The 800,176-nt window shown below is 63.7% G+C and carries 784 protein-coding genes, 7 tRNA genes, 3 rRNA genes, 1 other RNA gene, 5 pseudogenes and 2 riboswitches (3 of these 802 running past the window's edge); of the genes and pseudogenes, 348 read left to right on the top strand and 452 right to left on the bottom strand.

All coding sequences use genetic code 11. The features are described 5' to 3' along the window. On the bottom strand, nucleotide 1 holds a 1-nt sliver of the coding sequence (locus AC5STI_RS18610; RefSeq protein WP_495447711.1) for a carboxymuconolactone decarboxylase family protein. 383 nt of this gene lie to the left of the window's left edge; just 1 of its 384 coding nucleotides falls inside the window; only part of the start codon is in view: it crosses the left edge, with 1 base visible at nucleotide 1; its stop codon lies beyond the left edge, outside the window. Next, nucleotides 1-702: the 5' portion of a glutathione transferase, Atu5508 family gene (gene gst / locus AC5STI_RS18605; protein WP_495447710.1), read on the bottom strand. The gene continues 3 nt to the left of window position 1, outside the view; only the first 702 of its 705 coding nucleotides appear in the window; its start codon is at nucleotides 700-702; the stop codon falls past the left edge of the window. The genes AC5STI_RS18610 and gst overlap by 4 nt, the downstream gene beginning before the upstream one ends. 4 nt (nucleotides 703-706) lie before the next feature. After that, nucleotides 707-2,161 (bottom strand): aldehyde dehydrogenase family protein, encoded by a 1,455-nt coding sequence (locus AC5STI_RS18600; RefSeq protein WP_495447709.1) that lies wholly within the window; start codon nucleotides 2,159-2,161, stop codon nucleotides 707-709. A 6-nt stretch (nucleotides 2,162-2,167) separates the two neighbouring features. Next, complete coding sequence (locus tag AC5STI_RS18595) at nucleotides 2,168-3,271, bottom strand: aromatic ring-hydroxylating oxygenase subunit alpha (protein ID WP_475050406.1); 1,104 nt, start codon at nucleotides 3,269-3,271, stop codon at nucleotides 2,168-2,170. After that, nucleotides 3,268-4,155 carry a MurR/RpiR family transcriptional regulator gene (locus AC5STI_RS18590; RefSeq protein ID WP_495447708.1) on the bottom strand — a complete coding sequence of 296 codons (888 nt, stop codon included), beginning with the start codon at nucleotides 4,153-4,155 and terminating at the stop codon, nucleotides 3,268-3,270. The genes AC5STI_RS18595 and AC5STI_RS18590 overlap by 4 nt, the downstream gene beginning before the upstream one ends. 71 nt (nucleotides 4,156-4,226) lie before the next feature. Between AC5STI_RS18590 and AC5STI_RS18585 the strand changes: the two genes are divergently transcribed. The 7 genes from AC5STI_RS18585 to AC5STI_RS18555 all read left to right on the top strand — a co-directional run bounded on the left by AC5STI_RS18585 (nucleotide 4,227) and on the right by AC5STI_RS18555 (nucleotide 13,177). Next, complete coding sequence (locus AC5STI_RS18585) at nucleotides 4,227-6,686, top strand: FAD-dependent oxidoreductase (protein ID WP_495447707.1); 2,460 nt, start codon at nucleotides 4,227-4,229, stop codon at nucleotides 6,684-6,686. Between the two features lie 101 nt (nucleotides 6,687-6,787). Then, entirely contained in the window at nucleotides 6,788-7,870 is a 1,083-nt protein-coding gene (locus AC5STI_RS18580; protein ID WP_495447706.1) for an alcohol dehydrogenase family protein, read from the top strand. Continuing rightward, a complete protein-coding gene (locus AC5STI_RS18575; protein WP_495447705.1) occupies nucleotides 7,867-8,475 on the top strand; it encodes a dimethylsulfonioproprionate lyase family protein in 609 nt (202 codons plus the stop codon). The genes AC5STI_RS18580 and AC5STI_RS18575 overlap by 4 nt, the downstream gene beginning before the upstream one ends. An 18-nt stretch (nucleotides 8,476-8,493) precedes the next feature. Beyond that, nucleotides 8,494-9,606: a mandelate racemase/muconate lactonizing enzyme family protein gene (locus AC5STI_RS18570; RefSeq protein ID WP_495447704.1), complete on the top strand. Its 1,113-nt coding sequence runs from the start codon at nucleotides 8,494-8,496 to the stop codon at nucleotides 9,604-9,606. Then, on the top strand, nucleotides 9,603-10,721 hold the full coding sequence (locus tag AC5STI_RS18565) for a mandelate racemase/muconate lactonizing enzyme family protein (RefSeq protein ID WP_495447703.1): 1,119 nt from the start codon (nucleotides 9,603-9,605) through the stop codon (nucleotides 10,719-10,721). Before AC5STI_RS18570 ends, AC5STI_RS18565 begins: the two co-directional genes overlap by 4 nt. A gap of 13 nt (nucleotides 10,722-10,734) precedes the next feature. After that, complete coding sequence (locus AC5STI_RS18560) at nucleotides 10,735-11,838, top strand: mandelate racemase/muconate lactonizing enzyme family protein (RefSeq protein WP_495447702.1); 1,104 nt, start codon at nucleotides 10,735-10,737, stop codon at nucleotides 11,836-11,838. Between the two features lie 64 nt (nucleotides 11,839-11,902). Continuing rightward, on the top strand, nucleotides 11,903-13,177 hold the full coding sequence (locus tag AC5STI_RS18555) for an aspartate aminotransferase family protein (protein ID WP_495447701.1): 1,275 nt from the start codon (nucleotides 11,903-11,905) through the stop codon (nucleotides 13,175-13,177). A 94-nt stretch (nucleotides 13,178-13,271) separates the two neighbouring features. Here the strand turns inward: AC5STI_RS18555 and AC5STI_RS18550 are convergent, their stop codons facing one another. From AC5STI_RS18550 to AC5STI_RS18540, 3 genes are all read right to left on the bottom strand, one after another. Beyond that, the gene (locus AC5STI_RS18550) at nucleotides 13,272-13,622 is read right to left on the bottom strand and encodes a RidA family protein (RefSeq protein ID WP_495447700.1); all 351 of its coding nucleotides are present in this window, start codon (nucleotides 13,620-13,622) and stop codon (nucleotides 13,272-13,274) included. A gap of 86 nt (nucleotides 13,623-13,708) precedes the next feature. Continuing rightward, a complete protein-coding gene (locus AC5STI_RS18545) occupies nucleotides 13,709-14,053 on the bottom strand; it encodes a hypothetical protein (protein ID WP_475050384.1) in 345 nt (114 codons plus the stop codon). A gap of 118 nt (nucleotides 14,054-14,171) precedes the next feature. After that, a complete protein-coding gene (locus tag AC5STI_RS18540; RefSeq protein ID WP_475050381.1) occupies nucleotides 14,172-15,044 on the bottom strand; it encodes a MurR/RpiR family transcriptional regulator in 873 nt (290 codons plus the stop codon). A gap of 153 nt (nucleotides 15,045-15,197) precedes the next feature. Between AC5STI_RS18540 and AC5STI_RS18535 the strand changes: the two genes are divergently transcribed. The 8 genes from AC5STI_RS18535 to AC5STI_RS18500 all read left to right on the top strand — a co-directional run bounded on the left by AC5STI_RS18535 (nucleotide 15,198) and on the right by AC5STI_RS18500 (nucleotide 24,017). Further along, a complete protein-coding gene (locus AC5STI_RS18535) occupies nucleotides 15,198-15,983 on the top strand; it encodes an N-formylglutamate amidohydrolase (RefSeq protein WP_495447699.1) in 786 nt (261 codons plus the stop codon). Next, the gene (locus AC5STI_RS18530; RefSeq protein WP_475050378.1) at nucleotides 15,976-16,572 is read left to right on the top strand and encodes a TRAP transporter small permease subunit; all 597 of its coding nucleotides are present in this window, start codon (nucleotides 15,976-15,978) and stop codon (nucleotides 16,570-16,572) included. The genes AC5STI_RS18535 and AC5STI_RS18530 overlap by 8 nt, the downstream gene beginning before the upstream one ends. Next, a complete protein-coding gene (locus AC5STI_RS18525) occupies nucleotides 16,572-18,074 on the top strand; it encodes a TRAP transporter large permease (RefSeq protein ID WP_490398654.1) in 1,503 nt (500 codons plus the stop codon). Before AC5STI_RS18530 ends, AC5STI_RS18525 begins: the two co-directional genes overlap by 1 nt. After that, nucleotides 18,058-18,798, top strand: a complete 741-nt coding sequence (locus AC5STI_RS18520; protein ID WP_495447698.1) for a DUF4336 domain-containing protein — start codon at nucleotides 18,058-18,060, stop codon at nucleotides 18,796-18,798. Before AC5STI_RS18525 ends, AC5STI_RS18520 begins: the two co-directional genes overlap by 17 nt. 27 nt (nucleotides 18,799-18,825) lie before the next feature. Then, nucleotides 18,826-19,860, top strand: coding sequence for a TRAP transporter substrate-binding protein (locus tag AC5STI_RS18515; RefSeq protein WP_039181977.1), 1,035 nt, complete (start codon nucleotides 18,826-18,828; stop codon nucleotides 19,858-19,860). A 117-nt stretch (nucleotides 19,861-19,977) separates the two neighbouring features. Next, nucleotides 19,978-21,330, top strand: a complete 1,353-nt coding sequence (locus tag AC5STI_RS18510; RefSeq protein WP_495447697.1) for a glutamine synthetase family protein — start codon at nucleotides 19,978-19,980, stop codon at nucleotides 21,328-21,330. Between the two features lie 93 nt (nucleotides 21,331-21,423). After that, nucleotides 21,424-22,806, top strand: a complete 1,383-nt coding sequence (locus AC5STI_RS18505) for an aldehyde dehydrogenase family protein (protein ID WP_495447783.1) — start codon at nucleotides 21,424-21,426, stop codon at nucleotides 22,804-22,806. Nucleotides 22,807-22,871: 65 nt separating this feature from the next. Beyond that, complete coding sequence (locus AC5STI_RS18500; protein ID WP_495447696.1) at nucleotides 22,872-24,017, top strand: iron-containing alcohol dehydrogenase; 1,146 nt, start codon at nucleotides 22,872-22,874, stop codon at nucleotides 24,015-24,017. Between the two features lie 69 nt (nucleotides 24,018-24,086). Here the strand turns inward: AC5STI_RS18500 and AC5STI_RS18495 are convergent, their stop codons facing one another. After that, nucleotides 24,087-24,302, bottom strand: a complete 216-nt coding sequence (locus AC5STI_RS18495) for a hypothetical protein (RefSeq protein ID WP_475050365.1) — start codon at nucleotides 24,300-24,302, stop codon at nucleotides 24,087-24,089. Nucleotides 24,303-24,449: 147 nt separating this feature from the next. Then, nucleotides 24,450-25,454, bottom strand: coding sequence for a LacI family DNA-binding transcriptional regulator (locus tag AC5STI_RS18490; protein WP_495447695.1), 1,005 nt, complete (start codon nucleotides 25,452-25,454; stop codon nucleotides 24,450-24,452). A 143-nt stretch (nucleotides 25,455-25,597) separates the two neighbouring features. Here AC5STI_RS18490 and gap point away from each other — a divergent pair, with 143 nt between their 5' ends. Beyond that, nucleotides 25,598-26,626: a type I glyceraldehyde-3-phosphate dehydrogenase gene (gap, locus tag AC5STI_RS18485; RefSeq protein ID WP_495447694.1), complete on the top strand. Its 1,029-nt coding sequence runs from the start codon at nucleotides 25,598-25,600 to the stop codon at nucleotides 26,624-26,626. A gap of 241 nt (nucleotides 26,627-26,867) precedes the next feature. Further along, entirely contained in the window at nucleotides 26,868-27,938 is a 1,071-nt protein-coding gene (locus tag AC5STI_RS18480) for an Mrp/NBP35 family ATP-binding protein (protein ID WP_495447693.1), read from the top strand. A 277-nt stretch (nucleotides 27,939-28,215) separates the two neighbouring features. Here the strand turns inward: AC5STI_RS18480 and AC5STI_RS18475 are convergent, their stop codons facing one another. The 5 genes from AC5STI_RS18475 to phnC form a co-directional block, all read right to left on the bottom strand. Further along, nucleotides 28,216-28,830, bottom strand: coding sequence for an LbetaH domain-containing protein (locus tag AC5STI_RS18475; RefSeq protein WP_495447692.1), 615 nt, complete (start codon nucleotides 28,828-28,830; stop codon nucleotides 28,216-28,218). Between the two features lie 32 nt (nucleotides 28,831-28,862). After that, nucleotides 28,863-30,227 carry a phosphonate ABC transporter, permease protein PhnE gene (gene phnE, locus AC5STI_RS18470; protein WP_495447691.1) on the bottom strand — a complete coding sequence of 455 codons (1,365 nt, stop codon included), beginning with the start codon at nucleotides 30,225-30,227 and terminating at the stop codon, nucleotides 28,863-28,865. Next, nucleotides 30,224-31,093 (bottom strand): phosphonate ABC transporter, permease protein PhnE, encoded by an 870-nt coding sequence (gene phnE / locus AC5STI_RS18465; RefSeq protein ID WP_495447690.1) that lies wholly within the window; start codon nucleotides 31,091-31,093, stop codon nucleotides 30,224-30,226. The genes phnE (AC5STI_RS18470) and phnE (AC5STI_RS18465) overlap by 4 nt, the downstream gene beginning before the upstream one ends. A 97-nt stretch (nucleotides 31,094-31,190) precedes the next feature. After that, nucleotides 31,191-32,093 (bottom strand): phosphonate ABC transporter substrate-binding protein, encoded by a 903-nt coding sequence (gene phnD, locus AC5STI_RS18460; RefSeq protein WP_495447689.1) that lies wholly within the window; start codon nucleotides 32,091-32,093, stop codon nucleotides 31,191-31,193. Between the two features lie 66 nt (nucleotides 32,094-32,159). Continuing rightward, a complete protein-coding gene (gene phnC / locus AC5STI_RS18455) occupies nucleotides 32,160-32,978 on the bottom strand; it encodes a phosphonate ABC transporter ATP-binding protein (RefSeq protein ID WP_475050346.1) in 819 nt (272 codons plus the stop codon). Between the two features lie 216 nt (nucleotides 32,979-33,194). Here phnC and rpe point away from each other — a divergent pair, with 216 nt between their 5' ends. After that, entirely contained in the window at nucleotides 33,195-33,884 is a 690-nt protein-coding gene (rpe, locus tag AC5STI_RS18450) for a ribulose-phosphate 3-epimerase (protein ID WP_495447688.1), read from the top strand. 183 nt (nucleotides 33,885-34,067) lie between these two features. On the opposite strand, the gene AC5STI_RS18445 is transcribed toward rpe, so the two are convergent. The 6 genes from AC5STI_RS18445 to AC5STI_RS18420 all read right to left on the bottom strand — a co-directional run bounded on the left by AC5STI_RS18445 (nucleotide 34,068) and on the right by AC5STI_RS18420 (nucleotide 42,260). Continuing rightward, on the bottom strand, nucleotides 34,068-36,158 hold the full coding sequence (locus tag AC5STI_RS18445; protein WP_495447687.1) for a 3-hydroxyacyl-CoA dehydrogenase NAD-binding domain-containing protein: 2,091 nt from the start codon (nucleotides 36,156-36,158) through the stop codon (nucleotides 34,068-34,070). A gap of 239 nt (nucleotides 36,159-36,397) precedes the next feature. Further along, nucleotides 36,398-37,630: a Tm-1-like ATP-binding domain-containing protein gene (locus tag AC5STI_RS18440; protein WP_495447686.1), complete on the bottom strand. Its 1,233-nt coding sequence runs from the start codon at nucleotides 37,628-37,630 to the stop codon at nucleotides 36,398-36,400. Between the two features lie 104 nt (nucleotides 37,631-37,734). Beyond that, nucleotides 37,735-39,177, bottom strand: coding sequence for an aldehyde dehydrogenase family protein (locus AC5STI_RS18435; protein ID WP_495447782.1), 1,443 nt, complete (start codon nucleotides 39,175-39,177; stop codon nucleotides 37,735-37,737). Continuing rightward, nucleotides 39,084-40,703, bottom strand: a complete 1,620-nt coding sequence (locus tag AC5STI_RS18430; RefSeq protein WP_495447685.1) for a tripartite tricarboxylate transporter permease — start codon at nucleotides 40,701-40,703, stop codon at nucleotides 39,084-39,086. The genes AC5STI_RS18435 and AC5STI_RS18430 overlap by 94 nt, the downstream gene beginning before the upstream one ends. A gap of 8 nt (nucleotides 40,704-40,711) precedes the next feature. Next, entirely contained in the window at nucleotides 40,712-41,242 is a 531-nt protein-coding gene (locus tag AC5STI_RS18425) for a tripartite tricarboxylate transporter TctB family protein (RefSeq protein WP_490398669.1), read from the bottom strand. A 70-nt stretch (nucleotides 41,243-41,312) separates the two neighbouring features. Next, entirely contained in the window at nucleotides 41,313-42,260 is a 948-nt protein-coding gene (locus AC5STI_RS18420; RefSeq protein WP_495447684.1) for a tripartite tricarboxylate transporter substrate binding protein, read from the bottom strand. Between the two features lie 172 nt (nucleotides 42,261-42,432). Between AC5STI_RS18420 and AC5STI_RS18415 the strand changes: the two genes are divergently transcribed. Together AC5STI_RS18415 and AC5STI_RS18410 are read left to right on the top strand one after the other, a co-directional pair. Continuing rightward, nucleotides 42,433-43,212, top strand: a complete 780-nt coding sequence (locus AC5STI_RS18415; protein ID WP_495447683.1) for an IclR family transcriptional regulator — start codon at nucleotides 42,433-42,435, stop codon at nucleotides 43,210-43,212. Between the two features lie 43 nt (nucleotides 43,213-43,255). Next, complete coding sequence (locus tag AC5STI_RS18410) at nucleotides 43,256-44,611, top strand: aspartate aminotransferase family protein (protein WP_495447682.1); 1,356 nt, start codon at nucleotides 43,256-43,258, stop codon at nucleotides 44,609-44,611. A 369-nt stretch (nucleotides 44,612-44,980) separates the two neighbouring features. Here AC5STI_RS18410 and AC5STI_RS18405 read toward each other — a convergent pair whose 3' ends face one another. Together AC5STI_RS18405 and AC5STI_RS18400 are read right to left on the bottom strand one after the other, a co-directional pair. Continuing rightward, nucleotides 44,981-46,270 (bottom strand): type I glutamate--ammonia ligase, encoded by a 1,290-nt coding sequence (locus tag AC5STI_RS18405; RefSeq protein WP_495447681.1) that lies wholly within the window; start codon nucleotides 46,268-46,270, stop codon nucleotides 44,981-44,983. A 110-nt stretch (nucleotides 46,271-46,380) separates the two neighbouring features. Then, nucleotides 46,381-47,640 carry a cytochrome P450 gene (locus AC5STI_RS18400; RefSeq protein ID WP_495447680.1) on the bottom strand — a complete coding sequence of 420 codons (1,260 nt, stop codon included), beginning with the start codon at nucleotides 47,638-47,640 and terminating at the stop codon, nucleotides 46,381-46,383. 81 nt (nucleotides 47,641-47,721) lie between these two features. On the opposite strand from AC5STI_RS18400, the gene AC5STI_RS18395 reads away from it, so the two are divergent. Next, nucleotides 47,722-48,429: a type 1 glutamine amidotransferase gene (locus AC5STI_RS18395; RefSeq protein ID WP_495447679.1), complete on the top strand. Its 708-nt coding sequence runs from the start codon at nucleotides 47,722-47,724 to the stop codon at nucleotides 48,427-48,429. Between the two features lie 66 nt (nucleotides 48,430-48,495). Here AC5STI_RS18395 and AC5STI_RS18390 read toward each other — a convergent pair whose 3' ends face one another. Both AC5STI_RS18390 and AC5STI_RS18385 read right to left on the bottom strand, forming a co-directional pair. After that, entirely contained in the window at nucleotides 48,496-49,146 is a 651-nt protein-coding gene (locus tag AC5STI_RS18390) for a GntR family transcriptional regulator (protein ID WP_495447678.1), read from the bottom strand. 130 nt (nucleotides 49,147-49,276) lie between these two features. Further along, nucleotides 49,277-50,902 carry a sulfatase-like hydrolase/transferase gene (locus AC5STI_RS18385; protein ID WP_495447677.1) on the bottom strand — a complete coding sequence of 542 codons (1,626 nt, stop codon included), beginning with the start codon at nucleotides 50,900-50,902 and terminating at the stop codon, nucleotides 49,277-49,279. A gap of 75 nt (nucleotides 50,903-50,977) precedes the next feature. Between AC5STI_RS18385 and AC5STI_RS18380 the strand changes: the two genes are divergently transcribed. Beyond that, the gene (locus AC5STI_RS18380; protein WP_495447781.1) at nucleotides 50,978-51,595 is read left to right on the top strand and encodes a GNAT family N-acetyltransferase; all 618 of its coding nucleotides are present in this window, start codon (nucleotides 50,978-50,980) and stop codon (nucleotides 51,593-51,595) included. Between the two features lie 147 nt (nucleotides 51,596-51,742). Here the strand turns inward: AC5STI_RS18380 and AC5STI_RS18375 are convergent, their stop codons facing one another. From AC5STI_RS18375 to AC5STI_RS18365, 3 genes are all read right to left on the bottom strand, one after another. Beyond that, the gene (locus AC5STI_RS18375) at nucleotides 51,743-53,716 is read right to left on the bottom strand and encodes an acetyl/propionyl/methylcrotonyl-CoA carboxylase subunit alpha (protein WP_495447676.1); all 1,974 of its coding nucleotides are present in this window, start codon (nucleotides 53,714-53,716) and stop codon (nucleotides 51,743-51,745) included. Between the two features lie 10 nt (nucleotides 53,717-53,726). Continuing rightward, the gene (locus AC5STI_RS18370; RefSeq protein WP_495447675.1) at nucleotides 53,727-55,343 is read right to left on the bottom strand and encodes an acyl-CoA carboxylase subunit beta; all 1,617 of its coding nucleotides are present in this window, start codon (nucleotides 55,341-55,343) and stop codon (nucleotides 53,727-53,729) included. 130 nt (nucleotides 55,344-55,473) lie between these two features. After that, nucleotides 55,474-57,258, bottom strand: coding sequence for an acyclic terpene utilization AtuA family protein (locus AC5STI_RS18365; RefSeq protein WP_495447674.1), 1,785 nt, complete (start codon nucleotides 57,256-57,258; stop codon nucleotides 55,474-55,476). A gap of 277 nt (nucleotides 57,259-57,535) precedes the next feature. Here AC5STI_RS18365 and pcaF point away from each other — a divergent pair, with 277 nt between their 5' ends. The 21 genes and pseudogenes from pcaF to AC5STI_RS18260 all read left to right on the top strand — a co-directional run bounded on the left by pcaF (nucleotide 57,536) and on the right by AC5STI_RS18260 (nucleotide 75,294). After that, complete coding sequence (pcaF, locus tag AC5STI_RS18360) at nucleotides 57,536-58,738, top strand: 3-oxoadipyl-CoA thiolase (protein WP_495447673.1); 1,203 nt, start codon at nucleotides 57,536-57,538, stop codon at nucleotides 58,736-58,738. 24 nt (nucleotides 58,739-58,762) lie between these two features. Next, complete coding sequence (gene paaA / locus AC5STI_RS18355; protein WP_259958542.1) at nucleotides 58,763-59,740, top strand: 1,2-phenylacetyl-CoA epoxidase subunit PaaA; 978 nt, start codon at nucleotides 58,763-58,765, stop codon at nucleotides 59,738-59,740. A gap of 63 nt (nucleotides 59,741-59,803) precedes the next feature. Beyond that, nucleotides 59,804-60,088, top strand: a complete 285-nt coding sequence (gene paaB / locus AC5STI_RS18350; protein ID WP_008562338.1) for a 1,2-phenylacetyl-CoA epoxidase subunit PaaB — start codon at nucleotides 59,804-59,806, stop codon at nucleotides 60,086-60,088. Continuing rightward, nucleotides 60,088-60,834: pseudogene (gene paaC, locus AC5STI_RS18345) on the top strand (1,2-phenylacetyl-CoA epoxidase subunit PaaC); the annotation flags it as partial. The gene paaB and the pseudogene paaC, both read left to right, overlap by 1 nt. A 143-nt stretch (nucleotides 60,835-60,977) precedes the next feature. Then, complete coding sequence (paaD, locus tag AC5STI_RS18340) at nucleotides 60,978-61,451, top strand: 1,2-phenylacetyl-CoA epoxidase subunit PaaD (RefSeq protein WP_495447672.1); 474 nt, start codon at nucleotides 60,978-60,980, stop codon at nucleotides 61,449-61,451. A 10-nt stretch (nucleotides 61,452-61,461) separates the two neighbouring features. Continuing rightward, nucleotides 61,462-62,535 carry a 1,2-phenylacetyl-CoA epoxidase subunit PaaE gene (gene paaE, locus AC5STI_RS18335; RefSeq protein ID WP_495447671.1) on the top strand — a complete coding sequence of 358 codons (1,074 nt, stop codon included), beginning with the start codon at nucleotides 61,462-61,464 and terminating at the stop codon, nucleotides 62,533-62,535. A gap of 48 nt (nucleotides 62,536-62,583) precedes the next feature. After that, on the top strand, nucleotides 62,584-63,345 hold the full coding sequence (locus AC5STI_RS18330) for a Phenylacetic acid catabolic protein (protein WP_495447670.1): 762 nt from the start codon (nucleotides 62,584-62,586) through the stop codon (nucleotides 63,343-63,345). A gap of 202 nt (nucleotides 63,346-63,547) precedes the next feature. Beyond that, nucleotides 63,548-64,042: a VOC family protein gene (locus tag AC5STI_RS18325; RefSeq protein ID WP_490398686.1), complete on the top strand. Its 495-nt coding sequence runs from the start codon at nucleotides 63,548-63,550 to the stop codon at nucleotides 64,040-64,042. A gap of 222 nt (nucleotides 64,043-64,264) precedes the next feature. Further along, entirely contained in the window at nucleotides 64,265-65,128 is an 864-nt protein-coding gene (locus AC5STI_RS18320; protein WP_495447669.1) for a branched-chain amino acid aminotransferase, read from the top strand. Between the two features lie 305 nt (nucleotides 65,129-65,433). Continuing rightward, nucleotides 65,434-65,889 (top strand): universal stress protein, encoded by a 456-nt coding sequence (locus AC5STI_RS18315; RefSeq protein WP_027235076.1) that lies wholly within the window; start codon nucleotides 65,434-65,436, stop codon nucleotides 65,887-65,889. Nucleotides 65,890-65,910: 21 nt separating this feature from the next. Continuing rightward, nucleotides 65,911-66,516: a 2-hydroxychromene-2-carboxylate isomerase gene (locus tag AC5STI_RS18310; RefSeq protein WP_495447668.1), complete on the top strand. Its 606-nt coding sequence runs from the start codon at nucleotides 65,911-65,913 to the stop codon at nucleotides 66,514-66,516. Between the two features lie 64 nt (nucleotides 66,517-66,580). Beyond that, nucleotides 66,581-67,147 (top strand): NifU family protein, encoded by a 567-nt coding sequence (locus AC5STI_RS18305; RefSeq protein ID WP_475050286.1) that lies wholly within the window; start codon nucleotides 66,581-66,583, stop codon nucleotides 67,145-67,147. A 21-nt stretch (nucleotides 67,148-67,168) separates the two neighbouring features. Beyond that, nucleotides 67,169-67,765 (top strand): tRNA (adenosine(37)-N6)-threonylcarbamoyltransferase complex dimerization subunit type 1 TsaB, encoded by a 597-nt coding sequence (gene tsaB, locus AC5STI_RS18300; protein WP_495447667.1) that lies wholly within the window; start codon nucleotides 67,169-67,171, stop codon nucleotides 67,763-67,765. After that, complete coding sequence (locus tag AC5STI_RS18295; RefSeq protein WP_495447666.1) at nucleotides 67,758-68,183, top strand: GNAT family N-acetyltransferase; 426 nt, start codon at nucleotides 67,758-67,760, stop codon at nucleotides 68,181-68,183. The genes tsaB and AC5STI_RS18295 overlap by 8 nt, the downstream gene beginning before the upstream one ends. A 155-nt stretch (nucleotides 68,184-68,338) precedes the next feature. Beyond that, nucleotides 68,339-69,334, top strand: coding sequence for a BMP family lipoprotein (locus tag AC5STI_RS18290; protein ID WP_495447665.1), 996 nt, complete (start codon nucleotides 68,339-68,341; stop codon nucleotides 69,332-69,334). 17 nt (nucleotides 69,335-69,351) lie between these two features. Continuing rightward, nucleotides 69,352-69,705, top strand: coding sequence for a nuclear transport factor 2 family protein (locus AC5STI_RS18285; RefSeq protein WP_495447664.1), 354 nt, complete (start codon nucleotides 69,352-69,354; stop codon nucleotides 69,703-69,705). Further along, nucleotides 69,702-71,231 (top strand): ABC transporter ATP-binding protein, encoded by a 1,530-nt coding sequence (locus tag AC5STI_RS18280; protein WP_495447663.1) that lies wholly within the window; start codon nucleotides 69,702-69,704, stop codon nucleotides 71,229-71,231. The genes AC5STI_RS18285 and AC5STI_RS18280 overlap by 4 nt, the downstream gene beginning before the upstream one ends. Next, the gene (locus tag AC5STI_RS18275; RefSeq protein ID WP_475050273.1) at nucleotides 71,232-72,326 is read left to right on the top strand and encodes an ABC transporter permease; all 1,095 of its coding nucleotides are present in this window, start codon (nucleotides 71,232-71,234) and stop codon (nucleotides 72,324-72,326) included. It begins immediately after the preceding gene. After that, nucleotides 72,326-73,291, top strand: a complete 966-nt coding sequence (locus AC5STI_RS18270; protein ID WP_475050271.1) for an ABC transporter permease — start codon at nucleotides 72,326-72,328, stop codon at nucleotides 73,289-73,291. Before AC5STI_RS18275 ends, AC5STI_RS18270 begins: the two co-directional genes overlap by 1 nt. A gap of 291 nt (nucleotides 73,292-73,582) precedes the next feature. Further along, on the top strand, nucleotides 73,583-74,506 hold the full coding sequence (locus AC5STI_RS18265) for a sulfite exporter TauE/SafE family protein (RefSeq protein WP_495447662.1): 924 nt from the start codon (nucleotides 73,583-73,585) through the stop codon (nucleotides 74,504-74,506). A 2-nt stretch (nucleotides 74,507-74,508) separates the two neighbouring features. Continuing rightward, the gene (locus AC5STI_RS18260) at nucleotides 74,509-75,294 is read left to right on the top strand and encodes a TIGR02186 family protein (RefSeq protein ID WP_495447661.1); all 786 of its coding nucleotides are present in this window, start codon (nucleotides 74,509-74,511) and stop codon (nucleotides 75,292-75,294) included. A gap of 206 nt (nucleotides 75,295-75,500) precedes the next feature. Here the strand turns inward: AC5STI_RS18260 and AC5STI_RS18255 are convergent, their stop codons facing one another. The 7 genes from AC5STI_RS18255 to AC5STI_RS18225 all read right to left on the bottom strand — a co-directional run bounded on the left by AC5STI_RS18255 (nucleotide 75,501) and on the right by AC5STI_RS18225 (nucleotide 83,633). Beyond that, a complete protein-coding gene (locus AC5STI_RS18255) occupies nucleotides 75,501-76,238 on the bottom strand; it encodes an SDR family oxidoreductase (RefSeq protein ID WP_495447660.1) in 738 nt (245 codons plus the stop codon). After that, a complete protein-coding gene (locus AC5STI_RS18250) occupies nucleotides 76,235-77,773 on the bottom strand; it encodes an ATP-dependent DNA helicase (RefSeq protein WP_490398696.1) in 1,539 nt (512 codons plus the stop codon). Before AC5STI_RS18250 ends, AC5STI_RS18255 begins: the two co-directional genes overlap by 4 nt. Nucleotides 77,774-77,836: 63 nt before the next feature. Further along, nucleotides 77,837-78,478, bottom strand: a complete 642-nt coding sequence (locus AC5STI_RS18245) for an acyl-homoserine-lactone synthase (RefSeq protein WP_495447659.1) — start codon at nucleotides 78,476-78,478, stop codon at nucleotides 77,837-77,839. A gap of 94 nt (nucleotides 78,479-78,572) precedes the next feature. Continuing rightward, nucleotides 78,573-79,292, bottom strand: coding sequence for a helix-turn-helix transcriptional regulator (locus tag AC5STI_RS18240; RefSeq protein WP_475050260.1), 720 nt, complete (start codon nucleotides 79,290-79,292; stop codon nucleotides 78,573-78,575). Between the two features lie 377 nt (nucleotides 79,293-79,669). Further along, nucleotides 79,670-80,950 carry a crotonyl-CoA carboxylase/reductase gene (gene ccrA, locus AC5STI_RS18235; RefSeq protein ID WP_475050258.1) on the bottom strand — a complete coding sequence of 427 codons (1,281 nt, stop codon included), beginning with the start codon at nucleotides 80,948-80,950 and terminating at the stop codon, nucleotides 79,670-79,672. A 112-nt stretch (nucleotides 80,951-81,062) separates the two neighbouring features. After that, nucleotides 81,063-82,493, bottom strand: a complete 1,431-nt coding sequence (locus AC5STI_RS18230) for a 1-acyl-sn-glycerol-3-phosphate acyltransferase (RefSeq protein WP_495447658.1) — start codon at nucleotides 82,491-82,493, stop codon at nucleotides 81,063-81,065. 48 nt (nucleotides 82,494-82,541) lie between these two features. Continuing rightward, complete coding sequence (locus tag AC5STI_RS18225) at nucleotides 82,542-83,633, bottom strand: acyltransferase family protein (protein WP_495447657.1); 1,092 nt, start codon at nucleotides 83,631-83,633, stop codon at nucleotides 82,542-82,544. A 211-nt stretch (nucleotides 83,634-83,844) separates the two neighbouring features. Between AC5STI_RS18225 and AC5STI_RS18220 the strand changes: the two genes are divergently transcribed. The 3 genes from AC5STI_RS18220 to deoD all read left to right on the top strand — a co-directional run bounded on the left by AC5STI_RS18220 (nucleotide 83,845) and on the right by deoD (nucleotide 86,973). Then, entirely contained in the window at nucleotides 83,845-85,812 is a 1,968-nt protein-coding gene (locus AC5STI_RS18220) for a methylmalonyl-CoA mutase family protein (protein WP_495447656.1), read from the top strand. A gap of 120 nt (nucleotides 85,813-85,932) precedes the next feature. Further along, on the top strand, nucleotides 85,933-86,250 hold the full coding sequence (locus tag AC5STI_RS18215) for an H-NS histone family protein (protein WP_475050250.1): 318 nt from the start codon (nucleotides 85,933-85,935) through the stop codon (nucleotides 86,248-86,250). 18 nt (nucleotides 86,251-86,268) lie between these two features. Continuing rightward, nucleotides 86,269-86,973, top strand: coding sequence for a purine-nucleoside phosphorylase (gene deoD / locus AC5STI_RS18210; RefSeq protein WP_495447655.1), 705 nt, complete (start codon nucleotides 86,269-86,271; stop codon nucleotides 86,971-86,973). 205 nt (nucleotides 86,974-87,178) lie between these two features. Here deoD and AC5STI_RS18205 read toward each other — a convergent pair whose 3' ends face one another. From AC5STI_RS18205 to AC5STI_RS18135, 15 genes are all read right to left on the bottom strand, one after another. Next, complete coding sequence (locus tag AC5STI_RS18205; protein WP_495447654.1) at nucleotides 87,179-88,036, bottom strand: urea carboxylase-associated family protein; 858 nt, start codon at nucleotides 88,034-88,036, stop codon at nucleotides 87,179-87,181. A 102-nt stretch (nucleotides 88,037-88,138) separates the two neighbouring features. Beyond that, nucleotides 88,139-89,308 (bottom strand): type III PLP-dependent enzyme, encoded by a 1,170-nt coding sequence (locus AC5STI_RS18200; protein ID WP_490398703.1) that lies wholly within the window; start codon nucleotides 89,306-89,308, stop codon nucleotides 88,139-88,141. A gap of 332 nt (nucleotides 89,309-89,640) precedes the next feature. Beyond that, a complete protein-coding gene (locus AC5STI_RS18195; protein WP_495447653.1) occupies nucleotides 89,641-89,838 on the bottom strand; it encodes a hypothetical protein in 198 nt (65 codons plus the stop codon). Between the two features lie 53 nt (nucleotides 89,839-89,891). After that, nucleotides 89,892-90,077: a hypothetical protein gene (locus AC5STI_RS18190; RefSeq protein ID WP_495447652.1), complete on the bottom strand. Its 186-nt coding sequence runs from the start codon at nucleotides 90,075-90,077 to the stop codon at nucleotides 89,892-89,894. 104 nt (nucleotides 90,078-90,181) lie between these two features. Beyond that, entirely contained in the window at nucleotides 90,182-90,892 is a 711-nt protein-coding gene (locus tag AC5STI_RS18185; protein WP_495447651.1) for a ZIP family metal transporter, read from the bottom strand. Between the two features lie 45 nt (nucleotides 90,893-90,937). Further along, on the bottom strand, nucleotides 90,938-91,207 hold the full coding sequence (locus tag AC5STI_RS18180) for a hypothetical protein (protein WP_495447650.1): 270 nt from the start codon (nucleotides 91,205-91,207) through the stop codon (nucleotides 90,938-90,940). Nucleotides 91,208-91,321: 114 nt separating this feature from the next. After that, nucleotides 91,322-92,101, bottom strand: coding sequence for a succinate dehydrogenase iron-sulfur subunit (locus tag AC5STI_RS18175; RefSeq protein ID WP_421053361.1), 780 nt, complete (start codon nucleotides 92,099-92,101; stop codon nucleotides 91,322-91,324). An 11-nt stretch (nucleotides 92,102-92,112) separates the two neighbouring features. Beyond that, on the bottom strand, nucleotides 92,113-93,918 hold the full coding sequence (gene sdhA / locus AC5STI_RS18170) for a succinate dehydrogenase flavoprotein subunit (RefSeq protein WP_495447649.1): 1,806 nt from the start codon (nucleotides 93,916-93,918) through the stop codon (nucleotides 92,113-92,115). A 19-nt stretch (nucleotides 93,919-93,937) separates the two neighbouring features. Further along, nucleotides 93,938-94,309, bottom strand: a complete 372-nt coding sequence (gene sdhD, locus AC5STI_RS18165) for a succinate dehydrogenase, hydrophobic membrane anchor protein (protein WP_495447648.1) — start codon at nucleotides 94,307-94,309, stop codon at nucleotides 93,938-93,940. Between the two features lie 16 nt (nucleotides 94,310-94,325). Continuing rightward, a complete protein-coding gene (gene sdhC, locus AC5STI_RS18160) occupies nucleotides 94,326-94,709 on the bottom strand; it encodes a succinate dehydrogenase, cytochrome b556 subunit (protein WP_174146112.1) in 384 nt (127 codons plus the stop codon). A gap of 194 nt (nucleotides 94,710-94,903) precedes the next feature. Continuing rightward, nucleotides 94,904-95,605 (bottom strand): DUF1194 domain-containing protein, encoded by a 702-nt coding sequence (locus AC5STI_RS18155; RefSeq protein WP_495447647.1) that lies wholly within the window; start codon nucleotides 95,603-95,605, stop codon nucleotides 94,904-94,906. Nucleotides 95,606-95,732: 127 nt separating this feature from the next. Continuing rightward, complete coding sequence (locus tag AC5STI_RS18150; RefSeq protein ID WP_495447646.1) at nucleotides 95,733-96,764, bottom strand: MaoC family dehydratase; 1,032 nt, start codon at nucleotides 96,762-96,764, stop codon at nucleotides 95,733-95,735. After that, a complete protein-coding gene (locus tag AC5STI_RS18145) occupies nucleotides 96,764-96,967 on the bottom strand; it encodes a DUF1737 domain-containing protein (RefSeq protein WP_019297062.1) in 204 nt (67 codons plus the stop codon). Before AC5STI_RS18145 ends, AC5STI_RS18150 begins: the two co-directional genes overlap by 1 nt. A 22-nt stretch (nucleotides 96,968-96,989) precedes the next feature. Next, entirely contained in the window at nucleotides 96,990-97,538 is a 549-nt protein-coding gene (locus AC5STI_RS18140) for an NnrU family protein (RefSeq protein WP_495447645.1), read from the bottom strand. Between the two features lie 34 nt (nucleotides 97,539-97,572). After that, a complete protein-coding gene (locus tag AC5STI_RS18135; protein WP_490398712.1) occupies nucleotides 97,573-98,427 on the bottom strand; it encodes an HpcH/HpaI aldolase/citrate lyase family protein in 855 nt (284 codons plus the stop codon). Between the two features lie 350 nt (nucleotides 98,428-98,777). On the opposite strand from AC5STI_RS18135, the gene AC5STI_RS18130 reads away from it, so the two are divergent. Further along, nucleotides 98,778-99,092 (top strand): hypothetical protein, encoded by a 315-nt coding sequence (locus tag AC5STI_RS18130; protein ID WP_495447644.1) that lies wholly within the window; start codon nucleotides 98,778-98,780, stop codon nucleotides 99,090-99,092. Nucleotides 99,093-99,169: 77 nt separating this feature from the next. On the opposite strand, the gene AC5STI_RS18125 is transcribed toward AC5STI_RS18130, so the two are convergent. Next, entirely contained in the window at nucleotides 99,170-99,925 is a 756-nt protein-coding gene (locus AC5STI_RS18125; protein WP_475050215.1) for a sulfite exporter TauE/SafE family protein, read from the bottom strand. A 158-nt stretch (nucleotides 99,926-100,083) separates the two neighbouring features. On the opposite strand from AC5STI_RS18125, the gene mdh reads away from it, so the two are divergent. From mdh to AC5STI_RS18070, 11 genes are all read left to right on the top strand, one after another. Further along, the gene (gene mdh, locus AC5STI_RS18120) at nucleotides 100,084-101,046 is read left to right on the top strand and encodes a malate dehydrogenase (RefSeq protein ID WP_259968620.1); all 963 of its coding nucleotides are present in this window, start codon (nucleotides 100,084-100,086) and stop codon (nucleotides 101,044-101,046) included. 302 nt (nucleotides 101,047-101,348) lie between these two features. Continuing rightward, nucleotides 101,349-102,542 (top strand): ADP-forming succinate--CoA ligase subunit beta, encoded by a 1,194-nt coding sequence (sucC, locus tag AC5STI_RS18115; protein WP_495447643.1) that lies wholly within the window; start codon nucleotides 101,349-101,351, stop codon nucleotides 102,540-102,542. A gap of 12 nt (nucleotides 102,543-102,554) precedes the next feature. Next, nucleotides 102,555-103,382, top strand: coding sequence for a glycosyltransferase family 25 protein (locus tag AC5STI_RS18110; protein ID WP_495447642.1), 828 nt, complete (start codon nucleotides 102,555-102,557; stop codon nucleotides 103,380-103,382). A gap of 13 nt (nucleotides 103,383-103,395) precedes the next feature. After that, the gene (gene sucD / locus AC5STI_RS18105; RefSeq protein WP_027235115.1) at nucleotides 103,396-104,280 is read left to right on the top strand and encodes a succinate--CoA ligase subunit alpha; all 885 of its coding nucleotides are present in this window, start codon (nucleotides 103,396-103,398) and stop codon (nucleotides 104,278-104,280) included. A 238-nt stretch (nucleotides 104,281-104,518) separates the two neighbouring features. Beyond that, nucleotides 104,519-107,470, top strand: coding sequence for a 2-oxoglutarate dehydrogenase E1 component (locus AC5STI_RS18100; protein ID WP_495447641.1), 2,952 nt, complete (start codon nucleotides 104,519-104,521; stop codon nucleotides 107,468-107,470). 12 nt (nucleotides 107,471-107,482) lie between these two features. Further along, nucleotides 107,483-109,015, top strand: coding sequence for a 2-oxoglutarate dehydrogenase complex dihydrolipoyllysine-residue succinyltransferase (gene odhB, locus AC5STI_RS18095; protein ID WP_495447640.1), 1,533 nt, complete (start codon nucleotides 107,483-107,485; stop codon nucleotides 109,013-109,015). Nucleotides 109,016-109,172: 157 nt separating this feature from the next. Further along, the gene (locus AC5STI_RS18090; RefSeq protein ID WP_495447639.1) at nucleotides 109,173-109,472 is read left to right on the top strand and encodes a hypothetical protein; all 300 of its coding nucleotides are present in this window, start codon (nucleotides 109,173-109,175) and stop codon (nucleotides 109,470-109,472) included. Then, nucleotides 109,469-109,861: an MAPEG family protein gene (locus tag AC5STI_RS18085; protein WP_495447638.1), complete on the top strand. Its 393-nt coding sequence runs from the start codon at nucleotides 109,469-109,471 to the stop codon at nucleotides 109,859-109,861. The genes AC5STI_RS18090 and AC5STI_RS18085 overlap by 4 nt, the downstream gene beginning before the upstream one ends. 166 nt (nucleotides 109,862-110,027) lie before the next feature. After that, entirely contained in the window at nucleotides 110,028-110,297 is a 270-nt protein-coding gene (locus AC5STI_RS18080) for a hypothetical protein (protein ID WP_495447637.1), read from the top strand. A gap of 71 nt (nucleotides 110,298-110,368) precedes the next feature. Then, entirely contained in the window at nucleotides 110,369-111,760 is a 1,392-nt protein-coding gene (gene lpdA, locus AC5STI_RS18075) for a dihydrolipoyl dehydrogenase (protein WP_495447636.1), read from the top strand. A gap of 117 nt (nucleotides 111,761-111,877) precedes the next feature. Then, on the top strand, nucleotides 111,878-112,186 hold the full coding sequence (locus tag AC5STI_RS18070) for an EthD family reductase (RefSeq protein ID WP_495447635.1): 309 nt from the start codon (nucleotides 111,878-111,880) through the stop codon (nucleotides 112,184-112,186). 117 nt (nucleotides 112,187-112,303) lie between these two features. On the opposite strand, the gene AC5STI_RS18065 is transcribed toward AC5STI_RS18070, so the two are convergent. Genes AC5STI_RS18065 through AC5STI_RS18050 form a run of 4 tightly spaced genes read right to left on the bottom strand, consistent with a single transcriptional unit; the run spans nucleotide 112,304 to nucleotide 115,206 of the window. Then, entirely contained in the window at nucleotides 112,304-112,909 is a 606-nt protein-coding gene (locus AC5STI_RS18065) for a pyridoxamine 5'-phosphate oxidase family protein (protein ID WP_495447634.1), read from the bottom strand. After that, on the bottom strand, nucleotides 112,887-113,636 hold the full coding sequence (locus AC5STI_RS18060) for a lysophospholipid acyltransferase family protein (RefSeq protein ID WP_495447633.1): 750 nt from the start codon (nucleotides 113,634-113,636) through the stop codon (nucleotides 112,887-112,889). Before AC5STI_RS18060 ends, AC5STI_RS18065 begins: the two co-directional genes overlap by 23 nt. Next, the gene (locus tag AC5STI_RS18055; protein WP_490398725.1) at nucleotides 113,633-114,532 is read right to left on the bottom strand and encodes a cell division protein FtsX; all 900 of its coding nucleotides are present in this window, start codon (nucleotides 114,530-114,532) and stop codon (nucleotides 113,633-113,635) included. The genes AC5STI_RS18060 and AC5STI_RS18055 overlap by 4 nt, the downstream gene beginning before the upstream one ends. After that, on the bottom strand, nucleotides 114,529-115,206 hold the full coding sequence (locus AC5STI_RS18050) for a cell division ATP-binding protein FtsE (protein ID WP_475050183.1): 678 nt from the start codon (nucleotides 115,204-115,206) through the stop codon (nucleotides 114,529-114,531). Before AC5STI_RS18050 ends, AC5STI_RS18055 begins: the two co-directional genes overlap by 4 nt. Nucleotides 115,207-115,436: 230 nt before the next feature. On the opposite strand from AC5STI_RS18050, the gene AC5STI_RS18045 reads away from it, so the two are divergent. Further along, nucleotides 115,437-116,393 (top strand): zinc-ribbon domain-containing protein, encoded by a 957-nt coding sequence (locus AC5STI_RS18045; protein ID WP_495447632.1) that lies wholly within the window; start codon nucleotides 115,437-115,439, stop codon nucleotides 116,391-116,393. 66 nt (nucleotides 116,394-116,459) lie between these two features. On the opposite strand, the gene AC5STI_RS18040 is transcribed toward AC5STI_RS18045, so the two are convergent. The 5 genes from AC5STI_RS18040 to argH form a co-directional block, all read right to left on the bottom strand. Continuing rightward, a complete protein-coding gene (locus AC5STI_RS18040; protein WP_495447631.1) occupies nucleotides 116,460-119,063 on the bottom strand; it encodes a TIGR02302 family protein in 2,604 nt (867 codons plus the stop codon). Nucleotides 119,064-119,111: 48 nt separating this feature from the next. Next, nucleotides 119,112-120,377 (bottom strand): diaminopimelate decarboxylase, encoded by a 1,266-nt coding sequence (gene lysA, locus AC5STI_RS18035; RefSeq protein ID WP_495447630.1) that lies wholly within the window; start codon nucleotides 120,375-120,377, stop codon nucleotides 119,112-119,114. A gap of 565 nt (nucleotides 120,378-120,942) precedes the next feature. Beyond that, nucleotides 120,943-121,095 carry a hypothetical protein gene (locus AC5STI_RS18030; protein ID WP_495447629.1) on the bottom strand — a complete coding sequence of 51 codons (153 nt, stop codon included), beginning with the start codon at nucleotides 121,093-121,095 and terminating at the stop codon, nucleotides 120,943-120,945. Between the two features lie 92 nt (nucleotides 121,096-121,187). Then, nucleotides 121,188-121,364 carry a hypothetical protein gene (locus AC5STI_RS18025; RefSeq protein WP_475050170.1) on the bottom strand — a complete coding sequence of 59 codons (177 nt, stop codon included), beginning with the start codon at nucleotides 121,362-121,364 and terminating at the stop codon, nucleotides 121,188-121,190. 36 nt (nucleotides 121,365-121,400) lie between these two features. Further along, on the bottom strand, nucleotides 121,401-122,795 hold the full coding sequence (gene argH / locus AC5STI_RS18020) for an argininosuccinate lyase (protein WP_495447628.1): 1,395 nt from the start codon (nucleotides 122,793-122,795) through the stop codon (nucleotides 121,401-121,403). Between argH and AC5STI_RS18015 the strand changes: the two genes are divergently transcribed. The 9 genes from AC5STI_RS18015 to AC5STI_RS17975 all read left to right on the top strand — a co-directional run bounded on the left by AC5STI_RS18015 (nucleotide 122,794) and on the right by AC5STI_RS17975 (nucleotide 130,794). Beyond that, the gene (locus AC5STI_RS18015; RefSeq protein ID WP_495447627.1) at nucleotides 122,794-123,405 is read left to right on the top strand and encodes a TlpA disulfide reductase family protein; all 612 of its coding nucleotides are present in this window, start codon (nucleotides 122,794-122,796) and stop codon (nucleotides 123,403-123,405) included. The two genes, argH and AC5STI_RS18015, sit on opposite strands and share 2 nt — an antisense overlap. A 201-nt stretch (nucleotides 123,406-123,606) precedes the next feature. Then, a complete protein-coding gene (locus tag AC5STI_RS18010) occupies nucleotides 123,607-123,948 on the top strand; it encodes a hypothetical protein (protein WP_495447626.1) in 342 nt (113 codons plus the stop codon). 123 nt (nucleotides 123,949-124,071) lie between these two features. After that, nucleotides 124,072-124,470 (top strand): hypothetical protein, encoded by a 399-nt coding sequence (locus AC5STI_RS18005; RefSeq protein WP_495447625.1) that lies wholly within the window; start codon nucleotides 124,072-124,074, stop codon nucleotides 124,468-124,470. Continuing rightward, nucleotides 124,467-125,399 (top strand): sterol desaturase family protein, encoded by a 933-nt coding sequence (locus AC5STI_RS18000; protein WP_495447624.1) that lies wholly within the window; start codon nucleotides 124,467-124,469, stop codon nucleotides 125,397-125,399. Before AC5STI_RS18005 ends, AC5STI_RS18000 begins: the two co-directional genes overlap by 4 nt. A 125-nt stretch (nucleotides 125,400-125,524) precedes the next feature. Next, the gene (locus tag AC5STI_RS17995) at nucleotides 125,525-126,364 is read left to right on the top strand and encodes an EAL domain-containing protein (protein WP_495447623.1); all 840 of its coding nucleotides are present in this window, start codon (nucleotides 125,525-125,527) and stop codon (nucleotides 126,362-126,364) included. Nucleotides 126,365-126,832: 468 nt separating this feature from the next. Beyond that, nucleotides 126,833-128,008: an acetyl-CoA C-acetyltransferase gene (locus AC5STI_RS17990; RefSeq protein ID WP_475050151.1), complete on the top strand. Its 1,176-nt coding sequence runs from the start codon at nucleotides 126,833-126,835 to the stop codon at nucleotides 128,006-128,008. Between the two features lie 192 nt (nucleotides 128,009-128,200). Further along, nucleotides 128,201-128,923 carry an acetoacetyl-CoA reductase gene (phbB, locus tag AC5STI_RS17985; RefSeq protein WP_490398736.1) on the top strand — a complete coding sequence of 241 codons (723 nt, stop codon included), beginning with the start codon at nucleotides 128,201-128,203 and terminating at the stop codon, nucleotides 128,921-128,923. A gap of 142 nt (nucleotides 128,924-129,065) precedes the next feature. Further along, nucleotides 129,066-130,556: a S8 family peptidase gene (locus AC5STI_RS17980; protein WP_495447622.1), complete on the top strand. Its 1,491-nt coding sequence runs from the start codon at nucleotides 129,066-129,068 to the stop codon at nucleotides 130,554-130,556. Continuing rightward, on the top strand, nucleotides 130,528-130,794 hold the full coding sequence (locus AC5STI_RS17975) for a hypothetical protein (protein ID WP_490398737.1): 267 nt from the start codon (nucleotides 130,528-130,530) through the stop codon (nucleotides 130,792-130,794). The genes AC5STI_RS17980 and AC5STI_RS17975 overlap by 29 nt, the downstream gene beginning before the upstream one ends. Before the next feature lie 76 nt (nucleotides 130,795-130,870). Here AC5STI_RS17975 and AC5STI_RS17970 read toward each other — a convergent pair whose 3' ends face one another. Further along, nucleotides 130,871-131,020, bottom strand: coding sequence for a hypothetical protein (locus AC5STI_RS17970; protein WP_495447621.1), 150 nt, complete (start codon nucleotides 131,018-131,020; stop codon nucleotides 130,871-130,873). 112 nt (nucleotides 131,021-131,132) lie between these two features. Here AC5STI_RS17970 and AC5STI_RS17965 point away from each other — a divergent pair, with 112 nt between their 5' ends. Then, the gene (locus AC5STI_RS17965) at nucleotides 131,133-132,080 is read left to right on the top strand and encodes a transcriptional regulator GcvA (protein WP_495447620.1); all 948 of its coding nucleotides are present in this window, start codon (nucleotides 131,133-131,135) and stop codon (nucleotides 132,078-132,080) included. Then, a complete protein-coding gene (gene yddG, locus AC5STI_RS17960; protein ID WP_495447619.1) occupies nucleotides 132,077-132,952 on the top strand; it encodes an aromatic amino acid exporter YddG in 876 nt (291 codons plus the stop codon). Before AC5STI_RS17965 ends, yddG begins: the two co-directional genes overlap by 4 nt. Before the next feature lie 75 nt (nucleotides 132,953-133,027). On the opposite strand, the gene AC5STI_RS17955 is transcribed toward yddG, so the two are convergent. The 3 genes from AC5STI_RS17955 to AC5STI_RS17945 form a co-directional block, all read right to left on the bottom strand. Beyond that, nucleotides 133,028-133,201: a YdcH family protein gene (locus AC5STI_RS17955; protein ID WP_222479456.1), complete on the bottom strand. Its 174-nt coding sequence runs from the start codon at nucleotides 133,199-133,201 to the stop codon at nucleotides 133,028-133,030. Nucleotides 133,202-133,436: 235 nt separating this feature from the next. Continuing rightward, nucleotides 133,437-134,204, bottom strand: coding sequence for a tRNA1(Val) (adenine(37)-N6)-methyltransferase (locus AC5STI_RS17950; protein ID WP_495447618.1), 768 nt, complete (start codon nucleotides 134,202-134,204; stop codon nucleotides 133,437-133,439). Further along, nucleotides 134,201-134,416 (bottom strand): putative signal transducing protein, encoded by a 216-nt coding sequence (locus AC5STI_RS17945; protein WP_495447617.1) that lies wholly within the window; start codon nucleotides 134,414-134,416, stop codon nucleotides 134,201-134,203. Before AC5STI_RS17945 ends, AC5STI_RS17950 begins: the two co-directional genes overlap by 4 nt. A 57-nt stretch (nucleotides 134,417-134,473) precedes the next feature. Here AC5STI_RS17945 and AC5STI_RS17940 point away from each other — a divergent pair, with 57 nt between their 5' ends. Beyond that, complete coding sequence (locus tag AC5STI_RS17940) at nucleotides 134,474-135,472, top strand: polyprenyl synthetase family protein (protein WP_495447616.1); 999 nt, start codon at nucleotides 134,474-134,476, stop codon at nucleotides 135,470-135,472. Between the two features lie 180 nt (nucleotides 135,473-135,652). On the opposite strand, the gene AC5STI_RS17935 is transcribed toward AC5STI_RS17940, so the two are convergent. From AC5STI_RS17935 to soxR, 4 genes are all read right to left on the bottom strand, one after another. Next, a complete protein-coding gene (locus tag AC5STI_RS17935; RefSeq protein ID WP_495447615.1) occupies nucleotides 135,653-136,474 on the bottom strand; it encodes a 4-(cytidine 5'-diphospho)-2-C-methyl-D-erythritol kinase in 822 nt (273 codons plus the stop codon). Next, nucleotides 136,464-138,176, bottom strand: coding sequence for a tetratricopeptide repeat protein (locus tag AC5STI_RS17930; RefSeq protein ID WP_475050128.1), 1,713 nt, complete (start codon nucleotides 138,174-138,176; stop codon nucleotides 136,464-136,466). Before AC5STI_RS17930 ends, AC5STI_RS17935 begins: the two co-directional genes overlap by 11 nt. Nucleotides 138,177-138,311: 135 nt before the next feature. Continuing rightward, a complete protein-coding gene (locus AC5STI_RS17925) occupies nucleotides 138,312-139,961 on the bottom strand; it encodes an electron transfer flavoprotein-ubiquinone oxidoreductase (RefSeq protein WP_475050126.1) in 1,650 nt (549 codons plus the stop codon). Nucleotides 139,962-140,121: 160 nt separating this feature from the next. Next, nucleotides 140,122-140,601 (bottom strand): redox-sensitive transcriptional activator SoxR, encoded by a 480-nt coding sequence (gene soxR, locus AC5STI_RS17920; protein ID WP_495447614.1) that lies wholly within the window; start codon nucleotides 140,599-140,601, stop codon nucleotides 140,122-140,124. Between the two features lie 97 nt (nucleotides 140,602-140,698). On the opposite strand from soxR, the gene AC5STI_RS17915 reads away from it, so the two are divergent. The 3 genes from AC5STI_RS17915 (at nucleotide 140,699) to AC5STI_RS17905 (ending at nucleotide 142,854) form a co-directional block, all read left to right on the top strand. Beyond that, entirely contained in the window at nucleotides 140,699-141,079 is a 381-nt protein-coding gene (locus AC5STI_RS17915; RefSeq protein ID WP_490398745.1) for a VOC family protein, read from the top strand. 249 nt (nucleotides 141,080-141,328) lie between these two features. After that, nucleotides 141,329-141,799 (top strand): transcription elongation factor GreA, encoded by a 471-nt coding sequence (gene greA, locus AC5STI_RS17910; RefSeq protein ID WP_421053312.1) that lies wholly within the window; start codon nucleotides 141,329-141,331, stop codon nucleotides 141,797-141,799. A gap of 20 nt (nucleotides 141,800-141,819) precedes the next feature. After that, the gene (locus AC5STI_RS17905; RefSeq protein WP_495447613.1) at nucleotides 141,820-142,854 is read left to right on the top strand and encodes a hypothetical protein; all 1,035 of its coding nucleotides are present in this window, start codon (nucleotides 141,820-141,822) and stop codon (nucleotides 142,852-142,854) included. 131 nt (nucleotides 142,855-142,985) lie between these two features. On the opposite strand, the gene AC5STI_RS17900 is transcribed toward AC5STI_RS17905, so the two are convergent. Genes AC5STI_RS17900 through AC5STI_RS17880 form a run of 5 tightly spaced genes read right to left on the bottom strand, consistent with a single transcriptional unit; the run spans nucleotide 142,986 to nucleotide 147,656 of the window. Beyond that, nucleotides 142,986-145,118 (bottom strand): molybdopterin-binding protein, encoded by a 2,133-nt coding sequence (locus AC5STI_RS17900; protein WP_495447612.1) that lies wholly within the window; start codon nucleotides 145,116-145,118, stop codon nucleotides 142,986-142,988. Then, nucleotides 145,115-145,606 carry a molybdopterin-guanine dinucleotide biosynthesis protein B gene (gene mobB / locus AC5STI_RS17895; protein ID WP_490398749.1) on the bottom strand — a complete coding sequence of 164 codons (492 nt, stop codon included), beginning with the start codon at nucleotides 145,604-145,606 and terminating at the stop codon, nucleotides 145,115-145,117. The genes AC5STI_RS17900 and mobB overlap by 4 nt, the downstream gene beginning before the upstream one ends. Continuing rightward, nucleotides 145,603-146,241 carry a molybdenum cofactor guanylyltransferase MobA gene (gene mobA, locus AC5STI_RS17890; protein WP_495447611.1) on the bottom strand — a complete coding sequence of 213 codons (639 nt, stop codon included), beginning with the start codon at nucleotides 146,239-146,241 and terminating at the stop codon, nucleotides 145,603-145,605. The genes mobB and mobA overlap by 4 nt, the downstream gene beginning before the upstream one ends. After that, nucleotides 146,238-146,738 (bottom strand): hypothetical protein, encoded by a 501-nt coding sequence (locus AC5STI_RS17885; RefSeq protein WP_495447610.1) that lies wholly within the window; start codon nucleotides 146,736-146,738, stop codon nucleotides 146,238-146,240. The genes mobA and AC5STI_RS17885 overlap by 4 nt, the downstream gene beginning before the upstream one ends. A 27-nt stretch (nucleotides 146,739-146,765) precedes the next feature. After that, complete coding sequence (locus tag AC5STI_RS17880; RefSeq protein ID WP_495447609.1) at nucleotides 146,766-147,656, bottom strand: formate dehydrogenase accessory sulfurtransferase FdhD; 891 nt, start codon at nucleotides 147,654-147,656, stop codon at nucleotides 146,766-146,768. A gap of 49 nt (nucleotides 147,657-147,705) precedes the next feature. On the opposite strand from AC5STI_RS17880, the gene AC5STI_RS17875 reads away from it, so the two are divergent. Continuing rightward, nucleotides 147,706-148,434 carry an AzlC family ABC transporter permease gene (locus tag AC5STI_RS17875; protein WP_260011790.1) on the top strand — a complete coding sequence of 243 codons (729 nt, stop codon included), beginning with the start codon at nucleotides 147,706-147,708 and terminating at the stop codon, nucleotides 148,432-148,434. Next, on the top strand, nucleotides 148,431-148,760 hold the full coding sequence (locus AC5STI_RS17870; protein WP_495447608.1) for an AzlD domain-containing protein: 330 nt from the start codon (nucleotides 148,431-148,433) through the stop codon (nucleotides 148,758-148,760). The genes AC5STI_RS17875 and AC5STI_RS17870 overlap by 4 nt, the downstream gene beginning before the upstream one ends. Before the next feature lie 20 nt (nucleotides 148,761-148,780). Here the strand turns inward: AC5STI_RS17870 and AC5STI_RS17865 are convergent, their stop codons facing one another. The 5 genes from AC5STI_RS17865 to AC5STI_RS17845 all read right to left on the bottom strand — a co-directional run bounded on the left by AC5STI_RS17865 (nucleotide 148,781) and on the right by AC5STI_RS17845 (nucleotide 152,975). Continuing rightward, nucleotides 148,781-149,401 (bottom strand): hypothetical protein, encoded by a 621-nt coding sequence (locus tag AC5STI_RS17865; protein ID WP_495447607.1) that lies wholly within the window; start codon nucleotides 149,399-149,401, stop codon nucleotides 148,781-148,783. A gap of 23 nt (nucleotides 149,402-149,424) precedes the next feature. Next, on the bottom strand, nucleotides 149,425-149,559 hold the full coding sequence (locus AC5STI_RS17860) for an aa3-type cytochrome c oxidase subunit IV (protein WP_475050107.1): 135 nt from the start codon (nucleotides 149,557-149,559) through the stop codon (nucleotides 149,425-149,427). A 184-nt stretch (nucleotides 149,560-149,743) separates the two neighbouring features. Beyond that, nucleotides 149,744-150,196 (bottom strand): DUF6173 family protein, encoded by a 453-nt coding sequence (locus tag AC5STI_RS17855; protein WP_490398752.1) that lies wholly within the window; start codon nucleotides 150,194-150,196, stop codon nucleotides 149,744-149,746. A 24-nt stretch (nucleotides 150,197-150,220) separates the two neighbouring features. Continuing rightward, nucleotides 150,221-151,267, bottom strand: coding sequence for an MBL fold metallo-hydrolase (locus AC5STI_RS17850; RefSeq protein ID WP_495447606.1), 1,047 nt, complete (start codon nucleotides 151,265-151,267; stop codon nucleotides 150,221-150,223). A 4-nt stretch (nucleotides 151,268-151,271) separates the two neighbouring features. Then, entirely contained in the window at nucleotides 151,272-152,975 is a 1,704-nt protein-coding gene (locus AC5STI_RS17845; RefSeq protein WP_490398754.1) for an acyl-CoA dehydrogenase family protein, read from the bottom strand. Nucleotides 152,976-153,116: 141 nt separating this feature from the next. On the opposite strand from AC5STI_RS17845, the gene AC5STI_RS17840 reads away from it, so the two are divergent. Continuing rightward, nucleotides 153,117-154,067 (top strand): L-threonylcarbamoyladenylate synthase, encoded by a 951-nt coding sequence (locus AC5STI_RS17840; RefSeq protein ID WP_495447605.1) that lies wholly within the window; start codon nucleotides 153,117-153,119, stop codon nucleotides 154,065-154,067. A gap of 318 nt (nucleotides 154,068-154,385) precedes the next feature. Here AC5STI_RS17840 and AC5STI_RS17835 read toward each other — a convergent pair whose 3' ends face one another. Next, the gene (locus tag AC5STI_RS17835) at nucleotides 154,386-154,943 is read right to left on the bottom strand and encodes a YqgE/AlgH family protein (RefSeq protein WP_490398756.1); all 558 of its coding nucleotides are present in this window, start codon (nucleotides 154,941-154,943) and stop codon (nucleotides 154,386-154,388) included. A 179-nt stretch (nucleotides 154,944-155,122) separates the two neighbouring features. On the opposite strand from AC5STI_RS17835, the gene AC5STI_RS17830 reads away from it, so the two are divergent. Both AC5STI_RS17830 and AC5STI_RS17825 read left to right on the top strand, forming a co-directional pair. Further along, nucleotides 155,123-155,944, top strand: coding sequence for a protein-disulfide reductase DsbD domain-containing protein (locus AC5STI_RS17830; protein ID WP_490398757.1), 822 nt, complete (start codon nucleotides 155,123-155,125; stop codon nucleotides 155,942-155,944). Continuing rightward, the gene (locus AC5STI_RS17825) at nucleotides 155,941-156,402 is read left to right on the top strand and encodes an NUDIX hydrolase (RefSeq protein ID WP_495447604.1); all 462 of its coding nucleotides are present in this window, start codon (nucleotides 155,941-155,943) and stop codon (nucleotides 156,400-156,402) included. The genes AC5STI_RS17830 and AC5STI_RS17825 overlap by 4 nt, the downstream gene beginning before the upstream one ends. Here AC5STI_RS17825 and AC5STI_RS17820 read toward each other — a convergent pair. From AC5STI_RS17820 to AC5STI_RS17800, 5 genes are all read right to left on the bottom strand, one after another. Further along, nucleotides 156,372-159,767: an efflux RND transporter permease subunit gene (locus tag AC5STI_RS17820; RefSeq protein WP_495447603.1), complete on the bottom strand. Its 3,396-nt coding sequence runs from the start codon at nucleotides 159,765-159,767 to the stop codon at nucleotides 156,372-156,374. The genes AC5STI_RS17825 and AC5STI_RS17820 overlap by 31 nt on opposite strands. Nucleotides 159,768-159,772: 5 nt before the next feature. Further along, the gene (locus AC5STI_RS17815) at nucleotides 159,773-161,227 is read right to left on the bottom strand and encodes an efflux RND transporter periplasmic adaptor subunit (RefSeq protein WP_475050089.1); all 1,455 of its coding nucleotides are present in this window, start codon (nucleotides 161,225-161,227) and stop codon (nucleotides 159,773-159,775) included. A gap of 129 nt (nucleotides 161,228-161,356) precedes the next feature. Further along, nucleotides 161,357-161,899: a molybdenum cofactor biosynthesis protein B gene (gene moaB, locus AC5STI_RS17810; RefSeq protein ID WP_495447602.1), complete on the bottom strand. Its 543-nt coding sequence runs from the start codon at nucleotides 161,897-161,899 to the stop codon at nucleotides 161,357-161,359. 92 nt (nucleotides 161,900-161,991) lie between these two features. Continuing rightward, nucleotides 161,992-162,591 (bottom strand): metallophosphoesterase family protein, encoded by a 600-nt coding sequence (locus AC5STI_RS17805; RefSeq protein WP_495447601.1) that lies wholly within the window; start codon nucleotides 162,589-162,591, stop codon nucleotides 161,992-161,994. A 9-nt stretch (nucleotides 162,592-162,600) separates the two neighbouring features. Continuing rightward, the gene (locus tag AC5STI_RS17800; RefSeq protein WP_495447600.1) at nucleotides 162,601-163,365 is read right to left on the bottom strand and encodes a uracil-DNA glycosylase; all 765 of its coding nucleotides are present in this window, start codon (nucleotides 163,363-163,365) and stop codon (nucleotides 162,601-162,603) included. A gap of 185 nt (nucleotides 163,366-163,550) precedes the next feature. Here AC5STI_RS17800 and AC5STI_RS17795 point away from each other — a divergent pair, with 185 nt between their 5' ends. From AC5STI_RS17795 to AC5STI_RS17770, 6 genes are read left to right on the top strand one after another with little or no spacing between them, the layout of a single operon-like run. Further along, the gene (locus AC5STI_RS17795) at nucleotides 163,551-164,501 is read left to right on the top strand and encodes an aspartate carbamoyltransferase catalytic subunit (RefSeq protein WP_475050080.1); all 951 of its coding nucleotides are present in this window, start codon (nucleotides 163,551-163,553) and stop codon (nucleotides 164,499-164,501) included. A gap of 5 nt (nucleotides 164,502-164,506) precedes the next feature. After that, the gene (locus AC5STI_RS17790) at nucleotides 164,507-165,040 is read left to right on the top strand and encodes a hypothetical protein (protein ID WP_495447599.1); all 534 of its coding nucleotides are present in this window, start codon (nucleotides 164,507-164,509) and stop codon (nucleotides 165,038-165,040) included. Then, nucleotides 165,040-165,423 (top strand): hypothetical protein, encoded by a 384-nt coding sequence (locus AC5STI_RS17785; protein ID WP_490398765.1) that lies wholly within the window; start codon nucleotides 165,040-165,042, stop codon nucleotides 165,421-165,423. Before AC5STI_RS17790 ends, AC5STI_RS17785 begins: the two co-directional genes overlap by 1 nt. Continuing rightward, nucleotides 165,420-166,730 carry a dihydroorotase gene (gene pyrC, locus AC5STI_RS17780; protein ID WP_495447598.1) on the top strand — a complete coding sequence of 437 codons (1,311 nt, stop codon included), beginning with the start codon at nucleotides 165,420-165,422 and terminating at the stop codon, nucleotides 166,728-166,730. Before AC5STI_RS17785 ends, pyrC begins: the two co-directional genes overlap by 4 nt. Then, nucleotides 166,730-167,335, top strand: a complete 606-nt coding sequence (gene plsY / locus AC5STI_RS17775) for a glycerol-3-phosphate 1-O-acyltransferase PlsY (RefSeq protein ID WP_495447597.1) — start codon at nucleotides 166,730-166,732, stop codon at nucleotides 167,333-167,335. The genes pyrC and plsY overlap by 1 nt, the downstream gene beginning before the upstream one ends. Further along, nucleotides 167,332-167,604 (top strand): hypothetical protein, encoded by a 273-nt coding sequence (locus tag AC5STI_RS17770; RefSeq protein WP_475050071.1) that lies wholly within the window; start codon nucleotides 167,332-167,334, stop codon nucleotides 167,602-167,604. Before plsY ends, AC5STI_RS17770 begins: the two co-directional genes overlap by 4 nt. Here AC5STI_RS17770 and lfb1 read toward each other — a convergent pair. Then, complete coding sequence (gene lfb1, locus AC5STI_RS17765) at nucleotides 167,594-167,947, bottom strand: LIC10280 family protein (protein WP_495447596.1); 354 nt, start codon at nucleotides 167,945-167,947, stop codon at nucleotides 167,594-167,596. The two genes, AC5STI_RS17770 and lfb1, sit on opposite strands and share 11 nt — an antisense overlap. Nucleotides 167,948-168,187: 240 nt before the next feature. Here lfb1 and AC5STI_RS17760 point away from each other — a divergent pair, with 240 nt between their 5' ends. Next, nucleotides 168,188-168,664, top strand: a complete 477-nt coding sequence (locus AC5STI_RS17760) for a YHS domain-containing (seleno)protein (RefSeq protein ID WP_475050065.1) — start codon at nucleotides 168,188-168,190, stop codon at nucleotides 168,662-168,664. Between the two features lie 165 nt (nucleotides 168,665-168,829). Then, nucleotides 168,830-169,702: a DUF805 domain-containing protein gene (locus tag AC5STI_RS17755; protein ID WP_495447595.1), complete on the top strand. Its 873-nt coding sequence runs from the start codon at nucleotides 168,830-168,832 to the stop codon at nucleotides 169,700-169,702. Between the two features lie 69 nt (nucleotides 169,703-169,771). Here the strand turns inward: AC5STI_RS17755 and AC5STI_RS17750 are convergent, their stop codons facing one another. The 4 genes from AC5STI_RS17750 to AC5STI_RS17735 all read right to left on the bottom strand — a co-directional run bounded on the left by AC5STI_RS17750 (nucleotide 169,772) and on the right by AC5STI_RS17735 (nucleotide 173,587). Continuing rightward, entirely contained in the window at nucleotides 169,772-171,142 is a 1,371-nt protein-coding gene (locus AC5STI_RS17750) for a glutamate--cysteine ligase (protein WP_495447594.1), read from the bottom strand. 65 nt (nucleotides 171,143-171,207) lie between these two features. Next, a complete protein-coding gene (locus AC5STI_RS17745) occupies nucleotides 171,208-171,735 on the bottom strand; it encodes a hypothetical protein (protein ID WP_475050059.1) in 528 nt (175 codons plus the stop codon). 108 nt (nucleotides 171,736-171,843) lie between these two features. After that, nucleotides 171,844-172,704: a GNAT family N-acetyltransferase gene (locus AC5STI_RS17740; RefSeq protein WP_495447593.1), complete on the bottom strand. Its 861-nt coding sequence runs from the start codon at nucleotides 172,702-172,704 to the stop codon at nucleotides 171,844-171,846. Between the two features lie 157 nt (nucleotides 172,705-172,861). Next, entirely contained in the window at nucleotides 172,862-173,587 is a 726-nt protein-coding gene (locus AC5STI_RS17735) for a 16S rRNA (uracil(1498)-N(3))-methyltransferase (protein ID WP_495447592.1), read from the bottom strand. A gap of 12 nt (nucleotides 173,588-173,599) precedes the next feature. On the opposite strand from AC5STI_RS17735, the gene ubiA reads away from it, so the two are divergent. The 3 genes from ubiA to AC5STI_RS17720 are packed head-to-tail and all read left to right on the top strand — an operon-like array spanning nucleotide 173,600 to nucleotide 176,832. Next, entirely contained in the window at nucleotides 173,600-174,562 is a 963-nt protein-coding gene (gene ubiA, locus AC5STI_RS17730; RefSeq protein ID WP_495447591.1) for a 4-hydroxybenzoate octaprenyltransferase, read from the top strand. Nucleotides 174,563-174,622: 60 nt separating this feature from the next. Then, nucleotides 174,623-176,518 (top strand): OmpA family protein, encoded by a 1,896-nt coding sequence (locus AC5STI_RS17725; protein ID WP_495447590.1) that lies wholly within the window; start codon nucleotides 174,623-174,625, stop codon nucleotides 176,516-176,518. After that, nucleotides 176,518-176,832 (top strand): hypothetical protein, encoded by a 315-nt coding sequence (locus AC5STI_RS17720; RefSeq protein ID WP_222479373.1) that lies wholly within the window; start codon nucleotides 176,518-176,520, stop codon nucleotides 176,830-176,832. The genes AC5STI_RS17725 and AC5STI_RS17720 overlap by 1 nt, the downstream gene beginning before the upstream one ends. Nucleotides 176,833-177,166: 334 nt before the next feature. On the opposite strand, the gene AC5STI_RS17715 is transcribed toward AC5STI_RS17720, so the two are convergent. The 11 genes from AC5STI_RS17715 to AC5STI_RS17665 all read right to left on the bottom strand — a co-directional run bounded on the left by AC5STI_RS17715 (nucleotide 177,167) and on the right by AC5STI_RS17665 (nucleotide 186,302). After that, nucleotides 177,167-177,613, bottom strand: a complete 447-nt coding sequence (locus AC5STI_RS17715) for a molybdenum cofactor biosynthesis protein MoaE (RefSeq protein WP_495447589.1) — start codon at nucleotides 177,611-177,613, stop codon at nucleotides 177,167-177,169. A gap of 4 nt (nucleotides 177,614-177,617) precedes the next feature. Next, entirely contained in the window at nucleotides 177,618-177,863 is a 246-nt protein-coding gene (moaD, locus tag AC5STI_RS17710) for a molybdopterin converting factor subunit 1 (protein ID WP_495447588.1), read from the bottom strand. Beyond that, on the bottom strand, nucleotides 177,863-178,534 hold the full coding sequence (pgsA, locus tag AC5STI_RS17705) for a CDP-diacylglycerol--glycerol-3-phosphate 3-phosphatidyltransferase (protein WP_490398465.1): 672 nt from the start codon (nucleotides 178,532-178,534) through the stop codon (nucleotides 177,863-177,865). The genes moaD and pgsA overlap by 1 nt, the downstream gene beginning before the upstream one ends. A gap of 137 nt (nucleotides 178,535-178,671) precedes the next feature. Continuing rightward, nucleotides 178,672-180,573 carry an excinuclease ABC subunit UvrC gene (gene uvrC / locus AC5STI_RS17700; protein ID WP_495447587.1) on the bottom strand — a complete coding sequence of 634 codons (1,902 nt, stop codon included), beginning with the start codon at nucleotides 180,571-180,573 and terminating at the stop codon, nucleotides 178,672-178,674. 299 nt (nucleotides 180,574-180,872) lie between these two features. Then, a complete protein-coding gene (locus tag AC5STI_RS17695) occupies nucleotides 180,873-181,649 on the bottom strand; it encodes an SDR family oxidoreductase (protein WP_495447586.1) in 777 nt (258 codons plus the stop codon). 33 nt (nucleotides 181,650-181,682) lie between these two features. After that, a complete protein-coding gene (locus AC5STI_RS17690) occupies nucleotides 181,683-182,651 on the bottom strand; it encodes a calcium/sodium antiporter (RefSeq protein WP_490398462.1) in 969 nt (322 codons plus the stop codon). Next, a complete protein-coding gene (locus AC5STI_RS17685) occupies nucleotides 182,648-182,821 on the bottom strand; it encodes a hypothetical protein (RefSeq protein ID WP_490398461.1) in 174 nt (57 codons plus the stop codon). The genes AC5STI_RS17690 and AC5STI_RS17685 overlap by 4 nt, the downstream gene beginning before the upstream one ends. A gap of 1 nt (nucleotide 182,822) precedes the next feature. Then, a complete protein-coding gene (locus AC5STI_RS17680; protein ID WP_495447585.1) occupies nucleotides 182,823-183,620 on the bottom strand; it encodes a S49 family peptidase in 798 nt (265 codons plus the stop codon). A 324-nt stretch (nucleotides 183,621-183,944) separates the two neighbouring features. Next, nucleotides 183,945-184,706 (bottom strand): ABC transporter permease, encoded by a 762-nt coding sequence (locus AC5STI_RS17675; RefSeq protein ID WP_475050025.1) that lies wholly within the window; start codon nucleotides 184,704-184,706, stop codon nucleotides 183,945-183,947. After that, nucleotides 184,703-185,662: an ABC transporter ATP-binding protein gene (locus AC5STI_RS17670; protein WP_495447584.1), complete on the bottom strand. Its 960-nt coding sequence runs from the start codon at nucleotides 185,660-185,662 to the stop codon at nucleotides 184,703-184,705. The genes AC5STI_RS17675 and AC5STI_RS17670 overlap by 4 nt, the downstream gene beginning before the upstream one ends. A gap of 121 nt (nucleotides 185,663-185,783) precedes the next feature. Beyond that, complete coding sequence (locus tag AC5STI_RS17665; protein WP_495447583.1) at nucleotides 185,784-186,302, bottom strand: SRPBCC family protein; 519 nt, start codon at nucleotides 186,300-186,302, stop codon at nucleotides 185,784-185,786. A 210-nt stretch (nucleotides 186,303-186,512) separates the two neighbouring features. On the opposite strand from AC5STI_RS17665, the gene AC5STI_RS17660 reads away from it, so the two are divergent. Further along, a complete protein-coding gene (locus AC5STI_RS17660; RefSeq protein WP_495447582.1) occupies nucleotides 186,513-187,187 on the top strand; it encodes an NAD(P)-dependent oxidoreductase in 675 nt (224 codons plus the stop codon). Nucleotides 187,188-187,428: 241 nt separating this feature from the next. Here AC5STI_RS17660 and AC5STI_RS17655 read toward each other — a convergent pair whose 3' ends face one another. Next, complete coding sequence (locus AC5STI_RS17655; RefSeq protein WP_495447581.1) at nucleotides 187,429-188,340, bottom strand: crotonase/enoyl-CoA hydratase family protein; 912 nt, start codon at nucleotides 188,338-188,340, stop codon at nucleotides 187,429-187,431. A gap of 41 nt (nucleotides 188,341-188,381) precedes the next feature. Further along, nucleotides 188,382-189,563, bottom strand: coding sequence for a 4-hydroxybenzoate 3-monooxygenase (pobA, locus tag AC5STI_RS17650; protein ID WP_495447580.1), 1,182 nt, complete (start codon nucleotides 189,561-189,563; stop codon nucleotides 188,382-188,384). A 104-nt stretch (nucleotides 189,564-189,667) separates the two neighbouring features. Between pobA and AC5STI_RS17645 the strand changes: the two genes are divergently transcribed. After that, entirely contained in the window at nucleotides 189,668-190,528 is an 861-nt protein-coding gene (locus tag AC5STI_RS17645; protein ID WP_495447579.1) for a helix-turn-helix domain-containing protein, read from the top strand. A gap of 46 nt (nucleotides 190,529-190,574) precedes the next feature. Continuing rightward, the gene (locus AC5STI_RS17640) at nucleotides 190,575-191,672 is read left to right on the top strand and encodes a CaiB/BaiF CoA transferase family protein (RefSeq protein ID WP_495447578.1); all 1,098 of its coding nucleotides are present in this window, start codon (nucleotides 190,575-190,577) and stop codon (nucleotides 191,670-191,672) included. A gap of 2 nt (nucleotides 191,673-191,674) precedes the next feature. Here the strand turns inward: AC5STI_RS17640 and AC5STI_RS17635 are convergent, their stop codons facing one another. Next, complete coding sequence (locus tag AC5STI_RS17635) at nucleotides 191,675-191,842, bottom strand: hypothetical protein (RefSeq protein ID WP_495447577.1); 168 nt, start codon at nucleotides 191,840-191,842, stop codon at nucleotides 191,675-191,677. Nucleotides 191,843-191,905: 63 nt separating this feature from the next. Continuing rightward, nucleotides 191,906-192,940, bottom strand: coding sequence for a uroporphyrinogen decarboxylase (gene hemE, locus AC5STI_RS17630; protein WP_495447576.1), 1,035 nt, complete (start codon nucleotides 192,938-192,940; stop codon nucleotides 191,906-191,908). A gap of 185 nt (nucleotides 192,941-193,125) precedes the next feature. On the opposite strand from hemE, the gene hemC reads away from it, so the two are divergent. After that, the gene (hemC, locus tag AC5STI_RS17625; RefSeq protein WP_495447575.1) at nucleotides 193,126-194,085 is read left to right on the top strand and encodes a hydroxymethylbilane synthase; all 960 of its coding nucleotides are present in this window, start codon (nucleotides 193,126-193,128) and stop codon (nucleotides 194,083-194,085) included. A gap of 130 nt (nucleotides 194,086-194,215) precedes the next feature. Here the strand turns inward: hemC and AC5STI_RS17620 are convergent, their stop codons facing one another. From AC5STI_RS17620 to clpS, 5 genes are all read right to left on the bottom strand, one after another. Then, on the bottom strand, nucleotides 194,216-195,031 hold the full coding sequence (locus tag AC5STI_RS17620; protein WP_495447574.1) for a glycoside hydrolase family 25 protein: 816 nt from the start codon (nucleotides 195,029-195,031) through the stop codon (nucleotides 194,216-194,218). 177 nt (nucleotides 195,032-195,208) lie between these two features. Next, a complete protein-coding gene (gene hemF, locus AC5STI_RS17615) occupies nucleotides 195,209-196,102 on the bottom strand; it encodes an oxygen-dependent coproporphyrinogen oxidase (RefSeq protein ID WP_495447573.1) in 894 nt (297 codons plus the stop codon). A gap of 30 nt (nucleotides 196,103-196,132) precedes the next feature. Beyond that, a complete protein-coding gene (locus AC5STI_RS17610; RefSeq protein ID WP_475049996.1) occupies nucleotides 196,133-196,939 on the bottom strand; it encodes an SDR family NAD(P)-dependent oxidoreductase in 807 nt (268 codons plus the stop codon). Nucleotides 196,940-197,021: 82 nt separating this feature from the next. Next, nucleotides 197,022-198,011: a class I SAM-dependent methyltransferase gene (locus AC5STI_RS17605; RefSeq protein ID WP_495447572.1), complete on the bottom strand. Its 990-nt coding sequence runs from the start codon at nucleotides 198,009-198,011 to the stop codon at nucleotides 197,022-197,024. 12 nt (nucleotides 198,012-198,023) lie between these two features. After that, on the bottom strand, nucleotides 198,024-198,347 hold the full coding sequence (gene clpS / locus AC5STI_RS17600; RefSeq protein ID WP_261398630.1) for an ATP-dependent Clp protease adapter ClpS: 324 nt from the start codon (nucleotides 198,345-198,347) through the stop codon (nucleotides 198,024-198,026). Nucleotides 198,348-198,453: 106 nt separating this feature from the next. Here clpS and AC5STI_RS17595 point away from each other — a divergent pair, with 106 nt between their 5' ends. The 3 genes from AC5STI_RS17595 to AC5STI_RS17585 all read left to right on the top strand — a co-directional run bounded on the left by AC5STI_RS17595 (nucleotide 198,454) and on the right by AC5STI_RS17585 (nucleotide 201,450). Next, complete coding sequence (locus tag AC5STI_RS17595; protein WP_495447571.1) at nucleotides 198,454-199,167, top strand: HAD family hydrolase; 714 nt, start codon at nucleotides 198,454-198,456, stop codon at nucleotides 199,165-199,167. Between the two features lie 80 nt (nucleotides 199,168-199,247). Continuing rightward, the gene (locus AC5STI_RS17590; RefSeq protein WP_495447570.1) at nucleotides 199,248-199,574 is read left to right on the top strand and encodes a hypothetical protein; all 327 of its coding nucleotides are present in this window, start codon (nucleotides 199,248-199,250) and stop codon (nucleotides 199,572-199,574) included. A 262-nt stretch (nucleotides 199,575-199,836) separates the two neighbouring features. Then, on the top strand, nucleotides 199,837-201,450 hold the full coding sequence (locus AC5STI_RS17585) for a D-alanyl-D-alanine carboxypeptidase family protein (RefSeq protein ID WP_495447569.1): 1,614 nt from the start codon (nucleotides 199,837-199,839) through the stop codon (nucleotides 201,448-201,450). 233 nt (nucleotides 201,451-201,683) lie between these two features. Here the strand turns inward: AC5STI_RS17585 and ccoS are convergent, their stop codons facing one another. From ccoS to AC5STI_RS17560, 5 genes are all read right to left on the bottom strand, one after another. Continuing rightward, nucleotides 201,684-201,842 carry a cbb3-type cytochrome oxidase assembly protein CcoS gene (ccoS, locus tag AC5STI_RS17580; protein ID WP_027235212.1) on the bottom strand — a complete coding sequence of 53 codons (159 nt, stop codon included), beginning with the start codon at nucleotides 201,840-201,842 and terminating at the stop codon, nucleotides 201,684-201,686. Between the two features lie 30 nt (nucleotides 201,843-201,872). Next, nucleotides 201,873-204,050, bottom strand: a complete 2,178-nt coding sequence (locus AC5STI_RS17575) for a heavy metal translocating P-type ATPase (protein ID WP_495447568.1) — start codon at nucleotides 204,048-204,050, stop codon at nucleotides 201,873-201,875. A 5-nt stretch (nucleotides 204,051-204,055) separates the two neighbouring features. Further along, on the bottom strand, nucleotides 204,056-204,520 hold the full coding sequence (locus AC5STI_RS17570) for a FixH family protein (RefSeq protein WP_495447567.1): 465 nt from the start codon (nucleotides 204,518-204,520) through the stop codon (nucleotides 204,056-204,058). A 3-nt stretch (nucleotides 204,521-204,523) separates the two neighbouring features. Then, a complete protein-coding gene (gene ccoG / locus AC5STI_RS17565; protein ID WP_495447566.1) occupies nucleotides 204,524-206,086 on the bottom strand; it encodes a cytochrome c oxidase accessory protein CcoG in 1,563 nt (520 codons plus the stop codon). Nucleotides 206,087-206,317: 231 nt separating this feature from the next. After that, nucleotides 206,318-207,193 carry a LysR family transcriptional regulator gene (locus tag AC5STI_RS17560; RefSeq protein WP_495447780.1) on the bottom strand — a complete coding sequence of 292 codons (876 nt, stop codon included), beginning with the start codon at nucleotides 207,191-207,193 and terminating at the stop codon, nucleotides 206,318-206,320. Between the two features lie 98 nt (nucleotides 207,194-207,291). Here AC5STI_RS17560 and AC5STI_RS17555 point away from each other — a divergent pair, with 98 nt between their 5' ends. Both AC5STI_RS17555 and AC5STI_RS17550 read left to right on the top strand, forming a co-directional pair. Continuing rightward, nucleotides 207,292-207,492, top strand: a complete 201-nt coding sequence (locus AC5STI_RS17555; protein ID WP_495447565.1) for a hypothetical protein — start codon at nucleotides 207,292-207,294, stop codon at nucleotides 207,490-207,492. A 255-nt stretch (nucleotides 207,493-207,747) separates the two neighbouring features. Next, on the top strand, nucleotides 207,748-208,497 hold the full coding sequence (locus AC5STI_RS17550) for a DUF2270 domain-containing protein (RefSeq protein WP_475049967.1): 750 nt from the start codon (nucleotides 207,748-207,750) through the stop codon (nucleotides 208,495-208,497). Here the strand turns inward: AC5STI_RS17550 and AC5STI_RS17545 are convergent. From AC5STI_RS17545 to ccoN, 6 genes are all read right to left on the bottom strand, one after another. Continuing rightward, a complete protein-coding gene (locus AC5STI_RS17545) occupies nucleotides 208,467-209,531 on the bottom strand; it encodes a calcium/sodium antiporter (protein WP_495447564.1) in 1,065 nt (354 codons plus the stop codon). The genes AC5STI_RS17550 and AC5STI_RS17545 overlap by 31 nt on opposite strands. Before the next feature lie 206 nt (nucleotides 209,532-209,737). Next, complete coding sequence (locus AC5STI_RS17540) at nucleotides 209,738-210,868, bottom strand: WD40/YVTN/BNR-like repeat-containing protein (RefSeq protein ID WP_495447563.1); 1,131 nt, start codon at nucleotides 210,866-210,868, stop codon at nucleotides 209,738-209,740. A 187-nt stretch (nucleotides 210,869-211,055) separates the two neighbouring features. Then, entirely contained in the window at nucleotides 211,056-211,925 is an 870-nt protein-coding gene (ccoP, locus tag AC5STI_RS17535) for a cytochrome-c oxidase, cbb3-type subunit III (RefSeq protein WP_475049960.1), read from the bottom strand. Then, entirely contained in the window at nucleotides 211,922-212,161 is a 240-nt protein-coding gene (locus AC5STI_RS17530; RefSeq protein WP_475049958.1) for a cbb3-type cytochrome c oxidase subunit 3, read from the bottom strand. The genes ccoP and AC5STI_RS17530 overlap by 4 nt, the downstream gene beginning before the upstream one ends. An 11-nt stretch (nucleotides 212,162-212,172) precedes the next feature. Next, nucleotides 212,173-212,901 carry a cytochrome-c oxidase, cbb3-type subunit II gene (gene ccoO / locus AC5STI_RS17525; RefSeq protein ID WP_495447562.1) on the bottom strand — a complete coding sequence of 243 codons (729 nt, stop codon included), beginning with the start codon at nucleotides 212,899-212,901 and terminating at the stop codon, nucleotides 212,173-212,175. A gap of 14 nt (nucleotides 212,902-212,915) precedes the next feature. Next, nucleotides 212,916-214,526: a cytochrome-c oxidase, cbb3-type subunit I gene (gene ccoN / locus AC5STI_RS17520; protein WP_490398436.1), complete on the bottom strand. Its 1,611-nt coding sequence runs from the start codon at nucleotides 214,524-214,526 to the stop codon at nucleotides 212,916-212,918. 206 nt (nucleotides 214,527-214,732) lie between these two features. On the opposite strand from ccoN, the gene AC5STI_RS17515 reads away from it, so the two are divergent. Continuing rightward, nucleotides 214,733-215,572 carry a universal stress protein gene (locus AC5STI_RS17515; protein WP_495447561.1) on the top strand — a complete coding sequence of 280 codons (840 nt, stop codon included), beginning with the start codon at nucleotides 214,733-214,735 and terminating at the stop codon, nucleotides 215,570-215,572. Nucleotides 215,573-215,652: 80 nt separating this feature from the next. On the opposite strand, the gene AC5STI_RS17510 is transcribed toward AC5STI_RS17515, so the two are convergent. Both AC5STI_RS17510 and fnrL read right to left on the bottom strand, forming a co-directional pair. Beyond that, nucleotides 215,653-215,910 (bottom strand): GlsB/YeaQ/YmgE family stress response membrane protein, encoded by a 258-nt coding sequence (locus AC5STI_RS17510; protein WP_475049946.1) that lies wholly within the window; start codon nucleotides 215,908-215,910, stop codon nucleotides 215,653-215,655. A 363-nt stretch (nucleotides 215,911-216,273) separates the two neighbouring features. Continuing rightward, a complete protein-coding gene (gene fnrL, locus AC5STI_RS17505; RefSeq protein WP_058285088.1) occupies nucleotides 216,274-217,014 on the bottom strand; it encodes a transcriptional regulator FnrL in 741 nt (246 codons plus the stop codon). Between the two features lie 61 nt (nucleotides 217,015-217,075). Here fnrL and hemN point away from each other — a divergent pair, with 61 nt between their 5' ends. After that, a complete protein-coding gene (gene hemN, locus AC5STI_RS17500; RefSeq protein WP_495447560.1) occupies nucleotides 217,076-218,431 on the top strand; it encodes an oxygen-independent coproporphyrinogen III oxidase in 1,356 nt (451 codons plus the stop codon). A gap of 285 nt (nucleotides 218,432-218,716) precedes the next feature. Here the strand turns inward: hemN and AC5STI_RS17495 are convergent, their stop codons facing one another. The 5 genes from AC5STI_RS17495 to AC5STI_RS17475 form a co-directional block, all read right to left on the bottom strand. Then, nucleotides 218,717-219,445: a helix-turn-helix transcriptional regulator gene (locus AC5STI_RS17495; RefSeq protein WP_475049940.1), complete on the bottom strand. Its 729-nt coding sequence runs from the start codon at nucleotides 219,443-219,445 to the stop codon at nucleotides 218,717-218,719. Nucleotides 219,446-219,561: 116 nt separating this feature from the next. Further along, nucleotides 219,562-221,154 (bottom strand): ABC transporter ATP-binding protein, encoded by a 1,593-nt coding sequence (locus tag AC5STI_RS17490; protein ID WP_495447559.1) that lies wholly within the window; start codon nucleotides 221,152-221,154, stop codon nucleotides 219,562-219,564. Nucleotides 221,155-221,287: 133 nt separating this feature from the next. Continuing rightward, nucleotides 221,288-222,394 carry an ABC transporter permease gene (locus AC5STI_RS17485; RefSeq protein WP_495447558.1) on the bottom strand — a complete coding sequence of 369 codons (1,107 nt, stop codon included), beginning with the start codon at nucleotides 222,392-222,394 and terminating at the stop codon, nucleotides 221,288-221,290. A 144-nt stretch (nucleotides 222,395-222,538) separates the two neighbouring features. Continuing rightward, a complete protein-coding gene (locus tag AC5STI_RS17480; RefSeq protein ID WP_495447557.1) occupies nucleotides 222,539-223,624 on the bottom strand; it encodes a microcin C ABC transporter permease YejB in 1,086 nt (361 codons plus the stop codon). A gap of 12 nt (nucleotides 223,625-223,636) precedes the next feature. Continuing rightward, complete coding sequence (locus AC5STI_RS17475; protein ID WP_495447556.1) at nucleotides 223,637-225,550, bottom strand: extracellular solute-binding protein; 1,914 nt, start codon at nucleotides 225,548-225,550, stop codon at nucleotides 223,637-223,639. Between the two features lie 218 nt (nucleotides 225,551-225,768). Here AC5STI_RS17475 and AC5STI_RS17470 point away from each other — a divergent pair, with 218 nt between their 5' ends. Then, on the top strand, nucleotides 225,769-226,005 hold the full coding sequence (locus tag AC5STI_RS17470) for a putative hemolysin (protein ID WP_475049929.1): 237 nt from the start codon (nucleotides 225,769-225,771) through the stop codon (nucleotides 226,003-226,005). Between the two features lie 86 nt (nucleotides 226,006-226,091). On the opposite strand, the gene AC5STI_RS17465 is transcribed toward AC5STI_RS17470, so the two are convergent. Further along, complete coding sequence (locus AC5STI_RS17465) at nucleotides 226,092-226,598, bottom strand: c-type cytochrome (RefSeq protein WP_490398429.1); 507 nt, start codon at nucleotides 226,596-226,598, stop codon at nucleotides 226,092-226,094. A 118-nt stretch (nucleotides 226,599-226,716) separates the two neighbouring features. Between AC5STI_RS17465 and AC5STI_RS17460 the strand changes: the two genes are divergently transcribed. Continuing rightward, the gene (locus AC5STI_RS17460; protein ID WP_475049923.1) at nucleotides 226,717-227,550 is read left to right on the top strand and encodes a prephenate dehydratase; all 834 of its coding nucleotides are present in this window, start codon (nucleotides 226,717-226,719) and stop codon (nucleotides 227,548-227,550) included. A 207-nt stretch (nucleotides 227,551-227,757) separates the two neighbouring features. Here AC5STI_RS17460 and ffs read toward each other — a convergent pair. Together ffs and AC5STI_RS17450 are read right to left on the bottom strand one after the other, a co-directional pair. Beyond that, an RNA gene (ffs, locus tag AC5STI_RS17455) (signal recognition particle sRNA small type) lies at nucleotides 227,758-227,856 on the bottom strand. 63 nt (nucleotides 227,857-227,919) lie between these two features. Beyond that, complete coding sequence (locus tag AC5STI_RS17450) at nucleotides 227,920-229,776, bottom strand: 5'-nucleotidase C-terminal domain-containing protein (protein ID WP_495447555.1); 1,857 nt, start codon at nucleotides 229,774-229,776, stop codon at nucleotides 227,920-227,922. Between the two features lie 335 nt (nucleotides 229,777-230,111). Here AC5STI_RS17450 and nudC point away from each other — a divergent pair, with 335 nt between their 5' ends. Both nudC and AC5STI_RS17440 read left to right on the top strand, forming a co-directional pair. Then, nucleotides 230,112-231,095 (top strand): NAD(+) diphosphatase, encoded by a 984-nt coding sequence (gene nudC / locus AC5STI_RS17445; RefSeq protein WP_495447554.1) that lies wholly within the window; start codon nucleotides 230,112-230,114, stop codon nucleotides 231,093-231,095. A gap of 57 nt (nucleotides 231,096-231,152) precedes the next feature. Continuing rightward, entirely contained in the window at nucleotides 231,153-231,620 is a 468-nt protein-coding gene (locus AC5STI_RS17440; RefSeq protein WP_495447553.1) for an SRPBCC family protein, read from the top strand. A 26-nt stretch (nucleotides 231,621-231,646) separates the two neighbouring features. Here AC5STI_RS17440 and AC5STI_RS17435 read toward each other — a convergent pair whose 3' ends face one another. Then, nucleotides 231,647-232,525, bottom strand: a complete 879-nt coding sequence (locus AC5STI_RS17435) for an alpha/beta hydrolase family protein (RefSeq protein WP_495447552.1) — start codon at nucleotides 232,523-232,525, stop codon at nucleotides 231,647-231,649. A 70-nt stretch (nucleotides 232,526-232,595) separates the two neighbouring features. On the opposite strand from AC5STI_RS17435, the gene AC5STI_RS17430 reads away from it, so the two are divergent. After that, nucleotides 232,596-233,192 (top strand): TetR/AcrR family transcriptional regulator, encoded by a 597-nt coding sequence (locus AC5STI_RS17430; protein WP_495447551.1) that lies wholly within the window; start codon nucleotides 232,596-232,598, stop codon nucleotides 233,190-233,192. A gap of 18 nt (nucleotides 233,193-233,210) precedes the next feature. Beyond that, nucleotides 233,211-233,433: riboswitch (cobalamin riboswitch) on the top strand. A gap of 108 nt (nucleotides 233,434-233,541) precedes the next feature. After that, a complete protein-coding gene (locus AC5STI_RS17425) occupies nucleotides 233,542-233,946 on the top strand; it encodes a hypothetical protein (protein WP_495447550.1) in 405 nt (134 codons plus the stop codon). 55 nt (nucleotides 233,947-234,001) lie between these two features. Here the strand turns inward: AC5STI_RS17425 and AC5STI_RS17420 are convergent, their stop codons facing one another. After that, nucleotides 234,002-234,544 (bottom strand): protein-tyrosine phosphatase family protein, encoded by a 543-nt coding sequence (locus AC5STI_RS17420; protein ID WP_495447549.1) that lies wholly within the window; start codon nucleotides 234,542-234,544, stop codon nucleotides 234,002-234,004. Between the two features lie 193 nt (nucleotides 234,545-234,737). Here AC5STI_RS17420 and AC5STI_RS17415 point away from each other — a divergent pair, with 193 nt between their 5' ends. Together AC5STI_RS17415 and AC5STI_RS17410 are read left to right on the top strand one after the other, a co-directional pair. Next, entirely contained in the window at nucleotides 234,738-236,555 is a 1,818-nt protein-coding gene (locus AC5STI_RS17415; protein WP_495447548.1) for a DNA polymerase III subunit gamma/tau, read from the top strand. A gap of 167 nt (nucleotides 236,556-236,722) precedes the next feature. After that, entirely contained in the window at nucleotides 236,723-237,067 is a 345-nt protein-coding gene (locus AC5STI_RS17410; RefSeq protein WP_421053220.1) for a YbaB/EbfC family nucleoid-associated protein, read from the top strand. 63 nt (nucleotides 237,068-237,130) lie between these two features. Here the strand turns inward: AC5STI_RS17410 and AC5STI_RS17405 are convergent, their stop codons facing one another. Beyond that, nucleotides 237,131-237,634: a GNAT family N-acetyltransferase gene (locus AC5STI_RS17405; protein ID WP_495447547.1), complete on the bottom strand. Its 504-nt coding sequence runs from the start codon at nucleotides 237,632-237,634 to the stop codon at nucleotides 237,131-237,133. A 135-nt stretch (nucleotides 237,635-237,769) separates the two neighbouring features. Between AC5STI_RS17405 and recR the strand changes: the two genes are divergently transcribed. Beyond that, complete coding sequence (gene recR / locus AC5STI_RS17400) at nucleotides 237,770-238,369, top strand: recombination mediator RecR (protein WP_495447546.1); 600 nt, start codon at nucleotides 237,770-237,772, stop codon at nucleotides 238,367-238,369. A 106-nt stretch (nucleotides 238,370-238,475) separates the two neighbouring features. On the opposite strand, the gene ltaE is transcribed toward recR, so the two are convergent. After that, nucleotides 238,476-239,525 (bottom strand): low-specificity L-threonine aldolase, encoded by a 1,050-nt coding sequence (gene ltaE / locus AC5STI_RS17395; RefSeq protein ID WP_495447545.1) that lies wholly within the window; start codon nucleotides 239,523-239,525, stop codon nucleotides 238,476-238,478. Next, on the bottom strand, nucleotides 239,522-240,199 hold the full coding sequence (locus AC5STI_RS17390; RefSeq protein ID WP_495447544.1) for a hypothetical protein: 678 nt from the start codon (nucleotides 240,197-240,199) through the stop codon (nucleotides 239,522-239,524). Before AC5STI_RS17390 ends, ltaE begins: the two co-directional genes overlap by 4 nt. A gap of 137 nt (nucleotides 240,200-240,336) precedes the next feature. Between AC5STI_RS17390 and AC5STI_RS17385 the strand changes: the two genes are divergently transcribed. Further along, nucleotides 240,337-241,224: a LysR substrate-binding domain-containing protein gene (locus AC5STI_RS17385; protein ID WP_495447543.1), complete on the top strand. Its 888-nt coding sequence runs from the start codon at nucleotides 240,337-240,339 to the stop codon at nucleotides 241,222-241,224. Between the two features lie 105 nt (nucleotides 241,225-241,329). On the opposite strand, the gene AC5STI_RS17380 is transcribed toward AC5STI_RS17385, so the two are convergent. After that, nucleotides 241,330-243,453: an ATP-binding protein gene (locus tag AC5STI_RS17380; protein WP_495447542.1), complete on the bottom strand. Its 2,124-nt coding sequence runs from the start codon at nucleotides 243,451-243,453 to the stop codon at nucleotides 241,330-241,332. A gap of 309 nt (nucleotides 243,454-243,762) precedes the next feature. Further along, complete coding sequence (locus AC5STI_RS17375; RefSeq protein ID WP_495447541.1) at nucleotides 243,763-244,530, bottom strand: DUF1013 domain-containing protein; 768 nt, start codon at nucleotides 244,528-244,530, stop codon at nucleotides 243,763-243,765. 144 nt (nucleotides 244,531-244,674) lie between these two features. Between AC5STI_RS17375 and AC5STI_RS17370 the strand changes: the two genes are divergently transcribed. Beyond that, nucleotides 244,675-245,319: a ribonuclease T2 family protein gene (locus AC5STI_RS17370; protein ID WP_495447540.1), complete on the top strand. Its 645-nt coding sequence runs from the start codon at nucleotides 244,675-244,677 to the stop codon at nucleotides 245,317-245,319. 309 nt (nucleotides 245,320-245,628) lie between these two features. After that, nucleotides 245,629-246,486 (top strand): DUF2189 domain-containing protein, encoded by an 858-nt coding sequence (locus AC5STI_RS17365; protein ID WP_495447539.1) that lies wholly within the window; start codon nucleotides 245,629-245,631, stop codon nucleotides 246,484-246,486. 63 nt (nucleotides 246,487-246,549) lie between these two features. Here the strand turns inward: AC5STI_RS17365 and AC5STI_RS17360 are convergent, their stop codons facing one another. Continuing rightward, complete coding sequence (locus tag AC5STI_RS17360; protein ID WP_495447538.1) at nucleotides 246,550-247,533, bottom strand: NAD(P)H-quinone oxidoreductase; 984 nt, start codon at nucleotides 247,531-247,533, stop codon at nucleotides 246,550-246,552. A 266-nt stretch (nucleotides 247,534-247,799) separates the two neighbouring features. Here AC5STI_RS17360 and AC5STI_RS17355 point away from each other — a divergent pair, with 266 nt between their 5' ends. After that, nucleotides 247,800-248,297: a GFA family protein gene (locus AC5STI_RS17355; protein ID WP_495447537.1), complete on the top strand. Its 498-nt coding sequence runs from the start codon at nucleotides 247,800-247,802 to the stop codon at nucleotides 248,295-248,297. Between the two features lie 113 nt (nucleotides 248,298-248,410). Here the strand turns inward: AC5STI_RS17355 and AC5STI_RS17350 are convergent, their stop codons facing one another. Further along, complete coding sequence (locus AC5STI_RS17350; RefSeq protein WP_495447536.1) at nucleotides 248,411-249,112, bottom strand: COQ9 family protein; 702 nt, start codon at nucleotides 249,110-249,112, stop codon at nucleotides 248,411-248,413. 116 nt (nucleotides 249,113-249,228) lie between these two features. On the opposite strand from AC5STI_RS17350, the gene rpsU reads away from it, so the two are divergent. Together rpsU and AC5STI_RS17340 are read left to right on the top strand one after the other, a co-directional pair. After that, nucleotides 249,229-249,435, top strand: a complete 207-nt coding sequence (gene rpsU / locus AC5STI_RS17345; RefSeq protein ID WP_005614280.1) for a 30S ribosomal protein S21 — start codon at nucleotides 249,229-249,231, stop codon at nucleotides 249,433-249,435. 705 nt (nucleotides 249,436-250,140) lie between these two features. After that, on the top strand, nucleotides 250,141-251,196 hold the full coding sequence (locus AC5STI_RS17340; protein ID WP_495447535.1) for a CAP domain-containing protein: 1,056 nt from the start codon (nucleotides 250,141-250,143) through the stop codon (nucleotides 251,194-251,196). An 83-nt stretch (nucleotides 251,197-251,279) separates the two neighbouring features. On the opposite strand, the gene ppk2 is transcribed toward AC5STI_RS17340, so the two are convergent. Then, nucleotides 251,280-252,197, bottom strand: coding sequence for a polyphosphate kinase 2 (ppk2, locus tag AC5STI_RS17335; RefSeq protein ID WP_421053206.1), 918 nt, complete (start codon nucleotides 252,195-252,197; stop codon nucleotides 251,280-251,282). A 269-nt stretch (nucleotides 252,198-252,466) separates the two neighbouring features. Between ppk2 and AC5STI_RS17330 the strand changes: the two genes are divergently transcribed. Further along, nucleotides 252,467-253,306 carry a CPBP family intramembrane glutamic endopeptidase gene (locus AC5STI_RS17330; protein ID WP_495447534.1) on the top strand — a complete coding sequence of 280 codons (840 nt, stop codon included), beginning with the start codon at nucleotides 252,467-252,469 and terminating at the stop codon, nucleotides 253,304-253,306. 65 nt (nucleotides 253,307-253,371) lie between these two features. On the opposite strand, the gene AC5STI_RS17325 is transcribed toward AC5STI_RS17330, so the two are convergent. Then, nucleotides 253,372-253,830: an Lrp/AsnC family transcriptional regulator gene (locus AC5STI_RS17325; protein WP_475049874.1), complete on the bottom strand. Its 459-nt coding sequence runs from the start codon at nucleotides 253,828-253,830 to the stop codon at nucleotides 253,372-253,374. 139 nt (nucleotides 253,831-253,969) lie between these two features. On the opposite strand from AC5STI_RS17325, the gene ald reads away from it, so the two are divergent. The 3 genes from ald to AC5STI_RS17310 all read left to right on the top strand — a co-directional run bounded on the left by ald (nucleotide 253,970) and on the right by AC5STI_RS17310 (nucleotide 257,243). Beyond that, nucleotides 253,970-255,088: an alanine dehydrogenase gene (gene ald, locus AC5STI_RS17320; RefSeq protein WP_475049872.1), complete on the top strand. Its 1,119-nt coding sequence runs from the start codon at nucleotides 253,970-253,972 to the stop codon at nucleotides 255,086-255,088. Nucleotides 255,089-255,317: 229 nt separating this feature from the next. Further along, nucleotides 255,318-256,223, top strand: a complete 906-nt coding sequence (locus tag AC5STI_RS17315) for a calcium-binding protein (protein ID WP_495447533.1) — start codon at nucleotides 255,318-255,320, stop codon at nucleotides 256,221-256,223. A gap of 213 nt (nucleotides 256,224-256,436) precedes the next feature. Next, nucleotides 256,437-257,243, top strand: a complete 807-nt coding sequence (locus AC5STI_RS17310) for a mechanosensitive ion channel family protein (RefSeq protein ID WP_495447532.1) — start codon at nucleotides 256,437-256,439, stop codon at nucleotides 257,241-257,243. A 96-nt stretch (nucleotides 257,244-257,339) separates the two neighbouring features. Here the strand turns inward: AC5STI_RS17310 and AC5STI_RS17305 are convergent, their stop codons facing one another. The 5 genes from AC5STI_RS17305 to AC5STI_RS17285 form a co-directional block, all read right to left on the bottom strand. Continuing rightward, nucleotides 257,340-257,876: a hypothetical protein gene (locus tag AC5STI_RS17305; protein ID WP_490398408.1), complete on the bottom strand. Its 537-nt coding sequence runs from the start codon at nucleotides 257,874-257,876 to the stop codon at nucleotides 257,340-257,342. A 225-nt stretch (nucleotides 257,877-258,101) separates the two neighbouring features. After that, complete coding sequence (locus tag AC5STI_RS17300; protein WP_495447531.1) at nucleotides 258,102-258,632, bottom strand: GNAT family N-acetyltransferase; 531 nt, start codon at nucleotides 258,630-258,632, stop codon at nucleotides 258,102-258,104. Then, a complete protein-coding gene (locus AC5STI_RS17295) occupies nucleotides 258,629-259,078 on the bottom strand; it encodes a YtoQ family protein (protein ID WP_495447530.1) in 450 nt (149 codons plus the stop codon). The genes AC5STI_RS17300 and AC5STI_RS17295 overlap by 4 nt, the downstream gene beginning before the upstream one ends. After that, nucleotides 259,069-259,731 carry a phosphoribosyltransferase gene (locus AC5STI_RS17290; protein ID WP_475049861.1) on the bottom strand — a complete coding sequence of 221 codons (663 nt, stop codon included), beginning with the start codon at nucleotides 259,729-259,731 and terminating at the stop codon, nucleotides 259,069-259,071. The genes AC5STI_RS17295 and AC5STI_RS17290 overlap by 10 nt, the downstream gene beginning before the upstream one ends. Nucleotides 259,732-259,779: 48 nt before the next feature. Beyond that, entirely contained in the window at nucleotides 259,780-260,415 is a 636-nt protein-coding gene (locus AC5STI_RS17285) for a class I SAM-dependent methyltransferase (protein ID WP_495447529.1), read from the bottom strand. An 87-nt stretch (nucleotides 260,416-260,502) separates the two neighbouring features. Here AC5STI_RS17285 and AC5STI_RS17280 point away from each other — a divergent pair, with 87 nt between their 5' ends. Further along, the gene (locus tag AC5STI_RS17280) at nucleotides 260,503-261,381 is read left to right on the top strand and encodes a LysR family transcriptional regulator (RefSeq protein ID WP_495447528.1); all 879 of its coding nucleotides are present in this window, start codon (nucleotides 260,503-260,505) and stop codon (nucleotides 261,379-261,381) included. 90 nt (nucleotides 261,382-261,471) lie between these two features. On the opposite strand, the gene pheT is transcribed toward AC5STI_RS17280, so the two are convergent. From pheT to pheS, 4 genes are all read right to left on the bottom strand, one after another. Beyond that, nucleotides 261,472-263,868 carry a phenylalanine--tRNA ligase subunit beta gene (pheT, locus tag AC5STI_RS17275; protein WP_495447527.1) on the bottom strand — a complete coding sequence of 799 codons (2,397 nt, stop codon included), beginning with the start codon at nucleotides 263,866-263,868 and terminating at the stop codon, nucleotides 261,472-261,474. Between the two features lie 88 nt (nucleotides 263,869-263,956). Then, a complete protein-coding gene (locus AC5STI_RS17270) occupies nucleotides 263,957-264,772 on the bottom strand; it encodes a CE1 family esterase (protein ID WP_495447526.1) in 816 nt (271 codons plus the stop codon). Between the two features lie 134 nt (nucleotides 264,773-264,906). Further along, nucleotides 264,907-265,203, bottom strand: coding sequence for a hypothetical protein (locus AC5STI_RS17265; RefSeq protein ID WP_495447525.1), 297 nt, complete (start codon nucleotides 265,201-265,203; stop codon nucleotides 264,907-264,909). Further along, nucleotides 265,204-266,277 carry a phenylalanine--tRNA ligase subunit alpha gene (pheS, locus tag AC5STI_RS17260; protein ID WP_475049849.1) on the bottom strand — a complete coding sequence of 358 codons (1,074 nt, stop codon included), beginning with the start codon at nucleotides 266,275-266,277 and terminating at the stop codon, nucleotides 265,204-265,206. It abuts the gene before it with no gap. A gap of 183 nt (nucleotides 266,278-266,460) precedes the next feature. On the opposite strand from pheS, the gene AC5STI_RS17255 reads away from it, so the two are divergent. Next, nucleotides 266,461-267,096, top strand: a complete 636-nt coding sequence (locus tag AC5STI_RS17255) for a DUF1326 domain-containing protein (protein ID WP_495447524.1) — start codon at nucleotides 266,461-266,463, stop codon at nucleotides 267,094-267,096. 6 nt (nucleotides 267,097-267,102) lie between these two features. Here the strand turns inward: AC5STI_RS17255 and AC5STI_RS17250 are convergent, their stop codons facing one another. Continuing rightward, entirely contained in the window at nucleotides 267,103-267,867 is a 765-nt protein-coding gene (locus AC5STI_RS17250; protein WP_495447523.1) for a MauE/DoxX family redox-associated membrane protein, read from the bottom strand. 211 nt (nucleotides 267,868-268,078) lie between these two features. Between AC5STI_RS17250 and AC5STI_RS17245 the strand changes: the two genes are divergently transcribed. After that, nucleotides 268,079-269,128 carry a PAS domain-containing sensor histidine kinase gene (locus AC5STI_RS17245; RefSeq protein WP_495447522.1) on the top strand — a complete coding sequence of 350 codons (1,050 nt, stop codon included), beginning with the start codon at nucleotides 268,079-268,081 and terminating at the stop codon, nucleotides 269,126-269,128. A gap of 12 nt (nucleotides 269,129-269,140) precedes the next feature. On the opposite strand, the gene AC5STI_RS17240 is transcribed toward AC5STI_RS17245, so the two are convergent. From AC5STI_RS17240 to pyk, 4 genes are all read right to left on the bottom strand, one after another. Beyond that, complete coding sequence (locus AC5STI_RS17240) at nucleotides 269,141-270,226, bottom strand: histidine kinase dimerization/phosphoacceptor domain -containing protein (protein WP_495447521.1); 1,086 nt, start codon at nucleotides 270,224-270,226, stop codon at nucleotides 269,141-269,143. A 150-nt stretch (nucleotides 270,227-270,376) separates the two neighbouring features. After that, nucleotides 270,377-270,742 carry a 50S ribosomal protein L20 gene (rplT, locus tag AC5STI_RS17235; RefSeq protein WP_008557989.1) on the bottom strand — a complete coding sequence of 122 codons (366 nt, stop codon included), beginning with the start codon at nucleotides 270,740-270,742 and terminating at the stop codon, nucleotides 270,377-270,379. A 15-nt stretch (nucleotides 270,743-270,757) separates the two neighbouring features. Beyond that, nucleotides 270,758-270,958, bottom strand: a complete 201-nt coding sequence (rpmI, locus tag AC5STI_RS17230) for a 50S ribosomal protein L35 (RefSeq protein WP_475049837.1) — start codon at nucleotides 270,956-270,958, stop codon at nucleotides 270,758-270,760. A gap of 360 nt (nucleotides 270,959-271,318) precedes the next feature. Continuing rightward, nucleotides 271,319-272,764 (bottom strand): pyruvate kinase, encoded by a 1,446-nt coding sequence (pyk, locus tag AC5STI_RS17225; RefSeq protein WP_495447520.1) that lies wholly within the window; start codon nucleotides 272,762-272,764, stop codon nucleotides 271,319-271,321. Nucleotides 272,765-272,883: 119 nt separating this feature from the next. On the opposite strand from pyk, the gene AC5STI_RS17220 reads away from it, so the two are divergent. From AC5STI_RS17220 to AC5STI_RS17210, 3 genes are all read left to right on the top strand, one after another. Beyond that, entirely contained in the window at nucleotides 272,884-273,621 is a 738-nt protein-coding gene (locus tag AC5STI_RS17220) for an N-formylglutamate amidohydrolase (protein ID WP_495447519.1), read from the top strand. 148 nt (nucleotides 273,622-273,769) lie between these two features. Then, complete coding sequence (locus tag AC5STI_RS17215) at nucleotides 273,770-274,009, top strand: DUF6868 family protein (protein ID WP_475049832.1); 240 nt, start codon at nucleotides 273,770-273,772, stop codon at nucleotides 274,007-274,009. Nucleotides 274,010-274,090: 81 nt separating this feature from the next. Beyond that, nucleotides 274,091-274,405 (top strand): DUF1244 domain-containing protein, encoded by a 315-nt coding sequence (locus tag AC5STI_RS17210; protein ID WP_475049830.1) that lies wholly within the window; start codon nucleotides 274,091-274,093, stop codon nucleotides 274,403-274,405. A 121-nt stretch (nucleotides 274,406-274,526) separates the two neighbouring features. On the opposite strand, the gene AC5STI_RS17205 is transcribed toward AC5STI_RS17210, so the two are convergent. Then, complete coding sequence (locus AC5STI_RS17205) at nucleotides 274,527-275,015, bottom strand: winged helix-turn-helix transcriptional regulator (RefSeq protein WP_495447518.1); 489 nt, start codon at nucleotides 275,013-275,015, stop codon at nucleotides 274,527-274,529. 72 nt (nucleotides 275,016-275,087) lie between these two features. Here AC5STI_RS17205 and AC5STI_RS17200 point away from each other — a divergent pair, with 72 nt between their 5' ends. Next, the gene (locus AC5STI_RS17200) at nucleotides 275,088-275,912 is read left to right on the top strand and encodes a dienelactone hydrolase family protein (protein ID WP_495447517.1); all 825 of its coding nucleotides are present in this window, start codon (nucleotides 275,088-275,090) and stop codon (nucleotides 275,910-275,912) included. Between the two features lie 36 nt (nucleotides 275,913-275,948). Here AC5STI_RS17200 and AC5STI_RS17195 read toward each other — a convergent pair whose 3' ends face one another. The 6 genes from AC5STI_RS17195 to AC5STI_RS17170 form a co-directional block, all read right to left on the bottom strand. Next, nucleotides 275,949-276,797: a CE1 family esterase gene (locus AC5STI_RS17195; protein ID WP_495447516.1), complete on the bottom strand. Its 849-nt coding sequence runs from the start codon at nucleotides 276,795-276,797 to the stop codon at nucleotides 275,949-275,951. Nucleotides 276,798-276,974: 177 nt separating this feature from the next. After that, entirely contained in the window at nucleotides 276,975-277,178 is a 204-nt protein-coding gene (locus tag AC5STI_RS17190; protein ID WP_495447515.1) for a hypothetical protein, read from the bottom strand. 328 nt (nucleotides 277,179-277,506) lie between these two features. Next, nucleotides 277,507-278,367 carry a D-amino-acid transaminase gene (locus AC5STI_RS17185; protein ID WP_495447514.1) on the bottom strand — a complete coding sequence of 287 codons (861 nt, stop codon included), beginning with the start codon at nucleotides 278,365-278,367 and terminating at the stop codon, nucleotides 277,507-277,509. 10 nt (nucleotides 278,368-278,377) lie between these two features. Next, nucleotides 278,378-279,343 (bottom strand): N-acetyl-D-Glu racemase DgcA, encoded by a 966-nt coding sequence (dgcA, locus tag AC5STI_RS17180; protein ID WP_495447513.1) that lies wholly within the window; start codon nucleotides 279,341-279,343, stop codon nucleotides 278,378-278,380. Nucleotides 279,344-279,492: 149 nt separating this feature from the next. Beyond that, entirely contained in the window at nucleotides 279,493-280,494 is a 1,002-nt protein-coding gene (gene dgcN / locus AC5STI_RS17175) for an N-acetyltransferase DgcN (protein ID WP_495447512.1), read from the bottom strand. A 110-nt stretch (nucleotides 280,495-280,604) separates the two neighbouring features. Next, nucleotides 280,605-281,876 (bottom strand): MFS transporter, encoded by a 1,272-nt coding sequence (locus AC5STI_RS17170; RefSeq protein WP_495447511.1) that lies wholly within the window; start codon nucleotides 281,874-281,876, stop codon nucleotides 280,605-280,607. A gap of 174 nt (nucleotides 281,877-282,050) precedes the next feature. Here AC5STI_RS17170 and AC5STI_RS17165 point away from each other — a divergent pair, with 174 nt between their 5' ends. After that, nucleotides 282,051-283,010: an L-malyl-CoA/beta-methylmalyl-CoA lyase gene (locus tag AC5STI_RS17165; RefSeq protein WP_495447510.1), complete on the top strand. Its 960-nt coding sequence runs from the start codon at nucleotides 282,051-282,053 to the stop codon at nucleotides 283,008-283,010. A gap of 66 nt (nucleotides 283,011-283,076) precedes the next feature. After that, nucleotides 283,077-283,670, top strand: a complete 594-nt coding sequence (locus tag AC5STI_RS17160; protein ID WP_495447509.1) for a hypothetical protein — start codon at nucleotides 283,077-283,079, stop codon at nucleotides 283,668-283,670. 436 nt (nucleotides 283,671-284,106) lie between these two features. Here the strand turns inward: AC5STI_RS17160 and AC5STI_RS17155 are convergent, their stop codons facing one another. Further along, entirely contained in the window at nucleotides 284,107-284,559 is a 453-nt protein-coding gene (locus AC5STI_RS17155; protein WP_495447508.1) for an Lrp/AsnC family transcriptional regulator, read from the bottom strand. A gap of 73 nt (nucleotides 284,560-284,632) precedes the next feature. Between AC5STI_RS17155 and AC5STI_RS17150 the strand changes: the two genes are divergently transcribed. Next, nucleotides 284,633-285,229, top strand: coding sequence for a LysE family translocator (locus AC5STI_RS17150; RefSeq protein WP_495447507.1), 597 nt, complete (start codon nucleotides 284,633-284,635; stop codon nucleotides 285,227-285,229). A gap of 40 nt (nucleotides 285,230-285,269) precedes the next feature. Here AC5STI_RS17150 and AC5STI_RS17145 read toward each other — a convergent pair whose 3' ends face one another. Beyond that, nucleotides 285,270-286,103 carry an AraC family transcriptional regulator gene (locus tag AC5STI_RS17145; protein WP_495447506.1) on the bottom strand — a complete coding sequence of 278 codons (834 nt, stop codon included), beginning with the start codon at nucleotides 286,101-286,103 and terminating at the stop codon, nucleotides 285,270-285,272. 127 nt (nucleotides 286,104-286,230) lie between these two features. Here AC5STI_RS17145 and AC5STI_RS17140 point away from each other — a divergent pair, with 127 nt between their 5' ends. Together AC5STI_RS17140 and AC5STI_RS17135 are read left to right on the top strand one after the other, a co-directional pair. After that, the gene (locus tag AC5STI_RS17140; protein ID WP_495447505.1) at nucleotides 286,231-287,193 is read left to right on the top strand and encodes an acetyl-CoA carboxylase carboxyltransferase subunit alpha; all 963 of its coding nucleotides are present in this window, start codon (nucleotides 286,231-286,233) and stop codon (nucleotides 287,191-287,193) included. A gap of 159 nt (nucleotides 287,194-287,352) precedes the next feature. Continuing rightward, nucleotides 287,353-288,225, top strand: a complete 873-nt coding sequence (locus AC5STI_RS17135) for a DUF1206 domain-containing protein (protein ID WP_495447504.1) — start codon at nucleotides 287,353-287,355, stop codon at nucleotides 288,223-288,225. A 10-nt stretch (nucleotides 288,226-288,235) separates the two neighbouring features. Here the strand turns inward: AC5STI_RS17135 and AC5STI_RS17130 are convergent, their stop codons facing one another. From AC5STI_RS17130 to AC5STI_RS17120, 3 genes are all read right to left on the bottom strand, one after another. Continuing rightward, nucleotides 288,236-288,898 carry a GntR family transcriptional regulator gene (locus AC5STI_RS17130; RefSeq protein ID WP_495447503.1) on the bottom strand — a complete coding sequence of 221 codons (663 nt, stop codon included), beginning with the start codon at nucleotides 288,896-288,898 and terminating at the stop codon, nucleotides 288,236-288,238. Nucleotides 288,899-288,979: 81 nt separating this feature from the next. Then, nucleotides 288,980-290,821, bottom strand: a complete 1,842-nt coding sequence (locus tag AC5STI_RS17125) for an adenylate/guanylate cyclase domain-containing protein (RefSeq protein ID WP_495447502.1) — start codon at nucleotides 290,819-290,821, stop codon at nucleotides 288,980-288,982. A 91-nt stretch (nucleotides 290,822-290,912) separates the two neighbouring features. Further along, nucleotides 290,913-291,599 carry a M48 family metallopeptidase gene (locus tag AC5STI_RS17120; RefSeq protein ID WP_495447501.1) on the bottom strand — a complete coding sequence of 229 codons (687 nt, stop codon included), beginning with the start codon at nucleotides 291,597-291,599 and terminating at the stop codon, nucleotides 290,913-290,915. A gap of 99 nt (nucleotides 291,600-291,698) precedes the next feature. On the opposite strand from AC5STI_RS17120, the gene AC5STI_RS17115 reads away from it, so the two are divergent. From AC5STI_RS17115 to AC5STI_RS17100, 4 genes are all read left to right on the top strand, one after another. Further along, nucleotides 291,699-292,025, top strand: a complete 327-nt coding sequence (locus AC5STI_RS17115; protein WP_490398379.1) for a TIGR02300 family protein — start codon at nucleotides 291,699-291,701, stop codon at nucleotides 292,023-292,025. Nucleotides 292,026-292,210: 185 nt separating this feature from the next. Beyond that, a tRNA-Ala gene (locus AC5STI_RS17110) sits at nucleotides 292,211-292,286 on the top strand. A gap of 341 nt (nucleotides 292,287-292,627) precedes the next feature. Continuing rightward, nucleotides 292,628-293,044, top strand: coding sequence for a VOC family protein (locus tag AC5STI_RS17105; protein WP_495447500.1), 417 nt, complete (start codon nucleotides 292,628-292,630; stop codon nucleotides 293,042-293,044). Nucleotides 293,045-293,365: 321 nt separating this feature from the next. Continuing rightward, on the top strand, nucleotides 293,366-294,406 hold the full coding sequence (locus tag AC5STI_RS17100; protein ID WP_495447499.1) for a radical SAM/SPASM domain-containing protein: 1,041 nt from the start codon (nucleotides 293,366-293,368) through the stop codon (nucleotides 294,404-294,406). A 77-nt stretch (nucleotides 294,407-294,483) separates the two neighbouring features. On the opposite strand, the gene AC5STI_RS17095 is transcribed toward AC5STI_RS17100, so the two are convergent. Beyond that, nucleotides 294,484-295,281, bottom strand: a complete 798-nt coding sequence (locus AC5STI_RS17095) for a phytanoyl-CoA dioxygenase family protein (RefSeq protein WP_495447498.1) — start codon at nucleotides 295,279-295,281, stop codon at nucleotides 294,484-294,486. Between the two features lie 99 nt (nucleotides 295,282-295,380). Between AC5STI_RS17095 and AC5STI_RS17090 the strand changes: the two genes are divergently transcribed. Beyond that, nucleotides 295,381-296,310 carry a LysR family transcriptional regulator gene (locus tag AC5STI_RS17090; RefSeq protein ID WP_495447497.1) on the top strand — a complete coding sequence of 310 codons (930 nt, stop codon included), beginning with the start codon at nucleotides 295,381-295,383 and terminating at the stop codon, nucleotides 296,308-296,310. On the opposite strand, the gene irrA is transcribed toward AC5STI_RS17090, so the two are convergent. After that, nucleotides 296,275-296,691 (bottom strand): iron response transcriptional regulator IrrA, encoded by a 417-nt coding sequence (gene irrA, locus AC5STI_RS17085; protein ID WP_027235305.1) that lies wholly within the window; start codon nucleotides 296,689-296,691, stop codon nucleotides 296,275-296,277. The two genes, AC5STI_RS17090 and irrA, sit on opposite strands and share 36 nt — an antisense overlap. Before the next feature lie 215 nt (nucleotides 296,692-296,906). On the opposite strand from irrA, the gene fabA reads away from it, so the two are divergent. The 3 genes from fabA to AC5STI_RS17070 are packed head-to-tail and all read left to right on the top strand — an operon-like array spanning nucleotide 296,907 to nucleotide 299,489. Next, on the top strand, nucleotides 296,907-297,416 hold the full coding sequence (gene fabA / locus AC5STI_RS17080; protein WP_027235306.1) for a bifunctional 3-hydroxydecanoyl-ACP dehydratase/trans-2-decenoyl-ACP isomerase: 510 nt from the start codon (nucleotides 296,907-296,909) through the stop codon (nucleotides 297,414-297,416). Between the two features lie 45 nt (nucleotides 297,417-297,461). Then, entirely contained in the window at nucleotides 297,462-298,691 is a 1,230-nt protein-coding gene (gene fabB, locus AC5STI_RS17075) for a beta-ketoacyl-ACP synthase I (RefSeq protein ID WP_495447496.1), read from the top strand. 6 nt (nucleotides 298,692-298,697) lie between these two features. Then, complete coding sequence (locus AC5STI_RS17070) at nucleotides 298,698-299,489, top strand: enoyl-ACP reductase FabI (RefSeq protein ID WP_495447495.1); 792 nt, start codon at nucleotides 298,698-298,700, stop codon at nucleotides 299,487-299,489. Nucleotides 299,490-299,697: 208 nt separating this feature from the next. On the opposite strand, the gene AC5STI_RS17065 is transcribed toward AC5STI_RS17070, so the two are convergent. Beyond that, nucleotides 299,698-300,126 carry an FKBP-type peptidyl-prolyl cis-trans isomerase gene (locus AC5STI_RS17065; protein ID WP_475049784.1) on the bottom strand — a complete coding sequence of 143 codons (429 nt, stop codon included), beginning with the start codon at nucleotides 300,124-300,126 and terminating at the stop codon, nucleotides 299,698-299,700. Between the two features lie 137 nt (nucleotides 300,127-300,263). On the opposite strand from AC5STI_RS17065, the gene AC5STI_RS17060 reads away from it, so the two are divergent. The 11 genes from AC5STI_RS17060 to AC5STI_RS17010 all read left to right on the top strand — a co-directional run bounded on the left by AC5STI_RS17060 (nucleotide 300,264) and on the right by AC5STI_RS17010 (nucleotide 310,265). Continuing rightward, nucleotides 300,264-300,950, top strand: coding sequence for a haloacid dehalogenase type II (locus AC5STI_RS17060; RefSeq protein WP_495447494.1), 687 nt, complete (start codon nucleotides 300,264-300,266; stop codon nucleotides 300,948-300,950). Between the two features lie 8 nt (nucleotides 300,951-300,958). Next, nucleotides 300,959-301,789, top strand: coding sequence for an alpha/beta fold hydrolase (locus tag AC5STI_RS17055; protein WP_495447493.1), 831 nt, complete (start codon nucleotides 300,959-300,961; stop codon nucleotides 301,787-301,789). Continuing rightward, the gene (locus AC5STI_RS17050) at nucleotides 301,786-302,763 is read left to right on the top strand and encodes a threonine ammonia-lyase (RefSeq protein WP_495447492.1); all 978 of its coding nucleotides are present in this window, start codon (nucleotides 301,786-301,788) and stop codon (nucleotides 302,761-302,763) included. The genes AC5STI_RS17055 and AC5STI_RS17050 overlap by 4 nt, the downstream gene beginning before the upstream one ends. Nucleotides 302,764-302,807: 44 nt before the next feature. Continuing rightward, on the top strand, nucleotides 302,808-304,004 hold the full coding sequence (locus AC5STI_RS17045; protein ID WP_495447491.1) for an endonuclease/exonuclease/phosphatase family protein: 1,197 nt from the start codon (nucleotides 302,808-302,810) through the stop codon (nucleotides 304,002-304,004). A 133-nt stretch (nucleotides 304,005-304,137) separates the two neighbouring features. After that, nucleotides 304,138-304,929, top strand: coding sequence for a 3-oxoadipate enol-lactonase (gene pcaD / locus AC5STI_RS17040; RefSeq protein WP_495447490.1), 792 nt, complete (start codon nucleotides 304,138-304,140; stop codon nucleotides 304,927-304,929). Beyond that, nucleotides 304,922-305,632 carry an alpha/beta fold hydrolase gene (locus AC5STI_RS17035; protein WP_495447489.1) on the top strand — a complete coding sequence of 237 codons (711 nt, stop codon included), beginning with the start codon at nucleotides 304,922-304,924 and terminating at the stop codon, nucleotides 305,630-305,632. Before pcaD ends, AC5STI_RS17035 begins: the two co-directional genes overlap by 8 nt. Further along, on the top strand, nucleotides 305,632-306,969 hold the full coding sequence (locus AC5STI_RS17030) for a lyase family protein (RefSeq protein ID WP_495447488.1): 1,338 nt from the start codon (nucleotides 305,632-305,634) through the stop codon (nucleotides 306,967-306,969). The genes AC5STI_RS17035 and AC5STI_RS17030 overlap by 1 nt, the downstream gene beginning before the upstream one ends. 171 nt (nucleotides 306,970-307,140) lie before the next feature. After that, entirely contained in the window at nucleotides 307,141-308,229 is a 1,089-nt protein-coding gene (locus tag AC5STI_RS17025; protein WP_495447487.1) for a zinc-binding dehydrogenase, read from the top strand. A gap of 24 nt (nucleotides 308,230-308,253) precedes the next feature. Further along, entirely contained in the window at nucleotides 308,254-308,622 is a 369-nt protein-coding gene (locus tag AC5STI_RS17020) for a hypothetical protein (protein WP_495447486.1), read from the top strand. A gap of 3 nt (nucleotides 308,623-308,625) precedes the next feature. Then, nucleotides 308,626-309,858, top strand: coding sequence for a mandelate racemase/muconate lactonizing enzyme family protein (locus AC5STI_RS17015; RefSeq protein WP_495447485.1), 1,233 nt, complete (start codon nucleotides 308,626-308,628; stop codon nucleotides 309,856-309,858). A 122-nt stretch (nucleotides 309,859-309,980) separates the two neighbouring features. After that, nucleotides 309,981-310,265 carry an ArsR/SmtB family transcription factor gene (locus tag AC5STI_RS17010; RefSeq protein WP_490398470.1) on the top strand — a complete coding sequence of 95 codons (285 nt, stop codon included), beginning with the start codon at nucleotides 309,981-309,983 and terminating at the stop codon, nucleotides 310,263-310,265. A gap of 145 nt (nucleotides 310,266-310,410) precedes the next feature. Here AC5STI_RS17010 and AC5STI_RS17005 read toward each other — a convergent pair whose 3' ends face one another. Both AC5STI_RS17005 and AC5STI_RS17000 read right to left on the bottom strand, forming a co-directional pair. After that, nucleotides 310,411-311,259, bottom strand: a complete 849-nt coding sequence (locus AC5STI_RS17005) for a fumarylacetoacetate hydrolase family protein (RefSeq protein WP_495447484.1) — start codon at nucleotides 311,257-311,259, stop codon at nucleotides 310,411-310,413. Nucleotides 311,260-311,291: 32 nt separating this feature from the next. Continuing rightward, nucleotides 311,292-314,249 carry an ABC transporter transmembrane domain-containing protein gene (locus AC5STI_RS17000; RefSeq protein WP_495447779.1) on the bottom strand — a complete coding sequence of 986 codons (2,958 nt, stop codon included), beginning with the start codon at nucleotides 314,247-314,249 and terminating at the stop codon, nucleotides 311,292-311,294. A gap of 235 nt (nucleotides 314,250-314,484) precedes the next feature. On the opposite strand from AC5STI_RS17000, the gene AC5STI_RS16995 reads away from it, so the two are divergent. Then, nucleotides 314,485-314,877 carry a DUF3307 domain-containing protein gene (locus AC5STI_RS16995; RefSeq protein WP_475049764.1) on the top strand — a complete coding sequence of 131 codons (393 nt, stop codon included), beginning with the start codon at nucleotides 314,485-314,487 and terminating at the stop codon, nucleotides 314,875-314,877. Between the two features lie 125 nt (nucleotides 314,878-315,002). Here the strand turns inward: AC5STI_RS16995 and AC5STI_RS16990 are convergent, their stop codons facing one another. Next, nucleotides 315,003-315,461 (bottom strand): Lrp/AsnC family transcriptional regulator, encoded by a 459-nt coding sequence (locus AC5STI_RS16990; RefSeq protein WP_008555582.1) that lies wholly within the window; start codon nucleotides 315,459-315,461, stop codon nucleotides 315,003-315,005. 147 nt (nucleotides 315,462-315,608) lie between these two features. On the opposite strand from AC5STI_RS16990, the gene AC5STI_RS16985 reads away from it, so the two are divergent. Beyond that, nucleotides 315,609-319,031 (top strand): indolepyruvate ferredoxin oxidoreductase family protein, encoded by a 3,423-nt coding sequence (locus AC5STI_RS16985; RefSeq protein ID WP_495447483.1) that lies wholly within the window; start codon nucleotides 315,609-315,611, stop codon nucleotides 319,029-319,031. 31 nt (nucleotides 319,032-319,062) lie between these two features. Here AC5STI_RS16985 and AC5STI_RS16980 read toward each other — a convergent pair whose 3' ends face one another. Beyond that, complete coding sequence (locus AC5STI_RS16980) at nucleotides 319,063-319,728, bottom strand: TetR/AcrR family transcriptional regulator (protein WP_495447482.1); 666 nt, start codon at nucleotides 319,726-319,728, stop codon at nucleotides 319,063-319,065. A gap of 405 nt (nucleotides 319,729-320,133) precedes the next feature. Between AC5STI_RS16980 and AC5STI_RS16975 the strand changes: the two genes are divergently transcribed. From AC5STI_RS16975 to AC5STI_RS16955, 5 genes are read left to right on the top strand one after another with little or no spacing between them, the layout of a single operon-like run. Beyond that, complete coding sequence (locus AC5STI_RS16975) at nucleotides 320,134-321,915, top strand: ABC transporter ATP-binding protein (protein ID WP_495447481.1); 1,782 nt, start codon at nucleotides 320,134-320,136, stop codon at nucleotides 321,913-321,915. Then, nucleotides 321,908-323,821 carry an ABC transporter substrate-binding protein gene (locus AC5STI_RS16970; RefSeq protein ID WP_495447480.1) on the top strand — a complete coding sequence of 638 codons (1,914 nt, stop codon included), beginning with the start codon at nucleotides 321,908-321,910 and terminating at the stop codon, nucleotides 323,819-323,821. Before AC5STI_RS16975 ends, AC5STI_RS16970 begins: the two co-directional genes overlap by 8 nt. After that, nucleotides 323,821-324,849, top strand: a complete 1,029-nt coding sequence (locus tag AC5STI_RS16965) for an ABC transporter permease (RefSeq protein WP_495447479.1) — start codon at nucleotides 323,821-323,823, stop codon at nucleotides 324,847-324,849. The genes AC5STI_RS16970 and AC5STI_RS16965 overlap by 1 nt, the downstream gene beginning before the upstream one ends. After that, the gene (locus tag AC5STI_RS16960) at nucleotides 324,846-326,000 is read left to right on the top strand and encodes an ABC transporter permease (protein ID WP_495447478.1); all 1,155 of its coding nucleotides are present in this window, start codon (nucleotides 324,846-324,848) and stop codon (nucleotides 325,998-326,000) included. Before AC5STI_RS16965 ends, AC5STI_RS16960 begins: the two co-directional genes overlap by 4 nt. Next, nucleotides 325,997-327,343, top strand: a complete 1,347-nt coding sequence (locus AC5STI_RS16955) for a CoA transferase (protein WP_495447477.1) — start codon at nucleotides 325,997-325,999, stop codon at nucleotides 327,341-327,343. Before AC5STI_RS16960 ends, AC5STI_RS16955 begins: the two co-directional genes overlap by 4 nt. 110 nt (nucleotides 327,344-327,453) lie before the next feature. Here AC5STI_RS16955 and AC5STI_RS16950 read toward each other — a convergent pair whose 3' ends face one another. Continuing rightward, complete coding sequence (locus tag AC5STI_RS16950) at nucleotides 327,454-329,928, bottom strand: mechanosensitive ion channel family protein (RefSeq protein ID WP_495447476.1); 2,475 nt, start codon at nucleotides 329,926-329,928, stop codon at nucleotides 327,454-327,456. A gap of 394 nt (nucleotides 329,929-330,322) precedes the next feature. Here AC5STI_RS16950 and AC5STI_RS16945 point away from each other — a divergent pair, with 394 nt between their 5' ends. From AC5STI_RS16945 to AC5STI_RS16915, 7 genes are read left to right on the top strand one after another with little or no spacing between them, the layout of a single operon-like run. Then, a complete protein-coding gene (locus AC5STI_RS16945; protein WP_495447475.1) occupies nucleotides 330,323-331,546 on the top strand; it encodes a glycosyltransferase family protein in 1,224 nt (407 codons plus the stop codon). Next, a complete protein-coding gene (locus tag AC5STI_RS16940; RefSeq protein WP_495447474.1) occupies nucleotides 331,543-332,787 on the top strand; it encodes a glycosyltransferase family 4 protein in 1,245 nt (414 codons plus the stop codon). The genes AC5STI_RS16945 and AC5STI_RS16940 overlap by 4 nt, the downstream gene beginning before the upstream one ends. 6 nt (nucleotides 332,788-332,793) lie before the next feature. Then, complete coding sequence (locus AC5STI_RS16935; protein ID WP_495447473.1) at nucleotides 332,794-333,882, top strand: glycosyltransferase family 4 protein; 1,089 nt, start codon at nucleotides 332,794-332,796, stop codon at nucleotides 333,880-333,882. Then, complete coding sequence (locus tag AC5STI_RS16930; protein WP_495447472.1) at nucleotides 333,879-334,466, top strand: histidine phosphatase family protein; 588 nt, start codon at nucleotides 333,879-333,881, stop codon at nucleotides 334,464-334,466. The genes AC5STI_RS16935 and AC5STI_RS16930 overlap by 4 nt, the downstream gene beginning before the upstream one ends. Further along, nucleotides 334,463-335,599, top strand: coding sequence for a glycosyltransferase family protein (locus tag AC5STI_RS16925; protein WP_495447471.1), 1,137 nt, complete (start codon nucleotides 334,463-334,465; stop codon nucleotides 335,597-335,599). The genes AC5STI_RS16930 and AC5STI_RS16925 overlap by 4 nt, the downstream gene beginning before the upstream one ends. Next, entirely contained in the window at nucleotides 335,596-336,354 is a 759-nt protein-coding gene (locus tag AC5STI_RS16920; protein ID WP_495447470.1) for a polysaccharide deacetylase family protein, read from the top strand. Before AC5STI_RS16925 ends, AC5STI_RS16920 begins: the two co-directional genes overlap by 4 nt. Beyond that, entirely contained in the window at nucleotides 336,355-336,834 is a 480-nt protein-coding gene (locus AC5STI_RS16915) for a class I SAM-dependent methyltransferase (protein ID WP_495447469.1), read from the top strand. Between the two features lie 85 nt (nucleotides 336,835-336,919). Here the strand turns inward: AC5STI_RS16915 and AC5STI_RS16910 are convergent, their stop codons facing one another. Beyond that, the gene (locus tag AC5STI_RS16910; protein WP_495447468.1) at nucleotides 336,920-338,062 is read right to left on the bottom strand and encodes an alpha-D-ribose 1-methylphosphonate 5-triphosphate diphosphatase; all 1,143 of its coding nucleotides are present in this window, start codon (nucleotides 338,060-338,062) and stop codon (nucleotides 336,920-336,922) included. 50 nt (nucleotides 338,063-338,112) lie between these two features. On the opposite strand from AC5STI_RS16910, the gene AC5STI_RS16905 reads away from it, so the two are divergent. Continuing rightward, nucleotides 338,113-338,796 (top strand): DUF1045 domain-containing protein, encoded by a 684-nt coding sequence (locus AC5STI_RS16905; RefSeq protein WP_495447467.1) that lies wholly within the window; start codon nucleotides 338,113-338,115, stop codon nucleotides 338,794-338,796. On the opposite strand, the gene phnN is transcribed toward AC5STI_RS16905, so the two are convergent. Genes phnN through phnG form a run of 7 tightly spaced genes read right to left on the bottom strand, consistent with a single transcriptional unit; the run spans nucleotide 338,778 to nucleotide 343,794 of the window. Further along, on the bottom strand, nucleotides 338,778-339,338 hold the full coding sequence (phnN, locus tag AC5STI_RS16900) for a phosphonate metabolism protein/1,5-bisphosphokinase (PRPP-forming) PhnN (RefSeq protein ID WP_495447466.1): 561 nt from the start codon (nucleotides 339,336-339,338) through the stop codon (nucleotides 338,778-338,780). The genes AC5STI_RS16905 and phnN overlap by 19 nt on opposite strands. After that, nucleotides 339,335-340,018 carry a phosphonate C-P lyase system protein PhnL gene (gene phnL, locus AC5STI_RS16895; RefSeq protein WP_495447465.1) on the bottom strand — a complete coding sequence of 228 codons (684 nt, stop codon included), beginning with the start codon at nucleotides 340,016-340,018 and terminating at the stop codon, nucleotides 339,335-339,337. Before phnL ends, phnN begins: the two co-directional genes overlap by 4 nt. A 10-nt stretch (nucleotides 340,019-340,028) precedes the next feature. Then, nucleotides 340,029-340,799 (bottom strand): phosphonate C-P lyase system protein PhnK, encoded by a 771-nt coding sequence (gene phnK / locus AC5STI_RS16890; RefSeq protein WP_495447464.1) that lies wholly within the window; start codon nucleotides 340,797-340,799, stop codon nucleotides 340,029-340,031. After that, nucleotides 340,799-341,656, bottom strand: a complete 858-nt coding sequence (locus tag AC5STI_RS16885) for an alpha-D-ribose 1-methylphosphonate 5-phosphate C-P-lyase PhnJ (RefSeq protein WP_490398345.1) — start codon at nucleotides 341,654-341,656, stop codon at nucleotides 340,799-340,801. The genes phnK and AC5STI_RS16885 overlap by 1 nt, the downstream gene beginning before the upstream one ends. After that, nucleotides 341,653-342,753 (bottom strand): carbon-phosphorus lyase complex subunit, encoded by a 1,101-nt coding sequence (locus AC5STI_RS16880; protein WP_495447463.1) that lies wholly within the window; start codon nucleotides 342,751-342,753, stop codon nucleotides 341,653-341,655. The genes AC5STI_RS16885 and AC5STI_RS16880 overlap by 4 nt, the downstream gene beginning before the upstream one ends. A 4-nt stretch (nucleotides 342,754-342,757) precedes the next feature. Then, entirely contained in the window at nucleotides 342,758-343,342 is a 585-nt protein-coding gene (gene phnH / locus AC5STI_RS16875) for a phosphonate C-P lyase system protein PhnH (protein ID WP_495447462.1), read from the bottom strand. Further along, complete coding sequence (gene phnG, locus AC5STI_RS16870; protein WP_495447461.1) at nucleotides 343,342-343,794, bottom strand: phosphonate C-P lyase system protein PhnG; 453 nt, start codon at nucleotides 343,792-343,794, stop codon at nucleotides 343,342-343,344. The genes phnH and phnG overlap by 1 nt, the downstream gene beginning before the upstream one ends. Before the next feature lie 107 nt (nucleotides 343,795-343,901). Here phnG and phnF point away from each other — a divergent pair, with 107 nt between their 5' ends. Next, the gene (gene phnF, locus AC5STI_RS16865) at nucleotides 343,902-344,615 is read left to right on the top strand and encodes a phosphonate metabolism transcriptional regulator PhnF (protein WP_495447460.1); all 714 of its coding nucleotides are present in this window, start codon (nucleotides 343,902-343,904) and stop codon (nucleotides 344,613-344,615) included. A 302-nt stretch (nucleotides 344,616-344,917) separates the two neighbouring features. Here the strand turns inward: phnF and AC5STI_RS16860 are convergent, their stop codons facing one another. The 3 genes from AC5STI_RS16860 to AC5STI_RS16850 are packed head-to-tail and all read right to left on the bottom strand — an operon-like array spanning nucleotide 344,918 to nucleotide 347,132. Then, nucleotides 344,918-345,721: an ABC transporter substrate-binding protein gene (locus AC5STI_RS16860; RefSeq protein WP_495447459.1), complete on the bottom strand. Its 804-nt coding sequence runs from the start codon at nucleotides 345,719-345,721 to the stop codon at nucleotides 344,918-344,920. Continuing rightward, on the bottom strand, nucleotides 345,718-346,428 hold the full coding sequence (locus AC5STI_RS16855; RefSeq protein ID WP_495447458.1) for an ATP-binding cassette domain-containing protein: 711 nt from the start codon (nucleotides 346,426-346,428) through the stop codon (nucleotides 345,718-345,720). The genes AC5STI_RS16860 and AC5STI_RS16855 overlap by 4 nt, the downstream gene beginning before the upstream one ends. Beyond that, nucleotides 346,428-347,132 carry an ABC transporter permease gene (locus tag AC5STI_RS16850; protein WP_475049709.1) on the bottom strand — a complete coding sequence of 235 codons (705 nt, stop codon included), beginning with the start codon at nucleotides 347,130-347,132 and terminating at the stop codon, nucleotides 346,428-346,430. The genes AC5STI_RS16855 and AC5STI_RS16850 overlap by 1 nt, the downstream gene beginning before the upstream one ends. Nucleotides 347,133-347,423: 291 nt before the next feature. On the opposite strand from AC5STI_RS16850, the gene nadA reads away from it, so the two are divergent. From nadA to nadC, 3 genes are read left to right on the top strand one after another with little or no spacing between them, the layout of a single operon-like run. Continuing rightward, complete coding sequence (nadA, locus tag AC5STI_RS16845; RefSeq protein WP_495447457.1) at nucleotides 347,424-348,476, top strand: quinolinate synthase NadA; 1,053 nt, start codon at nucleotides 347,424-347,426, stop codon at nucleotides 348,474-348,476. 3 nt (nucleotides 348,477-348,479) lie between these two features. Beyond that, a complete protein-coding gene (locus tag AC5STI_RS16840; protein WP_495447456.1) occupies nucleotides 348,480-350,036 on the top strand; it encodes an L-aspartate oxidase in 1,557 nt (518 codons plus the stop codon). Further along, nucleotides 350,033-350,887 carry a carboxylating nicotinate-nucleotide diphosphorylase gene (gene nadC, locus AC5STI_RS16835; RefSeq protein WP_495447455.1) on the top strand — a complete coding sequence of 285 codons (855 nt, stop codon included), beginning with the start codon at nucleotides 350,033-350,035 and terminating at the stop codon, nucleotides 350,885-350,887. Before AC5STI_RS16840 ends, nadC begins: the two co-directional genes overlap by 4 nt. Before the next feature lie 49 nt (nucleotides 350,888-350,936). Here nadC and AC5STI_RS16830 read toward each other — a convergent pair whose 3' ends face one another. The 6 genes from AC5STI_RS16830 to AC5STI_RS16805 all read right to left on the bottom strand — a co-directional run bounded on the left by AC5STI_RS16830 (nucleotide 350,937) and on the right by AC5STI_RS16805 (nucleotide 358,077). Further along, nucleotides 350,937-352,406 carry a hypothetical protein gene (locus AC5STI_RS16830; protein ID WP_495447454.1) on the bottom strand — a complete coding sequence of 490 codons (1,470 nt, stop codon included), beginning with the start codon at nucleotides 352,404-352,406 and terminating at the stop codon, nucleotides 350,937-350,939. After that, a complete protein-coding gene (locus tag AC5STI_RS16825; protein ID WP_495447453.1) occupies nucleotides 352,403-353,167 on the bottom strand; it encodes a class I SAM-dependent methyltransferase in 765 nt (254 codons plus the stop codon). Before AC5STI_RS16825 ends, AC5STI_RS16830 begins: the two co-directional genes overlap by 4 nt. 14 nt (nucleotides 353,168-353,181) lie before the next feature. Continuing rightward, a complete protein-coding gene (locus AC5STI_RS16820) occupies nucleotides 353,182-353,565 on the bottom strand; it encodes a GtrA family protein (protein WP_495447778.1) in 384 nt (127 codons plus the stop codon). 2 nt (nucleotides 353,566-353,567) lie between these two features. Then, nucleotides 353,568-354,545 carry a glycosyltransferase family 2 protein gene (locus tag AC5STI_RS16815; protein ID WP_495447452.1) on the bottom strand — a complete coding sequence of 326 codons (978 nt, stop codon included), beginning with the start codon at nucleotides 354,543-354,545 and terminating at the stop codon, nucleotides 353,568-353,570. Between the two features lie 202 nt (nucleotides 354,546-354,747). Next, nucleotides 354,748-356,733, bottom strand: a complete 1,986-nt coding sequence (locus AC5STI_RS16810) for a CocE/NonD family hydrolase (RefSeq protein WP_495447451.1) — start codon at nucleotides 356,731-356,733, stop codon at nucleotides 354,748-354,750. Nucleotides 356,734-356,973: 240 nt separating this feature from the next. Beyond that, on the bottom strand, nucleotides 356,974-358,077 hold the full coding sequence (locus tag AC5STI_RS16805; protein WP_495447450.1) for a CaiB/BaiF CoA transferase family protein: 1,104 nt from the start codon (nucleotides 358,075-358,077) through the stop codon (nucleotides 356,974-356,976). 382 nt (nucleotides 358,078-358,459) lie between these two features. On the opposite strand from AC5STI_RS16805, the gene zwf reads away from it, so the two are divergent. The 3 genes from zwf to eda are packed head-to-tail and all read left to right on the top strand — an operon-like array spanning nucleotide 358,460 to nucleotide 362,419. Next, nucleotides 358,460-359,908 carry a glucose-6-phosphate dehydrogenase gene (gene zwf, locus AC5STI_RS16800; RefSeq protein WP_495447449.1) on the top strand — a complete coding sequence of 483 codons (1,449 nt, stop codon included), beginning with the start codon at nucleotides 358,460-358,462 and terminating at the stop codon, nucleotides 359,906-359,908. Between the two features lie 48 nt (nucleotides 359,909-359,956). After that, the gene (edd, locus tag AC5STI_RS16795; protein ID WP_495447448.1) at nucleotides 359,957-361,765 is read left to right on the top strand and encodes a phosphogluconate dehydratase; all 1,809 of its coding nucleotides are present in this window, start codon (nucleotides 359,957-359,959) and stop codon (nucleotides 361,763-361,765) included. A 3-nt stretch (nucleotides 361,766-361,768) separates the two neighbouring features. After that, on the top strand, nucleotides 361,769-362,419 hold the full coding sequence (eda, locus tag AC5STI_RS16790; RefSeq protein WP_495447447.1) for a bifunctional 4-hydroxy-2-oxoglutarate aldolase/2-dehydro-3-deoxy-phosphogluconate aldolase: 651 nt from the start codon (nucleotides 361,769-361,771) through the stop codon (nucleotides 362,417-362,419). A gap of 12 nt (nucleotides 362,420-362,431) precedes the next feature. Here the strand turns inward: eda and AC5STI_RS16785 are convergent, their stop codons facing one another. Together AC5STI_RS16785 and AC5STI_RS16780 are read right to left on the bottom strand one after the other, a co-directional pair. Continuing rightward, nucleotides 362,432-363,361, bottom strand: a complete 930-nt coding sequence (locus tag AC5STI_RS16785; protein WP_495447446.1) for a carbohydrate kinase family protein — start codon at nucleotides 363,359-363,361, stop codon at nucleotides 362,432-362,434. Then, nucleotides 363,358-364,389: a D-cysteine desulfhydrase family protein gene (locus AC5STI_RS16780; protein WP_495447445.1), complete on the bottom strand. Its 1,032-nt coding sequence runs from the start codon at nucleotides 364,387-364,389 to the stop codon at nucleotides 363,358-363,360. The genes AC5STI_RS16785 and AC5STI_RS16780 overlap by 4 nt, the downstream gene beginning before the upstream one ends. A gap of 164 nt (nucleotides 364,390-364,553) precedes the next feature. Here AC5STI_RS16780 and AC5STI_RS16775 point away from each other — a divergent pair, with 164 nt between their 5' ends. Beyond that, nucleotides 364,554-365,219: a DsbA family oxidoreductase gene (locus tag AC5STI_RS16775; RefSeq protein ID WP_495447444.1), complete on the top strand. Its 666-nt coding sequence runs from the start codon at nucleotides 364,554-364,556 to the stop codon at nucleotides 365,217-365,219. A gap of 144 nt (nucleotides 365,220-365,363) precedes the next feature. Here AC5STI_RS16775 and AC5STI_RS16770 read toward each other — a convergent pair whose 3' ends face one another. Beyond that, on the bottom strand, nucleotides 365,364-366,692 hold the full coding sequence (locus tag AC5STI_RS16770) for an aspartate aminotransferase family protein (protein WP_495447443.1): 1,329 nt from the start codon (nucleotides 366,690-366,692) through the stop codon (nucleotides 365,364-365,366). Between the two features lie 2 nt (nucleotides 366,693-366,694). Next, nucleotides 366,695-367,471: a beta-keto acid cleavage family enzyme gene (locus AC5STI_RS16765; protein WP_495447442.1), complete on the bottom strand. Its 777-nt coding sequence runs from the start codon at nucleotides 367,469-367,471 to the stop codon at nucleotides 366,695-366,697. Between the two features lie 289 nt (nucleotides 367,472-367,760). Between AC5STI_RS16765 and AC5STI_RS16760 the strand changes: the two genes are divergently transcribed. Next, the gene (locus AC5STI_RS16760; protein ID WP_490398322.1) at nucleotides 367,761-369,158 is read left to right on the top strand and encodes an aminotransferase family protein; all 1,398 of its coding nucleotides are present in this window, start codon (nucleotides 367,761-367,763) and stop codon (nucleotides 369,156-369,158) included. Nucleotides 369,159-369,231: 73 nt separating this feature from the next. Here the strand turns inward: AC5STI_RS16760 and AC5STI_RS16755 are convergent, their stop codons facing one another. From AC5STI_RS16755 to AC5STI_RS16745, 3 genes are all read right to left on the bottom strand, one after another. Beyond that, nucleotides 369,232-369,987 (bottom strand): SDR family oxidoreductase, encoded by a 756-nt coding sequence (locus AC5STI_RS16755; RefSeq protein ID WP_495447441.1) that lies wholly within the window; start codon nucleotides 369,985-369,987, stop codon nucleotides 369,232-369,234. Between the two features lie 414 nt (nucleotides 369,988-370,401). After that, on the bottom strand, nucleotides 370,402-371,433 hold the full coding sequence (locus AC5STI_RS16750; RefSeq protein WP_495447440.1) for a permease: 1,032 nt from the start codon (nucleotides 371,431-371,433) through the stop codon (nucleotides 370,402-370,404). Next, nucleotides 371,426-371,737, bottom strand: coding sequence for an ArsR/SmtB family transcription factor (locus AC5STI_RS16745; protein WP_475049665.1), 312 nt, complete (start codon nucleotides 371,735-371,737; stop codon nucleotides 371,426-371,428). The genes AC5STI_RS16750 and AC5STI_RS16745 overlap by 8 nt, the downstream gene beginning before the upstream one ends. A 202-nt stretch (nucleotides 371,738-371,939) precedes the next feature. Between AC5STI_RS16745 and pdxR the strand changes: the two genes are divergently transcribed. From pdxR to AC5STI_RS16695, 10 genes are all read left to right on the top strand, one after another. After that, complete coding sequence (gene pdxR, locus AC5STI_RS16740) at nucleotides 371,940-373,400, top strand: MocR-like pyridoxine biosynthesis transcription factor PdxR (RefSeq protein ID WP_475049664.1); 1,461 nt, start codon at nucleotides 371,940-371,942, stop codon at nucleotides 373,398-373,400. Nucleotides 373,401-373,659: 259 nt separating this feature from the next. After that, nucleotides 373,660-375,435 carry a sulfoacetaldehyde acetyltransferase gene (gene xsc, locus AC5STI_RS16735; RefSeq protein ID WP_495447439.1) on the top strand — a complete coding sequence of 592 codons (1,776 nt, stop codon included), beginning with the start codon at nucleotides 373,660-373,662 and terminating at the stop codon, nucleotides 375,433-375,435. A gap of 5 nt (nucleotides 375,436-375,440) precedes the next feature. Further along, nucleotides 375,441-376,187, top strand: a complete 747-nt coding sequence (locus tag AC5STI_RS16730) for a TSUP family transporter (protein WP_495447438.1) — start codon at nucleotides 375,441-375,443, stop codon at nucleotides 376,185-376,187. Between the two features lie 43 nt (nucleotides 376,188-376,230). Further along, nucleotides 376,231-377,241 carry a phosphate acetyltransferase gene (gene pta, locus AC5STI_RS16725; RefSeq protein ID WP_495447437.1) on the top strand — a complete coding sequence of 337 codons (1,011 nt, stop codon included), beginning with the start codon at nucleotides 376,231-376,233 and terminating at the stop codon, nucleotides 377,239-377,241. 80 nt (nucleotides 377,242-377,321) lie between these two features. After that, nucleotides 377,322-378,353: a YeiH family protein gene (locus AC5STI_RS16720; RefSeq protein WP_490398316.1), complete on the top strand. Its 1,032-nt coding sequence runs from the start codon at nucleotides 377,322-377,324 to the stop codon at nucleotides 378,351-378,353. 25 nt (nucleotides 378,354-378,378) lie between these two features. Next, nucleotides 378,379-381,201: a molybdopterin oxidoreductase family protein gene (locus tag AC5STI_RS16715; RefSeq protein ID WP_495447436.1), complete on the top strand. Its 2,823-nt coding sequence runs from the start codon at nucleotides 378,379-378,381 to the stop codon at nucleotides 381,199-381,201. Between the two features lie 79 nt (nucleotides 381,202-381,280). Beyond that, on the top strand, nucleotides 381,281-382,057 hold the full coding sequence (locus tag AC5STI_RS16710; RefSeq protein WP_495447435.1) for a 4Fe-4S dicluster domain-containing protein: 777 nt from the start codon (nucleotides 381,281-381,283) through the stop codon (nucleotides 382,055-382,057). Further along, complete coding sequence (locus AC5STI_RS16705) at nucleotides 382,057-382,944, top strand: dimethyl sulfoxide reductase anchor subunit family protein (protein ID WP_495447434.1); 888 nt, start codon at nucleotides 382,057-382,059, stop codon at nucleotides 382,942-382,944. The genes AC5STI_RS16710 and AC5STI_RS16705 overlap by 1 nt, the downstream gene beginning before the upstream one ends. A gap of 123 nt (nucleotides 382,945-383,067) precedes the next feature. Further along, nucleotides 383,068-383,529, top strand: coding sequence for a carboxymuconolactone decarboxylase family protein (locus tag AC5STI_RS16700; RefSeq protein WP_495447433.1), 462 nt, complete (start codon nucleotides 383,068-383,070; stop codon nucleotides 383,527-383,529). Beyond that, nucleotides 383,526-384,407 carry a sigma-70 family RNA polymerase sigma factor gene (locus AC5STI_RS16695; RefSeq protein ID WP_495447432.1) on the top strand — a complete coding sequence of 294 codons (882 nt, stop codon included), beginning with the start codon at nucleotides 383,526-383,528 and terminating at the stop codon, nucleotides 384,405-384,407. Before AC5STI_RS16700 ends, AC5STI_RS16695 begins: the two co-directional genes overlap by 4 nt. 141 nt (nucleotides 384,408-384,548) lie before the next feature. Here AC5STI_RS16695 and dapA read toward each other — a convergent pair whose 3' ends face one another. Next, the gene (gene dapA, locus AC5STI_RS16690) at nucleotides 384,549-385,421 is read right to left on the bottom strand and encodes a 4-hydroxy-tetrahydrodipicolinate synthase (protein ID WP_259968347.1); all 873 of its coding nucleotides are present in this window, start codon (nucleotides 385,419-385,421) and stop codon (nucleotides 384,549-384,551) included. A 139-nt stretch (nucleotides 385,422-385,560) separates the two neighbouring features. Here dapA and AC5STI_RS16685 point away from each other — a divergent pair, with 139 nt between their 5' ends. Continuing rightward, nucleotides 385,561-387,519 (top strand): lytic transglycosylase domain-containing protein, encoded by a 1,959-nt coding sequence (locus tag AC5STI_RS16685; protein ID WP_495447431.1) that lies wholly within the window; start codon nucleotides 385,561-385,563, stop codon nucleotides 387,517-387,519. Here AC5STI_RS16685 and AC5STI_RS16680 read toward each other — a convergent pair. Then, on the bottom strand, nucleotides 387,493-388,401 hold the full coding sequence (locus AC5STI_RS16680) for a DMT family transporter (protein WP_495447430.1): 909 nt from the start codon (nucleotides 388,399-388,401) through the stop codon (nucleotides 387,493-387,495). The two genes, AC5STI_RS16685 and AC5STI_RS16680, sit on opposite strands and share 27 nt — an antisense overlap. After that, on the bottom strand, nucleotides 388,398-389,066 hold the full coding sequence (gene mnmC2 / locus AC5STI_RS16675) for a tRNA (5-methylaminomethyl-2-thiouridine)(34)-methyltransferase MnmC2 (RefSeq protein ID WP_495447429.1): 669 nt from the start codon (nucleotides 389,064-389,066) through the stop codon (nucleotides 388,398-388,400). The genes AC5STI_RS16680 and mnmC2 overlap by 4 nt, the downstream gene beginning before the upstream one ends. A gap of 58 nt (nucleotides 389,067-389,124) precedes the next feature. Between mnmC2 and AC5STI_RS16670 the strand changes: the two genes are divergently transcribed. Next, complete coding sequence (locus AC5STI_RS16670) at nucleotides 389,125-390,165, top strand: NAD(P)/FAD-dependent oxidoreductase (RefSeq protein ID WP_495447428.1); 1,041 nt, start codon at nucleotides 389,125-389,127, stop codon at nucleotides 390,163-390,165. 223 nt (nucleotides 390,166-390,388) lie between these two features. Here AC5STI_RS16670 and AC5STI_RS16665 read toward each other — a convergent pair whose 3' ends face one another. The 5 genes from AC5STI_RS16665 to AC5STI_RS16645 all read right to left on the bottom strand — a co-directional run bounded on the left by AC5STI_RS16665 (nucleotide 390,389) and on the right by AC5STI_RS16645 (nucleotide 394,595). Then, nucleotides 390,389-391,210 (bottom strand): HTD2 family dehydratase, encoded by an 822-nt coding sequence (locus AC5STI_RS16665; protein WP_495447427.1) that lies wholly within the window; start codon nucleotides 391,208-391,210, stop codon nucleotides 390,389-390,391. A gap of 36 nt (nucleotides 391,211-391,246) precedes the next feature. Beyond that, nucleotides 391,247-391,789, bottom strand: coding sequence for an NADPH-dependent FMN reductase (locus AC5STI_RS16660; RefSeq protein ID WP_475049631.1), 543 nt, complete (start codon nucleotides 391,787-391,789; stop codon nucleotides 391,247-391,249). Nucleotides 391,790-391,967: 178 nt separating this feature from the next. After that, the gene (locus AC5STI_RS16655; protein WP_475049629.1) at nucleotides 391,968-392,627 is read right to left on the bottom strand and encodes a YiaD family glycine zipper/OmpA-like lipoprotein; all 660 of its coding nucleotides are present in this window, start codon (nucleotides 392,625-392,627) and stop codon (nucleotides 391,968-391,970) included. A gap of 137 nt (nucleotides 392,628-392,764) precedes the next feature. Continuing rightward, nucleotides 392,765-393,454, bottom strand: a complete 690-nt coding sequence (locus AC5STI_RS16650) for a helix-turn-helix transcriptional regulator (protein ID WP_475049626.1) — start codon at nucleotides 393,452-393,454, stop codon at nucleotides 392,765-392,767. Between the two features lie 271 nt (nucleotides 393,455-393,725). Beyond that, nucleotides 393,726-394,595 (bottom strand): methylated-DNA--[protein]-cysteine S-methyltransferase, encoded by an 870-nt coding sequence (locus tag AC5STI_RS16645; protein WP_495447426.1) that lies wholly within the window; start codon nucleotides 394,593-394,595, stop codon nucleotides 393,726-393,728. Between the two features lie 116 nt (nucleotides 394,596-394,711). Between AC5STI_RS16645 and AC5STI_RS16640 the strand changes: the two genes are divergently transcribed. The 3 genes from AC5STI_RS16640 to AC5STI_RS16630 all read left to right on the top strand — a co-directional run bounded on the left by AC5STI_RS16640 (nucleotide 394,712) and on the right by AC5STI_RS16630 (nucleotide 397,428). Further along, nucleotides 394,712-395,608: a serine hydrolase domain-containing protein gene (locus AC5STI_RS16640; protein ID WP_495447425.1), complete on the top strand. Its 897-nt coding sequence runs from the start codon at nucleotides 394,712-394,714 to the stop codon at nucleotides 395,606-395,608. Between the two features lie 61 nt (nucleotides 395,609-395,669). After that, nucleotides 395,670-396,314 carry an endonuclease III gene (gene nth, locus AC5STI_RS16635; protein WP_475049621.1) on the top strand — a complete coding sequence of 215 codons (645 nt, stop codon included), beginning with the start codon at nucleotides 395,670-395,672 and terminating at the stop codon, nucleotides 396,312-396,314. Nucleotides 396,315-396,435: 121 nt separating this feature from the next. Continuing rightward, complete coding sequence (locus AC5STI_RS16630) at nucleotides 396,436-397,428, top strand: adenosine kinase (protein WP_490398303.1); 993 nt, start codon at nucleotides 396,436-396,438, stop codon at nucleotides 397,426-397,428. Nucleotides 397,429-397,578: 150 nt separating this feature from the next. On the opposite strand, the gene AC5STI_RS16625 is transcribed toward AC5STI_RS16630, so the two are convergent. Continuing rightward, on the bottom strand, nucleotides 397,579-398,085 hold the full coding sequence (locus AC5STI_RS16625) for a MarR family winged helix-turn-helix transcriptional regulator (protein WP_475049618.1): 507 nt from the start codon (nucleotides 398,083-398,085) through the stop codon (nucleotides 397,579-397,581). Nucleotides 398,086-398,160: 75 nt separating this feature from the next. Here AC5STI_RS16625 and AC5STI_RS16620 point away from each other — a divergent pair, with 75 nt between their 5' ends. After that, entirely contained in the window at nucleotides 398,161-399,036 is an 876-nt protein-coding gene (locus tag AC5STI_RS16620; RefSeq protein ID WP_495447424.1) for an EamA family transporter, read from the top strand. A gap of 6 nt (nucleotides 399,037-399,042) precedes the next feature. Here the strand turns inward: AC5STI_RS16620 and AC5STI_RS16615 are convergent, their stop codons facing one another. Together AC5STI_RS16615 and AC5STI_RS16610 are read right to left on the bottom strand one after the other, a co-directional pair. Beyond that, the gene (locus AC5STI_RS16615) at nucleotides 399,043-399,498 is read right to left on the bottom strand and encodes a hypothetical protein (protein ID WP_495447423.1); all 456 of its coding nucleotides are present in this window, start codon (nucleotides 399,496-399,498) and stop codon (nucleotides 399,043-399,045) included. Between the two features lie 97 nt (nucleotides 399,499-399,595). Further along, nucleotides 399,596-400,078 carry an RNA pyrophosphohydrolase gene (locus AC5STI_RS16610; RefSeq protein ID WP_495447422.1) on the bottom strand — a complete coding sequence of 161 codons (483 nt, stop codon included), beginning with the start codon at nucleotides 400,076-400,078 and terminating at the stop codon, nucleotides 399,596-399,598. Between the two features lie 138 nt (nucleotides 400,079-400,216). Between AC5STI_RS16610 and AC5STI_RS16605 the strand changes: the two genes are divergently transcribed. Further along, nucleotides 400,217-402,244: an FAD-dependent oxidoreductase gene (locus AC5STI_RS16605; protein WP_495447421.1), complete on the top strand. Its 2,028-nt coding sequence runs from the start codon at nucleotides 400,217-400,219 to the stop codon at nucleotides 402,242-402,244. A 129-nt stretch (nucleotides 402,245-402,373) separates the two neighbouring features. Then, on the top strand, nucleotides 402,374-402,934 hold the full coding sequence (locus tag AC5STI_RS16600) for a type 1 glutamine amidotransferase domain-containing protein (protein WP_495447420.1): 561 nt from the start codon (nucleotides 402,374-402,376) through the stop codon (nucleotides 402,932-402,934). A 58-nt stretch (nucleotides 402,935-402,992) separates the two neighbouring features. On the opposite strand, the gene AC5STI_RS16595 is transcribed toward AC5STI_RS16600, so the two are convergent. From AC5STI_RS16595 to AC5STI_RS16585, 3 genes are all read right to left on the bottom strand, one after another. Beyond that, entirely contained in the window at nucleotides 402,993-403,337 is a 345-nt protein-coding gene (locus tag AC5STI_RS16595) for an antibiotic biosynthesis monooxygenase family protein (RefSeq protein WP_495447419.1), read from the bottom strand. A gap of 11 nt (nucleotides 403,338-403,348) precedes the next feature. After that, entirely contained in the window at nucleotides 403,349-403,672 is a 324-nt protein-coding gene (locus AC5STI_RS16590) for an NIPSNAP family protein (RefSeq protein ID WP_475049603.1), read from the bottom strand. A 76-nt stretch (nucleotides 403,673-403,748) separates the two neighbouring features. Beyond that, nucleotides 403,749-404,189: a DUF4399 domain-containing protein gene (locus tag AC5STI_RS16585; protein WP_495447418.1), complete on the bottom strand. Its 441-nt coding sequence runs from the start codon at nucleotides 404,187-404,189 to the stop codon at nucleotides 403,749-403,751. Between the two features lie 197 nt (nucleotides 404,190-404,386). Between AC5STI_RS16585 and AC5STI_RS16580 the strand changes: the two genes are divergently transcribed. Both AC5STI_RS16580 and AC5STI_RS16575 read left to right on the top strand, forming a co-directional pair. After that, nucleotides 404,387-405,298: an AEC family transporter gene (locus AC5STI_RS16580; protein ID WP_495447417.1), complete on the top strand. Its 912-nt coding sequence runs from the start codon at nucleotides 404,387-404,389 to the stop codon at nucleotides 405,296-405,298. Between the two features lie 163 nt (nucleotides 405,299-405,461). Continuing rightward, nucleotides 405,462-406,373 carry a LysR family transcriptional regulator gene (locus tag AC5STI_RS16575; protein WP_027244808.1) on the top strand — a complete coding sequence of 304 codons (912 nt, stop codon included), beginning with the start codon at nucleotides 405,462-405,464 and terminating at the stop codon, nucleotides 406,371-406,373. A 487-nt stretch (nucleotides 406,374-406,860) separates the two neighbouring features. On the opposite strand, the gene AC5STI_RS16570 is transcribed toward AC5STI_RS16575, so the two are convergent. From AC5STI_RS16570 to AC5STI_RS16555, 4 genes are read right to left on the bottom strand one after another with little or no spacing between them, the layout of a single operon-like run. Further along, nucleotides 406,861-407,784: an OmpA family protein gene (locus AC5STI_RS16570; protein ID WP_495447416.1), complete on the bottom strand. Its 924-nt coding sequence runs from the start codon at nucleotides 407,782-407,784 to the stop codon at nucleotides 406,861-406,863. Continuing rightward, a complete protein-coding gene (locus tag AC5STI_RS16565; RefSeq protein ID WP_475049591.1) occupies nucleotides 407,775-408,347 on the bottom strand; it encodes a peroxidase-related enzyme in 573 nt (190 codons plus the stop codon). The genes AC5STI_RS16570 and AC5STI_RS16565 overlap by 10 nt, the downstream gene beginning before the upstream one ends. A gap of 5 nt (nucleotides 408,348-408,352) precedes the next feature. Then, complete coding sequence (locus tag AC5STI_RS16560; RefSeq protein ID WP_495447415.1) at nucleotides 408,353-409,075, bottom strand: GNAT family N-acetyltransferase; 723 nt, start codon at nucleotides 409,073-409,075, stop codon at nucleotides 408,353-408,355. Next, entirely contained in the window at nucleotides 409,075-409,797 is a 723-nt protein-coding gene (locus AC5STI_RS16555; RefSeq protein ID WP_495447414.1) for a competence/damage-inducible protein A, read from the bottom strand. The genes AC5STI_RS16560 and AC5STI_RS16555 overlap by 1 nt, the downstream gene beginning before the upstream one ends. Nucleotides 409,798-409,845: 48 nt before the next feature. Between AC5STI_RS16555 and sfsA the strand changes: the two genes are divergently transcribed. Further along, complete coding sequence (gene sfsA / locus AC5STI_RS16550) at nucleotides 409,846-410,550, top strand: DNA/RNA nuclease SfsA (RefSeq protein ID WP_495447413.1); 705 nt, start codon at nucleotides 409,846-409,848, stop codon at nucleotides 410,548-410,550. A 24-nt stretch (nucleotides 410,551-410,574) separates the two neighbouring features. Here the strand turns inward: sfsA and AC5STI_RS16545 are convergent, their stop codons facing one another. Further along, nucleotides 410,575-411,462 carry a mechanosensitive ion channel family protein gene (locus tag AC5STI_RS16545; RefSeq protein WP_495447412.1) on the bottom strand — a complete coding sequence of 296 codons (888 nt, stop codon included), beginning with the start codon at nucleotides 411,460-411,462 and terminating at the stop codon, nucleotides 410,575-410,577. A 154-nt stretch (nucleotides 411,463-411,616) separates the two neighbouring features. On the opposite strand from AC5STI_RS16545, the gene map reads away from it, so the two are divergent. Further along, a complete protein-coding gene (gene map / locus AC5STI_RS16540) occupies nucleotides 411,617-412,426 on the top strand; it encodes a type I methionyl aminopeptidase (protein WP_495447411.1) in 810 nt (269 codons plus the stop codon). 73 nt (nucleotides 412,427-412,499) lie between these two features. On the opposite strand, the gene AC5STI_RS16535 is transcribed toward map, so the two are convergent. From AC5STI_RS16535 to AC5STI_RS16515, 5 genes are all read right to left on the bottom strand, one after another. Next, nucleotides 412,500-412,691, bottom strand: a complete 192-nt coding sequence (locus tag AC5STI_RS16535; RefSeq protein WP_475049527.1) for a hypothetical protein — start codon at nucleotides 412,689-412,691, stop codon at nucleotides 412,500-412,502. A 24-nt stretch (nucleotides 412,692-412,715) separates the two neighbouring features. After that, nucleotides 412,716-413,378, bottom strand: a complete 663-nt coding sequence (locus tag AC5STI_RS16530) for an HAD family hydrolase (RefSeq protein WP_495447410.1) — start codon at nucleotides 413,376-413,378, stop codon at nucleotides 412,716-412,718. Nucleotides 413,379-413,566: 188 nt separating this feature from the next. Beyond that, nucleotides 413,567-413,893, bottom strand: a complete 327-nt coding sequence (locus AC5STI_RS16525; RefSeq protein WP_495447409.1) for a YgdI/YgdR family lipoprotein — start codon at nucleotides 413,891-413,893, stop codon at nucleotides 413,567-413,569. A gap of 133 nt (nucleotides 413,894-414,026) precedes the next feature. Beyond that, a complete protein-coding gene (rsmD, locus tag AC5STI_RS16520; protein ID WP_495447408.1) occupies nucleotides 414,027-414,578 on the bottom strand; it encodes a 16S rRNA (guanine(966)-N(2))-methyltransferase RsmD in 552 nt (183 codons plus the stop codon). After that, nucleotides 414,575-415,786 (bottom strand): NAD(P)/FAD-dependent oxidoreductase, encoded by a 1,212-nt coding sequence (locus AC5STI_RS16515; RefSeq protein ID WP_495447407.1) that lies wholly within the window; start codon nucleotides 415,784-415,786, stop codon nucleotides 414,575-414,577. Before AC5STI_RS16515 ends, rsmD begins: the two co-directional genes overlap by 4 nt. 95 nt (nucleotides 415,787-415,881) lie before the next feature. Here AC5STI_RS16515 and AC5STI_RS16510 point away from each other — a divergent pair, with 95 nt between their 5' ends. Next, on the top strand, nucleotides 415,882-416,370 hold the full coding sequence (locus tag AC5STI_RS16510; RefSeq protein ID WP_495447406.1) for a peroxiredoxin: 489 nt from the start codon (nucleotides 415,882-415,884) through the stop codon (nucleotides 416,368-416,370). A 149-nt stretch (nucleotides 416,371-416,519) separates the two neighbouring features. Here the strand turns inward: AC5STI_RS16510 and AC5STI_RS16505 are convergent, their stop codons facing one another. From AC5STI_RS16505 to AC5STI_RS16480, 6 genes are all read right to left on the bottom strand, one after another. Then, a complete protein-coding gene (locus AC5STI_RS16505) occupies nucleotides 416,520-416,828 on the bottom strand; it encodes a 4a-hydroxytetrahydrobiopterin dehydratase (RefSeq protein ID WP_475049514.1) in 309 nt (102 codons plus the stop codon). Continuing rightward, nucleotides 416,825-418,012 (bottom strand): GNAT family N-acetyltransferase, encoded by a 1,188-nt coding sequence (locus tag AC5STI_RS16500; protein WP_495447405.1) that lies wholly within the window; start codon nucleotides 418,010-418,012, stop codon nucleotides 416,825-416,827. Before AC5STI_RS16500 ends, AC5STI_RS16505 begins: the two co-directional genes overlap by 4 nt. Nucleotides 418,013-418,060: 48 nt before the next feature. Then, nucleotides 418,061-418,834 (bottom strand): glycerophosphodiester phosphodiesterase family protein, encoded by a 774-nt coding sequence (locus tag AC5STI_RS16495; RefSeq protein ID WP_495447404.1) that lies wholly within the window; start codon nucleotides 418,832-418,834, stop codon nucleotides 418,061-418,063. After that, nucleotides 418,831-419,289, bottom strand: a complete 459-nt coding sequence (locus AC5STI_RS16490; protein ID WP_495447403.1) for a RidA family protein — start codon at nucleotides 419,287-419,289, stop codon at nucleotides 418,831-418,833. The genes AC5STI_RS16495 and AC5STI_RS16490 overlap by 4 nt, the downstream gene beginning before the upstream one ends. 197 nt (nucleotides 419,290-419,486) lie before the next feature. Continuing rightward, on the bottom strand, nucleotides 419,487-420,791 hold the full coding sequence (locus AC5STI_RS16485; protein WP_475049505.1) for an HlyD family type I secretion periplasmic adaptor subunit: 1,305 nt from the start codon (nucleotides 420,789-420,791) through the stop codon (nucleotides 419,487-419,489). Next, the gene (locus AC5STI_RS16480) at nucleotides 420,788-422,521 is read right to left on the bottom strand and encodes a type I secretion system permease/ATPase (protein ID WP_475049502.1); all 1,734 of its coding nucleotides are present in this window, start codon (nucleotides 422,519-422,521) and stop codon (nucleotides 420,788-420,790) included. Before AC5STI_RS16480 ends, AC5STI_RS16485 begins: the two co-directional genes overlap by 4 nt. A 179-nt stretch (nucleotides 422,522-422,700) precedes the next feature. Between AC5STI_RS16480 and AC5STI_RS16475 the strand changes: the two genes are divergently transcribed. Both AC5STI_RS16475 and AC5STI_RS16470 read left to right on the top strand, forming a co-directional pair. After that, nucleotides 422,701-423,462 (top strand): MlaA family lipoprotein, encoded by a 762-nt coding sequence (locus AC5STI_RS16475; RefSeq protein ID WP_475049500.1) that lies wholly within the window; start codon nucleotides 422,701-422,703, stop codon nucleotides 423,460-423,462. A 2-nt stretch (nucleotides 423,463-423,464) separates the two neighbouring features. Continuing rightward, nucleotides 423,465-424,052: an MlaC/ttg2D family ABC transporter substrate-binding protein gene (locus tag AC5STI_RS16470; protein WP_495447402.1), complete on the top strand. Its 588-nt coding sequence runs from the start codon at nucleotides 423,465-423,467 to the stop codon at nucleotides 424,050-424,052. A 260-nt stretch (nucleotides 424,053-424,312) separates the two neighbouring features. Here AC5STI_RS16470 and AC5STI_RS16465 read toward each other — a convergent pair whose 3' ends face one another. Further along, nucleotides 424,313-426,526 (bottom strand): transglycosylase domain-containing protein, encoded by a 2,214-nt coding sequence (locus tag AC5STI_RS16465; protein WP_495447401.1) that lies wholly within the window; start codon nucleotides 426,524-426,526, stop codon nucleotides 424,313-424,315. Between the two features lie 268 nt (nucleotides 426,527-426,794). On the opposite strand from AC5STI_RS16465, the gene AC5STI_RS16460 reads away from it, so the two are divergent. Together AC5STI_RS16460 and AC5STI_RS16455 are read left to right on the top strand one after the other, a co-directional pair. After that, nucleotides 426,795-427,133 carry a P-II family nitrogen regulator gene (locus tag AC5STI_RS16460; RefSeq protein ID WP_475049495.1) on the top strand — a complete coding sequence of 113 codons (339 nt, stop codon included), beginning with the start codon at nucleotides 426,795-426,797 and terminating at the stop codon, nucleotides 427,131-427,133. Between the two features lie 26 nt (nucleotides 427,134-427,159). Further along, complete coding sequence (locus AC5STI_RS16455) at nucleotides 427,160-428,494, top strand: ammonium transporter (RefSeq protein ID WP_475049492.1); 1,335 nt, start codon at nucleotides 427,160-427,162, stop codon at nucleotides 428,492-428,494. A 394-nt stretch (nucleotides 428,495-428,888) separates the two neighbouring features. On the opposite strand, the gene AC5STI_RS16450 is transcribed toward AC5STI_RS16455, so the two are convergent. Together AC5STI_RS16450 and sseA are read right to left on the bottom strand one after the other, a co-directional pair. Beyond that, on the bottom strand, nucleotides 428,889-430,073 hold the full coding sequence (locus tag AC5STI_RS16450; RefSeq protein ID WP_490398783.1) for an amino acid aminotransferase: 1,185 nt from the start codon (nucleotides 430,071-430,073) through the stop codon (nucleotides 428,889-428,891). After that, nucleotides 430,073-430,927, bottom strand: coding sequence for a 3-mercaptopyruvate sulfurtransferase (sseA, locus tag AC5STI_RS16445; protein ID WP_495447400.1), 855 nt, complete (start codon nucleotides 430,925-430,927; stop codon nucleotides 430,073-430,075). Before sseA ends, AC5STI_RS16450 begins: the two co-directional genes overlap by 1 nt. A gap of 283 nt (nucleotides 430,928-431,210) precedes the next feature. Between sseA and AC5STI_RS16440 the strand changes: the two genes are divergently transcribed. Beyond that, nucleotides 431,211-432,302, top strand: a complete 1,092-nt coding sequence (locus AC5STI_RS16440; protein ID WP_495447399.1) for a leucine-rich repeat domain-containing protein — start codon at nucleotides 431,211-431,213, stop codon at nucleotides 432,300-432,302. Between the two features lie 73 nt (nucleotides 432,303-432,375). Here AC5STI_RS16440 and AC5STI_RS16435 read toward each other — a convergent pair whose 3' ends face one another. The 4 genes from AC5STI_RS16435 to AC5STI_RS16420 all read right to left on the bottom strand — a co-directional run bounded on the left by AC5STI_RS16435 (nucleotide 432,376) and on the right by AC5STI_RS16420 (nucleotide 435,093). After that, complete coding sequence (locus tag AC5STI_RS16435) at nucleotides 432,376-432,858, bottom strand: hypothetical protein (protein WP_495447398.1); 483 nt, start codon at nucleotides 432,856-432,858, stop codon at nucleotides 432,376-432,378. Nucleotides 432,859-433,071: 213 nt separating this feature from the next. Beyond that, nucleotides 433,072-433,554, bottom strand: coding sequence for an SsrA-binding protein SmpB (smpB, locus tag AC5STI_RS16430; RefSeq protein ID WP_475049480.1), 483 nt, complete (start codon nucleotides 433,552-433,554; stop codon nucleotides 433,072-433,074). A 45-nt stretch (nucleotides 433,555-433,599) separates the two neighbouring features. Beyond that, complete coding sequence (locus AC5STI_RS16425) at nucleotides 433,600-434,454, bottom strand: DMT family transporter (protein ID WP_495447397.1); 855 nt, start codon at nucleotides 434,452-434,454, stop codon at nucleotides 433,600-433,602. A 78-nt stretch (nucleotides 434,455-434,532) separates the two neighbouring features. Beyond that, a complete protein-coding gene (locus tag AC5STI_RS16420; RefSeq protein ID WP_495447396.1) occupies nucleotides 434,533-435,093 on the bottom strand; it encodes a helix-turn-helix domain-containing protein in 561 nt (186 codons plus the stop codon). Nucleotides 435,094-435,198: 105 nt separating this feature from the next. Here AC5STI_RS16420 and AC5STI_RS16415 point away from each other — a divergent pair, with 105 nt between their 5' ends. Together AC5STI_RS16415 and ilvD are read left to right on the top strand one after the other, a co-directional pair. After that, nucleotides 435,199-436,377 carry a benzoate/H(+) symporter BenE family transporter gene (locus AC5STI_RS16415; protein WP_495447395.1) on the top strand — a complete coding sequence of 393 codons (1,179 nt, stop codon included), beginning with the start codon at nucleotides 435,199-435,201 and terminating at the stop codon, nucleotides 436,375-436,377. A 133-nt stretch (nucleotides 436,378-436,510) separates the two neighbouring features. Then, a complete protein-coding gene (gene ilvD / locus AC5STI_RS16410) occupies nucleotides 436,511-438,355 on the top strand; it encodes a dihydroxy-acid dehydratase (RefSeq protein WP_495447394.1) in 1,845 nt (614 codons plus the stop codon). A gap of 345 nt (nucleotides 438,356-438,700) precedes the next feature. Here the strand turns inward: ilvD and AC5STI_RS16405 are convergent, their stop codons facing one another. After that, a complete protein-coding gene (locus tag AC5STI_RS16405; protein ID WP_495447393.1) occupies nucleotides 438,701-439,519 on the bottom strand; it encodes a sulfotransferase family protein in 819 nt (272 codons plus the stop codon). A gap of 139 nt (nucleotides 439,520-439,658) precedes the next feature. Between AC5STI_RS16405 and AC5STI_RS16400 the strand changes: the two genes are divergently transcribed. Further along, the gene (locus AC5STI_RS16400) at nucleotides 439,659-441,236 is read left to right on the top strand and encodes a DUF5928 domain-containing protein (RefSeq protein WP_495447392.1); all 1,578 of its coding nucleotides are present in this window, start codon (nucleotides 439,659-439,661) and stop codon (nucleotides 441,234-441,236) included. Nucleotides 441,237-441,378: 142 nt separating this feature from the next. After that, nucleotides 441,379-442,782 carry an MATE family efflux transporter gene (locus AC5STI_RS16395; RefSeq protein WP_490398793.1) on the top strand — a complete coding sequence of 468 codons (1,404 nt, stop codon included), beginning with the start codon at nucleotides 441,379-441,381 and terminating at the stop codon, nucleotides 442,780-442,782. 5 nt (nucleotides 442,783-442,787) lie between these two features. On the opposite strand, the gene AC5STI_RS16390 is transcribed toward AC5STI_RS16395, so the two are convergent. After that, nucleotides 442,788-443,720: a LysR family transcriptional regulator gene (locus tag AC5STI_RS16390; protein ID WP_495447391.1), complete on the bottom strand. Its 933-nt coding sequence runs from the start codon at nucleotides 443,718-443,720 to the stop codon at nucleotides 442,788-442,790. A gap of 119 nt (nucleotides 443,721-443,839) precedes the next feature. Between AC5STI_RS16390 and AC5STI_RS16385 the strand changes: the two genes are divergently transcribed. Both AC5STI_RS16385 and AC5STI_RS16380 read left to right on the top strand, forming a co-directional pair. Continuing rightward, entirely contained in the window at nucleotides 443,840-445,498 is a 1,659-nt protein-coding gene (locus tag AC5STI_RS16385; RefSeq protein ID WP_495447390.1) for a BCCT family transporter, read from the top strand. 112 nt (nucleotides 445,499-445,610) lie between these two features. Further along, nucleotides 445,611-447,263 carry an ABC transporter substrate-binding protein gene (locus AC5STI_RS16380; protein WP_495447389.1) on the top strand — a complete coding sequence of 551 codons (1,653 nt, stop codon included), beginning with the start codon at nucleotides 445,611-445,613 and terminating at the stop codon, nucleotides 447,261-447,263. A 58-nt stretch (nucleotides 447,264-447,321) separates the two neighbouring features. Here AC5STI_RS16380 and AC5STI_RS16375 read toward each other — a convergent pair whose 3' ends face one another. Both AC5STI_RS16375 and AC5STI_RS16370 read right to left on the bottom strand, forming a co-directional pair. Then, the gene (locus AC5STI_RS16375) at nucleotides 447,322-448,407 is read right to left on the bottom strand and encodes an FAD-binding oxidoreductase (protein WP_495447388.1); all 1,086 of its coding nucleotides are present in this window, start codon (nucleotides 448,405-448,407) and stop codon (nucleotides 447,322-447,324) included. Nucleotides 448,408-448,411: 4 nt separating this feature from the next. After that, the gene (locus AC5STI_RS16370; protein WP_495447387.1) at nucleotides 448,412-449,647 is read right to left on the bottom strand and encodes an aromatic ring-hydroxylating oxygenase subunit alpha; all 1,236 of its coding nucleotides are present in this window, start codon (nucleotides 449,645-449,647) and stop codon (nucleotides 448,412-448,414) included. A 108-nt stretch (nucleotides 449,648-449,755) separates the two neighbouring features. Further along, nucleotides 449,756-449,957, bottom strand: a riboswitch (cobalamin riboswitch). Nucleotides 449,958-450,276: 319 nt separating this feature from the next. Here AC5STI_RS16370 and AC5STI_RS16365 point away from each other — a divergent pair. Next, the gene (locus AC5STI_RS16365) at nucleotides 450,277-451,383 is read left to right on the top strand and encodes an alcohol dehydrogenase family protein (RefSeq protein ID WP_495447386.1); all 1,107 of its coding nucleotides are present in this window, start codon (nucleotides 450,277-450,279) and stop codon (nucleotides 451,381-451,383) included. 54 nt (nucleotides 451,384-451,437) lie between these two features. On the opposite strand, the gene AC5STI_RS16360 is transcribed toward AC5STI_RS16365, so the two are convergent. From AC5STI_RS16360 to AC5STI_RS16300, 13 genes are all read right to left on the bottom strand, one after another. Further along, entirely contained in the window at nucleotides 451,438-452,082 is a 645-nt protein-coding gene (locus AC5STI_RS16360) for a DUF1523 family protein (RefSeq protein WP_495447385.1), read from the bottom strand. An 11-nt stretch (nucleotides 452,083-452,093) separates the two neighbouring features. Next, a complete protein-coding gene (locus AC5STI_RS16355) occupies nucleotides 452,094-452,360 on the bottom strand; it encodes a hypothetical protein (protein ID WP_495447384.1) in 267 nt (88 codons plus the stop codon). 1 nt (nucleotide 452,361) lies between these two features. Further along, nucleotides 452,362-453,723: a DUF6638 family protein gene (locus AC5STI_RS16350; RefSeq protein ID WP_495447383.1), complete on the bottom strand. Its 1,362-nt coding sequence runs from the start codon at nucleotides 453,721-453,723 to the stop codon at nucleotides 452,362-452,364. A 561-nt stretch (nucleotides 453,724-454,284) separates the two neighbouring features. Beyond that, nucleotides 454,285-454,644 (bottom strand): hypothetical protein, encoded by a 360-nt coding sequence (locus AC5STI_RS16345; protein WP_495447382.1) that lies wholly within the window; start codon nucleotides 454,642-454,644, stop codon nucleotides 454,285-454,287. Between the two features lie 3 nt (nucleotides 454,645-454,647). Next, nucleotides 454,648-456,582 carry an AAA family ATPase gene (locus AC5STI_RS16340; RefSeq protein WP_495447381.1) on the bottom strand — a complete coding sequence of 645 codons (1,935 nt, stop codon included), beginning with the start codon at nucleotides 456,580-456,582 and terminating at the stop codon, nucleotides 454,648-454,650. Nucleotides 456,583-456,686: 104 nt separating this feature from the next. Further along, entirely contained in the window at nucleotides 456,687-457,808 is a 1,122-nt protein-coding gene (locus AC5STI_RS16335) for a hypothetical protein (protein WP_495447380.1), read from the bottom strand. Further along, the gene (locus AC5STI_RS16330; RefSeq protein ID WP_495447379.1) at nucleotides 457,805-458,086 is read right to left on the bottom strand and encodes a hypothetical protein; all 282 of its coding nucleotides are present in this window, start codon (nucleotides 458,084-458,086) and stop codon (nucleotides 457,805-457,807) included. Before AC5STI_RS16330 ends, AC5STI_RS16335 begins: the two co-directional genes overlap by 4 nt. Nucleotides 458,087-458,138: 52 nt before the next feature. Beyond that, nucleotides 458,139-458,339 carry a hypothetical protein gene (locus tag AC5STI_RS16325; RefSeq protein ID WP_495447378.1) on the bottom strand — a complete coding sequence of 67 codons (201 nt, stop codon included), beginning with the start codon at nucleotides 458,337-458,339 and terminating at the stop codon, nucleotides 458,139-458,141. Further along, the gene (locus AC5STI_RS16320) at nucleotides 458,336-459,418 is read right to left on the bottom strand and encodes a hypothetical protein (protein ID WP_495447377.1); all 1,083 of its coding nucleotides are present in this window, start codon (nucleotides 459,416-459,418) and stop codon (nucleotides 458,336-458,338) included. The genes AC5STI_RS16325 and AC5STI_RS16320 overlap by 4 nt, the downstream gene beginning before the upstream one ends. A 171-nt stretch (nucleotides 459,419-459,589) precedes the next feature. Continuing rightward, nucleotides 459,590-460,213 (bottom strand): class I SAM-dependent methyltransferase, encoded by a 624-nt coding sequence (locus AC5STI_RS16315; protein WP_495447376.1) that lies wholly within the window; start codon nucleotides 460,211-460,213, stop codon nucleotides 459,590-459,592. Nucleotides 460,214-460,240: 27 nt separating this feature from the next. Continuing rightward, nucleotides 460,241-460,981 carry a CDP-diacylglycerol--serine O-phosphatidyltransferase gene (gene pssA, locus AC5STI_RS16310; RefSeq protein WP_490398809.1) on the bottom strand — a complete coding sequence of 247 codons (741 nt, stop codon included), beginning with the start codon at nucleotides 460,979-460,981 and terminating at the stop codon, nucleotides 460,241-460,243. A gap of 316 nt (nucleotides 460,982-461,297) precedes the next feature. Beyond that, nucleotides 461,298-462,506, bottom strand: coding sequence for an aminopeptidase P family protein (locus AC5STI_RS16305; protein WP_495447375.1), 1,209 nt, complete (start codon nucleotides 462,504-462,506; stop codon nucleotides 461,298-461,300). A gap of 203 nt (nucleotides 462,507-462,709) precedes the next feature. Further along, nucleotides 462,710-463,495, bottom strand: coding sequence for a hormone-sensitive lipase (locus AC5STI_RS16300; RefSeq protein ID WP_495447374.1), 786 nt, complete (start codon nucleotides 463,493-463,495; stop codon nucleotides 462,710-462,712). Between the two features lie 199 nt (nucleotides 463,496-463,694). Between AC5STI_RS16300 and AC5STI_RS16295 the strand changes: the two genes are divergently transcribed. Then, entirely contained in the window at nucleotides 463,695-465,167 is a 1,473-nt protein-coding gene (locus AC5STI_RS16295; RefSeq protein ID WP_495447373.1) for an NAD-dependent succinate-semialdehyde dehydrogenase, read from the top strand. Nucleotides 465,168-465,175: 8 nt separating this feature from the next. Here the strand turns inward: AC5STI_RS16295 and AC5STI_RS16290 are convergent, their stop codons facing one another. The 7 genes from AC5STI_RS16290 to AC5STI_RS16260 all read right to left on the bottom strand — a co-directional run bounded on the left by AC5STI_RS16290 (nucleotide 465,176) and on the right by AC5STI_RS16260 (nucleotide 472,046). Beyond that, nucleotides 465,176-465,568: a globin domain-containing protein gene (locus tag AC5STI_RS16290; protein WP_495447372.1), complete on the bottom strand. Its 393-nt coding sequence runs from the start codon at nucleotides 465,566-465,568 to the stop codon at nucleotides 465,176-465,178. Nucleotides 465,569-465,802: 234 nt separating this feature from the next. Then, nucleotides 465,803-466,267: an Hsp20 family protein gene (locus AC5STI_RS16285; RefSeq protein ID WP_475049422.1), complete on the bottom strand. Its 465-nt coding sequence runs from the start codon at nucleotides 466,265-466,267 to the stop codon at nucleotides 465,803-465,805. A 133-nt stretch (nucleotides 466,268-466,400) separates the two neighbouring features. Next, nucleotides 466,401-467,216: a trypsin-like serine peptidase gene (locus tag AC5STI_RS16280; protein WP_495447371.1), complete on the bottom strand. Its 816-nt coding sequence runs from the start codon at nucleotides 467,214-467,216 to the stop codon at nucleotides 466,401-466,403. After that, on the bottom strand, nucleotides 467,213-467,971 hold the full coding sequence (locus AC5STI_RS16275) for a trypsin-like serine peptidase (RefSeq protein ID WP_495447777.1): 759 nt from the start codon (nucleotides 467,969-467,971) through the stop codon (nucleotides 467,213-467,215). Before AC5STI_RS16275 ends, AC5STI_RS16280 begins: the two co-directional genes overlap by 4 nt. A gap of 152 nt (nucleotides 467,972-468,123) precedes the next feature. Then, complete coding sequence (gene glcF, locus AC5STI_RS16270) at nucleotides 468,124-469,446, bottom strand: glycolate oxidase subunit GlcF (protein WP_495447370.1); 1,323 nt, start codon at nucleotides 469,444-469,446, stop codon at nucleotides 468,124-468,126. A 3-nt stretch (nucleotides 469,447-469,449) separates the two neighbouring features. Continuing rightward, the gene (locus AC5STI_RS16265) at nucleotides 469,450-470,547 is read right to left on the bottom strand and encodes an FAD-binding protein (RefSeq protein WP_495447369.1); all 1,098 of its coding nucleotides are present in this window, start codon (nucleotides 470,545-470,547) and stop codon (nucleotides 469,450-469,452) included. A 50-nt stretch (nucleotides 470,548-470,597) separates the two neighbouring features. Continuing rightward, nucleotides 470,598-472,046 carry an FAD-linked oxidase C-terminal domain-containing protein gene (locus AC5STI_RS16260; RefSeq protein ID WP_495447368.1) on the bottom strand — a complete coding sequence of 483 codons (1,449 nt, stop codon included), beginning with the start codon at nucleotides 472,044-472,046 and terminating at the stop codon, nucleotides 470,598-470,600. An 80-nt stretch (nucleotides 472,047-472,126) separates the two neighbouring features. Between AC5STI_RS16260 and AC5STI_RS16255 the strand changes: the two genes are divergently transcribed. Continuing rightward, the gene (locus AC5STI_RS16255; RefSeq protein WP_490398817.1) at nucleotides 472,127-472,849 is read left to right on the top strand and encodes a DUF599 domain-containing protein; all 723 of its coding nucleotides are present in this window, start codon (nucleotides 472,127-472,129) and stop codon (nucleotides 472,847-472,849) included. 35 nt (nucleotides 472,850-472,884) lie between these two features. Next, on the top strand, nucleotides 472,885-473,241 hold the full coding sequence (locus AC5STI_RS16250; RefSeq protein ID WP_495447367.1) for a hypothetical protein: 357 nt from the start codon (nucleotides 472,885-472,887) through the stop codon (nucleotides 473,239-473,241). A 52-nt stretch (nucleotides 473,242-473,293) separates the two neighbouring features. Here AC5STI_RS16250 and rlmH read toward each other — a convergent pair whose 3' ends face one another. The 3 genes from rlmH to AC5STI_RS16235 all read right to left on the bottom strand — a co-directional run bounded on the left by rlmH (nucleotide 473,294) and on the right by AC5STI_RS16235 (nucleotide 475,787). Further along, nucleotides 473,294-473,764, bottom strand: a complete 471-nt coding sequence (rlmH, locus tag AC5STI_RS16245; RefSeq protein WP_421055848.1) for a 23S rRNA (pseudouridine(1915)-N(3))-methyltransferase RlmH — start codon at nucleotides 473,762-473,764, stop codon at nucleotides 473,294-473,296. Nucleotides 473,765-473,871: 107 nt separating this feature from the next. Then, nucleotides 473,872-474,243 (bottom strand): ribosome silencing factor, encoded by a 372-nt coding sequence (gene rsfS, locus AC5STI_RS16240; protein WP_475049409.1) that lies wholly within the window; start codon nucleotides 474,241-474,243, stop codon nucleotides 473,872-473,874. A 167-nt stretch (nucleotides 474,244-474,410) separates the two neighbouring features. Next, on the bottom strand, nucleotides 474,411-475,787 hold the full coding sequence (locus AC5STI_RS16235) for a mechanosensitive ion channel family protein (RefSeq protein ID WP_495447776.1): 1,377 nt from the start codon (nucleotides 475,785-475,787) through the stop codon (nucleotides 474,411-474,413). 168 nt (nucleotides 475,788-475,955) lie between these two features. Between AC5STI_RS16235 and AC5STI_RS16230 the strand changes: the two genes are divergently transcribed. From AC5STI_RS16230 to AC5STI_RS16200, 7 genes are all read left to right on the top strand, one after another. After that, nucleotides 475,956-476,054, top strand: coding sequence for an isopropylmalate isomerase (locus AC5STI_RS16230; protein ID WP_226429013.1), 99 nt, complete (start codon nucleotides 475,956-475,958; stop codon nucleotides 476,052-476,054). Between the two features lie 53 nt (nucleotides 476,055-476,107). Beyond that, nucleotides 476,108-477,511, top strand: coding sequence for a 3-isopropylmalate dehydratase large subunit (leuC, locus tag AC5STI_RS16225; RefSeq protein WP_475049405.1), 1,404 nt, complete (start codon nucleotides 476,108-476,110; stop codon nucleotides 477,509-477,511). Between the two features lie 12 nt (nucleotides 477,512-477,523). Then, on the top strand, nucleotides 477,524-478,129 hold the full coding sequence (gene leuD / locus AC5STI_RS16220; protein ID WP_475049403.1) for a 3-isopropylmalate dehydratase small subunit: 606 nt from the start codon (nucleotides 477,524-477,526) through the stop codon (nucleotides 478,127-478,129). Between the two features lie 384 nt (nucleotides 478,130-478,513). Then, nucleotides 478,514-479,350, top strand: coding sequence for a hypothetical protein (locus AC5STI_RS16215; protein ID WP_495447366.1), 837 nt, complete (start codon nucleotides 478,514-478,516; stop codon nucleotides 479,348-479,350). Then, complete coding sequence (locus tag AC5STI_RS16210) at nucleotides 479,347-480,390, top strand: endonuclease/exonuclease/phosphatase family protein (protein WP_495447365.1); 1,044 nt, start codon at nucleotides 479,347-479,349, stop codon at nucleotides 480,388-480,390. Before AC5STI_RS16215 ends, AC5STI_RS16210 begins: the two co-directional genes overlap by 4 nt. A gap of 126 nt (nucleotides 480,391-480,516) precedes the next feature. Then, nucleotides 480,517-481,620 (top strand): 3-isopropylmalate dehydrogenase, encoded by a 1,104-nt coding sequence (gene leuB, locus AC5STI_RS16205; protein ID WP_260029386.1) that lies wholly within the window; start codon nucleotides 480,517-480,519, stop codon nucleotides 481,618-481,620. A gap of 174 nt (nucleotides 481,621-481,794) precedes the next feature. Next, a tRNA-Pro gene (locus AC5STI_RS16200) sits at nucleotides 481,795-481,871 on the top strand. Nucleotides 481,872-481,961: 90 nt separating this feature from the next. On the opposite strand, the gene AC5STI_RS16195 is transcribed toward AC5STI_RS16200, so the two are convergent. The 7 genes from AC5STI_RS16195 to AC5STI_RS16165 all read right to left on the bottom strand — a co-directional run bounded on the left by AC5STI_RS16195 (nucleotide 481,962) and on the right by AC5STI_RS16165 (nucleotide 490,112). Beyond that, complete coding sequence (locus AC5STI_RS16195) at nucleotides 481,962-482,882, bottom strand: LysR family transcriptional regulator (RefSeq protein ID WP_475049398.1); 921 nt, start codon at nucleotides 482,880-482,882, stop codon at nucleotides 481,962-481,964. 13 nt (nucleotides 482,883-482,895) lie between these two features. Then, nucleotides 482,896-483,939 (bottom strand): ABC transporter ATP-binding protein, encoded by a 1,044-nt coding sequence (locus AC5STI_RS16190; RefSeq protein WP_495447364.1) that lies wholly within the window; start codon nucleotides 483,937-483,939, stop codon nucleotides 482,896-482,898. Beyond that, nucleotides 483,936-484,931 carry an ABC transporter ATP-binding protein gene (locus AC5STI_RS16185; protein WP_475049395.1) on the bottom strand — a complete coding sequence of 332 codons (996 nt, stop codon included), beginning with the start codon at nucleotides 484,929-484,931 and terminating at the stop codon, nucleotides 483,936-483,938. The genes AC5STI_RS16190 and AC5STI_RS16185 overlap by 4 nt, the downstream gene beginning before the upstream one ends. Before the next feature lie 4 nt (nucleotides 484,932-484,935). After that, complete coding sequence (locus AC5STI_RS16180; RefSeq protein WP_475049394.1) at nucleotides 484,936-485,886, bottom strand: ABC transporter permease; 951 nt, start codon at nucleotides 485,884-485,886, stop codon at nucleotides 484,936-484,938. After that, nucleotides 485,883-486,863 carry an ABC transporter permease gene (locus tag AC5STI_RS16175; protein WP_475049392.1) on the bottom strand — a complete coding sequence of 327 codons (981 nt, stop codon included), beginning with the start codon at nucleotides 486,861-486,863 and terminating at the stop codon, nucleotides 485,883-485,885. The genes AC5STI_RS16180 and AC5STI_RS16175 overlap by 4 nt, the downstream gene beginning before the upstream one ends. Nucleotides 486,864-487,009: 146 nt before the next feature. Next, a complete protein-coding gene (locus AC5STI_RS16170; RefSeq protein WP_495447363.1) occupies nucleotides 487,010-488,572 on the bottom strand; it encodes an ABC transporter substrate-binding protein in 1,563 nt (520 codons plus the stop codon). A 274-nt stretch (nucleotides 488,573-488,846) separates the two neighbouring features. Further along, nucleotides 488,847-490,112 (bottom strand): 2-methylserine hydroxymethyltransferase, encoded by a 1,266-nt coding sequence (locus AC5STI_RS16165; RefSeq protein WP_495447362.1) that lies wholly within the window; start codon nucleotides 490,110-490,112, stop codon nucleotides 488,847-488,849. A gap of 112 nt (nucleotides 490,113-490,224) precedes the next feature. On the opposite strand from AC5STI_RS16165, the gene AC5STI_RS16160 reads away from it, so the two are divergent. Then, nucleotides 490,225-491,118 carry a LysR substrate-binding domain-containing protein gene (locus AC5STI_RS16160; RefSeq protein ID WP_495447361.1) on the top strand — a complete coding sequence of 298 codons (894 nt, stop codon included), beginning with the start codon at nucleotides 490,225-490,227 and terminating at the stop codon, nucleotides 491,116-491,118. 33 nt (nucleotides 491,119-491,151) lie between these two features. Here AC5STI_RS16160 and AC5STI_RS16155 read toward each other — a convergent pair whose 3' ends face one another. Continuing rightward, a complete protein-coding gene (locus tag AC5STI_RS16155) occupies nucleotides 491,152-492,345 on the bottom strand; it encodes an MFS transporter (RefSeq protein ID WP_495447360.1) in 1,194 nt (397 codons plus the stop codon). An 88-nt stretch (nucleotides 492,346-492,433) separates the two neighbouring features. Here AC5STI_RS16155 and AC5STI_RS16150 point away from each other — a divergent pair, with 88 nt between their 5' ends. Beyond that, on the top strand, nucleotides 492,434-493,771 hold the full coding sequence (locus tag AC5STI_RS16150; RefSeq protein WP_495447359.1) for an aminotransferase-like domain-containing protein: 1,338 nt from the start codon (nucleotides 492,434-492,436) through the stop codon (nucleotides 493,769-493,771). Between the two features lie 232 nt (nucleotides 493,772-494,003). Next, entirely contained in the window at nucleotides 494,004-495,572 is a 1,569-nt protein-coding gene (locus AC5STI_RS16145) for an SGNH/GDSL hydrolase family protein (protein ID WP_495447358.1), read from the top strand. Nucleotides 495,573-495,776: 204 nt separating this feature from the next. On the opposite strand, the gene AC5STI_RS16140 is transcribed toward AC5STI_RS16145, so the two are convergent. Together AC5STI_RS16140 and AC5STI_RS16135 are read right to left on the bottom strand one after the other, a co-directional pair. After that, on the bottom strand, nucleotides 495,777-495,926 hold the full coding sequence (locus AC5STI_RS16140; RefSeq protein ID WP_495447357.1) for a hypothetical protein: 150 nt from the start codon (nucleotides 495,924-495,926) through the stop codon (nucleotides 495,777-495,779). A gap of 252 nt (nucleotides 495,927-496,178) precedes the next feature. Further along, entirely contained in the window at nucleotides 496,179-496,547 is a 369-nt protein-coding gene (locus AC5STI_RS16135; protein WP_495447356.1) for an XRE family transcriptional regulator, read from the bottom strand. Nucleotides 496,548-496,635: 88 nt separating this feature from the next. Between AC5STI_RS16135 and AC5STI_RS16130 the strand changes: the two are divergent. Beyond that, nucleotides 496,636-497,385: pseudogene (locus AC5STI_RS16130) on the top strand (recombinase family protein); the annotation flags it as partial. Between the two features lie 26 nt (nucleotides 497,386-497,411). On the opposite strand, the gene AC5STI_RS16125 reads toward AC5STI_RS16130, so the two are convergent. From AC5STI_RS16125 to AC5STI_RS16100, 6 genes are all read right to left on the bottom strand, one after another. Beyond that, a protein-coding gene (locus AC5STI_RS16125; protein WP_495445279.1) for an IS3 family transposase occupies nucleotides 497,412-498,571 on the bottom strand; the annotation gives its coding sequence in 2 pieces (ribosomal slippage) (nucleotides 497,412-498,313 and nucleotides 498,313-498,571; 1,161 coding nt in all). A 30-nt stretch (nucleotides 498,572-498,601) separates the two neighbouring features. After that, the gene (locus tag AC5STI_RS16120; RefSeq protein WP_495447355.1) at nucleotides 498,602-499,156 is read right to left on the bottom strand and encodes a TniQ family protein; all 555 of its coding nucleotides are present in this window, start codon (nucleotides 499,154-499,156) and stop codon (nucleotides 498,602-498,604) included. A gap of 4 nt (nucleotides 499,157-499,160) precedes the next feature. Further along, nucleotides 499,161-500,147: an ATP-binding protein gene (locus AC5STI_RS16115; protein WP_495447354.1), complete on the bottom strand. Its 987-nt coding sequence runs from the start codon at nucleotides 500,145-500,147 to the stop codon at nucleotides 499,161-499,163. Next, the gene (locus AC5STI_RS16110; RefSeq protein ID WP_495447353.1) at nucleotides 500,140-502,281 is read right to left on the bottom strand and encodes a TnsB C-terminal domain-containing protein; all 2,142 of its coding nucleotides are present in this window, start codon (nucleotides 502,279-502,281) and stop codon (nucleotides 500,140-500,142) included. The genes AC5STI_RS16115 and AC5STI_RS16110 overlap by 8 nt, the downstream gene beginning before the upstream one ends. Next, nucleotides 502,278-502,973 carry a TnsA endonuclease N-terminal domain-containing protein gene (locus AC5STI_RS16105; RefSeq protein ID WP_495447352.1) on the bottom strand — a complete coding sequence of 232 codons (696 nt, stop codon included), beginning with the start codon at nucleotides 502,971-502,973 and terminating at the stop codon, nucleotides 502,278-502,280. Before AC5STI_RS16105 ends, AC5STI_RS16110 begins: the two co-directional genes overlap by 4 nt. Nucleotides 502,974-503,205: 232 nt before the next feature. Next, complete coding sequence (locus AC5STI_RS16100) at nucleotides 503,206-503,436, bottom strand: helix-turn-helix domain-containing protein (protein ID WP_495447351.1); 231 nt, start codon at nucleotides 503,434-503,436, stop codon at nucleotides 503,206-503,208. A 180-nt stretch (nucleotides 503,437-503,616) separates the two neighbouring features. On the opposite strand from AC5STI_RS16100, the gene AC5STI_RS16095 reads away from it, so the two are divergent. Next, a complete protein-coding gene (locus AC5STI_RS16095; protein ID WP_495447350.1) occupies nucleotides 503,617-504,195 on the top strand; it encodes a hypothetical protein in 579 nt (192 codons plus the stop codon). A 370-nt stretch (nucleotides 504,196-504,565) separates the two neighbouring features. Here AC5STI_RS16095 and AC5STI_RS16090 read toward each other — a convergent pair whose 3' ends face one another. Continuing rightward, a complete protein-coding gene (locus AC5STI_RS16090) occupies nucleotides 504,566-505,606 on the bottom strand; it encodes an IS110 family RNA-guided transposase (RefSeq protein ID WP_495447349.1) in 1,041 nt (346 codons plus the stop codon). A 315-nt stretch (nucleotides 505,607-505,921) separates the two neighbouring features. On the opposite strand from AC5STI_RS16090, the gene AC5STI_RS16085 reads away from it, so the two are divergent. From AC5STI_RS16085 to AC5STI_RS16070, 4 genes are all read left to right on the top strand, one after another. Continuing rightward, entirely contained in the window at nucleotides 505,922-507,949 is a 2,028-nt protein-coding gene (locus AC5STI_RS16085; protein WP_495447348.1) for an ATP-dependent nuclease, read from the top strand. Then, on the top strand, nucleotides 507,946-509,832 hold the full coding sequence (locus AC5STI_RS16080; protein WP_495447347.1) for a UvrD-helicase domain-containing protein: 1,887 nt from the start codon (nucleotides 507,946-507,948) through the stop codon (nucleotides 509,830-509,832). The genes AC5STI_RS16085 and AC5STI_RS16080 overlap by 4 nt, the downstream gene beginning before the upstream one ends. 643 nt (nucleotides 509,833-510,475) lie before the next feature. Beyond that, nucleotides 510,476-510,892 carry a PadR family transcriptional regulator gene (locus AC5STI_RS16075; protein WP_495447346.1) on the top strand — a complete coding sequence of 139 codons (417 nt, stop codon included), beginning with the start codon at nucleotides 510,476-510,478 and terminating at the stop codon, nucleotides 510,890-510,892. Nucleotides 510,893-511,469: 577 nt separating this feature from the next. Beyond that, nucleotides 511,470-511,619, top strand: coding sequence for a hypothetical protein (locus AC5STI_RS16070; RefSeq protein WP_495447345.1), 150 nt, complete (start codon nucleotides 511,470-511,472; stop codon nucleotides 511,617-511,619). Between the two features lie 79 nt (nucleotides 511,620-511,698). On the opposite strand, the gene AC5STI_RS16065 is transcribed toward AC5STI_RS16070, so the two are convergent. After that, nucleotides 511,699-512,310: a recombinase family protein gene (locus AC5STI_RS16065; protein ID WP_495447344.1), complete on the bottom strand. Its 612-nt coding sequence runs from the start codon at nucleotides 512,308-512,310 to the stop codon at nucleotides 511,699-511,701. Between the two features lie 162 nt (nucleotides 512,311-512,472). After that, nucleotides 512,473-513,571, bottom strand: a pseudogene (locus tag AC5STI_RS16060) (IS3 family transposase); the annotation flags it as partial. A 228-nt stretch (nucleotides 513,572-513,799) separates the two neighbouring features. Between AC5STI_RS16060 and AC5STI_RS16055 the strand changes: the two are divergent. The 5 genes and pseudogenes from AC5STI_RS16055 to AC5STI_RS16035 all read left to right on the top strand — a co-directional run bounded on the left by AC5STI_RS16055 (nucleotide 513,800) and on the right by AC5STI_RS16035 (nucleotide 530,658). Continuing rightward, complete coding sequence (locus tag AC5STI_RS16055) at nucleotides 513,800-521,080, top strand: hypothetical protein (protein ID WP_495447343.1); 7,281 nt, start codon at nucleotides 513,800-513,802, stop codon at nucleotides 521,078-521,080. 161 nt (nucleotides 521,081-521,241) lie between these two features. Next, nucleotides 521,242-526,761, top strand: a complete 5,520-nt coding sequence (locus AC5STI_RS16050) for a hypothetical protein (protein WP_495447342.1) — start codon at nucleotides 521,242-521,244, stop codon at nucleotides 526,759-526,761. A gap of 242 nt (nucleotides 526,762-527,003) precedes the next feature. Continuing rightward, the gene (locus AC5STI_RS16045) at nucleotides 527,004-527,270 is read left to right on the top strand and encodes an immunoglobulin domain-containing protein (protein ID WP_495447341.1); all 267 of its coding nucleotides are present in this window, start codon (nucleotides 527,004-527,006) and stop codon (nucleotides 527,268-527,270) included. A 325-nt stretch (nucleotides 527,271-527,595) separates the two neighbouring features. Further along, nucleotides 527,596-529,143 (top strand): AfsR/SARP family transcriptional regulator, encoded by a 1,548-nt coding sequence (locus AC5STI_RS16040; protein ID WP_495447340.1) that lies wholly within the window; start codon nucleotides 527,596-527,598, stop codon nucleotides 529,141-529,143. Nucleotides 529,144-529,313: 170 nt separating this feature from the next. Beyond that, a pseudogene (locus AC5STI_RS16035) lies at nucleotides 529,314-530,658 on the top strand (IS3 family transposase). 1,072 nt (nucleotides 530,659-531,730) lie between these two features. On the opposite strand, the gene AC5STI_RS16030 reads toward AC5STI_RS16035, so the two are convergent. The 4 genes from AC5STI_RS16030 to AC5STI_RS16015 all read right to left on the bottom strand — a co-directional run bounded on the left by AC5STI_RS16030 (nucleotide 531,731) and on the right by AC5STI_RS16015 (nucleotide 535,502). Then, a tRNA-Arg gene (locus AC5STI_RS16030) sits at nucleotides 531,731-531,807 on the bottom strand. A gap of 99 nt (nucleotides 531,808-531,906) precedes the next feature. Continuing rightward, nucleotides 531,907-533,292 carry a sensor histidine kinase gene (locus AC5STI_RS16025; RefSeq protein WP_475049379.1) on the bottom strand — a complete coding sequence of 462 codons (1,386 nt, stop codon included), beginning with the start codon at nucleotides 533,290-533,292 and terminating at the stop codon, nucleotides 531,907-531,909. Between the two features lie 15 nt (nucleotides 533,293-533,307). Continuing rightward, complete coding sequence (locus AC5STI_RS16020; RefSeq protein WP_495447339.1) at nucleotides 533,308-534,726, bottom strand: dihydrolipoyl dehydrogenase family protein; 1,419 nt, start codon at nucleotides 534,724-534,726, stop codon at nucleotides 533,308-533,310. Between the two features lie 2 nt (nucleotides 534,727-534,728). After that, nucleotides 534,729-535,502 carry a TVP38/TMEM64 family protein gene (locus AC5STI_RS16015; protein ID WP_495447338.1) on the bottom strand — a complete coding sequence of 258 codons (774 nt, stop codon included), beginning with the start codon at nucleotides 535,500-535,502 and terminating at the stop codon, nucleotides 534,729-534,731. A 323-nt stretch (nucleotides 535,503-535,825) separates the two neighbouring features. Between AC5STI_RS16015 and rpmH the strand changes: the two genes are divergently transcribed. The 3 genes from rpmH (at nucleotide 535,826) to yidD (ending at nucleotide 536,793) form a co-directional block, all read left to right on the top strand. Beyond that, the gene (gene rpmH, locus AC5STI_RS16010; protein ID WP_008554144.1) at nucleotides 535,826-535,960 is read left to right on the top strand and encodes a 50S ribosomal protein L34; all 135 of its coding nucleotides are present in this window, start codon (nucleotides 535,826-535,828) and stop codon (nucleotides 535,958-535,960) included. A gap of 23 nt (nucleotides 535,961-535,983) precedes the next feature. Beyond that, the gene (gene rnpA / locus AC5STI_RS16005) at nucleotides 535,984-536,409 is read left to right on the top strand and encodes a ribonuclease P protein component (protein WP_490398833.1); all 426 of its coding nucleotides are present in this window, start codon (nucleotides 535,984-535,986) and stop codon (nucleotides 536,407-536,409) included. Between the two features lie 153 nt (nucleotides 536,410-536,562). Further along, complete coding sequence (yidD, locus tag AC5STI_RS16000; RefSeq protein WP_259971580.1) at nucleotides 536,563-536,793, top strand: membrane protein insertion efficiency factor YidD; 231 nt, start codon at nucleotides 536,563-536,565, stop codon at nucleotides 536,791-536,793. 2 nt (nucleotides 536,794-536,795) lie between these two features. Here the strand turns inward: yidD and AC5STI_RS15995 are convergent, their stop codons facing one another. After that, nucleotides 536,796-537,332: a hypothetical protein gene (locus tag AC5STI_RS15995; RefSeq protein ID WP_495447337.1), complete on the bottom strand. Its 537-nt coding sequence runs from the start codon at nucleotides 537,330-537,332 to the stop codon at nucleotides 536,796-536,798. 120 nt (nucleotides 537,333-537,452) lie between these two features. Here AC5STI_RS15995 and ttcA point away from each other — a divergent pair, with 120 nt between their 5' ends. The 7 genes from ttcA (at nucleotide 537,453) to AC5STI_RS15960 (ending at nucleotide 545,127) form a co-directional block, all read left to right on the top strand. Beyond that, on the top strand, nucleotides 537,453-538,340 hold the full coding sequence (ttcA, locus tag AC5STI_RS15990; RefSeq protein ID WP_495447336.1) for a tRNA 2-thiocytidine(32) synthetase TtcA: 888 nt from the start codon (nucleotides 537,453-537,455) through the stop codon (nucleotides 538,338-538,340). A 66-nt stretch (nucleotides 538,341-538,406) separates the two neighbouring features. Continuing rightward, a complete protein-coding gene (locus AC5STI_RS15985) occupies nucleotides 538,407-539,951 on the top strand; it encodes a putative bifunctional diguanylate cyclase/phosphodiesterase (RefSeq protein WP_495447335.1) in 1,545 nt (514 codons plus the stop codon). A gap of 134 nt (nucleotides 539,952-540,085) precedes the next feature. Then, on the top strand, nucleotides 540,086-541,891 hold the full coding sequence (gene yidC / locus AC5STI_RS15980; protein ID WP_495447334.1) for a membrane protein insertase YidC: 1,806 nt from the start codon (nucleotides 540,086-540,088) through the stop codon (nucleotides 541,889-541,891). Further along, complete coding sequence (locus tag AC5STI_RS15975; RefSeq protein ID WP_495447333.1) at nucleotides 541,888-542,640, top strand: MOSC domain-containing protein; 753 nt, start codon at nucleotides 541,888-541,890, stop codon at nucleotides 542,638-542,640. Before yidC ends, AC5STI_RS15975 begins: the two co-directional genes overlap by 4 nt. Beyond that, nucleotides 542,640-543,287 carry a ribosome biogenesis GTP-binding protein YihA/YsxC gene (gene yihA / locus AC5STI_RS15970; RefSeq protein WP_039151083.1) on the top strand — a complete coding sequence of 216 codons (648 nt, stop codon included), beginning with the start codon at nucleotides 542,640-542,642 and terminating at the stop codon, nucleotides 543,285-543,287. Before AC5STI_RS15975 ends, yihA begins: the two co-directional genes overlap by 1 nt. Before the next feature lie 5 nt (nucleotides 543,288-543,292). Further along, the gene (locus AC5STI_RS15965) at nucleotides 543,293-543,658 is read left to right on the top strand and encodes a DUF2946 family protein (protein ID WP_495447332.1); all 366 of its coding nucleotides are present in this window, start codon (nucleotides 543,293-543,295) and stop codon (nucleotides 543,656-543,658) included. A 71-nt stretch (nucleotides 543,659-543,729) separates the two neighbouring features. Next, nucleotides 543,730-545,127, top strand: a complete 1,398-nt coding sequence (locus AC5STI_RS15960) for a PepSY-associated TM helix domain-containing protein (protein ID WP_495447331.1) — start codon at nucleotides 543,730-543,732, stop codon at nucleotides 545,125-545,127. Between the two features lie 103 nt (nucleotides 545,128-545,230). On the opposite strand, the gene AC5STI_RS15955 is transcribed toward AC5STI_RS15960, so the two are convergent. Then, the gene (locus AC5STI_RS15955) at nucleotides 545,231-545,959 is read right to left on the bottom strand and encodes an SDR family NAD(P)-dependent oxidoreductase (protein WP_027235503.1); all 729 of its coding nucleotides are present in this window, start codon (nucleotides 545,957-545,959) and stop codon (nucleotides 545,231-545,233) included. A 134-nt stretch (nucleotides 545,960-546,093) separates the two neighbouring features. Between AC5STI_RS15955 and argB the strand changes: the two genes are divergently transcribed. From argB to AC5STI_RS15930, 5 genes are all read left to right on the top strand, one after another. Continuing rightward, complete coding sequence (gene argB, locus AC5STI_RS15950; RefSeq protein WP_475049355.1) at nucleotides 546,094-546,954, top strand: acetylglutamate kinase; 861 nt, start codon at nucleotides 546,094-546,096, stop codon at nucleotides 546,952-546,954. Between the two features lie 162 nt (nucleotides 546,955-547,116). Further along, complete coding sequence (locus AC5STI_RS15945; RefSeq protein ID WP_495447775.1) at nucleotides 547,117-547,911, top strand: sterol desaturase family protein; 795 nt, start codon at nucleotides 547,117-547,119, stop codon at nucleotides 547,909-547,911. Between the two features lie 107 nt (nucleotides 547,912-548,018). Then, a complete protein-coding gene (locus tag AC5STI_RS15940; protein WP_495447330.1) occupies nucleotides 548,019-548,720 on the top strand; it encodes a ferredoxin in 702 nt (233 codons plus the stop codon). Then, a complete protein-coding gene (locus tag AC5STI_RS15935; RefSeq protein WP_475049351.1) occupies nucleotides 548,717-549,214 on the top strand; it encodes a SixA phosphatase family protein in 498 nt (165 codons plus the stop codon). Before AC5STI_RS15940 ends, AC5STI_RS15935 begins: the two co-directional genes overlap by 4 nt. A 108-nt stretch (nucleotides 549,215-549,322) precedes the next feature. Further along, complete coding sequence (locus AC5STI_RS15930; protein ID WP_495447329.1) at nucleotides 549,323-549,775, top strand: DUF411 domain-containing protein; 453 nt, start codon at nucleotides 549,323-549,325, stop codon at nucleotides 549,773-549,775. 88 nt (nucleotides 549,776-549,863) lie between these two features. On the opposite strand, the gene AC5STI_RS15925 is transcribed toward AC5STI_RS15930, so the two are convergent. From AC5STI_RS15925 to crcB, 8 genes are all read right to left on the bottom strand, one after another. Then, nucleotides 549,864-550,655 carry an amino acid ABC transporter ATP-binding protein gene (locus AC5STI_RS15925; RefSeq protein ID WP_475049347.1) on the bottom strand — a complete coding sequence of 264 codons (792 nt, stop codon included), beginning with the start codon at nucleotides 550,653-550,655 and terminating at the stop codon, nucleotides 549,864-549,866. A 12-nt stretch (nucleotides 550,656-550,667) separates the two neighbouring features. Next, nucleotides 550,668-551,966: an amino acid ABC transporter permease gene (locus AC5STI_RS15920; RefSeq protein ID WP_495447328.1), complete on the bottom strand. Its 1,299-nt coding sequence runs from the start codon at nucleotides 551,964-551,966 to the stop codon at nucleotides 550,668-550,670. A gap of 3 nt (nucleotides 551,967-551,969) precedes the next feature. Further along, nucleotides 551,970-553,202 (bottom strand): amino acid ABC transporter permease, encoded by a 1,233-nt coding sequence (locus AC5STI_RS15915; protein WP_475049344.1) that lies wholly within the window; start codon nucleotides 553,200-553,202, stop codon nucleotides 551,970-551,972. Nucleotides 553,203-553,328: 126 nt separating this feature from the next. Beyond that, on the bottom strand, nucleotides 553,329-554,345 hold the full coding sequence (locus AC5STI_RS15910; RefSeq protein ID WP_475049341.1) for an amino acid ABC transporter substrate-binding protein: 1,017 nt from the start codon (nucleotides 554,343-554,345) through the stop codon (nucleotides 553,329-553,331). Between the two features lie 231 nt (nucleotides 554,346-554,576). Next, nucleotides 554,577-555,281, bottom strand: a complete 705-nt coding sequence (locus tag AC5STI_RS15905) for an ATP12 family chaperone protein (RefSeq protein ID WP_495447327.1) — start codon at nucleotides 555,279-555,281, stop codon at nucleotides 554,577-554,579. A gap of 3 nt (nucleotides 555,282-555,284) precedes the next feature. Then, the gene (locus tag AC5STI_RS15900; RefSeq protein ID WP_495447326.1) at nucleotides 555,285-555,953 is read right to left on the bottom strand and encodes an HAD family hydrolase; all 669 of its coding nucleotides are present in this window, start codon (nucleotides 555,951-555,953) and stop codon (nucleotides 555,285-555,287) included. Continuing rightward, nucleotides 555,950-556,996: an RluA family pseudouridine synthase gene (locus AC5STI_RS15895; RefSeq protein ID WP_490398847.1), complete on the bottom strand. Its 1,047-nt coding sequence runs from the start codon at nucleotides 556,994-556,996 to the stop codon at nucleotides 555,950-555,952. Before AC5STI_RS15895 ends, AC5STI_RS15900 begins: the two co-directional genes overlap by 4 nt. Continuing rightward, complete coding sequence (gene crcB, locus AC5STI_RS15890) at nucleotides 556,993-557,373, bottom strand: fluoride efflux transporter CrcB (RefSeq protein ID WP_475049334.1); 381 nt, start codon at nucleotides 557,371-557,373, stop codon at nucleotides 556,993-556,995. The genes AC5STI_RS15895 and crcB overlap by 4 nt, the downstream gene beginning before the upstream one ends. 119 nt (nucleotides 557,374-557,492) lie before the next feature. Here crcB and AC5STI_RS15885 point away from each other — a divergent pair, with 119 nt between their 5' ends. Beyond that, nucleotides 557,493-558,533 (top strand): serine hydrolase domain-containing protein, encoded by a 1,041-nt coding sequence (locus AC5STI_RS15885; RefSeq protein WP_495447325.1) that lies wholly within the window; start codon nucleotides 557,493-557,495, stop codon nucleotides 558,531-558,533. A 69-nt stretch (nucleotides 558,534-558,602) separates the two neighbouring features. On the opposite strand, the gene AC5STI_RS15880 is transcribed toward AC5STI_RS15885, so the two are convergent. The 27 genes from AC5STI_RS15880 to AC5STI_RS15750 all read right to left on the bottom strand — a co-directional run bounded on the left by AC5STI_RS15880 (nucleotide 558,603) and on the right by AC5STI_RS15750 (nucleotide 579,563). Beyond that, the gene (locus AC5STI_RS15880) at nucleotides 558,603-559,925 is read right to left on the bottom strand and encodes a replication-associated recombination protein A (protein ID WP_495447324.1); all 1,323 of its coding nucleotides are present in this window, start codon (nucleotides 559,923-559,925) and stop codon (nucleotides 558,603-558,605) included. Then, on the bottom strand, nucleotides 559,925-561,316 hold the full coding sequence (locus tag AC5STI_RS15875) for a trypsin-like peptidase domain-containing protein (protein ID WP_495447323.1): 1,392 nt from the start codon (nucleotides 561,314-561,316) through the stop codon (nucleotides 559,925-559,927). Before AC5STI_RS15875 ends, AC5STI_RS15880 begins: the two co-directional genes overlap by 1 nt. Before the next feature lie 263 nt (nucleotides 561,317-561,579). Further along, the gene (locus tag AC5STI_RS15870; protein ID WP_495447322.1) at nucleotides 561,580-562,659 is read right to left on the bottom strand and encodes a 3-deoxy-7-phosphoheptulonate synthase; all 1,080 of its coding nucleotides are present in this window, start codon (nucleotides 562,657-562,659) and stop codon (nucleotides 561,580-561,582) included. A 281-nt stretch (nucleotides 562,660-562,940) separates the two neighbouring features. Next, a complete protein-coding gene (locus AC5STI_RS15865) occupies nucleotides 562,941-565,370 on the bottom strand; it encodes a CHASE3 domain-containing protein (RefSeq protein WP_495447321.1) in 2,430 nt (809 codons plus the stop codon). A 172-nt stretch (nucleotides 565,371-565,542) separates the two neighbouring features. Further along, nucleotides 565,543-565,971, bottom strand: coding sequence for a 50S ribosomal protein L17 (gene rplQ, locus AC5STI_RS15860; RefSeq protein WP_065268162.1), 429 nt, complete (start codon nucleotides 565,969-565,971; stop codon nucleotides 565,543-565,545). 136 nt (nucleotides 565,972-566,107) lie between these two features. Next, complete coding sequence (locus AC5STI_RS15855) at nucleotides 566,108-567,124, bottom strand: DNA-directed RNA polymerase subunit alpha (protein ID WP_475049322.1); 1,017 nt, start codon at nucleotides 567,122-567,124, stop codon at nucleotides 566,108-566,110. Nucleotides 567,125-567,237: 113 nt separating this feature from the next. After that, complete coding sequence (gene rpsK, locus AC5STI_RS15850; RefSeq protein WP_027235523.1) at nucleotides 567,238-567,627, bottom strand: 30S ribosomal protein S11; 390 nt, start codon at nucleotides 567,625-567,627, stop codon at nucleotides 567,238-567,240. Nucleotides 567,628-567,641: 14 nt separating this feature from the next. Beyond that, the gene (rpsM, locus tag AC5STI_RS15845) at nucleotides 567,642-568,010 is read right to left on the bottom strand and encodes a 30S ribosomal protein S13 (RefSeq protein WP_008557298.1); all 369 of its coding nucleotides are present in this window, start codon (nucleotides 568,008-568,010) and stop codon (nucleotides 567,642-567,644) included. Nucleotides 568,011-568,312: 302 nt separating this feature from the next. Further along, nucleotides 568,313-568,960 (bottom strand): adenylate kinase, encoded by a 648-nt coding sequence (locus tag AC5STI_RS15840; protein WP_421056217.1) that lies wholly within the window; start codon nucleotides 568,958-568,960, stop codon nucleotides 568,313-568,315. Continuing rightward, nucleotides 568,957-570,321 (bottom strand): preprotein translocase subunit SecY, encoded by a 1,365-nt coding sequence (secY, locus tag AC5STI_RS15835; RefSeq protein ID WP_475049318.1) that lies wholly within the window; start codon nucleotides 570,319-570,321, stop codon nucleotides 568,957-568,959. The genes AC5STI_RS15840 and secY overlap by 4 nt, the downstream gene beginning before the upstream one ends. A gap of 110 nt (nucleotides 570,322-570,431) precedes the next feature. Beyond that, a complete protein-coding gene (rplO, locus tag AC5STI_RS15830; RefSeq protein ID WP_475049316.1) occupies nucleotides 570,432-570,902 on the bottom strand; it encodes a 50S ribosomal protein L15 in 471 nt (156 codons plus the stop codon). 573 nt (nucleotides 570,903-571,475) lie between these two features. Then, nucleotides 571,476-571,691 (bottom strand): DUF1127 domain-containing protein, encoded by a 216-nt coding sequence (locus AC5STI_RS15825; protein ID WP_475049311.1) that lies wholly within the window; start codon nucleotides 571,689-571,691, stop codon nucleotides 571,476-571,478. 264 nt (nucleotides 571,692-571,955) lie between these two features. Continuing rightward, complete coding sequence (locus tag AC5STI_RS15820) at nucleotides 571,956-572,168, bottom strand: DUF1127 domain-containing protein (RefSeq protein ID WP_475049310.1); 213 nt, start codon at nucleotides 572,166-572,168, stop codon at nucleotides 571,956-571,958. 266 nt (nucleotides 572,169-572,434) lie between these two features. Further along, nucleotides 572,435-573,361: a hypothetical protein gene (locus tag AC5STI_RS15815; protein WP_495447320.1), complete on the bottom strand. Its 927-nt coding sequence runs from the start codon at nucleotides 573,359-573,361 to the stop codon at nucleotides 572,435-572,437. Nucleotides 573,362-573,539: 178 nt separating this feature from the next. After that, on the bottom strand, nucleotides 573,540-573,728 hold the full coding sequence (gene rpmD, locus AC5STI_RS15810; RefSeq protein WP_019298002.1) for a 50S ribosomal protein L30: 189 nt from the start codon (nucleotides 573,726-573,728) through the stop codon (nucleotides 573,540-573,542). 13 nt (nucleotides 573,729-573,741) lie between these two features. Then, entirely contained in the window at nucleotides 573,742-574,311 is a 570-nt protein-coding gene (gene rpsE, locus AC5STI_RS15805) for a 30S ribosomal protein S5 (RefSeq protein ID WP_027235532.1), read from the bottom strand. 131 nt (nucleotides 574,312-574,442) lie between these two features. Continuing rightward, nucleotides 574,443-574,802 carry a 50S ribosomal protein L18 gene (gene rplR, locus AC5STI_RS15800; protein WP_027235533.1) on the bottom strand — a complete coding sequence of 120 codons (360 nt, stop codon included), beginning with the start codon at nucleotides 574,800-574,802 and terminating at the stop codon, nucleotides 574,443-574,445. An 11-nt stretch (nucleotides 574,803-574,813) separates the two neighbouring features. After that, nucleotides 574,814-575,347: a 50S ribosomal protein L6 gene (gene rplF / locus AC5STI_RS15795; RefSeq protein ID WP_475049305.1), complete on the bottom strand. Its 534-nt coding sequence runs from the start codon at nucleotides 575,345-575,347 to the stop codon at nucleotides 574,814-574,816. A gap of 12 nt (nucleotides 575,348-575,359) precedes the next feature. Then, entirely contained in the window at nucleotides 575,360-575,752 is a 393-nt protein-coding gene (gene rpsH, locus AC5STI_RS15790; protein WP_008554600.1) for a 30S ribosomal protein S8, read from the bottom strand. A 13-nt stretch (nucleotides 575,753-575,765) separates the two neighbouring features. Further along, nucleotides 575,766-576,071, bottom strand: a complete 306-nt coding sequence (gene rpsN / locus AC5STI_RS15785) for a 30S ribosomal protein S14 (RefSeq protein WP_027235536.1) — start codon at nucleotides 576,069-576,071, stop codon at nucleotides 575,766-575,768. A gap of 19 nt (nucleotides 576,072-576,090) precedes the next feature. Next, nucleotides 576,091-576,654, bottom strand: a complete 564-nt coding sequence (gene rplE, locus AC5STI_RS15780; RefSeq protein WP_036797266.1) for a 50S ribosomal protein L5 — start codon at nucleotides 576,652-576,654, stop codon at nucleotides 576,091-576,093. Next, nucleotides 576,654-576,959, bottom strand: a complete 306-nt coding sequence (gene rplX / locus AC5STI_RS15775; RefSeq protein WP_027235538.1) for a 50S ribosomal protein L24 — start codon at nucleotides 576,957-576,959, stop codon at nucleotides 576,654-576,656. Before rplX ends, rplE begins: the two co-directional genes overlap by 1 nt. Nucleotides 576,960-576,961: 2 nt before the next feature. Then, a complete protein-coding gene (gene rplN, locus AC5STI_RS15770; protein WP_005621870.1) occupies nucleotides 576,962-577,330 on the bottom strand; it encodes a 50S ribosomal protein L14 in 369 nt (122 codons plus the stop codon). 99 nt (nucleotides 577,331-577,429) lie between these two features. After that, the gene (gene rpsQ / locus AC5STI_RS15765; protein ID WP_475049303.1) at nucleotides 577,430-577,660 is read right to left on the bottom strand and encodes a 30S ribosomal protein S17; all 231 of its coding nucleotides are present in this window, start codon (nucleotides 577,658-577,660) and stop codon (nucleotides 577,430-577,432) included. 11 nt (nucleotides 577,661-577,671) lie between these two features. Continuing rightward, complete coding sequence (gene rpmC / locus AC5STI_RS15760; RefSeq protein WP_008554543.1) at nucleotides 577,672-577,872, bottom strand: 50S ribosomal protein L29; 201 nt, start codon at nucleotides 577,870-577,872, stop codon at nucleotides 577,672-577,674. 217 nt (nucleotides 577,873-578,089) lie between these two features. Beyond that, complete coding sequence (locus AC5STI_RS15755; protein ID WP_495447319.1) at nucleotides 578,090-578,884, bottom strand: FkbM family methyltransferase; 795 nt, start codon at nucleotides 578,882-578,884, stop codon at nucleotides 578,090-578,092. A gap of 58 nt (nucleotides 578,885-578,942) precedes the next feature. Then, nucleotides 578,943-579,563 (bottom strand): 2OG-Fe(II) oxygenase family protein, encoded by a 621-nt coding sequence (locus AC5STI_RS15750; protein ID WP_490398855.1) that lies wholly within the window; start codon nucleotides 579,561-579,563, stop codon nucleotides 578,943-578,945. A gap of 212 nt (nucleotides 579,564-579,775) precedes the next feature. On the opposite strand from AC5STI_RS15750, the gene AC5STI_RS15745 reads away from it, so the two are divergent. After that, nucleotides 579,776-581,941 carry a methyl-accepting chemotaxis protein gene (locus AC5STI_RS15745; protein WP_495447318.1) on the top strand — a complete coding sequence of 722 codons (2,166 nt, stop codon included), beginning with the start codon at nucleotides 579,776-579,778 and terminating at the stop codon, nucleotides 581,939-581,941. Between the two features lie 255 nt (nucleotides 581,942-582,196). Here AC5STI_RS15745 and AC5STI_RS15740 read toward each other — a convergent pair whose 3' ends face one another. From AC5STI_RS15740 to rpsL, 15 genes are all read right to left on the bottom strand, one after another. Next, on the bottom strand, nucleotides 582,197-582,529 hold the full coding sequence (locus tag AC5STI_RS15740) for a hypothetical protein (RefSeq protein ID WP_495447317.1): 333 nt from the start codon (nucleotides 582,527-582,529) through the stop codon (nucleotides 582,197-582,199). Nucleotides 582,530-582,812: 283 nt separating this feature from the next. After that, nucleotides 582,813-583,226 (bottom strand): 50S ribosomal protein L16, encoded by a 414-nt coding sequence (gene rplP, locus AC5STI_RS15735; protein ID WP_039125980.1) that lies wholly within the window; start codon nucleotides 583,224-583,226, stop codon nucleotides 582,813-582,815. A 12-nt stretch (nucleotides 583,227-583,238) separates the two neighbouring features. Continuing rightward, nucleotides 583,239-583,949 carry a 30S ribosomal protein S3 gene (gene rpsC, locus AC5STI_RS15730; RefSeq protein ID WP_058285585.1) on the bottom strand — a complete coding sequence of 237 codons (711 nt, stop codon included), beginning with the start codon at nucleotides 583,947-583,949 and terminating at the stop codon, nucleotides 583,239-583,241. Further along, the gene (gene rplV, locus AC5STI_RS15725) at nucleotides 583,949-584,329 is read right to left on the bottom strand and encodes a 50S ribosomal protein L22 (RefSeq protein WP_008557868.1); all 381 of its coding nucleotides are present in this window, start codon (nucleotides 584,327-584,329) and stop codon (nucleotides 583,949-583,951) included. The genes rpsC and rplV overlap by 1 nt, the downstream gene beginning before the upstream one ends. A gap of 3 nt (nucleotides 584,330-584,332) precedes the next feature. Continuing rightward, entirely contained in the window at nucleotides 584,333-584,611 is a 279-nt protein-coding gene (rpsS, locus tag AC5STI_RS15720) for a 30S ribosomal protein S19 (RefSeq protein WP_008554066.1), read from the bottom strand. 3 nt (nucleotides 584,612-584,614) lie between these two features. Further along, nucleotides 584,615-585,457: a 50S ribosomal protein L2 gene (gene rplB, locus AC5STI_RS15715; protein WP_019297986.1), complete on the bottom strand. Its 843-nt coding sequence runs from the start codon at nucleotides 585,455-585,457 to the stop codon at nucleotides 584,615-584,617. A gap of 267 nt (nucleotides 585,458-585,724) precedes the next feature. Next, complete coding sequence (locus AC5STI_RS15710; protein ID WP_495447316.1) at nucleotides 585,725-586,261, bottom strand: hypothetical protein; 537 nt, start codon at nucleotides 586,259-586,261, stop codon at nucleotides 585,725-585,727. Nucleotides 586,262-587,377: 1,116 nt separating this feature from the next. Beyond that, the gene (locus AC5STI_RS15705; RefSeq protein ID WP_420676236.1) at nucleotides 587,378-587,674 is read right to left on the bottom strand and encodes a 50S ribosomal protein L23; all 297 of its coding nucleotides are present in this window, start codon (nucleotides 587,672-587,674) and stop codon (nucleotides 587,378-587,380) included. Further along, nucleotides 587,671-588,288, bottom strand: a complete 618-nt coding sequence (gene rplD / locus AC5STI_RS15700) for a 50S ribosomal protein L4 (RefSeq protein ID WP_475049289.1) — start codon at nucleotides 588,286-588,288, stop codon at nucleotides 587,671-587,673. The genes AC5STI_RS15705 and rplD overlap by 4 nt, the downstream gene beginning before the upstream one ends. After that, nucleotides 588,285-588,989 carry a 50S ribosomal protein L3 gene (gene rplC / locus AC5STI_RS15695; protein WP_475049287.1) on the bottom strand — a complete coding sequence of 235 codons (705 nt, stop codon included), beginning with the start codon at nucleotides 588,987-588,989 and terminating at the stop codon, nucleotides 588,285-588,287. Before rplC ends, rplD begins: the two co-directional genes overlap by 4 nt. 18 nt (nucleotides 588,990-589,007) lie before the next feature. Next, nucleotides 589,008-589,322 carry a 30S ribosomal protein S10 gene (gene rpsJ, locus AC5STI_RS15690; protein ID WP_019298501.1) on the bottom strand — a complete coding sequence of 105 codons (315 nt, stop codon included), beginning with the start codon at nucleotides 589,320-589,322 and terminating at the stop codon, nucleotides 589,008-589,010. A 428-nt stretch (nucleotides 589,323-589,750) separates the two neighbouring features. After that, complete coding sequence (tuf, locus tag AC5STI_RS15685; RefSeq protein WP_475049259.1) at nucleotides 589,751-590,926, bottom strand: elongation factor Tu; 1,176 nt, start codon at nucleotides 590,924-590,926, stop codon at nucleotides 589,751-589,753. Nucleotides 590,927-590,989: 63 nt separating this feature from the next. Next, the gene (gene fusA / locus AC5STI_RS15680; RefSeq protein ID WP_495447315.1) at nucleotides 590,990-593,107 is read right to left on the bottom strand and encodes an elongation factor G; all 2,118 of its coding nucleotides are present in this window, start codon (nucleotides 593,105-593,107) and stop codon (nucleotides 590,990-590,992) included. An 18-nt stretch (nucleotides 593,108-593,125) separates the two neighbouring features. After that, nucleotides 593,126-593,596, bottom strand: a complete 471-nt coding sequence (gene rpsG / locus AC5STI_RS15675) for a 30S ribosomal protein S7 (RefSeq protein ID WP_421056997.1) — start codon at nucleotides 593,594-593,596, stop codon at nucleotides 593,126-593,128. A gap of 15 nt (nucleotides 593,597-593,611) precedes the next feature. Next, entirely contained in the window at nucleotides 593,612-593,983 is a 372-nt protein-coding gene (gene rpsL / locus AC5STI_RS15670) for a 30S ribosomal protein S12 (RefSeq protein WP_005621086.1), read from the bottom strand. Nucleotides 593,984-594,348: 365 nt separating this feature from the next. Here rpsL and AC5STI_RS15665 point away from each other — a divergent pair, with 365 nt between their 5' ends. Continuing rightward, nucleotides 594,349-595,155 (top strand): putative rhamnosyl transferase, encoded by an 807-nt coding sequence (locus AC5STI_RS15665; RefSeq protein WP_495447314.1) that lies wholly within the window; start codon nucleotides 594,349-594,351, stop codon nucleotides 595,153-595,155. Nucleotides 595,156-595,160: 5 nt separating this feature from the next. Here AC5STI_RS15665 and AC5STI_RS15660 read toward each other — a convergent pair whose 3' ends face one another. The 10 genes from AC5STI_RS15660 to secE form a co-directional block, all read right to left on the bottom strand. Then, a complete protein-coding gene (locus tag AC5STI_RS15660) occupies nucleotides 595,161-596,036 on the bottom strand; it encodes a DMT family transporter (RefSeq protein ID WP_495447313.1) in 876 nt (291 codons plus the stop codon). Nucleotides 596,037-596,177: 141 nt separating this feature from the next. Further along, complete coding sequence (rpoC, locus tag AC5STI_RS15655; protein ID WP_495447312.1) at nucleotides 596,178-600,422, bottom strand: DNA-directed RNA polymerase subunit beta'; 4,245 nt, start codon at nucleotides 600,420-600,422, stop codon at nucleotides 596,178-596,180. A 53-nt stretch (nucleotides 600,423-600,475) separates the two neighbouring features. After that, nucleotides 600,476-604,612: a DNA-directed RNA polymerase subunit beta gene (gene rpoB, locus AC5STI_RS15650; RefSeq protein WP_475049273.1), complete on the bottom strand. Its 4,137-nt coding sequence runs from the start codon at nucleotides 604,610-604,612 to the stop codon at nucleotides 600,476-600,478. 249 nt (nucleotides 604,613-604,861) lie between these two features. After that, complete coding sequence (gene rplL, locus AC5STI_RS15645; RefSeq protein ID WP_027236232.1) at nucleotides 604,862-605,236, bottom strand: 50S ribosomal protein L7/L12; 375 nt, start codon at nucleotides 605,234-605,236, stop codon at nucleotides 604,862-604,864. Between the two features lie 81 nt (nucleotides 605,237-605,317). After that, on the bottom strand, nucleotides 605,318-605,836 hold the full coding sequence (gene rplJ, locus AC5STI_RS15640; protein WP_039165542.1) for a 50S ribosomal protein L10: 519 nt from the start codon (nucleotides 605,834-605,836) through the stop codon (nucleotides 605,318-605,320). A 368-nt stretch (nucleotides 605,837-606,204) separates the two neighbouring features. Continuing rightward, nucleotides 606,205-606,903, bottom strand: a complete 699-nt coding sequence (gene rplA, locus AC5STI_RS15635) for a 50S ribosomal protein L1 (RefSeq protein WP_475049270.1) — start codon at nucleotides 606,901-606,903, stop codon at nucleotides 606,205-606,207. 1 nt (nucleotide 606,904) lies between these two features. Beyond that, nucleotides 606,905-607,330 (bottom strand): 50S ribosomal protein L11, encoded by a 426-nt coding sequence (rplK, locus tag AC5STI_RS15630; RefSeq protein ID WP_019298608.1) that lies wholly within the window; start codon nucleotides 607,328-607,330, stop codon nucleotides 606,905-606,907. A gap of 236 nt (nucleotides 607,331-607,566) precedes the next feature. Next, nucleotides 607,567-608,385, bottom strand: coding sequence for a DUF2189 domain-containing protein (locus tag AC5STI_RS15625; RefSeq protein WP_495447311.1), 819 nt, complete (start codon nucleotides 608,383-608,385; stop codon nucleotides 607,567-607,569). Between the two features lie 213 nt (nucleotides 608,386-608,598). Further along, complete coding sequence (nusG, locus tag AC5STI_RS15620) at nucleotides 608,599-609,132, bottom strand: transcription termination/antitermination protein NusG (RefSeq protein ID WP_475049266.1); 534 nt, start codon at nucleotides 609,130-609,132, stop codon at nucleotides 608,599-608,601. Nucleotides 609,133-609,347: 215 nt separating this feature from the next. Beyond that, nucleotides 609,348-609,545, bottom strand: coding sequence for a preprotein translocase subunit SecE (gene secE / locus AC5STI_RS15615; RefSeq protein WP_008554326.1), 198 nt, complete (start codon nucleotides 609,543-609,545; stop codon nucleotides 609,348-609,350). 204 nt (nucleotides 609,546-609,749) lie between these two features. Here secE and AC5STI_RS15610 point away from each other — a divergent pair, with 204 nt between their 5' ends. Next, nucleotides 609,750-611,894, top strand: a complete 2,145-nt coding sequence (locus tag AC5STI_RS15610) for a tetratricopeptide repeat protein (RefSeq protein WP_495447310.1) — start codon at nucleotides 609,750-609,752, stop codon at nucleotides 611,892-611,894. Between the two features lie 57 nt (nucleotides 611,895-611,951). Here AC5STI_RS15610 and AC5STI_RS15605 read toward each other — a convergent pair. Beyond that, nucleotides 611,952-612,027: transfer RNA gene (locus AC5STI_RS15605), tRNA-Trp, on the bottom strand. 176 nt (nucleotides 612,028-612,203) lie between these two features. Between AC5STI_RS15605 and AC5STI_RS15600 the strand changes: the two genes are divergently transcribed. After that, nucleotides 612,204-612,890: a lysophospholipid acyltransferase family protein gene (locus AC5STI_RS15600; RefSeq protein ID WP_495447309.1), complete on the top strand. Its 687-nt coding sequence runs from the start codon at nucleotides 612,204-612,206 to the stop codon at nucleotides 612,888-612,890. Between the two features lie 160 nt (nucleotides 612,891-613,050). On the opposite strand, the gene tuf (AC5STI_RS15595) is transcribed toward AC5STI_RS15600, so the two are convergent. The 3 genes from tuf (AC5STI_RS15595) to AC5STI_RS15585 all read right to left on the bottom strand — a co-directional run bounded on the left by tuf (AC5STI_RS15595) (nucleotide 613,051) and on the right by AC5STI_RS15585 (nucleotide 617,424). Then, nucleotides 613,051-614,226 (bottom strand): elongation factor Tu, encoded by a 1,176-nt coding sequence (tuf, locus tag AC5STI_RS15595; RefSeq protein ID WP_475049259.1) that lies wholly within the window; start codon nucleotides 614,224-614,226, stop codon nucleotides 613,051-613,053. A gap of 83 nt (nucleotides 614,227-614,309) precedes the next feature. Next, the gene (locus AC5STI_RS15590; RefSeq protein ID WP_495447308.1) at nucleotides 614,310-614,948 is read right to left on the bottom strand and encodes a hypothetical protein; all 639 of its coding nucleotides are present in this window, start codon (nucleotides 614,946-614,948) and stop codon (nucleotides 614,310-614,312) included. Between the two features lie 127 nt (nucleotides 614,949-615,075). Next, nucleotides 615,076-617,424 (bottom strand): DNA topoisomerase IV subunit A, encoded by a 2,349-nt coding sequence (locus AC5STI_RS15585; protein WP_495447307.1) that lies wholly within the window; start codon nucleotides 617,422-617,424, stop codon nucleotides 615,076-615,078. Nucleotides 617,425-617,679: 255 nt separating this feature from the next. Here AC5STI_RS15585 and AC5STI_RS15580 point away from each other — a divergent pair, with 255 nt between their 5' ends. From AC5STI_RS15580 to AC5STI_RS15555, 6 genes are all read left to right on the top strand, one after another. Next, nucleotides 617,680-618,318: an SH3 domain-containing protein gene (locus AC5STI_RS15580; protein WP_495447306.1), complete on the top strand. Its 639-nt coding sequence runs from the start codon at nucleotides 617,680-617,682 to the stop codon at nucleotides 618,316-618,318. Nucleotides 618,319-618,354: 36 nt separating this feature from the next. Next, on the top strand, nucleotides 618,355-619,185 hold the full coding sequence (locus tag AC5STI_RS15575; RefSeq protein WP_495447305.1) for an SDR family NAD(P)-dependent oxidoreductase: 831 nt from the start codon (nucleotides 618,355-618,357) through the stop codon (nucleotides 619,183-619,185). A 73-nt stretch (nucleotides 619,186-619,258) separates the two neighbouring features. Further along, on the top strand, nucleotides 619,259-619,462 hold the full coding sequence (locus AC5STI_RS15570) for a twin transmembrane helix small protein (RefSeq protein WP_421056242.1): 204 nt from the start codon (nucleotides 619,259-619,261) through the stop codon (nucleotides 619,460-619,462). A 6-nt stretch (nucleotides 619,463-619,468) separates the two neighbouring features. Continuing rightward, the gene (locus AC5STI_RS15565) at nucleotides 619,469-620,041 is read left to right on the top strand and encodes a cob(I)yrinic acid a,c-diamide adenosyltransferase (protein WP_495447304.1); all 573 of its coding nucleotides are present in this window, start codon (nucleotides 619,469-619,471) and stop codon (nucleotides 620,039-620,041) included. Between the two features lie 285 nt (nucleotides 620,042-620,326). Next, a complete protein-coding gene (locus AC5STI_RS15560) occupies nucleotides 620,327-621,085 on the top strand; it encodes an electron transfer flavoprotein subunit beta/FixA family protein (protein ID WP_475049250.1) in 759 nt (252 codons plus the stop codon). Then, nucleotides 621,085-622,014 (top strand): electron transfer flavoprotein subunit alpha/FixB family protein, encoded by a 930-nt coding sequence (locus AC5STI_RS15555; RefSeq protein ID WP_490398871.1) that lies wholly within the window; start codon nucleotides 621,085-621,087, stop codon nucleotides 622,012-622,014. The genes AC5STI_RS15560 and AC5STI_RS15555 overlap by 1 nt, the downstream gene beginning before the upstream one ends. 72 nt (nucleotides 622,015-622,086) lie before the next feature. Here the strand turns inward: AC5STI_RS15555 and AC5STI_RS15550 are convergent, their stop codons facing one another. After that, nucleotides 622,087-622,911 carry a DUF6473 family protein gene (locus tag AC5STI_RS15550; protein ID WP_495447303.1) on the bottom strand — a complete coding sequence of 275 codons (825 nt, stop codon included), beginning with the start codon at nucleotides 622,909-622,911 and terminating at the stop codon, nucleotides 622,087-622,089. 153 nt (nucleotides 622,912-623,064) lie between these two features. On the opposite strand from AC5STI_RS15550, the gene AC5STI_RS15545 reads away from it, so the two are divergent. After that, nucleotides 623,065-623,940: a 3-hydroxybutyryl-CoA dehydrogenase gene (locus AC5STI_RS15545; RefSeq protein WP_475049244.1), complete on the top strand. Its 876-nt coding sequence runs from the start codon at nucleotides 623,065-623,067 to the stop codon at nucleotides 623,938-623,940. Nucleotides 623,941-624,032: 92 nt separating this feature from the next. Here AC5STI_RS15545 and AC5STI_RS15540 read toward each other — a convergent pair whose 3' ends face one another. The 7 genes from AC5STI_RS15540 to AC5STI_RS15510 are packed head-to-tail and all read right to left on the bottom strand — an operon-like array spanning nucleotide 624,033 to nucleotide 629,428. Further along, a complete protein-coding gene (locus tag AC5STI_RS15540; RefSeq protein WP_495447302.1) occupies nucleotides 624,033-624,926 on the bottom strand; it encodes a lysophospholipid acyltransferase family protein in 894 nt (297 codons plus the stop codon). A gap of 32 nt (nucleotides 624,927-624,958) precedes the next feature. Then, nucleotides 624,959-625,228: an HPr family phosphocarrier protein gene (locus AC5STI_RS15535; RefSeq protein WP_027235562.1), complete on the bottom strand. Its 270-nt coding sequence runs from the start codon at nucleotides 625,226-625,228 to the stop codon at nucleotides 624,959-624,961. Then, nucleotides 625,229-625,636: a PTS sugar transporter subunit IIA gene (locus AC5STI_RS15530; protein ID WP_475049241.1), complete on the bottom strand. Its 408-nt coding sequence runs from the start codon at nucleotides 625,634-625,636 to the stop codon at nucleotides 625,229-625,231. 9 nt (nucleotides 625,637-625,645) lie between these two features. After that, nucleotides 625,646-626,524: an RNase adapter RapZ gene (gene rapZ, locus AC5STI_RS15525; RefSeq protein ID WP_495447301.1), complete on the bottom strand. Its 879-nt coding sequence runs from the start codon at nucleotides 626,522-626,524 to the stop codon at nucleotides 625,646-625,648. After that, nucleotides 626,517-626,954: an HPr kinase/phosphorylase gene (locus AC5STI_RS15520; protein WP_495447300.1), complete on the bottom strand. Its 438-nt coding sequence runs from the start codon at nucleotides 626,952-626,954 to the stop codon at nucleotides 626,517-626,519. The genes rapZ and AC5STI_RS15520 overlap by 8 nt, the downstream gene beginning before the upstream one ends. Before the next feature lie 2 nt (nucleotides 626,955-626,956). After that, nucleotides 626,957-628,672 (bottom strand): sensor histidine kinase, encoded by a 1,716-nt coding sequence (locus AC5STI_RS15515; protein ID WP_475049235.1) that lies wholly within the window; start codon nucleotides 628,670-628,672, stop codon nucleotides 626,957-626,959. Nucleotides 628,673-628,723: 51 nt separating this feature from the next. Next, nucleotides 628,724-629,428, bottom strand: a complete 705-nt coding sequence (locus AC5STI_RS15510; protein WP_475049234.1) for a response regulator transcription factor — start codon at nucleotides 629,426-629,428, stop codon at nucleotides 628,724-628,726. A 344-nt stretch (nucleotides 629,429-629,772) separates the two neighbouring features. Here AC5STI_RS15510 and AC5STI_RS15505 point away from each other — a divergent pair, with 344 nt between their 5' ends. Then, complete coding sequence (locus tag AC5STI_RS15505; RefSeq protein WP_475049233.1) at nucleotides 629,773-631,371, top strand: phosphoenolpyruvate carboxykinase; 1,599 nt, start codon at nucleotides 629,773-629,775, stop codon at nucleotides 631,369-631,371. Here AC5STI_RS15505 and AC5STI_RS15500 read toward each other — a convergent pair. After that, nucleotides 631,334-631,729: a hypothetical protein gene (locus AC5STI_RS15500; protein WP_495447786.1), complete on the bottom strand. Its 396-nt coding sequence runs from the start codon at nucleotides 631,727-631,729 to the stop codon at nucleotides 631,334-631,336. The genes AC5STI_RS15505 and AC5STI_RS15500 overlap by 38 nt on opposite strands. Between AC5STI_RS15500 and AC5STI_RS15495 the strand changes: the two genes are divergently transcribed. Next, on the top strand, nucleotides 631,634-632,221 hold the full coding sequence (locus AC5STI_RS15495; RefSeq protein ID WP_495447774.1) for a methyl-accepting chemotaxis protein: 588 nt from the start codon (nucleotides 631,634-631,636) through the stop codon (nucleotides 632,219-632,221). The genes AC5STI_RS15500 and AC5STI_RS15495 overlap by 96 nt on opposite strands. Here the strand turns inward: AC5STI_RS15495 and dgt are convergent. The 3 genes from dgt to AC5STI_RS15480 all read right to left on the bottom strand — a co-directional run bounded on the left by dgt (nucleotide 632,218) and on the right by AC5STI_RS15480 (nucleotide 635,324). Continuing rightward, complete coding sequence (dgt, locus tag AC5STI_RS15490; protein ID WP_495447299.1) at nucleotides 632,218-633,573, bottom strand: dGTP triphosphohydrolase; 1,356 nt, start codon at nucleotides 633,571-633,573, stop codon at nucleotides 632,218-632,220. The genes AC5STI_RS15495 and dgt overlap by 4 nt on opposite strands. Before the next feature lie 63 nt (nucleotides 633,574-633,636). Next, the gene (locus tag AC5STI_RS15485) at nucleotides 633,637-634,533 is read right to left on the bottom strand and encodes a cation diffusion facilitator family transporter (protein WP_495447298.1); all 897 of its coding nucleotides are present in this window, start codon (nucleotides 634,531-634,533) and stop codon (nucleotides 633,637-633,639) included. 23 nt (nucleotides 634,534-634,556) lie between these two features. Further along, complete coding sequence (locus tag AC5STI_RS15480; RefSeq protein WP_475049228.1) at nucleotides 634,557-635,324, bottom strand: sulfite exporter TauE/SafE family protein; 768 nt, start codon at nucleotides 635,322-635,324, stop codon at nucleotides 634,557-634,559. Here AC5STI_RS15480 and AC5STI_RS15475 point away from each other — a divergent pair. The 4 genes from AC5STI_RS15475 to AC5STI_RS15460 all read left to right on the top strand — a co-directional run bounded on the left by AC5STI_RS15475 (nucleotide 635,224) and on the right by AC5STI_RS15460 (nucleotide 638,690). Then, a complete protein-coding gene (locus tag AC5STI_RS15475; RefSeq protein ID WP_475053171.1) occupies nucleotides 635,224-635,466 on the top strand; it encodes a hypothetical protein in 243 nt (80 codons plus the stop codon). The two genes, AC5STI_RS15480 and AC5STI_RS15475, sit on opposite strands and share 101 nt — an antisense overlap. 3 nt (nucleotides 635,467-635,469) lie before the next feature. Then, nucleotides 635,470-637,155, top strand: coding sequence for an acyl-CoA dehydrogenase family protein (locus AC5STI_RS15470; protein ID WP_495447297.1), 1,686 nt, complete (start codon nucleotides 635,470-635,472; stop codon nucleotides 637,153-637,155). 179 nt (nucleotides 637,156-637,334) lie between these two features. Next, nucleotides 637,335-638,018, top strand: a complete 684-nt coding sequence (locus AC5STI_RS15465; RefSeq protein ID WP_495447296.1) for an SGNH/GDSL hydrolase family protein — start codon at nucleotides 637,335-637,337, stop codon at nucleotides 638,016-638,018. A gap of 273 nt (nucleotides 638,019-638,291) precedes the next feature. Further along, entirely contained in the window at nucleotides 638,292-638,690 is a 399-nt protein-coding gene (locus AC5STI_RS15460; protein WP_495447295.1) for an META domain-containing protein, read from the top strand. On the opposite strand, the gene recO is transcribed toward AC5STI_RS15460, so the two are convergent. The 3 genes from recO to era all read right to left on the bottom strand — a co-directional run bounded on the left by recO (nucleotide 638,674) and on the right by era (nucleotide 640,795). Beyond that, on the bottom strand, nucleotides 638,674-639,399 hold the full coding sequence (gene recO / locus AC5STI_RS15455; RefSeq protein WP_495447294.1) for a DNA repair protein RecO: 726 nt from the start codon (nucleotides 639,397-639,399) through the stop codon (nucleotides 638,674-638,676). The two genes, AC5STI_RS15460 and recO, sit on opposite strands and share 17 nt — an antisense overlap. Nucleotides 639,400-639,468: 69 nt before the next feature. Further along, nucleotides 639,469-639,798, bottom strand: a complete 330-nt coding sequence (locus AC5STI_RS15450; protein ID WP_490399836.1) for a DUF1491 family protein — start codon at nucleotides 639,796-639,798, stop codon at nucleotides 639,469-639,471. Between the two features lie 91 nt (nucleotides 639,799-639,889). Then, the gene (era, locus tag AC5STI_RS15445; RefSeq protein WP_490399837.1) at nucleotides 639,890-640,795 is read right to left on the bottom strand and encodes a GTPase Era; all 906 of its coding nucleotides are present in this window, start codon (nucleotides 640,793-640,795) and stop codon (nucleotides 639,890-639,892) included. A gap of 203 nt (nucleotides 640,796-640,998) precedes the next feature. On the opposite strand from era, the gene AC5STI_RS15440 reads away from it, so the two are divergent. Continuing rightward, nucleotides 640,999-642,381 carry a multicopper oxidase family protein gene (locus tag AC5STI_RS15440; RefSeq protein WP_495447293.1) on the top strand — a complete coding sequence of 461 codons (1,383 nt, stop codon included), beginning with the start codon at nucleotides 640,999-641,001 and terminating at the stop codon, nucleotides 642,379-642,381. 4 nt (nucleotides 642,382-642,385) lie between these two features. Here AC5STI_RS15440 and rnc read toward each other — a convergent pair whose 3' ends face one another. From rnc to folK, 9 genes are all read right to left on the bottom strand, one after another. Continuing rightward, nucleotides 642,386-643,063 carry a ribonuclease III gene (gene rnc, locus AC5STI_RS15435; RefSeq protein WP_495447292.1) on the bottom strand — a complete coding sequence of 226 codons (678 nt, stop codon included), beginning with the start codon at nucleotides 643,061-643,063 and terminating at the stop codon, nucleotides 642,386-642,388. Beyond that, nucleotides 643,060-643,896, bottom strand: a complete 837-nt coding sequence (gene lepB, locus AC5STI_RS15430; protein WP_495447291.1) for a signal peptidase I — start codon at nucleotides 643,894-643,896, stop codon at nucleotides 643,060-643,062. Before lepB ends, rnc begins: the two co-directional genes overlap by 4 nt. A gap of 58 nt (nucleotides 643,897-643,954) precedes the next feature. Beyond that, a complete protein-coding gene (gene acpS / locus AC5STI_RS15425) occupies nucleotides 643,955-644,386 on the bottom strand; it encodes a holo-ACP synthase (protein ID WP_495447290.1) in 432 nt (143 codons plus the stop codon). Then, a complete protein-coding gene (locus AC5STI_RS15420; protein WP_495447289.1) occupies nucleotides 644,383-644,802 on the bottom strand; it encodes an ABZJ_00895 family protein in 420 nt (139 codons plus the stop codon). Before AC5STI_RS15420 ends, acpS begins: the two co-directional genes overlap by 4 nt. 7 nt (nucleotides 644,803-644,809) lie before the next feature. Beyond that, nucleotides 644,810-645,556 carry a pyridoxine 5'-phosphate synthase gene (locus AC5STI_RS15415; protein WP_495447288.1) on the bottom strand — a complete coding sequence of 249 codons (747 nt, stop codon included), beginning with the start codon at nucleotides 645,554-645,556 and terminating at the stop codon, nucleotides 644,810-644,812. A 106-nt stretch (nucleotides 645,557-645,662) separates the two neighbouring features. Next, nucleotides 645,663-646,304 (bottom strand): DUF2062 domain-containing protein, encoded by a 642-nt coding sequence (locus AC5STI_RS15410; protein ID WP_495447287.1) that lies wholly within the window; start codon nucleotides 646,302-646,304, stop codon nucleotides 645,663-645,665. A gap of 42 nt (nucleotides 646,305-646,346) precedes the next feature. Continuing rightward, nucleotides 646,347-648,482, bottom strand: a complete 2,136-nt coding sequence (locus AC5STI_RS15405) for a RelA/SpoT family protein (RefSeq protein WP_495447286.1) — start codon at nucleotides 648,480-648,482, stop codon at nucleotides 646,347-646,349. A 35-nt stretch (nucleotides 648,483-648,517) separates the two neighbouring features. Then, entirely contained in the window at nucleotides 648,518-648,871 is a 354-nt protein-coding gene (gene rpoZ, locus AC5STI_RS15400) for a DNA-directed RNA polymerase subunit omega (RefSeq protein ID WP_475049209.1), read from the bottom strand. Between the two features lie 93 nt (nucleotides 648,872-648,964). Beyond that, nucleotides 648,965-649,534: a 2-amino-4-hydroxy-6-hydroxymethyldihydropteridine diphosphokinase gene (gene folK, locus AC5STI_RS15395; RefSeq protein ID WP_495447285.1), complete on the bottom strand. Its 570-nt coding sequence runs from the start codon at nucleotides 649,532-649,534 to the stop codon at nucleotides 648,965-648,967. 136 nt (nucleotides 649,535-649,670) lie between these two features. Here folK and AC5STI_RS15390 point away from each other — a divergent pair, with 136 nt between their 5' ends. After that, complete coding sequence (locus AC5STI_RS15390; RefSeq protein ID WP_008555764.1) at nucleotides 649,671-650,240, top strand: LabA-like NYN domain-containing protein; 570 nt, start codon at nucleotides 649,671-649,673, stop codon at nucleotides 650,238-650,240. A gap of 65 nt (nucleotides 650,241-650,305) precedes the next feature. On the opposite strand, the gene AC5STI_RS15385 is transcribed toward AC5STI_RS15390, so the two are convergent. Beyond that, a complete protein-coding gene (locus AC5STI_RS15385) occupies nucleotides 650,306-650,767 on the bottom strand; it encodes a c-type cytochrome (protein ID WP_495447284.1) in 462 nt (153 codons plus the stop codon). Nucleotides 650,768-650,921: 154 nt separating this feature from the next. On the opposite strand from AC5STI_RS15385, the gene ispH reads away from it, so the two are divergent. The 5 genes from ispH to AC5STI_RS15360 all read left to right on the top strand — a co-directional run bounded on the left by ispH (nucleotide 650,922) and on the right by AC5STI_RS15360 (nucleotide 654,306). After that, a complete protein-coding gene (ispH, locus tag AC5STI_RS15380) occupies nucleotides 650,922-651,872 on the top strand; it encodes a 4-hydroxy-3-methylbut-2-enyl diphosphate reductase (RefSeq protein WP_495447283.1) in 951 nt (316 codons plus the stop codon). Between the two features lie 99 nt (nucleotides 651,873-651,971). Then, nucleotides 651,972-652,586: a LysE family translocator gene (locus tag AC5STI_RS15375; RefSeq protein ID WP_495447282.1), complete on the top strand. Its 615-nt coding sequence runs from the start codon at nucleotides 651,972-651,974 to the stop codon at nucleotides 652,584-652,586. A gap of 23 nt (nucleotides 652,587-652,609) precedes the next feature. Further along, nucleotides 652,610-653,209, top strand: a complete 600-nt coding sequence (locus AC5STI_RS15370) for a class I SAM-dependent DNA methyltransferase (RefSeq protein ID WP_495447281.1) — start codon at nucleotides 652,610-652,612, stop codon at nucleotides 653,207-653,209. Next, nucleotides 653,202-653,666, top strand: coding sequence for a ribonuclease HI (rnhA, locus tag AC5STI_RS15365; protein WP_475049199.1), 465 nt, complete (start codon nucleotides 653,202-653,204; stop codon nucleotides 653,664-653,666). Before AC5STI_RS15370 ends, rnhA begins: the two co-directional genes overlap by 8 nt. Before the next feature lie 16 nt (nucleotides 653,667-653,682). Further along, on the top strand, nucleotides 653,683-654,306 hold the full coding sequence (locus AC5STI_RS15360; RefSeq protein ID WP_495447280.1) for a trimeric intracellular cation channel family protein: 624 nt from the start codon (nucleotides 653,683-653,685) through the stop codon (nucleotides 654,304-654,306). A 6-nt stretch (nucleotides 654,307-654,312) separates the two neighbouring features. Here the strand turns inward: AC5STI_RS15360 and AC5STI_RS15355 are convergent, their stop codons facing one another. The 5 genes from AC5STI_RS15355 to def (AC5STI_RS15335) form a co-directional block, all read right to left on the bottom strand. Further along, nucleotides 654,313-655,305, bottom strand: a complete 993-nt coding sequence (locus AC5STI_RS15355; RefSeq protein WP_495447279.1) for a glycosyltransferase family 2 protein — start codon at nucleotides 655,303-655,305, stop codon at nucleotides 654,313-654,315. A 132-nt stretch (nucleotides 655,306-655,437) separates the two neighbouring features. Then, on the bottom strand, nucleotides 655,438-655,674 hold the full coding sequence (locus AC5STI_RS15350; protein ID WP_475049191.1) for a GlsB/YeaQ/YmgE family stress response membrane protein: 237 nt from the start codon (nucleotides 655,672-655,674) through the stop codon (nucleotides 655,438-655,440). 13 nt (nucleotides 655,675-655,687) lie between these two features. Further along, a complete protein-coding gene (gene fmt / locus AC5STI_RS15345) occupies nucleotides 655,688-656,593 on the bottom strand; it encodes a methionyl-tRNA formyltransferase (protein ID WP_495447278.1) in 906 nt (301 codons plus the stop codon). Nucleotides 656,594-656,760: 167 nt separating this feature from the next. Continuing rightward, complete coding sequence (gene def, locus AC5STI_RS15340; protein WP_495447277.1) at nucleotides 656,761-657,258, bottom strand: peptide deformylase; 498 nt, start codon at nucleotides 657,256-657,258, stop codon at nucleotides 656,761-656,763. A 13-nt stretch (nucleotides 657,259-657,271) separates the two neighbouring features. Continuing rightward, on the bottom strand, nucleotides 657,272-657,790 hold the full coding sequence (gene def, locus AC5STI_RS15335) for a peptide deformylase (protein ID WP_495447276.1): 519 nt from the start codon (nucleotides 657,788-657,790) through the stop codon (nucleotides 657,272-657,274). Between the two features lie 98 nt (nucleotides 657,791-657,888). Here def (AC5STI_RS15335) and AC5STI_RS15330 point away from each other — a divergent pair, with 98 nt between their 5' ends. Together AC5STI_RS15330 and AC5STI_RS15325 are read left to right on the top strand one after the other, a co-directional pair. After that, on the top strand, nucleotides 657,889-659,061 hold the full coding sequence (locus AC5STI_RS15330) for a MalY/PatB family protein (RefSeq protein ID WP_495447275.1): 1,173 nt from the start codon (nucleotides 657,889-657,891) through the stop codon (nucleotides 659,059-659,061). A gap of 2 nt (nucleotides 659,062-659,063) precedes the next feature. Further along, the gene (locus AC5STI_RS15325; RefSeq protein WP_495447274.1) at nucleotides 659,064-659,591 is read left to right on the top strand and encodes a L,D-transpeptidase family protein; all 528 of its coding nucleotides are present in this window, start codon (nucleotides 659,064-659,066) and stop codon (nucleotides 659,589-659,591) included. Nucleotides 659,592-659,600: 9 nt separating this feature from the next. On the opposite strand, the gene AC5STI_RS15320 is transcribed toward AC5STI_RS15325, so the two are convergent. Next, nucleotides 659,601-659,969 (bottom strand): hypothetical protein, encoded by a 369-nt coding sequence (locus AC5STI_RS15320; protein ID WP_490399854.1) that lies wholly within the window; start codon nucleotides 659,967-659,969, stop codon nucleotides 659,601-659,603. Nucleotides 659,970-660,184: 215 nt separating this feature from the next. On the opposite strand from AC5STI_RS15320, the gene AC5STI_RS15315 reads away from it, so the two are divergent. From AC5STI_RS15315 to AC5STI_RS15300, 4 genes are all read left to right on the top strand, one after another. Next, nucleotides 660,185-661,159 (top strand): glutathione S-transferase family protein, encoded by a 975-nt coding sequence (locus AC5STI_RS15315; protein ID WP_495447273.1) that lies wholly within the window; start codon nucleotides 660,185-660,187, stop codon nucleotides 661,157-661,159. A 149-nt stretch (nucleotides 661,160-661,308) separates the two neighbouring features. Further along, nucleotides 661,309-662,271: a threonine-phosphate decarboxylase gene (locus tag AC5STI_RS15310; protein ID WP_495447272.1), complete on the top strand. Its 963-nt coding sequence runs from the start codon at nucleotides 661,309-661,311 to the stop codon at nucleotides 662,269-662,271. After that, nucleotides 662,268-663,179, top strand: a complete 912-nt coding sequence (gene cbiB, locus AC5STI_RS15305) for an adenosylcobinamide-phosphate synthase CbiB (RefSeq protein WP_495447271.1) — start codon at nucleotides 662,268-662,270, stop codon at nucleotides 663,177-663,179. The genes AC5STI_RS15310 and cbiB overlap by 4 nt, the downstream gene beginning before the upstream one ends. Before the next feature lie 45 nt (nucleotides 663,180-663,224). After that, nucleotides 663,225-664,394 (top strand): lytic murein transglycosylase, encoded by a 1,170-nt coding sequence (locus tag AC5STI_RS15300; RefSeq protein WP_495447270.1) that lies wholly within the window; start codon nucleotides 663,225-663,227, stop codon nucleotides 664,392-664,394. Here AC5STI_RS15300 and AC5STI_RS15295 read toward each other — a convergent pair. The 4 genes from AC5STI_RS15295 to AC5STI_RS15280 form a co-directional block, all read right to left on the bottom strand. After that, a complete protein-coding gene (locus AC5STI_RS15295) occupies nucleotides 664,391-664,735 on the bottom strand; it encodes a hypothetical protein (RefSeq protein ID WP_490399859.1) in 345 nt (114 codons plus the stop codon). The two genes, AC5STI_RS15300 and AC5STI_RS15295, sit on opposite strands and share 4 nt — an antisense overlap. A 70-nt stretch (nucleotides 664,736-664,805) precedes the next feature. After that, nucleotides 664,806-665,273, bottom strand: a complete 468-nt coding sequence (locus AC5STI_RS15290) for a YbjN domain-containing protein (protein WP_475049174.1) — start codon at nucleotides 665,271-665,273, stop codon at nucleotides 664,806-664,808. A 56-nt stretch (nucleotides 665,274-665,329) separates the two neighbouring features. Further along, a complete protein-coding gene (locus AC5STI_RS15285; protein ID WP_495447269.1) occupies nucleotides 665,330-668,785 on the bottom strand; it encodes a chromosome segregation SMC family protein in 3,456 nt (1,151 codons plus the stop codon). Nucleotides 668,786-668,950: 165 nt separating this feature from the next. After that, complete coding sequence (locus tag AC5STI_RS15280; RefSeq protein ID WP_495447268.1) at nucleotides 668,951-670,159, bottom strand: aminotransferase-like domain-containing protein; 1,209 nt, start codon at nucleotides 670,157-670,159, stop codon at nucleotides 668,951-668,953. A 158-nt stretch (nucleotides 670,160-670,317) separates the two neighbouring features. On the opposite strand from AC5STI_RS15280, the gene AC5STI_RS15275 reads away from it, so the two are divergent. After that, a complete protein-coding gene (locus tag AC5STI_RS15275; RefSeq protein ID WP_475049170.1) occupies nucleotides 670,318-671,088 on the top strand; it encodes a FadR/GntR family transcriptional regulator in 771 nt (256 codons plus the stop codon). A 71-nt stretch (nucleotides 671,089-671,159) separates the two neighbouring features. Here AC5STI_RS15275 and AC5STI_RS15270 read toward each other — a convergent pair whose 3' ends face one another. Further along, nucleotides 671,160-671,702 carry a winged helix-turn-helix transcriptional regulator gene (locus tag AC5STI_RS15270; protein ID WP_495447267.1) on the bottom strand — a complete coding sequence of 181 codons (543 nt, stop codon included), beginning with the start codon at nucleotides 671,700-671,702 and terminating at the stop codon, nucleotides 671,160-671,162. Nucleotides 671,703-671,741: 39 nt separating this feature from the next. Here AC5STI_RS15270 and AC5STI_RS15265 point away from each other — a divergent pair, with 39 nt between their 5' ends. Further along, the gene (locus AC5STI_RS15265; protein ID WP_495447266.1) at nucleotides 671,742-672,122 is read left to right on the top strand and encodes a VOC family protein; all 381 of its coding nucleotides are present in this window, start codon (nucleotides 671,742-671,744) and stop codon (nucleotides 672,120-672,122) included. Between the two features lie 198 nt (nucleotides 672,123-672,320). On the opposite strand, the gene AC5STI_RS15260 is transcribed toward AC5STI_RS15265, so the two are convergent. The 6 genes from AC5STI_RS15260 to AC5STI_RS15235 form a co-directional block, all read right to left on the bottom strand. Continuing rightward, entirely contained in the window at nucleotides 672,321-672,881 is a 561-nt protein-coding gene (locus AC5STI_RS15260) for a F0F1 ATP synthase subunit B (RefSeq protein WP_495447265.1), read from the bottom strand. Nucleotides 672,882-672,885: 4 nt separating this feature from the next. Then, on the bottom strand, nucleotides 672,886-673,434 hold the full coding sequence (locus AC5STI_RS15255; RefSeq protein WP_259958056.1) for a F0F1 ATP synthase subunit B': 549 nt from the start codon (nucleotides 673,432-673,434) through the stop codon (nucleotides 672,886-672,888). 88 nt (nucleotides 673,435-673,522) lie between these two features. Further along, nucleotides 673,523-673,759, bottom strand: coding sequence for a F0F1 ATP synthase subunit C (locus AC5STI_RS15250; RefSeq protein WP_008553903.1), 237 nt, complete (start codon nucleotides 673,757-673,759; stop codon nucleotides 673,523-673,525). An 88-nt stretch (nucleotides 673,760-673,847) separates the two neighbouring features. After that, nucleotides 673,848-674,651: a F0F1 ATP synthase subunit A gene (locus AC5STI_RS15245; RefSeq protein WP_027235612.1), complete on the bottom strand. Its 804-nt coding sequence runs from the start codon at nucleotides 674,649-674,651 to the stop codon at nucleotides 673,848-673,850. Nucleotides 674,652-674,691: 40 nt separating this feature from the next. After that, entirely contained in the window at nucleotides 674,692-675,027 is a 336-nt protein-coding gene (locus AC5STI_RS15240; RefSeq protein ID WP_421056299.1) for an AtpZ/AtpI family protein, read from the bottom strand. A 204-nt stretch (nucleotides 675,028-675,231) separates the two neighbouring features. After that, nucleotides 675,232-676,128: a DMT family transporter gene (locus AC5STI_RS15235; protein WP_495447264.1), complete on the bottom strand. Its 897-nt coding sequence runs from the start codon at nucleotides 676,126-676,128 to the stop codon at nucleotides 675,232-675,234. 86 nt (nucleotides 676,129-676,214) lie between these two features. Here AC5STI_RS15235 and AC5STI_RS15230 point away from each other — a divergent pair, with 86 nt between their 5' ends. Then, nucleotides 676,215-676,559 (top strand): ArsR/SmtB family transcription factor, encoded by a 345-nt coding sequence (locus AC5STI_RS15230; RefSeq protein WP_495447263.1) that lies wholly within the window; start codon nucleotides 676,215-676,217, stop codon nucleotides 676,557-676,559. Here AC5STI_RS15230 and AC5STI_RS15225 read toward each other — a convergent pair. The 3 genes from AC5STI_RS15225 to AC5STI_RS15215 form a co-directional block, all read right to left on the bottom strand. After that, a complete protein-coding gene (locus AC5STI_RS15225) occupies nucleotides 676,556-676,981 on the bottom strand; it encodes a universal stress protein (protein WP_495447262.1) in 426 nt (141 codons plus the stop codon). The genes AC5STI_RS15230 and AC5STI_RS15225 overlap by 4 nt on opposite strands. A gap of 102 nt (nucleotides 676,982-677,083) precedes the next feature. After that, nucleotides 677,084-677,980: a DMT family transporter gene (locus tag AC5STI_RS15220; protein ID WP_495447773.1), complete on the bottom strand. Its 897-nt coding sequence runs from the start codon at nucleotides 677,978-677,980 to the stop codon at nucleotides 677,084-677,086. Then, nucleotides 677,977-678,855: a LysR family transcriptional regulator gene (locus tag AC5STI_RS15215; protein ID WP_475049151.1), complete on the bottom strand. Its 879-nt coding sequence runs from the start codon at nucleotides 678,853-678,855 to the stop codon at nucleotides 677,977-677,979. Before AC5STI_RS15215 ends, AC5STI_RS15220 begins: the two co-directional genes overlap by 4 nt. A gap of 119 nt (nucleotides 678,856-678,974) precedes the next feature. On the opposite strand from AC5STI_RS15215, the gene AC5STI_RS15210 reads away from it, so the two are divergent. From AC5STI_RS15210 to AC5STI_RS15200, 3 genes and pseudogenes are all read left to right on the top strand, one after another. After that, nucleotides 678,975-679,556 carry an FMN-dependent NADH-azoreductase gene (locus tag AC5STI_RS15210; protein WP_495447261.1) on the top strand — a complete coding sequence of 194 codons (582 nt, stop codon included), beginning with the start codon at nucleotides 678,975-678,977 and terminating at the stop codon, nucleotides 679,554-679,556. Between the two features lie 122 nt (nucleotides 679,557-679,678). Next, a complete protein-coding gene (locus tag AC5STI_RS15205) occupies nucleotides 679,679-679,870 on the top strand; it encodes a hypothetical protein (RefSeq protein WP_495447260.1) in 192 nt (63 codons plus the stop codon). A 36-nt stretch (nucleotides 679,871-679,906) separates the two neighbouring features. Next, nucleotides 679,907-680,431, top strand: a pseudogene (locus tag AC5STI_RS15200) (aspartate/glutamate racemase family protein); the annotation flags it as partial. Here AC5STI_RS15200 and AC5STI_RS15195 read toward each other — a convergent pair. Then, the gene (locus AC5STI_RS15195) at nucleotides 680,428-680,955 is read right to left on the bottom strand and encodes a prolyl-tRNA synthetase associated domain-containing protein (RefSeq protein ID WP_495447259.1); all 528 of its coding nucleotides are present in this window, start codon (nucleotides 680,953-680,955) and stop codon (nucleotides 680,428-680,430) included. The pseudogene AC5STI_RS15200 and the gene AC5STI_RS15195 sit on opposite strands and share 4 nt — an antisense overlap. Before the next feature lie 200 nt (nucleotides 680,956-681,155). Further along, the gene (locus tag AC5STI_RS15190) at nucleotides 681,156-683,063 is read right to left on the bottom strand and encodes an elongation factor G (RefSeq protein WP_495447258.1); all 1,908 of its coding nucleotides are present in this window, start codon (nucleotides 683,061-683,063) and stop codon (nucleotides 681,156-681,158) included. 275 nt (nucleotides 683,064-683,338) lie between these two features. Between AC5STI_RS15190 and AC5STI_RS15185 the strand changes: the two genes are divergently transcribed. The 9 genes from AC5STI_RS15185 to rimM all read left to right on the top strand — a co-directional run bounded on the left by AC5STI_RS15185 (nucleotide 683,339) and on the right by rimM (nucleotide 689,733). Further along, nucleotides 683,339-683,866, top strand: coding sequence for a hypothetical protein (locus AC5STI_RS15185; protein ID WP_495447257.1), 528 nt, complete (start codon nucleotides 683,339-683,341; stop codon nucleotides 683,864-683,866). 209 nt (nucleotides 683,867-684,075) lie between these two features. Continuing rightward, entirely contained in the window at nucleotides 684,076-685,596 is a 1,521-nt protein-coding gene (gene ffh, locus AC5STI_RS15180; RefSeq protein WP_495447256.1) for a signal recognition particle protein, read from the top strand. Further along, nucleotides 685,593-686,201, top strand: coding sequence for a GNAT family N-acetyltransferase (locus AC5STI_RS15175; RefSeq protein WP_495447255.1), 609 nt, complete (start codon nucleotides 685,593-685,595; stop codon nucleotides 686,199-686,201). Before ffh ends, AC5STI_RS15175 begins: the two co-directional genes overlap by 4 nt. A gap of 149 nt (nucleotides 686,202-686,350) precedes the next feature. Further along, nucleotides 686,351-686,917 carry a GNAT family N-acetyltransferase gene (locus AC5STI_RS15170; RefSeq protein ID WP_495447254.1) on the top strand — a complete coding sequence of 189 codons (567 nt, stop codon included), beginning with the start codon at nucleotides 686,351-686,353 and terminating at the stop codon, nucleotides 686,915-686,917. A gap of 61 nt (nucleotides 686,918-686,978) precedes the next feature. Continuing rightward, nucleotides 686,979-687,581 carry a GNAT family N-acetyltransferase gene (locus AC5STI_RS15165; RefSeq protein ID WP_495447253.1) on the top strand — a complete coding sequence of 201 codons (603 nt, stop codon included), beginning with the start codon at nucleotides 686,979-686,981 and terminating at the stop codon, nucleotides 687,579-687,581. A gap of 114 nt (nucleotides 687,582-687,695) precedes the next feature. Continuing rightward, nucleotides 687,696-688,004, top strand: a complete 309-nt coding sequence (locus tag AC5STI_RS15160) for a chorismate mutase (RefSeq protein ID WP_495447252.1) — start codon at nucleotides 687,696-687,698, stop codon at nucleotides 688,002-688,004. A 60-nt stretch (nucleotides 688,005-688,064) separates the two neighbouring features. Next, nucleotides 688,065-688,433, top strand: coding sequence for a 30S ribosomal protein S16 (gene rpsP, locus AC5STI_RS15155; protein WP_039159062.1), 369 nt, complete (start codon nucleotides 688,065-688,067; stop codon nucleotides 688,431-688,433). A gap of 4 nt (nucleotides 688,434-688,437) precedes the next feature. Continuing rightward, entirely contained in the window at nucleotides 688,438-689,076 is a 639-nt protein-coding gene (gene bluB, locus AC5STI_RS15150; RefSeq protein ID WP_495447251.1) for a 5,6-dimethylbenzimidazole synthase, read from the top strand. A 153-nt stretch (nucleotides 689,077-689,229) separates the two neighbouring features. Further along, on the top strand, nucleotides 689,230-689,733 hold the full coding sequence (gene rimM, locus AC5STI_RS15145; protein WP_495447250.1) for a ribosome maturation factor RimM: 504 nt from the start codon (nucleotides 689,230-689,232) through the stop codon (nucleotides 689,731-689,733). 9 nt (nucleotides 689,734-689,742) lie between these two features. On the opposite strand, the gene AC5STI_RS15140 is transcribed toward rimM, so the two are convergent. After that, a complete protein-coding gene (locus AC5STI_RS15140; RefSeq protein ID WP_495447249.1) occupies nucleotides 689,743-690,645 on the bottom strand; it encodes a phosphotransferase in 903 nt (300 codons plus the stop codon). A 197-nt stretch (nucleotides 690,646-690,842) separates the two neighbouring features. Between AC5STI_RS15140 and trmD the strand changes: the two genes are divergently transcribed. The 6 genes from trmD (at nucleotide 690,843) to AC5STI_RS15110 (ending at nucleotide 696,119) form a co-directional block, all read left to right on the top strand. After that, nucleotides 690,843-691,646, top strand: a complete 804-nt coding sequence (gene trmD, locus AC5STI_RS15135; protein WP_495447248.1) for a tRNA (guanosine(37)-N1)-methyltransferase TrmD — start codon at nucleotides 690,843-690,845, stop codon at nucleotides 691,644-691,646. 112 nt (nucleotides 691,647-691,758) lie between these two features. Next, nucleotides 691,759-692,094, top strand: coding sequence for a YegP family protein (locus AC5STI_RS15130; RefSeq protein WP_495447247.1), 336 nt, complete (start codon nucleotides 691,759-691,761; stop codon nucleotides 692,092-692,094). Between the two features lie 347 nt (nucleotides 692,095-692,441). Further along, nucleotides 692,442-692,816 (top strand): 50S ribosomal protein L19, encoded by a 375-nt coding sequence (gene rplS / locus AC5STI_RS15125; RefSeq protein WP_174147948.1) that lies wholly within the window; start codon nucleotides 692,442-692,444, stop codon nucleotides 692,814-692,816. Between the two features lie 11 nt (nucleotides 692,817-692,827). Further along, nucleotides 692,828-693,049: a 50S ribosomal protein L31 gene (gene rpmE, locus AC5STI_RS15120; protein ID WP_027235636.1), complete on the top strand. Its 222-nt coding sequence runs from the start codon at nucleotides 692,828-692,830 to the stop codon at nucleotides 693,047-693,049. A 112-nt stretch (nucleotides 693,050-693,161) separates the two neighbouring features. Next, nucleotides 693,162-695,198 (top strand): DEAD/DEAH box helicase, encoded by a 2,037-nt coding sequence (locus tag AC5STI_RS15115; protein ID WP_495447246.1) that lies wholly within the window; start codon nucleotides 693,162-693,164, stop codon nucleotides 695,196-695,198. 111 nt (nucleotides 695,199-695,309) lie between these two features. Next, nucleotides 695,310-696,119 (top strand): division plane positioning ATPase MipZ, encoded by an 810-nt coding sequence (locus AC5STI_RS15110; RefSeq protein WP_475049111.1) that lies wholly within the window; start codon nucleotides 695,310-695,312, stop codon nucleotides 696,117-696,119. Nucleotides 696,120-696,137: 18 nt separating this feature from the next. On the opposite strand, the gene AC5STI_RS15105 is transcribed toward AC5STI_RS15110, so the two are convergent. Beyond that, nucleotides 696,138-697,370 (bottom strand): adenylate/guanylate cyclase domain-containing protein, encoded by a 1,233-nt coding sequence (locus AC5STI_RS15105; protein ID WP_495447245.1) that lies wholly within the window; start codon nucleotides 697,368-697,370, stop codon nucleotides 696,138-696,140. Between the two features lie 51 nt (nucleotides 697,371-697,421). Beyond that, nucleotides 697,422-697,862 (bottom strand): MarR family winged helix-turn-helix transcriptional regulator, encoded by a 441-nt coding sequence (locus AC5STI_RS15100; RefSeq protein WP_495447244.1) that lies wholly within the window; start codon nucleotides 697,860-697,862, stop codon nucleotides 697,422-697,424. Nucleotides 697,863-697,933: 71 nt separating this feature from the next. On the opposite strand from AC5STI_RS15100, the gene hmgA reads away from it, so the two are divergent. The 7 genes from hmgA (at nucleotide 697,934) to maiA (ending at nucleotide 704,900) form a co-directional block, all read left to right on the top strand. Next, nucleotides 697,934-699,289 carry a homogentisate 1,2-dioxygenase gene (gene hmgA / locus AC5STI_RS15095; RefSeq protein WP_495447243.1) on the top strand — a complete coding sequence of 452 codons (1,356 nt, stop codon included), beginning with the start codon at nucleotides 697,934-697,936 and terminating at the stop codon, nucleotides 699,287-699,289. Nucleotides 699,290-699,392: 103 nt separating this feature from the next. Next, entirely contained in the window at nucleotides 699,393-700,649 is a 1,257-nt protein-coding gene (fahA, locus tag AC5STI_RS15090) for a fumarylacetoacetase (protein ID WP_495447242.1), read from the top strand. An 82-nt stretch (nucleotides 700,650-700,731) separates the two neighbouring features. Further along, the gene (locus tag AC5STI_RS15085; protein WP_495447241.1) at nucleotides 700,732-701,682 is read left to right on the top strand and encodes an MBL fold metallo-hydrolase; all 951 of its coding nucleotides are present in this window, start codon (nucleotides 700,732-700,734) and stop codon (nucleotides 701,680-701,682) included. Nucleotides 701,683-701,833: 151 nt separating this feature from the next. After that, nucleotides 701,834-703,444 carry an FAD-dependent oxidoreductase gene (locus AC5STI_RS15080; protein ID WP_495447240.1) on the top strand — a complete coding sequence of 537 codons (1,611 nt, stop codon included), beginning with the start codon at nucleotides 701,834-701,836 and terminating at the stop codon, nucleotides 703,442-703,444. A gap of 5 nt (nucleotides 703,445-703,449) precedes the next feature. Beyond that, the gene (locus AC5STI_RS15075; RefSeq protein WP_475049092.1) at nucleotides 703,450-703,668 is read left to right on the top strand and encodes a DUF2783 domain-containing protein; all 219 of its coding nucleotides are present in this window, start codon (nucleotides 703,450-703,452) and stop codon (nucleotides 703,666-703,668) included. Next, nucleotides 703,665-704,207, top strand: coding sequence for a VOC family protein (locus AC5STI_RS15070; protein WP_475049090.1), 543 nt, complete (start codon nucleotides 703,665-703,667; stop codon nucleotides 704,205-704,207). Before AC5STI_RS15075 ends, AC5STI_RS15070 begins: the two co-directional genes overlap by 4 nt. 60 nt (nucleotides 704,208-704,267) lie before the next feature. Continuing rightward, entirely contained in the window at nucleotides 704,268-704,900 is a 633-nt protein-coding gene (gene maiA, locus AC5STI_RS15065; protein ID WP_495447239.1) for a maleylacetoacetate isomerase, read from the top strand. Nucleotides 704,901-705,050: 150 nt separating this feature from the next. On the opposite strand, the gene rrf is transcribed toward maiA, so the two are convergent. The 7 genes from rrf to msrP all read right to left on the bottom strand — a co-directional run bounded on the left by rrf (nucleotide 705,051) and on the right by msrP (nucleotide 712,772). After that, nucleotides 705,051-705,165: ribosomal RNA gene (gene rrf, locus AC5STI_RS15060) — 5S ribosomal RNA — on the bottom strand. Nucleotides 705,166-705,364: 199 nt separating this feature from the next. Next, nucleotides 705,365-708,192 (bottom strand): 23S ribosomal RNA (locus AC5STI_RS15055). Nucleotides 708,193-708,605: 413 nt separating this feature from the next. Beyond that, a tRNA-Ile gene (locus tag AC5STI_RS15050) sits at nucleotides 708,606-708,682 on the bottom strand. A 26-nt stretch (nucleotides 708,683-708,708) separates the two neighbouring features. Next, nucleotides 708,709-708,784: transfer RNA gene (locus AC5STI_RS15045), tRNA-Ala, on the bottom strand. Between the two features lie 147 nt (nucleotides 708,785-708,931). Continuing rightward, nucleotides 708,932-710,393, bottom strand: a 16S ribosomal RNA gene (locus tag AC5STI_RS15040). The 16S, 23S and 5S rRNA genes sit together here with 2 tRNA genes alongside, the layout of an rRNA operon. A gap of 823 nt (nucleotides 710,394-711,216) precedes the next feature. Beyond that, a complete protein-coding gene (gene msrQ, locus AC5STI_RS15035) occupies nucleotides 711,217-711,840 on the bottom strand; it encodes a protein-methionine-sulfoxide reductase heme-binding subunit MsrQ (RefSeq protein ID WP_495447238.1) in 624 nt (207 codons plus the stop codon). An 11-nt stretch (nucleotides 711,841-711,851) separates the two neighbouring features. Further along, complete coding sequence (gene msrP, locus AC5STI_RS15030) at nucleotides 711,852-712,772, bottom strand: protein-methionine-sulfoxide reductase catalytic subunit MsrP (protein ID WP_495447237.1); 921 nt, start codon at nucleotides 712,770-712,772, stop codon at nucleotides 711,852-711,854. Nucleotides 712,773-713,033: 261 nt separating this feature from the next. Between msrP and AC5STI_RS15025 the strand changes: the two genes are divergently transcribed. Together AC5STI_RS15025 and AC5STI_RS15020 are read left to right on the top strand one after the other, a co-directional pair. Further along, a complete protein-coding gene (locus tag AC5STI_RS15025; protein ID WP_495447236.1) occupies nucleotides 713,034-713,471 on the top strand; it encodes a DUF302 domain-containing protein in 438 nt (145 codons plus the stop codon). Nucleotides 713,472-713,560: 89 nt separating this feature from the next. Next, nucleotides 713,561-714,130 carry a hypothetical protein gene (locus AC5STI_RS15020; protein WP_495447235.1) on the top strand — a complete coding sequence of 190 codons (570 nt, stop codon included), beginning with the start codon at nucleotides 713,561-713,563 and terminating at the stop codon, nucleotides 714,128-714,130. A gap of 31 nt (nucleotides 714,131-714,161) precedes the next feature. Here the strand turns inward: AC5STI_RS15020 and AC5STI_RS15015 are convergent, their stop codons facing one another. Both AC5STI_RS15015 and clpB read right to left on the bottom strand, forming a co-directional pair. Further along, entirely contained in the window at nucleotides 714,162-714,803 is a 642-nt protein-coding gene (locus AC5STI_RS15015; protein WP_495447234.1) for a TVP38/TMEM64 family protein, read from the bottom strand. Nucleotides 714,804-714,958: 155 nt separating this feature from the next. Beyond that, the gene (gene clpB, locus AC5STI_RS15010; protein ID WP_495447233.1) at nucleotides 714,959-717,577 is read right to left on the bottom strand and encodes an ATP-dependent chaperone ClpB; all 2,619 of its coding nucleotides are present in this window, start codon (nucleotides 717,575-717,577) and stop codon (nucleotides 714,959-714,961) included. Nucleotides 717,578-717,920: 343 nt separating this feature from the next. Between clpB and pyrF the strand changes: the two genes are divergently transcribed. Then, a complete protein-coding gene (gene pyrF / locus AC5STI_RS15005) occupies nucleotides 717,921-718,637 on the top strand; it encodes an orotidine-5'-phosphate decarboxylase (RefSeq protein ID WP_495447232.1) in 717 nt (238 codons plus the stop codon). Between the two features lie 394 nt (nucleotides 718,638-719,031). Here the strand turns inward: pyrF and AC5STI_RS15000 are convergent, their stop codons facing one another. Continuing rightward, on the bottom strand, nucleotides 719,032-719,454 hold the full coding sequence (locus AC5STI_RS15000) for an NUDIX hydrolase (protein ID WP_495447231.1): 423 nt from the start codon (nucleotides 719,452-719,454) through the stop codon (nucleotides 719,032-719,034). Nucleotides 719,455-719,544: 90 nt separating this feature from the next. On the opposite strand from AC5STI_RS15000, the gene AC5STI_RS14995 reads away from it, so the two are divergent. Further along, the gene (locus AC5STI_RS14995) at nucleotides 719,545-720,798 is read left to right on the top strand and encodes a DNA polymerase IV (RefSeq protein WP_495447230.1); all 1,254 of its coding nucleotides are present in this window, start codon (nucleotides 719,545-719,547) and stop codon (nucleotides 720,796-720,798) included. Between the two features lie 15 nt (nucleotides 720,799-720,813). On the opposite strand, the gene AC5STI_RS14990 is transcribed toward AC5STI_RS14995, so the two are convergent. Beyond that, complete coding sequence (locus AC5STI_RS14990) at nucleotides 720,814-721,674, bottom strand: N-formylglutamate amidohydrolase (protein WP_495447229.1); 861 nt, start codon at nucleotides 721,672-721,674, stop codon at nucleotides 720,814-720,816. Nucleotides 721,675-721,836: 162 nt separating this feature from the next. On the opposite strand from AC5STI_RS14990, the gene AC5STI_RS14985 reads away from it, so the two are divergent. The 4 genes from AC5STI_RS14985 to AC5STI_RS14970 all read left to right on the top strand — a co-directional run bounded on the left by AC5STI_RS14985 (nucleotide 721,837) and on the right by AC5STI_RS14970 (nucleotide 724,529). Beyond that, a tRNA-Val gene (locus AC5STI_RS14985) sits at nucleotides 721,837-721,911 on the top strand. 79 nt (nucleotides 721,912-721,990) lie between these two features. Further along, nucleotides 721,991-722,116, top strand: coding sequence for a type B 50S ribosomal protein L36 (ykgO, locus tag AC5STI_RS14980; RefSeq protein ID WP_005648635.1), 126 nt, complete (start codon nucleotides 721,991-721,993; stop codon nucleotides 722,114-722,116). Between the two features lie 327 nt (nucleotides 722,117-722,443). After that, nucleotides 722,444-723,460 carry a Fe(3+) ABC transporter substrate-binding protein gene (locus AC5STI_RS14975; RefSeq protein ID WP_495447228.1) on the top strand — a complete coding sequence of 339 codons (1,017 nt, stop codon included), beginning with the start codon at nucleotides 722,444-722,446 and terminating at the stop codon, nucleotides 723,458-723,460. 208 nt (nucleotides 723,461-723,668) lie between these two features. Continuing rightward, nucleotides 723,669-724,529 carry a CobW family GTP-binding protein gene (locus tag AC5STI_RS14970; protein ID WP_495447227.1) on the top strand — a complete coding sequence of 287 codons (861 nt, stop codon included), beginning with the start codon at nucleotides 723,669-723,671 and terminating at the stop codon, nucleotides 724,527-724,529. Nucleotides 724,530-724,591: 62 nt separating this feature from the next. Here the strand turns inward: AC5STI_RS14970 and AC5STI_RS14965 are convergent, their stop codons facing one another. From AC5STI_RS14965 to AC5STI_RS14940, 6 genes are all read right to left on the bottom strand, one after another. Beyond that, on the bottom strand, nucleotides 724,592-726,271 hold the full coding sequence (locus tag AC5STI_RS14965; RefSeq protein ID WP_495447226.1) for an ABC transporter permease: 1,680 nt from the start codon (nucleotides 726,269-726,271) through the stop codon (nucleotides 724,592-724,594). A gap of 159 nt (nucleotides 726,272-726,430) precedes the next feature. Beyond that, complete coding sequence (locus AC5STI_RS14960) at nucleotides 726,431-727,648, bottom strand: phenylacetate--CoA ligase family protein (RefSeq protein WP_495447225.1); 1,218 nt, start codon at nucleotides 727,646-727,648, stop codon at nucleotides 726,431-726,433. A 17-nt stretch (nucleotides 727,649-727,665) separates the two neighbouring features. Continuing rightward, complete coding sequence (locus AC5STI_RS14955; protein WP_475049052.1) at nucleotides 727,666-728,514, bottom strand: ABC transporter ATP-binding protein; 849 nt, start codon at nucleotides 728,512-728,514, stop codon at nucleotides 727,666-727,668. 116 nt (nucleotides 728,515-728,630) lie between these two features. Continuing rightward, nucleotides 728,631-729,914 carry an ABC transporter substrate-binding protein gene (locus tag AC5STI_RS14950; protein ID WP_495447224.1) on the bottom strand — a complete coding sequence of 428 codons (1,284 nt, stop codon included), beginning with the start codon at nucleotides 729,912-729,914 and terminating at the stop codon, nucleotides 728,631-728,633. 92 nt (nucleotides 729,915-730,006) lie between these two features. Next, a complete protein-coding gene (locus tag AC5STI_RS14945) occupies nucleotides 730,007-731,083 on the bottom strand; it encodes a branched-chain amino acid ABC transporter permease (protein ID WP_475049046.1) in 1,077 nt (358 codons plus the stop codon). Between the two features lie 74 nt (nucleotides 731,084-731,157). Then, complete coding sequence (locus AC5STI_RS14940; protein WP_475049043.1) at nucleotides 731,158-731,421, bottom strand: hypothetical protein; 264 nt, start codon at nucleotides 731,419-731,421, stop codon at nucleotides 731,158-731,160. Nucleotides 731,422-731,523: 102 nt separating this feature from the next. Here AC5STI_RS14940 and AC5STI_RS14935 point away from each other — a divergent pair, with 102 nt between their 5' ends. Continuing rightward, complete coding sequence (locus tag AC5STI_RS14935) at nucleotides 731,524-731,856, top strand: SHOCT domain-containing protein (RefSeq protein WP_490400129.1); 333 nt, start codon at nucleotides 731,524-731,526, stop codon at nucleotides 731,854-731,856. A 27-nt stretch (nucleotides 731,857-731,883) separates the two neighbouring features. On the opposite strand, the gene AC5STI_RS14930 is transcribed toward AC5STI_RS14935, so the two are convergent. Continuing rightward, nucleotides 731,884-732,870 (bottom strand): branched-chain amino acid ABC transporter permease, encoded by a 987-nt coding sequence (locus AC5STI_RS14930; RefSeq protein WP_027235686.1) that lies wholly within the window; start codon nucleotides 732,868-732,870, stop codon nucleotides 731,884-731,886. Nucleotides 732,871-732,972: 102 nt separating this feature from the next. Next, a complete protein-coding gene (locus AC5STI_RS14925; protein WP_475049037.1) occupies nucleotides 732,973-733,791 on the bottom strand; it encodes an ABC transporter ATP-binding protein in 819 nt (272 codons plus the stop codon). 55 nt (nucleotides 733,792-733,846) lie between these two features. Between AC5STI_RS14925 and AC5STI_RS14920 the strand changes: the two genes are divergently transcribed. Next, a complete protein-coding gene (locus AC5STI_RS14920; RefSeq protein WP_495447223.1) occupies nucleotides 733,847-734,065 on the top strand; it encodes a hypothetical protein in 219 nt (72 codons plus the stop codon). A gap of 53 nt (nucleotides 734,066-734,118) precedes the next feature. Here AC5STI_RS14920 and AC5STI_RS14915 read toward each other — a convergent pair whose 3' ends face one another. Continuing rightward, nucleotides 734,119-736,083: an AMP-binding protein gene (locus AC5STI_RS14915; RefSeq protein WP_475053076.1), complete on the bottom strand. Its 1,965-nt coding sequence runs from the start codon at nucleotides 736,081-736,083 to the stop codon at nucleotides 734,119-734,121. A gap of 445 nt (nucleotides 736,084-736,528) precedes the next feature. On the opposite strand from AC5STI_RS14915, the gene AC5STI_RS14910 reads away from it, so the two are divergent. From AC5STI_RS14910 to AC5STI_RS14895, 4 genes are all read left to right on the top strand, one after another. Further along, complete coding sequence (locus tag AC5STI_RS14910) at nucleotides 736,529-738,430, top strand: hybrid sensor histidine kinase/response regulator (protein ID WP_495447222.1); 1,902 nt, start codon at nucleotides 736,529-736,531, stop codon at nucleotides 738,428-738,430. Further along, nucleotides 738,427-739,131: a response regulator transcription factor gene (locus AC5STI_RS14905; protein ID WP_495447221.1), complete on the top strand. Its 705-nt coding sequence runs from the start codon at nucleotides 738,427-738,429 to the stop codon at nucleotides 739,129-739,131. The genes AC5STI_RS14910 and AC5STI_RS14905 overlap by 4 nt, the downstream gene beginning before the upstream one ends. A 67-nt stretch (nucleotides 739,132-739,198) precedes the next feature. After that, nucleotides 739,199-739,597, top strand: a complete 399-nt coding sequence (locus AC5STI_RS14900; RefSeq protein ID WP_495447220.1) for an MAPEG family protein — start codon at nucleotides 739,199-739,201, stop codon at nucleotides 739,595-739,597. Between the two features lie 54 nt (nucleotides 739,598-739,651). Next, nucleotides 739,652-739,879: a WGR domain-containing protein gene (locus AC5STI_RS14895; protein WP_495447219.1), complete on the top strand. Its 228-nt coding sequence runs from the start codon at nucleotides 739,652-739,654 to the stop codon at nucleotides 739,877-739,879. Nucleotides 739,880-739,979: 100 nt separating this feature from the next. On the opposite strand, the gene AC5STI_RS14890 is transcribed toward AC5STI_RS14895, so the two are convergent. After that, nucleotides 739,980-741,179, bottom strand: a complete 1,200-nt coding sequence (locus tag AC5STI_RS14890) for a hydantoinase/carbamoylase family amidase (RefSeq protein WP_495447218.1) — start codon at nucleotides 741,177-741,179, stop codon at nucleotides 739,980-739,982. A 145-nt stretch (nucleotides 741,180-741,324) separates the two neighbouring features. Here AC5STI_RS14890 and AC5STI_RS14885 point away from each other — a divergent pair, with 145 nt between their 5' ends. Genes AC5STI_RS14885 through AC5STI_RS14865 form a run of 5 tightly spaced genes read left to right on the top strand, consistent with a single transcriptional unit; the run spans nucleotide 741,325 to nucleotide 745,078 of the window. Further along, nucleotides 741,325-741,975, top strand: coding sequence for a histidine phosphatase family protein (locus tag AC5STI_RS14885; RefSeq protein WP_495447217.1), 651 nt, complete (start codon nucleotides 741,325-741,327; stop codon nucleotides 741,973-741,975). Nucleotides 741,976-741,996: 21 nt separating this feature from the next. After that, a complete protein-coding gene (locus AC5STI_RS14880; RefSeq protein ID WP_495447216.1) occupies nucleotides 741,997-742,611 on the top strand; it encodes a glutathione S-transferase family protein in 615 nt (204 codons plus the stop codon). A gap of 11 nt (nucleotides 742,612-742,622) precedes the next feature. After that, nucleotides 742,623-743,675 carry a saccharopine dehydrogenase gene (locus tag AC5STI_RS14875; protein ID WP_495447215.1) on the top strand — a complete coding sequence of 351 codons (1,053 nt, stop codon included), beginning with the start codon at nucleotides 742,623-742,625 and terminating at the stop codon, nucleotides 743,673-743,675. After that, entirely contained in the window at nucleotides 743,675-743,923 is a 249-nt protein-coding gene (locus AC5STI_RS14870; RefSeq protein ID WP_475053074.1) for a SemiSWEET family sugar transporter, read from the top strand. The genes AC5STI_RS14875 and AC5STI_RS14870 overlap by 1 nt, the downstream gene beginning before the upstream one ends. 12 nt (nucleotides 743,924-743,935) lie before the next feature. Next, on the top strand, nucleotides 743,936-745,078 hold the full coding sequence (locus AC5STI_RS14865; protein ID WP_495447214.1) for a saccharopine dehydrogenase family protein: 1,143 nt from the start codon (nucleotides 743,936-743,938) through the stop codon (nucleotides 745,076-745,078). Between the two features lie 186 nt (nucleotides 745,079-745,264). Here AC5STI_RS14865 and AC5STI_RS14860 read toward each other — a convergent pair whose 3' ends face one another. The 4 genes from AC5STI_RS14860 to mutL form a co-directional block, all read right to left on the bottom strand. Next, nucleotides 745,265-745,588, bottom strand: coding sequence for a DUF3775 domain-containing protein (locus tag AC5STI_RS14860; RefSeq protein ID WP_475049011.1), 324 nt, complete (start codon nucleotides 745,586-745,588; stop codon nucleotides 745,265-745,267). A gap of 87 nt (nucleotides 745,589-745,675) precedes the next feature. Further along, nucleotides 745,676-746,971, bottom strand: coding sequence for an adenylate/guanylate cyclase domain-containing protein (locus tag AC5STI_RS14855; protein ID WP_495447213.1), 1,296 nt, complete (start codon nucleotides 746,969-746,971; stop codon nucleotides 745,676-745,678). Continuing rightward, nucleotides 746,972-748,354 carry a DNA recombination protein RmuC gene (locus AC5STI_RS14850; protein WP_495447212.1) on the bottom strand — a complete coding sequence of 461 codons (1,383 nt, stop codon included), beginning with the start codon at nucleotides 748,352-748,354 and terminating at the stop codon, nucleotides 746,972-746,974. A 31-nt stretch (nucleotides 748,355-748,385) separates the two neighbouring features. Beyond that, a complete protein-coding gene (gene mutL / locus AC5STI_RS14845) occupies nucleotides 748,386-750,329 on the bottom strand; it encodes a DNA mismatch repair endonuclease MutL (protein WP_495447211.1) in 1,944 nt (647 codons plus the stop codon). Nucleotides 750,330-750,574: 245 nt separating this feature from the next. Here mutL and deoC point away from each other — a divergent pair, with 245 nt between their 5' ends. Both deoC and AC5STI_RS14835 read left to right on the top strand, forming a co-directional pair. Next, nucleotides 750,575-751,564, top strand: coding sequence for a deoxyribose-phosphate aldolase (deoC, locus tag AC5STI_RS14840; protein ID WP_495447210.1), 990 nt, complete (start codon nucleotides 750,575-750,577; stop codon nucleotides 751,562-751,564). 11 nt (nucleotides 751,565-751,575) lie between these two features. Next, nucleotides 751,576-753,912, top strand: coding sequence for an aldehyde dehydrogenase family protein (locus AC5STI_RS14835; protein ID WP_495447209.1), 2,337 nt, complete (start codon nucleotides 751,576-751,578; stop codon nucleotides 753,910-753,912). Nucleotides 753,913-754,177: 265 nt separating this feature from the next. Here AC5STI_RS14835 and rpsO read toward each other — a convergent pair whose 3' ends face one another. From rpsO to AC5STI_RS14820, 3 genes are all read right to left on the bottom strand, one after another. Beyond that, nucleotides 754,178-754,447, bottom strand: a complete 270-nt coding sequence (gene rpsO / locus AC5STI_RS14830) for a 30S ribosomal protein S15 (RefSeq protein WP_490400114.1) — start codon at nucleotides 754,445-754,447, stop codon at nucleotides 754,178-754,180. A gap of 181 nt (nucleotides 754,448-754,628) precedes the next feature. After that, a complete protein-coding gene (locus AC5STI_RS14825) occupies nucleotides 754,629-755,558 on the bottom strand; it encodes a calcium-binding protein (protein WP_495447208.1) in 930 nt (309 codons plus the stop codon). 142 nt (nucleotides 755,559-755,700) lie between these two features. Then, nucleotides 755,701-756,222, bottom strand: coding sequence for a DUF1643 domain-containing protein (locus tag AC5STI_RS14820; RefSeq protein WP_495447207.1), 522 nt, complete (start codon nucleotides 756,220-756,222; stop codon nucleotides 755,701-755,703). A gap of 116 nt (nucleotides 756,223-756,338) precedes the next feature. Here AC5STI_RS14820 and AC5STI_RS14815 point away from each other — a divergent pair, with 116 nt between their 5' ends. Continuing rightward, entirely contained in the window at nucleotides 756,339-757,646 is a 1,308-nt protein-coding gene (locus AC5STI_RS14815; RefSeq protein ID WP_495447206.1) for a calcium-binding protein, read from the top strand. Nucleotides 757,647-757,910: 264 nt separating this feature from the next. After that, entirely contained in the window at nucleotides 757,911-758,183 is a 273-nt protein-coding gene (locus AC5STI_RS14810) for a hypothetical protein (RefSeq protein ID WP_495447205.1), read from the top strand. A gap of 100 nt (nucleotides 758,184-758,283) precedes the next feature. Here the strand turns inward: AC5STI_RS14810 and truB are convergent, their stop codons facing one another. Next, nucleotides 758,284-759,195: a tRNA pseudouridine(55) synthase TruB gene (truB, locus tag AC5STI_RS14805; protein WP_495447204.1), complete on the bottom strand. Its 912-nt coding sequence runs from the start codon at nucleotides 759,193-759,195 to the stop codon at nucleotides 758,284-758,286. Between the two features lie 149 nt (nucleotides 759,196-759,344). On the opposite strand from truB, the gene AC5STI_RS14800 reads away from it, so the two are divergent. Then, nucleotides 759,345-759,998 carry an RluA family pseudouridine synthase gene (locus AC5STI_RS14800; protein WP_495447203.1) on the top strand — a complete coding sequence of 218 codons (654 nt, stop codon included), beginning with the start codon at nucleotides 759,345-759,347 and terminating at the stop codon, nucleotides 759,996-759,998. Between the two features lie 12 nt (nucleotides 759,999-760,010). On the opposite strand, the gene AC5STI_RS14795 is transcribed toward AC5STI_RS14800, so the two are convergent. After that, entirely contained in the window at nucleotides 760,011-760,559 is a 549-nt protein-coding gene (locus AC5STI_RS14795) for a helix-turn-helix domain-containing protein (RefSeq protein ID WP_495447202.1), read from the bottom strand. A gap of 111 nt (nucleotides 760,560-760,670) precedes the next feature. Between AC5STI_RS14795 and AC5STI_RS14790 the strand changes: the two genes are divergently transcribed. Together AC5STI_RS14790 and AC5STI_RS14785 are read left to right on the top strand one after the other, a co-directional pair. Then, nucleotides 760,671-761,384 carry an AzlC family ABC transporter permease gene (locus AC5STI_RS14790; RefSeq protein ID WP_495447201.1) on the top strand — a complete coding sequence of 238 codons (714 nt, stop codon included), beginning with the start codon at nucleotides 760,671-760,673 and terminating at the stop codon, nucleotides 761,382-761,384. After that, nucleotides 761,377-761,670, top strand: coding sequence for an AzlD family protein (locus AC5STI_RS14785; protein WP_495447200.1), 294 nt, complete (start codon nucleotides 761,377-761,379; stop codon nucleotides 761,668-761,670). The genes AC5STI_RS14790 and AC5STI_RS14785 overlap by 8 nt, the downstream gene beginning before the upstream one ends. A 186-nt stretch (nucleotides 761,671-761,856) precedes the next feature. Here AC5STI_RS14785 and AC5STI_RS14780 read toward each other — a convergent pair whose 3' ends face one another. Continuing rightward, nucleotides 761,857-763,296 carry an aldehyde dehydrogenase family protein gene (locus AC5STI_RS14780; RefSeq protein ID WP_495447199.1) on the bottom strand — a complete coding sequence of 480 codons (1,440 nt, stop codon included), beginning with the start codon at nucleotides 763,294-763,296 and terminating at the stop codon, nucleotides 761,857-761,859. A 316-nt stretch (nucleotides 763,297-763,612) separates the two neighbouring features. Between AC5STI_RS14780 and AC5STI_RS14775 the strand changes: the two genes are divergently transcribed. Then, nucleotides 763,613-764,263, top strand: coding sequence for a peroxiredoxin (locus tag AC5STI_RS14775; protein WP_475048970.1), 651 nt, complete (start codon nucleotides 763,613-763,615; stop codon nucleotides 764,261-764,263). 131 nt (nucleotides 764,264-764,394) lie between these two features. Continuing rightward, nucleotides 764,395-765,822, top strand: a complete 1,428-nt coding sequence (locus AC5STI_RS14770; protein WP_495447198.1) for a mannose-1-phosphate guanylyltransferase/mannose-6-phosphate isomerase — start codon at nucleotides 764,395-764,397, stop codon at nucleotides 765,820-765,822. Here AC5STI_RS14770 and AC5STI_RS14765 read toward each other — a convergent pair. The 9 genes from AC5STI_RS14765 to AC5STI_RS14725 form a co-directional block, all read right to left on the bottom strand. Continuing rightward, nucleotides 765,798-767,093, bottom strand: coding sequence for a glycosyltransferase family 4 protein (locus tag AC5STI_RS14765; protein ID WP_495447197.1), 1,296 nt, complete (start codon nucleotides 767,091-767,093; stop codon nucleotides 765,798-765,800). The two genes, AC5STI_RS14770 and AC5STI_RS14765, sit on opposite strands and share 25 nt — an antisense overlap. Nucleotides 767,094-767,293: 200 nt before the next feature. Continuing rightward, nucleotides 767,294-769,429, bottom strand: coding sequence for a polyribonucleotide nucleotidyltransferase (gene pnp, locus AC5STI_RS14760; RefSeq protein ID WP_475048961.1), 2,136 nt, complete (start codon nucleotides 769,427-769,429; stop codon nucleotides 767,294-767,296). Nucleotides 769,430-769,688: 259 nt separating this feature from the next. After that, nucleotides 769,689-771,008: a M16 family metallopeptidase gene (locus AC5STI_RS14755; RefSeq protein WP_495447196.1), complete on the bottom strand. Its 1,320-nt coding sequence runs from the start codon at nucleotides 771,006-771,008 to the stop codon at nucleotides 769,689-769,691. Next, a complete protein-coding gene (locus tag AC5STI_RS14750; RefSeq protein ID WP_495447195.1) occupies nucleotides 771,005-772,348 on the bottom strand; it encodes a M16 family metallopeptidase in 1,344 nt (447 codons plus the stop codon). The genes AC5STI_RS14755 and AC5STI_RS14750 overlap by 4 nt, the downstream gene beginning before the upstream one ends. 167 nt (nucleotides 772,349-772,515) lie before the next feature. Further along, entirely contained in the window at nucleotides 772,516-773,037 is a 522-nt protein-coding gene (locus tag AC5STI_RS14745; protein ID WP_495447194.1) for a DUF3035 domain-containing protein, read from the bottom strand. Between the two features lie 55 nt (nucleotides 773,038-773,092). Then, nucleotides 773,093-773,575, bottom strand: a complete 483-nt coding sequence (lspA, locus tag AC5STI_RS14740; RefSeq protein WP_495447193.1) for a signal peptidase II — start codon at nucleotides 773,573-773,575, stop codon at nucleotides 773,093-773,095. Between the two features lie 16 nt (nucleotides 773,576-773,591). Next, complete coding sequence (gene purH / locus AC5STI_RS14735; RefSeq protein WP_495447192.1) at nucleotides 773,592-775,181, bottom strand: bifunctional phosphoribosylaminoimidazolecarboxamide formyltransferase/IMP cyclohydrolase; 1,590 nt, start codon at nucleotides 775,179-775,181, stop codon at nucleotides 773,592-773,594. 24 nt (nucleotides 775,182-775,205) lie between these two features. Further along, nucleotides 775,206-776,948, bottom strand: coding sequence for a heparinase II/III family protein (locus AC5STI_RS14730; RefSeq protein WP_495447191.1), 1,743 nt, complete (start codon nucleotides 776,946-776,948; stop codon nucleotides 775,206-775,208). 103 nt (nucleotides 776,949-777,051) lie between these two features. After that, nucleotides 777,052-778,314 (bottom strand): RsmB/NOP family class I SAM-dependent RNA methyltransferase, encoded by a 1,263-nt coding sequence (locus tag AC5STI_RS14725; protein ID WP_495447190.1) that lies wholly within the window; start codon nucleotides 778,312-778,314, stop codon nucleotides 777,052-777,054. A gap of 78 nt (nucleotides 778,315-778,392) precedes the next feature. Between AC5STI_RS14725 and AC5STI_RS14720 the strand changes: the two genes are divergently transcribed. Further along, entirely contained in the window at nucleotides 778,393-778,584 is a 192-nt protein-coding gene (locus tag AC5STI_RS14720; protein ID WP_495447189.1) for a DUF1674 domain-containing protein, read from the top strand. Nucleotides 778,585-778,728: 144 nt separating this feature from the next. Here AC5STI_RS14720 and dapB read toward each other — a convergent pair whose 3' ends face one another. Beyond that, the gene (gene dapB, locus AC5STI_RS14715; protein WP_495447188.1) at nucleotides 778,729-779,538 is read right to left on the bottom strand and encodes a 4-hydroxy-tetrahydrodipicolinate reductase; all 810 of its coding nucleotides are present in this window, start codon (nucleotides 779,536-779,538) and stop codon (nucleotides 778,729-778,731) included. 86 nt (nucleotides 779,539-779,624) lie between these two features. Here dapB and rbfA point away from each other — a divergent pair, with 86 nt between their 5' ends. Together rbfA and AC5STI_RS14705 are read left to right on the top strand one after the other, a co-directional pair. Then, on the top strand, nucleotides 779,625-780,020 hold the full coding sequence (rbfA, locus tag AC5STI_RS14710; protein WP_027245073.1) for a 30S ribosome-binding factor RbfA: 396 nt from the start codon (nucleotides 779,625-779,627) through the stop codon (nucleotides 780,018-780,020). Further along, nucleotides 780,017-780,766: a phosphodiester glycosidase family protein gene (locus tag AC5STI_RS14705; RefSeq protein WP_495447187.1), complete on the top strand. Its 750-nt coding sequence runs from the start codon at nucleotides 780,017-780,019 to the stop codon at nucleotides 780,764-780,766. Before rbfA ends, AC5STI_RS14705 begins: the two co-directional genes overlap by 4 nt. 6 nt (nucleotides 780,767-780,772) lie before the next feature. Here AC5STI_RS14705 and rarD read toward each other — a convergent pair whose 3' ends face one another. The 5 genes from rarD to mutM all read right to left on the bottom strand — a co-directional run bounded on the left by rarD (nucleotide 780,773) and on the right by mutM (nucleotide 785,971). Beyond that, complete coding sequence (rarD, locus tag AC5STI_RS14700; RefSeq protein ID WP_495447186.1) at nucleotides 780,773-781,675, bottom strand: EamA family transporter RarD; 903 nt, start codon at nucleotides 781,673-781,675, stop codon at nucleotides 780,773-780,775. Nucleotides 781,676-781,851: 176 nt separating this feature from the next. Next, entirely contained in the window at nucleotides 781,852-783,258 is a 1,407-nt protein-coding gene (gene dnaA / locus AC5STI_RS14695; RefSeq protein WP_495447185.1) for a chromosomal replication initiator protein DnaA, read from the bottom strand. 546 nt (nucleotides 783,259-783,804) lie between these two features. Then, complete coding sequence (gene rpsT, locus AC5STI_RS14690; protein ID WP_008556347.1) at nucleotides 783,805-784,068, bottom strand: 30S ribosomal protein S20; 264 nt, start codon at nucleotides 784,066-784,068, stop codon at nucleotides 783,805-783,807. A 211-nt stretch (nucleotides 784,069-784,279) separates the two neighbouring features. After that, nucleotides 784,280-785,056, bottom strand: a complete 777-nt coding sequence (gene acuK / locus AC5STI_RS14685) for an acryloyl-CoA hydratase (protein ID WP_495447184.1) — start codon at nucleotides 785,054-785,056, stop codon at nucleotides 784,280-784,282. A 63-nt stretch (nucleotides 785,057-785,119) separates the two neighbouring features. Continuing rightward, nucleotides 785,120-785,971, bottom strand: coding sequence for a bifunctional DNA-formamidopyrimidine glycosylase/DNA-(apurinic or apyrimidinic site) lyase (gene mutM, locus AC5STI_RS14680; protein ID WP_495447183.1), 852 nt, complete (start codon nucleotides 785,969-785,971; stop codon nucleotides 785,120-785,122). An 86-nt stretch (nucleotides 785,972-786,057) separates the two neighbouring features. Between mutM and ubiE the strand changes: the two genes are divergently transcribed. The 5 genes from ubiE to AC5STI_RS14655 all read left to right on the top strand — a co-directional run bounded on the left by ubiE (nucleotide 786,058) and on the right by AC5STI_RS14655 (nucleotide 793,788). Then, nucleotides 786,058-786,810, top strand: a complete 753-nt coding sequence (gene ubiE, locus AC5STI_RS14675) for a bifunctional demethylmenaquinone methyltransferase/2-methoxy-6-polyprenyl-1,4-benzoquinol methylase UbiE (protein ID WP_039184344.1) — start codon at nucleotides 786,058-786,060, stop codon at nucleotides 786,808-786,810. Between the two features lie 3 nt (nucleotides 786,811-786,813). Then, nucleotides 786,814-788,343, top strand: a complete 1,530-nt coding sequence (gene ubiB, locus AC5STI_RS14670; RefSeq protein ID WP_495447182.1) for a 2-polyprenylphenol 6-hydroxylase — start codon at nucleotides 786,814-786,816, stop codon at nucleotides 788,341-788,343. Between the two features lie 367 nt (nucleotides 788,344-788,710). Next, complete coding sequence (locus AC5STI_RS14665; protein ID WP_490400067.1) at nucleotides 788,711-789,100, top strand: response regulator; 390 nt, start codon at nucleotides 788,711-788,713, stop codon at nucleotides 789,098-789,100. 96 nt (nucleotides 789,101-789,196) lie between these two features. Next, nucleotides 789,197-792,472, top strand: coding sequence for a chemotaxis protein CheB (locus tag AC5STI_RS14660; RefSeq protein ID WP_495447181.1), 3,276 nt, complete (start codon nucleotides 789,197-789,199; stop codon nucleotides 792,470-792,472). A gap of 362 nt (nucleotides 792,473-792,834) precedes the next feature. Beyond that, nucleotides 792,835-793,788: a sensor histidine kinase gene (locus AC5STI_RS14655; protein ID WP_495447180.1), complete on the top strand. Its 954-nt coding sequence runs from the start codon at nucleotides 792,835-792,837 to the stop codon at nucleotides 793,786-793,788. 67 nt (nucleotides 793,789-793,855) lie between these two features. On the opposite strand, the gene AC5STI_RS14650 is transcribed toward AC5STI_RS14655, so the two are convergent. Both AC5STI_RS14650 and AC5STI_RS14645 read right to left on the bottom strand, forming a co-directional pair. Beyond that, nucleotides 793,856-794,242, bottom strand: coding sequence for a response regulator (locus AC5STI_RS14650; RefSeq protein ID WP_495447179.1), 387 nt, complete (start codon nucleotides 794,240-794,242; stop codon nucleotides 793,856-793,858). A 252-nt stretch (nucleotides 794,243-794,494) separates the two neighbouring features. Then, entirely contained in the window at nucleotides 794,495-795,670 is a 1,176-nt protein-coding gene (locus tag AC5STI_RS14645; RefSeq protein WP_495447178.1) for an acetyl-CoA C-acyltransferase family protein, read from the bottom strand. 201 nt (nucleotides 795,671-795,871) lie between these two features. Here AC5STI_RS14645 and AC5STI_RS14640 point away from each other — a divergent pair, with 201 nt between their 5' ends. Both AC5STI_RS14640 and AC5STI_RS14635 read left to right on the top strand, forming a co-directional pair. After that, on the top strand, nucleotides 795,872-796,438 hold the full coding sequence (locus AC5STI_RS14640) for a helix-turn-helix domain-containing protein (protein ID WP_475048909.1): 567 nt from the start codon (nucleotides 795,872-795,874) through the stop codon (nucleotides 796,436-796,438). A gap of 380 nt (nucleotides 796,439-796,818) precedes the next feature. Beyond that, nucleotides 796,819-797,025, top strand: coding sequence for a cold-shock protein (locus AC5STI_RS14635; protein WP_490400072.1), 207 nt, complete (start codon nucleotides 796,819-796,821; stop codon nucleotides 797,023-797,025). A gap of 65 nt (nucleotides 797,026-797,090) precedes the next feature. On the opposite strand, the gene AC5STI_RS14630 is transcribed toward AC5STI_RS14635, so the two are convergent. Beyond that, on the bottom strand, nucleotides 797,091-797,492 hold the full coding sequence (locus AC5STI_RS14630) for a VOC family protein (protein ID WP_495447177.1): 402 nt from the start codon (nucleotides 797,490-797,492) through the stop codon (nucleotides 797,091-797,093). Between the two features lie 162 nt (nucleotides 797,493-797,654). Here AC5STI_RS14630 and AC5STI_RS14625 point away from each other — a divergent pair, with 162 nt between their 5' ends. Further along, nucleotides 797,655-798,842, top strand: coding sequence for a glycine C-acetyltransferase (locus tag AC5STI_RS14625; protein WP_495447176.1), 1,188 nt, complete (start codon nucleotides 797,655-797,657; stop codon nucleotides 798,840-798,842). A 14-nt stretch (nucleotides 798,843-798,856) separates the two neighbouring features. Then, a complete protein-coding gene (gene tdh, locus AC5STI_RS14620; RefSeq protein WP_495447772.1) occupies nucleotides 798,857-799,885 on the top strand; it encodes an L-threonine 3-dehydrogenase in 1,029 nt (342 codons plus the stop codon). A 79-nt stretch (nucleotides 799,886-799,964) separates the two neighbouring features. Here tdh and AC5STI_RS14615 read toward each other — a convergent pair whose 3' ends face one another. Continuing rightward, a protein-coding gene (locus tag AC5STI_RS14615; protein WP_495447175.1) for a metallophosphoesterase family protein crosses the window boundary here: on the bottom strand, nucleotides 799,965-800,176 show its 3' end. 517 nt of this gene lie beyond the right edge of the window; 212 of the gene's 729 nt are visible here — the last part of the coding sequence; the start codon falls outside the window, past its right edge — the gene reads right to left on this strand; its stop codon occupies nucleotides 799,965-799,967.

Below are 800,176 nucleotides of genomic sequence, written 5' to 3'. Positions count from 1 at the left end.
TGTATTGGTCTCCATATTCAGCATGGTCAGCAGCGAGGCCTCGATCTGGCCTGCGCAGTATTTCGGTCCGCGGGCGGCCCAGTTTTTGATGAGGGCGGCGACAGCGGGCTCGGCGGCGATGCGGTCTGCCAGCCCTTCCAATACTGGCGCGTTTACCCGCAGCACTGGGCGCAGCGGCGGCAGACGGTCAATCATAGTGTGCCAAAGCGCGCCAAGCACCAGATCCGCAAGGCCGGGGCGGTCTTTGCCCCACAAGAAGCCCTGTTCAGCGGTGACACCAGACTCCACAACGATGCGTTCGTGGATCTGCATCCAGCGCGGCAGGCGGGTGCTGTGGAACTCTGCCCAGCTTTCCGCTTCCCACATCAGGGCGCCGTGATAGCGGGTGATCTCGAACAGGATATCCGAGGCATCACAGATCAGGCGCAGGGTCTGGTCAGGCTCTGTCAGCAGGCCGTGTTCGCGGCCCAGAGACATCAGGATCGCGGGCATTTGGCTGAGATGGGTGCCAGTCCGGGTGTCGATCAGAAGTGGCGGCGCCATGAAGGGGTGCGGCTGGTTCGCCACATCCCGGCTTTTCAGCTCCGCCACCGCGTCAAAGCCGGGCTCTTCCCATTTCTGGCCGGAATAGGCCAGCACGTAGCGGATGAAGTGGCCCCTGAAGGGGATCGGCCAGTAGTAGAGCTGGTAGCGCGCCGCCATAGCCTCAGCCTTTCAGCTTCATGGCGATGTTCTTGGTCTGAACATAGTTCCACAGCGCCTCGCGGCCCTTTTCGCGGCCATAGCCGGATTTGCCGTAGCCGCCAAAGGGCGTTTCGACGCCGCCTGCGTACCATTCGTTCACGAAAACCTGGCCTGCGCGGATCTGGCGGGCGCAGCGGGTGGCGCGGTCCAGGTCGCGGGTGAAGACGCCGCCGACCAGACCGTATTCGGTGCTGTTGGCGATCGTGATTGCCTCGGCGTCAGACTGAAACTTGAGGACCGAGAGGACAGGGCCGAAGATTTCCTCGCTGGCGATGCTGTCCGACGGGGTGATGCCGGAGACCACGGTCGGAGCCAGGAAGGCGCCCGCGTTGCCGACGGGCGCGCCGCCGGTGGCGATTGTGGCGCCGTTGGACTGGGCTTGCTGGACAATGCCCAGGGCACGGTCGCGCTGGGGCATGGAGACCATGGCCCCCATGTTGGCGCCGAACTCAGGCCGGTCGATACCGGGGCCGACACTCAGGCTTTGGGCAACGTTCACCGCGCGCTCGACCAGCTCGTCATGGCGGCTTTCGTGCACAATCACCCGGCTCATGGCGCTGCAGACCTGACCCGCATTGAAGTAGATGCCCCATCGGATGTCGTTCTCAAACGCATCGAGGTCGGCGTCCTCATGCACAATGGCGGCGGATTTGCCGCCGAGTTCGAGCACGCAAGGCACCACGTTCTGCGCCGCCGCGGTGGCGATGCGGATGCCGGTGGGGACGGAGCCGGTAAAGACGATTTGGTTCACCTGCGGATGGCCAGCCAGCGCCGCGCCGGCCTCATGACCGTAGCCGCAGAGCACGTTGACCGCACCGGCCGGGAACCCGGCAGCCTCTGCCGCGCGGGCAAGCCAGGCGTTGGTGAGCGGCGTAAGCTCTGGCGTCTTGATCACGCAGGCGTTGCCGGTGGCGAGTGCTGCGGACAGCGAACGCGCAGTCATCTCCACCGGGTAGTTCCAGGGGATGATCTGGGCGGAGACGCCCATCGGCTCGTTCTCGGTCCAGTCGAAATAGCCGCCGCCCAGCGGGATCGAGCGGCCCTCCACCGTGCTGGCCTGGTTGCCGTAGTATTCGAAATAGAGCGCGGCACCCTCGATCTCGATCCGGGATTCCCAGAGCGGCTTGCCCTGCTCCAGGGTCAGGACACGGGCGATCTCGTCAATGTGCTCGAGCAGGTAGCGGCCCATCGCCTGCACCATGCGGCCGCGGGCAATCGGGCGCAGGGCTGAAAGCTCGCCGGACAGGTGCACACGGCGGGCGGCCTGCACAGCGCGGTCCACGTCGGCGGCATCAGCCAGCGCGTGGCGGGCCAGAAGCTCGCCATTGGCCGGGTTGGTGACATCGATCCACCCTGCCCCGCCGGGCACCCAGGCGCCGTCGATATAGTTCAGCCATTCGGCATCAAGCTGTGTCATAGTCCGTTAGTTCCCTGCTTCCTGTAGGTCGCGGTCTGCCGCTTCGCGCATCCACTTCTGAAGATGCAGGATGGAATGTTCCGAGTTCACTCCGCAAGAGGGGTCGACCACAAGGGGCCCGGGGACATAGCCGCGGCTTTTCAGGCCGCGCTGCACCGATTCCACCAAATGGATATCTTCCTCCACAGTGGTGGCCCGGTCTTGCACCGCCATCCGGCGCACGGTTTCATTGTCCTCGCCGCGGATCGAGTACCATCCGCGCCAGACCACCACGTGATCGGCATCCACTGCCCGCCAGTGGTAAGTGTTCAAGAGGTTGCCGGGATAGACCTGGAAAGAGAACATCGGCCACAGGAACCAGCTGGAGTATTTCTCGTTGTTCTCGAAGCCGGAGTTGATGTCATAGGTCATCTGATCCAGCGAATTGCACTCGGTGGTGTGGCGCAGGCAGAAACCCTGGGGCTGGATGTCGTAGGTTTCCGGCTTGATCACCCCGGTGGAGAAGGTCGGGTGGTTGAGGCTGCAATGGTAGCATTCAGAGTAGTTCTCGACCGAGACCTTCCAGTTGCAGTCTTCCGGGATCTCCACCCATTCCAGCGGCTTCAGGTCACCCCAGTTGGGGACAAAGCTTTCCAGCTCGCCCCGCACGCCCGGAAACCAGTCGTCCATCGGTTTGGCCTCGGGGTCGAGGTTCACGAAGATGAAGCCCAGGAACACCTCGGTGCGGACTTCGGTCAGGCAGACCTTGGACTTGTCGAACCCCTGCACCGATTTCAGGTTCGGCCCGGCGCGCAGCTGGCCGGTCAGCTCGTAGGTCCAGGCGTGGTAGGGGCAGACCACAACCCGCGTGGTGCCCTCGCCCGAGACCAGCTGGTGGGCGCGGTGCTGGCAGACATTATAGAAGGTGCGGATCTCTCCATCGCGCCCCTTGATGCTGAACAGGCTTTCCCCCGCCATCTCGAAAGCGAAATAGTCGCCGGGGTTTTCCAGCTGGCTGGCGTGGCCGGCAAACTGCCAGGTGCGGGCCAGCAGGCCCTTGCGCTCAGCTTCGAAGATGGCCGGGTCGGTATAATACCGCGCCTCCAGGGAATGGGTCAGAGGGGCGTTCATTCAGGTTCCTCCGTATAAAGGCCCAGCTGGTGCCTGCGCTTGTGAAATTTCTCCACCCGCTCGACGATTTCCTCGCTGGAGACCGCGATCACAAAGGAGAGCAGTGTTTCCAGCAGGGCGATGGTCGAGACGGATGACGGGAAGAATTGCGGCGTGTCCGCCGCGACGACAAACCCGTGGTCCGCATTCAGGACCACGGGGCTGGCAGGGCTGTCGGAGATACCGACGATGGTGACGCCCTGTTCGCGCGCAATGCGGATCGCATCGATCACTTCGGTGCGGTAGGGCTTGCAGGTCATGGCAATCAGCACATCCTGGCTGTCGGCCCAGGCAAGGTCATCCACGGCGGTGGACCCTGGCCGCGGGATGGCGTGGAACTGCTTCATGCCGGTGGAGGCGAGATAAGTGAAGTTGCGGGCGTTGGCATTGTTGACGCCGACCCCAAGGGTAAAGACCTGCCGGGACTGCCAGATCGCTTGCGCCGCGGCCTCAAGCCCGGCGGCATCAATGCCCGCAAAGGTTTCTTCTATGTTACGGATCGCTGCCCCCACCATATCGGCATAGAGCCCGCCCAGCTCGCCGGACTTGCCGATATCCTGCAGCCAGCGCGCCCGGTCGGGGAAGGACACCCCGCCCCGGCGAATCGCTTCGCGGAACGGGGCGCGGAAATCCTCATACCCTTCAAAGCCCACCTGCCGCGCCATGCGGACAAAGGTGTTGGGCTTCACATTCGCCGCCTCGGCAATCTCGCGCACGGTAGAGACCCCGACATCCGCAGGGTTTTCCAGCACATAGCGGGCCGCCTTCTGGGCCTCGGGGGTCAGCGCATCCCACTCGTCGGTGAGGCGCTCCAAAACTGTTGTTGATACATTTGTGTCATTCATGATTGACGATGGTACAAATGTGGAATTAGCCTGTCGAGCAGAAAAGCGACTCTGCAATCAGGAACGGCGAAATGGCTCAGAAGGAATTCCCGGCACAGGCCCGTGTGGTCATCGTGGGCGGCGGCGTGATGGGGGTAGGCCTGGCCTATCACCTGGCGCATGAGGGCTGGGGCGAGGGGGTGGTTCTGCTGGAGAAGGCCGAACTGACCTCAGGCTCGACCTGGCACGCGGCGGGACAGATCACCCATTCCACCAGCTCCTTTGGCCTCGGCAAATGCGTTGACTACAACATCGGCCTCTATTCCGGAAAGCTGGAGGAAGAGACCGGCCAGGCCGTCACTTGGCACGGCTGCGGCTCCTTCCGCCTGGCCTATACCGAGGATGAGATGGACTGGCTGCGCCACACTCTGTCCGTCGGGCGCTCCTTGGGGTTCAACATCGAACTGGTCGGCCCGGAGAAGGTTGCCGAGCTGCATCCCTTCTATAACCTCGAAGGGGTTCTGGGTGCGCTCTACACACCCGATGACGGCCACGTCGACCCGACCAACGTCACCATGGCGATGGCCGCAGGCGCCCGTCAGCTGGGCGCGCGCATCATCCGCCACTGCCGCGCCACAAACATCACCCAGGCCGAAAACGGCGGATGGATCGTCGAGTCGGAAAAGGGCACCATCCGCTGCGAGCATGTCGTGAACGCCGGCGGCACCTATGCCCGTCAGATGGGTGAATGGTCTGGTTTGCAGCTGCCGATGACCTCGATGACCCACCACTACTTCGTGACTGAGCCGGTGCCTGAGTTCGAAGCCCTGGACAAGGAACTGCCGGTCATCCGCGACGACAGACAGGTCTCCGGCTACATACGCATGGAGCAGAAGCGCGGCCTGATCGGGATCTACGAGAAGGAAGGCAGCAACTCGGTCTGGCACGACCACTGCCCCTGGGAATACGAGAACTGGCTGTTCGACGCCGACTATGACCGTGTGATGCCGTGGCTGGAGGAAAGCCTGAACCGGATGCCGATCTTTGCTGACCTCGGCATTCAGCGCGAAGTGCATGGCGCAATCTCGCATCCGCCGGACGGCAACCCGCTGATCGGCCCGGCGCCGGGCGTCAAGAACTACTGGTGCTGCTGCGGCACCCAGATCGGCATCGGCTGGGGCCCGGGCCTCACGCGCGAGCTGGCGCGCTGGATGGTGCATGGCGCCGCCGACATCTCGATGCGCGAGTACGACCCGCGCCGCTTCGGGTCCTACGCCACCAAGGACTGGCAAGTGACCAAGGCGCATGAGGACTACAAACTGCGCCACGAGATCCCCTTCCCGCATTTCAACCGGCTGGCAGGCCGCCCGATCAAACCCTCGCCGCTTTATGAGCGGCTGAAGGAAAAGGGCGCTGTTTATGAGGAGGTTTACGGCCACGAGCGCCCCCGCTGGTTTGCCAGGAACGGTGTGGAGCAGCGCGACCACTACTCCTTCAAGCGCAATGTGGTGCATGACATAGTCGGCACTGAGGTGAAGGCCGTGCGCGAGGGCGTGGGCATCATGGACATCTCCGCCTTTACCAAGGTCGAGGTCTCCGGCCCCGGCGCCGCAGCGCTCTTAGACCGGCTGACCGCCAACCGCCTGCCGCAGAAAGCGGGCGGCATTGCCCTCACCCACATGCTGAACCGCCGTGGCCGGATCGAGCTGGAAACCACCGTGGTGAAACTGGCAGAGGACAGCTACTACCTGGTCTGCGCCGCCTTCTTTGAACAGCGGCTGCTGGATCACCTGAACCAGAACCTCGCGGGCGAAGAGGTGGAGATCAAAACGCACTCCACCGGCTGGGCCGCCCTTGCTCTCAACGGCCCGAAAGCCCGCGAGGTCCTGGGCGCCTGCACCGATGCGGATCTGACAAACGCCGGCTTCAAATGGCTGACGGCGCAGCAGATCGAGGTCGCGGACCACAAGCTCTGGGCCTTCCGGATGTCCTACGCCGGGGAACTCGGCTGGGAACTGCACATCCCGCGCGGCAGCGCCCTGGCGGTTTATGACGCGCTTTGGACGGCGGGCGAGGCGCATGGCATTGCCGACTACGGCTCCTTCGCCATGAACGCGATGCGGATGGAAAAAGGCTTCAAGGGCGCAGGCGAACTCACCAACGAGGTGACCCTGGCCGAAGCGGACGTGCTGCGCTTTGCCCGCACGGACAAGGACTACCTCGGAAAGGATAAGACCCTGAACGACGCGGATAAACCTTGGGTCTGCGCTTATCTGGAGATCGAACCGGACGGCATTGAGGACGGCCACGGCGGCGAGGCTGTCATGCTGGAGGGCAAGGTTGTGGGCTCCACCGCCTCGGTCGCTTATGGCCATACCGCCGGCAAGATCCTGGCCTTTGCCTATGTCAAGCCGCACGCCAATGTGCCGGGCACGGAGATCGAGGTGGTGATCGCAGGCAAGCCGCGCCAAGGCCGGATCCTGGGCGCCCCCGCCTATGACCCCGAAAGCCTGCTGCCCCGCACCGACGCCGCACTCGCCCCGGCGGAATAAACAAAATCCGGCTCCCCTTTCATCTTTCCAGAAAAACTCCGGGGGAGCCGAAGGCGGGGGCAGCGCCCCCTCCCCCCATAGCGAAAAGGGAAACGCGAACAATGACCCTGCCCGAGACCATGAAGGCGATGGTGCTGACCGGCCACGGCGATCTGGACAAATACGAGTGGCATCAGGATTGGCCGGTGCCGCGGCCCGGCCCGATGGAGGTTCTGATCAAGGTCGGCGCCTGCGGGCTGAACAACACAGATGTGAACACCCGCTCCGGCTGGTATTCCAAGACAGTCGAGGACGCCACAACCGGCGGCGCCTTTGATGAGGTCGGGGAGGAAGACCCGACCTGGGGCGGTCGCCCCCTCAACCTCCCGCGCATCCAGGGTGCGGATGCGGTTGGCGAAGTAGTAGCCGTGGGGGATGGCGCTGACCCCGCCCTGATCGGCAAGCGCGTCATGGCCGGCGGCTGGGTCCGCGACTGGGACGACCCGGAGAATATGGACAAGGCCGGCTATTTCGGCTCCGAGTGCGATGGCGGCTTTGCCGAATACACCAAGGCAGACGTGCGCGGTGTGGCAGTTGTCGAAAGCCCTCTCAGCGATGCGGAGCTGGCGACCTTCTCCTGCTCTTATGTCACTGCCGAGGGGATGCTGAGCCGCGCGGGCGCAGGCGCTGGTGACACGGTGCTGATCCCCGGCGCCTCCGGCGGGGTTGGCGGCGCGCTGATCCAGCTGGCAAAACGGCGCGGCGCACGGGTCATTGCGATGGCCTCCAAGGCCAAACACGCCGAAGTGGCGGAGCTTGGCCCCGACCTGATCCTGCCGCGCGCGCCGGAGAACCTGCGGGCCGCCCTTGGCGATGAGAAAGTCACTGTGGTCGCCGATGTGGTCGGCGGCGCGCAATGGCCCAAGCTGATCGACGTGCTGGAGCGCGGCGGTCGCTACACCTGCTCGGGCGCGATTGCCGGACCGATGGTGGAGATGGACCTGCGCACCTTCTATCTGCGCGACCTGACCTTTACCGGCTCAACAGTGACACCGCATCATAACTTCACGGATGTGGTCTCCTACATCGAGAAGGGCGAGATCAGACCGGCGCTGGCGGCGGCTTACCCGCTGGAGCAGCTGAAGGAGGCGCAGGCTGCCTTCATCGCCAAGAAGCACACTGGAAACATTGCGGTGATCCCATGAGCAAACACCTGTTCGATCAGGCGCTGGAGGCCGCCAAGGCATTCCATACCGCCCTGCCCGCAGTGGCGGACTTCCAGCCCTTGCCGGATGACATCACCTGGGCCGGACGCGAGGGGCATCAAGTGCCCGGTGCAGCACTGGCGCAATCCGATCCGGGTTTTGCTGCCGAGGGCATCCCGGCCGAAGCCGAGGTCCGCGCCCTGCAGCAGGCGATCATTGCGCTGGCGCCGCATGCGGCGTGGCGCCTTACCTATACTGAGGAGGAGGTCGGCCATGACTTCCTGCAGCGCTTCGGCTGGTTTGAGCTGGTGGGGCCGACCGGCCACTTCCACTCGCTGCAGAGCCGGATGACCATCGGCTACTGGGGGCCGGGACTGGACTACCCCTGGCACCAGCACGGTCCGGAGGAGCTTTACACCATCCTCTCCGGCAGCGCCGATTTCATGGCCAAGGGCGAAGAAGTGCGCCGCCTGGTGCCGGGCGATACCAAGATGCACGGGCCAAACCAGCCCCATGCCATGATCACCAACGAGCATCCGATCCTCTGCTTTGTCTTCTGGCGCGGCGCGGGGCTTGCCGATGATCCGGCGATGTCCCCGGGCTGAAGACCAGGAGCGCCACTCATGAAGATCACCCGTATCCGTGTGTTCCAGACCGGTCTGCCGTATGTCGGCGGAGCCTATGTCTGGGGAGCAGGCAACACCATTGAAACTGCTACAGCCTCGGTTGTGGTGATCGACACCGATGCCGGCCTGCAAGGCTGCGGCGAGTTCACTCCCTGCGGCGAGAACTACATAGTGGCGCATTCCGAAGGTGTGCCGGCGCTGGCGCGTCTGGTGGCGCCTGTGCTGATCGGCGAGGACCCCCGCGACGTCGCCCGGATCGAACAGATCATGGACCACCTCGTGCAGGGGCATGGCTATGCCAAGGGCCCGTTTGATGCCGCCTGCTGGGATATTCTGGGCCAGTCGCTGGATGCTCCGCTATGGCGGCTCTGGGGCGGCAAGCTGACCGATGGCGCGCCGATGTACCGGGTGGCGCCGCAGAAAAGCACCGAGGAAACCATCGCCGAGATGAACCGTTACCGGGCGCAAGGCTATCGCCAGTTCCAGGTCAAGGTGGGCGGCGACTGGGCGGCGGATATCGACCGCATCCGCGCCACCGTGCCGCTGCTGAAGCCTGGTGAGAAGGCAATGGCTGATGCCAATCAGGGCTGGCGGGTCGACAATGCGCTGCGGGTGGCGCGGGCGACCAGGAACCTTGACTACACTCTGGAACAGCCCTGCAGGACCTACGAGGAATGCCAGCAGGTGCGGATGCGCACCGATCTGCCGATGAAACTGGATGAATGCGTGACCGGCATGCTGGCCGCCCAGCGCATCGTTGCCGATCACGGCGCCGATCTTGTCTGCCTCAAGATCTCCAACCTCGGCGGCATCTCCAAGGCGCGCCGGGTGCGGGACTATCTGGTCGGGAACCGCCTGCCGGTGGTGGCCGAGGACACCTGGGGCGGCGAGATCGCCAGCGCGACGCTGGCGCATTTCGCGGCCACCACTCCGGCGGAATACCTGCACAACACCACCGACCTGATGAACTACAACACCCGCTCCACCGGCATCGGCGGCGCCTGGGCAGATAACGGCAAGCTCTACGCGCCGGACACGCCGGGGCTGGGCGTCACCCCTGATTTCGAAAGCCTTGGTGCACCTGTCGCCGAGTTTGGAGGCACCGCATGAAAATCACCCGCATCACCGTCTACCAGCTCGATATGCCGCTTACCGAGCCCTACTACCTGTCGGGCGGGCGGCTGAAGTTCGAGAAACTCGACAGCACGTTTGTGCGCATCGACACGGATGAGGGCCTCTCCGGCTGGGGTGAAGGCTGTCCCTGGGGGCATACATACTTGCCCGCGCATGGGCCGGGGATCCGGGCCGGTATCGAGACGCTGGCGCCCGCCCTGATCGGGCTGGACCCGCGCAGCCTGGATCATGTGAACCGGGTGATGGATGTGCAACTGCCGGGGCACCCTTATGTCAAGGCGCCCATCGACATGGCCTGCTGGGACATCCTGGGCCAGGCCGCGGGCCTGCCCCTATGGCAGCTCATGGGCGGGGCTGAGGCCGCGCCGGTGCTGTTGAACTCGTCGATCTCCACCGGCAGCCCGGAGGAGATGCTGGCGCTGATCTCCCGTGCAGCGCAGAAAGGCTACACCGTGCATTCGGCCAAGGTCGGCGGCACCGACACCGGCCTCGACATCGAGCGGATCGAGGCGATCTCCGGCGGGTTGCCCAAGGGGCACAAGGTGACCTTTGACGTGAACCGGGCCTGGCAACCGGCAGTGGCGGTTGAGGTCTTGAACTCGGTCAAGGCGCGCGATTGGGTGGAGCAGCCCTGCGAGACGCTGGACCAATGCGCCCATGTGGCAGCGCGCGTGTCCAACCCGATCATGCTGGACGAGTGCCTGCATACCTTTGGCGACCACCTGGAAGCCTGGAGACGCGGCGCCTGCGAAGGGGTGAAGGTGAAGCCCAACCGCGTTGGCGGGCTGACCAAGGCCCGGCAGATCCGCGACTTTGGCGTCTCCGTGGGCTGGCAGATGCATATCGAGGATGTGGGCGGTTCGGCGCTGGCGGATACCGCAGCGATCCATCTGGCGGCCTCAACACCTGAGGCAAACCGGCTGGCGAGCTGGCTGTGCCACTATCACCTGGGTGCGGATCCGGTTCCCGGTCAGGGTGCCCGGAATGACCGGGGCATTGCGGTGCCGCCTTCCCTGCCCGGCCTTGGTGTGTCTCCTGAAGACGGCGCGCTCGGGGAGCCAGTCGCGGTTTGGCAGAGATCGCGGCAATGAAAGGAGAGTTGTCATGAAGATCACCGGGATTTCATTGTGGCATGTGCCGCTGACCAGCCACACCGCCTATCACATGGCCGAGGGCAAGACCTGCGGCACGGTCGAAAGCGTTGTGCTGGCGCTGGACGCCGATACCGGGCTCACCGGCTGGGGCGAGGTCTGCCCGATCCCGCATTACCTGCCCGCCTATGCCCGTGGCGTGTTGCCGGCGGTGGAGGAATTGGCACCAGTGCTGCTGGGGGCTGATCCGGTAGGGCCGGAGGCGGTGATGGCCAAGCTCGACCACTGGCTGCAAGGGCACCGCTATGCCAAGTCCGCCATCGATATCGCCCTGTGGGATCTGACCGCACAGGCGGCGAACCTGCCGCTGCATGCGCTGCTGGGCGGGCAGAGGCAGGCGGATTTGCCGCTTTATCATTCGATCACCTGCGTCGCGCCGGAAGAGATGGCGCGCATTGCCCGCGAGGCGCAGGAGACGGGGATTACCCAGTTTCAGGTCAAGCTGGGTGCGGACCGCGACTGGCAGGCGGACGCGGCGCGGCTGCGGCTGGTGCGGGAAGCGGTCGGAAACGGCCCGCTGGTCTATGGCGACTGGAACTGCGGCGCGACCTCGCTGGATGCCGCGCGCGTGGGCCGGGCTGTGGCGGATCTGGACATCATGCTGGAGCAGCCCTGCGCCACCATCGAGGACTGCGCGCGGGTGCGGGCGGCCTGCGGGCTGCCGATGAAACTGGATGAGAACGCGCATGACACGGCATCGCTGCTGGCGGGCCATGCGGCAGGTGTGATGGACGCCGTGGCCATCAAGCTGTCGAAATTCGGCGGCCTGTCAGCGTCGCGCCGCGCACGCGACCTGTGCCTGCACTTGGGCGCCAGGATGTGCATTGAGGACACCTGGGGCTCTGACATCACCACCGCGGCGCTGCTGCACCTGGGCACATCCACCGACCCTCTGCGTGTGCTGAACGTCTGCGATCTGTCCCACTACGTCAGCCCGCGGCTGGCACCGGAAGGACCCCAAAGAAACAATGGCCGCATCGCGCCGCCCGAAGGCCCCGGGCTTGGCGTGCGGCCTGACCGGGAGGCCCTGGGTGCTCCCGCAGCTGTGATCGGCTGATTTTTGACTTTCTGGTCAAAATACTCCCTACAATGGGCAACCCGCCCGCAACAGGACAAGTGACATGGAAAAGATCCTCACTCAGGCTGAATGGATTGACCGCGCCCGCGCGGTGCTGCCCGCGGGCGGCTTCGGCAACTTTGATCCCGGGATCGTCATCCGCGAGGGCAAGGGCTCCCGCGTGTGGGACGAAGACGGCAAGGAATATATCGACTACCTCATCGGTTCCGGCCCGATGATGCTGGGCCATGGCCACCCGGAGGTGATGGAGGCGGTGCTGGAGCAGCTGCCCAAGGGAATGACATTCTTCGCCAACAACGCCCGCGGGATCGAGCTGGCCGAGGAGATCTGCCGTGCGGTGCCTTGCGGCGAGCAGCTGCGCTACGTCTCCACTGGCGGCGAAGCGGATATGTATGCGATCCGCCTGGCCCGCGCCTTTACCGGGCGCACCAAGATCGTGAAGTTCGAGGGCGGCTATCACGGCATGTCGGCTGAGGCGCAGATGAGCCTAGCGCCCTCAGTCCGTGTGAACTTCCCGCAGGCGGTGCCTGACAGTGCGGGCATTCCGCCGTCGGTGGCGGCTGAGGTGCTGGTCGCGCCGTTCAACGATTTTGAATACATCAAGCAGCTGATGGCGGAGCATGGGCACGAGATTGCCGCCATCATTGCCGAGCCGCTGCAGCGCATCGTGCCGCCGCTGCCGGGCTTCCTGGAGCTGTTGCGCGAAGAGACACAGAAACACGGCAGCCTGCTGATCTTTGACGAGGTGGTGACGGGCTTCCGTTTCTCCTATGGCGGCGCACAGAAGCTGTATGGCGTCACCCCGGACTTGGCGACCCTGGGCAAGGTGATCGGCGGCGGCTTCCCCTTGGCGGCCATCGCGGGGCGCGCCGATATCATGCGGCATTTCGACAAGGCGCAGGTCGGCGCCGAGGGCTGGCTGATGCAGCTGGGGACACTGTCGGGCAACCCGGTGGCCGCCGCTGCGGGTCTCAAGACCATGGAGGTGCTGCGCCGCGACGGGGCTTATGACCAGCTGAACGGTACCGGCAAGCGGCTGATGCAGGCGACCAGTGCTGCGCTGGAAGAAGCCGGGGTGCCGTTCCAGATCGTCGGTGAGCCGTCGCTGTTCGAGGTGGTGTTTACCGGTGCCAAGGTGCGGGACTACCGCGACACCCAGGCGGGCGATGCGGAACGCACCAAGCGCTATAACGCGGTGCTGCGCGAGGAAGGCATCTTCAAATCGCCGGGCAAGACCTACCCGAGCCTGGCGCTGACGGAAGAGGACCTGCAGCAGACCGAGGCGGCAATCCGCAAGGCCGCCATGGCGCTGGACTGAAAGCACGCGCCGCTGAAGTCCTGAACCGCGCTGCGGTGGAGCTGGAAAGGAAAAGGCGGGCCAATGGCCCGCCCGAATGCTCCCTATGCAGGGCTCAGGCCTTGGCAGCGGTGACGATGAATTCGACCAGCAGATCCTCGCGGGCCAGCTTGGCCTCGCCGCAGGCACGCGCAGGGGCCTGGCCTTCGGGCACCCAGGCGTCCCAGACCGCATTCATCTCGGCAAAGTCCTTCATGTCAGCGAGCCAGATCACCGTTTGCAGGATGCGGGTTTTGTCGCTGCCTGCCTCGGCCAGCAGCGCCTCGATCTTGTCCAGGCAATCCTTGGTCTGCTGCTCCACACTGGCACCGGCGGTGCCGACCTGGCCGGCCAGATAGATGGTATCGCCATGGGCGACGATCTGGCTCATGCGCTGGCCGGTGTGTTTGCGGGTGATCTCGGACATGGGTGCCTCGCTCTTGAAAAGTCAGAAAATCCTGCGCCTTGCTTAGCTCTGCCTCTGTGCCGCGGCAAGGACGCGATTGCAGCAGATCATTGCGACAGCAGCCAGTCCCCGCCGGAGGGGCAGAACTTGCGGCGCACCTGTTTGGCATCCTGGCTGTCCTTGAGGTAGGCCTGATGCTGGAGCAGCAGGCAATCGCCCTCCTTGCCGGCCACGCGGACCTCTCCATTCGCGCCGCTGTCCGGGTTGCTCCACTTGGCCCTCTGGCCGCTGCCGCCCTCAGCCAGCAGTGCCTGCTCAGCTTTGCGCATGAGGTTGGTGTCCTGCGGCGTCAGCCCGGACTTGGCCAGAATACGGCTGAGCGGGTTGGCCGCGGCGGGCGCTGCAACAAGTGCTGCAACTGCGGCGGCGGTCAGAATTCGGGAAAATCGCATTTGAGTACTCCTGCCTGAAAGGAACCGGCCCGGCGCGCTGCCCTGCGGCGGGCCGCACCCAGACCAGTAAGGCGCAAGCCGCCGTCAAAGTCCATGCGGCAGGTCAGTTCAGGCAGGATCAGGAGAATTTGCGGAACAGCCGGGTCATGTCGAACAGCTCATCCAGGCGGTCGTACCGGTCCTTGGTCTTGTCCCAGCTTTCCTCCTGGGTGGCGGCGATCATCGCCTCCAAGAGCATCATGGTGGAGATGTTGGAGTCCCAGGCGGAGGGGATTTCGACCCAGCAGTTGAAGGTGTGTTCGGCAACCGAGGCGATGGGGCTGGCCCATTGGTCGGTGATCAGGACAATCTTCACACCCCGCTCCGAGGCAAGCTCCGCCAGCCGCTGCAGGTTGGTCTCATAGCGGCGCACGTCGAACATCAGGAGCGTGTCGCCTTCGACCATGTCCAGCACGTAATGCGGCCATGTGGCGGAGGAGGAGGTCATATGGGTGACCCGCTGCCGGATCGCCTGGAAGTGGGTGAAGGCATAATCCGCCAGCGCCCGGGTGATGCGGCCGCCGACGACGTAAAGCCGCCCCTCGGTATTGGCGAGCTGATGCACGGCGGCGTCGAACTGTGCCGAGTCGATGTTGGAAAACGTCTGCTGCAGGTTGTCAGTGACCGCCTGTGCAAATCTGTTCAGCAGATGGCCCTCGGGCGCCTCGGTCGCCCAGTTGTCGCGCCGCTTGGTGGGGCCGGAGACCTTGGCCTCCAGTTCTTTCAGCAGCGCCTGATGGAACTGCGGATACCCCTTGAAACCCAATTTCTGCACCATCCGGGCCACCGTCGGCGTGGAGACCTCGGCGTTTCCGGCCACGATGGTGATCGATGCCAGACCCGCCGCAGGATAGTTCTCCAGCAGAAGGTTCGCGAATTTGCGCTCGGACTGGGTAAGCGAGGAATAATTCTCGCGGATCAACTCGCGAACTGTGGCGGGCGGTTTGGACAACGGCGCTTCCCTGCGTTTGAACGGACACTTTCCTACCCGGATCCGGCCTGAAAAGAAAGTTTCAGGAATCCCTGTCCGAAACCGGTCATGAAAAGATATTGACACAAATATCTCTTCATGGAAACATTTTTCCAAATCGCAGGGAGACAGCAGATGCGAGAGAGCGATTCTCACGCTTTGGGAGAAACAGTCGAGGTGGTGAACCGTGAGGGCACCAGCCCGGTCCTGCTGCTGTGCGAACATGCCTCCAGCAACATTCCCGCCCGCTATAACGGGCTGGGGCTGCGCGATGAGGACCGGCTGAGCCATGCCGCCTGGGACCCAGGCGCGCGGGCGGTGGCCTTGCACATGGCCAAGGCGCTGGATGCAACGCTGGTGGCCAGCCGGGTGTCGCGGCTGGTCTACGATTGCAACCGCCCGCCCGAGGCGGCCAGCGCCATGCCGGAGAAATCCGAGCTGGTCGCGGTGCCGGGCAATTTCGGGCTGAGTGATGCGGAGCGCCAGGAACGCGTGGACACGGTTTATGTGCCGTTTTGCCAAACCGTAACGGACGTGATCAAGGCGCGGAAAAAGGCCGGGCTGAAGACCTTTCTGGTCACGATGCACAGTTTCACTCCCGTTTATTTCGGCAAGCCGCGGGATGTCGAAATCGGAATCCTGCACGATGACGACAGCCGGCTGGCGGACGCGATGCTGGAACAGGCCTCTGCCCTGCCGCACCGCCGGGTGGAGCGCAATGAGCCCTATGGACCGGCAGACGGCGTCACCCATTCGTTGAAGCTCCACGGTCTGGCGCACGGGCTGGCCAATGTGATGATCGAAATCCGTAACGACCTGGTGGCGACGCCGGAACAAGAAGAGGCCATGGCAGAAGAAATGCTGACATTGCTGCGCCCGGCCCTGGCCGCGCTGACGGCTGAGGGAGGTCCTGATGCCTAGAATAATCCGGGCCTATGTCCGCGGCATCGACGCGATGAACCGCTTCATCGGCCGCTTTGCCATGTATCTGATCTTTGCCCTCATCGGGGTGCTGCTGTGGTCGTCGGTCTCCAAGACCTTCTTTAACCCGTCGCTCTGGACGCTGGAGACCGCGCAGTTTGTGATGGTCGCCTATTACGTTCTGGGCGGCCCCTATTCGATCCAGCTGGGGTCAAACGTCCGGATGGACCTGTTTTACGGCGCCTGGTCGACGAAAACCAAGGCAATGGTCGATGCCTTCACGGTGCTGTTCCTGATCACCTATCTGGTGATCCTGATGTATGGGGCGCTCAGCTCCACGGCCTATTCCCTGGGCTATTTCGGGCTGGAGCCGCTGGAGTTCTTCTGGGACCTCCTGACAACGCTGGTGACCGAAGGCCCCGCCGCCGCCGGTGAGAAGATCGGCTATCTGGAGCGCAGCTCCACCGCCTGGCGGCCGTTCCTGTGGCCCGTCAAAACCATCCTCTGCTTCGGCGTCTTCCTGATGCTGCTGCAATGCCTTGCCGAACTGTTCCGGGATATCGGACGCCTGCGCGGAGTTGAAATCTGATGTCCTACGAATGGATTGCGATCGTCATGTTTGCCGGCATGATGCTGATGCTGATGACCGGCCAGCGGGTGTTTGGCGCCATCGGCTTTGTCGGCGCGGTTGCCGGCATGCTGCTGTGGGGCACCGGCGGGGTGGAGATCCCGTTCTCTGCCGCAATGAAGCTGATGAAGTGGTATCCGCTGCTGACCCTGCCGATGTTCATCTTCATGGGTTATGTGCTGTCGGAATCGAAGATTGCCGATGACCTTTACAGGATGTTCCACGTGTGGATGGGTCCGGTGAAGGGCGGCTTGGCCATCGGCACCATCGGCCTGATGGTTCTGATTTCGGCGATGAACGGCCTGTCAGTCGCGGGCATGGCCATTGGCGCCACAATTGCGCTGCCGGAACTCTTGCGCCGCGGCTATGACAAGATCCTGGTGACCGGCACCATTCAGGCGGGCTCCTCGCTGGGCATTCTGGTGCCGCCTTCCGTTGTGCTGGTGCTTTACGCGATGATCGCGCGCCAGCCGGTCGGGCAGCTTTGGCTTGCCGGCGTTATCCCCGGTCTGCTGATGGCCACCATGTTCATCATCTACATCTACGTCCGCGCCCGCATGCAGCCGCATCTTGGCCCTGCCATGCACGACGAGGATCTGGCGGAATACGAGCAGATCACCGACCACCCGCTGCGTCTGAACTACATCGTGCTAGGCGCGCTGGTTCTGGTGCCGCTTCTGATCCTGACCGGCGCGATGGAGACCAAGCTCGCGCTTGGCGTGGCGCTGGCCCTGGGGGCGCTGTCCTTCCTGACCCGCAAGAACGCGCTGTTCTACAAAGACGTGTTCATGAAGGAGAAGTACCGCCTGCTGTTCTCCGGCGTGCTGCCGCTGGCGATCTTCGCTGCAATGATGGTGCCATTCGTGAACGGCTGGACCTCGCTGGTGGAAAGCTCGGCCATCGGTGCGATGACCGCATTCCTCGCCGCGGTGCTGAAGGGGCGGATGAACAAGGAGGTATTCGAAACCTCGGTGCGCTCGACGCTTGGCATCTCCTGCATGTTCATGTGGATCATCCTGGCGGCGCTGGCCTTCGGCGCGATCTTTGACGGCCTGGGCGCGGTCAAGGCAATCGAGGATCTGTTCACCACCAAGCTGGGCCTCAGCCCGTGGATGATCCTGATCCTGATGCAGCTGAGCTTCATCGTGATGGGCACCTTCCTGGATGACACCGCGATGCTGGTGATCGTTGCGCCGCTCTATGTGCCGCTGGTGGGGGCGCTTGGTTTTGACCTGATCTGGTATGGCGTGCTGTACACAATCACCACCCAGATCGCCTACATGACGCCGCCGTTCGGCTACAACCTGTTCCTGATGCGCGCGATGGCGCCGCCGGAGATCGGGCTGAAGGACATCTATGTCTCGATCATCCCCTTTGCCGCGGTGATGGTGCTGGCGCTGGCCCTGATCATGATGTTCCCGCAAATCGCCCTGTGGCTGCCGGAGTATGTCTATGGAAAATAAGACCATGCTGCAGGCGCTGGGGCCGGACATCTGGATCGTGGACGGACCAGAAATCCAGTTCTACAAGATCCCCTTCCAAACCCGGATGACCGTCATCCGCCTGGAGAACGGCGACCTGTTCCTGCACTCCCCGATCCGGTACAGCAAGCAACTGGCGGCAGAACTGGAGGCGCTCGGCCGTATTCGCCATCTGGTGTCCCCCAACTGGATTCACTACGCCTATATCGCAGAGTGGGCCGCTGCTTACCCTGAGGCCATCGCCTGGGCTTCGCCCAACGTGCGCGAGCGGGCCAAAAGCCAGGGCGTGGAGGTTCAGTTCGACCACGACCTGGAGGACAGCGCGCCGCAGGACTGGGCGGCGGAGCTGGACCAGATGATTGTGCATGGAAGCAAGGTGCACACAGAGTTGGTCTTTTTCCACAAACGCTCCAAGGTGCTGGTGCTGACCGACCTGATCGAGAACATGCCCAGCAAGACGTTGCCGTTCTGGGTGCGGCCCCTGGCCTGGGCGGCAGGCATCCTGGCCCCCAATGGCAAGATGCCCATCGACATCTGGTTTTCCTTCGCAGGCAATCGGGACAAGCTGCGCAAAGCGCTTGCCCGGATGCTGGAATGGAAACCCGAAACCGTCGTGCTCGCGCATGGCGACATCCTTCGTGAGAATGCACCGCAACGGCTCCGCGAAGGCTTCAGGAACCTGGCTCCCTGCGGGCACAGGCATTGATTTAAGTTCAACAGAGGAGAGGAAGATATGACAACAAGACGTAAGTTTTTGCAAAGCGCCGGTGTCGGCGCGATGGCGGCGCCGCTGGCCACCCCGGCGCTGGCCCAGTCCACCATCAAGTGGCGGATGCAGACCTATGCAGGTGCTGCGCTGGCCGAACACGTGGTGAAACCCGCCATCGACATGTTCAACAAGATCGCCGGCGACCGGATGCAGATCGAGCTCTACTATGCCGACCAGCTGGTGCCTACCGGCGAGCTGTTCCGCGCCATGCAGCGCGGCACCATCGACGCAGTGCAGTCCGACGATGACTCGATGGCCTCGCCCACCGAAGTCACCGTGTTCGGCGGCTACTTCCCGTTTGCCTCGCGCTATTCGCTGGATGTGCCGGTGCTGTTCAACCAGTACGGCCTGAACGAGATCTGGGACGCGGAATACTCCAAGGTCGGCGTCAAGCACATCTCGGCCGGTGCCTGGGACCCCTGCCACTTTGCCACCAAGGACCCGATCAACTCGCTGGCTGACCTGAAGGGCAAGCGCGTCTTCACCTTCCCCACCGCGGGCCGTTTCCTGGCGCAGTTCGGCGTGGTGCCGGTCACCCTGCCCTGGGAAGACATCGAGGTCGCGGTGCAGACCGGCGAGCTGGACGGCATCGCATGGTCGGGCATCACCGAAGACTACACCGTCGGCTGGGCCGATGTGACCGACTACTTCCTGACCAACAACATCTCCGGCGCCTGGGCGGGCTCGTTCTTTGCCAACCAGGGCCGCTGGAACGAACTGCCGGAAGACCTGCAGACCCTGTTCCGCGTCTGCTGCGACCAGTCGCATTATTACCGCCAGTGGTGGTACTGGGGCGGCGAAGCGTCCCTGCGTGTGAACGGCGACAAGATGAAGCTGACCACCATTCCCGACAACGAATGGCAGCAGGTCGAAGACGCGGCGGTGAAGTTCTGGGATGAAATCGCAGCCGAGTCCGAGACCAAGGCGAAGGTTGTGGAGATCTTCAAGAAGTATAACGCTGACATGCAGAAGGCCGGCCGCCCCTACCGCTACGGCTGAGGCTTCGGTTGAAACAACAGGATTTGGCCTGCGCCGCAGCGGGCCAAATTCCTTACTCAAGGAATTTGCCAAAACTTTTGAGGAAAAGTTTTGCGCGCAACAGACAAAGGGCCGCTCATGCTCTCCTTCGACACTCTTAAGGACCAGGTTGCCGATGGCACCGTTGACACCGTTCTGGTCTGCCTTGTGGACATGCAGGGCCGCCTGATGGGCAAGCGCTTCCATGCCAAGCATTTCGTGAATGGCGCCTGGGAGGAAACCCATTGCTGCAACTACCTGCTGGCCACCGACCTGGCGATGGCGACGCCGGACGGCTATGCCTCGACCAGCTGGGAGAGCGGTTATGGCGACTATGTGATGAAGCCGGATCTGTCCACGCTGCGCCCGGTGCCGTGGCTTGAGGGCACTGTGATGGTGCTGTGCGATGTGCTGGATCATCATACCCACGAGGAGGTCTCCCACTCCCCCCGCGCGATCCTGAAGAAACAGGTGAACCGCCTTAAGGCGATGGGTTATGAGGCGATGTGCGCCACCGAGCTGGAGTTCTTCCTGTTCGAGCAGAGCTTTGACGAGATCCGCAAATCGGGCTTCCGCGATCTGGCGCCGATTTCGGGGTACAACGAGGATTACAGCATCCTGCAGACCACCCGCGAGGAACACGTGATGCGCCCGGTCCGCAATCACCTGTGGGATGCGGGCCTGCCGATTGAGAACTCCAAGGGCGAGGCGGAGACCGGCCAGGAGGAGCTGAACATCAAATACGCCGCGGCGATGGACACGGCGGAGTACCACACCATCGCCAAGCACGCGGTGAAGGAAATCGCCGAGCAGCAGGGCCACGCGGTGACCTTCCTGCCGAAGTGGAGCCACGACAAGGTCGGCTCCTCCTCCCATGTGCATCAGTCGCTGTGGCAGGACGGCAAGCCCGCGTTCTTTGACGAGAGCGACGAGCTGGGCATGTCGCCCCTGATGAAGAACTACATGGCCGGACTGCTGAAATACGCGCCCGACTACACCGCTTTCATGGCGCCCTATATCAACAGCTACAAGCGCTTTATGAAGGGCACCTTTGCGCCCACGCGGATCATCTGGTCGGTGGACAACCGTACCGCGGGCTACCGCCTGTGCGGCGACGGGACCAAGGCGATCCGGGTGGAGTGCCGCATTCCGGGCTCCGACATGAACCCCTATCTGGCGATGGCGGGCATGCTGGCGTCCGGTATTGCCGGCATTGAGGAAGGCCTGGAGCTTCAAGCCCCCGCCAAGGGTGATGTGTACCAAGGCGACTCTGGCATGATCCCGGGCACGCTGCGCGATGCGGCAGCGGCGCTGAAAGGTTCGGAGATGCTGCGCAAGGCGATGGGCGATGACGTGGTGGACCACTACGCGCGCGCCGCGGAAGTGGAGATCGAGGATTTCGACCGGGTGGTCACCGATTACGAGATCGCCCGCGGGTTCGAGCGGGCGTGATCCGGAAGCGCCGGGGGCCTGCCCCCGGACCCCCGGAGTATTTTTTGGAAAGATGAAGAGGGCTTTGCCCTTTCCTGAATGGAGTGAATGGCGATGGGCCAGACCCTGAAGTGTATCTCGCCGGTCGACGGATCGGTCTTTGCAGAGCGCGAAGTGCTGTCGCGCGAGGACGCCTTTGCAGCAGCGGAACGCGCGCGGGCGGCACAGCCAGCCTGGGCGGCACGGCCGTTGCAGGAGCGCATTGATCTGGTAATGGCGGGCGTGGCCGCTGTTGGCGCGATGAATGACGAGATTGTGCCGGAGCTGGCCCATATGATGGGCCGCCCGGTGCGCTATGGCGGTGAATTCGGCGGCTTTAATGAGCGCGCCAGCCACATGGCGAAGATCGCGGAGGAGTCGCTGGCGGATATCGAAGTGGGCGACGACGCCACGTTCAAGCGTTACATCAAGCGCATTCCGCACGGTGTGGTCTTTGTCGTGGCGCCCTGGAACTACCCCTATATGACCGCGGTCAACACCGTCGCGCCTGCGCTGATTGCCGGCAACACCGTGGTGCTGAAGCATGCAACCCAGACGCTTCTGGTTGGCGAACGCATGGCGCAAGCCTTCCATTCCGCGGGCGTGCCCGAGGACGTGTTCCAGAATGTCTTCCTGGATCACGATACCACCTCGGAACTGATCGCAAACCGCGCATTCGACTTCGTCAACTTCACCGGCTCGGTTGGCGGCGGCCAGGCGATGGAGCGCGCCGCAGCGGGCACCTTCACCGGCGTCGGCACCGAACTGGGCGGCAAGGATCCTGGTTATGTGATGGAAGACGCCGATCTGGACGCGGCGGTGGACACGCTGGTCGACGGCGCCATGTTCAACTCCGGCCAGTGCTGCTGCGGGATCGAGCGGATTTACGTGCATGAGAGCCTCTATGACGCCTTCCTGGAGAAGGCCGTTGCCATCGTGAAGGGCTACAAGCTGGGCAATCCGCTGGATGCGGAGACCACCATCGGGCCGATGGCCAATGTGCGCTTTGCCAATGAAGTGCGCGGCCAGATTGCCGAGGCGGTTGAGGCCGGTGCAGTGGCCCATATCGGCACCTTTGCCGAGGATGACGGCGGTGCCTATCTGACGCCGCAGATTCTGACAAATGTCACCCACGATATGCGGGTGATGCGCGAGGAAAGCTTTGGCCCAGTCGTTGGCATCATGAAGGTGTCCTCCGACGAGGAGGCCATCGCTCTGATGAACGACAGCGACTTCGGCCTCACCGCCTCGCTCTGGACCGCTGACGTGGAGCGGGCGCAAGCCGTGGGCGATCAAATCGAAACCGGCACCGTCTTCATGAACCGCGCCGACTACTTGGATCCGGGCCTGTGCTGGACCGGCTGCAAGGACACCGGGCGCGGCGGCGGCCTGTCGGTCATCGGTTATCACAATCTGACCCGTCCGAAGTCTTTTCACCTGAAGAAGGTGACCGGCTAAGGGCGGCCCCGCCCGCCCCGGCGTCTCCTCCCCGGGGCGGGCCACTTGCATCAAAGGAAAACGAAATGTCTCTCGTTGGAAACTGGTCCTACCCGACCGCAATCAAATTCGGCGCTGGCCGGATCAAGGAACTGGCCGATGCTTGTGCGGCAGCCGACATCAAGAAACCGCTGCTGGTCACCGACAAGGGGCTGGCCGATCTGCCGGTCACGCAGGGCACGCTCGATATTATGGAAGCCGCCGGTCTGGGCCGCGGGATTTTCTCCGAGGTCGACCCGAACCCGAATGAGAAGAACCTGGACGCCGGTGTTGCCGCTTATAAGGCGGGCGGCCATGACGGGGTGATCGCCTTCGGTGGCGGCTCCGGCCTGGACCTGGGCAAGATGGTCGCCTTCATGGCGGGCCAGACCCGGCCTGTGTGGGACTTCGAGGACATCGGCGACTGGTGGACCCGCGCCGATGCCGACGCCATCGCGCCGATCATCGCCGTGCCAACCACCGCAGGCACCGGCTCAGAAGTGGGCCGCGCCTCGGTGATCACCGACTCTGTCACCCATCAAAAGAAAATCATCTTCCACCCCAAAGTGCTGCCCGCAGTGGTGATCTGCGATCCCGAGCTGACCGTCGGCATGCCCAAGTTCATCACCGCGGGCACCGGGCTGGATGCATTTGCCCATTGCGTCGAAGCGTTCTCCTCCCCCCATTACCACCCGATGTCCCAAGGTATCGCGCTGGAAGGCATGCGTTTGGTCAAAGACTACCTGCCGCGTGCCTATGCTGATGGCACCGATATCGAAGCCCGTGCGCAGATGATGTCGGCAGCCGCAATGGGCGCCACCGCCTTCCAGAAGGGCCTTGGCGCAATCCACGCCATGAGCCACCCGATCGGCGCCCATTTCAACACGCATCACGGCACCACCAACGCGGTCTGCATGCCCAGTGTTCTGGAGTTCAACGCCTCCGCGATTGCAGACCGGTTCAACATGGCAGCGGCGTATCTGGGCATCGAGGGCGGTTTTGACGGTTTCCGCAGCTTTGTACAGGAGCTGAACGACTCGCTGGGCATCCCGCGCGGGCTGTCGGACCTGGGTGTGACCGAGGGTGCGATCCCCGAGCTGGTCAAGGGCGCGATCATCGACCCGTCCTGCGGCGGCAACCCGATTGAGCTGACCGAGGACAACCTCGCCCAGCTGTTCAAGGCTGCAATGTAAGAAAACGCCTTTTGCCAGGCTTCAGCGCTCCCCGCCACGCGGGGAGCGCTTTGTCATTCCGGCACAATGTCAGCCGCTCACATAGACCTTGTCCTTGGGATAATAGAAGATCTTCTGGTTGTGCAGCCGGCCCAAAAGCTCATGAACACGGCGCAGTGTGTCTTCCTCACTGCTGCCCGCCGCGGGAAGCGCCTCTGACAACGTGTCCCGGGTGGTCTGCAGGGCAGTTTCGATCAGCTCCATATCCGCGACGGACAGTTCGAACATGTCGTTGTACTGGGGCATCGGGGCTCCTTCTCCGGTTGGCTTGACTGAACGGGCTGACTACAGGCTGCCTCAAGGCGCGCCGCAAAGCCATCGAAAAGCGCCGCAAATGCAGCCACCCTGCCCTTTCGGCGCGAACTGCCCCCGGTTTCAGCGGCGCTCAGACTGTCAGAGCGTCTCACCCAGGCTGATCGCCGGGCACAGCTGGTCAAACACCAGCCCCTCCGTGCCGCCAGCCTCGCGCGACTGCAGGATGATGCCGGCCGCACGTTCACCGATTTCGCGGCGGCAGGCGTCCGTCGTGGCCAGTTGCTGCGGCAGGCCCTGCAGGATCTGCAGGTTGTTGAAACCGGCAAGCGCAATGTCCCCCGGCACTGTCAGCCCGGCGGCCAGGCAATGCATCAGACCGCCGACGCTCATCACGTCGCTGGAGAAATAGAGGCAGTCGAGCTCCGGACTGCGCGCCAGCATCTGGGCGGTCATCTGGCGGCCGGTCTGGATCGAGCTCTCGCCGGAATAATGCTCCAGGTCGGCAAGGGTCACACCTTCTGCCGCGAGCCCGTCGGTGAAGCCGTCGAAGCGTTTACGGGCGCGGAAGTCCTGCGGCATCTTGGTGCCGATGAAACCGATCCGGCGGTAGCCGCGGGCCAGGATCTGCGCCGCCATGTCGCGCCCGGCCTGCAGGTGGGAAATGCCGACGCAGTGGCGCACCGGGTCGCCGTCCACATCCATCACCTCGACCACCGGGCAATCGGCCTGCTGCAGCATCCGCCGGGTGGCTTCGGTATGCTCCAGCCCCGCCACGATCAGTCCCGACGGCCGCCAGCTCAGCATTTCGCGGATGACGCTTTCCTCTTCCTCCAGATCATAGCCGGAGACCCCCACCACCGGTTTCAGCGGGCTGTCCTTCAGTATCGCGGAAACGCCCGACAATACTTCAGGAAACACAAAGCTGTTGAGCGAGGGCACCACCACCGCCACCAGATTAACCGATTGCGAGGACAGCGAGCCGGCGATGCGGTTCGGCACATAGCCATGGGTGCGTGCGATTTCCTCAATCTTCGCCTTGGTCTTAGCGGACACATCAGGCGCGCCGCGCAGCGCGCGGGAGGCGGTCATCTCACTGACTCCGGCGAGCCGGGCCACGTCTTTCAGGAGCAGTTTCTTCGTCATGGCTCCATGCTCCTGCAGATCGCAGGCCGCTGCAAGGGCAGCTCACTGGTAACAGGGGTTGATTTTGGGAACCGTTATCGCTATCGGTACCGAAACCGTTACCGCTACCGGCGCTTGCCCGGTGCAACAGCCGGAGATCAGAGATGACACTGAAGATTGCAATCAACGGATTCGGGCGTATTGGCCGCGGGGTGCTGCGGGCGCTGCTGGAAAGCGGTGCAGAAGATATCGAGGTGGTGGCCATCAACGACCTGTCGCCGCCGGAAACCCTGGTGCACCTGCTGAAATACGACAGTGTGCACGGGCGCCTGAAAACGCCGGTTTTCCTGGCCGATGACCTGATCCGCGTCGGCCGTCACAGCATCCGGCTGAGCGCCATCCGCAACCCCGAAGAGCTGCCCTGGCAGGACGTGGACATCGCCTATGAATGCACCGGCCTGTTCACTGCAAGGGACCAGGCGGCGCGGCTTCTGAAGAACGGATCCAAGCGGGTGCTGATCTCGGCGCCGGGCAAGGACGCCGACCGCACGGTGGTATACGGCGTCAACCACATGGACCTGACGGCAGACGACGTCATCGTCTCCAATGCCTCCTGCACCACCAACTGCCTGGCGCCGCTGGCAAAGGTGCTGGACGAGGCCTTTGGCATCAAAACCGGCTACATGACCACGATCCACGCCTATACCGGCGACCAGCCGACCCATGACACCAGCCACAAGGATCTGTACCGGGCCCGCGCCGCTGCGCTGTCGATGATCCCCACCTCTACCGGCGCCGCGCGGGCGATCTCTGAGGTGCTGCCGCATCTGAAGGGCCGGCTGGAAGGGTCCGCCATCCGGGTGCCCACGGCCAATGTCTCTGTGGTGGACCTGAGCTTTGTGCCGGAACGCCCTGCCACCGTTGAGGCGGTCAATGCTACGGTGAAGGCGGCTGCCGGGAACGGGCTGGAGGGCATCCTGTCATATGAAGAAGACCCGCTGGTCTCGGTCGACTTCAATCACGATCCGCATTCAAGCTGCTTTGCCGCCGCGCAGACCGCAGTCACCGCCGAAGGACTGGTGCGTGTGGTCAGCTGGTATGACAACGAATGGGGGTTCTCAAACCGCATGGTGGACACCGGCCGCCGCATCGGCGCGGTTATGAACTCCTCCGGGGTTGCATTGGCCAGCTGACGGGGTTCTCCCGCCCGTCGTCCGGCCCCCAAGGGGCCTCCTCCCGTTGGGCCCGGCGCCGCGCTAACGCGCGGCGCTGTTGCATTTTGGTGCGGGCTCTCTTTGTCTCTTGTGGGCGGTGTGCTGCGCAGAAGCTGTCTCATGGATGCGTCAAAACAAACTCCTGGCAGAGCGCGGCTGGTATGACGCGTTGAATTGCGCCACAACGGGCGCAAGGCATGAACAGCTACAGGAGACCGGCGTGACCGTCACCCGCGAAACCGTCCTCGAGGCGCTCAGAACCATCACCGATCCCGTCAGCGGCAGCGATCTCGTCAGCGCGGGTGTCGCCCGAGCGGTCACCGTTGAAGGCAGCACCGTCCGCTTTGTGCTGGAGATCGATCCCGGCAAGTCAGAGGCCTATGGCCCGGTACGGGACCAGGCCGATGCGGCTGTGGCGGCGCTGCCGGGGGTGGAGAAAGTCTCCGCCATGCTGACCGCCCATTCCGAGAAAGCACCGCCGGATCTGAAACCGAAGAAAGCCGCCCAGCCGCAGCAGCAAGCGCCGCAGAAGGTGCCGGGTGTGGCACGGATCCTGGCTGTTGCCTCGGGTAAGGGCGGCGTCGGCAAGTCCACCGTTTCGGCCAATCTCGCCTGTGCGCTGGCAATGCAGGGTCGCAAGGTGGGATTGCTTGATGCGGATGTTTACGGCCCCTCTCAGCCAAGGATGCTTGGGGTCAGCGGGCGGCCCGCCAGCCCCGACGGCAAAACTATCCTGCCCCTGCGTAACCACGGCGTAACCATGATGTCGATGGGGCTGATGACTGGCGAGGACCAGGCGGTGATCTGGCGCGGGCCGATGCTGATGGGGGCGCTGCAGCAGATGCTCTTGCAGGTGCAATGGGGCGAGCTGGACGTGCTGGTCGTCGATCTGCCGCCGGGCACCGGCGATGTGCAGATGACACTGGCGCAGAAGACCCGCGTGGACGGTGCCATCGTTGTTTCCACTCCGCAGGACGTGGCGCTGATCGACGCCCGCAAGGGCATCGACATGTTCCGCAAGATGAACGTGCCGGTGCTTGGCATGATCGAGAACATGTCCACGCACATTTGCTCCAGCTGCGGGCATGAGGAGCATGTCTTTGGCCACGGCGGCGTGGCGCAGGAAGCGAAAAAGCTGGGCGTGCCGCTGCTGGCCGAAGTGCCGCTGCATCTGGACGTGCGACTGGCGGGAGACAACGGCACGCCAATCGTGGCCGCGCAGCCCGAGAGCGCCCAGGCCAAGGTCTTCCTCGACATCGCCACCCAGCTGGTCGACGCAGGCGCCGCGTAACCCTGCCGACCCCCGATCCAGGGCCGCGAGGCGGCGGTGCGCGGCACCTTTCACCTTTGCGGCGGGATTGCAGGCCAAACAACCGCGAAGGCGTGTCAGTGGCATACTTGCACCTGACACGCTTCTCAGCAGGGATAGCCGGATACGAAGTTCTCCGGGCGATCATTTGAGGTTCGAACAGGTGCAGCCCTTCAGCGCCGCACAGCGGCGCCACGCCCAACTGTGACGGGCATTCTTTGAATGCGCGGGAACAGGCGGGAGCCCCCCACCCGCCGGATCAGGTATATTTCTCCAGGAATTCCTCCGCCCGCAGGTTCCGGAAGTCCGGCAGCGCCGCGCGCAGGGCCTCTTGGTTCCAGTCCCACCAGGCAAGGTCCATCATCTGCTCGGCCACCGCTTCAGGATAACGGCGGCGGATCACCCTGGCCGTGTTGCCGCCGACGATCGTGTAGGGCGCCACATCCTTGGTCACAATCGCCCCCGACGCCACAACCGCGCCAGCGCCGACAGTCACCTCAGGCTTGATCATCGCGCCGTGGCCGATCCAGGTGTCATGGCCGATCCGGGCCAGGCGGCTGGCGCGTCGGGCGAACCAATCCCCGTCGTCCTCCGCATCATCCCAGTAGCTTGCCGACCGGTAGAGGAAATGATGCAGCGACGCTTTCTCCATCGGGTGGTCGGTGGCACCGATCCGCACACAGCTGGCGACATTAGCGAACTTGCCGATCTCTGCGTTGGCGATGTCGCAGCTGCGGTCGCAATAGCTGTAATCCCCGAACACCGAATTTGCCACCCGGCTGCCGGCGCCGATTTCAACGTAGGCGCCAAAGGAGCTGCCGGTGATCTGGCATTCCGGGTGGATGAAGGGCATCTGCGCCTGCAAACGGGCCATGTCTTCTCTCCTTATTGATCGCGGCATACTGCTCAAGGCAGCAGGAAGGTCTTGCCCTTGCGCTCCTTGCGCGTGGCCTGGCCGCCCTCCCCCTTGATGAGGCGGCGCCGCAGCCAGCCGGAGAACCAGTCCATCAGCATCACCATCAAAATGATCAGGGTGATGTAATAGGCCACTTCCTCCCAGTCCTTCTGCGTGATGATCGCCTGGGTCAGCAAGAGACCGATACCGCCGCCGGTAATCGCGCCGATGATGGTCGCCGAACGCGTGTTGGATTCCAGGAAGTACAAGAGCTGGCTCAGCAGCACCGGCGTGATCTGAGGGATCACCCCGAAGCGGTAGCGCTGCACAGGCTTGGCACCGGTGGAGGCGACACCCTCGATCTGTTTCTGGTCGACGTTTTCCAGCGCCTCCGAGAAGATCTTGCCGAAGGTGCCGGTGTCCGTCACCAGGATCGCCAGCGCGCCGGTCAGCGGGCCGGGGCCAAAGGCGCGGGCCAGAACCACCGTCCAGATCAGCGAGTCGACGCCGCGGACAAAATCGAACAGGCGGCGCATGGTAAAGCGGATGCTGCGCAGGGGCATGAAGTTTCGGGTCGCGGCAAAGGCCAGCGGCAGCGCGACCAGCCCCGCGCCGATGGTGCCGAGGAAGGCCATCAGGAGGGTTTCAGCAATCGCCCACGCGACATCCTGATGGCGCCACATCTTGTTGGTCCAGAACTCCTGGAAGATCGCTCCCGCCTCGCCTGTGGCAGCACGCTGCAGCAGCTCCCCTGCCCCCATGCCGTAATAGGGGCTGTCGAGAGTGAAGAAGAACAGCTCCCACCCGGCGAAGTAGCGGAACACCTCGGCCCTGTTGCGGGTCACGGTCAGGCGGCCTGCTTCGGTGGTAACGGCCAGGCGGTTCTTGGAGACACTGATCCATTCCGGTACCGCCCCCGGCGGCAGCTCTGCCTGCACGCCCGCGCTGCGGGATGGTGTGGCCCGCACCGTTCCGTAGCCGGGGATTGCATATTCGATTGTTTCAGGGCCGAAGGCGACCGTATGACCGTCCTCCAGATCAATGACCGTGGTCTCGCCAAAGGCCACCCAATCCGGTGCGGTTCCTTCCGGATATCTCCCCTTGCGCTCGCCTTCGATCGCGACCGAAACCTCGCCGCTGCGGTTGTCGCGGGTGACATGGGTCTTGTAGCTGTAGCTGTCGCTGATCAGGGTCTTGGCGTTGTCCAGGCTGGCACGCTCCCACAGGCCCGGCATGTCAAAGGCAACAAACACATAGGCCAGATAGGCCAGCACCGCGGCAGGCAGGGCGAAACTCATCAGCCGCTTCTTCAGGAACAGCCGCGTGATGTCCGGCTTCAGGCCTGCCGGCGTCAGGGTGGTGTCAAAAGTGGTCATGCCTTCGCTCCATGGGTCAGGCGGTCACGCAGCAGGCCGGACAGCTGGTCAACGGCCACGATAGTGACAAAAAGGAGAAGGAAGATCGCGGCGGCCTCGTCGTAGCGCCCCTGGCCCCAGGACATGGCATTCTTGAGTTCATAGCCAATGCCGCCCGCGCCGACAAAGCCGAGGATGGCAGAAGCGCGGATGTTGATCTCAAACCGCAAGAGCGCGTAGCTGACGTAGTTCGGACCCACCTGCGGGATCACCCCCAGCGTCATCCGTTGCGCCCAGGTGGCACCAACCGACGTGAGGCCCTCAACCGGTTTCAGCGAGGCGTTTTCATTCACTTCGGAAAACAGCTTGCCCAGCGCGCCGGCAGTATGAATGGCGATGGCAATCATCGCAGGCACCGGCCCGCCGCCCAGCACAAAGATCAGCACCAGCGCGATGACAATTTCCGGGATCGCCCGGCAGATGTCGCTGATACGCCGGAACAGCGGGATCAGCGCAGGCCAAGGCGACATGCCACGGGTTGCCAGCAGCGACAGCAGGGTGCCGAACACGGTCCCCACCAGGGTTGAGGCGGCGGCAATGTTCAGCGTTTCCACCAGTGCAGGGAAAAAATGCACCAGATGCCCGGGCAGCTGCACGGCCTTCTCCGTTGCCTCCGCCAGAACTTCGGTCGGGTAGTCGAAAATGCGTGTGAACCCGTCGGCAAAAGAACCTGCATTGCGGCTGTCTGCAGTGCGGAACCCCGCTGCCATCAGCGCCACAAAAACCGCGAGAAGAATGCCGCCATACAATCTCTTGCGCTGAGTATGGGCGGTGTATTGCTGCCGGATATCCTCGATGCCCGGCCGGGCGGCTGTCAAATCTGCCATTTAGGGATCCTGGTCTTCAATGGATGGCCAATCCAGCGGCCATCAAGGAAATTGCGGGGCCCGGGCAAGCCGGAACCCCGCAGAGCGCGGACTAAAATTACTGGGACTTCAGCTTGCGGGCCTCGATAATCACCTCATACGCATCATGGGTGATCGGGTCGAAACTCTTGGCCTCGCCTGCCGCCACGCCGTAGAAGCAGTCGCGGTCGATTTCGCTGAGGTTGTCCATCAGCGCGGTCATCTTGGCTTTGACGTCCGCCGGCAGGGCCTTGCGCAAAACCACCGGACCTTCCGGGATCGGGGCGGATTTCCAGATTTCCACCATGTCGTTCATATCGACCAGGCCAGCGTCAACCGCACGGCGCAGCGCGCCCGACTGGTAGCCGTCTTCCCATTCGCCCAGGCCGTCGGCCCAGGTCACACCGCCGTCCACGTCGCCATTGGCAACCGCGACGATGGTCTGTTCATGGCCGCCGGTGAATTTCACTTCGCCAAAGTAGTCGCCGGAGTCCATGCTGGCATTGATCTTGTTCGGGATCTCGATCGACGGGATCAGGTAGCCGGAGGTGGAGTTCGGATCGCCGAAACCAAAGGTTTTGCCTTTCAGGTCTTCCAGAGAAGCGATGCCGCTGTCCTTGCGGGCAAAGCCGACCGAGTAATAGCCATAGCCGCCGTCGGTATTCACCTTGACCAGAACCGGCTCAACCGCTTCGGGATCGGACAGGTAGGTCTTGGCATAACCGGAGGCGCCCAGCCAGGCCATGTCGATGGTGCCGCCCAGCAGGCCCTGGATCACGCCGTTATAGTCGGCAGGGGCAAACAGCCTGGTTTCGACGCCGAGTTCTTTCTCGGTGTATTCACGCAGGCACTCGTTGTTGTTCAGGCGGTCCTGAGCGTTCTCGCCGCCCAGGATGCCGATGCGGAATTCCTTGATTTCCTCTGCCGCTACGGGGGCGGTCAGCGCGGTGGTTGCCAGTACGGCAGCAATCAGCTTTTTCATCTTTTGTCTCTCCGGTTGGTCTGTTCCCGGAGGAGCAGCCCCCGGGTCGATGAAAACGGTTCGGGGTTACTCGGCGGGAATGGCGGCGCGCATGGCGTCCGTCTTTTCCAGCGTCTCGATCTCGGTCGAAGTGGCGGCCTCGGAGAAATCCGCTCCGGCGCCATAGATTTCGCGGGCCACGCCCGTGGTCAGTTGTTCCGGCAGCCCGTCGAACACAATGCGCCCGTCGCGCATGCCAACCACCCGGTCGCAATAGCGGCGCGCGGTGTCCAGCGTGTGCAGGTTGGCAATGACGGTGCGCCCGTCTTCTTCGTGAATGCGGCGCAGCGCCTCCATCACGGTCTGGGCGTTCATCGGATCGAGCGATGCAATCGGCTCATCCGCCAGGATGATCCTGGGGTCCTGCATCAGCGCGCGGGCGATCGCCACCCGCTGCTGCTGCCCGCCTGACAGCGCTTCGGCTCGCTTGGCGGCATGTTCAGCGATGCCCAGACGGTCCAGGATGTCGATTGCCTGGTGAATGTCATCCATCGGATAGAGGTTGAAAAGCGTCGCCATCGCATTGCGGCGGTTCAGCGTGCCATGCAGGACGTTCGACACCACGTCCATCCGCGGCACCAGGTTGAACTGCTGGAAAATCATTGCGCAGTCGGACTGCCAGGCGCGCTTGTCCCGGCCCTTCAGCCCGGTGATTTCGCGGCCCTCAAACAGAATGCGGCCTTCGCTGGCGTTTTCCAGCCGGTTCAGCATCCGCAGCAGCGTCGATTTGCCCGCGCCGGAGCGGCCGATGATGCCGATCATGCACGGCTTGTCGATGTCCAGCGAGGCCGCGTCCACTGCGGTCTTGTCGCCGAATTTCTTGGTCAGTTTCTCTATGCGCAGCACGGGTGGCGCTCCCTTGTCGTTCGGGGATTGCCTAGTGCCTCCGCTCAAACCTCATGTGTCACTGCCGTGAAAGTTTTGTAACGCGGCCCGGCGCAACCCGCGGGCGTTGCGCATCGTGAAACCGGCCTTGCCGGCATTCTGCCCCTGTCCAGGCGGGGCTGCAGAGGCTATATGCCCTGCGACTCCTTAATTCCCTTTGCAAAAGGAAGCTGCCAGATGTCCTTTGACCGCAACATCAAGATCGCGCCCTCCATCCTGTCCGCCGATTTCGCCAACTTCGGCCAGGAGATCCGGGCCATCGAAGCGCAGGGCGCCGACTGGGTGCATGTCGATGTGATGGACGGGCATTTCGTGCCGAACCTCACCTTTGGCCCGCAGGCGGTGAAAGCATTTCGCCCGCATGTAAAGACGGTGATGGACGTGCACCTGATGATCGCGCCGGTGGATCCCTACATCGACGCCTACGCAGATGCCGGCGCCGATGTGCTGACCGCGCATTTCGAGGCGGGCCCCCACATCCACCGCACCCTGCAAGCGATCCGCGGCGCTGGCATGAAGGCCGGTGTGGCGCTGAACCCCGGCACCCCGGCCGAGGCGGTGGAGCACCTCCTGGACCTCACTGATCTGGTCTGCGTGATGACCGTGAACCCGGGCTTCGGCGGCCAGAAGTTCATCGACATGACCGCCAAGATCCGCCGTCTGCGCGCGATGATCGGCGACCGCCCGGTGCATATTGAGATCGACGGCGGCGTCGACCCGACCACTGCGCCGCTGGTGGCCGAAGCCGGCGCTGACGTGCTGGTCGCAGGTTCCGCCGTCTTCAAGGGCGGCTCGGTCAACACCCCTGAGGTCTATGGCGAGAACATCCGCAAGATCCGTGCCGCCACAAAAGGCACGTGGGTGTAAAGCACGGGGCACTCCCGCCAATCGCCAAGCGCATCAAATATGCGCCGCTCTTGTTGGGCCAAGCGCCGCGCGTTCCGCGCGGCGCTTTTTCGTGATACGGCCAGCGTTTGCGCGCCCCGCCCGGCAAAGCCGGGCCGCGCCCTGATGGCCCTCGACGGGCCGGAAGGGCGCCCGCCCGCCTGCTCAGCTGCCTTTGTTCAGTGAGTCGAAGGTTTTTCCCTCAGCCACCAGCTGCTCCAGCAGCGGCGCGGGCTGCCAGAAGAAATCATCCTCTGCCGCATAGGACCTGATGTCGGCCAGGATACCATCCAGCCCCTGCAGGTCCGCCCATTTCAGCGGTCCGCCCCAGAACCGCGGGAAGCCATAGCCAAACAGCATCACCATATCCACGTCCAGCGGGCGCCGGGCGATGCCCTCGCCCACCACCTTGGCCGCCTCATTGACCATGGCGCACATGTAGCGGCGCAGCACCTCTGCATCAGAGAACTCCCGCGGAGTGACACCCTGCTGCTCCTGATCCTTGGAAATCAGCTCCGCCACCTCCGGGTTCGGCACGCCGCCGCGCCGGCCCTCTTCGTAGACATAAAAGCCCTTGCCTGTTTTCTGCCCGAAATCGCCGCCTTCGCACAGCATCTCATAGAACCGAGGCACCCGTTCGCGCGGGTCGCGGGTGGGCGCGCGGCGCTTGCGGGCGGCCCAGTTGATGTCGAGACCCGCCAGATCGCCCATGGCAAACGGCCCCATCGGGAAGCCGAAACCGGTCACCACATTGTCCACTTGATAGGGTGAGGCGCCGTCCAGCACCACGTATTCCGCCGCCTTGCGGTAGGCATTCATGATCCGGTTGCCGATGAACCCGTCACAGATGCCGGAGCGGACCGCGACTTTCTTCAACCGTTTGCCCAGCGCGAACCCGGTGGCCAGAACCTCTGGCGCGGTTTTCTCCGCCACGACGACTTCCAGCAGCTTCATTACATGCGCGGGCGAGAAGAAATGCAGCCCGATCACATCCTGCGGACGGGAGGTCGCCGCGGCGATCTCGTCCACGTCCAAGTAGGAGGTGTTCGTCGCCAGCACCGCGCCGGCCTTGCAATGGGCGTCGAGCTTGCCGAAAACCTCGCGCTTGACGCCCATGTCCTCGAACACCGCTTCGACCACCAGGTCTACCTCGGACAGCGCGGCGTAATCCGTCGCCACTGTCAGCGCCTCGCCAGTCAACTGATCGTACTGCGCCTGGCTGATCTTACCGCGTTTAAGGGCGCCTTTCAGGTTGCCCTCGATCCGGCCACGCGCCGCCGTCACCGCCTCATCCGTCATTTCGATCAGCACCACCGGCAGCCCCGCCAGCAGGGCCGCGGTGGCGATGCCCGCGCCCATGGTGCCTCCGCCGATCACCCCCATCGAGGCGACTTCTCGCGGCGCAACGCCTTCCAGTTCCGGCAGCTTGCTGACCGCGCGTTCCGAGAAGAAAGCGTGGATCAGACCCTGCCGCTGATCGGAGTCCATCAGCTCCATGAACAGCTCGCGCTCCCGCTTCAGCCCGGCCTCAAAGCTCTCCGCCTCTGCCGCTGCCTGCACTGCGCGCACCGCCACCGCAGGCGACAGCTGGCCGCGGCCTTTCTTCAGCGTGGCGTCATAGACGGCATCGAAATCAACCGGCTCAGGCGCGGGCATTTCACCCACGGCCCGGCGCGGTGCGTCCTGTTCCAGCAGCTCCTGCGCATATGCAAGGCCGATATCGCGCGGCCCGCCCTCTTCGATCCGGTCGATGATGCCCTTCTCCAGCGCCTCCGCCGCGCTGACGTGGCGGCCGGTGGTGATCATCTCCAGCGCCGCTTCCGTTCCTGCAACCCGCGGCAGCCGCTGGGTGCCGCCGGCGCCGGGCAGAATGCCCAGATTCACCTCTGGCAGCCCCATCTTGGCCGAGGGCACCGCGATCCGGTAATGCGAGGACAAGGCCACTTCCAGCCCGCCGCCCAGCGCGGTGCCATGCATGGCAGAGACCACGATCAGCGGCGTGGCCTCGATCCGGCTGCACAGCCCGGGCAGCCAGGGCTCCTGCGGCGGCTTGCCGAATTCCCGGATGTCGGCGCCGGCAAAATAGGTCTTGCCCTCGCCATAGATCAGAACCGCCTTGGCACCTTCGCTTTCGGCGCGTTGGATCCCGGCCAGCAGCCCCTTGCGCACATCCACGCCCAGCGCGTTCACCGGCGGGTTCTGCGCCTTCAGAACGGCGATATCGCCCACGCGCTCATATGCAATGGCTTCACTCATCCGGTCTTCCTCTCTCCTGCGGGGGCCGATGATGCAGACCCGCGCCCCAACTGATTAGGCACGGCGGCCGTCTTCGCGCCAAGCCCCAAAATCCGCCGCGCGCCAACGGACCCCGCGTCACAATGCACCGGGCCGCAGCCGCTGCGCTGCCGGAGTTACGTAACAGAATGCAGGCAAAAATCAAACTTCTTGAAACACGTCAGCCAGAGACTACGCCTCCGGACAGTGCGGCTGACGGCTCAGCCGCCTTTCACAATGCCGCTGGCGATCCAAGAGTCGAGGATCTCCAGTGATTTGTCCGCAAACGCTGCATCGTTGATATGGCAATCCAGTTCATGCAGGCTGGCGTTTTCCGGGCAGCTGCGCCGCATCTCATCAGAAAAGGCCGCCAGCCCCGCCGCGTCGTGCAGCGGCGCGCCGGGGCGGTCCCATTCGTTGCAGCCGCCGGCAGGCAGCAGCACCGCCACCGGCGCCTGGGCCGCCGCCAGCTTGCCGCAGACAGCCTGCGCCACCTGCCGCCGCTCGCCCGCTTCCAGCATTGCGGAGGTCAGCAATCGATTATGAGCATGGGTCTCCCGCCCCTTCAGCTGCGCGGGCGTTGCCTGCCAGCCGACGAAATCCACCAGATCATAGCAGCCCGGCGCGACCAGCTGCGGTGTGCCGGCGCGGCCTGCATTGGTCATCCGGTCCGCTCCTGCCGACAACCCGCCGAACAGGTGGTTCGAGACCTCCTGCGGCGCGAAATCCATCACCGCGGCAAAGGCGCCCTCAGCCGCCAGGCTCTCAAATGCCCGCCCGCCCATTCCGGTGGCGTGAAACACGGCGACCTCAAACCCGCGCGCCTCCAGCGCCGGTTTCAGCGTCACCATGTACCGCAACACCGTTTTGCCGAATGAGGTCATGCCGATCAGCGGCCTGTCCCGCTTGGGCGGCTCCACCGCCCGGGCCGCCCCTAGCACTGCACCAGCCGCCTGGCTGAGCGACGCCTTGCAGATCGAATTCAGCCCATAAAGCCCGCCTGCCCAAAGGATCATCTGCACGTCCGCCGGGATCCGCTCCGGCGGCATGAGCGGCGAAAAGGCAACGGTGGAGACGATGTACTTCGGCACCCCAACAGGCAGCGCCGCACACAAGTCCAGCGCCAGATCGGTGCCCATGGTACCGCCCAGCACGATCACCCCGTCGATGCGCCCCGCCCGGTACAGCTCCTGCGCCTTGGCCGCCGCCCCCGCGCCCATGATCTGCATGGCGGTATTTTCATCACCGGAGGCAATCGCCGCCTCGATCGAACTGCCGCCGGCCTCTGCCACTGCATGCTTGCTGACATCCGCGGGGTCGGCGGGGTCACCCAGCACGCTCACATCCATCGTCAATACCTTGCCGCCCTGCCCGCGGATGACCTCCGCCAGATATCCCAGTTCATCGTCCTTGGTGTCATATGTCCCGGCAACCAGGATCGTTTTGACCGTCATATTCCGTCCTCCCTCCGGCCTGCTCTGTGCAGCGAGGCCGCCCCTTCATCTTTCCCCAAATACTCCCGCCGGAGGCTGCAGGTTTTGCCCCGGCAAAACCTGCATCACAGCTGGATCCATGCGGTTTTCAGGTCGGTGTATTTGTCCAGAGCGTGCAAGGACTTGTCATGCCCGTTGCCGGACTGCCCGATCCCGCCCAAGGGCACGGTGTTGTCCGCGCCGCCATAGGTATTCACATGCACCACCCCGGCACGGATACCTGCGACCATCCGGTGCGCCCGGGACAGGTTTTCCGTCCAGACCCCGGCCGCCAGGCCGTAAGCGGTAGCATTGGCCAGGCTCAGCGCCTCCTCTTCGGTTTCGAATTTGGTGACTGCCAGCACCGGACCGAACACCTCCCGCTGGAACAGCGCGTGGTCGCGCGCGACGCGTGTGACGATGGCCGGCGCCATATAGGTGCCGCCGGTCTCTTCCAGTATGCGCTGGCCGCCAGTCACCACCTGCCCGCCCTCGGCCCGCGCCATGTCCATGAAGGACAGGTTTCGGCGCAGCTGATCCTCGGAGTTCACTGCCCCGATCTGGGTGTCCAGATCCAGCGGGTCGCCCACCCGCAGCGCCTCCGCCTCGGCCTTCAGCATTGCGACGAACTCATCGTGGATCGACGCCTCCACCAGCAGCCGGGAGCCGGCAATGCAGACCTGTCCGGAGTTGCGGAAGATCCCTGCCGCAGCAACTTTCGCCGCCTTCGCGAGGTTCGGTGCATCCGCAAAAACGATGTTGGGGGACTTGCCGCCCAGCTCCAGATAACACCGCTTGAGGTTCGACCGCGCCGAAGCTTCGAGGAGCTTCCGGCCCGTCGCGCCGGAGCCGGTGAAGGCCAGCACATCCACGCCGCTTGACGCCGCCAGCGCCGCGCCGGTCTCGGCGCCGGAGCCGGTCACCACGTTCAGCACCCCGTCCGGCAAACCGCATTCGGAGCAGATCTCCGCCAGCCTAAGTAAAGACAGCGAGGCGGTCTCAGCCGGTTTCAAAACCACCGAGTTGCCCATCGCCAAGGCCGGCGCCAGCTTCCAGGCGCCGATCATCAGCGGGAAGTTCCAGGGCACGATGGCCCCCACCACGCCCACCGGCATCCGGTGCACCAGCCCCAGCACGTCCGGCGTGGTCGGCGCGACCTCGCCCGCCACCTTGTCCAGCGCCTCGGCGTAGTAACGGAAGGTGCCAGCAGCCGATCCCGGCTCGGCCTTCAGCGCCATATTGAACTCTGTGCCGTTGTCGCGCACGCCCAGCACTGCCAATTCCACCGCCTCGGCCTCGATCCGGTCCGCAATCCGGTGCAGAATTTTCTTCCGTGCGGCGGGGCTCTGTCCCGCCCAGCGGCGGTCCTCAAATGCCCGCCGCGCCGAAGCGACAGCGTTTTCGACGTCCGTGGCAGAAGCGCCTGCCAGCGTCGTCAGAACAGATCCGTCAACCGGCGAAGCAACTTCGAGTGTCTGGCCCGTACCTTCTTGCCATGATCCTTCAAGAAAGAGTTTCTGCGGCGCCACATCAAGCTGCCGAAGCTTGTCGATGCGCGATTGGTCTGCCATTCGGCCTCCTTCAGTTCCTTCCGGTCCTTCAGCACCCGCAGGGTGTGGACCGCCAGAACGATGATGATGAGTAGAAACAGGATAAACGCCACCGGGCGGTCAATGAAATCGAGGGGTTCCTTCACCCTTGCCATGCCCGCGCGCAGTTTCACCTCCATGATGCCGCCCAGGACCATGCCCAGGATGATCGGCACCGAGGGCAGCGACAGGCGCTTAAGGATAAAGCCGAGGATGCCAAAGCCCGCCGCCATCACGCAGTCGGTGGCGGAGTTGCGCAGGGAGTAAACCCCGACGAAGCTGAGCGTCAGGATACAGACGCCAAGGAACCGGTTTGGGATGCGCACCACCTGGATCAGCGACTTGGTAGCAAAGAGCAGGAAAGCAAGGACCAGGACATTCAGCACCAGCAGCGCGAGGTAGAGTGCGACGACGAAATCCATGTCGTTCTGAAACAGCCCCGGCCCCGGCACCACGTTGTGAACGTAAAACACCGACAGCATCATCGCCGTCAGCGCCTCGCCCGGGATACCCAGCGCCAGCAGAGGCACCATGGCAGCGGCAGGCACCGCGTTGTTGGCGGTCTCCGCCGCGATCAGCCCCTCGGAAGAGCCGTTGCCGAAGTCCTGCGGCCGTTTCGAGGTTTTCTGGGCATAGGTGTAGGACATGAACTGCGCGGTGAACTCGCCCACGCCGGGGATCATTCCCATCAGCACGCCGAAGGTGGCAGAGACCCCGGCCACCCGCGGATGGCGCGCCAGCTCGCGCAGGCCCTGGAACATGCCGCCGCGCAGGAGGGTCATGCGCACCTTCTCGTCTTCGTCCGTCAGCAGCACAAAGGCCTGCGAGATCGCAAACAGGCCCAGCACGACGACAATCAGGTTGATGCCGCCACCCAGGAAATCCTGCCCAAAGGTGTAGCGCTGGGTGTATTTCACCGGTTCCAGCCCGATGGTCTGCAGGAAAATGCCGAAACAGGCCAAGGTGCCTGCAATCAGCGCCTGCCCGCGGTGGGCGACCACCACCAGAATGAGGCCCAGCAACGCCGCCATGAAGATCTCGCGGGAGCCGAACATCGGCGCGATTTTGGCCAGGACCGGCGCGAACAGGATCAGGCAGATCACCGAGAAGATGCCGCCAAAGAAGCTGGCGGAATAGGCCAGGCTAAGCGCGCGCCTGGGCTCTCCCCGCGCGGTCATCGGATAGCCGTCATAGGTGGTCAGCGCATTAACCGCGGTGCCGGGCGTGTTTATCAGGATCGCCGGGATTGCGCCTCCGTACATTGAGGAGCCGTAGATGCCCAGCAGCACCGTCAGCCCGACAATCGGGTCCATGGAAAAGGTCGCAGGCAAAAGGATCGCAATCGCTACGGCCGGGCCAACACCGGGGATCGCACCGATCAGTACACCGCCCACCGAACCCGCCAGCAGCGCCAGCGCCACGTCCCAGCGCATCAGGATGTCGATTGCAGAGAGTATCAGGTCCATGACGGGGCTCAGAGATAGAGAATGAAGAAACTGCGCAACGATCCCGGCAGATACTCATAGATCAGCGCGCCCGGGATTTTCACCGACAGTAAGGCCTTGAACAGCACCACCACCACCACCGCAAACACCGCGCTTGTCCACAGCATGAAGGGGCTGCGGTAGCCCATCCGCCAGCTCAGCAGCGGCACAAACACCAGCGTCACGGGCAGATAGCCGATGACCGGCACCAGCATGACGTAGCCCATGAACCAGCCGGCAAATTCAAACACCTGCCCCCAGCGCTTGACCTCCCACAGGTCATAGCGGCTGACCCGCCGCCAGGGCAGTTTGTAGAGATGCAAGCCGCCGAGCAGCACCATGCCGCCAATGGCTACGGCAGGCCAGAAGCGGGGCTGGGCAAACAGTTTGGTCTTCTTGACCCAGGCGGTCTGATCCGTGATCAGGACCAGCAGCAGCAGTGCAGCGCCGACCATAGCCAAGGCAAAGACAAGCTGTCCGCGCCTGGGTCCAGCAAAGCGGCGTTCACGTTCCGAAGGCATCAGAGGAGTACTTTGTCCGTACGGGGATGAGGGCACCAGGGCCGATCAGGGCCCCGGTGCAGGGGGAGGATTATTCCGACAGCAGGCCGCCGATGCGGGCCATCGTGTCGATGTCGTTTGCAACCCGCGCCGCACTGTCATCGGCGCCCTGCCAATAGACCAGCGCGCCGGTTTCCTTGGCGACATTCTGAGCGCGCTCGCTCATCACCGTTTTCTCGGCGACCGCGATGATCTTATCCCGCACATCCTGCGGGGTGTCTTTGGTCACGAACAGACCGTTCCACAGGGCGATGTTCAGGCTCTCGTCCAGCTCGCCGATAGTCGGAGCATCGGGGGCCAGCGGGATGCGTTCGTCGGTGATCGAGACCAGCACCTTGATCTGATCCAGGCAGGGCAGCACCAGCTGCAGCGTGGTGTTGATCACATCCGCATCGCCAGATGCCAGCGTATTGCAGTCCAGCGCGTCAAATGCAGCGTCCGACCCCCACTCAAAGCCCGCGTTCTTGGCATAGGCCTTGGTCACTTGGGTCGGGGTCAGCACGTCGCCAAAGTGGCCCAATGCCACGTCGTTTTCCTTGGCATAGGCCGCCAGCTCCTCCATCGAGCTGTAAGGCGCATCGCCTGAGGCGGCGATTACAAAGGGATATGTCAGAAAGATCCCGAGCGGGTCGAATTTCTCAGGCGTCAGCGGCGGAATGTCGATCTGGTGGCCCATCACCGGCACCCCGATCACGAAGGAGCCGATGGTGTAGCCATCCGCCGGCGCATTGGCGACTTCGATTGCTCCAGGAAACGGCCCGCCACCGCCGCCCGGCTTGTTCACGACCGCTGCCGCAACGCCGTATTCGTTCTGAAAGTCCTCGGCGATCATCCGGGTCAGCACGTCCTCCAGATCACCCGGCGGCCAGGGCACGATAAAGTTCACCGGCTTCTCCGGATACTCGGCCTGCGCTGCAACCGCGCTCAGCCCCAGCGCCGCCGCTGCGGCCGCCCCTTTCATGAGGGTCTTGAGTTTCATGGCTTTCCTCCCAGTTTGTCACCAATCACCTTACATGGTTCATTATGCGAACCGTTGGTTTGAATTTAGATTGACAGGCCGCCCGCTTATCTGTCAACAAAATTGCATCACGGGTTCCTCTTTTTCAGTAGGCACCGCCCGCCAAGACCAAACAGGGAGATTGGGCAAGCGCATGGGAACGGTATCCAAAGCCTTGTCATTACTGACGCATTTCAACCACGGCCGGACCGGAATCGGGCTCAGCGACCTCACACGCCTGTCGGGCATGAATAAGGCAACCGTCTACCGGCTGATGAGCGAGCTGCAGGAATCGGGCTTTGTTGAGCAAACCGACGGCGACCGCATGTACCGGCTCGGCCCGCAGGTTCTGCGGCTGGCAGCGCTGCGCGAGGCAGCGGTGCCGATCCTGTCGGTCTCGCGCCGTGTGCTGCGCGAACTGAGCGACGAGACCGGTGAAACGACCCACCTGTCGCTGCTGCAAGGCAGTCAGCTGAACTCGCTATCGCACGCCTATTCCCCGCGCCACGCCACCAAGGTGATGATGGAGGACGCCGAGGTGCTGACTTTCCACGGCACCAGTTCCGGGTTGGCCGTGCTGGCCTATGCCGATCCCGGCTTCGTTGAGGACGCGCTGGCACAACCGCTGAAGATCCACACACCCGAGACCATCACCGACCCGCAGGAAATCCGCGCCCAGCTGACGGAGGTGCGGGCCACCGGCCTGGCCCAGTCGATCGGCGGGTTTGAGGCCGACGTGCACTCCCACGCGGTTCCGGTCTTTGGCTCGGACCGCCAGGTGATCGGCGCGCTGGCCGTGGCCGCGCCGGTTTCCCGCATGACGGCGGAGCAGAAACAGCTGATCCCGGCGGCCCTGCGCCGCGCGGGCGCCACACTCACCCATCGCATCGGCGGTTCTGCCCCCGCGGACTACCCGCAGGAAGAAACCGCCTGAACTTTTTCCGGCCCTGAATGGGCCGCATCCAGGAGCTGCCCCCATGAAAGACTCCAACTTTTTGAAAGAACACAACGCCAAATCCCTCTGGCACCCGATGGCCCATCCCGGCGACAGCCTGGCCAACCCGCCCGCGATCATCACCTCCGCCCAGGGGGTGAAGATCACCGACATCGACGGGCACGAGGTGGTCGATGCGGTCGGCGGCTTGTGGAACGTGAACCTCGGCTTCTCCTGCCAGCCGGTAAAGGACGCAATCGCCGCTCAGCTGGATGTGCTGCCCTACTACTCCACCTTCCGCGGCACCACCAACGATCAGGTGATCCAGTTGGCCGAGGAGCTGCGCAAGTTCTTTGCGCCCGACGGTCTCACCCGTGCCTTCTTCACTTCAGGCGGCTCAGATTCGGTGGAAACCGCCCTGCGCCTGGCCCGCCAATTCCACAAGATCCGCGGCCAAGAGGGCCGCACCAAGTTCCTGAGCCTCAAGAAGGGCTACCATGGCACCCACATGGGCGGCGCCTCGGTGAACGGCAACGCCAATTTCCGAACCCAGTATGAGCCGCTGCTGCCCGGCTGCCACCACATCCCGGCACCCTACACATACCGCAACCCGTTCAACGAGACCGATCCGGAGCGACTGGCCCAACTCTGCCTGCAGGCGCTGGAGGATGAGATCGCTTTCCAGGGCGCGGGCACCATTGCCGCCTTCATCATGGAACCCATCCTGGGCGCAGGCGGGGTGATCCCGCCGCACAAGAGCTTCATGCCCGGCGTGCGTGAGATCTGCTCGAAACACGGCATCCTGCTGATTGCGGATGAGGTGATAACTGCCTTCGGCCGCACCGGCTCATGGAGCGGCTCGCGCCACTGGGACGTGCAGCCCGACATGATGGCAACCGCCAAGGCGATCACCAACGGGTACTTCCCGTTTGGCGCTGTGATGATCGCGGACCATATGACAGAGACATTTGAGAAGGATGCCACCGGCAAGGCGGCCATCGGCCATGGCTATACTTACTCCGGCCACCCTGTCGGCGCGGCTGCAGCCCTCGCCTGCCTTGCGGAAACCCTGCGCCTGAACGTTCCGGAAAACGCCGCCGCCCGCGGCACCCAAATCCACCAGGGCCTGCTGGCGCTGCAGCAGAAGTACGATCTCATCGGTGACGTGCGCGGCGGCCACGGCCTGATGTGCGCGCTGGAACTGGTGTCTGACCGCTCCACAAAGGCCGCGGTGGACAAGAAGACCATCGGCAAGCTGCAGGAAACAGCTTATGAGGCCGGTGCCATGGTGCGGGTCTCCGGCCCCAACATCATCCTGTCGCCGCCGCTGGTGCTGAACGAGGCAGAGGCGGACACCATCCTCTCTGCCCTGGACGCAGGCTTTGCGGCGGTGAGCTGACGGCAGCTGCAAACACCGCCCGCGCCCGGGCCGCCAGGTCCGGGCGCCACCAGATGCCATGGCGGGCCCGAAGCACATGCTTCGGGCCCCGCGCGTCCGGCGGCGCCGCTGACGCGGCGCGGTGGCGCGATACGGAAACAGGCGCAGCTGCCGCAGCGGCGCGTGTTGCATAACCTTCGGAAGCCACTGAGATCTTTGCTTCAGAGGCCTCCGCAGACAGACCGTCCGGGGCCGGGCGATTTTCGGGCCGCAATCGAGGCAGCTTGTCCTCCGCCGCTTTCCGCCAGATCCGGCAGGGCACTTCGGACCCCTTGCACCGAACCCGATTTCCCTGCCTGCGCGGGCCTCACATAGACAGCGTTGAGTGCGTCAAATGAAATGCACGTAGAAATCGCGCATGCCGTCGCCTTCCAGATCGCGGGTCTTGCGCACTTCCTTGCGTTTCATGAAGACGTGGTTGGCGACCAGTTCCGCGCCAACGGCCTCTGCCAACGCGGTGTCCCGTTCCAGATCATTCATTGCGCCCTTCAGGTCCACGGCCGTGCCCTCTCGCGCATCGGTGCGGTCGAACCCGTCGCCGGTCTCCATCGGCGGCAGCTGGTGGCCGTTCTCCACCCCCAGCCGCGCCGCCTGCAGCACCGCTGCCACCGCCGTGTAGGGATTGGCCGAGGCATCCGCCGTCCGGTGTTCCAGCCGCGCCTTGGCGCCGCCCTCGGAACTGATCCGCGTCGTCACGTTGCGGTGATCACCGCCCCAGTTGCGCCAGTACCCCGACAGCGAGCCCGGCTGCAGCCGCATGTAGCTGTTGGCGGTCGGTGCGATCAGCCCGGCCAGCCCCTTATGGTGATGCAGCAGCCCCGCCAGGCAGCCGCGCGCCAGATCGTTCATGTGTTCCGGCCCGCCCCGCGGCCCCGCAGACAGCGCATTGCCGCCCGCCTCGTCCAGAAAGGAGAAGTTGATATGCATCCCCGATCCTCCGGCCTCAGCCACCGGTTTCGGCATGAACGTCAGCACGATGCCGTATTCCAGCGCCACCTCCCGCGCCATCAGGCGGAACAGCACGATGTCATCCACCGCCTTCACCGCGTCATCGAAGGTCAGCGTGTACTCGAATTGCGGACTGTCGAACTCGGCGGTGATCATGTCGAGCGAAAACCCCATATCGTCCGCCATCGCCCAGATCCGGTCATTGAACCGCAGGGGATCGGCAAAGGGGCCGGTGCCGTACACAACACCACCAGGCGCATCGTAGGGCATCAGCCGACCCCGGTCGTCCGCCTGCAGGGCAAAGGCCTCCAGCTCAATCCCGACCTTCGGCGTCAGCCCGTGCTTCTGCCAGTCCGCCACCGCCCGCTTCAGAGCCCGGCGCGGGCACAGCGCCAGCGGCTCGCCCTCGTCGTCATAAAGGTCACCCAGCACCACCTTGGTCGAGGCATGCCAGCTGTCGCGGATATCGTCATGCAGCCACTTCAGCTCCATATCCGGCAGCCCCTGTTTCACCATCGCGCCCGGCGCGTCCAGCAGGTCCTTGTCGTAATGGGTGCCAAAGACCGACCGGCAGAACCGCGTGCTGCCGTCGCCGATCTTGGAATTCGGCAGATACTTACCCCGCATGATGCTGAGGTGGTCACAGAACATCGCACGCAAGCGGGTCTTCATGGCTCAAGGTCCTTCCCTGCTGGACAGTCTTCGGCAGCGGCTTCCCGTGTTCTATTGCTTAACATATTTAGCGGTTTTCTCAGAGTCTTTCCTGCGGGGAGGCCCGGCCGCTACGCCGTCTCCACCCTGACCGGCAACTCCTTGATGCCGCCGACAAAGTTCGAGCGCAGGAACTTATGCGGCCCGGCGGCCTCGATACGCCTGATGCGCTTGGCGAGTTCTTGAAACAGCACCGTGACCTCCAGCCGTGCCAGCCACATGCCCAGGCAGACATGCGGGCCGAACTGCCCGAACGACAGGTGCCGGTTCGGGCTGCGGTGCAGATTCACGTGAAATGGATCGCCGAACTGCGCCTCGTCCCGGTTGGCCGAGACGAACCAGTACAGAACCTTATCGCCCGCGCGGATGGTCTTGCCGTGCATTTCATGATCCCGCGTCGCGGTGCGCCGGAAGTAGAGCGCGGGCGTCGCCCAGCGGATGATCTCATCCGCCACAGTGTCCCAGACCGCACCGCCCGCCTGCATCTGCGCCAGCAGCTCCGGCTGGTGGCACATCGCCTGGATGCCCGCGGCAATCGAATAGCGCGTGGTGTCATTCCCCGCCGCCACCAGCAGGCAAAAGAAATTGCGGAACTCGGTCTCGGTAATGACCGAGCCGTCCTTGGCCGGCTCAAGGATCAGGTTCAGCACGCCCGAGGTATCGCCCTTGCGCGCCTTCTCCTCCATCAGCTCCTTGGCATAGACATACAGCTCCGCCCCGGCGGGCGAGTTGAAGGGCATCATCCGGAACTCATCCGTCTGCATCTTGTCGAGCACATGGGAGGTGAAATCCGGGTCCGTGTTGGCAATCAGCGCATCACCTTTCTCCACCAGCCAGGGCAGGTCCGCCTCCGGCAGGCCCACAACGCGGCCCAGCATCCGCATCGGCAGTTGGCGGGCGATCTCCTTGGTGGCGTCAAACTCTCCCTTGGCCAGCGCTTGGTCCAGAATATCCGCGCACAAGTCGCGGATATCCTGCTCATACTGCGCCATTGTGGTCTTGGAGAATGCCTTCAGCAGTTTCATCCGCACCTTGGAATGTTCCGGCGGATCGGTCTCCTGAAACGTGCGCCGCGCCAGGTATTCCTCGTAGGACTGATCCTCCATCCGGATCCCACGCGCCGACGAGAACACTTCTGTGTTCTTGTTCATCACCGTGATGTCCTCATAGCGGGTCACCGACCAGAAGTTCTCGCCGCCCGCATATTCTGTCCAATGCAGCGGATCCTCGCGCCGGAGCCGGGCAAAGGTGTTGTGCGGCGCGCCATCTGCAAACGCGTCATGGCTGCTCAGATCCGCATAGCCGTCATCCGTCGGGGTCCAAACTGTCATCGCGGGCTTTCCTATCCTCCTGGCTAAATGTATATTAATAACCATCATAAATATGTAAAACGAAATCTTGCGAGCCGTCTCATGCATTTGGCCATATTGATGACCAACACCGACGAAAGCGAATTCGCCCAAAGGCACCCCAAGGACGGTGAGAAATTCACCAGCCTGATCCAGATGGCGCGGCCTGATTGGCGTGCTTCGGTGTTTGCCGTAAAGGACGGCGTGTTTCCGGAGGACCTCTTTGCCTTTGACGGCGCGATGATCACAGGCAGCCCCGCCTCTGTCCGCTCAGACGCGCCTTGGATCACGCAACTGCTGGAGCTGATCCGCGCAGCGCACGCCCGCCATTTCCCGCTGTTCGGCGCCTGTTTCGGCCATCAGGCCATTGCCCTGGCGCTTGGCGGCAGCCTGGACCGCAACCCCAATGGCTGGGTCCACGGCCTGACCCGCAACCGGCTGCTGCACCGCCCGGATTGGGCCGCGGCCCTGCTGGAAGAAGTGAAGCTTTACGGCTCCCACTGCGAGTGCGTCAGAACCCTGCCTGACGGCGCAACCCCTTTTAGTGACAGAGACGGCATTAACACGGGCTTCACCTTGGACCGCCACATCTTCACCACTCAGCACCACCCGGAAATGACCCGCAGCTTTATCCTCGCGCTGACTGAAGAAATGCGGGACCAACTGGGCCCGGAGACTTATGCTGCCGCCCTAGACAGCCTAAAGGAGCACGCTGACCAACAGGTGTTTGCGGAAAGCCTCGCGCGATTCTTTGAGCAGGCGGCCCGCTAAGGCTTCACCTTTGCCCAAATACTCGCGCCGCAGGCACGGAGCCGTCAGGCTCCGTTCACCGCAATTTCAGCCCAGCGCTGCCAGCAGATCCATCACCGTGACCTGGTCAAACTGAACATGCGCGATCATCGCCGTCTCTGCGCCTTTCCGGTCATGTGCAAGGATCAGCGCGGCAATCTCGCGGTGCTCCCTGGCGGACTGCGCGATCACACCGGGATACCGGTAACGCGCCCGGTAATAGGCCATCAGCTTGCGCGCGTTGGTCTTGATCATTTCGACCAGGAACGGATTGCCGGAGCCTTCCGCCACACAGGCATGAAACCGCAGGTTCAGCTGGTAATAGCCGGCCGGATCGCCATCCCCCTTTTCGACGGCGTGTTTCTCGCAGGCGGCCACAGCCGCCTCCAGCTCCCTCGCCTGCGCCGGAGACAAGCGCCGCGCCGCCAGCGCCGCCGCCTGCCCCTCGAGCCGGGCATGCACTTCGAGGATCGCCAGGAACTCTTCCAGGGTTGGCTTGAACAGCACCGCGCCCTTGCGCGGCAGGCGCTTGATCAGCCCGATCGCTTCCAGTTGGATGAAGGCTTCGCGTACCGGCGTGCGGGACACCCCGTGGCGCTCCACCAGCTCGCCTTCCTCCAAAGGCGCGCCAGGCACCAGCCGTCCAGCTTCGATATCCTGAAGGATCGCGCTCAGAACCTGTTCCGTCTGACCTGCCATTCCGCCGCCTGTTGTTTCCGTCCGGACACCCTAAGAGCCTGCCCGCGCCTTGGCAACGCGGGTTGGGGGCGCTGCCCCCGCCCTGCGGGCTCCCCCGGAGTATTTTTGCAAAGGTGAATAGGCAGGGCGGCTACTGCGGTACCGGGCCCCGGTATTTTTCCGTCAATTCAGGCGCCGCCTCGTCCGGCTCATAGACCCCCAGCAGAATGCCCTTGCGCCCCGACTTGCCGCGGCGCGCCTTGATCTGCGCATCGGACAGGGTGATCCGCTGGGACATCCGCAGCCCCCACTCCAGCAAGCGGTCATACATCAGACCGATGATCTCCTGATATTTGCCGTCCTTGGCCAGGTCCACCAGCTCCTCCGGGTCGTTCTCCATGTCGAACAGCATCGGCCTCAGCCCGCCCTCGGCGTGCATGAATTTCCAGCGTTTGTCCGTCACCATGAAAAGACGCGCGTCCTTGGGTTCCAGCCCCAGCTTTTCGCACAGCGGCATGGTGGAATAGTCGAACTCTGCAATCACAAAGTCCCGCCAGTCCGGGCTTTCCCCGCGCAGGAACGGCATCAGAGAGCTCCCTTCCAGGATATGCGGCGCCGGTTCCCCGCCCGCCGCCTCCAGGAAAGTCGGCAGGAGGTCGATTGCCTCCACCAGTTCATCGCAGGCGGTGCCGCGGGTGGCATCGGCCTCCGCGCGCGGGTCATAGATGATCAGCGGCACCTTGATCGACGGCTCGTGGAACAGGTTCTTCTCTCCCAGCCAATGATCGCCCAGATAATCGCCATGGTCCGAGGTCACCACGATCATCGTGTCCTGCATCCGCCCTGTCTCTTCCAGCCAGGCAAACAGCCGCCCCATCTGGTCGTCAGCCTGCTTGATCAGCCCCATGTAGGCGGGGATCACCTTCTGCCGCACCTCGTCCCGGCTGAAGGTCTTGCCGATCTGGTTTTTCATCATGCCTTCGAAGACCGGATGCGCGTCCTCGCGCTCTGCCTCCGAACGCACCGCCGGCAGCACATGCTGCGGCCCGTACATATCATGGTAAGGCGCGGGCACGATGTACGGCCAATGCGGCTTGATATAGCTCAGATGCGCGCACCAGGGGCCTTCCGCCTGGGCGACGAACTCCATCGCCTGGGTGGTGAGCCAGGGGGTTTCGCTGTCTTCCTCGGCGATATTGGCCGGCTTGTCTGCATTGACCATGAACCAGCCGGAGGCGATGTCATTGCCCTCCATGCCGGCGTTGGCAAAGTCGTTCCACGGGTTTTCTCCCGGGTAGCCCTTCTCCTTCAGGTATTCATTGTAGGGACTGCGCTTACTGTCATAGAACCCGTCCGGCCCTTCCGCCCACAGCCCGTCATCGCGGACCCAGGGATCGAACCCGCATTCCGACTGGCGCACGCCGATCACGCTGTCCGGCGCCAGTCCCAGCCGCTGCATCCCTTCGGCGTCCGCCACCATGTGTGTCTTGCCAATCAGTTGGCAGCCCATGCCTGCCTTGCGAAGATGATCGCCCATGGTCCATTCGCCCACCCGCAAAGGGTAGCTGTTGAACTGCACCCCGTGGCTGGAGGGGTAGCGCCCGGTATAGCTCGACATCCGCGACGAGCCGCAGGTGGGCGACTGCACATAAGCGCGGGTAAAGCGCACCCCCTTGGCCGCAAGGCCATCGATATGCGGGGTGTGCAGATGCGGATGGCCTGCGCAGCTCAAGTAGTCGAACCGCAGCTGGTCGAACATGATGTAGAGAATGTTCATCGGTGCCTCCCGCACAGTGCTGCGGTATTATTAAACACGTGAAGCAACCTTGACGAGGGTATTTCATTGACCGCCGTGCAGAGGACGCGCAACAGTGGCGGGCATTGTGAAACCGGTTTTGAAAACGAAATATTGAACGCCAGCATGACCCCGGCCCTCCCCGCTGCTTCCCTACGGCCCGCCACCGAGGACGACTGCGCCAGCCTGGCCGCCCTGTCCATCGAGGTCTGGCTGGGCACATATTTGCGCAACGGCATCAACAGGGGCTTTTCAGAGGACGTGCTAGGCACTTACACGCCGGGGCATTTTATCGAAGCCCTGCAAGATCCGGCAGAACACCTGATTGTTTCGCAAAACCAGGAAGGTATCGACGGTTACATCCGGATCAGCCACGGCAGGCCGAGCCCGGCTGGCGGCCCCTCCCGCACCGAGATTTCGACACTCTATGTTCAGCCCCGGCATCAGGGGCGAAACATCGGGTGGTGTCTTCTTGACGCCGGACTGCAAACTTGCCTTTCAAATGCATGGGACGCACCGTGGCTTGCGGCCAACCCGCAGAACAATCGCGCCATTGCCTTTTATCTCCGGCACGGCTTTGAACTGGCGGGCCTGACCCACTTCCAGATCCAGGACAACCGGTACCCGAACGATGTTTTGCAGTATTGCGGGCGCTGGCCCCCTGCGGAAACTTGAAGCCAGCCGCTCCCGCCCGTCGTCAGCCTTTCTGGCGAAAGACCTCCTCCCGTTGGGCCCGGCGCCGCGCATAGCGCGGCGCCGGGCCCAACGGGAGCGGGGCATTTTCAATGCACCAGCGACGGGCGGGAGGTTACTGCTGCCCTGTCACGTGGCGTCCTCGTCCTGCGGGATGACTTCAAGCAGCAGCTGCCCGGCTTGAACCTGCACGCCCGGGCGCCCCGAAACAGCCGCGACAGTGCCCGGCGCTTCCGCCAGGATTTCATGCTGCATCTTCATTGCCTCCACCACTGCAAGGCGGCTGCCCGCGGCGATCCTGTCGCCTTGGGCGACACAAACCTCCCGGAGCAGCCCGTGCATGGGCGCAACGACTTGCCCTGCCTGACTGCCAGTACCTGCACCAGCTGCCGCCCGCAGGCGGGTGATTGCGAATATCCGTGTGCCGGTGGCCACCTGCAGCGTGCCGCCGTCCATCACCCAGGACCTGAGGTACGCCCGCCTGCCGTCAACCCGCAGGCCGTTGCCTTGCCCCGTCACGCGACAGTGCCAGTCCCCGCCGGCCACAGTCAGCTGCCCCGGTTCTTCAAGGATCTGAAGTTTATGGGTTTCCCCGTCGCACTCCAGGCGCATAGAGGACCGCAAGCCGCCCTGGTTCGACCAGCCCAGCAGTTCCGGTGCCACGCCGCCAGCTGCGGCGCACCGCTGCTGTTCCGCGCGGAAGACCAGCGCTGCCGCCAAAGCCATGTCACTGGCGTTGAAAGCCGCCTCCAGCCCGTCCGGGAAATGGTTGGCGATGAAATCAGTAGCGGCCTGCCCTGCCGCGAACTCCGGATAAGCCAGAACCTCCAGCAGGAAGTCCCGGTTGCACGCGGGCCCGAACAGCACGCAATCCCGCAGCGCAGCCATCAGCCGCTGCCGTGCCTCCTCCCGCGTCCGGCCATGCGCAATCAGCTTGGCAAGCAGCGGGTCATAGAATGCGGAAACCTCCTGCCCCGCAGCGATCCCCTCATCAACCCGGATGCCATAGCCGCTGGGTGGTTGCCACTGCGCGATCCGCCCGGCCTGCGGCAGAAAGCCTTGCGCCGGGTCCTCCGCATAGAGCCGCACCTCGATGGCGTGGCCCTCCATCCGCACATCCTCCTGCGCTAGCCCCAAGGGCTCGCCCCGGGCCGCCCGGATCTGCATTTCCACCAGATCCAGCCCAGTGATCATCTCGGTCACCGGATGCTCCACCTGCAGCCGGGTGTTCATCTCCAGAAAATAGAAATCACCGCCCTGATCCAGCAGGAACTCAACCGTGCCTGCCCCTTGATAGCCAATCGCCTGCGCGGCCTTGACCGCCGCGGCTCCCATCCGGGCGCGCAAGGCATCATCCACGGCCGGGCTTGGCGCCTCCTCCACCACTTTCTGATGGCGGCGCTGAATGGAACAGTCGCGCTCCCCCAGATGGATCACTTGGCCGCGGGAGTCGCCGAACACCTGCACCTCCACATGGCGCGGGCGCATCAGGGCCTTTTCCAGGATCATCTCATCGGAGCCGAAAGCCGCCCGCGCCTCGCTGCGGGCCAGCTTCAACGCAGCGCTGAACTCCGCCGCCTGCTGCACCAGCCGCATCCCCTTGCCGCCGCCGCCCGCGGCTGCCTTGATCATCACCGGAAAGCCGATCCGGGCGGCTTCCGCCGCCAGCACATCTGCCGCCTGATCCGCGCCCTCATAGCCGGGTATGCAAGAAACACCTGCCGCAATCATCTTCCGCTTGGCCGCAGCCTTGTTTCCCATCAGGGCAATCGCTTCGGGAGACGGGCCGATGAAGACCAGCCCGGCGGCCGCACAAGCACGGGCCAAATCTGCGTTCTCCGACAAAAAACCGTAACCCGGATGCACCGCCCCGGCACCCGCCTCCTTGGCGGCCGCGATGACCTTGTCTATCGACAGATAGCTCTCCGCCGCCGGGCCTGCGCCGATGCGGATGGAGATATCGGCAAAATCCGCATGCGGGCTGGCAGCATCCGCATCGGTGTAAACCGCAACGCTTTTCAGCCCCATTGCCCGCGCCGTGCGCATTACCCGCAGCGCGATCTCGCCGCGGTTGGCCACCAGGATCGTGTCAAAACTGCTCATCCTGCCCCCGTCATATCCGCGCCACGCCAAAGCTGTTCGGGTAAAGTTCCCGCGCCCGAGCCTCCTGGCAGGTTTGCAAACAGAAGCCGATCACCCGGCGGGTGTCGCGCGGATCGATCATCCCCATGTCCAGCACCCGCCCGGAGGTATAGAAGGCGTCCGACTGCCCGTCGAAATGCGCGGTGATCCTGGCGCGCTGCGCTGCGAGCCGCTTTTCGTCCGGTTCCACTCCCTTGCGCTCCGCCGTGCGCCTGGCAACCTGCTCCATCGTCAGCGCCGCCTGCTCGCCGCCCATCACACCGGTCATCGCATTGGGCCAGGTGAACAGGAAATCGGCACCGAAAGCATAGCCGCACATGCCGTAGTTCCCTGCCCCAAAGCTGGCCCCGGTATAGAGCGCTATCTTGGGCACCCGCAGGTTGGTGACCGCCTGGATCATCTTGGCGCCATGCTTGATCATCCCCGCCCGCTCCGATGCGGTCCCGACCATGTAACCAGTGGTGTTGTTCAGAAAAACCACTGGCGTGCCGGCCTGATCCATTGCCTGCAGGAAATGCGTTGCCTTGGCCGCCCCGTCCGGATCCAGCGGGCCGTTGTTGCCAAGGAGGCCGACCGGCTGCCCCATGATACGTGCCTGCAGGCACAGCGTGGCCGGACCGAAGCCCGGCTTGAACTCACGCAGGTCAGATCCGTCGGCGATCCGAGCCGCCACTTCGCGCATATCGTACGGCTTGCGGTAATCCACCGGCACCACGCCGGCAATCTGATCCGGCGGCAGCACCGGCTCGGCATAATCCGGCAGTGCGGGTGCGCAGGGCGTCCAGCCCAACCCGGCCACCACCTCACGGGCGATCTCGATGCCATGGGCGTCATCCTCTGCCAGATACTCCACCAGCCCGGTGGTTGAAGCATGCATCTCTGCGCCGCCAAGATCCGCGTCCTGCGCCACCTCGCCAGTCGCGGCCTGCACCAGCGCCGCGCCCGCCAGCATCGCCATGCCGTTGCCCTTGACCCCGATCACATAGTCCGACAGGCCCGGCTGATAGGCCCCGCCGGCGGTGGAGGCGCCATGCAGCACCGTGATCACCGGGATGCCCGCCGCCGACAGCCGCGCCAGCCCTGCAAACATGCCGCCGCCATGCGCCCACAGCTCCACCGTATAGCGCATCAGATCGGCGCCGGCGCTTTCCACCAAGTGGATGAAGGGCAGCTTTTGCCGCTCGGCAATGGCAATCGCGCCGAGCGCCTTATCCACCGATTTCTGCGTCATTGCACCCGCATTGATCCCGGCATCATCGGCAAAGACCATCGCCCGCACGCCCTCGACATAGCCGATGCCCAAAATGATCGAGGCGCCGGGGATCGAGGTGTCCGGATCCGGATCATCCACCAGGTAGGAGGCCATGTTGTAAAGCTCCAGGAACGGCAGCCCCGGATCCAATAGCGCCGAGACACGCTCCCGCGGCGATAGCTGCCCGCGCTTGTCGAAGACCGGGCGGCGTTCTTCGGATTTCGCCGCCGCGCGGGCTTCCAGGGCACGCATCCGCTCCACCAGCGCCAGCATGTCCTCGCGGTTCTGGGCGAAGGTTTCGCTGCCGGGGCTGATTTTGGTTTCGAAGGCTGTCATTGCAAGCCCCCGCCTTTCGCCCGGCGAAGCCGGGCAGTGCCCGTCCCGCCCCCCACAGGGCGGGCGCTGCTCGCCCACCCCGCCGGGCCGGGTGCTGCCCTCTGTGATCTGACGCGGTGTCCCGCCATTCTCAAAACTCCTCCGGCAATTCCGCATCCACCCGCACCGGCGCCGCCAGCAGCAGCTGGGCATAGCCCTTGGCCTGCGGATCGTTGCGCAAAGACGACGTGCCGCCGCCGCCTAGCGCGCCGTGCAGCAGGATGTTCATCGACAGGCTTCCCGGCAGGAAAAACCGCTCCATCTGGCCATCCCAGAAATGCCCGAACACCCGCCGCAGATGGGCCTCGTCCAGCGCCGCCCAGATCCAGGGCATCATTTCCGGCCTGCGTGCGATCACCCCGATGTTGGCGATGTCGCCCTTGTCGCCGCTGCGCGCCCAGGCAAGGCGGATCAGCGGCACCTCTGCCACTCTTTTCAAGGCCGGACCCGGCGGCGGCGCAGGCCGTTCCAGCACCTGCAGCGGGATAGCCGCGGCCGCCGGAACCGTATTGTGGCCCGCCGCATCCTGCACCGCCACCGGCACCTGCGCCTTGGGCAGCAGGCAGGAAAACAGCGCCAGCACCGGCGACGGCTTGGGCCGGGCGCCTGCAAAACCGCTCAAGCCCGGCGGCGCCGACAGGCCCAGCCCCACCGCCTCCTTCAGGAATACGCCCACCCCTCGGGCGTCCGGGTGGTGCACCGCGATCTTGGCGGCCACCTCCCGCGCAGCACCGCATTGCCGCAGCCCGCCGAACTGGCTTTCGCTGCCGATCAGCTCAATACTCACATCGCTGAAGTCCGGCAGCATCCCCCCCTGCAACACATCCCGCGCGCGGGTCAGCGCCGCCTTGGCAAAGGCCTGTGCCTTGGCTTCGGCATCAAGGCCGTAGAAGGTAAAGTAATGGCCGCTGCGGAAGCCATCCTGCCAGGTGATGCAAGTCTTGTATGTATCCGGTACCCCGCGCCCCCTGGCGCCTGCCACCCGCACCCGGTCCGGCCCGGCCTCCATCACCGTAACGCCGGAGAAATCGCATACCACGTCCGGCAGCACATAGGCTTGCGGGTCACCGGTCTCATACAGCAGCTGCTCCGCCACCGACCCGCGGGAGACCAGCCCCCCGGTGCCCGCAGATTTGGTTACGTCAAATGTGCCATCCTCACGGACTTCCGCAATGGGGTAGCCGATCGCGGCCATGCCCTCCGCGACCGCCTGCCAGTCGGTGAAATTTCCGCCGGTGGCTTGCGGCCCGCATTCCAGGATGTGGCCCGCCAGGCTGCCGCCCGCCAGCTGGTCCAGGTCTGCCGCTTCCCAGCCGAAATGATGGATGCAGGCCCCCAGCGTCACCGCGCTGTCCACGCAGCGCCCGGTCACGACGATATGCGCGCCCCGGTCCAGGGCTGCGGCAATCGGGAAGGCTCCGAGATAGGCGTTGACGCTGGCAATCTTCTCCAGCGGCGGAAACGGCGCGCCGGTGAACATATCTCTGGGCGCGGCCTCCGCCAGCTCCGCCGCGCGTCCGAGCAGGTCATCGCCTGCAACAACCGCCACCCGCAGTTCCAGCCCCTGGGCTTCAATCTCCCGCCGCAGGGCCGCAGCGCAGGCCTCCGGGTTCACCCCGCCCGCATTGGAGACGACCCGCACCCCTTGCCGCGCGATCTCTGCCAGGCTGGGCGCCATCGCCGCGGTCACGAAATCAGTCGCATATCCCGCCGCTGGATCTTTTGCACGCGCGCGCGCCAGCACCGCCATGGTGATCTCGGCCAGGTAGTCATAGACAAGGAAATCCAAGCCCCCGGCCGCCAGCAATTGCGGCGTGGCCAGGGCGGCCTCCCCCCAGAACCCGGCAGCGCCGCCGATGCGCAGTATCTCTGGCATTGCTCCTCCCGATGGCCGCCATCCGGTGCACAGCATACACGGATTTGCCCGCAAACGGCGGCCCCTTGCCGCCAGCCTGACCGCCAAGACCTTGGCTTCGCAACAATAACCCCGCGTTCGCTGCGGCGAAGACCGCGCTCCGCCGCAGCGACACGTTACAGAATTTCCAAAGGTGAAAGTTTCAGGTTACATTTCACTTGCTGCGAATCATCTTCCGGCGTAATACCGACCCAACGGTCGGCTTTTCCTGCCGCCGCCACAGGAGACGCGAACACCCATGGATGCTTTCATCTGCGATGCCACCCGCACCCCGATCGGCCGCTACGGCGGCGCGCTGAGCCAGGTGCGTACCGATGATCTTGCCGCCCTGCCGATTGCCGCGCTTGCCGCGCGCAACCCGGACGTGGACTGGGGCGCCCTCGATGACGTGATCTTTGGCGATGCCAACCAGGCCGGTGAAAGCAACCGCAACGTGGCCCGCATGGCGGCGCTGCTGGCGGGCCTGCCCACCACAGTGCCCGGCACCACCATCAACCGCCTCTGCGCCTCCGGCATGGATGCGGTCGGCATGGCCTCGCGCGGTATCAAGGCCGGCGATTATGACATGGCCATCGCCGGCGGTGTCGAAAGCATGAGCCGCGCGCCGTTCGTGATGCCCAAGGCCACCAGCGCCTTCACCCGTGCCAATGCGGTCTATGACACCACCATCGGCTGGCGCTTCGTGAACCCGAAGATGGAAAAGATGTACGGCACCGACTCGATGCCGCAGACCGCTGACAACGTGGCCGAGGACTATGGCGTCTCCCGCGAGGATCAGGACGCCTTCGCTGCCCGCAGCCAGGCCCGCTGGGCCGCCGCGCATGAGGCCGGCATCTTCAAGGACGAGATCACCCCGGTCACCATCCCCCAGCGCAAGGGCGATGATCTGGTGGTCGACACCGACGAACACCCCCGCCCCGGCACCTCGGCGGAGAAACTGTCAGGCCTCAAGGGCGTCAACGGCCCGGACAAGACCGTGACCGCCGGCAACGCCTCCGGCGTCAACGACGGCGCCGCAGCCATCCTGATGGCGAATGAGGCGGCGGCCGCCAAGAACGGCCTGAAACCGATGGCCCGCATCGTCGGCATGGCCGCCGCAGGCGTCGAGCCGCGCATCATGGGTATCGGCCCGGTGCCCGCCACCCGCAAGGTGCTGGCCCGCACCGGCCTCACCATCGAACAGATGGACGTGATCGAACTGAACGAGGCGTTTGCCTCGCAGGGTCTTGCGACACTGCGCGAACTTGGCGTCGCGGACGATGCGCCCCATGTTAATCCCAACGGCGGTGCGATCGCACTGGGTCACCCGCTCGGCATGTCCGGCGCGCGGCTGGTGCTGACCGCCGCCTACCAATTGCAGCGCACCGGCGGGCGGTATGCGCTCTGCACCATGTGCGTCGGCGTTGGACAGGGCACCGCCCTGATCCTCGAACGCGTGTAACGAAACCCTGAGGAGGTCCCAGACATGTATGCTCAGATGATCAAATCCGAAGCGACCCAGGACGATCCGGAAAAGCTGGCGGCCTTCCAGGCGCGCATCGACGCGGGCGAGAAGATCGAGCCCAAGGACTGGATGCCCGAAGGCTACCGCAAGACGCTGATCCGCCAGATCGGCCAGCACGCGCACTCGGAAATCGTCGGCCAGTTGCCGGAGGGCAACTGGATCACCCGCGCGCCGACGCTGGAGCGCAAGGCGATCCTGCTCGCCAAGGTGCAGGATGAGGCGGGTCACGGCCTGTATCTCTACTGCGCGGCGGAAACGCTGGGTGTCTCCCGCGACGAGATCACCGAGATGCTGCTGGACGGCCGCATGAAGTATTCGTCGATCTTCAACTACCCGACGCTGAACTGGGCCGACATCGGCGCGGTCGGCTGGCTGGTGGACGGCGCGGCGATCATGAACCAGGTGCCGCTGCAGCGGACCTCCTTCGGCCCCTACTCCCGCGCGATGATCCGCATCTGCAAGGAGGAAAGCTTCCACCAGCGCCAGGGCTATGACGCCATCCGCCAGATGGCCGAGGGCACGCCGGAGCAGAAGAAGATGGCTCAGGATGCGCTGAACCGCCTGTGGTACCCGTCGCTGATGATGTTCGGCCCGTCCGACAAGGACTCGGTCCATTCCGCCCAGTCTATGAAGTGGAAGATCAAGATGAACACCAACGACGAGCTGCGCCAGAAGTTCGTCGACCAGACCGTGCCGCAGGCCGAATACCTCGGCCTCACCATCCCCGATCCGGATCTGAAATGGAACGAGGAGCGCGGCCATTACGACTACACCGACCCGGACTGGAGCGAATTCTTTGACGTGATCCAGGGCAACGGCCCCTGCAACGTCGACCGCCTCGCCGACCGCAACAAGGCCTGGGACGACGGCGCCTGGGTCCGCGACGGCCTGCTCGCCCACGCCAAGAAGAAGGCCGCGCGCCAGCACGCCGCCGAGTAACCCCAAGCATTCCGGCGCTCCGGTCAGCCGCGCAGCGCCCCCTCAGCCAGGAGGATTTGAGACATGAAAAACGAATGGCCCCTCTGGGAAATCTTCATCCGCGGCCAGCACGGCATGAGCCACCGCCACGTCGGCTCCCTGCACGCGCCGGACGCCGAGATGGCAATCAAGAACGCCCGTGACGTCTACACCCGCCGCAACGAAGGCGTGTCGATCTGGGTGGTTGAGGCGAACCACATCTCCGCCTCCTCGCCCAGCGACAAAGGCCCGCTCTATGAGCCGTCCGAGTCGAAGGTCTACCGCCACCCGACCTTCTTCGACATCCCCGAAGAAGTGGGGGCAATGTAATGACCCGCGAAGAAGCTTTTACCCAGTTTCTGCTGCGGATGGGGGACAACACCCTTATCCTCGGCCACCGGGTCAGTGAATGGTGCGGCCACGCGCCGGTGCTGGAAGAGGACATCGCGCTGGCCAACACCGCGCTGGACCTGATCGGCCAGACCCAGATGTGGCTTGGCCTCGCGGCTGAGGTGCAGGGCGAAGGCAAGTCCGCCGACGATCTCGCTTTCCTGCGCGACGCTTGGGACTTCCGCAACGTGCTGCTGTGCGAGGTGCCGAACGGCGACTTCGGCCGCACCCTGATGCGCCAGTTCCTGTTTGACGCCTGGCATTCGATCCAGCTGGGCCGCCTGACGAAATCCTCGGACGAACGGGTCGCCGCAATTGCCGAGAAGGCCTCGAAAGAGGTTGCCTATCACCTGGAGCGCTCCGCCGATACGGTGGTGGGCCTGGGCGACGGCACAGAGGAAAGCCACCGCCGCATGCAGGAGGCGCTGGACTATCTGTGGCCCTACGTGGGCGAGATGTTCCAGTCCGACGAGGCCGACGCCGAAATGGTGAAGGCGGGAATCGCGCCCGACCCGGCATCCCTGCGCGAAGAATACGACGCCCTGATCTCCCGCATCCTGGGCGACGCGACGCTGACCATTCCGGAGAGCCGCTTTGCCCACAAGGGCGGGCGCACCGGTGCGATGCACACCGAGCACCTGGGTCACTTGCTGACCCAGATGCAATGGCTGCAGCGCGCCTATCCCGGCGCCAAGTGGTAAGGCCACGGCCAGAGAACTGAAGGCAACGCCCGTCACAAGCGGTGGGCGTTGAACTCCTGCCCCGCGGGGGGGCAGGACGGGCGTTGCCCGGCGTACTGCCGGGCGGAACAGCCAATGAGGGTAACCGCATGAGCCAAGTGAAAACTCAGCCAAGCACTGACCAGATCTGGGAGTGGCTCGACGCCGTGCCGGATCCGGAAATCCCGGTCATCTCGGTCGTCGACCTAGGCATCGTCCGCGGCGTGGAATGGCAGGGCGAAACCCTGGTCGTTTCCGTCACCCCGACCTACTCAGGCTGCCCGGCGACCTCGATCATCAGCCTCGACATCGAGACTGCGTTGCGCAGCAAGGGGATCGAGAACCTCAAGATTGAAACCCAAATCTCCCCTGCCTGGACCACCGATTGGCTGTCCGAGAAGGGCCGCGCCAAGCTGGAGGACTACGGCATCGCCCCGCCCCAGCCCGCTGGCGGCCCCGAAAAATGCCCGCACTGCGGCAGCAAGAATGTCACCAAGGTCAGCCAGTTCGGCTCGACCCCCTGCAAGGCCCACTGGCGCTGCCAGGACTGCCTCGAACCCTTTGATTATTTCAAGTGCATCTGAGGAGACCCTGATGGCGCGCTTTCACGACCTCGAAGTCACCGACGTCCGCAAGACCATCCGCGATGCGGTGGTTGTCACCCTGAAGCCCGCAAATGGCGCGGCTGAGGAATTCGATTTCACGCAAGGCCAGTACCTGACCTTCCGCCGCGACTTCGACGGCGAGGAACTGCGCCGCAGCTACTCGATCTGCGCAGGCAAGGACGAGGGCATCCTGCAGGTCGGCATCAAGCGCGTCGACGGCGGTGCGTTCTCAACTTGGGCCAATACCGAGCTGAAGGCCGGCGACACCCTGCAGGCCATGGCGCCGATGGGCACCTTCTTCACCCCGCTGGATGCAGGCGCAGAGAAGAACTATCTGGGGTTTGCCGGCGGCTCCGGCATCACACCCGTCCTGTCGATCCTCAAGACCACGCTGGCGGCGGAGCCCAACTCGTCCTTCACGCTGGTCTACGCCAACAAGGGCGTGAACACGATCATGTTCCGCGAGGAGCTGGAGGATCTGAAAAACCTCTACATGGGCCGGTTCAACGTGATCCACGTGCTGGAATCCGACGCACAGGAAATCGACTTGTTCACCGGCCTGGTGACCGAGGAGAAATGCGCCCAGCTGTTCGAGCACTGGATCGACATCCAGTCGGTCGACACCGCCTTTATCTGCGGCCCGGAACCGATGATGCTCGGCATCGCCGCCGCACTGCGCACTGCCGGCCTTGATGACAGCCAGATCAAGTTCGAATTGTTCGCCTCGGCCCAGCCGGGCCGCGCCAAGCGCAAAGTCACCGCAAAAGACGCAGCCAGCAGCGCCAACCAGACCAAGGCCGCCATCACCCTGGACGGTGCCACCCAGACCATCGAGATGGGCAAGGACATAACCCTGCTGGATGCGGCACTGGAAAACGCGATGGACGCGCCTTACGCGTGCAAGGCCGGCGTTTGCTCCACCTGCCGCTGCAAGGTGCTGGAAGGCGAAGTGGAGATGGTCGCAAACCACGCGCTGGAGGATTACGAGGTCGAAAAAGGCTATGTGCTGTCCTGCCAGGCCTATCCGGTGACCGACAGCGTGGTTGTCGACTACGATCAGTAAGGGAATTTCAAATAACCGGTTAGCCGGAGTTTTCAGGGAGGACGTTTCATGTCCGAAGAGATGAGCATCACAAGCTATCTGGCCCAGGGCGGGGTTCTGACCAACCCGTCCAACGTGCCACCGCGCTACCGCGCCGAGCTGATGAAGCTGATGGCGACCTTCGTCGACAGCGAACTGGCCGGCGCCGCGGGCTTTGCCGACATCATCAACGAAGGCCCCGGCATCAAGGCCCGCATCGCCGCGGCGCGGATCGTGCTGGAAAAGACCGATCACGCGGAGAAGGTCTTGCGGATCATGGGCGACTTCGGCGCCGACACCGAGCGTTATGCCGACCACCACCCCTGGACCGCGCGGCTGGAGCGGGATGCCGACATCGGCCAGAGCCGCACCAAGCACGACATGCGGCTGGCCGTGTTCAACTACCCGCTGGAAGGCTGGGCCGACGCGGTGATGATGAACCTGCTGATGGGCCGCGCAGTGGTGCTGCAGCTGGAAGAGATGAGCCATGTCTCCTACCAGCCGCTGGCCGAAGCCTTCCGCGCCATCCTGCCGCTGGAGACCCGCCACGCCGAGCTGGCTGAAGAAGGGCTGATGGTGCTGGTCGAGGCCCAGGGCACCGATGGCCTGCAGGAACTGGCAGACTACTGGTGGCCGCGGGTCGCGGCGAGCTTTGGTCAGGAGGCCTCGGATAAATTCGAAGGCCTGAAGGCCATGGGCCTGCGCCGCACCCCGAATGCAGAGCTGAAGGCCCGCTGGCAGCAGGACGCCGGGGCCATTCTGGACAAGGCTGGCCTGAAACCGGCCGCCTGATCCTGACCCGCAAACTCCCGCCCGGGCTGCAGCGCATCAAAGATGCGCAGGCCCGGTTGGGCCCGGCGCGCCTGACGGCGCGCGGGCCTGCGCCGCCACTGGCGGTGCTGTGCAAATCCACAGGCACATGGTGCGGCGCTGCGGAATGGAACCCAAGGCGCTCAGCAGCCATATCTGCACCACCAGACGAATGGAGGCTGCAATGAGCACCGGCACGGCAAAACTTCCCGCAGGCACCGGCATTGGCCATGTCCACCTGAAGGTCTCGGACCTGGAGCGGGCAATCGGCTTCTACAGCGGTGTCCTCGGCTTTGAGGTGACCCAGCGGCTGGGCTCCTCCGCTGCCTTCCTGTCGGCAGGCGGCTATCACCACCACATCGGCCTCAACACATGGCAGTCGCGCGGGGGTCCTGCCCCGGCGCCCAATATGACCGGACTATATCATACCGCCATCCTGCTGCCGGACCGCCGGAGCCTGGCTGCGGTGCTGCGGCGGGTGCTGGACGCAGGCATCGCGCTGGACGGCGCCGCCGATCACGGGGTGTCCGAAGCACTCTATCTGCGCGATCCCGACGGCAACGGGGTGGAACTTTACCGCGACCGGCCTGAGACGGAGTGGCCGCGCGGGCGCGACGGCAGCCTCGCAATGGGGACAGAGGCCCTGGATTTGGAGGCATTGCTCGCAGAGGTTGAGTAGGTCAGGCTTGCTGCCGGAATGTTTCGCGCGCGAAACAATTGGTCAGAAAGGCTGACCCAAAAGACGCAGCGTCAGATTGCGCCCATCTTCCCGGCAACACGCTGTAAAGCAGACCAAAAGCAGCGAAGCAGCGGCTTTTGTATAGACCCGCGCGGAGCATGTTAGGTCTGGACCTCTGACCTTTCCCTGCCTACCCTAACGGCAAGCAGAGGGAGGGGAAATATGGCTGTAAGCGGTACAATCCGGACCTATTTCAATGGCCGCTGGCATGACGGTGACCTGCCGGTGATGCGGGCAGCGGACCATGCAATGTGGCTGGGGTCCTCAGTGTTCGACGGCGCACGCTTCTTCGACGGGGTGACCCCGGACCTGGATCTGCACTGCGCCCGCACCAATGCCTCGGCAGAGGCGCTGCTGATGACGCCCACCCACTCTGTTGAGCAGATGTTGGAACTGATCCGCGAGGGACTGGAGGGGTTTTCCCCCGGCTCCGCCGTATATATCCGGCCGATGTACTGGGCCGCCGATGGCGACGGAACCCTGATTGCCCCGGACCCGGACAGCACCCGCTTTGCCGTCAGTCTTGAGGAAATCCCGATGGCGCCGGACACGGCCGCCGCAACTCTCACCCGCACCCGCTTCCGCCGCCCGGTGCTGGAGAACGCGGTGGTGAACGCCAAAGCCGGCTGTCTTTATCCCAACAACGCGCGGATGCTGCGCGAAGCCCGCGGCAAGGGGTTCACCAATGCGCTGGTGCTGGACGCGATGGGCAATGTCGCGGAGACAGCCACCACCAATGTTTTCATGGTCCGCGATGGCGAGGTCTTCACTCCGATCCCCAACGGCACCTTCCTGGCCGGCATCACCCGCGCCCGCCACATCGTGAACATGCGCGCCGATGGCATCACCGTGCATGAATGCGTGCTGGGGTATCAGGATTTCGAAGAAGCTGATGAGATCTTCCTCTCCGGCAACATGAGCAAAGTGACACCGGTCACCGCTTTCGACGAGTGCCAGTATCAAACCGGCCCCGTCGCCAAGCGGGTGCGTGAGATGTATTGGGACTGGGCCCGCAGCGGGACGTAACCGCAGCCGCCCTTACCCACACGCCAGGACACCCTCCCGTCTGCTCCGGGCCTTTGTACCATAGGCCCTTGCACAGTTGGGCATGGCACCGTGCCTGCGCACGGTGCCGCGCCGCGCCTTGCGCGGCGCCAGGCCCAAGGCCGCAAAGGGGCTTCCGGCGCAGCCGGAAGATCCTGCGGGCGCGGGAGCGCCTCCCCCCGCCCGGACCTAGCGCCAGTTTCCTGAAACGGCTCAACGGGTTTGGCTCTATTGCCTGATGCGCCCGCTTGCGTCATGATCCGCCGAGGAACAACGAGAGAGCGAAAATGCGCAAATTCCTTGTGGTACTGGATGACAGCCGCGAATGCCTGAACGCCATGCGGTTCGCCGCGATGCGCGCGGCGCATACCGGTGCCGGCGTCACCATCCTGTCGGTGATCCCGCCGGACGAGTTCAACCACTGGATCGGTGTCGGTGAAGTGATGCGGGAGGAAGCCCGCGAGCGGATCCATGCGCATTTCGAAGTCTTTGCCAAATGGATGCGCGACCGCCAGAACGTCGACCCGGAACTGGTCATCCGCGAGGGCGAACCGGTCCCGGAGATCCTTGACTATATCGAGGGCGACCCGGAAATCGGCGTGCTGGTGCTGGGCGCCGGCACCGGGCGCAAGGGCCCGGGCCCGCTGGTCACCCAGCTGACCAAGAATTCCGGCACCCTGCCGGTGCCGATCACCATCGTGCCGGGCGACCTCAGCAAAGAGAAGCTGGAAGCAATTACCTGAGCAGAAGGCACGGCAGAGGCAATGAATGGCAGGATCACATTCTGGTTCGAGTTCGCCTCCACCTATTCTTATCTCAGCGTGATGCGGATTGGCGAGCTGGCTGCCGCCCGCGGAGTATCCGTTACCTGGAAACCGTTCCTGCTGGGGCCGGTGTTTGCTGCGCAAGGCTGGGACACCTCCCCGTTCAATATCTACCCCGCCAAAGGCCGCTACATGTGGCGCGACATGGAGCGGATCTGCGCGGCCCGCGGGCTGCCCTTCCGCCGCCCGGATCCGTTTCCGCAAAACGGACTGGAGGCAGCCCGGCTGGCTTTGGCCGCCGCCGAGCAGGACTGCCTTGAAGCTTTCACAATGGCGGTGTTCCAGGCGCAGTTCGAAGACGGCTCGGATATTTCCAGCGACGCGGTGCTTCAAGAATGCCTGTGCAAATCCGGCCTTGATGCAGGTTTGATTTCACGCGCACAATCCGCCGATATCAAATCGGCGCTGCGGTCACAGACCGAAGAGGCGATTACAGCCGGCATTTTCGGCGCGCCCAGCTTTACCTGTGGCCCGGAGCTGTTCTGGGGCGACGACCGTCTGGAGCAAGCGCTGGAGCACGCCGCAGGCCGCCCGAATTTAGAATAGTTCCAAATCTTGACTTGGCAGGCCGCAAGGCGCATATCGGGGGCACGCTTAACGGAGACCCGACATGTTCATTCAGACCGAATCCACGCCCAACCCGGCGACGCTGAAATTCCTGCCGGGCCAGACCGTTCTGGAGGTCGGCACCGCCGACTTCCCCAGCGCAGACGCTGCAGGTAAATCCCCGCTGGCCTCCCGCATCTTTGCGGTTGAAGGCGTGACCGGCGTGTTCTTTGGCAATGATTTCGTGACCGTGACCAAGGCCGACGGTGTTGATTGGGACCACATCAAACCCGCCATCCTGGGCGCGGTGATGGAGCATTACCAGTCCGGCCAGCCGGTGATGGCGGACGGCTCTGCCGATCCGGCCTCCGGCCACGCCGAGCATTCCGGCGAGGACGCCGAAATCGTCAACCAGATCAAGGAGCTGCTGGACAGCCGCGTGCGCCCGGCAGTGGCTCAGGACGGCGGCGACATCACCTTCCACGGCTTTGACCGCGGTGTTGTCTACCTGCACATGCAAGGCGCCTGCGCGGGCTGCCCGTCCTCGACCCTGACCCTGAAGATGGGGATCGAGAACCTGCTGCGCCATTACATCCCGGAAGTCACCGAGGTGCGCCCGGTTGCCGTCTGACCGGCTGCGAAAGGACAACACATGACCTCCGAACCGCTGGTTCTGGGCTTTGACACATCGGCCGCGCATTGCGCGGCCGCTTTGCTGCGCGGGGATCAGCTGCTGGCCTCCCGGCTGGAAGAAATGACCCGCGGCCAGGCCGAACGGCTGATGCCGCTGCTGGAAGAGGTGCTGGCAGAAGGCGGCGCCGCGTGGGCAGACCTTGATGCCATCGGCGTCGGTGTCGGTCCCGGCAATTTCACCGGCATCCGCATCGCAGTTTCCGCCGCACGCGGTTTGGCGCTGGGGCTAGAGGTGCCAGCCGTGGGTGTTGACGGGTTTGAGGCCCGCGCGGCCGAAGACACCCTGCCCGCGGTGCCGGCGCCGCGCGATCAGGTCTATGCCGCATTGCCGGGCGAAGCGCCGCGTCTGATGCCGCGCCAGGAGGCGGAGGATGCCGCCCGCGGCGCCGGGCTGGCGTTTGCGCCTGAGGCGAGCCCCGCGGGGATGGCCGAAGCCATCGCCCGGATCGCAGCCGCGCGGTTTCAGACTGTGACCGAGCCGCCTGCCCCCTTGTACCTGCGCTCTGCCGATGCTGCGCCGTCCAGCGATGTGCCGCCGGCGCTGATTGATGGCTGACCCGCTGACACCTGAAACGATGGCCGCCACCCATGCCGCGGCCTTTACCCAGTCGCGGCCCTGGTCGGCGGCGGAGTTTGCCTCCCTGCTGGACAGCCCGCTGACCTTTGCCGCGGGCGATAACCGCTGTTTTGCGCTGGTGCGGGTGATTGCGGATGAGGCAGAGCTGCTGACCATTGCCACCGCACCCGGCCATCAGCGCCAGGGGCTGGCCCGCGTCTGCATGGCGGACTGGGAATCAGCCGCCCGCACCCGCGGCGCGGCTGAGGTGTTCCTGGAAGTCGCTGCCGACAACGCCCCGGCACAAGCGCTGTACCGCGCCTGCGGATTCGCGGAATGCGGGCGCCGGGCCGGATATTACCGCCGGGAAGGGGCAAAACCGGCGGATGCAATCCTGATGAGAAAAGGTTTACGCTAGGCCAGTTGCGCGGATTTCGCACCAAATGGTCAAAAAGCGGTTGACCCTCTCCCTGCCCTGCAGGCTAAATTGCCGCACCCTCTATGGCCTGAACGTGGCCGGGCAGCGGAAATTCCCCGCTGCATCCAACAAAAATGACAGTGGGAGTTAACCTGATGACCCTGATGAAACCGCTGATGGGCGCAGCCGCGTCGCTGGCCCTGACAGCAGGTGCCGCGCTGGCCGAGCCTGCGCTGATCTTCGACCTGGGCGGCAAGTTCGACAAGAGCTTCAACGAAGCCGCGCACAACGGCGCCCAGCGCTGGGTCGAGGAGACCGGCGGCAGCTACCGCGAGATCGAGCTGCAGTCCGAAGCCCAGCGCGAGCAAGCGCTGCGCCGCTTTGCCGAGGCCGGCGCCAACCCGATCGTGATGGTGGGCTTTGCCTTTGCCGACGCCCTGGGCCAGGTGGCAGCCGACTACCCGGACACCAAATTCACCATCATCGACATGGTGGTTGAGGGCGACAACGTGCGTTCGGTCGTCTTCAACGAGCACGAAGGCTCCTATCTGGTCGGCATGCTGGCGGCGATGGCGTCCAAGTCGAACACCGTCGGCTTTATCGGCGGCATGGACATCCCGCTGATCCGCAAGTTCGCCTGCGGCTATGCCGAAGGCGTCAAGGCCGCCAACCCGGACGCCAAGGTGATTTCCAACATGACCGGCACCACCCCGGCAGCCTGGAACGACCCGGTGAAGGGCTCGGAGCTGACCAAGGCGCAGATCTCCCAGGGCGCTGACGTGGTCTATGCCGCGGCCGGCGGCACCGGCGTGGGCGTTCTGCAAACCGCGGCCGACGAGGGCATCCTGTCGATCGGCGTGGACAGCAACCAGAACCACCTGCACCCGGGCAAGGTGCTGACTTCGATGACCAAGAACGTCGGCAACGCCGTGTTCGAGGCGTTCTCGGACGGTGCCGAAATGGAGACCGGCTTCTCTGTCATGGGCCTGGCCAATGGCGGCGTCGGCTATGCGATGGATGAGCACAACGCCGATCTGGTGACCGGCGAAATGAAGGCCGCGGTGGACGACGCTGCTGCCAAGATCGCCTCGGGCGAGATCAAGGTGCATGACTACATGTCCGATGACAGCTGCCCGGCGCTGAGCTTCTAAAGAGAAAGCCCCAGGCCATGACGGAGTCTATTCATATTCTGTTTGCGGCCTGGGGCGACCCAACCCCCGAAGGCCGTGTTGCAAAAACCGACGCGGCGATCGGGCCCGAATTCTATTATTCCGATCCCAACACCCCCGCCCCCATCGAGGGCCGCGACGCCTATCTGGACTATATCGCGCAGTTCAGCGCGAAAATGCCGGGCGCCGAGGCCAAAGTCGTGGCCGTCTCGGAACACCATGGCCACGCGCGTGCCACGGTGGATTTCCTGAAGGACGGCACCCGCATGGTGCGCGGCCAGTATTTTGCCGATCTGCAAGATGGCAAAGTGGTGCGGCTGATCGGATTTACAGGCATGGGAGAGCCCGCTTGACTGCCCCCGCCATCGAACTCAAAGGCATCTCCAAGGCCTTTGGCCCCGTCCAGGCAAACAAGGACATTTCCATCCGCGTCGCCCCCGGCACCATTCACGGTATCATCGGTGAAAACGGTGCCGGCAAGTCGACGCTGATGTCGATCCTCTACGGCTTTTACAAGGCTGACAAAGGGGAAGTCTTCATCAACGGCAAGAAGACCGAGATCCCGGACAGCCAGGCGGCGATTGCCGCGGGCATCGGCATGGTGTTCCAGCATTTCAAACTGGTGGAGAATTTCACCGTGCTGGAAAACATCGTGCTGGGCGCCGAGGACAGCGGCATGCTGATGCCCTCGCTGCGCCGCGCCCGCAAGGAGCTGAAGGCGCTGGAAGAGGAATACGAACTGTTCGTGGACCCCGATGCGCGCATCGACGAAATCGGCGTCGGCGCGCAGCAGCGGGTGGAAATCCTCAAGGCGCTGTACCGCAAGGCGGAGATCCTGATCCTCGACGAGCCGACGGGCGTGCTGACACCGTCGGAGGCCGACCAGCTGTTCCGCATCCTCGACCGGCTGCGCGCCGAGGGGAAGACCATCATCCTGATCACCCACAAGCTGCGGGAAGTGATGGAGTACACCGACACCGTGTCGGTGATGCGGCGCGGCCAGATGACCGCGACCGTCAAGACCGCAGAGACCAGCCCCGAGCACCTGGCGGAGCTGATGGTGGGCCGCAAGGTGCTGCTGCGCGTCGACAAGGTGCCTGCCCAGCCCGGCGCCCCGATCCTGGAGATCGAGAACCTGCGGGTGGTGGACGAGGCCGGCGTCGAGCGCGTCAAGGGCATCGACCTGACCGTGCGCGCGGGCGAGATCGTCGGCATAGCCGGCGTCGCGGGCAACGGGCAGTCGGAACTGCTGGAGGTTCTGGGCGGCATGCGTCCGGGCACCGGCACCATCAAGCTGCACGGCACCCCCCTGCCCCTGCGCGGGCCGGGCTCGGATGCCAAGGCGCGCCGGGACGCCCACATCGGCCATGTGCCGGAGGACCGCCAGCGCGAGGGCCTGATCATGGACTTCCACGCCTGGGAGAACGTGGCTTTCGGCTATCACCGCGATGCGGCCTATCAGAAGGGTGTGCTGATGAACAACGCCTCCCTGCAGGCCGATACCGAAGCCAAGATGGAGAAGTTCGACGTGCGCCCGCCGGATCCCTGGCTGGCGGCCAAGAACTTTTCCGGCGGCAACCAGCAGAAGATCGTTGTCGCGCGCGAGATCGAGCGCAACCCGGACCTGCTGCTGGTCGGCCAGCCGACCCGCGGCGTCGATATCGGCGCCATCGAATTCATTCACAAGCAGATCGTCGCGCTGCGCGATCAGGGCAAGGCGATCCTGCTGGTCTCGGTCGAACTGGAAGAGATCCTGTCGCTCTCCGACCGGGTTGCGGTGATGTTTGACGGCATGATCATGGGCGAACGCCCTGCGGATCAGACCGATGAGAAAGAGCTCGGCCTGCTGATGGCCGGTGTCGCGGGGGAGGCCGCGTAAATGGACAAGATGCCGAAATGGGCCGATGTGGTCCTGATCCCGCTGATCAGCCTGATCCTGGCCGCACTTCTGTCGGCCTTGGTGATCCTCGGGATCGGCGAGGACCCGGTGGCTGCGGTCAAGCTGATGGTCGACGGCGCCCTGGGCTCCACCTATGGCTGGGGCTACACGCTCTATTACGCCACCAACTTCATGTTCACCGGCCTGGCGGTGGCGGTTGCCGCCCATGCCGGCCTGTTCAACATCGGCGGCGAGGGCCAGGCGATGCTGGGCGGCCTGGGCGTGGCGCTGGTCTGCCTGCTGATCCCTTGGCCACATTGGACGCTGGCGCTGGTCTTTGCTGCCCTTGGCGCCGGGATCTTTGGGGCTGCCTGGGCCGCAATCCCGGCCTATCTGCAGGCCAAGCGCGGCAGCCATATCGTGATCACCACCATCATGTTCAACTTCATCGCCGCGGCGGTGCTGAACTATGTGCTGGTCAACGTGCTGCGCCCCGAAGGCTCTATGGACCCGGCCACCGAACGTTTCCCCGAGGCCGTCCACCTGCCCTCCCTGCATGAGCTGCTGGCCCCGATTGGCATCAACTTCTCCAAGTCGGCCCCCGCCAACGTCAGCCTGCTGGTCGCCATGGGCGCCTGCCTGTTCGTCTGGCTGCTGATCTGGCGCACGCCGCTGGGTTATGAGATCCGCTCCCTGGGCAAATCGGAGCCCGGCGCCCGCTATGCCGGCATCTCCTCGGTCCGCACGATCATGATCGCGATGCTGATCTCCGGCGCGCTGGCCGGCATGATGGCCGTGAACAACGTGATGGGCGAAGCGGAACGCCTGGTGCTGAACGCCACCGAAGGCGCCGGCTTCATCGGCATCGCGGTGGCGCTGATGGGGCGCAACCATCCGTTTGGAGTGTTCCTGGCAGCGATCCTCTTCGGCTTCCTCTACCAGGGCGGCGCGGAACTGGCGCTTTGGACCTCGATCCCGCGCGAGCTGATCGTGGTGATCCAGGCCCTGGTGATCCTGTTCACCGGCGCGCTCGACAACATGGTGCGGATGCCGCTTGAGAAGATCTTCCTGGCGGTGCGGAAGGGGCAGAACTGATGGATTTCCTGACGATCATCCAGATTCTGGATTCCACCGTCCGCCTGGCCACGCCGCTGCTGCTGGCCTGCCTCGCCGGCCTCTACTCCGAGCGTGCAGGCATCTTTGACATCGGCCTGGAAGGCAAGATGCTGATGGCCGCCTTCTTCTCCGCCGCCGTCGCTGCCGTCACCGGCAACGTCTGGCTGGGGCTGCTGGCGGGCATCGGCTCCTCGCTGCTGCTGGCACTTCTGCACGGGGTGGCGTCGATCACCTTCCGCGGCAACCAGCTGATTTCCGGCGTTGCGATCAACTTTTTGGCCGCGGGCATGACGGTGCTGATTGCCCAGGACTGGTTCCAGCAGGGCGGCCGCACGCCGTCGCTGTTCAGCGGCGGCCGCTTCACCCCGATCACCTTGCCATTTGCCGACAGCCTCTCTGGCGTGCCTGTTCTGGGCCCGATTTACTCCGAGTTGCTGTCAGGCCATTCGGTGCTGGTCTACCTCGCCTTCCTGGCGGTGCCGGCCACCTGGTGGATCCTGTTCCGCACCCGCTTTGGCCTGCGCCTGCGCGCAGTGGGTGAAAACCCGGCGGCAGTGGACACCGCGGGCGTGTCGGTTGTCGGCCTGCGCTACGGCGCGGTGATGATCTGCGGCCTGCTGTGCGGCATTGCCGGCGCCTATCTGGCCACCGCGCTGCAGGCGGGCTTCGTCAAGGACATGACCGCAGGCCGCGGCTTCATCGCGCTCGCTGCGCTGATCTTTGCCAAGTGGCGGCCGTGGCACGCGATGGGCGCCTGCCTCTTGTTCGGGCTGCTGCAGGCGGTCGCCCTGCGGTTCCAGAACATCGAGCTCGGCGGCATTGTGATCCCGGTTCAGGCCATGGACGCGCTGCCTTATGTGCTGACGGTGGTGATCCTGGCCGGTTTCGTCGGCAAGGCAATCCCGCCCCGCGCCGGCGGCCAGCCCTACGTCAAGGAGCGCTGAGCGCCTTACCAGAAACACCGGAACGCCCGGCCTAGCGCCGGGCGGTTCTTTTTCCGGCCTGTTCCCGGCCTGCGTCTTTTCCGGAATGAGGGTAGCGGCGGCGCGAAGCGCCGTTCACTCTTGCCCCGGCAACGACGCAATTACACTCGAACAGGGCACTAAGGGGCAGTCCTGCCCCACCAGTGCACGGCGGCCACAGTTAAGTCCAGTTTACCGCGTCAAATCAGTCCTGCACGCTGCATAGCGGCATAGATCATTGATTTTTGAACGGTCTGCGGTCTAACAAAGATCATGCAGATATACCTTCCCATAGCTGAGGTCTCGGTGAATGCCTTCCTTCTTCTGGGCCTCGGAGGAATGGTCGGAATTCTCTCGGGCATGTTCGGAGTTGGCGGCGGCTTCCTTATGACGCCGCTGCTGTTCTTCATCGGCATCCCGCCGGCGGTTGCGGTGGCCACGGAAGCGAACCAGATTGTCGCCTCCTCGTTCTCCGGGGTGCTGGCGCATTTCCGAAGGCGCACGGTCGATATCAAGATGGGGCTTGTGCTGCAGGCTGGCGGCCTGCTGGGCGCCGCGCTCGGGGTGGTGGTGTTCAACTACCTCAAGGCGCTTGGCCAGGTCGATCTGCTGGTCAAGCTCTGCTACGTCGTCTTCCTGGGTGTTGTCGGCGGGCTGATGTTCATCGAAAGCCTGAACGCCATCCGCAAGGCAAAGAAGGCAGGCGGCAGCGCCCCTGCGGCCCGGCGCCAGCGGGGCTGGGTGCATGCGCTGCCCTTCAAGATGCGCTTCCGCACCTCCGGGCTCTATATCTCGGTGATCCCGCCCATCCTGGTTGGTGTGGCCGTGGGTATTCTGGCAGCAATCATGGGTGTCGGCGGCGGCTTCATCATGGTGCCCGCGATGATCTATATCCTCGGCATGCCGACCAAGGTGGTTGTCGGCACTTCGCTGTTCCAGATCATCCTGGTCACTGGCTTTACCACCATGCTGCACGCCACCACCAACTACACGGTGGATATCGTGCTGGCGGTTCTCCTGCTGATCGGCGGCGTGGTTGGCGCCCAGATCGGCACCCGCATCGGCGTTTATCTCAAAGCCGAACAGCTGCGTATCCTGCTGGCGCTGATGGTCATCGCGGTCTGCGTCAAGCTGGGCCTCGACCTGCTGCTGCAGCCCTCCGAGATCTTCTCCCTGGGCGAGCCGGGAGGGCATTGATCATGCGCAAGCTGCTCCTGTCTGCCCTGACTGCCGCCAGCCTGGCCCTGTTGCCGCAATCCGCCGCTCAGGCCGGCAAGGAAGAGGTTGTGCTCGGCCTCAGCCAGGACCGGGTGGCTATCACTGCCACCTTCGACGGTTCGGAAATCCTGGTCTTCGGTGCGGTGAAACGCGAAACCCCGATCCCGCAGGACGACCCGCTGGAAGTGGTGGTCACCGTCTCCGGCCCGGCCCCCTCCGTCATGGTGCGGCGCAAGGAAAAGAAGCTGGGGATCTGGGTCAATGTCGACAGCGTTCTGGTCGACTCGGCGCCAGCGTTCTACGCCGTGGCCACCAGCGCCCCGTTCAAGGAGGTGCTGACGGACACCGAGGACCTGCGCTACAGGATTTCGATCAAGCGCGCGATCCGCTCGGTCGGCGCCGCCATGCATATCCGCGGCGCCCAGGCCTTTGCCGATGCGGTGGTGCGGATCCGCGAGAAGAACGGGCTTTACTCCCTCCGCGAAAACACCGTTGCGGTGGATGAGCAGACCCTGTTCCGCACTGCCATCACGATGCCCGCCGACCTCACCGAGGGGGAATACCAGACCAGGATTTTCCTGACCCGCGGGGGCGAAGTGGTGTCGAGCTACGAGACCGCCATCGACGTGCGCAAGGTGGGGCTGGAACGGTTCCTGTACTCGCTCTCGCGCGAGCAGCCGTTCCTCTATGGCCTGATGTCGCTGGCGATTGCCATCGCGGCCGGCTGGGGCGCGTCCGCAGCCTTCAGCCTGCTCAGGAACCGGTAAGGAGGGGCCGGCCCACCGAAGACAGGAGGGAGGGGCGCTGCCCCTCTTGGCCTTGCGGCCAATTCACCCCGGAGTATTTCCGGAAAGATGAAGGGCCGTGCGGCTTTCTGATTTGTGCGCCTGCCGGCGGCCCGCTGCGCCCCAGCGCAGCGCCCGGCCCAACGGGAGCGGCGCATCCGGGATGCGCCAGCGACGGGCGGGAGCGCTCAGCCGCGGCCGATGTAGGGCATTTTGGTGGCCATCACCGTCATGAACTGCACGTTGGCTTCCAGCGGCAGATTGGCCATGTGCAGCACCGACTTTGCCGCATCCTCCACCGCGAAGGTGTGCATCGGTTCGGCACCGGGGTTGGCCTCTGCGTGGCGCTGGCTCAAATCCTCCACCATCGGCGTGCGGGTGTTGCCGATGTCGATCTGGCCGCAGGCGATGTCAAAGGGGCGGCCGTCAAGCGACAGGCTTTTAGTGAGGCCGGTGATGGCTGCCTTGGTGGCTGCGTATGGCGCTGAATGGGGTCGCGGCACATAAGCGGCGATGGAGCCGTTGTTGATGATCCGCCCGCCCTGCGGCGCCTGCTGCCGCATCTGGCGGAAGGCAGCGCGGGCGGTCAGGTACATGCCGGTCAGGTTCACGTTCACCGAGGCAAACCAGTCTTCCAGCGGGATTTCGTCGATGGTGCCCGGCGGGGTGAAGATGCCGGCGTTGTTGAACAGCACATCCAGCCGCCCGGCCGCCATGGCAAAGCTGTTCAACGCATGATCCACCGCTGCCGCGTCCGTGACATCCGCAGGCAGCACCTGGGCGTTTGCAAAGCCCTGCGCCACCTCCTGCAGCTTATCCGCCCGGCGGGCCACCAGCCCCACCTGCCAGCCTTCGGCCAGAAACAGCTCCGCCACAGCGCGGCCGATGCCGGAGCTTGCGCCGGTGATCAGGATTGAACGGCTCATGCGGGGGTATCCTCCTGTGCTTCAAGGGTAAGCGCGGCGGCGGGCATGGCTTTGAGGTCATCCACCGGCAGCGGGCCGGTGGGCTTGGCAAGGCGGTTGCGGACCACCCAGATCAGCCGCTCCTGCGCCCGGGTGATGGCGACATAGGCCAGCCGTTTCCACAGGGGCTGGCCTGCCTCTACCCGGCCCATACGCGCGGCGGCGTAGATGTCCGGGGCAAAGACCTGCGCGGTATCCCATTGCGAGCCCTGCGCCTTGTGGATGGTCACCGCCGCGCCATGCAGAAAGGTTGCGCCCATGCGGGCGGCATAGGGGATAAAAGGCTCTTCCTCGTCCGGCTTCTCGATCTTCACAATCGAGGCGGCTGAGACCTGCGGATCTTCGGCCCCCATCACGTGCAGGCGGGAAAAGCCGGGTTTGCGGCCGGGGCCGAGAAAGATCACCTGCGCGCCTTTGATCAGGCCGCGGGCCTCCAGGTCCAGGCGTTTCTTGCGGTGCTTCATCGGCAGCTCGATACCGTCGCAAATCAGCGGCTCACCGGCGATCAGCTCATCCTCCGGCGCGCCATGCACGGCGCGGAAGGCGTTGATCAGCCGGATGCGGGTGTTGTTGCGCCAGACCAGCACCGGCGAGCGTGCCATCAGGTCGACCTCCACCCGCTGGCCCCAGACCACCCGGTCGTCGCGGCGGGCTGTGTCCTCCACCATGCGCTCGAAATCCTCGAAACCCACTTGCGGGTCGGCCAGCGCGTGGGCGAGGTCGAGGATCGGGTTGCCAGCTTCCTGCCGGTGTATGCGGTTCAGGATCAGGCGGCGCGGCTCAGGCAGCGCGTCGAACACCATCGAGCCCGACTGGTTGACCGGCGCCAGCTGCGCCGGGTCGCCGAACAGGATCAGATTGGGGAAGATCTCCTTCAAATCCTCGAACTGGCGGTCGTCCAGCATCGAGGCTTCGTCGACAAAGCCGATGTCCAGCGGCTCCTCACGCCGTTTCCAGCCGGTGATGAAATCGGAACCGCGCAGGCCCGCGGCTGCCAGCGCGCCGGGGATCGACTTGTTCTTCTCATAAAATGCCGCGGCGCGGGCCAGCGCCTCCTCGGTCAGGCCTTCGATGTCAGGCTGATCCCCCTGCCCGGCCAGCCATTCGGCAATGCGTTCGTATTCCGGGTCATAGACCGGGGTGTAAAGGATGCGGTGGATGGTGGTTGCAGGAACCCCGCGCAGGCGCAGGACGCTCGCAGCCTTGTTGGTGGGCGCCAGGATTGCCAGGGTGCGGCGGTCTTCGCCCTTCTTACGGCTCTCGTAGTCGCCCGAGACAACTTCAACCCCGGCCTGTTCCAGCGCCTTGTACAGCTCAGCCAGCAGCAGGGTCTTGCCCGATCCCGCCTTGCCGATCACCGCCATCACCCCGGCGTCGCCGCGGGGCGGGTGCAAGAGCCCGTCATCAAGGTCGACCCCCGCCTGGCGCAGGAGTTCGGTCACGCTGTCAAAAGCCGTGGCCTGGTCATCGGAGAACTGTACGGGCAGAGCTGTCATGGCGCGACCCTACAGCCGCGGGACCAGGTCCGCCAGAGGATCCGGCCCCGGTTTACGTATTGATCACGCGCTCAGCGCCACCGGACCTGAAGCGCCGGCGCCGCCGAAGGAGCGGTCGAACCAAAGCTGCGACAGCTCCGGCGGGATGCCCGCCTTGCGCGACACGCTGAGGTAGGTCTCCTCGGCATACTCCCAATAGCCCATGCAGATGGTGTTGCGCCCCTCGCCTTGCGTGCTGGCAATCTCTGGCGCGAAGCCCAGATTGCGGAAAGCCCTGGCCGTGTGCCGGTAGAAGACAGCCGTGTAGTGGGGGATGTCAAAGTTCCGCATGATCTCAAGGCTGCCTAGCATCAGCCCGGCTCCGATCCTGCCATGCACGTTTCGGGACAGGCAGAGGCGGGTGCACTCCCAGATCAGCGGGCTGCAGATGGGCACACCGCCGCAGAGATCCAGGAAAATTTCATTCACCATCACACGGCCGGTCGTGGGCAGAAACCGCATGGAGCCGCCATGGCTGCCATCAGGCATCTCCCAGATCATGTAGAGCGGATCCAGCTCGTCGTACTGGTCTCTCTCCTCGCCGTTGTCGTCCACCTGCACATCCCACCCGAGCCGTGTCTTGAACTGATCCGCCCTGTCCCGGAACATCGAATGGGCCAAGGCGGCATGGTTGTGAAGGTCGTGGCCATAAACATAGCGCAGCATTGCATAATCCCCTTTTAGTAGAAAAACAGGGGAATGATACGCTCTTTAAGGTTAATGCCGGAGAGGATTTACACCTAAAGGTGTAGTGCTACCGTTAAATCACAATCAAACCAAGGCTCAGAGCCCGGGCGATGGCGTGTGTGGTATTGATTGCGCCGAGTTTGAACCGGGCGCTTTCGATGTAGACGCGCAAGGTGTGTTCCGAGATCGAAAGGGTCTGTGAGACTTGCGCACGGCTGTAGCCGATCGCCAGCAGGGTCAGGGCATCGACTTCCCGCGGCGACAGCGGCTGGGCTTGTTCGGCCGCCCTTGTCGGTTCCAGCTCCAGCACCTTGCGGTTGAAGTAATGCGCCACCAGAATGAAATCCCGGCCATATTTGCCGATAAGCTTCTCCCAGGCCGCATCGTCGCAATTGTGGCTGAGCGTAAACAGCGCGAACTGGCCGTTCGGCCCTCTGATCGGGATCGCGTAGCCCTGATTGCCCACACCATGCACCAGCGCGTCTTTGAGAAACTCACGCGCCGGTTTAGGGTTCCAGTCCAGCCGTTTCCAGTCGACCGGATGAAAGCGCTGGTAGCAGCCCACTACAACCGGATCGACCCGCGAATATGCCTTGTCCAGATAACGGTCGGTCCACTCCTTAGAGTAGGTGCCGAAATAATAGTGGTTTCCGGCGGTCTCCACCCAGAGGTACATCGCGTGGTCGACAGCAAACACCTCGCAGACCTGCTCGACGATCAGCTGCAGGCCTTCCAATGTCTCAGTGGCGTCAAGCGCCTCCAAAATGCGGTCGAGTTCTGCTTTGTATGCCATGAAGTTGTTTGCTGTTGCCTCTTCGGTCCGGCCCCGGTTCTGATCGTTTGCCGCGGCAAGATGTTCTGCAGCGGACGGGCCGGTGTTTCCTGTTGTTTTGCAGCGAGGACCTCCCGGAGGTCAATGCGAAGGTTCCGCATTCGTTTATTTTGAGTGAACAGATCCGGCTGGCCGCGAAAAAACTGCGCAAAAACCGCGTAATAGAGATTCATCTTTTTCGGCAATCCGCCGCGACCTCCCCAAGAATAGCGAGGCCACAGCCCGCAATAGGCTGAATTCCTTCGGCATAATTCCGCAATTCCAGCAAAAAACCGCGAACCACCCGGGTGATTCGCGGCGTTTTGCAGAATCGAACCGGCATTAATGCCGGAGCGGGATCAAGCGTCCAGAACGTCCTGCAGAGTGCGCAGACCGGTCTTCGGCGCCTGCACCAGCACCGACATGTTGCCCGGTAGGTGCTCGTTACGCAGCATCTTCATGTGCGCCTCCGGCAGGTCGTTCCAGGTGAACACCTCCGACATGCAGGGGTCCAAGCGGCGCTCAACCATCAGCTTGTTGGCAGCAGCGGCTTGCTTGAGGTGGGCAAAGTGCGAGCCCTGCAAACGCTTCTGGTGCATCCACATGTAACGCACGTCAAAGGTCAGGTTATAGCCGGTGGTGCCGGCGCAGATCACGACCATGCCGCCTTTCTTGACCACGAAGGTCGAGACCGGGAAGGTGCTTTCGCCGGGGTGTTCGAACACCATGTCGACGTTGTTGCCCTTGCCGGTGATGTCCCAAATCGCCTTGCCGAACTTGCGGGCTTCCTTGAACCACTCGGCATATTCCGGGGTGTTGACCGTGGGCAGCTGGCCCCAGCAGTTGAAGTCCTTGCGGTTCAGAACACCCTTGGCGCCCAGCCCCATGACAAAGTCGCGCTTGCTTTCGTCGGAGATCACGCCGATGGCGTTGGCGCCGGCGGTGTTGATCAGCTGGATCGCGTAGGAGCCGAGGCCGCCCGAGGCACCCCAGACCAGCACGTTCTGACCCGGCTTCAGGTCATGCGGCTCATGGCCGAACAGCATCCGGTAGGCGGTTGCCAGCGTCAGCGTGTAGCAGGCGCTTTCTTCCCAGGTCAGGTGCTTGGGGCGCGGCATAAGCTGCTGGGCCTGCACGTTGGTGAACTGGGCGAAGGACCCGTCCGGGGTCTCGTAGCCCCAGATCCGCTGGCTGGGGGAGTACATCGGATCGCCGCCGTTGCATTCCTCGTCGTCGCCATCGTCCTGGTTGCAGTGGATGACAACCTCGTCGCCGACCTTCCAGCGGGTCACCTTGGAGCCCACCGCCCAGACAATGCCCGAGGCATCGGAGCCGGCGATGTGGAACGGCTTGCCGTGGCCGTCAAACGGCGAGATCGGCTTGCCCAGAGAGGCCCAGACGCCGTTGTAGTTAACGCCCGCTGCCATCACCAGAACCAGCACCTCGTGGCTGTCCAGCTCCGGCACGTCGACAACTTCCTGCACCATTGCGGTGTCGGGGTTGCCGTGACGCTCCCGGCGGATCGCCCATGCATACATCTTCTTGGGCACAAAGCCCATCGGGGGGATTTCCCCCATTTCATAGAGATCTTTCTCCGGCGCCTCGTACGACATGACGTCAGTCTGGGTATCCAATGCCATGATGGCCTCCTTTGTATCCTGTCCTTTGCCGCGGTGCAGAATCGCAGCGGTTATCTGAGGGATAGGATTGGCAGAGTAATATTGCAACCTCTTTTGGCGTATCTGAGTAATTTTATGACCCTGCGGATGCAGCATTTCCCTTAGCGGGTGCAGAAAAACCACGTTTTCCGTTCGACTCCGCGCCGTCCCCGGGCAGCAGGTGGCGGATCGAATTGGCATAAAACGCCAGTATGTCGCGGCGATCCTCCACCGGGGAAAACTGGCCATTGGCCTCGGTCACCAGCCCGCGCCGCAGGAGTTGCCGCAGGCCGGTCTCAGCGGCATAGCCCAGGTTGTCCCGCGGCATGTGGACATGCGCCAGCGGCATCTCGGCAATCAGCCTGTCCATCCGGTGTTCGATGGCGGCGCGGCTGAGCGGGCCGTACCGCTGCAGGATGGCGGCGATCAGCGGCACCGGCAGCACCGGGACAATGGCGCTGATGCGCTCCATCAGCTCGCGCGCCAGCGGCTTGGTGATGTCCCCGTCCCGCCCGGCACCGAACCCGGCCAGGCTGAGCGGCCTGCCGAAATTGACCCCGGCATAACCGGAACGGTGATAGCGCCCGGTCATCCATAACCACAGCTGCCGCAGCAGCCGCAGCGCCACCAGCCCGATGCGGGCGCGGAACCGGCGCTCACCCGCCTTGGCGGCAGACGTCAAAATCCTGTCCTCCAGCACCCGGTCATAATTCAGCGCCACCGGCACAAAGACCACATCGCGCCCGTCCGGATCATAGCCCTCGACGATGTACTTCAAGAGCCCCAGCCTGGGCGCCGCAAGGGCTCCGTCCAGGCTAAGGCCGCCTTCGGGGAACATCGCCTGGGTGGAGCCGCCGCGGGTGGCCAGCCGCACATAGGCGGCCAGCACCTTGCGGTAGAGATCATTGCGCGAGCGGCGGCGGATGAAATAGGCGCCCATCGCCCGGATCAGGCGGCTGAGCGGCCAGACCCGCGCCCATTCCCCCACCGCATAAGACAGCGCAGAGCGTTCCGCGGCCAGATAGGTGACCAGCACGTAGTCCATGTTGGAGCGGTGGTTCATCACGAAAACCACGGTGGACTTGGGGTCGATGGCGCGCAGCGCTTCCTCGTCCTGATGGCCCAGCCGCACCCGGTATACCGCGTTGGACAGGAACCGGGCCGCGCGGATGGCAAAGCTGAAGTAGGCAAAGGCCGAGAAGCCCGGCACGATCTCGCGCGCATAGCGGCGCACCTGCTCAGAGGCCACATTTTCCGGGATGCCTTCCGCCGCCGCGTGGTCCGCCGCAGCTTGTGCCACCTGCGGGTCGTGGATCAGCCGCTGGATCATGTCATAACGGCGGGTCAGCTTGAACGGCTCAATCGGGCGTTCAAGCCGCTGATTCAGGCGCGCCACGGCGCGCTCCAGCCGCCGCCGGAAGAACCACCGTACCGAAGGGAACAGGAAATGCGACGCAAAGGTCACCGCGGCAAAGCCGACGATCAGCACAAAGAGCCACAGCGGCAGTTCCACGGTTTGCGTCATCCCGCAAAGCCTTGCCCAAACCTGCCCGGTTTACAAGCCTTTGCGGCCTCAGCCCCCCGCCGCAGGCTGCACATCCTTGCCGCGCTCGGAGCTGCGTGCAAGCAGGGAGCGGACGGCTGCTTGGGCAGGCAGCTCAACCAGCCGGAACACGGCCATCGACAGGACAACTATACCGCCCAGGACGAGGGCTGCGGCAAACACATAGGCCTCCCCCGCCAGCCCCGCGGGCAGCAGAGACAGCAGGGTCACGCCGATGTAATTGTGCAGCAGATAAACCGGGTAGCTGACCAGCCCCAGCCCCGCCAGCGGCCGCCACGCCAGCAGACTGGCCGCCCGCAGGCGCAAGGCACAGGCAGCAACCGCCAAATAGATTAGGGCCAGGAAGACAACCTCCCAGCTGTCTTCAGCACGGACGAAAGCGACCGCAAAACTCCAGAACAGAAGCGCCGCTTCCCGCTTGCTGCGGGCACCGGCATAGACCGCGGCAAAGGTTATGCCCGCCGCGAACAGGTGCGCATAAGCGAGAAATAATCCTTCGATCAGCACCTGCGGCACCAGCCCCGGCACCGCAGACTGAGCGACTGCGGCGAGAAATTGCATCAGTAAAAGCACCAAAGGGGCCGCCGTGGCAAAGCGGCCGGCCGGAACCAGCCAGAAGATGGCCGCCGCCACCAGGTAAAAGCGGATCTCGATGGCGAGGGTCCAGTAGACGACATCAACATAGCCATCAAAGCCAAAGGCGCTGTGCCAGAAGCGCTGCGATGTAAAGGTCCAGGAGGCCACAAAGCCGCTCAGCCCGCCCTGCACCTCCCGGCTGAAACTGCTGTCGGCGATGTGCACGAATGCAAACGTGATGACGGAACAAACCGCCATTGCCGGCCAAAGCCGCGCCACGCGCTTCACCGCAAAACGCATGGGGCCGGTCTGATGCGCCAGGGACAGGCTGATGACGAAGCCGGAAATCACGAAAAACAGCTCGACCCCAAGGTCGCCATATTTGGCCAAGGGAAACAGCCCGTCGCCATAAGGGTAGTGCTGAGAATAAGCCTGAAAGTAGTGGTACAGCACAACCGCCAGCACCGCGGCGCCGCGCAACCCGTCAATTTCAGGAATGCGCCGCCCGATCAAAGTGTTTTTCAAAAGGACACTCTTCTTTGAGGTAGATTAATCCAAGAACCCTAACCCGCCTCTTGCAACATCTCAACCTTACCCACCGGCTGCCCAATAGCTGCGCACCCGGTCGGCAACACTGCGAATGCCGCAACGCAGCGAATTGACATGGGTTGAAAATTGCAGTTTACATCAGCGTGACGAAATAAAATTACCTACACACTGACTCGCGAGGCCCGACATGCCGCAGATGCAAAAAGACCGCCCCTGGCTGATCCGCACCTACGCCGGCCACTCCACGGCCAAGGCGTCCAACGCGCTTTACCGCGCCAACCTGGCAAAAGGCCAGACCGGCCTTTCGGTCGCCTTCGACCTGCCGACACAGACCGGCTATGACAGCGACCACGTGCTGGCGCGCGGCGAAGTGGGCAAGGTGGGCGTGCCTGTCTGTCACCTGGGCGACATGCGAAGCCTGTTCGACCAGATCCCGCTGGAGCAGATGAATACCTCGATGACCATCAACGCCACCGCCCCCTGGCTGCTGGCGCTGTACATCGCGGTGGCGGAGGAACAGGGCGCAGATGTGTCCAAGCTGCAAGGCACCGTTCAGAACGATCTGATCAAGGAGTACCTGAGCCGCGGCACTTATGTGTGCCCGCCCAAACCCAGCCTCAAGATGATCGCCGATGTGGCCGAATACTGCTACACCAACGTGCCCAAGTGGAACCCGATGAACGTGTGTTCCTACCACTTGCAGGAGGCCGGCGCGACACCGGAGCAAGAGCTGGCCTTTGCCTTGGCGACCGCCCAGGCGGTGCTGGATGAGCTGAAGCCGCGCATCGCCCCGGAGGATTTCCCGGCGATGGTCGGCCGCATCTCCTTCTTCGTGAATGCAGGCATCCGGTTTGTGACCGAGATGTGCAAAATGCGCGCCTTCGTCGATCTGTGGGACGAGATCTGCCGCGACCGCTATGGCGTTGAGGACCCCAAGTTCCGCCGCTTCCGCTACGGTGTGCAGGTGAACTCGCTGGGCCTGACAGAGCAGCAGCCGGAAAACAACGTCTACCGTATCCTGATCGAGATGCTGGCGGTGACTCTGTCCAAGAAAGCCCGCGCTCGCGCGGTGCAGCTGCCCGCCTGGAACGAGGCGCTTGGCCTGCCCCGCCCCTGGGACCAGCAGTGGTCGATGCGGATGCAGCAGATCCTTGCCTATGAAACAGACCTGCTGGAATACGGCGACCTGTTCGACGGCAACCCGGCGGTCGATGCCAAGGTGGAGGAGCTGAAGGAAGGCGCCCGCGCGGAATTGGCAAACCTGGAATCAATGGGCGGCGCCGTCGCCTCCATTGAATACATGAAGGGCCGTCTGGTCGACTCCAACGCCGAGCGCCTGAACCGCATCGAGAAGAACGAGACCGTCGTGGTGGGCGTCAACAAGTGGACCGAGGGCGAGCCTTCGCCGCTGCAAACCGAGGACGGCGGCATCATGGTGGTCGACCCGGCGGTGGAGCAGGAGCAGATCGAACGGCTGAACGCCTGGCGCGGCGAACGCGACAATGACGCGGTGCAATCGGCGCTGGCAGCCCTGCGCGCCGCGGCGCAAAGCGGCGCCAACGTCATGGAGCCGTCGATCGCCGCCGCCAAGGCAGGTGTCACCACCGGCGAATGGGCCGAGGAAATGCGCAAGGTCTATGGCACCTACCGCGGCCCGACCGGCGTGTCGGCCTCGGTGTCAAACAAGACCGAAGGGCTGGACGACCTGCGCGATGCAGTGAATGCCGTCAGCGACGTGCTGGGCCGCCGGATCAAGTTTGTTGTCGGGAAACCGGGCCTGGACGGCCATTCCAACGGCGCTGAGCAGATCGCCTTCCGCGCCCGCGATTGCGGCATGGACATCACCTATGACGGCATCCGCATGACCCCTGCCGAACTGGTGGAGGCCGCGCAAAAGGACGACGCCCATGTGGTCGGCCTGTCGATCCTGTCTGGCAGCCACCTGCCGCTGGTCGAAGAAATGATGACCCGGATGCGCGACGCCGGGCTTGGCCATATTCCCGTGATTGTCGGCGGCATCATCCCTGACGAGGACGCGCAAAAGCTGAAGTCCATGGGCGTCGCTCGCGTCTATACTCCCAAGGATTTCGAGCTCAATTCAATTATGAGCGACATTGTCGACCTGGCAAAGCCACCGGAAATTGCAGTGAATTGACTTTTTACCGGCAATTTTCTGCATACCGTTAAAAAAGATGCTGAAACGCGTCTGGTACTCAGTCCATAAAGAATGACATACCGGTTTTTCCGGTATGTCATTTTTTATATGGAGTTCAGAATGACCTTCGACCTTTCGGCAATGAGCAGAAAAGAGCTTCTGCAGCTTCAAAGCGATGTTGAAAAAGCACTGCAGGAAGCAGAACTGCGTGAACGCCAAGAAGCCCTGAAAGCCGCCGAGGAGGCCGCCGCGAAATACGGTTTCTCGCTGGATGAAATCGCCGCCGCGTCGCGCCAAGGCGCAAAGAAAAACAAGGCCGCTCCGAAATACCGCAACCCGGAGAACCCGGAAGAAACCTGGACCGGACGCGGCCGCAAACCGCATTGGGTGCATGCCGCGCTGACCGCCGGCAAGGATATTTCCGATCTGGAAATCTGATCTGGCTGGAGCTGAGCGATGACCATTCACATCGGCGCCGCCAAAGGCGATATCGCGGAAACCGTTCTGATGCCCGGCGACCCCTACCGGGCCAAATGGGCGGCTGAAACCTTTCTCGAGAACGCCAAGCTGGTCAACGAGGTGCGCGGCATGCTGGGTTACACCGGCACCTGGAACGGGCACCGGGTGAGCATCCAGGGCAGCGGCATGGGGATGCCCTCGCTGTCGATCTATGCCAATGAGCTGATCCGCGAATTTGGCGCCAAGACGCTGATCCGCATCGGCTCTTGCGGCGGTATGCAGGACAAGGTCAAGGTCCGGGATGTGATCCTGGCGATGACTGCCACCACCCTCAACAGCCCTTCCAGCGGCATCTTCCGGGAGCTGAACTTTGCCCCCTGCGCCGATTGGAATTTGTTGCAGGCGGCGGCCCAGGAAGCTGCCAAGCGCGGTGCAGATACTCATATCGGCGGCATCTACTCCTCGGATGTGTTCTATGACGAACGCCCCGACCTGAACGAGCAGATGGTGCGCCACGGCATTCTTGGCGTGGAGATGGAAGCGGCAGAGCTTTACACGCTGGCAGCCCGGCACGGCTGCCGCGCGCTGGCCGTGCTGACCGTGTCCGATCATCTGGGCACCGGCGAAGCGCTGCCCTCCGATCAGCGCGAGCGCAGCTTTGGCGATATGGTGGAAATTGCGCTGGAAGCCGCATTCGGCTGAAAGTTTTCATTTTGATAATTAGTAAGGGCAGCGGCTTTCGCCCTGCCCTTTTTTGCTGCCTGAAAGGTCTTGCTTCATTTTCTGCACGTGGAAGACACAGGCCTAATGGTGTTTGCGGTCGGGCCAATTAATTGGCCTGACTGCTTCCATGAAGATATTGCGCCAATTTTGTCCTCTGGCCGGAAATCCAACCATTATTGCCCGCTCAGCCAAGGCCGTGGCTGCGGTCATAACCATTGCGCTGCGGGCTTTTCCAATCCCCAAGGGCCCCTTTGGCCGGGGCAAAGATTTCGACCAGCAGCGGATAGCAGGCCGCCGTATCGCTGGAATGTTCCGCAGAGCAATCCCCGCCCGGGCAGGCGCTGAGCGCGCCCAGCAGGCCGATCTCGGCAAAGAACTCCAGATAATCGCCGGGCCGGACCGGGCTGGCCTTCATGAAGTACTGGCCCGTTTCACGGGTGAAGCCGGTGCACATGAAGACATTGAGCACATCATGCACGTGCGGCTCCGCTTCTGTCAGCGGCACCCCCAGATGAGCCGCCAGCGCCCGGGTCAGGTTGGAATGGCAGCAGTGATGATACTGGCTGCCTGCCAGAAGGTTGCCGGTGTAGGGATCGCAGCGGGTGCCGATCACATCATGCACCGAGCCGCCGTACTGGTCGATGCCGTACCAGCCCAGCGTGTCCTCGGTGATGGTCGCCATCGGGCGCATGTGCGGAAAGCTGGTCCACATCCGCTCGCCCGTGGTGATGTGGGTGCCGTGCAGGGCGCGGGTTTTGCCGGAATAGAACCGCTCGCTGAGGTCTGCCTTGTTCCACAGATTCAAATCGCCCACCTGCGGCCCCTCCACCGAAGTGATCCGGAAGAAATGCCCGGCAGGCACCTCGAAACAGGCGGCATCACGGGGCTGCACCAGAACCTCGCCGGTTTTCACGGCCCCCTGCCGCGCTTGCCGGTACAGCGGCAGATCCGGAACCGGCAGAGTGTCGTTGGGGTAGCAGATCACCGGCTTGACCGCGCGGCGGGCGTCTGCGTCGGCGGGGGCTTCGGGGGGGATCGTCATGGGGCAAACCTTCTTGTGCGTTTGCCCTATCAAGACGGCAACGCCGCAGGGTTTCAAGCCCTGCGGCGGCCGGTAAAGATCACAAGCGCCGGAAGGCGGAGGTCAGATCACCACCACGTCCAGCGGCGGGAAGCCGTTGAAGCCGACCGAGGCGTAGGTCGAGGTGTAGGCGCCGCAGGAATGGATCACCACGCGGTCGCCTGCCTTCAGGCCCAGCGGCAGCTGCACCAGCTGCTTTTCATACAGCACATCAGCGCTGTCGCAGGACGGGCCTGCCAGCACGCAGGGGCCGGTCGGCTCATGGTCGCGGCTGGTGCTGATCTGGTAGCGGATCGCCTCGTCCATGGTCTCGGCCAGGCCGGAGAACTTGCCAATGTCCAGATAGACCCAGCGGAACATGTCATCGGCATGCTTACGGGACACCAGCAGCACCTCCGCCGCGATCGCGCCGGCTTCGGCCACCAGGCCGCGGCCTGGCTCTGCCATCACTTCGGCAGCATCGGGGAAGCGCGCGTTCACCTGCTCCATCACCGCGCGGGCATAGTCCTCGGCGCCCATCACCTCGGTTTTATAGGAGGCCGGGAAGCCGCCGCCGATGTTCACCAGCTTAAGGTCGTGTCCAGCAGCGCGGCCAGCATTCCAAACCTCTGCCACCTGATCCAGCACCGGCGCCCACATCAGCGGGTCGCGGGTTTGCGAGCCGACGTGGAACGACAGGCCGTGCACGGTGAGGCCCAGTGCGGCGGCGGCATCCATCAGGCTCAGCGCCATCGAAGCCGAGGAGCCGAACTTGCGGCTGAGCGGCCAGTCGGCGCCCGACGCCTCGACGATCACCCGCAGGCAGACATGCGCGCCCGGCGCGAATTCCGCCAGCTTTTCAAGCTCTTCCTGTGCGTCGGCGGCAAAATGGGTGATGCCGATGCCATGGGCAAAGGCAATATCGGAGGGCCGTTTGATGGTGTTGCCGAAGGTGATCTGCTCAGCCCGTGCGCCGGCCGCCAGGCACATCTCGATCTCGGCGCGGCTGGCGGCATCGAAGTTGGAGCCCAGACGGACCAGGGTTTCCAGCACTTCCGGCGCCGGGTTGGCCTTGACGGCATAGTGGATGCGCGCCCGGCCCAGACCGCGGTCCAGCGCCTGGTACTGACGGGCCACCGCCTGGCTGTCGATGACCAGAGTCGGCCGGTCAAAGCGGCTTTGCGCAATGTGCTGCAGGTGACGGGATACAGATACGGAATCGCGGGCGGTCTGCCCGGCTACGTGTACGTTCATGGTCATCTCCAAAAGACCCGGCCATATATGACCGCTCAGTTCAGTCAGAGACGTTACCGTCGCTACGTAACCTTAGGGGAGTAACCCCTTTCGACAGAGGCGCGTGCGTTGGCGTCTTGCCCGCCCATATCGGGCAAAGAGGTGAGTCTTTCAAGCATTATTTTTTGCGGATCTGCCATGCGCGGAGCGAAAGGCTCCCGCCTGCTGCGGCGCCTTTGGAAAGGCGTCTCGCAGTTGGGCCCGGCACCGCGCCCCGGCGCGGTGCCGGGCCCAAGGCCGCACGGAAGGCGTTCCGGCGCAGCCGGGGCGCCTGCGGGCGCGGGAGTGCACCGTTAAGTCTTGCGCCGCGGATCGCGGCAGATGCGCGGGGCGGCATCCCCCGGTTCCGCGGCGCCGCAATAGCTGCAGCGCCACTGGCCCTGGGCGCGCTGCTGGCGCCAGCGGCAGTTGCGGGTCAGGCTGGTGGAATGGCGGCGCCACAGGAAATAGGCGAACACACCCGCCAGAAGAAGAAGCAGCAAAACAGGCATACCCCTGTCTACGCCGCAGCTGCCCCCGGCTCAACCGGATTGCCGCGCGCCCATCAGGCTGCCTGGTAATACTCGACCACGCCGTCCACAGCCTCTGCTTCCACCCCCGCAGGCAGCGGTTCCGGGGTGTAATAAGCAAACGCCTGCTCCAAAGCCTCCAGAGCGGCCTGACGGGCCTTGTCTTTCGGGTCCTGCTGCAAGTTCATCGGGTTCATCGGGTTGCCTCCATAGTCTGGCACGATCCTCCCTTGCGACCCAGACTACCCGCTGGCTGTCTCAGATGCAGCCACCCATTTTGCAAAGGCGGCATGCAGTTGCTGCATTGCAGCAATCCAGAGGGGTATCAAACCGTCAGCAAATGCCCCGCCAGCCCCAGCGCAAAGCCTGCAACCGCGCCCAGTGCCGGCACGCTGCTGCGGTTCGAATGCGCTTTGGGGGCGATGTCCTGAAACAGCAGGTAGAGGATGCCGCCCGCCGCAAAAACCATGATGCCCCCCAGCACCTCGTGGGCCTCTGCCAGCCAGACCAGCCCCGCCAGCGCGCAGACCGGCCCCAGCGCCGCCAGCCCCACAAAGGCCAGCAGCACGTGCCAGGCCGGGCTGTCACCGCTCCAGACCTCGCGGAAGGCGGCAAAGCCCTCCGGCAGGTTTTGCAGAAAGATCATCAGCGCCAGCAGCCAGGCGGTGGCGGCATCCGCCACCAGCATCGCCCCCAGCGCCATCGCCTCGGGCACATAGTCCAGCAGCATCGCCAGTAAAAGCGCGCCGCTGCCGCCGCGTTTTTGCAGCACGGTATCGGCCAGATAGAATACGCCGCCGCCCGCCGCAAACAGCAGCACAGCCAGCACGGCTGGCAAAGCTTGAGCCCCCTCCGGCACCAGCACCAGCGCGACCGCCGAAGTGAGCGCGCCGCCGCCAAAGGCCGCGATAGCGTGCAGCACCTCGTCCCGCAGCGTCGGGTTGCGGATATGCTCGCACCAGGCAAGAAACCCGCCCAGCGGCATCGAAAGGCCGGCAAGGCCAGCCAGAAGAATTGCATAGAAATGCGGTTGCATTCCGGCACCTTAGGGTGGCAGCCGCTGCTGCTCAACCGCTTCGCGTCAGGTATTGATGCAGGACGTCGCCTGTGCCGCCTGCGCCTCGGTCACGTTAACCCCCGGCTGCACCGTTCGCAGCACTGTCGCCCCTGCCCCATGGCCAAGAAACTCCGTGCGCACCCGGTATTGCCCGGTGATGCTAGCCTCTGCGATACAGCCGGGGATCTTGGCATCGGTCGCTGCCAATTGGGCGCCAATGCGGTCGTGATCCGTTGCCGTCATGCAGCCTGCCAGAAAGGTCAGCGTGCCCAGGGAACACACGAAAAGTTTCATGCCCGTAATCCAATGCCTGCCAAAAACACACCCCCGGTTTCGCAGGAAACCGGGGGCCATGCAATTTTCATGATTCCGGTGCGGCGGAACCTTGCGGATCAGCCCTTCTGGAAATCAAACGGTGCGTTCGACCATCATCTTCTTGATATGCGCAATCGCCTTGGCCGGGTTCAGGCCCTTGGGGCAGGTCTTGGCGCAGTTCATGATGGTGTGGCAGCGGTAGAGCTTGAACGGATCTTCCAGCTGGTCCAGACGCTCGCCCGTTGCCTCGTCGCGGCTGTCGATGATCCAGCGGTAGGCATGCAGAAGGGCCGCCGGCCCCAGGTAACGGTCGCCGTTCCACCAGTAGCTCGGGCAGGAGGTCGAGCAGCTGGCGCACATCACGCACTCATAAAGCCCGTCCAGCTTCTTGCGGTCCTCGATGGACTGCTTCCACTCCTTCGCGGGGCGGTTGGTCTTGGTCTCCAGCCACGGCATGATCGAGGCATGCTGAGCATAGAAATGCGTCAGGTCCGGGATCAGGTCCTTAACCACCGGCATATGCGGCAGCGGATAGATCGCCACATCGCCCTTGATCTCATCCATGCCGTAGATACAGGCCAGCGTGTTGATGCCGTCGATGTTCATCGCGCAGGAACCGCAGATCCCTTCGCGGCAGGAGCGGCGGAAGGTCAGGGTCGGGTCGATCTCGTTCTTGATCTTGATCAGCGCGTCCAGAACCATCGGGCCGCAGCTGTCCATATCGACGAAATAGGTGTCGACCTGCGGGTTTTTTCCGTCATCCGGGTTCCAGCGATAGATCTTGAATTTGCGCACATTGCTGGCGCCCTCCGGCTTGGGCCATGTCTTGCCGGTGGTGATCTTGGAGTTCTTCGGGAGGCTGAATTGAACCATTGTCTGTCTCCTTAGAACGTCCGCGCCTTGGGCGCGATTTTCTTGAGGCTGATGCCGCCTTCATCTTCAGTGGTCAGCGGGTCGACCACCACCGGGCGGTAGGACAGATCAACCTTGTTGCCCTCCACGCGGGAGACGGTGTGGACACGCCAGTTCTCGTCGTCGCGATCGGTGAAGTCCTCATGCGCATGCGCGCCGCGGCTTTCCTTGCGCGCCTCGGCGCCCACGATGGTGGCCAGCGCGTTCGGCATCAGGTTGGTCAGCTCCAGCGTTTCCATCAGGTCGGAGTTCCAGACCAGCGAGCGGTCGGTCACCTTCAGGTCATCCAGCTTGGCCGCAATCGCGGTCATCTTCTCGACGCCTTCCGCCATGGTCTTGGAGGTGCGGAACACCGCTGCGTCCGCCTGCATGCACTTCTGCATCTCCAGCCGCAGGTCCGCGGTCGGGATGCCGCCATTGGCGTTGCGCAGGTTGTCGAAGCGGTCGAACGCTTTGTCGACGGAGGCCTGGTTCAGCACCGGGTTTGCCGCATCGGCGTCCACAACCTTGCCCGCGCGAATGGCGGAGGCACGGCCAAAGACCACAAGGTCAATCAGCGAGTTGGAGCCAAGGCGGTTGGCGCCATGCACCGAGGCGCAGCCGGCCTCGCCCACGGCCATCAGGCCCGGCACCACAGCGGTCGGATCGTCCGCGGTCGGGTTCAGCACCTCGCCCCAGTAGTTGGTCGGAATGCCGCCCATGTTGTAATGCACGGTCGGCAGAACCGGGATCGGCTCCTTGGTCACATCCACGCCGGCAAAGATCTTGGCGCTTTCCGAGATGCCCGGCAGCCGCTCCGCCAGCGCTTCGGCCGGCAGGTGGGAGAGGTTCAGGTGGATATGGTCGCCCTCGGCGCCCACGCCGCGGCCCTCGCGGATCTCCATGGTCATGGAGCGCGAGACATAGTCGCGCGGCGCCAGATCCTTGTACTGGGGCGCATAGCGCTCCATGAAGCGTTCGCCTTCGGAGTTGGTCAGGTAGCCGCCCTCGCCCCGCGCACCCTCGGTGATCAGGCAGCCGGAGCCGTAGATGCCGGTCGGGTGGAACTGCACGAACTCCATGTCCTGCAGCGCCAGGCCTGCGCGCGCTACCATACCGCCACCGTCGCCGGTGCAGGTATGCGCCGAGGTAGCGGAGAAATAGGCGCGGCCGTAACCGCCGGTCGCCAGCACCACCATCTTGGCGTTGAAGACATGCATAGTGCCGTCGTCGAGCTTCCAGCAGACAACGCCCTGGCACTGCCCGTCGTCGGACATGATCAGGTCGATGGCGAAATACTCGATATAGAATTCCGCATTGTTCTTGAGCGACTGGCCATAAAGCGTGTGCAGGATCGCGTGGCCGGTCCGGTCAGCCGCCGCACAGGTGCGCTGCACCGCGGGGCCTTCGCCAAACTCGGTGGTGTGGCCGCCGAACGGGCGCTGATAGATCTTGCCTTCCTCGGTGCGCGAGAACGGCACGCCGTAATGCTCCAGCTCGTAGACCGCCTTGGGCGCCTCACGCGCCAGGTATTCCATGGCGTCGGTGTCGCCCAGCCAGTCGGAGCCCTTAACGGTGTCATACATGTGCCACTGCCAGCTGTCCGGGCCCATGTTGCCCAGGGACGCGGCAATGCCGCCCTGCGCCGCCACAGTGTGGGAGCGGGTCGGGAACACCTTGGTCACGCAGGCCGTGCGCAGGCCCTGTTCCGCCATGCCCAGCGTCGCGCGGAGGCCAGCCCCGCCGGCGCCAACCACGACCACGTCATATTCATGTGTTTCGTATTCGTAAGCAGCCATTGAAAAAGACCTCGGGGAGTTACAGGGCCAAGCGGATCAGCGCGTAGGCGCTGGTCGCGGCGACGGCATAGGACAGGCATTTGACCAGGATGATCGCCAGGCGGCCTTTAAAGCCGTGGACATAGTCCTCGATCATGATCTGGGCGCCGGATTTGAAGTGCATCATGCCAACCCAGATGGTCAGCACGGCCACCAGTGCCGGGAACGGGCGGGAGTAATAGGCAGTGATCTCCTCATAGGAGCCGCCCAGCGCCGGACCAAAGGTGAAAACAAACAGCGGCACCAGGATCAGCAGAGCGATGGAGCTCACCTGCATCGACCAGTGGTGGCTGGTTCCGGATTTTGCAGCGCCCATGCCAACGGCGCGTTTGCGGTCAGTCAGATATCGCATCGCGTGTGTCCCCAGCTTAGACGATGATAATGGTGAGTACGGTCAGAACCGCCGAGCCGATCACGACAATCCAGCCCAGTTTCTCGGCCTGCTCCAGATCCAGCATATAGCCGTTGTCCCAGATCAGGTGACGGATGCCGGCCAGCGTGTGATACCACAGGCCCAGCACCGACAGGGTCATCACCAGATCGCCGAACCAGCTGGTCAGCAGGCCGTTGGCAGTGGCGAAATATTCGGGCGAGGTTGCGGCCGCCAGGAACCACCAGGCGATCAGCAGCGCCGAGACGATCAGCGCGTTGCCTGTGATCCGCGTAAGGATCGACGTCACGGAGGTCAGCTGCGGGCGGTAGACCTGCAAATGCGGCGAAAGCGGGCGGTTGCCCCGATTGACATCGGCCATGTTGGCTCCTTTTCAGGTTGGCTGACGACGTTTTAGCCGATTTTTACGGCGTGTCACCCGACCGAACGGTTAAAAACAGCAGGTTTCCGTGCTGTTGGCGCTAAAACGTCACGTGTTGTGATCACAGCAAATATTTAGTGATCACAAAACGCCACATTGGAAATCTTTTGCAGAATCACAGCCCCTTCTGCAAATCACTGCAAAGCCGCTACGGTCTTGCCGCCCTGCTGCCGGGCCGCTGCCGTCTGCCGCGCCACCTCCCGCACCAGCTTCTTGCGGATGCGTGACGGGTAGTCGGCAAAGCTGGCAGCGGTGACCACAAACGCCCCCTCGCCGCGGATCACGTTCTCAAAGAAATAGGCGGTCAGGTCCGGCTCGCTCTGCTCGATGGCGATGGCGTTCACAGTCACCCCCAGCGCCGACAGCGCGCCATGCGCCTCGCGCGGCTCGACCCCTTCGTTGGAGAACCCGTCGCCGGAAATGTCGATCACCTTGCGCGTGCACTCCGGCACAGCGGCGAACTGCTCCACCGCCAGAAACAGCGCCTCGCCGACCGCGGTGGAGTAATTGCGCCAGGGCCGCGGCGCCTGTTCGATCCGCCGCGCCAGCGCTTCTACTTCGGCAAAGCTGCGCACCTGCGCCCAAGGCAGCGTCACCTCCTGGCGCGACTCGCCCGACCACTGCAGCAGCAGAACCTGGGCACGCGCTTTGACCAGCGCCTCAGAGACCACCCCGTCGCGCAGCCCCGCCGCCAAACCATCCATTTGAATGCGGTATTCTTCGGCATCAACGGAACCGGAGACATCCACCGCCAGCACCAATGCGAGATCGCAGGCCGCCGTGCGCAGCGGCCAGAGGGAGAGCATGGAGAAAACCAGAAGCTGCAAAACCCGCATGCCGCCAGCTTAAGCGGCAATTGCACCAAGGGTCATCACATTTCTGCCAGCCCCCCTGTTCATCTGGCTGAAAATATCCTGGGGGTGAGCAGGCGCAGCCTGCGAGGGGGCAAAGCCCCCTGCCCGGTTACTTCGGCATCAAGGCCCAGTAGTCGAGATCCAGCAGCACATCCGGCAGGTACTTGCCGTCTTCGCCCTTCAACTCGAAAGGCGCACCGCCCTTGGTCGCCACCAGCCGCAACCGGATCGCGCCGACCCCCGGCGCGTCTGTATCGGCCTTGTCCAGCACCTCCGACCAGGCCCGCACAGTGGTGCCCGACAGGCAGGGATTGGCATGCGCGCCGCCATTCAGGCCCACGATCATCTGCGCGTTGGCCAGCCCGTTGAAGCTCAGCGTGCGCGCCATCGAGATTACATGGCCGCCGTAAATCAGCCGGGTGCCATCGGGGCGCGCCGTCGTGTCGAAATGCACCTTGGCGGTGTTCTGCCACAGGCGCGTCGCCATCATGTGCTCGGCTTCCTCGATGGTGACGCCGTCCACATGGTCGATGGTCTCGCCCGCCTCGTAATCGCCCCAGCGGTGCGGCTCGCCGGCCAGGGTGAAATCGTAGTTCGTGAAATCCAGCCCGGCCGGGACCACCAGCTGCTCCGCCGGGATCACCTTGTTCAGCTCTGGGATCACCGTCTCCGGCGCCGGAGCCTCCAGGTCGCGTTTGCGCACCATCACCCAGCGCACGTATTCCATCACGCATTCATCGCGCTGGTTCAGCCCGCGGGTACGCACATAGACCACGCCCGACTTGCCGTTGGAGTTCTGCTTGAGCCCGATCACCTCGGACTCAGAGCGCAGCGTGTCACCGGGATAGACCGGCAGCAGCCAGCGCCCCTCGGCATAGCCGAGGTTCGCCAGCGCGTTCAAAGAGATGTCCGGCACCGTCTTGCCGAACACCACGTGGAAGGCCGCCAGGTCATCCAGCGGTGCCGAGGGCAGACCAGAGGCCCGGGCAAATTCATCCGAAGAATACAGCGCATGGCGCGCCGGATAGAGCGCATGGTACAGCGCCCGCTCACCGCCCGATACAGTGCGGGGCACTGCATGGCGGATCACTTCGCCGACGGTATAGTCTTCGAAAAACCGGCCCGGATTGGTCTTGGCCATCAGTGTTCTCCCAGTTTGGTCTCAGGGGTGTAGGTTCCGTCCACCTCTTTCACCACCGCCTGGCCGCAGCGCATGATCCCCTTGACGGGATCAAAGGCCTGGGTCGGGCTGCCGTGCAGCTCCCAGCCCTTGTTCAGCGCATCGGTCACCTTGTGGCAAAAGGCAGAGGTGTCGTCTTCGGACAAAAATCGGTACAGTTTCATGGCTTCCTCTCCTGCTCAGGGCCTATCCCGGAAACGGCGACGGCCCGATCAGCCCGTGGACGTAGCCAATCACCGCCAGCAGCACAATCGAGGCCAGGAAAAACATCCCGTCCTTGGCGAGCGTGCCCTTGGGCCCCGGCTGCCAGTCCGGCTCGGACCGGTTGATCACGATGACCTCAGCCACCGCCCAGGCCAGCAGCCCGCCGAACAGGATGATCGAGGCAAGATCGCCATTGACCAGCAAATGCGCCACCGCCCACAGCTTGAATCCTGCCAGCATCGGATGCCGCATGCCATTCAGCAGCGCGCCTTTCTTGGGCGCCGGGCTCATCATCCAGATGGCGATCAGCACCAGCAGGTTGTTGATATGCACCATGAAGGACGGCGGCGCCCACACATGGATGAATTCCATGCCGCGGTAGCCCAGCACCATCAGCACAATACCGGCAACCAGCACCAGCGCCACTACGCCGCGCCCGGCATTGCCCATAGAGGCGCGCATATCCGGCGCCAGCCGTTTGAACAGGTGGCCGCCCCACCACAGCAGAAGTCCCAGGATCAAAAGCGCCATATCAGCCCCTCTTAGATGTTAAGCTTGTTAACACCTATGCGGAAAGCGCGGCGATTGCATCCGCTTTTGCCAGGATCTCGCGCGCGGTCGCCACATGCAGGTTCTCGACTATCTTGCCATCGACCACGGCAACACCCTGCCCTGCGGCCTGCGCCTCGTCGAATGCGGCAATCTGGCGGCGGGAGGTGTCGATCTCGCGTTCGGTCGGGGCAAAGGCGGCATTGGCCACCTCCACCTGCGCCGGGTGGATCAGGGTCTTGCCGTCAAAGCCCATGTCGCGGCCCTGCGCGCATTCCGCGGCCAGCCCTTCGGCATCCTTGAAGGCGTTGTAAACACCATCGACGATCACCAGCCCCTCGGCCTTGGCCGCCAGCAGGCAAAGGCCCAGCCCTGCCATCATCGGCATCCGGTCGGGGCGGTAGCGGGTCTGCAGCTCCTTGGCGAGGTCATTGGTGCCCATTACCATGCCCTGCAGTTTGGGGTGCGCCGCGATGGCGGCGGCATTCAGCATGCCGCGGGGGGTCTCCATCATCGCCCACAGCGGGATGTCGCCAGTGATCTCTGCCAGCGCGTCCAGATCTTCCGGCGCGTTCACCTTGGGCAGCAGAATCGCGTCGCAATCCATTTTGGCCGCCGCGATGGCGTCCTCGCGGCCCCATTCGGTGTCCAGCCCGTTGATCCGCACGATCTTCATCCGCGCGCCAAAGCCGCCCGCCTCCAGCGCTTGCGCCAAGGTTGCGCGGGCATTGGGCTTTTCATCCACCGACACCGCGTCTTCCAGGTCAAAGATCACAGCATCCACCGGCAGGGTCTTGGCCTTCTCCAGCGCGCGCGGCTTGGAACCGGGAATATACAAAACCGAACGGTAAGGGCGCGCGCGCGGGTCCATGCAAGCTCTCCAAAAGTTATTTTATTGCGTAAAGCGGTACAGATTCGATTGTATACTTTCAAGTACAATTCCGCCGCAGCGCAGCGTAACTTTCCCCGCAATTGCAGCAAGCCTCTGATAACACGCGTGCTTTTCCGGCGCCCTCAGGGTTAACCACTTATCAGCACCTGACAGGCAAAGTTGAGGGTACCACGGCACAGGATCTCCGCCGCCCAATCAGGGCCGCCCCTGCTGCCCGCAGGCATGGGGCCTGCGACACGAATTGCGTCACACACCGGCCCGCTCAGGGATACGGGGGCTGCCGTCCGGCACCCTGCCCTGTCCGGCCGTTCCGGAAAGGGTAAAACGAGATGAAAAGGACAAAATTTGCACTGCCGGCCGTCCTGGCCGCCGTCACTCTGGCCACGGCCCCCGTCGCCGCGCAAAGCCGCAATTGCGCCCCCCGCGATGCGGTGGTGAAACGCCTGGCCGAGAAATACGGCGAAAGCCGCCAAAGCATCGGCATGGGCCAGCAAGGCATGGTGATGGAAACCTTTGCGTCGGACGAAACCGGCAGCTGGACCATTACCGTGACCACTCCCAACGGCATGACCTGCCTGGTGGCCTCCGGCCAGTCTTATGAAGTGCTCGCAGAAGCACTGCCAAAAGCAGACAGCGACGTCTGAGCAGTTATTGAGGCAGGTTTCCAGGCCGCGGTTACAGTGGCCGGGGACGCCACGGCGGGCTGCGCCTGAAGGGGGCTTCAGGCCAGCCCGTCCCAGATCAGCTTGCTGCCGGTCACCATCAGCAGCACATAGGTCAGCGCAAAGAACCAGCGCTCCGGGATGCTGTGATGCATCTTCACCCCCAGCCAGGCCCCGAGCAGCGCAAAGGGCGCCAGCATCAGATCCAGCATCAGCGTTTCACGTGTGAACAGCCCCAGCGCGGCATAGGGCACCGCCTTGGCAATGTTGATCGCCCAGAAAATCAGTACCGTGCTCGCCTGATACTCAGTCTTCCGTAACCTCAGGCTGAGGAGATAGACCGCCGCCGGCGGCCCGCCGGCATGGCTGACAAAACTGGTAAACCCCACTGCCAGCCCGGCAGCGAGACCTGCAAGGCGCGAAAGCGGCCGCGCCGCCACGGCCCGCAGCCCAAGCCGGGCGCGCAGCTGCCACAGCACGAACCCCACCGCCACCGCGCCGATCAGCACCCGCATCGCATCGGCATCCACCGAGGTGTAAAGCCACGCCCCCAGCGCCACCCCCGGCAGCCCGCCCGCGATCAGCAGCAGCGCAGCCCCCAGATTCCAGCGCCCCCAATAGGGTTTCAGCGTGGCCACGTCGATCAGCATCAACAGCGGCAACATCAGCGCCAGCGCCATTCCCGGCTCCAGCACCAGCGCCAGAATCGCCGCCGAAGCAAAGGCTGCGCCGGAACCGAAACCGCCCTTGGAGACGCCCGCAAAAACGACCGCAGGAATGGCAAAAACGAAAAACATCGCATCAAATGCCGCCATAGCCCGCCCCTGAAAGCCCTGAATTAAAGACCGTTTAGCGGTATCACCTCGGCATACGCAAGTATACCGCACCCTATGCCGCAGCGCAGAACCCTTGCACGGCCCGGGTTTACGCCGTAGGCATCAGGAAATTTCAACCGGACCGGAGACATTTACCAATGGCACGACCCAAAATCGCCCTCATCGGCGCAGGTCAGATCGGCGGCACCCTCGCGCACCTCGCAGCCCTCAAGGAACTGGGCGACGTTGTTCTTTTCGACATCGCCGAAGGCACCCCCGAAGGCAAAGCGCTGGACATCGCGGAATCCGGTCCGTCCGAGGGCTTCGATGCCTCGCTGAAGGGCACTCAGTCCTATGAGGACATCGCAGGCGCCGACGTCTGCATCGTGACCGCCGGCGTGCCGCGCAAGCCGGGCATGAGCCGCGACGACCTGCTGGGCATCAACCTCAAGGTGATGAAATCCGTGGGTGAAGGCATCCGCGACCACGCGCCGGACGCTTTCGTGATCTGCATCACCAACCCGCTGGACGCGATGGTCTGGGCCCTGCGCGAGTTCTCCGGCCTGCCCCACAACAAGGTTTGCGGCATGGCCGGCGTGCTGGACTCCGCCCGCTTCCGCCACTTCCTGGCCGAGGAATTCGGCGTCTCCATGAAAGACGTCACCGCATTTGTGCTGGGCGGCCACGGCGACACCATGGTGCCGTCGGTGCGCTACTCCACCGTGGCCGGCATCCCGCTGCCCGACCTGGTCAAGATGGGCTGGACCACCCAAGACAAGCTCGACGCCATCGTGCAGCGCACCCGTGACGGCGGCGCGGAAATCGTCGGCCTGCTGAAAACCGGCTCCGCCTTCTATGCGCCGGCGACCTCGGCGATCGAAATGGCCGAAGCCTACCTGAAGGACCAGAAGCGCGTGCTGCCCTGCGCCGCCTATTGCACAGGTGAGATCGGCGTCAGCGACATGTATGTGGGCGTGCCCACCGTGATCGGCGCCGGCGGCATCGAGAAGATCGTCGACATCCAGCTGACCGAAGAAGAGCAGACCATGTTCGACAACTCGGTCAACGCGGTGAAAGGCCTGGTCGAGGCCTGCAAGGGCATCGACAGCTCCCTGGCCTAAGCATAGCATCGAGCGACAGCTCAAAGGGCCCGCATCTGGCGGGCCCTTTTCTTTTGCCGCAGCGTCCCGGTCCGGCGGCTGACGCTTTTGGCCTATGATGCGGCGGCGGCGGCCTTCCGGCCACGGCTCGAATCACCGCCGTTAAGCCTCCGGTAAATTGTGATCACACCCTCAAAACCTGTGATCACAAAACCTGAAAATCTTCACCATTTCCCCGTCTCCCGTCAAATAAGCCTTTAACACTTGGCTTTAACACGGCCTATTGAACAGCAGACAATTGCAGCCAGACGGGACAGTTTCAGATGAACATCCACGAATATCAGGCCAAAGCCCTTCTTCGCAGCTACGGCGCACCGGTGTCCGACGGACGCGTGGTGCTGCGGGCCGAAGAAGCCAAAACCGCCGCCGGTGAGCTCGACGGCCCCCTGTGGGTCGTGAAGGCACAGATCCACGCAGGCGGCCGCGGCAAGGGCTCCTTCAAGGAAGCCGATGCCGGCGAAAAAGGCGGCGTGCGCCTGACCAAATCGGTGGAAGAAGCTGCCGAAGAAGCCAAGAAGATGCTGGGCCGCACCCTGGTCACGCATCAGACCGGCCCGGCGGGCAAGCAGGTGAACCGCATCTACATCGAGGCCGGCTCCGGCATCGAGCGGGAACTGTACTTGGCGCTGCTGGTCGACCGCCAGACCTCGCGCATCTCCTTTGTCTGCTCCACCGAGGGCGGCATGGACATCGAGGAAGTGGCCGCCGCCACCCCGGAAAAGATCCTGTCCTTCTCCGTTGACCCGGCCACCGGCTACCAGGCCTACCACGGCCGCCGCATCGCGTTCTCGCTGGGTCTCGAAGGCCAGCAGGTCAAGCAGTGCGTCAAGCTGATGGGCCAGCTCTACAAAGCCTTCGTCGAGAAGGACATGGAGATGCTGGAGATCAACCCGCTGATCGTCAGCGACGACGGCAACCTCAAGGTGCTGGACGCCAAGGTCGGCTTTGACGGCAACGCGGTCTACCGCCATTCCGACGTAGCCGAGCTGCGCGACACCACCGAAGAAGACCCGAAAGAGCTGGAAGCCTCCAAGTACGACCTGAACTACATCGCGCTGGACGGTGAGATCGGCTGCATGGTGAACGGCGCGGGCCTGGCGATGGCGACCATGGACATCATCAAGCTGTATGGTGCCGAGCCTGCCAACTTCCTCGACGTGGGCGGCGGCGCCACCAAGGAAAAGGTGACCGAAGCGTTCAAGATCATCACCTCCGACGAAAACGTCAAAGGCATCCTGGTCAACATCTTCGGCGGCATCATGCGTTGCGATGTGATCGCCGAGGGCGTGGTTGCCGCGGTCAAGGAAGTCGGCCTGAAGGTACCGCTGGTGGTCCGCCTTGAAGGCACCAACGTCGAGAAAGGCAAGGAGATCATCAACACCTCCGGCCTCGACGTGATCGCCGCCGACGACCTCAAGGACGGCGCCGAGAAGATCGTGAAGGCGGTTAAGGGCTAAGGGCCAGATCCGGTGAAGGCGGCTGTCTACCTCATAGGCTTGCAGCAGGCCACGGGCCGGGCGGAGCTGATGCAGCGCGAGCTGGATCGGGCCGGGCTCTCGGCTGTGCGCATTGACGCGGTGGACAGCACCCAAGTCAGCCGCGAAGAGATGCTGCAGCAGTGCCGGCCTGAGGGCAACTGGGGCTACTTCCAGACCAAGGATATGGCCTGCACCCTGAGCCATGCCAAGGCCTGGGAGGCGTTCCTGGCGTCAGACGCCGATGTGGCGCTGATCCTGGAGGATGACGTCTTCCTGTCGCCCGATACCGGCGCCTGGCTGGCGGATCTCTCCTGGTGGCCGCAGGATGCCGGCATCGTCAAGTTCGAGCGCTGGCGCAGCCGCAAGCTGCAGGTGGCGCTTGGCAAGGACGGCTTCACCCATCTGGGCCGCGAGGTGCGCCAGCTGCTGTCCCGCCACGCAGGCGGTGCGGCCTATGTGATCTCCCGCCGGGCGGCGCAGCACCTGCTGGACAGCCGCCCGTTCGAAATCACGCTGGACAACCTTCTGTTCAACTTTGACGCCTCGCTGCCTGCGCGCGGCATCAAGGTTTATCAGGTCCAGCCGGCGCTCGCCGAGCAGGGCAACGAGGCCCCGGACGAGCACGCCATCGGCCCGGCGCGCCACCGGCCCAAGGGCTGGCCGCTGGTCCGCCAGAAATTCCGGCGCGGGATTTACGAGTTCCGCGGTGGCTTCCGAATACTTCCCAGTGTGGTCTTGGGGCGGGCCACTCTCGAAAAAATCCGCTTCGACGGCCGTTCTCTGGCCACCCCGCAGACCCAACACACACATACCGCTTGAAGGAACCAAAAACATGGCAGTCCTCATCGACGAAAACACCAAGGTCATCTGTCAGGGCTTCACCGGCTCGCAGGGCACTTTCCACTCCGAACAGGCCATCGCCTACGGCACCAAGATGGTCGGCGGCGTGACCCCCGGCAAAGGCGGCCAGACCCACCTGAACCTGCCGGTCTTCAACTCCGTGCATGAAGCCAAGGCCAAGACCGAGGCCAACGCCTCCGTCATCTACGTGCCGCCGCCGTTCGCCGCGGATTCGATCCTGGAAGCGATCGACGCCGAAATGGAAGTGATCGTGGCGATCACCGAGGGCATCCCGGTTCTCGACATGATGAAGGTGAAGCGCGCGCTGGAGAACTCCAAGTCGGTGCTGATCGGCCCCAACTGCCCCGGCGTGATTACGCCCGACGCCTGCAAGATCGGCATCATGCCCGGCCACATCCACAAGCGCGGCACCGTCGGGGTTGTATCGCGCTCCGGCACCCTGACCTACGAGGCCGTGAAACAGACAACCGACGTTGGCCTGGGCCAGTCCACCTGCGTGGGCATCGGCGGCGACCCGATCAAGGGCACCGAACATATCGACGTGCTGGAATGGTTCCTGGCCGATGACGAGACCGAGAGCATCATCATGATCGGCGAAATCGGCGGCTCTGCCGAAGAAGAAGCCGCGCAGTTCCTGGCCGATGAAGCCAAGAAGGGCCGCAAGAAGCCGGTTGCAGGCTTCATCGCCGGGCGCACCGCCCCTCCGGGCCGCCGCATGGGCCACGCGGGCGCGATCGTCGCCGGCGGCAAGGGCGGCGCCGAGGACAAGATCGAAGCGATGAAATCCGCAGGCATCGTGGTCGCCGAAAGCCCGGCCGGCCTTGGCGAAGCGGTTCTGAAAGCGATCGGCAAGTAATGCCTCTTTCCGCTTTGCATACCACAAAGCGGACAATGCCCGGCGGCCTCCGCCGGGCATCCCCTCCTGCCAGGGCAGCACATATAATTAAGGACCTCGCCGCCAATCCGGTGCGCCCCACCGGATTGGCCGCAAGGTTCTGCGGCACATTCATCCAATTGAAACTCCTGCGCACCACCCTGCCGGGAGTGGCCTAAGGCCAGAACAAATACGGTCCCAACCCGCAAGAGGCACCAAAATGACCGAACAAAGCCCCAACGACCTCTTCCGCGCCTCCTCCTTCATGCAGGGGCACAATGCGGAGTATCTGGAGCAGCTCTATGCCCAGTACGCCAATGACCCGAACGCGGTGGATGCCGCCTGGGCGGAGTTCTTCCGCCAGATGGGCGATGCCGAGCTCGACGTGAAGGCCGAGGCCTCCGGCCCTTCCTGGGCGCGCAATGACTGGCCGCCGATGCCCGCCGATGACCTGACAGGCGCGCTGACCGGCGACTGGCCCGCCCCGGCTGAGGCCAAGGCGGCAGGCAAGAAGATCAAGGAAAAGGCCGCCGCCAAGGGCGTTGAACTGACCGACGATCAGGTGCAGCGCGCGGTGCTGGACTCGATCCGCGCCCTGATGCTGATCCGCGCCTACCGGATCCGCGGCCACCTGGCGGCGGACCTCGACCCGCTGGGCATGCGTGCCGCCACCCCGCACCCTGAGCTGGACCCCAAGACCTACGGCTTCACCGGCGGCGACATGGACCGGCCGATCTTCATCGACAATGTGCTGGGCCTGCAGGTCGCGACCATGCGCCAGATCGTCGACATCGTGAAGCGTACCTATTGCGGCACCTTTGCGCTGCAGTACATGCACATTTCCGACCCTGAGCAATCCGCGTGGCTGAAAGAGCGGATCGAGGGCTATGACAAGGAAATCACCTTCACCCGCGAGGGCCGCAAGGCGATCCTCAACAAGATGGTCGAGGCCGAGGGCTTCGAGAAATTCCTGCACGTCAAATACACCGGCACCAAGCGTTTCGGCCTTGATGGCGGTGAAAGCCTGATCCCGGCGATGGAACAGATCATCAAGCGCGGCGGCGCGCTGGGTGTGAAGGACATCGTAATCGGCATGCCGCACCGCGGCCGCCTCAACATCCTCGCCAACGTGATGCAGAAGCCCTACCGGGCGATCTTCAACGAATTCCAGGGCGGCAGCTTCAAGCCCGAGGACGTGGACGGCTCCGGCGACGTGAAATACCACCTCGGCGCCTCCTCCGACCGCGAGTTCGACGGCAACAGTGTGCACCTTTCGCTGACCGCCAACCCCTCCCACCTGGAAGCCGTGAACCCGGTGGTTCTGGGCAAGGTCCGCGCCAAGCAGGACCAGTTGGGCGACGGCGAGCGCACCCAGGTGCTGCCGATCCTGCTGCACGGCGACGCCGCCTTTGCGGGCCAGGGCGTGGTGGCGGAATGCTTTGCGCTGTCGGGCCTGCGCGGCCACCGCACCGGCGGCACCATGCATATCGTGGTGAACAACCAGATCGGCTTCACCACCGCGCCGCATTTCTCGCGCTCCTCCCCCTACCCCACCGACAACGCGCTGGTGGTTGAGGCGCCCATCTTCCACGTGAACGGCGACGACCCGGAAGCGGTGGTGCACGCCGCCAAGGTGGCGACCGAGTTCCGCCAGAAGTTCCACAAGGACGTGGTCATCGACATCTTCTGCTACCGCCGCTTCGGTCACAACGAAGGCGACGAGCCGATGTTCACCAACCCCTTGATGTACAAGAAGATCAAGGGCCACAAGACCACCCTCACCCTCTACACCGACCGGCTGGTCAAGGACGGTCTGATCCCCGAGGGCGAGATCGAGGACATGAAGGCCGCCTTCCAGGCGCATCTGAATGAGGAATTCGAAGCCGGCAAGGACTACAAGCCCAACAAGGCCGACTGGCTGGACGGGCGCTGGTCGCATCTCGACAAGAAGGACGCCGACTACCAGCGCGGCCGCACCGCGATCGAGCCTGAGACACTGTCCGAAATCGGCAAAGCGCTGAGCCAGGTGCCGGAGGGCTTCCCGCAGCACCGCACCGTCGGCCGCTTCCTGGACGCGCGCGGCAAAATGTTCGCGAACGGCGAAGGTTTCGACTGGGCCACCGGCGAAGCGCTCGCGTTCGGTTCACTGATGCTGGAAGGCTACCCGGTGCGCCTGGCAGGCCAGGACGCCACCCGCGGCACCTTCTCGCAGCGCCATTCCGGCATCGTCAACCAGGAGACCGAGGAGCGCTACTACCCGCTCAACAACATCCGCGCGGGCCAGTCCCAGTACGAGGTGATCGACTCCGCACTGTCGGAATACGCGGTTCTGGGCTTTGAATACGGCTACTCGCTGGCGGAACCCAACGCGCTGACGCTCTGGGAAGCCCAGTTCGGCGACTTCGCCAACGGCGCCCAGATCATGTTCGACCAGTTCATCTCCTCCGGTGAGTCGAAGTGGCTGCGCATGTCCGGCCTGGTCTGCCTGCTGCCGCACGGCTTTGAGGGCCAGGGGCCGGAGCACTCCTCCGCCCGCCTGGAACGCTTCCTGCAGATGTGCGGCCAGGACAACTGGATCGTGGCCAACTGCACCACGCCGGCGAACTACTTCCACATCCTGCGCCGCCAGCTGCACCGCACCTTCCGCAAGCCGCTGGTTCTGATGACGCCGAAATCGCTTCTGCGCCACAAGCTGGCGGTCAGCAGCGCCGAGGATTTCACCACCGGTTCCAGCTTCCACCGGGTGCTGTGGGATGACGCCCAGAAAGGCAACTCGGACACCCAGCTGGTCGCCGACGACAAGATCAAACGCGTCGTCATGTGCTCGGGCAAGGTCTACTACGACCTGCTGGAAGAACGCGACGCCCGCGGCATCGACGATGTCTACCTGATGCGGGTGGAGCAGTTCTATCCGTTCCCGGCGATCTCGATGGTGAAGGAGCTGGAACGCTTCAAGCAGGCGGAAATGGTCTGGTGCCAGGAAGAGCCCAAGAACCAGGGCGCCTGGACCTTCATCGAGCCCAACATCGAATGGGTGCTGACCCGGATCGGCGCCAAGCACACCCGGCCGCTCTATGCAGGCCGCGCCACCTCGGCCTCGCCCGCAACCGGCCTGGCCAGCGAACACAAAGCCCAACAAGCAGCCCTCGTGAACGAAGCGCTGAGCATCTGAGGATAAAGAGACATGACAACCGAAGTCCGCGTACCCACCCTGGGCGAATCCGTGACCGAGGCCACCGTGGCCACCTGGTTCAAGAAACCCGGCGACGCCGTCAATGCCGATGAAATGCTCTGCGAGCTGGAAACCGACAAGGTGACCGTTGAGGTGCCCTCGCCCGCGGCCGGCACCCTGGGCGAGATCGTCGCCGGTGAAGGCGAAACCGTCGGCGTCGATGCGCTGCTGGCCACCCTGACCGAGGCCAACGGCGCCGCCGCGGCCCCGGCCGCGCCTGCAAGCAAACCGTCGGAGGCACCGGCCCAGGCCGATGCGTCCTCCGGCGGCGGCAGCGCCCCGGTGCCGGTCATGGTTCCCGCGCTTGGCGAGTCCGTTTCCGAGGCCACCGTCTCCTCCTGGTTCAAGAAGGTGGGCGACAGCGTCGCGCAGGACGAGATGCTGTGCGAGCTGGAAACCGACAAGGTGTCCGTCGAGGTGCCCGCGCCTGCAGCCGGCGTGCTGACCGAAATCCTGGCCGAGGAAGGCGCGACCGTGAACGCCGGCGGCAAGCTGGCCGTCATGTCGTCGGGTGAAGCTGCGGCAGCAGGCGGCACGGATGCCGGACCCGCCGCAGAAGCTGCCAGCGGCACCTATACCGGCCCTGGCGCAGGCGTCAAAAACGCCCCCTCGGCGGAAAAGGCGATGGCAGAAGCCGGCATCGACGCCAGCCAGGTCAAGGGAACCGGGCGCGACGGGCGCATCATGAAGGAAGACGTCGCGGCCGCCCTCGCCGCCGCCAAGTCCGCACCGGCGTCTGCCCCGGCACCGGCCCAGGTGCGCGGCCCTGTCACTGCAGACGACGCCGCGCGCGAGGAACGGGTCAAGATGACCCGCCTGCGCCAGACTATCGCCAAGCGCCTGAAGGACGCCCAGAACACCGCCGCGATCCTGACCACCTACAACGAGGTGGACATGACCGAGGTGATGGCGCTGCGCAATCAGTACAAGGACCAGTTCGAGAAGAAGCACGGCGTCCGCCTTGGCTTTATGTCGTTCTTCACCAAGGCCTGCTGCCACGCGCTGAAGGAAGTGCCGGAAGTCAACGCCGAGATCGACGGCACCGACATCGTCTACAAGAACTTCGTGCACATGGGCGTCGCCGCGGGCACCCCGCAGGGCCTGGTGGTGCCGGTGATCCGCGACGCCGACCGTATGTCCTTTGCCGAGATCGAAAAGGCGATCTCCGAGAAGGGCAAGCGCGCCCGTGACGGCAAGCTCAGCATGGCGGAGATGCAGGGCGGCACCTTCACCATCTCCAACGGCGGCGTCTACGGCTCGCTGATGTCCTCGCCGATCCTGAACCCGCCGCAATCCGGCATCCTCGGCATGCACAAGATCCAGGACCGCCCGATGGTTGTGAACGGCGAGATCAAGATCCGCCCGATGATGTATCTGGCGCTGAGCTATGACCACCGCATCGTTGACGGCAAAGGCGCCGTGACCTTCCTGGTCCGCGTCAAGGAAGCCCTCGAGGACCCGCGGCGTCTTCTGATGGATCTGTAAACCTTTGAGGGGAAAGCCTAGCCAGCCCTACAAAATCAGCGCGCCCAAGATTGGTGAAAGACCCAGCTTTTGGGCGCGCTGGTGCGGTATTAAATGCCCCGATTGCGGACGCATTCAATCAACACTGGCTATGATGCGGACAAACCCTTGGAGGGGTGTGAATAAGACCGATTTTCACCTTTGTGGAACCTGCGGCACACACCTCTATCTGACCGGAAAATCCCGCCATTGGCGTTTCTTCCTAGTAGTCGTGCCCATTTTTTTCTCTGTAATGGTGCTCACCTCAATCGCATTTAGCTGGTTGGGCTGGGTGACAACTGAAGGCCCGAAAAAAGGTGCACCAACTTTCGGTGCCTTGCCTTTGATGATGATAACGATTTTCAGCGTGATAAGTGCCATCAACGGTCGCCGGGAAGAGGTCAAGAGCGTCAAACTTGAAGATGGCCAATTCCAATGACCCTCCCGCTCTCGGGCCTCGTCTGCCTCTCGATCCTCGCCCTGATCCACGTGAGCTGCGACAGCTTCCTGCTGAAGCTGTCCGTGGGCAATGCCTGGACCGCAGGCCCGCGCGACACCGCTGTCAGCCGCAGCGCGCTGGCGGGCCGGGCCCGGCGCGCCTTCACCAATTTCCTGGAAACCGCCCCGGTCTTCATCTGCCTGGCGCTGGTCGCGAAACTGGCTGGCCTGCACAGCGCGCTAATCACCGGCGGCATCTGCACTTACCTCGCCGGCCGCGCCTTCTACCTGCCCGCCTACCTCAGCGGAGTGCACTACCTGCGCACCGCAATCTGGCTCATCGCCACCAGAGGCCTTGCCGCGATGCTCGCGGGGGTGCTCCTCGCATGAGCTTTCACCTTTGCAAAAATACTCCGGGGGAGGCCCGCCAGGGCCGGGGGCAGCGCCCCCAGTCCGCAAACCTTGCCACTGGCTCCACCTTTATTGAGTGGTATCAAAGCGCTCTCCAGCCAATCCGGGGCATCCTGCCTCCATCAAGAATAAAGGAGTAACACCGATGGCAACCCATGTACTCTGGCAGGCCGATGTGGCCGATTTCGAGGCCTGGCTCACCGTGTTCCGGCAGGACAAGCGCAACCGTCAGGCCTCGGGCATCACCGACATGAATGTCTGGAGCGATCCGGACCGAAAGAACCATGCCGTGGCGCTGTTCGCGATCACAGATCTGGAGAAGGCCCGCGCCTTCTTCGGCTCGGAAGAATTGGCAATGCACCTTGAACGCGACGGGGTCACCAATATCTCGATCAAAATGCTGACCCCTGTTTGATCACACATTAACTATCCCCAAGCACGCACTCCGACAAAAACGGAGCCGGGGCCAAAAGAGGAAACCGACTTATGTCCCAATATGACGTCATCGTAATCGGCGCCGGCCCCGGCGGCTATGTCTGCGCCATCCGCTGCGCCCAGCTGGGCCTGAAAACAGCGGTGGTCGAAGGCCGCGAGACCCTTGGCGGCACCTGCCTGAACGTGGGCTGCATCCCCTCCAAGGCGCTGCTGCACTCAACCCACCTGCTGCATGAGGCAGAGCACAACTTTGCCCATATGGGCCTCAAGGGCAAATCGCCGTCGGTCGATTGGGACCAGATGAAGGCCTACAAGGACGAGGTCATCGGCCAGAACACCGGCGGCATCGAATTCCTGTTCAAGAAGAACAAGATCGACTGGATCAAGGGCTGGGCCTCGATCCCCGCGGCGGGCAAGGTGCAGGTCGGCGACGACGTGCATGAGGCCAAGAACATCGTGATCGCTTCCGGCTCGGTTCCTGCTTCCATTCCGGGTGTGGAAATCGACGAGAAGATCGTGGTCTCCTCCACCGGCGCGCTGGAACTGCCGAAGATCCCCAAAAAACTGGCGGTGATCGGCGCCGGCGTGATCGGACTGGAGCTGGGCTCTGTATACGCCCGTCTCGGCTCCGAGGTGACCGTGGTGGAATACATGGATGCTGTCTGCCCCGGCATGGACAAGGACGTGCAGCGCTCCTTCAAGCGGATCCTGGAGAAACAGGGCCTCAACATCATCCTGGGCGCCGCCGTTCAGGGGGTGGAAACCTCCAAAACCAAAGCCAAGGTGAAATACCAGCCCAAGAAGGGCGGCGACGAGGTCACGCTGGACGCCGATGTGGTGCTGGTCGCCACGGGCCGCAAACCCTACTCCGAAGGCCTGGGGCTGGACGATCTGGGCATCAAGATGACCGAACGCGGCCAGATCGCTACTGACGACCATTGGGCCACCAACATCAAGGGCATCTATGCCATCGGCGACGTGATCGAAGGCCCGATGCTGGCCCACAAGGCCGAGGATGAGGGCATGGCGGTTGCCGAGGTGATCGCGGGCAAGCACGGCCATGTGAACTATGGAGTCATTCCGGGCGTTGTTTACACCACGCCGGAAGTGGCCACCGTGGGCGCGACCGAGGATGCGCTGAAGGCCGAGGGCAAGAAGATCAAGGTCGGCAAGTTCATGTTCATGGGCAACGCCCGCGCCAAGGCGGTGCACCAGGCCGAGGGCGGCTTCGTCAAGATCATCGCCGACAAGGAAACCGACCGCATCCTCGGTGCCGCGATCATCGGCCCGGCGGCGGGCGACCTGATCCACGAGCTGTGCGTGGCGATGGAGTTCGGCGCTTCGGCCGAAGACGTGGCGCTGACCTGCCACGCGCATCCGACCTACTCGGAAGCCGTGCGCGAGGCCGCGCTGGCCTGCGGCGACGGGCCGATCCACAGCTGAGCCGGGCAGGATTGAAAACACCGGAGGGCAGCTCGCCGCAGCTGCCCTTTTTCATTTGGCAAGCTGCGCCTTTGCCTCTTTACTGCTCCTGGATTTCAACCCGCCGGAGGCACTGCCATGGCCGTTTCACTGCAAGTCATCTACCCCGTCACAGAGGGCACCAAGTTCGATCACGCCTATTATGCGGACACCCACTTCCAGATCGTCGAGAAGCACATGGGGCCGCATATTCAGACGATTGTGGTCACGAAAGGGCTGGCAGGAGGACCGGATACCCCGGCACCCTATTACGCCATTGCCACGATGACCTTTGCCGACCAGGCCGCCATGGACGCCGCGATGAAGGCCGCAGGCCCCGCGCTGGAGGACATCCCGAACTTCACCGATGTGAAGCCCCAGATGCTGATTGGCGAGGTCATCAGCTGACAGGCCGCTCACCGGCAGCGCAACAGGCAGCCAGGGGGCGCAGCCTCGCTGGCTGCAAATTTCTTCAAAGAATTTTGCCAAGGACGTTCGAACGTCCTAGAGCGCCCCGCACCCTGCTCACCACATGGTTTTAGCAGCCCGCGCGCTCCAGCTTTGATCGTACTCAGCCCCGCCTTCCTCGCCAGCCGTCTGTTCGGCCAGGATCTCGCCCATGGTCGGCAGGCCGGCGCTTTCGTCGGTGCCGCTCCAGGTGCCCGCCCGCAGCAGGGCACGGGCGCATTGAGAATAAATCTCACCGATCGAGATCACGATCACCGTGGCGGGCAGCTTGCCGTTCTTCCCGAAACGCGCCCGCAAGTCCGGGTCGGCGGTCAGCCGGGCGGAACCATTGACCCGCACCACGTTGTTCGATCCCGGCACCAGGAACATCAGCGAAACGCGCCCGTCGCGCACGATGTTGCGCAAGCTGTCCAGCCGGTTGTTGCCGCGCCAGTCAGGCAGCGCGAGGGTGCCCGGATCCAGCTCCTGCACCACCGGGCCGTCATCGCCGCGCGGGCTGTCGTCGGTTCCTTCCGGGCCGACGGTCGCCAGCATGCACAGTTTCGACGCCATGACCCATTTGCGGTAAAGCGGCGTCATCTGCCGCGCCACCTTACGTAAAGAAGGCGCTCCCGGTTCCCCGTAAAGCGCCTCCAGATCTTCAATGCTGCTGAGGTATTGCATCCGGTTCAAACCCCGCTTCTCTCATCAATTCGTCCGAGCGCTGTTCCACCCGGTTTTCCAGCTGCGCCATAAAGTCTTCCCGGTCCATTCCCGGCTGCATCGGGTCGAGGAACTCCACCACTGCCAGGCCCGGCTTGCGGTAAATCCCGGTACGCGGCCAGAACACGCCGACATTGGTGGCAGCCGGGACGCAGGGCTGGTCCAGGCCCTCGTACAGCACCGCGGTGCCGATCTTGTAGGGTTTGCGGGCGCCCGGCGCCACACGGGTGCCCTGGGAATAGATGATCAGCTGGCCCGGCACGTGGCTTTGCAGCGCCACGTCCTTGACCATCTTGGCAATCGCTGCGCCGCGTTTGCCGCGGTTCACCGGCACGCAGCCCAGACGCTTGGCATAGACGCCAATTACAGGCGTCCACATCAGCTCGCGCTTCATGATGAAACGGGCGGACGGCACCGCATTGAAGATGATCAGGATGTCCAGAAAGCTCTGGTGCTTGGCCGCGACGATCACCTCGCCGGTTGGCACCTGGCCGCGCACCTCGGTGCGGATGCCAACCATCCAGCGGGCAGTCCACAGCGCCCAGCGGGCAAAGCTCTTGCAGGCCGTGCGGGCACCCCTCGGCGAAGCCATCGCCCAAGGTGCGAACACGATGCCCAGCACCAGCATCGCCAGATACATCTGCACTATGAACACAAAGGAGCGCAACCATTGGAACGGGTTCTTCAAGACAGTTCTCCCAAACGTTTGGTGGCGGCGCGGGTGGTGGCGGCAAAGGCCACCAGCGCGCCCAGCGGCGGGATCAGGAGCGGCACCAGCCAGCCCCAGCCCTGAAAGCCAAGACCGGTGAGGAATCCGCCCTCATCCGAGGCTTCCGGCATCAGCCAGACCCCGATCATGCCCAAGGCCACCCCCGCTGCGGCGCCGGTCAGCGCCCGCAGGGTAAAGCGGCGGATGAAGGCCTGGGCGATATAGCTGTCCAGCGCCCCGACCAGGCGCAGCACCTCGATCACCTGCGCATTGGCGGCCAGTGCCGCATTGGCGGCCAGGGTGATCATCGCCGCCGTTGCGCCGCCGATCAGCAGGATCGACACCCAGGCCAGCCGGCGCAGCGAGCGTGCAGCATCCACCAGCGGCTCGCGCCAGCGGGTGTGATCGTCCAGCACCGCGCCGGGCACCTCGGCCTGCAGCCGCAGCCGCAGCCCCTGGGCGTCATAACCGGGATCATCCGCGGTCACCTCGATCAGCTGCGGCAGCGGCAGGCTGCCCGCTGGCAGGCTGGAGCCGAACCAGGGCGCCAGCAGCGCCGCCTGCTCCTCGCCGGTGAGCGCCCGCGCGGTGGCCACCCCCGGCGTCTGGCGCAGGATCTCCAGCGCCGCCTCGGTCTGTGCCGCGCGCTGCTCTGCCGGCGCGTTGATGCGCAGCGTGGCCGCGCGCGCCAGCTCCGACGCCCAGCGGTCGGCCAGGCGGCCCGAGGCCATTGACAGGGCCAGCGCAAACACCGCCAGGAACGCCATAGCACCTGCGACGAACACCGTCAGCTGCGCGGTAAAGCCGGTCGGCGGCACCACCCGGTTGGCCTGGGTGTCGCCCAGGATCAGCTTGCTCAGCTTACTGTCGGTCATAGATCCGCCCCCGCCAGCTGCAATTGCCGGTTGGAGATCCGCAGCACCCGCGCCTGCACCTGGTTCTTGGCGGCACGGATCAGCGACAGGTCGTGGGTGGCGACCAGGATCGTCTTGCCCATCCGGTTCAGCTCGACCAGGAGCTGCAGCAAGCGCTGCGACATTTCCCAGTCGACGTTGCCGGTGGGCTCATCGGCGATGATCACATCCGGCGACAGGATCACCGACCGCGCCAGCGCCGCCCGCTGGCGTTCACCGCCCGACAGCTCCGGCGGCAGCGCATGGGCGCGTTCCGACAGGCCGACCCAGCTCAGAAGCTCGCTCAGGTTGGCCTCCTCGTGGTTCAGCTCGCGGCCCGAGACCAGCAGCGGCAGGGCGATGTTCTCGATCACAGGCAGGTGGTCCAGAAACCGGCAGTCCTGATGCACTACGCCGACGCGGCGGCGCAGATAAGCCATCTGGTCGCGGTCCAGACCGTGCACATCCATATTGAACGCGCGCACCCGGCCCGAGGTCGGGGTCAGCGCGCCGTAGCAGAGTTTCAGCAGCGTGGTCTTGCCCGCCCCGGACGGCCCGGTCAGAAAATGGAAGGAGCCCGGCGCCAGCTGCACCGACACGGCATCCAGCAGCTCGCCGCCGCCGTAGTTGTAGCCCACATTTTCCAGCTCAATCACTGCCGCCCCCTGAATGCGCCTCAAACTTGCGCCCCGGTATTTTGCTCCGGTGTTTTGCCCCAAGGGGGCCGCAGTTTCAATGGGGGCTCTGTTGCCCGGAAGCCGCCGCCGCCTCAAGGTCCGGCCAGCAGCGGCAATTGCCACTTTCGCCAGCAGCGGGGGATGCATATAATCCCTTAAAAAACAACCTGCCGGAAGATGCACGGCAGGATGGTGCCGAGGAGAGCATGATGCGCCTGACCTGCCCGAATTGCGCAGCCGAATATGAAGTGCCGGAGGATGTGATCCCAGCCGAAGGGCGGGATGTGCAATGTTCCAACTGCGGCCAGACCTGGTTCCAGACAGCCGCCGGCAGCGCGGCGGCAGAAACACCGGCGCATGATTTTCCGGAGGACAGCGCGTCTCAGGCACCAGAGGAGGCCGCGGCGGCCGCGGCGGCGGAAGTCCCGGAGCCGGACAGCCCGCCAAGTGCCCCTGATGCTGCCGCAGATCATGCCCGGCAGGCGATGCCGGAAACCGATGCCGCGGGCCACGGCGCGGAAGATGACATCGAAGAAGCTTCCGAAGACGTTTTTGCTGAGGCCGAGGAGGACGTTCCGGCAGCGCGTTCCGAAGACACTCCGGCTGAGCAGGCCGAACCGCAGCCGCAACGCTCGCGCGGGCTGGATCCTGCCCTGACGGACATCCTGCGCGAGGAAGCCGAGCGCGAAGCTTCGCTGCGGGCTGCGGAAACCCAGAGTCTGGAGACGCAGCCCGACCTGGGGCTGGAGGAAGCCACCGCACCCGAAGACGAGGCCGCCCGCCGCAGCCGCCAGGCCCGCGACCGGATGGCCCGGATGCGCGGCGAGGATCCGCGCCAGCTAGCCGCCGCCGAAACCGGTTCCCGCAAGGAGCTGCTGCCGGACATCGAAGAGATCAACTCCACCCTGCGTACTGCCGGCAGCGCGGCCCCTGTCCCGCTTGCTATCCACGACGCGCCGCCGGCGCGGCGCAAGAGCAGTTTTGCCCGCGGCTTCTCGCTGTCGCTGATTGCGGCGCTGGTGATGGTGATGATCTATGACAACGCCAGCCTGATAGCCGAAAAGGTGCCGCAAGCGGACTCCGCGCTCAGCAGCTATGTCAGCTGGGTGGATCAGATACGCCTGTGGCTGGATGCACTGGTAAAGCCCCAGGCCAGCGCAGAGTAACAGGGCAAGTCCAAGCCCTTCCTTCTTAGACGGAACAAGTCACCCGGCGCTGCTGGAAGCCGGTTCTCAGAACCTGTCCAGCAGCCGCTGCAGGTAGCTGCGTTCGCGCTCGCTGCGTTGCCGTTCGCCAGCCCGGCGGCGGATGTCCTCCAGCAGGTCCCAGGCGCGGCGGTAGGCATTGCCCTCGCCGACCTTGCCGCCGTCGTTCACTGAACCGTTGCTGCGGCCCAGCGGGTCCAGCCGTTCGCCCTGCGCTGTGGCAGAGGGCTGCTGCCCGTTCTGCTGCCCCGGCTGCTGCTGCTGCGCCAGCGCCTCGCCCAGGCTGCGCATCCCTTCGCGCAGCGCCTCCATGGCGTCCGACTGGCGGTCAATGGCTTCGGCATTGTCACCGCCGCGCAGCGCATCTTCGGCCCCTTCCATGGCGCGGCCGGCCCGGTCCAGCGCCTCGCGCGCGGCCTCGCCGGCCTCACCGCCCAGATAGGGCAGCCCGTCGCGCTGCTGCTGCAATTGCTGGCGCAGGGCCTGCTGACGGTCCGCCAGCGAGCCGCCCTGCCCCGGCTGTTCGCGGCCGTTGCCGCCCTGGCCATCGGGATTGCGGCTTTCGGACCCTTCACCGCCCTGGCCGTCGCCGCGGTCGCCGCCCTGGCCGCCCTGGTGGCTCTGGCCGCGGCCCAGACCGCCGTCGCGGCCCTCATTGCCCTGGCTCTCGCCGCTGCGGGCGCCGGGGTTGAACTGTTCCTGCAGATCGCGGAAAGCCTGGTCCGACAGCCCCTGCTGCTCGCGCAGGGTTTCCGCCAGCCCCTCCATCGCCTCGCGGCCCTCGTTGCCCTGGCCCTGGCCCTGCTGCGAGCGGGTCATCCGCATGTTTTCCATCATCTGCTGGAACTCGCGCAGCGCCTGCTCGGCCTCGGCCATGCGGCCCTGCTCCATCAGCTCCTGGATGCGGTCCATCATCGCCTGCAGGTCATCCTGGCTGAGCGTCATCATGTTGTCCGGCATGTCGCCAGGATCCATCATTTCGCCGTCCGCCTCAGCCTGGCGGCTGAGCTGGCGGAGATAGTCCTGGGTCGCCTCCCGCAGCTCCTGCATCAGGCGGGCGATCTCCTGCTCGCTGGCGCCGTCGCGCATCGCCTGGCTCAGCCGCTCCTGCGCCCGCTGCATCCGCTCCAGCGCATCCCCCACGTCGCCCTCTTCCAGCTGGATCGCCAGATCCCACAGCGCGGCGGCAATCTCCTCCTGGCGCGGTACAGGGATGGCGGCTTGCACGGTATAGCCTTCCAGCCGCCGCAGGATGGTGCGCAGCCGCAGGTAGTCGCCGTAATCACGGTAGAGGCCGTCAGGCCGGTGCGACAGGGTGCGCAGGATCTGCGCCACCCGCGGCGCATTGGAGCGCGCCCACAGCAGATCGCGGCGCTGTTCGATCACCGCCGCCGCCAGCGGGTCAAAGAAGCGGCGGGTAACCAAATCCGCGCCAAAGCCCGCCGCCGCAGCCGATTGACCGGCCTCATCCATTGCGGAAAAGGTGAAGACCACCGGCATATTGGCCCAGGGGTGCTGAGCGAAATCCTCGATCAGCTTTTCGGTGAACTCCTCGCGGGATCCGGACAGCGGCAGCGGCAGGTCCAGCACCAGCGCCTCGCGCGGGTCGGGATCAGCGGCCAGACCGTGCTGCCGCTCCACCGCGGCCAGATCCAGGGTGATCCGCACCTGCCCGCCGGCCACGCCGTAATCGTCCCGGGCGCTGAAGGCGAGCGATGTGTAACCGTCATTCTCCAGCTCCGGCTGGCCCGCGACAGCGATCCCGGGCGGATGATCCGGAATCACTTCGACCTGCCAGCTGCGCCCGCCGCTGCCTTCGATGGCGAACCCGCCGTTGCGGGTGACATCAAAGGCCATTGCGCCCTCCGGCGCCGGCGGCTGACCGGCGGCAGAACCCGAAACGGTTTCCGACAGGGTCAGCGCCCCCACCTCGCCATAGAAGCGCAGGGTGACACGGCTGCCCTCCGGCAGTTTCAGCGCGCCTTCGGGCTGGTCATTGAGATAGAGCACCGGCAGGCGGGTATAGGCAGGCGGCTCAGCCCAGCCCTCCCAGGCGGGACCGTTCAGGGCCGCCGGGCCGACCGTGCCCAGATCCCTGACCGACGCCACCTGCCAGATCGAGCCGAACAGCAGCGCAACCGCCAGGAACAGCCCCGCCACATAGCGCAGCGCATAGGGATCAGCGGAGGCGACGTTCAGATCAGGCGCAGGTGCGCGGGCATGGGCCGCGGCCTCAGCCATCCGGCGCTGGTGCGCCTGCCACAATGCGATGGAGGCGGCATCCTCTGCGCCGATGGCCTGGGTGTCCAGCAACGCGCTTACGGGACGGCCGGGCAAGGTTTGGTCGAGCCGCTCCAGCGCCTCTGCCCGGGACGGCCAGCGGAACCGCCAGGCGCCCCAGGCAACGGCAGTTGCGGCAGCCAGAACAGCCGCAATCGCGCCGGTCCAGACCACGGGATCCGGCAACAGCTGGTGCAGCCCCAGCATCAGCGCCGCCAGCGCCGCCATCAGAACGGAGGCCAGCGGCCAGAAGGCCCGCATGGCGCGTTCGGCCACGAGTCCCGCCCGCGTCAGAGCCACAGGCCAGCGCAGGCGTTTCAGGACCGGATCGGCACGTCTGTCAAAGGGCATTCGGGCCTCATGATCTGATGGCCCGCGCCGGATCGCGCCCGGATCGCTTCAGAGCCACTCCGGGATGGTATCGCGGTTTATCATCTCTTCATAGTCCGGCCGCGCGCGGATAACCGCGAATTGATCCCCATGCACCAGCACTTCGGGGATCAGCGGGCGGGAATTGTACTCGCTCGCCATCACCGCCCCATAGGCGCCGGCGCTGCGGAAGGCGACCAGATCACCGGCGGCAAGCGGCGGCAGGTCGCGCTGCTTGGCGAATGTATCGCCGGTCTCGCACACCGGGCCCACGATGTCATAAGGCTGGCTTTCGGTCCCCGCCGCGGGCTCCTCAACCGGGATGATATCGTGATGCGCCTCATACATCGCCGGACGGATCAGGTCGTTCATCGCCGCATCCAGGATCAGGAAATCGCGCCCCTCGCCCGATTTCACATAAATCACCTTGGAGACCAGCTGCCCCGCGTTGCCCGCGATCAGGCGGCCCGGCTCGATCTCAAGCTCACAGCCGAGGTGGCCAAGGGTCTCCTTGACCATCTGCCCGTATTCCACCGGCAGGGGCGGTGCGGAGTTGGACCGCTCGTAAGGAATGCCAAGGCCGCCGCCCAGGTCCAAGCGGCGGATGTTGTGGCCCTCAGCGCGCAGGGTTTCCGTGAGCTCGGCCACCTTCTGATAGGCCAGCCGGAACGGCTCCAGGTCGGTCAGCTGCGATCCGATGTGGACGTCGATCCCCACCACCTCCAGCCCAGGCAGCGCGGCGGCGCGGGCATAGACTTCCTTAGCGCGGGCGATCGGGATGCCGAACTTGTTCTCGGATTTGCCGGTGGCGATCTTGGCGTGGGTCTTGGCATCCACATCCGGGTTCACACGGATGGTGACCGGAGCCTTGGTGCCCAGCTCCTCAGCCACGGCGCTGATCACTTCCATCTCCGGTTCGGATTCCACGTTGAACTGGCGGATGCCGCCGCTCAGCGCCAGGCGGATTTCCTCTTCCGTCTTGCCGACGCCGGAGAAGACGATCCTGTCCCCCGGCACGCCCGCCGCCTTGGCGCGCAGGTATTCGCCCTGGCTGACCACATCCATCCCCGCACCGGCCTGCGCCAGGGTCTTGAGGATCGCCTGGTTCGAGGCCGCCTTCATCGCAAAACAGACCAGGTGATCAGTGCCCTCCAGCGCCTCGTCGAACAGCCGAAAATGGCGCAGCAGGGTGGCGGTGGAATAGACATAGAACGGAGTGCCCACCGCCGCGGCGATCTCGGAGATGGGAACGTCTTCGGCGAAAAGCGCGCCGTCGCGGTAGAGAAAATGGTCCATAGCCCCGCGTTTAGGGCAAAAGGGGCAGATGGATCAAATGATTCCGCCCCGGGCCCGAGGCCAGCAGCAGCCGGAAACGCCCGCCCGCCGCGAAGCGCATTACAGATGCCCCCTGCTCCCGATGCACCCGGCGCCGCCAGCGTTCCGCTCCGGGCCTGCGGCGGGTTTTGAGTATTTGGGGAAAGATGAAAATACCGGCCTGCGCCTTCATCTTTCCAAAAATACTCATTTAACAACTGCTGCCGAACGCACATCGTCAATGTGTTGCACCCCCGGCGCACGCCTGCCTCACCGCATCTTAAGCCCGGTCTGACATGATCCTTCCTGATCGCGGTCACCGCCGGGCCTGACACCCCCGGCACCCAGGAACAGGGCCCTTTGGCACGGGCACGCAAAGACGACGTTCAGCGTGCGGGAGAAACCTCCCGTCCCGCCTCCGCCCTTTGGCGGCGCCGCCACTCTTAACCGCTGAACTTCAGCATATCAGATATGAAACGCTCCGCTGCAGACGGCAGCAGCCAGCAACCGGCCAGGCGGCAAGCCCGGACGGACGTTACTCGTGCTTCTAGAACGTATGGGACACCCCGACCCGGGCCGAGCCGGAGATCTTCACCCCGGTTTCAGCAGGCGGGTGCTTTTGCGGCGCCTTGGCCGCCGGCGCTCCGGTATCACAGGCCGCAAGCCCGATCGGGGCCAGAACGATAACCAAAGCTTTCATCGCAAAATCTCCAAGCAAAAACCGCCCCGGCATGGCGGCGGGGCGGTTAACAGATGGCGGCTGAACGGCTGCGCATCAAGGGCGCGAGGCCGCTAGAACCCCAGGTAGACGCTGACCGGCCCCTTGTGCAGCCCGACCGCGCCGCCGACGTGGACACCGCTGTCGCCGACGCCAACGCCGGCGTTCAGCGTCGGCTGCACCGGCTCGCCGTCGACGCCGCAGGCGGCCAGCGCCGCCAGCCCGATCAGGGCAAAGATCGCATTACGCATTGTCTGCCTCCTTGCAGCAGCCCGGCCCGGACGGCCTCAGCCGCCCAGAATCTCTCTCCAGCGGGCGATCTGGGCGCGCACCTGGGCGGGGGCGGTGCCGCCATAAGACATGCGCGAGTTTACCGAATTCTCAACGCCAAGCACAGTGAAGATGTCGTCGGTGATCCCTTCGTGCACGCCCTGCATATCCGCCAGCGAAAGATCCGGCAGGTCGCAGCCGCGGCTTTCGGCCATCGCGACCAGCGTCCCGGTCACGTGGTGGGCATCGCGGAACGGTACTTTCAGCACCCGCACCAGCCAGTCGGCCAGGTCGGTGGCGGTGGAGAAGCCGGAACCTGCCGCGGCCGCCAGCGACTCGCGGTTGCCGGTCATGTCCTTGACCATGCCTTCCATCGCCGCCAGCGCCAGCATCCAGTTGTCGGCGGCGTCAAAGACCTGTTCCTTGTCTTCCTGCATGTCCTTGGAATAGGCCAGCGGCAGCCCCTTCATCACCATCATCAGCGCTGTGTTTGCGCCGAAGATCCGGCCCACCTTGGCTCGGATCAGTTCAGCTGCGTCCGGGTTCTTCTTCTGCGGCATGATCGACGAGCCGGTGGAGAAACGGTCGGAGAGCGTCACGAAACGGAACTGGGCGGAGGACCAGATCACCAGCTCCTCGGCAAAGCGCGACAGATGCATTGCGCTGATCGAGGCGCAGGACAGGAACTCCAACGCGAAGTCGCGGTCGGATACCGCATCCAGCGAGTTGGCGGCCGGGCGGTCAAAGCCCAGCGCCTTCGCTGTCATCTCCCGGTCGATCGGGAAGGAGGTGCCGGCCAGCGCCGCCGCGCCCAGCGGCGATTCGTTCATCCGGGCGCGGGCATCGCGCACGCGGCTGAGGTCACGGCCGAACATCTCCACATAGGCCATCATGTGGTGGCCCCAGGTCACCGGCTGCGCGGTCTGCAGGTGAGTGAAGCCCGGCATCACCCAATCGGCGCCCGCCTCGGCCTGCGACAGAAGCGCGCGGATCAGCGCCAGCAGGCCCGATTCCGCCGCGTCCAGCTGGTCGCGCACCCAGAGTTTGAAATCGGTCGCCACCTGGTCGTTGCGCGAGCGGCCGGTGTGCAGACGGCCCGCGGGCTCGCCGATGATCTCTTTCAGGCGCGCTTCCACATTCATGTGGATGTCTTCCAGCGCGGTGGAAAACTGGAAGGTTCCGCCCTCGATCTCTGACAAAACGGTGAGCAGCCCTTCCCGAATGGCCTCGGCATCATTATCCGTAATGACGCCTGTGGCAGCGAGCATCGCCGCATGGGCCCTGGAGCCGGCAATGTCCTGCGCCGCCATCCGCTTGTCGAACCCGATCGAGGCGTTGATTGCCTCCATGATCGCGTCCGGGCCAGCGGCAAAGCGGCCGCCCCACATCTGGTTCGAGGATTGATCTGTCATGGTGTGGAACCCCGGAGATAATATGCGTCTGTTTCGTCAGCTTTCCCTTTATATGGCCCTGACCTTGGGTGCAAATGCCGCGGCTGCGGCAGATCAGGCGCAGCTTGAGGCCCTGCGCGACGGCTCGATGAAGAAGCTGGTGGTGCACGCCGAGCCGCGCGACGTGTCCGCCGCCGCGTTTGACCTGGCTGATGGCGAAGGCACCGCGACCCTGGCCGACTATCAGGGCAAGATTGTGCTCTTGAACTTCTGGGCAACATGGTGCGCCCCCTGCCGCAAGGAAATGCCGCAGCTGGAGGAGCTGCAGCAGGAGTTCGGCGGCGAGGATTTCCAGGTGCTGACCATCGCAACGGGCCGCAATTCACCCGCGGGCATCCAGAAGTTCTTTGATGAGAACGGCATCAACAGCCTGCCCCGCCACCAGGACCCGAAGCAGGCGCTGGCCCGCGAAATGGCGGTGATCGGCCTGCCGATCACGGTGCTGCTGGACCGCGACGGCAAGGAGGTGGCGCGGCTGCTGGGCGATGCCGAATGGAACTCGGACAGCGCCAAGCAGATCATCGCGGCAATGATAGGCGAAGATGCCGCCACTGCCTCAGCCGGGAACTGAATATAACGGGCTGAACCGACACACTCTTCCGGTGTTCTGCCGACAAGTATACCGGGAGGGAACGCATGAAAGGTCTGCATCTGGCAGCCTGCGCTCTGTCCCTCAGCTCCGCAGCCGCCGCCTGACCCGGCTGAATTTCGCACTATTTCACTCCTAAGGGGGCGCCGCGATCCGGCGCCGTGATTTAGGGTGGAGCGTGAAATGAAACCTGTTGTGTTACTGATCGGCAAGCTGCCGAATGTGATCGGCAACGTCGCCGAGCAGCTGGACCATCTGCCGATCCAATGGCTGGGCGCGCATGACCAGCCCGAAGTGGTGCGCCAGCTGGAGACCGAGCCGCGCATCGAATGCGTGATCATGGGGGCGGGCCTGGACGACCAGACCCGCGGCGACCTGATCGGCATCATTGCCGCGCTCAGGCCGGATGTCTGCATCCACCTCAAGGACCGCAGCTCAGGCCCCGAAGGCCTGGTGCCCTTTGTCGAGCGCGTGGTGCAGATGCAGGTGCTGAACCATCCCCAAAGCACGGTGCCCGCGGTCTGAACCGCAGCGGCTATCCGGCTACGGCGGCCCTTTCTGCTTGCGGCGGGAGGAGCATCCGCTTGACCCCACGCCACCTTTGACAGCGGCCTGCCTGCCCGCCAGTCTTCCCGGCGGGAGGAAGACATGCCGCTTGAACTGCTGCTGGTTCTGGTCGCGGGCGGGATAGCCGCCATTGCCGCGATCCTGCATCTGACCGGGCGCTCCGCCCGGACCGTGCTGACGGCAGAGAGCGCCAAGCGCGCCTGGCTGCGGCATTGTCCCGGCGACACCGTCCATCACGTTCTGCCCGCCGCCACCGGCCAAGCCGCGCTGATTACCGCGCACAGCGGCGCGGGCCTGGTCTGGGCCTTTGGCGCAGATACAGCGGCACGGCACCTGCACGGCGCCGCGATCTCCGAACGCTCCGGCGGTTTGCATATCCGTTTCAACGACTTCAGCGCCCCGGGCGTGTCCGTGGGCTTGTCCGGGGCCGAGCGTGCCCGCTGGCAGACAGTAATTGCAGGCAGCGGAGGAACAGCATGAGCGGAGACCTGACCTATCCCGATGCCACCCAGCTGGCAGTGCCCTTCTTCATCGCCGCCATCCTGGCGGAACTCCTGTGGATCGCCCTGAAAAAGCGCGGCGGCCGGTATGAAACACGCGACGCTGTGACGTCTCTCATCATGGGCGCGGGCAGCGTCGCCGAGGGGCTGCTCTTGGGGTTCATCGCCTGGGGCTTCCTGATGATGCTGTGGCAGATCACGCCGCTGGACATGGGCACCTCGCTCTGGGCGGTGCTGGCGTGTTTTGTGCTGGATGACCTGCGTTATTACTGGGTGCACCGCCTGGGCCACCGGGTGCGCTGGGTCTGGGCGTCGCACGTGAATCACCACTCCAGCCAGCACTACAACCTGACCACCGCGCTGCGGCAGACCTGGACCGGGACCTTCACCTTTATGATGGTGGTGAAGGCGCCGATGGTGCTGCTGGGCTTCCACCCGGCGCTGGTGCTGTTTTGCGGCGGGCTGAACCTGATCTATCAATTCTGGATCCACACCGAGGCGATAGACCGCCTGCCGCGCTGGTTCGAAGCAGTGATGAACACCCCCAGCCACCACCGCGCCCACCATGGCCGCAATGCCCGCTATCTGGACTGCAACTATGCCGGCGTATTCATCATCTGGGACAAGATGTTCGGCACCTTTGTTCCGGAGCAGGACCACGACCGCCCCGATTTCGGACTGGTGCACAACATCGCCACCTTCAATCCGCTGCGCGTGGCTTTTCACGAATGGGCGGGCATTTTCAAGGACATGACCCAGCCGGGGCTGACTTGGAAACAGCGGCTGCTCTATGCCTTTGCGCCGCCCGGCTACAGCCACGACGGCAGCCGCGAAACCTCTGCCGGGATCAAAGCCGGGCACCTCGCCCGCCATCCCGAAGATGCCGGCACGCCGGGCTTTGGCGGCTGAAGCCGCCGGGGCGTCAGGCGGATCGGTCAAATTTGAACTTTAATCCCGCCTCAACCCTTTTGCGCGACGCTGCCCGGAGCATCATATTGTGTCAAACCAATGCCGGAACAGGGCCCCAGCAGCACATGAACAGACGAAACGCCATGGCAGACCTGCCCGAAGGCTCCGAAAACCCGCTGAGCGCGGCCGTGGCCGGCCGTGACCGGACCACGCTGGAGATGGTTGCCGATGCGGTAAAGCACGATCAAACCGTCCTGGCCTATCAGCCGGTCATGCAGGCAATGGCGCCGCATGGTGTCGCCTTTTATGAGGGGTACATCCGGGTGCTGGATCCGACCGGCCGGGTGATTCCCGCGCGGGAGTTCATGCATGTGGTCGAGGACAAGGAAGTCGGCCGCGAGATGGACTGCCTGGCGCTGCAGCATGGCTTGCGGACGCTGTCGAAATTCCCGCAGATCCGCCTCTCCGTCAACATGTCGGCGCGCTCCATCGGCTATCAGCGCTGGACGCAGGTGCTCCAGCGGTTTCTGAAAAGCGACGCCACGCTGGGCGAACGGCTGGTTCTGGAGATCACCGAGGCATCGGTCATGGCCGCGCCGGAGCTGGTACTGGATTTCATGGGGCGGATGCAGCAGCACGGCATTTCCTTCGCGCTCGACAACTTCGGCGCAGGCACAACGGCGATCGGCCATTTCCGCCAGTTCTTCTTCGATGCGGTCAAGATCGACGGCCAGTTCGTGCGCGGCATTAACGCCAGCCACGACAATCAGTCGGTGGTCCGGGCCCTGATCGGCATTGCCAAGCAGTTTGACATGTTCACCGTCGCCGAGTCGGTGGAAAGCCAGGAAGACGCGGCCTTCCTGGTGGAAAACGGGGTGGATTGCCTGCAGGGCTATCTCTATGGCGCGCCGTCGGTGTCGCCGCCCTGGATCGAAGACCTGAAACAGCGCCAGCAAGCCGGGTAAGAACAGCCCCCGCGCGATGCCCGCCGGCATAGGCGCAGCCAGCCGGAGGCGCCGTGATGCCCGGCACATGGTCTGCGGCGCCCTGCCCGCGCAATGGCCGCGCTGTAATGGCCGGCGCGTGTCCCCGGCGGTGCAGCTGCGGGCTGCAACCCGGCACCTCGCGTGTGCAAGCGTCTACAGCTTTGTCTTTCCAGCGCCTTTCCCAGCCGCCGTCCGGCCGCCGCCTGCCGCCCGGGTCCGCTGCTCTGCGGCATCCCCTCCCTGTGCTGACGGAAATCCTATGGCGGAGGACGTTTCTGGCGGTTGACTCTTCCGCTCCGCCTGAGACACCCTGTCAATTGCTGCACGTGCAGCAATAGATTATGCCGATACCGGGAGGATACGGGAAATATTGTTGCGCAAACGCGGCTCGAACGTGTGCGCGGCGCTTTTCCGGAAGACCAAAATGAAGGCAGAGGACCCAAATCAATGACCAATGTTGTAATCGCATCGGCCGCGCGCACCGCCGTCGGCTCCTTTGGCGGCGCGTTCGCCAATACCCCTGCCCATGATCTGGGCGCCGCGGTGCTGGAAGCCGTGGTGGAGCGGGCCGGTGTGGACAAATCCGAAGTTTCGGAAACCATTCTGGGCCAGGTGCTGACCGCCGCCCAGGGCCAGAACCCGGCCCGTCAGGCGCATATCAATGCGGGCCTGCCTAAAGAAAGCGCCGCCTGGGGCATCAACCAGGTTTGCGGCTCCGGTCTGCGTGCCGTTGCACTGGGCGCGCAGCACATCCAGCTGGGTGACGCCTCCATCGTTGCTGCAGGCGGCCAGGAAAACATGACCCTTTCGCCCCATGCCGCGCATCTGCGCGCGGGCCACAAGATGGGCGACATGAAATACATCGACACGATGATCCGCGACGGCCTGTGGGATGCCTTTAACGGCTACCACATGGGCCAGACCGCCGAAAACGTGGCCGAGCAGTGGCAGATCTCCCGCGACATGCAGGACGAGTTTGCGGTTGCCTCGCAGAACAAGGCGGAAGCGGCACAGAAGGCGGGCAAGTTCGCCGATGAGATCGCGGCCTTCACCGTCAAGCACCGCAAGGGCGAGACCGTGGTGGACAGCGACGAATACATCCGCCACGGCGCCACCATGGAAGCGATGCAAAAGCTGCGCCCGGCCTTCACCAAGGACGGCTCGGTCACCGCGGCCAACGCCTCCGGCCTGAACGACGGCGCCGCCGCCACCCTGCTGATGAGCGCCGATGAGGCCGAGCGCCGCGGCATCGAGCCGCTCGCCCGCATCGCCTCCTACGCCACTGCCGGTCTTGACCCGTCGATCATGGGCGTGGGTCCGGTTTATGCTTCGCGCAAGGCGCTGGAGAAGGCCGGCTGGTCGGTCAACGACCTGGATCTGGTCGAAGCCAACGAAGCCTTTGCCGCCCAGGCCTGCGCGGTGAACAAGGACATGGGCTGGGATCCGTCGATCGTGAACGTGAACGGCGGCGCCATCGCCATCGGCCACCCGATCGGCGCTTCGGGCTGCCGGGTGCTGAACACGCTTCTGTTCGAAATGAAGCGGCGCGGCGCCAAGAAAGGCCTGGCCACGCTGTGCATCGGCGGCGGCATGGGCGTTGCAATGTGCGTGGAGCGCCCGTAAGTGGCGCAGAACCGCTGATATCCAAGGGCGCCCTATTGGGGCGCCCTTTTTCTTTTACAATTCAGCGGTATTCCGCGGGTGCGACAATTTTTTGCGGCAATGCAGAAATTTCACGACGCAATATTGTTGCGCCCAAGCAACCAAAACTGTAGCAAGATTACCAAAGCAAAAACTCATCTGGAGGATTCTTGAATGGCACGTACTGCACTCGTCACCGGCGGTTCCCGCGGCATCGGCGCAGCAATTTCCCAGGCGCTGAAGGCGCAGGGCTGCAATGTGGCCGCGACCTATGCCGGCAATGACGAAGCCGCGGCGAAATTCACCGACGAAACCGGCATCAAGACCTATAAGTGGAATGTTGGCAGCTACGAGGAAAGCGCCGCCGGCATCGCCAAGGTCGAAGAGGAAATGGGCCCGATCGACATCGTGGTGGCCAATGCCGGCATCACCCGCGACGCGCCGTTCCACAAGATGACGCCGCAGCAGTGGCAGGAAGTGATCGACACCAACCTGACCGGCGTGTTCAACACCGTGCACCCGGTCTGGCCCGGTATGCGCGAGCGCAAGTTCGGCCGCGTCATCGTGATCTCCTCGATCAACGGCCAGAAGGGCCAGTTCGCGCAGGTGAACTATGCCGCCACAAAGGCTGGCGACCTGGGCATCATCAAGTCGCTGGCCCAGGAAGGCGCCCGCGCCGGCATCACCGCCAACGCGGTCTGCCCCGGCTATATCGCCACCGAGATGGTGATGGCCGTGCCGGAGAAAGTGCGTGAATCGATCATCGGCCAGATCCCGGCCGGCCGCCTGGGCGAGCCGGAAGAGATTGCCCGTTGTGTGGCCTTCCTGGCTTCCGACGACTCGGGCTTCATCAACGGCTCGACCATCTCCGCCAACGGCGCGCAGTTCTTCGTCTGACACGCTGAACCGCTGATAGCCCGCGCCCCGCAATGCCGGGGCGCGGGACCCGTGCAGCCGGCGGCAGCCGCCTTGAGCCGCAACTGGTTGCGGGCACGCAAAGCACTACCCTTATACGTGCAGCAGAGAGGGAGTGCAGATCATGCAATTCGTGATGTCCAACCGGCGTGCCGGAAAGTTTCAGGAAACCGAAAAGATCGCCTCACGCGCGGCCCTGTCCGCGGCACTGACGGCGCTGCCCCCGGCCACTCATATCCAGTCGCAGACCCGCCCGGACGATGATCTGGCCCGGCACAGTGTTGTGCTCGAAGGCACCCCGGCCGAGATGCTGGCGCTGGATGCGGCGACCCCCAGCGACGTGATCGTCGAGCCGCTGATCCTGCACGAGCGCGAGGGTGCGCTCTCCATGTTCAAACAAGCCCGGGCGCCCTTGGCGGGGCTGATGCACGTCGCGTCCGCAGGGGCTGCGCCGCTGGAGTTCCATGTGCGCGGCGGCGGCGCGCCGCTGGCGCAGGCCACCGTCATTCTGTTCCTGCGGCGCCTGGATGGCGAGGTGATGCGGGAGGAGGCCCGCACCGGGGCAGACGGGATCGCCGCCTTCCCCAGCAACCCGGCCTTTCAGCCCTTGGCCGCCATCGTCAAACCCTATGCAGGTTTCTGGGCGCGATGGGCGCAAGTCTCGGGGCAGAAGACCACGGTGGTCTGCAGCAAGCTGCCGGGCAACCGGCGGCTGGACTGGTGGCATCACGCCAGCGGCATCAGCAGTTTCGCGCCGGACGCAGGCGCGGGCATCAGGGTCGGCGTTATCGACACCGGGCTGGGGCCGCACCCCCATCTTCAGGGCACCGACCACGGCGCCTTTATCCTCGGCATCCACGACCCCGATGGCGGTACGGATGCGGATGTGCATGGCACCCATGTGGCCGGCACCATCGCCGGACGCCCGGGGGAGATTCTGGTGCATGGCGGCATCGCGCCGGGGGTTGAGCTGCACTCCGCCCGCGTCTTTCCACCCGGCGAAGGCGCCGCGAATATCGACATCGCCGATGCGATCGACCGCCTCAGCCGAGCGGGCGCGGATCTCATCAACCTGTCGCTGGGCGCACCGGTCAAATCGGAGGTGGTCCAGGACGCGGTTCAGGACGCTGCCGAGCGCGGCACGCTGTGCCTGTGCGCCGCCGCCAATTCGTTCGAGTTCGTGCATTTCCCCGCCGCCCTGCCGGAAACCGTCGCGGTTTCCGCCGCGGGCAAGCTGGGCACGGCGCCGGAGGACTCCGTTTCGGGCGGCCAGCTCCCGGATCAGCCGGAGCTGTTCGGCCTCGACGGGTTCTACTTCGCCCGCTTCTCCTGCTTTGGCCCGGAGATCGACGCCATTGCGCCGGGGGTCGGCATCATCGCGCCGGTTCCAGCCCGGCACGGGCTGGCCGCGCCTTATGCGGCTCTGGACGGCACCTCCATGGCGACACCGGTGGCCTGCGGCGTTCTGGCGCGGGTGCTGGCGGAGGATGCGTCTTACCTTGCGATGCCGCGCAACATCTTCCGCAGCGACCTTGCCCGCCACCGGCTGCGGGAAATTTGCAGGACGATCGGACTTTCTGCCATACATGAAGGGCACGGAATGCCCCGAAGCTGAAGCAGAGGCCGGGCCGATGGCCGATTATGTGATTGCAGTAAAGCGCACGATGCGGGAGGAGCTGCCGCAGAACTGGCAGAGCCAGCTGGAAGCCATTGACGGGCTCACGCTGCTCAGCCCGCCTGCCCGGGAGCGGGTGCTGGTCTCGGCCAGTCCGGACGCCTTGCGCCATCTGGACGCGCAGCTGGGCCGCTACCTTAGGGTTGAGCCGCTGATCCGCCACCAGACCTCCCGCTGAAGCGGCTTAATGCAGAAACGGCAAGGGCCAGCCCCGGGGGCCGGCCCTTTTCCCATCCCGTAAGAACCTTGCGCGCTCAGGCCCAGCGGGAAACCTTGGGGCGGAGGGCTGGCACCGGTTTGCTGCCAAACAGCCAGGTCCAGGCCCGTTTCAGCACCTGGCCGCGCTCAGCGTGGGCGCGTGCCATGGCAGACTTCACGGCGGCATCAGCAGAATATTCCAGCATTTCAGGCCTCCTTTCGGATCAGTATCCTTTACCTGCACCCAATATGAGGACGTTCCGTCAATCGCACAAACGAGACTTTCCCGGCGTTCAGTTAAGGTATACTTGTGTGAGTATGTCTGATCGCCTGCCGCCCCTCACCGCTTTGCGCGCCTTTGACGCTGCTGCCCGCCACATGTCCTTTGCCAAAGCGGCAGAGGAGCTGAACGTCACCCCTGCCGCGCTGTCGTTTCAGATCAAGTCGCTGGAGGAGCATCTGGGCCAGCCGCTGTTCCGCCGCCTGAACCGCGCGGTGGAGCTGACCGAGGCAGGCAAGACGCTGGCGCCCGGCGCTGCGGAAGGGTTCGAAGCGCTGACCGCTGCCTGGCGCTCAGTGCGGCGGCTGCAGGACAACACCACGCTGACGGTGACCGCGGGGCCGGGACTGACGGCGAAATGGCTGGCGCCGAGGCTCTATGAATTTGCCCGCGCCCATCCGGATATCGACCTGCGGTTCTCCGCCACCCTGCGGATGCTGGATTTTGTCCGCGATGACGTCGATGTGGCGATCCGGTTCGGCTATGGCCCGGATGAGGGGCTGTATGTGCTGCCGGTGCCCCCGGAATGGGTGACGCCTGTGATGTCGCCGGAGCTGGCCGAGCGTTACACCACACCGGAAAGCCTGATGGAGGCGCCGCTGATCTTTGACGAATCCATCAACTTTCTGGATCCGCCGTGCGACTGGCCGGCCTGGTTCCGCACCCAAGGGATCGATTTCACCCCCACCCACGGTTCGCATTTCTCGCAAGCCGACCATGCGATCGGCGCCGCGGTTGCGGGCGCCGGCGTGGCGCTGGGGCGGCGCGGCATGGCAATCACCGATCTGCACGCGGGCCGCCTGGTGGCGCCGTTCAAGACCGCCATCGAGACCAAGGCGCATTTCCGGTTTCTGTGCGCGCCCGGAACGGAAAACCGGCCGCAAATTGCAGCCTTCCGCGACTGGTTTGTTGCCGAGATCGAAAAAACCGCCTACGTCTCGGAGGCTTTCGAGATCATTCCAGTTGAGGACATCCCGCCGCCATGACCAAGACCCGCGCGACCGCCATCGGCTTTATCGCTGTTCTGTTGTGGTCGCTGCTGGCGCTGCTGACGGTGGGGTCGGAGCCAACGCCCCCGCTCCTGCTGAATGCGCTGTGTTTCACCATCGGCGGCACGCTGGGGATGATCTGGACCGCTGCGGCGGGCAAGCTGAAGCAACTGCGACATGTGCCGGTCCGGGTTTACATCTTCGGCACGCTGGGGCTGTTTGGCTATCACGCGCTCTATTTCTCGGCCCTGCGGCTGGCTCCAGCGGCTGAGGCCGGGCTGATCGCCTACCTGTGGCCGCTGCTGATCGTGCTGTTTTCCGGCCTGCTGCCCGGCGAGAAGCTGAAGGCGGGGCACCTGATCGGGGCCGGCCTGGGCTTTGCCGGGGCGGCCACCATCATTTCCGGCGGCGGCGGCGGGTTTGAGGCGCAATACCTGCCGGGCTACGGGCTGGCGCTGCTCTGTGCGCTGACGTGGTCCGGCTATTCGGTGCTGTCGCGGCTGCTGGGCGGGGCGCCGACCAGTTCGGTTGCGGTGTTCTGCCTGGCCACCGCCGCGGCCTCCTGGGGGCTGCATTTTGCGCTGGAGGAGACGGTGTGGCCCGCGGGCACGCTGGGCTGGGTCTCCACCCTGCTGCTGGGCCTCGGCCCGGTCGGGCTGGCGTTCTATGTCTGGGACATCGGCGTCAAGCAGGGGGACATCCAGATGCTCGGCACCAGCTCCTATGCGGCGCCCTTGCTGTCGACCCTGATCCTGGTGCTGGCGGGGATCGCAGCGGCTTCCTGGGGGCTGGCGCTGGCGGCGGCACTGATCACCGGCGGGGCGCTGATTGCGGCGCGGGCCAGCGCCGGCACAGCAAAGCAACCCTAATAATAAAGAGGGCCGCCGCACGGGCAGGCCCTCCGTCTACTACTGTGCCGGGGTCTCCGCCCCGGCGGGAACTCTTCAGACTGCTTCAGCTGTCAGGCGCGTAATCTCTTCCTTCAGCTTTAGCTTTTGCTTTTTCATTGCTGCGATTTCCAGATCGTCGCTACTGGGCGATCGTTGGGCCTGTTCCACTTCCATGCTCAGATGCTCGTGCTTCTTCTTAAGTTCGGTCAGATGCGAGCTGAGGCTCATGGCAACCCTCCTTCTTTGAGCTAGATGTGTTTGACAGGAAGAGTGGACCACAAGTTTTCGCATCTGTCACGCTGCACCCGCAGTATTTTTGTCATGAAATTTTCATATCGGCTATGCGCCGCGCATTTTGCCGCAGGCGGCGGCGCATCCCAGCAGAAACCCGCGGATTTGGATTCGCCAAAGGTTGAAACCTGCGTGGGGCGCTCCTAAGTTTGCGCCGCCGGAGAAATCCGTCTCAGGCGGGCCAAGGCAAGGCCGCGCCGTCGCGCAGGACCGCACGGATATGCGGCGTATAGCTCTCTCCGTCGCGCTCGTGCCGGTCGCCTTCGTGCAGAATCAGCGGCGCATGGAGACGGAAGTCCGCCCGGCCGCCCTTGCGCGCGCGCAGGATCACCAGCTCTGCCGCGCGGCCGGCGCGCGGGGCCAGCGGCAGCACCTCAACCGATCCCAGGACGCCGCCGCAGGCGGTCAGCATATCCGGCAGACGGTCCGCCCGCTGGATCATGTGCAGATAGCCCTTGGGCGCCAGCCGCCGGGCCGCCGTGCTGATCCAGTCCGCCAGCGGGGTCTGCTCGCCCAGCGCCACCTGCCGCCCGGCATCGCGCGCCTGGCTGTGAGCGCCGGCTTTGTAATAGGGCGGGTTGGCGATCACATGCTGGAACTGCCGCCGCTTCAGCGCCTCCGGCAAGGCGGCAAGGTCGGCCTCAAACACCTCCATCTCCTGCCGGTTGGCAGCGGCGTTGCGCCGGGCCAGCTCCGCATAAGCGGTCTGCAATTCGATCCCTGCAAGAGAAAGCCCCGGCACCCGTGCCGCAAGGCACAGCAGCGCCTGACCGGCACCGCAGCCCAGCTCCAGCACCGCTTCCCCCGCCCGCGCGGGGACCGCTGCCGCCAGCAGCACCGGATCCACCCCGGCGCGGTAGCCCCTGACCGGCTGCCACAGCTGCACCCGGCCGCCCAGGAAGCCGTTGCGGCTCAACTCGTCCTCAGTGAAGGATTTCATCGTCCCAGCGGGATTTCATTGTCGCGCATCACCACCAGCGCGTCCTCGTAATCAGCGGCGCGAACCATCAGCCGGCGCGGGAAAATTCCGATGCTGCCTTCCAGGACGCTCATATTTACGTCCATTTGAAAGCAGTCTATATCCTCACCCTCAAGAAGGGCGGAGGCAAAGGCGATGATCGTCGGATCGGTGCTGCGCAAAAGCTCTTTCATGGAATTGGATCTAAGGGCAAGGCCCGCGCCTTGTCGAGCCTTGCAAGCGGGAAAGTGATGGACCAAGTGATGACCCGGAAGCCGCACGAAATGCTGGCCGCCACGCTGAGCCAGGAGCTGGAGGCGGTGAATGCGCTGATCCGCACCCGGATGGCCTCCGAACACGCGCCGCGCATTCCCGAGGTTACCGCGCATCTGGTTGAGGCGGGCGGCAAGCGGCTGCGGCCGATGCTGACGCTCGCGGCGGCGCGGCTGTGCGGCTATGAGGGCGACCATCACCTGAAACTGGCGGCGACGGTCGAGTTCATCCACACCGCCACCCTGCTGCATGACGATGTGGTGGACGAAAGCGCCCAGCGGCGCGGCCGGCCGACCGCGAACCTGTTGTGGGATAACAAGAGCTCGGTGCTGGTGGGCGACTACCTGTTTGCGCGCAGCTTCCAGCTGATGGTGGAGACGGAGAGCCTGCGGGTGCTGGATATCCTCGCCAATGCCTCTGCCACCATCGCTGAGGGCGAAGTGCTGCAGATGACCGCGGCGTCGAACCTGAAGACCGATGAAAACATTTACCTGCAGGTGGTGCGCGGCAAGACCGCGGCGCTGTTCTCCGCTGCCACTGAGGTCGGCGGGGTGATTGCCGGCGCGCCGGAGGCGCAGGTGAAGGCGCTGTTTGAGTATGGCGATGCGCTGGGAATTGCATTCCAGATTGCCGATGATCTGCTGGATTACCAGGGCGACAGCAAGGCGACCGGCAAGAACGTCGGCGATGACTTCCGCGAGCGCAAGCTGACCCTGCCGGTGATCAAGGCGGTGGCGCAGGCCACGGATGAGGAGCGCGCCTTCTGGACCCGCACCATCGAGAAGGGCAAGCAGCAGGACGGCGACCTGGAGCAGGCGCTGGCGCTGATGGCGAAATACGGCACGCTGGAGGCCACCCGCGAGGATGCCCTAGGCTGGGCGGCCAAGGCGCGGGATGCGCTGAAGGTGCTGCCCGATCACGAGATCCGCACCATGCTGAGCGATTTGGCCGATTACGTGGTGGCGCGTCTGAACTGACTGGGGAAAGGGGGCGCTGCCCCCTCGGCCTTGCGGCCTCACCCCCGGAGTATTTTTGTAAAGGTGAATGGGCAAGCCGGCGGCGCGCCGTGCGTCAGCGCGGCGCCTGGCCCAACGGCGGGCGAGCATTTTTGATGCGCTGTCCCGCGGGCGGGAGATCCCCGGACAAAGCCGGGCGCTTCAGGTCAACGTGACCGCGCTGCACCACCAGTCCGGATGCTCCGCCCCGATGTCATAGGCCGCCATATGGGCGGCCTTTTTCGTGGGGTAGAGCGCAAAACAAGTGGCGCCGGAGCCGGACATGCGGGCCAGAAGCGCCTGGCGGGAGCTGCGCAGATCCGACAAGGTCCGGTCGATTTGCGGGGCGAGACTGCGCGCCGGGGCTTCCAGGTCGTTGCGCTGTTCGCCGAGCCAGGCGGCGCAGTCCTCAGCGGAAGCAAAGGACGGAATGTGTCCGGGCATCGGCGGGTTGTCACGGGAGGCAAGCGCGGAAAACACCGTTCCCGTAGGCACATGCACACCCGGATTGACCAGCAGCGCGTGCAGTTCCGGCAGCTCGACCCGTGCGACCTCTTCACCGATACCCTGCATCCGCACCGCCCGGGTGGTCATGCAGACCGGCACGTCGGCGCCCAGCGACAGGGCCAGCCCTTCGGGAATGCAGCCCCCCTGCCCGGCAAGCGCGCGCAAGACTGCGGCAGCATCAGAGGAGCCGCCGCCGATGCCGGCCCCGTGGGGCAGCTGCTTGTCGAGGCTGATCCGCCCGGTCCAGCCCGCCCCCGCGGCGGCCTTCCACACCAGATTCCGCTGATCCGCGGGCACGCCTTCCGCGAAGGGGCCGGTAACTTCCAGCGCCAGCTCCGGCCCCGGGTCCAGCCGCAGGCGGTCGCCGTTGTCCGCAAAGACCACCAGGGAATCCAGCAAATGATAGCCGTCCGCGCGGCGGCCGGTCACGTGGAGGGTCAGATTGATCTTGGCGGGTGCAAAGACCTCAGCCGCCATTGGCCACCTTCAGGGGCGCAGCGCCCTCCTCGGCCAGCACCGCATCCAGGCCGATGTCCAGCTTGCGGCGGATGCGCTCGGGGTCGGCCTCGCCATCGGTGTCTTCCGGGTCGATGAAGGAGAGCGCCCGCTTCCACTGGAACTCCGCCTCGCGCGCCCGGCCCACGGCCCAGTAAACGTCGCCCAGATGGTCGTTGACCACCGGGTCCACCGGCATCAGTTCCACCGCGCGTTCCATATGCGCCACAGCCTCGTCAAAGCGGCCCAGGCGGTAGAGCACCCAGCCCAGGGAGTCGACGATATAGCCGGAGTCGGGCCGCGCCGCGACGGCGCGCTCGATCATGTTCAGCGCCTCATCCAGCTTGCTGCGCTTTTCAACCAGCGAATAGCCCAGGTAGTTCAGCACCTGCGGCCGGTCCGGCTCCAGCGCCAGGGAGGCGCGGAAGTCCGCCTCGGCCTGCTCCCACTGGTCCAGACGCTCGTGGCAGATGCCGCGGGCATAGAGCAGGAACCAGCGGCTGCCGGAGTCCTCCGGCGAGTTGGCAAGCGCCTTGTCGTAGGCCCGGGCCGCCGCCGCATAGTCCTCCTGCTGGCGCAAGAGATCGCCCAGGCTGACGTAGACGCCCGGCTGATCCGGGAATTGCCGCGCCAGCTGCTCCAGCACTTCGATCGCCGCATCCGGCTTGGCCGCGCGGCGCAGGGCCTCGGCCCGGCCCAGTTCGGCAGCGTGGTAGTCGGGATGGCTGCGCGGCACCTGCTTGTAGGTCGCCACCGACAGCTCATACCGGCCCAGCTGATCCAGCAGGCTGGCGCTCAGCAGGATCGCATCCACATGGTCGGGGCGCAGCGAGGCGGCCATGCGGACATACATCAGCACATAATCATTGGCGGTATCGCCATTGAGCGCCGCCCCTAGGGTAAAGAAGACCTCGGCAATCCCCTCACGCGGGCCGGGGGCGATGGTATAGGCAAGCGTTTCGCCGTTCTGCAGCTGCGCATCCAGCGCTTCAAGACCGGGGTCGAGGCGGCTGCCGAAGGCTGCCTGCAGCGTCTCACGCGCCTCATCGTTGCGGCCCAGCTGCGACAGGATCTGCACCCGCGCCACCGCGGCGCGGCGGCTGAGGCTGGCCAAGCGGCCGTCCTCAGCGGCAAACAGCGCCTCGGCACCGCCGTAGTCCCCGGCAGACGCCAATGCAAGCGCCCGGTGGTAGAGCACGAAAGGCTTCAGGCTGCCGTCCTTGGCCAGCCGGTCAAAGGTCTTGAGCGCGCTGGACACCGAGCCGGTGCCGATATGCGCCCAGCCTTCCAGCAGGCCGTCGACCAGCGGGTGGATCGCTTCGCGTTCAAGATCACGGTCAAGAATCGCCTGGTATTCCCCGGCCGCCGCATGGCCGCCCGCAATCACCACATTGGCGACCTGGCTGCGCGCGCCGGTCTGCAGCAGCCGCTGCGCCACCGGCACCGCCAGCTCTGCCTTGCCCATGGCGAGCTGCGCGAACACCACGTTCTCCATCAGGAGCGGATTCTGCGGATCGCGCGCCAGCGCCTGGGTGTAATAAAGCGCCGCCGCGGCAAAATCGCTGTCATAGGTCGCGGCGCGCCCGGCCAGGTAGGACCCTGCCAGCCCTTCGGCCTGCACAGCAGGTGCGGACACGGCCACCAGGGCCGCACTTGTCAGGGTGCGAAAAATGGATACGGGCACGCGGGACCCCCTTACGATTTACTGCTCTAGCTCTTCTAAGAAAGCGTAGTGCGCCGTCCGTCAACACGCAATGGGGCGGCCCAAGGACCGCCCCTTAAAATCCGGCGAAAGCGCGCCGAAAATTTAAACTTCCCGTTACATGTTCGGGTAGTTCGGCCCGTCGCCGCCCTGCGGCGTTGTCCAGGTGATGTTCTGCGACGGATCCTTGATGTCGCAGGTCTTGCAGTGGACGCAGTTCTGGAAGTTGATCACGAACTCCGGCTGGCCGTCCTTTTCCACCACTTCGTAAACACCGGCCGGGCAGTAGCGCTGCGCCGGTTCCGCGAATTTCGGCAGGTTGACCCGGACCGGGGTGTCCTCGTTGCCCAGACGCAGGTGGCAGGGCTGGCTTTCCTCGTGGTTGGTCATCGAGAAGCTGACGTTGGTCAGCCGGTCGAACGACAGCACGCCATCGGGCTTGGGATAGTCGATCGGCTTGTGCTTGGAGGCTTCCTCGGTCGCTTCGGCGTCGTTCTTGCCGTGGCCCAGGGTGCCGAAGAAGGAGAAGCCCAAAAGGTTGTTGGTCCACATGTCCAGGCCGCCCAGCGCCAGCGACGCGGTGAGACCCCACTTGGACCACATCGGCTTGACGTTGCGGACCATCTTGAGGTCCTTGCCAATGGCGCCTTCGCGCACGTCGGTTTCATAAGCGGCCAGCTCGTCGCCGGAACGCTCTGCCTTGATCGCGTCATAGGCGGCTTCGGCCGCGGCCTTGCCCGACAGCATCGCGTTGTGGTTGCCCTTGATGCGCGGCACGTTGACCATGCCCGCGGAGCAGCCCAGCAGCGCCACGCCGGGCGCCACCAGTTTCGGCATCGACTGCCAGCCGCCTTCGGTGATGGCGCGGGCACCGTAGGCCACGCGCTTGCCGCCCTTCAGCAGCTCGGCCACCACCGGGTGGTGCTTGAAGCGCTGGAATTCCATGTAGGGGAACAGGTGCGGGTTCTTGTAGTTCAGGTGCACCACGAAGCCCACGTAGACCTGGTTGTTGTCCAGGTGGTAGATGAACGAGCCGCCGCCCGCGTTGGAGCCCAGCGGCCAGCCCATTGTGTGGGTGACGGTGCCTTCCTTGTGCTTGGCCGGGTCGATCTCCCAGATCTCTTTCATGCCGACGCCGTATTTCTGCGGCTCCTTGCCGTCGGAGAGGCCGTATTTGGCGATCACTTCCTTCGACAGCGAGCCGCGCACGCCTTCGCCCAGGAACACGTATTTGCCGTGCAGCTCCATGCCGGGCTCATAGGCCGGGCCGGGGGTGCCGTCGGGGTTCTTGCCGAATTCACCCGCAACAACGCCCTTCACTTCGCCATTGTCGCCATAGACCAGTTCGGAGCACGCCATACCCGGGAAGATCTCGACGCCCAGTTCCTCGGCCTGCTCCGCCATCCAGCGGCAGACGTTGCCCATGGAGACGATGTAGTTACCGTGGTTGTTCATCAGCGGCGGCATCGGGAAGTTGGGGATGCGGACGTGGCCGGCTTCGCCCAGCATGTAGAAGTTGTCTTCCTTGACTTCCACGTTCAGCGGCGCGCCTTTTTCCTTCCAGTCGGGGATCAGCGCGTTCAGGCCGCAAGGGTCCAGCACCGCGCCGGACAGGATGTGCGCGCCCACCTCGGAGCCCTTTTCCAGGACCACGACCTGCAGGTCGGCGTCCAGCTGTTTCAGGCGGATGGCCGCGGACAGACCGGCAGGGCCGGCCCCGACGATCACCACGTCGTATTCCATCGCTTCGCGTTCAATCTCGGCCATCTGCGGCGCTCCTTGGCTTTCTGTTCGCTACCGGCCCCACCGGGCGCAATTTTGTGTCGCGGCTGCTTAGCGTTTGCCAGCCCTGCTGGTCAATCCAAACTCTGCGTCAGGCCCCTGTAAAACAGGCTATCGCGACAATAAGTGCGTCCATTTTCGTCACTCAAGCACCATTTTCCGGCTCAGCCTCTGACTCGGGCCGGTCTCCCATGAGATATCTGGGTCCCTGCCCCTTCTGTGCCGCCCGGTCCTCGGGGTTGTAAAGTTTGCAATTCGGAAGCGACAGGCAGCCGCAGCCTATGCAGCCGTCCAGATTGTCGCGCAGCCGCACCAGGGTTTCGATTCGCTGGTCCAGGTGGCTGCGGAAGTTCTCCGAAATGCGCGCCCAATCCTCCTTCGTGGGGGTCCGGCTGCCCGGCAGGCTTTTCAGGAATCCGCGGATTTCCGGCAGCGAGAAGCCGAACTGCTGCGCAATCATCACAAAGCTGAGCCGCCGGATGTCGGCCCGGTGAAACCGCCGCTGGCCGCCTGCGTTGCGCCATGGCTCCACCAATCCTTGCGCCTCGTAGTAGCGGATGGCGGACACCGCGAGACCGGTGCGTTCGGCCAGGTAGCCGATGGAAATTCCCGCGGATGCGGGCATGGCACTCTCCTGCAAAATTTCTCTTGAGCTAAAGTTAGGTTTAGGAATTACGGTGAGTCGCATCAACAGGTTTGCTCAGGCAAGAAGGAGATTTCCGATGAGCGCAGTACTGGAACATGCAAATGTCACCGTTGCCGACCCCCATGCCACCGCCGCCTGGATGCAGAAAGTGTTCGGCTGGCATGTGCGCTGGGAGGGCGAGGCCAAGAATGGCGGCTACAGCGTGCATGTGGGCGAGGAAAACAGCTATCTCGCGCTTTACACACCGCGAACCCCGGCCGGAAAGGCGCCGGAAAGCTATGGCATCGTCGGCGGGCTGAACCACCTGGCGGTGATCGTCGACGATCTGGACGCCACCGAAGCCGCGGTAAAGGCCGCCGGTTTCACGCCAATGAACCACGGCGACTATGAGCCGGGCCGCCGCTTCTACTTCCACGATGAAAACGGCATCGAATACGAGGCGGTGCAATATGATTGATATCCTCTGGCAAGCGGGTCTTCCCCGGATACCCGCGCACGGCATTTTCTTGCGCATTCCTGTGGAAAAGCCGGCCAAACCACGCAGTTAGGCGGATTTGCACGCCAGCAGCCCCCGCGCCCACTTGAAATCAGGCGCAGGATTGGGTCAGGTAAATGTCAACCGGACCGGACGCCCCGCAGCCCACGCTGCGGGGCTCCGGCTTTCGTACTGACAAGAACAAAACAAAAAGCGACCTGGACCAATCACATGGAAAAGATCCCGATGACCCCGGCGGGCTTTGCCGCCTTGGAAAGCGAACTGAAAAACCTGAAATCCGTGGAACGCCCGGCCATCATCCAGGCGATCGCCGAAGCGCGTGAGCTGGGCGACCTGTCGGAAAACGCCGAATACCACTCCGCCCGCGAAAAGCAGTCCTTCATCGAGGGCCGCATCAAGGAGCTGGAAGGCATCCTGTCGCTGGCCGATGTGATCAACCCGGCCAAGCTGAACGGCGCCATCAAGTTCGGCGCCAAGGTGACCGTGGTGGACGAGGACACCGACGAGGAGAAGACCTGGCAGATCGTCGGCGAGCATGAAGCCAACATTGAAGCGGGCCTGCTGAACATCAAATCCCCCATCGCGCGCGCCTTGATCGGCAAGGACGAAGGCGACAGCGTCGAAGTGCGCACCCCCGGCGGCGAGCGCGCCTATGAAATCCTCAAGATCGTCTATTCCTGACCGGTGAGGGCTGAGTGGTCATGACAGGCTCCAGCAGCAGCCCGGGCGCCAGCCCGACCCCCGCAGGCAGACGCCCGCTGCGCGGCCTTGACGCGCCTGCCGGCAACGGGCTGGGCGGCGCCGAGCTGGTGGCCATCGGGCTGGGGGCGCTGTGGCTGCTGGCGGCAGTTGCCTTTTACGTCTTTGCCCCGGAAAGCGCAGGCCTGTCGCAATGGACCGACCTGATCACCGGCGTGCTGGCGGTGGTGCTGCCGCCGGCGATGCTCTGGGTTGCGGCCTCTGCCGCGCGCTCGGCGCGGGTGATGCGGGAGGAGAGCGAACAACTGCAGGCCGCCATCGACGGGCTGCGCCAGACCTATCTGACCCAGGCCCAGCAGCATGCCGCGGTGGCAGAGCCTACGATGGCCAAACGGCTGGAGGAGATCGCCGAGGCGACCCGCAAGACCGAAACCGCGCTGGCCACCTTCCACACCAGCCGCCGGGCCAATCCAGTGCGCCCGGCCATCCCGGCCGAGGCCGCCGAGATGACCGCCGCCGGTCAGGGCTCGCTGGCGCTTGGCACCCAGGCCGAGGACACCGCGCCGCCGCTGCCTGCGGAACAGTTCATCCGCGCCCTGAACTTCCCGGAGACCGCCGAGGACGAGGAAGGCTTTGCCGCCCTGCGCGCGGCGCTGCGCGACCGCAAGGCGGCGCAGGTGATCCAGGCCGCGCAGGATGTGCTGACGCTCCTCAGCCAGGACGGCATCTACATGGACGACCTGCGCCCCGACATGGCCCGGCCCGAGGTCTGGCGCCAGTTCGGCCAGGGCGCCCGCGGCCGCGCGGTCGCTGCGCTTGGCGGCGTGCGTGACCGTACCTCGCTGGCGCTGACCGCGGCGCGGATGAAACAGGACCCGATCTTCCGCGATGCCGCGCATCACTTCCTGCGCCGCTTCGACCAGATGTTCGCGGAGTTCGAGACCGAGGCCACCGACGGCGAGATTTCGGCGCTCGGCAACACCCGCACCGCCCGCGCTTTCATGCTGCTGGGCCGGGTCGCCGGGACGTTTGATTGATGACGTGAAGCGCCTTTCAGGCGCTGCCTGCGGCGCGAGTATTTTTGGAAAGATGAAATAGCCGGGCGGCGCCCGGCCCAACGGCGGGCAAGCATCTTGGATGCGCCGCGCCGCGGGCGGGAGAGGTCCGCCTACATCGCAAAACTGCCGTAGGGGATGAAACGCACCGGGTCGCCAGGCTTGATATGAGCCGCACCATCGCCCAGTTCCACCAGCCCCTCGGCCCAGCTGAGGCCGCTGATGCGGCCGGAGCCTTCGGATTTGAACACCTCCGCTTTTCCGCCCCGCACCCGGGCCCGCAAGTATTCGCGGCGGCCCGGTTTCTTGCGTTTCTCAAAGGCAGCAGGCACCTCAAACGCCTGCGGCTCCCGCCAGCCTGCGCCCGCCATCAGCCCCATCGCGGGGCGCGCAAAGATCAGCGTGCAAACCAGAGCCGCCACCGGGTTGCCCGGCAGCCCGAAGACCGGCGTGCCCTGCCACATGCCCAGCGCCAGCGGACGCCCGGGTTTAAGCGCAATCCGCCATTCCTGCATCGCACCTGCCTCGCGCAGCAGCGCGGACATGTGGTCCTCGTCCCCGGCGGAGGCGCCGCCCGAGGTGAGGATCACATCTGTTTCGTCAGCCGCCGCATCCAAGCGCGCTCGCAAGGCCTCCCGGTCATCCGCAGCCTTGCCCAGATCCACCGGCACGAAGCCCAGCTGCCGGATCAGAGCCAGCAGCATCGGGCGGTTGGCGTCAAAGATTTGCCCCTTGCCCGCGGCTTCCCCGGCCTCGACCAGTTCATCGCCGGTAGAGAGCACCCCGACCCGCAGCGGCAGCCGCACGGTGAGCTGCGCCAGCCCGGTGGCCGAGACCAGCGCCAGATCGGCAGGCGTGATAACCCGGCCCGCGGGCAGGATAACTTCGCCTGCGGAAACGTCCTCGCCCGCCTTGCGGGTGTTCGCGCCCTGCTTCAGCGGGCCGTTGAAGGCAATCCGGGTACCGTCGGTGTTGACGTCTTCCTCCAGGATCACAGTGTCAACGCCATCGGGCAGCGCTGCGCCGGTCAGGACCCGGATAGCGCTCCCTTCGGGCACTGCGCCGTCGAAAGGCACACCGGCGGCAGCCCGGCCCCGCACGAGCGGCAGCACATGCGGGCCTTCCGCCCTGCCGCCGGCAAAACCGTAGCCGTCCACTGCCGTATTGGGCAGCGGCGGGTTGGAGCGTTTGGCCGCCGCATCCTCTGCCAGCACCCGCCCCAAGGCGTCTGAAAGCGGCACGGTCTCCATGCCGGTCACAGGGCCCAGCCTGTCCCGCAGCAGGGCCAGCGCGTCATCGACCGGGGTCCAGTCGACACCCGCAGGCAGGGCAAAGCAATCATTGCTGAGCGGCGGCGGTGTCAGCCCCTCCGGCTCTTCTGCGGCCAGTGTATTCAAGCGGTCTTCGTATCCGGTGCCCAATATCCAAGCTTCCTCTTGTGCGTCCTCAGGGGCGGCAGCCAGCATTCCGGCGAGCTCCTCAGCCGGCAGGCGGCTGAGCGCTTGCGACAGGAGCCGCATCTGCACCCGGTCGCGGATTTCTTCCGGGCCGGCAACAGCCATGGCGGCCTTGACGGCGGGTTCGATCAACCCTGGCCAAATTTCTGCAAACACAATTTGCGCTGTCTCAACCTTTTCGAATGGCCAGACAGCAGCGCCGTGCCGGAGCCGCAGCCGCTGCAGAACCGGCAGCCCCATGAGGACCTGGCTGCCGACGGTCGGGTTGAAGAACAGCTGGAAGCAGGAGGAGGCCGCCTTTGCCGCCAGATCCGCGCTGCGCCGCTCTGCCGGGTCCTCGTAGGTTATCCCGGCTTTGCGGTAAGGGATATCCGGCCAGCGTGCCGCATCCGGCTTGCCCCAGAACGGGCCGGCGCCGGAAAACAGCCGGTTTATTTCAGAGGCGACATCGAACCGGTTGTTGCTGCCGTCGTCAGCGTCTTCGATCCGCTCTTCCAGCCATTGCCACAGGGAAAAGGGGTCATCCGATCCGGTGATCCGGCGCGCGAACCCGCGCGGATAGCCGAAGGGAAAGTCAAAGGCCGCGAGCACCCGCCGCCCCGCGGCTTGCTCGTTCTCCAGGAAGCGGCTGATCCAAACCTCCGCCTCCTGCCGGCTGCGGCAGTAGATTTGCTGTTCTGCGGTTCCGCTGCGCGCCAAACCGAGCCAGATCGCGTCCTTGCTGGCGCGCTGAGGTTTACGCTTGGCAGCGGACCAGTCGACGGCCAGAACGGTATCGAAAGGGATCACAGCCCCAGTTCCGTCTCAATAAAATCCGCAATTGCCGCTGTATCGTTCAAGTCGAACACCGGGCGGTCCAGATCCAGCGGCGTATCGCTGGCAACCGCCCGGATGTTTGGATCCTGCGGGGCGATCAGGCCGGTGCCTGCTGCCTGCCGGAAGGCCTCGATCTTGGGGTGGGGTTCGCGTTTGTAGCCCTCCACCAGCACCAGATCGGCGGGGCTGAGGCGGGCCAGCAGGTCTTCCAGAGGCGGCTCAGGTGCGCCGCGCAGCTCCTGCATGATAGCGATACGGCCCGCGGAGGCCAGCACCACCTCCGACGCCCCCGCCTGGCGGTGGCGGTGGCTGTCGGTGCCGGGCTGGTCCACGTCCGTCGCGTGATGGGCGTGCTTGATGGTGGAGACCGTGAGGCCGCGGGCGCAGAACTCCGCCACCAGCCGCTCCATCAGCCCGGTCTTGCCGTTGTTCTTCCAGCCGGTGACGCCGTAGATCTTCATTTCAAGAGCGCCTCTGCGCGGGCCAGATCCTCTGGCGTGTTGATGTTGAAGAAGGGGTCCAAAAGATCGGCCTCGAACAGCGCCTCGCGGCCGCCGTGCTGATCGGTCCAGAGGACCACCTTGCGCAGGCCGTCATTCAACGCCGCCCGCAGGTCATCGCGCAGGGCGACGGGCCAAAGGCCAAAGGCCGGGTGCCGGTTCACTTTGCTCCGCCCGCCGGATTTCAGCGCCTCATCGCCAGCACGCGGGGTGGTGGCAAGGACCAGCGGCTGATCCATACCCTCCGCCGCTGCGGTCAGCCGCGCCACCAGGTCCAGCGGGAAGAACGGCGTGTCGGCGGCGGCGGTTACAATGGTGTCCGCCCCCTGCTCTGCCGCCCAGTCAAGACCTGCCAGGACGCCTGCAAGAGGGCCGGCAAAGCCCTCGATCGAGTCGGCAATAACCGGCAGGCCCAAATCGGCGAAGCGACCCGGATCGCCATTGGCGTTGAGCGCGAGGCCGGCAACCTGCGGCGAGAGCCGGTCCACGACACGGGACAAGAGGCTCTGGCCGCCGACCTGCAGCCGCCCCTTGTCGCCGCCGCCCATCCGGGTGGCGAGGCCGCCTGCGAGGATTACTCCGAGGGGTTGGGTCATGGGATCACCTTTGGCCACTTTGCCGGCCTTAGAACAAGCAGAGGAAATGCTATCGAAAGCACGATAATCAGATAGAAAGCAGGTGTGAGCAACACGGCCGACACTAGAATAACCAGCCAAAAGAACATCTGAACACACCAATACAAAACACTGTAGGCTCGCAACGCCTTCAACGCAGCCTCGGAGTGCTCCAATTGCGGTGGTGCTCCCCAGATCGCCAATCGGAAAAACAAGCGTCGGCGCGCGATGTCCCGGCCCGGGCCTAGCACTGGCGGGGTCGGGTTTTCCGCAGGCCAACCCAACGCGGACCTAACCGCCCAAGGCGTATCTTCCATTTCCGAGAAGTAGCGCCCCATGTTGTGCCAAATTCTCCAGAACAGAAAAAGGCCTGCAAATCCAATTAAGATCCAAAGAAGAAACGCGCTTACAATCCAGCCACCGAAATTGTTTGCCGTCGCGTTTTCAAGGAGCACGGCCAATGGGTCTTGTTGTGTCATGCCCTCGCCTTTGGAGCTGGAACCCGGTTAGCCGTCCGCACTCTTCCGCCTATGCTTCTTGTCTTCCACCGGCGCGTCCTTGGGGTCCATGTCGCGCACCAGCCGCTCCTCGTCTGAGAGGCAGATAAACCGCTGGCCGCGCATCCGGCCGATCAGGGTCAGGCCGACCTCGCGGGCGATCTCAACTCCCCAGGCGGTGAAACCTGAGCGCGAGGCCAGCACCGGGATGCCCATCATCGCGGTCTTGATCACCATCTCCGAGGTCAGCCGCCCGGTGGTGTAAAGGATCTTGTCCGCGGCCTCTGCCTGCTCCGACAGCATCCAGCCTGCAATCTTGTCCACCGCGTTGTGGCGGCCCACGTCCTCCATATAGACCAGCGGGCGGTCCTGCTGGCACAGCACGGTGCCGTGAATGGCGCCGGCCTCGAGATACAGCGAGGGCGTGCGGTTGATCTTGTGCGCCAGCGCATAAAGCCAGGAGGTGCGGACCTCCGCCTCGGGCAGGCGCACGTCCTCCAGCCCCTCCATCATGTCGCCAAAGACGGTGCCGACCGCGCAGCCCGACGTGCGGGTCTTCTTCTTCAGCTTCTCCTCGTGGCTGGTTTCCACCGCGGTGCGGACCACGACGGTTTCCAGGTCCTCGTCGTAGTCGACGCGGGTCACCTCGTCCTCATCCTGCAGCATCCGCTGATTGCGCAGGAAGCCGAGCGCCAGGTATTCAGGGTAGTCGCCGATGGTCATGGCGGTGACGATTTCCTGCGAATTCAGGAAGATGGTCAGCGGGCGCTCCTCGACCACGGCGATCTCGCTTACCTCGCCGTTCTGATCCACACCGCTTACGGCACGGGTCAGCCTCGGGTCGGCGACACCGGGGGCGATCAGATATTCTGATGCGATATCCATACTCACCAATTGCATTCCTTCTGCGTCCGCCGTAGGCGGTATTCACGCAATCTAGGACGCGCAGATGGCAATCACCACCACCAAATCGGCCTTCTGGAAGGGGTTTCGCGACAGCGCGCCCTTCATCTTCATGGCCTCGCCCTTCGGCTTCCTGTTCGGGGTGCTGGCGGCAGAGGCCGGGCTGATCGTGCCGGAGGCGTTCGCCTTCTCCCTCGCGGTCTTTGCCGGGGCGGCGCAGTTCACCGCGCTGCAGCTGATGCAGGAGAACGCGCCGCTGATCATCATCCTGATCTCGGCGCTGGCGGTGAACCTGCGGATGGCGATGTATTCGGCGTCGCTGACGCCGTATCTGGGCGACGCCCCGATGTGGCAGCGGGCACTGGCCGCCTATTTCGTGGTGGACCAGTCCTATGCGCTGTCGATCGTGCAATTCGAGACCGAGCCGGAGATGCCGCTGGCGCAGCGGGTGGCCTATTTCTTTGGCACCAATGGCATCGTGGCGCCGGCCTGGGTGATTGCCACGGCGCTTGGCGCGCTGGTCGGCACCCGGATTCCGGAGAGCTGGGGCGTGGATTTCGTGCTGCCGCTGGCGTTTCTGGCAATGATCGGACCAATGCTGCGCACGCCGGCGCATATCGCCGCCTGTTTCGTGGCCGTTGCGGCCTCGCTGCCCGCGGCTGCGCTGCCCTATAATCTGGGGCTGATCGTTGCGGGTATTGCAGGCATGGTGGCCGGGGCGCAGGCGGAGCTGTGGCTGGAGCGGCAAAAGGCAAAATCGGAGGCCGCGAAATGAGCAGTATCCCCGCCCCCATCCTGTGGACCGTTATCATCGGGCTGGCGCTTGGCAGCTATGCCCTGCGGTTCGTCTTCATCGGCTTTATGGGCGGGCGCCCCATCCCGGAATGGCTGATGCGGCATCTGCGCTACACGGCGGTGGCGATCATTCCGGCGCTGGTGGCGCCGCTGGTGGTCTGGCCTGCGCCGACGGGAGGTGAACCCAGCCTGATGCATTTCGCCGCCGCGGCCGCGACCTTTGCTGCAGGGTATCTGACCAGGAACGTGCTGTTCGGCCTGGGTACAGGCGGGCTGTCGCTGCTGCTGCTGTATCTCGCCGCCTGACGCGCCGCGCCGGAGATAAGTTAATCTGCGGCAGAGGTAAGGGCTACGTTGGCCCCGGAAATGCCCGCCTGCAGATCGCCGCTGTCATTCTCATAGTAGCGTTCGGTCCGCACACCCGGCAGCTGGCCGAACTGTTCCGCCAGTTTTTCCGGATAGAAGGTGCGGTCAATGCTCTCGAAGCCCGGGATCTGCTGCAGGATGCCGATGGTCGCCTGGGCACAGTAGGCACCCGGCACCCGGCCATTGGTCACTGCCAGCTGATAGGCCTTTTGGGCCTGTTCCGGCGTCACCTCGACCCGCTGCACAACCACGTGGAAAGTGCTGCGCGCGTGGGCGCCGCGGTAGGCCTTTTCCACCGCGGGTGTGATGCCGAAGAGCACATCGTTCCGCTCCGGCACGACCGAAGCGTAAAAGGAGCCTGCGGGATCGAAGATCACCCGTTCCGAGGCGTTGATCATCAGCGACGCGTGGCCGCCCCGCCCGGTGCGGTTGTTGATCATCGTATACAGGGTGAGCGCGGGCGGTCCGGAGTGACGGTAAGCCGCCCGTGCCAAGGTCTCCGCATCCGCATTGGGCTGCTGAGGCGCAGCGCAACCCGCAAGCGCGGTCAGGACCGCGCCAAGGCACAGCAGATTGCGCATAAAGATGGTCTCCGGCCGGAAGATCAGGAGGCGAAGATTGCCAGGAAGATGGCAAAAAGGACCAGCGCGATGCTGAAGCGGGTCACAAAGGTCAGGAAGCCGGAATAGGTCTTTTCCTGAACGGTGGTGTCCATGGTGCCGTGCTGATGTTCAGCCATGTGAGTTTTCCCTCAATTCACGTGCATTTTTCCGGTGATTACTGGATTTGCACCGCTCTGTCACCACGTCAATCGGGCGCATCTGACAGAAATGAGGTGCAAAACCTGCTGCCGCAGCGGCAATCCGGGGCTGCCGTGGCGCGGCGTCCGGCCCCGGCGCCGAATCGGCCCCGGGGCGCTGGCCTCAGTCCTGCTGCAGGTCGGACGCCAGGCGGAAGCCGATGCGGTTGGCAGGCTCTTCCTGACGCGCCTTGGGCACTGCGCGCAGCATCACGTTCAGCTGGCTGACGTGCTGAACCAGCTGGGTCCGGGAGCCGCCGCCCTCGCTGCCGTAGAAGGTGATGATGTCGGGATCGAAATAGCCCATGCCCTCGATCCGCAGCACCCCGGCATTGCCGCCGGCAAAGCCCATCGCGACCTCGTGTTCGGCATCCAGCTGTTTCTCGAAGTTCTGAATATAAAGTATCAGGCGCTCATAGGCCCAGCGGGCGGGGCTTTTGGCGGCGTCGGGTTTTTGCAGCTTTTCCGGCACTTCGGTCAGCCCGGTGCAGGCATCGGGGTCGGAGTGGACTTCGTGCACACACGGCAGAACCGCCGCTTCCGCTGCCTCGGCGCTGGTTGAAATCTCGTCGTTCATGCTTCCCCCTTCTGCCGGGGTGCATCACCCCTTGCGCTGATAGAGCCAGGCACCATCTTCGCGCTCCCAGCGCGTCACCTGACCGGTGTGGTACAGATGATTTACATGGGCCACCGCTTCGACCAGTGCAAGCCCGTACTCGCCTTCGCCGATTGTGCGCTTGAACAGGGGCGCAAAGCAATCAGCGGCCGTGCGCGGCTCCGACAGGTGGTCCATCAGCCGCTCCAGCGCGCCGTGGTGGTTGCCGATCAGCTGCTGCATCCGGAGCGGCAGGCGGGTGAATGGCAGCTTGTGGCCGCCCAGCGCCAGGTGATCGGGGCGCGCCAGGTCCGACAGCCGCTCGCAGGCTTCCAGCCATTCGCCCAGCGGGTCCGCCATCGGTTCGGTCGCGTAGACGCCGATGTTGGGGCTGATGGTCGACAGGATCTGGTCGCCAGTGATCACCAGATTGTCATCGCGGCTCCAGAAGGTTGCGTGCTCTGGCGCGTGGCCGTTGCCGATATGCACATCCCAGTCGCGCCCGCCCATGCGGATCACGTCGTCCTGCTTGATCCGGGTGAAGCCCAAGGGCATCGGGTGCACCGTGTCGGCAAAATTGAAGGGCCGGTCATTGACCCGCTTCTCGTAGAATTCCGGCGCCATGCCCGCGCTGCGGTAATAGGCCAGGGTCTCCTCCGGCCAGACCTCCTGCACGTCCAGCGTCAGCATCCGGGCAAACAGCCAGGCGGTACGGGTGGTGACCAGCTCAGCGCCATGCCGGCTCTGGAACCAGCCCGCCAACCCGATGTGATCGGGGTGGTGGTGGGTGCCGACGACGCGCCGCACCGGCTTGCCCTGCAAGGGGCCGGCCATCAGGCTGTCCCAGATCGCGCGGCTCTTGCGGGTGTTGAAGCCGGTGTCGATCACGGTCCAGCCGTCGCCGTCATCCAGTGCGTAGATGTTGACGTGGTCCAGCTTCATCGGCAGCGGCTGGCGCATCCAGAGGACGCCCTCGGCCACCTCGATCGCTTCGCCCTGCGCAGGCGGCTCCTGCCACGGGGTGCGGGGCGAAACGTCGGGGATATCGGTCACGGCGTCAGCCTGCCAGCTCTTCAAGGCTGAGGGCAAAGGTGCCCGCAGCGCCGGCCTGGGCGTGCGCCAGAAGCGAGGCGTGTTCCGGCAGCATCCGGGTGATGTAGAACCGCGCCAGCTTCTCGCGCGGACCGCCCTGATCCGCCATCGCCGCGGCCAGGTGGTAGTGGCCGCCCAGCACCCGCGCAAAGGCCCGCAGATACGGCACGGAGCCGGCAAAGCGGTCCTGCATGTCCTCTTGCGCCACCAGCCATTCGGTGGCCTCGCGCAGGGATTCACAGGCCTGCCAGACCGATTCAGCCATGTTGGGATGGGTTGCGCGGGCGCGCTCGGCGCGCTCCTCGATCTCGTCGATGAGGGCAAAGGCGGTTTCGCCGCCGTCCATCATCTTGCGCGCCACCAGGTCCATCGACTGGATGCCATTGGTGCCTTCGTAGATCGCCGTCACCCGCACGTCGCGGTAATACTGTGCGGCGCCGGTTTCCTCGATGAAGCCCATGCCGCCATGCACCTGCACCCCGGTTTCCGAGACCCGGATGCCGGTGTCGGTGCCAAAGGCCTTGGCGATCGGGGTCAGGAAGGCCGCGCGGGCGGCCCAGTCCTTTTCGCCGGTCGCGGTCTGCATGTCGATCGCTTGGGCACAGGCCAGCAGGATCGCGCGGGAGGCAAAGAGATCTGCCTTCATCTCCATCAGCATCCGGCGCACGTCTGCGTGATCCACAATGGTGCCGCTGGCAGTGCGGCCCTGCTTGCGCTCCAGCGCATAGGCCAGCGCGTGCTGGTAAGCGCCTTCACCTGCGCCAACGCCCTGGCCGCCGACGCCGAGGCGCGCGTTGTTCATCATGGTGAACATTGCCGCCATGCCGCCGTGCTCTGCGCCGACCAGCCAGCCGGTGGCGCCGTCATACTGCATCACGCAGGTTGGCGAGCCATGCAGGCCCATCTTGTGTTCCAGGCTGACGACTTTGAGATCGTTGGCCTTACCCGGGTTGCCATCGGCGTCCGGCAGGTATTTCGGCACCAGGAACAGCGAGATCCCTTTGGTGCCCGGCGCCCCGTCCGGCAGCCGTGCCAGCACCAGGTGGCAGACGTTTTCGCAGAAGTCGTTGTCCCCCCAGGAGATATAGATCTTCTGGCCGGTGACCGCATAAGTGCCATCGCCGTTCGGCTCCGCCTTGGAGCTGAGCGCACCCACATCGGAGCCCGCCTGCGGCTCGGTCAGGTTCATGGTGCCGGACCACTCGCCGGAGATCAGTTTGGGCAGGTACAGTTCCTTGATCGCGTCCGAGGCGTGATGCTCCAGCGCCTCGATCTGGCCCTGGCTCATCAGCGGCGCCAGTTGCAGCGACAGGCAGGCGCCGGCCATCATCTCGTTCACCGCGGTGGCAACCGTCAGCGGCAGCCCCATGCCACCGTGTTCTTCCGGCGCGCTCATGCCGATCCAGCCGCCCTCGGAGATGGCCTTGAACCCGTCAGCAAACCCGGGCGAGGTCCGCAGCACGCCGTTCTCCAGATAGGCAGGTGTCAGATCGCCGTTGCGCTGCAGCGGCGCCAGCACCTCATCGCACATCTTGCCCGCCTCATTGAGGATGGCGCTCACGACGTCCGAGGGGGCCTCGGCAAAGCGGTCTGTGGCGGAAACATCTCCATAGCTGACAACATTGTTCAGCAGAAACTCATACTCGGAAACGGGGGCACGGAAGGTCATGGGCGTCCTTTAGCGGTCTTTCGGGGGCGTCCTGGCGCGGGCAGTCTTGGCTTCCCGGCACGGGCCTATTATGGTCAGTGGCTTGACCGATTACCTAATCGGACGCCTGTTTCAATCAACCAAAACGCCGCGTCACCCGGAATGCCCCTGCAAAGCACCGAAATTCTTGCCGCAACGGAAGCGGGCATTGCCCGTGCCGCGCAGCTTTTGCGGGAGGGCAAGCTGGTCTCCTTTCCCACCGAAACTGTCTATGGGCTTGGCGCCGATGCCCGCCAGGGCGAAGCGGTGGCGGCGATTTATGAGGCGAAGGGGCGGCCCTCCTTCAACCCGCTGATCGCGCATGTGCACTCGGCTGAGGCGGCGCAGCGCTATGTGGAGTGGACCGAAACGGCAGAGACGCTGGCAGAGGCCTTCTGGCCCGGCCCGCTGACACTGGTGCTGCCGCTGCGCGAGGGCCACGGGATTTCGCCGCTGGTCACCGCCGGGCTGGACACCTTGGGCGTGCGGGTGCCTGCGCATCCTGCCGGCCAGGCGCTGCTGCGGGCACTGGACGGCCCGGTGGCGGCGCCTTCTGCCAATCCCTCCGGCAAGATCAGCCCGACCACGGCAGCGCATGTGAAGGCCGGTCTGGACGGCCGCATCGCCGCCATTCTGGACGATGGCGCCTGCGGGGTCGGGCTGGAGTCGACAATCGTCGGCCTGGCGGGGCCAGAGCCGGTGCTGCTGCGCCCCGGCGGATTGGCAGCGGAGGAGATCGAGGCGGTGCTGGGCCGCAAGCTGGCGGTGCGCGATGTGCACGATCCGCTGACCGCGCCCGGCCAGCTGCTGTCGCACTACGCGCCGGGCGCTCCTGTACGGCTGAACGCCGACGCCCCGGCCGAGGGAGAACTCTATCTCGGCTTCGGCCCCGGCGCATGCGACCTGAACCTGTCGGAGCGCGGCGACCTGGCTAAGGCGGCGGCCAATCTGTTTGGCCACCTCCACCAGCTGGACGCGCTAGGCAAGCCGATCGCCGTGGCGCCAATTCCGGAGCACGGGCTGGGCGAGGCCATCAACGACCGCCTCCGCCGCGCCGCCGCTCCTCGTGATTGAACGGCGGGATTGAGCGGCGGGGCGTGGAACCGATCCAGAGGCTCCCGCCCCTTTGAGCCCCATCACAGATGGGACGCAAAGCGTTGAGCCGGGCGCCGCGCAAGCGCGGCGCGGCCGGTGGCATTTCCAAGAACTGCATCATGGGTTGCAAAGCTTGGCTGCGCATGGAAACCGCAATTGAGAATCCGGGCCGCCAGCTGCCGCGCCGTGCGCCAGCACGGCGCCGGGCCCAACCTTATTCTGGTCATCTTTGATGATTGAAAAAAAGGGCGGGAGTGCTCCCCCCGCCCCGCAGCACATCGCCCCCGCAGCCGCGGGTCAGGCGTGGCCCGCGCTGGCTGACAACGTCAAAGGATCGACGCCCAGCGTTTTCAGCGCGGCTTCCCATTTGCTGTCATCGGCCAGGCCAAAAACCAGCTCGGGGCTTGCTTCCGCCGTGAGCCAGCCGTTCATCGCAATCTCCGACTCCAGCTGCCCCGGCCCCCAGCCGGCATAGCCCAGCAGCACCAGCAGCTCCTCTGGGCCCTGGCCGCCCGCGATGTCCTCCAGGATGTCCAAGGTCGCGGTCATCGAAAAGCCGCCCGGCACCTTCAGCGAGCTCACATCCGATTCGTAATCCGGCGTGTGCAGCACAAAGCCGCGCTGGGTCTCCACCGGGCCGCCAAAGCGCACCGGCAAAGCGGCCGCGGCACTGCCTTCGCCGCCCATGTCCAGCTGCTCCAGCAGATCGCCCAGCGCCACCCCGTCGGCGGGCTTGTTGACGATAAGCCCCATCGCCCCCTCCTCGCCGTGCGAGCACAGGAAAACCACCGCGTGCTCGAACCGGGGGTCGCCAATTCCAGGCATTGCAATCAAGAGCTTGCCAGTCAGATCCATGAATTTCCGTCTTTCTGCTGCCTCCCCCCACCATGACGCGCAGCCGCCCCGCACGCAAGGGGCGCAAATGCGCCGGGCGGTGAAGCCTCCGGCAAATTTGCCGCAAACACAGGGCGATGGACAGCCTATGACCGGATCGTGACTTGGCAAACCGCGCTGCTGGGCGCATTTATCTGTGCATGAGTAAGATACTGACCAAAGCGGCTGCCTGCGCGGCGTCTCTGCTGGCTCTGGCGGCAGGCACCCCGGCCCTCTCCGGCGCCGTGGACGGCGACATTGTGGAGATCGAAGTGCTGGACGGCGGCATGACGCCGCGCGGCACCTATATGGGCGCGCTGCGGGTCAAGCTGCAGCCTGGCTGGAAGACCTACTGGCGCGCGCCGGGCGACGCCGGCATCCCGCCCAGCTTCTCTTGGCGGGGTGCGCGCAACGTCGGCGCGCTGTCGATCACCTGGCCGGCGCCGGAAGTGTTCCTGACCTCCGGCTACCGCACCATCGGCTATCATGACCAGCTGGTGCTGCCGGTGGAGATCACCCCCAAGACCGCTGGCAAGCCGGTGCGCCTCAAAGGGCGGATGCAGCTGGGTGTCTGCAAGGATGTCTGCGTGCCTGCCGAGCTGAGTTTTGACCACCAGCTGGATGGCGATGCAGGCCGCAACCCGGCGATTGCCGCAGCGCTCGCGAGCCGCCCCTGGTCAGCCAAGGAAGCCGGCGTGCGCCACGCCGCCTGCAGCCTGCGCCCGTCTGAGTACGGCATGAAGGTCACCGCCCGCATCTCGATGCCCCCGGCTGGCGGCGAGGAGGTTGCGGTGATCGAGCCAGGCTCGCCCAATCTTTATGCCGGGGAGACCACCACACGCCGCGAGGGCGGGCTGCTGGTAGCGGAGACCGAGTTCCTGCCCGCCGATGGCAGCGCCTATGCCATTGACCGCTCGCAGCTGCGGATCACCGTGCTGGGCCGCAATCATGCAGTCGACATTCAGGGCTGCAGCGCCGGATGAGCCCTCCTGACAGCTCGCAGCGCCCGGTGGTCGGCACCATTGCCGTGGTCTGCCGCCAATTTGACGGCCAGGACCACGTGATCCTGGTGCAGCGCGGCAAGGAGCCGAACGCGGGCTGGTGGGGATTTCCCGGCGGCCATGTGGAGATGGGCGAGACCGCCCTGCAGGCCGCCGCGCGCGAGCTGATGGAGGAAACCGGCGTGTCTGCCCGGCCGGTTGAATATCTCACCAATGTGGATGTGATTGTCCGCGCCGAGCCGGGCGCGGTGCAGCGCCAGTACCTGCTGACCGTTGTCCTGTGCGAGCACACCAGCGGCGAACCGGTGCCGGATGACGATGCCGAACAGGCGGAATGGATTCCCATCGCAGAGATCGAAAGCCGCGGCCTGCAGCTTCTGGATCAGGTGGGCGAAGTCGCCCGGCTGGCTCAGGCCCGCTGGCGGGCGCTGAACCGGTAGGCGGCACCCCCGGCCAGATAGGCCAGCAACGCCAACGCCAGCGCCCCGAGCACACAGGCCAGCAGCCCGGCCCGCACGGGCTCCATTGCCGCCAGCACAGGCACCGCCCGCAGCAGCGGATGCAGCGCTCCCGTGGCCATCGCCCAGCCCAGGGTCAGCACCAGCCAAACCAGCTGCGCCAGCGCTGTCCCCAGCACCAGCCAGCGCAGGCGCCCAGCCCCGCGCCGCAGGGCCCGGCGCAGCGCTGTCATCGGCCGCGACAGGTCGCGCTGCATCGCCACCAGGGCCGGCACCACCAAAAGCACCAGGAACATGCCGAAGCCAAGCCCGTAGACCAGGGTGATCACCGTCGGTTTGAGGAATTGCGCCTGCTGCGCGCGTTCAAACAACAGAGGCGCCAGCCCCAGCACCGTGGTCATCGTGGTCAGCATCACCGGCCGCAGCCGGTCCGCCGCCGCATCGATGATTGAAGGCACCAGTCCGCGGTCCTCGGCGTATTGGTCGATGGTGGTCACCAGCACGATGGAATCGTTGATGATGATCCCGGTCATTCCCAGCAGGCCAACCACCGTGAACATGCTGAGCGGCACTTCCCACATGTAATGCCCCCAAATGGTGCCAACCAGGCCAAAGGGAATGATCGCCATGACTACCAGGGGGCGGGTCCAGCTGGCAAAAATCCAGGCCAGAACCAGGTAGATGCCTGTGAGGCAGAGGATCAGACCCGTGCCCGCCTCCTGCAAAAACGTCTGTTCCTGCTCCGCCAGCCCCGACAGGCGCCATTCCACCTGCCGCTCGCTGGCGATAGCCGGCAGGATCTCCTCCTGCAGCGCCTGCATAACCGCCTCGGCGCGGGCCGGATCGTCCTCGGAGATGTCGCCGGTCACGCTGATCACCCGGATGCCGTTCTCGCGCCGGACGGTGGAAAACCCGGTGCGCTGGGTGACCGAGACAATATCGGCCAGCGGCACGTAGATCCCGCTGGGCGCCCGCATCAGGGTGCGCTCAAGGAAATCGGCGGTCAGTTCATTCTGCGGAAGCTCCACCCGGATCGACGCGCTGCGCGGCCCGTCGGGATAGGTGGCTGCTTCAATCCCGTTGAGCCGCGCCCGGAGCGCCTGGCCCAAGCTGCCGATGGTGAAGTTCAGCGCCTGGCCATGCGGGGTGAGGTCCAGGATCACCTCCTCCTTGTCATAGGCCAGGTTGTCCTCGACGGCCGAGACCTCAGGAAAGCGCAGCAGCGCGGTTTTCAAATCCTCGGCAGCGGCCTTGAGCGTCTGCACGCTGGCGCCTGCGAATTGCACGTCCAACGCATCGCCGCCTGGGCCGGACCGCCAGCTGCGGAAGGAGATCGTCTCCACCATCGGGTGGCGCGCCACCTTCTCCTGCAGCTCCGCCACGAAGGCAAAACTGGAATAGGGCCGCAGGTCGGCGTCGATCAGCTCGATCGAGATCCCGCCCAGCAGATCCGTGTCCTTGCCCTCAACCCCTGACAGGCCGCGGCCCGCATTGCCGCCGGTCTCGGCCATCACGAAGTTCAGCGGGTTACGCCCGTAGCGTTCGGCATACTCCGCCCCCAGCGCCTCTGTCGCGCGCTGCATCTCCCGCATCATCTCCATTGTATCAGCGCGGGTAGCGCCCTCCACCATGGCAAAATTGCCGGTGACCGAGCCGCGCTCCGGCGCGTTGAAGAAGCGCCATTGCACGTCGCCGTTGATGAACAGCGCCGCCTGGCTGGCGAGGATCGCCAGCGCGCCAGCCAGCACTGCGTAGCGCGCAGTAACGATCAGCCCCATCAGCGGCCGGAACGCATGATCGCGCAGCCAGCGGAAGCCGCGGTTCACCATCCGGTTCGGCCAGTCGTACCAGTGCCGCGCCTGCGCATGGGTCAACGCATGGGCCAGGTGGTTGGGCAGGATCAGGAAGCATTCCACCAGCGAGGCCGCCAGCACCGCAATCACGGTGAACGGAATGTCGCGGATCAGCTCGCCGAACCGCCCGCCCACGAGGGTCAGCCCAAAGAACGCAATGATGGTGGTGAGGGTTGCGGCAAAGACCGGCATCGCCATGCGCCGGGCGGCATTCTCGGCGGCCTGCACCGGGTTTTCCCCCAGCCGCCGCACCCGGAAATCGGCGTGTTCGCCCACCACGATGGCGTCATCCACCACAATACCCAGGGTGATGATCAGTCCGAACAGGCTGACCATGTTGAGCGTGATCCCGGCGGCATACATCAGCGCCACGGCGGCAAACATCGACGCCGGTATGCCGACCGCCACCCAGAACGCAATACGGGTGTTGAGGAACAGGAACAGAAGGCACAGCACCAGCGCGAGCCCCATGAGTCCATTATCGACCAGCAGGTTCAGACGGTCGGTGATGTGTTCGGCGCGGGTGCGGATCAGCTGGGCCGTTACCCCCTGCGGCAGACTCGCCTGCATGTCCGCGACCACCTCCTGCACCTGGCGCTGCAGGCGGATGGCGTTGCCCTGGTCAGAGCGGTCGACCCGGATCGACATTGCCGGATGCTCGCCCACGAAATAAGAGCGGTTGCGGTCCACCCCCTCGACCCGCACGGCCGCCACATCCTCGATAGTCAGAACGGACCCGTCGGCGTTGGTCCGCAGCACGATGGCTTCCAGCTCATCCGGCTGGCGCTTCTCGCTGCCGGTGCGCACCCGGGCATTGGCGCCGGTCACGTCGCCTGCAGGATCCGCATCAACCTCCGCCGCGATGGCCTCGGCAATCTCGCGCATGGTGATGTCATGGGTGATCAGCTTGGCAGTCGGCACTTCGACGATGGTTTCCGGCGCCGCAACCCCGCGGATGGTGGTGCGGGTGACACCGGCCTCGAACAGGCGGGCGATCAGTTCATCGGCAAACAGCCCCAGCTGCCCGGCCCCTACCGGCCCGGTGATCACCACGTCGGTCACCCGGTCGCGCCAGGCACCGCGGCGCACCTCCGGCTCCTCCGCTTCCTCCGGCAAGGTAGTAATCCCGTCGACGGCGCTTTGCACGTCATCGGCGGCCTGTCCCATGTCGGAGCCCGGCTCAAACTCCAGCGTCAGCGTTGCCAGCCCCTCGCGCGATGTAGAGTAGGTTTCTTCCACCCCGTCCACCGCCAGCAGCACCGGCTCCAGCACCTGCACGATAGCGTTGTCCACGTCCTCCGGCCCGGCGCCTTCCCATTCGACGGAAACGGTAACCCGCTCAACGATCACATCCGGAAAGAACTGCGCCCGCATGTTGGGCATCGCAGCGGCCCCCAGCACCAGCATGATCACCAAGAGCAGATTGGCCGCAGTGCGGTGGCGGGTGAAGTAGCTGAACAGCCCGCGGGCCGGCCGGGGGAGCTTGCGGACCATGGCCCTCAGCCTCCCATCCGGGATTCAATGCGCGTGACCAGCTGCGCCGGCACCCGCGCCTCAGCCAGCTGTTGCAGCATCTTGGCCTTCATCTCAGACGGCATCGCGCTGCTGCCCTCGACAAAGGCCACCAGCCGGGCACGGCGCTCGTCGCTCAGCTCGATCAGCTCCGGCAGCGCCTGCACTTCAGCGCCCTGGCGCAAGGGGCGCACCTTGATGCCAGCGCCCAAGAGCGGCGTGCGGCCGGTGACAACCTCGCGGCCCTCCAGCCCGGCGCCGCGGATCAGCACGTCATCGCCTTGGCGGCGCACCAGCTCGACCGGCAGCGCCTCCAGCCGGTCTTCCTCGCCCAGGATCAGCACCGAGCCATCGGCCCCCAGCGCCGAGGCGGGAACCCGGGCTACTGCCGCAACCTCAGGCTCTGTCACCTTGACTGTGACGAAATCGCCGGGCTCGAACCCCGGTGCAGCGTTCAGGCGCGCATAAACCAGCCGCCCGGTCTGCCCGTCACCCGCCGCACCGCTGGCGCGGGAGATCTGCCCGGCGGCGCTCAGCCCCGCTCCGTCGGCGTCCAGGGTCACCCGTACAGGAGCCCGCAGCAAATGCCCTTCGGTGTCGAGCAGCCGGGCGTATTGCGCAGTCGAGACCCTGAAGGCCACCTCCAGCAAGTCCGGATCGACCAGATCCGCGAGTTTTTCATTGGCCGAGACCAGCCGCCCCTGCACCAGGCTCACCGCCTGCAGGGTGCCGTCGAAACGTGCCTTGATCGTGGTGTCGTCGAGATCCCGCTGCGCCTCGTCCAGCGCAATCTGCGCGCGCGCCACGCGGGTGGCGGCCTGATCCGCCCGCGCCTCTGCCTGGCTCACCGCCTGACGGCGCGAGATCACCGCCTGGCGCGCCTGCACCGCCGCCAGCTCCGCGGTTTCCACCGCCGCCGCGGTGCCTACACCCCGGTCAGCCAGGTCCACCTGCCGCTGAAACGCCCGCTCGCGCAGCTGCGCCTGGTCCTGCGTTGCCTGCAGCTCATCCTGCGCCAGAACCAGTGCCCGGCCCGCATCGCGCTCCTCGGCGCGGGCGTCCATCATGTCCGCCTCGGCCCGGTCCAGCGCCGCCTGCGCATCCGCCGGGTCGATCTGCACCAGCACCTCGCCGGCACGGACGGTGCCGCCTTCCTCAAAATCCTCAGAAAGCTGAACCACACGGCCGCCGACCGCCGTGCGCAATTCCAGCGTGCGGCGGCTCTCGACCCGGCCAAAGGCGGTCAGCTCCGGCGCCACCGTCTGCAGCTCCGCCGTCACCACATTGACCGCAAAAATCCGCTCCCGAGCCGGGGGAGCTTTCTTTTCCGCGTTCAGCTGCGCCTCGATTGCACTGAAGATCAGCTGCCCGGCATAAAGCAGCAGTGCCGCCGTGACCGCCGCCAGGAATACACCTGTCACACTCTGACGCAAAAAGCGCATGTTTCTCCCTTCCGGTGGCGGCTGCTGCCGGGACCGCGAGCGCGGCCTGCCAAAGCGCAAAATGCCTTGTGCCCGGTTGGAAATATATGATTTTCCGCACGGGTTTGCGAGGTTACACGCCGCAGCCGTTCACTTCCGGCGCAGATGTTCCTCCAATCTGGGCATGATTTCCACGAAATTGCAGGGCCGGTGGCGGTAATCGAGCTGTTTTGAAAGAATTTCATCCCAGCCGTCCTTGCAGGCGCCGGGACTGCCGGGCAGCGCAAACAGATATGTGCCGCCCGCGACCCCGCCAGTGGCGCGCGACTGCACCGCGCTGGTGCCGATCTTCTGCATCGAGACCCAGGTGAAGACGGTGCCGAAGGCCTCGATCTCTTTTTCATAGACATCGCGGTGCGCCTCCACCGTCACGTCCCGGCCCGTCAGGCCGGTGCCGCCGGTCGAGATCACCACATCCACCTCCGGATCCGCCACCCAGGCGCGCAGCTGCTCGGCAATCTCTGCCCGCTCATCGGGGATAATCTTGCGGGCGGCCAGCACATGGCCCGCCTCACCCAGCCGGTCGACCAGCACCTGGCCCGAGCGGTCGTCCTCCAGCTTGCGGGTATCCGATACTGTCAGCACCGCGATACGGACCGGGATGAACTCCATGTTTTCGTCGATACGGGACATTGCCTGTCAGGTCCTCTCTGTACTCGCCAGCCGCAAGGCCAACGCTGCAAATATTTCCGCCGGGGCGCAAACGGGCAAGGCCGCATCAGCGCTCAAGGCTCCACGTCGAACCAGCTAACCGCCGGGCCCAGGTTGGCCACCTGTGTCCTGCCTAGTGTGCCGCGGAAGCCCCAGCAATCATGCACATGGCCGCAGAGCAAGAGCTGCGGCCTGATCCGCTCCGCCGCGGCCCTGATGGCGGTGGAGCCAACCGACTGCCCGCCAGAGGTCACATCCCCCAGCCCCTTGGGCGGGGAATGGGAAATCAGGATATCCGCGTGATCACAGGCCGCCAGCATCGCCGCCGCCTGCACCTCGCTCAGGTCGCAGGACCAGCTGCCAAAGGGCGTTTCCGGCACGCCGTACCCCAGCCCGAACAGGCGCAGACCTTCGACGGCCACGCCTTCCCCATGCAGCACTGTGGTGTCCGGCAATCCTGCCGCGCGCAGCTCATCGGCGCTTTCGCCGTTGCCGGGCACCGCCACCATCGGCGCCTTCAGCCCGGCCAGCATCGCCACTGCCCGGTCCATACCGTGCCGGCAATTGCAGAAGTCGCCCGCTCCGATCACCAGATCCGCTCCGGCGCTGGCCGCCACAATATCCGCCGCATGGGAGGCCGAGAGATGCAGGTCGGAGAACGCCAGGATTTTCATCGCATTTCCTCAGGACAAGCTGCCCAGCCGCGCCTTCAGCTCCAGCAGATCCGCCCAGGCCAGCCGCTTCTGCGACGGCTGGCGCAGCAGATAGGCTGGGTGGAACATCGGCATCACCGGCTTGTTCCAGGCCTGGTCCCACTTGCCGCGCAGCCGGGTGATACCGCGCTTGCCCAGCACCGCTTGGCAGCTGATATTGCCCATCAGCACCAGGATATCCGGCTCCGCCAGCGCCACATGCCGCTCCAGGAAAGGCGTAAGCATGGCAATCTCCGCCGGCAGCGGATCGCGGTTCTGCGGCGGCCGCCAGGGCAGCACATTGGTGATATAGACGCTTTCGGCGCGGCTAAGCCCGATCGTCTCCAGCATCTTGTCCAAGAGCTGCCCAGCCCGGCCCACAAACGGCTTGCCCTGCAAATCCTCGTCCCTGCCCGGCGCCTCGCCGATGATCATCACCCGCGCGCCAGGCTGGCCGTCCGAGAACACCAGGTTGCGCGCCCCGCGTTTCAGGTCGCAATGGTCGAAGGCTGCCAGTGCATCGTGCAGGGCGGGCAACGACGCTGCCCCCTTGGCGGCCTTTTGAGCCACCTCTGCGGGGTTCACCTCCTTGGGCTTGGGCGGCGGCGCGGGGGCTGCCCCTGGCTTCGGCTTCGGCGCGGCCTGTTCCAGCGCATAGCGGTTGACCGGCGCGTCGCACAGCGCTTCGGTCGCGCCCAGCTCCGCCTGCCACTCCAACAGCGCCCGGGCGCTCCAGTAATCCAATGCCGATTCCATGCGCCCAAGCTACTCCGCCCAGCCGGCAAGCGGAACACCCCTCCGCCGCGATGCCGCAGATTCAAGCCTTTCATCTTTCGGAAAATACTCCGGGGAGCGCGAGGGGCCGGCCCCTCGCCTGCTCTGCCTTGCCGCATCCGCCCGCCCCGCCTATAAGAACCGGCAAATCAAGCGGAGCCGCCCATATGTCCTTCGAACACCGCCACCTGCTTGGCATCGAACCGCTGAAGCCGCATGAGATCACCGCGATCCTTGATCTGGCCGACGATTATGTGGCGCTGAACCGCCGCCCCGAGAAGCACTCCGACGTGCTGGCGGGGCTTACGCAAATCAACATGTTCTTCGAGAACTCCACCCGCACCCAGGCCTCGTTCGAGCTGGCGGGCAAGCGGCTGGGCGCCGATGTGATGAACATGGCAATGCAGGCGTCCTCGATCAAAAAGGGGGAGACCCTGATCGACACCGCGATGACGCTCAATGCGATGCACCCGGATCTGCTGGTGGTGCGCCACCCGCATTCCGGCGCGGTGGACCTCTTGGCGCAGAAAGTGAACTGCGCAGTGCTGAACGCGGGCGACGGCAAGCACGAACACCCGACCCAGGCGCTTCTGGATGCGCTCACCATCCGCCGCTCCAAGGGCCGCCTGCATCGGCTCAACATAGCCATCTGTGGCGATATCGCCCACAGCCGCGTTGCGCGCTCCAACCTGATCCTCTTGGGCAAGATGGAAAACCGCATCCGCCTCATTGGCCCGCCAACCTTGGTGCCCGCCCAGTTCGCAGAATTCGGCGCCGAAATCTATGACGACATGCGCGAGGGGCTTAAGGATGTGGACGTGGTGATGATGCTGCGCCTGCAGAAGGAACGCATGGACGGCGGTTTTATCCCTTCGGAGCGCGAATACTACCACCGCTACGGGCTGGACGCGGACAAACTCAGCCAAGCCAAACCCGACGCCATCGTCATGCACCCCGGCCCGATGAACCGCGGGGTGGAAATCGACGGGACGCTGGCCGACGACATCAACCGCTCGGTCATTCAGGAGCAGGTGGAAATGGGTGTCGCAGTGCGGATGGCGGCGATGGACCTGCTGGCCCGCAACCTGCGCGCCGAACGCCTGGCTGAGGCTGGGTGAACGGCGTGGATGGCGTGATCCATATTCCGGCGGGCGAGCGCGGTGTGATCCGGCTGTTTGCGCTCGACATGCGGCCCGAGCAGGCAGCCTTCCTGAAGGAGCCCGGCGCGCTGGCGCAGGTGCTGGGGATCGAGGCGCTCGACATGGACCAGGTGGAGGTCTTCCCGGTCTCCGACCTGGAGGACATCGGCCTGACCGGCTACCTGACTGAGGGCTGCGGCGTGCCGCGGGCGCAGGTCGAAGAAGACCGCGAGATGCTGCAAGCGCAGGAGGGCCATGTGCTGCTGATCCGCTCCCGCGCCTTTGACGGCAAGGAAACACGGCTGACTCCGGCGGATCAGATCAAACTGATCGGGACCTATGGCGAGCGCCGGACCAACTGGAGCGCGCCGCCCGAAACCGCCGAAAGCGCCAAGCCCTATTCCGCCCCGAAACTGCCGCCGCGCGCGGCGCGGTCACAGGCCCGCCGCATCGGTGCGGGGCTGTTTGCCGTGGTGATGCTGCTGATTGCACTGCTGATCTGGGTGCTCGTGACCTGATGGCGGCACAAGAATTCAGACCGGACCGCGGCGCTTATGTCCGCGCCCACGCCTGGATGGCAGCGCTTGGCATGGGCGGCGCCATGGCGGTGCTGTGGATCATGGGCAGCCCGCACATCTGGACCGGTGCCATCGGCGGCCTGGCGGCCATCGCCTTGCGCGGCTGGTACATGGCCAGCGAGGAACTGGCTGTGGTCTGGACCTTGACCCGGGAGACTCTCTCCGGCCCCGCAGGGCGTTCGGTTCCGGTCACGCAAATCGAAGCTGTAAAAACCATGGGCAGCTATGTGCAGGTGGTCACCAAGGACGGCGGCAAGCACCTGATCAAATACCAGGCCGACCCGGCCGCGACCCTCAACGCAATCGAAAGAGCCAAGGCATGAGCACTCTCTTCACCAACGCCCGCCTGATCGACCCGGAGGGTGGCAGCGACACACCGGGCATGGTGCTGGTCCTGAACGGGCGGATCGCGGCGGTTGAAAAGAACGTCACCGATCCTGACCAGTTGCTTCGCGCGCGGAACATCAGGCCAGAGGATGTGACCCTTGTGGATTGCGGCGGCAAATGCCTGGCGCCGGGGATCGTCGACATTGGTGTCAAGGTCTGCGAGCCGGGCGAGCGGCACAAGGAAAGCTATAAGACCGCGGGTCTTGCGGCAGCCGCTGGCGGCGTCACCACCATCGTGACCCGCCCGGATACCACCCCGGCGATCGACAGCCCGGAGACACTGGAATTCGTCACCCGCCGTGCCCAGGCGGATACGCCGGTGAACGTGCTGCCGATGGCGGCGCTGACCAAGGGGCGCGAGGGACGCGAGATGACCGAGATCGGCTTCCTGATGGATGCCGGCGCCGTGGCTTTTTCCGATTGCGACCACGTGGTTCAGAACACCAAGGTGTTTCAGCGCGCGCTGACCTATGCCCGTTCCTGCGGCGCCCTGGTTATCGCCCACCCGCAGGAGCCGGGCCTGAGCAAAGGCGCGGCCGCCACCAGCGGCAAGTTCGCAGCGCTTTATGGCCTGCCCTCCGTCTCGCCGATGGCAGAGCGGATGGGGCTGGACCGCGACATTGCTCTGCTGGAGATGACCGGCGCCAAATACCATGCCGACCAGATCACCACCGCCCGCGCGCTGCCCGCGCTGGAGCGCGCCAAGAACAACGGGCTGGACATCACCGCGGGGACCTCGGTGCACCATCTGACGCTCAATGAGCTGGACGTGGCAGGCTACCGCAGCTTCTTCAAGGTGAAGCCGCCACTGCGTTCCGAGGAGGACCGCCTGGCAGTGGTCGAGGCGGTGCGTTCGGGGCTGATCGACATCATCAGCTCCATGCACACGCCGCAGGATGAGGAAAGCAAGCGCCTGCCGTTCGAGGAGGCCGCGGCCGGCGCGGTGGCGCTGGAAACGCTGCTACCCGCGGCGCTGCGCCTGTACCATGCGGAATTGCTGGACCTGCCAACCCTGTTCCGCGCCATGTCGCTGAACCCGGCCAAGCGGCTTGGTCTGGACAGCGGCCGCCTTGCCGAGGGCGCGCCCGCGGATCTGGTGCTGTTCGACCCGGATGTGCCCTTTGTATTGGACCGCTTCAAACTGCGCTCGAAGTCGCAGAACACCCCTTACGACGGCCAGCGGATGCAAGGCCGCGTCGAAGCCACTTATGTGGCCGGTGAGCCCGTCCACCGGAGGGACTGATGCCAGTTATTGAAAGCTCTGCTGCTGTTCTGATCCTCTGGACAGTGATTGGCTACGGCCTTGGCTCCGTGCCGTTCGGGGTGGTTGTGACCCGGTTGCTAGGGCTCGGCAACCTGCGCCAGATCGGGTCTGGCAATATCGGCACTACCAACGTGCTCAGAACCGGCAGCAAGGCCGCCGCGGCACTGACACTGCTTTTGGATGGCGGCAAGGGCGCGGCGGCGGTGCTGCTGGCCCGCTCCCTGGCTGGCGAGGATGCAGCGCAATTGGCCGGCCTCATGTCCTTCCTCGGCCATTGCTTCCCGGTCTGGCTGGGCTTCAAGGGCGGCAAGGGCGTGGCCACATTCCTGGGCCTGCTGCTGGCGCTGGCCTGGCCGGTCGGCATCGCCAGCTGCCTGACCTGGCTGGCGGCGGCGGCGGTCAGCCGGATCTCCTCGATGGGGGCACTGGTGTCGGCTCTGACGGCGCCGGTGTGGGCATTTGTGCTCGGCTATCAGCCGGTGATTGCCCTTTCGGTGCTGCTGGCGGCGATTGTGCTTGTCCGCCATTCGGCGAATATCGCCCGGCTGCGGGCAGGCACCGAACCCAGGATCGGGCAAAAGTGACCGCCGCAGAGCTGCAAGCCTTTCTTGCAGCTTTTGACGCGCTGCCGCTCGGGGCCTTCACCGGTATTGCCGATGGGAGAAAATACACTGTCACCCGGCAGGATCTGGCTGCAGGCAAGGCACAGAAGCTGGTGGCGCGGGAGCTGGGCGGCACCGATTACATCAGCCTCAACCTCTACCGGCTGGCATCCGGCGCGCGGCTGAAGCCCTGCGAGATGCCCGCGGAGAAGGTGATCCGCTTCGTCGTCGCACTGGAAGTCACGGGATGAGACGCTCCAGCGCCTGGCCGTTGGACCAAGTTCCATGCAGCTCGCCGCTGGGCATTCGCACATAGACCACCGGATAGGTGTCGCCCCAATTCACCCGGACCACGTCGCCATTGCGGGTGCCGGTGCCGGCAAAGCTTCGGCTGCCAATCTGCCACTGCATCTCTATCGCCCCGCCGTTCTCATTGATCTGCACGGTGCCGGAGTAACTGCTGCCGTCCGGGTTGCGGCCCTCCGCGCGGTAGCTGCCGCCGATGTCTTGCGCGATGACCGGCATTGCCGCCGCCATCAAGGCAGCGGCCAGCCCGCAGAACAATGCGCGGCGGGTGGGGGATGGGTGTGTCATGCTGACCTCCAGTTTGCCTGTCCCCACTCTGCCCGCCGCATCGCAGCCTGTCACCTGTTCTGCGCAGGAATGCACAGCCCGCTGCCGCCGGGCGCACAGTCAAATTGAGTTGTTTTGAACGTGATCGCCCGGCTCTCCACATCGGTGCCGTGACCCGCAGCATACCGCGGCACACATGGTGAAACGCCGGCCGGGCAAACAATTGGGAACGCCGCGGCCGGGATTTGAAAGGACGGGACCATGAACAAAGTAAAAGCACTCATCAGCGGTGTGGCACTGTCGGTTGCGATGGCAACCTCGGCCCTGGCGGCGGGCGTTGATATCAACGCATCCTCCACCGGTCTGGCCATGCAGGGCTACGACCCGGTCGCATATTTCACGGACGGCGCCCCCACCAAGGGCAGCTACAAGATCACTTCCATTTACAATGACGCAACCTACCGCTTTGCATCGGAAGAGCACAAAGCGGCCTTTGAGAAGAACCCCGAGGCCTACGTGCCGGCCTATGGCGGCTACTGCGCTTTCGGCACCGCAATGGGCTTCAAGTTCGACGGTGACCCGAACCACTGGAAAATCGTCGACAACACGCTGTACCTGAACCTGTCGCAGGACATTCAGGACCGGTGGGAAGGCGATATCCCGAACTTCATCCAGAACGCCAACGCCAACTGGACCGACATCGCCGACAAAGACCCGGCGGAACTGCAGGCCCAATAAGGCATTAGCCACCACTCACGTGCGAGCAGCCGGCGGCAGGATACCTTGCCGCCGGTTTTTTGTTTAGCTGGCCGTTGCTCATACCGCGCCTCCGCCTTGCCCTGGTCCAAATTCCGCCGCAGTCCCAGCGCAACCCAGGGGAGATTATTTTTAAACAGGTTTCAGATGATCTCCCGCATTCTTTCCGCGTTTGAAAGCTTTGCTTTCAAGTTCCTCGACTTTGACGGCCGCGCTACCCGACTTGAGTACTGGTGCGTTATCCCATTGGTCTGGCTGTTTATTTTCCTGATGCTGCCTGGCGATGCCACTGAGGTATGGAGGCATCTCCTGCGGCGTGAGGTACCGCCGCTGAGCCCCTTCCACTATGGCTCGCTCGGGTTGTTCCTGTTCACCTTTGTCCCGCGGCTGTCGCTGACCGTCCGCAGGCTGCATGATGCCGGGCGCAGCGGTAAATGGGCCAAGCTGCCGTTCACTGCAGTTTCGCTGGGGCTGGTGTTGAGCGCTGGCCTTCTGACAGCAATTCCGATGAGTGATCCAAGCGGCCTTGGCCCCGGTCTGATGATTGCCGGATCGCTGACGGCCTCCCTGTCCGGCAGCTTCCGGGAGGCGCTGTTCAATCTGGCAGCCTTCGCCGATGCACTGGACTGGGACGCCATTCTGGCCACACTGATGGGCGTTGCGGCTCAGGCCGATCCGGGGGCAGTTCTCGGCGAGACCGGAGCCATTGCGGCGCATGACCCGCTGCTCGGGTTTCAGTATCTGTTCCAATTTACGCTGATCGTGCTTGGGCCGATCATCGCCCTTCTGCTGCATCTCTATTTCATGCTGCTGCCCTCGCAGCGCGGCGAGAACGCCCACGGCACCAGCGCGCTGACATCCCGCACGCGCAGGTCCCGCGGCGGCCAGGAGAATGCCTACGCGGGCTATGCCTATCTGACGAAGCGCACGGATCAAGAGGAGAGGCAGCTGCAGGCCGCCCGCAAGGCGCAGGTCCGGGAGCTGTATCAGCGCCGGGTGCTTGGCAAGCCGGACAGCTGAGCGCGGCACTGAAACAAAAAAGGCCGCGTTCTCAACGCGGCCTTTGCAGTCTCAGTCAGCGAAGTTGTCTTAGTAAGCAAACTCGCTGTAGATGCGGCTGAGGTCCCCGCCCCAGGCGCCGTTGTATCGCTCCAGGAGCTCATCTGCCGGGACCTTGCCGCTTTCGAGGCTGTCCTTCAGCGCGTTGAGGAAATGGGTCTCATCCGGCACCAGCCCGCCTGCGCCGGGCTTGTGCCGGGCCTTGAGACCGCTTTCCGAAATTGCCACCACCTCACGCGCCAGTTCGTGCATGCTGATGCCGTTCACCTTGGCCTGCAGCCCGTGCTCAGAGGCCGCCACACGCAGACCCTCACGGGTCTCGGCGTCCCAATCCTTGACCAGATCCCAGGCCGCGTCCAGCGCGCTCTGGTCATAGGTGAGGCCGACCCAGAAGGCTGGCAGCGCGCACAGGCGGCGCCAGGGGCCACCATCGGCGCCGCGCATCTCGATGAATTTCTTGATACGGGCTTCGGGGAAGATAGTGGTCAGGTGGTCCGCCCAGTCGCTCAGCGTCGGGGTTTCGCCCGGCAGAGCGGGCAGCTCGCCCTTCAGGAAGTCGCGGAAGGACATGCCCAGCGCATTGATGTACTCGCCGTTGCGGTAGACGAAGTACATCGGCACATCGAGCGCATATTGCACCCAGGCCTCGAACCCGAAGCCCTCCTCGAACACAAACGGCAGCATGCCGGTGCGGTCGGCATCCAGCGAGCGCCAGACGCGGGAGCGCCAGGATTTGTGGCCGTTCGGCTTGCCGTCCAGGAAGGGGGAATTGGCAAAAAGCGCCGTAGCGACGGGCTGCAGCGCCAGGGCCACCCGCAGCTTTTGCACCATGTCGGCCTCGGACGAGAAGTCGAGGTTCACCTGCACGGTGCAGGTGCGGCGCATCATGGTGGTGCCCATGGTGCCGACGTCCTGCATGTAGCCGTCCATCAGTTTGTAACGGCCCTTGGGCATCAGCGGCATATCTTCGTGGTGCCAAACAGGGGCCGCGCCCAGGCCGATGAAGCCGACGCCGATCTTGTCGGCGATGTCCTTGACGTCGCGCAGGTGGGCGTTCACCTCGTCGCAGGTCTCGTGGATGGTTTCCAGCGGCGCGCCCGAGAGTTCCAGCTGGCCGCCCGGCTCCAGGCTGATGTTGGCGCCGTCCTTGGTCAGGCCGATCAGGTTGCCGCCCTCAACCAGCGGCGCCCAGCCGTGACCGTCGCGCAGGCCTTCCAGCACCGCTTGGATGGAACGCTCACCGGCATAGGGCAGCGGCTTCAGCGTGTCCTTGCAGAACCCGAATTTCTCATGTTCGGTGCCGATGCGCCAGTCTTCCTTGGGCTTGCAGCCGTCGGCAAGATACTGGGCAAGCTGCTCGTGGTGTTCGATCGGCCCGCCGCCGGACTGGGGAATGGACATGCCTGGCACTCCGTCCTGTTAGGTCAGTGTTGAAGGGTCAGTCGTGGGCGGAATCGCCGCCGGTGTCAATGCAGGCGCAGATGTTCCGGCCGGCTGGAATTGCGCTCCCAGATCACGACCTGGTGAGCGCCTTTGCGCCGCAGTTCCGTCAGCATGCGTTCGGTTTTGAGCCCGGGCAGCGCGGCAAAGACGTCAAACAGCGCCTCATAGCCTTCGGCATTTACCGGGATCGCCAGCGGTGGCTGGCCCGGCTGTTCCAGCAGCCAGTGCGGCGGTTTGGAGGAGTGATCCAGCGCCAGCCGCTCCAGTTCAGACGCCGCAACGGCGCCGCCGGTCAACGGCCCGAAATAGGCAATCTGGCCCTCGTCCACCTGCACGACACCAGGTCCGCCGGTGCCGCGCCGGAAGCGCATCCGCTGGGCGCCGATCACCGCGGTCACCAGGCCGGTGGCCACAAAGGCCCAGCCGGTGATGGCGGTGAACCCGACTGAGGAAAACGCCCATTTCAGCCCGAGCAGAAACATCATCGCTGCGGCCAGGACTTCGCGCCATTGCCACAGGGCGGCGCGGGCTTCAGGGCGGATGAAACTCATATACTTGCCTCGTAAAAACGTCTGGCAGGCGCTGCGGCCTGTCTTGACCCTTATGTGTGCGGCCCGGCTTGCGGATGCAATGGGCAATGCTGCAACTGCTGCCCCGCCCTAGCCGCCATCGACGGTTACAGGCCCGGAAAACTCGACAATCCGGTAGTCGCCGATGCGCTCGAAACCCAGTTTCCGGTAAGCCCGGACGGCGGCGGTTCCCGCGGCAAACAGAATCGCCTCCTGCACGCCGTACCCATGCGCCTCTGCCAGGTGCAGCGCCACGGCGCGGCGGGCAAAGCCGCGGCTTCGCTGGCCTGGCGGCGTGTAGACTCCGCCGACCTGCACCATCTGAGGCAGCACCGCGTTGAAGGCAGTCATTGCTACCGGCAGCCCGCCCAGTTCCAGGATCCGCCCGCGGCCGCTGTGCACCAGCGCCTCCGCCCGCGCGGTGGAGCGCTGGCGGATTTCCGGCAGGTTCTGAGAGCCGAAGATCTCCTTGTCATAGGCATGGCGCCATTCCGTGATCAATGGCACGTCCTCAGGATGCATCGGCCGAAGGCTGCTGCCGCCGGAGGGGATTTGAAGGTCCTTCAGCAGCAGACGGAAATGAGGCTCCAACCCGGAAAAGCCGATCGCGTTCCGGTCCAGCTCCAGCGCGGTCAGCAGGGTCTCCGCCTGCCCCGCCTCACCCGTCAGCGACGCGATTTGCCGTCCTGCCAGCGCGTGGCGCAAATCCGGGGCCATCGCAGGAGTGAACTCCGGTGCCTCGAACATGAAATAGCCAGCCTCGGTCAGGCCAAAGACCCCTTTCACCTGCCCCCCGGCCTCGCTAAGCCAGACAGTGGTGGCCTTGGGATCGCCGGTGGCGTTCAGCCCGTGGTCGCGGATGTTGCCCGCCAGGAACATGGAGGTTGCCGCGCGCGGCACCAGAAACCCTTCGATAGCCTGCAAATCCCCCTGCGATGCTTTGCGAATCAATTTGCCCTCCATGTCCGGTTTCCACTCCTGCACTGCCCGCCGGAGGCAGGCCCGCGCCAAGCATCCCTTGCTAGCGGGGGCAGTGGCAACTCCGGGTTGCGGCCAATTTAACAGGAAGGGGTTTCCAGACTCTGATCCGAGCGCGGATTTCCGGGCACTACCAGTCGCCGAGCGCCTGCTGCCAGAGGGTCATGGCCGCCACCGCCGCAGTGTCTGCGCGCAGGATGCGGGGGCCAAGGCTGACCACGTGGGACTGCGGCAGCGCGTGCAGGCGTTTGCGCTCAGACTCGGAAAAGCCGCCCTCGGGACCGATCAGGATGGCCCAGGGCGCGTCCTGCCGGGTCTGCGCCGCCAGTTGCAGAGCATTGCCCACCTCCGCCTCGTCGCAGAACATCAGCTGGCGCGCGGCGGGCCATTGATCCAGCAGGCGCGGGAGCTTCTGCAGATCTGCCACCTCCGGCACATAGGTGCCGCCGCATTGTTCCGCTGCTTCAACGGCATGAGCCTGCAGCCGGTCCTGGCGGATGCGTTCGGAATTGGTGAATTCGGTCTGCACCGGCAGGATGCGGGCGGCGCCCATCTCCGCCGCCTTTTCAACGATGAAATCGGTGCGCGCTTTCTTGATTGGGGCAAACATCAGCCACAGATCCGGCGGCAGCTGCAGAGGTTTGCTCTGCTCCTGGCACACCAGTGTACCGCCGCGCTTGCCGGCCTCCGCCACTTCGGCCAGCCACTCGCCGTCCTTGCCGTTAAACAGCGCCACAGGGGCGCCGGCAGACAACCGCATCACCCCGAACAGGTAATGCGCCTGATCCCGGTCCAAAGGAACCGTTTGCCCTGCCCCCAAGGGGTGCTCTACATACAGTCTGATTTTTGCACTCATGGGGTCCTACATATGCAAGGCCAGAAGCCAGCGCCAGAGGGTCAGGTCGCGGATGCGGTCACCGGAAACTGGGTTGATACATATGCCCCGGAATGGACGCGCCCCTACCTGCGGCTGAGCCGCGCTGACCGGCCGATCGGCACCTGGCTGCTGCTGATCCCCTGCTGGTGGGGGCTGGCGCTGGCAATCTTGGCGGATCAGACACCGCGCTGGAGCGACCTGTGGATCGCCATCGGCTGCGCCGCCGGTGCCTGGCTGATGCGCGGGGCGGGCTGCACCTGGAATGACATCACCGACCGCAAGTTCGATGGTCAGGTGGAGCGCACCCGCTCGCGCCCGATCCCCTCTGGCCAGGTGACGGTCAAGGGCGCCCTGGCCTGGATGGGGCTGCAGTGCCTGCTGGGGCTGATGATCCTCCTGACCTTCAACCAAGCGGCCATCGCCATGGGCATCCTGTCGCTGCTGCCGGTCGCAGTTTATCCGTTTGCCAAGCGGTTCACCTGGTGGCCGCAGGTATTCCTGGGCCTTGCCTTCAACTGGGGCGCCATGCTGGCCTGGGTGGCGCATACCGGCTCCCTCAGCTGGCCGCCGGTGCTGCTGTATCTGGCCGGAATCGCTTGGACACTGTTCTACGACACCATTTATGCCCATCAGGACACCGAGGACGATGCGCTGATCGGAGTGAAGTCCACCGCCCGGCTGTTCGGGACGCAGACGCCGATGTGGCTGCGCCGCTTCATCGTCGCCTTTGTATGCCTTATGGCGATGGCGGTGATCGGCGCGATGCTGGACAGTGCCTCTGTACTGGCGCTGGTGCTGGCGCTGGCCGCCCCTTGGGCGATGGGCTGGCATATGACCTGGCAACTGCGCGCCTTTGACGCGGAGAACAGCCAGCGGCTTTTGCAGCTGTTCCGCCTCAACCGCGATACCGGCCTGATTCCGCTGATCTTCTTTGTCCTGGCCATGTTCGTGTGATTGAACCGCGGCGCCGTGCAGGGTAAGAGCCTGTAACGCAAACTGGGAATGTACCGCCGTATGCGCTTGTCTAAGCTGATGATCCCGGGCCTGGCCTTCGCCGCCGCAGCGGGGCTGAGTCTTGTTGCCGCCGGATTTGCCGTCACTGCCGTGGAGCGGAACACCGAGCGCGGGGTGCGCCAGGCGCTGGACGGCGGCGGCTATACCTGGGCCGAGGTGACGGCAGACGGGCTGCAGGTGCTGCTGGAAGGCACCGCGCCTGATGAGGCCACGCGGTTCTCGGTTAAATCCCTGGTCGGCACGGTCGTCGATGCGGCCCGGATCGTGGACGGGATGGAAGTGCCTCCTGCCGATGGGTTGGCGCCGCCGCGGTTCTCGGCGGAAATCCTGCGCAACGATGGCGGTATTTCCATTATCGGTCTGATCCCAGCGGGTTCCGGCCGCAAAGCACTGGTCGAGGATCTGGAGGATCTGGCCGGCGCGGAAAACGTGGCCGATTTCCTGGAAACCGCAAAATACGGCATTCCAGAAGGCTGGCCTGAGGCGATGGGCTTTGCGGTGGAAGCGCTGAAATTGCTGCCGCGCGCCAAGATCTCGGTTGCGGCGGGAGAGGTCTCGGTGACCGCCATCTCCGGCAGCGAGGAAGCCAAGGCACAGCTGGAAGAACGGCTGGGCCGCAGCGCGCCGCCGGGATTGCGGCTGGCGCTGGACATCGCCGCGCCGCGGCCGGTGATCACGCCGTTCACCCTGCGCTTCCTGCTGGACGGCAACGGCGCGGAGTTCGACGCCTGCTCTGCCGAAAGCGAGGAAAGCCGCGACCGCATTTTGGCCGCCGCCCGCAGAGCCGGGCTGCAGGGCGAAGCGGATTGCGTGATCGGCATGGGCGTACCCTCGCCGAACTGGTCCCGCGCCGCAGAGCTGAGCATTGCCGGGCTGGCAGAGCTGGGCGGCGGATCGGTCACGATCGCCAATGCGGATATCACCCTGGTGGCCCCGGAAGATACGCCCGAAGAACGTTTCGATCACGTGGTCGGCGAGCTGGAAAGCGCCCTGCCCCGGGTCTTTGCCCTGCACGCAGTGCTGCCGGTGCCGGAGGCGCAGGATGCAGGCGGCGTGCCGGAATTCACCGCCACCCTCAGCCCCGAAGGCCAGGTACAGCTGCGCGGCCGTCTGTCCGATGCCGCCCTGCGCAAGGTCGCGGACAGCTATGCCAAAGCACGGTTCGGCTCCGGCAACGTGCATACCGCGGCCCGGGTGGCCGCAAATTTGCCCGCCGATTGGCCGGTGCGGGTGCTGGCAGGGCTGGAGGCGCTCTCCTATCTGCAGCGCGGCGCGGTCACGGTGACACCGGGCAACGTGGAACTGCGCGGCATGAGCCACCGCAAGGACGCGCCGGCAGAGATCGCCCGCTTCCTGTCGGCCAAGCTGGGTGAGGCCGAGACTTATGGCCTTGACATCACCTATGAGAAGCCGCCGGAACCCAAGGACAAGCCGCTGCCGCCGGACCTCTGCGAGGCGCAGCTGGCCAGCGCCCAGAGCGAAGGCAAGATCACCTTTGAACCAGGTTCTGCCACCATTGCGGCGGAAAGCGCCGGAACCATGGACCGGATCGCCGAGATCCTGGGGCGTTGCGGCCCGGTGCGGCTGGAGATCCAGGGCCACACCGACAGCCAGGGCCGCGAGGCGATGAACCAGAACCTCAGCCAAGCGCGGGCGCAGTCGGTTCTGAACGAGCTGCGCGCACGCCGGGTGGTGACCTCAACTTTCGCCGCCAAGGGCTATGGCGAGAGCACGCCGATTGCCGACAATGGCACCGAGGACGGCCGCGAGGCCAACCGCCGCATCGAATTCAAGCTGATCCGTCCGGCAGCCACGGCGGAAGACAGCACCGGTGACGAGCCTGCTGGAGAAGAACCCGACGAAGGCGCAGAGGGCGCACAGGAGACCACAGAGTAATGAACAGGACTGAGTTCATCATCACCACCGCGATCATCCTGTTTGCGGCCTTTGCCATGGGCTGGTTTGCCAACTGGCTGGTGCACCGCTTCACCCGGGTACGCCAGAGCGACGTGGCTGACCTCGACCGGATGAGCCAGGAGCTGCACGAGGCGGAGGAAACCCGCGACCAGGCGATCACCTACCTGCAGCAGCGGGAGGCTGAGCTGACCAATCAGCTGACCCAGACCGAGGCCGAGCTGCGCGCCGCGATGGATGGCCTGCGCGAAGCCCGCCGCGAGGCCGAAGAGCTGCGCAGCCAGATCCCGCACTGACTCTTTCGCTGCGGCGCACTCCCGCGCCTGCAGGCCGCGCTGGCTGCGCCAGCACAGCCTGAGCAGCCTTGGGCCTGGCGCCGCGCTGACGCGCGGCGAGGGCCGCTTCGCACCGCCTGCGGGTCAAGGAGGCCGCAGGCCCCTCGCAGCGGCTTGTCCTTGACGCGCCAGTCTTCAAACACAATCGAACATGGCCTGAAGGGGCAGACCTGCCCCTTCAGGCCTTCTCAGCAAACTGAAACCGCCGCGCGCCAGCGCGGCGCCAGGCCCAACAGGCGGAAATCATCTTTGATGATTGAACACCTGGCGGGAGCCCCCCCCCCTGTTTCGGAGACTACCAGCGCTTCAAAGCGTCTTCGTCGGCGTCCTTGGCGGCCACCCAGTCCGAGCCGCCGCCGGCCAGGAGTTCCTTCTTCCAGAACGGTGCGCGGGATTTCAGGTAGTCCATCAGGTACTCCGCCGCCTCAAACGCATCCTTGCGATGGCGTGCCGCGGTAGCCACCATCATGATGCGCTCACCCGGGGCCAGACGGCCGTGCCGGTGGATCACCAGCGCATCGGCCAGCGACCAGCGTTTCACAGCCTCCTCAGCGATGGAAGTCAGCGCCCTTTCGGTCATGCCCGGGTAATGCTCGATCTCCATCGCGGCCAGCCCGCCCTGATCGGCATCGCGGACCACGCCGGTGAAGGTCACCACCGCGCCCGCGCCCGCAACGCCAGCGGCGAAGGCATCGCTTTCGGCGCCCAGCTCAAACGGTGCTTCCTGAACGGCAATCCGCATCGCCTCAGCCCCCTGTCATCGGCGGGAAGAACGCCACCTCTCGCACCCCGTCAAGCGGAGCGTCGAACTCCGACAGCTCCTGGTCCAGCGCCACCCGCAAGGCGGACAGGTCCGCAAAGGCGGCAGCATAACGCTCTTCCCGCGCGCGCAGTTCTTCGACCAGATCCGACACCGTGGCGGCGGAGGTTTCCACCTGTTCGCGCGGCAGGCCGATGCGTTCCCGCACCCAAGCGAAATAGAGAATGTCCATCAATGTGCCTCCTTCAGATGCGGCATCGCCTTGCGCAGGTAATCCAGTCCGGTTAGCGCGGTCAGCCCCGCCGCGATCCAAAGCAGCCACAGGCCGATGCGGCCGGTCCAGAACACCCCGGCCTCCTTCCAGCGCAGCCCGAACAGGTCCTCCAGCTCGCCGGCGATGATCTGGGTGTAGATCTGATCATCCATGCCAAAAGAGGACATCACCAGGTAATGCTCGAAGATGCCCTGCGAGAACAGCGTGGCGATGGCGAGCATCTGTGCGGTGGTTTTCCACTTGGCCAGTTTGGTGACCTTGAGCGTGCCGGCCGTGTCACCAAGATATTCGCGCAGGCCTGAGACGAACACCTCGCGGAACAGGATCACGGTAGCGGGCAGCACCAGCCAGGGGGTCCAGTGCTCAGCCGAGTAGCCCACCAGGATCATCAGCGCGATCACTACCATCGCCTTGTCGGCGATCGGATCCAGCATCGCGCCCATCTTGGTTTCCTGTTTCCAGGCCCGGGCCAGATAGCCGTCAAACCAGTCCGTCACGGCGGCGGTGATGAACAGGAGCAGCGCGAACCAGTCCGCGTAGGGCCGCGAGAAGTAGAGGAACATCACCGCAAGGCCGGGCGCAGCGACGAGCCGCAGCAGGGTGAGAATATTCGGCAGGGTCCATTTCATGCGGGCACATTATCCGGCTGGCTGGCGCGTGGGAAGCAGATGGCAGACAAAAATCCGCCTCGCGGGGGCGGAGGCCTCCGGCGGGGATATTTTGGGCGAGACGAGCAAGGGAGTGCGCCGGTTTTCAAGGGGTTATCTCAACTGCTGCCGTGAAAATGATCGTAGATACGTTCGGCCAGCGCCTCGGAGATGCCGTCCACCGCCTTGAGATCGACCAGGTTGGCGCGGCTTACTGCCTTGGCGCTGCCGAAATGGGCCAGCAGCGCACGCTTGCGGGAGGCGCCGACGCCGGGCACTTCGTCAAGCGGCGTGGCGCTTACGGCCTTGGCACGTTTGGCGCGGTGGGTGCCGATGGCGAACCGGTGCGCCTCGTCACGCATCCGCTGGATGAAATAGAGCACCGGATCATTGCGCTGCAGGGCAAAGACAGGCGCTCCGGGGCGGTAGAACTCCTCCTTGCCGTGGTCGCGGTCGACGCCCTTGGCCACCCCCACCATCGGGATGTCCTGCACGCCGTGCTCCGCCATGATCTCTGCCACCGCCGAAACCTGACCGGCACCGCCGTCGATCAGCAAGAGATCCGGCCACAGGCCCTTGTCCCGGTCCGGGTCCTCTTTCAAGAGACGCGAGAAGCGGCGATTCAGAACCTCTTTCATCATCCCAAAGTCATCGCCCGGCACCAGGTCGTCGCCCTTGATGTTGAACTTGCGGTAGGCGTTTTTCATGAAGCCCTCCGGCCCCATCACAATCATGCCGCCCACTGCATTGGTGCCCTGGATATGGGAGTTGTCGTAGACCTCGATCCGCTGCGGCGGGCCTTCCAGCCCGAATGCCTCCGCCAGCCCGCGCAAGAGCTTGGCCTGGGTTGCGCTTTCGGCCATGCGGCGGGCCAGGCTTTCGCGGGCGTTGCGCACGGCAAAGGCCACCAGTTCGGTCTTTTCGCCGCGCTGGGGCACCAGCAGCTCAACCTTGCGGTCTGCCTTCTCGCTCAGCGCCCGCTCCATCAGATCCGCGTTTTCAATACCGTCGGACAGGATCAGCTGCCGTGGCGGCTCCTTATTGCCGTAGAACTGGCCGAGGAAGGCCTCCATGATCTCTGCCGGGCTGTTGTCGGCGTCTACCCGCGGATAGAAATCCTGGTTGCCCCAGTTCTGGTTGGCGCGGATGAAGAACACCTGTACGCAGGCCTGGCCGCCCTCCATATGCAGGCCGATCACATCCGCCTCAGCGACGCCGCGCGGGTTGATCCCTTGGGACGTCTGCACCTGGGTCAGCGCCTTGATCCGGTCGCGCAAGGCGGCGGCGCGCTCGAACTCCATCGCCTCGGAGGCGGCCATCATCTGTTCTGCCAGCTCTTCCTGAACTTTTGTCGAGCGGCCGGACAGGAAGCGTTCGGCATCACGCACGCTGGCGGCATAGTCCGCTTCGGAGATCAGCCCGGTACAGGGCGCCGAGCAGCGCTTGATCTGGTACTGCAGGCACGGGCGCGTGCGGGTCTCGAACATCGAATCCGAGCAGTTGCGCAGCAGGAACGCCTTTTGAAGCTGGTTCAGCGTACGATTCACTGCGCCGGCGCTGGCGAAGGGGCCGAAATAGCTGCCCTTCTGCTTGCGGGCGCCGCGGTGCTTCTTGATCTGCGGAAAATCGTGATCCTTGGCCACTAGGATATTGGGGAAGCTTTTGTCGTCACGCAGCAGCACGTTGTACTTGGGCTTCAGCTGCTTGATCAGGTTCTGCTCCAGAAGCAGCGCCTCGGTCTCGGTCCGGGTGGTCAGGAACATCATCGAGGCGGTGAGCGCGATCATCCGCTCGATCCGCGGGCTGTTGCCGGGACGGGTATAGTTCGAAACCCGCGCCTTGAGGTTGCGCGCCTTGCCCACATAAAGCACCCGGCTGTCGGCATCCAGCATCCGGTAGACCCCGGGAGATGCGTCCAAAGTCTTCACGTAATCCTGGATCACGGCATAGCCGGTTCTAGGCTTGCTGGCGGTCGAATCCGGGGATGTTTCGGCAGGCTGGTCGTTCATGCGCTCAGACATATGATTCCCCGCCTCCGGCTGCAATGTTTGCCTGTCCGGATCAAGAGCGGGAAAATCCACGGAAGCTGTGGATAACTACGGAGATATCTTTGGGCTATCCCGCGTTTTTCCTTATTTCAGACTGGTTTTGGACGAATGCTTAATAATTAGGCACATTGTTAAGGCTCTGATTTGGTGCGTTATTTTTCAACGCGCCTGTCAAGGTTCTGAAAATAAAGGCACTTTTGTAACGTTTCCGCGACGGCATGTGCGCCGGTGCAAAACTTGCAAGGGAAGCAACAGTTTTAGACCGGTATGCGTCACTCCAGCCCATCGCTGTCCGGGGTCTGCCAGGCCAGGTGCTGGCCGCCATCCACGCAGATCATCTGGCCGGTCACTGCCCTTGCCTGCAGCAAATAGGCCAGCGCCGCCGTGACATCTTCCGCATCAGCGCCGCGCTGCAGGATTGTGGCCTGACGCTGGCGGGCAAACTGGCCGGCGCTCTGCCGCGGCCCCTGAAGGGTCGGGCCCGGGCCGATAGCGTTGACGCGGATCTGCGGAGCCAGCGCCTGTGCCGCGGTGCGGGTCAGAGTCCAGAGCGCCGATTTCGCCAGGGTGTAGCTCATGAAGTCCGGCGTCAGCTTGCGCACCCGCTGATCGATCATGTTGACCGCCAGTCCCCAGGCGCGCGGCTCGCCGCGGGCGTCCCGCTCCAGCGGCACGTCCTGCGCCGCCATCGCCTGAAGCAGCACGAAGGGGGCCCGCAGGTTACTGTTCAGATGCCGGTCCCAGCTGTCCCGTGTGGCACTGGCCAGCGTGTCATGCTCGAACACCGAAGCATTGTTCACCAGACATGTGACAGGCCCGCCCAGCGCCTCTGCCGCGCGCGGAAGCAGCGCCTGGGCCTGGCCATAATCCAGGAGGTCCGCTTGCAGCAACACCGCCTGGCGGCCCATAGCGCGGATTTCACCGGCAGTATCTTCGGCGTCCTGCGCAGAGGTTGCGTAGTGAACGGCAACGTCATGGCCGCGGGCCGCCAGTTCCAAGGCCATTGCCCGGCCCAGCCGCCTGCCCGCTCCGGTCACCAATGCCCGCATCTGCACCTCCCTGCTGCCGCTGCCGGCATAGAGTTAGAACAGGACGGACATATAAGCCAGATAAAGCGCGCTGAGAATGACGCCCCAGATCCGGGTTATGTCCTGCTTGAAGAAGACGAAGGGGATCAGCAGCAGCGAGGCCGAAAGCATCACCCAGAGGTCGAATTGCAGGAACTCCGGATCGACACTGATCGGGCCGACAAAGGTCGCAATGCCGATGATGGCCAAAAGGTTGAACATGTTGGAGCCGATCACGTTGCCCAGCGCCACATCCGCCTGGCGGCGCAGCGCGGCCATCACGGTGGTGGCCAGCTCCGGCAGCGAGGTGCCTATCGCCACCAATGTCAGGCCGATCACGGTTTCGCTGATGCCGTACAGGCGGGCGATGATCGAGGCGTTGTCGACCAGAAGATCAGCGCCCAGCGGCAGGCCGACCAGGCCCAGCAGCAGATAGGTGCCGACGCGCCAATAGGGCATGTCCGGGTCGGCCTCTTCAATCTCCTCCAGGTCCGGATCCCCAGCGCAGCTGTTGCCATTACCATTGCCGTTGCGCCGATGGTTGCGGGCGTCGCGGAACGCCACGCCCAGCACACCGGCCAGCGCGGTCAGCAGGATCAGGCCCGACCAGTAGGTGAAGGTGCCGCTGAAGGCGAGGCCGATGAACAGGACCGAGGCCCCCAGCATGAAGACATAATTCCTGCGGGTGCTGCATTCGCTGGTGTGCAGCGCCCGCAATAGTGCAGGGATGCCAAGCACCAGCAGGATGTTGGCGGTGTTGGAGCCGACCACATTGCCCATCGCAATACCGTCGGCCCCCTCGTAGACCGCATTGATCGCAATCAGGAGTTCCGGCGCGGAAGTGCCAAAGGCGACAATGGTCAGGCTGACGATCAGCGCAGGTACCCCCAGCCGCAGGCTGAGGTTCACCGCACCGCGCACCAGTGCGTCGCCCGCCAGCAGCAGGATCACCAAACCAAGCGCCGAATACAGCCATGGCATCATTTGCCACGATCTCCTTTTTTACAGGCGCACGGCCCCTTGCCGATCTTGAAACGGCCGCAGGACGGGCAGCGCCTGGAATTCAGTTGCTTCTGGCCGGGAAACCGAAGCTTGCCGAACATCGCAAGCACGGCCATCACCGCCAGGAAGAGGGCTACGATCTTGAACAGCACGTCAGAGCCCGAAACGCGCGTACTCGGCACGCTCCTCGATCCCGGCCAGCGCGTCCTGGGCAACCTGCATGCCGAACCGGCTCCAGAACGGCTTCTTCAGGCCGTAGCGGCGGAAGCGGACCTTCTCGCCATAGCGCTGTTGCATCTTCGGCTTCAGGTGTCCGATACCGTCGATCAGCCCCAGCTCTTCAGCACGCCGCGCCAGCCAGATTTCGCCAGTGAACAGGTTCTCATCCGTTTTCAGCTTGGTGCCGCGGCGTTCGGTGACATGGTCGATGAAATTGGCGTGGATGTCGTTCAGGATCACCTTGAGACGCTGCACGTCTTCGGGGTTTTCCGGCCGGAACGGATCCAGCATGGATTTGCTTTCGCCAGCGGTATAGACGCGGCGCTCCACGCCCTGGCGAGCCAGCAGCACATGGGCACCAAAACCGGCAGAGATCACTCCGACCGAGCCGAGCACCGAGCTGGCATCGGCCCAGATCTCATCCGCAGCAGCCGCCAGCCAGTAGCCGCCGGAGGCCGCGACATCCTCGACAAAGGCATAGACCGGGATGTCCAGCTCTTCCGCCAGGCGGCGGATGCGGGCACCGATCAGCGAGCTTTGCACCGGCGAGCCGCCGGGGGAATTGATCTCCAGCGCGACGGCGGCGGGCTTGCCCTTGCGGAAGGCACGCTCCAGGATCGGGGCCAGAGCGGCGTCGCTGAGCGATCCGCGGCCGGGCATTCCGATGGCACCATTCAGGCGCAATACCGCCACCAGCGGCTGTCTTTTCAGGAAAGGCAGGCGAAATCTCATGGCGCCGATGTAGAGGGCCGCCCGGGGTGAAACAAGGTGCGCTGCCCGGGGATTTACGGTGAAACGCAAAAACCGCACTTCCGCGGGCATAAATGCAACGCTGGTTTACATCGGGTTAACACCGCCAGCAGTACTCCCGCCCGTCAGGTCAGCAGCTTGCAGCTGCAGCCTTCCCGTTGGGCCGGGCGCCGCGCTGGCGCGGCGCTTGACACCAGCCACGAGCGCAACACCGGGCACGCGCAGCCTGCCGGGCCCAACCGGGAGGGGCGCCCTCCGGGCGTCCTGAGCGGGCGGGAGCCCTCCCCTGCTGCGCTGCGCGCCGGATCAGGCCCGGATGCGCCAGCCGGTTTTGAAGATCCACCAGATCACCGCCATACAGGCGAGGGTAAATCCGCCAATGGCACAGAGGCTCAGCAGCACCGGCACATCGGCCTGGCCGAAGAACGCCCAGCGGAAGCCCGACACCAGATAGACCACCGGGTTGAACAGGGTGATGGTCTGCCACACCGGCGGCAGCATCGAAATCGAGTAGAACGAGCCGCCCAGGAACACGAGCGGCGTCACCACCAAGAGCGGCACCAGCTGGAGCTGCTCGAAATTCCCCGCCCAGATGCCGATGATGAATCCCATCAGCGAGAAACTGAGGCAGGTCAGAACCAGAAACGCTACCATCGCAACCGGGTGCTGGACCGAGAGGTCCACGAACAGCGAGGCGGTACACAGGATCACCACACCGATGAACAGCGACTTGGTGGCCGCCGCCCCGACGAAGCCCGCGACAACTTCCAGGAAGTTGATGGGCGCTGACAGGATTTCATAGATGTTGCCGATGAATTTCGGGAAATAGATCCCGAAGGAGGCGTTGGAGATGCTCTGGGTGATCACTGACAGCATCACCAGCCCCGGCACGATGAAGGCGCCGTATTCGACCCCGTCGACCTCCTGGATCCGGCTGCCGATGGCGCTGCCGAACACCACGAAATACAGCGAGGTGGACAGCACCGGCGAGATGAAGCTTTGCAAAAAAGTGCGCCAGAACCGCGCCATTTCGGCCTTGTAGATGGTGGCAACCGCGGTCCAGTTCATGATGCGCCTCCCGATGCTGAGGCCTTAGCCGCCGGCCCGCCGGAGACAAGGCCGACAAAGATATCTTCCAGGCTGGACTCACGCGTCTGCACATCCGCCAGCACCAGCCCGGCCTGGGCCACATCGTTCAAAAGCGTTGTGATCCCGGTCCGTTCCGCCCGCGTGTCATAGGTGTAAAGCAGCCCGCCGCCGCCGTTGACCAGCTGCAGATTGTGCTGCGACAGCGCCTCGGGGATTTCCCTGACCGGATCGGTCAGCTGCACTTCCAGTTGCTTCTGCCCCATCCGGGCCATCAGCCGGTCTTTCTCCTCGACCAGCAGCAGCTCACCGCCAGTGATGACGCCGATCCGGTCGGCAATCGCCTCGGCCTCTTCGATGTAGTGCGTTGTAAGGATGATGGTGACCCCGTCCGCCTTCAGCTCGCGGACGATCTCCCACATATCCTTGCGCAGTTCCACGTCGACACCCGCTGTGGGTTCGTCCAGAAACAGGATGCGCGGCTCATGCGCCAGCGCCTTGGCAATCAGCACCCGCCGCTTCATGCCGCCCGAAAGATCCATGATACGGCTGTCCCGCTTCTCCCACAGCGACAGCTTTCCCAAGGTTTGCTCGACTAGGTCCGGATCGGCCGCCTTGCCGAACAGACCGCGGGAGAAAGTGACCGTGTCCAGCACCTTGGTAAAGGGCTCCAGGGTGATCTCCTGCGGCACCAGCCCGATCAGCGCCCGTGCCGCACGGAACTGGGAGACATTGTCGAAACCGCCCACGCTGACGCGGCCTGAGGATGCGGTGGTGATGCCGCAAACAGTTGAAATCAAGGTCGTCTTCCCGGCGCCATTGGGGCCGAGCAGAGCCAGGATCTCGCCCTCCTCAATATCGAGCGAGACGCCTTTCAGCGCCTCGAAACCGCCGTCGTAAACTTTGCGCAGATCGCGGATGGACAGAATGGCCGGCATGGTGCCTCCGGGATGGTCTCAAATCCCGGCCACCCTAGCGGCGGCGTGCCGCATCTGCCAGCCCTGTGGCGCAGATTGGGCCGCAGATTGGCCTGTGCGCCTGTGCAGAGAGCGGCTGTTTTCAGCCGCGGCCCGTCACCCTGCTGAGCCAGCCTTTCTTCTCGCCCTCGTCCGGTGCATCGCCGCCCTCGCCCGTTTCTTCCGGCGCCAGATGCGCCTGCAGGTTGGCAAAAAACTGGTCCGCCATCTTCTTGGCAAAACCGTCGATGATGCGGCTGCCCAGCTGCGCCAGCTTGCCGCCGACTTTGGCTTCAACGTCATAGGACAACAGCGTTCCGGTCTCCGAAGGCGCCAGAGTTACTGTAGCACCGCCCTTGGCAAAGCCTGCCGCCCCGCCCTTGCCTTCGCCGCTGATGGTCAGCTTCTCGTTCTCCACCATATCCGACAGGGTGACCTGCCCCTTGAAGGTGGCTTTAACCGGGCCGACCTTCTGAGTGACGGCGGCCTCGAAACCCTCTTCCGGCGTGCCTTTCACCTCCTGTGCGCCAGGCACGCAGGCCTGCAGCACTTCAGGGGTCAGCAGCGCCGCATAGACGGTTGCCGGATCGGCGGCGATTTCCTTCTGGTCACTCATCTGCATAGGCTGGGCCTCCCTGATACGGCTTTGCTGTTGCCTTCAGACCTAGCCGTCCAGCCTCCGCCTGCCAAGCCACAAAGGCCGCAGGCCAGGCGCGGCAGCGCCGGAGCCCTTCGCCCGTCGGCGCTGCCGTACCTCAACATGAGGAATTTTCTCTTGATATCAAGATTTATAATATATATCTCGCCATCAAGATAAAAAAGGAGCACCCCAATGAAGATCATCATTTTCGGCGCCACCGGCGATGTGGGCAGCGCAGCAGTCAAAGCCGCAACACACCGCGGCCACCAAGTCACTGCCGTGTCCCGGAACCCATCGGCCCTCACGGCAACCAGCCCTCTGGTCACTCCGCTTCCGCTGGATCTGCTGGCGAACCCAAAAGCCGCGACCGGCGCCGCAGAGGGTCACGATCTCGTCATTAGCGCCCTGCGGCCGCCCGCCGGCCGTGAGTCCGACCTGATACCCCTGACCCGCGCCGCGGTGCAGGCGGCACGGAACGCGAGCATTCCCGTCCTGGTCACTGGCGGTGCCGCGCTGCTGAAGCTGGCGGATGACAGCGGCCACACGGTACTGAGCGCGCCGGGTTTCCTGCCGGAGAGCTCACGCCTTATTGCGGAGGCCTGCGCGGAGCAGGACGCGCTGCTGGAAGCGGAAACCGGAACGGAATGGACCTGCCTGCGCCCACCTGCACTGCTGACAGAGGGGCCGCAAACCGGCCAGTACATTTTTGGCACCGACACGCTGCTGACCGACGATGCGGGTGTCTCTCAGATCTCCTTTGCCGATTTCGGCGCGGCATTGCTGGACCTGGCCGAAAACCCGCGCGGCGGCCTCCAGAGACTGACAGTGGCCTGGGGCACTCCCGCCCCCGCCCTGGCGGCCGGCTGACGCCGGGCCTTGGGCGGCGTCAGCCGGCCGCCAGGGCGGGGGCGGGCAGCGCGCTCTGCGCGCTGCGATTGCGCTGGAACGCCTTCGCGCAGAAACAATCCGCCTTCCTGGGAGGGCCTGAAAGAAAACCCGGCTCCAGAGAGGCACCGCGCCGTGCATCAGCACGGCGCCGGGCCCAAGGCGTTGCCTTGCATCCGCGATGCATGGCAGAGGCGCGGGAGCCCCCCCCCCTTGGCTCCGGTCAGCGGTTGCGTCTGGGGAGTTCCTCGTTTGCGGTCCAGTCGAAAGTGCCCTGATCCCGCTCCTGCACCGCCTGCTTCCAGCCAGCCTCTTCCGCCCGCGCCTTGAAATTCAGCCCCTCCGGCGAGTGCCGGGTGATACCGTCAAAGATCGTTGCCAGCCGCTGGGTCTGCATCAGCCCGGTCTGCTCGATCGCCTGATTGATCACCAGCTTCTGCATCGCCAGCTGATTCACGGGCACCGTGGCCATCCGCGCCGCCATTTCCTCAACCGCATCGTCCAGCTGTTCCGCAGGCACCGCTTTCAGCACCAGCCCCATTTCCGCCGCCTCTTTGCCGCTGATCCGGTCGCCGGTGAACAGCATCCGCTTGGCCCGCTCCGCGCCCAGCCGGTAGACCCACATCGCCGTCGTCGGACAGCCCCAAACGCGCGCGGGCATGTAGCCGATCTCCGCATCTTCGGCCATGATCGTGAGATCCGCACACAGGGCAATGTCCGACCCGCCCGCCACCGCAAAGCCGTGCACCTTGCAGATCACCGGCTTGGCCGCCCGCCACAGGGACATGAAGGACTGGGTGTTCTCCCACATGAAGCGGTAGTCTTTGATGGGGTCCCAGGGCATCGGCTGGGTCACCTCGCCGCTGCCGTTCCCTTCGGCGTAATAAGTTAGGTCATAGCCCGCGCAGAACCCTCTGCCCGCGCCGGACAGCACCATCACATGCACCTGCGGGTCCGCATCCGCCTGCGCCACCGCCGCGGCCAGCTCCCGCGGCAACTCGTCATTGATGGCATTCATCACCTCGGGCCGGTTCAGCGTGATCCGCGCGATCCGGCCGTCTTTCTCATACAGGACTGTCTGCATGGGTTTCCTCCTCTGCTGCGCAAAGGAGACCACAGGCCGCACGCCCCGCATAGCCGGGCCGACGCAGCGTTAGTCGGCCAGGCGGCTGCCTGTCAGTATGGCAACCCGACGTAATTCTCCGCCAGCGACGCCTGCGCCGCATCCGAGGAGAACAGGTAGTCCAGATCCGCCCGCTGCAGCCGCAGATCCGTTTCGCTGCCCTCCGGCGCCCGGTGCAGCAGATTGGTCATCCACCAGCTGAACCGCTCCGCCTTCCAGACCCGCGCCAGCGCTTTTTCCGAATAGGCATCAAGCCCCGCGCTTTCGCCTTTCAGATAGTGATCCAGGAATCCATGATAGAGGTAATGGATATCCGACGCCGCCAGGTTCAGCCCCTTGGCACCGGTGGGCGGCACGATATGGGCGGCGTCGCCTGCCAGGAACAGGTTGCCATAGCGCATCGGCTCCGCCACGAAGCTGCGCAACGGGGCGATGGACTTCTCGATCGACGGGCCGGTCTGCAGGCCGGCCGCGACCGCGTCCGGCAAACGGCGCTTCAGCTCTTGCCAGAACGCCGCATCACTCCAATCCTCCACCCGGTCCGTCAGCGGCACCTGGATGTAATACCGGCTCAGCACCCGGCTGCGCAGCGAGCACAGGGCAAAGCCGCGCTCATGCCGCGCATAGATCAGCTCCTCCGCCACCGGCGGCGTTTCCGACAGAACCCCAAGCCAGCCAAAGGGATAGACCTTCTCATATTCTTTCAGCACATCCGCCGGGATCGACTTGCGGCTGACCCCGTGAAAGCCATCGGCGCCGACGATGAAGTCGCACTCGGCCCGCTGCGCCTCTCCGCCCTGCTCCCAAGTCACGTGAGGACGGGTCTCAGTCAGCGCTTGGGGCTGCACATTCTGCGCTTCATGGATCACCTCCCCGCCCATGGCATCGCGCGCTTCATAGAGGTCACGTGTCACTTCGGTCTGGCCATAAACCATCACCGTCTCGCCGCCGGTGTGCTTGGCCAGATCAATCCGGTCCAGCTGCCCCTGATGGGCAATATGGAAGCCCTCGTGGATCTCGCCCTCGCGGTCCATGCGCTCGCCGCAGCCCGCTTCGCGCATCAGATTGACGAAACCATGCTCCAGCACGCCTGCCCGGATCCGGCCCAGCACGTGCGCCCGCGTGTGCTTCTCCAGCACGATCGAGCTGATCCCCTTGCGGTGCAAAAGCTGCGACAGCAGCAGCCCCGAAGGGCCGCCGCCGATGATGACAACCTGCGTCTGATGCGTGGACATGCGCGTTCCCCTGATCGTTTCATGCATTCGTGCGAGGGGAATTATGCGCTTGCCACCGGCTTTTGAGAATGGACCAAGCGCGCCATTTCTTGTATATTTCGCACATGCAAACAGCCCTCCGCATCGACAGCTACAACCTGTTTGGCGAAACCGCTGAATTGGCAGATGTGCTGCATATCGAGACAATCCGCACCAGATCTGAGCTGCATGACTGGGAGTTGCGGCCGCATCGGCACGCGAGACTGCAACAGCTGCTGGTGCTGATCAGCGGGGAGGGAGAGGCTGATCTTGACGGAAACAAACATGGGCTGGCTCCGCCCTGCCTGATCAATGTGCCCCGCGGCGTGGTGCATGGGTTCCGGTTTGGCAGCGGTACCGGCGGCTGGGTTACCACTCTGACCTCCGATCTGCTGGACCAGAACCTGACACCCGGCGAAGGGGTGCGGGCGCTGCTGGATCTGCCTACTGTGCTGCCGCTGCCGGACGGCCTTCAGGACCTGGCAGAGCAGCTTTTCAGCGAATATGGCCGCCGGGACTTCGGCCGGGCGCAGATGCTGCGCGGGCTGGCGCTTTCGCTCACCGCAGCGGCTGCGCGTGCCATCGCCGCCAGCCATGACGCTTCTGCGCAAGCGCAGCACAGCACGCTGTTCTCCCGGTTCGAGGCGCTGGTTGAGCGCGACTTTCGCCTGCGCCGCCCGCTGGCGGAATACGCGGATGAGCTGGCGGTGTCACCGACCCATCTGAACCGGATCGCGCATCAGGCCACCGGCCAGCCGGCCTCGGCGCTGGTCAGCGCCCGGGTGCTGCGGGAGGCGCGGCGGCTGCTGATCTATACCAACCTGACCGCGGCGCAGATCGCCTATGAACTGGGCTTCAACGATCCTGCGCACTTCAGCCGGATGTTTGCCAGGGGCACCGGAATGCCGCCACGGAAATTCCGCCAGCAGCTTGCCGGAAGCGGCTGAGCCGGAGCAGACTGGCGCTTGCAGGCCATCGCAAAAGGAGCGCAAAATGCTGCACGGGATCCGCATTCTGGAGGTCGAAGGCCTGGGGCCTGGCCCCTTTGCCGCGATGACACTGGCCGACCTCGGGGCGGAGGTGATCTGCGTGCACCGCCCGTACACCCCCCGTACACCGGGCCGTACGCCGGGGATGCCGGAAAGCTCGCTTTTGGACCGCGGCAAGCGGTCGATCACGCTGGACCTGAAGGACCCAGCCGATGCCGGGACGTTCCTGAAACTTGCCAAAAACGCACATGGCCTGATCGAGGGCTTCCGCCCCGGTGTGATGGAGCGTCTGGGGCTGGGTCCCGAAGACTGCCACGCGGTGAACCCAGGCCTGGTCTATGGCCGGATGACCGGCTGGGGCCAGGACAGCCCGCTGGCCCATGCGGCCGGGCATGACCTCAATTACATCTCGCTGTCGGGCGCACTGTGGTACGCCTCCGTCCCCGGCGACGTGCCGCTCACGCCCGCCACGCTGGTCGGAGATATCGGCGGCGGCGCGATGTATCTGGTGGCGGGAATGCTGGCGGGCATTCTCAAGGCGCAGTCCAGCGGCGAAGGCTGCGTGGTTGATGCCGCGATCTATGACGGCTCAGCCCATATGATGAACCTCTTGATGAGCATCCGCCAGGCCGGGAACTTTGGCGTCACACGTGGAGCAAACCTGCTCGACGGACCGCATTGGAGCCGCACCTATGCCTGCGCGGACGGCGGCCATGTCTCGGTGCAATGCCTGGAACCCAAGTTCTATGCGCTGTTTCTGGAGAAGCTGGGGCTGACGGAGGACGCGGAGTTTCAGCAGCAGTTCGACACAACCAAATGGCCCGCGCTGACCGGCCGCCTCGCTGGGATCTTTGCCAGCCAGCCGCGCGACCACTGGGCGGCACTGTTCGAGGGGAGCGATGCCTGCGTCGCCCCGGTGCTGAACCCGGAGGACGCCAAGGCGCATGGGATGAACGTCCGCGGCACCTGGGTTGAAGACCAGGGCGTGCTGCAAGCCGCCCCTGCCCCGCGGTTTTCCACCCAGCCTGAGTGGGCGCCGCCGGAGATCCCCCGGCGCGGCCAGCACACGGAGGACATCCTGGCAGAACTGAACCAGACGTAGGGTCAGCCCTCTTTCTTGGCCCTTTCGGCAGCGGCCTTCATCCGCTTGAGCAGCTCGGCCTTGTCCGCCTGCTTGCCAAACGGGTTTTTCTTGGTGCCCTTGGCATTGTGTTCCGAATGACGGGGTTTGTTGCTGCCCATGCGGGCGCCGCCCATTCTGCTGTAGTCCATCGTGAGACCTCTGGATGTATCCGAAGATGCGGCTATTGCCGCATCTTCATGGATAACACAAGATCAGCCGTTGCGGACCGTATCAATCATCAGCTGCACATTGTCCGGGTTTGCGTCCGGGGTGATGCCGTGGCCCAGGTTGAAGATATGCGGGCCATTCTTGAAGGCCTCGACGATGCGGCGGGTCTCATCGACCAGTTCCTGCCCGCCGGTCACCATGTGGCGGGAGGCCAGGTTGCCCTGAACGCAGCCGTCCACCTGCACATTGGCGGCAGCCCAGACCGGATCAACCGAGTTGTCCAGCGCCACGCAGTCCACTCCGGTCGCCTTGGCAAAGCCGACGTAATTCTCGCCCGCCTCGCGCGGGAAGCCGATGACGGGGATGCCCGGGTGGCGTTCCTTCAGCGCCTGGGTGATCTGGCGGCAGGGCTCCAGCGCGTATTTCTGGAACGCCTCGCCCTTCAGCGAGCCGGCCCAGCTGTCGAAAATCTTGACGACTTCGGCGCCGGCCTCGATCTGCTTGGAGAGGTAATCGATGGTCGCCTCGGTGATCCGCGCCAGCAGCGCCTCGAACAGGGCGGTGTTTTCTTCGCGAAGGGCGTGCGCAGGCCCCTGGTCCGGGGTGCCACGGCCTGCGATCATATAGGTGGCCACGGTCCAGGGCGCGCCGGCAAAGCCGATCAGCGTGGTCTCAGGCGGCAGTTCGCGCGACAGGATGCGAACGGTTTCATAGATCGGGTTCAGCGTTTCGTGGATATCGGACGCCGGACCCAGCTTGGCAAAATCCGCTTCGGTGGTGATGGTGGAGAGCCGCGGGCCCTCGCCGGTCACGAACCACAGGTCGGCCCCCAGCGCCTGCGGCACCAGCAGGATATCGGCAAACAGGATCGCGGCATCAAAGCCGTAGCGGCGGATCGGCTGCAGGGTCACCTCGGCGGCCAGGTCGGAATTGTAGCAGAGCGACAGGAAATCCCCGGCCTCGGCCCGGGTGGCGCGGTATTCCGGCAGATAGCGGCCCGCCTGGCGCATCATCCAGATCGGCGGCACATCCTGTTTTTCACCCGCCAATGCGCGCAGCAGCTTCTTTTGTCCGGCCATGGTCATCCTCACTATCATTCGCCCCTTGAGGTCACGCCTGCGAGGGCGAATGTCAAGAGCAGGGGCGATCTGCCGCGCCCCGGGCAAACGCGCCTTGTCCTATGTCAAAGTCCGCGCGCGGCCCCCGTGGGAGATGCGCAAAAACCGGTTTCCACCGGGGCGCAAACTGATTTATGGCTTCTTTCATGACACTGACCCTGCCCTCCCCCGCTTCGCCCCTGAAGATCGGCACCCGCGGATCGCCGCTGGCGCTGGCCCAGGCCTATGAGACCCGCAGCCGTCTGGCTGCCGCTTTCGATCTTCCGCAGGAGGCGTTCGAGATCGTGGTGATCAAGACCACCGGCGACAATCAGGCGCTGATTGCGGCGGACAAGCCGCTGAAAGAGCTGGGCGGCAAGGGGCTGTTCACCAAGGAGATCGAAGAGGACCTGCTGTCGGGCGCCATCGACATCGCGGTGCATTCGATGAAGGACATGCCGGTTGCCCAGCCGGAGGGGCTGCTGCTGGGCACCTATCTGCCTCGGGAAGATGTGCGCGATGCCTTTATCTCGCCATCGCTGACATCGCTGCATGATCTGGCCGAGGGCGCGGTGGTCGGCACCTCCTCGCTGCGCCGCCGGGCGCAGCTGCTCAACCGCCGCCCGGACCTGAAGGTGGTGGAGTTCCGCGGCAATGTGCAGACCCGGCTGCGCAAGCTGTCCGAGGGCGTGGCGGAGTGCACATTCCTGGCGATGGCAGGGCTGAACCGGCTGGCCATGGACGATGTGCCCGCGACTGCGATTGAGACCAGCGACATGCTGCCCGCGGTGGCTCAGGGCGCGATCGGCATCGAGCGGCGCGCTGATGACAACCGCGCAGCGGAGATGCTGGCGGCGATCCATGACGGTGAAACCGGCCAGCGGCTGGCGGCGGAACGGACGTTCCTGGCGGCGCTCGACGGCTCCTGCGAGACGCCGATTGCCGGCCTGGCGGAGCTCGCCGGCACTACCCTGCGCCTGCGCGGCGAGGTGCTGCGGCCGGATGGCTCGGAATCAATCAGTGATGATCAGACCTGCCCCATTGAAGACGGTGCGGAGCTGGGCCGTGAAATGGCGGCGAAGCTCTTGGAGAAGGCCGGCAAGGGGTTCTTTGACTGGAGGGCTTGAGCGAGGCTTTGCCTCGCGCTCCGGGATATTTGGGGCCAGATGAATGAAGGATCCGGTCTTCATCTGGCTGAAAATATCCTGGGGGTGAGCGCCGGTGGCGCGAGGGGGCAAAGCGCCCTTTCAGACTCCGCTAGATCTGCCCGGACCACCTGAGCCAGCTTTCCGGGCTGCCGCGGAAGGTGTTCAGATCCACGTCGCCCGCGACGCCAGGAACCTGGCCGGTGCCGGAATACTGCCAGAAGCTCCAGCTTTTGCCCGGGTAGACCTTCTGCGGATGGCCCGCGACGGAACGCAGCCAGAACTCGGTGCCGCTGAGCCGCCCGATGCCGGTGTCGCGGTAGAAATCCACCGTGGTGTAGACCACCGGGCGCTTGCCGTAGTGGCGCTCCAGCATGTTCAGGAACTTGCGTGCTTCGGCCCGCACCGTGGCGCCGTCAGGCCGCGTACGGCAGGTGCGGGAGCGGTGGTTCCACTCCATGTCCAGCACTGGCGGCAGCGCATTTGTGTCCTTTGGCACGTTGCGGATGAACCAGCGCGCCTGCTCCGCCGCTGGGCGGCAGAAATAATAATAGTGATAGGCGCCGCGTTTCATACCCGCTGCGCGCGCCCCGCGCCAGTTGTCGCGGAACTTGGCATCGGTATGGTCGCCACCCTCGGTTGCCTTGATATAGGCAAAGGACACGCCGGAGCGGCGCACCTTGTGCCAGTCGATATCGCCCTGGTAGCGGGAGACGTCGATGCCGTGGACCGGGTAGGACCAGGGCTTGCGGCCTTCCCAGTCGTGCGGGTCGCGGTCGCCGAAGCGGGGATAGGTGGAGAGGCCCGCCAGCCGCGCATTGGCGGGTTCGGTGCGGGTGACCTGCGGACTGTTTGCTTCCCTGTCCGGCGGCCTGCCGCAGCCTGCTGCCAGTGCCAATGCCAATGCCCCAAGAACCAGTCTGCGCATGTGATGTGCTCCCTGCCTCGACTTGTAAAAACTGCTGTTATCTTTGCCTGCTCGGTCTCACTCTAGCGCAGGCAGGCGCAAAGTCGCGCGCCGGGACAGGCTGTCAGCAGAAATCCGCCAAAGAAAAACGCGCCGCTTTGGGGGCGGCGCGCTGGCAGTGTCAAAGGCTGGGCGGGGTCAGACCCATTTGGCCAGGGGCGGCAGGCTCATCAGCACCGCGTTGGCGTCATGGCCGGTTTCCAGCCCGAACTTGGTGCCGCGGTCATAGACCAGGTTGTATTCGGCATAGAGGCCGCGGTGGATCAGCTGGGCGTCCTTGTCGGCCTCTGAGTATTCCTGCACCCGGCGCTTTTCGACCAGCGGCACGAAGGCCGGCAGGAAGGCGCGGCCGATGTCCTGGGTCAGGGCGAAATCCGCCGCCCAATCGCCCGAGTTCTGGTCGTCCATGAAGATGCCGCCGACGCCGCGGGCGCGCTTGCGGTGGCGGATATAGAAGTATTCATCCGCCCAGGCCTTGAGCCGCGGGTACTGGTCTGCCCCGTGCGGGTCCAGGTGCTGCTTTTGCGTCGCGTGGAAATGCGCGGTGTCCTCATCGTATTCGATGCAGGGGTTGAGGTCCGAGCCGCCGCCGAACCACCAGGCGTGCGGGGTCCAGAACATGCGGGTGTTCATGTGCACGGCCGGCACATGCGGGTTGCGCATATGGGCGACCAGCGAGATGCCCGAGGCCCAGAAGCGCGGATCGTCCTTCATCCCCGGGATGCCCTTGCGCGCCGCCATTGCTGCCTGCGCGCGCTCGCCCAGGGTGCCATAGACCTCGGAGATGTTCACGCCGACCTTCTCGAACACCCGGCCGCCGCGCATCACGCTCATCAGCCCGCCGCCCGCGTCGGAGCCGTCGTCCGAGGTGCGCTTGGTCTCCGTCACCTCGAACCGGCCCGGCTCCATGCCGGAGAAAGGGCCTTCGCTGTGGCTGTCTTCCAGCGCCTCAAACGCAGCAACGATCTGGTCGCGCAATTCCCGGAACCAGGCAGCGGCCCGGGCTTTTTCTTCTTTCATCTCAGCTGTCATGCGAAGTCTTTCCCTTAGTGTGCCGGCGGATCAGTGGACCGGCGCCGCCACCGGATCCAGCAGCGTGCGGCCGCCGTCCAGCGTCAGCACCTGGCCGGTCATGAAGCTGGAGGCGTCGGAGGCGAGGTACTGCGCCGTCTCGGTCAGTTCGGTGGGGGAGGCGATGCGGCCCAGCGGCGTGTGCGCCTCGATATCCTGGCGGTAGCTGCGGTTGTCCTTGAGCGTGGTCTGCATCGACGCGCTCATCACCGAGCCGAAGGCAATCGAGTTCACCCGGATCCGGTGCGGCGCCAGCGCCACCGACAAGGAACGGGTCGCCTGGTCCAGCGCCGCGGAGGCGATCGAATAGGCCATCAGGTCGGGGTGGGTCCGGCGCGCAGCGATGGAGGAGAGGTTGATGATGCTGCCGAGCGGGCCGTCATCATCCTCGTTTTCCTCGCCCTGCTTGATCATCCGCTTGGCGACCTGCTGCGACAGGCGGATGGTGGGCAGCAGGCTTTGGGTCATCAGCTGGTCCAGGGTTTCGTCCGCCGGGTCCAGCGGGTCGGTGGCGACCATCTGGCGGGCGCCGTTCACCAGGATGTCCACCCCGTCAAAGGCGTCGATGGTGGCCGACAGCAGGTTGGCGATGGTCAGCCGCTCGCGCAGATCGCCGGCGAAATAGCGAATGTTGCTTTCGTCCGCCTGCTCACCCAGCTCCGCCACCAGCTGCGCTTCTTGCGTGTCGGCGAACATCACATTGGCGCCGGCATCGGCGAACTGCTTGCCGATGGCCAGGCCGATACCGCTGGAGGCACCGGTCACAATCGCGGTCTTGCCGGAGATGGAAAAGGACATTTGGGCACTCCCTAAGGCATTTCGGGCCGCACGTTAGACCGCGCCTGCCGGTTTGGAAACCGGCATTCACCGCGGCGCGCGGTTACTTGCGCCCGCGTTTCGGCCTGGCGGCGTGCAGGATCTTGAAGCGGTTGTCGCCGCCCTCCTCGCGCACCTGGGCAAAGCGTTCTGCCAGCGCGGTCTCATACGGCAGGTGCCGGTTGGCCACCATCCACAGGCTGCCATTGGGTGCCAGCATCGCGGCGGCCGCGCCGATGAAGGCCTGACCCAGCGACGGCTCCGCCGCGCGGCCGGTGTGGAACGGCGGGTTCATCACCACGGTGTTTACCACGCCTGGCGCCTTCCAGGTCCGCGCATCGGCCCAGTGGAACTGCGTCCGCGGATCCGCGGCATTGAGACGGGCACAGGCCAGCGCGGCATGGTCTGCCTCCACCAGGTGCAGTTCTTCGACGCCCTCATGCTTCAACACATGCGCCGAGAGATACCCCCAGCCCGCGCCCAGGTCGGCCACGCAGCGGCCCAGCTTCTGCGGCAGCGCTGCCGCCAGCATGCGGGAGGCCGGGTCGATGCCATCCGCCGAGAAGACGCCGGGAGCGGTGATGAAGCCCTCAACCTGCTGCGGGCCTTCGGGCAGCCAGTCGGACAGATCTGTGCCGCCGTCGATCCAGAACACCTTGCCGTGCGCCTTGGAGACCGGCGCCGAAGGCTCGCAGCGCTTGCGCAGATCCTTCAGGACCGAATCGATGCCCTCGGTCTTGGCGCCGTCGATCAGCACCTGGCCCTTGGTGGCAGCGGCGGCCTGCGCCACCAGCATCCGCGCCAGTGCCTTGGCCCGCGGCAGGAAGACCACGGCGGCAGCGTATTCGGCCCCGGCCTCCGGCACCGGAACGCAATCATAGCCCTGCCCGGCGAAATGATCGTGGTCGGGGCGGAACGGCTGCACGATCAGCAGCTGCGCCTTGGGCAGCGCCGACAGGTCATGTTCTGCGCGCGGGTGGAAGACGGCGATGCGGCCTTCGGACGGCACAGCAAAGCCGCCCGATTGGGCGGCCAGGGACAAGCGTACGGACATCTAAGGGCCTCTTTATTCTTCTTTTTCCATGGTGCACTGCAGCGGGTGCTGGTGGCGGCGGGCGAAATCCATCACCTGGCCCACCTTGGTCTCGGCAACCTCGTGGCTGAACACGCCAACCACGGCCACGCCTTTTTTGTGCACCGTCAGCATGATCTCAAACGCCTGCGCGTGGGTCATGCCAAAGAACCGTTCCAGAACCATCACGACGAATTCCATCGGCGTGTAATCGTCATTCAGCAGCAGAACCTTGTAGCGCGGCGGGCGTTTGGTCTTGGGGCGCGTCTTGGTCAGGACACCAGCTTCGGTATCGTCGTCTGAATGATCCGTCATCATTATGGGCTGCAGCGGCATAAGCAATTTGATCCAGTGATGCATGGAATTTCCTGTGACGCTTATATAGCCTCTATCCTGTTCAGGAAAAGAGACTGAGACCCGCAGATTGACACGTAATTTGACAACAATCGGCTTTGATGCCGACGATACCCTTTGGCACAACGAACGGTTCTTCCGCGTCACCCAGGAAAGATTCGCCGAATTGCTGATGGATCACACCCCGGATGACATCGGCCCGGAGCAGCTGGAACGGCGGCTGCTGGACGCAGAGAAGCGCAACCTGGGACGCTATGGCTACGGGGTGAAGGGCTTTACCCTGTCAATGATCGAAACCGCAATTGACGTCACCGAGGAGCGGGTGCCGGGCGCCGTAATCAAGGAGCTGATCACCGCAGGCCAAATGATGCTGTCCTACCCGATCGAGCTGCTGCCCCATGCGCGCGAGGCGGTGGAGGCCGTGGCCGGGCGCTATAAGGTGGTGCTGATCACCAAGGGCGACCTGTTGGACCAGGAGCGCAAGCTGGCGCAATCCGGCCTGGGCGAGCTGTTCGACGGGGTTGAGGTGGTCTCGGAAAAGACGCCTGAGGTCTATCTGGACATCTTCGCCCGCCACGGCGACGGTGCTGCGCGCGCGATGATGGTCGGCAACTCGATGCGCTCGGACGTGGTGCCGGTGATCGAGGCCGGCGGCTGGGGCACCTATGTGCCGCACGGGCTTGTCTGGGAGGTGGAGCACGCCGACGCCCCGGACCACAGCCCGCGTTATACTGAGATTGAGGACCTCGGCGGGCTGGCGGATCTGGTCGAGGGCCTCGGCTGACCGCCCTGCCCGTGCGGGTGCTGGACGTCCCCGCCCAGGGCCGCTATCCCTTTGCCAATACGCAAGGGAGACACCGGGACATGCCGCACGCCGAGCTGAAATACTCCAGCGATCTGGAGATCGACGCACCGTCTATCCTCGCCGCGATCGAGGCCGTTATTCTGGAGCACGACAGCGGTGCCGGTGCCTGCAAGGGCCGGGCCTACCCCGCGGATCAGCACCACCACACCCATATCGCGATCAGCGTCGCGCTGCTGAGCAAGCCGCACCGGGGCGAGTCGTTTTCCAGAGCGCTGCTGGCGGATCTAGAGGCCCGTATCAAGGAGCAGCTGCACCAGCCCTGCGAGTTCTCGCTTGGCCTCAGCTATTCCACCCCCTTCTATGTGACCAATTTTCACGCTGGATAGGGGCTCAGGAGCCATTCCCGCCCGCCTTATGACCTGTTCCGGGACGTTTTTTAACTATGTGATTGCAAGTTTTTTTAGTAACCTTTTGTTAGGACATGCTGCATCTAGCGGCCCTGCAAACGAAGCCCACTAAATGCCGGCAGTGCTTAACAGCTGCTCCCGACTTGCCCGTTTCGCTGCTGTTTATTCCTCATAAACCCTGTGTTACGCTTTTGCTTACAGGCAGAAACGTCAGCCGGAAAACCGGCGGCATGAGGCAAACATGGCAGTGATCACGCAGGTCAATCCGGCGCCTGGCCGGTATTTCCGCACCCGAATCCTTTGGGCAGCGGCGGGTTTTCTTCTGGCAATTCTGGCGCTGGGACTGGCGCCGCAGCGGGCAGAGGCCGCGCCCTATGCGGCAATGGTGATTGACGCCCGGACCGGCGAGGTGCTGCATTCGCGCAATGCCGACACCCGGCTGCACCCGGCCTCGCTGACCAAGATGATGACGCTCTACATCGCGTTTGAGGCGGTACGGAACGGTGAAATCACCCTGGACACCAAGGTGAAGATTTCCCGCAACGCCGCTGCAGAACCGCCCTCGAAACTCGGGCTGAGGTCCGGCCAGCGGATTGCCTTCCGCTATCTGATCCGCGCCGCGGCGGTGAAATCCGCCAATGACGCGGCCACCGCCATCGGCGAGACGCTGTCGGGCTCCGAGGCCGCCTTTACCCGCCGGATGAACCGCACCGCCAAGGCGCTGGGGATGACCCGCACCACCTTTAAGAACGCGCATGGCCTGACCGCCAGCGGGCATCTGTCGACCGCCAGCGACATGACCACGCTGGGGCGGCATCTGCTGTATGACTACCCGGAGTATTACAACCTGTTCTCGCGCCGCTCGACCCATGCGGGCATCCGCGAGGTCCCCAATACCAACCGCCGTCTGCTGGCCGCCTACCGCGGCGCGGACGGGATTAAAACCGGCTATACCCGGGCGGCAGGCTTCAACCTCGTGGCTTCGGCCAAGCGCGGCAACGAGCGGATCATCGCCACCGTGTTCGGCGGCAAGTCCACCACCTCGCGCAATGCCAAGGTTGCGGAGCTCTTGGACCTCGGCTTCCGCCGGGCCCCCTCGCGCGCGGCGCTGCGCAAGCCGCAGCGGCCCGCCTATCAGGGGGCTGGCAATGTGGTGGTGGCCGATGCCAATGACGGCCCCTCGCACGGGGTTGCCGGCAAGACCATCCGGGTGAGCGGCCAGGTGGAGGCCAGCCTGCGTCCGAAACTGCGGCCGGGCGCCAGCCAGTCGCCGGTGCTGGTGGCAGCCCTTGAAGAAGCGCTGCAGACGCCGCCGGCGGAAGACCTGGCGGCGGCGGAGACGGAGGCCGCCGGGGAGCAGATCGAGAATGTGCAGACCGTCAGCGCGGAAGGCGCCTTGCAGCGGGATGCCGTACGCGACAGCATTGCCGTTGCGCTGGCCGAAGCGAAGGCAGAACCAGCGCCCCTGGACACCCCTGCGGCCGCCACGGTCATCGCAGCTGTGCAGCAGGTGCCCTTTACCGGCCTTCGGCCCGTTGCCCGCCCGGTGAGCCTGGCGTTGGCAGAGGCCTCTCCGGAGCCGGAACCGGTTGTGGTGACCCGCCTGTCCACGTCGGGCGGGCGTTACTGGGGTATCAATGTTGGCCTGTACACCAGCCGCTACCAGGCTGAGAAGGTGCTGCTGCGAACCGCTCTTTCGGAGCTGGAAACGCTGGACGGGTCCTTGCGCAAGGTGGCCAAGACCCGCCGCGGGTTTGAGGCGAATTTCCTCGGCATGAGCCAGGAGCAGGCGGAACTGGCCTGCCGCCGCCTGAACGCCCGCAACGTGACCTGCAACCCGATCGGCCCGTCGTAACCAGCTCAACCTGAGACCAGCAGCAAAGAGGCGCCCTTGCGGCGCCTTTTTTCATGTCTTGCATCCAGCATCAGCCGGCGGCTCCCGCCCGTCGTCAGGCTTTTCTGGCGAAAACCCCTCCTCCCGTTGGGCGTGGCACCGCACATGGCGCGGTGCCACGCCCAGCGCCGCCAAGGGGCGCTGGCCTCAGCCAGGGCACCTGCAGGGGCGGGAGTTTTTGGGGGAATAGCCGATCAGGGCTTGGGCTTGTCGTCCCACTCGTCGCTGAGAATGCGGCGGGCGTCGCCTTCGGGGTCATCGTACTGGTTGCTGCGCACCGTGTAGATGAAAGCCGCCAGACCCACCGCGCCGAGGATCAGGGAAATCGGGATCAGGTAGGTGAGGACGCTCATGGGGTCGGTTCCGTGATTGCAGGCCCGCCCTCAACGCAGCCGGAGCGCGTTGAGGGAGACGGTAATGGAAGAGGTAGACATCGCCAGCGCCGCAATCAAGGGCGTGGCCAGCCCGGCCACCGCCAGCGGCACCGCGATCACGTTATAGAGCGTGGCAATTCGGAAGTTCTCGCGGATCCGGCGGGTGGCCTTCTGCGCCACGCCGCAGGCCTCGGCTATGGGCTCAAGGTCCTGGCCCAAGAGCACGATGTCGGAGGCCACCCGCGCCGCATCCAGCGCCGAGGCCGGGGAGACCGACACATGCGCCGCCGCCAGGGCTGCGGTGTCGTTGAGGCCGTCACCGACCATCAGCACCTTCTTGCCCCGATCCGACAGAATCTGCACCCGGGCGGATTTATCGGCAGGCAGTGCCTCGGCCACCCATTTGGTGATGCCCAGACGCCGGGCCAGATCCTCGACCGCGCCGGTGGTGTCGCCGGAGATCAGCAGCACGTCTTTGCCCGCCTCCTTCAGCGCCTGCACAGCCTCCGCCGCGCCGGGGCGCAAGGCATCGGTGAACAGGAAGGCTTTGGCCGCCTCTGCCCCGCTGTCGAGCCAGGCCACGGTCTGGCTGCCCTGCTCCGCGCCGACCCAGGCCGCCCTGCCGAGCCGGACACGGCTGCCGCGGTACAAGCCTTCGGCGCCGTAGCCCGGGACCTCGGTGATCTCCTGCACTGCGGCCGGTTTGACCCCGGCCTCCCGCGCGGCGCGAGACAGAGCCACCGACAGGGGGTGCGAGGAGCCTTCGGCCAGCGCAAGGGCAATTTCCAGATCGGCGCGGGCATGATCGCCCAGGTTGGTGACTTCCGGCGTGCCTGCGGTCAGCGTGCCGGTCTTGTCGAACACAACGGTGTCCACCTCCGCCAGCCGCTCCAGCGCGGTGGCGTGCTTGATCAGCATGCCCTTCTTGAACAGCCGGCCCGAGGCGGCGGTGGTTACTGCCGGAACCGCAAGGCCCAGCGCGCAGGGGCAGGTGATGATCAGCACCGCGGCGGCGATGTTCAGCGCCGTGCGGATGTCGAAGGTGTAGAGATACCAGCCAGCAAAGGCGAGCGCCGACAGGATGTGGACCCCCGGTGCATAGAGCTTGGCCGCGCTGTCCGCGAGCGAGGTGTAGCGGGAGCGGCCCGATTCCGCGATGGCGACCAAATCGGTCATTCGGTGCAGCGAGGTGTCTTCGCCCACCGCGGTCGCGCGGATGGTCAGCGGGCCTGTGAGGTTGACTTCACCGGCGGAGACCGCCAAGCCCGGTGCGGCAAAGACCGGCAGCGTCTCGCCCGTCAGCAGCGAGCGGTCCAGTTCCGACTGACCCGCAACGATTTCGCCATCCACCGGCATCCGCCCGCCCGGGCGCACCAGGATCAGGTCGCCGATGGCGAGATCGGCCACCGGCACCTCGTATTCATCCCCATCCAGCAGCCGGATCGCTCGTGGCACCTCCAGCGCCGCCAACTCCTCAGCCGCGGAACGGGCCACGGCGCGGGTGCGGTAGTCCAGGTAGCGGCCTGCCAGCAGGAAAAAGGTCAGGGTCAGGGCGGCATCGAAATAGGCGTGCTCGCCGGACAGGAAAGTCTCCCACAGCGACGTCACCAGCGCCAGCACCAGCGCCAGCACGATCGGCACGTCCATGTTGAGCCGCCTGACCCGCAACGCGCTCCAGGCATTGGCAAAGAACGGCTGGGCGGAGAAGATGATCGCCGGGAAGGTGATCGCGGCGGAAATCCAGTGGAACATGTCCCGGGTCGCGTCCGAGGCGCCGGACCAGACCGACACCGACAGCAGCATGACGTTCATCGAGGCAAAGCCCGCTACCGCCAGCCGCATCAGCAGGTCGCGGCCCGCCTTGTCGCTCTGCGTGGCTGCCAGCGCCGCCAGGTCAAGCTCATGCGCCTCGTAGCCGATGCTTTCCAGCACCGGGATCAATTCAGCTGCGCGGATTTCGGGGTCAGCTTCGATCAGGGCGCGCTTGAGGGTCAGGTTCACCCGCGCCGAATGGATGCCGGGATGGGCATTCAGCGCCCGCTCCACCGCTGAGATGCAGGCCTGGCAATGGATACCTGGCAGCGACAGCGCCAGCCGCGCCTCGGTTGGGGCCTGCTCTGCACTGTCATGCGGGGCGGCAACGCAGGCCGGACAGGCTGCAAGCGAGGGACGGAGCTGGGCGGTCATGGCGGTCAGCCTTTCACATGCAGGATCACACGCTGGGTGAACTCGGTGCCGTTCTTGGCCCGGGCCACCATGCGGATGTTCCAGTTGCCCGGACCCAGATCGGCCGGCGCCACATAGGCCTGGCCGTCAAAGGTGAATTCCGGCTGCTGGTCGTCCTTCACATGGGTTGCCCGGCCTAGGGTGGCGCTCAGCTTGGCCACCTCCACGGGGTTGCCATCGGCATCGGTGATCTCCAACTTGACCTGATCGCCCGCAGAGGACGCATAGACCGACCAGCCCAGCGCCTCCTGCGCACTTCGGCGCTGATCGAACTCCTGGCTGGCGACATAGGAGTTCTTCACCTCCAGCCCCGGAAAGGTTTTCACCGCGTTCACGGCCAGGGCGATATTCACCCCGATGATCACCGTAAAGGCGCCGCCGAACAGCATCAATGCGTGCTTGCCGGTAAATTCCCGCTCGCGCTTGGCCATGGCTCAATTCCCCTTGCCGTTAAAGCTGGTGTCCTTGTGGGCGCGTTCCCCGTTTATCAGATCCTCGACCCAGATGCGAACCGGGCTGGTGTCTGTCTGCGCGGGAACGGAACCCTTGGGAGCGACGATGTAGACCCGTTGCAGCAGCGCGGTGTCGGCCGGCACATTCACCGAATGATAGACCGTGCCTTCCAGCTGCAAACGCATCGCCGGATCGCCCTTGATCGAGAGTTTGAACACACGGTCTTCGCCATGCTTGTTGCGCAGGCGCACGTCATAGGTGTTGCGGATCGAGCCGTCGGACAGCGTCACATAGGTCGGGTTGCGTTCCGGCGCCACCGTCAGCTCGATGTCGGAGCGGATGAACAGCGCAAACAGCAGCCCCAAGCCCACCAGCGACCACATGGTGGTGTACATAATGGTGCGCGGCCGCAGGATGTGCTTCCAGATGTTCTTGGGCGGTTTACCCTCACGCTCCTGCGCCTCATCCGACAGCGCCATATAGTCGATCAGGCCCCGCGGCTTGCCGATCTTGGCCATCACGTCGTCGCAGGCGTCGATGCACAGCGCGCAGGTAATGCATTCCATCTGCTGGCCGTCGCGGATGTCGATCCCCATCGGGCAGACGTTCACACAGGCCATGCAGTCGATGCAGTCACCGGGCCCTGCGGCTTCGGCTGTACCGGTCGCGGCAGTGGGGTCGGCTTCCGGAGAGAGGCCCGGGTAAGGCGTGCCGGCATAAGCCGCCTGGCCGGGACCCGCCGCCTGAGCTGCCTGTTCGGCCGCCTCTGCTTCGGCCTTGCTGCGGCGGCGGACGTTGCCCTTGCCGCGCGGCTCGCCCCGCCATTCGCGGTAGCCGACGGTCAGCGTATCCTCATCCATCATCGCCGCCTGGATGCGCGGCCAGGGGCAGGCATAGATGCAGATCTGTTCGCGCGCGAAGCCGCCGAACAGGAAGGTGGTCGCGGTCAGCACCAGCATGGTGGTGTAGGCAATGGGATGCGCGTTCAGCGTCACCAGGTCATAGGCAAGCGTCGGCGCATCAGCGAAATAGAACACCCAGGCGCCGCCGGTGGCCAGCCCGATCAGGAACCAGGCCACCCATTTGGTCGCCCGCAGGCGGGCCTTGCGGAAATCCATTTTCTTTTGCCGGTGCAGGCGCAGGCGGGCGTTCCGGTCGCCCTCGATCCATCGTTCCACCAGGATGAACAGGTCGGTCCAGACGGTCTGCGGGCAGGCATAGCCGCACCAGACCCGGCCCAGGGCAGAGGTGAACAGAAACAGCCCCAGCCCCGCCATGATCAGGAGCCCTGCAACGAAGTAGAATTCGTGCGGCCAGATCTCGATCCAGAAGAAATAGAACCGGCGGTTCGCCAGATCCAGCAGCACCGCCTGATCCGGCAGCGACGGCCCGCGGTCCCAGCGGATCCAAGGGGTCAGATAGTAAATCCCCAGCGTCACCGCCATGATGTACCATTTCAGGTTCCGGAAGGGTCCGGAGACGCGCCGGGGGAAAATCGGTTCCCTGGCGGCGTACAGGCTCGGGGCTGGGTTGGAATCGCTCACGGACTCTCTCCGTCTTGTGGCTGTCTGGCGCCCTTGTCACAGATGCAAAGTGCCGGAACTTTGACGTGGATCAAAAAGCGTATCACACAATCATGTTTTCACGCCCGGCAAAGCGCCTTGTGAAGGCAAAATGCCAACTATGCCTGGGTGCCGCGGGCCGCCAGAGGCAAGTTGCCGCAGCGCAGCGGCTGCCGCGGGGCGCGGCCGCTTTCCGTTGCGGAAACAGACGTTTCAGCGCGCCTGCTGCTGCCGCCTGAGCCAGGCGATGAACTTGCGCGCCTCTGCCCGCAGCACGCCGGGGCGGGCGGCGATGTGGTAGCCTCGGCCTTCGCCCTCGGTGAACAGCGCCAGCAGCCTGCCCTCTGCCAAGTCTTCCTCGACAAAGGCGCGCACACTGACCGCGACACCCTGCCCCGCCTTCACTGCCTGCATCAGCAGGTTGCCCGGCAGCCGGGTGCGGGGGCCGCGCAGGCCTTGGCTGACGCCGCGCGACTGCAGCCAGTGGCTGGCCTCGGAGGTGCCCAGCTCTTCCAGCCATGGCAGGTCCAGCAGGTCCTCCGGCGCCGTTACGCTCCGCCCGTCCAGCAGCCCCGGCGCGGCAATAACCACCATCGGCGAGGCCAGCAGCAGCTCCGTTTCCAGCCCCGGCCAGTTGCCGTCGCCATAGCGCAGCGCGATGTCGATGCCGCCGGGCTTCAGTTCGACAAGGCCGCCGGAGGGGTCCAGGACCAGGTCGATGCCGGGATGTTCTGCCTGGAACCCCGGCAGCCGCGGCATCAGCCAGTGGGCGGCAAACATCGGTGTGCAAGTGACATGCAGCGGGCGGGCGGCGCTGGAGCGGGACAGTTCCTGCACAGCCGTCTGGATTGCGCCAAAGCCCAGCTGCAGCGCCCGGGCCAGATGCGCCCCTTCTGAGGTCAGCTCCAGCGCCCGGCCGCTGCGGTCCAGCAAGGCGACGCCCAGATGCGCCTCCAGTGCCCTCAGCTGCTGGCTGATGGCAGCGTGGCTGACATTCAGTGCGACGCCTGCCTGCACCACGTTTCCGGCCTCAGCGAAAGCAGCAAAAGCGCGCAGAGATGCAAGCGGCGGCATGTGCGACCAGTTCATATGTAATTTCACCATACATGTTGCGATTTTTCTTAACTCGCAGGAATCACCCGCTCGCGCAAGGATCAGGAACAGACAGCAGGATAGGAGGCTGACCCATGCTGACCGATATCTACGCCCGCTCGATGCTGACCGCGGCACGCCAGGACTGCGTGAAACTTCGCGATATGCCCGCCGCCAGACCGCTGCCGCGCGCCTATGAGGCACCGCGCCGCCGCGCGGGGCTGCTGAAACGGCTGGCGCTTTGGCTGCGCCGCCGCCCGGCCAGGACGCGCTGCATCCATCCGCAGAACATCTGAGGGTTTGATCCTGAGGAGAGAAAGAAAAAGCGCCGGTTTTCCAGGAAACGCGCGAACAGATCGGAAAACCGGCGCATAGCCCGTTTGGCCTGCACGTCGGCCTTGCGGGATCTCATGCTGCCCGGGAGGGGGATGTTGGCTGGGCAGCAATCTCTTTCACCTGTGTGTTTAGCCCGGTTCGCCGCGGGGCTGTTTGACACGGATCAAACAGACGCAAAAATTTGCCCGTCTCCGGCAAAAAACTACTCTCATTTCATGGCCAAGGGAGAGAACGGACAGGCAGACGCCGGGAAACGCGCTCCGCTGTCGGCGGCCGAGGTCGGCGCTTTGGCGCATTTGTACCGCGGCGAGGTTTATCGCAGCGTTATGTGGCGCACCCGGCTGGACATCACCACCAACTGGGCGGTGGTGACGCTGGGTGTTGCGCTGTCGATTTCCTATTCCTCACCCGAGGCCTCGCCGCTGCCGCTGATCCTGGTCGGCATCCTGATCATCTTCTTCCTGATGCTGGAGGCGCGGCGCTACCGGTTCTACAACGTCTTCCGCGCCCGGGCCCGCTGGCTGGAGAAGCATTTCTACGCGCCCATGCTGCATGACGGCGACCTGCATCTGGAGGAAAACTGGCAGAAGGTTCTGGCGCATGACTACAACCGGCCGGACTATCACATCAACCTGCTGCAATCGATCGGGCGGCGGATCAAGCGCAACTACCTGTGGGTGCTGCTGATCCAGTCGCTGGCCTATGCCGGCAAGATCGCGGTGCACCCGCGCCCGATCGAGTCATTCGACCAGGCGCTGGAACGGGCGGAGATCGGGCCGCTGCCGGGCGGCGTGGTGATCGTGTTCGGCGTTCTTTATGTGGTGAGCTGGAGCTGCATTGCCGTCTGGAGCAGCCTCTATGACCAGCAGGGTCTGGGCATCCGCCCGCCGGCGGCGGGGCGCAAGCCCAAGACCCTGGCCGACTCGGCGGCGGCTCAGGCCGCGGGCCAAAGCCACCAGAGATAGGCGCAGTAGCCTGCCAGCAGTACCGCGCCCTCGCGCCGGGACACCCGCAGGCCAGTCCAGGCCAGCACAAGCAGCGCAAGCGACACCAGCACCATCAACGGGTTGTCGAACCCCACGATCTGATCCGGCACAGGCGATGGTGCGATCGCCGCGGTGACGCCGCCGATGCCGAGGATGTTGTAGATGTTGGAGCCGACGATATTGCCAAACGCCATGTCACCCTGACGCCGCAGCGCCGCCATCACCGAGGTCGCGAGTTCCGGCGCCGAGGTGCCGATGGCAACGATGGTGAGGCCAATCACAGTTTCCGAGACTGCCAGCGAACGGGCCAGCTGCACTGCGCCGTCCACCAGCAAGCCGCCGCCTGCCACAACCAGGCCAAGCCCTGCCAGTGCAATAGCCAGCGAGGACCACAAGCCTGGCCGGTCGGCTGGCGCAGGTGCCGGGTCCGCAGGCGTGAGCGCCGGGTCCAGCGCCTCCAGCGCCGCCGCCTTCTCATGCAGCGCACCATGCCCCTCATCCGGCTCAGCTGCGCTGCCGGTTGCCGCGTTAGCCGGGCCGGCCGCAGGCACAGCCACGGCTGCCCCGGCGCGCTCCTGGCGGAAGGCAAGGAAAATATAGCCGGCGAGCGCCAGCACGAAGAGGATGCCCGCGGTGCGGGTGACCGGCATCACCGCCGCCAGCGCCGCAAACACTACTGCGGCCGCCAGCATCACTGCCCCGTCACGCTTCAGCGCCGCCGACCGCACCGCCATCGGTGCAATCAGGGCCGAGAGCCCGGCGATCAGCAGGATGTTGGCGATGTTGGAGCCGACGATATTGCCATAGGCAATGCCGGGTGCGCCCGAAAGCGCGGCGCGCACCGACGTCACCAGCTCTGGCGCCGAGGTGCCGAAGCCGACAAGGGTGAGGCCGATGACCAGCGGCGACACTCCGAAGCGCTCCGCAACGCGCACTGCCCCTCGGACGAGGAACTCGCCGCCCAGGATCAGCAGAAGAAGCCCGCCCAGAAGCGCCAGCCAGATATCGAACACGTTTAATCTCTCCGGGAATGCGCCCCTTGCCCTTGCCAAGCGCCGCGCAGCTGACGCCCCTGCTGCGCCCCTCATCTTCCTAAGCAGAGCAGATTGGCCAGCAAGCGTCCAGCGCGGAAGTGAGATTTCGCCTTCTAGTTTTCAAGAGGCCGAGGCGGTCATTTCTCCGCGGTATCCCAGGCGCAGCCCGCTGCGCCCCTGCTAAGTTACTGGCTCAGGGTCTCCACCGACAGGATTGTTGGCAGGTGCCGGGCGATTTCGCTCCAGTTTTCGCCCTCGTCAAAGCTGGCAAAGACCGAGCCCGAGTTAGTTCCGAAATAGAGGCCCGCCTCTGCATCAGTAGCCATCGACTGCCGCAGCACCGTGAAGAAGCAGTTGCCTTGCGGCAGCCCGTCCCGCTTGGCCGCCCACGTTTCACCGCCGTCGGTGGATTTCCAAACCGCGGCCGATGCATCAGGCGGGAAACGGCCGTCCGCGTCGCCGTTCAGCGGCAGCACCCAGATTGTATCCGGGTCGTGCGGGTGGATCGCAACCGGGAAGCCGAAGGTGGACGGCAGCCCGGTGGTGATATCGCTCCAGGTGCGCCCGCCATCCGTGCTGCGGTAGGTGCCGTGGTGGTTCTGCTGATAGAGCAAATCGCCAGGGCCGCGCTGCATGTTGTGCACGCAATGGCCGGTTTCGCCGTTCTGCGGCGCGGCGGGGTGATGGTGCCCGGTGCAGACCGTGTCGTTAGACAGGCGATTGCGGCGTTCCCAGGTCTTGCCGCCGTCCTCCGTGGCGAAAACCCCTGCCGCAGATATGCCCAGCCACATCTTGCCGGCGCTGCCAGGGTCGCTAAGCAAAGTGTGCAGCACCAGCCCGGCCGCGCCGGGGTTCCAGCTGTCGCGGGACGGATGATTTTCGAGCGCGGTATTCTTCTGCCATGTCCTGCCGCCATCCGCGCTGGACAAAAGTTCGGCGGGATTGGTGCCCGCGTGGAGTACCCCATGCGCACTGTGCAGCGACCAGACGGCCTTGAGGTTTTCAAAGGGAACCTCGGTGGGCTCCCAATTGAAGAAAGCCGCCGTTTCCCGGTCCGAGGCGGCCCATTCGTCGATCTGGCCGTTTGAAAGCTTGGACAGCTCCCAGGCCACGCCATCCTCGGAACGCCAGACCCCTGCCCCGTGCCACTCGCCGCCCCCGCCCGCCCAAAGTGTGCCGCTGTCCGGGTCACCGATGACGTGGTTGATGCTCCATCCATCGCAGTGGGGGCCTGAAACGGACCAGTCCTTGCCCCGCGGGGTCAGAATAAAGGCGCCTTTGGTCGTGCCAAGAAGAATGCGTGCGGATGCGGTCATAGCTGGCCTCCAAGCGCAAGGGTACCACAACCTATCAGAGATGTCGCATGTGCAAGGGCGGCAGGGCGGAAACTGGCTGTTCCAGGCCTTCGCGGCCTTACGGCCGGGCAGGTGCCGGTGGCGGCCAGACGAAAAAAGGGCCGCCCGCAGGCAGCCCCTTCGATCTTCTTCTAAAACCCGGTCCGGCTTATTCGCCGCCGCCCAGCTGGTGGACATAGGCCGAGACGGCGCGGATTTGCGCTTCGGTCAGGCGGGTATTCCAGGCCGGCATCACGCCATAGCGCGAGTTGCTCACGGTCTCGGTCAGAGTGGCGTAGTCGCCGCCATAGAGCCAGATCGCATCGGCCAGGTTCGGCGCGCCCTGCGAGCGGTCGCCGGTGCCGTCTTCCATGTGGCAGGAGGCGCAGTTATCGGCAAAGACTACCGAACCAGCCTCGACCTTGGACGCATCCTGCGGCTCACCCGACAGGGACATCACGTAGTTGACCACCTGGCTGATCTCTTCTTTTTCAAGAAGCTCATCGCGGCCGAAGGCAGGCATCTCGGAGTAGCGCGCGTCGTCGCTGTCCTCGTTGCGGATGCCGTGCGCGATGGTGGCATGGATGTCCTCCACCGAGCCGCCCCAGAGCCAGTCGTCGTCCAGGAGGTTCGGGTAGCCCTTGGCACCGGCCGCGCCGGAGCCGTGGCACTGGGCGCACCAGGTCTTGAACACGGCGGAGCCTGCAGACACTGCGTATGTGTTCAGTTCCGTGTCACCCGCGATAGCAGTCAGCTCAGCTGCTTCCAGCTTGGCGTTGACCGGCGCGTTGGCTTCTTCCACCGCGGTGATCTCGGCCGCCACGTCGCCGCGGGTCGACCAGCCCAGGATGCCTGCGGTGGCCGAGTTGACCAGCGGCCAGGCCGGATAGGCGATGGTGTAGAGGACGCCCCAGATGATGGTGGCGTAGAAGGTCCACAGCCACCAGCGCGGCATCGGGTTGTCGAATTCCTCGATCCCGTCCCACTCATGGCCGGTGGTGTTCGGATCGCCCTCGAACTTTTTCGATTTTTTGCTCATGCCCTCGCCTCCTTAGTCGCGGCGGGTTTGTCGTCGCCCTTGCGGGGCGCTGCTGCATCGGCTCCCCGGCGGGGCGCCGGTGCATCAACGTGGCGGAACGGGATGTTTGCGGTATCCTCGTAGGCCTTGGTGCTGCCTGGGCGGAACGCCCAGACAATGATGCCGATGAAGACGATGAACAGGAACAGCAGCATCCAGCTGTCTGCAAATTCCCGCAGGAGTGTATAGAGTTCCATCCTATCCTCCCTTACCGGCTTGCATCCGGGGTGAAGGTCGAGAAGTCGACCAGCGTGCCCAGCATCTGCAGATAGGCGATCAGCGCATCGGCCTCGGAGACACCTGGCTGACCATCGAAGTTGCGCACGTTGACCTTGTCGCCATAGCGCTCCAGCAGCCCGTCATAGTCGCTGTCCGGATCCGCCTGGGCGCGGAAGTCGGCCTGTGCGGTCTCGATCATCTCCTCGCTGTAGGGCGTGCCCAGCATGGCGTTGGTGGCCATGATGTCGCCGATGTATTTGCCGTCGATCTTCTTCTCTTCGAGGAAGCCGTATTTCGGCATCACCGATTCCGGCACAACGGCCTGCGGGTCGCGCAGGTGGTCGACGTGCCACTCATCCGAGTAGCGGCCGCCCACCCGGGCCAGGTCCGGCCCGGTCCGCTTGGAGCCCCACTGGAACGGGCGGTCGTACATCGACTCCGCCGCCAGCGAGTAGTGGCCGTAGCGTTCGACCTCGTCGCGCATCGGGCGGATCATCTGGCTGTGGCAGACATAGCAGCCTTCCCGGATATAGACCTCGCGGCCTGCCAGTTCGAGCGGGGTGTAGGGACGCATGCCCTCCACCTCCTCGATGGTGTTTTCCAGGTAGAACAGCGGTGTGATCTGCACCAGTCCGCCGATGGTCACGACCAGGAAGCTGCAAATCAGCAGGAGGGTCGCGTTGGTCTCGAGGATCTTATGTTTGTCGAGAATTGCCATTGCTCCGGCCCTCCTTATTCAGCCGGGACCTGAACCGACAGGCTGGCCTCTTTGGCCGGTGCCCGGCGGACGGTCATCCACAGGTTGTAGCACATGATGATGGACCCTGCGAGGAACATGACCCCGCCCAGACCGCGCACCACATACATCGGGAACTTCGCTGCCACGGTGTCGGCAAAGGAATTCACCAGGAAGCCGTTGGCGTCCACTTCGCGCCACATCAGGCCTTCCATGATACCGGTCACCCACATCGACGCGGCGTAGAGCACGATACCGATGGTGGCGAGCCAGAAGTGCCAGGACACCAGGCTGAGGCTGTACAGGCGCTCACGCTTCCACAGCACAGGCACCAGGTAGTACAGCGCGCCGAAGGTGATCATGCCGTTCCAGCCGAGCGCGCCGGAGTGCACGTGGCCAATGGTCCAGTCAGTGTAGTGGCTCAGCGAGTTCACGGCGCGGATCGACATCATCGGGCCCTCAAAGGTGGACATGCCGTAGAAGCCGACGGAGATCACCATCATCCGGATCACCGGGTCGGTGCGCAGCTTGTCCCAGGCGCCCGAGAGCGTCATCAGGCCGTTGATCATGCCGCCCCAGCTGGGCATCCAAAGGATCACCGAGAACACCATGCCCAGGGTCGAGGCCCAGTCAGGCAGCGCGGTGTAGTGCAGGTGGTGCGGACCGGCCCAGATGTACAGGAAGATCAGCGCCCAGAAGTGGATGATCGACAGCTTGTAGGAGAACACGGGACGTTCGGCCTGCTTCGGGATGAAGTAGTACATCATGCCCAGGAAGCCTGCGGTCAAGAAGAAGCCCACGGCGTTGTGCCCGTACCACCACTGCACCATCGCATCCTGCACGCCCGGCCAGACGATCACGGACTTGGAACCCCAGATCGACACCGGAATGGTCGCGTTGTTGACCAGGTGCAGCATGGCCACGGTGACGATGAACGACAGGAAGAACCAGTTCGCCACGTAGATGTGCGGTTCCTTGCGTTTGATGATGGTGCCCAGGAACACGGCCAGATAGGCGACCCAGACGATGGTCAGCCACAGGTCAACGTACCATTCCGGCTCCGCGTATTCCTTGGACTGGGTGCCGCCCAGCAAGTAGCCGGTTGCCGCCAGCACGATGAACAGCTGGTAGCCCCAGAACACGAACCAGGCCAGGTTGCCGCCCCAGAGGCGCGCCGCGGAAGTCCGCTGCACCACGTAGAAGGAGGTTGCGATCAGCGCGTTGCCGCCAAATGCAAAAATCACTGCAGAAGTGTGCAGCGGGCGCAGGCGGCCGAAATTGGCAAACCCTTGCGCCCAATCGAAATTCAGTGCCGGAAAGGCCAGCTGGAACGCAATGAAGGTCCCTGCCAGAAACCCGACCACGCCCCAAAAGGCGGTTGCAATTGTACCAGCGCGCACAACGCTGTCGAAATACTCATTTTCCAGACCAACAACTGCCTTTTTCGGCTCGTTGGTGTGGCGCAAAGTATAGAGGAACAGGCCACCGGCCACGATCATCACGATGACCGCATGCACCTGGTAAGCCAGATCCCGCGCGTAATTGGTACCGATCATCGCAAACAGCGTGACCAGACCAAGCGCTATCAGCTTGATATAGTTAGACATCTTGCGTCCCTTTGCCGTGCCCCCGCGAATCCTGCGGATACGGGGACGTTAATAGACCGCGCTCTTCTTGCAAAACGCGCCTCCCTCCTGCCTTGATCTGCATCAAGACAATTCCTGGCAACATGTGACACTTCTTCCCGTGCAGTGAAAACCCCCGCGCCGGGGCCATGGGGGCCCGCGGCGCTGAGACCCCGCCGGGAGGTGTCATGTCCTACAAGTCCTTGCTTACCGTTCTGACGGCTGCGGAAACCGCAGCGGCGCCCCTGGCGCAAATTGCGGCCCTGGCAGAAGAGTTCGGCGCCCATGCCGATGCGCTCTGCCTCGGTGTCGACCGCACCCAGACGGGCTATTACTACGCTGGCGCCAATGCCATGGTGCTGCAGGAAACCCTGGCCCGCGCCCAGGAAGAGGCCGAAGCGGTCCAAGCCGGCGCCGAGGAGGCGCTGCAACGGGCGGGCGTGCCCTTTGCCACCGACAGCGGCGTGGCCCAGATCGCCGATCTTGGCCGCCACGTGGCGCGCCACGCGCGGTTCTCCGATCTGGTGGTGCTGGGCAAGCCCTATGGCAAGGAGAAACGCGCCGAGGCCGAGCCGATCGTCGAATCGGCGCTGTTCGAAGGCCGCGCGCCAGTGCTGGTGGTGCCGGACAAAGGCGAACCGCTGCGCAGGCCCAAAACCGTGCTGGTGGCCTGGAACGAAAGCCTTGAGGCGATGACCGCAATCCGCAAATCTCTGCCGTTCCTGGTTGGCGCCGACCTCGTGCGCATTGCGGTGATCGACCCGCCGCAGCATGGGCCAGAGCGTTCGGATCCAGGCGGCATGCTGGCGCAGATGCTGTCCCGCCACGGCGTCACCTGCGAAATCGACGTGCTCAGCAAGACGCTGACCCGGGTGTCGGACATCCTGAACCGCCATGCGGCGGATACCGCCGCCGACCTGATCGTGATGGGCGCCTACGGCCACTCCCGTTTCCGCGAGGCCATCCTCGGCGGCGCCACCCGCAACATGCTGGAACAGGCGGCGGTCCCGGTGCTGATGGCGCATTGATGCGCGCCGCAAGCTGATACTGATACAGACAAGAAAGGCGCCCCGCGGGGCGCCTTTTCTGTTTCGGGGCCTCGAGCGGCCTAGCTGGCCTTGCGGATCAGCCCGATCAGGAACAGCAGGATCACCGCGCCGATCGTGGCGTGGATCAGCGACCAGAAAAACCCTCCCCCTGCGGCAAAGCCCAGCGCCGGAAAGATCGTCCCGGCCAGAAAGGCGCCGACCACGCCGACGATGATATTGCCCAACAGGCCAAATCCGCGCCCCTGCATGATCTTGCCCGACAGCCACCCGGCCAGGGCTCCGATGATCAGCATCCCGATCACGCTTCCAAAATGCATTGCCGCCTCCGCTTTTGTGATGCGGCCAGTAGACCACAGTCCCTATGCCGGGTCACGCTCAAGGTTGAGGGCGCCCGGCGAACGGGCCGCTGCCAATCCCCCGTGGCTCTCCCGCCCGTCGTCGGCCCTTCTTGGCAGAAGGGCTTCCTCCCGTTGGGCATGGCACCGCTGCGCGGTGCCGGGCCCAAGGCCGCCAGCGGGTCCGGCGCAGCCGGGCACGCGCGGGCGCGGGAGCTTCCCGCCTCCTAGACGGAAAGCTGCTTTGGTCACGCCCACTTGGCCGCCGCGCGAGCCCGCGCTCGCTGGCCGCCTGCAACCGTCAGCACAAGAATCAGGAGAAAAAGAAGGACGCCGCCCGCCCGGTCAGCCCAGGAAGCCGCCGTCGCTGTCGTCGCCGGCCTCTTCCATCAGGCGGCGCATGTCGGGCACGGTCACATGCCGCTTGCCTTCCAGCTCGATAATGCCGTCCTTCTTGAGGGCGGAGATCTGGCGGCTCACGGTTTCCAGCGTCAGACCCAGGTAATCGGCCATCGCCTCGCGGGTCAGCGGCAGGTCGAACACCATCCGGTTGGTGGCCCCGCCCGGCGTCAGCGTCGCATCGCGGCGGGCGATGATGGCCAGGAGGCTGGCAATTTTCTCGCGTGCGGTCTTGCGGCCCAGGACCAGCATCCACTCGCGCGCCGCGTCCAGCTCGTCCAGCGTCATCTCCAGCAGCCGGTGCGCGATATGCGGCGTGCGCTCCATCAGCTCCTCGAAGGGCTTCTTGCGGAAGCAGCACATCACCACATCGGTGGTCGCAGCCACATCATAGGCCGCGCCTTCGCGGCCCGGGCGGCCGACAAAATCGCTGGGCAGCAAGAGCCCCACCATCTGGGTGCGCCCGTCCTCCATAGTCTGGGTCAGTGAGGCAATGCCCGACACAACCGAGCCGACGAAATTCATCACGTCGCCCGACCAGATGATCGGCTGCCCCGCCTCATAGGTGCGGTAGTATTTGATGGCGTCCAGCTCCTCCAGCTCATCCGCATTGCAGCGTGCGCAGACGGCACGGTGGCGGATCGGGCAGTCCCCGCATCTGGACTGTGACAGGATAGGAGCGTTCATTTGGGGGTCCGGTTGATCTGGGTCAAGGCTTGAGCTCGCGCGCTCCCTTAACGGTAATGGAATGGATCAGAAAGCTCAATTGGCCAAACTCGGTTTGTTTGACGCCAAAGTGCCGCGCTATACCAGTTATCCGACGGCGCCGCACTTTGGCAGATCGACCGATTCCGCACGGTTTTCCAGTTGGATGTCGAGCATTGCACCGGGCAGCAGCATCTCATTGTATGTTCATGTGCCTTTCTGCCGCAGATTATGCTGGTTTTGCGCCTGCCGCACGCAGGGCACCCAATCGGACGCGCCTGTGGCGGCCTATGTGGAAGTCCTCAAAGCGGAAATCGCCCTGCTCCGCCAGCAGCTGCCCGAGGGCATCACGCTATCGCGCCTGCATTGGGGCGGCGGCACTCCGACACTGCTGAACGCAGAGCAGATCCGGGATCTGGCGGCAGCGGTCACCGGCGCGTTTCCGCTTGCGCCTTATGCTGAGTTTTCGGTGGAGATCGACCCGAATGAGGTCGGCGACCGGCGCCTGGATGCGCTGGCCGAGTCGGGTATGAACCGCGCGTCTGTAGGGGTGCAGGATTTCGACAGCACCATTCAGCAGGCAATCGGCCGGATTCAGAGCTTCGAGACTACCAAGCAGGCCATCGACATGCTGCGGTCGCACGGGATCGGCAGCCTCAATGCCGATATCCTGTTCGGGCTGCCGCATCAGACCCCGGAGCGGATGACCGAAAGCGTGCAGAAGCTTTTGTCGCTCACCCCCGACCGGGTGGCGGTCTACGGCTATGCCCATGTGCCCTGGATGGCCGGGCGGCAAAGTATGATCCGGTCGGACACACTGCCAACGCCGGAGGCCCGGCTGGAGCTGTTTGAGACCGCGCGCCAACTTTTCTTGTGGGACGGATACCGGGAGATCGGCATCGATCATTTCTCGCGGCCCGAAGACGGGCTGGCTATTGCCCAGCGCAGCGGTCGGCTGAGGCGCAACTTCCAGGGCTATACCGACGATTCGGCAGACGTGCTGATCGGCATCGGCGCCTCCGCCATTTCGCGCTTCCCGCAAGGCTATGCCCAGAATGCACCCGGCACGTCGGACTACATCCGCGCCATCCGCGCAGGCCGGTTCGCCACCGCCCGCGGCCATGCGTTCCAGGGCGAGGATCTGCTGCGGGCGCGGCTGATCGAAGCGCTGATGTGCGATTTCCGGATCTGCCGCCAGGAGATCCTGGCCCGCTTTGATGTCTCCCCGGCCCGGCTCGACACGCTGCTGCGCGCAACGGCAGCGGCGTTTCCCGGGATGCTGCGACTGTCGCCCGCCGGCCTGGAGATCAAGCAGGAGGCCCGGCCTCTGACCCGGATGATTGCCCGCAGCCTGGACGCCTATGAGCTGAGCAAAACCGGGCACAGTCCTGCGATCTGATCCCGCTGCGGCATCGGGATATCGGAATCGATAGCTGGCACGGCCTTTAAGCCGCCTGCACACTGGCACTGTGCTTCGGGATTCCCCATCGCTGCGCTTACGAAGAGCTTTCCACGTTTGCGGGCTTTGTTCCTCCCGAAGCACTAATGGGGCTGCTGCTTCATTTGAGCTGCGGCCCGCCGCAACGGGTGATTTATGCCCGCCTGGCTCTGGGGGACAGGGCGGCGCTGGCTTAGCAGTGCCGTAGCAATTAAGCGAAGGCCGGGATCTCTATCCCGGCCTGTTTCAGAACTCCAGCAGGCCCGCCTTTACAGCAATGGCGAGCGCTTCCTCCCGTGTTTTCGCGCCCAGTTTCTGACGCGCGGACAACAGGGTTTTGCGCACGGTGACTTCGGCGATGCCCAGCTCGTGCGCTATCCGGGTATTCAGATACCCTGCTGCAAGCAAAGCCAGAACCTGCTTTTCCCGGCCTGAGAGTGTCTTCCCGGCCCCCAAGTCATAAAGATCGAGACACTCCTCACCTTTGCCTGGCGCGCTGATAAATGCGGCGACGGCTGTTCCCGCCTGCCGGATCTTCTCGAACTGATCCGGGGTGAATTCCGAGGCCTTCTCGCGGGCGCAAAATACAACTGTCTTGCTGGTGTCCGGGCTGGCCCCGGCAAACCGCATGGCATACCCCAGCGTGTACCCCATATCCCAGGTTGTCCAATTGAAGTCCAAATGCCGCTGGCTTGGCGCCGCAGCGCGTTCCAATGTGCCGGTTATATGCAGGGACGGGTAGAAAGGCTGGGCAATTTCACAAACAAACTGATCCACCTCGTAAAATTTTTGGCTTGCATACTCGGTCAGGAATTCGCTGCTCATGCTGCTTCTCATCCAAAGAAGCCTGCGGGTTTTGATTTCAACCTCAGCCACGTTCAGCGCGGCGGCTCCAAGCGAGGCCATTACCTCGTTTGCAATACGCCACCGGTCAGCGCTGGTCTGTGCCGACATGAATCTTTCGTAAAGATCCATTCCCCCAATCTGCATTCGGATATTTTTGCATAATTTTACGGTATTTTGAACTGAATAAAAATTATGCACTCTATGCGCGCACTCAAAACAGCGGAAACATCCGCAACCTCAAGGGTTTATCCGGCAGCTGCCAAAAGCCTTCTGGTGTAGTCCTGCTGCGGATTGCGGAACAGGGCATCGGCCGGCCCGGCTTCGACCACATCGCCCTGGTTCATCACCAGCACATTGTGCGACATCGCCCGCACCACGTTCAGGTCGTGGCTGATGAACAGATACGCCAGCCCGTAACGCGCCTGCAGGTCGCGCAGCAGCTCGACGATCTGCACCTGCACGGTCATGTCCAGCGCCGAGGTCGGCTCGTCCAGCACCACCAGTTTGGGCCGCAGCACCATGGCGCGGGCAATGGCGATGCGCTGGCGCTGGCCGCCGGAGAACTCATGCGGGTAGCGGTCCATTGCGGCCGGGTCCAGCCCCACCTCGCGCATGACTTCAGCCACCAGCTCGCGCGTGTCGCGGTGCTGGTCCACCTTGTGGATCGCCAGCCCCTCCGCGATGATCTGGGCGCAGGTCATCCGCGGGCTGAGCGAGCCGAACGGGTCCTGAAACACAATCTGCATGTCCTTTCGCAAGCGCCGCAGGTCACGTGTCGACCATTTGCGCAGGTCCTGGCCTTGGAAGGTCACCGCGCCTTCCGACGCGATCAGCCGCATGATGGCCAGCGCCAGCGTGGTCTTGCCGGAGCCGCTCTCGCCGACAATGCCCAGCGTCTCGCCTGCCATGACCGAGACCGTCACCGGGTTCACTGCCTTCACGTGCCCCACTGTGCGTTTCAGCAGGCCGCGCTGGATCGGGAACCAGACCTTGAGATCGCGGGTGGCCACCAACTCCTGGGCGCCTTGCGGCACCGGCGGCGGCGTGCCGGAGGGCTCTGCCGCCAGCAGTTTCTGCGTATAGGGATGCTGCGGGTTGGCAAAGATCTCCGCTGCCGGGCCTTCCTCGACAATTTCGCCGTCCTTCATCACGCAGACCCGGTCGGCAATGCGGCGCACGATGCCGAGGTCATGGGTGATAAACAACAGCCCCATGCTCTCGCTTTCCTTCAGCTCCGCCAGGAGGTCGAGAATCTGCGCCTGGATGGTCACATCGAGCGCCGTGGTCGGCTCATCCGCAATCAGGATGTCGGGCTTATTGGCCAGCGCCATGGCGATCATCACCCGCTGCCGCTGCCCGCCCGACAACTGGTGCGGATAGGCGCTGAGCCGGTTTTCCGCGTCGCGGATGCCGACCTTCTCCATCAGTTCCAGAATGCGCGCCCGCGCCGCCTTGCCGGTCAGCCCCTGGTGCAGCGCCAGCGATTCCTCCAGCTGGCGTTCGATGGTGTGCAGCGGGTTGAGCGAGGTCATCGGCTCCTGGAAGATGAAGCTGATGTCATTGCCGCGCACCTGCATCAGGTGCTTCTCGTCGGCGCCGACCATTTCGGTGCCGTCATAGGTGACGGAGCCCTCGACGATGGCGCTGTCGCCCAGCAGCGACACCGTGGAGAGCGCCGAGACCGATTTGCCGGAGCCGCTCTCGCCGACCAGCGCCACGGTCTCGCCGCGGCCCACCGAAAAGGAGACGCCGCGCACCGCCTGGGTGATCTTGCCGTCCTGCCGGAAGGAGACGCGGAGGTTCTGTACGTTGAGGAGGGGCGTATTCGTTTCGGTCATTGTTCTTCCCCTTGCGGTACCACGATGAGGGCAATGCCCGTCCGCGGGCGGAAACGAAGTGCCCGCCCATGGGGGCGGACGGGCACTGCCCGGCGTACCACCGGGCGGAGCAGATCAATTTCGCCTGCCCCACTCATGAAAACGTTTTCCTCGGATCGAATGCATCGCGCACGCCTTCAAAGATGAACACCAGCAGCGACAGCATGATGGCGAAGGTGAAGAAGGCGGTGAAGGCCAGCCAGGGCGCCTCCAGGTTTTGCTTGGCTTGCAAGGTCAGCTCGCCCAAAGACGGCGCCGAGGACGGCAGGCCGAAGCCAAGGAAGTCCAGCCCCGCCAGCGCCGAGATGGTGCCGGTCACGATGAACGGCAGCATGGTCAGCGTCGCCACCATCGCATTGGGCAGCATGTGGCGGAACATGATGGTCATATTGCCGACCCCCAGCGCCTTGGCAGCGCGGACATATTCCAGGTTGCGGGCACGCAGGAACTCGGCCCTGACCACGCCGACCAGCGCAGTCCAGCCGAACAGCACCATCAGGAACACCAAGAGCCAGAAACTGCGCCCCAGGATCGCAAACATGATGATGATCACGTAAAGCGTCGGGGTGGAGCTCCAGATCTCAATGATGCGCTGGAACACCAGGTCCAGCCAGCCGCCGAAATAGCCCTGCACCGCCCCCGCCAGGATGCCCAGCACCGTGGCGGCACCGGTCACGATCAGGGTGAACAGGATCGACAGGCGGAAGCCGTGGATCACCCGCGCCAGCACATCGCGCTTGGTGTCATCGGTGCCCAAGAGGTTCTGCCCGTTGGGCGGCAGCGGCGCCGCGCCGGGGCGGTCGACGGTCGTATTGTAGCTGTAGGGGATCGGCGGCCAGAGGGTCCAGCCTTCCTCGAACCCCTCCGCGGCATAGGTGCCTGCGGAGATATCCTCCAGGATCGTCTCCGGTTCATCAAAGCAATCCTCGATCCCGCCGGAGCGGATCAGGCATTCCACCTCCGGGTCGCTGTAAATCGCCTCGGTCCGGAAGTCGCCGCCGAATTGGGTCTCCGGGTAGAACTTGAACACTGGCGTGTAGATCTCTCCGCGGTAGCTCACCAGGATCGGTTTGTCGTTGGCGATGAACTCGGCGAACAGCGACAGCGTGAAAAGCACGGTGAAAAGGATCAGTGACCAGAAGGCGCGCTTGTTCTTGCGGAAATTGTTCCAGCGGCGCTGGTTCAGGGGGGAGAGTGCCATTATTCAGGTCTCCTGCATCCGGACAGGCACGACGCCCCGCCCGGCCGATAGGCCGGGCAGCGCCCGACCTCCCCCACGGGAGGGCGCTTCGCACCCACCCGAGGCCGGGCCCTGCCCTATGCGTTCCACGGTGAGGGTCATCTGTCAGCCCTCCCGCTTTTCAAAGTCGATGCGCGGATCGACCAGCACGTACATCAGGTCAGAGATGATGCCAACCACCAGGCTCATCAGGCCGAAGATGAACAGAGTGCCGAAGATCACCGGGTAATCGCGCGCCACCGCCGCCTCGAACCCCAGCCGCCCCAGGCCGTCGAGCGAGAAGATCGTCTCGATGATCAGCGAGCCGGAGAAGAAGATGCCGATAAACACAGACGGGAAGCCCGCGATCACGATCAGCATCGCGTTGCGGAACACATGGCCATAGAGCACCCGGTTCTCGCTGAGGCCCTTGGCGCGGGCGGTCATCACATAGTGCTTCTTGATTTCGTCGAGGAAGGAGTTCTTGGTCAGCAGCGTCAGCGTTGCAAAGGCGCCGATGGTCGAGGCCAGCACCGGCAGCGCGATGTGCCAGAAGTAATCGCCGATCTTGCCCAGCAGGTTCAGCTGTTCCCAATTGTCCGAGGTCAGCCCGCGCAGCGGGAAGATCTGCCAGTAGGAGCCGCCGGCAAACAGCACCAGCAGCATGATGGCGAACAGAAAGGATGGGATTGCATAGGCTGCGATAATCACGCCGCTGGTCCAGGTGTCGAACCGCGAACCATCTCCCAGCGCCTTGCGGATGCCCATCGGGATAGAGATCAGATAAGCGATCACCGTCGACCACAGGCCGAGCGAAATCGACACCGGCATTTTCTCCAGCACCAGGTCAGTCACCTCGATCTTGCGGAAATAACTTTCGCCGAAATCAAACTGCACATAGTTCCACAGCATCGTCAGGAACCGCTCCAAGGGCGGCTTGTCGAGACCGAACTGCTGCTCCAGCTCCTTGATCAGCTCCGGCGGCAGGCCCTGGCGGCCGGCATAGTTCTCGTTGGCGCTGATCGCCTCGGTGCCGGTATCGCCGCCGCCGCCAGCAAAGCCCTCGAACACGTCACCTCCGCCTTCCAGCTGGGCGATGATCTGTTCCACGGGGCCGCCCGGCACAAACTGCACCAGGGCAAAGTTCACCAGCAGGATCCCGAACAGCGTCGGGATCACCAGAAGCAGGCGTCGGAGGATATAGGCTGCCATGTGCTTGTCTTCTTACCGCAGGGCGCCGGCCGATTTGAGCTCAGCCTCTCGGGCGGCGTCGATCCACCACAGGTCCAGCAGGCCGGTGTCATACGGCGGCAATTTCTCCGGGTGGCGGTACATGTCCCAATAGGCAATCCAGTTCACGTCCAGATACCAGGTCGGCACCATGAAGCGCTTGGCGCGCAGCACCCGGTCCAGCGCACGGGCATTGGCGCGCAGCTCCTCCTGGGTCTTGGCGTTGACGATATTGCCGATCAGCGCATCCACCGCCGGATCGGCAAGGCCTGCCGGGTTGAACACCGAGTATTCATGCGCCTCGGAGCCGAAATACTGGTAGAGGCCGGTCGAGGGCTCCAGCGACATCGGGTAGGCATGGGAGATCATGTCGAACTCCTTTTCCCGGCGGCGGCTGGTGTACTGGGCGTAATCCACCCGGTTCAGCACCGCATCCACTCCCATGGTACGCAGGTTGCTGATATAGGGCTGCACGATGCGTTCGATGGTCGGGCTGTCGGCGAGGAATTCGACCTTCAGCACCTTGCCTTCGGCGTTGCGGCGCACCCCGTCATCGCCAACGGTCCAGCCGGCCTCTTCCAGCAGCTTCATCGCCCGGCGCAGGTTCTTGCGGTCGCCCGGCCGCGACGCCTTGGAGCTATGCGCCATCACCGGCTCCGAGGTCAGAATTGACGGGTCGATCTGATCGCCTAGCGCTTCCAGCACCTCTTTCTCGCGGCCCTCCGGCAGGCCCCTCGCCGCAAGCGGAGAGTCCTGCCAGAAGGAGGAGCGGTGGCGGAACAGCCCGTATTGCAGGCTTTCGTTTGTCCATTCGAAATTGAACGCCAGCTGCATCGCCTCCCGCACACGGATGTCCTGGAACTTGGGCTTAAGCAGGTTCATCACAAAGCCATTGGCGGCGGGCACGTTGCCGTCCGGGATTTCGCCCTTGATCACTTGGCCCTTTTCCACCGCGGCAAAGTCATAGGCGGTGGCCCAGCTTTTGGAATTGTTCTCCGGCCGCAAGGTATAGACCCCTGCCTTGAACCCTTCCATCGCAGCAATCGCGTCGCCGAAATACTCCACCCGGATGCGGTCATAGTTGTGGCGGCCCACGTTCACATTCAGGTCTGCGCCCCAATAGTTGGGGTTGCGCTTGTAGGTGATGCGCTGGTTCACCTCGGCGCTTTCCAGCATGTAGGGGCCGGAGCCGATGCCCGGATCCAGCCGCGGCTCATCCAAGCGGCGGTTCTCTGGGTCTGCCTCGAACCAGGCTTTGGAGAACACCGGCGTGCCGCCCACCTGGGTGATCATCGCCCGGCGCGGGAAGTCCGGGCTGAAATGGAACTTCACCCGGTGCGGCCCCAGTGCCTCGGCCTTGGGGATGCGTTTGCGCACCGCCTCGGCATAGGATTTCAGGCCCTGGTCCAGCAGGATGTTGTGGGAGAACACGACATCGTTCGCAGTAACTGGGGAGCCGTCGGAAAAAGTCGCCTCGGGGCGCAGGTTAAAAATCACCCAATCCTGGCTTTCGGGGTATTCCAGGCTCTCGGCAATCAGCCCGTAGTAGGAGCCGGGCTCATCATAGGATTCCACCAGCAGGCTTTCGAAATGGTCCGACGACAGCGCCCCTGCCCTTCCCTTGCGGGTGAAGGGGTTCATGCTGTCAAAGGTGCCGACAGCAGAGATTGACAGCTCGCCGCCCTTTGGCGCCTCCGGGTTCACATAGTCGAAATGGGCGAAGCCTTCCGGGTATTTCAGCTCGCCGAACTCGGCAAAGCCGTGGCTCTTGATGATGGTCTCTTCCGCCTTGGCCAGCGTGGCTGCCGCAAGTGCCAGAATCAGACCCAAGGCCAGCGCCGCCGCGGCCTGCAGCGGGTTCACCCTGTCTTTCGCGCGCACGCGTGCCGCAGCTCGAGCGGTTTTCATCTGCCAAGACCTCCTATGCCCGGAACTTCGGCCCGGATTTTTCGCCCCCAAGCTAATGTCCGCAGGCGGTAACATTCAAGTTGAGATTGGGTGATTGGGAGCGTGATCTGGGCATAAAGCAGCCGAAACAAGGACCTGCGCGCAACCGCGCTTGCGCGAAATAAAATTGCCTGCCAGCCTCACATCACGATTGCGTTATGGAATGAGGGAGTCTGCCGATGCTGAAGTCAATGAAATTTGCCGCGCTTGCGGTTGCCGGAGCCGCCGCGCTCAGCGCCTGCGCCCAGCAGGAAGAAGAAGTGGTCTACAGCAGCCCGGAAGAGGCATATTGCGTGCAGACCGGCGGCAGTTACGTGCTGCGCAGCGGCAAGGCCGGCACCATCGGCGTCTGCATCCTGCCCGACGGCACAGAGCGCGATGCGCTGGCATATTACCGGGAGAACAATCCGGCCTAAGCCGGCGCCACTCGCGAGGGCATCAAAAAAAGCCGCTGCGGTCTGCAGCGGCTTCTTTGTTTGGATAGCTGGGACAGCGGTCCGGATCAGTCGTCCAGGCTGTCCAGATAGGCGATGAGGTTCACCCGGTCGGCCTGCTTCTTCAGGCCGGCGAACGACATGGTGGTGCCGGAGGCATAGGCAGACGGCTTGGCCAGGAAGGCGTCCAGCTCTTCCGGGGTCCAAGCGCCCGGCAGTGCGGAAAGGGCACCGGAGTAGCCAAAGCCCGGCGCGGCGGCGATTTCGCGGCCGACAATACCATACAGGTACGGGCCGGTGGCGTTGGCGCCATCTTCCAGCTTGTGGCAGGCAGAGCATTTCTTGAATACCTTGGCGCCTTTGGCGGCATCGGCGGAAGCCATCAGCTCTTCGAAGCTGACTTCCGGCTCGTCGCTGCCGGCGTCCTCGGCGGTGGCAACTTCGATCACATAGGAAGCCTCACCGTGGCTGTCCATGTGATACAGTACTTCTGCGCCCCATTTGCCCAGAAGGAATACCAGGAACGCGCCGCAGACGCCTGCGGTCGCTTTGGTGAGGGTCATCGTGTCAAACATGATCGCGAGTCCATTTAGCTGTCTGACGGGGTGTCTAAGGCTTCCCCTCCCAAGTGGCAAGGTATAGACAGCGCGACGAAACGCCCAAATATTGAAGTTTTGCACGGGGAACACACCCATGAGCCGCAAAATCGCCATTCAGGGGGAGCTGGGCTCCTACAGCCACGAGGCCTGCCGCATCGCCCGCCCCGGCATGGAGGTGCTGGCCTGCCGCACCTTCGAGGACATTCTGGAGGCGGTGCGCACCGGCGAGGCAGAGCAGGCGATGCTGCCGGTGGAGAACTCCACCTACGGGCGGGTGGCCGACAGCCACCGGCTGCTGCCGCACAGCGGGCTGCACATTATCGACGAGGCCTTTGTGCGGGTGCATATCAACCTGCTGGCGGTGCCGGGGGCGAAACTGGAAGACATCCGCGAGGCGCATTCGCATCTGGTGCTGCTGCCGCAGTGCGGAACCTTCCTGCGCGAGCATGGCATCCGCGGCCGCGTCAGCCCCGACAACGCCCGCGCCGCCCGTGACGTGGCCGAGGCCGGCGACATCCACTCCGCCGCGCTGGCCAGCGAACTGGCGGGCGAGATTTACGGGCTGGAGGTGCTGGCCCGCCACATCGAGGATAACGGCGACAACACAACCCGCTTCCTGATCATGGCGCAAGAGCCGGATTACACCCGCCGCGGCGCCCACAACATGATCACCAGCTTCGTGTTTCAGGTGCGCAACATCCCGGCCGCTCTGTATAAAGCAATGGGCGGCTTTGCCACCAACGGCATCAACATGACCAAGCTGGAGAGCTACATGGTGGACGGGTCGTTCACCGCGACCCAGTTCTATGCCGATATCGAGGGCCACCCGGACGATGCCAATGTGCAGCTGGCGATGGACGAGCTGAGCTATTTCACCACCAATGTGGAAATACTCGGCGTCTACCCGGCAGACAACGGCCGGTTCTGAACCAGAACAAGGCAGGCAGGGGCGTTGCCCCTCTTGGCCTTAAGGCCAATTCACCCCAGGATATTTTCCGGCCAGATGAAGAGGCGGATCCCGCCACGCCCCAGCGTGGCGCCCGGCCCAACGGCGCGGCGCAATCTTTGATTGCACCAGAGCGGTCGGGAGCTTCCCTATTTAGGGTCAACTCAGTTGTTCCGCGGAGAGGGGGATAAGTGAGAGGCTGGACATCGACCCAAGCGGGGCTCGTTGTGGCTGCTTCCTTCCGGACCTGACCAGGTTGGCGAGGCGCTTGCCCGCGCCAACCTCTCGAATCTCGATATAAGCGCCGCTGCCGGGATTGGCAAGGGCCGTACCCGGCTTGCTTTCAGAGGCTCACAGTTGCAGCTCGAGCTGCCAGAACCCGCTGCTCGTGAACCCGCGCGGTGTCACCAGTCCGGCGGGCAGCTCATCCAGATGCGCAGCTGCGCCCGGCCCGGTCACAGCCACCGCGCTGGTGCCGGGCATCGGCGCCAGACGCCAGGGGTACGGTGCCTCTGCCAGCGGGTCGGCAGGCAGCCGTCCGGCGATATAGTCGCGCACGGCTTGACGGATCCGCATCGGCGCCAGCGGCAGCTCTTCGGCCTCGCGCAGCATCCGGAAGCTGCCGCCGCCGCTGACCCGGTAGCTGTTGGCGGCAACCGCAAAGCGCTGCTCCGGCGCCACCGGCCGCCCGTTCCAGCTCAGATCCTGGATCCGGCGCGCCGAGGGGTTGATGCACACGCCGGCGGCGGAATAGCGCGGCGGCTGCGACAGATCGATCCGGTAGCTCAGCCCGAAAATCACGTCGAAATGGTGCCCCGCCCGCTTCGGATCGGCCAGCCGGGCGCCGGAACTGCCGGGCTCGATCCGGTTGAACAGCCCCGCCGACATCTCCAGCCACTCCCGCAGCTGCGCACCGGTGACCGTGACCACCCGCAGCTCATTGGGAAACACCTGCAAATCGGCGATATTGCGCGCGCACAGCTCGCCGGCCGGGATGTCGGTATAGGAATGCGGGCCGGAGCGGCCGCCGAATTTGCACGGCGCCGCGGCAGACAGCAGCGGCAGGTGTTCCGCGGCGGTGCCCCGCAGCAGCGGCCGCACCGCAGCCGCCTGGGCACAGGCAACCAGCGCCAGGCCCCGGTCGGGCGCGAAAAAGGTGAAATAGGAATGCATCGCCACCGGACTGCAGCCCGCAGGCTGCCGCATCCGCTCCAGGGTCCGGGCGTGGTCTGCCGCCATCGCCCGGGTGAAGCCGGCCTCCTCATCCACCAGTGGCTCAGCAGCACCGGAAGGCCCTGTCTGCGCCACCGGCTGAAGGCTGGCGGTGCCGCCAGCAAGCTGCCAGCCCGCGCCGGTATACTCCAGCTCCAGGCTTATGACGCCCAAATGCGACCCGTGCGCGCCTGGCATCACCACCGGCTTGGCGAAAGGATACTCCGGGTCAGGCAACGTTAAGTGGGTATGTCCGCCCACCACCGCATCAATCCCGGGCAGCGCCGCCAGCTGTTCCAGCGCGTTCTCGCTGTGGTCCGCCCCGGTCCTGGCCGCGATGCCGGTGTGCGCCAGTGCCAGCACCACATCGCAGCCTTCATCCCTCAGCCGCCGGGCCTGGGCTTCGGCGGTTTCCACGATACCCGCGGCCTCCAGCTCCACTTCCAGCGCGTGGCCGCTCCAGATCAGTGTCTGGGGCGGCAGCACCGACAGCAGGCCGATCCGCACCGGCGGCAGGCCGGGGCACCCCGGGATTTGCCGCTCCAGTACCGCGTTCTTTGCAAAAGGCAGTTCATACCCGGGCTGCACCGCCGTCAGGCTGGAGCACAGCACCGGGCAAGGCACGTCCGCAAGCACACCCGCCAGCGCTGTGAGACCGTAATCAAAATCGTGATTGCCCAGGCCGGCCGCATCATACTCCAGCACCTGAAAGGCGCGCGCCAGCGGATGCGGCCCATTGGCACCTGGAACGATATCGCCCAGCGGCGAGCCCTGAAAGCCGTCACCGTTGTCGACCAATATACAGGCTGCACCCTGCTCAGCCGCCGCGGCACGCTCACGGGCGATCAGGCTGGCCACCCGGGACAGGCCGATGGCCGGGTCGGGGCGGTCGGAATAATAGTCATGGCTCAGCAGGTTGCAGTGCAGGTCCGTGGTCGCCAGGACGCGCAGCACCCCAGCGGGCCGGGCCTTCGGAGCCCCCGCCCCGCTCGTCATGTCCGAATCTCTGCTGACACCGCCTGCCCGCCGCTCCTCTCGCACCATTCGGCGCCATTCTTGATTAACGGCTATTTGAATCAGCGTTCTAAGGATTTGCAATAACTCCTTTCGGCGGCTTGTTAACTTTTTGCGGCCGCCTCACCCCCTGCGGCATGGTTGCACCATGGTTTGCTGAAAAAAGCCCCCGAGGCAGCCCGAAAGGTGTGGCGGCGCAGCGACAGGCAAGCGCGTATCGCGGTGAAATACTGGCAACGCCTGCGGCACACTGTCATGGATTGCCGCAGCCGGTCCGGGATGCCGGGTCAACAGCCGCCAGTCAAAGGGGAGCCGCCATGAAACGCGCAGAACAAGTGACCTTCGGCGGCGGCGGGCTGGATCGGGCTGCGCATCTGCGCACCGACGCAGGAGCGTTGAAAACGGCCTGGCACAGCGCCAAGGCCCGGGTGCTCTTGATGTGGCGCGGCAAGCCGCTGACAGTGCGTGAAACAGAGGCGGATCTGCCCTGCGGCCTGGCCTGGACCGCGCCGGACCACCCGCTGGCCGCCAGCGGCCGGGACACAGCTCTGTTCCTCGGGCTGGAGCCCGGCGGCGCGCCCTGCTTCGCCTGCGATATCAGCGGCTGGCAGCCCGAAGGCCTGGACCAAGAGGCGCTCAACAGCTTTGCCGACGCCAGCGAGCAGCAGCACCCGGATCTGCCGAAGGCCCATGTCTTTGCCGAGCTGCGCCGGGTAATGACCCGCCTCACGCCGCTGGAGGCCGAACTGGCCACCACTGCCAAGGCCATGCTGTCCTGGCATCGCAGCCACCGGTTCTGCGCCTGCTGCGGCGCGCCCAGCGACATGGCGCAGGCGGGCTGGCAGCGGGTCTGCCCATCTTGCAAGGCGCCGCATTTTCCGCGCACCGACCCGGTTGTGATAATGCTGATCACCCATGGAGATTCAGTGCTGATGGGCCGCTCGCCCGGCTGGCCCGAGGGGATGTATTCGCTGCTCGCAGGGTTTGTCGAACCCGGCGAGACGCTGGAGGCCGCGGTGCGCCGCGAGGTGCTGGAGGAAACAGGCGTCAGGGTCGGCCCTGTCAGCTACCTGTCAAGCCAGCCCTGGGCCTTTCCCATGTCTCTGATGTTCGGCTGCGCAGGCGAGGCGCTCAGCCGTGAAATCACCGTCGATCCGGAGGAAATCGAGGACGCGCTGTGGATCAGCCGCCAGGAGATGATGACGGTCTTTGCAGGCGATCACCCGGTTCTAAAGCCTGCACGGGAGGGGGCAATTGCCCATTTTCTGCTGAAGAACTGGCTTGCGGACACGCTGGACTAAGGCGCATATTGCCGCAAACCGCGCCACAGCCAGGCGGCGCAGAAGAGGCAGGCAGATATGAAATTTCAAAGCAAAGAAGACATCGAGTCCCCTATTGCCGAGGTCTTCGGTGCGATTTCCGATTTTGAGCTGCTGGAGCGCTCCGCCCTGCGCCGCGGCGTAGAGCTGCAGCGTAGCGGCGACCTTGCCCATCCGGAGAACGGCCTGGCCTGGGACCTGAAATTCAGCTTCCGCGGCAAGCCGCGCGACATCCGGCTGACTTTGTCGTCCTACGCACCGGTGACGGGCCTGACTCTGTCCGGCAGCGGCAGCGGCGTTGACGGCCGGATGGAAGTGGAGCTGCTGGCGCTGTCGCCGCAACGGACCCGGATGTCTGTAGAGCTGAAGCTGACCCCCTCCAACCTGACCGGCCGCCTGCTGGTGCAATCCCTGAAGCTGGCGCGCAGCAACCTGACCCGCCGCTTCAAACTGCGCCTCGCCGAATTCGCAAAACTCACCGAAGAACGGCTGAACCGCACCGCCTGAGCCGCTGCCAGGCGCCCGGCCCCGGGTCAGGCCTGTGGCAGCAGGCGCGGCCACAGGGCAGCGTTTTCGCGGGCAAATGCCCCCAGGTGGCCAATTGACTTCAGCCCCAGCTCCCGCGGGGCCAGAACTGCCCGGTTCTGCGCAGCACCGCCGAACACCTCACCCAGCCGCCAGACCGCCTCCGGCGGCACAACGTCATCATCCGCCATCGCAAACAGATCCACCGGGATGCCGGTCTCTGCCCAGCGCGGCTGCGGCAGTCCACGCCCCGTCTCCGGCAGATAGCTGCCACGGGTGGTGCACCAGCGCCGCCATTGCCAGTAAACCCCTGCCGGCAAATCGGCCCCGAACCCCACCGCACGCCCGGGCAGATAGCCCAGGACACGGGCCGCCAGCGGCACATGGCCGAACCAGAAAGCCAGCGCCAGCGCGCGGTAGGGCCAGGGATGATCGTGGTGATGCACCAAGCCGCCCGCAACCACGATCATGCGGGCGACGTCCTCAAGATCGTCCTGCAGGGGCATCAGCATCGCGCCCAGCGAATGGCCGATCACCCACAACGGCACGCCCGCATAGTGCCGCCGCATTTCGGCCCGGGCAGCGGGCTGATCCGCCAGCGCCCAATCGGCCATTGTCACTTTGGACCGGCGCGGATGGTCCAGCGCCGAGTCTCCGAAATCCGTGTAATCATAGGTCAGGCAGGCGATCTGCCGCTCTGCTGCCAGCCAGCGCGCGAAATGCCGGTAAAAGCGCTGCGGCACACCGGTTGCGCCGTTCAGCACCACCGCTGCCTTCACCGCGCCATCCGGGTGGTACAACCGCCCCGCCAGCGCCCCCGTTCGCGAGGCAAAGCGCACCTCTTCCTCCCGGAAACCGGCGGTAAGTTCTGCGTGTCCGTCGAGCATGGCAGCCTCCTAGACCAATCGGTCCAATTCCTGACTGGACCATTTGGTCTAATGCTGTCAAGCTGCCGCCATGACTGACGTGACGACAACCAGCCCGCCTTCCGGCAGCCCGGCCCCGACCCGGGACCGGCTGATCCGGGCGGCCGCCGGCCTGTTCCGGAACAAGGGCTATAACGGCACTGGCCTGGCTGAACTGCTGGCCGCCGCCGAAGCGCCAAAGGGTTCGCTCTACCACCATTTCCCCAACGGCAAATCCGACCTCGCGCTGGCGGCGTCCACTTGGGCCTCGGACCAGATGCTGGCCCTGATTGATGCCGCCTTCGACCCGGCCCCAAGTTTCGAGGCCGGGGCCAAGACGGTCTGCTACAAGCTGGCGAAACTCTTTGACAAGCAGGGCAAGTGGAGCGGCTGCCCGGTCTCTGCGACCCTGTTCGCCGGGCCGGAAAACGACGCCTTCCGTCAGCACGCCGCAGACCTGTTCGAGAGCTGGATCGCGGCCACCGCCCGCCACGCCCAGCGCCTGGGCCTCCCGCAGGATGAGGCGCGCGCGGCGGCGGAGAACTTCTATATCCTGCTGCAGGGCGGCTGGCAGCTGGCGCGGGTGCGGCGCGATTCGGATGTGATCCGCGCCCTGCACACCCAGATGCAGCTGCAGAAAACCGATTGACGACTCAGTGAACCAGCCGCTACCGCTTGTGGTGATGGTTCCCGTGCCACAGAATCTTGTGTCCGGGATGAAAAGGGAACACGGTGCGGCCCCGCCCCAGGCAAGGCCAAGTCCGCGACTGCCCCCGCAACTGTAAGCGGCGAGCGACCCCGATAGAGCCACTGGTCTGATACGAGACCGGGAAGGATCGGGAAAGCTGCGACCCGCAAGTCAGGAGACCTGCCATCGAACGTGTAACTCGAACCCGGGCGGGGTGTCCGGACAGGGTCTGATGGCACCGCGGGACTCCCGCTTTCTCATCCGGTCTCTTGTCCCCCAAACCCCCGCACCACGCGCGGAGGGCGCAGATATGATGTGGACGGACCAGACGCATTTCTATGCGGCAACGGATTGCAAATACCTCGGGAAGCCTTGTCCAGCGGCAGAGCGGATGATCGCCAAACTGGCCGAGGCGATGACCAAGGCCAAGCCGCTGACGCAAGAAGATTTTGAAATCACCGGCACCACCGCGCTGGACGGCTGCCCGCGCACCTGCCCGGCGCAGTTTGCCGCCAGCCACGACCGGATCCGGCTGTTCTGCGGCGTCGGCGAGGATGCCCCGCGCGAGGGCCTCGACCGCTTTGCCGATGCGATCCTCAGCCGCGACGGCACCGGCTTTGCCGCCTCCCGCCTGGACGCCCGCCCCTGCGCGCTGATGGAGGCCCTGCCGAGAACCGCAGAGGCGCGGCAGGCAGAACGGATGATGGCGCTGTGAGCCCGCTTCCAACGGCACCTGCCCGGCCGTTCGGCCGGGCGAAGGGGAATACGTTCTAACCCGCCAGCTGCCCCGCGCAGGCCCAGTCCAGCTGCGCGTCTGTCTCCACTGCGCAGGGCCTGACCGACCGCAGCCGTGCCAGTGCCTGCGCCGGATCCTCGCCGCATTCCACCATCAGCCGCAGCACCGCCATCCCGGAGCGCCCGCAGCCGCCCCGGCAATGCACCAGCACCCGGCCGCCGCCGCCCAGCGCCTGCCGCGCCGACCGGCTGGCGGCCGGCCATTTCGCCGCCACCTCCGGCGGCGGCGTGCCGAAATCCGGCACCGGCAGGTGCAGCCAGCGGCAGGCCATGCTCTGGAGGTCCACCCCCAGCCGCGGAGCCCCGGCGGCCACGTGCTCGGCCTCCGTGGTCATCGATAACACCAGCCCCGGCTTCCATTGGTAAATCTGGATCAGGTCGCCGCGGTAATCCCCCTCGGCACCGGGCAGCCGGCACAGCGCTAGAATGCCGCCGCCCGCGGACAGCGCGTGGATTGTCAGCCCAGCTTGCGCCGCCTCATCCTGCGCTGCTGGATCAGAGGTATCTTCAGATCGCATACCGCCTCCTAGCCGCTGCGTTCCTGCCTCCCCGCATTGCCCCCTCGGCCCCAGCCTAACCGGTCAGCGCACATTCCCAAAGTGCTTTTGCAGCCAGAGGATTGCCCCGTTCTGCGGTGGACGAACGGGCTGCGCTTCAATACCCTGCGCGGAACGCGGACCACCCCGCACACCGAATCCGGCACGAGACACCATGAACGATACCCCCAGCGGCACCACCGGCGGCACCGGCCAATCCCAATACCAGGTTCTGGCCCGCAAATACCGGCCCGAGACCTTTGCCGATCTGGTGGGCCAGGACGCGATGGTTCGGACGCTGAAGAACGCCTTCGCCGCCGACCGCATCGCGCAGGCTTTCATCATGACCGGCATCCGCGGCACCGGCAAAACCACCACCGCACGGATCATCGCCAAGGGCATGAACTGCGTCGGCGAGGACGGCACCGGCGGCCCGACCACCGATCCTTGCGGTAAATGCGAGCATTGCGTGGCGATCATGGAAGGCCGCCATGTCGACGTGATGGAGATGGACGCCGCCTCGCGCACGGGCGTCAACGACATCCGCGAGATCATCGACTCGGTGCAGTACCGCGCCGCCTCTGCGCGCTACAAGATCTACATCATCGACGAGGTCCACATGCTGTCGACCAGCGCGTTTAACGCGCTGCTCAAGACGCTGGAGGAGCCGCCCGCGCATGTGAAATTCATCTTCGCCACCACCGAAATCCGCAAAGTGCCGGTGACGGTGCTGTCGCGCTGCCAGCGCTTCGATCTGCGCCGGATCGAGCCGGAGGTGATGATCGCCCTCCTGCGCAAGATCGCCACCGCCGAAGGCGCCGAAATTGCCGAGGACGCGCTCGCCCTCATTACCCGCGCCGCCGAAGGCTCTGCCCGGGATGCGACCTCACTGCTGGATCAGGCGATTTCCCACGGCGCCGGAGAGACCACCGCCGATCAGGTCCGCGCCATGCTGGGCCTGGCCGACCGCGGCCGGGTTCTGGACCTCATGGACATGATCCTGCGCGGCGATGCAGCGGCAGCGCTCACCGAACTCAGCGGCCAGTACGCCGAAGGCGCCGACCCGCTGGCGGTGCTGCGCGATCTGGCGGAAATCACCCATTGGGTCTCGGTGGTGAAGATCACCCCTGATGCAGCGGAAGACCCCACCGTCAGCCCGGATGAGCGCGCCCGCGGACAAGCGATGGCCGAAAACCTGCCGATGCGCGTCCTCACCCGGATGTGGCAGATGCTGCTGAAGGCGCTGGAGGAAGTCGCTGCCGCGCCAAACGCGATGATGGCCGCCGAGATGGCGGTGATCCGCATCACCCATGTGGCCGACCTGCCCTCGCCCGAGGAACTGATCCGCAAGCTGCAGGACACCCCGCCCCCGCCGCCTCCGGGTCCCGGCAGCGGTGTGCCGATGCAGGGCATGGGCGCCCCGGCCCTTGGCGGATCGGGCGGCGGCAATGCCCAGGGCGGCTATGGCGGCCCAGGCGGCCCCGCCGACGGCGCACCTGTGGCCCATGGCGGCGGCGGCACCGTGACCGCGCTGGTGCCGCAGGTCAGCTCCGCGCTGGCCCGCTACCCGACGTTCGAACATGTGGTCGAACTGATCCGCACCAACCGCGACGTGAAACTGCTGGTCGAGGTCGAAGGCGGTGTGCGCCTAGTCTCCTACCAGCCAGGCCGGATCGAATTCACCCCCGCCGCCCAGGCGCCCAAGGATCTCGCCGCGCGGCTTGGCTCGGCGCTGCAGAACTGGACCGGCGCCCGCTGGGTTGTCTCGATCGCACCGGATGGCGACGCCCCCACCATTGCCGAGGTCCGCGACGCCGCCGAGAACGCCTTGCGCGAGAAAGCCACCGCGCACCCGCTGGTGCAGGCGGTGCTGGAAAGCTTCCCCAAGGCCAGGATCAAGCGCATCCGCACCCCCGAGGAGCTGGCTGCCGAAGTCGCCGCCGAAGCTCTGCCCGAGGTCGAGGACGAATGGGATCCGTTCGAGGACGGGTGACGAATCCACGTAGGGTAGCGCCTTACCAGGATGAAGGTCACGCGCTGCCCGGCCTGTCAGCCGGGCGAAAGGGCGCTAAAGTCCAGCAGCAAGACAAACCTGCCCCTTGTTTCACAGCCCCGCGGCCCGTATCTGTCCCCCAAACCGAAAATCTCAGGAGAACACAGATGCTCAAAGGCCTCGGCGGTCTTGGCGACATGGCCAAGATGATGAAATCGGCACAGGAACTGCAGACCAAGATGGCGCAGATGCAGGAAGACCTGCACAACGTCATGGTGACCGGCGAGGCCGGCGCCGGGCTGGTCAAAGCAACCGCATCCGCCAAGGGCGACCTGAAAGCCCTGGACATCGACCCCTCGATCTTCAACGGCGACGACAAGGAAGTGGTCGAGGATCTGATCCTGGCCGCGATCAAGGACGCCCAGGCGAAGGCCGCGGAGAAGGCGCAGGAAGAGATGACCAAGCTGACCGAAAGCATGGGCCTGCCCAAGGACATCAAGCTGCCGTTCTAAGCAGCTGCACGCTCCCATATTTGAAAGGCGGCCCGTTTCGAGCCGCCTTTTTGCTTGCCCGCCTCAGCTGGTCTCGAGCCAGAATTTCAGGAAACGCCGCCCTTCGTATTGCACCTCCCCGGTCTGAACGGCCCCCAGCCGGGCCAGCGGCCGCAAATGCCGACGCGTCGGCGGCAGCAGAAAGGTGACATAGGGGATGCGCGCATCCCGCCGGGCAAAATCCAGCGCCTTGCGAGCAATGGAGGGGCCGAGGCCAAAGCAATCCGGCCGCAGCACCAGCCCGAAATCCCATTCACTGCCCTCTTTCTGGAACCCGCCCCAGCCGAGGTAGGTGCCGCCGCGCAGAAACGCCCAATGGCCCAGCCCGTCGCGTTTCCAGCAAGCCTCCTTGGCGGCAACGAAGGCTTTGGCCGCCTTCTCATCCCAAGCTCCTGTCAGCAGCGGCATATGCTCAGCCATCCGCGGATCGGACATGTGGAGGGCAATCTGCTGCGGCGCAACCTCGGTCAGCCGGGCAAACCGCAGCTTCCGGGAACCGTCGTCCAATTGCTCTGCGGCACGTCTCATTCAAAATCCTCACCCAGCTCTGCCAAGGCATACCTCCGGGCAGCGGCAAAACAAACCCTGAACATTTTACCGCCCCGCCCTTGCGCTCCCCTGCCCCGATCAGCCTATATGGCTGCGAAGAAAAGGGCCCAAGGCATGATCAAGAACTCCACCAGCGACATCGAAGACCTGATTGCCCTGATGGCCAAACTGCCCGGACTGGGGCCGCGCTCGGCCCGGCGCGCGGTGCTGCACCTGATCCGCAAACGAGCATTGCTGCTGACGCCGCTGGCCGATGTAATGAGCGAGGTCGCCGCGACCGCCCGCGAATGCCTCAACTGCGGCAATGTTGGCACCAGCGAGATCTGCCTGATCTGCACCGATGAGCGGCGCGCCAACGGCGAACTCTGCGTGGTCGAGGATGTGGCCGACCTCTGGGCGATGGAACGCGCAGGCGTGTTCAAGGGCCGCTACCACGTGCTGGGCGGCACCCTGTCGGCGCTGGATGCGGTGGGCCCGGAGGATCTGCGTATTCCCCGGCTGGTGGACCGGGTGGCGACCGAAGGCATCAGCGAGGTGATCCTTGCGCTGAACGCCACCATCGACGGCCAGACCACCGCCCATTACATCGCCGACCAGCTGCAGGGGCAGGTCAAGCTCACCTCCCTGGCGCAGGGTGTGCCGATCGGCGGCGAGCTGGATTACCTCGATGACGGCACCATTTCCGCAGCCCTCAAGGCGCGCAAGGAAATCTGACGGCGCGGCCGGGCGCAGAAAATTTTTGAGGAAAAATTTTGGCCGGAAAATTAGAAATTTTCCGGTGCCGCGCCCGCCATTGGTGGGCGCGGCCTCCCTCAACCTGTCAGCCGTAGAAACTCCTCAACCCCTGCACTGCCCGGTCAAAGGCGGCGTCATCCGCATCCTTGTGCAGCACCATCCGGATGGCCCCGGAAGTGCCGCCGCCTATCACCACCCCCTCCGCCGCCAGATGCGCCCGCAGCGCATCGTTGCGCCCGTCAGTCGGCGTGAAGAACACCATGTTGGTGGCCTGCGCCACCTCTCCCGCTCCCAAGCGCCGAAGCACACTGGCCAGCTCTTCGGCACGGCCATGATCCTCCGCCAGCCGCCCAGCGTTATGCTCCAGCGCATAATGCCCGGCCGCCGCCAGCACGCCCGCCTGCCGCATGCCGCCGCCCAGCATTTTGCGCCAGCGCCTTGCCCGCGCAATCACATCCGCAGGCCCAACAAGGACCGAACCCGCAGGTGTGCCCAGCCCCTTGGACAGGCAGATCGAGACCGTATCCGCCAGCCTGGCCAAATCTGTTTCAGAGCATCCCAGCGCAGTTATGGCATTGAAGAACCGCGCCCCGTCCAGGTGCACGGACAGCCCCGCCTGGCGCCCGGCCTCCGCCGCAGCTGCCATGTCCTGCAAGGGCACCGCCAGCCCGTTGTGCGTGTTCTCCAGCGACAGCAGCCGGCTGATAGGCAGGTGCGGGTCATCCTCCTTCACCGCGGCCCGGATCCCTGCCGGGTCCAGCGCCCCGTCCGGGCGCACCGGCACCGGGCACAGCGCTATTCCGCCCAGGACCGAGGCGCCGGCGGCCTCATAGGCGTTCACATGATAGCCCTTGCCGCAGATAACTTCCTCGCCGCGCGCGCAATGCGCCAGCATGGCGGCGAAATTGCTCATCGTGCCAGTGGGAACGAAAAGGCCGGCCTCCTTGTCCAGCCGTTCGGCCAGAACCGCCTCCAGCCGGTTCACGGACGGGTCTTCGCCATAGACATCATCGCCCAGCTCTGCCGCAGCCATGGCCTGCATCATACCCGCATCGGGGCGCGTCACCGTATCGCTGCGCAGATCGCAGAGGACAGCACTGCCCCCTGCCCCCGCAAGCCTTGCATATTGGCTCATTCCGTCACCTGCTCATAGGCCAGCGCCGCCACGATATGGACGCGCCGGGTTTCGCCTCCGTTCAATGCGGTGTGGTAGCCGCGGGTGTCAGTGAAATACACCGACCCGTCCGCTGGCAAGTGGGTGACGTGATGGTTCACGATGAACAGCGAGCCGGGATTGGACAGCACCGGGATATGCAGCCGCGGCTCCGGATCGCGGTGCCAGGAGTTGCAATTGTAAAGCCCCTTGGACAGCACCCGCGTCCGCCCGATCGGGAAGCGCTTGGCCAATTCCTCATGCACATGCTCGAAATAGGTGCCCGCAAACCTCGGATTGAACTCGGAAAACTCCACCTCCGGCACCAGATCCTCGCGCGGCTCCTCGACATAGCGGCCGTCGGCGCGCAGCCAGTAGCGGCCCGACAGGTCGTTGGCGGTCCATTCGGTCTGCCCCGGCCGCTGCGTCAGCGGCAGCGCGGCAAAACCCTGCTCCTGCATGCCGCCCATGAACTCCTCGCGCCGCAGGCATTCCGCCAGTGCCTCCTGCAGCAGCTGGATGTCAAACCTCAGCTCCAGCCGCTGGATGCCGGGTCCGGGCACAAACTCCGCCACCGAGGCGGAGTCGGGCATGGTCGCCATGGCTTGGGTGACAGCCTGCACATCGGCGTCGTTGATCTGCGGTTCAAAACTCATATCGCGCGCTCCCGTATGGTGTGCTGATCGCGTGGGGTGATGCATTCGGCGCCAGTGTGTCAGCCCCGGAACCGCAAAAACAGCCGGTATTCCGCACCCTCTATTGCAAAAATCGCAACACATGGCAGGGTGACCGCATGCGCCGCAAGATCCCGCCCACCGCTGCCCTCCTCTGTTTCGAGGCCGCCGCCCGCGCCGGCAGCTTTGCCCAGGGCGCCCGCGCCATGAACCTGTCCCAAAGCGCCTTCAGCCGCCAGATTCAGAGTTTGGAGGCGCAGACCGGCCAGACCCTGTTCAAACGCGAACGCCAGCGGGTGCAGCTGACCGGCGCGGGTGAGATGCTGCTGCAGGAGCTGTCGCCGCAGCTGGAGGCGCTGGAGGCCACCTTCTACCGCCTGCGCACCCGGGATAACCCCTATGGCGCGCTCAATATCGGCACCTATCCGACGCTCGGCAGCCGCTGGCTGATGCCGCATCTGGCCCAGCTCGCTCAGGAACAGCCGCGGCTGACGGTCAACACCATCACCTATCTGGACAACGCTCAGGTGGATGCCAGCCTGGTCGATCTCGCCATCGTGCAAGGGGACCCGCCCTGGCCCGGCTTCCGCGCCGATCCCCTGATGCCGGAGACGCTGATCGCCGTGGCTGCACCCGGCCTGCTCGGCACCGCGGTACAGGCGGCAAGCAGCCTGCTGGACTACCCGGCTCTGCAGCACACCACCCGCCCGCTCAGCTGGCAGATTTGGTTCGGCGACTTGGGTGAAGCGCTGCCCGCGCAGCCCACCGGCCCGCTGTTCAGCCAGTTCGAAATGCTGATCGACGCGGTGAAATACGGCCACGGCGTGGCGATCCTGCCAGAGCTGCTGGTGCGCCGCGAACTGGGCGAAGGCACGCTGATCCAGGCCCATCCGCACCGCTGCACCCCTGCCAGTGCCTATTACCTGCTGACCCCGCAGGCCAAGGCCGGCACCAGCCGGATCGAACGGGTCCGCAGCTGGCTGCTGGAGCGCACCGCCGCCGGTTAGGCGCAGCCGCGCTGCGCGCCAGCGCGGCGCCGGGCCCAAGGGTGCCAGGCGGCCCCGCCAGGGGCAGCCGCAGGCGCGGGAGCCCTTCCCCTGCCCGCACCGCCCTCAGCGGAACAGCGCCTTGTACAGCTTTTCCTTGGTAAAGGGCTTGTCCAGCACCCGCACATCCGCCAGCTCCGGAAAGCCAGCGTCCGCCGCGCTGATGGCGAAACCGCTCATCATCACCGCATTCAGGCCCGGCTGCGCCGCCCGCAGGCCTGCCAGCGTTTCCCAGCCGCCGCGCCCGGGCATGCTCATGTCGATCACCGCGCCATCAAACGGCCCCTCCGATGCCAGCAAGTCCAGCGCCGCGTCATACCCATCCGCCTGCGCGACCTCACAGCCGCGCAGCTGCAGCAGACCCGCCACCGCCCGGCGCACCGTGTCTTCGTCATCCACCACCAGGATCCGCCGCCCCCCTGCGCCGCGCGCATCTGCAGACGCCCGCACCGCTGGCGCCGCCACCGCGCAGGCAGGGAAATAACAGCGGAAAACACTGCCCTTGCCCTCACGGCTCTCCACCGCCAGCCCGCCCTGGTGGCGGCTGATGACCCCCAGCGCCGCCGCCATGCCCAGACCGCGCCCGCCGGGCTTGGTGGTGTAGAACGGATCAAAGATCCGGGTGACCATGTCCTGACCCATGCCGCCGCCGGTGTCGCTGACTTCCAGCAGCAGACAGTCGCCCGCCGCCATCCTGCGCCCCTTGAGAAGCTGGCGCCGCTCTGCTGCGCCCAGGCGGGTCCGCCGGGTCCTCACCGTGATGGTGCCCGCGCCCGGGCCAATCGCCTCTGCAGCGTTGAGCACCAGGTTCAGCACCAGCTGGCGCACCTCTTCCGGGTCCAACTGTGCGGCCTGTGCGGCTTCGGCCAGATCCAGCACCACCGCCTTGCCCCGCCTGCACGTCAGCGGCACCAGCGCCATCGCCTCATGCACAATGGCATTGAGGTCGCAGGACGCAGGCACCTGGCCGCTGCCGCCCCTGGCAAAGCCTTGCAGCTGCCGCACCAGCCCAGCCAGGGAGTGCAGCCCCTGCCCGACCTCCTGCACATGCTTCTCAGCCGGATGGGAAGCTTCCAGATGCGCCAGCGCCAGCTCGGCCCTGCCCTGCATCGAAGCCAGCAGATTGTTGTACTCATGCGCGATGGCGCCCGCCAGCCGCCCCAGGCTCTCAGCCTTGTGCCGGATCAGCTGCGCCGCCTCTGCCTGATGGCGGCGCTTTTCGGCAGCCCGGCGGCGCATCTCCAGACCAGTGCGGGCCGCAACCAGCGCCACCAGATCCGCGTCCAGACTGCCCGCCCCGATCTCCCGGTCATGCAGCACCACAAGCCAGCCGGCCACCGCACCGCCTGCATCCCGCAGCGGGTAGCCGAGGCAGATATTCAAACGCTCCGTCTGCTCCGGAAGCACCTGGCGCAACCCGTCCGGCAGCCGGAACGCCTGCCATCCGTCAGGCAGGGAGGCGCCGGTTCCGTCAAAGCCCGCAATCCGGTCTTCCGCCGCATCCGCCAGCTGACCGTCGAGACAGCACGCCAGCACACGGCAGCGGTCCAGCCTGCCGCCGGCGCTTTCGGCAATGAAGGCAGCACGCACCCCAAGCGCAGCCTGCAGTTCCTGTGCTAGCTGCCGGAAGGCCGCGCCCTCAGACAGGCTGCGCGGCCCCTCTGCCAGGGCCGCCAAAGCCGCCAGCCGCCGCCGGTTTGAAATCGCTGCGCCAAGCCGCGGTGCAAACCGCTCCATCAGATCCACAGCCCGCTGCGCCCGCCGGTCCCCGATGTCGCGGCGCCAGGCCGCCTGCACCAGGCCGGCCGTGCCGCCGCCGGAGCCCTTCAGGGCAACGCCCGCATAACTGCGGATGCCTTCCTCAATGAGCATCCCATCCTCGGGATACAGCTCCTGCACCCCGCAGGGGACGACCTGCGGCTTTCCGCTCCGGACCACGTCAAGGCATGGCGCCCCGTGCGCGTCATATTCGAAATCCCCCAGCGGCAGCCCGTCGAAACTGCTGGCCAGAACCCTGATGCGTCCGGGTTCCGCGGCCCCCAGTTCGCCGACGGCGACCAGATCCGCCCCAGTGCAATGTGAAAGCTGTTCCGCGAATTCCTGACAGAACTTCAGCCCGTGCAGTTCCGCCAACGCCCCCAGATCCAGGCCGCGGCCGTCCCCCAGCCCCGGCGTCGCCGATGCGTCCATGTCTTGTACTCCTGCCATCCCTGCAAAGACCGGCTTCCTGCACCGGCCCGCTGGCAACACTCATTAAACTTTGTCCCCGACACAGCGGGAAGCCGCCCCTCTTTGCGGAGGCCTTTCCCGTTTCCCAATGACTGCGAGCAACCTGGAACACAGCCGCCCGCAACATCATGCTGCGCAAATCATTGGTGCGTAGTCAACATATTGTAACCTTGAGACTCAATTCTAACAGAAAAAGCCGCAAATCCGGAGCACCGGATTTGCGGCTTTTTAATGACTTTCCCAAATCCGGCCCGGGCAGGCCCGCCTGGATCAGATACGGGAATCCTCGTCGTCGTCCTCGTCGTCAGCGCCAGACGGCAGGTTGAAGAAGCTGTCGGCGTCGAGGATTTCCTCTTCCTTCTTCTCCTCCTCGCTGCTGGAGCCGCCGCCCAGGGTAAAGGTCTCCAGGCCTTCGATGGCGCTCGGGATCTTCGGTTCGGCTTCCATCTCCAGCGATTGCTCGGTGGACACCAGCTTGCGGCGCTCGTCGTCGCTCATTACGCCGCCCTCGGCTGCCTTCTTGGCCGCCGCCTTCTGCACCGCGGAGTCCAGCTCGGACTGTTTGCACAGGCCCAGCGCCACCGGGTCGATCGGCTGCATGTTGGCGATGTTCCAGTGGGTGCGCTCGCGGATCGACTGGATGGTCGGCTTGGTGGTGCCCACCAGCTTGGCGATCTGGCCGTCGCTCAGTTCCGGGTGGAACTTGACCAGCCACAGAATCGAGTTCGGACGGTCCTGGCGCTTGGACAGCGGGGTGTAACGCGGGCCGCGGCGCTTTTCCTCGCCAGCGGCTGCCGGGTTGAACTTGAGCTTCAGCTTGTGCAGCGGGTTGCCCTGCGCCTTGTCGATCTCGTCCTGGGTCAGCTGGTTGTTGGCCACCGGGTCAAAGCCCTTGACGCCCACCGCCACTTCGCCGTCGGCGATGCCCTGGATTTCCAATTCGTGCATTCCCACGAAATCTGCGATCTGCTTGAAGCTGATCGTGGTATTGTCCACCAGCCACACGGCGGTTGCCTTGGCCATCAACGGTTTTGCCATGTGCTCATCTCCTTAAAACACCTTGATCCCCGGATACATCTCTCCCGCCGCCTGAAAGGGCGTCCCCGGCGTGCGGGGCAGGTTTCCGTTGTCGGGGAACTTCTGCCCTATATAGTCAGCTTGATTTCATAAGGAAAGAGGCCAATGCGCAAGTTATTGCTGGGTTTGGCGGCTGTTTTGACCGGTATTGCCGCGCTTGCGGCGGCAGAAGGCGAGCCGGCCGGAGAGTTTGACTACTACGTGCTGGCGCTCAGCTGGTCGCCGAACTGGTGCGAACAGGAGGGCGATGCCCGCGATGCGGACCAATGCGATGCCCGCCATGACTATGGCTGGACCCTGCACGGGCTCTGGCCGCAATACCACCGCAGCTGGCCCAGCTACTGCCGCACCTCCGAGGCGCCGCCCAGCCGGGCGATGAGCCGGGACATGGCGGACATCATGGGCAGCGCGGGCCTCGCCTGGCACCAGTGGAAGAAACACGGCACCTGCGCGGGCCTCAGCGCCCGCCAGTATTACACCCTGATGCGCGAGGCCTACGCCCGCGTCACCCGCCCCGCCGCCTTCCGCAAGCTGGACAAACCCGTCACCCTGCCCGCATCGGTGGTGGAGGAGGCGTTCCTCAAGGAAAACCCCTCCCTGACGCGCGACAGCCTGACCATCACCTGCCGCGACGGCGCCATCCAAGAGGCCCGCATCTGCTTGTCCAAATCACTTGCCCCTGTGCCCTGCGGACGCGATGTGATCAAGGACTGCACACTAAAGGACGCGCGCTTCGCGCCGGTGCGCTGAACCTGCCCGAAGACCAAGCAAGGGCGCTGCCCCTCTTGGCCTTTCGGCCAATTCACCCCGGAGTTTTTCGGAAAAGATGAAGCTGCCGCCACACGCTTTCCAAGCGGCGCGGCCGAAGCCGCCGCCTCTTCATCTTTCTGCAAATACTCCCGCCGGAGGCCGGCGCCGCCAGGCGCCCCTCTCCTCGCGCGGCAATAAATGGCCTGTGAAGCACACTTTGCCGAGAATTGTGCTAGTATTAGATTATGTGCCGCGCCCGGCCCTGCCTGAACGGCACTTCCGTTTTGGTCAGCGAGGAGGAGGAAGCGCATGGCAAAAACAATCGGTAATCCGCTCAGCTGGCTTCTGCAGGGTGCAGAAACCACCGGGCACCATATCAGCGAAACCGTCAGCGAAATGGGCAGCGACGGTGTCAGAGAGATGCCCAAGGCGCGCGACCTGAGCATGGATGACATCATCCATTCTTTGGCCGCGGGTCTTGAGGACTTTGCCGCCTGCCGCAGCGACGCGATGTTCCTGGTGCTGTTCTATCCGCTCATCGGCATCGCGCTGATTGTGATGAGCCTGTCGATGAATTTGCTGCCGCTGATCGTGCCTATGATCATGGGCTTCGCGATTCTCGGGCCGGTCGCAGCAATCGGCCTTTATGAAATGTCCAAGCGCCGCGAAGATGGTTTTGAGCCGCGCTGGGTCGATGCCTTCGGCGTCATCCGCTCGCCGGCCTTTGGCGCCATCCTGGTGCTGGGGCTGTATCTGGCGGTGCTGTTCATTATCTGGCTGGTGGCGGCTGACATGATCTACAGCCGCACCCTGGGCCCGGAGCCGCCGGCCTCGATCGCAAGCTTCGCCAGCGACGTGCTCACCACCCGCGCCGGCTGGATCATGGCAATTGCCGGCGGCGCGGTGGGCGCGGTCTTTGCCTTTGCCGCACTGGCGATGAGCCTGGTGTCCTTCCCGCTGCTGCTGGACCGCCACGTGGGCCTGCCGGTGGCAGTGGCCACCTCGATCAAGGTGCTGCGCAGGAACCCGGTGGTCTGCATGACCTGGGGCGCGCTTGTCGGCGCCGCGCTGGTGATCGGCGCAATCCCGTTCCTGGCCGGGCTGATCATCGTGGTGCCGGTGCTGGGCCATGCCACCTGGCACCTCTACCGGCGCGCCGTGCAGTAGCACCCATGCAATCAAAAAAGGCCGGCGGATCCGCCGGCCTTTTTGCGTGGACCTCCTGAGGCGTCACCCGACCTTCAAAACGATCTTACCGATGTGGCCGGAGCTTTCCATCCGGGCGTGCGCCGCGGCCGCGTCCTCCAGCGCAAATTCGCTGTCCATCACCGGCGCCACCTTGCCCGCCGCAATCAAGGGCCAGACCGCCTCGCGCAGGTCCTGAGCAATCTGCGCCTTGGCCAGATCGCTTTGCGGACGCAGGGTGGAGCCGGTCAGCGTCAGCCGCTTCACCATCATCAGGGCAAAGTTCAGCTCCACCTTCGGCCCCTGCAGAAAGGCGATCTGCACCAGCCGCCCGTCCTCGGCCATCGCCTTGACGTTGCGCGGGATGTAGTCGCCGCCAACCATATCCAGCACCAGATCGGCGCCGCCTTCCTCCCGCATCACCTTGACGAAATCCTCGTCGCGGTAGTTGATCGCCCGCTCGGCGCCCAAATCCAGACAGGCCTGGCACTTCTCGTCCGAGCCTGCGGTGGCAAACACACGCGCCCCGAATTCCCGGGCCAGCTGGATCGCGGTGGTGCCGATCCCGGAAGAGCCGCCATGCACCAGGAACCGCTCGCCCGCCTTCAGCCCGCCGCGGGTGAAGACATTGGACCAGACGGTAAAGAAGGTTTCCGGCAAACATGCCGCCTGTTTCAGCTCCATCCCTTCCGGCACCGGCAAACAATGCGCCGCAGGCGTCGCCACATATTCTGCATAACCGCCGCCGGGCAGCAGCGCGCAGACCTGATCGCCTGCCGCGATGCCGCTGACGCCCTCACCTACGGCCACCACCTCGCCCGAGGCTTCCAGCCCCGGCAGGTTGCTGGCGCCCTTGGGCGGGTCATAGGCGCCCGCACGCTGCAGCGCGTCGGGGCGGTTCACACCGGCATAGGCCACCTTGATCACCACCTCGCCATGGCCCGGCTGCGGCACCGGGCGCTGTGTCAGCTGCAACACCTCCGGCCCGCCGGGTTTACTGATCTCCACCGCGCGCATCATCTCTGTCATCGGAATATGTCCTCCTGATCCTTGCCCCTTGCCTAGCACCCGTCCCGTCAAGCGCAAACAGCAAAGGCGCCGCAGCTGGGGCGGTTTGCGGAGTGGCTCTCGGAAGCGGGCCTCGGTTCCAAAGGGCAAAATGGCAGCAGGCGGGCTGGCGACTGCGGTGCAGGATTACCGGGTCCTGATCCAAAGTGTTGCCAATGATCCGGCTTCAGGGGAAGATTCCCTTGCCAAGGGCGCACGACGTTCTTCTTCCACAGAGAGTACAAATTATGGCTGACATTACCGGCAAGTGCCTATGCGGGGCCGTTGCATACGCAATGGCCAACCGCCCCGCCAGAACGACGATCTGTTTCTGCAAGTTCTGTCAGCGTGCGACAGGGGGCGCGCAAATGATCCTGCCTGTGGCTCCCCTGTCCGTTTTTTCTGTAACCCAAGGTGCACCGCGTGCCTATGCGCATATCTCTGAAGGCAGCGGGAAAAGGATTCAGATCCATTTCTGCGGAGAGTGCGGCACGAAACTCTACATGACTTATGAAAGGTGGCCGGACATGGTGGGTCTTTTTGGCGGCACCCTGGATGACCCGGCGGTTGCCACGCTTGATCCATCGAACACCAAGCAGATTTTCGTCTCATCCGCCCGCCCCGGGACGGTCATACATGCCGGTATTCCTGCCTACTGGGAGCACGCTGCCACGCTGGACGGCGAACCGGAGGAAGCCTTTGTTCTAAGTGTCCCGACGGCAGTTGAAGATTTGCCGCGAGGCTAGAGACCCTACTGGTGCGGCGTCCGTGCGCCCCGGGCAGACCAATTGCGGTTCACCGGCCTCAAGGCCAGTTCACCCGGTACCCGCCCGGCTACATTCAGCGACCCGGCCCCGCCTCACCGCCGCGGGTTCAGCGCCCCCGGCAGATCATCCCGGGCCTTGGGCGGCTTGATCTGCTCAGCCAGCCAGTTCGGCCCCACCAGGAACGGCTTCAGAAGCGGGTTCTTCTGCAGCCCCGCTTTCAACTTCTCGAAGTCCATCACATTGTCGATGCGCCGGTCCAGGAAGTCCCAGGTCGCCTGATGCTCCAGGCTGTCGTCGCCGAGCCAGTACAGCACGGTGGCAGAATAGACCCCGGCCAGCGAGGCGCGCTTGGTGTACCAGTTCAGATCGTCGGAGCCGTCGCCTAGTGCATCCCAGATCAGGTCGCAAGTGGTCCAGATCGCCTTGACCCCGTCGCCCGCGTACTGCGGCAGCGTCAGCAGCGTTGTGCCGCGGCGCACCGCCTCCTTGTCGTCGACCGCTTCCAGCCGGAACCGCACCGCCGCCGCCACCTTGTCGCGGAAGCGCATCCCCGACAGATCCTCGGCCGCCAGCCGCTCCAGCATCAGCGAATCGCCGCGCGCATGATAGGCCAGCGCCAGGTCGACCCCGCCGCGCGGGCACACCGCATGAGCCAGCACCTCCGGCACCTCGGCGTCGTGGCAAGCGGCGCGGAACGTCACCTCCGACCAGCCGTCAAACGGCACATGCAACAGCGCCGCATCCAGCAGTTTTTCCCTGATATCGTCCTGCGCGTGATCCTGGTCTTCGGTCATCTCACCCTCCAGCTGGCAGTGTCCTGACACCCTACTAGACAAATTAGCGGCGCTTTGCTATACGGCCACTTCCTGCAAATCCTTGCAACTCAACTTAGAAAGGTGGTGAAAACCACATGCAGGTTAGTGTTCGCGACAACAACGTCGATCAGGCGCTTCGTGCCCTGAAGAAAAAGCTGCAGCGTGAAGGCGTCTTCCGCGAAATGAAGCTCAAGCAACATTTCGAGAAGCCGTCCGAGAAAAAAGCGCGCGAGAAAGCTGAAGCGATCCGCCGTGCCCGTAAACTGGCACGCAAGAAAGCCCAGCGCGAAGGTCTGCTGTAAGCAAACCTTGCTCTCCAGCTTTGGACAGCACTACGGCGGTCCCCGGACCTGCCGGAAAATAAGTTCAGACAACCCCCGCGGCCCCGCCCGGGGGTTCGTCATTTTTAACGGACCGCAAACATCGCCGAGCTTTTTTGCAGCACACGCAAAAATCGTGAAATCTTTAGGATTACATCTTTAGGGTGTATTTTTTAACTTCTGCCTGCTATAAAGGTGGCACGGCAGGGCAAAGCTGATGCGTTTCCCTTACCTTGTCCCCGCCGTCCGGGCCTGGAACACCCGGAACACTGAAACCCGGGGCTGGCTGCGTCCCCCCCTTTAATACCGGCGCCTGTCTTGGTCCCTGCAAACAAGGCACGCCTCTCCGGGTTTTCAATTGACGCCGGGCGCCGCCAGCTTCCCCCCGCCGGCGCCCGGCCCGCCCGTTTCCGCAGCATGAAAATCCATCCCCGGCCGCCTGCCCCGCAGCTCAGAGCGAATCCCGCGCCGTCCCCGCCTGCGCCAGGCGGCGGGATAGCGCCGGCGGAGGAACCGGCCTGCCCGTACCCGCGCTGCGCGCAGGAATCCGCGTATCGCGCCCCGCGCTTCGGGCAGAGCTTTGCCGCAATCCCGCCCCGCCACAGTGCTGCCCTTCCAGCGCCGGGAATTTCCGTTAACGGGATAGCGCACCGCCGCACAGCCGGCACACTCACGGAGCAGTAAACGATGTCACAGGCAAGCGAACTCGAGCGCCAGATGCTCGACCTGATCAACGCCGAGCGCACTTCACGCGGGCTTAACCCAGTGCAGCTGGAGCTGCGCCTCAATGATTCGGCAGAAGACCACAGCGAGTGGATGCTGCAGCAGAATGTGTTCTCCCACACCGGCGCAGGCGGCTCCAGCGCGGGCGACCGGATGGAAGACGCGGGTTTTCAGTTCTCCGGCAGCTGGACCTGGGCCGAGAACATCGCCTGGCAGAGCGAGCGCGGCGCTGCCGGCCTCTCTGACGACGTCGTCGACCTGCACAACTCGCTGATGGACAGCCCCGGCCACCGCGCGAATATCCTGAACGCAAATGTCGAAGTGATCGGCATCGGCGTTGAGCAGGGCAACTTCAACGGCTGGGACGCTGTCATGGTCACCCAGAACTTCGCCAGGACCAGCGCCGGCCTGCAGCTCGACAACGGCGGTTCGGACGGCGGTTCGGGCGGCAACGATGGCGGCAGCACCGGCAATGGCGCCACTGCCGGCGATGACAGCCTGACCCTCAGCAGCGCAGGCAGCCTGGACGGGCTGGCAGGCAACGACACCCTGACCGGCAGCAGCGGCGGCGACAGCCTCAGCGGCAATGACGGCCGCGACAAACTGCTGGGTAAAGGCGGCAGCGACGGCCTGAACGGCGGTTCGGGCAACGATGTCCTGCGCGGAAGCCGCGGTGCTGATGACCTCAACGGCGGAAGCGGCAAAGACAAGCTGTACGGCGGCAGCGGCAGCGACACCCTGGATGGCGGCAACGGCAATGACCGGCTGACCGGCAAAAGCGGCGCTGACATCTTTGTGTTCAGCAGCGGCAACGATACCGTCACCGACTTCAACCCGAACGCCAGCGGCGAGCGTATCGACCTGGGCGCAGCGGACGGCATCGGCGGTTTCAGCGATCTGATGAACAACCACGCCCGCCAGACCTCCAACGGCCTGCTGATCACCGACAACGATGGCGACAGCATGCTGCTCAGCGGCATCACCGCTCAGGACCTCGGCGCGGGCGACTTCCTGTTCTGATATCCCCACCGGGCAAATCTGATAAGGGCGCGCGGCCGCGCGCCCTTAAGCATGTTCAGGCCCCTACCCCGGGGCTTCAAACCTCAATAGATCTTCGGAACATACAGCTCATCCGGCAGCACTTGGCGCTCATAGTCCGGATTGTACTTGCGGTCCGGCAGCTCGACCTTCTCATGCTGCACCTCCTCATAAGGGATCTTGGTCAGCAGGTGCTCGATGCAGTTCAGCCGCTCGCGCTTCTTGTCGTTGCCCTCGACAATGTACCAGGGCGCTTCGGGGATGTTGGTGCGCTTGAACATCGCCTCCTTGGCCTTGGTGTACTGCTCCCATCGGATTCGGCTCTCCAGGTCCATCGGTGACAGTTTCCACTGCTTCATCGGGTCATGGATGCGCATCATGAACCGCAGCTGCTGTTCTTCGTCAGTGATCGAGAACCAGTACTTCAGCAGGATGATTCCCGAACGCACCAGCATCCGCTCAAATTCCGGAACGTCCTGAAAGAACTGCTCGACCTGGTCGTCGCTGGCAAAGCCCATCACCCGTTCGACGCCGGCACGGTTGTACCAGGAGCGGTCGAACAGCACGATCTCGCCGCCCGCCGGCAGATGCGGCACATAGCGCTGGAAGAACCACTGGCTCTGCTCGCGCCGGTTCGGCGCCGGCAGCGCCACCACCCGCGCCACCCGCGGGTCCAGCCGCTGAGTGATCCGCTTGATCACCCCGCCCTTGCCCGCCGCATCGCGGCCTTCGAACAGGATGCAGACCTTGGCGCCGCTGTGCTGCACCCAGTCCTGCACCTTGATCAGCTCCGCCTGAAGCCGCAGCAGGTTACGGAAATAGACCTGCCGGTCCAGCATCTCCGGGTGCTGCTCGCGGTAGATCTTGCGGATCTCCTGGCTCAGCATCGGCTCGGAGAACTCGATCTCGATATCCTCGTCCAGCGTGTCCTGCAGCTCCGCTTCCAGCCAATCCAGGGATGCGGTCTCATATTCGCGGGTCACGGGCAGGGTTCCTTCCTTGTCAGGTGCTGAAAAAGCCGCCTTGTACCGGCGGCATGTGAATGTTTGATGTCACCCCGCAGGGTCAGCCGCCGAAATCATGGCTGCGCCTAACGGGAAACCGCCTGACGGAGCGCCTCCGGACAGAAGACCGCGGGCCGGCAGGTTCCTTTAAGGCAACCGGAAAACCCGCCCGGGTTCAAGCGCAAAAGCCCAGGCCTGCCCGCCGAGCCGGCTGGAAAGCCGGCAGCTGACCGGATTAAGTGCAAGCCATGAGCTTTCTTGTGACAACCCTGCCCCAGACCTGGCCCTGGCTGATCCTGATGGCGGCGCTGGCCGCCGGCTGGAGCGCGCAGCGCGGGCTGGCCTTTGCCCTGCTCGCTGTCTTTGCTGCGGCCGCCGTTGCTGCCGGCCACCTGACGCCGCTCGCTCTGGTGGCAATGGCAACCGGGCTGCTGTTTGCCTCATTCATCCCCCGCACCCGCGGCCCGGTCCGCTTGATCGGCCATGCGGTGCTGATCCTCTGGTCGCTGGCCCTGGGCGCGCATTTGCTTCCGGGCGTGCAGAACCTCCTGATTCTAGACAATGTGCAGTCCGGCCCCGCCAGCGCGCCCTACTCGCTGCATCTGAATCTCGACAAGCCGGTGGTATTCTTCACCCTGCTGCTGGCGTGGCCCTTCCTGCTGCGGCGCAATGATCCGGCGGGGCGGCCGGCCTTGCTGTCCGGCCTGCTTCTCCTCGCCGCGCTGCTGCCGCTGGCCCTGCTGACCGGCGTTTTGCGGCTGGAACCCTGCTTTCCGGAATGGGCGCTCCTGTGGATGGCGTCGAACCTGCTGCTCACCTGCCTGGCAGAGGAAGCCTTCTTCCGCGGCTACCTGCAGCAGGGCCTCAGCCGCCGCTTCGGGCCTGCAGTCGGCATCGCCGGGGGCAGCCTGCTGTTTGGTCTTGTCCACCTGGGCGCAGGCCCGGCGGTCGCCGGTTTCGCCACGCTCCTGGGTTTGGCCTGCGGGCTCGGCTACTGGGGAAGCGGCAGGTTCCGGGCGCCGGTGGCAATGCATTTCGCCTTCAACCTCACCCACCTCCTGCTGTTCACCTACCCCGCCCCGGCGTGAAATTCCGCCGCGCCGGTGCACAGGGGGTGTACAGGGGGTGCACGCATGTCACCCCCTCCGATGGCTCAAACCGGCAGCGCCGTGGTCTTGAAGACGGTGCGCAGCGCAAAGCTCGACTGCATCTGCGCCACCCCCGGCAGCCGCGCCAGATGCTGGCGGTGAATGCGGGCGAAATCCTCGGTGTTCTCCGCCACCACCTTGAGGATGTAGTCCGCCGTCCCCGCCATCAGATGGCACTCCAGCACATCCGGAATCCGCGACACCGCCTTTTCAAACGCGTCCAGCACCTCATCCGCCTGGCCGGACAGGGTGATCTCCACAAAAACCGTGGTCGGCACGTTCATCTTGCGCGCATCCAACAGCGCGACATAATCACGGATATAGCCCTCCGCCTCCAGCCGCTGCACGCGGCGGTGGCAAGCCGAGGCCGACAGGTTCACCCGCTCCGACAGGTCCGCGTTGGAGATGCGCCCCTGTTTTTGCAGCACCGATAGAATGCGACGATCTGTTTCGTCCAAAGACATTTTGCGAAGATCCTTGCTGACTTTCGCCTGTATAGACGAAGATTCTTCGAAAGGCATGTTTTTATTATGCCCAAAAAAGCAGCACCTTTTCCGCTGCCTGCGGCAAAATGACCGCAGAGAGTTTTGAGGAGATACTCACATGAAAATCGGCTGCCCCACCGAGATCAAACCGCAGGAATTCCGCGTCGGCATGACCCCCGACGCCGCCCGCGAGGCCGTCATCCGCGGCCATGAGGTTGTCATTCAGCAAGGCGCCGGCATGGGCGCCGGCTTCACCGACGAGGACTATGTCTCCGCCGGTGCCGTGATCCTCGACACTGCCGAGGAAATCTTTGCCACCGCCGACATGATCGTCAAGGTGAAGGAACCCCAGGCAGTTGAGCGCAAGATGCTGCGCGAAGGCCAGCTGCTGTTCACCTACCTGCACCTGGCTCCCGATCCGGAGCAGACCAAGGACCTGCTGGAATCCGGTTGCACCGCAATCGCTTACGAGACCGTCACTGACGACCGCGGCGGCCTGCCGCTGCTGGCGCCGATGTCGGAAGTGGCCGGCCGCCTGGCCCCGCAGGTCGGCAGCTGGACACTGCAGAAGGCCAATGGCGGCCGCGGCGTGCTGATGGGCGGCGTGCCCGGCGTGGCCCCGGCCAAGGTGGTGGTGATCGGCGGCGGCGTCGTCGGCACCCACGCAGCCAAGATCGCGGCCGGCATGGGCGCGGATGTCACCATCCTCGACCGCTCGCTGACCCGCCTGAAGTATCTGGACGACGTCTTCGGCCGCACTTTCAAGAACCAGTACTCCACCGCCGGCGCAACGGCTGAGCTGGTGCGCGAGGCCGACATGGTGATCGGCGCGGTTCTGGTCCCGGGTGCCGCAGCACCGAAACTGGTGTCCCGCGCGCAGCTCTCGGAAATGAAGCCGGGCGCGGTGCTGGTGGACGTTGCCATCGACCAGGGCGGCTGCTTCGAGACCTCCAAGGCGACCACCCACGCCGACCCGATCTATGAGGTCGACGGCATCATGCACTACTGCGTGGCCAACATGCCGGGCGCCGTGGCGCGCACCTCGACCCAGGCCCTGGGCAACGCCACCATGCCCTTCATGCTGAACCTGGCCAACAAGGGCTGGCGCCAGGCGTGCGAGGACGACCCGCACCTGCTGAACGGCCTGAACGTGCACGCAGGCCAGCTGACCTACTACGCGGTCGGCGAGGCCCTGGGCATCGACGTTCTGTCGCCGAAACTGGCGCTGAAGCAGTAAGGCCCAAGCCATCAGGTAAAGCGAATAAAGGGAAAAGCCCCGCCGGACCGGCGGGGCTTTTTCTGTTCCGGATGCAGGCACTCAGCCGCCCGAGGACCTCCAAATTCTTGACCTTACGGAAAGCCATGGGCAATCGGCACGGTTGATCCTTGAAAACGCCGCAACCCTTGGTATAGCCCCTTTTTGCCAGCACTTTTAACGACTGTAAAACTTATCGAGGGTTGAATTCATGCCGACAATGACTGTGACCGGGTCTCTGGAAACCCAGATGGCCGGGCTTGTTGCTACCTTCAACGGCGCACAGCTGAGCAACAAATACGACACTGGCACCTTCCTGCTGATCTACAATTACCCCTATTCCGTGAGCCTATACGGCGAAGATTTGCGGGTTCCCGGCTCCGGCAGCTACTTCATCACCGGCAACATCACCGAATTCAACTATGCTGAAATCTCACTGACCCCGTCTTTCCACACCATCAAGAAACTGGTTCTGGACGGCTTCGATGTCAGCGCGGGCGGCCTTTTCGACCTGACCAGCCGCACCGCCACCACCGCCACGGGCCGGTTCGATCTCGACCGGTTCGTATCTTTCGTGCAGGGCGAGGACTGGACCATCAACGGCTCAACCGAAGACGATATAATCCGGCCCGGACAGTACTACAAACTGTCCGGAAGCGAGACTATCGAGGCTGGGCGCGGGGCGGATACCGTTTCCGCCGGAGCTGGTGCCGATTTCATTTCCGGCGGCAGCGGCAAGGATGTTCTCAAAGGCCGCAACGGCAAGGATACCATTGAAGGCGGATCCGGCGCGGACAAGCTGCTGGGCGGAAGGGGCAACGACAGCCTGCACGGCGGCGACGGCAAAGATGTCCTGCGCGGCAACCGGGGCAAGGACACCTTGGATGGCGGCGATGGCGCTGACCTCTTCGTGTTCAAACGCGGAGACGGCGTCGACACAATCTTGAATTTCGACGCCAGCGAGGATCTGATCCAGATCAAGCGCGGCGCCTCCGGCTTCTCCGATCTCACGGTCTCGCAGACGGAAAGCGGCGCCGAAGTCAGTTTTGCCAACGTCTCCATCACCCTCAGCGGTTTCGATGCAGAGGACGTCACCGCCGATTTGTTCCTGTTCTGATTACGAAAGGGAGCTGCGGCCCAGCTCGCGGCTCCCGCTTACAGCCCTTTCCGTTTCACGGTACATGCCGACCCGGTGCCTGCGGCGGCCCCAGTCCGCCCGCACAGGTTGAGGCTTTGACGCCAGAAGTTTCCCCGCCGCGCCCTATTGCCACAGCTGCGCTCTTCCACGACAGTCCGGGGCAAGCAATGACAGCGCTAAGGGACAGCGGACATGGAACAGATGATGGAACAGGCAGGCGCCTATTGGCCTCTGATGGTGAATGGCGCGAAAGCGCTGGCGGTGCTGATCCTCGGCTGGATCGCCACCGGCTGGATCAGCAGTGTAGTGCGGCGGCGGATCAACAGCACGCCGCGGATCGACCCCACGCTTGGCACTTTTGCCGCCAGCGCAGTGCGCTGGGTGCTGCTCCTGGTGGTGCTGGTCGCCATCCTCAACATCTTCGGTATCGAGGCCACCAGCCTGGTCGCCATGCTGGGCGCCGCCACCCTGGCAATCGGACTGGCGCTGCAGGGCACGCTCAGCGACCTGGCCGCGGGCTTTATGCTGATCCTGTTCCGCCCCTACAAGATCGGCCAGTATGTCGACATCGGCGGCACCTCTGGCACGGTGAAGGACCTGAACCTGTTCGTGACCGAGCTGGCCACACCGGACAACGTGCAGATCATCGTGCCCAACGGCCAGGCCTGGGGCGCGATCATCACCAACTTCTCGCATCACCCCACCCGCCGCGCTGATCTGGTGTTCGGCATCGACTACGCCGACAGCGCCGAAGAGGCCAAGGCGATCATCCTGGAGCAGGCAAATGCCGATGCGCGGGTGCTGCAGGACCCTGCTCCCTGGGTGCGGGTCACCAACCTTGGCGACAGCTCTGTCGACCTGACCGCGCGGGTCTGGTGCAACGCCGAGGATTACTGGGAGCTGAAGTTCGCCCTGATGCAAGGGGTGAAGGAAGCATTCGACGCCAAGGGCATCTCAATCCCCTACCCGCATACGGTGGAAGTCAAAAGGGAAGGCTGAGGCACTCCCGCCCGTCTTCGGCCCCTGCGGGCCTCATCCCGTTGGGCCCGGCGCCCCGCCTGCGGCGGGGCGTTTTGCGTTGCGGCCGCGGCTGGCTCAGCGTGCCCGCGCAGCCTGGGCGGCACAGGCCGCAGCCTGGCGGGCGCGCACCGCACGGGCCCGCTCCAGCACCCTGTCCTGCGGCTCCTCGGGCGGCCAGCCGCAGACGACGGAGCTGCCGTCAAGATCGGTAAAGGCCCATTGCGCGGCCAGCAGCTGGTAGCTTTTCACCTCCCAGCCGGAGGCATCGGGTTCAAACCGCAGGCGCCAGGCGCCGCGCACCTGTACCGGCAGCCGCAGCCGCCGGATCTGCAGCATGGCCTCGTGCCCGGTCTCCGCCGATCGCACCCCCTGTGCGCGCAGCCTCTTCATCCGCTCCACCAGCGGTGCCGCTTCACGCATCCGGCGCCCGGCAAAGATCACCTCTATCTCGGTATCCGGCCTGACGATCCCCTTCACCACCAGATCGCGCCGGTTATTGCGGCTGAACACCGGCACCAGTTCCACCGGCACATCGCGCACTTCGCGCTTGAACAGGCCCGCGTCCTCGATCTGCGGGGTGATTTGGGAATGAGGTCTGCGACGGTTCTTCATGGCAATTCCCGGCACTGCCCGCAAAAGCGGACAGCTGCCTTGTCAGCTGTTTCGTGTCTTCACCCCAGCCTAGGCCGCCGCGCTTAACGAAGCGTTGAACGATCACAAAAATGCAAGACAGGCACGAAATCTCGGCGCAGAGGGGCGGGCTATGCCACCGCCGCACCGCGCCCAACGCTGCGATGCGCTTCCCCTGGAAGCGCCTTCAAGGGCGGGAGCCCCAGCTCAGCTCCGGGACACTGGCCGTTTCATGACCAGCGTTGGATTACCCTTGTACCGCGCTTCGCCTGCGGGCTCATACCCCAGCTTGCGCGCCACCTTCTGCGACACCGCATGCGCGGGATCAAAGATACAGGCAGTTTCCGCCCAGTCCGTCGCCTCCGCCGCCCATTGGTGAATGCGGTGCACCGCCTCAGTCGCCAGACCCTGGCCATGCACCTCGGGCGCAAGCACCCAGCCCGCCTCGGGGATGCCATCCAGCGGCGGCTGCATCTCCCGCCGGTAGTCGGCAAAGCCCGCTTCGCCGATGAATTTGCCGCTGCCGCGCAGGGTCACCGCCCAATAGCCATAGCCCAGCGCCTGCCAGTGACCGATGTAGCGTAACAGCCGCGTCCAGCTTTCCGAAGGCGTCGAGGGCTTGCCGGAGATGAACTGCACCACCTCCGGCTCTGCCCACAGCGCCGCAACGCCGGCGAAATCCTGCACCCGATGCGGGCGCAGGACCAGCCGGTCCGTCTCCAGAACCGGAGGCATCATCCAGGCAGCTTACCGGTAAGCACATAGCGCAGGATCTCGACCACCTGGCGCGGCTCCTCTGCCACTGCCAGTGCCGCCGCATGCACCTCTTTCAACGCGTGCTGATGCTCCGGCGGGCTCAGCACGATCACCGATTTGCCAAGTGCTGCGGCATAGCCTGCGTCGAACGCCGCATTCCACTGCTTATACTTGTCGCCAAAGCGCACAACGACCACATCGGCGTCCGAGATCCCCTTGCGGGTGCGGATCGCATTCACCATCGCGCCCTTGTGGTCATGCCAGTACTTGTTCTCCTCAGACCCGAGGATGGCCACGCCGCAATCGTCGCTGGCGTCGTGGTCGGTGACCGGCGCGTTGAAACTCACCTCCAGCCCCTGCGCGCCGTCAATGATCTGTTCCCGCCAATCGGTGTGAATCTCGCCCGAGAGATAAACGTTCAATGCCACGTCTTGTCCTTTCCTGCGCCAGCCTGCGGGGCCGCGGCCAGGGCGGCCGTGACCTCGTCATCGCTGGTTTGCGTAAAATCCCTGTAATGCGCGCCGACCGCCCAGAATTCCCTGGGGCTCAGCAGGCAGATCACAGTATCAACCAGCGGGCGCAGTTCGTCCACCGCTTCCGGGGGCGCCACCGGCACCGCCAGGATCACCTCAGCAGGCTTACGCTCCTTGAGCCAGAAATGCGCCGCCATGAAGGTCGCGCCGGTGGCGATGCCGTCATCGACAACGATGACGGTCCGCCCCTCCACGTCCACCGGATCGCGCCCTTGCAAATAGCTGGCGCGGCGGGCGGCATTTTCCTCCCGTGCCTGGGCAACCTGGGACGCAAAGTCCTCCGGCTTCATGCCGGTGGCCTGAAGCAGGGCACCGTTGAATATGGGGTTGCTGCCCTCCGCCAGCGCACCCGCGGCCAGCTCCGGGTTGGAGGGCATGCCGATCTTGCGGATCAGAATCAGGTCCAGCGGGGCGTTCAGTTTTTGCGCAATGGGCAGCGCGACAGGAACCCCGCCCCGCGGCAGCGCCAGCACCACGGGGTCCGTCATCGGCAGTTCAGCCAGTTTCCCGGCCAGCTGAAGCCCGGCAGAAATCCGGTCCTCGAACATAGGGGCCTCCACCCGGTAACCTAGCGCGCCGGGACGAAAGGCAAAGCCTCAGCCGCGCCGCGCCACCAGATAGCGCCCGGGGGTATCCGCCGGGTAATTGCCGGTTTCGACGATGTCAAAGCCTGCGCGCTGCACCGCGGCCTCCAGTGTGCGGATATCCATGAAATCCACATAGCCGGGCGCCTTGCCAGCCAGCCGCATCAGCGGGATGGCCACGGTGTACATCCAGTATTTCCAGGATCCCCGCGCCTCGCCCAGGCAGGGCGTCTTGGAGATGAACAGCCCGCCCTCGGGCAGCCTGGCCGCGATCGCGTCCAGCGCCGCCTCCAAATCCGGCAGCAGATGCAGCAGGTTGAAGGCCATCACCGCGTCAAACGGCCCCTCCGGCGCATCCTGCACACCGCAGCACTGGAATTCGACATTGGAAGCGGCTGCGTTCCAGGCCCGCTCCTGCCCCACTTTCAGCATCCCCTCCGACAAGTCGGTAGCGGTGATCTGCGCCGCATTGCGCGCCAATGCGATGGCAGTGGTCCCCGTGCCGCAGCCCAGCTCCAGCACCTTGTCGCTGTCGCGCAGGTAAGACCGGGTGCGCTCCAGCGTGTAGCGGTAGGCGTCCATGTCCCGGATCGGGGACTCGGCGTATTTCGGGGCAATCCTGTCCCAGAAGCGGGCATCGGCTGTCATGGCGGCTCTCCTTGCTTGCTTTGAGCCTATCCATGCAGGAACCACAGATAAATTGCTGAAATCCGCAAGGTCGTTATACATATCTGTATGGAAAACCCTGACTGGAACCACATCCGCGCCTTTCTGGCCACCGCGGAAACCGGCTCGCTTTCAGCCGCCGCCCGCCGCCTTGGCCTGACCCAGCCGACGCTGTCGCGCCAGGTGGCGGCGCTGGAGGCGGAGCTGGGCGTGTTGCTGTTTGAACGCCTCGGCCGCGCCTTGGCGCTGACTGACGCGGGGCACGAGCTGCTGATCCACAGCCGCAAGATGGGCGAGGCCGCAAATGGTTTGCGTCTGGCCGCCACCGGCCAGGCCCAGTCCATCGAGGGCACGGTGCGGATCACCGCCTCGGATGTGATGTCGGCGCATGTGCTGCCGCCGGTATTGCACCAGCTGCGCCAGCGGGCGCCGCGGCTGACCATCGACGTGGTGGCCGCCAATGACATCCGCGACCTGATGCGGCGCGAGGCCGATATCGCCATCCGCCACGTCCGCCCCGAGCAGCCCGAGCTGATCGCCCGCCTGGTTCAGGAGGCCACCGCCCATTTCTATGCCGCCCCCAGCTATCTGGCGCGCCGCGGGCGGCCCGCATCGCCAGCGGATATGGCGGATCATGACTTCGTGGGCTTTGCGGACGTGGACCGTTCCATCGCGTTCATGGCGCCGCTGGGCATTCACCTGACAGCGGACAACTTCCGCATCAGATCCACTAGCGGCCTGGCATCCTGGGAGCTGGTCAAACAGGGCTTCGGCGTCTGCCCGATGATGGACGATGTGGCCGCCGTCACGCCGGGAGTGGAGCGGCTGCTGCCGGGGATCGAGCCGATCACCTTCCCGGTCTGGCTCACCACCCACCGCGAGCTGCACACCAGCCGCCGCATCCGGCTGGTGTTTGACCTTCTGGCAGAGTTCTTCGCCGCCAGGTGACACGGAAAAGGCAGCGCCCCAACGGGTGCGCTGCCCAAAAGTTTTCGCAAAACTTTTGCCAAGACTTTTCAAAAAAGCCTTGGTGCCGCGTCACCCCCGCAGGGTGCCGCCGGTTGCCTTGGTGACCTTGGCGATGATCTTCTCGCTCACCGCTTCGATATCCTTTTCCTTCAGCGTCTTATCGCTGGGCTGCAGCCGCACGGTGATCGCCAGCGACTTCTTGCCCTCGCCCAGGGAACCACCGATGAACTCGTCAAAGACGCGCACATCCTCGATCAGCGCCTTGTCGGCACCCGCGGCAGCATTGACCAGGGTCAGCGCCTCGACATCCGCATTAACCACAAAGGCAAAGTCCCGCTCCACCGCCTGCAGGTCGCTGATCGCCAGCGCCGGGCGGGTGGCGCCGCTTTTGCGCGGCAGCGGCACCTCATCCGGGAAGATGGTGAAGGCCACGGCAGCACCCTTGATGCCCATCTGCTTCAGAACCTTCGGATGCAGCTCGCCAAAGACGCCGAGGGTTTTCTTCGGGCCCAGGCAAATGCGGCCATGGCGGCCCGGGTGCCACCAGCTGGCACCGCCGCGCAGGATCTGCACCTTGGCCGGCGCGCCGATGGCGGCCAGCACTGCCTCGGCATCCGCCTTGGCATCATAAAGGTCCACCGCGCGCGAGGCGCCATGCACGTCCTTGGGCCCGGTGCGGCCCACCAGCAGGCCCGCGATCTGGGTCACCTGCTCGCCCGGCTCGCCGCCGGTGAAGGCAGGGCCTGCCTCGAACAGCGCCAGATCCATGAAACCGCGCGCCTGGTTGCGGGCCGCGGCCTGCAGCAGGCCCGCCAGAAGGTCCGGACGCATATGCGACATCTCGGACGAGATCGGGTTGGCGAGCATGGTGGCATCGTCACCGCCGCCGAACAGCGCGGCAGAGGCCTTGTCGATGAAGCTGTAGCTGACGACCTCATTATAGCCGAGGCTGGCGCAGGTGCGGCGCGCCATCTGCTGGCGGCGCTGCTGCGGCGTCATCACCGGCTTCGGGATGCCGTCGGTCAGCCGCGGCAGCGGCTTGCCCTGCAATTTGGTCAGCGAGGCGATCCGCGCGACCTCTTCCACCAGGTCGGCCTCGCCCTGCACATCCGGGCGCCAGCTGGGCACATGCGCCATGTTGCCCTCCAGGCGGAAGCCGAGGCGGGTCAGGGTCTGGCGCTGGTCGCTTTCCGGGATTTCCATCCCCACCAGCGACTGCACCCGGTTGGAGTCCAGCTTGTAGGCGCGCGAGTGATCCGGTACGTCGCCCGCAATCACCACCTCCGACGGCTCGCCGCCGCAGATATCCAGGATCATCTGGGTTGCCCGGTGCAGCCCTTCGATGGTGTATTCCGGATCCACGCCGCGCTCAAAGCGGTAGCGCGCGTCCGAGTTGATCTTGAGCGCCCGGCCCGCCATCGCGATCTGAACGTGATCCCAGAAGGCGCTCTCCAGGAACACATCCACGGTTTCCTCGGTACAGCCGGTTTCCTCGCCGCCCATGATGCCGCCGATGCTCTCCACACCCTTTTCGTCTGAGATCACCATGTGGCCCGCGCCAAGGGTGTATTCCTTCTCATCCAGCGCCACCAGCGTCTCGCCGCCCTGGGCGCGGTGCACCCGCAGGTTGCCCTGCACCTTGGCCGCATCGAACACATGCAGCGGGCGGTTCTGGTCGAAGGTGAAGAAGTTGGTCACATCCACCAGCGCCGAGATCGGGCGCAGGCCGATCGCCGTCAGCCGGTCCTGCAGCCACTGCGGGCTGGGGCCGTTTTTCACACCTTTGATCAGGCGGCCGGCAAACAGCGGGCAGCCGTCGAGGGTGTCCTCGTCGATGGTGACCTTGATCGGGCTTGCGAAGTCGCCCGGGATCGCCTCAAACGCACGGGTCTTCAGGGTGCCCAGGCCGCGCGCCGCCAGATCGCGGGCGATGCCATAAACGCCCAGCGCATCGGGGCGGTTCGGGGTGATCGCGATCTCGATGACCGGGTCGACCTTGGCCGGATCGTTCTCCGCCAGCCAGTCCACGAACTTGTCGCCGACATTGCCCGAGGGCAGCTCGATGATGCCGTCATGCTCTTCCGACAGCTCCAGCTCGCGCTCCGACGCCATCATGCCAAAGCTTTCGACACCGCGGATCTTGCCAACGCCGATGGTGATGTCGAGGCCCGGGATATACATGCCCGGTTTGCACACCACCACGGTGATGCCCTCGCGCGCGTTCGGCGCGCCGCAGATGATCTGCATCTCGCCTTCATCGGTGTCCACCTTGCAGACCCGCAGCTTGTCGGCATCCGGGTGTTTCTCGGCGTGTTTCACATAGCCAAGGGTGAAGTCCTTCAGCGCGTCCGCCGGATTGACGACCCCTTCGACCTCAAGGCCCAGGTCGGTCAGAGCATCAGTAATCTCCTCCACCGAAGCATCGGTGTCGAGGTGGTCTTTCAGCCAGGAAAGCGTGAATTTCATCGGTCGGGGACCCCTTGGCAGACATGCGTGTTGGCCACAGGCAATGGCAAAGATTGCGCCAAGGTTCAAGGGTCGGGGCGCCCTGCCTTCAAGGATAGCTGGGAGTGAGGTTCAAAAGCTCATCCAATTGCCGCCCGATCCAGCCGTGCGGGATGAAATGGCCGCCGGGATGGGTGTCCAGCACCACCTGTCCGCCGGCACAGCCCGGCCAGACCGTGCGCTCAAGCTTCAGGAATTCCACCACCTGCCACTGCCCCAGTGCGCGTGCTGCGCCGCAGCCCAGCCGCGCCCGCCACAGCGCCACCGGATAAGTCCGCTCGCCGCCGGGGCCATAGGGGAAGTCCATCACCCGGTCCTTCAGCCCATGCACATGGCGCACCTCGCGCGGGGCTTCGGGGCAGTTCTCGCTCTGCTGAATGGTGCCCGCCACCGCCAAGAGCGCCGCCACGTCGTTGCCGCTGTGGCAGACATAGCGCCACGCCATGGCCGAGCCATAGGAATAGCCCGAGACGTAAATCCGTTCTGGATCAACGGGATAGTGTTTTGCGACGTCCCTCAGCACCGCGTCGGCGAAGGCCACGTCCTGCGTCTCCGCCGACCAGAAATCCCAGGTCTTGCGGCGTCCGTTCGGCGTCACCAGCAGCACGCCCCGGCGCTTGGCAGAGGCCCCGACCCGGTTGCTGTGCTGAGCATGCCGCCCGGTGCGGGACCAGCCGTGGAAATGCAGCAGCACCGGCAGGGGCGTAACCCCGTCCCAGCCCTCCGGCTCCATCACATGATAGGAGCGGTCGCCCAGTTCGCAGGGCGTTTCGCCGTGGCATTCAGCAGGCTTCGATGGCCCCATGGCGGCAGCGGCAGAAGCCCACATCAGAGCGGCCGAAAGGGAAAGAACAGCTCGGAACATCTGTCCGAGCCTAGCCGCTGGGCGGCGGCTGTCACGTCACAAAATTGTGGGACCGGGTGCCGAGCCGCGCCAATGACTGAACTTGCAGGGCAGCGCCCGCCTCAGGGCCGCCGTCGGGGCGGAAAACAAAATGTCTAGCGTTTGAAGCCTTTGAGCAAACTTTGCGTCTTGCGCAATTGTGCTGTGGCGGCCCGCATCTCGCGCGCCTGTTTCCTTCTCGAACGCCGATCCAAGTTAAAGAACAGACTGGCCGGGGCACCCCCCAAGAATACAACCGGCAAAGAAATCTCTGCAGGCGCGAGAGAAATCAATGAAACGGCCACCGTAAAAAACAGCAGCCCCGCCAGATTAATTTTCCAGCGGGGCGTGGTTTCAGAAATCGCATTACACCAGTTCACATAGCGCGACAGGTATACGCCAATAAGATACACTTACCGGCTCAAACCGCCATGCAGCGCCGGCATGTCCAGGCTCTGGAAGCCGTAGTGGCGCAGCCAGCGCAGGTCGCTGTCGAAGAAGGCGCGCAGGTCCGGAATGCCGTATTTCAGCATCGCCAGGCGGTCGATGCCGATGCCGAAGGCAAAGCCCTGATAGATCTCCGGGTCGATGCCGCCTGCGGCAATCACCTTGGGGTGCACCATGCCGGAGCCGAGGATTTCCATCCAGTCGTCGCCCTCGCCGATCTTCAGCGCACCACCCTCCCAGGAGCAGCGGATGTCCACTTCGGCAGACGGCTCGGTGAAGGGGAAGTGCGAGGCGCGGAAGCGCAGCTCGACGTCATCCACCTCGAAGAAGGACTTCACGAATTCCTCCAGCACCCACTTGAGGTTCGCCATCGAGATGTCCTTGTCCAGCGCTAGGCCTTCGACCTGGTGGAACATCGGCGTGTGGGTCTGGTCATAGTCGGCGCGGTAGACGCCGCCCGGGCAGATGATGCGCAAGGGGGCGCCCATCTTCTCCATCGAGCGGATCTGCACCGGCGAGGTATGGGTGCGCAGCACATGCGGCGGGCGGTTGTCGCCCTCGGCGCGGTGCATATAGAACGTGTCCATTTCAGCGCGTGCCGGGTGGTGGCCGGGGATATTCAGCGCATCGAAGTTGTACCAGTCGGTGTCGATCCGCGGACCCTCAGCGACCGAGAAGCCGAGTTCGGCAAAGATCGCGGTGATCTCTTCCTGCACCTGGCTGATCGGATGCAGGCTGCCCTGGCGCTGGGGACGCGACGGCAGGGTCACGTCCAGCCACTCGGTGCGCAGGCGCTCATCCAGTGCGGCATCTTCCAGACCCGCCTTCTTGGCTGCCAGGGCCGAGTTGATCTCATCCTTCAGCGCGTTCAGCGCCGGGCCGGCCACCTGGCGCTCTTCCGGGGTCATTTTGCCCAGCTCGCGCATTTTCAGCGCCACTTCGCCCTTTTTGCCGACGGCGGCAAGGCGGATCGCCTCCAGTGCGGCCTCGTCGGCGGCCTCAGCAATCTGACCCAGGTATTTGGCTTTAAGATCGTCCATCACGGCCCCTCGAATTCTGCTTGTGCCCTGCTACCACAAGGGCCGCCGAAAGCAAGAGGGCGGCGGTGGAAGCCGTGAGGGTGTGTCACCGCTACGCGTTGCGCCGGTGCCCGGGCCTGAAATCACGCCCGTTTTGTGGTACTCTTCGCGCAGATCATTTCAGCGGGTCGGGAGGACAGAACCATGGCACATGTGGATTGGTATATCGAAGGCCGCAGCTTCGGGAACTGCAACTGCAACTACGGCTGCCCCTGCCAGTTTGAGGATCTGCCCACGCACGGCAACTGCACCGGCTTCGAGGTGCTCCATATCGACCAAGGGCATTTCGGCGAAACCGACCTGACCGGCACCCGCTGCGCGATGCTCTATGCCTGGCCCGGCCCGATCTTCGAAGGCAAGGGCGCGCTGCAGGCGATCATCGACGACCGCGCCTCTGACGCCCAGCGCGCGGCGCTGGAAACCGTGCTCTTGGGCGGCGAGACGGATGAGGAAGCCACACACTGGTGGGTGTTCCGCGCCATGTGCGACACTGTGCACGAGACGCTGGTTAAGCGGATCGACTACGAGGCCGATATTGAAAACCGCACGGCCAAGCTGGATATTGAAGGGCTGGTCACCTCCACCGGCCGCCCGATTCAGGCCCCGCATGGCGGCGGCGCGCACCGGGTCCGCATAGATATCCCCGGCGGCATCGAGTTCACCCTGGCCGAGATCGGCAGCGCCTCCACCAAATCCAATGCGGCGATCAAGCTGGACTTGGACGACAGTTATGGCCAATGGGCCATCATCCGGCACGGCCCGCACGGGATTGCGGCCTGAGCGGCCTTAGCCCAGCAGCATCCAGGCGCCCATGCCCGCCATCATCAGGTTCTCGGTGAGCGACACAAAGCCCAGCGGCACCTCGCTGCTGCCGCCCATGCAAGCGCATTTCAGCTCCCGCTTGTCGATATAGACCGCCTTGAATACCGACACTGCACCCACGGTGCCGATCACCAGTGCCAGCGGCGCGGCCAGCCAGATCAGAACGCCCGCCAGCATGAATAGGCCCGCCAGTCCTTCGGCAAAAGGATAGACATAGCCATAAGGAACAAACCGGCGGGCCAGCAGGTCATAGTTCAGGAACATGCTGGAGAAACTTTCAACATCGCGAAGCTTTTGCAGCGCCAGCAGGCACATCGAAACGGCGACGAACCACATCAGCGTCCGCCCCATGCCAAGCGCGCCGAAGGCGGCCCACTGCGCCGCCAGCGCAATCCCCAGCGCCATGGCAAACAGCGCAATTACCGGCACATAGGTGGTCTCCCCCTCCGCCCGCACAGGTATTCCGAAATGGGCGCGCAGATCCTCGTAGCCGCCAATCCGCTCGCCGCCGATGTAGGTCTGCGGCGTGGTTTCAACCCCCGCCTGCTCCCGGAAGCTGTCAACCTCCGCGCGCGTGGTCAGCCGGTGATCCTCGACCTCATGCCCCTTCCAGCGCAGCAGGGCCCTGGACTTGAGCCCGTAGGGGCACATGTGGTCCGGCATGTCCATCCGGTAGAGCTTGGCGGTCCTGCCTTCTGACTTTGTATGCGCGGTGTCTGCGGCGGTCATCGCCTCCTCCTGTGCCGGTGCCGGATCAATAGCTTAACGAGACCGCGCCATTGAAAGTTCCGGCCTGAGCGGGGCAGCGCGGCCCGCCGCCCCCTTGCTCCGGCCGCGCGCCACCGGCGCAGCCGATCTTGCCAATCGGCATTAACCGCTTGCCAGCCCGCCGTTTTCATGCGCACGTTGACCGGCAGCTTGCGAAAATGGATGTGACACCATGCCTACGCATTTGGACCGCACAACCCTGACCTGGAAAATCACACCTGACTTGCTCGGTGTCATCGACTCCTCCGGCATCTTTACAGACACCAATCCGGCCTGGTTCAAGACTCTGGGCCTGCTGCCCGAGGAAATCGAAAGCCGTCAGTTTTTCCACTTTCTGCATCCCGACGATATGTCCCGGACAGAAGCGGCATTTGAACTGGTCAAGCAAGGCAATCCGGTTCTGCAGTTTGAGAACCGCTACCGGCACAAGGACGGCTCTTACCGCTGGCTGTCCTGGAATGCGGTGCCGGAAGGGGACCGGTTCGTCTGCAGCGCCCGTGACGTCACCAAGGCCAAGGAAAACGAGGCCCACCTCGCCACACGCGAGCAGGAGGCCCGCTTCCGCGAGCAGTTCATTGCGGTGCTGGGCCACGATCTGCGCAACCCGCTGACCGCGATCGGCGCCGTGCTGCGGCTTCTGGGGAACGAGCCGCAATCCGCCAAGGCACTGGAGCTTCTGGCGAACGGCCGCCAGTCGGTCACCCGAATGTCATCGCTGATCAACGATATTCTCGATTTTGCCCGCGCCCGCCTGGGTAATGGAATCGAGATGAACCGCAGCCGGAAAATTGAGCTGCGGCCGGTTCTAAGCCAGACGGTGGAGGAGATCCGGCTGGCAAACCCGGACACCGCTCTGCGCGAAGAGTACAGTTTCGAGGACCCGATCGGCTGCGATCCGGAACGCATCGCCCAGCTGGTTTCAAATCTGCTGTCCAATGCTGTGACGCACGGCACCCCCGGCAAACCGGTGACGGTGACCGCCCGCGATGACGGCGGCGACTTCACCCTGTCCATCGCCAATGCGGGCGAACCGATCCCGCCGGATACCATAGAGCTGCTGTTCGAACCCTTCACCCGTGCCGAAACACGGGAGTCGCAGAACGGGCTGGGGCTGGGGCTGTTCATCGCTCAGCAAATCGCCAAGGGCCACGGCGGCCTGCTGTCGGTGCGGTCGGACGAGCAGCAGACCGTGTTTACCCTGCGGATTCCGCGCCAGAGCTGAAGACAGACGGCCTCAGGCCGGGAACCGCAGCACGGCGGTGAAACCCGGGCCGTCCGTTACCAGCTCCAGCTCGCCCTCCAGTTCCATCCGCGCGACATCGGCAATCTTCACACCCAGCCCCGGCGCCGCTTCGCCGGAGTCTCCGGGCAAGCCAACGCCATCATCCGAGCACACCAGCCGCAAGCTGCCCCCGCCGGCCTGCTCCAGCCTGATGGCGACACTGCCGGGGCGGTTTCCCGGGAAGGCGTGCTTGAAGGAGTTGGCAATGAATTCGTTCACAAAGGTGCCCACCGCCACCGCTTGAGTGGGGCTGACCTCCTGGGCGCAGGCTTCAAGCCGCAGCTCCACGCCCGGCGGCGCCAGGCCCGCCGTGTGGCCGCAAACCAGATCAAGAAACCCTTTGAGGCAGATGCTGCGGCCCTCCGGCTGCTGGTACAGCAATTCATGAACACGGCTCATGGCATCGACCCGTGCCATGATGCCTTCCAGCGCGGACTTGGCCTCCGGCTGATCGTATTTTCGCTGCTGGAGTCTCGCGAAGGCGGACAGCGACGCAAGCGAGTTCTTGACCCGGTGGTCCGCCTCCTTGCGCAGAACGGCCTCAGCGCGCAGCGACTTTCGCAATTCGAGCTGCGCCATAACCTGGCGTGCCAGCACCTTCAGCGAGCGGCGCTGAAGGCTGGTCAGCTCCTTCGGCTCGTAGTCCAGCACACACAACGTGCCCAGGGGCAGCCCGTTGCCGGTCTTCAGCAGCGCGCCGGCATAGAAGCGCAGGCCCGGTTCGGCAAGACACAGCGGGTTGTCGCACATCCTGGGATCATTCAGGGTATCCCTGATTTCGACAAAATCCTCCTCCAGGATTACATGCGAACACAGCGAGGTTTCCAGCGGGGTCTCGCGGACACCCAGCCCGGTCTCGGCCTTGAACCACTGCCGGTCTGCGTCAATCAGGTTCACCACGGAAATAGCAGTGCCGCACAGTTCCGCGGCGAGATCCGCGATGTCGTCGAAATCCTTTTCCCGTTCCGTGTCCAGAACGTTGAAGGAGTACAAAGCGCGAAGGCGGTCTTCCTGTTGCGGGTGCGGGCTCGCTCTCATTTCAGGCCTCCAGCCAGGTCAGCAGCCGGTTGACTATTGGCCGGCTGGGCGCCGATAGCAACCTGCGAACCGCGGAGGCGGCAACCGGGCGCGAAAAAAGGCCGCTCCAGCTGGAGCGGCCTTTCTTCGAATTCAGATCCGTCCGGAGCCTTAGGCTGCCAGCGCGTCCTGTGCCTGGCGCACGATCGCACCGAAGGCTTCGGGCTCGTGCACGGCCAGGTCGGCCAGAACCTTACGGTCCACTTCGATGCCGGCCAGGGTCAGGCCGTTGATGAAGCGGGAGTAGGTCAGCGCTTCGTCGTGCGAACGCACAGCAGCGTTGATCCGCTGGATCCACAGCGCGCGGAAGTTGCGCTTGCGGTTCTTACGGTCGCGGGTTGCGTACTGGTTCGCCTTGTCGACGGCCTGACGGGCAACCTTGAAGGTGTTCTTGCGGCGGCCGTAGTAACCTTTGGCTGCCTTGATGACCTTCTTGTGACGGGCGTGAGTTGTGGTACCACCTTTTACGCGGGACATGTGTCAGATCTCCTCTTAGCGGTCGTAGGGCATGAAGCCCTTGACGATCTTTGCGTCCGGTGCGGACAGGGTGGTGGTGCCGCGGGCATCACGGATGAATTTCTTGGTGCGTTTGATCATGCCGTGGCGCTTGCCGGCCTGACCTGCGATGACCTTGCCAGTGGCGGTCACCTTGAAGCGCTTCTTGGCGCTCGATTTCGTCTTCATCTTGGGCATTTCCGTCTCCTTCAATGCAGGTTCGCTAGACGCGCGACTCGGCATGCCTCGACGGCCGGCCGCGCGGAACAGAGCTGCCCTTTAAGCAAACCTCACCCTGGGGGCAAGCGGATTCTCTGGATTAAGCGCACAGGACCCTGCAAAAAACGCATCCGCCCCATCATTCCCCGCATATCAGCCGGGTTTCGCCGCCACAGCACAGGCGGCCGGCGGACGCCGCCCGCTGAGCGCGGCAGGACCGGGGCGCCACGTCCCGGCGATCCGCGGCCCCGCACTCCGCGCAAGGCCGGTCTTCATGCTGCCTCAGCTCACGCAAGGGCCTGCCGGCAGCGGCGCGGCAGGCCCGTAGCCAAAGACCGGTTATTCCGGGTCGGTACTGTAGATCAACCGCTCGTCACAAGGGGCGATGCGCAGGATGTTGGTGGTGCCCGGCACATTGAACGGCACACCGGCGGTGACCACGATCTGGTCGCTTTCGCCCGCATAGCCGCCCGCGCGCGCCGCGCGCGCCGCATTCACCACCGCGCCCTTGAAGCGGTCCAGCTCCGGCGTCATCACGCATTTGCACCCCCAGCTCAGGCACAGCCGCCGCGCCGTGGCGCTGACCGGGGTCATCGCGATGATCGGCACGCCGGGGCGCTCGCGCGCGGTCAGCAGCGCGGTTGTACCCGATTGGGTGAAACAGCAAATCGCCTTGATCTCGGTCTTCTCGGCAATTTCGCGCGCCGCGGCCACGATGCCGTCGGCAACGGTCGTGCCCTTGGCAGAGCGCGAGGCGGCGATGATCTGGGTATAGGTCGGATCCGCCTCAACCTCGATGGCCACCTTGTCCATGGTCTTGACGGCTTGAACCGGGTACTGGCCTGCCGCGCTCTCTGCGCTAAGCATCACCGCGTCGGCACCTTCATAGATGGCGGTGGCCACGTCAGACACCTCGGCGCGGGTCGGCATCGGGCTTTCGATCATGCTTTCCAGCATCTGGGTTGCCACGATCACCGGCTTGGCCGCGGCCCGGCACTTGCGCACCAGCCGCTTCTGGATCGGCGGCACCGCCGCCACCGGCAGCTCCACCCCCAGGTCGCCGCGCGCCACCATGATGCCGTCGGAGGCGTCCAGAATGGCCTCGAAATCCTCCACCGCCTGCGGCTTTTCGATCTTCGACAGCACCGCCGCACGGCCATCGGCCAGCGACCGCGCCTCATAGACGTCCTTGGCCCGCTGCACGAAAGACAGCGCCAGCCAGTCAACGCCCAAAGAACAGACAAACTCCAGATCCGCGCGGTCCTTTTCCGACAGCGCCGCCAGCGGCAGCACCACGTCCGGCACGTTCACGCCCTTGCGGTTGGAAATCGTGCCGCCGGTTTCCACCGTGCAATCGGCAAAATCCGGGCCGCAAGCGTCCACCACCAGGCGGATCTTGCCGTCATTGACCAAGAGATGCGCACCCGGCTCCAGCGCCTGGAAGATCTCCGGGTGCGGCAGGCACACGCGGGAGGCGTCCCCTTCGGCCTTGTCCAGATCGAGGCGGAACTTGGCGCCCTCCTCCAGCTCTTCGACGCCATTGGCAAAGACGCCGACACGCAGTTTCGGCCCCTGCAGGTCCGCCAGGATCGCAATCGGGCTGTCCAGATCCTTTTCCACTTGGCGGATAATCTTATGCTTCTCGGCAATCTCCGGGTGGCTGCCGTGCGACATGTTCAGCCGGAACACATCGGCGCCGGCCTCATGCAGCGCGCGGATGGTGTCATAGGTCTCCGAAGCCGGCCCCAGGGTGGCGACAATCTTCACATTGCGCGAGCGTTTCATAGGGGTCTACTCCTCCGGACCTGAAATATGTTATCGCAAACAGCGTTGAGCTGCTTATCCCCTAATTCCCATTTTCCCGCAACTCCCCTAAACAGCCGTCAACAAAAGATGACAGGTCCATGACACATACACCCTATTTCGTGCACGGCGCCGACCGCCCCGCCCGCTGGCTGATCACCTGCGATCATGCGACCAATGTTGTGCCCCCCTTTGCCGGCGGCGGCGACCTGGGCCTCCCGCGTGAGGACATGGAGCGCCACATCGCCTATGACGTCGGCGCCTATGAGGTGTCGAAACTGCTGGGCGAAATGCTGGACGCGCCGGTGGTTGCCTCGAACTTCTCCCGCCTGGTGATCGACCCCAACCGCGGCGAGGACGACCCGACCTTGCTGATGAAACTGTACGACGGCACCATCATCCCGGCCAACCGCCACGCAGGCGAGGCCGAGCTGAAAGAACGGCTGGAGAACTGCTACCGCCCCTATCACCGGGCGCTGGCGCGGCTGGCGGAACGCCCCGGAACGGTGATCGTGTCCATGCACAGCTTCACCCGCCAGCTGCGCGGCCGCCCGCCGCGGCCCTGGGAGATCGGCATCCTGTTCCCTCAGGGCGAGCGGTTTTCGCCCTTTGTCGTCAATGAGCTGAACCGCGAGGACGGCCTGTGCGTCGGCGTCAACGAACCCTATACCGGCTATCTGCCCGGCGATGCGATCGAGACCCACGCCACCCATGCAGGCCGCCCCAACACGCTGGTCGAGCTGAGGAACGACCTGATTGCCGAACACAAGGGCCAGCACGCCTGGGCCGAACGCCTGGCCCGCATCCTGCCGCGGGCGCTGGACGCCTCCGGTCTCTGAACCGGAATTCGACGCGAATTCCGGCCAGGAAAAATCGATTTTTCCTGGCCGTTTTCCTCGCAGGAAAACGGCTCCCCGCGTTGCAGAACTGGCGGCGCACACCCATATCTGTAACGGGAACGCGGGATTTTCCGGGAAAGGAGCCGCCATGACCCAGGACACCCTCTCTGCCTTTTTCGGCTGGCTGTCCGTGCTTCACATCGGCCTGTTCACCCTCTCCGCCATCCTGCTGATGCTGATGCACGATTGGGTGGCCAGTCTGCACGCCCGCATGTTCGGTCTGGCGCCTGCGGATGTCAGCCTGACTGCCTACCGCTGGCTTGGAACCTACAAGATCGTGATCTTCGCCACCGCGCTGGGACCCTGGATCGCATTGCAGCTGATCTGACCCTGCCGCGCCTTGCCATTGCCCGCCACTGCCCCGGCTGCTAGGCCTGCTGGGACACCAGAAAACTCCGGAGCCACCGCCATGGACAAGCAAACCGAGATCGAAATCCAGGCCGCCGCCTTCCGCCGCCTGCAGAAGCACCTGATGGAAGACCGCACCGATGTGCAGAACATCGACCTGATGAACATGGCGGGCTTCTGCCGCAACTGCCTGGCCCGCTGGTATCAGGAGGCCGCCAACGAGCGCGGCATCGGGATGGATAAAAACGAGGCCCGCGAGATCTACTACGGCATGACCATGGATGAATGGAAAGCCAACTATCAGACCGAGGCCAGCGCCGAAAAACAGGCGGCCTTTGAGGTCGCGTTCAAGGAAAACGTCACCGACAAGCAATGACAATGCCGCAGGGGCGCTGCCCCGCTGACGCTTGAAAATGGGGCGCTGCCCCTCTTGGCCTTGCGGCCAATTCACCCCGGAGTATTTGCCCAAAGGTGAAAAAGCCGGGCTGGCCGCAGCCTCAGTCTCTTAGCCGCAAGGCGGCGCGTGCGGGATCAACCGGCGCGCCCTGCGCATCAACAAGGGCGACCTGCAACGGTGCGCCGGTCTCCCGGTCCGCAACCCCGACCGGCGCGGCGCCGCCGGTGACATGCGCCTCGCCCCATTGCGCAAGCGCCAGAAATGTCAGCGCCAGCCCGCGCCCCGCCTCTGTCAGCACATAGGCCTGACGCACCCGGTCGCCCGCCTCCTGATAGGGCTGTTTCTTTAGGATCCCCTGCGCCACCAGCCTGTTCAGCCGGTCGGTCAGGGTAGCGCGCGGCGCCTTCAGGTCTTCGCGCATATCGTCATAGCGGCATACCCCGTAGAACGCCTCCCGCAGGATCAGCAGCGTCCAGCGGTCGCCCAGGACTTCTGCGGCCAGCGCCATCGGGCAGACGTCCTTGGGTACCAGGGCGCGGCGGCGGACGGCGGGCAGGGTTTCACGGGAATCAGATGCTGGGTTTGACATACGGACCCAGATAGGGAATTTTTATCTGAGTTCAAAATCAAGACTCAGATTCGCAGACAGGAAGAACACCCAATGACCCGACACCCAATGGACCAGGATGACGCGCTCGAAGACTTCGAGCCGCGCCGGATCTCGCTCAACGGTGCGGAGAAAACCGTGCATGTGTCCGGCCAGGGCCCCGCAGTGATCGTGATGGCAGAGATGCCGGGGATCAGCCCGCATGTGGCCCGCTTTGCCCGCTGGGTGCGTGATGCAGGTTTCACCGTTTACATGCCTTCGCTGTTCGGCCGTGACGGTGCCGTGGCGACAGCGGAAGACGGCGCGGAGGTGTTCCGCCGCGCCTGCGTCAGCGCCGAGTTCCGCGCCTTTGCGGGCAATGGCGCCAGCCCTGTCACCCAGTGGCTCCGAGCGCTGGCGCGGCTGGCGCACGGCGAATGCGGCGGCCCCGGCACCGGTGCCATCGGCATGTGCTTCACCGGGAACTTTGCCCTGTCGATGATGCTGGAACCGGCGATGCTGGCACCGGTTCTGGCGCAGCCCTCGCTGCCGCTGGACGATCCCGCTGGACTGGAGAGTCCCCCCGATGAGCTAGCGGCGGTGCGCCAACGGCTGGAGCGCGAGGACCTTACGGTGCTGGCCTACCGGTTCGAGGGCGATACCTTTTGCCAGGCCCAGCGCTTTGCGGCCTTTGCCGAGGCGCTGGGGGACCGGTTCGACGCCCGCACCCTGCCGGACAGCGCCGCCGCCACCGAGGTTCCGCCCTTCTTTGCCAAACATGTCCGTACCCCGCACAGCGTGGTGACGGCCCATCTGGTGGATGAGGCAGGCCAGCCGACCCTGCAGGCGCGGGACGGCATTCTGGAGTTCTTCAGACAACGATTGACGGAAGACGGGTGATCACGCAGCCGGCGGGGCATCTCTGCCCTGCCCTGCTCAGCGCTCCAGGCTTTCGAACCAGTCCAGCGCCATGCCGCTCCAGCCCTTCGGCAGGCCATGGCCGCCCTTGTGCAGGATCAGCTCCAGCCCGCCTGCCCCGCACTGCCAGCGCTTGCGCCAGACCCCGTCCGCTGCCTGATGGTCTGCGGCGTTGCTGGGACAGGCATTCTCCCGCCGCCACAGCTGCAGCCCCTCCCAGACATCGGCCTGCACGACACCGGCTTCAGAACCCGGGATCGCCCGGCCCTCCAGCGGCACAACCTTGTCCGCAAAGCCGTGGATATGCAGCAGCTGCACCGGGCCTCTGCATTGCTGCGTCATCGGCAGCCAGAAGCCGCCGGACACCGCCGCATAAGCCGCCGCGAACTCCGGTTGCAGGCAAGCCATCTCCCAGACCATTGAGCCGCCGCGGGAAAAGCCGCTCAGCAGAAGCCGGTCCGGATCGGCACCGGTGCGGACGGCGGCATCAGCCAGCACACCGCGCAGGAACGCCGCATCATTGCGCGGGTAAGTGTTCCAGCCGTCGCGCACAGACCAGTCCGCGGGCTTGCCCTCCTTCCAAGGCAGCCCGCTGGGGGCAATCACAGCGTAGCCCCGCGCGGTAAAGGCCGTTACCAGCCCCTTGTTTGCGATCACCTTGGCGCCGCTGCTGCCATAGCCGTGCAAAAACATCACCGCAGGCCCGCCTTGCCAGCCGTCCGGCAGGGCCATGTGGTATTCGCCGCCCGCGATCCGGCAGGGGGTTTCGCCACCGCAGTCCGCCGTGTTTTCCGCCGCCCCTGCGGGCACCTCAGCGCAGGCAGCAATCAGCCCCGCCGCCAGCAGCCTCCGTATCCGGTTCAGCATCCGCGCCCCTTTCCGCCTGGTTCGGCGCCCAGAGTACCACACCAAGCCACGCACGCCGCAATCCGCACCGCTCAGGAAAAAACAGGCCGCCCGTTTCGGGCGGCCTGTACAACAATAACTTCAAAAAATGACCGGCTGCGGCTCCGCCGCCGGGCGCGTTCCCCCCCGGGTGCGCGCCTAGCCGCGGAACCTGCCAACCAGCCGTGCCGCCAGCGAGCCCGCAAACCAGCCCCCGCCAGCAGGTGCCTGCGCGTAATCAGGATGCTCCACCACTTCGGCAGTCAGAACCCGGCGGACAGCCGCAAGGATTTCGGTATCGCTCGGCTCTGCGGCCTGAGCTGCCGTCATCTGACCCATTTCCGGCTGAAAACACTGTTCCATCTGGCACCTCCGCGGCTGTTTGCTTGTACAGGCGGCCCGTATTCCGGCGCCCTCTCATCTGCGATCCAGACTATCCTAATTCGCCGTTGACGTGCCCATTTTGTGTAAAATTAGTTAAAATCCCGAGCTGAAACGCAGGGTTCCGGCGACAGTACCGCAACAGCGGCGGCGATTGTTGACGGGTCTTGGAGAATACCCCCGGCTGAGGCACCGGAAGACGCGATTTTCACGCGGTATTACCGTCCGGAAGCACCTCGAACGATTCCCCTGAAACGCAGAAAGCCGCCCACACAGGGGCGGCTTTCGATCCCGGATCCGGCGATCAGCCTCAAACGGCTTTCTTGCGGCTTTCTTCCAGATAGATCTCGCGCAGGCGCTTGGCGATCGGGCCCGGGGCGCCGTCGCCCAGGGTCACACCGTCGATCTCCACCACCGGCATCACAAAGGCGCTGGCGGAGGTGGTGAAGGCCTCATCCGCGTCCTTGGCTTCCTCAATGGTGAACAGGCGCTCCTCGATCTCCATCTGCGCCTCGGCAGCCAGCCGCAGCACCGCGGCGCGGGTGATGCCATGCAAGATGTCGTTGCTGAGCGGCCGGGTCACGATCTTGCCATTCTTGACGTAATAGGCGTTGTTGGAGGTACCTTCGGTCACATAGCCGTCCTCGATCAGCCAGGCGTCATCGGCACCCGCCTTCTTGGCCATCATCTTGCCCATCGAGGGGTACAGCAGCTGCACCGTCTTGATGTCGCGGCGGCCCCAGCGGATGTCCTCGATCGAGATGATCTTGGCACCCTTCTGCGCGGCAGGGCTGTCGGCCAGGCCCGGCTTGTTCTGGGTGAACAGCACCAGGCTCGGCGGCGTGTCTTCGGACGGGAACACAAAATCCCGGTCGCCATCGGAGCCGCGGGAGACCTGCAGATAGACCAGGCCTTCCTCGATGCCGTTCAGCTCCACCAGCTTGCGGTGGATTTCCAGCAGCTCCTCCTTGGAGCAGGGCGACGCCATGTCCAGCTCCTTCAGCGAGCGGTCCAGGCGCACGGCGTGGCCGTCAAAATCAATCAGCTTGCCGTCGAGAACCGAAGTCACCTCATAAACCGCATCGGCAAACAGAAAGCCGCGGTCAAAGATTGAAACCTTGGCTTCACCTTCGGGCAGGTATTCGCCATTCACATATACGGTACGGGTCATGGTAGTCTCCTCAGCCCCAGAGTTCTGCCTTCGGCGGATGCACCCCGGCGGCGTCAAATGTCAAAGGTTCCTCGCGGTCTTCGGCCAGAAGCAGCGGACCGTCAAGATCTGTAACCGCCGCACCCTGCGCCACAAGCGTCGCCGGCGCCATGGCGAGCGAAGATCCGACCATGCAGCCGACCATCACCTGGTAGCCCTCGGCCAGCGCCTGCTCGCGCAGCTTCAGCGCTTCCGTCAGGCCGCCGGTCTTGTCCAGCTTGATGTTGACGACGTCATACTTGCCCTTGAGCTTCGGCAGGCTCTCGCGGTCATGGCAGCTCTCGTCGGCACAGACAGGGACCGGGCGCTCCATACCGATCAGGGCCTCGTCCTCGCCCGCGGGCAGCGGCTGCTCCACCAGTTCCACGCCCAGGCGCACCAGATGCGGCGCCAGCTCGGCGTAAACCTCAGCCGACCAGCCCTCGTTGGCGTCGATGATGATCTTGGCATCGGGCGCACCGGCGCGTACCGCTTCCAGCCGCGGCATGTCGTCGGGGGTACCGAGCTTGATCTTCAAGAGCGGCCGGTGCGCGTTTTCTGCCGCCTGCTGCTGCATCTTCTCGGGCGTATCCAGAGACAGGGTATAGGCGGTGATCTCCGGCTTCGGCTCAGGCAGCCCGGCGAGTTCCCAAACCCGCTTGCCGGCCTGTTTCGCCTCCAGATCCCACAGCGCGCAGTCCACCGCATTGCGGGCAGCGCCGGCGGGCAGCAGCGATTGCAGCTCTTCACGCGTGAAATCGGCGGGCAGGCCTTCGATCTCGGCGGTCACGCTGTCCAGCGTCTCATTATAGCGGGCATAGGGCACGCATTCGCCCCAGCCGGTAACGCCGTCCTTCTCCACCCGCACGGTCAGCACCTTGGCCTCGGTGCGCGAGCCGCGCGAGATAGTGAAAACCTGCGCCAGTTTGAAGACGTCCGGGGTGACGGTGATGTTCATGAAACTGCCCTTTGCTGCGGCCCGGCGCAGACGGCCGGACCTTGGCGCGATGCCCGCAAACCCGGGCACCTGCTTTTCATCTTTCAAAAAGTACTCCCGCCGGAGGCCTCTCAGGCTGCGCCTGAACACCTCCGGCGGGGGCCGTTAGATCAGACTGCGGCCAGCGCGTCCACCAGGCGGCTTGCGCCATGGCGGTACGGGTCGGTGGCGGGCAGGCCCATGCGCTCTTCCACCTCAGCCAGATACTTGACCGCTTCATCCTCGGACAGGTGCTGGGTGTTCACCGAGATGCCGACGATCTGGCAAGCCGGGTTGGACCGCTGCGCCAGCGGCAGGGCCACTTCGCGCAGCTCTTCCAGGGTCGGAACATCATACTCCGGCAGGCCGCGCATATGGGTGCGGGTCGGCTCGTGGCACAGGATCAGCGCATCCGGCTGGCCGCCGTGCACCAGCGCCATGGTGACGCCCGAGTAGGAGATGTGGAACAGCGAGCCCTGGCCCTCGATCAGGTCCCAGTGGTCGTCTTCGTTGTCAGGGGTCAGATATTCGATGGAGCCCGCCATGAAGTCCGCCACAACCGCATCCAGCGGCACGCCGTGGCCGGTGATCAGGATGCCGGTCTGGCCGGTGGCGCGGAAGGTCGACTTCATGCCGCGCTTCTGCATCTCTGCGTCCATCGCCATGGCGGTGTACATCTTGCCGACTGAACAGTCGGTGCCAACCGCCAGGCAGCGCTTGCCGGTGCGGTTCTTGCCGTTGGCGATCGGGTAGCCCACGGTGGGGACTCGCACATCATGCAGGGTGCCGCCGTGGGTCTGGGCCGCCGCCACCAGGTCGCCCTCGTCGCGCAGCAGGTTGTGCAGGCCCGAGGCAATGTCATAGCCCATTTCCAGCGCTTCGATCAGGACTTCTTTCCACGCGGGAGAGATCACCCCGCCGCGGTTGGCCACACCGATCACCAGGGTCTTGGCACCGGCTTCTTTGGCTTCGGCCAGGGTCAGCTCCTTCAAGCCCAGGTCCGCGCCGCAGCCCGGCAGAGAGATCTGGCCGACGGCGTGATCAGGGCGCCAGTCACGGATGCCGATGGCAACCTTGGCAGCCAGCATGTCGGGCGCGTCGCCCAGGAACAGCAGATAAGGGGTTTCGATCATGGCGGGTTTCCTCTTCACTCTTGCCGGTGAGTTTGCGGAGATTCCCGCACAAGTTCATACCTTTTCCGCCGCACGCCGCCGTCAAGACGCAAGATCCTCCGGCATTTTCCTCATTTAGCAGCAGATTCCCGCGTTATGTCATCATTGCTGACATTATTTTCCTCCTCCAGCCAGGATTCGGCCTGAAGCGCCCCGGTTTGGGGCGCGCCAAGCACGGCAATCGCCTGCTGAGAGCCGGTTTCCTCCGGCGCTTCGGCCTGACTGCGCCGCAGTGCGGCAACGCCCGCGACCATAAAACACAAGGCTGCGAGCAGGATCAGCAATCCATTTCCGTCAGCAATGCTGACCATATTCGGGGCTGCCAGCGTGCCGCCGAACTGGCCGACGTTCAAAAGGAACACCATCGCACCGCTCGCGGGCACGATCTGCGCCGGTTTCAACTGGTCGTTGGCATGGGCAGAGCAGACCGCGTACATCGGCAGGCTGGCCCCCGCGAGCACCGCAAATCCGATGACCAGCGCCTGCGGCGCGGGCGTCGCCAGCATCCACAGGCAGGCTGCGCCACCGACCACGCCCAGTCCCACCAGCACCAGCCGCCGGTCGGTCTTGTCGCTGATCCAGCCGACGGGATACTGCACCACTGCGCCCACGATCATCGCCACCACCAGCACGCCGGAGGCCTCGGCCGCGCTCATGCCGCGCGACAGCGCATAAAGCGGCAGCGCGATGAACCAGCCCGCCACTGCCGCAGCGCTGACCAGATTGCCGAGCACCGCCATCGGCGAAACCCGGTAGAGCTTGCGCACCGGCATCCGGTCCGGCACCTGGTATTCCGGCGCCTTGTTGCCCGACAGCAGCAGCGGCACGATCGACAGCGAAATCAGGATCGACACCACGCCGAACAGCAGGTTGCCGCCCGGATCGGGCAGCGCCACCAGCGCAGTGCCGATGGCAGGACCTGCCATCCAGATCATGAAGTAGATCGACAGGATCTGCGCCCGGTTGCTGTTTTCCGACTTCGCCTGCAGCCAGCTTTCGGTGATCACATACATGCCGGGATAGCAGAAGCCAGCCAGGAACCGCATCGCCGACCAGGAATAGGGGTCCGAGGTCAGCAGGTGCAGGATCGCCGAGATCGACACCAGCGACGCCAGCGCCGAAAAGGCTCGGATGTGGCCCACCTTGGCCACCATCCCCGGCGCCATCACGGTGCCCAGCAGTGCGCCGGCCGGATAGGCCGCCTGCATGATCGAAATGGTAAGGCCGGAGAAGCCAAGCCCCGCGCCCCGGATTGTCAGCAGGGTGACCAGAAGCCCGTTGGCCACCATCAGCATCAGCATGCCCAGAAACAGGGCCCAGTTTTCAATGAATGCACGTCTCATGCCTGATTGCTCGCACGGGCACCCTGCTCTTTCGCGCCTGTTTGCGGCAATGTTTCCGGCGCCGCATCGCAGCGGCACTTTCTGCACGTGCAAAATTCCCTTGCATGAGGCTGCGCAACTTTCTAACACTTCAACCCAGTAGAATTGAAACGTCATTACCCGGAGGATTGCCCCATGAGCTTCCGCATCCAGCCCGCCGCTCCGGCGCGCCCCAACCGCTGCCAGCTGTTCGGCCCCGGCTCCAAAGTGAAGCTGTTCGAGAAGATGGCAGCCTCGGCGGCGGATGTCATCAACCTCGACCTGGAGGATTCGGTGGCCCCGGATGACAAGGACCAGGCCCGCGCCAATGTGATCGAGGCGATCAACAATGTGGATTGGGGCAGCAAGTACCTGTCGGTGCGGATCAACGGGCTCGACACCCCCTATTGGTACCGCGACGTGGTGGACATTCTGGAGCAGGCGGGCGAGCGGCTCGACCAGATCATGATCCCCAAGGTAGGCTGCGCCGAGGATGTCTATGCGGTGGATGCGCTGGTCACTGCCATCGAACGCGCAAAGGGCCGCACCAAACCGGTGTCCTTTGAGGTGATCATCGAGTCGGCGGCGGGCATCGCCCATGTGGAGGAGATCGCCAAGTCCTCGCCGCGGCTGCAGGCGATGAGCCTGGGGGCTGCGGATTTCGCCGCCTCTATGGGGATGCAGACCACTGGTATCGGCGGCACCCAGGAGAACTACTACATGATCCGCGAAGGCCAGAAGCACTGGTCCGACCCCTGGCACTGGGCGCAGGCGGCGATTGTCGCGGCCTGCCGCACCCATGGCATCCTGCCTGTGGACGGCCCGTTCGGCGATTTCTCCGACGAGGACGGCTATATCGCCCAGGCCAAGCGTTCTGCGACGCTCGGCATGGTCGGCAAATGGGCCATCCACCCCAGCCAAATCGCGCTGGCGAACCAGGTCTTCACCCCGTCGGATGAGGCGGTGGCGGAAGCCCGCGAAATCCTGGCAGCAATGGAAGAGGCCAAGGCCTCCGGCGCCGGCGCAACCGTTTACAAGGGCCGTCTTGTCGACATCGCCTCGATCAAGCAGGCTGAAGTGATTGTGGCGCAGGCCGAGCTGATCGCGGGCAGCTGACGCCGGTCCGCGGCTAAAGATTCCAAGGGCGTCCCGGCGGGGCGCCCTTTCTGGTTGGAGAGGTTGATGCCGGATTTGACGTTGCTGCATACGGCGGAGGTGCATGTGGAGACCTTTCGGGCATTGGCGCCGGGGGCGGATCTGGACCAGCAGGTGCGCGCCGGCTGGCTGGCGCGGGCGCAGGGCGGCATTGATGCCGAACTGCGGGCCGAGATTGCCGCGGCCGTTGCGGCGGCTGATGGGCCGGTGCTGTGCACTTGCACCACCTTGGGTCCGGCGGCGGAGGAGGCTGGTGCCACCCGCATCGACTGGCCGATGATGCAAGAGGCCGCGCGCATCGGGGGGCCGGTGCTGATGGCCTATTGCCTGGAAAGCACCGCGGACCCTTCGCAGGCGCTGCTGCGGCGGGCGTTCGGGCCGCGCGATCCGCAGCTGACCTGCCTGGAGCTGGGCCATCACTGGCCGCTGTTTGAAGCCGGGGATGACGCCGGCTTCGCTGCGGCCATCGCGGCGGATACCGTCAAGGCAATGGGAGCGATGGATTTTGCCTGCATGGTGCTGGCACAGGCTTCGATGGCCGGGGCGGCGGAGCTGCTGCGGCAGCGGGTTACGGTGCCGGTTCTGGCCTCGCCGGAGATTGCGGTCAAAGCGCTTCTTTAGGGGGGACGGAAGCGCCCGCCCTTAGGTGCACGCACCTTGGCCCGGCCAAGGCCGCTGCCCTGCCGGTGTGTCTGGTTTGTATTTGCCTGTCTGCATGTTCCAGTTCAGCGGAGGCGGTAAGGATTGGCGGCGCCGCCAATATGGCGGAGATGGACGGGCGTATCCGCCCCCATGCTAAACGTTGTCTCTGCACGGCCCCGCTGCCAGGCGGAAGCCCTGTTCCAAGGGTGCCGGGGAGCCAAGCCCCGGCAGGTGATCGCGATCACGTGCAAGACTGCCTGAGGCCGCTTAAGATGTGGTGCAAGCAGCGTACGGCGGGTACGCAACACCTTCGTCGCGCTTGCCGCGACTGCAGCGCAGTGAGTATTTAGGGAAAGATGAACACCTGCCTCGCTTCATCTTTCCCCAAATACTCAAAAGTCCAACCGCGCCGCGGTCACGCCCGCATGTCCTTGGGCGAGCCCATCACCACATAGGTCGTTATCCCGGTCACATACGGCGAGGTGCCGAGGATATCGGTGTGGAATTTCTTGTAACTGGGCAGGTCTGCGCATTCGACCCGCAACAGGTATTCGATGGTGCCGGTGATATTGTGGCATTCCACGACTTCCGGGGCCGCCTGCATGGCGCGTTCAAAGGCTTCCTGCGCCTCCTTGGTGTGCTCGCCCAGGCCGACACCGATGTAAGTGACGAAGCCGACCCCCATCTTCTGCCGGTCCAGCACCGCGCGGTAGCCGGTGATGACGCCTGCGCGCTCCAGCTCCTGCACCCGTCGCAGGCAGGCGGAGGGTGACAGCCCCACACGCTCGGCCAACTCCAGGTTGCTGATCCGGCCATCGCGGGAGAGCTCTTGCAATATTTGCTGGTTTATTCGATCGCTTTTCGCCATTAGTTGCGAAAATAGAGACAGGGCGCTGCAAAACGCAATTACATTTGGCAGTTTTCACGCAAGCATTCTGCGCATGACTTATGAACTCCTCACCGCGCTGGCGCTTTTCGCCTTTGTCTCCTCGATTACGCCTGGGCCGAACAACCTGATGCTGATGGCCTCCGGCGCCAATTTCGGCTTCCGCCGCACCATCCCGCATATGCTGGGAGTGGCCTTGGGGTTCGTGTTCATGGTGCTGCTGGTGGGTGCCGGGCTGGTGCAGGTGTTTGACGCCGTCCCGGTCAGCTACACGGTGCTGAAGGTGGTGTCGGTCGTCTATCTGCTGTGGCTGGCGTGGAAGATCGCCAACGCGGCGCCGGTGGAGGCCAAGGGAGCCGAGGGCCGCCCGATGACCTTTTTGCAGGCGGCGGCGTTTCAGTGGGTGAACCCCAAGGCCTGGGCGATGGCGCTGACCGCGATCAGCGCCTATACGCCGGATCAGACGCTGGCGGCGATCTTGCTGGTGGGGGTGATATTCGGCGCCATCAACCTGCCTTCGGTCGGCTCCTGGACAGTGCTGGGCCAGCAGATGGCGCGGTTCCTGACCAGCCCGCGGCGGCTGGTGCTGTTCAACTGGACCATGGCGCTGCTGCTGGTGGCTTCACTTTATCCGGTGATCTGGCCGCAGTAAGGCGAGCGGCCCGCCCTCGGGGAGAGGGCGGGCGGTGTCCTCACTTCAAGGGCAGGCAGATCTCAGTCAGCAGATCCTCTGGCGCGGTGTCGCGGGGATCGTTGAGGTAGACCTCGTAACAAGGCTGGTCGGCGGGTTCCTCTCCGGACTCGGGCAGCCAGTTGCCGAACAGGCTGTGATAGGCGGCGGCAAGGCCGGAATAGGGACCCTTGTAGGTGAGAACGGCGGCGCGGCCGCCGGGCAGGGTCACTTCTTCCATGCCATCGGGCAGAGCATCGCCGGTGAACTCCGCCCCGGCAAAACTGCGCAAATCCGCCTCGGGGACGTCGTCGGGGCTGTCGAAATAGACGCCCAGCACTGCGCCCAGCTGGGGCCAGAGCTGGCGGCTTTCGCAGATCGCGCCGAGGGCCTCAAAGCTCTTGCCGATCTCGTGGTAGGCGCCTTTGTGCGGCAGGCCTGCGAGGCGGCGGGCGGGGTCGGTGCGGGTGATCACGTCATGCATCGGATAGCTTCCTGTTCTGAGGGTTGGGTTCGGCAGCCGCACCTGGCCGTCGCGGCGGAAGGCCGCCGGGCTGCTGCCGTAGGAGTCGGAGAATGCGCGGGAGAAGCTGCCCTGGTTCGGATAGCCTGCCCGGGCGGCCACCCGGGCAATCGGCATGTCCGACATCACCAGCCAGCTGGCTGCCCGGTGCAGGCGGATGCGGCGCACGGCCTGGGCGCAGGTCTCGCCGGTCAGGGCGCGGAACACCCTGTGCCAGTGAAACCGCGACATCGCCGCCACATCCGCGAGCCGGTCCAGCGACAGGTCGCCGTCGGTGTTGTCGTGGATGTAGGCCAGGACCCGCAGGATCCGGTCTTCGTAGCTGGCTGCCATCGGCGGCGCCTCCCCCTGTCATTCTCTGCCCTCATCTGATGCCACGGCAGCAGATCACAAATCTTGCTGAGTTGCATCTTGCGGCGCAGGAGGCCATATAGCTGCAAACCTGCAGAGCAGAGGCAACATGACCCAGTATCTGGAATTCGAAAAACCGCTGGCCGAAATCGAGGGCAAGGCGGAAGAGCTGCGGGCGCTGGCGCGCGCGAATGAGGAAATGGATGTGGCGGACGAGGCCAAGGCGTTGGACGCCAAGGCGGCGCAGCTGCTGAAGGACCTCTATAAAGATCTGACGCCCTGGCGCAAATGCCAGGTGGCGCGCCATCCCGAGCGGCCGCACTGCAAGGACTACATCGAGGCGCTGTTCACCGAGTACACGCCGCTGGCGGGCGACCGGAACTTTGCCGATGATCTGGCGGTGATGGGCGGCCTGGCGCGTTTCAACGACCAGCCGGTGATGGTGATCGGCCATGAGAAGGGCAGCGACACTAAATCGCGGATCGAGCGCAACTTCGGCATGGCGCGGCCTGAGGGTTACCGCAAGGCGATCCGGCTGATGGAGATGGCCAGCCGCTTCAACCTTCCGGTGATCACCCTTGTGGACACCGCCGGCGCCTACCCCGGCAAGGGCGCCGAAGAGCGCGGCCAGTCGGAAGCGATTGCGCGCTCGACCGAGATGTGCCTGAAGATCGGCGTGCCGCTGATTTCAGTGATCATCGGCGAAGGCGGCTCCGGCGGCGCGGTGGCCTTTGCCACCGCCAACCGGGTGGCGATGCTGGAGCATTCGATCTACTCCGTGATCAGCCCCGAAGGCTGCGCCTCGATCCTGTGGAAGGATGCGGAGAAGATGCGCGAAGCGGCGGAAGCGCTGCGGCTGACGGCGCAGGATCTGAACAAGCTGGGCGTCAACGACCGTATCATCCCGGAACCGCTGGGCGGCGCGCACCGCGATCCCAAGGCGGCGATTCAGGCCGTGGACGGAGCTATCCAGGAGATGCTGAACGAGCTGAAGGACAAGGACGCAGCCGAACTGGTCAAGGACCGGCGCCAGAAATTCCTGGACATCGGCTCTAAGGGGCTGGCGGCGTAACCGCCCGGACAGTTTGGTGAAATTCAAAGCCCGGCCATTGCGCCGGGCTTTGCCGTTTCTGGGCCTGGCCGCCGCTGCGGGTGGCCTGCGGGAACAAATCCGGGTTTGGCGCATTGAGGTAGGGAGAGCTCTCCCTTTGCCCAGCCGGAATTTGATGCCATGACAACCGACAGCTTTTTCAACGACGCCCGCCGCAAGCGCCTGCAGGATGTGGACCCTTCGGATTTTTCCTGGGCAGTCCCGATCATGCGGACCGGGTATGCCGGCCGGGCCCTGGTCTATTTGGCCATTGCCGGTGTGTCGCTGTGGTCGATCTGGCAGGGCGGCGAGGCCAAGGGCACGGCCGCGGCGCTGGAATGGCTGCAAGGCGGCTGGGGCACGGCGGTCATCATCCTCATCACGATCGGGCTGTTTGCCTATGCGGTCTGGCGCATGGTGGACAGCTTCTGGGATTTGGAGGCCTATGGCAGCGGCGCGAAGGGGCTGATCGCGCGCGCCGGGATGATCGTGACCGGACTGATCCACCTGGGCCTTGGCATTCTGGCGCTGTCGGTGCTGACCGGATCCGGCGAGGCGTCCGAGGGCGGCGGCGGCCTGAGCGGCTATTTCAACAGCGCTGCAGGGCAGACTGCGCTGGCCGTGGCGGGACTCCTGACCATTGGGGCCGGCGGCTATTACATCCGCAAGGCATGGCGGGAAAGCTACCGCGACCACCTGCGCGCCAACCCGGCAACCCTTCACATGAATACAGCACTGAAGGCTGGTGTGGCTGCGAACGGGGTGGTCATAGCCATCATCGGCTTGCTGATTCTGCAGGCGGCGCTCTCCGCCTCAAGTGCGCCTGCGGGCGGCATCGGCAGTGCATTCGATTGGCTGCATGACAAGGTATACGGCCGAATTCTGGTGACGGCCCTCTGCGTTGGCCTGCTGGGGTTCGCCCTGTTCTGCCTCGTCAACGCGCTGTACCGGATCGTGCCTAAAGCCTCGGACAGCACAATCGAAACCCTGCGCGCGGCGCTGGAGAAGAGCTGAGACCTGCCCCCTAACCCGCCAGCAGCCGCAGCCCCTGAGTGACATCGGAACGCACTGCCAGCCGCAGGCCCGGCTCATCCCCCGCCTTAAGAGCGGCAATGATCAGCCGGTGGTTTTGCGGCGGGTCGGTGCGGCGCAGCCGACCGTAAAGCGCCCGCATGGTGGGGCCAAGCTGCAGCCAGACGGTTTCAGCCATTGCCAGCATCGCCGGCGCTTGGGCGCGCAGGTAGAGGGTGCGGTGAAACTCCAGATTGGTGCGGATGTAGCCGACCGCATCGCGTTTGGAGACCATTTCTGCCACCGTCGTGTTGATCATCTGCAGCCGGTCGATCAGCGCGATATGCGCCCGCGGCAGGGCGCGGCTGGCCAGTTCCACCTCCAGAAGCGCGCGCAGGGCGGCCAGTTCCTCGATCCGTTCATTCGACAGCTCCGGCGTCGACACCCGTCCCGAGGAGGACAGGAACAGCGCGCCTTCGGCGGCCAGCCGCCGCACCGCTTCGCGGGCGGGGGTCATCGAGACGTCAAATTCGCGGCCGATGCCGCGCAGGGTGAGTGCGGCGCCGGGCGTGATCTCGCCATGCATGATGCGGGTGCGCAAGGCGCGGTAGACGCGGTCATGGGCCGGGGCGGAGGCTGTGGCGGCGTCCTGGGAAGAGCGGGCGGTCAGGTTCATGCGCTCATGTGATCACAAAACACGCCCCGGTCAAGCGGGCAGATCCGCACGCGGGCCGGCGGCGGCCAGCCGCGGAACCGGTCAAGGGCGGCCGGACAGCCCGGCCAGGCTGAGACCGGTGCGCAGCCGCCGCAGCGGCGCCTGAGCGGAATACGGAAAGCCGGCCGCTGCCTGATCCACCGTCAGCGGCGCGCCTGAGAGTTTGCCGCAGGCCGCTGCCGCCTCCTCAAAGCTGCCGAGGGCAGCAAGGCTGGCGCAGTGCAGAACCAGTGCGTGCTGGGCCCCGGGTTCCAGCGCCAGGGCCTCGGCGGCGGCGGCGGCAGCCTCAGCCTCCTGCCCGGCGGCGAGGCGGATGGCGGACTGCACCGTCAGAACGACCGGCTGCGGCACCGGGTTGAGGCGTCGCACCTGGTCCAGGACCTTTTGCGCCGCACCGCCCTGCCCCGCCAGATGCAGCAGCCAGGCGCGGGTCAGCTGGCCCGAGGCATCATTGGGAAAGTCTTCGGCCAGGGTTTCAGCGTGCTGCAGCGCTTCAGCGGATTGACCGGCAAACTGCGCCGCCAGCGCCCGCAGGCCCAGCACCTCGGCCTGCGGCGGCAGACCCGCGGTCATCCGCGCAGCCTCAGCGGCGCGCTGCGGCAGGCTGGCCACCGGGCCGGTCAGAGGATCCAGATGCCACATAGCGGCAAGCGCCTGTGCCTCCGGCCAGTCCGGTGCCATTTGCAGTGCCCGCTGCAAGGACTGCTTCGCGCCGCTGCTGTCGCCCTGCTGCATCAAGAGACGCGCGGTGAACAGCTTCTGAACAGCAGCGCCGCCGATCTCAGAACGTTCGAAATCAGGCAGCGGTTTGCCGAAATAGCGGACGATGCTGGCCGCCAGCTCCGGTGCGAGGGTGGAGACCGCCGGCTGAGGCTGGGGCGGAAGGATGCTGAGAGGCTCTGCCCCGGCGCCAGCCTGTAGAATTTCCAGAGACACCCCGTCCTGCAGCGCCCCCGGCAGATGACCCGTGACCACAAAATCCGCCTCCAGCAGCGCGGCTGCTTCGGCGGGCAGCAGGCCCTCGGCTGCGCGGGCGCTGGCGGGAGCGATGATGCGAATCCCTTCGGCCGGTGCCAGGCTGCGGATCACCTCCTCCGACAGCATTTGGGCAAAAGCGGGCTGCAGATTTTCGGAGGTGAAGGGCAGCACGGCGATGACCGGGCGGCCCTCGAACGAGGCCGCGGCGGGCTTGCCCGGTGCCGCCGTGGCAACGCTGTTCTGCCGGGCCGTCTGTTGCCAGCCCCAGAGGCCCGCCGCGGCGGCTGCGGCCCCAAGCACCCCGGCCAGAAGCAGCACCGCAGGCCGCAGGCCCTGGCGCGGTTTGGCCCGTTCAGGCTTGGGCGGCGGGGGGCTGCGGCGCAGGCTGGGCAGCGACGTCAGTTCCTGGCCCAGAACATAGACATGCACCGGTTCGGGAATGTTCTTGACCTCATGCAGGCCCAGATCCTCGAACGCATAGGGGATACGGCCCTGCACCTGCCCGTAGGCGGCAGCCGACAGCGCCACTCCGCCCAGCGGCGCCAGCGCTTCCAGCCGGGCGGCGATATTCACGTCGTCACCGTAGACATCGCCCCGGGCAATCATCACCTCCCCCAGGGTGATGCCGATCCGAAGCTGCAGATGCCGGTTGCGGGCGGCACCTGCCTGCACCTCCGCCGCGGCCTGAACCGCTGAAATCACGCTGGGAAAGATGGCGAGAACCCCGTCGCCCATAAGCTTGACGATGCGGCCCTCGTGGTTGCGGATCGCGGGTGCGATGAGGCTTTGCTGCTGCGCCAGAACCTGATTGAGCGTGCCGGCTTCGTCCTCGGCCATCAGGCGGCTGAATCCAGAGACATCCAGCACGAAGATGGCAGCAAGGCGTCTTTGCGGTTTGTCTGGCACGGGCTGGCCTCTGGAACCGGGGCAACTGGAAACGGAAACGGAAACGTGACGCGAGCTTAGCCCGCGCAGCCCGGCCCGCAAAGCACTGAGTTTATTCGTCGAACCGGTAGCGGTGCAGGCTGGCGCCGTTTTCCCGCAGCCAGGCGCGGGGGGCCTGCCAGCGGCCGTGGATACGTTCCACCGTGTCCCAGAAGGCCTGCGAGTGGTTCATTTCCTGAAGATGCGCGACCTCGTGGGCAGCCACATAGCGCAGCACCGCAGGCGGCGCCAGGATCAGCCGCCAGGAATACATCAGCCCGCCGTCCGCGGTGCAGGAGCCCCAGCGTGAGCGGGTGTCGCGCAAGGTCAGGCGGCTGTAGCCCTTGCCGAGCCGGTCGGCATAGTAGTCTGACGCCTCGGCCAGCCGGTTGCGTGCCAGCTCCTTCAGGTAGCGCTGCAGCGGCCGTGCCGGGTTGTTCCCCGGCACCGCGATCCGGCCCGCCTCCAGCTGGATCCTGCGCCCTTGGGCGCGCTCGACCACGCGGTTCTGGCCGTCAATCGGCAGCACTGTTCCAAACCCCGCCTGCACTGCTTCGGGGTGCTTTTGCAGATGGCCGCGGATCCAGTCCGCCTTTTCCTCGGCAAAGGCCAGCGCGGTGTCCTCCGGCAGGCTTTTGGGCAGGGTCAGCGTCACCCGCCCATCGAGCGAGGAGATCCGCAGGCTGATCCGCCGCGCCCGGGCTGACCGGCGCAAGGTCAGCGGCACCGGCGGATCTCCGGGCAGATGATAGTCGGCCATGCGCGCCCCCTTCCAGGCAAAGGCTTTGACAGTGCCCCCCTCATATGGCAAGGCACCGGAATCGTCGATACGACTCACCAGTAAATCAAGGGGATCCACATGCCCAAGGAAGAATGGGGTGTAAAGCGCGTCTGCCCTACCACTGGAAAGCGCTTTTATGACCTGAACAAGAACCCGATCGTCAGCCCCTATACCGGCGAGGTTGTCGAGCTGGACACCGGCAAGACCCGGATGATCGAGGCGGATGCCGAAGACGCGGCCACCCTGAAGGCCAAAGAGAACATGGACGCGGATGACGTGGTCCTGGATGATGACGACGACGTCGATGTCGATCTGGGCGATGATGTCCTGGATGATGACGACGATGACGACAACGTCTCGCTGGACGACATCGCCGACATGTCGTCGCCTGAGGACGATTCCTGAGGCCATTCAAGCTGTTCGGGGAAGCGCATGGCCTTCCCCGGACCGCGCTCCGGCCTGGCCCGGAAAAAATTTGGACCCCGGCGCATTTTCCGCTTGCAGCCCGCGCCGCCGTCCCGTAAACGACGCTCACACCGCAAGACGGGCCGCACCGGCGACGGAACGGACACTGAAAAGCGGACAGGTTTGGGGCCTTAGCTCAGTTGGGAGAGCGCTTGCATGGCATGCAAGAGGTCAGGGGTTCGACTCCCCTAGGCTCCACCAAATCTTCAAAAAATCTCCGATAACGATACGCTGATTAAGTGCTGCGCCCACATGTGCAACCGGCAGCACTGCCATCTCACGAGCCGCATATCTGCGGAACAAAGCGGGCTTTGGCAACGAAGCAGAACTGCCAGCCTGGCGGGAGAGGCAGTTTCATTATGGCTGCGTCCAGTGCGCCTCATCTTGTGCCAGAACGACGGCAACGGGCAGCTGACCGCACCATGCAGGAATTCCCAATCATGCAGCGGTTCTTGCGCGGTTGTTGTACCGGATTGCAGGCCGACCTACCATGAAACCGCGAATTGCTTACCGTAGCCAATTTTCGGGAATGGGAACGCTTCATGATTGCTTACGTCACCGTCGGTGCTGATGACATCGCTCGCGCAAAACGGTTTTACTCGGCATTCCTGCCAGCCCTTGATTACGAGCTGACGGAGAGCTCTGAGGGACTAAGCTACGTGCTGCCGGAGCAGCCGGGTCAGCTTGCCGCCCTACCGGATCTCTACGTCAAACCGCCTTTCGATGGACGCCCCGCCTCGTCCGGGAACGGTGTTATGATCGCATTTAAGGCGGGCAGTCAAAAGCAGGTGCGCGAGCTTCACACCGCAGCGCTTGCCGCTGGCGGCTTTGACGAGGGGCAGCCGGGTTTTCGTGACACGTACAGCCCGCAGTTTTACGTCGGCTACCTTCGCGACCCTCAAGGCAATAAAATCGCATTGTTCTCCAACGATCCGAGCGAACCTGCACGCGGCGAATGACGCAGGTTCTGCAGATGCCAACGGCGAAGTGTTAGCAGGTTAGGCCCAAAGCGGTTGCGTAGTATTTTTGAGCTTCCGTTGCGGAAACAACACCCGCCGTTACAAAGGACCGGTTGACAAAGCCCGGCCCGGGTATTCGCTGCTGCGGCAGGATGCTCCTGCAGAGCGGTTTTGCGGATCTGGCGCCGGCAACCGCCGGCGCACTTGAATTCCCGCTCCGCAGGCTCACGTAAAGCTCACAAACCGTGACGCGACAAATGGTTGCCTGCCACCCCCGGACCTTTAAGGTAGAGTTCGTCAGCCCCCTGCGGAGATCCTCGCATGAAAGATCAAGCCCCCGCGCCGGACCTCAGTCCGGCAACCGCGCAGCCAGACCTTCCCGCCAAGCCGCCCGGGCTGCATGAGCGGGCGCTGCATCTGATGGCCCGGCTCCTGCCGCTGTCCTTTTTCCGCCGACCGCCCAAGATCATCATCATCGACGCGACCAACAGCTGCAACCTGCGCTGCCCGGTCTGCCCCGTCACCTTTGCGATGAGCCGCAAGCGCGGCATGATGAAGCCCCATGTGTTCCGCAAGATCATCGACGACTTCAAGGACCAGCCGGAAAAGCCCGCGATCTACTTCAGCTTCTCCGGAGAACCGACGCTGCACAAGGATCTGCCGGATTTCATCGCCTATGCCCATGAACACGGCCACGACACCTATCTGTCGACCAACGCCACCCGCCTGACGCCGGACATGAGCGAGCGGCTGATCCGTTCGGGCCTGGCACGTGTGAACCTGTGCATGGACGGGTTCTCCAAGGAGGCGCAGGAGGTCTACCGGGTCAATTCCGACTTCGATAACGTCAAGGCGAGCATCGAGGAATTCCTCAGGATCAAGAAAGACCTGGGCATGAAGACCCCGGTCACCGTGCTGCAGACGCTGCTGACCAGTTATTCCGAACCGCAGATGGATGAGATGGAGGCCTGGGCGCGCGAGGCGGGCTTTGACCGGGTGCGGTTCAAGACCTTCTCGATCGGCTCCTATACCTCGGCCGACCAGAAGCGCGAGTTCGCCCATTTCCTGCCGCGCCAGAAGGAACTGCGCCGCCACCCGCGCCACACCAGCCACGCGCTGTGCACGGTGCCGCTGTTCCAGTCGGTGGTGTTCTGGAACGGCGATCTGGGGCTGTGCTGCATCGACTACGATCAGGTGATCCAGCTGCCCAATGTGGAGCGGGACGGCTTCCTGGCCGCCTACCGCTCCGACGAGGCCGCGCGCGCCCGCAAGCGCGGCTTCCTCAAGCAATTCGGCATCTGCAAGACCTGCTCTTTCTCCAATGCCGAGAACATGGGCATCCGCCGCGACCTCAAGAAATAGCCCCTGCGGCTTTCATCTTTCCCAAAATACTCTGGGGGTGAAGGCCGCAAGGCCGAGGGGGCAAAGCCCCCTCTCCTTTACCGCTGCAGCAGGATCGGAAACCAGTCTTCGCGCAAGCGCTGGCCGGGCTGCATATCGTGGCCCGGGAACGGCGGCGAGGTACGGCCCGGACGTTCGACATAGCGGGCATCATCGCCCACCAGCCGCAGCGAAAAGGCGCGGCGGCGCGAGGTGGAGGTGTTGCCGCGGGCGCCGTGCAGGATCTTGTAGTTGAAGGCCACCGCATCACCCGGCTGCATCGGGTACTCCAGCACAGTCATCCCTTCGGCATCCGGGTCCGGGACCGGCATGTACCGCCCCTCGTCCGGGAAGAAATCCTCCTCGGACACCCAGCGCGTCGGCAGCACTTCCTTCTCCCATTTGTGCGAGCCGGCCACGCAGCGCAGGGTGGCCTCCTTCACCTCGTCCAGCGGCGACCAGAAACTGATGGTCTGCCCGCCCTCTACGAAGTAATATGGGCCGTCCTGGTGCCACGGGGTCGCCATCGAGGTGCCGGGCTCTTTAACCAGCACATGGTCATGGAACATTTGAACTGACCGGGATTTCATCAGGTCGGCTGCGACTTCGGCCACAGGGGACTCTTCGATCGCCTGCTGGAATTCGGGAATGCGGGTCCAGTTGCAGTAGTCGTCAAAGAATCGCCCGGTCTGCCCTGCCTTTTCATTGTTTGAGGCATAGGGCCCGGGATTTTCCAGGTTGGCGGCGACGCCTGCGCGCAGCAGCTCGACCTGGTCTGCGAACAGACCGCGGATCAGGACCACACCGTCACGCTGGTACTGCTCGACGTGTTCCGGGGTAATAAGGGGGTGGACCATTGCTGCCTCCGCTGCTGAATGATGCAAATCCGATGCGTCATTCCTGCCGCGGCAGATATATAGTTTCAAATCGTATCTTTCTAAGCTACCCATCACTTCATGTTATATCTCACCTTGCGCCACTACGAATATGTCTGCGCCGTGGCCCGCCACGGCAGCCTGTCGGCAGCGGCGGACGCCGTGCATGTGAGCCAGCCGGCGCTCTCCGCCGCGCTCAGCCGGATTGAGGAGCATCTGGGCCACGCGCTGTTCCTGCGCAGGCGCGGCACGGCGCTGGCGCTGACGCCGCAGGGGCGGCGGTTTGCCGAACAGGCACAGGCGCTGCTGGATCAGGCGGCGCGGCTGGAGAACCCCGAAAACGCTGGCGCCGTGCAAAAGCTGACGCTGGTTTGCTTCTCCGACCTGGCCCCGTTTCTGCTGGCCCCGGCCCTGAAGGCCCTGCGCCAAGCCTTGCCGGATGTGGAAGTCAGCCACCGCGCCTGCGGGTTTGAGCCGCTGATTTCCGCGCTGAGCACAGGCGGGGCGGATCTGGCCATCACCTATGACTTGGGGCTGGATGCGGCGTTCAGCCGGGCGGAGCTGGACAGAATCGCCCCGCACGCGCTGGTGCCGCCTGAACACTCCCTGGCCGGGTTCCGCGGTATCTCTCTGGCAGAACTGGCGCAGCACCCGCTGGTACTGTCGCAGGAAGGGCTGTCGGTGCAGCACATGCTGGGTCTGTTCAAAACACAGGGGCTGGTGCCGCGGATTGCACACAGGGCGGGTTCCTTGGAGCTGCTTCGCAGTCTGGCGGCCAATGGCGAGGGGGTGGGCATCAGCTACAGCCAGCCGCCTGGCGGGATCAGCTATGACGGCAAAGCTCTATGCGCGGTGCCGGTCACCGACACGGAGGCGCAGGAGCCGGTGATTCTGGCAGCCCACACAGAAATGCCGGAGGCGTCCCCGGCATTCAAAGCGCATCAAATTCTCCGAGAGACGCTGAGCGCCCGCCGGTCAGACCTTGCGCAGGCGGATCACCACATCGACTGAGGCGATTTCCATCCCCTCGGGCGCTTCCGGCAGCTTGTGAATCACCAGATCCTGCGAGGGCGCGTCGCTGACCCTGCCCTCGTCCTCCCAGAAGAAGTGGGGGTGGTCGTGGGTGTTGGTGTCGAAATAACTCTTGGAGCCGTCGAGCGGGATTTCCTGCAGCACCCCCGCATCGCAGAACGCGCGCAGGGTGTTGTAGACGGTGGCCAGCGACACTGCGGCCCCTTTTTTCTTGGCCGACTCGAACAGGCTTTCGGCGGTGATATGGCGGTGCTTGCCGTCGCCCACCAGCAATTCGGCGAGCGCCACCCGCTGCCGGGTGGGTCTCAGCCCGGCCTCTGTCAGCCAGCGTGTGGCCACTTCTTCGCTGTTTGGCGTCATGAGCAGGTCCTGCATCGCGTTGCTGACCGTATATATAGGAGCAACACCCAAGGTTTTTCAAATGAAATTCATTCGCAGCTGAACTCCCCTTTCCGGTGCGCCTGTGGCACATTCAACGCAGGAAGTGACGCGGGGTCCCCTTGCAGGACCCTTTGGCCCGATGCTACAGAGCGCCAGATATATAGACCCGAACCCCAGGCAGGAGATGCGCCCGAATGGCCGATTACCCCAGCAGCTTTGACAAGGACGATTTGCTGAAATGCGCGCGGGGCGAGCTGTTTGGGCCGGGCAACGCCCAGCTGCCGGCGCCGCCGATGCTGATGATGGACCGTATCACCGAGATCTCCGGTGACGGCGGCGAGCATGGCAAGGGCCATGTGATTGCAGAATTCGACATCACCCCGGACCTGTGGTTCTTTGACTGCCATTTCCCGGGCAACCCGATCATGCCCGGCTGCCTGGGCCTGGACGGCCTGTGGCAGCTGACCGGCTTCAACCTGGGCTGGCGCGGCTGGAAGGGCCGCGGCTATGCGCTGGGTGTGGGTGAGGTGAAGCTCACCGGCATGGTGCGCCCGGACCGCAAGATGCTGACCTACCGCGTCAACTTCACCAAGGCGGTGCAGACCCGCCGCCTGACCATGGGCGTCGCCGACGGCATCGTCGAGGCTGACGGGGACGTGATCTATCAGGTCAAGGATATGAAAGTGGCCCTGTCCGAAAGCTGATACGCTTTCCGGCAAGACAAAAGTCACAGAAACAGGAGTACGCACATGCGCCGCGTCGTCGTCACCGGTCTGGGGATTGTCTCCTCCATCGGGAACAATGCCGAAGAAGTCACCGCCTCGCTGAAAGCCGGTAAATCCGGCATCGTCGCCAGCCCGGAAATGGCCGAGCACGGTTTCCGCAGCCAGGTGGCCGGCACCCTGAAAATCGATGTGGCCGAGCATGTGGACAAACGCACCCTGCGCTTCATGGGTCCGGGTGCGGCCTATGCCCATATCGCCATGAGCCAGGCAATTGCCGATGCCGGATTGTCTGAAGATCACGTGGTGAACGAGCGTACCGGCCTGGTGGCCGGTTCCGGCGGCCCGTCGACTTCGGCCATGCTGACGGCGCATCAAACGGTGCTGAAAACCGGCGCCACCAAACGCATCGGCCCGTTTGCAGTGCCGAAATGCATGTCCTCGACGATCTCGGCCAACCTGGCGACCGCGTTCAAGATCAAAGGCATCAACTACTCGATCACCTCGGCCTGCTCCACTTCGCTGCACTGCATCGGCAACGCGGCTGAGCAGATCATGATGGGCAAGCAGGACGTGATGTTTGCCGGCGGCGGCGAAGAGCTGGACTGGACCCTCAGCTGCCTGTTCGACGCCATGGGCGCGATGTCCTCCAAAAAGAACGACGAGCCGGAGAAAGCCTCCCGCGCCTTCGACCAGGACCGCGACGGTTTCGTGATCTCCGGCGGCGGCGGCATCGTGGTGCTGGAAGAGCTGGAGCACGCCAAGGCCCGCGGCGCAAAAATCTATGCCGAGGTGACCGGCTTTGCCGCCACCTCCGACGGCCACGACATGGTGGCGCCGTCCGGTGAAGGCGGCGAGCGGGCGATGCGGCTGGCGCTGGCCACCCTGCCCGAAGGCCGCAAGGTCGGCTACATCAACGCGCATGGCACCTCGACTCCGGTTGGCGATGTCGGCGAGGTCGAAGCCGCCCGCCGGGTGTTCGGCGAGGGCAGCGTGCCGCCGATCTCCTCGACCAAGTCGATGACCGGCCACGCCCAGGGCGCTGCCGGCGCGCTGGAGGCGATCTTCTGCCTCCTCATGCTGGACAATGATTTCATCACCCCGTCGATCAACGTCGACACCCTCGCCGAAGGCATTCTGCCGGGTGAGATTGCCACTGATCTGGTGGAAAACGCCGGGCTCGACTCGGTGATGACCAACAGCTTCGGCTTTGGCGGCACCAATGGCTCGATGGTTCTGAGCAAGTACAAGGGATAAATGGCGATGACGGGACTTTTGACCGGCAAGCGCGGCCTGATCATGGGTGTTGCCAATGACCGCTCCATCGCCTGGGGCATCGCCAAGGCCATGGCGGATGCTGGGGCCGAGCTGGCCTTTACCTATCAGGGCGAAGCCTTTGGCAAGCGGCTGGAGCCGCTGGCCCAGAGCGTCGGCTCGGATTTCATGGTCGATGTGGACGTGACCGATGATGCCTCGCTGGATGCGGCGTTCGAACAGTTGGCAGGTCGCTGGCCCACGATCGACTTTGTGGTCCACGCGATTGCCTATTCCGACAAGTCGGAGCTCACCGGGCGGTTCTTGAACACCACCCGCGCCAACTTCAAGAACTCTATGGATATTTCCGCCTATTCCTTCATCGAGGTGGCGCGCCGTGCCTACCCGCTGATGAAGGAGGGTGGCGGCACCCTCTTGACCCTGACTTATCAGGGGTCGAACCGGGTGGTGCCGAACTACAACGTGATGGGCGTGGCCAAGGCGGCGCTGGAATCGGCGACCCGCTATCTGGCCAACGATCTGGGCCCGGAGGGCATACGGGTGAACGCGATCTCGCCCGGGCCGATGAAGACCCTGGCCGGGGCGGCCATCGGCGGCGCGCGCAAGACCTTCAAGCACACGGCTCAGAACGCGCCCTTGCGCGACAACGCGACGCTGGAGGCCGTGGGCGGCACCGCAGTCTACCTGGCGTCGGACGCAGGCGCCTGCACCACGGGTGAGGTCATCCGGGTCGATGGCGGTTTCCACGTGCTGGGGATGCCGCAGCAGGATCACCTGTAAGCAGGCTCAGACAGCCATGATAATAAAGGCGCCCCCAGGGCGCCTTTTTCTTTGAGCCGCAGGGCCGCGCGGGCCTGAAGTGCTCAGCTTCGGGGCTGCGGTGCACTCCCGCCCGTCGCCGGGCTTCTGGCGAAGCCCGCTCTCGTTGGGCGTGGCAGCCGGGGGACCTGCGGGCGCGGGAGAACCTCCCTGCCCTGCAGGCGCAGCATCAGTTGATGGACACCAGTTCGATGTCGAAAACCAGATCCTTGCCCGCCAGGAAATGGTTGGCATCCAGCGTCACGGTCTCTTCGGTCACCTCAACCACAGTGACCGGCAGCACATGGCCTTCGGGGCTTTGCATTTGCAGCTGCGTGCCCAGGTCCAGCGGGATATCGGCAGGAATGCCTTCGCGCGGGATTTGCTGGCGCGCCTCGGGATTGATCGGGCCGTAACCATCGGCACAGGCGATTTCCAGCGTCTTCTTGCCGCCGGGTTCCATGCCTTCCAGACCGGCATCCATTCCGGCAATCACCTGGCCTGCGCCGACGGTGAACTCCAGCGGGTCGCGTCCTTCGGAACTGTCGAAAACGGTACCATCCGTCAGCTTGCCTGTATAATGGATGCGCACGGTGTCGCCGTTCTTTACCCCGGTCATGAGACCTCCAATCGGTTGCGGGTTCCTAAAGGGGCGCAGCCTAGCGCCCGCAGACGCGATGTAAACCCGTATGGGTACAATTTCCGGCTTTGCCACCCCGCCGCCTTCGTGCAAGTCTCGCCGCGAGGGAGGGAACCATGCCGATCACCACCTGTATCTTCGACGCCTACGGAACCCTGTTCGATGTGGCAGCCGCCGCCCGCCAGGCCGCCGGCGAGCCGCAGTTTCTGCATCTGCAGGACACCTGGGCAGAGCTGGCCAGCCACTGGCGTCTGAAACAGCTGCAATACACCTGGCTGCGCGCCATCACCGGGGCCCATGCGGATTTCTGGGATGTGACCCAGGACGGGCTCGACTGGGCGATGGAAGCCGCGGGGCTCGGCGGGGACGCCGCCCTGCGCCAGCGCCTGCTGGATCTCTACTGGGAACTGCAGGCCTACCCGGAGGTGACTGCGATGCTGAAGACGCTGAAAGATGCTGGAATGAACACCGCGATCCTGTCGAACGGCTCGCCTGCGATGCTGGACGGTGCGGTGCAGTCGGCGGGCTTGGGAGATGTACTGGATGATGTGCTGTCGGTGGAAAGCGTCGGCGTCTTCAAACCTGACAGCCGCGTGTACGATCTGGTCGGCAAGCGCTTTGGCTGCGCCAAGGACGAAGTGCTGTTTGTCTCCTCCAACGGCTGGGATGCGGCGGGGGCTGCAGGCTACGGTTTTATTACCGCCTGGGTGAACCGGGCGGCAGAGCCGGTGGACCGGCTGCCCTGGAAGCCCGCCCATATCCTGCCGGATCTGACCATCATTCCAGACCTTGCCAGGAGTTAGACGCAGCAATGGCGTTCTTTGAAACCACAGACGGGCTGCGGCTGTATTACACCGATAGCGGCGCGGGCTTGCCGCTTCTTTGCCTCGCGGGCCTCACCCGCGACAGCCGGGACTTCCGCTATTTCGCCCCTCATGCCGGGCAATACCGGATGATCACTCTGGACGCGCGTGGCCGGGGGCAGTCGGCGCGTGACCCTGAGTTCGCAAACTACAACGTGCTGCGCGAGGCGCAGGATGTGCTGGAGCTGCTGGATCATCTGGGACTGGAGCGCGCCGCGATCCTGGGCACATCGCGCGGCGGATTGGTGGCGATGACGCTGGCCGCAATGGCCAAGGACCGGCTGGCGGCGGTGATCCTGAATGATGTGGGCCCGGAAATTCCTCCGGGCGGCATTGCCCGGATCATGGAATATGTGGGCCGCCGCCCGGCCGCCAAAACCCATGCACAAGCCGCGCAAACGCTGGCGGCGCTGATGGCGCCGGCCTTCCCGGATGTGCCCGCGGCGCGCTGGCGCGAGGAAGCGGAAGCGTTTTATGACCAGGGTCCGGAGGGGCTTAGCCTACGCTATGACGCTCGCCTGCGCGACGCGCTTCTGGCGCAGGCCGAAGCAGGCCCGGACCCGGACCTGTGGCCGCTGTTCCTGGCGCTGGAAGGGCTGCCCAGTGGCGTGATCCGCGGCGCGAACTCGGACATTCTGAGCGCGGAAACCTTCGCAGAGATGCAGCGCCGCCTGCCCGGCCTGCACACGGCGGAAATTGCCAACCGCGGCCATGTGCCGTTTCTGGACGAACCCGAAGCGCTCGCCCTCATCCATTCAGTTCTGGACAACGTCAAATGACCTCTATTGCTATGATCGACGCCGCGGCGGAGCGGCTGAAGGGCCATGCCCGCGTCACCCCGCTCCTGTCCTCGCCGTTTCTGGACGAGATTGCCGGGCGCCGTGTGCTGGTGAAGGCGGAGTGCCTGCAGCATACCGGATCGTTCAAGTTCCGCGGCGGCTGGTCGGCGGTCTCGGCCTTGACGGAAGAGACGAGAAAGCGCGGTGTCATCGCCTATTCCAGCGGCAACCATGCGCAAGGCGTAGCAGCGGCAGCCAAGGCGCATAGCGTGCCTGCGGTGATCGTGATGCCCGCGGATGCGCCCAGGCTGAAGATCCAGAATACCCGTGACCTGGGTGCGGAGGTGGTGCTGTATGACCGCGCGGGCGGTGAGAGCCGCGAGGCGGTGGGCGCGCAATACGCAGAAGCGCGCGGACTGACGCTGATCAAGCCCTATGATGAGCCGCAGGTGATTGCGGGACAAGGCACGACGGGGCTGGAGATCGCGGAACAGGCCCCCGCCGAAGGCGTCACGCATGCGGATGTGCTGGTCAACTGCGGCGGCGGCGGGCTGTCCTCGGGCATTGCGCTGGCGCTGGAGGCCCGCGCGCCGGGCCTGCGGGTGCGGCCGGTGGAGCCCGAGGGGTTCGACGATGTGACCCGGTCGCTGGCGGCGGGCGAAATCCACGCCAACCCCAGCCAGTCCGGCTCGATCTGCGATGCGATCCTGACACCGCAACCGGGCGAGATAACCTTCCCGATTCTCAGCCGCTTGAGCGGGCCGGGGCTGGTGATCACCGAGGAGGAGGCGATGCGGGCGATGGCGCTGACCTTTCTGCGGCTGAAGATCGTGCTGGAACCCGGCGGCGCGGCATCGCTGGCCGCCGCGCTGTTCCATCCGGACCGGATCACTGGCGGGGCAGTGATCGCGGTTGCGACCGGCGGCAATGTGGATGCAGAGCTGTTCCGGGAGGCGCTCTCGCGCTATGCTTGACCCCTGGCCGCGCGTTTCATGGCGCGGCAGTCAGGGGGGCATTCATGACACGCTTCACCATCGCCTCGTTCAACGTCAAGAATCTGATCGGACCGGAGCGGGAGTACTACCGCTTTCAAAGCTACACGCCGGAGGAATACGCCTGGAAAGCGGACTGGATGGCGGACCAGCTCTTGACGCTGAACGCCGATATCGTGGGGTTTCAGGAGATCTTTGAAGAAGCGCCGCTGCGCCAGGTGATCACCGAGACCGACCGGCGCGGGGCGGAGGCCAACGCCGCCAGCATCCCCGACCCCTCGGAGCGCTATCACCGCAAGGCGATTTTCCAGAAGCTGGCCTATGCCTCCTATGCGGAAGCCGAGCTGGCTTTTGCCCCCAACGCCAACGACACTGGCGAACCGGGCAAGCGGCGGCCCGGGCTGGCGGTGCTGTCGCGCTTCGGTTTTGCGGAAGAGCCGGAGGTGATCCAGGATCTGGAGCAGCCGCTGGACATCCCGATGGCCTGCCTGGGCGAGGAAGAAGACGCCGGTTTCTACACCCTGCGCCGCCTGTCGCGCCCGATCCTCAAGGTTCGGGTGCCGGCCGGGGATCAGGTGATTAGCGTGTTCAACTGCCACCTGAAATCGAAACTTGGCGAATACATCAAGCCGCAGGGCGCGCCCTACCCGCCCGAAACCGTCCTGACCGCCTATGATGCGGCGGGCCGGGCGATGGGATCGCTAAGGGCGGCGCTCAGGCGGATGGGCGAGGCCTGGGTGCTGCGCCGCGCGGTGCTGGACGAGCTGGACCGCGGACGCCCGGTGATGGTGCTGGGGGATTTCAACGACGGCGAGCATGCGGTCAGCAGCGAAATCATCTCCGGAGAGGTTCCGTTCAAGAACTACACCTGGATGCTGCGCCATGACGCCAAGCACCCCGGCGACCGCTACAGCGAAGAAGAGGACGCGCTTATCCGCGAGGCCATCGACCGGGTGCGGCTGCGCTCGGCCGAGAAGATGTTCTTGAAGAAATCCCTGCGCGACGTGGTTTTCACAACCGCCTTTGGCGGCGTGCATGAAAGCGTCGACCAGATTTACATGTCGCGCCATTTCGATCCGGACTGGCCCGGTGCCATAGGGGAAATGCAGTATTACAGCGTTTTCAACGATCATCTGACCGACGGCAGCCACCCGGAGGCGCCATATAACAAGCTGGCCTCCGACCACGGGCAAATCATGGCCCACATGGAGCTGCGCGGCTGAGGCAAACCGGAAAAGTGCAATTGTTCCGGCTAATTTTCTTTCTCAAGAAAATTCCGCCGCCTGCGGCAGGCGGCTGGTTTACCTCTCTGCCCGGGCGCAGGTAGAGTGCGGCGGAACAGCAAAGAGGCGCTCCATGCAGATTGCAGACCTGGGCGATGTCCAGCTTCATTACCGCGTTGACGGGGACCCGGACGGCGCCCCAATCGTTTTTGCCAACTCGCTTGGCACCGACCTCAGGGTCTGGGACGCGGTGGTCGGCCGGCTGCCTGCGGGCCTGCGCATCATCCGCTATGACAAGCGCGGGCACGGGCTGTCCTCCTGCCCGCCCGCGCCCTATTCCATGGGGGCGCTGGTGCGCGACGCGGAGAGGCTGCTGGATCACCTGCAGGTGCGGGACTGCATGTTCGTGGGGCTGTCGATCGGCGGCATGATCGCGCAAGGGCTGGCGGTGAAGCGGCTGGATCAGATCCGGGCGCTGGTGCTGTCGAACACCGCCGCCAAGATCGGCACCGCAGAGATGTGGAAAGAGCGGGTGCAGACAGTGCAGTCCGGTGGCATCGAAGCGCTGGCCGACGCGGTGATGGAGCGCTGGTTTGCCCGCGGCTTCCGCGCCACGCCGGAGCTGCAGCTGTGGCGCAACATGCTGGTGCAGCAATCCCGCGACGGCTATGCCGGCTGCTGCGCGGCGATTGCGGGCACTGATTTCTATACCCCCACCAGCGGCTTGCGGCTGCCCTGCCTTGGCATTGTCGGATCTGAGGACGGCTCCACCCCGCCCGATCTGGTGCGCGAGACGGTGGACCTGATCCCCGGCAGCCAGTTCCACCTGATCCGGCGCGCAGGCCACATTCCTTGCGTCGAGCAGCCTGACGAATACGCGGCGCGGCTAACCGCCTTCCTGAGGGAGACCGGGCACATTGGCTGACATTCTCCTGGTTCACGGCTCCTGCCACGGCGCCTGGTGCTGGCGCGATGTTGTTCCGGCGCTGGAGGCGCGCGGCCACACCGCCCGCACAATCACTTTGCCCGGCCACGGCGATGGCCGCGATCCGGCAGGGATCACACTGGCAGAGACCGCTGAAGCGGTGCTGGCGGCCTCGCCCCCGGACACCATCGTGCTGGGGCATTCCTGGGGCGGATTTCCCATATCCGCCGCAGCAGAGGCCGGGCCAGATAACCTGCGCGGGCTGATCTACCTGTGCAGTTATTTGCCGGTCAGCGGCCTGTCCCTAATCGATATGCGCAAGGCCGGGCCGCGGCAGACACTGACCCGTGCGACCGCCAAGAATGCGGCCGGCACCAGCTACAGTTTCGTGGCAGAGACTGCGCCGGAGCTGTTCTATCACGACTGCCCGGCTGAAACGGTGAGGTTCGCTCTGGAACGCCTCTGCCCGCAGCCGATCCCGCCGCAGGACACGCCGATCCAACTGAGCGATCGGTTCAAAGGCGTGCCCAAGGCCTATATCCGCTGCACAGGCGACCGGGTGATTCCGCCGGAATACCAGGCGCAGATGGCGGCGCAGCTGCCGCCGCGGCGGGTCTTTGACATCAACACTTCCCATTCGCCCTTCTTTGCGGACCCAGAGGGGCTCGCGGATCTGATCGGGCACATCGCAAAGGACTTCTGATGGCAGGTTCGGTTTTTGACAGCCAGGTTTATGGCGGGCTTTTCGGCTGCGGCGAGGCTAGCCGGCTGTTCTCCGACAGTGCGGAGGTGCGCGCCATGCTTCTGGTAGAGGGCGCATTGGCCAAGGCGCAGGGCGAAGCAGGTGTGATCCCTCAGGAAAGCGCCGCCGCGATTGCCCGTGCGGTGGTGGAAATTGCCGTGGATCCCGGCGTGCTGAAACAGCCCACGGCGCAGAACGGCGTGCCGGTGCCGGGGCTGGTCGCCGCCTTCCGCGAGGAGATGAAAGCGCCGGAACATGCACAGTATGTGCATTGGGGCGCCACCTCGCAGGACATCATGGACAGCGCGCTGATGCTGCGGCTGCGGCAGGTGCTGGCGCTGGTAGAAGCGGATGCCGCTGCTGCCGTAAAGGCGCTTGGCAAGCTGGCCAAAACCCATGCCGAGCTGCCGATGGCGGCCCGCACCTATGGCCAGCACGCCACCCCCACCAGTTTCGGGGCGGTGGCGGCGGGCTGGGGCACACCGCTTCTGAACCTGCTGGAGGAGCTGCCCGCGCTGCGCCAGTCTTGCTTGATGGTCTCCTTGTCGGGTGCGGCGGGAACGTCCGGTGCGCTGGGGCCGAAGGCCGCAGAGGTGCGCGCTGCAATGGCCAAGGGGCTGGCGTTGCAGGATCCGGGGCGCAGCTGGCACACCGACCGCACGCCCGTCCTGCGGATTGCGGACTGGCTGCAGCGGGTGACGCTGGCCTTCGGCAAGATCGGCGAGGACTGCATCGCACTGGCCCAAAGCGGTATCTCGGAGATTGTGCTGGGCGGCGCTGGCGCCTCCTCCACGATGCCGCAGAAACAGAACCCGGTGGCGCCTTCGGTGCTGGCGGCGCTGGCCCGGCAGGGCAGCGGCTTGTTCTCCGTCCTGCAGGGGGCCTCAATACAGCAGCACCAGCGCGACGGGGCGGCCTGGTTCACCGAATGGATGTGCCTGCCGCAGATCGTGCTGGGTGCGGCCAGCGCTGCGAAAACGGGCAAGGAGCTGTGCGCTGGCGTGGCACCGAATGCAGAAGCCATGGCCGGCGCCCTGTCCGGCGGGCTGGACATGATCCACGCTGAGGCGCTGAGCTTTGCCTTGGCAGAGCAGATCCCGCGTCCCGACGCGCAGGCAGCGGTCAAGGCACTGTGCCAGGAGGCGCAAAGCACACTGACGCCGTTGCGGGAGCTGGTAGCCCGCGACTATCCGGATCTGGACGCGGCGGCGCTGTTCGCCCCGTCACAGCAGATGGGCCGGGCGCCTTGGGATGCCTTGCAGTTTGCCAAGAGAGCCGGGGAGCTGGACAACGGGTAAAGAGCGTTGAGGAGAGAAGGCGTGGCTGCTCTGTTCCTCTTGGCCATTGGCTGCGCGGTTATCCTGCGCAGCTAATCTTCCGTAACGTAACACCGCCGCTCTGCTGCCGCATTCCGGCTTGCTTGCAGGGCACCCGCCGCGCCACCCTGCTTGAAAACGGGGAGGAAGACCATGCAAACCATCAAAGCCGCCGTCTGCCATGAATTTGGTGCCCCGCTGGTGATTGAGGACGTGCTGCTGGCGCCGCCCGGGATGGGCGAGGTCGAGGTCACGCTGGACGCGGTTGCCATCTGCCACAGCGATATTTCCTATGCCGAAGGGGCCTGGGGCGGGCATCTGCCTGCGGTCTACGGGCATGAGGCCGCCGGGGTGATAACCGGCGTCGGCGGGGGCGTGCAGGGATTCACTGAGGGCGACTCGGTCGTGGTCACCCTGATCCGCAGTTGCGGTACTTGCCCGTCCTGCGCAGGCGGCAGGCCGGTGATCTGCGAAACGCCTTATGACGGTGTGCACGGGCCGCTGAAGACCGCCGATGGCAAGCCCCTGGATCAGGCCATGGCCTGCGGCGCCTTTGCCGAAAAGGTGGTGGTCGACCAGCGGCAGATCGTCAAGATTCCTGCTGAGATAGGAAAGGACGTGGCGGCGCTGATCTCCTGCGGGGTGATCACCGGTGTCGGGGCGGCAGTGAACGCCGCGCAGTTGCGGGCGGGCCAGGACGTAGTAGTGATCGGTGCCGGCGGTGTCGGGCTCAACGCTATCCAGGGGGCCCGCATCGCCGGCGCCCGGCGCATCGTCGCGGTGGACATGAGCCCGGAGAAACTGGAGATCGCCAAGGAATTCGGCGCCACTCACGGGGTTCTGGCGACGGAAGAAAAACCCTGGAAAGCAGCATACAAGGCGCTTGGCGGCCGTGGCGCGGACGCGGTGCTGGTCACTGTCGGCGCCATTCCCGCCTATGAGCAGGCCCCGCGCTATCTGGCCCGTGGCGGCAAGGCGGTGCTGATCGGCATGCCGCATTCCGGCGCCAAGGCCAGCTATGAGCCGGTGGTTCTGGCCGCCGTGGGCCAGGGGCTGATCGGCTCCAAAATGGGCGATGTGGTGATCCAGCGCGACATTCCGTGGATGGTCGACCTTTATCAGCAGGGACGCCTGAAACTGGATGAGCTGATCTCGGGCCGCTGGTCCCTGGAGCAGATCAACGAGGCCATTGCCGACACCAAGACTGGCTCCGCCAAGCGCAATGTGATTGTGTTTGGCTGACACCCGCAAACCGGAGCGCAGCACATGCTGAAATTCCTGACCAGCCTGTTCAAACCTGAGGCGGTGAAACCCGCCCCGGCCACCTCGGACACGTCGATGCTTTTTGCAGTGGAAGAGATTGCACCCTTCCTTACCCTCCTTGCCAACAATCCCCGTTTCGGTCTGCCCGGCGGGCTCCCGGCCGAGGCCGCCGCGGCGCTGCCAGAACTCGCCGAACAGCAGAAGCGCCGCTGGCGCATCGACGGCGCCTTTGACCGCGCGCCTGCGCATTTCGAAATCGAGGTGATGATGGAGCGCGGCGGCGAGGCGGACGTCACCTTCCTTGCCCCGCAAAATGCCATCGAAGAGATCAACCGGGAACTGGCCGCCTTCGATGCGGCAGCGGAGCGCTAGGCCATGAAACTGCAGGATCTGGACGTCATTGTAACCGCCCCTCCTGCGCCCGGCTGGGGCGGGCGCTACTGGATCCTGGTGAAGGTCACCACCGACACCGGCATCACCGGCTGGGGCGAGTGTTACGCGTCCTTGGTTGGCCCCGATGCGATGACCCATGTGATCCGCGACGTTTTCGGCCGCCACATGGCGGGGGAAAACCCGGAAAACATCGAGCTGATGTTCCGCCGCGCCTATTCCTCCGGCTTCACCCAGCGGCCTGACCTGACGGTGATGGGCGCGTTTTCGGGGCTGGAGATCGCCTGCTGGGACAATCTGGGCAAGGACCGCGGCCGTCCGGTCCATGCGCTCCTCGGCGGGCGGATGAACGAGCGAATCCGCGCCTACACCTACCTCTACCCGCTGCCGCAGCATGACATCACGGCGTTCTGGACCTCGCCCGAGATGGCGGCGGAAGCGGCGGCGCAGAAGGTGAGCGAAGGCTACACCGCAGTGAAATTCGACCCGGCAGGCCCCTACACCATGCGCGGCGGCCACATGCCGGCAATGTCCGACATCTCGATGTCGGTGGCTTTCTGCGAGGCAATCCGCGAGGCGGTTGGCGACAAGGCGGATCTGCTGTTCGGCACCCACGGGCAGTTCACGACTGCAGGCGCCATCCGCCTTGGACAGGCGCTGGAGCCCTATTCCCCGCTCTGGTTCGAGGAGCCCACCCCGCCCGACAACATCGAAGACATGGCCCGGGTCGCCCGCAACGTGCGCATTCCGGTGGCCACGGGAGAGCGGATGACGACCAAATCCGAATTCGCCGCCGTGCTGCGGGCAGGTGCTGCGGAGATCCTGCAGCCCGCCCTGGGCCGGGCCGGCGGCATCTGGGAAATGAAGAAGGCCGCGGCGATTGCCGAGGTTTTCAACGCCCAAATGGCGCCGCATCTCTATGCCGGGCCGGTGGAATGGGCCGCCAACATCCACCTGGCCGCCTCAATCCCCAACATCCTGCTGCTGGAAACCATCGAAACCCCGTTCCACGACCAGCTGATCAAGGGGGCGATCCGTGTGGAAAACGGCTTTGTGACGCCGCCGGAAGCGCCCGGGCTGGGCATAGAGGTGGACGAGGATTTGGCGCGCGCGCATCCCTTCACCGGCAGCGATCTGCACCTCAACATGCAGGAAGCCCCCTGCGATTATGCCAATGGAAATGCCTTCGCCGGTGGCTCTCCGCCTATTGTGAAGTGAAATGCAACTGCGGGGTGACTCGGCCGCCGGAAAGGGCCATGTTGCCGGGAAAAGACGACCGCAGGACCTGAGCATTGCCCCCTTCGCCCCAAGACGCCCTTCCCCCGGAAACCCCTCAGAACATGCAGGAAAGCGCCGCTGCCGCGGCTGCCTTCCTCAAGGCGCTGGCCCATGAGGGGAGGCTGATGATTCTGTGCCACTTAGGCGCGGGCGAGCGGTCGGTCGGAGAACTGGAGGGCCTGCTGGACATGCGCCAGGCCGCGGTGAGCCAGATGCTGGCCCGGTTGCGCGAGGAAGGCCTGGTTGCAACCCGGCGCGAAGGGAAAACGGTGTACTACTCGCTGCAGGACCGGAAAACTGAAGAGACCATTGCGCTGCTTTATAAGCATTTTTGCGGCGGTACCTGACCGGCGGGCATCTCAGGCCCCGAGGGGAAGTAAGAGCCAGCTGGCCCCGCAGCGGAACCCGCGCTGCGCTGTGCGCAGCGCCACGCCCAACCGTCCGGTGCATTCTGCGAATGCGCCAGGACGGGCGGGAGCGCCCCGCTGTGCCTCAGCCGTCCGCGCGGACGGTCTGTGTCTGGACACCCAGGCCTTCTATCTCCAGCCGCATCACATCGCCCGGTTTCAAGTAGACCGGCGCGGGCTTGATCCCCATACCCACACCCGGCGGCGTGCCGGTGGCGATCACGTCGCCCGGGTGCAGGGTCATCAGCTGGCTTAGATGCGCGATGATCTGCGCCACCGTGAACACCATCGTCTGAGTGCTGCCGGTTTGCCGGCGTTCACCGTTCACGTCGCAGGTCAGCCACAGGGCCTGCGGATCGGGCACCTCATCGCGGGTCACCAGCCAGGGGCCCACGGGTCCGAAGGTGTCGCAGCTCTTGCCCTTGGTCCATTGTCCCGTCAGCTTGGTCTGATAGTCGCGCTCCGACACGTCGTTGATCACGCAATACCCCGCCACGTGGTTCAGCGCGTCTTCTTCGGTGACGTATTTGGCAGCGGTGCCGATCACCACGCCCAGTTCCACCTCCCAATCCGATGCGACCGACCCGCGCGGCAGGACTACGTCGTCGTTTGCTCCAACCATCGAAGACGTAGCCTTGAGGAACAGGATCGGATGCTCTGGCAGCGCCATATCCATTTCCTCGGCGTGATCGGTGTAGTTGAGGCCGATCCCCAGGAATTTGCCCGCCTGCCCGACACACGGCGCCAGGTCAGGCTGGCCCGGCACCAGCGGCAGTGTCTCCGGATCCAGCGCGGCCAGCCGGGCCAAGGTCCCGACATCGAGAACAGCCCCCGTGATATCCGGCACATGCGCCGACAGATCCCGGACCGCGCCAGCGCTGTCCAGCAGTCCCGGCCGCACATCTGCGCCAGTGCGGTATCGCAGCAGTTTCATGAGTGTCTTCCCTGTGTCCTGATTGTTCCGATTCAGTTGGAGACGTAGCCCGCCACCACCTGCAGCAGCTTGAAGGCGGTCGAGGCATCGTTTTCAACAACCGCTAGGAATTCCTCTTCGCCGATGCGCAGGCAGCGCAGGTCGCTCTCCGCAATCATACTCAGCGCCCGCGGCTCCTGGCGGATCAGGCCCAACTCCCCGACCAGCCGTCCCGGGCCGACCTTGGCAATCAGCCGGTCCTTCTCACCCTCTTGCGGCAGATAAAGACCCGCTTCGCCTTCGAGGATCATGTATGCGCCGTCCGAGGCCACATCATCCTTGAGAAAGACCACCTCGCCGTCCTTGGCCTCATACCAGCGCGCACCAAAGGCCAGCAGGCGCAGCTGGCGGCGGTTCAGGCCGGAGAACAGCTCTGTCTGTTCCAGCGCCCGCAGCTTGCGGGCCAGGTCCTGGCTGGCTGCCCCCTCGCTTGCCGCCACCGCCTGCGCTTCGTCGCTGACCAGCCGCCCCTGGCGCAGTTCATAGAAGACGTCGAACACGTCCGGGTTCTGGAAACCGGACGCCAGGTAGATCAGCGTTGTATCCGGCAACAGTTTGCGCAGGTTCTTGTGCACCGCCACCCGGGTTTCGAGATCATAGCTCGCCATGGCAGAATCGAGGATCAGGATGTCCGGCCGTTTGATAGTGGCCCGGCAGAACGCCAGCGGCTCGGCAAAGCTGGCCGCCAGGCCCTGCCCGCCGACGGCGATCGGCATGTCAAAGATCAGTTCCACCACCTGGTCACGCAGCCCTTCACGCACCATCAGATCCGACACAAGCTTGCGCACCTCATCCGCTTTGCCGCCGGCCGCATCGGAGATCTTGCCGAACAGCGCGTTTTCAAGAACCGTCAAAGTGGGTGCAAAACTGTCGCCGGAGAACGGCACAAAGCTGGCGCCCAGCGATTTGAGCAAGCTCTCTCCGTGACTGCTTCGGAAGCTCAGGATGCGGTCCTTCATCCCGTCCTCAAAGGCCGGGCCGATCTGCTCTGCGGAAATGGTGAAAGGCACGATCAGCAACTGCGCCAGTTCCTCACGGCTGAGGCCCGCAATATCGCCGGGCCCCTGCCGGTCTACCAGTGCAATCGCTGCTTCATAGGCCTCGACATCCAGCCCCAGCTTTCGGAACAGCGGGTGGCCGGTGCCATCCATGCCAAAGATCTGCCGCAGCATCTCCACCACGTCACGGGTCAGCGACACCAGCCCTTCATCCAACCCAAGCTGCTTGAGCTGGCCGAGAAACTCCGCATGCCGTTGCAGTGTTTCGACCGTCATCGTTTCCTGGGACGCCGCAAACAGCAGGTTCTCCGCAACCGGCAGCGCCGGGTTGTAGCTGCCGGCATCCAGGAAATGCACATGGACGTCCAGTCCCGCGGCCTCGATTTCCTTGCGCACAGCCGGGCGCAGCTTAACCAGCCGGTCTGCCAGCTCTCTATGAGCCGCGGACTCGAAGTACTGGTCGATCCCGCGGCGGAACAGGGCTGTATCGGAGCCGATCCCCTCCACCAGTTTCAGCCACCAGTCCCGCAGCTCCTCCTCGCTGGAGAACCCCGCCAGTTTGGGGTCCAGCCAAGCCGCATCAAAGGGATCCGGGCTGTTGCCCGCACGCACTGCGGTTTCCAGCCGCTCCAGGTCCTGCCCTTCGCCCAGCGGGCGCAGCCGCATCGGCATCATCACGTTGTCGCCAAAGGACCCTTGGAACAGCACTGGCCGCGAGGTGGCATAACCGATCCGCGCCGCCAGCGTGGCCTGATGCATACCGCTGAGGTTCTGATCTGCTACCGTCACCGTGCCGGAGGACGGCAGAATCTCCCGGGTCAGCAGTTCGGCCAGGGCCCGCCTGTCTTCCTCCGAGGGGGCGGCAATCCCGATCACCTGCCCTGCCGGGAAAGCCGCGCTCAGTTCTTCCAGCACCAGGTTTCCGTCGGCATCCCGAACGGTGACGGAGTCCAGCACGATATCCCCGTTGAGATGCGCCAGTTCTTCCGGCTCCCCGGTCATCAGCTTTTCGCCAACCATGCCCTGAGGCGCAAAGCGTTCCAGGACCACGTCCCAGCGCAGGCTCATATCCTGGGTCTGGTTGTAATAGGCCAGCAGCTCCTTCCAGGGCGCGGCGAGGTCCTTGTAGGCCGCTAGCGCTGCCACAAGCGCCCCCAGCGACACCTTGCCTTGCAGCACCAGGTAACCGCCGACCGCGTAGAAGAAGAAGGGCGTCAGCTGAGTTATGAAGTTGTTGAGAAACTTCATGAAGAATTTCTTCTGGTAGATCTGGAAACGGATGTCGTACAGCCGCCCCAGCCGGTCGGTGATCACTGCCATCCGGTAGCGCCAGCCGCCGTTGATCCTGAGCGTCGCAGCACCCGCGGCGCTTTCCCCGATTTCGGTCGCAAGAGCACGGACCTGCTTGATCCGCTTTTTGTTGAGCTGATTGATCTGCCGCTGAAGCATCGGGATCAGCCAGCCCTGCAGCGGGATCAACGCGATGGCCGCCATCCCGAACCAGAAGTTCTGCAGGAACAGGAAAAATAGAATGGTCAGCATCTGGCCCGCTTGCAGAACCGGCTGGCTGACCGCATCGCCCATCAGCCCGCCCATCGGCTCCGACTCTGAGGTCACCATCGACACCAGTTCACCCTGGCTGACGCGTTCGAAGTAAGGCTGCGGAAAACGCAGCACCCGGGCGATCAGCTGGTAGCGGAAGCGGCGCAGCATACGCTCGGCCAGCACCCCCTTCATGGTATTGATCCGCATCTTCAGCAGCCCGTGGCAGAGCACCGACACCAGGAACGCGCCGCAAAGGATCCACAGGAAGGTCAGCTGGTCGAAACTATAACCCAGCACGTTGACGGTGGAGGTTTCCGAGCCGATCGCATCGTTGATGATCCGCTTGGGCAGCTCCAGCGTCAGATACAGCAGCGGGAACAGGCAGGCGGTGACAACCAGCAGCACCAGCTGATCGCGTTTCGAGTATTTCCAGATGAAACGGAACAGAGAGCGTTCGATGGGAAAGCTCCATCAATGGCGGCTTCGGAATTAGGCTGTCTTATGGGTAGCGCGGTTTACCGGGGACAGGCAATGGGCAGAAACCCGCTTCGTCCCGTTGCGGCACCTTGCGGGCGCGGCATTTGCCAGGCGGCAAAAAATCCGTAAGGTTCCAGCGAGGTACACATGCTGGAGGTCATTCGGTTTGCCGGATTATGTCGGATCTGTTCTGCTGCTGCTCTGCGCTTTGCAGGTCAAACACCTGTTTGCCGACTTCTTTCTGCAAACGCCGAAGATGCTGTCCGGCCGCTGCGCCTATGTGCACATGGGGCGCGCCCAGCATGCCGGGGTTCATGTGATCGGCTCGGCCATCGTCTTCTTACTGTCCGGTGCGCCGGTGATGTTCATTCTGGTGCTGGGAGTGCTGGAATGGGTGGTGCACTTCCACATCGACTTCGGCAAGGCCCGGTTCTCCGAGCGGCGCAAGCTGAACCCGCAGCAGGCGATGTTCTGGCAGGCGATGGGCTCGGACCAGGCGCTGCATCAGCTGACCTATATTGCGATGGCCTGGGCCTGGGTGAAATACGCCGCGATGTGAGTGCGGCCGGCGGCTGGGTGCCGGCCCCCAGACCCCCGGAGTATTTTCCGGAAAAGTGAAAGGCCCAACTCGCGGTTTCAGTTTTTGTTCCAGATACGCCGGTCCCGCCCCGGCTGGGGTGGTGTTCAGGGCACGACGGGCTTGTCCCGTTTGATGGTGCGCAGCACCACGTTGGTCTGGGCGCTGGCAACCGCTGGCAGGCGGAACAGGAAATCCTCGAGAAACCGGTTGTAGGCGTCCAGATCCGGGGCCAGCACCCGCAGATGGTAGTCCGCCTGGCCGGTGGTGGCGTAGCATTCCTGAACCAGCGGGCTGGTTTCCACCGCGCGGATGAATTCCACCAGCTTGTCGGGATCGTGCCGGGTCAGATGCACATGCACGATGGCCTGGAAGCCCAGCCCCATGGCAGGCGCATTCACCACCGCGCCGTAGCGCTCGATAATGCCTGCCTCTTCCAGAGCCCGGACCCGGCGCCAGAGGGCAGACGGCGACATGCCCACAGCCTCTGCCAGGTCGGCATTGGAAATGCGGGAATCCTCCTGCAGCAGGGTCAGGATGCGGCGGTCGCGTCGATCAAGCTTCATTTTCCGGTGAGATTTTCCGTGACTATGCCCACTATAGGTCAATATACCCATAAATCTGCGCAAAACCAGCAAGTCTGGCAATTCTTTCCAGCCTGAGGGGATTATCTTTCCGCGATCCATAGAATCCGTGCAAGGACTCCCCCTGCGATGACCAAGCTGAGCCACGATTTCCGCAGCTACAAGCTGGACGACCGATATGACATGACCGAGGGCCGGGTGTTCCTGACCGGCACCCAGGCGCTGGCCCGGGTAATGCTGGATCAGGCCCGCCGCGACCGCGAAGCGGGACTGAACACCGCCGGCTTTGTGTCGGGTTACCGCGGATCGCCGCTGGGCGGGGTGGATCTGGAATTCTGGCGCGCCAAGACGCGAATGCAGGAGAACCGGATCAAGTTCATGCCCGCCGTGAACGAGGACCTGGGTGCCACCGCAGTTCTGGGGGCGCAGCAGGCGGTGCTCGATCCGCACTGCGAGGTCGAGGGAGTGTTCTCCATGTGGTACGGCAAGGGGCCGGGCGTTGACCGTTCCGGCGACGCGCTGAAGCACGGGAATGCTTACGGGTCGTCGCCCAAGGGCGGTGTGCTGGTCGTGGCCGGCGACGACCACGGCTGTGTCAGCTCGTCGATGCCGCATCAGTCCGATGTGGCCTTCATGTCCTGGTTCATGCCGGTGCTGAACCCGGCAGATGTTTCGGAATACCTGACCTTTGGCGAATACGGGTTTGCCCTGTCCCGGTACTCTGGCACCTGGGTCGGCTTCAAGGCAGTGTCGGAAACAGTGGAAAGCGCGCGCTCGGTCGAGCTGCGGCCGGACCGCGAGTTCTTCTACCCTGAGCTGCCGGACTACCCCGGCGGGCTGCATATCCGCCGCGCCGACCTGCCCTCGCCTGAAATCGAGACCCGCATTCACGCCAAGCTGGACGCCGTACGGGCCTTTGCCGAGGCAAACCCGATCGACAAGCGGATCTATGACATCAAGGACGCGCGCTTCGGCTTTGTCTCCACCGGCAAGGGGCATCTGGACCTGATGGAAGCGCTGCGGCTTCTTGGGCTCGATGAGGCCGCCTGCCGCCGCCTGAAAATCGACATCTACAAGGTTGGCATGGTCTGGCCATTGGACCGGACCGATGCGCTGAAGTTCGTGAAGGGCAAGCAGGAAGTCTTGGTTGTCGAAGAGAAACGCGGCATCATCGAGAGCCAGTTCAAGGAAAACTTTTATGACTGGCCCGGCAACAAGCCGGAAAAGATGGTCGGCAAATACGACAGCGAAGGCAACCCGCTGATCCCCTGGACCGGCGAGCTGAGCCCGCTTCTGCTGGCGCCCATCGTCGCGGCGCGGCTGGACAAGTTCTTCCCGGAGGAAAACCTGCCAGCCAAGGCGGCGGCGCTGACTGCGGAGCCGCCGAAGGTGCTGAACGTGCCCGGTGCTACCCGCACCCCCTATTTCTGCTCCGGCTGCCCGCACAATACCTCGACCAAGCTGCCCGAGGGGTCCAAGGCGTTTTCCGGCATCGGCTGCCACGTTATGGCCAGCTGGATGGACCGGGAGACCGCGGGCTATGCGCAGATGGGCGGTGAAGGCGTGCCCTGGACCGTGGCGTCGCAGTTCAATGGCAACAAGCATGTGTTCCAGAACCTGGGCGAGGGCACCTGGTACCACTCCGGCAGCCTCGCGATCCGTCAAGCGGTCGCGGCCGGCACCAACATCACCTACAAGATCCTTTACAATGACGCGGTGGCGATGACTGGCGGCCAGCCCGTGGACGGGCCCGTGTCGGTGCATGGCATCGCCCAGACCTGCCGCGCCGAAGGAGTGGAGCGGATTGCCCTGGTGTCGGACAATATCGGAAAGTTCAGCCGTGGCGACTTCCCGGCCGGCACGACCTTCCACGACCGCAGCGCGCTCGACACCGTTCAGCGGGAACTGCGCGGGATCCCCGGCGTCACCGTGCTGATCTACGAACAGACCTGCGCCACCGAGAAGCGCCGCCGCCGCAAGCGCGGCAAGATGGAGGACCCGAAACGCTTTGCCTTCATCAACGATCTGGTCTGCGAGGGTTGCGGCGATTGCTCGGTGGAATCCAACTGCCTGAGCGTTGAGCCGAAGGAGACGCCCTTTGGCCGCAAGCGCAAGATAAATTTGTCGACCTGCAACAAGGACTTTTCCTGCCTGAACGGCTTCTGCCCTTCCTTCGTTACTGTGGAGGGCGCAACCCGTCGCAAAAAGAAGATCGCCGGGCTGGATACGGCCGCGCTGACGGCGAAGCTGCCCGCGCCCGAACTGCCGTCGCTTGCGGAACCGTTCGACCTGCTGGTCACCGGGGTTGGCGGCACCGGAGTTGTAACCGTGGGCGCGCTGATCACCATGGCGGCGCATTTGGAGGGCAAGGGTGCGAGCGTGCTGGATTTCACCGGCTTTGCCCAAAAGTTCGGCACGGTGCTGAGCTACATCCGCCTGTCCGCCGCTCCGGAGACCTTGAACCAAGTGCGGATTGATCAGGCCGGCGCGGATGCTGTGATCGGCTGCGATGTGGTGGTCAGCTCGGCGCCGAAGGCTTCGGTTCATTACCGGGCCGGCACCAAGGTGGTGCTCAACCGGGCAGAGATGCCCACCGGCGACCTGGTACTGCGCCGCGATGCCGACCTGATGGCAGGCGTTCGCGAGAAGACCATCGCCGAGGCTGTCGGCCCGCAAAACCTTTCTGGCTTCAATGCCAACGAGGCGGCGGAGAAGATGCTCGGCGATGCGGTGCTGGCCAACGTCATGATGCTGGGCTTTGCCTGGCAAAAGGGGCTGGTGCCGGTCAGCGCCGGGGCGCTGGATCAGGCGATTGAGCTGAATGGCGTTGCGATCGACAAAAACCGCCTCGCGTTCGCAATCGGCCGTGCAATGGCCGTGGACCCGGACCTGATTGCCAGCCACTACGAGGAGACTCCAGAGAAAGAGGAGACGCTGGACGAGCTGATCGAACGCCGCGCCACCTTCCTCACCGGCTATCAGAACATGGCCTATGCCAGCCGCTATACCGCGGCCCTGAACCGGTTCCGCGACGCCCTACCCCGCGACGCGCAGGAAGAGCTGACCGCCGCCGCCGCCCGGTCGCTGTTCAAACTGATGGCTTATAAGGACGAGTATGAGGTCGCCCGGCTGCTGACCAGCGACGGATTCCGGCATCAGCTGGAGGAGGAGTTCGAGGGCGATTTCTCTGTCAAATACCACCTTGCCCCGCCGCTGATGAACTGGAAGCGGGATGCGCGGGGGCGTCCGGTGAAACGGGCCTTTGGCACCTGGCTGCGCCCGGCGATGAACCTCTTGGCCAAGGGCAAGGCGCTGCGCGGCTCGGCCTTCAACATCTTCGGCTATCACGAAGAGGCCCGGCTGCACCGTGATCTGCTGGCGTGGTATGAAGGGGTTCTGGACACCGTCGCGCGCCGCTACGGCGCCGACAAGCGCGAAGCCAGCCTGAAACTGCTGAAAGCACCGATGGAGATCCGCGGTTACGGCCCGGTCCGCCTGCAGGCCGCCAAAGACGTCCGCGCACAGTCCGAGGAAACGCTCAGCAGCCTGTAACCTTCGCCGCCGGCCCGTCCGGGCCGGCGCGTTACACGTCCCAGTGCTGGCGGGTGAACTCGGTAAAAGCCTCCATTTCCTCCGGCAGCGGTTCGCGCCCGGTGAACACCTTGAGGTATTCCGGCGTCACCTCCAGCCGGTGAGCGTGGCTTTCGTTGGGATCAGCCATGTCATAGCCAAGCTGCATATAATAAAGCACCTTGGCGCGGGTCACCGCCTCTCGCTCCGGGTAGCCGTAGCGCTCGAACATGCTGGTCAAGGCTTCGACGCGGCGGCGGTCCGAGCGGTCCAGCAGGCTGCGCACCTTGCCGGAGCGGCGCGACCAGTCACGTACGGCGAAATCCAGCGCCGTGTTGAACAGAGTGGGGTTGGTGATGCAGTGGAAAACGTTCAGCACCGCCCCGGTGATGGTCTTGGCCGGCGCTTCTGCCTGACGCACCATACCCGCGGTGTTGGTCTGCTCCCATGTCTTGAGCAGCGCATCCAGCAGGTCCTGGCGCGACTTGAAGTACCAGTAAAACGATGACCGGGAGACCTGCATCCGCTCTGCCAGCGCCAGCACCTTGACCTGCTCCACCCCGTCCGAGATCAGCACATCCATCGCCACATTCAGCCAGTCATTGCGGGTGACTTTGATATTGCCGATCAGCGGCTCCGCCTTGGGATCGTCGCGGTGAAGAACAGGTTTCTGCGCCATGTGCGGCCCTTTGGATCATTCGCATCCTGATCATCTTAGGCCGGGCGGGCTGCGAGCGCCAACATGGCAATGCCACAAGCCGGCGACAGATGCGGAGGCCAAGTGGCTTGCAGGCCACAGGCCCTGCACTTCCGGCCCGTATCGCACCTGAAGGTGCTGGCAGACAAACGTTTTCGCCCGGCTTCCAGTACGCGGAACTGTCACGAAACCGGTACAAATTTGGGCGGATAGCCCCCGCGGCACCAGGCTGTGCTGTGCCATTGCCGGTAAAATTTCCCTTTCATCGCGGGCCTCTGGCCAAATGGGGTTTGACTAAACAGCCCCCGGCGCGCGAAGGTGAGGCCAAAAAACAGGGGAACACACGATCTCATGCACGCCTTGAAACAGCCGGGCGGACACATTTGAATGCGCCCGCTGCTATCCGTCGAAAACCTCAGCATCGGCTTCAACAAGGACGATTCCGTCGTCAAGGACGTGAGCTTTGCTGTCAGGCCAGGCGAAACGCTGGCCCTGGTCGGGGAAAGCGGTTCGGGCAAGACGATCTCCTGCCGTGCGGTTCTGCGCATCCTGCCGAAAGTGGCGCAGCTGCGCTCCGGGCGTATCATGCTGGATACCGGAAAGGACCAGCTGGATTTGGCCACGCTGGAAGAACGCCGGATGCGCGACGTGCGCGGCAACACTGTGTCAATGATCTTTCAGGAGCCCATGCGATCCCTGTCCCCTTTGCACCGGATCGGCAATCAGGTGTCCGAGGTTCTGTGGCTGCATGGCCGCAAAAGCGAGCGCGAAGCCCGCGAAATTGTGCTGGAGTGCTTTGAACGGGTCGGCTTCCCGGAACCCGAACGGACCTACCGCTCCTATCCGTTTGAACTGTCCGGGGGCATGCGCCAGCGGGCGATGATCGCGATGGCGATGGTGGCAAAACCGCAGCTTCTGATCGCCGACGAACCGACAACTGCGCTGGATGTGACCACCCAGGCGCAGGTGCTGGGGCTGATGAAGGATCTGCAGCGCGAAACCGGCATGGCGATGATCCTGGTGACACATGACTTGGGCGTGGTCGCCAACATGGCCGAGCAAGTGGTGGTGATGCACAAGGGCCGGGTAATGGAATCCGGCGGCGCCGAGCCGATGCTGCGCGCGCCGGCCCATCCCTACACACAGGCGTTGTTCAAAGCCGCACCTGGCATCCCGGACGAAGCCGTTGTTGCCATCCCGCCCTCGCGCGAAGACTTGATAATGGAGATGAGATCGGTCTCCAAGACCTACACGCTCAGGGCTGGTAAGGGCTGGCAGGCGCCAACTCTGATCCATGCCTGCCGCGAAATCGATCTGCGGGTGAGCCGCGGCGAAACACTGGCAATCGTTGGTGAAAGCGGCTCCGGCAAGACCACCGCGGCGCGGATCGCGCTAGGGGCGGAACTGCCCGATCCGGGCGGCGAAGTTCTGTTCCGCCCGGCGCCCGGAGAACCGCCGGTGACCGTTCACAACATGGACCGCGCAGCGCGAACTGCCTTTCAGCGGCAGGCGCAGATGGTGTTTCAGGATCCCTATTCCTCGCTGTCGCCGCGCATGCGCATCCAGGACACGCTGGTGGAGCCGCTGGACATCCACCGCATCGGCAGCCGCGCTGAGCGCCGCGACAAGGCGGCGGAAATGCTGCGCCTGGTCGGCCTGTCGCCGGACATGCTGAAGCGTTACCCGCACGCATTTTCCGGCGGCCAGCGCCAGCGCCTGTCCATCGCCCGCGCGCTGATGCTGGACCCGGCGCTGATCGTCTGCGACGAGCCGACCTCGGCGCTGGATGTCTCGGTGCAGGAACAGATCCTTCGGCTGCTGGAAGAGATCCGGGAGCGGCAAAAACTGTCTTACCTGTTCATCAGCCATGACCTGGCGGTGGTCGCCCGGATTGCAGATGAAGTCGCTGTGATGCGGCGGGGACTGATCGTTGAGCAGGCGCCGCCTGAAACCCTGTTCTACAATCCCCAGCACCCTTACACCAAGGCGCTGATCGCCGCCCAGCCGGAGCCTGATATCGACCGGCCTATCGACCTGAAACTGGTGGCCCAGGGCGCGGGAGCACCGGAATGCTGGCCAGAGGAGTTCCGCTTCGACGGCGCCGAAGCGCCGCCGCTGGTGAACATGCTCCACCTGGAACACGGCCACAAGGTACGCTGCCATGTTTGATGCCCTGAAACCCCTCCTCGCCGCTGCTCTCTGCCTGGCACCGCTCAGCGCACTGGCCGGCCCCGAGGTGCAGGAGAGCGCCTTCTGGAGTTCGGAAGTCAAAGCCGGTTACATGCCGCCTGCCGCCAAACGCATCCCCGAGGTGCCGCTTGTTGTGGACCTGGCGGCCAAGGGCCGTGAATTCGGCGTGCAGGGCGGCACCCTGAACACCATGGTCACCCGCTCCAAGGACATCCGCCAGATGGTAGTCTACGGCTACGCGCGGCTGGCCGGGTATGACGAGAATTACCAGCTGCAGCCGGACATCCTGCTGAGCTTCGAGAATGAGAACAACCGCCGTTTCACTCTGAAACTGCGCCCCGGGCACCGCTGGTCCAGCGGCGAACCTTTTACCTCGGCCGATTTCCGGTACTGGTGGGAAGACGTCGCAAACAACGAATTGCTGAGCCCGGCCGGGCCGCCAGATTTCATGCGGGTGCTGGGCAATCTGCCTCGGGTGAGCTTTCCGGACGAGAGCACCGTCATTTACGAGTGGGACGCGCCTAATCCGGGCTTCCTGCACCTGCTAGCGCAGGCCCGCCCGCCCTTCATCTACCGGCCGGCAAACTACCTGAAGCAATTCCATGCCGATTATGCCGACCCGGAGGTTCTGGCGGAGGAAGTCGATTATGCCCGCGTCAAAAGCTGGGCGGCGCTACACAACAAATACGACAATATGTACAAGTTCGATAACCACGAGCTTCCGACATTGCAGCCCTGGATCAACGCTTCGCCCGGCAAGAAGATCCGCCACCAGTTCGTGCGCAACCCCTACTATCACCGGATCGACAGCCGCGGTGTGCAGCTGCCCTATATCGACACTGTGGAAATGGAGATCGTCACTGCCGGGCTGGTGGCGGCCAAGTCGAATGCGGGCGAGACCGACCTTCAGGCCCGCGGCCTCGGCTTCCGCGACATTCCGATCCTGCGCAAGGGCGAGAAGGACGGCCGCAACTACAAGACCTATCTTTGGGGCTCGGGCGCTGCGTCGCAGATTGCCATCTATCCGAATCTCAACGTGAATGACCCGGTCTGGCGCGAAATCCTGCGCGATGTGCGTGTTCGCCGGGCGCTGTCGCTGGCCATCAACCGGCGCGCGATCAACCGGGCGCTCTATTTCAATTTGGCCAAACCTGGCGCCATGACCGTACTGGAGCAGAGCGAATTCTTCGATCCCGCCCTGCGCGAAGCCTGGGCGGACTTCGACCCGGAACTGGCCAACCAGCTGCTGGACGAGGCGGGCCTCACCGTCAAGGACGGCTACGGCATTCGTTACCTGCCTGACGGGCGGAGGATGGAGCTGGTGGTGGAAACCGCGGGCGAGCGTGAAGAGGTGGAGAACGCGCTGCAGATCATCACCGACGACTGGCGCGATGTCGGTGTGAAACTGGTGATGCGGCCGCTGGACCGCGACATCCTGCGCAACCGGGTGTTTTCCGGTACAACTATGTCCTCCGCTTGGTTCGGCTGGGACAACGGGCTGCCGCAGGCCTATACCTCGCCCGCCTATCTGGCACCTACCGATCAGGTGTTCCTGTCCTGGCCGAAGTGGGGCCAGTACTACCAGACCGGCGGCGACGCAGGTGAGCCGCCGGACATGGCCCCTGCCCAGCGGCTGATGGTACTGCTGCAGGACTGGAATATGGCCACCACCGAGCAGGAACGCGCAGCAGCCTGGCGCGAGATGCTGAAGATTCACGCGGACCAGGTCTACGCCATCGGCGTGGTGGCCGCCGCCCCGCAACCCGTAGTGGTCAGCAACCGCCTGCGCAATGTGCCGGAAAAGGCGATCTGGGCCTGGGATCCGGGGGCGCATTTCGGGGTCTACCATCCGGATGAGTTCTTTTTCGTGGATGGCGAGGGCTGATGGAAATCCTGCGATACGCCATTTACCGCTTTGGCACCATGCTGCTCACGCTGCTGGTGGTGTCGGTGCTGATCTTTGCCATCATCAACCTGCCGCCCGGCGACTATCTGTCGAACCAGATCGCAGAGCTGCAAGCCACCGGCCAGTCCGCGGGTGTCGCCAAGGCGGAGTTCCTGCGCAAGGAATATGCGCTCGATAAGCCGTTGTGGCAGCAATACATGATCTGGATGGGCTTCATGCCCGGGCCGCACGGGTTTTCCGGCATGATCCAGGGTAATTTCGGCTGGTCCTTCGAGTTCGACAGTCCAGTGGCCGATATCGTCGGCGACAGCCTGTGGCTTACCGTCCTGGTGAACCTGGCTGCGGTGGTGTTTGTCTACGCCGTGGCGCTGCCGCTGGGGGTTCTGGCCGCCGCCCGCGCCCGTACCTGGGTCGACTACACCACCGCTTTTGTCGGCTACCTAGGGCTGGCGACGCCGAACTTCCTGCTGGCGCTGATCCTTTTCTACTACGGCCACCGCTGGTTCGACCTGCCGATCGGCGGACTGATGGCGCCTGAATTCGAAGGCGCGCCGATGAACTGGGAGAAGGTGAAGTCCATCCTTGTCCACCTGATCGTGCCAACCTTCGTGATCGGCACCGCCGGCGCCTCCGCAATGATGCAGCGGCTGCGCGCCAACATGCTGGATGAACTGGGCAAGCCATATGTGGAAACCGCCATCGCCAAGGGCATGGCGCCCTCCCGCATGCTGACGAAATACCCGCTGCGGGTCGCCTTCAACCCCTTTGTCGCCGATATCGGCAACCTGCTGCCCGCGATGATTTCCGGCTCGGTGCTGGTGTCGGTGGTGCTGGGGCTGCAAACAATCGGCCCGACCCTGCTGACCGCGCTCAAGACCCAGGACATGTTCCTCTCGGGCTTCGTGCTGATGTTCGTCGCCCTGCTCACCCTGATCGGCACCATGATCTCCGATGTGCTGTTGGTGCTGCTTGATCCCAGAATCCGCTACGAGGGGCGCGACGCATGACCCAGCTGCCTGATGGACGTTACGTCGACGACGAACCCTTCGACCCGCAGGCCTCTTTGCTGGAGCTGGAACGCAAGGATCTGGACGCCCCCAATTGGCTGCTGGTCTGGCGCAAGTTCAAGACACACAGGCTGGGACTGATCTCAGGCATCTTCCTGCTGATAGCCTACGGCCTGATTCCGTTTGCCGGCTTCATTGCGCCTTACGGCCCCAATCAGCGGTTTTCAGAGCATCTTTATTCGCCGCCGCAATCCATCAAGCTGTTTCACGAGGGTGAATTCGTCGGACCGTTCGTTTATCCAATGACATCCGAGGCGAACCTTGAAACCTTTCAATGGGAGTTCAAGCCGGATACCTCGCGCCCGCTCAAGCTGTCGTTCTTCTGCGAAGGCAGCACCTATAACCTGGCTGGTTTCATCGAAAGCAACAGGCACCTGTTCTGTGCAAGCGAGGACGCGACGATCTTCATCCTGGGGTCCGACCGCCTGGGCCGCGACATCTTCAGCCGCGTCTCCTACGGGGCGCAGCTGTCTCTGACGGTTGGCCTGATCGGGATCACGGTCTCCTTTGTGCTCGGCATCTTCTTCGGCAGCGTTGCCGGCTATTTCGGCGGCCGGATCGACTGGATGGTGAACCGGGTGATCGAGATTCTGCGGTCACTGCCGGAGCTGCCCCTGTGGCTGGCGCTGTCTGCCGCGGTGCCATCGAACTGGTCGCCGGTTGCGGTGTTCTTCATCATTTCGATCATCCTCGGCATTCTCGACTGGCCCGGGCTGGCCCGGTCGGTGCGCTCCAAGTTCCTGTCCCTGCGGGAAGAGGAATACGTCCGCGCAGCCGAGATGATGGGCGCCTCGTCCGGGCGGGTGATCCGCAAGCACCTGCTGCCGAACTTCATGTCGCACCTGATTGCCTCGGCCACCCTGTCTATCCCGGCGATGATCCTGGGCGAAACCGCGCTCTCATTCCTTGGCCTGGGCCTGCGCGCGCCTGCGGTCAGCTGGGGGGTAATGCTGAATGACGCGCAGAACCTCACAGCGGTGGAAATCTATCCCTGGCTGGCCGTTCCAATGCTGCCGATTGTCATTGTCGTGCTCGCCTTCAACTTCCTCGGCGACGGTCTGCGCGACAGTCTGGATCCCTATCAGCAATGACGCTGCTTGCCGCCCTGCCTGCTGCGGGCGCCTACCGCCTCACCGGCACAGGCCAATGGCGCAGCGCCTTTGCTGTAACGGAGCTGGCCAATGCCTCGATTGCCGCCGTGGGCCTGGAGCTTGCGCAGCTGATCGAAGCGCTGAACCTCGCGCCCTCGGCGCCTGAGGTCACCGTCGATCAGCGGCTGGCCTCGCTTTGGTTCAGCTACAGTTTCCGCCCCGAAGGCTGGGAGCTCCCCAGCCTCTGGGATACCATCGCGGGCGTGTATGAAGCGCAGGACGGCTGGATCCGCCTGCACACCAACCTGCCGCACCACCGCCAGGCCGCGCTGCGGGTGCTGGGTTGCGCAGGCGAGCGCAGCGCCGTCGCCGCCGCGGTGCGCGCTTGGCAGGCGGACAGGCTGGAGAATGAAATCGTGGCCGAAGGCGGTGTGGCTGCGGCCATGCGTGGCCGCGCGGACTGGCTGGCGCATCCGCAAGGCCGCGCCGTCGCGGCGGAGCCGCTGGTCCATTGGACCTCCCCCCGCGCCGTCCGCTTGCGGGACAGGCCGCAGGCAACGGCCACGCGCCCGCTGGCGGGGCTGCATGTGCTCGACCTCACGCGGGTTCTTGCCGGGCCGGTCTCGACCCGGACGCTGGCCGGATTCGGCGCCGGTGTGCTGCGCATCGACCCGCCCGGCTGGGATGAGCCAGGGGTGATCACCGACATTTCCCTAGGCAAGCGCATGGCCGCGCTGGACCTAACCAAGGGCGAAGACCGGCTGGTCTTCGAGACCTTGCTGGCGAATGCGGACGTGCTTGTGCACGGTTACCGCCCCGGCGCGCTGGACGGGCTAGGCTACGGTGCGGACACCCGCCGCGAGATTGCGCCGGGCGCGGTGGAGGTAACGCTGGACGCCTACGGCTGGACCGGCCCTTGGGCGGCCCGTCGCGGCTTCGACAGCCTGGTGCAGATGAGTGCGGGGATTGCCGATGCCGGCCGCGCCTGGGCCAAGTCGGACAGGCCAACTCCGCTACCGGTACAAGCACTGGACCACGCCACCGGCTATCTGATGGCTGCCTCGGTGCTTTCAGCACTCACCGCTGCGGCCCGTGGAGCGGAGGTTCCCACAGCGCATCTTTCTCTCGCGCGCACGGCTGAGCTGCTTGCCGGACTGCCAAAATCTGCTGAAGGCCCGGACCTGACCGCCCCGGCGGACAGTGATTATTCCACGGAGACCGAGCGCAGCGGCTGGGGGCCTGGCCGCCGTCTGGAACCGCCGCTCCGGGTTGGCGCGGCCCCTATCCGCTGGACCCTGCCCGCTGCCCGGTGCGGCAGCGATGCGGCCTGCTGGCCCGAATAACCGGATGCAACGGCGCGCGCTGCGCCGCGCGGCAGCGCGGCCCCACGCCCAACCCCAAGCGGAGCGCGCCAGCGGTCCGGCGCGGGGGCGGGAGAGCCCCGGCCGCGGCCTCAGCGGTCGTCGCCGCCGGGTCCGCCCATTTCATCCAGCATATCTTCGTCGATCGCCGCCTGCACCGCGCCTACCGCGGCCTCCTTTTGCTTGGGCGTCATTTCCTCCTCCTGGTCGGGTGCCAGCCGGACGGTGACCTCGCGGTGCGCGAACTTGATGCCCTCGCGCGCAAACAGCTCGCGGATTTCCTGATACACCCGCTTGCGGACGATCCACTGATCTCCCGGCTTGGTCATGAATTTCACCCGGATGATCATTGCCGAGTCCTGCATCTCGATCACGCCCTGGGACTTCAGCGGCTGAATGAACGTATGGCCGACAACCGGGTCATCCATCAGGCTCTGGCCGAGTTTCTTGATCAGCTTGCGGACCTTTTCCACATCGGTGTCGTAGGTCACGCGCAGCGGCAGCTTCATCATCACCCAGTCGCGGGAATAATTGGTCAGAACCTTGATCTCGCCAAAGGGAATGGTGTGCAGCGCACCAAGGTGATGGCGCAACTGGAAGGAGCGGACCGAGATTTTTTCCACCGTTCCCTTCACATCGCCTATGTCAATATATTCACCTTTCCGGAAGGCATCGTCGATCAGGAAAAAGGCGCCGGAAAAGATATCCCTGACCAGCGCCTGCGAGCCGAAACCCACCGCCAGGCCAACCACACCGGCACCGGCGAACAGCGGGCTGACGTTGATGCCCAGCTCCAGCAGAACAATCAGCACGATCGACACCAGAACCACCGCCAGTATCGCGCCGCGGAACAGCGGCAGCAGCGTTGCCAGCCGGCTGGCGCCACCCGCGCCGCCTTCATCGCCCAGCTCTGCCTCGACAACGTCCCCGGCCTCCTCGTCGATCTTGCTGTCGATCCAGATCCGGAACAGGTGATAGACGATATAGCCGATGAACAGGATCACCGTGACATCAACCGCCCGTTCGGCAGCGGTGGAATCGATCCAGCTGGCGTCGGGGTTCCAGACGATCACCAGCGAATAAGCCCCGACCACAAAGGCGAGGATTCCTGCAACCCTGCGGGCAAGGTCCTCATAAGTGGCAATCGGATGCTTAGATCGCGGCGCTATTTCCTCTTCAACACCTTCGTCTTCCGGCTCCGGAAATTCGGCGTCCAACGGGACGTCTGCAGCTCGTGCATTCATCACCCCGGCAGCTGGCGGCCCGGCGTCCTCAGGAATGCTCTCAGCCGTGTCAGGCGCCTCGGCAGCCGGTGGGACGGGTTCCGCGTCCCCGGCTTCCGCTGCAATTTCCTCCGTCTCCACCGCCTCGGCCTGCACCAGACGGGCACGGCTGAAATAGCGTTCAATGCCATAATTGATCGCGCCGTAGACCACCAGGATCGTGGTGAGAACGAAATAGCTGCCCGCCATCAGCGGGATCGAAATGTCTTGTTCCAGAACCAGGTCAAAGGCCAGCTTGAGCCAGCCGAACGCCATGTAGACCATCAGCACCGGTGCCCAGGCCACGGCGAGGACACGCACCAGCCAGGAACACTCCTCGGGCGCCCGCCCTGCGCGAATGGCGTTTGAAATTGCCCGGCGGTTGACCAGAACCATCAGCAGGTTGCCCAGCGTCCCGACCAGGGCCAGAACCCCGTAGACCAGCGCATAGACATTGTAGTTGAGGCCGAAGTCCCCGACCCAAGTGGCAAACAGTGTCGAGGAAATGTCATAGGTCGCCAGCACCGACGCCCAGATATAGAGCCGCTTTGCATCCCGGTCGGAGAACACAGGGATCCGGTACTGGGCCAGAAACGGCGACAATACCATCCGCCACAGGTCAGACACCGTGCGCGCCAGGAAAAAGGCGGTGTAAACAGCCGTTACGGTGAATTCGATGGACGGATCACCAGAGGCTCCGAAAATCAGGTAGGAAATCAGCGCCGCGAACACCATCGCAAAAACCGTAGCGCCAATACCCATCAGAAACCGGAAGACCAGGAAGGGCATCTTTTCCTGATAGCCCTTGGGCTGGTCCTGGATCCGCGCGACCACGAACCGTTTGGCAAACCGCTTGCCGTAAATCTCCGTCGACAGCCAGCGGCCAATCAGCAGGAACAGCACGCTCCAGCCCATCACCTCGACATAGGTAAAGATGCGCCCGTCGGGGCTGGTCTGACGCAGGATGTATTGCATTTCAAAGATCGAGTAAGGCAATGCCTCAAGCCGGCTGTTCAGCTCCGCCCGGAAGGCGGCGACCCTGGATTGCGCCTTCATCAGTGCCGAAGGCTGTTCCATCACGTCAGCAGCCGGATGCCCGGCGTCCCGCTCTGCCGCCGGCGGCGCATTCAGCAGCTGCCCGCTGCTGTCGACCACAACCACGCTGACACCGCTTTCAGCCGCCTGTTCGATCGCTTTGGAGAGCGCATCCGCCGGCGCCGTTTCACTTTCCTGCGCGCCAGCGTGAGGCGCCAGACTGAAACTGAGCAGCAGGCACAGAAGGAACCGGAAAAACATTTGCAGCATGGCCGCCTATCCTTTTGGAAACTTGTATCAAACTAACCACGCGCAAGAGCGTTGCGCAAATGGCGCGCGCGCAATTTGCTGTGCATTGTGCAACCCTGGCGCATGATTGCATGCGCTAGGTGTCCGGGCTATACAAAACCGGATATCCGCCCACAGGGCGGTCAGCTGTGCCCGGCCCCTGCAAAACCCTGCCAGGACAAGCAGCTGCAAAGGCAAATACTGACCGCGCCCCCGCCCTATCCGGTTGCGGTGCGCGCAATCTGAGGCGGACGATGGCGGAGCACAACAGCATGCGCCCGGGGACGAGCGGCAGCACTGGCCGACGTGCCTCTGGCACCGCCGGAACCACCTCCTTGCCCGGCGCGGTCCGGCCCCCCTATCAGGCAATCCTATGATGGCAACAGGCACTCATGAGACAGCAGCGGAAGCAGGCGCACGCGGACCGCGGATCATGTTCTACAGCCACGACACCTTCGGACTGGGACATCTGCGCCGCTCGCGGGCGCTTGCTGGGGCGATCACCGCGGCGAACCCGGACGCCTCGGCGCTGATCCTCACTGGCTCGCCAGTGGCGGGGCGGTTTTCCTTCCCGACCCGGGTCGACCATGTGCGCCTGCCCGGTGTGATCAAACGCGCCGATGGCTCCTATGCCTCGCGCACCATGGGCATGAGCATCGAGGAAACGGCTGATCTGCGCGCCGCCCTGATCCGCTCCACTGTGGAACAGTACGAACCGGATGTGCTGGTGGCTGACAAGGAGCCGACCGGGTTCCGCGGCGAGCTGATGCCGGCGCTGGAGCTGCTGAAGTCCAAGGGCCGCTGCAAAATGGTGCTGGGCCTGCGCGACGTTCTGGACGAGCCGGAGGTGCTGGCCGCCGAATGGGAGCGCAAGCACGCCGTCGAGGCCACGCGCGACTTCTATGACGAGATCTGGGTCTACGGACCGCGGTCTGTCTATGACCCGACCGCCGGGCTGCCCTTCACGCCGGAGATGCAGGGGCGGATGCATTGGACCGGATACTTGCGCCGCGACCTTGGCCAGGTGGGTGAGCCGCCGGAGCAGCCCTATCTTCTGGTCACTCCTGGCGGCGGCGGTGATGGCGAAATGATGGTGGACCTTGTGCTGTCGGCCTATGAAGCGGACCCGGAATTGTCCCCCCGCGCAGTGCTGGTCTACGGCCCCTTCCTATCCGGTGAAACCCGCGAGGATTTCGAGGAGCGCGTTGCCCGGCTGGATGGCCGCGTCACCGCTGTCGGCTTTGAATCTCAGATCGAAACGCTGTTTGCCGGCGCCCAGGGTGTGGTTTGCATGGGCGGTTACAACACCTTCTGCGAGGTGCTGTCCTTTGACAAACCTGCGGTGATCGTACCCCGAACCACCCCGCGTCTCGAGCAATGGATCCGCGCCAGCCGCGCAGAAGAAATCGGTCTCACCACAATGCTGGACGAGACACGCGACGGGTGGACGGCCCCGGCGCTGGCGAAGGCGATTCGCGCGCTGGCGACCCAGCCGCCGCCCTCTGCCGCGGGGTCCGACGGCCTGCTGGACGGGCTGGACTACGTGACACGCCGCGTCTCTGCCCTGCTGCAGGCCACGCGCCGGGAGGCTGCCGAATGAGCACGTCCCGCCCGCCCCTCGCAGTGGTGGTCAAAGGCTGGCCGCGGCTGTCCGAGACCTTCATCGCGCAGGAACTCGTCGCCCTGGAAGCGGCCGGCCACACGTTCGAGATCTGGTCCCTGCGTCACCCGACCGACATCAAGCGCCACCCGCTGCACGCGCGGCTGCAGGCCCGCGTGAACTACCTACCCGAATACCTGTACCAGGAGCCGGAACGTGTCTGGCGCGCCCGTGCCGCTGCGCAGGCCCTGCCCGGCTACGGTGAGGCCTACCGCATCTGGCGCGCCGATCTGCGCCGCGACCTGACCCCCAACCGCATCCGCCGCTTTGGCCAGGCCTGCGTGCTGGCCGCCGAAATGCCGGACGAGGTACTTGGCCTCTACGCGCATTTCCTGCACACGCCCTCCTCCGTCGCGCGCTATGCCGCGATAATGCGCGGGCTGCCGTGGAGCTTTTCGGCGCACGCAAAGGACATCTGGACCTCGCCCGACTGGGAACTTCAGGAAAAACTCTCCGCCGCCCATCACGGCGCGGCCTTTGGCGCCACCTGCACCGGCTTTGGCGCCAAGCATCTTCAAGAGCTGGCCGATACGCCGGACCGGGTCGACCTGGTCTATCACGGGCTCGACCTGTCCCGCTTCCCCGCCCCGCCGGAGCGCAAAACCCGGCAGCCGCAGGATCCGATCCGCTTCATGTCGGTTGGCCGCCTCGTAGAAAAGAAGGGTTTCGACCGCCTGATCGCCGCGCTGGCGCTGCTGCCTGCAGGCCTTGACTGGCACTGGACCCACATCGGCGGCGGCGGCTTGGGCGACCTTCTGCAAGGGATGGCGGAGGATGCAGGCATCGCGGACCGCATCACCTGGCGCGGGGCCTGCGACCAGCCTGAGGTGATCGAGGCGATGCGCAGCTCCGACCTGTTTGTGCTGCCCAGCCGGGTTGCAGCGGACGGCGACCGCGACGGGCTGCCAAACGTGCTGATGGAAGCTGCCTCGCAAACCCTGCCGATCCTGTCGACCCCGGTCTCCGCTATTCCGGAATTCATCACGCAGGGCACGCACGGTCTGCTGAGCGAAGACAGCCCCGAGGCGCTGGCCGAAACGCTGCTCTACGCAGCCCGCCATCCGCAAAAGCTGGCAGAGATGGCCGGGGCAGCGCTGGAGAGGCTGCGCTCCGACTTCGGCATGGAACCCGGTATCGCCCAGCTTTCCAAACGGCTTACGGCGATGCTGCAGGGCGGCTGACAGGTCATGCCGCCGGGAGCCGGAAAGCGGGTCGCCTTTTACGCGCCGATGAAGCCGCCGCACCACCCGGTGCCCTCCGGCGACCGCGAGATTGCCCGTAACCTGATGGGCCTGCTCGGCGCCAGCGGCGCGGACGTGCAACTGGTTTCGGAACTCAGGATCTACGACAAGCGCGGCGATGTGGCGCTGCAGGCAGATCTGCGCAAGGCGGCAAAGGCAGAGGCCGAACGGCTGATCCATGACCTGTCGGCAGCAGACCTCTGGGTCACTTACCACAACTACTACAAGGCGCCGGACCTGCTCGGCCCCGCCGTGGCCCGCGCCCGCGGAATACCCTATGTGCAGATCGAATCCACCCGCGCCAAGAAGCGCCTGACCGGGCCATGGGCGGGATTTGCCGAGGCCGCTCACTCTGCTGCCGATGCCGCTGCGGCGATCTTCTATTTCACCGCACATGACCGCTTTGCGCTGGAGCGCGACCGATGCGGCAACCAGATCATTGCTCCCCTTCCGCCTTTCCTTCCGCTTGAGGATCTGCCCGCTGCATCTTCTCTGGACGGCCCAATGCTGACCGCAGGCATGATGCGCGCGGGCGACAAGCTCGGTTCCTACCGCATCATTGCGGAGGCACTAGGGCATTTGCCTGGCAATTGGCAGCTGGACATTGCTGGCGACGGCCCGGCCCGTTCCGAAGTTGAGGCGCTGATGGGTGCCTTTGGCGGAAAAGTCCGCTTCCTCGGCCAGCTCACCCGCGAGGAATTGTCAGCAGCCTACGCCCACGCCTCCCTGTTCCTGTGGCCGGGTGTGAACGAAGCCTTCGGCATGGTCTATCTGGAGGCTCAGGCCCATGGGCTGCCGGTTGCCGCTCAGAACCGCCCCGGCGTGCGTGATATACTGCTTCCCCGACCCTACCCGGAGCCCGAAGACGGCCCGGAAGCTTTGGCCGCTTTCACGGCCAGCCTTCTGGCAGACCCCGCACTGCGCTCTCGCATTGGCCGGGAAGGACGTGACCACATCGCCCGAAACCACCTCGCCCCCGCCGCGGCCCGCCAGTTTTGGGACATTGCCGCCCCGCTGATGGAGACACCCGCATGATCCGCCTCGCCCTTCTGCGCCACGGCCATACCGCCTGGAACCGCGCCGGGCGCATCCAGGGGCGCAGTGACATCCCGCTCGACGATCAGGCCCGCGAGGAACTGCGCGGTTACACCCTGCCTGCGCCGTGGGACCAGGCGGAACTCTGGTCCAGCCCGCTGATGCGCGCAGCCGAAACCGCTGAACTGGCTGCAGGCCGCCCGCCCCGCACCGCGCAAGAGCTGATCGAGATGAACTGGGGTGACTGGGAAGGCCTGCACGGGCTGGACCTGAAGGCGGATCCAAATAGCGGATTTCGCGATATCGAGGACTGGGGCTGGCACTACCGCCCGCCCGGCGGCGAGAGCCCAGCAGAGGTCTGGACCCGCATTACCCCTTGGCTGCACTGCCTGACACGTGACGCGGTCGCGGTTTGCCACATCGGCATCATGCGGATGGTCCTGGCCCGCGCATACGGTTGGGATTTCGACGGCCCCGCCCCGTTCCGAATCAAACGCAACCGGCTGTTTGTGGTGGAAATGGAGGGAGCCTCTCTCACCCCTTGGGCCGAACCTGTCCGGCTGATCCAAGAGGGGACCTCATGAAAGTCCTGATTGCCGTCACCCACCTCCTCGGCACCGGCCACCTTTCGCGGGCACTGACGCTGGCGCGTGCCTTCACCGCGGCCGGGCACCAGGTTCAAGTGGCCTCCGGCGGTTTCCCCGCCCCGCAGCTTAACGCCGAAGGGATCGAGGTGATCCAGCTGTCGCCGCTACGCTCGGACGGAGTGGATTTCACCCGGCTGCTGGCCGCGGATGGGTCATTGGCAGAGGAAACTTATCTGGCCCGCCGCCAAGACGCCCTTTGCGCAGCCCTGCACGAGCTGCAGCCCGACGTGCTGATTACCGAGCTTTACCCGTTTGGCCGCCGCTCCTTGCGCCGGGAATTCCTGGCCCTGCTGGAAGCTGCTCTTGCGCTGCCACGGCCGCCGGTGATCTTGTCCTCCATCCGCGACATCCTCGCCCCGCCCTCTAAACCGGAGAAAGCGGAAAAGGCCGATCAGCTCATCGCCCGGTTTTACGATGCGGTGCTGGTCCACTCCGACCCCGCGGCTACCAGGCTGGAGGCCAGCTGGCCGGTCTCACAGATGCTTGCGGCCAAGCTGCGTTACACTGGTTATGTCGCGCCGCCAGCGGCTGGCCCCCACCCTCAGCAAGCAGGCAGCGGCGAAGTGCTGGTCAGCGCCGGCGGCGGCAGCGTCGGCACGCCTCTTTACCGGGCAGCCCTGGAAGCCGCCAAGCGGATGCCGGACACCCCTTGGCGCCTGCTGGTCGGCGGCGCGGACGCCGATGCGCGGATCGCGGAGTTTGCCAAGGCAGGCTCCCCTGCCCTGCTGGAACCTGCGCGCCAGGACTTCCGCCGGATGCTCTCTCACGCTGCCGCCTCTGTCAGCATGTGCGGCTACAACACCGCGCTCGACCTGTTGCAGGCCGGGACGCCCGCGGTCCTGATCCCCTTTGATGCGGGTAACGAGACCGAACAGGGCCTGCGTTCCGCCAGCCTTGCACCCCTGAACGGCATTAAGGTGGTCAAAACAGCGGACCTCACTCCTGAAACGCTATGCGCTGCGGTCAAGGCGGCAATGCAGGCGCCGCCGCGGCTTGCAGGCGGTTTCAGGTTTGACGGAGCCGCCCGGAGTGTGGAGATTGCCGCAGAACTTGCGGGAGGGCGCGGATGACACCGGATTGGAGCGGTCTGGACCGGGAACTGGAACACTGGCAGGAGGCGGGCCTGACGCTGCCCTTGTGGTGGCGGGACGATGACGCGATGTCCCAGTCGGCGGAACTGGACCGGTTGGCGGACCTCTCCGCGGAGCTTGATCTGCCGGTGCACCTGGCCGTGATCCCGCAGGGCACCACGGCAGACCTCGCCCGCTTTGCTGCAGACCATCCGCAGCTGATCCCGGTGGTGCACGGCTGGGCGCACCAGAACAACGCCCCTGCAGGCGAGAAGAAGGCGGAGTTCGGGGCTCACCGGCCTCTGGACGAACTGCTGGACGACGCCGAGCGCGGCCTGACCCGCCTGCGGGAGCTGTTTGGCGCCAGCCTGCGCCCGATGTTCGTGCCGCCGTGGAACAGGGTCTCGCCGGAGATGCTGACCTGGCTGGCCGGCGCCGGATTCACAGCCGTCTCCACCTTCGGTCCGCGCAGCAGCGCCAAACCCGCCTCCGGCCTGTTGCGGGTTAACACACACCTGGATCCGATCGACTGGAAGGGCTCCCGCAGCCTGCTGCCGCCGCAGCAGCTGATTTCGCAAGTCACGCGTCAGCTGCGCGACCGCCGCCAGGGTGATGCGGACAATACAGAACCCTACGGCCTTCTCACTCACCACCTGGTGCATGACGAAGCGGTCTGGGAGTTCACTGCCGCGCTTGCAAAGCGATTGCTGGCAGGGCCGGCCGAGGCCTGGATCTATGATGAAAGGATGTCCTGAATGAGCCGTCTCGACTCCATGCTGCGCCGCCTCACCGCCCAGCGCGACGGTCTGAACTGGGCCGCAGACCAGATAGGCGCGATGGAGGGCGATGTGCTCGACATGGGGCTCGGCAACGGGCGCACTTACGACCATCTGCGCGAAATCCTCTCCGGCCGCCGCATCTGGGTGATCGACCGGGTGCTGCAATGCCACCCTTCCTGCATCCCGCCGGAACAAGACTTTTTGCAAGGCGAAGCAAGGCCGATGCTGGAGCGGCTTGCCGCCGAAGACCGCCGGATTGCCTTGGCGCACTATGACTTCGGCTTCGGGGTCAAGGAAAAGGACGTGGCCGAAGCGGCTGCCCTTTCCCCTGTGATTGCGGAGGTGATGGCGCCGGGCGGCATCATCGTCTCCGGCCAGCCGCTGGCCGGTTTCGAGGAGCTTGACGGTCCCGAAGGCATCCCGGCGGGCCGCTACATGTTCTACAGGGCCGGCTGATACAGGTCCCGTCCGGCCCCGGGCCGGGCAGCGCACGCCCCCGCCCCAAAAGGGCGGGCGCTTCTCCGCATCCGCGGCTGGGCGCTCAGGCCACCCGAAGTCCGCGCGACCAGACCCCGCGAACTGCAGGCGCACCTGCTGTCACACGGAAACGGATCAGATCGGCACGCTTTCCGGTCTGCAGCCGCCCGCGGTCGTGCAGCCCCACCGCATCGGCCGGCGCATGTGTGACCGTGCCCAGGCCGCGCGCCGTGTCGCCCCACAGCTCGCCCAGCCGCACAGCCGCCATTAACAGAGCGGCCGGCACATAGTCCGACGACAGTATGTCCAAAAGTTCCAGCTCCGCCAGCTCATGCGCTGCAACATTGCCGGAGTGCGAGCCGCCGCGGATCAGGTTCGGCGCGCCCATCATCACCTTGATGCCATGAGCGTGGCAGGCCTGCGCGGCCTCCACTGTGGTCGGAAACTCCGCCAGCTGAATGCCATGGCCCGCCGAAACGGCCACCTGCCCTGCCGTTGTATCGTCATGGCTTGCCAGCACCGCGCCGAACCGCTTGGCCGCCTTCACCGCCTCCGCCTCGTGCAGATCGCCGTAGGTCTCGCGCAGCTCCCTCAGATGGGCGACATGCGCTTGGAAGCCCGCATCGTCGAACCCGTGCTTGCCCTTCACATACTGCTCCAGCTTGGAGAGGTCGCGGAACTGCCGCTGGCCCGGGGTGTGGTCCATCAGCGAGACCAGCCCGACCCTGTCCGCCGCGCCAAAAGCCTCCAGCTCCGCAACCAGCGAATCCGAGCAAACCTCTGCCCGCAGATGCAGGAAATGGGAGATCTTCAGCGCGTCCGCCGCCCGAAGCTCCAGCAGCTCGCTGGCCAGCCCGCGGGCATAGGCGCCATAGCGGCTTTCCTTGCGGGTGATCGAGCCAACGCGCATTGCATCAAACACCGTGGTGATGCCAGTGCCCGCCAATTCCGCATCATGGGCAATGATCGCGCTGGCGTGCGGCCAGTCCACTTTAGGACGCGGCTGGATATGACGCTCCAGATTGTCGGTGTGCAGCTCCACCAGCCCCGGGCAGACGAAATCGCCTGCGCAGTCGATGGCGCCTTCCGGAACCGCGGTGCCTTCTGCGATATCCGCTATCTCGCCGCCGGCAATCTTCACGCTGCCGGTTCGTGTTTCCCCCGGGAGGACCAGCGTGGCATTGGCAAGGATCAACTCTTCTGTCATCTGAACTTCACATCTTTCGAGCTATGGAAGGCCACGTTTAGGAGGCCAATGTGACATTCACGCGATACGCGATCTATTACGCCCCGCCCGCCGAAGCGGAATGGAGCCGGTTTGGCGCCAGCTGGCTGGGCTGGGACATGGCGGCGGGCCGCAGCCTGCCCCAACCGGAGGGAACCGGGCTGGAGCTGTCCGCGATCACGGAGGTTCCGCGCAAATACGGGCTGCACGCCACCCTGAAGCCGCCAATGCGCCTTGCCGAAGGACAAACCCAGTCCGGTCTTGAGGCTGCCTGCGCAGAACTGGCCGCGACGCAAACACCGGTCTCGCTGGACGGACTGCATCTTGCCCGGCTTGGCCGCTTCCTGGCGCTGCGCCCCACAGGCGATGAGGCGGCGCTGAACTCCCTGGCCGCCGCTTGCGTGACGGAGCTGGACCGTTTCCGTGCGCCGCCGGCCCAAGCCGAACTGGACCGCCGCCGAGGAGCAGGCCTGAGCCCGGAACAGGACGAAAACCTGACCCTCTGGGGCTACCCCTTTGTTCTGGAGCAGTTCCGGTTTCACATCACGCTCACAGGCAAGCTGCCCAAACCGGATCTGCCGGCGGTCGAGGCGGCTCTTGAAGAGCGTCTGATCCCGCTGCTGCCGGCACCGCTGATAATCCGCGACATCGTACTGGCGGGCGAAGGACCTGACGGAAGGTTTCACCTGATCCACCGCTACGCCCTTTCCGGCTGAAGGACTGCCAGCGCGGCCGTGACGGCCGCGCTGAGCGCGCCGCTGTTGTCGATCTCATGCACCCTGCTCAGCCCGTCGGGCAAGGGCTTGACGGCCCGGGCCAGACGGCGCTGAACCTCTTCGGCACCTTCCCGCCCGCGGGCAGACAGCCTCTCGGCCAGCACCTCTGGCCGCGCTGTCACCGACAGCACGATGAAATTGCCGAACACCTCCTGCGCCTCCAGCAGCACAGCGCGGGAGAGGTTCACCAGCACACCGCCCGCACCTTCCCGCACCGTTTCGATGTCACGCGGGATGCCGTAGTGCAGGCCATGCGCCTGCCAGTGCAATGCAAAGACATCATTCTCCGCGAGGGCGGAAAACTCGGCCTCCGTGACCGCGTGGTAGTCCTCCCCGCCGGCCTCCGGCGCGCGGGTGATCACCCGCCGCATCAGCCGCAACTGAGGGCCGGAGACCGCCAGGGCAGACATCAAACTGTCCTTGCCCACCCCCGATGGCCCGACCAACGCGATGACGGGCCCCTTTTCAGCGGGCCCACTCATGCCGCGGCCTGGGGCGCATAGCCCGACACATCCACGAACCGGTCGCAAACCTGCTGGCGCGCCGCCTCGTCGTGGAAGATACCGATGATCGCCGCCCCGCGCGCCTTGGCGCCTTCGATCAAGCCCAGAACGGTAGCGCGGTTCTGCGCATCCAGGCTGGCCGTGGGTTCGTCCAGCAGCAGCGCCGGGTAGCCATAGGCAAAACCGCGGGCAATGTTTACCCGCTGCTGCTCACCCCCGGAGAAGGTCGTGGGGCTGAGGCTCCATAGGCGTTCGGGGATGTTGAGCTGCGCGAGCAGCGAAGCCGCCTTGTCGCGCGCCTGCTCCAGCGGCGTACCGACGGCCAGCAGCGGCTCGGCCACCACATCCAGTGCCGGCACCCGCGGCACCACCCGCAGAAACTGGCTGACATAGCCCAAAGTCTCGCGGCGCAGTTTCAGGATTTCACGCGGCTCGGCCTTGGCAACATCGACGCCGCCAACCATGACACTGCCGGAAGCCGCCAGATAGTTGCCGTAGATCACCCGCATCAAGGTGGACTTGCCCGCCCCAGAGGCACCGGTCAGCCCCACGCATTCGCCCGGTTTCACGGTCAGGCTGGCGCTTTCCATCACCGGGATCACCGCGCTGCCCTGATTGTGCAGGGTGAAGCTCTTGCTCACGTTATTCAGTTCAATCATCGCCCCGTCCTCAGACTTGCAGCACACTGGAGACCAGCAGTTGGGTATAGGCGTGCTGGGGATCGTCCAGCACCTGATCGGTCAGCCCGGTTTCAACCACCTGGCCGTCCTTCATCACTATCAGCCGGTCCGCCAGCAGGCGCACAACGGCCAGATCATGGGTCACGATAATCGCGCTCAGCCCCATCTCGCGTACCAGCCCGCGCAACAGGTCCAGAAGCCGCGCCTGCACGGACACATCCAGGCCGCCGGTCGGTTCGTCCATAAACACCAGCCGCGGGCCGGTCACCAGGTTGCGGGCAATCTGCAACCGCTGCTGCATGCCCCCGGAAAAGGCCGAAGGCCGGTCATCAATACGGCTTTCGGAGATCTCGACCCGGCCCAGCCAGTCGGCTGCCCGCTCACGGATCGAGCCATAGTGCCGGTCGCCCACGGCCATCAGCCGCTCACCGATATTGCCGCCGGCCGAGACAGACATTCGCAGCCCGTCGCGGGCGTGCTGATGCACAAAGGCCCAGTCGGTCCGGCCCAGCATCCGCCGTTCCGGCTCAGACATGGTGACTGTGTCCACAGGTCCGTCCGCACGGGTGTCAAAGATGACCTCCCCCCGGTCCGGCGTCAGATGGCCTGCCAGGCTGTTCAGCAGGGTCGATTTGCCCGAACCGCTTTCACCCACAATCCCCATCACCTCGCCTGGGTAGAGATCGAAGCTCACACCAGTGCAGCCGATCCGTGCGCCATAAAGCTTGGCAACGTTTTTCACTTGCAGCAAAGGCGTCATCACGCGGCCTCCTTACCCAAACGGCCGCTGTGGCCTGCGTCGCGCCGGGAACGGCAGTAATCGGTATCTGAGCAGACGAACATCCGGTTGCCCGCGTCGTCCAGGATCACTTCATCCAGATAGCTGTCCTGCGCCCCGCACAGGTCGCAGGCATGATCCGCCTTGCTGGCCTCGAACGGGTAATCCTCGAAATCCAGCGACACGACCTTGGTGTAGGGCGGCACTGCATAGATACGCTGCTCCCGGCCCGCGCCGAACAGCTGGATCGCTGCCATCTCCATCTTAGGGTTGTCGAACTTCGGGATCGGCGACGGGTCCATCACATAGCGCCCCTCCACCTTCACCGGATAGGCATAGGCGGTGGCAATCGCGCCATGCTGCGAGATGTCTTCATAGAGTTTCACGTGCATCAGCCCGTATTCCTGCAAAGCATGCATCTTGCGGGTTTCGGTCTCCCGCGGCTCCAGAAAGCGCAGCGGCTCCGGGATCGGCACTTGGTAGACCAGGATCTGATCTTCGGTCAGCTCCGCCTCGGGAATCCGGTGGCGGGTCTGGATGACGCTGGCCTTTTCGGTTTCCTCAGTGGTCGCAACCCCCGCTGTTTTTTCAAAGAACTTGCGGATCGAGACCGCGTTGGTGGTGTCATCGGCGCCTTGGTCGATCACTTTCAGCGTGTCGTCCGGTGTCAGCGTGGCAGCCGAGACCTGCACCCCGCCGGTGCCCCAGCCATAGGGCATCGGCATCTCCCGGCTGGCAAAGGGCACCTGATAGCCTGGCACCGCCAGCCCCTTGAGGATCGCCCGGCGGATCATCCGCTTGGTCTGTTCGTCAAGGTATGCAAAGTTGTAGTCGGTCATTCCGCAGCCTCCCGTGCCGCCAGCGTCTCTGCCAATTCCGCCGCTTCCCGGCGCAGTTTGCGGACCAATTCCAGCTCGGACTGGAAATCCACGTAATGCGGCAACTTGATGTGCTCCAGAAAGCCGGTGGCCTGAATGTTGTCAGCGTGGCTCAGGACAAATTCCTCATCCTGCGCGGCGGCACCGACATTGTCCTCGCCCAGCTCCTCCCAGCGCAGCGCGCGGTCGACCAGCGCCATGGCGATGGACTTGCGCTCTGACTGGCCGAAAACCAGCCCGTAGCCGCGGGTGAACTGCGGCGGCACTGTCTTGGAACCCTTGAACTGGTTCACCGTCTCGCATTCGGTCAGTTCCACCTCGCCGATTTCGATCGCAAAGCCCAGCTCCGGGATTTCCATTTCCACCGGCACCTTTCCGATCCGCAGTTCACCGACAAAGGCATGGTTGCGCGCATAGCCGCGCTGGGTGGAATAAGCCATGCCCAGGATGAACCCCTCGTCGCCGCGGGTCAGCGATTGCAGCCGCACCGCGCGGCCCGCCGGGAAGGACATCGGCTCACGGGTCAGATCGCCCGGAACCGCGTCCGAGGCCGGCTCCCGCTCGATGATGTCCTCTCCTTGCAAAAACTCAGCAATATGCGGCGTGGCCGCCTTTCGCGGCTCCGCGGCCGGTGCCTCGGGCACCTCACCTTCGGCGGCCAGTTTGAAGTCCAGAAGGCGGTGGGTGTAGTCAAACGTCGGTCCCAGCACCTGCCCTCCCGGCGCGTCCTTGAAGGTTGCCGAGATCCTGCGGTCGCATGCCATCTCCCCGGTCTCCACTGGCTGCGAATAGCCAAACCGCGGCAGGGTCGTGCGGTAGGCCCGGATCAGAAAGACCGCCTCGATCAGATCCCCGCGGGCCTGCTTGATCGCCAGCGCCGCAAGGTCCGGATCATAGAGCGAGCCTTCCGCCATCACCCGGTTCACCGCCAGGCTGAGCTGCTCGCGGATCTGAGCGAGGGAGAGTTCCCCCACATCCTTGTCGCCGCGGCGCTCCTCAGCCAGCCAGGCATGAGCGTTTTCAATGGCGCGCTCGCCGCCCTTGACTGCAACATACATAAGCTCAGCCCTCCGCGGTTACTTGCGTTGAACGCGGCAGCGCAGCCACCTGCGATCCCGCTGTGAAGAAGACGTCCACGCCCAGCGGGTAGAGAGCCGCGTTGTTCTGAAACGCAGCCAGCTCCGGCAGTTGCATCCGGGCGGTGTCCTTGATGCCGGGGCCGCGCAGCACCGCGTTGGGTGAAGCAAAGCCGGGTGTTTCGACAATCAGGGTGGCCGAGCGGTCGGGGTATTCCGGGCTGCCGATGCGGAAGCGGTCGAGCGGCGCCAGCGCTGCCCAGCCGCCGAGCGCGAAATCCGCTTGCTCCGCCGGCACAACCGGCGCGCCGGTGTGGAATGCCAGCCAGCCTTGCAAGGCCTCGCTGTCCACATCCGGCGCCAGGTAGACACCGGTTTCCGGGTCACACAAGGCCAGCAGCAGGCTGCCCGCCGCGATCGAGATCCCATCTGGCGGTACAGCTCCGGTGATGTCCTGGACTTGGCCGGGCCGGGCCATCGCATTCATCGCCGCACGGAAGGCATGTGCTGCAGCCACCGGGGGATTGCTGAAGCCGCCCGCATATACGGCATTCCGGGGTTGCAAGCTCATCAATCCTCTCCCCGCACCATGGTGAAAAACTCGACCTTGGTCGCTGCCGCCTTGGCTGCGCGCCCGTCGTTTTGCGCTTGCCGCGCTGCGGCCAGAGGCGCCAGCACCGCCGCGCGCAGGCCCGCCGCAGCACTGGTTTGCATCAGCGCATCGACCTTGGCGGCAATCGTTGCCTTGGCCTTGCTGCGGCCCTGCACGTAACCGTGGCCAACGGTGCCATCCTCCAGCGACAGCGCACACCGCGTTACGGTCATCTCACCGAGGTTGAAGGGTGCACCGGACCCGCCCATGCGGCCCCTCACCATGACACCGCCGGCCTCAGGCACGCGCAGCCATTCACAAGCGGGATCGGTCCCGTAGCTTTGCCACAGCTCAGCAAGCCGGGCCTCATCAGCAGTGGCCAGAAGGCTCATCCAGCCTTTGCGGTCCTCTGCGGGAAAAGTGGGTTTCATCTGTCTATGCCTCTTGGCCGGGTTGTCTATTTTTACTATACAACTAGACAAATGTTAGCCGAGTCGCCTCGGCCGGCGCAATCCCAGACTTGTGAAAGTTCCGTGACATGGCCCGCACACCCGTTTGGAAATCCATCGCCATCGCCCTGACAGACGATATTGCACAGGGCCGGTACGCGACCGGCGGCAAGCTGCCGGCAGAGGCGCAGCTGGCGGCCCGGTTCGGTGTCAACCGCCACACCGTGCGCCGCGCACTGGCGGAGATGGCAGAGCAGGGCCTGGTGCATTCCCGCCGCGGTGCAGGAGTGTTCGTCGCCGCCAGGCCAACCGACTACCCGATCGGCAAGCGGGTGCGGTTCCATCAGAACCTGACACGCGAGGGGCGGACTCCGGCCAAGAAAATGCTGATGCTGGAAACCCGCGCCGCCGGGCTGCGCGAGGCGGAAGCGCTGGGGCTAACGGCGGGAGATCCGGTGCAAGTCTATGACGGCCTCTCGCTGGCCGACGGCCAGCCCATCGCCCTGGCCCAGGCGGTGTTTCCCGCCGCGCGGCTGCCGGGGCTGCGCGACGCGCTGGAGGCGGACAGCTCGATCACCGAGGCCCTGAAGCGATGCGGGATCGAGGACTATACCCGCCTGGAAACCCGCATCGCTGCCAAGCTCGCCACCGCCACCCAGGCGCTGCATCTGCAGATCAGCGAAGGGGCCCCCATCCTGCGCACCACGTCTGTCAGCGTGGACACAGCCGGTATCCCGATCGAGTTCGGCCGCACATGGTTTGCGGGCGACCGGGTGACGCTGACGGTTGGCGGCGAAACCTGACGCGGAATGCTCCCGCCTGCTCCGGTGTAGTTGAAATTGCCCCTCACAGTTGGGCATAGCGCCGCGCTGACGCGCGGCGCGGCAGTTCTCCCGAAAGCCGAGTCAAATGCTGCACCAGCAGCCGTACACCAGGCCAGTTCACCCTTCACGCGGTGGGGGGGGGGGGCGGATCGGATTCGGCACGGCGCTTCGGGGCACACACCTCACCGAAGCACGGGACCGCACCGCGCGCAGCGCGGTGCTGCGCCCAACCATTCAGGGCATCTGTGATGTCCGGATTGGGCGGGAGTGCCTCCGCTGTGTTACTGTTCGGCGTTAAAAATAAACAGCGTCTCGCCGTTGATCCGGTAACCGTTGATCAGGTCCCTTGCCTTGTCCGAGACCAGCCAGCTTTCCAGCTGCATCGCCAGCCCGTTCTTCACGTGGCCATGCTTTTCCGGATTCACCGGGATGTAAGCGTATTGGTTAAACAGCACCGGGTCGCCTGAAAACAGCAGCGCCAGTCCGGCCTTGTTGCCAAAATTCAGCCAGCTGGCCCGGTCCGACATGATGTAGGCGTCCATGCCCGCCGCCGTGTTCAGCGCAGCCCCCATGCCCGCGCCGACGGCCCGGTACCAATCACCAAACCCCTCTGGCTCCAGCCCCGCAGCCTTCCACAGTGACAGCTCTTTCTTGTGGGTGCCGCTGTCATCGCCGCGGCTAACGAAGGAGGCTTCCGCCCCGGCAATCTGCTGCAGCGCGGCCGCCGCGTCCTCAGCCCCAGCGACCCCGGCAGTGTCGCGCTTGGGGCCGATGAAGACAAAATCATTGTACATGATCTCACGCCGGTGGGTGCCGTTGCCGCCCGCCAGAAACTTCTCCTCGGCCGTCTTGGAGTGCACCAGGATCGCGTCCACGTCGCCCGCCTCGCCAAGACGGATCGCCTGGCCGGTGCCAACCACCAGCAGCTGCACATCCAGGCCCAGATCCTTCTTGATCTCCGGCAGCAGGATCTCCGCCAGGCCGGAATTGTGGAAGGAGGTGGTCACCGCCATCTTCATCTCTTCCGCCAGCGCGGAAGAGGCAAAGGCCATGGATGCAATGGCACCAAAAATCAAACGTTTCATTCGACAATATCTCCGTTCAGAAAGGCACGCCCCTGCGGCGTTTGCGGCCCGGCAAAGAAATTCTCCGCCGGGCTGAATTCGTGGATGCGGCCGCCCAGGACAAAGATCACCTCATCCGCCAGCCGCCGCGCCTGCCCCATGTTGTGGGTGGACATAATCAGCCGCGTGCCGCTTCTGGCGGCATGGGCCAGGATCTCCTCGATCTCGCGGGTGGCGCGCCCGTCCAATGCGGCGCAGGGTTCATCCAGGAAGAGGACATCCGGCTCGCGCACCAAGGCCCGGGCCAGCGCCAGCTTCTGCCGCTCACCGCCCGACAGCATCGTGGCCTGACGCTGCAGGATCCTCCCCAGGCCCACACGGGCCGCCCAGTCCGCCGCGCGTGTGCGCGCCTCGCGGCGGCCGGTGCCCGTCAGCCGCAACGGATAGGCAATGTTATCGATCACCGTACGGCGCATCATCACCGGGGTCTGGAACACAAACGCCTGCCGCTTCTGCGCTTCTTCCAGCGGGCAGGCCCAGTCCAGGCTGCCGCCGTTCATCCGTACAATGCCATGCAGCATTTTCAGCAGCGTGGTTTTGCCCGCCCCGTTAGGGCCGATGACGATAGAGGTTCCCTGCCCGCCAAGCGTCAGATCGACCGGCCCGACCAGCACCTTGCCGCGGCGGCGCACCTGGGCGCCCTTGGCCACCAGCGGGAACATCTGCATCACCAGCGCCCCTCACTCTCGGTGCGGCCCAGCCAGTGGATCGCCAGGTTGACCGCAATCGCCAGGGCAATCAGCACAAACCCAAGCCCCAGCGCCATGGCGAACTCCCCTTTGCCGGTCTCCAGCGCAATCGCAGTGGTCAGCACCCGGGTGGCATGGTCGATGTTGCCGCCCACCACCATGATCGCGCCCACCTCGCCGATCGCGCGGCCAAAACCCGCCAGCGCGGCGGTCAGCAGTGCCCGGCGGCCATCCCATAACAGCGTCTGGATGCGCTGGAATTGGGTGGCATTCATCGAGATCAGCAGATCGTGGTAATCGCTCCACAACTCCCGCAGCGACTGATGCGCGACCGAGGCCACCAGCGGCACCACGATGATCACCTGCGCGATGATCATCGCCGTGGGTGTGAACAGCAGGCCAAAGACACCGAACGGTCCGGCCCGGGACAGGAACACGTAAACCACCAGCCCTACAACCACCGGCGGCAGCCCCATCAGCGCATTCAGCACCGCAATCGTGGCGCGGCGCAGCCGGAACCGGCGCACCGCCAGAAAGGCCGCCAGCGGCAGCGCAATGGCACAGGCGATGGCCAGAGCGGTCAGCGTCACCCGCAAGGAGCGCAGGGTGATCTCCACCAGATCCGCGTCCAGCGTCACCAGCAGCCAAAAGGCCTGGCACAGTCCTGCCCACAGATCATTCATCGCGTCCGGTCGCTCTCCCAAGGGGGTCCCAATTCAGCCCGGTTTAACATGGCTTTGCACGGCTCAAAATCACAGGACTGGACGCCGGGACAGCCAAAAACGGCACTCCGGCTGGAAATTTATGCCCTTGATCCCCATCTTTGAAACACAAGCGTCCTGAAGATGCCGCCTGTTAGCGCCAAATCACCGCATTTGCGTGCAAAACCCGACACGCGTGCTTGCGTGCGCGTTTTGAACGTGAAACAACCCCCGCCCAAAGTGTCACCCCGGACGCAACCTTGAGGAACCGCCATGTTCGACCTGCAATCCATGCGGGATCAGCTCGCCGCCCATTATGATCTGGCCCCTAACCCGGCCCTGGCCGAACAGATGGCAGATGTGTACGCCCGCATGAACCGCGTGGTGAACCCCATCGAATGGGCCACCCATGCGCCTTATGTTGCGGCCATCCTGGAGCTGAAGAAGCAGCGCAACGCGGTGATTCTGGCGCATAATTACATGACGCCCGAAATCTATCACGGCATCTCGGATGTGGTCGGCGACAGCTTGCAGCTGGCGATCGAGGCCACCCGGGTCGAGGCAGACGTGATCGTCCAGTGCGGCGTGCATTTCATGGCCGAAACCTCCAAGATCCTGAGCCCGGAGAAAACCGTGCTGATCCCCGACATGGAGGCAGGCTGCTCGCTGGCCGAAAGCATCACCGCCGACGGCGTCGCCGAAATGCGCCGCCGCTACCCGGGCGCGCCGGTGGTCACCTACGTGAATACCACCGCTGAGGTCAAAGCCGCGTCGGACATCTGCTGCACCTCCTCCAACGCGGCGCAGATCGTTGCCGCGATGGAAGAAGACACCATCATCATGACGCCGGACCAGTATCTGGCGCAGAACATCGCCCAGCAGGTTCCGGAAAAGAACATCGTCTGGTGGGAGGGCTCCTGCATCGTGCATGAGCAGTACACCGCCAAGGACCTGCGCGACTTCCGCGAATGGAACCCGGGCACCCGGCTGATCGCCCACCCGGAATGCCCGCCCGACGTGGTGGCCGAGGCCGACTTCTCCGGCTCGACCAGCGGCATCGTCAAATACGTGACAGACGAAAAACCGGAAAAGGCACTGCTCATCACCGAATGCTCAATGGCGTCGAACATCGCCGATCAGCTGCCTGAGGTGGAATTTGTCGGCCCCTGCAACATGTGCCCCTACATGAAGAAGATCACTCTGGAGAAAGTGCTGTGGTCGCTGCACACCATGACCGAGCCGGTCGAGGTGGATCCCGAAGTGGCCGACAAGGCCCGCGTGGCGGTGCAGCGGATGATCGACCTCAGCCAAAAACTGGGCATCTGATCCGTGATCGAAACCGGCCGTATCGTCATTGCCGGCGCAGGTCTGGGCGCGCTTTACGCCGCGCTTGAGCTGGCACCCCGGCCGGTTCTGGTGATCTCCCCCGAGACCTTGGGCGAAGGCGCAAGCTCAGCCTGGGCGCAGGGCGGCGTGGCTGCCGCCATGGCCAACCATGACACGCCTGAGGCCCACGCCGCCGATACCCTGCAGGCGGGTGCCGGCACGGTCGACCCCGAAGTCGCCGCCATGGTCACCCGGGTGGCGCGTGAACACATCATTGATCTCACCGAGCTCGGCACCCCCTTCGACCGCGACGCGGACGGGAACTACGTGATGAGCCGCGAGGCCGCCCATTCCGCCGCCCGCGTGGTGCGGGTAAAGGGCGATCAGGCCGGTGATCAGATCATGCGGACGCTGATAGCCGCGGTCCGTGCAGCACCTTCCGTGCAGGTTCTGGAAAACACCCAGGCGCTGCGGCTGGAGACCGAGGGCAGTTCCGTCACCGGCATCTGGATCACCCGCGCCGATGCGCCCTCTGCCCCGGTGCTGATCAAGGCGCCCGGCGTGCTGCTGGCGGGCGGAGGCTCCGGCGGGCTTTATGCCCACACCACCAACCCGCCCCGCATCCGCGGACAGGTGATCGGTTTTGCCGCCCGCGCCGGCGCCTGTATCGCCGACCCCGAATTCGTCCAGTTTCATCCCACCGCCTTTGACATCGGCGAAGACCCGGCACCGCTGGCAACCGAAGCCCTGCGCGGCGAGGGTGCGGTGCTGATCAATGCAGACGGTGAGCGCTTTATGCTGGCCGCGCACCCCGACGCCGAGCTTGCCCCCCGCGACATTGTCGCCCGCGCAATTTTTGCCGAAACACAAGCCAGCCGCCGCCCGATGCTAGACACACGTGAAGCATTGGGCGCAGAGGTGCTGACCCGCTTCCCCACGGTGGCCGAAACCTGCGCCCGCGCGGGCATCGACCCGGTGCAGGAGCCGATCCCCGTTGCCGTCGCTGCCCATTACCACATGGGCGGAGTGGAGGCGGACCTGAAAGGCCGCACCAGCCTGACAAACCTCTGGGTCTGCGGCGAGGCGTCCTCGACCGGCCTGCACGGCGCCAACCGGCTCGCCTCCAACGGCCTGCTGGAAGCGCTGGTCTATGCCCGCAATGCCGCACAGGACATGGCGTCATTGGACACCCCATCAGACGCCGAAGAGGTACGCCCCAGCTTTCCCAAGGGCGGGCAGGACCTGGACCCGGCCGCGCTGAAGACCTTGCGCGAAACCATGACTGTCCACGCCGGGGTGCGCCGGACTGGCGCGGGGCTGAAACAGGCGCTCGCCGCCATTGCCCGGCTTGAAGCTGAACAGGCCGCAGACGAAAATTTTCTCAACATGTGCGCCACCGCCACGCTGATTGCCGCCGCTGCGCTGAGGCGCGAGGAAAGCCGCGGCGGCCACTTCCGTGACGACTTCCCCGAGGCCGACCCCGCGCAGGCCCATCGCACCCGCATCACTCTGGACGAGGCCTTGGCCATCCGCGCCGAGGTTCAAAAGGAACTGACATGAGCACCCAATTCGCCACCCTGCCCGACCTGATCCTGGAACCGATGGTGCGTGCCGCATTGATGGAGGATCTGGGCCAGAACGGCGACATCACGACCCGCGCGGTAATCCCGGCCGCCGCTACCTACTCCGCCCGCCTGAACGCCCGCGAGGACGGTGTGGTTTCTGGCATGCAGATCGCCCGTATCGCCTTTCACCTGGTGGACGCCGGGCTGAAAGTCGAGACCCTGCTCCCCGACGGCAGCCCTTGCAAGAAGGGCGACACGCTGATGACCATCGAAGGCTCCGCCGCTTCGATCCTGTCAGGCGAGCGCGTCGCACTGAACTTTGCAGGCCGGCTGACCGGCATCGCCACCCTGACCGCTGCCTTTGCCGCGGAAACCAAAGGCACCGCCACCCGCATCACCTGCACCCGCAAAACCACCCCGGGGCTGCGCATCGCAGAGAAGCAAGCCGTGCTGCACGGCGGCGGCTACAACCACCGCTTCGGCCTGTCGGACGCGATCCTGATCAAGGACAACCACATCGCGGCCGCCGGCGGGGTCAAGGCGGTGCTGGAAGCCGCAAAGGCCAGCGTAAGCCACATGATGAAGGTGGAAATCGAGGTCGACACTCTGGACCAGCTTGCTGAAGTGATCGCTACCGGCGGTGCCGACGTGGTGCTGCTCGACAATATGGACACCCCCACACTGGCCAAGGCAGTGGAGATGGCCAAGGGCCATGTCGTCACTGAGGCTTCCGGCAACATGCGGCTGGAGCGCATTGCCGAAGTGGCGGCAACCGGGGTCGACTACATCTCGTCGGGCGCGCTCACCCACTCGGCACGCACCCTGGATTTGGGTCTCGACTTCTGAACTTACCCAAACATGAAAGCCGCAGGCGGCAGGCCCCCAAGCCTGCCTGTTAGTCTGTCTGACGCTGCTGGCGGGCCGCCTCCAGCTTCCCTTCCCGCAGTGCCACGGGCGACAGCATCAGCACTGAGCCGCCTTCAATCTGGCGCACCTCGAACCCTCTCCGGCCTTGCAAGCCGCCGCGCAACTCATCCGGCAGCGCCGCGCAATCTTCGGGACGGCTCTCGCACATCACGATCTCGCGCCCGGTCAGATGGTGCAGGCGGAACGTAACCGACTGGTCCTTTTGCAGATCCGATTTCCGGGCGGCCTCCAGCGACAGGTAGGTTCCGGTGACATAGACCGGACCCTGCCCCTCAACCAGCTCTGCCGCCATCGCCCGGCTAACCTTGTGCCACTCCGACAGGAACTGGTAGGTCAGCCCGCCGAAGATCACGTAGACCGCTGTCACGGTAAACAGCAGGTTCCGGCTCAGCCGCGCCCGCCCGCTGTCGCGCAGTGCAATCACGAACAGCCCGATGAAGACGGCCCCGAAGATCCACAGGAACCCGCCGGAGCGCACCGGCATGTCGATGCCGCTGCGGATCACCTGCAGGCAGATCAGCGCCAGCCCCAGGGCCGCCCCGGACAGCAAATAAAGCGCCCGCCACTTGTCCTGCCGCAGCACAACCCAGACCGCACAAGCCAGCAGCGCCGCCTGCAAGAGCGCCAGAACCGCGTTGTTATAACCGCCCTTCTGCGCCAGGCTGACCAGGAATTGCCAGGCGAGCTTGGAGTTCTCCAGCGCCGAGGCCAGATCATGCGCCGGACTGGGGTTGCGCCATTCCGCCATCGGCACGCCGAATACCCCATGCACGGTATAGTTCAGCGAATAGATCGCCAGCATACCCAGCGCGAAACTGGCGATGAACAGCGCCAGCAGGCCCGCCAGATCCCTCGCCGAACGCGCAACACCGGCGCGGGTCAGGCTCAGCCCCAGGATCAGAAACGGATAGGTGGTGTAGGCCATCAGCGAGACCGGCACAAAGACCAGCATCAGCCAGCGGCAGGTCCGCTCGCTCAGCCGCGTGGCCAGCCAGGCATAAAACGCCACAACCGCCAACCCCAGGATCAGCGTATTGAACCACATCGAGATCAGCACCCAGGGCAGGCCGAGACCCGCAATCAGCGCCACCATCACACGTTGCCAAATCTCCGCGTCCCGGCCAAAGGCGTTGTGCACCAGGCAGCCAAGATAGACCGCCCACAACAGCTGATAGGCCAGAAAATTCAACCAGGCCGGAGTTACGACACCACGCAGATGCCACAGGTAGTTGACCCAGCGCCCCTCGGTCAGGGTCTTCGCGTAGAACAGCGCAGGATCCGCCAGCAGCGCCGGGTAGTCATCGTGCCGGATCATCGGATCCGGCAGCTGGAACAGCGCCGTCAGCAGCAGCACAGCAAAAACCGCAGCCACCGTGACCGGCAGTTGCGGCAAGGCGCGCCGCTGCGCAACACTGCTGCCGGCGGAGGCCAGTGTCATCCCGCGGCCTCCTGCAGGCGCCGGGCGCGACGGGCCAGCACAGCGGCACGGCCCTGTGCGATCCTGGTGACCATCGGCTGCGGCATCAGCGAGACAATGCCGCGCCGCATCCGCCATCCCAGGCTGCCCGCCAGCGGCACCTTCTGCCCGGCCGGAATTTCCGTTGCCAGCACCTCCTGCGGCAGCTCTTGGCGGCCCGCGGCGTTGGCATAAAGCACGGTGTTGTAGCGGTACCAGGGCTCGACACCCGACATGTGTTTCAGCTGGGGGCGGGCAAAGTCATAGGCAGTGAACCCGCGCGCCGCAAACATCTCCTGCCAGAACGACAGCGGCTTTTCGTTGATATGGAACTCGCCCCCCTGCCCCGGCACAGCGGCGGAGAACAGCACCCGGTCAGCGTGGCGGGTCAGGCTGTCGACCAGCTTTTCCGAGGCTGCCTCTGGCAGGTGCTCGCCCACCTCCAGACTCTGCGCCAGATCGAATTTGCGTCCCAGATCAAAGGGTTTGGTCAAGTCGGCAGCATGGAACTGCTGGCGCGGGATCGCCAGACGGTCGCGGTCGACATAATCGCCGTCAACGCCAGCAACATCGGTCACCCCCGCCTTGATCCACTCGCTCAGCCACACGCCGCGGCCGCTGCCCAAGTCCAGAACGCTGCCCGCTTGCAGCTGCGGCTGGACCACCGAAATCATCGCCTGCGCCGAGGAGCGCGCGCCCTGGTCGATATAGTCGTAGAACTCGTTGGAATAGATATGGGACATGATTGCTCCGAACTTTACTCGCCAGCCGCGGCATACACCCAGAGGCGGAAAATGATGAAATTCTGAACCGGCAGGATTACCGTGACGGCGGCGGCGGACAGCCAGTCCGCCCAGCCCAAGGCCGGGCCTATCACACCGGTGATCAGCGCCGAGACGGCAAAACCCGCGGCAATGGCGCAGGTAAAGCGCGCCATCTGGTCAGGCAGGCCCAGCGGGCGGCGGAAGGTCCACCAGGTTTGCAGCACGTATTGCACCGCTACCGCAGCCGCAAAGGCCAGCGCATTGGCAGGCGCCTGCGCCATCCCTGCGGCCAGCAGTGCGGGATAGCCCAGCACATACAGGCCCGCGACCGTGGCGCCGACGACAGAAAAGCGCAGGATTTGCCCCGCGCCTCCCATGCTCACGACGCTTCCTTGCGCAGCGGTGCGGGCTCGGCATTCGCCGCCTCCGCAGGCGCGCTCTCGCCGGTTTCCTCTGACAGGAAATACATGGGGCGCTGTTTGCTCTCCATATAAAGCCGCCCGATGTACTCTCCCATGATCCCCAGCGTCAGCAGTTGGATCCCTGAGAAGAAGGAAATCGCCAGCAGCATCGACGCCCAGCCGGGGGCAGTGTTGTAGAGGATCAGCGACAGGAACACATAGACCGCCATCAGGAAGGTCACATAAAGGCTCAGGAACGCCAGCCGCGTCGCCATTTTCAGCGGTTTGGTGGAAAAGCCGGTCAGCGCATCCGTGGCAAAGCGCAGCATTGCCCGGAACGGGTATTTTGTAACGCCGGCAACCCGGGCATCCCGGACGTATTCCAGACCGATCTGCTTGAAGCCCGCCCAGGCGAACATGCCGCGGATGAAGCGTGCGCGCTCCGGCATCGCCAGCACCGCATCCAGCGCGCGGCGGCTGACCAGGCGGAAATCGCCAGTGTCCTTGGGGATGTCCACATCCGACAGCGTGTTCAGGAAACGGTAGAACAGATAGGCGGTTGCCTTCTTGAACAGGGTCTCCCCCTGCCGTTCGGCCCGGCGCCCATAGACCACGTCATAGCCGCGGTCCATCATCATCATCAAGTCGGGCAGGATTTCCGGAGGGTCCTGCAGGTCGGCGTCCAGCATGAAAACGCGGTCGCCGCGCGCGGCCTCAAGACCGGCTGTCAGCGCCACCTGGTGGCCGCGGTTGGCAGACAGCCGTATCCCCCGCACCACCGGGTGCCTGGCATGGGCCGCCTCGATCGCCGCCCAGGTGCCGTCGCTGGAGCCGTCATCCGCCAGGATGATCTCGGCGTCCTGCGCCCATGGTTCAATGGCCTGCACCAGCCGCTCCACCAGAAGGGGGACCGACTCTTCTTCGTTGTAGCAGGGCACAACAACGGAAAGCTGCACTTTCTCGCCCTCAAATCTGTTTGTTAACCGCTCGTTAACCACGATACTGACCGATCCGGTGCAGGAAGGGCAACGGCAGCCCGATGAGAGCTGAATTTGCAATTAAATGGTTAAGGGCCTGTGTGCTTTGGGTAACGCACTATGGCGAAACCAAGGCAAATGCGGACGAATTGCCGAAAATCCGCCCGCATCCCGCCCCGGTCTACAGCACGCCGCGGGGAATCGTTTCCTGCCACTCCTTGGTCAGGACAACCTCCCTGTCCGCGCCCTCGTAGGCGGTCACCTTGCGCCAGAGATAGAAATTCTCCCGGTCGCAGGTCACTTTGTTCCCGGTCTCAATCGCGACCTGCCAGCCGCCGCGCTCGAACTCGAAGGTCCAGTCGCTGGCAAAGGTTGCCGTGGCCGGATCATCCGGATGCACCTCATAGTGCATCGTCACATGGCTGCCCGCGCACATGCCGTGATAGGGGTCCACAGCCTTGCCGTAGTCATCAAAGGTATCCAGCACCAGCGCACCATCCTCGCGGGTCCAGGTTTTCGATGTGCCGCCCGCGGGGCGCAACTGCTCGGCCTGCAGCACCGGGTAGTCGCGCGGCGCGCCAGGGTTCTGCGGGGCAATCTCTTCAGCAACCCGCCGCTCCGGCAGCACCAGCGCGCAGCCTTCCAAATGCAGGGTGACTTCCGCCGCCTCAGGCGCAGGCCAGACAACCGGCCAGTATGACGCCGACAGCGCCAGCCGCAGCACGTGCCCCGGTTTCAGGCGGTGCGCGCATTCGTTCAGCTCGATCTCCGCCTCATAGCGCTCCCCCGGCACAAGGTTCTCCGGCGCCTCAAACCCATTGCGGCACGTCAGGTTCAGCGGCCGGAAGGTGATCCGCTGCGACACGCCTTCAGGCGACACATCGCACAGCCGCGCCACCAGCTGCGCCACCGGCTTGTCGGTGCTGAAGGCCACCTTGAGCCGCGGCCTGCCCAGCAGTTCCAGCGGCTCCGTCAGCGGCGCGGTGTCGAAACAGGCCGACAGCGCATCGTCAACCGCCTGGTCCCCGGCCAGCTCATTGTCAAACCGCATCCCCGGGCAGAAATAGCCGGACGCCTGCCCGACCGTCGCCGGATTGCTGACTGCTATGGCACCTTGACCCGGTGTCTCCGCCAGCACACCCTGCCCCAGGTGCATCACCCGGTCCTGCACATTGGGCGAGGGCCACTCAGCCTCCGCCACCCAGCGGCCCTGGCGCGGTTTGTTCTGCATGGCGGGGTTAAAATGCTCCTGCATAAAGACGCGGTAGTCCGGCAAGTCTTTGGCGCCGGTCTCCTCGCCCTTCAGCCATTGGCCGAACCAGCGCAGCACCTCGCCGTGAAAATCCGCCGGATTCAGCTTGGCGATATGGGCATAGCGGTGCTCCCACGGTCCGATCATCGCCTTGGCGGGCACCGTCAGATTGGCCGCCAGCGCGGGCGGTGCGTTCACATAGGCGTCCGCCCAGCCGGTGATCGCCAGCACCGGCGCCTGGATCGCAGACCAGTCCTCGCAGACCGAGCCGTGTTTCCAGAAGTCCCCCCGGGTCTGGCGCCGCAGCCAATCGGCAGCCATGAAGGGCATCTCCTCGATCCGCTTGATCCAGTCCTCGCGCCAGTCCGCCCGGTGCTCCGGGTCTGCAGGGCGCGACTGATAGGCAAACATCTGGCTGCCCCAGTTTGCGTTGTCGCTCAGCAGGCAGCCGCCCATGTAATGAATATCGTCAGCATAGCGGTCGACGGTCGAGGCCACGGACACCACCGCCTTCAACGCCTCAGGCCGGCGGAACGCCAGCTGCAGCCCGTTGAACCCGCCCCAGCTGATGCCGATCATGCCGATGTTGCCGTCACACCAGGGCTGCGCGGCGATCCAGGCCAGCACCGCCTCACCGTCGCTCAGTTCCTGTTCGGAGTATTCGTCGTCGAACACCCCCTCGCTGTCACCCGTGCCCGCTATGTCCACGCGGATGCTTGCATAACCTTCGGCAGCAAAAACCGGATGTGTGGTCTCATCCCGGGGCGCGGTGCCGTCACGCTTGCGGTACGGGAGGTATTCCAGGATCGCGGGATGCGGCCCCGCGCCCTTCGGCATCCACATCCGCGCCGACAGCCTGCGGCCGTCCGGCAGAGGGATCCAGGTGTTCTCAATAATGCTGTAAGCGCCGGGCATAAGTATGTTCCTGTGGTTGTTTTGGCTACGGCCGCACTCAGCAAATTCACCAGATCACCTGCCGAAGAAAAGGGTGCGTTTATGCGCGGATGTAAGCGAACTGACGCGGGATCGGCGCAAATCGCCACGGCGAGCCCGAGCATTCCACGCGTTTGCCGGCGTTCCCTTGCCCGCCCCAGCCGCACCCACATAGCACCGCAAGGCGGAGACGGAGTACCGCCGCAGATGGCAGCAGCGCGGTTATTCCGGCAGTTTCGGCGCCGACTTTTCCAGCGCCAGTTCGGCGTCCGAGAACTTCCACGGGCCCCGGACCCCCGGCACGCCCTCCGGCGCGATCTGCATCTCCCGGTGCTTTATCTGCGGATCCTCAAACGCCTGGCCAATGGTGTTGATCGGCCCAGCCGGAACTGTCGCCGCTTCCAGCGCTGCCAGCAGGTCCGCTTGTGCCCACGCCGCCAGCACCTCCTCCAGGATCGCCGTCAGCGCCCTGCGGTTGGCGACCCGCAACTGGTTGGTCTGAAAGCGGTCATCCGCCTTGGCCTCCGCCAGCCCCAGCACATCGCACAGCCGCTGAAACTGCCCGTCATTGCCCACCGCCAGAATCACATGGCCATCCTTCACCGCCATTACCTGATAGGGCGCAATATTCGGGTGGTCATTGCCCAGGCGGGTGGGGCTGTCGCCGGTCGCCAGATAGTTCATCGCCTGGTTTGCCAGCAGGGCCGTTGCGCAATCCAGCAGTGACATGTCCAGATGCTGGCCGCGCCCCGTCCTGTGGCGCTGCTCCACCGCCGCCAGAATGCCGATGGTGCCGTACAGGCCGGTGACAATATCGGTTATCGCCACACCGACCTTCTGCGGCTGGCCGTCCTGCGCACCGGTGATCGACATCAGCCCCGACATGCCCTGCAGCAAAAAGTCATACCCCGCCCGCTTGGCATAAGGCCCATCCTGGCCAAATCCGGTCACAGAGCAGTAGATCAACCGCGGATTGACCTTGCTGAGGCTCTCATAATCCAGCCCGTATTTCTTCAGCCCGCCGACCTTGAAGTTCTCGATCAGGATGTCGGCATCCTTGATCAGCTCAAGGACTGCCTGCTTGCCCTCTTCAGTGCGGAAGTCGGCGGTCACGCAGTCCTTGCCACGGTTGGCGGCATAGTAATAAGCGGCCGTTTTGTCACCTTCGCGCTCGATGAACGGAGGCCCCCACTTACGGGTATCGTCACCATCCGGGCTTTCCACCTTCACCACATCGGCGCCCAGATCCGCCAGCGACTGGCCGATCCAGGGCCCGGCCAGGATGCGGGCAAGTTCAACCACCTTGAGGCCTGCAAGCGGGGTCATGGGCACTCCTCCCTGTTGTCGCCGTCGTCTTTGCTAGCATGCTTAGCCGCTGCACTGCCCTCCTGCAAGATTTGATCAAATCCCGGCCCGGCGAAAACGCCCCTCAGGCTGCAAACCGGAAAACACTTGTTTTCCGAGCCGTTTCCCGCGCCGGGAAACGGGATTTCCATTGTCACGGCATCCAGACATCTCCGCGCAGGTCAGACTGCGTATCCAGAGCCAGTTTCAGCCGGCAAATTCCTGATGGAATGCCGCAGGACTATATGTTAGCGATAACTCAACTTTAACCGGCCCTGTGCCAGCAGAGGCAATTGAATTGCCCCGCCCCAGGCGGCACAATGGCCCGGCCTTCGGCCCTCAATGGAACAGCGATGTAAAATCAATGGTTTCCCGCGTCATCCCCGTCCAGCCCTTTGACCTCGTGCTGTTTGGCGCGACCGGCGACCTGGCCCGCCGCAAGATCCTTCCGGCGCTGTTCCACCGGTTCCAGATCGGCCAGTTCAACACGGAATGCCGGATCATCGGCAGCTCGCGCAGCGAGCTGACCGCGGAAGAGTTCCGCAGCCAGACAGCAGACGCCATCCGCGAATTCGGCCAGGATGTGGAAACCACGGCCGAGGAAATCGCCGGATTCACCGCGTTGTTGGACTATGCCGCGGTGGACGCCCGCGGTGAGAGCGGATGGGATGTGATTCACGGGAAACTGCGCGACGATGCGGCCCGCGCCTTCTATCTATCGGTGGGGCCTGGCCTGTTCACCGATATTGCCCGCCGCCTCAGCGAAACCGGCATCGCCACGCCCGACAGCCGCATCGTTCTGGAAAAGCCCTTCGGCCATGACCTGGCGTCGGCCCAGGCGCTGAACGCGGCGCTGCGGGAGCATTTCGAAGAACGCCAGATCTACCGGATTGACCATTACCTGGGCAAAGAGACGGTGCAGAACCTGATGGCGCTGCGTTTTGCCAACTCGCTGTTCGAGCCGTTGTGGAACTCCTCCCATATCGACCATGTGCAGATCACCGTCGCCGAAAGCATCGGCATCGAGGGGCGCGAGGAATATTACGACAAGTCCGGCGCCATGCGGGACATGGTGCAAAACCACCTTATGCAGCTTCTGTGCCTGACCGCGATGGAGCCGCCGGCCCATTTCGCGCCCAATGCGGTTCGGGACGAGAAGGTCAAGGTGATCGAGGCCTTGCGCCCGGTGGCGCAATCCAGCATCGCCCGCGGCCAGTACCGGGGCAAAAGCGGACAGGGCTACCGCGATCACGCGGGCAACCCCGCCAGCCGTACCGAAAGCTATATCGCGCTCAAGGTCGAAGTGGCGAACTGGCGCTGGGCCGGCACACCGTTCTACCTGCGCACCGGGAAATGCCTGCGTGACCGGGTGAGCGAGATCGCGGTCTATTTCCGCGACCCGCCGCACAACATCTTCGAAGGCTCCGGCCCGGTGCACGGCAACGTGCTGGTGATCCGCCTGCAGCCAGACGAGGGCATCACGCTTAAAACCACCATCAAGGACCCCGGCCCTGGCGGCATGCGCCTCACTGGCGCCAACCTGGACATGACCTTCGCCGATGAGCTGCCGGAGTCGGGCCGCCCGCAGGACGCCTATGAACGGCTGATCATGGATGTGATCCGCGGCAACCAGACCCTGTTCATGCGCGGCGACGAGGTCGAGGCCGCCTGGGCCTGGGCCGACCCGATCATCGCCGGCTGGGAAGACACCGGAGAAGCCCCGCAGCCCTACGACAGCGGCAGCGCCGGGCCCGACGACTCACTCCTGCTGATCCACCGCGACGGCCGCCGCTGGCGCAGTATCGGAGCCTAAGACAGCCGCCCTCCCCCTTGCCCCCGCAGTTTGCTACAAAGGCACCCCATGAGCTTGAATTCCACACTGGCCGCCGTCACCGACCGCATCATCGCCCGCAGCGAGACCACCCGCGCGGCCTATCTGGAACGGATGCGCGCGGCCAGCGGCAAAGGGCCTGCGCGGGCGCATCTGTCCTGCTCCGGCCAGGCCCATGCCTATGCGGCCACCGGGCCGGACCAGCAGACACTGGCCGAAGCCTCCAAGGGCCACCTCGGCATAGTCTCTGCCTATAACGACATGCTGTCGGCGCATCAGCCGTTTGAAACCTACCCCGCGCTGATCCGCGATGCGGTCCGCAAGGCCGGCGGCACCGCGCAGGTGGCTGGCGGCGTGCCCGCGATGTGCGACGGGGTCACCCAGGGCGAGGCCGGTATGGAGCTGAGCCTGTTTTCCCGCGATACCATCGCCATGGCCACGGGCGTCGCGATGAGCCACAACGTCTTTGACGCCGCCGTCTACCTTGGCGTCTGCGACAAGATCGTGCCTGGACTGGTGATCGGGGCGCAGGCCTTTGGCCATATCCCGGCAGTGTTCCTGCCGGCAGGCCCGATGACCAGCGGCCTAGCCAATGACGAAAAGGCCCATATCCGCCAGAGATTCGCTGCTGGCGAGATCAGCCGCGAGGAACTGCTGAAGGCCGAGATGGCCGCCTACCACGGCCCGGGCACCTGCACTTTCTACGGCACCGCCAACACCAACCAGATGCTGATGGAATTCATGGGCCTGCACCTGCCCGGGTCGTCCTTCGTGAACCCCGGCACCCCCCTGCGCGAGGCGCTGACGGTGGAGGGCGCCAAGCGCGCCCTGTCGCTCAGCGCGCTGGGAAACAACTACACGCCGGTCTGCGACGTGCTGGACGAGAAAGCCTATGCCAACGGCATTGTCGGCCTGATGGCCACCGGCGGCTCGACCAACCTGCTGATCCACCTGATCGCCATGGCGCGGGCGGGCGGCATCCTGCTGGACTGGCAGGACTTTGCAGACCTCTCCGACGTGGTGCCGCTCCTGGCCCGGGTCTATCCCAACGGGCTGGCCGACGTGAACCATTTCCACGCGGCTGGCGGCCTCGGCTACATGATCGGTGAACTGCTGAAAACCGGCCTCCTGCACCCCGACACAAGGACCGTGGCGGGCGAAGGGCTTGAGCATTACACGCAGGAACCCTTCCTGTCGGAGGACGGCCTCACCTTCCGCCCCGGCCCGGGGCAAAGCCTGAATGACGCGGTGCTGCGCCCGGCAGAGGCGCCGTTCCAGAAGACCGGCGGCCTGAAGCGGCTGACCGGCAACCTGGGCACCGCCGTGATAAAGGTCTCGGCAGTGGCGAAAGAACACCACATAGTCGAAGCTCCTGCCCGCGTCTTCCACGACCAGGAGGAGGCCAAGGCCGCCTTCAAGGCGGGCGAGCTGACCGGCGACGTGATCGTGGTGGTGCGCTTTCAGGGCCCCAAGGCCAACGGCATGCCCGAACTGCACAGCCTCACCCCCTTCCTCGGCATCATGCAGGGCCGCGGCCAGAAGGTGGCGCTGGTCACCGACGGACGGATGTCCGGCGCATCCGGCAAAGTGCCGGCAGCGATCCACGTGGTGCCCGAAGCCCTGGACGGCGGGCCTATCTCCCGGATCCAGAACGGCGACCTGGTGCGGCTGGATGCGGTGAAAGGCACGCTGGAAGTCCTCACCGAAGGCGCGCTGGAGCGCGAGCCCGCCACCGCCGATCTCAGCGCCTATCAGCACGGCACCGGCCGTGAGCTGTTTTCCCTGTTCCGCCGCTCGGTTGCTTCGGCCGACGAAGGCGCCAGCGTTTTTGGAGTATAACTCATGCGGATAACCCCTCAGGACGCCAGTCTGCGCACCTGCGAAATTTGCGCCCTGGCACCGGTGATGCCGGTGCTGGTGGTAGAGGACGCGGCCCACGCCCGCCCCTTGGCCGAGGCGCTGGTGGCCGGTGGCCTGCCTGCACTGGAAGTCACCCTGCGCACCGGCGCCGCGCTGGACGTGATCCGCGAGATGGCGCAGGTGAAGGGCGGTGTGGTGGGGGCCGGAACCCTCATCACCCCCAAGGACGCCGAGGCCGCCAAGGAGGCCGGCGCCCAGTTCGGCGTCTCGCCCGGCGCCACGGATGACCTGCTGGACGCCTGTGAATCCATCGGCCTGCCGCTCTTGCCCGGCGCCGCCACGGCGACCGAGGCGATGCGCCTGCTGGCCCGCGGCTATGGCATGCTCAAGTTCTTTCCGGCCGAGGCCTCCGGCGGTGCCCCGGCGCTGAAAGCCATTGGCGCGCCGCTGCCGCAGATCTCCTTCTGCCCCACCGGCGGCGTCAGCCCCGCCAATGCCGAAACCTACCTGAGCCTGCCCAACGTGGTCTGCGCCGGCGGAAGCTGGGTGGCCCCCACGGATCTGGTCAAGGCCGGCAACTGGAACGCCATCGAGGCGCTGGCGCGCGACGCCAGCCAGCTCGGCAAAGGTTAAGCTACCGCAAAATCATCCTGGTATTTCCGCTCGCCAGGGCGGATTTGCTCCGGCACGCGAAACCGAGACCGCCGCCGCCCTCACGGCGAATTGCAGGCAAGCCCATAGATCCTCCGGGGTAATTTCGCCTGACGCCGCGGCCCTCAGCAGGCCCCGCTCCTGCGCCTTGGCCAGAAAGCCCGCATTGAAGGTATCCCCTGCGCCGACCGTATCAGCGACCGCGACGGGCACGGCATCTGCCGTCACAATCCGTCCGTCCAGCAGATGGGCCTCAGCCCCCCGTGCGCCGAGGGTCAGCAGCACCAGTTTGGGTCCAGCCGCGAAGAGGCTTCCCAGTTTCGTGCCCGTGTCCCCGCGGGGACAAAGCCAGGAAAGATCCTCTTCCGAAACCTTCACGATATCCGCCAGCGCGACAAATTTCTCCAGCCGCACGCGATAAGCCGCCTCATCCTTGGCAAATCCGGCGCGCACATTCGGGTCCAGTATCACGGGCCGGCGGCCTGCTTCGCGCTGCGCCAGAGCCAAGTAAGCCTCCGCCGCTGGCGGGTTGCACAGGCTGATGCCGCCAAGCAGCAGCGCTTCCACGCTGTCCGGCACCTCCGGCAGGTCCTCCGGCGTGAGTGAGGACCCGGCGGAACCAGTATCATAGAAACTGTAGCTGGCGTCCCCATCCGTCAGATGGACAAAGGCCAGGGTGCAGGGCCGCGGGCTGGTCACCGCAAGGGAGGTTTCCACCCCGGCCTCCGCCAGCCTTGCTGCCAACTGCTGCCCGAACACATCCGAGGACAGTCCGGTGAACAGCCCCGCACGCACCCCGAGCCGCCCCAGCGCCAGCGCGGTGTTGAACGACGCGCCGCCGCCATGCGGGACATATGCCGCCTGCCCCGCAGCGGTCTTGCCGGGGATCATATCGATCAGCGCCTCGCCGCAGCAGAGGATCATGGCGTAGCCCCGCCGCTGCCGGAACCGAGCGCGATCTGATAAGCAAACAGCGCGGGCAGCCCGCCGGTGTGCAGCAGCAGCACTTTCTGCCCCTTGCGAATGGTGCCCTCCTCCAGCAGACCAAGCAGCCCGGCAAAAGTCTTGGCGGAGTAGACCGGGTCCAGCAGGATCCCCTCCGCGGCGGCCATGCGCTGCAAAGCTATGCGTGTCGCGGGTCCTGCGCGGCCATAGCCGGGCGCCAAGGCACCGTCCCAGGTAAGGATGTCACCGCCGGGAAATGGCTGCGGGATGTTCATCAACCCGGCCAGCTCTGCGGTCACCTGCTCCAGCCGCGCCTTCTGTGCTTGCGCATCGCGGCGCACGCAGATGCCAAAGACCGGCGCGGTGATGCCGGCCAGGCGCACACCGGTCAGGAACCCGCCATGGGTGGCCCCGCTGCCCGAGGGCACCACGGCGGCATCAAATCCGCCGATCTGCGCCGCCAGTTCCGCTCCGCCCTGCACATAGCCCAGCGCGCCCAGCGGCGGATGGCCGAGGCCGAGGGGAATGATGTAAGGTGTGCGGCCTGCCGCGCGCAGCTCCTCTGCCCGCGCTTCCAAGGCGGCATCCGCGCCGGCTTCATCCTCCCCCTCCGGGTAACTCATGCTCTCTGCGCCCAGTATATCCGACAGGAAGACATTGCCTGAGCTGTAGTAAAGCGGGTCCATGCCCGGCACCCGCTCCTCGCGCTGCAGTATCGCCTGCATCCCGTATTTCGAAGCCGCGGCGGCGGCAGTGCGGGCAAAGTTCGACTGCACCGCGCCGGTGATCAGGATGGTGTCCGCCCCGGCCGCCCGCGCCGCGCCGATGTAGAACTCCAGCTGCCGGGTCTTATTGCCGCCAAAGCTGAGGCCGGTCAGGTCGTCGCGCTTGATCCAAAGATCCAGTCCCAGCTCCTCCGACAGTCGGTCCAGCCGCTCCAGCGGTGTTGGCTGGGACAGCAGCTTGGCGCGCGGAAACGCGGAAAGGAGCGTGTCGGTCCGGGGCATTGCGGTCTCTTTCTTTCTGATCGGGCAGCGGCGCCAGCCTGACTGGGCCGCACCACGTTGCAGCAGTATGTGCAACCGGGCAAGGCCCCGAAGGCCAGCGGTTGCTTTTCAGGCGCTGCGCCCCCATGTCCCTGCGAAGCACCGGAAATCCAAGGATACGCGCCATGACAGAGACCGCCCACAGCCCCGCCCTGCGGGTCGATATCATCTCCGACGTGGTCTGCCCCTGGTGCGCGGTCGGCTACAACCAGCTGGCCTTTGCCGCCCGCCGCGCCGGGGTGGCTCTGGACATCCACTGGCAGCCGTTTGAGCTGAACCCGGACATGGCGCCCGAAGGCGAGGACCTGCGCGAGCATCTGGCCGCGAAATACGGCAGCACGGCGGAGCAGTCGGCCCAAGTGCGGGCGCAGCTGACGGAACTGGGCGAGGCGCTGGGCTTCACCTTCCGCTTCTTTGACGGGATGCGGATCTACAACACCTTTCAGGCGCATCAGCTGATCGAATGGGCGGAAGAGCACGGCAAGGGCCACGAGATGAAACAGGCGCTGCTGAGCGCGTATTTCACTGATGGCAAGGATGTATCCGATCCGGAGGTGCTGGTAGCAACCGCCGAAAGCCTCAGCCTGGACGGCGCCGGTGCGCGTGCGGCCCTGGAGAGCGGCAAGCACGCGGACAACGTGCGCCAGCGCGAGGCTTTCTGGGTGCAGCAAGGCATCCGCGGCGTGCCTGCCATGGTGTTCAATGGCCGCCACCTGGTGACCGGCGCGCAAGGGGTGGAGAATTACGCCAGCATCCTGGAGCAGTTGGGTCTGACAGCAAAAGCGTTTTGACTGCCGGGATTTCGAAAAACGTTTAGGTGCAAGTCAATACGCTGAGCGTTCGCCCGGGCGGGTGCGGAACGCGCCCGCCTTGGGGCGGGCGGACGCGTGCCTGCCGCTGGCGCGACAGGCGAAAGGACACTAGGCCAGTCAGGTCTACCCTTGAGACAAGCACTGGGTGATGGCGGATTCCAGCTTGTCCACCACCTCGGTGATCTGCTCATCAGTGATGATGAAGGGCGGTGCCAGCAGGATGTGGTCGCCGTTCTGGCCGTCGCGGGTGCCCGACATCGGGTAGCAGATCAGCCCGGCCTGGAAGGCTGCCTTCTTGATCCGCCCCGCAAGCCCCAGCGCCGGATCAAACGGTTCCTTGGTGTCGCGGTCCGCGACCAGCTCCACCCCGCGAAACAGCCCGCGGCCGCGGATGTCGCCCACGTTGGGATGCTGGCCGAAACGGTCCTCGAGCGCCGTCTGCAGCTTCTCTCCCATTTCCGCGCAGCGCTGCACCAGGCCGCGCTCCAGCATCGCCTTGACCACGGCAAGGCCCGCGGCGGTCGCCACCGGGTGGCCGATGTATGTGTGGCCGTGCTGGAAGAAGCCGGAGCCGTGCTCGATCGCCTCATAGATCTGGCGGGTGCAGAGCATTGCGCCGATCGGCTGGTAGCCGGCGCCCAAGCCCTTGGCGATGCAGAGAATATCGGGTGCCACGCCGTCCGCCTCGCAGGCAAACAGATGCCCGGTGCGGCCCATGCCGCACATCACCTCGTCCAGGATCAGAAGCACGCCGTATTGGTCGCAGATCTCGCGGATGCGCTTGAAATAGCCCTCAACCGCCGGGACCGCGCCGGATGTAGCGCCGACCACAGGCTCCGCCATGAAGGCCATCACGGTTTCGGGACCAAGGCGGAGGATTTCCGCCTCCAGCTCATTCGCCACCCGCTGGCCGTAGTCATAGGTGCTCTCGCCCTCAGCCCGGCCCACATACTCATAGCAGGGCGAGATATGGGAGATGTCGATCAGCAGCGGCGCGAATTGGGTACGGCGCCATTCATTGCCGCCTGCCGCCAGCGCACCGAGGGTGTTGCCGTGGTAGCTCTGCTTGCGGGCGATGATATGGCGGCGCTGCGGCTCGCCGCGCTCCAGGTGGTACTGGCGGGCGAGCTTGATCGCGGCCTCGGTGGCCTCTGACCCGCCGGAGACGAAATAGACCCGGTCGATGTCGCCCGGCGCGTTGGCGACCAGCAGGTCCGCCAGTTCCTCCGCCGGTTCCGAGGTGAGGAAACCGGTATGGGCAAAGGCCAGCTTGCCGACCTGCTCCTGCACCGCCTTGATCACATCGGCGTCGGAATGGCCCAGGCAGGAGACTGCCGCGCCGCCGGAGCCGTCGAAATAGCGCTTGCCGTCCGCGTCGATCAGATAGCAGCCGTCACCGGCAACAGCGGTGGGCAGGCTGGCTTTGGTGTGGCGGGGAAAGACATGACTCATGATCAGCACTCCTTGAGCGTATGGCCCTGGGCCTTTGCGGCCTGAACGAAGGCGGCAACCGAGGCTGCGTTATCCGCCAGCAGCCCGCCCTCCGGTGTTTCGATGTTATTCTCAAATCCGATTCGCGCATCCCCTCCGGCGGCAACCGCCGCCAGCAGGCAGGCCTGCTCGTGGCGGCCAAAAGCACAGACGGTCCAGTTGAGGCGCAGATCCGCCGCGGCGTCCCGGAACACGGTGAGCCCTTCGGGCCGGGCCAGAACCGGCGGATTGTACTTACCCAGTACAAAGATCGCATCGCGCATGGCGCCCGGAACAGTGCCGTCCTGGTACCAAGTGCGCAGCTGGTCGATGCAGTCCGGACCGTACAGGATATGCTGCACCTGCGTGCCTGCTTCGGCGCACAGGGCATAGACGCGCGCGGCCAGCCCCGCATCCCGTGCCATCTCCCGCACCGAGACAGAGGCCGCCGCCGGGCGTAGCGCCTTCAGACAGGCAAATTGGGCTGCCACATCGTAGAGGCCCGCGCTTTCCGTGGTGATTTGCACCGCCATCGTCGGCGCGCTTTCCCGCACTGCATCAATTGCTTCGCGGTAGCGGCCCGCATCCAGCGAATGCCGCCCCTTATCATCGCGCACATGCAGGTGCAGCGCATGGGCCCCTGCCGCAAAACAGGCCGCTGCGGTCTCCGCCGTTTGCTGCGGCGTGACCGGCAGCTGCGGATGATCCCCGCGTCCCCGCCGGGCCCCGTTGGGCGCCACCATCAAACTGTATTCCGCCACCGGTTTCCTCCTTTGCCGACTGACCCGCAGCGACTCGCGTCCGGGCTGCCCGCAGCTTGACCAGCAGCACAGAAGCTCTCAAGGCGGCAATATCAGAACATTTGTTTTCTTACCCGCACCGGCGGGCCGCTGGCCCATGACGTCAACCGGCCGCCTCTGGACCTAAGCAAGCGCATGCTCTGGCCCTAACGAATTCCGCGAAACTGACGTTTCTGGTACATAATACGCCTTAAAGCCCGTGTAGGGTGCCGGGCAGCCCGATTCACTTCCAATGCCGAAAGGACATGTCATGGACGGCACGTTCAACGAAAACGATCTCTCCCGCGTGGTGGAGGCCGACAAGGCCCACATGTGGCACCACCTGTTCCAGCACAAGGCGCTGGAAAGCGCCGACCCGCGCATCATTGTCGAGGGCAAGGGCATGCGCGTCTGGGATCAGAACGGCAAGGAGTTCCTGGATGCGGTTTCCGGCGGCGTCTGGACTGTCAACGTCGGCTATGGCCGCGAAAGCGTCTGCAAGGCCGTCTACGACCAGCTGATGAAGGTCTGCTATTTCGCCAACTCCGCGGGCTCCATTCCCGGCGCGCTGTTTGCCGAAAAGCTGATCGAGAAGATGCCGGGCATGACCCGCGTTTACTACACCAACTCCGGATCGGAGGCCAACGAGAAGGCCTTCAAGATGATCCGCCAGATCGCCCACAAGAAATACGGCGGCAAGAAAACCAAGATCCTGTACCGCGACCGTGACTATCACGGCTCCACCCTGGCGACCATGTCGGCGGGCGGCCAGGACGAGCGCAACGCGCAGTACGGTCCCTTCGCGCCGGACTTTGTCCGCGTGCCGCACTGCATGGAATACCGCAAGCATGAGCTGGGCCTGGAGCACCTGTCGGGACGCGAGTTCGGTATTGCCGCTGCCGACGCCATCGAGGAAGTCATCCTGCGTGAAGGCCCGGAAACCGTTGGCGCGCTGTGCCTGGAGCCGGTGACCGCTGGCGGCGGTGTCATTGAGGCCCCCGAAGGTTACTGGGAGCGCGTGCAGGAGATCTGCAAGAAGCACGACGTGCTGCTGCACATCGACGAAGTGGTTTGCGGCGTCGGGCGCACCGGCAAATGGTTCGGCTACCAGCAGTACGGCATCAAGCCCGATTTCGTGACCATGGCAAAGGGCGTGGCGTCCGGCTATGCGGCGATTGCCTGCATGGTGACCACCGAGGAAGTCTTTGAGATGTTCAAAGACGACGCGGGCGATCCGATGAACTACTTCCGCGACATCTCCACCTTCGGAGGCTGCACCGCGGGCCCCGCGGCGGCGCTGGAAAACATGCGCATCATCGAGGACGAGAACCTGCTGGAAAACACCGTGGCCATGGGTGAGCGGATGCTGAACAACCTGCGCGCGCTGCAGGAGAAGCACGCCGTGATCGGCGACGTGCGCGGCAAGGGCCTGTTCCTGGGCGCCGAGCTGGTTCAGGACCGCGAAACCAAAGAGCCGGTGGACGAGAAGCTGGCGCAGCAGGTGGTCGCGGAATGCGGCGCGCAGGGCGTGATCATCGGCGTCACCAACCGCTCGCTGCCGGGCCGCAACAACACCCTGTGCTTCAGCCCGGCGCTGATCGCCACCGCAGACGACATCGACGCGATCTGCGATGCGGTCGACAAGGCCCTGACCAAAGTTTTCGGCTGACACCTCTCCCTGTTGGACGAACAAACTGCGCCCCGGTAAATCCGGGGCGCTTTTTTGTTCAGGACACCGCGGCTTAGACCAGACGCACGGCAACCCCGCCGTCCACTGCCACGGGCGCCCCGGTCACAAAGCTGGCGCGGTCCGACAGCAGGAACAGCGCCGCCTGCGCTATTTCTTTCGGAGCGGCCATCCGTTTCATCGGGTGGAGCCCTGCGATAAAGCTGTGAATCTCGGGATCGTCGCCTGCCATTGCAGTCCTGGTCCCGCCCGGAAGCAGAGTGTTGACCCGGATACCATCCCCCGCCAGATCAGAGGCGAGCGATTGGACCAGCCCGGTCAGCCCGGCCTTTGACGCGGCATAAGCCCCCATACCCGGCATCCCGCCGTTGCTGACTCCGACAAAGGATCCGGTGAAGACCAGCGATCCGCCGCCCCGCTCTTTCAGGGCCGGAACTTGCGCTTTGGCACAATAAAAGGCGCCGGTCAGGTTGGCCCCAATGACCGCGTTCCAATTGGCAGCGTCCATTTGCTCCACGGGCCCGGTTTCGCCCATCATGCCCGCGTTGTTGAAGGCCCCGTCCAGCCCGCCGAACTTTTCGGTGGCAAGCGCCACCAGCGCCTGTGAATAGGCCTCGCTGGTGACATCGCCAGCCAGAAAGGCTGCATGGCCGCCGCTTTGATTGATCTGCCCCGCAAGGGTTTCCAGTTCAGCCTGCCGCCGGGCCCCCAGAACCACATTGGCTCCTTCTGCCGCAAACAGCAGCGCTGCGGCGGCGCCAATGCCACTGCTGGCCCCGGTTATGATCAGTGTCTTGTTCTGAAGTTCCATCGTTATAGCCTCCGTTGATTGGATGGCTCTGACCTAAGCGCCGCGCGCGGCGCCGCTCGACCCGCTTCCTGTTCTTCCCGCCTGGGGCGGGTCCTTTACCGCAAGAAACGGGTCAAAGCGGGGAATTGGCGGCGGTCCGGGTCAAGGGGACCGTAAGCCCCGCCGACAGGCGGCAGGCTTCGCCTGTTCGCGAGCGAAACGTTCCCCGAGAACATTTCCGGGAAGCCCGCTCATCCTTGGCGCGCCTTCCTCAAGACAAAACGGATTTGGCATCTTAGGGGCAAGCTTGCCCCTAAGACCCTTCTCAGCAAAACGGACAGCGCCGCGCGTCAGCGCGGCGCTGGGCCCAACGGGAGCGGGGCAATCTTTGATTGCGTCGCGACGGGCGGGAGTGCCCCGTTCCGCCGCCACCTCTCAGATCAGCTGAAACAGGATGCCAGACAAGATCGCTCCGCTCACCCCAAGTCCCAGGTAGGCCGCGAAGACCTTGGGCTTGACCAGCGACCAGACCGCAGCCATGGCCGGGACCGAGCTGACCGCGCCCGCCACCATAAAGGCCATGGCGGCACCTGCGCTCATCCCCTGCTCCATCAGCCCCGCCAGCAGCGGCGGCGCGACATAGGAGTTCAGATAGGCAGGCATCCCGACCAGCGCCGCGGTCGCAATCGGCAGCACACCTTCGCCACCCACCAGCCCGGCGATCACCCCAGCCGGAACATAATGGACCAGGAGCGATTCCAGCACATAGGCCAGCGCCAGCCATTTCAGCAGGAACAGACCGTTGGACACAAACTCTTCGCGGAACTTCACCCGGCGCTGTGCCTCGGTCCAGAACCGCCAGTTCGGCCTGGCGTCCGGCTTCGGCCCGCCGCAGCCGCAGCAGCCTGTGCTTTGCTGCTTGCGCAGCGGGTTGGCAAAAACCCCATGACCCCGCAGCAGCTTGATGGCAAAGCCGCCGAACAGCCCCAGCGCCACTGCCGCCACCGCCTTGCCGATTGCAAAGGGCCAGCCCAGCGCACCCGCGGTGATCAAAAGCGTCGGCGGGTCGATCAGCGGCGAAGACAGCCAGAACGCCATCACCGCCGACAGCGGCGCGCCAAGCGCCAGGAGGCCGGCAATGAACGGAATCACCTCGCAGGAGCAGAACGGCGCCAGCCCGCCGAACAGCGCCGCCAGCAAAATCATCCGCGTCTCGCGCCCCTCGAAGGCACGCGCCACCATCGCCTCGGCCCCCGTCGCTTTCAGATAGGCCAGCAGCAGCACTGCGAACAGGATGTAGCGCGCGGTGCTGGCCAGCGCGGACAGCGTGAATTCCACGACTGAGCGGAAATTGCCCGGATCAAGAACCGCTGCGCCTGCCAGCAAGGCAAGGCTCAGCGCCCAGGGTGTTTTCAGCCAGCTGCCCAGCGTTCTTGCCTTGCCGGGGTTTTGTGTCAGTTCAACCATCGTTTGCCGCCTTCTTGCCTGCATCTGCGCAGCATTCGCTGAGAATGAAACCGGCCAACGCTTCCAGCCGGGAGAATTCGGCGCGGCTGATGGTCGACCGCCCCACGCGCTCCTGCGCCACCACACCGGCTCCGGTAAGGAATTTCAGATGATGCGCCAGGGTCGAAGGCGCGATGCCGGTGCGCTCCTGGATGTCCCCAACCGTCAGCCCGGCCTCGCCCGCCCGGATCAGGCAGCGCAACACCTGCAGCCGCGCCTCCGACCCCATCGCGGCAAAACCTTGTGCGGCTTCTTCCCATTGCATGATGTCAGCTCCGATTGATTCGACTAAACTAGTTTTATGGTTTTGTTGATCGGTATTCAAGAGCGCTTCATATTATCCGTAACACGACCTGCCGGCCGAGAATTGCAGACCAGATTGCGAAGCCACAGCAAGACGCAGATTCCTCCAAACTGGCCCTAAGTCCAGATTGCACCGCGTTTAAGTCCACCCTAAGGTGGCGCGCATGGCCATTTCCGTTGACACCTTCTTCCTCAACCCGGACGCCCAGGGCACCCTGCAGGCGCAGATCCAGGAAATGATTGCCGAGGGCATTCTGTCCGGCCGGTTCCGGGTCGGGGAGAAGCTGCCGTCCTCGCGCAAGCTGGCGGCGCATCTCGGCATCAGCCGGATCACCGTGACGCTGGCCTATACCGAGCTTCTGGCCAACGATTACCTCACTTCACGCGGGCGCTCGGGGTATTTCGTGTCGGAAAACGCCCCGGTGCCGCCCTCGTACACGCCGCAGCAGAAAGCCGGCGATGCGATGGACTGGGACAAGGTGCTGGCGCGCAGCTTTTCCGGCGGCGACACGCCGCGAAAACCGCAGGACTGGCGCGACTACCGCTATCCGTTCATCTACGGGCAGGCGGATGCGTCGCTGTTCGACCACGCCAACTGGCGGCTGTGCGCGCTCAGGGCGCTGGGGCAAAAGGATTTCGCGGCGCTGGCGAATGACTATTTCGATCAGGACGACCCGCTCTTGATCGAATACATCGCCCGCCACACGCTGCCGCGGCGCGGCATCACCGCGCGGCCGGAGGAAATCCTGATCACGCTGGGTGCTCAGAACGCGCTGTGGATCACATGCCAGCTGCTGCTGAACCGCAACCGCCGGGCCACAGTGGAGGACCCGGCCTATTACACCCTGCGCGACCAGGTGGTGCAGACCCGCTGCCATGTGGACTGTATTCCGGTGGACGAAGGCGGGCTGCCGCCGGAGGAGATCCCGGACGGCACCGATGTGATCTTCTGCACTCCCAGCCATCAAAGCCCGACCACCTTCACCATGCCGATGGAGCGGCGCAAGGAGCTGCTGCGGCGGGCCGGCGATATCGACGCGGTGATTGTCGAGGATGACTACGAATTCGAGATGTCGTTCCTCGGCGCCCCCTCGCCGTCGCTGAAATCGCTCGATACCGAGGGGCGTGTGATATATGCAGGCAGCTTCTCCAAGTCGCTGTTTCCGGGTCTGCGTCTGGGGTATCTGGTTGGATCGGAGCCGTTTATCCGTCAGGCAAGGGCGTTGCGCGCCAGCGTGCTGCGGCATCCGCCTGGCCATGTCCAGCGCACGGTCGCCTATTTCCTGTCGCTGGGACACTACGATGCGCAGATACGCCGTACTGCAAAAGTGCTGCATGACCGGCGCGCGGTGATCGAGGACGCCATTCGCAAGCACGGGCTGGAGATTGCAGGCGTCGGCGGTTACGGCGGCTCCGCCCTGTGGATGCGCGCACCTGACGGGGTGGACACTTCGGCCGTGGCGGAGCGGCTGAAGGAGAAAAGCGTGATCATCGAACCCGGCGCGCCGTTCTTTGCCGCCGGGAACCGCAAGCAAAACCACTACCGGCTTGGTTACTCCTCGATCCCCGCCACCCGGATCGAACCCGGTCTCGCCCTGCTTGCCCAGGCGCTGAAGCAAGGCTGACCCCCGCATTTCGGGAAAATCGCGAAAAAATGATACTCTCAGTATCATTTTTTAAACGTCATTGGGAATAGCCTCCCCATCGGGTGACTGGCTGAACTATATTAGAAAATACCGGTTCACTGGCTCTATGGGCGGGCATTTGGACCTATCCCACCGGGTCAACTGGCCCTAACCCGGCCCTGCCCCGCCCCCTAAACCAGAGTCAATTCCGGCCTCCGCGCCCGGAGGAATTCCGCGTCTCACTCAGGAGAACCCCGCCATGAAAATGACCACCGAAGAAGCCTTTGTCAAAACGCTGCAGATGCATGGCATCCAGCACGCGTTTGGCATCATCGGCTCCGCAATGATGCCGATTTCGGACATCTTCCCTGCCGCAGGCATCACCTTCTGGGACTGCGCCCACGAAGGCTCCGGCGGAATGATGGCGGACGGCTATACCCGCGCCACCGGCAAGATGTCGATGATGATCGCCCAGAACGGCCCCGGCATCACCAACTTCGTCACCGCCGTCAAAACCGCCTACTGGAACCACACCCCGCTGCTGCTGGTCACCCCGCAGGCGGCCAACAAGACCATCGGCCAGGGCGGCTTCCAGGAGATGGAGCAGATGCGCATGTTTGCCGACTGCGTCTGCTACCAGGAAGAAGTGCGCGACCCGACCCGTGTGGCGGAAGTTCTGAACCGGGTGATCATGAACGCCAAGCGCGCCTCGGCGCCGGCGCAGCTGAACATCCCGCGTGACATGTGGACCCAGGTGATCGACATCGAGCTGCCCGCCATCGTCGAGTTCGAGCGCCCCTCCGGCGGCGAGACCGCGGTGGCCGAAGCGGCCAAGCTGCTGTCTGAGGCGAAGAACCCGGTGATCCTGAACGGTGCCGGCGTCGTCCTGTCCAAGGGCGGCATCGAAGCGTCCAAGGATCTGGCCGAGCGTCTGGATGCCCCGGTCTGCGTTGGCTACCAGCACAATGACGCCTTCCCCGGCTCGCACCCGCTGTTTGCAGGCCCGCTGGGCTACAACGGCTCCAAGGCCGGCATGGAGCTGATCAAGGACGCCGACGTGGTGCTGTGTCTTGGCACCCGCCTGAACCCGTTCTCCACCCTGCCGGGTTACGGCATGGAGTACTGGCCGGCCAACGCCAAGATCATCCAGGTTGACATCAACCCGGACCGTATCGGCCTGACCAAGAAAGTCTCCGTCGGCATCATCGGCGACGCCGCCAAGGTTGCGCAGGGCATCCTGGCCCAGCTGTCTGACACCGCTGGCGACGAGGGCCGTGCCGAGCGCAAGAACCGTATCGCGGAAACCAAATCCCGCTGGGCCCAGCAGCTGACCGAGATGACCCACGAGGACGACGATCCGGGCACCACCTGGAACGAGCGCGCCCGTGCCGACAAGCCGGACTGGATGAGCCCCCGCATGGCGTGGCGCGCAATCCAGGCTGCCCTGCCGAAAGAGGCGATCATCTCCTCTGACATCGGCAACAACTGCGCCATCGGCAACGCCTACCCCTCGTTCGAGGAAGGCCGCAAATACCTGGCCCCTGGCCTGTTCGGCCCCTGCGGTTATGGCCTGCCGGCCGTTGTCGGCGCCAAGATCGGCAACCCGGACACTCCGGTTGTGGGCTTCTCCGGCGACGGTGCCTTTGGCATCGCGGTGAACGAGCTGACCGCGATCGGCCGCGGCGAGTGGCCCGCCGTGACCCAGATCGTCTTCCGCAACTACCAGTGGGGCGCGGAAAAGCGGAACTCCACCCTGTGGTTCGATGACAACTTCGTCGGCACCGAGCTGGACCAGCAGGTCTCCTATGCCGGCATCGCCCAGGCCTGCGGCCTGAAAGGCGTGGTTGCCCGCACCATGGACGAGCTGACCTCGGCGCTGGCCCAGGCAGTGGAAGACCAGAAGAACGGCACCACCACCCTGATCGAAGCGATGATCAACCAGGAGCTGGGCGAGCCGTTCCGCCGTGACGCCATGAAGAAGCCGGTCCGCGTGGCAGGCATCGACAAGGCGGACATGCGCGAACAGCAGGTCTGACGCCCGTGCCCCTGCCCTTTGACCTCTCAATGGGCCAGGGGGCCTATCTGGCCGCCGCGTTGTTCGCGGCGGCCCTGATCCGGGGCTTTTCCGGCTTCGGGTTCTCCGCGATCTTCATCATCCTGGCGGCGCTGACCACCAATCCGCTGCCGCTGATCCCGGTGGTGTTTTCCTGCGAAATCGCCATGACCGTCTTTCAGGCGAAAGGCATCCGCCCGCATATCGACTGGCACCGGGCCATAGCCCTGCTGGGCGGGGCTGCCATCGCCACCGTTCCCGCCATCGCGATCATGGCGCGGCTGGGCGAACAGGAAGCGCGGCTGGCGATCTCCAGCCTGATCCTGGTGCTAAGCCTGGTTCTGCTGAGCGGCTGGCAGCTGGCGCGCCCGGTGGGGCGCAACGGCAATGTGGGTGTGGGCGCCATTGCAGGCATTGCCAACAGTGCCGGCGTTGGCGGCCTGCCGGTGGCGGCCTTCCTGACCGCGCAGCCGGTGCCGCCCGCGGTGTTCCGCGCCACCATGATCGTGTTCCTGACCGGCATCGACGTGATGGCGCTGCCGGTTATGGCCGCAAACGGGCTGGTCGGGCCGGAAACCCTGGCCGGCATCCTGCTGGCCTTTCCCATTCTGGGTCTCGGCATCTGGGCCGGGTCTCATGGCTTCCAGGCGGTCTCCCAAAGGCTGTTCCGCCGCGCGGTGGTGCTGATGCTGACCGCGCTGTCACTGATCAATATCGCTCGGCTGGCGCTCTGACCGCCCGCCCTGCCCCGAAACCGCTGTTACAGGACGCACGCCCGTGACCCAGACCTCGTCCCCGCTCGAACTGCTGCAGAATGAAGCCCCCGCATCACGTCCCGTTGTCGCGCTGAGCGAAGGCACCGATCCCCGCGTCGTTGCGGGTGCCCTGGCGGCGCATCGGGCCGGTATCGCCGATGTGATCCTGATCGGTCCGCAGGCTGAGGTAGAGGCTGCCCTGCAGGCCGAGGGCGCCAGCGCCGGCGAGGGCGTGGCGATCCATGACCCGGCAACCTCGGAGCTGACTGAGGCCTTCGCGGCCGAGTATTTTGAGCTTCGCAAACACAAGGGCGTTGATGCGGCCAAGGCCCGCGCCGCCGCCGAAACCCCGCTGGTCTATGCTGCCATGCTGGTGCGAATGGGCCATGCTGCCGGCACCGTCGGCGGTGCTGTTCATACCACCGGAGACGTGGTGCGCAGCGCCATTCAGGTGATCGGCATGGCGCCGGATGCGGGCATGGTCTCCTCCTTCTTCCTGATGTACCCGCCCGAAGGCGCGCCGGAGGGCGCCAGGGCCATGCTCTATTCGGACTGCGGGCTGGTCATTGACCCCAGCCCCGCCGAGATGGTCTCCATAGCCGCCGCCTCCGCTCAATCGGCCCGCGCCCTGCTGCGGGTGGACCCGAAGCTCGCCTTCCTCAGCTTCTCCACCACCGGCAGCGCCAAGCACCCCGCGGTGGACAAGGTGACCGAGGCCCTGAGCCTGTTCCGGGAAGCGCATCCTGACCTGCCGGCAGATGGCGAGCTGCAATTTGACGCAGCCTTTGTGCCCGCGGTTGGAGAGCGCAAGTCGCCCGGATCCAGCGTCGCAGGCCAGGCCAACGTGATGATCTTCCCGAACCTGGATGCAGGAAACATCGGCTACAAGATTACCCAGCGGCTGGGCGGTTATTCCGCAATCGGCCCGGTCCTGCAGGGGCTGGCCAAACCGGCCAACGACCTGTCCCGCGGCTGCAGCGCCGAGGATGTCACCCAGATTATCGCCGTCACCATTCTGCAGGCGAACCCGTAAATCTACCCTTCGGGCGCAGCACACTCTTGACCAGAGGCCAGAATGTGCACCCCATGGGTCAATCAGGAAAGTTTCCCGCCATGTCCGTTCTGGCACAGATAACATCTCTGCAATCGGGTGAATTGCAAAACAAACTCCGCCAGCTGCTGCCAGGGGTGGCGGTTTCGGCGCTTGTGGCCGTCACTGCGCAGTTCCTTGCGGAGCATTACGCGACCCCCGCCATGCTGCTGGCGCTGCTGCTGGGGATTGCCGTCAGCTTCTTGGGAGAAGAGGGCAAGACAGTGCCCGGCATTGCCTTTTCCGCCCGCTCGCTGCTGCGGCTGGGGGTGGCGCTCCTGGGGGTGCGGGTGTCGATGGTGCTGATGATGGGGCTTGGCTGGGACCTGATCGCGCTGGTTGTTGGCGGCGTGATCGCCACCATCGCCTTCGGCCTCGCCGTGGCCCGGTTCTTTGGCCACAAGTGGCGCTTTGCCTTTCTGACCGCGGGCTCCGTTGCGATTTGCGGCGCGTCGGCTGCGATGGCGATCAGTGCCATCCTGCCCCGAGACGAGCGCTCCGAGGAGCGGCTGATCTTTACCGTGATGGGCGTGACGGTGCTGTCGACCGTGGCGATGATCGCCTATCCGATCCTGGTGAACCTGCTGGAGCTGAACTCGATCCAGGCCGGTGTGTTCCTGGGCGGCACCATCCATGACGTGGCACAGGTGGTCGGCGCGGGCTTCTCGATTTCCGAGCAGACGGGCGACACGGCCACCCTGGTCAAGCTGATGAGGGTGGCGATGCTCGCCCCCATCGTGCTCGCGGCTTCGCTGATGATCCGCTCCTTCGCCGAGCTGCCCAGCGACGGCAAGCGGCCGCCAATCCTGCCGGGCTTTGTGATCGCATTTCTGGTGCTGGCCGGGCTCAACTCCTTTGGGCTGATCCCGTCGGCCGTTACCGAATTCCTCAGCCAGGCCTCGCGCTGGCTGCTGCTCACCGCGATTGCCGCGGTGGGAATGAAAACAAATCTGAAACAGGTCCTGGCCGTAGGAGGCGCGGCCATTGCCCTGATCATCGTCGAAACTCTGTTCATTGCCGGGCTGATCCTGGCGGGGATTGAGCTGTTGACCTGATCGGGGAGACCAGAAGGGAGGCCAGATGACATTCCAGCAACCCCGGGTGGACACGTCCCCCCCTGTATCCGATGAGGTGCGGAAAACCACCTGCTACATGTGCGCCTGCCGCTGCGGCATCAATGTGCACATGAAGGATGGTAAAGTCGCCTATATCGAGGGCAACCGCGATCACCCGGTGAACAAGGGTGTCCTGTGCGCCAAGGGGTCTGCGGGGATCATGCAGGTGAACGCACCGTCGCGGCTGCGCGCCCCGCTCAAGCGGGTGGGGCCGCGCGGATCCGGCGAGTTCCGGGAGATTTCCTGGGACGAGGCGATCAGCACCGCCGTCGGCTGGCTGAATGAGCTGCACGAAACCGCACCGCAAAAACTGGCCTTCTTCACCGGGCGCGACCAGAGCCAGAGCTTCACCAGCTTCTGGGCGCAGAACTTCGGCACTCCGAACTACGCCGCCCACGGCGGCTTCTGCTCGGTTAACATGGCGACCGCCGGGATCTACACCATGGGCGGCGCGTTCTGGGAATTCGGCCAGCCCGACTGGGAGCACACCAAGCTGTTCATGCTGTTCGGTGTCGCCGAGGACCATGACTCCAACCCGATCAAGATGGGCATCGGCAAGATCAAGAAGCGCGGCGCGCGGGTGATCGGCGTCAATCCGATCCGCTCCGGCTATAATGCGGTGGCGGATGACTGGGTCGGCATCACCCCGGGCACCGACGGGCTGTTCATCCTGTCGCTGATCCACGTGCTGATGAAGGCGGGGAAGATCGACCTCGACTACCTCAGCCGCTACACCAACGCGCCGGTGCTGATCAACGCCTCCGAAGGCCCGGACAAGGGCCTGTTCCTGCGCGACGGTGACGGCAAGATGCTGGTGATCGACCGCAACACCGGCGAGCTCACGCCCTTTGACCAGCCCGGCGTGCGCCCGGACCTGACCGCGGTTTACGAGAAGGACGGCGTCACCCACCGCCCGGTCTTCCACCTGATGGCAGAGCGGTATCTGTCGCCGGACTACGCGCCCGAGGCTATTGCCGGCCGATGCGGCATTCCCGCCAAGCGCATCCGCGCCATCGCCGGCGAACTGGCCCGCGTCGCCTTTGACGAGGCGTTTGAGCTGGACGTCGAATGGACCGACTTCCGCGGCGAGAAACACAGCAAGATGACCGGCCGCCCGGTGTCGATGCACGCGATGCGCGGGGTGTCGGCGCACGCCAACGGCTTCCAGACCTGCCGCGCGCTGCATGTGCTGCAGATCCTTCTGGGCACCGTTGAGGTGCCCGGGGGCTTCCGCTTTAAACCGCCCTACCCCAAACCGGTTGAGGCCCACCCCACCCCGCACGGCGACCGCCGACCCGGCCGCCCGCTGGATGGCCCGCATCTGGGCTTCCCGCGCGGCCCTGAGGATCTGCTGCTGGACGAAAACGGCAAGCCGCAGCGTATCGACAAGGCGTTCACCTGGGAAAACCCGATGTCGGCGCACGGGCTGATGCACATGGTGATCTCCAACGCCCATGCGGGCGATCCGTACAAGATCGACACGCTGTTCATGTACATGGCCAACATGTCGTGGAACTCCTCGATGAACACCAAGGGCGTGATGGAGATGCTGAGCGCCCGCAACGACGACGGCGGCTACATGATCCCGCACATCATCTACTCCGACGCCTACTCGTCGGAGATGGTTGCCTATGCCGATCTGATCCTGCCTGACACCACCTATCTGGAACGCCACGATTGCATTTCGCTGCTGGACCGTCCGATCTGCGAGGCGGATGCGGCCGCCGATGCGATCCGCTGGCCGGTGATCGAGCCCGACCGGGACGTGCGCGGTTTCCAATCCGTGCTGATCGAGCTGGCCAACCGGATGAGCCTGCCGGGCTTCACCAACGATGACGGCAGCCCCAAGTGGAAGGATTACGCCGACTACATCGTCAACCACGAGCGCAAGCCCGGCATCGGCCCGCTGGCAGGCTTCCGCGGGGAAAACGGCGACAAGGAAGGCCGTGGCGAGGTGAACCCGGACCAGCTGAACCGCTATATCAAAAACGGCGGTTTCTACGTGGCGCATATCCCGGAAGGCGCGGACTACTACAAGCCCTGGAATGCCGCCTATCAGGACTGGGCGGTGGGAATGGGGCTCTTTGACAGCCCGCAGCCCTATCTGTTCCAGCTTTACGCCGAGCCGATGCGCAAGTTCCAGCTCGCCGCCGAAGGCCACGGCGAGCGGCAGCCGCCGGAGCACCTGCGCCAGCGGGTCAAGGACGTGATGGACCCATTGCCGATCTGGTACGAGACCGACCAGCAGGGCAACGAGGGCTTCACCGTCAACGCGCTGACCCAGCGGCCGATGGCAATGTACCACTCCTGGGGCACCCAGAACGCCTGGCTGCGCCAGCTGCATGGCCGCAATCCGCTATATGTGCCGACCAAGCTGATGCGGGAGCACGGGCTGCAGGACGGCGACTGGGCTAAGGTCACCTCACCGCATGGCGAGATCACTGTGCCGGTGATGGAGATGGCGGCGCTCAACGAAAACACCGTCTGGACCTGGAACGCCATCGGCAAGCGCAAGGGTGCCTGGGCGCTGGAAGAAGACGCGCCGGAGGCCACCAAGGGATTCTTGCTCAATCATCTGATACACGAACTGCTGCCGCCCAAGGGCGACGGTATGCGGTGGGCCAACTCTGACCCGATCACCGGCCAAGCGGCCTGGTTCGACCTCAAAGTCAGAATCGAAAAAGCCGCCGCCCCGGACAGCCTGCAGGAAAGCCAGCCAGCCTTCCCGGCGCAGAAGTCGCCGGTTGGCACCGGCCCTGAGGAACTGAAATGGAAGGTCGGCAAATGATGGGAGCAATTTTCTTCGAAGAAAATTGCCAAGAAAATTGGAATTTTCTTGGCTCCGCACTCTGCACTGGGGGTACGCAATGACTGAGCTTCCCGCCAAGACAGACCGCAAGATGGGCCTGGTCATCGACCTGGACACCTGCGTTGGCTGCCATGCCTGTGTGATCTCCTGCAAGGGCTGGAACACCGAAAACTACGGTGCGCCGCTGAGCGATCAGGACCCCTATGGCGGCGATCCCTCGGGCACGTTCCTGAACCGGGTCCATTCTTATGAGGTCCAGCCGGAGCAGGGCCATGCCCAGCTGATCCACTTCCCCAAGTCCTGCCTGCACTGTGAAGACGCGCCATGTGTCACCGTCTGCCCCACCGGCGCCAGCTACAAGCGTGCTGAGGACGGCATCGTGCTGGTGAACGAGGATCACTGCATAGGCTGCGGCCTGTGCGCCTGGTCCTGCCCCTACGGCGCGCGGGAACTGGACCTGGCGGAGGGTGTGATGAAGAAATGCACCCTGTGCGTCGACCGGATCTATAACGAGAACCTGCCGGAGGTGGACCGCATCCCCTCCTGCGTGCGGACCTGCCCGGCGGGTGCCCGCCACTTCGGCGATCTGGGCGACCCGGACAGCGATGTCTCCAAACTGGTGGCAGAGCGCGGCGGCATGGATCTGATGCCGGAAATGGGCACCAAACCGGTCAACAAATATCTGCCGCCCCGGCCCAAGGACAGGATCGAGGATCAGATCGACATCCTCGCCCCGCTGCTGGCACCTGTTGCCGAAGAGCCGCAGGGGTTTCTGGGCTGGCTGGACAAGGCGCTCGACAAGCTTCCGGGGCAATCTTCGGGAGGAGCGAACTGATGCATCCCGCACCATCCGTCATATTGTTCACCACCCTCTCCGGCCTGGGTTTTGGCCTGCTGTTCTTTCTCGGCCTTGGCCAGCCCGCAGTGACCGGCGCAGTGGCCTTTGTATTCTATGCCATCGCCTACGCGCTGGCCGTGGGCGGGCTGCTGGCCTCTACCTTCCACCTGGGCCGCCCGGAGCGGGCCTGGCGGGCGCTCACCCAGTGGAGGACCAGCTGGCTGTCCCGCGAGGGCATTTGTGCTGTTGCGGCGCTGATTGTCATGGGCCTATACGCGCTCGGCGCGGTCTTCCTGAACAGCCATTGGACACCTCTCGGCTGGATCGGTGCAGGCCTGAGCCTCGCCACCGTCTTCACCACCTCGATGATCTACACCCAGCTCAAGACCATCCCACGGTGGAACATGGAGCTGACGCCCGCGGTGTTCCTCTCCTTCAGCCTGGCCGGCGGCGCGCTGCTGGCAGGCGCAGAGGATTTGGCCCCGTGGCTGCTTGCCATCGCAGGCGCGGTGCAGCTGGCCTACTGGGCCAAGGGCGACCGGGCGCTGGAAAACTCCGGAACCAATCTCGGCACGGCCACCGGCCTGGGGGACCGCGGCGCGGTGCGGGCCTTTGAGCCGCCGCATACCGGTTCCAACTACCTCTTGCGCGAGTTTGTCCATGTGGTGGGCCGCAAGCACGCGCAGAAGCTGCGGATCATTGCCTTTGCCCTCGGCTTTGCGCTGCCGCTGCTGCTGATCCTGACGCCGGTGCAGGGTTTTGCGGTCAAACATCTGTTTGCAGCCCTTGCAGTGCTCTCCCACCTCGCAGGCGTTGCCGTCTCGCGCTGGCTGTTCTTTGCCCAGGCCGAACATGTGGTCGGCCTCTACTACGGCAAACGCTGACACGATCCGGGGCGCCAGTCCCAGGTGCCCCGGAACTTTTTTTCAGCATTTTTTCAGGCAGCATGTCACAAACCGCCCCGCTGCCTCGTCCTGTTCCTGAAGCCATCAGAAAGGAACAGATTGATGACCCCGCGCCTCGACACTTTCGCCGTCGCCCCCGACCTCTTTAAACCGATGCTGGAGCAGGAAAACCTGTTCAAGGACAGCGGCCTGGAGCACAGCCTGGTGGAGCTGGTGAAACTGCGCGCCTCGCAGATCAACGCCTGCGCTTTTTGCATCCACATGCACAGCCACGACCTGCGCGCCCATGGCGAAAGCGAAGACCGGATGCAGCTTTTGAATGCGTGGCGCGAGTCCAGCCTCTACTCGGACCGCGAACGCGCCGCCCTGGCCTGGACTGAGGCGCTCACCCGGGTGGAAACCAGCGGTGCACCGGACGCGGATTACGAGGCCGTTGCGCAGCTGTTCTCCCCGCGAGAGCAGGTGGTTCTGACGCTGCTGGTCAGCGCGATCAACGCCTGGAACCGGATTGCAATCGGCTTCCGCACCCCGCATCCTGCCGCGCAGGAGGCCAATGCCGCGTGACTGCACCTGCACTAAATGACGGAACCGATGCGTTCCTGACCGCGCGGCCGCGATTATTCGCGGCCGCCTACCGCATGCTGGGCACCGTCAGCGACGCCGAGGACATCCTGCAGGACGCCTACCTGCGCTGGCAGACGGCACCGCAGGCAGAGGTGAAGGACGCCACAGGCTATTTGATGCGGATAACCACACGGCTGTGCCTGGACCAGCTGAAGTCCGCCCGCGCCCGGCGCGAGACTTATCCCGGCGAATGGCTGCCCGAGCCGCTGCTGACCGAAGACGCGACTGAGCAGCTCGATCACGACGTCTCGGTTGCGCTGCTTCTGGCTCTGGAAACCCTCTCGCCGCTGGAGCGCGCCGCCTTTCTGCTGCATGACATTTTTGACAGCGCCTACGGCGAAATCGGTGCCGCGCTGAACCGCAGCCCCGATGCTTGCCGGCAGCTGGCCGCCCGGGCACGGCGCAAAGTCCAGCAGCTCCGGCCGCAGGCGCCTGCCGACCCGGATCAGGGGCGGGACTTGGCCGAAGCCTTTTTTCGCGCGTCCAAAACCGGAGACACCGCGGCGCTGACGCAGCTGCTGGCACAGGATGTGCAGCTGATCTCCGACGGCGGCGGCAAGGCGATGGCCACGCTGAACCCGATTTACGGGCTGGAACGGGTGCTGCGGCTGTGCGAGGGGCTGGCCCGCAAAGCAGGGCGCATCCTGCCGGACCGCTGGCGGCTGTGCCAGCTGAACGGCCTGCCTGCCATTCTCAGCCGCGAACCGGACGGAATTCTTCAGGCGATAGCGCTGGAAGTCCGGAACGGGCGGATTGTCCGCATTTATGTAACGCGCAACCCGGACAAGATGCGGCATCTGGCGGACACGCTGAAGTAGGCAGGAGGGGCCAGCCCCTCTTGGCCTTAAGGGGCCAATTCACCCCGGGATATTTTCAGCCAGATGAACAGAGGATCCCGGAAAGAAAGCGGGCGGCGCTCCGTGAGGAGGCCGCCCGGCAATTTCTGAATACGCCTGAGATCAGAGCAGGCCGGCGTGGACCATGGCAGCGTCGATCGCCGCCTTGGTGCTGTCTTCCAGAGTGGTCAGCGGCGAGCGGACTTCTTCGCTGCACATGCCGAGTTTCGACAGGCCGTATTTTGCACCGGCCAGGCCGGGCTCGATGAAGATCGCCTCATGCAGCGGCATCAGCTTGTCCTGATACTCCAGCGCCTTGGCATAGTCGCCTGCCAGGGTCGCGGCCTGGAACTCTGCGCAGAGCTTGGGCGCCACGTTTGCGGTCACCGAGATACAGCCGACGCCACCGTGGGCGTTGAAGCCCAGTGCAGTGGCATCCTCGCCGGACAGCTGGATGAAATCCGCACCGCAAGAGGCACGCTGCTGGCTGACGCGGGCCAGATCGCCGGTTGCGTCCTTCACACCCGCGATGCGCGGCAGCTTGGCCAGCTCGCCCATGGTCGCAGGCGTCATATCGACAACCGAACGGCCGGGGATGTTGTAGATGATGATCGGAATTCCGGCACAATCGTGAGCCGCGGTGAAATGCTGCACCATGCCGCGCTGGGTCGGCTTGTTGTAGTAGGGCGTCACAACCAGGGCCGCATCGGCGCCGACCTTCTCCGCGAATTCCACGAAGCGAATCATCTCGACGGTGTTGTTGGAGCCCGCACCGGCAATAACCGGCACCCGGCCTGCTGCGGCCTTGACCACTTCGGCGATGACGGTTTCATGCTCCTCGTGGGTCAGTGTCGGGCTTTCACCGGTCGTGCCGACCGGCACCAGGGCGCTGGAGCCCTCGGCAATCTGCCATTCCACCAAGCGTTTGAGCGCATCCAGATCCAGCTCGCCGTTCGAAAACGGGGTGACGAGTGCTGGCATAGAGCCTTTGAACATGGGCACGCTCCCTTTGCTGCAGGTGCAGGCGGCAATCCGCCGCCGTCAAGATACGGAATGCCAGTGATTTGAGTTGATACCGGCACGCCAATGAGTAACGTTCAAGCCTCTATCCCCGGACCGCTGGAAAATGCAAGAGATGACACGCATCCTGGCCCTTATTCTGCTGATATCCGCGGCTCTGCCCGGAACACCCGCGCAGGCGCGCGATCTTGGCACCGCGCTGGAGCTGATGCGGTCCGAGAAATGGGACAGGGCCGCCCGCGAGGCCGGGGCACAGCGGAGCGTTGCACGCGATGTCATCGAATGGCACCGGCTGCGTGCCGGGCTGGGGTCGGCGGGCGATGTGATGGCGTTTTTGCAGCGGCGCCCGGACTGGCCGGGGCTGGCTTATCTGCGGCGCCAGAATGAGGACGTGATTGCCGCCACCGGCCGCGAGACCATCCTGGCGTTTTATGCGGACGCGCGGCCGCAGACCGCCGAGGGCGCGCTGAGCCTGGGCAAGGCGCTGATTGACGATGGGCGGCGCGGCGATGGTGAGGCGGAGATCGTGCTGGCCTGGCGCACTATGGCGATGGGCAGCGCGATACAGGATCTGTTTCTGCGCGACTTCGCCAAACTGCTGAAGCCGCATCACACCGCGCGGCTGGACCGGCTGTTGTGGGAGGAACACCTTGTCAGCTCCAAGCGGATGCTGCCCCTGGTGCCCGAGGGCGAGCGCAAGCTGGCGGAGGCGCGCATCGCCCTGCAGGAGCGCGCGCCCGGCGTTGATGCAAAGATCGAGGCCATTCCAGACCGGCTGCAGGGATCGGCGGGCCTCGCCTATGACCGGTTTGCCTGGCGCGACCGCAAGCGGCTGCAGGACAGTGCCATTGCCATGATGATGGACCGCAGCACCAGCGCCGAAAGCCTGGGCGAACCCGGCAAATGGCTGCGCCGCCGCCGCGATCTGGCGCGGCAGGTGATGCGGGACGGCGATCATGAGCGGGCCTATCAGCTGGCGGCCTATCACTTCTCTACCCCCGCGGACGGCTATGGCTATTCCGATTGCGAATGGCTGGCCGGCTACATCGCCCTGCAAAAGCTGCGCGACCCGGAACTCGCCGCAATGCATTTTGAGCGTTTCCTTGCCTCGGTCGAAACTCCGATCTCGATCGGCCGCGGCGGTTACTGGCTGGGCCGCGCATATGCGGCGATGGGTGAGGCCGACAAGGCGCATGAAGCCTATGCCAAGGGGGCAGAATATCAGACGTCTTTCTATGGGCTGCTGGCGGCCGAGAAACTGGGCCGGCCCTTTGACCCGGCGCTGGTGAAACCTGCACCGCTGCCGGATTGGCGGTCCGCGGGCTTCATGAAGTCCTCAGTGGCCGAGGCTGGTTTGCTGCTGCTCAAGGCGGATGATCTGGCGCTGGCCGAACGCTTCCTTACTCATCTGGTCGAGGACCTGCCGCCGGTGCAGGCGCGCCAGCTGGGGCAGATGGCGGTGGAGCTGAACCAGCCGCACCTGGCGGTGATGATTGCCAAACGTGCCGCCCGCGGCGGAGTGGAGCTGGAGGGCGCTTATTACCCGCTGCACCCCGTTGCCAGGCGGCAGCTGCCGATGGCCGAAGAAATGACCTTGGCGATTGCCCGGCGCGAAAGCGAGTTCGACCCGGCGGTGGTCAGCCATGCCGGCGCGCGCGGGCTGATGCAGGTGATGCCTGCCACCGCGAAACTGGTGGCGACCGAGCTGGGCATCCTGGCGGGCCACAACACCTCGCGCCTGACCGCGGAGTGGGACTACAACGCCAAGCTGGGGGCGAATTACCTGGCCGGCCTGGCGGGCAAGTTCCGCGGCAACGTTGTGATGATGGCGGCGGGTTACAACGCCGGGCCGCACCGCCCTTCGGCCTGGATGGAACGCTATGGCGATCCGCGCGGCGGCGGCCCGGACATTGTCGACTGGATCGAGCACATCCCCTTCAACGAGACCCGCAACTACGTGATGCGGGTCACCGAAAGCCTGCCGGTCTACCGCGCCCGCCTGGGTAAGACACCGCTGCCCATTCCGTTTTCACAGGAATTGAGCGGCTCAACGCTTCACGCGTTCGCGCCATAGGGTGAACAGCCCCGCCGCGATGATGACCCCCGCACCGATGGCCACATTGGTGCGGATCACTTCACCGAACACCGCCATGCCCAGCATCGCCGCCCAGATCAGGTGGAAATAGGCAAAGGGCTGCACCGCGCTGGCCTCGGCCATCTCGTAGCATTTGATCAGCAGCCAGTGGCCGGTCACGCCGGAGACGCACAGAAGGGCCATCCAGAACCAGTCCCGCTGGCTCATCGGCTCCCAGAACCAGATGCCGATGGCGGTCATGAAGACCATGCCGGCAACCCCGGTCCAGAAGAAGCTGGTGGCGGTGCTGTCCTTGCGGGCGGCATAGCGGGTCACCAGACCGTAGACGGCGAACATCAGTGCCGAGATGAAAGGGATCACCGCCGCCGGATTGAACACGCCCATGCCCGGCTGCAGGATTATCAGCACGCCGATCAGGCCGACCCCGATCGCCGCCCACCGCCGCCAGCCGACGCTCTCGCCCAGCACCGGGCCGCTGAGTGCAGCCACCAGCAGCGGATAGCAAATGAAAACGGCTTGGCTTTCGATCAGGCCGAGAATGGTGAAGCCGTAGACCGCTACGCAAATTTCACCGACCAGCAGAACACCGCGGAAGATCTGCAGCCAAAGCTGATCGGTACGGGCGGCCTCCTTTATCCCGCCCGGCGCACGTGCTGCCAGGAACACCACAAAGGCGGCAAAGAACCAGTAGCGCACCATGACGACCATGTAGGTGTTATAGGTGCCGGCCAGGTGGCGCGAGATACCGTCCTGCAGGGCAAAGACAATGGTCGCGCCGATCATCAGCAGGATGCCCAGCGGCACGTTGTTCTGCTGCACCCGGGGCTGGGGCAGGCTTTTGGCCTGTGGAACCATGCTCATCGCAGTACCGCCTTTGTCATATGCCGCTTGCGCCCGTGGCCGGGAATGCGGGCCACTTCGAATCCTGCCGCCTCCAGCCCGCGGCGCACAAAGCCCGCCGCGGTATAGGTCGCAGCTGTTCCGCCCGGCGCGGTGTGCGCGGCCACCTGGGCCATGAGGGCCTCCTCCCACAGCTCGGGGTTCTTGGCCGGCGAAAACCCGTCCAGAAACCAGGCATCCGCCTGCCCTGTCCACTCCGGCAGCGACATCCGGGCGTCGCCCTGGATCACCTCCAGTTGCAGGCTGCCCAGATCGCAAGCCCCGGTGCCCTGCCACTTGGCCAGAAACCGCTCTGCCCACGGAGCGACCGCCGGAAACGCCTCCAGCGCCTTGGCCATGTCGGCGGGCGCCATCGGAAAGGCCTCGAAACTGGTAAAGCGCAGCGGCGCCGCCTGCCCTGCCGCCTCCCAGGCGCGCCAGGCGGCCAGCATATTGAGACCAGTGCCAAAGCCCAGTTCGGCAATCCGGAACCCCGGCGAAAACCGGTCCGGCAGACCGTTGCCCGCCAAGAACACATGGTCCGTTTCCGCCAGCCCGTCCTGGATCGAGAAATAGGGATCATCGAACTGATCCGACACCGGAACGGTGCCATCACGCCAGCTGAGGCGGGCCTGCTGGTCTGCCATGCTATAATCCCCTAAATGGTTGTCCGGAACGGCGCGACACTGGCGAAAGGAATACCAAATGGCAATGGCAGATGTAACGGTGCGCGGGGCGGGCATCTTCGGCCTGTCAATCGCCTGGCTCTGCGCCCGGCACGGTGCAAAGGTGCAAGTGGTGGACCCATTCGGCGCAGGGGCTGGCTCCAGCGGCGGGCTGGTCGGCGCGCTGGCGCCGCATGTGCCGGAGAACTGGAATGCCAAGAAACAATTCCAGCTGGAAAGCCTGCTGATGGCCGAAAGCTTCTGGGCGGAGGTCGAGGCGACCGGCGGCGTCTCCCCCGGCTATGGCCGCACCGGACGGTTGCAGCCGATCAACGACGATCGCACGCTGGAGCTTGCCCGCCAGCGCGAACAAACCGCCCGCGAGTTCTGGAAGGACCCGGCCGAATGGCGCGTTTGCGAGGCCGCATCCTTGGGCCCCTGGGTGCCGCCCAGTGCCACCGGCTATATCATCCACGACACCCTCAGCGCCCGCATGCACCCGCGCCGCGCCTGCGCCGCGCTGGTCTCTGCCCTGGCGGTGATGGGGGTCGAGGTGCAACCGGAGGCTCCCGATCAGGGCAAGGTGGTTCACGCCAAGGGCTATGCAGGTCTGCTGGAGCTGAACGAGCGTTTCGGCAAGACCATCGGCGGCGGCGTCAAGGGTCAGGCCGCGCTGCTGCGCTTCCACGAAGGCGAGGTGCCGCAACTTTATGCCGACGGCCTGCACATCATCCCGCATGCTGACGGCACTCTGGCCATCGGTTCCACATCCGAACGCGACTTCGAGGACGGCAAAGCGACAGATGGCCAGCTCGACGATGTGATCGAGCGCGCCCGCGCCGCGGTGCCGGTGCTGCACGGTGCTGAGGTAATCGAACGCTGGGCCGGGGTGCGGCCCCGCGCCAAGTCCCGCGCCCCGATGCTGGGTGCCTGGCCCGGCCGCGGCGGCCATTACATCGCCAACGGAGGCTTCAAGATCGGCTTCGGCATGGCCCCCAAGGCGGCCCATGTGATGGCGGACCTGCTGCTGGAGGGCAAGGACAGCGTTCCCGAGGGCTTCCGGGTCGAAGACAACCTCTGACTCCGCCCCTTCGGCCCCTTGTCGGGTCAAGGGCGGCGCAGCCGCCGCGCGGCGCGCGGTTTCCCCTTGAGGCGTCAATGGGCTTCTTAAAATCGATCTGGCGCCTTGAGGGGCAGCACTGCCCCTCAAGCGCTTCTCAGCGGGAAAGCGCCGCGCAGCGGCGCCACGCCCAAGCCCCTAATCTGCCCTTTCAGGGCAGCTTGGGGCGCGGGAGCCCCTCGGTTCAGCCTTCGGAGACTGCCACGGCACGCATGCATTCCCGCCCGTCCGGCCCGCGCACCCACAGGTCCTGGCCCTTGCGGCACAGCGTTGCGTTTTCGAAATGCATCAGCGGCGAGGATGCCCGGAAAGAAAACTCCGCCAGCGGTCCCATCACTTCCTCCGCCAGCAGCATCAGATGCTGCGCCAGCAAGGGCCCATGCACCACCAGCCCATCGTAGCCCTCAACATCGCGGGCGTAGTCCAGGTCATAATGGATCCGGTGCCCGTTGAAGGTCAGCGCCGAGTAACGGAACAGCAGGGTTGAGCTGAATGACACCTCCCGCGTTTCCGTCTCATCGGTCCGCGCCACCGGCGGCACTGGTTTCGGCGCGGCGGGGTCAGGGTCTTCGCGGTAGACCAGGTCATGCCATTCGGTGAGGCAGAGCCTCCCTTCCTGGCGGATCTCATGGCGCAGTGTCACCAGACCCAAGGGTCCGGTGCGGCCAGTCTTCTGCTCCGCTTTTTCCAGCACCGAGGACTTCTCTGCGGCAATCCCGGCCCGCAAAGCCCCCTCGAACCGCAGCCGTCCGCCAGCCCACATCCGGCGCGGCAGCCCCATGTCCGGAATCAGCCCGGCGCCGCCCACCTTGGGGTGGCCGTCTCGGCCCAGCGCCTCCGGCGGTAATGGTGTCCAGAAATAGAGCTGATGAAAGAACGGCGGCAGCGCGCTGCCTGCGGCAATGTCCGGAACCCGTCCCAGCGCTGCCTGAAAGGCAGCGGCCCGGGCCGGATCCATCATGTCGGTCACATTCTTCGCGGGAGCGGAAGCCGTATCACAAATCATGCCGCCACCTTAGCCGCGCCCGGCCGCAAGGCAAGCTCAGCGGTCGAGCTCGGCGCGCAGTTTCTGCATCAGCTTGGTCAGCGTCGCCTCATACTGCTCGCTGGTCAGCCTGCCGGTCTCATCGAACTCCTTGCTGGAGCCTGCCAGATGCACCCCGGGACCGGACAGAACCCGCGGCTGGAACGGCACCAGGAAGCCGCGCAGCAGCGCCTGTGCCTGCTCGCCCCCGGCCCGGCCCGCCGCCGCCGACATCACCGCGACCGGCTTGTCCGCCCAGGGGTTTCCCTCGGTGCGGCTGACCCAGTCGAGCGCATTTTTCAGCACACCGGACGGCCCCTTGTTGTATTCCGGGGTGGAGATCACCACTGCATCCGCGGCTGCTATCTGATCCGCCAGCTTCTGCACAGCGGGCGGAATACCATCTGCCGCCTCGGCGTCGCCGTCATACAGCGGCAGATTCAGATCCGCCTCTGCCACCGACGCGGGCCCGAACACCCGTACCGCCTCCGCCAGCAGCTTGCGATTGGTCGCCTCGCGGCGCAGCGAGCCGGAAATGGTGAGCAATACAGGGTCAGCCATAGGAGTTTCCTTCTGTTCGCGTCTCTGGTGCACCCATCATGCAGGAGACAGCCCCCGGTACGAAACAGCTATCGGCGCGCAGGCTATGTGCAGCGGTACGGCAATCGGGCCGGGAGCGCATAAAAAACAGCCCGCCCCGCATTGGGACGGGCTGCGAATACTGCCGTCAGGTGCCGGATCAGGCCGCCTGCGGGATCACCACCACCTCGACGCGGCGGTTACGGGCCTTGCCCTCCGGCGTCAGGTTGGAGGCCACGGGCTGCTCCTCGCCCCGGCCGATGATGCGCATGCGGTGGTAGGGCACGCCGCCGGCCTGGATGTGGCTGGCCACTGCGTTGGCGCGGCGCTCCGAGAGGCCCTGGTTGTAGCCGGCATCGCCATCGCTGTCGGTATGGCCAATCACCTGGATGGTGCTGTTGGGGTAGCGCACGAGGCTGTCGGCCACCCGGCGCAGATCACCCTGCACCGCCGGGGCCACCGCGGCGCTGTCGGTGGCAAAGGTCAGGTCATTGGGGAACGACAGGATCAGCCGGTCGCCGGTGTTGACAATGGTGATCGAGTCATTGGCGAGCGTCTGGCGCAGCTCGCGCTCCTGCGCGTCCAGCTGGTTGCCGATCACGCTGCCGGCGGCGGCACCGACCAGGGCACCGGTTGCCGCGCCGAGACCACGGTCGGAGTCATTGGCGATCGCACCGACACCCGCACCGATGAGGCCGCCCAGCACTGCGCCCTTCTGGGTGTTGCTGCCCGGCGTGCCGACGGTTGCGGGATCCGTACAGGCGCTCAGGCCCAGTGCTGCGGCGACAATACCAGCCGTGGTGAGTTTCATCTGCATCATCAAATTGCCTTCTGCTTTCTAAGGTCCGGGCGGTGCCCGGCGGTCGGGACGAATATCGTGCCGGCACCGCGCCTACTCAAGACAGGGTCTCGCTGTTTCGGCGAAATACCGCGCAAAATCCGCGTAAACACCGCATTTTAGGGTGCAAAGGCAAAGTCCCAGCCCTCCTGTTCCATCCACAGTTTGCGCAAGGCACCGGCTTCGGGGGCAAAGCCGTCCTCCAGTATGCCCGCCGCAAGCATCCGGTCGGTGCGGAAGTGGCGGAAACCTCCGCGCAGTTCGCACCAGGCCGCCAGCATGGTGCAGTCGATATGATAGATCAGTGCCAGAGGCCGCAGGGTACGGCAGCTCTCGCCGCTCTCCGGGCTGAGGTAGGTGAGCTGCAGCTTGCGGCTTTCCCGCACCGCCTGGCGCAGCAGCGCCTTGGAGACGCAGCCCTGCTCAGGGTCGTCCAACGGCGCGCCCCAGGGCGCCACCTGCAGCCAGTCGGCAGTTGCATGGACATCCTTGATCTTGTGGCTCACCCGCTGTGCCGCCTTCTGCAAGGCGCCGTCCCCGGTGCGCATCAGCATCGCCAGGCCGACGTGCAGCGCCTCCAGCTCTTCCTCGTCGAAATTCAGCGGCGGCAAGTCGTAGCCGTTGCGCAGCATGTAGCCGATCCCCGCCTCGCCCTCCACTGGCGTGCGCATCGCTTGCAGCGCTGAAATATCGCGGTAGATCGTGCGCTTGCTGACCTCCAGGGCCTCCGCCAGGTCCTCCGCCCGCACCGGTGCCGTGGCGGTGCGCAGGATCTGGATGATTTCAAACAAGCGGCCGGTGCGGGGCATGGGGCAGGCTCCAGTGACAGTCTGCTGACACTCTAGCACATGCCACTGACAACAGCCTGTCAGCAGTGCTCTGGTTTTCTGGCCTCCTCAAGAAGGAGAAACCCCATGCTGAGTTATGACTGGATCGTCCTGATCACCCTGGGACTGGACCGCTGGGAATCCCAGCGCCGCCCATTGGCCCCGCATGAGATTGAGCTTGAGGCAGCGCGCAGGCGCCACGAGACGCAACAGGCGGCCAAGCCCGCCCGCCCAGGATTCCTGGAGCGCGTGTTCAGCCGGCGGCGCGCACTTCCTGCGCCGCGCTGTCCTCGTCCCGCGCAGCCTCGTAAGCAAGCATCGCGCGTTTGACCGGCAGGCCCCAGTGGTAGCCTCCCAGCGCCCCGGACTTGCGCAAGGCACGGTGGCAGGGGATCAGCCAGCTGACCGGGTTGCGCCCCACCGCCGTGCCAACGGCCCGAACCGCCTTGGGAGAGCCGATCGCCTGGGCCAGCTCAGAGTAGGTTGTGACATGGCCGGAGGGGATGCGCAGCAGCGCCTCCCAGACCTTGATCTGCAACGGCACGCCGATCATGTGCAGCGCGGTCTCACCCTTCTGGGCAAAGGCTGCCTCCGCCAGCGGGCGCAAATATACTGGATCCTCAACAAACTCCGCCTGCGGCCAGCGCGCGCGCATATCGGCCATCGCAGGCTCTGCCCCGGTTTCGGCTGCAAAGGCCAGCCCGCAGATGCCCTTTTCGGTTCCCATCACCAGGGCCAGGCCAAAAGGACTGTCGAACCAGCCCCAGAAGATCCGCAGGCCACCACCCTTGCGCGCATACTCGCCGGGGCTCATCGCCTCCCAGCGCAGGAACAAGTCGTGCAGCCGCCCGGACCCGGACAGCCCCACCGCGTGCGAGGCCTCCAGCGTGGTGAACCGGTCGCGCAGCAGCGCTTTGGCATGACCCAGCCGCAGGTACTGCTGGTAGCGCTTGGGAGAGACGCCAACCCAGGCCGAGAACAGCCGTTGGAAATGCGCCGGGCTCATGTCCATACGAGTGGCCAGCTGCTCCAGCGTCAGATCCTCGCCGCCATCGTCGATCAGCTCAATCGCCCGCCGCATGACGCCGTAGTGATAGGTGTTTTCCCGCGCTTCGATGTTCATCGCTGTGTCCTTCGGCTGTCTTGATTGCCAAGGTACCGCGCGCGCGGCCGGCATTCGACCCGGAACTTGCGAAATCCCCCGCCCCGCGTGCTAGCTTCGCAAAGGGAGGCCGGGCCATGATCATTGCAGTGCTGAACGATGCGGGAAGGCTGTTGCGCGATGACGCGCCAGAAGCCGTCTTTCCCTGGTGGAGCTTCACCAAGCCGGCCATTGCAGCGCTGGTCCTGCAAGCAGCTGAAAACGGGCTGCTTGAACTTGATGCACCGCTGCCCGGCTGGCCTTTCACCACGCAGCAACTGCTGCAGCACCGCGCGGGCCTGCGCGACTATGGCCCCCTGCCCGCCTACAAGGCCGCAGTCGCGGGCCGCCAGCCTCCTTGGCCCGCCAGCCGCCTTCTGGCCGAGGCCCGCGCCACAGAGCTTGCTTATCCCCCTGGTGAAGGCTGGCTGTACTCGAACCTCGGCTATCTGCTGCTGCGCCTTCAGCTGGAAGAGCTGCACGGCTGCGGACTGGCGGACATCCTGCAGCAGCACATCCTCCGCCCCCTGGGCCTCAGCGCCTGGCTGGCCCAAACAGCCGCGGATTTCGAAGTCCTGCACTGGGAGGCAGACGGATACCACCCCGGCTGGGTCTATCACGGCTGCCTGGCCGGGACGGCCTCGGATGCCGCTCTGCTGCTGCATGGGCTTTTGAACGGCAAATTGCTCAGCCCCGCTGCTCGCGCGGCCATGCTGGACCAGCAGATGCGGGCGGGCCCGATTCCCGGCCGGGTGTGGCTCGAGACCGGCTACGGTCTTGGCATCATGAACGGCACGGCAGAGGGCGCGGGCCGCGTCATCGGCCACACCGGCTGCGGCCCTTTCTGTGCCAATCTGGTGGCGCAGTTCCCGGATCTACCCGGGCGGCCGATCGCAGCGGTCTTTGCCGAAGGCGGTGACGAAACACCCGCCGAATTCGCCGCGGTGCGGGCTGCGCTGGAGGTTGCCGGGCCGCCCTCGCGAAACACCCGGTAATCGGATTTTCAGAGACAAAATAAATTGCGCTTTAAGGTCTGACCTGTACATATGGCGCGCGATGGCCAAGCAACTCGATTATCATACGCTCCGCGAGATCTTCACGCGGTTCCAGGCAGCTGAGCCCGAACCCAAGGGCGAGCTGGAGCATGTCAACGCCTACACGCTGGTGGTGGCGGTGGCGCTGTCGGCACAGGCCACAGACGCCGGCGTAAACAAGGCAACCCGCGAATTGTTCAAAATCGCGGACACTCCGCAGAAAATGCTGGACCTGGGCGAGGAACGCCTGATCGAGCATATCAAGACCATCGGCCTTTACCGCAACAAGGCCAAGAATGTGATCAAGCTGTCAAAGATCCTGGTGGAGGACTACGGCGGCGAGGTGCCCAATTCCCGCGCCGCACTGCAGTCCCTGCCGGGTGTCGGGCGCAAGACCGCCAATGTGGTCCTGAACATGTGGTGGAAGCAGCCCGCGCAGGCGGTGGATACCCATATCTTCCGCGTCGGCAACCGCTCCGGCATCGCGCCGGGCAAGGACGTGGATGCGGTCGAACGCGCGATAGAGGACAATATCCCCGCCGATTTTCAGCAGCACGCCCATCACTGGCTGATCCTGCATGGCCGCTACCACTGCAAAGCGCGCAAGCCGATGTGCGGCAGCTGTCTGATCCGCGACCTCTGCATGTATGAGGACAAGAACCTGTGAGCCGCAGGCGCAGATATTCAGCCGCGACCCTGCCGGCCAGTTTCCTGACTGAAGCCGGCATTTCCGTTTCTCAAGACAAGCCCGCCGGACCCGGCGCAACACTCCCCGAGGAGGGCAGCCTATGACCAAAACCTATCAGCTCGTCGGTATCGGTAACGCCGTCGTCGATGTGATCGCGCAATGCGAGGACAGTTTCCTGGCCGAACAGGGCATCGAAAAAGGCATCATGCAGCTGATCGAACGCGACCGCTGCGAGGATCTTTATGCGGCGATGGGAAACCGGGTGCTGACCCCCGGCGGCTCTGTGGCGAACACCATTGCCGGCGCCGGCGCGCTGGGGCTGGAGGCCGCCTTCATCGGCCGGGTCCGCGACGATGCACTGGGAAGTTTCTATGCCGATGCGATGAACAACGAGGGCGTGGCTTTCGTGAACCCGCCGGTTGCCGACGGCGAGCTGCCAACTTCGCGGTCGATGATTTTTGTGTCGCCGGACGGTGAGCGTTCGATGAACACCTACCTGGGCATTTCCTCGGAGGTGAGTTCGGCAGACGTGCCGCAAGAGGTCGCCGGCAATGCTCAGATCATGTTCCTGGAGGGCTACCTGTTTGACAAGGACAAGGGCAAAACAGCCTTCCTGGAGGCCGCACGCGACTGCCGCGAGGGCGGCGGCAAGGTCGGTATCTCGATCTCCGATCCGTTCTGCGTCGAACGCCACCGGGCCGATTTCCTGAATCTGATCGCCAACGAGCTGGATTTCGTGATCGGCAACCAGGACGAGATCTGCGCCCTGTTCGAAACCAGCGACCTGGAAGACGCGATGGCAAAGACTGCTGCGATCTGCCCGCTGGTGGTCTGCACCCGCTCCGGCGACGGGGTCACGGTGCTGAACGAAGGTGTGCGGGTCGACGTTCCGGTCGAGACGATTGTGCCGGTGGATGCCACCGGGGCAGGCGACCAGTTTGCCGCCGGGTTCCTGTTTGGCATGGCCACTGGCCGCAGCATGGAAATCTGCGCGCGGATGGGCTGCATCTGCGCGGGCGAGGTGATCCGCCACATCGGCCCGCGCCCGGAAACCCAAGTGCTGCACCTGCTGGAAGAGGCCGGGCTGGTTTAAGGGCAGCCAGCGGCTCCCGCCCGTCGAAACCGCACCTGACGGTGCAATTTCTCCCGTTGGGCGTGGCGCGGAGCGGCTCTGCCGCTCCGCGCCACGCCCCGCCCGCCGTCCGCAGGACGCAAGGGCGTCAGCCCGCGCAGGATCACAGGCTCAACCCGGGTGATCCGTTTCAGATTGATCGGCTGCCGCCTGAGCCTTGCTCAGAAGCCCGGTCAAGGCCTCCACTTCCTCAGCACTCAGCCCTGCGAGCAGCCGTGTCTGGGTCTGCACATGCGCTGTCACCGCACGGTCGATCAATGCAAACCCCTCCTCCGTTAGTCCGACCAGGAAACTGCGGCTGTCTTCCGGGTTCACCTCACGCTTGACCAGCCCGTCCGCTTCCAGCCGGTCAATCCGGTTGGTCATGGTGCCGGAGGCCACCATCGTCGCTTTCAGCAGTTCCCCCGGTGACAACGTGAAGGGGGCTCCGGAGCGGCGCAAGGTGGCCAGCACATCGAACTTGGCCGCGTTCAGCCCGAATTCCGCGAAGGTCTTATGCATCCCCCGCTGATAAGCCAGGTACAGCCGCGCCACCCGGCCGATAACCCCCATGGCCGTGACATCCAGGTCCGGCCGCTCTCGTCCCCATTGCTGGGTGATAAAATCCACATGGTCCATGCAACTGGTTTAGGCCTTTACATCTTGACGTCAAGATAAAATGCATTATCTCGACTTCAAGACAAGGAGAGACACATGCCCATCCGGACCCTTTTGCTGACGGCGCTGGCCCCTGCCATTTGGGGCAGCAGCTATATCGTGACGACGACCCTCCTGCCCGGCCACTCGCCGCTGGTGGTGGCCCTTCTGCGGGCACTGCCTGCGGGGCTTTTGCTGTTGCTGCTGGTGCGCCAGCTGCCGCCGCTCAACTGGCTGCCGCGGCTGTTGGTTCTGGGCGCGCTGAATTTCTCGCTGTTCTGGGTGCTGCTGTTCCTGTCGGCTTACCGCCTGCCCGGTGGTGTTGCCGCGACCTTGGGCGCGGTGCAGCCATTGATCGTGGTATTCCTGTCGGCGCTGCTGCTGCAGACGCAGATCCGCCCCGCCGCCGTCGCTGCCGCCCTTCTGAGCATGGCAGGCGTCGCACTGCTGGTTCTCACACCAGCGGCCAAGCTCGACACGCTGGGCGTTTTTGCGGGGCTTGGCGGCGCGGTTTCGATGGCCGCAGGCGTGGTGCTGACCCGCAAGTGGCAGCCGCCGGTGCCGCCCCTCACCTTCACCGCCTGGCAGCTGACCGCGGGCGGGTTGCTGCTGGTCCCCGTTGCGCTGTGGGCAGTGCCGGAGCTGCCCGTCTTCACCGCCGCGAACATACTCGGTCTCGCATATATGAGCCTGATCGGCGGTGCGCTGACCTATATCCTGTGGTTCCGCGGACTGGCCCGGATCGACCCATCGCAGGTTTCGCTGCTGGGTGTGCTCAGCCCGCTTTCCGCGGTGTTCCTCGGCTGGCTGCTGCTGGGGGAAACGCTGACGCCCAACCAGATGCTGGGTGCGCTGCTGGCGCTGTTCAGTCTGTGGCTTGGTCAATCCCGGCTGCAGCTGCGCGCGAAACGCGCCGCAGCCCCGGCAGAGTAACCCCCGTCACCGCGGCATGGCGGGCTCACAGGCCCCGCCGCGGTGGCACTCCAGCACCTGCCGCCGGACATCGGCATTGTCAGCAAAAACAAACCCTCCGCAGGCAGCCGCGCGGACCATCAGCTCCTGCCCGCGCTGCTCGGCAAACAAAACATAATCCGCACCGGACGTCATGCCGCCGCACCAGGGGCCGAGGCATTCCACCTCCAGCACCGCCGGAACATTGACCCGCCCGGAGAAATACTTGCCTTCCAGCATCTTGCCCGAGAGCTGTGCCGGAATGCGGGTCAGCGGCGGGGTGTCGTTCGGATCGTCCGAATGCGATTGAGGCAGCAGGCTTTCGTCGAACCGCAGTTCGCCCGCGATAACGTTGTAGACGCTGTCCGACTTTGCGGCGTGCAGATAGGCGTCGGCAGGTCCCCACGGAAGACAGCTAAGAGCCGCGGCGGGGCTTGCTGACATTGCCGAAACGAACGCCGCGGCCAAAACTCCCAGGCCAGGCGCTGCCCGGCCTGCCGGCCGGGCGAAACATCCGGCAAGAAACCCCGGCAATCCCATCTCACAAGTACTCCCGGAACTCAGACACCACCCGCGCGTAGACCTCGCGCTTGAAGGGCACGATCTTCTCCACCAGGGTCTCCACCGGCTGCCAGCACCAAGCGGAGAATTCCGGGTGGTCGGTCTCGATATTGACCTGATCATCGGTCCCCAGGAACCGCATCAGATACCACTTCTGCTCCTGCCCGCGGTATTTGCCGCCCCAGAAACTGGGCACAACGTCGTGCGGCAGGTCATAAGGCAGCCAGCCATCGCTCTCGGCGATGATCTCCACCAGCTCCGGCGCCACGCCGGTTTCTTCCTCCAGCTCACGCAGGGCCGCTATCCGCGGGTCCTCTCCGGCATCAATCCCGCCCTGCGGCATCTGCCAGGCGTCCTTGTAACGGTCCTTGCGCTGGCCGACAAACACCGCGCCCTCGGCATTGATCAGCATCACCCCGACATTCGGGCGATAGGGCAGCTTGGCAATATCTTCCGGCGTCATCCGGCTCTCCTCAATATACGCTGGCACAACCTTAGACCGCTTGCCGCCGGGGCACGCAAGAGGGTGACGCGGCGTTTGCCCGTGACAAGCCGCCCGCGCCTCGTGATCCTAGGGGCAACTGCCAGGGAGAGTTTCGAGATGACTGCGTACCCCAACCTTCTTGCCCCGCTGGATCTGGGCTTTACCACGCTGAAGAACCGGGTGCTGATGGGCTCCATGCACACCGGGCTGGAGGAGACCGGCGACTGGAACCGGGTGGCCGAATTCTATGCCGCCCGAGCCCGCGGCGGCGTGGCCCTGATGGTGACCGGCGGGATCGGCCCGAACCTGGAAGGCTCGGTGCTGCCGGGCGCCTCGATGATGACCTCGGCCAAGGACGTCGAAAATCACCGCGTGGTGACGGACCGGGTGCATGAGGCGGGCGGCCGGATCGCCATGCAGATCCTGCATGCAGGCCGCTATGCCTATGGGCCGAAATGCGTCGGGCCCAGCCCGGTGAAATCGCCGATCTCCCCTTTCCCGCCGAATGAGCTGGACGAAGAAGGCATCGAAAAGCAGATCGCGGACATCGTGAATGCCGCCCGGCTGGCGCAGGAAGCCGGCTATGACGGTGTCGAGATCATGGGGAGCGAAGGCTACTTCCTCAACCAGTTCCTGGTCACCCGCACCAACAAGCGCACCGACCGCTGGGGCGGCTCCTACGAGAACCGGATGCGCCTGCCGATCGAGGTCGTGCGCCGCACCCGCGAGGCGGTGGGGACTGACTTCATCATCATATACCGCCTGTCGATGATCGACCTGGTGCCGGAGGGATCGACTCACGAGGAAGTCGTGCAGCTGGCGCAGGAGATCGAAAAGGCGGGCGCGACGATCCTCAACACCGGCATCGGCTGGCACGAGGCCCGCATCCCGACCATCGCCACCAGCGTTCCGCGCGCGGCCTTTGCCTGGGTCACCAAGAAGCTTATGGGCAAAGTCAGTATTCCTGTGATCACCTCCAACCGCATCAATACGCCGGAGGTCGCGGAGGAGGTGCTGGCAGACGGCTGCGCCGACATGGTCTCCATGGCGCGCCCGATGCTGGCGGATGCGGATTTCGTTGCCAAGGCCGAAGCCGGCCAGGCGGACCATATCGCCCCCTGTATCGCCTGCAATCAGGCCTGCCTCGACCATACCTTCAGCGGCAAGCTTACCTCCTGCCTGGTTAACCCGCGCGCCTGCCACGAGACCGAGCTGGTGATCGAACCGGCAGCAACCGCCAGGACGGTGGCCATCGTCGGCGCCGGCCCTGCCGGTCTGTCCACCGCGCTGACGGCGGCGCAGCGGGGCCACAAGGTCACGCTGTTCGACCGCGCCGATGAAATCGGCGGCCAGCTCAATATGGCCAAGCAGGTGCCGGGCAAGGAGGAATTCTGGGGCCTGGTCGACTGGTACCGGGTGATGCTGGCCGATGCAGGCATCACGCTGGAGCTGGGCCGCGAAGTCTCGGCGGATGATCTGACCGGTTTTGACGAGGTGGTGATTGCCACCGGCGTCCTGCCGCGCGATCCGGCTATCCCGGGCCAGGACCGCGACAATGTGCTGAGCTACATCGACGTGCTGCGCCACCAGAAACCGGTGGGCAAACGCGTCGCCGTGATCGGCGCAGGCGGCATCGGCTTTGACGTCTCCGAATTCCTGCTGGAAGAGGGCCACAGCCCTGCCACCGACCTGCCGCTGTGGATGCAGGAGTGGGGCGTTTCCGACCCGGCCGAGCACCGCGCAGGCCTTGCCCCCGAAGGGCCGCAGCCCGCCGCTCCTGCCCGCCGCGTGACGCTTCTGCAGCGCAAGGCGGAACGGCACGGCAAACGGCTTGGCAAGACCACTGGCTGGATCCACCGCGCAACGCTCAAGATGAAGGACGTCGAATTCCTCGGCGGCGTGAACTACGAGAAGATCGACGACGAGGGCCTGCACGTGAGCTTCGGCGAGGCCCGCGAGAACCCCACGCTTGTGCCGGCAGATACCATCGTGCTCTGCGCAGGCCAGGTCTCCGAGCGGTCGCTGGCGGATCAGCTGGCTGAACGCGGCATCACCGCCCATGTGATCGGCGGCGCCGACGTCGCGGCAGAGCTGGACGCCAAACGCGCCATCAACCAGGGCACCCGGCTGGCCGCCGGGCTCTGAACTGCGGCGCAACGCCGCAAACCGCTGGTTCTGCGCCCCCGTCCGGAACACCTCCGGGCGGGCGCGCGTTTGTTCTGCAGCACCGTCCGGACGGGCGGCTTGGCATTTCAGAACAGAAAGGAGCCCGTTATGCCCAAAATCGCAGATGCAAAGATCCTGATCATTGCCACCCATGGGTTCGAGCAGTCGGAACTGGAATTCCCGCGCGACCAGCTGCGGGTAAAGGGTGCGGAGGTCCATGTCGCAACGCTCGATGGCAAGCCGGCGAAAGGCTGGGAAGGCAGCGATTGGGGGCGCGAGGCCGATGCCGATCTGAAGATCGCTGATGCCAAGGCCGATGGTTACGACGCCTTGGTGATCCCGGGCGGCCAGATCAACCCGGATCTGCTGCGGGTGGAAGACGATGTCATCAATCTGGTCAAAGCCTTTCATGACAACGGCAAGGTGATCGCCGCTGTGTGCCACGCCCCTTGGGTGCTGGCCGAGGCCGGTGTTGCCAAGGGCCGTGACATGACGTCCTTCCATTCGATCAAGACCGACATTTCCAACGCCGGCGCCAACTGGAAGGACGCAGAGGTCGTGGCAGATCAGGGCATCGTGACCAGCCGCCAGCCCGAGGATCTGAAGGCGTTCGTATCAAAAATCACCGAAGAAATCGAAGAAGGCACACACGCGCGCCCAGCGGCCTGACCGGTTTCCGTCCCGCCCCGCGCTTTCCGCGCGGGGTGCTGTCGCGGTGCCGCCGGGATCAGCCGTGTGCGGCACGGCTGTCTGCCGGGGCTGCGTCCCGAATGTTCATACCGTAGTCGCGGATCACCACGGCCACCCGCAGCCGGTAGCCCGCAAAGATCCCGGCCCGCCCCTTGTCCTGGGCGGCCCGGTGCTCCGGCAGCTGCCGCCAGCGCTGCACTGCCGCCTCATCCCGCCAGAAGGACAGCGACAGCAGTTTGTCCGGGCTGCTCAAGCTCTGGAACCGTTCCACCGACAGAAACCCGTCCACCTGCTCCAGCAGCGGCCGCAGCTCCGCGGCAATCTCCAGATAGCTTTCTTTCTTCCCGCGGGCGATCTCCACCTCGAAAATCACGGCAATCATCTGCGCCTCCTCTACCGGGCCTGCCCATGCGGTGCCGAGGCCTTCTTGAGCCAGGTCCGGTCCTCACGCAGCAAAAACCGCTCCTTCCGGGCAAATTCGTAGTTCTCGCGCCCTAGCGGATCAGCCGCCAGCCGCGCGCGGTAAGCCTCATACTCTGCAAGGCTCTCCACATTATAAATCCCATAGGCCAGCGTCGAGGAGCCTTCATGCGGCGCGTAGTACCCCACCAGATCCCCCCCGCAGCGCGGGATCGCCTGACCCCAGTTGCGGGCGTATTGTTCGAACTGCGCCTTTTTGGCGGGGTCGATATGGTAGCGGATGATGCAGGTCAGCATGATGGGTCCTCAGGTTGTTCAGGACCACCTCCCTAACCTGCCCCACCGCCCGGATGCTTCGGTGCAGACCGAACCGTCACTCCACCGTGATGGTAATTTGCTCCGAGACAATCGGGGTTGAGTGCGGCACATGCCCCGCATCGCCCAGCACCAGCTGCAGCGTGTGACGGCCCGGGGACAGCTCCAGCGTCACTTCGGTCTGACCGCCGCCGAAATGCAGGTGGTTTTCATCCGACGGCAGGCCAAAGGCCAGCTCATCAGCGCCATCCTCCCCCTCGCCCAGCGGCGGGCGGTCGATCAGCAGATGATGGTGGCCTGTGTTTTCCTTTTCTACCCCCGACGGCGCCACCCCCATTCCCGACAGGCCAAAGACCAGCGTCACGGGCGATGTGACCGTGTCCCCGTCCTGGATATTCGCAAAATAGACCTCGGCCTCCGGGTTCGAAGCCGTCTCCCCGCCAGCCCACAGCGGAGCCGCCAGGCAAACTGACAAGGCAGCCGCAATCAGCAGTTTCATATCCGGTCCTCCAGAAATTTGCTCAACCAACAGGACAAAGCTAGCGGCTCACCCGGGTCTGGCAATCCTGCCGCTCGCAACGAATGCGCAAAAAAGCGGCAGCCGTCCGGAGTACCGCCGCATCTTTCATCCTTCCGCTTGCCCGCTGCCCCTGCCAACGGCAGTGTCACCGCGCGGCAGCGGAGCAGGAGCCGGTCATGGTATTTGCAGTCATTCTGATGGGCCTCACCCCCAGCTTCCTGATGGTCGGGCTGGGCGGCATGGTCCGCAACAGGCTGGCGCCGCAGGCCTGGCAGGGCCTCGACAAGCTTAATTTCGAGGTGCTGTTCCCGGCCCTGCTGTTCTTTGCTGCCAGCGGCCGGCCCATAGCGGTGGCGGATCTGGGCCGCATCGGCCCGGCGGTTTGGAGCATCCTCGCCCTGGCTTTGGGGCTGGGCCTGCTGGCACGCCGCTTTGGCCCTGAAAAATTCCTCGATTTTGCCGGTGCCTGGCAGGCCGCCTGGCGCTTCAACACCGCCATTGCCTTTGTCGCTCTGCCCTCGGTCGGCACAGAGCTGACAGGGCAGATGGCCGTCGCCATCGGCATGGCGGTGCCGGTGGCCAATGTTCTGGCGGTAAGCGCCCTGTCGCGCGGCGGCAGCCTGTCGTTGCGGCAGACCGCGCTGAAGGTAGCGCTGAACCCTTTCCTGCTGGCCTCGGTCGCAGGCGTTGCGGTGGGGCTGTCGGGCTACAAGATCCCCGCGCCGGTTCTGGCCCCGGCGGAGATGCTGGCGCACGCAGCGATTCCCATCGCGTTGCTCTCCATCGGCGCCACCATGAACTGGCAGGCGCTTGCGCGGCTCGACCTGTTCAACGGCTACCTTTGCCTGGTGCGGCTGGTGCTGGTGCCGGCCGCAACCCTCACCGCCTGCCTGCTGCTGCGAACGGACCCCGGCTTTTCCGCGGTTCTGGTGTTGTTTGCCGCCCTGCCGACCGCCTCGGCGGCACATGTTCTCGCCTCCGCCTTTGGCGCCGACCGCGCGCTCGCAGCCACGCTTATCGCGCAATCCACATTGCTCAGCGCGATTTCCCTGCCTCTGTGGATCCTGATCATCAAACTCGTGCTTTGAGGTTGCGTAAATGCCCGTCCGCGCTGGCAAATCCGGCCGGCAGGCCGTTTCCACCGCGCAAACGATCCGCGCAAAACCCTGCAATTATCCCACCCCCGCCCCGATCTTGCCCGATTTCCCCGGCAACACTGAGCCCAACACGGATTTACGAGGATGGGCGAACATGGACCGACTGACCGAGATGGAGGCCTTTGCCAATGTGGTGGACCAGGGCGGCTTCACCGATGCGGCACGCAAGATGGGGATTTCTAAGTCGGCGGTCTCCAAGCACGTCTCCAGCCTGGAGGCCCGCCTGGGCGCGCGCCTTTTGAACCGAACCACCCGCCGGGTGTCGCCGACCGAGATCGGTCTTGCCTACTACGACCGCGCCCGCCGGGTGCTGAACGATGCGGGCGAGGCGGACGCTCTGGTCACCTCGATGCAATCGGCACCTTCAGGCCTGCTGCGGATTTCGGTCGCCACCGACTTCGGCGTGAACCACCTGTCGCCGGTGCTGTCGGACTTCCTGCGTGACTTCCCTGACATCACCGTCAACATGGTGCTGAATAACCGCTATGTGGAGCTGATCTCTGAAGGGTTCGACATGGCAGTGCGGATCGGCGAGCTGGAGGACAGCTCCCTGCGCGCCCGCAAGCTGACCGAGACAACCAAGCGGATGATCGCCTCCCCCGCTTATCTGGAGAAATTCGGCCGCCCGCAAAAGATCGACGAGCTGAACAACCACAAGCTGCTGCATTACTCCAGCCAGTCCAGCGGCAACGTCTGGAAGATCACCGCCCCGTCGGGCGAAAAGCGCCAGGTGCGCACTTCCGGCTGGCTGTCGGTGAACGACGGCCAGTCGCTGCTGACCGCGGCTATTTCCGGCCTCGGCATCGCCTATCTGCCCAGCTACCTCTACGCGGAAGCGATGGAGGAAGGGCTGGTCGAGGATGTGATGCCCAGCCTGCCGGTCGAAACCCAAGGCATCTACGCGGTCTACCCGCCCGGCAAGTTCACCCAGCCCAAGGTGCGGGCCTTCATCGACTTCCTGGTCGCAGCCTTTGCCGACCGCGACCCGTCCGAATGGAAAACCTGAACCGGTTCCCTTAAGGCCCGGACCAAGACATCCCTCGAAGACCTGCCCCCGCGCCCTCGCGGGGGCTTTTTTTCACCTCTACCCACGGCGTTTGCCGGCAAGGCGATGGACTGGCTCTTTTCGGTCCAGCGGCTGCATTGCAAATGCAGACCAGGATTGAAGCCACAAGTGGCTTATCTACAGACCTGCCTGAAGCGCGCGCGCCACTTCCAGGCACCGGCACGCCAGTCACTGAACGGCCCCCGGCGACCGGGTTTGGTCCGCTCCCCGGTTAACAGCCTGTTGAAGGCCAGCTGCCAGCCCCGCCAGCGGGCCATGCACCGCCGAATGCAGCCGGAACGATTTGGTGCTCTGGCAGCACTCCCGCCCGCCGCAAGAGTATGTGCCATGCTCCCGCGTCCGCTGGGCCAGGCTCGCCAAGGGGTCTTGGCAAAGCCAAGGCACCTGCGGGGGCGGGAGCCCCTTGATATCCTCATGCCATTCGCGGCTAACCGCCGAGCAGCACCGCTTCCACACGCCGGTTGGCTTCGCGCCCCTCCGGGATAAGGTTGCTGGCAATCGGAGCCATGAACCCGGCACCGGCAACATCTATGCGCGCCTCATCGGCCCCATAGGCTTCGACCAGCCGCTCCTTCACCGATTGCGCCCGGCGCTGGGAAATACCGGCATTCTGCTGCTGCGATCCGACCGTGTCGGTATGGCCCACCAGCAGCAGCCGGTATCCGGGGTTGGCGGCCAGGTAATCTGCAAGCTGCTTCAGGCTGTCATAGCGCCCCTCCCGCAACCGGGTGGAGCCGCTCTCGAACACCAGATCGCTCAGCACCGCGTGGCCGCGGACCTCCAGCACCTTGGCCAGCTCAACCGGCCGCACAGGGGCGGGTGCCTTTGCGGCGGGCTTGACCTCCGGCGCCTCCGCACCGCCCGGCTGCACGGTGATCATCTGCACATAAGCCGTGCCGCCTGCCCGCGACACCAGGATCGAGACCGCTTGTCCGTCCTTGGCTGCCGACAGGAAGTGATAGCGGGAGATATCGACCATCATATCCGGTGCCGGCACCACTTCGATTCCGAAGCGGAAGCCAAAGCCGCCGCAATCGCGCGCCGCGCAGTCGAGCAGTACCTCATACCCCTGCGCCAGCAGCTGCTCCCGCATCGGCGCCAGGATCTCCAGCACCGTGCCGCCGCCCTCCAAACGCCAGGTGCGGCGCAAAATCCGGCCCTCAAACCGCTGCGACGGCACCTCGTCCGCCGCCTCCGGCGCCACTGGAAGCTGATAGACACCCAGCACTGTGACGCGTTCGGACACAGCAGCCGCACCGGCCGGCAGAGTCACCTCCACAGCTCCGGCGATGCCGGGCAGCAGCACCGCCGCGGTGAGGCCAGCCAAGACCGCCAGGCGTTTTAGCGGCACTGGCTGTGATATTCCGGGTTGGGCACCATGGCGGTTGCGCTGGCCACCCGGTTGGACATGTTGAAGAAGCCGGCGACATTGGCGATGTCCCAGATGTCCCGGTCGCTAAAGCCCGCGACCCGCAGCGCTTGCCGGTCCGCTTCTTCGATCTCCGCGCTGGCCGTGGTCATCTTGGCGGCGAAATCCAGCATCGCCCGCTGCCGCGCGTCCAGCGGCGCCACCCGGTAGTTCATTACCAGCATCTCGCCCAGCTGCGGGTCCCCCGACAGCTGCCGCACCGCGGCGCCATGCGCCACCAGGCAATAGAAGCAGCGGTTGATCGAGGAGACCACCACCGCGATCATCTCCCGCTCCAGCTTGCTGAGGCCGCTGTCCGCGAGCATCAGGTCGTTATACATGCCGGTGAATGCGTTGAGCTTATCAATGTCAAAGGCATTGGCTTTCAGGACATTGGGCACAAAGCCCAGCTTTTCGACGCAGATGTCGAAATACTTCTGTGTTTCCGGCGGCAGCGGGTCCACCATCGGCAGGTCAAGGGCTGTGGGCTGGGTCTGATCAGTCATCGCGGTCAATCGCCTTCCTTAAAAATCCGGTAGTGGTACTGTCCGGTGCAATCCATCCCGAGGGAAGCGTAAAGCCCGTTTGCGCCCTCGTTACGTTTCGTACAGAGCACCGCCAATTCGCCGGCGCCGTTTTCCACGGCCCAGAACGCGGCCTGGCGCATCATCCAGCCGCCCATGCCGGCCCGGCGCTGATGCGGCAGGATCTCAAGCGCATGCACCATCGCGACGCCGTCATGAATGGCCACAAATCCGGCACCGGCCGGTTTATCCCTATGGCGCCCCAGCAGCCCCGTCTTCGACCCCTGCACCCGCCGCATTACCGCGAGGCGCTCCGGCCCGATACCCGCCTGCTCCCAGATCTCGCGCTGGATCGCCAGCGGCTCCCAGACGCAAAAGGCGGTGACACGCGGCACCGGAATATCCGTCAGCCGCTCCGCCGGGCAAGTCCACAGGTTGACCGGATCCTTAACCACGTAGCCGCGCGCCTCCAGCTGCGCGTCCAGCTCCGCCTCGCCGTCGCGGATCATGAACAGGCAGTCCTGCCCCATGGCGCGCATTGCCTCTTCCGCCGCTGCGATCTGCGCGTCTGTGACCGGGCCGGACACCGTTGCCGCCGACACCCGGCTGCCGCCGCCCTGCCCCTCGCGCAGGGTTACGGGACCAACCTCGCGCACCGACGCGGGCGGCCAGGTCGCCTCGGTCACGGTGTAGTATCGGGGGTCGGTCATCACTGCTCCAGCTCCTTTGCCAGCTCCGTCATCGCTGCGTCGATCCGTGCGCCATCGGTGCCGCGGATCACCACGTTGGCGCCGAACACACCATCCTTCTGAAACGGATAGCAACCCACCGACAAGTCCTCATAAGCCTCTGCCAGCAGGCGCAGCGGCCCGGCAATCTCGCCCTCGCCGCGCAGCACCCGCAGGGTCTGCGACAGCATCGGCTGGCCGCCGGTAAGCGTCGGCATCACGCTGGCCACCATCGCCTGAAAAATCATCGGCACCCCGGCCATCACATGCACATTGCCAAGGGTGAACCCCGGCGCCGCCGAAACCGGATTGTCGATCAGCTCAGCGCCATCCGGGATTCGTGCCATCCGCAGCCGGGCCGCGTTCAATTCCAGCCCTTGCGTATCGTAATGTGCCTGCAGGATCGCCCGCGCGTCGTCACGCACGCCCAGATGCGCGCCGAAGGCCTTGGCGATGCAATCGGCGGTGATGTCATCATGGGTCGGCCCGATGCCGCCGCTGGTGAAGACATGGTCATAGGCTCCGGCCAGTGCCTTGACCGCGGTGATGATCGCCGCCTCATCGTCGCTGACGATGCGGACTTCCTTCAGGTCGATGCCATGCTTGGCCAGCTCACCGGCCAGGTAATGCATGTTGGCATCGCGGGTGCGTCCCGACAGGATTTCGTCTCCGATCACCAGCATGGCAGCCGTCGGGTTGGCCATGATCTTCCTCCCTTGATACCTCGTTCCCGCAGGTATAGGCCCGTTGTCATGCGCTTTGAAACCCCTCTGATCCCCGCCGTGCTGATCCGCCGCTACAAACGCTTTCTCGCCGATTGCCGGCTGGAGGACGGACAGGAGATCACCGCCCATTGCGCAAACCCCGGCAGCATGATGGGGCTGGCAGAGCCAGGCATGAAAATCTGGCTGGAGCCGAACGACGATCCGAAGAAAAAGCTGAAGTACGGCTGGCGTCTGGTGGAGCATGAGGGCGGCCATTTCACCGGGGTCGACACCTCGGTGCCGAACCGCGCCCTGCGTGCCGCGCTTGAGGCCGGGGAGATCGCAGAGCTTGCCGCCTACAAGACCGTCCGGGCAGAGGTGAAATACGGAGAGAAGAGCCGCATCGACTTTCTGCTGAGCCAGGACGGCCTGCCCGATTGCTATGTCGAGGTGAAAAGCGTGACGCTCTCGCGCCAGCCCGGTCTGGCGGAGTTTCCCGACAGCGTCACCGCGCGCGGCACCAAGCACCTGGGCGAACTCGCCAAGATGGTGGCTCAAGGCCACAGGGCAGTGATGCTGTATCTGGTGCAGCGCACCGACTGCGTCCGGTTCCAGCTGGCAGCGGATATTGACCCCGCCTACGCCGGCGCCTTCGCCAGCGCTCATGCTGCAGGGGTAGAGCGGCTGGTGCTGGGCACCAGGATCTCACCCCAAGGGGTTGAGGCCGGCGCCCCCATCGCCGCCGGGGAGTAACGGCGAGGGGGCTGGCGCGCCTGCTCAGGCGGCCTTGCTGGCCTCGTCCTCCTGCGCGTCCGGTTCGGCCTGCACGATGGTGCGCGTCGGGAAGGGAATATCGACCCCGGCCGCATCCAGCGCTTCTTTCACCTTGCGCTTCATGTCGGCCTGATACTGGAAGTACTCCTCCGCATCGACCCAAACCCGCACCAGGAAATCAACCGAGCTGCTGTTCAGCTCATTCACCTGAATGAACGGCTCCGGCTCGCTGTGCGAGCGGCTGTCGCTCATGATGGTCTCGCGGATCACCCGCTCGGCCACCGCCAGGTTGGCGCCGTAGCCGACGCCAAACGTCCACTCTGCCCGGCGGGTATCGAAAGATGAGTAGTTGGTGATGGTGTTGCCCCAAACCTCAGAGTTGGGAATAATCACCTTCAGATTGCTGAGGCCCGCAAGGACGGTGTTGTTCAGGTTGATGTCCATCACAGTGCCCATCTCACCGTCCACTTCGATGAAATCGCCCAGCTTGAAAGGACGGAACAGGATGATCATAACACCCGCAGCAACATTGGACAGCGCCCCCTGCATCGCCAGGCCGATCGCCAGCCCCGCAGCACCGATGGCCGCGATGATCGAGGTGGTCTTGACGCCAAAAGTGTTCAGAACAAACAGAACCGCAAAGGCGAGCACAACATAGCGCGCCAGATTGCCGAGGAAGTGAAAGAGGGTAACGTCCAGATTGGCATGCGTATCGCCCAGCGTGACGATCCGCCGCTTGACCCAGCTTGCAACAATAAAGCCAGCCAGCAGGATCACCACTGCAGCCACAACGCTGCCCAGCATCTCGGCCAGGAACTCCAGGGTCACCAGGTCGGAAAGTGATTTCCCGCCATAAATTTCAGTCTCCATCAGATCGTTGAAGCTGTTCATGCCGCTGCCTCTCTCCGTTTCGCCGCAGGTTCACTCACCACTGGTAACGCGGTGCGGCAGAAAAAGTTCCCGGGTGCCGCCTCTGCCCCCTCTGGCCCTTTTGCCGGGAACCCCTTACATAGCTACGCAAAGACACCCGATGGAGCTCCGCCCGATGAGATCGAAAGACGGCCGCACGACCAAGGACGGCATCCGCATTCATGAGCCCGGCGATTTTGCGGGCATGCACAAGGCGGGGGCGCTTGCCGCGCGCATTCTGGATGATATCGCGGCCCATGTGGTCCCGGGCCAGACCACCGGAGAGCTCGACCGCCTGATTACGCAGATGGTCGAGGATGCAGGCGCCACCTCCGCCACCATCGGCTACAAGGGCTATCAGCACGCCAGCTGCATCTCGGTGAACCACGTGGTCTGCCACGGCATCCCCGGCGACAAAAAGCTGAAGGACGGCGATATCCTGAACATTGACGTGACGGTGATTGTCGACGGCTGGTTCGGCGACACCTCGCGGATGTTCGTGGCGGGCAAGCTCAGCCGCAAGGCAGAGCGGCTGATTCAGGTTACCCACGATTCGCTGATGATGGGGATTGAGGCGGTGAAGCCCGGCAATACCTTCGGCGACATCGGCCACGCGATCCAGACCTATGCCGAGAGCCAGCGGATGAGCGTGGTGCGCGATTTCTGCGGCCACGGCCTGGGCCAGGTGTTCCACGCGCCGCCCAACGTCCTGCACTACGGCCGCCCCGGCACCGGCCCGGTGCTGGAAGAGGGCATGTTCTTCACCATCGAGCCGATGATCAACCTGGGCCGCCCGGAAACCAAGATCCTGGCGGATGAGTGGACCGCCGTCACCCGCGACAAGTCGCTGTCGGCGCAGTTCGAGCATTCGATCGGGGTAACTGCTGACGGGGCAGAGATTTTCACCCTGTCGCCGGCCGGAAAATTCCATCCGACCTACGGCTGAGCCGCTACTGCCGCAGCGGGGGCCAGCCCCCGCACCCCCGGGATATTTTCAGCCAGATGAAGGCCGGATCCCGTCAGGAACCGGCGTCGTCCTGCCCCTCGGCTTCCTGTATCCGCCAAAGGGCCAGAAGCAAGGTGCCGTCCGCCCAAGGTGTCACCGCATCCTGGATAAACAGCGGAGACCGCGCTGGTTTCGGTTTGGGTTTTGTCCCGGCTTCGGCCTTGGTCACAGGCGGCAGGAACGGCGTACGCAGTGTCTGTTCCATGCCCCGAACAATAGCACGCCCGGCTCAGATCGACAAAAGCGCGGGCACCTCTGCCATATCGCTGAAGACCTCCGCCCCCAGCGCCGCAAGCTTTCGGGCGCCGCCGTGGGGCGCATAGCCGAGGCAGCGCATACCCGCGCGCACCGCGGCGGTGACACCGCTGCCGCTGTCCTCGATCACCAGGCAGTCGCGCGCCTGTACCCCGAAATGGCTGGCGGCCGCCAGGAACAGGCCCGGTTCCGGCTTAGCCCCCCCTAGGGAATGGGCAGAAAACATCGCCTGCGGGTGGAACCTCTCCCACAGCCCGTTCTGGCCCAGGGTGATGCGCATCTTGTCCTCGCTGCCGTTGGAGGCGACGCAGACCGGGATGCCATTTTCATCAAGCCGCGCCAGAAGATCCGGAATGCCCGGAGACAGCGGAACGCCCTGTTCCAGAAGGGCATAGGTCTCGGCATAGACTTCGCTGATCCAGTCCTCCGGCAGGTCCGCACCCAGGCTGCGGGCCTTGTCCATGACCCCGGCCATGGTGCTGCCGACGAAATACGCCATCGACTGCTCCATGGTCAGCTCCAGCCCGTGCCGGGCCAGGTTGCCGGTCAGCGCCTGATTGGACGTTGGCTCGCTGTCGACCAGCACGCCGTCGCAATCGAAAATCACCAGTTTCGGGGTCGGATATGTCTTGGGCATGAAAAAGCGCCTTTGCTGAAAAACTTGTTTTGAACCACAGGTCTATTCGGCAATCAGGACCCCGGCAAACTCGGCGCTGCGGGTTTCCGCCTGAGCCTTCACATTCAGGCCCTTTCCTGAAACAGCCCGAAACAAAAAAATGCAGGGGAAGCCCCTGCATTTCATATCTTTCACCGGTCTAGCTAAGCTTAGAACTTGCAGCGCTTTTTCTTGGCCAGAGCGACCAGCACTTCATGGCGCTTGTTTGCCGCTTTCATGGCCTCGTTTGCGTTGGAGTAATTGCCGATGACCGCCGGCCAGAACAGGATCGCCGCCGCCACATTTGCGCCCGATGCGGTCTTGCCTTTCTTGGCCTCGGCGCGGATCTCGTCCAGCTGACCCATCTGTGTCTTGATCTCTTCACAGGTCAGCGAGCTGTCGTCGATGTTGTTGGTGGTGACAACGTCAGGAGACACGCAGCCAGCCAGGAAAAGCGAACCAGCGGCCAGCAGGCCAAGGATTTTTGCAGTTTTCATGTGAAACCTTTTTAAACCGTCTGAATTGACGGACATTTGATTAAAATCACGGGGTTGTTACCTATTTTGAGATGTATTTGCAAATAGAAAATCAATTATTTGGCGAAAACACCCATTCGCGCAGGCACCTGTTTTACTGCCGCCACATCAAAGAGATATGGGTGTCGCCGTACTTGCGGCTGTCGTGCAGTTCGAACCCTTCCGGCACGGCCATCGGCGCGTTTTCCTCCCAGACCACCAAAGCGTTATCCGCCACCCAGCCGCCTGCCATCGCGGCGGCCAAGGCTTTCTCCCCCAGCGCCTTGCCGTAAGGCGGATCGAGGAAGATCAGGTCAAAGGGCGCGCCCGGGTTCTGCCCCAGCTTCAGCGCATCGCGGCGTGTCAGGGTGCAGCGGTCCCCGGCGCGGCAGATGCCAATGTTCTTTCGGATCAGCCCGGTGGAAACCCGGCCGTCATCGACAAACACCACCTCCGCCGCGCCGCGCGACAGGGCCTCCAGTCCCAGCGCGCCGGTGCCCGCAAACAGGTCCAGCACCCGGGCGCCGGGGATGGCGCCGGTGTGCATCAGCACATTGAACAGGCTTTCGCGCACCCGGTCGGTGGTGGGGCGCAGATGGGCGCCCGCATCCCCCTTGCCCACCGCGGCCAGAGCCCGGCCGCGGAACTCTCCTGCGATGATCCTCACGCCTTCAGAAGCGGCTTCAGGTCAGCGGAAGGGTCGGAAACCACGGTCTTGTCCGCGGTCTTGCCCATGTCGATCAGCCGCTTGGCCACCATGTAGGCGCGCGGGTCGTTCATCGCGTCAACTGCCACCAGCTGATCACCGGCGTAGTACCAGAACGAGACTTGCTGGCCTTCGCCTTGACGGGTGACCACGTCGTCATAGCCGGTGTTGAGACCCGCGATCTGCAGCTTGACGTCATACTGATCCGACCAGAACCAGGGCATCGCGATATAGTCCTTGGCCGCGCCCAGCATGTTCTGCGCCACGACCTCCGCCTGGTCGATGGCATTAGGCACGCTTTCCAAGCGGATGCGGCTGCCCTGGAACGGGAAGGAGGCGCAATCGCCCGCGGCCCAGATGGACGCATCCGAGGTGCGGCCCTGAGCATCCGTCTTGATGCCGTTGTCCAGCTCCAGCCCGGCCATCTCCGCCAGCTGCGTGGCCGGGGTGATGCCAACACCCACTACGACAAAATCCACGTCCAGCACCTCACCGCCGCTCAGCACCGCGCGGGTCACCTTGCCGCCCTCGCCTTCGAGCCGCTCCAGGCCGACGCCTTCGCGGATGTCCACGCCGTGGGAAGTATGAAGGTTGCGGAAGAAATCCGATGTTTCCGGCGCCGCGACACGCTGCAGAATGCGGTCTGCCATTTCGACCAGAGTCACTTGCACGCCGCGCTTGGCGCAGACTGCCGCTGCCTCCAGCCCGATATAGCCGCCGCCGACGATCAGCGCGCGCTTGCCTTCGGTTACATGCGGCGCCATCGCATCGACGTCGGTCAGCCCGCGCACAACATAGACGCCCTCCAGATCACCGCCGATCGCAGCCGGCAAGCGGCGCGGGTCGGAGCCGGTAGTCAGCGCCAGCTGGTCGTAGGAAATCACCTCATCGCCCAGCGAGACCGTCTTGGCCGCTGGGTCGATCCCGGTTACCCGCTGGCCCAGCTTCAGGGTGATGTTGTTTTCAGCATAAAAGCTCTCGGGCCGCAGGAACAGCCGCTCCACTTCCATCTCGCCCAGCAGATAAGCCTTGGACAGCGGCGGGCGCTGATAGGGCAGCGCTGTTTCTGCGCCGATCAGGGTAATCTCCCCCTCAAACCCGTCTTTGCGCAGCTTTGCCACCAGCGAGGACCCCGCCTGCCCCGCTCCAATCACGACGATGTGGGACATCTCTGCTTGCCTCCCGCAATAGTTCCCGTCACGCTTCCAACGGACCCTATATACCGAGGGCCCCAAAACGCAATCACGAGAAAGAGGAACGTGCAATGATTTCTGTTGGAGACCAGCTGCCCGACGCCGTGCTGACGCGGATCGGAGACGACGGGCCGGAGCAAGTTCAGCTGTCAAGCAAGCTGAATGGGCGGAAAGTGGTGATATTTGCGGTTCCTGGCGCCTTTACCAGCACCTGCCATTCGGCCCATGTGCCCAGCTTCATCCGCACCAAGGATCAGTTCGCCGCCAAAGGTGTGGATGAAATCATCTGCCTGGCCGGCAATGACCCGTTCGTTATGTCGATCTGGGGCGACAACACCGGCGCGACCGACGCCGGGATCACCATGCTGTCGGACGCCGAATGCACCTTTACCGAGGCGATCGGCATGCGTTTCGATGCGCCTCCCGCCGGTTTGATCGGCCGCTCGCTGCGTTATGCGATGCTGGTGGAGGACGGCGAAGTGAAGATCCTGAACAAGGAAGAAAACCCCGGCCAGTGCGAGCTGTCGGCCGGCGAAGGACTGCTGGACTCGATGGGCTGAGGCCTGGCTTTCTGCGGCTGCCAGTACGGGCGGCCGCAGGCGCAAACCCTTAACAAAACATGAAAAATCAGGTCAGAAGCTCTGCCGCAATGTTTCGCGCGCGAAACATTCGGACAGGAATGCTGACCTTTTGTGCCAGGCCCTGCGGTTCAGTTCTGCGGCTCGCCGTACAGGCCGTCCATCTTGCGCGCCAGCTTGGCATCCTGGGCGCTGATGCCATCCACGTCATGGGTGGTCAGCACCACCGTCACCTTGTTGTAGACGTTGCTCCATTCCGGATGGTGGTTCCACTTTTCAGCCCAGATCGCGGCGCGGGTCATCCAGCCGAAGGCATCGGCGAAATTGCTGAACTTGAAGGTCTTGGTGATGGCATCGCGGCCTTCCACCATTTCCCAGCCGGTGGCAAACAGCGGCTCCAGCAGCGGGCCGCGGGTGGCGTCGGACAGTTTTTCCGTCATTCTTGCTCCTCCACATGCGCTTTGCGGAACGGGCCGTAATCGGTCAGGATTTCGATCTCTTCCTCAGTGGCGGCCCGCTCAGCCTTGAGGTAGCGTCCGACGGCCCCGGCAAACCCGGGATCGCCGATCCAGTGCAAGCTATAGGTCTGGCACGGCAAATAACCGCGCGCCAGCTTGTGCTCACCCTGCGCGCCGGCTTCGATCCGGTCAAGCCCCAGGGCGATGGCCAATTCTATGGCCTGATAATAGCACAGTTCGAAATGCAGGCACGGATGGTGCTCGACGCAGCCCCAGTAGCGGCCATAAAGCGTATTCCGGCCTATGAAATTCAGCGCTCCGGCCACATAGCGCCCGTTGCGCCACGCCAGAATCAGCGCCAAGTCCCGCGCCAGCGTCCGGTGCGCAATATCGAAGAATTGCCGGGTCAGATAAGGCGAGCCCCATTTGCGCGCGCCGGTATCCTGATAGAATTCCCAGAACGCATCCCAATGTTCGGGCCGCAGGCTGCTGCCCTGAAAGACCTGGATCTCGCCGCCAAAGCACTGCGCCTGCATCCGCTCCTTGCGGATGTTCTTGCGCTTGCGCGACGACAGCGCCCGCATGAAAGCCTCGAAGTCGCCATATCCCTGGTTCTGCCAGTGGAACTGCTGGGTGGTGCGGAGCATCAGCCCCATTTCCTCGCCCAGCCGGGCCTCATCCGCGGTGCAGAAGGTCACGTGCAACGACGACAGGTTGTTGTCCGCCGCCAGCTGCACTGCGCCCTGCAGCAGTGCGGAGTGGCCTATGCCGTCAAATCCGGGCCGCACCAGGAACCGCCGCCCGGTGGCCGGCGTAAAGGGCACAGCGATCTGCAGCTTGGGGTAATAATGCCCGCCGGCCTGTTCATAGGCATGTGCCCAGTTGTGGTCAAAGATGTACTCGCCCTGGCTGTGCCCCTTGGCATAAAGCGGCGCGCAGGCGATCAGGCGGCCGTCCTGATAGGCGGTCAGATACTGCGGCTGCCAGCCGGTGCCCGGCCCGACAGAGCCGCTGTCTTCCAGCGCGCTCAGGAAACGGTGGGTGGTAAAAGGGTCGCTGGGACGGCCCCCATCCGCCGTTTCGGGACAGGCGCAGGCATCCCACTCCGCCGCCGCGATCTGCGACAGCGACGACAGCACCCGGATTTCGATTTGCGCCTGGGACATGCCTTTCCTCCGCACCACTTCACAGATGTGGGGTGCGGCTTAGCCTGATCAAGATGTTAGCGGAGACAGGTACTGTTCAAAGGTCACATTGTCGGCAAAGGCACGGGCCGCGGCCTCCTCTGCCGGCGACGTCACGGTCCAGCACAGAACCGGCACGCCTTCGTTGCGCAGCGCCTGCACCCGCGGCCGGGCCAGGTCGCCGGCCTCGTGGCTTATAAAGCTGGATCCGGTACGCTCAAAATCCGGGATCGCGCGCAAATCATCGCACATGGCGCGGGACAGCTCCGGCCAGTCCGCCGGGTCATAGGCGCTGGTGGTGAGCCCGCGCGGAAGTTCGGGTGCCAGGCGGGACAGTTCCGCCACCGAATGCGGGTTGAAGGACATCAGCGCCACCGGGCCTCGATAGCCCTCCAGCGCCTTGGCCGCAGCCCGTTCCAGCGCCCCATTGGTGACCCCCATCTGGCCGTGCTGGTCCTTCAGCTCGATCAGCAGCGGCACCCGGCCGGCCACCAGCTCCAGCACTTCGGCCAGATCCGGAATGCCTTCACCATCGCCGCCCTTCAGCGGGATGGCAGCCAGTTCCTCGCGGCTTCGCGCACGGACCGGACCGGCAGCTTCTGCCAGCCGGTCCAGCGCATAGTCGTGAAACACCATCGCGCAGCCGTCGCCGGACAGCTGCAGGTCGATCTCGATGCCATAGCCTGCGGCCAGCGCTGCCCGCACCGCAGCGCGGCTGTTCTCCGGGCGCCCGTCCGCCGCATCGTGCAGGGCACGGTGGGCCAGCGGGACGTTCAGGAAGGCAGCAGGCAGGGCAGGTCTCATTTGATCTGGAAGACTCCGTCGATTTCAACTGCAACGCCCAGCGGCAGAGAGGGCGAGCTGACGGCGGAGCGCGCGTGGCGGCCAATGTCGCCGAGTGCTTCGACCAGGAAGTCGGAGGCGCCGTTCACGACCTGCGGCTGCTGGGTGAAATCAGCGGTCGAGTTGACAAAGGCGCCCAGCTTGACCACCCGCACGAGCCGGTCCAGATCGCCGCCGCAAGCCGCCTTGAGCTGTGCCAGCAGAGCGATTGCGCAGCGCTTGGCCGCGGCCTGCCCGGCCTCGACATCCATGTCTTCGCCCAGAGTTCCGGTTATCAGCCCGTTGTCATCGGCCGAAATCTGGCCGGAGACATACACCATGTCGCCCGCGACGACATATGGCACATAGTTTGCTGCCGGTGCCGGCGCGTCGGGCAGGGTCACCCCCAGCTCTTTCAGTTTCGCTTCGATGCTCATGGCCGAGTTCCTCCGAGTCTTTGCTGGCCGGGACGCTACCCGGCGCGGCGGCTTTCGGAAAGAGCAAATGCGAAACCCTTTCGCGCCTTTCCGCCCCTTTGGTCCGGCAGGTGAACGGCGCCGGTTTCATGCAATGAAACCGGCCATGAAAAATCCGATTTTTCATGGCCGGAAACCGCGCCGGTTTCCGGCTGCCGTCAGCTTTCGCGGAAGGCTTTCACGAAATAATCGGACAGCGGTTTGACCAGGTAAGCCATGGGCGAGCGGTCGGCGGTGCGGATGTAGCTTTCCACCGGCATCCCCGGAATCAGCACGGTACCCTCAGGCAGCCGCTCGCGCTCGCCGGGATTGAGCTCGATCTCGGCACGGTAGTAGGACACCCCGCTGCCCTGATCCTCAAACGCATCCGCTGAAACCTGGGTCACATGGCCGAACAGCTCCGGCGTGCTGCGCTGATCCAAGGCGGAGAAGCGCAGGGTCACCTCCTGCCCTGTATAAAGCTGGTCGATATCGGTCGGCGCCACCTGCGCCGCAATCACCAGCGGCCGGTCCTGCGGCACCAGGTACAGCACCGGGTCGGCCGGGCGGATCACCGAGCGCGGCGTCTGCACCTGGAGCCCGTAGACGATCCCAGACACCGGCGCAGTGATATCCAGGCGCTCCAGGCGCTGCCGCAGCGAGCGGCGGGTTTCAGCCAGCTCCAGCTCCTGCGAGCGCAGGTCGCGCAGGCGGGTGATCGCCTCCTCGCGCTGGCCGGTGGCCAGTTTCAGGATCTCGATGTCGATCTCGGTGATCCGCCCCTCGGCCTGTGCCTCTGAGGCGACCAGCTCACCCAGCTGCCCTTCCAGGTTGGCCTGGGTGCGGCGCAGGTTCAGCACCGTCGCCGCCTGCGCCAGGCCGCGGTCCAGCAGCGATTGCTGGTTGCTAAGCTCTTCGTTGATCAGCTCAAGCTGAACTTTCATCGACTGCTGCTGTGCCTGGACGCCGCGGATCTGCTCCTCGATCTGCACCCGGCGTTTCTCCAGCTGCTCGATCTCGCGGGCGGTGGTGGCCCTGCGGGCCTGGAACAGGCGCTGCTGGCCGTCCACCAGATCCTTGACCTCCGGCTGGCTTTCGGCGGCTTTTAACAGCTCCGGGTCAAAGGTGATTTCCTCGGCCTCGTCCCGCTCCGCCTCCAGCCGGCCGCGGCGCGCCATCAGCTCGAACAGCTGGCCTTCGGTGATCACAAGCTGTGACGTCAGCTCATTTGCGTCCAGCCGGATCAGCGTGTCGCCCTCTTGCACGGTGTCGCCTTCATCCACCAGGATTTCCGCGACAATGCCGCCGTCCAGATGCTGCACAACCTGCCGGTTGCGGTCGACCTCGATCCGGCCTGTTGCCACCACCGCGCCGGAAATCGACGACAGCACCGACCAGGAGCCGAAGCCGCCCACCAGCACCAGAAGCGCGATCAGCCCGATAACCAGCGGCCGCCGCGCGGACCAGTTGCCATCCCCGCTCATCGCACGCCTCCTGCGCCTGTGGCCTGGCGGATGTTTTGATGGTTCGCGACCATTTCCTGCAGCACCTTGTCCTTGGGCCCGAAGGCCGTCTGGGTTCCCTTGTCGATCACCAGGAGCATATCACACTCCTGGATCGCCGCCGGGCGATGCGCCATGATCAGCACCGAGCGCCCTTCCGCCTTGATCTGCTTGATCGCCTGGTTCAGCGCGATCGAGCCTTCGTTGTCGAGGTTTGAGTTCGGCTCGTCCAGGATCACGATCACCGGATCGTCGAACAGCGCCCGGGCCAGGCCGACCCGCTGCATCTGGCCGCCCGACAGCCGCCCCCCCGAAGCCGTCACCCGCGTGTCATAGCCTTCGGGCAGCTTGAGGATCATCTCATGCGCAGCGGCCTTGCGGGCGGCTTCCACCACCTTCTCGGCATCGGGCTGCTGGTTCAGGCGGGCAATGTTCTGGGCAATGGTGCCATCAAACACCTGCACCCGCTGCGGCAGATAGCCGATGTGCCCGCCCAGCACGTCCGGCGCGTACTGATCCAGCGAGGCGCCATCCAGCCGCACCGATCCGGCGGCAGGCCGCCAGACTCCAGTGAGCGACCGCGCAAGGGTGGATTTGCCGGAGCCGGAGGGTCCGATCACCCCGATCGCCTGCCCCGGCTGCACCCGGAAATTCACGTTGCGCAGCAGCGGCGCGCTGCTGCCCGGCGGCACCACCGCCAGCCCCTGCACCTCCAAAAGCGCCTTGGGCTTGGGCAGCGCGGTGCGCGCGGCCTCCTCCGGCACCTTGTCCAGCAGCTCCGCCAGGCTGTGCCAGCCCTTCAGCGCCCGCTGCACCATCGGCCATTGGCCCAGGCCCAGTTCAATGGGCGCCAGCGCCCGGCCCATCAGGATGGAGCCTGCAATCATCGCGCCCGGTGTCACCTCGCCCTGCAGCACCAGATAGGCGCCCAGGCCCAGCATCGCCGACTGCAGGAACAGGCGCAGCGTCTTGGTCAGCGTGGTGAAGCCGCCGCCGGTGTCATTGGCGGTGACGCTGTCGGCCAGCGCCGCGTCACGGGCCTGCTTCCAGCGCTCAAATGAGGCGCCGCGCATGCCCATGGACTGGATCATCTCCGCCTCGTTGCGGATCTCCTCGGACATCAGATTGGCCTTGTGGCCGGTCATGTTCGCCTTCTGCATCGGCAGCCGGGTGAACAACTGGTTGAAAACAGCAATAACCACCAGCACCGCCCCGCCCGCCAGCGCCAGCAGGCCCAGCCAGGGGTGGAACAGGGCGATGCCCGCCAGGAATACCGGCGTCCACGGCAAGTCGAAAGCGGCGGTCAGCACCGGCGAGGAGATCAGCCGCTGAACCGATTCCAGGTCGCTGAGGCCGGTCTGCGCAGCCGGGTCCTGCGCGACCGCCGAGCGGCGGATCATCGCGTCGAACACCCGTTTGTCCAGGGCCGCCTGGAACCTTGCCCCCACCCGCGCCATGATCCGGCCGCGGGCATAGTCCAAAAGCCCCATCATGCCATAGAGGAACACAACCAGCAGCGACAACGCCAGCAGCGTCGCCTCAGAGCGGCTGCCCAGCACCCGGTCGTAGACCTGCATCATGTACAAAGGCCCGGTCAGCATCAGAAGATTCACGAAGAAGCTGAAGATCCCGGTAAACCAGTAAAGGCCACGGCTCTGCCGCCGCACGGCACGCAGTTCCTCATAGCCATTTTTATAAACACTTTTATTCATGGGCAGACTGCACTAGTGGTTCCTTGGCTTCGGGTCAGGGCTGGGTTGCATCATGGTCTGGGTTGTATCAGTTGTGACACAAGCAGGTAAAAAAATGCAATCAGACTGGAAAACGGCGGGAGAATCCTTATTTGCCCTCCGACGCGCCGGCGCCAGTATCAATTTGGACACTTAACCGAATGCCCTATATGTTGCGACCGCATAAATTTCTGTTTGCGCTGATTTTCGCCGCCTTCGCTGCTGGCTGTGCCACCCAGGATCCTGTCGCGCGGGCCTCCGGCGAGGTGTTCGACCCCTACGAGAAAACCAACCGCACGGTTCACGCCTTCAACCGCGGCGTCGACCGGCTGGCGTTCCGGCCTGCGTCCAAGGGTTATGTGGCAATTGTTCCCCCGCCGATGGTGACCAGCTTCTCCCACTTTGCCGAGAACCTGTCGATGCCGGGGCAAATGATCAACGCGCTGCTGCAGGGCGATCTGAAGATGGCCGGCAACGCGTTTTCGCGCTTCGTGATCAACTCCACAGTGGGCTTTGCGGGCCTGGCTGACCCGGCCAGCGAGTTCAACGTGCCGCCAGTCGATACCGACTTCGGCGAGACGCTGCACGTTTGGGGCGTTGGCGAAGGCGCCTACGTCGAGCTGCCGTTTTTTGGCCCCTCCACCTCCCGCGATGCCGCGGGGATTGCGGTGGATTTCTTCACCAACCCGCTGGGATATGTCGAGCAGAATACTGCCGACAACATCAGCATCTATGCGGAAATCGTGCGCCGCATGGGCGATCGTGGCAACTATTCCGACACGATCGATTCGATTCTCTACGAGAGCGCCGACAGCTACGCGCAATCGCGCCTGATCTATCTGCAGAACCGCCGGTTCGAGCTGGGCGATGGCGAAGAGATCAAGGAAATCGACCCGTTCGAACTGGACACCGAAGGATTCTGACGATGGACCGCCGCAATTTTCTGATGGGTGCCGGCGCCGTGCTGGCCACCGCGCCGCAAGCCCTGTGGGCGCTGAATGAAGCCAGCGCCAGCACGCTGATCAACAGCCTGGTCACCGACATCAACCGTGTGATCGCCTCCGGCAAGGGCGAGAGCGCGATGTACCGCGATTTCGAGCGGATCTTCCAGCGCTACAGCGACACCTCCTATATCGCCGCCTATGCGCTGGGTTCGGACGGGCGCCGGGCGTCCTCCGCACAGAAGCAGGCGTTCTCCCAGGCCTTCCAGGGCTATATCTCGCGCAAGTATGGCAAGCGCTTCCGCGAGTTCATCGGCGGCAAGCTGGAGGTGACTGGCGTCAAGAAGGTGAAAAAGTGGTATGAGGTGAGCACCATAGCCTACCTCAAGGGCCAGTCCCCCTTCGAGGTGACGTTCCTTGTGTCGGACCGCTCCGGCCGGGATCTGTTCTTCAACATGTTCATTGAAGGCGTCAATCTCCTCCTGACCGAACGCACCGAGATCGGCGCGATCCTGGACAGCAAGCGGGGCGACATTGACGCGCTGATTGCAGAGCTGAAGCGGCTGAGCTGAAGCACCCCGTCACTGGAAAAGAAATAGGCTCCCCGCGGGGAGCCTTTTTTGTTCTGCTGACGGTATTGGCCTGCATGCAGCGGGGCACTCCCACCCGTCGCTGCAGCATCAGTGATGCCTTGCTCCCGTTGGGTCTGGCGCCCTGCCCCGCGGGCAGGGCGCGCGCCGCACCCTCTGGGTGCGGCGCCGGGCCCAACTGCCGAAGGCCTCCGCAAGGCAGCCTGAGACAGGCGGGAGAGCCCCCGCCAGCCCCGGTCGCGTCAGTTGCCCAGGATATCGCGCAGGATGTTGTCGACCGCGCGGCCCAGTTCCTGGCCAAGGTTCGGCCCCTGACGGCGGCGGCGCTCGCGGCGCGGTTCCTGCGGCGGCGGCGCTATCGGCGCTGGTTCCAGCATCGGCAGCGGCTTGGGCTCCAGCCCTTCATGCACCCGCACCATGGTTTCCTTCCAGATCTCGGCCGGCAGGCCGCCGCCAGTCACACCGGACAGCGGCGTGTTGTCGTCATAGCCCATCCAGACGCCCGCCACATAATCGGCAGTGAAGCCGATGAACCAGGCATCCTTGGCCGCCGAAGTGGTGCCGGACTTGCCCGCCGCCTGCCAGCCCGGGATCTGCGCCCGCTGGCCGGTGCCGCCGGCAATCACCTTTTCCATCATCCAGACCAGCTGCTGCGCCGCCTCAGTGCGGATCACCCGTTCGCCGATACCGCCGCTGGCGCCCATCAGCGCGTTGCTGTCCTCGACCAGCTTCAGCTCGGTCACCCCGTAAGGCGTCACTGAGGAGCCGCCGTTGAGGATGCCAGCGTAGGCCCCGGTCATTTCCAGCAGGCTGCTTTCGGAGGCGCCCAAGGCCAGCGCGGGCCCTGCCGCCAGGTCGCTGTCGATGCCGAAATCCCGGGCCACCCGGCTCACCTTGTCGCGGCCCACGGCCTCGGAGATCTTCACCGCCGGCACGTTGAGCGAATCCCGCAGCGCCCGCGCCAGCGTCACCTCGCCATAGAACTTGCGGGTGTAATTGTCCGGGCACCACTGGCCCGACCCCGGAATGTTCAGGCAGTATTTCGCATCCAGCACCCGGTCATAGGGCGAATAGCCGAGTTCCAGCGCGGTGGCATAAACAAAGGGTTTGAAGGCTGACCCAGTCTGCCTCTTGGCCTGTGTTGCGCGGTTGAACACGCCCGACACCTTTGTCTTGCGGCCGCCGACCATGGCGCGCACGGCTCCGTCGGCGCTCATCACCACAATCGCCGCCTGCGCCTTGGAGCCTTCACGGACCTTGTTCTCGAACACGTATTTCAGCGCTTCTTCAGCCGCCGTCTGCAGGCGCTGATCCAAGGTCGAGCGGATTACCACATCCTCGGTGGTCTGGTCGCCCAGGAAGTCCGGGATGGTATCCATAACCCAGTCGGCGAAATAACCGCCAGCCCGCGCCGCGGCGGCCTCGCTCAGCACGGCAGGGTTATCCTGGTTGCGCTTCATCTCCGCGGTGGTGAGATAACCCTGTTCCTGCATCAGCCGCAGCACGGTCGCGGCGCGGTCCTGCGAACGCTTCAGGCTATTGGTCGGCGCCAGCGTGGACGGCGCAGTCAGCAGACCGGCCAGCATTGCGCCTTCTGCCGGAGATAGCTGGTTGGCGGACTTGCCGAAATACCGCTGCGCAGCCGCCTCGGCGCCATAGGCGCCTCCGCCCATATAGGCGCGGTTCATGTAGATCGAGAGGATCTCGTCCTTGGTGTATTTGGTCTCCATCGCCAGGGCAAATACCGCCTCGGTCGCCTTGCGCCACAGCGAGCTCTTACGGCAGTCAGCCTCATAGGCGCTTTCGCTCTTCCACTCAGCGGGATCATAGACGCGCCCCAGGCACAAGAGCTTGGCGGTCTGCTGGGTAATGGTAGAGCCGCCATGGCCCGACAACGGCCCGCGGCCCTCGCTGAGGTTGATGCGCACGGCGCTGGCGATGCCGCGCGGCGAGATGCCGAAATGGCGGTAGAACCGCTTGTCCTCAGTCGCGACGATCGCATTCTTCAGATGCGGCGAGACGGTATCCGCCGTCACCACGCCGCCGAACTGGTCGCCACGCCAGGCAAAGACCTCGCCCTCGCGGTCCAGCAAAGTGACCGAACCGCGCGCGCGCCCGTCGAGGTAGGCAGAGACTTCCGGCAGCCTGGCATATTGAAAGGCCACCGCCAGGCCGATCAGCCCGCAGACCACCATGCCGATACGCCAGGTGAATCCCCAGACCAGCCGGAACGCCCAGGCAAAGGGCGCCAGCAAAAGGCCGATAAGGCCGCGCTTCTTCGGTGCGGGCCTGGCGCGCGTCTTCTTGCGGAACAACAGACCGAAGAGCCCGGCCTTCTTTGCCTTGCGCGCGGGCTTCCTGCGCACGGGCTTTTTCGCGGCAGAGGCCCTGCCCTTGCCGCCTGCGGAATAGCGTTTTTCTGCCACCAGAGGCTTGCGCCCGGATCCTTGAGCCATCGTCATTTCCTGCCCGGTTTGCCCGTTTGCCGCGACAATACTCTGCCTGCCGCGGTTTGTAGAGGGGCAGAATCCGGACCTTTCCCCTTTTGCCAGATGGCCGGTTTTTAAGCGAACCGGGCAAAAGGCGCAAAATTATTGTGCGCTCGCAGAAAGACGCGCGGAAACTTGCTGGCCGTTTCTTTGCACGACTCGGGCGGCCCGTTTTGCTGCAAGTGCGAAATGCATCGGCATGGGGCCGGCGTAATCAAATGCAGGGGATGCTGAGATGAAACTGATCATAGCTGCCATCAAGCCCTTCAAGCTGGACGAGGTCCGCGAAGCGCTGACCTCGCTGGGTGTCAGCGGGCTGATGGTCACCGAAATCAAGGGCTTCGGCGCGCAGGCCGGGCACACGGAAATCTACCGGGGCGCCGAGTACGAAGTGAACTTCGTGCCGAAGCTGAAACTGGAGCTGGTGGTGCCCGCCGATCAGGCCGAGGCCGCCGTCAGCGCCATCTCTGAGACCGCCCGCACCGGCAAGATCGGTGACGGCAAGATTTTTGTTCTGGATGTGGAACAGGCCGTGCGGGTGCGCACCGGCGAAACCAATCTCGAGGCGCTCTGAGCGCGCCCGGCATGGAGGAAAGACATATGAAGCAACTGAAACTCCCCTTGGCCGCGCTGGCGCTGACGGCGCTGCCGGGCCTGGCCCTGGCCCAGGACGGCCCGGCCCCGGGTGTGAACCCTGCAACCGACACCGTGTTCATCCTGAACTCGCTCCTGTTCCTGATCGGCGGCTGCCTGGTGTTCTGGATGGCGGCGGGCTTTGCCATGCTGGAGGCGGGCCTGGTGCGCTCCAAGAACGTAACTATGCAGCTGACCAAGAATATGGCCCTGTTCTCTCTGGCAGCGGTGTTCTACTGGCTGATCGGCTATAACCTGATGTATCCGCTGGGCAATTGGGCCGTCGACGGTGTCTTGTCCGGTGTCTTTGGCCCCGGCGTTCTGGAAGCCGTGGGGATCACCGCAGAAGGCGCGGATGATTACTCCTATGCCTCCACCGGCTCTGACTTTTTCTTTCAGCTGATGTTCTGCGCCGCCACCGCTTCGATCGTGTCGGGCACCCTGGCCGAGCGCATCAAGCTGTGGCCCTTCCTGATCTTCACCATCGTGCTGACCTCGGTGATCTACCCGTTCCAGGCCAGCTGGAAGTGGGGCGGCGGTTTCCTGGAAGAGATGGGCTTCCTGGACTTCGCAGGCTCGACCGTTGTGCACTCCGTTGGCGGCTGGGCCGCACTGACCGGCGCGCTGATCCTGGGCCCGCGCATCGGCAAGTACAAGGACGGCAAGACCATCCCGATGCCCGGCTCCAACCTGGCACTGGCAACTCTTGGCTGCTTCATCCTGTGGATGGGCTGGTTCGGCTTCAACGGCGGCTCGCAGCTGGCAATGGGCTCGATTGGCGACGTGGCTGATATCTCGCGCATCTTCGCCAACACCAACGCTGCTGCCGCAGGCGGCGCCGTGGCGGCGCTGGTGCTGACCCAGCTTTTGTTCCGCAAGCCTGACCTGACCATGATCCTGAACGGCGCGCTGGCGGGCCTGGTGGCAATCACCGCAGAGCCGCTGACCCCGGGCCTGGGCCTGGCCACCCTGATCGGTGCCATCGGCGGCGTGATCGTGGTCTTTGCGGTGCCGTTCCTGGACAAGCTGCAGATCGACGACGTGGTCGGCGCCATTCCGGTGCACCTGATCTGCGGCATCTGGGGCACCGTGGCCGTGGTTCTGTCGAACCCCGAAGCCAACCTGCTGACCCAGCTGACCGGCATCGCCGTGGTGGGTGTCTTCACCGTCGCAGCCTCTGCCGTGGTCTGGATCATCCTGCGTGCCACCATGGGCATCCGGGTCGAGGAAGAGGACGAGGTCAACGGGCTCGACATGGCGGAGCTGGGCATGGAGGCCTACCCGGAGTTCTCGCCGAGCTGACTTTACAGCCCTTGAAAGAAAAGCGCGGCGCCTGCTTCAGGCGCCGCGTTTCGATTTGGGCGGGGCACTCCCAACAGGGGGGATCATCACAGATGATCCCCCCTGTTGGGCCAAGCGCCGCTGCCTCGGCGCAGCCGGAGGGACCCGGATTCGTTCCTCCTCTGCACCGCGCCAGCGGTGCCACGCCCAAGCCTGCAAGGGTCTTGGCGCAGCCAAGGCACGCTGACAAGCGCGGGAGCCCCGCCCTTGCCAAGCCCGTTACCAGAATTGAAACGGGCAACAGTTTTTTGAAAACTTTTGACAAGACCTTTGACAACAAGTCTTGCGCGGCCTCGAGCCAATAGAAAAACGCGCCCGTTTCGCGGGCGCGTTTTCACCTTAACACAAATGACGCTCAGACGCCTGCGTCGACGATCGCCTTGGCCAGAACCGGTACGGTCTGCGCGTTGAGGCCCGCGATGTTCAGGCGGCTGTCGCCCACCATGTAGATGCCATTGTCCACCCGCATCTTCTCGACCAGCTCCGGCGTGGTGCCCAGGAGAGAGAACATGCCGCGGTGCTGGGCGATGAAGCTGAACCGGTCAGAGCCGGTCAGCCGCTGCAGTTCATCCGCGAGGCTCTGACGCAGGCCCAGCATACCGAGGCGCACCTCTTCCAGCTCTGCCGCCCAATCGGCACGCAGGGCATCGTCGTTCAGGATCATTGTCACCAGCCGCGCGCCATGATCCGGCGGGAAGGAGTAGTTCTGCCGGTTCAGGAACGCCAGGGTGCCTTGGTTCAGCGCCTGCGCAGAGGCATCGTTGGAAACCGCCATCAGCAGGCCGGTGCGCTCGCGGTAGATGCCGAAGTTCTTGGAGCAGCTGGCAGCGATCAGCGTCTCGGGGCAGCTGGAGGCGACAAGGCGCACGCCCAGCGCATCCTCTTCCAGGCCGTCGCCAAAGCCCTGATAGGCGATGTCGATCATCGGGATCAGGCCGCGTTCGTTCAGCAGCGCGATGACCTCTTTCCACTGCACCTCGTTGAGGTTGGCGCCGGTCGGGTTGTGGCAGCAGCCGTGCAGCAGCACCACGTCGCCCTTCTCAGCGCCCTTCAGGTCTTCCATCATCCCGTCGAAGTTCACACCACGGGTGTCGCGGTCAAAGTAGCGGTAGACGACGGTTTCGATGCCGACATAGTTCAGGATCGACACGTGGTTCGGCCAGGTCGGATCCGACACGAAAACGCGGGCCTTGGGGTTGGCCATCTGGATCAGCTCAAACGCCTGGCGCACCGCGCCGGTGCCGCCGGGGGTGGCTGCGGCAGCGATGTTTTCGCGGGCAACGGCATCGCCGAGGATCAGCTTGATCATCGCGTCCGAATAGGCCGGATCGCCCGCCAGGCCGACATAGGCCTTGGTGGTCTGCTCTTCCCACAGCTTGTGCTCCGCCGCCTTGATCGCGCGCATCACCGGGGTGACGCCCTCGGCGTTCTTGTAGACGCCGACACCAAGGTCGATCTTATCCGCGCGCGGGTCGTCGCGGTACATTTGCATCAGCGCCAGGATCTTGTCGGCGGGCTGGGGTTTCAGGGTCTCGAACATCAGTTCTCTCCGGTAGCAACGGGAAGGGTCGGGAAGGCACCCCATTCCACCCAGGACCCGTCATAAAGCGCGTGATCGGTTTTGCCGGTCCGCTCCAGGGCGAGGCTGAGGATGGCGGCGGTGACGCCCGATCCGCAGGAAGTAATCGCAGGTTTGCTCAGATCGACGCCGGCGGCTTCAAAGGCGGCACGCAGCCCTTCGGCATCCTTCATGGTGCCGTCGTCATTCAGCACCTGGCCGAAGGGGACGTTTTTGGAGCCCGGTATATGGCCCGCACGAAGTCCCTCGCGCGGCTCCGGCGCGTCGCCGCGGAAGCGCTCGGCAGAGCGGGCGTCGATGATTTCATGGTCTCCCAGCTTGGCGGCGGCAGAGACCTGAGTCACATCGCGCACCATGTGGTTCTGCACCCGCACGGTCATATGGCGGTCGCGGATCACCGGCGGCAGATCCTCGACCGGATGGCCTTCAGCCTGCCACTTGGGGAAACCGCCGTCGAGAACCGCAACATTGGTCTGGCCCATCAGCCGGAACAGCCACCAGACACGGGCGGCGGAGAACAGGCCGGCGCCGTCATAGATCACCACCTGATGGCCGTCGCCGACGCCCATGGCGCGCAGCTTGGACATGAATTTCTCGACCGGCGGCACCATATGCGGCAGGTCGGACCGGTTGTCGGAAATATCGTCGATATCGAAGAACCGCGCGCCAGGAATGTGGGCAGTCTCATACTCCGCCTTGGCGTCGCGTCCCTGCTGCGGCAGATACCAGGAGGCGTCCAGCACCCGCAGATCCGGGTCCTTAAGATGGGCGGCCAGCCAGTCCGTGGAAACCAGCGTCTTCGGATCGTCCTGCATCAAAGCGTCTCCCTGTCTGCACTTAGCGCCATGGGTACATCCGGCAGCACAGCGGCGCAAGCTATCCCGGCCGTCTGCCTGCGGTTACAAATTTCTTGCGGCGCTTTAACGTGCCGGTAATAACCGCAGACACAATTTGAGCTTATTATTGCAGAGGTCTATTGCCATGCCCGTTTTTCGACGCATCACTCCAGTCCTCCTCGTTTTTCTTTGTCTGGCCAGCCCCCAGGCGCTGCGTGCAAGCTGCGTGGAGATCGGAAAAACTTGCATTAATGACAATGACTTGAAGGCGCAGATCCGGATCGGACGCCACACTCCGGACTTGCAGGGACTGGAACGGTTCAGCCATCTGAAAGAACTGACACTGATGGCTGACCTGCGCTTTGACGCGCCGGTCGACCTGTCGCCGCTGGCCGCGCTGCCCAACCTGGAACGGCTGGCGCTGGTCGGCATCACCGCACCCGACATAACCCCCCTCACCCGCCTGCCGGAACTGAAGCGGCTGAGCCTTGATTCTGTCCGCGCGCCGGACTTCACTCCGCTGGCCGGCGTGACCGCGCTTGAGCACCTGTCGGTCTGGGGCATCAAGGACGTCACCGACCTGTCCTTTGTGCGCGGCCTGACCCGGCTGCAGAGCCTGAATATCGCAGATTCCGGCGTTACCGACCTGAGCCCGCTCGAGGGCCTTAAGGAACTGGAGGTCTTTCTGGCCTTCAACACGCAGGTTTCCGACCTGAGCCCGCTGGCCGCCGCAAATCTGCGGGTGGCCTGGATTTCCAACTGCCCGGTGGAAAGCGTTGCCGCGCTGGCCGCCTCGGACCGGCTGGAGATGCTGCGGGCGGATGGCACCCGGCTGCTAAGCCTTGAGGGGCTGCAGAACAAACCGGCGCTTCAGACCCTGATCCTGTCGGACACGCAGGTGGCGGAGCTGGCCCCGATTGCGGATGCGGCAAACCTGAATGAACTGGCGCTGGATGGCACAAATGTCAGTGATATTTCTCCGCTGGCCGGGCTGAACGCGTTGCGCAAGCTGACCCTGAAAGGCACCGCGGTTAGCAGCCTGAAACCGCTCGCAGGCAAGAACCTGCGGGAGCTCTCGGTGACCAACACTGCCGTTGCGGACCTGGAGGGGGTTCAGGGGATGGGAGAGCTTTGGGAGCTCAGCATTTCGGGGACCGGCATTCGCGACCTGACCCCGCTCAGCGGATTGAAGAAGCTTTCCATCCTGCGGGTGATCGGCGTGCCCGCCGCGGCGCTGCAACCGCTCCTGGAGATCGACAGCCTGCGGATCGTCTTTGCCGGCCCCGCCCTGAAGTCCCACAAGCGCCTGCTGGGCCGGGAGAAGATCACGGAATACGTCACCAGCGTGCAATGAGGCTGGCGGCTCTTGCCTGCCGGCACTGCGCTTGCGTCAGTATCAAATGGACGCGCCTGCTTTCCCAGGGGTTTCAGGCCACCACCCGCAATCTCGGAGCTTCCGGCCGGGCTGCTGCGTGGCCCGCGGAAAACCGGTGCGCAAAGGCAAGGCCGGCCCGGATCACATGCGGATTCATCTGCCCGCCGGTGACATCGGCGACGGCTTCACGCGCGCCCGGCGTCTGGTCCCGGCGCATGTGATGCAGCATCCGCAGCAGCGCGGCCTCTTCCGGCGTCACGGTCCCGCGCAGTTCCAGGTCAAAAGGATCAATGTAGGCAAACTGCCCGTCCCGGCAGTCCATCACCGCCCGCAGCAGTTTCATCAGCGCCTGCGCCGCGGGCAGCCCGATGGCCTCGCCCCAGCGTTCCGCCGCCACCATATAGGCCCGCTGCCAAGCTTGGCTGTCCGGCGTCTCATAGCTCATCAGAAAGTGCCGCAGCACCGGCAGCAGCCCGGTCTCGAATTCGTCAAATCCATGCGCCGCCAGCCCGGCCTCATGCGAAACTCTACACATTCGCTTTTCCCTCAAGATGGTCCCGACAGCAGGCGCGCTGTCCTCTTCGTCCGGGCTGGATCCCTAGGCGGATTTGCTGGGAACCACATATCTGACTTATTTTGTCGGATACTACAACAGCAGACGGCTGCAGAACAGCGCCTTGCGGCGCCGGCCTGCGGCGCGAGTATTTTCAGAAAGATGAAAGGGAGCGGCGCGCTCTCGCCAAGGGCCTTAGCGGGCGTCCTTCAGCAGGCGCTGCTTCTGGCGGCCCCAGTCGCGCTTGGCCTGGGTTTCGCGCTTGTCATGCAATTTCTTGCCCTTGGCGATACCCAGTTTGATCTTGGCGCGGCCCTTGTGGTTGAAATAGATCACCAGCGGCACCAGGGTCATCCCCTTGCGCTGGGTCAGGTTCCAAAGGTCGGCCAGCTCCTTGCGCGACACCAAGAGCTTGCGGCGGCGGCGCTCTTCATGCTTGAACACCTTTGCCTGCTCGTAGGGCGGGATATAGGAGTTCACCAGCCACAGCTCGCCGTTTTCCACTGCGGCGTAGGAATCGGCAATATTGGTGCCGTTGCCGCGCAGCGCCTTGACCTCGGACCCTTCCAGCACGATGCCGCATTCGATATCGCTTTCGATCGCGTAATCGAAGCGTGCCCGCCGGTTCTCGGCGATCACCTTGTAATTCGGGTCTGATGTCTGCTTTTTCTTGGCCATGGGCGGCAGATGTAAGGCCGCGCGGCGGCGGGCGCAAGATGGCGCTCACACCTTGCCGCTGCGCAGCAGCGTGAAAACACCACTGCCGACGATGACTGCGCTGCCGATCAGGGTCAACGCATCGGGGCGTTCGCCAAAGACCAGCACCCCCAGCACCATGGCAAATACCAGGCGGGTATAGCGGAACGGCGCAATGACAGAGATCTCGCCCGCCCGCATGGCGCCGGACAAGGCGTTATAGGCAATCACCCCGATCACCGTGGCTGCCGCGATATCCAGCCAGTTGCGCGGGGCCGGCCAGACCGCGCCGCCGGTCCAGCCCAGCGCAAGTGCGCCGGCCAGCACCAGCATCGCAAAGCCCAGGAATCCCAGCTGGTTGTTGCTCATGTCCTTGGGTGCCGCGCGGGTGGCCAGATCACGGCCCGCAAAGCCCAGCGTGCCGGCGACGGCAAACATCGACGCCGGCTCAAACCCGCTGAGGCCCGGACGCAGGATCAACAGCACCCCTGCAAAGCCCAGCCCAATGGCCAGCCAGCGCCGCCAGCCGACGGTCTCGCCAAAGAACACCACCGCGCCCGCGGCCACCACCAAAGGCGTCGCCTGCAGAATGGCCGAGGCCGAAGACAGGGGCGTAAGCGCAATCGCCAGAGTAAAGCAGAGCCGCCCGACGACCTCCGCCAAGGAGCGCCACAGCATCGGGCGCGTGCCAAAACCCGGGTGCCAGGGGGTGTGACCTTGCGCACGCGCCAGGCCTGCAAAAACCACCATGCCGCCGAGACCGAACAGGATCAGGATCTGCCCCACCGGAAGGCTGGCGGCGGCGGATTTGATGAACATGTCCTCCAGCGCAAAGGCCGCCATGGCCAGCACCATCAGAAGGCTTCCGCGCAGCGTGTCCATCCCTGGCTCCAATACCTGCAACATCAATCACTTGCGCAATTGGTAGGCAGCCCGGGGAAAATACACAAGTGAAGCACCTTAATCCCGCTGCGTCAGAACCGCCTGCCGGTAGTGATGCATGTTGAGAAAGGCGGCGCCGGTTTCCAGGCTGCGGTAGCCGTGCGGCTGATCGGCAGCAAAGCGCAGCCCCTGCCCGGCCTCCAGCGGCACCCATTCCCCGTCTTTCAGCACCTCCATGGAGCCATGCAGCACATAGACCTCCTCGGTCACCCCGGTGTCATGCGGCTGCGACTGGTGGCTTTGGCCCGGCTTCAGCGTCACCTGAAAGGTCTCGGCGCCCAGAAGCGGGTCAAAGGGAAACACGATCTTGACCCCGATGCTGCCGGGGAACTGCACGGTCTCATAAACCCCGGCGGCCTCCCCCACCGGCCGGGTTGCTTCGCCGATCAGGGCGGTCAGCGGCAGGTGGAATCCCTTGGCGATCTTCCACAGCGTGGCAATTGTCGGGCTTGATTCGCCGCGCTCTATTTGCCCCAGCATCGCCTTGCTGACCCCGGTCGCCTCCGCCGCCTTGGACAGGCTAAGTCCCGCCGCTGTCCGGATTTCCCGCAGGTTCAGGATGATGCCGTCGTCGCTCATTGTCTCCGCCCGCTAAAAAAGCCTTGTGCGCTATAACGCACGGGATGTAGTGTGCGCTATAACGCACAAAACCCCTACCCGATCCGGCGCCAGAGGAAAACCCGCATGCTCAAGGATCTGAAGCTGTCGCATATCGTCTCTGGCGCGGTTGCCGTGCTGGTCGGCTATACAGGCTCGGTCGCCATCATCTTTCAGGCGATCGAGGCGGTGGGCGCGACACAGTCCCAGGCCAACAGCTGGATGCTGGTGCTGGGGCTTGGCATGGGGCTCACCAGCCTGCTGCTGTCGCTGATCTACCGGATGCCGGTCCTGACCGCCTGGTCGACGCCGGGCGCGGCGCTGCTTGCGGTCAGCCTCAATGGCGTGCCGCTGGCGGAGGCGGTGGGCGCCTTTCTCCTTTGCGCGGTCCTGCTGACCCTCACCGGCGTTACCGGCTGGTTCGCCGCCCTCTCGCGCCTGATCCCGGACAGCCTGGCCAGCGCGATGCTGGCGGGCATCCTGTTCCAGTTCGGGCTTTCCGCCTTCACCTCGCTGCAGACCGACACCGCGCTGGTGGCGGTGATGGGCCTCACCTTCCTAGCCGGGCGCAAGCTGTTTCCCCGCTACACCATCCCCGCGGTGCTGGCAGCGGGCGTGGCCTGGTGCGCAGGCACCGGTGCCTTTGGCAGCCTGGAGGCGCTGGACCTGACCCTCGCCCGCCCGGACTTCGTGATGCCAGCCTTCTCGCTGCCGGTGCTGATCGGCATCGGCCTGCCGCTGTACATCGTCACCATGTCCTCGCAGAACATGCCGGGCGTGGTGGCGCTGAGGGCCTGCGGTTATGAACCGCCGGTGTCCGCCAGCCTCACCGTCACTGGCCTGGCGTCGCTGCTGCTCGCCCCCTTCGGCGGCTTCGCCTTCAACCTCGCCGCCATCACCGCCGCCATCTGCGCGGGCCCAGAAGCGGACGAAAACCCCGAAACCCGCTATCTGGCGGGCGTGATGACGGGCCTTGTCTACATCCTGGTGGGGCTTGGCGGCGCCACCGTCATCAGCCTGTTCCTGATCGCGCCCAAGGCGCTGGTCGCCACCGTTGCGGGGTTGGCGCTGCTGGCGACCATCGGCAACAGCCTGTCGGCCGCGCTGGCCGAACCGCAGGGCCGCGAGGCGGCGCTGATCACCTTCATGACCACGGTCTCCGGCATCAGTTTCCTGGGAATCGGCGCGCCGTTCTGGGCGCTGGTGCTGGGGCTGGCGGTGAATCGCTGGCTGAAGCCGCCCGACCCCGCCCCGGTACGCGCCTGAGAACCACCACCAGAGACATTTCGCCACTGAAATCCGGCGCAATCTGCGCCAATATTACCGAAGAGAGCCCCGCCCGGTTGCCTTTATTGCGCAAATCGTGTCCCTGAGGGCAAAGACTAAGGGAACCAGCCTGATGCCAAAGTACCGATCCAGAACCTCCACCCATGGCCGCAACATGGCGGGCGCGCGCGGATTGTGGCGCGCCACCGGCATGAAGGACGATGATTTCGGCAAGCCGATCATCGCCATCGTCAACTCCTTCACCCAGTTCGTGCCCGGCCACGTGCACCTCAAGGACCTGGGCCAGATGGTCGCCCGCGAGGTCGAGGCGGCCGGCGGCGTCGCCAAGGAGTTCAACACCATCGCGGTGGATGACGGCATCGCCATGGGCCATGACGGCATGCTCTACTCGCTGCCCTCGCGCGAGGTGATCGCCGACAGCGTCGAATATATGGTCAACGCGCACTGTGCGGACGCCATGGTCTGCATCTCCAACTGCGACAAGATCACTCCGGGGATGCTGATGGCCGCCATGCGCCTCAACATCCCGGCGATCTTTGTCTCCGGCGGCCCGATGGAAGCGGGCAAGATCGACATTGCCGATCTCGATATGAAGAAAATCGACCTGGTGGACGCCATGGTCGCCGCCGCGGATGACAAGTTCACCGACGAGCAGGTGAAGCACATCGAGGAAAACGCCTGCCCCACCTGCGGGTCGTGTTCCGGCATGTTCACCGCCAACTCGATGAACTGCCTGGCCGAGGCGCTGGGTCTGGCGCTGCCGGGCAACGGCTCGACGCTGGCCACCCACGCCGACCGCAAGGAGCTGTTCCTGGAAGCCGGCCGGAAGATCGTCGAGATCACCAAGCGTCACTACCAGGACGAAGAAAAGGGCCTGCTGCCGCGCGAAATCGCCACGTTCGAGGCGTTTGAAAACGCGATGAGCCTTGATATCGCCATGGGCGGATCCACCAACACAGTGCTGCACCTGCTGGCCATCGCTAACGAAGGCCAGGTGGATTTCAACATGTCCCACATGGACCAGTTGAGCCGCAAAGTGCCCTGCCTGTGCAAGGTCGCGCCCAACATCCACAACGTCCATATGGAGGATGTGCACCGCGCCGGCGGCATCTTCTCGATCCTGGGCGAGCTGAGCCGCGCAGGGCTGCTGCACGAGGACTGCCACACCGTGCATTCCGCCACCATGGGCGAGGCGATTGCCAAGTGGGACATCAAAGTCGCCAATAATCCTGAGGCGGAAGCTCTGTTCAAGGCGGCACCGGGCGGCGTGCGCACGACGCAGGCGTTCTCCCAGGCCAACCGCTACAAAGAGCTGGACACCGACCGCGAAAACGGCGTGATCCGCGCCAAGGAGCACGCCTTTAGCCAGGACGGCGGGCTGGCGGTGCTGTTCGGCAATATCGCGCGGGACGGCTGCATCGTGAAGACCGCAGGCGTCGATGAGCACATCCTGAAATTCACCGGCTCGGCCTATGTCTGCGAAAGCCAGGACCAGGCGGTGAACGACATCCTGACCGGCAAGGTCAAGGAAGGCGACGTGGTGGTGATCCGCTACGAAGGCCCGCGCGGCGGCCCCGGCATGCAGGAGATGCTGTATCCGACCTCATACCTGAAATCGAAGGGCCTCGGCAAAGCCTGCGCGCTGCTGACCGACGGCCGGTTCTCCGGCGGCACCTCGGGCCTGTCGATCGGCCACGTCTCCCCTGAGGCGGCCGAGGGCGGAACCATCGGCCTGGTGCGCCCGGGCGATACCATCGAGATCGACATCCCCAACCGCACGATCCACCTGGCGGTCTCCGACGAGGAACTGGCGGCGCGGCGCGAGGAACAGGACGCCAAGGGCTGGAAACCGGCCGAGCCGCGCAAGCGCAAGGTCTCCAAGGCGCTGAAGGCCTATGCGCTGCTCGCCACCTCCGCCGCCAAAGGCGCCGTGCGCGCGCTGCCTGACGAGGATTGAGGCAGAACACTCCCACGGAAATGCCAAACCCGCCGCTCAAACGCGGCGGGTTTTCTCTTGCCTCCCGCGCCTGAGACCGCTTTTCAGTAAACGTCCTGCATTATCCAAGCGCTCCCGCCCCCGCTTTGGCCCGCTGGCTGACGCCAGCACGCCACGCGGTGTTGAGCGTGGCGCCGTGCTGGCGCACGGCGCGCCTCCGGCGGGAGTATTTGGGCAAAGGTGAAGCCGTATAGCCGATTGCACTACCCGCCCGCGCCGCGTCAGCGGCGCCGGGCCCAAGGCTCTGAGCTGCATCTTTGATGCAGCGGCAAAGGCGCGGGAGCTCCCGCTTGCGGCCCTGTCCGCCTACTCCCCCAGTTTGGCGTGCACCTCGTCCAGGTCGATCTCGCCCACCGGCATCTTGTTGGCCGGGTTCTCGAAATCGTATTTGAACAGCTCGAAATCGCGCTTGTAGATCTCGTAGACCAGATGCATCGACAGGTCGTCGAAATAGTCCTCTACGGCGTGCGCGCGCTTGGGGCCGTGGCCCTCGCTTTCGTTGAAACGCGGGATTGCGGCCAAGTCCACCAGATGCGGCGTCTCGATCGCGTCCAGCACCTGCTGCATGCCGTCGTTAAACGCCTCGGTCCAGAAGATCTGGTTGTAGCGCCCGCCGTTCAGGATGAAGGTCGAGACATGCCCCGACATTGCCGACCAGTGGATGTCCGGGTCCATCGGGCGGCGCCAGCGGATGGTGTCGCGGGCAAACAGCAGGAACCGGCGGAAGCTGGCGATCTGGTCGAACTCCTGCTTGCCGTCCTCGCCGCCGACTTCGATCCCGTACTCATAGGCCAGCTTGGGCACCAGGTTGCCGCGGTAGCGGCGGCCGTTGCGCTGGATGCCGCAGATCTTGTCGAAAAACGAACTGAGGATGCGGGTATAGGGGTTCCTCACGCAGGTGAAGGCATAGGACCTCTGCCCCTGCACATTGCGGGTGATCGGCCCCTGGCTGTGCTCCTGTGCCCATTTGTGCAGTCCCTCCTTAGCGTCGTGAATGTCGCCGTCGAAGAATGTGCCGTGATCGGAGTAGTAGAGGATCTGCCCGATCGTCGAGCAGGCGCATTTCGGCACCACCCGGTAGACCACACTTTCACTTTCCGTCATCCAGGTGCCGGGGAACCCCATCCGCTGCCCTCATCTTGTTCACGCCATTCCCAGCTTCATCGCATATGTTTACCGAAACGGAAACTATCTGGTTTATTCGTGCCTTCAGCCCGCCTATCAAGGGAAACAATCAGGCAAGTCGAGGCGCTCCGTCCACCCTATGGCGAAAATCGCATATATCCTGCTCTGCCATAAAGACCCCGAGGCGATCATCCAGCAGGCTGAGAGGCTGACTGCGGCTGGCGATTACATGTCCATCCACTTCGACGGGCGGGCGGCGCCGGAAGACTACCGGATGATCCGGACGGCGCTGGCGGACAACCCGAATGTGGCCTTCGCGGGAAAGCGGATCAAATGCGGCTGGGGGGAGTGGTCGCTGGTGCAGGCCACCCTGCACGCGCTGAACAGCGCGGTAGAGGAGTTTCCGCGCGCAACCCATTTCTACATGCTGTCCGGCGACTGCATGGCGGTGAAGACGGCGGAATACGCCCACCGGTTCCTGGACGCGCACGACAAGGACTTTATCGAAAGCTTCGACTTCTTTGAAAGCGACTGGATCAAGACCGGCATGAAGGAAGGCCGGCTGATCTACCGGCACTTCTTCAACGAGCGCAAGCACAAGCAGCTGTTCTACTGGAGCCACGAGCTGCAGAAACGGCTGGGGCTGCAGCGCGAAATACCTTCAGATATTCAGGTGCAGATCGGCAGCCAGTGGTGGTGCCTGCGGCGGCGCACGGTGGAGTGGATCCTGGACTTCATCCGCAAACGCCGCGATGTGATGCGGTTCTTCCGCTCCACCTGGATCCCGGATGAGACCTTCTTTCAGACCCTGGTGCGCCACCTGATTCCCGAACAGGAAATCGAAAGCCGTACCCTCACCTTTCTGATGTTTACCGACTACGGCATGCCGGTGAGTTTCCACAATGATCACTATGATCTGCTGCTCAGCCAGGATTTCCTGTTTGCCCGCAAGATCAGCCCTGAGGCCAAGGAGCTGAAATCCCGACTGGGGCGGCTCTATGCGGCGCAGGGCGTGGATTTCCAGATCTCCAACGAGGGGCGAAGCCTGTACCGGTTCCTGGCCCAGCGCGGCCGCATCGGGCGCCGCTTTGCGCCGCGGTTCTGGGAAACCGAAAGCACCCTGGGGCGCGAGCGCGAGCTGCTGATTGTGGTGTGCAAGAAATGGCATGTGGCCAAGCGGCTGCTGGAGCAGATCCGCCAGGTGACCAACATCCCCGCGATTGAGTACCTGTTCAACGAGGAAAACACCCCGCTGCCGGACCTGGGCGGCATCCAGACGGCCCTGATGAAGCGCACCCGCCACCGCCGGGCGCTGATGCGGATGCTGTTCGAATACTACGAGACGGATCAGCTGATCATCTGCCTGGACCCCGGCGCCATCGACCTGATGAATGATTTCCATTCCGACCGCTCCTCGACCCGCTTCCTGCACATCGAATGCGAGTTCAGCGATGATTACCTGGTCGGCCACGCCCACCGGGTCGGCCTCGCGGGCGAACGCACGCCGCAGCTCGCCCTGGACCGGCTGCTGCCGACAATCCGGAACGATATCCTGCACGAAGGCGACCGCATCCGCGATGCCGGGTTCAACCAGCTGTTCCACGTGCGCGAGGGCGCAAGCGCCGAAGAAAACGCGGGTCAGCTCAGCGGCTTCCTGTCTCTGTCAGGCGACAAGGCGATGGAGCTTGCCGCTACCCGCCACCTTTTTGCTGACTGAGCCGGCTGCCAGACACGCCGCGGCGCAGGTTGACAACCCGGTACCGGTGGCTTCGTCATATGCAGATGCGCGGAACTGTCCGGGACAGCCTGGCGTTTGCCCGTCACGGCCGCAGGTGCTCGAACGCTGAAAGGGGCGATGGATGGCAGACCAGGCGGAACCCAAGGCGGTCTTCCTCACCGGCAGCCTGATGCGGCATGTGACGCGCATGTCGCTGACAGCCAGCATCGGGCTGATGGCGATGTTCGCGGTCGATTTTGTCGACATGGCCTTTATCGCCATGCTGGGCAATGACGCGCTGGCCGCCGCCGTTGGCTATGCAGGCACCCTGCTGTTCTTCACCAACTCGATCAATATCGGCCTGTCGATTGCGGCAGGCTCGCTGGTGGCGCGGGAGCTGGGCGCGGGCCGGCCGGACCAAGCCCGCCATTACGCCACCAGCGTCGCCGCCATCGGCGTCCTGACCGGGCTGCTGATGCCCGTTCTTGTGCTCGCCTATCTGGAGCAGATCCTGACGCTGCTCGGCGCGGAGGGCGAGGTGCTGCGGCTGGCGATGCGCTATGTCTGGATCATCCTGCCAACGATGTGGGTGATGGCGCTGGCGATGACCGGCATGGCCGTGCTGCGCGCCCATGGCGATGCCCGCCGCTCTATGGTCGCGACGCTCTATGGCGGCGGGCTTAACGCGGTGCTGGATCCGCTGTTGATCTTTGGCCTGGGACTGGGGCTGGACGGGGCGGCCATCGCCTCGGTGCTGGCCCGGGCCTGTATGCTGGTGGCCGCTTTCTGGCCTGCGATCCGGGTGCACCAGGGCTTCATGCGGCCAGCGCCGGCGCAGGTTGCAGGCGATCTGCGGGCGATCCGGGCGATTGCTTTACCGGCGGTTCTGACCAACGTCGCCACCCCGGTCGGCAACGCCATTGTTTTGCGCGAGATTGCCCAGTTCGGCACCGAGGCGGTGGCTGGCATGGCGGTGATCGGCCGCCTGATGCCGGTGGCCTTCTCGGTGATCTTTGCGCTGTCGGGCGCCATCGGCCCGATTATCGGGCAGAACTTCGGCGCCGGGCAGTTCGCCCGCGTCCGCCAGGCCTTTATGGCCGGCATCACTTTTACCGCGGTCTACGTGCTGCTGATGGCGGCAGTTCTGTTTGCTCTAAGAGTGCCCATCGCGGACTTGTTCTCCGCCACCGGTGAGACCCGCGCGCTGATCTACCTGTTTTGCGGGCCGCTGGCGCTGGCCTACTTTTTCAATGGCGTAATCTTTGTCGAGAACGCCAGCTTCAACAACCTGGGCCGCCCCGTCTATTCCACCTGGATCAACTGGGGCCGCCACACCCTGGGCACCTGGCCGCTGGCGGTGCTGGGCGGCCACCTGGCCGGCGCGCCGGGGGTGCTGCTGGGCCAGGCCGCCGGCGGGATGATCTTTGCCGCACTCGGCGCGCTCTTGGTGCACCGGGTGCTGCAGGACCTCACCCGGCCCGCTCCGGTCGATGCTTTTGCGCCGCAGAACCGGCTGCATGCCCTGCTGGGCCGCCGCGGCTGGTAGAGCCTTTACCGCCTGACCTGCCCCGCCAAGTGTTCGGCAATCCAGTCGAACACCAAACTCGGCCCCTGCAGGCGGCTGGAGTAGTCGCGCGACATCACATAGCCCGCATCACTCACCACCACATCGGGCACCGCCTGCACCAGCGCGCCGCTCTGCAGCAGCCGGTCGATCAGCCCCAGCCAGCCCAGCGCAATGCCGTCGCCGGACACCGCCGACTGCACAACCATGTCGTAGTTGTTGAAGCTGATGTAGTGCTTCGACCGCTCCCCCGCGATGCCCAGCCGGTCAAACCACCCCTGCCAGGTCTGCCACTCGGCCGAGGCCGGTTTCGACAGGCTCAGCAGCTGGCAGTCCAGCAGGCCGGCGGCCGAGGGCACCGGGCCATGCTTCTCCAGGTAGGCCGGGCTGCACACCGCACCGACCCGCTCCTGCAGCAGCATCACATCGCCATCGCCCATGCTGCTGCGCGGGCCGACGTGGATCTTGATATCGCAATCCTCGCCATAGTCATCCGGCGGCACCTGGCTGGCCAGGATCTGGATCTCGATCTCATCCCCCAGCTCCGCCCGCAGATGCGACAGCCGCGGCAGCAGCCAGAAGCTGGAAAACGCAAAATCCGCTGAAATCCGCACCCTGGGCCGGGACTTGCGTTCCAGCAGCGATGACACGGAATTGCCCATTTGCGTCATCGCCGGGCGCACCACATTGAGCAGCCGCACCCCCTCGTTGGTCAGCGACACGCCCCGGTGACCGCGGCGGAACAGGGCAATGCCCAATTCGGTCTCAAGCCCCTTGATTTTCTGCGAAACCGCCGACTGCGTCAGCCCCAGCGCCTCTGCCGCGCCGGTGAAGTTTCCATGCCGGGCCACCAGGTCGAAGGCGTGCAGCGCGACCAGGTTGTGGCTCAGCTTCCTATTAATGCTGCTAATGTCATCCATAAATAATTGCCTACTGCAAAAGGCGAAATTTTTATAACAGAAAATGCCCTGCGTAAGTTCTGCTAAAGCCGCAGCCCCGGCGGCATCAACCGGCAGAGCAAGGGAAACAGGGATACTCTATGTCAATCAAACCTCCTTTGACGGATCTGCCGATCGGCACATCCGACCGCGGCTTTTACCGGGGCTTCAGCCAGATCGTCACCATCTCCTCCAAGCTGATGATCGGCGGGCTGGTGATCTGGGCCATCGCCTTCCCGGACCAGTCGGGCGCGGTGCTGAATTCGATCAACGGCTTCATCCTCGCCTCCTTCGGGGCCTGGTACATCTGGACCGTAGCGCTGTTCGTGCTGTGCTGCGCAGCACTTGCAATCTGGCCCACCGCCGGACGCCTCAAGCTGGGGCAGCACGGCGACCAGCCCGAATTCTCCAATTTCTCGTGGTTTTCGATGATGTTCGGCGCCGGTATCGGCGTCGGCATGCTGACCTGGGCGGTGGCAGAGCCGATCTATCACTGGAACAACAACCCCGAAGTCATCCAGGGCCTCACCAACGGCGGCACCGCGGACAACATCCGCATGGCCTACAAATGGTCCTTCCTGCACTGGGGACTTGGCGCCTGGGCCTGCTACGCGATTGCCGGGCTCGCGCTCGGCTTCTTTAGCTACCGCCGCGGTCTGCCGCTGACCATGCGCTCGTCGCTGACGCCGCTGTTCGGCGCCCGCCTCTCCGGCTCCATCGGCCATACCGTCGACATCGTCGCGGTGGTCGCCACCATCCTTGGCGTCGCACAAACGCTGGGGTTCGGGGTTGAACAGTTTGTCTCCGGCCTCACCCGCATCGGTATCGGCGGGCTGACCAACGAGGGCGGCACCGCCAACACCACCGGCGTCATCGTGGCGATCCTGGTGATCATGGCGGCCTCCACCGCCTCGGCGCTGTCGGGTGTGGGCAAGGGCATCAAGTGGCTCTCCAACATCAACATGGTGCTCAGCATTGCGCTCTTGGGTTTCTTCCTGCTGTTCGGCTCCACCTTCTTTGGCCTGCAGGCGCTGCTGGTGGGTCTGTGGGACTACCTGGTCGCCATGCCCGACATGCTGTTCCGGGTCTGGACCGGCGACGGCAACCCGGACAGCGTCGCCTCCAAGCTCGAAGGCTGGCAGGGCGGCTGGTCGGTGTTCTATTGGGCCTGGTGGATTGCCTTCGCGCCCTTCGTCGGCCTGTTCCTCGCCCGCATCTCCAAGGGCCGCACCATCCGCGAGTTCGTGCTGGGCGCGATGATCGTGCCGTCGCTGATGTGCTTTGTCTGGTTCACCTGGGCCGGCGGCACCGCCATCGACCTGGAGCTGCGCGGCGGCGCGGGCGGCCAGATCAGCTCAGCCCCCGATGGCGACAAGATCTTTGCCATGGTGCAGTACATGCTGTCGCCCTGGCTGGGCTGGGCGATGTCGGTGATGATCGTGATCCTGCTGATGACCTACCTGGTGACCACGGCGGACAGCGCGGTGCTGATCGTGAACACCATCAACGCCGCCGGCGACGAAGGCCCCAAGGCCCGCCCGCACATCGTCTTCTGGGGCGTGGCGCTGGGTGCAGTGGTGACGGCGCTGTTGCTGGTCGGCGGCCTCAAGGCGATCCAGACCGCGATGGTGATCGGCGCCCTGCCGTTTTCACTGGTGATGGTGCTGCAATGCGCCGCTCTGGTGAAGGCGATTTACAACGACGGCCGCCGCGAACAGGCAGGCCTGGCCACCACCGTCACACAGGAGCCGGCGGAATAAGGATCTCCCCGGGCGGATGGCTGCGGACGGGCAGCGCAGCCATTCGCCACTTTACAAGCTCCGCCGCTCCTTCATGCTAGGGGCGGACGCCTTCAACCAAAGGACCATAAAAATGACCAAATACTACAACAGGGAATCTCTCCACCCCGCGGTGCGGATGCATGCGGAGGAAGTTGCGCAACACAAGCTGGACCGGCGCGAGTTCCTGAGCCGCGCAACCGCGCTGGGGGTGACCGCCTCTGCCGCCTACGGGATGATCGGCCTCAGCCAGCCGGTGCAGGCAGCGGCCAATGCCCAGGAAGGCGGCACCATCCGCATCCAGCAGGTGGTGCGCGCGCTGCTCGACCCGCCGCTGTTCAACTGGCCGCAGCTGGGCAACCTGGTGCGCGGCTACATGGAATACCTGGTGCAGTACAACGCCGACGGCACCTTTGAACCCCGCCTGCTGGAAAGCTGGGAGGTGAACGAGGACGCCACCGAATACCTGCTGCACATCCGCCCCGGCGTGCACTGGAACGACGGCCGCGGCACCCTGACCGCTCAGGATGTGGCTTACAACTTTGCCCGCTGGTGCGATGGCAAATGGGAAGGCAACTCGATGGCCGCCCGCATGGGATCGCTGCAGAACGAGGCCGGCGACGGCCCCGCCGAGGGCGCGCTGGAGGTGGTCGACGAGCTGACCCTCAAGGTGAAGCTCACCCGCCCCGATATCACCATCATCCCGGCGGTGACCGAATACCCCGCCGCCATCGTGCCGGACGGCTGGTCGGGCGATCCGGGCGCCGACCCGATCGGCACCGGCCCCTACAGGCTGGTCGAATACGAGGTCGGTGTTAAGGCGGTGCTGGAAAAGGACCCGGACCACCAGTGGTGGGGCGAAGGCGCCCATCTCGACCGGATCGAGTTCATTGACTTCGGCACCGACGGCGCCACCCACCTGTCGGCAGCGGAATCCGAAGAAATCGACATGACCTACGAAACCGTGGGCGAGTATGTCGACATCTTCACCTCCATCGGCTGGAACGTCAGCGAGTCAGTCTCGGCCAACACCCTGGTCCTGCGCACCAACCGCGACGCCGAGGTGGACGGGATGCAACCTTATGCCGACGCCCGCGTCCGCCGCGCCCTGGCGCTGGCCTGCGACAACGCGGTGCTGCTGGAGCTCGGCTATGACGGCCGCGGCACCCTGGCGGAAAACCACCATGTCTGCCCGATCCACCCGGAATACGCCGATATCGGCGCTCCGGTGCGCGATGCAGAGGCCGCGCGCCAGCTGATGGAGGAGGCCGGGATGCTCGACTTCGAGCATGAGCTGATCTCCATCGACGACGACTGGCGCCGCAACACCACGGATGCGCTGGCGGCGCAGATGCGCGATGCGGGGCTCAAGGTCAAACGCACGGTGCTGCCCGGCAACACCTTCTGGAATGACTGGGACAAGTACCCGTTCAGCTCCACCGACTGGGGCCACCGCCCGCTGGGGGTGCAGGTGCTGACACTGGCCTACAAGACCGGCGTTGCCTGGAATGAAACCGGGCTGGCCAGTGCCGAGTTCGATTCCATGCTGGAAACCGCCTCAGCCATTGCCGACGCCGACACCCGCCGCGGGCACATGGAAGGCATCGAAAAATTCATGCGCGAGGATGGCACCATCATCCAGCCCTACTGGCGTTCGCTTTACCGCCACGCCCGGCCCGGCATCATCGGCGCCGAAAGCCACCCGATCAACGAAATCCACGTGCACAAGCTGGCGCTGGAAGCCTGATCAGGCGCTTGGAAAGGAAACGGGCGCGCGCCATGCCGGCGCGCGCCCTTCTTTATGGTCAAATCTCGACCTCAACCCGGCCAATCGGGTTCGAACAGCAGGCCAGGATATACCCCGCCTCCACATCCTCTTCCGAGATGCCGCCGTTGTGCACCATATGCACCTCGCCCGCGGTCTTCTTGACCTTGCAGGTGCCGCAGATGCCGAAGGTGCAGCCCGACGGGATGTTGAGGCCCGACGCCTTGGCCACCGCCAGCACCGTGTCGGTCTCGGTGCAGTTTGCGGTCACGCCCGACGAGGCAAAGGTGATCTCGGCGGCAGCGGTCTCTTCCGGAACCACATCGTCCAGCTCCGGCGCATCGGCCTCGGTCTCCACCGGCGCGCCAAAGCTTTCCTGGTTGTAGTTCTCCATGTCGAAGCCCAGGCCGTTCAGCATGTCGCGAACCGCTTGCATGAACGGATCCGGCCCGCAGCAGTAGACTTCCCGCTCCAGGTAGTCGCCGGCGATGATCCCCAGCATGATCTGATTGAGTTGCCCGCGGTAGCCGGTCCAGACCTGATAGGGGTCGTCCTCTTCCACCACGAAATGCAGCTTGATGCCGGGCACCCGCGCCGCCATGCCCTCAAGCTGGCGCCGCGCGATAATCTCGCTGGGGCGCTTGGCGCAGTTGATGAAGCAGACGTCGGGCGACTGGCCGCGGTCGAACAGATACTGGGTCATCGACAGGCTCGGCGTGATGCCGGAGCCTGCGGAGATGAACAGGAACTTGCCGTTCGGGCGTTTCGGCAGGGTGAACACGCCCGCCGGGCCGGACGCCTTGAGGAACATCCCCGGTTTCAGGTGGTCCAGCATCCAGCGGGTGCCGATGCTGTCCGCCTGCGCCTTGACCGTGACCGAGATCGACAGCGGCCGCGAAGGCGAGGAGCTGATGGTATAGGTCCGCCAGACGGTCCCGCCCGGCACCGGCAGCTCCAGCGTCAGGAACTGGCCCGGCTGGTATTTGAACCACGCGCCGGACGGCGCGCGGAAGCTGAAGGTGGCGGTGTTCGGCGCCTCCGGCACAACAGAGACGCATTCCAGCATCTCGTCGTCCTTCCACGCCAGAGTCTCGTCCAGCGTCTCGAAGTTGGCCTGCAGTCCCATGCCCTTACTCCGCCGCGATCAGGTGGCGGCCGGTCAGCGCGCGGGTCAGATGCTCGGCATACCAGTTGGAGAACTGGATGACGCCGCTTTCCTGCACTTCCGAATAGGGACCGGGCTCATAAGCGGGCGAATTGATGCCCTGCTGATTGTCCTCCACCACGATGCGGTCCTCGTCGTTGGTCGCGACCCAGACCTCGGTCAGCCGCTTCAGGTCATAATCCTGACCCTCGACCGCATCCTTGTGCACCAGCCATTTGGTGGTGACTTCGGTCTCGGTCGGGCTGATCGGGGTGACGCGGAACACAATGGAATGATCCGGCAGGAAGTGGTTCCAGGTGGTCGGGTAGTGGAATTTCAGGAGCGTGCCCGCATCGGCAAACGGCACCCGGCCCAGCTTCTTGGCGACAGCCGCCTTGCCGTCCATGGTATAGCTCTCGGCGCCCTCATTCAGCGGCATCCGCGCCACCCGGTACTGGCCGCGCGCGTCGATCTGAAACTGCGCCGGCACGCCTGCCGCCTCGATCCGGTCGAAGTGCTTCTGCAGGTGCGGCGGGGTCTCGCCGCCCTCGACGCCGGTGACGGACGGATCTTCCGGGAAGGTCCGGCACAGCGACGGGTGATTGCCGCCGCAGTGATAGCACTCGCGGTTGTTCTCCCAGACCAGCTTCCAGTTGCCCTTCTCGATGATCGAGCTTTCATAGGCCACCTTGGCGTTGGCCAAGTCGTGCGGCTCCAGGTAGGGACGCGCGACCTCGGCAAATGCATCGAAATCCGGCGCTTCATCCGCCAGGCAAATGTAAATCAAACCCGCCAGGTCGCGGCAATGCACCGGCTTCAGCCCGTGCTTGGAGGCATCGAAATCCGGCCCCATATCGCGCGCCCACAACAGCGAGCCGTCCAGCTCATAGGTCCACTGGTGGTAGGGGCAGACCAGTTTGGGCGAATTACCCTTCTTCGCCTTGCAGACAACCGAACCGCGGTGGCGGCAGGCATTGTGGAAGGCGCGCACCTGGCCATCGGTGCCGCGCACGATGATCACGTTGTAGGCGCCGACCTGATGGGTCACGAAATTGCCCGCCTTCGGGATCTCGCAGGCGGGAATGGCAAACAGCCACTCGCGGTAGAAGATCTGCCGCATGTCCAGATCCAGAACGCCCGGATCGGTATAGAACGCCTGTTCCAGGGAATAGTTTTTCTGACGGGCCACCAGTTTGGCCAGAATCTCGCTGTCCTGAAGCATCTGCTTCTCTCCTTTGCCGCATCCCCGCGGCAGGTTGGCTTGGCTGCGGGCATGGAGAGAGAGATCGCAGGCCACGCGCCTGCAACCGCCCCGCCGCCACCCGCGGTTGACGTTTTTTTTGGCAAGGCTGGTTTCCGGACTGTCCCGGGGCCATTCGGCGGCGGGGCCTGGCACCTTCCCGAAGCCATTGGCTTCAGTGGTTTATTGCCATGCCTTGCCCGGGGTCACCGTTGCGGGGGCAGTGCCGGAGTTTCACCAGCTTCCCAATTCTCCGCCCCGAAAGGGCGGCACCTTGCTGAGGCGGAAATTGCCCTAATCCCGGCCCGCAAGCGGAGACAAATCCGACCCGCCGAAACCGGAAAAAGACATGCATGTTTGCCGCGCCCGCAGGGACAGAGATGTCCAGAATCTCAAACCGGCATCCGCCAGCCTGTTTGCGGCAAGGCGCTGATCTTTGGTGTAATTCCCCTCGAAACAGACACAAGGACCGATTCGCGGGGCGGTGGCCAGCAGGCAGGCCGGGCTGCGCCGCCGGATTCCGCCCTTGCCGCCGCCCCCGCCCTGCGGGCAATAATTGCGCCAAATTCCAAGACCTTTCACCAACCCCGCGTGATCAGAAAAGGCCGCCCATGCCCGGACCAAATACAGACAGCAGCGCCAAAACCATGTTGGCCGTCATGACCACCGGAAACGGCGGCTATGACAAACTTGAATACAAAGCCGTGCCGATCCCGGAGCCCGCAGAGGGGGAGCTTTTGCTGCGGGTCCTCGCAGCCGGGGTGAACAACACCGAAATCAACACCCGGCTCGGGTGGTATTCCTCCAGCGTGACAACGGACACCGCCGCGGCCGCCGGCCATCAGGAGACCCATGCCGAGCAAAAGGCCGACGGCGGCTGGAACAAGGCAACCCCCTTCCCCCTGATCCAGGGCACCGACTGCTGCGGCGAGGTTGTCGCCGCCGGCCCAGGCGCCAGCCAGACCTTGACCGGCAAGCGGGTTCTGGTGCGGCCCTGCATGCGCCCCAAGGGCTACGATGTAATGGACAACGTCTGGATGGCCTCGGACTTCGACGGCGCCTTTGCCCAGTATGTCAAAGTCCCGGCCTCCGAAGTATTCGCCGTTGACTGCCCCTGGTTGGACGAGGAACTGGCGACGATCCCCTGCGCCTACGGCACGTCCGAGAACATGCTGCACCGCGCAAACGTCCGCTCAGGCGAGCTGGTGCTTGTGACCGGCGCCTCCGGCGGTGTCGGCTCGGCCACGGTGCAGCTGGCCAAACGCCGCGGCGCCCGGGTGGCGGCAATCACCAGCCAGGGCAAGATGGATCAGCTGCGGGAGCTCGGCGCGGATATCGTCCTGGACCGCGGCAGCGACCTGCTGGCGGAGCTGGGCGGGGAAAGCGTGGACGTTGTTGTCGACAACGTCGCGGGGACCGGCTTCCCGCAGATGCTCAAGCTGCTGAAACGCGGCGGCCGCCTGGTGTCCAGCGGCGCCATCGCGGGGCCGGTTGTCGATCTGGACATGCGGGACATGTACCTCAAGGACATCACCCTGATCGGCTGTACCGCCTGGGACGAGCCGGTATTTCCAAACCTGATCTCATATATCGAGCGCGGCGAGATCCGGCCGCTGCTCGCCAAGGTCTTCCCGCTCAAGGACATCGCCAGGGCCCAGCAGGAGTTCCTGGAGAAAACCCATTTCGGCAACTTCGTTCTGGTGCCGCCGCAGGTCTGACGGCCGGCAGGCCTTCAAGACCAATGAAAAGGCCGCCTGGGGGGCGGCCTCTCCTTACTTCGATTTCCAGCTGTCCAGCCAGCGGCGGAACCGGCCCTGCCGCTCGGAAATCGCATCACCCGCGGCATAAAGACTGTCCTCGGCGCTTTCGATCATCGGGTCGATCCGCGCCCGCCGGAACCGGCGCCAGCGCACATAGATGGCCCACAGGACCGCAACCAGCAGCACCAGGAAGATGATGCTGAACCAATTGGTTGGCTTGTCCTCCGGCCCCGCCACCGGCTTGATCGACACCGCATTCGGGAAAATCGACAGGAACTCGTTGCGCCAGCCGTAATGCATCACCGCCACCCACTCCGGGTTGGCCCTGGTCGAGATACTGTCATTGGCGTCAGTGTACAGGTTGGCGGTGTCGAACTTGAAATAGGGCGGCCAGCTCCAGCCGGTGTCTTCGTTGCGATAGACGATGGCCCGGCCGCTGGGGCGCACCCCTTGGATAAACTGCACATCCCGGTTGATCAGCTGCACCGACTGGTCGTCAGGCTTGGACCAGAAGATCCGGGTCCAGTCGTTCAGCTCCTGCCGCTCCTCATAGGTGTTGACGATGCGCACCACGTCGTACTGCGGCAGCGTGTAATGCAGGAAGGCGCCGAACAGCACCCAGAAGGTGATCAGGAAGGCCCATTTGATGAAACGCACGGGGCAGCTCCTCACATGAAGTTAATGACATAGACCAGAAGCGCGATGGCTCCCAGCGGAACGATATAGACCAGGAGGATCAGCTTGCGCCGGAACGAGCGGTCATACTGCCTCAGCCCCCGCTGGATGAAGGCCGCGCGGTCGCCGGTCAACCCCTTGTCTTTCCAGCGCCGCTTCAGCTTCGCCCGCCGCACCTCGCGCGAGTAGAGCGACACCGCGCCATAGACCACGGTCAGCCCCACCAAGAGGATCAGGAGAAGGCGGATAAAGCCGAACATCCTAACGCCCCCTCACCCGGTTCACCGCGCCCCAGGGTCCGACCCGCTCCACCACGTTCTTGCTCCGGCTGCGCGGCAGCTTCGGCATCCGCCCCTCCATATCCGGCTCATGCCCGAACAGCGCCTCCCGCGCGCCGGCCTTGTCCACCGCATACTCCCTCGCCAGGAACTCCGCCGCATAGGCCTTTTTCGTCTCCGGCCAGCCGCGGTACTGGCGGTAGAATTCCTCCTTGTGGCAGATGAACAGCTGGCGGAAGTCATGCGGGCACAGCTCCGCCAGCAGCATGTTGACCAGATCCCGGTCGGCCGTGTCCGACGCCCGCAAGGAATAGAAATAGGCCGGATGGTCCGAGCGGATCCGCGGCCACTTGCCGCCCCCCTCAGCCCAGCGCACCAGTGCCGCCAGTCCCTCGAACTCCGCCGGCAGCTCATCCGCATGCCGCGCCGCCATCCGCCGCAGGTCCGACCGCGACAGGCCCGACAGGTCCCGCCCCTTCTCCGTCAGCACGGATACCGCCAGAAACCCCATCTTCTGCCGCAGGATCGCGGCCCCATCAACGCCGCGCGCCCGGATCACCGGCTCCGCCAGGCCGTTCAGCTCCAGGAACCGGGCAATCGCGTTGCGCTGGGTCAGGTCAAACACATGGCGCAGCGGCACGCCTTCGGGCTTCGCCCCGCTGGCAATCACCGCCGGATGCTCGACGCCTTGAAACAAATAAAGCCCGCCGAAATGCGCGGTCCAGAAGTTCGATTGCTCAAAGACCTCATGCTCCAGATGCACCGGATTACGGGTCACATCGCCGGTCTGCTCCGCCGTCGCAATCATTTCCCCGATCAGCGCATCGTCAAACCAGGCATCCTCGCCGGTCTTGAACCGCTCCACCAGCTCCGCCAGGCGGTCCGCATGGCGCAACGTGCCCTTGGTGGTATCCGCTTCGATCCGCACCTGGCGGATGTCGAACAGCTTCGCGGGCGAGGACACCTCAAACACCGAATTCACCAGCTCGCCGGCAACGGCATCGGTCGCCGTCAGCGCAAACAGCTGGCGTTCATTGACCTCGATGAACCGGCGCAGGATGTCCCGGCTGGTGGAGAATTTCACGTGAAGCAGCGGGCAGCGCTTCTGCTCGGTCGACAGCAGAATGAACTGCCGGTTCACCCCCGCATGGTTCAGATAGTGATCATCCCCCAGCTCGTCGCCGATCTCCGGCGAAAAGCCCGAGATATCGACGTGGAAATCGGTAAGCTGGCTAGTCTTGCCGGTCAGATGCTTCAGCGCGCGGTTATAGCGCTCCACCAGCGCGGGCGAGGCCACATGGAAGAGATTGCCGAACATCAGGCCATGCTGGATGAGGCGTTTCATTGTCTCGCACCTTTTCCGTCTCTGAAACCAAATATAGCAGTTGGAACAGGCAATATGCTTAGGAGTATAGCCTGCAGCTTTGCATAGCCGACTAACTGTCCAAGGGAAGCTTCCCCGTCCAGAGTATCGACGGTGTCAGCAAATAGTAACGCCAGCAAAATGGCCGAACTCACGATGACGGCCGAAGTTTCTCCTAGCATTCTTATGAAAAGTTGCTTTGCGCTACTTCCACCAAGTGAAACTCGTTTTCCTAACGAATTTGCGCGACGCCCCAAAGGATAGGCGAAAACGCATCCCAAAATCAGAGGAAGGAATAGCGCAATTAATCCAAGCACTTAGAAAGCCCCCAACCCGATACACAAGGACTAGTGAAATTTGATCTCCCATGCTCAGAGTGGTTCAGAAACCCACTGCTGGATGCCTCGAATTGCATTGTGAAGCGTTGGCTTAACAATCCGCCCGAGGCGCCTGCGGCTCGGGCAGCGCCCGTCCGCCCCCCTGGGCGGACGCTCCGCTTCCGCCCGCGGACAGGCTCTGCCCTTGTGTTGCGCAAGACAGTCATCATAGCCCCCTATGAGAGTTTTGCCGACGCAGCCTGGCGATAATCATGGCAATCGTAAAAACAGCGGCAGTAAGCGGCATCAGCAAGGACATAGAGAGCCGTTCCATAAAGATGGCAGCGCTAAGAATGCCAGAAAGGGTGACTACGCCCTGTCCCATCTCATCAACCTGAAAAGCTGCCACGATCAGAAAAATCACCATTGGAACAATGAGGGTAGGAATGAATGTGACAGAGAGAGCCCGTTTCATAGTCACCTCTTTCCTTCCAAACCTGCGCCCCATCACGATCCCGGCGACCACCGCGTAAGCTGCGGTGAAGACTGAAACCACAAGGGCAACATATCCAAAGAAAATTCCCAAAGGTCACTTCCCCTCCAGATACCGCCGCTTGGCCTCTTCCTGCCGCCCGAAATCGCGCACCATGGCCTCAATCGCCACCTCATCCGACTTGTCGGCATAGCGGAACTCGCTGTCGGCGTAGCGGTTGATCTCCTGCACCACCATGTCGACCGTGATGGGCACCCGCAGCTCGGCAATCATCGCGGATTTGGTCTCGTAATCCTTGAACAGGAACAGCTCCGGGTTCTCCATCCATTCATCCGGCAGCTCGAAATCCATCGCCCGCACCTTGACCGCATCGGTGATGTTCTTGATCGCGCGCCCGGTGAACCGCTCATCCGCGGCTTGGATCGCCTTCAGGTACGTGCCAAGCTTGGCCAGATCATCCAGCTCGCCGATCTGATCCTGCACCCGGCCAAACACCTCCATCAGCCCCGGCTCCTGCGGGTGGTTGTGCGCCTCGAATGACCGCGCGACGGCCTTCTTGATCTCCTGCGCGCCATAGAGGTCATGTTCACCCAGCGGAATGCTGTGGTTCTTGCCCATCAAGAGCGTCAGGATGTCGATGTAATCCTCCCGCGTCTGCGGCCCGTCCACCAGGAACCGCGCCCCCGCCCGCTGGCGCAGGGCGTCGTCCACATTCTCCGGGTAGTTGGAGAACATGCCAAAGGTGCAGTTGCCGCGCACCACGGTGTTGGCGCCGGCAAAGGCCTCCATGAACACCGCCGTCACCTCCTGCTGGCCGGCGCTGGACTGCCGGTCGCCGCGTTTTCCTGCGATCTGGTCGATGTCGTCGATGGTGCCAAAGCCGATCACGCCCGGGTCGATCACGTTCTGGATGAAGGATTTGGCGTTCTGCCCCGACTTGCCCTGGTAACTGTCGATATTGTCGATACCAAAGTTCTGATAGCGGAAGGCATAGCCCGCGTTCTGGCAATAGTCGTGGATCAGCCCCGCCATCATCTGAATGAGGGTGGTCTTACCGGTCCCCGGCTTGCCGTCGCCCATGAAGGTGAAGATGAACCCGCCCATTTCAGCAAACGGGTTCAGGCGGCGCTCAAAATCATAGGCCATAAGCATCTTGGCCAGCCGCATCGCCTGGTATTTGGCGATATGGTTGCCCACCACCTCATGCGGTTTCTTGAACGCCATGGTGAGGGTGGTGGACTTCGCCTTGGCCGCGGGCTCAAAGCCATTGATGGTCAGATCATCCGCCTCCACCCGCCAAGAAGCCGCGGTGAAGGCCTCCAGCCGCGGCGCGTTCTGGGCCCGCAGGGCCGCCTTCTCCATCAGCTGTTCAGCGTAAGCCGCCGCAGCCGCAATCAGATGCGCATCGTCTGGCGCATGCAGCGCCAGCTTCTGATCCAGCTCCCACAGCGCCCCGTGCAGCGCCAGCGGCGCGTTATCCGTCAGCAGCTCCTCCGCCTCGCCCACCTCGGCCTGCGTCTCGGACCCGTGCGGCGCCAGAAGATAGGCGGTGGCATTGGCAAACACATGCACCGCAATCAGCGCCTCGGCGGCCAGCAATTCGGTGAACTCCCCCTTGCGCGCCGCATCCAGCGAACCGGCCAGGTTGGCCCGCTTCAGATCCGCGAGGCCGGAGACATCCGCATAAGCCTCCGCCATCGCCAAGGAGACCGCCAGCGCCCGGCGCAAGGCGTGCTGCAAGGTCGCCTGCAAGGGAGAGGTCAGCGGATCCTCCCCATCCGCCGCCTCGATGCGGGCAATCAGGTGCACGCCTTCGGGGCGCGCGGTGGAGCGCGTCACCAGCCCCGGCGTGGTCGAGCGGAAGCGGCGGCTGCGGGCAATCCCGGGCGAGCGTTCTGGCGCCTGCGGGACGGCCTGCGGCTTGGCAATGCGCGGGGTGTGGTCGAACCCCTCCAGCATCGCCGCCGCAGCGGCGTAATGCTTGCGGATATCCTCTTCCCGCAGCTCCATCTGATTGCCTGAAATGCTCATCTCACCCTCTCAATCCCTACGCTGCAAACCAAAACCGATCCGCTCTTCATCTGGCTAAAAATATCCCCGCCGGAGGCTCCCGCCCTCAGCAAAAAGCGCAAACGTCAATACCGCAGCACCTGCCCCGCCTCGCTCACCACAAACTTCTGCACGTCCGCAAACCCCGGCGGATCCAGTTCTGCCAGTACCTGGAACGGGCGCTGCGGCAGGATGATCGCGCGCCGGGTCCGGGTGGCCCCTGTATCGGCGCCGCGCCCGCCAAAGGGGTCGAGCGCAAAGATCTCCCGCTGTACGGTGCCGAACCAGCCAGCGCGCTCCTCGCGCACCTCCTCGCTTTCCAGCTCCTCCAGCGTCCAGGCCAAGGCCCAGTCCTGGCCCTCGGGCGCTTCGGCCTCCTCCAGCACCCGGTGCAGCGGGCCGGACTGCTCGGTATAGGCGGAGGAATACATCGGCCCGACGTGGTAGCGGCGCAAATGCTTGGGGTGGAGGTCGTCGAAATCCTCGTCGAACCCCTTGGCAATGGTCACCAGCTTCAGCCCGGCCAAGGCCTGCGCCATCAGATGCGCCTGAACCTCGGGCCAGCGGCGTTCGTCCTTCGGCAGCGCCACCTTGCCGCTGTCCTCCAGCTCCATCAGGTAGATCACCGGCAGGTTCACCTGGCTGTCGTAGGCCGCCCAATGCAGCAGAAACCGCCGCCGCCGCTCGCCGATGTTTTCCAGCCATTCGCATTCCGGGTCGTTCTGGGTCCAGAACAGCTGCCCCTTCAGCAGCTCCTGATAATACAGCCGCTGCGACAGGGCGAATTGCAGCTTCGAGGGAACCGCCCGGTCCGAGATGATGGTGCGCACCATATCGTCCTTCAACTGCGTCTCGCTGGCCATATTTGCCAGATGCCGCTCCGCCTGCTGGGCGTCATTGGCCATGGTCATCAGCTCCGCCGCCACCGGAAAGCCACTGTCGCGCTTGTCCATCGCCAGGCTGCCGAAATACCTGCCTGTGTCGCGCCCCGCCATCAGATATTTCATCGACAGCGCCCGGAAGGTGAAGTTCAGCCGCATTAGATAGGCGGTCAGCACCTTCACATCGGATTTGCTCAGCCGCCCCTCCGCCTGCATCGCCGCCGCAACCCGGGTCAAATGCCGGATGATGGTCTCGAACTTCCGGAAATACCGGCGCGAGGCGAAGGTATCGCTGAGGCCTGCGTGGTCTTTGGCGGGATCGGTCATTGCTTAGGCTTCTTGTAGTTTTCGCCAAACATGCGTTTGGCATGGCCTTCTCCGTAAAGGTTTGCCGTGCCTTCCCCTAGGCCATAGTCGCGGAAAGAGTCCGCACAGGCCTGAATGAACCAAAGAAATGCAATCACAATACCAACAAAGGCAAAGACACTTGCCACCATCGCAAAGGGCGGAGCATGGAAAAGGTAGGCCATTGCGCTGCACAGCGTGAACCCAGCCAGCCCTATGCCAACCCCGATTCTGAATATCCGATTTTCGAACTTTGTCATGTGCACACCAGTGTTTACGGCTTTCTCCAGCCAGCGTTGTGGGCCGAGGTGTCTAACCAATCCGTTCCTTAGAAAGTTCCCAGGCAAAGACTGCGAACACTCCCGCTACTGCGGCCACAACCCAGCCTGCAAAATGGCCGCCAACGGCGAAGTAGAGAACGGCCAAAGTTCCAAAAATGACCGCCAGCACGCTCCACCAGAACCAGTTCGGCGGACACGGGATATTCAGGAACTCAAGCCAATCCAAGCTCACCCACCATACAGGTTCTTGTCGTGCTTCTCGACAATCGCGGCGAACCGGCGGGCAAAGCGTTCATCCGCCTTGGCCTTCTTCTCCAGCACGTCGCGGGCGAACACCATGTTGCCCTCATGCGCTTCCAGCATGTCGGCCATTTTCTGATTGGTCGCGGTGCCGATCGCCGCCATTGCGGTCTGGGCTTCCTTGTCTGTCTGCACGCCGATCTCGTTGATCCGGTGCGCCACATCCTGCTGCTGCGCGGTCTTAAGCGACTTGGTCAGCGCATCATACAGCACCACCCGCTGCTGGGTGTCTGTCTGCAGCTTGTTGATCAGCACCATCTGCGTGGCGGCCTGGTTCTGCAAACTATCGACCCAGGTCTTGCCCTTCTCGATATAGCGCTCCAGCGTCTGGGACTTGGCAAGCTTCACCTGCTCCTCCTGTACCAGCGCATTGTACTTGGTGTTCAGCTCCGCCAGCTCAGTCTCCAGCTTGGTGCGCGCGGCCGCGTCCTGCTCGACCGAGATCTTGTTCTCCAGCTCGATGATCTGCGGGTCCAGCCCGACAATCTCAGCCCGCACGCCCTCCAGCTCCTGCACGGTGAACTCGCGGTCGTCCAGCGTGGCCGTCAGGTTCACCTGCACCTTTTCCCGCTGCTCTTCCAGCGTGGCCAGCTGGCCCTCCAGCAGCTTCACGATCACGTCCGACTTGGCGATCAGATCCTGCAGCTTGTCGTCGATATTGGCGGTGCGCATCCGCTCCTGGCGCATCGAGTCCGATTTGCCCTTGGAGAAGAAGCCGACAAAGCTCTCCCAGCCGGTCTTGGAGCGCATCTCGTCAAAATCCTTGGAGAACGCCGCCGTCACATCGTCCAGCCCCATGATCAGCTCGGCGATGTTTGCGTTCATCACCTCGGTGTGCGCGTGGACATCCTCCAGGGTGGCGTTTTCGATGTCGATGCTGGCATCCTCGCCCGCCTCGATCTTGCTGCGCGCGGTCTCGATGCGCGAGGTCAGCGCCTCAATCCTGGCCTGAGAGTCCCGGACCTTCTCCTGGCTCTCCTCCACCATCCTGTCAAATTGGGAAACACTCATAGTATCCGTTCCTCCCGCTCAAATAACTGATCTGGATATGGGGATGTAAAATGAATTTACATCCCCTCGGACGGCGCAATTCCGCCCGTTTCCAAGTCACTGTTGCAGAGAGGCCGCACAAAGAAAACCCCCGGGGAAACCCGGGGGCTGTTTCGCGCAAAAGGGGCGGCGTCACATGGTCTGCCGCTTGCCCAGAACCAGGAAGGTCATCATTCCGAACGGCGGAATATTCTCCTGCTGCTCCACGCTCAGCCCGTCCTCCTGCAGCACCGTTTCCAGCGCGAAATCGGAGTGCCAGCCAATCACGTTGGCAAGCGGCGCCGAGAGCTTCTCCAGCGAGGCACGGACCCCCTTGCCGCTCTTGAAGTGGTTGGTGATCACCACCTTGCCGCCGGGTTTCAGAACCCGCGCGATCTCGCGCATCACCTGCTCAGGATCGGGCACGACGGACAGCACATGCATGGCCGCAACGGTGTCAAAGGAATTGTCCGGGAAATCTAGCTGCCGCGCATCCATCTGCCGCAGCGCCTCGACTTGGGTCAGCCCCATCTCCCGCACCTTGGCTTGCGCCTTCTTCAGCATGTCATGGCTGAAATCAATGCCGGTCACCTGCAAGTGCGGCGCATAATGCTGCAGCGACAGCCCGGTGCCGACGCCAACCTCCAGCACTTTGCCCTGGCGGGAATTGATAAACCGGGTTGCGCGGCGGCGGCCCGAGCGCGTCACCGCTCCAAAGGTCCTGTCATATACCGGCGCCCAGCGCGCGTAAGATTCCTCTACTGCCTTGATATCCAATTCGTCCCTCCCCTTGGACGTCTTGGGCTAGCCCTTCGGCTTGGAAACCAGCCCCCAAATAACCATAGCAACGTAGCCAACGCATAGCACAACCAGCACCGTCCATGCATAGGTCAACAGTGCCGCAGCCATAAAGGCAAAGCCCACCAGCAGGTATTTAACATGCTCGCGGGAGATTTTCATCGCCTTGGGCGACCAGGTCTGGATGTGGCTGATCATCAGCAGGCCGACCACCACCATATGCAGACAGATCAGCAGCTCCGGCAGCACCATCGCCCCGTCAAAGGCAAAGGAGACAAACATCGGCAGCATCGCCAGAAACGCCCCGGCAGGCGACGGGATGCCTTCGAAGTAACCGCTGCGCCCCTTCGGCTCCTCCTCCGACTTGCTGCCGACATTGAACCGCGCCAGCCGCACCACGCAGCAGACCGAGAACACCAGCACCGAAATCCAGCCCACGCCGCGCACATCCTGCAACGCCCAGAGATAGATCACCATCGGCGTCGCCACGCCGAAGTTCAGGAAATCGGCCAAGGAATCCAGCTCCGCCCCCATCTTGCTCTCGCTGTGCAAGGCCCGCGCCAGCCGCCCGTCAAGACCGTCCAGCACCGCAGCCAGCAGGATCAGCATCACCGCCAGCGTGTAATTGCCGTAAACCGCAGCGCGGATCGCCGACAGGCCCGCACAGATGGCGCCGATGGTCATCATGTTCGGCATCAGCTGGATCAGCGCGAATTCGGATTTCTTCTTTTCCGGGGCGTCATACATGGCGGTGGCACTTTCTTCCTCGCGGGGCGCTGGAGAGGCCGCGGCGCAGAGGCAAACCTTGGGGTAAACTTGGGGGCTATTGTAACCGTTGCGCCCGTATGCCCCAAGAGCCGCCGCGGCGCAATATTTGCGGCCCCGGCAGCCGCCCCAGTGCAAAGGGGATGCCAAGGGGGTGCACAGGGGGTGTACGCAAGGTGTACAGGCGGTGCCGCCTGAAATGAGAGGGCACCGTGCATCGCACGGTGCCACGCCCAACTGCGAATGCCTCCCTCCAGGAGGCCATGAGCAGGCGGGAGCGCCCCGCCTGCTCCGCGGCTCATCCGACCACGTTGAACTCCGGGCCGTAGGGGTACTTGGTGATGTTCTCGTTGCCATCCTCGTGGATCACCAGGATGTCGTGCTCGCGGTAGCCGCCCGCGCCGGGATTGCCCTCGGCAATGGTCAGCATCGGCTCCATTGAGATCACCATGCCCGGCTCCAGCACTGTGTCGATATCTTCGCGCAGCTCCAGCCCGGCCTCGCGGCCATAGTAGTGCGACAGCACGCCGAACGAATGCCCATAGCCGAAGGTGCGGTACTGCAGCAGATCGCGCTCCTCAAAGAAGGCATTGATCTTATGTGTGATTTCCGCACAGCTCGCCCCCGGCTGCAGCAGCGAAATGCCGTATTCATGGGCGGCGACGTTGGCCTCCCAGATCTTCAGGCTCTCGGTATCCACTTCCTTCACGAACATGGTCCGCTCCAGCGCGGTGTAATAGCCGGAGATCATCGGGAAAGTGTTCAGCGACAGGATATCGCCGCGCTGCAGGGTGCGCCCCGTCACCGGGTTATGGGCGCCATCCGTGTTGATGCCGGACTGGAACCACACCCAGGTATCGCGGTATTCGGCATCCGGGAACCGCTTGGCAATCTCCAGCTCCATCGCATCCCGCCCGGCCATCGCAACGTCGATCTCGCGCACGCCTTCCTTGACCGCTTCGCGGATCGCAAAGCCGCCCACGTCGGCAACGGCTGCACCGGCCCGGATCATTTCGATCTCGGCCGCCGACTTGCCCATCCGCTGGCGCATGGTCGGCTCATAAAGATCAACCAGCTTGGACGGCGCCAGGAACGCCTCCAGCTTGCCCTTCTGCAGCAGCGTCAGGTGGTCGCTTTCATAGCCGACGACCGCGCCCCCGCCGCTTACAGACTTGATTGCACGCCAGAAATTGTCGCGCTGCCAGTCGGTATAGGTGATGTTGTCGCAGAACGAGCGGCGCCAGGGCTGGCCTGCGTCGATGCCGGCCGAGATGGTCACGGCCTCGGTCGCGGTCACCACCAGCCCATAGGGGCGGCCAAAGGCGCAATAGGTGAAGCCCGAGTAGTAAGAGATATTGTGCATTGAGGTGAAGACGGCGGCACTCACCCCGGTCTCCGCCATGATCTTGCGCAGGCCCGCAATCCGCGCCTCATACTCGGAGACAGCAAATTGCAGCGGCGCCTTCTCACCATTGTGAAAACGGTACATTTCAGGACGTGCAGTCATATCAGACCCTTCCTTCTTACAAGAAAGGTCCCGGCGTTCAGGACAGTTTGGAATGTGGGGGCACCATGTATCCCATGCGGTTTCCCATGCGGCGACGCCATCGCCTGGCCCTTGCGCGGAAGATGCTGCGGAAACCGGATTCTGGCAAGAAGAATTTACACCCCAGGCCCGTAGGGTGGGCGATTCCGCCCACCGCTCCGCGATCAGTTCACGATCAGCGCCACCATGTCACTTTCGGGATCCCCCAGCGGGTCGATCACGTTGAAATGATGTTTGCCAAAGGCGATCACATGATCCGCCTCCCAGGCCTCCACCAGCCAGATCGCCTGATCCAGAAAGGCCGGGCGCTCCTCGCCGCCGACCCAGACCGTGACCTCAGCCGGGTAGCGGTCCGTCATGTCCACCGGGCTTTCGGCAATGGCCGCAGCCGAGTCCATTTGAAACTTCTGGTTCATCGACGTCCGCAGAAGCGGCCGCAGATCCGCCAGCGGCGAGATCGGGATCACCGTCTTGATCCGCTCCCCCACCTCTTCCGGCAGCAGGGCCTTGTCCAGCATCCGCGCCACCAGATGACCGCCCGCCGAATGGCCCGCCAGCGCGATCGGGCCCTCGACCTCTGCCGCGATCCGGGTCACCGCCGCGGTGATCTGCCGGGTGATATCGGCGATCCGCACATCCGGGCACAGGTCATAGGACGGCATCGCCACCGCCCAGCCATGCGCTATCGCCCCGCGCGCCAGATGCGACCAGGAGCTTTTGTCGAACGCCAGCCAGTAGCCGCCGTGCACAAAGACAAACACGCCCTTCGGCGCGCCTTCCGGAAGGAACAGGTCAAACCGGTGCCGGCTGCCTTCGCCATAGGGGATGTCCAGGCGGGCGCGCTCATGCAGGCTGTTGCGGAAATCCTCGGCCGAGGCCGCCCAGCGCGGCGGGTATGCCTCTGCGTTCTCGATATAGGCCCCGTTGGCATAGGCATCATCCAATTCCATGCCTGATCTCCCCTTGAAATTATTCTTTGCGGCTACCTGACAGTCTCGCACAGGACATGTCAAATTGCCCGGCTGAAAATCCCGCCTCCCGCAATCCCTGCCGAAAAATTTGATCAAATTCTGGACTCATCAATCCTTCTGGACATATCAAGGCACAGCTGATTTGCATTTCAGCGACAGAACACCCGGGAGGCACGCAATGCTTGACGCTACCACTGATCTGAAATCCCTGCTCAAAGACCCCAGCCTGCTGGAGACCCGCGCCTATATCGGCGGCAAGTTTGCCGACGGCGACGGCACCTTTGACGTGACCAACCCCGCCCGCGGCGACGTGATCGCCCAAGTGGCCGATGTCAGCCGTGCCCAAGTGGCCGGAGCCATTGCCCAGGCTGAAGCCGCGCAAAAAGACTGGGCCAAGTGGACCGGCAAGGAGCGCGCCAACGTGCTGCGCAAGTGGTTCGACCTGATGATGGAGAACCAGGAGGATCTGGCAGTGATCCTGACCGCCGAAATGGGCAAGCCGCTGGCTGAGTCGCGCGGCGAGATCGCCTATGGCGCCTCCTTCATCGAGTTCTTTGCCGAAGAGGCCAAGCGGGTCTACGGCGAGACCATCCCCGGCCACCAGCGCGACAAGCGCATCACCGTGATCAAGCAGCCGATTGGCGTCGCCGCCTCGATCACGCCGTGGAACTTCCCCAACGCGATGATCACCCGCAAGGCCGGCCCGGCGCTGGCGGCGGGCTGCTCCTTCGTTGCGCGCCCCGCGGCGGAGACGCCGCTGTCGGCCATCGTGCTGGCGGTTCTGGCAGAACGCGCCGGGATCCCCGCGGGCGTGTTCAACGTGGTTCCGTCATCACGCTCTTCGGATGTGGGCAAGGAATTCTGCGAAAACCCCGCGGTGCGCAAGCTGACCTTTACCGGCTCCACCGAAGTGGGCCGCATCCTGCTGAAGCAGGCCTCCGAGCAGGTGATGAAATGCTCGATGGAACTGGGCGGCAACGCGCCCTTCATCGTGTTCGACGACGCCGATCTGGATGCCGCCGTCGAAGGTGCCATCATGTGCAAGTTCCGCAACAACGGCCAGACCTGCGTCTGCGCCAACCGGATCTATGTGCAGGCCGGCGTCTACGATGCCTTTGCGGAGAAGCTGAAAGCCGCGGTCGAGAAGATGAACGTGGGTGATGGCCTCAAGGAAGACACCCACTTCGGCCCGCTGATCAACAAGGACGCCCTCGACAAGGTGCAGGAGCATATTTCCGACGCCACCTCCAAGGGCGGCGAAGTGATCCTGGGCGGCAACCCGTCGGAGCTGGGCGGCAGCTTCTTCCAGCCGACCATCGTCAAGGGCGCGACCCAGGACATGGCCTTTGCCACCGACGAGACCTTTGGCCCCCTCGCCCCGCTGTTCAAGTTCGAGGACGAGGACGAAGTGATCGCAATGGCCAATGACACCATCTTTGGCCTGGCGTCCTATTTCTACGCCAAGGATCTGAGCCGCGTGTACAAGGTGGCCGAGGCGCTGGAATACGGGATCGTCGGGGTGAACACCGGCATTATCTCCACTGAGGTCGCCCCGTTCGGCGGCGTCAAGCAGTCCGGCCTGGGCCGCGAAGGCAGCCACCACGGTATCGAAGATTACCTGGAGATGAAGTACATCTGCATGTCGGTCTGATCAGACCTCTATACCATCGCCCGGACCAGCCGGGCGATGGCCTGCCCCCAAGCTTGTTCCATCTCTGTGTCGAACTCGCTGCCTAGAACCTGCCGAAGGGCCTTGAGCAGGGACTCCACCGTCTTCTCAACTTCATAACTTCCCAGACCATAGGCGGAGTGGGATACTTTCAACCCTTCGCAAAGCTCGCAGAGATCACGATCGTCAGTAAGCCCGCCTACCGCCGCGGCAAGCATAATCGAAAACATCTCTTTCTGCTTCGGCGCCTCGCCGGTGAAGTAGGGTTTTACGTGGGGAAGCTCTGCAAGCAAGTGCCTGTAGAAATGTTCGGCTAGAACAGCTTTTTGCGAGTAGATACGGCCAAAGCTTCCGGTGACGATTTCTATATGCCGCGGCTCCACCCACCTACCCTGAACTTGAAAGTTTCAAGATTAAATCACCATAAAATTACATCTCAATGATTGAATTTGATACGGACGTTTACGGCACCTTGCAGCCCAAAAACGACATCCACACCTTGAGGCCCGGGGCAGCCTGCGCCCCGACCCGGAACCGCCCCCCTATCCAAGCCCTTCAAACAGCGCAAAAAAGCCCCCCGCAACGCGGGGGGCTGGAACACTCGAAAATCCGCGGGATCAGTTGACCGTTTTGGCCTCGATCTCGGGACGGCTCGAGCGGGAGGAGGAGATTTCGATCCGGCGCGGTTTCAGCGCCTCCGGCACCTCGCGGTGCAGATCGATATGCAGCATGCCGTTTTCCAGGCTGGCGCCGGTCACGCGGACATGGTCGGCCAGGGTAAAGCGGCGTTCAAAGGCGCGGGTGGCGATGCCGCGGTGCAGGAAGGTACGTTCCTCGCTGTCTTCGGCCTTCTTGGCGGCGACAACCAGGGCATTTTCCTTCACTTCGACGCTCAGGTCTTCCTCGGCAAAACCGGCGACGGCAATCGAGATGCGATAGCTGTCGGCGTCGGTCTTTTCGATGTTGTAGGGCGGGTAGCTGGACTGGGCGGCATCGGCGCTCAGGGCGCGGTCCATCAGGTTGGCGATCTGGTCAAAGCCGATGGTTGCACGGTGCAGCGGTGTGAAATCAAAAGTACGCATCTTCCATCCTCATTCATGAGCGATTTCTGGGTGCCTTCCCCGCGGGGACAGGCTGGAATTTTCCGGGCCCCAATCAGCGGCTGCCCGGATAGTCCTGAGATAGGAAGGGGAAAATACGGCTTCAAGGGGGCTGTCAGCCGCCCGGGCGCACAAATTTCGCACCGCCTGCGGAGCTGCCGCCGCCGACCCGGATCCGCTTGATCCGCCGGTCCGGCGCCGCCGCCGGATTGCGGCGCAGCTGGGCCTTCAGCTCCGCCACCCGCTGCGGCAGTTTCATGCCAAAGGCCACCTGCTTGCCCCGGTAGTTGCCACCGCCGGATACCAGCGCCAAAATGCGCCCGCGCCCGCCCACCTGCGAGAACACCGGCGCCCCGGAAGAGCCGAAGGTGACGTTGCAGTCGATCATAAGCACATCCTGATGCTCTCCCATCAGGTTGCACTGGCGCTGCCGCGACAGCGCCTCTGCACGGCCCTGGCCATAAGACGTGACCGAGATATCACTGCCGTACTCACGGCCCGAATGCAGGGCAAAGGTATCCGCCTGACCGCTGAGGACCGGCTCTGCCAGCCGGATCAGCGCCACGTCGTGACGGATGTTTTCCAGGCTCAGCGGGGTACGCGGGTCAAAGCCCGGATGCGCGGCGATCTGCAGCGCCCGGCGCTCGGCAATTGCCACCCCGTCGCGCAGGCCGGCGCGGAAGGTGATCTGCTCCGCCGGGCGCAGGGTCTTGTCCCGGCCATAGACGCAATGCGCCGCGGTCAGCACCAGATCCGGTGCGATCAATGTGCCGGTGCAGAACCCCTGGCCGTTCAGCTCCAGCCGCCCCACGGCCTCCCAGCCCAGCAGGTCATCGCGATCAGTCAGGCGCCGCAGGCCAGTCCCCTGCGCCATTGCGCTGCCAGCGTACGCCAGCATGGCAACAGCTGCTATCAAAGCCCGCCAGATCATTGCCTGATGAACTTGGCACCAGAAGAGCTGCGCCCCTCGCCAACCCGCACACGCCCGACACCAGGCGGCAAGCGGCCGCCTGTCGCCACGCCGGTCAGTTGCGCCTGCAACAGCGTCAGCTCTTCGGCCAGGGCAGAACCGAGCGAGACCCGCTCGCCGCTCACCTCGGCCTTGGCGGAAATGACCGAGACGATCCGCGGGGTGCCGCCTTCAAAGGAAAACACCGGCGCCCCGGAGGAACCGAAATCCACGTCGCAGGACATCACCAACACCCCTTGCTGGCGCGCCATCACCGCGCAGACTTCCTGCAAGGACGGCGCCTCGGAGCGGTCATGGGCATAAGAGACCACACCGATTTTCGCGCCCTTGCGCGGGCGCTCTTCGGTTTCAAAAGGCGTTACCGTGGTGTTGCGGATCGGACGCTGCAATTGCAGCAGGGCAATGTCGTTGCGCACCCGGTCCGTCGACAGCTCACCGTCATAGACATACAAGGGATGCTGCACCGCCCGGCGCACGCTGCGGTAGGCCGAGGCGCGCCCGTTGCGCCAGCCGGCCAGGAATTCGATGGTGGCGGGATCAATCGGCGCCTTGGTGCGGCTGTCATAGAGGCAATGCGCGGCGGTCAGCACCAGGTCGGGGGCGATCAAGGCACCGGTGCAGAACCCCTCGCCATTCACGTCGAGCCGGCCAACGGCCTCCCACTTGCGGCCTGCATCCAGCGTATCCATCCGCTGCAACCGGCTGTCCTGCGCCATCACCGCGGCCGGCAGCAACAGCGCTGCAACCGCAAGAATCCACTGCCTCACCTGCGTCTCCTCTTATCCACCGGCTGGGAGATTACCTGTCTGTTCAGGCAAAATTACGGCAAGCCTGCGGTGAATGCAGCCCGATTCTTTTGGCGGCGGCCTCAGCGCAGGATCGGCACCTCCGGCGCGCGTTTGCCCGGCGCAGTCATCGCAGGCGGCTGCGGGCCGCCGGTCGCCCAGTCCAAGAGCTCCACCGTGTGCACGATGGGCACCTCCGTGCCGGAGCCGATCTGCATCATGCAGCCGATGTTCCCAGCCGCAATCAGATCGGGTGACTTCGCCTCCAGCGCCTTCACTTTGCGCGCCTTCAGCTCGGCAGAGATTTCCGGCTGCATCAGGTTGTAGGTGCCGGCCGACCCGCAGCACAGGTGGCTGTCGGCGGGCTCCACCACTTTGAAGCCTACGCGTTTCAGCAATGTCTTCGGATGCGTCTTGATCTGCTGCCCGTGCTGCAGCGAGCAAGCGGCGTGATAGGCCACGGTCAGCCCTTTGTCTGCGCCCTCGGGCAGCTCCAGCTGCATCAGAAGTTCGGAGATATCCATCGAGATGGCCGAGACCCGCGCAGCGTCTGCCGCCAGCGGCTCATTGCGGAACATGTGACCATAATCCTTAACCGTGGTGCCGCAGCCGGAGGTGTTGATGACAATGGCGTCCAGCCCCTGTTCCTCCATCTCCGCCGCCCAGGCGCGGATATTCCTGGCCGCGGTGGCGTGGCTCTCGTCCTCGCGCCCCATGTGATGGGTCAGCGCGCCGCAGCAGCCCGCGCCCTCGGCTACCACCACCTCGCAGCCCAGCCGGGTCAGCAGGCGGATGGTGGCGTCGTTGATATCGGTGTTCAGCGCCTTCTGCGCGCAGCCGGTCATCAGCGCCACGCGTTTCTTGCGCGGAACCTCGGGCGCAAAGCTCTGCGGATCGTCATTGCGGCTGACCGGCGGAATGGTTTTCGGCGCCATATCCAGCATCGCGCGCAGCCGGGGATCCGGCAGCAGCCCCTTGAAGGGTTTCGCCAGCTTGGCCCCCAGCAGCGCCAGCCGGAACCGGCCCGGATAGGGCAGGATCCGCGCCAAGAGCCAGCGCAGCGCCTTATCGCTCCACGGGCGGTCGTAGTGCTTTTCGATGTAGGCGCGTGCGTGATCCACCAAGTGCATGTAGTGCACGCCCGAGGGGCAGGTGGTCATGCAGGCCAGGCAGCTGAGGCAGCGGTCGATGTGCTTGACTGTCTTTGCGTCCGGCACCCGCTCGTTCTCCAGCATGTCCTTGATCAGATAGATCCGGCCGCGCGGACTGTCCAGCTCGTCGCCCAGCACCTGATAGGTGGGACAGGTGGCGGTGCAGAAACCGCAGTGAACGCAGGTCCGCAGGATTTCATTGGCCCGCTTGGTCCCGGGGTCCTGCAGTTGTTCTTCAGTGAAAGTGGTCTGCATGTCTTACCCCATCAGGCCCGGGTTGAGGATGCCGCGCGGATCAAACTGGCGCCGCAGCCCTTCGGAAATGGCCGCCAGCGGTGCGGGCTGCGGCTGGAACACGCCCAGCCGGGCGCGGGTGTCCTGCGAGGCACGAACGAGCGTGGCATGGCCCGGCACGCTGATCCGGTTTCGCAGCTCTGTCCCCGCGGGGACAAGCGCCCAGATCAGCCCGCCGCCCCAGTCGAACTGCAGCGCCTCCGCCTCCAGCCGCGGGGCCAGATCGACGGCATCTGACGGTTTCACCGATATCCGCCAGACGTCTCCGTCCCGCCCGTGAAAGGAAGACACATCGCGGATCCCCTGCCACAGGCCTTGGGCATCCTCGTGCACTTCGGTTGAACCGCAGGCCGACAGCAGCTCCGCCAGCCTGCCGCTGCGGTAGGCGGCGGAGTCCTGGAACCCCTCCACCCGGATATGCGCCTGTTTGCTCTTCGCATCATAGGCCGCGCCAGTGACATCATAGGGGGAGCCCAAAGCCGCCGACATCGCCCGCACCGCAGCGGGCAGATCCACGCCGGCCACGGTCACCGTGGCACTGGCCTCGGCCCGCGGCAGCACCTTGAGAGACACTTCCGTCAGCACCCCCAGGGTGCCATGGGCGCCGCACATCAGCTTCACCAGGTCATATCCGGTCACGTTCTTCATCACCCGGCCGCCATTCTTGACCGCCTGGCCGCTGCCGTCCACGAACCGCACCCCCAGCAGGTGATCGCGCGCCGCCCCCGTCTGGATGCGCCGGGGGCCGGAAAGACCCGCGGCAATCACCCCGCCAATTGTGGGCTCGCCATCCGTTCCCAGCAGCCCGCGGTGGTCCATCGGCTCGAACGCCAGCTGCTGGTTCTCCGTGGCCAATAGCGCCTCCACTTCGGCAACCGGCGTGCCCGCCTTGACCACCAGCGTCAGGGCGCCGGGCTCGTAGAGCTCCACTCCAGCTAGACCGCGAGTACTCAGGACCTCGCCTTCCACCGCCAGCCCGCGGGTTCCGCCGCCCCGAATGCTGAGTGGCCCGCTTACGCCTGCAATGGCTTCGGCCAGTTCCGCCTCGCTCCCTGGTGTCATCATTTTCATCTTTCCGGAAATACTCTGGGGGTTTGGGGGCAAAACCCCCATTACTCGGCAGCCAGCGCCACGGCCCGGCGGCCTTCGGTCACCGGCAGCGGAAACACCTTGGCCGGATTGAGCAGCCACTTGGGGTCAAACACGTCTTTGACCTTCAGCTGCGCCTCCAAATCCGCTTCGCTGTACTGATGCAGCATCAGATCCCGTTTCTCGATCCCCACGCCATGCTCGCCGGTCAGGCAGCCGCCTGCCTCGACACACAGCTTCAGGATCTCGGCGCCGAAGGCCTCGCAGGTTTCCAAGTCTCCCGGTTTGTTGGCGTCGAACAGGATTAGCGGGTGCATGTTGCCGTCGCCCGCGTGAAAGACGTTGGCCACGTCCAGACCGAATTCCTTGCTCATCTCGCCGATCCGGCGCAGCACGAAAGGCAGCGAGGATACCGGGATGGTCCCGTCCAGGCACATGTAATCGTTGATCTGCCCCATGGCGCCAAAGGCCGATTTGCGGCCCAGCCAGATGCGGGCGGCCTCATCCGCGTCGCTGGCCTCGCGCAGTTCCACCGGGTTGTGGGAACGGGCAATCTCCACGATCAGTCCAAGCTGGTGGTCGATTTCCGCCGGGCTGCCCTCAACCTCGATGATCAGAAGCGCCTCGCACATCGGGTAGCCCGCCTTGGCAAAGGCCTCGCAGGCCTCGATGCAGGGGCGGTCCATGAATTCGATAGCCACCGGCAGCACGCCTGCCTTGATGATGTCCGACACACAGGCGCCGGCCACCTCGTTGCTGTCATAGCCGATCAGAACCGGCCGGGCGCCCTCCGGCTTGCGCAGGATGCGCAGGGTGGCTTCGGTCACCACACCCAGCTGGCCCTCGCTGCCGCAAATCACGCCCAGCAGGTCCAGCCCGCCCGGATCCAGATGGGCACCGCCGATCTCCACCACGGTGCCATCCATCATCACCATGGTCACGCCAAGCAAGTTGTTGGTGGTGACGCCGTATTTCAGGCAATGCGCCCCGCCGGAGTTCATCGCGATATTGCCAGCAATCGCACAGGCCAGCTGCGAGGACGGGTCGGGCGCGTAAAAGAACTCTTCCTCCTCCACCGCGCCGGAAACGCTCAGGTTGGTGCGGCCGGTCTGTACCCGGATGATGCGGTTTTCATAGTCTGTCTCCAGCACCTCGTTCATGCGGGCCACGCCCAGGATCACGCAATCCGCGGTCGGCAGCGCCCCGCCTGCCAGCGACGTGCCCGCCCCGCGCGGCACCACCGGGACGCCTTCCTCGTGGCAGATGCGCAGAATGTCTGAGACCTCCTGCGTGGTGCGCGGCAGCACTGCCATCAAAGGCGGGCATTTGTAGGCGGTCAGCGCATCGCACTCATAGGCGCGGGTCTCCATCTCATCCTGGATAACCGCATCGGACGGCAGCACGGCCAGCAGCCGTTCGGCAAGCCGCGCCTTACGGGCCAGAATGGCGGGGTTCGGGGATGGCATCTCCATGGGGCTCTCCTCTTTGGTAAAATAATATTACCAATTTATCGCATCTGGCAAGGGGCGGAATGCCGCGCTAGGGTCGGGCCATGATCTGGACCACCCGCCTTGCGCAGTTTTCCCTGTTCGACCTTGCCGCCCTGACCCTGCTGATCGCCAGCTGGCTGTGGATCGGCTGGCGCATTGAGAACCCGCCAAAAGGGCGGCCGTCGGTGTCCTGGCTGATGGCCGATTTCCGGCGCGACTGGATGAAGCGGATGGTGGAGCGCGATCCGCGGATCTTTGACGCCCAGCTGGCGGGCAACCTGCGCCAGGCGACGGCGTTCTTTGCCTCCGCCGCGATGATCGCCATTGGCGGCGGGCTGGCGCTGATCGGCAATACAGAGCAGCTGGCAGGCGTTGCCGAGGACCTCATCCAGGACAGCGCCCCGGCCTTTGTCTGGGAGATCAAGATCCTGGTGGTGCTGCTGTTTCTGTCGAACGCGTTTCTGAAATTCGTCTGGTCCCACCGGCTGTTCGGCTATTGCGCGGTGGTGATGGCGGCTGTGCCGAATGACCGGGAGGACCCGCTGGCCTATCCGCGCGCCGCGCAGGCCGCCGAGATCAGCATCACAGCCGCACGCAGCTTTAACCGTGGCATGCGGGCGACCTATTTCGCCCTCGCCGCAGTGGCCTGGCTGGCGGGTGCGCTGCCGCTGGCCGGTGCAGCGGTGATCACCTTCGCCGTCCTCTACCGGCGCGAGTTCGTCTCGCACTCGCGCACTATCCTGATGCGCATCCCGCCGGAAAGCGACGGGGACACGGTTTCGTGACTGCAGGCCTCTGCCAGCAAAGATATGGTCCTGGCATGAGACACCTGCTGCTGACCGGCGCGCTTTGCGCTGCTGCCACGCCCGCCCTTGCGGACGAACCAGTTATCGGGAACGCCGCCGCCCGCCACTCCGGCGGCGGCTGGACCTTCAGCGTCACCCTCTCCCACCCTGACACCGGATGGGAGCACTACGCCGACGGCTGGCGGGTGCTGGACATGGAAGGCAATGAGCTGGGCTTGCGCGTGCTGGCGCATCCGCATGAGCTGGAACAGCCCTTTACACGGTCCTTAAGCGGCGTGCAGGTGCCGGACGGCACAAATCAGGTGCGGATTCAGGCCCGCTGCCTGACGGATGGCTGGGGCGAAGAAACATACGTCCTCACCCTGCCCTGACTTTCATCTTTCCAAAAATACTCGCGCCGCAGGCATGCGCCGCAAGGCGCATTCACACCCGGTGATACGGGCTGCCCGCCAGAATGGTTGCAGCGCGGTAGATCTGCTCGGCCAGCATCACCCGCACCAGCATGTGCGGCCAGACCATCTTGCCGAAAGAGATCGAGAAATCGGCCTCAGCCCGCAGGCTGGGATCAATCCCGTCCGCGCCGCCGATGATCAGCGCCAGATCCTGGCGGCCACTGTCGCGCCAGCCGGCCAGCTTGTCCGCGAAATCCGGGGAGGAGATCACCTTGCCGCGCTCATCCAGGGTGCAGATCACCGCGCCCTTGGGCAGCGCTTTGCGCAAGAGTGCGGCCTCAGCCGCCATGCCTGCGTTCTTCTTGTCCTCGATCTCCACCACCCGCGCAGGCCCCAGGCCGAGCGCGCGGCCGGTCCGGTCGAACCGGGTGAGGTAGTCGTCGATGAGGGATTTTTCCGGGCCAGCCCGCAAACGGCCGGCCGCACAGATATGCAGACGCATGACAGTCCTGAAAATACCGGGCCTGAAAATACCCGGCCTGATAATACCGGGCCTGAAGCAATCCGGCCCGCACCCAGGCGCGGGCCTGCATCAAATCAGCCGTTGGCTCAGCTCTCGGCGGCGGAGTCTGCCGCGGTGGCTGCGGGCATCCACATCTTCTCGAGCTGGTAGAACTCGCGCACTTCCGGGCGGAAGATATGGACAATCACATCACCGGTGTCGATCAGAACCCAGTCGCCTGTATCCTTGCCTTCGACCTTGCAGCTGATCCGGAACTCCTGTTTGAGCCGGTCCATCAGTTTTTCCGACATTGCCGCGACCTGGCGGGTGGAGCGGCCGGAGGCCATCACCATATAATCGCCAATCGACGTTTTGCCGCGCAGGTCGATCTGCACAACATCTTCGGCCTTATCATCGCTGAGTGAGGAGAGAATCCGCTCCAGCAGCTGTTCGCTGGTGGGCTGGGACTGGGCGGCCATCACGGCTGCCCCATTAACAGCGGCATCTGCCGCTTGAGGTACGGGTGACAGGACATGGTCCTCCTTACAACGCGCCGTCAAGCCCCGGCGCCGGGCCTGTTAATAATGTAGCAACCAGTGGGTAAACTTTCAATGAAAGCCCCTCTCCACGATGCAAGCCATGTGCTTTATCCGTCATCTTCGCCGGGTGCAACCCTGACCGGCAGCGGGTCGTTCAGCATCCGCACCTCGCGCTGCGGGAAGGGGATGGAGATGCCCTGGGCCTGGAACGCGTCCCACAGCGCCAGAAAGACGTTGCCGCGGATATTGGTCAGCCCGCCGGTGGGGTCGTCGATCCAGAACCGCAGCACGTAATCAACGCTGCTGTCGCCGAAACCGGTGATGTGGCAGACCGGTTTCTTGCTGCCGTACTGCAGGACACGGCTGACGCCGGAGGCCGCCTCAATCGCGATCTTGCGGACCTTGTGGGGGTCATCGTCATAGGCGGTCCCGAAGTTCAGATCCAGGCGGACGAACTTGTCCGAATGCGACCAGTTCACAACCTGGGTGGTGATCAGGTCCTCGTTCGGGATCAGGTATTCGCGCCCGTCGCGGGTGACGACGGAGACATAGCGCGCGCCCAGCGCGTTGATCCAGCCGAAGGTATTGCCCAAAGAGATCACGTCGCCCGGCTTGATCGACTTGTCGAGCAGGATGATCAGACCGGACACAAGGTTCGACACCACCTTCTGCAGGCCAAAGCCGAGGCCCACGCCGATGGCGCCCGACAGCAACGCCAGGCCGGTCAGGTCGATACCGATGGCCCTCAGCCCGATAAAGAAGGCACCGCCGAACAGCAGGATCTGCGCCAGCTTGGCTGCCAGCACCTGCATTGACGGGGAAATCTCGGAGTTGGCACGGATCCGGTTTGCGGCAACCTGCGAAATCACCCGTGCCAGCGTGAGCATCACCCCGAGGATTACAGCCGCCTGAACCACCAGAAACAGCGAGATTCTGAGGTCGCCGAAATCAATCGCGATGCTGTCCAGCAGCGCTGTGGCCTCCTGTGTGATCCCCAGGATGCGCAGGGTGATCCAGGTCCAGGCGCCGTATTTCACCAGGTTTCGCAGCAGCGGGTTGCCGACCAGGCGGGTGGCGAAGGAGACGATCAGCCAGGCCAGCGACAGGTTGGCAATCACTGCCAGCAGGCGCGAGCGGCTGGGCCAGGTGGCCTCTTGCATGATCAGGACAACCGTCCAGATCAGCACCACGAACAGAACCCCGCGGATCCGCTTGTGCACCACCAGCCCCAAACGCATCCGCCAGCGCGGCCAGCCCTCGCGCCCGCGCAGCCAATTGTGAAATGCCTGGGCCACTGGCCGGGCAATCAGGGTCGCCAGCACGAAGAGCGCTGCCGCGATCCCCACCTGATAGGCGTTCCAGGGCCTCAGCAGCAGCTCAATGCCGCCGGCGGCGAATTCCCACAGCTGCTGGCCGAGCTCAATCGCTTCCGCGGCGCTTTCCGCCAGTGCGTCCTTGGGTTGGGTCTGCTCCTCCGGCTCCATCACGCCCCCTTTTTGAAGCAGTCTGCCGTCCGGACGGGATTTGATCAAGAACAGACGCTGGACGGAAAGCCGACGTAGTGACCGGGTTATCTCCCAGCTTCGGGCCTGGAAGCCGCGCAGCAGAGAACGAATCTTGATTGCCGGCCCGTGCGGATGTATCTGACAGCCATGACCCTCGTATTGGCCCAAAAGATCGAACTGCAAGACCGCGCCCGCCTGCGCGAGCGGTTCTTTGGCGCCGCCCGCACGGTCCTGGCGCGCCTATAAGGTGCTTGCCCAGCCCAAAGCCAGCATACCCAATACATCACGGGAGAGGACCCATGTCCCCCAAGACACTCTATGACAAGATCTGGGATGCGCATGTTGCGCATGAAGCAGAGGACGGCACCTGCCTGCTCTATATCGACCGCCACCTGGTCCACGAAGTGACCAGCCCGCAGGCGTTTGAAGGCCTGCGCATGGCCGGCCGCAAGGTGCACGCGCCTGAAAAGACCATCGCTGTGCCGGACCACAACGTGCCGACCACGCTGGACCGTGCCAAAGGCATCGAGAACGAGGAAAGCCGCATCCAGGTGGAGGCGCTCGACAAGAACGCCAAGGAATTCGGGGTGCATTACTACCCGGTGGATGACGTCCGCCAGGGCATCGTGCACATCGTCGGCCCGGAACAGGGCTGGACCTTGCCCGGCATGACCGTGGTCTGCGGCGACAGCCACACCGCCACCCACGGCGCCTTTGGCGCGCTGGCGCATGGCATCGGCACCTCCGAGGTGGAGCATGTGCTGGCCACCCAGACGCTGATCCAGAAGAAGTCCAAGAACATGAAGGTGGAGATCACCGGCAAGCTGAAGCCGGGTGTGACCGCCAAGGATATCACTCTGGCCGTGATCGGCGAGACCGGCACCGCCGGCGGCACCGGCTATGTCATCGAATACTGCGGCGAAGCGATCCGCGACCTGTCGATGGAAGGCCGCATGACCGTCTGCAACATGGCAATCGAAGGCGGCGCCCGCGCTGGCCTGATCGCGCCGGACGAGACCACCTTTGAATACGTCAAAGGCCGCCCGCACGCCCCGAAAGGCGCCCAGTGGGAAGCCGCGCTGAACTGGTGGAAGACCCTGTACACCGACGAAGGCGCGCATTTCGACAAGGTGATCACCCTGAAAGGTGAGGACATCCAGCCGGTCGTGACCTGGGGCACCTCGCCCGAGGACGTGCTGCCGATCACCGGCGTTGTGCCGAACCCCGAGGACTTCACCGGCGGCAAGGTCGAGGCGGCGCGCCGCTCGATCGAGTACATGGGGCTGACCCCCGGCCAGAAGCTGACCGACATCGAAATCGACACCGTGTTCATCGGCTCCTGCACCAACGGCCGTATCGAAGACCTGCGCGCCGTCGCAGAGGTCGTGAAAGGCAAGAAGATCAAGGACGGCATGCGCGCCATGATCGTTCCCGGCTCCGGCCTGGTACGGGCGCAGGCCGAGGAAGAAGGCCTGGCCGAGATATTTGAGTCCGCCGGTTTCGAGTGGCGCCTTGCGGGCTGCTCCATGTGCCTGGCGATGAACCCCGACCAGCTGGCCCCGGGCGAGCGTTGCGCCGCAACCTCGAACCGGAACTTCGAAGGCCGCCAGGGCTATAAGGGCCGCACCCACCTGGTGTCGCCTGCCATGGCTGCCGCCGCTGCCCTGACCGGCAAGCTGACCGACGTGCGCGAGCTGATGTAAGGAGCCAGAAGCATGGAAAAGTTCACAAAGATCCAAGGCGTTGCCGCACCGATGCCGCTGGTCAACATCGACACCGACATGATCATCCCGAAGGTGTTCCTGAAGTCCATTCAGCGCACCGGTTTCGGCAAGAACCTGTTCGACGAGATGCGTTACAACCGCGACGGCACCGAGATCGAGGATTTCGTGCTGAACAAGCCGCAGTACCGCAACGCCGAGATCCTGGTGGCGGGTGACAACTTCGGCTGCGGCTCCTCGCGCGAGCACGCGCCCTGGGCGATTGCCGATTTCGGCATCAAGTGCATCGTTTCGACCTCGTTCGCGGACATCTTCTACAACAACAGCTTCAAGAACGGCATCCTGCCGATCGTGCTGCCGCAGGAGCAGGTTGATATCCTGATGGCCGACGCGGAGAAGGGCGAAAACGCCCGCATGACCGTCGATCTGGAAGCACAGGAGATCACCACCTCGGACGGCGAAGTCATCAAGTTCGACGTTGATCCCTTCAAGAAGCACTGCCTGCTGAACGGACTGGACGATATCGGCCTGACCCTGGAAAAAGCCGGCTCGATCAAGACCTTCGAGACCAAGGCCGCGCAGGAGCGCCCCTGGGTCTGATCCCGGCTGAATCAGCCGAAGCTTTCCAGAGCCGCCCGCCCGGGCGGCTCTTTCTTTTGCGGCTTCAAGAGAATCGCACTGTGCCTATTCAGTGTTTCAGCAGCGCATTATCGGGCGCGGCTTCGTTGTGCGCGCTCTCTCCGCCACCACAGCATCTGGTAGAACGCCCTAAAAACGTGTCTTTTTCGCCCCCACGATGATGCAATACCGCACCACTCTCGCAGTCAATGTGCCCCTTTCCCTGCTGCCGGGCCTTGAGCGGAATACCGCCTGCCGGCAACAGTAAATCAAAAATGAGGCAGAGCACCCCGGGCTGTCCCGGGGGGCTTCAATTCCGGAACCAGGGACAAAAACACCCGGTCCGGCTTGAAGGGATACGGAGACGTGTTAGCACGAATAACAGGCGCGGCTTTCCGCGGCTTGCTGGTGGCTATGCTGTTTGCAATGCCGACGCTGATCCTGCCAGCAGCCTCTACCGATTCGCCGGAGGTCGTCCTGTTCATTGCCCTTCTGGGCTCTGCCCTGGCTTTCACCGAGTATTACACCCATTTCCCCAGCTTCATCGAGTTCCGCAATGCACCGCCAATCAACCGGATGCGTTTTGGCGCCTGCGCCGCCTCGCTCGGCGCGCTAAGCCTGCTGGCGGCCCATCCGCTGGCCCCGACCGGGCTGACAGCGCTGGTGCAGCGGCTGGGCTCCTGGCTGGGCGGACAGCTGGATTTTGCCTACTCTCCGGTGCAGCTGACGGTGCTGATGATGCCGCCGCAGGTGCCGGAGGCAACGGTGCTGATGGTGCGCGATGCCGCCGGGCTGGCCGGCACGGTCGCAGCCTTGGCAATCGCCGTTTTTGCGCTGGTGATCCGGGTGGGCCATTGGCCGGTCGGCAGCGGCGCATTCAACGTCTGGATCAACCTGCCCCTGTTCGATCCGACAGCCGGCGGCGATGTGGTGCAGCGGCTGCAGCGGGACGGGCGGATCAATATCGTCGGCGGCGTGCTGCTGCCCTTTGCCCTTCCTGCCGTGGTCAAGATGATGTCGGGCCTGGTGGATCCGGGAATGCTGGCGGCACCGCATATGCTGATCTGGGTGATCAGCGCCTGGGCGCTGGTGCCGGCCTCGATGATCATGCGCGGCATGGCGATGCTGCGCATTTCCGGCCTGATTGCACAAAAGCGCCGCGCCGCCTGCAGCAACGCAGATGAGGCGATGCAGACCGCATGAGGCGGCTGGCGGCGGGTCTACTTCTGATCCTTGCCGCCGGGACGGGCCGGGCAGAAACGCTCCGCATCGCTACTTTCAACACTGAGCTGTCGCGCGACGGGCCGGGATTGCTGCTGCGCGATATAGAGCGCGGCGAAGACCCGCAAGTTACTGCCGTCGTGGACGTCATAACCGCCGTGCAACCGGATGTTCTGGCGCTGCAGGGAATTGACTGGGACTATGAAGGCCGGGCGCTCGCGGCCTTGGCCGGACAGCTTGCGGACCAGGGCCTGAGCTACCCGCACCGTGTCCACTTGCAGCCCAATGCAGGACTGCCGCCCCCTGCCCCGCTGGATCTGGATGGCGATGGCAGGACCGGCGGGCCGCGCGACAACCAGGGCTATGGCCGGTTCCGCGGCCAGGGCGGGATTGCCCTGCTGTCGCGGCTGCCGGTCGGCCGTGAAGGGATCCGCGACTTCGCGGCCTTGTCGTGGCACGACCTGCCGGAACCGCTGCTGCCGCAATACCCGGACGGCCGCCCCTTCCCCTCAGCTGAGGCGCAAGCGGTGCAGCGGCTGTCTTCCGCAGCGCATTGGCTGGTGCCTGTGGAGCTACCGGATGGCGGCTGGCTTAATGTGATGACCTTTCATGCCACCCCGCCGGTCTTTGACGGGCCGGAAGACCGCAACGGGCGGCGCAACCACGACGAAATCCGCATGTGGCAGCTGCTGCTGGACGGTCAGCTTGGGCCGGTGCCCGAAGCTCCCTTTGTCATTGCCGGCGACGCCAATCTTGACCCTGAGCAAGGCGAGGGCCGCAAACAGGCTATCCGCCGCCTTCTGGCAGACCCGCGCCTGCAGGATCCGCAGCCGCAAAGCGCCAAGGGCGGAACCGCCACGGTGGATTGGCAGGGCGTCGGACAGATGCGGGTCGACTACGTGCTGCCCTCGGCCGGGCTGGCTGTCACCGGCAGCGGCGTTGCCTGGCCGGACAGCCCGGAGGATGCGTCAGCCATCGCCAGCCGCCACCGCCTGGTGTGGGTGGATTTGTTGCTGGACTGACCCGGCCGGCCTTCCCTTCATTGCGCGGGCAAATCCTCATCAGACCCCTTTATTTCCAAGGGCCGTTATTGACCCTGCCCGGCTGTCCCGCTACGCCCATGCCAGCTGTTTTTTTGGAGGATCCCCATGCCCAACCCATCGATTCTGATTCTGCCCGGCGACGGGATCGGCCCCGAAGTCATGACCGAGGTGCGCAAGATCATCACCTGGTTCGGCGACAAGCGCGGCCTGCAGTTCGATGTAAGCGAGGATCTGGTCGGCGGCGCGGCCTATGACAAGCACGGCAAACCGCTGGCGGATGAGACCATGGCCAAGGCGCAGGACGTCGACGCGGTGCTGCTCGGCGCTGTTGGCGGCCCGGCCTATGACGACCTGGACTTCTCCGTGAAGCCCGAGCGCGGCCTGCTGCGCCTGCGCAAAGAGATGGACCTCTATTCCAACTTGCGCCCGGCACAGTGCTTTGACGCGCTGGCGGATTTCTCCTCGCTGAAGAAAGACATCGTCGCGGGCCTCGACATCATGATCGTCCGCGAGCTGACCTCCGGCGTCTACTTCGGCGAGCCGCGCGGCATCTTCGAAGAGGGCAACGAGCGCGTTGGCATCAACACCCAGCGCTATACTGAGTCCGAGATCGAACGCGCCGCCCGTTCCGCCTTCGAGCTGGCAATGCGCCGCAACAAAAAGGTCTGCTCAATGGAGAAGGCCAACGTGATGGAATCCGGCATCCTGTGGCGCGAGGTGGTGACCCGCGTGGCGGCCGATTACCCGGAAGTCGAGCTGTCGCACATGTACGCCGACAACGGCGCGATGCAGCTGGTGCGCGCGCCCAAGCAGTTCGACGTGATCCTGACCGACAACCTGTTCGGCGACATCCTGTCCGACTGTGCGGCGATGCTGACCGGCAGCTTGGGCATGCTGCCCTCCGCATCGCTCGGCGCGCCGATGGAAAACGGCCGCCCCAAGGCGCTCTATGAGCCCGTGCACGGCTCTGCACCGGACATCGCGGGCCAAGGCAAGGCCAACCCGATCGCCTGCATCCTGAGCTTTGCCATGGCGCTGCGCTACAGCTTCGATCAGGGCGCCGAAGCCGACCGGCTGGAAGCCGCAGTCGAGAAGGTGCTGGCCGACGGCGTGCGCACTGCCGACCTGCTGGCCAGCGAAGGTGTGGAGCCGGTTTCCACCAGCCAGATGGGCGACGCTGTTGTTGCCGCGCTGGACGCAAGCCTCTGATTTTCTGAGCATTCTCCGGAACCCTCAAAGCCCCGCCCGGTTGTCCGCGCGGGGCTTTTTCATGGCCGCCTGCACCTCGCCGCAAGCCGCTAAAAAGAATTCTCAAAAACCGCATCTTTCTGTGGAATCGCCCTTGTCAAACCCCGCGCCCTGGGCTATTTCGCCCCCCACGGTCGGAGTGTAGCTCAGCCTGGTAGAGCACTGTCTTCGGGAGGCAGGGGTCGGAGGTTCGAATCCTCTCACTCCGACCAATAAAACAAGGCGCCTCAGGGCGTCTTTTTTATTGGCCGGGACCGTACTTTTTGGGCAGACGTCTAACCGGCTTGGCGAACAAGCGACGCTCAGGCGGCCTTCGTCGCAGTGCGTTTCAGCTGCTTCCAGAGCACATCCAGTGTCTGCTTGGTGCTGCGGGGATCGCGGTAGAGGCGGATTTCCAGATCGGTGGCGAGACGCTCATCCACCACCGCGAACCGTCCCTGCTTGATCTCCTCCCGGCACAGGCTCAGCGGCAGCCAGCCCATGCCGAACCCCTCCTGGATCATCGCCTTGACGCTGTTGGCCAGCGCGTTCTGGTTCACGACAAAGACCTTCTGCGTCGGCAAAAGCTGCGTCAGGGCGAACTCCTGCACCGACCGCAGGGCGGACACTGCGCCATAGGACAGCAGCGGCACCGCGTCCTTGCTGCCCGCCGCAAAACCGAACTCCGGCGCCCCGTCCGGGGTGCTGCGGGAGACCGGCACATAGCGGTCCGTTGACAGTGTCAGGTATTCGAAATTGGCAACCTCCAGCGGGCCGAGGAAATCCATCGACGGATGCCAGTAGGTCAGGATCACGTCGCAATAGCCCTGCTGCAGCGCGCTGACGAATTGGTCAGCGGCCCAGGAGGTGGAGTTGAGGTCGGTATCCACCCCGCCTTCGCTCGCCAAGGGCGCAATCAGGGTCTTGTAGTGCGTCATATAAAGCGACTGCGAGGCGGCAAAGCGGATCACATTCTCGCCCGCCGCGTCGATGGTCTGGCAGCGCTCGATGGTTTCCTCGTAGGTGCGCAGCATGATGCGGGACTGGGACAGGAACACCTCCCCCGCCGGCGTCAGGGTCAGCGGCAGTGTCTCGCGGTTGATCAGCCGCACCCCGATCTCATTCTCCAGCGCCCGGATACGGCGGGAGAAAGCAGGCTGGCTGACATTACGCTCTTCGGCCGCGCGCGAGAAATTCTTGCACGCGACCAATGCCTCAAAATCCTTGAGCCAGATAATGTCCAACTAGCGTCCCGTCCTAGCCGGCGGCCACCGCATCCAGCCTGTCTTCCTCGACAGCGTGGCAGGCAACAAGGCTGCCATCGGGCTGGTGAATGGCTTTGGGCTTTTCACTCTTGCATCGTGCATCCGCAAAGGCGCAGCGGCTTTGGAACGGGCAGCCTGTCGGCAGGTTGATCGGCGTCGGGATCTCGCCCTTGAGGCGGATGTGGTTCGGCCGGTCGTCCTTCAGCTGCGGCACCGCGGACAGCAAGGCCCGAGTATAAGGGTGTTTCGGGTTGGAGAACAATGTCGCGGTGTCCGCAACTTCGCAGACCGACCCGAGGTAAAGAACCGCGACGCGGGTGCCGAAATGCTCCACAACACTCAGATCGTGCGTGATGAACAGATAGGTGAGACCGCGGCTTTCCTTGGCCTCCAGCATCAGGTTCAGCACCTGCGCCTGGATCGACACGTCCAGCGCGCTGATCGGCTCGTCCGCGATGATGAATTCAGGATCCACCGTCAGGGCGCGGGCAATGGCGATCCGCTGGCGCTGGCCGCCGGAGAATTCATGCGGGTAGCGCTTCGCCCAGCTGGGGTCGACACCCACCGACAGCATCACCTCGGTCACCTTGTCCCGCACCTCCGCCGCCGAGGCACCGGGGTTGTGGTGGCGCACGGGTTCTTCCAACGCCTGCCGGATGGTCATGCGCGGGTTGAGCGAGGCATAGGGGTTCTGGAAGATCATCTGGATCTTCTTGCGCAAGGGCTGCATACCGCCGCGCGACAGATCGTCGATACGCTGCCCGTCATAGTGAATCTCCCCCGCAGTGGGGGTCAGCAGGCCCGCAACCAGGCGCGCGACGGTGGACTTGCCGCAGCCCGACTCGCCCACCACGCACAGCGCTTCGCCGCGGCCGACGTTCAGCGAGATGTTGTTCACCGCGTGGACCGAGCGGGTTTCCCGCACGATCTTGCCCTTCCTGAACTTGAGGGTCTCCAAGAACCCATGATCGAGATCGAACCGCTTTTCCAGGTTCTTGATCTCCAGCAGCGGGCGGTCAGTGTTTACGTCCTTCATGCCCGTGCCTCCTGACGGTCTTCATCGCTGTGCAGGCGCTGTACTTCGTGGCAGGCCACCGCAACCTCGCCGTATTGCACGACTTCCGGAACCCGGCTGCGGCACAGGTCGGTGGCGTATTTGCAGCGCGGATTGAAGGCGCAGCCCTGGGGGATGCTGGCCAGTCCCGGCATGTTACCGGGGATCTGCTTCAACCGCTGGCCTGGCACCGTCTGCTGCGGCAGCGCGTTGATCAGACCTTGGGTATAGGGGTGCTGCGGATCATTGATGATTTCCCGGGTGCGCCCTGCTTCGATGATGCGGCCCGCATACATCACAAGCGTGCGCTCGGTCATCTGGCTGACCACGCCCAGATCGTGGGTGATCAGGATCAGCCCCACTTGATTGGACTGGCACAGCTCCAGCATCAGCTCCATGATGTCGGCCTGAATGGTCACGTCCAGCGCCGTCGTGGGTTCGTCCGCGATGATCAGCTGCGGGTCCAAGAGCAGTGCAATCGCAATGATGATCCGCTGGCGCATACCGCCCGACAGCTCGTGCGGGTATTGCTCCAGCCGCTCTTCCGGCGACGGGATATAGACTTCGCGCAGCTTGACGATGGCGATCTGGCGCGCTTCCTCGCGGCTCAGTTTGCGGTGCGCCATCAGCGTCTCGATCATCTGCTGGCCGATGGTCAGCACCGGATTCAGCGTCACCATCGGATCCTGGAAGATCATCGCCATCCGGTTGCCGCGCAGGTTGCGCAAGCGCTTGTCGTTCATTTGAACGACATCCTCGCCGTCAAACAGGATCTGGCCGCTGTCGATGTAGCCAGGGCGGCTCAGCAGGTTCATCAGCGAGAAGCCGGTGATCGACTTGCCGGCGCCGCTTTCGCCGACGATGCCCAGACGCTCGCCCTTGGCCAGGTCGAAAGAAATGCCGTCGAGGGCGGTAACCGTCTGGTCGCGCATGGCGAATTTCACGGTGAGGTCGCGAACGGAAAGAAGGCTCATCGCGTTACCCCTTGTAGAGTTTCGGGTTCAGGACGTCGCGCATCCAGTCGCCCAGCAGGTTGATGACAAGGACCAGCACCACCAGCACCACGCCCGGAATGGCGGTGATCCACCAGCTGCCGGAAAAGATGTAGTCGAAGCCGGAAGAGATCAGCGAGCCCAGCGACGGCTGGCTCGGCGGCATGCCCAGCCCCAGGAAGCTGAGCGAGGCCTCCGAGATGATCGCGTTGGCGACCTGCACGGTGGAGATCACGAAGATCGGCGACAGCGAGTTCGGCAGGATGTGCCGCACCATGATGCGCATCGGGCCAAAGCCCAGCACCCGGGCGCTGTCGACATATTCCTTTTTCTTCTCGGCCAGCACGGTGGCGCGCACGGTACGGGCGTATTGCGGCCATTCCGCCACCCCGATCACCGCAATCAGAAAGACAACGGCATAGCGGTTAAAGGTGTCAGAGCCGAACATCGCCTGCGTGACCGCCAGGAAAATGATCGCCACCATCAGGGTCGAGAACGACAGCTGGATATCGGCCAGCCGCATCAGCAGGCTGTCCAGGCGGCCGCCGACATAGCCGGCCAGCAGCCCGATCGAGATGCCCAGGAACGCCTGCAGTGCAACCGCGCAGATGCCGATCAGCAGCGACAGGCGGGTGCCGTACAGGATGGTGGACCACAGGTCGCGGCCCTGGTCGTCGGTGCCCAGCATGAATTCCGGCAGCGCGCCGTCGATCCAGACCGGCGGGTATTCCGAGTTCATGATATCAATGGACCCCGGATCATAGGGATCATAGGGCGCGATCACCGGCGCCAGGAAAGACGCAGCCGCAATCAGCAGGAAGACGATCATGCTGACCACCGCCACCGGATTGCGGCGGAAGCTGTAGCCCATGTTGGAATTCCAGGCCTTGGACCAGCGCGAAGGTTCGGATTTCGGATTCAGCGTTTCGGTGCTCATGCGCCCATCCTCGCAATATTCACGGTCGGGTTCACCAGGCCATAGATCAGGTCGACGATGGTGTTGGTGACCACAAAGATGAAGCCGACGACGATCAGGTAAGCCACGATCAACGGGGTATCGACGCGGTTCACCGCCTCAAGGAACATGAAGCCCATGCCCGGCCACTGGAACACCGTCTCGGTCAGGATGGTGTAGGCCACCATGGTGCCGATCTGCACGCCGCCCACTGTGATCACCGGCAGCAGAGTGTTCTTCAGCGCGTGGACAAAGTAGATGCGCCACGGGTTGATGCCCTTGGCCTTGGCGTATTTCACGTATTCCGACTGCAGCACTTCCATCATCTCGGCCCGGATCAGGCGGACGAACAGCGGCAGCATGATCGACGCCAGCGCAAAGGAGGGCAGAATGATGTGCATCCAGCCGTCGGCGGTGGCAAAGTTGGTCTCCCAGTAGCCCCAGACATGCACGGTGTCGCCGCGCCCGTAGGAGGGGAACCAGCCGTATTCCACCGAAAACACAAAGATCATCAGGATGGCGGTCAGGAACACCGGGATCGAGATTCCGACAATCGACAGGCCCATAATGATGCGGCTCAGGATACTGTCGGGCTTGATCGCGGTATAGACGCCCAGCGGCACCGAGAAGCCGACGATGATCAGCGTCGCGCCGAACACCAGCTCCAGCGTCGCGGGCAGTTTCTTCAGGATCACGTCCAGTGCCGGCTCCTTGAAGAAATAAGAGGTGCCCAGGTCGCCCTGCAGGGCATTGCCCGCAAACCGCAGGTACTGGGTCACGAAGCTGTCGTTCAGCCCCAGCTCATCGCGCAGCTGCTGGCGCACTTCTTCTGAGACCGACTGGCCGACCAGCTCGCGCAGCGGGTCGCCCAGGTTGCCCTGGATGGCAAAAGCAATCAGCGAGATGACGAACATCACCGCAATCGCCTGAATCACTCGCTTTGCGAGATAGGCAAACATCTTCCTGACCTTTGTAGAGTTCGGTTACAGCACAGGACGCAGGTCCCAAGGGTTCCGCAGCGCCTGCAATCGCGGCCTTGGCAGCCGCTTGTTATGGGGGTGTCCCGGGCCGGCCGGGGGAGACCGGCCCGGGTCTGTTCAGTGGCTTAGCTGCCGGTCTCGACAACCAGGTCACCGAAGTAGGGGAAGTTCAGCGCGTTCACGATCTCTGCCGCGTTCATGCCGGACTTGGCGCCCCATGCCAGGTTCTGCCAGTGCAGCGGGATAAAGGCGGCCTCTTCGTACAGGATGCCTTCCAGCTTCTGCAGCAGCTCCGCACGCTTGTCCGGATCGGTTTCCGCGTTGGCCTGGTTCATCAGCTTGTCGGCTTCTTCGTTGCAGTAGTTGCCGGAGTTGTACTGGCCGTTGCCGGTTGCTTCGTCCGGGCAGGCGGTCAGGAACTGATGGAAGTTGGCGGAATCTTCAGTATCCGCGTGCCAGCCGATCATCATCATGTCTGCTGCGCGCTCGTCGAACGCCGGCCAGTACTGCGCCTTGGGCATGGTCTGCAGGTCAACCTTGATGTTGATCTTGGACAGCATCGAAGCCACCGCCTGGGCGATCTTGTCGTCGTTCACATAGCGGTTGTTCGGCGCCATCATGGTGATCGAGAAACCATCGGCATAGCCTGCTTCAGCCATCAGCGCCTTGGCTTTCTCCACGTCGAAACGCGGTGTCAGCGCCTCGTCATAGCCGAGGTAGCCTGCCGGGCTGGCCTGTGCGCCAACGGTGCCGAAGCCGCGCATGATGCGGTCAACGATGCCTGCGTTGTTCACGGCATAGTCGATCGCCTGACGGACGCGCGCGTCCTTGAACGCTTCGACGCGGTCCTGGTTCATTTGGAAGGTGATGATCCGGGTGCCGGGCATGGTGATCAGGTCAACGCCCTCAGCCTCTTCCACGCGCTTCAGATCGGTCGGCGGAACCGGCGCGATGAAGTCCACGTCGCCGGACAGCAGCGCTGCAACGCGGGTCGGGTCTTCCTTGATCGGGGTCAGCACGATCTTGTCGACATTGCCGCCGCTTTCGCTGTCCCAGTAATCGGCATAGCGGTCGAACACGACGCGCACGCCCTGCTCACGCTCGGACACGATGAACGGGCCGGTGCCGGAGACATTGCGGGAGGCAAAGCTGTCGCCGTGCTTGACCACTTCGGCCTTGTCCTTGCCGTCAGCGGTGGTGCCGGAATAGAAGGCGCTGTCCATCGGGAAGATGTAGGTCGCGGTGTGCAGGACCAGCGGATAGGGCTCCGAGGTCTTGAGGTCGAAGGTCATGTCGTCAACGACTTCGACATCGGTGAAGGGAGCGAAGATGCCCTTGAAATCGTCACTCTGCTTGAGACGGTCGAAGGTCCAGTCGACGTCCTTGGCGGTCAGCGGGTTGCCGCTGTGGAAGGTCACGCCGCTGCGCAGTTTGAAACGCATGGTGGTGCCGTCGATCTGCTCCCAGCTTTCGGCCAGGCGCGGCTCGAACTGCAGGTCCTGGGTCCAGCGCACCAGCGGGTCAAAGACCATGTGCGACAGCTGCAGCGTGCCGCCGGACAGCTGCTCGTGCGGGTCCAGCGAGACCGGGTCAGCGTCATAGGCAACGCGCACGGTGGTTTCGGCATAGGCAACCGGTGCCATCGCCACCACCGCAGCAGCCGCCAGGCTTCTGACAAATTTCGTCATTAGGCATACTCCCCTGTGATTATGGCGCAAACGCTAACCTGCGGCGCGGGCGCTGTGAAATGCCGATATCGCATAGGGTATGCAGGAGTCACATCAGGGCTATGCGCTCAGGGAATAGCCGCACCTTTGCAACGACTTACCTGCGGCGGGCCAGCCGCCGGACAGCGCAGCTTCCGCGGCGCGCCCCGTTGGCACAAGTCTTTGACGCGGGCAAAACCGCCGCAGGCCGGGGTACGGCAGGCCATCACCAGACCTGCCGTTCTGAGCATCAAGGTTAGCCGCAGCCTGCCGGGAACGCGGCGCAAAGCGCGGCAGCCTTGGTCTTGCAGCGCCCCACGGCGGCCTGTGCATCCCCGGCCGCTTCCGCGTCCACCAGGTCCGCGATCATGTGCCCCAGCGCCTCGAACTCGGCTTCCTTCATGCCGCGCGTGGTGGCAGCCCCGGAGCCCAGCCGCAGGCCAACCCATTCCGGCGGCCGCGGGCTGTCGTTCGGGATGGCGTTCTTATTGGCGGTGATGCCGGCCTGTTCCAGAACCGCCTCCGCCCGCTTGCCGGTGATCCCTTTGGGGCTGAGGTCCACCAGCACCAGATGGGTATCGGTCCCGCCAGAGACGATCCGCAGCCCGCGCGTTTGCAGCACCGCCGCCAGCGTGGCTGCGTTCGCCTTCACCTGCCGTGCGTAGGCTTTGAACTCATCCGTCAGTGCCTCGCCCAGGCACACCGCCTTGGCCGCCAGTACCTGGCTGTGGATCGAGCCCTGGACGCCCGGAAACACCGCAGATTGCAGCTTGTGAAACCAGTCCTGGTTGTTGGTCAGGATCAGCCCGCCGCGCGGGCCGCGCAGGGTCTTGGTCGTGGTGCAGGTCACGATGTCCGCATGGGGAAAGGGCGACGGGTGCCCGCCCGCGGCCACCAGTCCCGCGATATGCGCCATATCGACGTGTAGCCAGGCACCGGCCTTCTTGGCGATTGTCCCCATGCGCTCGAAATCGATCACCCGCGGGTAGGCCGAACCGCCGGCGATGATCAGCCGCGGGCGGAGCTGTTCGGCCTGTTTCTCAAGCGCGTCATAGTCGATGACCTCGCTCTCCGCATCGACGCCATAGTGATGCGGCTCGAACCAGCGGCCCGACAGGTTCGCCCTCAGCCCGTGGCTCAGATGGCCGCCTGCAGCGAGATCCAGCGACAGCACCTTGTCGCCTGGCTTCAGAAGCAGGAAGAACACCGCCAGATTGGCCTGGCTGCCGGAATGCGGCTGCACATTGGCGTAGCCGCAATTGAACAGTTGTTTGGCGCGCTCGATGGCGGCCTCTTCCACCACATCGACAAAACGCCCGCCGCCGTGAAAGCGGTTGCCGGGGTAGCCTTCCAGCGTCTTGTTTGTCATTTCGTGGCCCAGCGCGTCCAGCACTGCCCGGCTGACGATGTTCTCCGACGCGATCAGCTCGATCTGGTCCTGCTGGCGCGCTTTCTCGCCAGCCAGCGCTTCGGCCACCAGCGGGTCCGCAACGGTGACGGTTCGGGTGAAATGCTGCAGCATCGTGGCTCCTCCGCATCTGCTGTTCAACTGGCTTCAGAATGCGGGGCCGGCCCTGTTCACAGCAAATCAGTATTGCTATTATTTTCGCGTAGAAAAACTAAGGCTCAAACGCATGGCCATTGCCCCGCTCCGCCCCAAGGGCCCGCATCTGAACGCGCTGCGCGCGTTTGAGGCCGCCGCCCGGCTGGGCAGCTTCACCGCCGCCGCTGAGGAATTGTCGGTGACACCGGGCGCAGTCACCCAGCACATCAAGTCTTTGGAAGAATGGGCCGGGGCACCGCTGTTCCGCCGCCATGCCCGCGGCGTGGCGCTGACACCGCTGGCGGAGGAGCTGGCGCCCGGCTTCACGCGGGCGTTCGACCAGCTTGGGCTGGCGGTGCAGGCGCTGCGGACCAAAGCAGCGCCGGGCAAGGTCAAGGTTGCCGCCCTCCCCTCCATCGCCCAGCTCTGGCTGCCGCCGCGGCTGCGGCAGCTGCGCAAGTCAGCGCCTGAAATCTCGGTTTCTGTGGTGGCGATGGAAGCCCCGCCGAACCTGGCGCGCGAACCTTTTGATCTGACCCTGTTCTACAGCTCAGCCCCGTTGGGCGATGACGAAATCGAAGTCTGCAATGACCGGATCTTTCCGGTCTGTGCGCCGGAGATTGCCGCCCGGCTCACGTCGCTTTCGGACTTGAACCATGAGACTCTTCTGCATGACGGCGCCTGGGCCAACGACTGGGATATGTGGCTGAATGCCCAGCCCGGCGGCGGCTCAATCAGCCGGACCGGTGTTGTGCATTCCCTGTTCTCGGTCGCGCTCGAAGAAGCCCGCCACGGCGGCGGCGTTCTGATCGCCCACGAGGCGCTGGTGCAGCCGCTGCTTGCCAGCGGCGAACTGGCGCGCCCGTTCCCTGCAACCCTTGAACTGGAGGCTAGGATCGTCGCCCGGTTCACACCGGCGTTCGCCCGCTCGCCAGCGTATGAACCGCTGCGCCAGGTCCTGTTCGAAGGCTCCGGCGGCTCCTGAATGCTTATTTCTGCGATTCCGGCCTGTTCTCGCTCAGGAACCAGTGAAAATACTGCTCAATCGGAAAACGCCCAAGCTGCCGTGGCGCGGTCCGGACTGCCGCCTCCAGACGCCAGCGATCATCACCGCTGCCGCCACCAGCGCAGCGGCGAAGATGGCCAGCGCAGGCAATAGCCCCAGCATGTCCGCCAAGGCTCCGCTGGCGATGACCGGCAGCGAGAACCCGCAATAGGCGTAGACGAAAAGGCCCGCCGTGGCGCGGGCGCGGTCCTCCGGCGCGCGCGCCGGCACCTCTGCCAGGGACGCCAGGTAGGTGAACCCGTAGCTTGCCGCGCTCGTGGTGCAGGTTCCGGCCAGCACAAGGATAAGCGCCTGAAGCCACACCCCCGCCAGCAGCACCAGGAACCCAAGCGGCACCAGGAGAAATCCGGCGCCAAGCGCCTGGCTGTTGGTCATGCGCCGGGCAATGGGCTGGCACAGGAAACCCGCGAAAATCGCCAGGAAGATCACCAGCCCGGTCCAGCCTCCCAGCCCATGCGCCGCCAGTTGCAGCGGCACCACTGCAATGGTCATGCCGGTCGCGGACCACGCCAGCGCCATTGCGGCCCCATAGACCCAGGTGCCGGACGGAAACACCGGCAAGCGCAGCACAGTGACCGTTTGCCTCCGGTCCGCCAGCGGCAGCGCGAAAATCAGCGCGGCCAGGACCGGCGCGGCGGCCAGCAGGACGGCATAGCTGACCGGGACAAGCACCGCCCCTTGAACCGCCAGGCTGACACCGGTGGCAAGCGCGCCGCCGCCAAAGCCCAGTGACGTGGCCGAGGTTACTATCAGAGCTGCAGTCCGGGCCCGGTCTGTGCCAAGGATCTCTGTCATCCAGGCGGTCCCGGCGGTCGTCGCCAGAGCTGTCCCTGCGCCCAGCAGGAACCGTGCGGCAATCAGGCTGCTCCAGCCCGGGGCCACGACCAGCAGCGCGGTGGCTGTAAATCCGAAAAGCAGCGCCAGCGCCACGGGAACACGGCGCCCGATCCGGTCCGACAGCCCGCCAAGCAGCAGCAAGGCCGGCATCAGCCCTGCAACGTATGCCGCAAACGCAACCGTCACCGCCGTCGCTCCGAACGCTCTGCCGGCCGCGTAGACCTCGTACAGCGGGGCCTGAAGATTGACGGCAAAGGTCACCGTGAACAGGCACAGGGCCAGTAAGGGCGCGGAGAGGACACGGGGCATGGAACAAACCTCAAGGTTGACTTGAGACCGGGATGCCACGAGGCTCAACCCATGACAATTTTTCTATTGTACTAATGACAGCGATCCGATGAGCAAATCCAGGTACACGCAGCTTGCCGACCTGCTTTCCAAAGCTATCCGGGAAGGCAAACTGGCGCCCGGCTCCAGGCTGCCGACGCACCGGGCCTTTGCCGAGGCATCCGGTGTCGCCCTGGCCACCGCGACGCGCGTCTACAAGGAGCTTGAGCACAGGGGGCTGGTCACCGGCGAGGCGGGACGCGGGACCTTTGTGCGGGACCCCGGCCTGCCAATGACGCTTGGCGTTCACCAGACCGCGGCCGAAGGCGTCACAGACCTCGTGTTCAACATGCCGGGGGAGGCTGCCGACGCCGCCATGCTGCGCACCGGGCTGCGGCGTCTGGCAGCGGCGGGTGATCTGGAAGCGATGCTGCGCTACCAGCCCCACGGCGGACGGATGCATGAGCGGCGCATCATTGCCGGACATTTCTCCCCGCTTCACGGCCCAATCAGCCCGGAACAGCTGCTGGTCACGTCAGGCAGCCAGCACGGCCTGGCCGCCGTCTGCCTGGGTTTGTTCGGGCACGGCGATGCCATTGCCGCCGATGCCCTCACCTACCCCGGTTTCAAATCCGCCGCAGCCCTTCGCAGCCTTGAGCTGGTGCCGGTCAGCGCGCCGCAGGGTGTCATGGACCCGGAGGACCTGGACAGGCAATGCGGCCTGCGCAGGATCCGCGCAGTCTATCTGATGCCGACGGTCCAAAGCCCGCTTGGGGCGGTCATGGATGAGCCAACCCGCCACCGCCTGCTCGCCGTTGCCCAGCGCCATGATCTCCTCATTATCGAAGATGCCGCCTATGCGTTTCTGGAGCCTGACCCGCCGCCAAGCTTTCTGGCGCTTGCACCGGACAGGACCGTGTACATCGGCGGGTTTTCCAAGAACCTCGCGACGGGGCTGCGGCTGGGGTATGTGATCGCGCCGCCTGCGCATACCGCACCGCTGCTGGAGGTGATACGCGCCACGACCTGGAACGCCCCGGCGCTGATTTCCGCACTGGTGACCGGCTGGATCGAAGATGGCACGCTGAAGCAGTCCGAAGAAAACCGCAGGCGCGACGGGGAAGAGCGCCAAGCCATTTGCCGGCGCGTCTTTGCAGACCTGCCCATTGTTTCGCACCGCAACGCGGGCTTTGCCTGGCTGCCGCTTGAAAAAGGCGTGCGCGCCCAGCCCATCGTGACACGGCTGAAGGAGCAGCAAATCTCCGTCTCCGGAGCCGAACCGTTTGCAACCGCCGCAGCGGCTCCCCAGGCCTTGCGGCTGGCCTTCGGCGGCGTGTCCAAGTCTGACCTGGAAGCCATACTGCAAACGGTGCGGGAGGCGGTGCGCACCCAAGCCCCGGCTGGCTGACGGCCGCCGCCTGCCATCTTGGCCAAGGTGACTTACGTTAAGCACGCGCCGGTCCTGCGGGCCTCTCCAATCCGAAAACCTTGCTTTGAATGGCCCGCAATGGCAGCATAAAGAACGGAACGCGCGTGGACAGCGAAACCGGATTCGCACGTCACAGGGACGGCCGCGCCTCTGCCTTGTTTCAGGTTAACGATAGCGGGCGCAGCCCCGGCGGCGCCGGGAGTGCATGGTTATGACCCCGTTTTCACGTGTCTACTACTTCGGCGACAGTCTGACCGACGAAGGCAATGCAGTGGACCTTCTGGCCTCGGTGATCGAGCCGGTCATCCTGGCCGGTCTGATCCTTGATTTTGGCGGTTTCCCGTCGCCGGAGGAGCTGGACGCCCTGCGCGCCCAGGCCAAGATCGAGGCCAGGCAAACTGTGATCGGCAGCTATGACGAAATCGGCCCCGAAGGCGCCGTGACCAATGCGCTGACCCATGCCAGCTATGCCGCCGCTCTGGGCGGGTTTGAGGCTGTGAATTACGCCTTCGCAACGGCCACGGCATTGGGTGACGGTTTCCTTGCAGACATGATAGACCTCGAAGCCCAGATATCGGATTTCGCGGAAGATACCTCCGGCGGCGTGCCGGCGGATTCGGCGGCGTTCCTCTTGATCGGGGGAAATGATTTCATCAGCCTGCTGGGCACGGTCCAGGATCAGCAGATCACCACCCCGGCCGAATTCCTGGCCTTGGCGACGCCGGTGATGGAAGGCCTGATCGCACAGATAACCGCCGCGGCAAACACCCTCAGCGCCACGGGAGTCGGGACAGTGTTCCTGGCTACCCAGCCGCGGGCAGGTTTTTACCCGGAATTCGACACGCTCTCCCCTCTGTACACCGGCTTTGCCGATCTCCTCATCGACACCTACAATGGCATGATTGCCGCCAGTATTTCCGATCTGCGCGATGCCGGGACCGACGCCCGGGCGGTTGACCTCTTTGCGGTCTCGGAGGCCCTTACCGAGGACCCGGCAGGCTTCGGGATTCTTGCGGAGCGGACGGATTTCCTGATCGACGGCAGCGCCTTTGACAGCGATCAGGTTCTGGCGTGGGACGGGATCCACCCGGCTGAGACCGCGCATCAGCTCTGGGGCGCCTACAGCGAATTTGTCATGGGCGGCGGCAGGACCGCGCTGCTGGACGGCGGCGCAACAGACAAGGGGTGGGGAGCCAAGGCCAACGCAATCTTTGCGCTCGGCGGTGATGACACCATCAAGGCCGGCGGCGGCAGCGATGCCGTGATCGGCGGCACCGGAAACGATGTCATCCAGGGCAACAGGGGCAGCGACGTTCTTCTTGGCGGCAGCGGCGACGACACCGTGAAAGGCAACCGCGACGACGACATCATCAGCGGCGGAGACGGCAATGACGAGCTGCGCGGCGGTGCAGGCGACGACGTGATCGCGGACGGAAGGGGAAACGATTTGGCCTTTGGCGGCAGGGGCGACGACACCTTCGTTTTCACCGAAACCGCACTGGCCGGCGGCGGCCCTTCGGCCGGCACTTTCCGGGGCGGATCGGGGTCGGACACGCTCTACCTTGTGCTGGAGGAAGCAAACTATGCAGCCTTCGCGTCCGGTGATACGGACGGTGTTCTGGCCAGCCTCGGCATCGCCGTTTTCGGTGTCGAGTTCATCCGCGCCATTGACGGCCGCGGCAGCATGGCTGCGGAGCTTGGCGGTTTTGACTGGTTCGCGGCGGCCGATAGCTGGGGAGCGGTCTCAGCCCCGCTGCCGGATGACGCGCTGCTGGTTTGACTGCGCATCCGGGGCGGGTTGTCAAGCGGGCGGCGCGGCGTTCGGGCTGTTCCGCTTGCCCGAAACAACGGCCAGGCGGTCAAACGTTCAATCGCTGCCCGGATTGCTGTTCAGCGCCGAGATCAGACGCGACAGTTCTTTGTCTTCGGCGAACTGCGCCTCAAGAATGTCGGCAAACTGGTTTTGCCCGCCGCTGCGCTTGAGCTACACCACCAGTTCCTGCGCCGCCTGAAACGCGACGGCCGATCCGTGATCCCGGCGAAGGATTTCCAGAGCCAGGTCAAAGCCCGACGAGAAGCCGGCCGAGGTAAAGACCGGAGTCTCAATGCGGTGGAGCTCACCCTGCTTTGCCACTGGCCGAACGGAGGCGCGAGCGGAAATGCTGGACACACTAAAAAACGAAAGAGGCTGCCTCAAATGGCAGAGCATTTTTCATCGGGCAGGTGATGTCGGGCGACACATAGTTTTTCCTTTTTGGAGAACTTTGCAGATTGATTTTAAAGGGAAATATTTTCAGGCGACGCAGCAGAGTTACCTTTTGCGACTCATAGCTTTTCCATTGAGCAAGGCGCTGGTTCGGTTTCCATTGGCTTCCAGAGTTGCGGTTTAAGTTTCGCTGGGCCCGCAAATCTCATCCAAGCTGCTCAGAACGTCTGCCAGTTCTTGCCTGACAAGCTTGATGCGCTCCGAGGAAAGAGCCTCTTTCCGTCCTGCAAGTTCCAGAACCACGGCGAGGACAGTATCTGAATGCCTCATCAGTTCGATCAGGTGTTCGCCTGCCGGCCCGTATGAACCCGATATCCAGTTCTTTGCAGTACGTTCGCTCACATCTGTCCATCTGATCATGGTTTTGGCAGCCCGGCCCGCACCACCCAATTCTTGAGACAATGCAGTGCTGATTGCCTCCCGGTACTCTGCCGAAGAAACTGCCCCTTGGCCCGTCCGATGAAACGTGTTGCCCGTTTTATGAAACATGTTTCCGGTCCTCTGCCGCTACAACTGGGGAAGGAATCGCGGATCATTTGCGCAGATTTGCGAACTTGAGAAACGGAGGGCCAGAGCATTGAGTTGGCCAAACGACGACCGCAACAGGGACAGACGGCTCAAAACTGCTGCACAATATGTTCGCATGTCGACTGAGCATCAGCGCTACTCGACCGAAAACCAGTCGGATGCAATCGCACGTTACGCTGATGAGCGCGGCTATCAAATCGTGAGAACCTATTCGGATGCGGGCAAAAGCGGTTTGCGCATCGAAGGCCGTACAGGCCTGACCCGTCTGATCGAAGACATCGAAGCTGGCCAGGCGAATTTCAGGACTGTGCTTGTGTATGACGTCAGCCGCTGGGGCCGTTTCCAGGACGCTGATGAGAGTGCTTACTACGAATATATCTGCAAGCGGGCAGGCATAGCGGTGGAATACTGCGCTGAGCAGTTCGAAAACGACGGCAGCCCTGTTTCAACCATCGTCAAAGGTGTCAAACGGGCGATGGCCGGCGAGTACAGCAGAGAACTTTCGCAAAAGGTCTTTGCCGGTCAGAGCCGTCTGATTGAACTCGGTTTCCGCCAGGGGGGCGCGCCTGGCTTCGGCCTGCGGCGCATGCTGATTGATGAAAGCGGCCGCCGGAAGGGGATTTTGGAGCGCGGTGAGCACAAGAGCATCCAAACAGACCGTGTGACTCTGGTGCCGGGGCCTGAAGAAGAAGTCGCCATCGTAAATCAGATATTCCGGAGCTTCGTGGATCACAGCCGGTCCGAAAGCGAAATCGCAGCAGATCTGAACGCGCGCGGTATCAGAACTGATCTGGGCCGCTGACCTGCCCCCCGCTGGTCCCTCGCTCATGAGGAGAGTCTGCGGGTTTGATTTTGGTAGTCGTCGGTTTCGGGCTTGGCAAGCGCGGCGGGCGCGGAACCCTCAAATAGCTCAAGCGCCTGCCGCGCTTGCTTTGGCGTTCTGTTCCCCAGCGAAGAGTGGGGCCTGACGTTGTTGTAATCGTAGCGCCACAGCGCCAGCTTGCGGCGGGCATCGTCCAGGGTATCGAACAGCTCTTCATTGAGAAGCTCGTCCCGCAGGCTGCCGTTGAACGACTCGATGAAGGCATTCTGCTGCGGTTTTCCGGGGTCGATGTAATGCCAATCCACGCCGTTCCTGTCGGCCCATTTCAGGATTGCCCGGCTGGTGAATTCCGTGCCGTTGTCGCTGACAATGCAAGCGGGTTTCCCGTAGATCCGGACGAGCGCGTCCAGCTCCCGGGCAACGCGCTCTCCTGAAATGCTGGTGTCCGCGGCCAGGCACAGGTTTTCCCGGCAGCAGTCATCATTCACGGCCAGGATGCGGAATTTCCGCGACGCGCCGAAGCTATCCGCCAGGAAGTCCAGGGACCAGCGCTGGTTGGGCTGCGTGGCTTCAGGCATCGGCGTTCGCGAGCCCCGGGCACGCTTGCGGCCCCGCCGCCTCCTTACCGCAAGGCCTTCTTCGCGGTAGAGCCGGTAGAGTTTCTTGTGGTTCATGATCATGCCTTTGCGCTCAAGCAGCACGCCGATCCGCCGGTAGCCGAACCGGCGGCGTTTGCCAGCGATCTCTTTCATCTCCTGGCGGATCTCGGGATGGTCGGGCGGGCGTTCGCGCCGGACCGTCTTGGGGTCGACACCGACAAGCCGGCAGGCCCTGCGCTGCGAGATGCCGTGATCCCGCATCGCAGTGAGCGCTGCCTCTCGCCGCTCTTTCGGTGTCGTCAGCTTTTTCCCAGCAGGTCTTTCAAAACCACGTTGTCGAGCATCGTGTCTGCCAGCAGCCGCTTCAGCTTGGCATTCTCATCTTCCAGCGCCTTCAGCCGCGCGGCCTCCGTAACCTCCATGCCGCCATATTTGGACTTCAGCTTGTAAAAGGTCGCCGGGCTCAGGCCGTGCCGTCGGCACACCTCTGCTGTCGGCATCCCGGCTTCCTGCTCTTTGATCATCCCAATGATTTGCGCCTCGGTGAAACGGCTCTTACGCATTCGTCTGCTCCTACATAGGTTGGGCAGACTCTACTTCATGGTGAGGGATTTTGCGGGGGGCAGGTCAGTGTGTGCAGCCTCTTCGCTGGCCCGCTGGATCTCAGGGAGATGCGCAAAGACACGTGCAACTACGTCGTAGGTTACATGCGCGTGGTGCGCATTCGGAAGCTGCAGCAAAGGAACATTGTGCTTCCGGCAAACCCCAACACAGAGGAGAAGCCATTCCAGTTTTTGAAACGGGCCTGTCGGCCCGTCCCTTTCCACTGCTTCCTGGGTACACCTTGGGCAGATCCGCGTCACGGCTCGCCGAAACGTGCCGGTGGTCGCTTGCGAATGCCCTACTTGATACCGGCTTTGCGCGAGCAAGGCTGCGCCAGTCAGCTTTAGTTCCTTTAACTCCGATCCGGAAAGGCTGGCGAGCCGCTCTAGCTGATCGCTGTGAGCTGAGCAAATATGCGGCCATTTCATACCAAGATCAGAGCAGAAGTCGCGTGGATTGGTCATGTTGCGGCGTGCCAGCCTCGCAACTAACGAGGCTGGCGTTTCCAGTTGCTGCAATGGAAGCGATAGAGCGAGCCTGGACATCCCGCTATTCCCCTTTCCTTTGCGATTGAGGAACACCCTGACCTCCCATCACCCGGCGGACATCGATAGAAAGATAGTCTGTAGCTAGGAAAGGATTGAAGGCAGGGATGCATCCCGCCTTCCGGCGAAATGCCTCAGCGTAATGCCCTAGGCCCAATTGTTGCACACTTGAGTAGAGCGCTTCCTCGATACCGCAAAGCAGCATATCGATCGTCAGCCCGAACTCGTTCCCGCTTGCATGGACGAGCCGCTTCAAAAACGCGTCGTCTGCTAGTTCTTCGTCAGCTATCAGGCCCGATTGGGCAACAAACCCCTCGAAGAGATCTCGCACATCAGCTCCGTGAGACGCCCAAGTCACTGCATCCAGATTGATCACATCTGTCCGCCGTTTCAGCTGGATATCGGAGTTGATCATTGCAGCCAGATCCGGCGTCCCTGACAAGATCAGACCAACGGGCCAGGCTTTGTTGTTCATAAGGATTTTTAGGGTGTTGACTACGTCATTGCGCGTACTGCTGCCCTTGTTTGTATAGAGATCCTGAGCCTCATCGAGATGGACGAACAGCGTCCTGCGCCTGTGCAGGAACTGCCGGACCTGGTCCCATATGATGCCTGCGGATTTGTCTCTCTCTAACGGGTAGCCAAGCGCCGAAAGCATCGTTGAGCCGACATACTTGAGCGTCGCCGGAGACGGCACTTGAAGCCGGATGACTTCGGCGGTGTCCTCTCCCGCATCTGGCAGGATCAGATCATGACGGCCTTCGAAAAGCCTATCTGTGGCAGTGGTTTTGCCACTGCCAGAAGCCCCCAGAATTGCAATGCACCGGGCTTCCATGCGGTTGCCAAGCGAGATCGCTGCTCTGCGTCTCCGCAGCTGCCGGTCAAATTGCTCCTGCAGGTCCTCAAAGGCCTCATGATGGATGAACCGGCAGCGCAGCAAGGCAATCAATTCGTCAACTTGGCTGACCGGACCTGAGCACAGCTCATTCATCGTCAAACCTCCAGCGTTTCTTGCGTGGCTGATTTTCAGATTCGTCTGTATCCGGTTCATCTTCAGAATGCGTTGAACCGTCCGTGTTTCCGGAAGAAGGGCGAATAACGTGACCCATCAGGCCCTCTCCAGCAGGCAAACTGAATGCCTCATCTTCTTCTGGCAGGATTGTCAGCCCCAGAAACAGATCCTCTTTAGCCTTCCGGAGACCGCCAGGTGTCAAACGTTTCAGGGCTACACCGAACCGCCTCTGCTCGGCCGCATTGATTTCCAGAATTGCGTTGAGCGCCTTGGAAACAGTTTGCTCGTGAATGGCCGCCTCCGTACGATGCCTCAACCTCAATTCGCGCGCCGTCGCCTCCCATTGATCATAGGAGATCCCGTCGAAACATTTCTGAAGTGCGTTGGCAACAAACCACTCCTGCCCGATCTGGACCATGATCCATCCAAGGTCATTGAGGTCAGCTTTGATATCAACATGGGTTTCATGGCTGTGCAGATGGAACTCGCGCAGGGCTGCACAGGCGTAGTCTATCCCAAAGAGCGCCACACCTTTGCCGGAGACACGGCGATTGTACCGGATACCGAATGCCCGGCGCCTGGTCGTCTCGGCCAAGTCCGGAACTACGCCCATTTTTTCAGACAGTCTTTTCCAGCAATTATTGGGCGTTTCCCCATTCAGCCCGCGATGCGGCGTGTTGTGGTAGACGTCAACAACATAGAGGGTCAGCATCTGCATCAACGCGTCGTCGGATATCGAAGCCATTTCCACCGAGGGATAGTCACCCCTTTCTTTCGGATCCGAAAAGGTGCGCCCCGCCAAATGGGGAACGAGAGTTGTTCCGAATGTTCCAAAGATCCGCTCAACCCGGCCCCGCAGGTGAGCAAGACCACCAGGTGGCGTTTCCGGCGTTCCGTAAGCCTCAAAGACTGCGGTCCTGAAGAGGTCATCTACGAACGCCGCCCCCAAATCGGTCGCAACTGTACTCAGCCCGCCACAGTGGTGCCATGTGGACTTGCATCCGGCCGCAACCGCGAGATCTGACTTCTCCCTTGTCACGTCAGACAATACTGCAAGAGCGTCCCTGCCGTTCGGTGTCTCAGCCAGCCGCATACCAACAATGCAGCGCGTGGCACAATCGATGGCCAGATAGAGCCAGCGGCGGCCCCGCTCCAGCAACGCCAACTCCTCGCCGCTGAGATGATCCAAAGCACCGCGCTCAGACAGTATCGTGATCAGATCCACACACCACTCGTCGATCTCTATCCGTTCCATAGGATAGCTGGCGGCGATGCCCTCCTCGTACAGTATAAATTTCCTGTTCGCCTGCTCAATGCCGTAGCGCTGAACACAGGTGTAATAAGGATCAAGCTTGGCAATCGCCCGTTCGACTTTCCGTCGGGATGGTACAGCCAGTTCCGGCTTACTCTCCTGCCTGCGCAGCTTGTTCACTTGCTTGAAGCGTTCGGCACACAGCTGCGCCACGTTCTTCTTGTTTAACCTCTGCAGGCTGAGATAGGCCCCAAGGCATTCCCCTAAAAGCCGGGTGGATTCCAGGCAGAATCTTGCGTTTCGGTTCCCCGACCGGTGGGTGCCTGGGATCAATCCCAATGGAGAGAACTCTGCCTGCTCAAACCTTGTCACCCAACTGCGAAGCGTTTTCGGGCAAGGCGGATCACGGTACTGGTTCTTCTTCCCTGCTCGCGGATTTGACCAGTTGCTTTGCGCCGCACGCGCCTGTTTGTTCACGTGCATTTCCATTCTCGGCAGCGCCGCAGCAATCGAGCTATCAACCCGTTTCACTTCCTGCTGCAGTTCCAATTTCAGGAAAACTTCAACATAGGCATGCCGCCATAGCACTTCGGACTGTACAGCTTCCGGCAGGCTGCCAACGATCTCCGCATTTGACTTTCTTCGGGCACTGACCCTCCCTGGGAGGTAGTATCCCGGATCAAAAATCACTTCCGGCCGCCTCAGCACTTCACGCATCTCTGCATAGGTGTAGGACACCGTTTTGCCGGAACCATCTGCAGACTCGAAAGAGCAGCCAAACCCGTCTAGCGCAACAAGCCGAAAACTGCAGCCATCCACCGAAAGGCGGTCGTTGGAAGAAACCCGCATGCGAGAAATCATTGTTCACCTCCTGCGCAAACGGTTGTGTCCAGGCTGATAAGCTGGGTCTTGTCGGCAGATAGCAGGCCTTCATAAATTGCAACGAAGATCGCCCTGAAACCCGCTCCACCTGCTCCAAGTTGACTAGAAAGCTCTTGGATGCTCACCGGGAAGGTTGTTTCCCGAACGATCTGTTGCAGCCGGGCGATAACAGCCGCGTTCCTAGACCTTGAGAACTCATGGAACCGTTCAGCGTTCAGGGCTTCCGCCTTCGTGAAATCCTGATCTGTAATCAGCAGGATATCGTCAGCATAGCCTTCCTGCATCGCATGTCGAATGCACTGCAATTCCCTGACAAAACCGTTCCTCCTGACGAGTTTTGAGGGTTTTACTGCAACGGCCAGTGTGAGGCCGGATTTGAGGGTTACAAGGAAGTCAGGAAAATGCTGTTTCCGTTTACCTTGGTCATTGACATAGGTGATGAACGGAGGTTGTTCCCAAATATCCACCACATTAGAGTTTGCCAGCAAGAGAAACAGAACGCGTTGTTCAAGCTTGCTTTCAAAATAGATGATGATTGGGTGCCGGCGTCCTGGCAAGTGCACTACGGTCCCGCCTAGTGAGCTTGCCTTGGAGCGGTTGGCTGCTCGGCGTGTGCGTCGGCTTGGACGAGGCGATGATTGCCATTTCTGATGCCAATAGTCGTCTTTCATACATGTTTCAGAGGTCATGCACGCCTTCTGGCGCGCACGAGGGCTCAGCCTTCTTTCAGAGGTCTCGATTGACAAAGCCAAGCCTCTCCGGTGCCGGGAATGGCAACGAAACAGTTGACTTTGAGCCTGCGCCGGGGGAAGAAGGTGTATCGGTTTCAGATCGATACTATTTCAAAGGCCTTGGCAGGTAGCAACTGCCGGGGCCTTACTCTTTTTCCGTATCGTGAAATTTCTACTTCATCCGTATTTCCCCCCCTGTTTCATACCGTTCTGGCCAAAGGTCTTCCGGGGCTTGCCCAAGTTTCTCGGCAATTGCTTTCTGGATGCGATGGGACCGCCGGTACCCTTGTGACACCGTGGAAACAGAACTGATTGAAAGCCCAAGTTCCCGACTCAACTGAGCAAGGGAACTGCCGGATATCCTCAGCTCGCACTTGATCCGCTCATGCTTCTTCAGATCCACAACTAAAGGAAGTGCCAAGCTAAGTATTCCGACCTAATCCAGTTGCTTCTTGAATATCAGGGCTCCCAACCCGAGTCCCAAATTTTCCTACTATTTCTCAATTATTTACACTTCACCCCCTCAAAAATCCAAAATCCTACGTTTGACGGCTCAGAAGTTTCTTGATGACATGAGACCGCGATGAGCGCCGACGCGGCGTTGGAGCCGACAGGTAAACCGGAGCGTTCTGTAGAAGTGTCAAAGAGAGTCTTTCAAGCAAACCTTGGCGGCAAGCAGCGCATCTATGTCTGCAACGGGTGCGGAGGATGGGTTCCATATTCCCGCAGCCAAATCGCTGCGGCATTTGAGGAATGTGCCAGTATCAAAGATCTTGCAGGTATCTTTGGCATCAGCCCGTTGCTGGCGAGAAGAATGCTGTCAATCGCTCGCGTCGATTATGTCCAGCGGCTGTACAAAAATTATCTGAAGGGCGTGACTTGTGCAGAAATCGCTAGAGAGAACGGAATGAAGCCAGAAACTCTGTCAAAAATGTTTAACGACAACGGGTTAGATGTGTGGCCCGGGCGGCGGAGGCCTCGTATTCCTACCAAGAAACTGTTTAATCTCTGGCAACAAACCAGAACGGTCAACAGATTTGCAAAGGCTCTGAAAGTCCACTGGGAAACTGCGGCGAAGTTGCAGCAACAAGTTCATCACCTAAAAACTTTCCAGCTTTTTTCCCACAGCGGATCAATACCCGGTGGAGCCAAACCTCCATAGCACAAACTGCTAGGCAGGCTAGCTCATGGTCAGCATAGCAAAGCCTGGTCGAATGCCGCAGTGCAGCTTTCATACTGCCACCGTTCGTGTATCGTGCAGCCTTTCTGAAGGCCGAAGAACCGTATTACGGAACGTTGCTGCTCTCTGTTTGCAGAAGCGTCAAGTGCGGGTCTATTGCCGTTCGGGGTCTTGGTTCTCTACGAAGTCGGTGTTTCCGCTTCCTGATGGCGTCCGGGAGCTGACCAGCCAGAATGTCATTCGCGAAGTGAGCAGCACGCACCTTCAGCAGCTTACGACTGGCTTGATCTGCCTCCGTCCCGAAGGACGTTGAACCCGCCCTTTCTCTGGTGGGCGGGGTCTCCGTTGGATGTCAGATTATGAGCTCCCTTTCCGGTTCAAAGACTGTGCCATCGCGCCAGATGGACATCATGACGACGGCGAGTTTTCGGGATGCCGCGACAGCAGCTTTCTTGAAGCCTTTTCGATCTTGCAGCCTCTTGGCCCAGGCGCGCAGCTGTGATGGCTTTCTGACCTGGGTGATTAAAGTGGTGGCTGCGGAGTAGAGCAGTCTGCGCAGGTCACGATCTCCGCATTTTGATATCCGGCCGGACCAGTCCATGTCTCCGGATTGGTGCCGCCGCGGAGTGAGGCCGAGAAAGGCGCCGACATCCCTCGATCTCCGGAAACGCCCCGCATTGTCGAGGGTAGCGATAAAGGACAGAGCCACGACAGGTCCAACGCCCGGGACGGTCATGAGGCGGCGGGCAAGGCCGCTTTGGCGCGCGATGATTCTGAGATCTTCATCCATCGCTTCCGCGGCTGCGCACAGGGCCCTGTGGATCGGGATGAACATGCCGGCCATCACGCCGAGCGCCGGGTCGGTCTGGCCTGCCTCTGCGAGCTGGTCGCGGAAGCCCTGCCGCAGGTTTGCCCGGCCTACTGGCCCCATGCAGTTCCCGAAAATCTTCAGCACACCGCGAACATGCGCCTCCAGGTCCTTGCGCATCCTGATCAGGCGCTCCCGTGCGCCAATAAGAACGCGAACCCGCTCCGACGCTTCACTTCTGATGTGAACCCGGCTGAACCAGCCGGTGCGGGCCAGATGCGCCAGCCCTTCGGCATCACCGGTATCGGACTTGTTGATCCGCCCCGACAGCGCCTTGTGTGCCAGGCGCGCATCAATGCAGATGATCGGAAGGCCGCGTTTCTCCAGTTCACGGGTGAGCCAGATGGCCAGGATGCCGCTCTCATGCACGATCCGCTCGGGCTTGGCGGCATGTTCCGAAATAAACGATGCAATCTCGTCCGGATCCGAACTGGTTTCGCCCCGCGCAAGCACCTCGCCATCTCCATCGACAACGCAGATCGACACGGATTTGACGGACACGTCCAGACCAACATAATGCAACATGGTCGTTCTCCTTCACGGCTGGTTTTACTGAGGCCGATCTTATCGGACCTCGTTCGCCCTAGGAGAGCGGCCGCCGCAAACACATCATGTCGTTCGCTGCAGGCGCAGCAAGAACGACCTGGGGCAGTCGCACTGCGCAGAAAGCGGACTCTTCAAAGTGTAGCATCCGACCCAGAGCGGCCTTTGTACACCACTTAAAATGCTGCGGAGCGCAAGTGACCTTTGACGGCGAAGTACTTGAAATTGCAGTTTGACCTTCCCATCGACAGCCGACTCGCATACTCAAGTATGGGTTGAAGCGTGTGGATGTACTCAATGTATATTAGGGAATTACGACTTAAGAATTTTCGTTGCTTTGGGGACGAGGAAGAGGTCATTAGTCTCAACCCAGAGATGACGGCTTTCATTGGAGATAACGGCAGTGGGAAAACGACCGTCTTAAAGGCCCTTCAAAGGCTGTTCGGAAGCACATCCGCTGAACGAAGCCTCAGGCGTGATGACGTACACTTTGGCGCTGGCGAAGTTCCTGGTCTTGGCGCTCAAAGCGATGATACACAGGCCAATCCCGTTGTCTCCAGTAGGGAGATTTACATAGAGGCCATACTGGACTTTCCCGAGCTAACTAATGTCGCCGGGGGGGGCACCGGCACCGGGCTTGATGTCTCGGTCGAGACATTCCACGCAATGTCATGCGCCGGGCCAGGGCTGCCCCTACAAGCTAGAATTAGGCTTGAGGCCAATTGGGAATTTGGAATCGATGAAGACGACATTGATCAAAAAATTTATTGGGTCACAACAACTGAAGATGTTCCATTTGGCGACGACGACATAGCCAAAATCCCTATGCCCGCAGCGCAACGCAGACGGATCCAGTTGAAGTACTTACCCGCGACGCGAAATAATTCTGCCGTAGTGAAGAACGCAATGAAAGAGCTCCTTGTTTGGCTCGAAAGGTTTGGAGATCTAACCTCTGGGAAAGAGCAACTTGAAATCCAGCGGACCGAGCTGCAAAAGGTTTTTGACGATCTTCCTGCCGTGAACGGCGTTGTGAGCGAGTTGACGAAAAACTGGGGAAAGCTGTTCAAGGGTGATCTATATTCGGAAGCCAAACTTAGCATACTCGCGCAAGAAATTCACAAGGCTCTTCGCGTTTTGACATTGAAGTTGAGCCCATCTGAATCTGGCGCAGAATATGCGATCGAGGATCTGAGTGAGGGCCAGGCATCACTTCTATACATTTCAATTGTCGCAAGTATCATTCAGCTTAATGAGCGCCATATTGGAAAGTCAGTTGAAGGGTATCGTGATGTCCCAGAGCTAAAACCTTGGCTCACGATCATTGCGCTTGAAGAGCCCGAAAATCATCTTTCGCCGTTTTATCTGTCCAGAATGATAGCACTGATTTCCTCTTTGTGCGCGAATGACAGCGCAATGGGGATATTGACGTCACATTCCGCGGGGGCAATCCGGAGAATTGATCCGGAAAAAATTCGATATATGCGTCATGATGAGAAAAAGCGAGTATCATATGCAAGAAATATTACCCTCCCCGCTAAGACGGATGAGAGATACAAATATATCTATGAAGCTGTTCGCTCAAACCCCGAGCTATACTTTGCAAAGTTGGTTGTTCTGGGCGAAGGACGCTCCGAAGAAATAGTGCTTCCAAGAATGGCAAAAGCATTTGATTCACAGTTGGATTTGGACCCTGCGTTTGTTGCCTTCGTTCCTTTAGGTGGTCGCCACGTTAATCATTTCTGGAAGCTCCTAAATGATCTGAATATCCCTTACGTGACGTTATTGGACTACGATTATGGGCGCTACAATGCCGGCGTATTGCGCCTCAAATATGTGACTGATCAACTGTCTCAAGTTGGCACAGTATATCCGAATGCGATGCCACCAGATACAACCGATTGGAGAACCATGCCGCAAACCGAGATTACAGCCCGCTACGAATGGTTAAAAAGGCAGGGCGTTCATTTCTCTCTGCCTCTCGATCTCGACATGATGATGTTAAAGGCATACCCGCAACAATACCAATCAATTTCAAGCGTTACAAAAACCTCTGAGCTGAACGCGCAAGACTATGAAAAAAGCGTTTTTGGCAAGGCGGGAGGTGGCCTATCAGATTATACCAATACGCCCCCGCCAACAGCAACTCAGCTGGCGATCTACGACGATCTCTTTATTAAAGGCAGCAAGCCGGTTTCTCATATTGAAGCTATGTCTTTATTGTCAGACATCGAGCTAAAAGCGGCCTGCCCAGTGGAACTTCAAAACCTTTTCATGGATTGTGCGGTTCGCCTCGGTGTTTCCCTTGATACTCAGGCTGGCGAATGAAGGTACTTCTGTCGGAAGAATGGTGCCCAAGCGATGGCATCCAACTTGATCAAGACAGCTTAGGTGTCGTTCGCAGTCACGTATCTCAAGCTGTTCAAGCAGGACCAGGGGCAGGAAAAACGGAACTTCTTGCGCAACGGGCAGCATTTCTACTGCAGACAAACACCTGTCCCGCCCCGAAGAAAATCTTGGCCATAAGTTTTAAGCGTGACGCTGCAAAGAACTTGAAGGATCGTGTCGCAAAGCGGGTGGGACCAGAGCTTTCAGGACGTTTCGATTCTTATACCTATGACGCATTTGCAAAAGGAATTTTGGACCGCTTTCGTGAGGGGCTGCCTGACTGGATTCAGCCTAGTCGCAACTATGAAATTACATTTCCGGACTGGCGAGTCTGGAAGGAGTTTGGTGATAGACCCAACTTGAAGGAACCTTTCAGTAGAGAGACCTTTCATCAAGACACTGTAAAAAATGGTCACGCTTACTTGGGCAAAACGCCGTCATATTTCCCAATGAGTAGACCGGAGCCAGCATCAGCCGTTGAAGCTATGACACTTGGCTGGTGGACAAATCAGCTCTCAAGAACTCCGCAAACTCTTACCTTTGATATGGTTAAGACGCTTGCACACACAATAATCCACCACAACTCGCCAATAAAGAGCGCGTTTCTTAACAGTTACTCCCACGTCTTCTTGGACGAGTTCCAAGACACTACCTTGTCCCAGTATGCATTAATGAAAGAAATATTTAGTGCATCCAAGTCAATTTTAACTGCCGTTGGGGACAATAAGCAGCTGATTATGACGTTTGCAGGAGCGACAACTGAAAGGTTCCGCCAATTCTCTAGAGACTTTAACGCTCAAGATGTGGCTCTGGCATCTAACTTTAGATCCAATCAAAGGATTGTGGACATCGTAAACTCAATGGCCAGCGCAATTGAGCCAAACTCAATCTCTGTCAAATGTTCGAAAGCGACCGATCCAATACCCACAGTTTCTGATGGCGTAATCCAGTTTCCAAGCGACGATGACGAGCGTAAAGGTCTTGCTGAATTCATTTCCCATGAGATCGAGAATAACAGCTTAAGCGCCAGTGATTTTATTGTTTTGGTGAGGCAGAAGGCTGATGAGCACGAGAATGATGGCCTTAGAGCTGCTTTTGAACAAAAAGGCTTAGCTCTTAGGAATGAAGCACGAACCATTGGCGAGAGTGGAATTTCGTTACAAGACTTGTCTTCAGAACCTCTAGCCCAAGCAGTTATTCTATTTATTCAAGTGGCAACCGGTGATCGTCGAAATCGAGCCTATCCCGACCTTATTCAATTGATGTCAACTTCGCATGGTTCAGTGAATGAACGAAGCGCGGAGCAGTTTGGACTTGAGCAAACATTGCGAAAAGCGACAAAGGCTTTTAACGACTTAGCCACGTCATCCGACGGTTCATTCTCGTGGGATAACTTAGTGAAGTTGATAACGGCGCAACTCGGAGAAGACAAGCTGCGAAGGTTGGCCCAAGAATACAAGAACCCTTCACGGGTTAAAAAAATCAAAAACGGCATCGCAGCATTTCTTGCTGAGTGTTCAAATGGAGCCAAGACTTGGCAGGAAATTGTCGATAGATATCAAGGCGTCGACCAAGTTCGTCTAATGACAGTTCATAAAAGTAAAGGGCTGGAGGCGCACACGATCGTATTCTTCTCGTTAAAAGATAGTTCATTTTACTATAAAGCGGATATGAATGAGGAGGCCCTGACCTTTTTTGTTGCCGTCTCTCGGGCAGAGCAAAGAGTGTTCTTTACTAGAGGTCATGGAACGATCTCAAAGGTTAAGCCGCTCTATGATCTACTCACACGAGCAGGCGTTCCACACATCAAAGCATTTCCGTAAAGGGAGTAGTTTTTTAGCGCGCTGTGAGATCTATGCGCTAGCAGTGAAAGACTGCTCTCCGCCGGGAAGGGAGGAACGCTCATGTCCGTTTTGGACTGTGATCAACGTGCTGCGCCAGCGAAGGACTGCACCCAGGGTAATGACGGCAGAGGGCTCCGACCGATCTGCTGCGGCAGCAAAGTGAACGGTCTTAACAGCGGCGGTTGCGGGCTCATCGGTAGCTTTCTCTGTCCCCTTAATGAACGGCTCGATTGGTGGCAGGTGAACCTGCCGCCCTTTTTGTAAGGCCAGCGGGATATGGACAAGCCAAACGCCACTGGCCGTCAGGGTGAGGACGCTCCCCTCCCCCTCGGGCAACCCTGTAAGCCAGAGCCGTGGCCGCATGTGATGTTCCACCTCATCGAACTCTTCCACAGGAGCCGGAATTTCCGAACATTGGCCTAGGCCATAGGGTCGCGCTGGCTGTGGCTTCACATTGAAATAAACTTTTTTTAAAACAAATACTTAACCCCAACCATCAGCGATAAGGGAATTTTTATTCCACCACTTCTTGAATATTCCACCACTTCCATCCATATAGAAAACGGGCCGAGGCTAGCAACCTCGACCCACCAAAAGGAGTCAGAGATAGAGAGATGACAAAATGATCAAGGAAGTGAAAGGCACCAAATCGCTGCTCCGGTTAGGCCGCCCTGAAAAAGGCGGCGAACCGGTGATTGGCGAGATGCAGCACGAGATCCTTACCACAATCAGAAATACGCCCGAAAAGGCGTATAGCGCAGGCATCGCACAATCGCTGCGGTCTGCGTCCGGCCAGGACATCCCATCGGATGGGCAAGTGTTCATGGCACTTAAGCGGATGGAGACCCGTGGTCTCATCGAAGCCGCTGAGCCGGTAAAAGGAAGCGGTCGAGGCCGCCCCCGTAAATTTTACCATCTGACCAATTCAGGAACGCGCACCCTGCAATTGGTTCAATTCAACGTGCGCTCAACCACAGTACAAGGAACTACTAATGTCTACGAAGAAACACCGCCAATTCCACCTGGCGCGCCCGCCTAAACATGTGATGGCCCTTATCGCTACTGCGACATGGCCAAGCTCAGAACGGCAAGACCTGCAGGAAAATTTCTATCGACGTTACCTCAGGGTTCAACAAGAAGAACGGACAAGGGCCAGGCAGCAAGGAACCTGTCTTGATCAGGCCCAGATCCGGGGCGAGAAACGAGCAAAAGAAATCGCCAGGCAAGAAACAGTAAACTATGCCCTCGCGACAGGGCGGCGCGGGTTCTCTTGGGCAGGATGGCTCTTCCGGATCATGACTGCCGGTTCATAACATTCAAATTGCAGCATGTAGATTTTGAGCTGCACCTAAATTGATAACCGAGTTTCAAAGGGCGTCCCTCCGTAAGGGGCGCCTTTTAACGTTCGACACCCGAAGGGTGCTGCATGGCGCATGTAAAAGCTGAATGTCGGCAGTGCGCAGATTTCGTCATGCTGCACCGGCTAAGGCCGTCACGATGGCAAATGACCGATGAGGGCTCGGAGCCGCCGAATGCCGGTGCCGCAATCACCTTGGCGTGCGCGCTTCGGAACCGGCCATCGGTAAAGTGGGGCAAACTCTTGAGCTTCCTCGTTCTTGGCTGATGCGCTGTCGTTCGTAGCCCTGGTACAGACCTCCGCGCCGCGCGCGGCGAAATCGGACTTCGAGCCCGAAGCGCCGAATGCTGCGCTCCGCGCCAACGACCGCAATGCGCAGAGAGAGGACTTTGCAATGTTTGCCATCTGAGCAATGTCTGGCATTTCTTTCTCAGTCCGCGAATGTCTCCTTTAAACCGCGTTGCACGAAGTTGCTCCTTAGTTGGACTCTATTTTTTTGCTTCCTGCTTCGAAAGACCGAAGAGGCGGCGCAAAATAGTGAAAAGGTTAATCGTTGGCCCCGGCATCGTCTTCAATTCAGCCAATATTGCCAGCGTGGTGGTGCCCTCGCCTAGCATCTCAATTGCACGCGTTCGGCGCTCATCCGTCATGCTTTCAGGCCGCCCTGGTATTCGCCCTTCGGCCTTCGCCCGCTCCAAACCACGCATAGTGCGCTCTTGGATTAGGTTGCGTTCAAGCTCTGCGAAGCTGGCCAGCTGAGTGACTAAGAGTTTTCCGGTTGGCGTTGAAAGGTCCAGAGGCTCAGTCACACTAACCAATGTGACGCCGTTATTTTCGAAGAGCTGAATGGTGCTAAGGATGCCCATTGTTGTTCTTCCGAGCCGGTCCAATTTCCACACACAGAAGTCACCCTTGAGAGCCAGTGCCATCCGCATAGCTTCCTGCAACCCCGGCCTCTTCATCGCGCCGCCGCTCATTTTGTCGGTGTAGATCAGGTCACGAGGAACCCCGAAATGCTCTAGCGCTTCAATCTGATTTTCTAAGTTCTGCTCAGAAGTCGAAACACGGGCATAACCCACGAGTTTCCGGGAATCGGTCATGCTTTTACTACATCCTAAATCAATCCTCCTGAGTATTGATGGAACGCTTGTTGGGCGCAACTGGCTTGAACATTATTGGAACCCAAGCTGTCTGTCGTCAGAGTTTTCCGGAGAACTTGGGCCGTTTTGTAACGGAGGCTCTGGTTCGGTTTCTGTTTGAGTTTAGGCGGCAGCGGCTTGGTGCTGCAACCTGCGTTTTCTGATTGTCTGTTTCTTGATCTCCTCTCGCATTTTCAGGATCTTTGCGCCTCGACCGTGATAGACGTCGGCGGGCGTCAAGTTGTCCAAGCTCTCGTGATAACGACGGTTGTTATAGAGATCGACAAACGCGTTGATCTGGCGTTCCAGATCGCCGGGCAGGAAGTAGTTTTCCAAGAGAACCCGGTTCTTCATCGTCTGGTGCCAGCGTTCGATCTTGCCCTGGGTTTGCGGATGGTGCGGCGCACCGCGAACGTGATCCATGCGTTTTTCATCGAGATAGTCGGCCAGATCGGCGGCGACGTAGGACGAACCGTTATCGCTGAGCAGCCTCGGCGTGTGCACGACGGTCGCGCTGTTGCAGCCCGAAGCGTCCAGTGCCAACTCCAGCGTGTCGGTGACATCCGAAGCCTTCATCGTGGTGCAGAGCTTCCAGGCAATGATGTAGCGGCTGTAATCGTCGAGGATGGTGCTGAGATAGAACCATCCCCAGCCGATGACCTTGAGGTAGGTGAAGTCGGTCTGCCAGAGTTCGTTCGGACGCACCGTCTTGTCCCTGAACTCATCCGCCGCGCAGATCACCACATGGGCTGGGGCCGTGATCAGATCCTCGGCGCTGAGCATGCGATAAACCGAGGATTCCGAGACGAAGTAACGCTTCTCATCGGTGTATTTGACCGCCAGTTCCCGGGGCGTCAGATCCTCGTGCTCCAGCGCAAAGTCGATAACATCCTTGCGGACCTGGTCCGGAATGCGGTTCCAGACCGACCTTGGCCGGGGAGAGCGATCGGTAAGCGCATCGATACCACCATCGCTCCACCGGGCATACCAGTCGTAATAAGTGCTGCTAGGAATACCCAGCATCTTCAGTGTTTGCCGGGTCGGCAGATGCGAAGCCTCGACCGTGCGGATGATCTCAAGCTTCTCAGAGGCTGGGTATCTCATTCTTCGAACTCCCCATCCCCGATCATGCTTTTTTGAGAAGCCGGTTCTCAAGCGTCAGCTCAGCAACCACCTCCTTCAGCGCGGCAGATTCCGACCACAGCTCCTTGACTTTCGTTGTTCATCTTCGCTCCTTAATGGCTTCGATGAACCAGAAATCCTCCGTTGCTCAAACCCTTAAATTTGTCCGGCGGGCGCTGACGTCAGACAGTAAAGAAATTCGCAATCTGCCTTCGTCCCGGTGAAAGCCGCGCTTTGACAATGAGTTAACGCTCAGCTCACGCAAGCCGCGCATGATTCCCCCTGATTGCGTCCGATTCGCCTCGGGCAACTGACGGGAGGATTGGGAATGGAACGCGCACACCGGCTGCTCTTTCGGTTCCATGGTGGCTTTGTCGTCACCAACGACGGCAAACCCGATATGAAGCTGCCGCATGGCACGCTGGAGGTCGTCGACATGCGCGAGTCCGCCTCCAGCGTTCAATCCAGCACGTTTCTGCGCTGGCGCAGCGCCGAGGTGGCCGAGCAAGCACCGCCTGACGACCCCGGGGATATGCCCAACTGGCACGCCGAGCACGCCAAGGTCTGGGACCTATTGCAGAAGGCCGGCAACGGGCAGATTGACGGGCTGAGCTTTGACATCAGCAAACCCCAGCAGGCCGACCCGCGGGCCGTGCGTTTCGACGGCATCACGGCGATGGACCGCATCGACGCCGAAACGATGACCGCCACCCGCCCTGGCGCGGACATGTGTATCCCCTGTGTTGCGAAAGATGTGGGTGGTGTCGTGTCCTGGTTCGGGATCAGGGAGGACGACCAGGACTTTGACTACACTTACGAACTGGCCATCCCGATGCCCGCCGGGATTGGCCGCAAGGGCGGTACCCGCCACGAGGTCTTGCACCTTCGGGCCGACCACCCGACCTCGGTCAAGGTGGGCTGGCTGCAACACCCGAAATTCTTGAAAGTCCTGAACGATGGTATTGACGGCGCCGAAAAAGAATTCACCGACAACGGACCCAGGTTCGGGGATTTTTCCATTGGTCACGATTACCTCACCCCGGACATCGTTCTGGATAAGGACGTGCGGGTGGGGGCAAGCCATGTTGTCGAGGCGTTGGGCCTGACCGACCAAAAGTTGAATGACAAGGTGCCCAGGTCCAACAAGGATGCGCACCTGATTTCCCTGTCCCCGGCACTGGAGGGAACCGGGGTCAGGATCACAACGTTGTCCTGGATCACCAGATCTGGATTTGGTGCTCTGGTGTGGAAATTTCCCAAGCAGCTTGGCGTCAAATTCCGCGCCGTGAAGGGCGCGCGTGCCATGACCGAAATCGACATCACCGCCACCGAGGCGCAGGTTACCGATCCTGACAACACAACGCCTTTCAGATGTGCCAGTCGGCTGACGCTGGAAAGCGATACGGGTTCGAAAAGTGGCTTCCTTATCAAGGCCGCGAATGCCTGGATGGCGCGTGCACGCGATGCCCTGGCAGTCACCCGGGCCGAACCGCAGAGCTTCCTGCCCGTAATCAAACTTGATGATCCTGCCGACAAGGTGGTCCTGTTCGTGGCTGTTGGCCTGCGCGGGCGGATGGCGCCCGGCACGGGGGCCAGCTTCGAACTGGACCCCGAGCTTGGGGCCGTTCCCCCGGTGGCCGTGACCCTGGGGACGAATGAATTTGAAGCTGGAACAGAAACCTCCCTGCCTGTCGGGGTGTCTTTTCCCGGCATTCATCATGGAAGGCCAGAAAACAGTCACGACTACAACCTGGTCCTGTCCGGCGACCCGGAAATCCTGGACAAAAAATATCGCCCGCAAACCAGTGCCATTTCCTACCTGGTGGCGAACAGCGACAAGCTGTCCGGCGGTGGTAACGCCAATATGACCCAGTTACAGGGACGCATGGGCAGCCTCGATCTGCTGGGTGTTGCGGGGGTGGACAACAAGGGGATCGCGCTTCTGGATCAGAGCGACACCGGGAAACTGATCCTGCGCCCGGGCCTCAGCGGGGACAAGCGGGATGAGCTCTCGATCAGCCTGCCCATCGCGCTGGAAACCGTGCGTCCGGTGACCAGCGATGTGCCGCATGGCGATCGCAACCCGCTGCGCGAAGACTGGCTGATCCCCGTGACCTCGGCGCAAGAAGGGTCGGCAAACGAGGCGCAGCGATTGCAGCGTTTCGTTTTGAAGGTGACCGAACGTCTGAGCGCCGAACACGACCATCACCTGCTGGCGAACCTGTTCGAATCCTCTCCGGAAGGGACGCCGGACTTTGACGATGTGCTGGTCACCCGCGCGCCGTTCGCGATGATGCGCTTGCGCCGCCCGTCCCTGGATGCGCTGGCGTCCGAGGCCGCCAGCAATGTGGCGACCTATGACAGCGATCTGCGCGTCTGGCAGTTCCGCGCCGGCGGTGATCTTGTGCCGATCAGCCTGCCCGCCAGCGCCACCGGCGAAAGCATGGACAAGCCGGGGCGACGTCTGATCTCTGACCTTGGTGGCGATGGCGATCCGTTCATCCGCAGTCGCCTGAGCGGCCCTGCCACGGTCTGGATCGACACGACCGAATTGGGGCGCAATTTCCGCACGCCGGAACACAATGCGCGCGCGCTGTTTGCCGATTGGACCCGGGCCGGGCCCGGCGCCGAGCTTGCGGGGTTTGCGGCCGAGCTGGTCTATGGTCTGTCCACCGCCTGGCAACGGGCTGCGAACAGCACCGCGCTGAGCACGCAGGTGCGCCTTGCCGAAACCGGCACGCTGATGGGGCGGATGGTGTTGGTGCGCGACGATGTCGACGGTGCCGCGGCAGAGCTGATCAAGCAGTTCAAGCGCCTGACCCAGGCCATTGCCAAACGCCCCCAACACCTCGAGACCATCACCCAGATCGAGGGCCGGGTGACCGAGTTCACCCAGGCCAGTTTCCGCGAGGGGCTGAATTTCGTTGCCCGTGGCAGCGCAGTCATCAAACGGCCGACGCCGCCGACGGCAAAGCCAGAGCCTGCCCCGCCAAAGACCGGGCCGAAGATTGCCGATCACGGACTGGACGGCGGCGCCTTCTGGGGGATCGAGCAGCGTTCGTTCCTGGAACAGATCCTGCGGTCGCCAGTGTCCGATCTGGGCTATCTCGAAGGCCTTGCCTTCGGCCCCTTCGGTACGACCGGGGTACAAACCGCCCGTTTCGTGAACGGGTCGCTGGCGATCATAACCGAGACCGAGGCCGGTCGGCTGGCCAGTCTGCGGGTTGAAGTCAACGGCCGTATCGGTTCGTTTTACCACCGGGCCAAACACGTGGTCATCTATCGTCGCACCACGGCCGCCTCGGATCAGTTCGAAGGGCTTGGCGGGGACAGTCGCCGCCCGATCCTACGCAAGGTCGAGGAATTCATCGACCTGCAAGAGCCGTTGCGCGGCTATCCCGATCGCGCCAGTGTCGATCCCCGCTCTACCGGCCCGCTGCGCGAGCTGCGCTTTGGCACCACCCGGATCAATGTCGACAGCGCCTGGGCTGAAGATGTCGGCGAAAATGGCTGGCGCGTGCCGCTGTGGAACCGGTTTGCCTCGGATCAGCGCCCCGTGGTCTATCCGAAGCCCACCGTGACCGCTGCGATGCGGGGCGAAGACAGCGAACGCCTGACCCTGCAGGCGCTGACCGAACCGGGCAAGCTGTATTTCTATACCAACGGCGCCTATGCCAGGGCCGAACGGGACACCGACAAATGGCCGGCCGTGCACGGGGTTGATGGGCTTGATGTCGCCAATCTGGGCGCATGGGCCAAGCAACAGGACAAACAGGCCATTGACCAGGAAAAGGGCGATGGCAAATTCCCCAGCGGCCGCCGCGCCGCCGCATCGCGGTTCGTGCCGGGCGTGGGCGCGTTCACGCACTGTCTTTCGCGGTCCTCCGCCCTGACCAAGGTCAACGCGGCGCGTAGTGACAAACCGGTTTTCGCAGCGCTTGAAAGCTTTTCCTTCATGCGGGGGGGCGGTCGCAAGGAGGCCAAACTCCCCTCGGCCGAGCAGGTCTTGGCCAGCGAACCACTGCGCGACTTTCTTGGGCAGATTACCAGCCATGAACCTGACTTCACCAACGCGCCAGACCCGATCAAAAAGATCGAAGAGGCCCGTAAGAAATTCGAACAGCTTCTGGCGCTGGTCAAGGAAGGCAAGCTGGACGAGCGTCTTTCGGGTGATGTCCTTGCGGCCTTCGAACAATTCATCGAAGAGCACAGCCTTGCGACGCTGGATCAGCGCCTGACGCGGCGTGCGGTCGAAGAGCTTACGACCCTGCTGGAAAACGCCGGGTTCGAATCCCTTAAACACGCTTTCGAACAGCGCGATCCGCAGACCCTGAAAGACCTGTTCGATGGCGAGGCGCTGGAGGCCTATCTTGAGGTGCTCAAGCAGGAAGCGGACAATATCGGCGATCTGAATGCGACCGGGGCAAACGCCCTGGAAAAGGCGCTGTTTGGCGAAAACCTTCAGGCTATTCGGGATAAATACCAGCAAAATAAATACAAATTCGAAACCGTCAAAGACCTGCTCAATGCAGACGGCACGGTTTGCGACGAGATGGCCGACAAGGCTGTCGCGGCGATTGCGGGCAAGAAGCTGATGTATCGCCAGTTGCTCGGCTCGATGACGGCCGAGGCGCGCGCGCTGATTGCGAAGGCGATCGCGGCTGGGGATGCGGGCGACCTCAAGGACGATCTGTCCGAGCTTGAACGCACCGTGCTTGCCGGGGTGGAAGACAACACTAAACGCCTGGGCGCAGAGTTCGGCAAGGTCCGTGCCATGGTCACCGATGCCCGCGCGTTGGTGACGGATTGGGGAGGTGACCTTGAACGGGCCTATGCCAGTGGGATGGAGCGCGTGGCGACGTTCCGCGCCGCCTATGACAGCACCAAGCCCTGGTCCGATGCCCGGCGTGAACGGCTGCGTGAAAGCCTGGCGAAAGAGCTGGCGAACCTGCAGGCCGAAGCCTCGGCGATCCTGACCCAGACCCGTCAGCGGTTGGCGGCCGAAATCGGGACCCAGACCGCAGATGCCACGGCGGTGATCGACCGTGTCCTGCAAGACGCCCGGGCCGAGTTGGAGACCGGCAGCCCCGTCGCCCAGGTCGCCGGTGTGCTGCTGGGGACGTCCAGAGCAGAACGGGCGGCTTTGCATGCCGCCATCCCGAAGGACGAGCTCACCACGCTTCTGGAGCGGCTGCAATCGGCCATCGACATGGAAAGTGACGCGGATAAGAAGCAGGCGCTGACCGAGTTCAGGAAACGGGTCGAAGCCTTGCGCGCAGAAGCCAGCGCGCTTGCAAACATGGCCCAGGCCAAGGCTTCGCTGGTGGTCACCGCGCTGATCGAAGAGCTTGGTGGGCATGTCAAGGAGGCGGGAGAACTGAAGGCAAAGGTCGATGGTGACGATGCGCTCTCCGACCTCGACGATGGCCTGAAAGCAGCGCTCAAGGAGCTGTTCCGCGCGCTGGAAACAGCTTTCGACAAACTTACCGATGCTGTCAAATCCGTTCCTGGCCCGAAGTTCCTTGAGGCGCTGCTGGCCCATGCCGAAGCGTGGATCACCAGCCGCGCGGCCAAGGTCGCGGGCTATGTCCGCAAGGCGCAGCGGGCAACCGATGTCTGGCTGGAAAACGTTGAAACGCAGATCGATGCCGCCTCGGACAAGATGGCCGATGGGTTGCGGCGACGGATCGAGGCAGAGCTTGTCAACCGGCTGTTCGATGATCTGGGCCAGCTCCTTGATGCGCCGGCGGGTGACCTTGCGAAATTGCACAAAGACCTCGACGCCGAGATATCTGCGTTCGAAGACACCCTTTCGACCGCGCTGGATGACCTGGCCCAGGTCGGCGGCGAACTGGTGGGCGAAGCCCAGGCGCTGTGTTCGGTGCTGGTGGCGCAGAAAGATGTGCTGATCGATGCCATCGACGTCGGCGCCATGGCGCTGCGGGGTGTGATCCAGGCCCGGATCCAGGCCTATGCAAAACAGCTTGCGGCGCTGGGGGATGATATCGCAGCGGCCTATGGTGGCCTTGACGCGGTGCTGGATGACGCGATCAATCACATGCGTGATGCCGTCACCCGGGGGGTGGCCGCCCTTGTGCGTGACGCGGAACAGGCCGCCACGCAGCTGGCCGATATCGGTGAAGAGCTTGTCGACAGCATCGCGCGCCTGGTGTCTGCCAGCGGCAAGATCCCGGATATCGGCAGCTTGGGCCTGAGCATCGACCGCGTCCTGGCCGTGTTCAAGGACTCGCTGCCGGATATCGACGTGTCCACGGCGTTTTCGTCGCTTGGGCGGTTCGGCGACGGGCTGGGCGCGCTCAACTTCGACCTGCCCGTGACCGGCCTTGGTGACGGGTTCGACCTGCCCAATCTCGATGTGGAGGCCCTGCTGCCTAAACTGAACCTCGAGGATCTTCTGCCCAAGATCGGCGGATTCGATTTCAAGGATATGGTGCCGGATTTCGGAGGCGCAGGGGGGAGTTTCAGGGACCTGAAGAAATACGTCAAGATCACCCATGACGTGGACAAGCGCGCCAAGACCGCCTGGGTCAAGGCCGAGCTTGACCTGCCCTTCCCGAACCGCGCCAAGCTGTTCGGGCTGGGGCCGTTCAACTTCTTCCTGAACAAGCCCCAGCTGATTGCCTGGGTCAAGATCGAGGCTGATGCCAAGACCAAGGAGGTGACCACCACCGAACACGGCGAGGTGCGTTCGGACCTCGAGGCCGTGGTGGCCGGCCAGCAGATGGTGACGCTTCGGGATGTGATCATCCTGTATACCGCAGACGGCGGGCTGGATTTCAAGATCGACCCCAAAAAGATCAAGCTGCACCCGAATTACCAGTTCATCCAGGATGTGCTGGACGGGCTTGGGCTGAACTTCGGGGACAGCGGGCTGGCGTTCCTGAAAAAGGATGGCATCCCGGTCGGCATCGAACACAAGCTGTCGTTGCCGGTGCCGCCGGTCTCGGCGGGCACGTCCGGGGTGACGGATCTGACGATCCAGAACAATTTCCAGCTGAACGCCTATCCGGATTTCTTCATCGCCAACCGGTTCAACCTGTCGACCCGCGAGCGGCCGTTCGTCTTTGCGATCTTCATCATCGGCGGCACCGGCTTTGTCGAGCTGGATGTCAAATACCTGCCCACCGACGGCAAGACCAACATCCGGATAACGGCGGGTGTCGGTGGCTCGGCGTCCCTGGCCTTTGCCTTCGGCCCGATCTCGGGCGGCGTGTTCATCACGCTGACGGTGATCCTGAACTATCGCAAGTACCTGCCCAACGAGGGCGAGGAAGACGCCGGTCTGTCCGTGTCGCTGGAATTGGCGATCTATGGTGTTGTCAGCCTCTGGGGTATGGCGACGATCATGCTGCGCCTCGCGCTTGCCATGACCTATCACGAAAGTGGGCGCATTGACGCCAATGGGCGGCTCAGCGTCACCCTGCGCGTTTCCCGCTTTTTCAAGCTGAAATACTCGACCTCGGTCACCTATCGCCTGCGGGATGGGAAATCCGTGACCGTGCAGAACTCGAACGTGGGGGTCGAACTGGATGATGATCTGAAGGACCGCGCCAAGAAACTCAGGAAAGCGAGGGCACGCCTGTCATGACACGCTATCTGCTGAACGTTACCGCCGAACCCAAGGGCTTGCACGACAAGAACGGTTTTGCCCTGCACGTGGTGCCTGACACCCGGCAGGCAGCCGACGCCGCCACGGGCAAGAATATCCTCGAGGATTTCTTCGATCTCGCCGCGCCGACGCTCTATGCGGTGACCTTAGACAATGGGGCCAAGGTCTCGGACTCGACAGAACTGACCCGCGTGGAACTTGGCAAGCTTGATGCCGGTTCAGAGGTGCTGGAGTGGCTCGGAGACCGTGCGCCCGATGGGAACTCGAAGTCGTTCTGGGTGGGACATGCCGACGATCCCAAGGCCACCGAGGGCAATGAGGACTATGAGACGGTGATCAAGGACGATGACGCGGGCACGATCATCCCGGCCATGGACCTGCTGCGCGCCTCGCTGAACTGGGCGGCCCCCCTGCCCCAGAGTGCGGGCCTTGTGCATCTGGCGCTGCGTGAGAAACCCGTCACCGAGACCGACTATTTGCTGATCTTCCCCTGGTGGGGCGCTGCGAAACCCAAGAAAGTCACGATACACCAGCTTGACGGGGCCGAATTCACCACGCTGCCCGCCAAGGGCGAGGCCATATTGCTGAAAGCCCACCCGGAAACCGGGCAGGCCATCGAATTCATCACCACCCTCGTCAACCCCTTCACGGTGATTGACTCCAGCGACAAGCAGGATGGCTGGATAACTGCGGGCAAGCTGAACGCCGATCACATCCGCTGCCTGCGTCGTGTCCGGGCCGAGATGACCGGCACCCTCGATCCCTTCGCCCCCCTGGTCGATCTGCCGTTCATGGACCTCGACGAGGCCACGCAAGAGGCTTACGTCACGCTTCTCACAGAGCATGCCCAGAAGCTGCTGTTTGACCGGATCGACCTGGCCGTGCAGGGTGACGGACGGTTCCGCGACAGCCTGCGTGAAATCCTGAACAATGTGATCGCCGAGGCCGAGGTCACCGCCGAACTTGCGCCAGAAACCGACTGGTTGGACGAATTTCCCGCGATCGGCGAGGTGCTGGTTAAGGCCGGGGTTCAGGTCGAAGCCGCACAAGTGATTGAAACTGCGGAAAAATCCGGCCAGCCCGAAAAGATCAAAGAGGACACGAACGTCAGAGAGCCCAAAAAGTCGGACCGCAACCGCGATCTCACGCCCGAATACGAACAGGCGGTCGCCGACTTGAACAGGCTCGCCATCGCCCTGAATGATCCCGATCAGCTGCGCCGCATTGTCACCGAATACATGCGCCTGGTGACCAAGGGGTGGACCCGCACTGTCCAGGACCCAGACGATCATCCGCTTTACCTCAGCCGGGCCGATGCCGCGTTCCAGGCCTATTTCTCGGGGCCCGGCGCCAATCTTTCCGCCGAGTTGCACGAGGATGCCACCGATCTCCTGATGGATCACTTCCGGATCATCCTGGAAGACAAGTTCTCGAAGGACCCGACGGACCCGAGCGATGACACGCGGATGAAGGACGCTCTGGTTGCGCTCGACTGGATGAAACGGCGGGTGACTCGTTTCGAATTTGAAAGCAAGGGCATGGAGCCTTCGCCCCTGAAAGGAATGCTGCGCAAGCTCGAGTTTCCCGCAAACAGTGACCTGAAGGACACGTTGGAGGACCAGCTGAAGGCTGCCTACAAACGCGCTGGGGAGGCCATCCTGTCCAAGACGTTCGTCCCGGATCGTGAACCCCAGCCGCTGACCATCGTCGCCACGGACGAGCTGGACCCGGACAAGTTCGACGACATCACCGCCCAGACCACCGGATTTGGCCTGGTGATCGGGGCCAAACACCCCAGCCAGGATGACATGAAACTGGCATCGACCTGGGCCCATGCCAATGCCGCCGAGCTGTGGATCGGGAACAAAAAGGTGCCGATGGCGATCGAGCCCTCGACCCTTGTCAGGAATTACGGCCAGTTGGACCTGTCGATCGCCTATGATGGCCTGCCGCAGATCGGGCGCCTGGTCGCCAGGCCTGACAACAGCGCCTCGCCGAAGAAATTCCTTGATTTGGCAATGCCTTACCGGCTTGATCATGCCGAATACAACGGCGATGACAAAGGCCTTGTGCCGCTGGCCTATGGGTACGAATACCACGCCCTGCCCTATTACATCGCGAATTCCGGCGTATTGCCCGAAATGCTGCGGGCGGCGGGCTCTCTGGTCCTGCCCGCGATCGGCCAGGGTTTGCCTAAGGATCCCGCCCCCGATCTCTATTTGCGCACGACGCCGGTTGCGACCGTTTCGGTAACCAACCACGCGGACTCGCCCCATCCCGGCATTGGCTATATCCCGGCCGAAGTCACCCCGATCGGGCCCGAGTTGCTCAAGACCCACATGGGTGAGGCGCGAGAAGAGCCCTTGGGCGAGGCGCCGAGCTTGCTGTTGCTGGGCCACAAGGGCACCGCAAGCAATCCCGGCCTGTCCTGGAAACCGGAGTTTCAGCATGGGGCGAAACTGACCATCACCGCGCCCCGGGTCAGCTTTGATGATTTTGACCGTTGGGTCGCAAACCCGAAGTTGCGCACATACTTCCAAGGGACCGGGCTGAGCAGCACGACCATCGAACATATCGAAGACGCCCGCGACATTTTCGAGGACGTCCAGGACGCGCTGGCTGCCGAACTGGTCAACCGCCTGCCCGACCCGGCGGTGCGAAAGCTGCGGGTGCGGCTGGAGGTGTTCGACCACCTTACGAATGTCGCGAAACCCATGGATGTCGGATCGATTGATATCGAGGTAAAACCATACCAAGGGCTCACGTATCCCGATCAGAATGATCCCAAACCGAAATCGGGCGCCTATGCCCGGCTTGTCCGAGAGATCGACGAAAACGCGCAGTATGACGTGTCCGTGATGGTCGATCCGGATGCAGGCTCGCCGTCCCTCACGCAAGCCAATGGCACCATCACGGCAATCCTGCGCCCCGGCGATTTGAGCCGGCTGATCGTCTGCCCGCTGGTGCCCAAAGCGCATTACGAGCCGGATAACGACCTGCGCGCGATCGACGAGGGGTTTCTCGACATGAAGAACACCGTCGAGGAAGAGGTGAAAGACGACGACATGGTCTGCCTGAAGGGCACGACGTTGTTGCTGGAAGCCATGGATGTTCCGGCCATCCACGAGCTGGCCACACACCCCGCCGACCGTATCCTCGGCGCGTTGGAGGTCCGGACCCACAAGCACGACAGAAGCTATACGTTCGAACTGTGCCCGACCTGGGATGACCGCGACAACAATCAGCAGATCTATCGCGCCTTCAGCGAGCTGGACCTGATCACCCATCGCTGGCGGGCCAGCGGGCTGCCGATCCGCGATTGGATCGATCCGTCCGAGCACCGCGCCAAAGGATCGACAGCGGCGGACGGCCCGATTGTGCCGCTTGGCTATGACGGCGACGGCGAGGACCAGGTGGCCGCCTTTGAAGAAGCGGCTTTCTTCGACCGCCCCTTCTACGACGGTGAACGGCGCCGCATCAAACTGCCCGCCTTCCTGCCGAAATCGGCCAACAGCGCCGCGGGTGACCGGGCGAACGCGATCGTGCTGGACCGGGTGAACTGGTCCAGCCCCGCCGCGACCTATCTGCGCTATTCGCAGGTCTATCGCTCGCGTTACCTGGGGGCGATGGCCACGGGGAACGGCGAGATCCCGGCCATTGGCGTCTTTGGCAACATCACTGCGAAGTACAAGACGGACCGCGTACGCCGCCCGCTGAGCGACCGGTTTACAACACGGGTGGCGATCCTGGCCGATATCACGGCCAATGGCATCGTGCCCCCGCAGGTGCGCCACATCCTGCCGTCGCTGTCTGGCTCGCGGGATGAAGATGCCCCCCTGCCCTTCGTGCTGAGCCTGACGGAACGGCCCTTTGACCAGTTCGGGCTTGCCGACCGGATCCTGCCCGAGGTCGCCACGATCCAGACCTATGCCCTGGAGGATGACCGTGGATCAGGCTCGAAGACGCTGAACTTTTCCACCTACCGCAAAGAGGTCGGCCCCGACCCGAGGATCAAGTTGACCGCAATCCCGGATGATCCCTCGCGGCGGGTCACGCTGCAGCCCGAGGGGCCGGTCGGGCATCACTTCGACCCGCCCAATGCCGATGCGCCAGGTTTCGTGAACAGCAGCTATCTGCTGCAATTCGATGGGCTTGATCCCGCCTGGGCGCACGAACAGATGTTCGCGGCGATCGAAATGCGCCGTATGGTCGATCCCGCCTGGGCCTTCGCGCCGCCCTTGGACACGGACGCCCCCGCGCCCGCTGCTTGGACGCTCGACATCACGGATCTGTCTGACGACCTGGCCATCGTGCACGGACCCGAGGACGCGGCCATGGTCCGTGTCCTGGCCGATGTGGATGGGCTGAGCATCGAGGTCGACAAACAGGCCGCCTATGGCGATGCATCGACCCAGAAACCGGGCGTGGCCACGCTGTGCCACCTGACCGCAGAGCGGGCAAGGCTGCGGTTGGTGCACCGCAGGCTTGGCAAGCAGGGGTTCGAGCTTGTGGTCCTGCGCCAGGCGCGCGACGCATCGCATACGGCCCCGCAGATCGTGGCCACGGCGCGTTACAAGGCAGACGGTGCGCCGCGCGTTCTGCGGGCCGCCGAAAACGGCACCGATCCGGTCGCGCCGCCGCTGAAGACACCGACGCCGATCCTGCTCAGCGACGCCCCTGCCCCACGCTGGGCGAAATCGGGCTATGACATGGGCCATGTCTGCCTGGGCGCCAGTATCGTGCCGACCAGGCGCGTGGCGGCCTCGGTCAAGAGCAAGGAACTGCGCTTCCAGACCCTGGACGGGAACGACCGGCGGCTGACCAGCCGTGACGCGCTGAACAACGACCCGCTTGGCGCGCACACCTATCTTGCGGCGCTGACGCTGCACCGGTCGGAAAACACCGGACGAAATGTCCTGCTGCCCCGTGAAACCGTTCTGCTTGATCCGATCGGGCGGGCAAGGCTGAGTGAGCACAGGGATCACGTCGCCCTGATTGGGTTCTCCGCACCTGCCGAGAAGGTGCGCATTCCCGCGACAGGGGCCTTGGCGGCCGCGCAAGCCACCTTCGACCTGGATGCACTGCATACCAAGCTGCAGGGTGGCGCACCGGGTCAGGCGGTGACCGGCGGCCTGCTGCTGCGCTGCCGGATCACCCAGTTGGATATCGCTCAAGGCGGCAAGCTCGTGCTCAGCCTGTGGCCCGTCGACGCGGGAGACGCGGCGACCGTCACGCTGCGGGGGGCCGACCTTGATGACCTCCAATACATTGATCTGCTTGTCAAATCTGATGGCGCCCTTGGTGCGGTCTGGCTCTATACCACTGCTGCCAATGGTGTTTCAAAGAAGGTGACCAGCGGGATTGGGACAGGCAAGGTGCAGCGCGGAAAGGGCAAGATCACCTTGCAAACAGAAGGGCCGCAAGAGTTGGAGATGGATGTCTCCATTCTGCCGGCGGTGGCAATGAACCAGTCGGGCCAGTTGCGGCGGACGGCCTGGAACTGGGACTGGGTCTTCCCGCCCGTTCACGTGGACGGGGGCGCAGACACCGGCCCGGCCCGGATGGAGGCCGCCTTGCGCCCCGTGTCCATGGATGGTCAACGCGAGGCTGTTCTGGCCCCGCTGGGAATGAGCCCCGCTTTCCCGCTCAAATCCGGATGACCCCAGGGAGTGACCGCGATGGATGACCCGACCCCGAATACCGTGCACCGCGCCGCGCCGATCACGATCACACCGCCGGTGGGCATGGTCCTGGCGGCGGCGACGCCCCCGGCCGGGCTGCGGCCTGCGGCGTCGATGATCGGTGATGACAGGGTCAATTGCGCGAAGGTTTCCGGCCGCAGCGGCACTCTGTTGCTGCGCAACACGTCAACCAACCCCAGCCATCCAAAGGAGGATTCTTCATGGCACAAGGATACATCTACGTCAAAAATCGCGACACGCAGGACCTGTATGTCACCATCGTCGACCGCAACACGGCGAACAACACCGAGCTGTGGACGAACGAGCGCCTGAACGAAAGCAAGACCCGGCAGCTGATGTGCGAAATCGATGGGGACAACGAAGCCAAGCTCGACTGGGTGGCCGTTCACACCGATGACCCGACGACCAAATCGTCAGGGTCCGAGAAGGTGGACGAAGGCGGGACGCTCGAGGTCTATGCGGCCTGAAGCTGCCCGGCCCGATCTGGGCGGCCAGGGGCACGGGGGGGGCCGATTGGCACCTCGTCCGCCCCGCCGCCGCGCCGGGCGAACCGGCGTTCTCTGGCGCCCTTGCCCGCTGTTCATCGGCCGGACTGCCGATCATCGCCCTGGCGGTGGGGCCCATCGGGCACGACACACCGGCCTTGCCCAATTTTTTGCCATTCCCGTAAAAGTTGCAAAAAACGGCCTTCCATCGTAAAATAAGGGTTCATACTGAGAGAATTTGGCATTTCGGCAAATGCCGAGGGTCACATTTTTTTGAAAGAATGACGTGTTGCAAGGAGGGTTGGCAATGGGCGCCTTGACGATCCATATTTCAGGCCCTCTGCGGGTCGAGGACATGCGCGGCGTGGACCTCACACCCCGAGAGGCGCGTGTCCGGGCTCTGCTGGCGTTGTTGGCCGAACCCCCGCTGCGCAAACGTGCCCGGCGCTGGCTGGCGGCCCGTCTGTGGAGCGACCGCCCGTTTCGGAAATCCAGGATGAACCTGCGCCAGGCGCTGCTGGCTCTGCGCCGCGCGCTGGGGCCCCATGGCGCGGCTTTATGTGCCGATCGCACCGATATCTGGCTGGATCCGGCCAAGGTCACGGTCAACATGCGCGGGTCCATGACCCTGCTGGAAGGGATCGGCATCCGAAACGAGGCCTTCGAGGACTGGCTTCGTGCCCTTCGCGCCGCAGTTGATCGACAACCAGACCAGGATGCCACGCCCAGTGCGCTGAGCATCCAGGCGCAGGTCGGGTCGACCTCGTCTCCTGCAGGGCAGGTGACCGCGGGGGTGATCGCCGACCAGGTCAGCCAGAACCTGGAAGACATGATCGGATCGACCCGAACCACCGCACGGCCGGGTGGCAATGACATCGAGGTGACCACGCATATCTCTGAAACAAGCGACACGGCCCTGCTGCGGGCGCAGGTCTTGTATGGGCCTGACGGGGTGGTGCTTTTCTCGGGCCACCGGTTGCTGAAGAAACGGGGCGAGGTATCGATTTCGCCCGAGGAGATCGCGACGTTTTCCCATGTCGCCGCAAGCCGTGCGCTCGCCAAGCTGCCCCATGTGGCCGCTCTGGACCGTGACGAGGTCATTGCCCTGGGCTTTGCCGAGGTCGGGCGCCGCCGCCTGTTTTCCTATGAACCGGGCGCGGTTGACGAGGCGGGATCGCATTTCGCCCGCGCCTTTGATGTCGATCCCAGCGGCGTCTTCCTGGCCTGGCTCGCCTTCCAGCGCTCTGCGCAGGTGATCGAAGCCATGGCGGACCTTTCCCCGGGCCTGTTGGAGGAAACGGATGGGTTCCTGCGCCGTGCGACCGAACTGTCGCCGGAAAGCGCGCAGACCTGGGCCCTGACAGCTTTCGTGCGCCTGTTGCTGTTCGATGACGCGTCAGCCGCGCTTGCGGCGGCCGAGACGGGCCTGCGCCGCAACCCGGCCTGTCTTCTGTCCCACCAGGCGCTTGCGATGACGGCGGGGGCCATGGGCGACAAGAACGCGGCCTATCGTGCAACCAGTTTCTGCCGCCCGGCGCTTGCCGAAGATGACGCCCGGCATCTGTGGGACCTGTATCACGGGCTGGTGTGTATCGCGACCGACCGTTACGACGAGGCCTTCGTGGCGCTGCGCAGTGCCAGCCGCCGCTGCCCGCCATTCAAGGCCCCGCACATACAGCTGATCGCCCTCAGCCTGCACCTGGGGGATACCGACCGGGCGCGCCGCCACCTGACCGCCCTGCAGCGCCTCGAGCCCGAGTTCTCGCTCGACAGCTATGTGCGCGATGACGCCTATCCCGCCGCCACGCTGCGCAATGCGGGCCTGTTGGATCAGCGGTTCAACGTTTTGTGCTAGGCCCCTGCGGACAGCGTGACACCCCCTGCCCCGCCTGTCTGACGTCAGCGCCCGCTGGACAAATTTAAGGGTTTGAGCAACGGAGGATTTCTGGTTCATCGAAGCCATTAAGGAGCGAAGATGAACAACGAACTGAGGAAGATCAGGAAAGGCCCCAGTGGGGCGTTTCCCTGCCGAAGGGAACATCGAAGGACGCCGCTGACAAGTTGGTCAGGGGCATCAAGCGCAAGACGCGCAAACACTACTCGGCCGAAAGAAGATCAGGATCGTCCTGGCGGGTCTTCGTGGTGAGGAAAGCATCGCTGCATTGTATCGTCGTGAGGGGATTGCAGAGAGCCTGTATTATTCCTGGTCGAAGGAGTTCCTTGAAGCCGGGAAGAACCGGCTAGCGGGTGACACGGCGCGACAAGCGACATCCCCCGAAGTCAAGGAGCTGCGGTCGGAATCTGCCGCGCTGAAGGAGGTGGTTGCTGAGCTGACGCTTGAGAACCGGCTTCTCAAAAAAAGCATGATCGGGGATGGGGAGTTCGAAGAATGAGATACCCAGCCTCTGAGAAGCTTGAGATCATCCGCACGGTCGAGGCTTCGCATCTGCCGACCCGGCAAACACTGAAGATGCTGGGTATTCCTAGCAGCACTTATTACGACTGGTATGCCCGGTGGAGCGATGGTGGTATCGATGCGCTTACCGATCGCTCTCCCCGGCCAAGGTCGGTCTGGAACCGCATTCCGGACCAGGTCCGCAAGGATGTTATCGACTTTGCGCTGGAGCACGAGGATCTGACGCCCCGGGAACTGGCGGTCAAATACACCGATGAGAAGCGTTACTTCGTCTCGGAATCCTCGGTTTATCGCATGCTCAGCGCCGAGGATCTGATCACGGCCCCAGCCCATGTGGTGATCTGCGCGGCGGATGAGTTCAGGGACAAGACGGTGCGTCCGAACGAACTCTGGCAGACCGACTTCACCTACCTCAAGGTCATCGGCTGGGGATGGTTCTATCTCAGCACCATCCTCGACGATTACAGCCGCTACATCATTGCCTGGAAGCTCTGCACCACGATGAAGGCTTCGGATGTCACCGACACGCTGGAGTTGGCACTGGACGCTTCGGGCTGCAACAGCGCGACCGTCGTGCACAAGCCGAGGCTGCTCAGCGATAACGGTTCGTCCTACGTCGCCGCCGATCTGGCCGACTATCTCGATGAAAAGGGCATGGATCACGTTCGCGGTGCGCCGCACCATCCGCAAACCCAGGGCAAGATCGAACGCTGGCACCAGACGATGAAGAACCGGGTTCTCTTGGAAAACTACTTCCTGCCCGGCGATCTGGAACGCCAGATCAACGCGTTTGTCGATCTCTATAACAACCGTCGTTATCACGAGAGCTTGGACAACTTGACGCCCGCCGACGTCTATCACGGTCGAGGCGCAAAGATCCTGAAAATGCGAGAGGAGATCAAGAAACAGACAATCAGAAAACGCAGGTTGCAGCACCAAGCCGCTGCCGCCTAAACTCAAACAGAAACCGAACCAGAGCCTCCGTTACAAAACGGCCCAAGTTCTCCGGAAAACTCTGACGACAGACACAATCAAGGTGGCGAACACATTCGATCTGAAAGTATTCACTCCGCCGATGCAGATCGACCCCGCCTTAATCATCGGGATTTGGCACAAGCGGTCAGACAACACGCCTATTGCTTCCTGGATGCGCCAGCAGGTCTTCGATCTGATGAAAACATTGGACATGCACTAGACGGGACCGGCAGACCAAATTTGGCTAACCGCCAAGCGTCTAGGTTGTTGACAGCTTGGGTCGAGACGCCGAGGGCAGTGATGTGAACCGTGTCTTCATAGTTACCGATACCGGACTTCGCCGCATTGCTCCAAAAGTCCCCTTTGTCCCGCGTCTTTCGTGTCCAAGCGCCATGCAGCGAATGGGCGGTATGGATTAGCCGTTCGAAACCAGCAAGCAATGACCGCTTCCGCGACATGGGCGGCAACGCAGCAAGAAACCGCCGCATGTGCAAAGCGATGCTGCGTCAGCGAAGATGAAAAAACCAAGGTCGGTTTGTCCCGTGTGTGTGACTTCGTGATCCTCGCGGTGAATGGCAGCTGACGATCTCGTCGGCTGCTTTCCTCCTGCCCTTCCTGTCTTATTTAGAATGTGATCGCGGACGAGACCGCGATCGCTTGCACAGAAGTCAGCCGCGCATCCGCTCCGCTCTAGCGCGCCTGGCATTTTCCATTTGATTGGTCCGCCTGCCATCCGGCCGGCAATCTGAACACGGGTTCTGATGCCGCTGCGCGTCAGCCTACACGGAGAAATCCGGTTCCTCCCGCGCCTGGCGCGGGCCCCTCCCAATTTCACCGCTCCGGCCCCGTGTGTCAGATCACCGTCCGGCCGCAGTCCGGGCTGCGCCCACCCTGCTTTGCCCTCCGGAAGACACGAGGTCTTCCGAAGTGAAAATCAGGAAGGCTTCGCCACTGGCGGAACAGGAGGCGCGAGCGGGGATGTTGGAGACACGAAAAAGGAAAGGTTCTGTCGCAAATGGCAAAACTATGTGTCGCCCGACAGGTGAGGAAGTGGCGGACCGAGGAGGATTCGAACCCCCGACCCCTTGATTCGTAGTCAAGTACTCTATCCAGCTGAGCTATCGGTCCACTGCGGCGGGGTTTAATCCTAGCACCGGGGAGTCGCAACCCCCAAAACAAAAATAGTTTCATCCGCCTGTCATATTTCCGCCCGCCCCTGGCAGCACATCAGATCGTGCCGTCGCCCTTGGGCAGGCAGATCTCAAAGACTGTGCCATCGGGGCCGGTTTCCTTGAGCACCACAGTGCCGCCGTGGCCGCGGGTCAGCTCGCCGGCGATGGCCAGCCCCAGCCCGGTGCCGCCCTTGCGGGTGCCGCCCTGGAACGGGGTGAACAGGTTGTCCTGCGCCTTCTTCGGCAGGCCGGGGCCGGTATCCGCGACCGTGATGTACCAGGCACCTTCGGTCTCGCGGGCGGCCACCGATATCGTGCCCGCCTGCCCGGTTGCGGCGATCGCCTGCCGGGCGTTGCGCACCAGGTTCATGATAATGCGGAACAACTGCTCCGGATCCGCGCGCAGCATCATCGGGGCGGGCACGGTGTTGATGATCTCGACCTTGGCGCTGTCGGCCGCCAACAGCTCGCTTTCGGCGATGTCCCCCACGATTTCATGCAGGCAAACGACCGCAAAGGTGGGCGACGGCTCTTCTGCCCGGCCAAAGGCCAGTGTGCCCTCGCACAGCGACACTGCGCGGGTGATCGAATTCACCAGCTTCGGCGCCAGGCGGCGCACCAGCGGGTCCTCGCTGCGCTCGATCCGGTCGGTGAACAGCTGCGCGGAGGTCAGGATATTGCGCAGATCATGGCTCACCTTGGCCACCGCGCCGCCCAGCTGCGCCAGCCGCTCCCGCTGCTTCAGCGCGTGGGTCAGCTCGGTCTGCAGCTGCATCAGCGCCTCCTCCGCCTCGCGCAGCTCCACCACGCCGGAGCTGGGATGGATGATGCCGCGCACATCTTCAGGCGCTGCCGCATAGCGCTGCATATAGCCCACCACGCTCTTGATCGGCTTCACCAGCACGATCCGCACCGCAACAAACAGCAACAGCGCGGTGAAAATGGAGATCACCGCCGACAGAATCAGGATCCGCACCCCGTAATCCAGCATCGCCTGGCGCAAGGGCGCGGTTTCCATGGTGACCTCGATCAGCAGGCCCGCGTCGCGCACCGGCGCGCCGATCACCCGGATAATCTCATTCTCCGGCCGGGCCAGCCGCAGCACCGCGTCCTTGATCAGCGTCAGCGCGCCCGCCATGCGCAGGTCATAAGTGCCGGTGATCTGCTGCGGGATCGGCGAAGCCAGCATCAGCTGGCGGATCTCATCGCGGCGCAGCACCACGTTGTAGACGCCCGCGTTCTCCAGCAGCTCCGCTTCCAGCTCGGTCTCCAGCATGTCGTCTGCCAAGAGCGCAAGCGAGGCGATCTGCGCCCGCTCCAGCCTGTCCGACAGGTAATCCAGGCGGAACCGGGCAATCGACGGGACAAAGATCAGCACCTCGGCCAGCATCACGAAGACCGTGGTCAGGACCAGAAATCTGCCCGAAAGCGTGTTGAGCATCCCGCCGCCCTTACCTCATGGAATCCAGCGCTGAACCAGGCGCACCGCGCGTTTCACCAAATTGCTTTCAAAAAGCCGCGGTGAAAAATACGCACCAGCCGCCCGTTTATTGATCTCGCCAAAGGAGGGATAAGGCGCGACCATTGCTGCAATTTGGCTCATTTTCAGGCGGTTGGCCAGTGCCAGGGACCAGAGGCTGATCAGCTCTCCGGCCTGATGACCGGCGATGGTGGCACCAACCGGACGCCCGCCGAAGACCATCACCTTGATAAAGCCCTTGGTCTTGCGTTCGGCGATGGCGCGGTCGTTGTGCTCATAGTCGAAACGCACCACCTCCAGCTTCACACCATAGCGGTCGCGCGCCTGGGTTTCGGTCAGCCCGATCTGTGCCAGTTCCGGGTCGGTATAGGTGGCCCACGGGATATGGCTGGTCTTCACTTTCGACGGCAGCCCGAACAGCGCCGAGCGGATGATGACGCTGGCGTGGTAGCCCGCCACATGGGTGAACTGCATTCCGCCAGCCACGTCGCCGATGGCATAGACCTTCTTGTTGGTGGTCAGCAGGCTCTCGTCCACCTTGATGCCGTTGCCCCGGGTCTCGATCCCGGCGGCCTCCAGGTTCAGCCGCTCGGTGTTGGCCTTGCGCCCCACCGCCATCAGCAGATGTGTGCCCTTGAAGCGGCTGCCGTCCCTGGTCTCGACCTCGATCGCACCCGCCTGGCCGCCGATGCGGGAGACCATGGCGCCTTCGGCAATCTCCACCCCCTCGGCGCGCAAGCTGTCCAGCACCAGCGCGGCAGCTTCCGGGTCATCCTTGCCCAGCGCCTTGGACCCTTCGATCACCGTGACCTTGCAGCCCAGCCGCACATGCGCCTGCGCCATTTCCATGCCGATCGGCCCGCCGCCGATGATCAGCAGATGCTCCGGCTTTTCGCGCAGATCGAACAGCGTCTCGTTGGTCTCATAAGGCACCTTGTCCAGCCCGGGAATGGGCGGCACCAGAGGCGAGGACCCGGTGGCGATCACGATCCGCCGCGCCGTGATGCGATACGGCCCGGCCTCCACCTCCGAGGGAGAGACGAAATGGCCGAACTCGCGGATCACCCGCACACCCAGGCCCTCGAACCGCTCCTGGCTGTCCACCGGCGCGATGGTTCCGATGACCTGATGCACATGATCCTTGGCAGCGGCATAGTCCGGCTGCGGGCGCTGATCCGCCACGCCGAAATCCGCGGTATGCGCCTGGCCATAGGCGGCCTTGGCGCTGGCCAGCAGCGCCTTGGAGGGGACACAGCCATAGTTCAGGCAGTCGCCGCCCATCTTGTGGCCTTCCAGCAGCACCACATCGGCGCCCATCTGGCTGGCGCCTGCCGCCACCGATAAGCCCCCCGAGCCAGCGCCGATCACCAGCAGATCGCATTCGATACGGGTCATGTTCAGCTATCCTTGTTTCTGCGGCCGCGGATATTGCCGCGGACGGCTTTGACCAGGATCGGCATCGCCGCCAGCACGCACAGCCCCAGGATCGGCCCGATCACATGCGGCTCCCACAGCAGGCTCAGGTCCGGGTCTTCGCCGCGGTCAAAGACGGAACCGACCCCGACCCCGATCCAGGTAAAGACGATGGCGCCGGGGATGATGCCCACCGCGGTGGTCCACAGGAAGTTGCCAAACTTCACACCCACCAGCGCGGGCAGCAGGTTGGCGACAAAAAACGGCACCGCCGGCACCAGCCGCAACAGCAGCAGAACCTCGATCTCGTTCTCCCGCAGGGCCTGTTTCAGCATCTGCACCCGGCCCTCAGCCGCTTCCATCTTGGCGGTCAGCCAGGTCCCCAGCCCCCAGCGCGCCGCCAGAAAGATGCCCGCCGCACCGATGGTCGCCGCGATCACGTTGAACGCGGTCCCGGTGGCCAGCCCGAACAGGAACCCCCCGGTGACCGAGGCCACCGCCGCACCGGGCAGCGAAAACACCACCATCAGAATGTAGATGCCAATAAACAGTGCTGCGAGCCCCAGGTAATTCTGATCCCGGAACGCCATCAGCGCCTCGCGGTTGTCGCGCAGCGTGTCGAAGGTCAGGTAATCCCTCAGCGTCACCGCCCCGATCAGGGCCACAGCCACCACCGCGATCAGCGGCAGATGGCGGGCCAGGCCGGGCTTGGAACCAGCTTGCGGGTCGGAATTCGGGGTCTCGGTCATATCGCTCATCGGTCCGTGTTTGCTGCAGGGTTTGTTGCTACGTGTTAAATGGCCCCGGTGCGAGGGTAAGCAGCCCCGCTTCACAGGTGCTTGAACACGCCCCCCCGATTCCGTGAGCTTTGTGGCAGAATCACCGGTCCCATGTTACAGCCGCGCTGTCCGGACCGGCCGTTCCGGGGCAGTTTTTGGCAGAAATGTTGCATATTGCCCGGAAAAGGCGGCCTGCGGGGTTTGACTTGGCCGTCATTCCCTCCTAAAGACCGGGCTTCGAGATAGACCCCGGGCGGGCGATTCCGCGCCGTACCCGTAGACATAATGTGGAGACCGGAGCGATGAAACGCACCTATCAGCCTTCGAACCTGGTTCGCAAACGCCGCCACGGCTTCCGTGCGCGCATGGCCACCAAAGCAGGCCGCAAGATCCTGAACGCACGCCGCGCCCGCGGCCGCAAAGAACTGAGCGCATAAGCTCAGTTCACGTTCTGACGGACATGACACCGCCGGAGGCCCCCAAGGACGGCAACGCTGCCCGCGGGGACACGCCTCCGGCGGTGTCCGTTTGCGCATCGGATGCGCCCAAGCTTGAGGTCATGGCCAAGCGCCGTGATTTCCTCGCCTGCGCCCGCCCCCCTGCCCGCAAGCAGGGCACCAAGGGCATGATGGTACAGGGCCGCAACCGCCAGGATGACGGCGGCATCCGCATGGGCTTTACCTGTTCCAAGAAAGTAGGCAACGCAGTCGCCCGCAACCGCGCCAAGCGCCGCCTGCGCGAGGCCGCGCGGATGATTCTGCCCGCGCATGGCCGCCCCGGCTGGGATTACGTGCTGATCGGCCGCGCGAATGAGACCGCCCAGCGCCCGTTCGAGGAGCTGAAGCAGGATCTGATCTACGCACTGAAGAAGATCCACGGCCAGTAACGCACGCAGGCCCCTCGCCTTGCTGAGCCATTCTTATCCGGCCGGCAGGCCGGACAGCGCCCGGCCCTCCCCACGGGAGGGCGCTTCCGCCCCCTCCCAGGCTCGGGCGCCGTCCTCATTGCCTAACAGCCGCCCTGCCCCTATCTATCCGCCATGACCCCGCTGGCCCATATCCTCGCACTCCCTGTGCGCGCCTACCGGCTGCTGTTCAGCCCCTGGGTCGGCTTCAACTGCCGGTACCAGCCCACCTGCTCCGCCTACGCCTTGGAATCGCTGGAAAAACACGGCGCCATCAAGGGCGCCTGGCTCACCATCCGCCGCATCGGCCGCTGCCACCCCTTTGGCGGCGACGGCTATGACCCGGTGCCGGACAGGAAAGACTGACCTCACTTTTTCCGGTTCAGCCCGCGCGCGATGGTGTCGATGATCATCCACATCAGGATGATGAACGGCAGGAAGGCCATCATCGGATCGCCCGCCGCCTTCCCTGCCTTGGCCGCCTTCAGCAGGGTGCCGACCCCCTTGGGCGGCTGGCTGATATAGCTCTCCAGCTCGCGCGAAGCCTTGACCAGAATGCCGTAATCCTTGTCCGGCTTCTTCTGCATCAGCTTCAGCGCACCGGCGAGCCGCCCCAGCACGTTGTTCAGCTCATTCACCACGCTGTCGAGCCAGGTCACGCCGTCCTGCACGTCCAAGGGCAGCTCGCCAAAGAACGGCGCGTTCTGAAGCTTGGTGACCTGCGACTGTTTCTTCATGAAGGCAGTGACCTTCTGCGCCACGGCCTTTCCCTTGGCGGGCGTCATCGCGCCCTTCTCGAACTGTTTGACCACACCGCGCAGCTCTTTCTCCAGGCCTTTTAGGCCGGTCTCCGCCTCGCCCACGGCCTTGCGGACGATCCGTGCCTCCTTGCTGTCTTCGCTCATCAAATGCCCTCACTGATTAAATCGCTTTACCGCTCCAGCTTAGCGCGCCTTGCCGCCGCCCCCTAGCGCTGCACACCTTTTTTCCTTGGCAAAAGCGCCCGCCTCGGCTAGGGCGCGCGCATGCTTGATGATGATCTGGACGAAATCCATCCGCTGTTTGCCGGCGCGCCTGCGACCACTGAGTTCAAGAAGCTCAGGAAGCGCATCGTGCGCTATGCGCGTGAAGCCATCGACCAATACGGCATGGTGGAGCGCCGCGAAGACGGCAGCACGCCGAAATGGCTGGTCTGCCTGTCGGGCGGCAAGGACAGCTATACCCTGCTGGCAGTGCTTTACGAGCTGAAATGGCGCGGCCTCTTGCCGGTGGATCTCTTGGCCTGCAACCTGGATCAGGGCCAGCCCGGCTTCCCGGCCACGGTACTTCCGGAATTCCTGGAAAAGATGGGTGTGCCGCACCGGATCGAATATCAGGACACCTACAGCATCGTGGTCGACAAGGTGCCGCAGGGGCGCACATATTGTGCGCTGTGTTCGCGCCTGCGCCGCGGCAACCTCTACCGCATTGCGCGTGAGGAAGGCTGCTCAGCAGTGGTGCTGGGCCACCACCGCGACGACATCCTGGAAACCTTCTTCATGAACCTGTTCCACGGCGGCCGCCTTGCGACAATGCCGCCCAAGCTGGTGAACGAGGAGGGCGACCTGTTCGTGTTCCGCCCGCTGGCCCATGTGGCAGAGGCTGATTGCGAGAAATTCGCCCGCTCCATGAACTACCCGATCATCCCCTGCGATCTCTGCGGCAGCCAGGACGGGCTGCAGCGCCAGCAGGTGAAACAGATTCTCGATCAATGGGAATCAAACTCGCCAGGACGGCGCCAAGTGATGTTCCGGGCGCTGATGAATGCGCGCCCCTCGCACCTTCTGGACCCGAAATTGTTCGATTTTGCCGGCCTGGAGCTGAAGAATTCCGGTGCTGACGAGGAAAAACCTGGAATTCCCAACCTGCGTTAACTCCCGGGTTAGAACAGCACCTTAGTCTCAGGCCGGAACGACTGGCTGCAGACGAAGGGTCTGAGAATGACAAATACGGGTTCAGGTCTCCTGGCACGGCTCCGGCAAACCCTTGCCCCCGCACTTTTCGGGCCGCCCGTGCTCGCTTTCCTGCCCGCGCTGACGCTGGCCACCTACTGGCTCGGCGGCGAGGCGGCGCTGCTGTCGGTCGCGCTGGGCCTGCCGGTGCTGATCGCAGCAACCGGCGGTTTCAGCAAGCTGGGCGGCCGCGGTCTCCCCCGCGACAGCATCACCGGCATGCTGCTGCGCGATGGATTCGAAGCCGAGACTGACCGGGTTTACGGAGAATGCGCCGAATCCGATTTGCGCTCAGCCGTCTTCATCGTGGAACTGGACGACTATAAAGAACTTGCCGACCGGCACGGCCAGGAAGCCGGCGACCGGATCATGCAGCACTGCGGCGCGCAGATCGCCTCGGCCCTGCGCCAGAACGACACCGTCGCCCGGATCGGCGACAGCCGGTTTGCCGTCTGCCTGGCGCCGACCCTGCAGCTGGACCTGGAACTGTGCATACAGCTGGCGGGCCGGATGCAATCCGCCACGGAAGAGCCGGTGCCGCTGGACGGCACCACGGTCTACATGACCTCGTCCATCGGCTTCTGCCAGCGCAACCGGGCCCCCGGCACGACCAGCACCGAATGGACCGGTGCCGCCATCGCCGCCCTGGCGGAGGCACAAAGCAACGGCCCCGGCGGCGTCCGCGCGTTTTCGGCGGATATGTCGGGCCGCGGCAAGTCCCGCGCCAGCCTGCGCGACGAAGCCGCGGCGGCGCTGGAATCCGGCCAGATCCAGGCATGGTTCCAGCCGCAGATCTGCACCGACACCGGCCGGGTTTCGGGGTTTGAGGCGCTGGCGCGCTGGTCGCACCCGGTACAGGGGCTGATCCCGCCGTCCACCTTCCTGCCCGCGCTGGAGGAGGCCGGGCTGATGGACCGGCTCAGCCAGGTGATGCTCTATAACGCTCTGGTGGCGGTCAAGGCCTGGGACGCGGCCGGTGTGGATGTGCCCTGCGTCGGCGTCAACTTCGCCACACAGGAGCTGCGCAACCCCGGGCTGGCCGGCCGCATCAAATGGGAGCTGGAGCGGTTTGAACTGCCCGCCGACCGCCTGTGCGTCGAGATCCTGGAAACCGTGATGACCGATCAGCCCGATGACGTGGTCACCCGCAACATCCTCGCCCTCAGCGAACTGGGCTGCCACATCGACCTCGATGACTTCGGCACCGGCCATGCCTCCATCGCCGCAGTGCGCCGGTTCAACATCTCCCGCATCAAGATCGACCGGTCCTTTGTGATGAAGGCGGATCAGGACCCGGAACAGCAGAAACTGATCTCGGCCATCCTCACGATGGCAGAACGGCTGGATCTGGAAACCCTGGCGGAGGGCGTGGAAACCGCGGGCGAGCACGCGCTGCTGGCGCAGCTGGGCTGCGGCCATGTGCAGGGCTTTGGTATCGGCCGCCCGATGCCGTTCGACCAGACCCTGGACTGGATCACCGCCCACGAGGCCAAATTGCAGGATACCCCCGTGATCGGCCGTCAGACCCCCTGACCCGCTGCATTCCCCGCAGTTTATGCCGCGCCGGGACGCTCTGCCGCCCCGGCGCGGCCTGATTCTGCTTGACCTTTGGGGTCCACCTCTGTTGAACCCCTCCTGTCCTTCCCAATTCGAGGTGGCAGTCCCCAATGGACGATCAGAACAAAAATCTAATTCTCGCAACCGTACTCAGCTTTCTGGTGATCCTCGGGTGGTACACGTTCTTCCCGCCCCCGGAGCCGGAGCAGGCGCCGGAAACCGCGATCAGCGAAACCGCCCCCGCAGGCGATACCGCACTGGCGCCCAGCGCCGCGGCTGAAGCCGTGGACGGCAGCGCCCCGGAACAGGCCGAAGCCCCCCAGGCCGCGCGCCTGGATATCGACACGCCGCGGGTGACCGGCAGCATCTCGCTGCAGGGCGGCCGGATCGACGATCTGTCGCTGAAGGACTACCGCGAGACGCTGGACGAGAATTCCCCGATCGTCAAACTGCTGAAGCCCGTCGGCGAGCAGCAGGCCTATTACGCGCTCTATGGCTGGGCCCCGGGCGCTGGCCTGTCGCTGGATGAGGTGCCGGGCGCGAACACCGTCTGGAGCGCCGAGGCAGATGCCACCCTGACCCCGGACAGCCCTGTCACCCTGACCTGGGACAACGGCAAGGGCCTGACCTTCAGCCGCACCATCTCGGTCGACGAAGATTACATGTTCTCGGTCACCCAGTCGGTTGCCAACGCCTCCGGCGGCACCGTCTCCCTGGCGCCCTACGGCACCCTGGCCCGTCACGGCCAGCCCGCCGACCTCAAGAACTTCTTCATCCTCCACGAGGGCCTGGTCGGCATGTCCGACGGCGAGCTGGCCGAGATCGACTATGACGACATGGCCGATTTCGAGCCCGACGCCCGAGACGGCTCCAAATCCGAAATCCGCCAGGTCGCAGAGAACGGCTGGATCGGCTTTACCGACCACTACTGGATGTCGACCCTGATCCCCGAGCCGGGCCAGCCCTTCCGCTCGATCGCCAAATTCGACGAGCGCCGCGACATCTACCAAACCGACATCGTGCTGCCGACCCTGACCGTGGCCGACGGCCAGTCGTCTGAGGTCACCACCCAGCTGTTTGCCGGCGCCAAGGAATGGGACGCCATCCGCGGCTACGAAAAGGCGGGCATTCAGGGCTTCCTCGACAGCATCGACTGGGGCTGGTTCTTCTTCCTGACCAAACCGATGTTTGCGGTGCTGCACTGGCTGAACGTGATGATCGGCAACATGGGCTGGGCGATCATCGGCCTCACCGTGATCATCAAGATTCTGGTCTTCCCGCTGGCCTTCAAATCCTACGCCTCGATGGCGAAGATGAAGGAACTGCAGCCGGAAATGGAGAAGCTCAAGGAGCGCGCCGGCGACGACCGCCAGAAGATGCAGAAGGAGATGATGGAGCTCTACAAGCGGGAGAAGGTGAACCCCGCCGCGGGCTGCCTGCCGATCCTGATCCAGATCCCGATCTTCTTCTCGCTCTACAAGGTGATCTTCGTCACGCTGGAACTGCGCCACGCGCCTTTCTTCGGCCCCTTCCAGGACCTCAGCGCGCCGGATCCGACCTCGATAATGAACCTGTTCGGCCTGCTGCCCTTTGCGGCTCCGGCCCCGGAAAGCATCCTGGCGCTGATCTTCATCGGCATCCTGCCGATCCTGCTCGGTATCTCGATGTGGCTGCAGCAAAAGCTGAACCCGGCGCCCACCGACCCGACCCAGCAGATGATCTTTGCCTGGATGCCCTGGGTGTTCATGTTCATGCTCGGCGGCTTCGCCTCCGGCCTGGTGGTCTACTGGATCGCCAACAACACGATCACCTTCACCCAGCAGTATCTGATCATGCGCAGCCACGGCTATAAGCCGGACGTGTTCGGCAACATCAAATCAAGCTTCAAGAAGAAGCCGAAGGCTGAGAACGAATGACCTTCGAGGTCACAGATATCTGGCGCCACCCGCTCAAATCCCACGGGCGGGAGGCACTGGAGAACGTTACCGTGAGCGCCGGGCAGACCATGCCCGGCGACCGCGTTTGGGCGGTTGCGCATGAGGCGTCCAAGGCAGATGGCTCCGAATGGGTGCCGTGCCAGAACTTCACCCGCGGCGCCAAGGCGCCGGGCCTGATGGCCATCAACGCCCGGCTGGACGATGCAACCGGCCAGCTGACGCTGAGCCACCCGGACCGGCCCGATCTGACGTTCGATCCGGAAAACCCTGACGACCTGCCGCGCTTCCTGGACTGGGAAAAACCGCTGCTGCCCGCGAACCGGGCCGGCTCCTCCCATATCGTTCGGGTGCCGGGCCGCGGTCTGACCGACAGCGATTTCCCCTCGATCACCCTGTGCAACCGGGCCTCCCACCGCGCGGTGGAGCAGGCCATCGGCCACAAACTGTCGCCTCTGCGCTGGCGCGGCAACATCTGGTTCGATCTGGGTGAGGCCTGGGCCGAAAACGAATGGCTGGGCCGCGAGGTGCAGATCGGAGAGGCTGTCTTTGCCGTCCGCGAGCGCGTGGTGCGCTGCCTGGCGACCACCGCCAACCCCGAAACCGGCGAACGCGACGCCGATACGCTCAAGACCCTCAAGGACAATTGGGGCCACCAGGATTTCTCGGTCTACGCCGAGGTGGTGCACGGCGGAGAAATCCGCCTGGGCGACGCGGTAAAGGTGCTGTGATGCAGATGCAATTTTCCCTGGCCGAGGCGCCAGACGACATTTCCGCCGAAAAGGGCCGCAAGCTGTTTGCGGGCGAGACCGAATTCCTGAAAGGCGTGGTCGCGATGAACGGTCTGCCGGATGCCGACCGGGTGGAGGTCTGCTTTGCCGGCCGCTCCAACGTCGGCAAGTCGAGCCTGATCAACGCGCTGACCGGCACCAAGGGCATCGCGCGCGCCTCCAACACGCCGGGCCGCACGCAGGAGATCAACTTTTTCACCCAAGGCCCCGACCTCTATCTGGTCGACCTGCCCGGCTATGGCTATGCCAATGCGCCGCTCAAGGTGGTGGAGCAGTGGCAGAAGCTGTTGAAACGCTATCTGTCGGGCCGCCAGAACCTGCGCCGCGCCTTTGTGCTGATCGACAGCCGCCACGGCGTGAAGGCAGTGGATGACGAGATCATGAAGCTCCTGGACAGCTCTGCCGTCACCTTCCAATGCGTGATGACCAAGGCCGACAAGGTCAAGGAAAAGGACCGCGCCAAGGTTCTGGAGCAGGTCAAGGGCGCGCTGGCCAAACACCCCGCCGCCTACCCCGAGATCGTTTTGACTTCTTCCGAGAAGGGCGATGGCATCGCCACCCTGCGCTCCATCATCGCCGGGCTGTAACCGACGTGCTCAGCCGCCTGCCCTCCCTGCTGGTTGTGATCGCCCTGGCCGTGGCCGGGTTGATTCCGACCGGCTGGATGCCGGGCACGGCGCAGGACGGCAAGGTGCTCTTGGTGATTTGTACCGGCCACGGCCCGGTGGAAACCTGGGTTGATCTGGACAGCGGCGAGCCCCATACGCCCGCCGAGCAGATGGAGGACCGCAGCTGCCCCTTCGCGGCCCTTGGTGCGGTGGCGCTGCTGCCGGACAGCCTGATCGACCTGAACCTGGACACCCCTCTCAGCGACCGCTGGTCGCGCGAGACCTTCACCCATCACACCGCCGGCTTCCACTGGCGCTATGACGCCCGCGGCCCGCCCGCACTCTCCTGATTTTCTGAACACACCTGACATTTACGCCGGCGCCCTGCGCGTCCGGCCCCGTTCCGATATGGAGAGACCCAATGGCGACCAGCCAACCGCATCCCGCGGGCCAATCGCGCCCGCTTTCTGAAAAATTCTACTTCGCCGCCTGGCGCTGGCATTTCTACGCCGGCCTGTTTGTGATCCCCTTCCTGATCATGCTTGCAGTGACCGGGCTGATGATGATGTTCATCACCCAGGTGGACGGCCGCGACGGCGAGAAGATCACCGTCACCCAAGGCGCTGCCGAGCTGAGCATCCCTGCGCAGGAGGCCGCCGTTCTGGCAGCCCAGCCCGGCACCATCGCCGAGTGGATCGGCCCTAAGGCCCCTGATCTGGCCGCCGTGTTCCGCGTGAAAACCGATGAGGGCCAGCGCCTGGTGGCCCTGAACCAGTACAATGGCGAGGTGATCGAGGTCTGGGACCGCCGCGCGGGCTGGTACGATCTGGCCGACAACATCCACTCCACCCTATTGATCGGCGACACCGGCGACCGGCTGATCGAGATCGCCGCCGGCCTGGGCCTCGTTCTGGTGCTGACCGGTCTTTACCTCTGGTGGCCGCGCGGCAATGCCGTCAGCGCCTTTGTCCCGAATTTCCACGCCAAGGGCCGTGCCCTGTGGAAGAGCCTGCACGCGGTCACCGGCTTCTGGATGTCAGCCCTGCTGGTCATCTTCCTGGTCTCGGGCCTGTCGTGGACCGGCATCTGGGGCGGCCGGATGATGCAGGCCTGGAGCACCTTCCCGGCAGCGAAATGGGACAACGTGCCCCTGTCCGACGACATTCACGCCAGCATGAACCACGGGTCCACCAACGACGTACCCTGGGCGCTGGAGCAGACCCCGATGCCTGCCTCCGGCTCTGACGCAGGGATCACCGGCGTGGCCGAAGGCGCGCCCGTGGATGCCACCAGCTTGATCGCTTTGGGCCGGAGCCTGGGGATGGAGGGCCGCTTCCGCCTCGCCTACCCCGGCGGTGAGACGGGTGTGTGGACCATCAACCGCGACAGCATGAGCGGCGACGGCGACAGCCCCTTCATCGACCGCACCGTGCATGTGGACCAGTACAGCGGCAAGATCCTGGCGGATGTGAAATACGAGGACTACTCCTGGGCGGGCAAGGCGATGGCGGTCAGCGTGCCGTTCCACATGGGCCTGATGGGCACCTGGAGCTTTATCCTGAACGTGGTGTTCTGCCTGGCCGTGATCTTTGTCTGCGTCTCCGGCCTGGTGATGTGGGTCAAGCGCCGCCCCGCAGGCGCCGCCCGCTTGGCCGCGCCGCCGGAACCGGCAGAGATGCCGTTCTGGAAGGGTGCTGCGCTGATTGCCGTGCTGGTGTCGCTGGCCTTCCCGCTGACCGGCCTCGCACTGCTGGCGGTGCTGGCCTTTGACGTGCTGCTGCTGAGCAACCTGCCGGTGCTAAAACGGGCGGTCTCTTGACCGTGCTGAGGCGCAGCCTCTGAGAAGGGTAACGCCCGCTCGGGGGGGCGGACGGGCGTTGCCCGGCGCGCTACGCGCTTGATTCCGGGCTGGGATCACTTTCTTAAACGTGCTGCGCGCCGTTCACCTCGATCTCCGCGCCGGAGATGTAGGAGCTGCCCTCCGAACACAGGAAATAGATCGCCGCCGCCACTTCCTCGGGCTGGCCGAGCCGCTGCATCGGCAGCTTGGCGACGATCTTTTCAGTGCCGGGCGACAGGATCGAGGTTTCCACCTCCCCCGGCGCAATCGCGTTCACGCGCACCCCCATCGGCCCGAAGTCATGCGCCATCTCCCGCGTCAGCGCCGCCAGCGCCGCCTTGGAGGTGGCATAGGCAGCACCTGCAAAGGGATGCACCCGGCTGCCCGCGATCGAGGTCACATTGACCACGGAGCCCTGCGCCGCCGCCAGTTCCTCCTTGAGGCCCCGGGCCAGCACCACCGAGGCAAAGAAGTTCACGTGGAACACCTTGCCCCAGTCCATCAGGTCGGTGTTCAGGGTATTGAGCCGCTCCCCGTCCGGGCCCTTGGGCGAAATCCCCGCATTGTTGACCAAGGCGTCCAGCCGCCCGTCCAGCAGCTCCTGGATCTGCCCCACCGCGTTGATCGTGTCCGACGGGTCCGACAGGTCCAGCTGCACATGGTTCTCCTGGCCGCCGCCCCAGGGGCATTCCTGCGGGAACGGCTGGCGCGAACAGGTGATCACCCGCCAGCCCTCGGCATTGAAGCGGCGCACGGTGGCGTGGCCGATGCCGCGGCTGGCGCCGGTCAGCAGCAAAGTCTTCTGGCGCATGGCGCACTCCTTGTGTGAGAATCTGGCCTGAGCCTAGCACCCGCACAGCCATCCGCAACGGGGTGCGCCAAACGCAACCCTTGGCAGCGGCGGCGGAACCCCTTAACACATTCCTGCCAAGGGATGATGCAGCAATGAAGAAACAAGATATGAACCGCGATTGGATTGCCACCGCCGAAACCCTCTCCAGCGCGCTGCCGTATTTCCAGCGCTTTGCCGGGGCCATTGTCGTCATCAAGCTGGGCGGCCACGCCATGGGCAGCGACGAGGCGATGGACACCTTTGCCCGCGACATCGTGCTGATGCGCCAGGTGGGGGTCAATCCGGTGATCGTGCATGGCGGCGGGCCGATGATCAACGCGATGCTGGAGAAGCTGCAGATCAAATCCGATTTTGTGAACGGCAAGCGGGTGACCGATGCCGCCACCATGGAAGTGGTGGAGATGGTGCTGTCCGGTGTCGTCAACAAGCGCATCGTGCAGGCGATCAACCGCCAGGGCGGCCGCGCCGTCGGGCTGTCGGGCAAGGATGCGAACCTGATCACCTGTGATCAGGCCGACCCGGACCTGGGCTTTGTCGGCGCGCCGGCCGAGATGGACCCCAAGGTGCTCTATGGGCTGTTTGAGAAGAACATGATCCCGGTGATCGCCCCGATCGGCGGCGGCCGCAATGGCGAGACCTTCAACATCAACGGCGACACCGCCGCCGGCGCCATCGCCAAGGCGCTGACTGCTGACCGGCTGCTGCTGCTGACCGATGTGGCGGGCGTCAAGAACGCCGAGGGCGACGTGGTGACTGAGCTGAAGGCTGCGGACGTCGAAGACATGACCGCCAGCGGCGTGATCGCGGGCGGTATGATCCCCAAGACCGAAACCGCGCTGGATGCGGTGCGCAACGGCGTGCGCGCCTGCACCATCGTCGACGGGCGGGTGCAGAACGCGGTGCTGCTGGAGCTTTACACCGACCACGGCGCGGGCTCGATGATCCGCGCCTGACGCGGCTGCTGCAGGGGACTGAGGGGCGCTGCCCCTTTTTGGCCCCCTGGGCCAATTCACCCCGGGATATTTTCAGCCAGATGAACAGGGGATCCCTGGTTCAGGCGGTGGGCTGCGGTGTTCGGAGTTGCTTTTTGCGGCTGCATGCGCATCGCTGAAGGCATGGAGCATGAAGTCCTGATCCGCCTTGCGGCCTTCCTGGGGCTGTTTGCGCTGTTTGCAGCGGCAGAGGCCTGGGCGCCGCGGCGCGCCCGGTGCCTGCCGCGGCAGCGGCGCTGGCCCGCCAACCTGACCATATCCGTTCTGAACGTCCTGACGCTGCGGGCGCTGGCGCTCGGGATGCCGCTGCTGGCGGCCGGGGCAGCGCTGGATGCGGCAGAGCACGGCTGGGGGCTGCTGAATGCGGTCCGCTGGCCCGGCTGGCTGGAAGTGCTGCTGGCGGTGCTGGTGCTGGATTTTGCGATCTGGCTGCAGCATCTGATCACCCACAAGGTGCCGCTGTTGTGGCGGCTGCACCGGGTGCATCACGCCGACCGCGACATGGATGTGACCACCGCGGTGCGGTTTCACCCGGTAGAGATTGCTCTGTCGATGCTGCTGAAGATCGGGCTGGTCTATCTGCTGGGGCCCTCGGCCCTGGCGGTGGTGCTGTTTGAGATCCTGCTGAACGGCACCGCGCTGTTCAATCATGCCAACCTGCGGCTGCCGCCCAAGGCAGACCGGCTGCTGCGGCTGCTGCTGGTGACGCCGGACATGCACCGGGTGCATCATTCGATCCATCGCCACGAGCATAACAGCAACTACGGCTTTACCCTGTCAGTCTGGGACCGGATCTTTGGCACCTATACGGCGCAGCCCGGCCAGGGGCATGACGGCATGACCATAGGGCTGCAATGGCAGGACGGGCGGCCCGCGCGGCTGGGCTGGAGCCTCTTGCTGCCGTTCCGCCGCCGCTGAAACACAGGCAGGAAGACGCCGGCAGGCGGTTACAGGACGATTTTGCACTCTGGAAGGGCGCTGCACGCTGCTAGGCTCGCCTCATGCCACCGGACCGGATGCCGCAGATGACCCTGACCGACTTGCCAGATGCTCCCGCCCGGGGCGGGCCTGATTACGCGCAGATAGACGCGGCAGCCGCGCACTCCGGCCTCATGGTTCAGGGCGCGCTGCATCCGCGGCGCCGGCCCGTCAAAGCGCTGGAGGGCGGCACCCTGGTGCTGCTCGGCACGGCCCCGGCGTTCTGGCCCCGCTTCACTGCCAGCCAGGAGTACAGAGACGGCGCCCCGGACCCGGTGGACCGCTGGTCGCAGCGGGTGATCGGCGCCTTGGCAGACGCCTTGGGCGGCTGCGCGTATTACCCTTTTGGCGGGCCGCCCTACACGCCTTTCATCAACTGGGCGCTCGCTTCGGGGCGGTTTTTCACATCGCCGTCACAGATGATGGTGCATGATCAGGCTGGCATGCTGATCTCCTTGCGGGGGGCCCTTCACTTTGAACAGGAATTTGACATCCCCCCTCCGCCTTTGGCAGAGTCACCCTGCCACAGCTGCCGCTCCCGTCCCTGCCTGGCCGCATGCCCGGCCGCCGCACTGGCGGACGGGGGACCCTACGATCTGGCGGCCTGCCACGACTATCTCGATACCAGCGCAGGCGCCGGCTGCATGACCGGCGGCTGCCTTGCCCGCCGGGCCTGCCCGCTGAGCCGCACCGCCGGCCGGGACCCCGCCCAAACCGCACATCACATGAGGCATTTTCATCCGCAATGACCTGCACTTTGATCCTGACCCGCCACGCCAAATCCGCCTGGGACACCAATGTGCCCAGCGACCATGCCCGCCCGCTGAACAAGCGGGGCCGCCGCTCGGCCCCGGCCATTGCCGACTGGCTGCGCGGCAACGGCTACGTCCCGGATCAGGTGATCGCTTCCTCTGCGCAGCGCAACCGAGAGACGTATGAGCTTATGGAGCTGGGAGTGCCTGCGGCCTTTACCGAGCGCCTGTACCACGCCAATTCGGAGATCCTGTTCAAGGTGCTCAGTCAGGCCGAACATCCCCGCGTGATGCTGATTGGCCATAACCCCGGCATTGCCGCCTTTGCCCATTCCATCGTGGCCACCCCGCCGGACCATGCCCGCTTTGACGATTACCCGACCGGCGCGACGCTGGTGGCGGAGTTCGATATCGGCAGCTGGAAGGACCTGAGCTGGAGCACCGGCAAACCGATAGATTTCGCCGTCCCGCGGGAGCTTCTGGGCGACTAGCGGCTGCGGCACGCTGGCGCATCCCGCGCGGGAGTCCCCTGGCACAGCTGCGCAGGCAGGCCTATATTTCCGGCCGGAGACACGCCTTGCGAGGACTGGAGAAGACCCATGCACCGCCGTACCCTGCTGCTGGCCGCAGCCGCCCTGCCCTTCGCCGCCCTTCCCGGCTTTGCCGCGCCGGCGGAGACCATCCGCATCATGAAGTCGCCAACCTGCGGCTGCTGCACTGCCTGGGCCGACCGCCTGGCCGCCGCCGGTTTTCAGACTGAGGTGCGCAATGTGGCAGATGAGGAGCTGTGGGCGATGAAGGAACGGCTGGGGATCACCAGCGACTTGTCCTCCTGCCACACCGCAATGGCCGGCGGCTACGTGATCGAAGGCCATGTTCCGGCCGGGGATATCAAGCGTCTGCTGGCAGAGCAGCCCGCCGCCATCGGGCTGACCGTTCCGGGGATGCCGATCGGCTCGCCCGGGATGGAGATGGGGGATGAGCGCGAGGCGTTCGATACTCTGCTGATCCTGGCGGACGGCACCACCGAAGTCTTCGCAAGCCATTCCTGAACAAAAAAAGGCCGGGCATTGCGCCCGGCCTTTGTTGGCTTCCCAAACCCCGCAGGGTGGGCGATTCCGCCCACCGAGGGTACGGCTGTCAGTGGCCCAGAATCTGGCTGAGGAACAGCTTGGTGCGGTCGCTCTTCGGGTTGTTGAAGAACTCCTCCGGCTCGTTCTGTTCCACGATCTGGCCCGCATCCATGAAGATCACCCGGTTCGCCACCTGACGGGCAAAGCCCATCTCGTGGGTCACGCAGAGCATGGTCATGCCTTCTTCCGCGAGCTCGATCATGGTGTCCAGGACCTCCTTGATCATCTCCGGGTCCAGAGCCGATGTCGGTTCATCGAACAGCATGATGCGCGGCATCATGCAAAGCGAGCGCGCGATGGCCACACGCTGCTGCTGGCCGCCCGACAGCTGGCCGGGATACTTGTGGGCCTGATCCGGGATCTTGACCTTCTCCAGGAAATGCATCGCCCGGTCGATTGCCTCTTTCTTGGGGGTCTTGCGGACCCAGATCGGCGCCAGGGTGCAGTTCTCCAGGATCGTCAGATGCGGGAACAGGTTGAAGTGCTGGAACACCATGCCGACCTCGGAACGGATCTTGTCGATGTTCTTGAGGTCATTGGACAGCTCGGTGCCATCCACCACGATCTTGCCCTGCTGGTGCTCTTCCAGCGCGTTCAGGCAACGGATCAGGGTGGACTTGCCGGAGCCCGACGGGCCCGCGATAACGATCCGCTCGCCCTGGTTGACGGTCAGATTGATGTCGCGCAGCACGTGGAACGAACCGTACCACTTGTTCATGCCGGAGATTTCGATGGCGACCTCGTCGCTCACCTGCATTTTGGAGCGGTCGATTGCGCGGTCGGACATAAGTTCAGACATGTGTTGAACTCCTTAACGGTGATCGGTGGCGAGACGGCGCTCGAGCCACTGTGAATATTGAGAGATGCCGTAGCAGACGACGAAGAACAGAAGCGCGGCAAAGCCCAGAAGCTCCCAGTACACCCCGTTCCACTCAGTGGAGGCGAGGATCGGGCCGCGGATCATGCCGACCAGGTCGAACATCGAGATGACCGAGACCAGGGTGGTGTCCTTGAACAGGCCCACGGCCACGTTCACGATGCCCGGGATCGAGATCTTCAGCGCCTGCGGCAGGATGATCAGCCGCATCGCCTGGGGGTAATCCAGGCCAAGGCTGTCAGCCGCCTCATACTGCCCCTTGGGAAGCGCAGCGAGACCGCCGCGGATCACCTCGGCGATATAGGCCGCGGAGAACATGGTGATCATGATCACCACGCGCAGGAACAGGTCGACCGTGCTTTCCGGCGGGAAGAAGTAGGCCAGCATCACCGATGCCACGAACAGCAGGGTGATCAGCGGCACGCCGCGCACGAATTCGATGAAGATGACGCACATCCACTTGATCAGCGGCATGTCCGACTGGCGGCCCAGCGCCAGCGCGATGCCCAGCGGCAGCGACAGCGACACACAGGTCACGCCCAGCATCAGGTTCAGCATGAAGCCGCCCAGATCGCGCGAGGGCACCGGCGACAGCCAGGCGTTCTCCGACGCGCCTTCCGGGATCAGCATTCCGCCGATGATCCAGACCGCAAACGCCGCTGCGATGGCCCCGAAGAAACCGATTGCAAAGCTGCTCTTGCCGAACTTCTGGAACACGGCCGCGGCCGCGGCAAAGCCCAGCAGCGCCACCACCGGCACCATCAGCGTGCCGCCCCAGATCAGCCAGAATGCCAGGAACGGGTAGACAGCGGTAAAGATCAGCAGCTTGCGCGGCAGATCGAAGAACAGCACCGGCGCCGCCGCGCCCAGCAGCAGAACCAGGGCGAGGTTGGGACGCCAATAGGCGTCAGTGGGATACTTGAAGCCGTACAGCAGCTGGTTCCAGCGCTCGGTCAGCACCGAGAAACAGGCCCCGGCCTTGCCTTGCAGCACTTCACGGCATTCGGCCAGCGAGTTTGTGGTCCAAACCCCGTTCAGAATCCACGGCAGGGTGTTTTGCAGCACCATGTAGATCACTGCCAGCGCCACGATGGTAAGCGCCGAGTTCGCAGCATTGGAGAACAGGTTCTCGCGCAGCCATTTCACCACGCCGGTTTCCGACGCCGGCGGCGGGGCCGGCGGGATCTGGGTTTCGCGGACAAAGGCGACGGTTTGTGCGTGTGTATCGCTCATGTCTCAGCGCTCCTTCAGCTTCACAGATGCGTTGTAGACGTTCATCACCATCGAGATCACCAGCGAAGCCGTCAGGTAGAACAGCATCAGGAGCAGCACGCACTCAATGGCGCGGCCGGTCTGGTTCAGGGTGATCCCGCCAAGGGTCGCGGTGATATCCGCATAGCCCACGGCGATGGCGAGCGAGGAGTTCTTGGTGATGTTGAGGAACTGCGAGATCAGCGGCGGGATGATGACCCGCAGCGCCTGCGGCAGAACCACCAGGTTCATCACCCGGCGCGGGCGCAGGCCCAGCGCGGCCGCGGCCTCGGTCTGGCCCTTGGACACCGCCTGGATGCCCGCGCGGACGTTTTCCGCGATGAAGGCGCCGGTGTAGATCGACAGCGCGAACCACAGCGCGATCAGCGGGCCGCCAATCTTGATGCCGCCGCTGAAGTTAAACCCCTTCAGCTCAGGGTATTCCCAGGTCAGCCCCATGATCAGTGTCAGCGCCAGGAACGGCACCAGCCAGGCTGCGAGGATCGGCAGCAGGGTTTTGGGACGGACACCGGTGGCTTCCTGCTTGTGGTTGGCCCGGACGTTGATCTGATGCGCCACCACCCAGGACAGGCCAAAACCGGCCAGGATCAGCAGCCAGTTCATCGCGGTGCTGGCAAAGATCCCGTTCTGGAACCAGGGCAGCGGCGTGTAGATCCCGCGGTTGGTGAAGGCGAACGCATCGAACAGCATGCTTGCGGCCGGATCGTCGCCCCGGAACGCCCGCGGCCCCGGCAGCACTGCCGTCATGATGGTGAAGATGATGATGATCCAGATCAGCACCGGGATATTCCGGAAAATCTCCACGTAGACCGCCATCAGCTTGGAGACGAGCCAGTTGTTGGAGAGCCTCAGAACCCCTGCGATCACACCGAAGACGGTTGCAGTGATACAGGCCAGGAAGGCGACGAGCAGCGTGTTCAGCAACCCGACCAGCGCGGCGCGCGCGTGGCTGGACTGGCTGTCGTATTCAACCAGGGTCTGGTTGATGTCGTATCCGGCCGAGTCGCCAAGGAAGGTGTAGGAAATATTGAGCCCGGCAGCCCGCAGGTTCTGGATCAGGTTGTTGCCCAGATACCAGATACACAGGGCCAGAACGATCGCCGCAATCACCTGGAAGGTCAGTGACCGGTAGCGCGTATCGTTAATGAGCATAGACAGCCGAAAACCTTCGTTCGGCGGGTCAGTAAGCGTTGACATGTATTGTGATCCCCTGGCTCCGGTTTTTTGTCCTGGCGGCGTTTATCGCCGCTCCGCAGTGGACCGGAGCTTTTTTCAGATAGGAAAAGGGCGCAGGAAATTCCTGCGCCCCTCCCGGTGGTATGTTTAGCGGAACGGCGGAGCGTACAGCAGGCCGCCTTCGGTCCACTGTGCGTTCAGGCCGCGGGCCAGGCCGACCGGAGTGTCTTCGCCGATGGTCTTGGCAAAGATTTCACCGTAGTTGCCGTTGGCTGCGACGGCTTTTTGCGCCCAGGTGGCATCCAGGCCCAGCATCTCGCCCAGGGTGCCTTCGCTGCCCAGCAGGCGGTTGATTTCCGGGTTGTCGGTGCCGGCTGCCATTTCGCTGATGTTGGCCGAGGTGATGCCCAGCTCTTCAGCCGCGATCAGCGACATCAGGGTCCAGCGGACAACGTCGCCCCACTCGTGGTCGCCATGGCGGACCAGCGGGCCCAGCGGCTCCTTGGAGATGATTTCCGGCAGGATCACGTGGCCCGACGGATCGTCGAAGGTGGCGCGGGTTGCGGCCAGGCCGGAGGCGTCGGTGGTGTAGACGTCACAGGCGCCCGCCAGGTACTGCTGCTGCGCTTCGGCGTTGGTTTCGATCGGAACCGGCTCATACGAGATGTTGTTGGAGCGGAAGAAGTCCGCCAGGTTCAGCTCGGTGGTGGTGCCGGTCTGGATGCAGACGGTGGCGCCGTCCAGTTCCTTGGCCGAGGACACGCCCAGATCTTTCGGGACCATGAAGCCCTGGCCGTCGTAGTAGTTCACGCCCACGAATTCGAACTTCAGGTCGACGTCGCGCGAGAAGGTCCAGGTGGTGTTGCGTGCCAGCATGTCGATCTCGCCGGAGGCCAGCGCGGTGAAGCGGGTCTTGCCGGTGGTCGGCACGAATTCAACAGCGGTCGAGTCGCCCAGCACGGCTGCAGCCACAGCACGGCAGACGGCAACGTCAAAGCCTTCCCATTCGCCATTCGCATTCGGGGCCGCAAATCCGACCAGGCCGGTGGTGACGCCGCAGTTCAGCTTGCCGCGGGCCTTCACGTCATCCAGCGTGCCGGCAGCAGCTGCGCCAGCCGCCAGACCAGCAACGGTCAGAGCGCCCAAAAATACGGTTTTTTTCATTTTTACCTCTTCCTGATAGTCCGCCTGTACGGCGGTTCTTATTACCCGGCGATCCCCCGCCGGAAATGAGACCGAAGAAGGGTTTACCCCTTTTTCGCGCCCAAGTGTGGGCGCATTCATCAACAAACGTCAAGTGCGGGATCAGGAATTTCGATGGGCGCGATGCGCACAAATGCCCCGGGAGTAAAAAATTTTACTCCTCGCGGGGCGAAATGGTAATTTTCTGTTCTCTCAGGAAAAATCAAAGAACCGTTTGGCGTGCAGAAATTCCTGCCGTTTGACTTCGGCGGCCGCCGCGGCCTCCTCGTCCTCGCCCCACTGCTCTTCCTGCCAGCGCTCGTCCAGCCGCGACAGCAGCCAGATCTCATCGGCGCTGCGCCAGCCGTGCGCGGCGGCAAATCCCAGGATCAAAGAGCCGGAAATCCCTACCAAATCGTGGAATGCAGCCAGCTGGAACGGGTTCATGGCAAGAACCTTGTCCGCCAGCGCTGCCAGCGCCGCGGCGTCCTGCGGCTGGTGCAGCACGCCGGTGCGCGGCTGCAGCCGCACCCCCAGCGCCTCTGCCGCCCAGTCCAGCGCCGGGTCCCATTCCCGCGCTTGACGCGACGTCAACTCAACCGGAGTGTCAGCGCGGTAGCACAGCAGATCGGAATCGCCGTATTCGGCCAGCATGGCGGCAACTTCGCTGTGCTGATGTGTCACCTTGTCAATCGCGGCGTTCGCAGAGCGGGTGCAGGGCATGGCAGACGGGTCAACTGATTCGGTCTGCGCGTCCCACTCGGCAGCGATAGCCTCGGCCATCGCCCGCGTGGGCACCGCCAGCGGCGCCTTGGCCGGTGTCTTGACCCGGCGGCCGTCCAGCTCCACCGCGAACCCGTCACCGGTCTCTGCAACCGAAACCTCTTTCCAGAACCGTTTCTGTGCCCAGCCGCTCATCTCTTAGCCTTTCCAGATCTCTGCCAGCAGCGGGCGCAGCTCCGCAAAGTCGCGGATCAGGTAATCGGCGCCCAATGTCTCTGCCGGATGGTATCCCCAGGGCACGGCGATGGTGGTTACCCCCGCTGCGCGCCCCATCTCAATGTCGAACCGCGTGTCGCCGATCATCACGGTGCTTTCGCGCGCCACCCCGGTTTCCGCCATCGCCGTCAGCACCATCGAGGGGTGCGGCTTGGACGGGTGGTGATCGGCCACCTGCCGGGTCACGAAACAGTCAAGCCCGTGCGCCGCGATCAGCGCCTCCACCCCGCGCTGGGATTTGCCGGTGGCCACGCCCAGCAGATACTCAGGCACCGCGTGCAGTTCCATCAGCGCCTCGCGGGCACCGGGGTAAAGCGGCGAATGCGCTGCGCCCGCAGCCTGGCGGGAGGCCATGTAAGAGGACTTGTAGCCCTCCACCAGCACGTCAACGGTAGCGGCGTCCTGCTCCGGTGCCAGTTCCTGCATTGCCAGCGGCAGCGACAGCCCGACGATCGACAGAATCGCCTCGCGCTGCGGCACCTCCAGGCCGGCGCCCTGAAACGCCTCAGCCATCGCGCCGGTGATCGCCCCCTGGCTGTCCGCCAGCGTGCCATCGACGTCAAACAGGATCAGCCGCAGCGGTGAGCTCACTTCAGATCCTCGAACGGGTCGTCGGCTGCCAGGTCCTCGGTCCAGCCGAAGGTGTCCCAGCTTTCCTTCATATGCTCCGGCAGCGGCGCCACCACTGAGATCTGCTTATGCGTGACCGGATGCTCAAACACCATCCGGCGCGCATGCAGATGCAGCTTCTTGGAGATCACCCCGCCGATCTGCGCGCCCCAGCCGTCGCCCAGGTTCTCCTGGCCGGAGCCGCCGTATTTGCCGTCGCCTGCAATCGGGTGGCCCATGCCGGACATATGCGCCCGCAGTTGGTGGGTGCGGCCAGTGATCGGCTCCATCGCCACCCAGGCGGCGCGGCTGGCCACGCGGTAGAGCGTGGCATAAAGCGTATGCGCGCGCTTGGCGCCCGGCGTGTCGTCGATGTCGCGCGGATGCACGTTGATCATCTTCTCGCCCTCGCCGGACTTGCCGTGGCCCGGCGCCTTCACCAGCCCGTTCTTGATCTCGCCCAGGTAGGGCGTCGGCACGCCCGCCACCAAGGCCCAGTAAATCTTGCGGGTGTTCTTGTGGCGGAAGGCGGCGGTCAGCGCCTGCGCCGCCTTTCGGTTGCGCGCCAGCACCAGCACGCCGGAAGTGTCCTTGTCGATCCGGTGCACCAGCTTGGGCTTTTCCTCCAGCCCGAACTTCAGCGCCTCGGCCAGCCCGTCCACATGCTTGGTGGTGCCGGAGCCGCCCTGCACCGCCAGCCCTGCGGGCTTGTTCAGCACGATCACATCGTCGTCGCGGTAGATGACGCAAGACTGGATCATCCTGGCATCCGCGTCCGAAACCCGCATCTGGCGCGGCTCGGCCGGTTTCAGGTCGCTGTCCGCAAGCGGCGGCACCCGCACCACCTGCCCCGCCTCGACGCGGGTATTGGCCTTCACGCGGCCGCCATCGAGCCGCAGTTCGCCCTTGCGGCACATCTTCTCGATGCGGCCCTGGTTCACATGCGGAAACAGCCGCCGCAGCCAGCGGTCAATGCGCTGGCCGCCGTCGTCTTCGCTGACGGTAATCATCTGAACGCCGCTCATGCGAACACTCCTCTTGCAGCCATCAGGCCCAGAAACAGACCGCCGACCGACAGGCCCACGGACAAACATACGTACAGCGCCGCCTGCCCGAAGGCGCCGCGCTCGATCAGGTTGGCGGTCTCCAGCGAGAACGCCGAGAAGGTGGTGAACCCGCCCATCAGCCCGGTCATCACCAGGGGGCTTGCCCACGTCAGGTCCCGCAAGGCCGCCGCCACCACGAACATCCCCATCAGGAAGGAGCCGAGAATGTTCACCGTCAGGATCGCCACCGGAAAGTCATGGTGCCCCAGGACCCGGATGATGCCCAGCCCGGCCAGATAGCGGCACACCGCCCCGATTGCGCCGCCAAGGGCCACCATGGAAACCGAAGAAATCATCCCCGTCCTGTCGCGCGGGTGCGCCGGGATGTCAAGTTTTCCCCGTATTGCAGCGCTTGCAAGGCTCCGCCCCCTGCCCCACTTGGAACATCAAAGGGATTTTCGGAAAGGACTTTATAATGCTCCTGCTGCGCCCGCTGGCCCTGGCTGCTGCCATGGCTGCCACCGCCGCCTCCGGCGGAGACATCGAAGACTCGCTGCAATCCGCCTTCGACGCGGGCAAACTGCCCGGCCTGCACGGCGTCCTGGTGCAGCGGCAGGGCGAAACCCTGGCAGAGATCTATTTCACTGGCCGGGATGAGCGCTGGGGCACCCCCCTGGGCAACCGCCAGTTCGGCCCGGAGGAGCTGCACGACCTGCGTTCGGTCAGCAAGAGCATTGTCAGCCTGCTCTACGGCATCGCGCTGGCGCAAGGGCTGGTGCCGCCGCCCGAGGCCCCGCTGCTGGCGCAGTTCCCGGAACATGCCGGTCTCGCCAGCCCGGAACGCGATGCGATCACGGTTGAGGATGCGCTGACCATGCAGCTGGGGCTGGCATGGGACGAAAGCCTGCCCTACAGCGACCCCAGGAACTCCGAGATTGCGATGGAACGTTCCGGCGACCGGATCCGCTATGTGCTGTCGCGCCCGGTTGCAGCCGCGCCCGGCACCCAATGGGTCTATTCCGGCGGCGCCACCGCGCTGCTGGGCGAGCTGATCACCCGCGGCAGCGGCATGGCGCTGGATGAATTTGCAGCCGAAAACCTGTTCGCCCCGCTGGGTATTGACCGGGCGGACTGGGCAAACGGGCTGGACGGCGAACCCGCCGCCGCCTCCGGCCTGCGGCTGACGGCCCCGGGCCTGGCCCGGATCGGCGGGATGATCGCTGACGGCGGCCGCTACGGGGACAGGCAAATCGTGCCCGCTGCCTGGCTGGAGCAAAGCTTCACCCCGCACGCCGATACCGGTGATCTGCGCTATGGCTACCAGTGGTGGCTGGCCCCGGAAGGCAACCCGCCGGTCTGGGCTTCGGGTTTTGGCAACGGCGGCCAGCGGCTGACCATCGGGCGGCAAACAGGCACCGTGGTGGTGATCCAGGCGGGCAATTACAACCAGCCTGACGCCTGGCAGGTGCCGGTCGCGGTGCTTACCGAACACGTCCTGCCGAATCTGAAGCGCTAGCCGCCGGCCCCTTCATCTTTCTCCAAATACTCCCGCCGGAGGCAGCGGCTTTCCGGCGGGAAAGCCGCTTCACTTGTTCCGCTTCATCCTGAGGTTCGCGAAGTAGTCCGTGCGCCGCTTCAGCTCGCGCTCGAACCCGCGTTCCACCGGCTGGTACAGCACCGGCCGCTTCACCCCGTCCGGGAAGTAGTTCTGGCCGGAGAAGCCGTCCTCGGCGTCGTGGTCATAGGCATAGCCGTCTCCGTAACCCTGCTCCGCCATCAGCTTGGTCGGCGCGTTCAGGATGTGCTTGGGCGGCGGCGCGCTGCCGGTCTGTTTGGCCAGCCGCCGCGCCGCCTTGATGCCCACGTAAACTGCGTTGGATTTCGGTGCCAGAGCCAGATAGACCGCGGCATTGGCGAGCGCCAGTTCGCCCTCGGGGCTGCCAAGGCGCTCATAGGTTTGCCAGGCATTAAGGCAAACCGTGTTGGCTTGCGGGTCGGCCATGCCGATGTCCTCGGTCGACATCATTGTCAGCCGCCGGGCCAGAAACCGCGGGTCCTCGCCGCCCTCCAGCATCCGCGCCAGCCAGTAAAGCGCCGCATCCGGGTCGGAGCCGCGGATGGATTTGTGCAGGGCGGAAATCAGGTTGTAATGCTCGTCGCCGGACTTGTCGAACTTGGCCGCCCGGCGCATCAGCCGGGCCGACAGCGCCTCGCGCCCCAAGGGCGCCTCCACCTTCCAGGCGGCGACCTGCTCGATCAGATTGAGCAGTGCCCGCCCATCGCCATCCGCCATCTCATGCAGCGCATCGCGGGCATCGCCACTCAGCGGCAGGGCGCGGCCCAGCTCCTTCTCGGCGCGCTGGGTCAGGCGTTCGAGATCGGCAAGCGACAGCCGCTCCAGCACCAGCACCTGGCTGCGGCTGAGCACAGCGGCATTGAGCTCAAACGAGGGGTTCTCGGTCGTCGCCCCGACCAGGAGGATGGTGCCATCCTCCATATGCGGCAGGAAGCCGTCCTGCTGGGCCTTGTTGAACCGGTGGATCTCATCCACGAACAACAGCGTGCCCTGGCCGTTCTCGCGGCGGATCCTGGCGGCCTCGAACACCTTGCGCAGCTCCGGCACCCCGGTGAAGATCGCCGAGATCTGCACGAAATGCAGGTCGGTCTCCTTGGCCAGCAAACGCGCGATGGTGGTCTTGCCCACGCCGGGCGGGCCCCAGAAGATCAGCGACGACAAGGAGCCCGAGGCCAGCATCACGCCCAAGGGCGCCTCCGGCCCCAGCACCTGGGCCTGGCCGATCACCTCGCCCAGCGACTGCGGCCGCAGCCGGTCGGCCAGCGGCCGGTTGGGCGCGGGCTGCTGCGGATCGCTGTCCGCGGTTGCGGGGCTGCCGAAAAGATCTGCCATCAGAGCCGGAACCTCAGCGCCATGTGGCGGCCGCGCCGGTTCAGATCCAGCTGGATCCAGCGGCCGCTGCCCGCGAGGATTGCATAGACGTCGTCGGTGCTGGCCACCTGCTGGCCATTGACCGCCAGCAGCAGGTCGCCCGCCTGCACACCGCCGCGCCCGGCATAGGGGCCGGGGTCTGTGACCACCACGCCCTCCGCCGACAACGGCAGGCCGAGGCGGGCGATCACCTGCGGATTGATACGCGCCACGGTCAGCCCGGGCAGCGCGGTCTTGTCATCCAGCTGCACCGGGTTGGCGGGCGGCTGGTCGGGGGCCACGATCATCGGCACCTCGATCTCCTGCCGCTCACCGCCGCGCAGGCGGGTGATAACGGACATGTCGCCAAGCCCCGCCACCGACATGCGGAACACCATCTCGGACGGCGAATTCACCACCTCCCCGTCCACATGGGTGATCACGTCGCCCACCTTGAACCCCGCCTTGGCAAAGGGGCTGTCGCGGTGCAGGTCGGAAACCACCATGCCCTCCGGCACATCCATCCCCAGAGAGGCCGCAAGGTCCGCATCCACCGGCTGGCCCGCCATGCCGGCCCAGGGGCGCTGGAACTCTTCCGCGCCGCTGCGGGCCTGATTGACGAACTCCGCCACCAGGTTGGCCGGAATGGCAAAGCCGATGCCGTTGGAGCCGCCGGAGCGGGACAGGATGCGTGTGTTGATGCCGATGAGATCGCCATTGACGTCAATCAGCGCGCCGCCGGAGTTGCCAGGGTTGATCGGCGCGTCGGTCTGGATGTAGTAGCCAAAGCCGTCGCCCGCCCCCATGCCGGTGCGCGCGAGGCCTGAGATGATGCCGCTGCTGACGGTCTGCCCGACCCCGAACGGGTTGCCGATCGCCAGCGCCAGCTCGCCCACTTCGACCTGATCGCTGTCGCGCAGTTCCAGGTACGGCAGGTCCGCGGCCTCTTCCAGCTGCAGAATCGCCAGGTCGCTGGCCTTGTCGCCCAGGATCACCCGGGCATTGTACTCGCGCCGGTCATTGGTCACCACGCGGATCTCGGTGGCGCTGCCGACGACATGGTAGTTCGACACCACGATGCCATCCGCCGACAGGATCACGCCGGACCCCAAAGAGTTCTCCACCCGCGGCTGCGGCTCGGCAAAGCCGCGGAAGAAATCATCGAAGAACGGATCGTTCATGAACGGCGAGCGGCGGCGCTGCTGCACCTGGCGCACCAACTTGGCATAGATGTTGACCACCGCAGGCGCCGACTCCTTGACCAGCGGCGCAAACCCCAGCGCAATCTCCGCCTGGCTCTGCGGCACCCGTGTTTCGGCGGCGGCAGGCAGGGCAAGAACGATGGCAAGGGCAGTCAGCGCGGGACGGATCATGGGGGCTCCAGCAGATGTTGCCCGAAGGATATGCGGAGTGCGGGCGCGGATTGCAAGACGGGACCGCCCACGGGGGCGGAGGGGCGCTGCCCCGCAGACCGAGAAGAAGAGGGGCGCTGCCCCTCTTGGCCTCACGGCCAATTCACCCCGGGATATTTGGGGCCAGATGAAGCAGGCGGACGAAAAAAGGCCCCGGCCCTTCATCTTTCCCCAAATACTCCCGCCGGAGGCACGCGCCGCTAGGCGCGTCCCCTTGGCAGACTTCAGGCCTCCGCCAGCCGCCCTTGCACGGCAGTCTCGCGGCGTTTGGCCACGGCTGCGGCCAGATGCTCCAGCTCTGCCACGGTGTCCTCCCAGCCAAGGCAGCCGTCGGTGACCGACTGGCCGTAGGTCAGCTCCCCCTTGCCCAGGTCCTGGCGGCCCGCCACCAGGTGGCTTTCCACCATCACCCCGGTGATGCGGTCCTCCCCGGAAGCGATCTGGCCCGCCACATCGCGCAGCACCGCGGGCTGGCGCATCGGATCCTTGCCGCTGTTTGCGTGGCTGGCGTCGATCATCACATGGCCGCGGATGCCGTCCTTCTCCGCCAGCTTGCAGGCCGCATCGACCGAGGCCGCGTCATAGTTGGTGCCGCCGCCGCCGCGCAGGATCAGGTGGCCGTCCGGGTTGCCGCTGGTCGCCGCGATCGCCGCGCGGCCGGATTTGGCCAGCGCCATGAAATGATGCGGATGCGCCGCCGAGCGCACCGCGTCCACCGCGATCTGCACATTGCCGCGGGTGCCGTTCTTGAAGCCGACCGGGCAGCTGAGACCCGACGCCATCTCGCGGTGGATCTGGCTTTCGGTGGTGCGGGCGCCGATGGCGGCCCAGGCTACCAGGTCGGAGATGTACTGCGGCACCGCGGTGTCCAGGAACTCAGTCCCGACCGGCAGGCCAAGCGCGTTGATGTCCAGGCACAGGCGGCGCGCCAGGCCCAGCCCTTCGTTGATGCGGAAGGAGCCGTCGAGGCCGGGGTCGTTGATCAGCCCTTTCCAGCCCGAGATGGTGCGGGGTTTCTCGAAGTAGACCCGCATCACGATCTCCAGTTCACCCGCCAGCCGCGCGCGCAGCGGTGCCAGCCGTTCGGCGTATTCCATCGCCGCCTTGGGGTCATGGACCGAACAGGGGCCGACGACGGCAATCACCCGGTCATCGCGGCCGTGCAGCACGTCCTGGATCGCGGTGCGGCTGGCCAGCACGGTACCGGTGGCCGCTGCCGTCGCGGGCAGCTGCGCGGCAAGATCCTCGGGCGAGATCAGTTCCTGCATGCCGGTAATGCGGAGGTTTTCGGTCTGGGGTGTCATGGGTCTGCTTCCTTGGCGGGGGCCCTGGGCGCTGCGGCGGATACAAATAAACCGCCTGCGGGCTGCGGGCGGTTGGGTGGTATCCTGGTGCGTTCCGATGTCCTAACTCAGAATGCGCTGACCCCTCCGTCCGCCATGTGGCGCGGATAAAAGAAATACCAGAATGCGGCATAGGTGCGGGTCATGGGCCGGACGCTAGCGGAGATTCGCCCCCCTGTCACCCCGGTAAATGGCAAATGGCCCTCCGCGCAGGAGGGCCAGTGCATGGCATCGCAGGCGGATCAGAAGTCCTGCCAGAGATCCCGCGCAGCATTGCCGTCTGCCGCGGGCGCTGCGGCGGCCGCCGGTGCCGGGCTGGCCTCGATCTCCCAGTCGCCGCCGCCGTGGGCGGTGGGCGCCAGGGCCGGCTCTGCCTGGGCTGCCAGGGTTTCCGGGGCCGCCGGAACGGTGCTGCCGTCGGCCACCTGGAAGCGGGAGACCAGTTCCGACAGCTTGGAGGCGTCGGTGTTCAGGATGTGGCCGGCCGCGGTGGCCTCTTCCACCATCGCGGCGTTCTGCTGGGTCACCTGGTCCAGCTGGGTGACCCCGGTGTTGATCTCGTTGAGGCCGGTGGACTGCTCCTCCGCCCCTTCGGCGATCTCCGACACCAGGCTGGAGATATGGGTGACCTGACCCACGATGGACTGCAGCGCCTGGCCGGCGCGGCCGACCAGATCGACGCCTTCCGCCACCTGGCGCGAGCTGTCGCCGATCAGGGTCTTGATCTCCATCGCCGCATCCGAGGACCGCTGCGCCAGGGCGCGCACCTCCGATGCGACCACCGCAAAGCCGCGGCCCGCCTCGCCCGCGCGGGCAGCCTCGACACCGGCATTCAGCGCCAGCAGGTTGGTCTGGAAGGCGATGTCGTCGATCACCGAAATGATCTGCGAGATCTTGTTGGAGCTGTCCTCGATGCCGCTCATCGCGGTCACCGCGTCCTGCACCACCTCGCCGCTGCTTTCGGCCTCCTGGCGGGCCTCCCGCACGGTGGTCTCCACGTTGCGCGCGCCTTCGGCTGCCGAGCGCACGCTGGCGGTCAGCTCGTCGATGGCGGCAGCCGTTTCCTCCAGGGTTGCGGCCTGGCTTTCGGTGCGGTGCGACAGGTCGTCGGAGGCCTGGCTGATCTCAGCCGCGCCGTTGCGGATGCTGGCCGAAGCGCCGATCACCTCCTGCACGGTGGCGGTGAGGTTGTCGATGGAGCCGTTGAAGTCCGCCCGAAGCTGCTCGTATTCCTCCGGGAACGCCTCCTCGATACGGATGGTCAGGTCGCCGTGCGACAGGCGCGACAGGCGCTCGCTCAGCTCCTGCACCACGCCCGCCAGTTCAGCGTCCTTGCTTTCCGCCTTCTGCTTCTCCGCTTCTTGCATCCGCACCAGCTCGTCGCGGAACTTCTCCAGCGCGCGGGCCATGTCGCCGACTTCGTCACCGCGGTGCTGGCCGTGGATCTCCACCGCGTTGTTGCCCTCGGCCAGGCCGCGCATCGACACCACGATACGGCGGATGCCGGAGGCGATGCCGGAGCTGGTGACCAGCGCCATAACCGCGCCAATCAGAATAGCCGCGCCGATTGCGGCGGGAATCATCATCCGGGTCTGGGCTGCGATGTCGTCGCTGGCGGCGCGGCGGGCGGCCATGGTCTCAGCGCCGCGGGCCTGCAGCGAGGCCAGGCTTTCGCGGAACCGGTCGAAATACGCCTTGCCCTGCCCCTCGGCGACCCGGTCGGCCATGTCGTCCATTGTGGCCGCGCTGCCGATCACCCGGCGCAGCTGCAGCATCGGCACCACCACGTCATTGCGCCAGTTGCCGATGATCTCTGCCACCGTGTTCAGCCGGTTGGTCTGCATCAGCTTGTCCGTGAAGGCCACGCGCAGATCGGCCATGATCTCGTTGAAGCGCTCGTTGCCTTCCATATAAGGGTCCAGAAACGCCCGGTCGCCTGCCAGAAGGAAGCCGCGCACGCCGGTTTCCATGTCGACGGCGGCGGCCAGCAGGTCCTTGGCGGTGCTGATCACCTCATGGGCCTTCTCCACTTCGTCCAGGGAGGCGCTCAGATAGTCCGGATCGGCAATCCCCGCATTGACCAGCGAGGAGAAAATGTTGCGGCGGTTGGCCAGCTCCACTTCCTCGTCCGCGATGATCTTGCCGACTTCGGCGCGGAACTCATCAAACAGGATCCGGCCCTTGGATTCCTTCACCGCATCCGCCATGTCGTTCATGCTCATGGCGTCGCCGATTTCCCGGCGCAGTTCGATGGCGCCAGCGGCCACGTTCTCCTGCCAGCCGGTCAGGATCTGCTCCGCCTCCTGCAGGTCCGCCATCATTTGGGGATCATCCGCCGCCAGAGAATTCAGCGCCGTCAGCGCCCGGGCCAGGTCGGTCTGGCCAGCCTCATAGGGTTCCAGAAACTCCTCCCGTCCGGCCAGCAGGTAGCCGCGCAGCCCGGCCTCCATGTCCAGGGCGGCCACGGCCAGCGACTGCGCCTCGCTCAGGATCTTGCCGGTGTGATCAACCGCCTTGGAGGTCTTTTCCATGCGGCCCAGGTCCACAACAGCCAAGACGCCGACGCCAAGCACCAGCAGCAGGGGAAACAGGGCCACCGAAACAATTTTCGCTTTGGTACTGAGATTTGCCAGTGAGAACCGCCTGGCCGCGGAGGTTTTATTCTTTTTCATCACATCCGATCCGGTTCTAAAGAGATGCGGCAGTGAAATCAGAATAAAATTACCATACTCTTTCAATTAGAATGTGAATTCTAAACATCCAGAGATTGTCGTCGCGTAACGAAAAACCCCCGCTCCGGGCGGAGCGGGGGCCAGATAGCCGAACCCTAAGGGTCAGCGCGTCTTATTCGTCTGCTTCAGCAGCTGCTTCTTCTGCTTCCAGGCGGGCCTTGTCGGCAGCACCCTTGGCGGAAACGTCGCGGTCGACGAACTCGATGATGGCCATCGGAGCCATGTCGCCGTAGCGGAAGCCGGCCTTCAGGACACGGACATAGCCGCCCTGACGGTCCTTGTAGCGCGGGCCCAGAACCTCGAACAGCTTCGCGACGTCCTTGTCCTCTTTCAGCTTGGCTGCGGCCTGACGGCGGGCGTGCAGGTCGCCGCGTTTCGCCAGGGTGATCAGTTTTTCAACGATCGGGCGCAGTTCTTTTGCCTTGGGCAGGGTGGTCTTGATCTGCTCGTGCTCGATCAGCGAGCCGGCCATGTTGGAGAACAGGGCCTTGCGGTGCTCATGAGTACGGTTCAGGCGGCGGTAACCACGTGCGTGACGCATTTTTCAGTTCCTTATCTTGCGTTTTGCTTTGTCAGGCGGCTGATGCGTGTCAGCTGCTCTCCTTGGGGCAGGTGCCCATGTCGTCCCCGGCAGGCCCGGGCATTGAAGAGGAGGGCCGGAGCCCTCCTCGAAAACCTTAGAAGCTGTCTTCGAACTTCTTGGCCAGATCTTCGATGTTGTCCGGCGGCCAGTCCTCGACATCCATGCCGAGGTGCAGGCCCATGCCCGACAGCACTTCCTTGATCTCGTTCAGCGACTTGCGGCCGAAGTTCGGGGTGCGCAGCATCTCCGCTTCGGTCTTCTGGATCAGGTCGCCGATATAGACGATGTTGTCGTTCTTCAGGCAGTTTGCCGAACGCACCGACAGTTCCAGCTCGTCCACTTTCTTGAGCAGAAGCGGGTTGAACTCGAGACCGTCGTCCTCGTCCTGGCGGCCGGCCGATTCCGGCTCGTCGAAGTTGACGAAGATCGACAGCTGGTCCTGCAGGATGCGGGCGGCAAAGGCTACGGCGTCATCGGGGGTGATGGAGCCGTCGGTTTCCACCTTCATGGTCAGCTTGTCATAGTCCAGAACCTGGCCCTCACGGGTCGGCTGAACGTCATAGGAGACCTTCTTGACCGGCGAATAGATCGCGTCGATCGGGATCAGGCCGATCGGTGCGTCTTCCGGCTTGTTCTTCTCTGCCGAGACATAGCCCTTGCCGGTGTTCACGGTCAGTTCCATGAACAGGTCGGCGCCATCGTCCAGGTGGCAGATCACGTGATCGCGGTTCAGAACCTCGATGCCGGCGGTCTCAGCAATGTCGCCTGCGGTGACGACTGCCGGGCCCTTGGCATTGATCGACAGGCGCTTGGGGCCTTCGACTTCCATGCGCAGGGAAACCTGCTTGAGGTTCAGGATGATGTCGGTGACGTCTTCACGCACACCGGCGACGCTGGAAAACTCGTGCAGGACGTTGTCGATCTGCACGCTGGTGATGGCGGCGCCTTGCAGCGAGCTCATCAGCACGCGGCGCAGCGCGTTGCCCAGGGTCAGGCCGAAACCGCGTTCCAGCGGCTCTGCAACAACGGTTGCCTGGCGTGCAGGATCGTTGCCCGGCTTCACTTCCAGCTGTGCCGGCTTGATCAGCTCTGCCCAGTTTTTGTGGATCATGCGTTCCCTCCATTCCTGTCCCTGCCCCATGTCCGGAAGGCCAAGGACGCCCGAGGTTTAAATGACGCACTGGGGCCCTGCGAATCAAGCGGGGCCCCAGCAGAATTTTGCGATTAGACGCGGCGGCGCTTCGGCGGGCGGCAGCCGTTGTGCGCGATCGGGGTCACATCACGGATCGAGGTGATGTTGAAACCGACGGCGGCCAGTGCGCGCAGTGCCGATTCACGGCCCGAACCGGGGCCCTGAACTTCGACTTCCAGAGTCTTAACACCGTGTTCCTGTGCCTTCTTGCCTGCATCTTCTGCAGCCATCTGAGCGGCATAGGGGGTCGATTTCCGCGAGCCTTTGAAGCCCATGGTGCCGGCGGACGACCAGGAGATCGCGTTGCCCTGCACGTCGGAGATCAGGATCTTGGTGTTGTTGAACGAAGAGTTCACGTGAGCAACGCCGGAGGCGATGTTCTTGCGCTCTTTACGCTTAATGCGGGATTTATCGCGTGCCATTGATCAAGCCTCCCTTACTTCTTCTTGCCGGCGATCGGCTTCGCCGGGCCCTTGCGGGTGCGGGCGTTGGTATGGGTACGCTGACCGCGGACCGGCAGGTTGCGGCGGTGGCGCAGGCCACGGTAGCAGCCGAGGTCCATCAGGCGCTTGATGTTCATCTGAACTTCACGGCGCAGGTCGCCTTCGACGGTGTAGTTGGCGTCGATGTGCTCGCGCACGGCCAGGACTTCAGCGTCGGAGAGTTCGTTCACACGGCGGGTCGGGTCGATGCCCACAGCGTCGCAGATCGCTTTCGCCGAGGTGTTGCCGATACCGGTGATATAGGTGAGGGCGATGGGAACCCGCTTTGCAGTCGGGATGTTAACGCCGGCAATACGTGCCACGTGTCACTTTCCTTTTCGTTGCGGTTCCGTAGTTCCGGAACCTTTTTTCACAACACTTGACCGTGGCAGTGTGGCCAGAGGGTCCAGCATTTCGAGGTGGTAAGGCAGACAGACGAATCCGCCTGCCGGGAATCATTCCCAGAAGGGATGGGGTTGCCTATGTGGAATTGCCGCGGGGGTCAACCCCGTGTTCCGCGAAAACGCCCCCCCCCTGGCCACTGCCCCCTGCCCCTTCGGCCTTTAAAACAGAAAATGCCCCGCGCCATCGGGGCACGGGGCATTTCAATCCGGTAGACGGCGGCTCACTCGCCCATGATCCACGCCATGTTCTGGCGCACTTCGTCGATTGAGGCGAGGCCGTCGATGCGCTGCAGGTTGCCCTTGGCATAGTAGTAGCCGATCAGCGGCGAGGTCTTCTTGTAGTATTCCATCAGGCGGGTCTTGAGGCTGTCCTCATTGTCATCCGCCCGGCGCTTGACCTCGGTGGAGCCGCAGTTGGCGCATTTGCCGTCCGCGGGCCAGGGCTTGGTCTGGTCGTGGTAGACCTCGCCGCAGCCGCCGCAGGTGGAGCGGCCGGTGATGCGGGCGACCAGCGCCTCGTCATCGACCTGCATCTCGATCACCGCGTCGAGCTTGAGATCCATCTCCTCCAGCAGCTTGGCCAGCGCATCGGCCTGGGCCAGGGTGCGCGGGAAGCCGTCGAAGATAAAGCCGCCCTCGGCGCCGCCTTGCAGCTTCTCGCGGATCAGGCCGATCACGATCTGGTCGGTGACCAGCTTGCCCTCGGCCATGATGGCGGCAACCTTCTTGCCCATTTCGGTGCCCGAGGTCTGGGCCTCGCGCAGCATGTCACCAGTGCTGAGCTGCACCATGCCGCGGCTTTCCACAAGGTAGCGCGCCTGCGTACCTTTGCCCGCCCCCGGCGGGCCAAGGAGAATAATGTTGGTCATCGGCGAGAGGGTCCCCGTTTTGTCCGTTTCTTGTTGCGCCCGCGCAGCTGGCTCTTCTCGATAAGGCCCTCATACTGATGCGCGAGGAGGTGGCTTTGCACCTGCTGGATTGTGTCCATGGTGACGGATACCACAATCAGAACGGACGTGCCGCCAAAATAAACCGGGATGGCGAATTGGCCGCGGAGGACCTCCGGCAGGAGGCAGACCAGCGCCAGATAGGCCGAGCCCAGAACCAGCACGCGGTTGACCACATACTCGATGTATTCAGCGGTCTTCTTGCCGGGGCGGATGCCGGGGACAAAGCCGTTCTGGTTCTTCAGGTTGTTCGCCACGTCCTCCGGTTTGAAGGAGACGTTGAAGGTGTAGAAGTAGGCGAAGAACACGATCATCACGACGAAGAACAGCAGGTACAGCGGCTGGCCGGGGCCGAAGTTCGCCAGCAGCCAGGACATCACCGGACCGGTCGCCGCACCCGAGGAGAACGCCGAGATGGTGGTCGGCAGCAAGAGCAGCGAGGAGGCGAAGATCGCCGGGATCACGCCCGCCGGGTTCACCTTGACCGGCAGATGCGAGGAGCCGCCGTCATAGACCTTCATGCCGACCTGGCGGCGCGGGTACTGGATGTGGATCTTGCGCAGCGCGCGTTCCATGAACACCACGAACATGATCACCGCGACGACCATCAGGATCACGCCGATGATCACGGCCGGGCTGATCGCGCCGGAGCGGCCGGAGGCGAAAAACTGGGCAATCGCTGCCGGAACCTCGGCGATGATGCCGACAAAGATGATCAGCGAAATGCCGTTGCCGATGCCGCGCTGGGTGATCTGCTCGCCCAGCCACATCAGGAACATGGTGCCGCCCACCAGGGTGATCATGCAGGCCATGCGGAAATACATGCCCGGATCGGTCGCCAGGTCGCCCTGCTCCAGCGACACGGCCAGGCCGTAGGCCTGCGCGGTCGCCAGCGCCACGGTGCCATAGCGGGTGTACTGGTTGATCTTCTTGCGGCCCTGCTCGCCCTCTTTCTTGAGCTGCTCAAGCGAAGGCACCATCGAGGTCAGAAGCTGAACGATAATGGAGGCGGAGATATAGGGCATGATGCCGAGGGCAAAAATCCCCATCCGGCCAAGCGCGCCGCCGGTGAACATCGACACCATGCCGCCGATGCCCTGGCCTGCCTGCTCCATGAACTGGCGCAGGGCGGCTGCGTCGATTCCCGGAACCGGAATGAAGGTGCCCAGGCGGTAGACAATCAAAAGGCCGATGGTGAACAGGATGCGGTTGCGCAGATCCGTGGCCTTGCCAAGGGCAGCCCAGCTGGTGTTCGCCGCCATTTGTTCTGCTGCTGATACCATGAAAAGGTCTCTTCTTTAGCGAAACGCCGCCCGGAACCGTTTTCCGGCTCGGGCGGCGTTCTAGGAAAACTTAGGACTATGTAAGCGGCATTGGCGCCGCTCACAAGCCGTTACTCTGCGGCGGCTGCAGTTGCCACAGTCAGAGCGCCGCCAGCTTTTTCAACGGCCTCAACAGCGGCCTTCGACGCGCCGGTGACCGAGATGGTGGCTTTGGCGGTCAGTTCGCCTTTGGCCAGGACGCGGATGCCGTCCAGCTTGCGGCGCACCAGGCCGGATGCAACCAGCGAATCCTCGTCGATGGAGGCGGCGTCCAGCTTGCCTGCATCGATGAACTTCTGGATCAGGCCCAGGTTCACAACGGCGTATGCCTTGCGGTTCGGCTTGTTGAAGCCGCGCTTGGGCAGACGCTGGTACAGCGGCATCTGGCCGCCTTCGTAGCCATTGATCGAGACGCCCGAACGGGATTTCTGGCCTTTGATACCACGGCCGCCCATTTTGCCTTTGCCGGAACCCGGGCCACGGGCCACACGGGTGCGTTTCTTGGCGGCGCCGGGATTGTCGCGCAGTTCGTGAAGTTTCATGTCGCTTCTCCTTGCCGGATGCGGGCCCCGAAGCGTGATGGCCCGACCGCGGCGTTTCTTGATTGGTGATTCCGTGGCGCAGAACGCCACCGGGTGCCTATAGACCTGATGGGGGACGGGATCAAGCCCCGCGGGATAGGCATATCCAATTGCGCACGGGAACACCCGCCAAGGCCCCTGCCCTGCCGGTTGCGTGTCCTGCCGTCTGTCTCTGTTTCCGTTCCGCTGCTGGCCGTCCGTTAAAGGGTGGCGGCGCCGCCGGGGTGGAGATGGGATGGGGTTGCCCCCATGCGAAAACGCATTCACGCGCTCCGGGTGCCACGCCGGAGCCCAGTTCCAGGTGCCGGGGGTGTCAGGCCCGGCGGGTGATCATGACCGGGGATGATCCTGCCAGAGACGGGTTTAATTCCGGTGCGCGGTGCGTACGGCGGGTGCGCAACGGCCAGTACACCCCGGCCTTGCGGCCGGGCGGGGCGCTGAGCCTGAAAAACAAAAACGCCCCCGCCGGGTTGGCAGGGGCGCTTTGGGGCCGGGCTTTGGAGAGGGAGGAGGATCCGCAGCCGGCCAGGGAGATCACTTGCCGTAGACGTGCTCGCGGGCGGCGCCGGGGATGGCGCAGCGGCTGAGGCCGATGTCCGCCAGATCACGGCTGGACAGCGCGCGCAGCTCACGCACGGTGCGCTGGTACTCGCGGCGCAGCTTCCAGTTCTGGATCAGGCCGGCGGCGATGCCGCGCAGACGGGCGGGAATGCCTGCAGAGGCAGGCGCGGTTAGAGTTGAATAAGCCATTGTTCTTGTTCCTTCGCTGCGGTGCCGGAACGTGTTCCCGGCGCGTAGCTTTATCTGTTCGTCTGAGGTGAACGGGAAATAGGGATGGCCCGGAACCGGCGCAACGGCTGCTTTGGTCTGGCGGCTATGCAGCGCCCGCATAGCACAATCGCGTGAGGAAATTTGAAGACCCGGCAAAAGAAAACGCCCCCGCTCGCGAGGGCAGGAGCGCTTTGGCCCGGGCTTGAAGGAGGAGGAGGAGGAGAGAAGCCCGGAGCGGGAGAATTACTTGCCGTATACGTGCTGCTGCACGATGTCGGCGATATCGCTGCGGCGCACGCCGATATCTGCCAGCTCGTGATCGCTCAGGCCGTCCAGCTCGTTGTAGGTGCGCTGGTATTCGCGGTGCAGCGCCCAAGCTTCCAGCACGCCGTCGACAGTGCGGCGGATGCGGGCGGTCAGGCTGAGCGACGGGGCGGCGGTGATAACATGTGCCATCTTGATGTTCCTTGTCTCTTGGGCCGGGCCTATTCCCGGCGGTCCGTTGTTTGGTCTTTTCTGTGACAGGCCCGAGATAGGCGCACCGCCCGATTCCAACAACTGACGCAACCGGCAAGCCGATATGCACGCGCTGCAAGGGATCGTTAGGGCCGGATAGCCGCCCTGCCCCGGCGCAAACCTTGGTCATTGAATGGGAGTATCCGCAGCCTGTCCCGGCCTGGGATGCAGGCCTGGCATCGGTCACGCGAGAGGCATTGAGGGCGTCACCCGCCGGACGCGGGACGCAGGACGGCCTTCAGCAGCGACAACGCCCCCCAAAGCAGGAAGACCGGCAGCACAAGCATCCGGAGCGTAAAGATGCCGATTATTGTCAGGGATGCGCGGAGAATCGTATCGGCTTCCTCCACGAAGACCTGGGCGGCCTCCAGATACCGGCCGCTCTGCTCAAAAACATCGCTTACGCTGTCGCCGGCTTCGCTGATCCGGCTGCTCAGCCAGCCAAACACCCCTGCATCCCCCTCCTCTGCCGGAGACACCGCCGCCGCCTCATCCGCCTCCGCGCCGATGAGGAAATTCGCCTTCTGCGCGACGGCATCAAGTTCTGCCATGGCAGTGCTCATCTGCGCTGCAGTGGCTTGCTCCCCGACCCGCACAGCCAGCACAAACACTGCAGGGATGGCAAAGCCCACCGCGATGCCAAGGGTGATCCCCTTATCGCAAAGCGGTTTCACTGTTCGGGCGAACGCCGGACTGCGGCCGAGGGCGATCCGGCCCAGCAGCGCGGCGCCGAGAACGACGAGGCCGACCGACACCACCGGCGCCAGACCAACGGCGGCAAGCGCGGCGCCGGCCGCAACGAGGAACACGGCATCGGCCACGCGCTCCACCGTGTCGTCAACGGGTTCCAGCACCTTCAGCGGCTGCAGGCTCGCCTGCCCGACAACCGATGCGCCCACCTCGATCTCCTGCGCCGTGGACAGCGCCGCGTTGATCGCCCGGAGCGAAACGTAAACTGTCACCGCTGAGGCCGCGATGGTCTCCGCTGTCTGCTCTGAGACAGTGGCAAGCGGGTTCCAATCGCTGCGCCCGGACAGGCCAAGGACACCGTTGAGCAGAAACAGAAGGCCCGCCATCAGGGCAAAGACGGTGCGGGCGGGTGTCCTCGGGGCATCGCGGGTCGGGTCTGTCATTGCGGGTTCGCTGCCTTTGCCAGAACGCATCTGCAAACGCATACCATGCAAAGGCCGCGGCACAACACGTCCGCGTCGCCTCAGTCCGGACAATCGGGACCTGACGCGGCGCCCGCGAAACGAAAAACGCCCCCGGCAGAACCGGGGGCGTTTTCCAAAGTCTGATACCGAAAAGGGCTTAGCCGCGCTCTTCGATGATCTGAACCAGGTGCGGGATCGAGTTGACCATGCCGCGCACGGAGGGGGTGTCCTCCAGCTCGCGGGTCTTGTGCATCTTGTTCAGGCCCAGGCCAACCAGGGTTGCGCGCTGTTTGGCGGGGCGGCGGATCGGCGAGCCGATCTGCTTGACGACGATGGTTTTTGCCATGTCTCTCTACTCCTTACGCTTCAGCTTCGGCAGCTGCCGGTGCGTCGTCCCGCTTGGGCAGGATGTCAGCAACTTTTTTGCCGCGGCGCTGAGCCACCGAACGCGGGCTCTGCTCTTTCTGCAGGCCGTTCAGGGTGGCGCGGATCATGTTGTAGGGGTTCTGCGAACCGATCGACTTGGAGACCACGTCCTTGATGCCCAGCATCTCGAACACGGCACGCATCGGGCCGCCCGCGATGATACCGGTACCTTCCGGTGCGGTGCGCATCACAACTTTGCCTGCGCCGTGACGGCCGGCCATGTCGTGGTGCAGGGTGCGGCCTTCTTTCAGCGGCACACGGATCATCTGACGCTTCGCCTGCTCGGTCGCCTTGCGGATCGCCTCGGGCACTTCTTTCGCCTTGCCCTTGCCAAAGCCGACGCGGCCTTTCTGGTCGCCAACGACAACCAGGGCTGCGAAGCCAAAGCGCTTACCGCCCTTGACGGTTTTCGACACGCGGTTGATCGCGACCAGACGATCTGCGAATTCCGGTGTTTCTTCACGGTCGCGGCGCGGGCCGCGGCGGTTTTCACGTTCTGCCATCAGGCATTCCTTTCATAGGGCGCGTTGCTCAAAGCACGGGGCGCCTGTTCTATCAATCCTTGGTGAGAACCGGCCCGGAGGCCGGTCTCCCGGATCATCGGGGCAGCCCCGGGAGGCCGCCCGCATGGGATTTAGATCTTCAGGCCGCCTTCACGCGCAGCGTCGGCCAGAGCCTTCACCTTGCCGTGGAACAGGAAGCCGCCGCGGTCGAAGTAGGCTTCGGTCACGCCAGCCGCTTTTGCGCGCTCGGCGATCGCTGCACCAACCTTGGCCGCTGCTTCGACGTTGTTCTTGCCGACAACGCCCAGATCTTTTTCCAGGGTCGAAGCGGACGCCACGGTCACGCCGCGCAGGTCGTCGATCAGCTGAACAGAGATGTTCTTGTTCGAACGGTGCACGGACAGACGCGGACGGCCTGCGTTCACTTTGCGAAGCTTGTTCCGGACGCGCAGCCGGCGCTTCAGAAACAGGGTACGTTTGCTGTTTGCCATTTTGCTGGTCCTTACTTCTTCTTGCCTTCCTTGCGGAAGATGAACTCGCCCTTGTAGCGGATGCCCTTGCCTTTGTACGGCTCGGGACGGCGCCAGTCGCGGATTTTCGCCGCTACTTCGCCCACCTGCTGCTGGTCGATACCTTCCACAACGATTTCGGTCTGCTTCGGCGCGGTAATGGTGATACCTTCCGGAGCAACGAAGTCGACATCGTGGCTGTAGCCCAGGTTCAGCTTCAGGGTGTTGCCCTGCATCTGAGCCCGGTAACCCACACCCTGGATCTCCAGTTCTTTCTTGAAGCCCTGGGTCACGCCGGTCACGAGGTTGGCCACCTGAGTGCGGGACATGCCCCACTGCTGACGGGCACGCTTGGACTTGCCGCGCGGCTCGATGGTGACAACATTGTCGTTGACCGACAGGGTGACGTCGTCAGTCGCGGTGAAGGTGCGGGCGCCTTTCGGGCCTTTCACTTCGATGGTCTGGCCGGACACAGAGGCGGATACGCCGCTGGGCAGTTCGACCGGTTTCTTACCAATACGGGACATTGCGAGGCCTCCTTAGAAGACGGTGCAAAGCACTTCGCCGCCAACGTTGGCTGCGCGTGCGTTTGCGTCCGACATCACACCCTTGGGGGTGGAGACAATCGACACGCCCAGGCCCTGACGGACCGACGGGATGTCATTGACGCCCATGTAAACGCGGCGGCCGGGCTTGGAGACCCGCTTGAGCTCGCGAATGACAGGTTCGCCGTCGAAGTATTTCAGGCTGATTTCGATGGCCGGGTGGCCATTTTCACCAGTGGTTTTCTCATAACCGCGGATGTAGCCCTCGTCCGCCAGCACGTCCAGCACCCATGCCCGCAGCTTGGAAGCCGGGGTCATGACGGTGGATTTGCCGCGCATCTGAGAGTTACGGATACGGGTGAGCATATCGCCGATAGGATCGTTCATACCACTCTCTCCCTTACCAGCTCGATTTCACCAGGCCGGGGATCTGGCCAGCAGACCCCAGCTCGCGCAGCGCGATACGGCTGATCTTCAGCTTACGGTAGTAAGCGTGCGGACGGCCGGTCAGCTGGCAGCGGTTGTGCAAACGGCTCGGAGCCGAGTTGCGCGGCAGTTTCGCCAGTTTCAGACGCGCCTTGAAGCGCTCTTCCATCGGGCGGGATTCGTCGTTTGCGATTTCTTTCAGCTCGGCACGCTTTGCGGCGTATTTTGCCACCAGGCGCTCGCGCTTCTTCTCGCGTTCGATCATGCTTTTCTTAGCCATGGTCTCTTCCTTCCCGCGCTTAGCTGTTGAAGGGCATGTTGAAAGCTTTCAACAGCGCCTTTGCTTCCGCGTCGGTTTTCGCGGTGGTGGCGATCACGATGTCCATGCCCCAGGGCTCATCGATCTTGTCGAAATCGATTTCCGGGAACACGATGTGCTCTTTCAGGCCCATGGCATAGTTGCCGCGGCCGTCAAACGAGGTGCCCGAAACGCCGCGGAAGTCGCGGATACGGGGCATCGCGATGGTGATCAGACGATCCAGGAATTCGTACATCCGGTCGCCGCGAAGGGTCACCTTGGCGCCCATCGGCATGCCTTCGCGAACGCGGAAGCCGGCGATGGAGTTCTTGGCCACGGTGGTCAGAGCTTTCTGGCCCGCGATGAGGGTCAGGTCGGCCTGAGCGGATTTGGCTTTCTTGCTGTCTTTGACAGCAGCGCGGCCACAGCCGATGTTCAGAACGATTTTCTCCAGCTTGGGGAGCATCATGTCGTTCTTGTAGCCGAATTCCTCTTTCAGAGCGCCACGGATGGTCTCTTTGTAGAGGGTCTTCAGGCGCGGGGTGTAGGTTGCAGCGTCAAGCATCAGACAGTCTCCCCGGTGGTCTTGGCGAAGCGCACCTTCTTGCCGTCTTCCTCGCGGAAGCCGACGCGGGTTGCTTTGCCGTTGCTGTCCAGCAGTGCCAGGTTCGACAGGTCGATCGGCAGTGCCTTGGGCAGACGGCCGCCCTGGCTGTTCTGGGTCTGGCGGGTGTGGCGGATCGCCATGTTCACGCCTTCGACAACGGCTTTGCCGGCTTTCGGGTCAACGGAGGCGATGGTGCCTTCCTTGCCCTTGTCCTTGCCGGCCAGCACGACGACCTTGTCGCCTTTGCGGAGTTTAGCAGCCATGATTACAGCACCTCCGGAGCCAGCGAGATGATCTTCATGAAGTTCTTCGCGCGCAGTTCACGAACAACCGGGCCAAAGATACGGGTACCGACCGGCTCGTTGTTGTTGTTCAGGATAACGGCTGCGTTCCGGTCAAAACGGATCGCGGTGCCGTCTTCGCGGCGGACTTCTTTGGCGGTGCGCACGACAACGGCCTTACGGACGTCGCCTTTTTTCACGCGGCCGCGCGGGATGGCTTCCTTGACCGAGACAACGATGATGTCGCCTACGGATGCGTATTTACGCTTGGAGCCACCCAGAACCTTGATGCACTGAACTCGGCGTGCGCCGGAGTTGTCAGCTACATCCAGATTTGTTTGCATCTGGATCATGTGGTTTCTCCCGACCTATGGGGCAGCGATGCGTGCTGGTATCCCCCAGGGTTTCGACTGACTGTTAAGTCTAGCCGCCAGGAGTCTCGGATGAGACTCTTAGGCTTCCAGAACTTCCCAGCGTTTCGTTTTCGATTTCGGCGCGCATTCGATGATGCGGACAGTGTCGCCGACCTTGAAAGCGTTCTTTTCGTCGTGAGCCCGGTATTTCTTGGACTTACGGACGGTTTTCTTCAGAACCGGGTGCGTGAAGCGGCGTTCAACCGAGACGGTGACGGTCTGGGCGTTTGCGTCGCTGGTCACAACGCCTTGCAGGATACGTTTGGGCATTGTGTCGCTCCTTATTCGGCTGCTGCTGCAGCTTTTTCGTTCAGGATGGTCTTCACTTTGGCAGCGTTGCGGCGGGCCGCTTTGATGCCGGCAGTGTTTTCCAGCTGACCGGTTGCCTGCTGAAAGCGCAGGTTGAAGCTCTCTTTTTTCAGGGATGCGAGCATATCGCGGAGTTCATCCACGGTCTTCTCGCGCAGATCATTGGCGTTCATCGCCTTTGTTCCTTGTCCAAAGCACCAGAAGGCCCCTGACGGGTCACCTTGCAACCTGGTGGGTTATGTCAAACCGCGCCGTAAAGCGCGGAAAAAAGAATCACTTGGCCCGGATCCGAGACGGATTGGGGACAAGCGATGGGTCCCTATAAAGGAGACAGGGTGCGGGGGCAAGCGAAAGATTGGCCGCCCCGCCGGCGGCTGCGGCCCCGGCCCTTCAGCCGGTTTTCAGCGGGCTGCCGGCCGGCACAAACCAGTCGTCATAGCCGGACGCCCCGGCGGCCACGTTCCTGTAGCCGTTCTGCTCCAGCAGCGCCCGGATCGCGACCCTCTGCTCAGTGTAATTATGCTCCACCGTGATGGCGTTGAACCGGTACTTGCTGAAATCGAACGCCTGCAGAATGTCCAGTTCGCTGCCCTCGGTATCAACCGACATGAAATCAATCTCCCGAGGGGCGCCGTGGCGGTCGAGCATATCCAGCAGCGAGACGGTCTTGACCGGATAGCTTATGGCCTTGCGGCGGCTTCGGGAGTGCAGGTCGGCTTCGCTGAAGTCTGAAATCGTCGACAGCTCCGCCGCGCCGGTTTCCTTGAACTCCAGCTCGGCCCCGGTTTCCTTCCAGACGCAGTCGAACTCGACCTCGCAGGACCGGTTCCGGCGCAGATCCTCGTGCCAGCACTTCGCGGGCTCAGCCACGATACCGGTCCAGCCGAACTCCTTTTCCAGCGTATACGTGTTGCTGATGGATTTGCCGTTGGTGGCCCCGAACTCGACGAAATACCCGCCCCGCTTGAACCCGTTGGCAACCAGAGCGAAGACATCCTGGCTGGCCTGAGACTCCCAGCCTGCGCTTGTGCCGTTGAGATTGGCCAGCAGGAAATCCCGCAAGGCTTCGCCCTCAGCAGCCTTGCGGCGGCTTTCCTCCAGCGCGTTCTGCAACGCCTTGTACTTGGACGCACTGCTTACGTGGAGGCCGATTGCATGAAGCGCGCGTCGGATCTTGGGATGCATTTGGGGTTCCAGTCGGTTGGTGTCAGACAATCGCCTTGCCAGGAGCGGCGAACGGGGTTCACTCCCACTTGTAATTGAAGCTGACCGAGATCCGCTCGTCCTCAGCCATGTTCATCGGCACTTCGTGGCGCAGCCAGCTTTCCCACAGCAGCACATCGCCCACGTCCGGCTTCATGTAGATGAAGGGCTGCAATTCGCGCCGCGCGTCCTTGGTGCGGGTGGGCGCCGCCATCATCCGGGCAGAGCGCGGATCCTCCAGCTTGAGCGCGCTGGCACCGTCCGGCATCGACACATAGGTGGTGCCGGATATCACCGAATGCGGGTGCAAGTGGCTGGAGTGGGTGCCGCCCTCAGGCAGAATGTTGATCCACAGATCCTCCAGCTTCAGCTCGCGTCCGTCCAGGTCAAACTCCAGATCCTTGGCAAAGGCAGCGACGTGCTGATCCAGCGACTTCACCAGGTCGGCAAAGATCGGGAACCGCCAAGGCAGATCCGTCAGCGAGGCATAGGAGGTATAACCGGGATAGCCGTTCTCCTCGCACCAGTCCTGTCCGGCATCGTCATCGCCAGCGATGACAAGGCAGGAGTTTTCCAGTTCCTGCGCATCAACCTTGGGTCCGAATTCGGACAGCTGCGCGCGGTAGAGACGGGTCACAAAGAGCGATTCAATCTGGGCCATGTCCGCGTCATACCGCAGACCGCTGGCAAGCGCGAGACCCTGCCGCGGGTCCGGATCCGGTTGCGCAGCACCCCCTTGGCGCAGCCCGGGACCGCGAATTTGTTCGAATAATGAAAATTGGAACGCCAAATATCACGCTGATTTAACGATTGGCCGTCATCGTGGATCAAAAAAACTCCAGAATGATGTCTCAGTGAAATGGTCCAGGTCACATGAAACCAAGATTTACCGTCAGTACTGCTATCCTCTCGATCATCGTTTTGGCCGGCGGCTTAATGGCCGCCCTGGTCAGCCTCCTGCTCTATTCGCACGGTGTGCGCGACGACATGCAACAGCGCGTCGCCGGAATTGAAGAGATTTATCTGAGCCTCGATGAAATCGAGCTCGAGTTCCTCATGGCCCGCCGCGCAGAAAAGGATTTCCTGCTGCGCCGCGACGAGAAATACTCCATCCGCCACGCGGAAACGATGGATCGGATCAAGGCGACCTATGCATCGCTGACCCGGCAAATGCCAGAGGTCGCGGAACTGTCAGCATCGGTAAAGCAACTGAACCAGATCGGCGCGTCGATCGAGGCTTACGACGCCAGCTTCATCGCGCTGGCCGGCAGCAACAAGCGGCTGGGGCTGGATGAAAACAGCGGCCTGGAAGGGCAGCTGCGCAAGGCCGTCAAGAATGCCGAAGGAACGCTGAAGGAGCTGGATCAGCCGGTCATGCAGGTGAAGATGCTGATGATGCGGCGGCACGAGAAGGACTTTATCATGCGCCAGGCGCCAAAGTACCTGGACCGCCTGAACGCCCGGGTGGAAGAGTTCCGCGCCTTCCCGGCCAGCTTCTACGACAGCGCGGCCCAGCAGAAAGAGATCCTGGGGCTGATGGATGTCTATCAGAAGTCCTTTGCGGCCTATGTGGAGGAATCGCTGAAGGAAAAACAGCTGCGCAAAGAGGTTTCCGGCCACTACGCCAACGCCGAGCCGCTGCTGGCTGCCGTCCACACGGACGTTCGCGGCCTGCTTGACCAGGTGCGCACCCGGGGCAAGACCGTCAGCGCAGAGGCTCAGACCAACGCACTGCGGGCCGGCATTGGCGGCTCCATCCTCTTCGTGGCAGTGGCATTGCTGCTGGCGCGCAGCATCGCCCGGCCGCTCAAACAGACTGACACCGTTCTGAAGAAGATGATGCAGAACGACTTCAGCCCGGAAATCCCGAAAACAAGCATCCGTGAAATCGCTGCTATTGCCAATGCAGCTGGTGAGTTCCGCAAGGCGGAGGCCGCCAAACAGCAGCTGAACGGGGAGATTTCCGAAGTCATCGCAGCCTGCGGCGAAGGGGACTTCTCGCGCCGCATCGCGACCAGTGGCGGCGGCCGCGACAGCGGCCTGGGCCAGGGCGTCAACACCATCGGCGAAGTGGCCGAGAAGGGCCTGGGCGACGTGCTGCGGGTGCTGGACGCCATCGCCGAGGGCGACCTGACCCAGCGGATGCCTGCGGGCCAGAAGGGCGTTTTCAAGAACATCGCCGGGGCGATCGACAACCTGGCCGGCAGCTTGGAAACCGTGGTCCGGCAGCTGGCGGGCAGCGGCGACATGCTGAACAACACCTCGCAGGAGATTTCCTCCGCCGTCGCCGACGCGTCGCAACGCGGCGAATCCTCCGCCGCAGCGCTGGAAGAGACCTCCGCCGCGTTGCAGATCGTCCGCGACACGGTCCACGATACCGCCAGCAGCGCGCAGGACGCCCGCCAGTTCGTCAACGACGCCCAGACCAAGGCGGAAGCCACCCGGGAGGTTGCCGACAAGACCGTCTCCGCCATGCAGCGCATCAAGGAATCCTCGGACGCGATCTCCAAGATCACCGGCCTGATCGACGACGTGGCCTTCCAGACCAACCTGCTGGCGCTCAACGCCGGGGTGGAGGCCGCCCGTGCGGGCGAAGCCGGGCGCGGGTTTGCGGTTGTCGCCTCTGAGGTGCGGGCGCTGGCGCAGCGGTCTTCGGACGCGGCCAAGGAGATCAGCACGCTGATCAGCAGCAGCCAGAGCGAAGTCACCGGCGGGGTGGAACTGGTGGATGAGGCCGGCGAGGCGCTGGTTGCAATCCTTCAGACCGTTACCCAGGCTGCGGAGAAGGTGAACGAGATCGCCGAGAACACGACCGAGCAGGCCAACGGCATTTCCGAGGTGAATGTGGCGCTGGAGGCGCTGGACAAGGATTCCCAGCGCAGCGCTGCAATGCTTGAGGAAACCGCGGCGGCCGGCCAGATGCTGCGGGACGAGGCCGCAAGCCTGGCGCGCGCGATAGCCGGCTTCCGCCTTGAGCCTGCCGCGCCCGCAGCGCCAGCCGCGGAACCTGGCCGGGCGGACGCTGCACAGGCGGCGTGAACGGTGCCGCTGCACCGGCCGCAACGGGCTGGTGCAGCAATGCCGCCCTCCCCTTATCCGGCACGCCAACTGAAAAAGCCCCTGCAAGGAAACTTGCAGGGGCTTTGTCCTATCCGGGATTTTGGCCTGTCGGGGATGGCGCCGGGCCCGCCTTCAGGGCGCGGCCAGTACCGGAGCCTTTGGGCCTGCCCCCGGGTGCCGCGCCTGGCGGACTGCTGCGCAGGCCAGGCAGGCAGGCTCTCGTGCCGGGCTTTCTTAGTAGCCGTCTACCACGGTAATCGCGCAGTCCCGGTGCGCATTCGGCATCCCGACGTGGTGCGGGTTCTGAACCAGATACCAGACCGGTGCACGCCCGGGCGCCTGGGTGCGTGAATAGGTGCAGCCGTTCGGCGAGGTCCAATGCGCGGAATGGCCGCTGCGCGACACGGTTTCCTGCGGCAGGAAACTTTGCGCCATCTCCCGCTGCGCTACCGGGTTGCGGTAGTTGGTTGCGGGGCCGAACATATTGGAAAGATCGTTAGGGTCTGTCTCTACCGCTGCGCAAGCGGACAGAGAAACAAGCAGGGCGGCAGGAACCATCATTCGCATCGCTGAGCACTCCATTCATTACTAAACAAACACGCTGTCCTGGCGGGTTTCCGACCCGCGGCCCTCCTTCAAGGAGCAGGCACCTGACAGCACAACCTCTGGGCTCAGGATTGAAGCAATTGGTGAACAGGTCCTTAAGAAATCAAAACCTCGTAAAATGCGACCTACTTCTCCCGGCGGCCCGGCCGCGGCTTGCCGCCGGTGCAAAGGCCGGCATTCAGCAAACGGAAAAGCCCCCGCCGGTCTCCCGGCGGGGGCTTGAATTTCACGGAAGCAGCAGGGCTTACCAGTCTTCGCGGACCACGACGCGGGTCTTGACCGGCAGCTTCATCGCCGCCAGGCGCAGGGCCTCGCGGGCGATTTCATCGCTGACGCCGTCGATCTCGAACATCACGCGGCCAGGCTTAACCTTGGCTGCCCAGTAGTCCACGGAGCCTTTACCTTTACCCATACGGACTTCGGTCGGCTTCGAGGTCACCGGAGTGTCCGGGAAGATACGGATCCAGACACGGCCCTGACGCTTCATGTGGCGGGTCATGGCACGGCGGGCAGCCTCGATCTGGCGTGCAGTCACACGCTCAGGGGTGGTTGCCTTCAGGCCATAGGTGCCGAAGTTCAGGTCCGAGCCGCCTTTTGCCAGGCCGTGGATCCGGCCCTTGTGCATCTTGCGGAATTTAGTGCGCTTTGGCTGAAGCATCTCAAATCCTCCTTAGCGACGGCCGCCACCAGCACCACGGGGTGCAGGGCCGTCCTGGATTTCTTGTGCTTTACGGTCACGCGCCGAAGGATCGTGCTCCATGATCTCGCCTTTGAAGATCCAGACCTTGATCCCGATGATCCCGTAGGGGGTCATCGCTTCGGAGTGTGCGTAATCGATGTCGGCACGCAGGGTGTGCAGCGGCACGCGGCCTTCACGGTACCATTCGGTACGCGCGATTTCCGCACCGCCCAGACGGCCAGCCACGTTCACCCGGATACCCAGGGCGCCCATGCGCATGGCGTTCTGCACGGCCCGCTTCATTGCGCGGCGGAAGGACACACGGCGCTCCAGCTGCTGTGCGATCGACTCGCCGACCAGCTGAGCGTCCAGTTCCGGCTTGCGCACTTCAACGATGTTGAGGTGCAGCTCGGAGTCGGTCATCTTGGCCAGCTTCTTGCGCAGGACTTCGATGTCCGCGCCTTTCTTGCCGATGATGACGCCCGGACGTGCGGTGTGGATGGTGACGCGGCATTTCTTGTGCGGGCGCTCGATGATCACGCGCGCAACGCCTGCCTGCTTGCACTCTTCCTTGATGAACTCGCGGATTTTGATGTCCTCGAGCAGCAGATCACCATAGTCTTTGGTGTCGGCGTACCAGCGGCTGTCCCAGGTGCGGTTCACCTGAAGGCGCATGCCGATCGGATTGACTTTCTGACCCATTAGGCTTGCTCCTCAACTTGACGCACCTTGATGGTGATCTCCGCGAACGGCTTCAGGATTTTGCCGAACCGGCCACGGGCACGCGGACGGCCGCGCTTCATGGTCAGGTTCTTGCCAACCCATGCCTCGGCGACGATCAGCTCATCGACATCCAGGTTGTGGTTGTTTTCAGCATTCGCGATGGCGGACTGAAGACATTTCTTCACGTCCTGCGCAATCCGCTTGTTGGAGAAAGTCAGGTCGGTCAGCGCCTTCTCGACTTTCTTGCCGCGGATCATCTGAGCCACCAGGTTCAGTTTCTGCGGGGAGGTACGGAGCATGCGCAGTTTTGCCATTGCTTCGTTGTCTGCCACGCGGCGGGGGTTCTTTTCCTTGCCCATGACTTACTTCCGCTTCGCTTTTTTGTCTGCGGCGTGGCCATAATAGGTGCGGGTCGGCGAGTATTCACCGAACTTCTGACCGATCATGTCTTCCGAGACGTTGACGGGGATATGCTTCTGGCCGTTGTACACACCAAAGGTCAGGCCGACGAACTGCGGCAGGATGGTGGAACGGCGCGACCAGATCTTGATCACTTCATTGCGGCCCGATTCACGCGCTGCTTCGGCCTTCTTCAGGACGTAAGCATCAACGAAGGGGCCCTTCCATACGGAACGTGCCATGGATTAGCGGCCTTTCTTCTTGGCGTGGCGCGAGCGGACGATAAGCTTCTGCGACGCCTTGTTTTTGTTGCGGGTCCGTTTGCCCTTGGTCGGCTTGCCCCAGGGGGTCACCGGGTGGCGGCCACCGGAGGTCCGGCCTTCACCACCGCCGTGGGGGTGGTCGATCGGGTTCATCACGACACCACGCACGGAAGGACGCTTGCCCTTGTGGCGCATACGGCCGGCTTTACCGAAGTTCTGGTTCGAGTTGTCCGGGTTCGACACGGCACCGACGGTGGCCATGCATTCCTGACGGACCAGGCGCAGTTCGCCCGAGGACAGGCGGATCTGAGCGTAACCGCCGTCACGGCCAACGAACTGAGCATAGGTACCGGCTGCACGGGCGATCTGGCCGCCTTTGCCGGGCTTCATTTCGATGTTGTGAACGATGGTACCGATCGGCATGCCCGAGAACGGCATTGCGTTGCCCGGCTTGATGTCGGCTTTTGCAGACGCGACGACCTTGTCGCCGACAGCCAGACGCTGCGGCGCCAGGATGTAGGCTTGTTCGCCGTCTTCGTATTTGATCAGCGCGATGAATGCGGTCCGGTTCGGGTCGTATTCGATCCGCTCAACGGTGGCCGCTACATCAAATTTGTTCCGTTTGAAGTCAACGATCCGGTAGAGGCGCTTTGCGCCGCCGCCACGGCGGCGTGCAGTGATCCGTCCGGTGTTGTTCCGGCCGCCCGATTTGGTCAGGCCCTCAGTGAGGGATTTGACCGGACGCCCTTTCCAAAGCTCCGAACGGTCGATCAGAACCAGCCCACGCTGGCCCGGCGTCGTCGGTTTATACGACTTGAGTGCCATGCTTTCTGTCTTCCGTTTAGCGTGCCAGGCCTTAGGTTCTTGTCTTTGGCCCAGCTATGTTTAAGGCCCCCGTAGGTGCCTGAGTTATAGGGCCCCGAAGGTCCCCAGGTTCGAACATCCTGACAAACGTAACGACCCCGGAACGAATCCGGGGTCTGCAGGATTGGTGCGCAATAGCAGAGGTGTTTGGGGGAGTCTAGTGGCTTCGGCTCCTTTGCCCCAAAACGAGAGCCGAAGCATTCGACTGTCACTAGATGTCCCGATTGGCTAATTGGCGCATGTCATTTTGGCGAAGAAAAGCCCTTCGTCGTCAAAACGCGCGGCAGACGTCAACGCTCGGACACCTTGATCAAATGAGCGATCGTAACCTTCCCAGCTACAACTTCCTTCTTGCTCTACCGCTCGTTCAGCTAAGGAAAGAAATTCCGGAAAACTCCGCTGGTTCTTTTGCTCTCTGGCGGCTGCCAGCCGAGCTTTGCAAGCGTTGAGTTTCCCGTGGTTCACCACGGGCACTGTTGCAGCATAAGATGAGGAGTGCCGAACACAGTCTGACAGCGAAGAGGCACTTTTTCCGCCCCCCAAATCGACACTAGCTCCTGTAAATGCTGTGAACAGGTACACACTCTCACCAGGCGCAAAAGAGAGGGTATCAAACTCCTGTCCAGAGAGCTTTTGATAGTCCTTCCAAGTGACATTCGCTCCACCAATGACCACGGACCGCCCCACTGAACCGGAGGTGGTTGCACCACACCCACTCAAGGCACAGATCAAAGAACAAAGAAGTGCCGACTTCAACTTTCTCATCCTAAAATTTCTCCAAGCAAACTTGCCAACTGCATCGCGACACGAACAACCAGCCGAGACTAACTTCAAAACCGCTGCAAGAGATCATCCCTCCCACCGTTTAGATAATTATCAGGGGAAGTTCTGGCGACCCGTGCGCCAGTTATCAAGCACACTGCATTTTGGCAATTGGACCGGCGGCCGTTCACTCCTCCACGTATCCAGGCGCGCACTGTAAATCTCACGCCTAGCCTTTAACCAAAGACGGGTCACTACCGCTTGCCTCGCCCTCTTTTGCAGAGCACCCGATATCCACCACAACAACAAGCGGAGACACTTGCCGGAATTTGAGAGACAAAGCCCCCTTTAGAAAAAGTTTATACTCCGAAAGAACACGCCGCGGGTGCCTCTCCATGAGTTTCCTTTTGCCCGGCTCCCAGCAGAACTTTGGAGATTGACGGAAATTTCCAGCCACCCGCCAATCTGACCAATTCGACCGCTGCATACTGCCGAGTTAATTGCGATACCTCAACTCGACGTTTAGCTCACTGCTTTCTTCGGCTCGAACTTCCATATCAAGCCTTTGGTGAGGGAGGTGCAGGAAATTCAATACCGCATGCTCATCCACATTGGCCTTGGCTGTATGGATAGTGGGAATGTCGGATAAGAAAATCAAATCGAAAACTCCATGGACCAACATCAAGCTGCGACCAGAGAAGCAATTCTCATCAAAAAGGCAAGTGACGATTGCCGCGCCAGCGCCGTCCCGCGGGGTGGCGCTCTCAACGTGGCGTTTGGCAGTTTATACCGGCCAAATCCGTACAACCTCACCGACACACAGAACACCAGCCAAAGCGCCGCCCCATGGGGGCGGGTCATGCCAGAGGCATGCTCCCAGCATGACGCTGGCGCGGCGGCCTGCGGCCTTGATTCCGCGCCTTGGAGCAAGATCGCAGCTCAGCGCATTGAAGGCTGTTGCGTGAGGTGCGTACGCAGGGCTTCGCGGATCTTAACTGGCAGCGGCTATACCTCAGGGCAAAGCTTCCTCAAGGACTTCGCCATGCCCGACACCACTGCCCCAACGAAAAAGGCCCCCGCTTGCGCGAGGGCCTCTCAATCTTGTCAAAGACACAAATCTCAGAGTCCGGTGGACACGTCGATGGTGTTGCCTTCTTCCAGGGTCACATAGGCTTTTTTCACGTCCTTGCGGCGGCCCATCTGGCCGCGGAAACGCTTCACCTTACCCTTGGTGACGGTGGTGTTGACCGCTTTCACCTTGACGCCAAAGAGCGCTTCGACAGCTTCTTTGATCATCGGCTTGTTGGAGTCGATTGCCACTTCGAACACCACTGCGCCGTTTTCGGACGCCATGGTGGATTTTTCGGTGATGATCGGCTTGCGGATCACGTCGTAGTGTTCTGCTTTCGCGCTCATTTCAGGCGAGCCTCCAGTGCTTCGACACCTGCTTTGGTGATCACCAGGGTGTCACGCTTCAGGATGTCATAGACGTTGGCACCGATGGTCGGCAGGATGTCCAGACCTTCGATGTTGCGCGACGCTTGCAGGAAGCCTTCGTTGACCGAAGCGCCGTCGATGACCAGAGCGCGTTTCCAGCCCAGGTTCTTCACCTGCTTGGCCAGAGCGGCGGTCTTGCCCTCAGCTGCTGCGTCCTCGATGATGACCAGCTCGCCCGCTTTTGCTTTTGCGGACAGCGCGTGGCGCAGGCCCAGCTTGCGGAACTTCTTGGTCAGCTCGTGGCCGTGCGACCGGACAACGGGACCCTTGTAGATACCACCCTTGCGGAAGATCGGCGCGTTGCGGTCACCGTGGCGTGCGCCGCCGGTGCCCTTCTGGCGGTAGATCTTCTTGGTCGAGTAGGAGGTCTCGGAGCGGGTCTTCACCTTGTGGGTGCCCTGCTGCGCGTTGTTGCGCTGCCAGCGGACCACGCGGTGCAGGATGTCCGCACGCGGCTCCAGGCCGAACAGGTCTTCGGACAGCTCGATGTCGCCAGCCTTGCCGCCGTCGAGTTTGATCACGTCAAGTTTCATGCTTCACCACCTTCCGCGGATGCTTCCGCAGTTTTCAGAGCGGCCGGGAACGGCAGACCCTCGGGAGCTTTCTTCTTCACGGCATCCTTGACGGTCACCCAGCCGGATTTCGGGCCCGGAACGGCGCCCTTGATGAAGACCAGGCCGCGCTCGGCGTCGGTTTTCACCACTTCCAGGTTCTGGGTGGTCACGCGGGCTGCGCCCATGTGGCCGGCCATCTTCTTGCCTTTGAAGACCTTGCCCGGGTCCTGACACTGACCGGTCGAACCGTGCGAACGGTGCGAGATCGACACACCGTGCGAGGCGCGCAGGCCGCCGAAGTTGTGCCGCTTCATGGCACCGGCGAAACCCTTACCGATCGAGGTGCCGGTCACGTCCACTTTCTGGCCAGCCAGGAAGTGTTCGGCCGAGATTTCGGCGCCGACTTCGATCAGGCCGTCCGCGGGAACGCGGAATTCGACCAGCTTGCGCTTGGGTTCAACCTTGGCTGCTGCGAAGACACCGCGCATGGCTTGCGAAGTGCGCTTTGCCTTGGCCGCGCCTGCACCCAGCTGAACGGCGGTGTAGCCGTCTTTTTCCTCGGTGCGCTGTGCAACGACCTGCAGGCCGTCCAGCGACAGAACGGTCACAGGGATCTGCTTGCCGTCTTCCATGAACAGCCGGGTCATGCCGACTTTCTTTGCGATAATACCGGAACGCATAATCTATACCCTCCGATCTTACGACTGCAGCTTGATTTCGACGTCAACGCCGGCGGCCAGGTCGAGCTTCATCAGCGCGTCCACGGTCTGCGGGGTCGGGTCGACGATGTCGAGAAGACGCTTGTGAGTGCGGATCTCGAACTGATCGCGGGATTTCTTGTCAACGTGGGGGCCACGCAGAACAGTGAATTTCTCGATCTTGTTCGGCATCGGGATCGGGCCGCGCACTTGCGCGCCGGTCCGCTTGGCAGTGTTGACGATTTCCTGGGTGCTGGCATCCAGCACGCGGTAGTCAAATGCCTTCAGCCGGATACGGATGTTTTGGCTTTGCATCGTATAGCCTTATTCTAGGCGTTGGGGTTGAGAGGAGGGCCTGCGCTCACCGCAATCCCTCATCGAACCCAAAAGGCGGGAATCATCCCGCCTCCATTCGCATCAGCGAACTCGCGCCCTATACGCCCTGCGGGCCCCTGTGGCAAGGGGTTTCGCCGCGAAACAGTTGCGTTTGCGGAGGACGGTGCGTTTGAGGTTTGTTTGGGTGTGCGAAGAGTTCGCTAAGGACGGGCGATCCGCCGATGCACTGGGTTCGGCTCAGTTGGAAATTTTCCAAGCGCCCAACGTCGTTACGCCGTTCTTCGAACCCAAAGGCGGTCATGAAAGGCCGGTTATTCATGACCGGAAACCGCGCCGGTTTCCGGCGGCGGCACAGCAAAAAAGGCCGCCCAAAGGCGGCCTTTCCGTCGATCAATCAGGAGACCTGATTACTCGATGATTTTGGACACAACGCCGGCGCCGACGGTGCGGCCGCCTTCGCGGATGGCGAAGCGCAGGCCGTCTTCCATCGCGATCGGGGCGATCAGCTCAACCGCGAACTTCAGGTTGTCGCCCGGCATCACCATCTCGGTGCCTTCCGGCAGGGTCACGGTGCCGGTCACGTCGGTGGTGCGGAAGTAGAACTGCGGACGGTAGTTCGCGAAGAACGGGGTGTGGCGGCCGCCTTCTTCCTTGGTCAGGATGTAGGCTTCGGCTTCGAACTTGGTGTGCGGGGTCACGGAACCCGGCTTGCACAGCACCTGGCCGCGCTCAACGGATTCACGGTCCACACCGCGCAGCAGGGCGCCGATGTTGTCGCCGGCTTCACCGCGGTCCAGCAGCTTGCGGAACATTTCCACACCGGTGCAGGTGGTTTTCGAAGTGTCTTTGATGCCGACGATTTCGATTTCGTCGCCAACGTTGATCACACCGCGCTCCACACGGCCGGTCACAACGGTGCCGCGGCCGGAGATCGAGAACACGTCTTCGATCGGCATCAGGAACGGCTGGTCAACCGCACGCTCGGGGGTCGGGATGTATTCGTCCACGGCCGCCATCAGCTCTTTGATCTTGTTTTCGCCGATTTCCGGGTCACGGCCTTCCATCGCCGCCAGCGCGGAGCCTGCGATGATCGGAATATCGTCGCCCGGGAACTCGTAGGAGGACAGCAGCTCGCGGATTTCCATTTCCACCAGCTCCAGCAGCTCTTCGTCGTCGACCTGGTCCACTTTGTTCATGAACACGACCAGGGCAGGCACGCCAACCTGACGCGCCAGCAGGATGTGCTCGCGGGTCTGCGGCATCGGGCCGTCAGCAGCGTTCACCACCAGGATCGCGCCGTCCATCTGAGCGGCACCGGTGATCATGTTCTTGACGTAGTCGGCGTGGCCGGGGCAGTCGACGTGGGCATAGTGGCGCGCGTCGGTTTCATATTCCACGTGGGCGGTGGAGATGGTGATGCCGCGGGCTTTTTCTTCCGGCGCGCCGTCGATCTGGTCGTAGGCTTTGAAGTCGCCGAAGTACTTGGTGATCGCTGCGGTCAGCGTGGTTTTGCCGTGGTCAACGTGGCCGACGGTGCCGATGTTGACGTGCGGTTTATTACGTTCAAACTTTTCCTTAGCCATGATGGCCTCCTTTTGTTTCGAGAGGGGCCCGCGCGGATTGCGAACCCCTCAATTTCTTGACGCTTACGCGTATTTCGCCTGGATCTCTTCCGAGATGTTCTGCGGCACCGGCTCGTAGTGGTCGAACTGCATGGTGAACTGGGCGCGGCCCGAGCTCATCGAACGCAGGGTGTTGATGTAGCCGAACATGTTCGCCAGCGGCACAAACGCGTCGATGGCGATTGCGTTGCCGCGGTTCTCCTGGCCGGACACCTGGCCGCGGCGGGATGTCAGGTCGCCGATGATGCCGCCGGTGTATTCTTCCGGGGTGATCACCTCAACCTTCATCACCGGCTCGAGCAGTTTCGCACCAGCTTTGCGCATGCCTTCACGCATGCCCATGCGGGCAGCGATTTCAAAGGCCAGAACCGAGGAGTCCACGTCGTGGAACTTACCGTCGATCAGGGCAACCTTGAAGTCGATCACGGGGAAGCCGGCCAGCGGGCCGCTGTCCATGACGGACTGGATGCCTTTTTCGACGCCCGGGATGTATTCCTTCGGAACCGCACCGCCAACGATACGGGATTCGAAGGAGTAGCCTTCGCCGGCTTCGGTCGGCGAGATGATCAGTTTCACCTCGGCGAACTGGCCCGAACCACCCGACTGTTTCTTGTGGGTGTAGGAATGCTCGACCTCTTTGGAGATGGTCTCGCGGTAGGCCACCTGCGGCGCACCGATGTTCGCCTCAACCTTGAACTCGCGCTTGAGGCGGTCCACCAGGATGTCCAGGTGAAGTTCGCCCATACCCTTCATGATGGTCTGACCGGACTCGAGGTCGGTTTCGACGCGGAAGGACGGGTCTTCGGCGGCCAGACGGGCCAGACCCTGGGACATCTTCTCCTGGTCGGCCTTGGTTTTCGGCTCGACCGCGATCTCGATCACCGGATCGGGGAAGGTCATGGTTTCCAGGACAACCGGGTCGTTGACGGCGCAGAGGGTGTCACCGGTGGTGGTGTCCTTCAGGCCTGCCAGCGCGATGATGTCGCCTGCGAACGCTTCCGTGATTTCCTCACGGTTGTTCGAGTGCATCATCATCATCCGGCCAACGCGCTCTTTCTTGCCCTTGGTCGAGTTCAGCAGGGTGTCGCCCTTGTTCAGCACGCCGGAGTAGATCCGGGTGAAGGTCAGGGAGCCGACGAACGGGTCGTTCATGATCTTGAACGCCAGGCCGGAGAACGCCATGTCGTCGTCCGCGCGGCGGGCGATGTCACGGGTTTCAGTCTCGTCGCCGGGTTTGAAGCCCATGTAATCAACAACGTCCAGCGGGCTGGGCAGGTAGTCGATCACAGCGTTGAGCAGCGGCTGAACGCCTTTGTTCTTGAACGCGGAACCGCCCAGAACCGGAACGAAGGCCAGCTCCAGGGTGCCCTTGCGCAGCAGTTTGCGCAGGGTCGGAACGTCGGGCTCTTCGCCTTCCAGGTAGGCTTCCATCGCGTCGTCGTCCATTTCGACGGCCGCTTCGATCATCTTGCCGCGCCATTCGTCAGCCATGTCTTTCAGGCTGTCGCGGATCGGAGCTTTGACCCAGGATGCGCCCAGGTCTTCGCCCTGCCACAGCCATTCTTCCATGTTGACCAGGTCAACCAGGCCTTCCAGCTCGTTCTCGGCGCCGATCGGCACACCAACCGGAACCGCGCGGGCGCCGGTACGGTCTTCGATCATGTTGACGCAGTTGAAGAAGTCGGCGCCGATCTTGTCCATCTTGTTGACGAACACCATGCGCGGAACCTTGTAGCGGTCAGCCTGACGCCACACGGTTTCGGTCTGCGGCTCAACACCAGCGTTGGCGTCCAGAACACAGACAGCACCGTCGAGAACCGCCAGCGAACGCTCAACTTCAATGGTGAAGTCAACGTGGCCGGGGGTGTCGATGATGTTCAGGCGGTGCTTCGGAGAGTCAGCGGTCTTGCCGTCTTCGGTGCGTTCCCAGAAGGTGGTGGTCGCAGCCGAGGTGATGGTGATGCCGCGTTCCTGCTCCTGCTCCATCCAGTCCATGGTGGCTGCACCGTCGTGCACCTCACCGATGTTGTGGGATTTGCCGGTGTAATACAGGATGCGCTCGGAGCAGGTGGTTTTACCTGCGTCGATGTGCGCCATGATACCGAAGTTACGGTACAGTTCGAGGGGATATTCGCGTGCCATAGGTCTAGGTCCTCTAGCTTACCAGCGATAGTGGCTGAAGGCTTTGTTCGCCTCGGCCATCTTGTGGGTGTCTTCGCGCTTCTTGACCGCGGTGCCACGGGACTGAACAGCGTCCAGCAGCTCGCCGGCGAGGCGCTCTTCCATGGTGTTTTCGTTGCGGTTGCGTGCGGCGGTGATCAGCCAGCGGATTGCCAGAGCTTCGCGGCGCTCGGGACGGACTTCGACCGGAACCTGGTAGGTTGCACCGCCAACACGGCGGGAGCGGACCTCAACGGACGGCTTCACGTTGTCCAGCGCTTCGTGGAAGACTTCCACCGGGGCGCGCTTGATCTTGGTCTCAACGCGGTCCAGCGCGTTGTACACGATACGCTCTGCGACCGACTTCTTGCCGTCGATCATCAGGTTGTTCATGAATTTGGTCAGAACGCGGTCGCCGAACTTGGCGTCGGGCAGGACTTCGCGCTTCTCTGCGGCGTGACGACGGGACATCTCGCTCTCTCCTTCTTACTTAGGACGCTTCGCGCCGTACTTCGAGCGGCGCTGCTTACGGTCTTTAACGCCCTGGGTATCCAGAACACCGCGCAGGATGTGGTAACGGACACCCGGAAGGTCTTTTACACGGCCGCCACGGATCAGAACCACAGAGTGCTCCTGAAGGTTGTGGCTTTCACCGGGGATGTAGGAGATCACTTCGAAACCGTTGGTCAGGCGGACCTTCGCAACTTTCCGCATAGCGGAGTTCGGCTTCTTCGGGGTGGTGGTGTACACGCGGGTGCAGACGCCGCGCTTTTGCGGGCACTGTTCCAGGTGCATGGACTTCGAGCGTTTAACTTTCGGCTGCCGCGGCTTGCGGATCAGCTGCTGGATCGTTGGCATTCCGGTTTATTCCCCGTTTTGCAACACTGTCATGCACGCCGGCGCGTGCGGGTGATTTCGCTGCACTCATGCGTCCACAAGCGCAAAAACCGCAATCGCTCCCATTCCGAGGTGAGACGACGCGGTGAGTTTACAGAGGGCCCGGGTGGTAAAAGTGCCCAGGCCTTGAGCCACTGCAATTTTGAATTCGGCTTACGAAGAATACACTCCGGGTGCCGGATAGCCGCGCGTATATGGGGAGTCGCGCTGGTTGTCAACAGCGGGCGGGCGCGGGGCCCCTGCCCGGCCCCGAGCCGGCGCTTGCCAGACATTGGCGCGCCCGGCATAGTCGGCGCAACCGCCTTTGTCACGAAACGGATTTCAGAATGCAAGTCATCGGATTGTGCCGGTTTTCCTATCCGGCGCTTGGCGGGTTCCAGGTCGAGCATGAGACGATCAAAGAGCGCATCGCCTACCTTTATGCCGAAGCGAGGATGGAGGAGCGGTTCCGGCTGTTCGAAACCATCTCCCTGCCCTGCCTGAAAGAGCAGACCGATCAGGATTTCGACCTGATCCTTGTGACCGGCGACAGCCTGCCCCGGGTGCATCTGGACCGGCTGCGCGACCTGACCGCCGGAATGCCTCAGGTGCAGATTCGTGCAGAACCGCCGCGCCGCCACCGGGAGGTTATGAAGGAGATCATCAACCAGGCCCGCCGGGATCACGACCAGCCCTGCCTGCAGTTCCGCCATGATGATGACGACGCCGTGTCGGTCGATTTTGTTGAGCGGCTGCGCGCGGTCACCGAGGACTGCCGGCCGCTGATGCGGAAGAACAGGACCGTGGCCATTGATTTCAACCGGGGCTTCATCGCGCAGGCGGGACCGGAGGGGATCGCGGCGGCGGAAGGGGTTCACCCCTATTTCGTGGCCGCCATGGGCATGCATGTGCGCCGCGGCTGCGAGCAGACGATCATGAATTTCGGCCACCACAAGATCAACCGATTCATGCCGACGGTAACGCTGACTGACTACCCGATGTTCGTGCGCACTCATAACCAGTTCAACGATTCCAGGGCCGAGGGCGGATGGCAGCCTGACCTGACGCCGCTGACACCGGAAAGGGAAGGCGAGTTCGAAGCCCGGTTTGCGATCCGGTCCGCCCATGTGAAGGAAGTATTCGGCAGGGGCTGAGAAACTCAGACCCGCAGCTTTCGGGCCTGCCTGCGTTCCCGGTAGAAGGTGAACATCCCTGCTCCGGCGACGATTGCCGCCCCGGCAATCGTCAGCAGGTCCGGCCACTCGCCGAACACCAGCCAGCCCAGGATCAGCGCCCACAGAAGACCGCTGTAGCGCAAGGGCGCGATCACGGCGATCTCTCCCACCCGCATGGTCATGACCGAACACAGGTAGCCCGCGAAAATGAACAGCGCCGCGCCGGTCAGGATCAGATAGCCGCTGCTGTCCATCGGCTGCCAGTCCACTGCGGCGGAGGTGGCTATCCCGAACGCCATCACGGCGAGGGAAGACATCAGGGTCACGGTCATCGACGGCACCTCGGGCGGCATCCGGCGGGTGACCAGGTCGCGGGCGGTGATGCAGGCCACTGCCGCCAGCGCATAAAGCGCACCGTCGCTGAAGCCATCCGGCCCCGGCCGCACGATCAGCAGCATTCCCGCAAAGCCTGCGGCAATCGCCGCCATCCGGCGCCAGCCGACCGGCTCCCGCAGGAAGAGCGCCGCGCTCAGGGTCACGCTCAGCGGCAGCACCTGAAGCACCGCGGTGACGTTGGCGATCGGCATCAGCAACAGCGCGGTCAGGAACAGATAGGTGGCCGCCACCTCCGCGGCACAGCGCAATGCGATCATACCCCAAGCCCGGCCCGGCAGCCGCAGGCGGAGGCCGCCCAGCCGCAGGGCCAGGAGGTAGATCAGGAAACTGGCGGCAATGCCGCGGACAGTCAGGATCTGCGGCAGCGGCAGCGCCCCGCCGATCAGCTTTACCAGCGCGTCGTTGAAGGTATAGGCCGCCATCGCCGCCGTCATCAGCAGCGCCCCGGTCTGGTTCGGGGTCATCGCTGCCCCGCTATGGTCAATTGCAGCCTGACATTCATCCCTGCGCCCTCCTTGTCCGGCAACAGATAGCCGCAGCCGCAGAAATGAAAAAGCCCCCGCACCGGAGATGCGGGGGCTTTTCTGTTTGCTTGCTGCCGCAGCTTAGTCGCGGCTTTCCGGGGTTTCGACCAGGATATCCGCGTCGTCGCCGCCCATCACGTCCTCGTCCATCACCGGTGCGGCCAGGGCTGCAGCGGCTTCGGCTTCCTCGCGGCGGGCTTCCAGCACCACGTTGTCGCGGCCCTGGGCAATCTGGCGCACCCGCTGGGTCGCGCCGCCGGTGCCAGCCGGGATCAGGCGGCCCACGATGACGTTCTCCTTGAGGCCGACCAGCTTGTCCTTCTTGCCCTGAACCGAAGCCTCGGTGAGGACCCGGGTGGTCTCCTGGAAGGAGGCCGCCGAGATGAAGGAGCGGGTCTGCAGCGATGCCTTAGTGATACCCAGCAGGATCGGTTCGCCTTGAGCAGGACGCTTGCCGCGGGCAAGGGCCTTTTCGTTGGCGGCGTCGAATTCCTGCTTGTCCACGTGCTCGCCTTTCAGCAGCGTCGTGTCGCCGGAGTCGGAGATCTCCCACTTTTGCAGCATCTGGCGGACGATCACCTCGATGTGCTTGTCGTTGATCTTCACACCCTGCAGGCGGTAGACGTCCTGGACCTCGTCGATCATGTAGTTCGCCAGTGCCTCGACACCCATGATGGACAGGATGTCATGCGGCGCCGGGTTGCCGTCCATGATGTAGTCGCCCTTCTGGACAAAATCACCTTCCTGAACCGGAATGTGCTTGCCCTTGGGCACCATGTATTCGACGGCTTCCATCGACTCGTCCGACGGCTCGATCGCGATACGGCGCTTGTTCTTGTAGTCGCGGCCGAAGCGCACGTAACCATCGATTTCGGCGATGATCGCGTGATCCTTCGGACGGCGGGCTTCGAACAGTTCCGCAACGCGCGGCAGACCACCGGTAATGTCCTTGGTCTTGGCACCTTCACGCGGGATACGCGCGACAACGTCACCTGCCATGATCTGCTGGCCGTCTTCGACCGACAGAATGGCGTCCACGGACATCGGGTAGGTCAGCGGGTTGCCGTTGTCGTTGCGCACCGGCTCGCCGTTGCCATCCACCAGGATGATTTCCGGCTTCAGGTCGGAGCCCTTCGGAGCCGCACGCCAGTCGATCACGATCTTCTGGGTCATGCCGGTGGCTTCGTCGGTCTCGTCGCGGACGGCCAGGCCCGAGACGAGGTCGACATACTTGGCGGTACCCGGCTTCTCGGCGATGATCGGCAGGGTGTAGGGGTCCCATTCGAACAGCTTGTCGCCGCGGTTGACCTGCTGGCCTTCCTTGACGAACAGCTTGGAGCCGTAGCCCAGCTTGTGGCTGGCGCGCTCTTCGCCGTGCTCGTCCTGGATGATCAGCTTCATGTTGCGGCCGACAACCAGGGTTTCGCCGTTGGCGTTCTCCAGGGTCTGCGGCATCTCGAACACGATCTTGCCTTCCTGGGACGCTTCCAGGAACGACTGCTGGCCGCCCTGGGCAACGCCGCCGATGTGGAAGGTCCGCATGGTCAGCTGGGTGCCGGGTTCACCGATCGACTGTGCCGCGATGATGCCGACAGCTTCGCCGGTGTTCACCTGAGTACCGCGGGCCAGGTCACGGCCGTAGCACATGGCGCAGACGCCCTCTTCCGACTCACAGGTCAGCGGCGAGCGGATACGGGTCGACTGAACGCCGGCCTCTTCCACTGCATCTGCCATGCGTTCGTCGATCAGCTGGCCAGCCGCGATGATGATCTCATCGGTGCCGGGACGCTTGATGTCATCCGCAGCCACACGGCCCAGGATGCGTTCGCCCAGCGAGGCCACCACTTCACCGTCGTTGATCGCCGCTTCCGCAGTGATCGCGCGCTCGGTGCCGCAGTCATGCTCACGCACGATGCAGTCCTGCGCCACGTCGACCAGACGGCGGGTCAGGTAACCCGAGTTCGCCGTCTTAAGCGCGGTGTCGGACAGACCCTTACGGGCACCGTGGGTCGAGTTGAAGTACTCGAGAACGGTCAGGCCTTCTTTAAAGTTCGAGATGATCGGGGTCTCGATGATGTCGCCGTTCGGCTTGGCCATCAGGCCGCGCATCCCGCCCAGCTGCTTCATCTGGGTGACCGAGCCACGCGCACCGGAGTGGGCCATCATGTAGACCGAGTTCGGCTCCATCACGGCGCCGTTCTCGTCCCGGCGGTCAGCGGAGATGGTGCCCATCATCGCTTCGGTGACCTTGTCGTTACACTTCGACCAGGCATCGACAACCTTGTTGTACTTTTCGCCCTGAGTGATCAGGCCGTCCATATACTGCTGTTCGAAGTCTTTCACCTGCTCGCGGGTGTCATCGACGATGGTCCACTTGGTGTCCGGGATCACCATGTCGTCCTTACCGAAGGAGATGCCGGCCTTGAACGCTTCGCGGAAGCCCATGGTCATGATCTGGTCGCAGAAGATGACCGACTCCTTCTGGCCGCAATAGCGGTAGACGGTGTCGATGACCTGCTGCACCTCTTTTTTCCGCAGCAGGCGGTTGACCAGCTCAAACGGCGCCTTGGCGTTCTTGGGCAGCAGTGCGCCCAGACGGACACGGCCCGGGGTGGTCTCGAAACGCTGGAGAACCTCGTTGCCTTCTTCGTCGATCTGGGTGATCCGCGCGGTGATCTTGGAGTGCAGATGCACCTCGCCGGCGTCCAGCGCGTGCTGAACTTCGTCGATGGTGCCAAACACCTTGCCTTCACCCGGCATGCCTTCGCGCTCCAGGGTCAGGTAGTAGAGACCCAGAATCATATCCTGCGAGGGAACGATGATCGGTGCGCCGTTGGCGGGCGACAGAACGTTGTTCGTGGACATCATCAGGACGCGTGCTTCCAGCTGGGCCTCAAGGCTCAGCGGGACGTGCACAGCCATCTGGTCGCCGTCGAAGTCCGCGTTGAACGCCGAGCAGACCAGCGGGTGCAGCTGGATTGCCTTGCCTTCGATCAGCGTGGGTTCAAACGCCTGGATGCCGAGACGGTGCAGCGTCGGTGCGCGGTTCAGCATCACCGGGTGCTCGCGGATCACCTCGTCCAGGATATCCCAAACTTCGGGACGCTCTTTTTCGACCAGCTTCTTCGCCTGCTTCACGGTGCTGGACAGGCCCTTGGCCTCCAGACGCGAGTAGATGAAGGGCTTGAACAGCTCCAGCGCCATCTTCTTGGGCAGGCCGCACTGGTGCAGCTTGAGTTCCGGACCGGTCACAATCACCGAACGGCCGGAGAAGTCGACGCGCTTACCCAGAAGGTTCTGACGGAAGCGGCCCTGCTTGCCTTTCAGCATGTCGGACAGCGACTTCAGCGGGCGCTTGTTGGCGCCGGTGATGACGCGGCCGCGGCGGCCGTTGTCGAACAGCGCGTCCACGGATTCCTGCAGCATCCGCTTTTCGTTGCGGACGATGATGTCCGGCGCACGCAGCTCGATCAGGCGCTTCAGGCGGTTGTTCCGGTTGATCACGCGGCGGTACAGGTCGTTCAGGTCGGAGGTCGCAAAGCGGCCGCCGTCCAGCGGAACCAGCGGGCGCAGTTCCGGCGGGATGACCGGGATCACGGTCATGATCATCCATTCCGGACGGTTGCCCGATTCCAGGAAGGATTCCACGACTTTCAGACGCTTGATGATCTTCTTGGGCTTCAGTTCGCCGGTCGCTTCGGCCAGCTCGGCGCGCAGCGTTTCGGCTTCCGATTCCAGGTCGATCTGGGCCAGCATGTCACGGATCGCTTCAGCGCCGATGTTGGCGGTGAAGGCGTCCATGCCATAGGCATCCTGGGCGTCCATGTACTCTTCTTCGGTCATCATCTGACCATAGGTCAGGTCGGTCAGGCCCGGCTCGATGACAACATAGTTTTCAAAGTACAGAACACGTTCCAGGTCGCGCAGGGTCATGTCCAGCATCAGGCCGATGCGGGACGGCAGCGACTTCAGGAACCAGATGTGCGCAACCGGCGCGGCCAGTTCGATGTGGCCCATGCGCTCGCGGCGCACTTTCTGCAGGGTGACCTCGACGCCGCATTTCTCACAGACGACGCCGCGGTACTTCATCCGCTTATATTTGCCGCACAGGCATTCGTAGTCTTTGATCGGGCCAAAGATCCGGGCGCAGAACAGGCCGTCGCGCTCCGGCTTGAAGGTCCGGTAGTTGATGGTCTCGGGCTTTTTGATTTCGCCATAGGACCAAGACAGGATCCGTTCCGGGCTGGCCAGCGAGACTTTGATTTCATCAAAGACCTTCGGCGGGGTCAGCGGGTTGAACGGGTTGTTGGTGATTTCCTGGTTCATTTTGATACCTCAAATCTTGCGGAAGGGGGGAGCGGGAGAAGGGCGCGGGGCCCTTACTCCTCAACCTCCGCATCCAGGAGTTCCATATTCAGGCCGAGGCCGCGGACTTCTTTAACCAGAACGTTGAACGATTCCGGCACGCCCGCTTCAAAGTTGTCCTCACCCTTGACGATCGACTCGTAGACCTTGGTCCGGCCGGCGACGTCATCCGACTTGACGGTGAGCATCTCCTGCAGGGTGTAGGCGGCGCCATAGGCTTCCAGAGCCCAGACTTCCATCTCACCAAAGCGCTGACCGCCGAACTGCGCCTTACCGCCCAGCGGCTGCTGGGTGACCAGCGAGTACGGGCCGGTGGAACGCGCGTGGATCTTGTCGTCCACCAGGTGGTGCAGCTTCAGCAGGTACTTGATGCCAACGGTGACTGGACGCGCGAACTGCTCGCCGGTGCGGCCGTCGAACAGGATCGACTGGCCGGACTGGTCAAAGCCCGCACGCACCAGGGCGTTGTTGACGTCATCTTCCTTGGCGCCATCAAAGACCGGGGTTGCGATCGGCACACCGCGGGTCACATTGCCTGCGGCTTCGATCAGCTGCTCCTCGGACATACCGGCGATGCCTTCGTCGTAGACATCATCGCCATAGGCGCCGTGCATCGCTTCACGCACCGGGGTCAGGTCGCCGGAACGGCGGTATTCCTGCAGAGCCTCGTCCACCTTGATGCCGAGGCCGCGTGCGGCCCAGCCCATGTGGGTTTCGAGGATCTGACCGACGTTCATACGCGACGGCACGCCCAGCGGGTTGAGGCAGAAGTCGACCGGGGTACCGTCGGCGAGGAACGGCATGTCCTCCATCGGCACCACTTTCGAGATCACACCCTTGTTGCCGTGACGGCCGGCCATCTTGTCGCCCGGCTGCAGCTTGCGCTTCACCGCAATGAAGACCTTGACCATCTTCATCACGCCCGGCGGCAGGTCGTCGCCGCGGCGGACCTTCTCGACCTTGTCCTCGAAACGGGCATCCAGGGCGCGCTTCTGCGCCTCGTACTGCTCGTTCAGGGCCTCGACCACCTGTGCGTCCTGCTCGTCTTCCAGCGCCAGCATCCACCACTGACCGCGGGACAGCGAGTCCAGCAGGTCCTCGGTGATTTCGGTGCCGGCACGCACGCCTTTGGGGCCTTTGACGGCCACTTTGCCCAGCAGCATGCCGCGCAGGCGGGCGTAGATGTTGCGGTCCAGGATCGCCAGCTCGTCGTCCCGGTCACGGGCCAGACGCTCGACTTCCTCACGCTCGATCTGCAGCGCACGCTCGTCTTTTTCCACACCATGGCGGTTGAAGACGCGCACTTCGACGACAGTACCGTAGTCGCCCGGCTTCACGCGCAGCGAGGTGTCGCGCACGTCAGATGCCTTTTCACCAAAGATGGCGCGCAGCAGCTTTTCTTCCGGGGTCATCGGGCTTTCGCCCTTCGGAGTGATCTTGCCGACCAGAATGTCGCCCGGCTCCACATCGGCGCCGATGTAGACGATGCCCGCCTCGTCGAGGTTGCGCAGGGCTTCCTCGCCGACGTTGGGGATGTCGCGGGTGATTTCTTCCGGCCCAAGCTTGGTGTCACGGGCGGCGACTTCGAATTCCTCGATGTGGACCGAGGTGAAGACGTCGTCACGCGCGATGCGCTCGGAGATCAGGATGGAGTCTTCATAGTTGTAGCCGTTCCACGGCATAAACGCGACGACCACGTTCTTGCCCAGAGCCAGTTCGCCCATGTCGGTCGACGGACCGTCGGCGATGACTTCGCCCTTGGTCACGGTGTCGCCCACTTTCACCAGCGGACGCTGGTTGATACAGGTGTTCTGGTTCGAGCGCTGGAACTTGCGCATGCGGTAGATGTCCACACCCGCGTCGCCCAGTTCCAGGTCTTCGGTGGCCCGGATCACGATACGCTGCGCATCGACCTGGTCGATGATGCCCGCACGCTTGGCCTGGATGGCCGCGCCGGAGTCGATCGCAACCTTTTCCTCGATGCCGGTGCCGACCAGCGGCGCCTCTGCGCGTAGCAGCGGAACCGCCTGACGCTGCATGTTCGAGCCCATCAGAGCGCGGTTGGCGTCGTCGTTTTCCAGGAACGGGATCAGCGAGGCCGCAACCGAGACCAGCTGTTTCGGCGACACGTCGATCAGGTCGACGCTTTCATTCGGCGCCAGGGTGTAGTCACCCGACTGGCGGGTGGACACCAAGTCGTTGATGAACTTGCCGTTCTCGTCCAGGGTCGCGTTCGCCTGCGCCACGGTGTGGCGCATTTCCTCGGTGGCGGACATGTAGTGAACCTCATCGGTCACCTGTCCTTCTTTCACCACGCGGTAGGGCGTCTCGATGAAGCCGTACTTGTTGACGCGCGCAAAGGTCGCCAGCGAGTTGATCAGACCGATGTTCGGGCCTTCCGGGGTCTCAATCGGGCACATCCGGCCATAGTGGGTCGGGTGCACGTCGCGGACCTCAAAGCCCGCACGCTCGCGGGTCAGACCGCCCGGGCCAAGCGCCGACAGGCGGCGTTTGTGGGTGACTTCCGACAGCGGGTTGGTCTGGTCCATGAACTGCGACAGCTGCGAGGAGCCGAAGAATTCGCGCACGGCAGCCGCGGCCGGTTTCGCGTTGATCAGGTCCTGCGGCATCACCGTGTCGATCTCGACGGAGGACATCCGTTCCTTGATCGCACGTTCCATGCGCAGCAGGCCGACGCGGTACTGGTTTTCCATCAGCTCGCCAACGGAGCGCACGCGGCGGTTGCCCAGGTGGTCGATGTCGTCGACATCGCCGCGGCCGTCACGCAGGTCGACCAGCGCCTTGATACAGGCGACGATGTCTTCCTTGCGCAGAGTGCGCTGAGTGTCTTCAGCGTCCAGCGCCAGGCGCATGTTCATCTTCACGCGGCCAACAGCCGAGAGGTCGTAGCGCTCGGAATCGAAGAACAGGGTGTCGAACAGCGCGGACGCGGCCTCGACGGTGGGCGGCTCGCCCGGGCGCATCACACGGTAGATGTCCATGAGCGCGCTTTCGCGGGTCCGGTTCTTGTCCTGCGCCATGGTGTTGCGCATGTAGGGGCCGACGTTGACGTTGTCGATGTCCAGCACCGGGATGTCGGTGATACCGGCATCCAGCAGCTCTTTCAGGGAGCCGCCGATCAGTTCGCCGTCCTTGTCGTATTCCAGGGTCAGCTCATCACCGGCTTCGACATAGATCGCGCCGTTGTCTTCGTTGATGATGTCCTTGGCGACGAACTTGCCGACAATGTGCTCGAAGGGAACCAGCAGCTCGGTGATGGTGCCTTCCTCGATCATCTTCTTGACGGCGCGCGGGGTGACTTTCTTGCCCGCCTCGCAGATGATCTCGCCGGTGCCGGCGTCCACCAGGTCATAAGTCGGGCGGGTGCCGCGCACGCGCTCGGGGAAGAAGGGGGTGACCCAGCCGCGGGACTTCTCAAGCTTGAAGTTGACGGTGTTGTAGTAGGCATCCATGATGCCTTCCTGGTCCAGGCCCAGGGCATACAGCAGGGTGGTCACCGGCAGCTTGCGGCGGCGGTCGATACGGGCAAAGACAATGTCCTTGGCGTCGAACTCGAAGTCCAGCCAGGAGCCGCGGTACGGGATGATGCGGCAGGCGAACAGCAGCTTGCCCGAAGAGTGGGTCTTGCCCTTGTCGTGGTCGAAGAACACGCCCGGCGAGCGGTGCATCTGGGACACGATCACACGCTCGGTGCCGTTCACGATGAAGGTGCCGTTCGGGGTCATCAGGGGCATGTCGCCCATGAAAACGTCCTGCTCCTTGATGTCCTTGACGGACTTCGCACCGGTGTCCTCATCGACATCAAAGACGATCAGGCGCAGGGTGACCTTCAGCGGCGCCGAATAGGTCATGTCGCGCTGCATGCACTCTTCGACGTCGTACTTCGGCTTCTCGAAGGAATACTTCACGAACTCCAGAACGGAGGTTTCGTTGAAGTCCTTGATCGGGAAGACCGACTGGAACACACCTTTGATGCCTTCGCCGTCAAGCGGCTCGCTCGCATCGCCGGAGCGCAGGAACAGATCATAGGAAGATTTCTGCACCTCGATGAGGTTCGGCATTTCCAGCACTTCGCGGATTTTGCCGTAGTATTTACGTAGACGTTTCTGGCCAAGGAACGATTGAGCCATGTCAGATGTCACCTTTCCGAGTTCTCACCGGTCAAGGTTGCCGCCGGGCCCCGGCACCTTGCCCATACGAGACAGCGCGTTCGGATCAATTCATGGCCACCGTCCCGAAGGCGGCCTCCCGATCCCTTGAACCTCGCCTGAAAAAGCGCCTCTTGCGTGAGGCCCTTTTTAAGACAGGTTCGGCTGGGCCCGGAGAACTCCGGACCCAGCCAAATTTCCGATGCATCGGAGATGCACCAGAGGCAGGACTTAGGCCAGCTCGACTTCGGCGCCAGCTGCTTCCAGCTTGGCTTTGATGTCTTCTGCTTCGGCTTTGTCGATGCCTTCTTTGATTTTGCCGCCTGCTTCAACCAGCTCTTTGGCTTCTTTCAGGCCCAGGCCGGTGATGCCGCGAACTTCTTTGATCACGTTGATCTTGGAAGCGCCGGCGTTCTTCAGAACGACGTCGAATTCGGTCTTTTCTTCTTCAGCTGCACCGCCGGCGTCGCCGCCAGCTGCCATGACAACTGCGCCGCCAGCTGCGGGCTCGATGCCGTATTCGTCTTTCAGGATGGTTTTCAGTTCTTGTGCTTCCAGCAGGGTCAGACCCACGATGCTTTCTGCGAGTGCTTTCAGATCAGCCATTGTATCAGCTCTTTCCGTTTACAGTATGTGTGTTCCAACGTGCGGGCTTGTGCCCCACGCCAGCCGTTCAGTGCCAACCGCTTACGCAGCTTCCGCCTTCTCTTCGATGGTCGAAAGGATGCTTGCGATGTTGCTTGCAGGTGCGCCAATCGCGCCGGCGATGTTCGAAGCAGGTGCGCCAATGCAGCTTGCGATCTGAGCGATGAGCTCGTCGCGGGACGGCATTTTCGACACGGTTTCGACACCGGCACGGTCCAGAGCGTTCTCACCCATTGCACCGCCAAGGATCTCAAACTTTTTGTTTTCCTTGGCAAAATCCTCAGCCACTTTTGCAGCGGACACGGGATCTTCGGAGTAGGTCAGAACGGTCATCCCTGTCAGCAGGTCGGCCATGCTTTCACACGGCTTTCCCTCGAGGGCGATTTTGGCGAGCCTGTTCTTGGCAACACGCACGGAGCTGTTCGCGTCACGGGCACGTGCGCGCAGATCCTGCATCTCAGCAACTGTCAGACCGGCGTAGTGAGCAACCACCACGACGCCAGAGCTTTCGAAGATCTGGCCGAGTTCCTCGACCACTTTCTCTTTCTGGGCTCTATCCACAGTTCTCTCCAAGTTAGGGATGCTTACGCATCCCGGCTCATATTTGCCGAACCAGATGGCCCGGCGTTCAGGTCCGTTTTACGGGATGAGCCAAATCCGCCCGAGGGATTGAAAACCCCCGATCTTCTTGGTCTGTACCCGTCTCAGGAGGGAAATTAAGGTCCGATCGGAGACCACCCACCATCTTGGACGAAATGAAATAAAGCGCACGACGAATCGCACGCTTTATCTCAAGGCCGTAGTTATTCCCATTTGAAGGGATTTCCAAGAGCGAAATTGGAAAATACACCTGCGCGCTGGGTTCCGCCAGGACAGAAAAAGGGCGGCCCTTGCGGTGCCGCCCCTTCTGACATCAGCTGTGCGCCCGATTACTCGGTGACAGCGTTGTCCACGTCAACCGTGATGCCCGGACCCATGGTCGAGGACAGGTTGATCTTTTTCATGTAAGCACCCTTGGCGCCGGTCGGCTTGGCTTTGGCCACGGCCGACACGAAGGCGCGGATGTTTTCGACCAGCTTGGCTTCGTCGAAGGACGCTTTGCCGACGCCGGCATGCACAACGCCGCCTTTTTCCGCCTTGAACTGCACTTCGCCGCCCTTGGCTGCTTCCACGGCCGCTTTCACGTCCATGGTCACGGTGCCGACTTTCGGGTTCGGCATCAGGTTGCGCGGGCCGAGGATCTTACCCAGGCGGCCGACGACAGGCATCATGTCCGGGGTCGCGATGCAGCGGTCAAAGTCGATGTTGCCGGCCTGGATGGATTCCATCAGGTCTTCGGCGCCAACGATGTCTGCGCCGGCTTCCTTGGCTTCGTCCGCCTTCGGGCCGCGGGCGAAGACTGCAACGCGCATGTCTTTGCCGGTGCCGTTCGGCAGGCCGACCACGCCGCGGACCATCTGGTCTGCGTGGCGGGTGTCGACGCCCAGGTTCATGGCGATTTCGACGGTCTCGTCGAACTTCGAGGTTGCGTTGGCTTTCACCAGGGCAACTGCTTCTTCCACGGACAGGTTTTCTTTGCCAGCGAAAGCTTCGCGCGCGGCGCGGGTACGTTTACCGAGCTTTGCCATCTTACTTCACCTCGATGCCCATGGAGCGGGCGGAGCCCAGGATGATCTGCATTGCCGCGTCGATGTCGTTGGCGTTCAGATCTTTCATCTTGGCTTCGGCGATCTCTTTCACCTGGGCCACAGTCACGGTGCCGACGGTTTCACGCGACGGGTTGTTCGCGCCGGATTTCACCTTGGCCGCCTTCTTCAGGTAGTAAGACGCGGGCGGCGTCTTGATGTCCATGGTGAAGGACTTGTCCTGATAGTAGGTGATCACGGTCGGGCACGGCGCGCCGGGCTCCATGTCTGCGGTCTTGGCGTTGAACGCCTTGCAGAATTCCATGATGTTGATGCCGCGCTGACCCAGGGCCGGGCCGACGGGCGGAGAGGGGTTTGCCTGACCTGCAGGAACCTGCAGCTTCATCGAACCAACAAGCTTCTTAGCCATTTGGTTTTCCTTTCAACACAGACGGGACGCGTCCCATCCAATTCAAGTTGCGTGGTCGGATTTCAGGGTCGCGACCCGTCCATCTCCCACGAGAGAATCTCGCCCGAAGACGATAGAGGCGGCATGTACAGGGGAATGCCAGGGTTGGCAAGTGGCCCAGCCGTTCAATCGGCAGTGGCTGGTCCGCGCCGGAAGCGGACTATGCGCGCCGCGGGACAAGGGCAGAGCCAGGCGGGTTACGCCTCCGCTGGCGGCACGGCCCGCCGGTAGAGATGCCATGTGGTGTGGCCAAGGACAGGCAGAGTGACAATCAACCCCAGAAACGCCGGAACCAGCGACACCAGCATGGTGAGCGAAATGATCGCCGCCCAGGCGAGCATGACCATGGGGCTTTCCGTAACGGCGCGAATGGACGTCAGCATGGCAGAAACGAAATTGGTCTCCCGGTCGAGCAGCATGGGCATGGCGACGACGGTCACCGCGAACAGGACTGCCGACAGAAATGCGCCGACACAGGTGCCGATTGCCAGGAAGGTCCAGCCCTGCGGCGTGAAGAATACGATGTTCAGGAAGCCGTCAAAATCCGAGAAGGATGCATTCTTGAGGGTTATCGCCAGCCATAGCCGGACCTGGTAGATCCACACCCAGAAAATAAACAGTGTGACAAAGGCCATCCAGCCCATTTCGCGCTTACGCTGGCTGGCCATGACAGTGAGGATCTCGGACCAAGTGAAACTTTCTCCCTTCTGCATCCGGCGGGACATTTCATACAGCCCGGCAGCAGCAAAAGGCGCGACCAGCGGAAAACCTACAGCGGCAGGAATGATCATCCAGATCGCGCCGAGCCAGACCAGGCACCAGACGAACAGGATGCCGAAAACCGCATAGAACAGGCCGAAGAAGCCACTCAGGAAAGGGCGCGCCAGAAAGTCGGAGAACCCTGCCTTTAGAGACGCGGTGATATCACCCGCCGTCACCTTATTGACCGCGGGCACGGCCTGATGCTGCGGTGTCAGGTCGTCCGGCGGTGTGGAACCTGCGGTTTTGGATGCCAAGACACACTCCTCCCAAAGCATGGCACCGCGCAGGTCCTTTTGCGATTAGACCCAGCGGTGAGACAGACATCCCTCCTCCCGATACAAGTTTGCATCAGGTGAGGCATACGGGCAAGGGGGAGTATGGCCGCTCCGTTCAGAATGGCGATCACAAACAAGAAACGCCGCGGTGCATCGTGCAACGCGGCGCTATGAATTTCACTGCAGGACCGGTCAGCCTTGCTTGGTGACCTGGGTAAAGTCCAGTTCCACCGGGGTTTCGCGGCCGAAGATCGACACGGTGACCTTGAGCTTCTGGTTGTCGTCGTCGACTTCTTCGACCATGCCGTCGAAATCCTCGAACGGTCCGTCGTTGACCTTGACCTTCTCGCCCACCTCGAAGTTGATCAGGGTGCGCGGCGCCTCGACGCCTTCTTCTACGCGGCCCAGGATGCCCTGCACCTCCGCGTCGCGCATCGGCATCGGGCGGCCCTGCGGGCCCAGGAAGCCAGTCACGCGGTTGATCGAGGAAATCAGGTGATAGCCGCGGTCGGACATTTCCATGTGGACCAGAACGTAACCGGGCATGAAGCGGCGCTCGGTCGAGACCTTCTTGCCGCGGCGGATCTCGATCACCTCTTCGGTCGGGACCAGCACCTCGTCAATTTCGTCCTCGAGCCCCTGCTCGGCGACCGCGGTGCGGATCTGCTCTGCGATTTTCTTTTCGAAGTTCGAAAGAACGCTGACCGAGTACCACCGTTTCGCCATGAACCGTTGTCCTTGTTCTGCAGGGCGGGCCGGTGCCGCGCCGCTGCGTAATCATTCCGTTGCAGCCCTGAAGCTGCGCTCTCCAACAAAAAGCGGCGTGCAAACCGAATCGCTGCACGCCCGCCTCAATGTTCCTGCTCAGGTACCGCCCATCGCCGCCAGAATCAAGTGCTGCGCAGCAACCGCGGCCCCGGAGCCGTCATACCGCTGCAGGCTCAGCCGAACATCCCCAGAAGGCCCTGCAGGCCATAGCGGATCAACAGATCGACCAGCGCAAAGAACAGCGCCGTCAGAGCCGCCATGATAAACACCATGACCGTGGTCAGCAGCACCTCGCGCCGGGTCGGCCAAACGACCTTGGACACTTCGGCACGAACCTGCTGGATAAACTGAACTGGGTTGATAGTCGCCATGGTGGGGGAGTCTCTCTGCTAGCAGTGCAGGCGATGTAACCGGTGCGGCAGCTGAATTCAAGCCCTGCGCCCGCAACAGCCGGTGTTCTCGGCCGCGGTCAATCCAATTTTAATCCACTTCCCGCAAAACTGAATCCAGCAGCCCCGGCGCAGGACGCGCGCCGTGTTGGCGTACCCCCGTGTGTTTCAGTGAGACAGGATGCCATGACACCCGCACAAACCCTTTCCCAGGCCGAGCAGCTCGAACGCGACGCCAAGTTCGAAGATGCCGTGCTTGCCTACTCCGGAATTCTGGCGCGCAACCCCAAGAACGCACGCGCTCTGCAGGCCCTGGACTCGCTGCGCGGCCGTCTGAGGGAGCAGCGTGAGCCCTCCGATGACACAAAGGCGGAGCTGGAAGCGGCACTTGCCGCCGGACGCCCCTTTGAAGCGGCGGACAGCTGCGGCGCCTTGCTCAAGACCTTCCGGGAGTCGCATTTCCTGTGGGATTTCCTGGGCCGCTGCCACCTGGCTGCCGGCCATCTGGACAACGCGGCCACCTGCCTGAACAAGGCGTGCGGGATCAACCCCAAAGAAGCCGGAACCTATGCCGCCATGGGCCGTGTTCACATGGCGCGCGGACAGGCGGACAATGCCGTGGCGCTCTACCGCAAGGCACTGGCGCTGGATGCCGATTGCCTGCTTGCGCTGCGCAGCCTGGCCGAGGCGCTGCCGCTTGAGGGCCGCAGCACAGAGGCCGCGTCGGCCCTGCGCCGGGCGGTTGCGCTGGCCCCAGATGATGCGCTGCTGCATTTCAGCCTTGCGGGCCTGCTGCACAATCTCGGCGCGGTGGCAGAGGCTAAGGACCACTACAAGCGCGCTGTCAGCTTGCGGCCGGGCCTGACCGAGGCGCAGTACCAGCTGGGCCTGCTTCTCAAGGCCGAAGGGCGCCATGCCGATGCCCTCCCCTGTTTCGACAAGATCCTCCAGATCTCCCCATCCGATGACCGGGCCCGCACCCAGCGCCTGCACGTGCTGGCAGAGCTCAACGATTGGCGCTGGATACAGGAGTACGAACAATACCGCCGCCTGCTGGGCCTGCGCGGCAGCGGCTGCGATCCCAGCGCGCTGATGCTGATGGAGGACAATCCGGACCTGCTCAGGGTGCGCGCGCAAGCCTACGCCAGCGAGCATTTCCCCGAAGTGGAACCGCAGACCGCCCCGCCCGCCCAACAGCGCCCGGAGCGGCTTAGGATCGGCTATTTCTTCTCCGTCTGCGACGCCTTGGCGCTGCTGAGCCAATACACTGCATTTTTTGCCGCTCACGACCGCAACCGGTTTGAAGTCTTTGCCTATGCCACGGGTCCGGATGTAAGCGAAGAAACCGCCTTAGCATTCCCAGTGTCCTGTTTGCGGATGCTGGACGGGACCTCAACCGACGGCGCGGCCGCGGCAGCCAAGGCCGATGAACTGGACATAGCGGTGGACCTGTCAGGCTATTCCAACGGCAACCGGACCGGCCTGTTCAACACCCGGCTGGCGCCCCTGCACATTGCCTGGCCCGGATACCCTGGAACCATGGGAACCGCTGCTTTCGACTACCTGATCAGCGACGGCACCACCTGCCCGCCCGGCAGCGAGCGGTATCACAACGAACACCTGCTGCGCCTGCCGTGCAGTTGCCTGGCGATGCCGCCCGCCAGCACTGTCAGCGGCCCGGTCCGGGCCGACTGCGGCCTGCCGGACGAGGGCTTTGTCTTTTGCAGTTTTGCCGCGGCCAGCCAGATCACTCCGCAGGAGTTCGATATCTGGATGCGCTTGCTGGATGGCGCCCCTGACAGCGTGCTTTGGCTGCTGGATCATGGCGCACACGCCGTCTCGAACCTGCGCCGCGCCGCGGCCGCCCGCGGCATCGACCCGGACCGGCTGATCTTTGCTCCGCCTGCGGACCGCGCGGAGCATCTTGCCCGGCTGGCCCTTGCCGGCGTGTTCCTTGACACCTTCACGGTCAATGCCGGAACCGCTGCCCGCGACGCACTGGCCGCGGGAGTGCCAATGATCACCCTGCCCGGTCAGCAGCTTGCCGCCCGCACGGGAGCAAGCTTGCTGCAAGCGGCCGGACTGCCTGAACTGATCGCTGACAGCGCGGAAGCGTATGAGGCAAAGGCCGCCGCACTTGCCGCAGATCCGGAGGCGTGCGCCGTGCTGAAGCGTAAGCTGCGCCAGCAGCACCAGGTCGCCCCGCTGTTCTCGGCCGCACAGCTCAGCCGGCAGATTGAGAGCGCCTATGACGCGGCCTATGACCGGTTCTTGCAAGGTTTGCCTGCTGGCCATCTGACCATCTCCGGCAAGGAGACGCCGCAGGGCTGATACAGAACCGCCGTCCACCCTGTGTGGGCGGCCATGATCTACGGACTTTTTGGAGACTGGCAGGGGCAGCAGGGTTCGAACCCGCGACCTACGGTTTTGGAGACCGTCGCTCTACCAACTGAGCTATACCCCTGTAGTGCGGCATGTCCTACGGCAGCCGCGCGGCGGTGGCAAGAGGGAAAACCGATTTTCTGCGCGCCGCGCGGCGGTTTGCGGGCCGCGGGCTTTGCCCGCCCTCGCCCATGCGGTAAGAGGGGCCGGAAAGCGGGCCGCGCGCCCGGCCAATCCCTTGGAAATGAGCCTGAAACCGTGAGCCTGAGAAAGAAATTCGCCGACAGCCCCCGGGTGAACCGCGCTATCGAGGGGGTGTTTGCCGCCTATGTGCGATTCGCCTTCCGCACCTCCCGCTGGAGCCGCAGCGGTTTTGAGGAGATGGACGATTGCGTGCGGCGCGGCGAGCCGGTGATCTTTGTGCTCTGGCACCAGCGGCTGATCATGGCGCCCTATCTGTTCGACACCTCGCTGGGACGAATCTGCGCGCTGACCTCCGCGGCCCGCGCCGGGAGGCTGGCGGGACAAATCCTGGTGCGGCTGGGGTTTGAGACCATTCCAATGTCGAGCCACAAACGCCATGTGGCGCTGTCGCGCGAAGTGCTGCGGCGCACCCGGGAAGGCTGTTCCATCGGCATCGCCGCCGACGGCCCGCGCGGCCCTGCCCGCGTGTCCTCCACCGTGCCGGTGGTCTGGGCGCGGATGACCGGCTGCCGGGTGTTCACCGTCGCCTTTGCAGAGCGAAAAGTGATCAAGCTGCCAACCTGGGACCAGCAGATGCTGCCGCTGCCGTTTTCCCGCGGGGTGCTGTTGTGCCAGGAGTGGACGGACGAGGTGCCGAAAAAACCGAGTGACGCTGAGGTGGAGGTCTTACGGCAGAGCCTGGAAGCCTCGCTAGATGCTGTCACGGATGCAGCGGACGCGGCTGCCGGGCGCAGCAGCTAAGATCCGAAAACGCCTCAGACCTGACCCACCGTTTTTTTCTCGAAAGGCGGCCACGAAAAACCGGTTTTTCATGACCGGAAACCGCGCCGGTTTCCGGCGGCGGCACAGCAAAAAAGGCCGCCCAAAGGCGGCCTTTCCGTCGATCAATCAGGAGACCTGATTACTCGATGATCTTCGACACAACGCCGGCGCCGACGGTGCGGCCGCCTTCGCGGATGGCGAAGCGCAGGCCGTCTTCCATCGCGATCGGGGCGATCAGCTCAACCGCGAACTTCAGGTTGTCGCCCGGCATCACCATCTCGGTGCCTTCCGGCAGGGTCACGGTGCCGGTCACGTCGGTGGTGCGGAAGTAGAACTGCGGACGGTAGTTCGCGAAGAACGGGGTGTGGCGGCCGCCTTCTTCCTTGGTCAGGATGTAGGCTTCGGCTTCGAACTTGGTGTGCGGGGTCACGGAACCCGGCTTGCACAGCACCTGGCCGCGCTCAACGGATTCACGGTCCACACCGCGCAGCAGGGCGCCGATGTTGTCGCCGGCTTCACCGCGGTCCAGCAGCTTGCGGAACATTTCCACACCGGTGCAGGTGGTTTTCGAAGTGTCTTTGATGCCGACGATTTCGATTTCGTCGCCAACGTTGATCACACCGCGCTCCACACGGCCGGTCACAACGGTGCCGCGGCCGGAGATCGAGAACACGTCTTCGATCGGCATCAGGAACGGCTGGTCAACCGCACGCTCGGGGGTCGGGATGTATTCGTCCACGGCCGCCATCAGCTCTTTGATCTTGTTTTCGCCGATTTCCGGGTCACGGCCTTCCATCGCCGCCAGCGCGGAGCCTGCGATGATCGGAATATCGTCGCCCGGGAACTCGTAGGAGGACAGCAGCTCGCGGATTTCCATTTCCACCAGCTCCAGCAGCTCTTCGTCGTCGACCTGGTCCACTTTGTTCATGAACACGACCAGGGCAGGCACGCCAACCTGACGCGCCAGCAGGATGTGCTCGCGGGTCTGCGGCATCGGGCCGTCAGCAGCGTTCACCACCAGGATCGCGCCGTCCATCTGAGCGGCACCGGTGATCATGTTCTTGACGTAGTCGGCGTGGCCGGGGCAGTCGACGTGGGCATAGTGGCGCGCGTCGGTTTCATATTCCACGTGGGCGGTGGAGATGGTGATGCCGCGGGCTTTTTCTTCCGGCGCGCCGTCGATCTGGTCGTAGGCTTTGAAGTCGCCGAAGTACTTGGTGATCGCTGCGGTCAGCGTGGTTTTGCCGTGGTCAACGTGGCCGACGGTGCCGATGTTGACGTGCGGTTTATTACGTTCAAACTTTTCCTTAGCCATGCCTTGGACGCCTTTTGAAATGAGGGGTCAGCGTTGACCCGGTTTCCTCTGCGCGGGCGGATTATTTGGTTTGCGCGGAAAAATCAACCCGTTCCTGCTTGACAGAAGCGGAAATCGCCGGGCTCAGCGGCCGGCGCCGGCTCCGCAGCATCCGTTGCAGCCGCACCTTCAGCAGCCGTGCCGGAACGGGGCGCGAACCACCCCTGTTCCTTGTGGTTTTCTGCCATCCACTCCTCGACCTTGTCGGCGATATTGACGGCCAGCCCCTGGATCTGCTGCTCCTTGGTGCGCGCATGGCCGGACCCCAGCAGCGCGCTTTCGCCGGTGGTGCTTTCGAAAATTTCCATCTGGTGCTTTTTGGCGAGGAATTTCTTGTTTGCCACGTCGTAGACAAACACGTTCACCACCACAGCACTCTTTGGCGAAAACAGCACCGGCACGCCGGGCGGCGCCAGCATGAAGCCCTCGAGCGTCACGGCAACGTCGTATTGCTGGGCGCCCGCATAGCGGCGCAGCCGCGTGTTCAGCGCATTCTCGATCGGGGCGGTCCATTCACTGTGGTCGGCATCGCGCGAGAGCGGCCATTGCAGCGCCTTTTCCGTATAGACATGCGTCACACGGGCCTGGAAGGCACCCAGATCCTCGGGCGCTTCGTCGAGGCGGGTTTCGCCACAGGCTGCGAGCAGCACCAGCGCGGAAAACAGGGCGAGAATGCGGGTCATGGGAGTCCCCCGTAAGAATTCGGTCCTGCCCTGATAGCCCTGCCGGGCGCAGGGGGTAAAGACCCGCAAACAGCAACCCCCGCGCGGGTGGCGCGGGGGGCACAGGCAATTCGCAGAAAGATGCCGCTTATTTGAACTTGTAGCTCCGCGGGAAACCGTGCGGCGGGCGCTTGCCCACGCTGGCGCGCTTGCCCAGCCATTCGGTGAGGTCGGCCGCGTGTCGGGTCTTTCCGCCTCCCATCTCCCACTTGAGGCCGTCGTCCCAGTTGAACGTGGTGATGTCGCTGAGGCCGCCGTCCAGTTCCAGCGAGCCCTGCTTGCCGCGGGCCATGTTGTATTTCTGCAGGCGCACGCCCTTGCCGCGGGTCAGCTCGGGCATTTCCTCGACCGAGAAAACCAGGAACTTGCCGTTTTCCGAGACCACGGCGACGTGATCGCCCTCCACCGGGATACAGATCTTGGCGCGCTCGTCGTCCTTGACATTCAGCACCTGCTTGCCGCTGCGGGTCTGGGCGACGATGTCCTTTTCGGCGCAAATGAAACCGTTGCCCGCGTCGGAGGCGACCAGCAGCTTACCCTCCGGGTTGTGGATCAGCAGGTCGACGATTTCCACCTCATTGGGCAGGTCAACCATCAGGCGGACGGGTTCACCCATGCCGCGGCCGCCGGGCAGGTTCGCCGCCGACAGGGTATAGAAACGGCCGTTGGAGCCGAACACCAGCAGCCGGTCGGTGGTTTCCGCGTGGAAGATGAAGCGCGGCCCATCGCCATCCTTGAACTTCAGCTCGCGGTTCAGGTCGATATGGCCGGTCATTGCCCGGATCCACCCCATCTGCGAACAGACCACGGTGATCGGTTCCTTGTCGATCATGGCCTCCAGCGGCACCTCTTCGACCTCGCCCGCCTCCGCAAAGCGGGTGCGGCGGGCGCCGCCTGCATAGTCCTTACCGAACTGCTTCTTGGTTTCTTTCAGCTGCTCGGAAATGCGGGACCATTGCAGGTCTTCGGAGGCCAATAGTTCGACCAGCCCGGCGCGTTCCTCGCGAAGGGCATCACGTTCGCGGACCAGTTCGATTTCCTCGAGCTTGCGCAAAGACCGCAGGCGCATGTTCAGGATCGCCTCGGCCTGCACCTCGGTCAGCTCGCCCGTGCCTTGCGCCGGGGTGATGTAGTCTGCCTCGGTGAAGGCGCGCGGGTGGTCCTTGCTCCAGTCCTCGCGGATCAGGGCGGCCTTGGGATCCTCGTCATAACGGATGATGTCGATCACCCGGTCGAGGTTCAGGAAGGCGATGATAAAGCCCTCCAAGACCTCCAGCCGGTGGTCGATCTTTTCCATCCGGTGGCGGGAGCGGCGCTGCAGCACGTCGCGGCGGTGGTCGAGGAAGGCGCGCAGCACCTCCTTCATCGAGCAGACCTTGGGGGTTACGCCGTCGATCAGCACGTTCATGTTGAGGCTGAAGCGGATTTCCAGGTCCGAGTTGCGGAACATCATGTTCATCAGAACCTCGGGGTCCACGTTCTTGGACTTGGGTTCCAGGATGATACGGATGTCGTCCGCCGATTCGTCGCGCACGTCGGCGAGGATCGGCACCTTCTTGGTCTGGATCAGCTCGGCGATCTTTTCGATCAGCTTGGATTTCTGAACCTGGTAGGGAATCTCCGTGACGACGATCTGCCACTGGCCGCGGCCCAGGTCCTCAACCTCGTGCGTGCAGCGCAGGCGGAAGGAGCCGCGGCCGGTGCTATAGGCCTTGGCGATGTTTTCCTTGGGCTCGACGATGATACCGCCGGTGGGGAAATCGGGCCCCGGCACATAGTTCAGCAGGGTGTCGTCGCGAGCATCCGGGGTTTTAATCAGATGCAGGCAGGCGTCGATCAGCTCAGCAATGTTGTGGGGCGGGATGTTGGTGGCCATGCCCACCGCAATGCCGGCCGCGCCGTTTGCCAGGATGTTCGGGAAGGTGGCGGGCAGCACCGCCGGTTCGGTCAGGCGGCCGTCGTAGTTGTCGCGGAAATCGACCGAATCCTCATTGAGGCCTTCCAGCATCGCCTCGGCCACGAAGGTCATCCGCGCTTCGGTGTAGCGGGAGGCCGCAGGGTTGTCGCCGTCGATGTTGCCGAAATTGCCCTGGCCGTCGACCAGCGGGTAGCGGACGTTGAAGTCCTGCGCCAGGCGCGCCATCGCGTCATAGATCGCGGCGTCGCCGTGGGGGTGGAAGTCGCCCATGGTATCGCCGGAAATCTTGGCCGACTTCAGGAAGCCGCCGCTGGAGCTGAGCCGCAGGCGGTTCATCGCGTAAAGGATCCGCCTGTGCACAGGTTTCAGGCCGTCGCGGGCATCGGGCAGCGCCCGGTGCATAATAGTGCTGAGCGCATAGGTCAGATAGCGCTCGCCAATGGCGCGGCGCAGCGGTTCCAGGATTTCGCCTTGTTCGGGGGCGGAGGGCATGTCGGGGTCTTCTACCAGGTCGGTCATGAAATCGTGATACTGCCGGCGCCGGAATTGGTAAAGCGGGCGCGCGCGAATTTCGCACAGCTTCGCCCGCTGCCAGCCAGGCGCGGGGAGAAGACAGAAGAGTCTCCCCTGTTTCCTGTCCGTCAACTTGCCCTAGATAAAATGGAACCAGGCAGCCGCGCCGCGCGTTACTTTCCAAACTCTTGCAACCAGGGCAGCGGCCTTTTGCGGGTCATTGGATTTGCCTGTCTATTTTTGGTCTGGGGGGACCGGGTTATGTCGCGATTTGTTATGTTGTCCTTCGCTTTTCTGGGATGGGGATTTTATGAGCTGAGCGGAGGGGCGGACTTTGAACCGCCGCAACGGCCCGAGCCCGTGGCTGCCGCCAAACCCGATGCCCGTAAATCCGAACCTGTCAGAATCACCGCCGCTTCTCTGACGGCTCAGCCAGTACTGACGCGCCGGTCACAGGCAGAAACGCCGGTGCGGCCCAAGGCTGATCCGGCGCTGCGTCAGCGCGTGGCGGCCGCTCAGCTTGCCAGTGCGTCCAGTGTTCTGACCTCCACCCAAGCTGCATTCTCGGTCGGCTCCGGAGGCGGCACTTTGCAGCTCGCATCCCTGGATGGCGGCCTAGCCTCGATCACTGCGACGCCCGCCTCCACGTCAGCGGCGGCCTCCGCTGCCGCGGCAGAGCCTGCTCCGGAACCGGTTATCGACCGCCGCAGTATCCGCGCGTCGCGGGTGAACATGCGGCAGGGGCCAGGCACTAACTATCCGGTGATCACCCGGCTTCTGGCAGGTGACGAAGTCATCGTGATAGAGGATTCCGGCACCGGCTGGCTGCACCTGCGCGCGCCAGAGAAGGGCCGCGTCGGCTGGATTGCCGCTTCCCTGGTGAGCAAGAAACGCCCATAACTGGCCCCGGGCAAACCGGGTCAAGAGGCGTTCCATATGAAAAAAACCATCCTGATTACCGGCTGTTCCTCAGGAATCGGCTTGGATGCGGCGCGCGGAATGCGGGAGCGGGGATGGCGGGTGTTTGCCTCCTGCCGCCAGCAGCGTGATTGCGACCGGATGCGCGCTGAAGGATTTGAAAGCCCGCGGATTGATTACACCGACCCGGCCAGCATCGAATCCGGCCTGGAAGAGGTGCTGGAGGCCACCGGCGGCACCCTGGACGCGCTGTTCAACAACGGCGCACATGGGCTGCCTGGCGCGGTCGAGGATCTGCCCACCGAAGCGCTGCGCACGATTTTCGAGGCCAATTTCTTCGGCTGGCACGAGCTGACCCGGCAAGTGATCCCGGTGATGCGCAAGCAGGGGCACGGACGGATCGTGCAGAATTCCTCGATCCTGGGCTTTGTATCCTTTCCCTGGCGCGGTGCCTATGTAGCCACGAAATACGCGCTGGAAGGTCTGACTGACACGCTGCGGGTCGAACTGAAGGGGTCGGGCATCCACATGGTGCTGATCGAGCCGGGGCCGGTGACGTCGAAGATCCGGGAAAAGTCGATTCCCTATTTTGAGCGTTTTATCGACTGGAAGGCCTCGCCGCTGCGCGAGCTTTACGAGACGCGCCTGTTGAAGCGGCTGTATGAGAACAGCGGCCCGGACCGGTTTGAGCTTCCGGCTTCCGCCGTGACCGCGAAACTGGCACACGCCTGCGAATCCCGCCGCCCGCGCGCCCGCTACTATGTCACCACCCCAACCCATATCGCCGGGGTCCTGCGCCGCATCCTCAGCACAAGGGCAATTGACCGCATCCTGGTGCGGCTCGGATAGCGGATTCGCGGTCGCCTTCGTCTTGCACGCGGGGTAGATGGGTCCAACAGAATTGATACGCTTGGGGGACAAGATGAGCGATCCGCTGTATTATCTGGCACTGGCAGCCGTGGCGGCTGTGGTTGTGGCACTGGTCATCGGCATTGGCGGCTTTGGCAAGGGCGGCGAGTTCAACCGCCGGAACGCAAACAAGATGATGCGCCTGCGCATCCTGTTTCAATTCATTGCAGTGGTGCTCTTGCTGTCCTACGTCTACCTCCGCAGCCAGGGAGGATAATTGACGATGGTCGTTCTGAACAAAATCTACACCCGCACCGGCGACAAGGGCGAAACCGCCCTGGGCAACGGCGAGCGCGTGGCCAAACACTCGGCCCGTGTGAATGCATATGGCACTTCGGATGAGCTGAACTCCTTTGTCGGTGTTGCCCGGCTGGAAGCCGAAGGCGAAATGGACGCAGCACTGGCGCGCATTCAGAACGATTTGTTCGATCTGGGAGCCGATCTGTGCCGGCCGGAAATGGAGAAGGACGCCGAGGCCGAATACCCGCCGCTGCGGGTGGCGGCGGCGCAAGTCGAGCGGCTGGAGGCCGAGATCGACACCATGAACAAGGATCTGGAGGCGCTGCGCAGCTTCATCCTGCCGGGCGGGTCCAAGCTGGCGGCGCATTTGCATGTCTGCCGCACCGTCGCCCGCCGCGCTGAGCGGCTGGCCACGGACCTGAGTACGACCGAGGACGTGAACCCGGCAGCGGTGAAATACCTGAACCGCCTGTCCGACTGGTTCTTTGTGGCCGCCCGCACCGCCAATAACGGCGGCAACGACGACGTTTTGTGGGTGCCCGGCGCCAACCGCTGAGCCCCCTGCCCCGCTCTGATTCGCCGTTTAGCGCCGGATTTTTGCGAATCCGGTGCTAAACGCGTCATCCGCGGCAACGGCACCTTGCCGTCGCGGCAGGCGGATTTCCCACCGGAAACATTCTTGCAAAAATGATGTTCCAAATGAGCAAACGCGACGTCGGCGTGCGCTAACGTGACGATTTTGCCCTGTTGCAGGCGCACACCAGCCGGTATCAACGCTGCGAGAGCATAGAGGGGGAGTCGCCCTGAGGCGGCTTGCCGTTTGTTAAGGAGAGAACGCAAAATGAAGGTACTTGTGCCTGTCAAACGCGTGATTGACTACAACGTGAAAGTCCGCGTCAAAGCGGACGGCAGCGGTGTCGATCTCGCCAACGTCAAAATGTCGATGAACCCCTTCGACGAAATCGCCGTCGAAGAAGCCATCCGCCTGAAGGAAGCCGGCAAGGCGGACGAGGTCGTTGCGGTTTCGATCGGCGTGAAGCAGGCCCAGGAAACCCTGCGCACCGCGCTGGCCATGGGCGCAGACCGCGCCATCCTGGTGGTTGCAGCCGACGACGTGCACACCGACATCGAGCCGCTGGCGGTTGCCAAGATCCTGGCCAAAGTGGTCGAGGAGGAGCAGCCCGGCATCGTGCTCTGCGGCAAGCAGGCGATTGACAACGACATGAACGCAACCGGCCAGATGCTGTCGGCGCTGCTGGGCTGGTCCCAGGGCACCTTCGCCTCCGAGCTGGACATCGAAGGCGAGACCGCAAAGGTTACCCGCGAAGTCGACGGCGGCCTGCAGACCATTTCCGTGAAGATGCCCGCCATCATCACCGTGGACCTGCGCCTGAACGAGCCGCGCTATGCGTCGCTGCCGAACATCATGAAGGCGAAGAAAAAGCCGCTGGACGAGAAAACCGCCGCCGACTACGGCGTCGACGTCTCCCCGCGCCTGGAAATCGTCAAAACCGAAGAGCCGCCGGCACGCGCCGCAGGCATCGTGGTCGGTTCGGTTGACGAGCTGGTTGAGAAACTCAAAGAAGCGGGGGCTGTGTAATGGCTGTTCTTCTCCTTGCTGAAGTGACCGACGGCGCGCTGGCGCTGGACGCAACCGCCAAAGCCGTGGCTGCAGCCTCCAAGCTGGGCGACGTGACCGTTCTGGCCGCTGGCGCCTCCGCTGCTGCGGCTGGCGAAGAAGCTGCCAAGATCGCCGGTGTAGCCAAGGTGCTGGTCGCCGAGGACGCATCGCTGGGCCACCGCCTGGCGGAGCCGACCGCGGCGCTGATCGCTGGCCTGGCCTCCGACTATGAGCACATTGTTGCTCCGGCCACCACTGACGCCAAAAACGTTCTGCCGCGCGTTGCTGCGCTGCTGGACGTGATGGTGATCTCGGACGTTTCCGGCGTTGTCGACGGCAATACCTTCGAGCGCCCGATCTATGCCGGCAACGCGATCCAGACCGTAAAGTCCAGCGACGCCAAGAAAGTCGTCTCCTTCCGCACCGCGTCCTTCGACGCGGCCGGCGAAGGCGGCTCGGCTTCGGTTGAGACCATCTCTGCCGCCGACAACCCGGGCCTGTCCGAGTGGGTCGAAGACAAGGTTGCCGCAAGCGACCGTCCCGAGCTGACCTCTGCCGGCATCGTTGTCTCCGGCGGCCGCGGTGTTGGCTCCGAAGAAGACTTCAAACTGATCGAGACCCTGGCCGACAAGCTGGGCGCCGCTGTTGGCGCATCCCGCGCCGCCGTCGACTCGGGCTACGCCCCGAACGACTGGCAGGTTGGCCAGACCGGCAAGGTTGTTGCCCCGGACCTTTATGTCGCCATCGGCATCTCCGGCGCGATCCAGCACCTGGCCGGCATGAAGGACTCCAAGGTCATCGTGGCGATCAACAAAGACGAAGAAGCACCGATCTTCCAGGTTGCTGACTTCGGCCTGGTTGCCGATCTGTTCGAAGCCGTCCCGGCCCTGACCGAAAAGCTGGGCTAAGCCCGGCTGGACAGCTGACTAAACAGGAAGGCCCGCCAACCGGCGGGCCTTTTTCCGTTCCGGGGACTGGTGTTATTCTTCCTGCAGCATTGGCTGCAGATAGGCGGCAAGCGCCTCGGCAATGCGCAGATGCTCGTTCGGACCTATCATGTGACGCGCTGCCGGCAGTTCCATCTGGCCGAACACCATACCGGCGATATCCCTGGCAGCGGCTGCCGATTGCGCCCGGAACTCAACGATTCCCTGCACCTTGGGGCGCAGAGCATCGGCCATCGAACGGTCCACGAGCACGGGCTCTTCCGGGAAACCGGCATCCGCATCCAGATGATAGCGCAGCCACAGCAACAGCACCTGGCCATCCAGCGCCTTGATCAGGCCGCTCATCCGCTCCACCCAGCTGCGCTGCAGTTGTTCACGCACCTGTTCGAACCGCTGTCCAGAGATATCCCGGAGCGTGCAAAGAAGGTGTTTGTTGAAATGGAATTCGGTAAAATCCACTTCCGGATAAAGCGTCTTGAGCGCCGGCTGCGCTTGCAGGAAGCGGTCATTGCGGCGCGGATGCACCCGGTAATACGGGTTCGAGATGTTCTGCGCCCCCAGCATCTGCAGCACCGTGACCCGCGCGTCCCTGGCAAGTCCGATCAGGGTGTCATCCTGCACGAAACTGTCCAGCCCGGCGTTCACACTGCCCAGATTGACGCAATTCACACCAAGCCGCCCCTGCAGGGAGTCGACAAAGGGAAATTCAACGAATCGCCCGTAAACTTCGGTTCCACCGAGGAAAGCAACATAAGGCTCGTCCAAGGACCGTTGCGGCCCCCGCACCAGCAGCCGGGATTTCCCATATCTGCATGGTTCCCCCGAAAGCGCCCCCGCGCTTTTGAGTTCATAGCTCATTTCACCACCAATTTTTCACCCGAGACTCACTCTGAGGGCGAACCATTGCAATTTCCCTAAAGCGAGAATTTGCCTCAAATCCACCCAAGCTGCTCTTGTGCCTGCCCTTCCCGGGCCAGTAAGGTTGCGGCAGATATTTCAGGAGCCTGAGGCATGGAAATTCAGAAGGTTGGTGTGATCGGCGCCGGGCAGATGGGCAATGGCATTGCCCATGTTATGGCGCTGGCAGGGTATGATGTCGTTCTGAATGACGTCAGCCAGCAGGCGCTCGACAGCGCGCTGAGCCTGATCCAAAGGAACATGGCCCGTCAGGCCAGCAAGGGGAAGATCGCCGAGAACGACGTGAAGGCGGCGCTGGCGCGGATCGTGCCGTCGCTGACCCTGGCAGAAGTCGGGGCAACCGATCTGGTGATCGAGGCTGCCACCGAGCGGGAAACCGTCAAGCAGGCAATTTTCGAGGATCTGCAGCCGCATCTGAAGCCGCACACGATCCTGACCTCCAACACCTCGTCCATCTCGATCACACGTTTGGCCAGCCGCACCGACCGCCCCGAGCGTTTCATGGGGTTCCACTTCATGAACCCGGTGCCGGTGATGCAGCTGGTGGAACTGATCCGCGGGATCGCCACCGACGAGCCGACCTTCAACGCCTGCCAGGAAGTGGTGGCCCGGCTGGGCAAGACCTCGGCCAGCGCCGAGGATTTCCCGGCTTTCATCGTCAACCGCATCCTGATGCCAATGATCAACGAAGCGGTCTACACGCTGTATGAGGGCGTGGGGTCGGTGAAGTCGATCGACGAATCGATGAAGCTTGGTGCCAACCACCCGATGGGTCCGCTTGAGCTGGCGGACTTCATCGGCCTGGATACCTGCCTGGCGATCATGAATGTTCTGCATGACGGGCTGGCAGATACCAAGTACCGCCCCTGCCCGCTGCTGACCAAATACGTCGAGGCAGGCTGGCTGGGCCGCAAGACCCAGCGCGGGTTTTATGATTACCGCGGCGAAACACCGGTGCCGACGCGCTGACCTTGAACGGCAGGAGGGGGCCAGCCCCCTCTTGGCCTGGCGGCCAATTCACCCCCGGGATATTTTCAGCCAGATGAAGAGACGGATCGGCCTCAGCTCTGCTTGCCCAGATTGAGCGTGTACTCGCGCAGCCAGGCCATGAAGCCGCGCGGGTCGCTGTGCAGTTTCTCCATCTGCTCATCGGTCAGCGGCTTGCCGACGACCGGCGCCTGCGGTTTGTTGCAGGAGCGCACGATTTCATGCAGCAGGAGGCCCTGGCGCAGGATGGGAGAGATCTGGCAGGCGATCTGGTACCAGCGCGAATTCGAGCCTGGGAAGTAGATCGGCACCACCCGCGCGCCGGAGCGCCGGATCAGCTGGGCGGTAAACACGTTCCATTCCCGCTCAACGGCAGGGCCGAACCAGCTGTCGGACGACATCACCACGCCGGACGGAAACAGGGCAACGGCGCCTCCCTCCTTAAGGAAGGCCATGGTCTTGGCCCGCATATCGACCATCTTGCGCTGCGCTTCGGGGTCATGCGGGAAGGGCACCGGAATCATGAAGGAGGTCGCGGCCTCGTCCAGTCCGGTCAGCACCGAGCGGGTCAGGATCCGGTAGTCCAGGCGGCGGCGGCCGATCAGGTCAGCGAAAATCATGCCATCGACCATCCCATGCGGGTGGTTGGCGACGATCACCACCGGCCCGTCGGCAGGGATATTATCGATCTGCTCCTGCGGCGTCTCCAGGTCGATGCCCATGGTGTTGAGCGCTCCGCGCCAGAACTTCTGGCCGCGGTATTCGGCGTTGTTCTTCTCGAACTTGCTGACCATGCGCAGGATCGTCAGCTTGCCGGTCAGCCATTCGATGGTCTTAATCGCCAAGGAGGTCCAGCGGTCATCAAAGGAGTTGGCATAGGTCAGCGTGCGGCGGTCATAGACCTCGCCCGTCTGATTAGCGGTATCCGATGCGATGCCGGTGTTCCTGTCGTGTGCGGTATCCGCCAATGTGTTCTTCCCGTTCCGCTGCCGGCGCGGGCCTAGTAGCCCTCGCCGAACTTATCGGCCACCAGGGCCTCCAGCGCATGCGCCAGCGCATCAGCATCGGGCCCCGAAGTCTCGACGTCAATAGTCGTTCCTTTCGAAGCTGCCAACATCAAAAGGCCCATAATGCTGTCACCGGAGGCGGACAGCCCGTCCTTTATCACCTCAGCCGAGGCGTCAAACCCTTCGACCACCTCCACCAGCTTGGCCGAGGCCCGGGCGTGCAGCCCTTTTTCATTGATGATTTTCAGCGTCTTCAGAGCCATTTAGTATGCCTGCTCCCCGTCAGGGTTTACGTTTTGCGCGTTGATATACTTGCGCCCGGCCTCCATGGCTTGCCGCACCGCGTCGGCCACCGGCAAGTGGCGGGATTTTGCCAGTTTGATGAGCATTGGCAGGTTGGCGCCGTAGAGAATCCGGCGGTCAGGCGGTGCGCATGCCTTGAGACTGAGATTGGAGGGGGATCCGCCGAACAGGTCTGTCACGACGACAACACCGCCTCCGGTGTCGACCTCATTCGCGGCAGCGCAGATCTCGTCCTGCTTGGCCGCCCGGTCGTCATCAGGGCCGATGGCGATGGCCACCAGGCTGGGCTGCGGCCCAACTACATGTTCCACTGCGGCCAGGTACTCCCTTGCCAGCCCGCCATGTGCTACGATCACGATCCCGATCAACCCGGCCTCTCAATTCTTTTGCTGGCCTTGCAGCTCGCGGTGTCTAATTGACACTTGCTGGCCGTCTTCTGCAAGGGCCTTGGCCAGGGTTTCCGCCATTGTGACCGATCTATGCTGGCCTCCCGTGCAGCCGAAGGCGATGGAGAAATGCGATTTTCCCTCTTGCCGGTAGGCCGGCAGCAACAGGCGCGTAAGGTCCAGCACCCGGGTAAAGAACGGCTCGTACAATGGGTCTTCCCTGACGTAGTCCTGAACGGTCGGGTCCTGGCCACTCAGCTGCCGCAGCGACGGCTCCCAATAAGGGTTCGTCAGAAACCTGCAGTCGAACACCATGTCGATTCCGTGCGGCACCCCGCGTTTGTACGAGAAGCTCTGCACGGACAGCGCCAGTGCCCTGCCCTCCGGTGCGAACCAACGCTCGATCTCCGCCTTCAGCTGATGGACATTCATCTCTGAAGTGTCGAGCAGGATGTCGGCGCGGTCGCGGATCGGCGCCATCAAATCAAGCTCCCGGCGCACACCCTCTCCCGGTGATTCTGCCGGAGCCAGAGGGTGGCGGCGGCGGGTCTCGGAAAAGCGGCGCAGGAGCACGTCGGGCTGCGAATCGAGATAGAGCACGGTCAGCTCGACCTCCCGGCGCCCGGCCAGCATGTCGATCACATCCAGCAGCGCCCTCGGCGAGAAATCCCGGTTGCGGCTGTCCAGTCCCAGCGCCACCGGCCGCGGCTCCGCTGCAGCATCAATCAAGCCGGGCAGCAGCCGCAGCGGCAGGTTGTCGATAGCCTCGAAACCGAGATCCTCCAACACGTTGATCGCAGTGGTCCGGCCCGCGCCCGAAGGACCGGTAACCAAGACAGCCGGCACCGCCTTTTTATCGGGATCAGGCATCGGGATCCAAGGCTCCGCATCTGAGGAATTGCATCAGCGCCGGGGCGAAATGCGGGGCATCCACGCGCTTCAGGCGGACCACCTCCTGCTGCAGCAGCCGCGTGGTCTGGCGTACCGGCAACCGTTCGGTTTCCGTTTCGTCCAGGTCCACCAGTGCCACGACAGGGACAGGGCTGCGGATTTGCGCGTGAAGGAGGCCCATGCAGCGGGCCTCTACCAAGCCGCGGATCGGCTCCGGCGCGCTGGCGACCACCTGTCCGTGCAGCGGTTGCAGCAGTACCCGGTCATCGGCGACCAACTGAGCACCATAAGCCATCAGCTGCAACGCCAAGGCCGACTTGCCCTGGCCGGACGTACCGGTAATCAAAAGCCCCCGCCCCTCCAGCGCGACGCAGGAGGCATGCAGGATAAGGCTTTCCGTATCAGACATGGTTACACCGGCAGACCAACCACAAAACGCGCGCCCAGTGGTTCAGAGGTGACATCGGCCTCAGTCGGACGGATGTTCTCGGCCCAGATCACGCCGCCGTGCGCCTCGACAATCTGCTTGGAGATGGCCAGGCCCAGCCCGGAGTTGTTGCCGAAATGCTCCACCGGGCGCTGCGAGTAAAACCGTTTGAAGATCTTGGAGAGCGCCTGGTCCGGGATGCCTGGTCCGGTATCCTCGACCACCACCAGCACCCGGTTGGCGCGGCGGCGGGCCCAGACGCGAATGGCATCGCCTTCCTCGCAGAAGGAAATCGCATTGGTAATCAGGTTTACAAAAACCTGCGCCAGCCGCGCCTCCAGCCCCTGCAGCTGGATGGGCTGAGCGGGCAAGTCCGTAATGTAGTCGATCCCTTTGGCGCGCGCGTCTTCGCCCAGATACTGGTTCAGGTTGCCCAGCATGGCCAGCAGGTCGAAATCCTCTTCCTCTTCCTTGACCAGCTCGGCATCCAGCCGCGAAGCGTTGGAGATGTCGCTGACCAGCCGGTCAAGCCGGCGCACGTCATGCTCGATCACATCCATCAGCTTCTCGCGCTGATCGTCGCGTTTGACCATGCGCAGCGTGCCGACGGCTGATTGCAGGCTGGCAAGGGGGTTCTTAATCTCATGCGCTACATCAGCAGCGAACTGTTCATTGCTGTCGATGCGGGAATAGAGCGCCTTGACCATGCCGCGCAACGCGCGGCTGAGGCGGCCAATCTCATCCGGGCGGGCAGAGAGGTCGGGAATACGGATCCTTCCCGGACTGGACTTGCGGCTGCCGCGTTCGCGGCCCAGCTCAGCCGCCTCGGCCAAATCGGCCAGCGGATTGGCGATCGTAGAGGCCAGCACCAGGCTGAGACCGACCGAAACGAGCAGCGCAACAACAAACATCTGCAGCACCCGCTCCTGCTCTCCGCGCACCAACGCGTCCACTTCGCCGGTGGGAGACGTCAAGGCAATCACGCCGACAGCCTTGCCGTTATGCATAATGGGCGTAGCGGCGGAGATTACCCGGCTGCCGCCTGTATCCACCACGGTTTCGACACCCGTACCGCCATTCATGGCCCGGTCGACCAGACCACCCAGCCGCGTTTCAAGCGACGGGCTGTGACCGCCCGCTGCGGCGGCAGGCGTGCCGTCGCCATCAGCGAGACCCCAGAGTGCAGACAGCGCATCGCTGATCAGCGTTCTGTTCGTGCCACTGTCATTCAACACATTCAGGGCGTCACTGCGGTCGACCCCCTTGATGCTGGAAATAAGATTGCCGGTGGTGTCGAAAACAAATGCTTCGACCCCGCCGCGAAGGCTGAGCCGGGCCAGCGTGTCCCCGGCCTGGATGCCATCACCGGCGGCAAAGCTGACCGCCCCTGCGGCCGGCATTTCCGCCTCGAACACATCCGCCGCAAGCATTGCTTCAGAAACCAGCGTGCCCGCGCGCTGCTGTACAAGGCTTTGACGCGAGGAATTGAGGTACAAGATGCCAGTGACCAGAATGATCAGCGCAATCAGGTTGAATGTGATGATCTTGCGGGTCAGCGGCGAACCCTTAAGCGACAGCAAGCTGCGGCGCGCGCGGCTGACCTGCATTTCACGCGTGACGGATTGCTCCGGGGTGACCCAATCCTCCCCCAGAACAACATCGCCGTCCTGCTGACGTTGCACTATGCTGGTATCGCGCATGCGCGCCCACTCCTCCGGCCGGGGGCAAACCGCCCCGCTCAAACGTGCCGCTTATTCTTCATTATAACGGTAACCGATTCCATAAAGAGTTTCGATTGCCGCAAATTCCGAGTCCGCGCTGCGCATTTTCTTCCGCAAGCGCTTGATATGGCTGTCGATGGTGCGGTCGTCCACATAAACCTGGTCATCATAGGCCACATCCATCAGCTGGTCGCGGCTTTTGACAAAGCCCGGACGCTGGGCCAGCGCCTGCAGCAACAGGAATTCGGTCACGGTCAGCGACACATCCTTGCCTTTCCAGCTGACTGCATGCCGCAGCGGGTCCATCCGCAGATTACCCCGCTCCATGACCTTTGTCTCAGGACTGCTGCTGCCGGCAGCATCACTGCTGATCGCCTCCTGCCGGCGCAGCAGAGCGCGGATCCGTTCGACCAGCAGACGTTGCGAAAACGGCTTCTTGACATAGTCGTCAGCGCCCATCCGCAATCCCAGCACCTCATCGATCTCATCGTCCTTGGACGTGAGGAAGATCACCGGCATCTGGGTTTTCTGCCGCAGCCGCTGCAGCAGGTCCATACCATCCATGCGCGGCATCTTGATGTCCAGCACCGCCATATCGGGCAGCTTTTTGTTGAACGCGTCCAGTGCCGCCTGGCCGTCATTATAGGTTTCGACCTCAAAGCCCTCGGCCTCAAGCGTCATGGAAACCGATGTCAGGATATTCCTGTCATCGTCCACCAAAGCAATCTTTGACATTGGAATTGCCCCTAATCTGCTCTGTTCTCTGTTATGTTTTTACCACTTTCATCGCCGTTATGATCCGCCGAATCAATCCCAATTGAAGAATCGCGGCGATCTTTGGGTTCCATTGGGGCAAAAATACCTTAGCGTCTGCTGAACAAGCGGGCGGTTTTCCCCTTTGCAAATAATGGTTGCGCTAAACATTGCCTTGGTGGCGCTAACTAGGGGATGCCGGCCTGTTCACCGCCTGAAACGCCATGTTAAGACCGCGCCACCGGCAGCGATGCCGTTTTCTATTGCCCCAATGGCGCAGCCGCGCAGCCTGCGTGCCGCCCGCGCCGCCACAGGAGAAAAAACGCATGACATCTGGACGGGTTAACCCGCAATTCCGCCTCGAAGATCAGGGCATCGAGGGCCTGGGAAATGTCTATTACAACTTCATGGAGCCGGCGCTGATCGAAGCCGCGCTGAAGCGCGGCGAAGGCACGCTGGGCAATGGCGGCGCCTTCCTGGTCACCACCGGTAAATTCACCGGCCGGTCGCCCAAAGATAAACATGTCGTGAAAACCGACAGCGTGCGCGACACCATCTGGTGGGATAACAATGCCGCGATGAGCGCCGAAGGCTTTGACGCGCTGTACGCCGACATGCTGGAGCACATGAAAGGCAAGGACTACTACGTCCAGGACCTGGTGGGCGGTGCCGACCCGGCGCATGCGATCAACGTCCGCATGGTGACTGAGCTGGCCTGGCACAACCTGTTCATCCGCACCATGCTGCGCCGTCCGGACCGCGAAGACCTGGATGATTTCATCGCCGACTTCACCGTCATCAACTGCCCGAGCTTCAAAGCTGACCCTAAGCGGCACGACTGCCGTTCCGAAACCATCATCGCGATGAACTTCGACAAGAAGATGATCCTGATCGGCGGCACCGAATATGCGGGCGAGAACAAGAAATCGGTGTTCACCCTGCTGAACTACCTGCTGCCGGAAAAAGGCATCATGCCGATGCACTGCTCTGCCAACCACGCCAAGGGCAACCCGGTCGACACTGCCGTGTTCTTTGGCCTCTCTGGCACTGGCAAGACCACCCTGTCTGCTGACCCGGACCGCGTGCTGATCGGCGACGACGAGCATGGCTGGGCCGACAACGGCACCTTCAACTTTGAAGGCGGCTGCTATGCCAAGACCATCAATCTGAACCCCGAGGCAGAGCCGGAAATCTATGCCACCACCTCCAAGTTCGGCACCGTAATCGAGAACATGGTGTTTGATGAGGAAACCAAAGAGCTGGATTTCAACGACGACAGCCTGACCGCCAACATGCGCTGCGCCTACCCGCTGCATTACATCTCCAATGCATCGGCCAGCGCACGCGGCGGCCACCCCAAGAACATCATCATGCTGACCTGTGATGCGTTCGGCGTTCTGCCTCCGATCTCGCGGCTGACCCCGGCCCAGGCGATGTACCACTTCCTGTCGGGCTTCACCTCCAAGGTGGCCGGAACCGAGCGCGGCGTGACCGAGCCGGAACCGACTTTCTCCACCTGCTTCGGCGCCCCCTTCATGCCGCGCCGTCCTGAGGTCTACGGCAACCTGCTGCGCGAAAAGATCGCCCAGCACGGCGCGACCTGCTGGCTGGTGAACACCGGCTGGACCGGCGGTGCCTATGGCGTTGGCTCGCGGATGCCGATCAAAGCGACCCGCGCTCTGCTGACCGCAGCTCTCGACGGCTCGCTGGCCGAGGCCGAATTCCGCAAGGACGGCAACTTCGGCTTTGACGTGCCGGTCACCGTGCCGGGTGTGCCGGAGGTGCTGCTCGACCCGCGCCGCACCTGGGACGACCAGGAAGCATATGACCGTCAGGCCGCCAAGCTGGTGCAGATGTTCTCCGACAACTTCGAGCAGTATCTGCCGTTCATCGACGAGGACGTGAAAGCGGCTGCCATCGGCTGATGCCGTCCGAATTCCTCTGAGTAAAGAAAACCCCGGCCTTTACGCCGGGGTTTTTCATTTCAGGAAATTTATTTTCCAATAAACCATTCTTTAACCCTTCCAGCGCAAACCTTCCGCAAGCGCGACATTGCGGCTGTTTTACTGATTTTTGCGCCACATCGGGGAGGGCGAGATGGATAAAGAGGCCTTGAAGGTTTTCAACAGCATTTTCAGTACTGGCAGCGCCTTTGTGTACCGATGTGCAAATGACGAGAACTTCACGATGAAGTTCATGGCCGGACAGGTCGAGAAACTTTGCGGCTGCCCGAAATCGGACATTCTTGGAAATGCCAAGGTGTCCTACGTTGATTTGACTCATGCCGAAGACATCGACCGTGTCTTTGCCGATGTGGACGCTGCCATCGAAGCAAAGGAGAACTGGGATGTCGCCTACCGCCTGAGCCGTCCCGACGGCTCGGACGCCTGGGTGCGCGAGCGCGGCAACGCGGTCTACAACGACAGCGGTGAGATGGTCTATCTCGAAGGGCTGGTGGTAGATGCATCAGCTGAGGTCAACCTGCGCATGGAACTGCAGGAGACACTGAACCGGACTGAGGAGGCCAACGCCGAGATCATTAACTTGGCTGAGAACATTTTGCGGTCCGTTCAGAAGCTGTCCATCCTGGCGATCAACGCCGGGATCGAGGCCGCACGGGCAGGCAAGGCAGGCTTGGGCTTTGCCTACCTCGCCCGTGAGATCAAGGCGCTGGCGGATGAGAACAACCGCTGGGCCAGCCGCATCACCGACACGATGGCCCAGCGCAAGCGCGATGAGGCACGGGAGGCGGCCAGCGAGGCAGAGGCCGGTTAGCGGGCCACCGCCCCCGTGACCATGTCCCGCACCTTGAGCGCATAGCGGTCGGTCATGCCAGAGACGAAATCGGCCAGCGAATGCATCGCGGTGTAGGCGTCCTCCACCCCGCGCAGGTCCAGATCCACAGCGCGGATCAGCTTGGCCCAGTAACCATGACGGGCTTTCAGTTCCTCTGCGTCCCAGCCGCACGCACGCAGGTCCTCATATAGGCCCTGGAAATGGTCCAGCACCGAGTGCAGTACTTGGCGCCCGGTAATCTCCAGCTCGGTCTTGCGGCGGGCAACAAAAATCCGCTGCTCAGACAGTTCTTTCAGCCGGGCAAAGGCCTGCGCTTTGGAGGACACTTCCATCAGCCCGTCATTGAATTCGCCCATCATTATGGCGTCATAATTTTCGATAAATGCCGCTACGGCGGCGTCAATGGACTGGCCAATTGCGAAGGCACGCAGCAACCCGATACGGTCGCGCATCGGCAGGCCGCGGTCCTCATTCGGTTTCCCGACAATCCCCTCAAGGGCCTCGGCAACCTCGGCGCGGTCCAGGTCGCCAACGCTGGCAGCGTCCTCGATATCAAGTATGCGATAGCAGATGTCATCTGCCGCCTCGACCAGAAAGGCCAGAGGGTGCCGCCGCCTCCAGCCTCCGGGCTCAGCGGGCAGGCCCAGCGCATCGGCGGTTTCTTCGAACAGCTCTGCGTCGGAGTTGAATACCCCGAATTTCTTGAGGCCGACATAGGGCGCCTTGCCGGCTCCCACAGCTTCATCCCGCACCAGACGGGTGCAGGGATACTTCATGAAAGCGCCCAGTGTCGCATAGCTGAGCCGCAGCCCGCCCTGCTGCTGAGCGTATTCCAAGCGCCCGACGATACGGAAGCCTTGCGCGTTGCCCTCGAAATGCTCGAATTCGGCGCGCAGGTGCTGCGGCACTTGTGCTGCGATGCCGCGGCCGGACCGGAACTGGGCTGCGAACCAGTCGCCGATGCTGTCCTCGCCTGAATGGCCAAACGGCGGATTGCCGATATCATGCACCAGGCAAGCGGCCTCGACGTGGCCTGCCAGCCGTGCGACCTGCTCCGCCTGCAGGCTGCCGCGTTCCACCAGCGCAGCCCCCACGCCTGCCCCCAAAGAACGGCCCACGCTGGCCGTTTCCATGCTGTGGATCATCCGGTGGTGCACGTGGTCATGGTCATGCAGCGGGTGCACCTGGGTTTTCTGAGCCAAACGGCGGAATGGCTCAGAGAACAGGATCCGGTCGTAATCCTGCAGATAGGCCGGACGGCCCGCTTTCTCGCCATACTCCGGCCGGCACAGCCGCCCGGGGCTCAGCAGCCTGTTCCACTCCATCGCCATGTGCCTGCTCCTTTGCCTGTCTGGCAGTGCTTAAACGGGAGGCCGCGTGGAATTGCAAACGCTTCAGCGCGGCTTGATCCCGGCGGGCTCCAGCTTGTGCTCCGGCTCCACGTGAATCACCACATCCGCATCCGGGAGCGCGTCCTTCAATGCAGCCTCCACCCGGTCGCAGATGTCATGTGCAGCCTGCACGGACATGGCACCATCAACCACCATATGAAACTCCACGAACAGGGCGCGGCCGGCGCGGCGGGTCTTGAGCCCATGGGCCTGCATCGCGCCATTGGCACTTCGGTGGATGATCTCCTCGATCCGGGCGCGTTCACCTTCAGGCGCCGCCATGTCCATCAGCCCGTTGACGGACGAAGCGATCACCCGCCATCCCTCCCTCAGGATGTTGACTGCAACCAGCAGCGCCAGCAGCGGATCAAGGATGGCCCAACCGCTTGCCAGTGCCAGAACCAGCCCCGCCAGCACCCCTGCTGAGGTCCAGACATCGCTCATCAGATGCCGACCGCCTGCCGACAGTGCCGGAGAGCGCAGCTTTCCGCCCGCCCGCAGCAGCACCCGCGCCCAAGCAAGGTTCACCGCCATCGCCAGCGCATTGACCAGCAGACCCGCGGGGCTCCAATCCGCCATCTCGGGCCGGGTCAGGGCATTCACGGCCTCATGCACGATCACCAGCGCGGCGATCACGATCATGATACCCTCCGCCACGGCCGAGAAATACTCGGCCTTGTGGTGGCCATAGGGGTGTCCTGCATCCGGCGGCCGCTGGGCATAGCGCACGGCAAACCAAGCCATCACCGCGCCGCCGATGTTCACCAGCGACTCCAAGGCATCCGACAAGAGCGCTACCGAGCCGGTCATCATCCAGGCCGCAGTCTTCAGCCCCATAACCGCCAGCGCAATCAGGATAGAGCCCGTTGCAAGTTGCTGGACACTGAACGTTTGTGACATTTTCCCTCCCGCCTGCGCCTTGCCTACATCAACAACCCGCGGCGCAGCAGGTTCAGTCCTGCAATCAGCAGCACCACCAGCGTTACCCGCCGGAACAGCATCTGGTCGATCCTGTCATGCAACCGCCCGCCAATCCACATTCCCGCCACCGCAGGTACAATCAGCGCCAGCGAGAACGGAGCGGTTTCGGCCCGCATCACGCCAGAGCCGACATGAGCGACCAAAAGAGCTATGGCGCCGAGACCATAGATTACCCCCTGCACCCGGATCTGCTCTGTCTTTTCCGTGTTTAACGCGGTGAGATAGGCCACGGTTGGCGGCCCCCAAACACCTGAGACGCCACCGATCAGCCCGGCCACGCCACCGACAACCGCCTCAGTGCGGCGGGTGGGGTTTGTAATGGAGAACACCTTTCCCATTAACTGGATACAGGCAAAGACCGTGACCGGCACTCCGATCACCAACAGCAGTACCTGCTGCGGCAGGAGACGTACCATTTGGGCGCTTAGAAGCAGGCAGACCAAGCCGATCAGAAGGAACACACGGAACTTGCGGATCGAGGCCATAGCTGCGCCCGGCCCCTGCCTCAGAGCTTGCATCCCGTTGGTGACCAATGTGGGCAGGATCAGTCCCGCCAGCGCCAGGTCTGGCGCCAGGAACATGCTGAGGCCCGAGATAAGAATCATCGGCATGGCAAAGCCAACCAGGCCTTTAACCGTGCCCGCCAGCAGCGCGATGCCAAAAGCCGCTGCCAGTTCAGCTGGGGAAAGAAATGAAAACAATGCCGTCATCCCTCCGCTCTACCACAAACAGGTGGCGCTGCACCGGCAAAATGGAGACGCAATATTTGATCCAAATGACGCACATGCGGGTATTTTTGTTGCGCTGCACCTGCAAAATGATTTACCACCAGGCGACCGAAGAAGGATCTGATTCATGGCCCACGACGGACAGGACTTGCATATGAAACCGACTCTCATTCCCGACCTGCTGGCGCTGACCGGCGCAGCGCTGGAACCACTGGACCAGCTGCTTGAGGCCGCGCGAGCCTCCGTCAAGGATATGGTGAGCAGCGACGGCCGCGTCTCCGGCAAGCTGATCGAGGAAAACCAGGTGGCCGCCCACGGGCTGTCGTGGCTGGCAACCTATGTCTACTCGCTGCGCCAGATGCAGAAATGGGCTGAGAAGCTGCAGGCTGAGGGCAAGTTCGGCGAGATGGAGCAGCTGCTCCACCAAATCGGCTTTGGCGAGTACCTGTGGCAGGTCTACGGCGGCATCCAGATGAACCAGGGCGAGATCGTCCGCCTGCAGGATCTGGGCCTGTCGCAGGACGCCCAGCGGTCTCTGATGGTGCCTGCAGTGATGACGCTGTGCGAACAGGGCAACAGCCAGGCCGCCCGCTCCCGGCTGGTTGAGCTGATGGAAGAACAGGCCGGCGCCACCATGTTCGGCAGCTCCGGCCTGGAAGAAGAGCTGGAAATGATCCGCGACCAGTTCCGCCGCTATGCGGTGGAGAAGGTCGAGCCGAATGCCCACGACTGGCACCTGAAGGATGAGCTGATCCCGATGGAGGTGATTGAGGAACTGGCCGAGATGGGCGTCTTTGGCCTGACCATACCCGAGGAGTACGGCGGGTTCGGCCTGTCCAAGGCCTCAATGGTGGTGGTCTCTGAAGAACTATCGCGCGGCTATATCGGTGTCGGCTCGCTGGGCACCCGGTCGGAGATTGCCGCGGAGCTGATCCTGTGCGGCGGCACCGACGAGCAGAAGGCCAACTGGCTGCCCAAGCTGGCCAGCGCCGAGATCCTGCCCACCGCCGTGTTCACCGAGCCGAACACCGGTTCCGACCTCGGCTCCTTGCGCACCCGTGCGGTGAAGGACGAGAACGGTGATTACAAGATCACCGGCAACAAAACGTGGATCACACACGCCGCCCGCACCCATGTCATGACGCTGCTGGCGCGCACCGATCCCAACACCACTGACCACCGCGGGCTGTCGATGTTCCTGGCAGAGAAGACGCCCGGTACGGATGAGCACCCCTTCCCGACCGAAGGCATGACCGGCGGCGAGATCGAGGTTCTGGGCTACCGCGGCATGAAGGAATACGAGCTGGGCTTCGACAATTTCCATGTAAAGCAGGAGAACCTGCTGGGCGGAGAAGAGAACAAGGGCTTCAAACAGCTGATGGAGACCTTTGAATCGGCCCGCATCCAGACTGCAGCCCGCGCCGTCGGCGTGGCGCAGTCGGCGCTGGACATTGCCATGCAATACGCGCAGGAGCGCAAGCAGTTCGGCAAATCTTTGATCAATTTCCCGCGCGTCTCCGGCAAGCTGGCGATGATGGCGGTGGAGATCATGATCGCCCGCCAGCTCACCTATTTCTCGGCCTGGGAAAAGGATCACGGCCACCGCTGCGACCTGGAGGCCGGCATGGCCAAGCTTTTGGGCGCGCGGGTGGCCTGGGCCGCGGCCGACAACGGCCTGCAGATTCACGGCGGCAACGGCTTTGCGATGGAATACAAGATCTCCCGCGTGCTGTGTGATGCCCGGATTTTGAACATCTTCGAAGGTGCCGCAGAAATTCAGGCCCAAGTCATTGCCCGCCGGCTGCTGGGCTGACGGCTTGATAGCAGCGTAATCCGGGAGCACTCCCGCTCAAGCCCGGCGTTCGCGCCGGGCTCTCGTCCTGCGGTACTGAAGCCGCGTTGGATGCGTTATCGCCGCAACCAATGAGAGAAATAGGACTGTTTCCAATCTAGGTTATTCGATCCTTAACAATTTGTGGTTAACAAGTGTCCATGACACTCTTCCGCTGCCTCCTTTTACCTGTTTTTCTGCTGCTCTCCGCCTGCACAGCTTCGGTGCAGTCAGAGAACCCGTCCCGTATTCTAGCGATGGGGGATTCTCTTTTGGCCTGGCACAGCCTGTCCGGCAAATCTGTGGCTGACACTGTAGCCCGCGAACTGCAGGAGCCGGTGGTGGACCGCTCAGTCTCAGCGGCGCGGGTCATCTACAAGCTGCCGATTTCTGGCGCGGCCGGGATGAATATCCGTAAGCAGTACAAGCCCGGCAATTGGGACTGGGTGATCGTGAATGGCGGCGGCAATGACCTGTGGCTCGGCTGCGGCTGCTTCGCTTGCGACCGCAAGATGGACAAGCTTATCTCGAACGATGGGCGCCAGGGCGCCATCCCCAGCATGCTGTCCGAATTGCGCGCAACCGGTGCCCAGGTGATTTACGTTGGATACCTGCGCAGCCCCGGTGTCGGCTCGCTGATCGAGCATTGCCGCGACGAAGGCAACGAACTGGAAACCCGCATTGGCCGGATGGCTGCTTTGGACGAGGGCATCCATTTCGTGTCCAACAAGGACATGGTGCCCTATGGCGACCGCTCCTATCACTCGCTCGACATGATCCACCCGTCTGTCAAGGCCAGCGGCGAGATCGGCCGCAAAGTGGCGGCGGTTATTCAGGCTAACTAACCGGCGGCCCTCCCGCCCCCCCTATTGCGCATTCTTGGAATGCCCTTCCGGGGGTGGGCCTGGCGCCGTGCTGCGCACGGCGCAGCAGTGTGCCTTATTCTCGGATCGGCACCCGCCGCGCAGCGCGCGGCGCCCGGCCCAACGGGAGCAAGGCATTTTCAATGCCGCCGCGACGGGCGGGAGAGCTCCCGTAAGTGAATTCCCGCTGACAGCGCCGAAAGCGTTGCAGATCCCCGGGCTGACCCGCACAGTACGGAAGTTACTCTACCGGGAATGCTCATGCTGCGTCTCTCCGTGCTTCCAGCCTTGCTGCTCTTTTCGGCCTGCACAGGGGACGAAACCCTGTCGGCTTACGGGGCCGCGGATAAGTTATGGCGTTTGCAAAGCATTGATGGCACGGCCTATACCGCCGCCGCCAGCCTGCACTTCCCGGAGCCCGGAACCATTGAGGGTCAGGCACCCTGCAACAGCTTCACGGGTAAACAAACCGCGCCTTATCCTTGGTTCTCGGTCGAGGCCCTTGCCGTAACACGGGCGGCCTGCCCCGGCCTGAAAGCCGAAGCCGCTTTCCTGCAGGCGTTGCAGGAAATGACGCTGGCGGAAGTTTCCGGGGACGTGCTGATCCTCATCAGCGGCCAGGGACGCGAGATGCTGTTCACAGCCGGCGGCTGAGCAGATCCATCAGACGCCCGCGCGCCTCTGGCAACGGGTGGCTGCCCAGGGATGGCGCCAGGTGTGTTTCCAGGAAATAGCCGGTGGTCCGCAGGGCCTGGAGGATTTCAGTATCCTCCGCATCGCCCTGGCCCAGTAACACCGGCGGCAACGGCAGGAGCCGGTCCGCCCACTCCCCGGCGCCTTCACGTGAAACAGCCCGGCCCGTCTTTGGCGAGACAAATGCCAGCCCGGCCAGCCTGCCGGTCACCGCACAAGCGGACAGGTCCAAGCCAAAACCCACCTCCTCCAGCAGTGCCAGTTCCCACTGAAGATAAGCGAGCGGCCAGAGGTCCTCGTGCTCCAGCAGATCCAGCAGTCTTTCGCTGCGCACATAAAGGTCCGGATGCGGCTCCCGCTCCGGCAGGCAGAAGGCCAGCAGCGCCGTGACCGCATTGAGCCCTGCCAGCGCGAGCCGCCCGGACAGAGCCGCCGCCGCCCGGCTGCGCAGGGGTTCGGCGTGATAACTGCCCAAATGGTCCTCCAGCCGCGCCCGCCAGGTCACGTCCAGCTGCGCGCCGGGCTGCAGGACCGGAGCCATCCTGCGGCTGGCCCCGCCGCGCACCACGCCCGCGTGGCGGCCGTGCTTCTCGGTGAAGACGTCTATGATTGCCGAACTTTCGCCGTGGCGGCGCATCGAAAGCAATATGCCGTGATCACGCCACTCCAAAGGCGGGCCTCCCTGTCATCCGGTCCGCCCCAGCAGAACGCATTGCAGCCCAGCCTGCAACCGGCAGGATCACTCCAGCCCCGGTTCGTCCAGCAGATGGCGGCCGGAGCGGTCCTCGACCTCTATCACCCAGAGATCCGGGTCGAAATCCCGCTGGCGGCGGATGGAGCCGTCAACGTCGCCTTCGGGCCCGGCAGCCAGCTCATCCCATATGCGGTCGCCGGTCATCAGGTCAAAGGTCCGGTGAAAGGCGCGGGCCTGACCGTCCAGCGTATTGAGCTTGACCAGCACCGCGCCAGCGGTGTCGTCGCCGTGCGCGGTGATGAAGGCCGGGATGTCCTGAAACCGCAGACGGGCCAAGTATGCATCAACCCAGAAACGGGCTGTTAGGCGGGTCATGCCGCGCCCTCTCCGGCCTGAGCGTGCAGGGAGAGTACGGGAGCCTCCGGCGGGGATATTTCAGGCAAGAGGAAGAACAAGGACCTGCGTTTCAATTGCCGTCCTTGAAGTCGAGGCCCATTTCGGAATAGCGCTCGGCCTCTTCCAGCCAGTTCGGGCGCACCTTCACCTGCAGGAACAGATGCACCTTGCGGCCCAGGAATTCCTCCAGCTCGGCGCGGGCGGCTTGAGAGACGGCCTTGATGGTCTCGCCGCGCTTGCCCAGCACAATGCCCTTGTGGCCGTCACGCACCACATAGATGATCTGGTCGACACGGGCGGAGCCGTCCTTGCGCTCTTCCCATTTCTCGGTCTCAACCGTCAGCTGGTAGGGCAGCTCCTGATGCAGGCGCAGAGTCAGTTTCTCGCGAGTCATCTCGGCTGCGATCATGCGCATCGGCAGGTCAGCGATCTGATCCTCAGGGTAGAGCCAGGGGCTTTCCGGCAGCTTGCCCGCCAGCCATTGGCGCAAATCGTCGACGCCGTGGCCGCGTTCGGCCGAGATCATGAAGGTTTCGGCAAAGGCGTAGCGGCTGTTCAACTCCTGGGCGAGGCCCAGCAGTTTTTCGGCCGGCACCTTGTCGATCTTGTTGATCGCCAGCGCCACGGTGCGGCCTTCGCCGATTTCCGACAAGCCTTCGAGGATGGTTTCAACACCTTCGGTGATGCCGCGGTGGGCCTCGACCATCAGAACCACCACGTCGGCATCCGCTGCGCCGCCCCAGGCGGCGGCGACCATTGCCCGGTCCAGGCGGCGGCGCGGCTTGAAGAGGCCGGGGGTGTCGACGAATACCAGCTGCGCGTCACCCTCCATCGCCACACCGCGGATACGGGCGCGGGTGGTCTGCACCTTGTGGGTCACGATCGAGACCTTGGCCCCCACCATGCGGTTCAGAAGGGTGGATTTGCCCGCGTTGGGCTCTCCGATCAGGGCAACGAATCCGGCGCGTGTGGTCATCTGTACTGGTCCTGTTTGCAGATCAGTGCCTCTACAGGATTTTACCCACAGGGGCCAGAGGCGTTTTAAAACGGGGTCTCAGCCACGGTCGCACAAGCTTGCCCTATGTCAAAGACCTGTGGCAGAGGGCATGGGAGAACCGCAGCGCCAAGCCGATCCGCCAGCCAGGCCTTTCTTTGATTGCATGACAGGAGGCCTGCCTGATGAACCGCCGTGATTTTCTGCTTGGGACTGCCGCATCTGCCGGAGCGCTTGGCGCGGGGGGATGGAGCCTCGCGAGTGCCCCAGCCGCGCAACAGCTGACCATCCAGCCTGCCAGCTTTGCTTTCCGTGAGACGCCGACCCAGGGGCTGGTGAGCCTGTCACCAGATGCGCCGCCGCCGGTTTTGTATGGCACCCAGGGCAAGCCGATGCGGCTGCGGGTGGTCAATGGCACCGAGGATTACACAGCAATGCACTGGCACGGGCTGCGGATTGCCAATGCGATGGACGGGGTGCCCTATCTGACCCAGATGCCAATCGCGGGCGGTGAGGCGTTCGAGTATGAATTCACCCCGCCGGATGCAGGCACCTATTGGTATCACCCGCATTGCATGACCATGGCGCAGATGGCGCATGGATTGACCGGGGTGATGGTGATTAAAGAGGCGGAGGATCCCGGCTTTGACAGCGATCAGGTTATCAATCTGCGGGATTTCCGGTTGGATGAGGACGGCGCCTTCCTGCCCTACTACACCGCGCGCGGGGCGGCACGGGGCGGAACGCATGGCAATGTACTGACCGCGAACTGGCTGCAGGCGCCGGTCTATGACCATCCGGCGGGCGGGCTGGTACGGCTGCGGGTCGTCAACACGGACACCACGCGGATTTACAAGCTGCATCTCAGCACGGATCAGGCCCGGATCATAGCCTGGGACGGGCACCCGGTGGAGATGGAGCTGCCCCTGCCCTCCGCGAAGGACCCGTTGCTGGCCGGCCCCGGCCAGCGGGTGGATTTCGCTGTGCGGATGCCCGCAGGAGAGGGGCAGACAGCAGACTTGCTGGCAGAGCTGCCAGGCCAGCCCGCCCGCGTCATGGCGCAGCTGCGCTCAGTTGGCGCAAACCTGTCGCGTGACCTGCGGGAACTGAAGCCACTGCCCGTTAATCCAGTTTCCCGGCCGGATCTGGCAGAGGCAGAAGTGCATGATTTCGTCTTTGGCTGGACGCCGGAAGGCGGTCCGCCAAATGACGGCTTTTGCGGCTCAATGGGTTACAGCTTCTGGTCGGTCAACCGCACGCCCTGGGCCGGGGATGCCGCCAAGGGAACCGGGCCGCTGGCCGTGCTAGAGAGGGACAAGAGCTACGTGCTGCGGCTGAGAAACGAATCTCCGAACCTACACCCGATTCACCTGCACGGGCTGGCGTTCATTCCGATCAGTTCCGACCTGCGCCAGCTGCCGCCGCTGGTGACGGACACCTTGCTGCTGCTGAAAGACGAGGTGGCAGAGATCGCCCTGGTCGCCGACAATCCGGGCGACTGGGCCTTTCACTGCCATGTGATCGAACACCAGAAGACCGGCCTCGCAGGTTATATCCGCGTGATCTGAACGCCTAACCGAGCTGTTCCAGCAGCGCCTTGGCGGCGGCCTGCTCCGCCTGCCGTTTGGACCCGGCGGTGGCCTGTGCCTCGGTGCCATCCTGCAAGCGCGCGGCGATGGTGAAGACCGGCGCGTGGTCCGGGCCGCTGCGGGAAACCTCCACGTAAATGGGCACCTTCTGCCCGCGCGCCTGGGCCCATTCCTGCAGCGAAGTCTTGGCGTCCCGCGCGTCGGTTTCCACCTGATGGATGCGGCTGCCCCACAGGCGCAAGATCATCTTGGCCGCGGCGTCAAAGCCCGCATCCTTGTAAACCGCGGCAATCACCGCCTCCATTGCGTCGCCCAGCAAAGCCTGCTTGCGCCGCCCGCCCGACATCATCTCGGAACGGCCCAGCTTCAGCACTGCGCCAAGGTCAATCTCCTTGGCGACATCGGCGCAGGCTTCCTTGCGCACCAGCGCATTGAAGCGCGGCGCCAGCTGGCCCTCAGTCGCGGTCTTGTCGTGCTCCAGCAGCGCGGTCGCCATCACCAGCCCCAGCACCCGGTCGCCCAGGAACTCAAGCCGCTGGTTGTCCTTGCGGTTGGGCGAGGACACGGACGCGTGGGTTACGGCGCGCTGCAACAGGTCGGGGCGGGCAAACTTGTGCCCGATCCGCTCCTCGAACGCGCGCAATTCCTTGGACAGTTTCACTCGATCCCCTTGAAGAAACGGTCGCCGCGCCAGGTCCAGAAATAAAGCATGGACCGCCCGGCGGAGGAGAACATGATCCGGTCGGCGCGGCCGATCAGGTTTTCATAGGGCACAAAGCCAACCCCGCCGGCGGATTGCGGCAGGCGGCTGTCCGAGGAATTGTCCCGGTTGTCGCCCATGAAGAAATAGTGGCCTTCCGGCACCTGGTAGACGCCGGTGTGATCCATGCCCTGATTGGTGATGTTGAGCACGATATGTTCATTGCCGCCCGGCAGGGTCTCCAGCTTGCGCGATTTTTTGCAGATCGCGCCCTGGCCCACCGGCGCGTTTTCACAGCGCGGGAACGAGCCCTGCGGCCCCTGGCGTTCCATCACTTCTTCGAACTGGCCTGCATCCTCCAGCTTGACCGGCTCGCCATTGATGAACAGCACGCCGTTTTTCATCTGGATCTTGTCGCCCGGCAGGCCGACCAGCCGCTTGATGAAGTCGTTGCCGTTGACCGGATGGCGGAACACTACCACATCACCGCGTTCCGGCTGTCCGCCCATCAGGCGCGTATTGTCGCCGTCCAGAAAGCCGCAGATGTCCTTGGCGTCGATGTTCAGCCCGACCGCCCCAATACGCACGCTGGGGCAAGAGGCATAGGAATAGCCATAGGCCATCTTGTTCACGAAAAGGAAATCCCCGATCAGCAGGGTTTCCTTCATTGATCCGGACGGAATCCAGAAGGGCTGGAAAAACAGGGTGCGGAAGACACCGGCGATCAGCAGCGCGTAGACGATGGTCTTGATCGTCTCAAGAATCGAACTGCCGGTCTTTGCTTTGGCCGTCATCAGGCTCTCCGGTTTGGAAACAGGGTCCGGGGCTACATGCGGGCCTGAGGGGGGCAAGTCAAGTTCCCGAAGCTGATTCCGCCGGGTCGCTGGCGGCCGGGCGCGCCTCGATCACCACAAAGGCCTGCGCCCAGGGGTGGTCGTCAGTCAGTGTCACGTGAATAACCGCCTCATGGCCGGGCGGTGTCATCTCGCGCAGCCGGTCGGCGGCCCAGCCGGTCACATGCATCACCGGCTGGCCGGTGCGCAGGTTGGACACTGCCATGTCCTTCCAAGCAATTCCCATGCGCAGGCCGGTGCCCAGCGCCTTGGAGCAGGCCTCTTTTGCGGCCCAGCGCTTGGCATAGGTGCCCGCCACATCGCGGCGGCGCTCGGCCTTGCGCTGTTCCACTTCCGTGAACACCCGGTTGCGGAACCGGTCGCCGAACCGGTCCAGCGTGCGCTGGATGCGTTCGATATTGGCAAGATCGGTTCCGACGCCCAGGATCATTCTTCCAGCCGCTTCAAACCCAGCTTGATGCCATGGCCCAGGAACAGGCGGTTGACCATCAGGATGACCGTCAGAAGCAGTACCCCTACGCCTGCCAAGTACAAGGCCGGAATTGTTTGCCGTGCTTCGGTCATCAGCGGATTGTTCCAGTAAAGCGGCAGCTGAACCAACGTCAGCACCGCCACCACTCCGGTCATTGCCGCCGCGTTGACCCAGGCCGTCTTGGCCGCCAGCGGCGCCCGGGTTGCCTGCGCAATGCGCATCCCCTCCAGCACCGAGGCAAACATCGGGGGCAGCACGGTCGCGAGACCGGCTGGCATCCCGACCCCGAACTGCGCCAGCAGCAGCCCCAGCAGCAGCATCCCGACGGAGGCCGCCATCCACAGAAGCCCATAACGGATCAGATTGACTTGCATGCCCCCATCACCCCCGCGCTACATCCATCAGGCGGCGCATCTCCTGCACAGCCGGGGTCAGCCCGCGAAAGATGGCTTCGCCGATCAGGAAATGGCCGATGTTGAGTTCCTTCACCTCCGGAAACGCCGCGACCGGCTGCACGGTCTCGTAGGTGAGGCCATGGCCCGCATGCACTTCCAGCCCCAGAGAATGGGCATAGACCGACATCTCCCGCAGCGCCTCCAGCTCGCGGTCGCGCTCAGCAAACTTGCCGTCGGCGTGGAAATCGCAATAGGCGCCGGTGTGCAGCTCGATCACCTCGGCACCGATCCGGTGCGCCGCCTCGATCTGTTTCTTGTCGGCAGCGATGAAGATCGACACCCGGCAGCCCGCATCGCGCAGCGGCGCAATGAAATGGGCCAGGCGGTTTTCCTCGCGGGCCACTTCCAGCCCGCCCTCAGTGGTCCGCTCCTCGCGCTTTTCCGGCACGATGCAGACCGCGTGCGGCTTGTGGCGCAGGGCGATCTTCTGCATTTCCTCCGTCGCCGCCATCTCGAAATTCAGCGGCACGGTAAGCGCCTCCATCAGCGCGTCGATATCGGCGTCGGTGATATGGCGGCGGTCTTCGCGCAGGTGGGCAGTGATGCCGTCGGCACCCGCCTCCTCCGCCAGCTTTGCAGCGCGGACCGGGTCCGGATAGGCCCCGCCGCGGGCGTTGCGCACCGTTGCCACATGGTCGATGTTCACGCCCAGGCGCAGTTGGTTCTGTATCATGAGAGCTGTCTCATCCGTCTGAAGTCAAAGCGTTAACCCAAAGACTAGACAGACGGCGGGCAAGAGCAAGCCTGCAGGCAATAATGGTACAATCCGGCAGCCTGCCTCAGGAGCCGGTGCTGACCTCGGCGCGCTGCTTGATGGCCTCGAACTTGGCTTTGATCTTGGCCCGGCGGCGCTGCTGGTAGACCCGGATCACCGGCAGGCTGAGCATATAACAGACCGTGGCGCAGATTATGCCCGGGATGATGCCGCCGATCATATAGGGATAAAACACTTCGTTAAAGAACAGGTGAAGCCCCTGCCAGTCGGCAGGCTTGTCCATGAACAATGCAAACAGGTTGTCCTTGAGGTCGCCGCCAGCGGCGAGGAACTTGCCCACCAGGGACTTGTCGACTTCCTCGTCGAATTCGGTACCGAGAAGCCAATGGCCCGTCTGCAGGCTGGCCACCCCGATCGGCACATAAGTCAGAGGATTGCCAAAGAAGGTTGCGCTGAGCGACGCAAGAATGTTGCCATTCATCACCCGGGCGATGATCGCCGCCACCAGGAAATGCAGGCCATAAAATGGCGTGAAGGTGGTGAACACCCCGGCCCAGATGCCGCGGGCAATGCGTTCCGGCGAATCGGGCAGCCGCCGCACCCGGTGTTTCACGTACAGGAAGGCCCGGCCCCAGCCGCCGCGCGGCCAGACAAAATCCGCCAGCGCCCGGATGGGCGAACGTCTGTCCCGGCGCCTGAATACCAAAGCTGTCCGTCCTTCCCAGTTCCGGCTCAGAGTTTCAGCGGCTTACCCCGGAAAATGGCGCTCTTCCGGCTTGTTCCGGAACCGCGCCACCGCGGCAACATCGCTTTCTGCTTCAAGCGTCAGCATCAGCGAGTGCAGCTGCTCCACATCCCGCAGCTCCACATTGATCATAAGCCGGTAAAAGTCTGGTTTCCTGTCAACAAATTCAAGGTCCGAAATATTGGCCTTTTTCTCGCCGATCAATGTGCAAATGCGTCCCAGCACCCCGGCATCATTGCCGATTGTCAGCTCCAGCGTGGTGCCATAGGCGGCCGGGTGGGTGCCGCTGTGCCACTGCACGTCCATCCAGCGTTCCGGCTGGTCCTCGAACTCGCCCAGCTTGTCGCAATCGGCGGCATGCACCACCACGCCGCGGCCGCGGTAGGTGATACCGATGATGCGCTCACCCGGCAGCGGCTGGCAGCAGGGCGCGCGCTCAAAGCTTTGACCCGGCTCCAGACCGATCACTGCCCGGCGCGGGGAAATCTCATCGCCATCGCCGGAGGTGGTGAGTTCCGGATAGACCGACTGCACCACGTCGTGGGCAGTAATCTCCGCCGCACCTAGCCGGGCCAGCAACTCATCCACCCCGCTGGCGCGCAGCGCCCGGGCGGCAGTTTCCAGCGCCTTGTCTGTCGCCTTCTTGCCGACATGCTCAAACGCAGAACGGGCCAGTTCATGGCCCAGCTTCACGAACCGCGCGCGGTCCGCCTCGCGCAGGGCGCGGCGGATGGCGGTGCGGGCCTTGCCGGTGGTGGCGATCTCCAGCCAGCTCACCTGCGGAGTCTGGCCCTCGGCGGTGATCACGTCCACCGACTGGCCATTGCGCAGCCGGGTCCACAGCGGCACCCGGATGCCGTCCACCTTTGCCCCGACACAGGCATGGCCAATCCGGGTGTGGATGGCATAGGCGAAGTCGATCGGCGTCGCGCCCTTGGGCAGCTTGATCACGTCGCCTTTGGGGGTGAAACAGAACACCTGATCCGAGTACATCTCGAGCTTCACGGCTTCGAGGAACTCATCGTGATCGTCCTCGGCGTCAAACTGTTCGGTCAGCGAGGCAATCCACTTGGCGGGATCGACGGCAAAGGGGTTCTCCGAGCGCACGCCATCACGGTAGGACCAATGCGCCGCCACCCCGGTTTCGGCCACGTCATGCATCTGGCGAGTGCGGATCTGCACCTCCACCCGCTTCCCGTCGCGGCCCGACACAGTGGTGTGGATCGAGCGGTAGCCGTTCGACTTCGGCTGGCTGATGTAATCCTTGAACCGGCCCGGCACCGCCCGCCAGCGCTGGTGAATGGCGCCGAGCGCGCGGTAGGCGTCCTCTTCGGACCCGGTGATCACCCGGAAACCGTAGATATCCGACAGCCGCGAGAAGCCCTGGTCCTTTGCCTGCATCTTGCGCCAGATCGAATAAGGCTTCTTGGCGCGGCCAAATACCTCGGCCTCGATCCCGGCCTTTTCCAGCTCCAGCCGCATGTCGCCCGTGATCCGGTGGATCACGTCGCCTGTTTCTCGCTGCAAGGTCACAAAGCGGCGGATGATCGACTGGCGCCCCTCGGCATTCAGCACCCGGAACGCCAGATCCTCCAGCTCCTCGCGCATCCACTGCATACCCATACGGCCAGCCAGCGGCGCATAGATATCCATGGTCTCGCGCGCCTTCTGGGCCTGCTTTTCCGGGCGCATCGCCTTGATCGTGCGCATGTTATGCAGACGGTCGGCGAGTTTCACTAGGATCACCCGCAGGTCCTTGGACATCGCCATGAACAGCTTGCGGAAGTTCTCCGCCTGCTTGGTCTCGCGGCTGGACAGCTGCAGGTTGGTCAGCTTGGTAACGCCATCGACCAGCATCGCCACCTCGCCGCCAAAGCGGCGGGCGACTTCCTCGTATGAGGCCTTGGTGTCTTCGATGGTGTCATGCAGCAGCGCGGTGATGATGGTGGCATCATCCAGGCGCTGTTCAGTCAGGATCGCGGCAACGGCCACCGGATGCGTGAAGTAGGGCTCGCCCGAGTGGCGGTACTGCCCCTCATGCATCTGTTCGCCAAAGGCATAGGCCTCAGCAATCCGTTCCGCATTGGTCTTGGGATTGTAGTTGCGGACCAGAGCGATCAGGTCGTCAGGGGAAATCATGTCCGGTCCGCAGCCTCAAATTCCAGACGCGCGCCTCAGCCTTGGCCTTGGGCCTCCATCAGTGCGCGCAGCAGTTTCTCTTCCGACATGTCGTCTTCGGCGGGCTTGTCGCCATCGGCACCCATCAGCAGAGCCATGGAATCTTCTTCCGGCTCGTCAACCTCGATCTGGGTCTGGTTGCTCTCGATCAGACGCTCGCGCAGCTCGTCAGCGCTCTGGGTCTCTTCGGCAATCTCGCGCAGGGACACGACCGGGTTCTTGTCGTTGTCGCGCTCAACGGTGAGCGGGGCACCAGCCGAGATCTCGCGGGCACGATGCGCTGCAAGCATTACCAGCTCAAAGCGGTTGGGCACCTTGTCTACGCAATCTTCAACCGTCACGCGGGCCATCAGCGACTCTCCAATTCATTCCTGGTCCAGAAGGCAGACACTTACGCCCAAATCTTTCTCTTGACAAGGGCGGAAAACGCCGCATCGCACGGGTTACAGAGGGACAACCTCCGCCGCCTCTTCCGGCGGCAGTTCCGCCAGCATCTCAGCCACTGTTTTCTGCAGCACCGGATGCCGCCAGCGCGGCGCGATATCCATAAGCGGCACCAGCACAAAGGCCCGGTCCTGTATGCGCGGATGCGGCAGGATCAGCTGCCCCGGCGCCTCTTGCATCTGCCGCTCCAGCGGCAGCCCGTGCCAGCGGGCGTACCCCGCGGCGTCCGGCAGAACTGCGCCGCCGTGATCCAGCAGATCCAAATCCAGCGTGCGCATTCCCCAGCGCTGCTCCCGCACCCGGGCAAACCGCGCCTCAACCTCATGAAGCCTCGCCAGCAGAGCGTCCGCGGTCAGGGCGGTTTCCACCGCAACCGCGGCGTTCACATAATCCGGGCCGGCTCCGGCCGGAAAACAGGGCGTGCGAAAGAAGCGGGAGATGCTGCGCAGCCTCAAATCCTCCGCCTGCAGGGCGGCAATGGCCTTTGACAACGTGACTTGCGGCGCATTAGCGTCAACTGGCAGGTTTCCGCCAAGCGCGATCAGCGACAGGTTCCGGTTTGCGGCCATTTTTGACCCTATTTCAGAATGGCAGTATACTTGCGGCAGATGACAAATAACTTACATTAAGTCCACCCGTTTCGCCGATTTCAAGCACTCACTCACGGACACCCGGCCGAGGCGGATATACCGGAAGGAACAATTAATGTTTTACAAAGACGAACGGCTCGCGCTGTTCATAGACGGGTCTAACCTGTACGCCGCGGCCAAGGCGCTCGGGTTCGACATCGACTACAAGCTTCTGCGGCAGGAATTCATGCGCCGCGGCAAGCTGCTGCGCGCCTTTTATTACACCGCCCTGCTGGAGAATGACGAATATTCTCCGATCCGGCCGCTGGTTGACTGGCTGCATTACAACGGCTTCACCATGGTCACCAAACCGGCCAAGGAATACACGGACAGCCTGGGCCGCCGCAAAGTTAAAGGCAACATGGACATTGAGCTTACCGTTGATGCCATGGAGCTGGCACCGCGGGTGGACCATATCGTGCTGTTCTCGGGTGATGGGGATTTCCGCCCGCTGATTGCCAGCCTGCAGCGCCAGGGCGTGCGTGTTTCGGTGGTCTCGACCATCCGCAGCCAGCCGCCGATGATCTCTGACGATCTGCGCCGCCAGGCCGACAACTTCATCGAACTGGAAGAGCTGCGCGACGTGATCGGCCGCCCGCCGCGCGAGCAGAGCGACCAGCGCTCGGCAACCGTCGCGCACGGCTAAGCAGAAGCAACCGCTTCATATCCGGAGCAAGGCGTCAGATGGGGCGGCGCCTGCTCCGGACCAAATCAATCGACCGCCTGGCTGTTTATCTGGTTGTGACGGGCGATTATCTCTTCGGGCCAGCGGCTTTTGATATAGGCCAGCACCGCCAGCATCTCCTCCTCAGTCAGCACACCGGCGTAGCCGCCCATGCGGCTGCGATAGCCCTTGCCGACCAGCTGGGCGACGCCGTGCCTGGTGATCTCCAGCAGTTGCGCGTCCGGGTGATGCCAAGTGTGGCCGCTTTCATCCTGCGGCGGTGCAGGCAGATAGCCTTCGCTGTCCCGCTGCTGCCAATTGGGCTCACCCTGCAAGTCCTCTCCGTGGCAGCTGGCACAGTGGTCCAGATAAATCACCTGCCCAGCAGCCACCGCTTCCGGATCCTGATAGGGCAAGATCACGCCTGCCCGCGGATCGGCCTCCGCCAGCCAGTAATACGCAGCCGCTGCCACCCCGGCCGCAGCGGTAAAGGCAATCACCTGCTTCATGCTGCCCTCATGCCTGTTGCTATGCCTTTTGCTGTCCAAGGCGGGCTTTTGCCGCCTTCCCCCGCAGGAACCTCCAATCACAAACCTGTGATGCCGCCCGGGCACTGGACCTTGCCGCCTGAACCGCTTACCTCTGGCCCGCAAGGAGACGCCCATGACCAAGCCAGCCCTGACCCTTTACCTCGCCGCGCCGCGCGGCTTCTGCGCCGGAGTGGACCGCGCCATCAAGATTGTCGAAATGGCAATCGGCAAATGGGGTGCGCCGGTTTATGTCCGCCACGAGATCGTGCACAACAAGTTCGTGGTCGACAGCCTGCGCGAAAAGGGCGCGGTGTTTGTCGAGGAACTGGACGAATGCCCCGATGACCGGCCGGTGATCTTCTCCGCCCACGGCGTGCCCAAATCGGTGCCCGCCGCGGCCGAAGCGCGTGAAATGATCTACGTCGATGCCACCTGCCCGCTGGTCTCCAAGGTGCACATCGAGGCGCAGCGCCACGCGGAAAACGGCCTGCAGATGATCATGATCGGTCACAAGGGCCACCCGGAAACCATCGGCACCATGGGCCAACTGCCCGAAGGCGAAGTGCTGCTGGTGGAAACCGCAGCGGACGTGGCCACGGTGGAGGTCCGCGATCCGGACCGCCTCGCCTATGTCACCCAGACCACCCTGTCTGTCGATGACACCAAGGGAATCGTAGCGGCGCTGGAGCAACGTTTTCCCAACATCATCGGCCCGCACAAGGAAGACATCTGTTACGCCACCACCAACCGCCAGGAGGCGGTGAAATCGGTGGCCCCCAAGGCCGACGCTCTCCTGGTGGTCGGTGCGCCCAACTCCTCCAACTCCCGCCGCCTGGTCGAGGTCGGCGCCAAGAACGGCTGCGATTACGCCCAGCTTGTGCAGCGCGCCGATAACATCGACTGGCGCGCGCTGGAGGGCATCCGCTCCGTCGCCATCACCGCCGGCGCCTCCGCTCCGGAACTGCTGGTCAACGAGGTGATCGACGCCTTCCGCGCCCGCTATGACGTGACCGTCGAGGTCGTGGAAACCGCTGTCGAAACCGTGGAGTTCAAGGTGCCACGCGTTTTGCGGCAGTCCGCATAATCTCCCCGCCGGGTGCAATCCAGATTACAGAAAATACACCCGCCGCGGGCTAATCATGTTACGCATTAATCCCCGGGTATTTCTTCTGGAGCTGCATTCGTGATTACGCTGCACTTTCTGATCACTGCATTTGTTGTCGTCCTCGCCCCCGGCACAGGGGTCATCTACACGCTGGCCCTTGGCCTCGGCCAAGGCTGGCGCGCGTCCATTTGGGCGGCGGTCGGCTGCACCTTGGGCATCGTTCCCCACCTCGCCGCCGCCACCTTGGGGCTGGCCGCCGTCCTGCACAGCTCCGCCGTGCTGTTTCAGATCGTCAAGGCGGCGGGCGTCGCCTATCTGCTGTATCTCGCCTGGCAGGCGCTGCGCAGCGGCGGTGTTTTGGCCGTGGATTCCAAACGCACCACCCAGCCCGGCTGGAAAATCGCCTGGCGCGGGGCGCTGATCAACATCTTGAACCCCAAGCTGTCGGTGTTCTTTCTGGCTCTGCTGCCGCCCTTCCTCAGCGGAAATCCCGCCAGCGCCACTTTGGAGATGTCGGTTCTGGGCCTGGTTTTCATGGCAATGACCTTTGCCATCTTTATGCTCTACGGGTTGTTCGCCGCCCAAGCCCGCGCCTATCTTCTGAACAGCGAACGGGTGCTGAAGTGGATGAGCCGCGGCTTTGCCGCCGTCTTTGCAGGCCTTGCCGCCCGGCTGGCCGTGGAGCGCGCCTGACTACGCGGCCTGGAGATGACCAGATGAGCGATGACAGAACCATCAGCGTCTATGACGAGCACGCCGCGGAATACGCGGAACGCTTTGCCGGCAGCCCGGACACAGGGGAGGAGGCCGACTTCCAGGCCTTCACCACCCGGCTTCCGGAAGGCGGCACAGTTCTGGACCTCGGCTGCGGCCCCGGCCATTGGGCGGCGCGCTTCAGGGACGCGGGCTACCGCGTGGCTGCTCTGGATGCTTCGCAGGAAATGGCGGAAGCTGCCCGCAGCGCCTATGGGATCGAGGTTACCGTCGCAGGATTTCACGCCCTGGATGCCGAAGCGGTGTTTGACGGCGTCTGGGCCTATTTCAGCCTGCTGCATGTGCCGCGCGCCGAGATTGCGATTCATCTGTCCGCCATCCATCGGGCGCTGACCCCAGGCGGCACGTTGTGCCTGGCGATGAAACTAGGCGAGAGTGAAGGCCGCGATGAGCTGGGCAGGTTCTATGCCTACTACAGCAAGGATGAACTGCGCGAAAAACTTGAAGCGGCCGGCTTCACCGTGCTCGGCAGCCGCCGCGGCACAGGCAAAGGACTGGCTGGCACCGACGCGGACTTCGTAGTACTGACCGCGCATGCCTGAATTATTTGCTTATACCGACGGCGCCTGCTCTGGAAATCCCGGCCCCGGCGGCTGGGGTGTCCTGCTGCGCGCCATGGACGGTGACACCATCGTCAAAGAAAAAGAACTCAGCGGCGGAGAGGCCGAGACCACCAACAACCGGATGGAGCTGCTGGCCGCGATCAATGCACTGGAGAGCCTGGCGCGGCCGTCCACCATCACCGTCGTCACCGACTCGGCCTATGTGAAGAACGGCGTCACCGGCTGGATCTTCGGCTGGAAGAAGAACGGCTGGAAGACCTCCAGCAAGAAGCCGGTCAAGAATGTCGAGCTGTGGCAGCGGCTGGACGAAGCGCAGCGCCGCCACAAGGTGACCTGGGAATGGGTCAAGGGCCACGCAGGCCACCCGGAGAACGAACGCGCGGATGAGCTGGCCCGCGCCGGCATGGCCCCCTTCAAGAAGAAGAAAAGCGCCTGATGCGCAGGGCTGGCGTATGAGCTTTCTGACCCTGCTCGACTACGCCTCGGTGCTGGTCTTTGCCCTGACAGGGGCGCTGGTTGCCAGCCGGGCGCAGCTCGACATTGTCGGCTTTGCCTTCGTCGCCTGCCTGACCGCGGTCGGCGGCGGCACGGTCCGGGATCTGCTGCTGAACCGGGACCCGGTGTTCTGGGTCGGTGACCCCAACTACATCCTGCTGGCAGCCACCGCTGCGGTGGCGGTGTTCTTTACCGCGCATCTGGTGGAAAGCCGGATGCGCTGGGTGATCTGGCTGGACAGCTTTGCCTTGGCGGTTGCCGTGCCCGCAGGCACCGGCGCGGCGATTGCACTGGGTAAGGGGCCGGTGATCGTGGTGCTGATGGGCATGGCCACCGGTTCGCTGGGCGGGCTGATGCGCGACGTGGTCTGTAACGAGGTGCCGCTGGTCCTGAAACAGGGCGAACTGTACATCACTTGCGCCATGGCTGGCGCAATCACCGCCGTGCTGGCAATCTCCGCGGGGCTGGAGCTGCGGTTTGCCCTGCTCGCCTGTGCCGGCGTCTGCTGGACCTTGCGCGCAGGCTCCATCCTGTTCGGCTGGCACCTGCCCGTCTACAAGAGCCGCCCGCCCCGCAGTTGAACCGGATCAGGTGTTTCTGCGGCTGCCCTCCACAGCTTTCAGAAACGCCTGTCCTTCTTCGCTGATCCGGGCCTTGCGGCCGCGGCGGCGGTGCCATACCTGCGCCATCTCGTGGTATTCCCGCAGACTGGCGTCCCGCAGCAGATCTTCCTTGATCTCCAGCGCGGCAGCGAAATTGTCAGCCAGCCGCCGGTCCTCCGCCTCGTTCCTGTCGAACTTGTGCCAGTAGCCCGGCTCAATGGCCGACGTGAAGTGATTAGCCCGGCCGCGGGCTTTCTTGTTCAGGAACCCGTCGCGGGAGCGCAGTGCGTAATGGTTGAGCTGCGCGGCTGAATATCCGTAACTGCCACGCACATACAGGGCGCCATCCAGCTCATTCTCGGGCAGGCGGGTGCCATCGGCCAGCTGCCAGTTCACCTCCTCCGGCGCAACTGCCAGGAAGGGGCGGTGGACGCCCATCCGGTCGAATTTCCCATTGTTGCGGAAGGCCGTCTTGAAGAACCGGTGCTCATCCGCACGCCCTTCCTCTGGCTCGGCCCGGACAAAAGCCTGCGGCACAGCGGGATGGTCCGCAGTCCCTATGCCCGCATTTCCGAAGATCCGCCAGACAAACGAGACCGCGTCCGCGTCCGGGCGCTCTGCCAGAAGCCCCGGCAGCGTGCCGTCGGCGGTATTGATCTGCAAATACTCGTCGACATCCACCACCAGCACCCAGTCGGCCTGGGCCACCTTGGGCTCATACTCCGCCCACATCAGCGCGCTTTTGTGCGGCCCCCGCCGCATCACGCGGCTAAAGCGATGCTCCACCACTCCCATCCGGTGCAGGCAGCGCAGAATATGGTCGGTGGGATCCGAGCAGTCGTTGGTGAAAATAACGAAATCGCTGACACCGATGGACTTGTAGTGGCTGATCCAGTCCAGGATATACGCGCCTTCATCCTTCATGGTGGTCACAACCACCACATTCGGCGCACCGGGCCGGCCGCTGTCCTGTGTCATCTTCAATTGCTCTCCGCCTCTGTTTCCACCGCTTTTCTTGCGGCGGTTAGGGCACCTTACCCATCGGACAGTTATCTGCAGCAGGAATTGTGCATTCTCCCTCCGGCTGTGTCCCGCGGGCCTCAGCTTGGGTTATCTGCCAAAGTAGCGCTGCCAGAGCCAAATCAGCACCAGGGCGCCCAGAACCGCGCCAACGAACCCGGCCATGAACCCCATCACGGCAAGCAATCCCCGCAGCACCAGCCCGCCCACCAGCGCGCCGGCCATACCGATGCAGACCGTTGTAATGATATCGGTTTCCAACCGCATCAGCCGGGTCGCCAGAAAGCCCGCCGCAGCGCCGATGATGATCAGGGCAATTATGGGCATGCCGCGCCTCCGGTTACAGGCGGCTGCCCCTTTGAACCGGGAAGCCGCGCAGGAATACATCCGGATCCTGCGCGCTTTTGCCTGCCCGTTGCAAGCGCAACAGCTGTACAGCCCCTGCGCCGCAGGCTACCGTCAGGGCGTCATCCAGCACCTCGCCCGGCGCGCCCTGCCCCTCTGCCAGGCGGGAGGCCAAGAGCTTGACGCGCTGGCCTTCGATCTCGCACCAGGCGCCGGGGAAAGGCGATAAGCCGCGGACCTTGCGGTCGACCTCTGCCGCCGGACGGGACCAGTCGATCTGCGCCTCGCCCTTGTCGATTTTCTCAGCATAGGTGACGCCCTCCTCCGGCTGCGCTACCGGCGTCAGCTCCGGCAGGCGGTTCAAGGCCTCAACGATCAGCCCGGAGCCCATTTTCGCCAGCCGGTCATGCAGCTGGGCGGTGGTTTCCTCTGCACCGATCGCAGTGGCCTCGCGCAGCAGCACCGGGCCGGTATCGAGCCCCGCCTCCATCTGCATGATGCAGATGCCGGTTTCCGCGTCGCCTGCCATAATCGCCCGGTGAATGGGCGCCGCCCCGCGCCAGCGCGGCAACAGGCTCGCGTGGATGTTCAGGCAGCCATGTTCCGGCGCATCCAGAATGGCCTGTGGCAGGATCAGCCCATAGGCCACGACCACCGCAATATCAGCGTTCAGCGCTGCAAATTCCGCCTGCTCTTTCGCGCCTTTCAGTGAGACTGGGTGGCGCACCTCAAGCCCCAAGGCCGAGGCGCGGGCGTGGACCGGGGTTGGACGGTCCTTCTTGCCGCGGCCCGCAGGCCGGGGCGGCTGGCAGTAAACAGCAGCAATTTCGTGCCCTGCCTCGACCAGCGCGTCCAGCACCGGCACCGAGAAGTCAGGCGTTCCCATGAAGATGATGCGCATCGGCGTCCCCCGTCTGCACCCCGGTTGCCTTGCCGCACTCGCAGACGGGCTTGCCTGAAACAACGCAGGTTCGCGCCCGGTCCCGGGGTGGGCGTTTCGCGTCCGCCCTGGGGGCGGGGCCGGGCGCGAACCGGGCCGCAGGCGGCCCGGGAGTTCAGTGTTCAGCCTCAGCCGGTCAGCTTCTTCGCCTTGCGGATAAGCATGTCGCGCTTCACCTTGCTCAGCCGGTCAAAGTACATTTTACCGTTCAGATGGTCGATCTGATGCTGGACCGAGGTTGCCTCAATTCCCACAAAATCCTTGCGGTCCACCATCCCTTGCTCGTTGAGGAACCGGACCGTCACGGCCCTCGGGCGTTTGATCTTGGCCGAAACTCCGGGCAGATTGGGGCTGGCCTCGTCATGCTCGCGCAGCTCGACCGAGGCATGCAGGATTTCCGGGTTCGCCAGCTTCACGGCCCGGCCGCGCTCGGTGGAGCCATCCACCACCGCCAGCCGCAGCATCACCCCGATCTGGTTGGCGGCCAGGCCCACGCCCGGCATCGCCTCCATGGTATCGACCATATCGTCCCAGATTTCGCGGATCTCGTCGGTGATTTCTGTCACCTCTTCAGCCTTGGTGCGCAGGCGCTTGTCAGGCCAGGGCAGGCAGGTGCGGACGGTCATGTCTGGAAATCCCTCAGGCGCGGGCGCGTTCGCGCTTCAGCTTCTGCATCTTGCGGGTGATCATCTGGCGCTTCAGCGGTTTCAGGTAATCAATGAACAGCTTGCCGTTCAGGTGGTCGATCTCATGCTGCACACAAGTCGCCCACAGCCCGTCAAAGGTTTCCCGCTGCGCATTGCCGTTGCGGTCCATCCACTCGACCTCTACCACCTTGGGGCGGGTCACCTCTGCATACTGGTCCGGGATCGACAGACAGCCTTCCTCATAGACGCTGGTTTCGTCCGAAGCGGAGATGATTTCCGGGTTGAACATCACCAGCGGGCGCGGGTCGCCATCCTCTTCCTTGACGCAATCCAGCACGATCAGCCGCTGCATAATGCCGATCTGCGGCGCCGCCAGGCCGATGCCGGGGGCTGCATACATGGTTTCCAGCATGTCATCCGCCAGCACGCGCAACTCGTCGCTGAGGTCCGGCACAGCCGCGCAGACCTTTTTCAGGCGGGGATCGGGATGGATCAGGATCTGTCGTTTCATGAAGTTCATGTATGCGATCAGCGGCCCCATCGCAACGCCCCCTTGCGCCCGCCGCCGCAGCGATTAGCTTCGCTTCCAAACACACGGGAGTTCACCACATGGATTTTGACACGATCATCGACCGCCGCGGCACCCACAGCTCGAAATGGGACAAGATGGAGACGCTGTTCGGCGTGTCCCCGCAGGACGGTCTGGCGATGTGGACGGCGGACTCCGATTACCAGACTGCGCCCTGTGTCATCGAAGCTGTCAAGAAGGCCGCAGAGCACGGCGTATTCGGCTATTCCTGGCAGCACCCGGAGTATCTGCAGGCGGTGCAATGGTGGATGAAAACCCGTCATAGCTGGGACATCGAAACCGATTGGGTGCTCACCACCCAAGGCCTCGGCAACGCCATCGCCCTGAGCCTCGATGTCTGGAGCCAGCCCGGCGACGGCGTGGTGATCTTTTCGCCCGTCTACCATGAGTTTGCCCACAAGGTGAACAAGGCCGGGCGCGAGGTCACCGAATGCCCGCTGGCGCGGGACGGCGATACCTACAATCTGGATCTGGACGATGCCCAGTCGCGCCTGAACGGGAGTGAAAAACTGCTGCTGTGGTGCTCGCCTCAGAACCCCTCGGGCCGGGTCTGGACGCCGGAGGAACTGCGCGCGGTGGCGGAATTTGCCAAGCGCAACGATCTGATCCTGGTCTCTGACGAAATCCACCACGATCTGGTCTATCCGGGCAGTACCTTCGTGCCGATGGATGTGGCAGCCCCTGAGGCGCGCGCCTGGACCGTTACCCTGACGGCGCCCTCCAAAACCTTCAACATTGCCGGCCAGCGCACCGGCAACATGATCATCCCGGACCCGGACTTGCGCGCCGCGATGCGCCAGCGGCTGAACACGCTGGATTATGACCCGAGCGCGCTTGGCGTGGCGATGATCACCGCCGCCTACTCGCCCGAAGGTGCCGAATGGGTTGATGCCCAGATCGCCCATCTGGAGGGCAACCGCAAACTGTTCGACGATGCGGTCAACGCGCTGCCGGGGCTGAAGTCGCTGCCGCTGCAGTCGACCTATCTGGCCTGGGTCGACTTCTCCGGAACGGGCATGAGCCGTGTGGAATTCATCAAGCGCCTGCGCGAAGACGCCAAAATCGCCACCTCGCCCGGTGACGGCTTCGGCACCGGCGGCGAGTTCATGGAACGCTTCAACCTGGCCACCCAGCGCGCCCGGGTCGAGGAAGCCTGCCGCCGCCTGACCAAGGCCTTCTCGGACCTGCAATAACCATGAAGCGCCTGCTGCGCCTCCTGGCGCTGGTTGTCCTGACCGGCGCCGCCTGGGCCGTCTGGCAGGCCTTCGCTCCACGCCCGGTGCCGCCGCAGGCCGCCGTCGTGGACCGGATCGACCGTATCCTGATCGAGAAATCCGCCCGCCGCCTGACAGCCAGCCGCGGCGGCGAGACGGTGCTGGAATTTCCCATCGCGCTGGGATTCGAACCGGCGGGCGACAAGTTTCAAGAAGGCGACGGCAAAACCCCTGAAGGCACATTCCTGATCGACCGGCGCAACCCAAACAGTGCCTATCACCTGTCGCTGGGGATCAACTACCCCCAGCCCGAGGACCGTGCCCGCGCGCAGGCCGCAGGGGTCAGCCCCGGCGGCGATATCTTTATTCACGGGCAGCCGAATTCGGTGGGCAGCCTGATCACCCTGCCCGGCGACTGGACCGCCGGCTGCATCGCCGTAAGCAATAATCAGATGGAAACGCTGTGGCGCCTGGCACAGATCGGAACCGAAGTGGAAATCCGGCCCTGATCTGCCGCCTTAGATCTTGCCCTGTGATTGGTCAAAGGGGATCAGCCCGGCGGGAGCGTCCGGCGACTTGTAGAAATCCAGCGGCGCCGTGTCGGAGGCAAGCGTCGAACGCTTGAACTCATACCGCATCTCGCCGCCCTCTTCCTCGCTGGCAACAATCAGGCATTGCGACAGGTGGCGGGCCCCTTCGTAAATGTCCACCAGCCCGCGCAGCATCGGCGCGGTATCCGCCTCAACCGAGAACCCCGTCTTCCAGATCCGCAGCACCGGATACAGCTCATTATCCGCCATCACCCGCAGCCGGCTCTTCTTCCGCATCCCCTGCAGGCGGGCGGTGTCCAGCGCTTCCTGCACAGCCTTGGGAACGTAGGTATTCATAGCAGCAGCCTTCCAATCGCTTGGTTTGTCACGGGTCCGTCCTATCAACGGTGCGTCACAAATAGATAAAATCAAGTGAACATTCTCGGAAATTTCACGGCGGCGCAACTTTGTTGCGCTTGTGCAGTGGCGCAGAGGCCTTGCGCGCTGCGCTGCATAGGCGCATGGCCCCGCCATGCCTATGTTTGAACCGCACAGCAGCAGGAGCAGACACGATGGGCCTTTTGATCGACGGGAAATGGCACGACCAATGGTATGACACCGATTCTACCGGCGGCGCCTTCAAACGCAGCGAATCGCAGTTCCGCAACTGGATCACCGCGGACGGCAGTGCAGGCCCCTCGGGCGAAGGCGGCTTTCCGGCGGAAAGCGGGCGCTATCACCTGTACGTGTCGCTAGCCTGCCCCTGGGCCCACCGCACCCTGATCTTCCGCAAGCTGAAAGGGCTGGAAGACCACATCTCCGTCTCTGTCGTGCATCCCGACATGCTGGGCGAAGGCTGGACCTTCGAGACAGATGAACACGGCGCCACCGGCGATACCCTGTTCGGCAGCTCTCATCTGCACCAAGTCTACACCCGCGCCGACTCCGGCTACACCGGCAGGGTGACGGTACCGGTTCTGTGGGACAAGACGCGAAATACCATCGTCTCCAACGAAAGCTCCGAGATCATCCGGATGTTCAATTCGGCCTTCGACGGGCTCACCGGTAACACCGATGACTATTGGCCGGAAGAGCTGCGCGAGCCGATTGAGGCGGTGAACGCCCGTGTCTACAGCACCGTCAACAACGGCGTCTACAAAAGCGGCTTTGCCACCTCGCAAGAGGCCTATGACGCCGCAGTGGAGCCGCTGTTCGAAAGCCTGGACTGGCTGGAGGACCTGCTGTCGCAGCACCGCTACCTGCTAGGCGACCGCATCACCGAGGCCGACTGGCGGCTGTTCACCACCCTGCTGCGCTTTGACCCGGTCTACCACGTGCATTTCAAGTGTAACCGCAAGCGGCTGGCGGACTACCCGAACCTCTGGGCCTATACCCGCGAGCTGTACCAATGGCCCGGCGTGGCAGAGACTGTCGAAATGCACCACATCGTGCGCCACTATTACTACAGCCACGACACCATCAACCCGCACCGGATCATCCCGGTCAACCCCAGGATCGACTGGATGGAACCGCACCGCCGCGGCTGACCCCTGCGACCTGACGCCACCTGGCGTCAGATCCGCCTTTCCTGCATCAAATAGGGAGTTCCCGCACTGAAATTGTTGCTTTAAGAAACGGGTAATCTCATATGGCAAACGATCAGCCTGGAGAGGAATATCCACCGGTGACGCCCGTGATGCCCGAACGCCTGCATGAAAACGCAACCCCGCCCCGGGACCACGGCGGCAACCTCAGCGCGGCGATGGCCGAATTCGGCGGGAGCCGCAACGGCTGGATGGACCTGTCCACGGGCATTAATCCGCACCCCTACCCGCTGCCGGAGTTCACCGCAGGCGACTGGGGGGCGCTGCCGGATGCCGATGCCCTGGCGGAGCTTGAGAACGCAGCGCGAGCTTTCTGGAACATTCCGGAGGAGGCCGCCGTTCTGGCCGCGCCGGGTGCTTCGGCGCTGATTGCCGCCCTGCCCGCCCTGGCCGCACCGCGCTGGGTGCAGATCTCCAAGCCCACCTACAACGAACACGCCGCCTCCTTTGAAGCCCGCGGCTGGAAGATCCGCGTTGACGGCCCCGCCGAGGCCCGGGTCGTGGTGCATCCGAACAATCCGGACGGCCGCCTGTGGAGCGAAGAGAATCTCACCTCGCCGCTCACCATCATCGACGAGAGCTTCTGCGACGTCTGCCCGGATCAGAGCCTGATCCGGATGGCTGCCCGTCCCGGCGTCATTGTTCTGAAAAGCTTCGGCAAATTCTGGGGCCTCGCGGGGATGCGGCTGGGCTTTGCCATCGGCGACCCTGAATTGATCGCCAAGCTTGCCACCTGGCAGGGCCCCTGGGCCGTCTCTGGTCCCGCGCTGCGCACCGGCGCGCTGGCCTTGCGGGACCGCCCATGGGCCGAGGCTACCCGCACCCGCCTCCGGCAGGATGCGGCCCGGCTGGATGAGCTGGTGCTGGCCAAGGGCGCCAGCCTGGCTGGCGGCACCGACCTGTTCCGGCTGTATAACGTGGAGGACGCAGCCGCCTGGCAGCGCCAGCTGGCCCGCGCCCATATCTGGAGCCGCATCTTCCCCTATTCCCAAACCTTTCTGCGCCTGGGCCTGCCGCCGTCGGACGGCTGGGCGCGGCTGGAGGCGGCGCTATGAGCACTGCTGCGATGCTGGTTGTTGCGCTGCTGCTGGATGCCGTCTTTGGCGAACCGAAATGGCTGTGGTCCCGTTTTACCCACCCCGCAGTTCTGATGGGCAAGGCAGTAGGCTTCCTGGACCGCAAGCTCAACACCGGCAGCAACCGCCGCGCTCAGGGCGTGCTGGCGGCTGTGGCGCTGGTCCTGGGCGGCTATTTCGCGGGCAAACTGCTGGCGCTGCCCGGGGCGCTGGTGGAAATTCTGGTTGCCGCCGTCCTGATCGCCCAGCGGTCCTTGACCGAACATGTCACTGCAGTCGCCAGGGGGCTGCGCAGCAGCCTGGCGGAAGGCCGCGAGGCGGTGGCAATGATCGTCAGCCGCGACACGGGCTCCATGTCCGCGCCGCAAGTTGCGCGCTCCGCCATCGAAAGCGGGTCGGAAAACCTGTCCGACGGTGTCATCGCGCCCACCTTCTGGTTCCTGATCGCTGGACTGCCGGGGTTGATCATCTACAAGATGATCAACACCGCCGACAGCATGATCGGCTACCGCAATGACCGGTACAAAGACTTTGGCTGGGCTTCCGCCCGGCTGGACGACCTGCTGAACCTGATCCCGGCGCGTCTGACCGGCCTGCTGATCGCCCTGGCCGGCGGCCAGTTGCGCCACTGGAGCGCCATCGCCGCCGACGCCCGCAAGCACCGTTCCCCCAACGCCGGCTGGCCTGAGGCTGCCATGGCGCGGTCGCTGGACGCTGCCCTGGCCGGCCCGCGCTCCTACGACGGCCAGATGCGCGACTTTCCCTGGGTCCACGCCGAAGGTGCCAAAAGCGCCAGCGCCGAAACCATCACCCGCTCCGTTACCCTTCTCTGGCAAACTTGGGCAATTGCCTTGGCTCTGACCATTGCCATTACCTTGATTCTCTAGCAAATAGGGTCACGTGGGAGCGGAAAGACAAGGAGCGCCGAAGCCATGCGCCTATTGCCCTTTGCCCTCGCGGTGGGCCTGCTGCCAGCGGCGGCCGCAGCCCAATGCGGCGGCGGCTTTCAGAATTTCGTCAATCTTTTGAAAGACGAGGCGGTCCAGGCCGGCTACGGCATGAGCACGGTTAACGCCTTCTTCGACGGCACCCGACAGGACCGCCGGGTGCTCGAGGCCGACCTGGCACAGGGGGTATTCCAGAAGCCCTTCACAGATTTTTCGCGCCGCCTGATCTCGCAAGACCGCCTGCGGCGCGGTCTGCAGATGTCGCAAAAGCACGACAGCACCTTCCAACGGATCGAAAGCACCTACGGCATCAGCCGCGGCGTACTGCTGGCCTTCTGGGCGTTCGAGACCGACTATGGCGGCTATCAGGGCGATTTCAACACGCGCGACGCGCTGGTGACGCTGGCCCATGACTGCCGCCGCCCGGAGCTGTTCCGGCCGCAGGTCTTTTCGGCGCTGGAGATGTACCGGCAAGGCAATTTCGACCCAAAGCGTACAACCGGTGCCTGGGCGGGTGAAATCGGCATGGTGCAGATGCTGCCCAGCGATATTCTGGAGCACGGCGTCGATGCTGATGGCGACGGCAAGGTCAGCCTGAAAACATCTGCCGCCGATGCGCTGATGTCCGGCGCCCGGATGCTGTCGCACCTGGGCTGGCAGCCGGGGCAGCCCTGGCTGCAGGAAGTCACCATCCCCGACGGGCTGGACCTGTCGCTGACCGGAACCGCCCGCAAGAAAACCGTGGCGCGATGGCGTGAACTGGGCGTTTCAGCCCGCGAAGGCAGCCTGCCCGATCCCTCCATGCGCGCCTCCCTTCTGCTACCGCAGGGCCACAAAGGGCCGGCTTTCCTCGCCTACCCCAACTTCGATGTCTACTTCGAGTGGAACCAGAGCTTCACCTACGTGCTGACCGCCGCCTATTTCGCCAACCGGCTGGAGGGCGCAGAGGTCTACCACGCCGGCAAGCCCGAAAGCGGCTTGACCGGCACTCAAATGAAGCAGCTGCAACAGAAACTGCAGGCACGCGGCCACAACGTCGGCGATATCGACGGCATCCTCGGCGCCCGCACCCGGCTTGCCGTTCAGAAAGAGCAGAAACGCCTCGGCCTCCCCGCCGACGCATGGCCCACCCCTGCGCTGCTGAAGGGACTTTAGCGCACCGGGAACCGCTCACCTTTCTCGGTGATCAGGATCACCCGGCTGCCGTTGCGGACGTACAGATCGCAGCGGGCGAACCCATTGGCGAAATCGACGCAAATGCTGCCATCCTCGGCAATCCGGTAGCTGCCCCAGGCAGTGCCGCCGCCGTTCTCCAGCGAATAGGTGTAGGAATAGGCGCCATCGCGGCCAAAAAGTGACTCGCCGCCGTCATAGAACCGGAAGGACTGCCCGGCCAGCGCCTCCAGTTCAGTGCGTGCGAACGGGGCATCGCCCGGGCGCAGTTCCCAGTCCGCGGCCTGAGCTGTGCCAGCCGCCAGGCAAACAATAAGGGGCATGATCCAATTCATGCCCCCACCCTAACGCTTGTATTTTCAACCGGCCGTCACGATGCGGTGACGGCGGCACTTACCAGTCGATAAAGGTCTCGAAGTCCTGCATCGCCCGGGTCCACAGGCTCACCGCCTGCGCAAAATCGTCCGGGCTCATGCCGTCGTCGCCAAGAAACAGGTCCATCTCGATCCGCGCCGAGCCTTCCTCGGAGATGTAGCCGCGGGCAAAGCGGTTCTCGGTGTTCCACTCGTTGATCTTGGCCAGGCGCACGCTGCCTTCGGTCTGGTAACCTGAGAAAAACTGGATGGCGTCGCAGTCGACGTTGTTGTCGCAGCCGTAGTAATAGACAGAAAAATCGTTTCCGTAATACTCGACCTTGACGTTCGGATCGCCGACGCTGTCGGTGGTCAGCTCCACCTTGGCGCCTTCATCCTTAAAAAAACCGGCAACGCTTTCCCCGGTCTTGGCCACCACATTCTGGGCCGCCGCCGCAACCGGCAGCATCAGAACCGCAGAGGCGGCAATTGCCTTGAGCATATTCATTTGCATCTCCCAATAAACTTTGCACGCCTTCGCCTATCCCCGCGGCGCCGGCCTGCTCAGGCCACCATCGCCTCTGCCTTCTTCAGGTCAACGGAAACCAGCTGGCTGACACCTTTTTCCTGCATGGTGACGCCGAAAAGCCGGTCCATCCGCGCCATTGTCACCGCGTGGTGGGTGATGATCAGGAACCGTGTGTCGGTCTGGCGGCACATCTCGTCCAGCAAGTCGCAGAAACGGGTGACGTTGGCATCGTCCAGCGGCGCGTCGACCTCGTCCAGCACACAGATCGGCGCCGGGTTCGACAGGAATACCGCAAAGATCAGCGCCATCGCGGTCAGCGTCTGCTCGCCGCCCGAAAGCAGCGACAGGGTCGACAGCTTCTTGCCCGGCGGCTGGCACATGATCTCAAGCCCCGCATCCAGCGGGTCGTCGCTTTCGACCATCACCAGATTGGCCTCGCCACCGCCGAACAGATGGGTGAACAGCATGGCAAAGCTGTTGTTCACCTGCTCGAACGCGGTCAGCAGCCGTTCGCGGCCCTCGCGGTTCAAACTGGCAATCCCGTCGCGCAGGGTCTTCACCGCGCCTTCCAAGTCCAGCTTCTCCGCTACCAGCGTGTCATGCTCGTTCTGCACGCCGCGGGCGTCTTCCTCGGCACGCAGGTTCACCGCACCCAAGGCGTCGCGCTGGCGCTTGTAACGGTCGACATCGGCTTCCAGGGTTTCCGAAGGCGGCATTTCGTCCGGCGACACGCCCAGCTTCTCCAGCAGCGCCTGCGGTGTGATCTGCTGTGCCTCGATGATCCGGCCCGCGGCCTGCGTGACCGCGTCCTTGGCCGCGTCACTGCGCGCCTCGGACCGTGCCCGCGCCTCGCGCGCCTCAGAGGCCAGTCGCTCGCACTCACGCTCCTTGTGCACCGCCTCGCGCAGTTCGGCCTCAGCAGCGATCAGCGCCTCGGTCCCGGCAGACTTACGCACTTCGGCCTCAGAGATCGCCTCGTTCAGCTCATCCCGCTTCTCGGCGATTTCCTCTGGGACCGCATTGGCTTCTTCCAACTCCTCCTGCGAGGCCTCGCGGCGCTCCGCCAGCTCCTCGATCCGCAGCTTGGCGCTGTCCAGCCGGTGGCGCCAGCCCGACAGCTCCTTGGTCACCTCTTGCGCCCGCTTGGTGCGCGCTTCGCCCTCGCGGCGCAGCTCGTCATGGCTGGAGCGGTGGGTCAGCATGGTGATCCGCGCCGCCTCGACCGACTGCTTGATTTCCTCAACGGCCCCGCGCGCCTGATCCAGATCGCCCAGCTCACCCAAGGCATTCTCAGCCTCTTTCAGCTGGAGGCCCGCATTCAGCGCGTCTTCTTCGTGGCGGGAGACCGCAATGCCCAGTGTCTCGAGCTTGGCCTCCGCAAGATTACGGTCCGCCTCGGCCCGGCTCAGCGCGCGGGCCGCATCGGCAACCCGCTGATCTGCAACCCGGCGCGCCTGGCGGGCGTTCTGGTCGGCTTGCGTCACCTCTTCCAGCTTGCGCAGCAGCATCTCATGCGCGTCGCGGGCACCGTCGGCCTTGGCGCTGACGCGCTCCATGTCCTGCTTCAGCGCCTCCAGCTTGTTAAGCTGCTCCAGCCGCAGCGCGGCAGCGCTCGGCGCATCCTCGGCCCAGGCCCGGTAGCCGTCCCAGCGCCACAGGTCGCCCTCAACCGTCACCAGCCGCTGCCCCGGCTTGAGCTGCGCCTGCAATCCGGCAGCTGCATCGCCGTCCACCAGCCCGATCTGCGCCACCCGGCGCGAGAGCGCCTCCGGCCCGGAGACAAACAGCGCCAGCGGCTGCACGCCCTCCGGCAGCGCCGCGTCATGGTCGTAGCCCGGCAGGGACACCCAGCCGGTCGGCCCGTCCGCCTCCGCCAGCGGCGCCCGCAGATCATCGGCCAGCGCCGCGCCCAAGGCTTTTTCATACCCCGGCGCCACGGACAGCTCGTCCAGGATCTGGCCGCCCTCGGCCGTGTCGCGCTCCACCAGCTTGGCCAGCGCAGTCACCTCGGCGCGCAAAGCGCCCAGCTCGCCCTCAGCCTCGGAGCGCTGCGAGCGCGCCTCCGCCTCAAGGCTCTGGGTTTCCGTCCGCAGCTCATCCGCGGCCGCCAGCGCCTCTTCCGCCATCTCCGAGGCCTCGCGGGCCTCTTCCTCGGCGGTCACGGCTGCTTCGAACTTCTCCGAGGCCAGCTCCAGGGCCTCGCGCGCCTCGCCCTGCGCGGCACGGGCCTTTTCCGCCTCGGCCTCAGAGCGGCCAAGCGCCCGCTGGCAATCCTCGACGGCGCGGCGCGCCGACTGGTGCCGGGCCGCCAGACGGGCGACATCTTCGGTCACTTGCGCCAGATGGTCCTCGCGCGCCTGCAAAATCGAGCCCGCATCGCGCGCCAGCTCCGCCGCCTCCGCCAGACGGCCATCGTGCCCTTCGCCGGCCTTAGACAGCTCGCGCTGCTCCCATTCCAGCCGCTCGATGGTTTGGCCCGCGTCGTTGTTCAGACCGGACTCGCGCTCGATGTCATTGCCCAGCTGGACAATCCGGCTGCTAAGCCGCTCAATGGCTTGACGCGCCTGCGCCTCCTGATCGCTCAGCGAATCCCGCTGCACCACCAGCCGCTGCAGGATCGCCGCAGCAATCGCCTCCTCCTCGCGCAGGGGCGGCAGCTTTTCCTCGAACGTGCCACGCTGCGCCGCCGCCGCGCGCACCAGCGCCTCGGCCTTGGACGCCTGCTCGACACGCACCCGCAGCTCATCCTCGGCAGTCAGCCGCGATTCATCCGCCTCGCGCCAGCGCCGGTACAGCAGCATGCCTTCCGCCAGCCGCAGCTTCTCACCAATCTCGCGGTAACGCTGCGCCTGCCGCGCCTGCTTGGCCAGCTGCGACAGCTGCGCCGCCAGCTGCTCGATCACGTCATCGACGCGCAGCAGGTTCGCCTCGGTGTTCTTCAGCTTCAGCTCAGCCTCGTGGCGCCGCTGATAGAGGCCGGAAATCCCCGCCGCTTCTTCCAGAATCCGCCGCCGCGCCTTGGGCTTGGCGTTGATCAGCTCGGCAATCTGCCCCTGCCGCACCAGCGCCGGCGAATGCGCACCCGTCGAGGCATCGGCAAACAGCATCTGCACGTCGCGCGCCCGCACGTCCTTGCCGTTGGATTTATAGGCGCTGCCCACATCGCGGGTGATCCGGCGCACGATTTCCAGGATGTCGCTGTCATTGAACCCGGAGGGCGCCAGCCGTTCCGAGTTGTCGATCTGCAGGCTCACCTCGGCAAAGTTGCGCGCAGGCCGCGAGGACGTGCCGGCAAAGATCACATCCTCCATGCCCCCGCCGCGCATCGCCTTGGCGCGGGTCTCGCCCATCACCCAGCGCAATGCCTCCAGAAGATTGGATTTGCCGCAACCGTTTGGACCCACAACCCCTGTCAGCCCATCGGCTATGACCAGTTCGGTAGGATCAACAAAGCTTTTGAAGCCGTTCAGCCTGAGCTTGGAAAACCGCAAAGCTGCCCCTTCGTGATTCCGTATCGAGAAAGTTCAGCGGTTCCTACCTGTTGAGTCAACGCTCCGCACCCCCAAATCGGGGCGAATTCTGTTCAAACCACACCATATCTTGTGGATAACCCGCAGGTTCCGGCGGTGTTTTGCCCAGCAGCAGGCTGCCCGGCCTCATACAGACCGCAACAGCCGCCCCAGCCGGGCAATCCCTTCCTCGATAGCCGTATGGTTGGAATTGGAGAAGCTCAGCCGGATCGTGTTCTGACCGCTGCCATCGGCAAAAAACGCCTGCCCGGGGACAAAGGCCACTTTCTCTGACTCCAGCGACCGCGCCAGCAGGTCCGCCCCGCTGGTGCCTTCCGGCAGCGTCATCCAGACAAACATGCCGCCCTCGGGCCGGGTCCAGTCCAGCCCCTCCGGCATGTGTTCCTCCAGGGCCGCCAGCATCACATCCCGGCGGCGCTGGTAGACCGCGCGCAGCTGCTCCACATGCGCGTCGAAACAAGCCTCAGCGACGCCATGCACCGCCATCTGGTTGATGGTCGACGTATGCAGATCCGCCGCCTGCTTCAGCAGCACCATCTGCGAAATCACCGGCTTTGCCGCCACCACCCAGCCGATCCGCAACCCGGGTGCCAGCGTCTTGCTGAAGGTGCCGCAATAGACCGTCCGGCAGTCCTCGATCGAGCCCTTCTGCTCCAGCTCCAGCGCCAGCAACGGCGGCACCGGTTCCCCGTCAAAGCGCAGCGACTGATAGGCGGCGTCCTCGATGATCGCACAGTCCAGCGTGTCCGCCAGCTCCAACAGCCGCAGCCGCCCGGCGCGGTCCAGCGTCTCCCCGGTCGGGTTGGCGAAGTCCGGCGACAGATAGGCAAATTTCACCGCACTGCCCGCCTCCGCCGCGCCCTCGGCATAGCTCTCCGCCGTGCGGTTGCCTTTCAGTGACAGCCGGTCATAGCGCGGCTCATAAGCGTTGAACGCCGCAAGCGCCCCCAGGTACGTCGGCCAGCCCACCAGCGCAGTGTCGCCAGGCGACAGGAACAGCTTGCCCAGGTAGTCCAGGGCCTGCTGAGAGCCGGAGGTGATCAGCACATTTTCCGCCTCGCAGACAATCCCGATCTTCGCCATCTCCCGCACGATCCACTCACGCAGCGGCAGGTAACCCTCGCTCACCGAATACTGTAGCGCCATAGCCTGCCGCTCCGGCGTCAGCGCCGCCTGGTAGGCCTCGGCAAATTCATCCGCCGGGAACAGCGCCGGGTCCGGGATGCCGCCGGCAAAGGAGATGATGTCCGGCTGATCCAGCAGCTTCAGCAGCTCGCGGATTTCGGACGCCTTCATCCGCGCATTCCGGGTGGCAAATATCTGGTTCAGCTGCATGCCTCTCTCCTCGCGCATGATCTAGGCTCACGGTAGGAAAGTGCAAAACAAAGTCAACAAAGCTGACCTACTGTTACAGCCTTCGTGATCCCTGCCTGCCCTTGCAGCTGCCTCTCGCGCGTGGTCATATGTTTTGACCAATTCAGAAGAGCGCCAAGATGCCGTTTCAGAAAGTCCAGCCCGAAAAACTCTCCGCCTCCGTCGTAAAGCAGATCGAGCAGCTGATCCTGCGCGGCATTCTTTCGCCGGGCGAGCGCCTGCCTGCCGAACGCGAACTGGCAGAGCGGCTGGGCGTCTCCCGCCCGTCCTTGCGCGATGCCATCGGCGAGTTGCAAGCGCGCGGCCTGCTGGCGTCCAAGGCCGGCTCCGGCGTGTTTGTGGCCGACGTTCTGGGCTCCGCCTTCTCGCCGGCCCTGATCCAGCTCTTCGCCACCCATGACGAGGCAGTGTTCGACTACCTCTCCTTCCGCCGCGACATGGAAGGGCTGGCCGCGGAACGCGCCGCCCGCTTCGGCTCCGACTACGACCTGCAGGTGATCCAGGCGATCTTTGAAAAGATGGAGGCGGCCGGTAATCCAGCCACCTCCGAGGAAGCCGCCAAGCTCGACGCGCAGTTCCACTCCGCCATCATGGACGCCAGCCACAACGTGATCATGCTGCACATGATGCGTTCGATGTTCGACCTCCTGCGCGAGGGCGTGTTCTACAACCGCCGCATCATGTTCCAGCAGCACACCACCTATGAAGCGCTCTTGGAACAGCACCGCGCCATCAACGCCGCCCTGCAGGCCCGCGACCCGCAGGCCGCCCGCACCGCGGTCGAGGCGCATCTGGACTATGTCAAACAGGCCCTCACCGACCACCAGCGCGCCGAGCGCAACGCCGAAGTTGCAAAGCAGCGGCTGGAGCATGAGACAGGCAAGGGGTGACGATGAAGTTTAATGACCGATATGCCGGACATACCAGACTTCCGTAATATTTTTTTGAACGGCCGGTCCTGCTACTGGAAGCTGATTTCAGGTGCAGTGACCTGGCTTATCAGACCGCCCGTGTTCACCGCGCTATAGATAGACTTGGGCGGGCGGGCGGCTCCATCTACGCGGCGGCACACCCAGTTCCTTGCTTCCATTGATTTCAATGACTGCGACAACGCCCGATCTGTTATCGACGGCAGGTTTCGCTTGATGCCGCTGAAATGGCTTGGTGTGTGGAGCGAAGTCAGAACCGGCACAGTCCATGACCGGCGCAGCAGGGGCCTGTCTTTCTCTGCAGAAACACTGTGGATCCTATTGGCGATGGCTGCGGCCGCCCCCCCCAACTGTGTGAGCCGGAATTCCGGGCGCAGCGGATGACCGTAACCAGGGTTTCGTTCAACCAGGCCCAGTTCGATCAAATGGTCCATACTTTGCCCAAAGGCGGTCCTGCTTGCACCGGTCGCAGCCAGTAGCGGAGCTTGCCGCCCTGCGACACCTGAATGCAGACTCGACAGTATGGGCATTGCCCAAGCCCTTGAAGTGATGTTGACAAGCATTCCAATGTCCATAAAATATAGTTAGTATATTTTTATTCATAGGGAAAGCCCATGCCACTTGTTTCCGTAGACCACACCATCACCATCGCAATGTCAGTCAAGGATCGCCATGCAAGCGCAAAGTGGTACGAGGCCATGCTTGGATTTGAACTGCTCTACCATGCTGATGATGCAGGCTGGTCCGAGCTTCAGACGAACACGCCCGGTGTCGCCATTGGCCTTGGCGAACACACCAAGCCCGTGCCCGGCAATTGCGTACCAGTCTTCGGGATCTCAGGTTTGGACTCTGCCCGGCAAAAACTGGAACAGGCCAAGGTCAGATTTGATGGCGAAACGGATGTCGTCGAAGGCATGGTCAAGACCGCAACATTCTACGACCCCGACGGCAACGCCCTGATGCTTGCTGAGGATTTGACCGGAGGAGCTGGATAATGCTTGGGTTGCTTATCGTCTCTGGAACGCGTGTGCTTCAGTCGGAAAGTGTTTTTCCCATTTAAATCGTTTTCCCATAGCTGCCGGTTAACACCTTCACAGCATCGGTTAAAACTGGCTCAGAACACCCCTGCCAAAAACAAAAAAAACCCGGTCACTCGGACCGGGTTCTTTTAACTTGTCTGTATCAGCCAGAGCTTAGTGCAGCTTGGCGTCCACATCCGCGATGGCAGCGTCGATCAGCTTGTTGGCCTCGGCCGCGGTCATCTGCTTCGAGATCACCTCATCCGCTGCGGCAACAGCAATCAAGATTGCCTGGTCGCGAACTTCCTTCACAGCCGAAGCTTCTGCCGAAGCGATCTGCTCCTCGGCAGCCGCCAGACGGCGGGCGATGGAGGTTTCCAGATCCGCCTTGGCAACTTCCGCTGCACGGGCAGCCTCGTCACGGGCGGCAGCCACGATCTGATCGGCCTGGGTCTGAACTTCCTGCTGCTTGCGCTCATAAGACGCCAGGATGGTCTGGGCCTCTTCACGCAGCGCGCGGGCTTCGTCCAGTTCCTTCTGGATGGCCTCGGCACGGTTGTCCAGCTGGTTGCCCAGCAGACCCGGCACCTTGGCCAGTAGCAGGATGCCGACGAACAGAAGGAAAGCCAGCAGAACAACGAAATCGGTGTTGCCCAGCGACAGGAACGGGCCTTCTGCAGCCAGCGCCGGGCCGGCCGCGCCAAAGGTCAGGGCAAGAGCGAGAATATTGCGCATGTCCTTATCCTTTCGTCCGCTGTGCAACTGCCGAAGCAATTGCGTCTTTGTCTGCCGATCCGCCCAGCGCGGTCACCAGCGCCTCTGCGGTCTCGGTGGCAACAGCCTTGACGCTTTCCAGCGCGCCAGCCTTGATTTCGGCGATCGCCTTTTCGGACTCGGCAGCCTTGGCAGCGATCTGCTCGTCTGCTTTGGCGATGGCCTCGTCCAGCCCGGCCTGGATTTCTGCGCGGGTCTCAGCAGCGATGCGCTGAGCTTCCGCACGGGCATCCGCCAGAGCCTTGTTATATGCGTTTTCGGCCTCGACAGCCTTGGCTTTCAGGTCTTCAGCCGCGGCGAGGTCGTTGGTGATGGTCCCCTGACGCTCGGCCAGCACCGCAGCGATGCGGGGCAGCGCGACGCGCGACAGAATGAGGTAGATCACGACCAGGGCTACTGCCAACCAGAAGATCTGGTTCCCGAAGGTCGAGAAGTCCAGCTGAGGCATGCCCGGAGCAGACCCGTGCGCTGCGTCTGCGGCGCCGTGTGCTGCGTCTTGCGTATTAGATGCCATGTCGTCCTCCTTGGGAACTTGCCGTTACACCGGGCAGTGCAGGATCAAGCCGCACTGCCCGGCCGTAAGGAAATAGGTTCCTAAGGTCTTAGACGGCGAACATCAGCAGCAGAGCGACCAGGAACGAGAAGATGCCCAGTGCTTCTGCAAACGCGATGCCGATGAACAGGGTTGCGGTCTGGCCGGCAGCTGCCGACGGGTTGCGCAGAGCGCCTGCCAGGAAGTTGCCAGCCACGTGGCCCACACCGATTGCGGCTGCGCCGGAACCGATTGCTGCCAGACCTGCGCCGACGAACTGACCGAGTTGTGCGATATCGCCTTCCATGATTTCTCTCCTTACGATGGAATGTGGTGATTTCTAGGGTGGGCAGGCCCCGTCAGGGCGCCGCCCGCTTAGCTTTCAGATCCTGGCCTTAGTGGCTCGGGTGCAGTGCGTCCTTCAGGTACACGCAGGTCAGGATGGTGAACACGTAGGCCTGGATGAAGGCCACCAGAACTTCGAGGGCGTAAACTGCGGTGATCGCGAAGATCGGCAGGAAGCTGAACAGGCCCAAGGCGCCAGCGAAACCTGCGAACACCTTCAGAACCGCGTGGCCAGCCATCACGTTACCGGCAAGACGGATGGAGTGGCTGACAGGGCGCACGAAGTAGGAAATCAGTTCGATGATGGCCAGGATCGGGCGGAGCGCCAACGGCGCGCTCGACACCCAGAACAGGCCCAGGAAACCGGCGCCGTTCTTGACAAAGCCGACGATGGTCACGGTGAAGAACACCAGCGCCGCCAGGATCGCGGTGACCGCGATGTGCGAGGTGGTGGTGAAGGACATCGGGATCAGGCCCAGGAAGTTGGCCATCACGATGAACATGAACAGGGTCATGATGTAGGGGAAAAACTTGACGCCGTCCTTGCCGGCCACGTCTTCAACCATCTTGTAGATGAAGCCATAGGCCAGTTCCGCAACCGACTGGGTGCGGCCCGGCACGATGGCGCGGCGCGAGGAACCCAGCACCAGCAGCGCGAACACGGCCAGAACCGCCAGGCCCATCCACAGGGTCACGTTGGTCGGGGTGTACCAGGAGACGTGGTCACCGCCGAACAGCGGCTTCACGATGAACTGGTCCATCGGGTGGATCGCCAGCTTTGATTCCGCCGGAGCGAAAATCAGGCCCGACACTACGACCAGTGCCAAAACTGCGAAAAAGAAAATTTTGCCCATCGGTCCGCTTCTCCTGTCGCCGGCAGCCGATCCCGTCGGATCAGTCCCGGTCTTGCGCATTTTTTTCGGCCTCATCGGCCAGTTTCTTGTCCTGGATCTCCTGCGCGCTGCGAAGCATCGTCTTCACCCCGGCCGCAAGCCCCAACAGTATGAACAGCACCATGAAGATCGGGAGCGTGCCAAACAGCAGGTCGAGCCCGTATCCGATGCCAAAGCCGATCGCGAGACCGGCCACCAATTCGATCACCATCCGCCAGGCGAGGTTCGCCATCGAATAATGCTCATCCGCGCGCGGCTTGGGCTCCTGGGCCTTACGCGCCGCCGCCAGCTTCTCCTCCAGCTGCGCCATGCGCTGCTTTTGGTCGTCGTCGGTCACGGGCGCCATCCTCACGCGAATTTCTGTGAAGGGTGCTAAGGCCAAGGGGCTAAGGAGTCAATTACAAGGATTGAAGATTCAGATTCACAATAAGCTATTGAAAATGAAAGGGTAAATCTGCAACAGAACAGGCCGCGCCGCCTTGCCGCAGCCGCCGTTAGAGCCAAACCGCCCGGGATTCCATATTCAACCGAAAGGTTGATTTTAGCGGACAGGCCGCCGCGGCAGCCGCATTCGCACGATCCGCCCGTCGATCAGCAACAGCCCCAGCAGGATCGCCGCCATGCCCCACAGATGCTCCGCCAGCAGCTGCTCCTTCAGGATATAGGTGCCCAGGAACAGGGCCGAGACCGGCGCGATGAGTGTCGGAAGGGTGATGTTGGTCGGCCCCACCTTGGGCAGCACCCAGTAAAACGCGATGAACGCCGCCGAGGTCAGCACGAAGCCGATCACGAACAGCGAGGCCCAGGTCTCGATCCGCGTGACATGCGGCAGCCCTTCGGTCCAGATCGCAAGCGGCGCAATCGCGGCGGTGGCGCCGGTCAGCGCAATCGCCACCAGCACCACCGGCTCCATGTCTCTGAAGCTGCGCGCGATGTTGACCGAGAAGGCATAGCACAACGGCGCGCACAGGGTGATCAGCACCGCCCAGGCCTCCGACGACTGGCCGCCCTGCAGCAGCGGCAGCGACAGCAGCACGATGCCGAGGAAGCCGCACAGCACCCCCAGCGACTTCAATACCGTCGCCCGCTCTCCCCCGGGCCAGAAATGCGACACGACAACGGCCATCGCCGGAGTGGTGGCATTGACGATCCCGGCCACGCCGCTGGCGATATGCTGCTGGCCCAGCGCGTAGAATGCAAAAGGCCCGGCATAGCTGAGCACGCCAAAGCCAAACAGCGCCAGCCAGCGCCCCGCCCCGGCAGGCACCTTCTTGCGGGCGGCCAGCACATAGATCCAGCATCCCAGCGCGCCAAACCCGACCCGCCCCATGGACACTGAGAGCGGCCCCAGCTCGCGCAGCAGGATGGCGTTGAACATGAACGACATGCCCCAGCCGATGCCGAGGATGAAAATCACCAGCCAGTACTTCAATGCCATGCCATCAATCTCCGCGCCTGAAAGGCGCTACCATGACGGCTCAGGACCGATTGTCAAATCCCCGGGCTGTGGATAGGAGTGAAGGCATGAGCGATCCTCTCGACATTGTCTTTGCAGCCCTGGCCGACCCGACCCGCCGGGCGATCCTTACTATGCTGCTTGAGGATGACATGGCCGTCACCGATGTGGCGGAACCGTTCGAGATGTCGCTGGCGGCGATTTCCAAGCACCTGACGATCCTCACCCGTGCGGGCCTGATCGCCCAGGAAAAGCGCGGCCGGGTCAAATGGTGCAAGCTGCAGCCCGACGCCATGCGCGCGGCGTCGGTCTGGATGCAGGGCTTTGGCCAGTTCGAGCCGGTGAACCTGGATGCCTTCGAACGCTTCCTCGAAGCCGAATTGAACGCCGAAGACACCCAGCCCGATAGCTAGCGCACGACAAACACCGAGGCTTTGGAATGGCGCATCAGATACCCGGCATGGGAGGTGGTGATGTAATCCAGAAGCCGCGGCGCATGGCTGCCGGCAATCACCAGATCGGCGCCGGTCTCGTCCACCGTGCGGGCCAGGATGCCGTCCACCTCTGCCGCGACGTCGTTGGAGTGGACCGTGATGCCCTCCACTTTGACCCCGCCGGCCTTCCCGGCAATCTTGCTCTCGATCTTTCTGGCCAGAGAGGTCATGACTTCCTGAGCCGCGCCGTGGGAGTAAGTCTCCTCAGGAGTGCCGCCGTACACATTGACCAGGGTCAGGCGCGCGCCTTCGATCCGGGCCAATTCCATCGCCAGGTCCAGCGCCTTGGACACCGGATCGGGCAGCCGCAGGTCCACCGGGACCAGGATGTGTTTGAACATGTGACGCTCCTTGTTACCTGAGCGCGTTTCCTGCGTCTGCCATGGTAGCTGCACCAGCCGTGGCCGCCTTGACCTCCGTCAAGCGGCGCAGCGCCGCGGCCCTTACGCAGGCTGCTGCTCCCGCGCGCCCTCCAGCAGCATCACCAGCGCCACCACCGACATCGCCACCCCGATCAGCACCATCCCCGGCGGCGTGCCGCGGCCCAGCGCAATCTCCCACAGGATCACCCAGCTGGGAGTGAGGTAGGTATAGGCCATCACCTTGGCCGACGGCAGCCGCAGCGTCGCGTATTGCAGCAGCACAAAGGTGGCAGAGCTGGCACAGACTGCGAGGTAAAACAGGCCGATCCACACAATGCCGGGCAGCTGCATCCAATCGGTGGCCAGGATGTCCTGCCAGCCGAACGCTGCCAGCAGCGCGCCGCCCGCCAGCAGCATCCCGAAGGTAAAGACCACGGCCGGCTCGCCCCGGTTCAGCTTGCGCACCATCGGCGTATAGATGGCATGCAGCACACAGCCCAAAAAATAGATGATCTCGCCCTGGCCGATCTCGAACGCCGCCAGCGCGCCCAGATCGCCGCGCACGATCACCCAGACCGCCCCGGCCGCGCCCAGCGCCAGCGCCACGGCCATCCAGGGGGTGGTGATCTGGCGCAGCAGCAGCCAGCCGAACAGCGCACTCATCACCGGCACCAGCGTGAACACCGCCGCCGCGCTGACCGGCGCCGCCGTCTGCAGCCCGTAGAACATCAGCACGAAATAACCGCCGAACAGCCCGCCCAGCACCGCAAACCGCCACGGCGCGCGGAAATGGGCGCGCCGCAGTCCGGTGGTGGCCATCGCCGCTGCACCAATGACCACTGCCGCAATGCCAAACCGTGCCGCGTTCAGTGCCGCCGGCGCGATCTCATTCGCCACCATGACGCCCAGCGAAAACGACCCCGCCACCAGCGCCGAGAACATCAGCATCGCCAGATGCCCGCGCAGCGCCTCGCTCACAGCTGCCAATCCTTGACCTGCTCCTTCAGAAACTTCAGGAAGGCCTGCACCTTGGTTGTCCGGTGCAGGTCCACATGGGTGACCAGCCACAGGGTGCCTGCCCATTCTTCCTGCGGTGCCATCATCTCCACCAGATCCGGTTCCTGCCGCGCCTCCCAGGCCGCCATGAAACCGATCCCCGCACCACTGCGCACCGCGGACTTCAGGGTAAAGCCATCCGTGCAGCGAAAGGCAATCGCCTCAGCCGGCGCATTGGCCCGCAGCCAGCGCGAAAACGGTGCCCGGCTGCTCTCGTCGTCCTGGCCGACAAAGCGGTGATTGGGGATATCCTCCACCCCCTTCAGCAGCCCGTATTTTTCGGCATAAGACTTGGCGGCATACAGCCCGATCTGCTGCTGCATGAAGGGCTGCACCACGTTGTCCGGCTGATCCGGCGCATTGCCCGCGCGGACCGCCACATGCGCCTCGCCATATTCCAGCCGGAACAGCCGGTCGCCGGTCAGGTAGCGGATGATCAGCCCCGGGTGCATGTCCTGGAACTCCTTCAGCGCCGGCACCATCATCGGCGCGAACGACGCCAGCGAGGTCACCACCAGCTCACCGGAGACATCATCGCCCTGCCCCTTCAGCCGCCCGACCAGCTGGCTGAACTGATCATCCGTCGCCTGAGCCACCCGCAACAGGTCCTGCCCGGCCTCGGTCGGCGTATACCCGCGGGCATGGCGCTGGAACAGCTTCACCCCCAGCCGCGCCTCGATCGCGTCAATGTGGCGGATCACCGTGGCATGATGCACCCCCAGCACTTCGGCCGCGCCGCTGACGGTGCCCATGCGGGCCACCTGATAGGCGGTGCGGACTTCATCCCAGTTTTCCATGCCAGTCTCCCTGTCAGCCAAACTGCGCGCCAGTGCACAAATGCTGTGATTTCATCGGCGTTGCGTTCAAATTTGCAATACCCCAAATTCCTGCCAGCAACAAGCTCAGGAACTTGAAAATGACCCGCACCGTTCTCCATATCGACTCCTCCGCCCGCATCGAGGGCTCCGTCACCCGCGACCTCTCGGCCCGGATCGTCAGCCGCCTTGGCGCTGACCAAGTGATCCGCCGCGACCTGGCCACGCCGCTGCCGCTGCTGGACGGCGCCTGGGTGGGGGCCAACTTCACCCCCGCGGACCAACGCACAGACGAACAGAAACAGCTGCTCGCCCTCTCCGACTCGCTAGTCGAGGAGCTGAAGCAGGCCGACACCATCGTCATCGGCTCGCCGGTCTACAATTTCTCGGTGCCCTCCACCCTGAAGGCCTGGATCGACCTGGTCGCCCGCGTTGGCCTCACCTTCCAGTACCATGAAACCGGCCCCGTCGGCCTGCTGGAAGGCAAGCGCGCCATCATCGTCATGGCCTCGGGCGGCACCCAAGCCGGTTCCGACATCGACTTTGCCACCACCTACCTGCGCCACGTGCTGGGCTTCATCGGCATCACCGATGTCGAGATCGTGGCGGCCGACGCGATGTCGATCGACGCCGACGGCGCCCTGGCCAAGGCCAAAACCCAGATCGAAGCCCTGGCTGCCTGATCCCCGGCATCCCAGCAACGCCGCCAGCCCTCCCCGCGGAGAGCTGGCGGCTTTTTACGTTTGGCAGCCCCCCGCCGCCGTGCCAGTCTGCCCCTATCGGCATTTCAAGGGCGGGCAATTTGATGAAGAAGATCGGCATTCTCGGCGGCGTCGGCTGGGCCTCGACCATCGACTATTATCGCGCCATCTGCGAAGGCGCCGGGCGGTTCTTTGCAGATCGCGGTGCAGGTTCTCCGCTGCCGGTGCCGCCGATCACCATCGAATCCGTGGTGCAAGCCCAGACCCGGACCTTGCGCGGCCGCCCGGGAGACTAGGCCAGCTGGGCCGCCTTCGACGCCGTTTTCCGCGAGGCGATGCTGACGCTGGAGCGCGCGGGCTGCGACTTCGCCCTGATCGCCTCCAACACCCCGCACGCCCGGCTGCATGCGATACAGGAGGGCGTGATGATGCCGATCCTCAGCATCTTCGACGCGACCGCCAGGGCCGCCGCCGAAACCGGCGCCACGCAGGCGCTGGTGCTGGGCACTGCCGTCACCATGCAGGCCCGCAACTATGCCAATGTGCTCGCCGAACACGGCGTCAGCGCCAACGACCCCCTGCCGGAGGCTGAGATCGCCGAAATGCAGGCCATGATCGACGAGGATTTCTACGGCGGCGCGTCCAGTGGCGCGCAAGCCCGCCTGCTGCGCTTCTGCACGAAACACGCCAAGCCCGGCACCGCCATCCTGCTGGCCTGCACCGAGCTGCCGCTGGCCTTCCCTGATCACATCGACGACGTCAGTTTCGAGGCCGGCGGCTTCCTGTTCGTGAACCCCTCCGCCGCCCATGTGGCCGCAGCGCTGGATCTGGCGCTGGAGGAGGAAAGGGACGGTTAGACCCAGTTCACCTCGACGCCGGTCTTCTCAAAGAACGCCATCACATCATCGCGCTTCATCGCCACGGTGCGGTCATTGACCAGTGGATGCATATAGATGACATCCGCCTCCTGCGCCTGCGCGTCCATGTAGAAGGTCACGCCCTTCTCCACGCCGGTGATCATCGCCAGCGGGCTGACCGCGCCGGGGCGGATGCCGAGGTTCTCCAGCAGCCGGTCGGCTGAGCCGAACGAGAGGTTGCCCACGCCGATCTCCGCGCCCAGGCTTTTCAGGTCGATTTCCCGGTCCTGCTGCAGCGTCACCAGATAGTTCCGCTTCTTCTTGTCCCGCAGGTACAGGTTCTTCAGCCGCAGCGCGTTTTCGCCGGGCACCATGAACTGCGCCTCAACGCCCTTGGCGTCCTCCACCGTGCGCAACGGCACATGGGTGTGCAGCCGGTAGGCAATGCCCCAATCGTCCAGCTGCTTCAGCAGCGCATCCGAGGAGACAGGCAGGCTGTCCTGATAGGCCGATGAGGCATCCATGATATTACTCCGCAAGTCCGTGCCGGGTTGCTGCGCAGATCACAGAAAACAGCCGCGGGACGCAAGAGCTGTTCCGCCCCCTGCGCCCCGTTTTGCGCCAATTCAGATGGTGGGCAAGGCGGTGCGCCAGGCGGCGGGCAAATTGCCCACCCCGCAAAACCAGCCGTAGGGTGGGCGATTCCGCCCACCGCCCCGCCGGTTCACGCCTCAGCGAAATCCGCTCTTCGCGCCTCCTCGTAGTGGTCGAAATCGGTACTGAACCAGCCGGTGCCGCGGGTGGCACTGGCCAGCGTGTTGCACAGCTCATCCTGCGCCGACATCGGCAGCAGCGTCTCGAACACATCCCAGCCCGCGACGCCGTCCTCTGCCTCGAAGCCCAGGATCTGGCCCTTCATGCCGCTCACCACCGGCACCAGCCCGCCGGTGAACACCGACGGCACATGGATATGCACCCGCATGATCGGCTGCAGCAGCACCGCGCCCGCCTCCGTCAGAGCCTCGCGCACCGCGTTCTTGCCGGCGGTGCGGAAGGCATAGTCGGAACTGTCCACCGAGTGATGCTTGCCATCTTTCAGCGTCACGCAGACATCCACCACCGGATGGCCATTGAGGCCCTGCGCCAGCGCCTCGCGCGCACCGGCCTCGACCGAGGGGATATAGTTCTTGGGCACCGCGCCGCCCTTCACCGTTTCCTCGAACAAGAAACCGCTGCCGCGGGGCAGCGGCTTCACCTCGATCACCACGTCGGCAAACTGGCCCGCGCCGCCGGACTGCTTGCGGTGGCGGTGATGCACCTGCACGGATTTCTTGATGGTCTCGCGCAGCGCCGGCGGCACCGGCCCTTCCTCCACCTCGACCCCGAACTCGTCCTTCAACGCCTGCTTGATACGGCGCATGTGCAGTGGCCCCTGCAGGTTCAGCAGCACATGGCCGCTGGCCTCCTCCTGCCCGACCACCAGCGCCGGGTCGATCTCCGCCAGCCGCTCCAGCGCGCCCGACAGCCGCGCGTCGTCCTTCTCATGCACCGGAGTGATCACCCGCCGGAAGGTCGAGGGCCGCGGCTGCGCCCAGCCGGGCAGCGGCGCCGTCCCGTCCGGACCATAGGCATAGCCCAGGTTCAAATGGTCAGACTTCACCGCCTGCCCCACGTCCCCGGGCGTCAGGCGGGTGACGGCCGCCGAGCCGACACCGGTCAGCGACCCCAGCGCCGCGCCGCCCACCGGCACGCCGTTGCCGACACTGCCGTCCAGCGCCCGCACCATCACCGTCTTGCCCAGATGCTTGACGAGATCCGCCATGCAGCCGACCGCAACCACCTTGCCATCCTGCGACAGCCGCTCCAGCGCCGCGCCCACATCCGGCGCCTCATGGCGCAGCGACTTCATCAGCCGCAGGATGCCGTTCTTGTGCTCGGCCGATCCCATCAGGGCCGGGATCAGATCGTTATGCTGCAGCACCTTGGTGGCAACGTCGTAAACCTCCTCCGCCATCACCTTCTGATCCTCGATCAGCTCCTCCAGCAGCGTGTCATCGAAATCCGCCAGCGCTTCCAGCAGCTCGGTCCGCGCCTCCTGCTCGCGCGCATACATCGCCACCGGCAGCTCAATCAGCGCCGAGGGCTTGCCCTCCTGGTACTGCCAGGCGCGCTCGGAGATCAGATCCACAGCACCCACAACCTGGCCATCCTCGCGGATCGGCACCTGCCGCAGGATGATGTTGTGGCTGCAATAGGCCTGCAGCGCGGCGACAATCTCCGCCACCCGGTCCGTTGCCTGGTCCATGCGGTTGACAAAAATAAAGGCGGGGATCCCCGCCTCTTCCACCTTGCGCAGGTACGGCGCGCTCAGCACCGCAGCGCCGGCGTCAGCCGGCACGCAGATGACGGCAGCGTCGCTGGCGGCCAGTGCCGGGCCCGCCTGCGCCAGATTGTCGGCCCCGCCCGCGATGTCGATCGCGGCCCAGTCCTCGCCCATAAATGAAAAAGGCTGCAAAGCGGCGACGCCTGCAGCCTCCTGCCGTTTGCCGGCGGCGCTGTCCAGATTGGCCAGCGCCGTGGCCAGCGTTGATTTGCCGGACTGCGACGGTCCCAGAATAGTGAAAACGCGCATGTTCTCAGATCCTCCCATAGCTGATGCGGCTGCCCGCCTACGGCCGCGGACGCTAAGGTTCGCGCATCATGCCTGTTCTGAAGATCTGCCTCGATGCCCCTCCGGGCAGGCCCTGCCTGTGAGTGCGGCTGTGGGCCAACCTCCCGATGTTGGCCAAGCCACCCCCTCCGAGTCAAGCGCGCAGAAGGCGCAGCTGCGCTGCTTGCCGCTCATATCTGACGGCCAAGCCGCGAGTTTCCCCTGAACCGCAGCCTCCCCAAGGGTAAGCTGAAGCCATGAAAATCACCCGCAACACGCCCGGACAGCTGATCCTGGCAGACACGCCGTGGTTCATCGGCATTGCGCTTACCCTGTTTATCCTGGCTTTCGTTGGCGCCGGTCTCGGCGCTGCCAGCACCGGCGGTGAAAGCCTCTGGTTCGGACTGGGCTTTGCCGCCATGGGCGGCGGCATGGGGTTCGCCGCCTTTTGCCTGTTCGTGCGCCGGGTGCAGGTGATCCTCGACCGCCCCGGTGGCCGCATCGTGATCCGCCGCCAGTCGGTGTTCGGCTACAGCCAGGTGGAGCATCACCTCGCCGACCTGTCCCACGCCGAGGTGGAAAGCACCACCAGCCGCAGCCAGGGCCGCAGCCGCACGCTCTACCGCCCCGTTCTGGTGCTGGACAGCGGCATGAGCGCCGGACGCCACCCGGTGGCCGAGGCCTACACCAACGGTCGCGGCCCGCATCGGCTGGCGGAGGCGATCAATGCTTGGCTGCCTGCCGCCGGCCCTGCAAAGGTTGACTCCGGTGGCCAATCCGCGTAACGCCTGCCCAAACATCCGGGAGATCTGAGTCTTCCGGTCCCTGCCCGTGCCAGGGATCGCCCCCCACCAGCGTGTTACGCCCGTGGGGGCAAACCCGTTTGGTTTGCCCTCATGACGGACACGAGGACCGGCGGGCATTTGCGCATGGATCGCTTGTCCCCTACATACGGGGGCGCCACAGTTGAAACCGGCATCAGGAGGCCGCAGGCATGTTTGAAAATCTATCCGAACGCCTTTCCGGCGTCTTTGACCGGCTGACGAAACAGGGCGCCCTCAACGAGGAGGACGTGAAATCCGCCCTGCGCGAAGTCCGCGTCGCGCTGCTGGAGGCGGACGTCTCGCTGCCGGTTGCCCGCGACTTCGTCAAGAAGGTGCAGGAGCAGGCCACCGGCCAGGCCGTCACCAAATCAGTGACCCCGGGCCAGCAGGTCGTCAAGATCGTGCACGACGCGCTGGTCGATGTGCTGCGCGGCGACGAAGACCCCGGCAAGCTGAAGGTCGACAACCCGCCCGCCCCGGTCCTGATGGTCGGCCTGCAGGGCTCCGGCAAGACCACCACCACCGGCAAGCTCGCCAAGCGGCTCAAGGAGAAAGAGGGCAAGAAGGTCCTGATGGCCTCGCTCGACGTCTACCGCCCGGCGGCGATGGACCAGCTGGCGGTGCTCGGCGCGCAGATCGGCGTCGACACCCTGCCGATCGTGCCCGGCCAGAAACCCGTCGACATCGCCAAACGCGCCAAGCAGCAGGCAACGCTCGGCGGCTATGACGTCTACATGCTCGACACCGCGGGCCGCCTGCACATCGACGAGACCCTGATGCAGGAGGTCGAGGACGTCCGCAATGTGGTCTCGCCACGCGAGACCCTCTTGGTGGTTGACGGCCTGACCGGCCAGGTTGCCGTTGAGGTGGCCGAGGAATTCGACGCCAAGATCGGCATCTCCGGCGTGGTCCTCACCCGGATGGACGGCGACGGCCGCGGCGGCGCCGCCCTGTCCATGCGCGCCGTCACCGGCAAGCCGATCCGCTTTGTCGGCCTGGGCGAGAAGATGGACGCGCTCGAAACCTTCGAGGCCGACCGCATCGCCGGCCGCATCCTCGGCATGGGCGACATCGTGGCGCTGGTCGAGAAGGCCCAAGAAACCATCGAGGCCGAACAGGCCGAAAAGATGATGAAGCGCATGATGAAGGGTCAGTTCAACATGAACGACCTGAAGATGCAGCTTGAACAGATGCTCCAGATGGGCGGCATGGAAGGCATGATGGCGATGATGCCCGGCATGGGCAAAATGGCCAAGCAGGTGCAGGACGCCGGCATGGACGACAAGGTGCTGAAGCGCCAGATCGCCATGATCCAGTCGATGACCAAGAAGGAACGCGCCAACCCCGCCCTGCTGCAGGCCTCCCGCAAGAAACGCATCGCGGCCGGTTCCGGCATGGAAGTGTCTGACCTCAACAAGCTTCTGAAGATGCACCGGCAGATGGCCGATGTGATGAAGAAGATGGGCAAGATGGGCAAAGGCAAGATGCTGAAACAGGCCATGAAAGGCATGTTCGGCAAGGGCGGCATGCCGGACATGGGCGGCATGGACCCCAGCCAGATGGACCCCAAGGCGCTGGAAGCGGCGGCCAAGGCGATGGGCGGCAAAGGCGGCCTGCCCGGCGGCCTCCCCGGTCTGGGTGGCGGCATGGGCCTGCCCGCAGGCCTCAGCGGCTTCGGCAAGAAGAAGTGACCACCAGGGCAACATATCCCTGGGAGGCCGCAGCCTCCGGCGCGGCTGCTGCACTTGCGCAGCAGCTGAGCAGCCACGTGCCGCAGCTGGAAACTGCGCGCTTGGTGCTCCGGGCGCCCCGGCTGGAGGACTTCCCGGATTATGCTGCCATTCTGATGTCAGACCGCGCCCGCTTTATGGACGGCCCCTTCAGCCGGCAAAGCGCATGGCTGGATTTCACCCAGTATACTGCAGGGTGGCAGCTGCGCGGAGCCGGCATGTGGACGGCTGAGCAGCGGACATCGGGCGTTGTCGCTGGTTTCTTCTCTGCCGGAATGGAATACGGCGACCGCGAACACGAGCTCGGCTACCTTCTCACCGCCGGTTTCGAGGGCCAGGGCCTGGCTGCCGAGGCCATTGCAGCCGTGCGGGACTTTGCGCTGACCGCATTGGAGCTGCCCTCACTGGTGAGCTACGTCGACCCGGACAACCTACGGTCCGCAAAAGCTGCCGAACGGTCCGGCGCGCAGCGCGACACCGCTGCCGAAGCCGCCTTTGTCTCAAAGGTTCTGGTCTACCGCCACCTGCTGCAAGATGGCGACGGCGGGATGGAGGCATACGCATGAGCTTCCATCAAATTTGCAGGAACCAGGCTGGCGCGGCGGCGGCAACGGCGGTCCGTTTAACAGAATATTACGCAGTCTCCCCGATACTCTTTCGCCGGATGGGTGAAAATTTTGCCGGGCGGCCCGCCGCCCGGGCAGAGGGGTATAAGATGACTGATGCGCAGAAGCCGTATCCGCGGCTTGTTTCCAAACGGCTGATGCTGATTTCTCCGGCCGATCCGGAGTTTGACGCCAATACCGCCTTCCTCGACGCGGGGGCGCCGCGCTTCATTGATGCGGCAAACGATCCCGACTCGCTGTGGTGGTCGATTGCCACCATCATCGGCCATTGGCACCTGCACGGCTACGGCCTGTTTGCCGTGGTCGAACGCAGCACCGGGATGACCGTCGGCCTCGTCGGCCCCTGGTTCCCCAAGGGCTGGCCGGAACCGGAACTGTCCTGGCATCTGATGGAACCGGGCCGCGGCAAGGGCTATGCCAGCGAAGCGGCGCAGGCCGTGCTCGACTGGCTGTTCTCCGAGGCCGGCTGGGACACGATCGTCTCTTACGTGCCGGAGGAAAACGACGCCTCCATCGCACTGGCCCGCCGCGTCGGCGCCCGCCCGGAAAAACCGGTCTCCTTCCGCCTGCAGCCCGCGCCCAACATCCGCGCCTGGCGCCATATGCCGCCGCCCCGCGTGTCCGGCCCGCAGGCTACACGGGGTATGCTGCACTGATGCGCCTGCACCGGACCATATCCCGGCCCGGCCGCGCCCTTCCCGTGGAAGGAGCGCGCTGATGCCGTTTGACATCCCGGTGATCGAAACCCGCCGCCTGATCCTGCGCGGCCCCGAGCCGCAGGACTACCCGGACTTCAAGGCCACTTTCAGCTCCTACCGCTCCCGCTTCATGGGTGGGCCGCTGAACCCTTACGAGGCCTGGATGCTCTATGCCGCCGAGATCGGCCATTGGCAGGTGCGCGGCTTTGGCATGTGGATGATCCACGACAAGAACAGCGGCGAGACCTATGGCATGGCCGGCGGCTGGCAGCCCGCAGGCTGGCCCGAGCGCGAGATCGCCTGGATCATCTGGCCCGGTGCGGCCGGCAAGGGCTATGCGCTGGAGGCTGCGCACGCCGCACGCGGACATTTTTATTCAAATCTGGGCTGGGAGACTGCGGTCAGCTATATCGACCCCAAGAATCTCGACTCGATCCGGCTCGCGGAACGGCTCGGCGCCAAGAAGGACCACGAGGCCGCCACCATCGACGGCAACGATGCGGTCTACCGCCACCCCGCCCCGGACGCCCTGAAGGACAGCCAGACCGCGCATGGCATCGACATGGAAATTGCCCATTATGCGGACCCCCTCTTCAAACCGGAGGGCTGGGCCATTGACTGACCAGCGCGCGGATACCATGTCGCTGCACTGCGGCGGTGCACAGGTGGTGCACACCCGCTGCACGCGCGGCACCCCCTTGGCGGCCCCCCGGCCTGCTGCATTGCGGAGACCCTGATGACGATAGATATCCAAGATCCCGTTGCCCGCGCAGCCCAGCTGCTGAAGGGCCACCGCGAAAGCATCGACCGCCTGGATGCGATCCTCGTCTATACCTTGGGCGAGCGGTTCAAGCACACCCAGGCGGTGGGCCGGCTCAAGGCCGAACACGACCTTCCCCCGTCCGATCCGGCCCGCGAAGCGGCGCAGATCGCACGGCTCGAAGACTTGGCAAAACAGGCCGATCTGGACCCTGAATTCGCCAAGGCATTTTTGAACTTCATCATTGATGAAGTTATCCGCCACCACAAGAAACACCAAGAATAACAAAAACAACAGGAACAACCGGGGCATACCCCGGACAACGCCATCAAAGGAGATGTACCCATGGCAATGAAAATCCGTTTGGCCCGCGGCGGCTCTAAAAAGCGTCCCTTCTACCGCATCGTGGCTGCTGACAGCCGCATGCCGCGCGACGGCCGCTTCATCGAGAAGCTGGGCACCTACAACCCGCTGCTGCCGAAAGATTCGGAAGAGCGCGTGAAAATGGACATGGAGCGCGTGCAGTACTGGCTCGACCAGGGCGCCCAGCCGACCGACCGTATCGCCCGCATGCTGGAAGCAGCCGGCGTCCGCGAGAAGGCCGAGCGCAGCAACCCGAAAAAAGGCACCCCGGGCAAGAAAGCCCAGGAGCGTGCAGAAGAGAAAGCTGCAAAGGCTGCTGAAGCCGCCGAAGCAGCTGCAGACGCGGAATAATTCCGTGGAGCTGCGGGGCGCTTTTCCCGAAGAGTTCCGCAGCCAGCTTGATCTGCTGATGCGGCTCCGGCGCGACGTGCGCCGGTTCCTTTCAGATCCGGTGGAGGAGGCAGTGCTGATGCGCTGCCTCTCCGCCATTCCGCTCGCCCCGTCTGTGGGCCTGAGCGAACCCTGGCGCATCCTGCGGGTGGACAGCGAAACCGCCCGCGCCGCTGCGCTGAAGAATTTCGAGAAAGCCAATGCCGAGGCGCTGTCGGGATATTCCGGCGAGCGCGCCGGACGCTATGCCGGGCTGAAGCTCTCCGGCATGCGCGACGCGCCGGTGCAGCTGGCCATCTATTGCGACGACGAAACCGCCCAGGGCCACGGCCTGGGTGCCGCCACCATGCCGGAGATGCGCCGCTATTCGGTGGTCACCGCCATCACCCTGTTCTGGCTTGCCTTGCGCGCCGAAGGGCTGGGTCTGGGCTGGGTCTCGGTGCTTGACCCGGAGCAGCTGAACAGCGATCTGAACGCACCGCAAGGCTGGCAGCTGATCGGCTATTTCTGCATCGGCTACCCGGAGCGCCTCTCGGACACGCCGGAGCTGGAGGAACAAGGCTGGGAAAGCCGGATGGCGGATCTGCCGCTTGAAACCCGCTGAGGCCGCCGATGGGACGGTTGATACGGCTTGTGTTTTTTGTTGCAGTAGCCTTTACCGCGGGCATCTTCTTTGAACGCAACCACCAAGTGGAACTCTGCGAACAATCCGGCGGCCAATGGCTGCGCGCAGGGTTCTGTGCAAAGGAATAACACCATGAGCGAACTGATCTGCGTGGGAGCGGTGGCCGGCGCCTTCGGCGTGCGCGGCGAGGTGCGGCTCAAGAGCTTCTGCGCCATTCCGGAAGAGATCGAAGACTACTCCCCCCTCAGCAATGAGGACGGCAGCCATAACTATTCCCTGATGATCACACGCCCGATCAAGAACGGCTTTGCCGCGCGGATCGGCGGGGTGGAAACCAAGGAAGACGCTGACGCAATCAAGGGGCTGCGCCTGTTTGCCCGCCGCGATCAGCTGCCGCAGCTGCCGGATGACGAATTCTACCACGCCGATCTGATCGGGCTGGAGGTCTTTGACACCGGCGGCACCCTGCTGGGCACGGTGAAATCGGTGCAGAACCACGGCGCCTCGGACCTGCTGGAGATCCACGGTCCGGGACTGAAGGCCACGGTGCTGCTGCCCTTCACCCTGGAGGCGGTGCCGACCGTTGACCTGAGCCAGGGCCGCATCATTGCTGACCCGCCCGAGGGGCTGTTCTGAGGCGGCTGCTCAGCCGGCTTCATCAGCCAGAAGCGACTCAAGAACCTGAACGATCCTTGTCGCAACCTGCGCACTTTTCAGCTGCTGCTCCCGCGGCTTGCGGCTCAATCCTGCCCAGCATTTAAGCAGGCGGTGGGCATAGAAGAAACGGAACACAGGATCATTCACCAGATCTGCGCCATATCCGTCCTGAAAAGCGTCCCAATCGGCTTGCGCAACCATCCCGAACCCGGGCGACAGGCCCTCCGCGGCCAGATGGTCGGGGCAGTTTGCCAGCCAGATATTGGCTAGGTCGCGCTGCGGGAAGATGCCGTCATGGTTTGAAAAGTCGATGAAGGAGACAGTGGTCTCCGACATGAGGATATTGCGAAAATGCAGGTCGCCATGCTCGACTGCGGCGCTAAAGGATTGCCCCCGCGCACGCCGCGCTGCCCGGTGCAGGTAAGCGCAAAGCCCCAGGAACTTGTTAGGTTTCGGTACCAGCAGCTGCCCGTCGCGCACGGCCTGCGCCTGGCTTGAAACACGGGTCAGAAAAGGCTTTGGCCAGAATTGCCGGTCTCCGGCCTCAGACACCTTGTGCAAGACGGCCACCGCTTGACCAATCCGCCGCAGAATACTGCCCCGGTCCCCGAACCCGTATTCCGTGAGCGCCAATTCACGGTGCGCGGTATCCCCCTGAATAAACTGCATCAGAACGGCAGGGCTTGACGTGTCCCGCCAAAGCAGCGCTGGAACCGCCACGCCTGTTTCAGCCTTCAGACAGTCTGCAGCGGCCTGATGCCGGTCCAGAAATCTGGTCTGCCGCAGCGGATCGGACGCCCCAAAATCGGCGCGCAAGACAACGCTCTGGCCGCCGGCGGTCCTCACCTCCAAGACACAGCGGCGGTGCTCAACACCGCTGCTGACCTGCATCCTGCGAAAGGTGGCCCCGGCTTCGGGCAGGCCGGCTGCCGCGGCTGCCCTGGGCCAAAGCGCCTACGTGCGGGCCTGTACCGCGTCAAACGCAGCAAACGGATCGTCCCCGTCAGCCGGACGCGGCTGTTCTGAATTCATCGCAACACCAAAGCTTTTTATTGCGTGTAATTCTGACTGCACTAAACAGCACCATTATGACAGCACCAAGCAAATCTCATGGCCGCAAGGCGATCCGCCCCACACTGAAGCCGCGCGAGCTGATGACGCCAACGCCGGATCTGGCGGGGGTGTGGAAGGCCAAGATCATCACGCTGTTCCCTTCGGCTTTTCCCGGCGTGCTGGGCGAAAGCCTGACCGGCAAGGCGCTGCAGGAAGGCCTTTGGCAGCTGGAAACCGTGGACCTGCGCGAATTCGGGATCGGCAAGCACCGCAACGTGGATGACACCCCCGCGGGCGGCGGCGCGGGCATGGTGCTGCGCGCCGACGTCCTGGGCGAGGCGATCGAGCAAACTATGGCGGATACCCGGGGCAACTGGCCGCTAGTCTACCTTACCCCGCGCGGCCGGCCGATGAACCAGCAGATGATGCAGGGCTTTGCCCAGTGCGACGGCATCACCCTGCTGTGCGGACGCTTCGAAGGCGTCGATGAACGGGTGCTGGAGCATTACGGCATCCAGGAAGTCTCCTTGGGCGACTTCGTCATGACCGGCGGCGAACTGGCGGCGCAGGCGTTGATCGACGCCACCGTGCGGCTGATCCCCGGGGTGCTCGGCAACCAGGCCTCCACCGAGGAGGAGAGCTTCTCTTCCGGTCTGCTGGAGCATCCGCAGTATACCCGCCCTGCCGAATGGAAAGGCCGAGAAATCCCCGAGATCCTGATGTCCGGCCACCATGGCAAGATTGCCGAATGGCGGCATGACTTGAGCGAAGAAATCACCAAAGCCCGCCGCCCGGATCTGTGGGACGCCTATTGCCGCAAGACGCAAAACCGGGGCTGAAGGGCCGTCCCGCCATACCGCTCCGGCGGCGCCAGCTGCGGCTGACCGTTGCCGGGCGCCGCAAGCCGTGCTTTAGTCCGCTCATATTCATGAAGAATTAGGAGTGAACAGGGTGGCTGCAAAATTTGAACTCTACACCGACAACGCAGGTGAATTCCGGTTCCGGCTGAAAGCAGGCAACGGCGAGAACATCCTGGCCAGCGAAGGCTACAAGCAGAAAGCCAGCGCCGTGAACGGCATCGAGTCGGTCAGAAAGAACGCGGGCGATGACGCGCGCTATGAGCGCAAAGAGACCTCCTCCGGCAAGCATATGTTCAATCTCAAGGCCACCAACGGCCAGGTGATCGGCACCTCGCAGAGCTACGCCAGCGCCTCCAGCCGCGACGGCGGTATCGAGTCGGTCAAGAAGAACGCCCCGGACGCCGCGGTCGACGACCAGACGGGCTGAGGCCTGAAAGACGGGGGCCAGCGGCCCCAAATCTTTTGAGAAAAGATTTGGCAAGAGTTTTGCGAAAACTCTTGCCTGCAGCGCAGCCAGGCACTTGTTTTGTTGAGGCCGCGGACGTATACAGCGCCGGTCTGGATTCGCATTTGCGGCTCCGGGCCGCTGGCTGTTGGATCGCTCACCTGGAAATCTTCTTCGGTTTTCGCTTTGGGCCCTGCCGCCAGCAGCAAGGAACAGACGGCGTGATCTCTGGCGGGCTGCCAATTGGCGGGACTCGGTGAAGACCAGGAGCTCTCATGACGGCACAAACCTCTGCGGCATGAACCGCAGGCAGATTTAGGAGAGTTGCGATGGACCTGATCGCACAGCTGGAGGCGGAACAGATCGCCGCCCTGGGGAAAGAGATCCCCGACTTCAAAGCCGGTGACACCATCCGTGTCGGCTACAAGGTGACCGAAGGCTCGCGTTCGCGCGTGCAAATGTACGAAGGCGTCTGCATCAGCCGCAAGAACGGCTCGGGCATTGCCGGCTCGTTCACCGTCCGCAAGATTTCGTTCGGCGAAGGCGTGGAGCGTGTGTTCCCGCTGTTCTCGACCAACATCGACTCGATCGAAGTGGTGCGCCGCGGCCGTGTCCGCCGCGCCAAGCTGTACTACCTGCGCTCGCGCCGCGGTAAATCGGCACGTATCGCAGAAGATGCGAACTACAAGCCCAAGAAAGCCTGAGGAGCGGTATCATGAAAAAAGACACCCATCCCGATTACCACTTCATCGACGTCAAAATGACCGACGGCACCATCATCAAGATGCGCTCCACCTGGGGCAGCGAAGGTGATCAGCTGGCACTGGACATCGACCCGACCGTGCACCCGGCCTGGACCGGCGGCACCTCGCGCCTGATGGACGCCGGCGGCCGCGTGTCCAAGTTCAAGAAGAAATACGAAGGCCTGGGCTTCTAAGCCGCCTGCCGTATTTTGCAGAACTCCCGAAGGCTGCCCCGGACGGGCAGCCTTCTTTCATTTCTCCTGACGCTGAGGCCGGATGCGCCTCGCGGGAAAGACAGCCCCACTCGTGAAACAAGCCCTGGCAAACGCCCTGCAAGAACGCGGATATGAAACCCTGACCCAAGTGCAGGAGGCTGTGACCCAGCCCGACGTGGAGGGGCGCGACCTGCTAGTGTCCGCGCAGACCGGATCGGGCAAGACCGTCGGCTTCGGCCTGGCGCTGGCCCCCACCCTGCTGGGCGAGGACGAGGCCTTCGGCGAGGCCGCCGCGCCGCTTGCGCTGGTGATTGCCCCGACCCGCGAGCTGGCGCTGCAGGTGAAACACGAGCTCGGCTGGCTGTACCGCGGCGCTGGCGCACGGATTGCCTCCTGTGTGGGCGGCATGGACATGCGCGACGAACGCCGCGCGCTGGAGCGCGGAGCCCATATCGTCGCGGCAACGCCGGGCCGACTGCGCGACCACATCATGCGCGGCTCCATCGACCTCAGCAATGTGCGCGGCGTGGTGCTGGACGAGGCGGACGAGATGCTGGACCTCGGCTTCCGCGAGGATCTGGAATTCATTCTGAGCGAAGCGCCGGAAGAGCGCCGCACCCTGCTGTTCTCGGCCACCGTGCCGCCGGCGATTGCCAGCCTGGCCGAGACCTTCCAGCGCGATGCGATGCGGATCAAGACCGCGGGCGAAACCAAGCAGCACGCGGATATCGAATACCGGCTGATGAGCGTCGCGCAAGCGGACGCGGAAAACGCCATCATCAACGTGCTGCGCTACTATGAGGCGCCCAGCGCCATCGTTTTTGCCAACACCCGCGCAGCGGTGAACCGGCTGGCAGCGCGGCTGACCAACCGCGGCCTGCCGGTAGTGACGCTGTCGGGCGAGCTGAGCCAGACCGAGCGCAGCCATGCGCTGCAGGCGATGCGCGATGGGCGCGCCCGGGTCTGCGTGGCCACCGATGTGGCGGCGCGCGGCATCGACCTGCCGGGGCTGGAGCTGGTGGTCCATGCGGAGCTGCCCTCGAACCACGAAACCCTGCTGCACCGTTCGGGCCGCACCGGCCGCGCCGGCCGCAAGGGTGTCAGCGCGCTGATCGCACCGCCCAAGGCACGCAGCAAGGCGCTGCGACTGCTGAAATGGGCCAAGCTGACGGCCGAGCACTGCGAAGCCCCGTCTGCCGACGACGTTCTGGCGCGGGATGAGGAGCGCATGCTGGCCGACCCGGTCTGGCAGCAGGCCGTTGAAGAGCACGAGCAGGCCGGCGTCCAGACCCTGCTGGACAATTTCTCTGCCGAGCAAATCGCCACCACCTATCTGCGTCTGTTCCGCAGCCGCCACTCGGCACCGGAAGAGCTGCGCCCGGCGGACACGCCGGAACCGCGCAAGGAACGTAAAGAACGCAAACCCTTTGGCCCATCGGTCTGGTTCTCGCTGTCCGGCGGCCGCGAGGCCGGTGCCGATCCGCGCAAGGTGCTGCCGATGCTGTGCAAGGCCGGCAATATCGACCGCGATGCCATCGGCGCGATCCGGGTGCAGGACAACCAGACCTTTGCCGAAATCAGCGAGACCGCGGTTGAGGGTTTCCTGAAGGCGCTGGACGGCAAGACTGAACTGGAGCCCGGCACCGTTCTGACCCAGCTGGCCGAGGCGCCGGAACTGGCCCCCGCCCCGCGCCGCGGCCCCGGCGGACCGAAAGGCGGCTTCAAAGGCGACCGCAACCCCAAGCCGCACCGGGGCAAGGAAGACGGCCCGAAACCTTACCGCCGCAAGGCAGAGGGTGGTGAAGACAGCCGCCCGCCGCGCAAGGAGTGGAAAGACAAGCCGGCACGGGAAGAGCGCCGCGAACCGCGCAGCGACACCCGCCCCAGCAAGCCGAAACCGGCGGTGACCGCCAAGCCGAAGGGGGCGTCTGATCCTTCCAAACGGATGACCAAACCGGGCGCGCCTGCGGCCAAGCCGTTCAAGGCCAAGGGTCCCAAGCCGCCGGTGGGCAAGCCCAACAGCAAGAAGAACAAGGCGCGCGCTGCGGCAGCCGTGGGCGGCAAGGGCGGTAAAGGCGGCGACGCCCGCCCGAAACGCAAGCCGGCGGGACCTGCAAAACACAGGTGATACACTAAGTTTACCAGCCCGCGCACACCGCTTTTCTTGGCCGAATCCAGAGCCTATACAGGGGCACAAAGCTAAAGACGTGCACCAAAGCACGAGCGAAGGGACCTGTACATGGCGCATATCATTGTCGTCGGCAACGAGAAGGGCGGCGCGGGCAAATCGACTGTCTCCATGCATGTGGCGACCACCCTGGCCCGGTTGGGCCACAAGGTGGCAGCGCTGGACCTGGACTTGCGGCAGCGCTCCTTGGGGCGCTACCTGGAGAACCGCAAGGACTTCTGCGCCAAGGCGGGGCTGGACCTGCCGATGGTGGACATGCACGAGCTGCCGGAGATCGACCCGGCCAGCCTGCAGCCGGGCGAAAACATCTATGACCACCGGCTGTCGGCCGCGGTCTCGGCGCTGGAGCCGGGCCATGATTTCATCCTGATCGACTGCCCCGGCTCGCACACGCGCCTGAGCCAGGTGGCGCATTCGCTGGCCGATACGCTGATCACGCCGCTGAACGACAGTTTTGTCGATTTCGATCTGCTGGCGCATGTGGATCAAAAGGGCGAGAGCATCACCGGGCCGTCGGTCTATTCCGAGATGGTGTGGAATGCGCGCCAGCTGCGGGCGCAGGCGGGGCTGAAACCAATCGACTGGATCGTGATCCGCAACCGGGTCGGCACCCAGCGCATGGTCAACAAGGAAAAGATGGAACGCGCCATCAAGATGCTGTCCAAGCGGATCGGCTTCCGGGTGGCTCCTGGCTTCTCCGAGCGGGTGATCTTCCGCGAACTGTTCCCGCGCGGGCTGACTCTGCTGGACCTCAAGGACATTGGCGTCAAGCAGCTCAACATTTCCAACGTCGCCGCCCGGCAGGAACTGCGCGACATGATGAAGGAAGTGAACCTGCCGGGGGTCGAGGTCAGCATCTGACCCCGCCCCGGCGGCACCTCAGCTGTCGCAGCCGCAGTTGCCGCGGTAGATGGTGTAAAGCTCCATCGGCTCAGCCACCCCGCGCAGCATATAGCGGCCCAGAGACACCAGGTCATGGTTGGTGCCTCTGGCGGCTGTCTTCACGTCTTCGGACATGATGATGCTCTGGCCGACAGACCGGTGCATGCCCGCGATCCGGGCAGTCTGGTTCACCGCCTGGCCGATTACGGTGAAGTCGAGCCGGTTCTCCGCCCCGATATTGCCATAGAGGATGGTGCCCGCGTGCAGCGCCAGGGTAAAGCCAGCGGTCGGCAAGCCCTGCGCCTCGCGCTCGGCGTTATACGCGCGGACCTTGCCGCACAGCTCATTGGCCGCGGCCAGCGCCGCGTGAGCGTCTTCCTCGATGCTGCCGAGATTGAACATGGTCAGCATCCCGTCGCCCATGAACTTGAGGATGTTGCCGCCGTGCGCCTGGATGGTTTCCACCGCCAGTCCGAAATAGCCGTTCAGCATGTCGATCAGCTCGGTGCCTGGCAGCCGCTCGGCCAGCTGGGTGAAGCCCTTGAGGTCGAACAGGCAGATCACCGCGTCGATCTGCTGCGAGGACCCGCGCTGAATCTCGCCCGACAGCACCCGGCGGCCGGCATCGCGGCCCAGGTAGACCTGCAACAGGTCGCTGGCCATCTGCCGGTTGGAGGAAGATTTCAGCGCCAGGCCCAGGTGCGGCAGGGTGGTGCGGATCAGGTCCAGCTCGCGGCTGGAGAAGCCGCCCGCGCGGTCCGTCGCCCAGGAGACCAGCATGCCTTCCTGCGGGTGAATGGGATCGTTCGGCCCAGCCTCGGGCGGGGAAAACCGCACGCCCTTGGCAAAATAATCCGTTGCCCCGCGTTCCCGCAGCTCCGGCAGCAGCGGGAATTCCTCCGGCGCGCCGTCTTCGAGCCTCTGGCGGAACTCGTCCAGCTCTTTATCCAAAATGTGAAAGAACGGGCTGCGCAGCCATTCCTCGCGCGGGGACTCGCGGTATTCGTAATGCTGGTGCGACAGGCCGTCTGCGCGGGTCCAGTTGAAACCGATACCGCCGAATTTCGGGTGAAAGGCGCGCTGCGCGACGTGGAAACGCCACAGCGGCACGCCCGCGTCGGTCAGCCGCTGGCAATAGCCCTGCAGCAGGTCCTGCTGATGCGCTCCGTGCAGCCCCTGCTCCATCAGCCAGGCAATCAGCGGTCCTGAATTGACATCGATCTGTATCATGCGTTTACCTTCAAATCCGCTGTCTTATCTGGGCATTGCATCCGGCGATGTCTACGGCCCGATGCCTGCTAATTTGCGCAGCATATACCGCAAAATTGCAACCTCGCCGGTTGTGAACTGCCGGCACAGCCTGGCATCGAACTCCTGCGCCACCTCCCGCAGCTCCCGGTAGGCGGCCTGCCCCGCCGGTGTCAGCGTCAGATGCTCGGCCCGGCGGTCGTTTTTATCCCGGGTGCGGGTCACGAACCGTTTCTCGGCCAGCTTGGCCACGGCGCGGCTGATCTTGGTTTTGTGGATCTTGGCCCGCTCACCGATCTCCTTGGCCGTCATCTGGCCGTAGTTGCCCAGGTGGAACAGCACCCGCCATTCCGTGCGCAGCATACCATAGCGGTCCTTGTAGTGCCGCTGAAACCCCAGCGAGCTTTCTTCGGCCGCCCGGTTCAATAGAAAAGGCAGGAAATCCTGCAGAGTGAAGTCATCTTTTTCGGTCATTTGCGTCCTCTCTCCCTTGTTAGTTACAAAAACAACTAATATCCCGCAAGCAGTGACAGGAGGAACGCGCGATGAATCGGCCTGCCGATCCCCATAAAATGATTCAGGCTCCCTCGATTGCGGGGCCGAACGAGGGCTATATGCCCGGCTTTGCCAACGACTTTGAAACCGAGGCGCTGCCCGGCGCCTTGCCGCAGGGCATGAACAGCCCGCAAAAATGCAACTATGGCCTTTACGGCGAACAGCTGAGCGGCACCGCCTTTACCGCCGACCCGCCGGAGCGGACCTGGACTTACCGGATCCGCCCCTCGGTGAAGCATTCGCACCGCTATGAGAAAATCGACCTTCCGCATTGGAAGTCGGCGCCATGCGTCGATCCGGACGTGATCTCGCTGGGCCAGTACCGCTGGGACCCGGTGCCGCATTCGGAGGAAGGCCTGACCTGGCTCACCGGCATGCGCACCATGACCACCGCGGGCGATGTGAACACCCAGGTCGGCATGGCGAGCCATATCTATCTGGTCACCGAGTCAATGGTGGACAGCTATTTCTTCTCCGCCGACTCCGAGCTTCTGGTGGTTCCGCAGGAAGGGCGCCTGCGGTTCGCGACCGAACTGGGCATCATCGACCTGGCGCCGCAGGAGATCGCCATCATCCCGCGCGGACTGGTTTACCGGGTGGAGGTACTGGAAGGCCCCTGCCGCGGCTTTGTCTGCGAAAACTACGGCCAGAAATTCGAACTGCCGGGCCGCGGCCCGATCGGTGCCAACTGCATGGCCAACCCGCGCGACTTCAAGGCACCTGTGGCCGCGTTCGAGGACCGCGAGACGCCCTCGACCGTGACCATCAAATGGTGCGGCCAGTTCCATGAGACCAAGATCGGCCACTCGCCGCTGGATGTGGTCGCCTGGCACGGCAACTACGCGCCCTTCAAATACGACCTGCGCACCTATTGCCCGGTGGGCGCGATCCTGTTTGACCACCCGGATCCGTCGATCTTTACCGTGCTGACCGCACCGTCCGGCGTGCCGGGTACTGCGAATATTGATTTCGTGCTGTTCCGCGAGCGCTGGATGGTGGCCGAGAACACCTTCCGCCCGCCATGGTACCATAAGAACATCATGTCGGAGCTGATGGGCAATATCTACGGCCAGTATGACGCCAAGCCTCAAGGCTTTGTGCCGGGCGGCATGAGCTTGCACAACATGATGCTGCCGCACGGGCCGGACAAGAACGCCTTCGAGGGCGCGTCGAACTCCAACCTCGGCCCGGAGAAGCTGGACAACACCATGTCCTTCATGTTCGAGACCCGCTTCCCGCAGCATCTGACCGCATTTGCAGCCAAGGACGCGCCGCTGCAGGATGACTACATCGACTGCTGGAGCGACATCGAGAAGAAGTTTGACGGCACGCCCGGGTTGAAGTGAAGGTGTAGGGGGCGCTGCCCCCTCTGGGCCTCAGGAGGCCCATTCACCCCCGGAGTATTTTTGGAAAGATGAAGCCGGCACCGGCTGATGACAGGAAGACGATATGGCTTTGATGAGATCCTGGGTGGCCTCGGCCAATGATGCAGCCCACCCGTTCCCGCTGAACAACCTGCCTTATGGCGTATTCTCCGTCGACGGTGATGACCCGCGCTGCGGTGTCGCGATCGGCGATATGATCCTGGACATGCAGGCCGCCGAGGAGGCCGGTCTGGTCCAGCTCGGCGATGCGCCGCTGTTCGACGTGCCCTATTGGAACGACCTGATGGAAGAAGGCCCGGCCGTCTGGGCCGCGCTGCGCGACCGTCTGACCGCGCTGCTGTCCGAGGGGGCGGTGGAGCAGGAGAAGGTGGAGCCGCTGCTGGTTCCCGCTGCCGATGCCGAGCTGCACATGCCCTTTGCGGTCAGCGAATACACCGATTTCTATGCTGGCAAGAACCACGCCTTCAACGTCGGCACCATGTTCCGCGGCCCAGAAAACGCGCTGCCGCCGAACTGGCTGCACATCCCGATCGGCTATAATGGGCGCGCGTCCTCTGTCGTGATTTCCGGCACTGATGTCCGCCGCCCCTGGGGCCAGCTGAAGGGCCCCAATGATGGCAAGCCGCGGTGGGCGCCTTGCGCGCGGTTCGATATCGAGCTGGAAATGGGCGCGATCGTCGGCACACCCTCCGATGGGCCCATCACAGTGCAGGAAGCGGATGACAACATCTTTGGCTACGTGCTTCTGAACGACTGGTCGGCGCGTGACATCCAGGCCTGGGAATACCAGCCGCTTGGCCCGTTCCAGGCCAAGGCCACTGCCAACACTATCTCCCCCTGGATCGTGACCAAGCCGGCGCTGGAGCCGTTCCGCTGCGACACGCCGGAGCGCGAGGTGGAGCTGCTGGACCACCTGAAGGACTGCGGTCCGATGCTCTATGACATCGACCTCGAAGTGACCCTGGCTCCGGAAGGTAAAGAAGCCACAACCATCGCGCGGACCAACTACAAGGAAATGTACTACTCCGCCGCGCAGCAGCTGGCGCACCACACCACCTCGGGCTGCCCGATGAACGCAGGCGACCTCTTGGGCTCCGGCACCATCTCCGGCCCCACCAAGGAAAGCCGCGGCTCGCTCTTGGAACTCAGCTGGGGCGGCAAGGAGCCGCTGACGCTGGACACCGGCGAGGAACGCTCCTTCATCGCTGATGGCGACACGCTGACCCTGAAAGGCGCGGCCAGGGGCGATGGCTACACCATCGGCTTCGGCGACTGCACCGGCACCGTGCTGCCCGCGCTTGATGATCCCTTCAAGAGGTAAGCACCGCTTTTCCTCTTACCCCAAATACCCCCGCCGAAGGCTCCCGCACTTGCCTCTGGCGCACCGCTGAAAGGACAGACACATGGCCAAGGCATTCGCGTCCCAAGGGGACATGAGCGAAAAGAAAATCTCCTTCACCGAGGTGGGCGAAGGCCTCTATGCCTTCACCGCCGAGGGCGATCCGAACTCCGGCGTGATCATCGGCGACGACAGCGTGATGATTGTCGAAGCGCAGGCCACCCCGCGGCTGGCCAACAAGGTGATCGAATGCGTCCGCTCCGTGACCGACAAGCCGATCACCCATGTGGTGCTGACCCACTATCACGCCGTGCGCGTGCTGGGCGCCTCTGCCTTTGGCGCGCAGCAGATCATCATGGGCGACACCGCCCGCGCCATGGTGGTGGAACGCGGGCAGGAGGACTGGGACAGCGAATTCCAGCGCTTCCCGCGGCTGTTCGAAGGCCATGAAAGCATTCCCGGCCTGACCTACCCGACCACCACCTTCTCCGAGGACATGACCGTCTACCTCGGCGACCGCCGGATCGATCTGATGCACCTGGGCCGCGCCCATACCGCGGGCGACATCGTGATCCATGTGCCGGATCAGAACGTGATGTTCACAGGCGACATCGTTGAATACCACTCTGCCTGCTACTGCGGCGACGGCCATTTCGGTGACTGGGGCAGCACCCTCGACAACATCAAGGCGTTCGGCGTCGACGCCATTGCACCGGGCCGCGGCGATGCGCTGGTCGGCAAGGAGATGGTCAACGCCGCCATCGAAAACACCCGCGATTTCGTCGAGAGCACCTACCGCCCGGCGGCCAGGGTGGCGGCCCGCAACGGCACCCTGAAAGAGGCCTGGGACGCGGTGCGCGCCGAGTGCGATCCGAAGTTCGCAGACTACGCGATCTATGAGCACTGCCTGCCCTTCAACGTCGCCCGCGCCTATGACGAGGCCCACGGCATCGACACCCCGCGCATCTGGACCGCTCAACGCGATCTGGAGATGTGGGAGGCCCTGCAGGGCTGAGCCCCGGGCAGAACTTGCAACCGGGGCGGTTTGATTCAGATCGTGTCGCCCCGGCAGAACCTGTGAGACGCTAGACCATGCTCCCGGCTGACCCCCGCCGGGAAAGGGTTGTGCTGTGCCTGACGGCACCCGGAATTTGGGAGGAGACCTGATGAACAAGATCTTTGAAGTCCCTTTGTACCCCTACACGCGCCATGCGGACCAAGATGCCTCTTCGCCCGTGCGCCGCAAGGTGGTGGTGATCGGGGCGGGCCCGGTGGGCCTGGCTGCGGCCATCGACCTGGCCCAGCAGGGCACCGAAGTGGTGGTACTGGACGACAACGACAAGGTGAGCTTCGGCTCCCGTGCGATCTGCTTTGCCAAGCGGCCGCTGGAAATCCTCGACCGGCTGGGCTGCGGCCAGCCCATGGTCGACAAGGGCGTGCAGTGGAACACCGGCAAGGTGTTCTTTGACGACCGCCAGGTCTACGAGTTCAACCTGCTGCCCGAAGAGGGCCACAAGCGCCCTGCCTTCATCAATCTGCAGCAGTACTATTTTGAGGAATACCTGGTGAACCGGGTCCGCGAACTGCAGGAGCAGGGCGCCCCGATAGAAATCCGCGGCCGCAACAAGGTTTCCGCCATCGGCACCCATCCCACCCATGTGGTTCTGGAAATCGACACCCCTGAGGGCGCCTACAACCTGGAAGCCGACTGGCTGATTGCCTGCGACGGCGCCGGCTCCCCCACCCGGCAGATGCTGGGCCTGGATTTCGTCGGCCGGGTATTTGAGGACAACTTCCTGATTGCCGATGTGATCATGGAGGCAGACTTCCCGACCGAGCGCTGGTTCTGGTTCGACCCGCCCTTCAACAAGGGCCAGTCCGCGCTGCTGCACAAGCAGCCCGATGGCGTTTGGCGCATCGACCTGCAGCTCGGCTGGGATATCGACAAGGAGCGCGAGAAACGCCCCGAGAACGTTATCCCGCGCCTTAAGGCAATGCTGGGCGAAGACGTGAAATTCGAGCTGGAGTGGGTGTCGATCTACACCTTCCAGTGCCGCCGGATGGAGCAATTCCGCCACGGGCGGGTGATCTTTGCAGGCGACGCTGCGCATCAGGTCTCTCCCTTCGGAGCCCGCGGTGCCAACTCCGGCCTGCAGGACACCGATAACTTGTGCTGGAAGCTGAAGCTGGTGATGGACGGCAAGGCGCCGGAAAGCCTGCTCGACAGCTATGACGTGGAACGCATCCACGGCGCCGATGAGAACATCCTGAACTCGTCCCGCTCCACCGATTTCATCACCCCGAAATCGGAGATCAGCCGGGTGCTGCGTGACGCGGTTCTGGACCTGTCGGAACAGTATGAGTTCGCGCGTCCCCTGGTGAACTCCGGCCGCCTGTCGGTGCCCTGCACCTACGACGGCTCGCCGCTGAACTCGGCAGATGCGCTGGACGGGCCGGAGCGCACCCGCCCCGGCTCCTCCTGCCCCGACGCCCCGCTGGGCGACGGCTTCCTGCTGGACAAGCTGGGCGGCAAGTTCGTGCTGCTGACCATCGACGCCGACGCCCCCGATGTGATCGAGGAGGAAGGCATCGAGGTCACCCGGCTGGCCCTGTCGATCAAGGATGACAAGACGCTGGCGCTGCAGGAGCGTTACCTGGGCAAGCTTGAAAGCGGCGTCTACCTGATCCGCCCGGACCAGCATGTGGCCGCCCGCCGCCCCAGCTTTGACGAAAACCAGTTCCGGCACGCAATCCGCCGGGCCATCGGCAAGGAGTAACCGCCATGACCGAGACCGATCAGCTGATCCTGACCGCCAACACCGAGCGCGCCGACGACTTCTATGCAGATCTCCTGGCCGCGCATGAGGGCCTCAGCAGGTCCGAAAGCGATGCGCTGAATGCCCGCCTGGTGCTGGTGCTGGCCAACCACATTGGAAAACGCGCGATCCTGAAACAGGCGCTGGCCGCGGCCGCGCTGAAACCTAGGGAGGACACCGCTTGAAAATCGAACAGATTCACCACGTCGCCTACCGCTGCAAAGACGCCAAAGAGACGGTGGAGTGGTACAACAAGATGCTGAAGATGGACTTTGTCCTGGCAATTGCCGAGGACCACGTGCCATCAACTCATGAGCCCGACCCCTACATGCATATCTTCATGGATGCGGGCAACGGCAATGTCCTGGCCTTCTTCGAGCTGCCGACCAAGCCGGAGATGGACCGCGACCGCAACACGCCGGTCTGGGTGCAGCACATCGCCTTCAAGGTGAAGGACCGCGATACGCTGATCCAGTTCAAGGAGCATCTGGAGGCCAATGGCGTCGAAGTGCTGGGCGTTACCGACCACTCGATCTTCCATTCGATCTACTTCTTTGACCCGAACGGCCACCGGGTGGAGCTTGCCTGCCCTGATCCGGCAGAAGAGGCGCTGCTTGAAAAGCTGGACGCGGTGAAGTGGGAGATGCTGGAGGAATGGTCAAAGACAAAGAAGGCGCCGAAACACGCGGACTGGCTGCACGCGAAGGAACTGAACAAAGGCTGATCCCGCTGGAACAGCCAAGGGCAGCCCCCGGGCTGCCTTCTCAATACGGGGAGGATGCCGATGGGCGGCACGGTTCTTTATGATTACTGGCGGTCGTCGGCCAGCTACCGGCTGCGCATCGCGCTTAACCTCGCGGGTATCAGCTACACCGCTGTCCGGGTTGATCTGGTCAAGGGTGAGCACAAGAGCCCGGACCACCTGGCCCGCAACCCGCAGGGCTTCGTGCCGGTGCTGGACATCGACGGTCTGCGCCTGACCCAGTCGCTGGCGATCCTCGATTACCTGGACGAAACCAGGGACCTTGGTCTGCTGCCCCGCGATCCCGGGCAGCACGCCCTTGCGCGGGCACTGGCGCATTCCGTGGCGATCGACGTGCATCCGGTTTGCAACCTGCAAGTGGCCAAACACGCCACTGCCCTCAGCGGCGGCGCGCCGGATATGCCCAAGGCCTGGATGCAGCATTTCATCCGCCCCGGCCTGCAAGCGTTCGAGGCGCTTCTTTGCGGCTTCGAACAGACGCCTTTCTGCACCGGAGATACACCGGGGCTCGCAGACATCTGCCTGATGCCACAGCTCTACAACGCGCGCCGCTGGGAGGCGGATTTTTCGGACCTGCCGCGCATCTGCGCGGTAGAGGCCGCCTGCTCCGAACACCCCGCGTTCGAAGCCGCGCATCCGGATCAGAGCGACTGAGCAGCTGCCCCATTGCGGCGTCTCAACGGTCCGGGTTTGTTGCGTGGCGCCGGTTCTTCTTGCCTTGGAAACGCGAAACCGCCGCTTGCGTTTATCGCAGCGGCGGTTTTGTTTGTGTGATCGTTTAGAGAGTTTATTGGATTTTACTAGGTTTGGCGGTGACCTACTCTCCCAGGGCTTGAGCCCAAGTACCATCGGCGCGACAGTGCTTAACTTCCGGGTTCGGGATGGGACCGGGTGTTTCACTTGTGCTGTGGCCACCAAACCAAGAAAAATCCACTTGCCTTCGGCGAGTGGATTTTTTTGGTTGGCGGCCGTCAGCGTGTTTGCGGAGCAAATACGCGAGAGGCCGCACCCCAGTTACGTCACGAGACGTTTCCACGAGCGGAAGGCAATACAATCAACAGTCCAAGTTCTTGGGATGGTTTGCTTGTTTGGTTTTGTAACACTGTCTGTTACTGGATCAAATCAAGCCTATCGGGCGATTAGTACCGGTCAGCTGAACGCATTGCTGCGCTTACACCTCCGGCCTATCGGCGTGGTGGTCTTCCACGGCCCTCAGGGATACCTTGTTTTGAGGGGGGCTTCCCGCTTAGATGCCTTCAGCGGTTATCCTGTCCGATCATAGCTACCCAGCACTGCAATTGGCATTACAACTGGTCCACCAGTGGATCGTTCACCCCGGTCCTCTCGTACTAGGGGCAACTCCTCTCAAGTATCCTGCACCCACGGCAGATAGGGACCGAACTGTCTCACGACGTTCTAAACCCAGCTCACGTACCTCTTTAAACGGCGAACAGCCGTACCCTTGGGACCTGCTCCAGCCCCAGGATGAGATGAGCCGACATCGAGGTGCCAAACACTGCCGTCGATATGGACTCTTGGGCAGTATCAGCCTGTTATCCCCGGCGTACCTTTTATCCGTTGAGCGATGGCCCTTCCACGCGGGACCACCGGATCACTATGGCCGACTTTCGTCTCTGCTCGACTTGTCAGTCTTGCAGTCAGGCTGGCTTCTGCCATTGCACTCAACGAGCGATTTCCGACCGCTCTGAGCCAACCTTCGCGCGCCTCCGTTACTCTTTAGGAGGCGACCGCCCCAGTCAAACTACCCGCCACGCAGGGTCCCGGATCCGGATAACGGACCGCGGTTAGACATCAAGAGTGCGAAGGGTGGTATCTCAAGGGAGGCTCCACCGGGACTTGCGTCCCGGCTTCGATGCCTACCACCTATCCTGCACATCACAATCCTGATGCCAGTGCGAAGCTGTAGTAAAGGTGCACGGGGTCTTTCCGTCTAACCGCGGGAAGCCTGCATCTTGACAGGCAATTCAATTTCGCTGAGTCGATGTTGGAGACAGCGGGGAAGTCGTTACGCCATTCGTGCAGGTCGGAACTTACCCGACAAGGAATTTCGCTACCTTAGGACCGTTATAGTTACGGCCGCCGTTTACCTGGGCTTCAATTCGGAGCTCTCACCCCTCCTTTTAACCTTCAGGCACCGGGCAGGCGTCAGACCCTATACGTCGCCTTGCGGCTTCGCAGAGCCCTGTGTTTTTAATAAACAGTCGCCACCCCCTGGTTTGTGCCCCCGGATCCAAGTTGCCTTGAACCCGGGCCTCCTTCTCGCGAACTTACGGAGGTATTTTGCCGAGTTCCTTCAACATCGTTCTCTCAAGCGCCTTGGTATGCTCTACCAGTCCACCTGTGTCGGTTTAGGGTACGGTCTGATGGAGGGCTATTTCCAGGGACCAATCAGCGGCCCGCCCAATCCGATAAGGGCGAACAACCTTCATGATCCGTCACATCCTCCTGGCTCAGGAATATTAACCTGATTCCCATCGCCTACGCCTTTCGGCCTCGGCTTAGGGGCCGGCTTACCCTGCTCAGATTAGCTTTAAGCAGGAACCCTTGGACTTTCGGCGAGAGTGTCTCTCACACTCTTTGTCGCTACTCATGTCATCATTCTCGCTAGTGATCTCTCCACCGGATGGCTCACGCCCCGGCTTCATCGAAAGCCTCTCTCCTCCAATGTATCCGAAGATACTAAGGAGGAATGAGACTATGTCACACTACGCTCTGCTACCATGCACTATGTGCATCCTCGGCTTCGGCTCATGGCTTGAGCCCCGTTACATCTTCGCCGCAAGACATCTTGATTAGACCAGTGAGCTGTTACGCTATCTTTAAAGGATGGCTGCTTCTAAGCCAACCTCCTGGTTGTTTTGGACGTCTCACCTGCTTTCCCACTTAGCCATGAATTGGGGGCCTTAGCCGGAGGTCAGGGTTGTTTCCCTCTCCACGACGGACGTTAGCATCCGCCGTGTGTCTGCCATCCAGTACTCCCGGGTATTCGGAGTTTGGTTAGGATCAGTAAGCCTGTGGGGCCCCATTACCCATCCAGTGCTCTACCCCCCGGGGTATTCGGATGACGCTCTACCTAAATAGATTTCGCAGAGAACCAGCTATCTCCGAGTTTGATTGGCCTTTCACCCCTAGGCACAGCTCATCCCGATCCTTTTCAACGGATGTGGGTTCGGTCCTCCAGTGCGTGTTACCGCACCTTCAACCTGGCCATGCCTAGATCACTCGGTTTCGGGTCTGATCCCACGAACTCATGCGCCCTATTAAGACTCGCTTTCGCTGCGCCTCCGCCTAGCGGCTTAAGCTTGCTCGTGAGACCAAGTCGATGACCCATTATACAAAAGGTACGCTGTCAGCCCTCAAGGGGCCTCCAACTGATTGTAGGCGTTCGGTTTCAGGTACTGTTTCACTCCCCTCGCCGGGGTGCTTTTCACCTTTCCCTCACGGTACTGGTTCGCTATCGGTCAGTAAGGAGTACTTAGCCTTCGGAGGTGGTCCTCCGGTCTTCGAACAGGATTTCACGTGTCCCGCCCTACTTAATACGTCCCTCAAAGCTTCCCATACGGGGCTGTCACCCGCTCTGGCTGCGTTTCCCAACGCATTCTGGTCACTTATCAGGCTCGGCTGGTCCGCGTTCGCTCGCCGCTACTAACGGAGTCTCTATTGATGTCCTTTCCTCCGGGTACTTAGATGTTTCAGTTCCCCGGGTTTGCTCTTAAAGACCTATGTATTCAGTCCTTAAGTACCTGGTTCAAACCATTATTGATTACCGAAGGTAACAATAACGATCTGTCAGGTGGGTTCCCCCATTCAGAGATCTTGGGATCAAAGCCTATTCCCGGCTCCCCCAAGCTTATCGCAGGGTATCACGTCTTTCATCGCCTCTTACTGCCAAGGCATCCACCAAACGCCCTTCTCGCGCTTGATTTGATCCAGAAAAAGACAGTGTATCTGCCACGATGCGGAAGCTGGTAAGAAACCGCATCCTTATTCCGGACCAAAAAGCAAACTATCCCGCTCCCGGTCATGTCGGTGACCAGGAACTTGTTGCGCAGTCTTGCGACCGCGCGGGTTAGTGTACTTGACTTGGACAACACTGCCGTTTCAGCCGGGCATACCCTGGGACGTCTGAGGAAAGCTGACGTATTCCAAGGCTCGCCTCACTTCCGAAGAAGATCGGCACCTGACTGAGGCCAATCCCTCACGCGGGCGGCCAGCAGTATTGTTGATTGTATCTCTCTTAACGATGTCAATTTGTCGTCCGATTGGACGGCTAAACACTCAAACAGTGCTTAGCGATCTAATCGATACGGCCATCCCCAGGCTTGCTTCCTTGGGGGATGGTGGGTCGAGGAGGACTTGAACCTCCGACCTCACGCTTATCAGGCGTGCGCTCTAACCACCTGAGCTACCGACCCGTATCCGTTCGGGCCGTTTGCATGAGTGGTGGAGCCTAGGAGGATCGAACTCCTGACCTCCTGAATGCAAATCAGGCGCTCTCCCAGCTGAGCTAAGGCCCCTTGCTTTGTACCCTGCCGGGGCAGGATCCGATGTTTTCTGAAGAGATATGAGGACGGTCCGGTCCTGATGTTGGACAGCTTTGTTTGCTGTCCGTTGCTAAGTGATGCACGAGATAAGCAAGCTTATCTGACTAGCATCATCCTTAGAAAGGAGGTGATCCAGCCGCAGGTTCCCCTACGGCTACCTTGTTACGACTTCACCCCAGTCGCTGAGCTCACCGTGGTCCGCTGCCTCCAAAAGGTTGGCGCACGGCCTTCGGGTAAACCCAACTCCCATGGTGTGACGGGCGGTGTGTACAAGGCCCGGGAACGTATTCACCGCGTCATGCTGTTACGCGATTACTAGCGATTCCGACTTCATGCCGCCGAGTTGCAGACGACAATCCGAACTGAGACAGTTTTTTGGGATTAACCCATTGTCACTGCCATTGTAGCACGTGTGTAGCCCAACCCGTAAGGGCCATGAGGACTTGACGTCATCCACACCTTCCTCCCGCTTATCACGGGCAGTTTCCTTAGAGTGCCCAGCCGAACTGCTGGCAACTAAGGATGTGGGTTGCGCTCGTTGCCGGACTTAACCGAACATCTCACGACACGAGCTGACGACAGCCATGCAGCACCTGTCACCAGGCCACCGAAGTGGAAGACCCATCTCTGGGCCGGTCCTGGGATGTCAAGGGTTGGTAAGGTTCTGCGCGTTGCTTCGAATTAAACCACATGCTCCACCGCTTGTGCGGGCCCCCGTCAATTCCTTTGAGTTTTAACCTTGCGGCCGTACTCCCCAGGCGGAATGCTTAATCCGTTAGGTGTGACACCGACTAGCATGCTAGCCGACGTCTGGCATTCATCGTTTACGGTGTGGACTACCAGGGTATCTAATCCTGTTTGCTCCCCACACTTTCGCACCTCAGCGTCAGTATCGAGCCAGTGAGCCGCCTTCGCCACTGGTGTTCCTCCGAATATCTACGAATTTCACCTCTACACTCGGAATTCCACTCACCTCTCTCGAACTCAAGACCAGGAGTTTTGGAGGCAGTTCCGGGGTTGAGCCCCGGGATTTCACCCCCAACTTTCTGGTCCGCCTACGCGCGCTTTACGCCCAGTAATTCCGAACAACGCTAACCCCCTCCGTATTACCGCGGCTGCTGGCACGGAGTTAGCCGGGGTTTCTTTACCTGCTACTGTCATTATCATCACAGGCGAAAGAGCTTTACGACCCTAAGGCCTTCATCACTCACGCGGCATGGCTGGATCAGGGTTGCCCCCATTGTCCAAGATTCCCCACTGCTGCCTCCCGTAGGAGTCTGGGCCGTGTCTCAGTCCCAGTGTTGCTGATCATCCTCTAAAACCAGCTATAGATCGTAGACTTGGTAGGCCGTTACCCCACCAACTATCTAATCTAACGCGGGCCGATCCTTCTCCGATAAATCTTTCCCCCGAAGGGCGTATAAGGTATTACTCACCGTTTCCAGTGGCTATTCCTTAGAGAAGGGCACGTTCCCACGCGTTACTAACCCGTCCGCCGCTCACCCCGAAGGGCGCGCTCGACTTGCATGTGTTAGGCCTGCCGCCAGCGTTCGTTCTGAGCCAGGATCAAACTCTCAAGTTGAAAAGCTGTTGCCAGCTTATCCTTGACGTTCGAACCTCTGCACATCACTGCCGATCCGGCTAGGATCGGCAATAGTCTCTGTCTGTATGTGCTTCAGCTTCAAAAGAAACCAAAGTACCGTACAAGACAGTGAAGCTGACACTCCATCATCGGGCAAAAACCCTAAGAGCGCGATATGCATCGGTCTGATCCATCGAAATGAACCGCGACCGCCCGCATATCTCTTCAGTCATCCATCAATGTCAAAGAGCAAACACCCAAAGTCCAAAAACCAGACCGATGCGCCAATCTCCCGGCGCGCCCGTCTCGCAAATCCCTCAGATGCCGCCGTCTCTCCAGCGCGTCCCACCGTCTCTCCAGTGTGTTTCCCATCCGATCCTGCATCGCCCTGTCTGGCTCAGCGTCCCGTCCGGTGTGTCTCCGAAGCGCCTCAGCGCCGCCGGTGAGGGGGCTTTTACGGATAGCCCCCAGAACCCGCAACCCCAAAATTCAGAAAATCACCAAAATCCGCTCAGAAAATTGACAGTAACAACAAAATCAATGACTTACGATAAAACAAAGTCAGCACCCCTGACCTGTCTCACCCCTCCTCCCCGCACCGCAAACCGCCCGAAACACCGCAAATCCGCGCCCCAGGCAGCTTACCCCCGGACTCACCGGCCTTATCCACAGACTCAACCGCCCGGAATCGAGAATCCGCCCCTTTTCCTATTGCCAAAAATACCCCGGGGGAATCTGGCCAAAGGACAAAGGCGGCAGAGCCACAAAAGAAATAAGGACGGCCAAAGGGCCGCCCTTCAGACGCATTCCGATAGCTCCGGCTCTAGGTCCTGCCCGAAACCAGCGCCCCCGATGCCTGTCTCAGCCAGCGGAAGTCAGCGATGCGCAGCGCCAGCAGGAACAGCACCAGACCCAGATAAATCAGCGGCTCGATCTGGAAGCCCTTTGCCACCATCACAAAGTGCACTGCGCCCAGCACAGCAGCGGCATAGGTCAGCCGGTGCAGCCGGGACCAGGCGCGGCCAAGTTTGCGGACCGAAAAATTGTTGGATGTCAGCGCCAGCGGCAGCATCAGGAAAAAGGCGCCCATGCCTATGGTGATATAAGGACGCTTGGCAATATCGGTGAGGATCTGACTCAGGATCTGGACATCCAGCACAAGCCAGACCAGCAGATGGCACAGGACGTAAAAGAAGCACAGCAGCCCGATTGCCCTTCGGAACTTCATAAGGTTGAGGCCCAGCAGGCGGCGCAGCGGGGAGATGGCCAGCGTCAGGATCAGAAGCTGCAAGGCCAGTTCGCCATATTCATGCTCCAGCGCCTTGATCGGCTCTACGCCGAGGCCGCCCGTCAAGCCAAGATAGAACAGCCAGGGCGCCGGCAGGGCACCAAGCAGATAGACTGTCCAGACGGGCAGGCGCCGGAGAAGCTGATTTGCCATATCCATCCGCGGCCCCCTCAAAAGTACTTACCCAGGTCCAAGTCGTCATACAGGGCGGCGACCTCGGCTTCGTACCCATTGAACATCAGCGTCGGCTGGCGGCGCGCGAATAGTCCGCCGCCGATGCGGCGCTCGCTGGCCTGACTCCAGCGCGGATGCGAGACATTCGGGTTCACATTACTATAGAAACCGTATTCGCGCGGGTTGGCCATGTTCCAGCTGGCCGGCGGCTCCTCCTCGGTCAGAGTGATCCGCACCACCGACTTGATCGACTTAAAGCCGTATTTCCACGGCACCACCAGCCGCAGCGGCGCGCCATTTTGATTGGGCAGCGGCTTGCCGAAGATACCGGTCGCCATGATCGACAGCGGATGCATCGCCTCATCCAGGCGCAGCCCCTCGCGGTAGGGCCAGTCCAGTACCTTATAGACGGTGCCCGGCATCTCAGACGGGCGGTAGAGGGTCTCGAAGGCAACGTATTTCGCGCCCTCCTGCACGCCAGCCAGGTTCAGCAGGTCGGCCAGCTCAAACCCCTGCCAGGGCACCACCATCGACCAGGCCTCGACACAGCGGAACCGGTAGATGCGCTCCTCCAGCGTCATCTCCCCCAGGATCTGCTCAAACGAATAATCGCCCGGCTTGTCCACCAGCCCGTCGATAGTCACACTCCAGGGCTCGGTGGTCATCCGCTCCGCATATCTAGAGGGGTCCCCCTTACCGGTGCCGAACTCATAGAAGTTGCAATAACTGGTCACCTCTTCCCAAGTGTTGGGCTCCAGCTCCGCTTCCAGCTGTTCTGCTTCCGCCCGGGCCTGCGTGCCCAAGGCCGCCGCCAGGCCGGTGCCCGCCAGCCCTGCCATGATCCGGCGGCGGTTCCAGAACGCAGCTTCCGGGGTTACGTCTGAATAGGTCAGATCATTGGTCCAGCGGCGGGCCATCAAGGTCTCCTGTTTAACGCGTCACATCAGAGGTAAAGGCGCCGTGCGCAAAACCCAAAACATATCCGGTCACGACTGCGCGAGAGGGTTGTAACGTAACCTCAATTCCTTCACCGGGTGTGAAAGCGGGGCGCAGGAAAAAGACGCCGCGGCAATTTTCCGGGTGGAAGAACGGCCCGTCCCATGCAAACATCAAAATATGTTTTACCAAGCCGCCCCGGGCAGGCACCCCAGCCCAATGGCCGAACAGGGAGACGACCCGTGAAAAAACACATCGCCGCAGCCGCCTTCGCCCTCACCGCCCAGACCGCCGCAGCGCAGGATGCCGCGCTTTACACGACATCGCTGACCTATGACGATGTGGTCTTTGGGCTCGAAAGCGCCATCACCAACCGCGGGCTGGTGATTGATCACGTCAGCCATGTGGGCGATATGCTGGAGCGAACCCGCGCCGATGTCGGCTCTGACGTTGTGCTGTTTCAGAGCGCGCAGGTGTTTTCCTTCTGCTCCGCCCAGCTGTCGCGCGAAGTGATGGAGGCGGATCCAATGAATATCTCGTTCTGCCCTTATAACATCTTCGTGGCGCAGCTGCCGGACACGAACGAGGTCAGCATCGGCTTCCGCTCTTTCCCTGAGGGGGAGATGCAGGTCATCCAGGATCTGCTGGACGGCATCGTCCAGGAAGCGATCGAGGAATAAGCCGCTGGCCGGGAATATTCCCCGCTGCATAGTCTGCCGGATTTCATTATGCTGGCCGGAAACAGATTTTCCGGCACGGGCAGACCTTAATGAAATCCCTCCTTGTTTCCCTAATGACACTGGCCGCCGCCACGCTGGCAGGCTGTGCCTCCGCTCCCTCCGCGTCCAAAAACAATGTAGAAGAGCTTTCCCTCGCTCTGCAGTCGATGGACCCTGAGGTAGACCCGGGCGAGGCGCGCCGCGCGGCGGAGATCGCCTACAGCTACTCCGCCCAGCTGGCCGAGCAGTATAATGTCACCACCTCACCGATCATCCACAACACGCTGGTAAACAGCGGCGTCAAGGAGCGCGGCGTTTGCGTGCATTACGCCGAGGACATGCAGGCCCGTCTCAATCAGGAGAACTTCAGGACGCTTTCGATGCTGCGCGCCATCGCCGAGCCGAAAAGCGATTTCCGCATCGACCACTCTACCGCGGTGATCGCCGCCAAGGGCGACGGCATTTACGAGGGGATCGTGCTCGACCCCTGGCGCTACGGCGGCAAGCTCTACTGGTCGCAGACCACCGCGGACCCCCGTTATGACTGGGAGCCGCGCCTGGAGGTCCTGCGCCGGAAGCAGGAACGCCGGATGGCCAAGGAAGCAGCGGCGGCCAGTTAATCCGCGCTCTTCCGCAACGCCCGGTCCGGCATCAGATCCTGGGCCGCGCCAGCCTGTGCATGGCCAACAGGACAATCAGCAACACGGCTGAAACCGCGGCCAGCACCGGCCAGTCCATACCCAGCATCCGCGCCCCAAACCAGGTGCACAGAAGCGTCGCCGGCAGGATGCCCAGCGCCGTGGTCCACACAAAGGTCCAAAGCCGAACCCGGGTCAGCCCAGCGGCATAGTTGATCAGGTTAAAGGCGATCACCGGGATCAGGCGCGCGGCCAGAAGCGCCAGCGCCCCCCGCTCATCGGTCCAGACATCCAGCTGCCGCGCCTGCGCCTCGTTCATCCAGGCCCGCACCGTCTCCTGACCCAGCCGGCGCGCCAGCCAAAAGGCCACCAGCGCCCCAAGCATCGCACCTGTCCAGATCAGCGCCGCCCCCAGCAGCGTGCCAAAGACCGCCCCCGCACACAGCGCCAGAATTTCCGCCGGGAACGGCACGAATGAATGCACCACCATCAAAACAATCACCGCTAGCGGCGCCCAGGCCCCTGTACTGCGCAGCCAGGCAACCATGTCATCCACCGGGCGCGCCTGCCCGTCCAGAACATAGGCCGCCAGCGCGCCGCACAGCAGCACGAGGAGAAATGCGGCAAAGGCCGTTCTGCGCCTGATGCGGATCATGGAACCGGCGCCTGTGCTAGGGATAGCTGCCAGTCTAACGCTTTTCGCCATCGCCGCAAAACGCGCGGCCGGGAAGACGTGAAAAGACCCGCCACAACGGGCGGGCCTTTCCGGTTCACATCCTGCGCTTAATGCGCGGCCGTTCCATGCACGGCTTAATGCACCACTGCATCATCGGGGCGCGGCCTGCCGCTGGTGCCCAGCCGCTCACCAATGATCAGCCCCTCGCTGCCGGCCGTGACCGGGACAGTATCGCCATCCTTGATCTCGCCGCCCAGCAAGGCCTCGGCCAGCGGATTTTGCAGCGCGCGCTGGATCACCCGCTTCAGCGGCCGGGCGCCGAACACCGGGTCATAGCCCTCGTCCGCCAGCCAGGTCTTGGCCGCCTCGTCCAGCTCCAGCGTGATCTTGCGCCCTGCCAGCCGCTTGAGCAGCCGGGCCAGCTGGATCTCCACGATCCCGTCCATATCCCCGCGGTTCAGGCGGTCGAAGATGATGGTCTCATCCAGACGGTTCAGGAACTCGGGCCGGAAGTGGGCCCGCACCGCATCCATCACGTCGCGCTTGGCCTCCGATGCATCGGCACCGTCCGGCAGCTGGCTCAGCGCCTGCGCGCCGAGGTTCGATGTCAGCACTATCAGCGTCTGCTTGAAATCGACGGTGCGGCCCTGGCCATCGGTCAGCATACCGTCGTCCAGCACCTGCAGCAGCACGTTGAACACATCCGGATGCGCCTTCTCGACCTCGTCGAACAGCACCACCTGATAGGGACGCCGGCGCACGGCCTCAGTCAGCGCCCCGCCCTCGTCATACCCGACATAGCCCGGAGGCGCGCCGATCAGCCGGGCGACCGAGTGCTTCTCCATGTACTCCGACATGTCGATGCGCACCATCGCGTGCTCATCGTCGAACAGGAAGCCGGCAACCGCCTTGGTCAGCTCCGTTTTACCCACACCGGTCGGGCCCAGGAACAGGAACGACCCCAGCGGCCGGTTCTCGTCATTCAGACCCGCACGCGCCCGGCGCACCGAATTGGCAACAGCGGTGACGGCGGCGTTCTGGCCGATCACCCGGCGGTGCAGCTCATCTTCCATGCGCAACAGCTTCTCGCGCTCGCCCTCCAGCATCTTGGAGGTCGGAATGCCGGTCCAGCGCTCGACAACAGCGGCGATCTGCTCGGGGCGCACGGCCTCCTCAACCATCAGCCCCTGCTCTTCCTTCTGTTCAGCATCCGCCAGCTGCTTTTCCAGCCCCGGAATAACGCCATAGGACAGCTCACCGGCCTTGGCCAGGTTGCCCTCCCGCTTGGCGATGTCGAGCTCCGCACGGGCGCGGTCAAGCTGCTCCTTCAGGTCGCGGGCCGAGGCCAGCTTGTCCCGCTCCGACTGCCACTGCGCGGTCATCTCGGCGGACTGCTCCTGCAGCTCAGCCAGTTCCTTTTGCAGCTTTTCCAGCCGGTCCTTGGAGGCAGCATCATCCTCCAGCTTCAGCGCCTCTTCCTCGATCTGCATCTGCAGGATCTGCCGGTCCAGCGCGTCCAGCTCCTCCGGTTTCGAATCCACCTGCATCCGCAGGCGGGAGGCCGCCTCATCCACCAGGTCGATCGCCTTGTCCGGCAGGAAGCGGTCGGTAATATAGCGATTCGACAGCGTCGCCGCCGCCACCAGCGCCGCATCGGCAATGCGCACGCCGTGGTGCAGCTCATACTTCTCCTTGATGCCGCGCAGGATCGAGACGGTGTCCTCCACCGTAGGCTCTGTCACCATCACCGGCTGGAACCGGCGGGCCAGGGCCGCGTCCTTCTCCACGTACTTGCGGTATTCGTCCAAGGTTGTGGCACCCACACAGTGCAGTTCACCGCGCGCCAACGCCGGCTTGATCAGGTTCGCCGCATCCATGGCGCCATCGGATTTGCCCGCGCCCACCAGGGTGTGCATCTCGTCGATGAACAGAATGATCTCACCCGCAGCCTCGGTCACTTCGGTCAGCACCGCCTTCAGGCGCTCCTCGAACTCGCCTCGGTATTTCGCACCGGCAATCAGCGCGCCCATGTCCAGCGACAGCAGTTTCTTGTCGCGCAGGGATTCCGGCACATCGCCATTGATGATGCGCAGCGCCATACCCTCGGCAATCGCGGTCTTACCCACGCCCGGCTCACCGATCAGCACCGGGTTGTTCTTGGTCCGGCGCGACAGCACCTGCATCGAGCGGCGGATTTCCTCGTCGCGGCCGATGATTGGGTCGATCTTGCCCTCGCGCGCCGCCTCGGTCAGATCGCGGGCGTATTTCTTCAGGGCGTCATAGCCTTCCTCGGCCGTGGCCGAGTCGGCAGTGCGCCCCTTGCGGATGTCGTTGATCGCCTCGTTGAGCTTCTGAGCGGAAACCTCGCCCGCCTCCAGCGCCTCCTTGGCCTTCGACTTCACCATGCACAGCGCCATCAAGAGGCGCTCCACTGGCACAAAGCTGTCGCCTGCCTTCTCGGCGATCTTGGCGGCCTCATCCAGCACCTTGGCGGTCTGCCCGTCCAGATAGATCTGTGCCGCATCGCCGCTCACCTTGGGCTGCTTGGCAACGGCCGCATCAACGGCCTCCGCCACGCGCGCCGGTGCGCCGCCCGCGCGGGAGATCAGGTTGCTTGCCAGCCCCTGATCGTCGTCCATCAAAGCTTTCAGAATATGCTCCGGCACCAGCCGCTGGTGCCCCTCGCGCATCGCAATGGTCTGCGCCGCCTGCACGAACCCCCGTGCACGCTCCGTGAACTTGTTCAAGTCCATCTTGCTCTCCTTTTTCAAGCGCCCGCGTTGCTGGCAGCGCCCGCTTCGCGGCACGCCCCGGTCCGGGCCTCGGCATAAGATGTGGGAAGCGTCGCCGCCGCTTCAAGATCATCATGCCCGCAAAAGGTGAGGAAATCCCTGACCTGCGTCAACTTTGCGCCCTGCCCGCCGCCCCGGGCGCAACCGCGCCGCGCGCGAGCGCGGCGCCGGGCCCAAAATCTGCAACAGGCCCCGCCAGGGGCCTCTTCAGATGCGGGAGCGCCCTGCTGCGCCTTGCCCAACCGCAGCCCCTTGCGTATGAAACGCCAGTTTCACGCCGAACCTGCCACAAAAGGACCCTGCCATGACCCAAGCCCCGTGCGCCGACGACCGCCTGATTGTTGCCATGGATGTCCCCAACGCGCTGGCGGGCCTGAAGCTCGCCGAACAGCTGGGCGATACGGTCTCCTTCTACAAGATCGGGCTCGGCATGCTCACCGGCGGCGGCTTGGCGCTCGCCAATGAGCTCAAGCAGGAGCACGGCAAGCGCATCTTCCTCGACATGAAACTGTTCGACATCGGCGCCACCGTGGAAAACGCGGTGCGCGGCCTGGCGCAGTTCGATCTCGACTTCCTCACTGTGCACGGCGACCCTTACGTGGTGCGTGCCGCCAAGGAAGGCGCGGCAGGCAAGGACCTCAAGATCCTCGCCGTCACCATCCTCACCTCGCTCGACCGGCAGGACCTGGACGGGGCGCTGATCAAGGAGGGCGCGGTGCAGGACCTGGTGCTGGAGCGCGCAGGCAACGCTTTTGCCGCTGGCGCCGACGGGGTGATCGCCAGCCCGCAGGAGGCTGCGCTGATCCGCGCCCTGCCCGAGGCGGACGGCAAGTTGATCGTCACCCCGGGCGTGCGCCCCGCCGGTGCGGACTTGGGTGACCAGAAGCGCGTCGCCACCCCGGCCAGCGCCATTGCAGACGGGGCCGACCACATCGTCGTGGGCCGCCCGATCTGGAAAGCGGACAGCCCGCGGGCTGCGGCTGAGGCCATCCTGGCAGAGCTGGCCGGCGCAAACGCGTAAAGGCCCCGCCGCCGCACAGGCAGCCACTCGCGGCGGATTTGCGCGCTCTCCACCCGGCGCAAACGCTGCCTGCTCAAAAATTAGGCGGAAATAAAAAAGTGCCGCGGATACATCATTTCCTGTTCCGCGGCGCACAAGTTATTGGGTGACGCTACGTCAACCCTCTCTTTTTGCTGGTGAAACACGCCGCGCCGCGAAATTCTGCGCCAAATCGTCCTGTGCCCGAAAAAGCACACCCGGTCTCACCCTGCCACCCTGCCTAGGCTGCATTCTTTGCGAAACACCAGCGGGTGGGCGATTCTGAGCTTGAGACACTCCCCAGACGGGCTTTTCTTCCTGAGGTCCGTCACCTTCCCCCCGCATTCCAGCGGGGGATCTTTCTTTTCAGCCTCTGCTACCCGGCCCTTGCCTCCAGATACAGCCGCAGCTGACCAGCAAAATGCGGCACCGCCAAAGGATGCACGCAATAAGCCTCAGGCGCCATCAGCGCCCAGCCCTGCCCTTCATTGCCGAACCGGATCAGCCCGGCGGAGGAGGCGGGCAGATGCGCGGCAAAGAACCAGACCCGCCCGTGCGGGCGCAGATAGGACTGCGGCCAGACCAGCGCCTCCGGCTGCAGCACCAGCCCTACTTCCTCCCGGATCTCCCGCAGCGCGCAGGCCTCGGGGCTTTCGTACCCCTCGCGGCCGCCGCCCGGCAGGTCCCAGTGGCCGGGATAGGGAATATCCGGTGTGTCATCCCGCAGGATGACCAGCAATTCCTGCCCCAGAAACACCGCTACCTTCGCGCCGGAAAATTCATTGCCTGCTGATGCCATGATCTGTCCCTTGCCCGCCAGCCGCGCTAAAGACAAGCCCTCCGCCGCACGTTAAACTTGCCGCTCCAACAACACAGTCCGCCGCCGCCCATGCACGCCCTTTGCCGAGACTGCCTGAGCCAGATCGCACCTGCCCGGCGCTGCCCCCATTGCGGCAGCCCGAGGATCAAGTCGCATGAGGAGCTGTTCTCCCTGACCATCGCCCATATGGACTGCGACGCCTTCTATGCCAGCGTCGAAAAACGCGACAATCCGGAACTCGCAACCAAGCCGGTGATCATCGGCGGCGGCAAGCGCGGCGTGGTCTCCACCGCCTGTTATGTCGCCCGAATCCGCGGGGTGCGCTCCGCCATGCCAATGTTCCAGGCGCTGAAACTTTGTCCGGACGCGGTGGTGATCAAGCCGCGGATGAACGTCTACGTCGAGGTCAGCCGCGAAATCCGCAAAATGATGAATGAGCTGACTCCGGATGTGGAACCGCTGTCGCTGGACGAGGCCTTCATGGATCTGACCGGCACCGAAAAACTGCATGGCGCCCCGCCCGCAGTGATGCTGGCGCGGCTGGTCAAGCGGATGAAGGATGAACTCGGCGTCACCGGCTCCATCGGCCTCAGCCACAACAAGTTCCTGGCCAAGGTCGCCTCCGACCTCGACAAGCCGCGCGGGTTCTCGGTGATCGGCAAGGCCGAGACCGATGACTTCCTGCGCGAAAAACCGGTGCGGCTGATCTGGGGCATCGGCCCCGCCGCCCAGGCCAGCCTTGACAAGGCAGGCATCCGCACCTTCTCCGACCTCTTGCGCTGGGACCGCGAGGCTCTGCACAGCCGTTTCGGCTCGATGGGCGACCGGCTGTGGCATCTGGCCCGCGGCCAGGACCGGCGGCGGGTCTCGGCCCATGCGCCTATCAAGTCGATCTCCAATGAAACCACATTCTTTGAGGATACCGCCAGCCTGGAGGTGCTCGACGGCCACCTGTGGCGGCTGGCTGAAAAGGTTTCGGACCGGGCCAAGGCGCGGGAGCTGGCAGGCCGGGTCGTGACGCTCAAGCTGAAACGCGCCAATCATTCGGCGCTGACCCGGCGGGTCACATTGCGCAGCCCCACCCAGATCGCTGACCGAATCTACCGCACCGCCCGCAGTCTGCTGGATCAGGTGGGAGATGAGGGCCCCTACCGGCTCTTAGGCTGCGGGATTTCAGACCTTGTGCCCGAATCACAGGCGGACGATAGCGGTGACCTGCTGGACCCGAATGCCGGCAAGCGGGCAGAGGCCGAACGCGCCACCGACGCTATTCGCAAAAGATTCGGGGACAGCGCTATTCTGAAAGGCCGCGCCCTGCGCTGAATATGCGGCAGCAGTCTATTCCGCAGCCAGCGGCATCTCACCCTGTCCGATCTCCGCAATCTCGGCAATCACCCGGCGCAGCAGTTTCTGCAACGGTTCGAAATTCGCGTTCGGGCGGATGCTGGCCTCATCCATGTAAAGCGCCCGGTCGATCTCGATCTGGACCGCATGCTGGCGCCGCGACGGGCGGCCATAGGTCTGGGCGATATAGGCCCCGGCAAACGGCGTGTTGCGGGCCACCTTCAGTCCCGCCGCGGCAAAGGCCGCCTCGATCCGGTCCACCACGCAGCTGTCCGCCGCAGCGCCGAACCTGTCGCCCAGAACCACTTCCGGCTTGCGGCCGCTCTGCGGTGCCATGGTGTCGATCGCCTCGTGCGGCATCGAGTGGCAATCCACCAGAATCGCCTGCCCGAAACATTTGTGCGCCTGCTCCAGCAGCCCCTTCAGTGCCTGGTGATAGGGATGCCAGTAACACCGGATCCGCTCCTCGGCCTCAGACATCGGCAGCTTGCCGCGATAAATCGCCCGGCCATTGGCCACCACCCGGGGAATGACCCCCAGGCCCGAGGCCACCCGCGGGTTCTGACCGCGCCGCTGCACCCCGTCGATCACCGCCGGGTCCAGCTCATCGGGCGAGCGGTTCAGGTCCAGATAGGCCCGCGGCTTGACCGCGGTCAGCAGCGGCGCACCGAACTCCGGAGCCGCCTGAAACAGCAGGTCGACAAAGGCGTCCTCCGAACTGCGGATGGTTTTCCGCCCCAGAATCGACTGCTCCAGAAAGGAATCGCTGTAATCGGTACCGCTGTGAGGAGAGGCAAAAACCACCGCAGAGGCCAGTTTCTGCGGGGAAATCACGGAAAACGCTGTATCAGGCATCCTTGCTCCGGTGCTTCTTGTGCAAGAAACAGCATATCGCGGAAATTTCTGCGGTCAAAAGCTCTTGCACCTCTGCGCGACTCTATTTATAGACCCCCTCACCGGCGCGGCACCCCGCGCCCCTTTCACTTCTGAGGGGCAGGACGCAGCGCAGGCCAGAGTGGGCGATTAGCTCAGCGGTAGAGCACTTCGTTGACATCGAAGGGGTCACAAGTTCGATCCTTGTATCGCCCACCATCCCATTCACTGCCCTGGCCACGGCCAAGGCACCCGCTAACCTAGGCGCTGGTTCGCGCCGCAGACAAGGAGAGAGACCATGAAGGTCAAGAACTCGCTCCGTTCGCTGAAGAACCGGCACCGCGACTGCCGGGTTGTGCGCCGCAAAGGCCGCGTGTACGTGATCAACAAGACCCAGCGCAAGTTCAAAGCGCGCCAGGGCTAAGATCCGCTACAGCGACATGCAGAAAACCGCATCATCCGATGCGGTTTTTTTGCGTTTTGGGCTGTTTTGATTTTGAACCAGGTCAAGGCGGCACTCCCGCGACCGCGGTTTCTCCGGGCTGCGCCCGGATGAGACCTGCCATGCCCAAAGGGAGCGGGCCTTTCCAAAGATCCAACGACGGGCGGGAGGCGCCTGCCCAGTCTGGCCAGCCAACAGCAGGCTGCGACTTTCTGACTGTTTCAGTCGGAAATTTATTGCATCTGCCGCCAGATGCTTTAATCGACTCTTTCAGTCGGAAATCTGATCTAACCAAGAACGGGACATCCAATGCTGAAAGCCACAACCGTACTGGCCGTCGCGCTGACCGCAGCCATTGCCACCACCGCTGCTGCCGAAGGCGAGCTGAACATCTACTCCTCGCGCCATTATGACACCGACGAGCAGCTCTATTCGGACTTCGAAAAGGCCACCGGCATCACCATCAACCGGATCGAAGGCAACGCCGATGAGCTGATTGCCCGGATGAAGGCCGAAGGCGAGAACTCCCCCGCCGACATTCTGATCACCGTCGACACCTCCCGCCTGACCCGGGCCAAGGACGCAGGCGTGCTGCAAAGCATTGACAGTGATGTGCTGGAATCCCGCGTGCCCGCCTATTTGCAAGACGAGGACAACCAGTGGTTCGGCTTCAGCCAGCGCTCGCGCATTATCTTCTACGACAAGGACGAGGTCGCCAATCCGCCGCTGACCTACCTGGACCTGGCCGACCCCGCCTATAAGGGCAAGGTCTGCATCCGCTCCTCCAAGAACACCTACAACCAGACCCTGCTGGCCTCGATCGTGACCCATCACGGCACTGACGCAGCCCGCAGCTGGGCCGAAGGCGTGGTCGCCAACATGGCGCGCGACCCGCAGGGCGGCGACACCGACCAGATTCGCGGCCTGGTCTCCGGCGAGTGCGATATCTCGGTGGCCAACAGCTATTACTTCGCCCGGTCTATCCGCAAGGACGTCAAGGGCGTGTCGGAACACCGCGACCAGATCGGCTGGCTGTTCCCCTCGCAGAACACCGAAGGCGCGCATATGAACCTGTCCGGCGGCGGTGTTGCCTTGCACGCGCCGAACAAGGACAACGCCGTCAAGTTCCTGGAGTACCTCGCCAGCGATTCTGCCCAAGCCTATTTCTCGGCCGGCAATGACGAATACCCGGCGGTTCCAGGCGTTGGCCTGGCCCCGTCGATTGCCGCGCTTGGCCATTTCAAACCGGATGACGTGAACCTGTCGGAGGTCGCCAAGAACCTGCCCGAGGCACAGAAGATCTTCAACGACGCCGGCTGGAAGTAACCCCAGCCCGCAAAGACCAGGAAAAGCGCGGCCCCGGCCGCGCTTTTTTGCTTCTGTGCTTGCCCCAGCCCGTCAAGCACCGAAAGTTTAAAGCACCGCCAGCTTTTCCTAGACCCGATTGCGCGAGATCCCTATACGTTCGCGCATCATTATTCTCGGGGGGAAACATGCAGTCGGGAGCACGCCGCGCTCTGGGGGACCAGCGCTTATGAACCGGTTGCCAGTAACGATTATCAGCGGGTATCTGGGCGCGGGCAAAACCACCCTGATCAACCGCTTGCTGGCCGAGGATCACGGGCTGAAACTGGCCGTGATCGTGAATGACTTCGGCGCGGTCAATATCGACGATGCGCTGATCCAGGACACCGATGGCGGCAAGATCGCCCTCACCAATGGCTGCGTCTGCTGCACGATGGGCGACGACCTGGCCACGGCGCTGCAGGAGGTCCTGCACCGGCCCGAACACCCGGACCATGTGGTGATCGAAGCCAGCGGCATTTCCGATCCGGTTGCCATTGCCAATTCCGTTCTCAACGAAAACGGCCTCAGCTACGGCGGCATCGTCACACTGGTGGATGCGGGAAATGCGGAAACGCTGCTGAGCGACCCGCTGGTTGCGCCGCAGGCTGAGCAGCAGATCCGCGCCGCAGATCTGGTGATCGCGACCAAATGCGATGCGCTTTCCGATGCGCTCGGAGAAACCCTGAAATCGGCCGGCGCCCGCACGCCGACGGTTCTGAACGGCTCTCCCGTGGCGGAACTGCTGTTTGACGTGGTGCCGCTGCCCAAGGGCCGCGCGGTGGCGGCGCATCCCGCCTACACCACCTGGCAGCACCGCAGCAGCACCGCGCTGGACCGCCGCGCGCTAGGGGACAAGCTGGCAGACCGGCCCGCCGGGCTTTACCGGATGAAGGGGTTCGTGCTGACCACCGGCGGCGCCTATGAGCTGCATTTGGTGGGCCGCCATGTCGAGGCCAAACGCTGCGAGGCGGAGGAAACCGTTCTGGTGGGCCTGGGCCCGGCAGACCGGATTTCCCGCGACGAGATCGAGGCCTGGTGGGCGGCATAAGCCGCACCCGGGTCCAAGAAAATTCAAGTTTTCTTGGCAAGAATTTTCCAAAATTCTTGCGCCTAGCGCCGCCGTCCCACCTGGCGGCAGATCAGGATCACCGGCAGCAGCCCCACCGCCATGATCACCAGCGAGGGCACCGCAGCGCCCTCCAGCCGCTCATCCGCCGCCAGCCGGTGCGCCTGCACCGCCAGCGTGTCGAAATTGAAGGGCCGCATGATCAGGGTGGCAGGCAGTTCCTTCATCACATCGACAAAGACGATCAGCAGCGCCGTCAGCAGACTGGGCGTCAGGATCGGCAAATGCACCCGGCGCAGCATTCCCAACGGCCCCTGCCCCAAGGAGCGCGCTGCCGCATCCATGTTGGAATGCATGGTCGCCTGTCCGCCCTCATAAGCCCCCAGCGCCGCCGCCATGAAGCGCACGCCATAGGCGGCGACCAGCAGCCAGATCGAGCCGGTCACCAACAGCCCGGTCCGGATGCCGAAGGTCTCCCGCATCCAGGCATCCAGCGCATTGTCGAACGCCGCGAAGGGCACGATCAGCCCCACCGCGATCACCCCGCCGGGCACCGCATAACCCAGCCGGGCGAAATAGGCCGCCGCAGAGGACAGCCGCCCGGGACGCAAGCGCTGGTAAAAGCCGAGGCAGACTGCGGCCGCCACCGTCAGCACCGCCGCCGCTGTGGCCAGGATGATCGAATTGCTAGTGAACCCGATATAGCGGCGGCTGAAAAGGTTCTGCTCGGAGTCGAAGCTCATCAGGAACAGCACCGCCACCGGTAGCAGGAAGCCCAGCACAACCGGCACCGCGCAGAAGAACACGGCCACCGCCGCCTTGACGCCGCCCAGCTCCGCCGGCGGCATCTGGGTGTGGTGCTTGCCGGCATGGTGGTACTTCGCCCGCCCGCGGGTGGAGCGTTCCACCACCGCCAGCGTCAGGGCAAAACCCAGAAGGCACAGCGCCAGTTGCGCCGCCCCGCCCCGGTCGCCCAGCGAGAACCAGCTGGTGTAGATGCCGGTCGCAAAGGTCTGCACCCCGAAATAGGACACCGTGCCGAAATCCGCGATCGTCTCCATCACCGCCAGCAAGACGCCCGAGGCTATCGCCGGGCGCGCCATCGGCAGGCTGACCATCCAGAATGCCTGCCAGGAATTCTTGCCCAAGGCGCGTGCCGCCAGAAAAGCACCGGCGCTCTGCTGCATGAAGGCCGCCCGCGCCAGCAGATAGACATAGGGGTACAGCACCAGCACCAGCATCGCCGCCGCCCCGCCGGTGGAGCGGATTTCGGGGAACCAGTAATCCCGCGGGCCCCAGCCCGTCACCTCGCGCAGGGTGGTCTGCACAATGCCGGGGTGGTCCAGGATATGGGTATAGGCATAGGCCAGAACATAGGCCGGAAAGGCCAGCGGCAGAACCAGCGCAACCTCAAGGAAGCGCGCCCCGGGGAACCGCGTCATTGTCACAAGCCAGGCAGCCCCGGTGCCGATGGCAAAGGTGCCAAGCCCGACCAACGCCACCAGCGCCAGCGTCGTCAGCGTATAGCCCGGAAGCACGGTTTCAGCCAGATGGCGGATCGTCTCCGTTCCCCCAAACGCCGCGGCCAGCGCCACCGCCACCATTGGCAGCAGGCAGGACAGCGCCACCACCCAGGCCATCACGGCAAACAGCCCGCCGCCGCCCTTGCCGCCGCGGCGGCGCCCGTGCGGGGCGTATTCTATGGGATCATTGGCAGCAGTCATTTGCAGCAGTCAGAGTCCGGCTGAAGGTTTACACCGCCCTATTTCGACCATTCCAGTCAGAAATTCCAGCCGGAAAGCGCAGCCCGGGCCAAGCCACCGCCAGAACAGCAAACGGGCGCCTGCTTCCGGCGCCCGTTGGTCTCATCAGGTCAGCCGACCTCAGTCGTAAGTACGCTGATCCTCGATCACCAGCCCGTCCTTCGGCAGCACGCCCGGCGCGACCACCTCGACCTTGCCCTTGAGCTTCAGCACCTCGATCACCGACCGTGCATAGGCCGCCTCGTCGCCGCCCGCAGCTTCGATCTGCACGGTCATCGCGTCCATCTCGCCATCGCGGCTGGCGATCACCCGGGCCTTGACGATCTCGTCATGCTTGTCGACCAGCGCCGCCACCTGCTCGGGGCGCACGAACATGCCCTTGATCTTGGTGGTCTGATCGGCGCGGCCCATCCAGCCCTTGATCCGCATGTTGGTGCGGCCGCAGGGCGAGACACCCGGCATCACCGCCGACAGATCGCCGGTGGCGAAACGGATCAGCGGGTAATCGGGGTTCAGCGTGGTCACCACGACCTCGCCCACCTCGCCCGGTGCCACCGGATTGCCGGTGCCGGGGGTGACGATTTCGACGATCACATGCTCGTCAACGATCATCCCCTCCATCGCCGGGCTTTCATAGGCGATGTTGCCCAGATCCGCAGTGGCATAGCACTGCAGGCAGGAGATCCCGCGGTCGGCATATTCCTGGCGCAGGGACGGGAACAGCGCGCCGCCGCCCACCGCCGCCTTGGAGAACGCCAGCTCCACACCCATCGCGTCGGCCTTGTCCAGGATCACCTTCAGATAATCCGGCGTGCCGGCATAGGCGGTGGCGCCCACGTCGCGCGCAGCGGTCACCTGCAGCTCGGTCTGGCCGGTGCCGGCAGGCAGCACCGCGGCGCCAACCGCCCGCGCGCCGTTTTCAAAGATCATCCCGGCAGGCGTCAGATGGTAGCCGAAACAGTTCTGCACCACATCTCCCTGGCCGATCCCGGCAGCGTTCAGGAACCGCCCCATCCGCCACCAGTCGCCATCCACCCCGCCAGGCTCGTAAATCGGGCCGGGGCTCTGGAAGATATGGGCAAAGCCATGCGCGGGCTTCACGGTAAAGCCGCCAAAGGGCGGGTTCTCCGCCTGCGCCCGGCTCAACTCCGATTTGCGCAGCACCGGCAGCTTGGCCAATGCCTCGGCCGAGGTCACCGCCGCCGGGTCCACCCCGTCCAGCAGCCCGGCGTAGCCCGCCGCGCCCTTGGCGCGGGCGATCTGCTCCGGCAGCGCCTGGGCCAGGTCTGCGGCGCGCTCCTCTGCGCTGCGGGTTTCAAGCGTGTCAAAAAAGCTCATCACGTCATCTCCCCGCATCAGCTCAGCCACCTCTTGCGGCGGCGGTAGGACCGCACGTCGCGGAAGCTCTTGCGCCCTTCATCCGACATGCCGAGGTAGAATTCCTTCACATCCGGGTTTTCCCGCAGCTCTGCCGCAGGCCCGTCCATCACTACCCGGCCAGATTCCAGAATGTAGCCATAGTGGGCATACCGCAGGGCAACGTTGGTGTTCTGCTCAGCCAGCAGGAAGGTCACACCCTCGTTTTCATTGATCGACTTCACGATCTCGAAAATCTGCTCCACCAGCTGCGGCGCCAGGCCCATCGACGGCTCGTCCAGCAGGATCGTCTCCGGCCGCGACATCAGCGCGCGGCCCATTGCCACCATCTGCTGCTCGCCGCCCGAGGTATAGCCCGCCTGCGACTTGCGGCGCTCCTTCAGGCGCGGGAAATAGCTGTAGACCATCTCCAGGTCTTTCTGGATATTCGCGCCGCCATCCGAGCGTGTATAGGCGCCGGTCAGCAGGTTCTCTTCCACTGTCAGGTGCTCAAAGCAGTGGCGGCCTTCCATCACCTGGATGACGCCCTTCTTGACCAGCTCCGCCGGGTCCTGCTCATGCACATGCTCGCCGCGGTATTTGATCGATCCCTTGGTGACCTCGCCGCGTTCCGAGTGCAGCAGGTTCGACACAGCCTTCAGCGTCGTGGTCTTACCGGCCCCGTTGCCGCCCAGCAGCGCAGTTATGCCGCCCTTGGGCACATTCAGGCTCACGCCCTTAAGGACGAGGATCACGTGATTGTAGATCACCTCGATATTGTTGACCTCCAGCAAGGTCTCGGCCTGCACATCTGCAGTGTCGGCGGCGGTGTTTGCTGCATCCAGCATCAAAGCGTGTCCTCATGCCTGTCCCGGACCAGAGCCGGGATCCCGTTGAGTGGCGCGGCAGCTCCCCGCCGCGCCGGTTTGGTTCCGGCCCCCTGACGCGGGGGCCGTGGTGCGCGTTACTTGCAGCCAGGCTCGATGTTGTTTTCAGCCGCGTAAGCAGCCGAGTCTTCGTCGATCAGCTTGCCGATCACTTCACCGTCCGTCGGCTTGAAGTCGGAGATAGCGTTCCAGGTCTTGCTGCCGGCATCCCACTGCACCACACCGACCAGGCCGGGGCCGCCATGGTTCTCGCAGCTGACCTTGAACTCAGGTCCGAAGCCCGCCATGCCCAGCGCTTCCATTTTGGCGTTGGTCATTTCCAGCGCTTCCATGCCATCGCGCATCATCGCCGCGGTGATATCACCAGTGCCATGCATTTCCTGCGCGGTCTTGGCGGCCTCGGCTGCCAGCATCGCTGCATAAAGGCCGCGGTTGTACTGCACCGACCCCAGCTGATCGCCGGCACCGGCTGCCTTGCCCGAGTCCACGACATATTTCTTCAGGTCGTCGTAAACCGGGTAATCCATGCCAAGCCCGGTGAACGTCAGCGCCTTGTAGCCCGTGGCTTTGGCACCTGCAGGCTCCACGTCAAATTCGGCACCGGACCACCAGACACCGATGAAGTTTTCCATCGGGAACCGGATGTTGGCGGCTTCCTGGATTGCAACCTGGTTCATCACGCCCCAGCCCCACATCACAACGTAGTCAGGCTTCTCACGGCGGATCTGCAGCCACTGCGATTTCTGCTCCTGGCCCGGGTGGTCCACCGGCAGAAGGGTCAGCTCAAAGCCGTGCTTGGCCGAAAGCTCTTCCAGAGTGCGGATCGGTTCCTTGCCATAGGCAGAGTTGTGATAGACCAGCGCAACCTTCTTGCCGTTGATGTCGCCGTCGTTGATTTCCAGCAGATGGTTCACCGCGCCAGAGGCACCGTTCCAATAGTTGGCCGGGTAGTTGAAGACGTTGCTGAACACTTTGCCGTTTGCCGCCGAGGTGCGGCCATAGCCCATGGTGTGCAGCGGGATGCCATCGGCAGTCACTTTGGGGATCAGCTGATAGGTGATGCCGGTGGACAGCGGCTGATACACCAGCGCGCCTTCGCCCTTGGTGGCCTCATAGCACTCTACACCCTTCTCGGTGTTATAGCCGGTCTCGCATTCGATCACCCGGGCCGGAACACCGCCGATGCCGCCATCGCGCTCGTTCAGCAGGGTGAAATAGTCGTTGTAGCCGTCCGAGAACGGAATGCCGCCCGCCGCATAAGGCCCGGTCCGGTAGCTGAGGTCCGGGAACACCAGATCCGCCATTGCCGGACCGGCTGCCATCGCGGCGCCAAGCGCCAGTGTGGTCAGTGTCTTTTTCATCGGCTTAAATCCTCCCTTTGGTCTTATCCGATGGTTTCTTACGGCGGGGGTGGTCTTGGTCTTCTCCCCGCCAGCGTGTCTGCCGCCCCGCGTCAGTGCGGGAAGGGCCAGAGTCTCAGTTTTTCCTTGGCAACACGCCACAGCTGCGCCATGCCGTGCGGCTCCGCGATCAGGAAGACGATGATCAGCGCGCCGACAATCACCAGCTGGAAATGCGCCACGATGTCCGTCGGCCAGCCCAGCAAGTCGACGCCCACCACCTTCAGCACCACCGGCAGCAGCACCAGGAAGGCAGCGCCAGCAAAGGAGCCGAAGATCGAGCCCAACCCGCCGAGGATCACCATGAACAGCACCAGGAACGACTTCTGGATGCCAAAGGCTTCGCCGACCTCGACCGCGCCCAGATAGACCGCAAAGAACAGCGCGCCTGAGATGCCGATGAAGAAGCCGGAGACCGCAAAGGCCGTCAGCTTGGCCTTCAGCGGGTTCACCCCGATGATCTCGGCCGCGATGTCCATGTCACGGATCGCCATCCAGCTGCGGCCCACGGTGCCGCGGGTCAGGTTGCGGGCAACCAGGGCGCAGACGGTCAAGAAGATCAGGCAGAACAGGTAGGTCGCCCAGGCCGATGCGTTGGGGCCGGTGATGACGATGCCGAAGGTATCGCGCTCCGGCGCGTTGATCTGGCCCGAGGCCGAGTAGTTGTAGAACCACGGAACCCGGTTGAACAACCACACCAGGAAGAACTGCGCCGCCAGCGTCGCCACCGCGAGGTAGAAGCCCTTGATGCGCAAGCTGGGAAGGCCGAACAGCACGCAGACCAGCGCGGTAATACCGCCCGCCAGCAGCACATGGATGAACATGCTGACTTCTGGGAAAGCCGTCATCAGCTTGTAGCAGGCATAGGCCCCCACCGCCATGAAACCGCCGGTGCCCAGGGACACCTGGCCGCAATAGCCGACCAGGATGTTCAGCCCGATGGCCGCGATCGAATAGATCAGGAACGGCAGCAGGATCGCGTTCGCCCAATAGTCGTTGATCAGGAAGGGGATGATCCCGAAAGCCACCGCCAGCACCACGTAATAGCGGATGCGGTCGAACTTGATCGGGAAGGTCTGGCTGTCATCTGCATAGGAGACTTTGAAATCCCCGGCTTCACGGTAGAACATGTCTCAGATGCTCCCTTTCTCTTGCAAACGGGACCCGGTCCGGGTGTCTGTCTTGATTGTTTCAGCGGCGGCACTCATTTGACCTGCCCCCACTGCGCCTGTGCGGCGTCACGCTGTTCGCGGGTCATCCGCGCCGAAGGTCTGGCATAGCCGCTGCGCTCGCTGCCGCGCACCAGCCGCAGATAGGCGATGATGCCGGTAATCAGCCCCGCAGAAGCCAGCAGCGCTGCGGTCACCACCTGGGTTTCGCTGTAGCTTTCCGCCGTCAGCGCCAGGTAGCCGAAGGCCCAGAAACCAGCCCAGGCGATCACGTTGACGATGGCAATCATCTTGTTCATGCCGCGGCTCCGCCGTTAACCAATTCTTCAGAAATCCGGACTTCGCCACATTTTGCCCAAATCTCTTTGCCACCCTGTTTGCGGGTAAAGTGAGTGGGATCAATGACCGCGATTTTCGAGGAAATCCGGCGGCTGGAGGCCGCGCGGAAGAAGGGTTGGATATCAGCATCCGAATATGCAGTGGCCAAGGGCCGGCTGCTGGAAACTGTCGAGGACGCAACCGTGCTGCCATCTTTCGAGGCACCGCCGCAGCGGCGCGCGGTTTCGAGAGACGCGCCCGGCCCCTGGGGGCTGATGCTGATCGGGCTGTGCGGGGCGGGGTTGCTGACCTTCCTCGCCGGGCAGGTGATCGGCGATCTGACAATCGCCTTCACCCTGGTGGCCAGCGTCTTTGCCGCCGTCGTCATCGCTGCTTTCCGCCGGCTTGAGGGCTGAGGAAGCAGGGAGCAGATCATTTGAGCGTCAGACCCGTTCAATGATCTTCTCCCCGAACAGCCCCTGCGGACGAAACACCAGGAACAGCAGCGCCAGCACATAGGCAAACCAGTTCTCGGTGGCGCCGCCGACCATCGGGCCAATGGCGAACTCAAACAGTTTCTCGCCCACGCCGATGATCAGGCCGCCAACGATGGCGCCGGGGATCGAGGTGAAGCCGCCCAGCATCAGCACCGGCAGCGCTTTCAGCGCGATCAGCGACAGCGAGAACTGCACGCCGGACTTGGTGCCCCAGACGATGCCGGCAACCAGCGCCACGAAGCCTGCGACCGACCAGACCAGAACCCAGATGAAGTTCAGCGAGATGCCGACCGACAGGGCCGCCTGGTGGTCATCCGCCACCGCACGCATGGCCCGGCCCTGCTTGGTGTACTGGGCAAAGCAGACCAGCCCCGCCACCAGCAGCGCCGCAATGACGGTCGCCACGATATCCAGATTGTCGATAAAGAAGCCGTAGCCGAAGATGTTGAAGGTGGTTTCGTCGATCCACAGGTTGATGCCCTGCGGCAGGCCCACGTCCAGCGTCTTGATTTCGGAGCCCCACATCAGGTCGGCGACGCCTTCCAGGAAGTAGGCCAGACCAATGGTGGCCATGAACAGGATGATCGGCTCCTGGCCCACCAGATGCTTCATCACCAGCACCTGCACCAGCCAGGCCAGCAGCACCATCACCGCCACAGTCAGGGCAATCGCCAGCACCCCGGGCACGTTCCAGCCGAAATGGGTGACATGACCGCCAAAGACCGCGTTGATCACATGAGAGAAGGGCACCTGACCCTGCATGATCCCCACCAGCGTCATCGCCGCAAACAGCGCCATCACGCCTTGGGCATAGTTGAAGATGCCGGACGCCTTGTAGATTAGAACGAACCCCAGCGCGACCAGCGCATAAAGCACGCCCGCCATCAGGCCGTTCAGCGTCACTTCCATCGCAAAGACGAGTTGTTCGGGCATTAGAGGCTCTCCTCGGAATTCTGCACTGCGGCGGTGCACAGGGGGTGCACAGGGGGTTTACGGAAGTCACCCCGCCGGGGCCGGGTGTTGCTGTGTTGCAACTCAGTCATGGCTAACCCCCAGATATGCGTCGATCACATCCTGGTTATTGCGCACCTCATCCGGGGTGCCGTCACCGATCTTTTTGCCGTAGTCCATCACCACGACCCGGTCGCTGAGGTCCATCACAACGCCCATGTCGTGCTCGATCAGGGCAATGGTGGTGCCGAATTCGTCGTTCACATCCAGGATGAAGCGGGACATGTCCTCCTTCTCCTCGACGTTCATGCCGGCCATCGGTTCGTCCAGCAGCAACAGCTTCGGTTCCGCCGCCAGCGCCCGCGCCAGTTCGACCCGTTTCTTCAGGCCGTAAGGCAGCCGCGCAACAGGTGTCTTGCGAATGTGCTGGATCTCCAGGAAGTCGATGATCCGCTCCACGACCTCGCGGTTCTCGGTTTCTTCGGCCTCCGCCTTCCCCTTCCACAGGGCCTGCGAAAACAGGCCTGTTTTCATATAGTTGAGCCGCCCGGTCATGACGTTGTCCAACACGCTCATGCCTTCGAACAGGGCGATGTTCTGGAAGGTCCGGGCGATGCCCTGGCGCGCCACCTCGTAGGGGCGCATCGGCGGGCGTTTCTTGCCGTGGAACAGGACTTCGCCTTCCTGCGGCACATAGAAGCCGGAGATCACGTTCAGCATCGACGACTTGCCGGCACCGTTGGGGCCGATGATCGCGCGGATCTCGCCCTCGCGGATGTCAAAGGAGATGTCCTTGATCGCCACCACGCCGCCGAACCGCAGCGTGATGTTCTTCATCTCCATCACCACGCCGCCGATGGTGCGCCCGTCGTCAGTCACATAGCTTAAGGAATTGTCAAGCATAACAACGGCCTCCATTATTTTGCCGCATAGAAATTTTAAGATTTCCGTGCGATACTTGTGGGTAACGAGCAGCAAGGAGATCGACGTTATGTTCGGCGAGCTTGAGCATTCCTGCCTTCTGAAGATGGCCATCGAATGCAAGCAGATGGGCCTCAGCCAATCCGAAAGCCTGGCCACGATTATTGAGCAGACACACGGGTTCAGCTCCCGCTTCAAGATCCAGCAGGTGGTCAACACGGCCTTCAACCCTGGCCTGAACCCCGACCTGATCTGAGACCGGTCCGGCCTGCCCGGCACGGGGCGGGGTCATTTCCGGCGATACCTGCATCATTCCGCGGCCACCTTGTGCGGCGCTGCCGGTTTCACTTCGGCATCTACGATGGTCAATGTCGCTTTGATTGAACCCTTGCGGCCGTCCTCATAGGTCACCTCTGTGACGGTCGAGACCTTCTCCGAGCCGTCGTAAAGCGCGGTGATGATATCGTCGAACTTCTCTTCCACGATACGGCGGCGCACCTTGCGGGTACGGGTCATCTCGCCATCATCCGCATCCAGTTCCTTGTGCAGAACCACAAAGCGATGGATCTGGCAGCCTGACAGCATCGGGTCTTCCGCGACCGACTTGTTGACTGCCGTCACATGCGAGCGGATGGTTTCCAGAACCTTCGGATGGCCCGCCAGTTCCTGGTAGGAGGCATAGGCGATATTGTTGCGTTCCGCCCAGTTGCCCACCGCCGTCAGGTCGATGTTGATGAAGGCAACACAGCGGTCGCGGCCATTGCCGAACAGCACCGCTTCCAAGATGTCCGGGTAGAATTTCAGCTTGTTTTCCACATACTTGGGCGCAAACATGCTGCCGTCGGCCATCTTGCCCACGTCCTTGGCACGGTCGATGATCCGCAGATGGCCTGAGCCTTCCTCGAAGAAGCCGGCATCGCCGGTAGCTACCCAGCCTTCGGGGTCCTTGGTAGAAGCAGTGGATTCCGGGTTGTTGAAATACTCGACGAAGGTGCCTGGCGAACGGTAATAGATCTCGCCGTTGTCGCCGATCTTGATCTCGACCTCCGGCGCCGGCACACCAACGGTATCAGCACGCACTTCGCCATCCGGCTGCACGGTGATGAACACGGTGGCTTCGGTCTGGCCATAGAGCTGTTTCAAGTTGATGCCCAGCGAGCGGTAGAAATCAAAGATCTCCGGCCCGATCGCCTCGCCCGCGGTGTAACCGACGCGAATGCGGCCATAACCCAGCGTATCCTTCAGCGGGCCATAGACCAGAAGGTTGCCCAGCGCGTATTTCAGGCGGTCCATCACGCCGACGGGCTTGCCGTCCAGAATGTCGCCCCCGACCTTCTTGGCGTGTGCCAGGAAATGATGGAACATCTTGCGCTTCAGGGCGCCTGCATCCTCCATCCGGATCATCACGTTGGTCAGCTGACCCTCGAACACCCGCGGCGGCGCAAAGAAATACGTCGGACCGATCTCGCGCAGGTCGGTCATCATGGTGTCGGCGCTTTCCGGGCAGTTCACACAGAAGCCGCACCAGTAGGCCTGTCCGACCGAGAAGATAAAGTCGCCAACCCAGGCCATCGGCAGGTAGGAGAGGATATTCTCGTTCTGGGTCAGCTTGTCGAACTCGGCGGAGTTCTTGGCGCTTTCGATCACGTTGCGGTTCGACAGCACCACGCCCTTGGGCTTGCCGGTGGTGCCGGAGGTGTAGAGCATCACGCAGGTGCTGTCATAATCCAGCTTGCCCTGCCGCTTGTTCAGCTCCCCGATCAGCTCGTCATGGGCCGCCCGGCCCTGATCCTGGATGTGGCTGAACTGGTGCAGCTGAGTGTGGTCGTATTTCCGCATGCCGCGCGGATCGAGATAGATCATGTGCTCGAACTGATGCAGCTGATCCTGGATCTCAATCACCTTGTCGGCCTGCTCCTGATCGCCCACGATCACAAAGCGCGCGCCGCAGTGGCCCAGCACATAGGCCATCTCCTCGGCCACCGCGTCCTGGTAAAGCGGCACCGGCACGGCGCCCACCGCCTGCGCGGCAACCATAGACCAGTAGAGATAGGGGCGGTTGCGGCCGATAATGGCGACAAAATCACCCTCGTTCACGCCAAGGTTGATCAAACCCAGCGCCAAAGCTTCTATTTCCTTTGCCGCCTCGGACCAGGTCCAGCATTGCCAAATGCCGAATTCCTTTTCCCGGTAGGCCGGCGCGTCTGCGAATTGCGCCGCATTGCGTTGAAGCAGCGCCGGCAGGGATTTCATCCCTTCGGCGCCCATCTGCATCTGAGCCAACTTTCTTTCCTCCCTTTCCGGCGTTGCTGCCGGACCGACCGCCGTCCGCGGTTCTGGCCCCGATTAGGGACAGCGGCAGATTAGCCCGTCAACTTTTTCCTGAAGTTTTCCTAAATCTTACGAATTGTAACAGGCATCTTCCCTTTGTTTTACAGCTTGTTACGCAAGGCAAGCCAACTCCAATCGGGGCGAACGTTTCTTACCGCGCGGAGGCCGCGACCAAAACTGCGCGGGATGCGCACGGATCGGCAAATGACCGAATCGACCGCCCGGTGATTCTTTCTCAAATGCGAATCTAAAGGGACGCCAGCCGCTCATACTCCCACGGCAATCAGGAGACGACTGAGCCTTTCCGAGGCGGCACCATCCACCCCCGCGGCTGAATGGCAATTTGCCCCTGTTGGGCAGCGGTGCTAGCCATGGGCCGGGGAGAGCCATGAACCGTACGAATAAGCAGCACGCCGCCATGACCACCGCCGGGCTGAACCTGATCGCCCAGGCGCTGTCGATCTATGACAACGATTTGCGGCTGGCCGTGTGCAACCGCCGCTTTCAGGAAATGTTCAATCTGCCGGACCGCCTGACGCAGCCGGGCGCGTCCTTTGCCGAGACCATCCGGTTTCTTGCGGAAAACGGAGAATATGCCCCGGAAACAGATATCGAAGAGATCGTGCGGACCCGGGTCGAGCAGGCGCTGGACTTCGTGGCCCATTATTTGGAGCGCGAACGCCCCAACGGGCAGATGATTTCAATCGAAGGCTCGCCGCTGCCGCAAGGCGGATGGGTCACCGTCTATACAGATATTACCCGCACCAAGCGGGCGGAGCAGCTATTGCGGGCGCGCTCGGAGGAGCTTTCCGAAAAGCTGATCGCCTATACCGAGGAGCTCTCTGCCGCTAACCGTCAGCTGGAGGCCACCAATACCGCTCTGGAAGAGGCCAAGCGGCAACTGACCGAGATCGAAGGCCGCACCCGGCTGACGACCGAGATGATGCCAGCCCATATCGCCCATGTGGATGCGGACGGCTATTACACCTACACCAACCGCCGCCTCAGCTCGGTCTTTCCCAGCCGCCCTTCGGACATTCTGGGCATGCATATCTCGGACGCGCTGGGGCCTGACGCCTTTGACCGGATCGAGCCGCATCTGCTGGCCGCCTACAAGGGCGGCAGCCCGGTGTTCGAGTTCACCGAAAGCCACGGCAGCCGCCGGATCAGGGTGGCCTTTACCCCCGACCAGCAGGGCGGTGTCTATATCCTTTCGATGGACGTAACCGAGGAAACCCAGGCACGTGTTGCCCTGCAGCAGGCCCGCCGCCGCGAAATGGCGGCGCAAATGACCAGCGGCCTGGCGCATGATTTCTCCAACCTGCTGACCATCATCCTGGGGATGCAGGGCAAGCTGGAAAAGATGGGATTGGGCGGTGAGGCCGCGGAAATGGTCCAGGGCACACTGTCCGCTGCACGGCGCGGCGGACGGCTGCTGAACCGCATAGCTGAAATGACCGGCCAGCGCACCCTGCGCCCGCAGGCCACCAACATGCACGACCTGCTGAGCGAGCTGAAGATCCTCGCCTCTCCGTCGCTGCCGCAGGGGGTAGGCCTCAGCATCCTCGACAATATGCCGGATCAAGTGCTGCTGCTGGACAGCGGCAAACTGCAGGATGCGCTGCTGAACCTGATCCTGAATGCCCGCGACGCCTGCGGCACCTCCGGCCAGATCACCGTCAGCGCCCATGCGGTCGGGCAGACCTGGGTGGAGATCACCGTCACCGACACCGGCCCCGGCTTCTCTGCCGAGGCACTGGAAAAGGCCCTGAACCCGTTCTTCACCACCAAGGGCAGCGAAGGCTCCGGCCTGGGCCTGCCGATGGTCTATGACATGGCCAAGCTTGCAGGCGGCGACATGCGGCTTGGCAACACCCAGACCGGCGCCTCGGTCACCCTGCGGCTGCCCTACCGCCAGGCCCCCGATGCCAAGGGTGGCATGGCGCTGCTGGTCGAGGACAGCGAGGAATTGCGCGCTGCCTTCCGCGACATGCTGATCGACCTTGGCTATTCGGTCATCGAAGCGGCCAGCGTGGACGAGGCCAGCGCGCTCACCGCCGACCTGCCGGACATCGCGCTGGTGCTGTCCGACATCAAGCTGGAAGGCAGCGCCACCGGCATCGACCTGGCCGCCCGGCTCGACGGTTCCGGCCTGCCCTGCATTCTGATGACCTCGCTGCCGACCAGCGACCCGCTGTTCCGCAAGGCATTGAAATGCGGACCGGTTTTGCGCAAACCTTTCACCACCAACCAGCTGTCCGAATTGATCGCACCGGAGCCCGCCGCATGACATTGCCCCTGGTCACCATCCTGGATGACGAGCCGGAAATCCGCCGGATCCTGACCGAAACGCTGGAGGACGCGGGCTTCCGCACTCAAAGCTTCGCCCGCGCACGCGAATTCGAGGCGGCGCTGAACCGCGTGACGCCTGATGTCTGCCTGGTGGATCTGTCGCTGCCCGACACCGACGGGCTGGCGCTGGTGCATAGGCTGGCGCTGGAACAGGGGGCGGCGGTCATCATCATCTCCGGCCGGGCCCAGGTGCAGGACCGGGTGACCGGGCTGGAGCTCGGCGCGGACGACTATATCACCAAACCTTTTGACCCGGCCGAGGTCGTGGCGCGGGTCCGGGCCAGGTTGCGCAGCGGCCCGCGCACTGCGGCCCCAGCCAGCGAGACCGCCCGGTTTTCCGGCTGGACCGCCCATTTCGACCGCTATGTGCTGGAAGATGATACCGGTGCCGAGACTCCTTTCTCCCATGCCGAGGGCGAGGTTCTGCGGCTGTTCCTGGACAGTCCCAAACGGCTGATCTCCCGCGCCCAGATGCAGGAGGCGCTTGGCGGTGCAGCCGGGGAAAGCTTTGACCGGGCGATGGATGTGCGCATCTCGCGTCTGCGCACCAAGCTGCGCGAAGACCCCAAGAACCCGCGGCTGATCAAGACGATCTATGGCGCGGGTTACATCTTTTTGGGCGATGTGGACTGGGTCTGACCCCCCGCAATGTAGAAAAGCCGTCTGAAAAAACTACGCTTTCTCCTGTCAGATGGAGGAACGCGCAATGACGCAGCTGCAGTATTTCACCGCCCTGTCCGGGCTATGGGTGGCGGTGGCCTGGGTGCCCTATATCCTCGACCGGATCTTTGTCCGCGGCCTGATGGGGGCGCTCGCCAATCCCAGCCCCGACGACAAGCCGCAATCGCCCTGGGCCCAGCGCGCGCACCGGGCGCACATCGTCGGCGTCGAGCTGTTTGCCGCTTTTGCCCCGCTGGCCATCATCGCCACGCTGGTGATACCCGCCGAAGACCAGCCCGGCACCTTGGGAGCCACTTTCTTTTTCGGCATGGTGGCACACTACGTGATCTATTCCGTTGGCCTCCCGGTCCTGCGCACCGCCGCCTTTGCGGTAGCCGCGCTCTCGTCACTCCTCTTGGGGCTGACACTTCTGGGCGCGGCATAAGGCAGTCTGCACTGGCCTCTTGCCCGGGCGAATCGCTGCGCATAGACTCACTGCATGGCCACCTGTCTGCTCTACCGCCAAGCCCCTTCGCGCCCGTCGCGGTTCTACCGCATTGAGCTGGCGATGAACCTGTTTTCCGAGGTCTCCGTGCTGCGCGAATGGGGCGTGGCCGACGGCAACGGGCAAAGCGTGATCAACATCTACGGCAACCTGCGCGAGGCGTCTCTGGCCGCCGACAAACACCGCAAGCGGATGCTCAAACGCGGCTATGGCCGGGCCTGACCCGCGCCGCGCCAGCGGCGCCAGGCCCAACTGTGACGGGCATTCTTTGAATGTCCGGGAACAGGCGGGAGCGCCCTGCCCCTCTTGCGCGCCGCCAGGTTCAAACCGCCAGCGCCCGGGCTGCCCGGTCCAGCACCTGCAAGCCCAGGACCAGATCCGCCTCGTCCGTATCCTCGTCAAAGGCATGGCTGATGCCGCCGATGGAGGGCACGAACAGCATCCCCGCAGGCATTACGGTTGCCAGATTAGCGGCATCATGCAGCGCGCCAGAGGGCATCTTCTGCCACTTCCCGGGCGCCAGCGCCTCCGCCGCGCCGGCCAGTTCCACCTGAAATCGAGCATCCATCGCCGCCGGTTCGATCCCCATGACCGGTCCCAGCGAAACTGTGACGCCGTGGCCGGCAGAGACGTCCTGCGCGGTCTCCTTGATCAGCGTTTCCATCCGTGCCAGCCGGTCTGCATCCGCATCGCGCCATTGCATCGAGAACTCCACCCGCCCCGGCACCACGGAGGACGCATTGGGGTGCAGCGCCACATGGCCGATGGTCCAGACCGTGGCAGGTGTCACCACATCGGCAAGCCGGCTGTTTAGAGCCGCATTGAAGGCAGACAGCGCCTGAAACGCGTCCCGGCGCAGGTGCATCGGCGTGGTGCCTGCGTGGTTCTGGCGGCCCTCAAAACTGACCCGCATGTCGCGGATGCCGACGATATCCGTCACCACTCCAATACCAAGCCCGGTTTCCTCCAGATAAGGGCCCTGTTCGATATGCATTTCCAGAAAGCCGCTGAACCGGCCATGCGGCAGGAAATCCCCTGCCAGATCCGCCATCTGCGCCCGCATGTCCGCCAGGGAATTGCCAGCATTGTCGGTGAACCCGTCCGCCGCCTCCAGCGCCAGCTTGCCGGTCCAGACATCCGAGCCGGTCAGCACCCCGAACCGTCCCTCCTCATCCTGGAAGCTGACGCAGGAAATTGGCGGCCCGCCTGCTTCCCTGGCCGCGCGGGCAACCTCCAGCCCGGCCACCACGCCCAGCGCCCCGTCCAGCCAGCCGCCCTCGGGCTGGCTGTCACTGTGCGAGCCCACCAGCAGGCTCTTCTCCCCTGCCAGCCCAAAAAGATTGCCGAGCGGGTCGAAATGCGGCTCTAAACCGGCCTCTTTCATCCGTTCCGCCAGCCATTTGCGCGCGGCAATGTCGGCACCGGAATAGGCCTGCCGCACCACCCCCTTGCCCGCGCCCGAGGCGCCAAAGCTGCGAAGGGTATGCAGATCATCGAGAAAACGCTGAGGGTCGAGGGCCATGATCGGTCTCCGGACTGGCAGACCCACAGTGCGCCAAGTTTTTGCCGCTCTCAATGGAATTGCTGGGACCGGTGCCGAAACCCTCTCTTCCCTCTGCCCGGAACCTCCCCTAAGACTTCCCCGGTAACAACGGAGCCGCCCGCACATGTCCCACATCACGCTGATCCGCCACGGCCAGGCCAATACCAGCGCCCGTGACGAGGCAAGTTATGACCGGTTGAGCGATCTGGGACACCAGCAGGCGGCCTGGCTCGGGGAGCATCTGCGCAACAGCGGCAATCATCATCCGCGCGTCTACTGCGGCACCCTGACCCGGCATATCGAAACCGCCGCCTCGATGGGATATGCGGATGCAGTGCAGGACGCCCGCCTCAACGAGATGGAGTATTTTACCCTGGCCGAGGCGATGCGTGATCAGCACGGGCTGCCGATACCGGAAGAACGCGAGGGTTTTGTCGACCACCTTCCCAGGGTCTTTGCCGCCTGGGCCGGCGGGGAGATTTCCGAGCCCTACGAAAGCTGGTCGCAATTCGAGACCCGCACCCGGCAGGCACTGGAGGAAATCTCCGCAGGTGACGGCCCGGCGCTGGTGGTCACCTCGGGCGGGCTGATCTCGATGGCGCTGCGGCAGGCGATGGGGCTGGACACCGCGGGGATGGCACGCATTGCGCTTGCGGTCATGAACACATCCATGCACCGGCTGTTCCCCATCGGCGGCCACTGGAGCCCGGTTCTGTTCAACGCGGTGCCGCACCTGGAAGCGCCGGACCGGCACTTTGCCCAGACACATCTGTGACGTCCGAAGGGGAGGAAGACCATGCAGCTCTATTACGCGCCCAACACAATTTCGGTGGCCGTGGCCATCGCATTGGAAGAGGCCGGGATCGACTATGAGACGGTGAAAATCGACTTTGCCGCCAAGGAACAAACCGGCGCGGCCTATGCCCAGATCAATCCCAAGGGCCGGGTGCCCGCGCTGGCGGTCGAGGGCGGCATCCTGACCGAGACCGGAGCGCTCCTGGAATACATCGCCGATATGGCGCCGGACGCAGGTCTGCGCCCGCAAGAACCGGTGCAGCTGGCCCGGATGCGCGAAGTGATGTTCTACCTGGCTTCCACCATGCATGTGAACCACGCCCACAGGCTGCGGGGCGCCCGCTGGGCCAAGGAACGCTCTAGCTGGAAAGACATGCAGAAAATGGTGCCCCAGACCATGGCGGCCTCCTGCGAGTACATCAGCCAGGCCGGGCTGCGCGGGCCCTTTGTGCTAGGGGAGGAAATCAGCCTCGCCGATTGCTACCTCTATGTGGTCTGCACCTGGCTGGAAGGCGACGGGGTGAACGTGACGGACTTCCCCAAAATCCAGAACTTCATGACGGCAATGGAACAGCGCGAGTCGATCCGCTCGGTCTATGCCAAGGGAATGCTTTGAAGGACATGACAATGACGCATCTGTGGGTACGGGCCGAACAGCGCCCCAACGAAGAGCGGGTCGGCCTGACCCCTGAAGGCGCCGAGGCACTGCTGGCGGGCGGCATCAAGGTCACGGTGGAGGAGAGCTCGGTACGGGCAATCCCGCTGCAGGGCTACATTGACGCGGGCTGTGAGATTGCGCCTGAGAACTCCTGGCCCCAGGCGCCTGCGGATGCGATTATCTTCGGCCTCAAGGAACTGCCCGAAGACGGCACCCCGCTGCCGCACCGCCACATCATGTTCGGCCATGCCTTCAAGGGCCAGCATTCCGGCAAGGCACTTCTGGAGCGGTTCGAGGCCGGCGGCGGCACGCTTTATGATCTGGAATATCTGGTCGATGAGACCGGCCGCCGGGTTGCCGCCTTTGGCTATTGGGCGGGCTACGCCGGCGCGGCGGTGACACTGAAAGCCTGGGCCGCTCAGCAGCGCGGCGAGCTGTGCGGGCCGGTTGGTGTCTATTGCGGCAAGGATGCCTTGCTCGCTGACTTGAGTGCAGAGCTTGATGCCCTGAACAAAGACCGCCCCGCCGCCATCGTGATCGGCGCGCTTGGCCGAGTCGGCACCGGTGCTGCCGATCTCTGCGAGGCAATGGGTGTCCAGGTCACCAAATGGGACATGGCCGAAACCGCCAGCGGCGGCCCCTTCCCGGAGATCCTGGACCATGACCTGTTCCTGAACTGCATCTTCGCGCGGCCCGGCACTCCGGTCTTTGTTCCCCGTGAAGCATTGAGCGCGGACCGCAAGCTGACTGCCATCGGCGATGTCGCCTGCGATCCGGACAGCGACTACAACCCGGTGCCGGTCTATACCCAGGCCACCACTTGGGAGGCCCCTGCGCTGCGCGTCGCCGAAAACCCGGTGCTTGATGTGATGGCGATCGACAACCTGCCGTCGATGCTGCCGGTGGAAAGCTCTGAGGATTATGCCGCCCAGCTGCTGCCCTCGCTGCAGGCGCTGACGGATCTGGAAAGCGGCGTCTGGGGCCGGGCCAAGGCCACCTTCCTGGAGCATCTGCCCGAATGATGGCACCTTACGTCGGCTATCTGGCAGCCTTTTTGGGCACCGTTTGCTGGATCCCCCAGGCTTGGAAGGCCTGGGCCTCCCGCGACACCTCCGGCCTGTCGCTGCCGTCGAACCTGATGTTTCTGGCGACCGTCTCGCTGTGGCTGGCTTATGGGGTGATGGTCGGCGACTGGCCATTGATCCTGGCAAATATCTGCGCCGTGAGCGCCGTTCTGGTGATCGTCGCGGCCAAACTGAAATTCGGATAAGGGAGAACTCTCATGACTATTCACTGGTGCGGCACCGGCCTGTCGGCAATCCCCGGCCTGCGCCGCCTGCTGGAAGCGGGCCACGACGTGGCGGTCTGGAACCGGACCACCGACAAGGCGCGCGAGGCGGTCGGCGATCTGACCACCAATATCCACGCCTTCAGCATCGCCAACCTGGGCCAGATGCTGAGCCCCAAGGACGTGATCGTCTCCATGCTGCCCGGGGACTGGCACGTTCCGCTGGCGGAGCTGGCGATTGAGCACGGCGCGCATTTCGTATCCTCTTCCTACATCGCGCCGGAAATGCGCGCGCTGGACCAGAAGGCCAAGGACGCCGGCGTCTGCCTGATCAACGAGGTTGGTTTGGATCCCGGCATCGACCACCTGATGGCGCATGCTCTGGTGGCGGACTACAAGGCCTCCGATGCCTTTGACCCCGAAAACGAGATCAGCTTCATCTCCTACTGCGGCGGCATCCCCAAGACCCCGAACCCGTTCCGCTACAAGTTCAGCTGGTCGCCGCTGGGCGTGCTGAAGGCGCTGCGCTCGCCGTCGAAGTCGATCCGCGATTTCAGGGAACTGGACGTCGCCCGCCCCTGGGATGCGATCTCCTCCTACGAGGCGCCGCTGCCCGCGCCTGAAAGCTTCGAGGTCTACCCGAACCGCGACTCGATCCCCTTCATGGCGCAGTATGAGTTCGGCGAAGACTGGAAAGTGAAGGAATTCGTCCGCGGCACCCTGCGCCTTAACGGCTGGGCAGACGCCTGGGCGGATGTGTTCAAGGAGGTCGAGACCCTCTCCGGCCCCGAAGGCGACGCCCGCCTCAAGGAGATGTCGGACCAGTTCTGGGCCGAAAACGCCTATGACGAGGGCGAGCCGGACCGGGTGGTTCTCTGCGTCGGTCTGAAGGCCGAAAAAGATGGCGCCGAAGTCTGGCACAAGACCTACGTTATGGATGCCTGGGGCGACGAGCGCGGCACCGCGATGGCGCGTCTGGTCTCCTACCCCGTCTCCTTCGCCATCGAAGCCGCCATGAACGGCAAGATCGCCGCCGGTGTCCACGCCGCACCCAGCGATCCGGCATTGGTGGAGAACTGGATGGGTGAAATCGGCAGGCTGGCTCAGCACCTCGAGATTGTTGACAGCAAGGGCTGACAGCCCTGAGTGCCCGCAAGCGAAAACCTGCGGGCGACCTCCAACGTTCTTCATTCATCTGGCCTAAAATATCCCGGGGTCCGGGGCAGCGCCCCGGCTCCCGCTTCAAAGGAAATGGGCGCCGTGACTGCGGCGCCCTTCTGCTGTGCGAACACAAGAGAAGCCTGACAGCGTGGCATCCCGGCCTTAACGGCCGATTACGTCGTCCTCGACGTCATGCACATCAATGCCCAGCGCCTCCAGACCAGCTTCCAGATTGTCAGCCAGATGCGGAGTGCCGAGCAGGTAATCCGCGGTTGGCGTGGTCGCTTCCTGCCGGGCGGTATAGATCGCATCACCGAGTTCTTCGGGTTCAAAACTGCCGCGGCCGACCCACATGATGCCGACCAGCTCCGCCTGCTGGTCTTCACTCATCCGGTCTATAAAGGCGCGCAGCTCGCCCTCCGCGCGGCCCAGTTCCCGGGCCATCATCGCCACCTGTGCCACCTTGCGGACTGAGATCTCCAGCATTGCTTCACTCCTTCTGTTCGCTGCCCCAGCATATCAAACAGCGGGCGAAACGCCTAAGTCTTTGATCTGGGGCAAACGGGACCGCGGTCAGCCCTGCGCCTTGCCGAAGAGCGCGAGCCCCTCGCTGCGCCCGCGCAAGACCTCCGCCGGCAGCGCAGTCCAGCCGTTGCGCGCGGGCTCGGACCCGGCCTGTTGCAACAGCGCTTCAGAGGCAATCAGCGCCACGTCATGTACCTTGGTCAGCTGCTCAAGCCGCGCCGCGGTGTTCACGGTATCACCAAAGACGGAGTATTCCAGCCGCTGCGGCGTGCCGGTCACGCCGGAAAACACCTCGCCCCAATGCACTCCGATCCCTGCTGCCAGCCCAGCGTCGCCCGCCTGCTCCCGCAGCCGGCACCATGCGGCCACTTCCGCCAGCAGACCTTCGGCGCAGTCCAGCGCCCGCACCGCCGCCCGCTCTCCCTCGAACAGGATCATCGCCGCGTCACCGATATACTTGTCGATCAATCCGCTGTTCCGGCCTGCCACTTCCTCCACGCGGGCGCGGAATTCCGTAATCAGGCTGCTGACCTCCTGCGGCTCACGGCCTTCGCACCAGCTCGTAAAGCCGCGGATGTCGATGAACAAAATGGCCATCTGCTGCTGGCGGCCTTCCTGCAGCGCTTCCAGCCCGCCTCCCGCCAGGCGTCCCGCCAGCTGGGCCGGCAGGTAGCGGGTCAGGTTTGCCTTTTGGCGCGCCTCTTCCAGGGAGCGGTGCAACAGGCCGCGCATCCGGACCGCCGCCACCAGCAGAACGACGCCGGCCAGGCACAGCATCACCAGCCGCATGAAATTCGGAGGTGAATCCATGGTCAGCCTGATCCGTTCAACCAGATCCGGCGCGGCGTCAGGCGGCTGCCACAGGATCATCCAGCCAAACCCGGCTGCAATCAGCACCAGCATCACTGCAAGCCGCAAGGGGCTGAGTCTCAGCACTCCAAAGGCAAGCACGACCGGGGCCATCCACACAGCTGGCATCGCAAAGACCGCGCCGCCGGGGACTCCGGTATTCACCAGCGACAGAAAGGTATTCAAAAGCAGAAAGCCGCAATCCGCCAACACCGCCAGCCAAATCATCCAAGGCTTGAACAGCCCCTTGCTGATCGCCCAATAGGTCAGCACACCGACTGCCAGGTAAGAGAGCATGGTAACTGTTGCCAGCCCGATCTGACGCCGCAAATGCGGCTCGTCCACCACCCGTACAGAATCCAGAGCCAGCATCATTGCCAGTATCAGGCCCAGTGCCACCGCGATCCGCAGAAGCGCAACGATGCGTTCGGCCTCAACCTCCGCAGCCCGCAGCAGCGCCGCCTCCCCCGCACGCAATGCTGGAGGCAGCTGCATTCAGTCCTCCGCCAGCAGCGCCACCTGGCGCGGCTCGACTTCGACTTGCCCGGGTTTCTCAAGCTCCGCCCCGTTTGACACGACTCCCATTGCCTCGAACCGGCGGGCGGAGGGCAGCACGCGGGCTTCCAAAGACCCCACTGCCTTGTTGTAATTGTTTACCGAGGAAGACAGCGACCGCCCGACTGAGGCCAGATTCTTGGAGAACGTCGCCAGCCGGTCATACAGTTCTTTGGCGGTCTTCTGCACCTCGACCGCGTTCTCGGCCATCTTCTCCTGCTGCCAGCCGTAGGCGATGGATTTGACCAGCGCCATAAGGGTGGTTGGCGTCGCAATCAGCACCTTGTTTTCAAATGCATACTCGATCAGTCCTGGATCCGCTTCGGCCGCGGCGGAAACGAAAGTCTCGCCAGGGATGAACATGACTACAAAGTCCGGCGTCTCACCCAAGGCGCTTTGATAGGATTTCGAGGCCAGCTGGCGCACATGGGTCTTTACGTGGTTTGCATGGCGGGCCAGCGCCGCCTGCTGCTGCTCAGGTGTTTCCGCCTCCAGCGCGTCCAGATAGGCCTCCAGCGGTGTCTTTGCGTCCACCACGATGCTCTTGCCGCCGGGTATGCGCACGACCGCATCAGGCCTGCGCAGGCCCTCATCGGTGCCGACGCTTTTCTCCAGCTCGTAATCCACATGTTCGGCCATGCCGGCCATCTCAAATACTTGGCGCAACTGCATCTCGCCCCAGCGGCCGCGGGTCTTGGGTGCGCGTAAGGCTTGAACCAGCTTGCGGGTCTCGCCGCCCAGCGCCGCCTGGCCCTCGGCCAGATGCTTCACCTGCGCTTGAATCGCGCCATAGGCCTCGTTGCGTGCTTGCTCGATCTCCTTGATCCGCTCACCGAACTGACCCAGCTTCTGGTCCAAGGGCTTCACCAGGCTCTCAATCGCGGCATGGCGCTTGGCCAGATCCGCATCCGCTGTCTTGCTGTGCGCCTGGAACCGCTCACTGACCAGACTCAGGAAGCTTTCGGAGTTCTGTTTCAGCACGCCCGAGGCCAGCGCGGCAAACTTGTGCTCCACCTGCTGGTTCATGTGGTTCAGCTCTTCCAGCCGCGCCGCATGCTCCGCCTTCAGCGCCTGCACCTGCGCCTCGGCCTGATAGCGGGCGGAGCGTTCATTATCGCTGGTGCGGCGCAGGGTGGCCAGTTCATCCGTCAGTTCCGGCAGCCGCGCCGCCTCAGCCTGCAAGCCCGCGTTATGGCTGCGCAGATCCGCGTTGAGCTGCTCCATACGCCTTGCGTGGCCGCGCAGACGCAGCACCGCCAGGGTCAAAAGCGCCGCCAGCCCGGCCAGCGCGTAGATCGCCCATTGGGCCTGTTCCAATGTCACTGCTCGTCCTCCCTTTACCGGGGGTTATTGTTCAGCTGCGCCCGAACAGGCGCTCGATATCTGCCAGTTTCAGTTCCACATAGGTGGGGCGGCCATGGTTGCACTGGCCGGAATGGGGGGTGGCCTCCATCTCCCTGAGAAGCGCGTTCATCTCCTCGCCCCGCATCCTGCGGCCGGAGCGAATGGAGCCATGGCAGGCCACCCGGCTCAGGATCGCTTCGATCTTGGCCTGCACCAGCTGGCTTTCGCCCTGATCCGACAGCTCATCCAGGATGTCCTTGATCATCGCCTCAGCGTTGACCTCCCCCAGGATCGCCGGGGTTTCGCGTACCGCAATGGCGTTGCCGCCAAACGCCTCGATGCCGAGGCCGAATTTCGCGAGTTCCTCCGCCACGCCCAAGAGGCAGGCGCAGTCGTTGTCGCTGAGTTCGATGATTTCCGGGATCAGCAGCGCCTGAGCCGCGACACCGTTTTCCGCCATCTGGCGTTTCAGCTTCTCGTAAACAAGCCGCTCATGCGCGGCGTGCTGGTCGACTATCACCATGCCATCGGCGGTCTGGGCGATGATGTAGTTTTCATGCACCTGGCCGCGGGCCGCACCCAGCGGCAGCTGTTCGGCCCCGGGCGCTGAAGGTTCAGGCGCATCTGAGGGCTGACCCGGGGCCACTGGTGCCTCTGGAGTTTCTGTCACCCGGCCGCTGTAAGCCCCCGCCAATTCGGCAAAGCCTGGCGATGGTGGCGCATCATAGGACCCCGCCTGCGTCGGGCCGGGGGCCTGCGCCGCATAGGAAGCGTGCCGTGCGCCATAAGACGGACGGTCCATCTGATAGATCCGCGGGGCGCCTCTGGCAGTCGGCTGTTCCGGTTTCATCGCCCCCAGCGTGGCACCTGCCACCGTGGTGGAGGCACGGTGCCCCGCCTCCGCCAGCGCGTGGCGCAGGGAAGAGACGATCAGCCCGCGGGCAAGGCCGGGATCTCGGAACCGCACCTCGGATTTGGCCGGATGCACGTTCACGTCCACCAGTTGCGGGTCGCAATCGATGAACAGCGCCGCCGCCGGATGCCGGTCTCGGCTCAGGAAATCGAAATAGGCCGCCCGCAAGGCGCCGGTCAGCATCTTGTCTTTCACCGGCCGGGTATTCACGAACAGGAACTGCGCCACCGCCGCGCCGCGGGAATAAGTCGGCAGCGCCGCATAGCCATAAAGGCGGATCCCCTCACGCGTGGCGTCAATCTTCAGCGCGTTCTCGGCAAACTCCCGCCCTAGAACCGAGGCCAGCCGCCCGTGCAGCGCGTCGAACAGGTCGCCTGACAGCGGATCGGCACGGAAAGTCACCCGCCCCTCGCCGCCTCCGGAGACATCCCGCAGGGTGAATGCCACCGACGGCTCCGCCATCGCCAGCCGCTTCACCGTGTCGGAGATCGCCTGCGCTTCGGCCCGGTCGGTGCGCATGAACTTGAGCCGTGCCGGCGTCGCAAAGAACAGGTCGCGCAACTCGACAATGGTGCCCGCCCGCAAGGCGGCCGGTTTTACCGGCTCCGGCTTGCCGCCGGAGACACGGATTTGCGCTGCCTCATGACCCCCGGCCCGGCTAGTGATCGTCAGCCGCCCTACCGCGCCAAGCGAGGGCAACGCCTCGCCGCGGAAACCGAAAGTGTGAATGTTCAACAGGTCCGAGCCGTCGATCTTGGAAGTCGCATGCCGCGAGAGCGCCAGCGGCAGGTCCTCCGGTGTCATGCCGCAGCCGTCATCGGTCACCCGGATCAGGGTTTTACCGCCGTCGGCAATCTCTACAGTGATCCGCGTGGCGCCGGCGTCGATGGCGTTCTCCACCAGTTCCTTGACCGCCGATGCTGGGCGTTCCACCACCTCACCTGCGGCAATCCGGTTGATGGCACTGTCATCCAGCTGGCGGATGACAGGACGGGTTTCAGGGTACGGATTTTCGCTGATATGGGGTTCTGCACTGCTCATACCGCTAAATTTAGCATGCGGGGCCGATTCTGCCACCGGAATGCGCGCCGCAGCGGCAGCAGAATCGCAAAACACGATTTTCGCTCTTTGCCAGCTCTCCCTATCGGGCCGCAACCCTGGGCTCTGGCTATTCAGGGCAATTTTTTGTCCATTTAGTCAAAAAACCTAACGGCAGCCTGGGGCGTTCGCTTGCCAATATGCCGCACCCGTGCGATTTTCGCACGGAACTCTTCTGAGGATCCCCAATGGAAAGCCATATCGCTGAAAGAAGCGCGCAGCTGCCGCAGCTGGCAGAGCCGCGCAATCCTGGCATGGAGCTGGACCTGGACTGGGTCGCTGCCGTGCAGGCCAACACCTCGGCCATCGAACGCCGCTGCGCCACCCTGCCGGGCCGCCGCAGTGTCAAGAAGGACCATCAGGCTGCCTGGCTTCTGAAAGCCGTCAGCCTCATTGACCTCACCACACTATCCGGCGACGACACCGAAGGCCGTGTTCGCCGCCTGTGTGCCAAGGCGCGCCAGCCGGTGAGTGCGGGAATCCTGCGCAGCCTGGGGATGGAAAGGCTCACTACTGGCGCGGTCTGCGTCTACCACGACATGATCCCCACCGCCGTCAAGGCGCTGGAGGGCACAGGCATCCCGGTGGCCGCGGTCTCCACCGGGTTTCCGGCCGGCTTGTCGCCGTTCCACCTGCGGCTTGCCGAGATTGAGGAAAGCGTCAAGGATGGTGCTGAAGAGATCGACATCGTGATCTCCCGCCGCCACGTTTTGACCGGAAACTGGCAGGCACTCTATAACGAAATGAAAGCCTTCCGCCTTGCCTGCGGCGAGGCGCATGTTAAGGCCATCCTGGCCACCGGCGAACTGGGCTCACTGCGCAATGTGGCACGCGCCTCGCTTGTCTGCATGATGGCGGGTGCCGATTTCATCAAGACCTCGACCGGCAAGGAAAGCGTCAACGCCACCCTGCCGGTTAGCCTGGTGATGATCCGCGCAATCCGCGACTATTACGACCGCACTGGCTACCGCGTCGGCTACAAGCCCGCGGGCGGCATTTCCAAGGCGAAGGACGCGCTGGTCTACCTCGCTCTGATGAAAGACGAACTGGGCGACCGCTGGCTGCAGCCTGACCTGTTCCGCTTTGGCGCCTCGTCGCTGCTGGGCGATATCGAGCGCCAGCTGGAACACCATGTCACCGGGGCATACTCCGCCGGCTACCGCCACTCCATGGGCTGAGGGCTGAACACATGACCATCAAAGAGATTTTCGACACCATGGAATACGGCCCTGCACCCGAAAGCGCCGCCGAGGCACTGGCCTGGCTGGTCGATCAGGGCGGCCGCTTCGGTCATTTCATCAACGGTGAGTTCACCGCCCCCGGCAACGGCTTTGACAGCAGGAACCCGGCCACGGGGGAAGTATTGGCCAGCCTGACCCAGGCCACTCACGCCGACGTGGACGCCGCGGTCCAAGCCGCCCGCAAGGCGCAAGGCAAATGGGAAGCGCTTGGCGGCCCGGGCCGGGCCAAGTACCTCTATGCCATCGCGCGCCTGCTGCAAAAGCATTCCCGCCTGTTTGCCGTGCTGGAGACGCTGGACAACGGCAAGCCGATCCGCGAGAGCCGCGACATCGACATCCCGCTGGCCCAGCGGCACTTCTACTATCATGCTGGCATGGCCCAGCTGATGGGCAGCGAACTGCCGGACGCCGAAGCCCTGGGTGTGTGCGGCCAGATCATCCCCTGGAATTTCCCGCTGCTGATGCTGGCCTGGAAGATTGCGCCCGCCATTGCGATGGGCAACACCGTGGTTCTGAAGCCTGCTGAATACACTTCGCTCACCGCGCTGCTGTTCGCCGCCATCTGCCGCCAGGCAGGCCTTCCCAAGGGCGTTGTGAACATCGTAACCGGCGATGGCGCCGTGGGTGAGATGATCACCGCGGCGGACGTCGACAAAATCGCCTTCACCGGCTCGACATCGGTTGGCCGCAAGATCCGCGAGGCCACCGCAGGCAGCGGCAAGGCGCTGACGCTGGAGCTGGGCGGCAAGTCGCCCTACATCGTTTTCGATGACGCCGACATCGACTCCGCCATCGAAGGACTGGTGGATGCAATCTGGTTCAACCAGGGCCAGGTCTGCTGCGCCGGCTCCCGCCTTCTGGTGCAGGAGGGTATAGCAGAACGGTTTCACACCAAGCTCAAGGCCCGCATGGACGAGCTGCGCGTCGGCAACCCGCTTGATAAATGCATTGACGTGGGTGCCGTTGTCGACCCGGTTCAGCTGAACACCATCAGCGGGATGGTGGCGGCCAACCGCGCAGGGCAGATGCACCAGGCCCAAGTCGAGATGCCCGAAGGCGGCTGCTTCTACCCCCCGACCCTGATCGAGGGTCTATCGCCAGCCGATCCGCTGATGCAAGAGGAGATCTTTGGCCCGGTACTGGTGTCTTGCACATTCCGCACTCCTGAAGAAGCGGTGGACCTGGCAAACAACACCCGTTACGGCCTGGCGGCAACCGTCTGGACCGAGAACGTCAACCTGGCGCTCGACATGGCACCGAAACTTGTTGCCGGCGTGGTCTGGATCAACGGCACCAACATGTTCGACGCCGCCGCCGGTTTTGGCGGCGTGCGCGAAAGCGGCTTCGGGCGCGAAGGCGGCTGGGAAGGGCTGGCAGCCTACACCCGGCCCCAAGCCAAGGCGAAACCGCTCGCCAAAGTGGAGACGCTGGAAGGCAACGGTGCCCCTGCAGATCCGCTGGACCGTACTGCCAAGCTCTATACCGGCGGCAAGCAGGCGCGCCCGGACGGCGGTTATTCCCGGGCTGTCTATGGCAAGTCCGGCGCGCTGCTGGGACATGTTGGCCTCGCCAACCGCAAGGATGTTCGCAACGCAGTTGAAGCCGCCGCAGGCGCCAAAAGCTGGTCCAAAACCACTGGCCACCTGCGGGCGCAAATTCTCTACTACATCGGCGAAAACCTCTCCGCACGTGCAGATGAGTTCGCGGCCCGCATCGACGCGATGACCGGCAAGAAAGGCGGAGCAGCAGAGGTTGAGGCCTCCATTCAACGCCTCTTCACCGCTGCCGCCTGGGCCGACAAATACGATGGCCAGGTCCACGGCGTTCCGATCCGCGGCGTCGCGCTGGCGATGAAGGAGCCGGTTGGCGTGATCGGCGCGCTCTGCGCAGACGAGGCTCCGCTTTTGGGCCTGGTCTCTGCCATGGCGCCAGCAATCGCCATGGGCAACCGGATGGTGCTGGCGGCCTCTGAGCCTTTCCCGCTGGCCGCAACCGATTTCTACCAGGTTCTGGATACTTCGGATGTGCCCGCAGGCGTGGTCAATATCCTGACCGGCAGCCATTCAGAGCTGGCCAAACCGCTGGCCTCCCATCTGAACGTCGACGCGGTCTGGAGCTTTTCCTCCACAGATTTGTCAACAGGCATTGAAGCGGCATCCGCAGGCAACCTGAAGCGCACCTGGGTCAACAACGGCACAGCCACCGACTGGGCGCAGGACCAGACCAAGCGCTTCCTGCAGGAGGCCACCGAGATCAAGAACATCTGGGTGCCCTACGGAGAGTAAAACCGGCCGGATCCTGAAACCGACCGAACGCCGCTCCATTCGGGGCGGCGTTTCTCTTTCGGACCCGCCTCCGCCCTTCGAAGGCCCGGCTTGCTTGAAGCCGCAACCGCCCGTGCGCAGCACGGGCCAGGCCCAAGGCCAAGTGCGGCCCGGCGCAGCCCGCGGGCTTGCGGGCGCGGGAGGCCCCGCTTCTGGAGGATACCGGTGCAAAAGAAAACGCCCGCTCCTTTCGGAACGGGCGTCGAAAAATCCGTAAAAGCGCGGATTAGCGGCGGATGCCCAGACGCTTGATCAGGTCCTGATAGCGGGCCTCATCCTTGCCTTTTGTGTAATCCAGCAGCTTGCGGCGCTGAGCAACCATTTTCAGGAGGCCACGGCGGCCGTGGTTGTCCTTCTTGTGGGTTTTGAAGTGCTCAGTCAGGGTGTTGATGCGCGAGGTCAGGATTGCAACCTGGACTTCCGGGGAACCGGTGTCGCCGTCCTTGGTTGCGAATTCTTTCATCAGGCGCGATTTTTCTTCCGCAGTGATCGACATCGGGGTCTCCTTCATAGGTTAGAGTGGATGGCACAGGCCGGGATGTCGTCCAGCACAGGCCCATGGAGAAACCTGCCGCGGAATCACGGCAGATGCGGGCATATATGATGTTTCCGCTGCGAAGGCAAAGACTAACTTCCAGATGCGGTATGAGAATGCCCCGGCGGGCCGGCTGGCAGGTTTATTGCGGCAGCAACCCGGTTCCTTCCACCGACTCCTGGTTGATCAGCACCAGGTCCTCCGCGGTGAGCCCCTCCGCCCCCGAAACCCGCATGACTGTCTCACCATTGACCAGAATCAGCTTCTCTGCCGCTGCCGCCGGGTTTTGCTGCACCTCTACCGTTGGTTCTTCGCCGCCCGCGAAATCCCAGACTAACACCAACTGGTCCTCGGCTGCATCGTAGTCCATCAGTTGCACTGCCGGCCCGTTGCCGGTCCAGCTTCCCACCAGAAATTGATCGCCGCCGCCACCGCCCGTCAGGACATCACCCGCGCCGGCAATCAGCGTGTCATCCCCGTCACCGCCATTGACATAATCCTGTTCGGTCCCGTCGCCGGCACCTGAGACAACATCATTTCCGTGGCCCCCGAACAGCGCATCGTCCCCGCCGCCGCCCGTCAGGCTGTCATCGCCATCGTTGCCATGCAGCGTATCCTGGTTCGCACCCCCGCTTAGCCAATCCTGCCCCTGGCCGCCATGCAGCAGATCCAAACCACCGCCGCCAAGCAGCGTGTCGTCACCAAAATGCCCGTAGAGACTGTCGCCGCCGGCACCGCCCTCCAGCCAGTCGGCACCGTTCTCGCCGTGCAGCAGATCCGAACCGTCTCCGCCGAACAGGCTGTCATCACCGTCCTGCCCGTGCAAAACGTCACTGTCGGCGCCGCCATCGATCCAGTCGTTGCCGCCGTAGCCACCGATCTGGTCATCCCCGGCACCGCCGAAGATGCTCTCTGAAGATCCGGATCCGGCAAGAACACCACCGTGTTCCGTGCCGGTCACGGTCCCGCCACTTGGCTCGATAAATCCGCCTTCGTGACCGCCGCCATCCGTTTCTGGATCGGACGGGGCGTCCGGCTCATCTTCCTCGGAACTGGTGTCAACCAGGACCACGCCACCAACAGCAACAAGCCCCAAAACACTTGCCAACCACAACATCGCCAGATCAACCCCTGGGGAAACTCAAACACAAAACACAATTACATAGAGAGGCAACCACAGCAAAACAAAACGGGAACAAAGGTTAACGCGGGGCTCAGGTACCCATTCCCGGTTTCCACAGCTCCGGCTGCTGGCTGTAGGCAATGTACAACGGATGTTTCGGATGCCCCGCTTTGCTGAGACCTAGATGGTACAGCGGTTCGCCGGATGACCTCAGCGCCGCTGCGACCCGCGCGCCTTGGCCTCGGTGCGCGCCATGGGTGCCCCAGGCACAAATCACCGTATCGGCCCATGCCATCCCTTCCAGGATCGCTGCCATATTATCAGGACCCTCCGGCGCCTCCAGCTGCCTCATCCTGCGTGGGTCTGTGACCCGGCAGGCAAAGATATTCGTAGCCATGAAGCCGCCAAACCCCAATGCACGGGCGCGGCGCTCGCAACGTTCAATGGTGGGGTCGTTCTGCACCTCGGTTGCGGTCGAGGGGTTGAGCATCACGAACATCACCCGCCGTCCGTCCGGATCCCAAACACGCGTCAGGCTGTAGCGGTAGGTTTCGCAGTCCGAGTAGACGGCGGTCGAGGGGGCATCGCCCTTAATGTGGCTGCGGGTGATCATACGGGGGTTACTAGCTCGGAGCAGCTTGCAATCCAAGCAGGATTGCCGCAACCTTAAAGTGCATCCTGAAGCCGCCTCCCCCTTAGTTGCGGTGATATCAATTCAAACAGGTTAATTTGGAACTTCTTCTTTTACTCGCATTCGCCGGCACGGTAGGCGCTCTGAGCGCCGAGGGCTCGGAATCAGAAGAAACAATTCCGGAAAGCCCGGAAGAACCGGTTGAGCCGGAACCCGTCGAGCCAGACCCGGTCGATCCGAACCCGCCGCCCGGCGCAGTCGAGCTGAGCGGCACCATTGGCTCGGACGACGTTCTGGACGGCACAGCAGGGAATGACACGATCACCGGCAATGCGGAAGATCAGGACCTGCTGGCAGGCGGCAGCGGCGATGACGAGTTGCACCTGGGCGCGGGCAACACCGCCCGAGGCGGCGCAGGCGCAGACCGCTTTATCCTGGACGACGCAGGCAGCCCCGCGACTGTGATCGAGGATTTTGAGCTGACCTCCGATCAGCTGGCTTTAGCCGGTACGACGCCTAATTTTGAACTGTTCGAGACGGAGGACGGCACCGGGCTGCGTATTGTCGACACCCTCAGCCACAAAACGGTTCTGACCCTTTCAGGAGTTTCGCTGGATGACGGCGAAACGCTCGACGTGGAATTACTCGCAGGCGATGGCACCACCCTCCGCACGGTGAGCTTTGAGGACGTCCGTATCAGTGCTCCCTTTGCCCTGGATGCTGTCAACGGAACCTCAGGTGACGATAGTCTGAACGGCACAGACGGTGACGACGTTATCTTCGGCAAAGGCGGAGCGGACACACTCTCCGGCGGCGCGGGCGACGACGCGCTGTTCAGCGGCAGCGGCACTGTCTACTATGGGGAGTCATACCACCACTACCCTGGAAGCCTGACCACGGTTGGTGATGATGGCGATGTATTGGATGGCGGCGAGGGCGATGATCACTTGTGGATCGGGCCTGGGACCACTGCCACCGGCGGCGAGGGTGCGGACAGCTTCCACGCTTTCACCAATACATACGAACCAGGAACACCGGCAGCGGAGATCACCGATTTCGACGCGGCGGAGGACAAGCTGCTGATAGACTTTCCTGTTGTTGCCGGTTTCGGCCCCTTCAGCAGCTTCCGCTTTGAAGACGCCATTGCTGGCCTGTCTGTGGAATACGACGCCGGTCAGGATCATACACTGATAGCAATGGACGGCACCGCCGTCGCCACTGTGCCTGGCGATCAATCCGGGATCAGCATCGCCTTCTACGATGACTATTCCACTGATGAAGTCCGGTGGCGGAACGCGGTAGGGGAGGCGATCACACCTGCCCAGGGCTCCGCAGCGAGCGTTATCATATCTGCGCAGCAGGATCAGTCGGTTCTCGGAACAAACCACGATGCCGGCCCCGCCTGATGGCTATCTGCGGGGCTGCCCCCGCGCGCGGGGCTGCCCAGGGCGGTCGCGGCGATTGGAGCGCATTGTTCTTGGAGTTGCCAAGGCACTCCTCATTATTCTCCCCCTTGCCGCGGCAGGCTCCGTCGCGATGGTGGACAGTGACCATTCCGGTACCGGCCCGGATGAAATGCGCGGGACTGAGGACACCCGCTGGGCTTGATGTGTTCCTAAGCTGGGCATTACAGGAACCGGTGGCCTAGGCCCGACAATAGCAGGGCTCACATGACCCCCGAAAATACGCTGGGCGGCCCTGTCATCGCCGAAGTCTATCCGGGAACGGAACACGTGGAAATACAGCTAAGCAGCGGAAAGCCATTCCCTGACGACAGCATGCCGCAGGGCCCCGCCTTTGACCTGCGCGGCTGTTTCAGCACTGCTGAAGCAAAGGACGGCAGCTCGACAGCGGCGAAGGTCTGCGTCCGGAAGGGCATACCGGCGTGGATGCAGGCGCCCTTTACACTCCGAAAGGCGGCGATGAGACCTGGTACGATTTAAGCAGCCCGGTGGCTGCGCCCAGCAAATTGCATGCCCGGCTGGAGGTGTAACGCAACGTCTCAGGCTGAAACCAACGGGCGGCCGCCGCAAGCCAGCCGGATCACTCCGGCTGCGCGAAAACCCGGCTCGGGTGCAACTCGCCCGACTTGTAGATGCCTACGGCTACCGCCTGGCCTTCAAGCGAGGCCCAGGCTTCGTCGCCATACTCCACGTCCGCGGCCATCACCATCCCCGGATTGCCATTGCGGAGCCGCACGGCCCCCTGCGGTGTGCACTTCAGTTCGGGAAGGTCGGCGAGACCTTCTTCCAGCGGCCGCAGGTACTGGTCGAGCTCTGGAGATTTCGCCAGTTCGTCGATCAGCTCCAGCGAGACGCCGTCTTCGGCATCAAACGGGCCGGACCAGATCCGCCGCAACTCCTTGACGTGGCCGTGGCAGCCCAGCGCCGCGCCAAGGTCTCGAGCGATGGAGCGCACGTAGCCGCCCTTGCCGCAGGTCATTTCCAGCACCACGTGATCCTCGTCGGGACGGTCCAGCATGATCAGCTCCTCCACCCACAGCGGGCGGGCCGCGAGCTCCACATCCTCACCATCGCGGGCGAGTTTGTAGGCGCGCTGGCCGTCGATCTTCACGGCGGAGAACTTGGGCGGCAACTGCATGATCTCGCCCAGGAAGGGCAGCAGCGCCTCCTTGATCTGCTCGTCGGTCGGGCGCGCATCGCTTTGTGCGATTACCTCGCCCTCGGCGTCATCGGTGTTGGTTGCCTGGCCCAGCCGCACGGTAAAGGTATAGGCCTTGAGCGCGTCGGTGATGTAAGGAACGGTCTTGGTCGCCTCGCCCAGCGCCACGGCCAGAACACCGGTCGCCTCAGGATCCAGCGTTCCTGCATGGCCGGCCTTCTTGGCATCCAGCGCCCAGCGCACCTTGTTCACAACCGCGGTCGAGGTCAGCCCAGAGGGCTTGTCCACTACCAGCCAGCCGGAAATATCGCGCCCTTTGCGTTTGCGTGCCATGCCTTGTCCCCATGTGTAAGTGAGGCGCGCCGGTTACCGGATCGCCGGGACAGTGTCAATTTAGCAAATCAAGAGGGAGAAGGGAAAGCATCAGCCGCGGAGGTGAGCCGTGCTTGCCCCGGCCCGACTCTGGCGCTAGGCAAGTCCCCATGGCCGTTTCAAGTGAATACACCCCGCCGCAGGACCCGCTGGAGATCCTGCACCACGACGCCGAATTGCTGGCGGTGAACAAGCCTGCGGGCCTTTTGTCGGTGCCGGGCCGCGGCGAGCATCTGGCAGACTGCCTGATCACACGCGTTCAGGCGGTGTTCCCCGAGGCGCTGCTGGTGCACCGGCTGGACCGGGACACCTCTGGCGTGATGGTATTCGGCCTCACCCCTCACGCGCAGCGGCACCTTTCGATGCAGTTCGAAAAGCGCACCGCCAAGAAGGCCTATGTGGCGCGGGTCGCGGGCAAGCTGGAGCCGCGGAGCGGCACGGTGGACCTGCCGCTGATCGTCGATTGGCCGAACCGCCCGAAACAAATGGTCTGCCATGAGACCGGCAAGCCCGCCGTCACCGACTGGCGGGTGATCAAATACGAGGACGGTGCCACCCGGGTGCGGCTGACACCCAAGACCGGGCGTTCGCATCAGCTGCGGGTGCATATGCTGTCGCTGGGCCACCCGATCCTGGGCGACCCCCTTTATGCCAGCGGTGCGGCTTTAGACCACCCCAGGCTAATGCTGCACTCCGAGGAGCTGCGGATCAAACACCCCGACAGCGGCGAATCGCTGAAGTTCCGGGTGAAGCCGGAGTTCTGAGCCCGCCGCAGCTCACGGCGCCTCCATCACCATAATGAACAGCGTATCCGCCTGCAGCGCCTCATAGCTGTGCGGACGGTCGCCGGGATAGGTGTAGTAGTCGCCGGGCTGCAGGGTCTCTTCCTGTCCCTCCGATCCCGCCCGCATCTGACCCGAGCAGACCAGCATATGCTCCACCGTGCCGCGCGGATGCGGCTGGGCGCGGCGGGCCTCTCCAGGCTGCATCACCACCCGGTAGACATCCCGGCGCACATTCGGCGGGCAGCGCGACAGCAGGACCGCGGTGAAATCCGACTGCTCCGATTCCAGCGGCTCCCCCTCCCCTGCCCGGATCAGCGTGGTGGAGGGTGCCTCGGTCTCAAACAGCAGGCTCAGCGGGATATCCAGCGCTGCAGCCAGAGCCCAAAGCGTCTCTACACTGGGGTTTCCGTTGCCTGCCTCCAGCTGCGACAGGGTCGATTTGGCAATTCCCGCCTGCGCGGCAAGCGCCGATAGCGACTTGCCTGCGCGGTTGCGCTCGCGCTGGATAGCCGCGGCGATCATCTGGTGGGGCGCTGACATGTTCTGTATTTCATCCCTTCGTTCGACTTGACGAACAAACGTACCGTTCGATATAGAAGTCTCGCGTTCGGTATAGCTGAACTGCAGACCCGCTTCCAGAGGAGCTGTCCAATGGCCCTGCAAGACATAACCCACAGCACCACCACCCGCAGCCAGCTGACCGCCGGTCTGCGCGGCATCCTGCCCCTGGCGGTTGGCGTTGGTGTCTATGGGCTGGCCTTTGGCCTTCTGGCAGCACAGGCCCGGATGGACGGGCTTCAGACCGGGGTTATGGGCACCATCGTCTTTGCCGGCTCCTCGCAAATCATCGCTGTGGAACGGCTGGTGGCGGGGGCTGGCGCCGGCGCGGCGCTGCTGGCCGGGCTGGCGCTGAACCTGCGGCTGCTGCTGATCACCGCCTCTCTGCGGGATGAATTCGCCGGACGCCCGTGGTGGCAAGTGCTGCTGGGCGTTCACCTGGCGACGGATGAGAACTGGGCGCTGATGCACGCGATGCGCGCTCGCGGCCACCGAGCCGGCTACTGGTATCTGGTGGGCGGCGGCCTGGGGCTGGTGGCGGTCTGGGTGCTGGCCACGGTGGCGGGAGCAAGTTTTGCCACGGTGGTGCCGGAACCAAAAGCCCTCGGTATGGACTTTGCCTTCACTGCCGCCTTCATCGCCATTCTGCGGTCGTTGTGGAACGGCAGCACGATGCTGATGCCCTGGGCCGCATCCATTGCCATCGTCCTGCTGTCGGGCCTGCTGACCCCGCTGGATCCGACCTGGACCCTGATCCTGGGCGGCCTCGGCGGCGCGGCCATCGCCGGAGTGCTGGGCGATGACTGAAACCCGGACCCTGATCTTCGGCCTGGCAGCGGCAACCTTTGCAATCCGGTTCTCGGGCTACCTGCTGGGCCGGCGGCTGCCGGAGCACGGGCCTTGGGCGCGTGGCCTGCAGGCTCTGCCGGGCTGCCTGATCCTGTCGTTGGTGACTTATCTGTTGATGCAGGGCGGACCTCAGGAATGGGCGGCCGGCGCTGCTGCTCTATCCGTCGCCCTGGCAACCCGCAGCCTGCCACTGACCATGGCCGCCGGAATCGCCGCAATCTGCCTGCTTAGAGCCTATTTCTGATCACCTGCCCCACCAGCGCGTCTCAGCTCCCCTTGCCCGTGCGTAGCACGGGCCACGCCCAAGCCGGCGGGCCGCCCGGCGCAGCCGGGGGGCATGCAGGCGCGGGAGCACACCCGCCGGGGACGGTACTTGCAAATAAGAAAGCCGCCCCGAAAGGCGGCTTCCCGTTTCCTCAAGGCGGAACGCTTACTCAGCCGCCCAGCCGCCGACGGCTTTCACTTCCAGGAAATCCTCGATCCCCCATTTGCCGCCCTCACGGCCCTGGCCGGACTGTTTCATGCCGCCAAAGGGCGAGCCGGCCGAGCGCGACTTGCCGTTCATCTCCACCATCCCGGAGCGCAGCGCGCGGGCCATGCGGTTGGCGCGGGCGCCGTCCTGGGTCTGCACATAGTTGGTGAGGCCGTAAGGCGTGTCATTGGCGATCTCGATCGCCTCCTCTTCGGTCTCAAACGGCAGAATTGCCAGCACCGGGCCAAATATCTCTTCGCGCGCGATGGTCATCTGGTTGTTCACATCGGCAAAGACCGTGGGCTTCACATAATAGCCCTTGTTCAGCCCATCCGGTCGCCCGGTGCCGCCGGCTACCAGCTTGGCACCTTCGTCGATGCCCTTCTGAATCAGGTCCTGGATCTTGTTCCACTGCAGCTCATTCACCACCGGGCCGATGTGACGGCCTTCCTGATCGGCGGGACCGACCTCGACCTTGGCGGCCACTTCCGCAGCCTCGGACACCACGCGGTCATAGATGCTTTTCTGCACCAGCATCCGGCTGGGCGCGTTGCAGCTCTGGCCGGTGTTCTGCATCATGTGCAGCACGCCGCGCTTCACCGCCTTTTCATCGGCGTCTTCAAAGATCACGTTGGCGCCTTTGCCGCCCAGCTCCAGGTGCACTTTCTTCAGTGTCAGAGCCGCATTCTGCGAAATCGCGATGCCTGCGCGGGTGGAGCCGGTGAAGGACACCATGTCCACGTCCGGATGCCCGGTCAGCTGCGCGCCAACGCCCATGCCGTCGCCGTTCACCAGGTTGAAGACGCCTGCCGGGAAGCCTGCCTCATCCATCAGCTCTGCAAAGATCATGGCGTTCAACGGGCTTTGCTCAGACGGCTTCAGCACCATGGTGCACCCGGCAACCGCGGCCGCGCCCACCTTGAGCGTGATCTGGTTCATCGGCCAGTTCCACGGCGTGATCAGCGCGCAAACGCCCACCGGCTCATGAATGATACGGTCGTTCGGAGCGTTTTCATTCAACGGCGCGTCGAACTTGAACTCCTTGGCCGCGGCGATGAAGTTGCGCAGGTGCCAGCTGCCGGCACCAACCTGCGAGGTGCGCGACAGGTTGATCGGCGCGCCCATCTCCATCGACATTGCCTGGGCCAGATCCTCGGCCCGGGCTTCATAGATTTCGATCAGTTTCTCCACCAGCGCGATGCGCTCTTCCACCGGGGTGGCCATCCAGCCCGGAAAGGCAGCCTTGGCCGCTGCAACCGCAGCGTTGGTGTCAGCCTCGGAGCCCAGCGAAATCACTGCACAGGGTTCCTCCGTCGAGGGGTTGATCACCTCGAAGTCGTTCGGTTCAGCAGGGGACACCCACTGGCCATTGATGTAAAAGTCGCGTTTCTCGATCATGCGGGATCTCCCAATTCAGACGTTCTCTCCCAACCGTCTGGGCGGTTTGGCGGACACTGTGTCACCAGGCCAGCAGGGGGGCAAGGGGCTTCGGCTGCATAATTTGATCAAATTATGCGTAGGACTGTCAACGGTCCCGACGCGGTGCCTGCAAATCCTTGCCGGGCAAAGCTGCTGGAGAATTCACGTGGCATCCCGTGCCAGGGGCTGTAACGTAACGGCGGAGCCCCCAGGTTGTTCCTGAGGCGACTCAGGCTGCCTGACCGCGGCCGGACAAAACAATCATACACGACACCCTGACAAGGAGGACAATGCCATGGGTTTGCGCATTAACGACGTGGTTCCGGATTTCACCGCTGAGACCGACCAGGGCACCATCAGCTTCCATGACTGGATCGGCGACAGCTGGGCGATTCTGTTTTCGCACCCAAAGGACTTCACCCCGGTCTGCACCACCGAGTTTTCCGCTGTAGCGCAGCTGAATGATGAATGGGCCAAGCGGAACACTAAGGTAATCGGCGTATCCGTCGACAGCGCCGAAGACCACCGCAAGTGGAAGAAGGACATCGAAGAATACGGCAAGGCGAATCCTGGCTTCCCGATCATCGCGGATGACGGTCTGGCTGTGTCCAAGGCATTCGACATGCTGCCAGCCGAAGCTTATCTGCCCGACGGCCGCACCCCGGCGGACAGCGCCACCGTGCGTTCCGTCTTTATCATCGGCCCGGACAAGCAGCTGAAACTGAACATGACTTACCCGATGACCGTGGGCCGCAACTTTGCCGAGATCCTGCGGGCGCTGGACGGGCTGCAGATGACCGCCAAGGGCGTTGCCACCCCGGCCAACTGGGTGCCTGGTGAAGACGTGATCATCCCGCCGAGCGTCTCGGACGAAGAGGCTAGCGCGAAGTTCGGCGAGTACGAAACCATCTTCCCCTACCTGCGCAAGGTCAAAGCGCCGGAGTGACATCAGGCTCGCACCGCGCGGGGACGGCATTGCAACCAGGCAGTGCCGTTCTCAGCCTGCCGGGGCCGCGTTGAGCGTTTGTCTTAGGAGCTCCATTCACTTATAGCGCATGCAAAATACAGGAGGTCCGAATGCAGATCACACCAGTTTTGATGTGCGGTGGCTCAGGAACACGGCTGTGGCCTTTGTCGCGGGAATCCTATCCCAAGCAGTTCACGTCCCTGAAAGGCGATAAAACCCTGTTTCAGGAGAGCGTCGGGCGGTTGTCAGGCGACGGCTTCGCGGCGCCCATCGTGGTGACCAACTCGGATTTCCGGTTTATCGTCACCGAACAATTGCTGGGGGCAGGCATTGACCCGAGTGCCATTCTGATTGAACCGGACCGGCGCAATACTGCGCCTGCGGTCCTGGCTGCAGCGTTGCACGCTTTTTCTGAGAACCCCGATGCGCTGCTGATCGTGGCCCCTTCGGACCATGTGATCCCCGATGCGGACGCCTTCCGCGCTGCGGTTTTGGCGGGGACAGAGCGGGCGCAGGCCGGCGACCTTGTGACCTTTGGAATTGTTCCGACGCACCCTGAAACCGGCTACGGCTATCTGCAGCTGGGTGGCGAAGCAGAGCCCGGGAAACCAGCGCCTCTGAGCCGTTTTGTCGAGAAACCCGACGCCGCCGCAGCAGCAAGGATGCTGGCCGCCGGTAACTATCTCTGGAACGCGGGCATCTTCCTGTTCTCCGCCCGCGCGGTCATTGACGCCTTCGAGCAGCACGCAGCACATCTGGTCGCGCCAGTCCGCAAGTCTGTCGAGAACGCCAAGACGGATGTGGGCTTCTTGCGCCTGGACCCAGAGGCTTGGTCTGCGGCAGAGGACATCTCGATCGATTATGCGATCATGGAGAAGGCCAAGAATATCTGTTCCGTGCCATTCGAAGGCGAATGGTCGGATCTTGGGGATTGGAATGCTGTCTGGGCGGAGAGCGGCCCGGATGCGGACGGTGTCGCAACCAACGGCAATGCAGCGGCGATCGATTGCAAAAATGTGCTGCTGCGGTCCGAAGCCAACAACCAGCAGATTGTCGGCCTGGGGCTTGACGGGATCGTGGCCATTGCCATGCCGGATGCTGTGCTGGTCGCCGACAAGTCGCGTACTCAGGACGTCAAGAAAGCCGTTGAGCTGCTGAAATCGCAGCAAGCGCCGCAGGCGGTGCAGTTCCCGCGCGATCACCGACCGTGGGGCTATTTCGACAGCCTGGTGACAGGACAGCGGTTTCAGGTCAAACGGATTGTTGTCAAACCTGGCGCCGCGCTGTCACTGCAAAGCCATTTCCACCGGTCAGAGCACTGGATCGTGGTGCAGGGCACTGCGCGCGTGACCATTAACGAGACCCAGCAGCTGGTCGCGGAGAACCAGTCGGTCTATATCCCGCTGGGTGCCGTTCACCGCATGGAAAACCCCGGCAAGATGGACATGGTTCTGATCGAGGTTCAGACCGGATCCTACCTCGGCGAGGATGACATCATCCGCTACGAGGATGTTTACGCCCGCAGCGAAACAGACTGAGCGCGGGCCGGCTCGGAATTGGCGGCGACATTGGCCAGCAGGTCCTGGCCGAAGTCGCGCCACGTGCGCAGCTGATCACGGTTCGCCGCGATCTTCGCCCGCCACTCAGCGGCAAATGCCTCGTCCTGCACCAGGCGCTGAATGTGCCCCGCCAGGGTCTCGGGGTCATCCACCCCAAAATACAGTCCCAGATCGCCGCTGACTTCGTGCATAACCGGAATGTCCGCGCACACCGCCGGGACACCGGCCCACAACGCTTCGCCGGCGGGCAGCCCCCAGCCCTCGATGCGTGAGGGCAGGATCACCCCCTGAGAGGCTTCGTACAGCCGCACCAGGTCCTTCTGGTTCGGGGTATCCAGCTGCAGCACATGCGGCTTGACCAGCGCCATTTCTTCCTTGTCCAGGAAGTCCATCGTGCGATGGCGGCGTTTACCTGCCAGAACCAGCAGCGGCGGTGTCTCACCCCGCTTGGCGATCAGGTTCATCGCATTCAGAACCACATCAAGATTCTTGCGGCCCAGCATCGTGCCGACCATCAGGAAATAGGGGCGATCAGGGATATCCACCGACTGTTCCTCATCTCCGGCACGCAGCTCATGCACCAGCGGCGCAACCGAGGTACGCTTAGGCTCCGGCAGGATGCCTTGGCTGGCAAAATCCTTGGCGTCGTCGATTGTGAATTGCGAGTTGCCGATCACATGGTCAGCGTGCTCCAGCAGCCATTGGTTGTCGCCCAGGAACGAGCTGGAAAAATCAGGGGCACCGCCGCGTTTGAAATCATGCAGCGGGATCATGTCGTGAATCAGCACGTGGATTTCCACGTCCAGCTTTTTCAGGTGCTTGATCGGGTGAATGATCAGCTTGGGCCGCCCGCAGCTCACCCAGGCACCGCCATCCAGATTGACGATCGGGTTATCAGCACCGCTCAGCGCCCAGCGGGACCGCTCGATCAGGTCTACAACTCCGAACACGATGGGGGCGATGTGGTGCAGGGCTTTCTTTTTCTTGCGGTTGTGAATGCGCCGCATGAAGAATGGCTTACCGGAATTCGGCACATTCAGGTCGATCCCGCCTTCGGCGGAGTCGTCATATTTCGGAAATACCTCAAAAAATGCGTCGTGCCCCTGCGAATACGCAACAAACCGGGTGCCATTATCGGCCCTGAAGGCCTCTTTGGCGCCTTCCGCGACAACCTTGGCAATGCCGTAGTAGGTCTTAAACCCGTGAGACAGATACAGCAGCTCGGTCAAATCGTAAAAGAGCGGACGCATGGGATCTCCAGCTGAGTTTTTGAGTAGCCCGGTCAGCGCTCCAGTATGGCGTCAGAACCAGCAGAGCAGCCTAAGAACCGGAAAAGCGCAGGGTTTTATGCGCCGGGTCCAGGAAGCTGCCCGTCAGGAGCAGCGGTACCGGACAGAGTAAACGGGTTCCGGCCTTGCAGCCGGGACCCGTCCGGAAACTGTTTCAGACCTTAGCCTTCAGCAGCTTCCTCTTTCTTGATTTCTTCGCCGGTTTCCTGATCGACAACTTTCATCGACAGGCGGACCTTGCCGCGGTCGTCAAAGCCCAGCAGCTTGACCTTCACTTCCTGGCCTTCCTTCAGAACGTCCGACGGATGGTTCAGGCGGCGGTTTTCGATCTGGGAGACGTGCACCAGGCCGTCACGCTTGCCGAAGAAGTTCACGAAGGCGCCGAAGTCGACGATCTTCACCACCTTGCCGGTGTAAATCTGACCTTCTTCCGGCTCTGCCACGATCGAATAGATCATGTCATAGGCCTTCTGAATGGCGTCGCCGTTCGGGCTGGCGATCTTGATCACACCATCGTCGTTGATGTCGACCTTGGCGCCGGACACTTCGACGATCTCGCGGATCACCTTGCCGCCGGAACCGATCACTTCACGGATCTTGTCGGTCGGGATCTGCATGGTCTCGATGCGCGGGGCGTGAACCGAGAACTCATTGGTTTCGGACAGCGCCTTGGCCATCTCACCCAGGATGTGCATCCGGCCGTCCTTGGCTTGGGCCAGGGCCTTCTCCATGATTTCCGGGGTAATGCCGGCAACCTTGATGTCCATCTGCAGCGAGGTGATGCCGTTTTCTGTACCCGCCACCTTGAAGTCCATGTCACCCAGGTGGTCTTCGTCGCCCAGGATATCCGACAGGATCGCGTAGGAGCCGTCGTCCTCCAGGATCAGGCCCATCGCAACACCGGCAACCGGTGCTTTCAGCGGCACGCCCGCGTCCATCATCGACAGCGAGCCGCCGCAGACGGATGCCATCGAGGAGGAGCCGTTGGATTCGGTGATCTCCGACACCACGCGGATGGTGTAGGGGAAATCGGTCGGTGCCGGCAGAACCGCCTGCAACGCACGCCAGGCCAGCTTGCCGTGGCCAATTTCGCGGCGGCCCGGGGAGCCGACACGGCCCACTTCGCCAACCGAGTACGGCGGGAAGTTGTAGTGCAGCAGGAAGTTGGATTTGAAGTTGCCGTGCAGCGCGTCGATGAATTGCTCGTCGTCGCCGGTGCCCAGCGTGGTCACAACCAGGCCCTGGGTCTCGCCGCGGGTGAACAGCGCCGAGCCATGGGTCCGCGGCAGCAGGCCGGTTTCCGACACGATGTCGCGGATCTCGTCGGTCTTGCGGCCGTCGATCCGCTTGCCGGTCTTGACCACGTCGCCGCGCAGGATGCCCGCTTCGAGCTTTTTCAACGCCGAGCCGAGGTTGGCGTCTTCCAGTTGCTCTTCGGTCAGCTTTTCCTTGATGGTCTCACGCGCGGCGGCAACAGCGGCGGTGCGCTCCTGCTTGTCGGTGATCGCAAAGGCGGCGCGCATCTCGGTCTCACCCGCGGCTTTGACCGCCTCATAGAGGTCGGCGTAATCCGGCGGGGTGAAGTCGAAGGGCTCGTTCGCCGCTTCTTCGGCCAGCGAGATGATCAGGTCGATCACCGGCTGGATCTGCTCGTGGGCGAATTTCACCGCACCCAGCATCTCGGCCTCGGACAGCTCATAGGCTTCCGATTCCACCATCATCACCGCGTCCTTGGTGCCGGCAACAACCAGATCCAGGCGCTGCTCGGGGTTCAGGCGCAGGTCCTGCATGTCGTCGACGGTCGGGTTCAGAACGTATTCGCCGTCCTCGAAGCCAACACGGGCACCCGCGATCGGGCCCATGAAAGGTGCGCCGGACAGGGTCAGCGCAGCGGAGGCCGCGATCATTGCTACGATGTCCGGGTCGTTGACCAGGTCGTGGCTCAACACGGTGCACATCACCAGCACTTCGTTCTTGAAGCCGGGGACGAACAGCGGGCGGATCGGACGGTCGATCAGACGCGCGGTCAGGGTTTCTTTTTCGGTCGGGCGCGCTTCGCGCTTGAAGAAGCCGCCGGGCACTTTGCCCGCAGCATAGTATTTTTCCTGGTAGTGCACGGTCAGCGGGAAGAAGTCCTGGCCGGGCTTCTGCTGACGGGCAAAGGTCACGTTGGCCATGACCGAGGTCTCACCCAGGGTGGCAATCACGGAGCCATCTGCCTGGCGGGCAACCTTGCCGGTTTCCAGTGTGAGCGTTTCCTCGCCCCACTGCATCGATTTCTTCGTAACGTTAAACATCTAGCGTATCCTAAAAGGGAGCGCTCCCGGCCCTCCGGGTCTCCCGTTTGCGTGGCGGCCCCATTGCCGCCGGCCCCACTTATCTTTCTTTCGCGTGCCAGGGCCTGGGCACATCGTCTCAGATAGGCCCGCCCATACATGAGTTTGCGGTAAAATGAAAGGGAAAGCGGTGAAGGCCAGCCGCGATGGGCGGCAGCGCGCCTCGCGGCCCCAGCCTTGCAAAGGAACCGGGCGGCACCTAGCGCCGCCCGGTAAAATATCAGTTGGTCGTTTCCAGACCCTCAGGGCGCCCGGCAATAACAAAACGCAACCCGTCGGGGTCCATGAACTCCGCCGCAAAGCTGTTCACGTCATCCAAGGTAACAGCGTTGATCCGGTCGTTGCGGGTTTCCACATAGCTGATCGGCAGGTTGTCCATCTGCATCCCTGCCAGAATCGAGGCGATGCGGCTGTTGCCGTCAAACCGCAGCGGGTAGGCGCCGGTCAGATAGGTTTGGGCGTCCTTCAGCTCCTTCTCCGTTACGCCCTCTTCGGCCATGCGGCGCCACTCGTTGCGGATCACTTCAACGGCTTCAGCCATCTTGCCGTTGGCTGAGGCAACGGAACCCATGTAGACCGCCGCCAGATCGCGCGGCACCAGGTAGGAGTAGATGCCATAAGTCAGCCCGCGCTTCTCCCGCACTTCGGTCATCAGCCGGGACTCAAAGGAGCCGCCGCCAAGAATCTGGTTCATCACGTAGGCCGTGAAGAAATCCGGATCCTCGCGCTTGATGCCCTTCTGTCCGAACAGGGCAACCGACTGCGGGGTGTCGAAATCCACTACGGTTATACCGCCTTCGATGGTGACTTCAGCCGGGCCTGGGATCGGGGCGCCTTCAGCGGGCAGCGTGCCCAGCAGATCATCCAGCAGTGTGCCCAACTCCTCGGCGGAAATGTCTCCGACAGCACTTACATAGAGCCTGTCACGGGCAAACACCGCCTCATAGGCATCAAAGACGTCCTGGCGGCTGAGCGCGGAAACAGTCTCCACGGTCCCCTTGCCGTCGCTGCCATAGGGGTGATCGCCAAACGCCATCCTGGAGAAGGCCTCACCGGCGATGTTGTTGGGGTTCTTGGCGTCTGAGCGCAGACCCGCCAGAACCTGCGCCCGCACCCGGTCCAGTGCATCTTGGTCAAAACGCGGCTCGAACAGGGTTTGGCGCAGAAGCGCCATCGCCTCCTCCCGGTTTTCAGTCAGGAAGCGGGCAGAAACAGACACTGAGTCCTTGTCCGCATCATAGGAAAACTCCGCTGCCAGCGATTCCAGGGCCCGTGAATAATCCTGCGCACGCAGATCGCCGGAGCCTTCCTCCAAGAGCCCGGTCATCAGGTAGACCGCGCCGCGTTTACCCGGCGCATCCAGCGAGGTGCCGCCGCGAAAGCGCAGCTCCAGCGCAGAGAAAGGAATCGCGTGATCCTCCACCAACCAGGCCTTGATGCCGCCCGGAGAGGTGACCTCCTCGATCTTGATTCCGGCCCAAGCAGGCAGCGCCAGGAAACAGGCCACCAGTGCCGCAGCGATGCATTTCAGCGGGGTCATTGGGTTACCTCTTCGTCGCGCATCATCCAGCCGGTGACTGAGGCTTCCGGACGCAGAACTTCATTGGCGGCGGCGATGATCTCATCCGCCGTGACCGATTGCAGGATCTTCGGCCAGTCCTGCACATCCTGCACCGTCAGCCCAATGCTGAGCGCCTGGCCATAGCGGTTGGCTATGCCGTTCACGTTGTCGCGGTCATAGATCTCCGCGGCGCGCAGCTGCAGCTTGATCCGCTCCAGCTGGGCTTCGTCCACGCCCCCCTCAAGGAAGCGGGCGATGGTGGCATCCAGTGCCGCTTCGGCGTCTTCCATGCTGACACCCTCAGCCGGAACGATCAGGAAAGTAAAGGACGTGTCGTCCAATGTGCTGCCCGAATAGAAGGCACCGGTGTATACCGCGACTTGCTGGTCGAATTGCAGCGCATTGGCTAGGTAAGACGTGTTACCGCCCCCCAAAAGCTCCGCCAGCAGGTACAGGGCCGCAGCCTTCTGCTGCGCGCCGCTGTCGCGCTCCGGTGCCAGGTAGGAACGCTGCACATAGGGCTGCGCCACGCGCGGGTCCTTGAAGGTGAGCCGGCGTTCGGCAGTCTGCGGCGGTTCCTGGCTGCGGAAGCGTTCCGGCAGATCCGGATTGGCCGGAATCGCGCCGTAATACTCCTCAGCGAGCGCCTTCACCTCCTCCGGCTGAACATCGCCTGAGACAACTAGAATGGCGTTATTAGGCGCGTAGTAGGTTTGGTAGAAGGACAGTGCGTCCTCCATATCCAAGCTTTCCATCTCGTGGCGCCAGCCAATGACCGGCTGGCCGTAGCGGTGATTGAGGTATTGCACCGCCTGCAGCTGCTCGCGGAACAGCGCCACGGGATCGTTGTCAGTGCGCTGGTTGCGCTCTTCCAGGATCACCTCGCGCTCGGTGACGATATCCTCCTCGCTGAGGCGGAGGTTCGTCATGCGGTCGCTTTCCATCTGCATCATCAGCTCCAGCCGGTCGGCGGCGACACGCTGGAAATAGGCAGTGTAGTCGTAGCTGGTGAAAGCATTGTCCTGGCCGCCGTTGGCGCGCACTGTGGCAGACAGCTCGCCCGGGGCGAGCTTTTCAGTCCCCTTGAACAGCAGGTGTTCCAGGAAATGGGCCACGCCTGACTGGCCAGGCGGCTCATCGGCGGAGCCCGCACGGTACCAGACCATCTGCTGCACCACGGGCGCCCGGTGGTCCTCGATCACGACAACGTCCATTCCGTTGTCCAAGGTGAACGCGGTCACCGCCTCATCCTCGGCCCGAACGGGAACGGTCAAGGCAGCGCTCAGCGCAGCGGCGGCCAATGTGACCCTTTGGATCATCTGGCATCCTCCAAATCTTTGCGTCCCTGCTTTTGGCAGCCAGGGTGCAGTTACTGCTGTTTTGTTCTTTGCAGCCGCAATTCGCGGCCCATTGCCAGCAGAATGGCTGCTGTCAACCTACGCGGCTGCTGGCGGCATGCAAGACCGGCTGGCAGAAAAGTGAGGGATCAGGATTCGTCTTCAGGCGGCGAGGAAGGCGTCGCCGCGCCTGCCCTGCGGAACTGATCGCTGACGGCAAAAGGATCAATGCTCTGCTTGCGGTACAGCTGTTCATAGCGGTCCACCGGCACGATCTTGATACGGCCCAGGTGACGGTTGCGGTGACGGAACTTCGCGTCTTCCTCCGCCAGCGTCCCGCGCACGCCCGCCTCAACCCCATAGCGGCTGGAAGCAGTAACCAGCGCAGCATCGCCAGACGGCACGCCGCTGCCCGGAACAAGAGCGCCGGGTTTGCCGCCCAGGGCAGCCACGGCATCCGCGTGCGGATTGGAATCGGTCAGGTTGCTGCCGCCGGGCGTCGGTGCCGGCAGGCTGCTGAAGTTATCCGGCGTGCTCAGCGGCTTGGTCGGCAGGACGAGGAATTCGTCCGGGCCGGTCCCCGGCTTCTGAAGAACGCGCAGCCCTTTCTGCGCGCAGCCGGACACTGCCAGCGCGCCAGCCAGAACAATCACTCCGAACGGGATCCGCATTGCCCCAATCTCCTGCCTGTTTCCCGGCGCTTTTATCGCATTTACCTGCCAAGGTCTACGCAGGCTTTTTGCGCCGCCCATCAAAGAAGATAAGCCCCGCAGCGCCGGCAAAAATGAAAATGTCGGCGACGTTGAACACGAAAGGATTCTGGATGCCGCAGCAGGAGGTGTTCAGGAAATCCAGCACATAGCCATACAGCAGCCGGTCCGCGACATTGCCCAGCGCGCCGCCGATCACCAGCCCGGCGGACAGCTGCATGCCCCTGGATTTTGCTTGCCCGCGGCTGACCCACACCGCCAGCACGACACAGATCACGACTGACAGAGAGATCAAGATCCAGCGCGCGGCCTCATCCCCGCCGCCGAATAGGCCAAAGTTGATCCCGGTGTTCTCGCCATAGCGAAAGTTCAGGAATGGCGGCAGCACGTCGATCCGGTGGCGCTGGTCCAGCCCCATCCAGTGGATCACCAGGTATTTGCTGGCCTGATCCGCCAGGAACGAAAGGGCCGCGCCCCAGATCATCCAACGTGCTGCCATTTCTTAGATGCCCTGTTTAGTGGCGGAAGTGGCGCATGCCGGTAAAGACCATCGCCAGGCCTTTCTCGTTGGCCGCCTTGATCACCTCGTCATCGCGCATTGAGCCACCGGGCTGGATGACGCAGGTGCCGCCCGCGGCGGCCGCTTCCAGCAGGCCATCCGGGAAGGGGAAGAACGCATCCGATGCCACCGCACAGCCCTTGGCGAGGCTTTCCTCCAGGCCCAGTTCAGCAGCCATGCGGCCTGCCTTGGCCGCGGCCACGTTGGCGCTGTCGAGACGGCTCATCTGACCAGCACCGACGCCGACTGTGGCGTTGTCCTTCACGTAGACGATGGCGTTGGATTTCACGTGCTTGGCGACCTTCCAGGCAAACAGCAGGTCCTGCATCTGGTCGTCGGACGGCGCCTTTTCGGTCACCACCTTCAGGTCCTCCATGCCGACATAGCCCACGTCCTTGTCCTGCGCCAGCATACCGCCGGCCACCTGCTTGTAGGCCACGATAGGTTTGCGCGGATCCGGCAGGCTGTCGGTCAGCAGCAGGCGCAGGTTCTTCTTGGCGGCGAAGATTTCCTTTGCTTCCTCAGACGCACCCGGTGCGATCACCACCTCGGTGAAGATCTCGGTGATCTTGGCGGCAGTTTCCGCGTCCAGCGACTGGTTCAGCGCCACGATGCCGCCGAAGGCAGAGGTACGGTCACAGTCGAATGCCTTCTGGTAGGCCTCGGCCAGGGTTGCCCCCTTGGCCACACCGCAGGGGTTGGCGTGTTTAATGATCGCGACGGCGGGGCTCTCGGCCGGGTCGAATTCCGCCACCAGCTCATAGGCCGCGTCGGTATCGTTGATGTTGTTGTAGCTCAGTTCCTTGCCCTGCAGCTGTACCGCGGTGGCAACACCCGGCCGGTTGCTGCCATCGGCGTAGAAGGCAGCCGTCTGGTGGCTGTTCTCGCCATAGCGCAGGGTTTGCTTCAGCTCGCCGGCAAAGGCACGGCGGCGCGGGGTTTTCTCTTCCAGCGCCGACGCCATCCAGTTCGACACAGCCGCATCATATGCCGCCGTGCGGGCATAGGCGGTTTGGGCCAGGCGCTGACGGAAGGCATAGGTCGTCTGGCCGTCGTTGTTGTCGAGCTCCGCCAGCAGCGCCTCATAATCCTGGACGTCGGTCACAACGTTCACGAACAGATGGTTCTTGGAGGCAGCGCGGATCATCGCCGGACCGCCGATGTCGATGTTTTCGATCATCTCATCGTAATCTGCGCCACGCGCCAGCGCCGCCTCAAACGGATAGAGGTTCACCACCAGCAGGTCGATGGCGCCAATGCCATGCTCGTTCATCGCGGCCACGTGGGTATCGTTGTCGCGCAGCGCCAGCAGACCGCCATGCACCATCGGGTGCAGAGTCTTCACCCGGCCGTCCATCATTTCCGGAAAACCGGTCACTTCGGAGACGTCTTTCACAGTCAGCCCGGCATCGCGCAGCGCCTTGGCGGAACCGCCTGTGGACAGCAGTTCGACACCGCGCGCCTCCAGCGCCTTGCCCAGCTCAATCAGGCCGGTCTTGTCGGATACGGAAAGCAGCGCACGGCGTACGGGGTGAAGGTCGGTCATGGCAGGGCAGGTCCTTTTAAAGGCTCAGTCAAACGTCTCGGGTTCGTCCCGGTTCAGGTCTCGCACGGCAATGGCAGTCTCCTGCGCTTTGCTGAGCGTCCACCGGACGCGGGTGGCATATCCCATCGCCCGCCCGGATAAAACGATCTGCTTTGCCGCACGCGGCTTCAAGCGGGTTTTTTCCAGGAAAACACTCGGCTCCAGCCGCAGCTGGCAGCCGCCGTCGTGACGGAACACCCAGATTTCTCCGCTCTTGAGCGCCATGGATACTGCCGTGCCGCCCAAGTCAAGGGCCGCGTCCACCTCAGGGTGCAGGTGCAGGCGGATATCAAAGCCGATGCCGCCGTCCGGGCCGGCATCCCGAACCTTCGCGAACTGGCGTTTGGCAGCTTCGTCCAAGGCCACCAGCATGTCTTCGCCGCTGAGGCTGCGCCCGTCAAAGGACAGATCCAGCGTGCGGGCATGGGTCAAACCGAAATGCGCGGCATAGCCATTGTGGCCGCCCTGGAACCGGAAGCCGTCCGCTAGGTCAGCGACCTCCAGCGGCACGTCGTCAGGCGCTTCGATCAGTTCCTCATGGCCGGTGGTCTTGTGCGGCGGCGCCAGCCGGGCGCTGGAATGGCCCTCGATGCACAGCGTTGTATGCGAGGGCGTGGCGCGCCCGGCCCGGCGCCATTCCACACCAAAGGATTCGCCCGAGCCGCAATTCACGATCAGCGGCCGCCGCCCCGAGGTCAGCTCAAACGCCAGGGTCGATGCGTGGCCGTTGTATGACGCCTTGCCCTTGGGCGGGGCGGAGGCATCGACAATCACCGAGGTGCGCCGCGCCGACAGCCGCGCAAAGCCCATCGCCAGCCCGTCAGCATGGCGCTCGGCCACATGGCTGGCAGCCAGCGCATGATCCAGCCGCCCCTCCAGCCCGCGGCCGCCGCCGTGGAACCGCGCCAGCCCGCCATCGCTGTGGCGCAGGGTGCGCAAAGTCGGCGCAATCCTTTCAATGGCGGCGACATGGGCAGGCGGCACCATGCGGCCCGCTTCATGCAGGGCCGCGGCAGCCCAGGTCAGCAACGTGAAAACTTCCAGCAGCTCTTCCGGATTGCGGGTCGGCAACCCGCCCTGATCGTCGATCTGGGACTCGCATTCCGCGGCCAGGGCTTTCACCGCCGGGTCCGCCAGCTCCTCCCGCCCCTGCAGGGACAGGCCTGCGTAGATCAGGCCGCACAGGGCTTCGAACCGCGGCAGGCCGGGGGCCGCCCCCTGCCAGCGCTGGGAAAGATACCAAGTCTGCCGCGCAAGGGAGCCATAGAAGGCCTCGGTCTCGCCCTTGTCCTTACCGCTCAGCAGGAACAGCGCGTGGTTGATCCAGCGGATCACCCGCCGCCCGGTCAGATCAGGCAGCCAGGCCAGCCCGCCACCGCGCCCGTGCCGTTCAATCCACCCCCAGACCCATTTCTGCGCTTTCAGCCGGGCCTTGAAATCCCCCACCGCGGCCAGATCGTCGAGCCAGGCAAAGCCGTGCCGCTCGGCATCAAAGGCCGCGTCCGGTGCAGCGACTTCCCACAAGCCGGTATCGGGCGATTCGACCAGATAGCCGGCAAACAGCAGATTGCCCGCCACCAGCTGCCGCCCGCGGGCAAAGCTGCCGATGGTGCGCGGTTCGGGCTGCGAGACAAAGCCGGTCGCCGCAGGCTGGCTGCGGGCCCGCCAGGCGTAATACCGGTTCAGCAGGCGGGTGCCGCGGCCTGCCATTCTGTCATAAGTGGACATGCTCTTTTTGCCTCACGCCAGAGGAGTTTTCCGGGGCGTTTTGGCGCGAGCATAGCGCGGGGTGTGCAATGAGTCACCGGCGAATGCCGGGGACATCCCGGGGTCACGCGGATTTGCGCAGAAGGGCCATGTAGAAGCCGTCCATGCCGCCACGCTCCGCCCAGTAATCGGGGCGCAGGCGCAAACCGCCTTCCTCGGTGATCCACTGCGGATCAACGCCAGGCAGCGCCAGCGCATCGCGGTCGGCCGCCATGTCCGGGAACATATCCAGCGCCTCCTCGACCTGGCATTCGCCCTCGTCCGGCAGCAGCGAGCAGGTGCAAAACATCAGCCGCCCCCCGGGTTTCACCAGCGACCAGGCATGGGCGAGCATCTGCGCCTGCAGCTCAATCAGGGCGCCGAATTCGCTGCCGTCCTTGGCCTGCGGCAGGTCAGGATGGCGGCGGATCGTGCCGGTGGCGGAACAGGGTGCGTCCAGCAGCACCGCGTCATACTGGCCGGTCTGTTCCAGCGCATCCCCCACCACCAAGTCGGCCTCCAGCCCGGTACGCTCCAGGTTCTCCCTCAGCCGCGCCACGCGGCTTTCCGAGATGTCGACAGCCTTCACCTTGGCACCGGCAGCGGTCATCTGCATGGTCTTGCCGCCAGGTGCCGCGCACAGCTCCAGCACCCGCTCGCCAGGCTGGGCGTTCAGAATTCTGGCCGGTAGAGCAGCCGCAGCATCCTGCACCCACCAGTCGCCTGACTCGAAGCCTGGCAGCGACGACACCTGCCCGGCATTGGCGATCCGCACTGAACCGGTGGGCAGAAGTTCTCCGCCAAGCGCGCTCAGATCCGCATCCGGCTTGCCGGTGATATCCAGCGGCGCTCCGGCAAAGTGCGCTGCCTCCATGCCCAGCATCGCCTCGGCGCCCCAGGCCTGCACCAGCGGCTTGCGCAGCCAGTTCGGCAGCCGCGGCGTGCGCAGCTTGGCCCATTCCGCGGGGCCTTCGTCAGCAACCTTGCGCAGCACTGCGTTGACCAGCCCCTTGAGCTGCCCGTGACGGCGGTGTTTGGAGACGATGGCGACCATCGCATTCACCACCCCATGCGCCGCTCCGCCCGAGCACAGCTCCACCGTGCCCAGACGCAGCACGTTCATCACCATCAGCGGCGGCGTCTTCTTGAGGTGCTTTTTCAGGATCCGGTCCGCGCGCTCCAATCCGCGCAGGGTTTCCGCTGCCAGCCGCTGCGCCCGGGCGCGGTCTTCCGGTGCCAGTTTCTCCAGCGCCCCGGCAGCATAGCATTCCGCCAGCAGCCGCCCCTCTCCCAGCACCTGATCCAGCAGGTAAACCGCGGTGCGGCGGGCGTGATTGGCATCGGACATCTGGCAACTCCATGGGGGCGCGGCTTGTTTGCGCGGGACAGGGGCGTATATCATGGGCGGAGCATAAAGGAACCCGCGATGAGCGAAGAGACTGCACCCGAGAAGAAAGACCTGCCCCCCGCCGCCCTGCGCGCGCTGGCCGAAGCCGAAGAGCGCCGCAAGGCCGCAGAATCGCAGGAGGTCCGTCCCAAGGAGCTGGGCGGCCGCGACGGCCCCGACCCGGCACGCTATGGCGACTGGGAGAAAAAGGGCATAGCGATCGACTTCTGAGCGCTGGTCAGGGGGCGTCGCCCCCTCGCAGGCGCTGCCTGCTCACCCCCAGAGTATTTTAGACAAAGAAGAAGAAACCGTGCTTCTCTTTTGCTGAACTACTCCCGCCGGAGGCAGCGGCCCATGAGGGCCGCTTTCTGAATTTCAAAGCCCCAGCACATCCACCATGTCGTATTGGCCCGGGCCCTTGTCCTGGCCCCAAAGTGCCGCCTTCAGCGCGCCGCGGGCAAAGATGGCGCGATCGGTGGCCAAGTGGCGCAGCACGATGCGCTCCCCCGCGGCTGCAAACAGCACATCATGCTCCCCCACAATGTCGCCGCCGCGGATGGCGGTGAAGCCGATGTCGCCGCGCTTGCGGGCGCCGGTGATCCCGTCGCGGCCAGAATCGCGCACATCAGCCAACTTGACACCGCGGCCTTCGGCGGCAGCTTCGCCCAGCATCAGCGCGGTTCCGGAGGGCGCGTCCACCTTGTGATGGTGATGGGCCTCGATCACCTCGATATCGAAATCCTCATCCAGCGCGGCGGCCACTTTCTTGGTCAGCTGCACCAGCAGGTTCACACCCAGGCTCATGTTGCCCGCACGGATGATCACCGCGTGGCGCGACGCCGGTTCCAATTGGGCAATTTGCTCATCCGTCATGCCGGTGGTTCCGATCACATGCACCGCGCGGGCCTGGGCCGCCACCTTGGAAAAGGCCAGCGTCGCCTCCGGCGCGGTGAAGTCGATCACCGCCTGCGCCTTGGAAAACGCCTCCAGCGCGTCTGCCGTCACGGTAACGCCAACCGGCTGGCCGCCCATCACCTCGCCCACGTCACGGCCGACCCATTCATGCCCTTCGCGCTCAACTGCCCCCACCAGCGTGGCCTTACCGCTTTCCAGCACCGTCTTGATCAGCATCTGCCCCATGCGGCCCGATGCGCCGGTAATCACGATCCCTGGTTTGTGAGTCATTGGCCAATTCCCTTGTTCAAGCTGGATTTGTCCTACAGTGCCGGGCAGCGCTTGGCAAAGCCCGCGATCCGGCATAGATCGGAATCATGGCAAAGAACAAATTTCACGATGGCCCCGGGCCGTCCCAGCGACAGCTTCGCGTCGGCGAACTGATCCGCCGCACCCTCTCTGAAGTGCTGGCGCGCGGTGACGTGCATGACCCGGACCTGAACCGCATGTCGATCACCGTTGGCGAGGTGCGCACCTCCCCCGATCTGAAAATTGCCACCGCCTTTGTGCTGCCCTTGGGCGGCAAGGGGCAGGAGGATGTCCTGAAGCTTCTGGCCCGCAACAAGAGCGAGCTGCGACGCATGGTCGGCAAGAAGCTGGGGCTGAAGTTCACCCCCGATCTGCGCTTCCGGCTGGACGAGACTTTCGATCAGATGGACGACACCCGCCGGATGCTGTCCCAGGACGCGGTGCGCCGCGACGTCGAAGAGTGATCCGCAGGGCCGCCTTGCTGCTGGCTGCACTATGGACCGCCCCTGCGGCGGGTGCGGTCGACTGCAGCGATGTGGCCTATGAGGGCAGCCGCTATTCGGTCTGCGAGGTGGACGCCGCCCGCGAACAGCTGCGGCTGTTTCTGAAGGATGGCGACGGCCAGGTCTACGGGCATTTCTCCACCCTGGACGCTGCACTGGCGGAGGACGGCAAAGCTTTGGCCTTTGCCACCAATGCCGGCATGTACCATACCGACCGCTCGCCTGTCGGCCTTTATGTTGAGGACGGCGCGCAGGAGATGCGGCTGGTGACCAATGCCGGGCCGGGCAACTTTGGCCTGCTGCCCAATGGTGTCTTCTGCATCCGGGAAGGCCGGGCGGACGTGATCGAAACGCTGGCCTTTGAGGCTGCATCGCCCAACTGCTCCTATGCGACCCAGTCAGGTCCGATGCTGGTGATTGATGGCGAACTTCACCCTCGCTTCCTGCCCGATTCCGACAGCTATTACATCCGCAACGGGGTGGGCACTTCAGCCGATGGCACACGAGTGGTTTTTGCGATCTCCCGCAACGCGGTAACCTTTCACCAGTTCGGCAGCCTGTTCCGCGATTACCTGAAGCTGCCTAATGCGCTCTATTTCGACGGCAATATCTCACGCCTGCACGCGCCGCAATTGGGCCGCAGCGATGCAGGCTTCATGATGGGACCGGTTGCCGGCGTTGTCGAAGACGCTCAGTCAGGCGACTGAACGCCATCAACCGGGACGTTTGCGCATCTGCCGCACCATCGGAACTGTGTAGATCACCAAAGCTGCCCAGATCATCGGAAACGCGATCATTCGGGCTTGGTCGAACTCCTCCCCGAACAGCAGCACTGCGGCCAGCATAATCATTGTCGGGGCGATGTATTGCAGAATTCCCATGGTCGACAGCCGCACCAGCTTGGCGCCATTGGCATAGACAATCAGCGGCACCGCGGTGACCACGCCGCAACCCAGCAGCAGCGAGGTATCGCTGAGCGAGCCGCCAAAGCTACTGCTTCCGGTCGCGGTCAGATAGGCGAAATAGCCAAGGGCAGGCGCCAGCAGGATCAGGACCTCCAGCAGGAACCCCTGGTTGGGGCCAATCGGCAGCGACTTCTTGAAGAAGGCATAGAACCCCCAGGTCAGCGTCAGGCCCACAGCCACCCAGGGCACCCGGCCCGCTTCCAGCGTCAGCACCACCACTGCAGTGGCAGCGAGCGCAACAGCCGCCAACTGCGCCTTGCCCAGCGGCTCGCGCAGCAGGATGGCGCCGAGTGCAATGCTGAACAGCGGGTTGATGTAATAGCCAAGCGCCGCGTCCAGCGCCCGCCCAGCCGCAATCGACCAGACATAGATGCCCCAGTTCACCGAAATCAGCGCTGCGGTGAGGCAGGCCATGCCCAGTATCCGGGGGTTCTTGAGTGCGGCCTGCAACTCCTTGGTCCGGCGCAGGATGATCAGCAGCGCGCCGGCCACCGGCACCGACCAGATCACCCGATGGACCACAACTTCAGCGGCGGGAATATGCGACAGCGCTTTCATGTATAGCGGCAGGAACCCCCACAGCAGATAGGCGGTGACGGCAAAGGCCAGTCCGCGGGGCGTATCCATATTTTCAGTGGGTTGCGGTGTCATGCGGCGCTCCTGTTCAGGGCGCACTTATGGCTGATTTTGGACCGGAAGGAACTTTGTTTTCCGTGATACCGGGTATTCAGCCGCGTTATGGGCTGCAGCCCGCCCCCCTGCCCCGCAAGAAAAAACGGCTCCGGAAACCGGAGCCGCAAGTCAATCGTTTGGGGTGCGGGTGCGCTTCAGGCTTCCAGCGACCGGCGCAGCATTTCGACGTCCTCGGCGATCTGGCCGTCGGTCAGCTTCAGCTCCTCGATGCGCTTGACACCGTGCATCACGGTGGTGTGGTCGCGCCCGCCAAAGCGGCGGCCGATCTCGGGCAGAGAGCGGCTGGTCAGCTGCTTGCACAGGTACATCGCCACCTGGCGCGGGCGCGCATAGGAGCGCAGCCGCTTGGGGCCGATGATGTCGGACATGCGGATGTTGTAATACTCGGACACCTTGCGCTGGATCTCCTCGACGGTGATCTTGCGCTCAGAGGCGCGCAGCACGTCTGCCAGGCAGTCCTGGGTCAGATCCATGTCGATCTCGCGGCCCACCAGCGAGGCAAAGGCGAACAGACGGGTCAGCGCGCCTTCGAGCACACGCACGTTGGTCGAGATCCGGTGCGCCAGGAACTCCAGCACGCCGTCGGCGATGCGCAGATCCGGATAAGTCTCGCGCTGCTGCTGCACCTTGGTCTGCAGGATGCCCAGACGCAGTTCGTAGTCAGTCGGGTGCAGGTCCACCACCAGGCCGCACTGCAGGCGCGATTTCACCCGGTCTTCCAGATCCTTGATCTCACCCGGGGCGCGGTCGGCAGAGATGATGATCTGTTTGTTCTGGTCCACCAGCGCGTTGAAGGTGTGGAAGAACTCCTCCTGGGTGGAGTCTTTGCCGGCGATGAACTGAACGTCATCCACCATCAGCACGTCGACCGAGCGGAACAGGTGCTTGAAGTCCATCATCTTGCGCTCGCGCAGGGCCTGCACGAAGCGGTACATGAACTGTTCCGCCGACAGATACAGCACGTTCAGATGCGGATTCTTTTCCTTCAGCTCCCACGCGATGGCGTGCATCAGGTGGGTTTTACCCAGGCCCACACCGCCATACAGGACCAGCGGGTTGAAGGTCACCGGGCCACCCTCGCCGACGCGGCGCGCCGCGGCATGGGCCAGTTCGTTCGGCTTGCCGACCACGAAGCTGTCAAAGGTAAAGCGCGGATCCAGCGGTGCCGCCTGCAGCGCCTCCAGCGTGTCTTTGCCTGCCGCCGTTGCCGGGGCCGGAGCGGTCGCGACCGCCAGATCATCCTGCACACCGCCAAAGGACTCGGCCGCAACGGCCGGCTCAACCGGACTCGCCGGGCTGTTCGCAGCCACCCGGAAGGCCAGACGCTGCACCGGCTCGCCGGACATGGTCAGCTCGTGCAGAATAAGGTCTGCAAAGTTCTGGCTAACGTAATTTCCCATGAAATTCGTCGGCACTTTGAAGACAGCAACTCCGCCGTCCACAGTGTCAAATTCAAGGGGCTCAATCCAGGTGGTGAAATTGTTCTGGCCAACTGTCTTCAACAGCCGGTTCCTGAGCTGTCCCCATTTTTCTTCTGTCATGCTGCGCCTCACGCGTCCCCAAAAAGCAGCGGCCCCTAGACCGGGCCAATTCCATCGTCACCCCCAACCACCCGGGGGCCGTTCACGCACAGGGTTTCCGTGTGCGGACCAGTACTGGCCGCATCGCCCGTAGGCTGAACGTTCGCATGGCAACAGCAAAAACCGCGCAAAGAGCGGGTCATCTGCCGTTACGAACAGTATCGCACACAATTGAGACATGGCTGCTGTCCTTAACGATACAGCAGTAGCTCCCGGACAGAGACAGGCACGTATGTCCCGTCTGTTCCGGGCAGCCTGACAACCTTGATGCCCGTCAAGATTGCCGCAAGCAGCCTGTCCCCCCAGCGAGTGAATCGCTGACACAGTGGTAGCAATTTGAGGGGGTCAGCAGCAACGAAACTATGATGTTGACTCTGCCTTTGGCCGCAAAGAATCTCCTGCACCTGCAGCAACCAGCCAAGGCTTTGCCCAAAAAACAAGGCGCTGCAATTTGCAGCGCCCTGACAACTTTTCAACAGCTCGTGAGCCTTATTGACGGAGCGAATCTCAGCCCAGTGCCTTCACGCGTGCGGACAGGCGGGAGATTTTCCGGGAAGCGGTGTTTTTGTGGTACACACCTTTGGTAACGCCGCGCATCAGTTCGGGCTGAGCTGCGCGCAGAGCTGCAGTTGCAGCTTCTTTGTCGCCGGAAGCGATGGCTTCTTCAACTTTACGCAGGAAGGTGCGGATGCGCGAACGACGGGCTTTATTGACGGCAAAGCGCTTCTCGTTCTGACGTGCGCGCTTCTTGGCCTGGGGCGAATTTGCCATGGTGTCTGACCTTATCTCGGGTTCTGTTTCTATCGGACGCAATGCCAGCCAGCCCAGGGATCATTCACCGGTGTGATTCTAGCCTGAGCGGGCTGCACGCGCATGTATGAGGGCGGCGTTTAGCCAACTCTGTGCAGAATTGCAAGGGCGCCGGCCCGGATTGCAAAACGGCGGGATATACAGCCCGCCGCTCTGAAAGGTTCTCTGAAGCTTATTTGTCGCGGAACTGCGCTTCACGCTTTTCCAGGAAGGCCGCCATGCCTTCCTTCTGGTCTTCGGTCGCAAACATCGAGTGGAACACCCGGCGCTCGAACAGCAGGCCCTCGCTCAGCGGCAGCTCGTAAGAGCGGTTCACCGTTTCCTTGACCGCCATTGCCGTCAGAAGCGATTTCTCCGCAATCTTTTGCGCCGCGGCGGTCGCTTCCTCGATCAGCTTCTTGGCCGGCACGACGCGGGACACCAGTCCGGCGCGTTCGGCTTCCTCGGCATTCATGAAGCGGCCGGTCAGATTCATGTCCATCGACTTGGATTTGCCCACGAAACGGGTCAGACGCTGTGTGCCGCCGATTCCAGCCACGACACCCAGGTTGATCTCCGGCTGGCCGAACTTGGCCGTTTCCGCCGCGATGATGAAATCGCACAGCATCGCCAGCTCGCAGCCGCCGCCCAGCGCATAGCCCGCCACCGCAGCTATGATCGGCTTGCGGATCGCGGAAATGCGGTCATTGGCATCGGCAAACAGGTTGGTGGAAAACACCTCGGTAAAGCTCATCTCCGACATCTCTTTGATGTCGGCACCGGCGGCAAAAGCCTTTTCCGAACCGGTCAGCACGATGCAACGCACCTTGTCGCTGGCATCAGCCTCTTCCAAAGCATCGCAGAGCTCGCCGATAAGCTCTTTGTTGAGAGCGTTCATCGCCTCCGGGCGGTTCAGTTTAATGAGGCAAACGTGGTCCTGCACATCGACGTTGATCGTCTCGTAGGCCATGATTTCTCTTTCGGTTGTTCCGTTCAGATCCGAGTCCTTACCAAAAGGGTCCCTCTGATCAAGCTATCTTTGGCACTTTACACAGTAGAAGGTGGAGCGCCCGGACTGGGTGATTCTGGCGATTGACCCTGCGCAACCGATCCGCCGGCAGGGTTCGCCCTCGCGCCCGTAGGCATCGAATGAATGCTGAAAATATCCAAGTTCACCAGATGCTTGCCGAAAATCTTTAAGCGACGATCCGCCTGCGCGTATGGCATCTTGCAACACCTGCCGGATGATCGGCACCAATGCCGCCACCCGTTGCGCGGCAATCTGCCCAGCCTTGCGCCGTGGCGAAATTCCCGCACGGAACAGGGCCTCGCAAACATAGATGTTACCAAGCCCCGCGATGATTCCCTGATCCAGTAATGCAGATTTCACCGGCGTGTTGCGCCCCTTGAAGGCAGCAATCAGGTGATCCTCGTGAAAGTCATTGCCCAATGGTTCCGGCCCCAGCACCGCCAGCAGCTTGTGGCTGTCGGCCGTCGCCGTCTCCAGCAGATCCATCGCCCCGAACCGGCGCGGGTCGTTGAAGGTGATACGGGCGCCATTGTCCATATCCAGCACCACATGGTCGTGCTTTTCAGCTTTGGGGTGCTCATGCACGAACTGGCCCAGCGGGTCGCCCGACACCGTCATACGACCGGACATGCCGAGATGGATCAACAGCGTCTCTTCCGTATCAAGATCCGCCAGAATGTACTTCGACCGCCTTCTAAGCCCGTTGACCCGCGCTCCGGTCAGCCTCTCTGCCATCCGCTCCGGAAACAGCCAGCGCAGATCCGGGCGGTTCACCTGAGCCCGCGCGATCACCGCCCCCTCCATAGCCGGCGCCAAACCGCGTTTCACCGTCTCGACCTCGGGCAATTCTGGCATTACACCCCTCCTGAACCAACGGGCCGCATTGTGCCTGCCCCACAGCGCCTTATAACAAGGGCGAAACTCAGCAAACGGCAAGTGGCATGAGCAACACCAGCGACAACACCACCCATTTCGGGTTCGAAACCGTCCGCGAGGAGGAGAAGGCCGGCCGTGTGCAGGGTGTCTTCAACTCGGTCGCCTCCAAATATGACATCATGAACGATGTGATGAGCGTCGGCATTCACCGGGTCTGGAAGGACGCGATGATGGACTGGCTGGCGCCGCGCCCGGGCCAGCGGCTGCTGGATGTGGCAGGCGGCACCGGCGACATTTCCTTCCGCTTCCTGAAACGCGCAGGCCACGGCCACTCCACCGTGCTGGACCTCACCCGCCCGATGCTGGAGGAAGGCCGCAAGCGCGCCGAGGCCGAGCAGATGGCCGACAGCCTCGACTGGGTCACCGGCGACGCGATGAAGCTACCGTTCAAGGACAACACCTTCGACGTCTACACCATCTCGTTCGGCATCCGGAACGTCACCCGCCCGCAGGAAGCCCTGAACGAGGCTTACCGGGTACTGCGCCCCGGCGGGCGGCTGATGGTGCTGGAGTTCTCGCAGCTGCCGAACGACGGGCTGCAGAAGCTCTATGACCTCTACTCCTTCAACGTGATCCCGCGGATGGGGCAGATGATTGCGGGCGACTACGACAGCTATCAGTACTTGGTGGAATCGATCCGCAACTTCCCGGACCAGGAGACTTTCCTGGGCATGGTGAAGCAAGCGGGCTTTGAAAACGCCAAGTACCGAAACCTGTCGATGGGCATCGCTTGCCTGCATTCCGGCTGGAAGATCTGACCCATGCGCGGCCCTCATAATATTCTGCGCCTGATCCGGACAGGCGCCACTTTCGAGCGCACCGGCGCCATGCATTCGGTGCTGGAGGCGTTTGAGGCTCCCAAACCTCTGCGCATCCTGGCGCGCACCCTGGGCTGGCCGTTCAAATGGCTGGGCTACAAGGGCGACCCCGCGATGCCGCCGGAGACCCGCGCGCTGAACGCGCTGGGGCCCGCCTATATCAAGTTCGGACAGGTGCTTTCGACCCGCCCCGACGTGGTGGGCAAGGATCTGGCAAACCAGCTGCGTGTTCTGCAGGACAAGCTGCCGCCGTTTTCCCGTGCTCAGGCTTTGGCCGAGGTGGAAAAGGAGCTTGGCCGCCCGGCCTCGGAAATCTTCTCCGATTTCAGCGATCCCGTTGCCGCCGCCTCCATCGCACAGGTGCACCGGGCCACGCTGGCGGAAACCGGTGAAGAGGTTGCTGTCAAAGTGCTGCGCCCCGGGATTGAGCGCGCCTTCAACAAGGATGTGGACGCCTTCTACTTCGCCGCCCGCATTGTTGACCTGTTCGCTCCCGGCGCCCGCCGCCTGAAGCCGATGGACGTGATCGAACACTTTGACGGCGTTGTGCAGGGTGAGCTGGATCTGCGGCTGGAAAGCGCCGCGGCCTCGGAGTTTGCCGCCAATACCGCCAAGGATGAGGGTTTCCAGCTGCCGGACATCCGATGGGCCTATTCCGCCCGCCGGGTGATGACGATGGGCTGGGCCGACGGAATTCCGCTGGGTGACAACGACGCGCTGGATGCGGCAGGACACGACCGCAGGCTGCTGGCCAACCGCGTCCTGTCTCTGTTCCTGCGCCACGCGCTGCGTGACGGCTTCTTCCACGCTGACATGCACCAGGGTAACCTCAAGGTCGCGGCCAACGGCGATATCATCGCCTATGACTTCGGCATCATGGGTCATATCGACGAATACACCCGCCGGGTTTACGCCGAGATCCTCTATGGCTTCATCAAGCGCGACTACAAGCGCGTGGCCGAGGTGCATTTCGAGGCAGGTTACGTGCCCGCCAACCGCGACGTCGATGAATTCGCCCGTGCCCTGCGCGCAGTGGGAGAGCCGATTTTCGGCATGGACGCCTCGCAGATTTCAATGGGCCGGCTGCTGAACTACTTGTTCGAGGTGACCGAGCGTTTCGGTATGGAGACCCGCACCGAGCTGATCCTCCTGCAGCGTACCATGGTAGTGGTCGAGGGTGTCGCCCGCTCGCTGGACCCGCATATCAACATCTGGGAAGCGGCCCGGCCGGTGGTTGAGGACTACATCAAGAAATCCATCGGCCCGCGCGCCGTGGCCTCTGACCTGCTGGAGACCGCCAAGGTAATGGCCCGCTTCGGCCCGCGTCTGCCTGCGCTGGTGGAACAGGCGCTGATTGCCCAGGCCGCACAGAATGGCGTCCAGACCCGCAACACCGGCAACTGGGTTGCACCGGCTGCCTTGGGAGCTGCCGGCGGTGCGGCGCTGTTTGCGGCCGTGGCCCTTCTGATCTGAAGTCCGGCCCCGGCAGAAGCGCAGTGGTTTCTTGCCGGAAGTCATCGCGGCGCAAGCGGGCCGCAGGCTCTGCGCGGCCGGCCTTGGCGTTTACAGCGAAACGCCGGCCCGGGCCTGCGGCTTTGGCAGCTGCCCCAGAGCGCATGCATCAGGAGCCAGGCTGTCTATTTAAGGTTGATTATCTTGTATTTCTAGCACGTTGACTACCGGGCAAGCCGGCAGCATGATGGCCCCAAGTTCGGACTGGCCGTTTCTTCCAAAACCGCAGGATTGCAAGGAGGGCGCTGGATCAGCTCTGCCCCTCTAAGAAGCACTGGCGGCCAATTGCCTGTTTCCGGCCCCATAGCAGCAACAACGGAACCCGGTAATGAAACGTCCGCGGAAAGTCCTGCTTGTCGAGAATGATGAGTTCGCACGCTACATGATGCGCGAAATCATTCTGGCACTTGGCGTGGACGTTGAAATTGCTGCAGACGGGCAGCAGAGCATCGATATCCTCACCGCGGCTCCGCACGATTTCGGGCTGGTGCTGATGGATCTGCACATGCCGCAAATCTCCGGAATCGAGGCAACCCGCCAAATACGCCAGTCGCGGCTCGACCTGCCCGGCAACCTGCCAATTATCGCGATGACTGCTGACGCCGCCTATCAAAACGACGCCATTATCCAGGAGCTTGGCATGACCAGTTTTGCCTCCAAGCCAGTGACCCCGGGTCAGCTTTTGAATTTGATTGATAAGTTCTGCGACGCAGCCTAACCGGTTCGAATCCGCCCGCGCGCGACCGCGGGGGTTGAAACCCTACTTTCAGACTTTTCGGAGACGTGTTGAAGAATGGAGCACCCGGAACAGGATATGACGGCAGAAAAAAACGGACCGCTGCCGGACGAGGACAGCACGCAAAAAGATAGCCACAGCTGGGACTTGCGGGTCGCAGGCATCGCTGCCTCGGCCGGCGGTCTGGAGGCCGTCTCCCTGCTGGTTCAGAACCTTCCCCGGTCCGCCAACGCTATCTATGTGATTGCCCAGCATATGTCCCCCACCCACAAAAGTGTGCTGACATCGCTGATCGCGCGGGAAACCTCGCTTCCGGTGGTGGAATTGAGCCGCGTCACGGAACCCGAAGCCGGCACCATCTACGTCACCCCACCCGACACAGACGTGGTGTTCGAAGACGGCAAACTGCGCTTGCGCAACCCCGCAGGCCATCCCGCAACGCCGAAGCCATCGGCGGACCGGCTGTTCCAGAGCCTTGCCAAGGAATGCGGTGAAAACTGTGTCGGAATAGTGCTGTCGGGAACCGGCAGCGATGGCAGCTACGGGGTACAGTCGATCCGCGAGGCCGGAGGTATCACAATCGCTCAAGAGCCCGGCTCGGCCAAGTACGACGGCATGCCTGGCTCGGCGATCGAAACTGGCTGTATCGACCTGATCCTCACGCCAGAACAGATCGGCGAACACGCGGAAAAAATACTAGCCAAGCCGCGTGACCTGGAACTGTTGCGTTCTGCCGCAGATGAACCCGGCAAGCTTACCGAGCTGTTCAGCATCCTTATGGCCCGCACCCAGGTCGATTTTGCCGATTACAAGGAAAACACTCTGAACCGCCGCATCGCCCGGCGGATGTCGGCGCTCAGCATCAATGACTATGAGAAATACGTCGATTACTGCCGGTCCAACGTTGACGAGGTGGATGCGTTGCACCGCGACTTACTAATCTCGGTCACACGCTTCTTCCGCGATCCGGACCAATTCCGAAAGCTGAACGACCAAGTCGAAAAGCAGCTGGCAGACAGGGGCCCCGGTCCGATCCGGGTCTGGGTGGTCGGCTGTGCCACCGGCGAAGAGGCCTATTCGATCGCCATTCTGATCGCAGAGATCCTCGGCGGCATTCACGCGCTGACTAAGGGCAACGTGCAGATCTTTGCTACCGATATCGACCAGAACGCCATCGAGGTTGCGCGCAAGGGAACCTACCCGATCTCGGCAGCCCAAGACATTCCGCCCAATTACCTGAAAGATTACTTCGATGTCGGTGAAAGCGACATCACGGTCCGTCAGGAGCTGCGCAATGTCACGCTGTTTTCGCGCCATAACGTGTTCCAGGATCCGCCATTCATCAACGTGAACCTGGTCACGATCCGCAACGTGCTGATCTACTTCAACCATGCCTTGCAGGAACGGGTGCTGACCCGGCTGCATTATTCCATGGCGCCGGGTGCCCTGCTGTTTCTTGGCACCTCCGAGACCGTTGGCGAGATGGGCATCTATTTCGAGGCCTGCCAGGGATCGGACAAGATCTTCGGCAAGCGCCGCGGGATTTCCGGAGAATTGTCTGTCTCCTCCAGGGCGCAGGGCAATGGCAATCTGCGGCCCCTCAACCTTAGGAAATCGCCTGAACGGGCGGCCGCAGAACAGGCCGCACAGGCCGACCTGTCGCTGGCTCGGGCCGTCGCCCCTAATGGCATCATCTGCACCCGCCACGGCGATATCATCGAAGTTCTGGGCGACATCAGTGTTTACAGCGAAATCCGGGCCGGCATGTCGACTTCGCTCAACGTCAAGATGCTGATCGAACCGCTGCGCGGCGAGGCCTCGAGCCTGATTGCGGTGGCCATCCGCAACGAAGAGCGCCGCGACGGCCGCTGGCACACAGTCTCTTTGCCCACCGGCAACCGCGTCCAGTTGCAAGCCTTTCCTTTTGTCAGCCGCAACGGCGGCGAGGTTCACTGCCTGCTGGCGATCAACACCAAATTCGAAGAGCAGAAGGAATTCACCTTCGAAGAGATCTCCGACCGTGACCAGCGCGATTACGTTGAGCGCATGGAAATGGAGATCCGTGCGACCCAGGAGGCGCTTCAACAGACCATCGAAGAGTTGCAGACCGCAAACGAGGAGCTCCAGTCCGCCAACGAAGAACTGCAATCCACGAACGAGGAATTTCAGGCCACCAACGAGGAACTGGAAACCTCCAATGAGGAACTGCAATCCACGAACGAGGAATTGCTGACCGTGAATGAGGAGCTGCAGATCAGCTCAGCGGAGCGTCAGGCGCTGTCTTCGGAGCTGGAGGCCATGCTGGCCTCGTCGCCTTACGCCGTTGCGCTGGCAGACCAGGCTCTGATTGTCCGCCGCGTGTCGCGCATGGCCAACGACGTGCTGGGTATTGGCGAGCTGCCGCCAACCGGCCTGCACCTCAGTCAATGCAACCTGCCGCGCGGCTTCCCGGCCCTGGCACCGATCGCCAATACGGTGCTGCGGCTTCAGGAGACCCGGCGCATACCTATCATGTCCGGCGGCCGTTGCTACACGCTGGTCATGTCGCCTGTTTTGGATGTTCATAACAAGCTGATTGGCATCTCGATCACCATAACCCGCTTCGACAACGAGCCCTCCTACAATGTTCTCAGGCTGGTCAGCAGCGTTGCCAGGCTTGGATTCTGGACCCACAACCTGGATACCGGAGAGACATTCATGTCACCGGAGGCGCAAACCGTCCTTGGCATTGAGGACAGCTCCGCCAGCTTGTCCTTCGAAGACATTCTCAACCGCGCCCATCCCGAAGACCAGGCGGGCTTGCGCGCATCGCTGGACAAGCTTCGCGATGGCGGCGGTTCCTTCGAGTTCGACGCCAGGTTCTTCGACGATGCCAGGAACTCCCGCAACCTCAAGGGCAGCGTGACGGTGTTCCAGGATTCGCATGGGGAGGCCGTGCAGTTTATTGGCGTATGCTGGGACAAAGCCCAGATCAATGAGCGGGAATTGCTGCTTGATTGCAGCGCGGCGATTCAGGAGCATTTGTCCATCGGCGTCTTTTCCATCGACGTTCTGAACAACGTGCCCGTGTGGACTCCGGCAATGTTCGACCTGCTCGGCTATGATCCGGAAACAAATGTGCCTTCGGTAGAACTGCTGCTGAAGCGCGTCCACCCTGATGACTTGGCTGACGTCAGGGACGGGCTTCAGCAAGTGCTGATGAACGGCCGTCCCTTCCATCGTGCAGTGCGCGTGCGCAATGCGGAAGGCACCTGCGCGCGCGCCCTCCTGTTTGCCCAGGCAAAGCGGGAAAAGAGTGGCCGGATATCCCACGTCTACGGCGGGTTGCAGATGTCAGGCACCGCCTCGGAATAGGCAGGAGAAAAACACCCGCAAGCTGGCAGCTGCCAAGGAGGAACGACAGATCACAAATCGCTCAGCATTCCGCCTGCACCGCAAACGGACGGGTATTGCCCGGGGCAATGCTTTCGGCTTGCCGTTTGCCAGCTGTCTCACCGGCGGTCCCTTGAAAATCATCGAAGGTGCTGCCCATGCTGCCTGAAGACGCAGACGTGAATGCCGATGTGCTGAGCAAGGCGTTTCTTGCGTCCCCGTACGGGTCTTTTATTCTGGATTGGAACGGCCGCATCCTTGTCTGCAACCGGCGGGCAGAACGCAGTTTCTGCCCGTTTTCCCCATCTGGCACCGGCGCACTGGCTGGAACCTGTTTCAGTGAATTGACCCTTCAGAACCGCGACGACGTAGTGTCCGGCCTGCGTAAGGGCGCCGCTGCAGGAGCCGTGAGCTTCCCCATGGCCGCCGGTAATCTTGGCACGCCAACGCAGGACACCGAATTCCGTCTTTCGCTGCTGCGGTCCGCCACCAAGGGCGAGCGGCTGATCCTCCTGACCCAGGATCAGCTGAGGCTCACAGCGGACAGATTGCGGCAAATGAACGAGATGCGCGGCAAGCTGCGCGGTGAACTGCACTTCGCCAAGGACGCAAATCTGAAGCTGCAGGAAACCCTGTTTTCCATGGAGGCCTTTGCCCATGCCGCTTCGCACGACCTGCGCACTCCGATCAACACCATGATAGGTGCCCTGCAGTTCTTCTCCGATCACTACAGCGCCGGGCTCCCGAACACCGCCCAGGAGTTCTTGCAGCACATGGCCCGGGCGGCCCGCCAGATGGACAGGCTGACAACCCAGCTTTTGGACCATTCGGTCTCAACCTCTTCCCGCATCAGCTTTCAGGAAATCGCAATGGAAGAAGCGGTTTCCGAGGCCTGCGCCAGCCTGCAGCAGGAAACGCAAGCCTGCGGCGCGCAGGTCCGCATTGAAGGGAACGGCACGGCATTGCAGGCGGACCCGACCTTGCTGCACTTGCTGCTGACCAACCTCCTGTCCAACGCGATCAAATACCGGGATCCTGCCCGCCCGCTGAAAATCACCATTAGGATGGAAGGCACCGGCCGCGAAGAATGGACACTTTCGGTGGCCGATAACGGAATCGGTTTTGACCCGCAGGAGAGGCACCGCATCCTGCAGCCGTTCCACCGGGTGCACCGCGAAATCGACGGCAACGGGATCGGCCTGTCAACCTGCGCCGAGATCTGCCGCCGCCATTCCTGGCATCTCCTTGCAGACGGTGAACCCGGAAAGGGTGCAGTCTTTACGATATCCTGCGGCTAATTTCCCCGGCCCGCCTGAAAGCCCTTTAAAAGCAATCCGTTCAGGGAAACTCCGGTGGGCCGCGAGGTTAGACTGCCGCTGCAGTTGCGACCCGTCCGGTCACATGGTCAACCATGCTGAGAAGATCAGAAAGGTTCACCGGCTTGCGCAGAACCCAGCGGATATTGCGGCTGAGAGTAAATAACTCCCCGCCGGAAAACAGCCGGCTGCCGGTAATGTAGACCACCGGAATATCCGGGCGCAGCAAGGCGGCGTAATCCGCCACTGGAAGTGACATTTCTTCCCCGATCTTCAGATCCAGGACCAATACGTCGAACGGCATTCCGGTCAATGCAGAAATGGCTTCGCTGCAGCTGGTGACTGCCGTCACAGTGTACCCAGCTTCCTGCAACGCCATACTGAAGGTGAAGCGGACACTGATATCGTCTTCCAGAAGCAGAACATTGGCTGTCACATTGATACCCTATACCGACGTCACTTGCACGGGATCACGCAACCCTTGCGCATTCCCGCCCGCTTTCGCAACCCCGGGAGGTGAATTCAGGAACGAATTCCGGCAATCACTTGGAATCGCCAGCTATTCTTAAGGGGTAATTACTTCTACTTAAAATTGCATAATCTGTATATGTGGACGGCGATATTTTATCGCAAAAGCCGTTCTGTCCGGGCAGGGAGCGCCGAAGCGACACTCCCCGCGGGATCATTGTCAAAGCCGTTCGATCGCCAGCGCAATGCCCTGGCCGCCGCCGATGCACATGGTGATCAAACCTTTGGAGCCTCCGGTCCGCTCCAGTTCATAAAGCGTTTTCAATGTGATAATCGCGCCGGTTGCGCCCACAGGATGGCCCAGCGCAATTGCACCGCCATTTGGGTTCACCTTGGCCGGATCCAGTCCCAGCTCCTTGTTCACGGCCAGCGCCTGCGCGGCAAAGGCTTCATTCGACTCGACCACGTCGAAGTCGCCAGCGGAAAGGCCGGTTTTCTCCAATAGGTTGCGCACCGCGGGAACCGGGCCGATGCCCATCACTTCCGGGCGCACGCCGGCATGGGCATAGCCGAGGATCCGCGCCTTGGGTTTCAGCCCTGTCTTCTCAGCCGCGGCAGCGGTGGCCAGCACCATGGCCGCTGCGCCATCGTTGATTCCGCTGGCATTTCCGGCAGTTACCCGGCCGTCCTTCTGGAATACCGCCCGCAGGCCGGCCAGCGCCTCGGGGGTGGTGGCCTTGGGATGCTCGTCCACCTCAAACGGCACCAGATCGCGCTTTACCTTCACTTCAACCGGGGTGATCTGGGACTTGAAATGACCGGCCTCGATCGCCGCTGCCGCGCGGGTCTGGCTGGTGAGGGCGAAGTCATCCATCTGCTCGCGGGTGATCTCATGCTCATCCGCCACATTTTCGGCTGTCACCCCCATATGGCCGGTGCCGAACGGGCAGTTCAGCGCGCCCAGCATCATGTCGAGCGACTTCACATCACCCATCTTCGCGCCCCAGCGGCTTTGCTGGATAATGTAGGGGCTGCGCGACATATTCTCGGCGCCGCCAGCCAGCGCGAACTCCGCATCGCCCATGGCAAGCGACTGATAAGCCGAGACAATTGCCTGCACGCCGGAGCCGCACAGACGGTTCACGTTCATCGCCGGAACCGCATCCGGCACCCCGGCCTGCATCGCCGCGACCCGGCTCAGGTACATGTCGCGCGGCTCTGTGTTGATGATGTGACCAAAGACCACATGGCCGATCTGGCCGCCCTCAACGCCGGAGCGTTCCAGTGCCGCCTTGGAGACCGTCGTGGCCAGGTCAATCGGCGCGGTGCCCGCCAGCGCGCCGCCAAAAGTGCCGATCGCGGTGCGGGCGCCGTCCAGGATCACGATGTCATTCATACTCTCTCTCCTCGTCAGATTTGCCCTATCATGCACCCGCAGCATTGATCTGTCTGCTGATACGTGCCGTCATCAAAACGCCGCGTCACCTGGCTGTCACCCCCGTGCACCGCCTGTACACCCCCTATTCACCGCTGCAGCGCAGCATCTGGTGCACCGGAACATTTGACAAATCGGCTTCGCCGTCGCAGAGAATCCGTCATGACGGAAAACAAAGACGATATCCTGACCCTGCTGCCCGCCCGCCTGAAAGAGGCGCGCCGCGCCCAAGGTTTGAGCCTGGAGGCAGTTGCCAACCTGTCGGGCGTCAGCCGGTCAATGGTGAGCCAGATCGAGCGCGGCGAAAGCTCCCCCACCATTGCGACGCTGTGGAACCTGACCCGCGCGCTGCAGGTGGATTTTGCCGGGCTGCTGGAAGCGGGCGACATGCAGGACCGGATCGAGGTGCTGCGCGCGGCGGATGTTCCCAAGATCGAGAACATGGGCCAAGGCTGCCGGATCCGCATCCTGTCGCCGCCGGAAGAGGCTGGCGGGCACGAGGTTTATGACATCCGGTTTGATCAGGGCGGCGCGCTGATCAGCCAGCCCCACACCCGCGGCGCGGTTGAGCAGCTGACAGTGCTGGATGGCGAGATTGCAGTGAGTTCCGGAAATGCCAAGGACCAGCTGCAGGCCGGCGACACCGCCCGCTATGCCGCCGACGTGGCCCACTCGATCACCGCGCCAGAGGGGCCGGCGCGGGTGTTTCTGATCGTGAAAAACGCATAAGCAGTAACATCTTCCCGCTTAGCCGGACAACAAAGCCCGCAACTGGCAAGGAAGACGTTTGATACCTTTACCGCTGCCCCCGGCAGATTCTGCTGCGCAATCCTAGAGAAACAGGCGACGGCCTTACGCAGCCGCTAGATGCGGGCCGGGACATCCGTAAGATGTGCTGGTCGGCTGCATCGGCAGGAAAACCCCTCGCAGCGGCTTTTATGCACAAAGCCCTTGAACGACTCGGGTGTCCGGCCCATATGTGGACCGCTTACGTTATTCTTGTCGATCCACTGTCTCCCGCTTCGCGGCGTTATCAGTCTCTCGATCCAGACCGACTACGCCAGGCTGCCGCACTTCCGCGGGCAGCACACACCAAGGAGACTACGGATATGGCCACCGGCACCGTAAAATGGTTCAACACCACCAAAGGCTACGGCTTCATCGCACCCGACGGCGGCAGCAAAGACGTGTTTGTGCACATCTCCGCTGTTGAGCGTTCCGGCCTGACCGGCCTGGCGGACAACCAGAAAGTCACTTTCGACATCGAAGCAGGCCGTGACGGCCGCGAGTCGGCGGTGAACCTGCAGCTGGCATAAGCCACGCAGCATTGCAGATCGGAAGCGCGGTTCCTGAAAAGGGGCCGCGTTTTCCTTTTGGGCGGTCAGCCCTTGTTCTTCTCGTCCCAAAGCTTGGGCTCCCACAGCTCCACCTTGTTGCCCTCTGGGTCCATGATCCAGGCAAAGCGGCCGTTTTCATGGGACTGCGGCCCTTGCAGGATGGGGATGCCTGCGGCGGTCAGCTTCGCGATCATGCCGTCCATGTCGTCGACCCGGTAGTTGATCATGAAGCCGGAGGTGCTGGGCGCAAACCATGTGCCGTCGGGGTCGGCAGTGCCCCAGACGGTGAGGCCGCCGTCCTCTGCCGTGTCGTCCTGCCAGTTGAGGATGGCGCCGCCGAAATCCGCCAGCTCCAGCCCCAGGTGATCGCGGTACCACGCCGCCAGCGTCTTGGCGTCGCCGCGCGCCTTGATGAATACACCGCCAATTCCCGTCACCCGTGCCATGTGTGCAATCCTCCCTAATTCTGGGCAGATAGTCCGGTTTGGCGGAATTTCACCGGCCGCGTCCAGTTTCACGGATTTTTTTCCGTAATGCTGAAATCCTGTATTCCGGAAACGCATCCGCTATGATAGACACGCGACTCGAGACACCAAGGGAGTTTGCGCATGTCCACTGCTTTTCTGACCGACATCTCCAACACACTGGCCCAGATCGAGGGTGAGGGGCTGTACAAGCGCGAGCGAATGATCACCTCCCCGCAGGGGGGTGAGATCACGGTTGGCGGGCGCGAAGTGATCAACCTGTGCGCCAACAACTATCTGGGTCTGGCCGACCACCCCGCCCTGATCAAGGCTGCCAAGGACGCGATGGAGCCGAAAGGGTTTGGCATGGCCTCGGTGCGGTTCATCTGCGGCACCCAGGACATTCACCGGGAGCTGGAGCAAAGGCTGGCCAAGTTCCTCGGCAAGGATGACGCGATCCTGTTCGCGGCCTGTTTCGACGCCAACGGCGGGCTGTTCGAGCCGCTGTTGGGGCCGGAGGATGCGATTATTTCGGACAGCTTGAACCATGCCTCGATCATCGACGGTATCCGGCTGTGCAAGGCCAAGCGCTACCGCTACCTGAACAGCGACATGAACGATCTGGAGGCCTGGCTGAAGCAGGCCCGCGAGGACGGGGCGCGGCATATCATGATCGCGACCGACGGCGTGTTCTCGATGGACGGCTACCTGGCGAAGCTGCCGGAGATCCGGGCGCTGGCGGACAAATACAATGCCATCGTGATGGTGGATGACTGCCACGCCACCGGCTTCATGGGGGCGACGGGCGCCGGCACGCCGGAACACTTTGGGGTGGACGTGGACATCCTGACGGGGACCCTGGGCAAAGCACTTGGGGGGGCCATCGGCGGTTATATCGCCGGGCCGCAGCCAGTGATCGACCTGCTGCGGCAGCGGGCGCGGCCCTATTTGTTCTCCAATTCGCTGCCGCCATCGATTGTTGCTGCCGGGCTCGAGGCGATCCGGCTGGTGGAAGAAGGGGACGGGCTGCGGGCGCAGCTGTTCGAGAATGCGAAGTACTGGCGGGCGGGGCTGGAGAAACTGGGTTTTGACCTGCTGCCGGGTGAGCATCCGATCATCCCGGTGATGCTTGGCGAGGCGCAGCTGGCGCAGGATATGGCGGCGCGGCTGTTTGACGAGGGCGTCTATGTCTCCGGCTTCTTCTTCCCCGTGGTGCCGCGCGGCCAGGCGCGTATCCGGACGCAGATGAACGCGGCGCTGACGCGGGACGAACTGGACCGGGCGCTGGCGGCGTTTGGCAAGGTCGGCAAGGAACTGGGGATTTTGTCATGAGCTTTCCGAACACGATGAAAGCGCTGGAGAAGAGCCATCCGCAGGAGGGCCTGTGGATGGTGCAGGCGCCGGTGCCGGAGATCGGCCCGGACGAGGTGCTGATCAAGGTGAAGAAGACCGGCATCTGCGGCACCGACATTCACATCTGGAACTGGGACGAATGGGCGTCGCACACCGTGCCGGTGCCGATGATTACCGGCCATGAATTTGCGGGCGAGATCGTCGAGATCGGCCGCAATGTCACCGATCTGGCGGTGGGGCAGCGCTGCTCGGGCGAGGGGCATCTGATCAAGACGGATTCGCGCCAGAGCCGGGCCGGCAAGTTCCACCTGGACCCCGGCACCCGCGGCATCGGGGTGAACGAGCAGGGCGCCTTTGCGCAGTATCTGAAGCTGCCGGCCTTCAACGTGGTGCCGCTGCCGGATGATATTCCGGACGAGATTGGCGCGATCCTCGATCCGCTGGGCAATGCGGTGCATACGGCGCTCAGCTTTGACCTGCTGGGCGAGGACGTTCTGATCACCGGGGCCGGCCCCATTGGCATCATGGCGGCGGCGGTGGCGAAACATGCGGGCGCCCGGCACGTGGTGATCACCGACATCAACCCGGACCGGCTGAAGCTGGCCGCCCATGTGGTGCCGGCAGTGCGCACGGTGGACGTGTCCAAGGAAGAGCTGCAGGATGTGGTCCGGGAGCTCGGCATGAAGCAGGGGTTTGACGTCGGGCTGGAGATGTCCGGTTCGCAGGCGGCGCTGGACCAGATGGTCGAGGCTTTGGTGATGGGCGGCAAGATTGCCCTGTTGGGCATTCCGCCGGGCAAGTCGCCGGTCGACTGGTCGCGCATCGTGTTCAAGGCCATCACCATCAAGGGGGTCTATGGGCGCGAGATGTTCGAGACCTGGTACAAGATGATCGCCATGCTGCAGAACGGCCTGGATGTGAGCCGGGTGATCACCCACCGGTTCGGGGTGGATGATTTTGCCGAAGGGTTTGCGGCGATGAAATCAGGGGCCAGCGGTAAGGTGGTTCTGGATTGGACGTGATGTCCGGTTGAGGGGGCTTTGCCCCCTCGCGCCTTTGGCGCTCACCCCCAGAGTACTTGTGGAAAGATGAAAAAGCGGATCAGGGTTTAAGCGGCATCCTGCCCGCGTCTGTCAGCAGCCAGCAGTCGCGGCCCTCGAAAACAGCGGCGGTGAGCGGGCGGCCGTAGCCGGCGCCGCTGTCGAGGTTGACGCGATTGCCGTAGTGGCTGGGTCGGTCCACCGGCGTATGGCCATGCACGATCAGCTTCGGATGGGGGCCGGTGTGGTCGTGGAAAGGCTGCCGGATCCAGA

The sequence above is a fragment of the Leisingera sp. CC-HEC096 genome, assembly GCF_059429235.1.
This window is presented reverse-complemented; position numbering and strand designations above follow the sequence as displayed.

Coding starts and splice junctions, on each gene's coding strand:
- AC5STI_RS16185 (WP_475049395.1), bottom strand. CDS start 484,931: ATGAGCCTTCTTTCCGTTCGCGACCTCACCGTGAAATTCGCCATGCGC.
- AC5STI_RS17005 (WP_495447484.1), bottom strand. CDS start 311,259: ATGAAACTGCTGCGATACCGCACTGGCGCAGATGTGCGGCCGGGACTG.
- deoC (WP_495447210.1), top strand. CDS start 750,575: ATGGAAAGCCATATCGCTGAAAGAAGCGCGCAGCTGCCGCAGCTGGCA.
- hemN (WP_495447560.1), top strand. CDS start 217,076: ATGGATCAGAAAGCTCAATTGGCCAAACTCGGTTTGTTTGACGCCAAA.
- crcB (WP_475049334.1), bottom strand. CDS start 557,373: ATGATTTCTTCGGTTTCCATGGTGGCCCTTGGCGGCGCAATCGGGGCG.
- AC5STI_RS14875 (WP_495447215.1), top strand. CDS start 742,623: ATGACGCATCTGTGGGTACGGGCCGAACAGCGCCCCAACGAAGAGCGG.
- AC5STI_RS16150 (WP_495447359.1), top strand. CDS start 492,434: ATGAGCAAATCCAGGTACACGCAGCTTGCCGACCTGCTTTCCAAAGCT.
- AC5STI_RS18505 (WP_495447783.1), top strand. CDS start 21,424: ATGGGCCAGACCCTGAAGTGTATCTCGCCGGTCGACGGATCGGTCTTT.
- ykgO (WP_005648635.1), top strand. CDS start 721,991: ATGAAGGTCAAGAACTCGCTCCGTTCGCTGAAGAACCGGCACCGCGAC.
- AC5STI_RS18180 (WP_495447650.1), bottom strand. CDS start 91,207: ATGAAACTTTTCGTGTGTTCCCTGGGCACGCTGACCTTTCTGGCAGGC.
- AC5STI_RS17460 (WP_475049923.1), top strand. CDS start 226,717: ATGAGCCGCAAAATCGCCATTCAGGGGGAGCTGGGCTCCTACAGCCAC.
- AC5STI_RS15955 (WP_027235503.1), bottom strand. CDS start 545,959: ATGCGCCAGAAGACTTTGCTGCTGACCGGCGCCAGCCGCGGCATCGGC.
- lpdA (WP_495447636.1), top strand. CDS start 110,369: ATGTCCCAATATGACGTCATCGTAATCGGCGCCGGCCCCGGCGGCTAT.
- pssA (WP_490398809.1), bottom strand. CDS start 460,981: ATGTATGACGCCCCGGAAAAGAAGAAATCCGAATTCGCGCTGATCCAG.
- AC5STI_RS16885 (WP_490398345.1), bottom strand. CDS start 341,656: ATGACCGACTACAACTTTGCATACCTTGACGAACAGACCAAGCGGATG.
- AC5STI_RS17830 (WP_490398757.1), top strand. CDS start 155,123: ATGAGTAAGATACTGACCAAAGCGGCTGCCTGCGCGGCGTCTCTGCTG.
- fabA (WP_027235306.1), top strand. CDS start 296,907: ATGGCCGATTACCCCAGCAGCTTTGACAAGGACGATTTGCTGAAATGC.
- AC5STI_RS15230 (WP_495447263.1), top strand. CDS start 676,215: ATGAGCGATCCTCTCGACATTGTCTTTGCAGCCCTGGCCGACCCGACC.
- yihA (WP_039151083.1), top strand. CDS start 542,640: ATGCAGATGCAATTTTCCCTGGCCGAGGCGCCAGACGACATTTCCGCC.
- AC5STI_RS16605 (WP_495447421.1), top strand. CDS start 400,217: ATGACTGCGTACCCCAACCTTCTTGCCCCGCTGGATCTGGGCTTTACC.
- sseA (WP_495447400.1), bottom strand. CDS start 430,927: ATGCAGGACGATCCGAAGACGCTGGTTTCCACGGACTGGCTGGCCGCC.
- AC5STI_RS17245 (WP_495447522.1), top strand. CDS start 268,079: ATGCCTACGCATTTGGACCGCACAACCCTGACCTGGAAAATCACACCT.
- mobA (WP_495447611.1), bottom strand. CDS start 146,241: ATGACCCAACCCCTCGGAGTAATCCTCGCAGGCGGCCTCGCCACCCGG.
- AC5STI_RS14795 (WP_495447202.1), bottom strand. CDS start 760,559: ATGTCAGCGCCCCACCAGATGATCGCCGCGGCTATCCAGCGCGAGCGC.
- phnH (WP_495447462.1), bottom strand. CDS start 343,342: ATGAGCTTGCAACCCCGGAATGCCGTATATGCGGGCGGCTTCAGCAAT.
- AC5STI_RS17795 (WP_475050080.1), top strand. CDS start 163,551: ATGTCCTTCGAACACCGCCACCTGCTTGGCATCGAACCGCTGAAGCCG.
- AC5STI_RS14955 (WP_475049052.1), bottom strand. CDS start 728,514: ATGCTGGATGCAGCAAACACCGCCGCCGACACTGCAGATGTGCAGGCC.
- yddG (WP_495447619.1), top strand. CDS start 132,077: ATGACCAAGACCCGCGCGACCGCCATCGGCTTTATCGCTGTTCTGTTG.
- AC5STI_RS16305 (WP_495447375.1), bottom strand. CDS start 462,506: ATGACTGCACGTCCTGAAATGTACCGTTTTCACAATGGTGAGAAGGCG.
- dapA (WP_259968347.1), bottom strand. CDS start 385,421: ATGTTCAAAGGCTCTATGCCAGCACTCGTCACCCCGTTTTCGAACGGC.
- argB (WP_475049355.1), top strand. CDS start 546,094: ATGAAGAAACAAGATATGAACCGCGATTGGATTGCCACCGCCGAAACC.
- AC5STI_RS16120 (WP_495447355.1), bottom strand. CDS start 499,156: ATGTCCAGGCTCGCTCTATCGCTTCCATTGCAGCAACTGGAAACGCCA.
- AC5STI_RS14970 (WP_495447227.1), top strand. CDS start 723,669: ATGAACCGGTTGCCAGTAACGATTATCAGCGGGTATCTGGGCGCGGGC.
- gap (WP_495447694.1), top strand. CDS start 25,598: ATGACACTGAAGATTGCAATCAACGGATTCGGGCGTATTGGCCGCGGG.
- rplA (WP_475049270.1), bottom strand. CDS start 606,903: ATGGCAAAGCTCGGTAAACGTACCCGCGCCGCGCGCGAAGCTTTCGCT.
- AC5STI_RS16685 (WP_495447431.1), top strand. CDS start 385,561: ATGACACGCATCCTGGCCCTTATTCTGCTGATATCCGCGGCTCTGCCC.
- AC5STI_RS18325 (WP_490398686.1), top strand. CDS start 63,548: ATGAGCACCGGCACGGCAAAACTTCCCGCAGGCACCGGCATTGGCCAT.
- AC5STI_RS18500 (WP_495447696.1), top strand. CDS start 22,872: ATGTCTCTCGTTGGAAACTGGTCCTACCCGACCGCAATCAAATTCGGC.
- AC5STI_RS15925 (WP_475049347.1), bottom strand. CDS start 550,655: ATGTCTGAACTTATGTCCGACCGCGCAATCGACCGCTCCAAAATGCAG.
- fmt (WP_495447278.1), bottom strand. CDS start 656,593: ATGCGCATCATCTTCATGGGAACGCCTGACTTCTCGGTGCCGGTGCTG.
- AC5STI_RS18490 (WP_495447695.1), bottom strand. CDS start 25,454: ATGACGAAGAAACTGCTCCTGAAAGACGTGGCCCGGCTCGCCGGAGTC.
- sdhA (WP_495447649.1), bottom strand. CDS start 93,918: ATGGCTGCTTACGAATACGAAACACATGAATATGACGTGGTCGTGGTT.
- AC5STI_RS16115 (WP_495447354.1), bottom strand. CDS start 500,147: ATGAATGAGCTGTGCTCAGGTCCGGTCAGCCAAGTTGACGAATTGATT.
- AC5STI_RS16510 (WP_495447406.1), top strand. CDS start 415,882: ATGATTTCTGTTGGAGACCAGCTGCCCGACGCCGTGCTGACGCGGATC.
- AC5STI_RS16780 (WP_495447445.1), bottom strand. CDS start 364,389: ATGCCCCGGACCGACACGCTCCTTTCCGCGTTTCCGCGCGCCAAGCTG.
- AC5STI_RS17340 (WP_495447535.1), top strand. CDS start 250,141: ATGTCACAGGCAAGCGAACTCGAGCGCCAGATGCTCGACCTGATCAAC.
- AC5STI_RS16755 (WP_495447441.1), bottom strand. CDS start 369,987: ATGGAACTTCAGAACAAGACACTGATCATAACCGGGGCCAGCAGTGGC.
- AC5STI_RS14770 (WP_495447198.1), top strand. CDS start 764,395: ATGCAGATCACACCAGTTTTGATGTGCGGTGGCTCAGGAACACGGCTG.
- AC5STI_RS17645 (WP_495447579.1), top strand. CDS start 189,668: ATGCAAACAGCCCTCCGCATCGACAGCTACAACCTGTTTGGCGAAACC.
- AC5STI_RS16940 (WP_495447474.1), top strand. CDS start 331,543: ATGAGCACGTCCCGCCCGCCCCTCGCAGTGGTGGTCAAAGGCTGGCCG.
- AC5STI_RS15935 (WP_475049351.1), top strand. CDS start 548,717: ATGACCTGCACTTTGATCCTGACCCGCCACGCCAAATCCGCCTGGGAC.
- tsaB (WP_495447667.1), top strand. CDS start 67,169: ATGACCTCCGAACCGCTGGTTCTGGGCTTTGACACATCGGCCGCGCAT.
- fnrL (WP_058285088.1), bottom strand. CDS start 217,014: ATGAACGCTCCTATCCTGTCACAGTCCAGATGCGGGGACTGCCCGATC.
- AC5STI_RS14780 (WP_495447199.1), bottom strand. CDS start 763,296: ATGATCGAGAAACGCGACTTTTACATCAATGGCCAGTGGGTGTCCCCT.
- AC5STI_RS15665 (WP_495447314.1), top strand. CDS start 594,349: ATGCAAGTCATCGGATTGTGCCGGTTTTCCTATCCGGCGCTTGGCGGG.
- AC5STI_RS17720 (WP_222479373.1), top strand. CDS start 176,518: ATGAACAGGACTGAGTTCATCATCACCACCGCGATCATCCTGTTTGCG.
- AC5STI_RS16395 (WP_490398793.1), top strand. CDS start 441,379: ATGGCAGACCAGGCGGAACCCAAGGCGGTCTTCCTCACCGGCAGCCTG.
- AC5STI_RS17690 (WP_490398462.1), bottom strand. CDS start 182,651: ATGATGCCATGGCTGTATTCGGCGCTTGGTTTGGTGATCCTGCTGCTG.
- AC5STI_RS15330 (WP_495447275.1), top strand. CDS start 657,889: ATGGATTTTGACACGATCATCGACCGCCGCGGCACCCACAGCTCGAAA.
- AC5STI_RS14915 (WP_475053076.1), bottom strand. CDS start 736,083: ATGCAGATGGGCGCCGAAGGGATGAAATCCCTGCCGGCGCTGCTTCAA.
- AC5STI_RS17420 (WP_495447549.1), bottom strand. CDS start 234,544: ATGCGATCTGAAGATACCTCTGATCCAGCAGCGCAGGATGAGGCGGCG.
- AC5STI_RS16750 (WP_495447440.1), bottom strand. CDS start 371,433: ATGGTTGAACTGACACAAAACCCCGGCAAGGCAAGAACGCTGGGCAGC.
- AC5STI_RS17105 (WP_495447500.1), top strand. CDS start 292,628: ATGATTGCTTACGTCACCGTCGGTGCTGATGACATCGCTCGCGCAAAA.
- AC5STI_RS15740 (WP_495447317.1), bottom strand. CDS start 582,529: ATGCGAATGATGGTTCCTGCCGCCCTGCTTGTTTCTCTGTCCGCTTGC.
- AC5STI_RS14725 (WP_495447190.1), bottom strand. CDS start 778,314: ATGTCCGATGCCAATCACGCCCGCCGCACCGCGGTTTACCTGCTGGAT.
- AC5STI_RS15015 (WP_495447234.1), bottom strand. CDS start 714,803: ATGATCCGCATCAGGCGCAGAACGGCCTTTGCCGCATTTCTCCTCGTG.
- AC5STI_RS18405 (WP_495447681.1), bottom strand. CDS start 46,270: ATGAAGACCCGCTTGCGTGCGATGTTCTGTGACCACCTCAGCATCATG.
- AC5STI_RS15570 (WP_421056242.1), top strand. CDS start 619,259: ATGAGCGATCCGCTGTATTATCTGGCACTGGCAGCCGTGGCGGCTGTG.
- AC5STI_RS18285 (WP_495447664.1), top strand. CDS start 69,352: ATGACGGAGTCTATTCATATTCTGTTTGCGGCCTGGGGCGACCCAACC.
- AC5STI_RS16365 (WP_495447386.1), top strand. CDS start 450,277: ATGCCCGGACCAAATACAGACAGCAGCGCCAAAACCATGTTGGCCGTC.
- AC5STI_RS17305 (WP_490398408.1), bottom strand. CDS start 257,876: ATGAAGAACCGTCGCAGACCTCATTCCCAAATCACCCCGCAGATCGAG.
- ttcA (WP_495447336.1), top strand. CDS start 537,453: ATGCTTGATGATGATCTGGACGAAATCCATCCGCTGTTTGCCGGCGCG.
- AC5STI_RS16820 (WP_495447778.1), bottom strand. CDS start 353,565: ATGGGAGGCGCGGGGCAAATCCTGCGCTTTTCTGTCGTCGGCGCCACG.
- AC5STI_RS17190 (WP_495447515.1), bottom strand. CDS start 277,178: ATGGAACAGTGTTTTCAGCCGGAAATGGGTCAGATGACGGCAGCTCAG.
- AC5STI_RS18375 (WP_495447676.1), bottom strand. CDS start 53,716: ATGAGCAGTTTTGACACGATCCTGGTGGCCAACCGCGGCGAGATCGCG.
- AC5STI_RS15160 (WP_495447252.1), top strand. CDS start 687,696: ATGACGATAGATATCCAAGATCCCGTTGCCCGCGCAGCCCAGCTGCTG.
- AC5STI_RS16350 (WP_495447383.1), bottom strand. CDS start 453,723: ATGAAACGCCTCATCCAGCATGGCCTGATGTTCGGCAATCTCTTCCAT.
- AC5STI_RS17670 (WP_495447584.1), bottom strand. CDS start 185,662: ATGCCGGCCATTCTGTCCATCCGCGATCTGCGCAAAGTTTACGACGGC.
- AC5STI_RS16095 (WP_495447350.1), top strand. CDS start 503,617: ATGAGCGCCGACGCGGCGTTGGAGCCGACAGGTAAACCGGAGCGTTCT.
- greA (WP_421053312.1), top strand. CDS start 141,329: ATGGAAAAGATCCCGATGACCCCGGCGGGCTTTGCCGCCTTGGAAAGC.
- AC5STI_RS18525 (WP_490398654.1), top strand. CDS start 16,572: ATGTCCTACGAATGGATTGCGATCGTCATGTTTGCCGGCATGATGCTG.
- AC5STI_RS15580 (WP_495447306.1), top strand. CDS start 617,680: ATGTCGCGATTTGTTATGTTGTCCTTCGCTTTTCTGGGATGGGGATTT.
- AC5STI_RS17055 (WP_495447493.1), top strand. CDS start 300,959: ATGGCGTTCTTTGAAACCACAGACGGGCTGCGGCTGTATTACACCGAT.
- AC5STI_RS16260 (WP_495447368.1), bottom strand. CDS start 472,046: ATGGAGATGCCATCCCCGAACCCCGCCATTCTGGCCCGTAAGGCGCGG.
- AC5STI_RS15080 (WP_495447240.1), top strand. CDS start 701,834: ATGAACAAGATCTTTGAAGTCCCTTTGTACCCCTACACGCGCCATGCG.
- AC5STI_RS15855 (WP_475049322.1), bottom strand. CDS start 567,124: ATGATCCACAAAAACTGGGCAGAGCTGATCAAGCCGGCACAGCTGGAA.
- AC5STI_RS17970 (WP_495447621.1), bottom strand. CDS start 131,020: ATGCTGGAATATTCTGCTGATGCCGCCGTGAAGTCTGCCATGGCACGC.
- rplE (WP_036797266.1), bottom strand. CDS start 576,654: ATGCTTGACGCTGCAACCTACACCCCGCGCCTGAAGACCCTCTACAAA.
- AC5STI_RS17575 (WP_495447568.1), bottom strand. CDS start 204,050: ATGACCGCCCAGCTCCGTCCCTCGCTTGCAGCCTGTCCGGCCTGCGTT.
- AC5STI_RS17660 (WP_495447582.1), top strand. CDS start 186,513: ATGAAGATCATCATTTTCGGCGCCACCGGCGATGTGGGCAGCGCAGCA.
- AC5STI_RS16910 (WP_495447468.1), bottom strand. CDS start 338,062: ATGACAGAAGAGTTGATCCTTGCCAATGCCACGCTGGTCCTCCCGGGG.
- AC5STI_RS17390 (WP_495447544.1), bottom strand. CDS start 240,199: ATGAGTTTTGAACCGCAGATCAACGACGCCGATGTGCAGGCTGTCACC.
- AC5STI_RS14890 (WP_495447218.1), bottom strand. CDS start 741,179: ATGGCCCTCGACCCTCAGCGTTTTCTCGATGATCTGCATACCCTTCGC.
- AC5STI_RS17915 (WP_490398745.1), top strand. CDS start 140,699: ATGAGCGCAGTACTGGAACATGCAAATGTCACCGTTGCCGACCCCCAT.
- AC5STI_RS17290 (WP_475049861.1), bottom strand. CDS start 259,731: ATGTTCGAGGACCGGATTTCTGCCGGGCTTCAGCTGGCCGGGAAACTG.
- paaA (WP_259958542.1), top strand. CDS start 58,763: ATGTATGCTCAGATGATCAAATCCGAAGCGACCCAGGACGATCCGGAA.
- AC5STI_RS17750 (WP_495447594.1), bottom strand. CDS start 171,142: ATGTCCATTCCCCAGTCCGGCGGCGGGCCGATCGAACACCACGAGCAG.
- AC5STI_RS15300 (WP_495447270.1), top strand. CDS start 663,225: ATGCGCCTATTGCCCTTTGCCCTCGCGGTGGGCCTGCTGCCAGCGGCG.
- AC5STI_RS15390 (WP_008555764.1), top strand. CDS start 649,671: ATGTTTTACAAAGACGAACGGCTCGCGCTGTTCATAGACGGGTCTAAC.
- ubiE (WP_039184344.1), top strand. CDS start 786,058: ATGAGCAACACCAGCGACAACACCACCCATTTCGGGTTCGAAACCGTC.
- ltaE (WP_495447545.1), bottom strand. CDS start 239,525: ATGAGCCAATATGCAAGGCTTGCGGGGGCAGGGGGCAGTGCTGTCCTC.
- AC5STI_RS18545 (WP_475050384.1), bottom strand. CDS start 14,053: ATGCGATTTTCCCGAATTCTGACCGCCGCCGCAGTTGCAGCACTTGTT.
- AC5STI_RS18475 (WP_495447692.1), bottom strand. CDS start 28,830: ATGGCCCGTTTGCAGGCGCAGATGCCCTTCATCCACCCGGAATGCCAG.
- AC5STI_RS14940 (WP_475049043.1), bottom strand. CDS start 731,421: ATGAACAAGATGATTGCCATCGTCAACGTGATCGCCTGGGCTGGTTTC.
- AC5STI_RS16080 (WP_495447347.1), top strand. CDS start 507,946: ATGAAGGTACTTCTGTCGGAAGAATGGTGCCCAAGCGATGGCATCCAA.
- AC5STI_RS18145 (WP_019297062.1), bottom strand. CDS start 96,967: ATGAAACTGTACCGATTTTTGTCCGAAGACGACACCTCTGCCTTTTGC.
- AC5STI_RS15500 (WP_495447786.1), bottom strand. CDS start 631,729: ATGAGTCAAATCAACGTAGGACACCTTGGCATTTCCAAGAATGTCCGA.
- AC5STI_RS17590 (WP_495447570.1), top strand. CDS start 199,248: ATGCCGCACGCCGAGCTGAAATACTCCAGCGATCTGGAGATCGACGCA.
- AC5STI_RS17760 (WP_475050065.1), top strand. CDS start 168,188: ATGAACAAAGTAAAAGCACTCATCAGCGGTGTGGCACTGTCGGTTGCG.
- phnK (WP_495447464.1), bottom strand. CDS start 340,799: ATGACGCCTTTGCTGCAAGTGAAAAACGTTGCCAAGCTTTATGGCGCA.
- rpsO (WP_490400114.1), bottom strand. CDS start 754,447: ATGTCGATCACTGCGGAAGAAAAATCGCGCCTGATGAAAGAATTCGCA.
- AC5STI_RS18590 (WP_495447708.1), bottom strand. CDS start 4,155: ATGAATGACACAAATGTATCAACAACAGTTTTGGAGCGCCTCACCGAC.
- AC5STI_RS17815 (WP_475050089.1), bottom strand. CDS start 161,227: ATGCGCTTTTTGCGTCAGAGTGTGACAGGTGTATTCCTGGCGGCGGTC.
- AC5STI_RS17870 (WP_495447608.1), top strand. CDS start 148,431: ATGAGCAGTATCCCCGCCCCCATCCTGTGGACCGTTATCATCGGGCTG.
- pyrF (WP_495447232.1), top strand. CDS start 717,921: ATGACCCAAGCCCCGTGCGCCGACGACCGCCTGATTGTTGCCATGGAT.
- AC5STI_RS16370 (WP_495447387.1), bottom strand. CDS start 449,647: ATGCTTCAGGACAGCGAGATTCTGGCCAAACTGGTGGCCCGTCAGAAA.
- rpmC (WP_008554543.1), bottom strand. CDS start 577,872: ATGAACGCCAATGATCTGCGCGAGAAGACCGTGGATGAACTCCGCGAT.
- AC5STI_RS15820 (WP_475049310.1), bottom strand. CDS start 572,168: ATGGCACATGTTATCACCGCCGCCCCGTCGCTCAGCCTGACCGCCCGC.
- AC5STI_RS17285 (WP_495447529.1), bottom strand. CDS start 260,415: ATGACAGCCGATGCCCGCTTCTGGGACAGGATTGCCCCGAAATACGCC.
- AC5STI_RS15610 (WP_495447310.1), top strand. CDS start 609,750: ATGACACCCGCACAAACCCTTTCCCAGGCCGAGCAGCTCGAACGCGAC.
- AC5STI_RS16495 (WP_495447404.1), bottom strand. CDS start 418,834: ATGAGACCTGCCCTGCCTGCTGCCTTCCTGAACGTCCCGCTGGCCCAC.
- AC5STI_RS14810 (WP_495447205.1), top strand. CDS start 757,911: ATGACCCCCGAAAATACGCTGGGCGGCCCTGTCATCGCCGAAGTCTAT.
- AC5STI_RS17050 (WP_495447492.1), top strand. CDS start 301,786: ATGACCTCTATTGCTATGATCGACGCCGCGGCGGAGCGGCTGAAGGGC.
- smpB (WP_475049480.1), bottom strand. CDS start 433,554: ATGGCCAAGAAAAAGCAGACATCAGACCCGAATTACAAGGTGATCGCC.
- AC5STI_RS18430 (WP_495447685.1), bottom strand. CDS start 40,703: ATGGACCTGATACTCTCTGCAATCGACATCCTGATGCGCTGGGACGTG.
- AC5STI_RS16505 (WP_475049514.1), bottom strand. CDS start 416,828: ATGACGGAAAAACTGTCCGACGCCACCCGCGGCCCGCTGCTGGAGCCG.
- AC5STI_RS17980 (WP_495447622.1), top strand. CDS start 129,066: ATGCAATTCGTGATGTCCAACCGGCGTGCCGGAAAGTTTCAGGAAACC.
- AC5STI_RS17820 (WP_495447603.1), bottom strand. CDS start 159,767: ATGGTCCGCAAGCTCCCCCGGCCGGCCCGCGGGCTGTTCAGCTACTTC.
- AC5STI_RS15510 (WP_475049234.1), bottom strand. CDS start 629,428: ATGTCAAAGATTGCTTTGGTGGACGATGACAGGAATATCCTGACATCG.
- AC5STI_RS17570 (WP_495447567.1), bottom strand. CDS start 204,520: ATGGCCAAGCGCGAGCGGGAATTTACCGGCAAGCACGCATTGATGCTG.
- clpS (WP_261398630.1), bottom strand. CDS start 198,347: ATGATGACGGATCATTCAGACGACGATACCGAAGCTGGTGTCCTGACC.
- AC5STI_RS16515 (WP_495447407.1), bottom strand. CDS start 415,786: ATGTCCCACATCGTCGTGATTGGAGCGGGGCAGGCGGGGTCCTCGCTG.
- AC5STI_RS16990 (WP_008555582.1), bottom strand. CDS start 315,461: ATGAAGCTTGATCGACGCGACCGCCGCATCCTGACCCTGCTGCAGGAG.
- rpmI (WP_475049837.1), bottom strand. CDS start 270,958: ATGCCCAAGATGAAGACGAAATCGAGCGCCAAGAAGCGCTTCAAGGTG.
- AC5STI_RS16710 (WP_495447435.1), top strand. CDS start 381,281: ATGACTGAGCTTCCCGCCAAGACAGACCGCAAGATGGGCCTGGTCATC.
- AC5STI_RS17250 (WP_495447523.1), bottom strand. CDS start 267,867: ATGACCGCCGCAGACACCGCGCATACAAAGTCAGAAGGCAGGACCGCC.
- phnG (WP_495447461.1), bottom strand. CDS start 343,794: ATGAAACCCACTTTTCCCGCAGAGGACCGCAAAGGCTGGATGAGCCTT.
- AC5STI_RS18560 (WP_495447702.1), top strand. CDS start 10,735: ATGAAGATCACCGGGATTTCATTGTGGCATGTGCCGCTGACCAGCCAC.
- sdhD (WP_495447648.1), bottom strand. CDS start 94,309: ATGCGATATCTGACTGACCGCAAACGCGCCGTTGGCATGGGCGCTGCA.
- AC5STI_RS18175 (WP_421053361.1), bottom strand. CDS start 92,101: ATGGTTCAATTCAGCCTCCCGAAGAACTCCAAGATCACCACCGGCAAG.
- AC5STI_RS15235 (WP_495447264.1), bottom strand. CDS start 676,128: ATGGCATTGAAGTACTGGCTGGTGATTTTCATCCTCGGCATCGGCTGG.
- AC5STI_RS15545 (WP_475049244.1), top strand. CDS start 623,065: ATGGAAATTCAGAAGGTTGGTGTGATCGGCGCCGGGCAGATGGGCAAT.
- nudC (WP_495447554.1), top strand. CDS start 230,112: ATGAAACGCGCAGAACAAGTGACCTTCGGCGGCGGCGGGCTGGATCGG.
- AC5STI_RS16110 (WP_495447353.1), bottom strand. CDS start 502,281: ATGATTTCTCGCATGCGGGTTTCTTCCAACGACCGCCTTTCGGTGGAT.
- AC5STI_RS18085 (WP_495447638.1), top strand. CDS start 109,469: ATGACCCTCCCGCTCTCGGGCCTCGTCTGCCTCTCGATCCTCGCCCTG.
- AC5STI_RS15470 (WP_495447297.1), top strand. CDS start 635,470: ATGGCCCACGACGGACAGGACTTGCATATGAAACCGACTCTCATTCCC.
- AC5STI_RS16580 (WP_495447417.1), top strand. CDS start 404,387: ATGGTATTTGCAGTCATTCTGATGGGCCTCACCCCCAGCTTCCTGATG.
- AC5STI_RS16375 (WP_495447388.1), bottom strand. CDS start 448,407: ATGGGACTGCAGGCCAACTTCGAGACGCTGGACGAGACTCTGGCGTGG.
- AC5STI_RS18495 (WP_475050365.1), bottom strand. CDS start 24,302: ATGCCCCAGTACAACGACATGTTCGAACTGTCCGTCGCGGATATGGAG.
- AC5STI_RS14755 (WP_495447196.1), bottom strand. CDS start 771,008: ATGACCCCGCTGAAATGCATCGCTGCGGCACTGGTGGCCTGTTTCCTG.
- AC5STI_RS14975 (WP_495447228.1), top strand. CDS start 722,444: ATGCTGAAAGCCACAACCGTACTGGCCGTCGCGCTGACCGCAGCCATT.
- plsY (WP_495447597.1), top strand. CDS start 166,730: ATGCCAGTTATTGAAAGCTCTGCTGCTGTTCTGATCCTCTGGACAGTG.
- secE (WP_008554326.1), bottom strand. CDS start 609,545: ATGGCGACTATCAACCCAGTTCAGTTTATCCAGCAGGTTCGTGCCGAA.
- AC5STI_RS17205 (WP_495447518.1), bottom strand. CDS start 275,015: ATGTCAAACCCAGCATCTGATTCCCGTGAAACCCTGCCCGCCGTCCGC.
- AC5STI_RS18295 (WP_495447666.1), top strand. CDS start 67,758: ATGGCTGACCCGCTGACACCTGAAACGATGGCCGCCACCCATGCCGCG.
- AC5STI_RS15165 (WP_495447253.1), top strand. CDS start 686,979: ATGCCGTTTGACATCCCGGTGATCGAAACCCGCCGCCTGATCCTGCGC.
- AC5STI_RS16145 (WP_495447358.1), top strand. CDS start 494,004: ATGACCCCGTTTTCACGTGTCTACTACTTCGGCGACAGTCTGACCGAC.
- msrP (WP_495447237.1), bottom strand. CDS start 712,772: ATGGCCCGCCGCTGGACCAATGATCTGACCTATTCAGACGTAACCCCG.
- AC5STI_RS17215 (WP_475049832.1), top strand. CDS start 273,770: ATGACCCAGGACACCCTCTCTGCCTTTTTCGGCTGGCTGTCCGTGCTT.
- AC5STI_RS17090 (WP_495447497.1), top strand. CDS start 295,381: ATGTTATATCTCACCTTGCGCCACTACGAATATGTCTGCGCCGTGGCC.
- AC5STI_RS16455 (WP_475049492.1), top strand. CDS start 427,160: ATGAAGCAACTGAAACTCCCCTTGGCCGCGCTGGCGCTGACGGCGCTG.
- sucD (WP_027235115.1), top strand. CDS start 103,396: ATGGCAGTCCTCATCGACGAAAACACCAAGGTCATCTGTCAGGGCTTC.
- AC5STI_RS15350 (WP_475049191.1), bottom strand. CDS start 655,674: ATGCCCATAATTGCCCTGATCATCATCGGCGCTGCGGCGGGCTTTCTG.
- tuf (WP_475049259.1), bottom strand. CDS start 590,926: ATGGCTAAGGAAAAGTTTGAACGTAATAAACCGCACGTCAACATCGGC.
- AC5STI_RS15555 (WP_490398871.1), top strand. CDS start 621,085: ATGGCTGTTCTTCTCCTTGCTGAAGTGACCGACGGCGCGCTGGCGCTG.
- AC5STI_RS15815 (WP_495447320.1), bottom strand. CDS start 573,361: ATGACAGACCCGACCCGCGATGCCCCGAGGACACCCGCCCGCACCGTC.
- nadC (WP_495447455.1), top strand. CDS start 350,033: ATGAGCACCCAATTCGCCACCCTGCCCGACCTGATCCTGGAACCGATG.
- AC5STI_RS16565 (WP_475049591.1), bottom strand. CDS start 408,347: ATGACTGATCAGACCCAGCCCACAGCCCTTGACCTGCCGATGGTGGAC.
- AC5STI_RS17240 (WP_495447521.1), bottom strand. CDS start 270,226: ATGAGAGCGAGCCCGCACCCGCAACAGGAAGACCGCCTTCGCGCTTTG.
- trmD (WP_495447248.1), top strand. CDS start 690,843: ATGACAGCACCAAGCAAATCTCATGGCCGCAAGGCGATCCGCCCCACA.
- AC5STI_RS14995 (WP_495447230.1), top strand. CDS start 719,545: ATGCACGCCCTTTGCCGAGACTGCCTGAGCCAGATCGCACCTGCCCGG.
- AC5STI_RS17785 (WP_490398765.1), top strand. CDS start 165,040: ATGGCGGCACAAGAATTCAGACCGGACCGCGGCGCTTATGTCCGCGCC.
- AC5STI_RS15370 (WP_495447281.1), top strand. CDS start 652,610: ATGAGCGATGACAGAACCATCAGCGTCTATGACGAGCACGCCGCGGAA.
- AC5STI_RS16670 (WP_495447428.1), top strand. CDS start 389,125: ATGGCAATGGCAGATGTAACGGTGCGCGGGGCGGGCATCTTCGGCCTG.
- AC5STI_RS18515 (WP_039181977.1), top strand. CDS start 18,826: ATGACAACAAGACGTAAGTTTTTGCAAAGCGCCGGTGTCGGCGCGATG.
- AC5STI_RS18370 (WP_495447675.1), bottom strand. CDS start 55,343: ATGACAGCCTTCGAAACCAAAATCAGCCCCGGCAGCGAAACCTTCGCC.
- dnaA (WP_495447185.1), bottom strand. CDS start 783,258: ATGACAGAAGAAAAATGGGGACAGCTCAGGAACCGGCTGTTGAAGACA.
- AC5STI_RS17185 (WP_495447514.1), bottom strand. CDS start 278,367: ATGACCCGTACCGTATATGTGAATGGCGAATACCTGCCCGAAGGTGAA.
- AC5STI_RS16855 (WP_495447458.1), bottom strand. CDS start 346,428: ATGCAGATGTTCCCGCTGGTGGCCAAGGGCGCCCAGGTGCGCCGCCGC.
- nusG (WP_475049266.1), bottom strand. CDS start 609,132: ATGGCGAAACGGTGGTACTCGGTCAGCGTTCTTTCGAACTTCGAAAAG.
- AC5STI_RS18215 (WP_475050250.1), top strand. CDS start 85,933: ATGACCTTCGACCTTTCGGCAATGAGCAGAAAAGAGCTTCTGCAGCTT.
- AC5STI_RS16700 (WP_495447433.1), top strand. CDS start 383,068: ATGACCCCGCGCCTCGACACTTTCGCCGTCGCCCCCGACCTCTTTAAA.
- AC5STI_RS17350 (WP_495447536.1), bottom strand. CDS start 249,112: ATGACCGAAGACCAGGATCACGCGCAGGACGATATCAGGGAAAAACTG.
- AC5STI_RS16860 (WP_495447459.1), bottom strand. CDS start 345,721: ATGAAACGTTTGATTTTTGGTGCCATTGCATCCATGGCCTTTGCCTCT.
- AC5STI_RS15475 (WP_475053171.1), top strand. CDS start 635,224: ATGGCAAAGCCAACCAGGCCTTTAACCGTGCCCGCCAGCAGCGCGATG.
- rpsC (WP_058285585.1), bottom strand. CDS start 583,949: ATGGGTCAGAAAGTCAATCCGATCGGCATGCGCCTTCAGGTGAACCGC.
- AC5STI_RS15405 (WP_495447286.1), bottom strand. CDS start 648,482: ATGATTTCCCCTGACGACCTGATCGCTCTGGTCCGCAACTACAATCCC.
- AC5STI_RS18250 (WP_490398696.1), bottom strand. CDS start 77,773: ATGACAGCTCTGCCCGTACAGTTCTCCGATGACCAGGCCACGGCTTTT.
- rpsH (WP_008554600.1), bottom strand. CDS start 575,752: ATGAACGATCCTATCGGCGATATGCTCACCCGTATCCGTAACTCTCAG.
- mdh (WP_259968620.1), top strand. CDS start 100,084: ATGGCACGACCCAAAATCGCCCTCATCGGCGCAGGTCAGATCGGCGGC.
- AC5STI_RS18045 (WP_495447632.1), top strand. CDS start 115,437: ATGCGCCTGACCTGCCCGAATTGCGCAGCCGAATATGAAGTGCCGGAG.
- AC5STI_RS16760 (WP_490398322.1), top strand. CDS start 367,761: ATGGACGGCACGTTCAACGAAAACGATCTCTCCCGCGTGGTGGAGGCC.
- AC5STI_RS15020 (WP_495447235.1), top strand. CDS start 713,561: ATGAAATCCCTCCTTGTTTCCCTAATGACACTGGCCGCCGCCACGCTG.
- AC5STI_RS17480 (WP_495447557.1), bottom strand. CDS start 223,624: ATGGCAGCCTATATCCTCCGACGCCTGCTTCTGGTGATCCCGACGCTG.
- AC5STI_RS16250 (WP_495447367.1), top strand. CDS start 472,885: ATGAGACACCTGCTGCTGACCGGCGCGCTTTGCGCTGCTGCCACGCCC.
- AC5STI_RS17675 (WP_475050025.1), bottom strand. CDS start 184,706: ATGAACTGGACCGCGGTTGCCACCATCTACAAGGCCGAAATGGCGCGG.
- AC5STI_RS15110 (WP_475049111.1), top strand. CDS start 695,310: ATGGCGCATATCATTGTCGTCGGCAACGAGAAGGGCGGCGCGGGCAAA.
- AC5STI_RS17210 (WP_475049830.1), top strand. CDS start 274,091: ATGGACAAGCAAACCGAGATCGAAATCCAGGCCGCCGCCTTCCGCCGC.
- rnhA (WP_475049199.1), top strand. CDS start 653,202: ATGCCTGAATTATTTGCTTATACCGACGGCGCCTGCTCTGGAAATCCC.
- AC5STI_RS17170 (WP_495447511.1), bottom strand. CDS start 281,876: ATGAGACGTGCATTCATTGAAAACTGGGCCCTGTTTCTGGGCATGCTG.
- rpe (WP_495447688.1), top strand. CDS start 33,195: ATGTCCTTTGACCGCAACATCAAGATCGCGCCCTCCATCCTGTCCGCC.
- AC5STI_RS17735 (WP_495447592.1), bottom strand. CDS start 173,587: ATGAGTGCAAAAATCAGACTGTATGTAGAGCACCCCTTGGGGGCAGGG.
- phbB (WP_490398736.1), top strand. CDS start 128,201: ATGGCACGTACTGCACTCGTCACCGGCGGTTCCCGCGGCATCGGCGCA.
- AC5STI_RS18600 (WP_495447709.1), bottom strand. CDS start 2,161: ATGACACAGCTTGATGCCGAATGGCTGAACTATATCGACGGCGCCTGG.
- AC5STI_RS16255 (WP_490398817.1), top strand. CDS start 472,127: ATGATCTGGACCACCCGCCTTGCGCAGTTTTCCCTGTTCGACCTTGCC.
- AC5STI_RS14630 (WP_495447177.1), bottom strand. CDS start 797,492: ATGGCACGGGTGACGGGAATTGGCGGTGTATTCATCAAGGCGCGCGGC.
- rplF (WP_475049305.1), bottom strand. CDS start 575,347: ATGTCCCGTATTGGTAAGAAACCGGTCGAACTGCCCAGCGGCGTATCC.
- AC5STI_RS15260 (WP_495447265.1), bottom strand. CDS start 672,881: ATGCGCAATATTCTCGCTCTTGCCCTGACCTTTGGCGCGGCCGGCCCG.
- AC5STI_RS16435 (WP_495447398.1), bottom strand. CDS start 432,858: ATGTGTAGAGTTTCGCATGAGGCCGGGCTGGCGGCGCATGGATTTGAC.
- AC5STI_RS16600 (WP_495447420.1), top strand. CDS start 402,374: ATGCCCAAAATCGCAGATGCAAAGATCCTGATCATTGCCACCCATGGG.
- AC5STI_RS18220 (WP_495447656.1), top strand. CDS start 83,845: ATGCCGCAGATGCAAAAAGACCGCCCCTGGCTGATCCGCACCTACGCC.
- AC5STI_RS16545 (WP_495447412.1), bottom strand. CDS start 411,462: ATGAACAGCTTCAACGATCTGATGGAGACTGAAATTTATGGCGGGAAA.
- AC5STI_RS15225 (WP_495447262.1), bottom strand. CDS start 676,981: ATGTTCAAACACATCCTGGTCCCGGTGGACCTGCGGCTGCCCGATCCG.
- AC5STI_RS18385 (WP_495447677.1), bottom strand. CDS start 50,902: ATGAACATTCTCTACATCATGTTCGACCAGCTGCGGTTCGACTACTTG.
- AC5STI_RS15705 (WP_420676236.1), bottom strand. CDS start 587,674: ATGAGCGCGAAAGCAGAACACTACGACGTGATCCGCAAGCCGATCATC.
- AC5STI_RS18010 (WP_495447626.1), top strand. CDS start 123,607: ATGAAACCTGTTGTGTTACTGATCGGCAAGCTGCCGAATGTGATCGGC.
- AC5STI_RS16330 (WP_495447379.1), bottom strand. CDS start 458,086: ATGACAAAGTTCGAAAATCGGATATTCAGAATCGGGGTTGGCATAGGG.
- AC5STI_RS18025 (WP_475050170.1), bottom strand. CDS start 121,364: ATGCGTAATGCGATCTTTGCCCTGATCGGGCTGGCGGCGCTGGCCGCC.
- AC5STI_RS16405 (WP_495447393.1), bottom strand. CDS start 439,519: ATGGGGTTCCCCGGCACCTGGATGACGGAAAGTGAAAGTGTGGTCTAC.
- AC5STI_RS14660 (WP_495447181.1), top strand. CDS start 789,197: ATGACGGCAGAAAAAAACGGACCGCTGCCGGACGAGGACAGCACGCAA.
- folK (WP_495447285.1), bottom strand. CDS start 649,534: ATGGCCGCAAACCGGAACCTGTCGCTGATCGCGCTTGGCGGAAACCTG.
- AC5STI_RS15415 (WP_495447288.1), bottom strand. CDS start 645,556: ATGATACAGAACCAACTGCGCCTGGGCGTGAACATCGACCATGTGGCA.
- AC5STI_RS16230 (WP_226429013.1), top strand. CDS start 475,956: ATGACCCTCGTATTGGCCCAAAAGATCGAACTGCAAGACCGCGCCCGC.
- AC5STI_RS16385 (WP_495447390.1), top strand. CDS start 443,840: ATGTCAATCAAACCTCCTTTGACGGATCTGCCGATCGGCACATCCGAC.
- AC5STI_RS17255 (WP_495447524.1), top strand. CDS start 266,461: ATGGCACATGTGGATTGGTATATCGAAGGCCGCAGCTTCGGGAACTGC.
- AC5STI_RS16555 (WP_495447414.1), bottom strand. CDS start 409,797: ATGGCCAACCCGACGGCTGCCATGCTGGTGATCGGAGACGAAATCCTG.
- xsc (WP_495447439.1), top strand. CDS start 373,660: ATGAAAATGACCACCGAAGAAGCCTTTGTCAAAACGCTGCAGATGCAT.
- AC5STI_RS17435 (WP_495447552.1), bottom strand. CDS start 232,525: ATGCTCGACGGACACGCAGAACTTACCGCCGGTTTCCGGGAGGAAGAG.
- AC5STI_RS16650 (WP_475049626.1), bottom strand. CDS start 393,454: ATGCCCCGCACCGGCCGCTTGTTTGAAATCATCCAGATCCTGCGCACC.
- AC5STI_RS16745 (WP_475049665.1), bottom strand. CDS start 371,737: ATGCAATGGGAAGAAGCCGCACAAGGTTTTGCCGCGATGGGGTCGGAG.
- AC5STI_RS16065 (WP_495447344.1), bottom strand. CDS start 512,310: ATGACCGATTCCCGGAAACTCGTGGGTTATGCCCGTGTTTCGACTTCT.
- AC5STI_RS15885 (WP_495447325.1), top strand. CDS start 557,493: ATGCTCCTGCTGCGCCCGCTGGCCCTGGCTGCTGCCATGGCTGCCACC.
- era (WP_490399837.1), bottom strand. CDS start 640,795: ATGACCACACGCGCCGGATTCGTTGCCCTGATCGGAGAGCCCAACGCG.
- rpoZ (WP_475049209.1), bottom strand. CDS start 648,871: ATGGCCCGCGTGACGGTTGAAGATTGCGTAGACAAGGTGCCCAACCGC.
- AC5STI_RS16955 (WP_495447477.1), top strand. CDS start 325,997: ATGACGCTGCTTGCCGCCCTGCCTGCTGCGGGCGCCTACCGCCTCACC.
- phnN (WP_495447466.1), bottom strand. CDS start 339,338: ATGAGTGGGCCCGCTGAAAAGGGGCCCGTCATCGCGTTGGTCGGGCCA.
- fahA (WP_495447242.1), top strand. CDS start 699,393: ATGGCTTTGATGAGATCCTGGGTGGCCTCGGCCAATGATGCAGCCCAC.
- AC5STI_RS18565 (WP_495447703.1), top strand. CDS start 9,603: ATGAAAATCACCCGCATCACCGTCTACCAGCTCGATATGCCGCTTACC.
- AC5STI_RS18070 (WP_495447635.1), top strand. CDS start 111,878: ATGGCCGTTTCACTGCAAGTCATCTACCCCGTCACAGAGGGCACCAAG.
- AC5STI_RS15660 (WP_495447313.1), bottom strand. CDS start 596,036: ATGACCCCGAACCAGACCGGGGCGCTGCTGATGACGGCGGCGATGGCG.
- AC5STI_RS17315 (WP_495447533.1), top strand. CDS start 255,318: ATGCCGACAATGACTGTGACCGGGTCTCTGGAAACCCAGATGGCCGGG.
- AC5STI_RS16295 (WP_495447373.1), top strand. CDS start 463,695: ATGCTTGACGCTACCACTGATCTGAAATCCCTGCTCAAAGACCCCAGC.
- rnpA (WP_490398833.1), top strand. CDS start 535,984: ATGACACCGCCGGAGGCCCCCAAGGACGGCAACGCTGCCCGCGGGGAC.
- AC5STI_RS18440 (WP_495447686.1), bottom strand. CDS start 37,630: ATGACGGTCAAAACGATCCTGGTTGCCGGGACATATGACACCAAGGAC.
- AC5STI_RS17060 (WP_495447494.1), top strand. CDS start 300,264: ATGCCGATCACCACCTGTATCTTCGACGCCTACGGAACCCTGTTCGAT.
- paaE (WP_495447671.1), top strand. CDS start 61,462: ATGGCGCGCTTTCACGACCTCGAAGTCACCGACGTCCGCAAGACCATC.
- AC5STI_RS16490 (WP_495447403.1), bottom strand. CDS start 419,289: ATGAGCATCGAAGCGAAACTGAAAGAGCTGGGGGTGACCCTGCCCGAC.
- zwf (WP_495447449.1), top strand. CDS start 358,460: ATGGTTTCCCGCGTCATCCCCGTCCAGCCCTTTGACCTCGTGCTGTTT.
- AC5STI_RS16590 (WP_475049603.1), bottom strand. CDS start 403,672: ATGCTGACCTGCATCATCCGCTACCATATCGACCCCGCCAAAAAGGCG.
- AC5STI_RS17555 (WP_495447565.1), top strand. CDS start 207,292: ATGCTGACCGATATCTACGCCCGCTCGATGCTGACCGCGGCACGCCAG.
- AC5STI_RS18135 (WP_490398712.1), bottom strand. CDS start 98,427: ATGGACCCGCGCGCGCGCCCTTACCGTTCGGTTTTGTATATTCCCGGT.
- AC5STI_RS17860 (WP_475050107.1), bottom strand. CDS start 149,559: ATGGCTGAACATCAGCACGGCACCATGGACACCACCGTTCAGGAAAAG.
- ald (WP_475049872.1), top strand. CDS start 253,970: ATGAAAATCGGCTGCCCCACCGAGATCAAACCGCAGGAATTCCGCGTC.
- AC5STI_RS17030 (WP_495447488.1), top strand. CDS start 305,632: ATGGCAGGTTCGGTTTTTGACAGCCAGGTTTATGGCGGGCTTTTCGGC.
- pcaF (WP_495447673.1), top strand. CDS start 57,536: ATGGATGCTTTCATCTGCGATGCCACCCGCACCCCGATCGGCCGCTAC.
- AC5STI_RS17745 (WP_475050059.1), bottom strand. CDS start 171,735: ATGAGTTTCATCCGCCCTGAAGCCCGCGCCGCCCTGTGGCAATGGCGC.
- AC5STI_RS18305 (WP_475050286.1), top strand. CDS start 66,581: ATGTTCATTCAGACCGAATCCACGCCCAACCCGGCGACGCTGAAATTC.
- AC5STI_RS18080 (WP_495447637.1), top strand. CDS start 110,028: ATGGCAACCCATGTACTCTGGCAGGCCGATGTGGCCGATTTCGAGGCC.
- AC5STI_RS15880 (WP_495447324.1), bottom strand. CDS start 559,925: ATGGCAGATCTTTTCGGCAGCCCCGCAACCGCGGACAGCGATCCGCAG.
- msrQ (WP_495447238.1), bottom strand. CDS start 711,840: ATGGATATGGCAAATCAGCTTCTCCGGCGCCTGCCCGTCTGGACAGTC.
- AC5STI_RS14745 (WP_495447194.1), bottom strand. CDS start 773,037: ATGCGGATCCCGTTCGGAGTGATTGTTCTGGCTGGCGCGCTGGCAGTG.
- AC5STI_RS17140 (WP_495447505.1), top strand. CDS start 286,231: ATGACCCAGTATCTGGAATTCGAAAAACCGCTGGCCGAAATCGAGGGC.
- AC5STI_RS16165 (WP_495447362.1), bottom strand. CDS start 490,112: ATGCTGCAGCATTTCACCCGAACCGTCACCGTTGCGGACCCGCTGGTG.
- AC5STI_RS15440 (WP_495447293.1), top strand. CDS start 640,999: ATGAACCGCCGTGATTTTCTGCTTGGGACTGCCGCATCTGCCGGAGCG.
- rpsP (WP_039159062.1), top strand. CDS start 688,065: ATGGCAATGAAAATCCGTTTGGCCCGCGGCGGCTCTAAAAAGCGTCCC.
- AC5STI_RS16925 (WP_495447471.1), top strand. CDS start 334,463: ATGAAAGTCCTGATTGCCGTCACCCACCTCCTCGGCACCGGCCACCTT.
- AC5STI_RS17975 (WP_490398737.1), top strand. CDS start 130,528: ATGAAGGGCACGGAATGCCCCGAAGCTGAAGCAGAGGCCGGGCCGATG.
- tdh (WP_495447772.1), top strand. CDS start 798,857: ATGAAAGCGCTGGAGAAGAGCCATCCGCAGGAGGGCCTGTGGATGGTG.
- AC5STI_RS14860 (WP_475049011.1), bottom strand. CDS start 745,588: ATGCTGGAGATCTCAGTCCGCAAGGTGGCACAGGTGGCGATGATGGCC.
- AC5STI_RS16915 (WP_495447469.1), top strand. CDS start 336,355: ATGAGCCGTCTCGACTCCATGCTGCGCCGCCTCACCGCCCAGCGCGAC.
- AC5STI_RS17070 (WP_495447495.1), top strand. CDS start 298,698: ATGACGGGACTTTTGACCGGCAAGCGCGGCCTGATCATGGGTGTTGCC.
- AC5STI_RS18580 (WP_495447706.1), top strand. CDS start 6,788: ATGACCCTGCCCGAGACCATGAAGGCGATGGTGCTGACCGGCCACGGC.
- AC5STI_RS18275 (WP_475050273.1), top strand. CDS start 71,232: ATGGACAAGATGCCGAAATGGGCCGATGTGGTCCTGATCCCGCTGATC.
- AC5STI_RS17195 (WP_495447516.1), bottom strand. CDS start 276,797: ATGCTGAACCGGATACGGAGGCTGCTGGCGGCGGGGCTGATTGCTGCC.
- AC5STI_RS15195 (WP_495447259.1), bottom strand. CDS start 680,955: ATGGATGCCTCATCGGCCTATCAGGACAGCCTGCCTGTCTCCTCGGAT.
- AC5STI_RS15560 (WP_475049250.1), top strand. CDS start 620,327: ATGAAGGTACTTGTGCCTGTCAAACGCGTGATTGACTACAACGTGAAA.
- AC5STI_RS15460 (WP_495447295.1), top strand. CDS start 638,292: ATGCTCATGCTGCGTCTCTCCGTGCTTCCAGCCTTGCTGCTCTTTTCG.
- AC5STI_RS18550 (WP_495447700.1), bottom strand. CDS start 13,622: ATGTCCGAGATCACCCGCAAACACACCGGCCAGCGCATGAGCCAGATC.
- def (WP_495447276.1), bottom strand. CDS start 657,790: ATGAAACGACAGATCCTGATCCATCCCGATCCCCGCCTGAAAAAGGTC.
- AC5STI_RS16320 (WP_495447377.1), bottom strand. CDS start 459,418: ATGAGTGTTTCCCAATTTGACAGGATGGTGGAGGAGAGCCAGGAGAAG.
- AC5STI_RS16040 (WP_495447340.1), top strand. CDS start 527,596: ATGGGCGCCTTGACGATCCATATTTCAGGCCCTCTGCGGGTCGAGGAC.
- moaB (WP_495447602.1), bottom strand. CDS start 161,899: ATGTCCCGTATCGACGAAAACATGGAGTTCATCCCGGTCCGTATCGCG.
- AC5STI_RS15105 (WP_495447245.1), bottom strand. CDS start 697,370: ATGATACAGATCGATGTCAATTCAGGACCGCTGATTGCCTGGCTGATG.
- yidC (WP_495447334.1), top strand. CDS start 540,086: ATGGACGATCAGAACAAAAATCTAATTCTCGCAACCGTACTCAGCTTT.
- AC5STI_RS14965 (WP_495447226.1), bottom strand. CDS start 726,271: ATGACTGCTGCCAATGATCCCATAGAATACGCCCCGCACGGGCGCCGC.
- AC5STI_RS18155 (WP_495447647.1), bottom strand. CDS start 95,605: ATGCGGGTTTTGCAGCTTCTGGTTTTCTCCATGCTCTCCCTCTGGCCG.
- AC5STI_RS16465 (WP_495447401.1), bottom strand. CDS start 426,526: ATGGCTCAAGGATCCGGGCGCAAGCCTCTGGTGGCAGAAAAACGCTAT.
- AC5STI_RS16665 (WP_495447427.1), bottom strand. CDS start 391,210: ATGATTTGTGATACGGCTTCCGCTCCCGCGAAGAATGTGACCGACATG.
- AC5STI_RS17220 (WP_495447519.1), top strand. CDS start 272,884: ATGACACATACACCCTATTTCGTGCACGGCGCCGACCGCCCCGCCCGC.
- AC5STI_RS15355 (WP_495447279.1), bottom strand. CDS start 655,305: ATGACACAGGACAGCGGCCGGCCCGGTGCGCCGAATGTGGTGGTTGTG.
- AC5STI_RS17835 (WP_490398756.1), bottom strand. CDS start 154,943: ATGGATCTGACTGGCAAGCTCTTGATTGCAATGCCTGGAATTGGCGAC.
- rpsK (WP_027235523.1), bottom strand. CDS start 567,627: ATGGCACGCGATAAATCCCGCATTAAGCGTAAAGAGCGCAAGAACATC.
- mutM (WP_495447183.1), bottom strand. CDS start 785,971: ATGCCAGAATTGCCCGAGGTCGAGACGGTGAAACGCGGTTTGGCGCCG.
- AC5STI_RS15190 (WP_495447258.1), bottom strand. CDS start 683,063: ATGCGCGTTTTCACTATTCTGGGACCGTCGCAGTCCGGCAAATCAACG.
- truB (WP_495447204.1), bottom strand. CDS start 759,195: ATGGCACGCAAACGCAAAGGGCGCGATATTTCCGGCTGGCTGGTAGTG.
- AC5STI_RS17385 (WP_495447543.1), top strand. CDS start 240,337: ATGCGCCGCAAGATCCCGCCCACCGCTGCCCTCCTCTGTTTCGAGGCC.
- AC5STI_RS16175 (WP_475049392.1), bottom strand. CDS start 486,863: ATGTTTGCCTATCTCGCAAAGCGAGTGATTCAGGCGATTGCGGTGATG.
- AC5STI_RS16390 (WP_495447391.1), bottom strand. CDS start 443,720: ATGGATGACATTAGCAGCATTAATAGGAAGCTGAGCCACAACCTGGTC.
- AC5STI_RS15420 (WP_495447289.1), bottom strand. CDS start 644,802: ATGCAAGTCAATCTGATCCGTTATGGGCTTCTGTGGATGGCGGCCTCC.
- AC5STI_RS18265 (WP_495447662.1), top strand. CDS start 73,583: ATGCAGATATACCTTCCCATAGCTGAGGTCTCGGTGAATGCCTTCCTT.
- AC5STI_RS16770 (WP_495447443.1), bottom strand. CDS start 366,692: ATGAGTCATGTCTTTCCCCGCCACACCAAAGCCAGCCTGCCCACCGCT.
- AC5STI_RS16480 (WP_475049502.1), bottom strand. CDS start 422,521: ATGAATAAAAGTGTTTATAAAAATGGCTATGAGGAACTGCGTGCCGTG.
- AC5STI_RS18420 (WP_495447684.1), bottom strand. CDS start 42,260: ATGAAACTCAAGACCCTCATGAAAGGGGCGGCCGCAGCGGCGGCGCTG.
- AC5STI_RS17515 (WP_495447561.1), top strand. CDS start 214,733: ATGTCCTACAAGTCCTTGCTTACCGTTCTGACGGCTGCGGAAACCGCA.
- paaB (WP_008562338.1), top strand. CDS start 59,804: ATGAAAAACGAATGGCCCCTCTGGGAAATCTTCATCCGCGGCCAGCAC.
- ccoN (WP_490398436.1), bottom strand. CDS start 214,526: ATGTCTAACTATATCAAGCTGATAGCGCTTGGTCTGGTCACGCTGTTT.
- AC5STI_RS17945 (WP_495447617.1), bottom strand. CDS start 134,416: ATGAAAGAGCTTTTGCGCAGCACCGATCCGACGATCATCGCCTTTGCC.
- AC5STI_RS16055 (WP_495447343.1), top strand. CDS start 513,800: ATGGAACGCGCACACCGGCTGCTCTTTCGGTTCCATGGTGGCTTTGTC.
- rpsG (WP_421056997.1), bottom strand. CDS start 593,596: ATGTCCCGTCGTCACGCCGCAGAGAAGCGCGAAGTCCTGCCCGACGCC.
- rplR (WP_027235533.1), bottom strand. CDS start 574,802: ATGGCAAACAGCAAACGTACCCTGTTTCTGAAGCGCCGGCTGCGCGTC.
- secY (WP_475049318.1), bottom strand. CDS start 570,321: ATGGTATCAGCAGCAGAACAAATGGCGGCGAACACCAGCTGGGCTGCC.
- AC5STI_RS14935 (WP_490400129.1), top strand. CDS start 731,524: ATGACCGCGATTTTCGAGGAAATCCGGCGGCTGGAGGCCGCGCGGAAG.
- lepB (WP_495447291.1), bottom strand. CDS start 643,896: ATGACGGCCAAAGCAAAGACCGGCAGTTCGATTCTTGAGACGATCAAG.
- AC5STI_RS18400 (WP_495447680.1), bottom strand. CDS start 47,640: ATGACAGTTTGGACCCCGACGGATGACGGCTATGCGGATCTGAGCAGC.
- AC5STI_RS18555 (WP_495447701.1), top strand. CDS start 11,903: ATGGAAAAGATCCTCACTCAGGCTGAATGGATTGACCGCGCCCGCGCG.
- AC5STI_RS17825 (WP_495447604.1), top strand. CDS start 155,941: ATGAGCCCTCCTGACAGCTCGCAGCGCCCGGTGGTCGGCACCATTGCC.
- AC5STI_RS16400 (WP_495447392.1), top strand. CDS start 439,659: ATGGCGAAAATCGCATATATCCTGCTCTGCCATAAAGACCCCGAGGCG.
- AC5STI_RS16135 (WP_495447356.1), bottom strand. CDS start 496,547: ATGTTTCATAAAACGGGCAACACGTTTCATCGGACGGGCCAAGGGGCA.
- AC5STI_RS15325 (WP_495447274.1), top strand. CDS start 659,064: ATGAAGCGCCTGCTGCGCCTCCTGGCGCTGGTTGTCCTGACCGGCGCC.
- leuB (WP_260029386.1), top strand. CDS start 480,517: ATGCCCAACCCATCGATTCTGATTCTGCCCGGCGACGGGATCGGCCCC.
- AC5STI_RS17885 (WP_495447610.1), bottom strand. CDS start 146,738: ATGACACAACAAGACCCATTGGCCGTGCTCCTTGAAAACGCGACGGCA.
- AC5STI_RS15185 (WP_495447257.1), top strand. CDS start 683,339: ATGAAAATCACCCGCAACACGCCCGGACAGCTGATCCTGGCAGACACG.
- AC5STI_RS15140 (WP_495447249.1), bottom strand. CDS start 690,645: ATGCAGGTCAGCAGCGGTGTTGAGCACCGCCGCTGTGTCTTGGAGGTG.
- rpsU (WP_005614280.1), top strand. CDS start 249,229: ATGCAGGTTAGTGTTCGCGACAACAACGTCGATCAGGCGCTTCGTGCC.
- AC5STI_RS14790 (WP_495447201.1), top strand. CDS start 760,671: ATGGCCCTGCAAGACATAACCCACAGCACCACCACCCGCAGCCAGCTG.
- AC5STI_RS14855 (WP_495447213.1), bottom strand. CDS start 746,971: ATGCAGCTGCCTCCAGCATTGCGTGCGGGGGAGGCGGCGCTGCTGCGG.
- AC5STI_RS15215 (WP_475049151.1), bottom strand. CDS start 678,855: ATGGAAAACTGGGATGAAGTCCGCACCGCCTATCAGGTGGCCCGCATG.
- rpmD (WP_019298002.1), bottom strand. CDS start 573,728: ATGGCAAAAACCATCGTCGTCAAGCAGATCGGCTCGCCGATCCGCCGC.
- AC5STI_RS16715 (WP_495447436.1), top strand. CDS start 378,379: ATGACATTCCAGCAACCCCGGGTGGACACGTCCCCCCCTGTATCCGAT.
- rpmE (WP_027235636.1), top strand. CDS start 692,828: ATGAAAAAAGACACCCATCCCGATTACCACTTCATCGACGTCAAAATG.
- AC5STI_RS14730 (WP_495447191.1), bottom strand. CDS start 776,948: ATGTCCACTTATGACAGAATGGCAGGCCGCGGCACCCGCCTGCTGAAC.
- leuC (WP_475049405.1), top strand. CDS start 476,108: ATGTCCCCCAAGACACTCTATGACAAGATCTGGGATGCGCATGTTGCG.
- AC5STI_RS17150 (WP_495447507.1), top strand. CDS start 284,633: ATGACTTATGAACTCCTCACCGCGCTGGCGCTTTTCGCCTTTGTCTCC.
- rplP (WP_039125980.1), bottom strand. CDS start 583,226: ATGCTTCAGCCAAAGCGCACTAAATTCCGCAAGATGCACAAGGGCCGG.
- AC5STI_RS16950 (WP_495447476.1), bottom strand. CDS start 329,928: ATGCTGCAAATGTTTTTCCGGTTCCTTCTGTGCCTGCTGCTCAGTTTC.
- AC5STI_RS14865 (WP_495447214.1), top strand. CDS start 743,936: ATGACTATTCACTGGTGCGGCACCGGCCTGTCGGCAATCCCCGGCCTG.
- AC5STI_RS17875 (WP_260011790.1), top strand. CDS start 147,706: ATGGCAATCACCACCACCAAATCGGCCTTCTGGAAGGGGTTTCGCGAC.
- mobB (WP_490398749.1), bottom strand. CDS start 145,606: ATGAAGATCTACGGCGTCACCGGCTGGAAGAACAACGGCAAGACCGGG.
- phnE (WP_495447690.1), bottom strand. CDS start 31,093: ATGGCAGATTTGACAGCCGCCCGGCCGGGCATCGAGGATATCCGGCAG.
- pobA (WP_495447580.1), bottom strand. CDS start 189,563: ATGTCCACGCATCAGACGCAGGTTGTCATCATCGGCGGCGGCCCTTCG.
- AC5STI_RS16620 (WP_495447424.1), top strand. CDS start 398,161: ATGCCCATCCGGACCCTTTTGCTGACGGCGCTGGCCCCTGCCATTTGG.
- rplQ (WP_065268162.1), bottom strand. CDS start 565,971: ATGCGTCACGCACGTGGTTACCGCCGCCTGAACCGTACTCATGAGCAC.
- AC5STI_RS16500 (WP_495447405.1), bottom strand. CDS start 418,012: ATGTCCCAGGCGCAAATCGAAATCCGGGTGCTGTCGTCGCTGTCGCAG.
- AC5STI_RS17550 (WP_475049967.1), top strand. CDS start 207,748: ATGGCCAAGGGAGAGAACGGACAGGCAGACGCCGGGAAACGCGCTCCG.
- AC5STI_RS17375 (WP_495447541.1), bottom strand. CDS start 244,530: ATGGCAAAACCGTTGATGGCCAAGGCAACCGCCGTGTGGCTGGTGGAC.
- AC5STI_RS18200 (WP_490398703.1), bottom strand. CDS start 89,308: ATGAACGTACACGTAGCCGGGCAGACCGCCCGCGATTCCGTATCTGTA.
- AC5STI_RS15280 (WP_495447268.1), bottom strand. CDS start 670,159: ATGCAGCTGAACCAGATATTTGCCACCCGGAATGCGCGGATGAAGGCG.
- AC5STI_RS16425 (WP_495447397.1), bottom strand. CDS start 434,454: ATGGACACGCTGCGCGGAAGCCTTCTGATGGTGCTGGCCATGGCGGCC.
- AC5STI_RS16850 (WP_475049709.1), bottom strand. CDS start 347,132: ATGAATGATCTGTGGGCAGGACTGTGCCAGGCCTTTTGGCTGCTGGTG.
- AC5STI_RS16610 (WP_495447422.1), bottom strand. CDS start 400,078: ATGACGCCGGAAGATATTGCCAAGCTGCCCTATCGCCCGAATGTCGGG.
- AC5STI_RS17585 (WP_495447569.1), top strand. CDS start 199,837: ATGGCAGTGATCACGCAGGTCAATCCGGCGCCTGGCCGGTATTTCCGC.
- AC5STI_RS16160 (WP_495447361.1), top strand. CDS start 490,225: ATGGCCATTGCCCCGCTCCGCCCCAAGGGCCCGCATCTGAACGCGCTG.
- AC5STI_RS14765 (WP_495447197.1), bottom strand. CDS start 767,093: ATGCGTCCGCTCTTTTACGATTTGACCGAGCTGCTGTATCTGTCTCAC.
- AC5STI_RS18130 (WP_495447644.1), top strand. CDS start 98,778: ATGAAAAGGACAAAATTTGCACTGCCGGCCGTCCTGGCCGCCGTCACT.
- rpsS (WP_008554066.1), bottom strand. CDS start 584,611: ATGGCACGTTCCGTATGGAAGGGCCCCTTCGTTGATGCTTACGTCCTG.
- lfb1 (WP_495447596.1), bottom strand. CDS start 167,947: ATGACACACCCATCCCCCACCCGCCGCGCATTGTTCTGCGGGCTGGCC.
- AC5STI_RS18030 (WP_495447629.1), bottom strand. CDS start 121,095: ATGAAAGCTTTGGTTATCGTTCTGGCCCCGATCGGGCTTGCGGCCTGT.
- AC5STI_RS15290 (WP_475049174.1), bottom strand. CDS start 665,273: ATGAATATGCTCAAGGCAATTGCCGCCTCTGCGGTTCTGATGCTGCCG.
- AC5STI_RS16660 (WP_475049631.1), bottom strand. CDS start 391,789: ATGGCTGACCCTGTATTGCTCACCATTTCCGGCTCGCTGCGCCGCGAG.
- AC5STI_RS15945 (WP_495447775.1), top strand. CDS start 547,117: ATGGAGCATGAAGTCCTGATCCGCCTTGCGGCCTTCCTGGGGCTGTTT.
- pcaD (WP_495447490.1), top strand. CDS start 304,138: ATGCAGATTGCAGACCTGGGCGATGTCCAGCTTCATTACCGCGTTGAC.
- AC5STI_RS15505 (WP_475049233.1), top strand. CDS start 629,773: ATGACATCTGGACGGGTTAACCCGCAATTCCGCCTCGAAGATCAGGGC.
- AC5STI_RS16380 (WP_495447389.1), top strand. CDS start 445,611: ATGACCAAATACTACAACAGGGAATCTCTCCACCCCGCGGTGCGGATG.
- AC5STI_RS18040 (WP_495447631.1), bottom strand. CDS start 119,063: ATGCCCTTTGACAGACGTGCCGATCCGGTCCTGAAACGCCTGCGCTGG.
- AC5STI_RS17440 (WP_495447553.1), top strand. CDS start 231,153: ATGAAATTTCAAAGCAAAGAAGACATCGAGTCCCCTATTGCCGAGGTC.
- AC5STI_RS14785 (WP_495447200.1), top strand. CDS start 761,377: ATGACTGAAACCCGGACCCTGATCTTCGGCCTGGCAGCGGCAACCTTT.
- hemF (WP_495447573.1), bottom strand. CDS start 196,102: ATGACAGCTGAGATGAAAGAAGAAAAAGCCCGGGCCGCTGCCTGGTTC.
- AC5STI_RS18395 (WP_495447679.1), top strand. CDS start 47,722: ATGCATTTGGCCATATTGATGACCAACACCGACGAAAGCGAATTCGCC.
- AC5STI_RS17310 (WP_495447532.1), top strand. CDS start 256,437: ATGGAACAGATGATGGAACAGGCAGGCGCCTATTGGCCTCTGATGGTG.
- AC5STI_RS15940 (WP_495447330.1), top strand. CDS start 548,019: ATGACCCTGACCGACTTGCCAGATGCTCCCGCCCGGGGCGGGCCTGAT.
- ccoP (WP_475049960.1), bottom strand. CDS start 211,925: ATGAGCAAAAAATCGAAAAAGTTCGAGGGCGATCCGAACACCACCGGC.
- ffh (WP_495447256.1), top strand. CDS start 684,076: ATGTTTGAAAATCTATCCGAACGCCTTTCCGGCGTCTTTGACCGGCTG.
- AC5STI_RS17940 (WP_495447616.1), top strand. CDS start 134,474: ATGGACCAAGTGATGACCCGGAAGCCGCACGAAATGCTGGCCGCCACG.
- AC5STI_RS14910 (WP_495447222.1), top strand. CDS start 736,529: ATGAACCGTACGAATAAGCAGCACGCCGCCATGACCACCGCCGGGCTG.
- AC5STI_RS16965 (WP_495447479.1), top strand. CDS start 323,821: ATGGAAATCCTGCGATACGCCATTTACCGCTTTGGCACCATGCTGCTC.
- uvrC (WP_495447587.1), bottom strand. CDS start 180,573: ATGTCTGAGCGCATGAACGACCAGCCTGCCGAAACATCCCCGGATTCG.
- fabB (WP_495447496.1), top strand. CDS start 297,462: ATGCGCCGCGTCGTCGTCACCGGTCTGGGGATTGTCTCCTCCATCGGG.
- AC5STI_RS15210 (WP_495447261.1), top strand. CDS start 678,975: ATGACCCGCACCGTTCTCCATATCGACTCCTCCGCCCGCATCGAGGGC.
- AC5STI_RS17865 (WP_495447607.1), bottom strand. CDS start 149,401: ATGCGCAATCTGCTGTGCCTTGGCGCGGTCCTGACCGCGCTTGCGGGT.
- AC5STI_RS16210 (WP_495447365.1), top strand. CDS start 479,347: ATGAGGCGGCTGGCGGCGGGTCTACTTCTGATCCTTGCCGCCGGGACG.
- ccoS (WP_027235212.1), bottom strand. CDS start 201,842: ATGAGCGTCCTCACCTACCTGATCCCGATTTCCCTGATCCTCGGCGCG.
- rpoC (WP_495447312.1), bottom strand. CDS start 600,422: ATGAACCAGGAAATCACCAACAACCCGTTCAACCCGCTGACCCCGCCG.
- AC5STI_RS17715 (WP_495447589.1), bottom strand. CDS start 177,613: ATGCGGATTGCCGTTCAGGAAGCACCGTTTGAGCTGGGCGCCGAAAGC.
- AC5STI_RS15535 (WP_027235562.1), bottom strand. CDS start 625,228: ATGGCTCTGAAGACGCTGAAAATCATCAATGAAAAAGGGCTGCACGCC.
- AC5STI_RS14950 (WP_495447224.1), bottom strand. CDS start 729,914: ATGAAAAAGACACTGACCACACTGGCGCTTGGCGCCGCGATGGCAGCC.
- AC5STI_RS17380 (WP_495447542.1), bottom strand. CDS start 243,453: ATGGACGCATCGGCGACGCCGGGGCTGGGGGACGGCCGCGGCCTGGAT.
- rplT (WP_008557989.1), bottom strand. CDS start 270,742: ATGTCCCGCGTAAAAGGTGGTACCACAACTCACGCCCGTCACAAGAAG.
- AC5STI_RS18205 (WP_495447654.1), bottom strand. CDS start 88,036: ATGACGATCCCCCCCGAAGCCCCCGCCGACGCAGACGCCCGCCGCGCG.
- AC5STI_RS18125 (WP_475050215.1), bottom strand. CDS start 99,925: ATGGCGGCATTTGATGCGATGTTTTTCGTTTTTGCCATTCCTGCGGTC.
- AC5STI_RS14635 (WP_490400072.1), top strand. CDS start 796,819: ATGGCCACCGGCACCGTAAAATGGTTCAACACCACCAAAGGCTACGGC.
- nth (WP_475049621.1), top strand. CDS start 395,670: ATGGCCAAGCAACTCGATTATCATACGCTCCGCGAGATCTTCACGCGG.
- AC5STI_RS17965 (WP_495447620.1), top strand. CDS start 131,133: ATGTCTGATCGCCTGCCGCCCCTCACCGCTTTGCGCGCCTTTGACGCT.
- hemE (WP_495447576.1), bottom strand. CDS start 192,940: ATGGCCGGACAAAAGAAGCTGCTGCGCGCATTGGCGGGTGAAAAACAG.
- AC5STI_RS15170 (WP_495447254.1), top strand. CDS start 686,351: ATGACTGATGCGCAGAAGCCGTATCCGCGGCTTGTTTCCAAACGGCTG.
- AC5STI_RS18005 (WP_495447625.1), top strand. CDS start 124,072: ATGCCGCTTGAACTGCTGCTGGTTCTGGTCGCGGGCGGGATAGCCGCC.
- AC5STI_RS18065 (WP_495447634.1), bottom strand. CDS start 112,909: ATGCAATACCTCAGCAGCATTGAAGATCTGGAGGCGCTTTACGGGGAA.
- AC5STI_RS16470 (WP_495447402.1), top strand. CDS start 423,465: ATGGACCGCCGCAATTTTCTGATGGGTGCCGGCGCCGTGCTGGCCACC.
- AC5STI_RS14990 (WP_495447229.1), bottom strand. CDS start 721,674: ATGCCTGATACAGCGTTTTCCGTGATTTCCCCGCAGAAACTGGCCTCT.
- phnE (WP_495447691.1), bottom strand. CDS start 30,227: ATGACCACTTTTGACACCACCCTGACGCCGGCAGGCCTGAAGCCGGAC.
- lysA (WP_495447630.1), bottom strand. CDS start 120,377: ATGGACCATTTTCTCTACCGCGACGGCGCGCTTTTCGCCGAAGACGTT.
- pdxR (WP_475049664.1), top strand. CDS start 371,940: ATGGCCATTTCCGTTGACACCTTCTTCCTCAACCCGGACGCCCAGGGC.
- AC5STI_RS17755 (WP_495447595.1), top strand. CDS start 168,830: ATGATCTCCCGCATTCTTTCCGCGTTTGAAAGCTTTGCTTTCAAGTTC.
- AC5STI_RS18530 (WP_475050378.1), top strand. CDS start 15,976: ATGCCTAGAATAATCCGGGCCTATGTCCGCGGCATCGACGCGATGAAC.
- AC5STI_RS17610 (WP_475049996.1), bottom strand. CDS start 196,939: ATGTCCTTTTCCATCTCCGGCAAGACCGCGATTGTGACCGGTGCCTCC.
- AC5STI_RS15320 (WP_490399854.1), bottom strand. CDS start 659,969: ATGAATACCTACGTTCCCAAGGCTGTGCAGGAAGCGCTGGACACCGCC.
- AC5STI_RS16020 (WP_495447339.1), bottom strand. CDS start 534,726: ATGACCCGTATCGAATGCGATCTGCTGGTGATCGGCGCTGGCTCGGGG.
- AC5STI_RS18315 (WP_027235076.1), top strand. CDS start 65,434: ATGCGCAAATTCCTTGTGGTACTGGATGACAGCCGCGAATGCCTGAAC.
- AC5STI_RS18535 (WP_495447699.1), top strand. CDS start 15,198: ATGCGAGAGAGCGATTCTCACGCTTTGGGAGAAACAGTCGAGGTGGTG.
- AC5STI_RS16935 (WP_495447473.1), top strand. CDS start 332,794: ATGCCGCCGGGAGCCGGAAAGCGGGTCGCCTTTTACGCGCCGATGAAG.
- irrA (WP_027235305.1), bottom strand. CDS start 296,691: ATGACGCCAAACAGCGAAGAAGTGGCCACACGCTGGCTGACAGAGGCC.
- AC5STI_RS16920 (WP_495447470.1), top strand. CDS start 335,596: ATGACACCGGATTGGAGCGGTCTGGACCGGGAACTGGAACACTGGCAG.
- AC5STI_RS17160 (WP_495447509.1), top strand. CDS start 283,077: ATGCCGGATTTGACGTTGCTGCATACGGCGGAGGTGCATGTGGAGACC.
- AC5STI_RS16340 (WP_495447381.1), bottom strand. CDS start 456,582: ATGAGCATTTCAGGCAATCAGATGGAGCTGCGGGAAGAGGATATCCGC.
- rimM (WP_495447250.1), top strand. CDS start 689,230: ATGAGCGAACTGATCTGCGTGGGAGCGGTGGCCGGCGCCTTCGGCGTG.
- AC5STI_RS17045 (WP_495447491.1), top strand. CDS start 302,808: ATGACACGCTTCACCATCGCCTCGTTCAACGTCAAGAATCTGATCGGA.
- AC5STI_RS16775 (WP_495447444.1), top strand. CDS start 364,554: ATGACAGAGACCGCCCACAGCCCCGCCCTGCGGGTCGATATCATCTCC.
- rapZ (WP_495447301.1), bottom strand. CDS start 626,524: ATGCCTGATCCCGATAAAAAGGCGGTGCCGGCTGTCTTGGTTACCGGT.
- AC5STI_RS16720 (WP_490398316.1), top strand. CDS start 377,322: ATGTCCGTTCTGGCACAGATAACATCTCTGCAATCGGGTGAATTGCAA.
- AC5STI_RS17065 (WP_475049784.1), bottom strand. CDS start 300,126: ATGACCGGGGTAAAGAACGGCGACACCGTGCGCATCCATTATACAGGC.
- AC5STI_RS17995 (WP_495447623.1), top strand. CDS start 125,525: ATGAACAGACGAAACGCCATGGCAGACCTGCCCGAAGGCTCCGAAAAC.
- AC5STI_RS17410 (WP_421053220.1), top strand. CDS start 236,723: ATGCTCAAAGGCCTCGGCGGTCTTGGCGACATGGCCAAGATGATGAAA.
- rplO (WP_475049316.1), bottom strand. CDS start 570,902: ATGAAACTTCACGAACTGCGCGACAATCCCGGCGCCGCCAAGAAACGC.
- AC5STI_RS16575 (WP_027244808.1), top strand. CDS start 405,462: ATGGACCGACTGACCGAGATGGAGGCCTTTGCCAATGTGGTGGACCAG.
- glcF (WP_495447370.1), bottom strand. CDS start 469,446: ATGCAGACCACTTTCACTGAAGAACAACTGCAGGACCCCGGGACCAAG.
- AC5STI_RS17425 (WP_495447550.1), top strand. CDS start 233,542: ATGATGTGGACGGACCAGACGCATTTCTATGCGGCAACGGATTGCAAA.
- AC5STI_RS16560 (WP_495447415.1), bottom strand. CDS start 409,075: ATGACCGACCCCCGATACTACACCGTGACCGAGGCGACCTGGCCGCCC.
- AC5STI_RS18015 (WP_495447627.1), top strand. CDS start 122,794: ATGGTGTGGAACCCCGGAGATAATATGCGTCTGTTTCGTCAGCTTTCC.
- AC5STI_RS14905 (WP_495447221.1), top strand. CDS start 738,427: ATGACATTGCCCCTGGTCACCATCCTGGATGACGAGCCGGAAATCCGC.
- AC5STI_RS18240 (WP_475050260.1), bottom strand. CDS start 79,292: ATGGCATACAAAGCAGAACTCGACCGCATTTTGGAGGCGCTTGACGCC.
- AC5STI_RS15480 (WP_475049228.1), bottom strand. CDS start 635,324: ATGACGGCATTGTTTTCATTTCTTTCCCCAGCTGAACTGGCAGCGGCT.
- AC5STI_RS16420 (WP_495447396.1), bottom strand. CDS start 435,093: ATGAGCGACGACGGCATCATCCTGAACCTGCGGGAAATCCGGACAGCG.
- AC5STI_RS15250 (WP_008553903.1), bottom strand. CDS start 673,759: ATGGAAGGCGATATCGCACAACTCGGTCAGTTCGTCGGCGCAGGTCTG.
- AC5STI_RS14640 (WP_475048909.1), top strand. CDS start 795,872: ATGACGGAAAACAAAGACGATATCCTGACCCTGCTGCCCGCCCGCCTG.
- AC5STI_RS17990 (WP_475050151.1), top strand. CDS start 126,833: ATGACCAATGTTGTAATCGCATCGGCCGCGCGCACCGCCGTCGGCTCC.
- rpsT (WP_008556347.1), bottom strand. CDS start 784,068: ATGGCAAATTCGCCCCAGGCCAAGAAGCGCGCACGTCAGAACGAGAAG.
- AC5STI_RS15975 (WP_495447333.1), top strand. CDS start 541,888: ATGACCTTCGAGGTCACAGATATCTGGCGCCACCCGCTCAAATCCCAC.
- AC5STI_RS17130 (WP_495447503.1), bottom strand. CDS start 288,898: ATGAACCTGACCGCCCGCTCTTCCCAGGACGCCGCCACAGCCTCCGCC.
- AC5STI_RS18255 (WP_495447660.1), bottom strand. CDS start 76,238: ATGAGCCGTTCAATCCTGATCACCGGCGCAAGCTCCGGCATCGGCCGC.
- AC5STI_RS17845 (WP_490398754.1), bottom strand. CDS start 152,975: ATGACCTTCCGTGCCCCCGTTTCCGAGTATGAGTTTCTGCTGAACAAT.
- AC5STI_RS17330 (WP_495447534.1), top strand. CDS start 252,467: ATGAGCTTTCTTGTGACAACCCTGCCCCAGACCTGGCCCTGGCTGATC.
- dgt (WP_495447299.1), bottom strand. CDS start 633,573: ATGGCGATGGAGTGGAACAGGCTGCTGAGCCCCGGGCGGCTGTGCCGG.
- pyrC (WP_495447598.1), top strand. CDS start 165,420: ATGAGCACTCTCTTCACCAACGCCCGCCTGATCGACCCGGAGGGTGGC.
- AC5STI_RS16300 (WP_495447374.1), bottom strand. CDS start 463,495: ATGGAATTGGATGATGCCTATGCCAACGGGGCCTATATCGAGAACGCA.
- AC5STI_RS18185 (WP_495447651.1), bottom strand. CDS start 90,892: ATGCAACCGCATTTCTATGCAATTCTTCTGGCTGGCCTTGCCGGCCTT.
- AC5STI_RS17415 (WP_495447548.1), top strand. CDS start 234,738: ATGAACGATACCCCCAGCGGCACCACCGGCGGCACCGGCCAATCCCAA.
- dgcA (WP_495447513.1), bottom strand. CDS start 279,343: ATGAACATCACCGTCACCCCGGACGTCTTCAAACTGGCGCAGGTTTTC.
- AC5STI_RS15745 (WP_495447318.1), top strand. CDS start 579,776: ATGAAACCAAGATTTACCGTCAGTACTGCTATCCTCTCGATCATCGTT.
- AC5STI_RS17655 (WP_495447581.1), bottom strand. CDS start 188,340: ATGCGGGGCGTGCGGCCTGTGGTCTCCTTTGCGCAGCAGAGGAGGAAA.
- rplS (WP_174147948.1), top strand. CDS start 692,442: ATGGACCTGATCGCACAGCTGGAGGCGGAACAGATCGCCGCCCTGGGG.
- AC5STI_RS17635 (WP_495447577.1), bottom strand. CDS start 191,842: ATGGACTACAGCAGAATGGGCGGCGCCCGCATGGGCAGCAACAAACCC.
- AC5STI_RS15315 (WP_495447273.1), top strand. CDS start 660,185: ATGGGCCTTTTGATCGACGGGAAATGGCACGACCAATGGTATGACACC.
- AC5STI_RS16535 (WP_475049527.1), bottom strand. CDS start 412,691: ATGGAACAGACACTGCGTACGCCGTTCCTGCCGCCTGTGACCAAGGCC.
- AC5STI_RS16960 (WP_495447478.1), top strand. CDS start 324,846: ATGACCCAGCTGCCTGATGGACGTTACGTCGACGACGAACCCTTCGAC.
- AC5STI_RS16705 (WP_495447434.1), top strand. CDS start 382,057: ATGCATCCCGCACCATCCGTCATATTGTTCACCACCCTCTCCGGCCTG.
- rpsJ (WP_019298501.1), bottom strand. CDS start 589,322: ATGCAAAGCCAAAACATCCGTATCCGGCTGAAGGCATTTGACTACCGC.
- AC5STI_RS16625 (WP_475049618.1), bottom strand. CDS start 398,085: ATGGACCATGTGGATTTTATCACCCAGCAATGGGGACGAGAGCGGCCG.
- AC5STI_RS17200 (WP_495447517.1), top strand. CDS start 275,088: ATGACCCGACACCCAATGGACCAGGATGACGCGCTCGAAGACTTCGAG.
- rpoB (WP_475049273.1), bottom strand. CDS start 604,612: ATGGCTCAATCGTTCCTTGGCCAGAAACGTCTACGTAAATACTACGGC.
- AC5STI_RS18230 (WP_495447658.1), bottom strand. CDS start 82,493: ATGACGCAAACCGTGGAACTGCCGCTGTGGCTCTTTGTGCTGATCGTC.
- AC5STI_RS16980 (WP_495447482.1), bottom strand. CDS start 319,728: ATGGCGCAGAAACCTGTTCTTCACCGCGACGATCCCAAGGCGGAGCCG.
- AC5STI_RS14645 (WP_495447178.1), bottom strand. CDS start 795,670: ATGAATGACATCGTGATCCTGGACGGCGCCCGCACCGCGATCGGCACT.
- AC5STI_RS17370 (WP_495447540.1), top strand. CDS start 244,675: ATGCGCAAGTTATTGCTGGGTTTGGCGGCTGTTTTGACCGGTATTGCC.
- AC5STI_RS16415 (WP_495447395.1), top strand. CDS start 435,199: ATGCTCAAGGATCTGAAGCTGTCGCATATCGTCTCTGGCGCGGTTGCC.
- AC5STI_RS17120 (WP_495447501.1), bottom strand. CDS start 291,599: ATGGCCGACTATCATCTGCCCGGAGATCCGCCGGTGCCGCTGACCTTG.
- AC5STI_RS17805 (WP_495447601.1), bottom strand. CDS start 162,591: ATGAAAATCCTGGCGTTCTCCGACCTGCATCTCTCGGCCTCCCATGCG.
- hmgA (WP_495447243.1), top strand. CDS start 697,934: ATGAATCGGCCTGCCGATCCCCATAAAATGATTCAGGCTCCCTCGATT.
- sdhC (WP_174146112.1), bottom strand. CDS start 94,709: ATGGCCGATGTCAATCGGGGCAACCGCCCGCTTTCGCCGCATTTGCAG.
- AC5STI_RS17840 (WP_495447605.1), top strand. CDS start 153,117: ATGCCCCTGCAAAGCACCGAAATTCTTGCCGCAACGGAAGCGGGCATT.
- pnp (WP_475048961.1), bottom strand. CDS start 769,429: ATGTTTAACGTTACGAAGAAATCGATGCAGTGGGGCGAGGAAACGCTC.
- AC5STI_RS17280 (WP_495447528.1), top strand. CDS start 260,503: ATGGAAAACCCTGACTGGAACCACATCCGCGCCTTTCTGGCCACCGCG.
- AC5STI_RS14750 (WP_495447195.1), bottom strand. CDS start 772,348: ATGATCCAAAGGGTCACATTGGCCGCCGCTGCGCTGAGCGCTGCCTTG.
- AC5STI_RS17165 (WP_495447510.1), top strand. CDS start 282,051: ATGAGCTTCCGCATCCAGCCCGCCGCTCCGGCGCGCCCCAACCGCTGC.
- AC5STI_RS16285 (WP_475049422.1), bottom strand. CDS start 466,267: ATGCGTACTTTTGATTTCACACCGCTGCACCGTGCAACCATCGGCTTT.
- AC5STI_RS17855 (WP_490398752.1), bottom strand. CDS start 150,196: ATGAACGACGAGATTTCAACCAGCGCCGAGGCAGCGGAAGCGGCGGTT.
- AC5STI_RS15205 (WP_495447260.1), top strand. CDS start 679,679: ATGAAGAAGATCGGCATTCTCGGCGGCGTCGGCTGGGCCTCGACCATC.
- AC5STI_RS14880 (WP_495447216.1), top strand. CDS start 741,997: ATGCAGCTCTATTACGCGCCCAACACAATTTCGGTGGCCGTGGCCATC.
- AC5STI_RS15465 (WP_495447296.1), top strand. CDS start 637,335: ATGACACTCTTCCGCTGCCTCCTTTTACCTGTTTTTCTGCTGCTCTCC.
- AC5STI_RS14625 (WP_495447176.1), top strand. CDS start 797,655: ATGTCCACTGCTTTTCTGACCGACATCTCCAACACACTGGCCCAGATC.
- AC5STI_RS15960 (WP_495447331.1), top strand. CDS start 543,730: ATGGCGACCAGCCAACCGCATCCCGCGGGCCAATCGCGCCCGCTTTCT.
- AC5STI_RS15895 (WP_490398847.1), bottom strand. CDS start 556,996: ATGAGCGGCGTTCAGATGATTACCGTCAGCGAAGACGACGGCGGCCAG.
- AC5STI_RS18055 (WP_490398725.1), bottom strand. CDS start 114,532: ATGACCGACAGTAAGCTGAGCAAGCTGATCCTGGGCGACACCCAGGCC.
- rpsQ (WP_475049303.1), bottom strand. CDS start 577,660: ATGCCCAAACGTATCCTGCAAGGCGTTGTGACCAGCGACGCAAACGCC.
- AC5STI_RS16825 (WP_495447453.1), bottom strand. CDS start 353,167: ATGTCCCATATCTATTCCAACGAGTTCTACGACTATATCGACCAGGGC.
- AC5STI_RS15985 (WP_495447335.1), top strand. CDS start 538,407: ATGACAAATACGGGTTCAGGTCTCCTGGCACGGCTCCGGCAAACCCTT.
- leuD (WP_475049403.1), top strand. CDS start 477,524: ATGGAAAAGTTCACAAAGATCCAAGGCGTTGCCGCACCGATGCCGCTG.
- AC5STI_RS18425 (WP_490398669.1), bottom strand. CDS start 41,242: ATGCCTTCGGAACGTGAACGCCGCTTTGCTGGACCCAGGCGCGGACAG.
- AC5STI_RS18320 (WP_495447669.1), top strand. CDS start 64,265: ATGGCTGTAAGCGGTACAATCCGGACCTATTTCAATGGCCGCTGGCAT.
- AC5STI_RS17360 (WP_495447538.1), bottom strand. CDS start 247,533: ATGACAGAGATGATGCGCGCGGTGGAGATCAGTAAACCCGGCGGGCCG.
- AC5STI_RS14800 (WP_495447203.1), top strand. CDS start 759,345: ATGGCCGTTTCAAGTGAATACACCCCGCCGCAGGACCCGCTGGAGATC.
- ispH (WP_495447283.1), top strand. CDS start 650,922: ATGACCAAGCCAGCCCTGACCCTTTACCTCGCCGCGCCGCGCGGCTTC.
- rplX (WP_027235538.1), bottom strand. CDS start 576,959: ATGGCTGCTAAACTCCGCAAAGGCGACAAGGTCGTCGTGCTGGCCGGC.
- AC5STI_RS15385 (WP_495447284.1), bottom strand. CDS start 650,767: ATGAAGCAGGTGATTGCCTTTACCGCTGCGGCCGGGGTGGCAGCGGCT.
- rplK (WP_019298608.1), bottom strand. CDS start 607,330: ATGGCTAAGAAGCTTGTTGGTTCGATGAAGCTGCAGGTTCCTGCAGGT.
- map (WP_495447411.1), top strand. CDS start 411,617: ATGAGATCGAAAGACGGCCGCACGACCAAGGACGGCATCCGCATTCAT.
- tuf (WP_475049259.1), bottom strand. CDS start 614,226: ATGGCTAAGGAAAAGTTTGAACGTAATAAACCGCACGTCAACATCGGC.
- AC5STI_RS16265 (WP_495447369.1), bottom strand. CDS start 470,547: ATGACACCAGGGAGCGAGGCGGAACTGGCCGAAGCCATTGCAGGCGTA.
- AC5STI_RS18330 (WP_495447670.1), top strand. CDS start 62,584: ATGTCCGAAGAGATGAGCATCACAAGCTATCTGGCCCAGGGCGGGGTT.
- maiA (WP_495447239.1), top strand. CDS start 704,268: ATGGGCGGCACGGTTCTTTATGATTACTGGCGGTCGTCGGCCAGCTAC.
- AC5STI_RS16355 (WP_495447384.1), bottom strand. CDS start 452,360: ATGTTCGGCTTTATCCGCCTTCTCCTGATCCTCTTGGTGGGGCTGACC.
- AC5STI_RS15450 (WP_490399836.1), bottom strand. CDS start 639,798: ATGACCCGCCTAACAGCCCGTTTCTGGGTTGATGCATACTTGGCCCGT.
- AC5STI_RS17530 (WP_475049958.1), bottom strand. CDS start 212,161: ATGGAACTCTATACACTCCTGCGGGAATTTGCAGACAGCTGGATGCTG.
- AC5STI_RS16190 (WP_495447364.1), bottom strand. CDS start 483,939: ATGAAGGACGTAAACACTGACCGCCCGCTGCTGGAGATCAAGAACCTG.
- eda (WP_495447447.1), top strand. CDS start 361,769: ATGCGGATAACCCCTCAGGACGCCAGTCTGCGCACCTGCGAAATTTGC.
- ilvD (WP_495447394.1), top strand. CDS start 436,511: ATGCCAAAGTACCGATCCAGAACCTCCACCCATGGCCGCAACATGGCG.
- cbiB (WP_495447271.1), top strand. CDS start 662,268: ATGAGCACTGCTGCGATGCTGGTTGTTGCGCTGCTGCTGGATGCCGTC.
- AC5STI_RS18585 (WP_495447707.1), top strand. CDS start 4,227: ATGGCTCAGAAGGAATTCCCGGCACAGGCCCGTGTGGTCATCGTGGGC.
- AC5STI_RS15825 (WP_475049311.1), bottom strand. CDS start 571,691: ATGGCTTATTCAACTCTAACCGCGCCTGCCTCTGCAGGCATTCCCGCC.
- acuK (WP_495447184.1), bottom strand. CDS start 785,056: ATGGCCTACGAGACGATCAACGTCGATGTGCAGGACCACGTTTGCCTC.
- dgcN (WP_495447512.1), bottom strand. CDS start 280,494: ATGATCGAAACCCCTTATCTGCTGTTCCTGGGCGACGCGCCCGACATG.
- AC5STI_RS17015 (WP_495447485.1), top strand. CDS start 308,626: ATGAAACTGCAGGATCTGGACGTCATTGTAACCGCCCCTCCTGCGCCC.
- rpsL (WP_005621086.1), bottom strand. CDS start 593,983: ATGCCAACGATCCAGCAGCTGATCCGCAAGCCGCGGCAGCCGAAAGTT.
- AC5STI_RS15915 (WP_475049344.1), bottom strand. CDS start 553,202: ATGTCAACGCTTACTGACCCGCCGAACGAAGGTTTTCGGCTGTCTATG.
- AC5STI_RS15485 (WP_495447298.1), bottom strand. CDS start 634,533: ATGTCACAAACGTTCAGTGTCCAGCAACTTGCAACGGGCTCTATCCTG.
- AC5STI_RS15755 (WP_495447319.1), bottom strand. CDS start 578,884: ATGCATCCCAAGATCCGACGCGCGCTTCATGCAATCGGCCTCCACGTA.
- AC5STI_RS15870 (WP_495447322.1), bottom strand. CDS start 562,659: ATGACACCCCAGACCGAAAACCTCCGCATTACCGGCATGCAGGAACTG.
- AC5STI_RS17560 (WP_495447780.1), bottom strand. CDS start 207,193: ATGAACTGGTCGCACATGCCGCCGCTTGCATCTCTGCGCGCTTTTGCT.
- AC5STI_RS15565 (WP_495447304.1), top strand. CDS start 619,469: ATGGTCGTTCTGAACAAAATCTACACCCGCACCGGCGACAAGGGCGAA.
- ccoO (WP_495447562.1), bottom strand. CDS start 212,901: ATGGCAATTCTCGACAAACATAAGATCCTCGAGACCAACGCGACCCTC.
- ubiA (WP_495447591.1), top strand. CDS start 173,600: ATGCAAGGCCAGAAGCCAGCGCCAGAGGGTCAGGTCGCGGATGCGGTC.
- AC5STI_RS15270 (WP_495447267.1), bottom strand. CDS start 671,702: ATGGACATTGGAATGCTTGTCAACATCACTTCAAGGGCTTGGGCAATG.
- AC5STI_RS18415 (WP_495447683.1), top strand. CDS start 42,433: ATGGGAACGGTATCCAAAGCCTTGTCATTACTGACGCATTTCAACCAC.
- rplD (WP_475049289.1), bottom strand. CDS start 588,288: ATGAAACTTGACGTGATCAAACTCGACGGCGGCAAGGCTGGCGACATC.
- AC5STI_RS18410 (WP_495447682.1), top strand. CDS start 43,256: ATGAAAGACTCCAACTTTTTGAAAGAACACAACGCCAAATCCCTCTGG.
- AC5STI_RS16595 (WP_495447419.1), bottom strand. CDS start 403,337: ATGATTGCCGTGATTTTCGAGGTGGAGATCGCCCGCGGGAAGAAAGAA.
- hemC (WP_495447575.1), top strand. CDS start 193,126: ATGACACTGACCCTGCCCTCCCCCGCTTCGCCCCTGAAGATCGGCACC.
- lspA (WP_495447193.1), bottom strand. CDS start 773,575: ATGGCAGCACGTTGGATGATCTGGGGCGCGGCCCTTTCGTTCCTGGCG.
- AC5STI_RS16015 (WP_495447338.1), bottom strand. CDS start 535,502: ATGAGCGATATGACCGAGACCCCGAATTCCGACCCGCAAGCTGGTTCC.
- AC5STI_RS18570 (WP_495447704.1), top strand. CDS start 8,494: ATGAAGATCACCCGTATCCGTGTGTTCCAGACCGGTCTGCCGTATGTC.
- AC5STI_RS15265 (WP_495447266.1), top strand. CDS start 671,742: ATGCCACTTGTTTCCGTAGACCACACCATCACCATCGCAATGTCAGTC.
- AC5STI_RS18195 (WP_495447653.1), bottom strand. CDS start 89,838: ATGCCTGTTTTGCTGCTTCTTCTTCTGGCGGGTGTGTTCGCCTATTTC.
- AC5STI_RS16530 (WP_495447410.1), bottom strand. CDS start 413,378: ATGCCCAAGACATATCCGACCCCGAAACTGGTGATTTTCGATTGCGAC.
- pgsA (WP_490398465.1), bottom strand. CDS start 178,534: ATGAAATGGACCCTGCCGAATATTCTCACCCTGCTGCGGCTCGTCGCT.
- AC5STI_RS15575 (WP_495447305.1), top strand. CDS start 618,355: ATGAAAAAAACCATCCTGATTACCGGCTGTTCCTCAGGAATCGGCTTG.
- AC5STI_RS14870 (WP_475053074.1), top strand. CDS start 743,675: ATGGCACCTTACGTCGGCTATCTGGCAGCCTTTTTGGGCACCGTTTGC.
- AC5STI_RS17100 (WP_495447499.1), top strand. CDS start 293,366: ATGAAAGATCAAGCCCCCGCGCCGGACCTCAGTCCGGCAACCGCGCAG.
- AC5STI_RS17935 (WP_495447615.1), bottom strand. CDS start 136,474: ATGGCGGCTGAGGTCTTTGCACCCGCCAAGATCAATCTGACCCTCCAC.
- AC5STI_RS16630 (WP_490398303.1), top strand. CDS start 396,436: ATGACCAAAACCTATCAGCTCGTCGGTATCGGTAACGCCGTCGTCGAT.
- AC5STI_RS17495 (WP_475049940.1), bottom strand. CDS start 219,445: ATGGATCTTTACGAAAGATTCATGTCGGCACAGACCAGCGCTGACCGG.
- edd (WP_495447448.1), top strand. CDS start 359,957: ATGAGCTTGAATTCCACACTGGCCGCCGTCACCGACCGCATCATCGCC.
- AC5STI_RS18445 (WP_495447687.1), bottom strand. CDS start 36,158: ATGAGTGAAGCCATTGCATATGAGCGCGTGGGCGATATCGCCGTTCTG.
- AC5STI_RS15750 (WP_490398855.1), bottom strand. CDS start 579,563: ATGGCCCAGATTGAATCGCTCTTTGTGACCCGTCTCTACCGCGCGCAG.
- AC5STI_RS17540 (WP_495447563.1), bottom strand. CDS start 210,868: ATGACCGCATCCGCACGCATTCTTCTTGGCACGACCAAAGGCGCCTTT.
- AC5STI_RS17725 (WP_495447590.1), top strand. CDS start 174,623: ATGCGCTTGTCTAAGCTGATGATCCCGGGCCTGGCCTTCGCCGCCGCA.
- AC5STI_RS15295 (WP_490399859.1), bottom strand. CDS start 664,735: ATGCCCCTTATTGTTTGCCTGGCGGCTGGCACAGCTCAGGCCGCGGAC.
- AC5STI_RS17680 (WP_495447585.1), bottom strand. CDS start 183,620: ATGAGATTTCGCCTGCCTTTCCTGAAAAGACAGCCGCTGGTGGCGGTA.
- AC5STI_RS16280 (WP_495447371.1), bottom strand. CDS start 467,216: ATGATCTGGCGGGCTTTGATAGCAGCTGTTGCCATGCTGGCGTACGCT.
- def (WP_495447277.1), bottom strand. CDS start 657,258: ATGACCGTCCGCACCTGCCTGCCCTGGCCTGACAAGCGCCTGCGCACC.
- AC5STI_RS18575 (WP_495447705.1), top strand. CDS start 7,867: ATGAGCAAACACCTGTTCGATCAGGCGCTGGAGGCCGCCAAGGCATTC.
- AC5STI_RS15585 (WP_495447307.1), bottom strand. CDS start 617,424: ATGACCGACCTGGTAGAAGACCCCGACATGCCCTCCGCCCCCGAACAA.
- AC5STI_RS14885 (WP_495447217.1), top strand. CDS start 741,325: ATGTCCCACATCACGCTGATCCGCCACGGCCAGGCCAATACCAGCGCC.
- AC5STI_RS17145 (WP_495447506.1), bottom strand. CDS start 286,103: ATGGCAGCCAGCTACGAAGACCGGATCCTGCGGGTCCTGGCCTACATC.
- AC5STI_RS17475 (WP_495447556.1), bottom strand. CDS start 225,550: ATGAAAACCGCTCGAGCTGCGGCACGCGTGCGCGCGAAAGACAGGGTG.
- rlmH (WP_421055848.1), bottom strand. CDS start 473,764: ATGCGTCTGCATATCTGTGCGGCCGGCCGTTTGCGGGCTGGCCCGGAA.
- AC5STI_RS17465 (WP_490398429.1), bottom strand. CDS start 226,598: ATGTTTGACACGATGACCCTCACCAAAGCGACCGCAGGCGTCTGCGGC.
- rpmH (WP_008554144.1), top strand. CDS start 535,826: ATGAAACGCACCTATCAGCCTTCGAACCTGGTTCGCAAACGCCGCCAC.
- AC5STI_RS16450 (WP_490398783.1), bottom strand. CDS start 430,073: ATGTTCGAGACCCTGAAACCCCAGCCCGCCGACAAGATCCTGGCGCTG.
- phnL (WP_495447465.1), bottom strand. CDS start 340,018: ATGATTGAACTGAATAACGTGAGCAAGAGCTTCACCCTGCACAATCAG.
- AC5STI_RS15360 (WP_495447280.1), top strand. CDS start 653,683: ATGAGCTTTCTGACCCTGCTCGACTACGCCTCGGTGCTGGTCTTTGCC.
- rsfS (WP_475049409.1), bottom strand. CDS start 474,243: ATGGCCGCCCAGTCCCAGCCCACCAGCGAACAGCTGCTGGAGCGGATT.
- AC5STI_RS18000 (WP_495447624.1), top strand. CDS start 124,467: ATGAGCGGAGACCTGACCTATCCCGATGCCACCCAGCTGGCAGTGCCC.
- AC5STI_RS15865 (WP_495447321.1), bottom strand. CDS start 565,370: ATGAAAAAGAATAAAACCTCCGCGGCCAGGCGGTTCTCACTGGCAAAT.
- soxR (WP_495447614.1), bottom strand. CDS start 140,601: ATGCCCGCATCCGCGGGAATTTCCATCGGCTACCTGGCCGAACGCACC.
- AC5STI_RS16525 (WP_495447409.1), bottom strand. CDS start 413,893: ATGAAAACTGCAAAAATCCTTGGCCTGCTGGCCGCTGGTTCGCTTTTC.
- moaD (WP_495447588.1), bottom strand. CDS start 177,863: ATGGACATTCTCTATTTCGCTTGGGTGCGGGAACGCATCGGCCTGCCG.
- AC5STI_RS16155 (WP_495447360.1), bottom strand. CDS start 492,345: ATGCCCCGTGTCCTCTCCGCGCCCTTACTGGCCCTGTGCCTGTTCACG.
- dapB (WP_495447188.1), bottom strand. CDS start 779,538: ATGACTCACAAACCAGGGATCGTGATTACCGGCGCATCGGGCCGCATG.
- AC5STI_RS16985 (WP_495447483.1), top strand. CDS start 315,609: ATGACCAAGCTGAGCCACGATTTCCGCAGCTACAAGCTGGACGACCGA.
- AC5STI_RS18245 (WP_495447659.1), bottom strand. CDS start 78,478: ATGCTGCGCTATGTTTATGGCCACGACCTTCACAACCATGCCGCCTTG.
- AC5STI_RS17270 (WP_495447526.1), bottom strand. CDS start 264,772: ATGTTCCGAGCTGTTCTTTCCCTTTCGGCCGCTCTGATGTGGGCTTCT.
- AC5STI_RS18595 (WP_475050406.1), bottom strand. CDS start 3,271: ATGAACGCCCCTCTGACCCATTCCCTGGAGGCGCGGTATTATACCGAC.
- AC5STI_RS17620 (WP_495447574.1), bottom strand. CDS start 195,031: ATGCGCAGACTGGTTCTTGGGGCATTGGCATTGGCACTGGCAGCAGGC.
- AC5STI_RS18140 (WP_495447645.1), bottom strand. CDS start 97,538: ATGGCGCTTTTGATCCTGGGACTTCTGCTGTGGTGGGGCGGCCACCTG.
- rplL (WP_027236232.1), bottom strand. CDS start 605,236: ATGGCTGATCTGAAAGCACTCGCAGAAAGCATCGTGGGTCTGACCCTG.
- AC5STI_RS18390 (WP_495447678.1), bottom strand. CDS start 49,146: ATGGCAGGTCAGACGGAACAGGTTCTGAGCGCGATCCTTCAGGATATC.
- AC5STI_RS15520 (WP_495447300.1), bottom strand. CDS start 626,954: ATGTCTGATACGGAAAGCCTTATCCTGCATGCCTCCTGCGTCGCGCTG.
- AC5STI_RS14665 (WP_490400067.1), top strand. CDS start 788,711: ATGAAACGTCCGCGGAAAGTCCTGCTTGTCGAGAATGATGAGTTCGCA.
- AC5STI_RS16585 (WP_495447418.1), bottom strand. CDS start 404,189: ATGAAACTGCTGATTGCGGCTGCCTTGTCAGTTTGCCTGGCGGCTCCG.
- AC5STI_RS16090 (WP_495447349.1), bottom strand. CDS start 505,606: ATGTTGCATTATGTTGGTCTGGACGTGTCCGTCAAATCCGTGTCGATC.
- rpsE (WP_027235532.1), bottom strand. CDS start 574,311: ATGGCAGAACGTGAAAACCGCCGCGGCCCGCGCCGCGACCGTGAAGAA.
- AC5STI_RS15100 (WP_495447244.1), bottom strand. CDS start 697,862: ATGACCGAAAAAGATGACTTCACTCTGCAGGATTTCCTGCCTTTTCTA.
- mnmC2 (WP_495447429.1), bottom strand. CDS start 389,066: ATGGCAGACCAGCAGGCCCGCCTCAGCTGGCGTGATGGCACCGTTCCG.
- AC5STI_RS15515 (WP_475049235.1), bottom strand. CDS start 628,672: ATGCGCGATACCAGCATAGTGCAACGTCAGCAGGACGGCGATGTTGTT.
- AC5STI_RS16045 (WP_495447341.1), top strand. CDS start 527,004: ATGGCACAAGGATACATCTACGTCAAAAATCGCGACACGCAGGACCTG.
- rplC (WP_475049287.1), bottom strand. CDS start 588,989: ATGCGTTCCGGTATTATCGCAAAGAAAGTCGGCATGACCCGGCTGTTC.
- pheS (WP_475049849.1), bottom strand. CDS start 266,277: ATGGACGATCTTAAAGCCAAATACCTGGGTCAGATTGCTGAGGCCGCC.
- AC5STI_RS17925 (WP_475050126.1), bottom strand. CDS start 139,961: ATGGCCGAGATTGAACGCGAAGCGATGGAATACGACGTGGTGATCGTC.
- AC5STI_RS17640 (WP_495447578.1), top strand. CDS start 190,575: ATGCTGCACGGGATCCGCATTCTGGAGGTCGAAGGCCTGGGGCCTGGC.
- mutL (WP_495447211.1), bottom strand. CDS start 750,329: ATGAGCAGTGCAGAACCCCATATCAGCGAAAATCCGTACCCTGAAACC.
- AC5STI_RS16655 (WP_475049629.1), bottom strand. CDS start 392,627: ATGATGCAGATGAAACTCACCACGGCTGGTATTGTCGCCGCAGCACTG.
- nadA (WP_495447457.1), top strand. CDS start 347,424: ATGTTCGACCTGCAATCCATGCGGGATCAGCTCGCCGCCCATTATGAT.
- rpsN (WP_027235536.1), bottom strand. CDS start 576,071: ATGGCTAAGAAAAGCATGATCGAACGCGAGAAGAAGCGCGAGCGCCTG.
- sucC (WP_495447643.1), top strand. CDS start 101,349: ATGAACATCCACGAATATCAGGCCAAAGCCCTTCTTCGCAGCTACGGC.
- AC5STI_RS16085 (WP_495447348.1), top strand. CDS start 505,922: ATGTATATTAGGGAATTACGACTTAAGAATTTTCGTTGCTTTGGGGAC.
- AC5STI_RS18150 (WP_495447646.1), bottom strand. CDS start 96,764: ATGGCCAAGACCAATCCGGGCCGGTTTTTCGAAGACTATACCGTCGGC.
- AC5STI_RS15075 (WP_475049092.1), top strand. CDS start 703,450: ATGACCGAGACCGATCAGCTGATCCTGACCGCCAACACCGAGCGCGCC.
- AC5STI_RS16805 (WP_495447450.1), bottom strand. CDS start 358,077: ATGACCCCGCTTGCAGGCCTCAAGGTGGTTGAACTTGCCCGCATCCTG.
- AC5STI_RS15710 (WP_495447316.1), bottom strand. CDS start 586,261: ATGAGAAAGTTGAAGTCGGCACTTCTTTGTTCTTTGATCTGTGCCTTG.
- AC5STI_RS17950 (WP_495447618.1), bottom strand. CDS start 134,204: ATGAAATCCTTCACTGAGGACGAGTTGAGCCGCAACGGCTTCCTGGGC.
- AC5STI_RS17800 (WP_495447600.1), bottom strand. CDS start 163,365: ATGGAATCGGCATTGGATTACTGGAGCGCCCGGGCGCTGTTGGAGTGG.
- AC5STI_RS16970 (WP_495447480.1), top strand. CDS start 321,908: ATGTTTGATGCCCTGAAACCCCTCCTCGCCGCTGCTCTCTGCCTGGCA.
- AC5STI_RS17880 (WP_495447609.1), bottom strand. CDS start 147,656: ATGCAATTGGTGAGTATGGATATCGCATCAGAATATCTGATCGCCCCC.
- AC5STI_RS18510 (WP_495447697.1), top strand. CDS start 19,978: ATGCTCTCCTTCGACACTCTTAAGGACCAGGTTGCCGATGGCACCGTT.
- AC5STI_RS16945 (WP_495447475.1), top strand. CDS start 330,323: ATGGCAACAGGCACTCATGAGACAGCAGCGGAAGCAGGCGCACGCGGA.
- AC5STI_RS17300 (WP_495447531.1), bottom strand. CDS start 258,632: ATGATGCCTCCGGTTCTGGAGACGGACCGGCTGGTCCTGCGCCCGCAT.
- AC5STI_RS14895 (WP_495447219.1), top strand. CDS start 739,652: ATGGCCACCTGTCTGCTCTACCGCCAAGCCCCTTCGCGCCCGTCGCGG.
- AC5STI_RS16880 (WP_495447463.1), bottom strand. CDS start 342,753: ATGTATGTTGCAGTCAAGGGCGGCGAGCGCGCCATTGAAAACGCTCAT.
- AC5STI_RS14960 (WP_495447225.1), bottom strand. CDS start 727,648: ATGAGCTTTTTTGACACGCTTGAAACCCGCAGCGCAGAGGAGCGCGCC.
- AC5STI_RS16645 (WP_495447426.1), bottom strand. CDS start 394,595: ATGAACATCGAAGCGCGGGAAAACACCTATCACTACGGCGTCATGCGG.
- AC5STI_RS17155 (WP_495447508.1), bottom strand. CDS start 284,559: ATGGCGAAAAGCGATCGAATAAACCAGCAAATATTGCAAGAGCTCTCC.
- AC5STI_RS18100 (WP_495447641.1), top strand. CDS start 104,519: ATGACCGAACAAAGCCCCAACGACCTCTTCCGCGCCTCCTCCTTCATG.
- acpS (WP_495447290.1), bottom strand. CDS start 644,386: ATGATCCTGGGCGTCGGAACCGATCTTGCCAATATCGAACGCATCCAG.
- AC5STI_RS17905 (WP_495447613.1), top strand. CDS start 141,820: ATGACAGGCTCCAGCAGCAGCCCGGGCGCCAGCCCGACCCCCGCAGGC.
- pyk (WP_495447520.1), bottom strand. CDS start 272,764: ATGAAACGCTCGCGCAATGTGAAGATTGTCGCCACCCTGGGGCCGGCT.
- AC5STI_RS16170 (WP_495447363.1), bottom strand. CDS start 488,572: ATGACGAAATTTGTCAGAAGCCTGGCGGCTGCTGCGGTGGTGGCGATG.
- AC5STI_RS15590 (WP_495447308.1), bottom strand. CDS start 614,948: ATGACCCGCATTCTCGCCCTGTTTTCCGCGCTGGTGCTGCTCGCAGCC.
- AC5STI_RS15550 (WP_495447303.1), bottom strand. CDS start 622,911: ATGAGCTATGAACTCAAAAGCGCGGGGGCGCTTTCGGGGGAACCATGC.
- ccrA (WP_475050258.1), bottom strand. CDS start 80,950: ATGGCATTGGATACCCAGACTGACGTCATGTCGTACGAGGCGCCGGAG.
- pheT (WP_495447527.1), bottom strand. CDS start 263,868: ATGAAATTCACGCTTTCCTGGCTGAAAGACCACCTCGACACCGATGCT.
- AC5STI_RS16810 (WP_495447451.1), bottom strand. CDS start 356,733: ATGCCCGGCGCTTACAGCATTATTGAGAACACCTGGATCCCTCTGCCG.
- AC5STI_RS18260 (WP_495447661.1), top strand. CDS start 74,509: ATGCGCAAGCTGCTCCTGTCTGCCCTGACTGCCGCCAGCCTGGCCCTG.
- AC5STI_RS15905 (WP_495447327.1), bottom strand. CDS start 555,281: ATGAGCGGCTGGGCACAGAAACGGTTCTGGAAAGAGGTTTCGGTTGCA.
- AC5STI_RS16335 (WP_495447380.1), bottom strand. CDS start 457,808: ATGACCGATCCCGCCAAAGACCACGCAGGCCTCAGCGATACCTTCGCC.
- paaD (WP_495447672.1), top strand. CDS start 60,978: ATGAGCCAAGTGAAAACTCAGCCAAGCACTGACCAGATCTGGGAGTGG.
- AC5STI_RS14775 (WP_475048970.1), top strand. CDS start 763,613: ATGGGTTTGCGCATTAACGACGTGGTTCCGGATTTCACCGCTGAGACC.
- rplV (WP_008557868.1), bottom strand. CDS start 584,329: ATGGGCAAGGAAAAGAACCCCCGCCGCGTGGCAGACAACGAAGCAATG.
- AC5STI_RS15910 (WP_475049341.1), bottom strand. CDS start 554,345: ATGAAAAAAACCGTATTTTTGGGCGCTCTGACCGTTGCTGGTCTGGCG.
- odhB (WP_495447640.1), top strand. CDS start 107,483: ATGACAACCGAAGTCCGCGTACCCACCCTGGGCGAATCCGTGACCGAG.
- fusA (WP_495447315.1), bottom strand. CDS start 593,107: ATGGCACGCGAATATCCCCTCGAACTGTACCGTAACTTCGGTATCATG.
- AC5STI_RS15275 (WP_475049170.1), top strand. CDS start 670,318: ATGCCGTTTCAGAAAGTCCAGCCCGAAAAACTCTCCGCCTCCGTCGTA.
- AC5STI_RS15930 (WP_495447329.1), top strand. CDS start 549,323: ATGCACCGCCGTACCCTGCTGCTGGCCGCAGCCGCCCTGCCCTTCGCC.
- AC5STI_RS14720 (WP_495447189.1), top strand. CDS start 778,393: ATGAGCGAAGAGACTGCACCCGAGAAGAAAGACCTGCCCCCCGCCGCC.
- AC5STI_RS17430 (WP_495447551.1), top strand. CDS start 232,596: ATGACTGACGTGACGACAACCAGCCCGCCTTCCGGCAGCCCGGCCCCG.
- AC5STI_RS17115 (WP_490398379.1), top strand. CDS start 291,699: ATGCCCAAGGAAGAATGGGGTGTAAAGCGCGTCTGCCCTACCACTGGA.
- AC5STI_RS14925 (WP_475049037.1), bottom strand. CDS start 733,791: ATGCTTGACAATTCCTTAAGCTATGTGACTGACGACGGGCGCACCATC.
- clpB (WP_495447233.1), bottom strand. CDS start 717,577: ATGGACTTGAACAAGTTCACGGAGCGTGCACGGGGGTTCGTGCAGGCG.
- AC5STI_RS17020 (WP_495447486.1), top strand. CDS start 308,254: ATGCTGAAATTCCTGACCAGCCTGTTCAAACCTGAGGCGGTGAAACCC.
- sfsA (WP_495447413.1), top strand. CDS start 409,846: ATGCGCTTTGAAACCCCTCTGATCCCCGCCGTGCTGATCCGCCGCTAC.
- AC5STI_RS14945 (WP_475049046.1), bottom strand. CDS start 731,083: ATGTTCTACCGTGAAGCCGGGGATTTCAAAGTCTCCTATGCAGATGAC.
- phnD (WP_495447689.1), bottom strand. CDS start 32,093: ATGAAAAAGCTGATTGCTGCCGTACTGGCAACCACCGCGCTGACCGCC.
- AC5STI_RS17135 (WP_495447504.1), top strand. CDS start 287,353: ATGACAACCGACAGCTTTTTCAACGACGCCCGCCGCAAGCGCCTGCAG.
- AC5STI_RS17010 (WP_490398470.1), top strand. CDS start 309,981: ATGCAGGAAAGCGCCGCTGCCGCGGCTGCCTTCCTCAAGGCGCTGGCC.
- AC5STI_RS17365 (WP_495447539.1), top strand. CDS start 245,629: ATGGCAAAAACAATCGGTAATCCGCTCAGCTGGCTTCTGCAGGGTGCA.
- AC5STI_RS15245 (WP_027235612.1), bottom strand. CDS start 674,651: ATGGGCAAAATTTTCTTTTTCGCAGTTTTGGCACTGGTCGTAGTGTCG.
- AC5STI_RS16105 (WP_495447352.1), bottom strand. CDS start 502,973: ATGAAAGACGACTATTGGCATCAGAAATGGCAATCATCGCCTCGTCCA.
- AC5STI_RS15000 (WP_495447231.1), bottom strand. CDS start 719,454: ATGGCATCAGCAGGCAATGAATTTTCCGGCGCGAAGGTAGCGGTGTTT.
- AC5STI_RS15875 (WP_495447323.1), bottom strand. CDS start 561,316: ATGATCCGTCCCGCGCTGACTGCCCTTGCCATCGTTCTTGCCCTGCCT.
- AC5STI_RS16075 (WP_495447346.1), top strand. CDS start 510,476: ATGATCAAGGAAGTGAAAGGCACCAAATCGCTGCTCCGGTTAGGCCGC.
- AC5STI_RS17605 (WP_495447572.1), bottom strand. CDS start 198,011: ATGTCCGTACGCTTGTCCCTGGCCGCCCAATCGGGCGGCTTTGCTGTG.
- AC5STI_RS17665 (WP_495447583.1), bottom strand. CDS start 186,302: ATGCAGATGAGTGACCAGAAGGAAATCGCCGCCGATCCGGCAACCGTC.
- rarD (WP_495447186.1), bottom strand. CDS start 781,675: ATGACACCGCAACCCACTGAAAATATGGATACGCCCCGCGGACTGGCC.
- AC5STI_RS17025 (WP_495447487.1), top strand. CDS start 307,141: ATGCAAACCATCAAAGCCGCCGTCTGCCATGAATTTGGTGCCCCGCTG.
- AC5STI_RS17325 (WP_475049874.1), bottom strand. CDS start 253,830: ATGTCTTTGGACGAAACAGATCGTCGCATTCTATCGGTGCTGCAAAAA.
- AC5STI_RS16680 (WP_495447430.1), bottom strand. CDS start 388,401: ATGAGCATGGTTCCACAGGCCAAAAGCCTGCCCCAGCCCCGGGTGCAG.
- ubiB (WP_495447182.1), top strand. CDS start 786,814: ATGCGCGGCCCTCATAATATTCTGCGCCTGATCCGGACAGGCGCCACT.
- AC5STI_RS15255 (WP_259958056.1), bottom strand. CDS start 673,434: ATGGCATCTAATACGCAAGACGCAGCACACGGCGCCGCAGACGCAGCG.
- AC5STI_RS16930 (WP_495447472.1), top strand. CDS start 333,879: ATGATCCGCCTCGCCCTTCTGCGCCACGGCCATACCGCCTGGAACCGC.
- AC5STI_RS17450 (WP_495447555.1), bottom strand. CDS start 229,776: ATGACGAGCGGGGCGGGGGCTCCGAAGGCCCGGCCCGCTGGGGTGCTG.
- AC5STI_RS16975 (WP_495447481.1), top strand. CDS start 320,134: ATGCGCCCGCTGCTATCCGTCGAAAACCTCAGCATCGGCTTCAACAAG.
- AC5STI_RS15920 (WP_495447328.1), bottom strand. CDS start 551,966: ATGAGCGATACACACGCACAAACCGTCGCCTTTGTCCGCGAAACCCAG.
- AC5STI_RS16460 (WP_475049495.1), top strand. CDS start 426,795: ATGAAACTGATCATAGCTGCCATCAAGCCCTTCAAGCTGGACGAGGTC.
- argH (WP_495447628.1), bottom strand. CDS start 122,795: ATGACAGATCAATCCTCGAACCAGATGTGGGGCGGCCGCTTTGCCGCT.
- yidD (WP_259971580.1), top strand. CDS start 536,563: ATGACCCCGCTGGCCCATATCCTCGCACTCCCTGTGCGCGCCTACCGG.
- AC5STI_RS18365 (WP_495447674.1), bottom strand. CDS start 57,258: ATGCCAGAGATACTGCGCATCGGCGGCGCTGCCGGGTTCTGGGGGGAG.
- AC5STI_RS16485 (WP_475049505.1), bottom strand. CDS start 420,791: ATGAGCGGGGATGGCAACTGGTCCGCGCGGCGGCCGCTGGTTATCGGG.
- phnF (WP_495447460.1), top strand. CDS start 343,902: ATGGCCCGCACACCCGTTTGGAAATCCATCGCCATCGCCCTGACAGAC.
- AC5STI_RS14900 (WP_495447220.1), top strand. CDS start 739,199: ATGACGCAGCTGCAGTATTTCACCGCCCTGTCCGGGCTATGGGTGGCG.
- AC5STI_RS16475 (WP_475049500.1), top strand. CDS start 422,701: ATGCCCTATATGTTGCGACCGCATAAATTTCTGTTTGCGCTGATTTTC.
- AC5STI_RS15840 (WP_421056217.1), bottom strand. CDS start 568,960: ATGACCAACATTATTCTCCTTGGCCCGCCGGGGGCGGGCAAAGGTACG.
- AC5STI_RS18270 (WP_475050271.1), top strand. CDS start 72,326: ATGGATTTCCTGACGATCATCCAGATTCTGGATTCCACCGTCCGCCTG.
- AC5STI_RS16830 (WP_495447454.1), bottom strand. CDS start 352,406: ATGACACTGGCCTCCGCCGGCAGCAGTGTTGCGCAGCGGCGCGCCTTG.
- AC5STI_RS17695 (WP_495447586.1), bottom strand. CDS start 181,649: ATGCGGGCATTGGTGACCGGAGCGGGCAGGCGGCTGGGCCGGGCAATG.
- AC5STI_RS14930 (WP_027235686.1), bottom strand. CDS start 732,870: ATGCCCGAACAACTCGTCTTTGCGATGGAAGTGACGCTGAACGGCCTG.
- AC5STI_RS16785 (WP_495447446.1), bottom strand. CDS start 363,361: ATGATCCTCTGCTGCGGCGAGGCGCTGATCGATATGATCCCCGGCAAG.
- AC5STI_RS17955 (WP_222479456.1), bottom strand. CDS start 133,201: ATGAGCCTCAGCTCGCATCTGACCGAACTTAAGAAGAAGCACGAGCAT.
- AC5STI_RS17405 (WP_495447547.1), bottom strand. CDS start 237,634: ATGAGACGTGCCGCAGAGCAATTGGACGACGGTTCCCGGAAGCTGCGG.
- AC5STI_RS16235 (WP_495447776.1), bottom strand. CDS start 475,787: ATGGAGCCGGAGGAGCAGACCCAACCCAAGGACGCACTGGCGGAAAGC.
- rbfA (WP_027245073.1), top strand. CDS start 779,625: ATGGCAAAGAACAAATTTCACGATGGCCCCGGGCCGTCCCAGCGACAG.
- AC5STI_RS16180 (WP_475049394.1), bottom strand. CDS start 485,886: ATGAGCACCGAAACGCTGAATCCGAAATCCGAACCTTCGCGCTGGTCC.
- AC5STI_RS17470 (WP_475049929.1), top strand. CDS start 225,769: ATGCTGAAGTCAATGAAATTTGCCGCGCTTGCGGTTGCCGGAGCCGCC.
- rplN (WP_005621870.1), bottom strand. CDS start 577,330: ATGATCCAGATGCAAACAAATCTGGATGTAGCTGACAACTCCGGCGCA.
- AC5STI_RS15495 (WP_495447774.1), top strand. CDS start 631,634: ATGAAGTTCATGGCCGGACAGGTCGAGAAACTTTGCGGCTGCCCGAAA.
- AC5STI_RS15085 (WP_495447241.1), top strand. CDS start 700,732: ATGGCCAAGGCATTCGCGTCCCAAGGGGACATGAGCGAAAAGAAAATC.
- AC5STI_RS14835 (WP_495447209.1), top strand. CDS start 751,576: ATGACCATCAAAGAGATTTTCGACACCATGGAATACGGCCCTGCACCC.
- AC5STI_RS18290 (WP_495447665.1), top strand. CDS start 68,339: ATGACCCTGATGAAACCGCTGATGGGCGCAGCCGCGTCGCTGGCCCTG.
- purH (WP_495447192.1), bottom strand. CDS start 775,181: ATGACCGACCTTCACCCCGTACGCCGTGCGCTGCTTTCCGTATCCGAC.
- AC5STI_RS17485 (WP_495447558.1), bottom strand. CDS start 222,394: ATGGCACTCTCCCCCCTGAACCAGCGCCGCTGGAACAATTTCCGCAAG.
- AC5STI_RS16275 (WP_495447777.1), bottom strand. CDS start 467,971: ATGGCGCAGGACAGCCGGTTGCAGCGGATGGATACGCTGGATGCAGGC.
- AC5STI_RS18310 (WP_495447668.1), top strand. CDS start 65,911: ATGAATGGCAGGATCACATTCTGGTTCGAGTTCGCCTCCACCTATTCT.
- AC5STI_RS16615 (WP_495447423.1), bottom strand. CDS start 399,498: ATGTCAGCAAGCCCCGCCGCGGCTCTTAGCTGTCTTCCGTGGGGACCT.
- deoD (WP_495447655.1), top strand. CDS start 86,269: ATGACCATTCACATCGGCGCCGCCAAAGGCGATATCGCGGAAACCGTT.
- AC5STI_RS14820 (WP_495447207.1), bottom strand. CDS start 756,222: ATGATCACCCGCAGCCACATTAAGGGCGATGCCCCCTCGACCGCCGTC.
- AC5STI_RS16025 (WP_475049379.1), bottom strand. CDS start 533,292: ATGCTCAACACGCTTTCGGGCAGATTTCTGGTCCTGACCACGGTCTTC.
- AC5STI_RS15310 (WP_495447272.1), top strand. CDS start 661,309: ATGCCCGAACGCCTGCATGAAAACGCAACCCCGCCCCGGGACCACGGC.
- AC5STI_RS16640 (WP_495447425.1), top strand. CDS start 394,712: ATGATCATTGCAGTGCTGAACGATGCGGGAAGGCTGTTGCGCGATGAC.
- AC5STI_RS18520 (WP_495447698.1), top strand. CDS start 18,058: ATGTCTATGGAAAATAAGACCATGCTGCAGGCGCTGGGGCCGGACATC.
- rplB (WP_019297986.1), bottom strand. CDS start 585,457: ATGGCACTCAAGTCGTATAAACCGACGACGCCGGGCCAGCGTGGGCTG.
- AC5STI_RS17355 (WP_495447537.1), top strand. CDS start 247,800: ATGGCTGACATTACCGGCAAGTGCCTATGCGGGGCCGTTGCATACGCA.
- AC5STI_RS15995 (WP_495447337.1), bottom strand. CDS start 537,332: ATGAGCGAAGACAGCAAGGAGGCACGGATCGTCCGCAAGGCCGTGGGC.
- AC5STI_RS17510 (WP_475049946.1), bottom strand. CDS start 215,910: ATGCATTTTGGAAGCGTGATCGGGATGCTGATCATCGGAGCCCTGGCC.
- AC5STI_RS17095 (WP_495447498.1), bottom strand. CDS start 295,281: ATGGTCCACCCCCTTATTACCCCGGAACACGTCGAGCAGTACCAGCGT.
- recR (WP_495447546.1), top strand. CDS start 237,770: ATGATCAAGAACTCCACCAGCGACATCGAAGACCTGATTGCCCTGATG.
- AC5STI_RS17490 (WP_495447559.1), bottom strand. CDS start 221,154: ATGACCGAAACGAATACGCCCCTCCTCAACGTACAGAACCTCCGCGTC.